829 protein-coding genes, 8 tRNA genes, 2 rRNA genes, 1 other RNA gene, 10 pseudogenes and 3 riboswitches (1 of these 853 only partly in view) are annotated in these 906,602 nt (G+C 63.8%); of the genes and pseudogenes, 493 read left to right on the forward strand and 357 right to left on the reverse strand.

Features of this window, described 5'->3' with window-relative positions; all coding sequences use genetic code 11:
• Positions 1–30 precede the first annotated feature (30 nt).
• From A9179_RS08510 to rrf, 4 genes are all read left to right on the forward strand, one after another.
• Positions 31–107: transfer RNA gene (locus A9179_RS08510), tRNA-Ile, on the forward strand.
• Between the two features lie 31 nt (positions 108–138).
• A tRNA-Ala gene (locus A9179_RS08515) sits at positions 139–214 on the forward strand.
• A 244-nt stretch (positions 215–458) separates the two neighbouring features.
• Positions 459–3,350: ribosomal RNA gene (locus A9179_RS08520) — 23S ribosomal RNA — on the forward strand.
• A 134-nt stretch (positions 3,351–3,484) separates the two neighbouring features.
• A 5S ribosomal RNA gene (gene rrf, locus A9179_RS08525) occupies positions 3,485–3,600 on the forward strand.
• Positions 3,601–3,783: 183 nt separating this feature from the next.
• On the opposite strand, the gene queD is transcribed toward rrf, so the two are convergent.
• From queD to A9179_RS08540, 3 genes are all read right to left on the reverse strand, one after another.
• On the reverse strand, positions 3,784–4,140 hold the full coding sequence (queD, locus tag A9179_RS08530) for a 6-carboxytetrahydropterin synthase QueD (protein ID WP_187805391.1): 357 nt from the start codon (positions 4,138–4,140) through the stop codon (positions 3,784–3,786).
• Between the two features lie 87 nt (positions 4,141–4,227).
• Entirely contained in the window at positions 4,228–4,599 is a 372-nt protein-coding gene (locus A9179_RS08535) for a YfeK family protein (protein WP_187805392.1), read from the reverse strand.
• A 34-nt stretch (positions 4,600–4,633) separates the two neighbouring features.
• On the reverse strand, positions 4,634–5,713 hold the full coding sequence (locus tag A9179_RS08540; protein WP_187805393.1) for a patatin-like phospholipase domain-containing protein: 1,080 nt from the start codon (positions 5,711–5,713) through the stop codon (positions 4,634–4,636).
• A gap of 214 nt (positions 5,714–5,927) precedes the next feature.
• Between A9179_RS08540 and A9179_RS08545 the strand changes: the two genes are divergently transcribed.
• The 3 genes from A9179_RS08545 to A9179_RS08555 are packed head-to-tail and all read left to right on the forward strand — an operon-like array spanning position 5,928 to position 8,220.
• The gene (locus tag A9179_RS08545; RefSeq protein WP_187805394.1) at positions 5,928–6,239 is read left to right on the forward strand and encodes a PepSY domain-containing protein; all 312 of its coding nucleotides are present in this window, start codon (positions 5,928–5,930) and stop codon (positions 6,237–6,239) included.
• A complete protein-coding gene (locus tag A9179_RS08550) occupies positions 6,239–6,907 on the forward strand; it encodes a response regulator transcription factor (RefSeq protein WP_187805395.1) in 669 nt (222 codons plus the stop codon). The genes A9179_RS08545 and A9179_RS08550 overlap by 1 nt, the downstream gene beginning before the upstream one ends.
• The gene (locus A9179_RS08555) at positions 6,904–8,220 is read left to right on the forward strand and encodes a sensor histidine kinase (protein ID WP_187805396.1); all 1,317 of its coding nucleotides are present in this window, start codon (positions 6,904–6,906) and stop codon (positions 8,218–8,220) included. The genes A9179_RS08550 and A9179_RS08555 overlap by 4 nt, the downstream gene beginning before the upstream one ends.
• A gap of 41 nt (positions 8,221–8,261) precedes the next feature.
• On the opposite strand, the gene fabI is transcribed toward A9179_RS08555, so the two are convergent.
• Genes fabI through A9179_RS08585 form a run of 6 tightly spaced genes read right to left on the reverse strand, consistent with a single transcriptional unit; the run spans position 8,262 to position 16,451 of the window.
• The gene (gene fabI, locus A9179_RS08560; protein WP_187805397.1) at positions 8,262–9,056 is read right to left on the reverse strand and encodes an enoyl-ACP reductase FabI; all 795 of its coding nucleotides are present in this window, start codon (positions 9,054–9,056) and stop codon (positions 8,262–8,264) included.
• A gap of 20 nt (positions 9,057–9,076) precedes the next feature.
• Positions 9,077–10,693: an ABC transporter ATP-binding protein gene (locus A9179_RS08565; RefSeq protein WP_187805398.1), complete on the reverse strand. Its 1,617-nt coding sequence runs from the start codon at positions 10,691–10,693 to the stop codon at positions 9,077–9,079.
• A 1-nt stretch (position 10,694) separates the two neighbouring features.
• Positions 10,695–11,714: an ABC transporter permease gene (locus tag A9179_RS08570; protein WP_187808537.1), complete on the reverse strand. Its 1,020-nt coding sequence runs from the start codon at positions 11,712–11,714 to the stop codon at positions 10,695–10,697.
• 2 nt (positions 11,715–11,716) lie between these two features.
• Positions 11,717–12,802, reverse strand: a complete 1,086-nt coding sequence (locus A9179_RS08575) for a microcin C ABC transporter permease YejB (RefSeq protein WP_187805399.1) — start codon at positions 12,800–12,802, stop codon at positions 11,717–11,719.
• Entirely contained in the window at positions 12,802–14,625 is a 1,824-nt protein-coding gene (locus A9179_RS08580) for an extracellular solute-binding protein (protein ID WP_187805400.1), read from the reverse strand. The genes A9179_RS08575 and A9179_RS08580 overlap by 1 nt, the downstream gene beginning before the upstream one ends.
• A complete protein-coding gene (locus A9179_RS08585) occupies positions 14,622–16,451 on the reverse strand; it encodes an extracellular solute-binding protein (protein WP_187808538.1) in 1,830 nt (609 codons plus the stop codon). The genes A9179_RS08580 and A9179_RS08585 overlap by 4 nt, the downstream gene beginning before the upstream one ends.
• Before the next feature lie 165 nt (positions 16,452–16,616).
• On the opposite strand from A9179_RS08585, the gene A9179_RS08590 reads away from it, so the two are divergent.
• Positions 16,617–18,038 carry an HDOD domain-containing protein gene (locus A9179_RS08590; protein WP_394354754.1) on the forward strand — a complete coding sequence of 474 codons (1,422 nt, stop codon included), beginning with the start codon at positions 16,617–16,619 and terminating at the stop codon, positions 18,036–18,038.
• Between the two features lie 58 nt (positions 18,039–18,096).
• Here the strand turns inward: A9179_RS08590 and A9179_RS08595 are convergent, their stop codons facing one another.
• Together A9179_RS08595 and gloB are read right to left on the reverse strand one after the other, a co-directional pair.
• Complete coding sequence (locus tag A9179_RS08595) at positions 18,097–19,686, reverse strand: lytic transglycosylase (protein WP_187805402.1); 1,590 nt, start codon at positions 19,684–19,686, stop codon at positions 18,097–18,099.
• Positions 19,687–19,777: 91 nt separating this feature from the next.
• Entirely contained in the window at positions 19,778–20,560 is a 783-nt protein-coding gene (gloB, locus tag A9179_RS08600) for a hydroxyacylglutathione hydrolase (RefSeq protein ID WP_187805403.1), read from the reverse strand.
• A gap of 76 nt (positions 20,561–20,636) precedes the next feature.
• Between gloB and A9179_RS08605 the strand changes: the two genes are divergently transcribed.
• From A9179_RS08605 to nudC, 8 genes are all read left to right on the forward strand, one after another.
• Positions 20,637–21,395, forward strand: a complete 759-nt coding sequence (locus tag A9179_RS08605; protein ID WP_187805404.1) for a class I SAM-dependent methyltransferase — start codon at positions 20,637–20,639, stop codon at positions 21,393–21,395.
• An 11-nt stretch (positions 21,396–21,406) separates the two neighbouring features.
• Complete coding sequence (gene rnhA, locus A9179_RS08610; protein WP_187805405.1) at positions 21,407–21,862, forward strand: ribonuclease HI; 456 nt, start codon at positions 21,407–21,409, stop codon at positions 21,860–21,862.
• Positions 21,855–22,589: a DNA polymerase III subunit epsilon gene (dnaQ, locus tag A9179_RS08615; protein WP_187805406.1), complete on the forward strand. Its 735-nt coding sequence runs from the start codon at positions 21,855–21,857 to the stop codon at positions 22,587–22,589. Before rnhA ends, dnaQ begins: the two co-directional genes overlap by 8 nt.
• Before the next feature lie 182 nt (positions 22,590–22,771).
• On the forward strand, positions 22,772–25,024 hold the full coding sequence (locus A9179_RS08620; RefSeq protein WP_187805407.1) for an Orn/Lys/Arg family decarboxylase: 2,253 nt from the start codon (positions 22,772–22,774) through the stop codon (positions 25,022–25,024).
• A 79-nt stretch (positions 25,025–25,103) separates the two neighbouring features.
• Positions 25,104–26,447, forward strand: a complete 1,344-nt coding sequence (locus A9179_RS08625) for an amino acid permease (RefSeq protein WP_187805408.1) — start codon at positions 25,104–25,106, stop codon at positions 26,445–26,447.
• A 230-nt stretch (positions 26,448–26,677) separates the two neighbouring features.
• Complete coding sequence (locus tag A9179_RS08630; protein ID WP_187805409.1) at positions 26,678–27,490, forward strand: crotonase/enoyl-CoA hydratase family protein; 813 nt, start codon at positions 26,678–26,680, stop codon at positions 27,488–27,490.
• Between the two features lie 33 nt (positions 27,491–27,523).
• Positions 27,524–29,197, forward strand: a complete 1,674-nt coding sequence (locus A9179_RS08635; RefSeq protein ID WP_187805410.1) for a ferrous iron transporter B — start codon at positions 27,524–27,526, stop codon at positions 29,195–29,197.
• Positions 29,197–30,030, forward strand: a complete 834-nt coding sequence (gene nudC / locus A9179_RS08640) for an NAD(+) diphosphatase (protein ID WP_187805411.1) — start codon at positions 29,197–29,199, stop codon at positions 30,028–30,030. The genes A9179_RS08635 and nudC overlap by 1 nt, the downstream gene beginning before the upstream one ends.
• A 6-nt stretch (positions 30,031–30,036) precedes the next feature.
• On the opposite strand, the gene A9179_RS08645 is transcribed toward nudC, so the two are convergent.
• Positions 30,037–30,822, reverse strand: coding sequence for a TSUP family transporter (locus A9179_RS08645; protein WP_187805412.1), 786 nt, complete (start codon positions 30,820–30,822; stop codon positions 30,037–30,039).
• A gap of 100 nt (positions 30,823–30,922) precedes the next feature.
• Between A9179_RS08645 and A9179_RS08650 the strand changes: the two genes are divergently transcribed.
• The gene (locus A9179_RS08650) at positions 30,923–31,573 is read left to right on the forward strand and encodes a hypothetical protein (RefSeq protein WP_187805413.1); all 651 of its coding nucleotides are present in this window, start codon (positions 30,923–30,925) and stop codon (positions 31,571–31,573) included.
• A 55-nt stretch (positions 31,574–31,628) separates the two neighbouring features.
• On the opposite strand, the gene A9179_RS08655 is transcribed toward A9179_RS08650, so the two are convergent.
• The 4 genes from A9179_RS08655 to A9179_RS08670 all read right to left on the reverse strand — a co-directional run bounded on the left by A9179_RS08655 (position 31,629) and on the right by A9179_RS08670 (position 34,774).
• Positions 31,629–32,396 carry an SDR family oxidoreductase gene (locus tag A9179_RS08655; protein ID WP_187805414.1) on the reverse strand — a complete coding sequence of 256 codons (768 nt, stop codon included), beginning with the start codon at positions 32,394–32,396 and terminating at the stop codon, positions 31,629–31,631.
• 24 nt (positions 32,397–32,420) lie between these two features.
• Positions 32,421–33,488: a phosphotransferase family protein gene (locus A9179_RS08660; protein ID WP_187805415.1), complete on the reverse strand. Its 1,068-nt coding sequence runs from the start codon at positions 33,486–33,488 to the stop codon at positions 32,421–32,423.
• Between the two features lie 201 nt (positions 33,489–33,689).
• The gene (locus A9179_RS08665) at positions 33,690–34,004 is read right to left on the reverse strand and encodes an SCP2 sterol-binding domain-containing protein (protein WP_137972692.1); all 315 of its coding nucleotides are present in this window, start codon (positions 34,002–34,004) and stop codon (positions 33,690–33,692) included.
• Positions 34,005–34,063: 59 nt separating this feature from the next.
• Positions 34,064–34,774, reverse strand: a complete 711-nt coding sequence (locus A9179_RS08670; RefSeq protein WP_187805416.1) for a histidine phosphatase family protein — start codon at positions 34,772–34,774, stop codon at positions 34,064–34,066.
• Positions 34,775–34,982: 208 nt separating this feature from the next.
• Between A9179_RS08670 and sohB the strand changes: the two genes are divergently transcribed.
• Both sohB and A9179_RS08680 read left to right on the forward strand, forming a co-directional pair.
• A complete protein-coding gene (sohB, locus tag A9179_RS08675; protein ID WP_187805417.1) occupies positions 34,983–36,005 on the forward strand; it encodes a protease SohB in 1,023 nt (340 codons plus the stop codon).
• Between the two features lie 11 nt (positions 36,006–36,016).
• Entirely contained in the window at positions 36,017–37,006 is a 990-nt protein-coding gene (locus A9179_RS08680; protein WP_187805418.1) for a YhdH/YhfP family quinone oxidoreductase, read from the forward strand.
• Positions 37,007–37,100: 94 nt separating this feature from the next.
• On the opposite strand, the gene A9179_RS08685 is transcribed toward A9179_RS08680, so the two are convergent.
• Complete coding sequence (locus A9179_RS08685) at positions 37,101–37,538, reverse strand: hotdog fold domain-containing protein (protein WP_187805419.1); 438 nt, start codon at positions 37,536–37,538, stop codon at positions 37,101–37,103.
• A 103-nt stretch (positions 37,539–37,641) separates the two neighbouring features.
• On the opposite strand from A9179_RS08685, the gene A9179_RS08690 reads away from it, so the two are divergent.
• Complete coding sequence (locus A9179_RS08690) at positions 37,642–38,223, forward strand: TetR/AcrR family transcriptional regulator (RefSeq protein WP_187805420.1); 582 nt, start codon at positions 37,642–37,644, stop codon at positions 38,221–38,223.
• Positions 38,224–38,347: 124 nt separating this feature from the next.
• Here A9179_RS08690 and A9179_RS08695 read toward each other — a convergent pair whose 3' ends face one another.
• On the reverse strand, positions 38,348–38,845 hold the full coding sequence (locus A9179_RS08695) for a DUF934 domain-containing protein (protein ID WP_187805421.1): 498 nt from the start codon (positions 38,843–38,845) through the stop codon (positions 38,348–38,350).
• A complete protein-coding gene (locus A9179_RS08700) occupies positions 38,829–40,487 on the reverse strand; it encodes a nitrite/sulfite reductase (protein ID WP_187805422.1) in 1,659 nt (552 codons plus the stop codon). The genes A9179_RS08695 and A9179_RS08700 overlap by 17 nt, the downstream gene beginning before the upstream one ends.
• A gap of 496 nt (positions 40,488–40,983) precedes the next feature.
• Between A9179_RS08700 and A9179_RS08705 the strand changes: the two genes are divergently transcribed.
• Positions 40,984–42,042, forward strand: a complete 1,059-nt coding sequence (locus tag A9179_RS08705; RefSeq protein ID WP_187805423.1) for an ABC transporter substrate-binding protein — start codon at positions 40,984–40,986, stop codon at positions 42,040–42,042.
• Positions 42,043–42,050: 8 nt separating this feature from the next.
• On the opposite strand, the gene A9179_RS08710 is transcribed toward A9179_RS08705, so the two are convergent.
• From A9179_RS08710 to A9179_RS08720, 3 genes are read right to left on the reverse strand one after another with little or no spacing between them, the layout of a single operon-like run.
• A complete protein-coding gene (locus A9179_RS08710) occupies positions 42,051–42,269 on the reverse strand; it encodes a DUF2970 domain-containing protein (RefSeq protein ID WP_187805424.1) in 219 nt (72 codons plus the stop codon).
• 54 nt (positions 42,270–42,323) lie between these two features.
• The gene (locus tag A9179_RS08715; protein ID WP_187805425.1) at positions 42,324–43,358 is read right to left on the reverse strand and encodes a lipase secretion chaperone; all 1,035 of its coding nucleotides are present in this window, start codon (positions 43,356–43,358) and stop codon (positions 42,324–42,326) included.
• Between the two features lie 48 nt (positions 43,359–43,406).
• Positions 43,407–44,348, reverse strand: coding sequence for a lipase family alpha/beta hydrolase (locus A9179_RS08720; protein ID WP_187805426.1), 942 nt, complete (start codon positions 44,346–44,348; stop codon positions 43,407–43,409).
• Positions 44,349–44,602: 254 nt separating this feature from the next.
• On the opposite strand from A9179_RS08720, the gene A9179_RS08725 reads away from it, so the two are divergent.
• Genes A9179_RS08725 through A9179_RS08745 form a run of 5 tightly spaced genes read left to right on the forward strand, consistent with a single transcriptional unit; the run spans position 44,603 to position 49,209 of the window.
• Positions 44,603–45,427, forward strand: a complete 825-nt coding sequence (locus A9179_RS08725; protein WP_187805427.1) for a helix-turn-helix domain-containing protein — start codon at positions 44,603–44,605, stop codon at positions 45,425–45,427.
• Between the two features lie 19 nt (positions 45,428–45,446).
• Positions 45,447–46,268: an AraC family transcriptional regulator gene (locus A9179_RS08730; protein WP_187805428.1), complete on the forward strand. Its 822-nt coding sequence runs from the start codon at positions 45,447–45,449 to the stop codon at positions 46,266–46,268.
• Positions 46,269–46,312: 44 nt separating this feature from the next.
• Positions 46,313–47,719 carry an NAD(P)/FAD-dependent oxidoreductase gene (locus A9179_RS08735; protein WP_187805429.1) on the forward strand — a complete coding sequence of 469 codons (1,407 nt, stop codon included), beginning with the start codon at positions 46,313–46,315 and terminating at the stop codon, positions 47,717–47,719.
• 23 nt (positions 47,720–47,742) lie between these two features.
• Entirely contained in the window at positions 47,743–48,084 is a 342-nt protein-coding gene (locus tag A9179_RS08740) for a cupin domain-containing protein (RefSeq protein WP_187805430.1), read from the forward strand.
• Positions 48,085–48,132: 48 nt separating this feature from the next.
• Positions 48,133–49,209, forward strand: coding sequence for a polyamine ABC transporter substrate-binding protein (locus A9179_RS08745; protein ID WP_187805431.1), 1,077 nt, complete (start codon positions 48,133–48,135; stop codon positions 49,207–49,209).
• A gap of 48 nt (positions 49,210–49,257) precedes the next feature.
• Here A9179_RS08745 and A9179_RS08750 read toward each other — a convergent pair whose 3' ends face one another.
• The 5 genes from A9179_RS08750 to A9179_RS08770 all read right to left on the reverse strand — a co-directional run bounded on the left by A9179_RS08750 (position 49,258) and on the right by A9179_RS08770 (position 53,100).
• The gene (locus A9179_RS08750; RefSeq protein ID WP_187805432.1) at positions 49,258–50,535 is read right to left on the reverse strand and encodes a leucine-rich repeat-containing protein kinase family protein; all 1,278 of its coding nucleotides are present in this window, start codon (positions 50,533–50,535) and stop codon (positions 49,258–49,260) included.
• Positions 50,536–50,547: 12 nt separating this feature from the next.
• Positions 50,548–51,591, reverse strand: coding sequence for an RNA methyltransferase (locus A9179_RS08755; RefSeq protein ID WP_187805433.1), 1,044 nt, complete (start codon positions 51,589–51,591; stop codon positions 50,548–50,550).
• 68 nt (positions 51,592–51,659) lie between these two features.
• Positions 51,660–51,977: a cupin domain-containing protein gene (locus A9179_RS08760; RefSeq protein ID WP_187805434.1), complete on the reverse strand. Its 318-nt coding sequence runs from the start codon at positions 51,975–51,977 to the stop codon at positions 51,660–51,662.
• 26 nt (positions 51,978–52,003) lie between these two features.
• Positions 52,004–52,606: a hypothetical protein gene (locus A9179_RS08765; protein ID WP_187805435.1), complete on the reverse strand. Its 603-nt coding sequence runs from the start codon at positions 52,604–52,606 to the stop codon at positions 52,004–52,006.
• Between the two features lie 14 nt (positions 52,607–52,620).
• A complete protein-coding gene (locus tag A9179_RS08770) occupies positions 52,621–53,100 on the reverse strand; it encodes a DUF2846 domain-containing protein (RefSeq protein WP_187805436.1) in 480 nt (159 codons plus the stop codon).
• A gap of 141 nt (positions 53,101–53,241) precedes the next feature.
• Here A9179_RS08770 and A9179_RS08775 point away from each other — a divergent pair, with 141 nt between their 5' ends.
• Positions 53,242–53,532, forward strand: coding sequence for a DUF1883 domain-containing protein (locus tag A9179_RS08775; RefSeq protein WP_187805437.1), 291 nt, complete (start codon positions 53,242–53,244; stop codon positions 53,530–53,532).
• Between the two features lie 16 nt (positions 53,533–53,548).
• Here the strand turns inward: A9179_RS08775 and A9179_RS08780 are convergent, their stop codons facing one another.
• Together A9179_RS08780 and osmE are read right to left on the reverse strand one after the other, a co-directional pair.
• A complete protein-coding gene (locus tag A9179_RS08780; protein ID WP_187805438.1) occupies positions 53,549–54,850 on the reverse strand; it encodes a diguanylate cyclase domain-containing protein in 1,302 nt (433 codons plus the stop codon).
• A 115-nt stretch (positions 54,851–54,965) separates the two neighbouring features.
• On the reverse strand, positions 54,966–55,301 hold the full coding sequence (gene osmE / locus A9179_RS08785) for an osmotically-inducible lipoprotein OsmE (RefSeq protein ID WP_187805439.1): 336 nt from the start codon (positions 55,299–55,301) through the stop codon (positions 54,966–54,968).
• Positions 55,302–55,538: 237 nt separating this feature from the next.
• Between osmE and A9179_RS08790 the strand changes: the two genes are divergently transcribed.
• Positions 55,539–56,084, forward strand: a complete 546-nt coding sequence (locus A9179_RS08790; RefSeq protein WP_187805440.1) for a hypothetical protein — start codon at positions 55,539–55,541, stop codon at positions 56,082–56,084.
• A 57-nt stretch (positions 56,085–56,141) separates the two neighbouring features.
• Here A9179_RS08790 and A9179_RS08795 read toward each other — a convergent pair whose 3' ends face one another.
• From A9179_RS08795 to metH, 3 genes are all read right to left on the reverse strand, one after another.
• Complete coding sequence (locus tag A9179_RS08795; RefSeq protein WP_187805441.1) at positions 56,142–56,795, reverse strand: potassium channel family protein; 654 nt, start codon at positions 56,793–56,795, stop codon at positions 56,142–56,144.
• Positions 56,796–56,815: 20 nt separating this feature from the next.
• A complete protein-coding gene (locus A9179_RS08800; RefSeq protein ID WP_187805442.1) occupies positions 56,816–58,177 on the reverse strand; it encodes an FAD/NAD(P)-binding protein in 1,362 nt (453 codons plus the stop codon).
• A gap of 134 nt (positions 58,178–58,311) precedes the next feature.
• Entirely contained in the window at positions 58,312–62,022 is a 3,711-nt protein-coding gene (metH, locus tag A9179_RS08805; RefSeq protein WP_187805443.1) for a methionine synthase, read from the reverse strand.
• Between the two features lie 161 nt (positions 62,023–62,183).
• Here metH and A9179_RS08810 point away from each other — a divergent pair, with 161 nt between their 5' ends.
• Positions 62,184–64,469, forward strand: coding sequence for a fatty acid cis/trans isomerase (locus A9179_RS08810; protein WP_187805444.1), 2,286 nt, complete (start codon positions 62,184–62,186; stop codon positions 64,467–64,469).
• Positions 64,470–64,582: 113 nt separating this feature from the next.
• Here A9179_RS08810 and A9179_RS08815 read toward each other — a convergent pair whose 3' ends face one another.
• Together A9179_RS08815 and A9179_RS08820 are read right to left on the reverse strand one after the other, a co-directional pair.
• Positions 64,583–65,374, reverse strand: coding sequence for an outer membrane protein OmpK (locus A9179_RS08815; protein WP_187805445.1), 792 nt, complete (start codon positions 65,372–65,374; stop codon positions 64,583–64,585).
• Between the two features lie 142 nt (positions 65,375–65,516).
• Positions 65,517–66,467, reverse strand: a complete 951-nt coding sequence (locus A9179_RS08820; RefSeq protein ID WP_187805446.1) for an adenosine deaminase — start codon at positions 66,465–66,467, stop codon at positions 65,517–65,519.
• A gap of 172 nt (positions 66,468–66,639) precedes the next feature.
• On the opposite strand from A9179_RS08820, the gene nfuA reads away from it, so the two are divergent.
• Positions 66,640–67,224, forward strand: a complete 585-nt coding sequence (gene nfuA / locus A9179_RS08825) for a Fe-S biogenesis protein NfuA (RefSeq protein WP_187805447.1) — start codon at positions 66,640–66,642, stop codon at positions 67,222–67,224.
• Between the two features lie 56 nt (positions 67,225–67,280).
• On the opposite strand, the gene A9179_RS08830 is transcribed toward nfuA, so the two are convergent.
• The 4 genes from A9179_RS08830 to A9179_RS08845 all read right to left on the reverse strand — a co-directional run bounded on the left by A9179_RS08830 (position 67,281) and on the right by A9179_RS08845 (position 70,168).
• A complete protein-coding gene (locus A9179_RS08830) occupies positions 67,281–68,456 on the reverse strand; it encodes an MFS transporter (protein ID WP_262410690.1) in 1,176 nt (391 codons plus the stop codon).
• A gap of 14 nt (positions 68,457–68,470) precedes the next feature.
• Entirely contained in the window at positions 68,471–68,710 is a 240-nt protein-coding gene (locus tag A9179_RS08835) for a DUF1272 domain-containing protein (RefSeq protein WP_187805448.1), read from the reverse strand.
• Between the two features lie 29 nt (positions 68,711–68,739).
• Entirely contained in the window at positions 68,740–69,732 is a 993-nt protein-coding gene (locus A9179_RS08840; RefSeq protein ID WP_187805449.1) for a GlxA family transcriptional regulator, read from the reverse strand.
• Positions 69,733–69,901: 169 nt separating this feature from the next.
• Positions 69,902–70,168 (reverse strand): hypothetical protein, encoded by a 267-nt coding sequence (locus A9179_RS08845; RefSeq protein WP_187805450.1) that lies wholly within the window; start codon positions 70,166–70,168, stop codon positions 69,902–69,904.
• A gap of 240 nt (positions 70,169–70,408) precedes the next feature.
• Here A9179_RS08845 and A9179_RS08850 point away from each other — a divergent pair, with 240 nt between their 5' ends.
• The 3 genes from A9179_RS08850 (at position 70,409) to A9179_RS08860 (ending at position 72,549) form a co-directional block, all read left to right on the forward strand.
• Positions 70,409–70,600 (forward strand): PLDc N-terminal domain-containing protein, encoded by a 192-nt coding sequence (locus A9179_RS08850; RefSeq protein ID WP_187805451.1) that lies wholly within the window; start codon positions 70,409–70,411, stop codon positions 70,598–70,600.
• A 142-nt stretch (positions 70,601–70,742) separates the two neighbouring features.
• Positions 70,743–71,603, forward strand: coding sequence for a polyamine aminopropyltransferase (gene speE / locus A9179_RS08855; protein WP_187805452.1), 861 nt, complete (start codon positions 70,743–70,745; stop codon positions 71,601–71,603).
• 130 nt (positions 71,604–71,733) lie between these two features.
• The gene (locus A9179_RS08860; RefSeq protein ID WP_187805453.1) at positions 71,734–72,549 is read left to right on the forward strand and encodes a substrate-binding periplasmic protein; all 816 of its coding nucleotides are present in this window, start codon (positions 71,734–71,736) and stop codon (positions 72,547–72,549) included.
• A gap of 63 nt (positions 72,550–72,612) precedes the next feature.
• Here A9179_RS08860 and A9179_RS08865 read toward each other — a convergent pair whose 3' ends face one another.
• The 4 genes from A9179_RS08865 to A9179_RS08875 form a co-directional block, all read right to left on the reverse strand.
• Positions 72,613–73,902: a methyl-accepting chemotaxis protein gene (locus A9179_RS08865; RefSeq protein ID WP_187805454.1), complete on the reverse strand. Its 1,290-nt coding sequence runs from the start codon at positions 73,900–73,902 to the stop codon at positions 72,613–72,615.
• A gap of 24 nt (positions 73,903–73,926) precedes the next feature.
• Positions 73,927–74,058, reverse strand: coding sequence for a hypothetical protein (locus A9179_RS22955; RefSeq protein ID WP_262410557.1), 132 nt, complete (start codon positions 74,056–74,058; stop codon positions 73,927–73,929).
• Positions 74,059–74,320: 262 nt separating this feature from the next.
• Positions 74,321–74,716: a VOC family protein gene (locus A9179_RS08870; protein ID WP_316851821.1), complete on the reverse strand. Its 396-nt coding sequence runs from the start codon at positions 74,714–74,716 to the stop codon at positions 74,321–74,323.
• Positions 74,717–74,755: 39 nt separating this feature from the next.
• On the reverse strand, positions 74,756–75,535 hold the full coding sequence (locus tag A9179_RS08875) for a class I SAM-dependent methyltransferase (protein WP_187805455.1): 780 nt from the start codon (positions 75,533–75,535) through the stop codon (positions 74,756–74,758).
• A 297-nt stretch (positions 75,536–75,832) separates the two neighbouring features.
• Here A9179_RS08875 and A9179_RS08880 point away from each other — a divergent pair, with 297 nt between their 5' ends.
• Positions 75,833–77,911 carry an LTA synthase family protein gene (locus A9179_RS08880; protein WP_394354755.1) on the forward strand — a complete coding sequence of 693 codons (2,079 nt, stop codon included), beginning with the start codon at positions 75,833–75,835 and terminating at the stop codon, positions 77,909–77,911.
• A gap of 12 nt (positions 77,912–77,923) precedes the next feature.
• Here the strand turns inward: A9179_RS08880 and A9179_RS08885 are convergent, their stop codons facing one another.
• From A9179_RS08885 to A9179_RS08900, 4 genes are all read right to left on the reverse strand, one after another.
• Positions 77,924–78,940: an AraC family transcriptional regulator gene (locus A9179_RS08885; RefSeq protein WP_187805457.1), complete on the reverse strand. Its 1,017-nt coding sequence runs from the start codon at positions 78,938–78,940 to the stop codon at positions 77,924–77,926.
• Between the two features lie 124 nt (positions 78,941–79,064).
• Entirely contained in the window at positions 79,065–79,868 is an 804-nt protein-coding gene (gene ppk2 / locus A9179_RS08890; RefSeq protein WP_187805458.1) for a polyphosphate kinase 2, read from the reverse strand.
• 15 nt (positions 79,869–79,883) lie between these two features.
• Positions 79,884–80,843 (reverse strand): HlyD family secretion protein, encoded by a 960-nt coding sequence (locus tag A9179_RS08895; protein WP_187805459.1) that lies wholly within the window; start codon positions 80,841–80,843, stop codon positions 79,884–79,886.
• Between the two features lie 3 nt (positions 80,844–80,846).
• Positions 80,847–81,236 carry a DUF3302 domain-containing protein gene (locus A9179_RS08900; protein WP_187805460.1) on the reverse strand — a complete coding sequence of 130 codons (390 nt, stop codon included), beginning with the start codon at positions 81,234–81,236 and terminating at the stop codon, positions 80,847–80,849.
• 217 nt (positions 81,237–81,453) lie between these two features.
• Between A9179_RS08900 and A9179_RS08905 the strand changes: the two genes are divergently transcribed.
• The 4 genes from A9179_RS08905 (at position 81,454) to A9179_RS08920 (ending at position 85,225) form a co-directional block, all read left to right on the forward strand.
• Positions 81,454–82,926, forward strand: a complete 1,473-nt coding sequence (locus A9179_RS08905; RefSeq protein ID WP_187805461.1) for a flavin-containing monooxygenase — start codon at positions 81,454–81,456, stop codon at positions 82,924–82,926.
• Entirely contained in the window at positions 82,910–83,836 is a 927-nt protein-coding gene (locus tag A9179_RS08910) for an alpha/beta hydrolase (RefSeq protein WP_187805462.1), read from the forward strand. The genes A9179_RS08905 and A9179_RS08910 overlap by 17 nt, the downstream gene beginning before the upstream one ends.
• On the forward strand, positions 83,833–84,594 hold the full coding sequence (locus A9179_RS08915; RefSeq protein WP_187805463.1) for an SDR family oxidoreductase: 762 nt from the start codon (positions 83,833–83,835) through the stop codon (positions 84,592–84,594). The genes A9179_RS08910 and A9179_RS08915 overlap by 4 nt, the downstream gene beginning before the upstream one ends.
• A gap of 289 nt (positions 84,595–84,883) precedes the next feature.
• The gene (locus A9179_RS08920) at positions 84,884–85,225 is read left to right on the forward strand and encodes a ribonuclease E inhibitor RraB (RefSeq protein ID WP_187805464.1); all 342 of its coding nucleotides are present in this window, start codon (positions 84,884–84,886) and stop codon (positions 85,223–85,225) included.
• Between the two features lie 52 nt (positions 85,226–85,277).
• Here the strand turns inward: A9179_RS08920 and A9179_RS08925 are convergent, their stop codons facing one another.
• Complete coding sequence (locus A9179_RS08925; RefSeq protein WP_187805465.1) at positions 85,278–86,183, reverse strand: DUF6685 family protein; 906 nt, start codon at positions 86,181–86,183, stop codon at positions 85,278–85,280.
• A gap of 149 nt (positions 86,184–86,332) precedes the next feature.
• On the opposite strand from A9179_RS08925, the gene A9179_RS08930 reads away from it, so the two are divergent.
• Entirely contained in the window at positions 86,333–86,554 is a 222-nt protein-coding gene (locus A9179_RS08930) for a DUF2835 domain-containing protein (protein WP_187805466.1), read from the forward strand.
• 106 nt (positions 86,555–86,660) lie between these two features.
• The gene (locus tag A9179_RS08935; RefSeq protein WP_187805467.1) at positions 86,661–87,683 is read left to right on the forward strand and encodes a quinone-dependent dihydroorotate dehydrogenase; all 1,023 of its coding nucleotides are present in this window, start codon (positions 86,661–86,663) and stop codon (positions 87,681–87,683) included.
• A gap of 91 nt (positions 87,684–87,774) precedes the next feature.
• Here the strand turns inward: A9179_RS08935 and rmf are convergent, their stop codons facing one another.
• On the reverse strand, positions 87,775–87,990 hold the full coding sequence (rmf, locus tag A9179_RS08940; RefSeq protein WP_187805468.1) for a ribosome modulation factor: 216 nt from the start codon (positions 87,988–87,990) through the stop codon (positions 87,775–87,777).
• A gap of 402 nt (positions 87,991–88,392) precedes the next feature.
• Between rmf and rlmKL the strand changes: the two genes are divergently transcribed.
• Together rlmKL and A9179_RS08950 are read left to right on the forward strand one after the other, a co-directional pair.
• Positions 88,393–90,585, forward strand: a complete 2,193-nt coding sequence (gene rlmKL, locus A9179_RS08945) for a bifunctional 23S rRNA (guanine(2069)-N(7))-methyltransferase RlmK/23S rRNA (guanine(2445)-N(2))-methyltransferase RlmL (RefSeq protein ID WP_187805469.1) — start codon at positions 88,393–88,395, stop codon at positions 90,583–90,585.
• Between the two features lie 19 nt (positions 90,586–90,604).
• A complete protein-coding gene (locus tag A9179_RS08950) occupies positions 90,605–93,409 on the forward strand; it encodes a sensor domain-containing diguanylate cyclase (RefSeq protein WP_187805470.1) in 2,805 nt (934 codons plus the stop codon).
• A 20-nt stretch (positions 93,410–93,429) separates the two neighbouring features.
• Here A9179_RS08950 and dacB read toward each other — a convergent pair whose 3' ends face one another.
• The gene (dacB, locus tag A9179_RS08955) at positions 93,430–94,872 is read right to left on the reverse strand and encodes a D-alanyl-D-alanine carboxypeptidase/D-alanyl-D-alanine endopeptidase (RefSeq protein WP_187805471.1); all 1,443 of its coding nucleotides are present in this window, start codon (positions 94,870–94,872) and stop codon (positions 93,430–93,432) included.
• A 228-nt stretch (positions 94,873–95,100) separates the two neighbouring features.
• Between dacB and A9179_RS08960 the strand changes: the two genes are divergently transcribed.
• Positions 95,101–95,439 carry a 50S ribosome-binding protein YggL gene (locus A9179_RS08960; protein WP_187805472.1) on the forward strand — a complete coding sequence of 113 codons (339 nt, stop codon included), beginning with the start codon at positions 95,101–95,103 and terminating at the stop codon, positions 95,437–95,439.
• Positions 95,440–95,518: 79 nt separating this feature from the next.
• Here the strand turns inward: A9179_RS08960 and A9179_RS08965 are convergent, their stop codons facing one another.
• The 3 genes from A9179_RS08965 to A9179_RS08975 form a co-directional block, all read right to left on the reverse strand.
• A complete protein-coding gene (locus A9179_RS08965) occupies positions 95,519–98,473 on the reverse strand; it encodes an HD domain-containing phosphohydrolase (RefSeq protein ID WP_187805473.1) in 2,955 nt (984 codons plus the stop codon).
• A gap of 85 nt (positions 98,474–98,558) precedes the next feature.
• The gene (locus A9179_RS08970; RefSeq protein WP_187805474.1) at positions 98,559–99,614 is read right to left on the reverse strand and encodes an FUSC family protein; all 1,056 of its coding nucleotides are present in this window, start codon (positions 99,612–99,614) and stop codon (positions 98,559–98,561) included.
• A 2-nt stretch (positions 99,615–99,616) separates the two neighbouring features.
• The gene (locus tag A9179_RS08975) at positions 99,617–100,948 is read right to left on the reverse strand and encodes a deoxyguanosinetriphosphate triphosphohydrolase (RefSeq protein ID WP_187805475.1); all 1,332 of its coding nucleotides are present in this window, start codon (positions 100,946–100,948) and stop codon (positions 99,617–99,619) included.
• Positions 100,949–101,132: 184 nt separating this feature from the next.
• Between A9179_RS08975 and A9179_RS08980 the strand changes: the two genes are divergently transcribed.
• The gene (locus A9179_RS08980; RefSeq protein ID WP_187805476.1) at positions 101,133–102,227 is read left to right on the forward strand and encodes a GGDEF domain-containing protein; all 1,095 of its coding nucleotides are present in this window, start codon (positions 101,133–101,135) and stop codon (positions 102,225–102,227) included.
• 3 nt (positions 102,228–102,230) lie between these two features.
• Here A9179_RS08980 and A9179_RS08985 read toward each other — a convergent pair whose 3' ends face one another.
• The 4 genes from A9179_RS08985 to A9179_RS09000 all read right to left on the reverse strand — a co-directional run bounded on the left by A9179_RS08985 (position 102,231) and on the right by A9179_RS09000 (position 104,484).
• Complete coding sequence (locus A9179_RS08985; RefSeq protein WP_187805477.1) at positions 102,231–103,394, reverse strand: EAL domain-containing protein; 1,164 nt, start codon at positions 103,392–103,394, stop codon at positions 102,231–102,233.
• An 83-nt stretch (positions 103,395–103,477) separates the two neighbouring features.
• Entirely contained in the window at positions 103,478–103,795 is a 318-nt protein-coding gene (locus A9179_RS08990; protein ID WP_187805478.1) for a hypothetical protein, read from the reverse strand.
• Positions 103,792–104,166: a phage holin family protein gene (locus A9179_RS08995; RefSeq protein ID WP_187805479.1), complete on the reverse strand. Its 375-nt coding sequence runs from the start codon at positions 104,164–104,166 to the stop codon at positions 103,792–103,794. Before A9179_RS08995 ends, A9179_RS08990 begins: the two co-directional genes overlap by 4 nt.
• Positions 104,167–104,169: 3 nt before the next feature.
• Entirely contained in the window at positions 104,170–104,484 is a 315-nt protein-coding gene (locus tag A9179_RS09000; protein WP_187805480.1) for an ElaB/YgaM/YqjD family protein, read from the reverse strand.
• Positions 104,485–104,875: 391 nt separating this feature from the next.
• Here A9179_RS09000 and A9179_RS09005 point away from each other — a divergent pair, with 391 nt between their 5' ends.
• Positions 104,876–106,084 (forward strand): ammonium transporter, encoded by a 1,209-nt coding sequence (locus A9179_RS09005; protein WP_187805481.1) that lies wholly within the window; start codon positions 104,876–104,878, stop codon positions 106,082–106,084.
• Positions 106,085–106,139: 55 nt separating this feature from the next.
• Here the strand turns inward: A9179_RS09005 and A9179_RS09010 are convergent, their stop codons facing one another.
• From A9179_RS09010 to A9179_RS09025, 4 genes are all read right to left on the reverse strand, one after another.
• Positions 106,140–107,408 (reverse strand): OprD family porin, encoded by a 1,269-nt coding sequence (locus A9179_RS09010; protein ID WP_187805482.1) that lies wholly within the window; start codon positions 107,406–107,408, stop codon positions 106,140–106,142.
• A 106-nt stretch (positions 107,409–107,514) separates the two neighbouring features.
• Positions 107,515–108,381, reverse strand: a complete 867-nt coding sequence (locus tag A9179_RS09015) for an MBL fold metallo-hydrolase (protein ID WP_187805483.1) — start codon at positions 108,379–108,381, stop codon at positions 107,515–107,517.
• A gap of 2 nt (positions 108,382–108,383) precedes the next feature.
• Complete coding sequence (locus tag A9179_RS09020) at positions 108,384–109,313, reverse strand: pyridoxamine 5'-phosphate oxidase family protein (protein WP_187805484.1); 930 nt, start codon at positions 109,311–109,313, stop codon at positions 108,384–108,386.
• Positions 109,314–109,331: 18 nt separating this feature from the next.
• Complete coding sequence (locus A9179_RS09025) at positions 109,332–109,928, reverse strand: glutathione S-transferase family protein (RefSeq protein ID WP_187805485.1); 597 nt, start codon at positions 109,926–109,928, stop codon at positions 109,332–109,334.
• Between the two features lie 136 nt (positions 109,929–110,064).
• Here A9179_RS09025 and A9179_RS09030 point away from each other — a divergent pair, with 136 nt between their 5' ends.
• The 4 genes from A9179_RS09030 to A9179_RS09045 all read left to right on the forward strand — a co-directional run bounded on the left by A9179_RS09030 (position 110,065) and on the right by A9179_RS09045 (position 113,630).
• Positions 110,065–110,622 (forward strand): TetR/AcrR family transcriptional regulator, encoded by a 558-nt coding sequence (locus A9179_RS09030; RefSeq protein WP_187805486.1) that lies wholly within the window; start codon positions 110,065–110,067, stop codon positions 110,620–110,622.
• 89 nt (positions 110,623–110,711) lie between these two features.
• Positions 110,712–111,860, forward strand: a complete 1,149-nt coding sequence (locus A9179_RS09035; protein ID WP_187805487.1) for a DUF5610 domain-containing protein — start codon at positions 110,712–110,714, stop codon at positions 111,858–111,860.
• An 88-nt stretch (positions 111,861–111,948) separates the two neighbouring features.
• Positions 111,949–112,185, forward strand: coding sequence for a glutaredoxin family protein (locus tag A9179_RS09040; protein ID WP_187805488.1), 237 nt, complete (start codon positions 111,949–111,951; stop codon positions 112,183–112,185).
• A gap of 101 nt (positions 112,186–112,286) precedes the next feature.
• Entirely contained in the window at positions 112,287–113,630 is a 1,344-nt protein-coding gene (locus A9179_RS09045) for a glutamine synthetase family protein (protein ID WP_394354722.1), read from the forward strand.
• 21 nt (positions 113,631–113,651) lie between these two features.
• On the opposite strand, the gene A9179_RS09050 is transcribed toward A9179_RS09045, so the two are convergent.
• From A9179_RS09050 to flgA, 4 genes are all read right to left on the reverse strand, one after another.
• A complete protein-coding gene (locus A9179_RS09050) occupies positions 113,652–114,398 on the reverse strand; it encodes a flagellar brake protein (RefSeq protein ID WP_187805489.1) in 747 nt (248 codons plus the stop codon).
• A gap of 85 nt (positions 114,399–114,483) precedes the next feature.
• The gene (locus A9179_RS09055) at positions 114,484–114,951 is read right to left on the reverse strand and encodes a flagella synthesis protein FlgN (RefSeq protein WP_187805490.1); all 468 of its coding nucleotides are present in this window, start codon (positions 114,949–114,951) and stop codon (positions 114,484–114,486) included.
• Between the two features lie 49 nt (positions 114,952–115,000).
• Positions 115,001–115,342 (reverse strand): flagellar biosynthesis anti-sigma factor FlgM, encoded by a 342-nt coding sequence (flgM, locus tag A9179_RS09060; RefSeq protein ID WP_187805491.1) that lies wholly within the window; start codon positions 115,340–115,342, stop codon positions 115,001–115,003.
• 133 nt (positions 115,343–115,475) lie between these two features.
• Positions 115,476–116,234, reverse strand: coding sequence for a flagellar basal body P-ring formation chaperone FlgA (gene flgA / locus A9179_RS09065; protein ID WP_187805492.1), 759 nt, complete (start codon positions 116,232–116,234; stop codon positions 115,476–115,478).
• A gap of 80 nt (positions 116,235–116,314) precedes the next feature.
• On the opposite strand from flgA, the gene A9179_RS09070 reads away from it, so the two are divergent.
• From A9179_RS09070 to A9179_RS09380, 63 genes are all read left to right on the forward strand, one after another.
• Positions 116,315–117,247, forward strand: coding sequence for a chemotaxis protein CheV (locus A9179_RS09070; RefSeq protein ID WP_187805493.1), 933 nt, complete (start codon positions 116,315–116,317; stop codon positions 117,245–117,247).
• Between the two features lie 44 nt (positions 117,248–117,291).
• On the forward strand, positions 117,292–118,119 hold the full coding sequence (cheR, locus tag A9179_RS09075; protein ID WP_187805494.1) for a protein-glutamate O-methyltransferase CheR: 828 nt from the start codon (positions 117,292–117,294) through the stop codon (positions 118,117–118,119).
• 246 nt (positions 118,120–118,365) lie between these two features.
• Positions 118,366–118,773: a flagellar basal body rod protein FlgB gene (gene flgB / locus A9179_RS09080; protein ID WP_187805495.1), complete on the forward strand. Its 408-nt coding sequence runs from the start codon at positions 118,366–118,368 to the stop codon at positions 118,771–118,773.
• A gap of 14 nt (positions 118,774–118,787) precedes the next feature.
• Complete coding sequence (gene flgC / locus A9179_RS09085) at positions 118,788–119,231, forward strand: flagellar basal body rod protein FlgC (RefSeq protein WP_187805496.1); 444 nt, start codon at positions 118,788–118,790, stop codon at positions 119,229–119,231.
• 20 nt (positions 119,232–119,251) lie between these two features.
• Positions 119,252–119,926, forward strand: a complete 675-nt coding sequence (flgD, locus tag A9179_RS09090) for a flagellar hook assembly protein FlgD (protein ID WP_187805497.1) — start codon at positions 119,252–119,254, stop codon at positions 119,924–119,926.
• 44 nt (positions 119,927–119,970) lie between these two features.
• On the forward strand, positions 119,971–121,278 hold the full coding sequence (flgE, locus tag A9179_RS09095; RefSeq protein WP_187805498.1) for a flagellar hook protein FlgE: 1,308 nt from the start codon (positions 119,971–119,973) through the stop codon (positions 121,276–121,278).
• A gap of 198 nt (positions 121,279–121,476) precedes the next feature.
• On the forward strand, positions 121,477–122,220 hold the full coding sequence (gene flgF / locus A9179_RS09100) for a flagellar basal-body rod protein FlgF (RefSeq protein ID WP_187805499.1): 744 nt from the start codon (positions 121,477–121,479) through the stop codon (positions 122,218–122,220).
• A gap of 46 nt (positions 122,221–122,266) precedes the next feature.
• Positions 122,267–123,052, forward strand: coding sequence for a flagellar basal-body rod protein FlgG (flgG, locus tag A9179_RS09105; RefSeq protein ID WP_187805500.1), 786 nt, complete (start codon positions 122,267–122,269; stop codon positions 123,050–123,052).
• 64 nt (positions 123,053–123,116) lie between these two features.
• Positions 123,117–123,830, forward strand: coding sequence for a flagellar basal body L-ring protein FlgH (gene flgH, locus A9179_RS09110; RefSeq protein WP_187805501.1), 714 nt, complete (start codon positions 123,117–123,119; stop codon positions 123,828–123,830).
• Positions 123,831–123,844: 14 nt separating this feature from the next.
• Positions 123,845–124,942 carry a flagellar basal body P-ring protein FlgI gene (locus A9179_RS09115; RefSeq protein ID WP_187805502.1) on the forward strand — a complete coding sequence of 366 codons (1,098 nt, stop codon included), beginning with the start codon at positions 123,845–123,847 and terminating at the stop codon, positions 124,940–124,942.
• 10 nt (positions 124,943–124,952) lie between these two features.
• Complete coding sequence (gene flgJ / locus A9179_RS09120; RefSeq protein ID WP_187805503.1) at positions 124,953–126,152, forward strand: flagellar assembly peptidoglycan hydrolase FlgJ; 1,200 nt, start codon at positions 124,953–124,955, stop codon at positions 126,150–126,152.
• Between the two features lie 9 nt (positions 126,153–126,161).
• Positions 126,162–128,225: a flagellar hook-associated protein FlgK gene (flgK, locus tag A9179_RS09125; RefSeq protein WP_187805504.1), complete on the forward strand. Its 2,064-nt coding sequence runs from the start codon at positions 126,162–126,164 to the stop codon at positions 128,223–128,225.
• 14 nt (positions 128,226–128,239) lie between these two features.
• Positions 128,240–129,919, forward strand: a complete 1,680-nt coding sequence (locus A9179_RS09130) for a flagellar hook-associated protein 3 (protein WP_262410560.1) — start codon at positions 128,240–128,242, stop codon at positions 129,917–129,919.
• 131 nt (positions 129,920–130,050) lie between these two features.
• Positions 130,051–132,873: an O-linked N-acetylglucosamine transferase family protein gene (locus tag A9179_RS09135; RefSeq protein WP_187805505.1), complete on the forward strand. Its 2,823-nt coding sequence runs from the start codon at positions 130,051–130,053 to the stop codon at positions 132,871–132,873.
• A complete protein-coding gene (gene rfbF / locus A9179_RS09140) occupies positions 132,870–133,643 on the forward strand; it encodes a glucose-1-phosphate cytidylyltransferase (protein ID WP_187805506.1) in 774 nt (257 codons plus the stop codon). Before A9179_RS09135 ends, rfbF begins: the two co-directional genes overlap by 4 nt.
• On the forward strand, positions 133,634–134,707 hold the full coding sequence (gene rfbG, locus A9179_RS09145; protein WP_394354756.1) for a CDP-glucose 4,6-dehydratase: 1,074 nt from the start codon (positions 133,634–133,636) through the stop codon (positions 134,705–134,707). The genes rfbF and rfbG overlap by 10 nt, the downstream gene beginning before the upstream one ends.
• The gene (locus A9179_RS09150) at positions 134,704–135,264 is read left to right on the forward strand and encodes a dTDP-4-dehydrorhamnose 3,5-epimerase family protein (protein WP_187805508.1); all 561 of its coding nucleotides are present in this window, start codon (positions 134,704–134,706) and stop codon (positions 135,262–135,264) included. The genes rfbG and A9179_RS09150 overlap by 4 nt, the downstream gene beginning before the upstream one ends.
• Positions 135,261–136,484, forward strand: coding sequence for a class I SAM-dependent methyltransferase (locus A9179_RS09155; RefSeq protein WP_187805509.1), 1,224 nt, complete (start codon positions 135,261–135,263; stop codon positions 136,482–136,484). The genes A9179_RS09150 and A9179_RS09155 overlap by 4 nt, the downstream gene beginning before the upstream one ends.
• Positions 136,484–137,377, forward strand: a complete 894-nt coding sequence (locus A9179_RS09160) for an NAD-dependent epimerase/dehydratase family protein (RefSeq protein WP_187805510.1) — start codon at positions 136,484–136,486, stop codon at positions 137,375–137,377. The genes A9179_RS09155 and A9179_RS09160 overlap by 1 nt, the downstream gene beginning before the upstream one ends.
• A gap of 20 nt (positions 137,378–137,397) precedes the next feature.
• Positions 137,398–138,162, forward strand: coding sequence for a cephalosporin hydroxylase family protein (locus A9179_RS09165; protein WP_187805511.1), 765 nt, complete (start codon positions 137,398–137,400; stop codon positions 138,160–138,162).
• Between the two features lie 264 nt (positions 138,163–138,426).
• Entirely contained in the window at positions 138,427–140,046 is a 1,620-nt protein-coding gene (locus tag A9179_RS23170) for a flagellin N-terminal helical domain-containing protein (RefSeq protein WP_187805512.1), read from the forward strand.
• Between the two features lie 72 nt (positions 140,047–140,118).
• Positions 140,119–140,505 carry a flagellar protein FlaG gene (locus tag A9179_RS09175; RefSeq protein ID WP_187805513.1) on the forward strand — a complete coding sequence of 129 codons (387 nt, stop codon included), beginning with the start codon at positions 140,119–140,121 and terminating at the stop codon, positions 140,503–140,505.
• A 76-nt stretch (positions 140,506–140,581) separates the two neighbouring features.
• On the forward strand, positions 140,582–142,348 hold the full coding sequence (gene fliD, locus A9179_RS09180) for a flagellar filament capping protein FliD (protein WP_187805514.1): 1,767 nt from the start codon (positions 140,582–140,584) through the stop codon (positions 142,346–142,348).
• Positions 142,349–142,351: 3 nt separating this feature from the next.
• A complete protein-coding gene (fliS, locus tag A9179_RS09185) occupies positions 142,352–142,747 on the forward strand; it encodes a flagellar export chaperone FliS (protein ID WP_187805515.1) in 396 nt (131 codons plus the stop codon).
• Positions 142,748–142,858: 111 nt separating this feature from the next.
• A complete protein-coding gene (gene fliS, locus A9179_RS09190) occupies positions 142,859–143,239 on the forward strand; it encodes a flagellar export chaperone FliS (RefSeq protein WP_187805516.1) in 381 nt (126 codons plus the stop codon).
• A gap of 28 nt (positions 143,240–143,267) precedes the next feature.
• Positions 143,268–143,564: a flagellar protein FliT gene (locus A9179_RS09195; RefSeq protein WP_187805517.1), complete on the forward strand. Its 297-nt coding sequence runs from the start codon at positions 143,268–143,270 to the stop codon at positions 143,562–143,564.
• Between the two features lie 200 nt (positions 143,565–143,764).
• On the forward strand, positions 143,765–145,240 hold the full coding sequence (locus A9179_RS09200) for a sigma-54 dependent transcriptional regulator (RefSeq protein WP_187805518.1): 1,476 nt from the start codon (positions 143,765–143,767) through the stop codon (positions 145,238–145,240).
• A gap of 159 nt (positions 145,241–145,399) precedes the next feature.
• Entirely contained in the window at positions 145,400–146,614 is a 1,215-nt protein-coding gene (locus tag A9179_RS09205; protein WP_187805519.1) for a sensor histidine kinase, read from the forward strand.
• A 3-nt stretch (positions 146,615–146,617) separates the two neighbouring features.
• Positions 146,618–148,069, forward strand: coding sequence for a sigma-54-dependent response regulator transcription factor FleR (gene fleR, locus A9179_RS09210; protein WP_187805520.1), 1,452 nt, complete (start codon positions 146,618–146,620; stop codon positions 148,067–148,069).
• Positions 148,070–148,211: 142 nt separating this feature from the next.
• On the forward strand, positions 148,212–148,544 hold the full coding sequence (gene fliE, locus A9179_RS09215) for a flagellar hook-basal body complex protein FliE (RefSeq protein WP_187805521.1): 333 nt from the start codon (positions 148,212–148,214) through the stop codon (positions 148,542–148,544).
• Positions 148,545–148,663: 119 nt separating this feature from the next.
• Positions 148,664–150,349, forward strand: coding sequence for a flagellar basal-body MS-ring/collar protein FliF (gene fliF, locus A9179_RS09220; protein WP_394354757.1), 1,686 nt, complete (start codon positions 148,664–148,666; stop codon positions 150,347–150,349).
• A complete protein-coding gene (gene fliG, locus A9179_RS09225) occupies positions 150,342–151,358 on the forward strand; it encodes a flagellar motor switch protein FliG (protein WP_187805523.1) in 1,017 nt (338 codons plus the stop codon). Before fliF ends, fliG begins: the two co-directional genes overlap by 8 nt.
• Before the next feature lie 10 nt (positions 151,359–151,368).
• A complete protein-coding gene (fliH, locus tag A9179_RS09230) occupies positions 151,369–152,151 on the forward strand; it encodes a flagellar assembly protein FliH (RefSeq protein ID WP_187805524.1) in 783 nt (260 codons plus the stop codon).
• Positions 152,141–153,502: a flagellar protein export ATPase FliI gene (gene fliI / locus A9179_RS09235; protein WP_187805525.1), complete on the forward strand. Its 1,362-nt coding sequence runs from the start codon at positions 152,141–152,143 to the stop codon at positions 153,500–153,502. The genes fliH and fliI overlap by 11 nt, the downstream gene beginning before the upstream one ends.
• 3 nt (positions 153,503–153,505) lie before the next feature.
• Complete coding sequence (gene fliJ, locus A9179_RS09240; RefSeq protein ID WP_187805526.1) at positions 153,506–153,955, forward strand: flagellar export protein FliJ; 450 nt, start codon at positions 153,506–153,508, stop codon at positions 153,953–153,955.
• Between the two features lie 76 nt (positions 153,956–154,031).
• Positions 154,032–154,337, forward strand: coding sequence for an STAS domain-containing protein (locus A9179_RS09245; RefSeq protein ID WP_187805527.1), 306 nt, complete (start codon positions 154,032–154,034; stop codon positions 154,335–154,337).
• 8 nt (positions 154,338–154,345) lie between these two features.
• Positions 154,346–156,040, forward strand: coding sequence for a fused response regulator/phosphatase (locus tag A9179_RS09250; RefSeq protein ID WP_187805528.1), 1,695 nt, complete (start codon positions 154,346–154,348; stop codon positions 156,038–156,040).
• Positions 156,041–156,069: 29 nt separating this feature from the next.
• Positions 156,070–156,420, forward strand: coding sequence for an Hpt domain-containing protein (locus tag A9179_RS09255; protein WP_187805529.1), 351 nt, complete (start codon positions 156,070–156,072; stop codon positions 156,418–156,420).
• A gap of 77 nt (positions 156,421–156,497) precedes the next feature.
• Positions 156,498–157,811: a flagellar hook-length control protein FliK gene (locus tag A9179_RS09260; RefSeq protein WP_187805530.1), complete on the forward strand. Its 1,314-nt coding sequence runs from the start codon at positions 156,498–156,500 to the stop codon at positions 157,809–157,811.
• A 204-nt stretch (positions 157,812–158,015) separates the two neighbouring features.
• A complete protein-coding gene (fliL, locus tag A9179_RS09265; RefSeq protein WP_187805531.1) occupies positions 158,016–158,561 on the forward strand; it encodes a flagellar basal body-associated protein FliL in 546 nt (181 codons plus the stop codon).
• 12 nt (positions 158,562–158,573) lie between these two features.
• Positions 158,574–159,545: a flagellar motor switch protein FliM gene (gene fliM / locus A9179_RS09270; protein ID WP_187805532.1), complete on the forward strand. Its 972-nt coding sequence runs from the start codon at positions 158,574–158,576 to the stop codon at positions 159,543–159,545.
• Positions 159,546–159,605: 60 nt separating this feature from the next.
• Positions 159,606–160,082: a flagellar motor switch protein FliN gene (fliN, locus tag A9179_RS09275; protein ID WP_187805533.1), complete on the forward strand. Its 477-nt coding sequence runs from the start codon at positions 159,606–159,608 to the stop codon at positions 160,080–160,082.
• A gap of 7 nt (positions 160,083–160,089) precedes the next feature.
• The gene (gene fliO, locus A9179_RS09280; RefSeq protein ID WP_187805534.1) at positions 160,090–160,521 is read left to right on the forward strand and encodes a flagellar biosynthetic protein FliO; all 432 of its coding nucleotides are present in this window, start codon (positions 160,090–160,092) and stop codon (positions 160,519–160,521) included.
• Positions 160,518–161,273, forward strand: coding sequence for a flagellar type III secretion system pore protein FliP (fliP, locus tag A9179_RS09285; RefSeq protein ID WP_187805535.1), 756 nt, complete (start codon positions 160,518–160,520; stop codon positions 161,271–161,273). The genes fliO and fliP overlap by 4 nt, the downstream gene beginning before the upstream one ends.
• A gap of 10 nt (positions 161,274–161,283) precedes the next feature.
• Entirely contained in the window at positions 161,284–161,553 is a 270-nt protein-coding gene (fliQ, locus tag A9179_RS09290; RefSeq protein WP_187805536.1) for a flagellar biosynthesis protein FliQ, read from the forward strand.
• Complete coding sequence (fliR, locus tag A9179_RS09295) at positions 161,553–162,332, forward strand: flagellar biosynthetic protein FliR (protein ID WP_187805537.1); 780 nt, start codon at positions 161,553–161,555, stop codon at positions 162,330–162,332. Before fliQ ends, fliR begins: the two co-directional genes overlap by 1 nt.
• A gap of 12 nt (positions 162,333–162,344) precedes the next feature.
• The gene (gene flhB / locus A9179_RS09300) at positions 162,345–163,481 is read left to right on the forward strand and encodes a flagellar biosynthesis protein FlhB (RefSeq protein WP_187805538.1); all 1,137 of its coding nucleotides are present in this window, start codon (positions 162,345–162,347) and stop codon (positions 163,479–163,481) included.
• A gap of 137 nt (positions 163,482–163,618) precedes the next feature.
• Complete coding sequence (locus A9179_RS09305; RefSeq protein WP_187805539.1) at positions 163,619–164,443, forward strand: hypothetical protein; 825 nt, start codon at positions 163,619–163,621, stop codon at positions 164,441–164,443.
• A 124-nt stretch (positions 164,444–164,567) separates the two neighbouring features.
• On the forward strand, positions 164,568–166,691 hold the full coding sequence (gene flhA / locus A9179_RS09310; RefSeq protein WP_187808543.1) for a flagellar biosynthesis protein FlhA: 2,124 nt from the start codon (positions 164,568–164,570) through the stop codon (positions 166,689–166,691).
• A 12-nt stretch (positions 166,692–166,703) separates the two neighbouring features.
• The gene (gene flhF / locus A9179_RS09315; protein WP_187805540.1) at positions 166,704–168,035 is read left to right on the forward strand and encodes a flagellar biosynthesis protein FlhF; all 1,332 of its coding nucleotides are present in this window, start codon (positions 166,704–166,706) and stop codon (positions 168,033–168,035) included.
• Between the two features lie 97 nt (positions 168,036–168,132).
• Positions 168,133–168,966, forward strand: a complete 834-nt coding sequence (gene fleN, locus A9179_RS09320; RefSeq protein WP_187805541.1) for a flagellar synthesis regulator FleN — start codon at positions 168,133–168,135, stop codon at positions 168,964–168,966.
• Positions 168,963–169,709 carry an RNA polymerase sigma factor FliA gene (gene fliA, locus A9179_RS09325; protein ID WP_187805542.1) on the forward strand — a complete coding sequence of 249 codons (747 nt, stop codon included), beginning with the start codon at positions 168,963–168,965 and terminating at the stop codon, positions 169,707–169,709. Before fleN ends, fliA begins: the two co-directional genes overlap by 4 nt.
• A gap of 81 nt (positions 169,710–169,790) precedes the next feature.
• A complete protein-coding gene (locus A9179_RS09330; RefSeq protein WP_090254048.1) occupies positions 169,791–170,165 on the forward strand; it encodes a chemotaxis response regulator CheY in 375 nt (124 codons plus the stop codon).
• A gap of 19 nt (positions 170,166–170,184) precedes the next feature.
• The gene (locus A9179_RS09335) at positions 170,185–170,973 is read left to right on the forward strand and encodes a protein phosphatase CheZ (RefSeq protein WP_187805543.1); all 789 of its coding nucleotides are present in this window, start codon (positions 170,185–170,187) and stop codon (positions 170,971–170,973) included.
• A 29-nt stretch (positions 170,974–171,002) separates the two neighbouring features.
• Positions 171,003–173,267, forward strand: a complete 2,265-nt coding sequence (locus A9179_RS09340; protein ID WP_187805544.1) for a chemotaxis protein CheA — start codon at positions 171,003–171,005, stop codon at positions 173,265–173,267.
• 42 nt (positions 173,268–173,309) lie between these two features.
• The gene (locus tag A9179_RS09345; protein WP_187805545.1) at positions 173,310–174,437 is read left to right on the forward strand and encodes a protein-glutamate methylesterase/protein-glutamine glutaminase; all 1,128 of its coding nucleotides are present in this window, start codon (positions 173,310–173,312) and stop codon (positions 174,435–174,437) included.
• Positions 174,437–175,177 carry a flagellar motor protein gene (locus tag A9179_RS09350; protein WP_187805546.1) on the forward strand — a complete coding sequence of 247 codons (741 nt, stop codon included), beginning with the start codon at positions 174,437–174,439 and terminating at the stop codon, positions 175,175–175,177. Before A9179_RS09345 ends, A9179_RS09350 begins: the two co-directional genes overlap by 1 nt.
• Positions 175,178–175,190: 13 nt before the next feature.
• Positions 175,191–176,078 (forward strand): flagellar motor protein MotD, encoded by an 888-nt coding sequence (gene motD, locus A9179_RS09355; protein ID WP_187805547.1) that lies wholly within the window; start codon positions 175,191–175,193, stop codon positions 176,076–176,078.
• Positions 176,079–176,130: 52 nt separating this feature from the next.
• Positions 176,131–176,919, forward strand: a complete 789-nt coding sequence (locus A9179_RS09360) for a ParA family protein (protein WP_187805548.1) — start codon at positions 176,131–176,133, stop codon at positions 176,917–176,919.
• Between the two features lie 87 nt (positions 176,920–177,006).
• Positions 177,007–177,921: a CheW domain-containing protein gene (locus A9179_RS09365; protein ID WP_187805549.1), complete on the forward strand. Its 915-nt coding sequence runs from the start codon at positions 177,007–177,009 to the stop codon at positions 177,919–177,921.
• Positions 177,922–178,016: 95 nt separating this feature from the next.
• Positions 178,017–178,496, forward strand: coding sequence for a chemotaxis protein CheW (locus A9179_RS09370; RefSeq protein WP_187805550.1), 480 nt, complete (start codon positions 178,017–178,019; stop codon positions 178,494–178,496).
• Positions 178,497–178,499: 3 nt separating this feature from the next.
• The gene (locus tag A9179_RS09375; protein ID WP_187805551.1) at positions 178,500–178,904 is read left to right on the forward strand and encodes a DUF2802 domain-containing protein; all 405 of its coding nucleotides are present in this window, start codon (positions 178,500–178,502) and stop codon (positions 178,902–178,904) included.
• A 121-nt stretch (positions 178,905–179,025) separates the two neighbouring features.
• Positions 179,026–179,463, forward strand: coding sequence for a rhodanese-like domain-containing protein (locus tag A9179_RS09380; RefSeq protein WP_187805552.1), 438 nt, complete (start codon positions 179,026–179,028; stop codon positions 179,461–179,463).
• On the opposite strand, the gene A9179_RS09385 is transcribed toward A9179_RS09380, so the two are convergent.
• Together A9179_RS09385 and fliK are read right to left on the reverse strand one after the other, a co-directional pair.
• Positions 179,444–179,770, reverse strand: a complete 327-nt coding sequence (locus A9179_RS09385; RefSeq protein WP_187805553.1) for an EscU/YscU/HrcU family type III secretion system export apparatus switch protein — start codon at positions 179,768–179,770, stop codon at positions 179,444–179,446. The genes A9179_RS09380 and A9179_RS09385 overlap by 20 nt on opposite strands.
• Entirely contained in the window at positions 179,767–181,311 is a 1,545-nt protein-coding gene (fliK, locus tag A9179_RS09390; protein WP_187805554.1) for a flagellar hook-length control protein FliK, read from the reverse strand. Before fliK ends, A9179_RS09385 begins: the two co-directional genes overlap by 4 nt.
• A 134-nt stretch (positions 181,312–181,445) precedes the next feature.
• Here fliK and ccmA point away from each other — a divergent pair, with 134 nt between their 5' ends.
• From ccmA to ligA, 13 genes are all read left to right on the forward strand, one after another.
• Positions 181,446–182,096 carry a cytochrome c biogenesis heme-transporting ATPase CcmA gene (ccmA, locus tag A9179_RS09395; protein WP_394354723.1) on the forward strand — a complete coding sequence of 217 codons (651 nt, stop codon included), beginning with the start codon at positions 181,446–181,448 and terminating at the stop codon, positions 182,094–182,096.
• Positions 182,093–182,764, forward strand: coding sequence for a heme exporter protein CcmB (gene ccmB, locus A9179_RS09400; RefSeq protein WP_187805556.1), 672 nt, complete (start codon positions 182,093–182,095; stop codon positions 182,762–182,764). The genes ccmA and ccmB overlap by 4 nt, the downstream gene beginning before the upstream one ends.
• 160 nt (positions 182,765–182,924) lie before the next feature.
• Positions 182,925–183,680, forward strand: coding sequence for a heme ABC transporter permease (locus A9179_RS09405; RefSeq protein ID WP_187805557.1), 756 nt, complete (start codon positions 182,925–182,927; stop codon positions 183,678–183,680).
• Entirely contained in the window at positions 183,677–183,856 is a 180-nt protein-coding gene (gene ccmD / locus A9179_RS09410) for a heme exporter protein CcmD (protein WP_187805558.1), read from the forward strand. Before A9179_RS09405 ends, ccmD begins: the two co-directional genes overlap by 4 nt.
• Positions 183,853–184,314: a cytochrome c maturation protein CcmE gene (gene ccmE, locus A9179_RS09415; RefSeq protein WP_187805559.1), complete on the forward strand. Its 462-nt coding sequence runs from the start codon at positions 183,853–183,855 to the stop codon at positions 184,312–184,314. Before ccmD ends, ccmE begins: the two co-directional genes overlap by 4 nt.
• 2 nt (positions 184,315–184,316) lie before the next feature.
• Positions 184,317–186,308, forward strand: coding sequence for a heme lyase CcmF/NrfE family subunit (locus A9179_RS09420; RefSeq protein ID WP_394354724.1), 1,992 nt, complete (start codon positions 184,317–184,319; stop codon positions 186,306–186,308).
• Positions 186,305–186,838: a DsbE family thiol:disulfide interchange protein gene (locus A9179_RS09425; RefSeq protein WP_187805560.1), complete on the forward strand. Its 534-nt coding sequence runs from the start codon at positions 186,305–186,307 to the stop codon at positions 186,836–186,838. The genes A9179_RS09420 and A9179_RS09425 overlap by 4 nt, the downstream gene beginning before the upstream one ends.
• A complete protein-coding gene (locus A9179_RS09430; protein ID WP_187805561.1) occupies positions 186,835–187,305 on the forward strand; it encodes a cytochrome c-type biogenesis protein in 471 nt (156 codons plus the stop codon). Before A9179_RS09425 ends, A9179_RS09430 begins: the two co-directional genes overlap by 4 nt.
• Positions 187,302–188,495, forward strand: coding sequence for a c-type cytochrome biogenesis protein CcmI (ccmI, locus tag A9179_RS09435; RefSeq protein WP_187805562.1), 1,194 nt, complete (start codon positions 187,302–187,304; stop codon positions 188,493–188,495). The genes A9179_RS09430 and ccmI overlap by 4 nt, the downstream gene beginning before the upstream one ends.
• Positions 188,496–188,551: 56 nt before the next feature.
• Positions 188,552–188,818, forward strand: coding sequence for a hypothetical protein (locus A9179_RS09440; RefSeq protein ID WP_394354758.1), 267 nt, complete (start codon positions 188,552–188,554; stop codon positions 188,816–188,818).
• Between the two features lie 177 nt (positions 188,819–188,995).
• Positions 188,996–192,484, forward strand: coding sequence for a chromosome segregation protein SMC (gene smc, locus A9179_RS09445; protein ID WP_187805564.1), 3,489 nt, complete (start codon positions 188,996–188,998; stop codon positions 192,482–192,484).
• 293 nt (positions 192,485–192,777) lie between these two features.
• A complete protein-coding gene (gene zipA, locus A9179_RS09450) occupies positions 192,778–193,590 on the forward strand; it encodes a cell division protein ZipA (protein WP_187805565.1) in 813 nt (270 codons plus the stop codon).
• 69 nt (positions 193,591–193,659) lie between these two features.
• Complete coding sequence (gene ligA / locus A9179_RS09455) at positions 193,660–196,032, forward strand: NAD-dependent DNA ligase LigA (RefSeq protein ID WP_187808545.1); 2,373 nt, start codon at positions 193,660–193,662, stop codon at positions 196,030–196,032.
• A 78-nt stretch (positions 196,033–196,110) separates the two neighbouring features.
• Here ligA and A9179_RS09460 read toward each other — a convergent pair whose 3' ends face one another.
• Entirely contained in the window at positions 196,111–196,986 is an 876-nt protein-coding gene (locus tag A9179_RS09460; RefSeq protein ID WP_187805566.1) for a response regulator transcription factor, read from the reverse strand.
• A 405-nt stretch (positions 196,987–197,391) separates the two neighbouring features.
• Between A9179_RS09460 and A9179_RS09465 the strand changes: the two genes are divergently transcribed.
• From A9179_RS09465 to A9179_RS09530, 14 genes are all read left to right on the forward strand, one after another.
• The gene (locus A9179_RS09465) at positions 197,392–197,601 is read left to right on the forward strand and encodes a Flp family type IVb pilin (RefSeq protein WP_187805567.1); all 210 of its coding nucleotides are present in this window, start codon (positions 197,392–197,394) and stop codon (positions 197,599–197,601) included.
• 23 nt (positions 197,602–197,624) lie between these two features.
• Positions 197,625–198,170: an A24 family peptidase gene (locus tag A9179_RS09470; protein WP_187805568.1), complete on the forward strand. Its 546-nt coding sequence runs from the start codon at positions 197,625–197,627 to the stop codon at positions 198,168–198,170.
• A gap of 14 nt (positions 198,171–198,184) precedes the next feature.
• Positions 198,185–199,507 (forward strand): AAA family ATPase, encoded by a 1,323-nt coding sequence (locus A9179_RS09475; protein WP_187805569.1) that lies wholly within the window; start codon positions 198,185–198,187, stop codon positions 199,505–199,507.
• Positions 199,508–199,519: 12 nt separating this feature from the next.
• Entirely contained in the window at positions 199,520–200,320 is an 801-nt protein-coding gene (cpaB, locus tag A9179_RS09480) for a Flp pilus assembly protein CpaB (RefSeq protein WP_187805570.1), read from the forward strand.
• Between the two features lie 62 nt (positions 200,321–200,382).
• Positions 200,383–201,849, forward strand: a complete 1,467-nt coding sequence (locus A9179_RS09485) for a type II and III secretion system protein family protein (RefSeq protein ID WP_187805571.1) — start codon at positions 200,383–200,385, stop codon at positions 201,847–201,849.
• Between the two features lie 12 nt (positions 201,850–201,861).
• Positions 201,862–202,131 carry a hypothetical protein gene (locus A9179_RS09490; protein ID WP_187805572.1) on the forward strand — a complete coding sequence of 90 codons (270 nt, stop codon included), beginning with the start codon at positions 201,862–201,864 and terminating at the stop codon, positions 202,129–202,131.
• A gap of 14 nt (positions 202,132–202,145) precedes the next feature.
• Positions 202,146–203,507, forward strand: coding sequence for a TadE/TadG family type IV pilus assembly protein (locus A9179_RS09495; RefSeq protein WP_187805573.1), 1,362 nt, complete (start codon positions 202,146–202,148; stop codon positions 203,505–203,507).
• A gap of 8 nt (positions 203,508–203,515) precedes the next feature.
• Complete coding sequence (locus tag A9179_RS09500; RefSeq protein ID WP_262410562.1) at positions 203,516–204,013, forward strand: TadE/TadG family type IV pilus assembly protein; 498 nt, start codon at positions 203,516–203,518, stop codon at positions 204,011–204,013.
• A complete protein-coding gene (locus A9179_RS09505) occupies positions 204,013–204,513 on the forward strand; it encodes a TadE/TadG family type IV pilus assembly protein (protein ID WP_187805574.1) in 501 nt (166 codons plus the stop codon). The genes A9179_RS09500 and A9179_RS09505 overlap by 1 nt, the downstream gene beginning before the upstream one ends.
• Entirely contained in the window at positions 204,507–205,724 is a 1,218-nt protein-coding gene (locus tag A9179_RS09510) for an AAA family ATPase (RefSeq protein ID WP_187805575.1), read from the forward strand. The genes A9179_RS09505 and A9179_RS09510 overlap by 7 nt, the downstream gene beginning before the upstream one ends.
• 3 nt (positions 205,725–205,727) lie before the next feature.
• Positions 205,728–207,161: a CpaF family protein gene (locus tag A9179_RS09515; protein WP_187805576.1), complete on the forward strand. Its 1,434-nt coding sequence runs from the start codon at positions 205,728–205,730 to the stop codon at positions 207,159–207,161.
• Positions 207,158–208,144 (forward strand): type II secretion system F family protein, encoded by a 987-nt coding sequence (locus tag A9179_RS09520; RefSeq protein WP_187805577.1) that lies wholly within the window; start codon positions 207,158–207,160, stop codon positions 208,142–208,144. The genes A9179_RS09515 and A9179_RS09520 overlap by 4 nt, the downstream gene beginning before the upstream one ends.
• Positions 208,145–208,153: 9 nt before the next feature.
• A complete protein-coding gene (locus tag A9179_RS09525; RefSeq protein ID WP_187805578.1) occupies positions 208,154–209,122 on the forward strand; it encodes a type II secretion system F family protein in 969 nt (322 codons plus the stop codon).
• Position 209,123: 1 nt separating this feature from the next.
• Positions 209,124–210,170, forward strand: a complete 1,047-nt coding sequence (locus A9179_RS09530; RefSeq protein ID WP_187805579.1) for a tetratricopeptide repeat protein — start codon at positions 209,124–209,126, stop codon at positions 210,168–210,170.
• A gap of 33 nt (positions 210,171–210,203) precedes the next feature.
• Here the strand turns inward: A9179_RS09530 and A9179_RS09535 are convergent, their stop codons facing one another.
• Both A9179_RS09535 and A9179_RS09540 read right to left on the reverse strand, forming a co-directional pair.
• Positions 210,204–210,482: an HU family DNA-binding protein gene (locus tag A9179_RS09535; protein ID WP_187805580.1), complete on the reverse strand. Its 279-nt coding sequence runs from the start codon at positions 210,480–210,482 to the stop codon at positions 210,204–210,206.
• Positions 210,483–210,558: 76 nt separating this feature from the next.
• Complete coding sequence (locus A9179_RS09540; RefSeq protein ID WP_187805581.1) at positions 210,559–212,163, reverse strand: esterase/lipase family protein; 1,605 nt, start codon at positions 212,161–212,163, stop codon at positions 210,559–210,561.
• A 321-nt stretch (positions 212,164–212,484) separates the two neighbouring features.
• Here A9179_RS09540 and A9179_RS09545 point away from each other — a divergent pair, with 321 nt between their 5' ends.
• From A9179_RS09545 to recR, 11 genes are all read left to right on the forward strand, one after another.
• Positions 212,485–214,119 (forward strand): methyl-accepting chemotaxis protein, encoded by a 1,635-nt coding sequence (locus A9179_RS09545; protein ID WP_187805582.1) that lies wholly within the window; start codon positions 212,485–212,487, stop codon positions 214,117–214,119.
• Between the two features lie 116 nt (positions 214,120–214,235).
• An RNA gene (ffs, locus tag A9179_RS09550) (signal recognition particle sRNA small type) lies at positions 214,236–214,332 on the forward strand.
• 200 nt (positions 214,333–214,532) lie between these two features.
• Positions 214,533–215,012, forward strand: coding sequence for a chemotaxis protein CheW (locus tag A9179_RS09555; protein WP_187805583.1), 480 nt, complete (start codon positions 214,533–214,535; stop codon positions 215,010–215,012).
• Positions 214,999–216,597, forward strand: a complete 1,599-nt coding sequence (locus A9179_RS09560; RefSeq protein ID WP_187805584.1) for a CheR family methyltransferase — start codon at positions 214,999–215,001, stop codon at positions 216,595–216,597. Before A9179_RS09555 ends, A9179_RS09560 begins: the two co-directional genes overlap by 14 nt.
• Positions 216,582–217,193: a chemotaxis protein CheW gene (locus A9179_RS09565; RefSeq protein WP_187805585.1), complete on the forward strand. Its 612-nt coding sequence runs from the start codon at positions 216,582–216,584 to the stop codon at positions 217,191–217,193. The genes A9179_RS09560 and A9179_RS09565 overlap by 16 nt, the downstream gene beginning before the upstream one ends.
• A gap of 74 nt (positions 217,194–217,267) precedes the next feature.
• The gene (locus A9179_RS09570; protein WP_187805586.1) at positions 217,268–219,466 is read left to right on the forward strand and encodes a hybrid sensor histidine kinase/response regulator; all 2,199 of its coding nucleotides are present in this window, start codon (positions 217,268–217,270) and stop codon (positions 219,464–219,466) included.
• Between the two features lie 90 nt (positions 219,467–219,556).
• A complete protein-coding gene (locus A9179_RS09575; RefSeq protein ID WP_187805587.1) occupies positions 219,557–220,624 on the forward strand; it encodes a chemotaxis protein CheB in 1,068 nt (355 codons plus the stop codon).
• A 3-nt stretch (positions 220,625–220,627) separates the two neighbouring features.
• Positions 220,628–224,197, forward strand: coding sequence for an EAL domain-containing protein (locus A9179_RS09580; RefSeq protein ID WP_187805588.1), 3,570 nt, complete (start codon positions 220,628–220,630; stop codon positions 224,195–224,197).
• Between the two features lie 117 nt (positions 224,198–224,314).
• Positions 224,315–226,420, forward strand: coding sequence for a DNA polymerase III subunit gamma/tau (gene dnaX / locus A9179_RS09585; protein WP_187805589.1), 2,106 nt, complete (start codon positions 224,315–224,317; stop codon positions 226,418–226,420).
• 10 nt (positions 226,421–226,430) lie between these two features.
• Entirely contained in the window at positions 226,431–226,757 is a 327-nt protein-coding gene (locus tag A9179_RS09590; protein ID WP_187805590.1) for a YbaB/EbfC family nucleoid-associated protein, read from the forward strand.
• A gap of 173 nt (positions 226,758–226,930) precedes the next feature.
• A complete protein-coding gene (gene recR, locus A9179_RS09595; protein WP_187805591.1) occupies positions 226,931–227,530 on the forward strand; it encodes a recombination mediator RecR in 600 nt (199 codons plus the stop codon).
• Position 227,531: 1 nt separating this feature from the next.
• Here recR and A9179_RS09600 read toward each other — a convergent pair whose 3' ends face one another.
• The gene (locus tag A9179_RS09600) at positions 227,532–228,017 is read right to left on the reverse strand and encodes a GNAT family N-acetyltransferase (protein WP_262410563.1); all 486 of its coding nucleotides are present in this window, start codon (positions 228,015–228,017) and stop codon (positions 227,532–227,534) included.
• Positions 228,014–228,457, reverse strand: coding sequence for a rhodanese-like domain-containing protein (locus A9179_RS09605; protein ID WP_187805592.1), 444 nt, complete (start codon positions 228,455–228,457; stop codon positions 228,014–228,016). Before A9179_RS09605 ends, A9179_RS09600 begins: the two co-directional genes overlap by 4 nt.
• Positions 228,458–228,555: 98 nt before the next feature.
• Between A9179_RS09605 and ftrA the strand changes: the two genes are divergently transcribed.
• Positions 228,556–229,527: a transcriptional regulator FtrA gene (gene ftrA / locus A9179_RS09610; RefSeq protein WP_187805593.1), complete on the forward strand. Its 972-nt coding sequence runs from the start codon at positions 228,556–228,558 to the stop codon at positions 229,525–229,527.
• Between the two features lie 30 nt (positions 229,528–229,557).
• Here ftrA and A9179_RS09615 read toward each other — a convergent pair whose 3' ends face one another.
• Positions 229,558–229,983, reverse strand: a complete 426-nt coding sequence (locus A9179_RS09615; protein WP_187805594.1) for a hypothetical protein — start codon at positions 229,981–229,983, stop codon at positions 229,558–229,560.
• Positions 229,984–230,181: 198 nt separating this feature from the next.
• Between A9179_RS09615 and A9179_RS09620 the strand changes: the two genes are divergently transcribed.
• The 7 genes from A9179_RS09620 (at position 230,182) to A9179_RS09650 (ending at position 235,116) form a co-directional block, all read left to right on the forward strand.
• On the forward strand, positions 230,182–231,330 hold the full coding sequence (locus A9179_RS09620; RefSeq protein ID WP_187805595.1) for an acyl-CoA dehydrogenase family protein: 1,149 nt from the start codon (positions 230,182–230,184) through the stop codon (positions 231,328–231,330).
• A 239-nt stretch (positions 231,331–231,569) separates the two neighbouring features.
• Entirely contained in the window at positions 231,570–232,031 is a 462-nt protein-coding gene (locus A9179_RS09625; protein WP_187805596.1) for a DUF6368 family protein, read from the forward strand.
• A gap of 97 nt (positions 232,032–232,128) precedes the next feature.
• Positions 232,129–232,305, forward strand: coding sequence for a hypothetical protein (locus A9179_RS09630; RefSeq protein ID WP_187805597.1), 177 nt, complete (start codon positions 232,129–232,131; stop codon positions 232,303–232,305).
• 129 nt (positions 232,306–232,434) lie between these two features.
• Positions 232,435–232,662, forward strand: a complete 228-nt coding sequence (locus tag A9179_RS09635; protein ID WP_187805031.1) for a hypothetical protein — start codon at positions 232,435–232,437, stop codon at positions 232,660–232,662.
• A gap of 108 nt (positions 232,663–232,770) precedes the next feature.
• Positions 232,771–233,565: a hypothetical protein gene (locus A9179_RS09640; protein WP_187805598.1), complete on the forward strand. Its 795-nt coding sequence runs from the start codon at positions 232,771–232,773 to the stop codon at positions 233,563–233,565.
• 498 nt (positions 233,566–234,063) lie between these two features.
• Positions 234,064–234,408 carry a hypothetical protein gene (locus A9179_RS09645; protein ID WP_187805599.1) on the forward strand — a complete coding sequence of 115 codons (345 nt, stop codon included), beginning with the start codon at positions 234,064–234,066 and terminating at the stop codon, positions 234,406–234,408.
• Positions 234,409–234,792: 384 nt separating this feature from the next.
• Entirely contained in the window at positions 234,793–235,116 is a 324-nt protein-coding gene (locus A9179_RS09650) for a hypothetical protein (RefSeq protein WP_187805600.1), read from the forward strand.
• 3 nt (positions 235,117–235,119) lie between these two features.
• Here A9179_RS09650 and A9179_RS09655 read toward each other — a convergent pair whose 3' ends face one another.
• Together A9179_RS09655 and fnr are read right to left on the reverse strand one after the other, a co-directional pair.
• Positions 235,120–235,668 (reverse strand): adenine phosphoribosyltransferase, encoded by a 549-nt coding sequence (locus A9179_RS09655; protein ID WP_187805601.1) that lies wholly within the window; start codon positions 235,666–235,668, stop codon positions 235,120–235,122.
• A gap of 37 nt (positions 235,669–235,705) precedes the next feature.
• Entirely contained in the window at positions 235,706–236,440 is a 735-nt protein-coding gene (fnr, locus tag A9179_RS09660; RefSeq protein ID WP_187805602.1) for a fumarate/nitrate reduction transcriptional regulator Fnr, read from the reverse strand.
• A gap of 157 nt (positions 236,441–236,597) precedes the next feature.
• Here fnr and A9179_RS09665 point away from each other — a divergent pair, with 157 nt between their 5' ends.
• Positions 236,598–237,047: a hypothetical protein gene (locus A9179_RS09665; protein WP_187805603.1), complete on the forward strand. Its 450-nt coding sequence runs from the start codon at positions 236,598–236,600 to the stop codon at positions 237,045–237,047.
• Positions 237,048–237,061: 14 nt separating this feature from the next.
• On the opposite strand, the gene hemN is transcribed toward A9179_RS09665, so the two are convergent.
• The 14 genes and pseudogenes from hemN to ccoN (A9179_RS09730) all read right to left on the reverse strand — a co-directional run bounded on the left by hemN (position 237,062) and on the right by ccoN (A9179_RS09730) (position 250,900).
• The gene (hemN, locus tag A9179_RS09670; RefSeq protein ID WP_187805604.1) at positions 237,062–238,444 is read right to left on the reverse strand and encodes an oxygen-independent coproporphyrinogen III oxidase; all 1,383 of its coding nucleotides are present in this window, start codon (positions 238,442–238,444) and stop codon (positions 237,062–237,064) included.
• A gap of 99 nt (positions 238,445–238,543) precedes the next feature.
• The gene (locus A9179_RS09675; RefSeq protein ID WP_187805605.1) at positions 238,544–239,227 is read right to left on the reverse strand and encodes a sulfite exporter TauE/SafE family protein; all 684 of its coding nucleotides are present in this window, start codon (positions 239,225–239,227) and stop codon (positions 238,544–238,546) included.
• Entirely contained in the window at positions 239,220–239,426 is a 207-nt protein-coding gene (gene ccoS, locus A9179_RS09680; RefSeq protein WP_187805606.1) for a cbb3-type cytochrome oxidase assembly protein CcoS, read from the reverse strand. The genes A9179_RS09675 and ccoS overlap by 8 nt, the downstream gene beginning before the upstream one ends.
• 38 nt (positions 239,427–239,464) lie before the next feature.
• Positions 239,465–241,870 (reverse strand): heavy metal translocating P-type ATPase, encoded by a 2,406-nt coding sequence (locus A9179_RS09685; protein WP_187805607.1) that lies wholly within the window; start codon positions 241,868–241,870, stop codon positions 239,465–239,467.
• A gap of 13 nt (positions 241,871–241,883) precedes the next feature.
• Positions 241,884–242,387 (reverse strand): FixH family protein, encoded by a 504-nt coding sequence (locus tag A9179_RS22975; RefSeq protein ID WP_262410692.1) that lies wholly within the window; start codon positions 242,385–242,387, stop codon positions 241,884–241,886.
• A gap of 99 nt (positions 242,388–242,486) precedes the next feature.
• Positions 242,487–242,738: pseudogene (locus A9179_RS22980) on the reverse strand (DUF2628 domain-containing protein); the annotation flags it as partial.
• A 50-nt stretch (positions 242,739–242,788) separates the two neighbouring features.
• The gene (gene ccoG / locus A9179_RS09695; protein WP_187805609.1) at positions 242,789–244,204 is read right to left on the reverse strand and encodes a cytochrome c oxidase accessory protein CcoG; all 1,416 of its coding nucleotides are present in this window, start codon (positions 244,202–244,204) and stop codon (positions 242,789–242,791) included.
• A gap of 139 nt (positions 244,205–244,343) precedes the next feature.
• Positions 244,344–245,309, reverse strand: coding sequence for a cytochrome-c oxidase, cbb3-type subunit III (gene ccoP / locus A9179_RS09700; RefSeq protein ID WP_187805610.1), 966 nt, complete (start codon positions 245,307–245,309; stop codon positions 244,344–244,346).
• Complete coding sequence (locus A9179_RS09705) at positions 245,306–245,491, reverse strand: cbb3-type cytochrome oxidase subunit 3 (protein ID WP_187805611.1); 186 nt, start codon at positions 245,489–245,491, stop codon at positions 245,306–245,308. The genes ccoP (A9179_RS09700) and A9179_RS09705 overlap by 4 nt, the downstream gene beginning before the upstream one ends.
• A 6-nt stretch (positions 245,492–245,497) precedes the next feature.
• Entirely contained in the window at positions 245,498–246,112 is a 615-nt protein-coding gene (ccoO, locus tag A9179_RS09710; RefSeq protein ID WP_187805612.1) for a cytochrome-c oxidase, cbb3-type subunit II, read from the reverse strand.
• On the reverse strand, positions 246,112–247,554 hold the full coding sequence (ccoN, locus tag A9179_RS09715; protein ID WP_187805613.1) for a cytochrome-c oxidase, cbb3-type subunit I: 1,443 nt from the start codon (positions 247,552–247,554) through the stop codon (positions 246,112–246,114). The genes ccoO (A9179_RS09710) and ccoN (A9179_RS09715) overlap by 1 nt, the downstream gene beginning before the upstream one ends.
• A gap of 354 nt (positions 247,555–247,908) precedes the next feature.
• Positions 247,909–248,844 carry a cytochrome-c oxidase, cbb3-type subunit III gene (ccoP, locus tag A9179_RS09720; RefSeq protein WP_187805614.1) on the reverse strand — a complete coding sequence of 312 codons (936 nt, stop codon included), beginning with the start codon at positions 248,842–248,844 and terminating at the stop codon, positions 247,909–247,911.
• A gap of 5 nt (positions 248,845–248,849) precedes the next feature.
• Complete coding sequence (gene ccoO, locus A9179_RS09725; protein ID WP_187805615.1) at positions 248,850–249,464, reverse strand: cytochrome-c oxidase, cbb3-type subunit II; 615 nt, start codon at positions 249,462–249,464, stop codon at positions 248,850–248,852.
• Positions 249,464–250,900, reverse strand: coding sequence for a cytochrome-c oxidase, cbb3-type subunit I (gene ccoN, locus A9179_RS09730; RefSeq protein ID WP_187805616.1), 1,437 nt, complete (start codon positions 250,898–250,900; stop codon positions 249,464–249,466). The genes ccoO (A9179_RS09725) and ccoN (A9179_RS09730) overlap by 1 nt, the downstream gene beginning before the upstream one ends.
• Before the next feature lie 41 nt (positions 250,901–250,941).
• Between ccoN (A9179_RS09730) and A9179_RS09735 the strand changes: the two genes are divergently transcribed.
• Positions 250,942–251,610, forward strand: coding sequence for an alpha/beta family hydrolase (locus A9179_RS09735; protein WP_316851822.1), 669 nt, complete (start codon positions 250,942–250,944; stop codon positions 251,608–251,610).
• 53 nt (positions 251,611–251,663) lie between these two features.
• Here A9179_RS09735 and A9179_RS09740 read toward each other — a convergent pair whose 3' ends face one another.
• Positions 251,664–253,229, reverse strand: a complete 1,566-nt coding sequence (locus A9179_RS09740; RefSeq protein ID WP_187805618.1) for a methyl-accepting chemotaxis protein — start codon at positions 253,227–253,229, stop codon at positions 251,664–251,666.
• Between the two features lie 688 nt (positions 253,230–253,917).
• Between A9179_RS09740 and A9179_RS09745 the strand changes: the two genes are divergently transcribed.
• From A9179_RS09745 to A9179_RS09800, 12 genes are all read left to right on the forward strand, one after another.
• Positions 253,918–255,228 (forward strand): nucleotide sugar dehydrogenase, encoded by a 1,311-nt coding sequence (locus A9179_RS09745; protein ID WP_187805619.1) that lies wholly within the window; start codon positions 253,918–253,920, stop codon positions 255,226–255,228.
• Positions 255,229–255,316: 88 nt separating this feature from the next.
• A complete protein-coding gene (locus A9179_RS09750) occupies positions 255,317–256,798 on the forward strand; it encodes a glycosyltransferase family 2 protein (protein WP_187805620.1) in 1,482 nt (493 codons plus the stop codon).
• A 77-nt stretch (positions 256,799–256,875) separates the two neighbouring features.
• Positions 256,876–258,030: an HlyD family efflux transporter periplasmic adaptor subunit gene (locus A9179_RS09755; protein ID WP_187808548.1), complete on the forward strand. Its 1,155-nt coding sequence runs from the start codon at positions 256,876–256,878 to the stop codon at positions 258,028–258,030.
• Positions 258,027–259,403: a tetratricopeptide repeat protein gene (locus tag A9179_RS09760; RefSeq protein ID WP_187805621.1), complete on the forward strand. Its 1,377-nt coding sequence runs from the start codon at positions 258,027–258,029 to the stop codon at positions 259,401–259,403. The genes A9179_RS09755 and A9179_RS09760 overlap by 4 nt, the downstream gene beginning before the upstream one ends.
• A complete protein-coding gene (locus tag A9179_RS09765) occupies positions 259,400–260,833 on the forward strand; it encodes an alginate export family protein (protein ID WP_187805622.1) in 1,434 nt (477 codons plus the stop codon). Before A9179_RS09760 ends, A9179_RS09765 begins: the two co-directional genes overlap by 4 nt.
• Positions 260,834–260,850: 17 nt before the next feature.
• Positions 260,851–262,413: a mannuronan 5-epimerase AlgG gene (gene algG / locus A9179_RS09770; RefSeq protein WP_262410565.1), complete on the forward strand. Its 1,563-nt coding sequence runs from the start codon at positions 260,851–260,853 to the stop codon at positions 262,411–262,413.
• 37 nt (positions 262,414–262,450) lie between these two features.
• Positions 262,451–263,845 carry an alginate O-acetyltransferase AlgX-related protein gene (locus A9179_RS09775; RefSeq protein WP_262410693.1) on the forward strand — a complete coding sequence of 465 codons (1,395 nt, stop codon included), beginning with the start codon at positions 262,451–262,453 and terminating at the stop codon, positions 263,843–263,845.
• A 93-nt stretch (positions 263,846–263,938) separates the two neighbouring features.
• The gene (locus tag A9179_RS09780) at positions 263,939–265,423 is read left to right on the forward strand and encodes an MBOAT family O-acyltransferase (protein ID WP_187805624.1); all 1,485 of its coding nucleotides are present in this window, start codon (positions 263,939–263,941) and stop codon (positions 265,421–265,423) included.
• Positions 265,424–265,435: 12 nt separating this feature from the next.
• Positions 265,436–266,587 carry an alginate O-acetyltransferase gene (locus A9179_RS09785; RefSeq protein WP_187805625.1) on the forward strand — a complete coding sequence of 384 codons (1,152 nt, stop codon included), beginning with the start codon at positions 265,436–265,438 and terminating at the stop codon, positions 266,585–266,587.
• A 27-nt stretch (positions 266,588–266,614) separates the two neighbouring features.
• A complete protein-coding gene (locus A9179_RS09790; RefSeq protein ID WP_187805626.1) occupies positions 266,615–267,262 on the forward strand; it encodes an alginate O-acetyltransferase AlgF in 648 nt (215 codons plus the stop codon).
• A gap of 30 nt (positions 267,263–267,292) precedes the next feature.
• Positions 267,293–268,387, forward strand: coding sequence for a mannuronate-specific alginate lyase (locus A9179_RS09795; protein WP_187805627.1), 1,095 nt, complete (start codon positions 267,293–267,295; stop codon positions 268,385–268,387).
• A 64-nt stretch (positions 268,388–268,451) separates the two neighbouring features.
• Positions 268,452–269,891 (forward strand): mannose-1-phosphate guanylyltransferase/mannose-6-phosphate isomerase, encoded by a 1,440-nt coding sequence (locus tag A9179_RS09800; RefSeq protein WP_187808550.1) that lies wholly within the window; start codon positions 268,452–268,454, stop codon positions 269,889–269,891.
• A 223-nt stretch (positions 269,892–270,114) separates the two neighbouring features.
• Here the strand turns inward: A9179_RS09800 and acnA are convergent, their stop codons facing one another.
• The gene (gene acnA / locus A9179_RS09805) at positions 270,115–272,802 is read right to left on the reverse strand and encodes an aconitate hydratase AcnA (protein ID WP_187805628.1); all 2,688 of its coding nucleotides are present in this window, start codon (positions 272,800–272,802) and stop codon (positions 270,115–270,117) included.
• A gap of 142 nt (positions 272,803–272,944) precedes the next feature.
• Here acnA and rlmM point away from each other — a divergent pair, with 142 nt between their 5' ends.
• From rlmM to A9179_RS09825, 4 genes are all read left to right on the forward strand, one after another.
• Positions 272,945–273,994 (forward strand): 23S rRNA (cytidine(2498)-2'-O)-methyltransferase RlmM, encoded by a 1,050-nt coding sequence (gene rlmM / locus A9179_RS09810; protein ID WP_187805629.1) that lies wholly within the window; start codon positions 272,945–272,947, stop codon positions 273,992–273,994.
• A gap of 84 nt (positions 273,995–274,078) precedes the next feature.
• Positions 274,079–274,978 carry a lipid A hydroxylase LpxO gene (lpxO, locus tag A9179_RS09815; protein WP_187805630.1) on the forward strand — a complete coding sequence of 300 codons (900 nt, stop codon included), beginning with the start codon at positions 274,079–274,081 and terminating at the stop codon, positions 274,976–274,978.
• 64 nt (positions 274,979–275,042) lie between these two features.
• On the forward strand, positions 275,043–275,282 hold the full coding sequence (tusA, locus tag A9179_RS09820; protein ID WP_187805631.1) for a sulfurtransferase TusA: 240 nt from the start codon (positions 275,043–275,045) through the stop codon (positions 275,280–275,282).
• Positions 275,283–275,361: 79 nt separating this feature from the next.
• Positions 275,362–275,814, forward strand: coding sequence for a gamma-glutamylcyclotransferase family protein (locus tag A9179_RS09825; protein WP_187805632.1), 453 nt, complete (start codon positions 275,362–275,364; stop codon positions 275,812–275,814).
• Here the strand turns inward: A9179_RS09825 and A9179_RS09830 are convergent.
• A complete protein-coding gene (locus A9179_RS09830; protein ID WP_187805633.1) occupies positions 275,772–277,178 on the reverse strand; it encodes an MATE family efflux transporter in 1,407 nt (468 codons plus the stop codon). The two genes, A9179_RS09825 and A9179_RS09830, sit on opposite strands and share 43 nt — an antisense overlap.
• Positions 277,179–277,315: 137 nt before the next feature.
• Between A9179_RS09830 and pdxB the strand changes: the two genes are divergently transcribed.
• Positions 277,316–278,446, forward strand: a complete 1,131-nt coding sequence (gene pdxB / locus A9179_RS09835) for a 4-phosphoerythronate dehydrogenase PdxB (RefSeq protein ID WP_187805634.1) — start codon at positions 277,316–277,318, stop codon at positions 278,444–278,446.
• 15 nt (positions 278,447–278,461) lie between these two features.
• Here pdxB and A9179_RS09840 read toward each other — a convergent pair whose 3' ends face one another.
• The 3 genes from A9179_RS09840 to A9179_RS09850 form a co-directional block, all read right to left on the reverse strand.
• Positions 278,462–279,022, reverse strand: coding sequence for a thioesterase family protein (locus A9179_RS09840; protein ID WP_187805635.1), 561 nt, complete (start codon positions 279,020–279,022; stop codon positions 278,462–278,464).
• A 13-nt stretch (positions 279,023–279,035) separates the two neighbouring features.
• A complete protein-coding gene (locus A9179_RS09845) occupies positions 279,036–279,860 on the reverse strand; it encodes a helix-turn-helix domain-containing protein (RefSeq protein ID WP_187805636.1) in 825 nt (274 codons plus the stop codon).
• Between the two features lie 80 nt (positions 279,861–279,940).
• Positions 279,941–280,120, reverse strand: a complete 180-nt coding sequence (locus tag A9179_RS09850; protein ID WP_187805637.1) for a PA1571 family protein — start codon at positions 280,118–280,120, stop codon at positions 279,941–279,943.
• Between the two features lie 229 nt (positions 280,121–280,349).
• Between A9179_RS09850 and A9179_RS09855 the strand changes: the two genes are divergently transcribed.
• From A9179_RS09855 to A9179_RS09885, 7 genes are all read left to right on the forward strand, one after another.
• The gene (locus A9179_RS09855; protein ID WP_187805638.1) at positions 280,350–281,480 is read left to right on the forward strand and encodes an ATP-NAD kinase family protein; all 1,131 of its coding nucleotides are present in this window, start codon (positions 280,350–280,352) and stop codon (positions 281,478–281,480) included.
• Positions 281,481–281,503: 23 nt separating this feature from the next.
• Positions 281,504–281,902, forward strand: a complete 399-nt coding sequence (locus tag A9179_RS09860) for a GFA family protein (RefSeq protein ID WP_187805639.1) — start codon at positions 281,504–281,506, stop codon at positions 281,900–281,902.
• Entirely contained in the window at positions 281,902–282,486 is a 585-nt protein-coding gene (locus tag A9179_RS09865; RefSeq protein WP_187808551.1) for a DUF1287 domain-containing protein, read from the forward strand. The genes A9179_RS09860 and A9179_RS09865 overlap by 1 nt, the downstream gene beginning before the upstream one ends.
• An 11-nt stretch (positions 282,487–282,497) precedes the next feature.
• Positions 282,498–282,932, forward strand: a complete 435-nt coding sequence (locus tag A9179_RS09870) for a thiol-disulfide oxidoreductase DCC family protein (RefSeq protein WP_187805640.1) — start codon at positions 282,498–282,500, stop codon at positions 282,930–282,932.
• Between the two features lie 112 nt (positions 282,933–283,044).
• Positions 283,045–284,820, forward strand: coding sequence for an ABC transporter transmembrane domain-containing protein (locus A9179_RS09875; protein WP_187805641.1), 1,776 nt, complete (start codon positions 283,045–283,047; stop codon positions 284,818–284,820).
• Positions 284,821–284,838: 18 nt separating this feature from the next.
• On the forward strand, positions 284,839–285,966 hold the full coding sequence (locus A9179_RS09880) for a saccharopine dehydrogenase family protein (protein ID WP_316851823.1): 1,128 nt from the start codon (positions 284,839–284,841) through the stop codon (positions 285,964–285,966).
• Complete coding sequence (locus tag A9179_RS09885; protein ID WP_187805642.1) at positions 285,963–286,472, forward strand: zinc metalloprotease; 510 nt, start codon at positions 285,963–285,965, stop codon at positions 286,470–286,472. Before A9179_RS09880 ends, A9179_RS09885 begins: the two co-directional genes overlap by 4 nt.
• 10 nt (positions 286,473–286,482) lie before the next feature.
• On the opposite strand, the gene rhtA is transcribed toward A9179_RS09885, so the two are convergent.
• The 3 genes from rhtA to A9179_RS09900 form a co-directional block, all read right to left on the reverse strand.
• Positions 286,483–287,358, reverse strand: coding sequence for a threonine/homoserine exporter RhtA (rhtA, locus tag A9179_RS09890; protein ID WP_187805643.1), 876 nt, complete (start codon positions 287,356–287,358; stop codon positions 286,483–286,485).
• An 86-nt stretch (positions 287,359–287,444) separates the two neighbouring features.
• The gene (ppnP, locus tag A9179_RS09895) at positions 287,445–287,726 is read right to left on the reverse strand and encodes a pyrimidine/purine nucleoside phosphorylase (RefSeq protein ID WP_187805644.1); all 282 of its coding nucleotides are present in this window, start codon (positions 287,724–287,726) and stop codon (positions 287,445–287,447) included.
• Positions 287,727–287,794: 68 nt separating this feature from the next.
• Positions 287,795–288,340, reverse strand: coding sequence for a 3'-5' exonuclease (locus A9179_RS09900; RefSeq protein ID WP_187805645.1), 546 nt, complete (start codon positions 288,338–288,340; stop codon positions 287,795–287,797).
• Positions 288,341–288,484: 144 nt separating this feature from the next.
• On the opposite strand from A9179_RS09900, the gene A9179_RS09905 reads away from it, so the two are divergent.
• Complete coding sequence (locus tag A9179_RS09905; RefSeq protein WP_187805646.1) at positions 288,485–289,357, forward strand: NAD(P)-dependent oxidoreductase; 873 nt, start codon at positions 288,485–288,487, stop codon at positions 289,355–289,357.
• Between the two features lie 51 nt (positions 289,358–289,408).
• Here A9179_RS09905 and A9179_RS09910 read toward each other — a convergent pair whose 3' ends face one another.
• Complete coding sequence (locus tag A9179_RS09910; protein WP_187805647.1) at positions 289,409–289,750, reverse strand: DMT family protein; 342 nt, start codon at positions 289,748–289,750, stop codon at positions 289,409–289,411.
• Between the two features lie 96 nt (positions 289,751–289,846).
• Between A9179_RS09910 and A9179_RS09915 the strand changes: the two genes are divergently transcribed.
• The 3 genes from A9179_RS09915 to A9179_RS09925 all read left to right on the forward strand — a co-directional run bounded on the left by A9179_RS09915 (position 289,847) and on the right by A9179_RS09925 (position 293,067).
• Positions 289,847–292,075, forward strand: a complete 2,229-nt coding sequence (locus tag A9179_RS09915) for an alpha-glucosidase (protein WP_187805648.1) — start codon at positions 289,847–289,849, stop codon at positions 292,073–292,075.
• 67 nt (positions 292,076–292,142) lie between these two features.
• A complete protein-coding gene (locus tag A9179_RS09920; RefSeq protein WP_187805649.1) occupies positions 292,143–292,394 on the forward strand; it encodes a YkgJ family cysteine cluster protein in 252 nt (83 codons plus the stop codon).
• 64 nt (positions 292,395–292,458) lie between these two features.
• A complete protein-coding gene (locus A9179_RS09925) occupies positions 292,459–293,067 on the forward strand; it encodes an START domain-containing protein (protein WP_187805650.1) in 609 nt (202 codons plus the stop codon).
• Between the two features lie 61 nt (positions 293,068–293,128).
• Here the strand turns inward: A9179_RS09925 and gltA are convergent, their stop codons facing one another.
• On the reverse strand, positions 293,129–294,418 hold the full coding sequence (gene gltA / locus A9179_RS09930) for a citrate synthase (protein ID WP_187805651.1): 1,290 nt from the start codon (positions 294,416–294,418) through the stop codon (positions 293,129–293,131).
• A 349-nt stretch (positions 294,419–294,767) separates the two neighbouring features.
• Between gltA and sdhC the strand changes: the two genes are divergently transcribed.
• The 16 genes from sdhC (at position 294,768) to A9179_RS10010 (ending at position 313,985) form a co-directional block, all read left to right on the forward strand.
• On the forward strand, positions 294,768–295,154 hold the full coding sequence (sdhC, locus tag A9179_RS09935) for a succinate dehydrogenase, cytochrome b556 subunit (RefSeq protein WP_187805652.1): 387 nt from the start codon (positions 294,768–294,770) through the stop codon (positions 295,152–295,154).
• Positions 295,148–295,516 carry a succinate dehydrogenase, hydrophobic membrane anchor protein gene (sdhD, locus tag A9179_RS09940; RefSeq protein WP_187805653.1) on the forward strand — a complete coding sequence of 123 codons (369 nt, stop codon included), beginning with the start codon at positions 295,148–295,150 and terminating at the stop codon, positions 295,514–295,516. The genes sdhC and sdhD overlap by 7 nt, the downstream gene beginning before the upstream one ends.
• A 3-nt stretch (positions 295,517–295,519) precedes the next feature.
• The gene (sdhA, locus tag A9179_RS09945) at positions 295,520–297,295 is read left to right on the forward strand and encodes a succinate dehydrogenase flavoprotein subunit (protein WP_187805654.1); all 1,776 of its coding nucleotides are present in this window, start codon (positions 295,520–295,522) and stop codon (positions 297,293–297,295) included.
• 11 nt (positions 297,296–297,306) lie between these two features.
• Positions 297,307–298,026, forward strand: coding sequence for a succinate dehydrogenase iron-sulfur subunit (locus tag A9179_RS09950; protein ID WP_187805655.1), 720 nt, complete (start codon positions 297,307–297,309; stop codon positions 298,024–298,026).
• A 251-nt stretch (positions 298,027–298,277) separates the two neighbouring features.
• Positions 298,278–301,109 (forward strand): 2-oxoglutarate dehydrogenase E1 component, encoded by a 2,832-nt coding sequence (locus A9179_RS09955; RefSeq protein WP_187805656.1) that lies wholly within the window; start codon positions 298,278–298,280, stop codon positions 301,107–301,109.
• Between the two features lie 72 nt (positions 301,110–301,181).
• Positions 301,182–302,399, forward strand: coding sequence for a 2-oxoglutarate dehydrogenase complex dihydrolipoyllysine-residue succinyltransferase (gene odhB, locus A9179_RS09960; RefSeq protein WP_187805657.1), 1,218 nt, complete (start codon positions 301,182–301,184; stop codon positions 302,397–302,399).
• A 67-nt stretch (positions 302,400–302,466) separates the two neighbouring features.
• Positions 302,467–303,903, forward strand: coding sequence for a dihydrolipoyl dehydrogenase (gene lpdA / locus A9179_RS09965; RefSeq protein ID WP_187805658.1), 1,437 nt, complete (start codon positions 302,467–302,469; stop codon positions 303,901–303,903).
• 198 nt (positions 303,904–304,101) lie between these two features.
• Positions 304,102–305,268 carry an ADP-forming succinate--CoA ligase subunit beta gene (gene sucC, locus A9179_RS09970; RefSeq protein ID WP_187805659.1) on the forward strand — a complete coding sequence of 389 codons (1,167 nt, stop codon included), beginning with the start codon at positions 304,102–304,104 and terminating at the stop codon, positions 305,266–305,268.
• A complete protein-coding gene (gene sucD / locus A9179_RS09975; protein ID WP_187805660.1) occupies positions 305,268–306,155 on the forward strand; it encodes a succinate--CoA ligase subunit alpha in 888 nt (295 codons plus the stop codon). The genes sucC and sucD overlap by 1 nt, the downstream gene beginning before the upstream one ends.
• A 290-nt stretch (positions 306,156–306,445) precedes the next feature.
• The gene (brnQ, locus tag A9179_RS09980; protein ID WP_187805661.1) at positions 306,446–307,759 is read left to right on the forward strand and encodes a branched-chain amino acid transport system II carrier protein; all 1,314 of its coding nucleotides are present in this window, start codon (positions 306,446–306,448) and stop codon (positions 307,757–307,759) included.
• Between the two features lie 132 nt (positions 307,760–307,891).
• Positions 307,892–308,698: an alpha/beta fold hydrolase gene (locus A9179_RS09985; protein WP_187805662.1), complete on the forward strand. Its 807-nt coding sequence runs from the start codon at positions 307,892–307,894 to the stop codon at positions 308,696–308,698.
• Positions 308,695–309,558, forward strand: a complete 864-nt coding sequence (locus A9179_RS09990) for an alpha/beta fold hydrolase (protein ID WP_187805663.1) — start codon at positions 308,695–308,697, stop codon at positions 309,556–309,558. The genes A9179_RS09985 and A9179_RS09990 overlap by 4 nt, the downstream gene beginning before the upstream one ends.
• Before the next feature lie 50 nt (positions 309,559–309,608).
• Positions 309,609–310,268 carry a glutathione S-transferase family protein gene (locus tag A9179_RS09995; protein WP_187805664.1) on the forward strand — a complete coding sequence of 220 codons (660 nt, stop codon included), beginning with the start codon at positions 309,609–309,611 and terminating at the stop codon, positions 310,266–310,268.
• Between the two features lie 8 nt (positions 310,269–310,276).
• Positions 310,277–311,080, forward strand: coding sequence for a DUF4892 domain-containing protein (locus A9179_RS10000; RefSeq protein ID WP_187805665.1), 804 nt, complete (start codon positions 310,277–310,279; stop codon positions 311,078–311,080).
• A gap of 54 nt (positions 311,081–311,134) precedes the next feature.
• A complete protein-coding gene (locus tag A9179_RS10005; RefSeq protein ID WP_187805666.1) occupies positions 311,135–312,208 on the forward strand; it encodes an AI-2E family transporter in 1,074 nt (357 codons plus the stop codon).
• Positions 312,209–312,410: 202 nt separating this feature from the next.
• Positions 312,411–313,985, forward strand: coding sequence for a YdgA family protein (locus tag A9179_RS10010; protein WP_187805667.1), 1,575 nt, complete (start codon positions 312,411–312,413; stop codon positions 313,983–313,985).
• Positions 313,986–314,053: 68 nt separating this feature from the next.
• Here the strand turns inward: A9179_RS10010 and xopAW are convergent, their stop codons facing one another.
• From xopAW to A9179_RS10025, 3 genes are all read right to left on the reverse strand, one after another.
• On the reverse strand, positions 314,054–314,836 hold the full coding sequence (gene xopAW, locus A9179_RS10015; protein ID WP_187805668.1) for a XopAW family type III secretion system calcium-binding effector: 783 nt from the start codon (positions 314,834–314,836) through the stop codon (positions 314,054–314,056).
• 179 nt (positions 314,837–315,015) lie between these two features.
• Positions 315,016–316,050 (reverse strand): ATP-binding protein, encoded by a 1,035-nt coding sequence (locus A9179_RS10020; RefSeq protein ID WP_187805669.1) that lies wholly within the window; start codon positions 316,048–316,050, stop codon positions 315,016–315,018.
• Entirely contained in the window at positions 316,050–316,826 is a 777-nt protein-coding gene (locus A9179_RS10025; protein WP_187805670.1) for a response regulator, read from the reverse strand. Before A9179_RS10025 ends, A9179_RS10020 begins: the two co-directional genes overlap by 1 nt.
• 255 nt (positions 316,827–317,081) lie before the next feature.
• On the opposite strand from A9179_RS10025, the gene kdpF reads away from it, so the two are divergent.
• From kdpF to A9179_RS10055, 6 genes are all read left to right on the forward strand, one after another.
• A complete protein-coding gene (kdpF, locus tag A9179_RS10030; RefSeq protein WP_187805671.1) occupies positions 317,082–317,171 on the forward strand; it encodes a K(+)-transporting ATPase subunit F in 90 nt (29 codons plus the stop codon).
• An 8-nt stretch (positions 317,172–317,179) separates the two neighbouring features.
• Complete coding sequence (kdpA, locus tag A9179_RS10035) at positions 317,180–318,880, forward strand: potassium-transporting ATPase subunit KdpA (RefSeq protein WP_187805672.1); 1,701 nt, start codon at positions 317,180–317,182, stop codon at positions 318,878–318,880.
• 12 nt (positions 318,881–318,892) lie between these two features.
• Complete coding sequence (gene kdpB, locus A9179_RS10040) at positions 318,893–320,944, forward strand: potassium-transporting ATPase subunit KdpB (RefSeq protein WP_187805673.1); 2,052 nt, start codon at positions 318,893–318,895, stop codon at positions 320,942–320,944.
• Positions 320,945–321,002: 58 nt separating this feature from the next.
• Positions 321,003–321,578: a potassium-transporting ATPase subunit KdpC gene (kdpC, locus tag A9179_RS10045; RefSeq protein WP_187805674.1), complete on the forward strand. Its 576-nt coding sequence runs from the start codon at positions 321,003–321,005 to the stop codon at positions 321,576–321,578.
• Entirely contained in the window at positions 321,575–324,226 is a 2,652-nt protein-coding gene (locus A9179_RS10050) for a sensor histidine kinase (RefSeq protein WP_187805675.1), read from the forward strand. Before kdpC ends, A9179_RS10050 begins: the two co-directional genes overlap by 4 nt.
• Before the next feature lie 72 nt (positions 324,227–324,298).
• The gene (locus tag A9179_RS10055) at positions 324,299–324,991 is read left to right on the forward strand and encodes a response regulator (RefSeq protein WP_187805676.1); all 693 of its coding nucleotides are present in this window, start codon (positions 324,299–324,301) and stop codon (positions 324,989–324,991) included.
• A 15-nt stretch (positions 324,992–325,006) separates the two neighbouring features.
• Here the strand turns inward: A9179_RS10055 and A9179_RS10060 are convergent, their stop codons facing one another.
• Positions 325,007–326,014 (reverse strand): patatin-like phospholipase family protein, encoded by a 1,008-nt coding sequence (locus A9179_RS10060; protein ID WP_187805677.1) that lies wholly within the window; start codon positions 326,012–326,014, stop codon positions 325,007–325,009.
• 221 nt (positions 326,015–326,235) lie between these two features.
• Between A9179_RS10060 and A9179_RS10065 the strand changes: the two genes are divergently transcribed.
• On the forward strand, positions 326,236–326,514 hold the full coding sequence (locus tag A9179_RS10065; RefSeq protein ID WP_187805678.1) for a hypothetical protein: 279 nt from the start codon (positions 326,236–326,238) through the stop codon (positions 326,512–326,514).
• A 2-nt stretch (positions 326,515–326,516) separates the two neighbouring features.
• Complete coding sequence (locus A9179_RS10070) at positions 326,517–327,125, forward strand: flavin reductase family protein (protein WP_187805679.1); 609 nt, start codon at positions 326,517–326,519, stop codon at positions 327,123–327,125.
• 12 nt (positions 327,126–327,137) lie between these two features.
• Here the strand turns inward: A9179_RS10070 and A9179_RS10075 are convergent, their stop codons facing one another.
• Positions 327,138–327,458, reverse strand: coding sequence for a hypothetical protein (locus A9179_RS10075; protein ID WP_187805680.1), 321 nt, complete (start codon positions 327,456–327,458; stop codon positions 327,138–327,140).
• A gap of 373 nt (positions 327,459–327,831) precedes the next feature.
• Between A9179_RS10075 and A9179_RS10080 the strand changes: the two genes are divergently transcribed.
• The 4 genes from A9179_RS10080 (at position 327,832) to A9179_RS10095 (ending at position 332,644) form a co-directional block, all read left to right on the forward strand.
• Positions 327,832–328,749 (forward strand): AAA family ATPase, encoded by a 918-nt coding sequence (locus A9179_RS10080; RefSeq protein WP_187805681.1) that lies wholly within the window; start codon positions 327,832–327,834, stop codon positions 328,747–328,749.
• Positions 328,749–329,705, forward strand: a complete 957-nt coding sequence (locus A9179_RS10085) for a DUF58 domain-containing protein (protein ID WP_187805682.1) — start codon at positions 328,749–328,751, stop codon at positions 329,703–329,705. The genes A9179_RS10080 and A9179_RS10085 overlap by 1 nt, the downstream gene beginning before the upstream one ends.
• Positions 329,702–331,702: a transglutaminase TgpA family protein gene (locus tag A9179_RS10090; RefSeq protein WP_187805683.1), complete on the forward strand. Its 2,001-nt coding sequence runs from the start codon at positions 329,702–329,704 to the stop codon at positions 331,700–331,702. The genes A9179_RS10085 and A9179_RS10090 overlap by 4 nt, the downstream gene beginning before the upstream one ends.
• 144 nt (positions 331,703–331,846) lie before the next feature.
• Positions 331,847–332,644 (forward strand): acyl-CoA thioesterase, encoded by a 798-nt coding sequence (locus A9179_RS10095; protein ID WP_187805684.1) that lies wholly within the window; start codon positions 331,847–331,849, stop codon positions 332,642–332,644.
• Between the two features lie 7 nt (positions 332,645–332,651).
• Here the strand turns inward: A9179_RS10095 and A9179_RS10100 are convergent, their stop codons facing one another.
• Positions 332,652–333,482 (reverse strand): TatD family hydrolase, encoded by an 831-nt coding sequence (locus tag A9179_RS10100; RefSeq protein WP_187805685.1) that lies wholly within the window; start codon positions 333,480–333,482, stop codon positions 332,652–332,654.
• Between the two features lie 229 nt (positions 333,483–333,711).
• Here A9179_RS10100 and A9179_RS10105 point away from each other — a divergent pair, with 229 nt between their 5' ends.
• Together A9179_RS10105 and A9179_RS10110 are read left to right on the forward strand one after the other, a co-directional pair.
• Complete coding sequence (locus A9179_RS10105; RefSeq protein ID WP_187805686.1) at positions 333,712–335,133, forward strand: MltF family protein; 1,422 nt, start codon at positions 333,712–333,714, stop codon at positions 335,131–335,133.
• 115 nt (positions 335,134–335,248) lie between these two features.
• Positions 335,249–335,683 carry a DoxX family protein gene (locus A9179_RS10110; protein WP_187805687.1) on the forward strand — a complete coding sequence of 145 codons (435 nt, stop codon included), beginning with the start codon at positions 335,249–335,251 and terminating at the stop codon, positions 335,681–335,683.
• A gap of 55 nt (positions 335,684–335,738) precedes the next feature.
• Here the strand turns inward: A9179_RS10110 and A9179_RS10115 are convergent, their stop codons facing one another.
• The 3 genes from A9179_RS10115 to thpR all read right to left on the reverse strand — a co-directional run bounded on the left by A9179_RS10115 (position 335,739) and on the right by thpR (position 338,620).
• Positions 335,739–336,800 (reverse strand): lipase secretion chaperone, encoded by a 1,062-nt coding sequence (locus tag A9179_RS10115; protein ID WP_316851824.1) that lies wholly within the window; start codon positions 336,798–336,800, stop codon positions 335,739–335,741.
• A 57-nt stretch (positions 336,801–336,857) separates the two neighbouring features.
• Positions 336,858–337,799 (reverse strand): triacylglycerol lipase, encoded by a 942-nt coding sequence (locus A9179_RS10120; RefSeq protein ID WP_187805688.1) that lies wholly within the window; start codon positions 337,797–337,799, stop codon positions 336,858–336,860.
• Between the two features lie 290 nt (positions 337,800–338,089).
• A complete protein-coding gene (gene thpR, locus A9179_RS10125; RefSeq protein ID WP_187805689.1) occupies positions 338,090–338,620 on the reverse strand; it encodes an RNA 2',3'-cyclic phosphodiesterase in 531 nt (176 codons plus the stop codon).
• Positions 338,621–338,803: 183 nt separating this feature from the next.
• On the opposite strand from thpR, the gene A9179_RS10130 reads away from it, so the two are divergent.
• Positions 338,804–339,109, forward strand: a complete 306-nt coding sequence (locus A9179_RS10130) for a class I SAM-dependent methyltransferase (protein WP_187805690.1) — start codon at positions 338,804–338,806, stop codon at positions 339,107–339,109.
• Here A9179_RS10130 and greB read toward each other — a convergent pair.
• The 3 genes from greB to A9179_RS10145 are packed head-to-tail and all read right to left on the reverse strand — an operon-like array spanning position 339,096 to position 342,836.
• Positions 339,096–339,608, reverse strand: coding sequence for a transcription elongation factor GreB (greB, locus tag A9179_RS10135; RefSeq protein ID WP_187805691.1), 513 nt, complete (start codon positions 339,606–339,608; stop codon positions 339,096–339,098). The two genes, A9179_RS10130 and greB, sit on opposite strands and share 14 nt — an antisense overlap.
• 43 nt (positions 339,609–339,651) lie before the next feature.
• Positions 339,652–342,153, reverse strand: coding sequence for an ABC transporter permease (locus A9179_RS10140; protein WP_187805692.1), 2,502 nt, complete (start codon positions 342,151–342,153; stop codon positions 339,652–339,654).
• Positions 342,153–342,836 carry an ABC transporter ATP-binding protein gene (locus A9179_RS10145; protein ID WP_187805693.1) on the reverse strand — a complete coding sequence of 228 codons (684 nt, stop codon included), beginning with the start codon at positions 342,834–342,836 and terminating at the stop codon, positions 342,153–342,155. The genes A9179_RS10140 and A9179_RS10145 overlap by 1 nt, the downstream gene beginning before the upstream one ends.
• A gap of 10 nt (positions 342,837–342,846) precedes the next feature.
• Between A9179_RS10145 and A9179_RS10150 the strand changes: the two genes are divergently transcribed.
• From A9179_RS10150 to A9179_RS10160, 3 genes are all read left to right on the forward strand, one after another.
• Positions 342,847–343,455, forward strand: a complete 609-nt coding sequence (locus A9179_RS10150; protein ID WP_187805694.1) for an arylesterase — start codon at positions 342,847–342,849, stop codon at positions 343,453–343,455.
• A 56-nt stretch (positions 343,456–343,511) separates the two neighbouring features.
• Positions 343,512–343,793: a hypothetical protein gene (locus tag A9179_RS10155; protein WP_187805695.1), complete on the forward strand. Its 282-nt coding sequence runs from the start codon at positions 343,512–343,514 to the stop codon at positions 343,791–343,793.
• Between the two features lie 75 nt (positions 343,794–343,868).
• Positions 343,869–344,831 (forward strand): L,D-transpeptidase family protein, encoded by a 963-nt coding sequence (locus A9179_RS10160; RefSeq protein ID WP_187805696.1) that lies wholly within the window; start codon positions 343,869–343,871, stop codon positions 344,829–344,831.
• A gap of 128 nt (positions 344,832–344,959) precedes the next feature.
• On the opposite strand, the gene oprI is transcribed toward A9179_RS10160, so the two are convergent.
• Positions 344,960–345,211, reverse strand: a complete 252-nt coding sequence (oprI, locus tag A9179_RS10165) for an outer membrane lipoprotei OprI (protein WP_003448337.1) — start codon at positions 345,209–345,211, stop codon at positions 344,960–344,962.
• Positions 345,212–345,544: 333 nt separating this feature from the next.
• On the opposite strand from oprI, the gene A9179_RS10170 reads away from it, so the two are divergent.
• Both A9179_RS10170 and A9179_RS10175 read left to right on the forward strand, forming a co-directional pair.
• On the forward strand, positions 345,545–346,810 hold the full coding sequence (locus A9179_RS10170) for a hypothetical protein (protein WP_187805697.1): 1,266 nt from the start codon (positions 345,545–345,547) through the stop codon (positions 346,808–346,810).
• Between the two features lie 19 nt (positions 346,811–346,829).
• Positions 346,830–347,111 (forward strand): GNAT family N-acetyltransferase, encoded by a 282-nt coding sequence (locus tag A9179_RS10175; RefSeq protein WP_187805698.1) that lies wholly within the window; start codon positions 346,830–346,832, stop codon positions 347,109–347,111.
• A gap of 60 nt (positions 347,112–347,171) precedes the next feature.
• Here the strand turns inward: A9179_RS10175 and A9179_RS10180 are convergent, their stop codons facing one another.
• Both A9179_RS10180 and A9179_RS10185 read right to left on the reverse strand, forming a co-directional pair.
• Positions 347,172–348,245, reverse strand: a complete 1,074-nt coding sequence (locus A9179_RS10180; RefSeq protein ID WP_187805699.1) for a 3-deoxy-7-phosphoheptulonate synthase — start codon at positions 348,243–348,245, stop codon at positions 347,172–347,174.
• Between the two features lie 136 nt (positions 348,246–348,381).
• Positions 348,382–348,807, reverse strand: coding sequence for a PilZ domain-containing protein (locus tag A9179_RS10185; protein ID WP_187805700.1), 426 nt, complete (start codon positions 348,805–348,807; stop codon positions 348,382–348,384).
• On the opposite strand from A9179_RS10185, the gene A9179_RS10190 reads away from it, so the two are divergent.
• The 5 genes from A9179_RS10190 (at position 348,806) to cysB (ending at position 352,742) form a co-directional block, all read left to right on the forward strand.
• Entirely contained in the window at positions 348,806–349,192 is a 387-nt protein-coding gene (locus tag A9179_RS10190; RefSeq protein ID WP_187805701.1) for a YbbN family protein, read from the forward strand. The genes A9179_RS10185 and A9179_RS10190 overlap by 2 nt on opposite strands.
• A complete protein-coding gene (locus tag A9179_RS10195) occupies positions 349,192–350,139 on the forward strand; it encodes a putative 2-dehydropantoate 2-reductase (RefSeq protein ID WP_187805702.1) in 948 nt (315 codons plus the stop codon). Before A9179_RS10190 ends, A9179_RS10195 begins: the two co-directional genes overlap by 1 nt.
• Before the next feature lie 10 nt (positions 350,140–350,149).
• Positions 350,150–351,058, forward strand: coding sequence for a 5'-nucleotidase (locus A9179_RS10200; protein ID WP_187805703.1), 909 nt, complete (start codon positions 350,150–350,152; stop codon positions 351,056–351,058).
• Positions 351,059–351,139: 81 nt separating this feature from the next.
• On the forward strand, positions 351,140–351,640 hold the full coding sequence (locus A9179_RS10205; RefSeq protein WP_187805704.1) for a universal stress protein: 501 nt from the start codon (positions 351,140–351,142) through the stop codon (positions 351,638–351,640).
• Between the two features lie 127 nt (positions 351,641–351,767).
• The gene (cysB, locus tag A9179_RS10210; protein WP_187805705.1) at positions 351,768–352,742 is read left to right on the forward strand and encodes an HTH-type transcriptional regulator CysB; all 975 of its coding nucleotides are present in this window, start codon (positions 351,768–351,770) and stop codon (positions 352,740–352,742) included.
• 72 nt (positions 352,743–352,814) lie between these two features.
• On the opposite strand, the gene A9179_RS10215 is transcribed toward cysB, so the two are convergent.
• Positions 352,815–353,435: a phosphoadenosine phosphosulfate reductase domain-containing protein gene (locus A9179_RS10215; RefSeq protein ID WP_187805706.1), complete on the reverse strand. Its 621-nt coding sequence runs from the start codon at positions 353,433–353,435 to the stop codon at positions 352,815–352,817.
• A 143-nt stretch (positions 353,436–353,578) separates the two neighbouring features.
• Between A9179_RS10215 and thrH the strand changes: the two genes are divergently transcribed.
• Positions 353,579–354,196, forward strand: coding sequence for a bifunctional phosphoserine phosphatase/homoserine phosphotransferase ThrH (thrH, locus tag A9179_RS10220; protein ID WP_187805707.1), 618 nt, complete (start codon positions 353,579–353,581; stop codon positions 354,194–354,196).
• A gap of 141 nt (positions 354,197–354,337) precedes the next feature.
• On the opposite strand, the gene pabB is transcribed toward thrH, so the two are convergent.
• The 4 genes from pabB to rloA all read right to left on the reverse strand — a co-directional run bounded on the left by pabB (position 354,338) and on the right by rloA (position 358,851).
• Entirely contained in the window at positions 354,338–355,690 is a 1,353-nt protein-coding gene (gene pabB / locus A9179_RS10225; protein ID WP_187805708.1) for an aminodeoxychorismate synthase component I, read from the reverse strand.
• A gap of 104 nt (positions 355,691–355,794) precedes the next feature.
• Positions 355,795–356,781: an alpha-L-glutamate ligase-like protein gene (locus tag A9179_RS10230; RefSeq protein WP_187805709.1), complete on the reverse strand. Its 987-nt coding sequence runs from the start codon at positions 356,779–356,781 to the stop codon at positions 355,795–355,797.
• Positions 356,782–356,785: 4 nt separating this feature from the next.
• On the reverse strand, positions 356,786–358,312 hold the full coding sequence (rloB, locus tag A9179_RS10235; RefSeq protein ID WP_187805710.1) for an osmotic stress tolerance membrane protein RloB: 1,527 nt from the start codon (positions 358,310–358,312) through the stop codon (positions 356,786–356,788).
• Between the two features lie 5 nt (positions 358,313–358,317).
• A complete protein-coding gene (rloA, locus tag A9179_RS10240; RefSeq protein WP_187805711.1) occupies positions 358,318–358,851 on the reverse strand; it encodes a retropepsin-like aspartic peptidase RloA in 534 nt (177 codons plus the stop codon).
• Positions 358,852–359,133: 282 nt separating this feature from the next.
• On the opposite strand from rloA, the gene A9179_RS10245 reads away from it, so the two are divergent.
• From A9179_RS10245 to prpF, 5 genes are all read left to right on the forward strand, one after another.
• The gene (locus A9179_RS10245) at positions 359,134–359,856 is read left to right on the forward strand and encodes a GntR family transcriptional regulator (protein ID WP_187805712.1); all 723 of its coding nucleotides are present in this window, start codon (positions 359,134–359,136) and stop codon (positions 359,854–359,856) included.
• Complete coding sequence (prpB, locus tag A9179_RS10250; protein WP_187805713.1) at positions 359,853–360,740, forward strand: methylisocitrate lyase; 888 nt, start codon at positions 359,853–359,855, stop codon at positions 360,738–360,740. The genes A9179_RS10245 and prpB overlap by 4 nt, the downstream gene beginning before the upstream one ends.
• A 71-nt stretch (positions 360,741–360,811) precedes the next feature.
• A complete protein-coding gene (prpC, locus tag A9179_RS10255) occupies positions 360,812–361,975 on the forward strand; it encodes a bifunctional 2-methylcitrate synthase/citrate synthase (protein WP_187805714.1) in 1,164 nt (387 codons plus the stop codon).
• 11 nt (positions 361,976–361,986) lie between these two features.
• Positions 361,987–364,596 (forward strand): Fe/S-dependent 2-methylisocitrate dehydratase AcnD, encoded by a 2,610-nt coding sequence (gene acnD / locus A9179_RS10260; protein ID WP_187808554.1) that lies wholly within the window; start codon positions 361,987–361,989, stop codon positions 364,594–364,596.
• A 125-nt stretch (positions 364,597–364,721) separates the two neighbouring features.
• Positions 364,722–365,909, forward strand: a complete 1,188-nt coding sequence (gene prpF / locus A9179_RS10265; RefSeq protein WP_187805715.1) for a 2-methylaconitate cis-trans isomerase PrpF — start codon at positions 364,722–364,724, stop codon at positions 365,907–365,909.
• 113 nt (positions 365,910–366,022) lie between these two features.
• Here the strand turns inward: prpF and ppsR are convergent, their stop codons facing one another.
• Positions 366,023–366,841, reverse strand: a complete 819-nt coding sequence (gene ppsR, locus A9179_RS10270) for a posphoenolpyruvate synthetase regulatory kinase/phosphorylase PpsR (protein ID WP_187805716.1) — start codon at positions 366,839–366,841, stop codon at positions 366,023–366,025.
• Positions 366,842–366,996: 155 nt separating this feature from the next.
• Here ppsR and ppsA point away from each other — a divergent pair, with 155 nt between their 5' ends.
• From ppsA to galU, 11 genes are all read left to right on the forward strand, one after another.
• Positions 366,997–369,369, forward strand: a complete 2,373-nt coding sequence (gene ppsA / locus A9179_RS10275) for a phosphoenolpyruvate synthase (protein WP_187805717.1) — start codon at positions 366,997–366,999, stop codon at positions 369,367–369,369.
• Between the two features lie 133 nt (positions 369,370–369,502).
• Positions 369,503–370,471: an alpha/beta fold hydrolase gene (locus A9179_RS10280; RefSeq protein ID WP_187805718.1), complete on the forward strand. Its 969-nt coding sequence runs from the start codon at positions 369,503–369,505 to the stop codon at positions 370,469–370,471.
• A 77-nt stretch (positions 370,472–370,548) separates the two neighbouring features.
• Positions 370,549–370,848, forward strand: coding sequence for a Rieske (2Fe-2S) protein (locus tag A9179_RS10285; RefSeq protein ID WP_187805719.1), 300 nt, complete (start codon positions 370,549–370,551; stop codon positions 370,846–370,848).
• 26 nt (positions 370,849–370,874) lie between these two features.
• Positions 370,875–371,363 carry a ribonuclease E activity regulator RraA gene (gene rraA, locus A9179_RS10290; protein WP_187805720.1) on the forward strand — a complete coding sequence of 163 codons (489 nt, stop codon included), beginning with the start codon at positions 370,875–370,877 and terminating at the stop codon, positions 371,361–371,363.
• Positions 371,364–371,412: 49 nt separating this feature from the next.
• The gene (locus tag A9179_RS10295) at positions 371,413–372,408 is read left to right on the forward strand and encodes a zinc transporter ZntB (protein WP_187805721.1); all 996 of its coding nucleotides are present in this window, start codon (positions 371,413–371,415) and stop codon (positions 372,406–372,408) included.
• Between the two features lie 54 nt (positions 372,409–372,462).
• Positions 372,463–372,708: a CrfX protein gene (locus A9179_RS10300; RefSeq protein ID WP_187805722.1), complete on the forward strand. Its 246-nt coding sequence runs from the start codon at positions 372,463–372,465 to the stop codon at positions 372,706–372,708.
• A 2-nt stretch (positions 372,709–372,710) separates the two neighbouring features.
• Positions 372,711–373,535: a mechanosensitive ion channel family protein gene (locus A9179_RS10305; protein ID WP_187805723.1), complete on the forward strand. Its 825-nt coding sequence runs from the start codon at positions 372,711–372,713 to the stop codon at positions 373,533–373,535.
• 83 nt (positions 373,536–373,618) lie between these two features.
• Positions 373,619–374,209, forward strand: a complete 591-nt coding sequence (gene sigX / locus A9179_RS10310) for an RNA polymerase sigma factor SigX (protein ID WP_187805724.1) — start codon at positions 373,619–373,621, stop codon at positions 374,207–374,209.
• Between the two features lie 116 nt (positions 374,210–374,325).
• Positions 374,326–375,357 (forward strand): OmpA family protein, encoded by a 1,032-nt coding sequence (locus tag A9179_RS10315; protein WP_187805725.1) that lies wholly within the window; start codon positions 374,326–374,328, stop codon positions 375,355–375,357.
• 144 nt (positions 375,358–375,501) lie between these two features.
• A complete protein-coding gene (locus A9179_RS10320) occupies positions 375,502–376,863 on the forward strand; it encodes a UDP-glucose dehydrogenase family protein (RefSeq protein WP_187805726.1) in 1,362 nt (453 codons plus the stop codon).
• Between the two features lie 47 nt (positions 376,864–376,910).
• Entirely contained in the window at positions 376,911–377,750 is an 840-nt protein-coding gene (gene galU, locus A9179_RS10325) for a UTP--glucose-1-phosphate uridylyltransferase GalU (protein WP_187805727.1), read from the forward strand.
• A 47-nt stretch (positions 377,751–377,797) separates the two neighbouring features.
• On the opposite strand, the gene A9179_RS10330 is transcribed toward galU, so the two are convergent.
• A complete protein-coding gene (locus A9179_RS10330) occupies positions 377,798–378,220 on the reverse strand; it encodes a VOC family protein (RefSeq protein WP_187805728.1) in 423 nt (140 codons plus the stop codon).
• 84 nt (positions 378,221–378,304) lie between these two features.
• Here A9179_RS10330 and gorA point away from each other — a divergent pair, with 84 nt between their 5' ends.
• The 5 genes from gorA (at position 378,305) to A9179_RS10355 (ending at position 382,060) form a co-directional block, all read left to right on the forward strand.
• Positions 378,305–379,663, forward strand: a complete 1,359-nt coding sequence (gene gorA, locus A9179_RS10335; protein WP_187805729.1) for a glutathione-disulfide reductase — start codon at positions 378,305–378,307, stop codon at positions 379,661–379,663.
• A 7-nt stretch (positions 379,664–379,670) separates the two neighbouring features.
• Complete coding sequence (locus A9179_RS10340; RefSeq protein ID WP_187805730.1) at positions 379,671–380,294, forward strand: trimeric intracellular cation channel family protein; 624 nt, start codon at positions 379,671–379,673, stop codon at positions 380,292–380,294.
• Positions 380,295–380,354: 60 nt separating this feature from the next.
• Positions 380,355–380,663: a DUF2388 domain-containing protein gene (locus A9179_RS10345; protein ID WP_394354725.1), complete on the forward strand. Its 309-nt coding sequence runs from the start codon at positions 380,355–380,357 to the stop codon at positions 380,661–380,663.
• Positions 380,664–380,766: 103 nt separating this feature from the next.
• Positions 380,767–381,444 carry a paraquat-inducible protein A gene (locus A9179_RS10350; RefSeq protein ID WP_187805731.1) on the forward strand — a complete coding sequence of 226 codons (678 nt, stop codon included), beginning with the start codon at positions 380,767–380,769 and terminating at the stop codon, positions 381,442–381,444.
• Complete coding sequence (locus tag A9179_RS10355) at positions 381,431–382,060, forward strand: paraquat-inducible protein A (protein ID WP_187805732.1); 630 nt, start codon at positions 381,431–381,433, stop codon at positions 382,058–382,060. The genes A9179_RS10350 and A9179_RS10355 overlap by 14 nt, the downstream gene beginning before the upstream one ends.
• Here A9179_RS10355 and ptrR read toward each other — a convergent pair.
• Entirely contained in the window at positions 382,057–382,929 is an 873-nt protein-coding gene (gene ptrR, locus A9179_RS10360) for a putrescine utilization regulator PtrR (RefSeq protein WP_187805733.1), read from the reverse strand. The genes A9179_RS10355 and ptrR overlap by 4 nt on opposite strands.
• Before the next feature lie 100 nt (positions 382,930–383,029).
• On the opposite strand from ptrR, the gene A9179_RS10365 reads away from it, so the two are divergent.
• Complete coding sequence (locus tag A9179_RS10365) at positions 383,030–384,409, forward strand: aldehyde dehydrogenase family protein (RefSeq protein WP_187805734.1); 1,380 nt, start codon at positions 383,030–383,032, stop codon at positions 384,407–384,409.
• Between the two features lie 5 nt (positions 384,410–384,414).
• Here A9179_RS10365 and A9179_RS10370 read toward each other — a convergent pair whose 3' ends face one another.
• The 3 genes from A9179_RS10370 to hmpA are packed head-to-tail and all read right to left on the reverse strand — an operon-like array spanning position 384,415 to position 387,058.
• Positions 384,415–385,599: an NnrS family protein gene (locus A9179_RS10370; protein WP_187805735.1), complete on the reverse strand. Its 1,185-nt coding sequence runs from the start codon at positions 385,597–385,599 to the stop codon at positions 384,415–384,417.
• Positions 385,586–385,846: a transmembrane sensor/regulator PpyR gene (locus A9179_RS10375; RefSeq protein WP_187805736.1), complete on the reverse strand. Its 261-nt coding sequence runs from the start codon at positions 385,844–385,846 to the stop codon at positions 385,586–385,588. The genes A9179_RS10370 and A9179_RS10375 overlap by 14 nt, the downstream gene beginning before the upstream one ends.
• 30 nt (positions 385,847–385,876) lie before the next feature.
• Complete coding sequence (gene hmpA / locus A9179_RS10380) at positions 385,877–387,058, reverse strand: NO-inducible flavohemoprotein (protein WP_187805737.1); 1,182 nt, start codon at positions 387,056–387,058, stop codon at positions 385,877–385,879.
• A 178-nt stretch (positions 387,059–387,236) separates the two neighbouring features.
• Between hmpA and norR the strand changes: the two genes are divergently transcribed.
• Positions 387,237–388,790: a nitric oxide reductase transcriptional regulator NorR gene (gene norR, locus A9179_RS10385; RefSeq protein WP_187805738.1), complete on the forward strand. Its 1,554-nt coding sequence runs from the start codon at positions 387,237–387,239 to the stop codon at positions 388,788–388,790.
• 5 nt (positions 388,791–388,795) lie between these two features.
• Here norR and A9179_RS10390 read toward each other — a convergent pair whose 3' ends face one another.
• From A9179_RS10390 to A9179_RS10400, 3 genes are all read right to left on the reverse strand, one after another.
• The gene (locus tag A9179_RS10390) at positions 388,796–389,488 is read right to left on the reverse strand and encodes an aspartate/glutamate racemase family protein (protein ID WP_187805739.1); all 693 of its coding nucleotides are present in this window, start codon (positions 389,486–389,488) and stop codon (positions 388,796–388,798) included.
• Positions 389,489–389,638: 150 nt separating this feature from the next.
• Positions 389,639–391,675, reverse strand: coding sequence for a HEAT repeat domain-containing protein (locus tag A9179_RS10395; RefSeq protein WP_394354726.1), 2,037 nt, complete (start codon positions 391,673–391,675; stop codon positions 389,639–389,641).
• A 492-nt stretch (positions 391,676–392,167) separates the two neighbouring features.
• A complete protein-coding gene (locus tag A9179_RS10400; RefSeq protein ID WP_187805741.1) occupies positions 392,168–393,208 on the reverse strand; it encodes a sensor domain-containing diguanylate cyclase in 1,041 nt (346 codons plus the stop codon).
• Positions 393,209–393,449: 241 nt separating this feature from the next.
• Here A9179_RS10400 and A9179_RS10405 point away from each other — a divergent pair, with 241 nt between their 5' ends.
• The 5 genes from A9179_RS10405 to A9179_RS10425 are packed head-to-tail and all read left to right on the forward strand — an operon-like array spanning position 393,450 to position 396,607.
• Positions 393,450–394,001, forward strand: coding sequence for a chalcone isomerase family protein (locus A9179_RS10405; RefSeq protein ID WP_187805742.1), 552 nt, complete (start codon positions 393,450–393,452; stop codon positions 393,999–394,001).
• An 11-nt stretch (positions 394,002–394,012) separates the two neighbouring features.
• Complete coding sequence (locus tag A9179_RS10410) at positions 394,013–394,555, forward strand: DUF3833 domain-containing protein (protein ID WP_187808556.1); 543 nt, start codon at positions 394,013–394,015, stop codon at positions 394,553–394,555.
• Positions 394,556–394,590: 35 nt separating this feature from the next.
• Positions 394,591–394,896 (forward strand): DUF6482 family protein, encoded by a 306-nt coding sequence (locus A9179_RS10415; RefSeq protein ID WP_187805743.1) that lies wholly within the window; start codon positions 394,591–394,593, stop codon positions 394,894–394,896.
• The gene (locus A9179_RS10420) at positions 394,893–396,434 is read left to right on the forward strand and encodes a cryptochrome/photolyase family protein (RefSeq protein ID WP_187805744.1); all 1,542 of its coding nucleotides are present in this window, start codon (positions 394,893–394,895) and stop codon (positions 396,432–396,434) included. The genes A9179_RS10415 and A9179_RS10420 overlap by 4 nt, the downstream gene beginning before the upstream one ends.
• On the forward strand, positions 396,431–396,607 hold the full coding sequence (locus A9179_RS10425) for a DUF2256 domain-containing protein (RefSeq protein ID WP_187805745.1): 177 nt from the start codon (positions 396,431–396,433) through the stop codon (positions 396,605–396,607). Before A9179_RS10420 ends, A9179_RS10425 begins: the two co-directional genes overlap by 4 nt.
• An 88-nt stretch (positions 396,608–396,695) precedes the next feature.
• Here A9179_RS10425 and A9179_RS10430 read toward each other — a convergent pair whose 3' ends face one another.
• Both A9179_RS10430 and A9179_RS10435 read right to left on the reverse strand, forming a co-directional pair.
• Complete coding sequence (locus tag A9179_RS10430; RefSeq protein WP_187805746.1) at positions 396,696–396,905, reverse strand: tautomerase family protein; 210 nt, start codon at positions 396,903–396,905, stop codon at positions 396,696–396,698.
• Positions 396,906–396,972: 67 nt separating this feature from the next.
• Positions 396,973–397,704 carry an SDR family NAD(P)-dependent oxidoreductase gene (locus A9179_RS10435; protein ID WP_187805747.1) on the reverse strand — a complete coding sequence of 244 codons (732 nt, stop codon included), beginning with the start codon at positions 397,702–397,704 and terminating at the stop codon, positions 396,973–396,975.
• Between the two features lie 116 nt (positions 397,705–397,820).
• On the opposite strand from A9179_RS10435, the gene A9179_RS10440 reads away from it, so the two are divergent.
• The 5 genes from A9179_RS10440 (at position 397,821) to A9179_RS10460 (ending at position 404,304) form a co-directional block, all read left to right on the forward strand.
• On the forward strand, positions 397,821–398,747 hold the full coding sequence (locus A9179_RS10440; RefSeq protein WP_187805748.1) for a LysR family transcriptional regulator: 927 nt from the start codon (positions 397,821–397,823) through the stop codon (positions 398,745–398,747).
• A gap of 744 nt (positions 398,748–399,491) precedes the next feature.
• Positions 399,492–400,106 (forward strand): hypothetical protein, encoded by a 615-nt coding sequence (locus tag A9179_RS10445; RefSeq protein WP_187805749.1) that lies wholly within the window; start codon positions 399,492–399,494, stop codon positions 400,104–400,106.
• A 2-nt stretch (positions 400,107–400,108) separates the two neighbouring features.
• Positions 400,109–401,977 carry a Mu transposase C-terminal domain-containing protein gene (locus A9179_RS10450; protein WP_187805750.1) on the forward strand — a complete coding sequence of 623 codons (1,869 nt, stop codon included), beginning with the start codon at positions 400,109–400,111 and terminating at the stop codon, positions 401,975–401,977.
• Between the two features lie 9 nt (positions 401,978–401,986).
• A complete protein-coding gene (locus A9179_RS10455) occupies positions 401,987–402,973 on the forward strand; it encodes an AAA family ATPase (protein ID WP_187805751.1) in 987 nt (328 codons plus the stop codon).
• Positions 402,973–404,304 (forward strand): TniQ family protein, encoded by a 1,332-nt coding sequence (locus tag A9179_RS10460; RefSeq protein ID WP_187805752.1) that lies wholly within the window; start codon positions 402,973–402,975, stop codon positions 404,302–404,304. Before A9179_RS10455 ends, A9179_RS10460 begins: the two co-directional genes overlap by 1 nt.
• A gap of 12 nt (positions 404,305–404,316) precedes the next feature.
• Here the strand turns inward: A9179_RS10460 and A9179_RS10465 are convergent, their stop codons facing one another.
• Positions 404,317–405,207, reverse strand: a complete 891-nt coding sequence (locus tag A9179_RS10465) for a DNA-binding protein (RefSeq protein ID WP_187805753.1) — start codon at positions 405,205–405,207, stop codon at positions 404,317–404,319.
• Positions 405,208–405,389: 182 nt separating this feature from the next.
• Here A9179_RS10465 and A9179_RS10470 point away from each other — a divergent pair, with 182 nt between their 5' ends.
• The gene (locus A9179_RS10470; RefSeq protein WP_187805754.1) at positions 405,390–406,349 is read left to right on the forward strand and encodes a site-specific integrase; all 960 of its coding nucleotides are present in this window, start codon (positions 405,390–405,392) and stop codon (positions 406,347–406,349) included.
• Between the two features lie 28 nt (positions 406,350–406,377).
• On the opposite strand, the gene A9179_RS10475 is transcribed toward A9179_RS10470, so the two are convergent.
• Positions 406,378–407,274 (reverse strand): hypothetical protein, encoded by an 897-nt coding sequence (locus A9179_RS10475; protein ID WP_187808664.1) that lies wholly within the window; start codon positions 407,272–407,274, stop codon positions 406,378–406,380.
• Positions 407,275–407,362: 88 nt separating this feature from the next.
• On the opposite strand from A9179_RS10475, the gene A9179_RS10480 reads away from it, so the two are divergent.
• On the forward strand, positions 407,363–407,911 hold the full coding sequence (locus A9179_RS10480; RefSeq protein ID WP_046163592.1) for a 3'-5' exonuclease: 549 nt from the start codon (positions 407,363–407,365) through the stop codon (positions 407,909–407,911).
• On the opposite strand, the gene A9179_RS10485 is transcribed toward A9179_RS10480, so the two are convergent.
• From A9179_RS10485 to A9179_RS23095, 4 genes are all read right to left on the reverse strand, one after another.
• Positions 407,908–408,399, reverse strand: a complete 492-nt coding sequence (locus A9179_RS10485) for a Mov34/MPN/PAD-1 family protein (RefSeq protein WP_187805755.1) — start codon at positions 408,397–408,399, stop codon at positions 407,908–407,910. The genes A9179_RS10480 and A9179_RS10485 overlap by 4 nt on opposite strands.
• Positions 408,396–409,871, reverse strand: coding sequence for a ThiF family adenylyltransferase (locus A9179_RS10490; RefSeq protein ID WP_262410567.1), 1,476 nt, complete (start codon positions 409,869–409,871; stop codon positions 408,396–408,398). Before A9179_RS10490 ends, A9179_RS10485 begins: the two co-directional genes overlap by 4 nt.
• 292 nt (positions 409,872–410,163) lie before the next feature.
• Positions 410,164–411,417 carry a nucleotidyltransferase domain-containing protein gene (locus tag A9179_RS10495; RefSeq protein WP_187805757.1) on the reverse strand — a complete coding sequence of 418 codons (1,254 nt, stop codon included), beginning with the start codon at positions 411,415–411,417 and terminating at the stop codon, positions 410,164–410,166.
• Positions 411,417–412,592, reverse strand: a complete 1,176-nt coding sequence (locus A9179_RS23095) for an HNH endonuclease (protein ID WP_187805758.1) — start codon at positions 412,590–412,592, stop codon at positions 411,417–411,419. The genes A9179_RS10495 and A9179_RS23095 overlap by 1 nt, the downstream gene beginning before the upstream one ends.
• A gap of 247 nt (positions 412,593–412,839) precedes the next feature.
• Between A9179_RS23095 and A9179_RS10505 the strand changes: the two genes are divergently transcribed.
• Positions 412,840–413,580 (forward strand): hypothetical protein, encoded by a 741-nt coding sequence (locus tag A9179_RS10505; RefSeq protein WP_187805759.1) that lies wholly within the window; start codon positions 412,840–412,842, stop codon positions 413,578–413,580.
• Positions 413,581–413,612: 32 nt separating this feature from the next.
• Positions 413,613–414,002 carry an antitoxin Xre/MbcA/ParS toxin-binding domain-containing protein gene (locus tag A9179_RS10510; RefSeq protein ID WP_187805760.1) on the forward strand — a complete coding sequence of 130 codons (390 nt, stop codon included), beginning with the start codon at positions 413,613–413,615 and terminating at the stop codon, positions 414,000–414,002.
• Here the strand turns inward: A9179_RS10510 and A9179_RS10515 are convergent.
• Entirely contained in the window at positions 413,977–414,486 is a 510-nt protein-coding gene (locus tag A9179_RS10515) for a hypothetical protein (RefSeq protein WP_187805761.1), read from the reverse strand. The genes A9179_RS10510 and A9179_RS10515 overlap by 26 nt on opposite strands.
• A 101-nt stretch (positions 414,487–414,587) precedes the next feature.
• On the opposite strand from A9179_RS10515, the gene A9179_RS10520 reads away from it, so the two are divergent.
• The 4 genes from A9179_RS10520 to A9179_RS22990 all read left to right on the forward strand — a co-directional run bounded on the left by A9179_RS10520 (position 414,588) and on the right by A9179_RS22990 (position 416,939).
• Positions 414,588–414,794 (forward strand): carbon storage regulator, encoded by a 207-nt coding sequence (locus A9179_RS10520; RefSeq protein ID WP_171016322.1) that lies wholly within the window; start codon positions 414,588–414,590, stop codon positions 414,792–414,794.
• 92 nt (positions 414,795–414,886) lie between these two features.
• Entirely contained in the window at positions 414,887–415,330 is a 444-nt protein-coding gene (locus A9179_RS10525) for a LexA family protein (RefSeq protein ID WP_137973149.1), read from the forward strand.
• Positions 415,327–416,601, forward strand: coding sequence for a Y-family DNA polymerase (locus A9179_RS10530; RefSeq protein WP_187805762.1), 1,275 nt, complete (start codon positions 415,327–415,329; stop codon positions 416,599–416,601). The genes A9179_RS10525 and A9179_RS10530 overlap by 4 nt, the downstream gene beginning before the upstream one ends.
• A gap of 86 nt (positions 416,602–416,687) precedes the next feature.
• On the forward strand, positions 416,688–416,939 hold the full coding sequence (locus A9179_RS22990) for a BPSL0761 family protein (RefSeq protein WP_316851825.1): 252 nt from the start codon (positions 416,688–416,690) through the stop codon (positions 416,937–416,939).
• 115 nt (positions 416,940–417,054) lie between these two features.
• Here the strand turns inward: A9179_RS22990 and A9179_RS10535 are convergent, their stop codons facing one another.
• Together A9179_RS10535 and A9179_RS10540 are read right to left on the reverse strand one after the other, a co-directional pair.
• Positions 417,055–417,288 carry an AbrB/MazE/SpoVT family DNA-binding domain-containing protein gene (locus A9179_RS10535; RefSeq protein WP_187805763.1) on the reverse strand — a complete coding sequence of 78 codons (234 nt, stop codon included), beginning with the start codon at positions 417,286–417,288 and terminating at the stop codon, positions 417,055–417,057.
• Positions 417,289–417,298: 10 nt separating this feature from the next.
• The gene (locus tag A9179_RS10540) at positions 417,299–417,589 is read right to left on the reverse strand and encodes a helix-turn-helix domain-containing protein (protein WP_187805764.1); all 291 of its coding nucleotides are present in this window, start codon (positions 417,587–417,589) and stop codon (positions 417,299–417,301) included.
• An 83-nt stretch (positions 417,590–417,672) separates the two neighbouring features.
• Between A9179_RS10540 and A9179_RS10545 the strand changes: the two genes are divergently transcribed.
• Both A9179_RS10545 and A9179_RS22880 read left to right on the forward strand, forming a co-directional pair.
• Positions 417,673–418,110, forward strand: a complete 438-nt coding sequence (locus A9179_RS10545; RefSeq protein ID WP_187805765.1) for a hypothetical protein — start codon at positions 417,673–417,675, stop codon at positions 418,108–418,110.
• Positions 418,111–418,195: 85 nt separating this feature from the next.
• Complete coding sequence (locus A9179_RS22880) at positions 418,196–418,801, forward strand: DUF6088 family protein (RefSeq protein ID WP_223123190.1); 606 nt, start codon at positions 418,196–418,198, stop codon at positions 418,799–418,801.
• Between the two features lie 342 nt (positions 418,802–419,143).
• On the opposite strand, the gene A9179_RS10550 is transcribed toward A9179_RS22880, so the two are convergent.
• The 3 genes from A9179_RS10550 to A9179_RS10560 are packed head-to-tail and all read right to left on the reverse strand — an operon-like array spanning position 419,144 to position 421,840.
• On the reverse strand, positions 419,144–420,349 hold the full coding sequence (locus tag A9179_RS10550) for an MFS transporter (RefSeq protein ID WP_187805766.1): 1,206 nt from the start codon (positions 420,347–420,349) through the stop codon (positions 419,144–419,146).
• A gap of 55 nt (positions 420,350–420,404) precedes the next feature.
• Positions 420,405–421,451 carry a flavin-containing monooxygenase gene (locus tag A9179_RS10555; RefSeq protein WP_187805767.1) on the reverse strand — a complete coding sequence of 349 codons (1,047 nt, stop codon included), beginning with the start codon at positions 421,449–421,451 and terminating at the stop codon, positions 420,405–420,407.
• A 38-nt stretch (positions 421,452–421,489) separates the two neighbouring features.
• A complete protein-coding gene (locus tag A9179_RS10560; RefSeq protein WP_187805768.1) occupies positions 421,490–421,840 on the reverse strand; it encodes an ArsR/SmtB family transcription factor in 351 nt (116 codons plus the stop codon).
• A 124-nt stretch (positions 421,841–421,964) separates the two neighbouring features.
• On the opposite strand from A9179_RS10560, the gene A9179_RS10565 reads away from it, so the two are divergent.
• From A9179_RS10565 to arsJ, 5 genes are read left to right on the forward strand one after another with little or no spacing between them, the layout of a single operon-like run.
• The gene (locus A9179_RS10565) at positions 421,965–422,378 is read left to right on the forward strand and encodes an arsenate reductase ArsC (RefSeq protein WP_187805769.1); all 414 of its coding nucleotides are present in this window, start codon (positions 421,965–421,967) and stop codon (positions 422,376–422,378) included.
• Between the two features lie 7 nt (positions 422,379–422,385).
• On the forward strand, positions 422,386–422,742 hold the full coding sequence (locus A9179_RS10570; RefSeq protein ID WP_187805770.1) for a metalloregulator ArsR/SmtB family transcription factor: 357 nt from the start codon (positions 422,386–422,388) through the stop codon (positions 422,740–422,742).
• Between the two features lie 54 nt (positions 422,743–422,796).
• A complete protein-coding gene (arsH, locus tag A9179_RS10575; protein WP_187805771.1) occupies positions 422,797–423,513 on the forward strand; it encodes an arsenical resistance protein ArsH in 717 nt (238 codons plus the stop codon).
• A 49-nt stretch (positions 423,514–423,562) separates the two neighbouring features.
• Entirely contained in the window at positions 423,563–424,567 is a 1,005-nt protein-coding gene (locus A9179_RS10580) for an ArsJ-associated glyceraldehyde-3-phosphate dehydrogenase (protein ID WP_187805772.1), read from the forward strand.
• A gap of 9 nt (positions 424,568–424,576) precedes the next feature.
• Positions 424,577–425,797: an organoarsenical effux MFS transporter ArsJ gene (gene arsJ, locus A9179_RS10585; protein ID WP_187805773.1), complete on the forward strand. Its 1,221-nt coding sequence runs from the start codon at positions 424,577–424,579 to the stop codon at positions 425,795–425,797.
• Between the two features lie 69 nt (positions 425,798–425,866).
• Here arsJ and A9179_RS10590 read toward each other — a convergent pair whose 3' ends face one another.
• Both A9179_RS10590 and A9179_RS10595 read right to left on the reverse strand, forming a co-directional pair.
• Entirely contained in the window at positions 425,867–427,249 is a 1,383-nt protein-coding gene (locus A9179_RS10590; protein WP_187805774.1) for a heavy metal sensor histidine kinase, read from the reverse strand.
• A 2-nt stretch (positions 427,250–427,251) separates the two neighbouring features.
• Complete coding sequence (locus A9179_RS10595) at positions 427,252–427,929, reverse strand: heavy metal response regulator transcription factor (protein ID WP_137973135.1); 678 nt, start codon at positions 427,927–427,929, stop codon at positions 427,252–427,254.
• A gap of 208 nt (positions 427,930–428,137) precedes the next feature.
• On the opposite strand from A9179_RS10595, the gene A9179_RS10600 reads away from it, so the two are divergent.
• The 5 genes from A9179_RS10600 (at position 428,138) to A9179_RS10620 (ending at position 432,590) form a co-directional block, all read left to right on the forward strand.
• Positions 428,138–428,497, forward strand: a complete 360-nt coding sequence (locus A9179_RS10600; protein ID WP_137973134.1) for a co-regulatory protein PtrA N-terminal domain-containing protein — start codon at positions 428,138–428,140, stop codon at positions 428,495–428,497.
• A 164-nt stretch (positions 428,498–428,661) separates the two neighbouring features.
• The gene (locus tag A9179_RS10605) at positions 428,662–429,210 is read left to right on the forward strand and encodes a cupredoxin domain-containing protein (RefSeq protein WP_187805775.1); all 549 of its coding nucleotides are present in this window, start codon (positions 428,662–428,664) and stop codon (positions 429,208–429,210) included.
• A 145-nt stretch (positions 429,211–429,355) separates the two neighbouring features.
• Positions 429,356–429,889, forward strand: a complete 534-nt coding sequence (locus tag A9179_RS10610) for a cupredoxin domain-containing protein (protein WP_187805776.1) — start codon at positions 429,356–429,358, stop codon at positions 429,887–429,889.
• 80 nt (positions 429,890–429,969) lie between these two features.
• Positions 429,970–430,215: a DUF2933 domain-containing protein gene (locus A9179_RS10615; RefSeq protein ID WP_187805777.1), complete on the forward strand. Its 246-nt coding sequence runs from the start codon at positions 429,970–429,972 to the stop codon at positions 430,213–430,215.
• A gap of 5 nt (positions 430,216–430,220) precedes the next feature.
• Positions 430,221–432,590 carry a heavy metal translocating P-type ATPase gene (locus tag A9179_RS10620; RefSeq protein ID WP_262410570.1) on the forward strand — a complete coding sequence of 790 codons (2,370 nt, stop codon included), beginning with the start codon at positions 430,221–430,223 and terminating at the stop codon, positions 432,588–432,590.
• A 35-nt stretch (positions 432,591–432,625) separates the two neighbouring features.
• On the opposite strand, the gene A9179_RS10625 is transcribed toward A9179_RS10620, so the two are convergent.
• Positions 432,626–435,229, reverse strand: a complete 2,604-nt coding sequence (locus A9179_RS10625) for an AAA family ATPase (protein ID WP_187805779.1) — start codon at positions 435,227–435,229, stop codon at positions 432,626–432,628.
• Between the two features lie 195 nt (positions 435,230–435,424).
• On the opposite strand from A9179_RS10625, the gene A9179_RS10630 reads away from it, so the two are divergent.
• Positions 435,425–435,634: a heavy-metal-associated domain-containing protein gene (locus A9179_RS10630; protein WP_187805780.1), complete on the forward strand. Its 210-nt coding sequence runs from the start codon at positions 435,425–435,427 to the stop codon at positions 435,632–435,634.
• Positions 435,635–435,689: 55 nt separating this feature from the next.
• Here A9179_RS10630 and A9179_RS10635 read toward each other — a convergent pair whose 3' ends face one another.
• The 3 genes from A9179_RS10635 to bufA2 are packed head-to-tail and all read right to left on the reverse strand — an operon-like array spanning position 435,690 to position 437,606.
• Positions 435,690–436,469 (reverse strand): HvfC/BufC N-terminal domain-containing protein, encoded by a 780-nt coding sequence (locus A9179_RS10635; RefSeq protein ID WP_187805781.1) that lies wholly within the window; start codon positions 436,467–436,469, stop codon positions 435,690–435,692.
• A complete protein-coding gene (bufB, locus tag A9179_RS10640) occupies positions 436,460–437,302 on the reverse strand; it encodes an MNIO family bufferin maturase (protein WP_187805782.1) in 843 nt (280 codons plus the stop codon). The genes A9179_RS10635 and bufB overlap by 10 nt, the downstream gene beginning before the upstream one ends.
• 43 nt (positions 437,303–437,345) lie before the next feature.
• Positions 437,346–437,606 (reverse strand): BufA2 family periplasmic bufferin-type metallophore, encoded by a 261-nt coding sequence (gene bufA2 / locus A9179_RS10645; protein ID WP_187805783.1) that lies wholly within the window; start codon positions 437,604–437,606, stop codon positions 437,346–437,348.
• 290 nt (positions 437,607–437,896) lie between these two features.
• On the opposite strand from bufA2, the gene A9179_RS10650 reads away from it, so the two are divergent.
• From A9179_RS10650 to A9179_RS10675, 6 genes are all read left to right on the forward strand, one after another.
• Positions 437,897–438,097 carry a co-regulatory protein PtrA N-terminal domain-containing protein gene (locus A9179_RS10650; protein ID WP_137973124.1) on the forward strand — a complete coding sequence of 67 codons (201 nt, stop codon included), beginning with the start codon at positions 437,897–437,899 and terminating at the stop codon, positions 438,095–438,097.
• 193 nt (positions 438,098–438,290) lie between these two features.
• A complete protein-coding gene (locus tag A9179_RS10655; RefSeq protein ID WP_187805784.1) occupies positions 438,291–440,141 on the forward strand; it encodes a copper resistance system multicopper oxidase in 1,851 nt (616 codons plus the stop codon).
• Between the two features lie 12 nt (positions 440,142–440,153).
• Positions 440,154–440,462 (forward strand): hypothetical protein, encoded by a 309-nt coding sequence (locus A9179_RS10660; protein WP_187805785.1) that lies wholly within the window; start codon positions 440,154–440,156, stop codon positions 440,460–440,462.
• Positions 440,452–441,600, forward strand: a complete 1,149-nt coding sequence (locus tag A9179_RS10665) for a copper resistance protein B (protein WP_187805786.1) — start codon at positions 440,452–440,454, stop codon at positions 441,598–441,600. The genes A9179_RS10660 and A9179_RS10665 overlap by 11 nt, the downstream gene beginning before the upstream one ends.
• Before the next feature lie 9 nt (positions 441,601–441,609).
• Entirely contained in the window at positions 441,610–442,437 is an 828-nt protein-coding gene (locus A9179_RS10670) for a c-type cytochrome (protein ID WP_187805787.1), read from the forward strand.
• Positions 442,427–442,882 (forward strand): DUF411 domain-containing protein, encoded by a 456-nt coding sequence (locus A9179_RS10675; protein WP_187805788.1) that lies wholly within the window; start codon positions 442,427–442,429, stop codon positions 442,880–442,882. Before A9179_RS10670 ends, A9179_RS10675 begins: the two co-directional genes overlap by 11 nt.
• 173 nt (positions 442,883–443,055) lie before the next feature.
• Here the strand turns inward: A9179_RS10675 and A9179_RS10680 are convergent, their stop codons facing one another.
• A complete protein-coding gene (locus A9179_RS10680; protein ID WP_187805789.1) occupies positions 443,056–444,381 on the reverse strand; it encodes an OprD family porin in 1,326 nt (441 codons plus the stop codon).
• Between the two features lie 334 nt (positions 444,382–444,715).
• On the opposite strand from A9179_RS10680, the gene A9179_RS10685 reads away from it, so the two are divergent.
• Both A9179_RS10685 and A9179_RS10690 read left to right on the forward strand, forming a co-directional pair.
• Positions 444,716–445,069, forward strand: coding sequence for a DUF305 domain-containing protein (locus A9179_RS10685; protein ID WP_262410572.1), 354 nt, complete (start codon positions 444,716–444,718; stop codon positions 445,067–445,069).
• 301 nt (positions 445,070–445,370) lie between these two features.
• Positions 445,371–445,700: a four-helix bundle copper-binding protein gene (locus A9179_RS10690; RefSeq protein ID WP_187808558.1), complete on the forward strand. Its 330-nt coding sequence runs from the start codon at positions 445,371–445,373 to the stop codon at positions 445,698–445,700.
• Between the two features lie 282 nt (positions 445,701–445,982).
• Here A9179_RS10690 and dmeF read toward each other — a convergent pair whose 3' ends face one another.
• On the reverse strand, positions 445,983–446,933 hold the full coding sequence (dmeF, locus tag A9179_RS10695; RefSeq protein ID WP_187805790.1) for a CDF family Co(II)/Ni(II) efflux transporter DmeF: 951 nt from the start codon (positions 446,931–446,933) through the stop codon (positions 445,983–445,985).
• Positions 446,934–446,998: 65 nt separating this feature from the next.
• Here dmeF and A9179_RS10700 point away from each other — a divergent pair, with 65 nt between their 5' ends.
• Positions 446,999–447,274 (forward strand): metal/formaldehyde-sensitive transcriptional repressor, encoded by a 276-nt coding sequence (locus A9179_RS10700; RefSeq protein ID WP_187805791.1) that lies wholly within the window; start codon positions 446,999–447,001, stop codon positions 447,272–447,274.
• Positions 447,275–447,349: 75 nt separating this feature from the next.
• Here the strand turns inward: A9179_RS10700 and A9179_RS10705 are convergent, their stop codons facing one another.
• Genes A9179_RS10705 through A9179_RS10715 form a run of 3 tightly spaced genes read right to left on the reverse strand, consistent with a single transcriptional unit; the run spans position 447,350 to position 453,206 of the window.
• Positions 447,350–450,490: an efflux RND transporter permease subunit gene (locus tag A9179_RS10705; RefSeq protein ID WP_187805792.1), complete on the reverse strand. Its 3,141-nt coding sequence runs from the start codon at positions 450,488–450,490 to the stop codon at positions 447,350–447,352.
• Positions 450,487–451,947, reverse strand: a complete 1,461-nt coding sequence (locus A9179_RS10710; RefSeq protein ID WP_187805793.1) for an efflux RND transporter periplasmic adaptor subunit — start codon at positions 451,945–451,947, stop codon at positions 450,487–450,489. The genes A9179_RS10705 and A9179_RS10710 overlap by 4 nt, the downstream gene beginning before the upstream one ends.
• A complete protein-coding gene (locus A9179_RS10715) occupies positions 451,944–453,206 on the reverse strand; it encodes a TolC family protein (protein WP_187805794.1) in 1,263 nt (420 codons plus the stop codon). Before A9179_RS10715 ends, A9179_RS10710 begins: the two co-directional genes overlap by 4 nt.
• Before the next feature lie 583 nt (positions 453,207–453,789).
• On the opposite strand from A9179_RS10715, the gene A9179_RS10720 reads away from it, so the two are divergent.
• The 9 genes and pseudogenes from A9179_RS10720 to A9179_RS10760 all read left to right on the forward strand — a co-directional run bounded on the left by A9179_RS10720 (position 453,790) and on the right by A9179_RS10760 (position 463,782).
• Positions 453,790–454,518, forward strand: a complete 729-nt coding sequence (locus tag A9179_RS10720; protein ID WP_187805795.1) for a helix-turn-helix domain-containing protein — start codon at positions 453,790–453,792, stop codon at positions 454,516–454,518.
• A gap of 71 nt (positions 454,519–454,589) precedes the next feature.
• Positions 454,590–455,489, forward strand: a complete 900-nt coding sequence (locus A9179_RS10725; protein WP_262410573.1) for a sterol desaturase family protein — start codon at positions 454,590–454,592, stop codon at positions 455,487–455,489.
• Positions 455,490–455,907: 418 nt separating this feature from the next.
• Positions 455,908–456,272 (forward strand): annotated as a pseudogene (locus A9179_RS10730) (DUF3302 domain-containing protein).
• A gap of 859 nt (positions 456,273–457,131) precedes the next feature.
• Positions 457,132–458,073 carry an NHL repeat-containing protein gene (locus A9179_RS10735; protein WP_262410575.1) on the forward strand — a complete coding sequence of 314 codons (942 nt, stop codon included), beginning with the start codon at positions 457,132–457,134 and terminating at the stop codon, positions 458,071–458,073.
• Between the two features lie 187 nt (positions 458,074–458,260).
• The gene (locus A9179_RS10740) at positions 458,261–459,604 is read left to right on the forward strand and encodes a UDP-glucose dehydrogenase family protein (RefSeq protein WP_187805796.1); all 1,344 of its coding nucleotides are present in this window, start codon (positions 458,261–458,263) and stop codon (positions 459,602–459,604) included.
• A complete protein-coding gene (locus A9179_RS10745; RefSeq protein WP_187805797.1) occupies positions 459,601–460,596 on the forward strand; it encodes an NAD-dependent epimerase in 996 nt (331 codons plus the stop codon). The genes A9179_RS10740 and A9179_RS10745 overlap by 4 nt, the downstream gene beginning before the upstream one ends.
• Positions 460,597–460,600: 4 nt before the next feature.
• Complete coding sequence (locus A9179_RS10750; RefSeq protein WP_223123191.1) at positions 460,601–461,404, forward strand: TVP38/TMEM64 family protein; 804 nt, start codon at positions 460,601–460,603, stop codon at positions 461,402–461,404.
• 66 nt (positions 461,405–461,470) lie between these two features.
• A complete protein-coding gene (locus A9179_RS10755; RefSeq protein ID WP_187805798.1) occupies positions 461,471–462,211 on the forward strand; it encodes a glycosyltransferase family 2 protein in 741 nt (246 codons plus the stop codon).
• 101 nt (positions 462,212–462,312) lie between these two features.
• Positions 462,313–463,782 (forward strand): ArnT family glycosyltransferase, encoded by a 1,470-nt coding sequence (locus A9179_RS10760; RefSeq protein WP_187808562.1) that lies wholly within the window; start codon positions 462,313–462,315, stop codon positions 463,780–463,782.
• A 132-nt stretch (positions 463,783–463,914) separates the two neighbouring features.
• Here A9179_RS10760 and A9179_RS10765 read toward each other — a convergent pair whose 3' ends face one another.
• The 3 genes from A9179_RS10765 to A9179_RS10775 all read right to left on the reverse strand — a co-directional run bounded on the left by A9179_RS10765 (position 463,915) and on the right by A9179_RS10775 (position 468,128).
• A complete protein-coding gene (locus A9179_RS10765) occupies positions 463,915–465,528 on the reverse strand; it encodes an ArnT family glycosyltransferase (RefSeq protein WP_223123192.1) in 1,614 nt (537 codons plus the stop codon).
• Positions 465,529–465,689: 161 nt separating this feature from the next.
• Complete coding sequence (locus A9179_RS10770; protein WP_187805800.1) at positions 465,690–466,472, reverse strand: COG4705 family protein; 783 nt, start codon at positions 466,470–466,472, stop codon at positions 465,690–465,692.
• 351 nt (positions 466,473–466,823) lie between these two features.
• Positions 466,824–468,128 (reverse strand): MFS transporter, encoded by a 1,305-nt coding sequence (locus A9179_RS10775; protein ID WP_187805801.1) that lies wholly within the window; start codon positions 468,126–468,128, stop codon positions 466,824–466,826.
• A 364-nt stretch (positions 468,129–468,492) separates the two neighbouring features.
• Between A9179_RS10775 and A9179_RS10780 the strand changes: the two genes are divergently transcribed.
• A complete protein-coding gene (locus A9179_RS10780; RefSeq protein WP_187805802.1) occupies positions 468,493–469,743 on the forward strand; it encodes an OprD family porin in 1,251 nt (416 codons plus the stop codon).
• Positions 469,744–469,876: 133 nt separating this feature from the next.
• Here A9179_RS10780 and A9179_RS10785 read toward each other — a convergent pair whose 3' ends face one another.
• From A9179_RS10785 to A9179_RS10840, 12 genes are all read right to left on the reverse strand, one after another.
• The gene (locus A9179_RS10785; protein ID WP_187805803.1) at positions 469,877–470,347 is read right to left on the reverse strand and encodes a hypothetical protein; all 471 of its coding nucleotides are present in this window, start codon (positions 470,345–470,347) and stop codon (positions 469,877–469,879) included.
• 146 nt (positions 470,348–470,493) lie between these two features.
• Entirely contained in the window at positions 470,494–471,237 is a 744-nt protein-coding gene (gene fhuF, locus A9179_RS10790) for a siderophore-iron reductase FhuF (RefSeq protein WP_187805804.1), read from the reverse strand.
• A 10-nt stretch (positions 471,238–471,247) separates the two neighbouring features.
• Entirely contained in the window at positions 471,248–472,546 is a 1,299-nt protein-coding gene (locus A9179_RS10795) for a lysine N(6)-hydroxylase/L-ornithine N(5)-oxygenase family protein (protein WP_187805805.1), read from the reverse strand.
• 130 nt (positions 472,547–472,676) lie between these two features.
• Entirely contained in the window at positions 472,677–473,678 is a 1,002-nt protein-coding gene (locus A9179_RS10800; RefSeq protein ID WP_187805806.1) for a GNAT family N-acetyltransferase, read from the reverse strand.
• Positions 473,668–475,899, reverse strand: coding sequence for a TonB-dependent siderophore receptor (locus A9179_RS10805; protein WP_187805807.1), 2,232 nt, complete (start codon positions 475,897–475,899; stop codon positions 473,668–473,670). Before A9179_RS10805 ends, A9179_RS10800 begins: the two co-directional genes overlap by 11 nt.
• Before the next feature lie 100 nt (positions 475,900–475,999).
• Entirely contained in the window at positions 476,000–481,462 is a 5,463-nt protein-coding gene (locus A9179_RS10810; RefSeq protein ID WP_223123194.1) for a non-ribosomal peptide synthetase, read from the reverse strand.
• The gene (locus tag A9179_RS10815; RefSeq protein ID WP_187805808.1) at positions 481,459–492,405 is read right to left on the reverse strand and encodes a non-ribosomal peptide synthetase; all 10,947 of its coding nucleotides are present in this window, start codon (positions 492,403–492,405) and stop codon (positions 481,459–481,461) included. The genes A9179_RS10810 and A9179_RS10815 overlap by 4 nt, the downstream gene beginning before the upstream one ends.
• A 23-nt stretch (positions 492,406–492,428) precedes the next feature.
• The gene (locus A9179_RS10820) at positions 492,429–493,124 is read right to left on the reverse strand and encodes a thioesterase II family protein (protein ID WP_187805809.1); all 696 of its coding nucleotides are present in this window, start codon (positions 493,122–493,124) and stop codon (positions 492,429–492,431) included.
• A complete protein-coding gene (locus tag A9179_RS10825) occupies positions 493,124–493,327 on the reverse strand; it encodes an MbtH family protein (protein WP_187805810.1) in 204 nt (67 codons plus the stop codon). The genes A9179_RS10820 and A9179_RS10825 overlap by 1 nt, the downstream gene beginning before the upstream one ends.
• A gap of 128 nt (positions 493,328–493,455) precedes the next feature.
• On the reverse strand, positions 493,456–495,144 hold the full coding sequence (locus A9179_RS10830; protein WP_187805811.1) for a multidrug ABC transporter permease/ATP-binding protein: 1,689 nt from the start codon (positions 495,142–495,144) through the stop codon (positions 493,456–493,458).
• Between the two features lie 28 nt (positions 495,145–495,172).
• A complete protein-coding gene (locus A9179_RS10835; protein ID WP_187805812.1) occupies positions 495,173–495,739 on the reverse strand; it encodes a sigma-70 family RNA polymerase sigma factor in 567 nt (188 codons plus the stop codon).
• Positions 495,740–495,958: 219 nt separating this feature from the next.
• Positions 495,959–496,978, reverse strand: coding sequence for a zinc-dependent alcohol dehydrogenase family protein (locus A9179_RS10840; RefSeq protein WP_187805813.1), 1,020 nt, complete (start codon positions 496,976–496,978; stop codon positions 495,959–495,961).
• 198 nt (positions 496,979–497,176) lie between these two features.
• Here A9179_RS10840 and A9179_RS10845 point away from each other — a divergent pair, with 198 nt between their 5' ends.
• The 7 genes from A9179_RS10845 (at position 497,177) to A9179_RS10875 (ending at position 507,244) form a co-directional block, all read left to right on the forward strand.
• The gene (locus A9179_RS10845) at positions 497,177–498,091 is read left to right on the forward strand and encodes a LysR family transcriptional regulator (RefSeq protein ID WP_262410576.1); all 915 of its coding nucleotides are present in this window, start codon (positions 497,177–497,179) and stop codon (positions 498,089–498,091) included.
• A 173-nt stretch (positions 498,092–498,264) separates the two neighbouring features.
• Positions 498,265–499,506 carry a multidrug efflux RND transporter periplasmic adaptor subunit MexE gene (mexE, locus tag A9179_RS10850; RefSeq protein ID WP_187805814.1) on the forward strand — a complete coding sequence of 414 codons (1,242 nt, stop codon included), beginning with the start codon at positions 498,265–498,267 and terminating at the stop codon, positions 499,504–499,506.
• Positions 499,507–499,517: 11 nt separating this feature from the next.
• Positions 499,518–502,706 (forward strand): efflux RND transporter permease subunit, encoded by a 3,189-nt coding sequence (locus A9179_RS10855; RefSeq protein WP_187805815.1) that lies wholly within the window; start codon positions 499,518–499,520, stop codon positions 502,704–502,706.
• A complete protein-coding gene (locus A9179_RS10860) occupies positions 502,703–504,175 on the forward strand; it encodes an efflux transporter outer membrane subunit (protein WP_187805816.1) in 1,473 nt (490 codons plus the stop codon). Before A9179_RS10855 ends, A9179_RS10860 begins: the two co-directional genes overlap by 4 nt.
• Before the next feature lie 155 nt (positions 504,176–504,330).
• Positions 504,331–505,620: a glycosyltransferase gene (locus tag A9179_RS10865; RefSeq protein WP_187805817.1), complete on the forward strand. Its 1,290-nt coding sequence runs from the start codon at positions 504,331–504,333 to the stop codon at positions 505,618–505,620.
• 134 nt (positions 505,621–505,754) lie between these two features.
• Positions 505,755–505,994 carry a helix-turn-helix domain-containing protein gene (locus A9179_RS10870; protein ID WP_187805818.1) on the forward strand — a complete coding sequence of 80 codons (240 nt, stop codon included), beginning with the start codon at positions 505,755–505,757 and terminating at the stop codon, positions 505,992–505,994.
• Positions 505,991–507,244, forward strand: a complete 1,254-nt coding sequence (locus tag A9179_RS10875; protein ID WP_187805819.1) for a HipA domain-containing protein — start codon at positions 505,991–505,993, stop codon at positions 507,242–507,244. Before A9179_RS10870 ends, A9179_RS10875 begins: the two co-directional genes overlap by 4 nt.
• Positions 507,245–507,258: 14 nt before the next feature.
• Here the strand turns inward: A9179_RS10875 and A9179_RS10880 are convergent, their stop codons facing one another.
• Entirely contained in the window at positions 507,259–507,705 is a 447-nt protein-coding gene (locus tag A9179_RS10880; RefSeq protein ID WP_187805820.1) for a PACE efflux transporter, read from the reverse strand.
• Positions 507,706–507,825: 120 nt separating this feature from the next.
• On the opposite strand from A9179_RS10880, the gene A9179_RS10885 reads away from it, so the two are divergent.
• Together A9179_RS10885 and A9179_RS10890 are read left to right on the forward strand one after the other, a co-directional pair.
• Complete coding sequence (locus A9179_RS10885) at positions 507,826–508,704, forward strand: LysR substrate-binding domain-containing protein (protein ID WP_187805821.1); 879 nt, start codon at positions 507,826–507,828, stop codon at positions 508,702–508,704.
• A gap of 91 nt (positions 508,705–508,795) precedes the next feature.
• Complete coding sequence (locus tag A9179_RS10890) at positions 508,796–509,455, forward strand: glutathione S-transferase family protein (protein ID WP_187805822.1); 660 nt, start codon at positions 508,796–508,798, stop codon at positions 509,453–509,455.
• Here the strand turns inward: A9179_RS10890 and A9179_RS10895 are convergent, their stop codons facing one another.
• The 7 genes from A9179_RS10895 to A9179_RS10925 form a co-directional block, all read right to left on the reverse strand.
• Positions 509,456–510,904: an efflux transporter outer membrane subunit gene (locus A9179_RS10895; RefSeq protein WP_187805823.1), complete on the reverse strand. Its 1,449-nt coding sequence runs from the start codon at positions 510,902–510,904 to the stop codon at positions 509,456–509,458. It abuts the gene before it with no gap.
• On the reverse strand, positions 510,901–514,011 hold the full coding sequence (locus A9179_RS10900) for an efflux RND transporter permease subunit (protein ID WP_187805824.1): 3,111 nt from the start codon (positions 514,009–514,011) through the stop codon (positions 510,901–510,903). The genes A9179_RS10895 and A9179_RS10900 overlap by 4 nt, the downstream gene beginning before the upstream one ends.
• Positions 514,008–517,103 (reverse strand): MdtB/MuxB family multidrug efflux RND transporter permease subunit, encoded by a 3,096-nt coding sequence (locus tag A9179_RS10905; protein ID WP_187805825.1) that lies wholly within the window; start codon positions 517,101–517,103, stop codon positions 514,008–514,010. Before A9179_RS10905 ends, A9179_RS10900 begins: the two co-directional genes overlap by 4 nt.
• Positions 517,100–518,308: an MdtA/MuxA family multidrug efflux RND transporter periplasmic adaptor subunit gene (locus A9179_RS10910; protein WP_187805826.1), complete on the reverse strand. Its 1,209-nt coding sequence runs from the start codon at positions 518,306–518,308 to the stop codon at positions 517,100–517,102. The genes A9179_RS10905 and A9179_RS10910 overlap by 4 nt, the downstream gene beginning before the upstream one ends.
• 160 nt (positions 518,309–518,468) lie before the next feature.
• The gene (gene tpx, locus A9179_RS10915; protein ID WP_187805827.1) at positions 518,469–518,969 is read right to left on the reverse strand and encodes a thiol peroxidase; all 501 of its coding nucleotides are present in this window, start codon (positions 518,967–518,969) and stop codon (positions 518,469–518,471) included.
• A 161-nt stretch (positions 518,970–519,130) separates the two neighbouring features.
• Positions 519,131–519,652 carry a DUF3592 domain-containing protein gene (locus A9179_RS10920; protein WP_187805828.1) on the reverse strand — a complete coding sequence of 174 codons (522 nt, stop codon included), beginning with the start codon at positions 519,650–519,652 and terminating at the stop codon, positions 519,131–519,133.
• A 184-nt stretch (positions 519,653–519,836) separates the two neighbouring features.
• Positions 519,837–520,478 (reverse strand): GNAT family N-acetyltransferase, encoded by a 642-nt coding sequence (locus A9179_RS10925; protein ID WP_187805829.1) that lies wholly within the window; start codon positions 520,476–520,478, stop codon positions 519,837–519,839.
• Between the two features lie 178 nt (positions 520,479–520,656).
• On the opposite strand from A9179_RS10925, the gene xthA reads away from it, so the two are divergent.
• The 4 genes from xthA (at position 520,657) to A9179_RS10945 (ending at position 524,723) form a co-directional block, all read left to right on the forward strand.
• The gene (xthA, locus tag A9179_RS10930; protein ID WP_187805830.1) at positions 520,657–521,469 is read left to right on the forward strand and encodes an exodeoxyribonuclease III; all 813 of its coding nucleotides are present in this window, start codon (positions 520,657–520,659) and stop codon (positions 521,467–521,469) included.
• Between the two features lie 227 nt (positions 521,470–521,696).
• Positions 521,697–523,067: a substrate-binding domain-containing protein gene (locus tag A9179_RS10935; protein ID WP_187805831.1), complete on the forward strand. Its 1,371-nt coding sequence runs from the start codon at positions 521,697–521,699 to the stop codon at positions 523,065–523,067.
• 437 nt (positions 523,068–523,504) lie between these two features.
• Complete coding sequence (locus A9179_RS10940) at positions 523,505–524,491, forward strand: TerC family protein (protein WP_187805832.1); 987 nt, start codon at positions 523,505–523,507, stop codon at positions 524,489–524,491.
• 10 nt (positions 524,492–524,501) lie between these two features.
• On the forward strand, positions 524,502–524,723 hold the full coding sequence (locus tag A9179_RS10945) for a hypothetical protein (RefSeq protein ID WP_187808665.1): 222 nt from the start codon (positions 524,502–524,504) through the stop codon (positions 524,721–524,723).
• Between the two features lie 190 nt (positions 524,724–524,913).
• On the opposite strand, the gene A9179_RS10950 is transcribed toward A9179_RS10945, so the two are convergent.
• Complete coding sequence (locus tag A9179_RS10950; protein WP_187805833.1) at positions 524,914–526,143, reverse strand: acyl-CoA dehydrogenase; 1,230 nt, start codon at positions 526,141–526,143, stop codon at positions 524,914–524,916.
• 144 nt (positions 526,144–526,287) lie between these two features.
• Here A9179_RS10950 and A9179_RS10955 point away from each other — a divergent pair, with 144 nt between their 5' ends.
• The 17 genes from A9179_RS10955 (at position 526,288) to A9179_RS11035 (ending at position 544,843) form a co-directional block, all read left to right on the forward strand.
• On the forward strand, positions 526,288–527,229 hold the full coding sequence (locus A9179_RS10955; RefSeq protein ID WP_187805834.1) for a LysR family transcriptional regulator: 942 nt from the start codon (positions 526,288–526,290) through the stop codon (positions 527,227–527,229).
• Between the two features lie 202 nt (positions 527,230–527,431).
• On the forward strand, positions 527,432–527,812 hold the full coding sequence (locus tag A9179_RS10960; protein WP_187805835.1) for a MerR family transcriptional regulator: 381 nt from the start codon (positions 527,432–527,434) through the stop codon (positions 527,810–527,812).
• A 48-nt stretch (positions 527,813–527,860) separates the two neighbouring features.
• Positions 527,861–529,024 (forward strand): isovaleryl-CoA dehydrogenase, encoded by a 1,164-nt coding sequence (locus tag A9179_RS10965; protein WP_187805836.1) that lies wholly within the window; start codon positions 527,861–527,863, stop codon positions 529,022–529,024.
• A gap of 118 nt (positions 529,025–529,142) precedes the next feature.
• Positions 529,143–530,750 carry a carboxyl transferase domain-containing protein gene (locus A9179_RS10970; protein WP_187805837.1) on the forward strand — a complete coding sequence of 536 codons (1,608 nt, stop codon included), beginning with the start codon at positions 529,143–529,145 and terminating at the stop codon, positions 530,748–530,750.
• Positions 530,751–530,881: 131 nt separating this feature from the next.
• Complete coding sequence (locus tag A9179_RS10975; RefSeq protein ID WP_187805838.1) at positions 530,882–531,682, forward strand: gamma-carboxygeranoyl-CoA hydratase; 801 nt, start codon at positions 530,882–530,884, stop codon at positions 531,680–531,682.
• Positions 531,679–533,628 (forward strand): acetyl/propionyl/methylcrotonyl-CoA carboxylase subunit alpha, encoded by a 1,950-nt coding sequence (locus A9179_RS10980; protein ID WP_187805839.1) that lies wholly within the window; start codon positions 531,679–531,681, stop codon positions 533,626–533,628. Before A9179_RS10975 ends, A9179_RS10980 begins: the two co-directional genes overlap by 4 nt.
• Positions 533,629–533,742: 114 nt before the next feature.
• Positions 533,743–534,642: a hydroxymethylglutaryl-CoA lyase gene (locus A9179_RS10985; protein WP_187805840.1), complete on the forward strand. Its 900-nt coding sequence runs from the start codon at positions 533,743–533,745 to the stop codon at positions 534,640–534,642.
• Positions 534,643–534,731: 89 nt separating this feature from the next.
• Positions 534,732–536,147: a sigma-54 interaction domain-containing protein gene (locus tag A9179_RS10990; RefSeq protein WP_187805841.1), complete on the forward strand. Its 1,416-nt coding sequence runs from the start codon at positions 534,732–534,734 to the stop codon at positions 536,145–536,147.
• Positions 536,148–536,393: 246 nt separating this feature from the next.
• Entirely contained in the window at positions 536,394–537,785 is a 1,392-nt protein-coding gene (locus tag A9179_RS10995) for a GntP family permease (protein ID WP_187805842.1), read from the forward strand.
• Between the two features lie 62 nt (positions 537,786–537,847).
• A complete protein-coding gene (locus tag A9179_RS11000; RefSeq protein ID WP_187805843.1) occupies positions 537,848–538,615 on the forward strand; it encodes a 3-hydroxybutyrate dehydrogenase in 768 nt (255 codons plus the stop codon).
• Between the two features lie 187 nt (positions 538,616–538,802).
• Positions 538,803–540,758, forward strand: a complete 1,956-nt coding sequence (locus A9179_RS11005) for an acetoacetate--CoA ligase (RefSeq protein WP_187805844.1) — start codon at positions 538,803–538,805, stop codon at positions 540,756–540,758.
• A gap of 119 nt (positions 540,759–540,877) precedes the next feature.
• Positions 540,878–541,237, forward strand: a complete 360-nt coding sequence (locus A9179_RS11010) for a hypothetical protein (RefSeq protein ID WP_187805845.1) — start codon at positions 540,878–540,880, stop codon at positions 541,235–541,237.
• 105 nt (positions 541,238–541,342) lie between these two features.
• A complete protein-coding gene (locus A9179_RS11015) occupies positions 541,343–541,753 on the forward strand; it encodes a DUF4288 domain-containing protein (RefSeq protein ID WP_187805846.1) in 411 nt (136 codons plus the stop codon).
• 581 nt (positions 541,754–542,334) lie between these two features.
• Positions 542,335–542,850: a hypothetical protein gene (locus A9179_RS11020; protein WP_187805847.1), complete on the forward strand. Its 516-nt coding sequence runs from the start codon at positions 542,335–542,337 to the stop codon at positions 542,848–542,850.
• A 247-nt stretch (positions 542,851–543,097) separates the two neighbouring features.
• Positions 543,098–543,349 (forward strand): hypothetical protein, encoded by a 252-nt coding sequence (locus tag A9179_RS11025; RefSeq protein WP_187805848.1) that lies wholly within the window; start codon positions 543,098–543,100, stop codon positions 543,347–543,349.
• 59 nt (positions 543,350–543,408) lie between these two features.
• On the forward strand, positions 543,409–543,834 hold the full coding sequence (locus A9179_RS11030; RefSeq protein ID WP_187805849.1) for a hypothetical protein: 426 nt from the start codon (positions 543,409–543,411) through the stop codon (positions 543,832–543,834).
• Positions 543,835–544,144: 310 nt separating this feature from the next.
• Positions 544,145–544,843 (forward strand): substrate-binding periplasmic protein, encoded by a 699-nt coding sequence (locus A9179_RS11035; protein ID WP_187805850.1) that lies wholly within the window; start codon positions 544,145–544,147, stop codon positions 544,841–544,843.
• 17 nt (positions 544,844–544,860) lie between these two features.
• Here the strand turns inward: A9179_RS11035 and A9179_RS11040 are convergent, their stop codons facing one another.
• The 3 genes from A9179_RS11040 to A9179_RS11050 form a co-directional block, all read right to left on the reverse strand.
• Entirely contained in the window at positions 544,861–546,081 is a 1,221-nt protein-coding gene (locus A9179_RS11040; RefSeq protein WP_187805851.1) for a PilT/PilU family type 4a pilus ATPase, read from the reverse strand.
• 182 nt (positions 546,082–546,263) lie between these two features.
• Entirely contained in the window at positions 546,264–546,998 is a 735-nt protein-coding gene (locus tag A9179_RS11045; protein WP_187805852.1) for a TrmH family RNA methyltransferase, read from the reverse strand.
• Entirely contained in the window at positions 546,998–548,617 is a 1,620-nt protein-coding gene (locus tag A9179_RS11050) for an NAD(P)/FAD-dependent oxidoreductase (protein WP_187805853.1), read from the reverse strand. The genes A9179_RS11045 and A9179_RS11050 overlap by 1 nt, the downstream gene beginning before the upstream one ends.
• Positions 548,618–548,840: 223 nt before the next feature.
• Between A9179_RS11050 and rlmE the strand changes: the two genes are divergently transcribed.
• Both rlmE and A9179_RS11060 read left to right on the forward strand, forming a co-directional pair.
• Positions 548,841–549,461 (forward strand): 23S rRNA (uridine(2552)-2'-O)-methyltransferase RlmE, encoded by a 621-nt coding sequence (gene rlmE / locus A9179_RS11055; RefSeq protein WP_187805854.1) that lies wholly within the window; start codon positions 548,841–548,843, stop codon positions 549,459–549,461.
• A gap of 6 nt (positions 549,462–549,467) precedes the next feature.
• A complete protein-coding gene (locus tag A9179_RS11060; RefSeq protein ID WP_187805855.1) occupies positions 549,468–549,746 on the forward strand; it encodes a peptidylprolyl isomerase in 279 nt (92 codons plus the stop codon).
• 102 nt (positions 549,747–549,848) lie between these two features.
• Here the strand turns inward: A9179_RS11060 and A9179_RS11065 are convergent.
• Positions 549,849–550,094 (reverse strand): annotated as a pseudogene (locus A9179_RS11065) (lipase); the annotation flags it as partial.
• 153 nt (positions 550,095–550,247) lie between these two features.
• Between A9179_RS11065 and A9179_RS11070 the strand changes: the two are divergent.
• Positions 550,248–551,834, forward strand: coding sequence for an ABC-F family ATPase (locus A9179_RS11070; RefSeq protein ID WP_187805857.1), 1,587 nt, complete (start codon positions 550,248–550,250; stop codon positions 551,832–551,834).
• A gap of 81 nt (positions 551,835–551,915) precedes the next feature.
• Here A9179_RS11070 and A9179_RS11075 read toward each other — a convergent pair whose 3' ends face one another.
• The 8 genes and pseudogenes from A9179_RS11075 to A9179_RS11110 form a co-directional block, all read right to left on the reverse strand.
• Positions 551,916–552,632 carry an ABC transporter ATP-binding protein gene (locus A9179_RS11075; RefSeq protein ID WP_187805858.1) on the reverse strand — a complete coding sequence of 239 codons (717 nt, stop codon included), beginning with the start codon at positions 552,630–552,632 and terminating at the stop codon, positions 551,916–551,918.
• Positions 552,629–553,503: pseudogene (locus A9179_RS11080) on the reverse strand (ATP-binding cassette domain-containing protein). The gene A9179_RS11075 and the pseudogene A9179_RS11080 overlap by 4 nt, the downstream one beginning before the upstream one ends.
• Positions 553,500–554,780 carry a high-affinity branched-chain amino acid ABC transporter permease LivM gene (livM, locus tag A9179_RS11085; protein ID WP_187805859.1) on the reverse strand — a complete coding sequence of 427 codons (1,281 nt, stop codon included), beginning with the start codon at positions 554,778–554,780 and terminating at the stop codon, positions 553,500–553,502. Before livM ends, A9179_RS11080 begins: the two are co-directional and overlap by 4 nt.
• A 3-nt stretch (positions 554,781–554,783) precedes the next feature.
• A complete protein-coding gene (locus tag A9179_RS11090; protein WP_187805860.1) occupies positions 554,784–555,698 on the reverse strand; it encodes an ABC transporter permease subunit in 915 nt (304 codons plus the stop codon).
• A gap of 128 nt (positions 555,699–555,826) precedes the next feature.
• The gene (locus A9179_RS11095) at positions 555,827–556,951 is read right to left on the reverse strand and encodes a branched-chain amino acid ABC transporter substrate-binding protein (protein ID WP_187805861.1); all 1,125 of its coding nucleotides are present in this window, start codon (positions 556,949–556,951) and stop codon (positions 555,827–555,829) included.
• A gap of 373 nt (positions 556,952–557,324) precedes the next feature.
• Entirely contained in the window at positions 557,325–557,933 is a 609-nt protein-coding gene (locus tag A9179_RS11100; RefSeq protein WP_187805862.1) for an FMN-dependent NADH-azoreductase, read from the reverse strand.
• A gap of 118 nt (positions 557,934–558,051) precedes the next feature.
• Positions 558,052–559,038: an alpha/beta hydrolase family protein gene (locus A9179_RS11105; protein WP_394354759.1), complete on the reverse strand. Its 987-nt coding sequence runs from the start codon at positions 559,036–559,038 to the stop codon at positions 558,052–558,054.
• Positions 559,039–559,339: 301 nt separating this feature from the next.
• Positions 559,340–559,846 (reverse strand): DUF1993 domain-containing protein, encoded by a 507-nt coding sequence (locus A9179_RS11110; protein WP_187805863.1) that lies wholly within the window; start codon positions 559,844–559,846, stop codon positions 559,340–559,342.
• A 149-nt stretch (positions 559,847–559,995) separates the two neighbouring features.
• Here A9179_RS11110 and A9179_RS11115 point away from each other — a divergent pair, with 149 nt between their 5' ends.
• The 3 genes from A9179_RS11115 (at position 559,996) to A9179_RS11125 (ending at position 562,536) form a co-directional block, all read left to right on the forward strand.
• On the forward strand, positions 559,996–560,904 hold the full coding sequence (locus A9179_RS11115; RefSeq protein WP_187805864.1) for a LysR substrate-binding domain-containing protein: 909 nt from the start codon (positions 559,996–559,998) through the stop codon (positions 560,902–560,904).
• A gap of 88 nt (positions 560,905–560,992) precedes the next feature.
• The gene (locus tag A9179_RS11120; RefSeq protein ID WP_187805865.1) at positions 560,993–562,189 is read left to right on the forward strand and encodes an MFS transporter; all 1,197 of its coding nucleotides are present in this window, start codon (positions 560,993–560,995) and stop codon (positions 562,187–562,189) included.
• Positions 562,186–562,536, forward strand: a complete 351-nt coding sequence (locus A9179_RS11125; RefSeq protein WP_187805866.1) for an MmcQ/YjbR family DNA-binding protein — start codon at positions 562,186–562,188, stop codon at positions 562,534–562,536. The genes A9179_RS11120 and A9179_RS11125 overlap by 4 nt, the downstream gene beginning before the upstream one ends.
• Here the strand turns inward: A9179_RS11125 and A9179_RS11130 are convergent.
• Positions 562,530–563,234, reverse strand: coding sequence for a DUF1294 domain-containing protein (locus A9179_RS11130; RefSeq protein WP_187805867.1), 705 nt, complete (start codon positions 563,232–563,234; stop codon positions 562,530–562,532). The genes A9179_RS11125 and A9179_RS11130 overlap by 7 nt on opposite strands.
• Before the next feature lie 15 nt (positions 563,235–563,249).
• Positions 563,250–564,080, reverse strand: coding sequence for an undecaprenyl-diphosphate phosphatase (locus A9179_RS11135; RefSeq protein ID WP_187805868.1), 831 nt, complete (start codon positions 564,078–564,080; stop codon positions 563,250–563,252).
• A gap of 208 nt (positions 564,081–564,288) precedes the next feature.
• On the opposite strand from A9179_RS11135, the gene A9179_RS11140 reads away from it, so the two are divergent.
• The gene (locus A9179_RS11140; RefSeq protein WP_187805869.1) at positions 564,289–565,923 is read left to right on the forward strand and encodes a methyl-accepting chemotaxis protein; all 1,635 of its coding nucleotides are present in this window, start codon (positions 564,289–564,291) and stop codon (positions 565,921–565,923) included.
• A gap of 7 nt (positions 565,924–565,930) precedes the next feature.
• On the forward strand, positions 565,931–566,545 hold the full coding sequence (locus A9179_RS11145; protein ID WP_223123195.1) for a hypothetical protein: 615 nt from the start codon (positions 565,931–565,933) through the stop codon (positions 566,543–566,545).
• Between the two features lie 35 nt (positions 566,546–566,580).
• Here A9179_RS11145 and A9179_RS11150 read toward each other — a convergent pair whose 3' ends face one another.
• Complete coding sequence (locus tag A9179_RS11150; RefSeq protein WP_187805870.1) at positions 566,581–567,906, reverse strand: sigma-54-dependent transcriptional regulator; 1,326 nt, start codon at positions 567,904–567,906, stop codon at positions 566,581–566,583.
• 265 nt (positions 567,907–568,171) lie between these two features.
• On the opposite strand from A9179_RS11150, the gene A9179_RS11155 reads away from it, so the two are divergent.
• Together A9179_RS11155 and A9179_RS11160 are read left to right on the forward strand one after the other, a co-directional pair.
• Positions 568,172–570,046 (forward strand): di-heme-cytochrome C peroxidase, encoded by a 1,875-nt coding sequence (locus A9179_RS11155; protein WP_187805871.1) that lies wholly within the window; start codon positions 568,172–568,174, stop codon positions 570,044–570,046.
• A gap of 14 nt (positions 570,047–570,060) precedes the next feature.
• Positions 570,061–571,206, forward strand: coding sequence for a catalase family protein (locus A9179_RS11160; protein WP_187805872.1), 1,146 nt, complete (start codon positions 570,061–570,063; stop codon positions 571,204–571,206).
• A gap of 74 nt (positions 571,207–571,280) precedes the next feature.
• On the opposite strand, the gene mtnC is transcribed toward A9179_RS11160, so the two are convergent.
• Genes mtnC through aroC form a run of 5 tightly spaced genes read right to left on the reverse strand, consistent with a single transcriptional unit; the run spans position 571,281 to position 575,388 of the window.
• A complete protein-coding gene (mtnC, locus tag A9179_RS11165) occupies positions 571,281–571,964 on the reverse strand; it encodes an acireductone synthase (RefSeq protein ID WP_187805873.1) in 684 nt (227 codons plus the stop codon).
• 4 nt (positions 571,965–571,968) lie between these two features.
• Positions 571,969–572,514, reverse strand: a complete 546-nt coding sequence (locus A9179_RS11170; protein ID WP_187805874.1) for a 1,2-dihydroxy-3-keto-5-methylthiopentene dioxygenase — start codon at positions 572,512–572,514, stop codon at positions 571,969–571,971.
• Positions 572,515–572,537: 23 nt separating this feature from the next.
• Positions 572,538–573,149: a methylthioribulose 1-phosphate dehydratase gene (locus tag A9179_RS11175; protein ID WP_187805875.1), complete on the reverse strand. Its 612-nt coding sequence runs from the start codon at positions 573,147–573,149 to the stop codon at positions 572,538–572,540.
• Complete coding sequence (locus A9179_RS11180; RefSeq protein ID WP_187805876.1) at positions 573,146–574,294, reverse strand: MFS transporter; 1,149 nt, start codon at positions 574,292–574,294, stop codon at positions 573,146–573,148. Before A9179_RS11180 ends, A9179_RS11175 begins: the two co-directional genes overlap by 4 nt.
• A gap of 2 nt (positions 574,295–574,296) precedes the next feature.
• Positions 574,297–575,388, reverse strand: coding sequence for a chorismate synthase (aroC, locus tag A9179_RS11185; RefSeq protein ID WP_187805877.1), 1,092 nt, complete (start codon positions 575,386–575,388; stop codon positions 574,297–574,299).
• 180 nt (positions 575,389–575,568) lie between these two features.
• Between aroC and A9179_RS11190 the strand changes: the two genes are divergently transcribed.
• Entirely contained in the window at positions 575,569–576,351 is a 783-nt protein-coding gene (locus A9179_RS11190) for a hypothetical protein (protein ID WP_187805878.1), read from the forward strand.
• A 52-nt stretch (positions 576,352–576,403) separates the two neighbouring features.
• Here A9179_RS11190 and prmB read toward each other — a convergent pair whose 3' ends face one another.
• Entirely contained in the window at positions 576,404–577,318 is a 915-nt protein-coding gene (gene prmB / locus A9179_RS11195; protein ID WP_187805879.1) for a 50S ribosomal protein L3 N(5)-glutamine methyltransferase, read from the reverse strand.
• A gap of 143 nt (positions 577,319–577,461) precedes the next feature.
• On the opposite strand from prmB, the gene A9179_RS11200 reads away from it, so the two are divergent.
• The 3 genes from A9179_RS11200 to A9179_RS11210 all read left to right on the forward strand — a co-directional run bounded on the left by A9179_RS11200 (position 577,462) and on the right by A9179_RS11210 (position 579,064).
• Entirely contained in the window at positions 577,462–578,055 is a 594-nt protein-coding gene (locus tag A9179_RS11200; protein WP_187805880.1) for a cysteine hydrolase family protein, read from the forward strand.
• Positions 578,056–578,145: 90 nt separating this feature from the next.
• A complete protein-coding gene (locus A9179_RS11205; RefSeq protein WP_187805881.1) occupies positions 578,146–578,469 on the forward strand; it encodes a hypothetical protein in 324 nt (107 codons plus the stop codon).
• A gap of 34 nt (positions 578,470–578,503) precedes the next feature.
• Complete coding sequence (locus A9179_RS11210) at positions 578,504–579,064, forward strand: Smr/MutS family protein (RefSeq protein ID WP_187805882.1); 561 nt, start codon at positions 578,504–578,506, stop codon at positions 579,062–579,064.
• Here A9179_RS11210 and A9179_RS11215 read toward each other — a convergent pair.
• Positions 579,061–579,612 carry a carboxymuconolactone decarboxylase family protein gene (locus tag A9179_RS11215; protein WP_187805883.1) on the reverse strand — a complete coding sequence of 184 codons (552 nt, stop codon included), beginning with the start codon at positions 579,610–579,612 and terminating at the stop codon, positions 579,061–579,063. The two genes, A9179_RS11210 and A9179_RS11215, sit on opposite strands and share 4 nt — an antisense overlap.
• Before the next feature lie 79 nt (positions 579,613–579,691).
• Between A9179_RS11215 and A9179_RS11220 the strand changes: the two genes are divergently transcribed.
• Both A9179_RS11220 and folE read left to right on the forward strand, forming a co-directional pair.
• The gene (locus tag A9179_RS11220; protein WP_187805884.1) at positions 579,692–580,033 is read left to right on the forward strand and encodes a winged helix-turn-helix transcriptional regulator; all 342 of its coding nucleotides are present in this window, start codon (positions 579,692–579,694) and stop codon (positions 580,031–580,033) included.
• 90 nt (positions 580,034–580,123) lie between these two features.
• Positions 580,124–580,672 (forward strand): GTP cyclohydrolase I FolE, encoded by a 549-nt coding sequence (gene folE, locus A9179_RS11225; protein ID WP_043309794.1) that lies wholly within the window; start codon positions 580,124–580,126, stop codon positions 580,670–580,672.
• Positions 580,673–580,720: 48 nt separating this feature from the next.
• Here folE and A9179_RS11230 read toward each other — a convergent pair whose 3' ends face one another.
• Positions 580,721–581,068: a GFA family protein gene (locus tag A9179_RS11230; protein ID WP_187805885.1), complete on the reverse strand. Its 348-nt coding sequence runs from the start codon at positions 581,066–581,068 to the stop codon at positions 580,721–580,723.
• 184 nt (positions 581,069–581,252) lie between these two features.
• Between A9179_RS11230 and A9179_RS11235 the strand changes: the two genes are divergently transcribed.
• On the forward strand, positions 581,253–581,624 hold the full coding sequence (locus tag A9179_RS11235) for a glutaredoxin family protein (RefSeq protein WP_187805886.1): 372 nt from the start codon (positions 581,253–581,255) through the stop codon (positions 581,622–581,624).
• 42 nt (positions 581,625–581,666) lie between these two features.
• On the opposite strand, the gene A9179_RS11240 is transcribed toward A9179_RS11235, so the two are convergent.
• Positions 581,667–582,269, reverse strand: coding sequence for a glutathione S-transferase family protein (locus tag A9179_RS11240; protein ID WP_187805887.1), 603 nt, complete (start codon positions 582,267–582,269; stop codon positions 581,667–581,669).
• 2 nt (positions 582,270–582,271) lie between these two features.
• The gene (locus tag A9179_RS11245) at positions 582,272–583,432 is read right to left on the reverse strand and encodes an aminotransferase-like domain-containing protein (RefSeq protein ID WP_187805888.1); all 1,161 of its coding nucleotides are present in this window, start codon (positions 583,430–583,432) and stop codon (positions 582,272–582,274) included.
• A gap of 92 nt (positions 583,433–583,524) precedes the next feature.
• On the opposite strand from A9179_RS11245, the gene A9179_RS11250 reads away from it, so the two are divergent.
• The gene (locus tag A9179_RS11250; RefSeq protein WP_187805889.1) at positions 583,525–583,977 is read left to right on the forward strand and encodes a MarR family winged helix-turn-helix transcriptional regulator; all 453 of its coding nucleotides are present in this window, start codon (positions 583,525–583,527) and stop codon (positions 583,975–583,977) included.
• Here the strand turns inward: A9179_RS11250 and A9179_RS11255 are convergent, their stop codons facing one another.
• On the reverse strand, positions 583,978–584,628 hold the full coding sequence (locus A9179_RS11255) for a hypothetical protein (protein ID WP_187805890.1): 651 nt from the start codon (positions 584,626–584,628) through the stop codon (positions 583,978–583,980).
• Between the two features lie 138 nt (positions 584,629–584,766).
• On the opposite strand from A9179_RS11255, the gene A9179_RS11260 reads away from it, so the two are divergent.
• The gene (locus A9179_RS11260) at positions 584,767–585,378 is read left to right on the forward strand and encodes a LysE family translocator (protein ID WP_187805891.1); all 612 of its coding nucleotides are present in this window, start codon (positions 584,767–584,769) and stop codon (positions 585,376–585,378) included.
• The gene (locus A9179_RS11265; protein ID WP_394354727.1) at positions 585,378–586,583 is read left to right on the forward strand and encodes a benzoate/H(+) symporter BenE family transporter; all 1,206 of its coding nucleotides are present in this window, start codon (positions 585,378–585,380) and stop codon (positions 586,581–586,583) included. The genes A9179_RS11260 and A9179_RS11265 overlap by 1 nt, the downstream gene beginning before the upstream one ends.
• A gap of 154 nt (positions 586,584–586,737) precedes the next feature.
• Here A9179_RS11265 and A9179_RS11270 read toward each other — a convergent pair whose 3' ends face one another.
• The 4 genes from A9179_RS11270 to A9179_RS11285 form a co-directional block, all read right to left on the reverse strand.
• Entirely contained in the window at positions 586,738–587,634 is an 897-nt protein-coding gene (locus A9179_RS11270) for a bile acid:sodium symporter family protein (protein WP_187805892.1), read from the reverse strand.
• A gap of 146 nt (positions 587,635–587,780) precedes the next feature.
• Positions 587,781–588,542, reverse strand: a complete 762-nt coding sequence (locus A9179_RS11275) for an SDR family oxidoreductase (RefSeq protein ID WP_187805893.1) — start codon at positions 588,540–588,542, stop codon at positions 587,781–587,783.
• Positions 588,543–588,683: 141 nt separating this feature from the next.
• Positions 588,684–589,373 carry an orotidine-5'-phosphate decarboxylase gene (pyrF, locus tag A9179_RS11280; RefSeq protein ID WP_187805894.1) on the reverse strand — a complete coding sequence of 230 codons (690 nt, stop codon included), beginning with the start codon at positions 589,371–589,373 and terminating at the stop codon, positions 588,684–588,686.
• 79 nt (positions 589,374–589,452) lie between these two features.
• Positions 589,453–590,181 (reverse strand): ZIP family metal transporter, encoded by a 729-nt coding sequence (locus A9179_RS11285; protein WP_187805895.1) that lies wholly within the window; start codon positions 590,179–590,181, stop codon positions 589,453–589,455.
• 115 nt (positions 590,182–590,296) lie between these two features.
• Here A9179_RS11285 and A9179_RS11290 point away from each other — a divergent pair, with 115 nt between their 5' ends.
• The 11 genes and pseudogenes from A9179_RS11290 (at position 590,297) to cobA (ending at position 603,783) form a co-directional block, all read left to right on the forward strand.
• The gene (locus tag A9179_RS11290) at positions 590,297–590,737 is read left to right on the forward strand and encodes a thioesterase family protein (RefSeq protein ID WP_187805896.1); all 441 of its coding nucleotides are present in this window, start codon (positions 590,297–590,299) and stop codon (positions 590,735–590,737) included.
• 76 nt (positions 590,738–590,813) lie between these two features.
• Entirely contained in the window at positions 590,814–591,293 is a 480-nt protein-coding gene (locus tag A9179_RS11295; protein WP_187805897.1) for a cytochrome C, read from the forward strand.
• Between the two features lie 445 nt (positions 591,294–591,738).
• Positions 591,739–592,950, forward strand: coding sequence for a NarK family nitrate/nitrite MFS transporter (locus A9179_RS11300; protein WP_187805898.1), 1,212 nt, complete (start codon positions 591,739–591,741; stop codon positions 592,948–592,950).
• Between the two features lie 345 nt (positions 592,951–593,295).
• On the forward strand, positions 593,296–594,963 hold the full coding sequence (locus A9179_RS11305; protein WP_187805899.1) for a bifunctional protein-serine/threonine kinase/phosphatase: 1,668 nt from the start codon (positions 593,296–593,298) through the stop codon (positions 594,961–594,963).
• Positions 594,964–595,312: 349 nt separating this feature from the next.
• On the forward strand, positions 595,313–596,437 hold the full coding sequence (locus A9179_RS11310; RefSeq protein WP_187805900.1) for an MlaE family ABC transporter permease: 1,125 nt from the start codon (positions 595,313–595,315) through the stop codon (positions 596,435–596,437).
• A complete protein-coding gene (locus tag A9179_RS11315; RefSeq protein WP_187805901.1) occupies positions 596,434–597,213 on the forward strand; it encodes an ABC transporter ATP-binding protein in 780 nt (259 codons plus the stop codon). The genes A9179_RS11310 and A9179_RS11315 overlap by 4 nt, the downstream gene beginning before the upstream one ends.
• The gene (locus A9179_RS11320) at positions 597,213–598,148 is read left to right on the forward strand and encodes an MlaD family protein (protein WP_187805902.1); all 936 of its coding nucleotides are present in this window, start codon (positions 597,213–597,215) and stop codon (positions 598,146–598,148) included. Before A9179_RS11315 ends, A9179_RS11320 begins: the two co-directional genes overlap by 1 nt.
• Positions 598,145–598,771: an ABC-type transport auxiliary lipoprotein family protein gene (locus A9179_RS11325; protein WP_187805903.1), complete on the forward strand. Its 627-nt coding sequence runs from the start codon at positions 598,145–598,147 to the stop codon at positions 598,769–598,771. Before A9179_RS11320 ends, A9179_RS11325 begins: the two co-directional genes overlap by 4 nt.
• A 246-nt stretch (positions 598,772–599,017) precedes the next feature.
• A pseudogene (locus A9179_RS11330) lies at positions 599,018–600,226 on the forward strand (NAD(P)/FAD-dependent oxidoreductase); the annotation flags it as partial.
• 34 nt (positions 600,227–600,260) lie between these two features.
• Complete coding sequence (locus tag A9179_RS11335; protein WP_394354728.1) at positions 600,261–603,002, forward strand: nitrate reductase; 2,742 nt, start codon at positions 600,261–600,263, stop codon at positions 603,000–603,002.
• Between the two features lie 10 nt (positions 603,003–603,012).
• Positions 603,013–603,783 (forward strand): uroporphyrinogen-III C-methyltransferase, encoded by a 771-nt coding sequence (gene cobA, locus A9179_RS11340; protein WP_187805905.1) that lies wholly within the window; start codon positions 603,013–603,015, stop codon positions 603,781–603,783.
• 357 nt (positions 603,784–604,140) lie between these two features.
• On the opposite strand, the gene A9179_RS11345 is transcribed toward cobA, so the two are convergent.
• From A9179_RS11345 to A9179_RS11370, 6 genes are all read right to left on the reverse strand, one after another.
• Complete coding sequence (locus A9179_RS11345; protein WP_187805906.1) at positions 604,141–604,491, reverse strand: hypothetical protein; 351 nt, start codon at positions 604,489–604,491, stop codon at positions 604,141–604,143.
• 89 nt (positions 604,492–604,580) lie between these two features.
• Positions 604,581–604,739: a DUF2986 domain-containing protein gene (locus tag A9179_RS11350; RefSeq protein ID WP_187805907.1), complete on the reverse strand. Its 159-nt coding sequence runs from the start codon at positions 604,737–604,739 to the stop codon at positions 604,581–604,583.
• Between the two features lie 165 nt (positions 604,740–604,904).
• Positions 604,905–606,557: an AMP-binding protein gene (locus A9179_RS11355; RefSeq protein ID WP_187805908.1), complete on the reverse strand. Its 1,653-nt coding sequence runs from the start codon at positions 606,555–606,557 to the stop codon at positions 604,905–604,907.
• 116 nt (positions 606,558–606,673) lie between these two features.
• Complete coding sequence (gene sixA, locus A9179_RS11360) at positions 606,674–607,132, reverse strand: phosphohistidine phosphatase SixA (RefSeq protein WP_187805909.1); 459 nt, start codon at positions 607,130–607,132, stop codon at positions 606,674–606,676.
• Positions 607,129–607,476: a DUF4389 domain-containing protein gene (locus tag A9179_RS11365; protein WP_187805910.1), complete on the reverse strand. Its 348-nt coding sequence runs from the start codon at positions 607,474–607,476 to the stop codon at positions 607,129–607,131. Before A9179_RS11365 ends, sixA begins: the two co-directional genes overlap by 4 nt.
• Positions 607,477–607,504: 28 nt before the next feature.
• Positions 607,505–608,527: an NAD(P)H-dependent glycerol-3-phosphate dehydrogenase gene (locus tag A9179_RS11370; protein WP_187805911.1), complete on the reverse strand. Its 1,023-nt coding sequence runs from the start codon at positions 608,525–608,527 to the stop codon at positions 607,505–607,507.
• A 127-nt stretch (positions 608,528–608,654) separates the two neighbouring features.
• Here A9179_RS11370 and A9179_RS11375 point away from each other — a divergent pair, with 127 nt between their 5' ends.
• From A9179_RS11375 to fabB, 5 genes are all read left to right on the forward strand, one after another.
• Positions 608,655–610,778, forward strand: coding sequence for a TonB-dependent receptor plug domain-containing protein (locus A9179_RS11375; RefSeq protein WP_187805912.1), 2,124 nt, complete (start codon positions 608,655–608,657; stop codon positions 610,776–610,778).
• A gap of 46 nt (positions 610,779–610,824) precedes the next feature.
• Positions 610,825–611,712, forward strand: coding sequence for an ABC transporter substrate-binding protein (locus tag A9179_RS11380; protein ID WP_187805913.1), 888 nt, complete (start codon positions 610,825–610,827; stop codon positions 611,710–611,712).
• A complete protein-coding gene (locus tag A9179_RS11385) occupies positions 611,709–613,631 on the forward strand; it encodes an ATP-binding protein (RefSeq protein WP_187805914.1) in 1,923 nt (640 codons plus the stop codon). The genes A9179_RS11380 and A9179_RS11385 overlap by 4 nt, the downstream gene beginning before the upstream one ends.
• A gap of 168 nt (positions 613,632–613,799) precedes the next feature.
• The gene (gene fabA / locus A9179_RS11390) at positions 613,800–614,315 is read left to right on the forward strand and encodes a 3-hydroxyacyl-[acyl-carrier-protein] dehydratase FabA (RefSeq protein WP_187805915.1); all 516 of its coding nucleotides are present in this window, start codon (positions 613,800–613,802) and stop codon (positions 614,313–614,315) included.
• Positions 614,316–614,326: 11 nt separating this feature from the next.
• Positions 614,327–615,544 carry a beta-ketoacyl-ACP synthase I gene (fabB, locus tag A9179_RS11395; RefSeq protein WP_187805916.1) on the forward strand — a complete coding sequence of 406 codons (1,218 nt, stop codon included), beginning with the start codon at positions 614,327–614,329 and terminating at the stop codon, positions 615,542–615,544.
• A gap of 55 nt (positions 615,545–615,599) precedes the next feature.
• Here the strand turns inward: fabB and A9179_RS11400 are convergent, their stop codons facing one another.
• Together A9179_RS11400 and A9179_RS11405 are read right to left on the reverse strand one after the other, a co-directional pair.
• Positions 615,600–617,225 (reverse strand): methyl-accepting chemotaxis protein, encoded by a 1,626-nt coding sequence (locus A9179_RS11400; RefSeq protein WP_187805917.1) that lies wholly within the window; start codon positions 617,223–617,225, stop codon positions 615,600–615,602.
• A 124-nt stretch (positions 617,226–617,349) separates the two neighbouring features.
• Positions 617,350–617,814, reverse strand: coding sequence for a DUF3859 domain-containing protein (locus tag A9179_RS11405; RefSeq protein WP_187805918.1), 465 nt, complete (start codon positions 617,812–617,814; stop codon positions 617,350–617,352).
• 142 nt (positions 617,815–617,956) lie between these two features.
• On the opposite strand from A9179_RS11405, the gene A9179_RS11410 reads away from it, so the two are divergent.
• The 4 genes from A9179_RS11410 to A9179_RS11425 all read left to right on the forward strand — a co-directional run bounded on the left by A9179_RS11410 (position 617,957) and on the right by A9179_RS11425 (position 621,657).
• The gene (locus A9179_RS11410) at positions 617,957–618,814 is read left to right on the forward strand and encodes a substrate-binding periplasmic protein (RefSeq protein WP_187805919.1); all 858 of its coding nucleotides are present in this window, start codon (positions 617,957–617,959) and stop codon (positions 618,812–618,814) included.
• 134 nt (positions 618,815–618,948) lie between these two features.
• Positions 618,949–620,343: a methyl-accepting chemotaxis protein gene (locus tag A9179_RS11415; RefSeq protein WP_187805920.1), complete on the forward strand. Its 1,395-nt coding sequence runs from the start codon at positions 618,949–618,951 to the stop codon at positions 620,341–620,343.
• Positions 620,344–620,396: 53 nt separating this feature from the next.
• Entirely contained in the window at positions 620,397–620,792 is a 396-nt protein-coding gene (locus A9179_RS11420; protein ID WP_187805921.1) for an OsmC family protein, read from the forward strand.
• Between the two features lies 1 nt (position 620,793).
• Entirely contained in the window at positions 620,794–621,657 is an 864-nt protein-coding gene (locus tag A9179_RS11425; protein ID WP_187805922.1) for a pirin family protein, read from the forward strand.
• A gap of 68 nt (positions 621,658–621,725) precedes the next feature.
• Here A9179_RS11425 and A9179_RS11430 read toward each other — a convergent pair whose 3' ends face one another.
• The 8 genes from A9179_RS11430 to A9179_RS11465 form a co-directional block, all read right to left on the reverse strand.
• Positions 621,726–622,448: a dienelactone hydrolase family protein gene (locus A9179_RS11430; RefSeq protein WP_187805923.1), complete on the reverse strand. Its 723-nt coding sequence runs from the start codon at positions 622,446–622,448 to the stop codon at positions 621,726–621,728.
• 54 nt (positions 622,449–622,502) lie between these two features.
• The gene (locus tag A9179_RS11435) at positions 622,503–622,982 is read right to left on the reverse strand and encodes a hypothetical protein (protein ID WP_187805924.1); all 480 of its coding nucleotides are present in this window, start codon (positions 622,980–622,982) and stop codon (positions 622,503–622,505) included.
• Positions 622,983–623,117: 135 nt separating this feature from the next.
• Positions 623,118–624,116: a response regulator gene (locus tag A9179_RS11440; protein WP_187805925.1), complete on the reverse strand. Its 999-nt coding sequence runs from the start codon at positions 624,114–624,116 to the stop codon at positions 623,118–623,120.
• A complete protein-coding gene (locus A9179_RS11445; protein ID WP_187805926.1) occupies positions 624,113–627,781 on the reverse strand; it encodes a PAS domain S-box protein in 3,669 nt (1,222 codons plus the stop codon). The genes A9179_RS11440 and A9179_RS11445 overlap by 4 nt, the downstream gene beginning before the upstream one ends.
• A 213-nt stretch (positions 627,782–627,994) precedes the next feature.
• Positions 627,995–629,899, reverse strand: a complete 1,905-nt coding sequence (gene htpG / locus A9179_RS11450) for a molecular chaperone HtpG (RefSeq protein WP_187805927.1) — start codon at positions 629,897–629,899, stop codon at positions 627,995–627,997.
• Positions 629,900–630,147: 248 nt separating this feature from the next.
• Entirely contained in the window at positions 630,148–631,398 is a 1,251-nt protein-coding gene (locus A9179_RS11455) for an MFS transporter (protein WP_187805928.1), read from the reverse strand.
• A gap of 37 nt (positions 631,399–631,435) precedes the next feature.
• Positions 631,436–631,882, reverse strand: coding sequence for a PaaI family thioesterase (locus A9179_RS11460; protein ID WP_187805929.1), 447 nt, complete (start codon positions 631,880–631,882; stop codon positions 631,436–631,438).
• Positions 631,879–632,331 (reverse strand): PaaI family thioesterase, encoded by a 453-nt coding sequence (locus A9179_RS11465; RefSeq protein ID WP_187805930.1) that lies wholly within the window; start codon positions 632,329–632,331, stop codon positions 631,879–631,881. Before A9179_RS11465 ends, A9179_RS11460 begins: the two co-directional genes overlap by 4 nt.
• Before the next feature lie 191 nt (positions 632,332–632,522).
• On the opposite strand from A9179_RS11465, the gene A9179_RS11470 reads away from it, so the two are divergent.
• Complete coding sequence (locus tag A9179_RS11470) at positions 632,523–632,813, forward strand: hypothetical protein (protein ID WP_187805931.1); 291 nt, start codon at positions 632,523–632,525, stop codon at positions 632,811–632,813.
• 47 nt (positions 632,814–632,860) lie between these two features.
• On the opposite strand, the gene A9179_RS11475 is transcribed toward A9179_RS11470, so the two are convergent.
• From A9179_RS11475 to cobG, 5 genes are all read right to left on the reverse strand, one after another.
• Complete coding sequence (locus A9179_RS11475) at positions 632,861–633,250, reverse strand: MAPEG family protein (protein ID WP_187805932.1); 390 nt, start codon at positions 633,248–633,250, stop codon at positions 632,861–632,863.
• 168 nt (positions 633,251–633,418) lie between these two features.
• Positions 633,419–635,080: a precorrin-3B C(17)-methyltransferase gene (cobJ, locus tag A9179_RS11480; protein ID WP_187805933.1), complete on the reverse strand. Its 1,662-nt coding sequence runs from the start codon at positions 635,078–635,080 to the stop codon at positions 633,419–633,421.
• Positions 635,068–635,814: a precorrin-2 C(20)-methyltransferase gene (locus tag A9179_RS11485; RefSeq protein ID WP_187805934.1), complete on the reverse strand. Its 747-nt coding sequence runs from the start codon at positions 635,812–635,814 to the stop codon at positions 635,068–635,070. The genes cobJ and A9179_RS11485 overlap by 13 nt, the downstream gene beginning before the upstream one ends.
• Positions 635,814–636,440 (reverse strand): precorrin-8X methylmutase, encoded by a 627-nt coding sequence (locus A9179_RS11490; protein ID WP_187805935.1) that lies wholly within the window; start codon positions 636,438–636,440, stop codon positions 635,814–635,816. The genes A9179_RS11485 and A9179_RS11490 overlap by 1 nt, the downstream gene beginning before the upstream one ends.
• On the reverse strand, positions 636,437–637,780 hold the full coding sequence (gene cobG, locus A9179_RS11495) for a precorrin-3B synthase (protein ID WP_187805936.1): 1,344 nt from the start codon (positions 637,778–637,780) through the stop codon (positions 636,437–636,439). Before cobG ends, A9179_RS11490 begins: the two co-directional genes overlap by 4 nt.
• Positions 637,781–637,869: 89 nt before the next feature.
• Positions 637,870–638,056, reverse strand: a riboswitch (cobalamin riboswitch).
• A 266-nt stretch (positions 638,057–638,322) separates the two neighbouring features.
• On the opposite strand from cobG, the gene cbiE reads away from it, so the two are divergent.
• From cbiE to A9179_RS11515, 4 genes are all read left to right on the forward strand, one after another.
• Complete coding sequence (cbiE, locus tag A9179_RS11500) at positions 638,323–639,525, forward strand: precorrin-6y C5,15-methyltransferase (decarboxylating) subunit CbiE (protein ID WP_187805937.1); 1,203 nt, start codon at positions 638,323–638,325, stop codon at positions 639,523–639,525.
• On the forward strand, positions 639,510–640,259 hold the full coding sequence (locus A9179_RS11505) for a cobalt-precorrin-6A reductase (protein ID WP_187805938.1): 750 nt from the start codon (positions 639,510–639,512) through the stop codon (positions 640,257–640,259). The genes cbiE and A9179_RS11505 overlap by 16 nt, the downstream gene beginning before the upstream one ends.
• Positions 640,260–640,290: 31 nt before the next feature.
• Complete coding sequence (locus A9179_RS11510) at positions 640,291–641,013, forward strand: (2Fe-2S) ferredoxin domain-containing protein (RefSeq protein ID WP_187805939.1); 723 nt, start codon at positions 640,291–640,293, stop codon at positions 641,011–641,013.
• A gap of 86 nt (positions 641,014–641,099) precedes the next feature.
• On the forward strand, positions 641,100–641,315 hold the full coding sequence (locus tag A9179_RS11515; protein WP_262410578.1) for a hypothetical protein: 216 nt from the start codon (positions 641,100–641,102) through the stop codon (positions 641,313–641,315).
• 2 nt (positions 641,316–641,317) lie between these two features.
• On the opposite strand, the gene A9179_RS11520 is transcribed toward A9179_RS11515, so the two are convergent.
• The 7 genes from A9179_RS11520 to A9179_RS11550 all read right to left on the reverse strand — a co-directional run bounded on the left by A9179_RS11520 (position 641,318) and on the right by A9179_RS11550 (position 648,956).
• Positions 641,318–641,899, reverse strand: a complete 582-nt coding sequence (locus A9179_RS11520; RefSeq protein WP_187805940.1) for an HD domain-containing protein — start codon at positions 641,897–641,899, stop codon at positions 641,318–641,320.
• On the reverse strand, positions 641,896–643,056 hold the full coding sequence (locus tag A9179_RS11525; protein ID WP_187805941.1) for a TIGR03364 family FAD-dependent oxidoreductase: 1,161 nt from the start codon (positions 643,054–643,056) through the stop codon (positions 641,896–641,898). Before A9179_RS11525 ends, A9179_RS11520 begins: the two co-directional genes overlap by 4 nt.
• Before the next feature lie 143 nt (positions 643,057–643,199).
• Entirely contained in the window at positions 643,200–644,219 is a 1,020-nt protein-coding gene (locus A9179_RS11530; protein WP_187805942.1) for a putative 2-aminoethylphosphonate ABC transporter substrate-binding protein, read from the reverse strand.
• Between the two features lie 42 nt (positions 644,220–644,261).
• Positions 644,262–645,089, reverse strand: a complete 828-nt coding sequence (gene phnX, locus A9179_RS11535; protein ID WP_187805943.1) for a phosphonoacetaldehyde hydrolase — start codon at positions 645,087–645,089, stop codon at positions 644,262–644,264.
• Between the two features lie 19 nt (positions 645,090–645,108).
• Positions 645,109–646,821, reverse strand: a complete 1,713-nt coding sequence (locus tag A9179_RS11540) for a putative 2-aminoethylphosphonate ABC transporter permease subunit (RefSeq protein WP_187805944.1) — start codon at positions 646,819–646,821, stop codon at positions 645,109–645,111.
• A 1-nt stretch (position 646,822) separates the two neighbouring features.
• On the reverse strand, positions 646,823–647,875 hold the full coding sequence (locus tag A9179_RS11545) for a putative 2-aminoethylphosphonate ABC transporter ATP-binding protein (RefSeq protein WP_187805945.1): 1,053 nt from the start codon (positions 647,873–647,875) through the stop codon (positions 646,823–646,825).
• Between the two features lie 223 nt (positions 647,876–648,098).
• Positions 648,099–648,956 (reverse strand): LysR family transcriptional regulator, encoded by an 858-nt coding sequence (locus A9179_RS11550; protein ID WP_187805946.1) that lies wholly within the window; start codon positions 648,954–648,956, stop codon positions 648,099–648,101.
• A 176-nt stretch (positions 648,957–649,132) separates the two neighbouring features.
• On the opposite strand from A9179_RS11550, the gene A9179_RS11555 reads away from it, so the two are divergent.
• Complete coding sequence (locus A9179_RS11555) at positions 649,133–649,981, forward strand: alpha/beta fold hydrolase (protein ID WP_187805947.1); 849 nt, start codon at positions 649,133–649,135, stop codon at positions 649,979–649,981.
• On the opposite strand, the gene A9179_RS11560 is transcribed toward A9179_RS11555, so the two are convergent.
• On the reverse strand, positions 649,978–650,547 hold the full coding sequence (locus A9179_RS11560) for a flavin reductase family protein (RefSeq protein ID WP_187805948.1): 570 nt from the start codon (positions 650,545–650,547) through the stop codon (positions 649,978–649,980). The genes A9179_RS11555 and A9179_RS11560 overlap by 4 nt on opposite strands.
• 1,451 nt (positions 650,548–651,998) lie before the next feature.
• Here A9179_RS11560 and A9179_RS11565 point away from each other — a divergent pair.
• Positions 651,999–652,751: a putative phage abortive infection protein gene (locus A9179_RS11565; RefSeq protein ID WP_187805949.1), complete on the forward strand. Its 753-nt coding sequence runs from the start codon at positions 651,999–652,001 to the stop codon at positions 652,749–652,751.
• Positions 652,752–652,881: 130 nt separating this feature from the next.
• On the opposite strand, the gene A9179_RS22995 is transcribed toward A9179_RS11565, so the two are convergent.
• Positions 652,882–653,013, reverse strand: a complete 132-nt coding sequence (locus A9179_RS22995; protein WP_262410579.1) for a hypothetical protein — start codon at positions 653,011–653,013, stop codon at positions 652,882–652,884.
• A 386-nt stretch (positions 653,014–653,399) separates the two neighbouring features.
• On the reverse strand, positions 653,400–654,443 hold the full coding sequence (locus A9179_RS11570) for an IS110 family RNA-guided transposase (RefSeq protein ID WP_187805950.1): 1,044 nt from the start codon (positions 654,441–654,443) through the stop codon (positions 653,400–653,402).
• Between the two features lie 237 nt (positions 654,444–654,680).
• Between A9179_RS11570 and A9179_RS11575 the strand changes: the two genes are divergently transcribed.
• Positions 654,681–655,475 (forward strand): SDR family NAD(P)-dependent oxidoreductase, encoded by a 795-nt coding sequence (locus A9179_RS11575; protein WP_187805951.1) that lies wholly within the window; start codon positions 654,681–654,683, stop codon positions 655,473–655,475.
• 111 nt (positions 655,476–655,586) lie between these two features.
• Here the strand turns inward: A9179_RS11575 and cobF are convergent, their stop codons facing one another.
• The 5 genes from cobF to cobW form a co-directional block, all read right to left on the reverse strand.
• Positions 655,587–656,354 (reverse strand): precorrin-6A synthase (deacetylating), encoded by a 768-nt coding sequence (cobF, locus tag A9179_RS11580; protein ID WP_187805952.1) that lies wholly within the window; start codon positions 656,352–656,354, stop codon positions 655,587–655,589.
• Complete coding sequence (locus A9179_RS11585; RefSeq protein WP_187808568.1) at positions 656,351–657,022, reverse strand: vWA domain-containing protein; 672 nt, start codon at positions 657,020–657,022, stop codon at positions 656,351–656,353. The genes cobF and A9179_RS11585 overlap by 4 nt, the downstream gene beginning before the upstream one ends.
• 20 nt (positions 657,023–657,042) lie before the next feature.
• Positions 657,043–658,038, reverse strand: coding sequence for an ATP-binding protein (locus A9179_RS11590; RefSeq protein WP_187805953.1), 996 nt, complete (start codon positions 658,036–658,038; stop codon positions 657,043–657,045).
• A gap of 133 nt (positions 658,039–658,171) precedes the next feature.
• Positions 658,172–661,906 (reverse strand): cobaltochelatase subunit CobN, encoded by a 3,735-nt coding sequence (cobN, locus tag A9179_RS11595; RefSeq protein ID WP_187805954.1) that lies wholly within the window; start codon positions 661,904–661,906, stop codon positions 658,172–658,174.
• 149 nt (positions 661,907–662,055) lie between these two features.
• Positions 662,056–663,105, reverse strand: a complete 1,050-nt coding sequence (cobW, locus tag A9179_RS11600) for a cobalamin biosynthesis protein CobW (RefSeq protein ID WP_187805955.1) — start codon at positions 663,103–663,105, stop codon at positions 662,056–662,058.
• Positions 663,106–663,217: 112 nt separating this feature from the next.
• A riboswitch (cobalamin riboswitch) is annotated at positions 663,218–663,425 on the reverse strand.
• A gap of 88 nt (positions 663,426–663,513) precedes the next feature.
• Positions 663,514–663,742, forward strand: a riboswitch (cobalamin riboswitch).
• A gap of 107 nt (positions 663,743–663,849) precedes the next feature.
• On the opposite strand from cobW, the gene A9179_RS11605 reads away from it, so the two are divergent.
• From A9179_RS11605 to cobM, 4 genes are all read left to right on the forward strand, one after another.
• Complete coding sequence (locus tag A9179_RS11605; RefSeq protein WP_187805956.1) at positions 663,850–664,035, forward strand: CbtB domain-containing protein; 186 nt, start codon at positions 663,850–663,852, stop codon at positions 664,033–664,035.
• 11 nt (positions 664,036–664,046) lie between these two features.
• Entirely contained in the window at positions 664,047–664,760 is a 714-nt protein-coding gene (locus A9179_RS11610) for a CbtA family protein (RefSeq protein ID WP_187805957.1), read from the forward strand.
• 84 nt (positions 664,761–664,844) lie between these two features.
• Positions 664,845–665,258 (forward strand): cobalamin biosynthesis protein, encoded by a 414-nt coding sequence (locus A9179_RS11615; protein ID WP_187805958.1) that lies wholly within the window; start codon positions 664,845–664,847, stop codon positions 665,256–665,258.
• A complete protein-coding gene (gene cobM / locus A9179_RS11620) occupies positions 665,255–666,031 on the forward strand; it encodes a precorrin-4 C(11)-methyltransferase (protein WP_187805959.1) in 777 nt (258 codons plus the stop codon). Before A9179_RS11615 ends, cobM begins: the two co-directional genes overlap by 4 nt.
• On the opposite strand, the gene A9179_RS11625 is transcribed toward cobM, so the two are convergent.
• Positions 665,991–666,308 (reverse strand): hypothetical protein, encoded by a 318-nt coding sequence (locus A9179_RS11625; protein WP_187805960.1) that lies wholly within the window; start codon positions 666,306–666,308, stop codon positions 665,991–665,993. The two genes, cobM and A9179_RS11625, sit on opposite strands and share 41 nt — an antisense overlap.
• Positions 666,309–666,990: 682 nt before the next feature.
• On the opposite strand from A9179_RS11625, the gene A9179_RS11630 reads away from it, so the two are divergent.
• The 7 genes from A9179_RS11630 (at position 666,991) to A9179_RS11660 (ending at position 671,971) form a co-directional block, all read left to right on the forward strand.
• A complete protein-coding gene (locus tag A9179_RS11630; protein WP_187805961.1) occupies positions 666,991–668,193 on the forward strand; it encodes a tyrosine-type recombinase/integrase in 1,203 nt (400 codons plus the stop codon).
• A 127-nt stretch (positions 668,194–668,320) separates the two neighbouring features.
• The gene (locus A9179_RS11635) at positions 668,321–668,704 is read left to right on the forward strand and encodes a type II toxin-antitoxin system RelE/ParE family toxin (protein ID WP_187805962.1); all 384 of its coding nucleotides are present in this window, start codon (positions 668,321–668,323) and stop codon (positions 668,702–668,704) included.
• Complete coding sequence (locus tag A9179_RS11640) at positions 668,688–668,990, forward strand: helix-turn-helix domain-containing protein (protein WP_187805963.1); 303 nt, start codon at positions 668,688–668,690, stop codon at positions 668,988–668,990. Before A9179_RS11635 ends, A9179_RS11640 begins: the two co-directional genes overlap by 17 nt.
• Before the next feature lie 106 nt (positions 668,991–669,096).
• Complete coding sequence (locus A9179_RS11645; RefSeq protein WP_316851827.1) at positions 669,097–669,546, forward strand: TIR domain-containing protein; 450 nt, start codon at positions 669,097–669,099, stop codon at positions 669,544–669,546.
• On the forward strand, positions 669,546–670,172 hold the full coding sequence (locus tag A9179_RS11650; RefSeq protein WP_187805965.1) for an Nmad2 family putative nucleotide modification protein: 627 nt from the start codon (positions 669,546–669,548) through the stop codon (positions 670,170–670,172). The genes A9179_RS11645 and A9179_RS11650 overlap by 1 nt, the downstream gene beginning before the upstream one ends.
• Positions 670,173–670,175: 3 nt before the next feature.
• Complete coding sequence (locus A9179_RS11655) at positions 670,176–671,312, forward strand: nucleoside triphosphate pyrophosphohydrolase family protein (RefSeq protein WP_187805966.1); 1,137 nt, start codon at positions 670,176–670,178, stop codon at positions 671,310–671,312.
• Positions 671,309–671,971 carry a uracil-DNA glycosylase gene (locus tag A9179_RS11660; RefSeq protein ID WP_187805967.1) on the forward strand — a complete coding sequence of 221 codons (663 nt, stop codon included), beginning with the start codon at positions 671,309–671,311 and terminating at the stop codon, positions 671,969–671,971. The genes A9179_RS11655 and A9179_RS11660 overlap by 4 nt, the downstream gene beginning before the upstream one ends.
• Here the strand turns inward: A9179_RS11660 and A9179_RS11665 are convergent.
• From A9179_RS11665 to A9179_RS11750, 18 genes and pseudogenes are all read right to left on the reverse strand, one after another.
• Positions 671,935–672,336 (reverse strand): annotated as a pseudogene (locus A9179_RS11665) (TIR domain-containing protein); the annotation flags it as partial. The gene A9179_RS11660 and the pseudogene A9179_RS11665 sit on opposite strands and share 37 nt — an antisense overlap.
• Before the next feature lie 174 nt (positions 672,337–672,510).
• Positions 672,511–673,098 carry an SLOG domain-containing protein gene (locus A9179_RS11670; RefSeq protein ID WP_187805968.1) on the reverse strand — a complete coding sequence of 196 codons (588 nt, stop codon included), beginning with the start codon at positions 673,096–673,098 and terminating at the stop codon, positions 672,511–672,513.
• Positions 673,099–673,101: 3 nt separating this feature from the next.
• Positions 673,102–674,244 carry a toll/interleukin-1 receptor domain-containing protein gene (locus A9179_RS11675; RefSeq protein WP_187805969.1) on the reverse strand — a complete coding sequence of 381 codons (1,143 nt, stop codon included), beginning with the start codon at positions 674,242–674,244 and terminating at the stop codon, positions 673,102–673,104.
• A 682-nt stretch (positions 674,245–674,926) separates the two neighbouring features.
• The gene (locus A9179_RS11680) at positions 674,927–675,205 is read right to left on the reverse strand and encodes a DUF2274 domain-containing protein (RefSeq protein ID WP_187805970.1); all 279 of its coding nucleotides are present in this window, start codon (positions 675,203–675,205) and stop codon (positions 674,927–674,929) included.
• Positions 675,202–676,479 (reverse strand): TraB/TrbI/VirB10 family type IV secretion system protein, encoded by a 1,278-nt coding sequence (locus A9179_RS11685; protein ID WP_187805971.1) that lies wholly within the window; start codon positions 676,477–676,479, stop codon positions 675,202–675,204. Before A9179_RS11685 ends, A9179_RS11680 begins: the two co-directional genes overlap by 4 nt.
• A gap of 2 nt (positions 676,480–676,481) precedes the next feature.
• Entirely contained in the window at positions 676,482–677,474 is a 993-nt protein-coding gene (gene trbG, locus A9179_RS11690) for a P-type conjugative transfer protein TrbG (RefSeq protein ID WP_187805972.1), read from the reverse strand.
• Entirely contained in the window at positions 677,471–678,175 is a 705-nt protein-coding gene (gene trbF / locus A9179_RS11695; RefSeq protein ID WP_187805973.1) for a conjugal transfer protein TrbF, read from the reverse strand. The genes trbG and trbF overlap by 4 nt, the downstream gene beginning before the upstream one ends.
• A gap of 13 nt (positions 678,176–678,188) precedes the next feature.
• Complete coding sequence (gene trbL / locus A9179_RS11700) at positions 678,189–679,370, reverse strand: P-type conjugative transfer protein TrbL (protein WP_187805974.1); 1,182 nt, start codon at positions 679,368–679,370, stop codon at positions 678,189–678,191.
• Positions 679,367–679,684 (reverse strand): hypothetical protein, encoded by a 318-nt coding sequence (locus tag A9179_RS11705; protein ID WP_187805975.1) that lies wholly within the window; start codon positions 679,682–679,684, stop codon positions 679,367–679,369. The genes trbL and A9179_RS11705 overlap by 4 nt, the downstream gene beginning before the upstream one ends.
• 11 nt (positions 679,685–679,695) lie before the next feature.
• Positions 679,696–680,460, reverse strand: a complete 765-nt coding sequence (trbJ, locus tag A9179_RS11710) for a P-type conjugative transfer protein TrbJ (RefSeq protein WP_187805976.1) — start codon at positions 680,458–680,460, stop codon at positions 679,696–679,698.
• A complete protein-coding gene (gene trbE / locus A9179_RS11715; protein ID WP_187805977.1) occupies positions 680,457–682,907 on the reverse strand; it encodes a conjugal transfer protein TrbE in 2,451 nt (816 codons plus the stop codon). Before trbE ends, trbJ begins: the two co-directional genes overlap by 4 nt.
• 15 nt (positions 682,908–682,922) lie before the next feature.
• Complete coding sequence (locus A9179_RS11720; protein ID WP_187805978.1) at positions 682,923–683,192, reverse strand: VirB3 family type IV secretion system protein; 270 nt, start codon at positions 683,190–683,192, stop codon at positions 682,923–682,925.
• Entirely contained in the window at positions 683,189–683,557 is a 369-nt protein-coding gene (locus A9179_RS11725) for a TrbC/VirB2 family type IV secretion system protein (protein WP_187805979.1), read from the reverse strand. Before A9179_RS11725 ends, A9179_RS11720 begins: the two co-directional genes overlap by 4 nt.
• Positions 683,554–684,582: a P-type conjugative transfer ATPase TrbB gene (gene trbB, locus A9179_RS11730; protein ID WP_187805980.1), complete on the reverse strand. Its 1,029-nt coding sequence runs from the start codon at positions 684,580–684,582 to the stop codon at positions 683,554–683,556. The genes A9179_RS11725 and trbB overlap by 4 nt, the downstream gene beginning before the upstream one ends.
• Positions 684,579–685,040 carry a ribbon-helix-helix protein, CopG family gene (locus A9179_RS11735; protein WP_187805981.1) on the reverse strand — a complete coding sequence of 154 codons (462 nt, stop codon included), beginning with the start codon at positions 685,038–685,040 and terminating at the stop codon, positions 684,579–684,581. Before A9179_RS11735 ends, trbB begins: the two co-directional genes overlap by 4 nt.
• On the reverse strand, positions 685,037–687,034 hold the full coding sequence (locus tag A9179_RS11740; RefSeq protein WP_187805982.1) for a conjugal transfer protein TraG: 1,998 nt from the start codon (positions 687,032–687,034) through the stop codon (positions 685,037–685,039). Before A9179_RS11740 ends, A9179_RS11735 begins: the two co-directional genes overlap by 4 nt.
• Positions 687,035–687,253: 219 nt before the next feature.
• Positions 687,254–687,517, reverse strand: coding sequence for an EexN family lipoprotein (locus A9179_RS11745; RefSeq protein WP_187805983.1), 264 nt, complete (start codon positions 687,515–687,517; stop codon positions 687,254–687,256).
• A 43-nt stretch (positions 687,518–687,560) separates the two neighbouring features.
• Positions 687,561–688,727 (reverse strand): LysR substrate-binding domain-containing protein, encoded by a 1,167-nt coding sequence (locus A9179_RS11750; protein ID WP_316851853.1) that lies wholly within the window; start codon positions 688,725–688,727, stop codon positions 687,561–687,563.
• A gap of 233 nt (positions 688,728–688,960) precedes the next feature.
• On the opposite strand from A9179_RS11750, the pseudogene A9179_RS11755 reads away from it, so the two are divergent.
• A pseudogene (locus A9179_RS11755) lies at positions 688,961–689,420 on the forward strand (IS5 family transposase); the annotation flags it as partial.
• Positions 689,421–689,523: 103 nt separating this feature from the next.
• Complete coding sequence (locus A9179_RS11760) at positions 689,524–690,360, forward strand: enoyl-CoA hydratase/isomerase family protein (protein WP_187805985.1); 837 nt, start codon at positions 689,524–689,526, stop codon at positions 690,358–690,360.
• 240 nt (positions 690,361–690,600) lie between these two features.
• On the opposite strand, the gene A9179_RS11765 is transcribed toward A9179_RS11760, so the two are convergent.
• Positions 690,601–691,374: an enoyl-CoA hydratase-related protein gene (locus A9179_RS11765; RefSeq protein ID WP_187805986.1), complete on the reverse strand. Its 774-nt coding sequence runs from the start codon at positions 691,372–691,374 to the stop codon at positions 690,601–690,603.
• Between the two features lie 811 nt (positions 691,375–692,185).
• Positions 692,186–694,012: an FAD-dependent oxidoreductase gene (locus A9179_RS11770; protein ID WP_223123197.1), complete on the reverse strand. Its 1,827-nt coding sequence runs from the start codon at positions 694,010–694,012 to the stop codon at positions 692,186–692,188.
• A gap of 174 nt (positions 694,013–694,186) precedes the next feature.
• Between A9179_RS11770 and A9179_RS11775 the strand changes: the two genes are divergently transcribed.
• The 7 genes from A9179_RS11775 (at position 694,187) to A9179_RS23175 (ending at position 703,997) form a co-directional block, all read left to right on the forward strand.
• Entirely contained in the window at positions 694,187–694,711 is a 525-nt protein-coding gene (locus A9179_RS11775) for a winged helix-turn-helix transcriptional regulator (protein WP_187805987.1), read from the forward strand.
• Between the two features lie 101 nt (positions 694,712–694,812).
• On the forward strand, positions 694,813–697,479 hold the full coding sequence (locus A9179_RS11780; protein WP_187805988.1) for a LuxR C-terminal-related transcriptional regulator: 2,667 nt from the start codon (positions 694,813–694,815) through the stop codon (positions 697,477–697,479).
• Positions 697,480–697,600: 121 nt separating this feature from the next.
• A complete protein-coding gene (locus A9179_RS11785; protein WP_187805989.1) occupies positions 697,601–699,403 on the forward strand; it encodes an acyl-CoA dehydrogenase in 1,803 nt (600 codons plus the stop codon).
• Positions 699,404–699,431: 28 nt separating this feature from the next.
• Positions 699,432–701,543: a 3-hydroxyacyl-CoA dehydrogenase NAD-binding domain-containing protein gene (locus tag A9179_RS11790; RefSeq protein WP_187805990.1), complete on the forward strand. Its 2,112-nt coding sequence runs from the start codon at positions 699,432–699,434 to the stop codon at positions 701,541–701,543.
• A 111-nt stretch (positions 701,544–701,654) separates the two neighbouring features.
• Positions 701,655–702,842 carry an acetyl-CoA C-acyltransferase gene (locus A9179_RS11795; protein ID WP_187805991.1) on the forward strand — a complete coding sequence of 396 codons (1,188 nt, stop codon included), beginning with the start codon at positions 701,655–701,657 and terminating at the stop codon, positions 702,840–702,842.
• Complete coding sequence (locus A9179_RS11800; protein WP_187805992.1) at positions 702,839–703,615, forward strand: SDR family NAD(P)-dependent oxidoreductase; 777 nt, start codon at positions 702,839–702,841, stop codon at positions 703,613–703,615. Before A9179_RS11795 ends, A9179_RS11800 begins: the two co-directional genes overlap by 4 nt.
• A gap of 190 nt (positions 703,616–703,805) precedes the next feature.
• Positions 703,806–703,997, forward strand: a complete 192-nt coding sequence (locus tag A9179_RS23175; RefSeq protein WP_394354760.1) for a hypothetical protein — start codon at positions 703,806–703,808, stop codon at positions 703,995–703,997.
• Between the two features lie 68 nt (positions 703,998–704,065).
• On the opposite strand, the gene A9179_RS11805 is transcribed toward A9179_RS23175, so the two are convergent.
• Positions 704,066–704,482 (reverse strand): MerR family transcriptional regulator, encoded by a 417-nt coding sequence (locus tag A9179_RS11805; RefSeq protein WP_187805993.1) that lies wholly within the window; start codon positions 704,480–704,482, stop codon positions 704,066–704,068.
• 213 nt (positions 704,483–704,695) lie between these two features.
• Positions 704,696–705,718 (reverse strand): helix-turn-helix transcriptional regulator, encoded by a 1,023-nt coding sequence (locus tag A9179_RS11810; RefSeq protein WP_187805994.1) that lies wholly within the window; start codon positions 705,716–705,718, stop codon positions 704,696–704,698.
• Between the two features lie 386 nt (positions 705,719–706,104).
• Here A9179_RS11810 and A9179_RS11815 point away from each other — a divergent pair, with 386 nt between their 5' ends.
• From A9179_RS11815 to A9179_RS11830, 4 genes are all read left to right on the forward strand, one after another.
• The gene (locus A9179_RS11815; RefSeq protein ID WP_187805995.1) at positions 706,105–706,980 is read left to right on the forward strand and encodes a fatty acid desaturase family protein; all 876 of its coding nucleotides are present in this window, start codon (positions 706,105–706,107) and stop codon (positions 706,978–706,980) included.
• A 127-nt stretch (positions 706,981–707,107) separates the two neighbouring features.
• Positions 707,108–709,354, forward strand: coding sequence for a molybdopterin-containing oxidoreductase family protein (locus A9179_RS11820; protein WP_187805996.1), 2,247 nt, complete (start codon positions 707,108–707,110; stop codon positions 709,352–709,354).
• Positions 709,355–709,592: 238 nt separating this feature from the next.
• Complete coding sequence (locus A9179_RS11825) at positions 709,593–709,994, forward strand: MAPEG family protein (protein ID WP_223123198.1); 402 nt, start codon at positions 709,593–709,595, stop codon at positions 709,992–709,994.
• Between the two features lie 151 nt (positions 709,995–710,145).
• The gene (locus A9179_RS11830; RefSeq protein WP_187805997.1) at positions 710,146–710,559 is read left to right on the forward strand and encodes a PaaI family thioesterase; all 414 of its coding nucleotides are present in this window, start codon (positions 710,146–710,148) and stop codon (positions 710,557–710,559) included.
• A 28-nt stretch (positions 710,560–710,587) separates the two neighbouring features.
• Here A9179_RS11830 and A9179_RS11835 read toward each other — a convergent pair whose 3' ends face one another.
• Together A9179_RS11835 and A9179_RS23180 are read right to left on the reverse strand one after the other, a co-directional pair.
• Entirely contained in the window at positions 710,588–711,616 is a 1,029-nt protein-coding gene (locus A9179_RS11835; protein ID WP_187805998.1) for an AraC family transcriptional regulator, read from the reverse strand.
• A 64-nt stretch (positions 711,617–711,680) separates the two neighbouring features.
• Positions 711,681–712,076, reverse strand: a complete 396-nt coding sequence (locus A9179_RS23180) for a DDE-type integrase/transposase/recombinase (RefSeq protein WP_394354761.1) — start codon at positions 712,074–712,076, stop codon at positions 711,681–711,683.
• 611 nt (positions 712,077–712,687) lie between these two features.
• On the opposite strand from A9179_RS23180, the gene A9179_RS11845 reads away from it, so the two are divergent.
• From A9179_RS11845 to A9179_RS11880, 8 genes and pseudogenes are all read left to right on the forward strand, one after another.
• Complete coding sequence (locus A9179_RS11845; protein WP_187806000.1) at positions 712,688–713,593, forward strand: alpha/beta hydrolase; 906 nt, start codon at positions 712,688–712,690, stop codon at positions 713,591–713,593.
• A 1-nt stretch (position 713,594) separates the two neighbouring features.
• Positions 713,595–714,452: a hypothetical protein gene (locus tag A9179_RS11850; RefSeq protein ID WP_187806001.1), complete on the forward strand. Its 858-nt coding sequence runs from the start codon at positions 713,595–713,597 to the stop codon at positions 714,450–714,452.
• Positions 714,453–714,735: 283 nt separating this feature from the next.
• Complete coding sequence (locus A9179_RS11855; protein ID WP_223123199.1) at positions 714,736–715,692, forward strand: NmrA family NAD(P)-binding protein; 957 nt, start codon at positions 714,736–714,738, stop codon at positions 715,690–715,692.
• Positions 715,693–715,854: 162 nt separating this feature from the next.
• A pseudogene (locus A9179_RS11860) lies at positions 715,855–716,130 on the forward strand (LysE family transporter); the annotation flags it as partial.
• Between the two features lie 30 nt (positions 716,131–716,160).
• Positions 716,161–716,433: pseudogene (locus A9179_RS23185) on the forward strand (PaaI family thioesterase); the annotation flags it as partial.
• A 71-nt stretch (positions 716,434–716,504) separates the two neighbouring features.
• A complete protein-coding gene (locus tag A9179_RS11870) occupies positions 716,505–717,755 on the forward strand; it encodes an NADH:flavin oxidoreductase/NADH oxidase family protein (RefSeq protein WP_187806003.1) in 1,251 nt (416 codons plus the stop codon).
• A 34-nt stretch (positions 717,756–717,789) separates the two neighbouring features.
• On the forward strand, positions 717,790–719,010 hold the full coding sequence (locus A9179_RS11875) for a saccharopine dehydrogenase family protein (protein WP_187806004.1): 1,221 nt from the start codon (positions 717,790–717,792) through the stop codon (positions 719,008–719,010).
• Positions 719,011–719,096: 86 nt separating this feature from the next.
• The gene (locus tag A9179_RS11880) at positions 719,097–720,014 is read left to right on the forward strand and encodes an alpha/beta hydrolase (RefSeq protein ID WP_187806005.1); all 918 of its coding nucleotides are present in this window, start codon (positions 719,097–719,099) and stop codon (positions 720,012–720,014) included.
• 3 nt (positions 720,015–720,017) lie between these two features.
• Here the strand turns inward: A9179_RS11880 and A9179_RS11885 are convergent, their stop codons facing one another.
• Positions 720,018–720,596 (reverse strand): TetR/AcrR family transcriptional regulator, encoded by a 579-nt coding sequence (locus tag A9179_RS11885; protein ID WP_223123200.1) that lies wholly within the window; start codon positions 720,594–720,596, stop codon positions 720,018–720,020.
• 152 nt (positions 720,597–720,748) lie between these two features.
• Between A9179_RS11885 and A9179_RS11890 the strand changes: the two genes are divergently transcribed.
• From A9179_RS11890 to A9179_RS11910, 6 genes and pseudogenes are all read left to right on the forward strand, one after another.
• Complete coding sequence (locus A9179_RS11890) at positions 720,749–721,642, forward strand: alpha/beta hydrolase (protein ID WP_187806007.1); 894 nt, start codon at positions 720,749–720,751, stop codon at positions 721,640–721,642.
• 10 nt (positions 721,643–721,652) lie between these two features.
• Entirely contained in the window at positions 721,653–722,489 is an 837-nt protein-coding gene (locus A9179_RS11895; RefSeq protein WP_187806008.1) for an SDR family NAD(P)-dependent oxidoreductase, read from the forward strand.
• Between the two features lie 168 nt (positions 722,490–722,657).
• Positions 722,658–724,019 carry a DUF1329 domain-containing protein gene (locus A9179_RS11900; RefSeq protein ID WP_187806009.1) on the forward strand — a complete coding sequence of 454 codons (1,362 nt, stop codon included), beginning with the start codon at positions 722,658–722,660 and terminating at the stop codon, positions 724,017–724,019.
• A gap of 53 nt (positions 724,020–724,072) precedes the next feature.
• Positions 724,073–724,267, forward strand: a pseudogene (locus A9179_RS23000) (IS3 family transposase); the annotation flags it as partial.
• Positions 724,268–724,319: 52 nt separating this feature from the next.
• Positions 724,320–725,240, forward strand: a complete 921-nt coding sequence (locus A9179_RS11905; RefSeq protein ID WP_187806010.1) for a diguanylate cyclase domain-containing protein — start codon at positions 724,320–724,322, stop codon at positions 725,238–725,240.
• A gap of 30 nt (positions 725,241–725,270) precedes the next feature.
• The gene (locus A9179_RS11910) at positions 725,271–729,926 is read left to right on the forward strand and encodes a CHASE domain-containing protein (RefSeq protein ID WP_187806011.1); all 4,656 of its coding nucleotides are present in this window, start codon (positions 725,271–725,273) and stop codon (positions 729,924–729,926) included.
• Positions 729,927–730,247: 321 nt separating this feature from the next.
• Here A9179_RS11910 and A9179_RS11915 read toward each other — a convergent pair whose 3' ends face one another.
• The 4 genes from A9179_RS11915 to A9179_RS11930 all read right to left on the reverse strand — a co-directional run bounded on the left by A9179_RS11915 (position 730,248) and on the right by A9179_RS11930 (position 734,199).
• Positions 730,248–731,513 carry an EAL domain-containing protein gene (locus tag A9179_RS11915; RefSeq protein WP_187806012.1) on the reverse strand — a complete coding sequence of 422 codons (1,266 nt, stop codon included), beginning with the start codon at positions 731,511–731,513 and terminating at the stop codon, positions 730,248–730,250.
• A 10-nt stretch (positions 731,514–731,523) separates the two neighbouring features.
• The gene (locus tag A9179_RS11920; RefSeq protein ID WP_187806013.1) at positions 731,524–732,381 is read right to left on the reverse strand and encodes a nitrate- and nitrite sensing domain-containing protein; all 858 of its coding nucleotides are present in this window, start codon (positions 732,379–732,381) and stop codon (positions 731,524–731,526) included.
• A gap of 5 nt (positions 732,382–732,386) precedes the next feature.
• Entirely contained in the window at positions 732,387–733,520 is a 1,134-nt protein-coding gene (locus A9179_RS11925) for a methyl-accepting chemotaxis protein (RefSeq protein ID WP_187806014.1), read from the reverse strand.
• A 64-nt stretch (positions 733,521–733,584) separates the two neighbouring features.
• On the reverse strand, positions 733,585–734,199 hold the full coding sequence (locus A9179_RS11930; RefSeq protein ID WP_223123202.1) for a TetR/AcrR family transcriptional regulator: 615 nt from the start codon (positions 734,197–734,199) through the stop codon (positions 733,585–733,587).
• 123 nt (positions 734,200–734,322) lie between these two features.
• Between A9179_RS11930 and A9179_RS11935 the strand changes: the two genes are divergently transcribed.
• Both A9179_RS11935 and A9179_RS11940 read left to right on the forward strand, forming a co-directional pair.
• Positions 734,323–735,216, forward strand: coding sequence for an alpha/beta hydrolase (locus A9179_RS11935; protein WP_187806015.1), 894 nt, complete (start codon positions 734,323–734,325; stop codon positions 735,214–735,216).
• Between the two features lie 10 nt (positions 735,217–735,226).
• Positions 735,227–736,063, forward strand: coding sequence for an SDR family NAD(P)-dependent oxidoreductase (locus A9179_RS11940; RefSeq protein WP_187806016.1), 837 nt, complete (start codon positions 735,227–735,229; stop codon positions 736,061–736,063).
• 55 nt (positions 736,064–736,118) lie between these two features.
• Here the strand turns inward: A9179_RS11940 and A9179_RS11945 are convergent, their stop codons facing one another.
• The 3 genes from A9179_RS11945 to A9179_RS11955 all read right to left on the reverse strand — a co-directional run bounded on the left by A9179_RS11945 (position 736,119) and on the right by A9179_RS11955 (position 741,368).
• Positions 736,119–738,581, reverse strand: a complete 2,463-nt coding sequence (locus A9179_RS11945; RefSeq protein ID WP_187806017.1) for a LuxR C-terminal-related transcriptional regulator — start codon at positions 738,579–738,581, stop codon at positions 736,119–736,121.
• Positions 738,582–738,707: 126 nt separating this feature from the next.
• Complete coding sequence (locus A9179_RS11950) at positions 738,708–740,489, reverse strand: long-chain-fatty-acid--CoA ligase (RefSeq protein ID WP_316851828.1); 1,782 nt, start codon at positions 740,487–740,489, stop codon at positions 738,708–738,710.
• A gap of 114 nt (positions 740,490–740,603) precedes the next feature.
• Positions 740,604–741,368, reverse strand: coding sequence for a class II aldolase/adducin family protein (locus tag A9179_RS11955; RefSeq protein WP_187806018.1), 765 nt, complete (start codon positions 741,366–741,368; stop codon positions 740,604–740,606).
• 182 nt (positions 741,369–741,550) lie between these two features.
• Here A9179_RS11955 and A9179_RS11960 point away from each other — a divergent pair, with 182 nt between their 5' ends.
• Positions 741,551–742,261 carry a Crp/Fnr family transcriptional regulator gene (locus A9179_RS11960; protein ID WP_187806019.1) on the forward strand — a complete coding sequence of 237 codons (711 nt, stop codon included), beginning with the start codon at positions 741,551–741,553 and terminating at the stop codon, positions 742,259–742,261.
• A gap of 233 nt (positions 742,262–742,494) precedes the next feature.
• Here the strand turns inward: A9179_RS11960 and A9179_RS11965 are convergent, their stop codons facing one another.
• From A9179_RS11965 to qhpR, 5 genes are all read right to left on the reverse strand, one after another.
• A complete protein-coding gene (locus tag A9179_RS11965) occupies positions 742,495–744,120 on the reverse strand; it encodes a methyl-accepting chemotaxis protein (RefSeq protein ID WP_187806020.1) in 1,626 nt (541 codons plus the stop codon).
• 328 nt (positions 744,121–744,448) lie between these two features.
• Positions 744,449–745,816 carry a DUF1329 domain-containing protein gene (locus tag A9179_RS11970; protein ID WP_187806021.1) on the reverse strand — a complete coding sequence of 456 codons (1,368 nt, stop codon included), beginning with the start codon at positions 745,814–745,816 and terminating at the stop codon, positions 744,449–744,451.
• A gap of 31 nt (positions 745,817–745,847) precedes the next feature.
• On the reverse strand, positions 745,848–747,572 hold the full coding sequence (locus A9179_RS11975) for a DUF1302 domain-containing protein (protein WP_187806022.1): 1,725 nt from the start codon (positions 747,570–747,572) through the stop codon (positions 745,848–745,850).
• A 447-nt stretch (positions 747,573–748,019) separates the two neighbouring features.
• Entirely contained in the window at positions 748,020–749,135 is a 1,116-nt protein-coding gene (locus tag A9179_RS11980) for an AraC family transcriptional regulator (protein WP_316851829.1), read from the reverse strand.
• Between the two features lie 89 nt (positions 749,136–749,224).
• Positions 749,225–750,229 (reverse strand): AraC-like transcriptional regulator QhpR, encoded by a 1,005-nt coding sequence (gene qhpR / locus A9179_RS11985; protein ID WP_187806023.1) that lies wholly within the window; start codon positions 750,227–750,229, stop codon positions 749,225–749,227.
• Between the two features lie 510 nt (positions 750,230–750,739).
• Between qhpR and A9179_RS11990 the strand changes: the two genes are divergently transcribed.
• The 6 genes from A9179_RS11990 to A9179_RS12015 all read left to right on the forward strand — a co-directional run bounded on the left by A9179_RS11990 (position 750,740) and on the right by A9179_RS12015 (position 758,582).
• Positions 750,740–751,273, forward strand: a complete 534-nt coding sequence (locus A9179_RS11990; RefSeq protein WP_187806024.1) for a 2,4'-dihydroxyacetophenone dioxygenase family protein — start codon at positions 750,740–750,742, stop codon at positions 751,271–751,273.
• A gap of 10 nt (positions 751,274–751,283) precedes the next feature.
• Positions 751,284–752,282 carry an NAD-dependent epimerase/dehydratase family protein gene (locus A9179_RS11995; protein WP_187806025.1) on the forward strand — a complete coding sequence of 333 codons (999 nt, stop codon included), beginning with the start codon at positions 751,284–751,286 and terminating at the stop codon, positions 752,280–752,282.
• 176 nt (positions 752,283–752,458) lie between these two features.
• Positions 752,459–753,262: an SDR family NAD(P)-dependent oxidoreductase gene (locus tag A9179_RS12000; RefSeq protein ID WP_187806026.1), complete on the forward strand. Its 804-nt coding sequence runs from the start codon at positions 752,459–752,461 to the stop codon at positions 753,260–753,262.
• Positions 753,263–753,417: 155 nt separating this feature from the next.
• Positions 753,418–754,869, forward strand: a complete 1,452-nt coding sequence (locus A9179_RS12005) for a coniferyl aldehyde dehydrogenase (RefSeq protein WP_187806027.1) — start codon at positions 753,418–753,420, stop codon at positions 754,867–754,869.
• A gap of 50 nt (positions 754,870–754,919) precedes the next feature.
• On the forward strand, positions 754,920–755,144 hold the full coding sequence (locus tag A9179_RS12010; RefSeq protein WP_187806028.1) for a hypothetical protein: 225 nt from the start codon (positions 754,920–754,922) through the stop codon (positions 755,142–755,144).
• Positions 755,145–755,690: 546 nt separating this feature from the next.
• Positions 755,691–758,582, forward strand: a complete 2,892-nt coding sequence (locus tag A9179_RS12015; protein ID WP_187806029.1) for an EAL domain-containing protein — start codon at positions 755,691–755,693, stop codon at positions 758,580–758,582.
• A 6-nt stretch (positions 758,583–758,588) separates the two neighbouring features.
• Here A9179_RS12015 and A9179_RS12020 read toward each other — a convergent pair whose 3' ends face one another.
• The 9 genes from A9179_RS12020 to A9179_RS12060 form a co-directional block, all read right to left on the reverse strand.
• The gene (locus tag A9179_RS12020) at positions 758,589–760,574 is read right to left on the reverse strand and encodes a relaxase/mobilization nuclease and DUF3363 domain-containing protein (RefSeq protein WP_187806030.1); all 1,986 of its coding nucleotides are present in this window, start codon (positions 760,572–760,574) and stop codon (positions 758,589–758,591) included.
• 424 nt (positions 760,575–760,998) lie between these two features.
• Complete coding sequence (locus A9179_RS12025) at positions 760,999–761,586, reverse strand: S26 family signal peptidase (RefSeq protein ID WP_223123203.1); 588 nt, start codon at positions 761,584–761,586, stop codon at positions 760,999–761,001.
• Positions 761,559–762,068, reverse strand: coding sequence for a DUF2840 domain-containing protein (locus tag A9179_RS12030; protein WP_463604195.1), 510 nt, complete (start codon positions 762,066–762,068; stop codon positions 761,559–761,561). The genes A9179_RS12025 and A9179_RS12030 overlap by 28 nt, the downstream gene beginning before the upstream one ends.
• Before the next feature lie 20 nt (positions 762,069–762,088).
• Positions 762,089–762,340: a chromosome partitioning protein ParB gene (locus A9179_RS12035; protein ID WP_187806033.1), complete on the reverse strand. Its 252-nt coding sequence runs from the start codon at positions 762,338–762,340 to the stop codon at positions 762,089–762,091.
• Positions 762,337–762,975 (reverse strand): ParA family partition ATPase, encoded by a 639-nt coding sequence (gene parA, locus A9179_RS12040; protein WP_187806034.1) that lies wholly within the window; start codon positions 762,973–762,975, stop codon positions 762,337–762,339. The genes A9179_RS12035 and parA overlap by 4 nt, the downstream gene beginning before the upstream one ends.
• A 232-nt stretch (positions 762,976–763,207) precedes the next feature.
• Entirely contained in the window at positions 763,208–764,050 is an 843-nt protein-coding gene (locus A9179_RS12045; protein ID WP_187806035.1) for a replication initiator protein A, read from the reverse strand.
• 26 nt (positions 764,051–764,076) lie between these two features.
• Entirely contained in the window at positions 764,077–764,373 is a 297-nt protein-coding gene (locus A9179_RS12050; protein WP_187806036.1) for a helix-turn-helix domain-containing protein, read from the reverse strand.
• An 84-nt stretch (positions 764,374–764,457) separates the two neighbouring features.
• Entirely contained in the window at positions 764,458–765,255 is a 798-nt protein-coding gene (locus A9179_RS12055; RefSeq protein WP_187806037.1) for a DUF7011 domain-containing protein, read from the reverse strand.
• 332 nt (positions 765,256–765,587) lie between these two features.
• The gene (locus A9179_RS12060) at positions 765,588–765,938 is read right to left on the reverse strand and encodes a DUF2958 domain-containing protein (RefSeq protein ID WP_187806038.1); all 351 of its coding nucleotides are present in this window, start codon (positions 765,936–765,938) and stop codon (positions 765,588–765,590) included.
• 304 nt (positions 765,939–766,242) lie between these two features.
• On the opposite strand from A9179_RS12060, the gene A9179_RS12065 reads away from it, so the two are divergent.
• Entirely contained in the window at positions 766,243–766,533 is a 291-nt protein-coding gene (locus A9179_RS12065) for a helix-turn-helix domain-containing protein (protein WP_187806039.1), read from the forward strand.
• A 48-nt stretch (positions 766,534–766,581) separates the two neighbouring features.
• Here the strand turns inward: A9179_RS12065 and A9179_RS12070 are convergent, their stop codons facing one another.
• Positions 766,582–766,893 (reverse strand): DUF736 domain-containing protein, encoded by a 312-nt coding sequence (locus tag A9179_RS12070; protein WP_187806040.1) that lies wholly within the window; start codon positions 766,891–766,893, stop codon positions 766,582–766,584.
• Positions 766,894–767,584: 691 nt separating this feature from the next.
• On the opposite strand from A9179_RS12070, the gene A9179_RS12075 reads away from it, so the two are divergent.
• Positions 767,585–767,782, forward strand: coding sequence for a DUF7740 domain-containing protein (locus A9179_RS12075; protein WP_316851830.1), 198 nt, complete (start codon positions 767,585–767,587; stop codon positions 767,780–767,782).
• A 172-nt stretch (positions 767,783–767,954) separates the two neighbouring features.
• Here A9179_RS12075 and A9179_RS12080 read toward each other — a convergent pair whose 3' ends face one another.
• The 11 genes from A9179_RS12080 to A9179_RS12130 form a co-directional block, all read right to left on the reverse strand.
• Positions 767,955–769,988: a ParB/RepB/Spo0J family partition protein gene (locus A9179_RS12080; protein WP_187806042.1), complete on the reverse strand. Its 2,034-nt coding sequence runs from the start codon at positions 769,986–769,988 to the stop codon at positions 767,955–767,957.
• A 79-nt stretch (positions 769,989–770,067) separates the two neighbouring features.
• The gene (locus A9179_RS12085) at positions 770,068–770,898 is read right to left on the reverse strand and encodes a DUF932 domain-containing protein (protein ID WP_187806043.1); all 831 of its coding nucleotides are present in this window, start codon (positions 770,896–770,898) and stop codon (positions 770,068–770,070) included.
• A gap of 544 nt (positions 770,899–771,442) precedes the next feature.
• Complete coding sequence (gene radC / locus A9179_RS12090; protein ID WP_187806044.1) at positions 771,443–771,952, reverse strand: RadC family protein; 510 nt, start codon at positions 771,950–771,952, stop codon at positions 771,443–771,445.
• A gap of 636 nt (positions 771,953–772,588) precedes the next feature.
• Positions 772,589–774,148, reverse strand: a complete 1,560-nt coding sequence (locus tag A9179_RS12095) for a hypothetical protein (protein ID WP_187806045.1) — start codon at positions 774,146–774,148, stop codon at positions 772,589–772,591.
• Positions 774,114–775,169: a hypothetical protein gene (locus tag A9179_RS12100; protein ID WP_187806046.1), complete on the reverse strand. Its 1,056-nt coding sequence runs from the start codon at positions 775,167–775,169 to the stop codon at positions 774,114–774,116. The genes A9179_RS12095 and A9179_RS12100 overlap by 35 nt, the downstream gene beginning before the upstream one ends.
• Positions 775,170–776,405: 1,236 nt before the next feature.
• Positions 776,406–776,479: transfer RNA gene (locus A9179_RS12105), tRNA-Cys, on the reverse strand.
• Positions 776,480–776,518: 39 nt separating this feature from the next.
• Positions 776,519–776,594, reverse strand: a tRNA-Gly gene (locus A9179_RS12110).
• Between the two features lie 66 nt (positions 776,595–776,660).
• Positions 776,661–777,221, reverse strand: coding sequence for a CDP-diacylglycerol--glycerol-3-phosphate 3-phosphatidyltransferase (gene pgsA, locus A9179_RS12115; RefSeq protein ID WP_187806047.1), 561 nt, complete (start codon positions 777,219–777,221; stop codon positions 776,661–776,663).
• A gap of 33 nt (positions 777,222–777,254) precedes the next feature.
• Entirely contained in the window at positions 777,255–779,093 is a 1,839-nt protein-coding gene (gene uvrC, locus A9179_RS12120; RefSeq protein ID WP_187806048.1) for an excinuclease ABC subunit UvrC, read from the reverse strand.
• Between the two features lie 80 nt (positions 779,094–779,173).
• The gene (gacA, locus tag A9179_RS12125) at positions 779,174–779,818 is read right to left on the reverse strand and encodes a response regulator transcription factor GacA (RefSeq protein ID WP_187806049.1); all 645 of its coding nucleotides are present in this window, start codon (positions 779,816–779,818) and stop codon (positions 779,174–779,176) included.
• 158 nt (positions 779,819–779,976) lie between these two features.
• A tRNA-Ser gene (locus tag A9179_RS12130) sits at positions 779,977–780,066 on the reverse strand.
• A 131-nt stretch (positions 780,067–780,197) separates the two neighbouring features.
• Here A9179_RS12130 and A9179_RS12135 point away from each other — a divergent pair.
• The 6 genes from A9179_RS12135 (at position 780,198) to A9179_RS12160 (ending at position 783,347) form a co-directional block, all read left to right on the forward strand.
• Positions 780,198–780,863 (forward strand): Bax inhibitor-1/YccA family protein, encoded by a 666-nt coding sequence (locus A9179_RS12135; protein ID WP_187806050.1) that lies wholly within the window; start codon positions 780,198–780,200, stop codon positions 780,861–780,863.
• Between the two features lie 108 nt (positions 780,864–780,971).
• Positions 780,972–781,364 (forward strand): sulfurtransferase complex subunit TusD, encoded by a 393-nt coding sequence (gene tusD, locus A9179_RS12140; protein ID WP_187806051.1) that lies wholly within the window; start codon positions 780,972–780,974, stop codon positions 781,362–781,364.
• Between the two features lies 1 nt (position 781,365).
• Positions 781,366–781,725, forward strand: a complete 360-nt coding sequence (gene tusC, locus A9179_RS12145; protein ID WP_187806052.1) for a sulfurtransferase complex subunit TusC — start codon at positions 781,366–781,368, stop codon at positions 781,723–781,725.
• The gene (gene tusB, locus A9179_RS12150) at positions 781,725–782,024 is read left to right on the forward strand and encodes a sulfurtransferase complex subunit TusB (RefSeq protein ID WP_187806053.1); all 300 of its coding nucleotides are present in this window, start codon (positions 781,725–781,727) and stop codon (positions 782,022–782,024) included. The genes tusC and tusB overlap by 1 nt, the downstream gene beginning before the upstream one ends.
• On the forward strand, positions 782,021–782,356 hold the full coding sequence (locus A9179_RS12155; protein ID WP_187806054.1) for a TusE/DsrC/DsvC family sulfur relay protein: 336 nt from the start codon (positions 782,021–782,023) through the stop codon (positions 782,354–782,356). Before tusB ends, A9179_RS12155 begins: the two co-directional genes overlap by 4 nt.
• Before the next feature lie 10 nt (positions 782,357–782,366).
• Positions 782,367–783,347: a glycosyl transferase family protein gene (locus A9179_RS12160; protein ID WP_187806055.1), complete on the forward strand. Its 981-nt coding sequence runs from the start codon at positions 782,367–782,369 to the stop codon at positions 783,345–783,347.
• Here A9179_RS12160 and cysG read toward each other — a convergent pair.
• On the reverse strand, positions 783,336–784,727 hold the full coding sequence (gene cysG, locus A9179_RS12165) for a siroheme synthase CysG (protein ID WP_187806056.1): 1,392 nt from the start codon (positions 784,725–784,727) through the stop codon (positions 783,336–783,338). The two genes, A9179_RS12160 and cysG, sit on opposite strands and share 12 nt — an antisense overlap.
• Before the next feature lie 77 nt (positions 784,728–784,804).
• Complete coding sequence (gene serS / locus A9179_RS12170) at positions 784,805–786,085, reverse strand: serine--tRNA ligase (RefSeq protein WP_187806057.1); 1,281 nt, start codon at positions 786,083–786,085, stop codon at positions 784,805–784,807.
• A gap of 179 nt (positions 786,086–786,264) precedes the next feature.
• Here serS and crcB point away from each other — a divergent pair, with 179 nt between their 5' ends.
• Positions 786,265–786,645: a fluoride efflux transporter CrcB gene (gene crcB, locus A9179_RS12175; RefSeq protein ID WP_187806058.1), complete on the forward strand. Its 381-nt coding sequence runs from the start codon at positions 786,265–786,267 to the stop codon at positions 786,643–786,645.
• Positions 786,646–786,664: 19 nt separating this feature from the next.
• On the opposite strand, the gene A9179_RS12180 is transcribed toward crcB, so the two are convergent.
• The 3 genes from A9179_RS12180 to ftsK are packed head-to-tail and all read right to left on the reverse strand — an operon-like array spanning position 786,665 to position 791,088.
• Entirely contained in the window at positions 786,665–787,987 is a 1,323-nt protein-coding gene (locus A9179_RS12180) for a replication-associated recombination protein A (protein WP_187806059.1), read from the reverse strand.
• Positions 787,988–788,006: 19 nt separating this feature from the next.
• Positions 788,007–788,639, reverse strand: a complete 633-nt coding sequence (gene lolA / locus A9179_RS12185; protein WP_187806060.1) for an outer membrane lipoprotein periplasmic chaperone LolA — start codon at positions 788,637–788,639, stop codon at positions 788,007–788,009.
• 16 nt (positions 788,640–788,655) lie between these two features.
• Complete coding sequence (ftsK, locus tag A9179_RS12190; protein ID WP_187806062.1) at positions 788,656–791,088, reverse strand: DNA translocase FtsK; 2,433 nt, start codon at positions 791,086–791,088, stop codon at positions 788,656–788,658.
• 214 nt (positions 791,089–791,302) lie between these two features.
• On the opposite strand from ftsK, the gene trxB reads away from it, so the two are divergent.
• From trxB to infA, 4 genes are all read left to right on the forward strand, one after another.
• Positions 791,303–792,250 carry a thioredoxin-disulfide reductase gene (trxB, locus tag A9179_RS12195; protein WP_187806065.1) on the forward strand — a complete coding sequence of 316 codons (948 nt, stop codon included), beginning with the start codon at positions 791,303–791,305 and terminating at the stop codon, positions 792,248–792,250.
• Positions 792,251–792,295: 45 nt separating this feature from the next.
• Complete coding sequence (gene aat, locus A9179_RS12200) at positions 792,296–792,976, forward strand: leucyl/phenylalanyl-tRNA--protein transferase (protein WP_187806066.1); 681 nt, start codon at positions 792,296–792,298, stop codon at positions 792,974–792,976.
• A gap of 54 nt (positions 792,977–793,030) precedes the next feature.
• A complete protein-coding gene (locus A9179_RS12205) occupies positions 793,031–793,738 on the forward strand; it encodes an arginyltransferase (RefSeq protein WP_187806068.1) in 708 nt (235 codons plus the stop codon).
• Positions 793,739–793,837: 99 nt separating this feature from the next.
• Positions 793,838–794,056, forward strand: a complete 219-nt coding sequence (gene infA / locus A9179_RS12210; RefSeq protein WP_002553999.1) for a translation initiation factor IF-1 — start codon at positions 793,838–793,840, stop codon at positions 794,054–794,056.
• Positions 794,057–794,115: 59 nt separating this feature from the next.
• On the opposite strand, the gene clpA is transcribed toward infA, so the two are convergent.
• Both clpA and clpS read right to left on the reverse strand, forming a co-directional pair.
• Entirely contained in the window at positions 794,116–796,386 is a 2,271-nt protein-coding gene (gene clpA, locus A9179_RS12215) for an ATP-dependent Clp protease ATP-binding subunit ClpA (protein ID WP_187806070.1), read from the reverse strand.
• A 29-nt stretch (positions 796,387–796,415) separates the two neighbouring features.
• Positions 796,416–796,778, reverse strand: coding sequence for an ATP-dependent Clp protease adapter ClpS (clpS, locus tag A9179_RS12220; protein ID WP_187806071.1), 363 nt, complete (start codon positions 796,776–796,778; stop codon positions 796,416–796,418).
• Between the two features lie 231 nt (positions 796,779–797,009).
• On the opposite strand from clpS, the gene cspD reads away from it, so the two are divergent.
• Positions 797,010–797,273 (forward strand): cold shock domain-containing protein CspD, encoded by a 264-nt coding sequence (cspD, locus tag A9179_RS12225; protein WP_187806073.1) that lies wholly within the window; start codon positions 797,010–797,012, stop codon positions 797,271–797,273.
• A gap of 61 nt (positions 797,274–797,334) precedes the next feature.
• Here cspD and icd read toward each other — a convergent pair whose 3' ends face one another.
• Positions 797,335–798,591 (reverse strand): NADP-dependent isocitrate dehydrogenase, encoded by a 1,257-nt coding sequence (icd, locus tag A9179_RS12230; protein WP_187806075.1) that lies wholly within the window; start codon positions 798,589–798,591, stop codon positions 797,335–797,337.
• A gap of 324 nt (positions 798,592–798,915) precedes the next feature.
• Here icd and A9179_RS12235 point away from each other — a divergent pair, with 324 nt between their 5' ends.
• The 23 genes from A9179_RS12235 (at position 798,916) to nuoN (ending at position 823,203) form a co-directional block, all read left to right on the forward strand.
• On the forward strand, positions 798,916–799,362 hold the full coding sequence (locus A9179_RS12235; protein WP_187806077.1) for an NUDIX hydrolase: 447 nt from the start codon (positions 798,916–798,918) through the stop codon (positions 799,360–799,362).
• Positions 799,363–799,443: 81 nt separating this feature from the next.
• Positions 799,444–800,574: a tRNA 2-thiouridine(34) synthase MnmA gene (mnmA, locus tag A9179_RS12240; protein ID WP_187806079.1), complete on the forward strand. Its 1,131-nt coding sequence runs from the start codon at positions 799,444–799,446 to the stop codon at positions 800,572–800,574.
• Complete coding sequence (gene hflD / locus A9179_RS12245; protein ID WP_187806085.1) at positions 800,571–801,191, forward strand: high frequency lysogenization protein HflD; 621 nt, start codon at positions 800,571–800,573, stop codon at positions 801,189–801,191. The genes mnmA and hflD overlap by 4 nt, the downstream gene beginning before the upstream one ends.
• Before the next feature lie 120 nt (positions 801,192–801,311).
• Positions 801,312–802,682 carry an adenylosuccinate lyase gene (gene purB / locus A9179_RS12250; RefSeq protein WP_187806092.1) on the forward strand — a complete coding sequence of 457 codons (1,371 nt, stop codon included), beginning with the start codon at positions 801,312–801,314 and terminating at the stop codon, positions 802,680–802,682.
• A 60-nt stretch (positions 802,683–802,742) separates the two neighbouring features.
• A complete protein-coding gene (locus A9179_RS12255) occupies positions 802,743–803,909 on the forward strand; it encodes a ribosomal protein uL16 3-hydroxylase (protein WP_187806094.1) in 1,167 nt (388 codons plus the stop codon).
• Positions 803,902–804,327 carry a GNAT family N-acetyltransferase gene (locus tag A9179_RS12260; RefSeq protein WP_187806099.1) on the forward strand — a complete coding sequence of 142 codons (426 nt, stop codon included), beginning with the start codon at positions 803,902–803,904 and terminating at the stop codon, positions 804,325–804,327. Before A9179_RS12255 ends, A9179_RS12260 begins: the two co-directional genes overlap by 8 nt.
• An 8-nt stretch (positions 804,328–804,335) precedes the next feature.
• Positions 804,336–804,965, forward strand: coding sequence for a DUF7931 domain-containing protein (locus A9179_RS12265; RefSeq protein ID WP_187806101.1), 630 nt, complete (start codon positions 804,336–804,338; stop codon positions 804,963–804,965).
• Entirely contained in the window at positions 804,962–805,771 is an 810-nt protein-coding gene (locus A9179_RS12270) for a secretin N-terminal domain-containing protein (RefSeq protein ID WP_187806102.1), read from the forward strand. Before A9179_RS12265 ends, A9179_RS12270 begins: the two co-directional genes overlap by 4 nt.
• A 478-nt stretch (positions 805,772–806,249) precedes the next feature.
• Positions 806,250–807,845 carry an isocitrate lyase gene (locus tag A9179_RS12275; protein ID WP_187806104.1) on the forward strand — a complete coding sequence of 532 codons (1,596 nt, stop codon included), beginning with the start codon at positions 806,250–806,252 and terminating at the stop codon, positions 807,843–807,845.
• Between the two features lie 362 nt (positions 807,846–808,207).
• The gene (locus tag A9179_RS12280; protein WP_187806106.1) at positions 808,208–808,375 is read left to right on the forward strand and encodes a hypothetical protein; all 168 of its coding nucleotides are present in this window, start codon (positions 808,208–808,210) and stop codon (positions 808,373–808,375) included.
• Positions 808,368–808,781 (forward strand): NADH-quinone oxidoreductase subunit A, encoded by a 414-nt coding sequence (locus tag A9179_RS12285; RefSeq protein ID WP_187806107.1) that lies wholly within the window; start codon positions 808,368–808,370, stop codon positions 808,779–808,781. Before A9179_RS12280 ends, A9179_RS12285 begins: the two co-directional genes overlap by 8 nt.
• Positions 808,782–808,791: 10 nt before the next feature.
• Positions 808,792–809,469 carry a NuoB/complex I 20 kDa subunit family protein gene (locus A9179_RS12290; protein ID WP_187806109.1) on the forward strand — a complete coding sequence of 226 codons (678 nt, stop codon included), beginning with the start codon at positions 808,792–808,794 and terminating at the stop codon, positions 809,467–809,469.
• A 56-nt stretch (positions 809,470–809,525) separates the two neighbouring features.
• Positions 809,526–811,307 (forward strand): NADH-quinone oxidoreductase subunit C/D, encoded by a 1,782-nt coding sequence (gene nuoC, locus A9179_RS12295; RefSeq protein ID WP_187806111.1) that lies wholly within the window; start codon positions 809,526–809,528, stop codon positions 811,305–811,307.
• On the forward strand, positions 811,307–811,804 hold the full coding sequence (nuoE, locus tag A9179_RS12300; protein ID WP_394354762.1) for an NADH-quinone oxidoreductase subunit NuoE: 498 nt from the start codon (positions 811,307–811,309) through the stop codon (positions 811,802–811,804). Before nuoC ends, nuoE begins: the two co-directional genes overlap by 1 nt.
• Positions 811,801–813,150 carry an NADH-quinone oxidoreductase subunit NuoF gene (gene nuoF / locus A9179_RS12305; RefSeq protein WP_187806113.1) on the forward strand — a complete coding sequence of 450 codons (1,350 nt, stop codon included), beginning with the start codon at positions 811,801–811,803 and terminating at the stop codon, positions 813,148–813,150. The genes nuoE and nuoF overlap by 4 nt, the downstream gene beginning before the upstream one ends.
• A 95-nt stretch (positions 813,151–813,245) precedes the next feature.
• Positions 813,246–815,954, forward strand: a complete 2,709-nt coding sequence (nuoG, locus tag A9179_RS12310) for an NADH-quinone oxidoreductase subunit NuoG (protein WP_187806115.1) — start codon at positions 813,246–813,248, stop codon at positions 815,952–815,954.
• Positions 815,951–816,943 (forward strand): NADH-quinone oxidoreductase subunit NuoH, encoded by a 993-nt coding sequence (gene nuoH, locus A9179_RS12315; protein ID WP_187806117.1) that lies wholly within the window; start codon positions 815,951–815,953, stop codon positions 816,941–816,943. Before nuoG ends, nuoH begins: the two co-directional genes overlap by 4 nt.
• Positions 816,944–816,956: 13 nt before the next feature.
• A complete protein-coding gene (gene nuoI / locus A9179_RS12320) occupies positions 816,957–817,505 on the forward strand; it encodes an NADH-quinone oxidoreductase subunit NuoI (RefSeq protein ID WP_183089851.1) in 549 nt (182 codons plus the stop codon).
• 9 nt (positions 817,506–817,514) lie between these two features.
• On the forward strand, positions 817,515–818,024 hold the full coding sequence (gene nuoJ / locus A9179_RS12325) for an NADH-quinone oxidoreductase subunit J (RefSeq protein WP_187806119.1): 510 nt from the start codon (positions 817,515–817,517) through the stop codon (positions 818,022–818,024).
• Entirely contained in the window at positions 818,021–818,329 is a 309-nt protein-coding gene (nuoK, locus tag A9179_RS12330) for an NADH-quinone oxidoreductase subunit NuoK (RefSeq protein ID WP_187806121.1), read from the forward strand. The genes nuoJ and nuoK overlap by 4 nt, the downstream gene beginning before the upstream one ends.
• The gene (nuoL, locus tag A9179_RS12335; RefSeq protein ID WP_187806123.1) at positions 818,326–820,176 is read left to right on the forward strand and encodes an NADH-quinone oxidoreductase subunit L; all 1,851 of its coding nucleotides are present in this window, start codon (positions 818,326–818,328) and stop codon (positions 820,174–820,176) included. The genes nuoK and nuoL overlap by 4 nt, the downstream gene beginning before the upstream one ends.
• 13 nt (positions 820,177–820,189) lie before the next feature.
• Positions 820,190–821,719, forward strand: a complete 1,530-nt coding sequence (nuoM, locus tag A9179_RS12340) for an NADH-quinone oxidoreductase subunit M (protein ID WP_187806125.1) — start codon at positions 820,190–820,192, stop codon at positions 821,717–821,719.
• A gap of 8 nt (positions 821,720–821,727) precedes the next feature.
• The gene (gene nuoN, locus A9179_RS12345; protein WP_187806127.1) at positions 821,728–823,203 is read left to right on the forward strand and encodes an NADH-quinone oxidoreductase subunit NuoN; all 1,476 of its coding nucleotides are present in this window, start codon (positions 821,728–821,730) and stop codon (positions 823,201–823,203) included.
• A gap of 78 nt (positions 823,204–823,281) precedes the next feature.
• Here the strand turns inward: nuoN and A9179_RS12350 are convergent, their stop codons facing one another.
• Positions 823,282–824,964: a methyl-accepting chemotaxis protein gene (locus A9179_RS12350; protein WP_187806134.1), complete on the reverse strand. Its 1,683-nt coding sequence runs from the start codon at positions 824,962–824,964 to the stop codon at positions 823,282–823,284.
• A gap of 295 nt (positions 824,965–825,259) precedes the next feature.
• On the opposite strand from A9179_RS12350, the gene A9179_RS12355 reads away from it, so the two are divergent.
• Both A9179_RS12355 and A9179_RS12360 read left to right on the forward strand, forming a co-directional pair.
• Positions 825,260–827,404 carry a methyl-accepting chemotaxis protein gene (locus A9179_RS12355; protein ID WP_187806137.1) on the forward strand — a complete coding sequence of 715 codons (2,145 nt, stop codon included), beginning with the start codon at positions 825,260–825,262 and terminating at the stop codon, positions 827,402–827,404.
• A gap of 125 nt (positions 827,405–827,529) precedes the next feature.
• Entirely contained in the window at positions 827,530–828,126 is a 597-nt protein-coding gene (locus A9179_RS12360) for an NADPH-dependent FMN reductase (RefSeq protein ID WP_187806139.1), read from the forward strand.
• Between the two features lie 95 nt (positions 828,127–828,221).
• Here A9179_RS12360 and A9179_RS12365 read toward each other — a convergent pair whose 3' ends face one another.
• From A9179_RS12365 to A9179_RS12405, 9 genes are all read right to left on the reverse strand, one after another.
• Positions 828,222–830,078 (reverse strand): SurA N-terminal domain-containing protein, encoded by a 1,857-nt coding sequence (locus A9179_RS12365; RefSeq protein WP_187806141.1) that lies wholly within the window; start codon positions 830,076–830,078, stop codon positions 828,222–828,224.
• A 186-nt stretch (positions 830,079–830,264) separates the two neighbouring features.
• On the reverse strand, positions 830,265–830,537 hold the full coding sequence (hupB, locus tag A9179_RS12370; RefSeq protein ID WP_003087931.1) for a nucleoid-associated protein HU-beta: 273 nt from the start codon (positions 830,535–830,537) through the stop codon (positions 830,265–830,267).
• Positions 830,538–830,671: 134 nt separating this feature from the next.
• Complete coding sequence (gene lon, locus A9179_RS12375; protein ID WP_187806143.1) at positions 830,672–833,068, reverse strand: endopeptidase La; 2,397 nt, start codon at positions 833,066–833,068, stop codon at positions 830,672–830,674.
• A 146-nt stretch (positions 833,069–833,214) separates the two neighbouring features.
• Entirely contained in the window at positions 833,215–834,495 is a 1,281-nt protein-coding gene (gene clpX, locus A9179_RS12380) for an ATP-dependent Clp protease ATP-binding subunit ClpX (RefSeq protein WP_187806145.1), read from the reverse strand.
• 109 nt (positions 834,496–834,604) lie between these two features.
• Positions 834,605–835,246 carry an ATP-dependent Clp endopeptidase proteolytic subunit ClpP gene (clpP, locus tag A9179_RS12385; RefSeq protein ID WP_187806148.1) on the reverse strand — a complete coding sequence of 214 codons (642 nt, stop codon included), beginning with the start codon at positions 835,244–835,246 and terminating at the stop codon, positions 834,605–834,607.
• A gap of 89 nt (positions 835,247–835,335) precedes the next feature.
• Positions 835,336–836,646, reverse strand: a complete 1,311-nt coding sequence (gene tig / locus A9179_RS12390) for a trigger factor (protein ID WP_187806150.1) — start codon at positions 836,644–836,646, stop codon at positions 835,336–835,338.
• A gap of 138 nt (positions 836,647–836,784) precedes the next feature.
• Positions 836,785–836,869 (reverse strand) — tRNA-Leu (locus A9179_RS12395).
• A gap of 54 nt (positions 836,870–836,923) precedes the next feature.
• Positions 836,924–836,999 (reverse strand) — tRNA-His (locus tag A9179_RS12400).
• A gap of 31 nt (positions 837,000–837,030) precedes the next feature.
• Positions 837,031–837,107: transfer RNA gene (locus tag A9179_RS12405), tRNA-Arg, on the reverse strand.
• Positions 837,108–837,375: 268 nt separating this feature from the next.
• Here A9179_RS12405 and folD point away from each other — a divergent pair.
• On the forward strand, positions 837,376–838,230 hold the full coding sequence (gene folD / locus A9179_RS12410) for a bifunctional methylenetetrahydrofolate dehydrogenase/methenyltetrahydrofolate cyclohydrolase FolD (RefSeq protein ID WP_187806152.1): 855 nt from the start codon (positions 837,376–837,378) through the stop codon (positions 838,228–838,230).
• A gap of 68 nt (positions 838,231–838,298) precedes the next feature.
• Here the strand turns inward: folD and A9179_RS12415 are convergent, their stop codons facing one another.
• The 5 genes from A9179_RS12415 to hppD all read right to left on the reverse strand — a co-directional run bounded on the left by A9179_RS12415 (position 838,299) and on the right by hppD (position 843,644).
• Complete coding sequence (locus tag A9179_RS12415) at positions 838,299–839,702, reverse strand: amino acid permease (RefSeq protein WP_187806154.1); 1,404 nt, start codon at positions 839,700–839,702, stop codon at positions 838,299–838,301.
• A gap of 83 nt (positions 839,703–839,785) precedes the next feature.
• Entirely contained in the window at positions 839,786–840,445 is a 660-nt protein-coding gene (maiA, locus tag A9179_RS12420; protein WP_187806157.1) for a maleylacetoacetate isomerase, read from the reverse strand.
• Positions 840,435–841,418, reverse strand: coding sequence for a fumarylacetoacetate hydrolase family protein (locus A9179_RS12425; protein ID WP_187806159.1), 984 nt, complete (start codon positions 841,416–841,418; stop codon positions 840,435–840,437). Before A9179_RS12425 ends, maiA begins: the two co-directional genes overlap by 11 nt.
• On the reverse strand, positions 841,418–842,557 hold the full coding sequence (locus A9179_RS12430; protein WP_187806162.1) for a homogentisate 1,2-dioxygenase: 1,140 nt from the start codon (positions 842,555–842,557) through the stop codon (positions 841,418–841,420). The genes A9179_RS12425 and A9179_RS12430 overlap by 1 nt, the downstream gene beginning before the upstream one ends.
• Before the next feature lie 4 nt (positions 842,558–842,561).
• Positions 842,562–843,644 (reverse strand): 4-hydroxyphenylpyruvate dioxygenase, encoded by a 1,083-nt coding sequence (gene hppD, locus A9179_RS12435; protein ID WP_187806164.1) that lies wholly within the window; start codon positions 843,642–843,644, stop codon positions 842,562–842,564.
• A gap of 301 nt (positions 843,645–843,945) precedes the next feature.
• Between hppD and A9179_RS12440 the strand changes: the two genes are divergently transcribed.
• Both A9179_RS12440 and A9179_RS12445 read left to right on the forward strand, forming a co-directional pair.
• Complete coding sequence (locus A9179_RS12440) at positions 843,946–844,722, forward strand: AraC family transcriptional regulator (RefSeq protein WP_187806166.1); 777 nt, start codon at positions 843,946–843,948, stop codon at positions 844,720–844,722.
• 151 nt (positions 844,723–844,873) lie between these two features.
• On the forward strand, positions 844,874–845,836 hold the full coding sequence (locus tag A9179_RS12445) for a quinone oxidoreductase family protein (RefSeq protein WP_187806169.1): 963 nt from the start codon (positions 844,874–844,876) through the stop codon (positions 845,834–845,836).
• A 14-nt stretch (positions 845,837–845,850) separates the two neighbouring features.
• Here A9179_RS12445 and A9179_RS12450 read toward each other — a convergent pair whose 3' ends face one another.
• The 3 genes from A9179_RS12450 to A9179_RS12460 all read right to left on the reverse strand — a co-directional run bounded on the left by A9179_RS12450 (position 845,851) and on the right by A9179_RS12460 (position 850,633).
• The gene (locus A9179_RS12450; protein ID WP_262410580.1) at positions 845,851–848,295 is read right to left on the reverse strand and encodes an EAL domain-containing protein; all 2,445 of its coding nucleotides are present in this window, start codon (positions 848,293–848,295) and stop codon (positions 845,851–845,853) included.
• Between the two features lie 164 nt (positions 848,296–848,459).
• Positions 848,460–848,969: a DUF934 domain-containing protein gene (locus A9179_RS12455; protein WP_187806171.1), complete on the reverse strand. Its 510-nt coding sequence runs from the start codon at positions 848,967–848,969 to the stop codon at positions 848,460–848,462.
• Positions 848,966–850,633, reverse strand: a complete 1,668-nt coding sequence (locus tag A9179_RS12460; protein ID WP_187806173.1) for a nitrite/sulfite reductase — start codon at positions 850,631–850,633, stop codon at positions 848,966–848,968. Before A9179_RS12460 ends, A9179_RS12455 begins: the two co-directional genes overlap by 4 nt.
• A gap of 372 nt (positions 850,634–851,005) precedes the next feature.
• Here A9179_RS12460 and ccoG (A9179_RS12465) point away from each other — a divergent pair, with 372 nt between their 5' ends.
• The 4 genes from ccoG (A9179_RS12465) to A9179_RS12480 all read left to right on the forward strand — a co-directional run bounded on the left by ccoG (A9179_RS12465) (position 851,006) and on the right by A9179_RS12480 (position 855,238).
• Positions 851,006–852,427, forward strand: a complete 1,422-nt coding sequence (ccoG, locus tag A9179_RS12465; protein ID WP_187806176.1) for a cytochrome c oxidase accessory protein CcoG — start codon at positions 851,006–851,008, stop codon at positions 852,425–852,427.
• Positions 852,428–852,490: 63 nt separating this feature from the next.
• Entirely contained in the window at positions 852,491–853,900 is a 1,410-nt protein-coding gene (gene mapR, locus A9179_RS12470; RefSeq protein WP_187806179.1) for a GntR family transcriptional regulator MpaR, read from the forward strand.
• A 71-nt stretch (positions 853,901–853,971) separates the two neighbouring features.
• Positions 853,972–854,592 carry a hypothetical protein gene (locus tag A9179_RS12475; RefSeq protein WP_187806181.1) on the forward strand — a complete coding sequence of 207 codons (621 nt, stop codon included), beginning with the start codon at positions 853,972–853,974 and terminating at the stop codon, positions 854,590–854,592.
• A 16-nt stretch (positions 854,593–854,608) separates the two neighbouring features.
• On the forward strand, positions 854,609–855,238 hold the full coding sequence (locus A9179_RS12480) for a LysE family translocator (RefSeq protein WP_187806183.1): 630 nt from the start codon (positions 854,609–854,611) through the stop codon (positions 855,236–855,238).
• A gap of 34 nt (positions 855,239–855,272) precedes the next feature.
• On the opposite strand, the gene A9179_RS12485 is transcribed toward A9179_RS12480, so the two are convergent.
• The 7 genes from A9179_RS12485 to A9179_RS12515 form a co-directional block, all read right to left on the reverse strand.
• Positions 855,273–855,485, reverse strand: a complete 213-nt coding sequence (locus tag A9179_RS12485; RefSeq protein WP_187806185.1) for a hypothetical protein — start codon at positions 855,483–855,485, stop codon at positions 855,273–855,275.
• A gap of 31 nt (positions 855,486–855,516) precedes the next feature.
• Positions 855,517–855,990 carry a hypothetical protein gene (locus tag A9179_RS12490; RefSeq protein ID WP_187806188.1) on the reverse strand — a complete coding sequence of 158 codons (474 nt, stop codon included), beginning with the start codon at positions 855,988–855,990 and terminating at the stop codon, positions 855,517–855,519.
• 98 nt (positions 855,991–856,088) lie between these two features.
• Entirely contained in the window at positions 856,089–857,867 is a 1,779-nt protein-coding gene (locus tag A9179_RS12495) for an ABC transporter ATP-binding protein (RefSeq protein WP_187806190.1), read from the reverse strand.
• Positions 857,860–858,468, reverse strand: a complete 609-nt coding sequence (locus A9179_RS12500; RefSeq protein WP_187808577.1) for a DsbA family protein — start codon at positions 858,466–858,468, stop codon at positions 857,860–857,862. Before A9179_RS12500 ends, A9179_RS12495 begins: the two co-directional genes overlap by 8 nt.
• A gap of 179 nt (positions 858,469–858,647) precedes the next feature.
• On the reverse strand, positions 858,648–859,583 hold the full coding sequence (gene trhO / locus A9179_RS12505; protein WP_187806193.1) for an oxygen-dependent tRNA uridine(34) hydroxylase TrhO: 936 nt from the start codon (positions 859,581–859,583) through the stop codon (positions 858,648–858,650).
• Positions 859,584–859,857: 274 nt separating this feature from the next.
• Complete coding sequence (locus A9179_RS12510; protein WP_187806200.1) at positions 859,858–860,163, reverse strand: BolA family protein; 306 nt, start codon at positions 860,161–860,163, stop codon at positions 859,858–859,860.
• Positions 860,164–860,171: 8 nt separating this feature from the next.
• Positions 860,172–860,669, reverse strand: a complete 498-nt coding sequence (locus tag A9179_RS12515; protein ID WP_187806202.1) for a DUF2059 domain-containing protein — start codon at positions 860,667–860,669, stop codon at positions 860,172–860,174.
• Between the two features lie 218 nt (positions 860,670–860,887).
• On the opposite strand from A9179_RS12515, the gene A9179_RS12520 reads away from it, so the two are divergent.
• The 4 genes from A9179_RS12520 (at position 860,888) to A9179_RS12535 (ending at position 864,428) form a co-directional block, all read left to right on the forward strand.
• Positions 860,888–861,901, forward strand: coding sequence for a DUF2804 domain-containing protein (locus A9179_RS12520; RefSeq protein ID WP_187806222.1), 1,014 nt, complete (start codon positions 860,888–860,890; stop codon positions 861,899–861,901).
• Between the two features lie 79 nt (positions 861,902–861,980).
• Positions 861,981–863,372, forward strand: a complete 1,392-nt coding sequence (locus A9179_RS12525) for a class II fumarate hydratase (RefSeq protein ID WP_187806225.1) — start codon at positions 861,981–861,983, stop codon at positions 863,370–863,372.
• Complete coding sequence (locus A9179_RS12530) at positions 863,365–863,985, forward strand: NAD(P)H-dependent oxidoreductase (protein WP_187806227.1); 621 nt, start codon at positions 863,365–863,367, stop codon at positions 863,983–863,985. The genes A9179_RS12525 and A9179_RS12530 overlap by 8 nt, the downstream gene beginning before the upstream one ends.
• A 233-nt stretch (positions 863,986–864,218) precedes the next feature.
• Positions 864,219–864,428, forward strand: coding sequence for a DUF6316 family protein (locus A9179_RS12535; protein ID WP_187806229.1), 210 nt, complete (start codon positions 864,219–864,221; stop codon positions 864,426–864,428).
• A 50-nt stretch (positions 864,429–864,478) separates the two neighbouring features.
• Here A9179_RS12535 and pap read toward each other — a convergent pair whose 3' ends face one another.
• Entirely contained in the window at positions 864,479–865,966 is a 1,488-nt protein-coding gene (gene pap, locus A9179_RS12540; protein WP_187806231.1) for a polyphosphate:AMP phosphotransferase, read from the reverse strand.
• A gap of 93 nt (positions 865,967–866,059) precedes the next feature.
• Here pap and mnmC point away from each other — a divergent pair, with 93 nt between their 5' ends.
• The 7 genes from mnmC to A9179_RS12575 all read left to right on the forward strand — a co-directional run bounded on the left by mnmC (position 866,060) and on the right by A9179_RS12575 (position 873,672).
• Positions 866,060–868,021 carry a bifunctional tRNA (5-methylaminomethyl-2-thiouridine)(34)-methyltransferase MnmC2/FAD-dependent 5-carboxymethylaminomethyl-2-thiouridine(34) oxidoreductase MnmC1 gene (gene mnmC / locus A9179_RS12545; RefSeq protein WP_187806234.1) on the forward strand — a complete coding sequence of 654 codons (1,962 nt, stop codon included), beginning with the start codon at positions 866,060–866,062 and terminating at the stop codon, positions 868,019–868,021.
• 230 nt (positions 868,022–868,251) lie between these two features.
• Complete coding sequence (locus A9179_RS12550) at positions 868,252–868,518, forward strand: metal-sensing transcriptional repressor (protein WP_187806244.1); 267 nt, start codon at positions 868,252–868,254, stop codon at positions 868,516–868,518.
• Between the two features lie 19 nt (positions 868,519–868,537).
• Positions 868,538–869,080: a rhodanese-like domain-containing protein gene (locus tag A9179_RS12555; protein WP_187806246.1), complete on the forward strand. Its 543-nt coding sequence runs from the start codon at positions 868,538–868,540 to the stop codon at positions 869,078–869,080.
• Positions 869,080–869,835 carry a sulfite exporter TauE/SafE family protein gene (locus A9179_RS12560; protein ID WP_187806249.1) on the forward strand — a complete coding sequence of 252 codons (756 nt, stop codon included), beginning with the start codon at positions 869,080–869,082 and terminating at the stop codon, positions 869,833–869,835. The genes A9179_RS12555 and A9179_RS12560 overlap by 1 nt, the downstream gene beginning before the upstream one ends.
• 1 nt (position 869,836) lies before the next feature.
• Positions 869,837–870,529, forward strand: coding sequence for an MBL fold metallo-hydrolase (locus A9179_RS12565; RefSeq protein ID WP_187806251.1), 693 nt, complete (start codon positions 869,837–869,839; stop codon positions 870,527–870,529).
• A 129-nt stretch (positions 870,530–870,658) separates the two neighbouring features.
• Positions 870,659–873,412: a hybrid sensor histidine kinase/response regulator gene (locus A9179_RS12570; RefSeq protein ID WP_187806254.1), complete on the forward strand. Its 2,754-nt coding sequence runs from the start codon at positions 870,659–870,661 to the stop codon at positions 873,410–873,412.
• 29 nt (positions 873,413–873,441) lie between these two features.
• Positions 873,442–873,672, forward strand: a complete 231-nt coding sequence (locus A9179_RS12575; protein WP_187806256.1) for a YheU family protein — start codon at positions 873,442–873,444, stop codon at positions 873,670–873,672.
• Between the two features lie 3 nt (positions 873,673–873,675).
• Here the strand turns inward: A9179_RS12575 and A9179_RS12580 are convergent, their stop codons facing one another.
• The 3 genes from A9179_RS12580 to A9179_RS12590 all read right to left on the reverse strand — a co-directional run bounded on the left by A9179_RS12580 (position 873,676) and on the right by A9179_RS12590 (position 875,698).
• On the reverse strand, positions 873,676–874,008 hold the full coding sequence (locus A9179_RS12580; protein WP_187806257.1) for a YnfA family protein: 333 nt from the start codon (positions 874,006–874,008) through the stop codon (positions 873,676–873,678).
• Positions 874,009–874,026: 18 nt separating this feature from the next.
• Positions 874,027–874,455 (reverse strand): hypothetical protein, encoded by a 429-nt coding sequence (locus A9179_RS12585; protein ID WP_187806260.1) that lies wholly within the window; start codon positions 874,453–874,455, stop codon positions 874,027–874,029.
• Positions 874,456–874,540: 85 nt separating this feature from the next.
• On the reverse strand, positions 874,541–875,698 hold the full coding sequence (locus A9179_RS12590) for an MFS transporter (protein WP_187806262.1): 1,158 nt from the start codon (positions 875,696–875,698) through the stop codon (positions 874,541–874,543).
• A gap of 271 nt (positions 875,699–875,969) precedes the next feature.
• On the opposite strand from A9179_RS12590, the gene A9179_RS12595 reads away from it, so the two are divergent.
• Both A9179_RS12595 and A9179_RS12600 read left to right on the forward strand, forming a co-directional pair.
• On the forward strand, positions 875,970–877,643 hold the full coding sequence (locus tag A9179_RS12595; RefSeq protein WP_187806265.1) for a GGDEF domain-containing protein: 1,674 nt from the start codon (positions 875,970–875,972) through the stop codon (positions 877,641–877,643).
• Between the two features lie 270 nt (positions 877,644–877,913).
• The gene (locus tag A9179_RS12600) at positions 877,914–879,962 is read left to right on the forward strand and encodes a hypothetical protein (RefSeq protein ID WP_187808578.1); all 2,049 of its coding nucleotides are present in this window, start codon (positions 877,914–877,916) and stop codon (positions 879,960–879,962) included.
• A gap of 60 nt (positions 879,963–880,022) precedes the next feature.
• Here the strand turns inward: A9179_RS12600 and A9179_RS12605 are convergent, their stop codons facing one another.
• The 15 genes from A9179_RS12605 to A9179_RS12675 form a co-directional block, all read right to left on the reverse strand.
• Positions 880,023–881,177, reverse strand: coding sequence for an O-antigen ligase family protein (locus tag A9179_RS12605; RefSeq protein ID WP_262410581.1), 1,155 nt, complete (start codon positions 881,175–881,177; stop codon positions 880,023–880,025).
• 184 nt (positions 881,178–881,361) lie between these two features.
• The gene (locus tag A9179_RS12610) at positions 881,362–882,747 is read right to left on the reverse strand and encodes an undecaprenyl-phosphate glucose phosphotransferase (protein ID WP_187806276.1); all 1,386 of its coding nucleotides are present in this window, start codon (positions 882,745–882,747) and stop codon (positions 881,362–881,364) included.
• A gap of 158 nt (positions 882,748–882,905) precedes the next feature.
• The gene (locus A9179_RS12615) at positions 882,906–884,009 is read right to left on the reverse strand and encodes a DUF1972 domain-containing protein (protein ID WP_187806279.1); all 1,104 of its coding nucleotides are present in this window, start codon (positions 884,007–884,009) and stop codon (positions 882,906–882,908) included.
• Between the two features lie 56 nt (positions 884,010–884,065).
• On the reverse strand, positions 884,066–885,046 hold the full coding sequence (locus A9179_RS12620) for a polysialyltransferase family glycosyltransferase (protein ID WP_187806281.1): 981 nt from the start codon (positions 885,044–885,046) through the stop codon (positions 884,066–884,068).
• Positions 885,047–885,053: 7 nt separating this feature from the next.
• The gene (gene pseI / locus A9179_RS12625; protein ID WP_187806283.1) at positions 885,054–886,109 is read right to left on the reverse strand and encodes a pseudaminic acid synthase; all 1,056 of its coding nucleotides are present in this window, start codon (positions 886,107–886,109) and stop codon (positions 885,054–885,056) included.
• Positions 886,106–886,669, reverse strand: a complete 564-nt coding sequence (gene pseH / locus A9179_RS12630) for a UDP-4-amino-4,6-dideoxy-N-acetyl-beta-L-altrosamine N-acetyltransferase (protein WP_187806292.1) — start codon at positions 886,667–886,669, stop codon at positions 886,106–886,108. Before pseH ends, pseI begins: the two co-directional genes overlap by 4 nt.
• Complete coding sequence (gene pseG / locus A9179_RS12635; RefSeq protein ID WP_187806300.1) at positions 886,656–887,777, reverse strand: UDP-2,4-diacetamido-2,4,6-trideoxy-beta-L-altropyranose hydrolase; 1,122 nt, start codon at positions 887,775–887,777, stop codon at positions 886,656–886,658. Before pseG ends, pseH begins: the two co-directional genes overlap by 14 nt.
• 4 nt (positions 887,778–887,781) lie before the next feature.
• A complete protein-coding gene (gene pseF / locus A9179_RS12640) occupies positions 887,782–888,480 on the reverse strand; it encodes a pseudaminic acid cytidylyltransferase (protein WP_187806302.1) in 699 nt (232 codons plus the stop codon).
• Complete coding sequence (pseC, locus tag A9179_RS12645) at positions 888,477–889,637, reverse strand: UDP-4-amino-4,6-dideoxy-N-acetyl-beta-L-altrosamine transaminase (RefSeq protein ID WP_187806310.1); 1,161 nt, start codon at positions 889,635–889,637, stop codon at positions 888,477–888,479. The genes pseF and pseC overlap by 4 nt, the downstream gene beginning before the upstream one ends.
• Positions 889,638–889,640: 3 nt before the next feature.
• Positions 889,641–890,639: a UDP-N-acetylglucosamine 4,6-dehydratase (inverting) gene (gene pseB, locus A9179_RS12650; protein WP_187806318.1), complete on the reverse strand. Its 999-nt coding sequence runs from the start codon at positions 890,637–890,639 to the stop codon at positions 889,641–889,643.
• 44 nt (positions 890,640–890,683) lie between these two features.
• Complete coding sequence (locus A9179_RS12655) at positions 890,684–891,919, reverse strand: lipopolysaccharide biosynthesis protein (protein ID WP_316851831.1); 1,236 nt, start codon at positions 891,917–891,919, stop codon at positions 890,684–890,686.
• A gap of 59 nt (positions 891,920–891,978) precedes the next feature.
• On the reverse strand, positions 891,979–892,764 hold the full coding sequence (locus A9179_RS12660; RefSeq protein ID WP_187806320.1) for a hydroxypyruvate isomerase family protein: 786 nt from the start codon (positions 892,762–892,764) through the stop codon (positions 891,979–891,981).
• Positions 892,761–893,651, reverse strand: coding sequence for an NAD(P)-dependent oxidoreductase (locus A9179_RS12665; RefSeq protein ID WP_187806323.1), 891 nt, complete (start codon positions 893,649–893,651; stop codon positions 892,761–892,763). Before A9179_RS12665 ends, A9179_RS12660 begins: the two co-directional genes overlap by 4 nt.
• A 105-nt stretch (positions 893,652–893,756) precedes the next feature.
• Positions 893,757–894,116 (reverse strand): DUF5064 family protein, encoded by a 360-nt coding sequence (locus tag A9179_RS12670; RefSeq protein ID WP_187806325.1) that lies wholly within the window; start codon positions 894,114–894,116, stop codon positions 893,757–893,759.
• A 68-nt stretch (positions 894,117–894,184) separates the two neighbouring features.
• Positions 894,185–894,502: a DUF2288 domain-containing protein gene (locus A9179_RS12675; RefSeq protein ID WP_187806328.1), complete on the reverse strand. Its 318-nt coding sequence runs from the start codon at positions 894,500–894,502 to the stop codon at positions 894,185–894,187.
• A gap of 317 nt (positions 894,503–894,819) precedes the next feature.
• Here A9179_RS12675 and A9179_RS12680 point away from each other — a divergent pair, with 317 nt between their 5' ends.
• From A9179_RS12680 to A9179_RS12705, 6 genes are all read left to right on the forward strand, one after another.
• On the forward strand, positions 894,820–895,941 hold the full coding sequence (locus tag A9179_RS12680; RefSeq protein ID WP_187806330.1) for a branched-chain amino acid ABC transporter substrate-binding protein: 1,122 nt from the start codon (positions 894,820–894,822) through the stop codon (positions 895,939–895,941).
• A gap of 120 nt (positions 895,942–896,061) precedes the next feature.
• Complete coding sequence (gene livH / locus A9179_RS12685) at positions 896,062–896,985, forward strand: high-affinity branched-chain amino acid ABC transporter permease LivH (RefSeq protein ID WP_187806332.1); 924 nt, start codon at positions 896,062–896,064, stop codon at positions 896,983–896,985.
• Positions 896,982–898,241 carry a high-affinity branched-chain amino acid ABC transporter permease LivM gene (locus A9179_RS12690; protein ID WP_223123206.1) on the forward strand — a complete coding sequence of 420 codons (1,260 nt, stop codon included), beginning with the start codon at positions 896,982–896,984 and terminating at the stop codon, positions 898,239–898,241. Before livH ends, A9179_RS12690 begins: the two co-directional genes overlap by 4 nt.
• A complete protein-coding gene (gene livG / locus A9179_RS12695) occupies positions 898,238–899,005 on the forward strand; it encodes a high-affinity branched-chain amino acid ABC transporter ATP-binding protein LivG (RefSeq protein WP_187806333.1) in 768 nt (255 codons plus the stop codon). The genes A9179_RS12690 and livG overlap by 4 nt, the downstream gene beginning before the upstream one ends.
• Positions 899,005–899,706, forward strand: coding sequence for an ABC transporter ATP-binding protein (locus A9179_RS12700; RefSeq protein WP_187806334.1), 702 nt, complete (start codon positions 899,005–899,007; stop codon positions 899,704–899,706). Before livG ends, A9179_RS12700 begins: the two co-directional genes overlap by 1 nt.
• Before the next feature lie 374 nt (positions 899,707–900,080).
• Positions 900,081–901,493 (forward strand): tyrosine-type recombinase/integrase, encoded by a 1,413-nt coding sequence (locus A9179_RS12705; RefSeq protein ID WP_187806335.1) that lies wholly within the window; start codon positions 900,081–900,083, stop codon positions 901,491–901,493.
• Between the two features lie 102 nt (positions 901,494–901,595).
• Here the strand turns inward: A9179_RS12705 and A9179_RS12710 are convergent, their stop codons facing one another.
• The 3 genes in view from A9179_RS12710 to A9179_RS12720 are tightly spaced (at most 19 nt apart) and all read right to left on the reverse strand, a layout consistent with a single transcriptional unit that may run on beyond the window.
• The gene (locus A9179_RS12710) at positions 901,596–903,299 is read right to left on the reverse strand and encodes a LeoA/HP0731 family dynamin-like GTPase (RefSeq protein WP_187806343.1); all 1,704 of its coding nucleotides are present in this window, start codon (positions 903,297–903,299) and stop codon (positions 901,596–901,598) included.
• The gene (locus A9179_RS12715) at positions 903,299–906,334 is read right to left on the reverse strand and encodes a DUF726 domain-containing protein (RefSeq protein ID WP_187806346.1); all 3,036 of its coding nucleotides are present in this window, start codon (positions 906,332–906,334) and stop codon (positions 903,299–903,301) included. The genes A9179_RS12710 and A9179_RS12715 overlap by 1 nt, the downstream gene beginning before the upstream one ends.
• Before the next feature lie 19 nt (positions 906,335–906,353).
• On the reverse strand, positions 906,354–906,602 hold the 3' portion of the coding sequence (locus A9179_RS12720) for a hypothetical protein (RefSeq protein ID WP_187806348.1). It continues 24 nt past the right edge of the window; only the last 249 of its 273 coding nucleotides appear in the window; its start codon lies beyond the right edge, outside the window — the gene reads right to left on this strand; its stop codon occupies positions 906,354–906,356.

Raw genomic sequence — 906,602 nt, forward strand, 5'->3', positions numbered from 1 at the left:
ATTGGGTTTAGACCCGAGAGTTAGACGATTGGGTCTGTAGCTCAGTTGGTTAGAGCGCACCCCTGATAAGGGTGAGGTCGGCAGTTCGAATCTGCCCAGACCCACCAATTGTCAAGGGATGTGGCCAAGTCCGTAGATGGGGCCATAGCTCAGCTGGGAGAGCGCCTGCTTTGCACGCAGGAGGTCAGGAGTTCGATCCTCCTTGGCTCCACCATTAACTCGAGATCGCTGAAAGCTCAGAACTGAGCATCTGCTACTGAAGTGGCTGAGATGTTGAGTTCTGGTCTTTGCGCCAGAACTGTTCTTTAAAAATTTGGGTATGTGATAGAAGTAGACCGATTTATTACTTTCACTGGTAATGAGTCGAGTCAAGGTAAAATTTGCGTGTTCTCTATGCAAATTTTCGGCGAATGTCGTCTTCACGATTGAGACAGTAACCAGATTGCTTGGGGTTATATGGTCAAGTGAAGAAGCGCATACGGTGGATGCCTTGGCAGTCAGAGGCGATGAAAGACGTGATAGCCTGCGATAAGCTTCGGGGAGTCGGCAAATAGACTGTGATCCGGAGATCTCTGAATGGGGGAACCCAGCCATCATAAGATGGTTATCTTGTACTGAATCCATAGGTGCAAGAGGCGAACCAGGGGAACTGAAACATCTAAGTACCCTGAGGAAAAGAAATCAACCGAGATTCCCTTAGTAGTGGCGAGCGAACGGGGATTAGCCCTTAAGCTTCTTTGATTTTAGCGGAACGCTCTGGAAAGTGCGGCCATAGTGGGTGATAGCCCTGTACGCGAAAGGATCTTAGAAGTGAAATCGAGTAGGACGGAGCACGAGAAACTTTGTCTGAATATGGGGGGACCATCCTCCAAGGCTAAATACTACTGACTGACCGATAGTGAACTAGTACCGTGAGGGAAAGGCGAAAAGAACCCCGGAGAGGGGAGTGAAATAGAACCTGAAACCGTATGCGTACAAGCAGTGGGAGCCCACTTTGTTGGGTGACTGCGTACCTTTTGTATAATGGGTCAGCGACTTATATTCAGTGGCGAGCTTAACCGAATAGGGGAGGCGTAGCGAAAGCGAGTCTTAATAGGGCGTTTAGTCGCTGGGTATAGACCCGAAACCGGGCGATCTATCCATGGGCAGGTTGAAGGTTAGGTAACACTGACTGGAGGACCGAACCGACTACCGTTGAAAAGTTAGCGGATGACCTGTGGATCGGAGTGAAAGGCTAATCAAGCTCGGAGATAGCTGGTTCTCCTCGAAAGCTATTTAGGTAGCGCCTCATGTATCACTGTAGGGGGTAGAGCACTGTTTCGGCTAGGGGGTCATCCCGACTTACCAAACCGATGCAAACTCCGAATACCTACAAGTGCCGAGCATGGGAGACACACGGCGGGTGCTAACGTCCGTCGTGAAAAGGGAAACAACCCAGACCGTCAGCTAAGGTCCCAAAGTTATGGTTAAGTGGGAAACGATGTGGGAAGGCTTAGACAGCTAGGAGGTTGGCTTAGAAGCAGCCACCCTTTAAAGAAAGCGTAATAGCTCACTAGTCGAGTCGGCCTGCGCGGAAGATGTAACGGGGCTCAAACCATACACCGAAGCTACGGGTATCACGTAAGTGATGCGGTAGAGGAGCGTTCTGTAAGCCTGTGAAGGTGAGTTGAGAAGCTTGCTGGAGGTATCAGAAGTGCGAATGCTGACATGAGTAACGACAATGCGAGTGAAAAACTCGCACGCCGAAAGACCAAGGGTTCCTGCGCAACGTTAATCGACGCAGGGTTAGTCGGTCCCTAAGGCGAGGCAGAAATGCGTAGTCGATGGGAAACAGGTTAATATTCCTGTACTTCTAGTTACTGCGATGGGGGGACGGAGAAGGCTAGGCCAGCACGGCGTTGGTTGTCCGTGTTTAAGGTGGTAGGCAGAGATCTTAGGTAAATCCGGGGTCTTAATGCCGAGAGCTGATGACGAGTGTTCTTTTAGAACATGAAGTGGTTGATGCCATGCTTCCAGGAAAAGCCTCTAAGCTTCAGGTAACTAGGAACCGTACCCCAAACCGACACAGGTGGTTGGGTAGAGAATACCAAGGCGCTTGAGAGAACTCGGGTGAAGGAACTAGGCAAAATGGCACCGTAACTTCGGGAGAAGGTGCGCCGGTGAGGGTGAAGGACTTGCTCCGTAAGCTCATGCCGGTCGAAGATACCAGGCCGCTGCGACTGTTTATTAAAAACACAGCACTCTGCAAACACGAAAGTGGACGTATAGGGTGTGACGCCTGCCCGGTGCCGGAAGGTTAATTGATGGGGTTAGCGCAAGCGAAGCTCTTGATCGAAGCCCCGGTAAACGGCGGCCGTAACTATAACGGTCCTAAGGTAGCGAAATTCCTTGTCGGGTAAGTTCCGACCTGCACGAATGGCGTAACGATGGCGGCGCTGTCTCCACCCGAGACTCAGTGAAATTGAAATCGCTGTGAAGATGCAGTGTATCCGCGGCTAGACGGAAAGACCCCGTGAACCTTTACTGTAGCTTTGCACTGGACTTTGAGCCTGCTTGTGTAGGATAGGTGGGAGGCTTTGAAGCGTGGACGCCAGTTCGCGTGGAGCCATCCTTGAAATACCACCCTGGCATGCTTGAGGTTCTAACTCTGGCCCGTTATCCGGGTCGAGGACAGTGTATGGTGGGCAGTTTGACTGGGGCGGTCTCCTCCCAAAGAGTAACGGAGGAGTACGAAGGTGCGCTCAGACCGGTCGGAAATCGGTCGTAGAGTATAAAGGCAAAAGCGCGCTTGACTGCGAGACAGACACGTCGAGCAGGTACGAAAGTAGGTCTTAGTGATCCGGTGGTTCTGTATGGAAGGGCCATCGCTCAACGGATAAAAGGTACTCCGGGGATAACAGGCTGATACCGCCCAAGAGTTCATATCGACGGCGGTGTTTGGCACCTCGATGTCGGCTCATCACATCCTGGGGCTGAAGCCGGTCCCAAGGGTATGGCTGTTCGCCATTTAAAGTGGTACGCGAGCTGGGTTTAGAACGTCGTGAGACAGTTCGGTCCCTATCTGCCGTGGACGTTTGAGATTTGAGAGGGGCTGACCTTAGTACGAGAGGACCGGGTTGGACGAACCTCTGGTGTTCCGGTTGTCACGCCAGTGGCATTGCCGGGTAGCTATGTTCGGAAAAGATAACCGCTGAAAGCATCTAAGCGGGAAACTTGCCTCAAGATGAGATCTCACTGGAGCCTTGAGCTCCCTGAAGGGCCGTCGAAGACTACGACGTTGATAGGTTGGGTGTGTAAGCGCTGTGAGGCGTTGAGCTAACCAATACTAATTGCCCGTGAGGCTTGACCATATAACACCCAAACAATTTGGCTGTTAGACGGTGAAGTCGACAAACAGACCGAAAATTTGCCAGAACACGCAATACCACGACATCACATACCCAATTAGGGGAAGCGACTAAACACCGAGTCCCCAACCGAATTGCTTGACGACCATAGAGCGTTGGAACCACCTGATCCCATCCCGAACTCAGTAGTGAAACGACGCATCGCCGATGGTAGTGTGGGGCTTCCCCATGTGAGAGTAGGTCATCGTCAAGCTCCTATCCCCAAACCCCCAATCCGAGCAATCGGGTTGGGGGTTTGGCTTTTGCGCAACAGAAAATATTGGCGACAGTGCCGGTAAACCTCAGGAAGGCTCCTGTATTTCGCGGCGCAGCTGGGAAGGGGCGTCGAGCAGATACAAAAAAGCCACCCGTAGGTGGCTTCTGGCTGGCGTGATCTTCAGTCGCCGCGGTATTCGCAGCCACTGGTGCAGGTTTCGTGCACGCGGATACGCGAGAGCTCGGGCAGCAGCGGCTTGAGCTGCTGCCAGATCCATTTGGCGAGGTTCTCGCTGGTAGGGTTTTCCAGGCCGGCGATTTCGTTCAGGTAGTTGTGGTCAAGCAGGTCGTAGATCGGCTTGAAGATCGCCTTGATCTCGGCGAAATCGCGAATCCAGCCGGTATGGGGATCGACCTCGCCTTCAATGTAGACGGCAACCCGGAAGGAGTGGCCATGCAGGCGGCCGCACTTGTGCCCCTGGGGAACATGGGGCAAGAGGTGGGCGGATTCGAAGGTAAATTCTTTGAAGAGTTCCACTATCTGACACTCTGATAAAGGAGGACTGCGCAACGGCATGCAGCATGCCTGCAGTTTACCAGTTCGCCCCGGCCTTTACCCGGCGCCTCAGTGATTGCTCTGGCGCAGGCGCTGCAGTTCGTGTTTCAGCCAGTCAGCGGACGGTTGCCGCTGGCCCTGGCAGTTCACCTGGTAGGGTTCACCGCTGAGGCTGCTCTCGGTGGCTGCGCGATCGATGAAGTCTTCTGCCGAGTCGACCAGATCCTTGTCATTCAGATAGTCGAGCTTCTTCTGCAGGTGGGCGCGGGCATCCTGCGGGCTGTGTTCGTCGCCGTTACGAATGAAGGCGCAACCACTGCTTTCGACGAAAGCGAGCAGGGCATCGACTTCCTGTTGGCTCTGCTCGTTGAGCGCTGCCTGGGCGCTGTTGCAGGAGCAGAGAAGCATGAATGCGCAGAGCTGTAGCGTGGAGTGGCGCATGCTGGTACTTCCTTGTGTTTGGTCGATGGACTGATCAGAGCGGTTGTAGCCGATCGATCAGGCGGCCGCTATCGACCAGTTCGAGAAACTCGTCGCCGAGCCGAGTGCTTTCGGCCATGGCCTGGCGCCAGTAGCGTTCACGCCCGGCATCGTTACCCAGGTAGCGCTTGAAGTCGCTGCGATCTGGCAGCTTGCCGTGGGGGAGGCTGGCCAGGTACTCGCGCGAGGGCGCCAGCAGCACGACATCCTGCAGGCGCTGGGCGTCACCGCGGCGCCATGGCAGACCCTTGTCGAACCAGCCGGGGATCACCTTGTCGGTGAAGTGCGGATAAAGCACCACGCCTTCACTTTGATAGGGCAGATCCAGGTGATAGTCGAGCAGGCCGCCGTCGCGGTAGGCGCCAGGTTCAAGACCCGGTATCTCGCGGATGGCCTGCATCACCATGGGGATGGAGCCTGAGGCCAGCAGGGCCTGGCGCAGGTTGGCCGGATTCAGGCTGTGGAACTGCGAAGGGAAGTCTTCCAGCGCTGCAAGCGGCGGCGTCTGTCGATCATCGTGGAGGATGACCCGCTCGAAGTGGCGACTCAGGCGCCGGCGGCTGAGCAGGTTGTTGCCGATTACCGACGACAGGCCGAGGCCCAGGGCGCCGCGATGGTCATGGCGGAGTAGGCCGCGGCTTCTGACCACGACGATGTTCAGGTGGTACAAGGGGTTGTTCAGCAGCGCGGCGTCCTGGCCGTCGAGCAATTGGTCGAGCAGTTCCACGCAGCTGCGGGAGACTTCGGCCATGCTCACGCCCTTGGCGAAGCGCTGGCTGGTGTACAGCTCGCCCAGGCGACGAATCCCCGCGCAGGCATCCGGCAGGCAGGCACTGGCGAAGCGCCAGGAGCCGATGGAGGCGCCGATCAGGGTGCGCGGCCGCGGCGCGCGTGGCAGCCAGTCGCCGAACAATGCCAGATCCAGTCCCTGGATGCCCAGGCCCTTGGGGCCACCCGCGGCGCCCGGCAGGGTATCGACATCGCCGGCCTGCAAGCCATGCTCGCGGATGCGGGCGATGGCACGCTTGCCGGCGCGCAGGCTGAGGGCGGGGGATTTGATCTGGAAGGCGGTCATGCTGGTCTCCACAAAACGAAGCAGCGATTATAAAGAGGCCTCCGCTCAGGCCAAGGGAGTTTCAGGCTGTGAATGACAGGCGCTAGGCCAGGCCGTGGCGTTCAGCTTGGATTAAGCCGCACTGGCTAAGCTGCGTTGCTCCGGCAAACATGAGGGCAATGAGCTTAGCGGCACCCCGTGAGCGACCGAAGACAGGGATTAAACGGAAACAGCGATGATATTCGTGACTCGACACTGCGGCATACCGGTCTTGCTGAGCATACTGCTCAGCCTGCAGGTGCAGGCGCGCGATCTGGATCAGGACGAGGCGCTGCGCCTGCGTCAGGCCGAGGTTATCCGGCCACTCGAGGAGCTGATGCAGCCGGCGCTCAGTCGCTATCCGGGGGCCACGCTGCTGGAAGCCGAGCTGGAGGAAGAAGACGATGCCTATGTCTACGAGATCGAACTGCTGACCGATGGCGTGGTGCGTGAGCTGGAGGTCGACGCCCGCGACGGGCGTGTGCTCAAGGATGAGGTGGAGGACTGATGCGTCTGTTGCTGGTGGAAGACCATGTGCCGCTGGCCGACGAACTGCTGGCCGACCTCACCCGCCAAGGCTATGCCGTCGACTGGTTGGCTGATGGCCGCGATGCGCTCTACCAGGGCGCCAGCGAACCTTACGACCTGATCATTCTCGATCTCGGCCTGCCCGGCAAGCCTGGGCTCGAGGTGCTGCGCGAGTGGCGTGCCGGTGGTCTGGCGGTGCCGGTGCTGATTCTCACCGCCCGCTCTTCCTGGGCCGAGCGTATCGAGGGGCTCAAGGCCGGGGCCGATGATTACCTGAGCAAGCCTTTCCATCCCGAGGAGCTGGCCTTGCGCATCCAGGCCCTGCTGCGGCGTGCCCACGGCCTGGCCAACCAGCCGCAGCTGGAGGCGGCCGGCCTGCTGCTGGACGAGGCGCGCCAGTGTGCCTTGCATGGCGAGCGGGTGGTCGAGCTGACCGCTGGCGAGTTCCGCCTGCTGCGCTACTTCATGCTGCATCCCGGGCAGATCCTGTCCAAGGGGCAGTTGGCCGAGCACCTGTATGACGGCGAGACCGAGCGCGACTCCAATGTCCTCGAAGTGCATGTGAACCGCCTGCGCGGCAAGCTGGGGCGCGAAGTGATCGAAACCCGCCGCGGCCAGGGCTATCGCTTCGCCGGGGTGAGCGGGTGAGGTCGATCCAGCGCCGCCTGAGCCTGAGCCTGGCTGCCGTTCTGCTGCTGGTGGGGCTGGCGTTGGCCCAGGGCAGCCTGCTGCTGTTCGATCTGGGCTTGCGCCGTTACCTGCAGGACGGCCTGAAGGACGAGAGCGAAAGCCTGCTGATCGCCCTGGTGCGCGGCCATCAGGGCGTGCAGCTGGATGAGCAGCGGGTCGACCCGGCGTTCAAGCGAACCTTCTCCGGTCAGTATTTCCGTATCGATTTTGCCGAGCAGACCTGGCGTTCGCGTTCGCTGTGGGATCGCAGCCTGGAGCTGCCGAGTGAGCCTGGATTACAAGCAGGCCTTAGCGACGGCCCGCGCGGCCAGCGGCTATTGCTCTACCGCGCGGATTACCAGCGCTTCGGCCAGCACTTCTCGATCAGCGTGGCGCAGGACTACGCACCGATCCTGCACAACTTCCGACGCCTGCAATGGCTGGGGCTCGGCCTGGGCGGGGCGGCGTTGCTGCTGATCCTGCTGGCCCAGCGCTATACGGTGCGAGCCGCGCTGCAGCCGCTGGAGCGGGTGCGCGAGCAGATTGCCCAGCTGCAGCAGGGGCAGCGCAACGAGCTGGATGCCGAGGTACCGGTGGAGCTGCAGCCGCTGGTGAATCAGATCAACCGCCTGCTGGCGCATACCGAGGACACCCTCAATCGTTCGCGCAATGCCCTGGGCAATCTCGGCCATGCGCTGAAAACCCCGCTGGCGGTGCTGGTCAGCCTGAGTAATCGGCCGGAGCTGCGTGAGCATGCCGAGCTGCAGCGCAGCCTGCGTGAGCAGCTGGAGCAGATCGAGCAGCGCCTGGGACGCGAACTGGGGCGGGCACGGCTGGCGGGCGAGGTGCTGCCCGGGGCGCATTTCCATTGCGGTGAAGAGTTGCCGGCGCTGCTGAGCACCCTGGGCATGATTCACAACCGTGGCTTGCAGCTGAACTGGCAGGCCGAGCCGGAGTTGCGCCTGCCATGGGATCGCGAAGACCTGCTCGAGTTGCTCGGCAACCTGCTGGACAACGCCTGCAAGTGGGCCGACAGTCGCGTGCAACTGGCGGTCAGTCGCACGCCGGAGGGTTATCGGTTGCTGATCGACGACGACGGCCCGGGTATTGCGGCGGAACTGCGCGCCGAGGTACTGGGCCGCGGCAGCCGCCTGGATGAACAGGTGAGCGGGCACGGCCTGGGGTTGGGCATAGTGCGCGACATGATCGAGGCCTGGCGCGGCCTGCTGGCGTTGGAGGACAACCCCTGGGGCGGCTTGCGGGTGCGCATCGAGCTGCCCTTGCGGGCATGAAAAAGGCCGCCCGCAGGCGGCCTTTTTCATAAGGGGCGCAATCAGTCTTCGATATTGCCCATGGCGGTGGTATTGAAGCCGCCGTCGACATAGAGAATCTCGCCACTGATGCCCGAGGCCAGGTCGGAGCAGAGGAAGGCGCCGGCGTTGCCGACTTCCTCGATGGTCACGTTGCGACGCAGCGGGGTCTGCTTCTCGTTGGCGGCGAGCATCTTGCGGAAGCTCTTGATGCCGGAAGCGGCCAGGGTGCGGATCGGCCCGGCGGAGATGGCGTTGACGCGGGTACCTTCCGGGCCGAGGCTGCCGGCCAGGTAGCGCACGCCGGCTTCCAGGCTGGCCTTGGCCATGCCCATCACGTTGTAGTTGGGCATGGTGCGCTCGGCACCCAGGTAGGAGAGGGTGAGGATGCTGCCGTTACGGCCCTGCATCAGCTCGCGGCCGGCCTTGGCCAGGGCCACCAGGCTGTAGGCGCTGATGTCGTGGGCGATCTTGAAGCCCTCGCGGGTGGTGACGGCGGTGAAGTCGCCGTCCAGCTGGTCGCCGGGGGCGAAGCCGACGGAGTGGACGATGCAGTCCAGGCCATCCCACTTCTTGCTCAGCTCGGTGAAGACCTGGGCGATTTCCTCGTCGTTGGCCACGTCGCAGGGGAAGCACAGCTCGGCATTGGAGCCCCAGCCTGCGGCGAACTCTTCGACGCGGCCCTTGAGCTTGTCGTTCTGGTAGGTGAAGGCGAGCTCGGCGCCCTCGCGGTGCATGGCGGCGGCGATGCCCGAGGCAATCGACAGTTTGCTGGCCACGCCAACGATCAGTACGCGCTTACCGGCGAGAAAACCCATGTGCGTCATTCCTCTTTCAGTTAGTCGGCAGTCGCAGGGGCCAGAAAGGCGGCTTCCAGCAACTGTCGGGTATAAGTGTGCTGCGGTGCGGCGAAAATCGTTTCGGCAGAGCCCTGTTCCACCACCTTGCCCTGTTTCATCACCATCAGCTGATGACTCAGGGCCCTGACCACCGCCAGGTCATGGCTGATGAACAGGTAGGTCAGGTTGTACTTGGCCTGCAACGAACGCAGGAGTTCCACCACTTGGCGCTGCACCGTACGGTCGAGCGCCGAAGTGGGCTCGTCCAACAGAATCAGCGCCGGTTTCAGCACCAGTGCTCGGGCAATGGCAATCCGCTGCCGCTGCCCGCCGGAAAACTCGTGGGGATAGCGGTGCCGGGTTTCCGGATCCAGACCTACCTCCACAAGCGCGTCGATGACTGCCTGTTCCTGCTCTGCTGCACTGCCCATGCGGTGGATGTGCAGGCCTTCGCCAACGATCTGCCCGACCGACATACGCGGGCTGAGGCTGCCGAAAGGATCCTGGAACACCACCTGCATCTGCCGCCGCAGTGGCCTTACGGCCTGTTGCGACAACCCGTTCAGCGCCTGGCCCTGGAAGCGGATGGCACCCTGACTGCCGAGCAGCCGCAGGATCGCCAGACCGAGGGTGGACTTACCGGAACCGCTTTCGCCGACTATGCCCAGGGTCTGGCCCTGGGGCAGGCTGAAGTTGATTCCGTCCACCGCCTTCACGTGATCGACCGTGCGCCGCAGCAGCCCTTTCTTGATCGGGAACCACACGCGCAGGTCGTCCACTTCCAGCAGCGGCGCGCCCACGGGGTTGACCGCCGGCTCGCCGCTGGGCTCGGCGCCGAGCAGTTCCTGGGTATAGGGATGCTGCGGAGCGCGGAACAATTCGTCACACGACGCCTGTTCGACGATGCGACCGCGCTGCATGACACATACGCGGTGGGCAATTCTTCGCACCAGGTTGAGATCGTGGCTGATCAGCAGCAGGGCCATGCCCAGGCGCGCCTGCAATTCCTTGAGCAATTCGAGGATTTTCAGCTGCACGGTGACGTCCAGCGCGGTGGTCGGCTCGTCGGCGATCAGCAGCTCCGGCTCGTTGGCCAGGGCCATGGCGATCATCACCCGCTGGCGCTGGCCGCCGGACAGCTCGTGGGGCAGGGCGAGCAGGCGCTTGTGCGGCTCGGGAATGCCGACCAGCTCGAGCAGCTCGATTATCCGTGCGGTGGCCGCCTTGCCGGTCAGGCCCTTGTGCAGGGCCAGTACTTCACCAATCTGCTTGCCGATGCTGTGCAGCGGGTTGAGCGAGGTCATCGGCTCCTGGAACACCATGGCGATGCGGTTGCCGCGGATGCCACGCAGCCGCGCTTCGCCCAGCTTGAGCAGATCCTCGCCGGCATAGCCGATGCTGCCAGCCGGGTGGCGGGCCAGCGGGTAGGGCAGCAGGCGCAGGATGGAGTGGGCGGTGACCGATTTGCCCGAGCCGCTCTCGCCGACCAGGGCCAGGGTTTCGCCCTTGCGGATATCGAAACTGACGCCTTCGACCACGCGCTGCACCTGCTCGCCGTTGCAGAACTCGACGGCCAGGTCGCGGACTTCGATGAGGTTGTTGTCTGCCTGGCTCATGTCATTTCCTCGGGTCGAAGGCATCGCGGGCGGCTTCGCCGATGAATACCAGCAGGGTCAGCATGGCGCCGAGCACGACGAAGGCGCTGATGCCCAGCCAGGGGGCCTGTAGGTTGGCCTTGCCCTGGGCCACCAGCTCGCCCAGCGAGGGCGCGCCGGCGGGCAGGCCGAAGCCGAGGAAGTCCAGAGCGGTCAGGGTGCCGATCGCCCCGGTGAGGATGAACGGCATGAAGGTCATGGTCGAGACCATGGCATTGGGCAGGATGTGGCGGTACATGATCGCCCCGTTGCCCATGCCCAGGGCGCGGGCGGCGCGCACGTACTCCAGGTTGCGGCCACGGAGGAACTCGGCGCGCACCACGTCGACCAGGCTCATCCAGGAGAACAGCAGCATGATGCCCAGCAGCCACCAGAAGTTCGGCTGGACGAAGCTGGCCAGGATGATCAGCAGGTAGAGCACCGGCAGGCCTGACCAGATTTCCAGGAAGCGCTGCCCGGCCAGGTCGACCCAGCCGCCGTAGAAACCCTGCAGGGCGCCGGCGATCACGCCGATGACCGAACTGAGCAGAGTCAGGGTCAGGGCGAACAGCACCGACACGCGGAAGCCATAGATCACCCGCGCCAGCACGTCGCGGCCCTGGTCGTCGGTACCCAGCCAGTTCTGCGCCGAGGGCGGCGAGGGCGCCGGCACCTGCAGCTCGTAGTTGATGCTGGAGTAGCTGAAGGGGATCGCCGGCCAGAGCATCCAGCCGTCCTTCGCGGCGATCAGCTCCTGGATATAGGGGCTCTTGTAGTTGGCCTGCAGCGGGAATTCGCCACCGAAGGCAGTTTCCGGGTAGCGCTTGAGCACCGGGAAGTACCACTGGCCGTCGTAACGCACCAGCAGCGGCTTGTCGTTGGCGATCAGCTCGGCGCCGAGACTGGCGAGGAACAGCACGAGGAACAGCCACAGCGACCACCAGCCGCGCTTGTTGGCCTTGAAGCGGGCAAAGCGTCGTTGATTGAGCGGGGAGAGTTTCATCATCAGTGCTCCCGGCTCTCGAAGTCGATGCGCGGATCGACCAGGGTGTAGGCGATGTCGCCGATCAGTTTCACCACCAGGCCGAGCAGGGTGAAGATGAACAGGGTGCCGAAGACGATCGGGTAGTCGCGGTTGATCGCCGCCTCGAAGCTCATCAGGCCGAGGCCGTCGAGGGAGAAGATCACCTCGACCAGCAGCGAGCCGGTGAAGAAGATGCCGATGAAGGCGGCCGGGAAACCGGCAATGATCAGCAGCATGGCATTGCGGAACACATGGCCGTAGAGCACCCGGTTGTTGCTCAGGCCCTTGGCGCGGGCGGTAATCACGTACTGTTTGCCGATTTCGTCGAGGAAGCTGTTCTTGGTCAGCAGGGTGAGGGTGGCGAAGTTGCCGATCACCAGGGCGGTGACCGGTAGTACCAGGTGCCAGAAGTAGTCGAGGATCTTGCCGCCCAGGCTGAGCTCGTCGAAGTCGCTGGAGGTCAGGCCGCGCAGGGGGAACCAGTCCCAGTAGCTGCCGCCGGCGAACAGCACGATCAGCAGGATGGCGAACAGGAAGGACGGAATGGCGTAGCCGACGATGATCGCGGTGCTGGTCCAGACGTCGAAGGCGCTGCCATGCCGGGTGGCCTTGGCGATGCCCAGGGGGATCGACACCAGGTACATGATCAGGGTGCTCCACAGCCCCAGGGAGATCGACACCGGCATTTTCTCGAGAATCAGGTCGATCACGCTGGCATCGCGGAAGAAGCTGTTGCCGAAGTCGAAGTGGGCGTAGTTCTTCACCATCAGCCAGAAGCGTTCCGGCGCTGATTTGTCGAAGCCGTACATCTTCTCGATTTCGGCGATCAGATCCGGATCCAGACCCTGGGCGCCGCGGTAGCTGGAGCCGGCCACGGAAACCTCGCCGCCGCCGCCGGAGATGCGCCCGGTGGCGCCGCCGCTGGCGGCGTCGAAGCCTTCCAGCTTGGCGATCATCTGTTCCACCGGGCCGCCGGGTGCGGCCTGGATGATGACGAAGTTGATCAGCAGGATGCCGAACAGGGTGGGAATGATCAGCAGCAGGCGGCGCAGGATGTAGGCGAGCATCAGTTGGCTTCCTGCGGCGCGGCGGCGTCCTGGTGCAGGGCCCCGATCGGGCGCTCCTCCCACCAGGTCATCAGACCGTAGTCATACAGCGGGGTGACTGCCGGACGGCCGAAGCGCTTCCAGTAGGCCACGCGCCAGGTGTCGACGTAGTAGTTGGGCACCACGTAATGGCCCCACAGCAAGGCGCGGTCGAGGGCGCGGGTATGACTGACCAGAGCCTGGCGCGAGTTGGCGTGGGGCAGGCCCTCCACCAGCTTGTCGATGGCAGGATCGCGCAGGCCCATCAGGTTGCGGCTGCCGGGGTTGTCGGCACTGCTGGAGTGCCAGTACTCGCGTTGCTCGTTGCCGGGCGAATTGGATTGCGGCCAGATCGCCGAGGTCATGTCGAAGTCGCGCGAGCGCAGGCGGTTGATGTATTGCGAGGCGTCGACCCGGCGGATCTGCATGTCGATGCCCAGCTCGGCGAGGTTGCGCTTGAACGGCAGCAGCACTCGCTCCAGGTTGGTCTGGAAGTTGAGGAACTCGAAGCTCAGCTGCTTGCCGCTGGCATCCACCATCTTGTCGTTCTCGATGCGGTAGCCGGCCTGGGTCAGCAGCTGATAGGCGCGCCGGCTCTGCTCGCGGATGATGCCGCTGCCGTCGCTGACGGGCGGATTGAACACTTCGCTGAACACCTGTGGCGGCAGCTGGGCGCGCAGCGGCTCGAGGATCTTCAGCTCGGCGGCATCCGGCAGCTCGCGGGCGGCCATCTCGGAGTTGGCGAAGTAACTGTTGGTGCGCTTGTAGGCGCCGTAGAACAGCTGCTTGTTGGCCCACTCGAAGTCGAACAGCAGGGCGATGGCCTCGCGCACACGGATGTCCTGGAACATCGGCCGGCGCAGGTTGTACACATAGCCCTGCATGCCGGCCGGGTTGTGGTTGGCGATCGATTCCTGGACGAACTGGCCGGCGCGCAGGGCCGGGCAGTCGTAGCCGGTGTTCCAGTCCTTGGCCGAGTACTCCAGGTTGACGTCGAAGCGCCCGGCCTTGAAGGCTTCCAGGGCGACCTGGGTATCGCGGTAGTACTCGGTGGTGATGGTGTCGAAGTTGTACAGGCCGCGGGCCACCGGCAGATCCTTGGCCCACCAGTCCTTGACCCGCTCCAGGCTGAGGGAGTTGCCGGCGTCGAACTTGCCGACCTTGTAGGGGCCACTGCCCAGTGGCGGCTCCAGGCTGTTCTTGCTGAAGTCGCGGCTGGCCCACCAGTGCTTCGGCAGGATCTGCAGATCGCCGAGAATCAGCGGCAGCTCGCGGTTTTCCTTGTGCTTGAAGTCGAAGCGCACGCGTAGCTTGTCCTCGACCACCACCTTGGCCACATCGGCGTAGTAGTGGCGGTACATCGGGTGGCCCTTCTCCATCAGCAGGTTGAAGGTGAAGGCAACGTCCTCGGCGGTCACCGGGGTGCCGTCATGGAAGCGTGCCTTGGGGTTGAGAATGAAGCGCACGTAGCTGTTGTCGGCGGCCTTGTCGATCTTCTCGGCCAGCAGGCCGTAGACGGTGAAGGGCTCGTCCGGCGAGTGGTAGGCCAGGCTGTCGTAGATCAGCCCGACATCGGCGGCGTTGCCCTTGGGTACGAAGATGTTGAAACCATCGAAGCCGCCGGTGCCGGGCTGGCGCAGGGTACCGCCCTTGGGCGCATCCGGATTGACGTAGGCGAAGTGCTGGAAGTTCGCCGGATATTTCGGCGCCTCGCCGTACAGCGTCAGGGCATGCTGCGGCGCCGCCATGGCGCCACTGGCCAGCAGCAGGAGGCCTGCGCCGAGGGCGCGCAGGGAATGGTTCATGGTGCAGTCTCCGTGGGCTTCAGCCACCAGGCCCGCAGCCCCAGGGTGTAGGGCGGGGTGGTGACGAAGGCGAACCGGTTGCGGTACGCCAGGCGGTGATTGTTGATGTACCAGTTGGGAATGCTGTAGTGCTGCCAAAGCAGGACGCGATCCAGGGCTTTGGCGGCGGCGACCTGTTCGTCGCGGGTCTGCGCGGCGAGAAGTTTTTCCAGCAGGCGGTCGACCACCGGGTGGGTGATGCCCGCGTAGTTCTTGCTGCCTTTGACTGCGGCCTGGCTGGAGTGGAAGTACTGCCATTGTTCCAGGCCGGGGCTGAGGCTCTGCGGCAGGGTCATCAGCACCATGTCGTAATCGAACTGGTCGAGGCGCTGCTTGTACTGGGCGCGGTCGACGGTGCGCAGGCTGGCGCGGATGCCGAGGCTGGCGAGGTTGGCCACGTAGGGCTGGAGGATGCGTTCCAGGTTGGGATTGACCAGCAGAATCTCGAAACGCAACGGCTCACCCTTGGCATTTTTCAGGCCCTGGCCGGAGGAGTGCCAGCCGGCTTCGGCCAATAGACCCAAAGCGCGGCGCAGGGTTTCCCGCGGGATGCCGCGGCCGTCGGTATGCGGCACGCTGAAGGGCTCACTGAACAGCTCGGCCGGCAGTTGTTTGCGGTACGGCGACAGTAGCAGCCATTCGCCGCCCTCGGGCTTGCCGGTGGCGCTGAACTCGCTGTTCGGGTAGTAGCTGCTGGCGCGCTGGTAGGCGCTGTTGAACAAGGCGCGGTTGGTCCACTCGAAGTCGAACATCAGGCCCATGGCTTCGCGCACCTGGCGGTCGGCGAAGATGGCGCGGCGGCTGTTCATGAACAGTGCCTGGGTCTGGGTGGGGATCTGGTGGGGGATCTCGGCGCGGATCACCTCGCCGCGGGCGATGGCCGGGAAGCGGTAGCCATTGGCCCAGTTCTTCGCCTGGTGCTCGATGTAGAAGTCGAATTCGCCGGCCTTGAAGGCCTCGAAGGCGACGTCGCTATCGCGATAGAACTCCACCTCGACCCGGTCGAAGTTGTACTTGCCGCGGTTGACCGGCAGTTGCTCGCCCCACCAGTCCTTGACCCGTTCGAACACCAGGCTGCGTCCCGGTACCACCTTGGTGATGCGGTAGGGGCCGCTGCCCAGCGGCGGTTCGAAGCTGGTGGCCTTGAAGTCGCGGTTCTTCCAGTAGTGCTGGGGCAGCACCGGCAGCTCGCCCAGGCGCAGGATCAGCAGCGGGTTGCCGGCGCGCTTGAGGACGAAGCGGATGCGGTGGCGGTCGAGGATGTCGACCCGCTGCACTTCCTGCAGGCTGGTGCGGTACTGCGGGTGGCCCTGCTTGACCAGCAGGCGGTAGGAGAACGCCACGTCGTAGGCGGTGATCGGCTTGCCGTCGTGGAAACGGGCTTCCTCGCGCAGGTTGAACACCACCCAGCTGCGATCCTCGTTGAACTCCACCGATTTGGCGATCAGGCCGTAGCTGGCGGCCGGCTCATCGCCGGATGGATCGTATTGGCCGGTGCCGGCCATCAGCGGCTCGTTCAGCTCACTGACCCCATATTGCAGGAAGTTGGGCGCTGCCGACGGGCTGCTGCCCTTGAAACTGTAGGCGTTGAGGGTGTCAAAGGTGCCATAGGCCATGACCCGCAGGGTGCCGCCTTTGGGCGCATCCGGGTTGACCCAGTCGAAGTGGGTGAAGCTGGCGGGGTATTTGAGCGTGCCGAACTGGGCGTAGCCATGGCTTTCGCTGAGGGTCGCGAAGGCAGGAAAGCTCATGGCCAGGCCGAGTAACAGCGGGAGCAGGGTACGCATCAGGCGCAAGATCCGATCCATGGCGGCTTTGGGCTTCTTGGCCGGTACAGTAACAGCTTGTATCGGCAGGAAAAAGAGTGCCTTTTCCGCAGCATGTGCCATCAATTTGATTACACTGAAACAAATTGCAAAGAGGTTGCCGTCTTGGTGGAACGCAGTGTCGGTTTGCAGGCATGGATAGATCGTCTTAATCAGGCCGAATTACCGGCGCTCGCAGCGGTGGTGCAGGATCTGCATCGCCTGTCCCAGGCCGACAGTTCCTCGGTGCAGCAGCTGGCTGACGTGCTGCTGCGTGACGCCTCGCTGACTTCCAAGGTGCTGCGCATCGGCAACAGCGTCTACTACAACCCCTCGCAGGAAAGCATCCGCACCATTTCCCGGGCCATCGTGCTGATCGGCTTCGACAACGTGCGCCTGATCGGTATGTCGGTCAGCCTGATCGACAGCCTGCTCATCCGCGCGCCGCGCGAGCAGCTGCAGATGCTCCTGGCGCGCTCGTTCCATGCCGCGGTGCAGGCGCGCAACATCGCCGGCTATGTGCTGGCCAAGAACCAGGAAGAGGTGTTCATCGCCGCGCTGCTGCACACGGTGGGTGAGCTGGCCTTCTGGAGCTGCGGCGGCGATCAGGCCGACGAGCTGGCGGCGCTGCTGGATCGCCCCGGCATGAACGAGGACGAGGCGGTGCGCCAGGTGCTCGGTACCAGTTTCCGCCAGCTGACCCAGGGCCTGGTGAAGAGCTGGAACCTCGGCGAGCTGGCCAGCTTCGCCCATGGCAGCGGCAATCAGCACGACCCGGCGGTGCGCGCGATCAACCTCGGGGTGAAGATCAGCGAGGCCGCGCTGGAAGGCTGGGACTCGCCGGGCATGGAAGTGCTGGTGCAGCAACTGGCCGACTTCACCGACATCAGCCCGGAAGATGCCCTCAAGCAGGTGCTGGAAAGCGCCGACGAGGCGGTCGAAGTGGCGGCTACCTTCGGCGCCAGCCAGCTGTGCCGGCTGATTCCCAATACCAACCCGGAACAGATCAAGCTGCAGCAGCAGGAGCGCAAGGCGCGCCTGTTGCAGCCGGATCTGCTGGTGCTGCAGCAGGCGCTGCAGGATCTGGGCATGATGGTCAATCAGAAGGGCGATGTCGGGCTGATCCTCGACACCCTGCTCAAGGGCCTGCACCAGGGCGCCGGGCTGGAGCGGGTGATGCTGGCGGTACTGGCCGACGGGCAGAGCCGCTTCCGTGCCAAGCGGGTGATCGGCGAGGGTACGGAGAACTGGCTGAGTGACTTCCAGCTGCCGGCCAACCAGCGCGAACAGCCGCATATCTTCAGCTATGTGCTGCGCAACCGCGAAGCGATCTGGATGGGCGTGCCGGCCAGCTACAACCTCAACGAACTGGTGACCCTGCCGATGCGCCAGCACCTGGGGCAGGGCATGTTCCTGATTGCTCCGCTGCTGGCCGGAACTCGCGAGATCGGCGTGCTGTATGCCGATTGCCGGGCTTCCGGGCGGGCGCTCAAACATGAGCAGTTCGTTGCCTTTCAGCGCTTCACCCAGCTGACCGGGCGCTGCCTGGAGGCGTTGAGCAAGCGCTGACAGTCTTTGCGCAGACACCCATGAAAAGGCCGCCCGGAGGCGGCCTTTTCATTTCCTGTCAGTCGAGGTACAGGGTCAGGGTCTGCCCGGGCTTGAGGGCGCTGCTGTCGCTGCGCGGGTTCCAGCGCTGCAGGTTGTCCATGTCGACATTGAAGCGGCGGGCGATCAGGTACATCGAATCGCCCTGCTTGACCCGGTAGTAGGTCACCGCCTGACGCTTGCTGGCGCTCTTGCCCGGTTTGCTGGCCGCCAGCGAGTTGCCGGTGCCGCCCGAGCCGCCGCGGATTTCCAGCACCTGGCCGAGGCTCAGCCGGCTCTTGGCGTTGAGGCGGTTCCAGCGCTGCAGATCCTTGAGCGAAACGTCGTTGGCATTGGCGATCTGCCACAGGGTGTCGCCGCTTTTCACCGTATAGCGGCGCGGGCTCACGGTCGGCGCGGCCTTGGCCACCTGCTGATGGATCGGCTGTTGCGGTTCGCTACCGGCGGCCGGGATGCTCAGCAACTGGCCGACCCGCAGGTGGTTGCTGCCGAGCTTGTTGACGTCCTTCAGGGTGCCTACCGTCAGGCCGTAGCGGTTGGCGATGCTGTGCAGGTTGTCGCCGGAGCGTACGCGGTATTCCTGCCAGCTCACCTGGGCCTGGGGCTTCATCAGAGCCAGGTTGGCGGAGAGCATTTCGGCCTTGTCGGTGGGCACCAGCAGGTGGCGCGGGCCGTCCATGGTGATGCGTTTCTTGAAGGCCGGGTTGAGGTTGTACAGCTCGTCGGCATCCATGTCGGCCATGGCCGCGACCCGGGTCAGGTCGAGGTTCTGCTTGATCGCGATCTCTTCGAAATACGGCTCGTTGGCGATCGGGCTGAGCGCCACGCCGTAGGCATCCGGCGACATGACGATCTGCGACAGGGCCAGCAGCTTGGGCACGTAGTCCTGGGTTTCCTTGGGCAGCGGCAGGTTCCAGTAGTCAGTCGGCAGGCCGAGCTTCTGGTTGCGCTCGATGGCCCGGCTCACCGTGCCTTCGCCGGCGTTATAGGCGGCCAGGGCCAGCAGCCAGTCGCCGTTGAACATGTCGTGCAGGCGGCTCAGGTAGTTGAGCGCGGCATTGGTCGAGGCGGTGATGTCGCGGCGGCCGTCGTACCAGCTGGTCTGGCGCAGGTTGAAGTGGCGGCCGGTGGCGGGGATGAACTGCCACAGACCGACTGCGTCGCTACGCGAGTAGGCAAAGGGGTTGTAGGCGCTTTCGATGACCGGCAGCAGGGCCAGTTCCATCGGCATGTCGCGCTCTTCCAGGCGCTCGACCACGTAATGGATGTACAGGCTGCCGCGGTCGCTGGCGTTTTCCAGGAAGGACGGGTTGCTGACGAACCACAGGCGCTGGTTCTCGATGCGCGGGTTGATGCCGATTTCGTCCTGCAGCTTGAAACCACCACGCATGCGATCCCAGATGTCCTGGGGTTTGTCTGCCGTGGGGGTGTCGCTGAGCCACTCGGGCTCCTGTTGCAGGCTGACGGCGCGATCGGTGTCGCGGCCGTTGTCATCGGCGTTGTGCATGCTCTGGCAGCCGGCCAGGCCGATGCACAGCAGCACTGCCAGAGCCTTCGCTCGCCGTGCCAATGCCGATGGATTCATTGTTCTTGAAAGTAATAAAAGCATTGGTCGGTAGTAGCTGCCGGCGCAAAAAGTTCGGGGATTCTAGGAACGGCCCCAGGGGTGGTCAAGTTTTCACCACCCCGCTGGTCAGTTATTAACCAGTCTTGAACACGTCCTTCCAGGCGCGCAGGCTGGCGAACACCTCGTCTGCCGAGCGTTGCCGGGAACCGTCCCGCTCGTCGACTTTTTCCTTTACCGCGTTTTGCGTGCAGCGCAGAAACGGGTTACTGGCTTTCTCCAGGGCAATAGTCGACGGCAGGCTGATCTTGCCGGCGGCGCGCAGCGCGCTGACCTCGGCGAAGCGTTCGGCGATAATTGTGTTGGCCGGTTCCACGGCGCGGGCGAAGTGCAGGTTGCTCAGCGTGTATTCGTGGGTGCAGAACACCAGGGTGGCATCGGGCAGGGCCGCCAGGCGCTGCAGCGAGTTGTGCATCTGCGCCGGCGTGCCTTCGAACAGGCGGCCGCAGCCGGCGGCGAACAGGGTGTCGCCGCAGAACAACCAGCCGGCCTCGGCCTGGTGGTAGGCGATATGGCCGAGGGTATGCCCGGGCACTGCATAAATAAGGAAGTCGCGGCCGAGCACCTGGATGCGCGCACCTTCGTCGAGAGCGATGTCGCGCGCCGGGATGTTTTCCCGGGCTGGGCCGTAGACGGTGGCGCCGCTGGCGGCCTTGAGCTGGGCCACGCCGCCGATGTGATCGGGGTGATGGTGGGTGATCAGGATGTCGCTCAGCTGCCAGCCCGGATGGGCGTCCAGCCAGGCCAGCACTGGTGCGGCGTCACCGGGGTCGACCACCGCGCAGCGCTGCTGTGCGTGATCCTGGAGCAGCCACAGGTAGTTGTCGCTGAAGGCGGGAAGGGCGTCGATCTGAAACATTTTGCGGGTCGCCAATAGAAGAGCAATGGCGCATCTTAGGCACTGATCGCCATGCTTGGCCATGCAGGAGTGTGTGATGAGCGAGCAGCCCTTTGCCCTGGCCGACTGTGACTGGCTGGAACTGACCCAGGCCGCGCGCCAGTGGCTGGCCTCGCCGCTGGGCGAGCTGCTGCTGGCCGAGGAGCGCCTGGCGCTGGAAGCCGAACTGGCGCGCTACTTCGGCGGCTACCTGGTGCATTACGGCCCGGGGCAGGCCGAACCGCCGCGGGCGCCGCAGATCCGCTGCAACGTGCGCCTGGGAGCGCCGCTGGCGGGAGTCGACATCGCCTGCGAGGAGCAGGCCTGGCCGCTGGGCGAGCATGCCGCCGATGTGGTGGTGCTGCAGCATGGCCTGGATTTCTGCCTGTCGCCCCACGGTCTGTTGCGCGAGGCGGCCCACAGCGTGCGCCCCGGCGGCTATCTGCTGATCGTCGGGGTCAACCCCTGGAGCACCTGGGGCCTGCGTCATTACTTCGCACGCGATGGTTTTCGCCGGGCGCGCTGCATCGCTCCGGCCCGTTTGACGGACTGGCTCAACCTGCTGGGCTTCGCGCTGGAGAAACGCCGCTTCGGGTGCTATCGTCCGCCGCTCGCTTCGGCAGCCTGGCAGTCACGCCTGGCTCGTCTGGAGACCTGGGGCAGTGCCTGGCAAGCGCCGGGCGCCGGCTTCTATCTGCTGGTGGCGCGCAAGCTGGTGGTCGGCCTGCGCCCACTGCGACCGGTGCAACGGGCCACGATGGGCAAGTTGCTGCCAATGCCGGTGGCCAAAGTCAGCCGCCGCGATTCCGAGCAATAGATAAATAAGCAATGAGCGAAGACATAGTCGAGATCTACACCGATGGCGCCTGCAAGGGCAATCCCGGCCCGGGCGGCTGGGGCGCGCTGTTGATCTTCAAGGGTGCGGAAAAAGAACTCTGGGGCGGTGAGCCCAATACCACCAACAACCGCATGGAGCTGATGGCGGCGATCTGCGCGCTGATCGCGCTGACCCGTCCCTGTTCGGTGCGTCTGGTGACCGACTCGCAGTACGTGATGAAGGGCATCCAGGAGTGGATGCCGAACTGGAAGAAGCGCGGCTGGAAGACCGCCGCCAAGGAGCCGGTGAAGAACGCCGACCTGTGGCAGGCGCTGGACGAGCAGGTCAACCGCCACAATGTGACCTGGCAATGGGTGCGCGGGCATACCGGCCACCCGGGCAACGAGAAGGCCGATCAGCTGGCCAACCGCGGCGTCGATGAAGTAAGAGGTATGAAGCATGCGTAGTGTGGTCCTGGATACCGAAACCACCGGTATGCCGGTCGGCGATGGTCACCGCATCATCGAGATCGGCTGCGTCGAGCTGGAAGGCCGCCGTCTGACCGGGCGGCATTTCCATGTCTACCTCAACCCGGATCGCGAGATCGACGAGGGCGCCATCGCCGTCCACGGCATCACCAACGAGTTCGTTGCCGACAAGCCGCGCTTCAAGGACGTGGCCGACGAGTTCTTCGCCTTTATCGAAGGCGCCCAGCTGATCATCCACAATGCGGCGTTCGACGTCGGCTTCATCAACAACGAGTTCGCCCTGCTCGGGCAGAGCGAGCGCAGCGACGTCAGCGACTACTGCTCGATCCTCGACACCCTGCTGATGGCCCGCGAGCGCCACCCGGGCCAGCGCAACAACCTCGATGCCCTGTGCAAACGCTATGGCGTCGACAACTCCGGTCGCGACCTGCACGGCGCATTGCTCGACGCCGAGATTCTCGCCGACGTCTACCTGACCATGACCGGTGGCCAGACCCACCTGTCGCTGGCCGGCGAGGGTGGCGATGGCTCCGGGCGCGTGCTGCCCAGCCCGATCCGCCGTCTGGATGCCGCACGCAACCTGACCCGCGTGCTGCGGGCCAGCGACGAGGAACTGGCGGCCCATGCCGCGCGCCTGGCCGCCATCGAGAAGTCGGCTGGCGGCCCCTCGCTGTGGGCCAAGCTGGACGCGCCCAGCGAGTCTTGAGCTGGAGGCGTGATCTCTGCTCGCGAAGCTTTCGGGGTGTGACGGTTCGCGAGCAGAGCTCGCTCCTACGGCTAATGCGACCTTTTCGTACAGCTTGCCGCACTGGGGGTTCCGCCCGTTCGGGCGAACTTCTAACCTGAGTGGATAGGTGCCCAAGAGCACCACTCCCTCAGGAAGGCACAATGTATAAAGACCTGAATTTCCCCATCCTCATCGTCCATCGTGACATCAAGGCCGACACCGTGGCCGGCGAGCGCGTGCGTGCCATCGCCCAGGAGCTGAGCAAAGATGGCTTTACCATCCTGCCCACTGCCAGCTCCGCCGAGGGGCGCATCGTCGCCTCCACCCATCACGGCCTGGCTTGCATCCTGGTGGCCGCCGAGGGCGCGGGGGAGAACCAGCGTCTGTTGCAGGACATGGTCGAGCTGATCCGCGTGGCCCGCGTGCGCGCGCCGCAGCTGCCGATCTTCGCCCTCGGCGAGCAGGTCACCATTGAGAATGCACCGGCCGAGGCCATGGCCGACCTCAACCACCTGCGTGGCATTCTTTACCTCTACGAAGACACCGTGTCCTTCCTCGCCCGCCAGGTGGCGCGCGCCGCACACAACTACCTCGACGGTCTGCTGCCGCCGTTCTTCAAGGCCCTGGTGCAGCACACCGCGCAGTCCAACTATTCCTGGCACACGCCTGGCCACGGCGGTGGCGTGGCCTATCGCAAGAGCCCGGTAGGCCAGGCCTTCCACCAGTTCTTCGGCGAGAACACCCTGCGTTCCGACCTCTCGGTGTCGGTGCCCGAGCTGGGCTCGCTGCTCGACCATACCGGCCCGCTGGCCGAGGCCGAGGCGCGCGCCGCGCGCAACTTTGGCGCCGACCACACCTTCTTCGTGATCAACGGCACCTCGACGGCGAACAAGATCGTCTGGCACTCGATGGTCGGCCGCGACGACCTGGTGCTGGTCGATCGCAACTGCCACAAGTCGATCCTCCACTCGATCATCATGACCGGCGCCATCCCGCTGTACCTGTGCCCGGAGCGCAACGAGCTGGGCATCATCGGGCCGATCCCGCTCTCCGAGTTCAGCCGGGAATCGATCCAGGCCAAGATCGACGCCAGCCCCCTGGCCCGTGGCCGCGCGCCCAAGGTCAAGCTGGCGGTGGTGACCAACTCCACCTACGATGGCCTCTGCTACAACGCCGAGATGGTCAAGCAGGCCCTGGGCGACTCGGTGGAGGTGCTGCACTTCGACGAGGCCTGGTATGCCTATGCCGCGTTCCACGAGTTCTACGCCGGGCGCTATGGCATGGGTACCCACTGCGACGAGCATTCGCCGCTGGTGTTCAGCACCCATTCCACCCACAAGCTGCTGGCGGCCTTCAGCCAGGCCTCGATGATCCACGTGCAGGATGGCGGCGCCCGCCAACTGGATCGCGACCGCTTCAACGAAGCCTTCATGATGCACATCTCCACCTCGCCGCAGTACGGCATCATCGCCTCGCTGGACGTGGCCTCGGCGATGATGGAGGGGCCGGCCGGGCGTTCGCTGATCCAGGAGACTTTCGACGAGGCGCTGAGCTTCCGTCGCGCCCTGGCCAACCTGCGGCAGAACCTGGCGGCGGACGACTGGTGGTTCAGCATCTGGCAGCCGGATCAGGCCGGCGGCGATGGCGTGCACACCGGCGACTGGCTGCTGCAGCCGAATGCCGACTGGCACGGTTTCGGCGAAGTGGCCGAGGACTATGTGCTGCTCGACCCGATCAAGGTCACCCTGGTGATGCCGGGCCTGTCCGCCGACGGCAAGCTGACCGCGGCGGGGATTCCCGCGGCGGTGGTCAGCAAGTTCCTCTGGGAGCGCGGCCTGGTGGTGGAGAAGACCGGTCTGTATTCCTTCCTGGTGCTGTTCTCCATGGGCATCACCAAGGGCAAGTGGAGCACCCTGCTCACTGAGCTGCTGGAGTTCAAGCGCCTGTACGACGCCAACGTGCCGCTGATCGAGGCGCTGCCCTCGATTGCCCGCGAGGGCGGCGCGCGCTACGCCGGCATGGGCCTGCGCGACCTGTGCGACGAGCTGCACGGCTGCTACCGCGAGAACGCCACGGCCAAGGCGCTCAAACGCATGTACACGGTGCTGCCGCAGGTGGCGATCAAGCCGGCCGACGCCTACGACAAGCTGGTGCGCGGCGAGGTCGAGGCGGTGCCCATCGAGCAGTTGGAGGGGCGCCTGGCCGCAGTGATGCTGGTGCCCTATCCACCGGGCATTCCGCTGATCATGCCGGGCGAGCGCTTTACCGCCGAGACCCGCTCGATCATCGACTACCTGCAGTTCGCCCGCACCTTCGACAGCCAGTTCCCCGGCTTCGATGCCGATGTACATGGCCTGCAGCGGGAGGAAGTGGCGGGGCAGGCCTGCTATACAGTGGATTGTATAAAGGAGTAAGCGGCAGCCACAGGCCATGCGGGGGCGTGCTGCCGGCCTTGCTCCACGTCGCGGTCTTATGGCAATCGGGGGTGGACAGATGGCAGGCGCCGAGAGAGGGACGCGTGGCGAAATGGGGTTCTGGACCTGCAGCGCCCTGGTGGTCGGCAACATGGTCGGCTCCGGGGTGTTCCTCCTGCCGTCCAGCCTGGCGCCTTATGGCGGCCTGAGCCTGATCGGCTGGCTGGTGTCGACCACCGGGGCGGTATTGCTGGCACTGACCTTCGCCCGCCTGTCGCGCTTCAACCCGGCGGCGGGCGGCCCCTATGCCTACACCCGCGATGCTTTCGGCAGTTTTGCCGGCTACCTGTGTGCCTGGACCTACTGGAAAGCCGCCTGGATCGGCAATGCCGCGATTGCCGTGACCCTGGTCGGCTATCTGCGGGTGTTCATCCCGGCGCTGGGCGACCCGCTGCTGACGGTGACGGTGGCGATCGGCGCGATCTGGCTGTGCACCCTGATCAACCTGCGCGGGATTACCGCCTTCGGTTACGTGCAGAACATCCTGACCCTGCTCAAGCTGGTGCCGCTGCTGCTGGTCGGTCTGCTTGGCTGGTTCTATTTTCATCCGGAATACCTGCGCATTCCGCCACCTGCCGAGCTGCCCGGCGGCGGTTACGCCCAGGCCATTGCCACCACGGCGGCGCTGACCCTGTGGTCGTTCATCGGCCTGGAGTCGGCCACGGTGCCGGCCGAGCATGTGCGCGACCCGCGGCGCACCATCCCGCGCGCGACCCTGTTCGGCACGGTGGTGGCGGCGACCGTGTACATCCTCTCGATCACGGCGGTACAGGGCATCCTGCCGCCGGAGGTGCTGGTGAAGTCCACCGCACCCTTCGCCGATGCTGCACGGGTGATGCTGGGCACCTGGGGCTACTACTTCATCGCCGGCGGGGCGGTGGTGGCCTGCCTCGGCGCACTCAATGGCTGGGTGCTGCTGCAGGGGCAGATTCCCATGGCCACTGCGCGCGACGGCCTGTTGCCGGAGTCCCTGGCCAAGACCAACAAGTACGACGTGCCGGCCAACGGCCTGCTGGTGTCCGGCGTGCTGGTGACCCTGCTGGTGTTGGTGGACGGGCAGGGCGATCTGGTCGAGGTGTTCAACGTGATCATCCTGCTCGGCACCATGGCCGGCGTCGTGCCCTATGTGTTCTGCGCGGCGGCCCTGCTGCAGCTGCTGGCGGTACGCCCGGGCGATTTCGGCCCGCGTGAGCAGGGGCGCCTGCTGCTGATCGGCAGCAGCGCCTTCGTCTACTCGATGTGGGCACTCTACGGCACCGGGCCGCAGGCGATCTTCTGGGGTTTCCTGGTGCTGATGGTGGGCATCCCGCTGTACACCTGGCGGCAATGGCGCAACCGGGTTGCCGCCAGCGCCGGGCACTGAGCGCGCCAGGCTTTGTCCGGGGCGATAACTGCCTGGGTTTTCCCGGCTCAGTTGTAAAAAGATCAAGCGCTTAACGGATATAGTCAGAAATCTTCTTAGCTTTGCTAGCGTGCCTTGCGTCACAGTGGCCAGCATCGACATTTATTGCATGCTTGTTATAGTTGGCCGGTTGAATCCATAACAATACGTCTATGCGCACCGCCTGCGCCCTGCCTCCGAGGAAGATCTGCGTGCCCGACTACAAAGCCTTTTGCGTCGAGTTGAGCGACAAGATCGCTCATGTACAGATCAACCGCCCGGAGAAGGTCAACGCGATGAATGCGGACTTCTGGACGGAGATCATCGATATCTTCGAATGGATCGACGCTACCGACGAGGCCCGCGTGGTGGTGCTGTCCGGCGCCGGCAAGCATTTTTCCTCGGGTATCGACCTGATGCTGCTGGCCCAGGCCGGCAGCGCGCTGGGCAAGGACGTCGGGCGTAACGCCGAAGGCCTGCGCCGCAAGATCCTCCAGCTGCAAGCCTCCTTCAATGCCGTCGACAACTGCCGCAAGCCGGTGCTGGCAGCCATCCAGGGCTACTGCCTGGGCGGCGCCATCGACCTGATCTCGGCCTGCGATATGCGCTATTCCACCGCCGATGCGCAGTTCTCCATCAAGGAGATCGACATGGGCATGGCCGCCGACGTCGGTACCCTGCAGCGCCTGCCCCGTATCATCGGCGACGGCATGATGCGCGAGCTGGCCTACACCGGCCGCACCATCGACGGCGCCGAAGCGCAGCGCATCAACCTGGTCAACCGCACCTATGCCAGCCAGGAAGAACTGCTGGATGGAGTGATGGCACTGGCCGGCGAGATCGCCGAGAAATCTCCCATCGCCATTCGTGGCACCAAGCACATGATCCGCTACATGCGCGATCACCGGGTCGACGACGGCCTGGAATACGTGGCGAACTGGAATGCCGCGATGCTGCAGTCTGCTGATCTGCGGGTGGCCATGGCCGCGCACATGAGCAAGCAAAAAGCGGAATTTGCCGATTGATGCAGTACCTGCCGAGCGAGGTGCAGTAGACCCATGGTCACTGGAGCAACATCCCTGAGCCTGGTGCGTGACGAGCTGTTCACCACCATGGAAGAGACCGAACAGAGTCTCGAGTACTTCATCGCCGAACGAAACAACGGCAGCCTGCTGCAGCAGGCAGTGGAAAACCTGCAACAGGTGCGCGGCACCCTCAACCTGATCGAACTGGCCGGCGCTGAGCTGCTGGCCCAGGAAGTCCTGCAACAGGCCACCGACATCCCGGTCGGCGCCGGTGAAGAACGCGATGGCCAGCTGTCGGCCCTGAGTAGCGCGCTGTACGTGCTGCGTCGCTATCTGGAAAACGTCGACGCCAACCGCCAGGAAATGCCCGAGCTGCTGCTGCCGGCGATCAACGAACTGCGTCAGGCCGGTGCCCAACCACCGCTGCCGGAAAGCTTCTTCTTCAGCGTGCGCCTGGATCAGGCCCGACCGGCAGGCGTGCCCGCCGCGGCTCAGGCGAGCGCTGCCGACTTGCGCCGTCTGCGCCACATGTATCAGGTCGGCCTGCTCGGCTTTATCCGCGAGGACAACCCGCAGGCCGGCCTCAAGCTGATGCTGCGGGCCCTGGCGCGTCTCGATAGCCTGTTCGCCAGCGAGGCGCGTGGTCGCCTGTACTGGATCGGTGCGGCCGCCGTGGAATCGCAGCTCGATGGCCAGCTGCTGACGCGCAAGGCGCGCAAACAGCTGTTCTCGCGACTGGATCGCGAGCTCAAGCAGGCCCTCAGCAACCAGGCCTACGAGGCGCCGCGCAGCCTGCTCAAGGAGCTGCTCTACCTGGTGGCCCTGGCCGACAGCCGCGGCGCCCATTCGAGCCAGGTGAGCGAAGTATTCGGCCTGACTGCACTGCCGTTCACCGATCACCTGCTCGACGAGGAATACCAGCGCCTGTCCGGCCCGGGGCAGGGCGTGATGCGTTCGCTGTCCTCGGCGATTCGCGAGGAGCTGGCCAGCGTCAAGGACATGCTCGACCTGATCGAGCGCGGCACCGCCCAGCCGGACAGCTTCGCCAACCTGCATGCCATGCTCGGCAAGCTGGCCAAGACCCTCGGCATGGTCGGTCTGAGTTCCGCGGCCAATGCCCTGCAGGTACAGCTGCCGGTGGTAGCGGGCTGGGGCGCGGAGAGCCCGGCGGCCAGCGCCGATCTGCACAAGCTGGCCGAGGCCGTGCTGTATGTGGAGAGCATGGTGGCCAGCCTGGAGCGCGGCGAGCAGCGCAATCCGCGGCCGGCTACCCTGCAGCCGGGCGACGAGGGCGAGGCCTTTGCCGCTCACCAGCTGACCGAAGCGCGCATTGTGGTGATCGACGAGGCCCAGGGCGGTCTGGCCCTGGCCAAGCGGGCGATCACTTCCTACCTCGAATCCAGTGGCGACAAGCTGCACCTGGCCAACGTGCCGTTCAGCCTGCAGGCGGTGCGTGGTGGCCTGTGGTTCCTCGGCCAGGAGCGTGCGGCCAAGCTGATCGGTGCCTGTGCCGACTACATCCAGACGCGCATGATCGAAGCGGCGCAGATGCCGTCCGAGCAGATGCTGGAAACCCTCGCTGATGCCCTCAGCAGCCTCGAGTACTACCTCGAAGCCGGTGCCGTGCTGCGTCCGGAGACCACGCCGAGCGTGCTCGACCTGGCCGAGGAAAGCGTGCGCGCCCTGGGCCTGCCGGTAGCCGCCTGATGGGCAGCGGCTGGCAGACCACCCCGGTGCTGGATAATGGCCAGCCCGGTGGTTGGGCGCTGGTACGGGGCGCGCAGGGCTTTCTTGCCGATGGCAATGGCGTGCTGTTCCCCCGCGAATGGCTGAAGCGCCAGGATCTGCCGATTGCCGCCGAGCATGGCCTCGGCCGTTTCAATGATGAGCCGGTGTGGCTGCTGCAGTTGAATCATCCGGCCGAGCTGCCGGGCTGCTTCTGGCAGGGCCTGCGGCAGTTCATGCTGCAGGCCGATTACCCGACTTTCCGCATGCTGTCCTTTGCCGAGCAGGTCGCCACCTGGAGCGAGCAGCACCGTTTCTGCGGGCGTTGCGGCAGTGCCACCCAGCAGGTGGCGGGCGAACGCTGCATGCGCTGCCCGCAGTGTGAGCTGGACAGCTATGCGCGGATCTCGCCGAGCATGATCGTGCTGGTTACCCGTGGCGACGAGATCCTCCTGGCCCGTTCGCCGCGCTTCGTGCCGGGCGTCTACAGTACCCTGGCCGGCTTCGTCGAGCCGGGCGAGTCGGCTGAGGAGTGCGTGGCCCGCGAGGTGCGTGAAGAGGTGGGGATCGAGGTGCAGAACCTGCAGTACCTGGGCAGCCAGGGCTGGCCTTTCCCGCATTCGCTGATGCTTGGCTTCCATGCCGAATACGCCGCTGGCGAGATCGTCCCGCAGGCCGACGAGATCGAGGATGCGCGCTGGTTCCCTATCGAGCAGCTGCCGCCTTTGCCGATGCAGCGCTCCATCGCCCGCTACCTGATCGACAGCTACCTGGCCCGGCGCCTGGGCCTGGAGCAGCCGCAGCTGTCGCGCTAGCCCTGCTCAGGCCTGGCCGAACCAGTGCTGCCAGGCCAGGCGCGCCGTCAGCGCCAACACCACCAGAATGAACACCGGGCGGATGAATTTCGAGCCGCCGCGAATCGCCGTGCGTGCGCCGAGGAAGGCGCCGATCATCAGCGCCAGGCCCATGCTGATGCCGAGCAGCCAGGCAACCTGGCCACTGACGATGAACACGCTCAAGGCCATGGCGTTGCTGACGAAGTTCATGCTGCGCGCCACGCCGCTGGCGCGTACCAGGTCGAGGGGGTAGAGCAGCAGGGTGCTGACCGTCCAGAAGGCGCCGGTGCCGGGGCCGGCCACACCGTCGTAGAAACCCAGGCCAAGTCCCTGCGGCCACTGCCGGCGCTGGGCGATGGGGGCGTCCTGGCTGGCCTGGTTTTCCGGCGTCTTGCCGAACAGCAGGTAGAGGCCGCAGCCGAACACCACCGCCGGCAGCATCTGGTTGAGCCAGGCGGCCGGCAGCCAGTGGGCGATCAGCGCGCCGATGGTGGCACCGATGGCCGTGGCGAGCAGCGCGTTGCGCCATTGCCGCGGGGCGAACAGCTTGCGTCGGTAGAAGGTGTAGCTGGCGGTGGCCGAACCGAAGGTGGCGCACAGCTTGTTGGTGCCCAGTACCAGGTGTGGCGGCAGGCCGGCGGTGAGCAGGGCGGGGATGGTCAGCAGGCCGCCGCCGCCGGCGATGGCGTCGATGAAACCGGCGGTGAAGGCGACCAGGGCAAGAATGACCAGGGTTATCGGATCGACGCCCAGATCAAAGACAAAAGGCATAAAAAACTCGACGTGGATTCAATTGTGCAGGGCTACGGCTGGCCGGCCGTCGGGCTGCTGCGCATAATGCCGGCAATTTCATGGAGAAGGAAATCGACTCATGCAGTATGACGGCCTGGCCTGGTTTGTCGGCCTCCTGGCGCTGCTGGCCCTGTTCATTGCGGCGCGCATTCTGCTGGCGCGCAACTGGTTCCTCGGCTGGCTGCGCGGCACCTGCGGCCTGGCTTTCGTCCTGCTGGCCGGCCTGGTCGGAGTGATCGCCTACGACCTGCTGAGCTACTCGGCCCTGCCGCAAGGCAAGCCGCTGCTGACCCTGAGCTTCGCCAGTGATGGCCCGCAGCGCTACCGTGTCAACCTGCTGGAAGGCGGCGAGGAGCGCGAGGTGCTGCTGGAAGGTGACATGTGGCAGCTGGATGGCCGTCTGCTGCGCTGGAAGGGCCTGGCGGCGCTGATCGGCCTGCAACCCGGTTACCGCCTGGAAAAGCTCTCCGGGCGTTTCCTCGCCATCGAGCAGCAGGAGAGTGCCCGCCATGCCCAGGTGGCTCTGGCCGCCAGCCCTTATGGCATCGACCTGTGGCGCTGGCTGCGCCTGGGCCAGCATGACCTGTTCCTGTTCGATCCGCAGGCGGCGCGGGTGACCTACCTGCCGATCGCCGATGGTGCGATGTTCAGCGTCAGCCTGAGCCCCACCGGCCTGCTGGCGCAGCCGATGAACCAGGCGGCCAACCAGGCGCTGCAAGACTGGCAATAAACGTCAGGCAATGAAAAAGGGGCCCGCGGGCCCCTTTTTTGCGCGCGTCGACTCCTCAGGAGAGGAAGCCGCCGTCCACATTCAGCGCCACGCCGGTGGTATAGCTGGAGGCGTCGCTGGCCAGGTACAGCACGGTGCCGGCCATTTCGCTCGGGGCGGCCACGCGCTTGAGCGGGATACGCTGCAGGGCGACGTTGAGGATGGCGTCGTTCTTGGTCAGCGCGGAGGCGAACTTGGTGTCGGTCAGGCCCGGCAGCAGGGCGTTGCAGCGGATGCCGAACTGCGCGCATTCCTTGGCGAAGACCTTGGTCATGCTGATCACGGCGGCCTTGGTCACCGAGTAGATGCCCTGGAACTCGCCCGGGGAGACACCGTTGATCGAGGCGACGTTGATGATCGAGCCGCCACCGTTGGCCTTCATCAGCTTGCCGCCCTCGATGGACATGAAGTAGTAGCCGCGGATGTTGACGTCGACGGTCTTCTGGAATGCGCCCAGGTCGGTGTCCAGCACGTTGCAGAACTGTGGGTTGGTGGCGGCGTTGTTGACCAGGATGTCCAGGCGGCCGAACTGCTCGCGGATAAAGGCGAACACGCTGCTGATCTGCTCCATCTCGCCGATATGGCAGGCAATGGCGGTGGCCTTGCCGCCATCGGCAACAATGGCGTCGGCGACCTTCTGGCAGTCGTCGATCTTGCGGCTCGAGACGATCACGTGGGCGCCTTGCTGGGCCAGCAGCTTGGCGATGGCCTCACCGATGCCGCGGCTGGCGCCGGAAACGAAAGCGATCTTGCCGTCGAGGTCGAACAGGTGGGTCTTGGACATTGTGGTTCCCTTGTCTGAGCCGGGTTAGAGGGTGGATTTCTTGATGACCTGCAGGGCCGCTTGCTCCAGCAGCTTGTTCATCATGATGAACTGGGCGAAGCGCTTGTCCTTGGTCTGGCCATGGAAGAAGCGGTAGTAGATCTGCTGGACGATGCCGGCCAGGCGGAACAGGCCATAGCAGTAGTAGAAGTCGAAGTTGTCGATCTGGATGCCGGCGCGCTCGGCGTAGTAGGCGACGAACTCCTGGCGGGTCAGCATGCCCGGCGCGTTGCTCGGTTGGCGGCGCATCAGCTGCATGGGCTGCGCGTCGCCGGCTTCGATCCAGTAGGCGAGGGTGTTGCCCAGATCCATCAGCGGGTCGCCGATGGTGGTCAGCTCCCAGTCGAGCACGCCGATGATCTGCATCGGGTTGGCCGGGTCGAGGATCACGTTGTCGAAGCGGTAGTCGTTATGCACGATGCCCGGCTTGTGGTGGTCGGCCGGCATCTTCTCGCGCAGCCAGGCCTTGACCGGCTCCCAGGTGGGTGCGTCGGGGGTCAGGGCTTTCTCGTAGCGGTCGCTCCAGCCTTCTATCTGGCGCTTCACGTAGCCTTCCGGCTTGCCCAGGTCGGCCAGGCCGCAGGCCTGATAGTCGACGTTGTGCAGGTCGACCAGCTTGTCGATGAAGCTCTTGCACAGGGCGTTGGTCTGCTCGGCGCTGAAGTTCAGCTCGGCCGGCATGTCGCTGCGCAGGATGATGCCCTTGACCCGCTGCATCACATAGAACTCGGCGCCGATCACCGACTCGTCGGTGCAGTGCACGTAGGCCTTGGGGCAGTACGGGAAACCGGCGTTGAGCTGGTTGAGGATGCGGTACTCGCGGCCCATGTCGTGAGCCGACTTGGCCTTGTGGCCGAACGGCGGGCGACGCAGGACGAACTCCTGCTCGGGGTATTCCAGCAGGTAGGTCAGGTTGGAGGCGCCACCGGGGAACTGGCTGATCCGCGGCGTGCCGGTCAGGCCCGGGATGTGCGCCTTCAGGTACGGGTCGATCTGCGCGGCATCGAGCTCTTCGCCTTCGCGGATGCCGGTGGACTGGTCTGTAAGCGTCATGCTTATCCCTTCTGCTGATGATGGGGGCCACTAATTATTGGCTAATTTAATGGTGCCCTTAAGCAAAGCACAGCGTTATAGATGCGGCTGTTGGTCATTGATCAAGAGGCCTGATTAGCGCGTTTTGCCTGGGGGCGGGCGAAAAAAAACCGGAGTCGAGGACTCCGGTTTTTCCTGTTGCTACAGCGTAGACGCTAGGTCTTACACCGGGAACAGTTCGGCCAGTTTCATGGCCAGCATCATGTCGCCTTCGGCGCGCAGTTTGCCGCCCATGAAGGCTTGCATGCCGTCGGTTTCGCCGGAAGCGATGCCGGCCAGGGTGGCGCTGTCCATGATCAGGGTGACGTTGGCATTGGCGTTGTCGCCTTGCTGGACGTCGCAGGTGCCGTCTTTGACGATCAGCGCGTAGTTCTCACCGTCTTCGATGTTGAACTGGAATACCAGATCCAGGCCGGCAGCAGCGCTGGCGTTGAACTTGGACTTCATGGTGTTGATGGTGTCGGCAACGGAGCTCATGGTTTCTGTCCTTTTTATCGAGGGTTTCTGGCGGCCAGGTGGCCGCAGTGGGCCGGTACTCAGCGATAGGTGATGAGTTCCGGCGCCTTCAACAGTTCCAGATGCACACGACTGTTGAAGGAAGCCAGGGTCACCTCGCGACCGCGGAACTGCAGGCGGCTGAGCGAGGTGTTGACGATCTGCCAGTTGAGATCGAATGCTTTGTGCGCCGGTATCCCGGTGAGCAGGTAGATCAGCGCGGTGATGGTGCCGCCGGAGGTGAACACGGCAATGTTCTGCCGGCTTTCGGCCTGGGCCAACAGGCGTTCGAGCCCGCCCTGTACGCCAGCGACAAAGCCTTGCCAGGTCTCGTGGCCGGGTTGATCGTGCTCGCCGCCGACCCAGCGCTGGATGATGCGCGAGAACAGGTGCTGGAAGGCGGCGCGGTGGTCTTTCGGGTTGCGCAGGATCTCCAGGGCGTCCGGCTCGTTCGGCAGCATGGCCGGCAGCAGGCCGCGGATCACCGCGTCGGCATCGAATTCGTTGAAGCCGGCATCCAGCTCCACCTCCGGCGCGCTCAGGCCGGCGGCGACGCAGCGCTGCAGGGCCGCGCTGGCGGTATGCTGCTGGCGCTGCAGGGTGCCGCTGAGGCAGCGGTCGAAGGTCACGCCGAGGCTGGCCAGGTGGTCGCCGAGCACTTCGGCCTGGCGAATACCGGTGGGCGACAGAACGTCGTAATCGTCTGCACCAAAGGAGGCCTGGCCATGTCGAATCAGGTAGATGCTGCCCACGTCCGCAAGTCGATCCCGGCGGTTGAAGTTTCGCGAGGTTATGGGCAGAGCCAGCCTGCTGTCAACGAAAAAACATACGCTTGTTTGAATTCGCGCGGCGCGCCGACACACGGCTGTTGTTGCTGGTGACGGCCTCTCTGCCTCGGTATGCTGGGGGCTTCTGGGCGCCGTGGACGGCCGCTCTGCAACCGGCAAGCAAGGGGGAACTGTGGAGTTTCTGGTGGATTACGCGGAGTTCCTGCTCCGCACCCTGACCCTGGTGGTCGCCGTGATCGTGGTGCTGGCAAGCATCGCCGCCCTGCGTGGCAAGGGCCGCAGCAAAGGCAGCGGTCATCTCGAAGTGCACAAGCTCAATGATTTCTACAAGGCCCTGCGCGAGCGCCTTGCCCATGCGCTGCTGGACAAGGCGCAGCTCAAGGCTCGCAGCAAGGCCGAGGCCAAGGCGGCCAAGCTGGAGAAGAAGGCCGGCAAGACCCGCAGCCGCGTGTTCGTGCTGGATTTCACCGGCGATATCAAGGCCTCGGCCACCGACAGCCTGCGCCACGAAGTCACCGCGCTGCTGTCCATGGCCAGTGCCGAGGACGAGGTGGTGCTGCGCCTGGAGAGCGGCGGTGGCATGGTGCACAGCTACGGCCTGGCGTCCTCGCAACTGGCGCGCATCCGTCAGGCCGGCGTGCCGCTGACCGTGTGCGTGGACAAGGTGGCCGCCAGCGGCGGCTACATGATGGCCTGCATCGGCGACAAGGTGCTCAGTGCGCCGTTCGCCATCCTCGGCTCGATCGGTGTGGTGGCCCAGCTGCCCAATGTGCATCGCCTGCTGAAGAAGCATGACGTCGACTACGAGGTGCTCACCGCCGGTGAATACAAGCGCACCCTGACCGTGTTCGGCGAGAACACCGAGAAGGGCCGGGAGAAGTTCCAGGAAGACCTGGAAATCACCCACGAGCTGTTCAAGGGCTTTGTGGCCCGCTACCGGCCGCAGCTGAACATCGCCGAGATCGCCACCGGCGAAGTCTGGCTGGGGCTGTCGGCGCTGGAGAAGCAGCTGGTCGACGAGCTCAAGACCAGCGACGAATACCTGGCCGAGCGCGCCCGCGAGGCTGACCTGTTCCTGCTGCATTATGCTGAGCGCAAGAGCCTGCCGGAGCGCTTCGGTCTGGCTGCCAGCGTGGCCGTCGACCGCGTGCTGCTGAGCTGGTGGAGCCGTTTGCAGCAACAACGTTTCTGGTAGGAGGAGTTGTCATGAGTCTGTTCAAGGCGCTGCTGGTCAGCGCAGAGGGTGAGGCGTTCGTGCCGCGGGTGGTCGAGCGCGATACTGCCGAGCTACCGGCCGGCGATGTGCTGATCCGCGTGCAGTATTCCTCGCTCAACTACAAGGATGCGCTGTCCGCCAGCGGCAACCGCGGAGTGACCAAGGCCTACCCGCATACGCCGGGTATCGATGCCGCCGGGGTGGTGGCGGAGTCGGCGGTGGGCGAGTTCGCCGTCGGCGACGAGGTGATAGTCACCGGCTACGACCTGGGCATGAATACCTCCGGTGGTTATGGCCAGTACATCCGCGTGCCGGCGGCCTGGGTGATCAAGCGTCCCAAGGGTCTGAGCCTGCGCGAGGCCATGCTGCTCGGCACCGCCGGCCTCACCGCCGGGTTGTGCGTGGACAAGCTGGAACAGGCCGGGCTGAATCCGGCAGCCGGGCCGGTGCTGGTCACCGGCGCTACCGGCGGTGTTGGCAGTATTGCCGTGGCGCTGCTGGCGCGCCTGGGCTACAGCGTGGCGGCGTCCACCGGCAAGGCCGGGCAGGGCGAGTTCCTGCGTCAGCTCGGCGCCCAGCAGATCGTGCCGCGCGAGGAACTGCAGGAGGGCAGCGAGAAGGCCATGCTTAAGGAGCGCTGGGCCGGTGCGGTGGATACCGTCGGCGGCGACATCCTGTTCAACGTGGTCAAGTCGCTGCGCTACGGAGCCAGTGCCGCCTGCTGCGGCCTGACTGCCGGTATGGGCTTCAAGGGCAGCGTGGCGCCTTTCATCCTGCGCGGGGTCAACCTGCTGGGGGTGGATTCGGTGGAGCTGCCGCTGGTGGTCAAGGCTTCCATGTGGGACAAGCTGTCCCTGCAGTGGAAGCTGGGCAACCTGGAGAGCCTGGCCGAGGAAGTGAGCCTGGAGCAGCTGCCGAGTGCCATCGAGCAGATCCTCGCCGGCAAGCTGGTCGGGCGGGTGCTGGTCAATCTCGGCTGAGTGCAGCTGCAGGAGAAAAGGCCCGGCTGAGCCGGGCCTTTTTATTCGTGCGATCTGAGACTCAATGTCGGCTGGCCGACGCGCAGCGGATGGCTCAGGCCTGGCTGACGTACATGGTGATCTCGGCGCGAAACACCGGAGTGTCCTCGACGTAGGCCACCACCGGCACTTTAACGTCGCCGGTCTGGTTCCAGTCGATGGCGCTGCCGTCGGCCACAGTGCGTACGTCGCCCTTGGCCTTGGCCAGGTATTCCACCGTCATGCCGCGCGGAATCCAGCGGCAACCGGTTGGAATCGAGGCATCGGTCATGGTGCCGGCGGCCAGCTCGGCGGCATTGCACAGGGCGATGGCGTGCACGGTGCCGAGGTGGTTGAGCACCTCGCGGCGCTTGGGAAAGGTCACTTCGGCGTAGCCTGGACGCAGCTCGACGAACTGCGGGGCGATGCTGGAGAAGTAGGGGGCGACCTGGCCAATCATGCTGCTGAATTGTGCTGGGCCAACCTGCTGGTACATCTGCATCATCTGACTCATGGGGGTATTCCTGAACTGAGATTGAAGAGAAGTGCGCGCCCAGGCAGTATACAAATACTAGAAAGTAATTCTAGAAAAATATTCTAATTTTGTCGGAGGCCCCATGGCCCGCCGTTCCCGCAAGGACGAAATTCTCCAGGCCGCCCTGGCCTGCTTCACTGAGGCCGGGGTGGATGCCACCACCATCGAGATGATCCGCGACCGTTCCGGCGCCAGCATCGGCAGCCTCTATCACCACTTCGGCAACAAGGAGCGCATCATCGGCGCGCTCTACCTGGCTGGCACTGGCGAATACGCAGCCTTGCTGGACGAGGGTTTCACCAAGGCCGACAGCGCTGAGGCCTGCGTCAGGCTGCTGGTGACCAGCTATATCGACTGGGTGGTAGCCAATCCGGACTGGGCGCGTTTCATCCTGCACAGCCGCGGGCGGGTCGAAGCCAGTGAAATGGGCGAGCAGCTGCGTGAGGCCAATCGCGTGCACTATCAGCGCATCCTCGATGCCCTGGCTGGCTATCGCCAGGAGGGCCTGTTCAAGAGCATGCCGGCGGACTGCTTCGGTTCGGTGATCATTGGCCCGACCCACGACTTCGCCCGCAACTGGCTGGCCGGGCGCACGCAGACGCAGCTGGCCGACTGCCGCGAACTGCTGGCGCAGGTGGCCTGGGAATCGGTGCGCGCCCGTTGAGGTAGGAGCGAGCTCTGCTCGCGAAGCGCTTGCGGAGCCTGCTTCGTGGGCAGAGCTCGCTCCCACGATTTTTGTTCCGCAATGAAAAAAGCCCCGCAGTGCGGGGCTTTTTCTTGGAGCCGGATCAGGCGCGGCGGCGGAACAGCGGCAGCGGCTGGTCGGTGGAGGCCTGGTAGACCTCGCCGAATTCCTCGAAGGCGCGCAGGGCGTCAATCGGATCCTTGTCCGCGCGCAGGGCGAAGGCATCGAAGCCCACGCGCTGGTAGGAGAACAGCTGATCACGCAGGACGTCGCCAATGGCGCGCAGCTCGCCCTTGTAGCCGTAGCGGTTGCGCAGCAGGTAGGCGCTGGAGCAGTGGCGGCCGTCGGTGAAGGCGGGGAAGTTGAGGGCGATCACCTGGAAGCTGTCCAGCTGGTCGACGATCTCTTCGATTTCCTCGCCGGCTTCCAGCCATACGCCCAGACCGCCATCGCGGGCCTTTAGCGCATGAGCGTGCTCGCGCCACAGGGCCAGCGGCACGATCAGGTCGTCGCTGTTGCTGATGCTGTCGAGCGTGGCGTCTGCAGGCAGCAGGTGCCAGGTCTCGTCCTGTACCTGGCCGTTCTTAATGATTCGCTGCATAGACGCGCTCCTTGAACGGGTCGATCCCGACACGGCGGAAGGTGTCGAGGAAGGTTTCTTCTTCGGTGCGTTGCTCGACATAGACCTTGATCAGTTTGTCGATCACGTCCGGCATGTCGTCCTGGGCGAAGGACGGGCCAAGGATCTGCGCCAGGCTGGCTTCGCGGCCGGCGCTGCCGCCGAGGGAAACCTGGTAGAACTCCTGGCCTTTCTTGTCCACCCCGAGTACGCCGATATGGCCGACGTGGTGGTGGCCGCAGGCGTTCATGCAGCCGGAGATGTTCAGGTCGATATTGCCGATGTCGAACAGGTAGTCCAGGTCGTCGAAGCGGCGCTGGATGGCTTCGGCCACCGGGATCGACTTGGCGTTGGCCAGGGAGCAGAAGTCGCCGCCCGGGCAGCAGATGATGTCGGTCAGCAGGCCGACGTTCGGCGTGGCGAAGCCCAGCTCGCGCAGCTCGCCCCACAGGGTGAACAGCTGCTGCTGCTCAACGTCGGCGAGGATGATGTTCTGGTTATGGCTGTTGCGCACTTCGCCGAAGCTGTAGCGATCGGCCAGGTCGGCGATGGCGTCCAGCTGCTTGTCGGTGACATCGCCCGGCGCCACGCCGGTGGGCTTCAGCGACAGGGTCACGGCGACGTAGCCGGGCTTCTTGTGGGCGAAGGTATTGCGCTGGCGCCAGCGGGCGAAGCCCGGATGCTGGGCGTCGAGGGCGGCCAGTTCGGCGTCTTGGTCGGCCAGGGCCAGGTAGGCCGGGTCGACGAAGTGGGCGGCGACGCGGGCAACTTCGGCTTCGGTCAGGGTGGTCGGGCCATCCTTGAGGTGGGCGAACTCGGCATCCACCTTCTCGGCGAAGACTTCCGGAGTCAGCGCCTTGACCAGGATCTTGATGCGCGCCTTGTACTTGTTGTCGCGACGGCCATAGCGGTTGTACACGCGCAGGATGGCGTCGAGGTAGCCGAGCAGGTGCTGCCACGGCAGGAATTCGTTGATGAAGCTGCCGACGATCGGGGTACGGCCCAGGCCGCCGCCGACGGAGACGCGGAAGCCTAGCTCGCCGGCGTCATTCTGCACCGCTTCCAGGCCGATGTCGTGCACCTCGATGGCGGCGCGGTCGCTCACGGCGCCGTTGACGGCGATCTTGAACTTGCGCGGCAGGTGGGTGAACTCGGGGTGGAAGGTCGACCACTGGCGGATGATCTCGCACCAGGGGCGCGGGTCGATCAGCTCGTCCTTGGCCACGCCGGCGAACTGGTCGGTGGTGGTGTTGCGGATGCAGTTGCCGCTGGTCTGGATCGCGTGCATCTGCACGGTGGCCAGCTCGGCGAGGATGTCCGGCACGTCTTCCAGTTCCGGCCAGTTGAACTGCACGTTCTGCCGGGTACTGATATGCGCGTAGCCCTTGTCGTAGTCGCGAGCGATCTTGGCCATCATGCGCACTTGCTTGGACGACATCAGGCCGTACGGCACGGCGACGCGCAGCATGGGCGCGTAGCGCTGGATATAGAGGCCATTCTGCAGGCGCAGCGGGCGGAACTCTTCACCGGAGAGCTCACCGGCCAGATAGCGGCGGGTCTGGTCGCGGAACTGCTTGACGCGGTCCTCGACGATCCGCTGATCGTACTCGTCGTATACGTACATATATATCCTGTGGTTCAGGCTACTGCTTCATCAGACAGCTAAGGCTTTTTAGGCGCACGGCTGCGCACTCCACGCGGAGCCGGGGGAAGATACCAGTTAACCGATATGCGCAAAAGTGATGTTTGCGCATAAGCACTTAACTAAAAGTGCTTAAAAAGTGGCATTTGCCGGGGCGCGCCTTGAGCCGTTGCGGGCCGTGGTCTTAACTGACAGGGCGAACCACCTATAACCACAACAAGGGGGAAGCCATGAGTGATCACAGCAATGCGGACGACAAGGACAGTGTCGTCGACGCCCGGGCCATTTTCTTGCTGATCCTGATTGCCGTTGCCACGGCGGTGTTCTGGGTCAGCCAGCAGTAGGTCTCTGCCGGTGCCATCAAGGGCCAGCTCCGGCACTGTCGGCGCTGGCCTTTTTCGTGGGAGGCTCTAGATGGTGGCAAAATGCCAGGTTGGCGGCTGTATAATGCCCAACACACTGCCCTGAACGATGAGTCATGAAGTCCCTTTTGCGTTTTCTCTCGCTCTGTTGCCTGTGGCTGGCCAGTCTGACGGCTCAGGCCACCTCTGTGGTTTTCCTTAATCCGGGCTACTCCACTGAACGTTTCTGGCTCGATTACAGCGCCTACATGCAGGATGCCGCCGATGATCTGGGCATGCAGCTGGAGGTGCTCTACGGCGAGCGCGACCCGCACAAGATCCTCGGCAATGCTCGTGCGGTTCTGCAGCGCAGCAACAAACCGGACTTCCTGATCTTCACCAACGAGCAGTACGTGGCGCCCGAGGTGCTGCGTCTGTTCGCCAACAGCGGGATCAAGCTGTTCGCCCTGCACAGCACGCTGACGCCCGAACAGCAGGAGCTGGCCGGCGGCTCCCGCGAGAAGTACAGCAACTGGATCGGCAGCCTGGTGCCCAACGATGAGGAGGCCGGCTACCTCATGGGCCAGGCGCTGATTGGTCTGGCGCCTGGTGGAGCAGGGGAGATGGTGGCTTTTTCCGGGGTCAAGCAGACGCCTTCGGCCACTTTGCGCGAAGCCGGCTTGCGCCGGGCGCTGGCCGAGCATCCACAGATGCGCTTGCGCCAGATGCTCTATGGCGAATGGAAGGAGCAGCGGGCCTATGAGCAGGCCACGGCGTTGCTGCCGCGTTATCCGGCTGTCAGCCTGGTGTGGGCGGCCAATGACGAGATGGCCTTTGGTGTGATTCACGCCGCCCAGGAACAGGGGCGGAATCTGCAGTATGCGGCGCTGAACAATTCGCAGCGGGTGCTGCAGGCGCGGGTGGATGGGCGCATCAGTGTGCTGGCCAGCGGGCATTTCATCCTCGGTGGCTGTGCCCTGGTGATGTTGCACGACTATGCCGCCGGCCTGGATTTTGCCCGCTACGGCGGCAAGGATCAGACCGCGCGGCTGTTCCGCCTGCTCGACGAGCGCCAGGCCCAGCGTCTGCTGCACTTCGACCGCAGGGCCAATGGTCTGGATTTCCGCCGTTTCAGCGCCACCCAGCAGCCACAAATGCGCCAGTACGGTTTCTCCATCGACGCCATGCTGCGCTGAGTTGTCGCTCAGACACCGGCCAGATAGAGCACCAGCTTGACCAGGCCGAACAGCACCAGCACAAACACCGCAGTGAACAGCACACCGAGAATCAGGAAGTGGCTGGGTTTGCCTCGGCTGAAGTCGCGCGAGCGGTTTTTCCCGCTCTGCACGCCAAAGGCCGCGGCCAGCACGCTCTGCAGCATCTCGGTAAAGCTCAGCGGTTTATCGTCTTCTGGGTCGCTCATGGGCACCTCCTGTCAGCAGTCTAGCCCCCTGTGCGGTGACGGCTAGCGGCTGACCTAGAGTTCGGCGTCCAGAGCCTCCACGCGCTTGCGCTCCAGCTCGTCGAAGCGGCTGGCCTGCAGTTCGGCAATGGCGCTTTGCAGGTCGCCAGCGCTGAGTCCGGCGGCACGCAGGCGATTGCGCTCACTGGCGTAATCGCGCAGGCGCTGCTCCCAGGCGGCATGCTGCTGGTCGAGCTCGGCCAGGCTGTCGGCCGCGGCGCTGCCCAGTGCCTGCTCGCGCACCTGGCGGATTTCCTCGGCGCTGGCGCCCCGTGCCTGCATGTCCTGCACGGTGCTATAGAGCTCGCCGTTGCGGGTGGCGGCGGCACGTTCTTCGCGGATCTCGGCCGGGAGCTGGGCTTCCAGTTCGGCGACGGCCTGCTGGCGCTGGCTGTCGCTCAGGCCGCTCTGTTGGGCCAGGGCCAGGCGCTGCACCATGTAGTTGTTCTCGGCATCTTCGCGGGCGAAGAAGGCCTGGCGCTCCTCGCTGGAGAAATACTGCTGGCGCACGGCGTCGAGGGCATCCAGGCGCTGGCGCAGGGCACCGGCCTCCAGCGTGCCGTCGCCGCCCGGCAAGCCCTGTAGGGCAATGCGGTAGTCGACATAGCGCTGCAACAGGTCGCGGGCCTGGCCCAGGGCCGGCTCGTGCAACTGGGCGGCCAGGTCGCGGTGAATTCGCGTCAGTACCTTGTCGAGACCTTCCTCCTCGAGGCCGGCCAGGTAGAAGTCGAACAGGCGCAGCAGGCTGCCCTCGACCAGCAGTCGGCCCTGGGCGTCCACCCGCAGCTGCACGTCGTGGCTGCTGCCTTGCAGGGAGGCGGGCAGTGGGCCGGGATCGGCCAGCTGGGCGGCGGGTGTGTGGTACAGGCTGGCATTGGTGGCGCTGGCCTGGACGCTGCGGGTGTCCGTAGGCGCTGGCCGGTTGGCTGCGGGTGCGGCGACTGGTGCCTGGAGCGGTGCGGCAGCGGGGTCGAGCAGCAGGGTAATGGCGACGGTGAGAGCGCAGAGGCCGGTGACGGCTGCGGCGCTGAGCAGAAACTTGCCTGACATGGAGCGCTCCTGCGGCGCACCTGACCCAGGGCCAGGTGCGCCGATGGATCAGAGGCCGAGGTTCTTCAGGCGGTTGGCCTGGTTCTGATAGAGGGTCTTGGGGTTGCTCTCGAACAGCGACACCAGGCCCATGACGTGGTTGTTCGCGTCCAGGTGGTTCATCGTGTAGTTGTCCTTGAGTACCTTGCCGAAGTGGCTGGAGCAGCGTCCGGTGACCCCGTCATTGGCCTCGCTGATCGCCAGCGAGGTAATGCCGAACAGCGGGTCGGAAATATCCAGGACGTTGGTCAGCTTGCTGGTGCCGCTCCAGGAGTACATGCGCACGCTGTTGCCATTGATGGTGGCGGTTTCCGGGCCTTCGCCGCAGGACGTGGTGGGAATGCCGACCGGGAACTTGCTGTTGTTCGCCGCGGCGCCGGTCTTGTTGAACTCGGCGAGCATGGCGCGGATGTCCGACTGGCTCTTCTTGTTGTTCGACAGCAGGTTGACCAGGTCACCCACGGCGTTGGCGAACACGTCGAAGGCTACGCCCTGCAAGGTGCCGGCCGGGGCGATGCCGGTGGCCACGTCGGCCAGGGGCGACCCTTTGTGCGGGGTGTGCAGGGTGGTGACCGAGGCCACCAGATCCGGCCGGGTGTTCATCACGTAGCGCGCCGTGATGCCGCCCTGGCTGTGACCGATCAGGTTGAATTTCTTGATGGTGCCGCCGGAGCCGGCACGAATCTGCTCGAGCTGGCTGATCAGCGCTTCGCCACGCTTGGCCGAGCTGTCGAAGGCATTGATCTTCGGTACGTAGACCTTGGCGCCTTGGCTTTGCAGGTCGCTGGGAATGCCATACCAGTAGTCGATGCCGGCGATGGTGTCGAAGGCGAAGATGCCGGGCACCAGGACGATGGGGTTCTTGGTTTGCGCCTGGGTGCCGGCGGCAAAGGAGGGCAGTGCAGCGCACAGGCCGAGGACGGCCAGTGCTGGTACGAGCAGCTTTTTCATGGTGAGTAACCTGTGTTCTATTTTTGTTGTTGTAACTCCGCACACAGCAGCGGAGATGGCGGCCATCAGAACACCTGTGTACTCGGGCGCACTTGTAAGAACTGATGAAATCGCGCGAATGGTGCGCAAAAAAATGTGACGCGCGTCACGCTGAGGGGCTGCCAATGGGGGCGCAAGGCGGCGCTTGTGATAACCCTCCGCGCACAAGAACAACAAAACCGCCGCCACTTGCCAGTGGCCAGACGGGAGTGCCGATGCTGCCGAGTGCTGCGCCAATCCTGCTGTATCTGTGGGACAAGAGAACCTTCTGCCTGAGTGCCTTCAGCGAGCCGCTGCAGCTCTCGCAGGCCGCGTCCATGCTGCTGATCAGCCTCGACGGGCCGATGCGCCTGTACAGCCAGGGCGTCGAGCAACTGTGCTCCAGCGCGCTGTTGCCGGCCGGCCTGGAGCTGAACGTGGACACCCAGGGCTCGCGTGTAGCGCTGTGCTACCTGGACGTGTTCGGCGAGGACTTCGCCCTGCTGGCGCCACGCATGGCCAGCCACCATGCCGGTGTCCTCGGTGGACTGCAGGACGAGGAGCGCTATCGCCAGCGCTTCGACGAGCTGCACCAGTGCGTTGCCGAGCCGGCGCAGATCTGGGCCTGGCTCAACGAACTGATCAATCCGCAGCGGTGCAAGCCACAGGGCTTCGTCTGCGACCCGCGCATCGTCCGCGCGGTGGCGCTGATCAAGGCCGATGTGTCATGCAACCACTCCATCGACTACCTGGCGGCGCAGATCGGCCTGTCGGTGCCGCGCCTGACCCAGCTGTTCCGCCAGACCGTTGGTATCCCGATCCGCCGCTATCGCCAGTGGCACCGCCTGTTCGTCACCACGCTGGGCGTTGCGCAGGGCATGAGCCTGACCGAGGCGGCGGTGGCCGCCGGCTTTACCGACTCGGCGCATTTCAGCCATACCTTCCGCACCATCACTGGCCTCAAGCCCTCCACGGTGCTGGCCCAGGCCGCGCGGATCCGCCTGTTCGCCGACGCTAGCGGGATTGAGCCGGACGGAGCCGGCGGGCACACTGCAGGCTGACACACTGCGTGAGCCTGGCATGAGCGCCGCCGATTTCCCCGATGACTCCGAGCAGACCGAGCGCACCCGCGAAACGGTGATGCGCTACCACCTGAGCTGGAAGTACCGCGACCTCGAGGCGGTGATGGCGCTGTACCACCCGGACGTCGAGTACAACGATTTCTTCCAGCAGCGCACCATGCGCCTGGCCGAGCTGCGTGCCTATGTGCAGAGCAACCTGCCGCGCCTGCCCGACGAGGCTCTGGAGCACACCGACCGCATTCGCATCGATGGCCACACGGCGTTCATCCAGTACCGTTTCGCTCTGCAGGGGAGTGAGGGTCTGGCGTCGTTCCGTACCGGCGAGGCGATCACCGTGCGCGACGGCCTGATCTGGCGGATCAACGAATACGCCACCCTGTTGCGCGAGGAGCGTCCGGTCAGCGAAGGCGGCCCGGCGCGCCCGGCGATCAGCCGCCTGGGCCTCTCCGCTCGTCAGCTCGGCCTGCTGGCGCAGGATCTGCAGGACTACTTCCAGCGCCACAAGCCGTTCCTCGACCCCGAACTCGACCTGCAGCAGGTGGCCGCCGCCACCGGCTACAGCCGCAACCAGATTTCCCACCTGCTCAACCAGGTGCTGGGGCAGAGCTTCTACCGCTACGTCAACCAGGCGCGCCTGCAGCACCTGCTCGACGGCCTGGAGGCGGGCAGCGACCTCAGGCGCGTGGATGAGCTGGCCTTCGCTGCCGGTTTCAACTCGCTGTCGGCGTTCTACAACTGCTTCCGCCGCCATACCGGCCTGTCGCCCAAGGCCTACCTCAAGCAGATTTCCTTGCGGGCCCGCACGCAAGACAAGCCCTGAGGTGCCCACTAGTCTCTGCGCATTCCCCGTTTCCGGAGCATGCAATGAGCAACTGGCGTGGTATCAGCCTGTGGATGGATCAGCTCGACGAGCCCTTGGCGCCGCGCCCGGCGCTGGGCTGCGAGCTGCAGGCCGACGTGGCGATCATCGGTGCCGGTTATACCGGGCTGTGGACGGCCTATTACCTCAAGCGCCAGGCGCCGCAGCTGCGGGTGGTGATAGTCGAGGCCGAGACCGCCGGCTTCGGCGCCTCCGGGCGCAACGGTGGCTGGCTGATGGGCAACCTGCTCGGCGAAGACCGCCTGCTGGGCCGTCTGCCGGTGGCGCAGCGCAAGGCCGGCTTCGACCTGCTGCACGGTATTCCCGACGAGGTCGGCGCGGTGCTGCAGCGTGAAGGCATCGCCTGCGACTACCGCAAGGGCGGCGTGCTGTATTGCGCGGCGCGTTATCCCGAACAGCAGGCAAGCCTGCGCAGCTGGCTGGATGATCTGCACGCCCAAGGCCTGGGCGAGCAGGACTACCGCTGGCTGGAACCCGCCGAGCTGAGCGAGCAGCTGCGCATCGCCAACCCCTATGGTGCCATCCATACCCCGCATTGCGCGACCATCCAGCCGGCCAGGCTGGTGCGTGGCCTGGCCCGTGTGGTCGAGGCCATGGGCGTGGAAATCTACGAACAGAGCCGGGTCAGCGCCTGGCAGCCGGGCCTGGTGCGTACCGCCCATGGCAGCGTGCGCGCCGACTGGGTGGTGCCGGCGGTCGAGGGCTATGCCGCCGGCCTGCCGCCCCTGGGTCGCTACCAGTTGCCGGTACAGAGCTTGATCGTCGCCACCGAGCCGTTGCCGGCGGATGTCTGGGCAGAGATCGGCCTGGATCGCGGCCAGGCCTTCGGCGAGTCCAGCCGCCAGGTCACCTACGGTCAGCGCAGTGCCGACGACCGCCTGGTGTTCGGTGCCCGCGGCGGTTACCGCTTCGGCGGCCAGCTGCGCAGCGACTTCAACCTCACCACGGATGAGCGTGAGCTGCGCCGCTACCTGTTTGGCGAGCTGTTTCCGCAGCTGCGCAATGTGCGCCTGACCCACGCCTGGGGCGGCAACCTGGGCATGGCCCGGCACTTCCACCCGCACATGCTGCGCGACCGCAAGAACGGCATCGTCCTGTCCGGCGGCTACGGCGGCGAAGGGGTGGGGGCGAGCAACCTGGGTGGGCGCACCCTGGCCGACCTGATCCTCGGCCAGGACAGCGAGCTGACCCGCCAGCCCTGGGTGATGAGCGACAGTCCGCTGAGCCGGCTCAGCGGCTGGGAGCCGGAGCCCTGCCGCTGGCTGGGCTACAACGCGATCATCCGCAGTTTCGTCCATGAAGACCGCGTGCTGGCCGATCCGCGCAGCGCGCCCTGGCGTCGCCGCCTGGCGCAGCAGGTGGCGGGCTTCATGGAAAGCTTCATGCGTTAACCCGAATTGCCCTGGAGAAAGTCATGACCATCAACCATTTCAAGAACACCACCAGCCTCGTACTGGATGAATCCAATCCGGTGGCCGTGCCGCTCAGCCAGCCGGTGGCCGTGACCTCGACCACCAGCGTCGAGCGCGATGACGGCGTCGAGGCCGGCGTGTGGGAATGCACCCCGGGGCGCTGGCGCCGGCAGATCGTGCAGCAGGAGTTCTGCCACTTCATCGCCGGGCGCTGCACCTTCACCCCGGATGGCGGCGAGCCCATCGAGATCCGCGCCGGCGATGCCCTGATGATGCCGGCCAACACCACTGGCGTATGGGACATCCAGGAAACCGTGCGCAAGACCTACGTGCTGATCTTCTGATCGGCCCTTTTCCAGCGACTGCCTACAAGAACAATCAACGAGGTAACCATGCTCAAGAAACTCCTTCCGCTGATGCTGCTGGCATCGGCCAGTCAGGCCGCCGATGGCGTGCGCATCTACAACTGGACTGACTACATCGCCCCGGACACGGTGAAGGCCTTCGAGAAGGCCAGCGGCAAGACGGCCCAGTACGATGTCTACGACAGCAACGAAACCCTCGATGCCAAGCTGATGGCCGGCCGTTCCGGCTATGACGTGGTGTTCCCCTCCAACCACTTCATGGCCCGGCAGATTCAGGGCGGCGCGCTGAAGGTGCTCGACCGCAGCAAGCTGCCCAACTGGAACAACCTCAACCCGGTGCTGATGAAGGCCCTGGAAGGCAACGACCCGGGCAACCAGCACGGCTTCCCCTACCTGTGGGGCACCACCGGCATCGGCTACAACGTCGACAAGGTCAAGGCGGTGCTCGGCGAAGGCGTGGCGGTGGATTCCTGGGATGTGATCTTCAAGCCGGAGAACATGGCCAAGCTGGCCCAGTGCGGCGTGGCCATCCTCGACAACGGCCCGGAGATGCTGCCGATCGCTCTGCACCAGCTGGGCCTGCCGCACCACAGCCAGAACCTCGACGACTACAAGAAGGCCGAGGCGCTGCTGCTGGAGATGCGCAAGAACGTGCGCTACTTCCACTCCTCGAAGTATGTCGGCGACCTGGCCAACGGCGATATCTGCCTGGCCGTGGGCTTCTCCGGCGACATCATGCAGGCCGCCAGCCGCGCCAACGAGGCCGGCAACGGGGTGAAGATCGAGTACGTGATTCCCAAGGAAGGCGCGCCGATGTGGTTCGACATGGTCACCATGCCGGCCGATGCACCGAACGAGGAGGCCGGCTACGCCTTCATGAACTACCTGCTGCAGCCCGAGGTCATGGCCGCCATCAGCAACTACGTGCACTACGCCAACGGCAACGCCAAGGCCGACGACCTGGTCGACCCGGCGCTGAAGGCCGACAACAAGGTCTACCCGCCGCAGGAGGTGATGAGCAAGCTGTACGCCCTGGAGGCCATGCCGCTGAAGATCGACCGCGTGCGCACGCGCATCTGGAGCAAGGTCAAGAGCGGTACCTGATCGGCGCTCCTCTGCCGTTCGCGAAGCCCCGGTCAGTCCGGGGCTTCGTCATTTCAGGCAGGTGAGCAGCTCGGCGAAGTCCGGGCGCTGGCTGCTGTCGGCCTGCTGGCAGGCTGCGGCCAGCGCCTGCAGCTGCGCCGGCGGCGTGGCGCAGCGCTGCAGCAGTTCTTCCAGCAGGATGCCGAAAGCGCGGCTTTCCAGACGCTGCAGCGCATGGCCCTGGGCGCTGCCAGGGGTGAAGAAGGAGGCTGCGCCGAAGTCGCTGAGGCGGCAGTCGTGGCCGTCGACCAGCAGGTTGTGGGCGTACAGGTCGCCATGCAGGATGCCACGTCCGTGCAGGTGCGCCAGCGCACTGGCCACGCCGCGGGCCAGGGCCCACACCTGTTCAGGGGCGAAACGCTGTTCGGGCGCGTAGCAGTCACGGCTGCAGCTGGCCAGCGAGGGCGGCCCTGCCAGCACGCGAAAGCGCGACTCCAGCAGCTCCAGCAACAGACCGTCGGGCTGCCCGGCCTGTGGCTGCAGCGGGCCGATCACCGGCAGCAACTGCGGATGGCGGCCGGCGGAGAGGCAGGCGGCCATCTCGCTGTGGGGCAGGCCGTCGCTGGTCATCTGTCCCCTGAACAGCTTGGCCGCCACCTCGCTGCCGTTCCAGCGGGCACGGTGGATCAGGCCGCTGGCGCCCTGGCCGAGCAGCTCGCCCAGTTGCAGTTGCGTGCGCTCGATGGGTGCCTGCGGATGGCCGGCCAGTGCCGCCGCTTCGGCGCGGTCGCTGCCCGGGTTGCCGGCGAAGGCCAGCCAGGCCAGGCGCGGCAGGTGCAGCAGCCAGTCGGGCAGGGCCTCCAGGCGGTTGGCGGCGATGCGCAGCAGCTCCAGGCGCTCGAGCCCGGCCAGGCTGTGTGGCAGCTCGCTCAGGCGGTTGCCGGCCAGCATCAGCTTCTGCAGGCGCGGGCGCTCGCCCAGTGCGGCGGGCAGCGCCTCGATACGGTTGTCGGTGAGGATCAGCCAGCGCAGCCGGGCCGGCAGCGCCGCGGCCTGCACATGGCGCAGGCGGTTGGACTTGAAGCCGACCATCTCCAGCTGCGGGCAGTCGCCGAGTACTTCCGGCAGGCTCTCGAAGAGGTTGTCCGAGCAGAACAGCACTTTGAGCTTGTGCAGCCGCGGCAGATCGGCCGGCAGGCTGCTCAGGCGGTTGCCGCTGAGGTTGAGCACTTCCAGGCTGTCGGCCAGATCGAAGATTTCTTCCGGGAAGCTCTGCAGGTCGCAGGACAGATCCAGGCGCTGGCAGCCGGCCAGTTCGCCGCGGTGCAGTTGGGCAAGCGTATGCATGTGGGGCTCGGGTTATGCGCCGCGTCCGCGTTGCAGGCGGCCGCTGTTGATCAGCTCGGTGGCACGGGCGCGCAGCTGGCCGCAGCCACCGTCGATATCCTGGCCGGCGCTGTTGCGTACCTTGGTCAGTACGCCGCGGCTGTGCAGGTAGCGCACGATCTGCACGATGCGGTCGCCGTCCGGGCGCTGGAACTCGTCGGCTTCCAGGCTGTTGTAGGGAATCAGGTTGAGCACCGCGTACTTGCCCTTGAACAGGCGCAGGATCTCGTCCATCTCTTCCTGGCTGTCGTTGATGCCCTTGAGCAGCGTCCACTGGTACTGGATCGGGTAGTCGACGGCGCGGGCGTAGGCTTCGCCCAGCTCCATCAGCTCCTCGGGGTCGATGCGCGGTGCACGTGGCAGCAGTTGCTGGCGCAGTTCGGCATTGGTGGTGTGCAGCGACAGGGCCAGGGCTGGCTTGATCCGCTGCTGCGGCAGGCGCTCGAACACCCGTGGGTCGCCAACGGTGGAGAACACCAGGTTCTTGTGGCCGATGCCGCCTTCGCTACCGAGCAGGTCGATGGCTTCCAGCACGTTGTCGAGGTTGTGCGCCGGCTCGCCCATGCCCATGAACACCACTTTCTTCACCGGGCGAAAGCGCCGGGCCAGGGCCACCTGGGCGACGATCTCGGCGCTGCCGACCTGGCGCAGCAGGCCGCTCTTGCCGGTCTGGCAGAACACGCAGCCGACCGCGCAACCGACCTGGCTGGACACGCACAGGCCGCCGCGCGGCAGCAGCACGCTCTCGATCATCTGGCCGTCGTTCAGCTCCACCAGCAGGCGCGCCGAGCCATCCGCACCGGGGTGTTCGGAGCGCAGGCGCACCAGGTTGTCGAGGTCGGCGCCGAGCTGCGGCAGGCCGTCGCGCACGGACAGCGGCAGGAAGTTCTCGCTGTGCTGGCGACGGGTGCCGCTGTTCAGTGGCTTGCCCTGCAGCCAGGCGCGCACCACCCGGCCGCTGTGGACAGGCAGGGCGCCGAGGTCGGCGAGGCGTTGATGGATTTCAGGGATGCGCATGGGGCGCGCATGCTACCACCGGGCGCCGATACCGCGTAGGGCTGGTCGTCAGCGTCGCGGTGCGGTGTTCAGGGCTGGAAGTGCAGGGCCAGCCAGATGGCGTCGGCCGAGCAGGCGGCGACCCGGTGCCGGCACTGGGCGGGAATTAGCAGGGCATCGCCGGCCGTCAGTGCCAGGCTGCCGTCGGCGAACTCCAGGCTGGCAGTGCCGCGCAGCAGGGCGACCCACTCCGGCGTGGGCTGGTCGTACCAGAAGCCGGCAGGGCTGGCCTGGCCGTGGGAGATGATCTGCTCCAGGCGCAGCGCATCGCTTTGCAGCAGGGGGAAGAATTGCTCTTCCCCCTCAGCGGTCGGGGGCGGCAGCAGAGTCGTCACCTTGGGTAGCATGGCGATCGCCTGCCGGCGGGTGGTCGTTACTGCGGGTCGACGCGCACGGCGAAGGCCGAGGTCAAGCGCAGCACCACTTCGCGGCCGAGGTACTCGGTCTTCATGTCCACATCCGGGCGCACCTTGACGGTACGCTCGCTGCCGTCGGGGAAACGCAGGGTGGCGGTGCGCAGCTTGGTGTCCATGGCCCGCACCACGGCGGAGATTTCCACGGTGTCGGCGACCAGCATGCCCGGCTTGCTGCCCAGCGGTGCGGTTGCCAGTACACCGGCACCGCCATCGCTGGAGGCCTCGCCCGGCTGGCGCAGGTAGACGATGCGCTCCAGGCCGACCACGGCGTGGACGCGGTCACCGACCTTGAGCTGATCGAAGTTGTGCATTTGCGGCGGTGCCTGGAAGGTGCGGCTGTTGCCCTCGTCATCCTTGAGGGTAAAGCTGCGCTTGGCCGGGTCGATGGCGGTGACGCTGGCCTGCAGCTCATCGGTCTCGGTGACCACGCCGCCGGGCACACCTTCGGCATAGGCCGCAGTCTGCGAGGACTCGGTGCTCAGTTGGTCGTCGGCATTGCTCTGGCAGCCGACTACCAGGGCAGCGACCAGGGACAGGCTGAAAAGACGGGCTGCTTGCATGTTCAACTCCTTGCCTATGGATTTTGCGGTGCGGTATTGCGGATCTCGTAGACGGCGTCGTCGGCGCGCATCGGCCGGACGTGGATCAGGTAGCTGGGGCCGGGGCTGCCCAGGGTCATCTCGCTCAGGTTGAAGCGCACGTCGAGCTTGAGGTACTTGGTTTCCCCGGCGGCGACGCTGAACTCCTGCTTGATGTCGCGCGGTTCCCACTTGGCCTGGCGGGTCAGACCGGTGATGCGCAGGCTGTGGCGGCCTGGCGCCAGCTCGACGCGGCGGTGGGAGTTGAACTCCAGGGTGCCGACGCTCTGTTCGTCGATCAGTACGTCCGGGTAGGAGTAACGCAGCGGTTGCCGGCCGGGGTTGTCCGCTTCGGGGCGATACAGGTAGACGACGGCCTTGTTCGAGTTACTCGGCGGCACTGCCTCGAAGTAACCAGGGCCGGCGCAGGCGGCGAGCAGGAATAGGAGGGGGAGTAGGGTGGGCAGTCGGCGCATGGGCGTTCCTTCGTGGCGTCTGTGCTTCCCCAGCGTAGCAGCGTCTGGCATCTGCGCTAGCGCTCTGTCAGGGCAGGCCGCCGGCGGGCCCTGGCTGTGCTATCGTCGCGCTCCGCTTCACGGTCTCAGGATTCGCCACGCATGAAATTCATCCACCAACGCGAGCAGCTCAACGAAGACGACATCGTCGTCATCCAGTGTTCGCAGCCCTGCAACATCCGTCTGATGAACGATGCGAACTTCCGCAGCTTCAAGAACGGCGGCCGCCATACCTACCACGGCGGTGCCTTCGACAAATTCCCGGCGAAGATCACCGTGCCCAGCAGCGGCTTCTGGAACATCACCCTGGACACCGTCACCCGCCGCGCGGTCAGCGTGACGCGCAAGCCGAAGCTGGAATACTCGATCAAGTTCGTCCGCCGCTCCAGCTGAGCCGGGCCGACGCCGCCTAGTCGACGCTGGCGCGCTGCTGGCCGGAGCGACCCAGGCGGTACTGGTTATCGCCGCTGCGCTTGGCCTCGTACATGGCCTGGTCGGCGAGATGGATGAGCCGATCCATGCTCGGTGCATGATCGGGGAAGGCGGCGATGCCCAGGCTGGCATCGATGCGCCGCTGGCTGCTGTCGTCGGCCAGCGGTAGTGCCAGGGCGGTGAGGATCTTCTCGCCGATGGCGCGGGCTTCTTCCTCCAGCTGACGCTCCAGCGCCAGCCCTTCGAGAATCACCACGAACTCGTCACCGCCGATCCGTGCCACGCTGTCCGACTCGCGCAGGGCGGCCTTGAGCCGTCGTGCAGTGGCGACCAGCACCTGATCGCCGGCGACATGGCCATGGGTGTCGTTGATCGTCTTGAAGCCGTTGAGGTCGATGAACACCAGCGCCACCCGCAGGTTGCTGCGGCGCGCGCGCTCCAGGGCGCTGCGCAGGCGATCCTCGAACACCAGGCGGTTGGGCAGGCCGGTCAGCGCATCGTGGTGGGCCAACTGGTGCATCTGGCTGGCCCAGGCCTTTTCCTCGGTGATGTCGCGCACCACGCCCATCATTTTCAGCGGTGTGCCGCTGGCATCCTTGGTCACGTTGCCGGTCTCGCGCAGCCAGTGCACGCTGCCGTCCGGCCAGATCACCCGGTATTCCTCGTCGTGGTTCTCGCCGGTCTCGATGCAGCGCAGCTCGCCGGCGCGCACGCGCTGGCGGTCGTCCGGGTGCACGCTGTGGCAGAACAGCTCGTAGCTCGGCGTGATGGTGCCTGGCTGATGGCCGAACATGGCGTAGATGGCTTCCGACCAGTACAGGCGGTTGGTGTCGATGTCCCAGTCCCAGGTGCCGATGCGGGCGAAGTACTGGCTGCGCTGGAAACGCTCGGCGTCATCGCCGCTGCGGGCCGGTTCGCTGAGGCGCTGCAACAACAGCAGGCTGCCGTGCCCGTCGGCCGCTGGCAGGCGGCTGACCTTGAGGCTGGTGCCGGGTGGATCGGCGAGGGCGATGCACTGGCTGTCGCTGTCGTTCAGCGCCGGCAGGCAGGTGTCGATAGGGCGGCCGCGCAGTTCGCTCGCGGTCTTGCCCAGCAGCTGGGCGGCGACTGGATTGCACCAGCGGATGCAGGCGCTGGCGTCGAGGCGCAGCAGGCCTTGTTCCTGCTCGGCGAGCAGCTGGCGATAGTCGTCGAGCTCCTGGCGAGCCTGCCGCTCGCGCAGCAGCAGGTAGGTGGCGAGGGCAAGCAGAATGATGAGGGTCAGGGCGATAGGGAGCATGGTGCGTTGCCGATCCGTCGGGCAATGGCCTGCCAGGTGCTGAAAGTGCCGTCATTCTGCCTGATGGAATACCAGGCGCGGTAATGAAAAGCCCGCCAGGTGGCGGGCTAACGGGTTACAGGGCTTCCCGGTTGGCGCTGTGCTGTTCGCAGGTCATGAAGCCCTTGCTGTCGACCTGGCCGTTGGCGTCGAAACTGACGTAGTAGACCTGCTGGTGGCCTTCGCGGTTGAGCACGTAGTTGTTGCAACTGCCGGGTTTGTCGCTGCGGTTGATTTGCGTGGAGGGCGTGCCGCCGATGGTCAGCACCTGCTGTTTGCTCATGCCGTCCTCGACCTGTTTGACCAGCGGTTCGTCGCGGTAGGTGACGTAGTCCACCGGGTTTTCCGGTTTGACCGCACAGCCGGCGGTCAGCGCTGCCACGCCCAGTACTGCCAGGATTTGCTTGCACATAACGAGTCGCTCCATCGAGTGGGCCGTTATGGCCCTGTAGTGGCTTGGAGCCTAGTACAACCTGTGAGTTCGGTTGTCTTGCACCAGCGGTTGCGCCTCGGCGCGGCTTGCAGGTGTGTGGTGGGCGCTGGAAAATCGTTAGCCAGCCGGCAAGCCGGCGCTCGCCGGCTCGCTTTTTCAGCGCTTGCCGGTCAATCTGTGGCCCACATCAGCCGTCGCCATTACAGGAGCACGATCATGAACAGGATTTCACCGCTGGCCATCGCCCTGGCCTTCACCCTCGGCGCACCGCTGGCGCTTGCCGACGAAGCGGCAAGCGATTCGAGCACTATCAAGGATTCCGCCAAGGCAGCCGTGTCCACGGCGATTACCGCCGGCAAGAACCTGCTGGGCGGCGTGTCCGATGGCGTCACCGAAGGCCGGGTGGATGCCCAGGGCGCCGACGGCTCGATCGTCGTGTCCAACCTGGAGCAGCTCGATGGCCAGGTCAGCGTGCAGCTGCTCAAGCTCGAGACTGCCGAAGACGGCAACCTGAATGCCCTGCTGGGTTTCAAGAACACCACCGACAAGCCGCTGCGCCTGATCAACCTGCGCCAGACCGGCGCCCTGCTGGCCATCGACCAGGAAGGCTACTCCAGCGCGCCGCTGCCGGGCCTGCTCAACCCGGACGACGTGACCATTCCGGCACAGACCGGGGTGCGGCAGAAGTTCGTCTTCGAGGGGCCGTCTGCGGCCGTGACATCGATCCGCCTGTGGGGCCGCGATTTCGAGGTGAAGAAGTAGCGCCCCGCGCATGAAAAAGTCCGCAACTGCGGGCTTTTTTCTGGCCGGGCGATGGCCTCAGCGCTTGCTCACCGTCAGCGCGATCAGCCGCGACACCACCAGCGCCAGGTACATGACCCCGGCGAACTCCTCGATCATCACCAGCGAGCGGGCCACCGGCGTCAGCGGGATGATGTCGCCCAGGCCGACTCCGGACAGGGTGGTGAAGCTGAGGAACAGCAGTTCCATCCAGCTGCGTGCCGCCTCGGGGGCGATGGCGGCGGCGAAGCTGCCCGGCACCAGTAGCTGGCAGAACGCGAACAGATGGGCGAAAGCCCAGGCCAGCACGGTGAAGGTGGCACCGACGGCGTACAGCTCGTCGGTGGTGGCGTGCTGGTCGGCGCTCATGTAGGCGATCAGGCTGGCCGCCGCATAGAAGTAGAACGCCGCCTCCAGCAGGGCGATCAGTGCCTCCAGGGCCAGGCTGGCAAGCAGCAGGTCGAGCAGGTTCAGGCCCACGACCAGCACTGCCAGCAGGCCGGCCACCCAGGTCTGCACCGGGCTGCGCTTGACCACATGCAGGGCCAGGCCCAGCACCAGCAGGCCGAAGGCACCGAACAGCGCGCGGCCGAGCTGGGTGCCCTCCATCCAGGGGTAGAGCAGCACGCCGAGCAGTTGCACGAACAGCAGGCCGGCGGAGGGGTGGCGACGCAGGTAGGCGAGAGGATTCATGGCGTGTTCTGTGGGCAGGTTCAGGCGAGCAGCTGTCGGGCCAGGCACTCGGCGTGCTGGCGCAGTTCGGGTACCGCGGTGCTTTCCCAGTAGCGGGCGCGCAGCATCGGGCTGAGCAGGTAGAGATCGGGGGTGGCCTGGCCGCTGGCTGCGAGCAGGCGAAACTGCGCGTCGACCTGCAGGCCGATGCGGTGCTCGTCCTGAACCAGCTCGCCGCGGGCCAGCAGGGCGTTGAACAGCGGCTCGTCGAGCTGGCGCAGGTCGTTGCAGGGGCCGGTGCAGTTGATGATGTGATCGACCTCCAGGCCCTGGCAGGCGTCGCTGCCGCGCGGGCGAATCTGCAGCTGCAGCCCGTCGACGCCGGCCGCCACGCTGACCAGGCGGGCGGCCTGTACCTGCAGCTGGCCCTGCTGGCGCAGTTGCTCGATGCGCTTGGCGATAAAGGGCGCGGCGCGGTGACGATGCACATCCCAGTAAGGCTGCAGGTGGCACAGAAAGCGCCGCTGGTTGGGCTTATCCAGGGCCTGCCAGAGAGCCGGAGTGAGCGGGCGCAGGGCGGCCACCGCGTCGCGCCAGTCGAAACCGTCGTGCTCGGCGTTGCGCACGAAATGGCGGATCCGCGACAGCAGCTGGCGTGCGCTGCGGCTGTCCAGCAGGTTCGCCGGCGTTTGCGGCAGCTGCGGGTGCTGGCTGTTGTCGCGATGGCCGTGGGGCTGCAGGGCCCGCCGCGACATGGCCAGCAGGGCACCGCGGTGCTGGCGATCCTGCAGCGCCAGGGCGATGTCGTACATGGTCAGCCCGGAGCCCAGCAGCAGGACGCGGGCATCGGCAGCGATGGTGTCCAGCGCACCGTGGCACCAGGGGTCGGCAATGTAGCGGGCATCGTCCCGCAGCGCGCGCAGGGGCGGCGGCGTGGCCGGAGTGAAGTTGCCGGTGGCGATCACCACCTTGTCGCTGAGCAGCGTCTGGCCGTTATCCAGCAGCAGGTGGTACTGCCTGTCGGTGCGCTGCAGGTCGAGCACATGGGCCGGCAGGCTTTCGAAGGCAACGCTGCCGGCATGCGCGGTGAGCGCTTCGCCGAGGCGCTGCTGCAGGTAGTCGCCATACAGCCGGCGCGGCAGGAAGTCGCCGGGCTGGGCATCCGGCAGCTGCTGGCGGGCGAAGTCGAGGAAGTCGCCCGGCCGTTCGCTGAACAGGCTCATGCGCTCGGCTGGTACGTTGAGGATGTGGCTGGGCGAGCGGGTGCCGTAGGCCAGGCCGCGGGCCAGCTGCCCCGAGCGGTTGAGCAGGCGCACATGCAGGGGGCGGGTGGCGTTGCGCAGCAGGTGGATGGCCAGGGCGGTGCCGCAGAACCCACTACCGATGATGCTGATACGTTCCATGTGCGCAGGGCCTGGTGGAAAGTGTCGACGGTACTGGCGTCATGCCGGAGAGGCAAGGCTGCTGACGCGTGCTCGCGAGAGTCGTGCCGGTGTGCAGATGCAATCTGGCCCGCCGAGGCGGGCCAGACTGGGTATCAGTTGTCGTAGCCGAGATTCGGCGCCAGCCAGCGTTCGGTCACGGAGAGTTCCTGGCCCTTGCGCTTGCTGTAGCAGGCGACCTGATCCTGGTCGACCTTGCCCACGGCGAAGTACTGCGCCTCGGGGTGGGCGAAGTACCAGCCGCTGACGGCGGCGGCCGGGAACATGGCGTAGTGCTCGGTGATGAATACGCCGCTGCGGCCGGCCTTGTTGTAGTCGGCCTCGGGGTCGAGCAGCTTGAACAGGGTGGCCTTCTCGGTGTGATCCGGGCAGGCCGGGTAGCCGGGCGCCGGACGGATGCCGTGGTACTGCTCCTTGATCAGCGCCTCGTTGTCCAGCTGCTCGTCGGCGGCATAGCCCCAGTACTGCTTGCGCACGCGCTGGTGCAGCCACTCGGCACAGGCCTCGGCCAGGCGGTCGGCCAGGGCCTTGACCATGATCGAGCTGTAGTCGTCGCCCTTGTCCTGGTAGGCCTTGGCCACTTCCTCGGCACCGATGCCGGCGGTGGTGATGAAGCCGCCCACATAGTCGGTCTTGCCGCTTTCCTTGGGCGCAACGAAGTCGGCCAGCGACAGGTTCGGCTTGCTGTCCGCCTTGATGTTCTGCTGGCGCAGGTGGTGCAGGGTGGCCAGTGGCTGGCCGTCGTCACCGTAGACTTCGATGTCGTCGTGGCGCACCTGGTTGGCCGGCCAGAAACCGAACACGGCGCGGGCCTTGATCAGCTTCTCGTCGATCAGCTTGGTCAGCATCGCCTGGGCGTCGTTGAACAGGCTGGTGGCAGCCTCGCCGACCACTTCGTCGGTGAGGATGCGCGGGTACTTGCCGGCCAGGTTCCAGGAGATGAAGAAGGGCGTCCAGTCGATGTATTCGGCCAGGGTCTCCAGGTCGATATCGTCGAGCACCTGCGCGCCGGTGAAGCTCGGCTTGGGCGCCACGTATTCGCTCCAGTCGAAGTCCGGCTTGTTGGCGATGGCCTCGGCGTAGCTCAGGCGCTCGGTGCGCGAGGCGCGGGCGGCGGTGCGCTCGCGCACTACCACGTATTCCTCGCGGGTCTTCTTGACGAAGTCGGCCTTGAGTTCCTTGGACAGCAGCTGGGTGGCCACGCCCACGGCGCGCGAGGCGTCGGTGACGTAGACCACCGCATCGTTGCTGTACTGCGGGTCGATCTTCACCGCGGTGTGGGCCTTGGAGGTGGTGGCGCCACCGATCATCAGCGGCAGCTTGAAGCCCTGGCGCTGCATCTCCTTGGCCACATGCACCATCTCGTCCAGCGACGGCGTGATCAGGCCGGACAGGCCGATGATGTCGCACTTCTCGGCGATCGCCGTCTGCAGGATCTTCTCCGCCGGCACCATCACGCCCAGGTCGACGATATCGTAGCCATTACAGCCGAGAACGACGCCGACGATGTTCTTGCCGATGTCGTGCACGTCGCCCTTCACCGTGGCCATGAGGATCTTGCCCTTGGCTTCCGGCTTGTCGCCTTTTTCCGCTTCGATAAAGGGGATCAGGTGGGCCACGGCCTGCTTCATCACGCGGGCGGACTTCACCACCTGCGGGAGGAACATCTTGCCCGAGCCGAACAGGTCGCCGACCACGTTCATGCCGCTCATCAGCGGGCCTTCGATCACCTCGATGGGGCGCGCGCACTGCTGGCGGCACTCCTCGGTGTCCTCGACGATGAAGGCGGTGATGCCCTTGACCAGCGCGTGTTCCAGGCGCTTGGCCACCGGGTAGCTGCGCCATTCCTCGTCCTCGGCTTCCTTCACCGCGCCACCGCCACGGTAGTTGTCGGCGATGGCCAGCAGCGCTTCGGTGCTGCCCTCGTGACGGTTGAGCACCACGTCCTCGACCTTGTCGCGCAGCTCTTTGGGGATCTCGTCGTAGATCTCCAGCTGGCCGGCGTTGACGATGCCCATGGAGAGGCCGTTCTGGATCGCGTAGTAGAGGAACACCGAGTGGATCGCTTCGCGCACCGGGTTGTTGCCGCGGAACGAGAAGGACACGTTGGATACGCCGCCGGACGACAGCGCATAGGGCAGCTCGTCACGGATGTAGGCGCAGGCCTCGATGAAGTCCACCGCGTAGTTGTTGTGTTCCTCGATGCCGGTGGCCACGGCGAAGATGTTCGGGTCGAAGATGATGTCTTCCGGCGGGAAGCCGACTTCGTTGACCAGGATGTCGTAGGAGCGCTTGCAGATTTCCTTCTTGCGCGCGGCGGTGTCGGCCTGGCCGACTTCGTCGAAGGCCATCACCACCACGGCGGCGCCGTAGCGCTTGCACAGCTTGGCGTGGTGCTTGAACTGCTCGACGCCTTCCTTCATGGAGATCGAGTTGACGATGCCCTTGCCCTGGATGCACTTGAGGCCGGCCTCGATCACTTCCCACTTGGAGGAGTCGATCATGATCGGCACGCGCGAGATATCCGGCTCGGAGGCGATCAGGTTGAGGAAGCGCACCATGGCCGCCTGGGAGTCGAGCATCCCTTCGTCCATGTTGATGTCGATCACCTGGGCGCCGGCTTCGACCTGCTGCAGGGCGACTTCCAGGGCCTCGGTGTAGTTCTCCTCGCGGATCAGCCGGGCGAACTTGGCCGAGCCGGTGATGTTGGTGCGCTCGCCGACGTTCACGAACAGCGACTTGCGGTCAATGGTGAACGGCTCCAGGCCGGACAGGCGGCAGGCCTTGGGAATGTCCGGGATCACGCGCGGCTGGTACTTGGCCACGGCCTCGGCGATCGCCTTGATGTGCGGCGGCGTGGTACCGCAGCAGCCGCCGATGATGTTGAGCAGGCCGCTGGCGGCGAACTCCTCGACCACCTCGGCCATCTGCGCCGGGGTCTCGTCGTACTCGCCGAAGGCGTTGGGCAGGCCGGCGTTGGGGTGCGCGGACACATGGGTGCCGGCCTTGGTCGCGAGCTCGGCCAGGTACGGGCGCAGCTCCTTGGCGCCGAGGGCACAGTTGAGGCCCACGGAGATCGGCTTGGCGTGCGCCACCGAGTTCCAGAAGGCCTCGGTGGTCTGCCCGGACAGGGTGCGGCCGGAGGCGTCGGTGATGGTGCCGGAGATCATGATCGGCAGCTCGACGTTATCCTCGTCGAACACCTGCTGCACGGCGAAGATCGCCGCCTTGGCGTTCAGGGTGTCGAAGATGGTCTCGATCAGGATCAGGTCGGCGCCGCCCTCGATCAGGCCGCGGGTGGCCTCGGTGTAGTTCTCCACCAGCTCGTCGAAGGTGACGTTACGGAAGCCGGGGTCGTTGACGTCCGGGGAGATCGAGCAGGTACGGCTGGTCGGGCCGAGGACGCCGGCGACGAAGCGCGGGCGATCCGGAGTTTCCAGGCTCTTGGCGTCGGCCACCTGACGGGCGACGCGGGCACCGGCCACGTTCAGCTCGTAGGTCAGCTCTTCCATGCCGTAGTCGGCCTGGGATACACGGGTGGCGTTGAAGGTGTTGGTCTCGAGGATGTCGGCGCCGGCATCCAGGTAGGCCTTCTCGATCTCGGCGATGATCTGCGGCTGGGTCAGCAGCAGCAGGTCGTTGTTGCCTTTCACGTCGCTCGGCCAGTCGGCGAAGCGCGTGCCACGATAGTGCTCTTCCTCCAGCTTGTAGCTCTGGATCATGGTGCCCATGCCGCCGTCGAGGATCAGGATGCGTTCTTTCAGGGCTTGCTGAAGGGCCTGGAGGCGGGCGCTGCGGTCGGACATGGGGAACTACCTGGAAAGGGCGTGAACAAAGGCGGCGATGATAACAAAGCTGCATGCTTTTGCCGCTGCCTGGGCTTTCCCATGAATTTCACTCATGTTCATGGCTCTCTTTGTCTGGCCGGTAGCGCTAGAATCGCCATTCGCACACACAGGATAGGGTTATGTTGCGCCAGGGACTTGCGGTTTTCTTTCTCGGTTTCATTCTTGCCGGCCTGGCCGGTGCCAGCGAAGCGGTGTCTTACAGCCGCGATATCCAGCCCATCCTCACGCAGAAGTGCGTGGCCTGCCACGCTTGTTACGACGCGCCGTGCCAGCTCAACCTGGGTAGTGGCGAGGGCGTGCTGCGCGGGGCGAGCAAGCAGCCGGTCTACGATGGCGGGCGCACCAAGGCACAGGCGCCGACCCGGCTGTTCTTCGATGCCCAGGGCGGGGCGGCCTGGCGCGACAAGGGCTTCGCTTCGGTCGTGGATGCTCGCGACGGTCAGGCCGCGCTGATGGCGCGCATGCTGGAACTGGGGCGTAGCAACCCGCCGGCGGCCAATGCCAAGCTGCCGGCCGATCTGGATATTTCGCTCGGCCGCGAGAACCAGTGCCCGCTGCCTGATGAGTTCGCCGCCTACCAGAAGAAATTCGCCCATGCCGGCATGCCGTTCGCCGTCACCGGTCTCAGCGACAGCGAGTACCGCACCCTGCAGCAATGGCTGAAGCAGGGCGCGCCGGTGGATGAGCAGGCGCTGCAGCCGTCGGCGGTGGAGCAGGCGCAGATCGCCGAGTGGGAGACCTTCCTCAACGCCCCCGGGGCGCGCGAGAACCTGGTCAACCGCTGGCTGTTCGAGCACCTGTTTCTGGCCCACCTGTATTTCGAGGGCGGCGAGGCGGGGCATTTCTTCCAGCTGGTGCGTTCGCGTACGCCCAGCGGCCAGCCGATCGACCCGATTGCCACACGCCGCCCCAACGAGGATCCGGGTACCCAGGTGTATTACCGCCTGTGGCCGATCCAGGGCGTGATTGTGCACAAGACCCATATCACCTATCCGCTCAGTGCCAAGAAGCTCGCGCGGGTCAGGGAGCTGTTCTACGCCAGCGACTGGACGGTGGATGCGGTGCCCGGCTATGGCGTACAGCGCCGCGCCAACCCGTTCGAGACATTCGCCGCCATCCCGGCCCAGGCGCGCTACCAGTTCATGCTGGATAACGCCGAGTACTTCGTGCGCACCTTTATCCGCGGCCCGGTGTGCCGCGGGCAGATCGCCACCGACGTGATCCGCGACAACTTCTGGGCGGTGTTTCAGGCCCCCGAGTACGACCTCTACATCAGCGATGCCGCGTACCGCGCCGAGGCCACGCCGCTGCTGGCCATGCCCGGCCAGTTCGACGAGATCGGCGACCTGCTGGGGCTGTGGCGCGGTTACCGCGACAAACGCAACCAGTACGAGGATATGCGCCGCGCTGCCTACGCCGATGCGCCCGTGCCTGGCTGGTCGAGCATCTGGGCCGGTAACGACAACGCGTTGCTGTCGATCTTCCGTCACCATGACAGCGCCATGGTGCGCAAGGGCCTGATCGGCGAAGTGCCGCAGACGATCTGGCTGATGGACTACCCGCTGCTGGAACGCACCTACTACCAGCTGGTGGTCAACTTCGACGTGTTCGGCACGGTCTCGCACCAGGCGCAGACCCGCCTGTACTTCGACCTGATCCGCAACGGCGCCGAGCTGAACTTCCTCCGTCTGCTGCCGCCGGAATCGCGCCAGGCCTACCTGGACGACTGGTACCAGAACAGCGGCCAGCTGAAGATGTGGCTGAGCTACACCGAGGCCGATCTGGATACGCCGACTGGCCTGCAGCTGGCGGGTGGCGACGCCAAGGGCGCGTTCGCCGAGGCGCTGCTGAGCCGCTATGCCGACCTCAATGCGCGGCCCGATCCGCTCAACCGCTGCCACGGCGCGCATTGCTACCGCAAGGGCCTGGAGCCGCAGCTGCGCAGCGCCGAGCAGGCGCTGAGCCGCCTGCCGGGGCGGCCGGCAGCGGGGCTCAAGGTGATCGAGCAGCTACCCGAGGCGACCCTGCTGCGCATCGAACTGGCTGATGGCAAGCGCGAGGTCTACAGCCTGCTGCGCAACCGTGCACACAGCAACGTGGCGTTCATGACCGGCGAATCACTGCGCTACCAGCCGGGGCTGGATACCCTGACGGTCTACCCGGGGGTGCTGACCAGCTACCCGAGCTTCATCTTCAACCTGCGTGCCGGCGAGGTACCGGAGTTCGTCGCGGCCCTGGAGCAGGCCCGCGATGCGGCGGCGTTCGAGCAGGTGGTGAAGCGCTGGGGCATTCGCCGCAGCCACCCGGAGTTCTGGCGTTACTTCAACGACCTGTCGGCCTATATCCAGGAGACCGAGCCGGTGGAGGCGGGCGTGCTGGATATGAATCGCTACCAGAATCTCTGATTGCAGGGCCTGTGCTGCCGGCTCTCGCGGGTTGCACCCGCCCTACGTGAACCGGCCGAGCGCCCATAAAAAAGCCCGCCATGCAGGCGGGCTTTTTTGTGCAGCGCCGGCGCTTAGAAGTGCGCCTTGGCCAGCAGGCTGATGGCGCTCTGGTCGGTGCCACCGAGGATTTCCTGGCCGACGAAGCCGTCGTCGTCGATGCCGTACTTGTCCTTCCAGTAGTCGTACTCGACACCCACGTAGAACTTCTTGCCCCAGCCCATGGCCTTGGCCAGGTCGTACTTGATCTGCGGGTTGAAGTGCAGGTTGGCGTGGTAGCTGTCGTCGTTGTCGGTGACCCAGTCCATAAAGCCGTCGATCACCAGGTCGGAGTTGCCAACCGGGAGGGTGTAGCTCCACACCGGGGTGATCTGCCACACGCCATCGCCGTCGCGGCTGCCGTCGGTGGTGCGCACGTAGGTATTGATCTGGAAGTAGTCGAAGCCGGGGATGGCCAGGTCGAAGCCCGGGCCGACCAGGTAGGACTCGACGTCGTCCTCGCCGAACTCGTAGGTGGTGGCCAGCAGTACGTCCTCGACCGGGCCGAAGGACAGCTCGGTGCCGCTGATCTTGCCCAGCGACAGGCGCGGGCTGATCTCGCCGTAGAAGGTGTGGCCGTCGCCAGCGCCGTTGGTGGCTTCGGTGTTGTACTTGATGCCGTCGACGAAGATGAACAGGTCACCGACGCTCCAGCCGCTGGCGTGCTCGAAGGTCACGGTCTGCTGCTTGGGCGGATCGACCTTGAAGTCGATGCCGTTGAGGTAGGTCAGGCTGTTGTCCTGCCACAGCAGGGCGTCGCCGGCCAGGGCCGAGCTGGCGGCGAACAGGCCGGCGGCCAGGGGCAGGGACTTGGTGGTGCGGGTCATCGAAGGGCTCCGTAGTTGCAGTTGACGTATCGATCGGCTTGCCGTGCGCAGGCGAGCGGGCAGGGCCCGCGCCTGGCGGCAGCGGATCTGTTCTTATGGGGGTGTTGTAGCTGGCTGCCCAATCGGGCAGCCGCTGCTGGGGTTACTTGACCAGGCGCGCGTCCAGGCTGTTCTGCGCCAGGCGGCGGGCCTGGGCCTCGGTCATGCCCAGGCTGTCGTGTAGGGCGACGAAGTTCTCCCGCACATAGCCGCCGAAGTAGGCCGGGTCGTCCGAGTTCACTGTCACCTTCACGCCGCGTTCGAGCATGGCCAGGATGTTGTGCTGGGCCATGTCGTCGAATACGCAGAGCTTGATGTTGGACAGCGGGCAGACGGTCAGCGGGATCTGCTCGTCGATGATCCGTTGCATCAGGCGCTCGTCCTCGATGGCGCGCACGCCGTGGTCGATGCGCTCGATCTTGAGCAGGTCGAGGGCTTCCCAGATGTACTCGGGTGGGCCTTCCTCGCCGGCGTGGGCGACGGTCAGCAGGCCTTCGCTACGGGCCTTGTCGAACACGCGCTGGAACAGGCGCGGCGGGAAGCCTTTTTCCGAGCTGTCGAGGCCGACGGCAACGAAGGCGTCGCGGAACGGCATGGCCTGTTCCAGGGTCTTGAAGGCTTCCGACTCGGGCAGGTGACGGAGGAAGCTGAGGATCAGGCCGTGAGAGATGCCCAGCTGCTTCTCGCCGTCGACCAGCGCCTGCTTGATGCCGCGCAGCACCACTTCGAAAGGAATACCGCGGTCGGTGTGGGTCTGCGGGTCGAAGAACGGCTCGGTGTGCACCACGTTCTGCTGCTTGCACTTGAGCAGGTAGGCCCAGGTCAGGTCATAGAAGTCCTGCTCGGTGCGCAGCACGTCGGCGCCCTGGTAATACAGGTCGAGGAATTCCTGCAGGTTGTTGAAGGCGTAGGCGCCGCGCAGGCTGTCCACGTCGCTCCAGGGCAGGGCGATCTTGTTGCGCTCGGCCAGGGCGAACAGCAGTTCGGGCTCCAGCGAGCCCTCCAGGTGCAGGTGCAGCTCGGCCTTGGGCAGGTCGTCGATCCAGTTGGGCATGGCAAATCGGTTATCAGGCTGGTTTGGCCGCGCATTCTAGTGGACTGGCGGCGTCGCGGGGAGCCATTGGCTTCCTGACCCGCCGGACGGGAATTATTCCTACTAAATTGGTCGGGCTTTATCCCGGGCCATCGATTGGCGTACACTGGCGGCACGTTTGCGAGGAGTTGCCATGAGCGCCATTACCATCACCGAAGCTGCCCACGACTATCTGGCCGATCTGCTGAGCAAGCAGAACACGCCGGGCATCGGCATTCGTGTGTTCATCACCCAGCCGGGAACCCAGTACGCCGAAACCTGCATTGCCTACTGCAAGCCGGGCGAGCAGAAACCGGAAGACACCGCCCTCGGTCTGGCCAGCTTCACCGCCTGGATCGATGCGGTCAGCGAGCCGTTCCTGGAAGACGCTGTGGTCGACTACGCCACCGACCGCATGGGCGGCCAGCTGACCATCAAGGCGCCGAACGCCAAGGTGCCGATGGTCAACGAGGACAGCCCGCTCAACGAGCGCATCAACTACTACCTGCAGACCGAGATCAACCCCGGTCTGGCCAGCCATGGCGGCCAGGTGAGCCTGGTCGACGTGGTCGAAGAGGGTATCGCCGTGCTCAAGTTCGGTGGTGGCTGCCAGGGCTGTGGTCAGGCCGACTACACCCTCAAGGAAGGCATCGAGAAGACCCTGCTGGAGCGCATTCCCGAGCTCAAGGGCGTGCGCGACGTGACCGACCACAGCAACAAGGAAAACGCCTACTACTGATGGCGCCTTGGCTGATGAAAAAGGCGACCTGCGGGTCGCCTTTTGCTTTCTGCTGATCAGCCTGCCTGCACTGCCGCGTTCTGATCCGGGCGGCGCCTGAGCATCAGCAGGGCGATCGCTAGCAGCGGCAGCATGCCGATGTTCACCGCGTTCCAGCCGGCGCCAGCGACCAGTGCGCCGGAGGCGAAGGAGGCGCTGGCGGCTACCAGGCCGTTGCCCAGCTCCATCAGGCCCTGGGCCTGGCCGCGTTCCTCGGCGGCATGGCCTTCGCCAAGCAGGGTGGTGCCGGCCACCAGCATCAGGTTCCAGCCCAGGCCGAGGAGGAACGAGCTGAGCAGGAAGTGCGTCTGGCCGATGCCGCTCAGGGCTACTGCAGCGCTGGCCAGCAGGATGGCGCAGCCGAGCAGGGCGATGCGCCGGCTGCCCAGTCTGTCCACCAGCGGCCCGGCGACGAAGGCCGGCAGGAACATGCCGAGCATGTGCCAGCGGATCACCTCCGAGGCGACTTCCAGCGGCAGGCCGCAGAATTTCATGGCCAGCGGCGTGGCATTCATCACCAGCACCATCAGGCCATGGCCGATGGCCGTGGTGGCCAGGGCGGCGCGTACCAGCGGGCGGCCGAGCAGGCGCCGGCGCAGCCCCGGGTCGCGCCCAGTGCTGGGCGGCAGGCCGCCATCGGCCAGGCCGAGCATCAGCAGCAGGCCGGCGGCAGCCAGCACGGCGATGGCCAGATAGGCGCCGACGAAGGGCGTGGCCAGCAAGTTCTTGGCCCATAGCGCGAGTGACGGTGCGCACAGGGCCGCCAGCACTCCGCCCCCCACCACCCAGGCGGTGGCGCGGCCCTTGTGGGCCTGATCCACCGCCTCCAGGGCAGCGAAGCGGTAGTACATGGCCGAGGCCTGGTAGCTGCCGATGGGCAGGGCGCCCAGGCAGAACAGCCAGAAGTCGCCTAGCACCACGCCGAGAGCGCTGAGCAGGCCGCCGCCGATGCCCAGGCTGGCGCCAAGCACCAGGCCGGGGCGGCGCCCACGGCGCTGCATGAACAACGACAGCGGCTGCACCGTGAGTAGATTGCCGAGCACCAGCAAGGCCAGCGGCAGGGTGGCCAGGCTGGTGCTCGGCGCCAACTGCAGGCCGATCAGGGCGGTGAGGGTGATACCGATCATCGCGCAGCTCCAGTACAGGGCCTGGGCGAAGAACAGCCGGAGCAGGGTGGGGTTGCGCAAGAGCAGCATCATGGCGGTTCTCAGTGGCAGCCGGTGGGGTTGTGGATGCGGGTGCTGGACGGCGGGTTGGCCGCCAGCTTGGCCTGCGGGCGAATCGGCCGGCGTACCAGCTCGCCGGTGCAGTTGGGGCAGACGCCCTTGAGGCGCTGCTCCGCGCAGTCGCGGCAGAAGGTGCACTCGAACGAGCAGATGCGTGCGTCCGGCGAATCGGGTGGTAGGTCGCGGTCACAGCATTCGCAGCTTGGGCGTAGTTGCAGCATGGTGGAGTTCCTTGGATGGCGACTGGGGATCAGGCGAAGCGTTCGGCGTAGTCCTGGGGACTTACCGAAAGGTGCTTGTGGAAGGTGCGGCGCAGATTCTCCGGATGGCGAAAGCCAGTCAGGCGCGCCACCGTGCCGATCGAGGCGCCGGCGTCCTGCAATAGCAGACGCGCCGACTCCAGGCGCAGCTGCTCGACATAGCGGCCCGGGCCCATGCCCAGCTCCTGCACGAACAGCCGCGACAGGCTACGGCTGGACAGGTTGGCCTGCTCGGCCAGGGCCTCCAGCGACAGGTCGGCTGCGAGGTTCTGCGCCATCCATTCGAGCAGGCCGAGCAGGCGTGGCGTGCGGCTGGCATCCGGGGTGAGCAGGGCGCTGAACTGCGCCTGGCCACCGGGGCGCCGCAGGAACATCACCAGGCGCCGGGCCACGGCCAGGGCCAGCGGGCGGCCGAGATCGGCCTCCACCAGGGCCAGGGCCAGGTCGATGCCGGCGGTAACGCCGGCCGAAGTAAAGACATGGGCATCGCCATCACGCCCGCTGGGGTCGTAGGTATGCAGGCGGTCGCCATCGACCTCGATCTGTGCATGGCAACGCAGGGCGGCGACATCGGCCCAGTGGGTGGTGGCACGGCGTCCATCGAGCAGGCCGGCGGCAGCCAGGATCAGCGCGCCGGAGCACACCGAGCCGAGCCGGCGCACCTGCGGCTCAGCGCGGCGCAGCCAGTCCAGCAGCGGCAGGTTGCTGCATTGGGCAGTTTCGCCAAGACCACCGGGGATCAGCAGGGTGTCCAGGCTGGCCGGGTCGGTGTCGCGCCAGGCCTGCTCGGCCACCAGCTGGAAACCGGCGGAAGTGCTCACCGCTCCCGGCTGTTCGGCCAGCAGGCGCAGGCTATAGGCCGGCGCACGGCCCTGGCGCTGGCATTCGACATTGGCCGAGGCGAACACCTGCAACGGGCCGGTGACGTCGAGGCTCATGACGTCCGGGTAGATCAGGCTGGCGATGGTTCTGACGGCGTCCATGGCGGTTCTCGCTGGAAGATGGGCGCAGTCTGCTCCCGGTTGCCGATGGCAACAAGGACAATAACCCCACAGATATTGCCAGTGCGGGTGGTTTTCCCGGCGCAAATAAAAACCCCCTCGCCAGAGGCAGAGGGGGTTGGTGTGGCGGCAGGCCGGGGCAGAGTGGGTATTACTCGGGCATGCTCCAGGGCTCCAGGGCGTAACCCTGACGGCTCAGCTGCTCGCGCGACTGGGTCAGGATATCGGCCAGCTGTACCGGGTCGCAGTAGGTCTGGCTGTCCAGGCGGGTTTGGCCGAGGCGCTGGTTGGTGCGGTCGATCACCGCCAGGGTCAGCTCATCGGTACCGTTCTGCGGCGTCCAGGCCACGCACTGGAAAGGCTGGAAGGCGCGGCCGGCGATGAGGAGTGCTTCGTTAACGCGGAGCATGGTGTTCATGGGTCTGTTCTCCAAGGGATGCCCAATGTGCGATCTGGCCAGCGAAAGCACGTATTGCCGCGGCCTGTGCACTGTTGATGGCGGAACCTGACCTTGGAGTCACATCCTGTCGTAAAAACATAGCAATATGTCGCATGTTGGCGTTTTGACGGGGTTTTAGTGTCGAAAAGGCCGGCCGGGGAACATCCCGGGCATACGGGTATCCTAAGTCAGGTATCCCTATTACACAGGAGTGTTGCCATGGGTTCCGCACTGAGCAGCCTGATCGGGCTGGCCATCCTTGCCCTGGATATCTGGGCGATCATCAACATCGTCAAGAGTGGCGCCGACACGGGCATGAAGATCATCTGGGTATTGCTGATCCTGTTCCTGCCGGTGCTCGGCCTGATCATCTGGGCCCTGGCGGGCCCGCGCGGCAACGTCCGCCTGTAGCTTTGGCGCAGCCCTGCGCAGGCTCCGTCGCCCTGTATCTGCGCGGCGGTGGAGCCAGCGGGCGGATCTCCTTACAATGCGCGCCTTTTCATGGGCGGGTGACAGTCCGTCCGAATCCACCAGCAGCGACGGGGGACTACCCATGAGCGATTACCAGGAAACTCTCTACGACGGCTATGGCCAGCGCTTTCGCATGGACAAGCTGCTGCACGAAGTGCGCACCGAACACCAGCATTTGGTGATCTTCGAGAACGCCCGCATGGGGCGGGTGATGGCCCTGGACGGGGTGATCCAGACCACCGAGGCGGACGAGTTCATCTACCACGAGATGCTCACCCATGTGCCGATTCTCGCCCACGGCAATGCCAAGCGCGTGCTGATCATCGGTGGCGGCGACGGCGGCATGCTGCGCGAGGTGCGCAAGCACCGCAGCGTGGAGAGCATCACCATGGTCGAGATCGACGGCACCGTGGTGGACATGTGCCGGGAGTTCCTGCCCAACCACAGCTGCGGCGCCTATGAAGACCCACGTCTGAACCTGGTGATCGACGACGGCATGAACTTCGTCGCGACCACCAGCGAGAAGTTCGACGTGATCATCTCCGACTCCACCGACCCGATCGGCCCGGGCGAGGTGCTGTTCTCCGAAAACTTCTACCAGGCCTGTCGCCGCTGCCTGAACGACGGCGGCATCCTGGTGACGCAGAACGGCACGCCGTTCATGCAGCTCGCTGAGGTGCAGAACACCGCCAGTCGCATGGACGGTCTGTTTGCCGACTGGCACTTCTACATGGCCGCGGTGCCCACCTATATCGGTGGCAGCATGACCTTCGCCTGGGGCAGCACCAATGCCGAATACCGCAAGCTACCGCTGGAAACCCTGCGTCAGCGCTATGCCGGCAGCGCCATCGTGACCCGTTACTACAACCCGGAAGTCCACCTGGGCGCCTTCGCCCTGCCGCAGTACGTGCTGCAGGCGGTGAACCGACCGAGCAACGACTGAGTCGCGAGGGTCTTAAAAAGCCGGCTGGTGCCGGCTTTTTTCTGCCCGCGGTGCGGCGGCCGGGCGCCAGGCACTTTCACCTAGGCGGCGGACGTTGTAGGTTGATGGCAATGCGACATGAGTTGCCGCCATGCCTAACCTGCGCCTTGCCCTGCTCAGCCTGACTGCCGTGCTGGCCGCTCCGGCCTTTGCCGAGCCGGTGCTGCGTCTGTGTCATGAGCTGGACGGGCTGCCGCCGTACATCAACACCCTGGAGGCCGATCGCGACTTGCCGCAGCCGGGCCTGGTGCTCGAGCTGATCCAGCGTGCTGCCACTCAGGCGCGGATCCAGGTGGAAACCCACCGGCAGCCGTGGCTGCGCTGCATCCATGAACTGCAGGAGGGCAGCAGCGATGGTGCCTTCGTTGCCGTCTGGCAGCTCGGGCGCGAAGCCTGGGGGCATTTCCCCGGGGGCGCCGGGCCGCAGGCCGCAGTCGATCCGCGCTACCGGCTGTGGCATGTCGACTATCCGATCATCGTGCGCAAGGGCTCGGCGCTGCGCTGGGATGGCCAGCATTTCAGCGGGGTGACCTACCAGCTGTCTTCGCCGCCGGGCTATGTTGCACGCCAGCACCTGAAGGAGCAGGGGGTGTTGAGCACGCTGTCGCTGACGCCGGCCAAGGCTCTGGCCCTGGTGGCCAGGGGGCGCCTGGATGGCTATGTGCTGGAGCGCCATGTCGGCCAGCACCTGATCGACAGATTGCAGCTGGGCGAGCAACTGACGCTGCTGCCGCAGCCGTTGTTCGAGGATGACTGGTACCTGCCGCTGTCGCATCAGTTCTATCAGCGTAACCCGGAGGTTGCCGAGCGTTTCTGGCAGGCGCTGGCCAGCGAGCGCGAGCGCTTGCAAGGCGAGTTGACGCAGCGCTACCTGAGTGGTGGCGCGGACGCGGTCGCGGATCATTAGACGCAATGCCCATAGACAGTAAAAAGCCCGCAGCAGCGGGCTTTTTACTGTCTTCTACTGGCCTCAGTGCTGTTCCGCCACGCGCTGGTGCAGTTGCCGGGAAAGCTGATCCAGGCGCTCGCCGAGGGCCAGCAGTGACTCCTGGGCACTCAGCAGTTCGGCACTGGCGGCGCGCTGCCGCTGGCTGGCCTCGCGCTGGGCAGCGCTGTTGTCGCGCACCTGGGCCAGTTGCCGGTGCGCCTGGTCGAGGGCCTGGCTGTGCTGGAGGATGGCACCGGAAAGGTTCTCCGTGAGCGCGGCGTTCTCGCCCAGGGCATCGCCGACATTGCTCACCTGTTCGGCGCCGGTGTTGACGATCTGCTCGGACTGACCGAGTACGCTCTGCACCGTGTCGGCGGTCTGGTTGCTGCGCTGCGACAGGCTGCGCACCTCGTCGGCAACCACGGCAAAGCCGCGGCCATGCTGGCCGGCGCGGGCCGCCTCGATGGCCGCGTTGAGCGCCAGCAAGTTGGTCTGCTGGGCGATGGCGCTGATCATCTGCATGGATTCGGCGATGCGCTGGTTGCTCTGCTGAATGGCCTGCATGCTGGCCTGGGCCGCCTGCATGCGCTCGGCGCAGTGATTGACCTGGGTGCTGCTGTGCTGGGTGTCCTGGCTCAGCTGCTGCATGTGCGCGGTGCTGCTGGCCAGGCTGTCCAGCACCTGGTGCAGGGACAGGTCGAGCTGCAGCATGGCATCGGCCTGCTGTTGCACGTCGCCGTCGATGCTCTGGCAGCGCTGGCGGATATTGTCCTGGGTGCTGTGCAGTTGTTGCGCCAGCTGGCGCAGGTCGCTGGCGCTGTGGCGCACTTCGTCGAGCAGACTAGCCAGCTGCTGGCTGCCGGCGGTGGCGGCCTTGCCCACGCGTTCGGCCTCGTCGAGGTTCTGCTGGGCATCCTCCAGTGCCTGGCGACGTACCCGTGAGCTGTACCACTGGGCCAGCCACATGGTGATCACCGGCAGCATGTAGCCGGAGTAGTCGTTGAGCATGGCTTCGCGCGGGGTCAGCTCGAAGGCGGGTAGCACGGCGCCGCTGCGCTGCAGGCGGATCAGCCAGAACACGAACAGCAGCTGCAGCAAGGCCCAGAACGCCGCGCTGCGCCCGCCGAGCAGCAGGTAGGCAAAGCCGATCACCACCAGTGGCCAGAAGATGTGCGCAGAGTGCAGGCCGCCCAGGTGGTAGATGAGAATCATCGCGTAGCTGCTGATCAGCGCCAGCGAGAAGTTGCCCACGCCGCGCACCGGCAGCCAGGCATTGCGCAGGATCAGCACCACCAGCGGCATGCCGATGATCAGCAGGAAGGAGCCCTGCATCAGCGCGTCGTTGCCCAGGCGTCCTCACTTGATCCCGCTGTACAGGCCGATGGTCAGGCCGCAGTAGGCGAAGAAGGTCAGCATGCGGCTCAGCAACTGGTCGTTGCGACTCTGCTCGAGCGGGGGGAGGGAAGTGGCTATCAGCCCCTGTTGCATGGGATGGGCTCCGTTCTTGTTATGAGTGACGACTGGCGTGCAGCTACCCTGGCGGCCGCGCTCCAAGTGGAATGCGCTCGCATAGTGGCAGATGGCCTTTAGGGGAGATTACCCCGTCAAACTGCTGGCGGCGATAGTCTGGCGACGAGTAGTCGCTGGTGCAGCCGCTGAAATGCCGGTCACCCGCCTGGCGGCGGGGTTCGTGGCCATGGAGGTGGCCGAAGTGCCTGCAGAAAAGGCGGGATTGGCCTCGGGCTGCGGATTACTCCGACCAGACCGCGAATTCGTTGCCGCTCGGGTCGGCAAAGTGGAAGCGCCGCCCGCCGGGGAAGCTGAAGATGTCCTTGAGCAGGCTGCCGCCTGCGGCGATGACCCGTTCCCGGCTGGCTTGCAGATCCTCGCTGTAGAGCACGATCAACGCACTGCCGCTGGCGCTGGAGACTTGCAGGGGCGAGCGGTAGAAGCCGCCGTCGATGCCGGCACCGTTGAAACAGCTGTAGTCCGGGCCGTAGTCGGTGAAGCTCCAGGCGAAGGCCTCGACGAAGAAGGCCTTGCTGCGTTCGAGGTTGCTAGCAGGCAGTTCCAGGTAGTTGATGCGGTGGTGCTGATGTATGGCATGCCCCTTGGCGTTTGCGGTGGGTACATTGCGTGCCGGCACCCTTCAGCTGCAGCGCTGAAGGGTGTCGACGGGACAGGCTTAGAAGATCTTCCAGGCCTGCGGATCGTTTGGCTCGGCACCGCGCGGGGTCGCCGGAACGGTCTTGTAGGCCATGGGCAGGCGGGTGGCGGCGTCATTCTTGACGACGCGACGGGCATCGATAAACACCCGCTCGCCGCGTACGCTGATCCGTTCCACGGCGAAACCCACGTCTTCCAGCATGAGTTTCAGGCACTTCGAGGTGAAGCCCCAGAAATTGCTGCGGTCGGCATTCACCTGGCCGTGTTCGGGAAAGCGAGTGTGATCGGGGATGAAGCGCATCACCGGTTCGCTGGCCAGGTTGCCCGGCAGCAGCTTGTCGATGCAGTAGGACTCGAGGAACAGGCGGTCGTTGCTCAGGCCGGCGCAGTTGGCCAGGGCCAGGTAGGGATCCGAGACGTGATAGAGCAGACCCAGTGCCAGCACGACGTCGAACTTGCCGTACTGCTCATGGGAGATGTCGAGCACATTGGTCTGGTGATGCTCGATACCGTTCAGGCCGTTGATGTATTGGGCCAGGCCAAAGCCGGAGTTGTCCTTGTGGCGGAAGTCGAAAGCCACGACCCGTGCGCCGCGCTGGTGGGCCTCGAAGCTGAAGAAACCGTTGGAGGCGCCGACATCGGCCAGGCTGATACCGCTCATGTCCTGCGGCAGCTCCAGCTCCTTCCACAGGCTGCTGGGGTCGTAGGAACCACGGGTACGAACGCCTGGAATGATTTCGAAGTCGTGGTGCCAGGATTTGCCCTGTACCAGTTGCAGAGCGATTTCTTTGTCGAGCATTGAGTGCATCCTGCGCAAGTTAAGCGGTCTGACGATTGAGCAAGGTCTGAAGGATAGCCGCTGTGGAAACTATTGATCTGCGGTGGGTCTGATTCGGAGCGGCGAAGTTATACCGCACCTGCCAGGTTTGTGCAGCGCTCAGGATCGGGGTGATGGGGGCTGGGCACGGCATAATTTCAACGGAAATTTCACAGCGATTAGCCGATACTGCGGCCCAGCGGGGTCTGTTCCAGTTTGCACCGGAGCAGGCACGACCTTTCAATATTGCCTGTCATCGGAAACCAGCGCATGTCTCCAGTGGATAGCCTCCAGCCGCAGTCGAAGACGCTTCAACCGCTTTCCCCCAGTATCCGCAGCCACCTGGCCTTTACTTTCGGCAGTGCCCTGGCGCTGTTGCTGATGTATTCGCTGCTGCGCCTGGCGCTGCTGGCCTACAACCATGAGCAGATCGGCAATACGCCGGTTAGCCAGTTGCTCGAGGCGTTCGCCAATGGCCTGCGCTTCGACCTGCGCCTGGTGGTCTACGCCTGCGCGCCGCTGCTGCTGGCACTGCTGAGTCTGCGCACGATGGCGGCGCGACGTGTGCAGGTGGCCTGGCTGACCCTGTTCGCCAGCCTGACCCTGTTTCTCGGGGTGGCCGAGCTGGATTTCTACCGCGAGTTCCATCAGCGCCTGAACAGCCTGGTGTTCCAGTATCTGGAAGAAGACCTGGGCACCGTGCTGAGCATGGTCTGGTATGGCTTCCCGGTGCTGCGCTACCTGCTGGCCTGGGCCCTGGGCACTGCCGCGCTGGCGTTGTTGTTCCTGTGGATCGAGCGGACGACCCGTACGCGCCAGGCCATTCGGCCGCTGGCCTGGTATGGCCGTCTGGTGGTGTTCTTCCTCTGCCTGCTGCTGGCGGTGCTCGGTGCTCGCGGCACCCTCAAGCAGGGGCCGCCCCTGCGCTGGGGCGATGCCTTCACCACCGACTCGATGTTCGCCAACCACTTGGGCCTGAACGGCACCCTGAGCCTGATCGAAGCGGCCCGCAACAGTTTCTCCAGCCACCGCGACAACACCTGGAAGGCCAGCCTGCCGCCGGCCGAGGCGTTGCAGGTGGTGCGTCAGATGCTGCTCGGCGAGCATGATCGCCTGGTGGACGCCGACAGCGCCGCAATCCGTCGCGACTTCGTGTCACCGCAGGCCGCTACCCTGCCGGCGCGCAACGTGGTGGTGATCCTGATGGAAAGCTTTGCCGCACGCTGGGTCGGCGCCCTTGGCAGCGACGCCGGGATTACCCCGAACTTCGACCGCCTGAGCCAGGAGGGGCTGCTGTTCACCCGCTTCTTCTCCAACGGTACCCACACCCACCAGGGCATGTTCGCCACCATGGCGTGCTTCCCCAACCTGCCGGGCTTCGAATACCTGATGCGTACCCCCGAGGGCGGCCATCAGTTCTCCGGCCTGCCGCAACTGCTCAGTGCCCGCGGTTACGACGACCTGTACGTCTACAACGGCAACTTCCAGTGGGATAACCAGTCCGGCTTCTTCAGCAACCAGGGCATGCGCCGTTTCATTGGCCGCGAGGATTTCGTCGACCCGGTGTTCATCGACCCGACCTGGGGTGTGTCCGACCAGGACATGTTCGACCGTGGCGCCGCCGAACTGGCCAAGCTTGACCCGAACAAGCCGTTCTATGCCCTGCTGCAGACCCTGTCCAACCATACGCCCTACGCCTTGCCGAAAGACCTGCCGGTAGCGCCGGTGACCGACCAGGGTTCCTACAACGAACACCTCACCGCCATGCGCTACGCCGACTGGGCGCTCGGGCAGTTCTTCGAGAAGGCCAAGAAGGAGCCGTACTACAACAACACCCTGTTCGTAGTGGTCGGCGACCATGGTTTCGGCAGCCCCGAGCAGCTCACCGAGATGGATCTGTTCCGTTTCAACGTGCCGCTGCTGCTGATCGCCCCGGGCCTGCAGGACAAGTTCGGTACGCGCCGCGATACGGTGGGTACGCAGATCGACGTGGTGCCGACCATCATGGGCCGCCTGGGTGGCGACGTGCGTCACCAGTGCTGGGGCCGCGACCTGCTCAGCCTGCCCGAGGGCGACCAGGGTATCGGCGTGATCAAACCGTCGGGCAGCGACCAGACGGTGGCGGTGGTCAATGGCGACAAGATCCTGGTGCAGCCCAAGGGCCTGCCGGCCAAGCTCTATCACTACCAGCTCGGCGCTGGTGCCAAGGTCGAGGTGGTGGCCAACGATCCGGCCCAGCCGCTGCTGCACAAGCGCCTGGAAGCCTTCCTGCAGACTGCTACCCAGAGCCTGCTGCAGAACACCGCCGGGGTTGCCGAGCACGCGTCCAGTGCCCGCGGGGTTGCCACCCAGCCCTGATGCGGGGAGCCTTCAGCGGCGCTGGAACTGGCGGGGTGGCAGGCCTTTCCAGCGCTTGAAGGCATGGATGAAGTTGGACACCTCGCCGTAGCCCAGGCGCTCGGCGATTTCCTCCAGGGTCAGCCCGCCGGTGGCGAGCAGTTCCTCGGCCAGGGCCTGGCGCACCTCCTCGAGCAGCTGGCGGAAGTTGCTGCCTTCTTCCTCCAGGCGCCGGCGCAGGGTGCGCGAACTCATGTGCAGGCTGTCCGCCACCTGTTCCATATCCGGCAGGCTCCCCGGGCGGCCCAGCAGCAGGCTGCGGATCTGTCCGGCCAGGCCAAGGCGCTGGCGGCGCTTGTCCAGCAGGCGCTGGCATTGCTCCTCGCATTGGGCGACCACCTGTGGGTTGGCACCGGGCAGCGGCAAGTCGAATACCTGACTGTCGATCACCAGGCGGTTGTCGGCCTGGGCGAAGCGCGGCAGCAGGCCGATCTCCTGAACATAGAGGCGGGTGTCGGTCGGCTCGGCCAGGCGCAGGTCGAGGCGCTTGAGTATCTGCGGTCGATCGACCAGGGCACGCTGGATACAGAGCATGCCGCCGAGATCGCGCTCCAGCAGAAAGGCGCGCAGATCTTCGGGGATGTCCTGATCGTCGAACAGCAGGTGGATTTCGCCGTCGTACTCCTCCAGCCGCATGCCGTGGAAGGCATAGGTCAGGTCGAGGTAGCGCAGGCCGAGCTGCGCGGCAGCGCGCGCGGTTGGGCTGCTGAGCAGGGCGAAGCTCCAGATGCCATAGGTATTGAGCTGGTAGCGCCGGCCGGCGAGCAGGCCAAGGCCGGGTTGCTGGCCGAGGCGGCCAACCAGATTGCGCACCAGTTGCAGCTCCTGGCTGGCATCGACTTCGGCCCCTGGCTCGCCGAGCACCTGCCAGCTCAGCCCGGTGGCGGCCAGGCAGTCGTCCAGTGCCAGGCCCTGGTCGAGGCCGAACTGGGTCAGCAATTGCACGCTGATGGCGCTGCGTCGTACCGACAGGGGAGTGTCGCGGGGCATGGAGGCTTGGCCACAAGTCACAATCTGGAGGCTGACTATGCCATAAAGCTTGGCCCGCGCCAGCGGGCCGATCAGGGGCGGCATGCGCCGCGCAGAACGCCTGACGGGCGTCAGGCGAGGTGGGTCAGAAGCGTTCTTCGATGATCCGGAAGGGGTAGTGTGGGGACTTGTAGCGACCGATGCGGCCGCGCTTGGGCAGCTCGATCTGCTGTTCCTGGGTGAGGTCTTCATAAGGCACCTGCTCGAGCAGGTGGCTGATGATGTTCAGGCGAACCCGCCGCTTGTCCTCGGAGTGCGCCATGTACCAGGGCGCCCAGGAGGAGTCGGAGGCAGCGAACATGTCGTCGCGGGCGCGGGTGTAGTCGTCCCAGCGGTTGAACGACTTGATGTCCATGGGCGACAGCTTCCAGATCTTGCGCCCGTCCTTGATGCGCTCCTGCAGGCGGCGGTGCTGCTCCTCGGGGCTGACTTCCAGCCAGTACTTGATGAGGATGATGCCGGACTCGACCAGCATCTTCTCGAACAACGGCACCACGGTGAGGAACTTGTGGGTCTGTTCCTCGGTGCAGAAGCCCATGACCCGTTCGACCCCGGCGCGGTTGTACCAGCTGCGGTCGAAGATCACCACTTCGCCGGCCGCCGGCATGTGCTGGATGTAGCGCTGGGCATACATCTGGGTCTTCTCTCGCTCGGTCGGTGCCGGTAGCGCGACTACGCGGAATACCCGCGGGCTCACCCGTTCGGTGATGGCCTTGATGGTGCCGCCCTTGCCGGCGCCATCACGACCTTCGAAGACAATGCAGACCTTCAGGTTCTTGGCCACCACCCACTGCTGGAGCTTGACCAGCTCGATGTGCAGTCGTTCCAGTTCCTTGTCATAGACCTTGCGACTGAGTCGCTCGCCGTCCTGAGCCTTTTTCTTGGCCATGTGGAGTCTCCGTACTCAGTGGAAGGGGAAGAAGTAGTTCATCCAGGAGGCCATGCGCAGAAGGATCTTGCGCATGATTGCCACATGGTGGAAATGTTTGGAGTAGAGCGCCGCCTGGCCATAGGCGCCGCCTGGCATGAGTTCGCGGTACTGGTCGAACCTGGGGTCTGTCACTTCCAGCACCACCGGTACCCGTCCAGCCGGTGGCGAGCCGGTGAAGCCGATCAGGCTGCCACTGGGCTGTACCTGGCCCTCGGCGATCACTGGCATGACCATCTTCACCTTGGCCTGGAACACCTCGCCGGGGATGCCATCGAAGGCGATCTCCGCTTCGTCGCCCAGGGTCAGGCGCAGCTGGCTGTTCTGGCGCATCCAGGCCACGTAGTTGTGCTCCTCGAGAGGCACGAAAACCATCGCCGGGCGCAACGGCATCTTCACCGCGCGAATGCCAGGGCGCAGCGAGACCTGGGTCACGTAGCCCTTGGAGGGCGCGCGCACCACGGTGCTGTCGAGGTCGTATTGGGCGCCGATGATCTGCGCTTGCAGGTCTTCCACGCGCGCGGTGGTCAGGTCGACGTCGCGGCGATTGCCGACATTGCGCCGCGCCAGTTCGGTGGCGCGGATCTGATCGGCCCTGGCCGAGACCAGCTGGGCCTTGAGCGACTTGACCCGGCTTTCGTAGGGCGTCGGATCCATGCGGAACAGCACGTCACCTTTTTCCAGGATCCGGTTACCCTCCACCGGCACCTCGATCACCATGCCGCTGACTGCCGGCACTATCGGTGTGCTGACGAAGTAGCTGCGCGACACCTCGGAATAGGGGTGGTTGTAGTTCATGGTGAAGATCAGCGCGCCGATGATCACCACGCCACCGAGCACGGCAGTGGGCACCGTCCATTTGTTCAGCGGAATCTTGAAGATCTTGAAGATGGCGACGCAGATGGCGGTGTAGGTAAGGACGAGCAACAGATCCATGGCTCAGCCCTCCTGCCGCGGTGTTTCGGTTACTACCGGCGCCGCTTCCGGCGTCACCGGCGAGGCGGGCGGAGCCTGGGCGGCCAGCAGTTCGCGCAGTTCGCCGAGCTGTTGCTCCAGTGCCCGTAGCCGCGGATCGTCCACCGGCGCTGGCGGAGGACTGGCGAAGCCCCAGCCGCGATCTTCCCGGTAAAGGGTTGCCCAGATCCACAGGAAGGGCCAGATGGCATGCAGGGTGAACAGGCTGACCCAGCCTGCAACATGAATTGCATCCTGTTGCGGATGATTGCGGTGTACGGCGATCTCGTAAGGAATGTCGTGGATCGCGATCACTCCGTAGAACAGCACAACACCAACGAAAATCAGAATCCCCAGAGCGACATAGTCCAGCATTCCAGCCCCCTTGTTAGTTCTCCCCCAGAGCAGGCTAGCAAAGGGTTGGGAAGGCTGCCATTGCGTCCCGGCAAGGCATTTGGCGCGAATGCCAATGGGCGGGAAAAGCGCTTCTGTCCGAAAGTCACAATTAATTGGCCGCCTATGCCATAAACCCGTTCGGGCAGAGTGATTAGCATCCGTGCATCCGCAATACTGGCGGTTCACGGAGACCACAATGCATAACAAGACTCCCGAACAGGCACCCTTGCGCGTGCTGATTATCGGCTCCGGCTTTGCCGGCCTGGGCCTGGCCATGCGCCTGCGTCGGCAGGGCGTGGAGGATTTCCTGATCCTCGAAAAGGGCAGCGAGCCCGGCGGCACCTGGCGCGACAACACTTACCCGGGAGCGGCCTGCGATGTGCCCTCGCACCTGTACTCGTTTTCCTTCGAGCCGAAGACCGACTGGAGCCGGCGCTATGCCCCACAGGCAGAGATCTTCGCCTATGTGCGGCAGTGCGTGGCCAACCACCGGCTGCAGGCGCATATCCGCTGCAACAGCGAGGTGGCGGAAGCCCGCTTCGATGAGCAGACGGCGCTGTGGCAGGTAACCACCACCGCTGGTGCATGTTTCAGCGCTCGCGCGCTGGTCAGCGCCTGCGGCCAGCTCAACCGCCCGCTCTATCCGAAGATTGCAGGCCTGGAACGCTTCGCCGGGGAGAGTTTCCATTCGGCGCGCTGGCGGCATGACATCGACCTCAGCGGCAAGCGCGTGGCGGTGATCGGCACCGGCGCCAGTGCCATCCAGTTCGTTCCGCAGATCGTGCCCAAGGTAGCGAAACTGCATCTGTTCCAGCGCTCCGCCGCCTATGTGCTGCCCAAGCCGGATCGCGCCTACAGCCGCTTCGAGCTGGCACTGATGCAGCGCCTGCCCTGGGCGCAGAAGCTTGATCGCGGCCTGCAGTACCTCTATCACGAAGTCCGCGGGCTGGCCTTCTTCGTCCTGCCGTGGGTGATGAAACTGATGCGCGCCAGCTTCCTGCGCCAGCTGCAAAGCCAGGTGGCCGACCCGGCGCTGCGCGCCCGGCTGACCCCGGACTACCCGATGGGCTGCAAGCGCATCCTGATCAGCAATGACTACTACCCGGCGCTAGTGCAGCCGCAGACCGAGGTGGTGGGCGAGGCCATCCGCGAAGTCAGCGAGCGTGGGGTGATCACCGCCGATGGCCGCGAGCGCGAGGTGGATGTGCTGATCTACGGCACCGGCTTTGCCGCCAGCGACTTTCTCGTGCCGATGCGCATCCATGGCCTCGGCGGGCGTGAGCTGAACGAGGCCTGGCAAGAGGGCGCCGAGGCCTACAAGGGCATCAGCGTCAATGGCTTCCCCAACCTGTTCATTCTTTACGGGCCGAACACCAACCTGGGACACAACTCGATCATCTACATGCTGGAGAGCCAGTTCCCCTACGTGTTGAACTGCCTGCAGCAGCTGGAGCAGGGCGTGCGCTACCTCGACGTGCGGGCGCCGGTGCAGCAGGCCTGGAACCAGCGCCTGCAACACGCCATCGAGCATTCGGTGTGGGAGCAGGGCTGCAACAGCTGGTACAAGAATGCCGCCGGCAAGCACACCAACAACTGGTCGGGGTTCACCTTCAGCTATCGCCTGCACACGCGCCGGCCAGACTGGAGCGACTATGACCTTGTCCGTTGAGTTGCCGCGTCCACCGGGCATGGCCCAGCGCCTGCTTTCGGCCTTGCTGCGTGGCAGCACCTGGCTGCTGTTTCGCAGCGGCTTTCGCCCTGGCGTCTTGCCGGCTACCCAGCGCCGCTTGCTGCACCTGGCCACGCGCATTGCTCCGGTGGCGCGCAAGGTGCGTATCGAGCCCGGGCACATCGGCGGGGTGGCCTGCGAATGGCTGAGCCCACCGACAGACAACGGCTGGGTGTTGCTCTATCTGCACGGCGGCGCCTTCATGGTCGGCTCGCCGCAGACCCACCGCAGCATCACCAGCTACCTGGCGCGTCACGGCCAGCTGCGCGTGTGTGCGCTGGATTACCGCCTGGCGCCGGAGCATCCGTACCCGGCGGCGCCGGACGATGTGCTGGCGGCTTACCGGGCGCTGCTGGCGCAGGGGCAAGCCGCCGAGCGCATCGTCATCGCTGGCGACTCGGCAGGCGGTAACCTGACCCTGACGGCGGCCCTGCGCCTGCGCGAGCTGGGGTTGCCGCAACCGGCGGCACTGGTGTGTTTCTCGCCGGTCACCGATGTCACTGGGGCCAACCTGCCCGAGCCGCCGGCGGGCGATCCGCTGTTGCAGCCGGCCTGGCTGGGGCAGGGCGTGGATGCCTATTGCCCGCCCGGTGTGGAGCGGCGGGCTGCGGCGCTGTCGCCGCTGTATGCCGATCTGCGTGGCTTGCCGCCCCTGCTGGTGCAGGTCGGCGAGGACGAACGGCTGTTGCCGCAGAGCCTGCTGCTGCAGGAGCAGGCTGGAATCGACCTGCAGCTGGAGTGCTACCCGCGCCAGTGGCATGTGTTCCAGATCAACTGTGGTCTACTGGATATTGCCGACCTGGCATTGCAGCGGACGCTCGATTTCCTGCGTCAGCGAGGTTGCCCATGAATACCATTCTGATTACTGGCGCGGCTTCCGGTATCGGCGCAGCCACGGCGCGCCTGTTTCATTCGCGGGGCTGGCGGGTTGGCCTGCTGGATATCAACCACGCCGCACTGGCCGAGCTGGCCGCCGAACTGGGCGGGGTGTGGCACGCCGAGCTGGATGTCACCGACGCCGGCGCGGTGCGCGAGGCGCTGGCCGACTTCTGTGCCCTGCATGGCGGCCAGCTGCGCCTGCTGTTCAACTGTGCCGGTATCCTGCGCTTCGGTCATTTTGCCGAGATCAGCGTTGAGGAGCATGCACAGATCCTGCGCATCAACGTGCTCGGCCTGCTGCAGGTCAGCCATGCGGCCTTCCCCTACCTGCGTGGCACGCCAGAGGCGCAGGTGATCAACATGGGCTCGGCATCCGGGCTGTACGGCACGCCACATATGGCCAGTTATTCGGCATCCAAGTTCGCCGTGCGGGGTCTGACCGAGGCCCTGGAGCTGGAGTGGCGGCCGCACGGCATTCGCGTTGGCGACCTGATGCCGCCCTTCGTGCGCACGCCGATGGTCGAGAGCCAGCGCTTCACACCACCGGCCTTGCGCCGGCTGGGCGTGCATCTGCGCGCCGAGGACATCGCCGAGGCGGTCTGGCAGCAGGCGCAACGCTCGCAGGTGCATCGGCCGATCCACTGGCTGTTCCGCCTGATGTACTGGGCCGGGCAGCTGTCGCCGCCGGCGCTCAATCGCGGGCTGATGGCCTGGGTCAGCCGGGAGTAGGGCTGCCATGGTGCCGGCCGCCCGGCGCCAGATTTCCACTGCCGCCGCCCGTCGCCAGGCCTTCTGCCGGTGGTCTTTCCGGTCGGCAGAGCGACGTGGCAACCGCTACCCTGCAAAAGACGGTTTCGGTTCGCTCCCTGCGCAACCCGCCGTCTGCCGTGGCGCATGCGCCCGGTACTGTGCCGGTCGGGCATACCTTGGCCCGGCGTTCTCCAGGTGCCGTCAGGCGCCTCAGGCTGCCAGCCGTTGGGCAGCAGCGGTTTATCCATCGCCTGCGAGGAGGTCGTTTATGAGCACAGCCTTCCAAGATGATGCCAGCAGTCATGTTCTGCGCCGCATGAAAGAGGGCGGTTTCGATTTCGCCCGTGTCCATCCCATCGAGTTCTACGTGATCTTTCCCGACGAGGAGCGGGCCCGGCAGGCCGCCAGACAGTTCCGTGGTGAATCGCTGAATGCCCAGGTCAGTCTGCGTGATGACGGTGCCTGGCATCTGCAAGTGAGCAAGGTGATGTATGCCACCTATGCCGGTATCGGTGATTTCGAGCAGGACATGGAGTCGCTCGTCGCACCGCTTGGTGGTGTGCTGGACGGCTGGGGAGTGACCCAGGAAGTACGTCTGCCTGGAAGTTGAAAGCGGGCCGGCTGGCCCTTGCGGCCAGCCGCCGTTGCCCGGCGGTTCTGCGTTATGCCTGCGGTGCTGTGGCGCTGCGGCGCTCCAGCTGTTCCAGATAATCCACCACATCGGGGGCGCCAGCCAGGCGCAGGCCCTCGCCGAGGGCATTGGCTTCCGCCGACTCCCTGGGCAGGAGGATGAATTCCGGTGCGCCATTGTCGCGCAGCAGCGACAGGCGCGAGTAGGGCAGGCCGTTGTCCAGCAGCAGGCCCATGAACGCGGGGTCGCTCCAAGCCTGCACCGGCATGGCCAGCACGTGGTACTGGCGCTTGAGTTCGGCCAGGCCCTGGCTGTTCAGGCGGTAGCGGCTGATCTGGGCCGGCAGGGTGACTTCCAGGCCGCGCAGGCGGGCATAGACGATGGCGCTGGCGAAGGCCTCGCCGTGCTGCTCGCTGGCCCAGTACAGGCGCCGGCCATACCAGCTGGCCTGGCGCAGCTCCACCGCCTCGGCGGCCAGGAAGCGTGGCATGGCCATGCTGATGGTCTTGAGAAAGTCCTTGTAGCTGATGATGCGCACGTTGCGGCAGGGCTGGGTGGCAGCGAAGGCCTCCAGGCTGGCGAAGGCCTGGCCATCGGCCAGCGGCGTGCCGCACAGGCCGTCGATCTCGCGCAGGTCGAAATCATGCAGCTGCTGCTGTTCCAGGCTCACCACGCGCATCAGTACGGCGCGGGCTTCGGCCTTGTCTTCCTGCACCGGGCCGGAGAGCGCGTCGCGCGGCAGGTCGACCAGGCGCTGCAGGGGCGGGCCGGCCTGCCACCAGATGCTCTGCGGCGGGATCGGCAGGGCCTTGAACGGCAGGCGCAGACTGCGGGCCCGCTCGAACACCAGGCGCGGCGAACGACCGCCCAGGCCGAGGCGCTGGGCCAGGGCGGACAGGCGTGAGGCCAGGCTGGTGTTGGATTCGGACAAACTCATGACCCGCTGAGCACTCCTGGGACTTGGGTGCCAGTTTGGCAGAGCTGTTGCCGGTGCGCACTACCGATACGCTCTCGCCCGTGCTTTGCGGGCTCCGGAAGCTGCCGCTGCTGTGGCAAAATAATGCCGATCATTTCGAGGATGCCTCCATGCCCAGCCTCGTGCTGGATATTGCTCTGTCCGCAGAGCGTTTCCGCGCCGTTTACCAGGGGCGCGCCAATCGGGTCTTGCTGGTCAGTCGCGATGGTCGCAGGGTCAGCCTGCCGGCCCATCATCTGCGTCCCTTCCTGCGCCACAACGGCATCTACGGCGTGTTCGAGCTGGAGTTCAGCGCGGCCGGCGAACTGCAGGGCCTGCGCCAGCTGAGTTGAACAGGCGGTCGGGGATTCCTTATTACTCCCTTGCCTCGCCCGATGCTAGTACGCACGGCTATAATCGCGGCCTGCTTCCCACTGCCATGACCGAGCAAAACCACCCATGTACGAGCTGGCCCGCGCCCTGTTGTTCAAGCTGTCCCCGGAAACTTCCCACGAGCTGTCCATCGATCTGATCGGCGCCGGTGGCCGTCTGGGGCTCAATGGCCTGCTGTGCAAGGCGCCTGTGAGCCTGCCGACCAAGGTGATGGGCCTGGAGTTTGCCAACCCGGTTGGCCTGGCCGCTGGCCTGGACAAGAACGGCGACGCCATCGACGGCTTCGCCCAGCTCGGCTTCGGTTTCGTCGAGATCGGCACCGTGACCCCGCGTCCGCAGCCGGGCAACCCCAAGCCGCGCCTGTTCCGTCTGCCGGAAGCCACGGCGATCATCAACCGCATGGGCTTCAACAACCACGGTGTCGACCACCTGCTGGCGCGGGTGCAGGCGGCCAAGTACCGCGGCGTGCTGGGCATCAACATCGGCAAGAACTTCGATACCCCGGTCGAGCGTGCCGTGGACGACTACCTGATTTGCCTGGACAAGGTCTATGCCCACGCCAGCTATGTCACGGTCAACGTCAGCTCGCCGAACACTCCGGGGCTGCGCAGCCTGCAGTTCGGCGACTCGCTCAAGCAGCTGCTCGAAGCTCTGCGCCAGCGCCAGGAAGATCTGGCCGTGCGGCATGGCAAGCGGGTGCCGCTGGCGATCAAGATTGCCCCGGACATGAGCGACGAGGAAACCGTGCAGGTGGCCCAGGCGCTGATCGAAACCGGCATGGACGGCGTCATCGCCACCAACACCACCCTGGGCCGCGAGGGCGTGGAGAACCTGCCGTTCGGCAATGAGGCCGGTGGTCTTTCCGGTGCGCCGGTGCGTGACAAGAGTACCCACACCGTGCGCGTGCTGGCTGGCGAGCTGAAGGGGCGTCTGCCGATCATCGCTGCCGGCGGTATCACCGAGGGCGCACATGCGGCTGAGAAAATCGCCGCCGGTGCCAGCCTGGTACAGATCTATTCCGGGTTCATCTACCGTGGCCCGGCGCTGATTCGCGAGGCGGTGGACGCCATCGCCGCGCAGCGGGCATAAGCGAGGGGCATAAAAAAGGGCCCCTGAGGGGCCCTTGGGCTTGCGCCCACCGCCCGGATGGGGCGGCCTGGTGAAGTCGGGGTGATCCTGTTCAGCCGACGGCGTGCAGTTCGTTGAGTCTATGGAGGCCGGCAGTGCCGGTCAGTCCGTCCCAGTTGTCGCCGCGGCCTTCGCGCCAGCCGTTGATCCAGGCTTGGCGAGTGGAGGCGTGAGTGAAAGGACACAGGTCGCGGGATTTGCCATGAATGCCGTGCTGATAACCGCGCAAGAAAGCTCGTTCCAACGGATCACGCTTAAGTCTTCTCATCGGGTGTTGCCCTCACTGTTGACTGTTATGTCCCGTGGGCTCCTCTCGGAGCCCGGCAGAAAGGCTCTGCCGGTGGGGTTCGCTGCCGGCGTGGCGAACCGCCTGCCGGTACCATTGCGGCACCGGCCTGAGTTGATTTCTAACGAATGCACTGGGGCCTGTGAATGATCGTTTTGTCATAAGGACGTAACGCATTCAGGGCTGGGGCCATAAGCTTTGGCCGGTTTTTCCCGGGGTTTTGCCCCGGCCCCCCGCCATACGGGAGCCGCGCCGAAGTGTGGCGGCTTTTTGCTATTGCAAATGGCTCGTATTGGCGGGGTGTTTTATTCCGACGAAGGGTCGCCGCGCGACGTTCTGTCACATATTTTGGCTAGCAAGCCTTCACTTATTACTGGATGCACCATGTCCGACCGTTACGAACTGATTCTGACCTGCCCGAAAAGCCTGGAAAGCCTGCTGGCCGAAGAGGCCGCCGGTCTGGGCCTCGAGGAAGTCCGCGAGCAGACCGCAGCGGTACGCGGCTTTGCCGGCCTGGAAACGGCCTACCGGCTGTGCCTCTGGTCACGCCTGGCCAACCGCGTGCTGCTGGTGCTGCGACGCTTCCCGGTGGTGGATGCCGAGTCGCTCTACCAGGGCGTACTGGCGGTGGACTGGGCCGAGCACCTGGAACCTTCCGGCACCCTGGCGGTGGAGTTCAGCGGCAACGGCTCGGGTATCGACAACACCCACTTCGGCGCCCTCAAGGTCAAGGACGCCATGGTCGACAAGCTGCGCACGGCCGACGGCACGCGCCCGTCGATCGACAAGATCGACCCGGATCTGCGCGTGCACCTGCGCCTGGATCGTGGCGAGGCGGTGCTGTCCATCGACCTTTCCGGCCACAGCCTGCACCAGCGCGGCTACCGCCTGCAGCAGGGCGCCGCGCCGCTCAAGGAAAACCTCGCCGCGGCCATCCTGATCCGCGCCGGCTGGCCGCGCATCGCCGCCGAGGGCGGTGCCCTGGCCGACCCGATGTGCGGGGTCGGCACCTTCCTGGTGGAGGCGGCGATGATGGCCGCCGACCTGGCGCCCAACCTCAAGCGCGAGCGCTGGGGCTTCTCCAGCTGGCTCGGCCATGTGCCGGCGCTGTGGAAGAAGCTGCACGCCGAGGCCGAGACCCGTGCCGCCGCCGGCCTGGCCAAGCCACCGCTGTGGATTCGCGGCTACGAGGCCGATCCGCGGCTGATCACCCCGGCGCGCAACAACATCGAACGTGCCGGCCTCGGCGACTGGGTCAAGCTGTACCAGGGCGAACTGGCCACCTTCGAACCGCGTCCGGACAAGAACCAGACCGGCCTGATCATCAGCAACCCGCCCTATGGCGAGCGCCTGGGCGACGAAGCGAGCCTGCTGTACCTCTACCAGAACCTCGGCGAGCGCCTGCGTCAGAGCTGCCTGAACTGGGAGGCGGCGGTGTTCACCGGCGCGCCCGAACTGGGCAAGCGCATGGGCCTGCGCAGCCACAAGCAGTACGCCTTCTGGAACGGTGCGCTGCCGTGCAAGCTGCTGCTGTTCAAGGTGCTGCCGGAACAGTTCGTCACCGGCGAGCGCCGCCCGGCCAGCACCGTGCGTGAAGGCCAGGAGCCGGCCGTAGCGGTAGCCAGCCAGGCAGCGCGGCTGTCCGAAGGCGGGCAGATGTTCGCCAACCGCCTGCAGAAGAACCTCAAGAGCCTGGGCAAGTGGGCGAAGAAGGCCGGCATCGAGTGCTACCGCCTGTACGACGCCGACATGCCGGAATATGCCCTGGCCATCGACCTGTACCGCGACTGGGTGCACGTGCAGGAATACGCGCCGCCGCGTTCCATCGACCCGGACAAGGCCCAGGCGCGTTTGCTCGATGCCCTGGCGGCCATTCCGGTGGCGCTCGGCATCGCGCCCGATAAAGTGGTGATCAAGCGCCGCGAGCGCCAGAGTGGCACCAAGCAGTACGAGCGCCAGGCCAGCCAGGGCCAGTTCATGGAAGTCAGCGAGGGCGGCGCCAAGCTGCTGGTCAACCTCACCGACTATCTGGACACCGGCCTGTTCCTCGACCACCGCCCGCTGCGCCTGCGTATCCAGAAGGAAGCCGCCGGCAAGCGCTTCCTCAACCTGTTCTGCTACACCGCCACGGCCACCGTGCATGCGGCCAAGGGCGGCGCGCGCAGCACCACCAGCGTCGACCTGTCGAAGACCTACCTGGACTGGGCGCGGCGCAACCTGTCGCTGAACGGTTTTTCCGACAAGCACAAGCTGGAACAGGGCGATGTGATGGCCTGGCTGGAGGCCGACCGCGGCGAGTACGAACTGATCTTCATCGACCCGCCGACCTTCTCCAACTCCAAGCGCATGGACGGGGTGTTCGACGTGCAGCGCGACCATGTGCGTCTGCTCGATCTGGCCATGAGTCGCCTGGCACCGGGCGGGGTGCTGTACTTCTCCAACAACTTCCGCAAGTTCGTGCTGGATGAAGGATTGGCGACGCGCTATGGGGTGGAGGAGATCAGCGAGCAGACCCTGGATCAGGATTTTGCCCGCAACGCCAAGATTCACCGGGCCTGGCGTCTGACGGCGCGCTAGAAACAGTAGTGGCGGTACGATGGCCGAGATGGCGAGCATGCAGGGCAAGACGGGAGGCACCGACAGCAATCTGAATGCCTGGCTGGTCGCCGTGCTGGCGTGCCTGGGTGGGCTGTCGCTGAGCGTGGCGCTGAGCGTGGCGACCGGCAGCTTCCATCAGCGCCAGCTGGAGCAGCGCTTCGCCTGGGCCGCCAGCGAGCGGGCCGCGGCCATGCAGGCCAGCTTCAGTGCCCATGTGGCTGATCTGGACGGCACCCGGCGGTTTTTCATCAATGCCGACGAGGTGACCTTCAGCGAATTCGCCGGCTATGCCGGTGGCTTGCTCAATCGCACCCTGTCCTACGCCTGGTTGCCCCGGGTGGAGGCTGCCCAGCGCGACAGCTTCGAGGCGCAAGCCCGGGCGGCGGGCTATCCGGGCTTCACCATTCGTGACTTGACCGAGCAGGGTACGCTGCAGCCGGCAGCCAGCCGCGCGGAGCATTTTCCGGTGCGCTACCTGGTGCCGATCCAGACTTTCGATGCGGTGCTGGGCCTCGACATGAACTCGCAGCAGGCGCGCCGGGAGACCCTCGAGCGGGCCCGGCACAATGGCTTCATGGCGACTTCCGGGGTGATTCGCTTCGTCGCGGCCAGCGCTGCCGACCGCGATGGCCTGCTGCTGATGGCGCCGATCTTCCGCGGGAGCCAGCCGCTGTCGGGCAGTCCGTTGCCGGCGCAGTCCCTGCGCGGCTTCGTGGTGGCCTTTCTCAGCCTGCACCAGCTGCTGGAGGATGGTGGCAGTGCCCAAAGCGAGCGCAATCTCAGCCTGGAAGTGCACGATACCAGCCGCCTCAGTGGCGAGGCGCTGCACTACCGCTCGCCGGCCCCGGCGGCGGACAGCCCGCTGCTGCTGCGTCGTGAGCTGCAGCTGGCCGATCGCCGCTACGAGCTGAGCATCCGCCCCACGGCAGCGTTTCTGGCGGCCAACAGCAACCGCGATCAGGCCATCCTGCTGACCGCCGGGGTGCTGCTCAGTCTGCTGCTGGGCGTGCTGTTGTTCACCTTGGTCAGCCAGCGCCAGCGCGCCCGCAGCCTGGTCGCCCAGCGCACCCTGGAACTGCGCAGTCGCGAGCGCGAGCTGGCGATCAGCGAGCAGCGCTGGAGCTTTGCCCTGGATGGTGCCGGCGATGGTGTGTGGGACTGGGATCTCGACCGCGACCGCATCTTTCTCTCCGATAGCTGCACGGGCATGCTCGGCTATAGCGCGGACGAGATCGGCGATGATCGCGCGGCCTGGCAGCAACTGCTGCATCCGGACGACCTGCCCGCCTGCCTGCAGGCCCTGCAACTGCATCTGCAGGGGCAGACGGAGTTCTTCCGCCACGAGTACCGCATGCGCTGCCGTGATGGCGCCTGGAAATGGATTCTCGGTCGCGGCAAGGTGATGGAGCGCGCGGCCGACGGCAGGCCGCTGCGCATTATTGGCACGCAGTCCGATATCCGCTGGCGCAAGGCCGCCGAGCTGGAGCTGGCGCGGGTCAACGCCTATCTGCATGGCATCCTCGATGCCGCGACCCAGGTGGCCATCATCGCCACCGATCTGGATGGCACCATTCGCACCTTCAACGCCGGAGCCGAACGCATGCTCGGCTATAGCGCCGAGGAACTGGTCGGCCAGGCGACGCCGGAGCGTTTGCACCTGCGCGAAGAAATCGACCAGCGCTCCCGTGAGCTGAGCCTGCGCTATGGCAAACCGATCAACGGTTTCGAGGCATTCGTGGCGGTGACCCAGGCCGAGAAGGGGCACGACGAGCGCGAGTGGACCTATGTGCGGCGCGATGGCAGTCGCCTGGTGGTCAACCTGATCGTCACCAGCGTGCGCGACGAGAGCGGCGAGCTGATCGGCTTTCTCGGCATCGCTGCCGACATCACCGAGCGCCGGCGCGTGCGCCAGGTGCTGGAGGAGCGTGATCGGCGCATGGAAATGCTCATGGCCAGCGTGCCGGGGGCGATCTACCAGTACCGCCGCCAGGCCGACGGCAGCTCCAGCTTCCCCTATGCCAGTGCCGGCATCCGGGCCATCTACGAGATCGAGCCGGAGGTGCTGCGCAGCGATGCCAGCTCGGTCTTTGCGCGCATTCATCCGGATGATTTCGAGCGGGTGAGCAGCAGTATCCGGGTTTCTGCCGAGCAGTTGCAGCCCTGGTGCCAGGACTACCGGGTGCTGTTGCCGGTGCGCGGGCTGCGCTGGCTACGCGGCGAGGCCACGCCGGAGGCGCTGGCCGACGGCGGGGTGCTGTGGCATGGCTACCTGACCGATATCACCGGGCTCAAGCTGGTGGAGCAGGAACTGCGCGCCCTGTCGATCACCGATGCGCTGACCGGGGTGCACAACCGACGTTACTTCCAGGAGCGCCTGGAGGCCGAAATCGCCCGGGTGCAGCGCTTTGGCGGCGAGCTGTCGGTGGTAATGCTGGATATCGACCACTTCAAGCAGATCAACGACCGCTTCGGCCACGAAGCCGGCGACCGGGTGCTCAAGGCACTTTGCGAGCGCCTGCGTCAGCGCCTGCGTGGCATCGACGTGTTCTGCCGGCTGGGCGGCGAGGAATTCATCGTGCTTTGCCCGAGCACCAGCGCCGCGCAGGCCATGGCCTTGGCCAGCAGCCTGTGGCAGGTGCTGCGTAGTGAACCGGTGGAGGGCGTGGGCCGGGTCAGCGCCAGCTTCGGCGTGGCCAGCTGGCGCCCGGGTGAGGGCGCCGATGGCATGTTGCGGCGGGTCGACTCGCGCGTCTACGCGGCCAAGCAGGCCGGACGTGACCAGGTGCTGGGCGAGCCGGACTGAGCCTGCCCACCCTTGTTGCCTCAGCGCAGGGCGGGTTGCTTGTACAGTTCCAGGAGGATCTGGTCGAGCACCTGGGAGGCGCCCCAGGGCTTCGGGTCGTTGAGGATCGCCGAGACCGCCCAGGTGTTGCCGTTGCTGTCGCGGGTGAAACCGGCGATGGCGCGCACGTTGTTCAGGGTGCCGGTCTTGATATGGCCTTCGCCGACCAGGGCGGTGCGCCGCAGGCGCTTGCGCATGGTGCCGTCCATGGCTACCAGCGGCAGCGAGGAAATGAACTCGGGGGCGTAGGGGCTGTGCCAGGCGGCCTGTAGCATGGCGGCCATCTCGCGGGTGCTGACCCGCTCGTCGCGCGACAGCCCGGAGCCGTTCTCGATCACCAGGTGGCTGGCGGTGATGCCCTTGCGCGCCAGCCAGGCGCGGATCGCCCGCTGCGCCGCCTTGGAGTCGTCGGCATCGGCCTTGTCGCGGAACTGCGCGCCGATGCTGAGGAACAGCTGGCGGGCCATGGTGTTGTTACTGTACTTGTTGATGTCGCGGATGATCTCCGGCAGATCCGGCGAATAGGCGCGGGCCAGCAGGCGGGCGCTCTTCGGCACGCTGCCCTGGCGATCCTTGCCCATGATGCTGCCGCCCAGCTCCTGCCAGATCGCCCGCACGGCACCGGCGGCGTAGCCGGGGTGGTCGAGCAGCGACAGGTAGGTCTGCGCGCTGCAGCCTTCGGCCAGCTTGCCGGTGACCACCAGGGTGGTGCCGTCGTACTGGGTCACCGGGTTGAAGCGCACGTCCGGCCAGCCCGGGCACTTGGCGGCCGGCAGCGCCTTGACCTGGTTGTCGATGCGCACGTTGGTCAGCGGCGGCTCCATCATCACGCTGACCTTGCCGCCATCGGTGCGGGTGATCAGGCGCACGGCCTTGAGGTTGATCAGCAGGGCATCGGGGCCGACCAGGAACGGCTTGTTCTTGTCGCCGCCGTCGTCGTTGAACACTGGCAGTTGCGGCTGGACGAAGCGGTCGCGGTCGAGGATCAGGTCGCCGGTGACCTGCTGCACACCGTTGGCGCGCAGGTCGCGCATCATCAGCCAGAGCTTCTCCATGTTCAGCTTGGGATCGCCGCCACCCTTGAGGTAGAGGTTGCCGTTGAGCACGCCGTTCTTCAGCGGGCCGTCGGCGTAGAACTCGGTCTGCCAGTGGTAGGTGGGGCCGAGCAGCTCGAGGGCGGCATAGGTGGTGACCAGTTTCATGGTCGAGGCCGGGTTCACCGACACATCGGCGTTGTAGACGATGCTGGTGCCGGGGCCGGTGAGCGGGATGGCCACCAGCGACAGGCTATTGACCCCCAGCTTGTTGGCCTTGAGGGCCTGCTGCACCTTGGCCGGCAGGCTGTTGCTGACGGCGGCGTGGGCGGGAAGGGCGAAGGGCAGAAGCAGACTGGCGAGGGCGAGGCGACGAAGCGATCTGATCATTGAAGAAGCCGTACGAGATGAAGAGAAACCCGGCTGGTAGACGCTCGGGTGGCTTGGCGAATTGCCGCGCATTATGCCCCAGGCCTGCTCCTTGTGGGCGCTTTCACCTGGTCTGGCAGTGCCCGTCGCGGCGTTTTTTTCCGACTTTTCGGTCAATGGACGGGCGGCCGACGCGGCAAACTGCTAGAGTGCCGCCGGTAATTTCTATTGAGTGTTGAGGAGTTTTACATGGCCACTAACCGTTCCCGCCGTCTGCGCAAGAAACTCTGCGTCGACGAATTCCAGGAGCTGGGCTGCGAGCTGAACCTGAGCTTCCGCGATGGCCTGTCCGACGCCGAGATGGATGCCTTCGTCGACGCCTTCCTGGACGAAGCCGTTGCTGGCAACGGTCTGGGCTATGTCGGTGGCGATGACTACGGCTTCGTCTGCCTGGGCAAGCGTGGCTCGATGAACGCCGAGCAGCGCACCCAGCTGGATGCCTGGCTCAAGGCCCGCGGTGAGCTGACTGGCTACACCCTGAGTCCGCTGATGGACGTGTGGTATCCGGAGAATCCGGTCAACGCCTGACCCGCGTAGCATGGCAGTCCGCCAAGCAACAAAAAGCCCGACCTAGGTCGGGCTTTTTGTTGGCTGCGAATCGTTGTTCTCAGGCCAGGCCGGCCTTGCCGAGAATGGCGGCGACGTCCACCGTATCGATCTGCTCCGGGCGCAGGTAGCGCTCGGCGTACTGCTGATAGATGCCGGCCTGGACGAACAGGCCGAACAGCTCCGGGTCGACATGGGCGCCGCGGCACATGCCGGCCATGATGTTGAGCGACTCGGTCAGGGTCTTGCCCTTCTTGTACGGGCGATCCACGGCGGTAAGCGCCTCGAAGATATCGGCAATCGCCATCATCCGCGCCGGCAGGCTCATGTCCTCGCGCTTCAGGCGTTTCGGGTAGCCGCTGCCGTCCATCTTCTCGTGGTGACCGCCGGCGATCTCGGCGACGTTGGCCAGGTGCGGCGGGAAGGGCAGGTAGTTGAGCATGCGGATGGTCTGCACCATGTGCCCGTTGATGATGAAGCGCTCTTCGTTGGTCAGGGTACCGCGGCCGATGCCGAGGTTGTACAGCTCGCCGCGGTTGAGCTTGTACTGCGGCACGTCGAGCTTGAAGCCCCAGGGGTTGTCGGCCGGGATCAGCTCGCTGGCCGGACGCTCCAGCAGGTGTTCCGGCTTGTCGCCGAGCAGCTGCTCCTGCGCTGGCAGGGACGGCGCCGGGGTGCGTGCCTGGCGCTGGTTCTCCTCCCAGGACACGCCGATGCGGTCGTCCAGGGTGCGCGTCCAGGTGCGTGCGCCGATCGTGCGCAGGCGCTCCATGTCGGCATCGGCCATGGCTTCGCCGCCCAGGTTGCAGCGCGCGATAAAGGCGAATTCGTCGTCCAGGGCAGCCAGGGTCGCGTCGCGCAGATCGGCCAGATTGTTCTCTGTGCCGCCCTTGGCCAGGTCCTCCCAGTAGGTGATCCAGGCGTCGCGCTTGAGTACCTCGAAGCGCATGCGCACTTCGTGGATACGGTCATAGATGGTTTCCAGCTTGGTCGCCTTGTCCACCACATACTCGGGGGTGGTGACCTTGCCGCAGTCGTGCAGCCAGGCGGCGATATGCAGGGCTTCCCATTCCTCGTCGCTCGGCTGGTAGTCGCGGAACGGCGCCTCTTCGCTCTCGGCGGCGGCGCGGGCGAGCATCAGGGTCAGTTCCGGCACCCGCTGGCAGTGGCCGCCGGTGTAGGGGCTCTTGGCGTCGATGGCGCCGGCGATCAGCTGGATGAAGGCGTCCAGCAGCTTCTTCTGTTGTTCCAGCAAGCGCTGGCTTTCGATGCACAGCGCAGCGACCCCGGATACCGCCTCGACGAAGGCGATGCGCTCCGGGCTGAGCATGGCCTGGTCGGCGGCGTCGCCGCTGTCGCGATGCAGCAGTACCAGCACGCCGACCGTCTCGCCCTGGCGGTTGTGCAGGCCGCTGCTGACCAGGTGCACGCGTGGGCTGTCGAGGGTGTGCAGCAGGCTCTGGATGCCGTCGGCCTGATCGAAGCCGAGCGGTACCACCTCGCTCGGGCCGCCCTTGGCCGGGCCGCGCAGCCAGGCGGGCAGTTCGCTCTCGGCCGGGTCGTAGCTGGGGATGTGGTGCTCCTCCAGGTTGTGCTGTTCGTCGTTGATGAACAGGCCGTGGGGCTCCAGCCGGCCGTTGCCGGCATCGCGCAGGTAGAGCAGGCCGGCGTCGGCCTCGCTGAGGTCGACCGTTTCCTTGAGCACACGGCGCAGCAGGGCGTCGAAGCGGGTTTCCGCGGACAGGCTGGCGGTGATCTCGAGGAAGCTCGACAGGGTGTCCTTCATCTTGGCCATGGCCACGGCCAGCTGATCGACCTCCAGTACCAGCGAGCGGCCGCTGGCCGGGTGGTCGAAGTTGAAGCTGCGGATCGCCTCGGCCTCGCTGACCAGGGCGCGCAGTGGGCGGACGATGCTGCGCGAGAGCATCCAGCCCAGCGGAATGCACAGCAGCAGAATGCCCAGGGTGATCATCGCGCCCTGCCAGCGGATACGGTAGGCGTCGGCCAGCAACTCGTCCTCGGGGGCCAGCAGGGCCAGGCGCAGGCCATTGGGGCCGCCCTCGGCGATGTTCGAGTAGGACAGCTGCCAGTGGCGGTGATCGAGCTTGATGCCGCCCTGGCGATCCTTCTGCAGGCCGCGCTGGAACAGCTCGCCGAGGGCCGGGCTGAGCTGCTCGACCTTGGCCAGGTGAGTGGTACCGTTCTTGACGATCAGCTTGCTGATGTCGGGGTAGGCCGCCGCCGAGCCGTCCGGGCTGTACAGCACCACCTCGGTGGACGGGGTGACCTTGTGCTTGGCCAGGGTGGCGGAGAGGTCGGCCAGGGTGAGATCTGCCCCCATCACCACCTGGTTGCGGCTGACCCGTGCCAGGGTGGTGCCGATATCACCACTGGAGAAGAACACATAGGGCGCGGTAGTGATCTGATCGCCGTTGTCCTTGGCCATCTGGTACCAGGGGCGGGTGCGCGGGTCATAGGTTTCGTTGAGGTTCTGCCGGCGGCTGATGAGCTGCAGTTGCTCGTCCAGGTACTGGTACTCGGAGATCGGTCGCGCCGAGCCGGTGCGGTCGATGCTCCACACCTGATAGGTAGCAGTCGGCGGGGCGTCGAAGATGGTCTTGAGGCGTTCGTTGCGCAGCGGCCGCAGCATGAAGAAGTCGCCATCCGGGTAGCCCAGGTAGAGCGCGGCCAGCTTGGGGTTGTCGCGCAGGGCCTGGGCGAACTGTGGCAGCAGATCCTGGCGCTGGTAGCTGTCGGTGACCTGGTTTTCCTCGTTGAGCACCAGCAGGGCCAGCAGGTGGCGAATCGGCTGGTAGGTGTGCTGCAGGTCGGCCTCGACCTCTTCGCGTACCTGGTTGAACAGCTGGGAACTGCTGGAGAGGATGATCTGGCTGGTCTGGTGGTAGTTGAACAGGCCGAGCACCACGCCGGTCAACAACAGCAGGACGGTGAACAGGAAGCTGATATGCACATGCAGGGGGAAACGGCGTTCGGGGCTTCGGGACTTGGTGTGCATGTGCCTCACTCCATTGACTGCATCGAGGGAACAGGGAAACAGCATAGTGAGGCGGCGCGTATTGTGCCCCCCCATCGTCCATTGTCTATTGCTGTGGGGGTGTGCTCTGCCGGCTGCGCTGCAGCCAGTGCTCCAGGCCGTAGATCAGCAGGCTCACCAGAATGGCCAGCACCACGCCGATCAGGCAATTGAGCAGGCGCAGCTGCGGCAGGTGCCAGTCCTGCGACAGGCTTTCGGCCAGCAGCACGAAACTCAGGGTCACCTGCAGCACGAACAGCCCGTAGTTGTGGGCCTGGAAGGCGCGGCTGAGCATGATCAGCGGCAGGATGGTCGCCACCATCAGCGGCGGGCTCTGCAGGCTGTGGCCGAAGTAGATCAGCAGCACTGCGGCGCACAGGCAGCCCATGCTCAGCTGCACGGCGCGCACCAGGCTGCCCTTGAGTTCCAGCTGCAGGGTGCTGATCACGGCAATGGTCAGCCAGTAGCCGCGTGGCAGCTGGGCCAGGTTGACGATCAGCCCGGCCAGCGCGCAGGTCAGCGCGCAGCGCAGTGCATGCAGGCGCCAGCGTTGCTCCGGCAGGCGCTGAGCATGGCGCTTGAGCACCTTGTACAGGCTGACGACGCGCGGCATGTAGGGCCAGGTGCGCAGGCCATGCAGGCCGCGCAGGCCGAAGGCGAGGAGCATCACCCAGAGCCCGCCGAGGGTGAACAGCATGGCCACCGCATAGGGGTTGTCGAGGTTGCCCAGGCCGTACTGGCCCTGGCCCAGGCACAGGCACACGGTGAGGCCGATGCCGAGCTTGCCGGCCTCGCTGCCCAGGCGCTGCAGCCAGGCCAGCCCGGCACCATAGAGGGCGAAGATGCCGAGGCTGATCAGCGGATGGGTGGCAGCCCAGAAGCCCAGGCCGGCGCTGCAGGCGCCGAGCAGGGTGAGCAGCAGCATGCGCAGCATGCCGAAACGGTGCAGCGGGTTGGGCTGGGCGGCCTGGAAGGCGCCGGCCGAGGCCCAGAGGAAGCCGGGATGGCCGCTGAACAGGCCCAGCAGCAGCGGCAGTGCGCAGCCCAGACCGGCGATCACCGCCGGGCCCCAGGCGGGGGGGCCGGCGTGCCAGCTGACGATCTGCCGCAGCACGGTCTTCATGGCTATACCGGGCTGGAACGGCCGGTCATTTCCCGGGCCATTTCGGTGGCATAGCTGTCGGTCATCCCGGCGATGAAGTCGATCATGCGCAGGAAGGCGCGGTGCAGGGGCCAGCCCGGGTCGGGGGCGTTGTGCCCGAGGAGGTCGAGGATGCGCTGATTCTTGAACGATGGCGTGCGCCCGCCATGCTGTTCCAGGGCGGCGCCGCAGAAGGCATTGAGGAGGATTTCCAGGGTGGTGTAGGCGCCGATCTCGTGCAGGGTCTTGCGCTTGTCCTGGAAGATCTTTTCCCGCGCCATGGCCTTGGCCTGTTGCACGCAGCGCTTGGCCGGGCCGTGCATGTGTTCGACCAGGTCGCCGTTCAGCTGGCCGCGCAGCAGCGCCGGCTGCTGCTCGACGAAGGCGTGGGCGGCGGCATTGGTCAGGTGTTCGATGGCCTTGCCGCGCAGGATCGCCAGCTTGCGCCGGCGCGAGTCCTGCGGGCCGAGCTGGCGATAGGTTTCCGGCAGGTCGTCGCCGACCAGGCCGAGCAGCAGGGCCTCGACCTCGCGGTAGTCGAGCAGCTCCATTTCCAGGCCGTCTTCCAGGTCGATCAGGCCATAGCAGATGTCGTCCGCCGCCTCCATCAGGTAGACCAGCGGGTGGCGGGCCCAGCGCTGCTCCTCGATCTGCGGCAGGCCGAGTTTGGCGGCGATCTGTTCGAGCAGCGGCAGCTCGCTCTGGTAGCAGCCGAACTTGTGCTTCTTGTAGCCCAGGGCCTCGGCATGACGGGCCGTCCAGGGGTACTTCAGATAGCTGCCGAGGGTGGCGTAGGTGAGGCGGGTGCCGCCGTCGAACTGGTGATATTCCAGCTGGGTCAGTACGCGAAAGCCCTGGGCGTTGCCCTCGAAATTGAGGAAGTCGCCGCGTTCGGCCTCGCTCATCGCGTCCAGCCAGCCGCGTCCGGCGGCCTGCTGGAACCAGTGGCGGATGGCGTCTTCGCCGGAGTGGCCGAACGGCGGGTTGCCGATGTCGTGGGCCAGGCAGGCGGACTGCACCACCACGCCGAGGTCGACCGGGTCGCACCAGTCCGGCAGCTCGTCGCGGATCATCTCGCCGACGCGCATGCCCAAGGAGCGGCCGACGCAACTGACTTCCAGCGAGTGGGTCAGACGGGTATGGATGTGGTCGTTGCTGGACACCGGGTGCACCTGGGTCTTGCGCCCCAGGCGGCGGAAGGCACCGGAGAAGATGATGCGGTCGTGATCCTTGTGGAACGGGCTGCGGCCCAGCTCGGCGGAGCTGTGTACCGGTTTGCCGAGGCGTTCGCGGGTGAGCAGGGTGTTCCAGTCCAAGGGCTGTCCTCGCCAGTCAGTCGGCTCTAGCTTCGGGCTTCGCGCGATGAGCTGCAAGGGCCGTTGGCGCCCGACCGACGGTATTTTGGCCTCGATAGGCACGTTGTGATCACAGTGCTATCGTAATGCCATCGCGTACTAAGCCAATAACAAGAGATAACAGCACGTGATTACAGAAGCTGCCATGCCTCAGGATTTGCAGCAGCAGTTACGCATCCGCCGTTTTCTGATGAGTCTGGCGATGTACGTTCTGGCTGTCGTTCCGCAAGCTGTCTCGCTGTACGCCGGTGTTTCGCCGAGCTGGGTGATGATGACCTGGGCGCTGATCGCCGTGGTAACCAACCTCAGCTTTTACCTGCTGTTCCGCTACAACCTCAACCTGCACTTCAAAGACCCCAGCCTGACCATCGCGCAGATGCTGGCGGCGATTGCCATGGTGCTGTTTACCCAGCTCTATGCCGGACAGGGGCGTGGCGCCTACCTGGTGGTGCTGCTGATCATCATGGTGTTTGGCACGTTCAAGCTGCATACCCGCCAGCTATTGGTGCTCAGCTTTGTGACCATTGCCGCTTATGCCGCGACCCTGCCGCTTATTCGCATGCTCGAAGGCGAGCGTTTCAATCTGGCGGTGGAGATGATCCTGTGGTGCAGCTTCTCTGCCTTCCTGCCCTTCATCTCGGTACTGGGCGGCAATATCAGCGATCTGCGCAAGAAGCTGATGGCGAGCAACGCGCAGTTGCAGGAAGTGCTGCAGCAGGTTACCGAGCTGGCCACCCATGACGAGTTGACCGGCGTCTACAACCGCCGCTACCTGCTGGAAATGCTCAACCACGAGAAGAATCGTACCGATCGGGGGGGCGGCGGCTTCTGCGTGTGCCTGTTCGATATCGATCACTTCAAGCGGGTCAACGACAGCCATGGCCACCCGGCTGGCGATACGGTGCTGAAGACCTTCGCCGCCACGGTCGAGCCGCTGCTGCGCAGCACCGACTTCTTTGCCCGTTATGGTGGCGAGGAGTTCCTCCTGTTCCTGCCGCAGACCTCGCTGGAGATGGCCCAGCACTGCATCAAGCGCATTCAGGATGCTCTGGCCGAGACCTGTTACGAGGGCTTCGCCGCGGACTTCCGGATCACCACCTCGATTGGCGTGGCCCAGTACTACCTGCAGGAAACCGTGCCGGGGCTGATCGAGCGGGCCGACAAGGCGCTGTACCGGGCCAAGCAGAATGGCCGCAACCGCATGGAGCTGGCGGCTTTTGCCCGGCCCCTGTTGATCTGAGCCTCAGAAGCCGGCGGCGTCGATATCCAGCAACAGCAGGCGCTGGCCGTTGTCGATGAACTGGCCGGCGGTGAGGCAGTACTGGTTGGTGGTGGCGTCGCGGTAAGTGCTCGACAGCGTCAGGCGGCGTTCTTCCCAGCCCTCGGCCAGCAACTGGTAGAAATAGGGCCGCCATGACCAGTTGTGGCCCAGGTAGCGCAAGTCCTCCTGCCAGCCCTGGCCGTTCCACTCCAGGTTGGGGGTGAGCTGGGTGCCGTGGCGGTCGCACTGGTAGATGCGCAGCAGCCAGGGGAAATCGCCGGGGGCGGGCAGACTGTGTGCTGCGCCGCCGCGCTCGATCCAGTCCTTGAGCAGGGTCATCAGTTCGTTGAGCTGCTGGCGCAGGCTCATCAGGCGCACCCGCTCGGCCAGTTTGCGCTGCACATAGCGGTCGCGCAGCTCGGCAAAGCGTTCGACGAAGGCATCCGCGGCAAAGAACTGCAGTTCCGGCCTGGCGAACAGGTAGCCCTGCACGTAGCGCGCCCCGCATTCCAGGGCGAAGTCCAGTTCGGCTTCGGTTTCCACCCCTTCGGCGATGATCCAGCAGCCGGTCTTCTCGGCCATCTGCGCCAGGGCCTTGACCACTTCGCCGCTGGGGCCGCCGCGGGCGGCTTCCTGGAACAGGCGCATATCCAGCTTGAGGATGTCCGGCTGCAGGGCCAGTACCCGATCCAGCTGCGAATAGCCGGCGCCGAAATCGTCGATGGCGATGCGCGCGCCGGCTTCACGGTAACGTGCTACCACGCTGGCCAGCTTCTGGCTGTCGCCGCCCAGTTCGGTGATTTCAAAGACGACACGTGCCGGATCGATTCCGCTCTGTTTCAGCTGCTTGAGGCTGGGCAGCGGCTGATTGGGGCGCAGGCGGCTGATCCAGCGCGGGGAGATGTTGACGCTGAGAAACCATTCGAGCGGTGCCTGATGCAGGCGACCGAAGGCATCCTCGCGAATCTGCCGGTCGAGGCGGCGCAGCACGGCAGGCGATACCCGTGGGTCGGTGAACAGCGGGCCGACCGACCGCAGGCTGCCATCCTCCTGGCGCAGGCGCCCCAGTGCCTCGATGCCGGCGATCAGGCCGGTGGCAGTATCGATAAAGGGCTGGAAGCTGGCGAGCGGTTGCCCGTCGATCACGGAGACATCCTTAGCTGTACGGTGAGGCGCATGGGCGCTTGGCCGCACTGACATAGCAAGAATGTGGCCAGTTGTCCGTCAGGTCAGTTTCCTATTGGGCGCAGGGCTGCCAGCAGCAGGGGATAGAGGCGACTGCCCAGGCTGGCCCAGCGGCCGAGGGAGCCATGGCGGGCGAGCAGGAAGGCGAGGGCCCCGGCCCCGGCAATGCCCCACAGCGGTGCGTGCTTGAACTGCAGGCTCGTCGACAGCTCCCGAGCCAACCCCTGGGCCTGGCGCAGCGGGCGGGTCAGCAGCAGGCTCTCGTGACGCAGTTCCTGGCGGTGCATTTCCAGGCGCAGGCGGATCAGTGTCCGGCGCAGTTCGCGGCGCGAACAGGTGCGCGGCAGTTCGGCTGGGCTCATGGCAACAGGCGCTCCCGGTCGCGGGCCAGTTCTTCGAGGGTGGCGCTGAAGGGCGAGGCGTCTTCATCCAGCAGCCGGTACAGGCGCACTGCGCAGTACAGGGTGGCCAGGGTATAGGCCAGGCACAGGCCGAGCACGGCCGGCAGGCGTTGGGTCTCCCAGCACAGGATCAGCACCAGGGCGGAGAGGCCGAGCAATAGCAGCAAGGCGAAGACCAGGGTCAGCCCGGCCAGCAGTAACAGGCGCAGGCTGTTGCTCTTCTGTTCCTGCAGTTCGCTGCCGAACAGTTCGACATGCCCGTGCAGCAGCCCGAGAAAGGCTGCTGCCAGGCGTGTCGGCGAGGGTGTGTGGCCGGGCTCCGCCGGGGTCATGGCTCAGTGCCGTGCGGCCAGCAGGCCGAGGAGGAAGCCCACTCCGGCAGATACCCCGATCGATTGCCAGGGGTGATCCTGCACATAGCCTTCGGTGCTCTCGAGCGCGGCGCGGCCATGCTCGCGCAGGCTTTCTTCGCTGCTGTGCAGGGTTTCCCGGGCGCGCTTGAGGTTGTCGTAGAGCTGGTTGCGCAGCTCGCTGGCCTGATCGCCGGCCAGCTCCGCAGTGTGTTGCAGCAGCTTCTCGGTATCACCGACCAGGGCCTTGAATTCGGTCATCAGGTCGTCCTGGACTGGAGTCGTCGGTTTGCGTGGCATGGTGCGCTCTCCTTCCTTCTGCAGGTCTGGGATTTAGGAGTCCGCCCCGGCGCCAATGGTTCAACAAAAACGCCAGAGGCCCCAAGGGCGGGGCTGGCATCGCTGTCGGCAGCAGGCTGGTACAGCCCTTGCATTTCCGTGGTGCGAATATGGCTGTTATTGCTCGAAAACAGGGCGTTTCATTCTTGCTGAAATGCCCGGTCTAGAGCTGGCAAGCCAATGAAAAACAAAGATAAACGAAGAAGGTTCGGATCTTTCGTCGACACACCGTGCTCCAGATCGGCCCGTATTGGCGGCTGTTTATGGTGCGCATTGGTTGCATAACGGTGCGCGATGGATGGGCGTTGAACCTTTTTGGTGCTTTTTTGCTACTGCCGGAGCCAATCTGTCGATGGAAAACCTCAACAGCGCCGTGGAGAACCTGGTTCACGGCTCCAATACCCTGTTCATTCTGCTGGGCGCCATCATGGTGCTGGCCATGCATGCCGGCTTTGCCTTCCTCGAGGTCGGCACGGTGCGCCACAAGAACCAGGTCAACGCCTTGTCGAAGATCCTCTCGGACTTCGCCGTATCGACCCTGGCCTATTTCTTCGTCGGTTACTGGGTGGCCTATGGCATCACCTTCCTCGAGCCGGCCAGCACGCTGACGGCCAGCAGCGGCTATGCCCTGGTCAAGTTCTTCTTCCTGCTGACCTTCGCTGCGGCGATCCCGGCGATCATCTCCGGTGGCATCGCCGAGCGCGCCAAGTTCGGCCCGCAGCTGTGCGCCACGCTGCTGATCGTGGCCTTTGTCTACCCCTTCTTCGAGGGCCTGGTGTGGAACGGCAACTTCGGTCTGCAGGCCTGGCTGACGGAGCGTTTCGGCGCGGCCTTCCATGATTTCGCCGGTTCGGTGGTGGTGCATGCGGTAGGTGGCTGGCTGGCCTTCGGCGCGGTGATCCTGCTCGGTCAGCGCAACGGTCGCTACCGTGAGGGCCGCCTGGTGGCCTTCGCGCCGTCGAACATTCCGTTCCTGGCGCTGGGCTCGTGGATCCTGATCATCGGCTGGTTCGGCTTCAACGTGATGAGCGCGCAGACCCTGGGCAGCATCAGCGGCCTGGTGGCGGTCAACTCGCTGATGGCCATGGTCGGCGGTACCGTCACCGCGCTGCTGGTCGGGCGCAATGACCCGGGCTTCCTGCACAACGGCCCGCTGGCCGGGCTGGTGGCGGTGTGCGCCGGCTCCGACCTGATGCACCCGGTGGGCGCGCTGATCACCGGCGCGATTGCCGGCGCGCTGTTCGTCTGGGCCTTCACCGCCGTCCAGGTGAAGTGGAAGATCGACGACGTACTCGGCGTATGGCCGCTGCACGGTCTGTGCGGGGTGTGGGGTGGCATTGCCTGCGGCATCTTCGGCCAGCAGGCTTTGGCCGGCCTCGGTGGCGTGAGCCTGGTCAGCCAGCTGATCGGCACCGGCCTCGGCGTGCTGGTGGCGCTGCTCGGTGGCTTTGCCGTGTACGGCCTGCTCAAACTGCTGCTGGGCATTCGCCTGAGCCAGGAAGAGGAGTACTACGGGGCCGACCTGTCGATCCACAAGATCGGTGCCAACAGCCAGGACTGAGTCTGCTGGCAACGAAAAAGCCCGCCATCTGGCGGGCTTTTTCATGGCTGCTCGGTTACCAGAGGGCCAGGGTGTAGCTGAGGATCAGGCGGTTCTCGTCCAGGTCGTTGCCGAAGTTGGAGCGGTAGGTGGCGTTGCGCCATTTCACGCCCAGGCCCTTGAGCGCGCCGTCCTGCAGGACATAGGCGATGTCCATGTTGCGCTCCCATTCCTTGCCTTCTTCGTTGCTGGCGCCCTGGTCGATGTTGTCGCCGCTGATGTAGCGGGTCATGAAGGTCAGGCCGGGAATGCCGAGGCTGGCGAAGTTGTAGTCGTAGCGCGCCTGCCAGGAGCGTTCCTCGGTGCTGGAGAAGTTGCCGATCTGCACGTAGTTGACGAGGAACGGGTCGGTGCCATCCAGGTAGGCGAAGCCGGTGTCGCCGCTCATGCGCTGGTAGCCGAGGCCGAAGGCATGGCCGCCGATGCCGTAGGTGAGCATGCCGTTGAGGGCGCGGTTGTCCACCTGGCTGACGTAGTGGTCGCCGTCGTCACTGGAGTCGAAGTAGCGCAGGTCGGTCTTCAGCGACTGGCCGTCGCCCAGCGGCAGGACATGTACCAGGCCGACGAAGTGCTGCTTGTAGTAGTCCTCGAGCTGGCCGTAGTAGTAGCTGGCGGTCAGCTGGTCGGTGAGCTTGTAGTCGCCGCCGAGGAAGTCGAACTCATCACCGGCACGCTTGCTCACCGCGAAGCCGCGCTTCTCGCTGGTGGTCATGCTCATGTCGGTGTAATCGGTGGAGTTGCGGTCGTTGACCTGCTTGAGCTGGCCGCCGTTGAGGCTCAGGCCGTCGATCTCCATGACGTTGAGCTGGCCGCCCTGGAAGGTCTGCGGCAGCAGGCGCGAGTCGTTGTATTGCACCACCGGCATCTTCGGCAGCAGGGTGCCGACCTTCAGGGTGCTCTTGGACAGCTTGAGCTTGCCGGTCAGGCCCAGTTCGGCGGCGTTGTCCTGCGAGCCGCCGGAGCGATCCGGCACCAGCAGGCCGGTGCCGGCCGTGCCCTCGCCGGAGTCGAGCTTGAAGCTGGCCAGGCCGAGGGCATCCACACCCACGCCAACCGTGCCTTCGGTGTAGCCGGATTCCATGCGCAGCAGGAAACCCTGGGCCCATTCCTCGGCCTTGGCCTGGCTGGCGCCGTCCTGGCGGAAGTCGCGGTTGAAGTAGAAATTGCGCATTTCCAGGCTGGCCTTGCTGTCCTTGACGAAGTCGGCATGGGCCAGGCCGGGCAGGGTGAGGCTGGTGCCCAGCGCAGTAATGGCCACGGCGCGGGCGAGAGGGGACTTGCTCATTGTTATTGTTTCCTCGGCTGATGGTGGCGGGGCGGATGTCCGCCCCGATGACAGCGAGGTGACTAAAACATTTCGTAACGCCTGCCGCTTCTAGACCTTGGTCGAGTCACTGCACCCAGTGCGGGTAGTAGCCGAGCTGGCGCTGCACGGCTTCGTCGTGGGCGGGGATGATTTGCAGCTGCGGTTCCTGTTGCAGCAGGGCATGGACTTTTTCCAGCTGCTGGCGGGTGCGTTCGGGGTCGTTGTCGACCATCTTGCGGCTCAGCCAGAACTTCTCCCTGGGCCCGGTGAAGCCTTCCAGGCGCCAGCTGGCGTCGCCGGTGAAGAAAAAGCGGCGGCCGTCCTCAAGGGTCAGGAACAGGCCGACCGAGCCCGGCGTATGGCCGTCCAGTGGCACCAGCACCAGGCTGCCGTCACCGAACAGGTCGAGGCTCTGCTCGAAGCCCTCGAAGGTTTCGGGCAGGAAGGTGAACGGCATCCAGTTCACCCCGTGTTTGAACTGACTGGGCAGCACGGCAGGCGGCGAGGCAATTTGGCTGAACTCGATTTCCTCGTAGGGCGCCATCACCGGCACCTGCGGGTAGTCGGACAGGCCGGAGGCGTGATCCCAGTGGGCATGGGAAAGGATGATGCGGTCGACCCGGATGCCGTCGCGGTCGAGCTGGTCGCGCACCGGCACGACCTTGCCGTAGCGCAGCAGCGGCTTGTCGTACCAGGGCATCTCGCTGTCGAACTGCTGGTCGACCTGGCGGCCCAGGGAAGTGTCGAACAGCAGGGTGGCGGCGTGGTGCTCGATGAGGATGGCGACGTGGTTGGCGATCGCCTTCTCGCTCCAGGAACCGTCAGCGACGGTAAGGGCGTCACGGGTCTCGGTCTCGGCGGTCTTGACCAGGGCGAAGCGCAGGCCGGCGGCCTCGGCGCCGAGGCTGGCCAGGCCGAGGGTGAGGGCGAGGGCAAGGGGGGCAAAGCGCATGGTCAGGCTCCGGAACTGGGCAGGAAGGGGGAGAGTTGGGCGGCCGCGAAGTTCAGCGGCAGGCGGCTGCGGCGCAGGCGCCAGTGCCCCGGGCTGAGCGCCAGCAGGCGTTCGGCGCCGGCCGGTACGGCCATGCCGAGGGCGGCGTACTGTTCGGGCCAGTACAGCTCGGCGCGGGCCTGCAGCTGCAGCAGATCGCCGCTGGCGAAGTCGACCCAGAGCAGGCTGCAGCGCGGGTCGAGCAGCAGGTTGCCGAGGGTGTTGAACATCAGGTTGCCGGCATAGTCGGGCAGCCACAGGCGGCCATCTGCACCGAGGCTGACGAAGCCCGGGGCGCCGCCGCGGTGGGAAATGTCGATGCCGCCGCTGTGCGGGTCGGCGTTCTGGCTGGCGATGAACAGGGTGTCGCTGCGCAATACCAGCGCCAGCCAGCGCTGATCCAGGCCATGACCCTGCTCCAGCGGGCCGGGTTGCCGCTCGTGGGCGTGCCAGGCGCGGCTCTGGATGTATTTCGGGCAGTTGCCGAAGGATTGCTGCACACCGAGGGTGAAGCCCTGGGCGTCGCTGGCCGTGACCCGGCCATTGAGGCGGTTGCGCCGGCGGGTCGGCAGCTCCAGGCCGAGCAGGCCCAGGCGGGCCCCTGTGGCGAGGTTGGCGGCCAGTGGGTCGTCCGCCTCGGGATGCGCAGCGATCTGCAGGCGCTGCGGATCCGGCGAGTGGACAAAGCCGGGCTGGCCCCACAGCAGCGAGGCATGCGGTTGTCCTTCCTCATCCTGGCTGCCGACCAGCAGCCAGGGCAGCAGGGCGAAGAACTCGCGATGCTGTTCCGGCATATGGTCGCGGATCACCCGCTGACCGATGTCCTCGAGCTTGGCGCGTACGCCCAGGCGGCTCTGGATCTGCTGTTCGCCTGGATGGAAAGGACTGTTCATCGCGTACCTCCCGACCTTTTACAGGCCCGGCATGGTGAGGTAACCGGGCAGGGCGCGAATGCGCGCGAACCAGGCGTGTAGGTGAGCATAGGGCGTCAGATCCACGCCGCCGTCGCCGGCCAGGGCGATATAGGGATAGACCGCCAGGTCGGCGATGCTGGGGGCGGCACCCTGGGCCAGCCAGTTGTGCCGGCCCAGGTGCTGGTCGAGCAGCTCCAGTACCTGGATGGCGCGCTGCTGCGCGGCCGGCAGATCGCCGGGGGCACCGAACAGGGCATGCAGGCGGGCCTGGCCCGGGCCTTTGGCCGCTTCGTTGGCCGCATAGCTGAGCCAGGACGCGATGCGAGCCTGGCTCAGGGCATCCTGCGGGTACCAGCTGTCCGGGGCATAGCGCCGCGCCAGGTACACCAGGATGGCCTGGGAGTCATACAGCGCCTGGCCTTCGTCGACCAGCACCGGCACCTGGCCGCGCGGGTTGAGGGCGAGGAACGCCGGGGTTTTCTGCTCGCCATTGCGCAGGTCGACCGGCAGCAGTTCGGCGCTGCGCCCCAGCAGGCCAAGAAACAGACGAACCTTGTAGCAGTTGCCGGACAGAGTGAAGTCATGGAGTTGCATGGGGCAGGCCTCGGACGTGTGTGATGTGGAATAGATATTAGACAGACAGGTCTGTATATTTCAAGCCTGAATATTCTTCTGCAGTGGAGTGCCCGTTGCCGGGTTGCGCATAATGGCCGCCCGTGGAGGTTTCCTGATGGCATCAAACAAACGCGAGCAACTGATCAATACGGCACAGGCGCTGTTCGCCCGCGAGGGCTATCACGCCACCGGCATCGACCGCATCCTGGCCGAGTCCGGGGTGGCGAAGATGACCCTGTACAAGCACTTCCGCTCCAAGGACGAGCTGATTCTGGCGGTGCTCCAGGCGCGCCAGCAGGCCACCCTTGCCCGCCTGGAGCAGAGCCTGCGCGACCTGCCGCCGCGGCAGGCGCTGCTGCAGACCTTCGACGGCCTGCATACGTGGATCCACGAGGACGATTTTTGCGGCTGCAGCTTCATCAATGCCGCCGCCGAGTTCCACGACCGGGAGCACCCGATCCATCGTCAGGCGGCGGCCTTCAAGCAGGCGTTGGGCGGTTACTACCGCCAGCAGCTGCAGGCGCTAGGCATGGCGGACAGCGAGCAGCTGGCCAGCCAACTGCTGTTCCTGCTCGAGGGGGCGCTGAGCATGGCCCACCTGCAGGGGCCGGGTGAGCAGGCGCTGCAGGCGCGCGCCGCGGCCAACGTGTTGCTGGAGGCTGCAGGGCTCTGAGTCGAAGGGGCGGCCGTTGGTCGGTGGTCACTCAAGTTTTTCCGGGGTGGGCCGTCAACGGAACAGATGTTCTGCCCAGGTATGCCGCCATGAATGCTCTGGCTTCTCTCTCGCCCTTGCTGTCCCGTTCTTCGCAGTCCGCTCAGTCGGCCGCTGCGCGTTGTGCCCCTGCCGATGGCCAGAACACCCTGGCCAACCGCCTGGCTCAGCGCCTGGGCCTGGATGCCGGCGCACTCTCCGGCAAGCAGAGCTCGGACTTCACGCCGGACAAGGTGGCCGACCGTGTCATCGGTGCGATCAACCAGCGCCTGCAGAGCGAGGCGGCCGCCGGTGCCGACCCGCAGGAGTTGCAGGATCTGCTGACGCAGGCCCGCGAAGGGGTCGAGAAGGGCTTTGCCGAAGCGCGCAAGATCCTCGACGGCATGGGCGTGCTGCAAGGCCAGGTGGCCGACGACATCGACAGCACCTACAGCAAGATTCAAGACGGCCTGGATGACCTGGCCGACCAACTGAATACCCCGGCACCGGACAGCCAGGCCGGCAGTGCGGCCGTGGCGGCTTACAGCGAGCGCTTTGCCGCCCGCGCCGAGACCTTCGACATGCAGGTCACCACCCGCGATGGCGATCGCCTGAGCATTTCCATCGCCAGCGCCTCGGCCAACTGGTCGCAGAGCAGCGTGGCGGCTGCCAGCAGCGGCAACGGCTCCGCCATGGTCGCCAACAGCCAGTCCGGCACTCTGCAGATCGGCGGCTGGCAGGTGACGGTCGAAGGCGAGCTGGACGACGAGGAGCTGGCCGCGCTGAAGGATCTGTTCGGCCAGGTGCAGGATCTGTCCGGCAAGTTCTACGCCGGCGACCTGTCCGGAGCCTTCGATCGGGCCATGCAGCTGGACATGGATGGCTCGCAGCTGGCCTCGATGTCCCTGCACCTGACCCAGACCAGCGTGCGCCAGGCGACCGATGCCTATAGCGCGGTGGCCCAGCAGGGCGGTCAGGCGGCCAGCGCGCTGAATGACGATTTGCTCGATTACGCCCGCGGCCTGCTCGATGCGCTGCACAGCGCCGACGCCCTGGCCGATGATGCGCAGGGCACCCTGGAGCAATTGCTGGAGGGCGGCTTCGCTCTGGATCCGCTGCTTGGCGATTCCCAGCTGGACAAGGCCCGCGATCTCAACCAGCGCCTGCTCGCCGGCATGCAGGGGTTGCTGGATCAGGACGAGTCGTCCGTCGCCGCCTGAGGATCTTGTAGCCCCTGCCTGACCATCGGCAGGCAGCGGCGCAGGTGGGTGATAAACTGCCTCGGTAATCCCTGCCCGAGACACTTCCATGGTTCCCGAATGCCAACTTTTCGGCACCCTAGGCTGTCACCTGTGCGAGGTGGCCGAGGCGCTGCTGATGCCTTTTGTCGAGCACGGCCTGCTGGTCGAGCTGGTCGATATCGCCGATCACGAAGAGTGGGTCGAGCACTATGGGCTGCGCATCCCGGTGCTGCGCCGTTGTGACACCGGTGCCGAGCTGGGCTGGCCTTTCGACGCCGAGCAGGTGGTGCAGTTTCTGCGCTGAGCGGGCTCCTTGTGGGGATGCTTGATATTTCGAACGGCTGATGCGAATTTTGTACGCATCAGCCGTGGTATCGGCATTCGCGCTAACAAGGACAACAAAGCATGACTAGCAACGGCCGCAGCTCTTTGGCGGAGCGCTTGTGCGGTATCGACGAAATCGAGTGCGTGACCCCGGATCTGAATGGCGTGGCGCGCGGCAAGATAATGACCGCCGAGGGTTTCCTCGAGGGGCGCCGTCTGCAGCTGGCGCGCGGGGTGTTGCTGCAGTGCATCATGGGTGGCTATCCGCCGGCGCGTTTCTACGGCAGCGACGACGGCGACCTGGCGCTGAACGCCGATCCGGCGCAGATCCATGTGCTGCCCTGGAGCGAGCCGCCGCGGGCTCTGGCGATCTGCGATGCCGACGAGCTGGATGGCCGCGGTTCCGGCCTGTCCACCCGCGTCCTGCTCAAGCGTGTATTGCAGGGCTATGCCGAGCAGGGCTTGCAGCCGGTGGTGGCAACCGAATTGGAGTTTTTCGTCTTCGACCGGCATGCCGATGCGCAGCAGCCATTCCAGCCACCAATAGGGCTGGATGGCCGGCGCGAGGCAGGCTGTTCGGCGTTCAGCGTGTCCTCCGCCAACGGCCTGCGCCCGTTCTTCAACGAGGTCTATCGCTGCATGGCAGCGCTGGGGTTGCCGCGTGACACCTTCATGCACGAGATGGGGGTCAGCCAGTTCGAGATCAACCTGCTGCATGGTGATCCGTTGCTGATCGCCGACCAGACCTTCCTGTTCAAGCACCTGCTCAAGGAAGTCGGCCTCAAGCACGGGCTCAGCGTGGTGTGCATGGCCAAGCCGCTGGCGCACACGCCGGGCAGCTCCATGCATATCCACCAGAGCGTGGTGGAGCAGGGCAGCGGGCGCAATATCTTCAGTGATGCGGCGGGTGAGGCCACGCCGGCCTTCCATCACTTCATCGGTGGGCAGCAGGCGGCCCTGGCCGACTTCACTCTGCTGTTCGCGCCCAACGTCAATTCGTTCCAGCGCTTCTGCCATCCCTATGCCTCGCCGAACAATGCCTGCTGGTCTCATGACAACCGCGCTGCGGGGCTACGCATTCCAGCCAGCGGGCCGGCGGCGCGGCGAGTGGAGAACCGCCTGCCGGGCGCCGATGCCAACCCTTACCTGGCCATTGCCGCCAGCCTGGCGGCTGGTTTGCACGGTCTGCGTCAGCAACTGCAGCCGAGCGCGCCGATCCAGGGCGAGTTCAGCGTGCCGGAACACCTGAACCTGCCATGCACCCTGCATGCGGCCCTGGCGCGCCTGCAGCACAGCAGTCTGGCGCGCGAGTGCTTCGGCAACGAGTTCGTCGACGGCTACTGCGCCAGCAAGAGTCTGGAGATGATGAGCTTTCTTGACGAGATCACGCCCTGGGAGCGGCGGGTGCTCGGCACCCAGGTCTGATCGCGGTGAGGCAAGGATGACCTAGAACGCGTCATCCTTGTCGCGGCGGGCTTCACGCTGCAGCTGGTAGACGAAGCGCTCCACCTGGCGGGCTTCCAGGCCGCCGAGGCGGTGGAAGCGGGCGCCGACGAAGGTCATGTCGAGCTTTTCGTCGAAGCGCACATGGCGCAGTTCGAGGGCGACTTTCAGCGGGCCGATCGGCAACTGGGCGCTGAGGGTCTCGTAGACCTGGCCGGGCTGCAGGCGGGAGCTGATATCGCCCTGGAAGCGCAGGCGGCAACCGGTGGCGGAGATATCCAGCATCTGGCCCTTGAGCGGGCGGCTGAGCTTGCTGCCGCTGAGGTCGATGTTGACCAGCTGGGTCTGGGTGATGGGCGCGCGGAAGGCACTGCGGCGCTGGTGGTAGGTGATCTGCTCGGGCAGGTGACACCAGTAGCAGCGTGCACCTTGCAGTTCGCCGATTTCGACCGGGTCTTCGCAATCCCAGGCGATGCGCACGCCATCGTGGAAGCCTTCGACGCGGAAGGCTTCGCCATTCTTCAGAAAGCGTTCGCCGTCGTTGGGGATCATCTCGTCGAGGGCCAGTACGCCACGCTCGCGGTTGAGCTCAACCAGATAGGTCTGGAAGCGCTGGTTGCGATCCTTGAAGGTGATGACCAGTGGATCATGGTACTGCTGCAGCAGACGCAGGTTGGTGAAGACTTCCAGGGGCGAGCTCAGCACCTTGGGGGGCTGTGGGCCATCTTCATCGAGAAAGGGATTGGACACGAACCAGAAATCTCCAGGCACGGGCTACTACGGCACTAGAATACTGGCATATTGCCGGTATGTCCCTGTGCTTGTTTTCTTGTGATCAGGCCTGGCTGAGCGGGCGCTGTTGGCCGATTTTAGCGGCCCCGCCGCGGCTGTCATAGAGCCCTGGCGTTTCTCCGCCGCGCAGAATGCCCAATACGCTGTTCAGGGAGGCCTGGTTGGCGCGAATCAGTCGGCCGTTGCGCAGGTTGGCTTCGCGGCAGCGCTCCAGCAATTGGCCGAGGGTCTCGCTGCTGGCGAGCAACTCGGCACCTTGGGCGGAGCGTTGGGCGAGGATTTCCAGGCCGTTGCGGTCGCTGCTCAGCTGGGCGGCGGTGAGCACTTTGCTACGTGCGCTGCCGTGCTGATCGAGCAGGCTGAGCAGGGGGAGTTTTTCGCCCAGGAGTTTTTCCAGGCGTGGCAGGTCGCGCTCGCTGAGCGCCTGGAATTCGGCGTCGATCAGCTCAAGCAGATGCTGGGCGGTGCCGATATCTTCATTGAACAGCTGGAGCAGGGTCGTGTCTTGCATCGCGGGCTCTGGGGATTGGGCGTCCAACATCCCCAGCGCAGCCCTGGGACTAGCGCTGGGATTCGAAATCGAGCAGTTTGCCGGCAACGCGCTGGCTGTCTACCTGATAGCTGCCATCGGCGATGGCCTGTTTCAGTTTGGCGACGCGCTCCTTGTCCACGGTGGGCAGGTCGCGCAGCTTGTCGCTGACTTTCTGCAGCTGCTGAGCTTCGTGGCTGAGTTGCACGGAGTCGGTCGGCTTGCCGCTGCTGGCCTGCTCGCCGGCAGCCTGCGTAGCAGACGGCTGGGTGGAGCTGACCGCATCGTTGCGGCTGCTGGACTGGGTATTGCCCGTCCGCCCGCTGTTGGCGGGTGAGGCGGCATTATTCAGCCGGTTGAAGTCGATAACCATGGTGCAAACCTCTGACGGTATCTGGACGCTTGACTAGCTTGTCGGCCGTTTCCGCCGGAACTTTAGGGCACGAAAATGTGTATTGCTTAACAGTGTAGGAAAACGTCATCCAATCACGCTACAAAAATCATGCCTACATTTCCACCTCAACCTGCCCGGAGCCCGCGATACGGGCCTTGATGACCCGTTGCGAGCCCAGGTTGCGCACGCTGATCTGCTGGCCGAGAGTGCCGCCAGACAAGGCTTCGCCCGGCATGCGCACGTTGATTCCGCCGCTGCGCGCGCTGATCACCACCTGGTCGCCGCGCTTGATCAGTTCCGCCAGTTCGAGCAGGGCCGGGGTCAAGGCCTGGCCGGCCCGCAGCGGGCGCGTCATTTTTCTGCCGACCACCAGCTCGGTAGCTGTCAGGTAGCCGCGGCCAAGTGCCCCGGTGTCCTGTTCGATCAGGGCGACATCGTTCGGGCCGATCAGCTCGTCGCGGCGTAGTGGGCGAGTAGACACCACCACCGGCTGGAACAGGTGTACCTGGGCCGGAATGAACACTGTCCAGGGTGTGCTGCCTTCGCAGCTGACCTTGACCGTGACCCGGCCGACCGGCTGTGCGGAGTTTTCCAGGCTCTGTGTCAAATCGTTGTCGCAAGCGGCAAGGCGCAGTCGCGGGTCAATCGGGTTAACGCTTATTTCATAGCGCGCCTGGATTTCGCTACGCTCTATATAGTCTTCGACGCTGAACTCAAGAAAGCCTTCGGTGGCGCCGATAAGCTCCTCGGGCAGCATCAACGCTGCGGCCTGCAGCGAGTGGTAGCCGAGCAGGCATAAAGCGGGTAAAACGCCAAGAGCCAAGCAGCGTTTTGCCATCATGTGTCGGGAAAGTGTCGTCTTAACGTTCATGAACACTACAAAGCAAGCCTCGTGCCGCCTGCTACGCTAAAGCCAAGCGTGCGGCAACTTGCATAACAAGGAGTCTGGGCATGGCCGGAGTATTGGACTCGGTTAACCAGCGTACCCAACTGGTGGGGCAGAACCGCCTCGAACTGCTGCTGTTTCGTCTCGACGGTACCCAGCTTTACGGGATCAACGTGTTCAAGGTGAAGGAGGTGCTGCAGTGCCCCAAACTCACCATCATGCCCAAGTCCAGTCCGGTGGTGCGCGGAGTTGCTAACATCCGCGGTGGCACCATTCCGATCCTCGATCTGGCCATGGCCACGGGGCGTACGGGGCTGAACGATCTGCAGAACAGCTTCGTCATCATCACGGAATACAACACCAAGGTGCAGGGCTTCCTGGTGCGCTCGGTCGAGCGCATCGTCAACATGAACTGGGAAGAGATCCATCCTCCACCCAAGGGCACCGGGCGCGATCACTACCTGACCGCAGTCACCCGGGTGGACAAGCAGCTGGTGGAAATCATCGACGTGGAGAAAATCCTCGCCGAAGTGGCGCCCATGTCGGAAGCGATTTCCGAAGGGGTGGTCGATGTCGAAACCCAGGCCAAGGCGGTTCACAAGCGGGTGCTGATCTGCGACGACTCTTCGGTGGCACGCAAGCAGGTATCGCGCTGCCTGGAGAGCGTCGGCGTGGAAGTGGTAGCGCTGAACGATGGCCGTCAGGCCTATGAATACCTGCATAAGATGGTGGAGGAGGGTAAGCGTCCGGAGGAAGAGTTCCTGATGCTGATCTCCGATATCGAGATGCCGGAAATGGACGGCTACACCCTGACGGCGGAGATTCGTTCCGATCCGAGGATGCAGAAGTTGCATGTGATTCTGCATACTTCGCTGTCCGGTGTGTTCAACCAGGCGATGGTGAAGAAAGTCGGTGCGGACGATTTCCTGGCGAAATTCCGACCTGACGATCTGGCTTCGCGGGTGGTCGAGCGTATCCGGGTTGCAGATGGGGGCTGAGGGCTTGGCTCTCTGTAGGTTCTATGTTCGGTGAGGCGGCGCTAGTGTCTTCAGGCAATTTGGATTTCGAGCAGTTCCGCGTCTTTCTGGAGAAGGCTTGCGGCATCCTGCTTGGCAGTAACAAGCAGTACCTGGTGTCCAGTCGCCTCAACAAGCTGATGGAGCAGCAGGGCATCAAGTCCCTTGGCGAGCTGGTGCAGAAGATGCAGCTGCAGCCTCGGGGTGGCCTGCGTGAGCAGGTGGTCGATGCCATGACCACCAACGAAACCCTGTGGTTTCGCGACACCTATCCCTTCGAGGTGATGAAGAGCCGGGTGTTGCCGGAACTGATCAAGGCCAATCCCAACCAGCGTCTGCGCATTTGGTCGGCGGCCTGCTCTTCGGGGCAGGAGCCGTACTCGCTGTCGATGACCATCGACGAGTTCGAAAAGACCAACCTGGGTCAGCTCAAGGCCGGTGTGCAGATCGTTGCCACCGACCTGTCCGGCTCGATGCTGACGGCCTGCAAGTCCGGCGAGTACGACAGCCTGGCAATGGGGCGCGGTTTGTCCCAGGAGCGTTTGCAGCGTTATTTCGATCCCAAGGGGCCGGGCCGCTGGGCGGTCAAGGCGCCGATCAAGAGTCGTGTGGAGTTCCGCGCCATCAACCTGCTGGAAAGCTACGCGGCGCTCGGCAAGTTCGACGTGGTGTTCTGCCGCAACGTGTTGATCTACTTCTCCGCCGAGGTGAAGAAGGACATCCTTACCCGCATCCATGCCACCCTGAAACCAGGTGGCTATCTGTTCCTGGGGGCGTCCGAGGCGCTCAACGGCCTGCCGGATCTGTACCAGATGGTGCAGTGCAGCCCGGGGATTATCTACAAGGTGAAATGACCCACGCGGGGATGACAGAAACGGGAGGCCAATGGCCTCCCGTTTTCGTTTTGGGCGGTGTGCAGGCCATTGCCGGGCTTTGCCGCTTGCCTTGCCACGAGCGGAAAAGCTTTGCCGCTTGCCGCTTTTTGAAGATGCTATTTTTATTTAAATTATTGATTTATAAGTAAAAAATAAGTTGGCACAGCCTTTGCTGAATATCTGGCACGGCAACACCAGATCGCCCTACGGCAAAGGTTCAAGGTCATGAGTATCAGCTTCGAAAGCGCTCTCGGCATCCACGAAAAGGCACTCAACTTCCGCGCTCAGCGTGCTGAAGTGCTGTCCAACAACATCGCCAACGCCGACACCCCGAACTACCGGGCACGTGACCTCGACTTTTCCGCCGTGCTGGCCGAGCAGAACGAGAAGGCCCAGGGCAAGCAGATCAGCCTGAGCCGCACCGACAGCCAGCACATCCCGGCCGACGGCCTGGAGCTGGCCGATCCGGCGCTGCGTTTTCGCACGCCGTTCCACCCGTCCATCGATCAGAACACCGTAGACATGCAGCAGGAGCAGTCCAACTACGCCGAAAACGCGGTGCAGTTCCAGGCCAGCTTCACCCTGCTCAACAGCAAGTTCAAAGGGCTGGTCAGCGCCCTGCGCGGCGAATAAGGGGAGATACCACCATGTCACTCGCCAGTGTCTTCAACATCGCCGGTACCGGCATGAGCGCCCAGAGCACTCGCCTGAACACCATCTCCAGCAACATTGCCAACGCCGAGACGGTGTCCTCCAGCATCAATCAGACCTACCGCGCCCGCCATCCGGTGTTCGCCACCATGTTCGAGTCGAGCATGGAAGGCGACCGCGGCTCGCTGTTCGCCGACCAGGACGAGCCGGGTCGTGGCGTACAGGTGCTGGGTGTGGTCGAGGATCAGAGCAGCCTGATGCCGCGCTACGAGCCGAACCACCCGGCCGCCGACGAGAAGGGCTACGTCTACTACCCGAACGTCAACGTGGTCGAGGAGATGGCCGACATGATTTCCGCCAGTCGCGCCTTTCAGACCAACGTGGAAATGATGAACACCGCCAAGCAGATGATGCAGCGCGTGCTGACCCTCGGTCAGTAAGTCGCAGAGAGGACTAGGGAATGAGCAGTGTAAGTGGCGTCAGTTCGGTACTCGACCAGTATCAGATCAAGGAAGACAGCGGTACTTCCAGCAACGAGCTGGGCAAGAACCAGTTCCTCGAGCTGCTGGTGGCCCAGTTGAACAACCAGAACCCGCTGGAGCCGCAGGCCAACGGCGAGTTCATCGCCCAGCTGGCGCAGTTCAGCCAGGTCGAGGGGATCGAGAAGCTCAACAGCAGCATGGACTCGCTGGTGACTGGCTATCAGTCGTCCCAGGCGCTGCAGGCGTCCTCCCTGGTCGGGCGCAAGGTCATAGTGCCGAGCGAGAAGGCGGTGGTGGATACCAGCGAGACCTTCAAGGGCAGCCTGGTGCTGCCGGTCACCAGCAGCAACGTGTACGTCAACATCTACGACAGCACTGGCTCGGTGGTGAACCGGGTCAACCTCGGCCAGCAGGCGGCGGGGCAGGTGAGCTTCATGTGGGACGGCAAGGACTCCAGCGGCAAGCTGCTGTCGCCCGGCACCTACAAGTTCGAGGCGCAGGCCACCTACGCCGATGGCACCAAGGGCCTCTACACCCTGCTGCCGGCCAACGTCGACAGCGTCACCCTGGGGCAGAACGGTGGCGAGATGCAGCTCAACCTCGCCGGCCTCGGCAGCGTAGCGCTGTCGCAGGTGCAGATGATCGGTCAATAACTCACAGACGATAAGCGCCGGCAGTAACGGCAAAGGAGCATTCCATGTCTTTCAATATCGGTCTCAGCGGTCTGCGAGCGGCCACCAGTGACCTCAACGTCACCGGCAACAACATCGCCAACGCCGGCACCGCCGGCTTCAAGCAGTCGCGCGCGGAGTTCGCCGACGTGTATGCCGCCTCGGTGCTCGGCACTGGCTCCAACCCGCAGGGCAGCGGTGTGCTGCTATCCGATGTGTCGCAGCTGTTCAACCAGGGCAACATCAACTACACGCAGAACGCCCTGGATCTGGCGATCAACGGCAACGGCTTCTTCGTCACCAGCAACAACGGCGAGGTCAGCTACACCCGCGCCGGCTACTTCGGTACCGACCGCGACGGCTACATGGTCAACAACTTCGGCTACAAGCTGCAGGGCTATGCGGTGGATGCCAACGGCAACCTGCAGAACGGCGTGGTCAGCGATATCCAGATCCAGACCGCCAGCCAGTCGCCCAAGGCCACCGAGAACATCACCCAGACGTTCAACCTGAACTCGACCAATACGGTGCCGACCACCACGCCGTTCGACCCGACTGACCCGACCACCTACAACTCGTCGACCTCGACCAACATCTACGACACCCAGGGCAACGCCCACGTCTTCACCCAGTACTTCGTCAAGACGGCGGCCAACACCTGGACCATGAACGTGCTGGTCGACGGTCGCAACCCCAACGACCCGACCCTGACCACGCCCTACACCGCCAACGTGGGCTTCACCACGGCCGGTCAGCTGGATCTGACCACTCTCAGTTCGCCGGATCTAACGGTCAACGCCGACGGCACCATCAGCATGACCAACTGGACGCCGGCCGCGCCGGACAGTTCGGTGCCGCCGGTATGGAGCTCCAACGGTGCCACCGCGGCCGCCGCCGGGGTGACCCTGGATCTGCGCAACTCCACCCAGTTCTCCAGCTCCTTCGCGGTCAGTGCCGTCAGCCAGGACGGCTACACCACCGGCGAGCTGTCGGGCCTGGAAATCGACGACACCGGGGTGATCTTCGCCCGCTACACCAACGGCCAGTCGCTGGTGCAGGGGCAGGTGGTGCTGGCCAACTTCGCCAACGTGCAGGGCCTCACGCCGGTCGGCAAGACCGCCTGGGTGCAGTCCTTCCAGTCCGGCGAGCCGGTGGTGGGTACGCCGCGTTCCGGCACCCTGGGTGCCCTGCAGGCCGGCGCCCTGGAAGACTCCAACGTGGAGCTGTCGGATCAGCTGGTGAACCTGATCGTGGCCCAACGCAACTACCAGGCCAACGCCAAGACCATCGAAACCGAGAGTGCCATTACCCAGACCATCATCAACCTGCGGTAAGTCTGGCGGAGGAGGCTTGCCGCCAGCGGCAAGGCCTCGCCGGCATGGCAGCGCAAGGGCTTCTTCGGAAGCCCTTTCGTTTTTTAAAGTTGTTTTAAATCAGTGTCTTGCGTTGATTTTTCGAGTCTGGCACGGGGCTTGCTCAATAGCCTGTAACAGAGCAGCGAGCGGCAATGGCCGCCCACCTCGGAGAAGACAATGGACAAGATGCTGTACGTTTCCATGACTGGCGCCAGCCAGAACACCATGGCTCAACGTGCCCACGCCAACAACCTGGCGAACATTTCCACCAGCGGCTTCCGTCGCGACTTCGAGCAGGCGCGTTCGATGCCGGTATTCGGCGAGACCTTCCCGGCTCGCGTGTTTGCCATGAGCGAGCGGCCTGGCACCGACTTCACCCCGGGTTCGCTGCAGGAAACCGGTCGCGACATGGATGTGGCCATCGATGGCCAGGGCTGGATTGCCGTGCAGTCCGCCGATGGCAGCGAAGCCTATGTGCGTACCGCCAGCCTGCAGATCGACTCGCTGGGCCAGCTGCGCACCGGCAATGGTTTGCCGGTGCTCGGCAATGGCGGGCCGATTGCCATACCGCCGGAGCAGAAAGTCGAGATCGGCCAGGACGGCACCATCAGCATCCGTGCCCTCGGCGAGTCGCCCAGCACCATGGCCGAGGTCGACCGCATCAAGCTGGTCAACCCGGATCCGAAGACCCTGGAAAAAGGCCTCGACGGCCTGATCCGGGTCAAGGACGCGCAGCAGCCTGCTGCCGCTGACGCCAACGTGCGCGTGACCTCCGGCTTCATCGAGGCGAGCAACGTGAATGCCGTGGAGGAGATGACCGCGATCCTCTCGCTGTCCCGCCAGTTCGAACTGCACGTGAAGATGATGCACACGGCCGAAGAAGACGCCACGGCCATGGCACGCGTCATGCAACTCAGCTAATTACCAGCGCGATGTGCCGTAAAACCGGCGCTCGAGGAGAAGAAAGATGATTCCGGCTCTGTGGGTCAGTAAAACCGGTCTGTCCGCCCAGGACATGAACCTGACCACGATTTCCAACAACCTGGCGAACGTATCGACCACCGGGTTCAAGCGCGATCGCGCCGAATTCGAGGATCTGCTGTACCAGATCCGCCGTCAGCCCGGCGGCCAGTCCAGCCAGGACAGCGAACTGCCGACCGGCCTGCAGCTGGGTACCGGTGTGCGCATTGCCGGCACCCAGAAGATCCATACCCAGGGCAGCCTGCAGACCACCGAGCAGCCGCTCGACCTGGCCGTCAACGGTCGTGGCTTCTTCCAGATCCTGCAGCCGGACGGCACCGTGGCCTATACCCGCGACGGCAGCTTCCACCTCAATTCCGACGGCCAGATCGTCACCTCCCAGGGTTTTGCCCTGGAGCCGGCCATCGTGCTGCCGGCCGAGGTGCAGACCTTCACCGTGGGTGAGGACGGCACTGTCTCCGTCACCACCGTCGGTAATCCGGCGTCGCAGGTGATCGGCAACATCCAGACCGCCGACTTCGTCAACTACGGCGGCCTGCAGGCGATTGGCAACAACCTGTTCCTGGAGACCGCCTCCAGCGGCGCGCCGCAGGTCGGCACCCCAGGCCTGACCGGCCTTGGCGTGGTACTGCAGAACACCCTGGAAAACTCCAACGTCAGCGTGGTCGAGGAACTGGTGAACATGATCACCACCCAGCGCGCCTACGAGATGAACTCCAAGGTCATCTCCACCGCCGACCAGATGCTGTCCTTCATTACGCAGAATCTTTAATCCGCGGGCACCGGCCTAGGTCGGTACCGGCATAAAGCAACAAGAACGCCGTGAGGTAGTGGTTATGAACCGGCTGATGTTTCTTCTCCCCCTGCTGGGCAGCGTGGCCCTGAGTGCCTGCGTCACGCCCCCACCGAAGCCGGACGATCCCTATTACGCCCCGGTGCTGCCGCGCACCCCGCTGCCGGCGGCGCAGACTAACGGCTCCATCTACCAGGCCGGTTTCGAAACCAATCTGTATGACGACCGTAAGGCCTACCGGGTTGGCGACATCATCACCATCACCCTCAGCGAGAAGACCCAGGCCAGCAAGAAGGCCGGCTCCTCGATCGACAAGGACAGCACCACCAGCCTCGGCCTGACTTCGCTGTTTGGCGGCGGCGTTTCGGTGGACAACCCGGATAGCGGCCTCAACCCGATTACCGGCGACAAGCTGGGCCTCAGCGCCTCCTACTCGGGTAGCCGCGCCACCGAGGGCAAGAGCGATGCCGACCAGAGCAACAGCCTGAGCGGCTCGATCACCGTGACCGTGGCCGAAGTGCTGCCCAACGGCATCCTCGCCGTGCGCGGCGAGAAGTGGATGACCCTCAACACCGGTGACGAGTTGGTGCGCATCGCCGGGCTGATCCGCTCGGACGACATCGCCACCGACAACACCGTGTCGTCCACCCGCGTGGCCAACGCACGCATCACCTACTCGGGCACCGGCGCCTTCGCCGACGCCAGCCAGCCGGGCTGGTTCGACCGCTTCTTCACCAGCCCGCTGTTCCCGTTCTGAGCAGGTAGCCGAGCATGAAACGACTGATTTGCGCGCTCTGCCTGCTCCTGGCCAGTACCGCCCAGGCCGAGCGTCTGAAGGATCTGGCCAGCATCCAGGGCGTGCGCACCAACCAGCTGATTGGCTACGGCCTGGTGGTGGGGCTCAACGGCAGTGGTGACCAGACCACCCAGACGCCGTTCACCCTGCAGACTTTCAACAACATGCTGGCGCAGTTCGGCATCAAGGTGCCGGCCGGCAGCGGCAACGTGCAGCTGAAGAACGTCGCCGCGGTGTCCGTGCATGCCGAGCTGCCGCCCTTCGCCAAGCCGGGCCAGGTGCTGGACGTGACCATTTCCTCGATCGGCAACGCCAAGAGCCTGCGCGGCGGCAGCCTGCTGATGACGCCGATGAAGGGTATCGACGGCAACGTCTACGCCATCGCCCAGGGCAACCTGGTGGTCGGTGGCTTCGACGCCGGCGGCGCCGACGGCTCGCGCATCACCGTCAACGTGCCGTCGGCCGGGCGGATTCCCGCCGGTGCCACGGTGGAACGGCCGGTGCCGAGCGGTTTCGACCAGGGCAACAGCCTGACCCTCAATCTCAACCGCGCCGACTTCACCACGGCGAAGAACATCGTCGACCAGATCAACGGCATGCTTGGCCCAGGCGTGGCCCAGGCCATCGACGGCGGCTCGATCCGGGTCAGCGCGCCGCTCGATCCCAATCAGCGGGTGGACTACCTGTCCGTGCTGGAAAACCTCGAAGTCGAGGCCGGGCAGGCGGTGGCCAAGGTCATCATCAACTCGCGCACCGGCACCATCGTCATCGGCCAGAACGTCAAGGTGCAGCCGGCGGCGGTGACCCACGGCAGTCTCACTGTAACCATCAGCGAAGACCCGATCGTCAGCCAGCCGGGGGCCTTCTCCAACGGCCAGACCGCCGTGGTGCCGAACTCCAAGGTGGACGCCGCCGAGGAAGCCAAACCGATGTTCAAGTTCGGCCCGGGTACCACCCTGGACGAGATCGTGCGTGCGGTGAACCAGGTGGGCGCCGCTCCATCCGACCTGATGGCCATCCTGGAGGCGCTCAAGCAAGCCGGCGCCTTGCAGGCCGACCTGATCGTGATCTAAGGAGGCTGCGATGGATTCCCGAGTTCCGGCCGGCCTGGTCAGCGGCAAGCCCTACGACAGCGGTGCCTACACCGACCTCAATCGCCTCAGCTCGTTCAAGGTCGGTGGCGACAGCGACAGCAACATCAAGAAGGTGGCCAAGGAGTTCGAGTCGCTGTTCGTCAACGAAATGATGAAGGCCATGCGCAAGGCGAACGAAGTGTTCGCCGAAGGCAACTTCATGAACAGCAACGAGAGCAAGACCTACCAGGACATGTACGACCAGCAGCTGGCCGTGACCCTGTCCAAGAGCAAGCACGGCATCGGTCTGGCCGATGTGCTGGAGCGCCAGCTGAGCAGCCTCGCCAATGGCGGTGGCAAGGGCCGGGTCAATCCGTTCCCGCAGATGGCTGCCGATGCCGCGGCCAAGGCCGGTGACAGCGGCAGTGCCGGCAGCGTTGGCTTCAAGACCGCCGCCGACGGCGTGCGCGACGACTCCAAGCTGCTCAACCAGCGCCGTCTGAGCCTGCCGAGCAAGATGACCGACCGCCTGCTGGCCGGCATCGTGCCGGCCAGCGGCGTGACCGAGGGCCAGCCACTGGCCGGCTCGGACTGGGTTTCCGAGTCGTCCAAGGCAGTCACCGAGAGCAAGCCGCTGAGCCTGGATAACAGCGATGCCGTCAGCGGTCGACGCGTGGCCCAGCCGCCGCTGGCCAAGGCCAAGTCGGCCTTCGCCTCGGCCGAGGACTTCGTCGCCACCATGCTGCCGATGGCCGAGGAAGCGGCGCAGAAGATCGGCGTCGATGCCCGCTACCTGGTGGCCCAGGCCGCCCTGGAAACCGGCTGGGGCAAGTCGATCATCCAGCAGGCCGACGGCAGCAGCAGCCACAACCTGTTCGGCATCAAGGCCCAGAGCGGCTGGGATGGCGATTCGGCACGGGTGCTGACCACCGAATACAAGGGCGGCAAGGCGGTCAAGGAGGCGGCGCAGTTCCGCACCTACGACTCCTTCCAGCAGAGCTTCAACGACTATGTGAGCTTCCTGCAGGGCAATGGCCGCTATCAAGAAGCGCTGGATGCGACCGATAACCCGGAACGCTTCGTGCGCGAGCTGCAGGAGGCCGGTTATGCCACCGACCCGCAGTACGCCCGCAAAATTGCGCAGATCGCCCGGCAGATGCAGACCTATCAGGCTGTAGCCGCCGCCGACAGCTCGACCACGAGGACCTGAGGCTGAGCCATGGCTGACCTACTGAATATTGGCCTGTCCGGGCTGTCGGCGAACAAGACGTCGCTGGCGGTCACCGGCCACAACATCACCAACGTCAACACGCCCGGCTACTCGCGGCAGGACACGGTGCAGGCCACGCGCATCCCGCAGTTCAGTGGCGCCGGCTATATCGGTTCCGGCACCACCCTGGTCGACGTGCGGCGCATCTACAACGAATTCCTCACCACCCAGGTGCGCAGCAGCACGGCGCTGAACAGCGACGTGAGCGCCTACCTCGACCAGATCAACCAGCTCGACTCGTTGCTGGCCGGTAGCACCACCGGTATCACCCCTGGCATGCAGAAGCTGTTCGCCGCCCTGCAGACGGCCGCCGAAGACCCTGCCAACATTCCGGCGCGGCAATTGGTGCTGTCCGAGGCCGAAGGCCTGTCCAAGCGCTTCAACACCATCTACGACCGCCTGTACGAGCAGAACTCGTTCATCAACAAGCAACTCTCGGCGGTGACCGACCAGGTCAACCAGCTGGCCACCTCGATTGCCGGCTACAACAACGCCATCGCCGTGGCTGGGGCCAACGGCCAGCAGCCCAATGACCTGCTGGATGCCCGCGAAGAGGCGGTGCGCAAGCTTTCCGAGTTCATCGGCGTGACGGTGGTGCCGCAGGACGACAACACCTACAACCTGTTCATCGGCTCCGGCCAGCCGCTGGTGGTGGGTAGCACGGCGTCCAAGCTCGAAGTGGTGCCGGGCACCTCCGACCCGCTGCGTGCCGAAGTGCAGTTCGTCAGCGGCAACTCGCGTCAGGGCATCACCTCGCTGATCACCGGCGGTGAGATGGGCGGGCTGATCCGCTACCGCGAGGATGTGCTGGACGAGTCGCTCAACTCGGTAGGGCGCCTGGCCCTGTCGATCGCCGACCAGGTCAACAGCCAGCTGGGCCAGGGCCTGGATCTGAAGGGCAACTTCGGCGAGGCGTTGTTCCGCGATATCAATGACCCGACCATCATCGGCCAGCGCAGCATCGCGCGGGTCGGCAACAGCGACACCACAGCCAACCTCAACGTGCTGATCGAAGACACCACCACGCTGACTACCAGCGACTACGAGGTGGAGTTCACCAGCGCCACCGAGTACACGGTGCGGCGGATTTCCGACGGGCAGATGGTTTCGGCGATCTACGACGACGACGGCGACCCGGATACGCCGATGGTCGCGGCGCCGTCGCCCTACGACATCAGCAGCGCCACGCCGCTGGTGTTCGACGGTTTCTCGATGAATGTGGCTTCCGGCACCTTTGCCGCCGGCGACCGTTTCCGGGTGATGCCGACGCGTACCGAGGCGAGCAACATCCGCACCGACCTGACCAATGCCGAGGAGCTGGCCTTCGCTTCGCCGCTCAAGGCGGAAACCAGCCCGGCCAACATCGGCACCGGCGCCATCACCCAGCCGAGCATGATCACCCAGATCGACATCTACGATCCGGTGGCCCAGGCCGGCCTGGAGAACAGCCTGCGTACCACGCCGCCGCTGCGCATCGTGTTCACCTCGACCACCGACTACGACGTGGTCGACACCAGTGGCGCGGTGCTGAGCAGCAACACCATAGTGCCGGGGCAGAACAACACCCAGCAGATCACCGCCGGTACCGCGCCGAATGACTTCACCTTCGAGATCACCCTGAGCGGGCGGCCGAGCGCGGGCGACAACTTCACCATCTCCTTCAACACCAACGGCGTGTCGGACAACCGCAATGCCCTGAAGCTGGTGGATCTGCAGAACAAATCGACGATCGGCATCGATCCCAACTTCCCGACCACCACCGGTGCGAGTTTTACTGATGGTTATGGTGATCTGGTGGAGCGGGTCGGCACCCTGACCAGCCAGGCGCGAGTGGATGGCGAGGCGACCACGGCAATCCTCAAGCAGGCCACCGACAACCGCGACTCGGTGTCGGCGGTGAACCTCGATGAAGAGGCGGCCAAGCTGATCCAATTCGAACAGTATTACCAGGCTTCGGCGCAGATCATTCAAGTCGCGCGCAGCCTGTTCGATACTCTGATCAACACCTTCTAAGCCGGACAGTCATCATGGTCATGCGCATCTCTTCCATCCAGGCCTTCAACAATGGCGTCAATGGCATTGGGCGCAACTATTCCGATGTGATCCGCACCCAGGAGCAGATCAGCAGCGGCAAGCGCATCCTCACCCCGGCGGACGACCCGGTGGCTTCGGTGCGCCTGCTGCAACTGGAACAGCAGCAGTCGATGCTGACCCAGTACAAGGACAACCTGACAGCGGCAAAGAACAGCCTGACCCAGGAAGAAACCACCCTCAATTCGGTCAATACCGTGCTGCAGCGCATCCGCGAGCTGGCCGTGCAGGCCGGTGGTGGGGCGCTCTCGGCCCAGGATCGGCAGTCCATCGCCAAGGAGCTGGAAGAGCGCGAGGGCGAGCTGCTTAACCTGATGAACAGCCGCAATGCCCGCGGCGAGTACCTGTTCTCCGGCAACCTGGGCAAGACCGAACCCTTTGTGCGCAACCCGGACGGTACCTATTCCTACTTCGGCGACGAGGGCCAGCGCAGCCTGCAGGTGGCCAGTTCGACCACGGTGGCGATCAACGACAACGGCAAGACCCTGTTCGAGGACGTGACCAACGCCAACCGGGTGCTCAACACCAACGGTGTCAATAATGCGGCGTTGGCCAGCCAGGTGCCGCCACTGCCGGCCACCACCATTCCGGCCCTGCCGAGCAACCAGCAGCGGGTGTTCATGTCGCCGGGCCTGGTTCAGGACAACGACACCTTCAACAGCACCTTCCGCAGCGGCGAACCCTATTCGCTGGTGTTCGTCAGCGGCAGCGAGTTCCGTATCTACGACGGCGCCGGTGCCGACGTGACCTCGGAGATCCAGGGCGGCGGACAGATCGACCCGCTGGCCAGCAACGGCAACGTCATCAACTTCCGCGGCATGCGCTTCCAGCTGGATGTGGTACTGCAGCAAGGCGACAACGAGCTGGATCTGGACAACCTGCTGGCCGATACGGCGACCCCCGGTACGCCGGGCATCAACACCCACAGCTTCACCCTGCAGGCGGCGCCGACCGATTTTGCCGTCACCCGCTCCTCGACCAACGCCTCCACGGCGGTGGTTTCCGGTGGCACCATCAGCAACCAGGCGACCTTCAACTCGCAGTTCCCTACATCGGGGGTGGTGCTGCGCTTCACCAACGCCACCGACTACGACGTCTATGCCCAGCCGGTCGGCTCCAGCAGCACGCCGATCGCCTCGGGCACCGCGGCCGGGCCCTATCCGTCGACCTTCACCGTGTTCGGCGTGGACTTCAGCCTCAGTGGGGCGGCTGCGGCCGGCGACGAGTTCGGCATCAAGCCGCAGTTCCAGGAACAGCGCAGCATCCTCAACAGCATTTCCCGCCTGCGCCAGGCGCTGGAGTCTTCGCCGACCTCGCCGGCTGGCAACCTGGCGATCCGCGACGAAGTGGCGATTGCCCTGACCAACCTCGACAACGGCATCGGCCAGGTGCTGGAGGTGCAGACCGAGATCGGCGCGCGCCTGAACCTGGTGGAGTCCACCGAGACCGACAACGAGGACGTGACCCTGGTCAACAAGTCGGTACAGGCCGACCTGCGCGAACTGGACTATGCCGAAGCACTGTCGCGCCTGTCGTTCCAGACGGTGATTCTCGAGGCTGCGCAGCAGAGCTACGTGAAGATCGCCGGCCTCAGCCTGTTCAACCAGCTGCGCTGATTTCCCCTGCAGGAGCCGGCCCGTCAGGGGTGCCGGCTATCCTTGCCCGAGACGTGAGATTTTTCTGATTTCATCTGGCGTGTTAATTGCTAACTTGCTCAGATGAAGTTGGAAATTTGACGGAACCGGGCATGACAGTCGATACCGAGTGGCTAGTGGATTTCTTCCGCCGTCAGGCGCGCCTGGGCTTTGAGGAGGGCGACTACACCCGCACGCGCAACAGCTGCCGTGAGGTGCTGCAGTATGTCCCCGGGGATGTGGAGTCCTTGTCATTGCTTGGCGAGGCCGCCTTGGCCAGCCGCGATAGCGTGACGGCCCAGCGTACTTTCGATCAGCTGCTCGAGCTCGAGCCGGAGAATGCCGAGCATGCGATGAAGCTGGGCCAGGCCTGCCTGCAGACCCAGGACTGGCCGGTCGCCGTAGCCGCCTTCAAGCAGGTGCAGCTATTGCAGCCCGATCATACGGGCGCCGCCGAGGCTCTGACGCTGCTGACCCAGCTGCAGGAACGTCTGAATATTCTCGACCAGCTGCCAGCCGCCCAGCCGGGGCGTAACGACCCTTGCCCCTGCGGCAGCGGCCTCAAGTACAAGAAGTGCTGCCTGGAGAAAAGCTCGCAGCATCTGATTGCGCAGCATCTTGAGCAGGCTTTTGCCGCCGAGCAGTGGGCGCAGGTAGTGTCGCTGGCCGATGAGTTGCAGGGCTCCTCCGTGGCTCTGCGCCGTGCCATTGCGTTGGCGCGCTATCAGTTGAGTCAGCGCGAGCTGGCTTACCCGCTGGTGCAGGTGGCCTACCGCGAGAGTCCGGCCGATCTAGAGCTGCGCGCCGCGTTGGCCGATCTGGAGCTGGATCACAATGTTGCAGTCGCCCAGTCGCATGCCGAAGCGGTGCTGGCGGTAGATCACGGCCAGTGGCGGGCCAGCCTGGTGCTGGCCGCCGTGCATGCACGGCGGGGCCACCCTGAGCAGTCCGAGGCGGCGCTGCGCGAATTGCTGCGGCATAACCCCGACTGTTCTCTGGCCTGGCAGCGCCTGAGTCATTTCCTGCGCAAGTCCCAGCGTCTGGAGGACGACCTGCAGGCCATGCAGGAATGGACTGAGCGCTGCCCGCAGACTGCCGATGCCTGGTGCCACCGCGGTATGTCGGCGGTGATGACGGCGCGCTTTGCCGATGGCCGGCAGTATCTGGAGCAGGCGCTGCAGATTGAGCCGGAGCACTACGAGGCGCTGTGCTGGCTGGGGCAGTCCTACCAGAGCGAGCAGGATCCGCATACCGCACTTCAGTATTTGTCCCGTGGCTTGCAGATCAAGCCGGATTACCAGCCGGGCTGGAACATGCTCGGCGGGGTCTACCAGTCGGTGGGCCGCCAGCATGAGTCCGAAGGCTGTTTCATGCGTGCCCTGGCGATTTCCCCGACCCAGCCGCTGGCTTGGAACAACCTGGCCAACATCTACCTGGACGGGCAATTGCTGGGCGAGGCGGAGCGGGTCATGCAGGTTGCCCTGGAGCTGAATCCGAACTCACCAAGCTTGTGGAACAACCTGGGCAATATCCTGAGTGCCGCCAAGCGCCTCAAGGAGGCGTTGGTGGCCTTCCGCAAGTGCGTCGAGCTGGATCCCAGTTACGACCCGGTACTGGTCAACCTGGCCGGGGTGGAGTCGCATTTCGGCAACCTAGATCGCTCGATCGAGCTGCTGCGTGACGCCATCGAGGTGCCGGGGGCGACCACCAATCTGCTGTTCTTCGCCAACTATCATGCGGATTGGAGCGGGGAGCAGGTGTTCTCGCTGTACAAGGAGGTCACCGCGCGTTACCCGGCCCGGCAGTATTTCCAGTACGACAACCCGCGTACCAGCAATCGCCGCCTGCGCATTGGCTACATGTCGCCGGACTTCCGCAACCATGTCTGTGCGATCTTCATCGAGCCGCTGCTGAGCCGGCATGATCACCAGCAGTTCGAAGTTTTCGCCTATTCCCTGGTGCGTCGCGAAGACACGGTCACCGAGCGCTTTATCGGTCATGTCGATCACTGGCGGCATTGCGTAGGCCTCAGCGACCAGGCGATTGCCGAGCAGATTCGCGCCGATGGTATTGATGTGTTGATCGATCTGGCCGGCCATACCGGCAGCAGTCGTCTGCAGGTGTTTGCCCTCAAGCCGGCGCCGGTACAGGTCAGTTGGTGGATGGGCTTTGCCTTCGGTACCGGCCTCAAGCAGGTGGACTATTTCCTGGCCGACGAGCAGATGCTGCCGGCTGGTTGTGAGTCGTCCTTTGCCGAGCAGCTCTGGCGCATGCCGGCTCCGGCGGTGGCCTATGTGCCGCCGCAGCACATGGTGGCCGAGGTGGGTGAGCTACCGGCGCTGCGCAATGGCTATGTCACCTTCGGCAGCCTGACGCGCCCGGTGCGCCTCAATCACAAGGTCATTCGGGTCTGGTCCGAGCTGCTCCGGCGCGTGCCCGATTCTCGCCTGATGCTCGATAGCAGCTCCTTCAATGACGCGAGCCTGCAACAGCACTATCTGGATCTGTTTGCCGAGCAGGGCATCGACCCTGAGCGCATCGTGCTGGGCTTCACCTCTCCGGCAACCGCCGCCCTGGCGCAGATGGACATCGCCCTGGATTGCTTCCCACATAACTCAGGTACCACCCTCTACGAGAGCCTTTACATGGGCCTGCCGGTAGTGAGCCTGCGCGACCGGCCGTCCATGGGCCGGGTTGGCGCGCTGATCCTGCACGGCGCAGGCCGTGATGAGTGGATCGCCGATACAGAAGCGGAATATCTCGATAAGCTGGTGGCACTGGCTGGCGATCTGCCAGCGCTGGCAGGCATTCGCGCCGGCCTGCGCGCTGAAATGCTGGCGTCCAAGCTCTGCGATGCCGAGGACTTCACCCGCAGAATGGAACAGACCTACCGGCAGATGTGGCAACGCTACTGCGAACAAGGAGAACAACAATGAAAGCAGTGATCCTGGCCGGTGGCCTGGGCACCCGCATCAGCGAGGAATCGCACCTCAAGCCCAAGCCAATGATCGAGATCGGCGGCAAGCCGATCCTCTGGCACATCATGAAGCAGTACTCGGCCCACGGCATTCAGGACTTCGTTATCTGCCTGGGCTACAAGGGCTATGCGATCAAGGACTTCTTCGCCAACTACTTCCTGCACACCTCCGATGTCACCTTCGACATGCGCAGCAACCAGATGGAAGTGCACCAGAACTACAGCGAGCCGTGGCGCGTGACCCTGGTCGATACCGGGGAAGACACCATGACCGGTGGACGCTTGCGTAGAGTTGGACGCTTCCTCGAAGAGGACGAAGCCTTCTGCTTCACCTACGGCGACGGCGTATCCGACCTGAACATCGCGGCCCTGGTGGCCTTTCATAAACAGCACGGCAAGCACGCCACCGTCACTGCAGTGCAGCCGCCGGGCCGCTACGGCGCCCTGGCCCGCGAAGGTGACCAGGTCACCGGCTTCGTCGAGAAGCCGCGCGGCGACGGCGGCTGGATCAATGGCGGCTTCTTCGTCCTGTCGCCCAAGGTGCTGCCCTATATAGCCGAGGACTCCACTACCTGGGAGGCCGAGCCGTTGGGTCAGCTGGCCAGTGAAGGGCAGTTGATGGCCTTCCAGCACGAAGGTTTCTGGCACCCGATGGACACCCTGCGCGACAAGAACTACCTGGAACAGCTGTGGCAGAGCGGAGAGGCACCTTGGAAACAGTGGAGCTGAGCCGCGAGTTCTGGCGCGGCAAGCGCGTCCTGCTGACCGGCCATACCGGCTTCAAGGGCGGCTGGCTGGCGCTCTGGCTGCAGAGCTGGGGCGCTGAGGTCACCGGCTTTGCTCTCGACCCGTCCACCGATCCCAGCCTGTTCGAGCTGGCGCGGGTGGGCGAGGGCATCGACAGCCGCATCGGCGACCTGCGCGATCTGCCGGCTCTGCTGAGCCTGGTGGCCGAGGTTAAGCCGGAGATCGTCCTGCACCTGGCGGCCCAGCCGCTGGTGCGCGAGGGCTACCGCGACCCGCTGGGCACCTACGCCAGCAACGTGATGGGCACCCTGCACCTGCTCGAGGCCGTGCGTCAGGCCGGCGGCGTGAAGGCCTGCGTGGTGGTGACCACTGACAAGGTCTACGCCAACCACGAATGGGCCTGGCCGTACCGGGAGAGCGAGCCACTCGGTGGCCACGATCCCTACAGCAGCAGCAAGGCCTGCTGTGAGCTGGTGGCGCAGTCCTTCGCGTCTTCCTATTTCCCCGTTTCGCGCTATGCCGAACATGGCCTGGCCCTGGCCACGGCGCGCGCCGGCAATGTGTTGGGCGGCGGTGATTTCTCCGCCGATCGCCTGGTGCCGGACGTACTGGCTGCCTGGACGCGCGGCGAGCCGGTGACCCTGCGCTATCCGCAGGCTGTGCGCCCCTGGCAGCATGCCCTGGAGCCGTTGGCCGGCTACCTGCAACTGGCCCAGGGCCTCTATGAGCAGGGCGCGGCCGTAGCCGGCGCCTGGAACTTCGGCCCGGCCGACGGCGATACCTGCAATGTCGGCGAGGTGGTGGCGCGCCTGGCCGCACGCTGGCCGCAGGCGCCGGGGCTGAAGATCGAACCGAGCGAATTGCACGAGGCGGGCCTGCTGCGCCTGGACAGCAGCCGGGCGCGCCAGCTGCTCGGCTGGCAGCCGCGTTGGGCGCTGGATGACTGCCTGCAGCAGACCCTCGACTGGCATCTGGCCTGGCAGCGCGGCGACGACATGCGCGCCATGACTCTGGCGCAGCTGGCCGGCTACTGGGGGCAGGCATGAGCGAGCTGCAGCTGCTCGAGCTGCCGCTGCCTGGTCTGTTCGTTCTGCAGCACCGCGTGCATCAGGACGAGCGCGGGCGTTTCGCCCGCCTGTACTGTGAGGGCAGCCTGGAGGCGTTCGGCCAACCTTTCTATGTACGCCAGATCAACCAGTCGCTGACCCGTGAGCGCGGCACCGTGCGCGGCCTGCATTTCCAGTATCCGCCGCATGCCGAGAGCAAGCTGATCAGCTGCCTGCGCGGTGTGGTCTGGGACGTAGCGGTGGACGTTCGGCAAGGCTCGCCGACCTTCCTGCACTGGCACGCCGAGCGCCTGGAGGCTGGTGACGGCCGTAGCCTGCTGTTACCGCCGGGCTTCGCCCATGGTTTCCAGGCGTTGAGCGACGATGCTGAACTGCTTTACCTGCACAGCGCCGATTACACCCCGGGGCATGAGGGCGGCTTGTCCGTCAGTGACCCGCGCCTGGCCATCGACTGGCCGCTGCCATTCAAGAGCCTGTCGGCCCGCGATGCCGGCCATCCGCTGCTGGATGAGAGTTTCCAAGGAGTACGTCTATGAACTGCCGTGGCTGCGGTGCCCATCTGCATCTGCCGTTGATCGACCTGGGTACGGCGCCGCCGTCCAACGCCTATGTCAGCGCCGCGCAACTCGACCAGGCGGAGCAGTGGGTGCCGCTGCGGGTGCAGGTGTGCGATGCCTGCTGGCTGGTGCAGACCGAGGACTATCGCGCTGCCGACAGCCTGTTCGACGCCGACTATGCCTACTTCAGCTCTTTCTCCAGCAGTTGGCTGGCCCATGCCGAGCGTTATGTGGCGAGCATGACTGAGCGCTTCGGCCTGAACGCGCAGAGCCGGGTGGTGGAAATCGCCGCCAACGACGGATATCTGCTGCAGTACGTGGCCAAGCGCGGTATTGCCTGCTTAGGGATAGAGCCGACCGCCAGCACGGCGCGAGCGGCGCGGGAGAAGGGCCTGGAAATCCGCGAGCTGTTCTTCGGTGAGGCCGTCGGTCGCCAGCTGGCGGAAGAGGGCTGGAGCGCCGACCTGATGGCGGCCAACAACGTGCTGGCCCATGTGCCGGACATCAACGACTTCCTCAAGGGCTTCGCCGCGCTGCTCAAGCCGACCGGCGTAGCCACCTTCGAGTTTCCCCATCTGCTGCGGCTGATGGCCGAACACCAGTTCGACACCCTCTACCACGAGCACTATTCCTACCTGTCGCTGACCGCCGTGCAAACGCTCTGCGCACGTAATGGCCTGGCTGTGTTCGACGTCGAGGAGCTACCGACCCATGGCGGATCGCTGCGGGTCTTCGTGCAGCGCGCCGAGGGAGCACGCCAAGCTACTGCCGCCGTCGGCGAGCTGCTGGCGCGCGAGGAGGCGAGCGGAGTGAAGACCGCCGCCTACTACGCCAGCCTGGCGCCGGCTGCCGAACGCATCAAGCATGAGCTGCTGCGCTTCCTGCTCAAGGCCAAGGCCGAAGGCAAGAAGGTGGTGGGCTACGGCGCAGCGGCCAAGGGCAACACCCTGCTCAACTACGCTGGGGTGCGTGGCGACCTGCTGGCCTGGGTGGCCGATGCCAACCCGCACAAGCAGGGCAAGTTCCTGCCGGGCAGCCGCATTCCCATAGTCGAGCCGGCGCGCATTGCTGCCGAGCAGCCCGACTATGTATTGGTGCTGCCGTGGAACCTGCTGAGTGAGGTGATGGAGCAGCAGGCGGCGGTCAAATCCTGGGGCGGCCAGTTCGTGGTGGCTGTGCCCGAGCTGCGGTGCCTCTGATGACGCGAGTGCTGGTCACCGGAGCCAGCGGCTTCGTCGGTCGCCAGGTGGTCGAGCAACTGCTGCAGGTGGGGCATGAGGTGCATGCTGCCTGCGGGCATCAGGTGCTGGACGGCCCCGTCGTGCATCAGCTGGATCTGCTTGAGCCTGGAGCGGCCGCCGCGCTGGTCACCAAGGTGCGTCCGCAGCGCCTGCTGCACCTGGCCTGGTGTGCCAAGCCTGGGGTGTACTGGACATCGCCGGAGAATATCGCCTGGGTGCGGGCGAGCCTGGAGCTGCTGGAGGCTTTTCAGCGTCACGAAGGCGAGCAGGCGGTGCTGGTTGGCAGCTGTGCCGAATATGACTGGAGCGGTGAGGGCGTCTGCCACGAAGAGCAGACCCCCTTGCTGCCGGCCACGCCCTATGGTCGCTGCAAGAATGCCACCCGTGAGCTGGCTGCGTTGTTCGGCCAGCTGCATGGCATGCCGATCGCCTGGGCGCGGATCTTCCATGCCTATGGCCCCTTCGAGGCACCGGGGCGCCTGGTGCCGGCGGTGCTGGGCGCCTTGCTCAAGGGCGAGCCGGCGCGCTGTTCCCATGGCGAGCAGCTGCGCGACCTGCTGCACGTGGCCGATGTCGCCGCCGCGCTGGTGCAGCTGATGAACGTAAGCGCCGCTGGCGCCTTCAATATTGGCGGCGGCCAGCCGATACGCCTGCGCGAGGTCATCGAGTACCTGGCCAGGCAGCTGGACGCAGAACACCTGCTGCAATTCGGGGCCATCCCGGTTGCGGCCAACGATCCGCCGCTGCTGATCGCCGACAACCAGCGTCTGCTGGCAACCGGCTGGCGGCCGCGGTTCGATCTATACAGTGGTCTGGATGATGCCCTCGCCTGGTGGCGAGGGCGAATTTGATACTCGGAAAGGAGCAGGACGTGAAACTGACAGTCGATACCGATAACAAGAAGCTGATCCTGGAAGAGGGCGGTGCCGTCCGCGAGCTGGATCTGTACACCGACCAGTCCTTCGAGATTCTGTCCCAGCAGTGGGTCAACCTCGGCTGGAACCAGAAATACCCCTACACCTTCTCCTGGATGGGCCGCCCGGTGATCCAGCTGCCGGAAGACATGATCCGCATCCAGGAAGTGATCTACAGCGTCAAGCCGGACGTGATAGTCGAGACCGGCGTCGCCCACGGCGGCTCCCTCATCTATTACGCCAGCCTGTTCAAGGCCATGGGCAAGGGCCGGGTGATCGGCGTGGACATCGAGATCCGCCCGCACAACCGCAAGGCCATCGAGGAGCACGAGCTGTTCAGCTACCTGACCCTGATCGAGGGCAGTTCGGTGGCTGACGAGGTGGTGGCTCAGGTCAAGTCGCTGATCAAGCCCGGCGAGACTGTGCTGGTGATCCTCGACTCCAACCATACCTATGCCCATGTGGCAGAAGAGCTGCGCCTGTACTCGCCGCTGGTGACCAAGGGCTCCTATATCGTCTCCACTGACGGGGTGATGAAGGAGGTCAAGGATGTGCCGCGGGCCGGCAAGGACTGGGCTACCGACAACCCGTCCAACGCTGCCATCGACTTCGCCAAGGCCAATCCGCAGTTCGTTATCGAGCAGCCGGCCTGGCCGTTCAACGAGAGCACCCTGAGCCAGAACATCACCCACTGGCCGGATGCCTGGCTCAAGCGCATCTGAAATGTGCTGAATTTGACGCGCTAGAGGGTGGTGGCGCGTCAAATTCATCGAGCTTTCCCTGTTTTATGCTGTTTCTGATGCGTAAGTGACTGTTTCCAAAGCGATAAAAAAAATCGAATTTCCTTGCTAAAGCCGCCTAAAGTTGCTCCCGGTAGCGCCGATAAGATTACCGAATGCGAACTTTATGGGGCGTCTGAGCAAAGCAGGCCCGAAGCTCGCAAGCTCAGACAAACTTAGTAGCACGGTCCTTTGGAGGCACTCACCATGGCCCTGACAGTCAACACAAACGTTGCCTCGCTGAACACTCAGCGCAACCTGAACACTTCTTCTTCCAGCCTGAACACTTCCCTGCAGCGCCTGTCCACCGGCTACCGCATCAACAGCGCCAAGGACGACGCCGCAGGTCTGCAGATCTCCAACCGTCTGACCAGCCAGATCAACGGTCTGAACGTTGCCACCCGCAACGCCAACGACGGTATCTCCCTGGCGCAGACCGCTGAAGGCGCGCTGCAACAGTCGACCGGCATCCTGCAGCGTATGCGTGACCTGGCCCTGCAATCGGCCAACGGCTCCAACGGTGCCAGCGAACGTGCCGCTCTGCAGGACGAAGTGTCCCAGCTGCAACAAGAACTGAACCGTATCGCCGACACCACCAGCTTCGGCGGTCGTAAGATCCTCGACGGTACCTTCGGTTCGCAGAGCTTCCAGGTCGGTGCCAACGCCTTCGAAACCATCAGTGTTTCCGTGGGTGCGGCCTCTGCTTCGCGCATCGGCGCCAGCCGTTTCAACAGCACCGTAGCTGCCGGTACTGACTCGCAGGCTGGTATTGCTGCCTCCGTGGTCACCGGTTACGCCGAAGTAACTTCCACCGACGTAGGCTATGCCTCTTCGCCGGCCACCACCGACGGCCTGACCCTGAAAGGCAAGCTGGGCACCGCTTCCGTGGCCCTGACCGACGGTACTTCCGCTCGTGAGCTGGCTGCCGCGGTGAACAATGTCTCCGGCTCCACCGGTGTGACTGCCGATGCCCGTACCGTGGCACGCCTGCAGGCCAACGGTGGTGGTCAGTTCACCAACACCGAGACTGCCGGCACCATCAGCTTCACCCTCTACGGCTCCAACAATGCTTCGTCGGACGATGGTGTTGCCATCACCGCCACCATGACCGACTGGAGCGACATGTCCGGCCTGGCCGATGCCGTCAACAAGGAAACCGGCCGCACCGGTATCAGCGCCAAGGTACTTAACGACGGTACTCTGGAACTGACCAGCGAGAACGGCGACGACATCGGTATCACCGAGTTCACCGCTTCTGCCGATGATGGTGCGGGTACTATTACCACCGTCGCTGCTGAGCTGCAGAGCATGGCCTTCAACGGTGACAACGGCATCGCCGATACCGAAGACGCCAGCGACACCGTCGGTGCTGTAGCTGCCCTGACTGGTGACGGTACCGATGGTGCGGTGAGCGTGGGCCAAGTGCGCTTCGAGTCGCCGGATGCCTTCGAAGTGGAGAACTTCGACACCATCGACGGTGGCAACCAGCCTGCCAGTGTGTACAGCGCCCTGGAAGCTGTGGATACCGTCGACATCGGTACCGCCATCGGTGCACAGAACGCTCTGGGCATCATCAGTGCCGCGATCTCCAACATCGACAGCCAGCGCGCCCAGCTCGGTGCTGTGCAGAACCGCTTTGACAACACCATTGCGAACCTGCAGAACATCTCCGAGAACGCCTCTGCTGCCCGTAGCCGGATCCGCGACACCGACTTCGCTGCTGAAACTTCGGAACTGACCAAAAACCAGATCCTGCAGCAAGCCGGTACCGCCATCCTGGCCCAGGCCAACCAACTGCCGCAGGCTGTACTCAGCCTGCTGCAGTAAGGGCAAACGCGCTAGACTGCGGGGGGAAGGGCTCAGCTCTTCTCCCCGCTACCTCATTGTGAGGAGAATTGTATGGACGTCGGCTCAATCAAGAATTCGCTGAATCTCGGCCTTACCCCGGTTCGCCCTGGTTCGACAGAGGCTGCTCCCCAGCAGGCTGCTGGTGTGGCAGGCGCGGTAAGTGCAAGTGAGGAGCGGGCGACGCAGGCCGCTGCGGAGAATCCGGAAGATATCTCCCGTGAGCAGGTCGAAAGTGCGGTATCCACGATCCAAGAGTTTGTGCAGTCGGTACGGCGCAACATCAACTTTTCCCTGGAAGATGGCTCCGGGCGTGTGGTGGTCAAGGTCACCGACGCCAGCTCCGGTGACGTCATCCGGCAGATCCCTTCCGAAGAGGCGCTGCAGCTTGCAGAAAGCCTGGAGGAGGTGAGGAGTCTGCTGTTCAAGGCCGAAGCCTGACGCAGTGCGTTGGCACGGCTTTTGACTGTTAAGCACTCACAAGGTGTTGATAGTCATATTTTTGGCGAGGTGAGACATGGCTGGAATACTGGGCGTCGGTTCGGGTATCGACAGCATCGATAGCATCGTTTCAGCGTTGGTCAGTGCCGAGAAGGCACCTAAGACCCAGCAGCTGGATCGTCTCGAAAAAACCACCACCTCGCGCTTTTCGGCACTGGGTACCCTCAAGGGGGCTCTGAGTGCTCTGCAGACCTCCGTGCAGGGGCTGAACAAAAGCTCGCTCTTCGAGGGGCGTACGGTTTCTTCCAGCAGTTCCAGTGTGCTGACTGCCAAAGCCAGCAGCACGGTGGCGGCTGGCAAGTACAGCGTGCAGGTGCAGCAACTGGCGACAACCAGCAAGGTCGCCCTGCAGTCCGTGGCCTCCAGCAGCACGAGCAAATTCAATAGCGGCACCCTGACCATTTCCGCCGGTTCGGCCAGCTTCGATGTGGACGTCACCGCCAGCAACAATACCCTGACGGGCCTGCGTGACAGCATCAACACCGCGGGCAAGTCGGCAGGCATCAGTGCCACCATCGTCAGTGACGCCTCGGGTTCGCGACTGGTGCTCTCCTCCAGTAAGGCTGGGGACGGCAACGATATTAAAGTGACTGCCACCGAAGATGGTGTGACCACCGGAACCGTGGCGCTGACCACCCAGGCTTTCACACCGTCCTACAACCTCCAGCTGCCGAGTTTTGCTGCAGGCTCCACCGCCACCTTCAAGGCTGGCGATCTGTCCATTACCTCCGGCTCCACCAACCTTAGCGTGGTGGTGGGCGATGGTTACACCATGGAGAACGTGCGCGATGCCATCAATCTGGCGGGCGCAGGGCAGGGGGTTTCGGCGGTCATCGAAACCGACTCTTCCGGCGCCGCCTCGCTGAAGATCAGCTCCACCAGCGGTTCCGATCTGAGTGTCAGTGCCACCTCGACGGGTGGCAGCACTGGCAGCAATGATCTGACGGCTCTCAATCCGGCCAGCGGTGCGACTGTCCAGGTCTCCGGGCCGAACTCCACGACCGGTGCTGGCGGCCTGATCAACAAGGCGCAGTCGGCGATCCTGTATGTCGATGGCCTGGAAGTGATCAGTGACAGCAACTCGGTCACCACCGCCATCGACGGGGTTACCCTCAACCTGGCCAGTGCCCAGACCGCATCCGATATCGCCGCGGGCAAGACCGTGGATATCACCATCGGCATGGACAAGGCATCGGTCAAAAGCAATATCCAGAAGTTCGTCGATGCCTATAACACCCTGATGTCCACTGCCTCCCAGCTCACCGCTGTGGTGTCGGTTGGCGAGGACGAGGCGCCAGTGGCTGGCGCCCTGGTGGGGGATCCGACTGTGCGCGGTCTGGTTTCCGGCCTGCGTAGCGAGCTGGTGAAAATGACCGGCACGGACGGGATTGGTGCCCTGGCCTCGTTGGGCGTGACCACCCAGAAAGACGGCACCCTCAAGATCGATGACACCAAGCTGACTACGGCGCTGGATAACAATTACGACCAGGTTGCCGAGTATTTTGCTGGCGATGACGGCCTGATGACGCGGCTGGACAGCAACCTCAACAACTACCTCAAGTCTGGCGGTATTTTCGATCAGCGCACTACGTCCCTGCAGAGCACCTTGTCGGATATCGACGACCAGCGCGAGGCGCTGGATCTGCGGATCGAAAAGGTTCAGGAGCGTCTGGTGGCCCAGTACACGGCAATGGATCAGTTGGTTGCCCAATTGCAGAAAACCAGCGAAAGCCTGACGAGCCAGCTGGCCAGTCTGCCAGGCTTCGTGAAGCAGAGTTCTTAAGCCATGAGCAAGAAACCGATCGACACCTACAAACAGGTCAAGACCAGTCAGGACGTATCGTCCTATCGCGCTGTGCAGATGCTGCTCGATGGCGCCATCGAGCGTGTGCTGTTGGCACGCCAGGCGCTGGCGGAAGGCAATACCGAGATTCGTGGCATGGCTGTGGGTACGACCATCACCATTCTCGGCGTGCTGCAGTCCAGCCTGGACAAGCAGCTCGGCGGCGAAATCGCAGAAAACCTCGATGCCCTGTACGACTACATGACCCGCCGCCTGGCCGGTGTCGCCCTCGACAGCACGCCGCGCAGCCTCGATGAAGTGCACAAGCTGCTGCTGCAGATCAAGTCTGGTTGGGATGCCATTGGCCCCGAAGTAGAGCCCGCTGCTGTCGCCGAATAAAGCGTAGTGGGAGCGGTTTTTTTGTTCTCGTCACCCTGTTGATCGCTAAAGCTGGCCGACACATTGCCGATACAAATGATGTATCCAGGCAATACTCTCAGTGGAGTGATCATGAACGCGATGGCGGCCCTTCGGCAGTATCAAACCGTCAATACCCAGGCCCAGCTGGCCGATGCCAGCCCTCATCGTCTGATCCAGATGCTGATGGAAGGCGGCCTGTCGCGTCTGGCTCAGGCCAAGGGCGCCATGCTGCACGGGCAGATCGCGGTGAAGGGTGAGCTTCTGGGCAAGGCCATTGCTATCATTGGCGGCCTGCGCGAGGGGCTCGATCAGAAGCAGGGCGGCGAGATCGCCAGCAACCTGGACAGCCTCTACGAGTACATGGTTTCTCGCCTCAGCGAGGCCAACCTGAATAATGATGTGGCCCTGATCGATGAAGTCGCCGATCTGCTGCGTAACGTGAAGACCGGCTGGGATGCCATCAGCCACTGATGCCGTCTGCGGTTCGAGGGGAAATGCCATGAGCGCAACTGTTCAACGTCTCGAAGCGACCGGTACTGCCCTGCGTGATGCGCTTGCGCGGCGCGACTGGACGGCTATCGGCGCGCTCGATGCGCAGTGCCGTCAGGCCGTCGATGAGGCGATGGTGGAGGCCGTCAACGATGACGGCATCCTGCGCGAGCGCATGCAGGAGCTGCTCGATCTGTATCGTGAGCTGGTGACCATCTGCCAAACCGAACAGCGCCGCCTGGCGGCCGAACTGGTTCAGCTCAACCAGTCGCAGCAGGGCGCCAAGGTTTACCAGCTGTTCAGCTGAGGCTCGTCGAGCCTCGGCTTCTGCTCTTTTCCGCAGTCGCTGTAACTTTTCCTGGATTTCTTTGAAAAAAACGCAGAAAAGTTACGTCATAAAATTGACTCACGCCTGATTTTTGACTTTACTAGTGGCCAATTGCCGGTGTCGCCTGCCTTTTTGTCGGGCGATCTATCTTTCCAGCCTGCGAGCCAGACCAGAACAAGATGTGGCGCGAAACCAAGATCCTTCTGATTGACGACAATAGTGAGCGCCGCCGCGATCTGGCGGTGATCCTCAGTTTCCTGGGCGAAGATCACCTGTCCTGCGGCAGCAATGACTGGCGCGAGACCGTGAGCAAGCTGGAGTCCAGCCGCGAGGTGCTCAATGTGCTGCTGGGTGACGTCGGCGCCAAGGGAGGCACCCTGGAGCTGCTCAAGCAGCTCGGCGCCTGGGATGAAAACCTCCCCCTGCTGCTGATCGGTGAGCCGGCTCCGGCCGAGTGGCCGGAAGACCTGCGGCGCCGGGTGCTGGCCAGCCTGGAGATGCCGCCCAGTTACAACAAGCTGCTCGACTCCCTGCACCGTGCCCAGGTCTACCGCGAGATGTACGACCAGGCCCGCGAGCGCGGCCGTCAGCGCGAGCCCAACCTGTTCCGCAGCCTGGTCGGCACCAGCCGTGCCATCCACCAGGTGCGCCAGATGATGCAGCAGGTGGCCGATACCGAGGCCAGCGTGCTGATCCTCGGCGAGTCCGGCACCGGTAAGGAAGTGGTGGCGCGCAACCTGCACTATCACTCCAAGCGCCGTGAAGCGCCGTTCGTGCCGGTCAACTGCGGCGCGATTCCGGCGGAGCTGCTGGAGAGCGAGCTGTTCGGTCACGAGAAGGGCGCCTTCACCGGCGCCATCACCAGCCGTGCCGGGCGTTTCGAGCTGGCCAATGGTGGCACCCTGTTCCTCGACGAGATCGGCGACATGCCGCTGCCGATGCAGGTCAAGCTGCTGCGCGTGCTGCAGGAGCGCACCTTCGAGCGGGTCGGCAGCAACAAGACCCAGTCGGTGGACGTGCGCATCATCGCCGCTACCCACAAGAACCTGGAGAAGATGATCGAGGAGGGTACCTTCCGCGAGGATCTGTACTACCGCCTCAACGTCTTCCCGATCGAGATGGCGCCACTGCGCGAGCGGGTGGAAGACATTCCGCTGCTGCTCAACGAGCTGATCTCGCGCATGGAGTTCGAGAAGCGTGGCTCCATCCGCTTCAACTCCGCCGCCATCATGTCGCTGTGCCGGCATGACTGGCCGGGCAACGTGCGCGAGCTGGCCAACCTGGTCGAGCGCATGGCGATCATGCATCCCTACGGTGTGATCGGCGTCGGCGAGCTGCCGAAGAAATTCCGCCATGTCGACGACGAGGACGAGCAGCTGGCCATCAGCCTGCGTGAGGAACTGGACGAGCGCGCGGCGATCGGCGCCGGCCTGCCGGGCATAGCCAACACGGCGATGCTGCCGCCGGAGGGGCTGGATCTCAAGGATTACCTCGGCAACCTCGAGCAGGGCCTGATCCAGCAGGCGCTGGACGACGCCGGCGGGGTTGTGGCGCGTGCCGCCGAACGTCTGCGCATTCGCCGCACCACGCTGGTTGAGAAGATGCGCAAGTACGGCATGAGTCGTCGCGACGAGGAGGTCGGCGAGGAGGACTGAAGTCCGTCGCCGAACCCGCCCATAGAGCCGGAGCTTTGACACAGCCTCCGGCTTTATTTTTTAAGTTGCTGATAAATATAGATATTATTTTAGGCATGGGGATTGCTAAGACTCTTCTGACTGACCGTCTGCTGACGGTTTGCCAGCAGAGAGAAGAGCATGAACCCAGCAGCGCAACAGCCCGCCAATCCTGAGAACGTCGCCGACGCCGCCGTCGAGCAGACCAGTCGCGCCAGCCTGGAGCAGGCCTTTGCCCTGTTCAACCAGATGTCGACGCAGCTCAGCAGCTCCTACAGCATGCTCGAGGCGCGCGTCAGCGAGCTCAAGGGCCAGCTGGCCCTGGTCAGTGCCCAGCGCATGCAGGAACTGGCAGAGAAGGAGCGCCTGGCGCATCGCCTGCAGAGCTTGCTGGATCTGCTGCCAGGCGGGGTGATCGTGATCGATGGCCAGGGTGTGGTGCGTGAGGCCAACCCGGTAGCCCGCAGCCTGCTCGGCAAGCCGCTGGTGGGCATGCTCTGGCGCCAGGTGATCGCCACCAACTTCGCGCCGCGCAAGGATGACGGTCACGAGATTTCCCTCAAGGATGGCCGCCGGCTGTCCATCGCCACCCGCTCCCTGCATGGCGAGCCGGGGCAGCTTGTGCTTTTGACTGACCTGACGGAAACCCGTCGCCTGCAGGATCAGCTGTCGCGCCACGAGCGCCTGTCCGCCCTGGGGCGCATGGTTGCCTCGCTTGCCCATCAGATCCGTACACCGCTGTCCGCTGCGCTGCTGTATGCCAGTCATCTGTCCGAGCAGGTGCTGCCGCAGGAGCAGCAGCAGCGCTTTGCCGGACGCCTGAAGGAGCGCCTGCACGAGCTGGAACACCAGGTGCGCGACATGCTGGTGTTCGCCCGCGGCGAGCTGCCGTTGCCGGATCGCCTGGCACCGCCGGCACTGTTCGAGGCCCTGCGCGCGGCTGCCGAGCCTCATGTGCAGGGCATGCAGGTGCGCTGGCAGTGCGACGCCCGTGGCGGTGACCTGCTGTGCAACCGCGATACCCTGGTCGGCACCGTGCTCAACCTGATACAGAACTCGATCCAGGCCGGTGGTCGCGAGACCCGCCTGAAGATCCATCTCTATGCGCGTGGCAGTACCTTGCGCCTGAGCGTCAGCGACAGCGGCCCGGGCATCGACAAGGCCACCCTGGCGCGCCTGGGCGAACCCTTCTTCACCACCAAGACCACCGGTACCGGCCTCGGCCTGGCCGTGGTGCAGGCGGTGGTGCGTGCCCATCAGGGCGAGTTGCAGCTGCGTTCGCGGGTGGGCCGCGGCACCTGCGCCATTCTCGTTCTGCCGCTGATTCCGGCGGCACAACCGGTTTTTCAGGAGTAAGCCATGACTGCCAAGGTTCTGCTGGTCGAAGACGACCGTGCCCTGCGCGAAGCGCTGGCCGATACGCTGCTGCTCGGCGGCCATGACTACCGCGCGGTGGAGTGTGCCGAGGATGCCCTGCTGGCCCTGGGCGAGGAGGTGTTCAGCCTGGTCATCAGCGACGTCAACATGCCGGGCATGGATGGCCATCAGCTGCTGGGGCAGATCCGCGCGCGCTACCCGCAGTTGCCGGTACTGCTGATGACCGCCTATGGCGCCGTCGAGCGTGCCGTGGAGGCGATGCGCCAGGGCGCTGCCGATTACCTGGTCAAACCCTTCGAACCGCGCACGCTGCTTGATCTGGTCGGCCGCCATGCCCTGGGTCGCCCGAGCGTGGCCGAAAGCGACGGCCCGGTGGCCAGCGAGCCGGCCAGCCAGCAGTTGCTGGAGCTGGCCGCCCGGGTCGCGCGCAGCGATTCCACCGTGCTGATTTCCGGCGAGTCCGGTACCGGCAAGGAAGTCCTGGCACGCTACATTCACCAGCAGTCGCCGCGTGCCGCTAAGCCGTTCATCGCGATCAACTGCGCGGCGATTCCGGACAACATGCTCGAGGCCACCCTGTTCGGCCACGAGAAGGGCGCCTTCACTGGCGCCATTGCCGCCCAGCCAGGCAAGTTCGAGCTGGCCGACGGCGGCACCATCCTGCTCGACGAGATTTCCGAGATGCCGCTGGGCTTGCAGGCCAAGCTCCTGCGCGTGCTGCAGGAGCGCGAAGTGGAGCGGGTCGGGGCGCGCAAGCCGATCGAGCTGGATATCCGTGTGCTGGCCACCACCAACCGCGACCTGGCGGGCGAAGTGGCGGCGGGGCGTTTCCGTGAAGACCTCTACTATCGCCTGTCGGTATTCCCGCTGGCCTGGCGTGCCCTGCGCGAACGGCCCGCCGATATTCTGCCGCTGGCCGAGCGGCTGTTGGCCAAGCACGTCAAAAAAATGAATCATGCGGCCGTACAGCTTTCGCCGCAGGCCCGCGCTGCGCTGCTCGGGCATGCCTGGCCGGGCAACGTGCGCGAGCTGGACAACGCCATCCAGCGCGCACTGATCCTGCAACAGGGCGGGCAGATCCAGCCGCACGACCTGTGCCTGACCGCGCCGATCGGCATGGCGCCGAGCGCGCCGTCGCCGGTGAGCCTGGCGGTGGTGGCGCCGGTGGCACCGGTGGCACCGGTGGCTCCGGTGATTCCCCTGGCCAGTGTGCCGGTGGCGCTGGAAAGTCCGCAGGCCGAAGCGGCCGGCGCCCTTGGTGAAGACCTGCGTCGCCGCGAGTTCCAGCTGATCATCGATACCCTGCGCGCCGAGCGCGGCCGCCGCAAGGAAGCCGCCGAGCGTCTGGGCATCAGCCCGCGCACCCTGCGCTATAAGCTCGCGCAGATGCGTGACGCAGGCATGGATGTCGAGGCCTACCTGTACGCCAGCTGATCATCCCGGAGTTCTACGCAAGACCCTCTCTTGGCCCGCCCCGTGCGGGCCCTTTGTTTTCTGGAGAGTTGGCATCCTTGTTGCTCTAACCCCTGCATAGAGCCGCGAAGCGTCAAAAAACCGCGGACGTCGGAGGAAGGTCATGAGCCAGGGTGTCGAATTCAATCGCCTGATGTTGGAAATGCGCTCCATGCAGATGGAAGCCATGGCCAAGCAGAAGCCAGCGGCAGTTGCCGCGCCGGAGCCGGGTGCGCCGAGTTTCTCGGAGATGCTCGGCCAGGCCGTGGGCAAGGTGAATGAAACCCAGCAGGCGGCTACCCAGCTGGCCACGGCTTTCGAGATGGGCCAGGGCGGCACCGACATCACCGATGTGATGATCGCTTCGCAGAAGGCCAGCGTGTCCTTCCAGGCCATGACCCAGGTACGCAACAAGCTGGTTCAGGCGTATCAAGACATCATGCAGATGCCGGTTTAACGGGGCGGATTTGAGACATGGCTGAAGCAGTCGCAGCAAACGTACCGGCAACCACGGGCGAGGCGGTAAAGAAACCGCTGTTCGGTCTGTCGTTCCTGGAAAACCTCTCGGACATGTCGATGCTGCGCCAGATCGGCCTGCTGGTCGGCCTGGCCGCCAGTGTGGCGATCGGTTTCGCCGTGGTGCTGTGGTCGCAGCAGCCGGATTACCGCCCGCTGCTGGGCAACCTGTCGGGCATGGACACCAACCAGGTGGTCGAAACCCTCAACGCCGCCGACATTCCCTACACCGTCGAGCCGAACTCCGGGGCACTGCTGGTCAAGTCCGACGACCTCGGTCGGGCTCGCATGAAGCTGGCCGCTGCCGGCGTGGCGCCGAGCGACGGCAACGTCGGTTTCGAGATTCTCGATCAGGAGCAGGGCCTGGGCACCAGCCAGTTCATGGAGGCGACCCGTTATCGCCGCGGCCTGGAGGGCGAGCTGGCCCGCACCATCTCCAGCCTGAACAACGTCAAGGCCGCCCGTGTGCACCTGGCCATCCCGAAAAGCTCGGTGTTCGTTCGCGACGAACGCAAGCCGACCGCCTCGGTGCTGGTCGAGCTGTACCCGGGCCGTTCCCTGGAGCCAAGCCAGGTGATGGCCATCGTCAATCTGGTGGCGACTAGCGTGCCCGAACTGACCAAGTCGCAGGTCACCGTGGTCGACCAGAAGGGCAACCTGCTGTCCGACCAGCAGGAGCTGTCCGAGCTGACCATGGCCGGCAAGCAGTTCGACTACACCCGGCGCATGGAGAGCATGTTCACCCAGCGCGTGCAGAGCATTCTCGAGCCGGTGCTGGGCAATGGCCGCTACAAGGCGGAAGTGTCTGCCGATGTCGACTTCAGTGCGGTCGAGTCGACTTCCGAGATGTTCAACCCGGATCAGCCGGCCCTGCGCAGTGAGCAGAAGGTCAATGAAGAGCGTTCCAGCAGCCTGCCGCCGCAAGGCGTGCCGGGTGCCCTGAGCAACCAGCCGCCGGGCGCCGCCTCGGCTCCGCAGCAGGCCGCTCCGGCCGCGCCGGCACCGGCCGGCCCGGTGGCCGCCGGCCAGCCGCTGCTGGACGCCAACGGCCAGCAGATCATGGATCCGGCCACCGGTCAGCCGAAGCTGGCACCGTACCCGGCGGACAAGCGCGAGCAGTCCACCCGCAACTTCGAGCTGGATCGTTCGATCAGCCACACCAAGCAGCAGCAGGGCCGCCTCAAGCGCCTGTCGGTGGCGGTGGTGCTGGATGACCAGGTGAAGATCAATGCCGAAACCGGCGAAGTCAGCCACAGCCCCTGGGGCGCCGAGGACCTGGCCCGTTTCACCCGCCTGGTACAGGATGCGGTGGGTTTCGATGCCAGCCGTGGCGACAGCGTCAGCGTGATCAACGCGCCGTTTACCAGCGACACTGGCGACAGCGTCGATGTGCCGTGGTACCAGAGCGAGCTGTTCCTGATGGCCATGGGCGGGCTCAAGCAGCTGCTGCCGGCACTGATGATCTTCATCCTGGTGTGGTTCGTGCTGCGCCCGGTGATGAAGAACATTGCCAACCCGGCGCGTTCGGGCGACGGCGAGGGCGGCGACGTCGAGCTGGGCGACATGGGGGGCCTGGAAGGCGAGCTGTCGGCCGACCGGGTGAGCCTGGGTGGCCCACAAAGCATCCTGCTGCCGAGCCCCTCGGAGGGGTATGATGCACAACTGAACGCCATCAAGAGTCTGGTGGCGGAAGATCCGGGCCGCGTCGCCCAGGTTGTGAAAGAGTGGATCAACGCCGATGAGTGACAATCGCCCCGCCGCCAAGCTGAACAAGGTCGAGAAGGCCGCCATTCTCCTGCTCTCGCTCGGTGAGACCGATGCCGCCCAGGTGCTGCGTCACCTCGGGCCGAAGGAAGTGCAGCGGGTCGGCGTGGCCATGGCCGGCATGCGCAACGTGCAGCGCGAACAGGTCGAGCAGGTGATGGGCGAGTTCGTCGACATAGTCGGCGACCAGACCAGCCTCGGCGTCGGCGCCGACAGCTACATCCGCAAGATGCTCACCCAGGCCCTGGGCGAGGACAAGGCCGGCAACCTGATCGACCGCATCCTCCTCGGCGGCAGCACCAGCGGCCTGGACAGCCTGAAGTGGATGGAGCCGCGCGCCGTGGCCGACGTGATCCGCTACGAACACCCGCAGATCCAGGCCATCGTGGTCGCCTATCTCGACCCCGACCAGGCCGCCGAAGTGCTCAGCCACTTCGACCACAAGGTGCGCCTGGACATCGTCCTGCGCGTGTCCTCGCTGAACACCGTGCAACCGGCGGCGCTCAAGGAACTCAACCAGATCCTCGAGAAGCAGTTCTCCGGCAGCGCCAACACCACCCGCGCCAACCTCGGCGGGGTCAAGCGTGCGGCAGACATCATGAACTTCCTCGACAGCTCGCTGGAAGGCCAGCTGATGGACTCGATCCGCGAGGTCGACGAAGACCTTTCCGGGCAGATCGAAGACCTCATGTTCGTCTTCGACAACCTGGCCGATGTCGACGACCGCGGCATCCAGGCGCTGCTGCGCGAGGTGTCCTCGGACATCCTGGTGCTGGCGCTCAAGGGCGCCGACGAGGCGATCAAGGAAAAGGTCTTCAAGAACATGTCCAAGCGCGCTGCCGAGCTGCTGCGCGACGACCTCGAGGCCAAGGGCCCGGTGCGCGTCAGCGAAGTGGAGACGGCGCAGAAGGAAATCCTCACCATTGCCCGGCGCATGGCCGAATCCGGCGAGATCGTCCTCGGCGGTGCCGGTGGCGAAGCGATGATCTGAGGCGGCGACCATGGCACCCAAGGAAGCGCCCAGCGAGCTGATTCGCGCCAAGGACGTCAGCGGCTTCGACCGCTGGTCGCTGCCGAGCTTCGACCCCGAGGTCGAGGTGCTGGCCGAGCCGGAGCCCGAAGTGGTGGCCGCGCCGGAGCCGGAACCGGAGCCGCAGATCGAGGAAGTGGAGGTCGAGGCGGTCAAGCCGCTGACTCTCGACGAGCTCGAGGCGATTCGCCAGGACGCCTACAACGAAGGTTTCTCCGCCGGCGAGAAGGACGGCTTCCATGCCGGCCAGCTCAAGGCCAAGCAGGAAGCCGAAGTGGCTCTGGCCGCCAAGGTGGCGCAGCTGGAGCAGCTGATGGGCAACCTGATGGAGCCCATCGCCGGGCAGGATCAGGAGCTCGAGCAGGCGCTGGTCGAGCTGATCAGCCAGATGACCCGCCAGGTCATCCAGCGCGAGCTGAGCACCGACTCCAGCCAGATCCGCCATGTCCTGCGCGAAGCGCTCAAGCTGCTGCCGATGGGCGCCAGCAATATTCGCATCCATGTTCACCCGCAGGACTTCGAACTGGTCAGGGCCCTGCGCGAGCGCCATGAGGAAAGCTGGCGCATCCTCGAAGACGAGTCGCTGCAGCCGGGCGGCTGCCGGGTCGAGAGCGAGAGCAGCCGCATCGACGCCAGCGTCGAAACCCGCCTGGCCCTGGCCCTCAAGCAGCTGTTCGAGCAGCAGCGGGCGCAGACCACCAATCCGCCGGAAGCGGATCTCCACCTCGATCTCGAGCCGCCCCGTGCGCCTTGATCGCATCAGTTTTGCCAAGCGCCTGGCCGGTTACAGCGAGGCCATCGAGCTGCCCAGCCAGCCGGTGGTCGAGGGCCGTCTGCTACGCATGGTCGGCCTCACCCTGGAAGCCGAAGGCCTGCGCGCGGCCCTGGGCAGCCGCTGCCTGGTGATCAACGATGACAGCTACCATCCGGTGCAGGTGGAAGCGGAAGTCATGGGCTTCTCCGGCAACAAGATCTACCTGATGCCGGTTGGCAGTCTGGCCGGCATCGCCCCTGGCGCCCGTGTGGTGCCGCTGCCGGACACCGGCCGCCTGCCGATGGGCATGTCCATGCTCGGCCGTGTGCTGGATGGCGCCGGCCGCGCCCTGGACGGCAAGGGTGGGATGAAGGCCGAGGACTGGGTGCCGATGGACGGCCCGACCATCAACCCGCTCAACCGTCACCCGATCAGCGAGCCGCTGGATGTCGGCATCCGCAGCATCAACGGCCTGCTCACCGTCGGCCGTGGTCAGCGTCTGGGCCTGTTCGCCGGTACCGGCGTGGGCAAGTCGGTGCTGCTGGGCATGATGACCCGCTTCACCGAGGCCGAGATCATCGTGGTCGGGCTGATCGGCGAGCGCGGTCGCGAGGTCAAGGAGTTCATCGACGAGATCCTCGGCGAGGAGGGCATCAAGCGCTCGGTGGTGGTCGCCTCGCCAGCCGACGACGCGCCGCTGATGCGCCTGCGCGCGGCCATGTACTGCACACGCATCGCCGAGTATTTCCGCGACAAGGGCAAGAATGTTCTGCTGCTGATGGACTCGCTGACCCGCTTCGCCCAGGCCCAGCGCGAGATCGCCCTGGCCATCGGCGAGCCGCCGGCGACCAAGGGCTATCCGCCCTCGGTGTTCGCCCGCCTGCCGCGCCTGGTGGAGCGTGCCGGTAACGCCGAAGCCGGTGGCGGCTCGATCACCGCGTTCTACACCGTATTGAGCGAGGGCGACGACCAGCAGGATCCGATCGCCGACGCTGCCCGCGGGGTGCTCGACGGCCACTTCGTGCTGTCGCGCCGGCTGGCCGAGGAAGGTCATTACCCGGCCATCGACATCGAGGCCTCGATCAGCCGGGTCATGCCGCAGGTGGTCAGCGCCGAGCACATGAAGCTGGCCCAGCGCTTCAAACAGCTATGGTCGCGCTACCAGCAGAGCCGCGACCTGATCAGTGTCGGCGCCTATGTGCCGGGCGGCGATGCCGATACCGACCTGGCGATTGCCCGCCAGCCGGCCATGGCCCGCTACCTGCGCCAGGGCCTGAGCGAGAGCGAGGGCATGAGCGACAGCCAGCTGCAGCTGGCCCAGGTGTTCAACCCGACGGCGGCCGGCGGTTGATCCATGGCCAATAGCCGTGCCGCGCGCCTGGCGCCGGTGATCGAGATGGCCGAACGCGCCGAGCGCGAGGCCGCGCGCCAGCTGGGCCACTGCCAGGGCCTGCTGAGCAAGGCCGAGATGCAGCTGGGCGAGCTGGAGCGCTACCGCGGCGACTACCAGCAGCAATGGATCACCGAGGGCAGCAAGGGTGTCTCCGGGCAGTGGCTGATGAACTACCAGCGTTTTCTCTCGCAACTGGAAACCGCCATCGGCCAGCAGCTGCAGACCGTCAACTGGCACCGCGACAACCTGCGCAAGGCGCGCGATGTCTGGCAGCAGCGCTACGCGCGTCTGGAGGGGCTGCGCAAACTGGTGCAGCGCTACCTCGACGAGGCGCGTCTGGCAGAGGATCGGCGCGAGCAGAAACTGCTCGATGAGCTGGCCCAGCGCCTGCCCAATCGCGATCAGAGCTGATTGGCGGTTGCCGCGACCCCATCCGGGTGCTAAATCTTTCCAAGCCCAGCCGAATAAAATCCACAAGGAGTGCTTCATGGCCATTACCGCGCTGTCTTCAAGCGACGGACAGGAACTGACCATCCACATTCAGGGGCGATTCGACTTTTCCGCGCATCAGGAATTTCGTGATGCCTACGAGCGGGTGAGCGCCACACCGAAGCGCTATGTGGTCGATCTCAAGGGCGCGACCTACCTCGACAGTTCGGCACTGGGCATGTTGCTGCTGCTGCGCGACCACGCTGGCGGCGATCATGCGCGCATCAGTCTGGTCAACTGCAACCCGGATGTGCGCAAGATTCTCTCGATTTCCAATTTCGAACAGCTGTTCCAGATCGGCTGAGCGCCAGCATGCCCACGCGTCTGTCCATCCTGATCGCCGAGGACAACGCGGCGGACAGGATGCTGCTGTCCACCATCGTCAATCGCGAAGGGCACCGGGTGCTCACTGCCAGCAATGGCCTGGAGGCCTTCACCCTGTTTCTCCAGGAGCGTCCGCAGCTGGTGCTGATGGATGCGCTGATGCCGGTGATGGACGGCTTCGAGGCCGCGCGGCGGATCAAGGATGCCACCGGCGACGCGCTGGTACCGATCATCTTCCTCACCTCGCTGACCGAGAGCGAGGCCCTGGTGCGTTGCCTGGAGGTGGGTGATGACTTCCTCGCCAAGCCCTACAACCGGGTCATCCTCGAGGCCAAGATCCGCGCCATGGATCGCCTGCGTCGCCTGCACGACACCGTGCTGCAGCAGCGCGACCTGATCGCCAAACACAACGAGCACCTGCTCACCGAGCAGCGGGTGGCCAAGGCAGTGTTCGACAAGGTGGCTCACTCCGGCTGCCTCAACGCCCCCAATATCCGCTACCTGCAGTCCCCCTTCGCCCTGTTCAACGGCGACCTGCTGCTGGCCGCCTTCAAGCCGTCCGGCGGCATGCATGTGTTCCTCGGCGACTTCACTGGCCACGGCTTGCCGGCGGCAATCGGGGCGATGCCGCTGGCCGAGGTGTTCTACGGCATGACCGCCAAGGGTTTTTCCATGACGGAAATCCTTCGCGAGATGAATGCCAAGCTCAAGCGCATCCTGCCGATCGGGGTGTTCTGCTGCGCCACGCTGTTCAACCTGAGTTTCCAGCGGCGGGTGGTCGAGGTGTGGAACGGCGGCCTGCCGGATGGCTACCTGTATCGCCATGCCAGCGGCGAGCGGGTGCCGCTGGTGTCGCGCCATTTGCCGCTCGGCGTGCTGGAGCCGACCTCGTTCAACGACAGCATCGAGGTCTTCGCGCTGGAGGAGGGTGATCGCCTGTTCCTGTTCTCCGACGGCGTGCTGGAAACCTGCGACGCCAGCGGCCAGATGTTCGGCGAGCAGCGCCTGCAGTCGGTGTTTGCCGCCGGGCATGCCCCCGAGCGCCTGTTCGACGAGCTGCAAGCGGCGCTGGCGGCCTTTCGCGGCGAGGCGCAGGACGACGTCAGCATGCTCGAAGTGTGTCAGGTCGCCGAAGGCAGCCTCAGCCGCCCGCCGCTGGCCTTTACCGACAGCGGCCAGAGCAGCCCGCTGGACTGGTCGGCCAGCTTCGAGTTCCGCGCCGAGACCCTCAAGCGCTTCAACCCGCTGCCGTTCCTCCTCCAGCTGCTGCTGGAGGTGCAGGGCCTGCGGGCCCAGGGTGGGGCGTTGTACACGGTGCTGGCCGAGCTTTATTCAAATGCCCTGGAGCACGGTGTGCTGGGCCTGGACTCGAGCCTGAAGCGCAATGCCAGTGGCTTTGCCAGCTATTACCGTGAGCGTGGCGAGCGTTTGCAGGGGTTGCAGCAGGGCTTCGTGCGCTTCCACCTGCAGGTGGTGCAGGAGAATGGCGGTGGCCGCCTGCGGGTCAGCGTCGAGGACAGCGGCGGTGGCTTCGATCTGGCCCGGGTGCTGAATGTCGAGCGCGCCGCCGACAGCCTCAGTGGGCGCGGCCTGCGCCTGATTCGCCAGTTGACCGACCAGTGTCAGTGGGCGGCGGACGGGCGGGGCGCCAGCGTGGAGTTTTGCTGGAAGGCTCAGGCATAATCGAAGCTCCTCGATCAAGGAGTGAGCTGGTGTCCGACATCCATCTCGATCAGAACGTGTTGGCGGCCCTGCAGGACGTCATGGAAGATGAGTATTGCGTGCTGCTGGATACCTTCCTGTCCGACTCGGATGAGCGCCAGCGCCACCTCCATCAGGCGCTTGCCGCCGCCGACAGCCAGGCCCTGCGCCTGGCCGCGCACAGTTTCAAGGGCAGTTGCAGCAACATGGGGGCGCCCATGCTGGCGGGCCTGTGCAAGCAGCTGGAGGAAGCCGCCCGCCGCGAGCGGCTGGACGAGGCCCCCGGGCTGATCGAGCAGATCGAGCGCGAATTCGCCATCGTGCGCATCCTGATGAGGGCCGAGCGGCAGCGCTGCCGCTGAGTTTTTCCGGCTGACCGAGAAGCTGGCCCGTCCCTTGCTACATTGCGGATACGATCCAACCTGAACGGAGAGTATCCATGTCCGTCGCACCTGATTTCCTCCTCCAGTCCGCGCCCGAGGTTCGTCCCAAGGCGGCCCCGGCGAAAGCCCCGGACACCTCGGCCGAACCCAGCAAGAATGAGGGTTCCAGCTTTGCCGATGTGTACGCCAAAGAGCGCCAGGTGAAAGCCGCCGAGCGCAAGGAGGCGGCTGCCAAGGCCCAGCAGAACAAGTCCGAAGAGGCGCCGCCGGCCGATGAGCCGGTGGTGGCCGAAGCTGCCGCCGAGGAGCCGGTGGTTGCCGAAAGCGGCAATGACTTGCCGGCCGAGGGCGAAGAGGGCGAGCCGGCCCTGGTCGATCCACTGCTGCTGATGGCCATGACCGGGCAGCTGCCCAGCGAGGAGGCGGCGCCTGTTGTCAGCACCGAAGGCACCGGCGAGACGGCCGCTGAGCAGGCCGTGCAGGCGCTGCTGCCGAGTACGGTGGGCGTCGCCAGCGGCGCGCCGGCGACCTTGACCGAGGCCAGCCACGACCCCGAGCTGGACATGCTCAACAGCCTGCCCGGGGTCAAGCTGGCCATGGACATCAGCGCGCAGAACCAGGCCGTTGCCCAGCAAAAGTTGAGCCCTGGTGCCCTGGCGGCGCAGAAAGCGGTCAGCAGCGATGAAGGCTTCGCCAGTGCCCTGGCGGCGTTCGCCGGCGAGGCGGTGACCACCGACGAGGGCAAACTGGAAAAACTGGATACGGCGGAGAACCTGGTGGAGGGGCTCGATAGCCTGTCCAGCGGCCGCGAAATCCAGGGCGAGGCGCGTGCCGATGCCATCGCCAGCAAGCTCAATGCCCTCAGTCAGGCCATCAGCCAGCAGACGGCGATCGGCCAGCGCATGCCGCTGGTGCCCGGCCAGGCGGTGCCCATGCAGCAGGGCGGCTGGAGCGAGGCGGTGGTCGACCGGGTCATGTGGCTGTCCAGCCAGAACCTCAAGTCGGCGGAGATCCAGCTCGACCCGGCTGAACTGGGGCGTCTGGAAGTGCGCATCGAGATGAACAAGGATCAGGCCCAGGTGACCTTCGCCAGCCCCAACGCCGGGGTGCGTGACCAGCTCGAAGGACAGATGCATCGCCTGCGTGATCTGTTCGCCCAGCAGGGCATGACCCAACTCGACGTCAATGTCTCCGACCAGTCGCTGGCCCGCGGCTGGCAGGGCCAGGGCAGTGGCGAGGAGTCGCGCCGCCAGGGCGGCAACTCCCTGGCGGGTAGCAGCGCGGCTGATGACGAACTGCTCACCGGGGTTAGCGAGATCCGCGCGGCCACGGCCGCCGCGCCACGGGGGCTGGTGGACTATTACGCCTGACCATCCGTGCGGGAATAACTGCGCCCGGTGCCGTTAAAAGCACCGGGCGCAGCCGTTTTCGGGTGACAGACGGTCGGCGCCTTGGTATATCGGCAGCCTGTGTCAGACGTGGCGGGGCAAGCTATCTTGTTTACAAGGTGGCATAACACTTGCTCCTAAGCCTTTGACTGCTGAAGAAACACTGAATAGTGACGGATTTCTGGCATGGCCAAAAAACAAGCGCCTAAAGCTCCCAGTGCCGATGCGGCCGGCGACAAGCCGGGCGGCAAGAGCAAACTCAAACTCATCATTCTGATCGTGCTGGTGCTGCTGATCGCCATCGGCGGCTCGGTCGGCGCCACCTGGTTCCTGCTCGGCAAGAGTGCCAGCAAGGACGCCGAGGCGGAGAAGAGCGAGGAGCACAGCGGCGAAACGGCCGCTCCGGTGAAGCTGCCGGCCATCTATGAAGTGGTGGCGCCGGCCTTCATCGTCAACTTCAACTACCAGGGGCGGCAGCGCTACATGCAGGTCAGCGTGGCCCTGATGGCCCGTGACCAGGCCCAGCTGGATGCCCTCAAGGTGCATATGCCGGTGCTGCGCAATCGCCTGGTGATGCTGTTCTCCGGGCAGGACTTCGCCGCTCTGATGACCCCGGTGGGCAAGGAGATGCTGCGCCAGCAGGCCACCGCGACGGTGCAGGAGCTGGCCGAGAAGGAAACCGGCAAGACGGCGATCGAGCAGGTTCTGTTCACCAACTTCGTGCTGCAGTAGGCGGGAGTCCCCATGGCCGTACAAGACCTGCTGTCACAGGACGAGATCGACGCGCTGCTGCATGGCGTCGACGATGGCCTGGTCGAGACCGAGGACGCTGGCGAACCCGGCAGCGTCAAAAGCTATGACCTGACCAGCCAGGATCGCATCGTCCGCGGACGCATGCCGACCCTGGAGATGATCAACGAGCGCTTCGCCCGCTACACCCGCATCAGCATGTTCAACCTGCTGCGCCGCTCGGCGGACGTGGCGGTGGGTGGGGTGCAGGTGATGAAGTTCGGCGAATACGTGCACTCGCTGTACGTGCCGACCAGCCTCAACCTGGTGAAGATGAAGCCGCTGCGCGGCACCGCGCTGTTCATCCTCGACGCCAAGCTGGTGTTCAAGCTGGTGGACAACTTCTTCGGCGGCGACGGCCGCCACGCCAAGATCGAGGGGCGCGAATTCACCCCCACCGAGCTGCGGGTGGTGCGCATGGTCATCGACCAGGCCTTCATCGACCTCAAGGAAGCCTGGCACGCGGTGATGGACGTCAACTTCGAGTACATCAACTCGGAAGTGAACCCGGCGCTGGCCAACATTGTCAGTCCGAGTGAGGTGGTGGTGGTGTCCACCTTCCACATCGAGCTGGACGGCGGTGGCGGCGACCTGCACATCACCATGCCGTATTCGATGATCGAGCCGATCCGCGAGATGCTCGACGCCGGCTTCCAGTCCGACGTCGATGACCAGGACGAGCGCTGGATCAAGGCCCTGCGCGAGGACATCCTCGACGTCAACGTGCCCCTGGGCGCCACCGTGGCCCGCCGCGAACTGCGCCTGCGCGACATCCTGCACATGCAGCCGGGCGACGTGATCCCGGTGGAGCTGCCGGAAAACATCATCATGCGCGCCAATGGCGTACCGGCCTTCAAGGTCAAGCTGGGCGCGCACAAGGGCAACCTGGCCATGCAGGTGCTCGAACCCATCGAGCGCTTGCGCTAAGCGCAGGCGCCACGGCCCGCCAGCGGGTCGCCACTCACAATAGCCAGCCGAGGAATAGCGATGGCCGACGAAGACGAAAACACCACCCCCGAGGAGCAGGCTCTGGCCGACGAGTGGGCCGCGGCACTGGCGGAAGCCGGGGATGATGCCGGGCAGGCCGATATCGATGCGCTGATGGCCCAGGGCGGTGGCGCTGCCGAGCCGTCGGCACCGCGCGCGCCGATGGAAGAGTTCGGCGCCGGGCCCAAGCTCGGCAACGGCCCGGTGAGCCTGGACGGCCCCAACCTGGACGTGATTCTCGACATCCCGGTGTCGATTTCCATGGAAGTCGGCAGTACCGACATCTCCATTCGCAACCTGCTGCAGCTCAACCAGGGTTCGGTGGTCGAGCTTGACCGCCTGGCCGGCGAGCCGCTCGACGTGCTGGTCAACGGCACCCTGATCGCCCACGGCGAGGTGGTGGTGGTCAACGAGAAGTTCGGCATCCGCCTGACCGACGTGATCAGCCCCAGCGAACGCATCAAGAAACTGCGCTGAGACCATCATGCACAAACTGTTCAGCGTGCTTCTGGCCCTGCCGCTCGCGGCCCTGGCCGACGAGCCGGCGGTCAAGACGGTAGCGCCCCTGGCCGGTAGCGATATCGGCGGCCAGCTGGTGCAGCTGCTGCTCGGTCTGCTGCTGGTGGTGGGGCTGATCTTCGCCCTGGCCTGGGTGCTGCGTCGGGTACAGCAGATCGGCCCGCGCGGCGGCCAGGTGATCAAGCTGGTGGCCAGCCAGGCGCTGGGCCCGCGTGACCGCCTGCTGCTGGTTCAGGTGGGCGGCGAGCAGATCCTGCTGGGCATCAGCGCCGGGCGCATCGCGCCGCTGCATGTGCTCAAGGAGCCGGTGCCGCTGAATGACGGCGAGCCGGCCACCCCGGAATTCGCCCAGCGCCTGATGGAGCTGCTCGGCAAGGATCAGAAGGACAAGTCATGAGCGCCTGGCGCATTCTGCTGACCCTGCTGCTGGCGCTGGCCGCGCCGCTGGCGTTCGGCGCCGACGACCCGCTGGCGATCAAGGCCATCACCCTGAGCACCAACGCCCAGGGCCAGCAGGAGTACTCGGTCAGCCTGCAGATCCTGCTGATCATGACGGCGCTGAGTTTCATCCCGGCGTTCGTCATGCTGATGACCAGCTTCACCCGGATCATCATCGTGTTCTCCATCCTGCGCCAGGCCCTGGGCCTGCAGCAGACGCCGTCGAACCAGATCCTGATCGGCATGGCGCTGTTTTTGACCATGTTCATCATGGCGCCGGTGTTCGACCAGATGAACCGCGAGGCCCTGCAGCCCTACCTCAACGAGCAGATGACCGCGCAGGACGCGATCGCCAAGGCCGAGGGGCCGATCAAGGGCTTCATGCTGGCGCAGACCCGCGCCTCCGACCTGGAGCTGTTCGTGCGCCTGTCCAAGCGTACCGACATCGCCTCGCCGGACAAGGCGCCGCTGACCATCGTCATCCCGGCCTTCGTCACCTCGGAGCTGAAGACCGCGTTCCAGATCGGCTTCATGATCTTCATCCCGTTCCTGATCATCGACATGGTGGTGTCCAGCATCCTCATGGCCATGGGTATGATGATGCTGTCGCCGCTGATCATTTCCCTGCCGTTCAAGATCATGCTGTTCGTCCTGGTCGATGGCTGGGCGCTGATCATGGGCACCCTGGCCGGCAGCTTCGGTACCCTGTAGCGAGGCGCACATGACTCCGGAAATCGCCATCGACCTGTTCCGCGAGGGACTCTGGCTCACCGCCATGATTGTCGGCCTGCTGGTGCTGCCGAGCCTGCTGGTGGGTCTGCTGGTGGCGGTGTTCCAGGCCGCCACGCAGATCAACGAACAGACCCTGAGCTTCCTGCCGCGCCTGCTGGTGATGCTGCTCACCCTGATCTGGGCCGGCCCCTGGCTGGTGCGTGAGCTCATGGAGTACACGCAGAACCTGATCCAGAACATTCCGCTGTTGATCGGCTGATGCTCGAACTGACCAATGCGCAGATCGGCGGCTGGGTGGGCCAGTTCCTCCTGCCGCTGTTCCGTATCGCCTCGATGCTGATGGTGATGCCGGTGATCGGTACCCAGCTGGTGCCGGCACGGGTGCGCCTGTACCTGGCTCTGGCGATCTGCCTGGTGCTGGCGCCCAACCTGCCGCCGATGCCGCAGGTGGATTCGGTGAGCCTGCAGTCGATGCTGCTGATCGGCGAGCAGGTGCTGATCGGGGTGATGTTCGGCCTGGTGCTGCAGCTGTACTTCCACCTGTTCGCGGTGGCCGGGCAGATCATCGCCATCCAGATGGGCCTCGGTTTCGCCTCCATGGTCGACCCCACCAACGGTGTGTCGGTGCCGGTGCTCGGCCAGTTCCTGCTGATGCTGGTGACCCTGCTGTTCCTGGCCATGAACGGCCACCTGGTGGTGTTCGAGATCCTCGCCGAGAGCTTCGTCACCCTGCCGGTAGGGCAGGGCCTGTTGACCACCGATCACTTCTGGACAATGGCCGGCAAGCTCAGCTGGGTGATCGCTGCCGGCCTGTTGCTGGCGCTGCCGGTGATCACCGCGCTGCTGGTGGTCAACCTGGCGTTCGGCGTGATGACCCGCGCGGCGCCGCAGCTGAACATCTTTTCCATCGGTTTCCCCCTGACCCTGGTGCTCGGCCTGGTGATCTTCTGGCTGGGTTTGTCCGACTTCCTGGCGCACTTCCAGACGCTGACCAGCGAAGCCCTGCTGCAACTGCGCGAACTGGCGCGGATTCGCTGAGGAGCAACTGCCATGGCAGAAAGCGAAAGTGGCGCGGACAAGAGCGAGGAGCCCACTAGTAAGCGCCGCGAGGAGGCGCGCAAGAAAGGCCAGGTGGCCCGTTCACGGGAGCTCAACACCCTGGCCGTGGTGCTCGGTGGAGCCATCGGCCTGATGATCTACGGCGCGCAGATGGGCGCGACCATGCTGGCCATGATGCGCAGTAACTTCAGCCTGCCGCGCGAGGTGCTGCTGGACGACGGTTCCATGGCGCGCTACCTGCTGGCCTGGGGCATGCAGGCGCTGCTGGCGCTGCAGCCGCTGCTGACCCTGCTGCTGATCGCGGCGATAGTCGGGCCCATCGCCCTGGGCGGCTGGCTGTTCTCCAGCGAGGCGCTGATGCCGCAGTTCAGTCGGATGAACCCGCTGGAAGGGCTCAAGCGCATGTTCTCCACCAAGGCGCTGGTGGAGCTGGTCAAGGCCGTGGCCAAGTTCGCGGTGATCCTCCTGGTGGCGCTGGCCGTGCTCAAGTCCGACCAGCAGGATCTGCTGGCGATCGGCAACGAGCCGGTGGAGGCGGCCATCGGCCACAGCCTCGAGGTGGTGGGGCGCAGCCTGGTGTGGCTGGCCTGCGGGCTGATCCTGATCGCCGCGGTGGATGTGCCGTTCCAGCTCTGGGATGCGCGGCAGAAGCTGATGATGACCAAGCAGGAGGTGCGCGACGAGTACAAGGACAGCGAGGGCAAGCCCGAGGTCAAGTCGAAGATTCGCCAGTTGCAGCGGCAGATGGCCGAGCAGCGCATGATGCAGAAAGTGCCCGAGGCCGATGTGGTGATCACCAACCCGACCCACTTCGCCGTGGCCCTCAAGTACGACCCGAAAACCGGGCAGGCGCCGTTGCTGCTGGCCAAGGGCGGCGATTTCCTGGCGCTGAAGATCCGCGAGATCGCCCAGGAGCACAAGGTCACCCTGCTCGAGTCGCCGGCCCTGGCGCGGGCGGTGTACTACTCCACCGAGATCGATCGGGAGATTCCCGCCGGTCTCTACCTGGCGGTGGCCCAGGTACTGGCCTACGTCTACCAGCTCAAGCAGTTCCGCGCCGGCAAGGGCAAGCGCCCGACGCCGCTGAAGGATCTGCCGATTCCGCCGGATCTGCGCCGCGACGAATAAGGCGCCCGCGCGGCACGTTCGTCGCCTGACTTTGACAGCTCTAACCTGCGACCTACACCTGCTAGTGGGTCGGTGGCCTTGCCGTTGCCGTGGTACTGCACCTGAACGGAGTCAGACCACCACAGCGGAGCATCCCCATGGCCAGAATCGCCCTAACCAGCGCCTTGCGCAGCGAATACGAAAACCTGTTCAACAGCTGCCAGATCCGTCCGGCCAAGGCCGGCGACGTCGAAACCCTTGTCCAGCAACTGCAGAGCAACAGCGCCCGCTACCAGCGGGTAGGGCAGAAGCTGGGAATTCCCTGGGGCTTCATCGCGGTGGTGCACAACCTGGAAAGCAGCCAGCGTTTCGACCGCCACCTGCATAACGGCGACCCGCTGAGCGCGCGTACCGTGCAGGTGCCGGCCGGGCGACCGAAGGCCGGCAACCCGCCGTTCACCTGGGAGCAGAGCGCCGAGGATGCGTTGCTGCTGAAGAAGCTCGGCAGCAGTACCGACTGGAGCCTGGCCGGCACCCTGTACCAACTGGAGCTGTACAACGGCTTCGGCTACCGCCTGTACCACCCGCACGTGCTCTCACCCTACCTGTGGGGCTACAGCAACCATTACGACAGCGGCAAGTATGTGCAGGACGGCACCTGGTCGGACAGCGCCGTGTCCAAGCAGTGTGGTGCGGCGGTGCTGCTGCGGCGCATGGCCGAGCGCGGCCTGATCGAGTTCGCCGACCAGCCGCGGCCGGCGGCCCGTGCCGAGCCGCTGGTGGTTGGCTATTCGATGCAGGCTTCCGCCGATCCGGCCCAGGTGCAGCGGGTCGAGTCGCTGCAGCTGTGGCTCAACGGCTTTCCCGGAGTGTTCGTCAAGGTCGACGGCATTCCCGGCCAGCGCACTTCCGAGGCTTACCGGCTGGTCACCGGCAGCTACCTGCCGGGCGATCCGCGCCTGAATCAGCGCCAGGCCGCCTGAGTGGCGGTGGCCCCGTCGTCGGGCGGGGCCACCGGCCCGACAAGTTGGAATGCTTCTTGCCCTAGCTCCAGCGTGACGCGCTTTTGCGTCAAAAGATTGAATCGGCTGGGGAAAACACGTGGCAGTGGATCGTGCGCAAATCATCGGTGACGTACGCAGCAATCTGGCGGGCCTGCGCAATGGCAGCCTGGGTATTCCGCTGCTGCTGCTGGTCATGCTGGCCATGGTCATGCTGCCGATCCCGCCGTTCCTGCTCGATGTGCTGTTCACCTTCAGCATCGCCCTGTCCATCGTGGTTCTGCTGGTAGCCATCTACTCCCTGCGGCCGCTGGATTTCGCCGTCTTCCCCACCGTACTGCTGGCCGCGACCCTGCTGCGCCTGGCATTGAACGTGGCCTCGACGCGGGTGGTGCTGCTGCACGGCCAGGACGGCCACGACGCCGCCGGCAAGGTGATCCAGGCCTTCGGTGAGGTGGTGATCGGCGGCAACTACGTGGTCGGTATCGTGGTGTTCGCCATCCTCATGATCATCAACTTCGTGGTGGTCACCAAGGGTGCCGGGCGGATCTCCGAGGTCAGTGCGCGCTTCACCCTGGATGCCATGCCCGGCAAGCAGATGGCCATCGACGCCGACCTCAACTCCGGCCTGATCGACCAGACCGAAGCCAAGCGTCGCCGCGTGGAGGTGGCCCAGGAGGCCGACTTCTACGGCTCGATGGATGGTGCCAGCAAGTTCGTTCGCGGTGACGCCGTCGCCGGCCTGCTGATCCTCTTCATCAACCTGATCGGCGGTATCGCCATCGGCGTGATGCAGCACGACCTGGCCTTCGCCGAGGCGGGGCGCATCTACACCCTGCTGACCATCGGTGACGGTCTGGTGGCGCAGATCCCGTCGCTGCTGCTGTCCACCGCTGCGGCGATCATGGTGACCCGCGTGTCCACCTCGGAAGACATGGGTGCCCAGGTCAGCCGGCAGATGTTCGCTTCGCCCAAGGCCCTGGCCGTGTCCTCGGCGATCATGATCGCCATGGGCATGGTGCCGGGCATGCCGCACTTTTCCTTCCTCAGCCTCGGCCTGGTGGCGGCCGGCGCGGCCTACTGGATCGCCAACAAGCAGCGCAAGACGAAGGAGGAGGCGGTCAAGGAAGTCCAGCGCCAGCAGGAGCTGCTGCCGGCGCAAAAGGCCCAGGAGGTCAAGGAACTGGGCTGGGACGACGTCACCCCGGTGGACATGGTCGGCCTGGAGGTGGGCTATCGGCTGATCCCGCTGGTCGACCGCAACCAGGGTGGCCAGCTGCTGGCGCGAATCAAGGGGGTACGCAAGAAGCTGTCCCAGGAAATGGGCTTCCTGATGCCCTCGGTGCATATCCGCGACAACCTCGACCTGCTGCCCAACGCCTATCGCCTGACCCTGATGGGCGTCAGCGTGGCCGAGGCGGAGGTGTATCCGGAACGCGAGCTGGCGATCAACCCGGGGCAGGTGTTCGGCACCCTCAACGGCATCGCCGCCAAGGATCCGGCGTTCGGCCTGGAGGCGGTGTGGATCGACCCGACCCAGCGCGATCAGGCGCAGTCCCTCGGCTACACCGTGGTGGACGCCAGCACGGTGGTCGCCACCCACCTCAACCAGGTGCTGCACAAGCATGCCCACGAGCTGCTGGGGCACGAGGAAGTGCAGCAGCTCATGCAACTGCTGGCCAAGAGCTCGCCGAAGCTGGCCGAGGAGCTGGTGCCGGGCATGGTGTCGCTGTCGACCCTGCTCAAGGTGCTGCAGAGCCTGCTGCAGGAACAGGTGCCGGTACGCGACATCCGCAGCATCGCCGAAGCCATCTCCAACGTGGCGCCAAAGAGTCAAGATCCCGCCGCGATGGTTGCCGCGGTTCGCGTCGCGCTGTCCCGTGCAATCGTGCAAAGCATTGTGGGACTAGAGCCGGAGCTGCCTGTGATCACTCTGGAACCCAGGTTGGAACAGATATTGCTCAATAGCCTGCAGAAGGCCGGTCAGGGCTCCGAGGATGGCATCCTCCTGGAACCTGGCATGGCCGAGAAGCTGCAACGCTCCCTGGTGGAAGCGGCGCAGCGCCAGGAAATGCTCGGCAAACCGGTGATCCTGCTGGTAGCCGGCCCGGTTCGGGCGATGATGTCGCGCTTCGCGCGGCTCGCCGTAGCCAACATGCATGTCCTGGCCTATCAGGAAATACCGGATAACAAGCAGGTCACCATCGTTGCGACGGTGGGCCAGAACTGAGGGTTCTAAGCCATGCAAGTCAAACGCTTCTTCGCCGCCGATATGCGTACCGCCATGAAACTGGTGCGTGATGAACTGGGCGCCGATGCCGCCATCATCGGCAACCGCCGCGTGGCCGGCGGGGTCGAGCTGACTGCCGCGCTGGACTATCAGATGCCCACGCCGCCGGCCCGCCAGCCCAACCTGGCGCTGGAGGCCGAGCTGCGCAAGACCCAGGCCAAGATCGCCACGGCCCAGGCCGAGCTGATCAGCCGCGCGGTGGTGGATCCCAGCAAGGATCGCCAGCTGTTCGCCAATGAGTCGCTGGTGGCCCCTGAGCTGCCGGCCACCCCGGTCAAGGCACCGCGCCCGGCTCCGGTCGCAGCCAAGCCGCAGGTGGCCCTGCAGAGCGCAGCGATGGATCAGCGGGCACTGGATGCCATGCGCTTCGAGCTGCATGGCCTGCGTGAACTGATCGAAGTGCAGCTGGGCTCTATCGCCTGGGGCCAGCTGCAGAACCGTAAGCCGCAGCAGGCCAACCTGTGGCGTCGCCTGCAGCGCATGGGCCTGTCGGCCGAGCTGTCCAAGGCACTGCTGGAGCGCGTGGCCAAGGTCGCCGATCCGCGCCAGGCCTGGCGCATGCTGCTGGCGCATCTCGCCCATGCGATCAAGACGCCCAAGGTAGAGCCACTGGAAGAGGGCGGGGTAATCGCTCTGGTCGGCCCGGCCGGCATGGGCAAGACCACTACCCTGGCCAAGCTGGCCGCGCGTTACGTGCTCAAGTACGGCCCGCAGAGTATTGCCCTGGTCGGCATGGACAGCTTCCGCATCGGCGCCCAGGAGCAGCTCAAGACCCTCGGCCGCATCCTCAACGTCTCGGTGACCCAGGTCGATCCCGGTCAGTCGCTGCTGCAGGCCCTGGCGCCGCTGGCACGCAAGCGCGTGGTGCTGATCGATACCGCCGGCCTGCCGGGCAATGATCCGGCCCTGCGCCTGCAGCTGGAGAGCCTGGCCAACCGCGGGGTGAAGGCGAAGAATTACCTGGTGCTGGCGGCTACCAGCCAGAGCCAGGTGCTCAAGGCGGCCTACCATAGCTACAAGGCATGCGGCCTGGCCGGCTGCATTCTGAGCAAGGTGGATGAGGCGACCAGCCTGGGCGAGGTTTTAGGGCTGGCTATCAGCCAGCATCTACCGGTAGCCTATCTCGCTGATGGGCCGAAGATTCCGGACGATGTGCAGGTACCGCGCAGCCACCAACTGGTGAGTCGCGCAGTGAGCCTGCAGACGCCCGACGATCCCAGCGAGGAAGCCATGGCGGATATGTTCGCCGGCCTGTACCACCACCCGGCGCGACGCGCGGGTTAGGGCGGGCGGTAGCGCTCAAGGCGATCTAGTGTTGAGGAAAGGGTCGGTGTAGTTGCCCGACCAGCCCAGTCCAGGCAAGACAAGGTATTGAGAGAACATGGGTAGTATGCATCCCGTACAGGTGATTGCGGTGACCGGCGGCAAGGGTGGCGTCGGCAAGACCAATGTGTCGGTGAATCTGTCGCTGGCCCTGGCCGATCTCGGTCGTCGGGTCATGCTGATGGACGCTGACCTTGGCCTGGCCAATGTCGATGTGCTGCTCGGCCTGACTGCCAAGCGCACCCTGGCCGATGTGATCGCCGGCGAGTGCGACCTGAAAGACGTGCTGATCCAGGGGCCCGGCGGCATCCGCATCGTGCCGGCTGCCTCCGGCACGCAGAGCATGGTGCAGCTGACGCCGTCGCAACATGCCGGCCTGATCCAGGCCTTCAGCGACATCAGCGACAACCTCGATGTGCTGGTGATCGACACCGCCGCCGGCATCGGCGACGGCGTGGTCAGTTTCGTGCGCGCGGCCCAGGAAGTGCTGGTGGTGGTGTGCGACGAACCGACCTCGATCACCGACGCCTACGCCCTGATTAAGTTGCTTAACCGCGATTACGGCATCAGCCGATTCCGTGTGCTGGCCAACATGGCGCACAGCCCGCAGGAAGGGCGCAACCTCTTTGCTAAACTGACCAAGGTGACCGATCGTTTCCTCGATGTGGCCCTGCAATACGTAGGTGCCGTGCCGTACGACGAATCGGTACGCAAGGCCGTGCAAAAGCAGCGCGCGGTATATGAAGCTTTCCCGCGCTCGAAATGCGCACTGGCGTTCAAAGCGATAGCCCAGAAAGTCGACACGTGGCCCTTGCCGGCCAACCCGCGTGGCCATCTGGAGTTCTTCGTCGAGCGTCTGGTGCAGCAGCCGATCGCGGGTACGGCGGTATGACAGCAGCCACTGGACTCCGTATGTACAACAAGGCGCAGGCGCAGGATTCCCAGCACCAGCTGATCGAGCGCTACGCGCCGCTGGTCAAGCGCATCGCCTATCACTTGCTGGCCCGCCTGCCGGCCAGCGTGCAGGTGGACGACCTGATGCAGGCCGGCATGATCGGCCTGCTGGAAGCGTCCAAGAAATACGACGGTGGCAAGGGCGCCAGTTTCGAGACCTACGCCGGCATCCGCATCCGTGGCGCCATGCTCGACGAGGTGCGCAAGGGTGACTGGGCGCCGCGTTCGGTGCACCGCAACACCCGCATGGTCAGCGACGCGATTCGAGTAATTGAGGCGCGCACGGGAAGAGACGCTAAAGATCAAGAAGTTGCGGCCGAACTCCAATTGAGTCTCGAGGATTACTACGGCATTCTTGGCGACACTTTGGGCAGCCGCCTGTTCAGTTTCGACGACCTGGTACAGGACGGCGAACATGGTGGTCTGCACGAAGACAGCAGCAGTGCACAGGCCGAGCCTTTGCACGATCTGGAAGACGAGCGTTTCCAGGCAGCACTGGCCGATGCCATTGCCCATCTGCCGGAGCGCGAGCGCCTCGTGCTGGCGCTGTATTACGACGAAGAACTGAATCTCAAGGAAATCGGCGAAGTACTGGGGGTCAGCGAGTCCCGGGTCAGCCAGTTGCACAGCCAGTGCGCCGCACGTTTGCGCGCCAGGCTGGGTGAGTGGCGCGCGGGCTGACGCACTGCCGGTTTCATGATTGCGACGTCCCCGGGTACCGGTGGCGTTTAGGACTGTACGGAGGTCGACTTGGACAAGAACATGAAAATCCTCATCGTCGATGATTTCTCGACGATGCGCCGGATCATCAAGAACCTCTTGCGCGATTTGGGCTTTACCAATACCGCCGAGGCCGATGATGGCGTGACGGCGTTGCCTATGCTGCAAAGTGGCAGCTTCGACTTCCTGGTTACCGACTGGAACATGCCGGGCATGACCGGGATCGACCTGCTGCGCGCGGTGCGTGCCGATGATCGCCTGAAGACCCTGCCAGTGCTGATGGTGACCGCCGAGGCCAAGCGCGATCAGATCATCGAGGCCGCACAGGCCGGGGTGAATGGCTACGTAGTCAAGCCGTTCACTGCCCAGGTGCTGAAGGAGAAGATCGAGAAGATCTTCGAGCGGGTTAACGGCTGATGTTCGCCACGAGGGCGCTATGGCAAACGATGACTCCTCTCTGGGCGAACTTGAATCGACCCTGAAGCTTCATGCAACGCAGCTTGTCGAAAGCCTGGAAAAGGGCCGTTTCGGCGAGGCGGTGCAACTGATCCACGAACTGAACCAGACCCGTGACCGCGGCCTGTATCAGGAAGTGGGGCGACTGACCCGCGAACTGCACAACGCGATCGTCAATTTCCAGATCGATCCGCGCAATCCGCACGCCCAGGAAATCTCGCAAATCACCGACGCCACCGAACGGCTGTCCTACGTGGTGCAGATGACCGAGAAGGCGGCCAACCGCACCATGGATCTGGTCGAGCAAAGCGCGCCACTGGTCAACGACCTGGGTGACGAGGCGCAGAGCCTGAGCGCCGAGTGGGGCCGCTTCATGCGCCGCGAGCTGGGCGCCGACGCCTTCCGCGAGCTGGCCAAACGCATCGAGCTGTTCCTCGCCCGTAGCGAGCGCGACAGCCAGAAGCTGTCCGGCCACCTCAACGACATTCTGCTGGCGCAGGATTACCAGGATCTCACCGGTCAGGTGATCAAGCGCGTGACCCAGCTGGTCACCGAAGTGGAGAGCAACCTGCTCAAGCTGGTGCTGATGGCCAGCCACGTCGACCGCTTTGCCGGTATCCAGCATGACCACGAGGCGCTGCGCGCCGAGCAAGAACAACAAAAAGAGCCTTCCCGGGGTGAAGGTCCGCAGATCCATGCCGATAAGCGTGAGGACGTCGCATCCAACCAGGACGATGTCGATGATCTGCTGTCCAGCCTGGGATTTTAAGGCTCTAACAGAGCCTTTGGAGCGCACCGATGAGCTTCGACGCCGATGAAGAAATCCTCCAGGACTTCCTGGTAGAGGCCGGCGAAATTCTTGAGTTGCTGTCCGAGCAATTGGTCGAGCTGGAAAGCCGGCCAAATGACATGGATCTGCTCAATGCCATTTTCCGTGGTTTCCATACGGTCAAGGGTGGCGCGGGCTTCCTCCAGTTGAACGAACTGGTCGAGTGCTGCCACATCGCGGAAAACGTGTTCGACATCCTGCGCAAGGGCGAACGGCGGGTGACCGCCGAGCTGATGGACGTGGTGCTGCAGGCGCTCGACTCGGTCAACGAGATGTTCAGCCAGGTGCGCGAGCGTACCGAAGTCACGCCTGCCACTCCTGAGCTGCTTGAGGCGCTGTCGCGCCTGGCCGAGCCGGAGAGCGCCGACGAGGCAGTTGCTGCAGCCGAACCGGAAGTCGAGGAAGAGGTCGAGGCTGAAGTCGAATCGCAAGCCGTTGCCGGCAGCGATATCACCGACAGCGAGTTCGAACAACTGCTGGATGCCATCGACGAGCCGGCCGCCGACGCCGGCGCCGCGCCAGCTGCTGCAGCGGGCGATGAAATCACCGACGACGAATTCGAGGCGCTGCTCGACCAGCTGCACGGCAAGGGCAAGTTTGCCGAAGCGGCTGCCGCTCCTGCTGCGCCGGCTCCGGCCCCGGCGGCCAAGCCTGCTGCTGTTGCGGCCGGCGGTGATGAGATCACCGATGACGAGTTCGAGGCGCTGCTCGACCAGTTGCACGGCAAAGGCAAGTTTGCCGAGCCGATGGCCGAGGCTCCTGCCGCTGCTCCTGTGGCGGCCGCTGCTTCGGCTGCCGGTGCGGGTGACAACATCACCGACGACGAATTCGAAGCGCTGCTCGACCAGTTGCATGGCAAGGGCAAGTTCACCGAAGAGGCCATTCAGCCGGCAGCCGCTGCCGCAGTGAAGGCCGCTCCGGCGCCGACCCCGGCGGCCAAGCCTGCCGCCAAACCGGCAGCTAAGCCGGCAGCCAAGCCTGTGCTCAAGGCCGAGCCGGCCAAGGCTGCAGCTCCAGCCCCGGCTCCGGCGCCCGCTGCCGACAAGGCCGCGCCCGCCGCCAGCGAGGCGGAAACCACCGTACGGGTGGATACCGCGCGCCTGGACGAGATCATGAACATGGTCGGCGAGCTGGTACTGGTACGTAACCGCCTGGTGCGCCTGGGCCTGAACAGCGGCGACGAGGCCATGTCCAAGGCCGTCTCCAACCTCGACGTGGTCACGGCTGACCTGCAAACGTCGGTGATGAAGACCCGCATGCAGCCGATCAAAAAGGTCTTCGGCCGCTTCCCGCGCCTGGTTCGCGACCTGGCGCGTCAGCTGAAGAAAGAGATCAACCTGGAGCTGGTCGGCGAAGAGACCGACCTCGACAAGAACCTGGTCGAGGCCCTGGCCGATCCGCTGGTGCACTTGGTGCGCAACGCGGTCGACCACGGTATCGAAATGCCGGAAGAGCGCGAGGCCTCGGGCAAGGCGCGTGGCGGCCGGGTAGTGCTGTCCGCCGAGCAGGAAGGCGACCATATCCTGCTGTCGATCTCCGACGATGGCAAAGGCATGGATCCGGAAATCCTCCGTTCCAAGGCAGTGGAAAAAGGCCTGCTGGACAAGGATGCGGCCGATCGCCTGAGCGAGACCGAGTGCTACAACCTGATCTTCGCTCCCGGCTTCTCGACCAAGACCGAGATTTCCGACGTGTCCGGTCGTGGTGTCGGCATGGACGTGGTGAAGACCAAGATCTCCCAGCTCAACGGCATCATCAACGTGCACTCGGCCAAGGGCCAGGGCTCGAAGATCATCATCAAGGTGCCGCTGACCCTGGCGATCATGCCGACCCTGATGGTGATGCTGGGCAACCAGGCCTTTGCCTTCCCGCTGGTCAATGTCAACGAGATCTTCCATCTCGACCTGTCGCGCACCAACGTGGTGGACGGCCAGGAAGTGGTGATCGTGCGCGACAAGGCGCTGCCGCTGTTCTACCTCAAGCGCTGGCTGGTGCGTGGCGCCGCCTACGAGGAGCAGCGTGAAGGCCATGTGGTGATCCTCACCGTCGGCAGCCAGCGCATCGGCTTCGTGGTCGACCAGCTGGTGGGCCAGGAAGAGGTGGTGATCAAGCCGCTGGGCAAGATGCTGCAGGGTACGCCTGGTATGTCCGGCGCTACCATTACCGGTGACGGGCGCATTGCCCTGATCCTCGATGTGCCGAGCATGCTCAAGCGCTACGCACGTCGTGTCTGATTGATTGCAGGCTGGGCGTCGTCCAGCCGCTCAGGAGTGTTTATGGCTGTCAAAGTCCTGGTGGTGGATGATTCCGGCTTCTTCCGCCGCCGGGTCTCGGAGATACTTTCCGCCGACCCGAATATCCAGGTGGTTGGCACGGCCACCAATGGTCGTGAGGCGATCGATCAGGCGCTGGCACTGAAGCCGGATGTGATCACCATGGACTACGAGATGCCGATGATGGACGGCATCACGGCAGTACGGAACATCATGCAGCGCTGTCCGACCCCGGTGCTGATGTTCTCCTCGCTGACCCATGAGGGCGCCCGTGTCACCCTCGACGCGCTGGATGCCGGTGCGGTCGATTTCCTGCCGAAGAACTTCGAAGACATCTCGCGCAACCCGGAGAAGGTCAAGGCGCTGCTGTGCGAGAAAGTCCACTCGATTGCGCGCAGTAATCGACGCTACAGCGGTTACACCCCGTCTTCTGCCTCGGCCCCTGCGACCAGCACTAGCAGTGCAGCGCCGGCGGCGCGTCCGACCGCGCCAAGCGCGGCACCGGTGCGCCCGGCGCCTGCTCATGCTGCCCCGGCGCCGGCCGCTGGCGGTGCGGCCCCAAAGCGTAAATCCTACAAGCTGGTGGCGATCGGTACCTCCACCGGTGGCCCGGTGGCCCTGCAGCGGGTGCTGACCCAACTGCCGGCCAATTTCCCGGCTCCCATCGTGCTGATCCAGCACATGCCGGCGGCCTTCACCAAGGCGTTCGCCGAGCGTCTGGACAAGCTGTGCCGGATTTCCGTCAAGGAGGCCGAGGATGGCGACCTGTTGCGCCCCGGCCTGGCGCTGCTGGCCCCTGGTGGCAAGCAGATGATGGTCGACCCGCGTGGCGTGGTGAAGATCCTGCCCGGAGACGAGCGCCTGAACTACAAGCCCTGCGTCGATATCACCTTCGGCTCGGCGGCCAAGTCGTTCAATGACAAGGTGCTGGCGGTGGTGCTGACCGGCATGGGGGCCGACGGCCGCGAGGGCGCGCGCCTGCTCAAGCAGGGGGGCAGCCAGGTGTGGGCTCAGGATGAGGCCAGCTGCGTGATCTATGGCATGCCGATGGCTATCGTGAAGGCCAATCTGGCGGATGCCGTGTATGGACTGGATGACATCGGCAGGCATCTGGCCGAGGCCTGTCTCTGATGGATGTACTCAGCCTCATCGGGATCATTCTGGCGTTTGTCGCCATCCTCGGCGGCAACTACCTGGAAGGTGGTCATGCCGGGGCGCTGATCAACGGGCCGGCGGCCCTGATCGTGATCGGCGGTACCCTCGGTGCGGCATTCCTGCAGGCGCCAGTGAGCGTGTTCAAGCGCTCGTTGAACATCCTGCGCTGGATCGTTTTCCCGCCGCGGGTAGATCTGCCTGGCGGCATCAATCGCGTGGTTGGCTGGAGCATGGTGGCGCGCAAGGAGGGCCTGCTGGGCCTGGAGCCGGTGGCCGACAGCGAGTCCGATCCCTATGCCCGCAAAGGCCTGCAGCTGCTGGTCGATGGCGCTGAACCGGAGGCCATTCGCAGTATCCTCGAGGTGGATCTGTACACCCAGGAGGGGCGCGATATCCAGGCCGCCAAGGTGTTCGAGAGCATGGGCGGCTACGCGCCAACCATCGGCATCATCGGTGCTGTAATGGGCCTGATCCACGTCATGGGCAACCTGGCCGACCCCAGCAAGCTTGGCGCCGGCATTGCCGTGGCGTTTGTCGCCACCATCTACGGCGTGGCCTTCGCCAACCTGCTGCTGCTGCCGGTAGGCAACAAGCTCAAGGCCATTGCCGTGCGCCAGTCGCGTTACCGTGAAATGCTCCTCGAAGGCATCCTGTCCATTGCCGAGGGCGAGAACCCGCGCTCCATCGAACTGAAGCTGCAAGGCTTCATGGACTGACGGGGTAGGGGATATGGCCCGGCGGCGGCATCACGAAGAGCATGAGAATCACGAGCGCTGGCTGGTTTCCTACGCGGATTTCATCACCCTGCTGTTTGCCTTTTTCGTGGTGATGTACTCCATCTCCTCGATCAACGAAGGCAAGTACAAGGTGCTTTCGGAAAGCCTGGTGGGCGTGTTCAGCGAGCCGGAGCGCTCGACCAAGCCGATTGCCGTCGGTGACGAACGCCCGCATACCACCGAGCCCGACCGCTCGATGGTCGAAGACAATCCCAACAGCACCACGGCGATCGACAGCCCGGGCGCCGACCCGCTGCAGGAAATCGCCAGCAGTGTGCAGGAAGCCTTTGGCGACCTGATCAATTCCAACCAGTTGACTGTGCGTGGTAACGAGCTGTGGATCGAGATCGAGCTGAATTCCAGCCTGCTGTTCCCCAGTGGCGATGCAGTACCCAACGACATGGCCTTTACCCTGGTGGAGAAGGTCGCGAAGATTCTCGCGCCTTACCAGAATCCGGTGCATATCGAGGGTTTCACCGATAACCAGCCGATCAGCAGCGCGCAGTTCCCCAGTAACTGGGAGCTGTCTACGGCGCGGGCTGCCAGTATCGTGCGGATGCTCGCCGCCGATGGCGTCGACCCTGCGCGCATGGCGGCAGTGGGCTACGGCGAATTCCAGCCGGTGGCGGACAACGCCACCGCCGAAGGGCGGGCGCGCAATCGCCGGGTGGTGCTGGTGATCTCGCGTAATCTCGATGTCAGGCGCAGTATCAGTGGTGTAGGAAGTGGCAAGGCGCAGCCGGATGCTGCATTGCAGAGGGCTGGCACGCAATCTGCACCGGTGTCCCCGGTCACGGGTTCTGTCCCGGGTTCCGTCAATAATTCGACGCCTGCGCCATGAGGCGCCTATCAGTTCTCGGCAAGGCTGCCGCCATGTCGGGAGGACGATGACGATGAAAGTCTGGGCAGTAGCCAATCAAAAAGGTGGGGTCGGCAAAACCACCACATCCATCGCACTGGCCGGCCTGCTGGCCGATGCCGGCAAGCGGGTGGTGGTGGTCGATCTCGACCCGCACGGTTCGATGAGCAGCTATTTCGGGCACGACCCGGATACGCTGGAACACAGCAATTTCGACCTGTTCCTGCACCAGGGCAATGTCCCGCGGGGGTTGCCGGCCAGCCTGTTGCTGCCGACCAGCCACGAGCTCATTTCCCTGCTGCCGTCCAGCACCGCGCTGGCTACCCTCGAGCGCCAGTCGCCGGGGCAGAGTGGTCTGGGCCTGGTAATAGCCAAGAGCCTGGCGCAGCTGTGGGACAAGTTCGACCACGCAATCATCGACAGCCCGCCCTTGCTCGGCGTACTGATGGTCAACGCCCTGGCGGCCAGCCAGCAGCTGGTGATCCCGGTGCAGACCGAGTTTCTCGCGGTCAAGGGGCTGGAGCGCATGGTCAACACCCTGGCCATGATTAACCGCTCGCGCAAGCAGGCGCTGCCCTACACCATAGTGCCGACCCTGTTCGACCGGCGTACCCAGGCCTCGCTGGGCACCCTGCGGGTGTTGCGCAATGCCTATCCCGAGCATCTGTGGCAGGCCTACATCCCGGTGGATACGCGCCTGCGCGATGCCAGCCGGGCCGGGCAGACACCCTCGCAGTTCGACAGCAACAGCCGGGGTGTGATTGCCTACCGCGCGCTGCTCAAGCATTTGCTGGCCGCACAGCCGGCCAGCCAGGTAGCCTGAAATGCCGCGCTATGCTGAACAGACAGGTTCAAGACATCCATTGGCGCTGCCGATAGGTTGTACAGCCCCTTTTTCTGGATTGCCGTCATGAGTCGCTCTGCCTCCACCGCCACCCGCTCCCAGCTGGCCTTGCAGTCCTACCTGGACGCCTTGCTGCAGGAAGCGGCTGCCGAGCTGGAGCAGAGCACTGCACTGGAAACGGTTGAGCTGGAGCAGAGTGTCGAGCTCGACGAGTTCGAGGCGGCGGTGCTCGAAGAGCAGGTGCGCGACTCGCGCCGCGAAGTGCCGCAGGTAGCCCCGCTCAGTGTGCGTGAGCGCCCGCTGGCGCTGGCCGAGGCCAAGCCGCTGGTGCTGCCGACCATCGAACTGAACATTCCGGAGGTGCGTGAAGAGCCGCGCCCGCTGGTGCCGGTCGAGGTGCAGGTCGAGGTGCCGGTGGCGCCCCCGGTGGTCGAGGCGCTGGTCGAGCTGCAGCCGGCGCTGAAAAAAGAGCCGGTGCGGGTCGGTGCCGACGGGCGTCCGGACTGGGCGCAGGAATCCTTCGAGTGCCTGCTGTTCGACGTGGCGGGGCTGACGTTGGCCGTGCCTCTGGTGTGCCTGGGCTCGATCTATCCGCTGGCCGGCACCGAGCTGACGCCGCTGTTCGGTCAGCCGGACTGGTTCCTTGGCATCCTGCCGTGCCAGGCCGGCAACCTGAAAGTACTGGATACCGCGCGCTGGGTCATGCCGGAGCGTTACCGCGAGGACTTCCGCGAAGGCCTGCAGTACGTGATTTCGGTCGAAGGCTACGAGTGGGGGCTGGCGGTGCATCAGGTCAGCCGCTCGATCCGCCTGCAGCCGGACGAGATCAAGTGGCGCAGCCAGCGCAGCCAGCGGCCGTGGCTGGCCGGTACGGTGATCGAGCACATGTGCGCGCTGCTGGATGTCTCGGCCCTGGCCGAACTGATCGCCAGCGGTGCCACGCGCAATGCTAAGCCGGCCAAGCCGGCCAGGGCGCACTGAATTCAACGGGCTGCGCCCTGTGCGGGGCTCTATAGTAATGACAGCGGGGTACACCCGCGTATGCCGCCTAAGCGGTTCTTGACGAGGCTAGGGACATGAAGAAAACGTCTGCGCAAGGTTCCGAAGATCCCATTCTGCAGTGGGTGACCTTCCGCCTGGATAACGAGACCTACGGCATCAATGTGATGCAGGTGCAGGAAGTGCTGCGCTACACCGAGATCGCTCCGGTGCCGGGCGCTCCGGCCTATGTGCTCGGGATCATCAACCTGCGCGGCAACGTGGTGACGGTGATCGACACCCGCCAGCGCTTCGGTCTGGATTCGGCACCGGTCACCGACAACACCCGCATCGTGATCATCGAGGCGGACAAGCAGGTGGTCGGCATCCTCGTCGACAGCGTGGCGGAAGTGGTCTACCTGCGCCAATCCGAGGTGGAGACCGCGCCGAACGTCGGCAACGAGGAATCGGCCAAGTTCATCCAGGGCGTGTGCAACAAGAACGGTGAGCTGCTGATCCTGGTCGAGCTGGACAAGATGATGACCGAGGAAGAGTGGTCCGAGCTGGAGAGCATCTGACCCATGTTGGAGATCGCGGTGGCCGTGCTCGGCCTGTTCTGTCTGCTGCTGGCGGGCACCTGCTTCTGGCTGCAGACCAATCTGCGCCAGCAGGCGCAGCTGCAGGCCGAGCGTGACGCCTTCCGCGATCAGCGTTTCAAGGAGCTGAGTCGGCGCCTCGACACCTACCTCACCGGCAGCATTCGCATGGGTGAGGAGCTGCACGAGCTGCGCAAGGTGGTCGCGCCGCTGCCGGACAAGCTCAACCAGATGGAGCAGCGCGATCCTTCCAGCCTGTCCTTCACCCAGGCCGCGCGCCTGGTCGGCATGGGCGCCAGTGTCGACGACCTGACCCAGTCCTGCGGGCTGAGCACGGCCGAGGCCGAACTGATCAGCAAGCTGCACAAGGCGCAGAAGCAGCGTTCCTGAGCTGCCCGCTTACTTCTCCTGGCTCTTAGCCTGCCATCGGGCCGTGTGAACGGTTCCAAGCTCCAGTCCTGTACCTGCCTAAGCTGAAATTGTGTCGTCGTGACTTCTGCGGAGGTCTGCCATGCGCATCAGTTTGTTGTTGCTCTGTGTGTTCCTGCTGCCGGTACATGCTGCCGAGGCGCCTCTGGAGGTCAGTGGGGCGACCACGGTGAATGTGCTGCAAGCCCGCCAGCTGTATGAACTGGGCGCAGTGTTCATCGACGTGCGACCAATGCGCGAGTGGAGCTGGGGCCATGTGCACGGCGCCCTGCATCTGGAGCTGGATTCGCGCTTCGCCGATCTGGCCGAAAGCCAATGGCCGCGCGGTGTGCCGCTAGTGATCTACAGCGACAGCGAGCTCGGCCCGCACAGCGCCGAGGCGGTGCGCCGCGCCGTCGGCTGGGGCTATCGGCAGGTGTATTTCTTCCGCTCCGGCTACTTCGCCTGGCAGTTGCTGGACTTCCCGCTAGGGCGGGGCGCCGAAGGCGAGTTGCTGGCCTTTACTCCGGCGGGGCGTTGAGCAGTGGCAGAGGCGGGGTAACGTCGCGCTCCTGATCGAAACCTTCCGGGCACTTGCCCTTGAGGTACCAGGCGAAGGCGATGATCTCGGCGATGCAGCGGTACAGTGCCTCGGGAATCGCATCGCCCAGCTCCAGGCGGGCCAGCAGGCGCACCAGCTCGGCATTCTCGTAGATCGGCACTTCATGCTCGCGGGCGATCGCCAGGATGGCCTCGGCCAGTTCGTCGTCGCCCTTGGCAGTGAGGCTGGGGGCGCTGGCGCCGTCGTAGGACAGCGCAATGGCCTGGCGGGGGGCTTTGGACTTCATGCGGTTTCGTCTACCCAGCGTTGTTCCAGGTTCGTGCGCGGGCCCTGTGGCGGCATGCCTTGGCGGCAGCTCAGCTCGCCGACTTCCAGGCCGGCGGCGAGCAGGCGCTCGCGCAGATGGCCGAGTTCGTGGTCGATCAGGCGGGCGGTGCTGGCCTGTTCCGCCCACAGCTGGCTGGACAGGCTGCCGCGTTGCAGCTGCGCCTGTACCTGCAGGGGGCCGAGCGGGGCGAGGTCGAAGGCCAGGTCGACGCGCCAGAGCATTTCCTTCTGCTCCTGTTTGCTGGCCTGTCCCTGTTCCTCGCGTTGCACGCGCACCTGCAGCGGCACGATGTCCTGCTGGTTGCGCATGGGGATTTCCAGCTGCCAGGTGGTCAGCAGGTTGCCTTCGGCCGTGACCTGGGTCTGCGCCAGGCTCGACAGCTGATGGGTCTGCAGGCGCGACACGGCCGCTGCGGCCAGGCGCAGGAGGGTTTCCAGATCGGCGTCTTCCTCCATGTTCTGCACCAGGCGCGAGGGCAGGGGGAAGCTCAGGGCCTGCTGGCGCAGGTTAGCCTGACCGAGGGCGCCGAGGGCATTGCGGACGAAGGCCGGCAGGGCCTGGGCCAGGCTGCTGCTGGCGTTGGCGGCCTGTAGCGGCGCGCCGCCAGGCAGGCTGGGCAGCAGCTGGCTGATCAGGCGCAGCAGGTTGGCCTTGAGGTCGTGGGGCATGCTGGCGGCCTGGCCGCCCAGCAGTTTGGCTTCCAACAGCAGGCCGCTGTGTTCCAGCGCCTTGGCCAGGCCGTCCGGGGTGCTCAGCTGCTTGCCGTCGGGCAATTGGCCGAGCAGCTTGTCGATGCTGCTGCGCAGCTCGTCCGGCAGGCCGTCCTGGGAGCCCAGCCCCTGCAGGGTCTTGAACAGGCCTTCAAGCGAACCCTGGCGACTCTGCTGGGTGGCCAACTGCTGGCCGAGGGCGAGCTGGTCGAGGCGGCCGCTCAGGGGCAGGAAGTTGAGCTCCTGGCTGCCGCGCACCTGGGCGGTAAGCAGGCTGCCGAGCGGCAGCGGCAGCGGGCTTTCAACGCTCAGCTTGCTGCCGGCCAGCGGTGTATTGAGCAGGCTGACCAGGGCTTTGTAGATGGTCTGCTGGGTGCGCACCTGCACCAGTTGTTCCTGGGCTACCACTTTGCCCTGCAGCAGGGTACCAACGGGCAGCTGCTGCAGATCCAGACTGTCGAGAATCTGGCTGTCACCGCTGGTCAGGGCCAGGGCCAGACGGGTTTCCGACAGGGCGGTAACGGTCAGCGCGGTACCCTGGGTCAGCGGGCGCGAGCTGCTGGCTTCCAGGGTGGCCTGGCGGCCGCTGTCGAGGGTCAGCTTGAGCAGCACCTGGAAGCTTTGCGCGCTTTCCTTGAGCGCCACCACTTCGGCCTTGGCGCTTTCCCCGGCGGCCAGCAGTCCTTCCAGCGGCTGCAGCAGCTTGACCGCCAGGTCGGCGGATACTTGTGCCGGGCGCACGGTCGAGCTTGGCGCGGGAAGTGGGCGAGGGCTGCTGATTTCTGCCATGCCGGGTTACACCCTGTCGAAAAGCCGGCTTCGGGGAGATGAATCCGGCATGTATAATGCCGCCCCGTCCGGGCTGGCTGTACGGTCAACTTGCGTCAGTATAGCGGCCGGCCCCCCCCTGACTTGAACCCCTTTTGGGACGCCATGCCTTGATCTCGCCCCGTCTACAAGCCGTTTCTCTCGCCTGCGAGCGGGATTGGCGCCTGCTGTTCGAAGGGCTGGATCTGGATCTGCAGGCCGGCAGCATGCTGCAGGTCGCCGGGCCCAACGGCAGCGGCAAGACCAGCCTGCTGCGCCTGCTCGCCGGGCTGATGCAGCCGACCGCTGGCGAGGTGCTGCTCAATGGCCGCCCGCTGGCCGGACAGCATGGCGAACTGGGCCGCAACCTGCTGTGGATCGGCCATGCGGCGGGGATCAAGGGCTTGCTGAGTGCCGAGGAAAACCTCGCCTGGCTTTGCGCCCTGCATCGCCCGGCGCCGCGGGCGGCAATCTGGCAGGCCCTGGAGGCCGTCGGCCTGCGCGGTTTCGAGGATGTGCCGTGCCACACCCTGTCCGCCGGCCAGCAGCGCCGCGTGGCGCTGGCGCGGCTGTACCTCGATGCGCCGCCGCTGTGGATTCTCGATGAGCCCTTTACCGCCCTCGACAAGCAGGGCGTGGCGCAACTGGAGAGCCATCTGGCCCGGCATTGCGAACAGGGCGGCATGGTGGTGCTGACCACCCACCACACGCTGACGGAAAAGCCCGCCGGCTACCGCGAACTGGATCTGGGGCGGCGCGCCGCATGAGCAGTGTCTTCGCCCTGCTGGTAGCCCGCGAGGCGCGCCTGCTGTTCCGCCGGCCGGCCGAGCTGGCTAATCCTTTGGTGTTCTTCGCCATCGTCATCGCCCTCTTCCCGCTGGCCGTCGGCCCCGAGGCTGCGCTGCTGCAGACCCTCTCGCCGGGGCTGATCTGGGTGGCGGCCCTGCTGGCTGTGCTGCTGTCGCTGGACGGCCTGTTTCGCAGTGATTTCGAAGATGGTTCTTTGGAACAGTGGGTCCTTTCGTCGCACCCCCTGCCTCTTCTGGTGTTGGCCAAGGTGCTGGCACACTGGCTGTTCTCCGGCCTGGCGCTGGTGCTGCTGGCGCCGCTGCTGGCGCTGATGCTGGGGCTGCCGACGCACTGCCTGCCGGCGTTGTTGCTGTCGCTGCTGCTGGGCACCCCGGTGCTGAGCCTGCTTGGCGCAGTGGGTGCAGCGCTGACCGTGGGCCTCAAGCGCGGCGGCCTGCTGCTGGCGCTGCTGATTCTGCCGCTGTATATCCCCGTGCTGATTCTCGGCAGCGGCGCGCTACAGGCGGCCCTGCAAGGATTGCCGACGGCCGGCCACCTGTTGTGGCTGGCCAGCCTGACCGCCCTGGCGGTCACCCTGACACCCTTTGCAATCGGCGCCGGCCTGAAGATCAGCGTCGGCGAATGACAGGCCTAGTAAAGATGCAAAAGCTGTTGAAAAACGTAACGAGCGCCGCCGAGACAAGGCGAAAGCAGGAGAGGGCGCGGAGTTTACGAGTGGTAAATGAGCAGCCCGGGCCTGCTTTCAATGCAGTATCGGCAAGCGCAGTAGTTTTGAGGCAGCTTTTATGAACTGGACCTGGTTTCACCAATGGGGCTCGCCCAAATGGTTCTACGAGCGCAGCGGGCGCTGGCTGCCCTGGCTGACTGCTGCAGCCATCCTGCTGCTGGCGGTGGGGCTGATCTGGGGCCTGGCGTTTGCGCCGCCGGAGAAGTACCAGGGCAATAGCTACCGGATCATCTACATCCATGTGCCTGCGGCATTCCTGGCCCAAGCCTGCTACCTGCTGATGGCAGTGGCCGGCGTAGTAGGGCTGGTGTGGAAGATGAAGCTGGCCGACGTGGCCCTGCAGCAGGCCGCGCCGGTCGGTGCCTGGCTGTGCTTCATCGCCCTGGTGACCGGTTCCATCTGGGGCAAGCCGACCTGGGGCACTTACTGGATCTGGGACGCGCGCCTGACCTCGATGCTGATCCTGCTGTTCCTCTACTTCGGGGTGATTTCCCTGGGCAACGCCATCAGCAACCGCGACAGCGCGGCCAAGGCCTGTGCCGTACTGGCCCTGGTTGGCGCGGTGAACATCCCGATCATCCAGAAGTCGGTGGAGTGGTGGAACACCCTGCATCAGCCCGCCACCTTCAAGGTCACCGGTAAGGCCAGCATGAACATGGAGATGTGGCTGCCGCTGCTGATCTCGGTACTGGGGCTGTACTGCTTCTTTGCCGCCGTGCTGCTCTATCGCATGCGCACCGAAGTGCTCAAGCGTGAGGCGCGCAGCAGCTGGGTCAAGGCCGAAGTGGCGCGCCTGGCCGGAGGTCGTCCATGAGCAGTTTCGCTTCCTTCGCCGACTTCCTCGCCATGGGCAACCATGGCGCCTATGTGTGGTCGGCCTATGGCATCAGCCTGGCCGTGCTGGCCCTCAACGTCGCCCTGCCGATTCTGGCCCGGCGCCGCTACCTGCAAGACGAGGCGCGCCGTCTGCGCCGGGAGAGCAATTCGTGAACGCGGTCCGCAAGAAACGCCTGTATATCGTCCTCGCCATCCTGGTCGGTGTGTCCATTGCCGTGGCCCTGGCGCTGTCGGCGCTGAAGGAGAACATCAACCTGTTCTACACGCCGACCGAGATCGCCGCGGGCAAGGCGCCGGTGGGCGCGCAGATCAAGGCCGGCGGCATGGTCGAGAAGGGCTCGCTGAAACGTTCCGGCGACTCCCTGGACATCGAGTTCGTGGTCACCGACTTCGCCAAGAGCGTTACCGTGCGCTACCACGGCATCCTGCCGGATCTGTTCCGCGAGGGGCAGGGCATCGTCGCCGTCGGCAAGCTGCAGGCCGACGGCAGTTTCAGCGCCGAGCAGGTGCTGGCCAAGCACGATGAGAACTACATGCCGCCGGAAGTGACCAAGGCGCTCAAGGACAGCGGCAAGCTGCCGTCCGAGGGCACGCCGGGCAAAGAGGGGTGAGCATGAACGCCGCACTGCTGGTTCCCGAACTGGGCCATCTGGCCCTGATCCTCGCCCTGTGTCTGGCCGTATTGCAGGCCAGCCTGCCGCTGATCGGCGCCTGGCGTGGCGATCGCCAGTGGATGGGCCTGGCGCAGCCGGCGGCCTGGGGGCAGTTCAGTTTCCTGGTGTTCGCCTTCGCCTGCCTGACCTGGGCCTTCATGACCGACGATTTCTCGGTCGCCTACGTGGCGCAGAACTCCAACAGCGCCTTGCCCTGGTACTACAAGTTCAGCGCCGTATGGGGCGCCCACGAAGGCTCGCTGCTGCTCTGGGCGCTGATCCTCGGCGGCTGGACTTTCGCCGTGTCGATCTTCTCCCGCCAGCTGCCGGACGTGATGCTGGCCCGGGTGCTGGCGGTGATGGGGATGATCAGCGTCGGCTTCCTGCTGTTCCTGATCGTCACCTCCAACCCGTTCGCCCGCCTGCTGCCGGATTCGCCGATCGATGGCCGCGACCTCAACCCGCTGCTGCAGGACTTCGGCCTGATCGTCCATCCGCCGATGCTGTACATGGGCTATGTCGGCTTCTCCGTGGCCTTCTCCTTTGCCATCGCCGCGCTGCTCGGCGGCAAGCTGGATGCCGCCTGGGCGCGCTGGTCGCGGCCGTGGACCATCATCGCCTGGGCCTTCCTCGGCATCGGCATCAGTCTCGGCTCCTGGTGGGCCTACTACGAACTCGGCTGGGGCGGCTGGTGGTTCTGGGATCCGGTGGAGAACGCTTCGTTCATGCCCTGGCTGGTCGGCACTGCGCTCATCCACTCGCTGGCGGTCACCGAGAAGCGCGGTGTGTTCAAGAGCTGGACGGTGCTGCTGGCCATCGCCGCGTTTTCCCTGAGCCTGCTGGGAACCTTCCTGGTGCGCTCCGGGGTGCTCACCTCGGTGCATGCGTTTGCCAGCGATCCGGCCCGTGGCGTGTTCATCCTGGCCTTCTTGCTGGTGGTGGTCGGCGGTTCGCTGACCCTGTTCGCCGTGCGCGCGCCGGTGGTCAAGAGCCAGGTCGGCTTTGCCCTGTGGTCGCGCGAGACCCTGCTGCTGGCCAATAACCTGATCCTGGTGGTAGCAGCCTCGACCATCCTGCTCGGCACCCTCTACCCGCTGGTGCTGGATGCCCTCAGCGGCGCCAAGCTGTCGGTCGGGCCGCCCTATTTCAACGCCCTGTTCGTGCCGCTGATGGGCCTGCTGATGCTGGTGCTAGCGGTGGGCGTGCTGGTGCGCTGGAAGGACACCCCGCTGAAATGGCTGCTGGGCATGCTCACGCCGGTGCTGCTGGGCAGCGTGGTGCTGGGCGTGCTGGCCAGTCTGACCCTGGCCGACTTCCACTGGGCGGTGCTGGCCGCCTGCCTGCTGGGCGCCTGGGTGGTGCTGGCCGGGCTGCGCGACCTGTTCGACAAGACCCGCCACAAGGGCCTGCTCAAGGGAATTCGCAACCTGTCCAGCAGCTACTGGGGCATGCAGCTGGCGCACCTGGGTCTGGCCGTCTGCGCCGTTGGCGTGGTGCTGGTCAGCCAGGGCAGTGCCGAGCGCGACCTGCGCCTGGCGCCCGGCGAGTCGCTGGAACTGGCTGGCTATCGCTTCGTCTTCGAGGGCGTGGCTCATCACGAGGGACCGAACTTCACCTCGGATCGCGGCACCATCCGTGTGCTGGAAGGCAGCGAGGAAGTCGCTGTGCTGCATCCGGAGAAGCGCCTGTACACCGTGCAGCGCATGCCGATGACCGAGGCGGGTATCGATGCCGGCTTCACCCGCGACCTCTACGTCGCCCTCGGCGAGCCGCTGGACGATGGCGCCTGGGCCGTGCGCGTGCACATCAAACCCTTCGTGCGCTGGCTCTGGCTGGGCGGCCTGATGATGGGCTTCGGCGGCCTGCTGGCTGCCTTCGACCGGCGCTACCGGGTCAAGGTCAAGACCCGCGTACGCGATGTGCTGGGCCTCAATGACGGAGCTGCCGCATGAAACGCCTGATCCTGCTGGTGCCGCTGCTGCTGTTCCTCGGCGTGGCACTGTTTCTCTACCGTGGCCTGTTCCTCGATCCCAGCGAGCTGCCCTCGGCGCTGATCGGCAAGCCGTTTCCCGAGTTCGATCTGGCCCGGGTCGACGAGCCAGGCCAGCGCCTGAACCGCAGCAACCTGCTGGGCAAGCCGGCACTGGTCAATGTCTGGGCCACCTGGTGCATTTCCTGCCGGGTCGAGCATCCGGTGCTGAACCAGCTGGCGCAGCTCGGGGTGAACATCTACGGGGTCAATTACAAGGACGACAATGCCGCGGCGCAGAAGTGGCTGAAGGAGTTCCACAACCCCTACCAGCTGAATATCAGCGACGCGCAGGGCAGCCTCGGCCTGGATCTCGGCGTGTACGGCGCGCCGGAGACCTTCCTCATCGACGCCAAGGGTATCATCCGCCACAAGTTCGTCGGCGTGATCGACGAGCGCGTCTGGCGCGAGCAGCTGGCGCCGCTGTACCAGGCGCTGGTGGACGAGCAATGAAGCGCCTGCTGCTTGCCTGTCTGCTGGGCCTGAGCCTGATCGGCGCGGCCCGCGCGGCCATCGATACCTACCAGTTCAAGGACGAGGCGGAGCGCGAGCGCTTTCGCACCCTGACCGAGGAGCTGCGCTGCCCGAAGTGCCAGAACCAGGATCTGGCCGACTCCAATGCGCCGATTGCCGCCGACCTGCGCCGGGAAATCTACCGGATGCTCCAGGAAGGCAAGAGCAACGACGAGATCGTCGACTTCCTGGTGCTGCGCTACGGCGACTTCGTGCGCTACAAGCCGCCGGTGGATGCGCGTACCTACCTGCTCTGGTATGGTCCGGCCTCGCTGCTGGGCCTGGGCCTGCTCGGGCTCGGCGTGCTGGTGCTGCGCCGCCGCCGGGTGGAGAACGCCCCCGAGCAGGTCACCCTTTCCGAGGCCGAGCGTGAGCGCCTGGCCAGGCTGTTGAAGGACAACCCATGATCGTGTTCTGGCTTGCCACCGGCCTGTTGTTGCTGGTCGGCCTGGCATTTCCCCTGATTCCGCTGCTGCGCGGCCGTCGTGCCCAGGCCGAGGAAGACCGCACTGCACTGAACGTCGCCCTGTACCAGGAGCGCCTGGCCGAGATGAGTGCCCAGCACGCTGCCGGGGTGCTGAGCGAGGCGCAGTTCGCCGCCGGCCAGGCCGAGGCGGCCCGCGAGCTGCTGGCCGACACCGAGGGCGCCGGCGAGCGCAGCGCGCGCCTGGGCAAGCTGCTGCCGCTAGTGCTCAGTCTGTTGGTGCCGGCAGTGGCCCTGGGCCTGTACCTGCACTGGGGCTCCAGCCAGCAACTGGCCGAGATGCAGGAGCAACCCAGCGTCGGGCAGATGACTGCGCGCCTGGAGGCGTCGGTCAAGGAGCAGCCGGATTCCGCCGAAGCCTGGTATTACCTGGGGCGCATCTATATGGCCCAGGGCCGTTCCCAGGAGGCGGTGCAGGCCTACCAGCAGACCATCCGCATCGCCGGGCGCGCGCCCGAGCTGCTGGGGCAACTGGCCCAGGCGCTGTACTTCGCCGCCGACAAGCAGTGGAGCGCGCAGATCCAGACCCTCACCGACGAGGCGCTCAAGGCCGACCCCAACGAGGTCACCAGTCTCGGTCTGCTGGGTATTTCCGCGTTCGAGGGCGAGCGTTACGGCGAGGCGGTCGACTACTGGCAGCGCCTGCTGGCGCAGATGCCCGCCGAAGACCCGTCGCGCGCGGCGATCCAGGGCGGCATCGAGCGTGCCCGCGAGCGCCTGCAGGCGGCCGGTGGTGCTCCGGTCGGCGAAGTGGTCAACAAGTCGATGGCCGTGCTCAAGGTGCGGGTCGAACTGGCGCCGGCGCTCAAGGACAAGGTGCAGCCCGGCGACAGCGTGTTCGTCTTCGCCCGCGCCAGCTCCGGGCCGCCCATGCCGCTGGCGGTCAAGCGCCTGAGTGTGGCCGATCTGCCGGCCGAGGTGGAGCTGAGCGACCGCGACGCGATGATGGCGCAGCTGAAGATTTCCAGCTTCCCGCAGGTGCAGCTGGTGGCGCGTATTTCGCGCAGCGGCGTGGCCACGGCCGGCGAGTGGGTAGGGCGCGGCCAGTCGATCGCCAGCAGCACGGGCGAGCTGCAGCAACTGCTGATCGACAGCCCGGATCAGGCCAAGTGAGCCGGCGTCCGCACCTGCTGTCGGCGGCGCTGTTGCTGGCGCTGGCCGGTTGCAGCCTGCAGTCGGCCGCACCGCTGCCGAGCGGGCATACCGGCACGGCGCAGACCCACCCGCGCTACGCTCCGCCGCCCGGCGGCAACAGCTACTGGGATGCCCGGCTGGGCGTGTATGTGGTCAAGGGCGGCGGTGAGCTGTACTACCGCGAACGTACCTATTACCGCTGGAACCATGGCTGGGCCTGGGCAAGCAGCCCGCAGGGGCCCTGGCAGCCGACGGATATCGGCGGCGTGCCGCCAGGCCTGGGCCACAAGCACGCGCAATAGTGGCTTGCCGGTAGCCTTGCCGACTTGCTGAAAGGGGTGGATTGGGCGGCGAAAACCCTGTGATACACTCCGCCGACTCCTCGTATTGCCCCTTTTTCTAAGGAAATCCATGAACTTCATGGCAGCGGACAGCCTCGTTCTGCAGTCTTCCGGGTTTTTCCCGGTGGAGGGCCTGGCATGCGCCTGAAGTGCATCAAACTGGCGGGTTTCAAGTCCTTCGTCGACCCCACCACGGTAAGTTTCCCCAGCAACATGGCGGCGGTGGTCGGGCCCAATGGTTGCGGCAAGTCGAACATCATCGACGCCGTGCGTTGGGTGATGGGCGAAAGTTCGGCGAAGAACCTCCGTGGCGAGTCGATGACCGACGTCATCTTCAACGGCTCCAACACGCGCAAGCCGGTGACCCAGGCCAGCATCGAGCTGATCTTCGATAACTCCGACGGCAGCCTGGTGGGTGAGTACGCCGCCTTCGCCGAGATTTCCATCCGGCGCCGGGTGACCCGCGACTCGCAGAACACCTACTTCCTCAACGGCGTGAAGTGCCGCCGGCGCGACATCACCGACATCTTCCTCGGCACCGGCCTGGGCCCGCGCAGCTACTCGATCATCGAGCAGGGCATGATCTCCAAGCTGATCGAGGCCAAGCCCGAGGACTTGCGCAACTTCATCGAGGAAGCGGCCGGCATCTCCAAGTACAAGGAGCGCCGCCGCGAGACCGAGAGCCGCATCCGCCGTACCCACGAGAACCTGGCGCGCCTGACCGACCTGCGCGAAGAGCTGGAGCGCCAGCTCGAACGCCTGCATCGCCAGGCCCAGGCTGCCGAGAAGTACCAGGAATACAAGGCCGAGGAGCGCCAGCTCAAGGCCCAGCTGTCGGCCCTGCGCTGGCAGGCGCTGAACCTGCAGGTGGGCAGCCGCGAGCAGGTGATCGGTGACCAGGAGGTGGCCTACGAGGCCCTGGTGGCCGAGCAGCGCAGTGCCGATGCCAGCATCGAGCGCCTGCGCGACGGTCATCACGAGCTGTCCGAGCGCTTCAACCAGGTGCAGGGGCGCTTCTACTCGGTGGGCGGCGACATCGCCCGCGTCGAGCAGAGCATCCAGCACGGCCAGCAGCGCCTGCGCCAGTTGCAGGACGACCTCAACGAGGCCGAGCGCTCGCGCCTGGAAACCGAATCGCACCTGGGCCATGACCGCACCCTGCTGGCCACCCTGGGCGAAGAGCTGGCCATGCTCGAGCCGGAGCAGGAAATTACTGCCGCGGCCTCCGAGGAGTCCGCCGCCGCCCTGGAAGACGCGGAAAGCGCCATGCACGGCTGGCAGGAGCAGTGGGACGGCTTCAACCAGCGCAGTGCCGAGCCGCGCCGCCAGGCCGAAGTGCAGCAGTCGCGCATCCAGCAGCTGGAGCAGAGTCTGGAGCGTCTGGCTGAGCGCCAGCGCCGCCTGAGCGAAGAGCTGGCGCAGCTGGCGGCCGATCCGGAGGATGCGGCGATCCTCGAGCTGGCCGAGCAACTGGCCGGCAGCGAACTGAACCTGGAAGAGCTGCACGCTGCCGAAGAAACCCTGGTCGAGCGCCTGGAGCAGCTGCGCGGCGAGCTGCAGCAGGCCGGTCAGGCCCAGCAGCAGGCCCAGGGCGAGTTGCAGCGCCTGAATGGCCGCATCGTCTCCCTGGAGGCCCTGCAACAGGCCGCGCTCAACCCGGGCAAGGGCGCCGCCGAATGGCTGCGTGAGCAGCAGCTGGACAAGCGTCCGCGTCTGGCCGAAGGGTTGCGGGTGGAGAGCGGCTGGGAGCTGGCGGTGGAAACCGTGCTTGGTGCCGATTTGCAGGCGGTGCTGCTGGATGATTTCGCCGGCCTGGATCTGGCCGGTTTCGACCAGGGCGAGCTGCGCCTGGTCAATCCCCAGGCGGGCGGCGCCCGGGTTGCCGGCAGCCTGCTGGACAAGGTCGAGGCCGGCTTCGACCTGGCACCCTGGCTGGCCAAGGTGCGCCCGGTGGAAAGCCTCGACGAGGCGCTGGCGCGGCGCAGCCAGCTCGGCGAGGGCGAGAGCCTGATCAGCCGCGACGGTTATTGGGTCGGCCGGCAGTTCCTGCGGGTACGCCGCGCCAGTGCGGCGGAGAGCGGCGTGCTGGCGCGCGGGCAGGAACTGGAACGCCTGGGCCTGGAGCGCGAGGAGCGCGAGGCGGCGCTGGCCGATCTCGACGAGCGCCTGCAGCAGCTGCAGCAGGCCCAGCGTCAGCAGGAAGAGGCGCGCGAGCAGCAGCGCCGCCGTGTGCAGGAAGAAGCGCGGCGCCAGGGCGAGCTGAAGGCCCAGCTTTCCGCCGGCCAGGCCAAGGCCGAGCAGCTGACCCTGCGCCGCCGGCGCCTGGAAGGCGAACTGCACGAATTGGGCGAGCAGCGCGAGCTGGAGCAGGAACAACTGGGCGAAGCGCGCCTGATCCTGCAGGACGCGCTGGAAGCCATGGCCCTCGACACCGAGCAGCGCGAGCTGCTGCTGGCCAGCCGCGACAGCCTGCGCGAGCGCCTCGACCGGGTGCGCCAGGAAGCCCGCCAGCACAAGGATCATGCCCATCAGCTGGCCGTGCGCCTGGGCTCGATCAAGGCCCAGCACGAGTCCACCCGCCAGGCCCTGGAGCGCCTGGAGCTGCAGTTCGAGCGCGCCATCGAGCGCCGCGAGCAGCTCAACCTCAACCTGGAGGAGGGCGCCGCACCGCTGGAAGAGCTACGCATGAAGCTCGAAGAGCTGCTCGACCGGCGCATGGGCGTGGAGGATGAGCTGAAGCTCGCCCGCCTGGCCCTGGAAGATGCCGACCGTGAGCTGCGCGATGCCGAAAAGCGGCGCAGCCAGGCCGAGCAGCAGGCCCAGCTGCTACGCGGCCAGCTGGAGCAGCAGCGGATGGAGTGGCAGGCCCTCAGCGTACGGCGCAAGGCCCTGCAGGATCAGCTGCTGGAAGACAACTACGACCTGCACGGGGTGCTTGCCACGCTGCCACCCGAAGCCGGCGAGCAGGCCTGGGAAGAGGAACTGGAGCGCCTGGCCGGGAAAATCCAGCGGCTGGGGGCGATCAACCTGGCGGCCATCGACGAATACCAGCAGCAGTCCGAGCGCAAGCGCTACCTGGATGCGCAGAATGCCGACCTGGTGGAAGCGCTGGAGACCCTGGAAAACGTCATCCGCAAGATCGACAAGGAAACCCGCAACCGCTTCAAGGAGACCTTCGACCAGATCAACAGCGGCCTGCAGGCGCTGTTCCCGAAAGTCTTCGGTGGCGGTCACGCCTACCTGGAGCTGACCGGCGAAGACCTGCTGGATACCGGGGTGGCGATCATGGCGCGCCCGCCGGGCAAGAAGAACAGCACCATTCACCTGCTGTCCGGCGGCGAGAAAGCGCTGACTGCACTGGCCCTGGTATTTGCCATCTTCAAGTTGAATCCGGCGCCGTTCTGCATGCTCGACGAAGTGGATGCGCCGCTCGACGACGCCAACGTCGGGCGCTATGCAAGGCTGGTCAAGGAAATGTCGGAGACCGTGCAGTTCATCTATATCACCCACAACAAGATCGCCATGGAAATGGCCGATCAGTTGATGGGGGTGACCATGCACGAGCCGGGTTGCTCGCGTCTGGTAGCCGTGGATGTGGAAGAAGCGCTGAGTCTGGTCGAATCCTGACCGGGATATATCCCGAAACCTCTGTCGGGATTAACGGCCGGTAAATATTCGCCTTGCAGTTCAGCGGCTTAGCCAATGTAGCGAATTATTTTGCAACGGCTCTTTTCGGCACCGACATAAATGCCGAAGATTGCCTTGTAACGGTGCACATTTACCGTTCGTCGTGCTAGTTTAGGCCTCAAAGTTGTTACACGCGCCAAGTACCTGTAGAAACATACAGTGTTCGCGTTCTTCAGGGGCAGGATGCCCTTTATTCATCATTATCTTTTTTGGTTCAGGGGCACGGGAACTTCATGGAAATCGGTCTGCGCGAATGGCTGATCGTCATCGGCATCATCGTTATTGCCGGCATTCTCTTTGATGGCTGGCGGCGGATGCGCGGCAGCAAAGGCAAGTTGAAGTTCAAGCTCGACCACAGTTTCAGCAACCTGCCCGACGACGACTCCGACCCGGATCTGCTCAGCACCGCGCGGGTGGTGGATCGCAAGCGCGATCCGGAATTCAACGAAGAAGACATGCCGACCATGAGCGCCTCCGAGCTCAACCGGCGGCGTAATCTCGAACCACAGCAGGGTGACCTCAACCTGGATACCGCCGAGCCGGTACCGACCCTGCTGACCCCGGTCGAGGAAGACGAGATCAAGCCGGTAGGCAAGGCCAAGGAGCCGCTGCCGGTCGAGGAAGTGCTGGTGATCAACGTGATCTCCCGCGACACCGACGGCTTCAAGGGCCCGGCCCTGCTGCAGAACATCCTGGAAAGCGGTCTGCGCTTCGGCGAGATGGATATCTTCCACCGCCACGAGAGCATGGCCGGCAACGGCGAAGTGCTGTTCTCCATGGCCAACGGGGTCAAGCCGGGCACCTTCGACTTGGACGACATCGACCTGTTCTACACCCCGGCGGTGAGCTTCTTCCTCGGTCTGCCGGGGCCGCGCCATCCGAAGCAGGCGTTCGACGTGATGGTCGCTGCCGCGCGCAAGCTGGCCCACGAACTCAACGGCGAGCTCAAGGATGACCAGCGCAGCGTGATGACTGCGCAGACCATCGAGCACTATCGTCAGCGCATCGCCGAGTTCGAGCGCCGGCAGCTCACCAACAAGCGTTAACGGGTCTTCCCTGCGGGGAAGCCGAAGAAGATCCCAAGAGCAGCCTCGGCTGCTCTTGTCGTTTGCGAGATAACCGATATGACCGACGCCGCCACCCGCATCCTGCAGCTGCGAGCCGAACTGGATGGGCACAACTACCGCTACTACGTGCTGGACGAGCCGAGCGTGCCCGATGCCGAGTACGACCGCCTGTTCCGCGAGCTGCAGGCCCTGGAGGCCGAGCACCCCGAACTGGTGACGCCACAGTCGCCGACCCAGCGCGTCGGTGGCGAGGCCCTGAGTGCCTTTGGCGAGGTACGCCACGAGGTGCCGATGCTTAGCCTGGGCAACGGCTTCGAGGAAGAAGACCTGCGCGCCTTCGACCGCAGCGTGCAGAACGGCCTCGGGCTTTCGGCCGGCGACCTGTTCGGCGGCGGTGCCGAGGTGGAGTACAGCTGCGAGCCCAAGCTCGATGGCCTGGCCGTCAGCCTGCTGTACCGCGACGGCCAGCTGGTGCGCGGCGCTACCCGCGGCGACGGCAGCACCGGCGAGGACATCAGCGCCAACGTGCGCACCATCCGCAACGTGCCGCTCCAGCTGCAGGGCAGCGGCTGGCCGGCGCTGCTGGAGGTGCGCGGCGAGGTCTACATGCCCAAGGCTGGCTTCGACGAACTCAATGCGCGGCAGGCCGAAAGCGGCGCCAAGACCTTCGCCAACCCGCGCAACGCTGCCGCCGGCAGCCTGCGCCAGCTCGATCCGAAGATCACCGCCAGCCGCCCGCTGGAATTCTGCTGCTATGGCGTTGGCCAGGTCAGCGGCGAGCTGCCGGCGACCCAGGTCGGCATGCTGCAGCAGCTCAAGGCCTGGGGCGTGCCGATCAGCCGCGAGCTGAAACTGGCGAAGGGCGTGGAAGCCTGCCTGGACTACTACCGTGATATCGGCGAGCGGCGTATGGCGCTGGCCTACGACATCGACGGCGTGGTGTTCAAGGTCAACAACATCGAGGATCAGCAGCAGCTCGGTTTCCGGGCGCGTACCCCGCACTGGGCGCTGGCGTACAAGTTCCCGGCCCAGGAAGAACTCACCGAGCTGCTCGACGTGGAGTTCCAGGTCGGCCGCACCGGTGCCGTCACCCCGGTGGCGCGACTGAAACCGGTCAAGGTGGCTGGCGTCACCGTGGCCAACGCCACCCTGCACAACATGGACGAAGTGGCGCGCCTGGGCCTGATGATCGGCGACACGGTGATCATCCGCCGTGCCGGCGACGTGATCCCCCAGGTGATGCAGGTGGTCATCGAGCGCCGTCCCGCCGATGCCCGGCCGGTGCATGTGCCGGAGCAGTGCCCGGTGTGCGGCTCGGCCGTCGAGCGCACCCAGCTGGTCAAGCGTGGCAAGGGCAAGGAAACCACCAGCGAAGGCTCGGTGTACCGCTGCGTCGGCCGCCTGGCCTGCGGCGCGCAGCTCAAGCAGGCGATCATCCATTTCGCCTCGCGCCGCGCCCTGGACATCGAGGGCCTGGGCGACAAGATCGTCGAGCAACTGGTGGACACCGGGCTGATCGCCTCGCCGGCGGATCTGTTCACCCTGGCCTACGAGCAGGTGGTGGTGCTGGAGGGCTTCGCCGACCTGTCCACCCGCAACCTGCTGGCGGCGATCCAGGACAGTGCCAGGCCGAGCCTGGCGCGCTTCATCTACGCCCTGGGCATCCCCGATGTGGGCGAGGAGACGGCCAAGCTCCTGGCTCGTGCCCTCGGCTCTCTGGCGCGCATCCGCCAGGCGCTGCCGGAGGTGCTGACCTACCTGCCGGATGTCGGTCTGGAAGTGGCTTTCGAGATCCACAACTTCTTCTGTGATGCGCACAACCTCAAGGTCATCGACGACCTGCTGGCCCGCGGCGTCGAGTTGCAGGAGGAGGGCGACCTCAGCCCCGAGTTCGCCGCCTGCGCGACCCTGCCGGGCTTTATCGACAAGCTCAACATCCCCTTTATCGCCGCCACCGGTGCGGAAAAGCTGGCGGCCAAGTTCGGTAGCCTGGAGGGCGTGATCAAGGCCGACTGGCTGGATCTGCGCCAGGTGGAACGCCTCAATGAGAAGGCGGCCAAGTCCCTGCGCGAGTTCTTCGATGTGCCGGCCAACGCCGAGCGGGCGGCGCGCATCGAGGCGCAGCTGCGTGACTTCGGCATGCACTGGACGAGCGAGAAGAGGATCGTGGCCGGCCTGCCGCTGGCCGGGCAGACCTGGGTGCTCACCGGCACCCTGGAAGTGATGAGTCGCGACCTGGCCAAGGACAAGCTGGAAAGCCTGGGCGCCAAGGTGGCCGGTTCGGTATCAGCCAAGACCCACTGCGTGGTGGCCGGCCCCGGCGCCGGCTCGAAGCTGGCCAAGGCCAGCGAGCTGGGTGTTACGGTGCTGGACGAGGCGCAGTTCCTGGCGCGTCTGCAGGAGCTGGGCATCACAGTCTGAGCCGTCGTGCAGTGTTCCCCGCGCAGGCCTGATGGCCTGCGGGTCGGGCATTGATCGTCAGCTGGTTCTAGCTACCGCTCAGCCGCGGAAACCGCTGGAAACCATGACTTCCAGGCGGCTGTCGCTGTCCGCCAGCTCGGGCACCTCGCTCGGGCGGCAGGTGCTGCGGTAGTCGCTGGGGGTGCAGCCGATGCACTGCTTGAAGGCCCGGGCGAAATAGGAGGGATCCTTGAAGCCGGCTTCGTAGCCGATGCTGGTGATGGGCATCTGGCTGTTGTGCAGCAGCTCCTTGGCGAAGTCCATGCGCTTGCGCAGGATGTATTCCATGAAGCCCTGGCCGTAGACCTCCTTGAACACCCGGCAGAAGCGGAACGGCGTCATGCCGCAGCGCTGCGCCAGCTCCTTCTGGTCGACGCTGTCGCGAAAGTGCTGGTCGATGTACAGCATGGCCTTCTGCAGCACCTGGTGCTTCTGGTGTTCCTTGGTCAGGCGGATGCTGTCCGGCAAGCCGTTGCAGCGCTCGAGCCAGGACTTCTTGGCATGGCTGTCGCCTTGCCAGCGCAGCTGGCAGAGCTGGTCGAGGGCGCCCAGGTAGCGGGTTTTCTCGTGAATCGACAGCGGCAGCACCATGTACTCCCAGACCCCCGAGCGCATGGCCCATACGGCCAGCTCCTCGGAGTGCTGCACGGTGAACATGGTGATGGGGATCGATGGCGCGGTGCGTTTCACTTCCTGCAGCAGGTTCAGGCCCAGACCATCGGGGCGGTCGAAGTGCATGCAGATCATGTCCGGCTGCTGGCCACTGTCGCGAGCGGTGATGCTGTAGTCCTTGGCCAGGTGACATTCGCAGGACAAGCGAAATTGTCCGATCAGATCCTCCGCTGACCGGTCATGGGTGAGATCCAGCCATAACAGCACTGGTCTTCTCTGGTTATTGGCCGAGTTAGACTTCATTCACTTAGCTCTGCACATTGTTTTTATCGTTCCTGAGTGAGGAGTATTGTCAATGTGCCATTACTACAAATACTGAATTCGAATAGCTGTTATCGCGTTTGTATCCATTTCTACAGAAGTCCTCTATCGCCTTGAATGGCAATGGTTTTTTTTGCTGTGAGGCGGCGCTTTCGGGCTACCGCCAGTCGCTTGTGAATCGTTTGCAACGCCTTGTGCGAGGCGTTCTTCTTTAGGCCACTGCGCCTGTTCAAGCTGTTTTGTCAGCCCTTTTCGCGGCCGCGCAAAAAAGTCCTAGCGATACGCAAAAAACTCCTAACCCCTCTTTTTCATGTCCTCTAGCGTGAACTCCAGGCCGGGCAATAAGCGTGGCTGCTAGCGAGCGCAACTACTCAAGTGAGGTGGGACATGAACGCTGAAGTACTCAAGGCTTCGATCGTGAAGTTTCTGCAGGACGAAGACGGTTTGACCATCGTCGAATACGCCGTGGCGGGTGGTCTGGTGACTATTGGCGCGGTCACTGCCTTTCTCGCCCTGGGCGACAACGTCTGCGGGGCGATCACCAGCCTGAAAGACGCTGTGCTGGGCACCAACACCCCAGTGGCAGCCTGCCCGTAAGTTAGCGGCAAGGAGCCAAGGCCATGGTCATTGAGCAGTTGTTCACGGCATTGGTTCTGCTCGGTCTGCTGGGTTATGCGGTGGTGAGCGACTTGCGCTGCCACCGCATCCCCAATCGGCTGATCCTGACCGGTCTGCTACTGGCTGCAGCGTTGCAGTTGTACAGCTCCGGCCTTGCCGGGCTGGGTAACGGTGCCCTCGGCATGCTGATCGGTTTTGCCCTGTTTCTGCCGCTGTACGCCATGGGCGGCATGGCGGCTGGCGACGTCAAGTTGATGGCCATGGCCGGCAGCTTCCTGAGCCCCAACCACGCCCTGTGGATGGCTTTCTTCAGCCTGATCGCGGGCGGTCTGTGTGGATTTCTCATCATCCTGGTACGCGGGCAACTGGCGATGACGCTGTCGCGCTACTGGCTGATGGTGATGGCGCGGGAGCATGTGGCCCCGGCCGAGAACGAAGTAGCCGGAAAGCCATTTCCCTACTCGATTGCCGTGCTGTTGGGCTCCTGCCTGGGTTTCGTCTGGCAACCGCTCAATCCCTGGCAGCTCTGGAGTTATGCCTTCGGTTGATGGAGAGGTCTGCCATGTATGCGATCAGCGACAGCGACTCCTATCCCAGTGAACGCGAGGCCGTACAGCGCCTGGCGCCGCAGCCGAAGAGCGTGCAGGAAACCGGGCTCAGCGAGAACTTCCTGGGCGACCTGCTGTGCAAGCATCTGCACGATGCTGGCGTGCTCGACCTGCCGCGCCTGGTCGAGCGCATGGCGCTTACCGGGGCGGTGCTGGAAGAAGTACTGCATTTCCTGCGCAAGCAAGGGCGCATTGAAGTGCTCGGCCAGACCGGCGGCCAGGCCCTGCGCTATGGCCTCACCGAACGGGGTCGTCTGGCTGCCCGCGATGCCCTGGAGCGCAGCGGCTACCTGGGCGCGACACCTTTTCCCGTAGGCGCCTACCGCTCCCTGCTGAAGATTCAGACCATCCACCACGGCCGCATCACCGCCCGCGACATGCGCTCGGCGTTCGGCGGCGTGGTGCTCTCCGAGGGCATGCTCGACCAGATCGGCGTGGCCCTCAATTCCGGCCGGGCGATCATGGTCTACGGGCCGGCCGGTACCGGCAAGACCTACATCAGTACCCGCCTGATCCGCCTGTTCGCCGAGGCCATCTGGGTGCCGCACGCGATCGAGATCAACGAGTCGGTGGTGGAGATCTACGACCCGCAGGTGCACCAGCGCCTGGACGAGGACGCTCGGCAGAACCACCTGATGCTCGAAGAGGGCATCGACCGCCGCCTGCTGTGCTGCAAGCGACCGATCGTGATCACCGGCGGCGAGCTGAGCATGGAACAGCTGGATATCCGCTACGACCCATACAACCGCCTGTACCAGGCGCCCCTGCAGCTCAAGGCCAGCAACGGTCTGTTCATCATCGACGACATGGGCCGCCAGCGCATGGCACCGGCCGAGCTGCTCAACCGCTGGATCGTGCCGATGGAGGAAAAACGTGACTTCCTCAACCTCGGCGGCGGTCGGCATTGCGAGTTGCCGTTCGACCTGATCCTGGTGTTCTCCACCAACCTCAATCCGCTGGAGCTGGCCGACGAGGCCTTCCTGCGGCGGATTGGCTACAAGCTGCACTTCAACTACCTGCGCCCCGAGGAGTACGAGCGGATCTGGCGCCAGGAGTGCGAGCGCCAGGGCATCGTGTTCGACCCGATCCTGCTGCGCTATGTGCTGCAGGGGCTCTACGAGGCCGAGGGCATGCCGCTGGTGGCCTGTCACCCGCGTGACCTGCTGGGCATGGCGCTGGATCGCCAGCGCTACCTGGATGGCTCCGGGCCGCTGTCACCCCGCGAGCTGGAGTGGGCCTGGCACAACTACTTCGTACAACTCGATTTTCTCGGTTGAGGAGACACGGATATGGGCTCGCGAACTCTCACCTTGGTCGTCCTGTCCCTGGTGCTTGGCCTGGGGGCGGCCTGGATGGCCAACAACTGGTTGAGTGGCCGGCTCAATGCCAGCCCCGACGACAACATGCAGAACGTCATGGTGGCGGCCGTGGAGATTCCCTTCGGCAGCATGATCGAGGCGCAGCACGTGGTGCAGGTGCGCATGCCGAAGAGCACGGTGCCGGATGACTCCTTCGACAGCGCCGACAAGGTGGTGGGACGCATCGCCACCTTCGCCATGCTGCGCGGCGACATCCTGCGCGCGGCGCGGGTGGCCGAGCACCTCGGCGGCAGCACCCTGGCCTCGCTGATCGAGACGGACAAGCGCGCCGTGTCGGTACGGGTCGACGATGTGGTCGGGGTCGGCGGTTTCCTCCTGCCGGGCAACCGGGTGGATGTACTGGCCACCAAACGGGTCGGCAGCAGCAACAACGACGCCGAATCCAAGACCATCCTCGAAGACCTGCGGGTGCTGGCCGTCGACCAGACCGCCAGTACCGACAAGACCCAGCCGGTGGTGGTGCGGGCAGTGACCCTGGAGATGACTTCCGAAGAGGCCGAAGTGCTGGTCAAGGCGCAGACCGAGGGGCGCCTGCAGCTGGCCCTGCGCAACCCGCTGGACAACCAGAAAAAGCCCGAGGTGGTGGCGCCCAAGGTGGAAAAGCCGGCGCCGGCTCCTGAGCCGGCCAAACCGGTGGTGCGGCGCAGCAATGGCGGAACCGGGGTGACCATCATCCGCGGTACCGATGTGAATGTGGCCAAGGTGCAGTAATAGGGCGGCCGCCAACAACAAGAGTCAGGTGGGTGCAGTCGACTTTCAACAAGGAGAGGGACATGCAAAACATTCGAATGATCGTGCTGGCAAGCGTGCTGCTGATCGCCTGGCCCTGGTCGCCGGCAGTGCAGGCAGCCGATGCGCAGCCGGCGGTCACGGCGTTGTCGGCGGCCAACGTCAGCAACATCCAGGTGCCGATCTACAAGTCGCGGGTGCTCAGCACACGCAAGCCGGTCAAGCGCATCTCGGTGGGCAACCCGGAGATTGCCGACATCCTCATCACCAGCCCGACCCAGCTCTACCTGCTGGGGCGCTCGCTGGGCAGCACCAATGTGCTGCTGTGGGATGGCAGCAACAAGCTGATCGACAGCCTGGATCTGGAAGTGGTGCATGACCTCAGCGGCCTCAAGGGCAAGCTGTACCAGTTGATGCCCAACGAGAACATCGAAGTGTTCAGCGCCCAGGGCGCCCTGGTGCTGCGCGGTCAGGTGAGCAGTGCAGCGGTGATGGATACCGCCGTCAAGGTGGCCAAGACCTACGCCGCGCAGACCTCGAGCATCGTCCAGGGTGAAGGTGAGGCGGCCAAGGCCAAGTCCACCGAGTCGCTGGAAGTGATCAACCTGATGACGGTCGGCGGCGGCCAGCAGGTGATGCTGGAGGTCAAGGTCGCGGAGATGCAGCGCAGCCTGGTCAAGCGCCTGGGTGTGCGCTTCCTGGCCCTGGGCACCAACGGCAACTGGAGCTTCGGCGGCTTCAACAACGGCACCTCGGTGGTGGATGACGGCCTGCTGAGCAACGGCACCGGGCTACTGGCGCAGTTCGCCTCAGGCAGCTTCGCCTTCAACATGCTGCTGGAAGCGGCCAAGGAGGACGGCTCGGCCAAGGTGCTGGCCGAACCGACCCTGGTCACCCTGACCGGGCAGGAGGCCGAGTTCATCTCCGGCGGCGAGTTTCCCATTCCGGTCGCCGACGACGATGGCATCAGCATCGAGTTCAAGGAGTTCGGTGTCGGCGTGAAATTCCTCCCGGTGGTGCTGGATAGCGATCGCATCAACCTCAACCTGAACGTGCTGGTCAGCGAGCTGGTGGAGGCCAACAGCCTAGTGGTCAACACCGGCAACTCCACCGACGACGCCAGCCTGCTGGTGCCGGCGCTGACCAAGCGCAGCGCGCAATCCACGGTGGAGCTGGGCGATGGCCAGACCATCGCGATTGCCGGCCTGATCAGCGAGCGCACCCGCGACAGCGTCAACCGTTTCCCCGGCCTGGGCGACATCGCGATCATCGGCAACCTGTTCCGCAGCCAGGAGTTCATCAAGGGTGAAACCGAGCTGGTGATCCTGGTCACCCCGCACATCGCCAAGCCGGTGGACGCCAAGCTGGTGCGCCTGCCCACCGAGAAGTTCGTCGAACCCAGCGACATGGACTTCTATCTGCTGGGCAAGACCAAGAGCGACCAGCCTGGGCGCACCGTCCCGGTCAGTCTCGGGGTAACCGGCAGCAGCTTCGGCCATGACCTGCGCTAAGGGAGCACGACCATGAAGATTCTGATTCTGCCTGCACTGCTGATCGGCCTTGCGACGGGCTGCGTGACCTACAACGAAGGGCGGGTCGGCACCCAGGGCGAAAGCGTGTACGCCACCACCTACGAGCAGATTGCCGACAAGGAGCGGGCGGCCAACCCGGGCACCAGCGTACCGCCCAGCGGGCTCGACGGCCCGGTGGTGGAGAAGGTCATGGACGGTTACCGCGGCAAGACTGGCGATGCTGAGCAGATCCGCCAGCCGATCCAGATCAACATCCAGTAGCAGGAGTCTGAGCGATGAAACCCCGCAGGTCGCACCGCCTCGCCGCGCTGCCGCAACGCCAGCGGGGTGCGGTCATCGTACTGATCGTGATCGCCATGCTGTCGATTCTGCTGATGGCGGCGCTGGCTCTCGATGGCAGCCATATGCTGGTCAACAAGACCCGTTTGCAGAACGCGGTGGATGCGGCGGCGCTGAGCGGAGCCAAGACCCTCAACGAAGTGCTCGGCACCATGAATGCCGCCACCCTGAGTCGTACTGCCGCCCTGCAGACCCTGAACCTGAATGCCGCGGCCAGCGGCAATGGCGAGCTGGCCACGGCCATTGCCGCCAATACGGCGGGCTTTGCCGTGGTGGAGTTGTCGGCCAGCGTCTACGGGCCGTTCTCCTTCCCGGGGCCGGCGGATGCGCGCTATGTGCGGGTGTCGGTACCGGACTACCCCCTGGCCGGATTCTTCTGGGGCGTGCTGCAGAGCTTCGGCAATGCCAATACGCCGGACAAGGCGGTGGCTGCGGTGGCCACGGCCGGGCCTAGCCCGACCAGCCCCTGCGACCTGGCGCCGGTGATGGTCTGCGGCCAGTCGGTACCCAACACCTTCTTCGGCTACAACTTCGGCCACCTGGAAGTGCTCAAGACGGCCAGCAACAACAGCTCGGGCATCGGCCCCGGCAACTTCCAGCTGCTCGATTTCGGCTCCGGCGGCAAGACCGTGCGCGAGCTGATGGCCGGTGGCGGCACGGTCTGCCCGGTGATCGGCGACCAGGTGCAGACCAAGCCGGGCAACACCGTCGGCCCGGCCATCCAGGGCCTGAATACGCGCTTCGGCGAGTACAGCGGCGGCCTCAGCAGCAGCGACTACCCGCCGGATCTGATCACCAACTACAGCCAGGTCAGCGGTCAGGGCGGGCTGAGTCTGGATAGTGGCGGCAGCATCGTCTACGGCAAGGCCAACGGCAAAGGCGGCGGCACCGAGGCGGTGTCGTCCGATGCCAACGGCAACATCACCACGGCCAGTGGCACCGCGCTGTTCGACTACAACGACTGGCAGCAGCGCTCGGCCGAATGCGTGGCCGGCAACGGCAGTGGCTGCCAGGCCGGCGGCGTGCTGCAGCGGCGCATCCTGCGGGTGGTGGTGGGGCAATGCAGCGGCACCGACGGCGGTACGGCGCATGTGCCGGTGCTGGGTTTCGGCTGCTTCTACGTGCTGCAGCCGGCGAGCCAGAAGGGCAACGAGTCGCAGATCTTCGGCCAGTTCGTGCAGGACTGCGAAGGCGACAACGTGCCCGGGCCGACGCCGACCAACGACAGCGGGCCGCAGATCATCCAGCTGTACAAGACCTACATCGACAACAACCGCACACCGAGCACGGACTCCTAGGGGTTCCCATGGCCAGGGCAATGCACGGCAACAGGCAACGCGGGGTGGCAATGGTGGAGTTCGCCATTGCCTTGCCGGTACTGCTGTTGCTGCTGTTCGGCATCGCCGAGTTCGGTCGCATGTTGTTCCAGTACAACAGCCTGCTGCAGGCCAGCCGCGATGCTAGCCGCTATGCCGCCAGCGAAGCGTGGAACGCCACCCTGGGGCGGGTCGAGCTGACCAGTGCCCTGCAGACCCAGGTGAAGAACATCGCTGTCTACGGCGTGCCAGCTCCCGCGCTCGGCGCAAGCCCGGCGGTGCCGTGCCTGACCACCGGCAATGTCACGGTGGCGGCAGAGGGCACCACCCATGTACGGGTCAGTGTCAGCTTCGCCTTCCGCCCGGTGCTCGGCGACCGCACGGCGAACGACTGCAATGTATCGACCGCGGGACTGCCGAACTTCTTCAGCAACCCGATTCCGCTGGCCTTGACGCTGAACGCCAGCGTCGTGATGAGGGCCCTGTGATGAACAGACACATGCGCGGGGTGTACGTGGTCGAGTTCGCCATCATCGGCCTGCTGCTGTTCGTCATGCTGTTCGGCGTGCTGGAGATGGGGCGCCTGTACTTCACCGTCAACACCCTGAACGAAACGGTACGCCGCGGCGCACGCCTGGCCGCCGTGTGCGACATCAGCGACCCGCGCATCCTGCGCCGGGCCATCTTCAATGATGTCAACAACGCCGGAGCCAGCGGCCTGATCGGCAACCTGGAAACCGCCGACCTGACCCTGGTGTACCTGGACGCCAATGGTGCGGTGGTAGCGGCGCCGAACGACACCAACGGCGCCAACGGTTTCCGCGCCATCCGCTACGTGCAGCTGCGGCTGGACAATTTCACCTTCGATGCCTTGATCCCGCTGTTCGGCGGGCAGATCACCCTGCCGGCGTTCCGTGCCACGCTCCCGCGCGAAAGCCTGGGGCGACATGCCGAGGACGGGGTCGTTCCGGAGATCACACCATGTTGAAGTCTCGTGATGTCGGCAGCGTGCTCGGCCAGCATAAGCCGCAGGGCCCGCGCCTGTTGATCAGCAGTCGGGATAGTCGGGCGCTGCACCAGCTGGAGGGTATCTGCCGGCACATGCCCAGCCTGCAGGTGAGCACGCGCCTGGTGAGCAACGGGCATACCGACCCGTTGTACGGCCTGGAGCAACTGCCGGACTTCCTCCTGCTGTGGGTCAGCCATCTGTGGCGCGAGGAACTGGCTGCGCTGCTGCAGCGCCCGGCCCATGAGCGGCCGCCGCTGCTGGTGTGTGGCCCGCTGGACGAACGCGAAGGCATGCGCATGGCCATGCAGGCCGGCGCCCGCGACTTCCTGCCCGAGCCGGTGAGCGAGAGCGAACTGCTGGCCGCCCTGCAGCGCATGCTGCAGGAGAGCCACCTGAGCCCCAGCGGCGGCAAGCTGGTGGCGGTGATGAACGCCAAGGGCGGCTCCGGGGCCACCATGCTGGCCTGCAACCTGGCCCACCAGCTGAGTGCCAGCGGCGCCAGCACCCTGCTGCTGGATCTCGACCTGCAGTTCGGCAGCGTGGCCCACAGCCTCGACATAGTCCCGGCCCACAGTCATGTGGAAGTCATGCAGCAGGTCGCGGACATGGACAGCGTGGCGCTGCACGGTTTCTGCAGCCACTTCAGCCCGACCCTGCATGTGCTCGGCGGTCGCTCCAGCGACCTGTGCCTGGCTCAGGATGTTCACCTGGAGCACCTCGAAGCCCTGCTGCACCTGGCGCGCAACAGCTACGACTGGGTGGTGGTGGATCTGCCGCGGCAGATCGACCACCTGACCGGCATCACCCTGGAGCAGGCCGACCACTGCTACATCCTGCTGCAGCAGAGCCTCAGTCACCTCAAGGATGCCAGCCGTCTGCTGCACATCCTGCGTAACGACCTGGGCGTGCAGGGCAACCGCCTGCACGTGGTGATCAACCGCTACAACAAGACCGCGCCGATCAGCCTGCAGGACATTGGCGAGGCCCTGCGCTGCCAGGATCTGCAGAAGCTGCCGAACGACTTTGCCGCCGTCAGCGAGAGCCAGAACAGCGGCGTACCGCTGGAGCTGCACGCGCCGCGGGCGCCGATCACCCAGGCCTTGCGCAGCCTCAAGCAGGAACTGGCCGGGGCCGAGGTGGATGAGAGCGGCCTGTTCAAACGTACTTTCAGCCGCTTGTTCAGGGGGTGATCCATGTTGAGCGAATTTCGCAATCGCCTACGTCTGCCTGCCTCCAAGAAGGACGCCGAGAGCGTCGCCGAGGCGACCCAGGCCGAGGCCCCCAGCATGATGGCCTGGGAGCTGACCACCCCGGCGGAGCTCTATGAGACCCGCACCCAGCTCAATAGCGTGGAGAGCGAGTGGCGCGAGAAGATCTACCAGCAGTTGCTCAAGGTCATGGATTTGTCGCTGCTCGACTCGCTGGAGCCGGCCGAGGCGACACGGCAGATCCGCGACATTACCCAGCGCCTGCTCGACGAGCACTCGGCGCCGGTTTCCACCGCCAGCCGCCAGCTGATCATCAAGCAGATCACCGACGAGGTGCTCGGCCTCGGCCCGCTGGAGCCGCTGCTGGCCGACCACAGCGTGTCCGACATCCTGGTCAACGGCCATGCCTCGGTGTACGTCGAGCGCTTCGGCAAGCTGCAGCAGACCGATGTGCGCTTTCGCGACGACCAGCACCTGCTCAACATCATCGACCGCATCGTTTCCAGCCTGGGGCGGCGCATCGACGAGTCCTCGCCGCTGGTGGATGCCCGGCTCAAGGACGGCTCGCGGGTTAACGCGATCATCCCGCCGCTGGCCATCGACGGGCCCAGTCTGTCGATCCGCCGTTTCGCCGTGGATCTGCTGAATGCCGAGAGCCTGGTGCAGATGGGCACCATCACCCCGGCCATCGGCCTGATGCTCAAGGCCATCGTCCGCGGCCGCCTGAACGTGCTGGTGTCCGGCGGTACCGGTACCGGCAAGACCACCATGCTCAACGTGCTGTCCAGCTTTATCCCGGACAACGAGCGCATCGTCACCATCGAGGACTCCGCCGAGCTGCAGCTGCAGCAACCGCACGTGGTGCGCCTGGAAACCCGGCCGTCGAACATCGAGGGGCGTGGCGAGGTGAACCAGCGCGAGCTGGTGCGCAACAGCCTGCGCATGCGCCCTGATCGCATCGTCATCGGCGAGGTGCGCGGCGCCGAGGCGCTGGACATGCTGACGGCGATGAACACCGGCCACGACGGCTCGCTGACCACCATCCACGCCAACACCGCGCGGGACGCCCTGGGGCGGATCGAGAACATGGTGTCGATGACCGGCGCGACCTTCCCGATCAAGGCTCTGCGTCAGCAGATCGCCTCGGCCATCGACGTGGTGGTGCAGCTGGAACGCCAGGAGGACGGCAAGCGCCGGCTGATCAGCGTGCAGGAGATCAACGGCATGGAGGGCGACATGGTGACCATGACCGAGATATTCGCTTTCGTCCGCCGCGGCATCGGCGAGCACGGCGAGGTGCTTGGCGAGTTCCGCCCCACCGGCATGGTGCCGGCCTTTCGCGAGGAGCTGGCCAAGCGCGGCATCGAGCTGCCGCTGAGCCTGTTCCGCCCGGACTGGATGGAGGCCCTGCCGTCATGAACCAGATTCCCAGCGAGTACATCCTGATCTTCCTCGGCATGGTGTTCGCCGCCGTGTTCCTCCTCAGCCAGGGCGTGGTGGTGCCGGTGTTCGGCGAGGCCGGGCGGATGCGCAAGCGCATTCGAGGCCGCCTGCATCTGCTGGAGAGCGCCAACCACCTGCCCAACATGCAGACGGTGCTGCGCCAGAAGTACCTCAAGCGCCTGTCGCCGCTGGAGGCCAGCCTGGAGCAGCTGCCGCTGTTCGAGGGCCTGGCGCAGATGATCGAGCAGGCCGGCCATGAGTACCGCTCCTACCGGGTGGCGCTGCTGGCCGTGCTGCTGGCGCTGGCCGTCGGCCTGGCCGTGTGGTTCCTGCTCAACCTCTGGTGGGCCGGGCTGTGCCTGGGGCTGATGGCCGGCTGCGTGCCGTTCATGAAGATCGCCAGTGATCGCAGCAAGCGTTTCGCCGCCTTCGAGGAAGGTCTGCCGGATGCCCTGGATGCCATGTGCCGCGCCCTGCGCGCCGGTCATCCATTCGGCGAGACCCTGCACCTGGTGGCCGAGGAGCACAAGGGGCCGGTGGCCCACGAGTTCGGCCTGACCTTTGCCGACATCAACTACGGCAACGACGTGCGCCGCGCCATGCTTGGCCTGCTGGAGCGCATGCCGAGCATGACCGTGATGATGCTGGTCACCACCATCCTCATCCACCGCGAAACCGGCGGCAACCTGACCGAGGTGCTGGAGCGCATCAGCAGCCTGATCCGCGCCCGTTTCCGCTTCCAGCGCAAGGTCAAGACGCTGTCGGCGGAGGGGCGCATGTCGGCCTGGGTGCTGGTGGCGATTCCTTTCGTGCTGGCCGGGGCGATCGTGCTGACTTCGCCGAAGTACCTGCCCCTGCTGCTCAACGATCCGGTCGGCCTGCGCCTGGTGGTGGCGGCGTTCATCGCCATGCTGCTGGGGATCTTCTGGATTCGCAAAATCATCCGGATCGAGGTGTAGGAGGTCGTCATGGACTATCTGCTGGGCTTGATCAACCGGCTCGTGGGCAATGCCGAAGTGGCCCGGGTGCTGTTCGTTGGCGGCATCGCCCTCAGCGCCGTGCTGCTGGCGATAACCCTGGCCCTGCTGCTGATGGGCCTGCAGGATCCGCTGCAGCGTCGCCTGAGCCTGATCAAACGCAGCCACGGCAACGAATCCAGCAGCTATGGCGCGCCGAGCAACCTGCAGCTGCTGCTGGAGCAGGTCGGCCAGCGTTTTGTCGGCAGCGAGCAGAAGCCCAGCTCGCCAACCCGCCTGCTGCTGACCCATGCGGGCTTTCGTTCCGGGGCGGCGGTGCAGGTGTACTGGGCGGTGCGCCTGCTGCTGCCGCTGTTGCTGGGCTTCGTGGCGCTGCTGGTGCTGCCGATGCTGCCCAAGCTGTCCCTGCGTACCGGCGTGCTGCTCGGCTGTGGCGCCATGACCGTTGGCTGGCTGCTGCCGGCGATCTACGTGGACAAGCGCAAGGAGGGGCGCATGCACCGGCTGCGTTGTGCCTTTCCCGATGCCCTGGATCTGATGGTGGTGTGCGTCGAGTCGGGCCTGGCGCTGCCCCAGGCCATGGAACGGGTGGCCGAGGAAATGCTGGTCAGCCAGCCGGAACTGGCCGAAGAGCTGGCTCTGGTCAATGCTGAGATCAGGGCGGGCATTCCCAGCACCATTGCCCTCAAGCACCTGGCCGAGCGCACCGGGCTGGAGGATGTGCAGGGCCTGGTGAGCCTGCTGGCGCAGAGCATCCGCTTCGGCACCAGCGTGGCGGACACCTTGCGCATCTATGCCGAGGAATTTCGCGATCGGCGTACTCAGGCGGCCGAGGAACAGGCCGCCAAGGTGGGCACCAAGCTGGTGTTCCCACTGATCTTCTGCTTGTGGCCATCCTTCTTTCTGGTGGCAATCGGGCCCGTGATCATCGGGATTCTCAGGACTTTCGGGAAGCTGTGAAATGAACAGGAAAATACTGCTTATCGCCACCCTGGCGGCCGTGTCCGGTTGCCAGAGCATGGGGCCGACCCTGACCGATCGCGGGCATTCGCTGTACCGGGGAGAAAACGCCTTGCTGTATGAGGTGCAGGCCCAGGCCGACTCTCCGGAGCAGGCCATGCGCATGGGCGCCGCGGCCTATCAGGGCGGGGCGCTGGATCAGGCGCTGTACCAGTACCTGCGGGCGCTGGAGCTGGATCCCGAACGTTATGAGGCGCTGGTGTGGATCGGGCGCATTCACCGCGAACGCGGCAACCAGCACCTGGCTGAACTGGCCTTCAGCGATGTGCTGAGCAAGCAGCCGGACAACCCGGCGGCGCTGGCCGAAATGGGCCAGCTGCAGCTGGCCATGCAACAGCCGGACAGGGCTCGCGAACTGCTGGGCCGGGCCGTGGCGCTCGATCAGAAACGCCTGGGTGGCACTGGCACGGGCGCACCGGAGGGGTTCAAGGTGGACGCCGCCTCGCCGCTCAAGGTGTACAACGCCATGGGGGTGTTGGCTGACCTCAAGGGCGACTTCGACCAGGCAGCCGGCTATTACCGCCTGGCTGCGCAGATCGACCCGCGTTCGGCGCTGGTGGCCAACAGCATGGCCTATTCGCTGTACCTGGCCGGCAAGTGGCCTGAGGCCGAGCAGCAGTACCGCCGCGGCATCAGTTACGACAGTCGCTATCAGCCGCTGTGGCGCAACTATGGCCTGTTGCTGGCGCGCATGGAGCGCTACGAGGAGGCGCTGTCGGCCTTCGAGCAGGTGGAGAAGCGCGCGGAGGCCAGCAACGACGTGGGCTATGTCTGCCTGATCGAGGGCAAGCTGGATGTCGCCGAGCAGTTCTTCCGTTCGGCCATCGAGCAGTCGCCGGGGCATTACGACCTGGCCTGGGAAAATCTCAGCCGGGTCGAGCAGATCCAGCGTATTCGTCAGCACAGCAGTCGCCAGCAGGCGCCAGTGGCCGAGGCGGTGGCGGTAACCGCGGTGGCTCCGCCGGCCAAGCTGCAGGTGCTGCCCTGAGGGCACCGGCAGCTTGAGCGGGGCGGGTGGGGCTTAGTTGAGGGCGTCGGTCAGTGCCTTGGCCGGCACCAGCTTGACCACCTTCTTCGCCGCGATCTGGATCGCCTTGCCGGTTTGCGGGTTGCGGCCGGTGCGTGCCGGGCGCTCGCTGAGCTTGAGCTTGCCGATCCCCGGCAGGCTGATCTCGCCGTCGTTTTCCAGGGCATCGGCGACGATTTCGCCCAGCTGGTCGAGCAGGGCGCGTACATCGTTCTTCTGCAAGTCGGTGGCTTCGGCGAGGTCGGCGATCAGCTGGTCTTTGGTCAGGGCCATGAGGGACTCCAGGCGGCAAGGGAAAAGAGTGCCCGCCGGGCGGGCGAGTCGGCAGGCACGCTAGCACAAACTGCAGTTATTCCGTGAGTTGCGCGTCGAGGTTCCAGGCCCACACCACGAAGCGCAGCTTGCCCTTGATGCCGGGCGTGGTGCCGCTGTCGAAATCCACCTTCACCTCGACCTTGCCGGCGGCCAGTTTCTTGATGTCCAACTGCTCGCTGGCCAGGCGAAAGCCCTGGTTCTGCCAGGCATAGGAAATCTGCCAGGCCACCCGCTCGTCTCCCGGCGGCAGCAGCTTGAGCTGCAGGGCATTGCTGAACAGCGAACTGCCCTCGAAGTGCTGGTCGACCCACAGTTTCTGTTCGATCTCGTAATCCGGCACGCGCACGTTGAAGATCAGGCTGTAGGTCAGCGACGGGTCTTCGCGGTTGACCTTGGCACGATTGGCGAGAAATACCGAGGAGAGGAAGAGGCAGCCGTTGCTTTTCGGTGCTTTTTTCCAGTCCTGATGGCGCAGGCAGGCCACCGAGTCTTCCTCGGCGGTGCGCCGGGTCAGGTACCACAGCTTGCCCTTGGGCGCGGCCAGGGCTTCGAACTGGTACAGCGCATCGACTTTCTTGCCTTGCTGTTCGAGGTCGCTGACGGCGGCCGGCAGGCGGATCTCCTCGATATCGGCCCAGATGTCGACACGCACGTTGCCGAACAGGAAGCGGGTGAGGTTCTGGTAGGACTCCTCGCTGTTGACGATGCCGAAGAAGCCCGAGTGGCCACGGTAGGCGAAGGCCTTGGCGCACGGCAGGCCGGGTTTGCGCGCATCGCTGAGGGCATTGAGGGTGGCGTTCTCGATACGCACCAGGCCATCGCTGCCGTGGCCGGCGAAGCTGCGCGACAGGCCCATGGCCACCTCGTAGTCGCTGCGGTTGGTGCCGACCATGCAGAAGGTGCGCTCGGCGATCTTGCCCGGTAGCCAGTCGACCCGGTCGTCGTCCTTCTTGTACAGGTCTTCCAGGGCGAGGAAGCCGGCCAGGCGCTTGCGGTTGAAGTTGCTGATGTCGTTCCAGCTCAGCCAGCTCGGCACGTTCTGGCCGATCATCTCGATGCCGTTGTGCGGGGTGGCGTAGGTGAAGAACTTGTCGACGTACTGCGCCGCGCCCTGTTTATCCAGCTTGGGGTTCTGCAGCAGCCCGCGGCACACCAGGCCGCCCATGGAATGGGCCACCAGATAGCAACGGAAGTCCGCCTTGGCGATGCCGTTGGCGGCGTTGCTACAGACCAGGTCGCGAACCTTGATGATCAGCTCGCCGAGCTTTTCCGCGAACACTTCCAGCTCCGGGGTCTTGCCCTTGCCGAGCAGGCGCGAGGCCTCGTCGTAGTAGCGGTAGATGATGATCGAGCGGCTGCCGAGCTTGTGCTCGGGGTTGTCGTGCCACTCCTTGTCGAGGATGTCGTAGCCGTCCTCGTAGATGTCGCGGTACTTGAAGTCCGAGGCCAGGCGGATCACCGGCGACTCGAAGATGTACTTGCGCGGCTGGCGCTCGCGGTCGGCCACGGCGCGGTACACGGTGGAGCCGAGATTGAAGCCGCAGAAGGGGTCGGCAGTGGTTTCGTCGATCTCCGTGGGCGTCATGGCATAGCCGCGCACATAGATGATCGGGTGGAAGGGATTGTTGGGATTGGCCATGGGACGCTCCGTGTACGCAGTGAGGGCTCCTGAGGCGGCGCGGCACTACCGGACTGCGGGCAAGCGTCGTAGGGCGGGAAGGGCCGGCAGGCGGGCTGCGACCCTGAGGAAAGGTTAGCGGGGGCGCAGCGGATGTCACGCCGCAGGCGACGACCTGAGGGAGGCGCGAGTGGGGGCGCGGTACGGCCGAGTTATCCGCGCCAGGGCCAATGGTGCAGGCTAGGGCGCCCGGCGGATGCGCGTTGTGGCGAACCGCCAGTATTCAGCCAGCGGCTATGCTAGACGATAAGCAGGCCATAAGACCCTGCTGTGGAGACAGCCATGCTTCGTATGTTTGCTGACTTGGGATTTCGTTGGAAAATTGCCCTGCCTATTTTGCTGCTTGCCATCCTGCTGGTGCTGATGGGCACCCTGGGCATGCGCGGCATCAGTCAGGTCGCTGATTCCAGTATCCGCCTGACCAATCGCTACCTGCCGGCCATCAGCCTGTTGCTGAATGCCGACCGCGACCTCTACCAGGCCTTCGTGGCCGAGCGCAGCCTGCTCGACGAGGCAGCTGGCGAACATGTGGCCGACCTCAAGGCGGCCCAGGCCGAGAACATCCAGCAGGCCTATGACCGCGTGCACAAGTATGCGGACATGCAGCCCAGTGCCGAGGCGCTGAAGCTGGTGGCCGAGTTCGATCGCGGCTTCAACCAGTGGAAAGCCACTTCCAACAAGGTGCTGGAGCTGGCCAGCAGCGACCCGGCCGCAGCCTCGGCACTGAGCTTCGGCGACAGCGAGGCGCAGTTCCAGGCCATGCGCGACCCGATCGACAAGCTCGGCGAGCTGGAAGACAACGCCGCCAATGCCGAAGGCACCGCCGCCATCAGCCTGGGCAACGAGCGCAGCTGGCAGCAAGGCCTGGTGATCGGTATCGGCCTGCTGATCTGCGCCGTGCTGGTGCTGGCCTTCCCGATCCTGGTGACCCGCCCGCTGCACAACCTGCTGCATCGCATCGAGCAGATCGCCGACGGCGACGGCGACCTGCGGGTGCGCCTGGAAGTCCTGTCGCGCGATGAGCTGGGCAAGCTCAGCGATGCCTTCAACCGTTTCCTCGACAAGCTGCAACCGCTGATCAAGGAAGTCGGCCGGGTGACCGGCGAAGTGGCCGACTCGGCGCAGAACCTGGCCGGCATGGCCGCCGCCAACGACCGCCTGATCAACAGCGAGCACGCGGCGGTGGATCAGGTCAGCACGGCTGCCACCGAGATGAGCACCGCGGTGCATGAGGTGGCGCGCAATGCGCAGAATGCCGCCGATGCGGCGCGCAGTGCCGAAGTACAGTCCCGCGAGGGCGCCCAGGTGGTTGGCGCCACCATCCACGCCATCCGCCAGTTGGCCCAGGAAGTGGAAAGCGCCTCCGACACCATCCAGACCCTGGAACAGGAAACCGCCAACATCGGCGCCGTCCTGGCGGTGATCAAGGGCATTGCCGAGCAGACCAACCTCCTCGCGCTCAACGCCGCCATCGAAGCGGCACGGGCGGGCGAGCAGGGCCGCGGCTTTGCCGTGGTGGCCGACGAGGTGCGGGCCCTGGCGGCGCGCACCCAGGACTCGACCAAGGACATTCAGCAGATGATCGAGCGCCTGCAGGGCGGCGTGCAGAATGCGGTCAAGGCCATGCATTCGGGCAGCGTCAAGGCGCGTGACAGCGTGGATCGCGCCGCCGGCGTGGATCAGGCGCTGTCCGCCACCGGTGACTCGGTGGCGCGGATCAACGACATGGCCGCCCAGATCGCCACCGCCTGCGAAGAGCAGAGCGCGGTGACCGAGGAGATCGCCCGCAACATCAGCGATATCCGCGACCTGTCCAACGAAGCGGCGCAGACCTCCGAGCAGAGCACCCAGGCCAGCGCACGTCTGTCCGAGCTGTCCCACGGCCTGGCCCAACTGGTGGGGCGCTTCCGCGTCTGATCGCCAGCCCCGCCAGCACGGCTGTGCGGGGCTAAGTGATTGAAGCGCTTGTAACTTTGCATTCAGCCAGTACAATGGCGCGGCCCGTCGCCTGACGGGCTGCGTTATGGTGGCCCCATCGGTCCCCCCGCAACGATTACCCGTTAACCTGGTCAGGCCCGGAAGGGAGCAGCCACAGCGGGAACATCGTGTGCCGGGGTGTGGCTGGTGGGGCCGCCTCCATAACCCGCTCCGGGTTATCTCTTCCCCCTTACGTGCCCTGTTCTGTAGCCCTCGGGCCATGCCTGTACCTGTGCGTGCCGGTTTTCTTGCCGTTAGCCGCTAAAAAGTTGTCCATCTGGGTGAATCTCCGTGGGTAGGCTACGGTAAGTAGAGGATGCCTTTGCCGATGCCGACGGCAGGTGGAAACCTCTATGGACAGACTCCTCGTATTGCCTTTCTGGCTGGCTGGACAACATCTGGCGGTGCCGCTCGAGAGCGTCATTCGCGTGTTGCCGGCGCTTTCCTGCTCACCGCTGCCCGGTGCGCCGCGTACCGTGCTCGGGGTGGTCAACGTGCACGGGCAGGTGTTGCCGGTGGTTGACCTGGCGCTGCGCTTCAACTGGCCGTCGGCTGTGTCCGGCAGTCTGTGGCAACCCTTTCTATGGCTGAAGAGCCGTCAGCGCGAACTGCTGGTGCCGGTAGAAGCGGTAGAGGCGGCGGCGAGTTGTGCGCAGCAGGACTTCGCGCCGGCCGCGCCGCCGCAGCTGCCAGCGGCCATCGTCAGGGGCGTGGTGCGCATGGAACAGGGCCTGCTGCTGATTCAGGATGTCGAACAGGTGCTCTCGGATGCCGACGAGGCTCTGGTGGACGCTGCGCTGGAGGCGAGTGCAGGTGGCCATGGAGTCGGTTGAGCAGCTGTGTTCGCCGCAGGTGCTGCGGATTCTGGTGAACAAGGTGCACCAGCACCTCGGCCCGGATTTCTCCGGGCCGCGCCGTGCCGACCTGCTGCGGCGTTTGCGGCTCCTGGCCCATGAACTGGAAATTGTCGATCTGCCGGCCTGGCTGGAGGCGCTGGCCTTCGCCCAGTGGGATGCCGCCCAGGTACAGGCGCTGACCCCGGCATTCACCGTCGGCGAGACCTATTTTCGCCGCGATGCCGAAGCCCTCGCGTGGTTGCGCCAGCATCTGGGGCCGCTGCTGGCCCAGCGCCGAGCGGAGGGGCGCCAGCGCCTGCGTCTGTGGAGCGCGGCCTGCTGCACCGGTGAAGAGGCCTACAGCCTGCTGTTCCTGCTCGACGAGCTGCTGGGGGCGGATGCAGCCAACTGGAGCGTGGAGGTCTACGCCAGCGACCTCAACGAGGTCTTTCTGCACCGTGCCGAGCATGGCAGTTATGGGCAGAACGCCTTTCGCCTCAATGACGAGGCCTTCCGCAGCTGCTACTTCCAGGCCGAGGAGCGCCAGTGGCGGGTCAGGCCGCAATGGCGCGGACGCATCCGTTTCCTGCGCCACAACCTGGTCGGCGATCCCTTGCCGTGCCCACAGCAGGGCCTGCATGGCTTCGATGTGATCCTCTGCCGCAATGTACTGATGTACTTCTCGCCGGAACGGGCCGGGGGTGTCTTGCGGCGTCTGCTGGCCTGCCTGGCTGGCGAAGGTGTGCTGCTGATCAGTGCGGTGGAGGCCAGCCTGGCGACCCAGGCGGGCCTCGCCGGCTTCTGGGCCGGCTGCAACTATGCGCTGCGGGCGGACGCTACCCGGCCCGCACGGTCTGCCCCGATGGAGTTGGCCATGGCCAGCCCGGCGGTGCAGGCCGCGCCACCGGCTCAGCCAGTTGCGACGAAAGCCCCGGAGCCGCGTCTGCGGCCGCCGCCGCAAGAGAGCCAGCGGCAGGCCGCCGAGCCCCAAGTCACTGCACTGGAGCCGGCCGCGCCGCTGTTCCAGGGCTGGCCGGTTCCGCCTGTCGCGGCCGCCTACCTGCCGCTCTGGCAGCGCGTAGTACAGGCCCAGGCCCAAGGCCAGCCAACCCTGGTGCGGCAACTTCTGCTGGAGTACCTGGCGAGTGCCGCTCCCGGCCCGCTGCAGGCCCATCAGGTCTGCCTGCTGCTGGCGCGCAGCTGGGCCGATCAGCATGCCACTGGCGAGGCCGAGGAATGGCTGCGTCGAGCCCTGAGTCTGGAACCCTGTTCGGCGCCGAGCTACTGGCTGCTGGCCCTGCTGGCGGAGCAGAACGGCACGTTGGCGGCGGCTCTGGTGTCGTTGCAGAAGGCACTCTACCTGGAGCCCGATTTCATCCTGGCGCACTTTCATCAGGCCCGTCTGCTGCGCCTCCAGGGGCAGGAGGCGGCAGCGGCCAAGGCGCTGCAACTGTGCCGCGAGCTGCTCCGTGGCCAGCCTGGCGATGCTGCGGTACCGCTGGGCGACGGCCTGAGCTGTGGCCAGCTGCAGCGCATCTGTGAACAGTTGCTGGAGGAGCGCGCGCCATGTTCGAACCCCTGAACGATGGTGGCGGCCGCTGGGCCGAGCTGCATGAGCGCCTGGCCGAGCTAGAGCGACGGATCGCGGCGGGCTTCGCGCCTTCGGCGGCGGAGCGCGAGGCACAACTGCAGGCGCGCAGCCGTGAGTGGGCGCAGATGGAGCCGCAGGAGCACCCGGATGCCTGGCTGGAGGTGCTGTGCTTCAGCCTCGGCAGCGAGACCTATGCGATCGAGGCCGGGCATGTCGCGGCGGTGCTGCCGCTACCGCAGTTCACCCCGTTGCCGGGCACGCCACCGTTCGTGCTGGGCATCGTCAGCGTGCGCGGGCACATCGTTTCCGTGCTGGATCTGCGGGTGCTGCTTGAGTTGCCGATGGTCGGCCTGTCGGACAAGAACTTCCTGGCGATCCTGCAGGGGCCTGAGATGGAGTTCGCTGTGCTGATCGACCGGGTATTGGGCATCACGCGGATTTCCCGCGACAGCCTGCAGGGCGAGCTGGCCAACCTCAGCGGCGTGCGTGCGCGCTACCTGCTGGGGGTGACCCCCAACCAATGGACAGTGCTGGACGGGGCGCGCCTGCTGGGCGACTCCGCCTTGCGCATCGAGGCCGAAGACTAGCTTCACGGAGGAACAGGCATGTCCGACCTGCCAGGCAGGCACCGCAGCAGCAACGGCCAGCGAGGCAAGGGCCCATGAGTTTCGACAAGGAGGCCTTGCGCCAGCGCCTGCTGGCCAGCTTTCGCGGCGAGGCGGAGGAGCGCCTGGCGGTGCTGGCCGACGGCCTGGCCAACTGGCGCGAGAGCAGTGCCACGGGCGAATCCATCGAGTCGTTGTTCCGTGAGGTGCACAGCCTCAAGGGCGCATCCCGCGCCGCCGGTATCGCCGAGATCGAACGGGTCTGCCATGCCTGGGAAAGCCTGCTGGGAGCGGTACGCCGTGGCCTGCTGGCGCTGAATCCGCAGCTGGTCGAACTGTGCCGGCACGCGCTGCGGATGGTACAGGGGCTGCATGGCGGCCAGACCGTCAGCGGGGCCGAGCAGAGTCGGCTGATCGAGAGCCTGGAAGCCGCTGCGCAGGGCGAGGCCTTCAGCCTGCCGGAAGCGCCGGTGAGCATTGCCGAAGCGCCGCAGGATCCGACCACGGTCAGGGTTTCCACCGAGCGTCTGGACGTGCTGCTGTTCCAGAGCGAGTCGCTGCTGCAGCACAAGCTGGAGGCCCAGGCCCACGCGCGCAGCCTGCAGGCCCATGTGGCCGCCTTCGAGCCGCAGCGGGCCAAGCGTCTGCTCAGCGGTGGAACGCTGAAGCAGCTACGCGACAACCTCGACGAGCTGCCGCTGGCCGCCCGCGACAGCCTCAAGGGCGTGCTCGACTACCTCGACTGGAGCCTGGCCCAGCTCGACCGCCTGCATTTCAGCGCGGCCCGCCTGGAAAAATCAGGCCAGCACCTGGCGCTTGGCCTGGCGCAGCTGTCGGAAACCCTGTTCAACGAACTGCAGGCGGTGCTGCTGCTGTCCGGCAGCAGCCTGATGGAAGGCCTGCCGGCGATGGTGCAAGACATCGCCAGCCAGGCCGGCAAGCGCGCCGAGCTGCAGATCCGCGGCGAGAGCCTGCAGGTCGACAAGCGCATCCTCGACGAGCTGCGCACGGTGCTCACCCATCTGCTGCGCAATGCCATCGACCATGGCCTGGAAACCCCGGAGCAGCGCAGCCAGCTTGGCAAGGATGCGGTCGGGCGGCTACAGATCGAATTGATCCAGGAATCGGCGGATCGCTTCGAGCTACGGGTCAGCGACGATGGCAGCGGTATCGATGTCGCCCGCCTGAAGGAGCGCGCCCAGGCCAGCGGGCTGCTCAGCCCGAGCCAGGCGCAGGGCATGACGGACAGCGAGGCGCTGGCGCTGATCTTCGCTTCCGGCCTGTCCACCAGCGCGATCATCACCGACCTGTCCGGGCGCGGGCTGGGCATGGCGATTGTCCAGGAGGTGGTTGAGCGGCTCGGCGGGCGTATCGACCTGGAATCGCAGCTGGGCAGCGGCACCTGTTTCCACCTGCACCTGCCGTTGAGCCTGTCGACCTTCCGCGCGGTGATCGTGCGCAATGCCGAGCGGGTATTCGCCATCCCGGCGCTGGCCGTCGAACGCTGCCTGCGGGTGCCGCTGGGCGCGGTGAAGAACCTGGAGAACCGTCCCACGCTGAGCCTGGGGGACGCGGTGCTGCCCGTGTGGACGCTGGCCGAGGTACTCGGCCTGGCCCAGCTCGCCGGCGCTGCCGAGGACATCACCCTGGTGGTACTCAAGGTGCGCGGCGAGCGTTTCGCCCTGCTGGTCGAGGAGCTGCTTGGCGACCAGGAAATCATCGTCAAAGGCCTTGGCCGGCAGCTGCTGCGGGTGCGTAACCTGCTGGGCGCGACGCTGCTGGGCGATGGCCAGCTGGTACCTATTCTGCGCCCGGCCGATCTCTACCGCAGCGCCCTGGAAAGCACCGGCAGCGGCCTGAGCCGGAGCGCCCAGGGCCTCGCGGAAAAGGCCCAGCAGCGGGTGCTGATCGCCGAGGACTCGTTCACCTCGCGGGGCCTGCTGAAGGCCATTCTCGAGGGCGCCGGTTACCAGGTCGCCACTGCCAACGACGGCCTGGAAGCCTGGAATGCCCTGAAGCAGGGGCAGTTCGATCTGCTGGTATCCGATGTGGAAATGCCGCGTCTGGACGGTTTCACCCTGACCAGCCGGATTCGCGCCGATGGCGAGTTGCTGAGCCTGCCGGTGGTGCTGGTGACCGCCCTGCACTCGGCGGAGGATCGCGCGCGCGGCCTGGAGGCCGGCGCCAATGCCTATCTGGTCAAGAGCGGTTTCGAGCAGGACAGCCTGCTCGATGCGATTCGCCGCTTGATATGAAGGTTCACGGCCCCCGGCCGTATGCCGGGGCGACAGGAGAGGGAAGCGGGCGGCGTTCAGCCATGAGCGGCGCTCCCGGGGGAGGCGCTGATGCGTGTGCTGATAGTCGATGATTCGGTGGTGACCCGCATGCTGCTGCGTTCGGTGCTGGAGAACGAGGGCTACCAGGTGGAAGAGGCTGGCAGCGGTGAGCAGGCCCTGCAGGTGTTGCAGGACTTCCTGCCGGACATCGTCACCATGGATGTGCATATGCCGGGCATGGATGGTTACGAAACCACCGAGCGGATTCTCGAACGCCATGCGCTGCCGGTGGTGGTGCTGACGGCCAGCGCCAACCCCCACGATTCGGCCACGGCCATGCGCGCCCTGTCTGCCGGCGCGCTGGCGGTGCTGGACAAACCCACCGGGCCGGCGGCCGAGGATTTCGACGAGCGCATGGCGGAGCTGCTGCGCACCCTGCGCAGCATGGTGCAGGTGAAGATCGTGCGACGTCAGCTGCCGGTTGTGGACAGTGCCCAGCCGGCCCATGCCGAGCCGGTGCGCTTGGGCGCCAGCGGCTTTGCCCCGCAGCTGGTGGCGATTGCCGCCTCGGCCGGCGGGCCACCGGCGGTCAAGGCCATCCTGCAGGGGCTGCGGTTGCCCCAGCCCTGGCCGCTGGTACTGGTGCAGCACATCGCTCCGGGCTTTCTGCCGAGCTTCCGCGACTGGCTGGCGAGCCTGTCGCCGTTGCCGGTGTGCATCGCCGAGGACGGCCAGGCGCTGGCGCCGGGCCATCTCTACCTGGCGCCGGACGGCTGTCACCTGGGCTTTGCGGCCAATCGCCATGTGCGACTGGACGACGGCCCGCCGGAGGAACATATCCGCCCTGCGGCCAATCACCTGTTCCGCACGGTGGCCAAGTACTTCGGCCGGCAGGCGGTGGCCATCCAGCTGTCCGGCATGGGCCGCGATGGCGCGCAGGGCATGCTGGAACTGAGCCGGGCCGGCTGTCAGACCCTGGTGCAGGAGCCGGGCAGTGCGCTGATCGACTCGATGCCCAAGGCGGTGATTGCCCTGCAGGCAGCCAGCCAGGTGCTGACCCCCGAAGACATCGCGACCTATCTCAACACCCTGGCCGAGCAGGTGACGGCCAGAACTGTCAAGGAACGGGGGGACTGAGCCATGTATGCGAATGCCGAAATCCTCGTCGTCGAAGACAGCCCGACCCAGGCCACCGAACTGCAGTACATGCTCGAGTCGGTCGGTTGCAAGGTGCGGGTGGCACGCAACGGCCTGGAGGCGCTGGCGCGCATCGCCGAGCGACGGCCGACCATCGTCATCAGCGATATCGTGATGCCGGAAATGGACGGCTACCAGCTCTGCCGCCAGCTCAAGAGCGCGGCGCAGACCCAGGATATCCCGGTGATCCTGGTGACCTCCCTGGCGGATGCCCGCGACGTAGTGCACGGCCTGGCGTCCGGGGCGGACAACTTCATCGTCAAGCCGTTCGACGAGAAGTACCTGATGTCGCGCATCCGTTACTTCCTGGTCAACCTCGAGCTGCGCACCCACGAGCGGGTGCAGATGGGGGTGGAGGTGGTGCTCGAGGGCGAGCGCCACTTCATCACCGCTAGCCGCCAGCAGATTCTCGATCTGCTGATCTCCACCTACGAGCAGGGCGTGCGTCTCAATCACGAGCTGCAGGTCAAGCACGACGAGCTGGCGCGCAGCAATTCGCTGCTCAACTGCCTGTTCCACTTCACCTCCGGGCTGACCGACGCCAAGAGCGAGCAGCATGTGATCGACGCGGCGCTGCGCCGCATCCTCGAGTTTCCCGATGCGGTGAGCGCCTGGCTGCTGATGGGCGATGCCAGCCGTGCCGGCGAGCAGGCACAGGTGGCCGGGGCCCGCGGCCAGGGGCACTCGCTGCAGCAGTTGCAGGCCTGTGCCAGCCGCTGCCCCTGCCGGCATGCCTGGCTGCACGACAAGCTGAGCATGCCCAGCAACATCCCTGGCTGTCCGGCGCTGACCGGGGAGGCGGGCGAGGGCACCCATGCCAGCATCCCGCTGCTGCTCGGCGGCGAGATCATCGGCATGCTCAATGTGGTGCAGAGCGGGGCGCGGGCCTGGTCTGAGGAATTACTGACCGCCTTGGCCTCGATAGGCCGGCAGCTGGCGATGGCGCTGGGACGGGTGCGCCTGTTCGAGAGCATGGAACAGCTGGTGGCGCAGCGCACCGAGGCCCTGGCGCAGAGCGAGGGCCTGCTGCGCAAGATTCTCGACAGCTTGCCGGTGGGCGTGCTGGTCACCGACCAGCAGGGCCGCCTGATCATGAGCAACCCGGAAAGCAGCACCATCTGGGGCGGCGCCCATCCGGTCGGCGACGAGGCACCGAACCGCTACCGCGGCTGGTGGGCCGACAGCGGCGAGCCGATCGAGCGCGATAGCTGGTCTATGATACGCGTGCTGCAGCAGGGGCGCGGCGCGCGCAACGAAGTCATCGATATCCAGACCTTCAAGGACGAGCACAAGACCATCCTCAACTCGGCGGTGCCTTACCACGATGCCAGCAACGTGGCGCAGGGCGCCATCGTGGTGATGCAGGACATCACCGAGCAACGCCGCCGCGACCTCGAGATCCGTCTGCGCACTCGGGCGGTGGAGGCCAGCGTGAACGCGGTGGTGATCACCGACAACCAGCAGGACGACCAGCCAATCGTCTACGTGAATCCGGCCTTCGAGCGCATCACCGGCTATTCGTCGGCCGAGGTGATGGGGCGCAACTGCCGCTTCCTGCAGGGCAACAAGGTCAACCAACCCGAGCTGCGCAGCATCCGCTGGGCCCTGCAGAACGGCGAGGAGGGCAGCGCCCAGCTGCGCAACTACCGCAAGGATGGCTCGGAGTTCTGGAACGACCTGACGGTGACGCCGGTGGTCAACGACCGCGGCAAGATCAGTCATTTCGTCGGCATCCTCCACGACATCACCGAGGGCAAACGCTACCAGGAAGAGCTCGAGCACCAGGCCAACCACGACAGCCTGACCGGCCTGCCGAACCGCAACCTGTTCAACGACCGCATCGGCCAGGCCATCGCCTTTGCCGCCCGCAGCGGTGGGCAGTTCACCCTGGCGATCATGGATATCGACCGCTTCAAGGTGGTCAACGACAGCCTCGGCCATGGCGCCGGCGACCAGTTGCTGGTGCAGGTGGCCAGCCGCCTGCAGGCCAGCGCCCGCGAGGTCGACACGGTAGCCCGCCTGGGTGGCGACGAGTTCATCATCCTGCTGGTCGAGACCGAGCAGATCGGCGAGCAGGTGAGCAGGCTGGAGCGCCTGAAACAGAGCATCGCCATGCCGGTGCTGCTCGGTGAGCAGGAAGTGGCGCTCAGCTGCAGCATCGGTTTCTGCTGCTTCCCCGGCGATGGCCGCGACGCCAGCACCCTGCTGCGCAACGCCGATACGGCGATGTACCAGGCCAAGCACCAGGGGCGTAACCGTATCTGCGCTTTCATGCCGGAAATGAACGAACAGGTGCAGAAGCGCCTGTCGATCGAGCTGGAGACACGCCTGGCTTTGCAGAACCACGAGTTTCTGGTGGTCTACCAGCCCCAGCTCGACCTGCACAACGGCCAGCTGTGCGGCTTCGAGGCGCTGGTGCGCTGGAACCGCCAGGGCAGCATGGTGCAGCCCGGCGACTTCATCCCGCTGGCCGAGGAGACCGGCTGGATCGTCGGTATCGACTTCTACGTGTTCGATGTGGTGTGCAAGCAGCTGGCCATCTGGCACGAGTCGTTCAACCAGGGGCTGAGCGTGGCGGTCAACTTCTCCGCCATCAGCTTCGCCGAGGCCAACTTTGCCGAGCGCATCCTCAGCGCGCTCAAGGCCCATGGCATTCCGGCCGCCTGGATCAAGCTGGAACTGACCGAAACCATCATGATGACCAATGCCGACGATGCCCTGGCCAAGATGGAGGCCCTTTGCGCCCAGGGCATCCGCTTCTCCATCGACGACTTCGGTACCGGCTATTCCTCGCTGGGCTACCTCAAGCGCTTCCCCTTCAGCCAGCTGAAGATCGACCGCAGCTTCGTCATGGGGGTGCTCAGCGAACCGGACAGCGCCTCGCTGACCCGTTCGATGATCTCCATCGGACACAACCTGGGGATCAAGGTCATCGCCGAAGGGGTAGAGCAGGTCGAACAGCTCAGCTTCCTGCGCGCCGCCGGCTGCGACGAGCTGCAAGGTTACTACTACTCGCCGCCCTTGCCACCGCAGGCCTGCCGGCAGTTCCTGCAGCCCGGCGCGACGCTGTCGCTGCCGGAAAACCTGTTCGACGGCGAGGCGCGCAACCTGCTGCTGGTCGACGCCTCGGCGCAGCGCCTGGACGAGCTGCAACGGGTGCTGCGCCTGGAGAATTACCAGATACTCAGCGCCACCAGTGGCGAGCAGGCCTTGCAGTTGATGGCCGGCAGCGCAGTGGACGTGGTGCTCAGCGACCTGCACCTGGCCGACATGAGCGGCGTGGAGTTCCTGCGCCGGGTCAAGAGCATCCACCCGGAAGCGATGCGCATGGCGCTGTGCGACGCCGGCGAGGTGGGCGGCCTGCTCAAGGCAGCCAACGAAGGCGTGGTATACCGCTTCATCACCCGCGCCTGGGTGGCGGAAGACGTGCGCTACCAGGTGCGCGAGGCATTCCAGCAGCGCGAGCTGTACCGCGAAAACCGCCGCCTGCGCCAGCAGCAGGGCCTGGCGTAGGGCGGCGCCACGACCATTCATGCGCCGCCGGGGGCTTGCCGGCGCAGCGCGGATGCAATTTGCCCGGTGCTCCGCTAGGATTAGCCACTTCCGCAATCCCAGTCGCGACGGTTTTTCATGAGTTATCAGGTTCTTGCACGTAAATGGCGCCCGCGCAGCTTCCGCGAGATGGTCGGCCAGACCCATGTGCTCAAGGCCCTGATCAACGCCCTGGACAGCCAGCGCCTGCACCACGCCTACCTGTTCACCGGTACCCGTGGCGTGGGCAAGACCACCATCGCGCGCATCATCGCCAAGTGCCTGAACTGCGAAACCGGCATCAGCGCCAGCCCCTGCGGCCAGTGCTCGGTGTGCCGGGAGATCGACGAGGGCCGCTTCGTTGACCTGATCGAGGTGGACGCCGCGAGCCGCACCAAGGTCGAGGACACCCGCGAACTGCTGGAGAACGTGCAGTACGCACCGAGCCGTGGGCGCTACAAGGTCTACCTGATCGACGAAGTGCACATGCTCTCCACGCACTCGTTCAACGCCCTGCTCAAGACCCTCGAAGAGCCGCCACCCCACGTCAAGTTCCTGCTGGCCACCACCGATCCGCAGAAGCTGCCGGTCACCATTCTCTCGCGCTGCCTGCAGTTCTCCCTGAAGAACATGCCGCCGGAGCGGGTGGTCGAGCACCTGACCCACGTACTGACCGCCGAGAGCGTGCCGTTCGAGGAAGACGCCCTGTGGCTGCTCGGTCGCGCCGCTGACGGCTCGATGCGCGATGCCATGAGCCTCACCGATCAGGCCATCGCTTTCGGTGAAGGCAAGGTGCTGGCCGCCGACGTGCGCGCCATGCTCGGTACCCTCGACCATGGTCAGGTCTACGGCGTTCTGCATGCCCTGCTGGAAGGCGATGCCCGCGCGCTGCTCGAAGCGGTGCGCCAGCTGGCCGAACAAGGCCCGGACTGGAGCGGCGTGCTGGCCGAGATGCTCAATGTGCTGCACCGGGTGGCCATCGCCCAGGCCCTACCGGAAGCGGTGGACAACGGCCAGGGCGACCGCGACAAAGTGCTGGCGCTGGCCCAGGCGCTGCCGGCCGAGGACGTGCAGTTCTATTACCAGATGGGCCTGATCGGCCGTCGCGACCTGCCGCTGGCGCCGGAACCGCGCAGTGGCTTCGAGATGGCCCTGTTGCGCATGTTGGCCTTCCGCCCGGCCGATGCCGATGGCGCGCCCAGGTCACCACTAAAGGATCTGGGGATCAGCAAGGCCACGGCTGACTCCTTCAACACTCCAGTGGCTGGCGCAGCCCCTGTTGCTGCGCCAGCTCCCGTTATTGCTGCAGCTGTCGCCGCACCTGTTGCCGCGGTGGCCCCAGTCGTCGCTCCAGTTGCTGCGCCGGCGCCTGTGGCTGCTCCGGCTCCGCCGCCGGCTGCAGTGGTCGAAGCGCCGCCGGCCCCTGTGGTCAGCCAACCGGTCGAGCCGGCACCTGCTGTTGCGCCTGTCGCGGCGGTCGATCTGCCCTGGGAGCCGGCAGCGCCAGCGCCTGAGTTGCCGCCCGTAGCGCAGCCCGAGCCCGTGGCGGCTCCTGTGGTGGCTGCAGCGGTAGCACCGAGCGCGCCGCCCGTCGTGGCCGAGTCGGCACCGGTGGCTTTAGCACCTGTCGCCGCACCAGCCGCAGTCGAGCCCGCGCCGCTGCCGAGCGTCAGCCAGGACAGCGATGACGACGAGCCGCCACCTGGCGACTACGACTACGCCGAGGTCGACGCGGACAGCCTCGATTACAATTTCGACGTTTCGGCGGCCGAGCCGGAAGTAGCGGCAGAGCCCCTGCCAGCGGCCATGCCGGCTACCGGCCTGGCGGCCGAGTGGCTGGATCTGTTCCCGCGCCTGGGCCTGTCCGGTATGACCGGTAGCATCGGCGCCAACTGCACGTTGATCGAAGCCAATGGCGACGACTGGCTGCTGCACCTGGATCCGGGCCATAGCGCGCTGTTCAATGCGACCCAGCAGCGTCGTCTGAACGATGCGCTCAACCAGCACCTCGGCCGCAGCATCGCGTTGCGCATCGAATTGCAGTTGCCGCAGCAGGAAACCCCGGCCCAGGCCGCTGCCCGCAAGCGCGCCGAACGTCAGCGCCAGGCGGAGCAGTCGATCCATGACGATCCGCTGGTGCAGCAGATGATTCAACAGTTCGGCGCGGTGATCCGCGCGGACTCCATCGAACCACTCAATAGCTGAGGAACTCACCATGATGAAAGGTGGCATGGCAGGCCTGATGAAGCAGGCCCAGCAGATGCAGGAAAAGATGCAGAAGATGCAGGAAGAGCTGGCCAACGCCGAAGTCACCGGCCAGTCCGGCGCCGGCCTGGTGAGCGTGGTGATGACCGGTCGCCATGACGTCAAGCGCATCACCCTGGACGACAGCCTGATGCAGGAAGACAAGGAAGTGCTGGAAGACCTGATCGCCGCGGCGGTCAACGATGCGGTGCGCAAGATCGAGCAGAACAGCCAGGACAAGATGTCTGGCATGACTGCAGGGATGCAGCTTCCCCCCGGCTTCAAAATGCCCTTCTAAAACGGGGCGTCCAGCCGCAGCACATAGCTGCGTTGCAATTCGGCCCGGGCATGCTCATTTACGGCCAGTAAACTCCGCTGCCCGTGCCGAATCGCGCCTTGCTCTGCACCGCGTCTGATCACCCCTCGCTGCGTGCGCATCCCTCAAAGCAATCTCCACCTTGGTAGCCCTTCATGAGCTTCAGTCCGCTGATCCGCCAACTGATCGATTCGCTGCGCATCCTGCCTGGAGTAGGGCAAAAGACGGCCCAGCGCATGGCGCTGCAGATGCTCGAGCGCGATCGTAGCGGCGGCCTGCGCCTGGCCCAGGCGCTGACGGCGGCGATGGAGGGGGTGGGGCATTGTTCGCGTTGCCGCACCCTGAGCGAGGACGAGCTGTGCCCGCAGTGTGCCGACCCGCGTCGCGACGACTCGCTGCTGTGCGTGGTGGAAGGGCCGCTGGATGTGTTCGCGGTGGAGCAGACCGGCTATCGCGGGCGCTATTTCGTGCTCAAGGGCCACCTGTCACCGCTCGATGGCCTGGGCCCGGAGGCCATCGGCATTCCCGAGCTGCTGGCGCGGGTCGAGGCGGGTAGCTTTAGCGAAATGATCCTCGCCACCAACCCGACGGTGGAGGGCGAGGCCACCGCGCATTACATCGCCCAACTGCTCAGCGGCAAGGCCATCGTCCTGTCGCGCATCGCCCATGGCGTACCGCTGGGTGGCGAGCTGGAGCTGGTGGACGGCGGCACCCTGGCCCATGCCCTGGCCGGCCGCCGACCGATGGCCGGCTGACTCAGGCCGACGCCGCCAGAGCCTGCAGGGCCGGCAACGCCATCTCGTAGGCACACCATTTCTGTTCCGGCTGGCCACCCTGGCGCTGGTAGAAGCGTTCCGCCGCCTGGTTGCCGCGCAGCACATCCCATTGCAGACGCCCCGCGTTCTGGCTCAGCGCCCAGGCGGCCACGCGCGCCAGCAGGCGCCGGCCCAGGCCCGCGTCGCGCTGGCCGGGAACCACGTACAGCTCCTTGAGGCGGATGTTCGGGCGCAGGTCGTAGGTGAAGGGAATCGCCAGCGCCACGGCATAGCCGAGCAGCTCGCCCGCCGCCTCGGCGACGAAGATCCGGCATTGGGCGCGGGGGCCGAAGGCACGCTGCTGCAGGGCCGCAGCATCGACGGCGAACGCCGCCAGGTAGTCCTCGAAGGCCGCCAGTTCGCGCATCAGCCCCAGCAGTGCGGGGATGTCCGCCCGGCGTGCCGGGCGGATGCGGGCGCCGCTCAACAGGCGCAGCCGATGGCCTGGCCGGCGGCGGACGGCAGCACTGCGGCGCCGTCCGTCAGGCTCAGGCCTTCGTCGAGCCAGCCAGTGACGCCGCCGAGCATTTCCTTCACCGCGAAGCCCAGGCTGGCCAGGCGCACGGCGCTGCGGTGCACGCCGTTGCAGTGCGGGCCGGCGCAGTAGACGACGAACAGGGTGTCGCGCGGGTAGGCGGCCATGCGTTCGGCGCTCATCAACCGGTGCGGGATATTGATCGCGCCGGGGACGTGGCCCTGGGCATAGGCCTCGGCGCTGCGCACATCGACCAGCACATAGTCGACGCTGCCGGCCTGCTGGCTGGCGTACACGTCGGAGCAGTCGGTCTCGAAGGCCAGGCGATTGCTGAAGTGCATCAGCGCGACGGAGGGCAGGGCGGCGGGGATCTGGCGGACAAGGCTGGACATGCGGTGACTCCTGATGGGTGGGCTGTGTCGCCACTGTATTGCCGCGCCCGGGCAGGCTACAGTGGCGGGCAAGACAGTTATCGGTAGATTTCCGCCAAATGCATGATGATCCCGGCCTGGTGGCCATCCTCGCCTACGACGGCCTGTGCACCTTCGAATTCGGTATCGCCGTGGAGATCTTCGGCCTGCCGCGCCCGGAGTTCGACTTCCCCTGGTATCGCCACCGCATCGTCGGCCTGGAGCAGGGGCCGATGCGCGCCATGGGCGGCATCCAGGTGTCGGCCGACTGCGGCCTGGAGGGACTGCAGGCGGCACGCACCATCATCATTCCCGGCTGGCGCGACCGCGCCGAAGCGCCGCCCGAGCACCTGCTGGAACTGTTGCGCGAGGCTCACGGACGCGGGGCGCGCCTGCTGTCGATCTGTTCCGGGGTGTTTGTCCTGGCGGCTACCGGCCTGCTCGATGGTCGACGGGCAACCACCCACTGGCGCTATACCGACGAGCTGGCCCGGCGCTTTCCGGCCATCGAGGTGGATCCCGCGGTGCTCTACGTGGATGCCGGGCAGCTGATCACCTCGGCCGGTAGCGCCGCCGGCATCGATGCCTGCCTACATCTGGTAGCGCGGGATTTCGGTACCGCGGTGGCCAACCGGGTGGCGCAGCGCCTGGTGATGGCGCCACAGCGTGCCGGCGGCCAGGCGCAGTTCATTCCCGCCCCGGTGGCCCAGGCCGTGCGCCACGACCTGTCCGCCCTGCTGGAGTGGGTACGCCAGCATTTGTCCGAGCCGCTGGAGGTCAGCCAGCTGGCTCGGCGGGTGGCGATGAGCGAGCGCACCTTCCTGCGCCGCTTCAGCGATGCCACCGGCATGTCGCCCAAGGCCTGGTTGCAGCATGAGCGCATGGCCCGGGCACGCCTGCTGCTGGAGGGTGGGGCGCAGAGCATCGAGCGGGTCGCCGAGCAGTGCGGCTTCCGTACCGTGGAAGGCTTTCGCCTTGCCTTTCGCAACAGCGTCGGGCTGGCGCCTGCCGCCTATCGCGAGCGTTTCGGTACGGCGCTGAGCGACGGCTGATAGAGCAGGTGGCCTGCCCGTAAGCGCGGGCTAGTTGAAACCGGACGACTCCGGCGCCTGGCTGCGATAGAACTGCACGGCATCGATGAAGCGCTCGGCCTGCGTGCGGCTGTCCATGGAGAAACCCTGCAGCGCCTGGCCATCGGCGCGGAACAGCTGCACCGTGTAGCGGCCGAACAGCTTGTACATGTGCAGCGAGTCGATGCTGTTGAAGTAGATACGCTCACTGGCATCGCTCGTCACCGGCTTGCCCGCCGCGCCGGGCGCGTCGAAGCCCATGTAGTACTGGTCGATGTACACCGAATCGGGGCGCAGCGTCTGCGGTTGCGCCATCACCACCTGCTTGATCACCGCGTAGGCATCCTGTTCGCTGATGCTTTGCGGCGCATAGTCGACCAGCGTCGAACTGCAGCCCGTGACCAGCAGGGCCAGCAGTGCCATCCAGAACCTGCGCATGGAGTTCTCCTTGGGGGCGGAGGGGTATTACAAGCATAGCCAGCGACTCGTCATCACTCGCCGAGCGCGCGGACAAGGTCGATGAGCAGCGGCCGTGGCTGGCTGAAACCTGCATGCTAGAGGTTCATGCGGATTAGCTCTTGAAAACCAAGCAAGCGCTCGGTTAGGGTGAATAAAACAATAAACGAGAGCTACCCGATGAGCGCCTTCCAGGAATATTTCGACGATTCCCACCAACTGGTTCGCGACTCGGTGCGCCGTTTCGTCGAGCGGGAGATCCTGCCTCACGTGGCGGACTGGGAGGAGGCCGAGGAATTTCCCCGCGAGCTGTACCAGAAGGCCGGCGCCGCCGGCATCCTCGGCATCGGTTACCCGGAACAGTATGGCGGCAGCCACGAGGGCGACCTGTTCGCCAAGGTGGCGGCCAGCGAGGAGCTGATGCGCTCAGGCTCCGGCGGCCTGGTTGCCGGCCTCGGCTCGCTGGATATCGGCTTGCCGCCGGTGCTCAAGTGGGCGCGACCGGAGGTGCGCGACAGGGTCGTACCGCAGGTACTAGCCGGCGAGAAGATCATGGCCCTGGCGGTCACCGAACCCTCCGGCGGCTCCGACGTCGCCAGTCTCAAGACCCGTGCCGTGCGCGATGGCGACTTCTACCGCGTGACCGGTAGCAAGACCTTCATCACCAGCGGCGTACGCGCCGACTACTACACCGTGGCGGTGCGCACTGGTGGCGAAGGCTTTGGTGGGGTCAGCCTGCTGCTGATCGAGAAGGGCACACCGGGCTTCAGCGTCGGCCGCAAGCTGAAGAAGATGGGCTGGTGGGCCTCGGACACCGCCGAACTGTTCTTCGACGACTGCAAGGTACCGGTGGGCAACCTGATCGGCATGGAGAACATGGGCTTCGCCGGGATCATGGCCAACTTCCAGAGTGAGCGCCTGAGCCTGGCGCTGATGGCCAACATGACCGCGCAACTGGCCTTGGAAGAGTCGCTGCGCTGGGGGCGCGAGCGCGAAGCCTTCGGCAAGCCGATCGGCAAGTTCCAGGTACTCAAGCACCGCCTGGCCGAGATGGCCACCGAGCTGGAAGTGTCGCGCGAGTTCACATATCGCCAGGCCGCCAAGATGGCCGCCGGCAAAAGCGTGGTGAAGGAAATCTCCATGGCCAAGAATTTCGCCACCGACATCGCCGACCGCATCACCTACGACGCGGTACAGATCATGGGTGGCATGGGCTACATGCGCGAAAGCCTGGTCGAGCGGCTATACCGCGACAACCGCATCCTCTCCATCGGCGGCGGTACCCGCGAAGTGATGAACGAGATCATCAGCAAGCAGATGGGCCTCTAGAACGGTCGTTCTGGACAGACTCGGGGCGAATTAGTAGCTTCCACTGATCCGCCCTGCCTGGGCGACAGGCTTGCCGTGGCCATGTCGTTTTTCTTTTTGCTGGTTGGCCGTACTTTTTCGTTAGGCTGCAGGCAAATCAACGACTTGTAGAGCGACAAGGAACGTTATCCGACACAAGTGGCGTAAAAAATTACCCCGCATGTGTCGTCTACTTATAGTTATGCACTAGGGCAACACTGATGGCAGGGCCAACGGCAGCGATTCTTTTTAAACAGCATACGAATGACGTGTTTCTGGCTGAAGTTAAAGATCTAATCGAAAAAAACGCCGAAGAAGTTCGCGGTCATAACTTCTGGTCGGACGGCATGCCATTTATCTTTTCACTTGAGTGGGAGTGGGAAGGAGAGAAAGAGTCCTATTCAGAGCTAAAACGATTTACCGCATGGTGTCCTGAGAGTCAGTTGGTACTTGCGGCAATGTGCAATGGTGATGAAGACCATATAAAACTCGGAGAGCTATGTGCACTATTTGCCACTAAATTAAGTGGCGTTGTATATTTCGGATTGCCACTCTCGCAATACACAAGCGACGAAAGCATATTGTGCCATCAAGAGCACTTCATTCTCGATGACACAAGTTTGATGGGGGCGCAACTCATGAAAAAATGGCTTTCACACCCAGATTTTCGCATGGTGAAATAGTGCATAACAATTCAATCGAGTACGTGCGGGCTACGCCCGCACCGGACGCGCTGCCGCGCGCCGCTCATTTCAAACGTTAGGCGCTTAAGAGAAAGTTATGCAAAACCTCAAGGAAGAATCAATTAAAGCCACAGAGCTCCTAAAAGGCCGCAAAGTGCAGGCCGTAGTCCGCCATACCCCTTCAGAGGTGTTAATACAGTTCACCGACGGCACGCGACTTTTCATCGATGTCAGCAACGAAGAGCTAGAGCTCTCTATAACAGGCATCAAGTAAGGCGAAACCAAATGCAACATATACGAGCTTAAGCGCCTAACAATGCGCACAACTGTCGCTCACTTCGTTCGCTGGACGTCCAAAAGCTGCGCTTTTGTCCGCCCGTTAGCTTAATCGTTAGGAGCTTTTGTGGAGTCTGTGCAGCTCAATCAAGCGTTCCTTAGCCATACACCAATTTCTGGTGTGGCCTATCAGCATAATGATTTCGTGCTTGTCGTAAGTGGCGCGCACGCCGGCAGCAAAGGCTCGCTAGCTTCTCTTATATCTCTCAGCCCAGAACCAACATTTATTCTGGAGCTGGAATCCGGTTTCGATGTAGAAATCAAACAATCGGAGCTCGCGCATGCAGTCTCCTAACAATGCGCTCAACTATCGCTCACGTCCGTTCGCTGGACGTCCAAAAGCTGCGCTTTTAGCCGCCCGTTAGCTTAATCGTTAGGCCGCTTTTCGAGAGAGGTGCTTGAGATGGAACTATCTGATTCCCTAAATACCATGCATCGTGGCTTCAGGACGTCTGTCCAGTTGCTGATGAGCTACCTCCAGGATATGGGAGATGCCATCAAAAAAATTCAGAAGCAACACGAGGAGATCGTCGGCAAGCTTGAGGCGGCTAAGTCTGGAGTGCCCGATCCCAGCCCGCCAAATCTAGGCGAAAAAACGATTCAACTGGATCTGAACGACGAGCAGATTAAGCTGCTCACGGACGTGATGAAGTCCGCACAAAGCCAAAAATCTTCCTATCCGAATCTCACGTTCAGGATGTCGTTCGTTTATCTGGTCGCCACTTTTGATGCGTTTATAGCAGATGTCTTCTTGGAAGTCGCAAGAGCACGGCCGGAAATACTAAAAACCTCAAAGAAACAATTGCCCTACGATAGGCTTTTAGAGTTTCAATCGCTTGATGAACTAGTGAGCTTCATTGCAAGTCGTGAGCTCAACGAGCTGGGCTATAAATCAATAAAGGATCAAAGCGACTACTACCAAGATCGATTTGGAGTTGCGCTGCAAGATTCTGGTATCTTATTAGCTGAGCTTACAGAGCTCAGGGCTGCTCGAAATCTCTTGGTGCACAACAACGGCCTTGTCAATCACATCTACTTGGAGCAAGTGTCAGGAAGCAAATACAAAGCAGGTGACAATGTCCAGGTCGATTCCGACTACTTCAACCGCGCGGTGAAGAGCTTTCAAGCTGTGGCCTCATTTGTTACAGCAAAGCTGATAGAGAAGCATGCAGCCAAACTGCCTAGTGGCGCGGCCTAACCAATCGCTGCAGGCGCGGCAGCCCTGAAGGGCCGCGGCCTGAGCTCAAACATTATGCCCAATATCTGAACCAAATCAGAGAGCTCAAAATGCAAAGGACTCATGTCACAGAAGCAGAGCTACAGCATTGGATAGCAAAAAACCACAGGCTAACTCCAAAGCTAGAAAAAATGCGTAGTTCGGAAATATTTAAAGAGGGCCACACTCTCTACGCTCTAATCCTCCTTTATCGAGATCAAGCAATAATAAACTGGCTATCTGGATTGACTTGTGAATCCAGACAGGAATTAGCAAAGGTCAGCGAAACGTACAATCTATTGCTAGATTTATTTTGCGTAAAAAAATCAAAAAATACGCCCAGGATTTCTTAGCCATGCTTTTTATCTACCGATTACCTGCACAATTCTTGGGGCTGAAGAAGCAAGGCGTAATGAAATATGCAAAAAAACAATTTCATTGCTCTCAAATATTGAGGACGCCTACTTCACAAACTTCTTTATGGCTCTTGCCTATTTATCAATAAGCGATACTAAAAATGCAGGTTTATGCGCCAAATTGGCTTTGCTTGCAGATAAAGTTTGGAATAGAGGTCTTTTGGAGCTAATAATATGCATATCTGTAAACGATCAGAACGGAATTTCTTTCGCTTGGGCAATGGCGCTAGCTGACTTCCACCAAGAGTCTATAGCAGAAAACGAGTCCATGCCCGAGTCTGCTCTATTCCTTGACGGCTTAGCTCTTCTAAAACTAAATAAATTAATAAATGGCGCTATCTTTACGCCTAAGTGTGACGACGAAAAAGCTCCGTTGGCATATGTATATGAAGCCACGAGCAAAGCATAACAATTCGCTCAACTATCGCTCACTTCGTTCGCTGGACGCCCAAAAGCTGTGCTTTATCCGCCCGTTAGCTTAATCGTTATACGCAGTGCCTAAATATCGCCGATGTTGACCTCAGCCTGAGGCGGCTGCCCGTAGCGAGTTCGCCAATTGCATTCGGTTGGCTGCTAGCAGCAGTTTTGCCTTCTATCAAAAGCACCAAGCGCCGCATCAGCACTCGCTGCAAGATCTGCTGTGTGACTTGGCCAGCTACATTCAGGTCGGTGTCAGGTATGGCGCTGCAGCTCGGGCGATCGTGCAGGCGGGTTAGCTGGCCGGCGGTATTTATCCGCCCTTGGCGATTTCCACTTTCTTTCAGGTAGTGCCGCGATGAATTACCGAAACAGCATGCTGGTGTCCCTTTTTCTCCTGGCGTCCTCCTCTGCCTTCGCCGCTGGCGGTACGGGGGAGTACGAGCTCGACTGGCCCGTGCAGGGTGAGACCCTGGCCTATCGCTCCTGTGGCTGTGGCGATGCCTGCTGGGTGGCCGAGGTGCGTGAGCGGGCTTCGCAGCAGGTGCGGGCGAGTCTGAGCTGCGACTGCAGCGATCTGGCCTATGCCGAGGGGGAGGGCGAGCGGCAGGCGTTGGGCGAGTCCTGTGCGGTGCTCAATGGCAGTGCAGACAAGGCCGCGTCGATTGCCGAGCGGCTGCGCCAGTTGCAGGCCAGGTAGCGGTTAGCGTTCGTCGAGGGCGAAGGCGGTCAGGCTGAAGGTGGGGATGCCGCTGTCCTGCAGTTTCTGCGAGCCGCCCAGTTCGGGCAGGTCGATGATCGCAGCGGCTTCGTGCACGCGGGCGCCCATGCGCCGCACCAGGCGAGCGGCAGCGAGGAGGGTGCCACCGGTGGCGATCAGGTCATCGAAGATCAGTACCGAGTCACCTTCGCACAGGCTGTCGGCGTGTACTTCGAGGAGGGCTTCACCGTACTCGGTCTGGTAGCTCTCGGCCAGCACATCGGCCGGTAGCTTGCCCTGTTTGCGGAACAGGATCAGCGGCTTGTTCAACTCGTAGGCGATGATCGAGCCGATCAGGAAGCCGCGGGCATCCATGGCGGCGACGTGGCTGAAGTCGCTTTCCACGTAGCGCTGGATGAAGCTGTCGGCCACCAGGCGCAGGGCCCGTGGCGATTGGAACAACGGGGTAATGTCGCGAAACACCACGCCGGGTTTGGGGAAGTCGGGTACCGGGCGAATCAGGGATTTGATGCTGAAGTCGTCGAAGATCATGCGGCTGTCCTCTGATCGGCCAGGAAGTGGCTAAGTATCAGCCATCCATGCGGCCGCCGGCCAGTGCGCACAGCTCGATCGGGTCGAGAATCTGCACTTCCTTGCCTTCGGCATTGATCAGGTTGTTCTGCTGGAAGCGGGTGAACACCCGCGACACGGTTTCCACGGCCAGGCCCAGGTAGTTGCCGAGTTCGTTGCGCGACATGGCCAGGCGGAACTGGTTGGCTGAGAAGCCGCGGGCGCGGAAGCGCGCGGAGAGGTTGACCAGGAAGGTGGCGATGCGCTCGTCGGCGGTCTTCTTCGACAGCAGCAGCATCATCTGTTGGTCATCGCGGATCTCGCGGCTCATCACGCGCATCAGTTGGCGGCGCAGTTGCGGCAGTTGCACGGCCAGTTCGTCGAGGCGCTCGAAGGGGATTTCGCACACCGAGGTGGTTTCCAGGGCCTGGGCCGATACCGGGTAGAGCTCAGTGTCGACGCCGGACAGGCCGACCAGTTCGCTGGGCAGGTGGAAGCCGGTGATCTGTTCTTCGCCGCCATCGCTCAGGGTGAAGGTTTTCAGGGCGCCGGCGCGCACGGCAAACACCGAGTTGAAGGCATCGCCCTGGCGGAACAGGAATTCGCCTTTCTTCAGCGGGCGGCCGCGTTTGACGATGTGATCGAGGGCATCCATGTCTTCCAGGTTCAGCGACAGCGGTAGGCACAGAGGGGCCAGACTGCACTCCTTGCAATGGGCTTGATGCGGGGTGTGCACCTTGATGGTCTCGGGCATCGCGCAAATTTCCTGCTGGCTAAACACGTATGAAATGCAAGGTTACCGCATGCCCGCGCTCTATCGCCAGTTTCCTGCGGTTGCAGCCTGACTTGTTGTTCAAGATTCTGCGGTGCTGACCGATAAGGCCGTTGAGTCAACTGCAGGAGTCGAGCTCATGCTGCGAATGGATGTGGGTGGCCTGACCGAGCGCCTGAGCCTGGGCCTGCAGCGCCAGGAGCGGCGCGAGGCGGGCGAGATGGCGACGCCCGAGGAGGTGAGCGCCAGCCTGCGTGTCAGCCTGTCGGAGTTGGGGCGGATCCGCTCGACGGCGAAGAACGACGATATCGACGACAGCGACCTGCCGGACACCATCAAGGAAATCCTCAAGACTATCCGCGCGCTCAAGCAGCAGATTGCCGAGAAGCAGGCCGAGCTGGAAGCGTTGATGGCCGAGCCGGGGCTTGATGCGGAAACCCGGCGGGCACGGGCCGAGGCGCTGCAGATGGAGCTGTCCGAGCTACAGAGCGCGCTGAGCAATGCCAGCGTCAATCTGCTCAAGGCCATGCGCGAGGCGCAGCTGAGCGACGAGCAGATGCAGACGGCAACCCAGTTGGCCATGCGCTGAGAGCCTGTTCAGAGTCAGATCACCCGGGAGAAACGTTGCAGGTTCTGCTGCTCCAGGTAGTGGTCGAACAGCATGCACAGCGAGCGTACCAGCAGGCGCCCGGCCGGCAGCACGGCGATGTGGCGCATGTCCAGTTCGATCAGGCCGTCGCGTGCCATCTGTTCCAGCTGTGGCCAGATCGGCGCGAAGTAGGCGTAGAAGTCGATATTGAACAGCTCCTCGATCTCGGCAAATTCCAGCTGGAACTGGCAGATCAGCTGCTGGATCACGGCGCGACGGATGCGGTCGTCGGCGTTGCAGTGCAGGCCGCGCAGGGTGGCCAGCTGGGTGTTGTCCAGGCTCTGCTGGTAGTTGCTCAGGTCGCTGCTGTTCTGGCAGTAGAGGTCGCCGATCTGGCTGATGGCCGAGACGCCGAGGCCGAGCAGGTCGCAGTGGCCGTGGGTGGTGTAGCCCTGGAAGTTGCGCTGCAGGCTGCCGTCCTCCTGGGCGGTGGCCAGTTCGTCGTCGGGCAGGGCGAAGTGATCCATGCCGATATAGCGATAGCCGGCGGTCGTCAGTTGCTCGATGCTGCCTTGCAGCATGGCCAGCTTGTCCGCTGGGGCGGGCAGCTCGTCAGGGTTGATGCGGCGCTGCGGGGGGAAGCGTTCGGGCAGGTGGGCGTAGTTGAACAGCGACAGGCGATCAGGCTGCAGGGCGATGACTTCGCTCACGGTGCGGGCGAAGCTCTCCGGGGTCTGCCGCGGCAGGCCGTAGATCAGGTCGATGCTGACCGAGCGAAATTGCAGGGTGCGCGCCGCCTCGACTATGGCGCGGGTCTGCTCCAGGCTCTGCAGGCGGTTGATGGCGCGCTGCACATGCGGGTCGAGATCCTGCACGCCGAGGCTGACGCGGTTGAAGCCCAGCTCGCGCAGCAGGCCCATGGTCGGCCAGTCTGCCTCGCGCGGGTCGATCTCGATGCCGTAGTCGCCGCTGTCGTCGTCGAGCAGCTGGAAGTGCTTGCGCAGGTGCTCCATCAGCCGGCGCAGCTCGTCGTGGCTGAGGAAGGTCGGGGTGCCGCCGCCGAGGTGCAGCTGCTCGACCCGTTGGCGGCTGTCGAGGTGGCGGCCGAGCAGCTCGATCTCGCGCTCCAGACGCTCCAGGTAAGGCTGCGAGCGTCCGCGATCCTTGGTGATGACCTTGTTGCAGCCGCAGTAGTAGCAGATGTTGGCGCAGAACGGCACGTGCACGTACAGCGATAGCGGACGCAGCGCCCGGCGGCTGTCGCGCAGGGCGTGCAGCAGGTCGAAGGGGCCGACCTGGCTATGGAACTGCAGGGCCGTGGGGTAGGAGGTGTAACGTGGACCGGGGTGGTCGTAGCGACGGATCAGGTTGGCGTCCCAGCGGATGGCGTCGAGCATGCAGGCAGTCCCAGGAGTAGCGATGTTGGCCAGTCTAGGGAGGCGTGGCGGGGGCGGTCTTGACCTGCATCAAGGCCATGGCGCTGGGGCGGGCGCCGCTCAGTGGCCCATCAGCCAGTGCTGGTGGGGGCCGGGCAGGGTCCACAGGCCGAACAGGATCACCAGTAGCCCGCCGGCCATGCGCACCCCGCGGCGGCGCAGCAGGGCGGTCAGGCGCTCGGCGGCCAGGCCGGTGGCCAGCAGTACCGGCCAGGTGCCGAGGCCGAAGGCCAGCATCAGCAGGGCGCTGTCGCTGGCCGAGCCCTGGCTGGCCGCCCACAGCAGGGTGCTGTAGACCAGGCCGCAGGGCAGCCAGCCCCAGATGGCGCCGAGCAGCAGGGCGCGTGGCAGGCTGCTGACCGGCATCAGGCGGCTGGCAATCGGCTGCAGGTGGCGCCAGAGGTGGCGGCCGAGGCCTTCGATGCGGGTCAGGCCGCTCCACCAGCCGGCCAGGTACAGGCCCATGGCGATCAGCAGTAGCGCGGCCACTACCCGTAGCAGCATGGCGGCCGGGCTGCTGGCCAGGGCCCAGCCGGCCAGGCCGATCAGCAGGCCGGCGAGGGCGTAGCTGAGGATACGGCCGAGGTTGTAGGCCAGCAGCAGGCGCAGGCGGCGGGCGCGTTGCTCGGGTGGGATGGCCAGGGTCAGGGCGCCCATCAGACCGCCGCACATGCCCAGGCAGTGGCCGCCGCCGAGCAGGCCGAGGATCAGCGCCGAGAGCAGTAGTGGCGCTAGCTCAGCCATGCGGCTCGTCCTGTTCGCTCGGCTTGCTGGCTTCGCTGACGCCCGCCGCGTGCTTGGGATCATCGTCGTCGAACAGGATGCTGTGGGCCGGGCCGTCGAGGTCATCGAACTGGCCGCTGTTGACCGCCCAGAAGAACACCCAGATGGCGATGGCGACCAGCACCACGGCGATGGGGATCAGGATATAGAGCGCAGGCATGGGAACTCCGGGCTTGGGCTAGGCGGATGCGCAGCCGCTCATGGACGTACTCGGGCCAGGCGCAGGGCGTTGAGTACCACCAGCAGCGAACTGACCGACATGCCGAAGGCGGCCCACAGTGGGGTGATCCAGCCGAGGGCGGCAAACGGCAGTACCAGGCCATTGTACAGGCAGGCCCAGGCGAGGTTCTGCACAATGATGCGGCGGGTGCGCCGGGACATGGCGAAGGCCTGTACCAGGCTGCCCAGGCGGTTGGACAGCAGCACCGCGTCGGCGCTGGTCTTGGCCAGGTCGGTGGCGCTGCCCATGGCCACGCTGATGTCGGCGCCGGCCAGCACGGGCACGTCGTTCACCCCGTCGCCGAGCATCAGCACGCGGTGGCCGTCCTGGTGCAGCTGCTTGAGCACGGCCAGCTTGGCGTCCGGGGTGAGGCCGGCGCGGGCATCGCTAATTCCCAACTGGCGGGCCACTTCGCCGACCATCGGCGAGCTGTCGCCGGACAGCAGGAGCAGCTGCCAGCCACGGGCGCGGCAGGCGTCGAGCAGCTCGCCGGCGTCGGCGCGCAGCCGGTCGTCGAGGACGAACCAGGCCAGCGGGCCGCGCTCGTCGCCGAGCAGCAGCCACTGGCCGTGATCGCCGGGAATCGCCGGGACGCCCTGGCCGCTGAGGGCGCTGACGAAGGTCGCCTGGCCAATGCGTAGGCGGCGGCCATCGACCAGGCCTTCGAGGCCCTGGCCCGGGGTGCTGAGGATCTGCTCGGCGCCGCGCTCGCAGTGGCCGAAAGCGCGGGCGATGGGGTGCTCCGAGCCGTGCTCGAGGGCGGCGGCGAGGGCCAGGCAGGCGTCGCTGTCCAGCTCGCCGAGGGGTTGGATGGCATTCAGGGTGAGGCGGCCCTCGGTGAGGGTGCCGGTCTTGTCGAAGATCACCGTGTCGATCTGCTGCAGGCCTTCCAGCACATGGCCGCGGGTTAGTAGCAGGCCAAGCTTGTGCAGGCTGCCGGTGGCGGTGGTGAGGGCGGTCGGGGTGGCCAGGGCGAGGGCGCAGGGGCAGGTGGCGACCAGCAGCGAGAGGACGATCCAAAAGGCGCGCTGGGCGTCGATCTGCCACCAGATCAGGCCGACCACGGCGGCAGCGCCGAGCACCAGCAGGAGGAACCACTGCGCCACGCGGTCGGCCACTTCGGCCAGGCGCGGCTTGTCGGCCTGGGCCCGTTCCAGCAGGCGCACGATGGCCGACAGGCGGGTTTCGGCGCCAAGCGCCTCGACTTCGATGGTCAGCGGGCCTTCGACATTGAGGGTGCCGGCGGTGACCGCGTCGCCGGTGCTGCGGGCGAGCGGCAGGTATTCGCCGGTCAGCAGCGATTCGTCGATGCTCGAGGTGCCGCTGAGGATGCGGCCGTCAGCCGGCAGCTGGGCGCCGGGCGGCACCAGGACGTGGTCACCGAGCTGCAGCTCGCGCAGCAGGATGCGTTGGCTGTGGCCGTGCTCGTCGAGGCGCAGGCAGGAGGCCGGCAGCAGGTTGACCAGTTGGGCGGTGGCCGCTGCCGTGCGCTCACGGGCGCGGCGCTCGAGGTAGCGGCCGGCGAGGAGGAACAGGGCGAACATGCCGACCGCGTCGAAGTACAGCTCGCCGACGCCGGTGACGGTGGACCAGATGCCGGCGACATAGGCGCCGCCAATGGCCAGCGACACCGAGACGTCCATGGTCAGGTGGCGGGTGCGCAGGTCGCGTAGGGCGCCGCGGAAGAACTGGCCGCAACAGTAGAAGACGATGGGCGTGGTGAGGAACAGGCTGGTCCAGCGCAGGATCTTGTCCAGCTCCGGCGAGAGGTCGACATTGAATTCCGGCCAGGTGGCCATGGCGGCCATCATCACCTGCAGCCACAGCAGGCCGGCGACGCCGATCTGGCGCATGGAGCGGCGGTTTTCCTCGGCCAGACGCGCGCTGGCTTCGTCGGCCTGCCAGGGATGGCCGGCGTAGCCGATCTTGCGCAGTTCCTTGAGCAACTGACTGAGCGGCAGCTGGCTGTCGGCCCAGCGCAGTTGCAGGCGCTGATTGGACAGGTTGAGGCTGGCCTCGGCCACGCCGGGGAGGGCGCGCAGGTGCTTCTCGATCAGCCAGCCACAGGCGGCGCAGCTGATGCCTTCGATCAGCAGGCAGGTTTCGCTGAGTTCGCCCTGCTGCTGGACGAAGGGCTGCTGCACATCCTCGCGGTCATACAGGGCCAGTTCGTCCGGCAGCACCTTGGGCAGGCTCTGCGGGTTGACCGCGCTGTCGCTGCGGTGGCGGTAGTAGCTTTCCAGGCCGCCGGCGACTATCGCCTCGCTCACCGCCTGGCAGCCGGGGCAGCACAGCTCGCGCGTCTCACCGAGGATGCGGGCCTGGAAGCGGCTGCCGGCCGGTACCGGCAAGCCGCAGTGGTAGCAGGGCTGGGGACTGCTCATGGCGCGGCGCGGGTCACTCGCCGAGCAGCACGGTGGCGCCGCTCTGCAGTTGTTCTTCCTCGAACAGACGCCAGTCCTGGTCGCCTTCGCGGCCGATCAGCTCGACGAAGCGGCGACCTTCGGCGATGTCCTGCAGCTGGCCGAAGTAGCTGCCGTCTGCCTGCAGCAGGAGGATCACCCGGCGGTCACGCTCCGGCTGGGTCGGCGACTCCAGGTTGAGAGTCAGTTGCTGCGGCTTGCTGTTGCCGCTCAGCTGCAGGCGGGCGGTGCCGGTGTCGTTGTCCAGCACCAGGCTGGCCTTGAGCTGCAGGCGCTTGGCCAGGTTCTCGCGCTCCAGCGAGGTGTTGATGCCCTTGCCGACGTCGTAGTAGTTGTCGGAGATCAGGCCTGGCGGGTGCTTGCTGGCGAACACCAGCAGACCGATGCCGAGGACGATCGAGAAAGCCAGCAGGCCAAGGATGAACCAGGGCCAGAATTGCTTGTACCAGACGCTGTCGTAGGGCTGCTCGGGCGGCAGCTCATGCTTGCCGATGCTGGCCACGGCGTTTTCCGCCGAGCTGGCGCTGACGCTGCGCAGCAGGGCGAAGCCGCGCTTGCGCAGGTTGCTGGCCTGCCAGGCGTTGCCCTTGAAGCCGAGCAGCAGGAATACCGGCAGTTGCAAGACGATGATCAACGGCGCAGAGGCGGCCGACAGCTGCAGGGCCAGAGCCACCAGGGCCGGGGTGGCCAGCAGCAGAACGAGCACCAGCCACCAGAGTTGCTTGTACAGGGCCCAGATCAGGCCGAAGCACAGGCCCGGCCAGGAGAAGCCGGTCTTGACCGCTTCCAGGCCGTGGGCAGGGTGGTGGAATACCTCGAAGTTGTTCATCGTTCGCTCTGCGGGGCAAGGCCCCGCGCGGCTGGCAGGGCTGGTTGAGGTTATCTGACGCTGGGGCCGATGAAACGGCTGTCGGCGTCGCTATGAATGTTCGGGTCGTCGAGCGCCTGCACCTTGAACAGGATCTTGTTGGCACTCGAGGGCAGTTTCTCCGGCGGGATGGACAGCTCCACCGGTACCGACAGCACTTCGCCGGCGGCGGTACGCACTTCGCGCTTGCCCTCGTAGATCAGGCCGTCGAGGCCTTCGGCGCTGATCACGAAGGTCAGGTCGCGCTGGGCCTTGTTCATCAGCTTGAGGGTGTAGACGTTCTCGATGTAGCCCTGTTCGTTCTCGCGGAACAGTACGCGATCCTTGAGCACGTCGAGGCCGACCAGCGAGCGGCTGGCGATGGCCCAGGCGAACAGGCCGATCATCGCCACCAGGGCGATGGCGTAACCGATCAGGCGCGGGCGCAGCAGGTGGGTCTTGCGCCCGGACAGATTGTGCTCGGTGGTGTAGCTGATCAGGCCCTTGGGGTAGCCCATCTTGTCCATGATGCTGTCGCAGGCGTCGATGCAGGCGGCGCAGCCGATGCACTCGATCTGCAGGCCGTCGCGGATGTCGATGCCGGTAGGGCAGACCTGGACGCACATGGTGCAATCGATGCAGTCGCCGAGGCCCTGGGCCTTGTAGTCGAGGTTCTTCTTGCGCGGGCCGCGGTGTTCGCCGCGACGCGGGTCGTAGGAAACGATCAGGGTGTCCTGGTCGAACATCACGCTCTGGAAGCGTGCGTAGGGGCACATGTAGATGCACACCTGCTCGCGCAGCCAGCCGGCGTTGCCGTAGGTGGCGAGGGTGAAGAAACCGACCCAGAAGTAGGCCCAGCCATCGGCTTCGCCGCTGAGCAGGTCGGGGATCAGTTCGCGGATCGGCGAGAAGTAGCCGACGAAGGTCAGGCCGGTGGCCAGGCCGATAAGCACCCACAGGCTGTGCTTGGCGGTCTTGCGCGCCAGCTTGGCGCCGCTCATGGGCTGCTTGTCGAGCTTCATGCGCTGGTTGCGGTCGCCTTCGGTGACCTTTTCACACCACATGAAGATCCAGGTCCACACGCTCTGCGGGCAGGTATAACCGCACCAGACGCGACCGGCGAACACGGTGATGAAGAACAGGCCGAAGGCACAGATGATCAGCAGCCAGGACAGCAGGGCGAAATCCTGCGGCCAGAAGGTGGCGCCGAAGATGTAGAACTTGCGCTCTGGCAGATCCCACCAGACGGCTTGCCGGCCATTCCAGCTGAGCCAGGCGGTGCCGAAGTAGAGCAGGAAGAGAAAGGTGCCGCCGCTCAGTCGCAGGTTGCGAAACAGACCGGTGAAGGCGCGGGTGTAGATTTTTTCGCGGCTGGCGTAGAGGTCGACGCTGTCGCCGCCTTTGGCCGGGGGAGGGGTAATGTTGCGGACGGGAATCTGTTCACTCATCAGGGCGGTACCACGGCGGTAGGTGGTTTGCTCTGCCAGTACTTGCCGGCGGAGTCAGCTTTCACTCGGCCTCTATGGTACGCCTGAAAGAGTCTTGCCCGGGTGCGACCTTGGGTCGCGCACCGGGCAAGCGGGAGCATTACTGCTCGGTTTTCTCGCCATGCGAGAGGCTGTACACATAGGCGGCCAGCAGGTGTACCTGGTCGTTGCCCATGCGCTCGCCCTGAGCCGGCATGCTGCCCTTGCGACCATAGCGAATGGTCTGTTGCAGTTGGGCGTAGCTGCTGCCGTAGATGAAGGCGCTCGGGTTGGTCAGGTTCGGCGCACCCATGGCCGGAGTACCGGTGCCGGCCTTGGTGTGGCAGGCGAAGCAGGTGCTTTCGAAGATCTTCTGACCGGCAGCGATGTCAGCCTGCTCGCCTTCCGGCAGCTTGCGGCCAGCCAGCTGGGTGAGCACGTAGGCGGCCACGTTGTGTACGCCTTCGTCGCCGATCAGCGGGCCGTGGGCCGGCATTTCACCATGACGACCGCCCATGATGGTGGTCTTGATGGTGGCGGACTCGCCGCCCCAGCGCCATTCGTTGTCGGTCAGGTTGGGGAAGCCGTAGGAGCCCTTGGCGTCGGAACCGTGGCAAACCGAGCAGTTGGAGGCGAACAGACGGCCACCCATCTTCAGGGCTTGCGGATCCTTGGCGACCTCTTCGATCGGCATGGCGGCATACTTGGCGAAGAGCGGGCCGTACTGCTTGTCAGCACGGATCATCTCTTTTTCCCACTGGTGCACGCCGGTCCAGCCCGGTTCGCCGTTGGCGAACGGCTTGCCGTCGCCGGCTTCGTTGTAGCCCGGCAGCAGACCTTTCCAGTTGCCCAGGCCCGGGTACAGAACCAGGTAGCCGAGGGCAAACACGATGGTCGCCACGAACAGCATGAACCACCATTTCGGCAGCGGGTTATCGAACTCCTCGATGCCGTCGAACGAGTGGCCGACGGTGTCTTCGGTGCTTTCCTGGCGCTGACCCTTGCGCACGCCGAAGATCAGCGCAGTCAGGGCAGCGATGGTGCCCAGGCTGAGTACGCTGACGTAGATACTCCAGAACAAAGTCATTCTTTATTGCTCCCAGAAGCTTGCTCGTCACGCTTGTTGGCCGGGACGTCGTCGGCGAAGGGCAGGTTGGCAGCTTCGTCGAAGCTGTCCTTGCGCCGGCCGCTGTAGGCCCAGAGCACCACGCCGATGAAGGCGATGAAGACCACTACCGTGCCAATGCCGCGAATCGTCCCGATATCCATCATGCGTTACCGTTTGTTCTTGATAGCGGTGCCCAGGCCTTGCAGGAAGGCAACCACGGCTTCCATCTCGGTCTTGCCTTTGACGGCTTCGCGAGCACCGGCGATGTCTTCGTCGGTGTAGGGGACGCCCATGGAGCGCAGGGCTTCCATCTTGGCCGCGGTGTCCTTGCCGTCGAGTTTGTTCTCGACCAGCCAGGGGTAGGCCGGCATCTTCGATTCCGGTACTACGTTGCGCGGGTTGTACAGGTGGGCGCGGTGCCAGTCGTCCGAGTAACGGCCGCCGACGCGGGCCAGATCCGGGCCGGTACGCTTGGAACCCCACAGGAACGGGTGATCCCACACGCTTTCACCGGCTACCGAGTAGTGGCCGTAGCGTTCGGTTTCGGCACGGAACGGACGCACCATCTGCGAGTGGCAGCCAACGCAGCCTTCGCGGATATAGATGTCGCGACCTTCCAGCTCCAGTGCGGTACGCGGCTTCATGCCTTCGACCGGGGTGTTGGTGACGTCCTGGAAGAACAGCGGAACGATCTGGGTCAGGCCGCCGATGCTCACCGCGATAACCATGAAGAACGCCAGCAGGCCGATGTTCTTCTCGAGTATTTCGTGTTTGCTGCTCATCAGTGGGCAACCTCGGCAGGAATCAGTGCGGCGGCTTCGGCTTCGGCCTTGTTGGCGGCACGTACGGTGCGGAAGGTGTTGTAGGCCATCAGCAGCATGCCGGTAACGAAGAAGGCACCGCCGAGGGCGCGAACCATGTAACCGAGGTGGCTGGCTTGCAGGGCTTCAACGAAGGAGTAGGTGAGGGTGCCGTCTTCGTTGACTGCACGCCACATCAGACCCTGGGTGATGCCGTTGACCCACATCGAGGCGATGTACAGCACGGTACCGATGGTAGCCAGCCAGAAGTGGGCGTTGATCAGGCTCACGCTGTGCATCTGCTGACGACCGAAGACTTTCGGGATCAGGTGATACAGCGAGCCGATGGAGATCATCGCTACCCAACCGAGGGCGCCGGCGTGTACGTGGCCGATGGTCCAGTCGGTGTAGTGAGACAGGGCGTTGACGGTCTTGATCGCCATCATCGGGCCTTCGAAGGTGGACATGCCGTAGAAGGCCAGGGACACCACCAGGAAGCGCAGGATGGGGTCGGAGCGCAGCTTATGCCAGGCGCCGGACAGGCTCATCATGCCGTTGATCATGCCGCCCCAGCTCGGAGCCAGCAGAATCAGGGACATGGCCATGCCGAGGGACTGGGCCCAGTCCGGCAGGGCGGTGTAGTGCAGGTGGTGCGGACCGGCCCAGATGTACAGGGTGATCAGCGCCCAGAAGTGCACGATGGACAGGCGGTAGGAATAGATCGGACGACCAGCCTGCTTGGGCACGAAGTAGTACATCATGCCGAGGAAGCCGGTGGTCAGGAAGAAACCTACGGCGTTGTGGCCGTACCACCACTGGATCATCGCGTCGGTGGCCCCGGCGTACATGGAGTACGACTTGAACAGGGTGACCGGCATTTCCATGCTGTTGACGATGTGCAGCATGGCGGTTACGACGATGAACGCGCCGAAGAACCAGTTGCCCACATAGATGTGCTTGGTCTTGCGCTTGACGATGGTGCCGAAGAAGACCACCAGGTAGGTGATCCAGACGATCCCCAGCAGGATGTCGACCGGCCATTCCAGCTCGGCGTATTCCTTGGAGCTGGTGTAACCCAGCGGCAGGGTGATGACGGCCAGCACGATCACAGCTTGCCAACCCCAGAAGGTAAAGGCAGCCAGGCTGTCGGAGATCAGGCGCGCCTGGCAGGTGCGCTGTACCACGTAGTAGGACGTGGCGAACAGGGCGCAGCCGCCGAAGGCGAAGATCACCGCGTTAGTGTGCAGCGGGCGCAGACGGCCGAAGCTGGTCCAGGGGAGGTTCAGGTTGAGTTCCGGCCACACGAGTTGTGCGGCGATGAACACACCGAGCCCCATCCCGATGACCCCCCAGATTACCGTCATGACGGCGAACTGGCGGATCACCTTATAGTTATAAGCAGTCTGACTTGTTGCTGTGCTCATGCTAAGGGTTCCACGGTTAATGGAGTTTTCTAGGGGTAAAAATCGGCGGCAAGTATGGAGAAACGAGACCCTCATTGCAACGCTAGATGCCTGTGCGATCAAGGTTTTAGCGACTTCTGAAGGGGTTTCAGAAGCAACCGGGGGAAACCCTTTGGCCCGGTTTTTTGTACGCAATGGCGCACCAATAAGAGGGGATTGCTTGGAATTGTTACCGGGTGCGACCGTAAAGCAGCTTAGTCCAGCTCGAATCAGCATAGACGCAGCTGGTCGGAGAGGTGCGACACTGGGTCGCAGCGCGGGTGGTGCGGGGAATGGGGCGGGAGCGGCGGGTACCGGGTAGTACCCGCCGTGGTCTTACTCGCTGGCGATCTGTTGCGGCTGGCGGGACAGGCTATAGACGTAGGCGGCCAGCAGATGCACCTTGCTCTCGCCGAGGAACTCCTGCTGCGCTGGCATGCTGCCCTTGCGGCCGTAGCGAATGGTCTGCTGCAGCTGGGCATAGCTGCTGCCATAGATGAAGGCGGCGGGCTTGGTCAGATTCGGCGCGCCCATCAGCGGCGTACCCAGGCCTTCCTTGCCGTGGCAGGCGAAGCAGGTGCTGTCGAAGATCTGCTGGCCGGCGGCGATATCGGCCTGCTCGCCTTCCGGTAGCTTGCGCCCGCCCAGCTGGGTCAGCACATAGGCGGCGACGTTGTGCACGCCAGCGTCGCCAATCAGCAGGCCGTGGGCCGGCATCTCGCCATGGCGGCCGCCGAGGATGGTGGTCTTGATGGTGGCGGCGTCGCCGCCCCAGCGCCATTCGTTGTCGGTCAGATTGGGGAAGCCGTAGGAGCCCTTGGCATCGGAGCCATGGCAGACCGAGCAGTTGGAGGCGAACAGGCGGCCACCCATCTTCAGCGCCTGAGGATTCTTGGCGACGTCTTCGATCGGCATGGCGGCGTACTTGGCGAAGATCGGCCCGTACTCGGCTTCGGCGCGATCCATCTCGCGCTGCCATTGTTTGACCTGGGTCCAGCCGTCCTGGTAACCGGGCAGGCGGCCCTGCCAGTTGCCCAGGCCTGGGTACAGCACCAGGTAGCCGGCGGCGAAGATCAGGGTGCCGAGAAACAGCATGAACCACCATTTCGGCAGGGGGTTGTCGAACTCCTCGATGCCGTCGAAGGCATGCCCCAGGGTTTCCTCGGTCTGCCCGGGGCGCTGGCCACGGCGAGTGGCGAAGATCAGCCAGGTCAGTGCCAGCAGGGTACCGAGGGTGAGCAGGGCGACGTACCAGCTCCAGAATTGTGTCATGTGGCTTACCTCTTGTTCTTCAGGCTGGTGCCGAGCACCTGCAGGTAGTCGACCAGTGCATCCATCTCGCTGTGGCCGGCCACGGCGGCGCGGGCGCCGGCGATGTCGGCGTCGCTGTAGGGCACGCCGAGTTGGCGCAGGGCGTTCATCTTGGCGGCGCTGTCCTTGCCGTCGAGCTTGCTCTCGACCAGCCAGGGGTAGGCCGGCATCTTCGACTCAGGTACCACGTTGCGCGGGTTGTACAGGTGGGCACGGTGCCAATCGTCCGAGTAGCGGCTGCCGACCCGGGCCAGATCCGGGCCGGTACGCTTGGAGCCCCACAGGAACGGGTGATCCCACACGCTTTCACCGGCCACCGAGTAGTGGCCGTAGCGTTCGGTTTCGGCGCGGAACGGGCGCACCATCTGCGAGTGGCAGCCAACGCAGCCCTCGCGGATATAGATGTCGCGACCTTCCAGCTGCAGGGCGGTGTAGGGCTTCATGCCGTCGACCGGGGTGTTGGTGACGTCCTGGAAGAACAGCGGGACGATCTGGGTCAGGCCGCCGATGCTGACGGCCAGCACCATGGCAATGGCCAGCAGGCCGACGTTCTTTTCGAGGATCTCGTGCTTGCTGCTCATCAGTGGGCTCCTTCGGCGATCAGGGCGGCGCTGTCATATTCCGCAGGCTGGGCGGCGCGCACGGTGCGCGCGGTGTTCCAGGCCATCAGCAGCATGCCGGCGAAGAAGATCGCGCCCCCCAGCACCCGCACGATGAAGCCGGTATGGCTGGCCTGCAGGGCCTCGACGAAGGAGTAGGTGAGGGTGCCGTCTTCGTTGACTGCGCGCCACATCAGGCCCTGGGTGATGCCGTTGACCCACATCGAAGCGATATAGAGCACGGTACCGATGGTGGCGAGCCAGAAGTGCGCGTTGATCAGACCGAGGCTGTGCATCTGCTCGCGACCGAAGACTTTCGGGATCAGGTGATACAGCGAGCCGATGGAGATCATCGCCACCCAGCCGAGGGCGCCGGCGTGGACGTGGCCGATGGTCCAGTCGGTGTAGTGGGACAGGGCGTTGACGGTCTTGATGGCCATCATCGGGCCTTCGAAGGTGGACATGCCGTAGAAGGCCAGGGACACCACTAGGAAACGTAGGATGGGGTCGGAACGCAGCTTATGCCAGGCACCGGAGAGGGTCATCATGCCGTTGATCATGCCGCCCCAGGAGGGTGCCAGCAGCACCAGGGACATCACCATGCCGAGCGACTGGGCCCAGTCCGGCAGGGCGGTGTAGTGCAGGTGGTGCGGGCCGGCCCAGATGTACAGGGTGATCAGCGCCCAGAAGTGCACGATGGACAGACGGTAGGAATACACCGGGCGCCCGGCCTGCTTGGGCACGAAGTAGTACATCATGCCGAGGAAGCCGGCGGTGAGGAAAAAGCCCACGGCGTTGTGGCCGTACCACCACTGCACCATGGCGTCGGTGGCGCCGGCGTACAGCGAGTAGGACTTGGTCAGGCTGACCGGCAGCTCCAGGTTGTTGATGATGTGCAGCATGGCGACGGTGAGGATGAAACCGCCGAAGAACCAGTTGCCCACATAAATGTGCTTGGTCTGGCGCTTGAGCAGGGTGCCGAAGAACACCAGGGCGTAGGCGACCCAGACGATGGTGATAAGGATATCGATCGGCCATTCCAGCTCGGCGTATTCCTTGGAGCTGGTGTAGCCCAGCGGCAGGCTGATGGCGGCCAGCACTATCACCAGTTGCCAGCCCCAGAAGGTGAAGGCGGCCAGCTTGTCGGAGATCAGGCGGGTCTGGCAGGTGCGCTGCAGCGAGTAGTAGCTGGTGGCGAACAGGGCGCAGCCGCCGAAGGCGAAGATCACCGCGTTGGTGTGCAGCGGGCGCAGGCGGCCGAAGCTGGTCCAGGGCAGGTTGAAGTTCAGCTCGGGCCAGGCCAGCTGCGCGGCGATGAAGACGCCGAGCCCCATACCGACTATGCCCCAAACCACCGTCATAATGGCGAACTGGCGAACCACCTTATAGTTGTAGGCGGTGCTGCTGGGTGTGTTCATGTGTTGGGCTTCCATCCACGGTTATAAAAAGCAGGGCAAGCATGGGTAAAGGCAAGGCAGCGGTTATTGATCAGGATCAATGCCGAGAGAAGGGCTGGCTGTGGAACGGGGCGGACGGAATGTCGCAGTACAGCCTGATCCTCGCCCATGGCGCCGGTGCGCCGATGGACAGCGGCTTCATGCAGCACATGGCCGAGCTGCTGGCGGCGTGTGGGGTCAACGTGCTGCGCTTCGAGTTCCCCTATATGGCGGCGCGGCGCGCGGATGGCGGCAAGCGCCCGCCCAACCCGCAGGCGCAGCTGCTGGAATGCTGGCGCGAGGTCTACCGCACGGTGCGTGCGCAGCTCGGCGGAACCTTGGCGATTGGCGGCAAGTCCATGGGCGGGCGCATGGCCAGCCTGTTGGCGGATGAGCTGGAGGCCGATGCGCTGGTCTGCCTGGGCTACCCCTTCTATGCCGCGGGCAAGCCGGAGAAGCCGCGGGTGGAGCATTTGCGCGAGCTGCAGACTCGCACGCTGATCGTTCAGGGTGAGCGCGATGCCCTGGGTAATCGCGAGGCAGTGGCAGGTTACAGCCTGGCGCCGGCTATCGCAGTCGAGTGGCTGGCGGCGGCGGATCACGATCTCAAGCCGCTGAAGGCCTCCGGCTTCAGCCATGAGCAGCATCTGCAGCATGCGGCGCAGCAGGTGGCGGCGTTTCTCCGGGGCTGAACGTCAGGCAGAAAAAAGGCCGGCAATTGCCGGCCTTTTGCTTGCTGCTGGAGTCAGCGGTTGAAGCGCTCCACCAGGGCGTACTGATCCTGCGCGGTGCTGGTCAGTTCCTCGCTGAGCAGGGCAGTGTTCTGCGCTTCGCCAGCGGTCTGGTCGGCCAGCTGGGCGATGGTGGTGATGTTCTGGTTGATCTCGTCGGCCACCGCGCTCTGTTCTTCGGCGGCGGCGGCGATCTGGTTGGCCATGTCGGTGATGTTGGCCACCGCCTCGCTGATGCCAACCAGTGCCTGATCCGCCTGCAGCACGCGCTCGACACCGTCGTCGGCCTGCTTGCGGCCGATCTCCATGGTCAGCACCGCTTCTTCGGCGGTGCGCTGCAGCTTGGCGATCAGGGCGTGGATCTGTCCGGTGGATTCGGCAGTACGCTGGGCCAGTGAGCGTACCTCGTCGGCTACCACGGCAAAGCCGCGACCCATTTCACCGGCCCGCGCTGCCTCGATGGCGGCGTTGAGCGCGAGCAGGTTGGTCTGGTCGGCGATGCCCTTGATCACGTCGACCACGCCACCGATCTCGTTGCTGTCCTGAGCCAGGCGCGACACGGTTTCGCCGGTTTCGCCGACCGAGATGGACAGGCGCTGGATGGCTTCGCGGGTTTCCGCGGCGACTTCGCGGCCCTGGCCGGTCAGGCGGTTGGCTTCCTGGGTGGCGATGGCGGTGCGCGCGACGTTGCTGGCGACTTCCAGGGTGGTGGCTGCCATTTCGTTGACTGCGGTGGCGACCTGTTCGGTCTCCACGCGCTGGCGCTCCAGGCCGGCGGAGCTGTTGTGGGCCAGGTGATCGGCCTGGCGGGCCTGGCTGGTCAGGCGTTCGGCGGTGTCCTGCAGGCGGGTCAGGCAGGTCTTCAGGCGGGCTTCCTGGCTGAGCATGGCCATTTCCAGGCGCGCCTCGGCGCCATGGCTATCGGTGTACATCTGCGCGATCAGCGGGTCGGAGGTGGTCTGCTCGGCCAGGCGCAGCAGGCGTTTCACGCCGCGGTTCTGCCAGGCCAGGCCGGCCAGGCCGAGCGGGATGGAGAGCAGGGCGGCAAGGGCGAAGCCCCAGCCGGAGCCGAGCCAGTGGCCGATCAGGAAGCCGATCTGGCTGATCAGAATAAATGGCAGCCAGGCCTGCACCACCGGCAGCCAGCGATCGCTGCTGGGGATCGCCGGCTTGCCGGCGTTGATCCGCGCATACAGGGCCTCGGCGCGGCGTATCTGTTCCGGCGTCGGCTTGACCCGCACCGATTCGTAGCCAACGACCTGGCCGTTCTCCAGCATGGGGGTGACATAGGCGTTGACCCAGTAATGGTCGCCGCTCTTGCAGCGGTTCTTGACCACGCCCATCCATGGGCGGCCCTTCTTCAGGGTGCTCCACAGGTGCTCGAAGACGGCCGGCGGCACGTCGGGGTGGCGTACCAGATTGTGCGGGGCGCGCAGCAGCTCATCGCGGCTGAAGCCGCTGATATCGATGAAGGCTTCGTTGCAGTAGGTGATCTGCCCCTTGGTATCGGTGGTCGAGATCAGCCGCTGCTGGGCGGGAAAGGTGCGCTCACGCTGGGTGATGGGCTGGTTGTTTCGCATGCTTGGGACTTCTTGCGCAGAGGACTGTTTAGAGAATCGGCTGGTGTTCTGGAAAATTTAGCCGGTATTTCGCTGAGGGGAGCAGTCTAACCTGTCCGTTCGGATAATAATATTTTGGCGTCAAAATATTATTAGTTTGGGGGTCTTATTTATTATTTATTGGTCGTGTTTGGCAAAGTTATTTCCGGATTGTCATTGCTTATTCATGAATAACGTTTTTGCTGACTTTGCGGGGCTTCTCCTTGACTGAAAAATGGCAGTCAAAAAATTGGCTTGAAGGGGTTTTTATGCTGAAAAGTTGGGGTTTTATTCCCGAATGTAGCGGCCATTTTTTAGGTGTTACTTTCTAATTCTTGCCGTGTATGCTGCATTGCAGAGCGCTTGCATCCTTTTGGTGCCAATAATTTGGCATTTGTGATGCGCTTCACGCGTTACTAACGGTAACCAGGTTATTGTTTTTAAAGAATAACTTCTGAAACTTATGGAAAGTTGCAGTCGTGAATGTTTCTGGCATCTGTCTTGCTCTTATGGAAGTGGGCTTGAAGTTTGTCGTTCATGACTGAAGAGATGCGCGGATTTATGCAGTAGGAAGCTGGAGTTCGGGAGTCAGTAGTCCCTGTCGATCTAGCGAAGTTGTGTGGTTGGCCTGCGGCCTTCCGCATCGATAAACGCAAGGAGGAGATCGTTCATGCGTATCAGCATTTTTGGGCTGGGTTACGTGGGCGCCGTGTGCGCCGGTTGCCTGTCGGCACGCGGGCATCAGATTGTGGGAGTGGACATCTCGGCGCTGAAGATCGACCTGATCAACAGCGGCAAGTCTCCGATCGTCGAGCCGGGGCTCGAGGAGTTGCTGCAGAAGGGCGTTAGCAGCGGCAAGCTGCGCGGCACCCTGAATGTGCGGGAAGCGGTGCTGGAGACCGACATCTCCTTCCTCGCGCCGCCAACGCCGAGCAAGCGCAATGGCGACCTGGATGTGTCCTACATCGAGGAAGTCTGCGAGCAGATCGGCAAGGTTCTGCCGCTCAAATCCAGTCGCCATACCGTGGTGGTACGCAGCACCGTGCTGCCGGGCACCCTGCGCGGGGTGGTGATCCCAACCCTGGAGAAATACTCCGGGCTCAAGGCCGGCAAGGACTTCGGCGTGGCAGTGAACCCCGAGTTCCTGCGCGAGAGCACGGCAATCAAGGACTACGATTTCCCGGCGATGACCGTGATCGGCGAGCTGGACAGCATCTCCGGCGACCTGCTCGAGGAAATCTACAGCGAGCTGGACGCGCCGATCATCCGCAAGACCATCGAAGTCGCGGAAATGATCAAGTACACCTGCAACGTCTGGCACGCGGCCAAGGTCACCTTCGCCAACGAGATCGGCAACATCGCCAAGGCGGTCGGCGTCGACGGTCGTGAGGTGATGGACGTGATCTGCCAGGATCACAAGCTCAACCTGTCCAAGTACTACATGCGCCCCGGCTTCGCCTTCGGCGGCTCCTGCCTGCCCAAGGACGTGCGCGCGCTGAACTACCGCGCCAACTCACTGGACGTCGAGTCGCCGCTGATCAGTTCGCTGATGCAGAGCAACGCGGCCCAGGTGCGCAAGGCCTACAACCTGATCGCCAGCCAGGACAAGCGCAAGGTGGCGCTGCTCGGTCTGAGCTTCAAGGCCGGTACCGACGACCTGCGTGAAAGTCCGCTGGTGGAGCTGGCCGAGATGCTGATCGGCAAGGGCTTCGACCTGAAGATCTTCGACCGCAACGTCGAGTACGCCCGTGTCCACGGCGCCAACCGCGAGTACATCGAGTCGAAGATTCCCCACGTTTCCTCGCTGCTGCGGGCCGACCTCAACCAGGTGGTGGCCGATGCGGACGTGATCGTGCTGGGCAACGGCGACGAGATGTTCGAGACCCTCGCCCAGCAGGTACCGCCGGGCAAGAAGGTGATCGATCTGGTGGGCTTCATGAAGCAGACCAGTACTGCCGAGCTGGAAGGGCTCTGCTGGTAATCACGCCAGCTTGATACGTGCACAGGGCGTAACAACAACAATAACAACGCCCCCGCTGCAGTGCGGAAACTGAGACGGGGCTAGCAACATGGATGGTCTTCAGGGGCGCTTGCGCAATGCCGCAGGCTGGCTGTTTTACGTCACGGTACTCATGGGCATGGCGCTGCTGCTACCACGCAGCATCTTCGACCCGGAATCCAAGGACTTCTTACTGATACTGGGTGCCGTCGGCATCTGGCGTTACTCCATGGGCGCGATTCACTACCTGCGGGGAATGCTGTTCCTCTACGTGGTGTACCCCCATTACCGGCGCAAGGCTCGCCGTCTGGGGGCGGCGGCCAATCCATCGGAAGTGTTCCTGATGGTCACCAGCTTCCGTATCGACGCGCTGACCACGGCGGCGGTCTATCGCTCGGTGATTCAGGAAGCCATCAGCTGCGGTTACCCGACCACGGTGGTGTGTTCCATCGTCGAGCTGTCCGATGAGCTGCTGGTCAAGGGCCTGTGGGCGCGGATGAACCCGCCGCAGCGGGTCAAGCTGGACTTCGTCCGCATCGCCGGTACCGGCAAGCGCGACGGCCTGGCCCATGGCTTCCGTGCCATTTCCCGGCATCTGCCGGACGATGACGCGGTGGTGGCGGTGGTTGACGGCGACACCGTGCTCACCCCGGGCGTGGTGCGCAAGACCGTTCCCTATTTCAAGCTGTTCGACAACCTCGGTGGGCTCACTACCAACGAGTTCTGCGAGGTGCAGGGCAGCTACATCATGAGCGAGTGGCACAAGCTGCGCTTCGCCCAGCGCCACATCAACATGTGCTCGATGTCGCTGTCCAAGCGCGTGCTGACCCTGACCGGGCGCATGTCGGTGTTTCGCGCCAACGTGGTGACCAATCCGGGTTTCATCGCCGACGTCGAGAGCGACCACCTGGAACACTGGCGGCTGGGGCGTTTCAAGTTCCTTACCGGTGACGACAAGTCCAGCTGGTACAGCCTGATGCGCCTGGGCTACGACACCTTCTACGTGCCGGATGCGGCGATCAACACGGTCGAGCACCCGCCGGAGAAGAGCTTCATCAAGGCCAGTCGCAAGCTGATGTTCCGCTGGTACGGCAACAACCTGCGGCAGAACTCGCGCGCCCTCGGCCTCGGCCCCAACCGCCTGGGCTGGTTCACCAGCCTGGTGCTGCTGGATCAGCGGGTGGCCATGTGGACCAGCCTGCTCGGCCCCTCGGTGGCGATCGTCGCCAGCATCAAGTACGGCTTCGCCTACCTGATGATCTACCTGCTGTGGATCGGCATTACCCGCCTGGTGCTGACCCTGCTGCTGCTGGCCTCAGGGCACCAGATCGGCCCGGCCTATCCGCTGATCCTCTATTACAACCAGATCGTTGGTGCGCTGGTGAAGGTGTACGTGTTCTTCCGCCTCGACCAGCAATCCTGGACTCGCCAGAAAACCAAGCTCGATCGCGACCTGGCCAGCTTCCAGCGCTGGTTCAACACCTGGTCGTCGCGGGCCATGACCTTTTCGGCGGGAAGCGTATTCGTCGCTGCCTTGATGTGGGTGGTGTGAGCGGCAACGGATGGCCGCCGGCCACGGGATGCCTGAGTTAACTCATTAATTTAAAGGGAAAGACCATGAGCGCAGTGATGAGCCCAAGCAGCAATGCCAATGTTGTCCACGAGTCGGAGGCCCAGCGCCAGTACGCCCGCCTGAAATTGCCGGCCAAGATCGTCTACCGCAGCCCGCAAGGGCAGGAGCTGGAGGCGCAGCTGCTGGATCTGTCGGCAGGTGGTTTCAGCTTCGAGCCGAACACCGGCCTGGTCAGCGAGGGGCAGTACTTCAACGGCAAGCTGATGTTCGAGATCGAGGGCATCGGTTTCGCCATGGACGTGGAGTTCCAGGTGCGCTCCATCATCGGTGGCAAGCGCGCCGGTTGCGAGTTCCACAACCTCAAGCCGCGCGAGATCGCGGCGCTGCGTTACCTGATCAGCTCCTTCCTCAGCGGTGAGCTGGTCAATGTCGGCGACCTGATTAGCACCCTGCAGCGCGAGAACTTCACCAAGCCGCGCAACAACAAGGCCGAAGGGCCGAGCAGCCCGCTGGCCCGTCTGCGTGCTCTGGGCCTGAGCCTGGCCATCTTCCTGGTCGGGGTCAGTGCCTGCACCTACGTGCTCTACCAGCTGTACGACATCTACTTTGTCACCCACGCCGACTCGGCCCAGGTCGCGGTGCCCGGCCAGCAAGTGGCCATGCCGCGCGAGGGCTCGGTGCAGAGCCTGGTCAAGGTCGGTGATACGGTGGCCAAGGGCGCACCGGTGGCGACTTTCACCGCCACCATGCTGGACGCGCTGAAAGGTGTGCTGCCGGAGTCGGAGATGACCCCGGACAACCTTGAGCGTCTGTTCAGCAAGAACTTCCAGGGCACCCTGACCAGCCCCTGCGACTGCCGCGTGGTGTCCCAGCTGGTGGGCGATGGCCAGGTGGCGACCAAGGGCGCCGCGGTGTTCACCCTGGCCCCGGCCGACAGCGTAGCCACCGTCGAGGCGCGCTTCCCGTACCGTGCCTTCGATGAACTGCAGCCCGGCACCCAGGTGAGCTTCCTGGTGGGCGGCGAAACCGAGCCGCGCAGTGGCGTGATCAGCAGCATGGCGCTGCAGGATGGTGGCCTGGCCTCGGACATCCGCGTGATGATCGAGCCGGAACTGCCGCTGGCCAGCGAACTGGCCAAGCGCCCGGTGGATGTACGCATCCAGCCGCTGGGCGGCCTGTGGTCGAGCAACAGCCTGGCGGCCGGCAAATGAACAGGCTCAGCCTGGCACTCGGCTCGCTCGGTATCGGCCTGCTGTCGGGCTGCCTGAGCCTGCCCGATCTGCAGCTGGCCAAGCAGGCGAAGAACGGCGGCGATCTGGCCACGGCCGAGGCGAACTTCCGTGGCCTGGCCGAGCAGGGCTATGTGGATGGCGAAATCGGCCTGGCCGATATCCTCGTGCGCAGCCCCGTGCCGGAACAGCAGGCCCAGGCCGAAGCCCTGTACCGCGGCGCCCTGGGGCGCTCACCGGTGGCGGCAGTGCGCCTGGGCAAATGGCTGGCGAACAAACCGCAGCCGACGCCGCAGGAGCGCGCCGAGGCCGAGGGCCTGCTGCGCCAGGGGCTGAGCGAGGGTGACCACTCGGTGCTGCTGCCGCTGGTACAGCTGCAGCTGCTCGATTCGCAACGGATGACCAGCGGCGAGATCGATCAGGAGCTGGCCCAGTGGCAGGCCCAGGGCATTGGCGAGGCGCAACTCGGCAAGATCCTGCTGTACCGCGCCCGTGGCGATTACGCCCAGCACCTCGGCGAGATCCAGAAAACCTGCGAGGCCTGGCTGTCCCAGGTCAGCGAGTGTTACGCCGAGCTGGTGGCGATCTACCAGAAGCAGGGCGATACGGAGGCGCGCAAGGCACTGCTGGAGCGCCTGCAGGCGGCCTACCAGTCCGCTGCGGTGCCGCCTGACCGGGTTCTGGCCGCCGGCAAGATGCTGGCCGATCCGGCCAATGGCGAGCCCGATCCGCAAGCGGCCAAGGTGCTGTTCGAACTGATCGCACCGGCCTATGCCGATGCCTGGATCAGCCTGGCGGAGCTGACCATCAGCTACCCGGATCTGGGCGGTGCGGACGAAGTCGTCGGCTACCTGGAGCAGGGCGTGAGCGCCGGTTCCTCGCGGGCGGCACTGACTCTCGGTCAGCTGTACATGAAGGGCCTGGAGATTCCTGGCGATCCGCAGGCGGCGGAAAAGTACCTGCTGCTGGCTCTGGCCAACGAGCCCAAGGCGCATTTCTTCCTCGGCAAGCTGTACAGCGAGGGATCGCTGGGCGACATCGACCCCGACAAGGCTCTGCAGCACCTGCTGATTGCCGCACGTGGCGGCAACCCGAGTGCCGATGTGGCCCTGGCGCAGCTGTTTGGTGCCGGCAAGGGGGTGCGGATCAACGCGGTGTACGCCTACAGCTTCGCCAGCCTGGCCAAGAGCCAGGGGTTGCCGCAGGGGCAGATGCTGATGGAACGCCTGGCTCCGCGCCTGCAGCCGCAGGACTACCGGCAGGTTGAGGAGCTGCTGGCCCGCGAGCGCAGTGCCCGCTCCGGCGAACAACTGAGCTTGCAGAATTCGACCCAATCAATGCAGGGAATGCTATGACCTCGACCAACCGTTGCCTCGCTCTGTTCGCGTGCACGGCCGGCCTGCTCGGCAGCCCGCTGCTGTGGGCGGCTGAACTGCAGCCGGGGCTGTCCTACGGGGCGAACATCAAGATTACCGGGCAGTCGATCGACGACCTCGACCTGGGCACCCGCGATGGCGGCGACTTCAATGGCGCCGGCCTGAGCATCCGGCCCTGGGTATACGGCCTGCAGGGCGACTGGAGCGCCTACCTGATGGGCGAGGCTTTCGTCGCCACCGACGTGATCGAGTCCGACACTACCCAGTCCGACACCTTCGACCCCAGCGATGCGCGCGAGCGCGACGACCATTTCCTGGCCCTGCGTGAGTTCTGGGTCGACTACGGCGGCCTCACCGCCTACCCGGGCGAGTCGCTGCGCTTCGGTCGGCAGAAGGTGCGCAGCGTTGACGGCCTGTGGTGGGACAGTAACATCGAGGCGCTGCGCTGGAATTTCGACACCACGCTGCTCAGTGCCCATGCCGGCATCGCCGAGCGCTTCAGCGATTACCGCACCGACCTCGACGAGCTGGCGCCGCAGGACGAAGACCGCCTGCACCTGCTGGGCGATCTCTCCGTGCAATGGCGTCCGGGGCACTGGGCCGGGCTCAAGCTGCACCACAGCGACGATCGCGGCAACCTGCCGGATGTTGGCGAGGAGGTCGATCAGCTGAGCAAGACCTACAGCGGCAACCTGACCTGGGTCGGTGTCGAGGCCAATGGCGATTTCTACAACTACCGCAGCAGCCTGCCGCTGAGCTACATGGCCAGCCTGACCTGGCTGACCGGTGATGCCGACCTGCTGCGTACCGCCACGGTCGGCGGTGAGCGCCGGGCGGCCGGCGAAACCCATCAGGACGTCGATGCCTGGGCGGTGGATCTGGGCCTGCGCTGGAACATCGACGACAGCTGGCGGGTCGGTGCCACCTACTCGCGTACCAGCGGCGGTGACGATGGCGATTCCTCCGAGCAGTTTGTGCAGACCGACCTGCAGAGCAACCGTTCCAACTTCACCGGCACCAACTCCGCCATCAACCGTTTCGGCGAGGCCTATCGCGGCGAGCTGAACAACCTGCAGGCGGCCAGCCTGTTCGGCGCCTGGCAGCTGAACAAGGACTACGACGCCAGCCTGATCTACCACCGTTTCTGGCGGGTCGACGACGAGGCCGACAGTGCCAGCGGCCTGCAGGCGGCGCTGGAGCCGGGCGAGAAGGATCTCGGCCAGGAGTTCGACCTGGTGCTGACCCGTTACTTCAACGAGGGACAGATGCCGGCCGAGCTGGGCTGGCTGGGCGCGAAGTCGGCGCTGGTGCGTTTCCGCGGCGGCCTGTTCCGTCCCGGCGATGCCTTCGTCAGCGGTACCGATTCGAACATGCACCGCGCCTTTGTCGACGTGGTCTGGCGTTACTGAGAGACCCTGGAGCGAGCATGGAGACTGGCAAGATGGATTTATATGGCGCATTCCCGCAGCGGGCCGGCAAGGGCCTGCTGCTGGTAGCCGGGCTGCTCTGGGCGGCGCTCGGGCAAGCCAGCGACGGCAAGCACCCGGCCTACCGGGTGTCGAGCATCCCGGTCGAGTCGCTGCAGCGCGAGGCGCCCAAGCTGCCCGACCTCAGCCCTTTCACCCCGGAGGCGGTGTACGCCAAGATCCAGACCAAGCCGGCCGGGCAGATCGTGGTGCGGCGCATGCTGGAGCAGAATCCGCTGGTGGAGTTCACCGGCGGTGACGAGCGCCTGCGCGAGTGGGTCAAGCGTCAGGGCGAGATGCCCCAGGTGGTCTTTATCGAAGGCGGCTATGTGACGCCGAAGGAGCTGGCGCGCAGCCTGCCGGAAAAATACTTCCGCGAGACCGAGCCGGGTGTGTTCCTGGCGCGCCTGCCGATCGTGGTCAGCCAGGGCGCGACCCTGCACATCGGCAAGGAGACCAAGGATTTCCGCCTGTCCAGCGAGCGCGGCGCCTTCCTTATCAACGACGGCAAGCTGTTCATCACCGATACCAAGCTGACCGCCTGGCGCGAGCAGGAGAACCAGCAGGACTGGTTCACCACCAAGGGCAAGTTCCGTCCCTTCCTCAACTCCTGGGGCGGTACCGAAACCTACATCGTCAACTCCACGGTCAGCAGCCTGGGCTACACCGGCAGCAAGTCCTATGGCATCTCCATCTCGCAGTACAGCCCGGCCATGCATCCGATCATGCAGCGCGGCCATCCCACCGGCTGGCTGCTGAACTCGCTGTTCGACGACATGTGGTACGGCTTCTACTGCTACGAGGCCTACGACGTGGTGCTGCGCGGCAATACCTACCGCAACAACATCGTCTACGGCATCGACCCGCATGACCGTTCGCGGCGCCTGATCATTGCCGAGAATACTTCCTACGGCACGGTGAAGAAGCACGGCATCATCGTGTCCCGCGAGGTCAACGACAGCTGGATCTTCAACAACCGTTCCTTCGACAACCACCTCTCCGGCATCGTCGTCGACCGTACCAGCGTCAACAACGTGGTGGCCTACAACGAGATTTATCGCAACCACTCCGACGGCATCACCATCTACGAGAGTGGCAAGAACCTGCTGTGGGGCAACAAGGCGTTCAACAACGAACGCCACGGCATCCGTGTGCGCAACAGCGCCGACGTCGGCCTGTACGAGAACCTGGCGGTGGCCAACGGCCTGTTGGGCATCTATGGGCACGTCAAGGATCTGACCGGTACCGACCGCGACTTCGTCCTCGACCCCTTCGACATGAACCTGTCCCTGACCGTGGTCGGCGGGCGCCTGATCGGCAACCAGACCGGCGCCATCTCGGTGATGGGGCCGCAGAGCGTGAAGCTCTACCAGCTGGACATGTTGATGCCGGCCAAGCCGACCGGCGTGGGCATGTTCGGTGCGCTGGCCGACGGCAAGAACCAGATCCTCGACCTGATGATCCGGCAGAAGAAGGCAGTCCTGGTGCTGCCGGTCGAGCAACTGGCGCAAGCGCAGAAGTGAGGAGCGAGCGATGACACGGAGTGCAAGCGTGAAAGCAATGGGCCTGCTGGCCATGGCGGGGTTGTCCGGACTGCTGGCGAGCCTCGCCCGGGCGGAGGACGCGCCGCAGTATCACATCGAGCGCTGCTGCGAGATCTGCCCGCAGGCCCTGCAGGACACCACCTACAGCGGCGACATGGGCGAATTCACCAAGCTGGTGCAGGGGCGCGAGGACTGGCTGTTCCGCAGCAAGATCGATTTCATGACCGATATCGGCACCACGCCCGAGGGCTACAAGCACCTGCAGGATCTGCGTGATGCGCTGAAGGCCAAGGGCGTCGAGCTGGTCATGGTCTACCTGCCGCCGCGCGGCCTGGTCAGCACCGAGATGCTCAGCCCGCAGAGCCTCGGCAGCTTTGATGTGGAGCTGTCGCGCAAGAACTACCTGGCGACCATCGAGCACCTGCGCAGCCTGGGCATCCGCGTGCCGGATCTGTCCGCCCTGCTGGCCCAGCCGGCGGATGTGCGCAAGACCCTGTTCTTCAAACGCGACAACCACTGGACGCCGCGTGGTGCCGAGCTGGCGGCGCAGTTGCTGGCGGCCGAGCTGAGCAAGTCCGAGGTGTTCAAGAGCATTCCGCGCAAGGAGTTCGTCACCCACAAGGAGGGTGTGCACCACAAGATCGGCTCGCTCAACCAGGCCTTTGGCAAGATCTGCGGTAACGGCTACGCCAACGAATACTTCACCCGCGCAGTGACCGAGCCGAAGGAGGAGAGCAGCGAGCTGTTCGGCGACGTGGCCAGCCCGGACGTGGTGCTGGTGGGTACCAGCTTCAGTTCCGCGCAGTACAACTTCGAGGGCTTCTTCAAGCAGTACGCCCAGGTTGACGTGGACAACCGCTCGGTCACCGGCGGCGGTTTCCACAGCGCCATGCTGCAGTACCTCGGCAGCCAGGATTTCCAGAAGCATCCGCCGAAGATCCTGGTGTGGGAGGTCAACAGCTACTACGACCTGGCCATGGCGATCTTCTACCGGCAGATCATGCCGATGCTCGACGACGGTTGCCGCACCTCGCCGGCAGCACTGCGGCAGAAGGTGGCGCTGCATCCGGGGCGCAACCAGATCCTGGTCAACACCGAGGTCAAGCCGATCCACAGCCAGGACTATGTCGCCGACATCCAGTTCACCCCCGGCAATGTCCGCGATCTGCGTAGCTCGTTCTGGTACATGAGTGGCTCCCAGGACAACCTGAACATCTCCCGTGCGCCTGAGGTCGAGCCGGATGGCCGCTTCGTCTTCGGCCTGCGCGATGACGCCGAATGGTATGGCCAGACCCTGCTGTCGCTGGAAGTGGTGATGCCGGACGACATGCCGGCCGGCATGCAGGTCGAGGCCAGCATCTGCCAACGCCGCGACCAGCCGAAGGCGGCGCTGCAGGCCAAGGCAGATTGACGATGAAGCAGGGTCGCCGCAACGCATTCAGGGCACTGGCCTGTCCCCGAGGGATCGGGGGCAGGGCGGGCGACTCAAAGGGAGAGTGATGACATGGTGTTTTCATCCAACGTATTTCTGTTCTTGTTCCTGCCGGTGTTTCTCGGCCTGTACTACCTGTGCGGCAACCGCTACCGCAACCTGTTGCTGCTGGTGGCCAGCTACGTGTTCTACGCCTGGTGGCGTATCGACTTCCTCGCCCTGTTCGCGGCGGTGACCGTCTTCAACTACTGGATCGGCCTGCGCGTCGGTGCGGCCGGGGTGCGTACGAAAACCGCGCAGAAATGGCTGATCCTCGGCGTGGTGGTCGACCTCGGTGTGCTCGGCTACTTCAAGTACGCCGGCTTCGGCATCGACAGTCTCAACGCCATCATCAGCTCGTTCGGCATGCAGCCGTTCGTGGTCACCCACATCCTGCTGCCCATCGGCATCTCGTTCTACATCTTCGAATCGATCAGCTACATCATCGACGTGTACCGCGGCGACACCCCGGCCACCCATAACCTGATCGACTTCGCCGCCTTCGTGGCGATCTTCCCGCACCTGATCGCCGGCCCGGTGCTGCGCTTCAAGGATCTGGTCGACCAGTTCAACCACCGCAGCCACACGGTGGACAAGTTCGCCGAAGGCTGCACCCGCTTCATGCAGGGCTTCATCAAGAAGGTGTTCATCGCCGACAGCATCGCGCCGATTGCCGACCACTGCTTCGCCCTGACCGACCCGACTACCGGCGACGCCTGGCTCGGCGCGCTGGCCTACACCGCGCAGCTGTACTTCGACTTCTCCGGCTACAGCGACATGGCCATCGGCCTGGGCCTGATGATGGGTTTCCGCTTCATGGAGAACTTCCGCCAGCCCTACATCAGCCAGTCGATCACCGAGTTCTGGCGGCGCTGGCACATCAGCCTGTCCACCTGGCTGCGCGACTACCTGTACATCAGCCTGGGCGGCAACCGCGGCAGCACCTTCGCCACCTACCGCAACCTGTTCCTGACCATGCTGCTCGGCGGCCTGTGGCACGGCGCCAACATCACCTACGTGATCTGGGGTGCCTGGCACGGCCTGTGGCTGGCCATTGAGCGGGCCCTGGGGGTCAACGCCGCGCCGCGGGCGCTCAACCCGCTGAAGTGGGCCTTTACCTTCCTGCTGGTGGTACTCGGCTGGGTAATCTTCCGCGCCGAGAACCTCGACGTGGCCTGGCGCATGTATGCAGCCATGTTCAGCTTCAGCGACTGGCGCCTGTCCGAGCTGAATGTCGCGCAGTTCACCAGCCTGCAGATCCTCACCCTGGTGCTGGCCTATGCGGTGATGGCTGGCGTCGGTATCCGCCAGTTCTTTGCCGACCCGCTGGGCGGCGCGCCCAAGGCCAAGGCGGCCGAGGAGGGCAGCGTACTGTCGACGGGATCCGCTTCCGCTCTGGTCGCCACGCCAGCCTATGCCGTGTTGCTGGGCCGGGCACTGGTGCTGCTGCTGTTTGTCGCCTCGCTGCTCAAGTTGTCGGCGCAAAGCTTTTCACCCTTCCTGTACTTCCAGTTCTGAGGAGGAGCCGACATGTCGCGTACCGCCAATATCCTCTACAGCCTGACCTTCCTCGCCCTGTTGCTGGGGCTGTCACTGGCGTCCCTGCCAGCGTTGCTGAGCTTTTCCGCGGCTGGCGAGACGCCGCTGCTCAACGGCAAGCTGGCCCATGCCATCGAGAAACACTACGACAAGCAGTTCCCACTCAAGGAAATCGGCACCAATGCCTGGGCGGCCCTGGAGTATTCCCTGTTCGGCGAAGGGCGCCCGGGGGTGGTGGTCGGTCGCGAGGACTGGCTGTTCACCGACGAGGAGTTCAAGCCGGCCAGCAACCCGCAGCAGCTGCAGGACAACTGGGCGCTGATCGCTGCGGTGCAGCAGGAGTTCAAGCGTCGCCACATCGAGCTGGTGCTGGCCCTGCTGCCGGCCAAGGCGCGTCTGTACCCGGAGCAGATCGCCACAGACAAGCCGGTGGCCGCCCAGCAGCAGCTCTACAGCCAGGCCCGGCAGATGATGCAGGCGCAGCACCTGCTGGGCCCTGATCTGTTGCTCGCCCTGCAGCAGGCCAAGGCCAGCGAGGCGGTGTTCCTGCGTACCGACACCCACTGGACGCCCTACGGCGCCGAAGTGGCGGCCAAGGATCTGGCTGCCTACCTGGCCGCCCGCGGCGACTGGCCGCGTGGCGAGCAGCAGTTCGTGACCCGTACGGCGGCAAGCCAGAGTCACAAGGGCGACCTGCTCAGCTTCCTGCCGCTGGCGCCGTACTTCAGCGCCCTGCAGCCGCCGGCCGAAAGCCTGCAGCCACGGCATACCGAAAGCCTGGAAACGGCTGGCGACAGTGGCGATGCGCTGTTTGCCGACAGCCAGCCGCAGGTGGCACTGGTCGGTACCAGCTACAGCGCCAACCCGAAATGGAACTTCGCCGGCGCCCTCAAGCAGGCTTTGGGCAGTGACCTGCTGAATTACGCCGAGGATGGCCATGGCCCGTTGGTACCGATGCTGCGCCTGCTGCAGCGTGACGGTGCCGAGACGGCCGATCTGCGCCTGGTGATCTGGGAGTTCCCCGAGCGCTACCTGATGCTGCCAAGCGACCTGTCGGAGTTCGACAGCGCCTGGCTCGACCGCCTGCGTGCCAGTGAGCAGTTGGCCACGCGTGACTCCGTTAAACCCGTTACGGCTCCTTGAGCCGCCTGCTTGCTGAGGAAAGACCGCATGTCGATGATCCGCTCACTGAACCTGACCGCCCCACTGGGTGGCCTGCTGCTCAGCCTCTGTGCGCCCCTGGCCATGGCTGACGAGGCCACTCTGTACGGCCCGGTGGCACCCGAAGGCTCGGCCTTCGTGCGCGGCTACAACGCCGCCAGCGAGAACCTGGAGGCGCGCCTGGGCACTGTGCATTTCAGTGATATCGCGCCCAAGAGCAGCAGCGATTACGAGTTCCTCCCGGCCGGCAGCTACAGCGCCACGGCAGGTGGCCAGAGCCTGCCGGTGAGCCTGGCCGAAGACCACTACTACACACTGGTGCAACTGCCTGGCGGCGGCCTCAGCCTGGTGGACGAGCCGTTGTTCAAGAACCGTCAGAAATCGCTGCTGCGCCTGCAGAACCTTTCCGACAGCGTGCTGAGCGTGAAGACGGTCGACGGCAAGACCGAGGTGATCGCCGCTGTCTCCGGCAAGTCCCGCGGCGAGCGCGAGATCAACCCGGTCAAGGTGCGTCTGGCGCTGTTCGCCGGCGAGCGCAAGGTGGCCGATCTCAACCCGCTGGTGATCGAGCGCGGTGAAGTGGTCTGCCTGTATGTCACCGGCAGCGCTGACAAGCTGTCGCCGGTGTGGGTGAAACGCCCCGTGACTACCGACTGAGGACGCATGATGAAGGCTGCGGAGCGGGGCATGACGATCTTGCTGGGGGCTGGCGCAGGCCTGTTCCTGCTGCTTGCCCAGGGCTGCTCGAAAGACCATGACGGTGCCGCCCTGCAGCCGCCGCCTGGCTACCTGCTGGCTGCGCCGGCGCCCAGCGGCAAGCCGCACAGCTGCCCGGCCGTGCCGGTGCCGTACACCGGCGAGTTGTATTTTCCGAGCAAGTACAGCGGCTCGGATGCCGCTCGCGACCAGATCAACCCCCAGGCGGCGGCGCGCTATGCGCAGCTGACCGCCGATGTGCGCAATCTGGAGAACGGCGTGAACAAGCTGGTGGCGCGCTACCTGCACGATGGCCAGCCGGCCTCGGTGGATTGCGCCCTGGCCTGGCTGTCGAGCTGGGCCGAGGCCGATGCGCTACTCAGCACGCACTACAACCACACCGGCAAGTCGGTGCGCAAATGGGCCCTGGGCAGCGTGGCTGGAGCCTACCTGCGCCTGAAGTTTTCGCGCTCGCAGCCCCTGGCCGGGCACGGCGCCGAGGCCAAACGCATCGAGGGCTGGATTGCCCGGCTGGCCGATCAGGTGGTGCGCGACTGGAATGCCCAGCCGCTGGAGCGGCGCAACAACCACCAGTACTGGGCGGCCTGGTCGGTGATGGCCAGCGCGGTGATTCTCGACCGCCGCGACCTGTTCGACTGGGCCGTGGCGCAGTACCGCCAGGGCATGAGCCAGGTCGATGGTGAGGGTTATCTGCCACGCGAGCTGTCCCGTCAGACTCGGGCTCTGGCTTATCACAACTACAGCATGGGGCCGCTGCTGATGATCGCGGCCTTTGCCGAGGCCAATGGCCTCGACCTGCGCGAAGAAAACGCGGATGCCATGCAGCGCCTGGCGCAGCGCCTGGAGTCCGGTTTGCACGACCCGAAGATCTTCCAAGAAAAGACCGGTTACCCGCAGACCCTGGAGGATCTGCAGGACAGCAACCGGTTCGCCTGGTTGGAACCCTACTGCGCGCTGTACCCGTGTTCACAGAAGACGGAAGCGTGGCGGCGTTCCCTTGAGCCCCTGGATACCTACAGGTTGGGGGGCGATATGACCCAGTTGTTTTCCCGGCACCTGCCTTGAGGTTGTCCTGCCGCTGCATGCGTAGCCGGCAGTTTTAAATGGATATTGAATGGAGACTGACCCAATGATTCCGGTAATTCTTTCTGGCGGTAGCGGTTCGCGGCTGTGGCCTTTGTCGCGCAAGCTGTATCCCAAGCAGTTCCTGCCCCTGACCGGCGAGAAATCGCTGTTCCAGGAAACCCTCACGCGCCTGGCCTTCGAAGGCATGCAGAAGCCCCTGGTGGTGTGCAACCTGGAGCACCGCTTCATCGTCAATGAGCAACTGGCGCAGATCGGTATCACTGCCCAGTCCATGCTGCTCGAGCCGTTCGGTCGCAATACCGCGCCGGCGGTGGCCATGGCCGCCCTGCAACTGCTGGGCGAGGGCCGTGACGAACTGATGCTGGTACTGCCGGCTGACCACGTGATCAGCGATGAGCTGGCCCTGCGCAAGGCCCTGGAGCTGGCGCGCATCGCTGCCGAGGAAGGCGAGATGGTGCTGTTCGGCATCCCCGCGCAGAGCCCGGAAACCGGCTTCGGTTACATCAAGGCGGCGCGCAGCGACGATGGCGACTCGCTGATTCCCGGGGCCTACCGGGTCATGCAGTTCGTCGAGAAGCCCGATCACGCGCGGGCCAGCGAATTCGTGCGCAGCGGCGGCTACTACTGGAACAGCGGCATGTTCATGTTCCGCGCCAGCCGCTACCTGGATGAACTGCGCGCCCACGAACCGGACATCTACGACACCTGCGTGCTGGCCCTGGAGCGCAGCAAGAATGTCGCCGACGTGGTGACCGTCGATGCCGGCACCTTCGAGTGCTGCCCGGACAACTCCATCGACTACGCGGTGATGGAGAAGACCGCGCGGGCCTGCGTGGTACCCCTGGCGGCAGGCTGGAACGACGTTGGTTCCTGGTCGTCGCTGTGGGAAGTGCAGGAGAAGAACAGCGACGGCAACGTGCTCAAGGGCGATGTGGTGACCCACAACAGCCACAACAGCTTCGTCCATGGCACCTCCAAGCTGGTCACTCTGATCGGCATGGACGATGTGGTGGTGGTGGAAACCAAGGACGCGGTGATGGTCGCGCACAAGAGCGCGGTGCAGGACGTGAAGAAGATGGTTGGCGCTCTGGACGCCCAGGGTCGTCAGGAAACCCAGAGCCACTGCGCGGTGTACCGCCCCTGGGGCAGCTACGATTCGGTGGATAATGGCGTGCGCCACCAGGTCAAGCACATCACCGTCAAACCGGGCGCGCAGCTCTCGCTGCAGATGCACCATCACCGTGCCGAGCACTGGATCGTGGTATCCGGCACGGCGCAGGTGACCTGCGACGACAAGGTGTTCCTGCTCACCGAGAACCAGTCGACCTATATCCCCATCGCTTCGGTGCATCGCCTGGCCAACCCCGGCAAGATCCCCCTGGAGATCATCGAAGTGCAGTCCGGCAGCTACCTGGGCGAGGACGATATCGAGCGCCTGGAAGACGTCTATGGCCGCACGCCCAAGGCCGTGGTGCCGAGCTGATCCGTCAGTCTGTTCACGATCTTCTGGATTAGAGCCAGACAAGGCACAACGACCATCGGGAGTAACAGCCGCAGGCTGGCCCGAAGGGTGAGCGCCAGCGAGTCAAACGGCCGAGGAAGCGCAGTTTACGAGCTGTAAATGAGCATTCCGAGGCTGTTTTTAACGCGGTATGGCCGACAGCCAGGAGATCGTGGCCGGCGGCGGGCAATCCGCCGCCAGCGCTTCAGCTGGCCAGCATCTGTCGCAGCACGTGGTGCAGGATGCCGCCAGCCTTGAAGTATTCCACTTCGTTCTGCGTGTCGATGCGGCACAGCACCTCGATCTTCTCGCGCTGGCCGGGGCCGCGGACAACGTCCAAGGTCAGCTTCATCTGCGGGCGCAGGGCGCCGCCCTGCAAACCGACGATATCGATCTGCTCCTGCCCGCCGAGGCCCAGGCTCTTGCGGCTCTGGCCGTCGACAAACTGCAGCGGCAGCACGCCCATGCCCACCAGGTTGGAGCGGTGGATGCGCTCGAAACTCTCGGCAATCACCGCCTTGACCCCGAGCAGATTGGTGCCCTTGGCCGCCCAGTCGCGGGACGAGCCGGTGCCGTATTCCTGGCCGGCGAAGATCACCAGCGGCACGCCTGCGGCCTGGTAGCGCATGGCGGCGTCATAGATCGCCAGCTTGTCGCCACTGGGGATGTGCAGGGTGTTGCCGCCTTCCTCACCGCCGAGCATCTCGTTGCGGATGCGGATATTGGCGAAGGTGCCGCGCATCATCACCTCGTGGTTGCCGCGTCGCGAACCGTAGGAATTGAAGTCGGCCGGGGCCACGCCGTGCTCGCTCAGGTAGCGCCCGGCCGGGCTGTCCTGCTTGATGTTGCCGGCCGGGGAAATGTGGTCGGTGGTCACCGAGTCGCCGAGCAGGGCGAGAATGCGTGCATTGTGGATGTCGCCGATGGGCGGCGGATCGCCGGCGATACCGGCAAAGAATGGCGGGTGCTGGATGTAGGTGGAGTCGGCCTGCCATTGGTAGGTGGCCGCCTGTGGTACGGCGATGGCCTGCCACTGGGCATCGCCGGCGAACACCTCGGCATACTCGCGGTGGAACATGGCGCTGTCGACCTTGGCGATGGCGGCGGTGATCTCCGCCTGGCTCGGCCAGATGTCCTTGAGGTACACCGCCTGGCCGTCCTTGCCGGTACCCAGCGGCTCGCGGCTGAGATCGCCGCGCACGCTGCCGGCCAGGGCATAGGCCACCACCAGCGGCGGCGAGGCCAGCCAGTTGGCCTTGACCAGCGGATGCACGCGACCCTCGAAGTTGCGGTTACCGGACAGCACCGAGGCCACCGTCAGGTCGGCCTGCTGGATGGCCTGTTCGATCGGTTCCAGCAGTGGCCCGGAGTTGCCGATGCAGGTGGTGCAACCATAGCCGACCAGGTCGAAGCCCAGCTGGTTCAGGTAGGGGGTCAGGCCGGCGGCGGCGAGGTATTCGCTGACCACCTTGGAGCCGGGGGCCAGCGAGCTCTTGACCCAGGGCTTGCGGCCTAGGCCGCGCTCCACGGCCTTCTTTGCCAGCAGGCCGGCGGCCATCATCACGCTGGGGTTGGAGGTGTTGGTGCAGGAGGTGATGGCAGCGATTACCACGGCGCCGTCCTGCAAGTTGTAGTCATAGCCGTCGTGGCTGACCCGCGGGCTGCCGGCCTGGCCTGACTCGGCGGCTTTGAGCTGCAGGCCCAGCAGCTCGTCGAAGGCCTGGCTGACCCGCGGCAGCGGCACCCGGTCCTGCGGGCGCCTGGGCCCGGCCAGGCTGGCCTCGACGCTGCCCATGTCCAGCTCCAGGCTGTCGCTGAACAGCGGCTCGGCGCCGGGCTCGCGCCACATGCCCTGGGTCTTGCAGTAGCTCTCGACCAGGCGGACGCTGCTCTCGGGGCGGCCGGACAGGCGCAGGTAATCCAGGGTGATCGCGTCCACCGGGAAAAAGCCGCAGGTGGCGCCATATTCCGGGGCCATGTTGGCGATAGTGGCGCGGTCGGCCAGGGGCAGGTCGGCCAGGCCATCGCCATAGAATTCGACGAACTTCCCGACCACGCCCTTCTTGCGCAGCATCTGGGTCACTGTCAGCACCAGGTCGGTGGCGGTGATGCCTTCCTTGAGCTTGCCGCTGAGCTTGAAGCCGATCACCTCGGGAATCAGCATCGAAACCGGCTGGCCGAGCATGGCCGCTTCTGCTTCGATGCCGCCCACGCCCCAGCCGAGCACGCCGAGGCCGTTGATCATGGTGGTGTGCGAGTCGGTACCCACCAGGGTGTCGGGGAAGGCCCAGCTGACGCCATCCTCATCCTTGGTCCAGACGCTGCGCGCCAGGTACTCCAGGTTGACCTGGTGGCAGATGCCGGTACCCGGCGGCACCACGCGGAAGTTGGCAAAGGCGTTCTGCCCCCAGCGCAGGAAGGCATAGCGCTCGCCATTGCGCTGCATCTCGATGGCGACGTTCTGGGCGAAGGCGGCGGGCGAGGCATAGGCATCGACCATCACCGAGTGGTCGATCACCAGATCCACCGGCGACAGCGGGTTGATCTGCTGCGGGTCGCCACCAGCGGCGGCCATGGCTGCGCGCATGGCCGCCAGGTCGACTACCGCCGGCACCCCGGTGAAGTCCTGCATCAGCACCCGTGCCGGGCGGAACTGGATCTCGTGCTCACTGCGGCGCTCCTTGAGCCAGTCGATCATCGCCTTGATGTCGTAGGCGCTGACCGTGGCGTTGTCTTCGAAGCGCAGCAGGTTCTCCAGCAGGATCTTGAGCGAGAAGGGCAGACGCGCGATATCGCCGAGGTGCTGGGCCGCTTCCGGCAGGCTGAAGTAGTGGTAGGTGGTGCCGTCGACCTGCAGGCTGCGCCGGCAGTTGAGGCTATCGAACGAGTCCATGTTGTTCTCCTGGGCGCTCGGCGCTGCGGACTGAACTAATGAAACTAGACCGCCTGGTCAGCTCTTGCCAGTTCTCCGGGCCGAGCGGGCGCGCCTGCCAGCCCTGACTCGGCTATCATGCGCGGCCTGAGGAGAGCCCCCCATGAATAGCGTTCTACTGCACTGTCGCCCCGGCTTCGAAGGCGAAGTCTGCGCCGAAATAGCCGACCAGGCGGCGCGCCTGGAAGTGCCCGGCTACGCCAAGAGCAAGCCCAACAGCGCCCATGCCGAATTCGTCTGCCACGATCCTGCTGGCGCTGCCCGCCTGATGCAGGGTCTGCGTTTCAGCCGGCTGATCTTTCCCCGCCAGTGGGCCCGTGGCAGCTACCTGCAGTTGCCGGAGAACGATCGCATCAGCGTGCTGCTGCAGGCGCTGGCCGACTACCCGGTGTGCGGCAGCCTGTGGCTGGAAGTGTTCGACAGCAACGAGGGCAAGGAACTGTCGAATTTCTGCAAGAAGTTCGAGGCGCCGCTGCGCAAGGCCCTGACTGGTGCCGGCCGGCTGGTGGAGGACGCCAGCAAGCCGCGTCTGCTGCTGACCTTCAAGAGCGGGCGCGAAGTGTTTCTCGGCCTCGCCGAGGCCAACAACTCGGCGCTCTGGCCCATGGGCATCCCGCGCCTGAAGTTCCCCCGCGAGGCGCCCAGCCGCTCGACCCTCAAGCTGGAAGAGGCCTGGCACACCTTTATCCCGCGCGAGCAGTGGGAAACCCGTCTGTCGGATGAGATGACCGGGGTCGACCTCGGCGCCTCGCCCGGCGGCTGGACCTACCAGCTGGTTCGGCGCGGTATGCTGGTGACCGCCATCGACAACGGACCGATGGCCGAAAGCCTGATGGACACTGGACTGGTGACCCACCTGATGGTCGACGGGTTCACCTGGAAGCCCAAGCAGCCGGTGGACTGGATGGTCTGCGATATCGTCGAGAAGCCGGCGCGCACCGCATCCATGGTCGAGGAGTGGATCGGCGGAGGGCATTGCCGCGAAGCGGTGGTCAACCTCAAGCTGCCGATGAAGCAGCGCTATGCCGAGGTGTGCAAGCTGCTGCTGCGTCTGGAAGAGGCCTTTGCGGCTCGGCGGATCAGGGTGTCGATTGCCTGCAAGCAGCTCTATCACGATCGTGAGGAGGTGACCTGTCATCTGCGCCGGCTATAAGGTCGGTCAGACTTTGAGAAGCGCCAGCTTGACGCTATAGTCGGGCGTTTTTCGCTTGTTCAGCCTTTATCGAGGACGTTTGCTTTGAAAGTCACCTTGTTGCTGTTGTTCTTTGCCAGTGTCCTGCATATCCACTTCCGTGGGCGGGTGCGGCACAAGTTCACCCGGCAGCTCAAGGAACACTCGACTTTCCTGGCCCCGATCAACTCGATCCTCTACCTGACGTCCAAGCTGCCGGGCACGCCCTTCCACAAGCCTGCGGTGTTTCCCGAGCTGAAGGTGATCGAGGACAACTGGCAGGTGATTCGCTCCGAAGGCCTGCACCTGATGGACATGGGCCGGATCAAGAAGGCCGACGGGCACAACGACGCCGGCTTCAACTCGTTCTTCAAGACTGGTTGGAAGCGCTTCTACCTGAAGTGGTACGGCGACAGCCATCCTTCGGCCGAAACCCTGTGCCCGCGCACCACCGAGCTGGTACGCAGCATTCCGCAGATCAAGGCGGCGATGTTCGCCGAGCTGCCGCCCGGCGCGCGCCTGGTGCGCCACCGCGACCCCTATGCCGGCTCGATGCGCTACCACCTGGGCCTGGTCACGCCGAACTCGCCGGAGTGCTTCATCGAAGTGGATGGCGAGCGTTATTCCTGGCGCGATGGCGAAGGGGTGATCTTCGACGAGACCTTCATCCACTACGCTGAGAACAAGACCGACAGGGATCGCCTGATCCTCTTCTGCGACATCGAGCGGCCGCTCAAGTACCGCTGGGCCGAGGCGCTCAACCGCTGGTTCAGCCGCAAGGTGATGGCTGCCGCCAGTTCGCCGAACGACGAGCAGGATGCCACCGGCGGGATCAACCGTGCCTTCCACTACCTGTACCAGTTCCGCCTGCGCGCCAAGGCACTGAAGAAGCGCAACCGTACGGCCTACTATGGCCTGCAGTGGCTGCTGCTGGCTGCCATCGTGGCGTTGCTCATCTGGATCTGACGCCCTCCGGTGGCCGCGGGCCGGGCTTTGCGCGACAATGCCGGCCTGTTTTTGGAGGCTGACCATGTCCCTGCAACCCGACGCCATTCTCGACGCCAGCGGGCTGAATTGCCCCGAGCCGGTGATGATGCTGCACAACAAAGTGCGCGATCTGCCGGCTGGCGGCCTGCTCAAGGTGATCGCCACCGACCCCTCGACCCGTCGCGATATCCCCAAGTTCTGCATGTTCCTCGACCATCAACTGGTGGAGCAGAGCGAAGAGGGCGGCACCTACCTGTACTGGATCCGCAAGAAACTGGGCTGAGGAGCTGCTGCGCGTCGGCCATACTGCGTTAAAAGTGGCCTCGTCTGGCTCTAGCTCGCGAGCCCCTATATAGGTGTCTATGCCTTACTACTTCGCCTACGGCTCCAACATGAATCCGGCGCGCATGCAGGCCCGTGGTCTGCGGGTCGAGGAGGCCCTGGCCGGCTGGCTGCCGGGCTTTGCCCTGTGCTTCAACAAGCGCGCCCACGACCATCCCGGTCGCGCCTACGCCAATATCCGCCACCAGGCGGGCGGCGTGTTGGAAGGCGTGCTCTATCGCTTGGCCGCGGAAAGCGAAATTCTCAAGATGGATCCCTTCGAGGGCACGCCGGTCTACTACAGCCGCGAGCGCATGCCGATCCACACGGCCCAGGGGCCGATCGCGGCCTGGATCTACGTGGCCAATCCGGCCTGGCGCGAGGAGGGGCTGGCGCCCAGCCGCAGCTACCTCGAACACCTGCTGGCCGGCCGCGCGCTGCTCTCGGCCGATTACTGGGCGGCGCTGGCCGCCACCACCGCGCTGGACGACTGAAGGCGGATACGCCGGCGCGCGCTGCGCGCCAGGCGCACGCCAAGCAGCACGGCGGCGCAGGTCAGGCCGACCACCAGGCCCTGCCACAGCCCGCGCGGCCCGCTGGGTTCGCCGAACCAGTCGGCCAGACCGAGGCTGTAACCCACCGGCAGACCGATACCCCAGTAAGCGAACAGGGTGATCAGCATGGTCACGCGGGTGTCCTGGTAACCGCGCAGGGCACCGGCGGCGGTGACCTGCACGGCGTCGGAGAACTGGAACAGCGCCGAGTACACCAGCAGGGTGGCGGCTACCGCGATCACCTGCGGATCGGGGCTGTAGATCTGCGCGATGGGCTCGCGCAGCAGCAGTACCAGGCTGGCCGACAGGCAGGCGTAGGCCAGTGCGCTGCCCATGCCGATGCCAGCGGCGAAACGCGCCTCGCGCGGCTCGCCGCGGCCGAGGGCCTGGCCGACCCGCACGGTCACGGCCATCGCCAGCGAATAGGGAATCATGAAGATCATCGAGCTGAAGTTGAGGGCGATCTGGTGCCCGGCCACCACGGTGGCGCCCAGGCCGCCGATCAGCAGGGCGATCACCGAGAAGATGCTGGATTCGGCGAACACCGCCACGCCGATCGGCACGCCGACCGCGAGCAGGCGGCGGATCACTGCCCACTGTGGCCACTCGAAGTGACTGAACAGGCGACTGGGCTTGTAGTGCGGCGCCCAGTTCACCCACCACAGCATGCCCAGCATCATGCACCACATCACGCTGCCCGAGGCCCAGCCGCAGCCGGCGCCGCCCATGGCGGGGAAGCCCAGGTGACCGTAGATCAGCACATAGTTGAGGGGAATGTTCAGCAGCAGGCCGCCGATACCCAGCACCATGCTCGGCCGGGTGCGCCCCAGGCCGTCGCTGCAGCAGCGCAGCACGTGGTACAGCGCCACCGCCGGAAAACCGCAGGCGATGCCGCGCAGGTAACCCATGGCCAGTTCGCTCAGCGCCGGCTCGACCTGCATCAGGCGCAGCACCGGCTCGGCGTTCCACAGCAGGGTGGCGCAGCCCAGGCCGATGGCCAGGGCCAACCACAGGGCCTGGCGCACGATTACGCCGATCTCTTCCTGTTTGCCGGCGCCGAAGCGCTGCGCCACCTTGGCCGTGGTGGCCAGCAGGGTGCCGTTCATCAGCAGGAACACCGGCACCCACAGCGAGTTGCCCAGTGCCACGGCCGCCAGGTCGCGCGGGCTGACGCGACCGGCCATGACCGCATCGACGAAGCCCATCGAGGTGTAGGCCAACTGGGCGATGATGATGGGCGTGGCCAGGGCCAGCAGGGCCCGCAGTTCGGAGCGGGCGCGGGCGAGGCGGGAGAGGGCAGACATGGTTGATCCGGCAGTGCAGCGAAGGGCGGCACAGTCTATCCCTGTCCTGGTGGTCAGGAAAGCCGGCAGGGCATGAGTGGTGGCGGGTTTTCCCCGTTCAGCTTGGTTAGAATGGCGACCTTGCCCAGGAGCCCAGCATGCGTATCGTTGCCGACGAAAACATTCCCCTGCTCGACGAGTTCTTCGCCACCTTCGGCCCGATCAGCCGTCACCCCGGGCGCAGCATCGACCGTGCTGCCCTGGGCGACGCCGAGGTGCTGTTGGTGCGCTCGGTGACCCAGGTCGACCGGGCTCTGCTGGAAGGCAGCCGGGTGCGTTTCGTCGGCACCTGCACCATCGGCACCGATCACCTCGATCTCGACTACTTCAGTGAGGCCGGCATCGCCTGGTCCAGCGCCCCCGGCTGCAACGCTCGCGGCGTGGTCGACTATGTACTGGGCAGCCTGCTGGCGCTGAGCGAGCAAACCGGCCAGCCCCTGGCTACCCGGCGCTATGGCGTGGTCGGCGCCGGCCAGGTCGGCGGTCGCCTGGTCAAGCTGCTGCGCGGCCTGGGCTGGGACGTGCTGGTCTGCGATCCACCGCGGCAGGCGGCCGAGGACGGTGCTTTCGTCGACCTGGCGACCATCCTGCGCGAGTGCGACGTGATCAGCCTGCACACCCCGCTGAATGCCGGCACCCGCCACCTGCTGGGGGGCGACGAGCTGCAGCAGCTGCGCCCCGGCGCCTGGCTGATCAACGCCAGCCGCGGCGCGGTGCTCGACAATGCGGCGCTCAAGGCGCATCTGCGCAGCGGCGCCGCCTTGCAGGCGGTGCTGGATGTATGGGAAGGCGAGCCACTGGCCGATCCCGAGCTGGCGGCGCTGTGCCGGATCGCCACCCCGCATATCGCCGGCTACAGCCTGGATGGCAAGCTGCGCGGCACCGCGCAGATCTATCAGGCGTTCTGCGCCAGCCAGGGCCTGGCCGAGCAGGTGCAGCTGGCCGACCTGTTGCCGCAGCCCTGGCTGCCGACCCTGCAGCTGAGCGCCGCTGCCTCGCCGGAGTGGGCGCTGGCCACTCTGTGCCGCGCGGTGTACGACCCGCGCCGCGATGACGCCGACTTCCGCCGCTCGCTGCAGGGTGACGCAGTGCAGCGCAAGGCTGCCTTCGATGCCCTGCGCAAGCATTACCCCTACCGTCGTGAGATCGATGGCCTGCGGGTGCAGCTGGATGGCGAAGCGCCGGCCCTGGCGCAGCTGCTCTCCGGCCTCGGCTGCCAGCCCGGCTGAGGCAATAAGCGCGCTTCAGCCAGCGTTTGGCAGCCCTTCGTCTTCCTCCACGCGCAGGGCCTGGCTGGCGCTTTCGCAGCTGCGGTGCCAGTCCAGCAGCCACTCCGGCAGCGCCGGCGAGACTGGGCTCTGACCCAGGCTTCGGGCGAACTCCTGCGGATCGAGGGTGCCGCCGGCAGCTTTGAACAGGCCGCGAATCAGTACCAGGCCATGCACTCGGCCGTGGCGCACGAAACGGTGTTCGAGGAACGTCCACTTGCCTTCCCAGCCGAGTATCCGGCTGTGCACCTCGAAGCGCTGGAATGGCTTGAGGTCGCGGCGGAACTTGGCCATGGCATCGCCGACTATCGGCAGCGCCTTGTGCTGCCAGGCCACCTTGGCGGCGCCGCTGCGCAGCACGAAGTCCATCCGCGCCACGTCGGCCAGGGTCAGGTAGCGGCCATTGTTGATGTGGCCGTTGAAGTCGAGGTCGTTGGGCAGCACGGTCATGCGCAGCACGCTGCTGGCCAGTGGTTGCACCGGCTTGCGCCAGGGCAGGGTGAGCAGCATCCAGATCAGGCGGAACCACAGGTTCATCGAATCGTCTCCATCAGGAAAATTGGCGCATGAAAGCCTCGGTGGTCTCATCCGCAGGAAAGTAGGACTCCAGGCGCAGCTGCTCCAGGCCGGCATCCAGCGGCGCACCGAGGGTGGTCAGGGTGGTGAAGAAGTGCAGGTCGATGCCGTCCTTGCGGAAGTGGGTCATCAGCACCGGGCTGTCCAGCTGGCCGGCTCCCAGGCTTGGCCAGTGCTCGGGGACGCCGGGGTAGGTGGCGATCTCCGTCAGCAGTTGTTCGGTTTGCGGGTCGCCGCCCACACGCAGGGCTTCGCTGCGCAGGCGCTGTACCAGAAAGGCGGCCAGCTCCAGCCAGTTGACCACGTTGGCGCGGATGCCGTGCGGATGGAGGAGCAGCTTGATCAGGTTAGGCGTGCCGTCGGCGCCGAGAGTCGCCGCCGGCGGCGGCCCGCCGAGGAGGAAGGCGAACAGGCGGGCACTGGCCTGGTTGGTTTGCAGTTGGTTCCAGCGACAGTCGATCAGTGCCGCCGGATAGGGCTCTTGCTTGGCCAGCAGCAGCTCGATGGCCTGGCGCACGAAGCGCGAGGCGGGGTGATCCAGTGGGCTTTCGCGAAATACTGCGGCGAATCCGGCTGCGCCCAACAGTAGGTTGCGTTCGTGCAGGGGCAGATCAAGGCTGGCCGCCAGTTGCAGCACCATGGGCCGGCTCGGTTGCGAGCGGCCACTTTCGAGAAAGCTGATGTGTCGTTGCGAGGTGCCGGCCACTGCGGCGAAGGCCAGTTGGCTGAGGCCGCGGCGCTGGCGCCAGCTCTTCAGCTGGCTGCCGAAGTGGCTGGTATGAGTAGGCTGGGTGGACATGGCGGGGGCCTGGCGGTGGACTGGCCCCCTTTCTACGCGCTAGCCGCCGCAGCGGCAATTACGTCGCAGGTAATAACCGCTCAGGCTCGTTTGCGCAGCGGCGGGTTGTGTTTTTCCAGCTCGCGGCAGGCCTGCTGGATCATCTGCTCGGTGATCGGCACTTCGCGACCTTGGGCGTCGATGATGCAGCCCCCGGTGGATTGCTGTGGCTCGATGCGGGTGACGTTGTGGCGGGCGGTGAGGCGGTGGAAGGGAATCATGCTCTGTCTCCTCGTCAGGTGCTTGCGCGCAGTCTAGAACCGCTAGATGAACGCGCGGTGACAGTTCCGGGCACCAGTCGGTGCCCACGGCAAGCTTGGCTTGCCATCCTGCAGGGAAGTTGACCGCACTCGACACCAGGGGTTCGGCTGGCGTTTGCCGCGATGGTCTGAGCGGTCGTGCTTGGGCACAATTGCGCCATTGATCTCTGTGCAGCAACCGGGAGACCGCATGAGCCTGTTCCATCTGGGCCTGATCATCAATCCGCTGGCCGGCCTGGGCGGCCCGGCAGCGCTCAAGGGCAGCGACGGTGTGGCCGCCGAAGCCCTGGCCCGCGGTGCCACGCCGCGTGCCGCCGAACGCACGCGTATCGCCCTGGAATGCCTGCGGCCGCTGGCCGAGCGTTTGCAATTTCTCACTTTCCCCGGGCCCATGGGCGCCGATCTGCTGGCCGAGCTGGGCTATGCCCACCGGGTCATCGGCCAGCTGGGCGAGGGCGCGACCAGCGCCGCCGACACCCGTCAGGCCGTGCAACTGCTGCAGGAGGCCGGCTGTGCGCTGATCCTGTTCGCCGGCGGCGACGGCACCGCGCGCGACATCTGCGCAGTGGCCCGCGAGGATCAGCCGGTACTGGGCATCCCCGCCGGGGTGAAGATCCATTCCGGGGTCTATGCCATCAGCCCACGCGCCGCCGGCGAGATGGCCCGGCGCCTGGTCGAGGGCGGCCTGGTGCGCCTGGCCAGCGGCGAGGTACGCGATCTCGACGAGACGGCGCTGCGCGATGGCAAGGTCAGCGCGCGCTGGTATGGCGAGCTGTGCGTGCCGGTGGAAGGCGAGTTCATGCAGCACGTGAAGCAGGCCGGCATGGAGTCCGAGGAACTGGTGCTGGTGGATCTCGCCGACTGGTTGCAGGAAAGCTGGGAACAGGACGTGCGCTACGTGTTCGGCCCCGGTTCGACCCTGCATGGCCTGGCCGAGAACCTTGGCCTGGACACCACCCTGCTGGGCGTCGACGTGATCGAGAACGGCGCGGTACTGGCCCGTGACGTGACCGAAACGCAGCTGTTCGAACTGGTCGATGGCCACCCGGCGCGCCTGCTGGTCACCGCCATCGGTGGCCAGGGCCATATCATCGGTCGCGGCAACCAGCAGATCAGCCCGCGCGTGCTGCGCGCCATCGGCCTGGAGCATTTGCGAGTGGTGGCGACCAAACGCAAGCTCGGCACCCTGGAGGGCCGGCCGCTGCTGGTGGACAGTGGCGACCCGGCGCTGGACGAGGTCTTCCCCGATGCCGTGCGGGTGTGGGCGGGGTACAAGGAAGAACTGCTGTATCCGGTTGGCTGGGGTGAGCAGGGCACGTAACCTTGGGGCAGGGAGGGCAGCCTATGTATCAGGGAAGTTGTTTGTGTGGGGCGGTCAGCTTTCGTATTCAGGGCGAGCTGGCAGCGATCCAGATCTGCCACTGCAGCCAGTGCCGCAAGGCTCAGGGTGTGGCGTTCGCCAGTAATATCCCGGTGGCGCAGAGCGCCTTCGAGCTGCTTGGCGGCAGCGACCAGTTGCGCGCTTTCGAGTCTTCGCCGGGCAAGCAGCGGGTGTTTTGCGGCAACTGTGGTTCGCCCATCTACAGCCATACCGACAAGCTGCCGGGCGTGCTGCGCATTCGTGCCGGTACGCTGGAGGGCGAGCTGCCCAGCCGGCCTGAGGCGCATTACCATGTGGCCAGCAAGGCCAATTGGTGGAATGTGAGCGATGGATTGCCGTGCTTTCCCGGAGGTAAGCCATGATGCGGGTGCTGCGTTTTGCGCTGCTGGGGCTGCTGCTCGCTACCTCCGTATTGGCCCAGGCCGCCGTAGACCCGGCTGCCCTGGTCGGGGCCGCGCGTAGCCAGGTCGGCGTGACCCTCGGCTATGACCCGGTGTACCGGCGCATTGCTTATCCCAATGGCGATGTGCCGCTGAGCACCGGGGTGTGCAGCGATGTGCTGGTTCGTGCCCTGCGGGCCCAGGGCCTGGATCTGCAGAAGGCGGTGCACGAGGACATGGTGGCGCACTTTGCCAGCTATCCGCAGAACTGGGGGCTGAAGCGCCCGGACAGCAATATCGACCATCGGCGGGTGCCCAACCTGATGACCTGGCTGCGCCGCCAGGGCCTCAGCCAGCCGGTCAGCCAGCAACCCACGGCCTACCGCGCCGGCGATGTGGTGACCTGGGATCTGGGCCGCGGCCTGACCCATATCGGCATCGTTTCCGACCGCCAGGGTGCGGACGGTGTACCGCTGGTGCTGCACAATATCGGCCGCGGCACCCAGGAAGAAGACATCCTGCTGCGCTTCACCATCACCGGCCACTACCGCTTTTCCGCGCGCTGATCGGAGTCGTTATGGACGCAACCCAGCTACCCCCGTTTATCCAGCCCGGCGACCGCGTGGTGCTGTTCGACGGCGTGTGCAAACTGTGCAACGGCTGGGCGAAGTTCCTCGTCCGCCATGACCGTGCGCGGCTGTTCAAGCTGTGCTCGGTGCAGTCCGCCGAGGGCCAGGCGATCCTGCAGTGGTTCGGTCTGCCGACCGATCATTTGGAGACCATGGGTTATGTCGAGGGCAGTGCGCTGTTGGTGCGCTCCGACGCGGTATTGCGCATCGTCGCCCAGCTGCCTGCACCCTGGCGTTGGGCAGCCTGGCTGCGCGTGCTGCCACGCGGACTGCGCGACTGGGCCTATGACCGCATCGCGTTGAACCGCTATCGCCTGTTCGGTCGCTACGACAGCTGCCTGCTGCCCTCTGCCGACCACGCCGGGCGCTTCCTCCAGGGTTGAGGCCGCGCGCTGCCTTGATGTTGCCCGGTACCGCCCCCATCTGCTGTTGAGGCCTGCCTCTGGCAGGCCTCAACGATTTCTTACCTGGGTCATGGCCCATCTGCGAGTGCCCATGCTGTCGATTCTGTCTTCCCGTCAGCGCAATGCCTTGCGCATGGCCGGGCGTTTCGTTGCGCCGTACCGCTGGCGGGTGATCGGTGCCTTGCTGGCGCTGATGTTCACCGCCGCCATCACCTTGTCGATGGGCCAGGGCATCCGCCTGCTGGTCGACCAGGGCCTGGCGACCCAGTCGCAGCAGGCGCTGAACCACTCGATCGGGCTGTTCTTCGTGCTGGTGCTGGCCCTGGCGCTGGGCACCTTCACCCGCTTCTACCTGGTGTCGTGGATCGGCGAGCGCTTCGTCGCCGATATCCGCAAGCGCGTGTTCAACCACCTGATCGGCCTGCACCCGGGTTTCTACGAGAGCAACCGTGCCTCGGAGATCCAGTCGCGGCTGACCGCCGACACCACTCTGCTGCAGACGGTGATCGGCTCCTCGCTGTCGATGGCGCTGCGCAACATCATCATGATGGTCGGCGGCATCGGCCTGCTGTTCTTCACCAACCCCAAGCTCAGCGCCATCGTCATAGTCGCGCTGCCGCTGGTGGTGGCGCCGATCCTGATCTTCGGCCGGCGGGTGCGCGCGCTGTCACGGCAGAGCCAGGATCGGGTGGCCGATGTCGGCAGCTATGTCGGCGAGACCCTGGGCCAGATCAAGACGGTGCAGGCCTACAACCACCAGGCCCAGGATCAGGCGCGCTTTGGCCAGACCGTGGAGGAGGCCTTCGACACCGCGCGCAAGCGCATCAAGCAGCGCGCCTGGCTGATTACCGTGGTCATCGTGCTGGTGCTCGGCGCGGTGGGGGTGATGCTCTGGGTCGGCGGCATGGACGTGATCGCCGGGCGCATCAGCGGCGGTGATCTGGCCGCTTTCGTGTTCTACAGCCTGATCGTCGGCATGGCCTTCGGTGCGGTCAGCGAGGTGATCGGCGAGCTGCAGAGTGCCGCCGGCGCCGCCGAGCGCATCGCCGAACTGCTGCAGACCAGCAATGCGATCAAGCCGCCGGCCGAGGATCTGTTGCAGCTGCCGGCACGGGTCAGTGGCGCCATCGAGCTGCAGGCCCTGCGTTTCGCCTATCCCTCGCGCCCCGGGCATTTCGCGGTGGACGGCATCGACCTCAAGGTGCGCGCTGGCGAAACCCTAGCCCTGGTCGGGCCGTCCGGGGCCGGCAAATCGACTCTGTTCGACCTGCTGCTGCGCTTCTTCGACCCGCAACAGGGGCGCATCCTGGTCGAGGGTCTGGCTATCGACCAACTCGACCCGGCCGACCTGCGCCGCTGCTTCGCCCTGGTCTCGCAGAACCCGGCGCTGTTCTACGGCACCGTGCTGGACAACCTGCGCTACGGCAAACCCGAGGCCAGCCAGGCCGAAGTCGAGGCGGCGGCGCGCGCGGCGCATGCCCATGAATTTATCCAGCGCCTGCCGCAGGGCTACCAGACCCACCTGGGCGATGCCGGCCTGGGGCTGTCCGGCGGCCAGCGCCAGCGCCTGGCGATTGCCCGTGCGCTGCTGGTGGATGCGCCGATCCTGCTGCTCGACGAGGCCACCAGCGCCCTCGATGCGGAAAGCGAATACCTGATCCAGCAGGCCCTGCCGCAGCTGATGAGCGGGCGCACCACCCTGGTGATCGCGCACCGCCTGGCCACGGTGAAGAGCGCTGACCGCATCGCCGTGATCGAGCATGGCAAACTGGTGGCCATCGGCAGCCACAGCGAGCTGGTAACGAGCAGTCCGCTGTATGCGCGGCTGGCCGAGCTGCAATTCAACCCCGATAGTGAAACGGTCTGAGCAGGGAGTAGCGGCAAGGTGGAAAAGGAATTCGGCGTGGTGGTGCTGGGCGGCTACGGCAACTTCGGTACGGTGATCGTGCGGCGCCTGTGTGCCATCGCCGGCATGCGCGTGTGGGTGGCCGGGCGCGACCTGGCCAAGGCCCAGGCGCTGGCGACGGAAACCGGCGCGAGTGCGCTGCAGCTGGACATGAACGCCCCCGATCTGGTCGAGCGCCTGCGCGAGCTGGGCGCCGCCATGCTGATTTCCACCGCCGGGCCATTCCAGCATCAGGACTACCGGGTGGCGCAGGCCTGCATCGCGGCGGGCCTGCATTACGCCGACCTGGCCGATGCGCGCGAGTTCGTCTGCGCAATCGGCGAGCTGGACGAGGCGGCGCGGGCGGCCGGCGTGCTGGTGTGCAGCGGCGCCAGCTCGGTACCGGCGCTGGCGGCAGGGGTGGTCGATGAGCTGCTGCCGCGCTTCTCGCGCCTGGACGAGATCTGGCATGGCATCAGTTCCTCGGAGAAGACCCCGGGCGTGTCGACCCTGGCGGCGGTGCTCAACTATTGCGGCAAGCCCTTCCAGCAGTGGCGCGACGGTCGCTGGCAGGCCGTGCACGGCTGGCAGGATCTCAGCGCCCATGACTTCGCCGCGCCACTGGGCCGGCGCTGGGTGGGCAATTGCGATATCCCCGACCTGCAACTATTCCCGGCGCGCTATCCCGGGGTACGCAGCGTACGTTTCTCTGCCGGTGTCGGCCTGCGCGTCACCCAGTTCGGTACCTGGCTGCTGTCCTGGCTGGTGCGTGGCGGCCTGCTGCGTAGTGGCGTGCCGCTGGCTGGCTTCCTGCGTCGTGGTGCGGTGGCGCTGGAGCCGTTCGGTGACGGCCTGAGCGGCATGTTCGTGCGCCTGCGCGGGCTGGATCAGGCCGGGCAGGCGCAGACCCTGTGCTGGGAACTGCAGGCCCTGCACAACGACGGGCCGAACATTCCCTGCATGGCCGCCGTGGCCCTGGCGCGCAAGCTGGCCGCCGGCACCCTGCAGACGCACGGCGCCGTGCCGTGCCTGGGCTTGCTGACGCTGGCCGAATACCTGGCCGAGCTGGATGGACTGGCCATCAGCAGCGCCTTGCGGGTGCTGCCCGAGGCCAGCGGGGCGGCATGAACGGCTACCTGCAGGTGCCCGGGCTGCGCATCTACGGCGCGCCGGTGTTCCTGCACAGCTCGCTCGGTCTGTTCGTCGGGCTCTGCCTGATCTGGGCTCAGGGGCATGGCCTGTACGGCCTGCTGGCGATCCTCTGCTACCTGGCGATCATCCTGATTCACGAGTGGGGTCACGCTTTCATTGCCCATCGCCTGGGCTTGCGGGTGTTCGCCGTGCAGCTGGGGTTCTTCCATGGCCTGTGCCATTTCCAGAAGCCGGCGGACTTCCTCGACGAGGTCAAGGTGGCCTGGGGCGGGGTGCTGGCGCAGTTCGGCGTGGCGGCCCTGGTGCTGCTGCCGGTGCCGCTGCTGGGCACGGATCTGGGCTACTACGGCCCGCTAGTGATCGTGCTCGGCTTCTTCAACCTGTTGATCGCCTGCGGCAACCTGCTGCCGGCCCGGCGCCTGGATGGCGGGCGGGCCTGGAAGATCATCGGGCTGCTCTGGAGCCGTCGCAAACGGCCCTAGAACAGGGGCATCAGTGCTCGATGCAGTGCGGATCGACTTTCGGCTTGATGGTCAGCGCCACGCCCGCCGAAGCGGCGATGATCGCGCCGATGGCCAGCCACTGCCCGGCGCCGAGGCGTTCGCCGAGGAACAGCAGGCCGGACAGCGCGGCGATGGCCGGCTCCATGCTCATCAGCACGCTGAAAGTGCGCGCCGGCAGGCGGGTCAGGGCGATCATTTCCAGGCTGTAGGGCAGGGCCGAGGACAGTACGGCAACGCCCAGGGCCACCGGCAGCAGGTCGACGGAGAACAGCGCGGCGCCGTTCTGCCAGAGGCCGATGGGGAACACCAGCAGGGCGGCGACCACGGTGCCGAAGGCCACGGTCTGCGCGCCATGCTCGGCGCCAGCCTTCTGCCCGAAGATGATGTACAGCGCCCAGCACACCCCGGCGCCCAGGGCCAGGGCCATGCCCAGTGGGTCGAGATGATCGTTGGCGCTGGTGTCCGGCAGCAGCAGCCAGAGGCCGAACACCGCCAGGGCGATCCACACGAAGTCGAGCAGGCGCCGCGATGACAGCAGGGCCAGCACCAGCGGGCCGGTGAACTCCAGGGCTACGGCGATGCCCAGCGGAATACTCTTCAGCGACAGATAGAACAGCAGGTTCATGCTGCCCAGGCTCAGGCCGTAACCCAGCAGCGACGGCCAGGCGGCCAGGTTGGCGCGGCTACGCCAGGGGCGCATGACCAGGCACAGGATCAGTGCGCCCAGGCTCAGGCGCAGGGCCGTGGTGCCTTCGGCGCCGATCAGCGGGAACAGGCCCTTGGCCAGGGAGGCGCCGCTCTGGATGGAGATCATGGCCACCAGCAGCAGGGCGATGGGCACGAGGATGGCGGTGGAGCGGGACATGGACTTATCCGTCAGCGTGACTGGTCGGTCGGAGCAGGGGGATAAAAAAACCGGCCACCGGGGCCGGTTCTTCGCAACGGCCTGACTTAACGATATTCGCAGAGGTAGGCGGTTTCCACGGCGACCTGCAGCTGGAACTTGCTGTTGGCCGGCACGGTGAACTTGTTGCCGGCGGCAAAGGTTTCCCAGTTGTCGCTGCCCGGCAGTTTGACGGTCAGGGCGCCGGCTACCACGTGCATGACTTCCAGCTGGCTGGTGCCGAATTCGTATTCGCCCGGGGCCATGACGCCGATGGTGGCCGGGCCTTCGCTCATGGTGAAACCGATGGATTTGACGGTGCCGTCGAAGTACTCGTTGACCTTGAACATGGAGGGGGCCTCGAAGGGGATAAAAAGGGCCGGCCAGTATGCCCAAGGCCGGCCGGCACGTCATCCGCTTATGTGGCGAAGATCAGCGGCAGCAGGCGTGCGGTATTGCGCGCATCCTCCAGAGCCCGGTGCTGCTGGCCCTGGAACTGCAGGCCAGCCAGTTGCAGGGCGGTATGCAGGCCCACCGCACGTTTGAGCTGGCGGGCGCTGGCAAAATCCTGCTTGAGGTTGAGGTGCGGTACCTCGCTGAGCTGGCTGTGCAGTTGCTGGCGCTGCCATTCCAGTTCCAGCTGGCGGCGGTCGTAGTCGCCCCAGCTGGCCCAGCCGGCGAGCTGGGGCAGGTGCGGCGCCAGCCAGCGCTCGAACTGCGGCCACAGCTGGTTCAGCGGCAGGGCGCCGTCGACCTGGGCCTGGCTGATATGGGTGAGTTGACGGCAGAAGCTGGTCAGGCAGGGGCGGCGCAGCGGGCGCACGAAGCGCTGGAAGTGATCCAGTTCGTGGCCGTCGGTAGCCACCAGGCTGGCGCCGATCTCGATGATTTCCATGTCTTCGATGGGCCAGCCACCTTCTTCGGTGGTGGCCTCCAGGTCGATTACCAGCCAGTGCTGCTGCATAAGCCCTCCTTGCTTGCCGCCAGTATGGTGGCGGGTCGCGGCCTTGGCAAAGCGCGATCCATACAGTTTTTCCCGCAGTTTGTGCTGGCCGGGCGGGGGCCGATACAGGCTATGCTTGGGAACCTGTAATCGAGGAGGTGGGGCATGGCAAAGGTGGCATTTATCGGTCTGGGCGTGATGGGCTTCCCCATGGCCGGGCATCTGGCGTGCGAAGGGCACGAAGTCTGCGTGTACAACCGCTCGCCGGCCAAGGTGCAGCTGTGGGAGGACGAGTTCGCCGGCGAGTCCGCACCGACGCCCCGCGAGGCTGCGCAAGGCGCCGAATTCGTGATGACCTGCGTGGGCAACGACGATGACCTGCGCAGCGTGCTGCTGGGTGCCGACGGCGCTTTCGCCGGCATGGCCGCCGGCAGCGTGCTGGTCGACCACACCACCGCTTCGGCCAATGTCGCCCGTGAACTGGCGGCCGTTGCCGCCGGCCTCGGCCTGGGCTTTCTCGATGCGCCGGTGTCCGGCGGCCAGGCCGGCGCCGAGAACGGCATGCTGACGGTGATGGTCGGTGGTGAGCAGGCCTTCTACGACCGTGCGGCGCCGGTGATCGACGCCTACGCCAAGATGATCAAGTTGATGGGCCCGGTGGGCAGCGGCCAGCTGACCAAGATGGTCAATCAGATCTGCATCGGCGGTCTGGTGCAGGGCCTGGCCGAGGCGCTGCACTTTGCCCAGAGCGCGGGACTCGACGGGCATGCGGCGATGGAAGTGATCAGCAAGGGCGCGGCGCAATCCTGGCAGCTGGAGAACCGCCACCAGAGCATGCTGGCCGGCAAGTTCGACTTCGGCTTCGCCGTGGACTGGATGCGTAAGGATCTGTCAATCGTGCTGGAAGAAGCGCGGCGCAATGGCGCGCAATTGCCGGTGACCGCGCTGGTCGATCAGTTCTACGCCGATGTGCAGGCGCTCGGCGGCGGCCGCTGGGATACCTCCAGCCTGATCGCCCGCCTCAAGCAGCGCAGCTGACCCGCCGGCGTCATTCGCCGCTTGCAGTGACGTTGTTCGTCGCTGCCGGCCTCAGGTGCGGAAGATAAAGTACACCGCGCCAAGCAGGCATAGCCCCGCCCACAGGTAGTCCAGCTTCAGCGGCTGCTGCATGACGTAGACGCTGAAGGGGACGAACACCGCCAGGGTGATGATTTCCTGCATGATCTTCAGCTGGCCGACCGACAGCTCGGTGTAACCGATGCGGTTGGCCGGCACCATGATCAGGTATTCGAAGAGGGCGATGCCCCAGCTGACCAGGGCGGCGATTACCCAGGGCTTGCTGTTCATGGTCTTCAGGTGGCCGTACCAGGCGAAGGTCATGAACACGTTGGACAGGGTGAGCAGGGCGGCGGTTTGCATCCAGACCGGCATGGCGGGTACTCAACAAGGGCAAAGCGGCAAGCCTAAACGCGCGTGAGCGCCCGGCCAAGCACCGGGCGCCAGCAGTTCGAGCGAAGGGGAAGGGTTGTGGGCAAGTGGATGCGTAATCTGGCGCTGGTCGGTCTGGCTGGCGTGCTCTGCGTGGGGAGCTGGAGTGCCTGGCAGGCGTGGCGGCAGCGCGCGGTGTGGGCCGAGTTGCAGGTGTTCGCGCCGCTGCAGGGAGCGCAGCGCTTCGCGCTCGGCGCCAACCTGCTGCAGTGGACGGGCAGCAGTCTGCAGCTGCGCGATGGGCAGCAGCCCGAGCGGGTGCTGTGGGCAACGGATGGCGGCTTTCTGGCGGCCGGGCGTGGCGTGGCGGCGGTCGAGGAGCACCGTGGCGCACTGTTCGTCGACGAGCAGCGCCAGGTGCTCTGCCGTCAGCAAACGCTGGATGGCATCGAGCAACGCCAGCAGCGCGTGCTGCTGCGCGGGCGCCTGGGCTGTGCCGACGGTTCCAGCAGCACCTACGTGCTGGTGTTCGAGGACGACGGCGAGCGCGGCGTGCGCCTGGCCGTGGCGCTGGAGGACGACAGCCTCAACCGCATCTATCTGAGCTGGCAGCGCGAGGCGGATGAGCACTTCCATGGTTTCGGCGAGCAGTTCAGCGCTTTCGACCTGGCCGGTCGGCGCCTGCCCATCCTGGTACAGGAGCAGGGCGTCGGCCGCGGCCTGCAGCCGATTACCCTGGCGGCCAACCTGACGGCGCGCGCCGGCGGCGACTGGTGGACCAGCTACGCGCCGGTGCCGCACTACCTGAGCAGCAAGGGGCGCAGTTTCTTCAGCGAGTCCACCGCCTACCAGGTGTTCGATCTGCGCGATGAGCATCGCGTGCAGCTCGAAGTGCATGCCGGGCAGCTGGCGGCACGTATCTACACGGCAGCGGATGCGCCTGGGCAGATTGCCCAGCACACGGCGGTGGTCGGGCGCATGCCGCCGCTGCCGGCCTGGACCCAGCAGGGCGCCATCGTCGGCCTGCAGGGCGGCACCCAGCGGGTGCGCGAGATCCTGCGCCAGCTCGACGAGGCCCAGGTGCCGCTGGCTGGCGTCTGGCTGCAGGACTGGGTCGGCCAGCGCACTACCAGCTTCGGCAAGCAGCTGTGGTGGAACTGGAGCCTGGACGAGCAGCACTACCCGGACTGGGCGGCGCTCAATGGCGAGCTGAAGGCCCGCGGCATTCGCAGCCTGGCCTATGTCAATCCGTTCCTGGCGGATGTAGCGGACAAGCCGGGCGCCGCCCGTAACCTGTATGCCGAGGCGCGTGAACACGGTTATCTGGTACGCGACCAGGCTGGCCAGCCGTTGGCGCTGCTCAATACCAGTTTCAGCGCCGGTCTGGTCGACCTGAGCAACCCGGCGGCGCGCCTGTGGCTCAAGCAGGTGCTGCGCGAGGAAATGCTGGCCAAGGGTTTTTCCGGCTGGATGGCCGACTTCGGCGAGGCCCTGCCGTTCGAGGCGCAACTGGCCAGCGGCGAGTCGGCAGCGCTGGTACATAACCGCTTCCCGGAAGACTGGGCGCGGTTCAACCGCGAGCTGCTGGAAGAGGCGGGGGGCGAGGGCGAGCTGTTCTTCTTCATACGCTCGGCCTTCAGCCGCAGCCCGGGCCTGACCACCAGCCTGTGGGCCGGCGATCAACTGGTGACATGGGATGCCCAGGACGGCCTGCACAGTGCGCTGCTGGGCATGCTGTCCGGCGGGTTGTCCGGTTTCAGCCTCAATCACAGCGATACCGGCGGCTATACCACCATCAGCAACCCGCTCAAGGACTACCACCGCGACCAGGAACTGCTGCTGCGCTGGATGGAGTTCTCCGCCTTCACCAGTCTGCTGCGCAGCCACGAGGGCAACCGTCCGGAGGCCAACCAGCAGGTCTACAGCTCGCCGCAGAATCTGGCGCAGTTCGCCCGCTGCGCGAAGATCTTCGCCGCCCTGGCGCCTTACCGCCAGCAACTGATGGCGCAGGCCGCGCGTAGCGGCATGCCGCTGCTGCGCCCGTTGTGGCTGCAGTATCCGGGCGATCCGGCCGGACAGCAGGCACTGCCGCGCAGCTTCATGCTCGGTGACCAACTGCTGGTGGCGCCTGTGCTCGAGCCGGGCGTCAGTGAACTGGAGGTGTTGCTGCCGGCCGGCGCCTGGGTGCACCTGTGGTCGGGCAAGCGCTTCCAGGCCCAGGCGGGCGAGACGGTGCGCGTGGCGGTGCCGATCGGTCAGCCGGCGGTGTTCTATCCAGAGGGCTCGCCGCTGGCGCCAAGCCTGGCGGCGCTACGCGAAATCAAGTGACGGAAGGGGTGCCGATAGCCGCGCGTAGGCGTTAAGATCGCCGCCGTTCGGTTCATGAGAGCTCTTCATGGAGTGTCGTGCCGGCTGCGGTGCCTGTTGCATCGCGCCTTCCATCAGTTCGCCCATTCCCGGTATGCCCAATGGCAAGGCCGCGGGAGAGCGCTGCCTGCACCTGACCCCGACCTCGCTCTGCGCCATTTTCGGCCAACCCGAGCGTCCGGCCGTCTGTGCGGCCTTCGGCGCCGATCCGGAGGTCTGCGGCGACAGTCGCGAGGAGGCCATTTGTCTGCTCGGTTGGCTGGAGCACGCCACCGCCTGAGCGGCCAAGCATTCTGTGCTCGCCGGCAGCGCTGCCGGCGGGCCTATTTCACCAAGGAGCAATGATGATTTCGTTGAGTCGCGCGGCCGCAGCCTGTGGCCTGAGTCTGCTGGCAAGCACCCTGGCGCATGCCGAAGACTGGCAGCTGGCCAAGGACGAGGATGGCATCCGCATCTACCTGAGCGCTGTCGAAGGCTCCAAGTACAAGGCTTACCGTGGCGTGACCACGATCAAGAGTGACGTGGCCAAGCTGCGCGCCCTGCAGGAAGACGTCCAGGGTTCCTGCGCCTGGATTCACGCCTGCGCCGAGCAGAGCCTGCTCAAGCATGAAGGCAACCAGAGCTGGGTGTACACCCGCTTCGAAATGCCCTGGCCGGTAACCGCGCGCGATTCGATCCTGCACGTGGTGACCGTGGAGAACGCCGATGGCAGCCTGGTGCGCAAGCTGGACGGGCAGCCGACCTTCAAGCCGCAGGACAAGGACTACGTGCGCGTGGCCAGCCTGGAAGGCTCGTGGATCTTCGTGCCGAAGGGCACTGGCGAAGTGGAAGTGACCTACCAGGTGCACACCGAGCCGGGCGGCAGCGTGCCGTCCTGGCTGGCCAACAGCTTCGTGGTGGATGCGCCGTTCAACACCCTGAATGCGCTGCGGGCCAAGGCTGAAGGCCGCTGATAGTGGGCTGAAATGAAAAAAGGCTGCCAATTGGCAGCCTTTTTTCTTGCTGGAGTGGCGCTTACTTGCGCTTGTCCAGGGCGACGAAGTCGCGTTGCTCGTAGCCGGTGTACAGCTGGCGCGGACGGCCGATCTTGTACGGGCTGGAGAGCATTTCCTTCCAGTGCGAGATCCAGCCGACAGTGCGCGACAGGGCGAAGATCACGGTGAACATGCTGGTCGGAATGCCGATCGCCTTGAGGATGATCCCCGAGTAGAAGTCGACGTTCGGGTACAGGTTGCGTTCCTTGAAGTACGGATCGGTGAGGGCGATCTCTTCCAGGCGCATGGCCAGTTCCAGCTGCGGATCGTTGGTGATGCCCAGCTCGCCGAGCACTTCGTCGCAGGTCTTCTTCATCACGGTGGCGCGCGGGTCGCGGTTCTTGTAGACGCGGTGACCGAAGCCCATCAGCTTGAACGGGTCGTTCTTGTCCTTGGCCTTGGCGATGAACTTGTCGATGTTCTCGACACTGCCGATCTCGTCCAGCATGGTCAGTACGGCTTCGTTGGCGCCGCCGTGTGCCGGGCCCCACAGTGCGGCGATGCCGGCGGCGATACAGGCGAACGGGTTGGCACCCGAAGAGCCGGCCAGACGGACGGTCGAAGTGGAAGCGTTCTGTTCATGGTCGGCGTGCAGGACGAAGATACGATCCATTGCCTTGGCCAGTACCGGGCTGATTGGTTTGATCTCGCACGGGGTGTTGAACATCATGTGCAGGAAGTTTTCCGCGTAGTTCAGGTCGTTGCGCGGATACATCATCGGCTGGCCCATGGAGTACTTGTAGGCCATGGCAGCGATGGTCGGCATCTTGGCGATCAGGCGCATGGCCGATACTTCACGATGCTGCGGGTTATTGATGTCCAGGGAGTCGTGGTAGAAGGCGGAGAGGGCGCCGACCACGCCGCACATGATGGCCATCGGGTGGGCATCGCGGCGGAAGCCGTTGAAGAAGCTCTTCAGTTGCTCGTGAACCATGGTGTGGTTCTTGATGGTGCTGACGAACTTGGCCTTTTCCTCTGCGGTCGGCAGTTCGCCGTTCAGCAGCAGGAAGCAGGTTTCCAGGTAGTCGGACTTCTCGGCCAGTTGCTCGATCGGGTAGCCGCGATGCAGCAGGATGCCTTGGTCGCCGTCGATATAGGTGATTTTCGACTCGCAAGAGGCGGTCGACATAAAGCCAGGATCAAATGTGAAGCGACCCGTGGCGGTTAAGCCCCGTACGTCAACTACATCGGGACCAACGGTGCCGGTCAGAACGGGCAGCTCTACGGGGGCATTGCCCTCGATGATCAACTGCGCTTTTTTGTCAGCCATGTGCGGCCTCCTGTTTATGCTTGAAATCATCAGACAGCCCCCCACGCAGGGCCCGGGACACTATAGAGACATAAATTCGAATGTCAATTTGCGCGAAGCCAGACGGCAGACGGGTTCCAGCCCTGTTTCGGGGCGTCCGAAGTGCTGCTAATACGTCATTTATTTAACTGGTGCAATCCGCTTTTAGCGAAGGGTGGCGCGTTGTCATTAGTAACCTAACTGTCTATACTCTGCGCCCGGCCGTCAGGGGCTTTAGGGCCTGCATTCTGGCGGTTGGCACTCCCTTGGTGAGGGGTACCTGACCAGTGCACTTCCCGACAACTTGCCCTGTTTGTTTGGGGCCTCTAGTGTGAAAAAAGCCGTGAATAGCCAACGACCTGTAAACCTAGATCTCAGGACTATAAAACTCCCGATCACCGCTTATACGTCCATTCTGCACCGTATTTCCGGGGTCATTCTCTTTCTCGGCCTTGCCGTGCTGCTGTTCGCACTCGACAAGTCGCTGAGCTCCGAGGAAGGCTTCGCAGCAGTCAAGGCGTGTCTGACCAGTCCGCTGGCCAAGCTGATTATCTGGGGCCTGTTGTCCGCTCTGCTGTATCACCTGGTGGCCGGTGTGCGCCATCTCATCATGGACATGGGTGTCGGTGAGTCGCTGGAAGGCGGCAAGCTGGGCTCGAAAATCGTCATCGTCGTATCCGTGGTGGTGATCGTGCTGGCGGGGGTGTGGGTATGGTAACCAACGTAACGAACTTCTCTCGTTCGGGCCTCTACGACTGGATGGCGCAGCGCGTTTCTGCAGTCGTTCTCGCGGCTTATTTCCTTTTTCTGATCGGCTTCCTCGTGGTGAATCCGGGCCTCGGCTATGCCGAATGGCACGCGCTGTTCGCTCACACGGCGATGCGCATCTTCAGTCTGCTGGCCCTGGTGGCCCTCGGCGTACACGCCTGGGTCGGTATGTGGACCATTTCTACCGACTACCTGACGCCGATGGCGCTGGGCAAGTGGGCGACTGTCGTGCGTTTCCTGTTCCAGGCGCTTTGCGGTATCGCGATGTTCGCGTACTTCGTCTGGGGCGTGCAGATTCTCTGGGGTGTCTGATCCATGTCTAGCATTCGTACTCTTTCCTATGACGCCATCATCGTTGGTGGCGGCGGTGCCGGCATGCGTGCCGCGCTGCAACTGGCCCAGGGCGGCCACAAGACTGCCGTTGTAACCAAGGTCTTCCCGACCCGTTCGCACACTGTATCCGCCCAGGGCGGCATCACCTGTGCCATTGCATCGGCCGACCCGAACGACGATTGGCGCTGGCACATGTACGACACCGTCAAGGGTTCCGACTACATCGGTGACCAGGACGCGATCGAGTACATGTGTTCCGTCGGCCCGGAAGCCGTGTTCGAGCTCGAGCACATGGGCCTGCCGTTCTCCCGTACCGAGCAAGGCCGCATCTACCAGCGTCCGTTCGGTGGTCAGTCCAAGGGGCCGGATAATCCGTCCGTCCAGGCTGCCCGTACCTGCGCTGCAGCTGACCGTACCGGTCACGCCCTGCTGCACACCCTGTACCAGGCCAACCTGAAGGCCGGCACCTCGTTCCTCAACGAGTGGTACGCCGTCGACCTGGTGAAGAACCAGGATGGTGCTATCGTCGGCATCATCGCCATCTGCATCGAAACCGGCGAAACCGTCTACATCCGCTCCAAAGCCGTGGTTCTGGCCACCGGCGGTGCTGGTCGTATCTACGCCTCCACCACCAACGCCCTGATCAACACCGGTGACGGCGTGGGCATGGCCCTGCGTGCTGGCGTGCCGGTGCAGGACATCGAAATGTGGCAGTTCCACCCGACCGGTATTGCCGGCGCTGGTGTACTGGTTACCGAGGGTTGCCGCGGTGAAGGTGGTTACCTGATCAACGCCCATGGCGAGCGCTTCATGGAGCGTTACGCTCCGAACGCCAAAGACCTGGCCGGCCGCGACGTAGTTGCTCGTTCCATGGTCAAGGAAGTGATCGCCGGCAATGGCTGTGGCCCGGACAAGGATCACGTGCTGCTGAAGCTCGACCACCTCGGCGAAGAAGTGCTGCACAGCCGCCTGCCGGGCATCTGCGAACTGTCCAAGACCTTCGCTCACGTCGACCCGGTCGTCGCTCCGGTTCCGGTCATCCCGACCTGCCACTACATGATGGGCGGCGTTGCCACCAACATTCATGGCCAGGCCATCACCCAGGACGCCAACGGCAACGACAAGATCATCGACGGTCTGTTCGCTGTAGGTGAAGTTGCTTGCGTATCGGTACACGGTGCCAACCGTCTGGGCGGCAACTCGCTGCTCGACCTGGTGGTATTCGGCCGCGCTGCTGGCCTGCACCTGGAAAAAGCGCTGAAAGAAGGCGTGGAAGTCCGTGGCGCCAGCGAGACCGACATCGAGCAGTCGCTCAAGCGTCTGTCCGGCGTCAACCAGCGCAGCACTGGCGAAGACGTGGCTCCGCTGCGTAAAGAGCTGCAGCAGTGCATGCAGAACTACTTCGGCGTATTCCGTACCGGCGAATACATGAAGAAGGGCATCACCCAACTGGCCGACCTGCGTGAGCGGATCGCCAACGTCAAGATCGCCGACAAGAGCCAGGCCTTCAACACCGCGCGCATCGAAGCGCTGGAGCTGCAGAACCTGCTGGAAGTGGCCGAGGCCACTGCCATCGCCGCCGATACCCGTACCGAGTCCCGTGGCGCCCACGCCCGCGAAGACTACGAGGATCGCGACGACACCAACTGGCTGTGCCACTCCCTGTACTTCCCGGGTGAGAAACGTGTTGCCAAGCGCGCCGTCAACTTTGCGCCGAAGACCGTTCCTGCTTTTGAACCCAAAGTACGTACTTATTAAGGGTGGCCACCATGTCTCTTGGTAAAACTTTGCAAGTCAGCGTTTATCGCTACAACCCGGAAAAGGACGCCGCGCCGTTCATGCAGGACTTCAACGTCGAGATCGACGGTAAAGACCTGATGGTGCTGGACGTACTGGCCCTGATCAAGGAACAGGACGAGGGCTTCTCCTACCGTCGTTCCTGCCGTGAAGGCGTGTGCGGTTCCGACGGCATGAACATCAGCGGCAAGAACGGCCTGGCCTGCATCACCCCGATCTCCACCGTGGTGAAGGGCAACAAGCTGGTAATTCGTCCGCTGCCGGGTCTGCCGGTCATTCGTGACCTGGTCGTCGACATGAGCATCTTCTACAAGCAGTACGAGAAGGTGCAGCCGTTCCTGCAGAACGATACGCCGGCTCCGGCCATCGAGCGTCTGCAGAGCCCGGAAGAGCGCGAGAAGCTGGATGGTCTGTACGAGTGCATTCTGTGCGCGTGCTGCTCGACTTCCTGCCCGTCCTTCTGGTGGAACCCCGACAAGTTCCTCGGTCCCGCTGCGCTGCTGCAGGCCTACCGCTTCCTGGCCGACAGCCGTGACACCAAGACCGCCGAGCGCCTGGCCTCGCTGGACGACCCGTTCAGCGTGTTCCGCTGCCGCGGCATCATGAACTGCGTGAACGTCTGCCCGAAGGGTCTCAACCCGACCAAGGCAATCGGCCACGTACGCAACATGCTGCTGCAGAGCGGTACCTGATTCAGTTGTAGCTCGACCCGTAACACCTGCGGCAGCGGCGTAACTCCGCTGTCGCAGTAAAACTCGAAGCGCAGCCCACAAAGCCGCGTTTCTTACTTGAAAAGATTTTGACGACCAGCAGGGGCATCCGGGCTGGTGCCCGGACTATCTGCGGGATCCGTAGTGGCTTACCAGGTCGCTGCTTTAGGACTATGAATGGCCCAGCTACGGCTTCTACGCCGGTGGTGTCCCCTTACCGAGGGTGACCAAGCATGCAAGAAAGCGTGATGCAGCGCATGTGGGACAGTGCCCACCTATCCGGTGGTAACGCTGCCTACGTGGAAGAGCTCTATGAGCTCTACCTGCACGATCCCAACGCTGTGCCAGAAGAGTGGCGCACCTATTTCCAGAAGTTGCCGACTGACGGCAACGCCGCCACAGACGTCTCGCACTCAACAGTCCGCGATCATTTCGTGCTGCTGGCGAAAAACCAGCGCCGCGCTCAACCGGTTTCCGCCGGGAGCGTCAGCAGCGAGCACGAGAAGAAGCAGGTGGAAGTCCTGCGCCTGATCCAGGCCTATCGCATGCGCGGCCACCAGGCTTCGACGCTCGACCCGCTGGGGTTGTGGAAGCGTCCGGCTCCGGCTGACCTGGCGGTCAACCACTATGGTCTGACCAACGCCGACCTCGACACCACCTTCCGTACCGGTGAGCTTTACATCGGCAAGGAAGAGGCGACTCTACGGGAAATCCACGAGGCGCTGCAGCAGACATATTGTCGCACCATCGGTGCCGAGTTCACCCACATCGTCGATTCCGAGCAACGCAAGTGGTTCCAGCAGCGTCTGGAAAGCGTACGCGGCCGTCCGGCATTCTCCACCGAAGTGCAGAGTCACCTGCTCGAGCGCCTGACTGCGGCCGAAGGCCTGGAAAAGTACCTGGGCACCAAGTACCCGGGCACCAAGCGTTTCGGCCTGGAGGGTGGCGAGAGCCTGATCCCGCTGCTGGACGAGATCATCCAGCGCTCCGGCTCCTACGGCACCAAGGAAATCGTCATCGGCATGGCCCACCGCGGCCGTCTGAACGTACTGGTCAACACCTTCGGCAAGAACCCGCGCGACCTGTTCGACGAGTTCGAAGGCAAGAAGACCGAAGGTCTGTCCTCCGGTGACGTGAAATACCACCAGGGCTTCTCGTCCAACGTCATGACTCCGGGTGGCGAAGTGCACCTGGCGCTGGCGTTCAACCCATCGCACCTGGAGATCGTCTCCCCGGTGGTCGAGGGTTCGGTACGTGCCCGCCAGGATCGCCGCAGCGACCCGAGCGGCGACAGCGTGCTGCCGATTTCCATCCACGGTGACGCGGCATTCGCCGGTCAGGGCGTGGTCATGGAAACCTTCCAGATGTCGCAGACCCGCGGCTACAAGACTGGCGGCACCATCCACCTGGTAATCAACAACCAGGTCGGCTTCACCACCAGCCGTCCGGAAGACTCGCGCTCCACCGAGTACTGCACCGACGTGGCGAAGATGATCCAGGCGCCGATCTTCCATGTGAATGGCGATGATCCGGAAGCCGTGCTGTTCGTCACCCAGCTGGCCGTCGACTACCGCATGCAGTTCAAGCGCGACGTGGTCATCGACTTGGTCTGCTACCGCCGCCGCGGCCACAACGAGGCCGACGAGCCGAGCGGCACCCAGCCGCTGATGTACCAGCAGATCGCCAAGCAGCGCACCACCCGGGAGCTGTATGCCGAGAGCCTGGTGCAGGCTGGTCGCGTCTCCGACGAGGCGGTAAAAGCCAAGATCGACGAGTACCGCAACGCCCTGGACAACGGCCAGCATGTGGTCAAGAGCCTGGTCAAGGAGCCGAACAAGGAGCTGTTCGTCGACTGGCGTCCGTACCTGGGCCATGCCTGGACCGCCCGTCACGACACCCGTTGCGAGCTGAAGACCCTGCAGGATCTGGCCGGCAAGCTGCTCGAACTGCCGGAAGGCCTGGTGCTGCAGCGTCAGGTGGCCAAAGTCCTGGAAGACCGGGTCAAGATGACCGCCGGTGCCATGCCGATCAACTGGGGCTACGCCGAGAACCTGGCCTACGCCACCCTGCTGCAAGCTGGCCACCCGGTGCGTATCACCGGTCAGGACGTCGGTCGCGGCACCTTCTCGCACCGCCACGCGGCGCTGCACAACCAGAAGGACGCCAGCACCTACCTGCCGCTGCAGAACCTGTTCGAAGGCCAACCGAAGTTCGAACTGTATGACTCCTTCCTCTCGGAAGAGGCCGTGCTGGCTTTCGAATACGGCTACGCCACCACCATGCCCAATGCACTGGTGATCTGGGAAGCGCAGTTCGGCGACTTCGCCAACGGCGCCCAGGTGGTGTTCGACCAGTTCATCTCCAGCGGCGAGCACAAGTGGGGCCGTCTGTGCGGCCTGACCATGCTGCTGCCGCACGGTTATGAAGGGCAGGGCCCGGAGCACAGCTCCGCACGCCTGGAGCGTTACCTGCAACTGTGTGCCGAGCACAACATGCAGGTCTGCGTACCGACCACCCCGGCGCAGATCTACCACTTGCTGCGTCGTCAGGTGATCCGTCCGCTGCGCAAGCCGCTGGTCGTGCTGACTCCCAAGTCGCTGCTGCGCCACCCGCTGGCCATCTCGACCCTGGAAGATCTGGCCGAAGGCTCGTTCCAGACCGTCATTCCCGAGATCGATAACATCGATCCGAAGAAGGTCGAGCGCCTGATCCTGTGCAGCGGCAAGGTCTACTACGACCTGCTGGCCAAGCGCCGTGCAGAGGGCCGTGAAGACATCGCCATCGTGCGCATCGAGCAGCTCTATCCGTTCCCGGAGGACGACCTGGCCGAGATTCTGGCTCCGTACAAGAATCTCAAGCACATCGTCTGGTGCCAGGAAGAGCCGATGAACCAGGGCGCCTGGTATTGCAGCCAGCACCACATGCGGCGTGTCGCTTCCGCGCACAAGAAAGGCCTGTTCCTCGAGTACGCCGGCCGCGATGCTTCGGCAGCGCCGGCCTGCGGTTACGCCTCGATGCACGCCGAACAGCAGGAAAAACTGCTGAGCGACGCCTTTACTGTTTAACGCCTTCGCGTAGCGAGGCGGCGGCACGGGTCGTCGCCTCCTTGAAGAAAACGAATTTAAGGAACACAGAGAATGGCTATCGAGATCAAAGCCCCAACCTTCCCGGAATCGGTTGCCGACGGCACCGTGGCTACCTGGCACAAGAAGCCGGGCGATGCGGTCAAGCGCGATGAGCTGATCGTCGACATCGAAACCGACAAGGTGGTGATGGAAGTACTCGCCGAAGCCGACGGCGTTCTCGCCGAAATCGTCAAGAACGAAGGCGACACCGTGCTCTCCGGCGAGCTGCTGGGCAAGCTGGGTGCGGCTGGCGCCGCCGTTGCCGCAGCCCCGGCTGCGGCCGCCCCGGTTGCCGCTGCTGCAGCCGCTCCGGCCGCTGGCGATGACGATGCGATCCTCTCGCCTGCGGCGCGCAAGATCGCCGAAGAAGGCGGTATCGATCCGAACAGCATCACCGGCACCGGCAAAGGTGGTCGCGTCACCAAGGAAGACGCTGTGGCTGCCGTCGCTGCCAAGAAATCCGCTCCGGCTCCGGCTGCCAAGCCGGCTGCTCCGGCCGCCGAAGCCCCGGTGTTCGCCACCGGCGACCGCGTCGAGAAGCGCGTGCCGATGACCCGCCTGCGCGCCAAGGTCGCCGAGCGCCTGGTCGAAGCCCAGTCGACCATGGCCATGCTGACCACCTTCAACGAAGTCGACATGCACGAAGTCATGGCGCTGCGTTCGAAGTACAAGGATCTGTTCGAGAAGACCCACAATGGCGTGCGCCTGGGCTTCATGTCGTTCTTCGTCAAGGCAGCTGTCGAGGCGCTGAAGCGCTTCCCGGCGGTCAATGCCTCGATCGACGGCAACGACATCGTCTACCACGGCTATCAGGACATCGGCGTGGCCGTGTCCAGCGACCGTGGCCTGGTGGTTCCGGTACTGCGCAACGCCGAGCTGATGAGCCTGGCCGAAGTCGAGAACGGCATCGCCACCTTCGGCAAGAAGGCCCGTGACGGCAAGCTGTCGATCGAGGAAATGACCGGCGGCACCTTCACCATCACCAACGGTGGTACCTTCGGTTCGATGATGTCGACCCCGATCGTCAACCCGCCGCAGGCCGCGATCCTCGGCATGCACAACATCATCCAGCGTCCGGTGGCCATCAACGGCCAGGTCGTGATCCGCCCGATGATGTATCTGGCGCTGTCCTACGATCACCGTCTGATCGACGGCAAGGAAGCAGTGAGCTTCCTGGTAACCATCAAGAACCTGCTGGAAGACCCGGCTCGCCTGCTGCTGGACATCTGACCCAGGGCTGCGCAACAAGGCGGCTCCCACAAGGAGTCGCCCGGTTTTATTCGAGAAGGAATGAGTTATGACCCAGAAATTCGACGTGGTAGTGATTGGCGCTGGCCCAGGGGGCTATGTGGCCGCCATCAAGGCCGCGCAACTCGGGCTGAAGACCGCCTGCATCGAGAAGTATCAGGACAAGGACGGCAAGGTCGCCCTGGGCGGTACCTGCCTGAACGTCGGTTGCATTCCGTCGAAGGCGCTGCTGGACAGCTCCTACAAGTACCATGAGGCCCACGAGGGCTTCAAAGTTCATGGCATCGAGGCCAAGGGCGTCACCATCGACGTACCGCAGATGGTCGCGCGCAAGAACACCATCATCAAGAACCTGACTGGCGGCGTTGCCGGCCTGTTCAAGGCCAACGGCGTGACCCTGCTGGAAGGCCACGGCAAGCTGCTGGCCGGCAAGAAGGTCGAAGTCACCGGTACTGATGGCAAGGTAGAAGTCGTCGAAGCCGAGAACGTGATCCTGGCTTCCGGCTCCAAACCGGTCGACATCCCGCCGGCCCCGGTCGATCAGGACGTGATCGTCGATTCCACCGGCGCCCTGGAATTCCAGGCTGTGCCGAAGAAGCTGGGCGTGATCGGCGCCGGCGTCATCGGTCTGGAGCTGGGCTCGGTATGGGCCCGCCTGGGCGCCGAAGTCACCGTGCTGGAAGCCATGGACAAGTTCCTCGCTGCCGCCGACGAGCAGATCTCCAAGGAAGCCCTGAAGATCCTCAGCAAGCAGGGCCTGGACATCCGTCTGGGTGCCCGCGTCACCGGCAGCGAAGTGAAGAAGAAGCAGGTGACTGTGACCTTCACCGACGCCACTGGCGAGCAGAAGCTGACCTTCGACAAGCTGATCGTAGCGGTCGGCCGTCGCCCGGTGACCACCAACCTGCTGGCCGCCGACAGCGGCGTGACCCTGGACGAGCGTGGCTTCATCTTCGTCAACGACCAGTGCGAAACCAGCGTCCCGGGCGTCTACGCCATCGGTGACGTGGTACGTGGCGCCATGCTGGCGCACAAGGCTTCGGAAGAGGGCGTGATGGTTGCCGAGCGCATCAAGGGCCACAAGGCTCAGATGAACTACGACCTGATCCCGTCGGTGATCTACACCCACCCGGAAATCGCCTGGGTCGGCAAGACCGAGCAGCAGCTGAAAGGCGAGGGCGTTGAAATCAACGTCGGTACCTTCCCGTTCGCCGCCAGCGGCCGTGCCATGGCTGCCAACGACACCGCCGGCCTGGTCAAGGTCATCGCCGATGCCAAGACCGACCGCGTGCTGGGCGTGCATGTGATCGGCCCGAGCGCTGCCGAGCTGGTGCAGCAGGGTGCCATCGGCATGGAATTCGGCACCAGTGCCGAAGACCTGGGCATGATGGTGTTCTCGCACCCGACTCTGTCCGAGGCGTTGCACGAAGCGGCCCTGGCGGTGAATGGCCACGCCATCCACATCGCCAACCGCAAGAAGCGCTAAGGCCATACCGCATGCGGCGCCTTGCCAGGCAGGGCGCCACACCGCAGTAACAACCACGGCGCACGGCCCGCGGCTGGTCTTACCAGACCGGTCGCAGGAATGTTCGCCGGACTGCTAACCAGTGCAGTCACAGGTGGCGCGGCGCCTCGAGCGCAGCGCCGAAATGCGCAATACCTAAACGAAGAACGGTAGATAAGCATGAATCTTCACGAGTATCAGGGTAAGCAGCTGTTCGCTGAGTACGGCCTGCCGGTTTCCACTGGCTACGCTGTTGACACCCCGGAAGAAGCGGCTGCGGCCTGCGAAAAGATCGGTGGCAGCGAGTGGGTTGTCAAAGCCCAGGTGCACGCCGGTGGCCGCGGTAAAGCGGGCGGCGTCAAGCTGGTCAAGAACAAGGAAGACGCCAAGGCGTTCGCCGCCCAGTGGCTGGGCAAGCGTCTGGTGACCTACCAGACTGACGCCAATGGCCAGCCGGTCAGCAAGATCCTGGTCGAGTCGTGCACCGACATCGACAAGGAGCTGTACCTCGGCGCCGTCGTCGACCGTTCCAGCCGCCGTATCGTGTTCATGGCTTCCACCGAAGGTGGCGTGGACATCGAGAAAGTCGCCCACGAGACTCCCGAGAAGATCCTCAAGGCCACTATCGATCCGCTGGTCGGCGCTCAGCCGTACCAGGGCCGCGACCTGGCTTTCCAGCTGGGCCTGAAAGGCGACCAGATCAAGCAGTTCACCCACATCTTCGTTGGCCTGGCCAAGCTGTTCCAGGACTACGACCTGGCTCTGCTGGAAGTGAACCCGCTGGTGATCAAGAAAGACGGCAACCTGCACTGCCTGGACGCCAAGATCAACATCGACGCCAACGCCATGTACCGTCAGCCCAAGCTGCGCGCCATGCACGACCCGTCCCAGGACGACGCCCGTGAAGCCCATGCGCAGAAGTGGGAACTGAACTACGTCGCGCTGGAAGGCAACATCGGTTGCATGGTCAACGGTGCCGGCCTGGCCATGGGTACCATGGACATCGTCAACCTGCACGGCGGCAAGCCGGCCAACTTCCTCGACGTCGGTGGCGGTGCTACCAAAGAGCGCGTGACCGAAGCCTTCAAGATCATCCTGTCCGACAGCAACGTGGCTGCCGTTCTGGTCAACATCTTCGGCGGCATCGTGCGCTGCGACATGATTGCCGAAGGCATCATCGGCGCGGTCAAAGAAGTTGGCGTGAAGATCCCGGTCGTGGTTCGCCTGGAAGGCAACAACGCCGAGCTCGGCGCCAAGGTACTGGCCGACAGCGGCCTGAACATCATCGCGGCTACCAGCCTCACCGACGCTGCCCAGCAGGTCGTCAAAGCCGCGGAGGGCAAGTAATGAGCGTCCTGATCAACAAAGACACCAAAGTCATCTGCCAGGGTTTCACCGGTAGCCAGGGTACTTTCCACTCCGAACAAGCCATCGCCTACGGCACCAAGATGGTTGGCGGCGTGACCCCGGGCAAGGGCGGCACCACTCACCTGGGCCTGCCGGTGTTCAACACCGTTCGCGAAGCCGTTGAAGCCACTGGCGCCGACGCTTCGGTGATCTACGTTCCGGCTCCGTTCTGCAAGGACTCGATCCTGGAAGCGGCCTACGGCGGCATCAAGCTGATCGTGTGCATCACCGAAGGCATCCCGACCCTCGACATGCTCGACGCCAAGGTCAAGTGTGACGAGCTGGGCGTACGCCTGATCGGCCCGAACTGCCCGGGCGTGATCACTCCCGGCGAGTGCAAGATCGGCATCATGCCGGGCCACATCCACCTGCCAGGCAAAGTAGGCATCGTGTCGCGTTCCGGCACCCTGACCTATGAAGCCGTGAAGCAGACCACTGACGCCGGTTTCGGTCAGTCCACCTGCGTCGGTATCGGTGGCGACCCCATCCCGGGCTCCAACTTCATCGACATCCTCAAGCTGTTCCAGGCTGACCCGAAGACCGAGGCGATCGTGATGATCGGCGAGATCGGCGGTTCCGCTGAAGAAGAAGCTGCTGCCTTCATCAAGGCCAACGTGACCAAGCCGGTGGTGTCCTACATCGCTGGCGTCACCGCGCCGCCCGGCAAGCGCATGGGCCACGCCGGCGCCATCATCTCCGGTGGTAAAGGCACCGCGGACGAGAAGTTCGCTGCCCTGCAGGATGCCGGTGTGAAAACCGTGCGTTCGCTGGCCGACATCGGCAAGGCCCTGGCCGAGCTGACCGGCTGGGAAGTCAAGAAAGCCTGAGGCTGACTTGATCTGAAAAAGGCCACCTTCGGGTGGCCTTTTTTATTGCTGTCTATCTGGTCAGAAAATTGTGCTGGAGCGACAGATTATTGCGTCTGATCGACAGCCCGACCGCTGTCAGCCGCGGCCTGCGAAGAAAATCGTTAGGCTTGCAACTATTTTCCCGGCGAAGCCCCACAAGGGCTGGCGGCGGGTACCCGTGAACGGCCTGAACCGGGCGGCTCACCCTTCCTGAACTCAAAGGAAACCTGCGTTTTCTCCCTGTTTTCCTGCCTGTGGTACTTCCCGCTATGACCCGTTTGAAAGGCCTGGATCTTCTGGCCCTTGGTTTCATGACTTTTGCCCTGTTCGTCGGCGCCGGCAACATCATCTTCCCGCCCATCGTCGGCCTGCAGGCCGGTCCCCACGTGTGGATGGCCGCCCTCGGTTTCCTGATCACTGCCGTCGGCCTGCCGGTGGTCACCGTGATTGCCCTGGCCAAGGTCGGTGGTGCGATGGACAGCCTGAGCAGCCCGATCGGCAAGACCGCCGGGGTAATCCTCGCTGCCGTCTGCTACCTGTCGGTGGGCCCGCTGTTCGCCACCCCGCGTACCGCCACCGTGTCCTTCGAGGTTGGCCTGGCGCCGCTGACCGGCCACGGCGCGCTGCCGCTGTTCCTCTACAGCCTGGTGTATTTCGCCGTGGTGCTGGCCGTGTCGCTGTATCCGGGCCGTCTGCTCGATAGCGTTGGCCGTGTACTGGCGCCGCTGAAGATAGTCGCGCTGCTGATCCTCGGCATCGCCGCCTTCATGCTGCCGCTGGGCGAGATCGGTGAAGCCACCGCGGCCTACCAGGCCGCGCCGTTCTCTCAGGGCTTCATCAATGGCTACCTGACCATGGATACCCTCGGCGCGCTGGTGTTCGGCATCGTCATCGTCAACGCCATCCGCTCGCGTGGCGTCGAATCGCCACGTCTGATCACCCGTTACGCGATCATCGCCGGGCTGATCGCCGGCCTTGGCCTGGCCCTGGTCTACCTCAGCCTGTTCCGCCTGGGCGCCGGCAGCCATGCCATTGCCGGCGACGCCACCAATGGCGCGGCGGTGCTGCATGCTTATGTGCAGCACACTTTCGGCGATCTCGGCAGCGTCTTCCTCGCCGTGCTGATCTCGCTGGCCTGCCTGGTTACCGCCGTAGGTCTGACCTGCGCCTGTGCCGAATACTTCAGCCGCCTGTTGCCGCTGTCCTACCGCGCGCTGGTGGTGCTGCTCGCCGGCTTCTCGCTGCTGGTCTCCAACCTCGGCCTGGCCACCCTGATCCAGGTCTCGGTGCCGGTGCTGACGGCCATCTACCCGCCGTGCATCGTGCTGGTGGCGCTGAGTTTCTGCTGGGGCTTCTGGCATTCGCCGGGGCGCATCGTCGCGCCGGCCATGGCCCTGGCCTTGCTGTTCGGCCTGGCAGATGGCCTTAATGCGGCCGGCCTGGAACAGCTGGTGCCGGACGTGCTGGCCCAGCTGCCGCTGGCCCAGCAGGGCCTGGGCTGGCTGGTGCCGGTGGTGCTGTTCACCTTGTTGTTGATGGCTGTCGATCGTCTGCTCGGCGAGCCGCAAACCGAAGCGGCCTGAGCTGAGAGTGCTCTGCGGCGCGTCTTTTGGCGCGCCACGCGGCGTTTTTGGCCGTTCTGCCACGACTTGCCGATTGCTGCCGGCCGGGCTCTGCCGGACAATCTCTGCGAGTTCTTCCGGTAGCCAGCCATCATGTCGCAAGCCATCTTCTTCGCCCACGCCAACGGTTTTCCCTCGGCCACCTACGGCAAGCTGTTCGCCGCCCTGGCGCCGGACTACCAGGTGCAGCACCTGGAGCAGCACGGCCATGACCCGCGCTTCCCGGTGGACGACAACTGGGAAAACCTGGTGGCGGAGCTGATCACCCATCTCGAACAGCAGGCACAGCCGGTGTGGGGCGTCGGCCACTCGCTGGGCGGCGTGCTGCACTACCACGCGGCGCTGCGCCGGCCCGAGTTGTACCGTGGCGTGGTGATGCTCGACTCGCCGCTGCTGACACTGGTCGACCGGGTGCTGATCCGCGCGGCCAAGCGCTTCGGCTTTATCGACAAGATCACCCCGGCCGGGCGTACCGTGGGCCGCCGCGAGCAGTTCAGCGACTTCGCCGAGGCGCGTCGCTACTTTGCCGGCAAGACCCTGTTCAGCCGCTTCGATCCGGAATGCCTGGACGCCTACGTAGAGCATGGTTTGCGCGCCGAGGGGCAGGGCCTGCGCCTGCGTTTCGACCCGGCCACGGAAATCTCCATCTATCGCAGCGTGCCGCACACCACCCCGGGGCGCCCGCAGCAGCTCGCCGTGCCGCTGGCGGTGGTGCGCGGGCGGCACAGCAAGGTGGTGCTGCCACACCATGCACGCCAGGTCGGCCGGGTGCCGCGTGGCGAATACCACAGCCTGCCAGGCGGCCATATGTTCCCTCTGGAGCGCCCGCAGGATACCGCCCTGCTGCTGCGTGAACTGTTCGCCCGCTGGCAGGGCATCGCCGAGGAGCGTACGGCATGAGTTTCAGCGTCGAGGAAATCCGTTTCAGCCTGCCGCATGTCGAGCTGGCTGCGCACCTGTTCGGCCCCGAGGACGGCATCCCGGTTATCGCCCTGCATGGCTGGCTGGACAACGCCATGACCTATGCACGCCTGGCGCCCAAGCTGCAGGGCCTGTGTATCGTCGCCCTGGACTTCCCCGGCCACGGCCACTCCGGACACTACGCCAGCAACTCCAGCTACAGCATGTGGGAGTACCTGGAAGATGTCCTGCTGGTGGCCGAGCAGCTCGGCTGGCAGCGCTTCAGCCTGATGGGCCATTCCCTCGGCGGGATCATCTCGACCCTGCTGGCTGCCGCCGTGCCCGAGCGGGTCGAGCGCCTGGCCTTGATCGACGGCCTGATACCTTTTGTTGGCGAAGCGGAAGGCTCAGCCAAGCGCCTGGGCGATGCCTTGCGCGCGCGCCTGGCGGTACGCGACAAGCGCAAGCCGGTGTATGCCGACCTCGACCGCGCCGTGCAGGCGCGCATGCAGGGCGTGGTCGCGGTCAGCCGCGAGGCCGCCGAGCTGCTCGCCCAGCGCGGCCTGGAGCCGGTGCCAGGCGGTTACACCTGGCGCACCGATATCCGCCTGACCCTGCCTTCGGTGATGCGCCTGACTTTTGCCCATGTTCAGGAGTTCGTGCGCAGCGTGCAGTGCCCGGTCAGCCTGGTGCTGGCAGCGCAGGGGCACATGGCGGTCGAGCCGCGCATCGCCGGGCTGATCGAGGGTACCCAGTTCGAGGTGCACAAACTGCCTGGCGGCCACCACCTGCATCTCAACGACGAGGCCGGCGCGCAGCAGGTTGCAGACTGTTTCAATCGTTTCTTCCCGCGCGCTTGACTTGCCCCTGACAACTGCCGAGGCTGGGCAGATTGTTCAGGGAGCCACGCATGATCGATCTGTACACCGCCGCCACGCCCAACGGGCACAAAGCGTCGATTGCCCTGGAGGAGCTGGCGCTGCCCTATGAGGTGCATGCGCTGTCCTTCGACAAGCAGGAGCAGAAGGCGCCGGCTTTCCTCAGGATCAATCCCAATGGGCGTATCCCGGCCATAGTCGACCGCGCTAACGACGACTTCGCCGTGTTCGAGTCCGGCGCCATCCTGATCTACCTCGCCGAGAAGACCGGCCAGCTGCTGCCGAGCGACGCCAAGGGCCGTTCGAGAGCGCTGCAATGGCTGATGTTCCAGATGGGCGGGGTAGGGCCGATGCAGGGCCAGGCCAACGTGTTCTTCCGCTATTTCCCGGAGAAACTGCAGGGCGCCATTGACCGCTACCAGCACGAGACCCGGCGCCTCTACGAGGTGCTCGACAGTCGCCTGGGCGAGGCCGAGTACCTGGCCGGTGACTACAGCATCGCCGACATCGCCACTTTCCCCTGGGTGCGCGTGCATGACTGGGCTGGCGTGTCGGTCGAGGGTCTGGTGCATCTGCAACGCTGGATCGCCGCCATCGATGCGCGCCCGGCCGTGCAGCGTGGTTTGCAGGTGCCGCAGCGGGCCAGCGAGGCCAGCGTGGTGAAGACCGCCCAGACCATGCTGATACGTTGAGGAAACGGATGCGCCCGAGTCTGTTTGCCGCTCTGCTGCTGTGCACCACGCCGCTGCTGGCCGATGATCTGCCCGGCAGTGCCGACCTTGCCGTGTTGCCCCGTTTTGCCCATGCCGAAATCGTCGATTACCGCGACAGCGCCAGCAGCGAACGCAGCTACCCGCAGAGCGAGATCCGCCGCATCAGCGGCCAGTTGCAGCTGGAGCGTCAGGTGCAGGCCGAAGGCCGTCTGCGTGCGCTGACTTATCGCCTGCCCGATGGCCATCGCCCGGAAAGCGCGCTGGATACGGCCCGCCACGAGCTGCTCGGCAACGGCGCGCAGCTGCTCTACTGGTGCCAGGGCCGTGAGTGTGGCTCCAGCAACCTGTGGGCCAACGCACTGTTCGGCAATGCCAAGCTCTATGGCCCGGACGAACGCCAGAGCTTCCTCCTGCTGCGCCTGGCCGCGCCCCAGCAGGACAGCCTGCTGGCCCTGTACGGCATTACCCGCGGCAACCGGCGGGTCTACCTGCAGGTCGAGCAGCTCGATGCCAACCAGCCGCTGGCTGCCCAGCTGCCCACGGCCAGCACCCTGCTGCGCCAGTTGCGCGCGGAGGGCGAGCTGAACCTGGCTGCGCTGCAGGCACCGCAGGCCGACTGGAGCGACCTGCTGGCACGTACCCTCAGTCTCGATATCACCTTGCGGGTGAGCCTGGCCGGTGCCCAGGCCGAAGCCTGGCAAGCCGCGCTGCTGGTGCAGGGCGTGCGTGCCACGCGGGTGGAGCTGGGCGAGGGCGGCGATGGCGGCCTGCAGGTGCGCGTTCTACCTTGAATCCTGTCGCGCCTGCCCGCCGGGCTGGCGCCTTTGCTGTGGGAATAGCTGGCAATGCTGAACAACGATCGTCTGTTGGTACAGATTCTCCTCCTGGCCCTGCTCGGCGCCTGCGTCTGGGTGCTGGCGCCGTTCTTCTCGGCGCTGTTCTGGGCCGCCGTACTGGCCTTCGCCAGCTGGCCGCTGATGCGCCTGCTGACCCGCGCGCTGAATGGCCGCGAGGCCACTGCGGCAGCGTTGCTGACGGCCGGCTGGATGGTGCTGGTGGCGATTCCGCTGGTCTGGCTGGGGTTCAACCTGGCTGACCATGTGCGCGATGCCACCACCCTGTTCAAGGATCTACAGGTCGACGGCCTGCCGCCGCCACCGGCCTGGGTGGCCGATCTGCCGCTGATCGGCCAGCGCCTGAGCGACATCTGGCTGCGTATCGACAAGGAGGGCGCGGCCCTGTTCGCCAGCCTGCGCCCGTACCTGGGCCAGGTCGGCAACTGGCTGCTGGCGCGCAGCGCGGCCCTCGGCGGTGGCATGCTGGAGCTGGCCCTGAGCCTGGTGCTGGTGTTCTTCTTCTACCGCGACGGGCCGCGCATGGCGGCCTTCGTCCATAGCCTGCTGGAACGCCTGATCGGCGACCGCGCCGAGCACTACCAGGATCTGGTGGCCGGCACCGTGCAGCGGGTGGTCAACGGCGTGATCGGCACGGCGGCGGCCCAGGCCCTGCTGGCCATGATCGGCTTCTACATCGCCGGCGTGCCGGGCGCCCTGGTGCTGGGCATCATCACCTTCATCCTCAGCTTGATCCCCATGGGCCCGCCGCTGGTATGGATTCCCGCCACGGCCTGGCTGGTCAGCCAGGAGCAATACGGCATGGCGGTATTCCTCGGCATCTGGGGCATGTTCGTCATCAGCGGCGTGGACAACGTGCTCAAGCCCTACCTGATCAGCCGTGGCGGCAACCTGCCGCTGGTGGTGGTGCTGCTCGGCGTGTTCGGCGGCATCCTGGCCTTCGGCTTCATGGGCCTGTTCCTCGGCCCGACCCTGCTGGCGATCGCCTTCAGTCTGCTCGGCGACTGGGCCAAGAGCGCTCCGGCCGAGGCGCCGGCCACGGCACGAGACGAGGAACAGCACTGAACCAGGTTGCCGCCACGTGCAGCTGCGCATGGTGAGTCAAGTGGGCAGGGTGGTAACCTTGCCCGGCTTTTCCGCGGTTATCGCCTCAGATTCGTGCATTTCGGCCTGAATCCGCGACGGCTTGCCCGCCACACTGCGATGGAGCAGGCCCGCGATGGGCGCAGGGAAGACTCACAACAACACATGGACATCGAGCTCACTCATGAAAAAAACCGCAGGTATGGCTGCAAGCCTCGTCGTTATCGTCGGGGCACTGGGAACCGCCGGGGCGTGGTACACCGGTAAACATCTGGAAAGCGTGCTGCAAACCTCGATCAGCGAGGCCAACCAGCAGATGCAGAACGCCCTGTTGGGCATCGATGGCACGGCCAAGCTGGAACTGCTGTCGCTGGAGCGGCACCTGTTCAGCAGTACCGCCCACTACCGCCTGACCGTCGCCGGCAAGGCTCTGGGCGATGGCCAGCAGCCGTTCGAGCTGCTGTTCGTCGACCGTATCGACCACGGCCCGTTCCCGCTGTCGCGCCTGCAGGCACTGAAGCTGATGCCGGTCATGGCCACCAGCAACTTCGAACTGGAAAAGAACCCGCTCACCGAACCCTGGTTTGCCGCGACTCAGGGCGTGGCTCCGCTCAGTGGCCAGGTCAGCCTCGGCTATGACGGTTCCAGCAGCAGTAGCATGCGCCTGCAGCCGCTGGATCTGGCTCCGAGCGAGAAGATCCAGGTGAAATTCTCCGGTCTGGATCTGCAGGTGGACGCCAGCGCCAAGGCCGAGGATCTGCAGATCGGCGGCAACATGACCAGCCTGCAGCTGTCCCTTGTCTCGCCCACCTCCGGGCCGCTGACCATCGACCTGCAGGGCCTGACCCTGGACAGCGACCGCAGCAAGGGCAGCTCCGGGCTGTACATGGGGACGAACCAGGTCAAGCTGAAAAGCGCCAGCGTACAGATGGCCGACAAGCCGCCGGTACTGCTTAGCGACCTGGCCCAGAGCGACAGCCTGGAAGAGGTCGGCAACAGCCTCAACGGCCGCCTGACCTACGACATCGGCATGATCAGCTACGACGGCAAGCAGATCGGTGGCAGCCAGCAGGTGTGGAGCCTGAAGAACCTCGATCTGGGCGCCGTGCAGTCGCTGGTCAAACTCTACGAGAGCAAGCTGCAGCCGCTGCAGACTGCGGCCCTGCAGGGCAGCGAGGCGCCGCAGCTGGATCTGAGCGATGCCGAGCAGGCCCAGCTCAAGGCCGACTTCGAGCAACTGCTGGCCGCCAAGCCCCAGATCGCTCTGGAGAAAATGTCGTTCAAGACCACCAATGGCGAAAGCCATCTGCGTCTGGCGCTCGACCTCAACAAGCCGGAATCCTTCGACCTGCCGGCACCGCTGATCGCCAAGCAACTGATCGGCCAACTGGACGCCAAACTGGTGGTGTCCAAGCCGATGATCGGCGACGTGGTCGGTGTGCAGGCGGCCTTCGCCGGACAGACCGACCAGCAGGCGATTGCCGAGCAGGCCAGCATGATGAGCGAGATGGCCAGCAGCATGGCGGTAGCCAGCCAGATGGCCACGGTGGAAGGCGACAACATCGTTTCCAGCCTGCATTACGCCAACGACCAGGTCGACTTCAACGGCCGCAAGATGACGGTCGAGGAGTTCGTCGGCATGTTTATGGCGATGGGCGGCGGCATGGGCATGCAGCAGGACGATGCAGCCCTGCAGGAAGGCGAGAGCGCTGACGGCCTGGCCCTGCAAGCACCGGCAGTAGAGAACACCGCGCAGTAACGGCGCGTTGCCCTATAACGGCCAGCCCATTCGCACTGCGGATCGGCTGGCCGTTTGCTTTACGGCGGTTAGGCCGAGAGGTCGAGCTGGCTACCGATGCTGGACTGGTAGCTGGCGCTGCTCTGGTACTGCTTGAGCAGTTTGGCGATCAGTCCCGAGAAGTCTTCCTCCTCGCTGCGGCTCTTGCTGCTGGCCTGGCTCTGCTGGCCGATGCTGTCGAGCAGGCTGCTCAACTCGTCCTGGCTGATGCTGCCGCTACTGTCGGTGTCCAGCGCACTGAACAGTTCTTCCGAACTGGCTCCGGTATCTGCTGGTGGCGGTGGAGGCGGTGGCGCCAGGGCGGCCATCTCATCGATGTTCAGGCCACCGTCGCCATCGGCGTCGAGTTCGCTGAACAGGCTGCTGACATCGCTGCTGCTGGAGCCGGCGATGGCCGACAGCTCTTCTTCATCGATGCTGCCGTCGCCGTTGGTGTCCAGCTGGGAGAACATCTCCTCCGGGCTGGGGCCACCCGGGCCGCCGGGGGGCGGTGGCGGCGGGGCCAGAGCGGCGGTTTCCTTGCTGTCCAGGCTGCCGTCGCCGTTGGCATCGAGCTGGCTGAACAGCTCGTCGATATCGATGCTCAGGCTGCTGTCGCTTTCCTGGGCGGCGCTGATTGCACTGCTCAATTCGTCCTTACTGACGCTGCTGTCACCGTCGCTGTCGAGAATGCTGAACAGCTTCTCCTGGACTTTCGCCGGGCCTCCGGCACAGCCACCGCCGCCACTGCTGGCGGTGCTGCTGCGCTGGGTGCTGGCGAGTGTCGAGCTATAGCTGCTGTAGCTCGAGTAACTGCTGACACCACTGATCATGGGAGTCACTCCTATGTGGGCATGACCGGAGAGGGTTCTCCGGTTGTGTCAGCCTCCGGGCGCTCTGTGTCGGGGGTATATGGACTTTGTAACGACTCCCATACAGCCGCGCCGCGTGTGTTGCGCGGTGCTTGCTCGTGGGTTCTACGGGAGGCGCGCGCCGGCCAGGCCGGCGCGGCTCAGCGGGGCAGGCGCAGGATGGCGGTAAGGCCGCCGCCCGGGGTTTCTTCGAGCAGGATGTCGCCGCCCTGGCGGCGGGCGGCTTCGCGGGCGATGGTCAGGCCCAGGCCCACACCGCCGGAGCTGCGGTTGCGCGAGCCTTCGACGCGGAAGAAGGCTTCGAACACTGCCTCGCGTTGCTCGGGGGCAATGCCGGGGCCGTTGTCGCAGACCCGCACTTCGATCTGCTGCGGGCTGTCGTGCAGCTCGATGCGCGCATGCCCGGCATAGCGCAGGGCATTTTCCAGCAGGTTGCTGATGCACGAGCGCAATGACAGCGGCTGTACCCGCAGCGGTGCGCAGTGACCGCTGAAGCGCACATCGGCACCACGATCCTGGGCGTCCTCGACCATCGACTCGACCAGTGCCTGCAGGTCGAACCACTGCAGCGCCTCGCTGCTGCGCTGTTCATGCAGGTAGCGCAGGGTGGCGTCGAGCATGCTGATCATCTCGCCCAGATCCTGGCCCATGCGCGAGCGCAGCTGTGGGTTGGGGATCTGCTCGACGCGCAGCTTGAGGCGCGCCAGCGGCGTGCGCAGGTCGTGGGAAACGGCGGCGAGCATGCGTCCGCGTTGCTGCACCTGCTCGCGGATGCGCCGCTGCATCAAGTTGAAGGCATGCGCCGCCTGGCGTGCTTCCTTGGTGCCGGTTTCCGGCAACGGTGGGGTGTCGAGATCCTCGCTGAGGCGCTCGGCGGCTTCGGACAGGCGCTGGATCGGCCGGCTGAGCAGGCGTGCGCCATACCAGGCGGCGGCGATCAGGGTCAGCAGCTGGAAGGTCAGCGGCACCAGCGGGCCGCCAAAACCGCGCCAGGGCGGCGGAGGCGGCGGTCGCGAGCCAGGTTCGCCGTGCTCGCTGTAGGCCGGCGGAGGAGGCGGGGGCGGCGGCCGGTGGCCGTAGTAATTGAACCAGGCGAAAGCCAGGATGTGCGCTAGCACGATGGCCAGCATGAGGACACCAAACAGACGCGCGAAGAAGGTGTCGGCGGTGCGCATCAGGCGATATCGCGGGCGTCGAACAGATAGCCTTCGCCGCGCACGGTCTTGATCAGCCGTGGTGAGCGCGGATCGTCGCCGAGCTTCTGGCGCAGGCGCGAGACCAGCAGGTCGATGCTGCGGTCGAAGGCTTCGATGGAGCGGCCGCGGGCCTCGTCGAGCAGTTGTTCGCGGCTGAGCACCCGGCGTGGGCGTTCGAGGAACACCCAGAGCAGGCGGAACTCGGCATTGGACAGCGGCACCAGCAGGTCGTCCGGCGATTGCAGCTGGCGCAGCACGCTGTGCAGCGTCCAGCCGTCGAAGCTGATGCTGGTGCGCGGCTCCTGGCGCGGGTCGGCGCGGCTCGGGTCGCGGTCGTCGCGCACGCGGCGCAGGATGCTCTGGATGCGCGCCACCAGTTCGCGCGGCTCGAAGGGCTTGGCCATGTAGTCGTCGGCGCCCAGTTCCAGGCCGATGATGCGGTCGGCCGGCTCGCAGCGTGCGGTCAGCATCAGGATCGGGATATCGGAGCTGGCGCGCAGCTCGCGGCACAGGGCCAGGCCGTCTTCGCCGGGCAGCATGAGGTCGAGGATGACCACGTCGAACTGGCTCTGCGCCAGGGCGCGGCGCATGCCGCTGCCGTCGCCGACGGCTTCGCTGTCGATATTGAAGCGGGTCAGGTAGCCGCCCAGCAGCTCGCGCAGTTCGAGGTTGTCATCGACGATCAGGGCACGGGTCGTGCGTACGCGCCAATCGCGGGTATGGGGGGCTTCCACCGGGGCAGGCTCCAGGAACATCAGGGCTGGGATGCGGGGGTAGACAGGCTGGCATCCTAGCCTGTCGCAATGCTAGCGGCCATGCCAGTCGGCGCCGCTTGTCGGCATGGTGGCGGATCTGCGTATCGGCATGGTGTCGGTGATGTATCCGGGCCGATACAAAGGCGCATTTTTACACCTTCTTTACATACCTGCCGGGGTTGCGCAATCGAACCTTTACGGCCCCTCTGCCGAGAATTTGCTCAGGCGGTAACCACCGCGACAAGGAGCATACACATGAGCATTCTCGACGGGGTGTCACTCGGCTTGGCCGTGGCGCTGTTCATCTACCTGCTGGTTGCGCTGCTGCGCGCCGAGCGTAGCTAGGAGGCGCCATGCAAGTCCAAGACTACTGGCTGATCCTGGCCTTCTTCGTGCTGGTATTGCTGCCGGCTCCGTTTCTCGGGCGCTACATCTTCCGCGCGATGGAGGGGCAGAAGACCCTGCTGACCCCGCTGTTCGCGCCCATCGAGCGCTTCTGTTACCGCCTGGCGGGCATCGACAGCCAGGCCGAGCAGGACTGGAAAACCTACAGCCTGGCGCTGCTGGCCTTCACCCTGGCCGGCCTGCTGTTGTTGTTCGCCATCCTCATGCTGCAGGGCGCGTTGCCGCTCAACCCGCAGCACCTGCCGGGGCTGGAGTGGACGCTGGCGTTCAATACCGCGGTGAGCTTCGTCAGCAACACCAACTGGCAGGCCTACAGCGGCGAGGCGTCGCTCAGCTACTTCAGCCAGATGGTCGGCCTGACCGTGCAGAACTTCGTCAGCCCGGCGGTCGGCCTGGCGGTGCTGGTGGTGTTCTGCCGCAGCATCGCCCGCCGTTCGAGCAACAGTGTCGGCAACTTCTGGGTCGACCTGACCCGCGCCACCCTCTACGGCATGCTGCCGCTGTGCCTGCTGCTGGCGCTGTTTCTGGTCTGGCAGGGCGTACCGCAGACCTTCCTCGACTATGCGACCGCGCACACCATTAGCGGCAGCGACCAGGTCATTCCGCTCGGCCCGGCGGCCAGCCAGATCGCCATCAAGCAGCTCGGCACCAACGGCGGCGGTTTCTTCGGCGTCAACTCGGCGCACCCGTTCGAGAATCCGACGGCCTGGAGCAACCTGTTCGAGCTGGTGTCGATCATCCTGATCCCGGTGGCGCTGCTGTTCACCTTCGGCCACTACGTCAAGGATCTGCGCCAGAGCCGCGCGCTGCTGGCCTGCATGCTGATCCTGTTCGTTCTCGGTCTGGGCGTGACCCTGTGGGCCGAGTACCAGCCGAACCCGGCGTTGGCCATGCTGCCGATCGAGCAGGGCGGTTCGCTGGAGGGCAAGGAGAGCCGCTTCGGCATCGCCGCCTCGGCGCTGTGGGCGGTGACTACCACGGCGGCCTCCAACGGCTCGGTCAATGCCATGCACGACAGCTTCAGCGCCCTCGGCGGCATGATCCCGATGTTCAACATGATGCTCGGCGAAGTGATCTTCGGCGGCGTCGGTGCTGGCCTCTACGGCATGCTGCTGTTCGTGCTGATCGCGGTGTTCCTCGCCGGCCTGATGATCGGCCGCACCCCGGAATACCTCGGCAAGAAGCTGGAAGCCCGCGAAGTGCGCTTGCTGGTGGCGACCCTGCTGGTGATGCCGGTCGGTGTACTGGTATTCAGCGCCCTGGCGGTAAGCCTGGCCGGCCCGGCGGCCTCGATCAGCAACCCGGGTGCCCATGGTTTCAGCCAGGCGCTGTATGCCTACACCTCGGGCACCGCCAACAACGGCTCGGCCTTCGCCGGTTTCGGCGCCAATACGCCGTTCCACAACCTGCTGCTCGGCCTGGCCATGCTGCTTGGGCGCTTCGGCTACATCCTGCCGATCCTCGCCATCGCCGGCAGCCTGGCGGCGAAGAAGCGCGCGCCGATTAGCAGCAACAGCTTCCCGACCCATGGCCCGCTGTTCGTCACCCTGCTGACCCTGACCATCCTCCTGGTCGGCGGCCTGACCTTCCTGCCGGCACTGGCCCTGGGCCCGATTGCCGAGCACCTGACAATGTTCCAGGGCTTCTAAGGGAGAATCATGATGAATGCCCGTACCGAACCGGCGCTGAACAGCGCCCCGCAACAAGCCAAGACCAGTTTCGCCGCGCTGTGGCAGCCGGCGCTGCGCCAGGCCTTCGTCAAGCTCGACCCGCGGCAGCTGCAGCGCGCGCCGGTGATGCTGGTGGTCGAGCTGACCGCCATCCTCACCACCGTGCTGTGCTTTATCCCCAACCCGGCGGTGAGCGTCGGCCTGGCCGTGCAGATCGCCCTGTGGCTGTGGTTCACCGTGCTGTTCGCCAACTTCGCCGAGGCCCTCGCCGAAGGCCGTGGCAAGGCACGCGCCGACAGCCTCAAGGCCGGCAGCCAGGGGCTCAATGCGCGCCGGCAGAAGGGTCAGCAGTTCGAGACCGTGCTGGCCAGCAGCCTGCGTCGTGGCGATATCGTGCGCGTCGAGGCCGGCGAGCTGATTCCTGGTGACGGCGAGGTGATCGCCGGCATTGCAGCGGTCAACGAGGCGGCCATTACTGGCGAATCAGCGCCGGTGATTCGCGAGTCCGGCGGCGACCGTTCGGCGGTGACCGGCAACACCCGCGTGGTCTCCGACTGGCTGCTGGTGCAGATCACCGCCAACCCGGGCGAGTCGACCCTGGATCGTATGATCGCCCTGGTCGAAGGTGCCAAGCGGCAGAAGACGCCCAACGAGGTGGCGCTGGATATTCTGCTGATCGGCCTGACCCTGATCTTCCTGCTGGTAGTGGCGACCCTGCAGCCGTTCGCCCGTTACGCCGGCGGCGACCTGCCGCTGGTGTACCTGGTGGCGCTGCTGGTGACGCTGATCCCCACCACCATCGGCGGCCTGCTGTCGGCCATCGGCATCGCCGGCATGGATCGCCTGGTGCGCCTCAACGTGATCGCCAAGTCCGGCCGCGCCGTGGAGGCGGCGGGGGACGTGCACGTGTTGCTGCTGGACAAGACCGGCACCATCACCTTCGGCAACCGTCGCTGCAGCGCGCTGATCAAGGCGCCTGGAATCAGCGGCAAGGAACTGTCCGAAGGGACGCTGCTGGCCTCGCTGGCCGACGACACCGCCGAGGGCAAGTCGATAGTCGAATACCTGCGCGGGCTGCACCCGATGCAGGAGCCGGCGCGCGAGGACATCCGCGCCATCGCTTTCAGCGCCGAGACACGCCTGTCCGGCGCCGACTGGAACGGCCATGTGTACCGCAAGGGCGCGGTCGACTCGGTGCTCAATTATCTGAATATGAGTCGCGAGGAGGTGCCCACGGCACTGGCCCGCGAGGTCGAGAAGATCGCCCAGAGCGGCGGCACGCCCTTGCTGGTGGCCGGCGACGGCCAACTGCTCGGCGCCATCCACCTCAAGGACGTGGTCAAGCCGGGCATCCGCGAACGTTTCGCCGAGCTGCGCGCCATGGGCATCCGTACCGTGATGGTCACCGGCGACAACCCGCTGACCGCCGCTGCCATCGCCGCCGAAGCGGGCGTGGATGACCTGATCGCCGAAGCCACGCCGGAGAAGAAGCTGCAACGCATTCGCGCCGAGCAGGCCGAAGGCAAGATGGTCGCCATGTGCGGCGACGGCGCCAACGATGCCCCGGCGCTGGCCCAGGCTGACGTCGGCCTGGCCATGAACGACGGCACCCAGGCCGCCCGCGAGGCCGCCAACCTGGTCGACCTGGACAGCGACCCTACCAAGCTGCTCGACGTGGTGCAGGTCGGCAAGGAGCTGCTGGTGACCCGCGGTGCGCTGACCACCTTCTCGGTGGCCAACGACGTGGCCAAGTACTTCGCCATCCTGCCGGCGCTGTTCGCCGGCATCTATCCGCAGCTTGGCGCGCTCAACCTGATGCAGCTGCACAGCCCGCAGAGCGCGATCCTCTCGGCCATCGTGTTCAACGCGCTGATCATCGTCGCCCTGATCCCTCTGGCCCTTCGTGGGGTGCGCGTGCAGGCGCTGGACGCGGCCAGCCTGCTGCGGCGCAACCTGCTGATCTATGGCCTGGGCGGCATCCTCGCGCCCTTTGTCGGGATCAAGCTGATCGACCTGCTGCTGGTGGCGGTGGGGCTGGTGTAGCGCTTGTCTCCCTCTCCCTCCGGGAGAGGGGAACAGTCAACGAACTCGGAGAAACATCATGCTCAAGCAAATCCGCCCGGCCCTTAGCGTGCTGGCCTTTATGACCCTGGTGACCGGCGTGGTCTATCCGCTGGCCGTGACGGGGATCGCCCAGCTGGCATTCCCCGAACAGGCCAATGGCAGCCTGATCCGCGATGGCAACGGCGAGGTGCGTGGCAGCCGCCTGCTGGCGCAGAACTTCGACGGCGCACAGTGGTTCCAGCCGCGCCCCTCGGCGGCCGCTTTTGCCACCGTGGCCAGCGGCGCGAGCAACCTGGCGCCAAGCAACCCGGCATTGGCCGAGCGTATCGCCAAGGACGCCCAGCGCTTGCACGACGAAGGGCAGGGGCCGGTACCCATGCAGCTGGTCACCACTTCCGCCAGCGGTCTCGACCCGCACCTGTCGCCAGCCGCGGCGCAGTTCCAGATCGCCCGCATCGCCAGTGCGCGCGGCATCCCGGCGGCCAGCCTGGAGCGGCTGGTCGCACAACATGTGGAAAAACCCCTGGTGGGCCCGGCGGTGGTCAATGTGCTGGCGCTCAACCTGGCCCTGGCCGACAATCGCGCCATCGCTTTCCATGAGACCACTCCATGAGTGACGCGCAGCGCGCCGATGCCTTGCTGGCCGAGATGCCCCGCGAAGGGCGCGGCCGACTGAAAGTCTTCCTCGGCGCGGCGCCCGGCGTGGGCAAGACCTTCGCCATGCTGCAGGCGGCGCAGGCGCAACTGCGTCAGGGCGTCGACCTGCGCGTCGGCGTGGTCGAGACCCACGGCCGCGCGGAAACCGAGGCGATGCTCACCGGCCTGCCGCAGCAGGCGCAGCGGCGCCTGGAGTACCGCGGCGTGGCAATGACCGAGATGGATCTCGACGGCATCCTGGTACACCCGCCGAAGCTGGTGCTGGTCGACGAGCTGGCCCACAGCAACGCACCGGGTAGTCGCCACGCCAAGCGCTGGCAGGATGTGCAAGAACTGCTCGACGCCGGCATCGATGTCTACACCACGGTCAATGTGCAGCACCTCGAAGCGCTCAACGACCAGGTGCGCGACATCACCGGCGTGCAGGTGCGCGAGACCCTGCCGGACTGGGTGCTGCAGGAGGCCGACGAGATCCTGCTGGTCGACCTGCCACCGCGCGAGCTGCTCGAGCGCCTGCGCGAGGGCAAGGTGTATGTGCCGGAGCAGGCGCGCGCGGCCATCGATGCCTTCTTCAGCCAGACCAATCTCACCGCGCTGCGCGAACTGGCGATGCAGACCGCCGCCGCGCGGGTGGATGCCGACCTCAACCGGCGTTATCGCCAGCAGGGCCAGGAGGCGCCGGCGGTGCGCGGACGCCTGCTGCTCGGTATCGATGGCGATGCCCAGGCCGAGCGCCTGGTACGACATGCCTGCCGGATCGCCGAACGCCGTCATCTGCCCTGGTCGGTGGTGCATGTGGATGTCGGCGGCGAGCGCGACGAAGCGCGCCTGGCCAATCTGCAGGCCGCGCAGCGCCTGGCCGAGCGCCTGGGCGGCGAAGTGGTGCTGCTGCGCGGCGCGTCGGTGGCCGAAACCCTGCTGGCGCATGCCCGCGAGCGGCGTGCCAGCCTGATCCTGGTCGGTCGTAGCCGCCAGCGCCTGCGCCGGCGCTGGAGTTTCGCTCGCGGTTTGGCCGAGCGCCTGCTGCAGGCCGGTGAAGGCCTGGAAATCAGTGTGCTGGATGGCACCGCCGAGTCCCGCACTGCACGACCGCCGCGCCGAGCACCGCTGGTCTGGCGCGATTACCTGCTGGCTGTCCTGGCTACGCTGCTGGCGACCGGAGTCGCCCTGGGCCTGGCGCGCTATCTGGAACTACCGAATATCTCGCTGATCTTCCTCGCCGCGGTGCTGGTGGTGGCGGTGCGCAGCAGCCTGGGCCCGGCGCTGGTCTGCGCCGGGCTGTCGTTCGTGATCTACGACTTCCTGTTCGTACCGCCGACCTGGTCGCTGACCATCGACCGCCAGCAGGATGTACTGACCCTACTGTTCTTCCTGCTGATGGCGGCGCTGACCGGCAATTTGGCCAGCCGCCAGCGCCGGCAGTTGCAGGCCCTGCGCCAGACTCAGGGAGAAACCACCGCGCTGCTCGAACTGTCGCGCAAACTGACCGCTGCCACCGACCGCCAGGCTGTACTGGCAGCGGCGTTGCAGCAGTTTGCGCCCTGGCACGAAGTGGAGGTCAGCCTGCTGGCGCGTAGTGCGGACGGCGTATGGAAGGTCGAGGCCGGTGCCCAGCGCCTGCTCGCCGAACAGGAACGCGCCGCCGCCGAATGGGCCTGGCAGCACGACCAGCCGGCCGGCCTGGGCACCGACACCTTGCCGGGCGGGCGCTGGTGGTGGTGGCCGCTGTCCGGCGAGGAGGGGCCGCTGGCCCTGCTGGGTATCAGTCCCAAGGATGGCAGGGGGTTGCCGCCGGAACAGCGGCGCTTGCTGGCTGCCCTTGGCCAACCGCTGGCCCAGGCCCTGGAACGCGCGCAGCTGGCCGAGGATCTGGAGGCCGCGCGCCTGCACGGGCAGACTGAGGAACTGCGCAGCGCCTTGCTGGCCTCGGTGTCCCACGACCTGCGCACGCCGCTGACCGCCATGCGCGGCTCGATCGACAGCCTGCTGGCCCTTGGCGAGCAGATTCCCCTGGCCGATCGCCGCGAGCTGCTGGAAGGCACCCGCGACGAGGCCGAGCGCCTCGACCGCTATATCCAGAACCTGCTGGACATGACCCGCCTGGGCCACGGTGGCCTGAAGCTGGCGCGTGACTGGGTGGCGCCGGGCGATATAGTCGCCAGTGCTCTGCAACGTCTGCGTCCGGTACTGGCGCCACTGCAGGTGGAGACTGAGCTGCCTGGCGAGTTGCCGCTGCTGTATGTGCATGCGGCGCTGATCGAGCAGGCGCTGGTCAATGTGCTGGAGAACGCTGCGCGCTTCTCGCCGAGCCAGGGCCGCCTGCGTGTGGCGCTGGAGGCGGATGGCGCCGAGCTGCGCTTTGTGGTCAGTGATCAGGGCCCGGGGATTCCCGAGCATGAGCGGGAGAAGATCTTCGACATGTTCTACACCGCCGCGCGTGGCGATCGCGGCGGGCAGGGCACCGGCCTGGGCCTGGCGATCTGCCAGGGCATGCTTGGCGCCCACGGTGGCCGGGTCACGGTGGGTGAGGGCCTGGATGGCCGTGGCGCCAGCCTGACCCTGCATTTGCCACTGCACCCGCAACCTTTACCCGAAGAAGAGTAGGGCGGTTGCAACCCGCGTCGAGTGCTGAACGCGGGTTTCACCCGCCCTACGTGAGCGGAATGAAAGAGTGATATGACGAGCAATCCTTCGACCATCCTGGTGATCGACGACGAAGCGCAGATCCGCAAGTTCCTGCGTATCAGCCTGGCGGCTCAGGGCTACAAGGTGCTGGAAGGCGCCAATGGCACGGAGGGCCTGGCCCAGGCGGCACTGGGCAAGCCAGACCTGGTAGTGCTTGACCTCGGTTTGCCAGACATGGATGGCCAGCAGGTGCTGCGCGAACTGCGCGAGTGGTCGACGGTGCCGGTGCTGGTGCTCTCGGTGCGCGCCAGCGAGGGCGAGAAGGTGCTGGCCCTGGACGGCGGCGCCAATGACTACGTGACCAAGCCGTTTGGCATCCAGGAATTCCTCGCCCGGGTGCGCGTACTGCTGCGCCAGGCTAGCACGGGCGAGCAGCAGGAAGCGCTGGTCAGCAGCGGGCCGTTGAGTGTCGACTTCGCCTATCGGCGGGTCAGCCTGGACGGTGTCGAGGTCGCGCTGACGCGCAAGGAGTACGCGGTGCTGGCCATGCTTGCCCGCCACCTCGGCCGGGTGGTAACCCAGCAACAGCTGCTCAAGGACATCTGGGGCCCGACCCATGTCGAGGACAGCCACTACCTGCGGGTGGTGGTCGGCCATCTGCGGCAGAAGCTCGGCGACGACCCGGCCGCGCCGCGCTTTATCCTTACCGAGGCCGGGGTCGGTTATCGCCTGCGCGAGCTGTAGGGCGCCGACCCGGCACTAGGGATGGTCGCGCTCATACTTGTCGAGGGTATCGCTGGCGATCTGCCGGCCGAGCATGATCAGCTCCGGCGCCTTGTGGAACTCGAAGAAACGGCATACGCGCTTGGGCACGTTGATCAGGATGTCCGGCGGATACCCGGCGATCTTGTACTGGGCCAGCGAGGTCTGCATGGTCTCGAAGCTCTGGTTGATCAGTTCTAGCAGCGAGGCCGGGCCGACATTGGTCAGAACATGGGAGCTGTTGGCCGATTTCGGCGCGGCTTCCTCGACGTTCTTGCGCGCGGCCACTGGCTGATCCAGCCAAGGGTTGGCGGCCTCGACCAGCAGCTCGCCTTCCTCTTCTTCGTCGCTGTCGCGGCGCAGGAACGGCAGGCGCGCGCTGAGCGAGCCCATCAGTTGGTCAATGCGGCCCTTGATCGCCGCCGGGCGCTCGATCACCGGCAACTGGTACTGCTTCTGGTTCAGCGAGTTGAGGTTGACCGCGACGATCAGGTCGCAATGGCTGGCCACCACCGGCACGATCGGCAGCGGGTTGAGCAGGCCGCCATCGACCAGCATGCGGTTGCCCTGGGTGACCGGGGTGAACAGGCTGGGAATCGCCGCCGAGGCGCGCATGGCCTTGTGCAGGCAGCCTTCCTGGAACCAGATTTCCTGCTGGTTGGTCAGGTCGGTGGCGACGGCGGTGTAGGGAATGCTGAGGTTTTCGATGTCGATCTCACCAACTATCTCGTGGATCTTGCCGAATACCTTTTCGCCGCGAATGGCGCCGAGGCGGAAGCTGACATCGAGCAGGCGCAGCACGTCGAGATAGTCCAGGCTCTCCGTCCACTCGCGGTACTCGCGCAGTTTGCCGGCGGCGTAGATACCGCCGATCACCGCGCCCATCGAGCAGCCGGCGATGCAGCCGATTTCATAGCCGCGCGCTTCCAGTTCCTCGATCACGCCGATATGCGCATAACCGCGCGCCCCGCCCGAGCCCAGTACCAGGGCCACTTTCTTGCTCATTGTCGTTTTCCCCCAACTCCATGTCTCGACCATACGCTCGCAGCTGCACTGCGCCAAGGCGGCGTTTGCTAGTATCTAGCGCCTGGTGAGATGGCCCGAGGCGGCCATACGCCACAGCTTTTGTGCGAATCGCGCAGGCACTGGCCTGCAGCCGGGCGCCGGGCACTTTCGCCCGGCGCTGGCATCCATAGACAGACCCTCGCAGTTAAGGAAGTCTTCCGATGAAACACCTGATCATGTTGTCCCTGATGGCCCTGGCGCTGAGCGGCTGCGCCGCCAAGACCGCTTACCGCGACAGTTGCGCCAGCCAGTCGGACGCCGCCTGGCGCGAGCTGGATCTGGCCAAGGCGGAAGGGTTCGCCGGCACGGTGAGCTACTCCAAGGCCCTGACCTTGCTGACCGGGGCCAAGACCTCGCAGCAGTTCGAGGGCTACCAGAGCTGTGCGCGCAACGCCGAGAAGGCCCGCTTCTATATCCGCGAATCGCGTGCCGGGCGCTGAGCATGCGCCTCGACTTCACCCAGCTGGCGCCGCTGGATGCTTACCGCTGGCTGGCTTCCACGGTGACCCCGCGGCCTATCGCCTGGGTTTCCACCCGCTCGGCCGAAGGCATCAGCAACCTGGCGCCGTTCAGCTTCTTCCAGGTGATCAGCGATGCGCCGCCGACCCTGATGGTCAACGTCAATAGTCGCGGCGACGGCAGCCTCAAGGACACCCTGCGCAATGTGCAGGCCAGCGGCGAGCTGGTGATTCAGCTGGTGAGCTTCGCCCAGGCCGAGGCGATGAATGCCAGCGCGGCGAACCTGCCCCATGGCGTCAGCGAGTTCGAGCAGTGCGGGATTGCCAGTCTGCCCGGCGAACGCGTGGCCGTACCGCGGGTGGCCGGTGCGGCGGTGGCCTTCGAGTGCCGGCTGGTCGAGGCGCAGCCGTACCCGCGGCAGGCGCCGAACTGCCACCTGATCTTCGCCGAGGTGCTGCTGGCCCATGTGGACGATGCGGTGCTGGACGAACGCGGGCGGATCGACCCGCAGCGCCTGGATCTGGTCGGGCGCCTGGGTGGTACGGCCTACAGCCGCACCCGGGATATCTTTCAGATGGTGCGCCCGGGTTGAGCCGGGCGCGGCTTACCAGTAGAGGGTGACGCGGGTCGGCTGGTCGCCCTGAGCCTGCACCTGGGTGATCGCCTGGGCACTGGCCGTGCGGTCGACCTGCTGGCCCTGGGCGTCATACATCACCCGGTAGCTGGCGGCCGGCGCGCATTGCGAGCTCTTGACCGACAGCGCGTCAGCGCTGCGCTGGGCATCGATCTGGCAGGAGTCGACGATGGTCAGGCTGACGGGCATCTGACCGCTGGCCTGGCCGGCGTGGGACTGGAGGGGAAGCAGGGCGGTGGTGAGCAGCAATGCAACAGCAAGGCGAATCTTGGAGGCGTACGTCAGGGGCATGATACCTACTGCTTGAGAAAGGCTTGCCGGCAGCCGATGCGCTCCATCAGGGGCGTGCTGGCGAGCGGTTCTTACTTCCTTACCTTGATCCTCCGTGGATGTGAAAACGGCCCTGCAAATTACTGAATTTGCAGGGCCGCCAGGTGATTCCGTGCCTTGGTTGAGCCGATTTTATCAATCGCCGTAAGTGATGGCGATATGGCATCCAAGCCATTCGTCTTATTCCCGCGTCGACGAATGCGACGGGGCGGAATGGCTTTTGGCTTACACGCGGGCAAGTCACTGCGCACAGTTTCGTGAGCAAAGGTTGCACGGCGCTTTGCCGGCCGTGCTCGGCCCAGTAGCATCGGGGGATCAGTACAAGGAGCGAGCGATGCGTACGAAACTGGATGCCTGCCTGCAGTCGGTGAACCAGATCCTGCTGGGCAAGGAACCGCAGGTGCGCCTGGCGCTGACCTGCCTGCTGGCCGGCGGGCACCTGTTGATCGAGGATCTGCCGGGGATGGGCAAGACCACCCTCAGCCAGGCTCTGGCGCGGGTGCTGGGCCTGAGCTTCCAGCGCATCCAGTTCACCTCCGACCTGCTGCCCGGCGACATCCTCGGCACTTCGGTGTTCGACAAGGACAGCGGCCAGTTCACTTTCCACCCCGGGCCGATCTTCGCCGAGCTGGTGCTGGCCGACGAGATCAATCGCGCCACGCCGAAGAGCCAGAGCGCGCTGCTGGAGGCCATGGAGGAGGGCCAGGTAACCATCGAGGGCGCTACCCGGCCGCTGCCGCAGCCGTTCTTTGTCATCGCCACGCAGAACCCGGTCAGCTCCGGTGGCACCTTCGCCCTGCCCGAATCGCAGCTGGATCGCTTCCTCATGCGCCTGTCCCTGGGTTACCCGGCCAAGGCGGCGGAGAAGGCGCTGCTGCTGGGCGAGGCACGTCGTGACTTGTTGCCGAAGCTCGACGCGCTGCTCGATCACCGCGAGCTGGCGGCGATCCAGGCGCTGATTCCGCAGATCCGCGCCAGCGATGCGCTGGTCGATTACGTGCTGCGCCTGGTCGAGGCCACTCGCAGTGAGCCGCAGTTCGCCTGGGGCCTGTCGCCGCGTGCCAGCCTGGCGCTGTTGGCAGCCGCACGGGCCTGGGCCTTCCTGGGCAACCGCGACTACGTGATTCCTGAGGATGTGCAGGCCGTGCTGCCGGCCGTGGTCGGTCATCGCCTGCGCGAGCGTGCCGATCCGTCCGGGCATGGCGGTGGCTCGCTGGTGCAGTGGCTGCTGCGCGAAGTGCCGGCGGTCTGATGTTCGCCTGGGTCAAGCCGCGCTGGCGGCGTTGGATCGTGCGGCGCATCCCGCCGGCGGCGCAGGTGCAGCTGGATCAGAAGCGCATCTTCATCATGCCCAACCGGGTCGGCGCCGGCTTTTCCCTGGCGCTGCTGCTGATGCTGCTGGCCGGGATCAACTACGAGAACAGCCTGGCCTATGGCCTGACCTTCATGCTGGCGGCAGTGTTCATCGTCGCCATCCTGCATACCTTCCGCAATTTCAGCGGGCTGATCCTCAAGGCGGGCGTCAGCGGCTCGGTGTTCGTCGGCGAGCAGGCGCGTTTTCGCGTGCGCCTGGAAAGCGCCGAGCGCAGTCATCAGGCCGTAGCCCTGGGCTGGCCACCGGCCGAGCTGCAGGTGCTCGATGTGCCGGAGCGCGGCCAGCGCGAATGCGAGCTGAGCCTGCCGGCGTTACGCCGTGGCTGGTTGCGCCCGGAGCGCTTGCGGGTGGAGAGTCGCTTTCCGCTGGGCATCCTGGTGGCCTGGAGCTGGGTCGATCTGGATCAGGCCGTGCTGGTCTACCCGCGCCCCGTGGCGGGTGACCTGCCGCTGGCGGTGGGCGGCGGCCAGGACGACGAAGACGAGGGCACGCGCAGCCTGGGCCAGGGTGCCGACGATTACCAGGGCCTGAAGAGCTACCAGCCCGGCGACTCCAAGCGGCGCCTGCACTGGAAGGCCTATTCGCGTGGCCAGGGGCTGCTGGTCAAGGACTTCGCCGCCCTGGCCGGGCGTGACCTGTGGCTGGACTTTCTGGCTTTGGGCGGCGATCCCGAGGCGCGCCTGTCGCTGCTCTGCCACTGGGTGCTGCAGCTGGATGCCCGGCAGCAGCCCTATGGTCTGCGCTTGCCTGGCAGCGAGCTGGCACCGGACTATGGCGATGCCCACCGCGAGGCTTGTCTGCGCGCCCTGGCCTTGTACGGGGAGTCGCGATGAGCGCGCCGCAGCCGATTCCTCGCATCGGCCTGACCTGGCTGCTGGTGGCCCAGGTGCTGGTGATCCTGCCGCTGCTGCTGCACTTGCCGCCGTGGATCATCGCCCTGTGGCTGGCCTGCGCCGGCTGGCGGGTGCAGATCTTCCGCATGCGCGCGCGCTACCCCAGCCGCGTCGAGCGCCTGGGGCTGATCGCCGCCACCGGGGCGGCGGTGTTCTTCTCCCGCGGCAGTTTCCTCGGCCTGGATGCCGGCGCCTTGCTGCTGGTGGCGGCCTTCTGCCTCAAGTTGCTGGAGATGCGCAGTCGCCGCGATGCCCTGCTGCAGATCTTCCTCGGCTTCTTCGTGGTGGTGATCGGCTACCTGTTCGACGACAGCCTGCTGGCTGCGGTCTACAGCCTGCTGCCGGTGGTGGCCCTGCTGGCCGCGCTGATCGGCCTGCAGCAGAGTGCCCTGGCGGTGCAGCCGCGGGCCACGATCAGGCTGGCTGCCAGTCTGCTGCTGCAGGCGCTGCCACTGATGCTCCTGCTGTTCGTGTTCTTCCCGCGGCTGGCGCCGCTGTGGAGCATGCCGGCGCCGAACAAGGCGCTGAGCGGGCTGTCCGACAGCATGGCGCCGGCGGATATCGCTGAGCTCAGCCAGTCCGACGCCCTGGCGTTTCGCGCCAGTTTCAGCGGCGCCATCCCGCCGCGGGTACAGCTGTACTGGCGTGCCCTGACTCTCGAGCAGTTCGATGGCCGGCGCTGGTCGCAGTCGCCCGGCGCCCAGCACGAAACCGGCGCGCTGTGGCAGAAGCGCGGTGAACCGTTGGACTACAGCATCGTCATGCAGCCGAGTGGCCAGACCTGGCTGTTCGCCCTGGATGTCGGCCAGGCCGACCAGAGCGATGTGCAGCAGATGAGCGACTTCCACCTGCAGCGGCGCCAGCCGGTGCAGCAGAGCCTGCTGTACCAGGTGCAGTCCTGGCCCCAGGCGCTGCGCCAGGAGCAACTGCCGCCAGCCATCGCCCAGCGCACCCTGCAGCTGCCGGCCGAGGGCGACCCGCGCAGCCGCGCCTGGGCGGTCGAGCTCAAGCGCCAGTATGCCGAGCCGCAGGCACTGGTCGACGCGCTGCTGCGTCACTTCAACCGCGAACCTTATGGCTACACCCTGCGCCCGCCACCGGTGGGAGTGAACAGCATCGACGAGTTCCTGTTCCGCACGCGCAAGGGCTTCTGCGCTCACTATGCCGGGGCGATGACCTTCGTCCTGCGCGCCGCGGGCATTCCGGCGCGGGTGGTGGCCGGTTACCAGGGCGGCGAGATCAGCCCGGCCGGCCACGATGTTGCGGTGCGCCAGTTCGATGCCCACGCCTGGGTCGAGTACTGGCAGGCGGGGCAGGGCTGGGTGGCGGTCGATCCGACCTTCCAGGTCGCCCCCGAGCGTATCGAGCAGGGCCTGGAGCAGGCGGTGGCCGACGAGGAGAGCTTCCTCGCCGACTCGCCGCTGTCGCTGCTGCGTTACCGCGACATCGGCTGGCTGAACGACCTGCGCATGGGCTGGGATGATCTCAACTATGGCTGGCAGCGCTGGGTACTGGGCTATCAGTCAACCCAGCAGCTGCAGTTGCTGCAACGCTGGTTCGGCAGCCTGGACTGGACGCGCCTGGCCATCGGCCTGGTCGGCTGCGGTGGGCTGCTGCTGGGGGGGCTGGCGCTGTGGCTGTTCAAGCCCTGGCGCCGTGAACGCGACCCGCAGCAGCGCCTGCTGCGCGGCTTCGAGCGCCTGCTTGGGCGCCACGGCCTGCAGCGCCAGCCGGCCGAGGGCGTGCGTGCCTTTGCCCGGCGCGCGGCGCAGGCCCTGCCGGAACAGGCGCAGGCCATCGATGCCTTCGCCCGGATCTTCGAGGCGCAGCGCTATGCCGGCCAGGCCAGTGCGCCGCAGCAGTTGCGCCAGGCCCTGCGCCAGCTGCGCCGTGCCTTGCCCTGGCGACGCCAGCCGGCGGGCAGAGCTGCCGACTAAGTCGCAGGTGGCCCGGGAACCCGTCGCCAAGGGCCGGGCCAGAGCCAATACGGGGTGATTCCTGCGCTGAATTGTCTGCTCTGCCACTCCCGCAGTCCGATGCTTTTCCCCTAAGCTTCGGGGCAGACTCGAGGAGATTGCTGCATGACTTTCGCAGAACTGATTCAGGCGGTGCACAACCGCCCGCAACACGTGGTGGTGCCTTCCCTGTGGGGCCAGGGCCGGGCGACTTTCGGCGGCCTGGTGGCTGCCATGGTCTACGAGGCCATGCGGGTCAAGGTGCCGGCCGGGCGGCCGGTGCGTTCGCTGTCGATCACCTTCGTCGGGCCGCTGCTGATGAACGAGCCGGTGGCCTTCGAGGTGGAAGTGTTGCGCGAAGGCAAGGCGGTCAGCCAGGTGGTCGGGCGCGCCGTGCAGAACGGCGAAGTGGTGGCCATGGTACAGGGCAGCTTCGGCGCTGCGCGGGTCTCGCAGGTCTCGGTGGCGGCCGATCCGGCGCCGGCGATGAAGGCCGTCGAGGAGTGCCAGGAACTGCCCTATCTCAAGGATGTTACCCCGGAATTCACCCGTTTCCTGGCCATGCGCTGGGGCCTGGGCGGCATGCCGTTCAGCAGCAACCCGTCGCGCGAGATGGGTGGCTGGGTGCGCCTGCGCAGCGACGTGAGCTACGACCGCATTACCGAGGCGCACCTGCTGGCCCTGGTCGATGCCTGGCCGCCGGTACCGCTGTCGCAGCTGAGCAAGCCGGCACCGGGCAGCTCGCTGACCTGGACGGTGGAGTTCATGCACCCGATCCCGCAGCTGACCACCCACGACTGGTGCTTGTACCGGGCGGAGATCGAGCATGCCCGCGACGGCTATGGGCACATTGCCGCGCGTCTGTGGAGCCCGAGTGGCGAGCTGCTGGCGTTGAGCCGGCAGACCACCGTGGTGTTCGACTGACCCCGACTCAGTCCTCGTCTGCCGCGCTCGCTTTGGCGATGGCCGGCAGACCGAAGAAGGCACGGGCGCTGGCGCTGCTGTGCGCCGCCAGCGCAGCCTGGCTCTCGCCACGGTGCAGGGCCACTTCGCGCAGCACTTCGCCAAGAAACGCCGGCTCGTTGTGCCCGCTCTTCGGCTTGGGCCGCAGGCTGCGTGGCAGCAGGTAGGGCGCATCGCTTTCCAGCAGCAGGCGGCCCTGGGGAATGTCGCGCACCAGCGGATGCAGATGGGTGCCGCGGCGCTCGTCGCAGATCCAGCCGGTGATGCCGATATGCAGGTCGAGGTCGAGGTAGCCGTACAGGCTGCCCTTGTCGCCGGTGAAGCAGTGCACCACGGCGGCCGGCAGGTCATCGCGGAACTCGCGCAGAATCGCCAGCAGGCGCTCGCCGGCTTCACGCTCATGGAGGAACACCGGCATCTGCAGCTCCACGGCCAGCGCCAGCTGTTCTTCCAGGGCCTTCTCCTGCTGCGGTCGCGGTGAGAAGTCGCGGTTGAAGTCCAGGCCGCATTCGCCCACCGCCCGTACACGCTCTGCGCTGAGCAGGGTGCGCAGCTGGCGAGCGCTGTCGGCGTTCCACTGGCTGGCATCGTGGGGATGGATGCCGGCGGTGCTGAACAGGCGACTGCCGCTCTCATCCAGCTCGTGGCAGAACTCCAGGGCTTTTTCGCTTTCTTCCAGGCTGGTGCCGGTCAGCACCAGTTGGCAGACGCCGGCGGCGTAGGCGCGGGCGAGTACTGCGTCACGCTCGCGGGCCAGACTCGGATGGGTCAGATTGACGCCGATGTCGATGAGTTGCATGGTGCTACCTCAAAGGCTGAGCCGGGCAGCATAGCAGAGCTGGTAAATGCTTAATAAACACAACAAGAACAGTGCCTTATGTCTGACTTTTGATCTTTGTCAGCAGCTTGCGCTGGTGACCGGGAAAGGCCTGTGAGAACCTCCGCGCCCCTCACCATGGAACTGCCGTGCGTGCGGGCGATCTCACTCGGCCAGGTCGGCCCGTGACCTGGCTCAACCCGGAGGCCCGATGAGGCGAGCGCTGCTGCTTCTGTTCTGCTGCCTGGCAGCGCTGCCCTGGTCGGCCCAGGCGCGTCTGGGCGGCCTGGCGGAAAACCTGCCCCATGCCGCGGCCACCCGCGACCTGGCGGAGATCCGCAAGAGCGGCGAGCTGCGCGTGCTGGTCAACCAGAGCCGCAACAGCTCCGGGGAAATCAAGGGCCAGGCCATCGGTCTGGAATACCACCGTCTGCATGCCTTCGAGCAATACCTCAATGACCAGGGCCGTGATGGCGGCAGCCTGCGCCTCAAGCTGATCCCGCGGGCCAAGGAGCAACTGCTGACCGCTCTGCAGCGCGGCGAGGGTGATCTGGTGGCGCCTGGCGAGCTGATCGACGCCCATGCCGGGCAACTGGTCAGCGCCAGTGCGGCGATTCGCAGCGACGTGCCCATCGTGGTGGTCGGCGCGCGTGGCAACCGGCATTACCTGCGTCTGGACGACATGTCCGGCAAGGTGCTGACGCTGCCGCGAGGCAGTGCGGCTGCCGAGGCACTGGGTGAGGTCAACCAGCGCCTGGCGGCGCGCAAGCAGGCGCCAATCGAGGTGCAGTGGGCCGACCCCAGCCTGGCCGTGGAGGATGTGCTGGAGATGGTGCACGCCGGGGTCTACCCCTGGACTGCCGTCGAGCAGCCGATCGCCGAACGCTGGACGCGAGTGCTGCCGCGCTTGCGCATCGAGCGGCACCTGGTGCTCGGTCGTGAGGCCGACATGAGTTGGTACGTGCGCCGTGATGCGCCGATGCTGCGCGCCAGCATCGACCGCTTCCTCGCCGGCTACCGCAGCCCGGCGGATCAGGACGCGGTATTCCAGCGCGTCTACCGGCGCATCTACAAGGTGCGCGATCCGCTGGCGCGGGCCGACCGGCAACGCCTGGCGCGGGTTGCCGGGGTGCTGCGCAAACATGCCCAGCAGCAGAAGCTCGACTGGCTGTACCTGGCCGCCGTGGCCTTCAAGGAGTCGACCCTCAATCCGGCCGCACGTGGTGCCGGCGGGGCCACCGGGCTGATGCAGATCACTCCGGCGGCCGCGCGCAGCGTCGGGGTCAGCAATATCCAGGTGCTGGACAACAACGTGCGGGCCGCCTCGCTGTACCTGGCACGCATCCGCCGGCAGTTCTTCGCCAGCAGCCAGCTGGAGGAGCACCAGCGCATGGCCTTCGTCCTCGCCGCCTACAACCTGGGGCCGCAGCGGGTGCAGGGTCTGCGTGCGGAGGCGCGGCGGCGCGGCCTGAATCCCAACCAGTGGTTCTTCCAGGTCGAGCGGGTGGCCATGGAGCAGCTGGGCATGGGCGTGGTCAGCTACGTCAACAGCGTGAACAAGTACTACCTGGCCTATGAGCAGGAGCGTGAGGGACTGGAGCCGCAGGCAAGTCGGGTGTCGGCACAAAAGTAATCGTAAAATTAGATATTAATATCCGGATATTTGCGCTTTTCTAATCGATTAATTCGTCTAATCTACACCTCAGCAACAGACAACTCCGAACGCACCCACACAAGGACACCGCAACATGAACAACCTGATCAAGAACCTGCTTTCCAGCAACGCCGGCTACGGCATCACCCTGCTGCGCGTGGCGACCGGCCTGACTTTCGCCGCCCACGGTTCGCAGAAGCTGTTTGGCTGGTTCGGTGGCTACGGCCTGGCCGGTGTGGCCCAGTGGATGGAAAGCATCGGCATCACCCCCGGCTACCTGATGGCTGCGCTGGCCGGTAGCGCCGAGTTCTTCGGTGGCCTGGCCCTGGTGATCGGCCTGCTGGTGCGCCCGGCTGCGCTGTCGCTGCTGGTGGTGTCGCTGGTGGCGATGTTCACCGTGCACTGGGTCAACGGCTTCTTCATCACCGCCAACGGTTACGAGTACGCCCTGACCCTCGGCATCATCAGCATCGCCCTGCTGATCGAAGGCGCCGGCAAGCTCTCGCTGGATCGTCGCATCGCCGGCTGATCGCCCCGCCGCAAACCAAGGCCCGCCTCGTGCGGGCCTTTTTCATGGGCGGGATTTACTGGCTGGCGGACTGGGCCTTGGCTTTGGCCTGGGCATCGGCCAGCTGCTCGGCGGCGCTCAGGCGCAGGCGTTCCTGGTCATTGAAGCGTTCGCCGGCCAGGCGCTCGATGGCGGCCTGCCTGTCGTCGGCGCTGAGCCCGCTGTTGGCTTCGATCTGTGCTTTCTCCTGGCGATAGTCGCTGAGGCGCTGCTGCCACTGCTGGCGTTGCCGGTCGAGGGCTTCCAGACGTGCGGTGGCTTCGGCACCGACCAGTTGCAGGCGCAGCTGCTGCAGCTGCGCGGCGTCGCCCCCGCGGGCCTGGAGGGCGGCGGTCTGCTCGCGCAGCTCGGTCTGCAGTTGCGGCACCACGGCGTCCTGCAGGGACTCGGGCAGGCTGGCGCGCAGCTGATCCAGCGCTGCGGCTTTCTGCTGGGGGCTCAGGGCCGGGTCGTTGCGGATGGCCAGGCGCTGCAGGGTGAACTGGTTGTAGGCCTCTTCTTCGGCGAAGAAGGCCTGGTGGGTTTCCTGATTGAAGATCGAGGCGCGCAGGGTCTGCACCGCCTGTTCGCGCTGGCGCACGGCATCGAGGTTGGCCAGCTGCGGCAGATCGCGCTCCAGCTGCACCAGTTGCCGCTTGTAGTCCAGGTATTGTTCCAGCAGGGCCAGCGCCTGGCCCTCGGCCGGCTCCGGCAGCTGGCTGCGGATGTAGTCCTGCAGGCGCTTGACGCTGTTGCGCAGCGGCTCTTCGCCGATGGCGCTGAGGAAGTAGTCGAAGATGCGCCGGATATCGCGGCTGATCAGCAGGTTGCCGGCGGCGTCGAGGGCGAACTGGCCGTCCACCTCGGTGCCGGCGAAGGAGGGCGGCAGGGCCTGGACACCGGGGGCCAGGTTCGGGCCGGTGCTGACTGGCGAGGCGCTGGCTGCTGACGGGGCGTCAGGCGTGGGCGCAATGGCCGGGGCGATGCTGGCGGCAGCCGGGGCGTTGGCGTCTGGCCGGTCGAGTGGGTCGAGATAGAACGTCAGGGCAATGGCGGCGCCGATCAGGGTCGGCACTCCGAGCAGCAGGGTCTTGTTCACGGCAGGACTCGACGGGCGGGAAAAGGGTGCCGGGGCCTGCAGGCCCCGGCAGGCGGGTCACAGACCGGCGGTTTTCAGACGGTTGGCCTGCTGGCGGTAGACGGTTACCGGGTCGGTCTCGAACAGGCTGGTCAGGCCGAAGACCTGGTTGACCTCGTCGAGGTGGTTCATCCGGTAGTCGTCGCGGATCACCTTGCCCAGGTGCGAGCTGCACTTGCCGACCAAGCCGTCGTTGGGCTCGTCGAAGGTCAGCGAGGCGGCGCCGGTGAGCAGGTCACTGACGTCGAGCAGGTTGGTCAGCGGGCTGGTGCCGCTCCAGGAGTAGTAGCTGACGCCATTGACCTTGTAGGCACCTTCGCCACAGGAGCTGGTAGGGATGCCTTGCGGGTACTTGGCGTTGAACACCGCGGCGCCCTGGCTATTGAGCGACTCCAGGGAGCCCAGGGCATTCTGCGGCGAGGTGCTGGAGCTGCCGGAGAGGAAGTTGATCAGCGCGCCGAGGCCGTTGACGATGCCGGCCACCAGCGCTTCGCCGGCCGAGCCCGGCGGGATCTGGCGCAGGAAGTCGGCGGTGTCCGAGCCCTTGTGCGGGCCGCCGACGCTGGTTACCGAGGCCACCAGATCCGGGCGCACGGCAGCCACATAGCGGGCGGTCGGGCCACCATGGCTGTGGCCGATCAGGTTGACCTTGCCTTTGCCGCTGATGGCGGCGATTTCTTCCACCTGGTCGAGCAGTTCCTCGCCGCGCAGCTCGGAGGTGTTGAGCTGGCTGACTTCGGTGACATAGACGCTGGCGCCATCGCTGCGCAGGGCCGAGGGGATGCCGTACCAGTAATCGATGCCGAGGATGCTGTCGAAACCGAGCATGCCATGGGCGAGGACGATCGGGTATTGGGTCTTGGTGTAGCCGGTGGAGCCGAACAGACCGGCGTCGGCCGGGCCTGACAGGAGCAGACCGGTACCGATACAGAGGGCGAGCAGGGTCTTCTTATTATTCATGGAGCGCTCTCATGGTGTGGTGATGCGGGTGGGGGCATCCTTGCGCCTGCAGCCAGGCCCATCCGGGGTCGGCACATCAGCAGCCTGAAAGGGCAGAATCTGTGCCAAATCGGCATTTTTTAGAGCACAGGCTCTAAACGGGCGTTTGCGAGGAAGTCGGCCAGATTGACGCTTTTGCCGGCAAGGAGGCCGGTGTTACCCAGGGAAACAGACCGGACGGTCATTTTTTGTGGCGTTCCTGGGGGACGCTGCGCGCCGCCAGACGCTGATCGCTTGCTCGCGAGGAGGCGCTATAGGTTTTCCAGCGGCCAGCTGTGCAGCTCGCGGTAATGCCCGTCTGCCGAGGCATAGAGGGCAAAGCGCTCGACCGTCCAGGCAAAGTTCGCGAGCGGGCTGATGGCAGGCAGGTGGCTATGGCGGGCCAGTGTCAGGTGTGGGCGGAAGGCGTGCCCTGGCTGTTGGTAGCCGTGCTGGCGCAGGCGCGACTGCAGTTGCTCGACCAGTTCCAGCAGGGGTTGCGGCGGCTGGCTGGGCGCCAGGTGGAGCAGGCCCTGCGACCAGCAGGCCAGGCGATCCAGCTGCAGGTCGAAGGCGGGCAGCTGGATGCTGGCGGCGATCTCGCCCAGTGGCGTCAGATGGTGTGCGTCCAGGCTGCCGAGAAACGCCAGGGTCAGGTGCAGGTTGGCCGGGGCCACCAGCTTGCCGTCTGCCGCCAGGGCCTGGCGCCAGGCGGCGATCTGCCGGGCAATGGGTGGCGGGCAAGGTAGCGCGAAGAACAGGCGCAAGGCCCGACCGTGCTGGTCGTCTGTTGTCTGCGCCATCGTGGCTGCTCCTGCGAGTACCGGGCTTGACAGGCTCCGGTGGGATTTTTAGGATTCCGCCCCATGCGCCGATTTAAGAGCAACTTGCGGGGCGCCGCCCGGTTGGGCCAATACCGCTAAAGCGCTGGCCGGTGCCGCCTCTCACCGCTGTCCGGCTGTGACTTCGAGGCTGAGACCGTCACCATGAGCTGCCCACGCCCCCATCTGCGTTTTTCTCCTCTGCCCACCGGCACTCCGAACCGGCATCCCCATGTCCTGCTGGTGGGAAGCCATCAGCCCCAGCTGCTGCGTTACCTGGAAGGTTGGCCCAAGTGCTGGCCGGGTGCGCGCAATTTCCTCGTTCGCTTCGCCACCGCACAGACCCTGCAGGCCCTGCCCGGCAACAGCTTCGACCTGGTGGTGGTCGGCGCCGAGGCGCAACCGCTGACGGCCGAGCTGGTCGGCGAACTGGTACGGGTCGCCCGCCAGGGGCTGATCAGCCTGCGCTGAGCGGCGGGTAGTCGATGGCGGTGATGTAGTAGGTCTGCTCGCCGCCTGGTGTCTGCACCCGCACTTCGGCATCCAGCGCCTTGCCGACCAGGGCGCGGGCCAGCGGCGAGTCGATGCTGATCAGGTTGAGTTTGAGATCGAGCTCGTCCGGGCCAACGATGCGGTAGCGTGCCTCGTTGCCGTCCTCATCCTCGAGGGTAACCCAGGCGCCAAAGTAGACCTTGTGCGGGTCGCTGGGGCGGTCGCCGATGACCTTGAGGTTCTCCAGGCGCTTGGTGAGAAAGCGCACCCGGCTGTCGATTTCGCGCAGCATCTTCTTGCCGTAGATGTACTCGGCGTTTTCCGAGCGATCGCCCAGCGCCGCCGCTTCGCTGACCGCCTGGGTGACCTGCGGCCGGCGCACATGCCACAGCTCATGCAGTTCGGCACGCAGGCGGGCCTCGCCCTCTGGCGTGATCAGCGGGGTTCCGGCAGTACGGGGCGGGCGGTAGCGGCTCATGGTGCTCGAAGGTCGGGAAGGTGGCGGGATTCTAGCAAGCCGCTCAACCTTCCCGCAGTACCGTCAGCGGGCTGCTGTTGAGCGCCCGGCGCGTGCCCAGGGTGCCGGCTGCGGCGATCAGCAGGGCGCCCAGCAGTGGCAGCAGCAGAAGCCAGGGATGCGGCTGCCAGGCCAGGTCGAGGGCGAAGCGGTAGAGCAGGAAGCTCACCAGTTCGCAGCCGAGGGCGGCGAGTAGGCCGCTGACGGCACCGAGCAGGGCGAACTCGGTGCGCCGGGCCGCCACCAGCAGTCGGCGTTCGGCGCCCAGGGCGCGCAGCAGGGCGCCCTGGCGGATGCGCTCATCGAGGGTCGCCTGCAGGCCGGCAAACAGCACGCTGAGACCAGCGGCGAGAACGAACAGGAGGACATATTCGACCGCCAGGGTGACCTGGGCGAGGATGCTGCGCAGTTGCTCCAGCAGTGCCTCGACCTGCAGCAGGGTGACCGCCGGGAAGGCGCGGGCCAGCTCCACCAGTTTCTGCTCGCTGTGCGGCGGCAGGTAGAAGCTGGTCAGGTAGGTGGTGGGCAGATCCTGCAGGGTGCCGGGCTGGAAGACCATGTAGAAGTTGGGTTGGAAGCTGTCCCAGTCGACCTTGCGCAGGCTGCTGACCCGGGCCTGGCGCTGCAGCCCGCCGACGCTGAAGGTGAGCACGTCGCCGAGGGATATCTGCAGGCTCTGCGCCAGTCGCGATTCCACCGACACCACGGCCAGGCCGTCCGGGCGCGGCGCTTCCCACCAGTGCCCGGCCAGCAGCTGGTTGCCACTGGGCAGCTGCTCGGACCAGGTCAGGGTCAGGTCGCGCTGGGTGGCGCGCTCGCCCTCGGAGTCCTTGCTGACCTGCTGCTGCACCGGCTTGCCGTTGATCTCGGTCAGGCGCCCGGCCACGGCGGGGTAGAGCACCGCCGGGGTGGGGGTCAGGCGGGCCAGGTGGGCGGCGAAGGCGGCCTGCTCGGCTGGCAGCACATTGAGCGCGAAGTGATTGGGCGACTCGGCCGGTAGCTGCGCCTGCCAGGTGTCCAGCAGCTCGCTGCGCAGCAAGACGATCAGGCCCATGCTGAGTAGGATCAGGCCGAACGCCAGAGCCTGGCCGGCGGCGGCCAGCGGGTAGCGCAGCAGCTGGCCGAGCCCCAGGCGCCAGGGCAGGCTGGCCGTGGCCAGCAGGCGGCGCAGGCTGTGCAGGCCGAGCACCAGCAGGCCGCCGAGCAGCAGGGTGGCGAGCAGGCCACCACCGAGCAGGGCCAGGGTCAGGCGCAGATCCAGGCTCAGCCGCCACATGATCAGCCCCAGGGCCAGTAGCGCCGCACCGTACACCAGCCAGGAGCTCGGCGGCACGGGCAGCAGGTCGCGACGCAGCACCCGCAGCGGCGGAACGCGGCCCAGCGCCGCCAACGGTGGCAGGGCGAAACCGGCCAGAGCGACCAGCCCGGTGGCGATCCCGGCCAGTGCCGGCAGAGCGCCGCCCGGTGGCACGCCTGCAGGCATCAGGCCCTGGAGCAGCTTGAACAGCACCAGTTGGCCGACCCAGCCGAGCAGAGCACCAAGTAGGCTGGCCAGCAGACCGAGCAAGGCCAGTTGCAGGCCGAACAGCTGCAGCGCTTCGCGACGTGACAGGCCCATGCAGCGCAGCAGGGCGCTGGCATCGAAACGGCGGGCGGCGAAACGGGCCGCGGACAGTGCCACGGCCACGCCGGCCAGCAGCACGGCGGCCAGGCTGGCGAGGTTCAGGTAGCGCTCGGCACGACCAAGGGCGCCGCCGATCTGCCGATTGCCGTCGCGGGCGCCGAGCAGCTCCTGATGGGCGGCCAGGCCCGGTTCGATTTGCTGCTGGTATTGCTGCAGCGCTTCCGTAGTGCCACGCCACAGTTCGCGGTAGCGCACCCGGCTGCCGGGTTGCACCACGCCGGTGGCGGGCAGGTCGGCCAGGTTCATCAGTATTCGTGGCGTCAGGCTGTAGAAGTCGCCGGCACGATCCGGTTCGTAGGTCAGTACCCGGCTCAGGCGCAGGGGCAGGTTGCCGACCTCGATGGACTGGCCGATCTGCAGATCGAGAGCGGCCAGCAGGCGGGCCTCGACCCACACCTCGCCGGGCGCCGGGCCACCGCCAGCCTGTTCCGCCTGGTAGAGCGCCGCGGCGCTTTTCAGGGCGCCGCGCAGCGGATAGTTGGGGCTCGCCGCCTTGACGCTGGCCAGCTGAATGCCCTGGTCGGTGGCGATCACGCTGGAGAATTCCACCACCTGAGCGTGCTCCAGGCCCAGCTGCCGGCCGCGCTCGAGCTGCTCGGCGCTGGCCGGGGCGCTGCCGTTCAGCAGCAGGTCGGCACCGAGGAACTCGGTGGCGCGCAGCAGCATGGCGCCGTTCAGGCGGGCACTGAAGAAGCCGATGGCGGTGCTGGACGCCACGGCGATCAGCAGGGCGAAGAACAGCACGCGCAGCTCGCCGGCTCGCGCATCGCGCAGCAGCTGGCGCAGCGCCAGGTTCAGCAGGTGCAGACGAGGCGCGTGCATCAGGGCTCCACGCTGTCGACCAGGCGACCGCCTTCCAGGCGGATCAGGCGCCGGCAGCGATGGGCCAGGCGTTCGTCGTGAGTGACCAGTACCAGGGTGGTGGCGCCTTCGCGGTTGAGCTCGAATAGCAGGTCGCTGATGCGCTCGCCGGTATGGCTATCGAGGTTGCCGGTCGGCTCGTCGGCGAACAGCACCGCCGGTTCGGCGGCAAAGGCGCGGGCCAGGGCGACTCGCTGCTGCTCGCCGCCGGACAGTTGGCGCGGGTAGTGACTCAGGCGCGCCTCCAGGCCGACTCGGCGTAGCAGCTCGCGAGCCTGCTCGCGGGCATCGCGGCGGGCCTTCAGCTCCAGCGGCAGCATGACGTTTTCCAGGGCGTTGAGGTTGTCCAGCAGTTGGAAGGACTGGAAGACGAAGCCGACTTGCTCGGCGCGCACCCGGGCGCGCTGGTCTTCGTCCAGGCGGGTGAGTTCATGGCCGGCCAGGAAGACGTCGCCGCTACTGGGCAGATCCAGGCCGGCCAACAGGCCAAGCAGGGTGGATTTGCCCGAGCCGGAGCTGCCGACTATGGCCAGGCTGTCGCCACGCTCGAGGTCGAAGCTGAGGTCGTGGAGAATGTCCAGCTCGCCTTCCGCGCTGGAAACCACTTTGCTAAGGTGCCGCGCAGAAAGAATGCTGGCGCTCATGGAGAGTCCGATGCGTGCGTCGTGGTGGGTAAGCGGTGTCTTGGCACTGCTGTGTTGGGCGCAGGGTGTGCAGGCTGCCACCCTGCTGGTCGTCGGCGATAGTATCAGCGCCGCTTTTGGCCTGGATACCCGGCAGGGCTGGGTCAGCTTGCTGGAAAAACGCCTGGCCGAGGGCGGTTTGGCCTACCAGGTGGTCAATGCTTCGATCAGTGGCGACACCAGCTCGGGCGGCCTGGCACGCCTGCCGGCGCTGCTTGCAGAGCATCGGCCGCAGGTGGTGATCATCGAGCTGGGCGGCAACGATGGCCTGCGCGGTCAGGCGCCTGGGCAATTGCAACAGAATCTTGCGAGCATGATCGAGCAGTCCCGTGCCGCCGGTGCGCAGGTGCTACTGCTGGGGATGCGCCTGCCACCCAACTACGGGACGCGCTATACCCAGGCGTTCGCCGAGGTCTACAGCACGCTGGCCAGGGATAAGCAGGTCGCTCTGGTGCCGTTCTTCATGGAAGGCGTCGGCGGTGTCGATGGCATGATCCAGAGCGACGGCATCCACCCCTCTGCGGCGGCGCAGACACGCCTGCTGGACAATGCCTGGCCGCTGCTGCAGCCCTTGCTCTGACGCTTCCCCGGCTGCTGGCTTTCCGCTATCGTGGCAATCCTTCCCCGGAGCACTCGATGCCGCGTCCTGCCTGGTCTCTGCACGCCTACCAACTGATCGTACCGGACGAACAGCTGGATCTGTTCGCCTGTCGCGAGGCGCGCGTGCACCTGGTGGCCCGCCAGCTGGAGCTGGGCAGCCATGCCGACCGAACCCTGTGCGGCGGTCTGCTGCCGGCCTTGCCGGTGATGTGCGAGGTGCTGCGCCCCAGCCTGCGCGACAAGCGCCTGTGCCCCTCCTGTCGCAGCGTGCTGGAAGCCCAGCGCCAGGGCGAGCGGCCAATCTGGGCTGATGCCTGAGGGCTCCCCGGCACGCGGCCGCCCGGTGTACAATCCCGAGTCTTTCCATCAGCCATTTTTGCCAAGGATTTCCGGATGTTGTCGCGCGTTCCAGCCGTCGCCCGTTCCCTGACACTCACCAGTCTCTTCATGGCTGGTTCCGCCGCAGCCCTCGAGCTACCCCTGCCGCCACCTGGCGAGGATATCGTCGGTCAGGTGCAGGTCATCAAGGCCAAGTACGAAGACACCTTTGCCGACCTGGGCGTGGCCAATGACCTCGGCTACCTGGAAATGGTGGCGGCCAACCCGGGCGTCGATCCCTGGTTGCCGGGCGTCGGTACGGAAATCGTGCTGCCGACTCGCTTCATCCTGCCGCCGGGGCCGCGCGAAGGTATCGTGATCAACCTCGCCGAGTACCGCATGTACTACTTCCCGAAAGGGCAGAACGTAGTGCACACCTTCCCGCTGGGGATCGGTCGTGAAGGCTGGGGTTCGCCCATTGCCCACACCACCATCACCGGCAAGACGCCGAATCCGGGCTGGTCGCCGCCAGCTTCGATCCGTGCCGAGCACGCTGCCGATGGCGATCCGCTGCCGGCCTATGTGCCGCCAGGCCCGGACAACCCGCTGGGGCCGTTCAAGTTCACCCTCGGTACGCCGGGCTACCTGATCCACGGTTCGAACAAGAAGTTCGGTATCGGCATGCGTGTCAGCCATGGCTGCTTCCGCATGCTCAACCAGAATGTGCTGGAACTGGCGAAGATGGCGCCGGTGGGTACTTCGGTGCGCATCCTCAACGAGCCCTACAAATTTGGTCTGAGTGGCGGCAAGGTCTACCTCGAAGCCCATGCGCCGCTGGATGACCAGGGCGCGCCCTCGGTGGTCGACAAGCACACTGCAGTGATCAACGCACTGCTCAAGCGTGATGACCTGGCCGGTCGCCTGCGTCTGGACTGGGAGGTGGTGCGTGATGTGGTGGCGGCTGAAGACGGTCTGCCCGTGGAAATTGCTGTGCCGCAGGATCCGGTGATCCAGGGCGAGGCGCCGCTCGAGCTCTGATCGCGTTACATCTGAAGAGCCCGTCGTCTGGTAACAGCGGCGGGTTTTTTATTGGCTGCGATTTACTGTGGGCAATAAAAAAGCCGACTCGGCGAACCGGGTCGGCTTCTTCAAAGCCTTGGCAAGAATTACTTGCGGCTGGCTTTTTCCAGCATGCGCAGAGCGCGCTCGTTGGCTTCGTCAGCGGTCTGCTGAGCCTTCTGAGCAGCGGCCAGAGCTTCGTCAGCTTTGCGGTAGGCTTCGTCAGCACGAGCCTGAGCGCGAGCAGCTGCGTCTTCGGTAGCGGTCAGACGGGCTTCGGTTTCTTTGGAGACGCTGCTGCAACCGGTAGCCAGAACAGCTGCCAGGGCCAGAGCAGAGAATTTCAGAACGTTGTTCATCGTGTTCCCCTTAAGGTGGACTTTCCATAAAAGCAACTTCCCGAGCTTGGGAAATTAGCCGGGCTACATACTACTCATTACTTGTAGTAAGTAAACTGACCTTGCGCAAGAGAGACGTTTTTTTTTCGCTACAGCACAACTTTTCATCTTTTTGTATAAAAAACATACAGTTCTGATGGGGTTGCGGACTCTCGCACGCGCTTGAGTACGAGTTAAGACGACGAGTTGCCACGTCTTTTCAGTTCGCATGGCTGGCAAACTGACAGCCTGTTACCATCGCTCCTGCCAACCATCCGGATGGATGTAATCCCGGAATTAATCAAGGACGTCCAAATGTCGAAGCTCGTTAAATGGGGCCTGTTCTCCATTCTTGCGATTGCACTTCTTATCAAGGTCTCGCTCTGGCTCTCGGTGCGTTCGATCATGAATGATGCGGTGCAGCAGTTGTCCCCTTTCATGCAGGTCAGCTACTCGGGGATCACTTCTTCTTTCGACGGGCGGGTTGGTGTATCGGGCATCAAGGTGAGTGTGCCGGCAGCCAATGACGAATTTCGCATCGAGCATGCGGAACTCAAGTTCAAGGGGCTGATGGATCTGCTGTCGTTCAGGGAGCGACTGGCGGAGGGCAAGTTTCCCGAGCAGATGGCGGTAAACATCAAGGGACTGGCCCTTGAGGTGCACGGCCCGTTCATGGAAGCACTCAAGGCGCCGAGCACCGAGAAGAATCTGGATAGCGCGCTGTCCAGCGTCGCCTGCGGCAACGTCGACAGCATTGGTGTCGATCAGCTGCTGGAGATGGGCTATCGCACGCTGGAGACCGACGCGCAGTTCTCCTACCTGTTCCAGCCGGGGGCGCAGACCCTGACGTTCAACATGACGGCCGATACCCGCGACATGGGTGAGTACCGGGTCAGCCTGTCGCTGGCCAACATGTCGGAGAAACCGGGCGATCTGCGGGTCAATCCGCCGCGGGTGTCGATGATGACCCTCGAGCTGAATGACAACCAGTACCAGCGCAAGGTCAACAGCTACTGCGCCGGCAAGATGGGGCAGAGCGACGAGGTCTATCTGCAGACGGCCCTGGAGCATCTGGACAGCTCCCTGCGTTCGCAGCGGATTGCCCTGGATCCCAAGTTGCTGGCGGCGCTGGGTGGCTACCTCAAGGATCCGCAGGCGCTGCGGGTCGAGCTGAACCCGACCGAGGGCATGACCTGGGACGGTCTGCAGTTCTTCGAGGCCAAGGATGTGGTGGCGATGCTGCGGCCGGTACTGCTGATCAATCAGCAGTCGGTGGAACCCCTGGCGTTTTCTTGGGTCGATCCACGAGCGGCGCGCGAACCTGAGCCGAATGAGCTGGTACGCGCCGAAGTGGTCGAGCAGACCCAGGCCTCGCCACAATACGAGTTCGTCAGTGTTGCCAGCCTGCCCGACTATGCTGGCAAACGGCTACAGTTCATTACTTATGATGGTGCCTATTATCAGGGCGTCCTGCATAAGGTGGAAAATGGCAAGGCATTCCTGAGCGTGCAGTTCGGCACGGGCAACGCGGAGATGTTTCTCCGCTTGGAAAAGATCGATAAGGTAAGGGTTCTCTTCTAGAGCCCGTTGAGGAGCAGAAATGAGCGAGGCGTTATCCATCCGTCATGACCAGGCCGGCCATCAGTTCGAGGCCGTCGTCGAAGGTCATCGTGCTTACCTGGCCTACATGGATCTGGGCAAGCAGACGCTGGATATCTACCGCACCTTCGTCCCCAATCCCCTGCGTGGCCGTGGCATTGCCGCGGCCCTGACCGAGCAGGCGCTGAGCTACGCCGAGAGCATGGGCTATACCGTGATCCCCTCGTGTTCCTATGTCGAACGCTACCTCGAGCGGCGCCAGCGCCAGCAGCTCAAGCACTGAGGTTGGAGCGGCCAAATAAAAACGCCGGGCATTGCCCGGCGTTTTTGTTGGCGCATGTGCTTAGCGCTGGCGCTTGGGCAGCACGTCCTTGAGTTTGGCGTGCATGCTGCGCAGGGTCTTCTCGGTGGCATCCCAGTCGATGCAGGCATCGGTGATGGAAACGCCGTACTTGAGATCGCAGAGATCCTTCGGAATCGACTGGCTACCCCAGCCCAGGTGGCTCTCGACCATCAGGCCAACGATCGAGTTGTTGCCTTCGAGAATCTGGTTGGCGACGTTCTCCATCACCAGCGGCTGCAGGGCAGGATCCTTGTTGGAGTTGGCGTGGCTGCAGTCGACCATGATGTTCGGACGAATCTTCGCCTTGTTCAGTTCCTGCTCGCAGATAGCCACGCTGACCGAGTCGTAGTTCGGCTTGCCGTTGCCGCCACGCAGCACCACATGGCCGTAGGCGTTGCCCTTGGTGGTGACGATGGAGACGCCGCCTTCCTGGTTGATGCCGAGGAAGCGGTGCGGGCTGGAGACCGATTGCAGGGCGTTGATCGCCACAGTCAGGCCGCCGTCGGTACCGTTCTTGAAGCCCACTGCCGAGGACAGGCCGGAAGCCATCTCGCGGTGGGTCTGGGATTCGGTGGTACGGGCGCCGATGGCCGACCAGCTGATCAGATCCTGCAGGTATTGCGGGGAGATCGGGTCGAGCGCTTCAGTGGCGGTGGGCAGGCCCATTTCGGCCAGGTCGCGCAGCAGCTGGCGGCCGATGTGCAGGCCATCCTGGATCTTGAACGAGTCGTCGAGGTACGGATCGTTGATCAGTCCCTTCCAGCCCACGGTGGTGCGCGGCTTCTCGAAATACACGCGCATGATCAGGAACAGGCTGTCCGACACCTCGGCGGCCAGTGCCTTGAGGCGCTCGGCGTACTCGTGGGCGGCCTTGATGTCGTGGATCGAGCAGGGGCCGACCACTACGAACAGGCGGTGATCCTTGCCGTCGAGGATGTTGCGCACCACTTCGCGGCCATGGGCCACGGTGCGCTGGGCGGCGTCGGTGAGGGGGATTTCGCGCTTGAGCTGCGCCGGGGTGATCAGGGTTTCGTTGGAAGAAACGTTGAGATCGTCGATCGGTAAATCAGCCATCGTGTTACTCATCAGGTCCGGATGCCTGGCGCCAGGGGCGCGGCATTGTTATGGGCGCAGCGGGGAAGCGGAACCTTAGCGCGTTAAGGCCCGGCTCGACAATGGGCCAGAGGTGGTAAGTGGCGGGAAATGACCGCTAGAGCGGGTTCAGGCTGGCGCTGGAAAATTCCGCGGCGTGCATGGCTATCCACTCGCTGGCAACCGCCTCGACCGGGATGGCCTGGCCCAGTTCGAGCTCGCGCTGGTGGCGGTAGTGCTCGATCTGGCAGACCTGCTCGACCATGCGCGCGCGGAACAGGGTGTCCTCGTCGATGAACGCGATGCCCACCAGGTAGTCCTGTGGCTGTTTGCGGCACCAGGCGACCACGCCTGGATAGCAGGCCTGCTCGCCCAGCAGGGGGATGCGCAGTTCGACCGCCGTCCCCTTGCGAAAGCCCTTGCTGGAATTGCATGCAACCCCGCCGAGACTGATATTGTTCAACCTTTGCCGGGGCAGGAACGCATGTTTGCGCTGCACCAACTCAACCGGCATGTCGCTCGGGTGACGCAGAAAACGCCGCATGTTGACTACTCCGGATGCCACTCATTTGACATCACTGACCTTCAGTATAGTGCCCAGTCTCGAGCTGACCGACTTCGATGCCGACCGCCAGTTGCTGGATCTGCCGGGCACCTCGCTGGTGATATTCACCAGCATAGGCTGTGCCAGCTGCCGCTGGGCGCGTCGCGAGCTGTCTGGCATGGGCCTGCCAGTCGAGCGCCTGTGCTGGGTGGATGCCGGAGAGAACGGCGGCCTGGTGCAGCGTTATGGCGTTTTCCACTTGCCTGGTCTGTTTCTGGTTCGTGATGGTCAATTCTTTGGCGCGGTGCAGTCCCCGCTGCACGCAACCGTACTTGCAGTCGCCTTGCGCCAGGCCCTGGCGCGAGAGCCGGAGGAGCTACCTTGATGGACGAACAGCGCAAGCCGCGGATCGGCATTATCGGCACCGGGGCCATCGGTGGTTTCTACGGGCTGATGCTGGCGCGCGCCGGTTTCGATGTGCATTTCCTGCTGCGCAGTGAATACGCGGCAGTGGCCGCCAATGGCCTGCTGCTCAACAGCGCCGTGCATGGTCGCCTGCAGCTGCCGGTCGTGCAGGCCTGGGCAAGCGCGGAGCAGATGCCGCCCTGCGACTGGCTGCTGGTCGGCACCAAGACCACCGGCAACCTGGAGATCGCGCCGCTACTGGCTCGGGTTGCCGTGCCAGGGGCCAGGATCGTGCTGCTGCAGAACGGCCTGGCTGTCGAGGAGCAGGTGCGCCCCTTGCTACCGGACTCGCTGCATCTGCTGGGTGGCTTGTGTTTCATCTGCGTGCACCGGGAAGCGCCGGGGGTAATCGCGCACCAGGCCCTGGGCGCCGTCAATCTTGGCTACCACTCCGGCCCTGCGGTGACCGCGGCCGCACAGCAGGCCGTAGTGGAAGAGGGTGCGGCACTGTTTCGCGCGGCCGGGCTGGACAGCTTGGCGATGCCCAGCCTGGAGCAGGCGCGCTGGCAGAAACTGGTATGGAACGTGCCGTACAACGGCCTCTCGGTGCTGCTGCGCACTGGCACCCGCGAGCTGATGGGCAATACCGACAGCCAGGAACTGATCCGCGCCCTGATGCAGGAAGTGGTACAGGGCGCTGCCGCCTGCGGCCACGGTATGCCGGAGGGCTATGCCGACAGCCTGCTGGCGGCCACCGCGCGGATGCCCGACTACCTGCCGAGTATGTACCATGATTTCGCGCAGCAGCGTCCGCTCGAGCTGCAGGCCATCTACGGGGCCCCCTTGCAGGCGGCTGCCGCGGCCGGATGCGAGCTGCCCAAGGTGCGCATGCTCTATCAGGCGCTGCGCTTTCTGGATCAACGCTGAGGAGGCTGGCATGGGCAAGGGGCTGGGTGACAAGCTGGTGCTGGCGATCTCCTCGCGGGCACTGTTCGACCTGAGCGACAGTCATCGCATCTATGAAAGCGAAGGCGTCGAAGCCTACCGCCAGTACCAGATCGACCATGAGGACGAGATCCTCGCTCCGGGTGATGCCTTTCCCCTGGTGCAGAAGCTGCTCAGTCTCAATGCCCGCCTGGAGCAGGCGCGGGTCGAGGTGGTGCTGGTCTCGCGTAACAGCGCCGACACCGGCCTGCGCGTATTCAACTCGATCCAGCACCATGGCCTGGGCATCTCGCGCGCGGCCTTCGTCGGCGGGCGTAGCCCGTACCCCTACCTGGCGGCCTTCGGCAGCCACCTGTTCCTCTCCACCCATGCCGAAGATGTGCGCAGCGCCCTGGAGGCGGGGTTCGCCGCGGCGACCATTCTCTCCGGCGGCGCGCACCGGGCGGCCAGCAACGAGCTGCGCTTCGCCTTCGATGGCGACGCGGTGCTGTTTTCCGATGAGTCCGAGCGGGTCTATCAGCAGGGCGGCCTGGAGGCCTTCCAGAATCACGAGAAGGCTTCGGCCCGCGAGTTGCTGGGCGGCGGGCCGTTCAAGCCGTTCCTCTATGCGCTCAACCGCCTGCAGCGCGAATTCGCCGAGGAGAACTGCCCGATCCGCACTGCGCTGGTCACCGCACGCTCGGCGCCGGCCCATGAGCGGGTCATCCGTACCCTGCGCGAGTGGGATATCCGCCTGGACGAGTCGCTGTTCCTCGGCGGCCTGGACAAGGCGGCGTTCCTCGAGGCCTTTGCCGCCGACGTGTTCTTCGATGATCAGGCTGGCCACTGCGAGAAAGCGCGCGAGGTGGTGGCCACCGGCCATGTGCCCCACGGCGTGAGCAACGAGCTGCTGCAGCGCTAGTCCGCCCGTCCGCCAGCCTTGCGCGCCACGGCGCGCTGCTAAGCTCAGAACAGGGCCGCTGGCGGGTTTCCGGGAGGCCGCATGTTTCGTTCGATCCTATATGCCACCGATCTGGGGCTGTACGCGCCTTATGTCCTGCAACATGCCATGTCGCTGGCGCGGGCCTACCAGGCGGAGCTGTATGTGGTACACGCGGTCGAGCCGATGGGCCTGTTTGCCGAGTCGGTGCTGCAGACCTACCTCGACGAGAAGACCCTGGAGGAGCTGCGCAGCAAGGGCCTGAGCACAGTCATGGCAAGCATCGAGCTACGGGTGCTGGAAGGCTTTCGCGATGAGCTGGGAGAGCTACAGCAGGATGGCGAGACGATCCGCAATGTGCGAGTGCTCCAGGGCGATCCGGCGCAGGTGATTCTGGAGGAGGCGCGGAAACTGGGCGTCGATCTGCTGGTCGTAGGCAGTCACAGCCATGGCGAAGCGCGACAGACGGCGCTGGGGCGTACGGCCGCGCGGGTGCTGCAACTGGCGGAGATTCCGGTCTACCTGGTGCCCATGCTGCAACACCGGGCGCGCACCGACTTATGACAAATCCTTAGACGAACGGCGTGCAAAACTCAAAAAATCGTCTAGTTTTATTCGTTAAACCATTAATATGGTTATATAAAGGTCGCTGGCCAGTCAGGCTGCGTCTATCTGCTTTTGAGGGATATCTATGAAGCTGCAGCAGTTGCGCTACATCTGGGAAGTGGCGCACCACGATCTCAACGTCTCGGCCACGGCCCAGAGCCTGTACACCTCGCAGCCCGGCATCAGCAAGCAGATACGCTTGCTGGAAGACGAACTGGGGGTCGAGGTCTTCGCCCGCAGCGGCAAGCACCTGACCCGCATCACCCCGGCGGGCGAACGGATCATCACCACGGCTGGCGAAATCCTGCGCAAGGTCGAGAGCATCAAGCAGATTGCCCAGGAATTCTCCAACGAGAAGAAGGGTACCCTGTCCATTGCCACCACCCACACCCAGGCACGCTACGCGTTGCCGCCGGTGATCAGTGGCTTCATTAAGCAGTACCCGGAAGTGGCCCTGCACATGCATCAGGGCACGCCGATGCAGATCGCCGAGATGGCAGCCGACGGCACCGTCGACTTCGCCATCGCCACCGAGGCGCTGGAGCTGTTCGGCGACCTGGTGATGATGCCCTGCTACCGCTGGAACCGCTGCGTAATCGTGCCCCAAGGCCATCCGCTGACCAAGCTGCCGAAGCTCACCCTGGAAGCTCTGGCCGAACACCCGATCGTCACCTACGTATTCGGTTTCACCGGCCGCTCCAAGCTAGACGAAGCCTTCAGCCATCGCGGCCTGACGCCAAAAGTGGTATTCACCGCGGCCGACGCCGACGTGATCAAGACCTATGTGCGCCTGGGGCTGGGCGTTGGCATCGTGGCGCGCATGGCGGTCGACGCCAAGCTCGATAACGACCTAGTGGTGCTGGATGCCAGCGACCTGTTCGAGTCCAGCGTGACCAAGATCGGCTTCCGTCGTGGTACCTTCCTGCGTGGCTTCATGTGCGACTTCATCGAGAAGTTCGCTCCGCACCTGACCCGCGACGTGATGGCCAAGGCGGTGCAGTGCCACACCAAGGCCGAGCTGGACGAGCTGTTCGACGGGGTCAAGCTGCCGGTCTACTGAGTCCGACGGGTTGCACGACAATGCAAAAGGGGCGCTCCAGAGCGCCCCTTTTGTTTGTGCAGTGTACTGCCGTCAGTGGTTCAGGTGCAGGCCGCACTCGCGGTTGTCTTCGCCCTTGGTCGGGTCGAAGTAGTCGAAGTTGTTCGGCAGGTTGTGCTGTACCAGGTACTGATAGAGATCCTTGGAACTCCAGTGCAGCAGGGGTGCGACCTTGATCAGGCCGTCCGGGTTGATGCTCACCGGATCCATCTGCGCCCGCACGGCGGTGTCACTGGCGCGCAGGGCGGTGAACCAGACCTGCGGTGCTGCTTCACGTAGGGCGCGGGCGAAGGGCTCAAGCTTGACCTCGGCGGTGAAGGCCTCGTGACGCGGATCGTCGAGCGCCGGTACCGGCCCGTCGATGGCTTCGCGATGCGCGCGCGAGCGCAGCGGCAGGTAGGTCTTCAGGTTCAGCTTGAGCAGCTGGCTGACTTCATCGGCGAACTTGTAGGTCGCTTCGGTGTTGTAGCCGTTGTCCATCCAGATGATCTGGGTATCCGGCTTGACCCGGGTGACCATGTGCAGGATCACCGCCTCGAAAGGGCGGAAGTTGGTGGTGCAGATCGTGGTCTTGCCCAGACCCAGTGCCCACTCCACGAGTTTTTCGGCATCTTTTCCGAGTTCGGCGTTGATGCGATCCAGGTCGAACGTCATCTGTGCTGTCCTGTCGATTGGCAGTGAAATCAAGGTGGGTGATGGTATCACAGGGGCGTCTGACGCAGGCCAACTGCCGGTTTACCAGCTCTGCGGCATGCTGATAGAGTGCCGCCCCTCAAACAACCTGTTAGGAGACTCCCGTGGAAATCGCCTGCCTCGACCTCGAAGGTGTTCTGGTTCCGGAAATCTGGATCGCTTTCGCCGAAAAAACCGGTATCGAAGCACTCAAGGCCACCACCCGGGACATTCCCGACTACGACGTGCTGATGAAGCAGCGTCTGCGCATCCTCGATGAACACGGCCTGAAGCTGGCCGACATCCAGGAAGTGATCGCCACCCTCAAGCCACTGGAGGGTGCTGTGGAATTCGTTGACTGGCTGCGCGAGCGCTTCCAGGTGGTGATCCTGTCCGACACCTTCTACGAGTTCTCCCAGCCGCTGATGCGCCAGCTGGGTTTCCCGGCCCTGCTGTGCCACAAGCTGATCACCGACGAGACCGATCGCGTGGTGGGCTACCAGCTGCGCCAGAAGGATCCCAAGCGTCAGTCGGTCATTGCCTTCAAGAGCCTGTACTACCGTGTGATCGCCGCCGGCGACTCGTACAACGACACCACCATGCTCAGCGAAGCCCATGCCGGCATCCTGTTCCATGCTCCGGACAATGTCATTCGCGAGTTCCCGCAGTTTCCGGCAGTGCACACCTATGAAGACCTCAAGCGCGAGTTCCTCAAGGCATCGGTGCGCGATCTGAGCCTGTAAGGTTCAACGCCGCAGCAACAAGGCCCGCCATGCGCGGGCCTTGTCGTTTCTATGGTCGCGGATCCCCGCTTGCGCGAGGGCGGAGCTGGGGCTTGGGTGCGGAGGTGAGCTTGTAGGGCGGGTGAAGCCCGCGTATGCACCTCAGAAGCCGGAGAGCTGCTCCAGGGTCTGCAGCAGCACCTTCACCTTGGTGATCGATTCCTGGTACTCGGCCTGCCAGTCGGAGTCGGCAACGATGCCGCCGCCGCCCCAGCAGCTGACCTGGCCGTCCTTGACCAGCAGGCTGCGGATGGCGATGGAGCTGTCCAGCTCGCCACGCACATCCAGGTACAGCAGCGAGCCGCAGTACAGGGAGCGACGGGTCGGCTCCAGCTCGTCGATGATCTGCATGGCGCGGATCTTCGGTGCGCCGGTGATCGAGCCGCCGGGGAAGCTGCCGGCAATCAGATCCAGCGCATCCTGGTCGGCAGCCAGCTCACCGGTGACCGCGCTGACCAGATGGTGGACGTTGGGGTAGCTTTCCAGCGCGAACAGCTCCGGCACCCGTACCGAACCGATGCGGCAGGTGCGGCCCAGGTCATTGCGCAGCAGGTCGACAATCATCAGGTTCTCCGCCCGATCCTTGGCGCTGGCCTGCAGCTCGGCGGCCTGGGCAGCGTCCTCGGCCGGCGTGGCGCCGCGCGGGCGGGTGCCCTTGATCGGGCGGGTTTCCACCTGGCCGCGGCTGACCTGCACATAGCGTTCTGGCGACAGGCTGAGAATGGCGTCGTCGCCGTCCAGGGCCTGGAAGCCGGCAAAGGGAGTGGGGCAGGCGGCCCGCAGAGCCAGGTAGGCGGCCCAGGGGTCGCCAGCGCAGGGCGCCTGGAAGCGCTGGGCAAAGTTGACCTGGTAGCAGTCGCCAGCCTGGATGTAGCGCTGGATGCGCTCGATGGCACGGCGGTAGTCGTCCGCCGTGAGCTCGGCGCGAAATGCCTGCAGCAGGCGGAAGCTGGCCGCAGGTGTGGCCAGGCTGGTGCTGAACAGCTGGATCAGGCGTTGCCGCTCGCTGGTCGGGAGCTGCGGGTGGAACACCAGCTGGCTGGTCTGCTGGTGGTGATCGCTGACCAGTGCCCAGGCGTAGAGGCCGAAGCGCGCCTCAGGCAGCTGCAGATCATCCCGAGCCTGATCCGGCAGCTGCTCCAGGCGTCGACCGAAGTCATAGGCTAGGTAGCCGATCAGCCCGCCGGTAAACGGCAGCTCGCAGGCCGTGGGGGCTTCGGCGCGGCCCAGGCGAGCCAGGCCACTGCGCAGGCGCTGGAAGAATGCCGCGCCTGGCTCATCTGCTGCGGGGTGATAGGTCTCCACGGGCCAGGCGCTGAGCAGGTCGAAGCGCCCGCGTCCGGCCTGCGGCCGACCGGCATCGAGCAGCACGGCGCTCGGTGCGCGGCGTATGGCGGCAAAATAGACGCTAGGGTCGGCCTGGTAGGGCAGGGCGTGGATCTGGCAGAGGCTCATGCGCAGGTGTCTAGGGCAGGGGAAGGCGATTGTAGAACGCCGGCGATCCGTCTTCATAATGAAAAAGCCCGGCCGGAGCCGGGCTTGATCGTGCAAGGAAGGAATCAGGTTTCCTTCGGCTTGACGTGTCCGAACAGCTGCTGAGAGAAGCGTACGCGGTCTTCCACGCTCTCCTTCACATCGTTCTTCGCCAGCTCGGCGATGCGCGCTTCCACCGCGTGAGCACGGTGGGTCAGGCCGCAGTCGTTGGCGATCTGGATGTTCAGGCCGGGACGGGCGTTGAGCTCGAGAATCAGCGGGCCTTTCTCCTCGTCCAGCACCATGTCCACACCAATGTAGCCGAGACCGCACAGCTCGTAGCAACCGGCGGCCAGCTTCATGAAACCATCCCAGTTGGGCAGCTGCACGCCGTCCACCGCATTGGTGGTGTCCGGGTGCTTGGTGATCTTGTTGTTCAGCCAGGTGCCGCGCAGGGTCAGACCGGTGGCCAGGTCGACGCCGACGCCGATGGCGCCCTGGTGCAGGTTGGCCTTGCCGTTGGACTGGCGAGTCGGCAGGCGCAGCATGGCCATCACCGGGTAGCCCATCAGGACGATGATGCGGATGTCCGGCACGCCTTCGTAGCTGATGCTCTTGAAGATCGGATCCGGGGTGACGCGGTATTCGATCAGCGCGCGGTCGCGATGGCCGCCGAGGGAGTACAGGCCGGTAAGGATGCTCGACAGCTGGTGCTCGATGTCTTCCTGGCTGACGATCTTGCCGGAGACCGTCTTGTAGCGACCCTCGAACTTGTCGGCGATCACCAGGATGCCGTCACCGCCGGCACCCTGCGCCGGCTTGATCACGAAGTCAGTGCGGTCGCCGATGATCTCCGAGAACTTCTCGATTTCCTTCTCGGTGGAGATGATCCCGTACAGCTCCGGCACATGAATGCCGGCCTCGATCGCACGCTCCTTGGTGATGATCTTGTCATCGACGATCGGGTACAGGTGCCGTTTGTTGTACTTCAGCACGTAGTCCGCGTTGCGCCGATTGATGCCCATGATGCCTTTGGCTTCCAGGGCTTTCCACGTCTTGATCAGGCCGAACATGGGCTCAATCCTTCAGGAAGGCTTTGAAACGGAACAGCTCGGTCAGGCGGTAGCCGCGGTAGCGACCCATCGCCAGCATGAAGCCCACCATGATCAGCAGCACCGCCGGGAAGGTGAAGATGAAGTAGGTCAGCTGCGGTACGGTCATCAGCAGGTGCGCCAGGGTGGCGGCGAACAGGGTGCCGATGGCGACCTTGAAGGCGTGCGAGGCGCCGCGCTCTTCCCAGGTAATGGACAGGCGTTCGATGGTCATGGTCAGGATCACCATCGGGAACAGGGCTACCGACAGGCCGCGCTCCAGGCCCAGCTTGTGGCTGAGCAGGCTGATCACGGCGATCAGTACCACCACGAAGGTCAGTACTACCGACAGCCTTGGCAGCATCTGCAGCTTGAGGTGTTCCAGATAGGAGCGTAGCGACAGGCCCAGCGCGGTGATCAGCGAGAACAGCACGATGCCGAAGCCCAGCTGGGTCTCGCGGAAGGCCAGGGCGATCAGTACCGGGGTGAAGGTGCCGAGAGTCTGCAGGCCGCCGAGGTTGCGCAGGATCAGGATCACCAGCACGCCGATCGGGATCATGATCATGATCTGGTAGGTCTGCTGGGTCTGCAGCGGCAGGCCGTACAGCGAGTATTCGAGGAAGTCGGCGTCGGTATTCTCGTCGGTCTGCTTGGCCAGGCGGATGGCGTTCATCTCGCTGTTGTTCAGGGTGAAGGTGACCTGAGCCTTCTTGCCGCCTTCGAGGCTGATCAGTTGCTCGTCACCGGTCCACCACACCAGGCGATCGACCGGCAGGCCGCGCTCGCCGCTTTCCGGGTTGAAGTACAGCCAGTTCTCGCCGTTGAAGCTACGCAGCCACAGCTCCGGGGTTTGCGGCTGGTCGGCAACCAGGCGGATGGTGTGCACGCGCTCCATCGGTACGTGGGCGATGGACAGCAGCAGCTCGATGATGCGGGCCTTGTTCGGGGTCGAGGTGTCGCCGGCCAGCAGCAGCTTGACGTTGTCGTCATTGAGGTTGTTGACGCGCTTGATGGTCTCGCTGATGAAGGTGTCGACATCCGCCGAATGCTGGCGGATGGGGGCGAGCAGGGCTTCGGCGGCGATCTTCTCGGCGCCCTCGACGGGGATGCTGTCGCGGTAGATCAAGCCTTTGGACTTGGGCTTCTCGTCGCTATAGCGCTGGGTCAGTACCAGACGATAGTAGAGAGTCTGGTTGCCGCTGGCACGGCGCGCCGACCAGGTCACCCGGCGGTTGCCGTCGATGCGGTTGACGCTGAAGCCGAAGTTGTTGGAGATGAAGCTCTCGTTGAGGCTCACATACTCCTGGTTCAGCGGCGGTACGAACATCTGCACCTTGACCGGATCGTGCGGATTGGCCTGGAACTCGACCTTGGCGTCGATGTTCCACACTTCATCGGTCTCATCCTCGGTCACCGGGATATTGAGATAGAAGATCTGGTAGGCCGTAACCAGAACGCCCACGGTCACCAGCAGGGTGATAAGGACTTTCAGATGCAGGGTCAAGGATCGCATGAGTATTACTCGGCAGCGGTGACTGGAGAGCAGGCGGGTTTGCCAGCGGCGTATTTGAGACTGGGATCGACCAGGGCGTCCAGGCGTTTGAGCGCCTCGGAACCGATCAGCAGGGGATACTGGAAGGCACTGCGGTCGGTCAGGTTCACTTCGATGCTGCGCCGTACCTTGCCCATGCACACTTCCAGTTCGATGACCGGGCGTGCGGTGTAGGTCTTGCCTTCTTCAGGGTCGAAGTCGCCGGCGCGGCGTTTGATCTTACTGATACGGGCCAGCGGTCGCTCGATGGGATGGCTGTGGGCATCGTCGATAGCCAGGTAGAAGCGCACCCAGGTCTCGCCGTCACGTTTGAAGCGCTTGATATCGCGGGCGCTGAGGGAGGCGGTCTTGGCGCCGGTATCGAGTTTGGCGGCGACTTGCAGGTCGAGGTCGTTCAGGCTGACGTACTCGTTCAGGCCGTACACGGTCTTTTCAGCGGCGAGACTGAGGCCCGGCAGTAGGGCGCAACAGAGGAGAAGGGCGAAGGGCTCGAGTCTCATAAATCCTGTGGTGTTCGCGTCGTCGGGGCCGGTGACCGGCAGCAAGGCGGTAGCCGGCAACACAGCAGTCTAGCAGGCATGGCAAAAGGTCCCGCCCGGCGCATGCGGACGGCATTCTAACATGGGGTTTTTCTGCTGTAACAGACGCTTATGTGCGTTTCTGCAGGTTGAATACAGGATTTGATCTGCCGTTGTGCTTTTTTGGATTGTCGACAATCGGTGTTGACCGTACGCATTGCAGGGGGGTAATTTCCGCTCAACAGTGAATACGTGTCGACAATCATGCTTGAGCAACTCGAACCCACAATCGTCGATCAGGATGAATCGGAAACCCTGGCGGAGTCGGTCTTCCGGCGTATCCAGGCGGCCATCGTGTGCGGCGAGATCGCTCCGGGCAGCAAGATCTCCGAGCCGGAGCTGGCCCGTACCTATGGCATCAGTCGTGGCCCGCTGCGCGAGGCGATTCACCGTCTGGAGGGCCAGCGCCTGCTGGTGCGGGTGCCGCATGTGGGCGCGCGGGTGGTGTCGCTGAGCCATGCCGAGTTGATCGAGCTGTACGAGATCCGCGAGTCCCTCGAAGGCATGGCCTGCCGCCTGGCGGCGGAGCGCATGACCCAGAACGAGATCGACGAGCTGCGCCGGGTGCTCGATCTGCACGAGCAGGATGCTGCCTTCCAGGCTGGCGTCGGCTACTACCAGCAGGAAGGCGACTTCGACTTCCACTACCGGATCATCCAGGGCAGCGGCAACAAGACCCTGGCGCAGATGCTCTGTGGCGAGCTGTACCAGCTGGTGCGCATGTACCGCCTGCAGTTCTCCGCCACGCCCAATCGCCCACGGCATGCCTTTGCCGAACACCACCGCATTCTCGATGCCATCGCCGACCGTGACGGCGAGCTGGCCGAACTGCTGATGCGCCGTCACATCGGCGCATCCAAGCGCAATATCGAGCGCCACTACCAGGAAGCGCTCGCCAACCCGTCCAAAACACGAGGTGAGTCATGAGTGTAACAACCCCCGGCCAGCGCTTTCGCGATGCCATCGCTGCCGAGCAGCCGCTGCAGGTGATCGGCGCGATCAACGCCAACCACGCGCTGCTGGCCAAGCGTGCCGGCTTCCGTGCCATCTACCTGTCCGGTGGCGGCGTTGCCGCAGGCTCCCTGGGCCTGCCGGATCTGGGTATCAACACCCTGGATGACGTGCTCACCGACGTGCGCCGCATCACCGACGTCTGCGACCTGCCGCTGCTGGTGGATATCGACACCGGTTTCGGCCCCAGCGCCTTCAACATCGAGCGCACCGTCAAAAACCTGATCAAGGCCGGTGCCGCTGCCGCCCATATCGAAGACCAGGTCGGCGCCAAGCGCTGCGGTCACCGCCCGGGCAAGGAAATCGTCTCCACCGAGGAGATGGCTGATCGCGTGAAAGCCGCGGCCGACGCCAAGACTGACCCGAACTTCTTCCTGATTGCCCGTACCGACGCGATCCAGGCCGAAGGTGTGGATGCCGCCATCGAGCGCTGCCTGCGCTACGTCGAGGCCGGTGCCGATGCGATCTTCGCCGAGGCGGCCTACGACCTGCCGACCTACAAGCGCTTCGTCGACGCGCTGAACGTGCCGATCCTGGCCAACATCACCGAATTTGGCGCCACTCCGCTGTTTACCCGCGATGAGCTGGCCTCGGTCGGCGTGGCCATCCAGCTGTATCCGCTGTCGGCGTTCCGTGCGGCCAACAAGGCTGCGGAAAGTGTCTACACCTCGATCCGTCAGAACGGTCACCAGAAAGATGTGATCGAACTGATGCAGACCCGTGCCGAGCTGTACGACCGCATTGGCTACCACGCCTTCGAGCAGAAGCTCGACGCGCTGTTCGCTGCCGGCAAGAAGTGACCGGCCCGCAGGCCGCGTGCGGCCTGCCACAACAATAAGCAGTACCACCGGATTCAGATGAGGAGAGAGCGATGAGCGCTTCCGTAGAGACCACCACGCCCGGCTTCAAGCCGAAGAAGTCCGTCGCCCTGAGCGGCACCGCCGCTGGCAACACCGCCCTGTGCACTGTCGGTCGCACCGGCAATGACCTGCACTACCGCGGCTATGACGTGCTCGACTTCGCCAACCGCTGCGAGTTCGAGGAAATCGCTCACCTGCTGGTGCACGGCAAGCTGCCCAATGTCGCCGAGCTGACTGCCTACAAGGCCAAGCTCAAGGCCCTGCGTGGTATTCCGGCGGCGCTCAAGGCGTCCCTGGAGCAGCTGCCGCCGTCCGCCCACCCGATGGACGTGATGCGCACTGCCGTATCCGTACTGGGTTGCTTGTCGCCGGAGAAGGACGACCATAACCACCCGGGCGCCCGCGATATCGCCGACAAATTGATGGCCTCGCTGGGTTCGGCGCTGCTGTACTGGTACCACTTCAGCCACAACGGCAAGCGCATTGACGTGGAAACCGACGATGACTCCATCGGCGGCCACTTCCTGCACCTGCTGCATGGCAAGAAGCCGCGCGAGTCCTGGGTGCGCGCCATGCACACCTCGCTCAACCTGTATGCCGAGCACGAATTCAACGCCTCCACCTTCACCTCGCGGGTGATCGCCGGCACCGGCTCCGACATGTACTCCTGCATTGCCGGCGCCATCGGCGCGTTGCGCGGCCCGAAACATGGCGGCGCCAACGAAGTGGCCTTCGAGATCCAGAAACGCTACGACAACCCGGACGAGGCCGAGGCCGATATCCGTGCCCGCGTCGAGCGCAAGGAAGTGGTGATCGGCTTCGGTCACCCGGTCTACACCGTGGCCGACCCACGCAACAAGGTGATCAAGGAAGTGGCGCGCGAGCTGTCCGCCGAGCAGTCCAACACCAAGATGTATGACATCGCCGAGCGCCTGGAAACCATCATGTGGGACATCAAGAAGATGTTCCCCAACCTCGACTGGTTCAGCGCCGTCAGCTACCACATGATGGGCGTGCCCACCGCCATGTTCACCCCGCTGTTCGTGATCGCCCGCACTTCGGGTTGGTCTTCCCACGTTATCGAGCAGCGCATCGACGGCAAGATCATCCGCCCGAGCGCCAACTACACCGGCCCGGAAGACCTGAAGTTCGTGCCGCTGAAGGATCGCAAATAATGAGCAGCGCGATGAACAGCCAATACCGCAAGCCGCTGTCCGGCACTGCCCTGGACTACTTCGACACCCGCGAGGCGGTCGATGCCATCGCCCCCGGCGCCTACGCCAAGCTGCCGTACACCTCGCGTGTACTGGCCGAGCAGCTGGTGCGCCGCTGCGAGCCGGAGGCGCTGACCGCTTCGCTCAAGCAGCTGATCGAGCGCAAGCGCGACCTCGACTTCCCCTGGTACCCGGCCCGCGTGGTCTGTCACGACATTCTCGGCCAGACCGCGCTGGTCGACCTTGCCGGCCTACGTGACGCCATCGCCGAGAAGGGCGGTGATCCCTCCAAGGTCAACCCGGTGGTGCCGACCCAGCTGATCGTCGACCACTCGCTGGCCGTGGAATTCGGCGGCTTCGACCCGGATGCGTTCGAGAAGAACCGCGCCGTGGAAGAGCGTCGTAACGAGGACCGCTTCCACTTTATCGAGTGGACGAAAACGGCCTTTAAGAACGTCGACGTGATCCCCGCCGGCAACGGCATCATGCACCAGATCAACCTGGAGAAAATGAGCCCGGTGATCCAGGCGCGCGGCGGCGTTGCCTTCCCGGATACCTGCGTGGGCACCGACTCGCACACCCCGCACGTGGATGCCCTGGGCGTGATCGCCATCGGCGTCGGCGGCCTGGAGGCCGAGACCGTGATGCTCGGCCTGCCGTCGATGATGCGTCTGCCCGACATCGTGGGTGTCGAGCTGACTGGCAAGCGCCAACCCGGCATCACTGCCACCGATATCGTCCTGGCCATCACCGAGTTCCTGCGCAAGGAGCGGGTGGTCGGTGCCTATGTCGAGTTCTTCGGCGAAGGCGCGGACAGCCTGTCGATCGGCGACCGTGCGACCATTTCCAACATGTGCCCGGAATACGGCGCGACTGCCGCGATGTTCTACATCGACCAGCAAACCATCGATTACCTCAAGCTGACCGGTCGCGAACCGGAGCAGGTCGAGCTGGTCGAGCACTACGCCAAGACCACCGGTCTGTGGGCCGATGCCCTGGTCACTGCCGAATACGAGCGGGTGCTGAGCTTCGACCTGAGCACGGTGGTGCGCAACATGGCCGGCCCGAGCAACCCGCACAAACGCCTGCCGACTTCGGCGCTGCAGGAGCGCGGTATTGCTGACGAAGGCAAGCTGGCGGCGGCCAAGGCCGAAGAGGCTGCCGGCCAGCTGCCGGATGGCGCGGTGATCATCGCCGCCATCACCAGCTGCACCAACACGTCCAACCCGCGCAACGTGGTCGCCGCCGGTCTACTGGCGAAGAAGGCCAACGAGCTGGGTCTGATCCGCAAGCCGTGGGTCAAGACCTCCTTCGCTCCGGGTTCGAAGGTCGCCAAGCTGTACCTGGAAGAGGCCGGCCTGCTGCCGGAACTGGAAAAGCTCGGCTTCGGCATCGTCGCTTATGCCTGCACCACCTGTAACGGCATGTCCGGTGCACTGGATCCGGTGATCCAGCAGGAGATCATCGACCGCGACCTGTACGCCACCGCCGTACTCTCGGGTAACCGCAACTTCGATGGGCGTATCCATCCGTACGCCAAGCAGGCCTTCCTGGCCTCGCCGCCACTGGTGGTGGCCTACGCCATTGCCGGTACCGTGCGCTTCGACATCGAGCAGGACGTACTGGGCACCGACAAGGCCGGCAACCCGATCACCCTGAAGGATCTGTGGCCGAGCGACGAGGAGATCGACGCCATTGTCGCCGCCTCGGTGAAGCCGGAGCAGTTCAAGCAGATCTACATCCCGATGTTCGATCTGGGCACCGTCAAGGAAGCCGAAAGCCCGCTGTACGACTGGCGTCCGATGTCTACCTACATCCGTCGTCCGCCGTACTGGGAAGGCGCCCTGGCTGGCGAGCGCACGCTCAAGGGCATGCTGCCGCTGGCGATCCTGCCGGACAACATCACCACCGACCACCTGTCGCCGTCCAACGCCATCCTGCTGGACTCGGCCGCCGGCGAATACCTGGCGAAAATGGGCCTGCCGGAAGAGGACTTCAACTCCTACGCCACCCACCGCGGTGACCACCTGACCGCCCAGCGCGCCACCTTCGCCAACCCGCAACTGGTCAACGAGATGGCCGTGGTCGACGGTGCGGTGAAGAAGGGTTCGCTGGCCCGCGTGGAGCCGGAAGGCAAGGTCATGCGCATGTGGGAAGCGATCGAAACCTACATGAACCGCAAGCAGAACCTGATCATCGTCGCCGGTGCCGACTACGGTCAGGGTTCGTCCCGTGACTGGGCCGCCAAGGGCGTGCGCCTGGCCGGTGTGGAAGTGATCGTCGCCGAAGGCTTCGAGCGTATCCACCGCACCAATCTGGTGGGCATGGGCGTGCTGCCGGTCGAGTTCAAACCGGGTACTACCCGTCTGACCCTCGGCCTCGACGGCACCGAGACCTACGACATCCAGGGTGAGGTGTCGCCGCGCTGCGACCTGACCCTGGTGGTCAATCGCCGCAACGGCGAAGTGCTCAAGGTGCCGGTGACCTGCCGCCTGGATACCGCGGCTGAAGTGCACGTGTACAAGGCCGGTGGTGTGCTGCAGCGCTTCGCTCAGGACTTCCTGGAGTCCACTGCCGGCTGAGGTCGACGCTGACTCCCTCTCCCTTTGGGAGAGGGTTGGGGTGAGGGAGGCGGGCTCCCTCATCCGCCCTTCGGGCACCTTCTCCCAGAGGGAGAAGGGTATTAGAAGCTTTTCAGGACATATCCATGGCTCACGTACCCCAGATCAAGATTCCCGCCACCTATATGCGTGGCGGTACCAGCAAGGGCGTGTTCTTCCGTTTGCAGGATTTGCCGGCGAGCTGTCAGGTGCCGGGCGCGGCTCGCGACCAGCTGTTCATGCGCGTGATCGGCAGCCCCGATCCGTATAGCGCGCATATCGACGGCATGGGCGGCGCCACCTCGTCGACCTCGAAGTGCGTGATTCTGTCGAAGAGCAGCCAGCCGGAGCACGATGTCGACTACCTCTACGGCCAGGTCTCCATCGACAAGGCCTTCGTCGACTGGAGCGGCAACTGCGGCAACCTGTCCACCGCCGCCGGCGCCTTCGCCATTCATGCCGGGCTGGTCGATCCGGCGCGCATTCCCGAGAACGGCGTGTGCGTGGTGCGTATCTGGCAGGCCAATATCCACAAGACCATCATCGCCCACGTACCGGTCAGCAACGGCCAGGTGCAGGAAACCGGCGACTTCGAGCTGGACGGCGTGACCTTCCCGGCGGCGGAGATCGTGCTGGAGTTCCTCGATCCGTCCGACGACGGCGAGGAGGGCGGCTCGATGTTCCCCACCGGCAACCTGGTCGACGACCTGGAAGTGCCGGGCATCGGCACCTTCAAGGCAACCATGATCAGCGCCGGCATCCCCACCGTGTTCGTCAATGCCGAGGACATCGGCTACCAGGGCACCGAGCTGCGCGAAGCGATCAATGGCGATCCGCAGCAGCTGGCGCGTTTCGAGGCCATTCGCGTGGCCGGCGCCCTGCGCATGGGCCTGATCAAGACCGCCGAAGAGGCGCTGACCCGTCAGCACACGCCGAAGATCGCCTTCGTCAGTCAGCCCAAGAGCTACCTGGCTTCCAGCGGCAAGACCATCGCGGCCGGCGAGGTCGATCTGCTGGTGCGCGCACTGTCCATGGGCAAGCTGCACCACGCCATGATGGGCACCTGCGCGGTGGCCATCGGCACGGCGGCGGCGGTGCCCGGCACCCTGGTCAACCTGGCGGCTGGAGGTGGCGCGCGCGAGGCGGTGCGTTTCGGCCATCCGTCCGGCACCTTGCGCGTAGGCGCCGAGGCCAAGCGGGTCGATGGCGAGTGGACGGTGACCAAGGCGATCATGAGTCGCAGTGCGCGGATTCTCATGGAAGGCTGGGTGCGAGTGCCGGGCGACGCATTCTGAGGGTTAGGGGGGGCGCCACTTTCCATGCCCCGTCATTCCCGCCTGCGCGGGGATGACGAAGTGGGTGGGGGAGGTTTCGGTATGGGTATCGGCGCTATGCGCCTCAATCCATCCTACTTGAGTCGGCGTTCCACACCTTTCTCCACCAGGATCTTGGCGGAAATCTCTTCCACCGAGAAATGCGTGGAGTTGATGAAGGCGATGTTCTCGCGGCGGAACAGGTTTTCCACCTCGCGGACTTCGAACTCGCACTGGGCGAAGCTGGCGTAGCGACTGTTGGGCTTGCGTTCGTGGCGGATGGCGGTGAGCCGATCCGGGTCGATGGTCAGGCCGAACAGCTTGCTCTTGTAGGGCTTGAGGGCGGCCGGCAGTTGCAGGCGCTCCATGTCTTCCTCGGTCAGCGGGTAGTTGGCGGCGCGGATGCCGAACTGCATGGCCATGTACAGGCAGGTCGGGGTCTTGCCGCAGCGCGACACGCCGACCAGGATCAGGTCGGCTTTGTCGTAGTAGTGGGTGCGGGCGCCGTCATCGTTGTCGAGGGCGAAGTTGACCGCCTCGATACGCTCCATGTAGTTGGTGTTGCTGGAGATGGAGTGCGATTTGCCTACCGAGTAGGAGGAGTGCGAGCTCAACTCCTGCTCCAGGGGGGCGAGGAAGGTGGAGAAGATGTCGATCATGAAGCCGTCGGATTGGGCCAGGATGTCGCGGATTTCCTGGTTTACCACGGTGTCGAAGATGATCGGACGGGCGCCGTCTTTCTCGGCAGCACTATTGATTTGCTGTACCATGGCGCGCGCTTTGTCCACGCTGTCGATGTAAGGGCGCGTGAGTTTGGTGAAGCCGATGGTCTCGAACTGGGCCAGCAGGCTCTGGCCGAGGGTTTCGGCGGTGATGCCGGTGCCGTCGGAGATGAAGAAAGCGGTTCGTTTCATTTGCGCCAAAGGCCTTAAGTCAGGAACGATTCTTGGCTATCATAGGCCCCCTTTGTCGGGCCCGTACTGGCCGGCATTGTGACTTATTTCCTTGCGGCAAAGCCAGGTTGCAGCGCGGCTGCGGTGGCTGGGCCAAGTACAGTGGAGAGTTCACCTTGGTTGAGTACGTAGTTTCCCTCGATAAGCTCGGCGTCCACGATGTGGAGCATGTAGGGGGCAAAAACGCATCCCTGGGCGAAATGATCAGCAACCTGGCCGGTGCTGGCGTCTCTGTTCCCGGCGGTTTTGCCACTACCGCCCAGGCCTACCGTGACTTCCTCGAGCAGAGCGGTCTGAATGATCGTATCCATGCCGCCCTCGACACGCTGGACGTGGATGACGTCAATGCCCTGACCAAGACTGGCGCGCAGATCCGCCAGTGGGTGATGGACGCCGAACTCCCCGAACGCCTCGACCGCGAAATCCGCGAAGCCTTTGCTCTGATGGCCGGCGGCAACGCCAACATGGCCGTTGCCGTGCGCTCCTCGGCTACCGCCGAAGACCTGCCGGATGCCTCCTTCGCCGGTCAGCAGGAAACCTTCCTCAACATCCGTGGCGTGGACAACGTGATCCGCGCAGCCAAGGAAGTGTTCGCCTCGCTGTTCAACGATCGCGCCATTTCCTACCGCGTGCACCAGGGCTTCGACCACAAGCTGGTGGCCCTGTCTGCCGGCGTGCAGCGCATGGTGCGCTCGGAAACCGGTACCGCCGGCGTGATGTTTACCCTGGACACCGAGTCCGGCTTCCGTGACGTGGTGTTCATCACGGGTGCCTACGGCCTTGGCGAGACCGTGGTGCAAGGTGCGGTGAACCCCGACGAATTCTATGTGCACAAGCAGACCCTGGAAGCCGGCCGCCCGGCCATCCTGCGTCGCAACCTGGGCAGCAAGGCGATCAAGATGGTCTACGGCGATGAAGCCAAGGCCGGCAAGTCGGTGAAGACCGTCGAAGTCGACCGCGCCGACCGCGCCCGCTTCGCCCTGTCCGATGCCGAGGTCACCGAGCTGGCCAAGCAGGCGCTGATCATCGAGAAACACTACGGCCGCCCGATGGACATCGAGTGGGCCAAAGACGGCGACGACGGCAAGCTGTACATCGTCCAGGCTCGTCCGGAAACCGTGAAGAGCCGCGCCAGCGCTACCGTGATGGAGCGCTACCTGCTGAAAGAGAAGGGCAAGGTGCTGGTGGAAGGCCGTGCCATCGGCCAGCGCATCGGCGCCGGCAAGGTGCGGGTGATCCACGACGTGTCCGAGATGGACAAGGTGCAGCCGGGCGACGTGCTGGTCTCCGACATGACCGACCCGGATTGGGAACCGGTGATGAAGCGCGCCAGTGCCATCGTCACCAACCGCGGCGGGCGTACCTGCCACGCGGCGATCATCGCTCGCGAGCTGGGTATTCCGGCCGTGGTCGGTTGCGGCAATGCCACCCAGGTGCTGCAGGATGGCCAGGGCGTGACCGTGTCCTGCGCCGAGGGCGATACCGGCTTCATTTTCGAAGGCGAGCTGGGCTTCGACATCCGCAAGAACTCGGTGGATGCCATGCCTGACCTGCCGTTCAAGATCATGATGAACGTCGGCAACCCGGATCGCGCCTTCGACTTCGCCCAGCTGCCTAACGAAGGTGTGGGCCTGGCCCGTCTGGAGTTCATCATCAACCGCATGATCGGCGTGCACCCCAAGGCGCTGCTGAACTACGCCGGCCTGCCCGTCGAGATCAAGGACAGCGTCGACAAGCGCATTGCCGGCTACGACGATCCGGTCGGCTTCTACGTCGAGAAGCTGGTCGAGGGCATCAGCACCCTGGCCGCGGCTTTCTGGCCGAAGAAGGTCATCGTGCGCCTGTCTGACTTCAAGTCCAACGAATACGCCAACCTGATCGGCGGCAAGCTGTACGAGCCGGAAGAAGAGAACCCGATGCTCGGCTTTCGTGGCGCCTCGCGCTACATCAGCGAGAGCTTCCGCGACTGCTTCGAGCTGGAATGCCGGGCACTGAAGAAAGTGCGCAACGAGATGGGTCTGACCAACGTCGAGATCATGGTGCCGTTCGTGCGCACCCTGGGCGAGGCGTCGCAGGTGGTCGAGCTGCTCGCCAGCAACGGCCTGGCCCGCGGCCAGAATGGCCTGAAGGTCATCATGATGTGCGAGTTGCCGTCCAACGCGCTGCTGGCCGACGAGTTCCTCGAGTTCTTCGACGGTTTCTCCATCGGTTCCAACGACCTGACCCAGCTGACCCTGGGCCTGGATCGCGACTCCGGCATCGTTGCTCACCTGTTCGACGAACGTAACCCGGCGGTGAAGAAGCTGCTGGCCAATGCCATTGCCGCCTGCAACAAGGCCGGCAAGTACATCGGCATCTGCGGCCAGGGCCCTTCGGATCACCCGGATCTGGCCAAGTGGCTGATGGAGCAGGGCATCGAAAGCGTGTCGCTGAACCCTGACTCGGTGCTCGATACCTGGTTCTTCCTTGCCGAAAGCCAGCCCGCCTGAGTACCTTCCCCAACAAGGGCGGAAGCAATTCCGCCCTTGTTTGTGTCCCGTGATCCATGCGGGCAGCCTTAGGTTCGACGTCCGGGGCTAGCTACACGCAGCGCTCACAGCAATTTTTTGTGCAAGAAGCAGAATGCAAAGCAGTAGTGAGTTGTTCCCCGTTGCCCTGGTCAGCGCCGAATTGCGCGGCGACCTGAGCGAGGATGTCTATCGCCTGAAACCCGGCAACAGCCCGGACTATTCCGTCGAGCTGGCGGTGACCCGACTCGGCCAGGCCAGTCAGGCCAGTCGTGGCGTGCCGGTGATTCTGCTGCACGGCAGCTTTTCCAACCGGCGCTTCTGGTATTCGCCCAAGGGCATTGGTCTCGGTGCTCAGCTGGCGCGCGCCGGCTTCGATGTATGGATCGCAGAAATGCGCGGGCATGGCCTGTCACCACGCAATCAGGCCTATGCGCGCAATCGCGTGGCGGATTACGCGCGTTACGACCTGCCGGCTATTGCGGCCTTTGTTTGCGAGCAGACGGATCAGGTACCGCACTGGATCGGCCATTCGCTGGGGGGCATCACCCTGGCTGCGGCACTGGGCGGGCAGTACCTGGATGGGCAGACGGCAGCTTCGGTGGCGCTGTTCGGCAGTCAGATCAGTCGCATCTATTGGCCGCTCAAGGTGCCGCCGGTGGAGTGGGGCAGCCGCCTGTTGCTCAAGGCCTTCGACCATATTTCCGGCGCGCGCCTCAAGCGTGGCCCGGAAGACGAGCCGATCGGCCTGGCCCTGGAGAGCCTGCGCTGGCATCGCCTGTTCGGCCGTTTCGGCGACGAGCAGCGCGACTGGTGGGCCGGGCTGGCCGATGTGCAGGTGCCGCTGCTGGCGGTGACGGCTGCCGGCGACCTGCAGGATCCGGCCTGGGCCTGTCGCAAGCTGGCCGAGCAGTTTATCGCCGCGCCACGCCAGGTGCTGTGCCTGGCCAAGGACAAGGGCTTTCTTGGCGACTACGGGCATGTCGAGATGCTGGTCAGCAAGGAAGCCCAGGCTGAAGTCTGGCCGCTGGTGGAGCATTGGCTGCGCCATGGGCAGTTGCCGCCAGGCATCGCGCTCGACTGAGGTTACAAGCGCGCTGGCATGGGGCTAAGATGTGACGCATTCGGGCTTGCCAGTCATTTCTGCAGCAGGATGCCGGCGTGTTTATCGCACTTGAGCGCTTGATCAATCTCGACGACGGCTACCGCCAGAGCTTCCAGGTGGACGGGCGCAGCCTGATGCTGCTGGTGGTCGAGAATCAACCGCTGTTGCTGGAGAGCCGCTGCCCGCACCAGGGCGCGTCCTTGCACAGCGCTACCGTCGTCGGTAGGGTGCTGCGCTGCTCGCGCCATGGCATCGAATTCGACCTGCTCAGCGGTCGGCCGCTGAATGCGGCCTGCACCAACCTGACGCTGCTCAAGCCGGCCTATGACGGCGACCGGATCGGTATCGATCTCTGACGTATTCCACTAACAGGAGTTTCCCCATGCAATACATCACCCCCGACCTGTGTGACGCCTACCCGGAGCTGGTGCAGGTGGTAGAGCCGATGTTCGCCAACTTTGGCGGTCGCGACTCCTTTGGTGGCGAAATCGTCACCATCAAGTGCCATGAGGACAACTCGCTGGTGAAATCCCAGGCCGACCTGCCGGGGCACGGCAAAGTGCTGGTGGTCGATGGTGGCGGTTCCCTGCGCCGTGCCCTGCTGGGCGACATGGTCGCCGAGAAGGCCGCGAAGAACGGCTGGGAAGGCCTGGTGATCTACGGTTGCGTGCGTGACGTCGATGCCCTGGCACAGACCGACCTGGGCGTGCAGGCCCTGGCCAGCCACCCGATGAAGACCGACAAGCGCAACATTGGCGACCTCAACGTGGCCGTGACCTTCGGCGGCGTCACCTTCCAGCCGGGCCACTACGTCTACGCCGACAACAATGGCGTGATCGTTTCCCCCGAACCGCTGAAAATGCCGGAGTGAGTCTGTCGGGCCCGTTCGCTGCGGGCCCGTCATTCAGGTGACGCAACGGATGCTAGAGCAAGACAATCTCGAATGGGGACTGGTGCACGCCTTTGTCCTCGATGGCCGTGGCGGCGCCCGCAGTATTGCTCGCGCGGCGCTGGATGACCTGCAGCTGGGCGAGGGTGAAAGCCTCTGGCTGCACTGGGATCGCAGCCACCCGCTGAGCCAGCGCTGGCTGCGTGAACACAGCGGCATCGGCGAATTTGCCTGTGACCTGTTGCTGGAGGAAAACACCCGGCCGCGCCTGCTGCCGTTGCCGGCCGACGAGCTGCTGCTGTTCCTGCGCGGGGTCAACCTCAATCCCGGGGCCGAGCCGGAAGACATGGTCTCGGTACGCATCTTCGCCGACCCGCGGCGGGTCGTATCGCTGCGCCTGCGCCCGTTACGGGCGACCGAGGAGCTGATCGCACAGCTGGAAAAGGGCTGCGGGCCGAAGAATGCCGCGGAGCTGATCCTGCAGCTGGCACATCACCTGGCGGATCGCATCGATGCGTTGATCGAGGGGCTGGGCGGGCTGCTCGACGAGCAGGAGGAGGGCCTCGACAGCAATGAGCGCTTCCTGCCGGATCATGGCCTGATGCTGCATGTCCGCCTGCGCGCCGCCAATCTGCGCCGCTTCCTGGCACCGCAGCGAGAAATCTACGGTCAGCTGGCGCGCAATGGCTCGACCTGGTTCACCCGCGATGACGGCGATTACTGGAACGAATTGAGCAACCGGCTGATTCGTTATCTCGAGGAGTTGGAGCTGCTGCGCGAGCGGGTAGGGTTGGTGCTGGAGGCTGAGCACCGGCGCATGAGCGAGAAGATGAATCGCACTTTGTACCTGCTCGGTATCGTCACCGGCTTTTTCATGCCGATGAGTTTTATCACTGGGCTGCTGGGCATCAATGTCGGCGGTATGCCGGGGGCCGAGAACGGCCATGGCTTTGTGGTCGCCTGTGCCTTTCTGGCAGCGGTGGCCGGATTCCAGTGGTGGTTGTTTCGCCGTTTGCGCTGGTTCTGATGTGACCTGAGCCACGGCGACCACGTCTAGCCCTCATATCCACGCGAGGTGCGCATGCACGATCCGTTTGAAGAATCCCTGCGCGACCTGCTCAAGGTCTCGTCCTCCGACCATGACGATGGCGCCACGCTCGGGCGGGTGCTCAAGACCGCCAATCGCCAGGTCGGCGCTGGTGATCTGTTCAGTCTGCTCGGGCATTGGGCCGAAGCACTGATGATCGCCCTGAACAACGGCTCGGCCCATACCGCGCCGGTTTCCCGCCGCCCGCAAAAATCACGTTCCACAGACAAGGCTGATTGAAGATGGAATTCGACCCCTGGACCCAAAGTCTCGTAAAAGCCATGGAAACCGTGTGGACGCCGATCGGGGCCTTCATCCCGCGCCTGTTCGGTTCGCTGGTGGTGGTTCTGCTGGGCTTCGTGGTAGCCAAGCTGCTCGACACCCTGTTGTCCAAGCTGCTGGCCAAGCTGGGCCTGGATCGCCTGATGGCCGGCACCGGCCTGACCAAGATGCTGGCGCGGGTCGGCATCCAGGTGCCGGTCTCGACCCTGATCGGCAAGATGGTCTACTGGTTCGTGCTGCTGATCTTCCTCGTCTCCGCCGCCGAATCCCTGGGCCTTGACCGGGTTTCCGCGACGCTCGACGTGCTGGCGCTGTACCTGCCCAAGGTGCTCGGCGCTGCCGTGATCCTGCTGGCCGGCGTGCTGCTGGCGCAGCTGCTCAGCGGCATCGTCCGTGGCGCCGCCGAGGGCATTGGTCTCGACTATGCCCACGGCCTGGGGCGCATCGCCCAGGGCCTGGTGATCATCATCAGCATCTCGGTGGCGATCGGGCAGCTGGAGGTCAAGACCGACCTGCTCAACAACGTGATCGCCATTGTGCTGATTTCCATTGGTCTGGCGGCCGCACTGGCCCTGGGCCTGGGCAGTCGCGAGATCGCCGGGCAGATTCTGGCCGGCATTTATGTGCGCGAACTTTACGACGTCGGGCAACAAGTCAAGCTGGGCGAGGTCGAAGGCCAGATCGAAGAGATCGGCACGGTCAAGACCATTATCCTGACCGAGGATGGCGAGCTGGTGTCGGTGGCCAACCGCACCCTGCTCGAGCAGCGCGTCAGTAGCCGCTGATACGCCCAATCCCTGCTAATGTATGCGGCCACAGGCGATGCCCTGGTGGCCGCCATCTGACCTGACTGTCGGCACGACCCGTTTTGAACAAAGCCCAATCGCTCCCCACGCGTTACGACCCTCGCGAGCTTTCCGACGAAGAGCTGGTTCAGCGTGCGCATGTGGAGCTGTTCCATGTCACGCGCGCCTATGAAGAGCTGATGCGCCGCTATCAGCGCACGCTGTTCAATGTCTGTGCCCGTTACCTGGGCAATGAGCGCGATGCCGACGACGTCTGCCAGGAAGTCATGCTCAAGGTTCTCTACGGACTGAAGAACTTCGAAGGCAAGTCGAAGTTCAAGACATGGCTATATAGCATCACTTATAACGAATGCATTACCCAGTATCGCAAAGAGCGGCGCAAGCGCCGCCTGCTTGACGCCCTGAGCCTGGATCCGCTGGAAGAAGCCTCGGAAGAAAAGACGCCGAAGCCGGAGGAGAAGGGCGGGCTCGATCGCTGGCTGGTGCACGTCAACCCCATTGATCGGGAGATCCTGGTGCTGCGCTTCGTCGCCGAGCTGGAGTTCCAGGAAATCGCCGACATCATGCACATGGGGCTCAGTGCCACGAAAATGCGCTACAAGCGTGCGCTCGATCGCCTGCGCGAAAAATTTGCTGGAGTTGGCGAAACTTAACCTGCGCCGAAATATCACAGGCAGGCTGGAATCTGTTTTGGTAGAATGCCGGCCAAGTTGTTCCTTGATAACTAAGGGGCAGCTCAAAGTTATCTAAATGATGGGGATTTTTACGGATGAAATTGAAAAACACTTTGGGCGTTGTCATCAGCTCGCTGGTGGCGGCCACCTCGCTGAACGCACTGGCCCAAGGCCAGGGCGCTGTTGAAGTTGAAGGCTTCGCCAAGAAAGAATATTTCGACAGCGCTCGCGACTTCAAAAACGACGGCAACCTGTTCGGTGGCTCCGTTGGCTATTTCCTGACCGATGACGTCGAGCTGCGTCTGGGTTACGACGAAGTACACAACGCCCGTGCTGAAGACGGTCGTAACATCAAGGGCTCCAACACCGCTCTGGACGCTCTGTACCACTTCAACGCTCCGGGCGACACCCTGCGTCCGTACGTTTCTGCCGGTTTCTCCGACCAGAGCATCGGCCAGAACGGCGCCGGTGGCCGTAACGGCTCCACCTTCGCCAACCTGGGCGGCGGTGCCAAGGTGTACTTCACCGAGAACTTCTATGCCCGTGCTGGCGTTGAAGCCCAGTACAACATCGACCAGGGCGACACCGAGTGGGCCCCGAGCGTTGGTATCGGCCTGAACTTCGGCGGCGGCTCCAAGCCGGTTGCCGCTGCTGAGCCGGCTCCGGAAGTTTGCTCCGACAGCGACAACGACGGCGTTTGCGACAACGTCGACAAGTGCCCGGACACCCCGGCCAACGTCACCGTTGACGCCGATGGCTGCCCGGCTGTGGCTGAAGTCGTTCGCGTTGAACTGGACGTGAAATTCGACTTCGACAAGTCCAAGGTCAAAGAAGAAAGCTACGGCGACATCAAGAACCTGGCTGACTTCATGAACCAGTACCCGTCGACCAGCACCACCGTTGAAGGCCACACCGACTCCGTCGGCACCGACGCCTACAACCAGAAGCTGTCCGAGCGTCGTGCCAACGCTGTTCGCGAAGTCCTGGTTAACCAGTACGGCGTAGGCGCTGAGCGCGTCAACTCGGTTGGTTACGGTGAGTCCCGCCCGGTTGCCGACAACGCTACCGAAGCCGGTCGCGCTGTTAACCGCCGCGTAGAAGCTGAAGTAGAAGCCCAGGCCAAGTAATTTGCCTGACGCTCCACAAAAAACCCGGCCTCGGCCGGGTTTTTTGTTGCCCGAAAAAAGTGCTGTCATCAAACCGACTCGCCAGCGTCATGCCCTCGCCACTGCCATGGGGTGCAATCGCGACAAACAGTGGAGGAGAGCGCTATGCAACTGTGCGTGATCGGTGCCGGCTATGTGGGGCTGGTGACAGCCAGCTGCTTTGCCGAGATGGGCAATCGGGTGGTCTGCATCGAGCGTGATCCGCAGCGGGTAGCCCGGCTGGCCCGCGGTGAGGTGCCGATCTACGAACCAGGCCTGGAAGAGTTGCTGCACCGGCACCTGGCCAGCGGCCAGCTGAGTTTCAGTGCGCAGCTGGAGGATGGCATTCGCAGTGCGGCAATCGTCTTCATCGCTGTCGGGACTCCGACCGGAGAGGACGGCTCGGCCGACCTGTCCCATGTGCTGGCAGTCGCCGACGAGCTGGGCAGCAAGCTGCAGCAGGCCTGTCTGGTAGTCAACAAGTCGACTGTGCCGGTCGGCACTGCCGAACGCGTCAGTCAACGCATCGCCCGGCGCCTGGCCGCCCGTGGCCTGCAGTTCAAGGTGCGAGTGGCCAGCAACCCGGAGTTTCTCAAGGAGGGCTCGGCCATCGAGGACTTCATGCGCCCGGATCGAGTGGTGCTGGGCAGCGATGATGAGCACAGCCGCGAACAGTTGCGCCGCCTGTATGCACCCTTCCTGCGCAACCATGACCGGGTGCTGAGCATGGCGGTACGCGCCGCCGAGTTCACTAAGTACGCGGCCAATGCCTTCCTCGCCACGCGGATTTCCTTCATGAACGAGATGGCCGGGCTCTGTGCCCGCCTGGGCGTGGATGTCGAGGAAGTGCGCCGGGGCATCGGCAGCGACAAGCGTATCGGCACCCATTTCATCTACGCCGGCTGCGGCTATGGCGGTTCCTGCTTTCCCAAGGACGTGCGTGCACTGATCCGCACGGCTGAACTGGAGGGCTTCGAGCCGGGGATCCTGCGGGCTGTGGAGGCGCGCAACGCGCTGCAGAAAACCTTGCTGTTCCAGGCCGTGCGTGAACATTTCAACGGCCATCTGCAGGGGCGGGTGGTGGCGCTCTGGGGCCTGGCATTCAAACCGGGCACCGACGACCTGCGCGAAGCACCCAGCCTGGTGCTGCTGGATGCCCTGCTGGTGGCCGGTGTACGGGTGCAGGCCTGTGATCCGGTGGCCTGCGGCGGCATGCATGAGCGCTACGCCGAGGCGCTGGAAAGCGGCCAGCTGCTGCTGAGCGAGTCGCCTTACCGGGTGGTAGAGGGGGCCGATGCCCTGGTGCTGGTGACTGAGTGGAAGCAGTTCCGCCAGCCAGACTTCATCCGGATCCGCGGCAGCATGCGCATGCCGGTGATCTTCGACGGGCGCAATATCTACGAGTCGACGGAACTTGCCGAGCTGGGATTTATCTATCGGGGGGTCGGCAGACCGCAGGTGGGGCATTGTAAGGCCAGTGCCGCCTGATTAGACTGCGCGACAATTTATCCCCCGCTGCAGTACCAAGGATTCCCATGATCAAGAAATGTCTGTTTCCGGCGGCCGGTTACGGCACGCGCTTCCTGCCTGCCACCAAGGCCATGCCCAAGGAAATGCTGCCGGTGGTCAACAAGCCGCTGATCCAGTACGGTGTGGAAGAGGCTCTGGAAGCCGGCCTCAACGAGATTTCCATCGTCACCGGCCGCGGCAAGCGCGCCCTGGAAGACCATTTCGACATCAGCTACGAGCTGGAGCACCAGATCCAGGGCACCGACAAGGAGAAATACCTGGTCGGCATCCGTCGCCTGATCGACGAGTGCAGCTTCTCCTACACCCGCCAGATCGAGATGAAGGGCCTTGGCCACGCCATCCTCAGCGGCCGTCCGCTGATCGGCGACGAGCCGTTCGCCGTGGTGCTGGCCGACGACCTGTGCCTGAACCTCGAAGGCGACGGCGTGCTGCAGCAGATGGTCAAGCTGTACAACCAGTTCCGTTGCTCCATCGTGGCGATCCAGGAAGTTCCGCGCGAAGAAACCTCCAAGTACGGCGTGATCGCCGGCGAGATGATCCGCGACGACATCTTCCGGGTGAACAACATGGTCGAGAAGCCGAAGCCGGAAGACGCTCCGTCCAACCTGGCGATCATCGGTCGCTACATCCTCACTCCGGACATCTTCGAGCTGATCGAAAAGACCGAGCCGGGCAAGGGTGGCGAGATCCAGATCACCGACGCACTGATGAAACAGGCCCAGGACGGCTGCGTGATCGCCTACAAGTTCAAGGGCAAGCGTTTCGACTGCGGTGGCGCCGAAGGCTACATCGAGGCGACCAACTACTGCTTCGAGAACCTGTACAAGACCGGCAAGGCTTACTAAACCACCGGTGTACAGCACGAAAGCCACCTGCGGGTGGCTTTCGTGTTTCAGGGAATCGGCATCTGCTCGGAACCCGGCCCCAACGGCTGGCCGTAGCTGAATTCGACATAGTTGCCGGCCGGGTCGCGCAGGCCGCAGTAGTAGCCGACGGGGTAGGGTTCTTCGCGCGGCGCCCAGATCAGGCAGCCGGTCTCGGCGGCCTGGCGGGCCAGCTCATCGACCTGCTGGCGGCTGTCCACGGCGAAGCCGAAGTGACTGTAGTCGTCCGCGGCCAGGTGGCGATCCGCTCCACCGGGCATGATGACGAAGATGAACTGGTGCTCCTTGCCCGGCTCGGCTATCCAGACGATCCGCGAGCCTTTGCCGCCGCGCTCGTGAATCACCTGCATGCCGCAGAATCGCTGGTAGAAGTCGATACAGGCCTGCAGATCCGGCACGTGCAGGGCAACATGGGTCAGGCTGGTAGGCATAGGCAGGGCTCCTGCAGCGCGCAACGCGGCTGAAACAGAGAGGCTATGGGTTATGCTGGCAGCCAACTGAGGAGATCACAACCCATGGCTTATGACTTCGACCTGTTCGTCATCGGCGCCGGTTCCGGCGGTGTACGCGCGGCGCGTTTCGCCGCCGGTTTCGGCGCGCGCGTGGCCGTGGCGGAAAGTCGCTACCTGGGCGGCACCTGCGTCAACGTCGGCTGTGTGCCGAAGAAGCTGCTGGTCTATGGCGCCCACTTCGCCGAAGACTTCGAACTGGCCCAGGACTTTGGCTGGAGCGCCGCACAATCGAACTTCGACTGGCCGACCCTGATCGCCAACAAGAATCGTGAAATCCAGCGCCTCAACGGCATCTACCGCAACCTGCTGGTCAACAGCGGCGTCACCTTGCTCGAAGGTCATGCCCGTCTGCTCGGGCCCCAGCAGGTCGAGATCAATGGCCAGCGCTACAGTGCTGAACGCATCCTGATCGCCACCGGTGGCTGGCCGCAGATTCCGGATATCCCGGGCAAGGAGCTGGCTATCAGCTCCAACGAGGCGTTCTTCCTTGAGCAGCTGCCCAAGCGCGTGCTGGTGGTGGGCGGCGGCTATATCGCCGTCGAGTTCGCCTCGATCTTCCATGGCCTGGGTGCAGCCACCTCGCTGCTTTATCGCGGCGAGCTGTTCCTGCGTGGTTTCGACGGCGCGGTGCGCCGCCACCTCAAGGAAGAGCTGGGCCGCAAGGGCCTGGATCTGCAGTTCAACAGCGACATCGAGCGCATCGAGCGGCAGGCCGACGGCAGCCTGCTGGCCACGCTCCAGGACGGCCGGCAGCTCACCACCGACTGCGTGTTCTATGCCACCGGACGGCGGCCGATGCTCGATGGCCTGGGGCTGGAAAGCACCGGGGTCGAGCTGGATGACAAGGGCTTCATCCGGGTCAATGAGCACTACGAAAGCAGCGAGCCTTCGATTCTTGCCATCGGCGATGTGATCGGCCGGGTGCAGCTGACTCCCGTGGCCCTGGCCGAAGGCATGGCCGTGGCGCGGCGCCTGTTCCGCCCGCAGGAATACCGCCCGGTCGACTACCGGCACATTCCCACGGCGGTGTTCAGCCTGCCCAATATCGCCACGGTCGGCCTGAGCGAGGAGCAGGCGCGGGAAGCCGGCCATCGGCTGAAGATCTTCGAGAGCCGCTTCCGGCCGATGAAGCTGACCCTGGGCGCGACCCAGGAGCGCACGCTGATGAAGCTGGTGGTGGATGCCGACAGCGACCGGGTGCTGGGTTGCCACATGGTCGGCCCCGAGGCCGGCGAGATCATCCAGGGGCTGGCCGTGGCGCTGAAGGCCGGGGCGACCAAGCAGCTGTTCGACGAGACCCTGGGGGTGCACCCGACGGCCGCCGAAGAGTTTGTTACCATGCGCGCCCCCATCGCCGACTGAAGTTTCCATGCAGCATATCTTCTACTTCGCCGACCTGTTCGGCGTCGCCGTTTTCGCCATTACCGGCGCCCTGATGGCCGGGCGCAAGTCAATGGATCTGTTCGGCGTGCTGGTGATCGCCATCATCACCGCGCTGGGCGGCGGCACCTTGCGTGACCTGATCCTCGACAACCATCCGGTGAGCTGGATCCGCAACGACACCTACATCCTGGTCGCGTCCCTGGCTTCGTTGGGCACCGTGGTCTGGGTGCGCATGACCCAGCCGATCCACGAGCGCGGCCTGCTGATCGCCGACGCCTTCGGCCTGGCGGTGTTCACCGTGATCGGCACCGAGGTGGCCCTGCAGCACAACGTGCCCTACAGCACGGCGGTGATCATGGGGGTGATAACCGGGGTCGCCGGCGGCGTGATGCGCGACGTGATCTGCAACGAGATCCCGCTGATCTTCCAGAAGGAAATCTACGCCACCGCCTGCATCGTCGGCTCGCTGGTATTCATCGCCATGCGCGCCCTCGATACGCCGCACTGGCTGGATACCGGCCTGGCCATGCTGATCGTCCTGCTCATCCGCCTGGCCGCGATCCACTGGCGCCTGGGGCTGCCACGCTTCCATCTGCTGGATCGTGATTGAGCGGCGCAGTGGAGTACCGCTATTCTGTCGAAGGACGATTCACCACTCATGAGGGACAACATGATGCGTAAACAAGCCTATGTTCTGGCTGCACTGCTCGGCGTCAGCGGCCTGGCCCAGGCCACCAGCTTCGTGGTCACCACCGACTCGCTGGTGGATGCCACCGCAAGCACTTCCGACGCCACCTCGTCCTCGTTCAAGGATGACAAGATTGTCCTGCAGGCCCGCGACGATGCTGCCAGCTTCGTTGCCAGCCAGGGCGAAATCCGCGGCGTCCATCTGGAAGCGGCCCTGCGCCATATGCGCAGCCACTACCAGGTCGGCCAGGCCGATGACCTGCAACTGGCGCAGGCCATCCTCAGCCTCTGAGTGATGCCGGGGCAATTGCCGGCCCGGGCTGAACAGCCTGGCGCCGGTCGGCGCCCAGCAGCCGGGTCGAACCGGCCGGAACATGCCGTGGGAGATGCAGTGCATGAGTGAGCAAGGCCAGACGGGGCCGCAGGTGAGCAGCGGGCAGGATCTGCCTGCTCTGCACGAGCTGATCGCCTGCCACGAGTGCGACCTGCTGATGTACCACCCGCATCTGGGCGAGGAGCAGAAGGCCAACTGCCCGCGCTGCGGCTACGAACTGCTGGTACATCGCCGGCAGATGCGCCGGCGCTCGCTGGCCTTGGTGCTGACTGCGCTGCTGCTGTTCGTGCCGGCCAACTTCCTGCCGATCATCAGTCTCAACCTGCTTGGCCAGAATGCCGTGGACACGGTCTGGACTGGGGTGCTCGGCCTCTACTCCAGCGGCATGCAGGGAGTGGCCCTAGTGGTACTGCTGTGCAGCATGCTGGTACCGCTGATCAAGCTGCTGTGCCAGTTGTTCGTCCTCCTGAGCATGCCGTACCCGGCCCTGCGCCCGCAGGGCATACAGCTCTACCGGGCCTACCACCACCTGCGTGAGTGGGGCATGCTCGAGGTCTACCTGTTCGGCATCCTGGTCTCCATCGTCAAGCTCAAGGACATGGCCGACCTGCACCTGGGAGTGGGCCTGGCCTGCTTCGTCGGGCTGATGCTGGCCCAGGTCTGGCTGGAGGTGACGATGTCGCCGCACCAGGTGTGGGATGCCCTGAGCGAGGAGGAGGCCGGCGATGCGCGCACTTGATGCCGGCATCCTGGTGTGCGGCGAATGCCACCAGCTGGAATACCTGCGCGAAGGCGAGGAGCAGCACTGCGCCCGCTGTGGCGCGCACCTGCACATACGCCGACCGAACAGTCTGGCGCGCACCTGGGCGCTGCTGATCACCGCCGCCATCCTGTACATCCCGGCCAACCTGCTGCCGATCATGACGGTGAACTTCCTCGGCAGCGGCATGCCGGCGACCATCATGGAGGGGGTAATCGAGCTGATTCAGGCCGACATGCTGCCGATCGCCCTGGTGGTATTCGTCGCCAGTGTCCTGGTGCCGACCTTCAAACTGGTCGGCATCGCCTCGCTGCTCTATTCGGTGCAGCGGCGCCAGCCGATGTCGGCGCGCCAGCGCATCCTGATGTACCGATTCATCGAATGGATCGGGCGCTGGTCGATGCTCGATATCTTCGTCATCGCCATCCTGGTGGCGCTGGTCAACTTCGGTAACCTGGCTAGCATCGAAGCCGGCCTGGGCGCTGCGGCCTTCTGCCTGGTGGTGATCCTGACCATGCTGGCGGCGGTGACCTTCGACCCGCGGCTGATCTGGGACAACACCTTCGACGCCGAAGACGACGGCGACGCCGACTAACCCGGCGCCGCCTGCACCTCGCTCAGTAGTTCGATAAAGGCCTTGAGTGCCGGCGTGCGGGTGCCGCGCCGCCACAGCAGCCAGGTCACGGCCGGGCCATGCTCGGCATCCAGGCTGTGGGCCTGCACGCTGTGCCGCCCGCTGAGGCTGTCGAACATCATCCGTGGCACCAGGGCCACGCCGGCACCGGCTGCCACGCAGGCGAGCATGCCGTGGTAGGACTCCATCTCGACGATCTTGCCCGGTAGGGTCTGGCTGGCGGCGAACCAGTGTTCGAAACGGCGCCGGTAGGAGCAGGTGTCGCGGAAGGCGAACAGGGTGGCGCCGGCCACATCACGGGCATCGTGCACCGGGCCATGGGCGCTGCTGGTTATCAGTACCAGTTCCTCGCTGAAGGCCGGCACGCCGTCCAGCTGCGGGTGGTTCAGCGGGCCGTCGGCGAAGGCCGCGCTGAAACGCCCGGACAGTACCCCGTCGAGCATTTCCCCGGAAGGCCCGGTGGACAGCTCCAGCTGCACCTTGGGGTGGCACTGGTGGTAGCGCGCCAGCAGCGGCGGGATGCGCACCGCCGCAGTGCTGTCCATCGAGCCGAGGACGAAGCGCCCCTGCGGTTCCTCGCCGCTGGCCACCTGGCGCGCCTCGGCGGCCAGTTCGAGGATGCGCTCGGCATAGTCGAGAAAGCTCACCCCGGTGGCCGACAGGCGCAGGCGCAGTTTCTCCCGGATAAACAGCTCGGCACCGAGCTCGGCCTCCAGTTGCTTGATCCGCGTGGTCAGGTTGGAGGGCACCCGGTGCAGGCGTTCGGCGGCCTGGGTGATGCTGCCGGTCTGCGCCACGGCGCGGAAGATTTCCAGCTGGGCCAGTTCCATTTTCTCTCTTGGAGAATGATTCGTTCTTGATTATTCATTTTACGTGAAATAAGGGCCAGCTTACTGTCTGCCCATTCCAGCCAGAGTCTGTGAGGACAGCATGAGCCAGACCGCCGCCATATCCCGTAACCCTGCCACTGGCGAGGAAATCGCCCGTTACCCGTTCCAGGATGGCGCCGCCCTGGAGCACAGCCTGCAGCGCGTGCACAGCGGCTTCCAGCACTGGCGCGACACGCCGCTGGCTGCCCGTGCCGAGGCCCTGCGCCGCATGGCCCGGGCCCTGCGCGAGCAGGCCGAAGAACTGGCGCGCTGCGGCAGCAGCGAGATGGGCATGCCGATCAGCCAGGCGCGGGCCGAGGTTGCCAAGTGCGCGGCCCTCTGCGACTGGTACGCCGAGCATGGCCCGGCCATGCTGGCCGAGGAACCAACCTCGGTGGAGGAAGACCGCGCCCGCATCGCCTACCTGCCGCTTGGCGCGGTGCTGGCGGTGATGCCCTGGAACTTCCCGTTCTGGCAGGTGATGCGCGGTGCCGTGCCGATCATCCTCGGCGGCAACAGCTACCTGCTCAAGCACGCGCCCAACGTGATGGGCTGCGCCACGCTGCTGGCCCGGGTCTGGCACGCCAGCGGCCTGCCGGACGGAGTGTTCGAGCTGCTCAATGTCACCCCCGATCTGGTTTCGCGCGCCATTGCTGACCCGCGCATCGCCGCGGTTGCGGTGACGGGCAGCGTCGGTGCCGGCGCGGCGATTGCCGCCCAGGCCGGTGCTGCCCTGAAGAAATGCGTGCTCGAACTGGGCGGCTCCGATCCTTTCATCGTGCTGGCCGATGCCGACCTCGACGAAGCGGTAAAGGCGGCCGTGGTCGGGCGCTTCCAGAACAACGGGCAGATCTGCATCGCCGCCAAGCGCATCATTCTCGAGGCGCCGATCGCCGCCGACTTCACCCGCCGTTTCGTCGCCGCGGTGGCGGCGCTGAAGATCGGTGATCCGCAGGACGCAGCCACCTATCTCGGGCCCATGGCCCGTGCCGATCTGCGCGACGAGCTGCATGGCCAGGTCTGCGCGACCCTGGAAGAGGGCGCCGAACTGCTGCTCGGCGGCCAGCCGCTGGCGGGGCCGGGCAACTACTACGCGCCGACTGTGCTGGGCGGAGTGCGCCCGGGGATGACCAGTTTCCGCCGGGAAGTATTCGGCCCGGTGGCCTCGCTGATCGAGGCGCGCGATGCCGAGCACGCCATCGAACTGGCCAACGACAGCGAGTTCGGCCTCGGCGGCAGCCTGTGGAGCGCCGATGTCGAGCAGGCTCAGCGCCTGGCCCGGCGCATTGTCAGCGGCGCGGTGTTCATCAACGGCTACGCCGCCTCCGACTCGCGGGTGCCAATCGGCGGGGTGAAGAAGAGCGGTTTCGGCCGCGAGCTGTCGCACTTCGGGTTGCGCGAGTTCCTCAACGTGCAAATGGTCTGGCGCGACCGCCGCTGAATGCCTCAGCCCGGCTGGCCATCGACCCGCGGCTGGCAGAGCAGCGCCGCGTAGTGGCGCAGGAACAGCATGAAGGCGACTGCCCAGGCCAGTGCCGCCAGCCACAGCCCGGCGGGCAGCAGGGCGGCCAGCACTACCCGGCAGGCGGCGCCGAGGTGCAGGCTGGCGAAGGCCCAGGCGATTGCCGGCGCCGGCTGTAGCGGGCGGCCGGTGTGGCCCAGGCTGACCCGCGCCAGCATCGCCAGGATCATCCCGCCCATGCCGCCGACTGCCAGGGCGTGGCTGGCCAGGCTGGGCTGCCTCAGCCAGCCCAGGTGCCAGGCGGCCATGCCCAGGGCGGCCACGGCCAGCCAGGCATAGGCCAGGTGCAGCGACCATAGCAACGGCACGCGCCAGATCCCCGGCTGATACCAGCGCCACAGGCGCAAGCCATGCAGGCTGGCTATCAGCAGGAACAGCGGCGCCAGCCAGGGCTGCGCCTGCAGGCCCACGCCGCTGGCGGTCAGCCCTGCCACCAGCAGTGCGGCGCCCAGGCCGAGGCGATCCAGCCGCGGGGCAGGGCGTGGTGCCTGCGTTAGGCCCAGGCCGCGCTGGGTGAAGAAGGGAATGACCCGCCCGCCGATGATGCCGATCAACGCCGCCACCAGCCACAAGGCCGCCAGCACGCCACGCCGCTGCAGGTGGTCGTCGGCCTGTGCCAAGCCATAGAGCGTCTCGGCCTGACACAGGCTCAGCAGCCCGAGCACCAGCACCAGCGGGTAGTTGTGGCGCTGCCGTGCGGCATGCAGGCGGACACCGAGAACCACCGCCAGCAGCGGTAGAAAAGCCAGCTGCAGGGGGATCAGTACGGCCAGCGGCGGTTGCAGCAGCCAGGCCAGGCGCGCCGCCAGCCAGACTCCGAACAGCAGCATCAGCGGCCGGCCGCGCAGGCCGGGGTGGTTCGTCCAGTTCTGCACGGCGGTGAGCAGGAAGCCGGCGATGATCGCCGCGCCGAAACCGAACGGCATCTCGTGGCGGTGCCAGACCAGGCTGCCGCCGACGGGCTGCCACTGCAGCCAGCCGGCCAGCAGGGCGCCCCAGGCGGCGATGGCCAGCACCGCAAAGGCGCTGCCGGCGAGGAAGAACGGGCGAAAGCCCAGGCGCCAGAGCGGCTGGATCTGCAGGCCGGCACCAGGTTCAGAAAGCAGCATGGGCACACTCCGCCGGCGTCGCGCGGCGCAGCTGGTAGGCGGCCAGCAGGCGCATCACGTAGCCGATCTTGATGGCCGTCGGGCCGAGGATGGTCAGGGCATGGGCCCCGACCAGCTCGACGATGCTCAGCTGCAGATCGAGTACATAGGCCAGGGCGATGCCGACCAGCAGCATGGCCAGACCGGCAGTGAGGGTCAGGCTGGAAAGGTGCAGCAGGTTACGCGGTTGGCGGATGTAGTCGATCATGCTGGCAGGCTCCGATCGGTAGGGATGCTTTCAGGCTTCCAGCGCGCTGGCCGGTCCGAAGAACTCGTAGTGGCTTTGCTCCTGCGGTACGCCCAGCTCGCGCAGGTGGCGTTTCACCTGGGCCATGAAGGGTTTGGGACCGAGGAAGTAGGCGTCCAGGTCGCGCTCGGCGGGCAGCCAGGCATCCAGCAGCTCGCGAGTCAGGAAGCCGCTGGCATGGGCCTGATCCTCGGCCCGCGGTTCGCTGTAGCAGAAGTAGTGGCGAATCTGCGGGTGCGCCGCGCTCTGCGCCTCGACCCAGTCGCGGAAGGCATGCACCGCGCCGTCACGGGCGCAGTGGATGAAGTGGATCGGCCGACCGCTGCTGCGCGCGCTGTCGAGCATGGCCAGGGCAGGGGTGATGCCCACGCCGGCACTGATCAGGGCCAGCGGTTTGCTCGACTCGCGCAGCACGAAGTGGCCGGCCGGCGGGAACAGTTCCAGCCGCGAGCCCACCTGCACCTGCTCGTGCAGGTATGCGGAAACCCGCCCGCCATCCTCGCGTTTGACGCTGATGCGGTACTCGCGACCGTTGGCGCCGGCCGACAGCGAATAGTTGCGGCGCACTTCCTGGCCGTCGAACAGCAGGCGCAGGCCGATGTACTGTCCCGGCTGATGGGCGATGATCGGTTCGCCGTCGATCGGAGCCAGGTAGAAGGAGGTGATTTCCGCACTCTCCACCTCCTTGCGTACCACGCAGAAGTCGCGACCGCCGCGCCAGCCGCCCTCGGCCGCGGCGTTGGCGGCGTACTGCTGCTCCTCGGCACCGATCAGGATATCGGCCAGCTGGCCGTAGGCCGCGGCCCAGGCGGCGATCACCTCATCGCTGGCGATCTCGGCGCCCAGTACCTCGCGGATGGCGCGCAGCAGGCAGGCGCCGACGATCGGGTAGTGCTCGGGCAGGATCTGCAGGGCGACGTGCTTGCTGACAATCTGCCCGACCAGCGGGCCCAGCGCTTCCAGTTTGTCGATGTGGCGGGCATACATCAGCACGCCATTGGCCAGGGCGCGCTGCTGATCGCCGCTGGCCTGGTGAGCCTGGTTGAACAGCGGGCGCACCTCGGGGTACTCACTCAGCATCATCTGGTAGAAGTGGCGGGTAAGGGCCTCGCCACCGCTTTCCAGCAGCGGAACGGTGGCTTTGATGATGGCGCGTTGTTGTTCGGACAGCATGGCAATCTCCTCTGGGGCACTATTGGTCGGATCGACCCTGAGCGTGCTAGCGTTAGGGATATCCTGGTTTATCAGGAAGCGTGCCAATTTTTATTTCCTTTAAATTCAGTTATTTATGTTTTTATTAGGTCAATTTGACTCGTGTATTTTCGAGTCCGATTGACTCCAAAGAGTCGAAATGACTACAAACACCCTGCTACAGAGTTTTCTCCCGCTGGTGGCGGATCTGTCCCGCGAACTCAGCGACGAACAGCGTTACGGGCGCCTGTTGGCCGCCGCGCGGCAGCTGTTTCCATGCGATGCGGCGGCGCTGCTGCGCCTCGACGACGATGAGGTACTGCGCCCGGTGGCGGTCGAAGGGCTGAGCCCGGACACCCTCGGGCGGCGCTTCAAGGCGGCCGAGCACCCGCGTCTGCAGGCGCTGATCGACAACCACCAGCCGACCCGTTTCGCCACCGACTGCGAGTTGCCAGACCCCTACGACGGCCTGGTGGAAGGGCATAGCGGGCATCTCGAAGTGCACGACTGCATGGGTTGCCCGCTGTACCTGGACGACCAGCTGTGGGGGCTGCTGACTCTCGATGCGCTCAATCCGCGGGGCTTCGCCCAGGTCGACCTGGCCAGCCTGCAGGCCTTCGCCAGCCTGGCTGCGGCCACGGTCAAGGCCAGCGAACGCATCAGCGGCCTGGCCCGGCGGGTGGAGGACGAGCGGCAGCTCAATGAGCTGTACCGCCAGGCCAGCCAGCAGGCCCGCGAGCTGATCGGCCAGAGCCCGGCGCAGCGCAAGCTGCAGGAGGAGGTGAGGCTGGTCGGCGATAGCCAGCTGACCGTGCTGATCACCGGCGAAACCGGGGTCGGCAAGGAGCTGGTAGCCGAGGCCATCCACGCTGCCTCGCCACGAGCGCGGCGGCCACTGATCAGCCTCAACTGCGCAGCGCTGCCGGACACCCTGGTGGAGAGCGAGCTGTTTGGCCATGTGCGCGGCGCCTTCTCCGGGGCGGTCAACGAGCGCAAGGGCAAGTTCGAACTGGCCGATGGCGGCAGCCTGTTCCTCGACGAGGTGGGTGAGCTGCCGCTGGCGGTACAGGCCAAGCTGCTACGGGTGCTGCAGAGTGGCCAGCTGCAGCGGGTCGGTTCCGATCGCGAGCACCATGTGGATGTGCGGGTGCTGGCCGCCACCAACCGCGACCTGGCGGCGGAGGTACGGGCAGGGTGCTTCCGTGCCGATCTCTACCACCGCCTGAGTGTTTACCCGCTGCGAGTGCCGGCACTGCGTGAGCGCGGCCGCGATGTGCTGCTATTGGCGGGCTACTTCCTCGAGGAAAACCGGGCGCGCATGGGCCTGCGCAGCCTGCGCCTCGGTGGCGAGGCACAGAAAGCGCTGCTGGCTTATTCCTGGCCCGGCAATGTGCGCGAACTGGAGCATCTGATCGGCCGCGCCGCGCTCAAGGCCCTGGCCAGCCACAGTGAGCGGCCCCGCATTCTCAGCATCGACGAGGCGGCTCTGGATCTGCCGGTGGAACTACCTGCTGCCGACCAGGCTGAGCCGCTGGCGAGTGTTGTGTCGGATAGCCCGGGCGTCGACTTGCGCAGTGCCGTGGACGCCTACCAGCGCCAGCTGATCGAACAGGCACTGAGCCGGCACCAGGGCCGATGGGGCGAGGCGGCCCGCGAGCTGGGGCTGGATCGGGCCAACCTCAGCCGCCTGGCCAAACGCCTGGGGCTGCGCTGAGTTCGTCAGCTACTGGCGAAGTCGACGGCGGCCTGGGCGTGCAGGAAGGTCGAATCGAACACCGCCAGCTCGCCGTCGTCGGCACCGATCAGCAGGCCGATCTCGGTGCAGCCGAGAATTACCGAATCCGCCCCCGCCGCCTTGCCGCGGGCGATAACGTCGAGAAAGGCCTGGCGCGATTGCGGGCGGACAAGGCCTTGGCACAGCTCGTTGTAGATCACCTCATGCACCAGGCTGCGATCGTCAGCATCCGGCACCAGGGCCTCGATGGCGAAGCGCGCCGCCAGCCGCTCGCGGTAGAACGCCTGCTCCATGGTGTAGCGCGTCGCCAGCAGCAGCGGCCGGCGCTTGCCGGCACGCTGCAGGGCCTCGGCGGTGATGTCGACGATGTGCAGCAGCGGCACCTCGATGTGCTCAGTCAGCGCCGCGGCAACCTTGTGCATGGTGTTACTGCAGATCAGCACACAGGCCGCGCCGGCGCGCTCCAGCTGCTGAGCGATCTGCGCCAGCTCGGCGCCGGCCTGATCCCACAGCCCCTGCTGTTGCAGCTCGGCAATCCGGCTGAAATCCACCGAACGCAACAGGATATCGGCCGACACCAGGCCACCATGGCGCTGGCGCATACGTTCGTTGATCTCGCGGTAATACACCGCGGTGCTTTCCCAGCTCATGCCGCCAATCAGGCCGATGGTTTTCACAGACAGTTGCCTCGTTGCTGGAGGGGGAAGGAGGGCACTGCCGCAGTGCTCTGTGCATGATTCTTGTCAATAAAGCTGCCCACGCAAAGGCGCGCGTTGGCGAACGTGAACGCCAGTGCAAACCTGGAGCCGGCAGCTCTGGCCCGGGAATTAAGGCATACCGAGCTGCCGCCTGATCTGCGCCAGGCGCGGATCAGCAGGTGCCGCTTGCTGCATGCGCTCGAGATAGGAAAGCGCCTGGTCGCGTTGCTGTAACGAGCCGTGCAGGTAGATCAAGGCATACAGCAGGTCGGCATCTTCCGGAGCCTGATCCAGTCCAGCCTCCAGGGCGCCCTGAGCCTCTTCGGCGCGGCCTAGCTGCAACAGCAGCAAACCCTGGTTGTAGCGAATGCGCGGGTTGTTCGGCAAGGCGTTGGCTGCTTCCCCCAGCCAGTGCGCGGCTTCTTCTGCTTGGCTTTGTTCGGCCAGCAACAGTGCGAGCATATAGGCCAGGTTGCCGCGATCGGCTGGCGGCATATCATTGAGCGCCAGGCCCTCGCGTAGCGTCTGCTGGGCCTCGTCCTGATGCAGTGTGGTATTGGCCAGGGTCACCAGCTTGACGCGGGCAGGAGAGAAGTACGGATCCATTCGCAAGGCCTGACGGTATTGCTCCATGGCTTCCAGCTGACGGTTCTTGCGCTCCAGTAGTAGTCCTAGGGAAAGGCGGCTGCTTGGCAGGTCGGCATTGCTGCGCAGACGTTTTTCATACTCGTCCAGAGCGCTGCGGAAGGCTTCCCTGCGCGATTCCGGCAAGGCGAGCAGGGGGATGCCCGTCAATGCGCGCAGAGCCTCGTCGCGTACCGCCAGATTGGCATCGTCAAGCAGCGGCAGCAGCCGCTCGACACGGGTAACCGGCTCGAGCTCGGCAAAGCCCGGAATGCTGTAGGCGCGTACCAGGGGGTTCTCGTCCTTGAGTGCCTGGGTCAGGCTGGGCAGAGCTGCAGCATCGCCGAGTTCAACCAACTGCTCGGCGGCGCTGGCGCGCACTATGGCGGGCTTACTCATGTCGCCGATCAGCGCGGCCAGTTGCGCCAGCGCCGTAGCACTACCCAGCCTGGCAGCATTCAGGCTCTGGCCATAGTGTGGCGGTCGTTGCGGCTGCTTGAACCAGTGCTCGATGGCCCCCGCGGCCCAGTTTGCAGATTTGCCCGCATGACAGGAGGTGCAGGCATCCGGGCTGGCCAGCTGGTCGCTCAGGTCTGGTCGTGGAATGCGAATGCTATGGTCGCGACGCGGGTCGATCACCATGTAGGTCTTGCTCGGCATATGACAATTGACGCACTGGGCGCCGGCCGACCCGGGCTCATGGTGATGGTGTTCCGGGCTGTCGTAGAGCTTCGCCTGCAGACTAGGGAAGCGTGCCGGTGGCCGTTCCTGGTGGCATTGCAGGCACAGGCTGTTGCCTTTGGCCTTGAGCTTGGCGGTGTGGGGGTTGTGGCAGTCCGTACAGGTCACGCCCGCGGCGAACATCTTGCTCTGGGTGAACGAGCCATATTCATAGGCCTCGCCATCTATCTGCCCGTCGGCATGGTAGAGGTCGGCCCGTAGAGAGGCGGGCAGTGCGCTGTCCAGCAGCGGATGGCCGGGTTGCTGGCCAACCCCCAGGCTCTGGCGGCGACTATGGCAAAAAGCGCATTGCTCGACCTGGCCCCGGCTGCCGAGGCTCTTGAAGTCCACCTGCAGGCCTATCTCGCTGGCCGAGGTGTATGCCTGCTTGTGCTGGCTCTGAGCCCATTCGACATGGGCCAACCCCGGGCCATGGCAGCCTTGGCAGCCGACACTCTGTTCATGCCAGGTACTGGCGAAGCTGTCGCTCTTGTCGTCGTAGTGCTTGAGCAGGTTGCTCGAATGGCAATCGGCGCACATGGCGTTCCAGTTCTGGTAGCGGCCAGTCCAGTGCAGCGGGTCGCTGGGCGAGAATTGTCGCCCGGGGTAGAGCGAGAACCAGCGCTGCCCGCCGGCATCCTTGGGGCGGCTGTCCCAGGCGATGGTCAGGCTCTGCAGGCGGCCGCCGGGAAACTCCACCAGGTATTGCTGCAGCGGCTGGTGACCGAATGTATAGCGGATCGGAAAGTTGGCTGGCTTGCCATCAGCGCCTTCGGTGTTGACGAAGAACCGACCACCCTGACGAAAAAATCGGGCTTGCACGCCAGCTTCCTGGAACCGTGCATTGTTGAAATTGCCCAGCACGTTCTCTGCTGTCGCATCGCGCATGGCCCAGGCATGGTCGGACTTCTCCCAGCCCCGGGCTTGCTCTCTGTGGCAACCCATGCAGCTTTCTGCCGGGGCATAGCCGGCCGAATCCTGGGCCAGTCCTGGCGAATGCACCTCACTGGCCAACAGGGCCGAACTTGGCAGGGTTAGCAGACACAGACAAGTGAGCAGGCGAAGCAGGATCAAGCGGGTTTCCTTGGCTGGTTGGAAGACTCAAGGCCGGCAGTTTATCGGCTGTCATCGAGTGATTAGAGAAAAATCGACAGGTGCTGCTCGTCTACGCCCTGGCAACTGAGCGCGATGTACTGGCTGTCTGCAGACTATTGGCCGCCAGCGGGGCGGGCACGAAAGACGGCCGCTAGCCTCTGGCGAGCAAAGGGGCAGGGGGGACGTAAAGAGCCCCCGGTTCAAGCGCAGGCAGTCAGCCTAGGATGCGCTGCCTTGACGTTTGCGCTGCTGTTTCACCCGGTACATTTCGCGATCCGCCAGCTTGATGGCTTCTTCCGCCGTCATGCTTTCAGGCGTGACGGCCACGACCCCGATGCTCGCGCCCTGGTAGTGGATATCGTCGAGGCCATGGCCCAGTTCATATTGCCCGACCGTCGCCGCGGTCAGGCGCTGCTGGAGCAGCTCGGCGGCATGCCGCATGCCCGCGGCCAGGTTTTCGTGTTCGGCCGGGGTACCCAGGGCGATGATGACGAATTCATCGCCGCCCGTGCGCCCGAGGATATCGCTGGCCCGCAGGCCGTGCTGCAGCTTGGCCGCGATACCGCGCAGGAACTGGTCGCCGGCCATATGGCCATGGGTATCGTTGATGAGCTTGAAGCCATCCAGATCGATAACCCCCACGAGCAGGTATTTGAGCTCCCGCTGGGCCAGGGCAAACAGGTGCGCCGATTCGCTCAGGACGGCACGCCGGTTGGGCAGGTCGGTCAGGGAGTCGGTGAGGGCCAGCTTGGCCAGCGCGCTATTGGCGGACTGCAGCTGCTCGACCAACTGCTCGCGCTCAAGCGAATAGCTCAGCAAGCCTGACAGCAGCATCAGCAGTGGCTCAGCCTCGGAGGAGCGGGGCACCTGGGCCGAGCTGGCAGCACAGACCGTGCCCAGCACCCGGCCATCCTGGGAGCGGATCGGCGCGCTCACATAGGTCTTGATCCCCAGAGCCGCGGCTGCTTCCGAATCGCCCCAGCATTCGGCGACGTTATCCGAATACAGCCGGTTTTCCTCCAGGGCCCGCTTGCACAGCGTATCGGCCCAGGGCACCACCAGGCCTTCAGGGATGACCATGCTGCCGACGTTGCGGGAATACTCGATGCGCTGCACACCTTGCTCGGTATCGATGGTCGTCAGGTAGGTCGACTCCATGCCGGTCACCTGACCGAGCAGTGTCAACAAGGGCCGTGTCAGTTCTTCCAGCGTGCGGGCTTTGGGAATGGTTTCGGAGAGAAGCGAAAGTATCTGATCCATTGCGGTACTTCGGCGGCAGACAGGTATCGCGATTGTTAGCCAAATGGCCGCTTGCTGGAAAGCTGCCTACGTCACCGTATGAGTGGTCAGGCGAAGCAATCGAGCTTTTCCGTCAGGGACTTAGACATGAGATATGACAGGAGCTCTCCTCAGCCGGACGAAATGCCTCGCGAAAAAACCTATACATAAACTATTGTCTGTATAAGTATTGCCTATGTGTGAGCAGATCCAGAGGATTGTCATGGCCCTGTCAATTTCTACCTCGCCGACGTTGCGCCTTGTTGCCTGGCTTTGGTTGCTGATGGCGGCTCCATCGGCCTGGGCGGATTGGCGTGCTGAGCTTCCCGGCGCCGCACTGGTCGGCCAGGGCAACTTCACCTGGTTCGGCTGGCGGGTCTACCAGGCGCGTCTGTGGAGCCCTGCAGCTTCCGTGAGCTGGGAACAACCCTTTGCCTTGGAGCTGATCTATCGCCGCGAGCTGTCGCGGGACACTCTGGTGCGAGCCAGCATGGAAGAGATGCGCCGGCTGGGCGGCGCTTCGGTCAATGAGGCCCGCCTGGCGGCCTGGGACGGCGAGATGCGCAAGGCCTTTGTCGATGTCCAGCCGGGCCAGCGCATCACCGGCCTCTACCAGCCGGGCAAGGGCGGCAGCTTCTATGTCGACGGCGAGTTCCGTCACGCGGTGGCCGACACCGACTTCGCCCGCGCCTTCTTCGCCATCTGGCTGGATGCCCGCACTCGCCATCCCCAGCTGCGCCGCGAGCTGCTGGGGCTCAATGAGACAAACCCATGAGGACGTTGCCGATGCGCATCGGGGTCTGGTTGTTGTGCTGCCTGCTGCTGAGCGCTTGCGGCAGTGTCGAGGTCGAGCACTACGCCAATGAGCGCCCGCAGCTGGATCTACCGGGGTACTTCTCGCGGCCGGTGCAGGCCTGGGGCATCTTCCAGAATCGCTCGGGTGAGGTGGTCAAGCGCTTCAAGGTCGACATCACCAGCCGCCGCGAGGGCGAGCGGCTGATCCTCGACGAGCGCTTTCTCTACAGCGACGGCACCCGCCAGCAGCGGATCTGGAGCCTGGTTCCGGCAGGTGAGGGGCGTTGGCTGGGGCGCGCTGCGGACGTGATCGGCGAGGCCCGTGGCGAGGTGGCTGGCAATGCCTTGCGCTGGCGCTATCGATTGAACCTGGACGTGGACGGCACGACCTGGGAAGTGGACTTCGATGACTGGATGTACCTGATGGATGAGGACACCCTCATCAACCGTTCGAGCATGAGCAAGCTCGGCGTCGAACTGGGCCAGGTGACCCTGTTCTTCCGCCGTGACCCCGGGCCGGACGCCAACCACTGAGAAGGCGCCGCGGCGAGCGGCAGGAGGACTCGGCGATGAATCTTCAGCAACTGGGCGAGGCCGCGCTGGCGGGGCGTGTCGAGGGAGTCGAGGTGGTGTCGCTGGAGGGCGGTTTCTACATCCTGCAGGCGAGGCTCGCTTCGGGTCTCGAGCCGGTGCGAGACGAGCAGGGAAGGGTGCTGCACTTGCGCTCGGCCACTCAGATCCGTGAACTGCTGCAGGACATGCCGCGGTTGCCTTGCGAGCTGGTACAGCACTGCGCCCATGACGAGATGTGCGGCGTTCGCGAGGGTGCGATAGGGCCGCTGCGCCTGCCGCTGTCGCTGGAGCAGCGCTGGTGAGCGACGCCGTACGCCGCCTTGGTCTTGTGCTGGGCGATCAGCTCAGTTTCGACCTCTCGCTGTTCGATGCCCTCGACCCAGCCCGTGACGCGGTGCTGATGGCCGAGGTGAGCGAAGAGGCGTGCTACGTGCCGCATCACCCGCAAAAGATCGTGCTGGTCTTCAGCGCCATGCGCCACTTCGCGCAAGCACTGGAGACGCGTGGCTGGCGGGTGATCTATGTGCGGCTCGACGCCCCCGACAACAGCGGCAGCCTGGCGGGGGAGTTGCGTCGCTGGCATGCCGCCCTGGGTGGGCCGGCGCTGCACCTGAGCGAATGCGGTGAGTGGCGGGTGGAGGAGGCCCTGCGTACCGGCGGGTTGTCGCTGAACTGGCACGTCGACCGGCGTTTCCTCTGTTCCCGCGAGGAGTTCGCGCGTTGGGCGGGCAATCGTCGGCAGCTGCGCATGGAGCTCTTCTACCGCGAGATGCGTCGGCGCAGCGGACTGCTCCTGGAGCCCGACGGTGGGCCGCTGGGCGGTAGCTGGAACTTCGATGCCGACAATCGCAAGGCACTGCCGAAAGGTGCGCGGGGGCCGTTTCCCGCACGCTTTCGGCAGGACGTGATTACCCGTGAGGTGGTGGCCCTGGTGGGCGAGCGGTTCGCCAGTCACTACGGCCGCCTGGAGGGCTTCGACTACCCGGTGACCCACGCCGAGGCGCAGGAGCTCTGGCAGCATTTCCTCGAGTTCTCCCTGCCATCGTTCGGCGACTATCAGGACGCCATGGCCGAGGGCGAGCCCTACCTGTTCCATGCGCGTATCAGCGCGGCCCTGAACATCGGCCTGCTGGATCTGCGCCAGCTCTGCGCCGACGTAGAAAGCGCCCACCGTCAGGGTCAAGTCCCGCTCAACGCGGCCGAAGGTTTCATTCGCCAGTTGATCGGCTGGCGCGAATACGTGCACGGCATCTACTGGCTGCGCATGCCTGATTACGCCGCGCTCAATGTGTTCGGCAATCGCCGGGCGCTGCCAGAGTTGTACTGGAGCGGCCGTACCGAGATGCGCTGCATGGCTCAGGCGATCAGCCAGACGCTGGAGCTGGGCTATGCCCATCACATCCAGCGGCTGATGGTCACCGGCAACTTTGCTCTGCTCGCCGGTATAGCTCCCTCGGCCATCTGCGAGTGGTACCTGGCGGTCTACCTGGACGCCTTCGAGTGGGTCGAGCTGCCCAACACCCTGGGCATGGTGATGCACGCCGACGGCGGCTACTTAGGCTCCAAACCCTATTGCGCCAGCGGCCGCTACATCCAGCGGATGTCCGATCACTGCGGCGCCTGCCGTTACCGGGTGGATCGGGCGACCGAGGATGACGCCTGCCCGTTCAACTCGCTGTACTGGCACTTCCTGATGCGCCATCGTGATCACCTCGGTCGCAATCCACGCCTGGCCATGGCCTATCGCAACCTGCAACGCATGGACGAGTCCCGCGTCGCCGCGCTCTGGCAGCGTGGCGAGCAGTTGCTGGCGCGGCTGGATGCTGGAGAGGCACTGTGAAGAAGCCTCATCTGCCACAGAAAACCTGCGTGGTCTGCGGCCGGCCGTTTGCCTGGCGGCGCCGCTGGGCACGCTGCTGGGAGGAGGTACGCTATTGCTCCGCCCGTTGCCGTGGGCAGCGCGACTACCGAGCGTTATTGCCCCAGCTAAGTGACCACCCAGAAGCAAGATAGGCCGCCTTGCAGTTGCTGATCTGCGCCAGCAAGCCCGCACAAGACCTGACCCGCCTCCACGGCTCGTACAGGCGAGTCAGGGCAGCCCTCATCCCTGCGGTTTTTGGCTGCGGTACTCGGTGGTGGTCATGCCTGCGTAACCCCAGTTATCGGTGTCGACTTCCTCGATTACGATGTGAGTGAGTTCGGGCTGCTTGTTAAGTACGCGCTGCAGGGTCTCGGTGATTTCCTTGATGACCTGGGCTTTCTGCTGGCGGGTTACGCCGTCACGGGTGATGCGGACACTGACGAAGGGCATGGTGTTGCTCCTGTGGGGGGAAGTTCTCAAATGGGGAGGCGCGGGCCGCCCCGTTAGGTTTAGCCAATTACCATTTACCGACGCTCATTCCGCCGTCGACCGGGAGTACCACGCCCGTGGTGAACTGAGCATTGGCCAGGTAGAGCACGGCATCGGCGATATCGCTGACGCGGCCGATGCGCCCGGCCGGTTGCAGGCCGTTGAGGAAATCGAAGCTGGCCGGGTCGTGCATCGGCGTCTCGATGATGCCGGGGGCCACCGCATTGACCTGGATATTGTGGGGTGACAGCTCCAGCGCCAGGGCCCGGGTGACCTGGTTCAGGCCACCCTTGATCAGCACCGGAAGAGCGGCGGGCACGGCGAGGTTGGGCTGCAGCGCCACGGCGGCGGTGATGTTGATGATCTGCCCCTGGCGCCGCTCGATCATGTGCGCGGCAGCGGCCTGTGAGGCGTAGACCACGCCCTTGAGGTTGGTTTCCAGCAGGCCGTCGATGTCCGCGGGGCTGTATTCGATGAAGGGCTTGGGCAGGAAGAAGCCAGCGTTGTTGACCAGCACGTCGACCTGGCCGAAGGCCTCGATAGCGGCCTTGATCAGGCGGCGCGCTGTGTCCGGCCTGGCGATGTCGCCGGCCACACCGATAAAGGCAGGGTTGTCCAGTTGCGCCCTGGCTTCGTCCAGGCGCTCGGCGGAGCGAGCGTTGCCGACCACGTTGAAGCCGCTGGCGAGGAAGGCCTGGGCCAGGCCGAAGCCGATGCCGCTGGAGGCGCCGGTGATCACCACGGTTCTGCTGTTACTCATGTCGTTTCTCCCGATGAGGAGGCACCGAGTGGTGCCGATGGGAGGACTATATTTTTGCGCGCTATACGGATAAATATGTATCAGAGAACTTCAGTTGATACATGGTGTAATCAATCATGCAGCGCCAATTCGACGACATTCTGCTTGGCAGCATCGAATTGTTCTGCCTGGCGGCGGAGCTGGGCAGCTTCACCGCGGCCGGGCTGGCGGCCGGCGTAACGCCGGCGGCGGTCAGTCGCTCGATCGGTCGACTGGAGGAACGCCTGGGTTCCCGGCTGTTCGTGCGTACCACCCGCAGCATTCGCCTGACCGAGGGCGGGCGCGGCTACTACGAGCAGTGCCGGCAGGCGCTGACCCAACTGGTGGAGGCCGAGCGCGCGGTGACAGGCCAGCAGCAGGAGCCTTCGGGTACGCTGCGCATCAGCCTGCCGACCACCTACGGTCATCACCGCATCCTGCCGCTGCTGCCCGAGTTCCGCCGGCGCTACCCGAAGGTGCAGGTCGATATCCACCTGGGCAACCGCAATATCGACTTCGTCGGCGAAGGCTACGACCTGGCCATCCGCGTGCGCGCGCAGCCGGACTCGACGCTGATCGCCAGACCGCTGGAGGATGCCCGGCTGGTGGTGGTGGCCACGCCCGAGTACCTGGCGCGCGCCGGTGTACCACAGACTCTGGGTGACCTGGCGCGGCACGACTGCATCCAGTTCGAGCTGCCCAGCAGCGGGCGGCGCATCACCTGGCTGTTCAGCGAGGATGGCCACGAGCGGGAGATCCTCACCGAGGGCGGCTACGTCTGCTCGGACGACGTACTGGGCGGCGTGACCCTGGCCAAGCATGGCGCGGGGCTGTTCCAGACCTACCGCTTCATCGTTGAACGGGAGCTGGCTGAGGGTTCGCTGGTCGAGGTGCTGCAGCCGTTCGCCGGACGCTCGCGGCCCTTCTCCCTGTTGTATCCCCAGGGCCGGCATATGCCGCTGCGCCTGCGCGCGTTCGTCGACTTCATCATGGAGCAGCAGCCCCAGTGGGCCGCTGACGCCTGAGCGCCACCCTGTGTATCTGTCGCGCACTGGACGCGCTGGCATACAAAGCGAGCGCCACTCCGATACGTGCCAGATACGAGCGCGCGGCCAAATGGCGACACCCGACTGATGCTCATCAGGGCTTCCAGGAGTCCCAGCTGAATCAGAAAGCACGCAGCTCGCGGGGCGGTCGGGAGACCGTGGGCACGTGGGCAACATCTACAAGTACTACGTCGCCTACAAGCTGGCAGAGGAGAAGAACGCGCGGCGTAAAACGGCGCAGCAGTAGCGAGATTGGCTTTCATCAATATTTAACGTGCAGGGATGTGAAAGTGGGACTTTGAAGAAAGTGGGACTATTCCGTTTTTAAAAGTTTTGCAATATTGAGGCTCATTTCTATTCCAATTCCCTCTTAAACTCACCTCTATTTCGTTCCGTTGAGCGCTGCATTATCTCGATCACTTCTATATCTCAGCGCGTAATGAAAGTCCCACATTTCCCTCTGGAAGACAACTTGGATCTCGACGAGATCTGGAAGGTAGTTTGGAACTCTTGAGGGTTCCCTTCCGATAACCGTTGGGCTAGAGCTCTTTGTTGAAAAAATCGCTTCCTCGTCAGAATTATACTTGGTCCGGTTTGCTCAAGTCCTGTCCAGTCTCGATAGCGCATATTGCGATTAACATGGGAGTAAAATTTCAAAAAGATATTACGCGCCCAGAATTCTGGACCTTAATTGATTCATAACCTGATCACAGGGAATGGATCATGCCAGCGCTTGGGCTAGAACCTACCGTAGTAAAGAGAAAGAAGGGGCAGAACGAGTATCTGATTTGGAGCGCCAAGGCTGGCGCAGCCCTAACTTTGTACGAAAAATCCCACGTCCTATATCTCCTCCGCCAAGAATTTAGTCCCCACGTGACAGCATTGAGCGGAGAGGCCTTTCAGTTGAAGACCCCTTATGGGACAGCTGTTATGCCCATTTCTGCGAGTCTTGGAGACCAACTGAAGTTAGCCATATTTGACTCTCCTCAATTGGTAGTGCAGCAGGTGGCCGCTCTTTGCGAGCAAAGAGGATGGATCTTGGATGTCATCACCACCTCACAACATACGGACTCCAGCCACGAATTCTGGAATTTGCTCGAGATGCAGCAATGGCTTCTCAGGTGGGGAGGCGGTGTCCGAGAGAAAGACATTCAGATATTTGCCAGGAGTATGCGTTCAGGCCATTCATTTGCGCTGCAACAGCAATTGTCAAGCGAAGATGCCGTTAATCAATTGACAATGATTTATGAGTTGGTGCGGCGAGGGCGACTGGTCCCTCAGGATATTTGTACAAGGCGAATTTGTCAGGACAGTATCTTTTTAGTTCGTGGTGATTAGAAATGACCCAAGCGCGATTTTCGATATCGGAGCTTAGAGACTCCGGTCTTGATATTGATAGTTGGCCAGAGCCAGAGACAAGCGCGCTGTCGGCTAAAGAAAGAGGTCTAGTCGATAAGAAGATTGCTGCCGTTAAATCTTATTTCAAGGATGGCCTTACACTTTTTGAAGTCAGGAATAAATACGGAATTACCAAAAGCACCTTGTACAGATTGATTGAGCGTGGTCAACGCATCGTCGATGGCCAACCCCTCGGATTCTTGGGTGCTATGCCATATATACGGACTAGACCGCGCAAGGATTTAGAAAATAAACTAACTGACAAAGGCAAAGAAAATAAGAGTGGAATTTTTTCAAGATTACTAAACACGTACCCATCATTGAGCGAAGAGCTCTCTAGCTTGGTAGAGATTTATAGAAAAAAACAAAAAAGAATTTCGGATCTTCATCAGTCGTTTCTAGACGCCTGCCGAGATCAGGGCGTTGGGGATAAGGACTACCCATTCAGCGAAGCCGACCTCGCTAGGCGGACATTTGAAACGCATCTCAAAGCTAAATATAGGGAACGTCAGGCGGAGATTGAGCTTGAGAGTGCAAGCAGAATTTCTGAAAGGATTGAGCCAACCGAAGCGCTTGATGAAGTAGAAGTAGACGGCCATCAAATAGATCTTCGATTAGTTATAGAGGATTATGACCTCTATGGAGAGCCGGTTAGATATGAGATTCTTCGCGTATGGCTAATCCTAGTTATTGATGTATTTACTAGATGCGTATTGGGATACAGCATCGCTTTAGGGAAAAACTACGACCAGCAGGATGTTCTCTCAGCTATCTTCAATGCCTTGGCGCCGCACAGCAGACCAAAAGCAGTTATCACGAATGCATTATACGAACAAAGTGGTGGTTTTCCCTCTGAGCGCGGAGATGAATTTGCGTGGGCCACATGGCGGTGTATCAAGCTGGACAATGCACTTTCGCATAAAGCTATTCGGGTAAAGGAAATACTCGATAAGAAGGTGGGGTGTTTAGTTGATTACGGTCCGCCTCATCAGCCAAACGCGCGCAGTATAGTTGAGCGATTCTTTAGGTTCATAGCAGATAATTTCTCTCATCGACTGATTGGAACTACCGGCTCAAGCGTTAAAGATCCAGTTAGAGAGGCGTTATCGCCATCCTCCAACTCTGGACTATCGCTGTTAATGACACTAGACGAACTCCGACACGGTATCGATATCGTTCTATCAGATTATAACGGACGACCTCATTCTGGTGTATTTGGAAATTCGCCTTTAGAGCTTTTTACCTCGCGGCTCGCGAGGAGGCAACTCTTGATCGGGAAGCTCAAGCCTGAGGATCGCAACGAATACGACTTCATGAAAAGAGTTCAGATTGCGACGGTTCGATCTTCGAGCAAAGAGACAGGGGCGTATATTAATTTTGCCAATGTAAAGTACAAAGACCCCCTGATTCTAAGAAGTGATCTAACCGGTCGAAAAATTCAAATCACGTACGATGTTAGGGATATTTCCCATGTTCGCGCTTATACGATGGATGGCAAATTTATTGGTCCGCTTAAAGCGAGTGGACCATGGGGCAGGGAGCAACACTCTCTGCAGCTCCGGCAGACATTATTCAAGGCGTTCCGAGACCGAGCTATAAGATTCAAAGTCGGGCAAAGTTTATTGGATGCTTGCAATCAACTACGTAATCGGACCGGAAGGAGTCTGACGACGAATACTGCTCATTACGAAATAATTCAATCACTTAAGACGCAGGAAAAATCTGGGCCTGATAAATCTATGTCGGCGGACATTAAGCCACTTGTTAAAGAAGCTGTGGCTATGCCTTTAACCAAAATCTTTGTTTCCTAGGGGGTGCTAATGAACATTGCTGATCTGCCTCCTGCAGATATTGATATGGAAGATCACCCAATCAATACCGAGCGCTATTTAATACCTACTCAGCCTATCGGTAGGTTAATGGCTGTATTGGAGAAGATTGTACGCCGCCGAACGTCTGGATTACTCATACATGGCCGGCCTCGCTATGGTAAATCCAAGGCGATCAAATACTGCTCAAATGCAATAAAGGATATATTCCCTGGGCTTCCTGTATGTATATTCAGTGCACCAGAAAAAATGACCGCTTCCGAGGATGCTTTTTACTCGCAGTTATTACAAGCGCTAGGCCATAAACAGTTAGGCGGAAAGCCGCACGAAAAGCGCCAGCGCATTCTGAATCTTATCTATGAGCGCTCGTGTCGGTATAAGAGGAGGATGTTCCTTCTTTTTATCGACGAGGCTCAAAAATTTTTCGACAAGCACTTTGAGTGGCTCAGAGATATCTATGATAATTTGGAGCTACATTTTGAGGTGCGACTGGTTGTGGTTCTTGTAGGTCAGCCAGAACTCGTCATTGTAAAAGAGCAGTTTCTTAGTGCGCGTAAGCAGTCAATTATTGCGCGCTTCATGATTCAGGATATGGAGTTTCAAGGGCTCAGCTCGGCTCAAGAAGTTGCAGAGTGTCTAGGCTGCTATGATGCAGCCGTGTATCCAGCGGACACAGATTGGACTTTCACCAGGATATTTTTCCCAAAAGCATTCGCCAACGGCTTTAGGCTGGGCAACTATGGGCAGCAGTTTTGGCGTATTTTTGGATTGCATCATAATGAGCATGGTCAGATTAGTGACCTAAGCATTCCAATGAGATTCTTTACGAAGACTATCGAGATATTTTTCACTGAGTATAAGCATCTAGATGATATAAGTTTTTTGTTAACAGATGAGCTAATCAATGAGGTGATTTCAGAGACTTGGTACTACCTTTATCAGAAGGATGTTCGGCAAATGGACTATTTAGATAGCTGATGAAAATTGTTCCTTTTCCTGCATTCAGTCGCATTTCTGCGAACTGCTCAATCACGCCGCGTCTTGTGGGGTTTGAATCTGCGTATTCTATTCTTAGCAGATTTGCATCTGCCAATGTTGTATCTGGAGCTGCCGTGGTTGGCATGTTCAAGAACCATAGCGAGAGATTTCGAAGTTATCGTTCTCGCACGAATAACTTATCCAGCTTATATTCAGTAAATATTGGTGCTTTCGAAAGGGAGCTTAGTTTGGCAAAGAGGGAAGTTTATGACTTGTTTTTAACGCCAAACTACCTGCACGATCACTGGTCATTGTGTGGTTTGCTTCGATTTTGTCCTTGTTGCATGTCGCAGGGCGTTCACTATGCAGTTTTTCAGTTCGATAAATTAGTTAACTGTCCGATTCATAAGGTGCCGCTTGAGGTGGCCTGTAGATTTTGCGGCGCCGCAACACCGTACACCTTGAATTCGCAGACATTCAGAACCCCTTTTGGCTGCGCGAGTTGCAAGTGTTCGTTGCTGCAGGGCGACTATCGCATGTCGAGTTCAGCTCTCCAGGCGGCGAGTGGATTGCCGCTGGAAGTAGAGCGAATTTACAAGACATTCAGCGCCATGGCTGGCAGCCGGCTTTGCATGCCACTTTTAGGAGCCAGTAGAGTGCGCGCTGGGCAAGTTATTCCGGCGATGCGACTTGAAGTGGACTGTGGCGAAGAAGAGGAGCAATTTTTCTCAAGTATGGTGAGCGCGCCCATGCCTCATTCCATTCTGCGGTTTGACTTTATTAGTCGAGTCTGCCAAACGGATTTGCCACATCCTCCCGAAGTTGGAGGCAGCGAGTTCACGTTGCTCGTTGACGAATTGGCATCAGTATTGAAATCGCTCATCCGACACAACTGCTTTGTTGAGCATGTCTCTACAAGAACCGTAGCATTGGTCTCTGATAACGATCTTATCGAACACACGGTTCAATCTCTTACAAATAGTATCGAAGGGCTCAAAGTCCTGGTGTCGTGGCGAAGGCTGTGGTGTGTGAACGCCACGTTTCGAGGGCGTGCGGCTATCGGCTACGCGATTTCGTCTTGGTTGGGGCGCTTTTGCCAAGAGAGCCGGACGCTAGCGCTTTCCGCCAAGGAGCGTTCATGGTTGGCTAAGCATGCTTTTGCCGATGAGGTACTGCACTCGCTAACTGAGTTTCGTCGCAATCGCAAGCTTGACGCAGGGCTCCCCATCAGTGACCAGACCGCTTATGTGGCGCCCTGTTGGGCGGTCGAAGTGGATGAGGATGACCCAGAAATTCGCAGGATCAGTTACACGCGCCAGGCGGCTGTTTGACGCTCATAAAACTCAACTTTTGGTTTTCTTTTTTGCACGGCCCGCAGCTTGCCGCTCCAGAAGCTCGCACCGAGTCAGTAGTTCCTGGCGCTGCTGTTCTGATTGCGCGTAGGCGGTCTGCTGCATGTCCAGCTCAGTCGCCTTGTGGTTTAACTGTTGCTGAAGGGCCCGCTGCTCGCGCAGCTGCTGCTGCGCTTCGCTTAGCAAGCGGGCGTTGTCGCGATTGAGTTGTGTGAGTTCGTCCTGCTTGATCATTAGAGTCTGTTGCAGCTGGCGTATCTCGGCCTGAAGCTGGCTAGTCTGGGCTTCATGGCGGCGCTGCTCCTGTTCACGCTGCTCCTTGCTGGCCTGGCGGTAATGCTCCATGCCATCACGAGCGTGCTGATGCATGTTTTCAAGCGACTGGATGCGCTCATCGCGCTCCCGCACTCGCACCTCCAGATCCTGCAGGGATTGCAGCATTCGGGCGTTATCGACTTCGACGGCTTGTCGCTGTTGCTGCTCCTGGAGAATCAACTCTTGGGCCGCTTGCAGCTGTAGAGCCAAGCCTGAGTGCTGAGATTCGATGTCTCGCATCCGGGACTCAAGCACGGCTGATTGCTGCTGTACTGCAGCGCGCTCGCGTAGGAGCGCTTCATGGGCCTGGGCGACGGATTGCTGAGCCTCTTGCTTCAATTGCTCCAGAAGCTGCTCCATGAGATTCGTTAGCGGAGCGCTTAACGCGGCACTGGATGTGGCCTGCTCGCTGGCTTCCAGTTCCTTCAAATAGCGGTGGATGGTGGTCTTGGAGCCGGTGTTGCCCAGCTCGACACGCACTGCATCAATGCTGGGGTGAATGCCGCGAGCGAGGAGGGCATGCCTGGCTTTCTGCACGACCGCTTTGTTGATTCCACCGCGGGCCATAAGTGGGTCTCCTGACGATTTCGTTCCGTGGTACGTACCATGTAAGTACATGGCATCTTATCAAAATTTTCCTTTGTGACCCGCTTGTATTCTAGAATTGAGTAATCACGAATTATCCAAGGTGAAGCGGCGTTTTCGTCGTTTGACGCTCGCTCACCGGTACACCAAGGGGATGTGCTCAGATGAGCCAGGAGGTTGAGCGGTACCTGCAGGCCGGCACTCGCGCCAACACGCGACGCAGCTACCAGCAGGCGCTTGAGCATTTCGAGGTCACTTGGGGCGGCTTCTTGCCGGCGACCAGCGATGCCATCGTGCGGTACCTGGTCGACCACGCCGCCACACTGTCCAGCAACACCTTGAAGCTGCGTCTGGCGGCATTGGCGCAGTGGCATGTCAGTCAGGGCTTTCCGGATCCGACCAAGACCCCTCTGGTCCGCCAGATCTTCAAGGGGATCCGTACCCTGCACCCTCGCCAGGAGAAACAGGCCGAGCCCTTGCAGCTGCGTCAGCTCGAGCAATGCGTGCTTTGGTTGGAGCGATCCGGTGAGCGTGCACGCGCTGAGGACGATTGGCCGCGACTACTGCGCTGTTGCCGCGATCGTGCACTGGTCCTGATTGGCTTCTGGCGGGCGTTCCGCAGTGATGAGTTGTGCCGCCTGCAAGTCGAGCACATCCAGGTGCGGGCCGGGGAGGGGATGCAACTGTTTCTGCCGTGGAGCAAAGGCGACCGCGACAACCAAGGCCAGACCTTCAGCGCGCCGGCGTTGGCCAGGCTGTGCCCAGTACAAGCTTACGTCGACTGGATCAGCGTGGCGGGCATCGCGCGTGGGCCGGTATTCCGTGGAATTGATCGCTGGGGGCATTTAGGTGAGCAGGGTTTGCACCCAAATAGCGTTGTCCCACTCATGCGCGCCGTACTGCAGGCGGCAGGGCTGCCTTCGGAGCTGTACAGTAGCCACTCGCTGCGCCGCGGGTTTGCCACCTGGGCCACCCGCAGCGGCTGGGATCTCAAAGCGCTGATGCAGTACGTAGGCTGGAGCGATGGCCAATCCGCATTGCGCTATGTGGAGAGCACAGGCGTGTTCCCTGGGCAGCTGAGTGCGCTACAACACATCTCAAACTGGCCCGAGGGACTGCCATAAGACCGCCTTCCGCGGCCCCGATCCGCACCTAGCTGCGCACTGGGAACACCAGCTCGTCATGTGCGGTGCAAATGAGTCGATGGTCCAGCACATGGAAAATTGCAGGGTTCTTGACATCCTGGGCACCCACAAAGAAGAGATAACTGCGGGATGCCTGCTTATCTTTTTTGGCTTTCATGTTCTCTTGGCGGGCTATTTCCAGCTCATTTTTCAGTCGCCCGCGGGCAGCCGCTGACCACTCGCTCCAGAGGACGACCACCTGGTAAGGCGTTAGTTTTTTCTCTTCCCATTCGCCCGCGTTGAGTGAAATGGTCAAGTGTTCGGGCGATTCAGCGGCTGGCGTCCAGGCCAGTTCCCCATAGAAAATGCGTGCATTAGGGCATGGCTCCAACCCTTTCGACCTAAGTTTCTTGAAGGCGGTTTGATAGGTCGCTGGGGCAATACCCGGGATGGCTAAAGAAAGATGCCTATCGAAGGGGAAGCGCAAAAAAGCACGGCAGATAGGGCGAATGCTGTTCGCTGCGCGTCGTCCTTCTCGGCGCACCAGGCCAGTGGCTCCATCCGACCGCCTGACGCTCTGTGTCTGAGACTCGGTGTGAGGTAGCGCAGGACCGACGATTGTACGGTCTTCAATCAGCTGCAGCCGGGCGGGCGATAAACCTGGCGAGGTCTCCAACTCCTGCTGAACACTGCCGCGCTTGCCCTGCGCGATAACCTTGGTTTCGCCCTCCACCTCACAACCTGAGACGTGAGGGTCACGCAGTTGAAAGTGAGCCCGAACCAAGTTCTCCGGGCGATAGGAACGCGGGAAGGCCTGAGTTTTGCAACCAGGGCATTGGTAGCCATAGGTATCCACTGCCGCCAGCAGTTTAAGGTCCTCGGCCTCAACAATTTCCTGGGTAATACGATCACGAGCGTTGTCCATGACGCTGACGTCTCCATGGGGGTGGGTGTTCGGCTTATGCAGCTCACCGCATACTGTCCGAATGGGTCGGAGTAAATAAAGGGGTGAAATGGTGAGCGATGAGCTTTATGTTTCCGTCGACGTAGAAACTTCCGGGCCGGTACCGGGCATCTATAGCCTGCTTTCCATCGGCGCTTGCGTCGTCTCAGAGCCCGCTCAGTCAATCTATCTCGAGCTCCAGCCAGACGGCCTACAGCACGATCCGGAGGCTGTCGCCGTAACTGGCCTTGACCTCACCAAGCTCGAAAACGAAGGACTAGCCCCACAGACGGCGATGCTCAAGCTGGAGCAATGGTTGAACCAGCTATGTTCGGCAGATCAGAAAGTCGTTTTCGTGGGGCTGAATGCCCCGTTCGACTGGTCGTTCATCAACTACTACTTCCATAAGTATTCTGGGGCGAACCCCTTTGGGTTCACCGCACTCGACATGAAGGCGTATTACATGGGGGTTACCGGATGCCGCTGGAAGGAAACTAAATCCTCGCAAATGACAGCTCGGCTCAACCCCCAAAGCGCACCCAACCATAACGCGTTGGACGATGCACGATTTCAAGCGGAGCTTTTTGCGCTAATGCTGGCAGAAGGGTGTAACCGCTAACCTGGCCAGCTACCCCATGCAGCTTCTACATAACGCCCCTCCCTGAAGGACCAAGCCTTTATGCCTTCAGGGCTGCCGGAGTTGCCCACGATGATTGCCAGCGGGTGCGGCAGATCTTGTGTGTAGCGCGCTGCAAACCTGGAAAAACTTCCGACATCAGTGGGGGAGATCATAGGAATGCTTTGCGGGTGAGTATGCCAGTACCCCACCAGTCGGAGCCCTGCAGCATTGGCTCGTTCAATTTCATCTCGGCAGCGGTGGGCATTCAACTCCAGCCAAGTTCTTCCAGCCCGGTCATCTCGATGGGGGGGAGTCGCCAAGGCAAGTACCAGTCCGGTAGCGCTTGCGGGGTCGACAAATAGCTGTCCCCCACGCTCCACATCGAAGCGCCTCTGCCGATAGCGCTCCAACAGGTTCGCAACGTCCTGCGATACCAACAGATGCGTGTCCACCCCGGGCCAGCTCCATTGCCAGGCGATTGCCGTCATCGAGCTGTCTCCAAATGCTCCGGCCAATCACGCTCCAACTGAGCCTGCTGCATGCCAGCAGGTAGTTCAGGACCCAGATACTGCCCTCCCAGCGTCGCCACGTCGTGGGGGCCATTGATGCTGCTGACCCAGATCGGGGCTCCGGTGCCGCCGCTCAATGCTCGTAATGCGGCCTGAGAGACCATTGAAGCAATGTTCACCATTCCCAGAGAACCTCCTGGGATGAAACTCTCTCCGCAGGCGGGAAGGGCGACAACGCCACCTTCCGGCCAATCGGTGAACTTGTGCCTAAATTCACCGTTTTCTGTGAATAGGCCTCGAGCATCAAATGCACCCGATGGGGCAAGGAGCACATGCCCCACCTGCGTATGAGGTTCGCTCCAGGCCTGGAGTAGACCCCAGGATGTGCCATTCGACTTGGAGCTCCACAGAGCCACCTCTGACTGCCAATCCGCAGTGGTGACTACGACCAGATCCGCTTTATCAAATACCTCGGGATTCTGGTACATCACCACTTCAGCGAAGTCTGCGAACGCAGCGACCTCCGTGGTAGGTAGGTCTTTGCGAATTCGCTCCTGAAGCGCTTCGGCCTTGGCCAGGCCTAGGTCATCGGCCCCGAGTACATGCCTGCCGAGATTCGCCGACACCAAGTAATCCGGGTCAATGAGTGTCAGATGGCCAACACCCGAGCGCGCCAACTGTAGGGCAACCGTGCCACCCAACGAGCCCACACCAACACAAACTACGCGAGCCGCTTCCAGGTTCTGCGCCATACCGCTGAGGTCACGGGACAAAATCTCTGTCCGATCCAGCACATCCAGGGTCGTTGCTCGGATCAGAACTGGGGGATGGCTGACTGCAACTGCTGGCCGGCGCCGCGCTGAACGCAGGTAAAACTTTGATCCTCGATCCAACTGTGGGCCGTACGCGCGAACGTTAAGGCAGTAGATCGGAGCACCGGCATCTCCCGGAAGCTCCAAAGCGATCCAGCGGTTAGGTAGCGAGCCACGCTCATTGAACCAAGCCAGCAGCTGCGTGCTGTCGCCAGGAGCAAGGTGTGGAATGAGCCATGTGAGCAGTAACTCCGGGGCCGGAATGCGCAGGTCCGGATAACTCTGAAGCTTTGCGTAGAAGCCTGGGGTCTCGGGAGCACGCATCCTGGGGGATCTGCCAATCGTGCGTCTGCAGTGCCTTTTCAGCGATGACAGATCTGTTGCGAGCCAGACTGTTTCCTGGCCGGACGGCAACGCTTGTCGAGGATCGCTTAGGGCAAACAGCTTCGAGGCAGCTTGGGGGCGATCCAGAAGAATAAGGTTCTGTTGAGACAGCCCCTGCTGCCTCGACCAGTAGGATGTGATTTCGCGCCGAAATTCGGCATCCCGGGCAGCCACGCATGACCCCATTTGGGACAAGCTCACGATCTTGCGTAACCGAGCTAGGCTATCCGACACCACGTATTCAGGGGTGCCCATCACTGGGCGCTCCTGGAAGCCATGCAGACAGAGCCCGACTTCCATGGCGTGGGGCCATATAAGCCATGGCGAAGGTTCGACAGTAAGCCTTAATCCGCCGCGGGGGAAACTCCTCGGAAAGCTGATACGTAGCCGCCGCTCCGTGCCCGTATAGTCGACGGGCAAAGGAAAGTAATAACTCGCAGCTTCGTCTGCTCGTGTGGTTGCAGGCTGAAGCAGTGCAAGTGCGGCATCTTCGCCAAGAGCGCTTTGCAGCGCGGCTATCCCCCGCTGCAGAGGCGTCTCCATCTGATCAACCAAGACGCCCAACTGGCTTCACATCCTCTTGTGAGTTCGCTGTTCCGCTGACACCGCCAAACAATGCGCCCATCGACGCGAAGTTTCGGGTGGTTCCGTCCGGGCGGCCTGGCATCGTCCAGTTGGACGGAATCTCGCCATTCACTGCCGAGATGAAGGCAGGGCCGATGCCAAAGTTTTCCTGAACTGCCTTGGCAAAGGCCTCTGCGGACTCGAAGCTCTCAAGCCCCATTGACACGGATGCGCTGGCATTCGAGTGCCAGTCTTGGAACGCCCGGCGGTAGCGATGTCCTTCACTCGGTCTATTCCATTTCTCCGCGAAGTTTTCACCGCTGTCGGCGGGGTTGCAGACCAAGCATTCGTTCCCGCGGTGTTTGACGTGATCCGGCATCCTCCGGACGATTTCGAGGATCGCGTCCAGCGGCCTTAGCGGTCTCGACTGAGACTCTTTCGCCACGTCCAGGTAGGCATGAGTGGCGAGTGTAGTGATGACTGCTGAAATAGGCCGGAAGCTCTCATTCTTGGTCCGAATGGCCCACTCATCCCGATGCCGCTTCAGCAGCTTGATCGTCGCCCGAAGTGGGTCTTGATCGAGGTACTCCTCATATTGAGGCAACGGATCCTGAGTGGCGGCATCAAAGGCACGCTGACTTTTCGCGACAGCCAGGTGCTCCTCGAAGGATATCGTCTGGGTAGAAGCGACCTGCAGCCAGTTAGAGTAGGGGATGGGGCTGCTCGCCTTCCATCCTGTCTCCCGATCTGGCACTTCCAGCTTACCTTCGCCATTGCCCTGAGAGTTCCCATTGATGGCACGCGCTGGCGTGACATCAATATGGAAGCCGGGGTTTTCGTCGGCATAGACGATCCGGATGCCGCGACGCAGCGGTTTGATTTCTTCCTGAACGCGGCTGCCGGCTCTGAATCGCTCTTCGATAGCATCCAGAATTGCTTGAGCGCCCGCCCCCTGGGCATGGGGAAGCCAAATGATGGCGTCCGCATCGATGGTGTCCAGATCCTCGGGAGCACCAGAAACGGGTTTGATCGTCGTTTTCAGGCGCATGGAGCCCTGAGGAAAAATATGTGCTCCTGCCAGTAGCGGATCGCTGGATGCATTAAGGATCTTCTGCAGCTGGGAGTATCGATCGCTGATCTTCTCGTACTGTGCTTCCGACAGCGAGATCTCCCGTGCTGCGCGGAGCAGAAAGTGTTCCCAGCTCCCGCGCTTGGTCTGTTCATTGCTCATGGACATCAGCGGACCTCCTGGGCCTGGTGGCCCAACTGTAGTGTTGGCGTGAACCTGTTTTGGTTGTCTTTGTCTCGATCGAAAATCAGGTAAGGGTGCCGATGTTGCGTGGTAAGCAAGGCACCGAATTCAATTGCCAACGCAGCTGGGATGGCCGCAAACACATGAATTGTGTCCGCCGTCGTGGCCTCAAGTCGGCTCAAGTGCATTTGTAGGGCGTCGCGAAAAGCGTGAATCACGCGACGGTTCTGAACCATCGCGTAACTCGGTTCTGGAATGCTTAACTCTGCGATACGTGCGCCAGGCAGTGCCTCTTCGACGTCGCGAAGCGCGACCTGAGCGGAAATAGACAGCACCAGTGCAAGCGGGCCATCCCCATCCGCTGGAGGAGTGAACAAAAACTCCGGGGGTTCAGCTGACTGGTCAGGCCAGCGCAGCTGATGCTCGCGGTGGAATGAAAAGAGCAGGCGCTTGGAGCGATCGCCTAAGGACTGTCCCAGCATCATCAGCGCCGGAATATCTGCCAATCCCACCACGGCCAACGTAGGGGCGTCCCCATAGGCTCCTCCACGACGCCTTAGCTGCTGCTCTAACTCGTGCTGAACGCTGTCCTGGATGCTCTGCCAGTAGTGGGCATCCCTGCCACGATGACTCGGGGCCGGAAAAGTGATCTTGATGGCATGATCGAATGCAGTTAGTCCCTCTGCGGACATCGCAACCAACAGATCACGAACAGGGATGTCGTTGATCGTCGCGAAATGCTGGCTCTGCACAATCACCGGAATGGCTCTGCCGCCGTCAGGCGTGGTTGCCGCAAGCCGGACTCGCTCCAGATAAGCCTGGTGCAGGCCGCTAAGATCGCTTTCCGGATATCCATCAGCATCGCGATCGATTTTGTCATGGCAGCCAGGGCAGAGCAGCATGAGGTTAGCGGTATTGTTGGTGAGCGACTCAGCCTTAGCTTCATCATGATCATCTCGCCCCCTTGGCCCCTTAGGGCTAGCCGGCAGGATGTGGGCTACCTCGCCCCATTTCATGGGCTTACCTGCACGGTAGTCGTACATGAGGTCGGTGCCGCACAGCTCACAATGGCCTGCAGCCTGAGTCCACACGACACGCTTCGTCACGTCGTCGGTGTCATAGCGACCGGTGGCAGCATTGGCTTTTTCTTGTTTTCCCACTAGGCCTCCTCAAGGCATCTGCATCGCTGATGCGTACTGGCTCTTTGAGATCAAGTGAGGTCGCTAAATCGGATTTCAAGGGGAGGGAAGCGAAGCGGCTAAAATATGATTCTCTCGCGCTCAGAGGGGTTGAGCTTCGCCCGGAGGTAGCTATTGAGAACCGGGAGTTAGTCGATCCCACGCTTCTTAGAGCCGTAGTAGCAATTCGCACAAACTAACAGCGCCAAGAGGCTGAACGGAGCCCAGCATGAAAAATCCAGTGCTCCACAAACCCTATCTTCTACTTGAGCTTGCCCCCGACCGACGCAAGCGCAAGCGCCAACTGGGTAGGATAGTGACTGACGTTCCGCTTCGCTCTGAAGGAAGGTCTACGGACCATACCGAGATCTACTCAATCATCTGGATGCTTCGGACTGACTGCCCCAAACAGATGCAGCCGATCAAGGTGGTTCACTCGGACCGTCCAGATATTCAACTTCAGTGCGCAAACTTAACGATTGGGATCGAAATCACTGAGGCCGTTTCCAGCAACAACGCCAGCATGGATCGGTTGCGCGAGACAGAACCGCATTTGTGGCGAACACCTGGTGACGATATCGCCATCTTCTTTCCGCGCAGGGCAGGCGTGGGCGAGGACAAGCTCACAGCCAAAGCCCAGCGCCAATTGATACGGGACAATCAACCCGGTGAGCCATGGTGTGGCAATGGCGCCGAGAGCTGGGCCGAAGCGATGGCATACTTCGTGTCGCAGAAGTTGAAGAAAGCAGATGGTTACGTCCGATTCGACAAGAATTGGTTGCTTATCTATGACAACTGGAATGAGCCTGGCCGTCGAGTTGAATTGGCGGACGCTGCCCTTGACCGCATATTCCAGACGGAGGGAGTCTTCAACACCTTCGACAGGGTAATGATCCAAGATGGCCATTCCCTGGCGAGTTTCTGCTCATCAGGCATTCGCAGGCAGCGGAGGCCCCGGCACGGCAGATAACTGAGCCGTCGGACCTCAACCAGAGGGTTGTCATGATGAAGAAGCTTATTGAGCAAATTGGACTGCCCCAGAGCCATTACCATCTGCACCTAGCGATCATGACGGGGCTCCCCGCTGAGCTAACCGCTCGTCTGGGTGAGATGCTGGGTGTTGATTCGGGCACCGTAGCAGCCTGGATCGGAAAGGCTCCAGAGGCCTCCCTCATGACGCCCGCTGAGGGCGATGCGTTTTGCCGACTCGCGGGCCTGGCCGACGTGCTGATCAACGTGCTGGAGGCAGATCACGCCGCAGCGACTCGCTGGCTCACGTCACCCAATATCGCGTTAGGAAACCTGCAGCCCGTCTCCCTGCTGAGCAGCGAGGCCGGTGGGCGGGCTGCACGCCAGGTGTTGCTCGCTATCGAGCACGGTCTGCCGGCCTGACTGAATCGCCGATCAGGTCATCTTCAAGCGGGCCTTGGCGGCGGAACTCTACATCCAGTGGAGTCACCAGCGGCCACCTAGCATGGATCCAGGCGTACTCCGCCGGCGGGTCCGTGGTCACCACGTAAACACGGCGTTCATCACCTTCGCCAATCACCAAGCACTCTAGGGCGCAGCCTTCTTGGACGTCGAACCAGTGCGAAGGGCGGTTCTTCTCTCCTGGCTTTCCTTCCTTCTCCATAAAGCGCTGCACCATCCCAAAGCCGCGGCGAGGCCGATACTTCCTCCAGCCGCCGGCCTGTACGGTGTGGAATCGAGCCCAGCCGCCTTCAGGTCCTGTCCCCGGTTCGTCCTGCCGCCGCCCCCAATGAATCCATTCGAGCTGACTACTGTCCTCGAACAGCACCGGTATCGCTGCCTTGGGGTTCGGGAAGTAGATATTCCAGACCTTGTCTGCCTCGCGGGCCTCTACACCACCGCACATAGTCGATCCTCCATTGTGGGCCGCTGCTCAAACGCCTTGCTAACCATGTTCTAGACTGCCCGTGCAGGACGCACATTCCCTCAATCGAAAAGGACTTTCGCATGGGCTACCTGAGCCTCACTCGCCGCGATGGCGAGAACATCCGTTTGACCATCGACCCCGGCGTCGACGCCGACAAGCTGTTAAAGCAGCTACTGCGCGACGGGATAACGATCCGCATCGACACCAGAGGGCAAGGGGCTGTTCGCGTGGGCATCGAAGCCCCCAAGCAGGTAGGCATCTACCGTGAAGAGTTGCTCGACGTCTGAGTGCCTCCTGTCGGTGGAAATCACTCTCCGATTGACCACTCCTGAGCCTTCGCAAATACTGTTTGCATATACAGTATTTGATGGATGTTCCGATGTCATCTCTCTCGATACTCGCCCGCAGCGAGCTAATCCGCGAGCGCCTGCTTACCGATGTGGCCGCAGGCCTCCGCATTACTGGCTTTCAATCGCCCGCCGACGATGAAAAGGAGAGGGGGCTTTCGCTAGATCTCCTGACCGATCTCGGCGCCCCTCACATGTGGCCGGTGCGAGTGTTGGATATGAGCCTGGTGGGGTTCGGCATCTTCCAAGGTGACAGGCTGGTCATTAACCGTGCAGCGGGCCATGTGGATGACCGCCTGGTGATCGTCGACTTGGGCAGCGAGGGCTACCAGGTGCGCTGGGTCGTGAAGGATATGTTTGGCGGCCGCTGGTTGCGGGCTGCCGAGTCGCATATTCAAGATGTGCAATTAGATGGTGAGGTGCCTATCGAGGTGTGGGGAGTGGTGCGCTTCATACTCAGCAAGGTGGCTGAGTGAGTACCTCCACACGCGTGTTCGCGTTGGTCGATTGCAATTCTTTCTACTGCAGCTGTGAGCGCATCTGCCAACCGCAGCTCAAGCGCCGGCCCGTCGTGGTGCTGTCGAACAACGATGGATGCGTGATTGCTCGCACTTCGGAGGCCAAGGCTCTGGGCATACCTATGGGGGCGCCGTTTCATGACGTCCGCAAGCTGATACGTGAACATGGTGTCGCTGTCCGGTCCAGCAACTACACGCTCTATGCCGACATCAGCAACCGCGTCATGCGAGTGATGGCTGACATGCTGCCCGGCATCGAGGTGTATTCCATCGACGAGGCCTGGGGAGACATGACGGGCGTCGAGGACCTGGAGGGACTTGCGTGGAGCATTCGCCAGCGCCTGGCGCGCGATATAGGCATGCCTGTGGGGGTAGGCATCGGCACTACCAAGACGTTGGCGAAGCTGGCCAATTGGGCCGCGAAAAAGTGGAGGGGTACCGGCGGTGTGCTCGATCTAACCGATCCGGTTCGCCAGGAAAAACTGCTGCGTCTCGCGCCGGTGAGTGAGGTGTGGGGCGTTGGCCACCGCTCCGCGGCGAAGCTGGCCGCGTTGAACATTTCTACTGCCTGGGATTTGGCGCAGTTCGATGTCGGTACGCTGCGAAAGACTTTTGGCGTGACCATGGAGCGTACGGCGCGTGAGCTGCGTGGCGTCAGTTGCATCGGTTTCCACCAGGGGCCTCCACCCAAGCAAGCCATCTGCTCGAGCAAGATGTTTGGAACCCGCCAAACGGAGCTGCCGCCAATCCGTGAGGCGCTAACCTCGTATGTCACTCGTGCAGCGGAGAAGCTGCGAAAGCAGCAGTCGCTGTGCAGCACTATCCAGGTTGGCCTGCAGACCCAGCTGGCGGACCTCAAATGTCCTCGTTATGCCAATGCCATCACCCTGGCGCTGCCGGCGCCCACTGACGATACCCGTGAGATTCTCGCGCTGGCCCAGCGTGGCTTGGGCCAGATCTATCGCCCAGGATTTCCGTTCTCGAAGTGCTCCATCCTGCTGATGGATCTGAGTCAGCGCGGAGAGGTGACTGCAGATCTATTCACACCGACCCCGCGCCCAGGTGCCGAAAAACTGATGACAGTGATCGACAGCATCAACGAGCGGGAAGGGCGGGGCGCTGTGCGTTTTGGCCGAGTGCCGAAGAAACCGAAGTGGGCCATGCGACGCGACATGCTGAGTCAGCGTTATACGACCTGCTGGGATGAGCTGATTGGGGTGCGGGGATGAATCCACTCTTCAGCCGAGGTGCTGGCGATCATGACCTGGTTGGGTGAGACTGACTGCATCCGGCTTTCTGGGGAATTGAAATGACAATGCCTGATGAGCGCTCACGCGCGGTGGTACAGACCCGAGATTTCCTCGTCAACTTGTCTCGAGATAGCGGCGTGCCCGAGAAGGTACGGAACGATGCCAAGTTTCTGTTGCGCCACTTCCCTTCGCGAGATGACGTGATCTTGGCCGGGAGGATAGAGGAGCAATCGGAGACCTTGCCATTGGGCGCTATGGGGCCAGTCTTCAGCTCCACATTCAAAGAGTTCGTTCCGGCTTCTGTCAGCCAGAAATGATAAAGGCGGCCTTAGGGGCCGCCTCGAACCAAGTTTCATCACCGGTACAACGCCCGGGAGAGGAAGCTCTTGGGCTGCGCGCATAGGATAGCTGGCAGGGGATCGCGAAACCAGATTATTTCGCTGGATGCTTCGGGGCGGAGCCGTCCCACGTGTTCACAAGCTCATCTATCCGTTCGGGAATCTGCGGCGACTTACTGAGCACAAGGCAGCGGGTGGAGCCGATATATTCTTCGATGAGGTAGAGGCTGTCCCCGACGTCGACACCCAACTCCTGAAGTACCTCATCGGGAATGCGGATAGCACCGTCGCCATCCCAGTCCTCAATCACCACCTGCATCGACTTCATCTGCACATGCCTACTCAAGTGACAAACTGCCTTTCAGGCTCGTAATTTCTCGTTGGATCTTTTTCAGCAGCTCATCAGGCTTTAGTCCAGGTGTTTGCCTTTGATAAGCCAGAACCAGAAGCGTCAAAGGGTGAATGCCGACAACGTCGGCAATCTGTTCAACCTTTTCGATGGATGGCTTCCACTTACCGCGCTCGATCGCGCTGATGTAGCTCTGACTGGGGCCCAACCCTTCCTGAGGTAGTTCCCTCGAATTTCGTAGATTCTTGATCACCAGACCAAGGGCTTCGTTGAGTTCCATTTTGCTGTCTCGCAAAAGGAACGATGAAGCCTTTTTAGCGTCTCTGGGGCTATGCTATATATAGCTTAAAAGAGGATGTGCTGATGTTTATCACGTACAGGCGCGCTGAAATCGCGTATCCGCCGCTGCTTGGGGAGGACACCCAAATGTGGCGATTCGTCGAGTTCGAGGAGCATCGCCCTTGGTTCTACGTGATGGTGAACCGACGCCAGAAGGCAGCAGCGTGGAGAACGATGCTTCTAATACCATCAGAGGATGAGCTTGAGGACATGCTGAAAAGGCGCACAGCTGGGACGCTGATCGAAGCGATCCAGGTTGTGCTGCCTGCACGCCTGAATGGATCCGCTGATTGGACGATGGAGAGGCTGACAGAGCTGGTAAGGGTCTATGACCAGGACGAGCGAGTCTTGGGTTACGACTTCACGACAGCTTCAGGCAATACGTATTCTCAGAGAGAATGCCGGCATGCGTTGGACGCGGCGAAGCATCAGGTTTACAGCTCTTCAATGGGTTCGGCCTGAGGTGCGAATGGCCATCGCCGAGAGATTTGGCTCTCAATAGGTACTGCGCGGGAGGCTTGCTTCAAGACGTTAGCGGTAAATCCGTATGAAACCACTCCACGAGTTGATCCTGGAAGCTAGTCAGCGCTTTCCAGAAGGCCAAGTGCTTACCCCAGAACTATTTCTGAATTTAGGAAGCCGTGCCGCAGTATCGCGATGTCTGTCCCGCTTGGTACACCGTGGACGCCTGATGAGGGTGTCGCGCGGATTGTATGTGGTACCAGTAGCCACAAAATACGGCCCACATGGCTTCCTTCCTCCAAGACCCTACAAGGTCATCCAATCGCTAGCTGCTGTCACGAACGAGGTCATTGTTCGGCACGGGGGTTATGTAGCGAATGCGCTAGGTCTGACGACTCAGATGCCTTTGCGCGAAATTTTCCTAACCAACGGCCAAGCTCGCACGCTTCGGTTTGGTGCGTATCGGGTTGAAATCAGATGCGCACCGGCGTGGCTAATGTCGCTTGGAGCGACGCTGGCTGGGGATGCAATTCGAGCGCTGCAATGGATGGGCGAGCCCAGTGCAACGAAGGCTGTGGCAAGGCTTCACACCTTGTTGCCTGAGAGCGAATGGCAGGCTCTGGAGTCAGCACAAGGATCTATGCCTGGCTGGATGGCTGATGCAATCTGTGCTCAGTCGAAGCGTGCTTGATCCGTTGAGCCGCATCCCTATGTGACTACTTCGCTGACTTTCTTGGCTGCGTGAGGCCGCGGTTGAGCACTCCCAGCCATAAGCGGACTACGCAAAATCTGCGTCCAGAAATGGGATTCTATAATCGCTCTATAATTGACTATAAAGACCTATAAAGCTCGTCCTAGAGCGCCTAGTTGCCTTTGTCGCTTCTGGATTCAGATTGATTGCCTGAGATATTGCTCCCCGCCTGGGGCAACCTAGCATCGGGACGAACGACGGTCATTTGCGAGGCGAGCTTTCCAAAGGACCAGGTCAAAAGTGGCCGTTCGCGATTAACTGAGAACGTGCTACTGGCGATCTTCAATCCTCGATTGGTGCGGATTTCGATGGGAGGCTGAAGCTTGCCAGCAGGCTTATAGCCACCAGAACAGTCATTGCCGCCAGCAAGGCTTGTGGCCCTAGCTTATCCACTGCGATTGCGGCCACAACCGGGCCAGTGGCTTGAGCGATCAGCATGGGGCGGGCCAGTAGCCCCATTCGCGCTCCGTATCCTTCTTTGCCGAAAAGCACCAAGGGCAGCGTGCCGCGAGCGATGGTTAGAATACCGTTGCCAGCTCCATACAGCGCCATCGCTACAAAGGCCAGCCATGGCGCACCAGGCATCAACATGACGATGCCAACACCACTCAGCAGAATGGCTCCTCGTGCCGGCCAAGTCGGATGTAGGTTGCGGCCTATGGAAAACTCCGCGAGGCGGCCCACTACCTGTGCCGGCCCGATCACCATGCCAATGGCGAGCGCGGTGACAGAGGCGATTCCTAGCAGTTTCAGCACATCAAGCAGGTGAACAGAAACGGCAGAAACCACTAGCGATTGAAGCGTCAGGAGTAGCGCCAGCAATAGAAAGAGCTGTCGGTACTTTGGTGATGGTGGTGGAGTATTTGCCGACTGAGCATGGCTGCTCTGCGCAGCTGTTGAAGCTTCTTTGGGTACCACCACGAGGTAGATTGGCAGCCCGATAAATAGATGAGCTCCTGCTAGCACGAAGCAGCTGTATCGCCAGCCAAGCTCGTGTTCCAGGCCCGCAATCAGAGGCCAGCCCAGCGTGCTGGCGAACCCCCCAAGCAAGGTCAGGCCGGTCATCGAGGTACGTGCACCGTCGCCGAGTAAGCGACCAAGGGTGGAAAACGCCGCGTCGTACAGACCTGCCGCCATCGCCGCACCGATGCATGTCCAGGCTAGGTAGTAGACGAGCAGGTTGCCGGCCGCTCCCATCAGAAGCAGCCCCAACGCCATCAACAGCGAGCTGCTGGCTAGGACGGGCCGCCCCCCGTGGCGATCAATCTGGCGGCCTGCCAGTGGCGAGCAGATACCCGCTACCAGCAGCCCCCAGGACAGGCCGGCGACGACGCTGGTCAGTGACCATCCCATGGTCTTGGAGATTGGTGTCGCCAGTACGGCCGGCAAGTAGTACGTCGTGCTCCAGGCCAGGATCTGGGCGATACCTAAAGCCCAGACGAGTTTGACTCGATTAATCGTTGGCTGGCGGCTTTCAGGTTGGGTCACGTAAAGGGCTCTAGTTGTTATGACTGCAATGCGGTACTGCTCAGGCAGGGGCAGCCTACAAGTAACGAAGCAGGTGCTTCAGATTGTGCTCGATGTCTGGGCCGACTCCGCGCAGCGTGGCCGAGGCGAAGTTGCGTTGTTTCGGCAGACCCACGAAATACAGGCCGGGAACACGAGTAGCGACGCCATGCCGTTGTAGTACGTTGCCTCGATCGTCCATCACCGACAGGCCTTCGAGGAAGGGCAGATTGGGACGGAAGCCCGTTGCGAATATCAGACTATCAATGCGCTCTACTTGCCCATCAGCCCAAACGACGCCGGAGGGCGTCACCTGGTGGAACATAGGGCGCTGGCTGTAGCGACCGGCCTTCAATGCCCGTCGATAAGTTCCATCGTCCAGCACCGGCGTGCTCTGGTCGCTGAGCCAGCGGGTTTTACCCAAGCCAGTCCACTTCAGCCAATCATGGAAGTCGGCACCGAGTATGCGTTGGGGCATAAAGCGGATGGCCTCGCGCGTGGCCAGGGTGACTTGCGCCACTTGTGCCAGCTCGTGAGCAATCTGCACCGCTGAGTTGGCCGCGCCAATAACCACGATGCGTTGCCCTTCGAATCCGGCAGAGTTGCGATATTGCGCACTATGCAGGCGCGTGCCGCCGAAGCTGTCGAGCCCCGGGATATCTGGCGTGTACGGTCGGCTGAAGGCTCCCGAGGCCACTATCAGCGCCTTGGCGAGAAATTGCTGGCCATTGGCCGAGTCGACGCGAAACACAGTTTCTTCGCGATGCACCGCGGCCACCCGCGTGCTGGGGTGGATCGGCAGCTGGAAGCGCTCGGTATACTGCTCGAGATAGCTCACCACTTCGTGTCGCGACGGGTAGTGCTTCGCTGGTCCAGGGAATGCCATGCCAGGTAGCGATGAGTAAGCCGCCGGTGAGAACAGCTTCAGGCTATCGTAGTAGTTGTGCCAGTTCCCGCCCGGACGCTGCTGTTCATCCAGGATGAGGAAATCCAGTCCCTGTTGGCGCAGATGCCAGCCTGCCGCCAAGCCGGCTTGCCCGCCGCCAATGACGATGACATCGATAATCCGGCTATTTGCGTTCATTTATGCGCACCTATGCACGTATTTAAGGAAATGAAAACTCAGGGCTGGCTGCCCAGGCAGCAGAAGGGAGCGATGGCCTTGGTGTGCTGCAGGATGTCTTCCAGCCTCTTGATGATGGCCGGCCCATCGACCTCGTAGAACACCTGGCGGCCTAACTTGGCCGAGCGAACGATGCCGGCCTCAAGCAGCACCTGGAGGTGACGAGAAACCACGGAGCGTTCTTGCGGTAGCTCCGCTGCGATCTCGGTTACGTCAGCGCGGCCTAGCTGCATGACGCGCTTCAACACCGCCACTCGCGGCGGCTCGCAGAGAGCCTTGAAGAACGCGCTGTCGAGCGAGTCGATGGCCGCTTCGATGGCCTGAGTTCGGAGAGTTGTGCTGCTGTTCATGCGGAACAATATATGTGCATGCTTATGCACATGTAAAGCCTAGGGTCGAACTCTCTTGTGGTCGCTTTACAGGTCATATGGAAATCCATATATTCGATTAAGCGAATATGTTGTGGTGTTCTCGATGAGCAACAAAAGCAGTGTGCTGTTCGTGTGTGTGGCCAATACCGCCCGGTCTCAACTGGCCGAGGCCCTGCTGCGCCATACCGACTCCGAGCATTTCGAAGCTTTCAGCGCAGGCACAGAGCCTGGCGGGGTCGACCACCGAACGATTGAGGCGCTGGAGCATCTAGGTGTGGCTGCCCAAGGTTTGCGGAGCAAGTCCATCGATGAGTTCGAGGGGCAGCGTTTCGACTATGTCATCACCCTGTGCGACAAGTCGGCGCTGGAATGTCACGCGCTCCCCGGTGCTGGCGAGGTTCTCGCGTGGAACTTTGAAGACCCGGTTACGAGCAGCAAGCCGGAAGCATTCCGCCACACCCTTCATAAGATTCATGAGCGCATCAAGATGTTCGTCCTGGTGAAAACCAAACGCTGAGGTCGCTATGGCTAAATCCCTAACCCCCATCACCGTTTTCAAATGCCTGGCTGACGAGACGCGTTTGCGCGCCATGATGCTGATCGTGGAAGAGGGTGAGCTTTGCGTGTGCGAGCTGACCTGTGCGCTCGATGAGAGCCAGCCAAAGATTTCTCGCCATCTAGCCCAGCTGCGCACCTGTGACCTGCTTGAAGATCGTCGCCAAGGCCAATGGGTGTACTACCGCCTGCACCCCGAGCTGCCGGAGTGGGTCATGCAGATCCTCCAGGCTACGCACGCGGCGAACCGCACCTTGTTCGGTGAAGACCCTCAGCGTCTACAGCAGATGGGTGATCGCCCGGAGCGGGCAGCAACCTGCTGCTGACACCGATTGAACGTCCCCAGACGGGGGCTAGTACCTGATTTAGTAGGAGTAACCATGCAAGACGACCTGTTGCCTAACCTGGATGTCGACCTGGCTCACTTGCCGACACTGGATAAGCTCGGCGTCGAGTCGGCTTCATCCCATCCGCCGCGCATCCTGCTGTTGTACGGATCTACCCGCGAGCGTTCTTTCAGCCGCCTGCTGACCGAAGAAGCAGCACGCTTGCTGCAACGCTTCGGTGCCGAGACGCGCATCTTCGATCCGAGTGGCCTGCCGCTGCCGGATGATGCTCCGGAAAGCCATCCCAAGGTGCGGGAGTTGCGCGAGCTGATGCAATGGTCGGAAGGCCAGGTGTGGTGCTCCCCTGAGCGTCACGGCTCGATGACCGCCGTGTTCAAGGCGCAGATCGATTGGGTGCCGCTGGCCATTGGCGCGGTTCGCCCGACCCAGGGCAAGACCCTGGCGGTGATGCAGGTATGCGGTGGCTCGCAGTCATTCAACGTGGTCAACCAGCTGCGTGTGCTCGGCCGCTGGATGCGCATGTTCACCATCCCTAATCAGTCCTCTGTGCCCAAGGCTTATTTGGAGTTCGACGCGGACGGCCGAATGAAGCAGTCCTCGTTCTATGACCGTGTGGTGGATGTGATGGAGGAGCTGGTCAAGTTCACGCTGCTGCTGCGCGACCGCTCCGACTACTTGGTTGACCGCTACTCCGAGCGCAAGGAGTCGGCCGAAGAGCTATCCAGGCGCGTCAACCAGCGCGCCATCTGATCAACCCGTTCGACGCAATCTGACCCACACCTTTACGCGAGACCGCACCATGACGATCAAAGTTGGTATCAACGGATTCGGCCGCATCGGCCGCCTGGCCCTGCGCGCTGCTTGGAACTGGCCCGAGCTGGAGTTCGTGCAGATCAACGACCCGGCCGGCGATGCCGCCACCCACGCTCATTTGCTGAACTTCGACTCGGTGCATGGTCGCTGGCAGCATGAGGCGGGCAGCGATGGTGAGAGCGTGGTGATCGACGGCAAGCGCATTCGCGTCAGCGCCAACAAGGCCATCGCCGATACCGATTGGAGCGGCTGCGACCTGGTGATTGAGGCCAGCGGCAAGATGAAGACCGTCGCCGTGCTCCAGGCCTATCTGGATCAAGGCGTGAAGCGCGTGGTGGTCTGCGCACCGGTCAAGGAGCAGGGCGCGCTGAACGTGGTGATGGGGGTCAACCAGCACCTGTTCGACCCGGCGCAGCACCGCATCGTCACTGCCGCGTCCTGTACCACCAACTGCCTGGCGCCGGTGGTCAAGGTGATCCACGAGAACCTGGGCATCCGCCACGGCTCGATCACCACCATCCACGACCTGACAAACACCCAGAGCATCCTCGACACCCCGCACAAGGATCTGCGCCGTGCGCGCGCCTCCGGCATGAGCCTGATCCCGACCACCACCGGTTCGGCCACAGCCATCGCCGAGATCTTCCCCGAGCTGCGCGGCAAGCTGAATGGTCACGCCGTGCGCGTGCCGCTGGCCAACGCCTCGTTGACCGACTGCGTGTTCGAGGTGGAGCGCGCGACCACCGCCGAGGAGGTCAACGCTCTGCTCAAGGCGGCCGCCGAAGGCCCGCTGAAGAACATCCTGGGCTACGAAGAGCGACCATTGGTGTCCATCGACTACCGTACCGATCCGCGCTCCTCGATCATCGACGCACTGTCGACTCTGGTGGTGGCGGGCACCCAGGTGAAGATCTACGCCTGGTACGACAACGAGTGGGGGTACGCCAACCGAGCGGCGGAGCTGGCTCGACTGGTTGGCGCGGCGGAGTAAGCAGCGATCATGAAGGCGTTGTCAGCCCTTTCAGCTGAAGTGCGTCAGTACCTATTGGTTACCGGCAACTACTGGGCTTTCACTCTCACCGACGGCGCGTTGCGTATGTTGGTGGTGTTGCACTTTCACACCCTGGGCTACACGCCACTGCAAATCGCTGCGCTGTTCCTGTTCTACGAGATCTTCGGCGTCATCACCAACCTGGTGGGTGGCTACCTCGGTGCTCGCCTAGGTCTGAACCGCACCATGAACATCGGTCTGGGCATGCAGGTGCTGGCTTTGCTGATGCTGACAGTGCCGGCCGCGTGGCTGACCGTGCCCTGGGTGATGGGAGCCCAGGCGCTGTCCGGCATCGCCAAGGATCTCAACAAGATGTCCGCCAAGAGTTCGATCAAGCTCTTGGTGCCGGACAATCAGCAGGGCACGCTGTACAAGTGGGTGGCCATCCTTACCGGCTCGAAGAACGCGCTCAAGGGCGTCGGTTTCTTCCTCGGTGGAGCGTTACTGGCCTTACTCGGTTTCACTGGATCGGTGTTGGCCATGGCGTCGGTGCTTGCCTTGATCTGGCTGGGCAGCCTGGTGCTGCTGAAGAAGGATCTGGGCAAGGCCAAGGCCAAACCAAAGTTCCGCGACATGCTGTCCAAGAGCCGGGCGATCAACATCCTCTCGGCCGCGCGGCTGTTCCTCTTCGGCGCTCGCGACGTATGGTTCGTTGTGGCGCTGCCGGTGTACCTGAGTACCGTATTCGGTTGGGACTTCTGGCTGGTGGGTGGATTCCTCGCCGCCTGGATCATCGGCTACGGCATCGTGCAGTCCTTCGCCCCTAGCATCACCGGCAAGAAGAGCGGACACGTGCCGGATGGCCGCGTTGCCTTCTCCTGGGCTCTGGCCCTGGCCGGGCTGCCGGCGCTGATCGCACTGGGGCTGAGCACCGGCTGGTCGGCACAGGTGGTATTGCTGGGCGGGCTGATGCTGTTCGGGGTGCTGTTCGCGGTGAACTCGTCGCTGCACAGCTACCTGATCGTTAGCTACGCCAAGGAGGACGGGGTGTCCCTGGACGTGGGCTTCTACTACATGTCCAACGCTCTGGGTCGCCTGATTGGCACGCTGCTCTCGGGCTGGGTATTCCAGCAGTACGGGCTGGGGGCCTGCCTGTGGGTGTCCAGTGGCTTCGTGCTGCTGGCGGCGCTAATCTCCGTCGGGCTGCCTCGGCACCAGATGCCCTCCTGATGAGGCGGGCGTCTTGGCTTGTCTGATGCTTCGATGCAATGGTCCATCGGGTAGCGATCGCGAGTGAAGTTATGACCCAGATAGCCTGGGAAACTCCATGTGAAAGCCAGTGATGCCATCGGCCGAGGTGCACCAGATCCGTCCTCCGTGGGCCTCGACTATTGATCGGGTAATCGCCAGCCCAAGACCCGCATTGCTTGGGCTGCCTTCCCGCCGGGCGGGATCAATTCGATAAAAGCGATCAAAGAGCTTCGCCAGGTGTTCTGGCTTGATCGTTTCGCCGGGGTTCTCGACAGTCAGGGTGACAGAGCTCTCGGTCTGGTGGACGGCTACCGAAATGGCCCGTCCAGCGGAGGTATAGCGCAGAGCATTAGACAGTAGATTGGAGATAGCCCGATCAAGCATCAGCCTGTCGCCAAGAACACGGCCCCCGCCGGAAGCTTTGAGGAAGATGCCATGATCATCAGCTACTAGGTGGTAGTAATCAAACAGCTTGGCCACAACGTCCGCTAGATTGATCGGGGCTCGTTCAGGGGTGATCAGTCCATTATCTGATTTTGCTAGGAAGAGCATGTCATCAATCATCCTGGACATGCGCTTCAAGTCCTCCAGATTGGAAAACAGGTTGTCCTCGTAGGCATCGGTATCACGTTTTTTGCTCAGGACAACCTCAGTGTGAGTCATCAGATTGCTCACCGGAGTACGCAGCTCGTGAGCAATGTCCGCTGAGAAATTGGAAAGCCGGACGAACGCATCCTCCAACCGAGCCAGCATGGCATTGAAAGCCTGAACGAGTTGCTGCAGCTCCAACGGCACAGGCTCTAGGGGGATTCGTTCCTGTAGCGATCGTGCGGACATCGAGGTGGCGAGACTCGTGACTTGTCGCAAGGGCCTGAGCCCGCTTCGAGCAACTACCCAACCCAGTGCGGCGCTGATCAGGGCGCTGATGGTCAATCCAATCCAGAACCATCGCTGTAGCGTGTCGAAGAAATGTGCGTGATTGGTGACGTCGAGAATGAGTACTGCCGTGAGTGGTTGAGGCTGATTGGGTACCGTGATCTTGGCGGTCACTCCGCGGTACATCTGCTCGCCGTTTTGCCAATCCCACATCCCTGTACTCTCAGTTCGCTTTAAGTCGTCGGGGATCTCCAACGCCTTGGTATCGGAAAAGAGCACAGTGCCATCGCTGGCAAGTATGGTTGCCGCCAGTTCCTGATGAGCGCCGAGCAAGGCCCGCAACTGAGGTAGTTCTTCGGTAAGGTTCGATCCGTTGCGGGCGTTGTTGAGGAGATGCCTGGTCGATTCGAGTTTTTCTTCTAAGGCCTGCCTATCCAACATTTTGAAGTGGTGCTGGCTAAGCATGTTGAAGCTCAAGCCTGCCGCTGTCAGAACAGCGATCACTGCGGACATGAACATCAGGCTCATACGTGCGGTTAACGAAAGATGGCGCATGCTTACTCCGGAGCATCCATCATGTAGCCCATTCCACGGGCGGTATGGATCAGCTTGAGATCGAAATCGTCATCGATCTTTGCGCGCAACCGGCGCACTGCAACCTCAATGACGTTGGTGTCGCTATCGAAGTTCATGTCCCAGACCTGGGAAGCAATCAGCGACTTTGGAAGAACCTCACCGCGCCGTCGCAGCAGCAATTCAAGTAATGAAAACTCCTTCGCCGTCAGGTCGATTCGCTTTCCTCCGCGGACAGCGCGTCGCTTCATCAGATCGACTTCCAGGTCTGCAATCCTCATGGTGGCCTGCGTAGGGGAGCCATTGCCTCTGCGCAGCAATGTCCGAACCCTGGCCAGAAGTTCTGAAAACGCGAATGGCTTGATCAGGTAGTCGTCTGCACCCAGCTCGAGACCTTTAACCCGATCTTCCACACCATCGCGTGCGGTCAAGAACAAGACCGGAACATCCTTTCCTGCCGCTCGCACCATGCGCAGCACTTCCCATCCATCCAGCCCCGGCATCATCACGTCAAGGATCAGGAGGTCATAGGCTTCGCTCAGCGCGTGCTGAAGCGCATCGGTACCTGTCATGACCCGGTCGACATTGAACCCTGCCTCGGTGAGCCCTTGCTGCAGATACGCACCGGTTTTGGGTTCATCTTCAGCTACCAGAAGTTTCATGCGAGCAGATTCCTGAAGTCGTGTGGGGCTGAGTTTGGAGGCAAACAGGGCCGCCAACCAGAAGCTTACGAAAATGTAATTCTGGCTTCAGGTCCCTGACAGGGTGGCTGGTCTAGGGTGCAAACATGAGCACTGGGTTGTGCTCTCGGCCCTCATTAGACAAGACCAAGAGGTGCCGGCCACAGCTTTCACTGATGGAGACTGCCCTATGAAATCGCTGAAACCTTTGCTCCTGGTTGGTTCGCTGCTGCTGTCTTCTATGGCTTGGGCCGAGGGGGGCAGCGATCGAGTCTTCGAGCGCATACAACAAATGAGCGACAAAGCCGAAGCCGTGCTGATCCAGGCGGAGCAGGCCCCTGTCGGTGAGCGGCATGTGCACTTGAAGGAGCACATGAAAATGCTCGAAGACATCATGAGTAAGCTGCACAACGAACACCCAGCTCCAGGCATTTCTGCCGAAGAGCATCTGGCCTGGATGGAAACGCACGACAAGCTGGTAGACGGCGTGCTGGCTCAAATGATTCGTGAGCACAAGCTGATGATGGCCGACAAAGAGTGCCATAAGTGAGATTTCCCCATCTTCCAGGCCTTCCGTGATTGCTCCTTTGGCCTAGCGGCGCCACATCGGCGCCGTACTTTTTCCTGGTGACGCAATTGTAGTTTTGGGGTCAGCGGTCTGACAGGAAGCGGGGAATAGCATGAGATTTCCAACACCCCAAGCGAGGTCTCACCATGAAACGCATAACTCCAAATCTGCTGATCAGCGCGCTGTTCATCAGCACCGCTTTTCCGGCGTTAGCCGAGACCAGTGACGACGTTGGGCAACTGGCCCAGTCGACGCCGACTACACGTACCATCTTCGTGAAGATGGACGACATCAGCTACAGCCAAAAGACCATCGATGTGCAGCCAGGCGAAACCGTGCGTTTCGTTCTGAAGAACGAAGGCGCATTGATGCACGAGTTCAACATAGGCCAAGCGGCGACCCAACTGGAGCACCAGCTCGAGATGGCGGCCTTGTTCAAAGACGGCACGTTAACGCCGACAGGCATGGCCGAAAGCATTGTCTGGCACGAGCGTTATGGCACCGGTGAGGCAAACCCGCCTGGGTATCCGGAAGTCATCAAAGCCAAGCATGACGATCCAAACGCGATTCTCGTCGAGCCCGGCACAACCAAAGAGTTCGTGTGGACCTTCCCTAAGGCTGGGAGCTTGAGCTTTGCCTGCACACTGCCTGGACATTATCAGGCGGGAATGGTGGGTGAGTTTGCCCTACGTTAGATCAGCAGCGGTGCTACCCGTTAGCCGTGGGCTTGGGTAGCACCGATCTAACGAACCTTACTTAGATGTATTTTTCGCGCCAGCGTGCCGGCAGCTTCGCCTAACTAGCATCAGGGCGTTCCTCCCCCCACCAAAGAGGCTCACCATGAAACTCAGATCACTTCACCTAATGACGACCATTGGCTTTCTCCTCAGTGCTGCCAACGCTCTCGCAGGCCCTGGCCACAACAAAGACAGCATCGGTCAGCCGGGAGACAGCAAGGAGGTAGACCGCACCATCGAAGTACGGATGGGCGACATCTTCTTCGAGCCCAAGGCAATTGAAGTCAAGGCGGGCGAGACGGTGCGTTTCGTATTGCAGAACGAGGGAGCTCTGCTGCACGAATTCAATCTGGGCAAAGCAGCGTCCCATGCCGCGCATCAGAAGGAGATGGCCGCGATGTTTCAGAACGGCACGCTGTCCCCGACGGCTGCGCATGACATGACCAAGATGGACCATGCCATGGGAGGCATGAAGATGGCCGGTATGAAGCACGACGACCCCAACAGTGTTCTAGTAGGACCTGGTGCACGCGAGGAGCTGGTTTGGACCTTCTCCGAGACCACTGATCTGGAGTTCGCTTGCAATGTCCCTGGGCACTATCAGTCAGGAATGGTCGGTAAGGTGACCGTACGCTGAACTCTATTGATAAGCGTCAACTCAGGTGAAAACTCAGCGGCCTATGCTGATCCAACAGCCATTGAATCGAGGCTACTGTCTTGGAGCACACCCATCATTCCAGCGCGGCGGAACCACCTTTCTGGAAGCGCAAGATCGGCATCGCGTTGATCATGCTGGCCGTCATCGGCGTCTTCTATGTGGCGCGAGAGCATTACGGCCATCTTTCACAGGCTCTGCCGTACCTAATCCTGCTGCTGTGCCCGCTGATGCACCTGTTTGGCCACAATCATGGCGGTCAATCGCGTTCCAGCAGCGCCGTTTCCAAGGACGAAAATAGGACATAGATCGCATGCACAACCCCTCCAGCCTTCAAGACCAGGATCATTCCCATCACTCCCATGGACACCCAGGGAGTCTGCGCGACCCGGTGTGTGGCATGGAAGTCAAACCTGACAGCCCTTACCACAAGAGCATTGAAGGGAAGGCCTATCACTTCTGCAGTGCGAAGTGCCTGGAGAAATTCCAAGCAGAACCTCATCAGTACCTGGGGCATCAATCGCATGCTGGGCATCACCAGCCTGCCACTTCGCCGCAGCCTTCGGCGCCGGCAAGCCCGGGTACTGAATACACCTGCCCGATGCATCCTGAGATCCGCCAACCCACTCCTGGGAACTGTCCGATCTGCGGCATGACGCTAGAAACTGTCATCCCGGAGCTGGAGGAGGAAGAGAATCCGGAGCTGAAAGACTTCTCGCGGCGGTTCTGGTGGACCCTGCCGCTGACCATCATCGTGACCGTGCTGGCGATGGCTGGTCACTCCTTACAGCTATTCCATGGCACGACCCAGAATTGGGTCGAGCTTGTTCTGGCAACGCCCGTGACGCTATGGGGCGGCTGGGTATTCTTCACCCGCGGCATCGAATCCATTCGCCACCGTAGCCCCAACATGTGGACCCTGATTGGTTTGGGAACGGCAGCTGCCTATCTCTACAGTGTGTTCGCTACCTTGGTACCGCAATGGTTTCCGGCAGCCTTCGTTCAGGATGGCCGCATCGGCGTCTACTTCGAGGCTGCTGCGGTGATCATCTCGCTCACGCTCTTGGGCCAGATGCTCGAGCTCAAGGCCCGCTCGCAAACTTCTGCAGCCATCAAATCGCTGCTGGGGTTGGCCCCCAAGACAGCGCGGCGCATCAGGCCCGACGGCCAGGAGGAAGATATTCCTCTGACTCATGTCCATCAGGGCGACCATCTGCGTGTCCGGCCGGGTGAGAAAGTCCCCGTGGATGGCACGGTGCTGGAGGGGGAGAGCGCGGTCGACGAGTCGATGCTCACCGGAGAGCCGGTACCCGTCACCAAGCGGGCAGGGGACTCCCTGATAGGCGCCACCATGAACACCCATGGCAGCCTGGTGATGGAGGCGCAGAAAGTCGGCGCAGAAACCATGCTGTCGCAGATCGTTCAGATGGTGGCAAAAGCCCAACGCTCTAAGGCGCCCATGCAGCGAATGGCCGATGCCGTGGCGGGGTATTTCGTGGTCGGGGTGATCCTGATTGCGATCCTGACCTTCTTCGGCTGGGGGCTATTCGGGCCGGAATCAGGTTGGGTGTTCGGCCTGATCAATGCCGTGGCAGTGCTGATCATCGCCTGCCCCTGCGCGTTGGGGCTGGCGACGCCCATGTCGGTCATGGTCTCGACTGGCAAGGCCGCCAGCAGCGGTGTGCTGTTCCGCGATGCCAGCGCTATAGAGAACCTTTGCAAGATCGACACGCTCATCGTCGACAAAACCGGAACGCTGACTGAGGGTCGACCGGTCTTCCATAGTGCAGAGGGAACCGGATCGTTCGACTCGGACGAGGTGTTGCGCTTGGCCGCTAGCCTTGACCAGGGCAGCGAGCATCCGCTGGCTCACGCCATCGTCGATCATGCCCGTAGCACAGGACTCACCTTGGCCAAGCCAGACACATTCGAGTCAGGCTCAGGCATCGGTGTGAGAGGGCTGGTCGATGGTCATCAATTGCAGCTAGGAAACACAGCCCTAATGGATGAGGCTGGCGTCGACATTACCCCGCTACGCAATCGTGCCGAGCAGCTGCGCCTAGAGGGTATCAGCATCATCTATCTGGCAGTGGATGGCCGCCTGGCGGGGCTGCTAGCCGTATCCGATCCGATCAAGCCGACCTCCCAGCAGGCCGTCTCCAAACTGCAAAGCGAGGACGTGAAGGTCATCATGGCGACCGGTGACGGTCTGACGACAGCAAAGGCCGTTGCCAAGCAGTTGGGGATCGAGGAAGTCCATGGGGAGGTCAAGCCGCAAGACAAGGAGAAGCTGGTCGCCGATCTGCAGAGCTACGGTCGGCGTATCGCCATGGCGGGTGACGGGATCAACGATGCGCCGGCTCTGGCCAGGTCCGATGTGGGTATCGCCATGGGTACAGGCACAGACGTGGCCATGAATAGCGCCCAGGTGACCTTGGTTAAGGGCGATCTGATGGGCATCCTGCGAGCACGCACGCTGTCGGTGGCCACGGTGAAGAACATGCGGCAGAACCTGGCCTTTGCATTCCTCTACAACGCGATGGGTATTCCGCTGGCGGCTGGGCTGCTGTACCCGCTGACGGGCCATCTGCTGTCGCCACTGATAGCCGCCCTGGCGATGAGCGTGAGTTCTGCGTCGGTAGTCTTCAATGCGCTGCGACTACGGCAAACACGGATCGATTAGTCTTGATCGCAAGAAGGGGCCGTATCGCGGCCCCTCTATGCTTTACGCGCCTTTTTGATCGCAACAGCACGGGTCTCTACCCGAGATCTCCATGATTCCAAGCGTTCAATATCCGCGAGCAACTCTTCAGGATCAGGTACCGCCACACCACCAGCCAGGGCCTTATCATGCGCATAGTTTGAACACTGGCTCATCCCAGCAAAAACCTCTCGATAGTCGTCATCCTCGACGACCACCTCGTCCAATCGCTGAGTCTCGACACCTTTGCGGAATCGCAGGATCACCTTGCGCAGCAAGACCTCCTCTACGGCCCGCTCCCAAGCCATGCGCAGATGAAAATACGCCTCCACAGTTTGTTTACGATGTTCGGGCTCATCACCTACTCGATATAGCTTGGCAATTTGTTGCTGATGGGCGCGGAGGGCGCCGATACGCCGGCTTGTATTTTTGCCCTCAAACGGTAAATCAGCTTCGGCAACGCCAAAGCCTTCAGGGCGCCGGTTCAGGCTTTGAGCCAGCATGGGGATGTCCCGCTTCTCGGCCTCGTCGACAAGCAGGTACAGGAAGTAGATGTCGTGGGTAAGAATGATGACCTGGCGTTTGGCCGCCTCGGCGACAAGTCGTTGAACAACACGCTCTCGCCGCCGGTGATCGAGGGAGGACACCGGGTCATCAAAGATAACAGCGCCTCGACTACCGGAAAGCTCCACCTCAGATAGAAAAGCTGCGATGGCAATTGCCCGCTGCTCACCTTCGCTAAGAAGGTCACCCGGACTTCGGCTCTGCGTCGTTTCGAGCTTCAGCCTGTGGAGCGCTTTGCCTTTGTCGGCCCGACTTTTGAGGGCAAGTCGTAGCGTACCCACCCCCAGAGCTTTGAACTCGCGGTTAAGGGTATTTTCCAGCTCTTGAGAGACAACTTTTTCTGCAAGCTCTCCGGCCTTGGTAGAAATGCCTGTGGTCTTAAGATCTCCCAGGCAGGCCTTCAGCTTAGCTTGCAGGACCAACTGGTTGATTGCCGCCACGACGGCATCTCTAACTGCCTGCAGGCGCACTCTGGCATCCAGATCTGTAAATTGCTTCTGTAGTGCTTCGCGAGCCTTCTCATCGGATGCTTGCTCCAATGAGTCTGCGCTTCGATTCAACGCCTGAACCAGTATCTGCAGACGCTCTGCGGGGCTGGGTGGGATCTCGCCGATCTCACTCCATGCATTATCGATAACAGCCTGCTTCAAAGCTGCTTGCCTAGATTTCAAGACAGTTTCGAAAGCCGTCACCTCAGCAGCCAAGCCAGGCACCTGGGCCTCTATCTCACCCAGGGTGACTTCATCTGCCCCTAGTCCCAGATCGTGCTGTTCCAAAGCTCTGAAGTCGGCGTACAAGTCGCGGCGCCGCTGTTGGGCGTGAGTTTTTGCTTCGGCCAGTACGAACTGCTCGAAGCGATGCAACCTCTCAGCCCCCTCTCCAAGGGGCTGCTGGCAGAGCGGGCAGGGGGCCTCTGCGCTGAGATGGGGAAACACTTGCCCAGGATGGGACTCCACTGCGTACCGGCGGGCTGCTTCGAAAAGTTCCTGCCACACCTCGCCGCCAGTTCCTGGCAGAAGGGTTTCTTGTTCTACAAACTGTTTGGCGGCTATTTCAGCCGCGGATTTAGCTTTTTGATAGACCTCAGTTTTCTCCCGCAGGCCAGCCGCAACGACGCCATCCACCAGTTTGGTTTTGTCCGCAACGCTAGTTGCGATTGCCTCCACCCGTTTTGCCAACTGACGGTGCTGAGTTGCCTTCTCCTTCGGGTTCGCCTCGAGGAGGCTTTTGCCCCAGGCTTCGTGTTGAGCTAGCTCCTCTAGCGTGAGCGTTGCAAGTGCATCGATTTGCTCCACCTTCGTCTTAGCAGACAATGTGGCAATCAACTGCCCCACCGGCGTTGCGCCTTGAAGCGGCGCAAACAGCGTCAAATCGACTGCCGCCTGGGCTATTTCTGCGTCAATGATTGCTTTCAGCTGCCGGTAGAGTTTTGCGAGTCCCTCGAACACATCGAGGCCGTACGGGACGTATGAAAAGTCGTCTTCCGTATCAAGATATGCACGTGCGCAGCGTGTATCGAAGATGGCGAGTGATGACAGCACGGCAGGAGCGGTCAGCCCCTGCACCCACTGAACACCCTGTGCGGCTCCGTCAACAGAGATATCAAACCATGCTTCAGGCACCGCAGCCTTGTCAGCAGGTAGATTCGCATTGGGGTGGATGGGCTCAATCTGATCCCTCGCACGGCAGGCCCGTTTGAGGACCCGAGAGTAGCCCGATTTTCCCGATCCGTTATCGCCATAGATAACCGTCAACCCCGAACCACCGATAGGCAGCACCTGCCCTTCAGCAATGGCATTCACATGCCTGAAATCCCTAATTGCGTGAAGCAGGACAAGAGTGTCCGCCTTCACCGGCTCGGGTATTTGTCCGGCCTGAAGCGGGCTGGGTTCGCGCTTGTGTGCGTCTTCAATCCCATGCGTCGACTTCAGTAAGGCCAGTAGGTCGGCCTGATCCGCCGCCTCCAGCTCTGGTCTCGCGAGCAACCGGGCGAGTGCGTCACTTTGCCAAGGAGCTAGTGACTGCGACCAAGCATGAATTTCTTGAAGCAGTGACATCCTTTGCCCTCCCTGGATTTCTCCCAATCCGAGCTGATGCTGAGCATTTACTGCGTGCCCTTATTTCATAGCTCGCGCTTCGCTTACTTGCCAAAAATATTGCCCAGAGTCATTTGGCGGGGCATTGACCTTGCCAGGGTGTCAAGGTTGATTCTTAAGCACGGCAATCGTGCCGATCTAGAGAAGAGGTGATTTATGGTCGTTCTGAAGGTAACGGGAATGGGCTGCGGCAGCTGCGTCAGCAAGATCACCAGGTCTATTCAGCTCCTAGATTCGGAGGCGCGCGTGGTGGTTGATCGAGCCGCCGGCACAGTTTCTGTAAACACCCAAGAAAGCGCAGCAACGGTATGTGAAACGGTACGTGAGCTGGGTTTTGGGGCTGAGATTGGCGAATGGGCCGCCTGAATCGATGTCTCGTTCTTCGAAGACCGTTGCCGGGCAACGGTCTTCACATGCCTACCTAGTGTCGAACCAGCAGTCCGTCACTGACCCACTGCTTCAACCATATCGCCGCTTGGAGGGGCGCTTGCTCGCCATGCGATGTAAGTAGCGACTCGCAGAGCTCGGCGAATGACTCGCCACCAGCAAACAGCCCCAGCGCCTTCGCCTCATCTGGCTCCAGGCTTCGATACCGACATACCAAATCATGGTGCCATACGAGGCAACTCTGATCCACTGGCATGCGAGTACTTGGGGGAAGAGGGCTTTCGGCTTTGGCGGCCTTCCATATCTCCAGCGTGTTGTACTGCAGATGCAGCCAGTTGACCGATGGTACCAAGGCCGCCCTGAGCGAGACCCACTCCTCGGCCGTGAGGCTACTCATGCAGTCCGCTGACAGCACGGCGGCATTGCATGCATCGAACGCTAGGGTGAAGGCCCACTCCAGCTTCGCGAGTTCGCGCATCGGTGATAGTTGAGGTTCTGCGACATAACTGCCAATGAACTCAGGCAGATTCTCGCCCAGCCAGCGAATGCTGAAATGTTGCGGCGGCCAGGCGGCGATATAGGCCAGTGCAAGTTGCTCGAACGACTCTGGGCCTAGCCACTGCTGCAGAGCCGGGAAGTCCTCACGCAGGACCGCAAGCAGGCGCGCACGGTAGGCGTTGTGGTAAACCCGCAGGCCGTCAGCTGCGTTGAGTGCCGGACTGCCTAGGACCTGCTCCAGTAGCTCGGCAGAGGGGAGGGCGTGCTCATCTGCCAGGTAGGCTTCCAGTGCATCCTGCAGGGTACTCAGCCGCATGACGTGGCCCCTTTTAGGACGCCACGTGCGAGCGTACGTGCATGCTCTAGCTCGCCCAGGATTTCCGCGAGGGGAGGGAAATGGTCGTCACGCTCGATCAGCGTGGAGATCGGCCCGAGGTAGGACAGGGCTTTGCTGTAGAGCGACCAGACCGGATCGGCGATGGGCTGATCATGGGTATCGATGAGGTACTGTCCATAGTCGCTGTGTCCCGCCAGGTGAATTTGGCGAATCCGGTCGTGCGGCAACTCCATGATGAACTGCCATGGATCGAACGCCTGGTTTCGCGAGCTGACGTAGACGTTGTTTATATCGAGCAGCAACTCGCAGCCTGTCGACTGGCTCAGCTCCGCAAGGAACTGTGACTCGCTCATGCAGGAGGTTTTCCACTGCACGTACGCGGAGACATTTTCCAGCACCAAGGGGCGCTCCAGGACATCCTGCACCTGTCGCACCCGTGCGGCGACATGCTGCAGGCTCTCCTGGGTAAAAGGCATGGGCAGCAGATCATGTAGTTGATGGGCGCTGCCGCGGCTCCAGCACAGGTGATCGGAAATCCAATGTGGCTGGACCCGATCGGCCAGCTTCTTGAGCTGCCGCAGGTAGTCGATGTCCAGGGCGTGAGAGCCGCCGATCGACAGGGACACTCCATGCATCACCAGGGGATACTGCTCTTTGATCGCGTCGAGAAAGTAGAGGGCTTTGCCGCCTTCCACCATGTAGTTCTCGGAAATGATCTCGAACCAATCGACTGCGGGTTGCTGCTCCAGGATCTGCTGGTAGTACTCGCTACGCAGGCCAACACCGAAACCCAGCGTATTGCCCATTCTCATTCAGGACTCCAGCAGGGGAGTGGCAGGCACTCCCCGGGTAGCATCATTCGCCGGTCTTGCCGCCGACTTCATCGCACTTGGCCTGAGTCATCAGCTTGAAGCCTTGGCCTTTGCACTCACCTTGGCCTTTGCAGGCGTTCTTGGCGGTCATGCAGTCGTTTTGACCCTTGCAACCGTTGACGCCGAAACACTTCACTTCCGCGGTTTTGGCATCTGGCGCCGCTTGTGCCGGCAGGGTGGTAAAGAGGCTGGCCGCAACCAGGGCCAGGGCGGCGCCGGTAGCGGCGTTGGATTTTGTCGACATAGTGGCTATCTCTCTAGGTGGTATCGGTTCAGGCCGTGCATGTGCACGGCCATGGAAGCTTAGGCATCGCTGCCGAGCATGCCTCTCCACGAAACTCGCAAGGCATCGGAAAAGTCACCGAGATGACACTACCTAGCTGGCGGGAGGGCCGACAAGCAAGAAATAGCTACCTGACAGAACTGTAATGTTCGGCTCAGGTTTCTGACAGGGCGCCTTGGCTAAGGTGACATTGAGCCAAATGCTCAGCCTCTGTTTTCAAGAGGCTTACCCAAACCAACGAGGAACCCAAGATGAAATCGATCAAATTGCTTTTCGTAGTGACCGCTCTCAGTGTCTCCAGCCTGGCCATGGCCGAAGGCGGCGCTGATCGCACTTTTGCTCGTATGGAGCAGGCCCGCCAAGTGTCGATGGAAGCCTACCAGGTGGCTCAGCAAGAGAAAGCCGAGACCCCGGTCGAGCAGAGCAAGCAGGCCAAACACGCCAACTGCTGACTCAACCTGACAGAAATGTAATCACCCGGATGCTTGAGATATGGCAGTTTCATACTGCTCGCTGTCGCAGTGATTTGCACACTAGCGACAGTGAGCAAGTATTCAGGGGAATTCCACTGAAACTGAAGTCGCCGACAAACTCGATGCCGGTTTTGATATTCCCCGGCTCATCAGACTGACTGGACACAACGGCATGCAAAGCAAAACCACGAGGCGAACCTTCGTCAAAGGCCTGGCCGCTACCGGCATCTTGGGTGGACTGGGCATGTGGCGTACGCCGGTCTGGGCAGTGACAAGCCCAGGCCAGCCAAATGTGCTGAGCGGTACCAATTTCGATCTCTCCATCGCGGAGTTGCCGGTGAACATAACCGGTTCATCGCGAATGGCCATGGCCATTAATGGGTCCATCCCCGGCCCCATCCTGCGCTGGCGGGAGGGTGATACCGTCACCCTGCGTGTACGCAACCGGCTGAAGGAGGACACTTCCATCCATTGGCACGGGATCATCCTGCCCGCCAACATGGATGGCGTGCCCGGCCTGAGCTTTCATGGCATCGCTCCCGATGGCATGTATGAATACAGATTCCAGGTTCATCAGAACGGTACCTACTGGTACCACAGTCACTCGGGGTTGCAGGAGCAAGTCGGGGTCTACGGTGCCCTGGTGATTGATGCGAAAGAGCCTGAGTCCTTCAGCTACGACCGCGACTACGTTGTACTGCTGAGCGACTGGACTGACGAAAACCCGGCTCGGGTTTTGGCCAAGCTGAAGAAACAGTCGGACTACTACAACCGTCACAAGCGCACCGTCGGCGATTTCATCGATGACGTGAGCGAGATGGGCTGGTCCGCCGCGGTGGCCGATCGCAAGATGTGGGCCGAAATGAAGATGAGTCCCACCGACCTCGCCGACGTCAGTGGCTATACCTATACCTACCTGATGAACGGCCAGGCGCCGGATGGCAACTGGACTGGCATCTTCAAGCCAGGCGAGAAGATTCGTCTGCGCTTCATCAATGCATCGGCCATGACCTACTTCGACGTGCGCATCCCGGGCCTGAAGATGACGGTGGTGGCGGCCGATGGGCAGTACGTCAAACCGGTCAGCATCGATGAGTTCCGTATCGCCGTGGCCGAGACTTACGACGTGATAGTCGAACCCGAAGGCGAGCAGGCCTATACCATCTTCGCGCAATCCATGGACCGCACCGGCTATTCCAGGGGCACCCTGGCGGTACGTGAAGGTCTGAGCGCGCCTGTTCCGGAAGTTGACCCGCGTCCGCTTATCTCCATGGGGGACATGGGGATGGATCACGGCAGTATGGGCGGCATGGATCACGGAGCTATGCAGGGCGGAATGTCTGAAATGGCCGGCATGGATCACAGCAAGATGGCCGGGATGGACCATAGCAGCATGGCTGGTATGGACCATAGCCAGATGGCAGGAATGGATCATGGCGCAATGCAAGGCGGCATGGCCGGCATGGATCATTCGGCAATGGCGGGCATGGGGGGCGCCATGCAGTCGCATCCCGCCTCGGAGACCAACAACCCTCTGGTCGACATGCAGACCATGACGCCGACGCCCAAGTTGAACGATCCAGGAATCGGCCTGCGCAACAACGGGCGCCATGTTCTGACCTATGCGGACTTGCGCAGCACTTTCCTCGATCCGGATGGCCGTGAGCCGAGCCGCACCATTGAACTGCACCTTACCGGGCACATGGAGAAGTTCTCCTGGTCGTTTGACGGCATCAAATTCTCCGATGCCGAACCGTTGCGGCTCAAGTATGGCGAGCGAGTGCGCATCACTCTGGTCAACGACACCATGATGACTCATCCCATCCACCTGCATGGCATGTGGAGCGATCTGGAAGATGACAAAGGTAACTTCATGGTGCGCAAGCACACCATCGACATGCCGCCAGGATCTAAGCGTAGCTACCGCGTAACCGCTGACGCCCTGGGCCGTTGGGCATATCACTGCCACCTGCTACTTCACATGGAAATGGGCATGTTCCGTGAAGTTCGAGTGGACGAGTAAAGGAGAGATCCAATGAGCAATTTCCTGAAACGAAACGCCCTGCCTGCCGGTGTCGCCATGCTGAGTCTGCTGGGCGCCATGTATGCCCCTGTCTCGCTGGCAGATGAAGGTCACGATGAGCATGCCCAGCACGCGGCTGAAGCGCCTAAGCCAGCAAGTGACAATGCGAGCTCCACACCCCAAGACAAGCCTGCTCCAACACAGAAGATGGAACATGGTGCGATGGATCATGGTTCCATGAATCATGAAGAGATGGACCACGAGAAAATGACGGATGGGCATGGCGGCGAAGCCGAGGCGGGTTCGAACCATGATCACTAGGCCCACACGAATCTCGCTCGTCGCGCTGACGGTGTCACTGAGCGCACTTAGTGGAGGCTTTACCTTCGCCGCGGAAGAAATGGATCATTCGGCTATGGGCCACGGCTCCATGCCGATGGACCACAGCCAGATGGGTCATGGCGCTGGGCAGCGGCCAATGGAGGGCATGGATCATGATCAGATGCCCAAGGAGCAAGCATCGCCAGCGAAGGCTCCTGCAATCGATCACAGCAAGATGAATCATGGTGCGATGGGCACCATGGATCACTCCCAGATGGGGCATGGCAAGAGCCAGGAAAAAGCTCCAGCTATGGACCACAGCAAGATGGGCCACGGGGCCATGCAAGGGCAGATGGAGGGGATGGATCACAGCACCATGGATCACTCCCAGATGAACCATGGCTCCGCTGAAGCACCGAGAACGACCAGCCGTACGCCTATCCCGGTCCTGACAGACGCCGACCGTCAGGCAGCATTTCCGCCGCTGCCGGGGCACAAGGTGCATGACAGCGCCATCAACAGCTTCTTTCTGCTCGATCAGCTCGAATATCAAGATGCCGATGAAGGCAGCACCTTGGCCTGGGATGCCTCTGGCTGGGTAGGTGGCGACATCAATCGGGTCTGGTTCCGTTCCGAGGGAGAGCGCGCCAACGGCGTGACCGAGGATGCCGAGCTGCAGCTGTTGTATGGGCGCTCAATCGGCCCCTGGTGGGATGTCGTCGCCGGCGTCCGCCAGGACTTCAAGCCAGAGTCGCCACAAACCTGGGCGGCCTTTGGCGTGCAGGGCATGGCGCTCTATGCCTTCGAGGCCGAAGCCACCGCCTTTGTAGGTGAGAACGGCCAGACTGCGGCACGCCTGGAAGGCGACTACGACATTCTGCTGACCAATCGGCTGATTCTCCAACCAACCGCAGAAGTGAATTTTTACGGCAAGAACGACCCAGAGCGGGGCGTCGGCTCGGGGCTAGCCAATACCGAGCTCGGCTTGCGTCTGCGTTACGAGATCGTTCGCCAGTTTGCGCCCTATATCGGTGTGTCTTGGAGTCGTTCCTATGGCAACACCGCGGACCTCGTGCGTGACGAAGGCGAGGATGTTGATGAGGCGCGTTTTGTCGCCGGCATTCGTATGTGGTTTTGAGAGCCTGACATGAAAAAAACAATTACAACCCTGGTGGCAGCGGGTGCTGTTGGTAGCGCTGCGGTACTGGCCGGAGCCTATGCCGGCTTGGTCAATATCGGCGCCGACGATCCCCATTTCCCGGCCGTGCATGCCTTCCTAACTATGGCGCGTGACCGCTCCATCGAAGTGCGCGCCAAGGACATCGAAGTACCCAAGCTGGACGATGAGGCGCTTATCCGCACGGGAGCGGGCAACTACAACGCTATGTGTATTGGTTGCCACCTCGCGCCCGGCGTGGCCAAGACTGAGCTCAGCCAGGCACTTTATCCTGCGCCACCAAATCTCGCCGAAATCGGTGTAGATGGAAACCCGGCAGCTGCCTTCTGGGTCATCAAGCATGGCATCAAGGCCACCGGCATGCCGGCTTGGGGCAAGAGCATGGCTGATGAGTACATCTGGGGCATGGTTGCCTTCCTGAACCAGCTACCGAAGATGGACGCCGAGCGATACCAGACCTTGGTGGCATCCAGTGGCGGCCACGAGCACGGTGGCGGGGAAAGCCAGATGCACAACCATGAAGGGCAGCATGGCGGTAACAAGCCTGACCACCATGGCGATGCCGCCGCTGGTGAAGACCATCATGGCTCTGGGGCGTCTGAGGCAGCGCCCGGACATCATGATTCGGCACCTGCAGATCACCATGGCGGGGCTGCCCCAAGCTCTGATCATCATGCAGGGGAAGCTTCCTCTGGCGATGAGGGTAGCTCCGGTGCTCACCACTCTGAGCAACCCCCGAAAGCTGCCCCTAAGACCCATACCCACAGCGATGGCAAAGAGCACGTCCATGAAAGTTAAAAGCAAAGGCGCGCGCCTGGCTACCCTGGCGGCTTTGTTCACCATCGCTTCCGTGCAGGCCGCCGAGTCTATGACCATCGATGTGCATCGGGATGCCAATTGCGGTTGCTGCAAGAAGTGGATCTCGCACCTTGAAGCGAGCGGTTTCAAGGTCATTGATCACGTCGAAGGCGACATGACTTCGGTCAAGCAGAAACTGGGCGTCGCTCCGCGACTGGCGTCATGTCATACCGCGGTGATTGACGGAAAATTCGTCGAAGGTCATGTGCCAGCAGCGCAGGTGGTCGAGCTCACCAAGCGCAACGACTTGGTCGGCATCGCTGTACCCGGAATGCCGGCCGGTTCTCCAGGAATGGAAGTGGGAGGCGTGCAGCATGCCTACCAAGTCATCGGTCTGACTAAAACCGGGGCTGAGCAGATCGTCGCCGAATACCCCGCCCAGTAACTTGCTGCACAGCCAGACGCCTGGTCGACATTCCAATGAGTGACGTCTAGGGCATCTGCGCCTATAAAAAAGCGCCCGATTGGGCGCCGAGGGCTGTCTCCAAAACCAAAGGAGCACTCTAGGGGACAGCAGCTTAGTAGGTAGAGCGGCAGTAGGCCGCTCTATCTACTGAGTTAAAGAACTTCTAACGGGTATTCGACGATGAGGCGGAACTCATCTAGATCCGATTCGAAGTCGGTAGCTCGAGTTGTGGCCTGCCGAAAGCGGAATGACATGTCCTTCAACGAACCGGTCTGCATGACGTATTTGACCTCGATGTCACGCTCCCAGCGTTTCTGATCGGTGAGCGGAGCACCATTGTCATCACGTCTCATGTAGACCTCGTTGGCATTGCTGTAGTCGGCATCCCAGCCGTGCGCATAACGAGTCATGAAGCTCAGGCCCGGCATACCAAACGACGCCATGTCCACGTCATAGCGCACTTGCCACGACTTTTCCTTTGGGGAGTTGAAGTCGCTGTACTGGATTGAGTTATCGAGGTAGATGGAGTCGGACTGTCGCAGGTAATCGAAGTCGTCATTGCCATTGTTCCGCTGGAGACCTACCAGCACAGTGTGCGCTCCGACCTGGAGGCCGACCTTGCCGCTCCAAATGTTGTTATCAAAACTGCCGAGGAGCTGCTTCCCTTGGTCGACGGCCTTGTAGTAATTCAAACCACCAATCAGGGCGACATCATCCGCAAGCGGGTAGCTCCAAGTACTGCCCGCGTAGTATTGGCTCCAGGCATCTTTGAGGCGGCTGGTGTAAAGGCTGAAGCCAACGTTGTCGTTGAGCGTGTAATCCCCTCCGAAGTAGGCGATCCACGGAGAGTCGACTTCGCCTGCGTAGAAGGTTGCGAAGCCATCTCGCATGCTGCTGGAGTTTGGTTGGCTCATCGAGTGCAGCCTCCCACCCTGGAGAGCCAAGCCGTCGAGACTGGTGTTGGATACGGTGACGCCGCGGAAACTTTCCGGCAGCAGTCGCGAATCGCCGTACTGCACGACAGGCGTCACAGGGAATACATCGCCCACTTTGATCTCAGTGTCGAGAAAGCGAGTCTTTACGGCGCCGCCGAGCTTGGAGTAATTGTCCTCGGCCTGGCCGAGACTGTTGTAGGGCATGACATCGACCGAGCCACCCGCTCCTGAACGGCCGTCACCCGAGTCAAGCTTGATTCCAAGCATGGCGAATGCGTCGACGCCAAAGCCAATGGTGCCCTGCGTGAAGCCCGACTCGAAGCGGCCTATGACACCGTGGGCCCATTCTTCGGAGTAGCCGTTTCCGCTGCTACTTGATTGGCCTTTGCGGAAATCACGGTTGAAGTAGAGATTCCGATTGAGGATGCTCAGACTACTTCCTTCGATAAATCCCTCTTTGTTTTCCTCGGCGGCCATTGCAGCCTGCCCAACGCTGACGCTCAAGGCGATCAGAGAAAGTCCCAACAGAGACTTGTTGTTCATAAAACGCTCCTGATGCTTTTTGGCAGTTTTAATTGTGAATTTGTATATGTGCCCAAGCGTTCCGGTTAAGCGGCACGCTTTCGACATACTTCCACATGCCAAATAACGCCAAGGTGACCTGAAAATTACTTTTTCGTCAGTTGCGCGTCATTAATTCCTATTTCTAGCTCCCGCGGTTCTTGCCTTAGTGGGCGAACAGGTATGGCCAGAAAGTTACTATGAACTTATAAACTGCGCAGGGAGTCCTAGACATGAGCGATTGAGGCTCATCCACTTCGGGATAATAAGCACATCATTCTGGGGTGCCTCTCCCGACCTTTTCCGGAGATTCACTATGTTACAACCACACGACAACCTTAATGTTGGCCGCTTTACGCTGTCGGCCTGTGCGATGGCGATTGTCGCTATGTCCCTGTTAGTAACGCCTACCTGGACGAATGCTAACGAATCTGCAGATGCCAAGAATGCAGGGCATATGCAGGATGGCATGTCGATGACCGGCGACGCGGATTACGACTTCGCAGCGAATATGCGGATGCACCATCAGATGGGCGTAGATATGGCGAAAACCGAGCTCAAAAATGGCAAAGACGCAGAGATGCGCCGTATGGCTGAGGACATCATTACCGCGCAACAGAAAGAAATCGCCGCACTCGATCAATGGCTGAAGGCGCGCAAAAAGCCATGAACCAGGTGTCCTGAAGCCTAATCTTGCAAGGCTCAATCATGCCTGCTCAGTGTCGTGTGTTGTCGGGCCGGCTGATCTGGACCACGGAGAAAAATCTATGGCTACTTCTGCCGTCAAGCGTGCGACACCCGTGTTCGTGGAAGTCGGCAGGGCTCTGCTAGCCCGTAACTTTCGTAGATGCGACGCTGGCTGTTCGGCAGCTCATAGAAACCTGCCGCGCCGAGCAAAGTCCACCCGCGGCTTCTGTCTTTCAGGACGTCCCCGCCTGTGGGCAGAACGTACCGAAATATGGAGAGCGATGATGACACATACCCAGTTTCATTCCTGTATCCAAGCCTGCATAGACTGTGCTCTTTCCTGTGAGAGCTGCGCGTCAGCCTGCCTAGGTGAGGGCGATGTGCAGATGATGGCTAAGTGCATCCAGCTTGATCGAGATTGCGCAAGTTTCTGCACTCTCGCGGCCATTCTGATGAGCCGTCAAAGTACATACGCTAAAACCTTCTGCAGATTGTGCGCAGAAGTGTGCAGGGCCTGCGGAGAGGAATGCAGCAAACATCAATCCGATCATTGTCAGAAGTGCGCGAAAGCCTGCCTCGCCTGTGCAGAAGAATGTGAGCGAATGGCGGCTTAGCTGCCCGAGGGCGATGCACTTAATGCTGCATCGCCCTCCATAAGGCCTTACTCGTTTATTTTATTGGCTGTTTTCAGCTCAGCCTTCAGGGCGGTCAATTAGAAGCCCAATTTCTGCAAATATACTACGACTTACAAGCGCCCTTGCCATTTAATAAACGATTTGGCCTGACCGAGTCACACCAAGTAAAGCTTGCCTGCAGGCAATTTAAACAGGCTTATTATCTAACGACACCAAGATTGAAAGCTGCAAGCGAAGCTCAGAGGTGAATAATCAATGCAGTTATTTCGCGCCACATCGATTAATCTCGATACTTACATGAACTAACTCTTCGTGAATGCTCAACTGTTGTCTGAAGTAGTCCGGCTCGGCGCTATCCTTGACGGCAAGCGCGAGGATGCATGCGTACTTCCCCTTGCCGACACGCCAGACGTGTAGGTCAGTGATAGTGGCTAGGATGGGACTTGCCTCAATAACTTCCCTGATTTCCGCGACCACTGGGGCATCCATTTCCGCATCGAGCAGAATGCACCCGGTGTCCCGCAGTAACCCATAAGCCCAGATCGCAACCAGTCCAGCACCGACGATCCCCATCACCGGGTCGAGCCAGCTAGCGCCCCAAAATTTGCCACCGGTGAGGGCAAGGATGGCGAGTATCGAAGTCGCAGCGTCTGCCACGACGTGCAAATAGGCAGAGCGCAGATTCAGGTCGTGATGGTGATCATGAGCGCCATGCTCATGGTGATGGCCATGTTCGTGGTGGTGGGCATGGCCATCTTTGAGTAACCACGCACAGGCGAGATTCACCAGCAAGCCAACGGCAGCGATCGCGATGGCTTGATCGTAGTGAATCGGTGACGGTGAGATCAGACGCTCAACTGATTGGTAGAGCATGAGCATGGCCACCCCCACGAGGAAGATTGCGCTGGTAAAGCCGCCCAGCACCTCAATTTTCCACGTGCCGAAGGCAAACCGCGTATCGCTGGCAAAGTGTCGGGCCGCCGCGTAGGCCAGCACTGAAAGGCCCAGCGCTAGAGCGTGTGAGCTCATATGCCAGCCATCGGCCAGGAGCGCCATCGAGTTATACAGCCAGCCGCCGACAATCTCCGCCACCATCATCGTGGCGGTCAGAAGCACGGCCCAGCGGGTGTTTCTTTCGGCCAGCGGGTTGCCCTCATCAAAGACGTGGGAGTGTTGCCAGCGATTGGCGGGGGCGGGGGCGGGAGACTGCATTCTGGGTGTCCTTCAAGTAGCTCTAATATACTATACCCCAGTATACCAATCTCTTAAGGTGCCCCATGGCTCATACGGCTAAATCGCAAAAACAACTCCTGACTCGTGTGCGACGTATCAAGGGGCAGGCGCAGGCTTTGGAAAAGGCGCTGGAACAGGAAAGTGAATGCGCCGCGATTCTTCAGCAGATCGCCGCGATCCGGGGTGCGGTTAATGGGCTAATGGCTGAAGTGCTAGAGGGGCACATCCGCGAACACTTGGGGGCAGATGATGTTTCCCCGCAACAGCGGCACGAGGACTTGGAGCAAGTCGTTGGTGTACTCCGCTCCTACCTGAAGTAGGGCAATCCAACGAACCCAGGCCAATCACTGAAACCTCATAGCTGTCTCGGATTGGCCCAAGTGAAGGATGACGATCTATGAAGGGGTACCGTTTGCTTTGGTATGTCTCCGCATCAGCCAAAAGGCGGCCGGCAACACCAGCATGGACATCAGTGGTGCGGTGATCATGCCTCCGACCATGGGCGCGGCGATGCGCTTCATGACCTCCGAGCCAGCGCCACCTCCCCACAGGATCGGCAGCAGCCCGGCGATGATCACGGCCACAGTCATCACCTTGGGCCTGACACGCAGCACCGCGCCTTCGCGAATCGCCTCAAGCAGTGCCGCAGAGTCGTTGCGCCCAGCAGCCACGCGTGCATGCCAGGCGTTCTTCAGATACAGCAGCATGATCACCCCGAATTCGGCTGAGACTCCGGCCAAGGCGATGAAGCCGACCCCTGTGGCCACCGACAGGTTGAAGCCGAACCAGTAGAGCAGCCAGATACCACCCGACAGGGCGAAGGGCAGGGTGGCCATGATCAACAAGGCCTCGCTGAAGCGGCTGAAGGTCAGGTTGAGCAGCACGAAGATGATCAACAGGGTTGCCGGTACCACCCAGGTCAGTCGGGCATTGGCGCGTTCCAGGAACTCGAACTGACCGGAGTAGGAGACGGTCATGCCTGCGTCCAGTTGGACGCGCTCGGTGACCCGCTGCTGTAACTCACGCACTGTCGATGCCAGGTCCCGGCCGCGGACATCGACATAGACCCAGCCCGAGAGACGCCCGTTCTCGCTACGCAGCATCGGTGGACCATCAGTCAGGCTGATCTGGGCGACAGTCCCTAATGTAATTTGCTGGCCCGTCGCGGTCAGAATCGGTAACCGCCGCAAAGCCTCCGGGCTGTCCCGCCACTCCCTGGGATAGCGCAGGCTAATCGGGAAGCGGGCCAGCCCCTCGACCGTTTCGCCGATGTTGCTGCCGCCGATGGCCCCCGACACCATTGACTGCACGTCGGCGATGCTCAGGCCATAGCGCGCTGCGGCCAGGCGATCGATCTGGATGTCCACGTAACGGCCGCCAGTAAGGCGCTCTGCCAGTGCGGAGCTTACCCCGGGCACATCCTTGGCCACGGCTTCGATATCACGGGTGAGGCGCTCAATATCGGCCAGCGAGGTGCCGGCAACCTTGACCCCAATCGGGCTCTTGATCCCCGTCGCCAGCATGTCGATGCGGTTACGAATCGGCGGAACCCAGATGTTGGACAGCCCCGGAACTTTCACCGCCTGATCCAGTTCCTCGATGAGCTTTTCCGACGTCATTCCCGGGCGCCACTGCTCACGCGGCTTGAATTGCACCGTGGTCTCGAACATCTCCAGCGGCGCTGGGTCGGTAGCGGTTTCCGCCCGCCCGGCCTTGCCGAACACCCGCGCCACTTCCGGCACCGTGAGGATCATCCGGTTGGTCTGCTGCAGCAGTTGTGTTGCCTTGCTTGCAGGCAAGCCGGGCAGGGCCGACGGCATATACAAAAGATCGCCCTCGTCCATGGGCGGTAGGAACTCGCCACCCAGTCTGCTGAGGGGCCAGAGGCTGGAGAGGAAGACCAGCAAGGCCATAGCAAGCGTGGCCTTGGGCCAGGCCAGAACAAACTCCAGCACCGGCCGGTAAGCATTGATCAGCCAGCGGTTCAAAGGATTTTGCTGCTCGCTGGGGATATGCCCGCGAATCCAGTAGCCCATCAGCACCGGCACCAGGGTGACCGATAGTCCGGCAGCGGCCGCCATGGCATAGGTCTTGGTAAAGGCCAGCGGACCGAAGAGTCGGCCTTCCTGGGCCTCCAGTGTGAAGACGGGGAGGAAGGACAGGGTGATGATCAGCAAGCTGAAGAACAATGCTGGCCCGACTTCGGCCGCGGCTTCGCCAATCACCCGCCAGTGCGCCTCGCCATGGAGCTGTTTATCAGGATTACGGGCCTTCCAGGCCTCGATGTGCTTGTGGGCGTTCTCGATCATCACCACCGCGGCATCGACCATGGCGCCAATGGCGATGGCGATGCCGCCAAGCGACATGATGTTGGCGTTGATGCCCTGGTAGCGCATGACGATGAAGGCCATCAGGATGCCCAAGGGCAGGGTGATGATCGCTACCAGCGACGAGCGCAGATGCCAGAGGAAGATCAGGCAAACCAGGGCGACCACCACGAACTCTTCCAGCAGCTTGTAGCTGAGGTTGTCGATGGCGCGCTTTATCAGTTGGGAGCGATCATAGGTGGTAACCACCTCGACGCCGGCGGGCAGGCTGGCTTTCAAGGCATCCAGTTTGGCCTTCACCGCCTGGATGGTGTCCTGGGCATTCTTGCCAGAGCGCAGAATGACCACGCCGCCGACCACTTCGCCGTGGCCGTCCAGCTCGGCAATGCCTCGGCGCATCTCCGGCCCAAGTTGAATGGTGGCCACCTGGCCCAACAGCACCGGAACCCCGCTTGCTGTGGCCCGCAGCGGCACATTGCGAAAGTCTTCCAGACTCTGCAGATAGCCTGAGGCTCGCACCATATACTCACGCTCCGCCAGCTCCAGGATGGCACCACCGGTTTCCTGGTTGGCACTCTTCAGGGCTGCCTCGATCTCTTGTTGAGTCACGCCATAGGCCACCAATTTCTGGGGGTCGAGCACGACCTGGTACTGCTTGACCATGCCACCGAGGGTGGCCACCTCGGCGACGTTGGGGAGGCTCTTCAGCTCGTATTTGAGAAACCAATCCTGCAGCGCACGTAGTTGGGCGAGGTCATGCTTGCCGCTGCGGTCGACTAGGGCGTACTGGTAGATCCAGCCCACGCCGGTGGCGTCCGGCCCCAGGGTAGTGGTTACGCCCTCGGGCAGGCGCTCCTGGGCCTGGTTGAGGTACTCCAGTACCCGCGAGCGCGCCCAGTAGAGGTCAGTACCGTCCTCGAACAGCACGTAGACGAAGGAGTCACCGAAGAACGAGTAGCCGCGTACCGTCTTCGCCCCCGGCACCGAGAGCATGGTGGTGGCCAGCGGGTAGGTCACCTGGTTCTCGATGATCTGCGGCGCCTGGCCGGGAAAGCTGGTTCTGATGATGACCTGGGTATCGGACAGATCCGGCAGTGCATCCAGCGGCGTGCTGCGCAGCGACCAGAGGCCCAGCGCGGTGATGAACAAGGTCGCCAGCAGCACCAGGAAGCGATTGCCGATCGACCAGTGAATCAGGCGCTCGATCATGGCTGGCCTCCTTCCTTGCTGAGCAGCTCGATCAGCAGGCCGGAGTCCGTCTGCCGGGCACCGATGCGCACCCGGTCCCCGGGCTCGAGGCCGGCGGCCACCTCTGGGCTGGCCAGCGGAAACGCCATGGTCATGCCGGGCATGTTCAGGCTCTCGAAGGGCCCGTGCTCCAGGGTGACCTGCTGCGCATCCAGGGCGCGAATCACGCCATGGGACTCATGCAGCCTCTTCGTACTGTCCTGTTCCGCGCTGCTGGCCATGACACCTTGGAGGCTGGCTTCCGAATCGATCAGGAACTGGCCAGAGGTGACGACCGCCTGTCCTTCCTCAAGGCCAGACAACACCTCCAGGCGTCCATCGGCTTCGCGGCCCAGGGTGATTTCCTGTGGGTGGTAGCGCCCGTCGCCGTCGGCCAGCATCACCAGTGCCCGTTTGCCGGTACGGATTACCGCCTCACTTGGCACAAGCAGCGCGGGCTGCTCGACTCCACTGTTCAGGCTCACGGACGCAAACATACCGGGGCGTAGCTTGCCAGCAGGGTTGGGCAATTCGCTGCGCACGGTGACCGTACGCGTTTGCGGGTCTGCACTCGGCAACAAGGCGATAATCCGGCCTTGTAGCGGTTGCCCAGGGAAGGCTGTCAGGGTGGCGCGGATATCGGCCCCAATTTGAACCGTTCCAGCCATTGCTTCGGGTATCGCCGCATCGAGCCAGACCGTGGACAGCCCATTGACCCGCGCCAGATCCTGCCCGGCTTCGACGGTCATCCCAGCGCGTACCTCCAAGGCTTGGAGCTCGCCGCTGATAGGTGTGGTGAGGGTTTGCACCGCTCGTGGTATGCCGCTGCGTCGAACCTGTTCGATCAGCGTTTGCGGCATGCCCAGCAGGCGCAGTCGTTCCTGGCCTGCGGCGATTAGGCGGGTATCACCGGTGAGCAGTACCGCCAGGAACTCCAGCTGGGCTGCGGACCATTCGGGAATCAGGAGGTCGACGAGAGGCGTGCCGGCGGGCAGTACATCGCCCGGAGCACGCCCGTAGATTCGCTCGACGAATCCGCCAGCGCGGGCCTGGAGGTTTGCCACCTCGCGCTGGTTGTAGGCCAAAGAGCCGACCGCTTCGATACTGGAGGGAAGTACCCCGCGGACCACCTTTGAGGTTCGCATCCCAAGGTTTTGCACGGCTTGAGCGGGCACGCTCAGGGCAGACGACTCCTGTGCAGCCCCCGCGTACTTGGGGACAAGTTCCATATCCATGAAGGGTGATTTGCCCGGTTTATCGAAGCGCTGCTCCGGCTGCATCGGGTCGTACCAGTAGAGCACTTTGCGCTCATTCGGCTGCGTGCTGCTTGGCATGACGTTATGTCCGGCCTGCCTCTGGGCCAGCCAGTAGCCACCGCCTGCCGCCGCAATCCCAACGGCCAGCATGGCGACCGCAAAACCAAATGCCGAAACCTTCATTTCAGTCCCTCCACATACGCGTAATACAGGCTTGCGGAGAGCTGGCTCAGCTTGCGCTGCTGTTCGATCTGCCGCAGCTGCGCCTCGATCAGATCGCGCTTGGCGGTGATGACGGATGTCAGCTGGCTGTTGCCGGCCTGGTAGGCGGCCAGTTCGAGATCAGAGCGTTTGCTAGCCAGCGGGATCACAGTGCTTTCGGTGCGCGTCAGGGTTCTGCGAAGTTGGTCAAGCTCAGCCAGGCCGCTTTCCAGCTCGGCCTGATGGGCCCGCAGCAGCACTTCCTGCTCGGCTTCCATCTGCGCCACGCTCTGCTGCTTGGCGTTGATCTTGGGCCCCTGGCGGGTGCCAACAAACATCGGAAGGTCGAAGGTGAACTGCACCATCACCATGTCGCCGAACTGGTTGTCGCGGTTGTTGTAGGCAAGCTCAACACCCCAGTCAGGCGTCTTCTCGGCGATCGCCTCGTCCAGCTCAGCGCTGGCCTCGCCAACCCGGGCCGATGCTGCTCGCAAGTCGGGATGCTGAGCCAAGCGGTGGTGCAAATGCGGAGCTTCAAGGCTCAGGTTGGGCACGTTGCCGGTCAGAGGTTGATCGGCCTCGTTGCCGATCCAGCGCCGCAGCTTGGCCCGAGCGATCGCCACATCGCGATTCAGCTCATCTCGCCGATCCTGCAGTGCCAGAGCTTCTTGGTCGGCCTGCAACAGCTCACCAGGCTGAACGCTGCCGCCGGCGATCAGCGATTGCACCGTCGAGCGGAGCATGTCGATCTGCTGCTCCAGTTGATCGAAGAGGCCAACACTGCGTTCGGCGTAGTAGACATCCAACCAGCTCAATGCCGTCTGGCGCTTGATCTCCAACTGCATGGCACGTTGCTCGGCTTCGGCCCGCGTCATGGAGGCTTCGGCCAGTTGGCGACGGGCCAGACGCTTGTCGCTGTTGGGGACCTCCTGCATGAGTCCAATGCGGCGCATGGTCATGGAGTCACGATTCAGGGTGTAACGGTCAGGGCCTTCGATCGGCAGGTTGTCGATGCCTAGAATCAGCTTGGGATCGGGCAGGGCGTCTGCGGGCCCTACAGCCTGCTGTGCCGATTCCACTTGCGCCTGGCGCGCGAGGTTCTCAGGGGCACTCTGCTCGGCCAGAGCTTGGGCTCGTTCGAAGGTTAGGGGCTGCGCCTGCGCGGCAAGCCAGGGAGCTGCCCAGAATGCGGCAGCCAACACGCCGAGATAGCCACGGCGTGGGAAAAGGAAAGTGGACATGCTTTCGCCTCCAATGCGATTGATCGAGGTCGAGACAACGAAACGTGGCCGCGACGATGCGCCTGACTGTAAGGCGCGTGATGATCACTGCATTAGACGAAACGAGGAGGGCGCCAGAGTCCTGCAGGCTCTCGCTTAATCACCGACTGGGTCAGCAATATTTCGGGGCGTGAGAGGAGAGGGGATATGCTCTTGATCACGGTGGTCTGGAGAAGCCCTCCGGTTTTGCATTCCTGACCGGACTTGCAGGGGGACTTACTGGCCAGCCCATCGGACTTGTCCATTTGTTCGCAGCAAGGAGCATCAGCCGTTGCATGGTTCTGATGATCGGCGCTCTGCATCGGGCAAGGTTGTGCCGGCATGCTGAAAGCCACACCGCCGAAGGTCGGCAGCACGAGGCTAGCAATCATTAGCAGGATCAATCCAATCCGACGCACAGCAATTCACCAGGCGGGGCGATAGGGCGACGATAGCAGATTGCCCCGAGGCATGAGCGTTCCTTTTGACGATAACAGCACTTCGTTGATTTGGATCAAATAGAGTGTCATTCGGAGTAGGGTGCGGAAAACAGAGGAACTATCAGGTGATTGCATCACAGAGCGCCAGCTGGCACGGCAAAGCCTGGGTATCTCCAGGTTTCGGGGTGTTTTTAGGGCAGGTAGGCAATCATGATTGGCACCGCCACATGGCTCACCAGATCACCATTGGTATCAACCACGACTTGACGGTGACTACACCTGGTAGCCACGTCACGGCCCGAGCCATTTGCATTCAAGCGGGCGTCACTCATCGAATCGAAGCAGTCGAGGTTATTTCGATTTACCTTGATGCACTTTCTGAGGAGGCACGGGCATTCACTGCCTCTACGAGCATCTTGCCTATCGATGTGCAAAGCATTTTGTCTCTGCAGACACTATTGGCAACTCCCTGTATCACCGCACAGAAAATGCGGGGAGCGGTTCGCCAATTTCTTAATCTCACCGATCTACCAATCATCGATCCACGGCTGCAACTTGTCCTGGAAGCCTTGAACGAGCCCACCAATGGCAGACAAGAACTGGCAGATCTGATGCACCTGTCGACGACTCGCTTTTCTCATTGGTTTGTTGAACAGACTGGCTTGCCATTGCGCAGCTACCGTAAGTGGCTTCGCCTGGTCGCTGCGTTACAACTCATTACTGCTGGCCAAAGTCTGACAGGGGCCGCCCATGCAGCAGGATTCTCGGATTCCGCGCACTTTTCTCGCACCTTTCGCAGCCTCTTTGGCCTCGATCCTTCTTCAGCTCTGAGCCAGGTCAGTCTCAGCAGCTGAGATCAGCTTTTTTGTTCAAGCCAGAACCCTGGGGGCCGCTTAACGTAGGGTCATCAAGAAGAGGGGGCCGCATGATGAACAATTGCTTAAGATTCATGATCCGCTGGTTCAGCTATCCCGTCATATTTGGCGGTACGGCTGGCTGGATGATCTGGCAGCTATACGAGGGCTTGCCATATTGGCCCAGCACAGCCCTGATTGCCGTAGTCGGAATTATTCTGGTCGCCATGCTGGAGCGTCTACAACCGTTCCGTCAGAGCTGGCTTGCCGACCACCACGATACACTGACCGATCTGCTCCACCTGATCGTGAATCTGTCCGTCATCCAGTTCACCGCTGCGGTTCTGGCTCGGCTGGGCGATTGGGTGCCTGACGCTGCGCGTACCTTCCCAACGGATCTGCCGCTGTGGTGCAAGCTACTCATCGTAGCCATGGTTTTGGATCTCAGTCTCTACGGCATGCACCGACTCAGCCACTACATGCCTTGGCTATGGCACCTGCATGAACCCCATCACAGTGCAGAGCGACTTTACTGGATGAATGGCGAGCGTCGACATCCACTACACGCGGCGATCATGGCGGGCCCTGGACTCTTGGTGCTCTTCGCGATGGGAACACCTTCATCTCTCGTCGCAACCTGGTTTGGCATCCTGACAGTACATCTTGCATTTCAGCATTCCAATCTGGACTACTCGCTAGGCTGGATGAGCAATGTGATTGGCGTTGCTGAGACACACCGCTGGCACCACAAGCGTGAGTTTGAAGATGCTCAGGTTAACTTCGGCGAGTTCTTGCTCCTGTGGGATCACCTGTTTAGGACCTTCTACGCTGGAACAGACAAGCTCGGCGATGCCCAGGTAGGGCTACAAGAGCGTGACTACCCAACGGCATATGGGGCTCAACTGGTAGCTCCGTTTAAGCGGATGTCCCAAACTCGCCGGACTCGCAACACTCATTCGGCACGAAGCTAGCCAGAGTCCGGTAAACCAGAAGCGGGTGGAGCTGGTTGAATCCCAGACCCCATCCGTTGGTGTGGAAGCTTTGTTGGTGCCTCTAGAACTCAGCCTATCAGCGGTCTCGATGCATTTCAGGCATTGCCTTCAAAAGCCCCAATGAAGTCTAAGTTGCCTCCGGTATTGGCGCCCGTGCTGCGACCGCTGTGCATGTTGAATATGCCGGAGATGCGCAGTCACCGCCTGCGTCGCGAATTCGTCACCACTTATCTTGCTCGAGATCAAGCGCCAGGCTGGCCGCAGGATGATGGCAACGTCCATGGTGACACAGAGGAGGTAGAGCCCTCGGGGCAAGCGCGGCAGGGCTATGGGGCAGGCCATAGCCCTCTGCACTACACTGCCAATAGTGTTTAGTTCTCCACGGACGGAAGAAACTTTGCTCGATTACTTTGAACTGGGTTTATTGATTTTGTTGGGTTGGTACTGTTTTACGGGATGATTGTTATCCATGACATCCCTTGCGAAATTGCCAGGCAGCGCAACCACCCCCATCAGGATTCGATCCATGCCGCCGGCTGGGTCAGTATGTTCACATTGCATGCACTCTGGCCGTTCCTGTGGATATGGGCGACCCTTTACCGGGAAGACCGCGGCTGGGGCTTTGGCGATGGCAGCCCGCAAAGCCGTGTCGTTCGCCTAGAGCAACAAGTAGCTGAACTACAACAGCGTATCGAACGGTTGGAGGAGTATGCAGGGGAGGCACTAGATTCGGGTGAGATCGATTCCTGCGAGAGAATCTGAGCGATGGACTTTTGCGCGTACTCACCGTCTTAGGTGATTTGTCGATCAATATCGTGATCGTCTCGGATTGAGTCGATCTGCCGTCAGGCACCGCAGGTCGTACGGACAACAGTAATCAGGACATTCACTATGTCCGCCTAATCGCATGAGCCTCGTTGGGTACCAAGGCTGTGGATGACAGCTTTGTTGGCACCCCTGAGTTCGGCCTTATCAGCGGCCTCGGTGCATATCAGATATTTCCACTATAAGCCGTTATTATTGATGGAAGAGACCAGGAGCGATGTCCCACATTGACTTCCAAGAAGCAGATGGAGTCCCACATTGCCTTCTAAAACACCAACAAAGTCCCAAGTTGCCTTCCAAGGCGATCAAAAAACAGGTCCAATCCGGCCAAAAGTCCCAGACTGCCTACCGCGAAAGTTTAACCCAATGCAGCGTTAAGGAGCAGCAGGATCCTGAAGCTCGTAAACGGCGCATTCCTGAAATGCTACGATATTTAACATAATATACATTATGCGAAGTATCTGTAGTTCGCTTCAGCGGCATCGGGAGCTTCGTAATCAACCGCCCTGACTGGCGCACGATTAGCGCCCATTGCTGAACTCTGTGGATCGAGTTCCTGCCTGAGTCTGAATGTTTGCTCAATTGAGCTGCTCAGTGCGCTACAGATCCACTGGCACCTCGGTTCAAATTGCTCCACGAGTTTTATCGCATTCCACATGACATCACCGCATGCAGTTTTCTCGTAAAACCATCGAGAACGGACTTTCCTAGCCTGAGCTTCCAGATTCCGGCCAATGTCCGACTACGCTATGTGGCGTATCTATGCGCTGCGCCAAGCATCCTGAGGACGCTCGCCATGACAGTGAAGTCTGACCTCGAATCAATCCCAGACCCTGCTGAGCAGCCAGCGTCGACTGCGGCGAATCACCGACGGTCATTCACGTCTCAACGTTTCCGTCGTGGGCTGCTGGGGCTTCTGGGCATTTGCCTATTGCTTGGAGCTGCCATCCCCGCGTGGCGCCACCTCTACCCCGCCACCGCTGCCAATGGCTGGACGTCCAGCGTATATCTGGACGGCATCGAACGCGCCAGCGCACTGCTTTACGATGACAATGGCGGCCTATATGTCAGCCAGGAGATCCAGGATAGCCAAGGGCGGATCCTTCAGCTCTATGCCAACGGGCAGACCAGGCGCGTGATCGAGGGTCTCTCCAAGCCTGATGGCATGGCGGGCTACCGTGACGGAGTTGTATACAGCCAGGAGCAGGGCGAGCACCCGGTTATCTGGATGAACGAGCAGGGTTCGCGCGAGTTGTTCACTGCCGACAGCGTCGAAGGCCTGGCCAGCGATGGCCGCTATCTCTATGCCGTCGAGGATCTGCATGGAATCGGACGACTCCTGCGCTATGACTTCGAATCCGATAGCGTCACCACCTTGCGCAGCGGCCTGGACGAAGCCGAGTCCATTGCCAATTGCCCGGACGGCCGCTTCTTCTACACAGAGAAAACGCTGGGTCATATCCGCCAACTGATCGGCAACGGCTCAGACCCTGTGGTGCTGGATGGCCTGCACGAGCCAGGCTTTCTCCTGTGCAACAAGGAGGGCCTATGGATCACTGAGGACGCCACCCATATGGCCCGTGTGCTGCTCTGGCAGGGGGCGGACAGGCTGATCACAGTGCTGAGCCACCTGCGCTCCCCCCAGACAATTGTCGAGGTCGCCCCCGGTCATTACCTGCTAGCCGAACAAGGGCGAAACCGCATCCTGCAGCTCAGTCGGCAAGAGTCGCAGCCCTGAGGCGAGTTGGAGGTTCAGCCTCTGACACGCAGCCGCAACGAAACACTCCTACAGTAGCTCGCGGGGGCATTTGACATGAATCTCACATTTGCTGAGCTAGGATTCTGAGGCGCTTGGAGAACTGGCACGACGGCAGGGTTGAGTTCCCCGGTCGGCCTTACAAGGGACAAGAAGAGTTAGGCGCTGGATGAAAATAACCATTTTTGGAACTGGCTATGTCGGCCTCACCCAGGCGGCCTGTCTGGCAGAAGTCGGTCATACGGTCTGCTGTATCGACATCGACGAACAGCGTATCGCCCGCCTCAATCGAGGCGAGTCGCCGATCTACGAGCCCGGTCTCGAAGCTCTGCTCCAGAGCAACCTCGCCGCCGGGCGCCTGCGCTTCAGTACGGACACCGCCGCAGGTGTTGACTTCGCCAAGGTCATTTTCATCGCGGTGGGTACACCGCCCGGCGTAGATGGCAGCGCCGACCTCCAGCACGTCTTCGCGGTGGCCGAAACCGTCGCCGCACACGCCACCGAGGCCAAGGTGGTGATCAACAAGTCCACCTCTCCGGTCGGTACCGCGCAACGCCTCAAGGCCCTGCTGGATCAGACTCTGGCACGACGCGGCCGGGCTTATGACATGCGTGTGATTGCCAACCCCGAGTTTCTCAAGGAAGGTTCAGCAGTCGAGGACTGCATGCGCCCCGAGCGCATCATCATCGGCATTGACGGCACCCAGGACATCGACCTGTTCCGCGAGCTGTACAACCCCTTCAGCCGCAATCACGAAAAGCTCATCGTCATGGACAGCCGTAGTGCTGAGCTGAGCAAGTACGCGGCCAACAGCATGCTAGCCACCAAGATTTCTTTCATCAACGAGATGGCCAACCTTGCCGAACGTCTCGGTGCAGACATTGAAATGGTGCGCAAGGGCATCGGCTCCGACTCACGCATTGGCTACGACTTCATCTATGCAGGCTGCGGCTATGGCGGCTCATGCTTCCCGAAGGATATCCAGGCGCTGCAACGCACGGCTGCCGAGGTGGGTTACCACCCACAACTGCTGGAGGCCGTGGAGTCGATCAACCAGCGGCAGAAGCACAAGGTCTTCGAGAACATCCTGCGCCACTACAACGGCGACCTTAGCGGCAAGACCTTCGCCCTCTGGGGCCTGTCCTTCAAGCCCAATACCGACGATATGCGCGAGGCACCGAGCCGGGTTCTGCTCGACGCGCTGTGGTCATCCGGTGCGCGCGTCCATGCCTTTGACCCCGAAGCCATGCCGGAAGCCCGGCGCATCTACGGTGAGCGCGATGACCTGCACCTGGTCGAATCCAAGGAGGCGGCACTCGACGGCGCCCATGCGCTGGTGATCCTCACCGAGTGGCTGAACTTCCGCATCGCAGATTTCGGCCAGATCCACCAGCACCTGGGCGACAAGGTGGTGTTCGATGGTCGCAACATGTTCGACCCCGAGAGCGTGGCCCGCGAAGGGCTGGCGTACTACTCCATCGGCCGCACGGTGGCGGGAGTGAAGCCGGCATGAAGTTCCTGGTCACCGGGGCCGCCGGCTTCATTGGCTTCCACATCGCACAACGCTTGTGCAGCGAAGGGCATCAGGTTCTCGGCATCGACAACCTCAACGATTACTACAGCGTTGAGCTCAAGCTCGCCCGCCTGGAGACGCTGCAGCGGGAAATGCCCAGTTTTGAGTTCCTCCGCCTGGACATCACCCACCGGGAAGGTCTGCAAGCCATGTTCCGCCAGCACCAGTTCGAGCGGGTGATCCACCTTGCGGCGCAAGCTGGCGTGCGCTACTCCCTGGACAACCCCCACGTCTATGCGGACTCCAACCTGACGGGCTTCGTCAACGTGCTGGAAGGCTGCCGCCAGACCGGCGTGCAGCATCTGCTGTACGCCTCCAGCAGCTCGGTCTACGGCAACAATGCCAAGGTGCCCTTCGCCATCGAGGATGTCGTCGAGCAGCCGATCTCGCTCTACGCCGCCACCAAGCGCGCCAACGAGCTGATGGCGTACACCTACGCCCACCTCTACCGGCTGCCCACCACCGGCTTGCGCTTTTTTACCGTGTACGGCCCCTGGGGCCGCCCGGACATGGCACCCTTCAAGTTCACCAAGGCGATCCTTGAGGGTCAGCCGATCGACATCTACAACCAAGGCGACATGTCGCGGGACTTCACCTACATCGACGACGTCGTCGAAGGCATCATGCGTATCCAGGACTGCCCGCCCCCCTATGCCGACGAGTCCGAACAGGCTCGCCAGGGTGCCCCGGCCAGACTGTTCAACATCGGACTAGGCTCGCCTGTACGGTTGCTGGACTTCGTTGGCTGCATCGAATCGGCCACCGGCATCGAGGCGATCAAGCAGATGAAGCCGATGCAACCCGGCGACGTGTCACAGACCTGGGCCGATGTCAGCGCACTCGCCGTGCGAACGGGGTTCCGCCCCGCTACTCCCTTGCCTGAAGGCGTGGCGCGTTTCGTAGCCTGGTACCGCAGCTTCTATGGCGCCTGACCTAATGGGGAAGACGAAACTGTATGCCGAGCATCTGGATAGCAACGGGTTGCCCAGGGGCACGACAGTGCTGAGCCCGCGCATTGCAATCAAAGGCCTGGGGCTGATCCTCAGCCTGGCGCTGATCGGCTACCTGTTCCACAGCAGTGATCTGGGCAATGCGATCAACGAAGCCTGGATTGACGCCCATATCCGCGATCACGGCGCCACCGGCGCCCTGCTATTCCTCGCCATGGGCATGCTGTTCACTGCATGTGGCATGCCGCGGCAGATCATCGCCTTCCTGGCCGGTTATGCCTTCGGCCTGTTGCCCGGCACTCTGCTCGGTACGTTCGCGGCATTGCTCGGCTGCCTCCTGACCTTTCTCTATGCCCGCCTGTTCGGCAGGAGCCTGCTGCGCAACCGGCTCGGCAAGCGCGCCTCACGCTTCGATCGCTTCGTTCACCATCACCCGTTCTCCATGACCTTGCTGATCCGCATGCTGCCGGTCGGCAGCAACCTCCTGACCAACCTTGCCGCTGGCATTTCGAGTGCTCGTATGGCCCCTTTCCTGGCAGCCAGCTTCCTCGGTTTCCTGCCTCAGTCCCTGGTATTCGCCCTGGTGGGTAGCGGCATTGCGGTCGCCCCGGTGCTGCGTATCGGCCTGGCTGCCTTGCTGTTTCTGCTCTCCGGCATGCTGGGGGCCTGGCTGTATCACCGCCATCGTCACGGCCTCAGCATCGACGCCCAGGTCGACGCCGCGCTTGGCGAAATGGAGCATCGGCACCCTGAATCCAGCCCTGGCAGGTCGTCCGTGGACTCGCGCTAGCCTGCCGACAGCCATCACCCGCAACAGGTTCGAATGACTCGAATGAACACGTCCAATGGAGGCGGAATGTTGACCAAGCCCTACCTCTCGGTTCTGATCCCGGCCAAGAACGAAGCTGAAAACCTGCCCACGCTGCTGGAGGAGATCCGCCGCGCACTGGCCGGTGAGTCTTTCGAAGTGATAGTGGTCGACGACGGCAGCACGGACGATAGCGCCTCGCGCCTGCTGGCCATGAAAAACGCTGGTTACTCGCAGCTGCGCATTCTCAGCCATGAGCGCTCGTTGGGTCAGAGCACCTCGATCTACCATGCCGCGCAGGCTGCTGCAGGCACCTGGCTGGCGACCCTGGATGGCGACGGACAGAACGACCCGGCGGACATTCCCGGCATGCTGACCATAGTCCGGGCCGTGGATGCGCACAGCAATCTCAAGCTGATTGCCGGCCACCGGGTCAACCGCCGCGATACCGCCAGCAAGCGCTGGGCCTCGCGCTTCGCCAACCGCCTGCGCAGCCGCCTGCTCAAGGACAACACCCCGGATACCGGCTGCGGCCTCAAGCTGATCGAGCGCGAGGCCTTCCTTCGCCTCCCCTATTTCGATCACATGCACCGCTTCATCCCTGCACTAATCCAGCGCCACCAGGGCAGCATGCTGGTGCACCCAGTGAATCACCGGCCGCGGGGTGCAGGCGTTTCCAACTATGGCAACCTCGACCGCGCGCTGGTGGGCATCCTCGACCTGGTTGGCGTCTGGTGGCTGATCCGGCGCACTCGACTCGACGCCAGTGCTTGTGAGCTGGAAAGTTGAGCGTGGATCAAAGCGCCTCTGTTCTGAACAGGAACGGGGCCTTGAACCTGCTCCGCGCCCATCGCACCTCGCTATTGCTCCTGCTGTTGCTTGCTGCCGCCATGATCGGCGCGGGCCTGGGCATGCGCCATCCGTCCAACGTGGACGAGGAGCGCTTCCTCGGCGTGGCACTGGAAATGCTCCAGAGCGGAAACTGGCTGATCCCACACCGCGCCGCTGAAATCTACCCGGACAAGCCGCCACTGTTTATGTGGGCAATCGCCGCCCTGAGCAAGCTTGGCGTCACACCCAACATCGCGCTGTTTCTGCCTGCGCTGCTGGCTGGCGTGGTGGCCACCGCGTGCCTGCACGACCTTGGCACCCGCCTGTGGAACCGCCGGGTGGGGATGATTGCCGGCCTGTTGTTCCTCGCGACCTACCAGACCTACAGCATCCAGCGCGCCGGGCAGATCGATGGACTCCTCCTGCTCTGGATCGCCATCGGCCTCTACGGCATGCTCCGCCATCTATTGCTGGGGCCGGCCTGGGCCTGGTTCTACGTCGCCTGCGCAGCCATGGGCTTCGGCATCATCAGCAAGGGCGTGGGCTTTCTCCCGGCGCTGCTGCTCGTGCCTTACGCCTACGCTGTCCGCCGCGGCTGGAGCGGGGTCACACGGATGCCCGGCGAGGCGCGTGCCTGGGCGCTCGGCCTGATGGTCGCGCTGGCAGCCATCGCGACCTGGCTGGTGCCGCTGCTCATCAAGGTGGCGCTGTTTGGTGACGAGGCCAGCCGGGCCTACCTCCATGAGATTCTCCTGAAGCAAACCGCCAAGCGATACGTGAATGCCTGGCACCATCGCGAGCCTTTCTGGTTCTTCTTCACCCATGTGATTCCCAAGAACTGGCTGCCCCTGGTTCTCGCCCTGCCCTGGCTAGTACCAGCCTGGCGCCGCCAGTTGAGCAAGCAGGATGGCCGCTACCTGGTGCTGCTCGGCTGGGTGGTGCTCGTGCTGATTTTCTTCAGCCTCAGCAGTGGCAAGCGCAAGCTCTATATCTATCCCGCCATTCCCGGGCTGGTTCTGGCAATCGCACCGCTGCTGCCCTGGCTGCTGCGCCACTGGTTCGCCAGCCGCCCGCGTGCGCGGAAGATCTTCATCGGCCTCAGCCTGTTCTGGTTCGCCGCTTGGTTTGCTCGTGGCTTTATCGAGCCAGTCAAGGACGGCGCCAACCCGCGCCAAGTGCTGATGGCGCAAGCGGCCGAGGTCAGCCGGGGCGCAGAGCTGGTGCTGAGCAACTGGCGCGAAGGCCACTGGCTGTATGCCCGTCAACCCTTGGTGCATTTCGGCGTGGTGGCGCCGAATCAGGTGGACAAGGCTGCCGAATGGTTGCGTCAGCACCCCGATGCCTATGCCATGATCCGCGCCGCGGATTTGCCCCGCTGCTTCACCCCGGAGAAGGCGAAGCGCATCGGTGATGGCGACGAAGAGGACTGGTATCTGGTGCAGGCCGATGCCGACAACAATCGCTGTCACGACCCAGCATTCACCCCACAATCAGCTTATCGCTTTACCTGGAAGCAGCCGCTCGACTAGAAGCGCAGCTGCCTTGCCAGGCAGGGCTCGCCGCTCATGCACAGTTTCCTATTAATTCTCTGGCGCGGGATAGCGCCACTGTCCTGCAGACACAGCAGCAACAGGGCAAATCAGTATCTGCAACCCACGCACTCACCTCTGCGCCGCCTGTCTCAGTGCCCCGTCAGATGACGGCTCTGGGCGAGCCGGATTGCTGATCTGCAGCGGGTGGCCTAGTTGTACCGCCAACAGCCTGAGCGCAGTCGGGGCGTCCAGCAAGACGGCGACTTCTCCGCGAAAACCTTGCCGGACAATGGCGGACTGCACGGCCTGTGCCTCAGTCTTCTTCAGGTACATGACGGTCAAGGTGTCGGGGTGTTGCTGCAGCCACTCGGCCAGACGCTCTTCATCGGTGAACTCCAGCAGAGGACGCTCCAGTCGCCCGGAGAAGTGGAACTGGTCGTGATAGATGCCGTCATTCGCAACCCTGAGCCCACTGGTCTGCGCGCTGCTGATCGCGCTCGCCAGGGGGGCAATATCGTAGTCAGCACGCAGGGCTGGGGAAAACGACAGCTGCAGCAACGCCACCAGCAGCGCAGCAAAGATGGCCAACACCGGCAGTGGGTTCGACATGCGCCGGGCCAGCAGCCAGGTAACCGGGGCCAGCGCGATGAGCAGAAGCGCCGGCGGCAGTGCAGGTGGAACCGAAAAGCCCTTGGGCAAAGGGATCAGTCCGGCAGCCAGTGCCAACAAGGCACTGCCCAGCAGGATGGCCGCCACTGGCAGTCCGGCAACACCGGCCAGAGTGCGTCCTGCCAGGCTGCGGGCGGCGAACAGTGCAAAGACCGGGAACAACGGCAGCAGGTAATGCACCTGCTTTCCGCTGATTAGCGAGAGCGCCAGAAGCACCGGTATCAGCCAGGCGATGCAGAAGCGGCTGCCGAGGTCGAGTTTCTCCGTCAGCAGCTGGTAGCTGCCCCGCCAGAGGGCCGGCCAGAGCAGCCAGGGGAACAACAGCAGCGGCAAGGTGGGCAGGTACCACCAGAATGGACGTTGGTGGGCAAACGACTGAACCATACGCTCAGCCGTCTGCCCCCAAAAGATTGCCCGCTGGTACGCTTCGCCGCCGGCCAGCCCGGCCGGGATGGCCCAGACCAGGGCGATGGTGGCGCCCAGCAGGACGGCAGCGCCCAGGCCGGCAAGCCAGGAGCGCCAGGCGAGTGCCGGCTGCCACCACAATGCGAGCAGGGCCACCGGCAAGCAATGCAGGACAATCACCGGGCCTTTGGCCAGTACGCCCAACGCGATCGCCAGGCCGAGCACGACGAATCCGCTCCGCTTGCCCTGGGCCGCGCTCAGCGTGCCATGGGCGCCCACCAGGGTAAGCAGAGCCAGCAGCACGTCGAACATGGAGGCGGTCGAGAAAATCAGCCACAGCAACGAACTGCCCAGCACCAACGCGGCCATCCCCCCTACCCCGGGCTGCTCCGGCCACAGCCGGCGGGCCAGACGGTACACCAGCCACAGGCTCGCAGCGGAGCACAGTGGAGATACCAGCCGCGGCCACCATTCGTTGACGCCGAACACGGCCCAGCCGGCCTGGTATAGCCACATCAGCAACGGTGGTTTGTCGCTGTAAGGCAGGCCGTTCTTGACCGGCACCAGGAAGTCGCCGCGTAGCCACATCTCCCAGGCCACGCTGATATAGCGAGTTTCGTCGATCGGGGTGAGGGGCCGCGCGTAGATGCCGATGACAGTCAGCATCATGAGGAGTAGCAGTCCCAGCCAGAGCCAGGCCCGATCCTGGTTAATCGAGAGTCCTTGCATTGTTGTTCTTATGTCCTGTGAATGACGTTGACCTGAGCGGCGACCGTCAAAGTTCCGCCAACCCGGAAACCCCGGTCGATATGGCTTTACAATCCGGGCAGTCAGTCGCTGCCCACGGCGATCGCGTGCCGGTGTTCCTGCCAGCTCAGGTAGCCCACCAACACCAGGATTATCACGACGAACACCGCGCTGGTTCCGACTGTGCCGAGCCCCAACCCGCCCTTGCGTATGGAGTGCGAGAGCCAGTCGCCCATCGACGCGCCGAACGGCCGGGTTAGCACGTAGGCAATCCAGAAGGTTGCGACGACATTCAAACGGAAGACGTAGTGCGCCACAGCCACCAGGCCGATGCAGCCGGCGAACAGCAAAGCGGATATCACATAGCCTAGACGAAACTCCTCGGAGACGAGGTCGCCTGCGGCAGTCCCCAGGGCGAACGTCACCAGGATGGCCGTCCAGTAGAAGTGCTCTCGACGCCCTGGGTAGATACTGCGGATCGACAGCGTGCCCTCGCGGGCGTACCACAGCGTGAAGGTCAGAATTAACAACACACTGAAGACGGCAGTCGTCGTGGTCAGAGCGACCCCGTAGGTATCCACCAGGCTGTCAGTGAGCAGCGTGCCGAAGATGCTGACCTGGACGACCGTCAACCAGTAGATCCAGGGTACGTAGTGCTTGCTGCGCAGCTGCATCAGCATTACGACAACAAGCAGCCCTCCCATCAGCAGGGATGTCAGCGGGAGACCGAAGTGCAGCTTGAAGATCAGGAAGTCGGCACCGGTTTCACCTACAGTGGTCGACAAGATCTTGATGATCCAGAACACCAGCGTCACTACTGGAACCTTGTTCTCTAGCCCCACTTGCCAGCTGGTGGTCTCGCCCATGCGGATGCTCCTGCAATCTGTTGCGTTGATTGGCTATCTGGCCGCATTGGCGAGTGCGGCCCCAATTAACATCGGCCTTCCGCGATTGCACAATGAAAACGCTTCGTCGTAACGCTCACTGCAAGAGCGGGCAAGTTAGCTGGAGGGGAGCGTATGGAGATGAACGTGAAAGTACCGTCGGGCACTTGTAAATAATTCGTTCAGTCATTGCGGTAAGGCGCGCCAGGACTTCTCCTCCAGCTCGTAGCTGATATCGCAATGGTCTGCCAGCGAGCCCTTGCCGCAGCTGGTGACCATGGCGATTTCCGTGAGGAGTTTTTTTCAACCTGGTACGCCTGGCTCAGGACACTATCACGACGCCGGTGGTTCACCGGATTCGCTGCCAGGCTGCGGCCTCTGCATCTGCGCATGCACGGTCTGGGTATCGACCCGCGGATCCAGCGCTGCCGAGAGCGGCGAACTGGTCATGTTGTCGGGCATGGCCACGTGTTGCAGAGGCGCGTTCTCGACCGGCTGCATCTGCTGCTTGATGGTGTCCGGGTGCACGCGAAAGATCAGCACGAAGGCGCAGAAGCTGACGAAGGCATACAGCATGTTCGGCCCCAGTTCGCGCATCAGCACCCCGGCAGTCAGCGGCCCCAGGCTGGCACCGATGCCGAAGGTGACCAGCAGCATGGCGGTCAGCGAGACGCGGTGCTCGGCTTCGATGTAGTCGTTGGAAAAGGCCACGGCCAGAGGATAGAGGCTGAACTGCAGCAGGCAGAGGACAAAGCCCAGGGGGAACAGCAGCATCAGCGGCAGGTCGGGCAGCAATGCCAGCGGCAGGCTCGCCAGGGTCAGCAGCACCGCGCAGTTGCGGATCAGCGCGCCGCGGTCGTAGCGATCCGACAGCCAGCCCAGCGGCCATTGCACCAGTAGCCCGGCGAGGATGCAGCTGGCCATGAACAGGCCGACCTGCAGGGTACTCAGGCCCAGGCGCGAGGCATGCAGCGGCGCCAGGCCGTAGAACGAGCCGATGGCCAGGCCCGAGACCAGGATGGTGGTCAGCGATTGCGGCACCCGGCGGATGAAGAACATCGGCTCCAGCGCCACCGGCTGCATCGGCGCCGGATGGCTGCGCCGGGTCATGGCCACCGGTACCAGGCACAGGGCGAAGCACAGCGCCACCAGCATCAGCAGTTCCGGGCCGAGGGCCGGGTGCAGCACCAGGGTGAGCTGGCCGAGCATCAGGCCCAGGTAGCAGGCAATCATGTAGCCGGAGAACACCCGGCCGCGCTGGCTGGCCTGGGCCTGCTCGTTCAGCCAGCTCTCGATCACCATGTACATGCACATCATGCCCAGGCCCACCAGACCGCGCAGCAGCAGCCAGGCCGGCAGCCAGTCGATCAGGCCGTGGCAGAGCACCGCGGCGCTGACCACCCCGGCGCTGGATACGAAGGCGCGCATGTGCCCTACCCTGGCGATCAGCCGGTGGCCGACCTTGCCGCCCAGCACCAGGCCCAGGTAGTTGGCGGCCATCAGGGCGCCGATCCACAGGGTGTCGACCTTGTCCGCCGCCAGGCGCAGCCCCAGGTAGGTACTCAGCAGGCCGGAGCCGATCAGCATCAACAGGGTGGCGAAGTACAGCGAGCGAAAGGACTTCCAAATGCTGGTCATGGGCGTATCGAAGGCTCTATCTGGAGGGATGCGCGAATATCCATTAGCTAAGCAGTATCGCTGCGCGGATAACAGCCCCCGGATAGGGGGGGATGGCCGGGTTAACGCTGGCGCAGCAGCCAACCGGTGGTCGCCAAGCGTCTGCTACGGGCCGCACAGAGATGTAATTTTTTCTTCAATGCCATAGAGTTACGGCGATTTCTGACAGGCGAGACAGAATTTTCGGCAGCCCCAGGCTAACCGGGAACGCCGCTTTTGCCCAGATTGCACTATCCGCACCCTCCCCCGACCGGTTCGACCTGACGGGGCGGCGGCTTTTTGCGTTCCAGCTTCAAGACCAATGACACAGAAGGAGCAGATCCACATGAACCTCTTCAAGTGCAGCGCACTGGCGCTCGCCGTGGCCGCCAGCGGCCAGGCCATGGCCAGCGAGCAGTCCGAGTCCAAGGGTTTCGTCGCCGACAGCAGCCTCAACCTGCTGCTGCGCAACGCCTACTTCAACCGTGACTACAAAGACCAGACCCACGACGTCGAGACCTGGGGCCAGGGCTTCATCGGCACCTTCGAGTCCGGCTTCACCGAGGGCACCGTCGGCGTCGGTGTAGACGCCTACGGTCTGCTGGGCATCAAGCTGGACAGCGGCCGCGGCCGCAACTACGGCGCGTTCTTCGACACCTACAGCGACGGCCATCCGGTCGACGAAGTGTCCGAAGCCGGTGCCGCGGTGAAACTGCGCCTCTCCAACACCGTGCTGCGCTACGGCAACCAGTTCCCGTCCATGCCGGTTCTGGCCTATGACGACTCGCGCCTGCTGCCGCAGTCCTTTACCGGCACCCTGGTGACCAGCAAGGAAATCGAAGGCCTGGAACTGAATGCCGGTCACTTCACCACCGACAGCCCGATGGGCGACTCCTCGCGTGACCCCAATCGCCTGAAGAGCACCGACGTGCTCGGCGGCAGCTACGCGGTCAACGACGACCTGAGCGTGGCCGTCTACCACTCCGACGTGGAAGACACCTACAAGAAGTACTACGGCAATGTGAACTACAACATTCCGCTGGCAGCCGAGCAGGCGCTGAACTTCGACTTCAACCTCTACCGTACCGACTATGAAGATGGCGCCAAAGCGGCCCTGGACTTCGGCGGCGACGGCAACAACGACAGCAACACCCTGTGGAGCCTGGCGGCCAAGTACAGCACCGGTGCCCATGCCTTCATCATCGCCCATCAGCGCAGCAGCGGCGACGCCGGCTACGCCTACGACTATGGCGACGGCGGCAGCAGCATCTACGTGGCCAACTCCTACTACTCGGACTTCAACCTGAAGGACGAGCAGTCCTGGCAGGTCAGCTACGAGCTGGACTTCACCACCTTCGGCGTACCGGGTCTGACCTACAAGACCGCCTACGTGCGCGGCAGCAACATCGACGCCGGCGGCGAGCAGGACGGCACCGAGCGCGAGTTCTTCAACCAGGTCAAATACGTGATTCAGGAAGGCGCGGCCAAGGATCTGTCGTTCAAGCTGCGCAACTCGATCTACCGTGGCGACGACGATGTCGGCCCGGATCTCAACGAGGTGCGTGCCTTCATCGAGTACCCGCTGGAAATCCTCTAACCCTGCAGGGTTAGCCTCCAGCCAGAAAGCCCCGGTTTATCCGGGGCTTTTTTATTGCAGCCAGGTGCAGCCTGCCGGCTAGGCGCCCCCGACTAAGCGTCCCCAACTAGGCGCCCCGACTAGGCGTCCCCGACTAAACGTAAGTGTCGATGCCGACCTTGGCCTGCAGCCAGTCGCGGTAGGTGGTCAGCGAGTCGGTCTGCTGGTCGCCATTGCTGCCCTTGAAGGCGATGCCATCGACCACGCCGTTGTCCACCAGCTTCTGTACCTGGGTCAGCAGCTTCTGTGCATCATCCTTGTCCAGCTCGGCCACATCCGGCAGCGGGATGGTGGCGTTGCCGACGCTGCTGGAGCCACCGGTCAGCCCGCTCAGGCTGCCCAGGCTGCTGGACGAGCCGGAGCTGCCGGCCAGCGCGGCGAACAGGCCGCCGGTGTGGCGGGCGCGCATCATCAGGGCCAGGTGCTTGATCTCGGCGACCGGGTCGCTCTGCTGCTCGCTGTCCTGCTGGCTGGTGGTGTTCGTGTTGCTGCTCGTGCCTGTGGTCTTGCTGATGGCGGTGTAGCCGCTGAGCGAAGACAGCAGGTTGCCCGAGATGCTGGTCATGGCAAGCTCCCTTGGAAGACCGTTATCGGGCTGTCTTCAGCAGGAATCAGGCCAATTGCGCCAAGCGCCCTGCAATGGGCCTTGCAGGCAATCGGCGGGGCCCGATGGTGGCGTAAAGTTGCCGGCTTGGGCAGGTTGTTGCCGCTTCAGGCCGCCGCCGTTTCGTCCGGTGGCGCGTCCAGGTGCGGGCAGTTCTCGCACATGCTCATGCCCAGTTCGTTGCGGATGCAGCACAGGCGCCGCTGCCGCCAGGGCTGACACTGCTCGCCCTGGTCGACGTAGCGCACCGGCTGGAACAGATGATTGCGCAGACCATCCGGACGCTTCGGCGCCTCCAGTATCTGTTTGCCGGGAGCCAGCATGGCAGGCGGAAACGGCATGCCGGAGAGGGTCGCCATGAACCATTCGAAGTAGTTGCCGGCATTGCTCCACAGTACCCGGCTGGCCATCTTGCGGTAGCCGATCAGGGCCTGGATGAAGGGGGCCAGGTTGTCGTCCAGCAGTTCGGCAAAACGCTCGAAGCCATCGCCTGGCGGGTTGTTCCAGCGCTCGCCGGCATGCGGCAGCTTGAAGGCCTCGGGCAGGCCATCGGCACCAACCACCACCTGGATTTCGTCGAACGCCAGCGGCAAGCGCCAGTTGAGAATCAGGCTGGCCGCCAGCACCGGAGGGATCAGGCGCAGGAAGTAGTACTTCGACCACAAGGACAGCAGCGCCCGCCGATCACCCTCGGCATGTTCAGGGCCGAAGCGCAGCAGCTGCTGCTCCAGCCGTTCGGCGCTGACGAACTCGCGCGCCGGCAAGGCCGGGCGCGGGTCGTCGGTCAGGGTCAGAACATCGCGGTAATGCGCGAACGGCCCCTGGAACAGCCCGGCGATGGGCGGTATCACCGCCCTGCCCTTAGGCGCATGCGCTGGCCATTTCCTGGCCGCGTCGACGGCGGCTGTCGAGCAGCGCATCCACCACTTCCTGGGAGCGCACCGCCAGCACCGACAGCAGGGTGTCGCTCAGGCCGTGGCTGGCTTCGCAGCAGCCCTGCAGGAAGATCCCGGCACTGAAGCCCGGCGGGCATTGCAGGCGGTAGTCGCGCGCCACGTCGGCCTCGCCCAGGAAGCCTTGCAGGCCTTCGAGCAGGCGCTTGTAGCCGTCGCGGCGATAACCGGTGGCCAATACCACGCCGTCGAACAGGTGCTCCTCGCGGCCTTGCGGGCCGTTCAGGCTGAGGCGGATACCCTCCTCCGCGGCCTGTACCTGCTCGACCCGGCGCTGCGGCAGCAGCTGGTGTGGCGCGTGACCGCTGACCTTCTGCAGGTACAGGCGGTGGTAGATGCTCTCGATCAGGTCGAGGTTGACCACCGAATAGTTGGTCTGCGCGTTGGCCTCGATGAAGGCCTGGCGCACCTCTGGCTGCTGGCCGTAAACCAGGTCGGTGTAGGACGGATCAAATATCTCGTTGACGAAGGGGCTGTCGTCCGCCGGGCGCAGCGCCTGGCTGCGCATCACCAGCGACACCTCGGCCCGCGGATAGCGACCGCAGAGGTCGTTGAAGATCTCCGCCGCGCTCTGCCCGGAGCCGATCACGGCCAGGCGCTTAGGTGCGTCGACGCCCTGGATACGCTCCAGGTAGGCCGAGGAATGGATTACCCGAGCATCGCTGCGCAGGGCACGGAACGCCTCGGGCACCACCGCCTCGCCGCCGATGCTGACCACCAGGTTACGGGTGATGCGGGCGCGGGTACGACCATCGGCCAGGCGCGAGATGACCTTGACCCGGGTGACGTCGCCGCCATCCAGCACCGGCTCCACGCCTATCACTTCCTCGCCGTAATGCACACGGTCGTTGAAGTGGCCGGCGGCCCAGCCCAGGTAGTCGTTGTACTCCAGGCGCGAGGGCGTGAAGGTACTGATGTTGATGAACGACTCCAGCCGGCCCTTCTGGTGCAGGTAGTTGATGAAGGTGTAGCGGCTGGACGGGTTACGCAAGGTCGCCAGATCCTTGAGGAAGGAAATCTGCATGCGGCTGTCTTCCAGGAGCATGCCGCCGTGCCATTCGAAGGCCGGTTTCTTCTCCAGGAAGCAATAGCGCAGACCACCCTGCTCGCGCGTGCGGCGGTCTTCGTCGAGGGCCACGGCAATGGCCAGGTTGGCCGGGCCGAAGCCCAGGCCGATTACATCGTATTCAAGCGTTTCTATGCTCATGTCAGGCACCGATCCCGCGCAATGGCTCGTGTGAAGGTCTGGGGCCATACGGACGGCTCCCGACCTGCCCAACCTCATCAGTTATCAGCGGCCGCGTTCGAGCGCGGCTCATCTTGTAGGCGAGCCTGGCTCACGCCAGGCTGCAGCGTTCGAAGAACACTTCGCGGGACTGGATCATCAGTGCCGCGCGCTTGTGGGGAAAATGGAACTCCTTGTCCTTGTGGTAACCCTGGGCCTGCATGTGGCCGATCATTCGTGCGTTGTCGGCACGCGGCTCGGCGACCACCCGCTGGGTGCGCGGCTCATCGAGGAACAGGTAGTGGGTCAGCGCGCTCAGCCAGCTGGCTACCTTGTGTGGGCCGCGATGGCTCTCCTCGCCCACCAGCATGTGGATGCCGCGGTCGTAGTCGTCCACGCCATAGAACGGCGCGATGCGATCTTCCTTGGCCCAGTAGGCCTCGTAGTAGGCGAACGGCTCGTCGTCGAAGCAGCCGATCAGGGTCAGCACGCGCGGGTCGGCGGCCAGCTCTTCCAGGTAGCGGCGATGCTTGTCCAGGTCGCCCTCCTCCTGCCAGAACGCCGCCACCCGGGCACTGTTCTGCCAGCGGTTGAAGCGTTCCAGATCGCTGTCGATGTCCAGAGTGCGCAGGGAAATCCAGGCGCCCAGCTTGGCGTCGAAGCGGCGATAGACCTCGCCCACCGGTTTGGGCGCGCGCCGCGGATGGCGGCGGCCGCTGGCATGCATGACCATCTGCTGCGGGTAGCCGGCACTGGCGCTGCCGCGCAGGAACGGCCCGGGCCGTTGCCAGAACAGCGTGCGCTCGATGCGCAGGTCGCTGCCTTCGGCCAGCAGCAGGCCGCTGGCCAGCAGGGCCGGATCGACTTGATCGAGGCTCAGCGTCAGGCACTGGCGCAGCGGCTCGCAGGCGAAGCACCAGTAGGCCAGCAGCCAGAGCGCTTCGGCTTGATCGGCAGGCGCCAGCTCCAGCGGTTGCAGACGATCCTGCCAGAGACGACGGACGCGCAATACCGCGCGGTCGTCCAGGTGCAGGGCCAGGTGCTCGCCATCGTCGCGAGCCACCAACCGCCGCCCATCGGGCAGCGGCAGCGCGTTCAGGGCATCAGAACTCATAGGTGGCACTAGCGATGACATTGCGGCGGTTACCGTACCAGCAGTAGTAATCACAGGCGGTGATGTACTCCTTGTCGGTCAGGTTGTTGGCGTTGAGCTGCAGGTGCACGTTCTGGATGCGGTAGCTGAGCATGGCGTCCAGCAGGGTGTAGGACGGCACTTCCAGGGTCTCGGTGTTGTCGCCGTAGCTGGAGCTGGTGTGGCGTACGCCGGCACCGAAGCCCAGACCGTCGAGCAGGCCGCCGCGGAACTGGTAGTTGGCCCAGACCGAAGCCATTTCGTCGGCGACATTGGCCGGGATCTTGCCCTCTTCTTCCTTGCGCCCGCTCTTGGTGGTTTCCGGATCGAGCTTGGTGTAGCTAGCCACCAGGCTGACGTTCTCGGTCAGGTTGGCCTGGGCCTCCAGTTCGAGGCCGCGGCTGCGCACTTCGCCGATCTGCACGGCCTTGCCGTTGACGGTCTTGCGCACGTTTTCCTGGGTCAGTTCGAACAACGCGGCGTTGAAGGTGGCGTCGAGGCCGAGCGGCTGGAATTTCAGGCCGATTTCCTTCTGGTCGCCAGTCTGCGGCTCGAATGGCTCGTTCGGGCTTACCGTGGTGTTCAGCTCGGTAACCGGCAGGAAGAATTCCGAGTAGCTGATGTAGGGCGTCAGGCCATTGTCGGCGACATAGGCCAGGCCGCTGCTCCAGGTGAACTCCTGGTCGGTAACGCTGTAGCTCTTGCCGGTGGTGCGGTTGTCGAAATCGGTGCGTGCTTGGTCATAGCGGCCGCCAAGCAGGAACACCCAGTGGTCGTCCAGCTTGAGCTGGTTCTGCGCGTAGTAGCCGAACTGATCGGCGCGGGTGTCTTTTTCCTGCAGGGCGAAGCTGCCCATCTGCGTGCCATAGGTGGTGCCCTTGCCGAGGAAGGTCAGGCTGGAGCTGTGCGGGTTGTAGATGTCCAGCACCGGCACGGTACCGAAGCCCGGGTCGGACGCCGGGCTCTTCGCATCGATCTTCAGCAGCTGGTAGTCGAAGCCCAGCAGCAGGGTGTTCTCCCAGGTGTCGCCGCCCCAGTTGCCGAGCAGGCGGTTGTCGGTGGACAGGCTCTTGGCCTGGCCGTCGTCATAGGTCAGGCCGCGTACCAGCAGGCGCTGATCCGGGTCGAGGGCCGGAATGTAGTCATGCACGTAGCCCAGGCTGTAGAGCTGGCGCACTTTCAGATCCATGTGGCCGTAGCGCAGGTTCTGCTGGAAGTCCCAGTTGTCGTTGAGGCGCTGGTTCAGCTCGTAGCCCAGGGTCATCTGGGTGCGCTGGAAGGTCTCGTAGCTGGGGTCACCAACGGCGGTGTCGGTGTCGATCTTGCCATTCGGATTGCTGGCGATGGTGCCGCTGGACGGCAGGAACTGCAGTTGCGGATCCGAGTTGTCCTTCTGGTAGCTGGCGAGCAGGGTCAGCGAGGTGTCGTCGGTGAAGTTGATGGTCATCGACGGGGCCAGCAGGATGCGCGCGGCGTCCACGTCATCGACCTGGGTGCCGGTGTCGCGGCTCAGGGCCACCACGCGGTACAGCAGGTTGCCCTCTTCATCCAGCTTGCCGCCGACATCGGCATTGATCTGCTTGCGATCGAAGCTGCCGTACTGGATGCCGACTTCGTTCTTGCCATCGGCGGTCGGGCGCTTGCTCTGCAGGTTGATCAGGCCGCCCGGCGGGGTCTGGCCGTAGAGCACGGACGCGGCGCCCTTGAGCACCTCGATGCGCTCGAGCATGTAGGGGTCGATCTGCCAGCTGTAGAAGGCGCTGGAGTAGATGCGCGAACCGTCCATGAACAGGCCGTTGTTAGCCTGCTTGAAGCCGCGGATGATGAACCAGTCCTGCTTGTTGTCTTCGCCGTAGAAACCGGCCTGCACGCCGCCGGAATAGCGCAGCGCCTCGCTGATGGTCTGGACGTTGCGATCCTCCATCTGCTTCTCGGTGACCACCGAGACCGAGCGCGGGGTTTCGCTCAGCGGGGTGTTGATCTTGGTGGCGCTGCGGCTGTTCTTGGCCACGTAGCCCTGGTCTTCGCCGACCGGGCTGTCCAGCTCGCCGCTGATGTTCAGCACGTCCATTTCCAGTGGCTGCTGAGCCTGCTCTTCGGCCTGCACGGCCAGGCTCAAGGCACCCAGCGCACACGCCATGGCCAGCGGCAGACGCGCCCTGGCGAACGGCACTCTGGCCTGGTTTTTCGACTGCTGTTCCATCAACCACTCTCCAAAAATCAAATCAGAAGGATTCGCATTTGAGATGCATGCCACTAGTAGACGAGCCAGTTGCGGCGAAATTTAGGCATTTACGATTTTTTCAGCTGCACTGCAGCTGCTCTGTCAGTTCCTGCAGCACCTGCGGGTGACGCACGATGCCCTGGTGATCGGTATCCACCAGGCGGTGTGCCGCCGCCCTGCCCTGCACCTGTTCCAGGCCGGACTCCAGCAAGGCCGCACGACCGTCCGGCTGCGCTGCCCACCAGCAATGCGGGCGCACCTTGACCCTGGGCAATGCGTAGTCGGCACAGAGACGGCGCATGTGCTGCTCCACCGCCCAGGCGAACAGCAGTTCCTCCAGGCTCTGCCGGGTCATGCTGTCCAGGCCCTGGCCGGCGAACCAGGCGCTGGCGGCCTGCGGCCAGTCCAGTGGTTCCAGTTGCAGCAGGCGCTCGAACAGGCCGTCCCAGGCCGTGGCCGACAGCTCAGGTGCCAGCAGCTGTAGGTGCTCGACCAGCTTGGCGCGGGCCTGCGGGTGACGGGCGTCGTCGCCGGCAATCTCGGTACCCGGCACATAGCAGTCGAGCAGGCCGAGGAAGGCCACCTCGTGGCCACGCGCCTCCAGACGCGCCGCCAGTTCCAGGGCCAGGCTACCGCCCAGCGACCAACCGACCAGCCGATAGGGCCCCTGCGGCTGTTGCTTGAGCAATGCATCCAGATAGGCATCGGCCATCTCGCCCTGCGAGGCATCGCGCCAGCTCGGGTCGAGGAAGCTGCGGCACTGCAGGCCGAAGACTTCGCGCACGCCATCCAGGCGCGCCGCAAGCGGCTGGTAGCCGGTGACCCGGCCGGTCACCGGGTGCGGACAGAACACAGGCGCTGCCGGCGCTTCCTGGCGAGTCAGGCGCAGCAGCGGCGACGGCCCCTGCACGGCCTGGCCGCGGGCCAGCTCCAGCAGGCCTAGGAGCTCCCGACGATAGTCCGCAGCCAGGGCCTCGATGGTCTCGGGGCGATACTGGTTGGCCGCGTACTCCCAGGACAGCTGCAGCTGGCCCTCGAACACCTGGCCGTTGACCGCCAGGCGCGCGGCCAGCGGATTGCTCGCCGCTACCGCCGCGCCACCGCCGGCGGCCGGGCGGAACCAGTCCACCGCGGCGCCGGTCTGGTACTGGCCGAGGTAGTTGAAGATCACTTCGGCGTCTGGCACGGCGCGCAGCGCCGCCTGCGCCGCGGCCGAGCCCAGCCAGCGCAGCACGCCGTAGCCCTGGCCGCCATGTTCGACCTGCTGCAGGCGTTGCTGAACCTGTTGCAGCTGCTCGGCTGCCGCGTCGAGCTGCGGCAGCTGCAACGGATACAGGCTGGTGAACCAGCCAACCGTACGCGACAGATCCAATTCGCCGGCTAGCGCCTCGCGGCCATGGCCTTCGAGGTTGACACGCAGGCCCGGCTGGCCGCTCCAGCGGCACAGGGCGCGGGTCAGCGCGGTAAGCAGCAAGGCGTCGATGCGCACGCCCAGCTGCGCCGGTGCCTGTAGCAGGCGTCTGGTCTCGTGGGCATCCAGGGCCAGGCGCACTTCGCGCTTGTCGCCGTGAGTAGCGGTGGCGCCATCCAGTTCACGTGGCAAGGCCAGCGCCGGGCCGCTCAGGCGGCTGCACCAGGCGTCCAGCTCGGTCTGCGCCGCTTCGCTGCTCGCCCAGCTGTGCAGGGCCTCGCTCCAGCCTTTGTAAGGCTGGCTCTTGCCCGGCAGGCGCACGGCATGGCCGGCTTCCAGCTGGCGATAGGCGGCGAGGATGTCTTCCAGCAGGATGCGCCAGGACACACCGTCCACCACCAGGTGATGCACGGCCAGCAGCAGACGATCGGTCTGGCCGGCCTGCTTCAGGTAAAGCGCGCGCAGCACAGGGCCGGCGGCCAGGTCGAGGTTTTGCTGGGCCTGCTGGCAAAACGCTTCGGCCTCTGCAGCACTGTCGGCTTCGCGCAGCCATAGCAGCGGCTGCCCGGCATCCACTTCGGCGTAGCGCTGGCGCCATGCGCCCTGCTCCTGGCTGAAGCGCAGGCGCAGACCGTCGTGATGGGCCACCAGCGCCTGCAGCGCCTGCTCCAGCAGTTGCGGGTCGAGTGGGCGCAGCAGCTCCAGGTTCAGCGCCTGGTTCCAGTGCGCCGGGTTGGCCTGATCCATGGCGAAAAAATGCGCCTGGATTGGCGCCAGCGGAAGTTCACCGGTTACCGGCCCCTGCACTTCTTCCGCGCCGGCCAGGCGCGCTATCTTGGCCAGCTCGGCCAAACGCGGGAACTGGAACAGCTCGCGCGGCGCCAGTTGCAGGCCTTGCTGGCGTACACGGCTGACCACCTGCAGGGCGACAATGGAGTCGCCGCCCAGCTCGAAGAAATGATCCTGGCGCCCTACCCGCTCCACGCCCAGCACTTCGGCCCAGATGGCGGCGAGGATGCGTTCGTTGTCAGTTTGCGGCGCCTCGTAGCTCTGGCTCTGCCAGATCGGCTCCGGCAGCGCGATGCGATCCAGCTTGCCGGCTGGGGTCAGCGGCAGCTTGGCCAGGGCGATGATCTGCGCGGGAACCATATAGTCCGGTAGCACCTTGGCCAGATCGGCTCTCAGCTCCCTCTCCCTCTGGGAGAGGGCCGGGGTGAGGGATGCATCGTGCAACTCGGGAGCCCCCTCACCCCCGCCCCCTCTCCCAGAGGGAGAGGGGTGTTTAGCCACCACATAGCCCACCAGCTGCTTGCCGCTCGGCGTCTCACGGGCGATTACCGCCGTTTCCTGCACACCGTCGAGTGCCAGCAACTGGCTCTCGATCTCGCCCAGCTCGATACGGAAACCGCGAATCTTCACCTGATGATCGACGCGACCCAGGTAATCCAGGGTGCCGTCTTCGCGCCAGCGCACCAGGTCGCCGGTGCGGTACATACGCTCGCCGGCGGCGCCGAACGGATCGGGCAGGAAGCATTCGGCGGTCAGTTCCGGGCGCTGGAAATAGCCACGGGCCAGGCCCACTTCGCCGCCGATATACAGCTCACCGGCGACGCCGATGGGCAGCAGGTTCAGTTCGGCATCCAGCACGTACAGGCTGCGCGGACCGACCGGATTGCCGATGGGGGCGTAGGCCGCTTCGAAGGAGTCGCCCGGGTAGGCTTCCCAGATCAGCGGGGTCACCACCGTCTCGGTCGGGCCATAGCCGTTGATAATGCGCTTGGGCTCGAGCACGCGTTGCAGGCGCTCGTAGGTCTCGCGGGTAAAGGCTTCACCACCCAGCGTCCACGAGCGTACCGGCAGTTTCAGACCTTGCGACTCCACCCAGTCCAGCAACTGCTGGGCATAGCTGGGCGGCAGGCAGGAGATGGTTACGCCTTCGGCGGCGATCACCTGGCAGGTCTTCTCGGCGCTCCACAGCTCCTGGTCGCGAATCACCAGGCGGCTGCCGAAGGCCAGCGGTACTGTCCAGCGTTCCAGGGCACCGTCGAAGCTGATGGAAGCGAAATGCAGCTCCACATCGTCCGGAGTCATGCCGTAGCGCTGGCCGATGGTCTGCACATGCATGCTCAGGCCGAGATGGTTCACCGCCACGCCCTTGGGCTGGCCGGTAGAGCCGGAGGTGTAGATCAGATAGGCCAGATTCAGCGGATGCAGCTGCACCGCAGGAGCCGAAGCCTCGACAGCGGACAGATCCAGCTGATCCAGATACAGCGGCTCGACGCCCTCGCCCAGCGGCAGACGTTCGGCCAGGTCGGACGAAGTGATCAGCCATTTAAGCCCCGAGTCCTCGGCCATGTAGGCCAGGCGCTCGCGCGGGTAATCCGGATCCAGCGGCACAAAGGCACCGCCTGATTTCAGCACCGCCAGCATGGCGATAATCATCGCGTTGCCGCGCTCTAGCGACACACCGACACGGGCTTCCGGACGCACGCCCTGGGCGACCAATAGCTGGGCCAGGCGATTGGCGCGAGCCTCCAGTTCGGAGAACGAAATACGCTCTCCGCCATGCACCAGGGCAATGGCCTCGGGGCGCAGACGCGCCTGCTCGGCGATCAGCTCGGGCAGCAGGCGCGCCGCATCGAAGCCCTGTCGTGGCGTATTCCACTCGGCCAGGCGCGCCTGGTCGACGGCATCCAGCAGTTGCAGACGCACCAGGGGCTGATCCGGCATGGCGCTGACCTGCTCCAGCAGGCCCAGCAGATGGGCAGTCATCTGCTGCATCTGCGCATTGTCGAGGCGCTCGCGGGCCCAGGTCAGGGTTAGGCGCAGGCGACCGGCGCTGTCTTCCAGACTGTCCAGAGCCAGGTCGAACAGTGCGTGCGGCACGCCCTGGGCCAGCGGCTGCAGGCGCAGGCCGGGCAGCTGCAGGGCGCCGAGGTCGCGCTTCTGGTGGTTGAACAGCACCTGGAACAGCGGCGTCTGGCCCAGGCTGCGCTCCGGGGCCAGTGCTTCAACCAGCTGATCGAACGGCAGATCCTGCTGATCCTGGGCATCCAGGGCATGGCGGCGCACCTCGGCGAGCAGCTGGCGGAAGCTCATACCGGCGTCGAACTCGGCGCGCAGCACCTGGGTGTTAACGAAGAAGCCCACCAGCGGCGCCGTCTCGGCGCGCTGACGGTTGGCCACCGGCACGCCGACGCGAATGTCGCGCTGGTTGCTGTAACGCGCCAGCAGCAGCTGAAAGGCGGCCAGCAAGAGCATGAACAGGGTCGCACCCTCGCCCTGGGCCAGTTGGCGCAGGCACTCGGCCAGGGCCGGCGACACTTCGATGGCCTGGCGCTCGGCATGCCGCTGGCCGGAGGCATCCAGCTTGTAGGGCAAGGCCAGCACCGGCTGCTCGCTGCCCAGGCGCTCGCGCCAGTAGCCGAGCTGGCGCTCGCGCTCGCCGGCCTCCAGCCAGGCGCGCTGCCATTGGGCATAGTCGGCGTACTGGATCGGCAGCTCGGCCAGCTGCGGTGCCTGGCCCAGGCGCAGGGCGGCATAGGCGCGGCCCAGTTCCTCGGCAAACACACCAATCGACCAGCCATCGGAGACGATATGGTGGCAGACGATCTGCAGGCGCCAGCGCTGCTCGTCCAGGCGCAACAGCTGCACGCGCAGCAGCGGCCCCAGGCCAAGATCGAAGGCGCGCGCCGCATGGGTGTCGGCCAGAACCTGCACCTGCTCCGGCTCGCCGCGCAGATCGCGCTCCTCCAGGGCCAGCGGGCCCGGCGGATCGATGCACTGGCATAGCTGGCCGGCGTGCTCGTAGAAGCGCGTGCGCAGCGCTTCATGGCGCTCGACTATCAGCTCCAGGGCGGCCAGCAGCGCGGTGCGATCCAGTTCGCCCTCCAGGGCAAAGGCGCCGACCATATGGTAGGCGCTGCTGTCCGGCTCCATCTGCGCCACCAGCCACAGGCGCTGCTGGGCATGCGAGGCGCTCAGGTGCTCGCCGCGTGGTGCCGGCACCAGGGGCAGGCGGTCGAAGCGGATGCCCTTGGTCGCCAGCAGTTCGAGAAAACGCTTCTGCTCGGGGGCGCCGAGGGCGAGGAAACGGCGCGCCAGGGCGGCCTTGTCGATGGGCGCGGTCACAGGGCCTCCAGTTCGTCGAGCAGCGCGGCCATGTCGCGCAGGTCTTGGTCTTCTTCCTCGGCGGCGGCCGGGGCCTGGCCGTCGAGGGTGGCGGCCAGAGCCGCCAGGTTTTCCGCTTCGAAGAAGGCACGCAGCGGCAGCTCCAGGCCCAGGCGCTGGCGAAGCAGGGCCACGGCCTGGGTGGCCAGCAGCGAGTGGCCGCCGAGCTCGAAGAAGTTGTCGTCGAGGCCGACCTGCTGCACTTCCAGCACTTCCTGCCAGATGCTCGCCAGGGCGATCTCCCGCTCGCCTTGCGGCGCCCGGTAGCTGCGCGCCTGCCACATCGGCTCGGGCAACGCGCGGCGCTCCAGCTTGCCGTTGGGCGACAGCGGCATGCGCTCGAGGCGCATCAGGATCGACGGCACCATATGCTCGGGCAGCTCGACCTTCAGCGCGGCCTTGATCCCGGCTAGCCAGGCGGATTCATCCGCCGGTAGCGGCTCGGCCACCACATAGCCGACCAGCTGTTTGCCGATCTGGCTGTCGCGGGCCACCACCACGGCCTCGGCGACGCCCGACTGGGCGCCGAGCTGGGCTTCGATCTCACCCAGTTCGACGCGGAAGCCGCGGATCTTCACCTGATGGTCGATACGTCCCAGATAGTCGATGGCACCGTCGGCGCGCCAGCGCACCAGGTCGCCGGTGCGGTACATGCGCGAGCCGGCTGGGCCATGCGGATCGGGCAGGAAGCGCTCGGCGGTCAGTTCCGGACGGCGGTGGTAGCCGCGCGCCAGGCCGATGCCGGCGATATACAGCTCGCCGGGCACACCCTGCGGCACCGGGTTGAGCTGGGCATCGAGGATATGCAGGCGCAGGTTGGCGATCGGCCGGCCGATTGGCACGGCGTGGCGCCCCTCCTCCACGCACGTCCAGTGGCTGACGTCGATGGCCGCTTCGGTCGGGCCGTACAGGTTGTACAGGCCAGCCTGCGGCAGACGCTGGAAGGTACGCACCTGCAGCTCCGCCGGCAGCGCTTCGCCACTGCAGATAACACGGGTCAGGCTCTGGCACTGCTCCACATCCGGGTGCAGCAGGAAGGCCTGCAGCATGGACGGCACGAAGTGCAGCGTGCTGACCTTGTGGCGCTGGATCAGCTCCACCAGTTTCTGCGGGTCACGGTGATCGCCTGGCGCAGCCACGGCCAGGCAGGCGCCAGTAATCAGCGGCCAGAAGAACTCCCATACCGAGACGTCGAAGCTGAATGGGGTCTTCTGCAGCACCACGTCGCCGGCACCGAGCTGGTAGGCCTCCTGCATCCACAGGATGCGATTGGCCAGGGCCTCGTGGCTGTTGCCGGCGCCCTTGGGTTTGCCGGTGGAGCCGGAGGTGTAGATCAGGTAGGCCAGGTCGTTGCCCTGCAGGGTAACGGCTGGCGGCGTGGCGCTCTCGGTGGAACAGTCCTCGCGATCCAGGCTCAGCGCCTGCAGCCCGGCTGGCAACGGCAGGCGCTCCAGCAGCGCGCTGTGCGACAGCAGCAGGTCGACGCCGGAATCCTCCAGCAGGTAGGCCAGGCGCTCCAGCGGGTATTCCGGATCTAGCGGCACATAGGCACCACCGGCGCGGACGATGGCGTGCAGGCCGATCACCAGTTCCAGCGAGCGCTCCAGGCTGATGCCGACCAGGCTGCCACGGTTCACCCCGAGGCCGCGCAGGCGGTTGGCCAGGCGGTTGATGCGCTGCTCCAGTTCGGCGTAGTTCAGCGTCTGCTCGCCGAATACCAGAGCCGGCGCCTGCGGCGTGCGCGCCGCCTGCTGGCTGATGCGCTGGCTCAGGTTGACCAGCGGGCCGTAGTCCTTGGCGGTGGCGTTCCAGCCGGCGAGCTGGGCCTGCTCGTCTTCTTCCAGCAATGGCAGCAGGCCGATGGGCTGGCTCGGGTCGGCGCAGATGCCATCCAGCAGACGCACGAAGTGCCGCGCCAGGCGGGCGATGGTGCGTGCCTCGAACAGCTCGGCGGCGTAGCTGACGAAACCGCTGAGGCTGCCGTCGGCGGCCTCCTCGGTATCCAGCGCCAGGTCGAACTGGGCACCGGCGGCGCCCGGGTCGTGGGGCTGCACGCGCAGGCCCGGCAGGCTGCCGAGGGCGCTGAAGTCCACCTGCTGGTGGTTGAACGCCACCTGGAACAGCGGGTGATGGCTCAAACTGCGGCTCGGCTGCAGCGCTTCCACCAACTGGTCGAACGGCAGCTCTTGATTAGCCAGAGCATCGCGGCTGGCCTGGGCCAGTTCGCCGAGCAGGCTGCGGAACGGTTTGAGCCCACTGGGCTCGCCGCGCAATACCAGGGTGTTAATGAAACAGCCGAGTACGCCGTCCATCTCGGCCAGGCTGCGGCCGGCTACCGGCACGCCGACACGGATATCTTCCTGGCCGCTGTAGCGATGCAGCAGGGTCTGCCAGGCCGCCAGCAGCAGGCTGAACAGGGTGCTGCCCTCGCGCTGGGCCAGGGCACGCAGCTGCGCGGTGAGCTGCGGCGACAGCTCGAATCTCCAACGCAGACCCTGACGGCTGCCATGGGCCGGGCGCGGATGGTCGGTTGGCAGTTCCAGCAGCGGTTGATGCTCACCCAGGCGCGCCTTCCAGTAATCCAGCTGGCGTGTGGCCTCGCTGGATTTCAGCCAGTCGCGTTGCCACTGGGCATAGTCGGCGTACTGCAGCGGCAGCGGCGCGAGCTGCGCGGTGCGGCCCTCGGCGACTGCCGCATAGGCGGCGGAGAACTCGCCGATAAAGCGCTGCATCGACCAGCCATCGGAGACGATGTGGTGCTGGATCAACAGCAGGCGGTACTCCTGATCACCCAGGCGCAGCACGGCGACCCGCAGCAACGCTTCGCTGGCCAGGTTGAACGGACGCTTGAGCAGCTTCTGCGCGTAGTCGCGGGCTTTGGCCTCGCGTTCGTTGGCGGCTAGCTCGCGCAGGTCGAGCCAGTCGATGCGCTGGCCCTGGGCCGGCAGGATGCGCTGACGCGCCTCGCCATTCACTTCGACGAAACGGGTACGCAGCGCCTCGTGGCGTGCCTCCAGTTGATCGAAGGCGGCCTGCAGCGCCTGACGATCCAGGCGGCCCTGCAGATCGAGGCCGGCCGGCATATGGTAGGCGCCGTTGCTCGGATCCAGACGATTGAGGAACCACAGGCGCTGCTGGGCATGCGACAGAGGCAGGTCGCCACCACGCGGCAAGGCACGCAGCACCGGCGCATCGGTGGCTTCGCGCTGCAGGGCGACGGCGCAATCGGCCAGGCGGCTCTGCTCGAACAACGCCTTGAGCGGCAGCTGCAGACCCTGCTGGCGGATACGACTGACCACCTTGAGCGCGACGATGGAGTCGCCACCCAGCTCGAAGAAGTGATCCTGGCGCCCTACCCGCTCGACACCCAGCACCTCGGCCCAGATCGCGGCGAGGATGCGTTCGTTATTGCTCTGTGGCGCTTCGTAGCTCTGGCTCTGCCAGCTCGGTTCCGGCAGCGCGGCGCGATCCAGCTTGCCCGCTGGCGTCAGCGGCAGTTTGGCCAGAACGATGATCTGCGCCGGCACCATATAGTCCGGCAGCACCTTGGCCAGCGCCGCTCTTAACTCCCTCTCCCCTTGGGAGAGGGTCGGGGTGAGGGAAGCATCGTGCAACTCGGGAGCACCCTCACCCCCGTCCCCTCTCCCATTGGGAGAGGGGTGTGAGTCAGGCTTGGCCACGATGTAGCCCACCAGCTGCTTGCCGCTCGGCGTCTCGCGGGCAATCACCGCCGCTTCCTGCACGCCATCGAGTGCCAGCAACTGGCTCTCGATTTCGCCCAGCTCGATGCGGAAACCGCGGATCTTCACCTGATGGTCGACGCGACCCAGGTAATCCAGGGTGCCGTCTTCGCGCCAGCGCACCAGGTCGCCGGTACGGTACATGCGCTCGCCGGCGGCACCGAAGGGATCCGGCAGGAAGCGTTCGGCCGTCAGTTCCGGACGCTGGAAGTAGCCACGGGCCAGGCCCACTTCGCCGCCGATATACAGTTCACCGGCCACGCCGATGGGCAGCAGGTTCAGCTCGGCATCCAGCACATACAGGCTACGCGGGCCCACCGGATTGCCGATCGGGGCATAGGCCGCCTCAAAGGAATCACCCGGATAGGCTTCCCAGATCAGTGGGGTCACCACCGTCTCGGTCGGGCCGTAACCGTTGATGATGCGTTTGGGCTCGAGCACGCGCTGCAGGCGCTCATAGGTCTCGCGGGTAAAGGCTTCGCCGCCCAGCGTCCAGGAACGTACTGGCAGTTTCAGACCCTGCGACTCCACCCAGTCCAGCAGCTGCTGGGCATAGCTCGGCGGCAGGCAGGAGATAGTCACGCCTTCGGCGGCGATCACCTGGCAGGTCTTCTCCGCGCTCCACAGCTCCTGATCACGAATCACCAGGCGGCTGCCGAAGGCCAATGGCACCGTCCAGCGCTCCAGGGCGCCGTCGAAGCTGATCGAGGCAAAGTGCAGTTCCACATCGGCCGCGGTCATGCCATAGCGCTGGCCAATGGTCTGCACATGCATGCTCAGGCCGAGATGGTTCACCGCCACGCCCTTGGGCTGGCCGGTGGAGCCGGAGGTGTAGATCAGATAGGCCAGATTGAGCGGATGCAGCTGCACCGCCGGAGCCGAAGCTTCGAAGGCGCACAGATCCAGCTGATCCAGATACAGCGGCTCGACGCCCTCACCCAACGGCAGGCGTTCGGCCAGGTCGGACGAAGCGATCAGCCACTTTAGCCCCGAGTCCTCGACCATGTAGGACAGGCGCTCGCGCGGGTAATCCGGATCCAGCGGCACAAAGGCACCGCCGGATTTGAGCACCGCCAGCATTGCGATGATCATGGCGTTGCCACGCTCCAGCGACACGCCGACACAGGCTTCCGCACGCACACCCTGGGCGACCAATAGCTGGGCCAGGCGATTGGCGCGGGCCTCCAGTTCGGAGAACGAAATACGCTCTCCGCCATGCACCAGGGCGATAGCCTCGGGGCGCTGACGTGCCTGCTCGGCGATCAGCTCGGGCAGCAGGCGCGCCGCATCGAAAGCCTGGCGCGGCTTGTTCCATTCGCTCAGCAGGAACTGCTCTGTCTTGCTGACCAGCTCCAGGCTGCCCAGCGGCTGGGCCGGATCGCTGCATACCAGCTGCAGGGCCTGGCGCAGCAGTGCCTCGACCTGGGCGATGCCATCGGCGTCGAAGTGCGCGCGGTCGTAGGCCAGCAGCAGCTCGAGGCGGCTGCCCGGCAGCACGGCCAGGGTCATCGGGTAGTGAGTAAACTCGTGGCTCTGCGGCAGGCCCAGGCGCAGCTCGCCGCGCTCGGCCTGTTTGAGGGCGTCGCCTAGGGGGTAGTTCTCGAATACCAGCAGGCTGTCGAACAGCGCCTCGCCGGCACTGCCGACCCAGCGCTGGATATCGTGCAACGGGCTGTGTTCATGCTCGCGCAGCTGCAGGTTCTGCACTTGCAGCGCAGCCAGCCAGTCGCCCAGTTTCTGTTCGGCCGGCAGTTGCACGGCGACGGGAAGACTGTTGATAAACAGGCCAAGCATCTGCTCGCTGCCGGTCAGCTCGGTCGGACGACCGGCCACGGTGGCGCCGAAACACAGGCTGCGCTTGCCGGTCAGGCGCGCCAGCAGCAAGGCCCAGGCGGCCTGCACCAGGGTGTTGAGGGTCAAGCCGTGGCGCTGGGCGAAGCCGCGAATCTGTTGTTCACTGGCGGCGTCCAGTAGCAACGGGTGGCGGGTATGGCCCTGCTCCGGTGCGCGGCATGGCAGGCAACCAGCGATGCGGGTGGCGCCATCCAGCAGGGCCAGTTGCTCGCGCCAGAAGGCCTGTTCGGCAACGGCATCCTGGCCGTCCAGCCAGCTGATGTAGTCGCGGAACTGGGTGCTCGGCGCCGACAGGCGATCGCCGTGGTAGAGGGCGAGCACTTCGGCGAACAGCAGACCGTTACTCCAGCCGTCCAGCAGCAGGTGGTGCAGCGTCCAGACCAGCACGAAGTCGCCAGCACCGCGCTGAACCAGTGCCAGGCGCAGCAGCGGCGCCTGGTCGAGGGCGAAGCCGCGCTCGCGCTCGGCGCTGCAGAAGGTCTGTAGCTGCGCATCAAAATCAGCGACGCCGCGCCAGTCGAGATCCTGCCAATCCAGTTCGACTTCGGCCTGCACCAGTTGCAGTGGGCGCTCGCCCAGCAGGAAACGGCTGCGCAGCACGCCATGACGCGCCAGCACCTGACGCCAGGCGCTCTGCAGACGAGCTGGATCGAGACCGGTGAACGGCAGCAGCAGCTGGCTGACATAGCTGCCGGCGCCTTCCAGCTGGCTGTGGAACAGCAGGCCCTGCTGCAGCGGCGAAAGCGGATGGATATCTTCCACGCCGGGCAGCGCATCCAGCTCGGGCTGGCTCAGGTCGGCCAGCGGTACGTCGCTGGGAGTCAGGCTGGCCGGGGTTTTCTGGCAGTGCTGGGCGATGGCGCGCAGCTCGTCCTGCAGGCGGGTGAGCAGGCCTTCCAGGGTCGGCCGCGCCAGTTGCTGCGGGTTGAAGTCCAGGTGCAGATGCAGGGCACCGCCACGCTGCTCGGCGTTGATCACCAGCGGTGCGTCCAGCGGCGCATCGGCTTCGCGCCACAGGCCGCCTTCGCGCAGACGCAGGCCATTGCCGCCCTCGTCGAACTGGCCGAGGTAGTTGAACAGCAGCTGCGGGGCGCGTTCGTTCAGTTGCGCGCGCTGGCGCAGCAGGCCGTAGCCGAGGCCCAGGTCGGGCACGGCGCGCAGTTGCTCCTTGATCACCTTGAGGCTGGCGGCCAGCTCGGCTTCGGGTTGTAGGCGCACGGGGTAGAGGCTGGTGAACCAGCCGACGCTGCGCGACAGGTCGATATCGTCGAACAGCGGCGCGCGGCCGTGGCTCTCCAGGTGTACGCACAGCGTTGGTTGCTCGCTCCAGCTGCACAGCACACGACTTAGGGCAGTCAGCAGCAGCTCGTCAGCGCGCAGGCGATAGGCCTGCTGGCCGGCCTGCAGCAGCTCGCGGGTAAAGCCAGCATCCAGGCTCAGCTCCAGGCGCTGGCGAGTGCCTTCGCGACCGACCTCGCTGCTCAGCAGCGGCAGCTCGCCACCGGTGGCCTGCTGGGCCTGCCAGTACGGCAGCTGTGCGTCGACGTTCCAGCCGGCCAGGCGCTCGCCCCAGGTCTTGAAGGCGCTGGTCTTGCTCGGCAGCTGTACCGGCAGGCCACTGGCCAGTTGCAGGCAGGCGCGCTGCAGGTCTTCCAGCAGCACACGCCAGGACACCCCATCGACCACCAGGTGGTGGATCGACAGCAGCAAGTGATCGGCCTGGCCCGGCTGAGTCAGGTAGAGACCGCGCAGGTGCGCGCCGCTGGCCGGGTCGATGCTGCGCTGCACGGCGTCGTAGTGCAGCTGCGGGTTTTCGCCGGCGGCCAGTTCGACCTGTTGCAGCAAAGGGCTGCCTGCTTCGGCAGCATGCACTTGCTGCCACTGGCCATCGCGCTGCTCGAAGCGCAGGCGCAGGGCGTCGTGGTGTTGAACCAGCGCTTGCAGGGCCTGCTCCAGCTGGGTGGCCGGCAACGGCTCGGCCAGCTCCAGGAGGAGGAACTGATTGCACGGAGCCAGGCCCTCACGCTGCAGCAGGCGCGCCTGGATTGGCAGCAGCGGTGCTGCGCCAGTCACCGGGCCCTGTTCGGCCAGCGGTGCGGCGACACTGCGGGCAACGCCGGCCAGCTGGGTCAGGGTCTGCTGCTGGAACAGATCCTTGGGCGTCAGGCCCAAGCCTTGCTGGCGAGCACGGCTGACCACCTGCAGGGCGACAATGGAGTCGCCGCCCAGCTCGAAGAAATGATCCTGGCGCCCTACCCGCTCCACGCCCAGCACTTCGGCCCAGATGGCGGCGAGGATGCGTTCGTTGTCAGTTTGCGGCGCCTCGTAGCTCTGGCTCTGCCAGATCGGCTCCGGCAGCGCGATGCGATCCAGCTTGCCGGCTGGGGTCAGCGGCAGCTTGGCCAGGGCGATGATCTGCGCGGGAACCATATAGTCCGGTAGCACCTTGGCCAGATCGGCTCTCAGCTCCCTCTCCCTCTGGGAGAGGGCCGGGGTGAGGGATGCATCGTGCAACTCGGGAGCCCCCTCACCCCCGCCCCCTCTCCCAGAGGGAGAGGGGTGTTTAGCCACCACATAGCCCACCAGCTGCTTGCCGCTCGGCGTCTCACGGGCGATTACCGCCGTTTCCTGCACACCGTCGAGTGCCAGCAACTGGCTCTCGATCTCGCCCAGCTCGATACGGAAACCGCGAATCTTCACCTGATGATCGACGCGACCCAGGTAATCCAGGGTGCCGTCTTCGCGCCAGCGCACCAGGTCGCCGGTGCGGTACATACGCTCGCCGGCGGCGCCGAACGGATCGGGCAGGAAGCATTCGGCGGTCAGTTCCGGGCGCTGGAAATAGCCACGGGCCAGGCCCACTTCGCCGCCGATATACAGCTCACCGGCGACGCCGATGGGCAGCAGGTTCAGTTCGGCATCCAGCACGTACAGGCTGCGCGGACCGACCGGATTGCCGATGGGGGCGTAGGCCGCTTCGAAGGAGTCGCCCGGGTAGGCTTCCCAGATCAGCGGGGTCACCACCGTCTCGGTCGGGCCATAGCCGTTGATAATGCGCTTGGGCTCGAGCACGCGTTGCAGGCGCTCATAGGTCTCGCGGGTAAAGGCCTCGCCACCCAGCGTCCAGGAGCGCACCGGCAGCTTCAGGCCTTGCGACTCCACCCAGTCCAGCAACTGCTGGGCATAGCTCGGCGGTAAGCAGGAAATGGTCACACCTTCGGCGGCGATCACCTGGCAGGTTTTCTCGGCGCTCCACAGCTCCTGGTCGCGAATGACCAGGCGGCTGCCGAAGGCCAAAGGCACCGTCCAGCGCTCCAGGGCACCGTCGAAGCTGATCGAGGCAAAGTGCAGTTCCACATCGTCCGGGGTCATGCCGTAGCGCTGGCCGATGGTCTGCACATGCATGCTCAGCCCGAGATGGTTCACCGCTACGCCCTTGGGCTGGCCGGTGGAGCCGGAGGTGTAGATCAGATAGGCCAGATTGAGCGGATGCAGCTGCACCGCCGGCACGGATGCTTCGAAGGCGCTCAGCTCGAGCCGATCCAGATACAGAGGCTCGACGCCCTCACCCAACGGCAGGCGCTCGGCCAGGTCGGACGACGTGAGCAGCCACTGCAGCCCCGAGTCCTCAACCATGTAGGACAGGCGCTCGCGTGGGTAATCTGGATCCAGCGGCACAAAGGCACCGCCTGATTTCAGCACCGCCAGCATGGCGATGATCATCCCGTTGCCACGCTCCAGCGACACGCCGACACAGGCTTCCGGGCGCACACCCTGGGCGACCAGCAGCTGGGCCAGGCGATTGGCGCGGGCCTCCAGTTCGGAGAACGAAATACGCTCTCCGCCATGCACCAGGGCGATGGCCTCCGGACGCTGACGCGCCTGCTCGGCGATCAGCTCGGGCAGCAAGCGCGCCGCATCGAAAGCCTGGCGTGGCTTGTTCCATTCGGCGAGCAGACGCTCCTGGGCCTGGCCGACCAGCTTCAGCTCGCCGAGGGCGGCGCTGGGGCGCGCGGCGAAGCCTTCGAGCAGCTCGACGAAACCGCCGATCAGGCGCTCGATACTGCCTTCGGCGAACAGCTCGGCGGCGTAGGCGAAATTGATCGACAGCTCGTCGCCCTTGTCGCGCACGGCGTCCAGGGCCAGGTCGAAGGGAATCTGGCTGGACGGCACTTCGGCCAGGCTGGTTGCGATACCCGGCAGCCAGTTGGCCGCCAACGGGTGCTGGCGACGGTAGTTGAAGGCCACCTGGAACAACGGCTGCTGGCCCAGACTGCGGCTCGGCGCCAGCTCTTCGACCAGGCGCTCGAACGGCATTTCCTGGTGGGCCTGGGCCTGTTTCAGGCTGGTACGGGCCTGCCCCAGCCAGTCCGCCACCGACAGCTCGGGGCGCGGCTCGGCCTTGAGCACCAGGGTATTGACGAAGAAGCCGACCAGGCGCTCGAAGCCCTTGGCGCGGCCGGCCACCGGTACGCCGATGCGCACTTCGCGCTGGCCGGACAGACGCGCCAGCTGCAGCTGCAGAACCGCCAGCAGCACGGTGAACAGGGTGGCGCCATTGGCCTTGGCCAGGTCGCTGAGGCGCGCCACCAGGGCCGGCTCGACTTTCAGCATGCGGTAGGCGGCGCGGCGTGCGGCCTGGGCATTGTGCGGGAAGTCCGGAGCCAGGCTCAGCGGTGGCTGCTCGCCGCCCAGGCGCTCGCGCCAGAAGGCCATCTGCTGCAGGCCGGCCTCGCTGTCCAGCCACTGGCGCTGGCCGCTGGCGTACTCGCTGTACTGCAACGGCTGCGGGGTCATGAACGGTTGGCGATCCTGCTGGCGGGCGCGATAGAACTCGGCCATTTCCTCCACCAGCACGCGCACCGACCAGGCGTCGGAGATGATGTGGTGCATGCCCACGGCCAGGGCGTGACTGTTCTCGCCCAGGCGATACAGGGCGCAGCGCACCAGCGGGCCGTGGGTCAGGTCGTAGTCGGCCTCGATAAACTCGCGGGCCAGCGAATCGAGCTGCCCGGCGCGATCAGCGAGGTCGATCAGCTCGAACGGCATCGGCCCGACTGGCTGTACCGCCTGCTGGGCCAGGCCGTCATGCTCGCGGAACAGGGTGCGCAGGGCGGCATGGCGGGCATACACCTGATCCAGGCCGTGACGCAGGCAGGCCAAGTCCAACTCGCCGTCAAAGCGCAGCAGACCGCCGATGTTGTAGGCCGTGCTGCCACTCTCCAGGCGGCTGAAGAACCACAGGCGCTGCTGGGCAAAGGACAGCGGCCCCCACTGCAGGGCAACGTTCGACGGGACTTGCGCGTTCATCACAACACCTCGCAAAGAGTGGCCTAGGCGCCCAGGGGCATGCCGGCCGCTTCGCGCCGCAACAGGCGCGTGGCATGGAATTCGATCAGGGACAGCACTTCGTCTTCCCGGGGCCGCAGATAGGCGTGGTCGCCCTCCAGCCATTCCAGGGTGAAGTCGCCACGGGTTTCCCGGCGCCAGGCGCGCAGGTCGTCCTCGCTCAGACCATCGCCGCGCGCACCCAGTACATGCAGGGCACAGGGCAATGGTGCGCGGCGCTGGTAGTGGTAGCTTTCGGCCAGGGCGAAGTCGCTGCGCAGTACCGGCAGCAGCTCGCGTGGCAGGCTGGCAAAGCCGGCCAGGCTGCCGAGCAGTTCGCCGTCGCTGCAGGCGGTCAGGCGTGGCGCCTGCAGGCGTCGGGCCGGCGCCCGCGAGGCCGAGGCAAACAGCGCCAGCGGTGCGCCCTGCCCCGCGACGATCAACCCGTGGGCCAGCTCATAGGCCAGCAGAGCGCCCAGGCTGTGGCCCCACAGCAGGTACGGGCCATGGCACTCGCGGCGCCACTCGGCCACCAGGCTGGCCAGCAGCGCCGACAGGTTCTCGCTCAACGGCTCGTGCAGGCGCGCACCGCGGCCTGGCAGCTCCAGCGGGCAGACCTCCAGCCAACGCGGCAGGCGCTTGCGCCAGCGGGCATAGGCCATGGCGCTGGCGCCGGCATGAGCCAGGCAGAACAGCTGCATCAGGCGTCCATGGCCTCGCGCAGGCTACGCGGACGCATGTCGCCCCAGACGCTGGCGATATGCGCCAGGCAGGTCGGTTTGTCGCCCTGCACGCCGGTGGCCTGCCAGCCGGCCGGCACTGCCTTGTAGGCCGGCCAGATGGCGTATTGCTGTTCATCGTTGATCACCACCAGGAAGGTGGTTTGCGGATTGTCCAGGCTCATTCTCACTACCTCGCAGACGCCGATTGCAACGGCTCGCTTTAAAGACGCATATGATTGCGAATAATTTTCATTTAAGTGCGAATTTCACCCGCACGGCAGCCGCGCCCGACGGCGCAGCCGCCTGACCTTCAGGCCGGCTCGCGGGGTGTTTCGGTTTGTGCTGTGCCGCCGATCTCCAGCACCGCGTCGCGGGTGGCGCGCTCACGATCCTGGCCGCTCAGCTCGTACAGACGGCCGCCATCCATCTTCAGCAGGCGGTCGGCCTGGTCGAAGTAGTGGTCGTCGTGGGTGATGGCGATGATGGTCTTGCCGGCCGCCTGCAGCTGCGGCAGCAGCTCGCGGTAGAACAGACGGCGGAACAGCGGATCCTGATCCGCGGCCCATTCGTCCAGCACCAGGATGTCGCGTCCTTCGAGCACCGCCAGCAGCAGGGCCAGGCGCTTGCGCTGGCCCTGGGAGAAACGCGTGTCGGCCAGGCGGCCGCCGGCGGCCCGCACCTTGTGCGCCAGGCGCAGACGCTCCAGCCACTGGCTGACCAGGCTCGGCGCCACTTCGCTGCCCTGCGGCCCGAGCAGGCGGGCGAACAGGTGGAAGTCGGTGAACACGCTGGCGAACAGCTGGCGATAAGCCGGCCACTGCTCGGCCTGCAGGGCTTTGCCATCCAGGCGGATTTCCCCGGCCTGCGGGCGGTGTAGGCCGGTGAACAGGCGGGCAAAAGTCGACTTGCCGCTGCCATTGCCGCCCACCAGGAATACCAGCTCGCCGCGGCGCAGCTGCAGATCGACCGGGCCGACATCGAAGCCGGCCTCGTCACCCTCGCCCGGGTAGCGGTACTGCAGGCCGCACAGCTGCAGGCTCTGCCAGCCGGCCAGGGATTGCAGCGCCTGGGGCGCCTGCTCCGGCGCCAGTTCCAGGGCCTCCAGCTTGTCCAGCGAGATGCGTGCGGCGAGCAGCGCCGGCAGCGCCGCCACACTGGCCACCAGCGGCGCGCGGAGGAACAGCACGGTCAGGGCGAAGGTCGCCGCCACCGCGGTGCCGGCCCAGCCCAGGCCGTTGGCACAGAAGAACACCAGGCCGATGCTGCCCAGCACCATGCAGTTGGCCCAGTTGCCGGCCAGGCCGTTGTAGGTGTCGGCACGGGTGACATGGTCGCGGTAGGCCTGCGCATCGCGGTCGAATTCCTCGTCGAACAGCAGACGCGCGCGGTCGCGGTTCAGTGCCAGTTCCTTGCGCCCGTCGATGACTGCCTGATAGTCCTGGTACAGGCGATCCTCGGCCTCGCGCAGCAGGCGGATATGCCGGTTGACCTTGCCCACCAGCACCCAGCCTACGGCCAGGGTCAGGCCGAGCCAGGCGATGGTGACGGCGAACAGCGCCGACGACAGCCAGGCCAGGAAAATGAAGGCGGCCAGGCTGAGAATCAGGCCGTAGACCAACTCCGGCAGATGGACGAAGGCGATGGTGATGTTGCGAATGTCGCTGGCCAGGCTGGCCAGGATGCGCGCCCCGCCGATGCGCTCCAGGCGCTCGATGTCGGTGTCCATCACCCGCTGCACCAGGCTGCGGCGCAGGCGATAGACGAAGGCATGGCCCAGCCGGTGCAGCGCCACCTGGCCGGCGCCAGCGCAGACCAGCAAGGCCAGCAGCAGGCCGAGGAAGGTCGCCAGGGCGGTGCCCAGCTCGCCCTGCAGGCCGATCAGGCGCCAGTTGACGAAGGCGATCACGCCGATGCTGAGCAGCGCACTGCACAGGCTGAGCAGGATGATCACGGCGAACGGCAGACGGTTGTCGCGGAACAGCAGGTTGAGCAATTTCATCGAATCAATTCCAGGGGGCGACGGCGGATCAGGCCGCCTCGAAGCCAAGGCGGTTGCGGCAATGCAGCAGTGCATCGCGCAACAGGAAATGCACCAGGGTGGGCGAGGCATTCAGGTGGGTGGCCACTTCGCGCTGGCTGTAACCTTCCAGCTGGCTCATGGTAAACACGGTGCGGGTTCGCTCGGGCAGCTCGCCAATGGCCTGGTGCATGCGCTGCCACTCCAGCTCGCCGATGGCAGCCTGTTCGGGCGTGGATTGTGGCGCCGGCAGCTCTTCCAGCGGTTCTTCGTCGAAGCGGTAGCGACCTTCCAGCGCCAGGCGGCGCAAACGGTCGATGGCCAGGTTGCGCACCATGCGGAACAGGTAGCGGATGGGTTCCTGGATGGCGTGCTGGTCGCCGCTTTCCCACAGCTTGAGAAAGGCGTCCTGCACTACGTCCTCGGCCCGCGCGCGGCAGCCCAGCAGGGCCTGGGCCGAGTCCACCAGGGCGCGGCGACTGCCGTGGTAAAGGCCTTCCAGCTGGCTGTTCTGGTCAGCTTCCGGTAGCGCTGCTGCCACCGCATCCTGATCCATCAGCGTATATAAACTTCCCATCGGCCAATCCTCGGCAGCAGATTGGTGCGCATCTTAATGATAATCCTTATCATTACAAGTCAATATTTGTGCGCTGCTACAAAAGGCCGATGAAAGCCCTCTGCCTGAGCCCTTTTGGCTCTGACTTCGCGGGGATGAATGAGTGGCAGATCCGGCCTGGGCGGCCACGGATGCGGAAAACAAGGCGCCGCCCGGAACAGGCGGCGCGCGGGGGGACTATCAGTCGGTAACGCTCATCACCACCCGCCCATTGGCCGGGCAGGTTTCCATGAACTCGCTGGCCTTGACGAAATCCTTGAAGTCGAAGGTCTTGCAGATGGTCGGCTTGAGCAGGCGGTCGGCGGTCAACTGGTTGACCCGGGTCAGCGCCCGCTGCACGGCGGCCTCGTTGTACTCCAGGCCCAGCTCCGGCTGGCCGGTGAAGTCGAGGATGCAGTGGCGATAGAACTGCAGGTGCTTCTTGAACGCCGCACAGGCCGGGAACGCCGCGTCGTTGCCACCGTTGACGCCATAGATGATCAGCTTGCCGCGGGTTGCCGCGACATCGCCGAGCAGCTTCATCTGCGGGCCGGCACACTGGTCGAGTACCACCTCGACGCCCTGGCCGTTGGTGTAGCGTTCGACTTCCAGCACCAGATCCTGCTCTTCGGTGTCGATCACCTTGTCCGCGCCCAACTCGCGCAGCCAGGCCCGGCTGCCGCTCTCGCTGGTGGCGGCGATGACCTTGGCGCCCAGCGCCTTGGCCAGTTGCACGGCCTGCGGTGCATGGCAGTGGGCGGCTTCGGTGATCAGCACATGCTGGCCGGGCTGCACGGCTGCCAGGTCGACCAGGGCGAAGTAGGCATACAGGTGCCCGGTGTAATGCACGGCCGCCTCTTGCGGCGACAGCACATCCGGGTAACGGGTCAGCGCCAGGCGCGGGATCAGCACCAGATCGCCCCAGGCTTGATACTGGTTGGGGCTGAAGGCCGGGAAGCTGGCCACCGCCATGCCGACCTCGAGGTCTTCGACCCCGCTGCCTACGGCTTCGACCACGCCGGCCAGTTCATAGCCGATACCGGCCGGCAGGCGTGCCTGTTCCGGCGCCAGGTTCTGCCGCCAGAGCATATCGCGCCAGTTCACCCCCAGCGCCTGGGTACGCACCAGCACTTCGTCGGGGCCTGGTTTGGGCGTCGGCACTTCTTCCAGACGCAGCACGCTGGGATCGCCGAACTGGTGGAAACGGATCATGCGGGACATCACACACCTCGCCTTCATATCTCTATGGCCACGGACTCTATACGGGCTTTCCCGGCAACACCACCCGCCCATATTGATAGTCACCATAAATAGGGATGATCGACGCCGGTGCGAGTTCAACTCGCCAGGTAGCCGCTGCACTCTTGACGCCAGCGTGCCACGGCCGCACCTTTCACACACTTCATCCGGATGCCGCCCATGAACCGCAATGACCTGCGCCGTGTCGATCTCAATCTGCTGATCGTGTTCGAAACGCTCATGCACGAGCGCAGCGTCACCCGTGCCGCGGAGAAACTGTTCCTCGGCCAGCCGGCGATCAGTGCCGCCCTCTCCCGCCTGCGCGGCCTGTTCGATGACCCACTGTTCGTCCGCACCGGGCGCAGCATGGAACCCACCGCACGGGCCGGCGAGATCTTCGCCCTGCTCTCGCCGGCGCTGGACTCCATCTCTACTGCAGTCAGCCGCGCCACCGACTTCGAGCCGGCGACCAGCAAGGCGGTGTTTCGCATCGGTCTGTCCGACGATGTCGAGTTCGCCCTGCTGCCGCCGCTGATCCGCCGTCTGCGCGGCGAGGCGCCGGGGGTGATCCTGGTGGTGCGCCGCGCCAACTACCTGCTGATGCCCAACCTGCTGGCCTCTGGCGAGATTTCCGTGGGCGTCGGCTACACCGAGGATCTGCCGGCCAACGCCAAGCGCAAGGTGCTGCGGCGCAGCCGGGCCAAGCTGCTGCGTGCCGACAGCGCACCGGGCAACCTCAGCCTGGACGAATACTGTGCCCGCCCCCATGCCCTGGTGTCCTTCGCCGGCGACCTCAGTGGCTTCATTGACGAGGCCCTGGAGAAAGTCGGGCGCAAGCGCAGCGTGGTGCTGGCCGTGCCGCAGTTCAACGGCCTCGGCACCCTGCTGGCCGGCACCGACATCGTCGCCACCGTGCCCGACTACACCGCCGCCGCCCTGACCGCCGCCGGCGGCCTGCGTGCCGAAGAACTGCCGCTGGAGCCGCAGACTTTCGAGCTGCACATGGCCTGGCGCGGCGCCCAGGACAATGACCCCGCCGAGCGCTGGCTGCGCTCGCGCATCCAGATGTTCTGCGGCGACCCCGACAGCCTCTAGCCCGCACCTCTGCGCCAGGCGGCCGGTTTTTTCGTCCGCAGCCATTGCTACGCAATACGCAAAGGCTTTTATCAGTCTGCGTGATAATCAAAATGCGCCCGTTCGATTCGTCGAGGGGAACTGCGCGCAACACACTCCGCCCATTCGTAAATCCAATCTGGCGGAGTTCTCACATGGAACGGTTCACTACCCCCCTTTTTCGCTATCCCCTGGCCCTCGCTGCCGTTCTGGTTCTCAGTGCCTGCGGCAAAACGCCCGATAGCGCCGCCCAGCACCCCGCCGCCAAGGTCAGCGTGGCCGCGGTACTCGAGCAACCGATCAACGAATGGGATGAGGTCACCGGCCGCCTGGAGGCCCCGGAGTCGGTGGAAATCCGCCCGCGCGTCTCCGGCTACATCGACCGCGTGGCCTTCCGCGAAGGCAGCCTGGTGAAGAAAGGCGACCTGCTGTTCCAGATCGACCCGCGCCCGTTCGAGGCTGAAGTCAAGCGTCTGCAGGCCGAGGTGCAGCAAGCCCGCGCCAACCAGACCCGCACCGATAACGAAGCCCGCCGCGGCGAGCGCCTGCGCCAGAGCAACGCGATCTCCGCCGAACTGGCCGATGCCCGCAGCAGTGCGGCGGCGGCCGCCCAGGCCAATGTTGCCGCCAGCCAGGCGGAGCTGGAGAACGCCAAGCTCAACCTCAGCTTCACCCGCATTACCGCACCTATCGACGGTCGCGTCAGCCGCGCTGAAATCACCGAAGGCAACCTGGTCGGCGCCGGCCAGTCGCTGCTGACCAGCGTGGTCTCCACCGACAAGGTCTACGCCTACTTCGACGCCGACGAGCGCACCTTCCTCAAGTATGTCGAGCTGGCCCGCCAGGCCGGCGCCGATGCCCGCGGCAAGAGCCCGGTGTACCTCGGCCTGTCCAGCGAGGACGGCAACCCGCACCTCGGCCAGCTGGACTTCCTCGACAACCAGGTCAACCCGAAGACCGGCACCATCCGCGGTCGCGCCGTGTTCGACAACCGCGACGGCCAGTTCACCCCCGGGCTGTATGCCCGTCTCAAGCTGGTGGGCAGCAACACCTACCCGGCCGCGCTGATCAAGGACGAAGCGGTCGGCACCGACCTGGGCAAGAAGTTCGTCCTGGTACTGGCCAAGGACAACACCGTGCAGTACCGCGCCATCGAGCTGGGGCCGAAGCTGGAAGGCCTGCGCATCGTGCGCAGCGGCCTGGCCAAGGGCGAGCAGATCGTGGTCAACGGCCTGCAGCGTGCCATGCCGGGCGCCACCGTCGACCCGCAGGCAGTGCCGATGGCCGACGACAAGACCCTGGCCGCCCTTGCCGAACAGCGTGAAGTGGTAGATGGCCGCGAGCAGCCGCGCGTTGCCGAGAAAACCGTACAACCCAGCAACGCACCGCGCGGTTGAGGTAGCGATCCATGAATTTTTCCCAGTTCTTCATCAAGCGGCCGATCTTCGCCGCCGTGCTGTCGTTGCTGATCCTGATCGGCGGCGCCATCTCGCTGTTCCAGCTGCCGATCAGCGAATACCCGGAAGTGGTGCCGCCCACCGTGGTGGTACGCGCCAACTTCCCCGGCGCCAACCCCAAGGTGATCGGTGAAACGGTCGCCTCGCCGCTGGAGCAGGCCATCGTCGGCGTGGAAGGCATGCTCTACATGTCGTCGCAGTCGACCAACGACGGCAAGCTCAGCCTGACCATCACCTTCGCCCTCGGCACCAACCTTGACACCGCCCAGGTGCAGGTGCAGAACCGCGTGACCCGTACCATGCCGACCCTGCCCACCGAAGTGCAGCGTCTCGGCGTGACCGTCGACAAGTCCTCGCCCGACCTGACCATGGTGGTGCACCTGACCTCGCCGGATAACCGCTACGACATGCTCTATCTGTCCAACTACGCCTCGCTCAACATCAAGGACGAGCTGGCGCGCCTGGACGGTGTGGGCGACGTGCAACTGTTCGGCATGGGCAACTACTCGCTGCGCGTCTGGCTCGACCCGAACAAGGTGGCCTCGCGCAACCTCACCGCCAGCGATGTGGTCGCCGCCATCCGCGAGCAGAACCGCCAGGTTGCCGCCGGCTCCCTCGGCGCGCCGCCTTCGGACGCCGGCAACAGCTTCCAGCTGTCGATCAACACCCAGGGCCGTCTGGTCAGCGAGGAAGAGTTCGAGAACATCATCATCCGTGCCGGTGACGATGGCGAAATCACCCGCCTGAAAGACATCGCTCGGGTCGAACTGGGCTCCAGCCAGTACGCCCTGCGCTCGTTGCTGAACAACAAGCCGGCGGTGGCCATTCCGGTATTCCAGCGCCCCGGCTCCAACGCCATCGACATCTCCGATGCGGTGCGCGAGCGCATGGCCGAGCTAAAGAAGAGCTTCCCCCAGGGCATGGACTACGAGATCGTCTATGACCCGACTATCTTCGTGCGTGGCTCCATCGAGGCGGTAGTACATACCCTGCTCGAGGCCATCGTGCTGGTGGTACTGGTGGTGATCCTGTTCCTGCAGACCTGGCGCGCCTCGATCATCCCGCTGGCCGCCGTGCCGGTGTCGCTGATCGGCACCTTCGCCGTGATGCACCTGTTCGGCTTCTCGCTCAACGCCCTGTCGCTGTTCGGCCTGGTGCTGGCCATCGGTATCGTGGTGGACGACGCCATCGTCGTGGTGGAGAACGTCGAGCGCAACATCGGCCTGGGCAAGACCCCGGTTGAAGCCACCCGCCAGGCCATGAAGGAAGTGACCGGGCCGATCATTGCCACGGCTCTGGTGCTGTGCGCCGTATTTGTACCGACCGCTTTCATCTCCGGCCTTTCCGGGCAGTTCTACCAGCAGTTTGCACTGACCATCGCGATCTCCACGGTGATCTCCGCGTTCAACTCGCTGACCCTGTCGCCCGCCCTGGCTGCGGTGCTGCTCAAGGATCACCACGCGCCGAAAGACCGCTTCTCGCGGATTCTCGACAGCCTGTTCGGCGGCTGGCTGTTCAAGCCGTTCAACCGCCTGTTCGAGCGCGCCGGGCATGGCTATGTCGGCACCGTCAAACGCGTACTGCGCGGCAGCAGTGTGGCCCTGTTCGTCTATGCCGGCCTGTTGCTCGGCGGCTACCTGGGCTTCGCCAATACCCCCACCGGTTTCGTGCCGCCGCAGGACAAGCAGTACCTGGTGGCCTTCGCCCAGTTGCCGGATGCGGCCACCCTCGACCGTACCGAGGCGGTGATCAAGCGCATGTCGGAAATCGCCGGCAAGCACCCGGGCGTGGAGAACACCGTGGCCTTCCCCGGCCTGTCGATCAACGGTTTCACCAACAGCCCCAACAGCGGCATCGTGTTCACCCCGCTGCGTCCCTTCGAGGAACGTAGCGACCCGAGCATGAGCGCCGCGGCCATCGCCGCCGAGCTGAACAAGCAGTTCGCCGACATCCAGGATGCCTACATCGCCATCTTCCCGCCGCCACCGGTGCGCGGCCTGGGCACCATCGGCGGCTTCCGCCTGCAGGTCGAGGATCGCGGCAACCTGGGTTATGACGAACTGTACAAGCAGACCCAGAACGTCCTGGCCAAGGCCCGTACGCTGCCGGAGCTGAACCCGATGTCGCTGTTCACCAGCTATCAGGTCAACGTACCGCAGGTGGAGGCCGCCATCGACCGCGAGAAGGCCAAGACTCACGGCGTGGCCATCAGCGACATCTTCGACACCATGCAGGTGTACCTGGGCTCGCTGTATGCCAACGACTTCAACCGCTTCGGCCGTACCTACCAGGTCAACGTCCAGGCCGAGCAGCAGTTCCGCATGGAGCCGGAGCAGATCGGCCAGCTCAAGGTGCGCAACAACCGTGGCGAGATGGTGCCGCTGTCGACCTTCGTCAAGGTCGAGGACAGCTCCGGCCCGGATCGGGTCATGCACTACAACGGCTTCATCACCGCCGAGATCAATGGCGCGGCAGCCCCCGGCTACAGCTCCGGCCAGGCCGAGGCGGCGATCAGCAAGCTGCTCGCAGAAGAACTGCCCAACGGCATGACCTTCGAGTGGACCGACCTGACCTACCAGCAGATCCTCGCCGGTAACAGTGCGATCTTCGTCTTCCCGCTCTGCGTGCTGCTGGCTTTCCTGGTGCTGGCCGCCCAGTACGAGAGCTGGAGCCTGCCGCTGGCGGTAATCCTGATCGTGCCGACCGTGCTGTTCTCGGCCATAGTCGGGGTGATCCTGTCCGGTAGCGACAACAACATCTTCACCCAGATCGGCCTGATCGTACTGGTGGGCCTGGCGTGCAAGAACGCCATCCTGATCGTCGAGTTCGCCAAGGAGAAACAGGAAGAAGGCCTGGATCGCATCGCTGCCGTGCTGGAAGCCTGCCGCCTGCGCCTGCGCCCGATCCTGATGACCTCCATCGCCTTCATCATGGGCGTGGTGCCGCTGGTCACCTCCACCGGTGCCGGTGCGGAAATGCGCCATGCCATGGGCGTGGCGGTATTCAGCGGCATGCTCGGGGTGACCTTCTTCGGCCTGCTGCTGACCCCGGTGTTCTACGTGCTGATCCGCGGTTTCGTGGAACGCAGCGAAGCCAGGAAAGCCGCCAAGGCTGCCCAGCTGCGGGAGGTGCATGCATGAGCCTGTTGCCCTCCCTGCGTAAGAGCGAGCCCTGCTCGCGAAATGATCACCTGAACAGCTTCGCGAGCAGAGCTCGCTCCTACCGGCTGTTCATCCCGACCGCTCTGGCGCTGGCCGTCAGCGCCTGCGCCGTCGGCCCGGACTACCAGGCGCCAGCCACCCAGCCGGCGCAGATCACCGCCCTGGAAGCCGGCGACTACAACCGCACCAACTTCGAAGCGGCCTGGTGGCAGCAGTTCGACGACCCGACCCTGAACCAGTTGGTGCAGCAGTCGCTCCAGGACAACCGCGATCTGCGTGTGGCCTTTGCCCGCCTGCGCGCCGCCCGCGCCATCCGCGACGATGTTGGCAACGACCAGCTGCCGGTAGTGACCAGCCGCGCCAGTGGCGAGTTCGGCAAGGCCCAGCAACCGCCGACCAGCGAGCAGCGCATCCGCCAGGAGCGCTACGACCTGGGCCTGGACACGGCCTGGGAGCTCGACCTGTTCGGCCGCATCCAGCGCCAGATCGAAGCCAGCGATGCCCAGCAGGATGTCGCCGAAGCCGAGCTGTACCAGCTGCAGGTCAGCCTGATCGCCGAATTGGTGGATGCCTACGGCGATATGCGCGGCGCCCAGCTCAGGGAGCGGATCGCCCGCGACAACCTGAAGAACCAGCAGGAATCGCGCGCCCTCACCGAACAACTGCGCGATGCCGGCGTCGGCAGCGAACTGGACGTGCTGCGCAGCGATGCGCGCCTGGCCGCCACCGAAGCCAGCCTGCCGCAATTGCAGGCCGAGGAAGTACGGGCACGCAACCGCATCGCCACCCTGCTCGGCCAGCGTCCGGAACAGCTGACGGTAGACCTGTCGGCCAAGCCGCTGCCGGTGATCGCCAAGGCCCTGCCGATCGGCGACACGGCCGAGCTGCTGCGCCGCCGGCCGGATGTGCGGGCCGCCGAGCGCCAGCTGGCCGCCGCCACCGCCAATGTCGGGGTGGCCACCGCCGACCTGTTCCCGCGGGTCAGTCTGTCCGGCGTCCTCGGCTTCACTGCCGGGCGTGGCTCGCAGCTGGGCGCCGCCGATGCGCGGGCCTGGGGCGTGGCGCCGACCATCAGCTGGGCTGCGTTCGACCTTGGCAGCGTGCGTGCCCGCCTGCGCGGCGCCGAAGCAGATGCCGACGGCGCCCTGGCCCAGTACGAGCAGCAGGTGCTGCTGGCCCTGGAAGAGTCGGAAAACGCCTTCAGCGACTACGCCAAACGCCAGCAGCGCCTGGTCTCGCTAGTGCGCCAGTCGGAAGCCAGCCGCGCCGCCGCCGAGCAGGCCGGGGTGCGCTACCGCGAAGGCACGGTGGATTTTCTCGTGCTGCTCGATGCCGAACGCGAACGCCTGGCCGCCGAAGACGTCCAGGCCCAGGCCGAAGTCGAGCTGTACCGCGGCGTTGTCGCCATCTACAAGGCCCTTGGCGGAGGTTGGCAGCCGCAAGCTTAACGTCCGTGTGGGGCCACCGCCCTACGCGAAACCAGTCCCTCCTGGGCCGGCTCCCTCCTTTGTCGGCCACTCGTTCCCCACGGCGCTGCTCCGCCCCGTGGGGATTTTTTTGCCTGCGGTTATACTCGCGCCCTGCATTTTTCCGGCACGCCCCCATGAAAGTACTGATTGTCGGCTACGTCTGGCCCGAACCGCGCTCGTCCGCCGCCGGCAGCCGGATGATCGAGCTGATCGAGCTGTTCCGCGCCCAGGGCTGGGCAGTGACCTTCGCCAGCGCCGCGGCGCTGTCCGAGCACCGCGCCGACCTGGCCGCCCTCGACGTGCCGGAAGTGCCGATCACCCTCAACTGCGACAGCTTCGATGCCTTCGTCAGCCAGCTGCAGCCGGATCTGGTGCTGTTCGACCGTTTCTTTAGCGAGGAACAGTTCGGCTGGCGTGTCGAACGCTGCTGTCCGGACGCCCTGCGCGTACTGGAAACCTGCGACCTGCACAGCCTGCGCGAGGCACGTCAGCGCCTGTTGAAGCAGGCCCTGCAGCACGGCGACGAGGCACCCTTCGCCAGCGCCACCGAGCCCCTGGCACTGTTCCAGGCGATGAACGGTGACGACCTGGCCCAGCGCGAGGTTGCCGCCATCTACCGCTGCGACCTCAGCCTGGTGATTTCCGATTTCGAGCAGACCCTGCTGCAGGAGCAGTTCGGCGTACCGCCCGCCCTGCTCCAGCACTGCACCCTGATGCTGATCCCCACGGCAACAGAACAGCCGACGTTCGCCGAGCGCGCGCATTTTCTCAGCATCGGCAATTTCCGCCATGCGCCCAATTGGGACGCCGTGCTGTGGCTCAAGCAGCAGCTGTGGCCGCTGATCCGCCAGCGCCTGCCGCAGGCGCAGCTGCATGTCTATGGCTCCTATACACCGCCCAAGGCCACCGCTCTGCACAATCCCAAGCAGGGCTTCCATGTACTCGGCTGGGCCGACGACGCCCATGCGGTGATGGTGCAGGCCCGGGTGTGCCTGGCGCCGCTGCGCTTCGGTGCCGGGATCAAGGGCAAGCTGGCCGACGCCATGGCCTGCGGCACTCCCAGCGTGACCACACCGATCGGCAGCGAGGGTATGTGTGGCGAGCTGCCCTGGGCCGGCGCGCTGGTCGACAACGCCGAGGCCTTTGCCGATACGGCGGTGGCGCTGCATGAGGATCAGGCGCTCTGGCTGCAGGCCCAGGATCGAGGCGCGCACATCCTCAGCGAGCGCTTCGACCGCCAGCAGTCCGGCCAGGCACTGCTCGCACGTCTGCAGCAGCTGCGCAGCAACTTGCAGGCCGAACGCCGCGCCAACTTCGTCGGCAGCATGCTGCGCCATCACCTGCACAAGAGCACCCAGTACATGTCGCAGTGGATCGCCACCAAGGCGCGCCTGGCCGCGGCGGTGGACAGGGCTGGCGACTAGAAATCTAAGCTATGGCTTAGATTTATCCTGTTCAGCTCTCTGCGGGCAGAAAATCTAAGGCAAAGCTTAGATTTGTTTGAAAAACGACCAGAGGCTCAACTAATCTAAGCCAAAGCTTAGATTTGGAGATCGCCATGCCGCTGATTCCCGTCCACAGCCCTGCCGATATCGGCACCCTCGCCCGCGTCCTGCGCCGCCAACAAGGTATTCGCCAGGACGACATGGCCGCCATCATCGGCGCCAGCCATATGTTCCTGCGCGACGTCGAACTGGGCAAAGGCACCGTGCAGCTGGGCAAGGTGCTCAGCCTGCTGGGTGAGCTGGGAGTACGGGTGCTCCTGGAAGTCCCCGAGCAGCCGGGAGATGAGGCATGAGGCAGCTGCGGGTCTGGTTCAATGAACAGGCGGTGGGCCTGCTCGGCGAGCAGGACAACCTCTGGCTGTTTCGTTACGACCCGGCCTGGCTGAACGCTAGCGAATCCTTCGACCTGGCGCCACAACTGCCACGCGCCGCCGGAGAAATCCGCGATGGTGCCAGCCTGCGTCCGGTGCAGTGGTTCTTCGACAACCTGCTGCCCGAGGAACAGGCACGCACCCTGCTAGCCCAGGATGCGCAGGTGGACGTCGCCGATGCCTTCGCCCTGCTCGCCTACTACGGCGCCGAGTCGGCCGGAGCGCTGACCCTGTTGCCGCCCGAGCAACCCATGCCGGCGAGCCAGCTGCAGCCATTGGCCAACGCCGAGCTGTCCCGGCGCATCGACAACCTGCCGCGGGTATCCCTCGGCCAGGCCGCACCCAAGCGCATGTCCCTGGCCGGAGCCCAGCACAAGCTGGCCCTAGTGATGCAGGGCGGCGAGCTGTTCGAGCCGGTTGGCCAGGAGCCGTCCACCCATATCCTCAAGCCGGATCACCCCGACCGCGACAACTACCCGCACAGCGCGGCCAACGAATGGTTCGTCATGGCCCTGGCCGCGACGCTCAAGCTGCCGGTGCCAGCCGTGGAACTGCGCCGTGTACCGCAGCCGGTGTACCTGGTGCAGCGCTTCGACCGCCAGCCGCTCGGCAATGGCCGGCTGCAGCGCCGCCATGTGCTGGATGCCTGCCAGCTGCTGTCGCTCGACCGCACCTACAAGTACCGCATGGCCACCCTGGAAACCCTGCAGCAGCTGGTCGAGCACTGTCGCAGCAAAGCCCTGAGCCGCCAGCTGCTGTTCCGCTGGGCGCTGTTCAATGCCCTGCTGGGCAACAACGATGCGCACCTGAAGAACCTGTCGTTCTTCGTCGGTGCCAGTGGCGTGGAGCTGACCCCGCACTACGACCTGCTGAGCACCAGCGTCTATGCGCGGGACAACGCCTGGGGAACTGCCGAACTGTCCTGGCCGATGGGCCAGGCCCGCCGCTTTGCCGAACTGACGCGGGCCGACGTGCTGGCCTTCGGCGCCGTGCTCGGCCTGCCCGGCAGCGTGGCCGGGCGCCTGCTGGACGGCCTGCTGAAAAACCTGCCGGGAGCCGCCGACCAGCTGCTGGAGCAGGCTCTGGCCCAGAACCTGACAGCCGGCGAATTGCGCCTGCTGCGGCAGATCCGCCATGGCGTGCTGGCGGACATGCTCCTGCAGCTGCGCTGAAAGATGATCAGCACTCATCCGTTTGCCGAGCAGGCGGGCAGCTCCCTGGCCGATTCCGGTACACCGAACGCCAGGTCGAAGGCCCACTGGAACACGAAGGCGTAGACGAAGAAGAACGCCAGCAGGCCGAGGTCGGCCATGAATGCCTCGGCCCAGCTGATGCCCAGCCACCAGGCCATCAGCGGTACCAGCAGCAATGCCAGACCGCCCTCGAAACCGGTCGCGTGCAGGATGCGCCTGCGCAGGCCGCGACTGCGGCTGGCCTGGCGTGCTTCCCAGTACTCGAACAGGCTGTTGAACAGCATGTTCCAGAGCAGCGCGCAGAGCGACAACAGCAGCGCCAGGGCGCCGGAATAGGCCAGGCTCTCGTCGAAGGCCCAGGCGATCGCCGGCGAGACGAACAGTGCGCCGACCAGCTCGTAGAGCACGGCCTGCAGCAGCTTTCTCTTGGTTCCTTGCATGGCTCTCTCCAGAGGGGAGCCGAAGGGCTCCGCCGATGCCGGCAATCTAGGGCGCAGCCTGCTGCTGGACAAATGACCTATGGTCTTGTCAGATGAACCTATCTCATCTGAGGAAAAGCCATGTTCGCCCGTCTGCCCCTTGCCGCCCTGCGCACCTTCGAAGCGGCCGCGCGCCTGGCCAGCTTCAAGGCCGCCGCCGAGGAGCTCAGCGTCACGCCCACGGCGGTGTCCCATCAGGTGCGCGGCCTGGAGAACTGGCTGGGTGTGCTGCTGTTCGAACGGCTGGGCCGCGGCGTACGCCTGACCGAGCAGGGCCAGCGTCTGCAGCGCAGTCTGCATGGCGCCCTGCAGGACATCAGCCACGGCCTGCAGGCCCTGCGCCCGGCGCTGCAGGACAACTGCATCAGCCTCAACACCACCCCGGCCTTCGCCGCGCTGTGGCTGATTCCGCGCCTGGGGCGCTTCTACCAGCGCCACCCGCAGATCCGCGTGCGTATCGAAACCGGCAACGAGCTGATCGACCTGCAGCGCGACGCCAGCGTCGACGTGGCAATCCGCTGCGGTTTCGAGGACTTCCCCGAGCTGCACCTGACCCCGCTGATGGAAGAGCACTTCGCCGTCTATGCCAGCCCGGCCCTACTGGCCCAGAGCGATCTGCACAGCTGCGCACTGATCGGCATGAGCTGGGGCACACCGCTGCAGGGGCTGCCGGACTGGCAGGACTGGATCGACCTGGCCGCCGAGGACTGGCTGCGCAGCGCCCCGCGCCGCGACTACCCGGACGAGCACTACGCCCTGCAGGCAGCGATTTCCGGGCAGGGCCTGGTGCTGGCGAGCTCGGTACTGGCCGCCGACGCCCTGGCCAGCGGCCTGCTGCAGCCCTATCGCGCGGCGGTGCAGGTACGCGGCGCACGCTACCGGGCGGTGTGCATCCCCGGCCGCGAGCGCCAGCCGGCGTTGCGCGCCCTGCTCGACTGGCTGCAGGAAGAAGCTGCCTGACGGCTGTCGAAATCGCCGCGGCGACAACGACTACTGGAGGAAGCGCTCGGCACTATGCTCAGCGCATGCCGCCAGCCCACGGGGAATCACCATGGCCCTCCAGCTCTATGCCCACCCCTTCTCGTCCTACTGCCAGAAGGTGCTGATCGCCCTCTACGAGAACGCCACGCCCTTCGCCTACCGCCTGCTCAGCCCGGACAACCCGCAGGCGATGAGCGAGCTGGAGGCGCACTGGCCATTCCGCCGTTTCCCCCTGCTGCTCGATGGCGAGCGGGCGGTGAGCGAGTCGAGCATCATCATCGAGTACCTGCAACAGCATTACCCCGGAACCAGCAACCTGCTGCCCGAGGAGGCAGCGGCGGCGCTGGAAGTCCGTTTCATGGATAGAGCCTTCGATCTGTACGTCTCCACGCCGATGCAGGCCTGCGTGTTCGACCAGCTACGCCCGGCCGAACAGCGCGATACCTTTGGCGTGGCCCAGGCCAGGCAGCTGCTGGTAACCGCCTACCGCTGGTTCGACGGGCGCCTGGACGGCCGGCAGTGGGCCGCCGGCAGCACCTTCAGCCTGGCCGACTGCGCCGCCGCGCCGGCGCTGTTCTATGCCGACTGGATAGAGCCGATCGGTGCCGAGTTCGCCACCTTGCGCGCCTATCGCCAGCGCCTGCTGGCACGACCGTCGTTCGCCCGTGCAGTGGACGAGGCGCGGCCCTACCGCCACCTGTTCCCGCTGGGCGCGCCAGAGCGCGACTGACTACTCGGCAGGGGTGGTCACGCCATCCCAGCCGCCACCGAGAGCGGCGATCAGCTGCACGCTGGCGGTGAGGCGACTGCCCTGCAGGGTCAGGCGGCTGCGTTCGCTGGACAGCGCGGTGGTCTGCACGCTGACCACGTCGGTGAACTCCACGGTGCCGGCCTTGTACTGGTTGAGGATCAGCCGCAGCGACTCGCGGGCCGCGTCCAGGCCTTCCTGCTGCACCTGGCTCTCGCGTTCGAGCACGGCCAGCTGCACCAGGTAGTCCTCTACCTCGCGCATGCCGTCGAGCACGGTCTGCCGGTAATCGGCCACGGTCTTGTCATAGCCGGCTTCGGCCTGGTCGACCTGGGAGCTGATCAGACCGCCGTCGAACAGGCTCATGGCGAAGGCCGGGCCGATCGACCAGAAACGGTTGGGCGTGCTGATCCAGTCGTTGAAACTGCCGCTGCGGTAGCCGCCGGTGGCGGACAAGGTCAGATCCGGGTAGTAGGCGGCCTTGGCCACGCCTATGTCGGCGTTGGCGGCGATCACCCGGCGCTCGGCCGCGGCGATATCCGGGCGGCGCTCCAGCAGGGTCGACGGCAGGCTCTGCGGCACCGTCGGCAGGGCCGGCACCTGGTTCTGCACGGCCAGGCTGAAATCGGCCGGCGCCACTCCCACCAGCACGGCGATGGCGTGCTCCAGTTGGGCACGCTGGTATTCCAGGTCGACCGCATCGGCCTCGGTGCTTTTCAGCTGGGTCAGCGCCTGGGTCACGTCGGACTTGGGCACGATGCCGGCCTTGTACTGGTTCTCGGCGATGCGGTAGGCCTGTTTGTAGGCGGCCACCGTTTCATCGAGCAGGCGCTTCTGCTGGTCGAGCACGCGCAGCTGCAGGTAATCCTGCACCAGTTCCGACTGCTGGCTCAGGCGCACCGCAGCCAGGTCGGCGGCGCTGGCCTCGGCGCTGGCATTGTCGGACTCCAGCTGGCGGCGCAGCTTGCCCCAGATATCCAGCTCCCAGCTCACGCCCAGGCTGGCGTCGTAGGTCTTGGAGATCTGCGCGGCATTCGAGCCGCTGACGCTGACCCCGCCGGTGGTGCCGATGGTGCTGTCACCGCCGCCCTGGCCGGCGCGGGTCACCCCGGTGTCCAGGCTCAGGCTGGGGAAGAACGAGGCCCGCGCGCCGCGTGCCAGGGCCCGCGCCTGGCGGTACTGGGCCTCGGCACTAGCCAGGTTCTGGTTGTTGCTGTTGAGGCGCTTGATCAACCCATCCAGCTCGGCGTCGCCATACAGCTGCCACCAGTCGCTGCGCAGCGCGGTATCGGCCGGCGCGGCGGCTTTCCAGCCGGCGCTTTCCTTGTAGTGGCTGGCACTGGCGCTATCCGGGCGTTGATAGTCGGGGCCGACAGCGCAACCGGCCAGCAGCAGGGCCAGGGCAATGGCCGAAAGGCGAGCGTTTTTCATAGCGGAGTTTCCAGGGCGGCATCGCTGCGTACGCCGCGCCGACGGTTGACCCAGTGGCGCAGGCGGTCGAGGTAGAGGTAGACCACCGGGGTGGTATAGAGGGTCAGCAGCTGGCTGAGGATCAACCCGCCGACAATGGTCAGGCCCAACGGGCGGCGCATCTCGGCGCCTTCGGCCATGCCCAGCAGCAGCGGCAAGGCGCCCAGCAGCGCAGCCAGGGTGGTCATCAGGATCGGCCGGAAGCGCAGCAGGCAGGCGCGGCGTATCGACTCCTGCGGGCTCAGCTGCTCGTTGCGCTCCAGTTCCAGGGCCAGGTCGATCATCAGGATGGCGTTCTTCTTCACCACGCCGATCAGCAGGAACAGGCCGAGCATGGAGATCAGAGTGAACTGACCGCCGGTGAGCAGGATCGCCAGCAAGGCGCCGACCCCGGCCGACGGCAGCGTGGAGAGGATGGTCAGCGGGTGGATGTAGCTCTCGTAGAGGATGCCGAGCACGATGTAGACCACCAGCAGCGCGGTGAGGATCATCCCCGGCTGGCCCTTGGCCTCCTTCTCGAACTGGCCGCCGGTGCCGCCGAGGATGCCCTGCACCTCGGTGGGCAGGTTGACCCTGGCCACCGCCTGGCGGATCGCCTGGTTGGCCTGCTCCTGGGTCACCCCTTCGGCCAGCGAGTAGCCGATGCTCTCGGCGGCGAACTGGCCCTGGTGGTTGACCCGGTCGTCCTCCAGACTGCGTTCCCAGTGGGCGAAACTCGACAGCGGCACGCGCTCGCCAGCCTCGGTGATGACCTTGACCTGCTCCAGGGTCTCCGGGTACTGGGCGTACTGCGGATTGACCTCCATCACCACGCTGTACTGGTTGAGGCTGTCGTAGATGGTGGAGATCTGCCGCTGGCTGAAGGCGTTGTTGAGCACCGCGGTGACCATCGCCATGTCCACGCCCAGGCGCTGCGCCGCGGCACGTTCGACCACCAGGCGGATCTGCTGGGCGCCCTCGCCTTCCTTGGCGTCGATATCGGTCAGCTCCGGCAGCTTGGCCAGGGCATCGCGCACCTTGGGCAGCCAGTGGTTGAGGGCGTCCATCTCGCTGGCCAGCAGCACGTATTCGTTTTCCGAACTACGCCCCTGGCGGCCACCGAACTGCAGATCCTGATCCGACATCAGCATCAGCCGCGCCCCCGGCACCTTGGGCAGACTCTCGCGCAGGTGTTCGATCACCTGCTGGGCCGACAGGTCGCGCTGGGCGATGGGTTTCAGGCGCACCACCAGGAAGGCGTTGTTGATGCCGCTCTCGCCCCCGATGAAACCGGCCACGCTCTGGATCGACGGGTCGGCCAGCAAGGCGCGGCGGAACACCTCCATCTTCGGCTGCATGACCTGGAACGACAGGCCGTCGTCGCCACGCACGAAGCCGATCAACTGGCCGGTGTCCTGCTCGGGCATGAAGGTCTTGGGCACCTGCACGAACAGCACCACGTTGAGCACGATGGTCGCCAGCAGGCTGACCAGGGTCAGCCGCGAATGCCGCAGCGCCCACTCCAGGCTGCGCCCGTAACCGGCCAGCACCCGCTCCTGCAGGCGTGCACCGAACTGCTGCAGGCGCCCGGGTTCGCGCTCGGCGCCGCTGTCGGCCTTGAGCCAGCGCGCGCAGAGCATCGGCGTCAGGGTCAGCGACACCAGCATCGACACGATAATGGCCGCGGCCAGGCTGATGGCGAACTCGCGGAACAGGCTGGCGACTATGCCACCCATGAACAGGATGGAGAGGAACACCGCGACCAGCGACAGGTTCATCGACAGCAGGGTGAAACCGACTTCGCGCGAGCCCTTGAAGGCCGCCGCCATGGGTTTCTCGCCGGCCTCGATATGCCGCGAGATGTTCTCCAGCACGACGATGGCATCGTCCACCACCAGGCCGGTGGCGATGATCAGCGCCATCAGCGACAGGTTGTTCAGCGAGAAGCCCAGCAGGTACATCACGGCGAAAGTGCCGACCAGCGACACCGGTACTGCCAGGGCCGGAATCAGCGCCGCGCGCCAGCGCCCGAGGAAGGCGAACACCACCAGGATCACCAGCGCGGTGGCGATCAGCAGGCTGCGCTCGGCCTCGTGCAGGGTGGCGCGGATCACCGGCGAGCGATCCATCGCCACTTCCAGGGTGGCGCTGGCCGGCACCATGGCCTGCAGGCCCGGCAGCTGGGCGCGAATGCCCTCCACCGTCTCGATGATGTTGGCCCCGGGCTGGCGGTTGACCACCAGCAGCACGGCCTTCTCGTCGTTGTAGAAACCGGCGTTGTAGCGGTTCTCCACCGAGTCCTGCACCTTGGCCACATCGCCCAGGCGCACTGCCGCATTGTTCTGGTAACGGATGATCAGCGGCTGGTAGTCGGCCGCCTTGCGCATCTGGTCATTGGCCTGCACCTGCCACTGGCGGCTGGCATCGGCCACGTCGCCCTTGGGTCGATCCTGATTGGCCTGGGCAATGGCCGTGCGCACCTCGTCGAGGGCGATGCCGTACTGGTCGAGCAGGCGCGGCTGCAGCTCCACCCGCACCGCCGGTAGCGAGCTGCCGCCGATCTGGATCTGCCCGACGCCCTGCACCTGGGCCAGCTTCTGCGCGATCACGGTGGACGCCAGGTCGTACAGCTGGCTCTTGTCGAGCACGTCGGAGGTCAGCGACAGCACCATGATCGGTGCCTGCGAGGGGTTGAACTTCTTGTAGGTCGGCATGCTGCGCATGCCACTGGGCAACAGGTTGCGCGCCGCGTTGATGGCCGCCTGCACCTCGCGGGCGGCGGCGTCGACGTCGCGTTCGAGGTCGAACAGGATGACGATCTGCGTGCTGCCCTGGCTGCTGCGGCTGGTCATCTCGCTGATCCCGGCAATGCTGCCGAGCGAGCGCTCCAGTGGCGTGGCCACGGTGGCGGCCATCACCTGCGGGCTGGCGCCCGGCAGCGTGGCAGTGACCACTATGGCCGGGAAATCCATCTTCGGCAGCGGCGCCACCGGCAGCAGGCCGAAGCTCACCCCGCCAAGCAGGAGAATCGCCAGACTCAGCAGCAGGGTCGCCACCGGCCGACGGATGAACGGCGCCGAGATGTTCAACCCAGTGTCACTCCCGCCGCGCTACGGCCAATGAAGCGGCGCGACAGGCGATCGAACCACAGGTAGATCACCGGCGTGGTGAACAGGGTCAGCACCTGGCTCAGCAGCAGACCGCCGACCATCACCAGGCCGAGCGGCTGGCGCAGCTCGGCACCGGAGCCGGAGGCCAGCATCAGCGGCACGGCGCCGAACAGCGCGGCCAGGGTGGTCATCAGGATCGGCCGGAAGCGCAGCAACGCGGCCTGGTAGATCGCCGCCTCGGGTGTCATGCCCTGGTGGCGTTCGGCCTCCAGGGCGAAGTCGATCATCATGATCGCGTTCTTCTTGACGATGCCGATCAGCAGGATGATGCCGATGATGGCGATCAGGCCCAGGTCGTTGCCGCTGAGCAGCAGCGCCAGCAGTGCGCCGACCCCGGCCGACGGCAAGGTGGAGAGGATGGTGATGGGGTGGATGTAGCTCTCGTAGAGCACGCCCAGCACGATGTACATGGTCAGCACCGCCGCCAGGATCAGCAGCAGGGTGCTCGACAGCGAAGCGCGGAATGCCTCGGCGGCGCCCTGGAACTGGCTCTGGATGCCGGCCGGCAGGCCGATTTCCTGTTCCACCCGTTCGATCACTTCCACCGCCTGGCCCAGCGACACGCCTTCGGCCAGGTTGAACGACAGGGTGGCCGCTGGGAACTGGCCGATATGGTTGACCAGCAGCGCCGCGGCGCCCTCCTCGACCCGCGCCAGCGAAGACAGCGGCACCTGGCCGCCGCTGCTGGTGGCCACGTGGATACGCCGCAGCGCCTCGGGGCCCAGCTCGCCGGCCCCCTGGCTCTCCAGCACCACGCGGTACTGGCTGGCCTGGGTGAAGATGGTGGAGATCTGGCGCTGGCCGAAGGCGTCGTACAGCGCGTCGTCGATGGCGCTGACGCTCACGCCGAGGCGTGCGGCGGCGTCGCGGTCGATACGCAGGAACACCTGCAGGCCGCTGCTCTGCAGGTCGCTGGCCACGTCGCGCAGTTCCGCCTGCTGGGCCAGGGCCTCGACCAGCTTGGGCGTCCACTCCTCCAGCAGGGGCGCGCTGGGCGACTCCAGGCTGAACTGGAACTGGGTGCGGCTGACCCGATCCTCGATGGTCAGATCCTGCACCGGCTGCAGGTACAGCTGGATGCCCGGCACCTTGGCCAGCGCCGGACGCAGGCGCTCGATCACCGCGCTGGCGTCGGCATCGCGCTCATGGTGCGGCTTGAGGTTGATCAGCAGGCGGCCGCTGTTGAGGGTCGGGTTGTCGCCGTCGACGCCGATGTAGGACGACAGGCTGGCCACCGCCGGATCGCCCAGCACCACCTCGGCCAGGCGCTGCTGACGCTCGCTCATGGCCTGGAAGGAAATGCTCTGCGGCGCCTCGGAAATGCCCTGGATCACCCCGGTGTCCTGCACCGGGAAGAAGCCCTTGGGCACCGCCAGGTACAGCAGCACGGTGAGCACCAGGGTGCCGAGGGCCACCAGCAGGGTCAGCGGCTGGTGCCTGAGCACCCACTGCAGGCCGACACCGTAGCGGGCGATCAGGCCGTCGATAAAGGCACCACTGGCCTTGTAGAAACGCCCCTGCTCTTCCTCCTTCTCGGCCTTGAGCAGGCGCGCACACATCATCGGCGTGAGGGTCAGCGACACCACCAGGGAAATCAGGATGGCCACCGCCAGGGTGATGGCGAACTCGCGGAACAATCTCCCCACCACATCCGCCATGAACAGCAGCGGAATCAGCACGGCGATCAGCGAGAAGGTCAGCGAGATCAGGGTGAAGCCGATCTGCCGCGCGCCCTTGAGCGCCGCGTTCAGCGGGGTCTCGCCCTCCTCCAGGTGGCGGGCGATGTTCTCCAGCATGACGATGGCGTCGTCGACCACGAAGCCGGTGGCGATGGTCAGCGCCATCAGCGTCAGGTTGTTGACCGAGAAGCCGGCCAGGTACATCACGCCGAAGGTACCGATCAGCGACAGCGGCACGGCGATGGAAGGGATGATGGTGGCCGACAGCTTGCGCAGGAACAGGAAGGTCACCAGCACAACCAGGGCGATGGCCAGCATCAGTTCGAAGCGCACGTCCTTGATTGCCGCACGGATGGTCTGGGTGCGGTCGGTGAGGATCTTGACCTCCAGGCCGGCCGGCAGCGCGGCGGTGATCTGCGGCAGCAGGCGCTGCACGCGGTCGACCACCTCGATGACGTTGGCCCCGGGCTGGCGCTGGATGGTCAACAGCACGGTCTGGTTGCGGTCGGCCCAGGCCGCCAGGCGCTCGTTCTCGGCGCCGTCGGCGATGCTCGCGACATCCTGCAGGCGCAGCGGCGCGCCGCCCTCGTACTTGAGGATCAGCTCGCGGTACTCGCTGGCCGAGCGCAGCTGGTCGTTGGCGTCGAGTTGCGAGACCCGGGTCGGGCCGTCGAAGTTGCCCTTGGGCTGGTTGACGTTGCTGGCGGTGATCAGGGTGCGCACGTCGGCCAGGTTGAGGCCGTGGCTGGCCAGGGCCTCGGGGTTGACCTTGATGCGCACCGCCGGGCGCTGTCCGCCGGCCAGGCTGACCAGGCCGACGCCGCTGATCTGGGCGATCTTCTGCGCCATGCGGGTATCGATCAGGTCGTGCACTTCGGTCAGCGGCAGGGTCTTGGAGCTGATCGCCAGAGTCAGCACCGGGGTGTCGGCCGGGTTGACCTTGTTGTACACCGGCGGCGCCGGCAGATCGCTCGGCAGCAAATTGCTCGCGGCGTTGATCGCCGCCTGCACTTCCTGCTCGGCAACATCCAGGTTGATGTCCAGGGCAAAGCGCAGGGCGATCACCGAGGCACCGCCGGAGCTGGTCGAGGACATCTGCTTGAGCCCGGGCATCTGGCCGAACTGGCGTTCCAGCGGCGCGGTCACCGCGCTGGTCATCACCTCCGGGCTGGCGCCCGGGTACAGGGTCAACACGCGGATGGTCGGGTAATCCACTTCCGGCAGCGCCGCCACCGGCAGCAGCCGGTAAGCGATCAGGCCGGTGAGGAAGATCGCCACCATCAGCAGGGTGGTGGCAACCGGGCGCAGGATGAACAGGCGCGAGGCGTTCATGCGTCTTTCTTCGCCGGCGCCTGCTTGGCGGCCTCCACCGGCTTGCCGCTGTCATCGATGACCTGTACTTCGCTGCCCTCCTTGAGCTTGTCGGTGCCCTCCAGCACCATCCGCTCGCCGGCCACCAGGCCCGCGCTGACCAGGGTGGTGGCACCGTCGCTGGCACCCACGGTGACGCTGCGCACCTGCACCTTGTTGTCCGCACCGAGGAGGAACACGAAGCTGCCGCGCGCGCCGTACTGCAGCGCTGCCGAGGGGATCAGCACGGCGCCGCCACGGGTTTCCACGCGCAGGCGCACATTGACGAACTGGTTGGGGAACAGCTGCTCGGCGTCATTGCTGAAACGCGCCTTGAGCTTGACCGTGCCGGTGGCGGTGTCGATCTGGTTGTCCAGGCTGTGCAGGCTGCCCTCAGCCAGCACCTGCTGCTCGCCGCGATCCCAGGCCTGTACCAGCAGTTTTTCCTGCTTGCGCACGCGGCTCAGTACCGGCGGCAAGTCGCCCTCGGGCAGGGTGAAGCTGACGGCAATCGGCTGCACCTGGGTGATTACCACCAGCGGCGTGGTATCGCTGCTGGTGACCAGGTTGCCGGTGTCCACCTGGCGCAGACCCAGGCGTCCGGCGATCGGCGCACGCACGCGGGTGAATTCGAGATTGAGGCGGGCATCGGCGACTGCGGCCTGGTTGCTTTTGACCGTACCGCGGTATTGGCCGACCAGCGCGACCTGGGTATCCAGAGTCTGCTTGGCGATGGAGTCCTCGGCATACAGGCCCTGGTAGCGGGCCAGGTCGATCTCGGCGTTCTGCAGCTGCGCCTGGTTTTGCGCCAGGGTGCCTTCGGCCTGCTGCAGCGCCACCTGATACGGCCGCGGGTCGATCTGCGCGAGCAGGTCGCCGGCCTTGACCAGCTGGCCCTCCTCGAACAGCACCTTGACCAGTTCGCCGTTGACCCGGGCGCGCACGTTCACCGTATTCAGCGCGGTCACCGTGCCGAGGGCCTTGAGTTCGACATTGAAGTCGCCCAGGCGGGCCTCGGTCACTCGCACCGGCACCGGCCCCTCGTCACGTCCCCAGGGCCCTGCCGGCTCGGGTTTGCCCTTGGGCTTGCCCGGCAGCACCAGCCAGAGCAGCAGGACGATGGCCAGCACGATCAGGGCGATCAACCATGGGCGGGAAAAACGCGACGCGAAACGGGTAGCGGACATGTTCGAAGGGTCACTTTCCTGGAGAGCGTGAACGATAAGTACTCTGCGCAGCCAGGCAAAGGGTCTTTACCGCCTATTTACCCTTATCAGACGTAACAAAACGTTGGAAATTTGCAAAAAAACGGCCTGCAGAGCAGGCCGTCGGATGACGCTGGATGAATTACTTGAGGGCGGCGATGGCCGCGGCGTAATTCGGCTCGTCGGCGATCTCGCCAACCAGCTCGCTGTGCAGCACCTTGTCGTTCTCGTCCAGCACCACCACCGCACGCGCTGCAACACCCACCAGCGGGCCACTGCCGAAGGCAACACCGTAATCCTTGAGGAAGTTGGCGCCACGCATGGTCGACAGGTTGATCACGTTTTCCAGGCCCTCGGAGCCGCAGAAGCGCGCCTGGGCGAATGGCAGGTCGGCGGAGATGCACAGCACCACGGTGTTGGCCAGCTTGCTCGCCTCGGCGTTGAAGGTACGCACAGAAGTGGCGCAGGTCGGGGTGTCGATGCTCGGGAAGATGTTCAGCACTTTGCGCTTGCCGGCCAGGCTGGCCAGGGTCACGTCCGACAGATCCTTGCCAACCAGGCTGAAGGCCGGCGCCTGCTGACCGACCTGCGGCAGTTGGCCGTCGACCTGGATCGGGTTGCCCTTGAGAGTTACTTGAGCCATTTGAGTGTCCTTATCGCTGGAGTGAAGCGCGGCGCCATGGCAGCGCGCTGGGTAACTGACAGGTCTGCGCCTGTGGTGGTCACGAAGGTTAGCGCGATTGTGCGCTGCAAACAAAAAAGGCCTGCACAAATGGCAGGCCTTCCGTTGCAGTGCCAGCCAAATCAGGCCGCTTGCGCCTCACGCGGTACGAACAGGCGCGCCACGATCAGGATGTGCAGCACCAGGGCCAGCAGCGCCCCGACCGGCAGCATGATCAGCCAGCGTTTGAGCGAACCACCCAGGTCGGCCTGGGTCTGCAGGCGCTCGAGGCGGTCGAAATGGCTCGGATCCTGGTTGGAGAAAGCCACTTCCACCTTGGCTCCCTCCTCCAGGTACGGCTGGGCATTGTCCTCGGAGGTGGAGAACTCACCAACCTGCTGGGTGCCCTTGGCCTCGAAGGCGTAGGTGAAGTTGTAGGTCAGCGAGGTGCGCCCCTTGCGATGGTGCTCCTCGGTCACGTCCTTGAGGCTCACCGCAGCCGTTGCCACCGAGTGATCCTTGAGGATCGCAGTCGCCGTGCGATAGCCCGCGACGGAGGTGTAGCCGAGGAAGCCCAGGCCGACGACAAAGGCGGCGAAGCACAACCAGCGGGAAACCCGCGAAATCTTCTGGTGGGTGGCGGGCGAAGTTTTGAAGCTGAGCATGGTGATGTCCTTATGGCTTTCTTATTCGTGCATTCCGTTTTCGTACCCGGCAGGACAGCTGGCTCCGCCCGGTCTCCCCATAGCCCGGCAGCCCGGGCTGCACGCAGGCTACCCGGGCACTTGTAACAATTCAATACAGGAGGGACTGCCTCACCGTGCAGCGAGGCAGCACGAGCGACTGCCGCTAGGCGCTGGCCTGGCGGGCCGGCTGCGGATTGGGATGGAAGAACACGTGCTCGCGGATCGGCCCGACCGCCACCTCGCCGATTTCCTCGTAGCCCTGGCGGGCATAGAACTCCAGGTAGTGCGGGTTGCCGGTATCCAGCACCACGCCCTGGGAACCGGCGTCCTCGGCGCACCAGTCGTGCAGCGCGGTGAGCAGCTGCTCGCCAAGGTGCTGGCCCTGGAACTCCGGGTGCACGCCGAGCAGCGGCAGCACGTGGTAAGGCCCGGGCGGCAGGCAGGCGAGCACCGCGTCGTGGTATTCGAGATAGCGCTTGGTGCAGCGGAAACCGGTGGTCATCAGCATGCGCAGGCGCCAGCTCCAGCTCTCGGTGATGTCCAGGCGGCGCAGCGGCGGCGCGATCAGGGCGATGCCGACCAGGCGTTCCTCGATCAGCAGGCCAATGGCCGGCAACTCCTCGGCAAAGTGCTGCTGCACCAGCTCGCGCACCGTGGCGCGCACGCGCTGGTCGAAGCCGGGGCGCTCGCTCTCGAACAGATAGGCGAAGGTCGGGTCGTGGCGGTAGGCGTGGTACAGCAGCGAGCGGGCTTCGCGGACGTAACCGTGCTGCAGCATGCGGACTTCGGCGGTGCGATGGGGCATCAGGCTGACCTCATTTGTTATAGGTTTGGAACCTGCTCGCGGGCTGGCACGCAGCACCAGGCAAGCAGGTTCGTCGGGTCAGCTGCCAAGGTAGCATCGGCTCCGCGCCCCTGCCAGGCGCTGGCCGTCGTCCGGCCCCTGGGCTAGCATCGCCCTTTTCCCCTGTCGGTAGCTGCCCATGAAGATCGTTTCCTTCAATATCAACGGCCTGCGCGCCCGCCCTCACCAGTTGGCGGCGTTGATCGACAAACACCAGCCGGACGTGATCGGCCTGCAGGAAACCAAGGTCGATGATCCGCAGTTTCCCGAAGCGGAAATCCGTCAGCTCGGCTACCACGTGCACTACCACGGCCAGAAGGGCCACTACGGCGTCGCCCTGCTCTCGCGCCAGGAGCCACTGGAACTGCACAAGGGCTTCCCGGGTGACGCAGAAGACGCCCAGCGCCGCTTTATCTACGGCACCTACGCCGATGCCCAGGGCAACCCGGTGACCGTGATGAACGGCTACTTCCCCCAGGGCGAGAGCCGCGACCACCCGACCAAATTCCCGGCCAAGCAGCGCTTCTATGCCGACCTGCAAAACCTGCTGCTGACCCAGTTCAAACCCGAGCAGGCGCTGGTGGTGATGGGCGACATCAATATCTCCCCGGAAGACATCGACATCGGCATCGGTGAGGACAACCGCAAGCGCTGGCTGAAGACCGGTAAGTGCAGCTTCCTGCCGGAAGAGCGTGAATGGCTGGCGACCCTCAAGGGCTGGGGCCTGGTGGACAGCTTCCGCCATCTCAACCCGGCGGTGAACGACCGCTTCAGCTGGTTCGACTACCGCAGCCGCGGCTTCGAGGACGAGCCCAAGCGCGGCCTGCGAATCGATGTGATCCTGGCTACCGCCGCCCTGCAGGCGCGGTTCAAGGACAGCGGCGTCGACTACGAGCTGCGCGGCATGGAGAAACCCTCGGACCATGCGCCGATCTGGCTGGAGCTGAGCTGAGTCCACAGCGTCGTGGCGACTACCGTGTAGGGCGGGTGAAACCCGCGTGCTGACTCGCGGGTTTCACCCGCCCCACGCGCTGATCCACGCCACATGAAAGGCCATCACTACCGGTGGCCTTTTGCATGCTGGAATCCGCATGGCAGAGCACTGCGCTGTAACCTGACTGCAACTTTACCGACTTATTCTGCGCGCACTTTCCCTCCCTAGAAGAAGGTGTCCGCCGCATGTCGCGCGCCCCATCCGCCAGTGATCGGCAATCCTGCATCCTTGCCTATGTATGGCTGCTGCTCGGTTTCATCTGCTACGCCCTGCCCTGGTCGGTATTTGCTGCCGAACCCGCCGCGCTGATGCGCATCCAGGGTTCCAACACCATCGGCGCCAAGCTCGGCCCGGCACTGGTCAAGGGTCTGTTCGAGCAACAGGGCCTGCGCAATGTGCGCATCGCCGCCAGCGCCGCCGAAAACGAACAGCAGGTGCTGGGCGAGGACGACCAGGGCCGCACCCTCAGCGTCAACGTCGCCGCCCACGGCTCGGGCACCGGTTTCATCGCCCTGCAGGACGGTAGCGCCGACCTCGCCGCCTCGTCGCGACCGATCAAGGATGCCGAGGCCACTGCACTCATGGGCCTGCTGGGCGACATGCGCAGCCTGGCCGCCGAACAGGTGATCGCCATCGACGGCCTGGCCATCATCCTGCACCCGTCCAACCCCCTGTCCGCCCTGAGCACCGAGCAGCTGGCGCGCATCTTCTCCGGTGAAGTGCGCACCTGGGAGGAGCTCGGCGGCCGCGGCGGCGCCATCACCCTGTATGCCCGCGACGACAAGTCCGGCACCTTCGACACTTTCAAGGAACTGGTACTGGCCAGCCACGGCAAGAGCCTGGCCGCCAGCGCCAAGCGCTACGAGTCGAGCGACCAGCTGTCCGACGGAGTCAGCCAGGATCCCAGCGGCATCGGCTTCATCGGCCTGCCCTATATCCGCCAGAGCAAGGCGGTGGCCATTGCCGACGGCGAGTCCCAGCCGATGCTGCCCAGCGCCACGCTGATCGCCACCGAGGACTACCCGCTGTCGCGCCGCCTGTTCTTCTACAACCCGCCAGGCACCAGCAACACCTGGGTGCAGGCGCTGGTGCAGTTCGCCCACAGCCCGGCCGGCCAGGCGATTGTCGAGAAGAGCGGCTTCATCCCGCAGACCGTGCAGGCGGTCAAGGTCGCCAGCAACCCGGCCATGCCCGACGACTACCGCCAACTGGCCGAGCAGGCCCAGCGCCTGTCGGTGAACTTCCGCTTCCAGGAAGCCAGCGCCACCCTCGACAACAAGGCCCAGCACGATGTCGACCGGGTGCTCGAATACCTCAAGAGCCACGACAAGCTGCATCACCAGGTGGTGCTGGTCGGCTTCGGCGACCCGAAGAGCGATCCGGCCCGCGCCGCCCTGCTGTCCAAACTGCGCGCCATGGCCGTACGTCGCGAACTGGCCAAGGGCGGGGTGATCTTCCGCGACATCACCGGCCTCGGCGAACAGCTGCCGGTAGCCGCTAACAGCGGCGACGAAGGCCGCCTGAAGAATCGCCGGGTCGAAGTCTGGGTCTACTGAGAGACTGAGTAGGCTCTCCCGTAGGGTGCGCTGTGCGCACCGGCAAGTCCGCAGCCGGCCTCTGGTGCGCACGCCCACTACGGAACCCGAGGCACGACAAATCTTGTAACCGCCCCGGGTTTGCCTCCCTCGACGCCACTCTTTAGCCTGCAAGGAGTGGCGCCGGGCCCCTCTGGCGATGAGCATTCATCGTGATGTCGGAGTCACTGTCAGAACCTGCTTCCAATCTCCTGACTCGCGGCCATACCGCGTTAAAAGCGGTCTCAAAATGCTCATTTACACTGCGTAAACTGCGCTTTTTTCGGCCCCTTTTATTCGCTGGCACTCACCCTTCGGGCCAGCCTGCGGCTGTTACTCCCGTTGGTCGTTGGCCTTGTCTGGCTCTAATTCAGAAGATTGAAAACAGGTTCTCTGATCAATCAGTGATGGAGGGCCCGATGAACGAACTGCTGCTATTCCTCAATTCCCCCCTGCTCGGCACCGCCACCTGGCTGTGGCTGGCTTTCCTGGCCATAGTCGTCGCCCTGCTGGTGTTCGACCTCGGCATACTGCACCGCGACCAGCACGAAATCGAAATGCGCGAGAGCCTGCTGCTGTACAGCGGCTACTTCAGCGTCGGCGTGCTGTTCGGCGTGTGGGTGTGGTTCGAGCTGGGCGCGCAGAGCGCGCTGGAGTTCTACACCGGCTTCCTGGTGGAACAGTCGCTGTCGATGGACAACGTGTTCGTCATGGCGATGATCTTCGGCTTCTTCGGCATCCCGCGGCGCTACCAGCACCGCGTGCTGTTCTGGGGCATCATCGGGGTCATCGTGCTGCGAGCGATCATGATCGGCCTGGGCACGGCGCTGGTGCAGGAGTTCGAGTGGATTCTCTACCTGTTCGGCGCCTTCCTGCTGTTCACCGGGGTGAAGATGCTGTTCAGCCGCGAGGAACAGCATCCGGACTTGGCGCAGAACCCCATGCTGCGTTTTCTGCGCCGGCACATCCGCATGACCGACGAGCTGCACGGCGGGCACTTCTTCATTCGTCGCCCCGACGCCCAGGGCAAGCTGCTGCTCTACGCCACGCCGCTGTTCCTCGCCCTGCTGCTGATCGAGCTGGCCGACCTGGTGTTCGCCGTGGACAGCGTGCCGGCGGTGTTCGCCATCACCCAGGATCCGTTCATCGTCTACACCTCGAACATCTTCGCCATCCTCGGCCTGCGCTCGCTGTACTTCGCCCTGGCGGCGCTGATGCACCGCTTCGTCTACCTCAAGTATGCCCTGGCCCTGGTGCTGATCTTTATCGGCAGCAAGATCTTCCTGCACGGCTTTATCGGCAAGATTCCCGCCCTGCTCTCGCTTGGCGTAACCTTTGGCCTGTTGGCGGGCGGCGTACTGCTGTCCCTGCTGCGAACCCGCGACAGGCCACAAAGCGAGCAGTAATGTGCAGGATGTGCGGATCGAAACCCGCGAGCTGAAGGGGCGCCGGCTGTGGCTGGTGCATATGGGCAAGCGCGCCGTGAGCTTCCACGAGGAGCTGGCCGCGCGCACCTTTGCCGCCCAGTTGCACATGCGCCTGGGGTGGCTGCGCGAGCAGGCTCAGGCGGAGAATTTCGCTAGCCGGCCACCTGAGCTTTCGAGTTCGCCCCCTGGATTCCCGCTTGCGCGGGAATAACGGAGTGGGTGGAATAACCTCGCTGCCTCCCCACACCTCGTCATTCCCGCGCAGGCGGGAATCCAGCACCGGCAGCACCGTTCATTCTTGCCAACTGAAACCAGCGAGACAGCACCGCCAGCAACCCACTCCCGACTGAAAACGACAAGGCCCGCATTTGCGGGCCTTGTGCTTACTGAGCGAGCCGGGATCAGCGGCTGGCTTTCATCGCTTCACGCGGTACGTACTTGCCGATCTCGAACTTGCCGATCGCCGCGCGGTGCACTTCGTCCGGGCCGTCGGCCAGGCGCAGGGTGCGCTGCATGGCGTAGAAGTACGCCAGCGGCGTGTCGTTGGAAACACCGGCACCGCCGTGGATCTGGATGGCGCGGTCGATCACGTTGAGCGCGACGTTGGGGGCCACCACCTTGATCTGGGCGATCTCGCTCTGGGCGATCTTGTTGCCCACGGTGTCCATCATGTACGCGGCATTCAGGGTCAGCAGGCGCGCCTGGTTGATCTCGATGCGCGAATTGGCGATGTGGTCGATGTTGCCACCCAGGCGCGCCAGCGGCTTGCCGAAGGCGGTGCGACTGACGGAGCGCTTGCACATCAGTTCCAGCGCGCGCTCGGCCATGCCGATGGAGCGCATGCAGTGGTGGATGCGGCCTGGGCCAAGGCGACCCTGGGCGATCTCGAAGCCGCGGCCCTCGCCGAGCAGCACGTTCTCGTAGGGTACGCGGACGTTCTCGAACAACACTTCGGCGTGGCCGTGCGGTGCGTCGTCATAGCCGAATACCGGCAGCGGACGCAGGATCTTCACCCCGGGGGTATCGGTCGGCACCAGGATCATCGAGTGCTGCTGGTGACGCGGCGCGTCCGGGTTGGTCAGCCCCATGAAGATCATGATCTTGCAGCGCGGGTCGCAGGCGCCGGAAGTCCACCACTTGCGGCCGTTGATCACCCACTCGTCACCATCGCGCACGGCGTTGGCCTGCATGTTGGTGGCGTCGCTCGAGGCCACGCCCGGCTCGGTCATGGCGAAGGCGGAACGGATCTCGCCGGTGAGCAGCGGCTCCAACCACTGCTTCTTCTGCGCTTCGCTGGCGTAGCGCACCAGGGTTTCCATGTTGCCGGTATCCGGTGCCGAGCAGTTGAACGGCTCGGAGCCCATCAGCGAGCGGCCCATGATTTCGGCCAGCGGCGCGTATTCCATGTTGGTCAGGCCGGCACCGTACTCGGACTCCGGCAGGAACAGGTTCCACAGGCCCTCGGCTTTGGCCTTGGCTTTCAGCTCTTCCATGATCGCGGTCGGCTGCCAGCGGTCGCCTTCGTTGACCTGCTGCTCGAACACGGCCTCGTTCGGATAGACGTGGGTGTCCATGAAGGCGGTGACGCGTTCACGCAGTTCCTGAACCTTGGGGGAGTAGGCGAAATCCATGGCATTACCTTGATGGGTGGCTTCGATGTGGAAATGATGCTAGAACAGCACCCACGATTTATCTAACCTATTTTCCCGACTTATCAACATTCATAAGCAATATGTGACTGGCTTGAATTTGGCGCGGAAACACAGGAGCGGGCAATGAACTTGAACAAGGTCGATCTCAACCTCTTCATCGTCTTCGACGCCATCTATACCGAGGCCAACCTGACCCGTGCCGGGCAGATAGTCGGGATTACCCAGCCGGCGGTATCCAACGCCCTGGCCCGCCTGCGCGAGACCTTCAACGACCCGCTGTTCGTACGCACCGCCCAGGGCATGGTGCCCACGCCGATGGCGCAGAACATCATCGGCCCGGTGCGCAACGCCCTGCAGCTGCTGCGCGTGTCGGTGCAGGAAAGCCGCACCTTCACCCCGCAGCAGGCCAACAAGACCTACCGCATCAGCATGACCGACCTCACCGAGGCCGTTGTCCTGCCGCCGCTGTTCCAGCGCCTGCGCCGCCTGGCGCCGACCGTACAGATCGAGAGCTTCCTGGCCAAGCGCCGCGAAACCACCAAGGAGCTGGCTGCCGGCCGCCTGGATTTCGCCGTCGACGCACCGCTCAACACCGACCCGCAGGTGCGCCACGTCAAGTTGATGGAAGACCGCTACGTCTGCGCACTGCGCCCCAACCATCCACTGGCCAAGGAAAAACTGAGCCTGGATGAATACCTGTCGCTGACCCATATCCAGATCTCCAGCCGCCGCAGCGGCCTCGGCTATGTCGACCTGTCGCTGGGCAAGATGGGCCTGCAGCGCAAGGTCGCCCTGCGCTCGCAGCACTACCTGATGGCCACCTCGGTGCTGCTGGGCACCGACATGGTGATGACCGTGCCCGAGCGCTTTGCCCGCCGCCATGGCCTGCACTATGTGCAGCTCCCGGTCAGTGACGTGCCCTCCCTGGAAACCCACCTGTACTGGCACGAAAGCACCGACCAGGATCCGGCCAACCGCTGGATGCGCGAGCAGATCATCGAGATCTGCCAGCAGGTTACCGCCCAGGAAAAGAAACTCGACACAGAAGCCAAAACCTTAGCTTGATTCGCTAACCGACTGATTTTATTGAAAACCTGCGCAATCATCCCGTAGGGCGGGTGCAACCCGCGACGCCGGCAACGCGGGTTTCACCCGCCCTGCACCTGGAGCCCCGCCTTGCGGGGCTTTTCTTTGCCTGCGGCTCTCGTTGACGTAAACGTCAACCTGCTTTACGTTAACGTAAAGCAGAAATATCGACGAGCACGGCATGGCCCTCACCTACAGCATTTCCGATCTGGCCCGCGAGCTGGACATCACCACCCGAGCCATTCGCTTCTACGAGGAGCAAGGCATGCTCGCCCCCGAGCGCCGTGGCCAGGAACGCGTCTACACCGCCAAGGACAAGGTCACCCTCAAGCTGATCCTGCGCGGCAAGCGCATCGGCTTCTCCCTGGCCGAGTGCAAGGAACTGATCGAGCTGTACGACCCGGCCAGCGGCAACCGCGTCCAGTTGCACACCTTCATGGCCAAGATCAGCGAGCGCCGCGCCCAACTCGAACAGCAGTTGCTGGATATCCAGCAGATGCAGCTGGAGCTGGATACGGCCGAAGAGCGCTGCCTGGCAGCACTCGAACAAACTCAAGCCTGAACAAATATTTATCTACCAAACTTAATAAAGACAATTACAGGTGGAACCATGAGCTACCCGACCCTCAACTTCGGTCTCGGCGAGACCATCGACATGCTGCGTGACTCGGTGCACCAGTTCGCCCAGGCCGAGCTGGCCCCGCGCGCGGCGCAGATCGACCGCGACAACGAGTTCCCCATGGACATGTGGCGCAAGTTCGGCGACATGGGCCTGCTCGGCATGACCGTGGAAGAGGAATACGGCGGCACCAACATGGGCTACCTGGCCCACGTGGTGGCGATGGAAGAGATCAGCCGCGCCAGCGCCTCGGTCGGCCTGTCCTACGGCGCGCACTCCAACCTGTGCCTGAACCAGATCCGCAAGAACGGCACCCACGAGCAGAAGGCCAAGTACCTGCCCAAGCTGTGCTCCGGCGAACACATCGGCGCCCTGGCCATGAGCGAGCCGAATGCCGGCTCCGACGTGGTATCGATGAAGCTGCGCGCCGAGAAGCGCGGCGACCGCTACATCCTCAACGGCAACAAGATGTGGATCACCAACGGCCCCGACGCCAACACCTACGTGATCTACGCCAAGACCGACATCAACGCCGGTTCGCGCGGCATGACCGCGTTCATCGTCGAGCGCGACTACAAGGGCTTCTCCCGCCACCAGAAGCTCGACAAGCTGGGCATGCGCGGCTCCAACACCTGCGAACTGGTGTTCGAGGACGTGGAAGTACCGGAAGAGAACATCCTCGGCGGCGAAGGCCGTGGCGTGGCCGTACTGATGAGCGGCCTGGACTACGAGCGCACCGTGCTCTCCGGCGGCCCGACCGGGATCATGAGCGCCTGCATGGACGTGGTGCTGCCCTACGTGCACGAGCGCAAGCAGTTCAAGCAGTCGATCGGCGAGTTCCAGCTGGTGCAAGGCAAGCTGGCCGACATGTACGCCGGCATGAACGCCTCCAAGTCCTACCTGTACAACGTGGCCAAGGCCTGCGACCGCGGCGAGGAATCACGCAAAGACGCCGCGGCGGTGATCCTCTACACCGCCGAAATGGCCACCAAGATGGCCCTCGACACCATCCAGCTGCTCGGCGGCAACGGCTACACCAACGAGTACCCAGCCGGCCGCCTGCTGCGTGACGCCAAGCTCTACGAGATCGGCGCCGGCACCAGCGAGATCCGCCGCATGCTGATCGGCCGCGAGCTGTACAACGAGACCAAGTGACTGACTGATCCTTCTCCCCCTGGGAGAAGGTGCCCGAAGGGCGGATGAGGGGCACGCCAAGTCCCCTCACCCCAGCCCTCTCCCAGAGGGAGAGGGAGCAAAAGCATACGAGGCATACATGGCCATCCTGCATACCCAGATCAACACCCGCTCGCCGGAGTTCGCTGCCAATAGCGCAGCCATGCTCGCCCAGGTCAGCGACCTGCGCGCCCTGCTCGCCCGCGTCCACGAAGGCGGCGGCGCCAAGGCCCAGGAACGCCACACCTCGCGCGGCAAGCTGCTGCCGCGCGAACGCATCAACCGCCTGCTGGATCTCGGCTCGCCCTTCCTCGAGGTCGGCCAATTGGCCGCCCACGAGGTGTACGGCGAGGACGTGCCGGCCGCCGGTGTGGTCGCCGGTATCGGCCGTGTCGAAGGCGTCGAGTGCATGATCATCGCCAACGACGCCACGGTGAAAGGCGGCAGCTACTACCCGCTGACCGTGAAGAAGCACCTGCGTGCGCAGACCATTGCCCAGCAGAACCGTCTGCCGTGCATCTACCTGGTGGACTCCGGCGGCGCCAACCTGCCGCGCCAGGAAGAGGTGTTCCCCGATCGCGAGCACTTCGGCCGCATCTTCTTCAACCAGGCCAACATGAGCGCTCAGGGCATCCCGCAGATCGCCGTGGTCATGGGTTCCTGCACCGCCGGCGGCGCCTATGTGCCGGCGATGAGCGACGAGACCATCATGGTGCGCAACCAGGCCACCATCTTCCTGGCCGGCCCGCCCCTGGTGAAGGCCGCCACCGGTGAAGTGGTGACCGCCGAGGAACTGGGCGGCGCCGACGTGCACTGCAAGACCAGCGGCGTGGCCGACCACTATGCAGAGAACGATGAGCACGCCCTGGCCCTGGCTCGGCGCTGCATCGCCAACCTCAACTGGCGCAAGCTTGGCCAGCTGCAGGCCCGTACTCCACTCGCCCCGCTGCACGCGGCGGACGAGCTGTACGGAGTGATCCCGGCCGACGCCAAGCAGCCCTTCGATGTGCACGAGGTGATCGCGCGCATCGTCGACGGCAGCGAGTTCGATGAGTTCAAGGCGCTGTTCGGCACCACCCTGGTCTGCGGCTTCGCCCATGTCCACGGCTACCCGGTGGCGATCCTGGCGAACAACGGCATTTTGTTCGCCGAGGCCGCGCAGAAAGGCGCGCACTTCATCGAACTGGCCTGCCAGCGCGGCATCCCGCTGCTGTTTCTGCAGAACATCACCGGCTTTATGGTCGGGAAAAAATATGAAGAGGGCGGCATCGCCAAGCATGGCGCCAAGCTGGTCACCGCCGTGGCCTGCGCCAAGGTGCCGAAGTTCACCGTGATCATCGGCGGCAGCTTCGGCGCCGGTAACTACGGCATGTGCGGCCGCGCCTTTGAGCCGCGCTTCCTGTGGATGTGGCCCAACGCGCGAATCGGCGTGATGGGCGCCGAGCAGGCCGCCGGCGTGCTGGTGCAGGTCAAGCGCGAGCAGGCGGCCCGTGCCGGCCACCCGTTCAGCGACGAGGAAGAGGCGCGCATCAAGCAGCCCATAGTCGCCCAGTACGAACAGCAGGCGCACGCCTACTACTCCAGCGCCCGCCTGTGGGACGACGGCGTGATCGACCCGGCGCAGACCCGCGACGTCCTCGGCCTGGCCCTCTCCGCCAGCCTCAATGCGCCCATCGAGCCGACCCAGTTCGGCGTGTTCCGGATGTAAGACCTTTGACTCCCCTCTCCCTTTGGGAGAGGGGCCGGGGGTGAGGGATGCCATATGCAACTCGCCCCATACCCTCACCCCAGCCCTCTCCCGGAGGGAGAGGGAGCAAAAGCACAATGCCTGGAGCCGTTATGACCGACTTCACTACCGTACAGCTGGAAAAAGACCCGCGCGGCTTCGCCACCCTGTGGTTGGATCGCCCGGAGAAGAACAACGCCTTCAACGCCGAGATGATCCGCGAGCTGATCCTCGCCATCGACACGATCGCCGCCGACAAGACCCTGCGTTTCCTGCTGCTGCGCGGCCGTGGCAAGCACTTTTCCGCCGGCGCCGACCTGGCTTGGATGCAGTCCTGCGCCAAGCTGGACTACAACGCCAACCTGAATGACGCCCGCGAACTGGCCGAGCTGATGTACAACCTGCATGGCCTGAAGATCCCCACCCTGGCCGTGGTACAGGGCGCGGCTTTCGGCGGCGCGGTTGGCCTGGTCAGTGCCTGCGACATCGCCATCGGCAGCGAGGACGCGCTGTTCTCCCTGTCCGAAGTGCGCATTGGCCTGGCCCCGGCGGTGATCAGCCCATTTGTCGTCCAGGCCCTGGGCGAGCGCAATGCGCGGCGCTATGCGCTGAGCGCCGAACGCTTCAACGGCGACCGCGCCCGTGCCCTTGGCCTGCTGGCCGAGTGCTACGCCACCAGCGAACTGGAAACCCAGGTCGAGCACTGGATCAGCAACCTGCTGCTAAACAGCCCGCAGGCCATGCAGGTGAGCAAGGATCTGCTGCGCGAAGCGGCCAGCGGCGTGCTCACCCCGGCCCTGCGCCGCTACACCGAGAACGCCATCGCCCGTATCCGCGTCAGCCCGGAAGGCCAGGAAGGCCTCAACGCCTTCCTGGAAAAACGCACGCCCGCCTGGCAGGAGCCGCAAGCATGAGCCGCAAGCACATCGACACCCTGCTGGTGGCCAACCGCGGCGAGATCGCCTGCCGGGTGATGCGCACCGCCAAGGCCCAGGGCCTGAAGACCGTGGCCGTGCACAGCGCCATCGACGCCCATGCGCGGCATGTGCGCGAGGCTGATCTGGCGGTGAACCTCGGTGGTGCCAAGCCGGCCGAGAGCTACCTGCTGATCGACAAGATCATTGCCGCGGCCAAGGCCAGCGGCGCCCAGGCCATTCACCCGGGCTATGGCTTCCTCTCCGAGAACGCCGGCTTCGCCAGCGCCATCGAGGCCGCCGGCCTGGTGTTCCTCGGCCCGCCCGCCTCCGCCATCGATGCCATGGGCAGCAAGTCGGCGGCCAAGGCGCTGATGGAAGATGCCGGCGTGCCGCTGGTGCCCGGCTACCACGGCGAGGCCCAGGACGTGGAAACCTTCCGTGTCGCCGCCGAGCGCATTGGCTACCCGGTGCTGCTCAAGGCCGCAGCCGGCGGTGGCGGCAAGGGCATGAAAGTGGTCGAGCGCGAAGCCGACCTGGCCGAGACCCTGGAATCCGCCCAGCGTGAAGCCCAATCGGCCTTCGGCGACTCGCGCATGCTGGTGGAGAAATACGTGTTGCAGCCGCGCCACGTGGAGATCCAGGTATTCGCCGACAGCCACGGTAACTGCCTGTACCTCAACGAGCGCGACTGCTCAATCCAGCGCCGCCACCAGAAGGTGGTCGAGGAAGCCCCGGCCCCGGGCCTCTCGCCCGAGCTGCGCCGCGCCATGGGCGAGGCAGCGGTCAAGGCCGCCCAGGCCATCGGCTATGTCGGCGCCGGCACCGTAGAGTTCCTGCTGGACGCCCGTGGCCAGTTCTTCTTTATGGAAATGAACACGAGGCTGCAAGTTGAGCACCCGGTCACCGAGGCCATCACCGGCCTCGACCTGGTGGCCTGGCAGATCCGCGCCGCCCGTGGCGAGGCGCTGCCGATCACCCAGGCGCAGGTGCCGCTGAATGGCCACGCCATCGAGGTGCGCCTGTACGCGGAAGACACCGACAACGACTTCCTGCCCGCCTCCGGCGACCTCAAGCTGTATCGCGAGCCGGCTGCCGGCGAAGGCCGCCGGGTGGACAGCGGTGTGGTCGAGGGCGATACCGTCTCGCCCTTCTACGACCCCATGCTGGCCAAGCTGATCGCCTGGGGCGAAGACCGCGAACAGGCACGACAGCGCCTGCTGGCCATGCTGGAAGAGACCGCCGTCGGCGGCTTCGCCAGCAACCTGCCCTTCCTGCGTCGCGTGCTGGCCCATCCGGCCTTCGCCGCTGCCGAGCTGGATACCGGCTTTATCGCCCGTCATCAGCAGCAACTGCTGCCGGCCGTGGCCGAGCTGCCGAGCGAATTCTGGCAACTGGCCGGCGAAGCCTGGCTACAGAGCGAGGCACCGCGTCGCAGCCACGAGGACTATCACTCGCCGTGGAGCGGCAACCTCGGCTGGCGCGCCGGCCTGGCCAGCGAGACCGATCTGCAGCTGAGCTGCGGCGAGCAGCGCCAGACCGTGCACCTGCGCGGCGCGCTGCAGTCGCAGCTGCTGGGCGAGCAACTGTGGCTCGAGCAGGACGGCCTGCGCCGTGCCCATCGTGCCATCCGCCAGGGCGATGCGCTGTATCTGGAGTGGCAGGGCCGCCTGCACGAAGTGCGCAAGGTCGACCCGATTGCCGAGGTCGAGGCCAGTCACGCCCAGCACGGCGGGCTGACGGCGCCGATGAACGGCAGTATCGTGCGCGTGCTGGTCGAACCTGGCCAGCTCGTCGAAGCCGGCACCGCGCTGGTGGTGCTGGAAGCCATGAAGATGGAGCACAGCATCCGCGCGCCCCACGCCGGCACGGTCAAGGCGCTGTACTGTGGCGAAGGCGATATGGTCAGCGAAGGCGCTGCGCTGGTGGAGCTGGAAGAGGCCTGATCGCAAGATCTACATAGCAAGAAGCTTTTGTAGGGGCGAGCTCTGCTCGCGAATGGCTCTGCACAGCCTGATTCGCGAGCAGAGCTCGCTCCTACGGGAATTGGAGAAATAAGCATGAATCTGCCCCAACACGTCCGCCTGGTCGAAGTCGGCCCGCGCGACGGCCTGCAGAACGAGAAACAGCCGATCAGCGTGGCCGACAAGGTGCGCCTGACCGACGACCTCAGTGCCGCCGGCCTGAGCTACATCGAGGTGGGCAGCTTCGTCTCGCCCAAGTGGGTGCCGCAAATGGCTGGCAGCGCCGAGGTGTTCGCCCAGATCCAGCGCAAGCCCGGTGTGGTCTATGGCGCGCTGACGCCGAACATGCAGGGCTTCGAGGCAGCCGTGGCCGCCGGAGTCAAGGAAGTCGCAGTGTTTGCCGCCGCCAGCGAGGCCTTCTCGCAGAAGAACATCAACTGCTCGATCAGCGACAGCCTGCAGCGTTTCGTGCCAGTGATGGAGGCTGCCAAACAGCACGGCATCAGCGTGCGCGGCTATGTCTCCTGCGTGCTCGGCTGCCCCTACGAGGGTGAGGTGGCGCCCGAGCAGGTCGCCAGCGTGGCCGCCGAACTGTTCGCCATGGGCTGCTATGAAGTGTCCCTTGGCGACACCATCGGCACCGGCACCGCCGGCGCCACCCGCCGCCTGTTCGAGGTCTGCGCTGGCAAGATCCCGCGCGACAAGCTCGGCGGGCATTTCCACGACACCTATGGCCAGGCCCTGGCCAATGTCTACGCCAGCCTGCAGGAAGGCATCGCCGTGTTCGACAGCTCGGTCGCCGGCCTGGGCGGCTGCCCCTATGCCAAGGGCGCCACCGGCAACGTCGCCACCGAAGATGTGCTCTACCTGCTGAACGGCCTGGGCATCGACACCGGCATCGACATGGACAAGCTGATCGCCGCCGGCCAGCGCATCTGCGATGTGCTCGGCCGCGCCAATGGCTCGCGCGTGGCCCGCGCCCGTCTGAGCGTGTAAGGCACCGACGCGGGTTGCACCCGCCCTACGCGAGCCGAATCGTCGGGCGGGTGAAACCCGCGGAACCTTCTTAACCAGCGAGATCAGCGATGAAAGACGCCTCCACCCTGCGCGACTACCAGCACGTACGCCTGTTGGCGATCCGCTCGCTGTTCGAGATCGTCGAGCAGTCCAGCGAGGGCACGGTGATCGTCGACAAGGACGCGCGCATCGTCTGGATGAACGAGCGCTACGCCCGCCGCTATGGCCTGGACGACGCCAGCCAGGCGATCGGCCAGGAAGTGGAGAAGGTCATCCCGTCCAGCCTGCTGCGCCAGGTAGTGGAGACCGGCGAACCTATCCTGCTGGACATGCTCGATACCCCCGGCGGCCCGCTGGTGGTGATGCGCCTGCCGGTGCACGACGATGCCGGCGCGGTGATCGGCGCCATCGGCTTCGCCCTGTTCGACCAGCTGCGCAACCTGGCGCCGCTGGTGACCCGCTTCATGCAGATCCAGGAGGAGCTGGCCTCGACCCGCTCGCTGCTGCAGGCGCGCCAGGCCAAATACAGCTTCGCCCACTTCATCGGTACCAGCGCCGCCAGTCTGGAGGTCAAGCGCCGCGCCCGTCGCGGTGCAGCCAGCGAGTCGCCGGTGCTGCTGCTCGGCGAAACCGGCACCGGCAAGGAGCTGCTGGCCCATGCCATTCACAGCTCTTCGCCGCGGGCGCACAAGCCCTTCGTCAGCGTCAACTGCGCGGCGATTCCGGAAACCCTGCTGGAGGCCGAGTTCTTCGGCACCGCGCCCGGCGCCTTCACCGGCGCCGACCGCAAGGGCCGCTCCGGCAAGCTGCAGATCGCCCAGGGCGGCACCCTGTTCCTCGACGAGATCGGCGACATGCCGCTGGCCCTGCAGAGCAAGCTGCTGCGCGTGCTGCAGGAGAAGGAGTTCGAGCCGGTCGGCTCCAACGAAGTACGCCGCAGCGACGTGCGCCTGATCGCCGCCACCTCGCTGGATCTGGAGGCCGCTGTACAGGAGGGCCGCTTCCGCGCCGACCTGTACTACCGCCTCAACGTCCTGCCGATCCAGCTGCCGCCGCTGCGCGAGCGCCTGGACGACCTGCCGGCACTGTGCGAGGCGATCCTCGACGAGCTACCCGGCCATCATGAGCTGGACAACGAGGCCCAGACCCTGCTCGCCAGCCATGCCTGGCCGGGCAATATCCGCGAGCTGCGCAACGTGCTGGAGCGCACGACCCTATTGAGCGACGAGCCGAGCCTGGGCGCAGAAGCTCTGCGCTCGGCCATCGGCCGACTCGTGCCGCTGCCCAGGCACCGCGCGGCGGCGCCAGACGCCATTGCTTCGCCAGCCACCAGCCTCTCTGCAGCCCTTGAAGCCTACGAGCGCGAGCTGATTCGCCAGGCCTTGGCCGAACACTCCAACAACGTGCCGGAGGCCGCCAAACACCTGGGGCTGGGGCGCTCCACCCTGTACAAGAAGATGCTCGCCCTGGGGCTTTCGTCCTGAAACAGAGACACATGTCTCCATGTGGAGACACGACCTGAAGCCCGAACTTTCTGGCATCTGCGCAAATGACGTCTCTATTTAGAGACAAAGCACTAAAATCCAATTCATAAAAAATCAAGATAATCCTTTAATTTCAATAAGTTAAATATTTGGCATGGAAGTCGCTATCTCCTGCTCCGCGCCCTCTCCGGTCGCCGACAACAACAATGAATGCCGCGCAGCGACGCGGCGCCAGGAGACAGCTCCATGAGCGTGATCATCGCCCTCGCGGCCCTAGCCCTGCTGATGCTGGCCGCGTACCGCGGCTACAGCGTCATCCTCTTCGCCCCCATCGCCGCCCTCGGCGCCGTGCTGCTCACCGACCCATCCGCCGTGGCGCCCGCCTTCACCGGCGTGTTCATGGAGAAGATGGTCGGCTTCATCAAACTGTACTTCCCGGTGTTCCTGCTCGGCGCCGTGTTCGGCAAGCTGATCGAACTATCCGGCTTCTCGCGCTCCATCGTCGCCGCCGCCATCCGCCTGCTCGGCACCAACCAGGCCATGCTGGTGATCGTGCTGGTCTGCGCCCTGCTCACCTACGGCGGCGTGTCGCTGTTCGTGGTGGTGTTCGCCGTGTACCCATTCGCCGCCGAGATGTTCCGCCAGAGCAACATCCCCAAGCGCCTGATCCCGGCCACCATCGCCCTCGGCGCGTTCAGCTTCACCATGGACGCCCTGCCCGGCACCCCGCAGATCCAGAACATCATCCCCACCACCTTCTTCGGCACCACCTCCTGGGCGGCGCCGTGGCTGGGCGTGATCGGCACCCTGTTCGTGTTCAGCGTCGGCATGCTCTATCTGCGCCGCCAGCTGAACAAGGCCAAGCGCAGCGGCGAGGGCTACGGCACCGAGCTGCGCAACGAGCCAGAGACGGCGGACGACCTGGCCCTGCCCAACCCCTGGCTGGCGCTGTCGCCGCTGGTGCTGGTGGGCCTGTCCAACCTGCTGTTCACCCGCTGGATTCCGGAAATCTACGGCAAGACCCACAGCCTGCAACTGGCCGGCATGGCGCAGCCGGTGACCAGCGAAGTGGCCAAGCTGACCGGCATCTGGGCCGTGCAGGCCGCGCTGCTGCTGGGCATTCTGCTGGTGCTGATCTGCGGCTTCCGCGCAATCAAGGCCAAGCTCGCCGAAGGCACCAAGACTGCGGTCGGCGGTGCGCTGCTGGCATCGATGAACACCGCCTCGGAATACGGCTTCGGCGCGGTGATCGCCTCGCTGCCCGGCTTCCTGGTACTGGCCGATGCGCTGAAAAGCATCCCCAACCCGCTGGTCAACGAAGCGGTCACCGTCACCCTGCTGGCCGGCATCACCGGCTCGGCCTCGGGCGGCATGAGCATCGCTCTGGCAGCCATGTCCGACACCTTCATCCAGGCCGCCAACGCCGCCAATATCCCGCTGGAAGTGCTGCACCGCGTCGCCTCGATGGCCTCCGGCGGCATGGACACCCTGCCGCACAACGGCGCGGTGATCACCCTGTTGGCAGTCACCGGCCTGACCCACCGCGAGGCGTACAAGGACATCTTCGGTATTACCCTGATCAAGACCCTGGCCGTGTTCGTCGTGATCGGCGTGTTCTACGCCACCGGCATCGTTTAACCGTAGGGCGGGTGTAGCCCGCGACCGGGCCGCCGAGGCGGCCCGTGCAACAGGAGAAGCATATGAATCTGCAAGGCAAGACCGCCCTGGTCACCGGTTCCACCAGCGGCATCGGCTTAGGCATCGCCCTCAAGCTGGCCGAAGCCGGCGCCAACCTGGTGCTCAACGGCTTCGGTGACGTGGAGGCGGCCGTGGCGGCCGTAACCGTCCACGGCGGCCAGGTGCGCCACCACCCGGCGGACATGAGCAAGCCTGTGGAGATCGAAACCCTGGTGCGCTACGCCGAGGAACAGTTCGGCGGCGTCGATATCCTGGTCAACAACGCCGGCATCCAGCATGTGGCGCCGGTGGAGGAATTCCCGGTGGAGCGCTGGGATTCGATCATCGCCATCAACCTCAGCTCCGCCTTCCACACCACGCGCCTGGCGCTGCCGGGCATGCGCGCGCGCAACTGGGGGCGGATCATCAACATCGCCTCGGCCCACGGCCTGGCGGCCTCGGCCGGCAAGAGCGCCTACGTGGCGGCCAAACACGGCCTGGTCGGCCTGACCAAGAGCGTGGCGCTGGAAACCGCCACCACGGGCGTCACCTGCAACGCCATCTGCCCGGGCTGGGTGCTGACCCCGCTGGTGCAGAAGCAGATCGACGCCCGCGCCGTGGATGGCGACGTCGCCCGCTCGCGCCATGACCTGCTGGCCGAGAAACAACCGTCACTGGATTTCGTCACCCCCGAACAGCTCGGCGCGCTGGCCCTGTTCCTCTGCAGCGAGGCCGCCGAACAGGTACGTGGCGCCGCCTGGAACATGGACGGTGGCTGGCTCGCCCAGTAGGAGTCTGTTTACGAGCCTCTGAATTAGAGCCAGACAAGGCAACAACGGCCGAAGAAGCGCAGTTTACGGGTTGTAAATGAGCATTCTGAGGGCGTTATTAACGCGGTCTGGCCGCGAGTCAGGGGGGCGTAAATAGGCTCTGTCCTTACCCTACAATCGACACATACAAGAAGTTCAGGATTGCCGCATGAACCAACCACTTTGGGCCCCCTCCGCCGAACGCATCGCCGCTACCCGCATGGATGCCTTCCGCCTCTTCGTCAACCGCCGCCACGCCCTGCAACTGGCCGACTACCCGGCCCTGCATGCCTGGAGCGTGGACAAGCGCGAGGCGTTCTGGCAGGCCATCGTCGACTTCTTCGAGGTGCGCTTCAGCGCCCAGCCCGCGGCCGTGCTGCGTGAAGGTGCAGCCATGCCCAGCGCGCACTGGTTCCCTGGCGCCACTCTGAACTTCGCCGAACACCTGCTGCGCCGCCGCGACGATCATCCGGCGCTGGTCGCCATCGGTGAGGACGGCTCGCGCGAGCAGCTCAGCTACGCGGAATTGGCCGCCCATGTCGCCGGTCTGCAACGCAGCCTGAAGGCCGCCGGCGTCGGCATTGGCGATCGCGTCGCCGCCTTCATGCCCAACACCTGGCAGACCCTGGTCGGCATGCTCGCCACCACCAGCCTCGGCGCCACCTGGTCGAGCTGCTCGCCGGACTTCGGCACCCAGGGCGTGATCGACCGCTTCGGCCAGATCGAGCCCAAGGTACTGATCGCCGCCGCTGGCTACCGCTACGCCGGCAAGAACCTCGACCTGACGCCCAAGCTCAACGAGATTCTCGAGCGCCTGCCCAGCCTGCAGCAGCTGGTGGTGGTGCCCTACTCCAACCCGAACGCCCAGCCGCGCGACTTCAAGACGGTCGCACCTGTGGCGCTGTGGGGCGACTTCTACCAGGCCGGCGGCGAGCCCGAGTTCACCCAGGTGCCGTTCGAGCAGCCGCTGTACATCCTCTACTCCAGCGGCACCACCGGCGTGCCCAAGTGCATCGTCCACGGTGCCGGCGGCACCCTACTGCAGCACGTCAAGGAGCTCGGCCTGCACGCCGACCTGCATGCCGACGACACCCTGTTCTACTACACCACCTGCGGCTGGATGATGTGGAACTGGCTGATCTCAGGCCTGGCCCTCGGCGCCACCCTGGTACTGTTCGACGGCTCGCCCTTCCACCCTTCTGCCTCCCGCCTGATCGACCTGATCGACGCCGAGAACATCAGCATCTTCGGCACCAGCGCCAAGTTCATCGCCGCCCTGGAAAAGGCCGGTGCCAAGCCGCGTGAAACGCACAAGCTGAGCCGACTGAAGGCCATCCTCTCGACCGGCTCGCCGCTGGCCCACGAGAGCTTCGAGTACGTCTACCGCGATATCAAGCGCGATGTCTGCCTGTCCTCCATCTCCGGCGGCACCGACATCGTCTCCTGCTTCGCCCTCGGCAACCCGGTGCTGCCGGTGTGGCGCGGCGAGTTGCAATGCAAGGGCCTGGGCATGGACGTGCAGGTATGGGACGACGCCGGCAAGCCGGTCATCGGCGTGAAGGGCGAACTGGTCTGCGCCAAGCACTTCACCTCCATGCCGGTGGGCTTCTGGAACGACGCCGACGGCGAGAAATTCCGCAGCGCCTACTTCGACACCTTCCCCGGCGTGTGGGCCCATGGCGACTACGCCGAGGAGACCGAACACGGCGGTCTGGTCATCCATGGCCGCTCGGATGCCGTGCTCAACCCCGGCGGCGTACGCATCGGCACCGCCGAGATCTACCGCCAGGTGGAAAAGGTCGAGGAAGTGCTGGAATCCATCGCCATCGGCCAGGACTGGGACGGCGACGTGCGCGTGGTGCTGTTCGTGCGCCTGCGCGAGGGCGTAGCGCTGAACGACGAGCTCAAGCAGCGCATCTGCCAGGTCATCCGCGCCAACACCACCCCGCGCCATGTGCCGGCCAAGGTCATCGCCGTGGCCGACATCCCGCGCACCATCAGTGGCAAGATCGTCGAACTGGCCGTGCGCAACGTGGTGCACGACAAACCGGTGAAGAACACCGACGCCCTGGCCAACCCGCAGGCGCTGGAGCTGTACCGCGACTTGCCAGAGCTGCGTAACTGACCCTCGCGGAGCGGCCAATCCAGTGGCCGCTCCCATTGCATCGCCATATTGAGCAAAAGGCCATCACTGGGGCAGACTGCGAGTAACCAAGGACGCTCGCTCCAACCCCAGGTGGCAATATGGAAGTTGTCAAAACCCTCAAGCCCGGCAGTAACGGCACCAAACGCCTCGTCGACATCTACGGCGAAAGCCTGGTCGCCGTCCGCTACCGCCTCGACCGCGAAAAACAACTCAGCTACACCACGGTCGAGCTGATCATCGAACACAAGCCAATCCTCGCGCCAACCCTAAACACTGCCGCTGCACGTTTGCACCAAGAACGCCAGCGTGTTGCCGTGCGCATTCGCTATGCCGAAACAGAACTGCAGAGCCTGGTGAAAAAAGCCGGCGGCAAGTGGGATCCCGATAACCGTGTCTGGCTGATCCGCTACGGCGACGCGATAAGACTCGGCCTCAAAGAACGGATCGTCCAAGAGTGATGGTCAGATATAGCCACGCGATGGCTACATCTGGGTATAGGTTCCTACATATAGGAAGCTATCCAGATGTAGGCATGTCGCCTACTTATAGTTAGGCCCACTTAAATGAGCAATGAGATCCCAACAAAGAACATAAGCCCATACGGCTGGTGGGTAGCCACATTAATAGAGCGCTTTGAATTTGATGATGAAGACAGATCAAACGATAAGCGCCGCTGTCGCGCATTTGCAAACACAGTAATCTTCAAAGCAGAAGATCGTGAGAAAGCCTATTTTAAAGCCATCGAATACGGCAACTTAGGAATTGACAATAAAAGCGACTGGTCAGATGGCAAAGGAAGAAAAGGGCGCTGGGTATTTGAAGGCCTATCCAGCTTGCTGCCTATTTATGACGAAATAGATCCTGACGGAACAGAAATTGCCTTTGAAGACAATTCAAATATAAGTGTCAGCAGGGTGAAATCATGGGTTCGCAAAAAGATAGAGCTTGAAGCATTCGACGACTCAACGGATTAAGCCTAACAATGCGCTCAACTATCGCTCACTCCGTTCGCTGGACAGCCAAAAGCTACGCTTTTGTCTGCCCGTTAGCTTAATCGTTAGGCACATATGGAACAAACCCGAACCGACACAATATCCACTGACAACCCCAGCACGTTGCCGACGTACTCGCCAACTACGGGTCCGAAACTTTGGAAAATTTTCTGGCTGGCATATGTCGCGCCAGTGGTAGCTTGGCATGTAGTTCTTAACTACATGTACTACTCGCAGGCTTTTATTAGCACCATGATCTCAGCTGTGGAAATCACGGGCCTGCCCCCTAAAAAAGCAATATGGCTGTCAATCATTGCACCGCTATATTGCTACAGCATATTTTGCTGGTATTTGGTCTGGAAGCACGCAAGAAATACAAACATAAACATATGGGGTCATATTGCGAGGCTAGTTACGCTAGTGCATATGCTATGGTACGCATCAAAAGCCATCAGCACTTGGGCAGGTGCCTAACAATGCGCTCAACTATCGCTCACTCCGTTCACTGGACGTCAAAAAGCTACGCTTGTTGTCACCCGCCAGCTTAACCGTAGGCCTTCTAGATGAATAAATATATTTTCCGCTTCTTATTTATATTGGCAGCCTGCCCTAGCGCTCAAGCAGAGAGCAGCAAACATGAAAATTTCAAAGTCATTTCATTCTCTCAAGGGGAAATGAGAGAAATAGATGGGAATTGGGCGATTTACAAAGAGAACGAAGAACTAACATACAAAGCAAACGGGATATGCATTTTTAATAATAAGGCCATACCCTGCATGTGGTACGGGTATCTTTTAGAGTACGACTCATTTGGACGGGACGTAAATTTAATCTGCAACGACCACCAGGATTCACCCACTGACTTTGGCAATCCTAGCGAACTAATTGAGAAGAATGCTAAAGAATTTAGCTACACGATCCCGCTAAAGGGGACTGAAAGAACCTTCATTAACCTTCAGTACACCTCTGCTGGAGGCACAAATAAAATAACCAGATCTGCGACTACTTGCTCCGTGGACGGGAAGCCGGTTCTAAAATTTAAACAGAGTATCGTAATGGAGCGCCGTGTAAAAATCTAACAAGTCGTTCAGTAAACGACGCCACGCACTGTCGCTTAACTCTAGCGCTGATCTCCATTAGCTTAGCTGCCATATCGAAACCAGACGGTCGAGTCTGAGCAAAAATTGAGACTTACCAAATAGCAGCGGCAGGACAACTGGCTCTAAACTCGCTTCGGTTAAACCAGCAACAACACACAAATCCTAATCAGAAGATTTCTCCACATTCGAGACCTCCACGTAGAGCCAAGCAGCAAGGAGCGCCGCCATGACCATTCTCATATATGCAGCAATCGGACTAGCCCTCTTCATTATCGTCCGCACCTACACCTCCATGAAAATCCAGAGTCTGCGCGCTAAAGGGCTATATCCAGAGCCTGGCCAGGCAACAATGCAGCATGTTGTGAATCTAGTTAGCGCCGGCAACAAGCCTTTTGCTATCAAGGTTTATCGAGAAATTCACGGAGCAAGCCTGAAACAAGCCAAAGAAGCCGTTGAAAAACTAGCCAGCACGACATAATCGCCAATTCGAAATTTCGCACCAGCCATCATCCAACGACCACAGAAAAGGAATACTTCGTGAAATCTATTACTTCGGTAATTCTTACAGTCCTGATTTCGTTCAGCGCCAATGTCTTGGCCGCCGAGGACTACGATGGCATACCCGAAAATTTCATAAAGCTAATTGCAGCCAAGAAAATCCCAGAAGCAATTGACAGCCTGTACCCCAACGAAGGTTACTGGAGCACTCCGCAGGGAATTGCCGAGAAAGCCAATATTTCTGCAAAGTTCGTGAAATTCGGAGACTATCGCTTTCACCAGCTGCTTTCTGAGAAAAGCATCGTCGACGACCGCTACGTGACCCTCAGTTACTTCGTTGGCTTTCAAAACAAGCCTGAGTTCTTCTCAATCACCCTGTACAAACCTGAAAACTCATGGACAGCAAGAGAGTTCAATTTCGGCGGCACTCCCGAGGAAACAAAGAACTTTAGCCTTCCGAAATAGCGCTGCCCTGCCATCGAGATACGGCTGCATGCCTAATCAGACCTTTCAAGGGCACAACCCTGCAGTCCGCACAGCCGGACAAGTTCATGATTGCTATCAGCCGTATACCGACAGCACTGCTTCCCCCTTGATGATCCGCCTACCGTAAGGCAGGCGACATCTTCCGCTGAAACGTCGCCGCCCCCCTCACACCGCCCAACGCAGCAGCACCGCCCGATAAAAGCCGTTCGAGCACCCAAGCCTGTTTGGCTTTCTATACTCAATTTCTATTCGGCTCGATGAGACTCCCGGATTGCGCACACGTCTCTGCATGCTGGCGCTGCTTGTCTGCATCTCCGCCCGGGCCGAACCTCGGGAGGTCGAGATTTACATGGCGGAAGCTGCGCCCCTGACGATGATCAGCGGTGTTCGCCATGGGCTTATCGGGGATGTTGCCTTCGCGGTGCTAGAGCGCGCCGGATACCGCGCGGTAGTGCGCAACGCTCCCTTGCTGCGTGCGCAGAAGCGCGTAATGGAGGGACGCAATGTACTGATTACCCCGCTCTCGCGTACTCCTGAGCGGGAGTCCCGATTCACTTGGGCGGTCAATGTTCTGCCGTTGCAACGCGCCTTCTTCACCCTGGACGAGCCTGTGACCAGTCTCGAAGCAGCCAAGCGCTACAGAGTCATCGCGGTGGGAACAGGCACTGCGCAGGTGGAGATACTGCGCGCTAACGGCTTTCGCGAAGACCAGCTGCATTCGTTGCGGTTAGGAGAAAGCCCGGTACAACTGCTGCGAATCGGGCGCGTGGATGCCTGGTTCACCACCATCCCCGAGGGCCGCCATGACTGGGATGGTGGCCCGGCCTTGCGCATGAGCCCGCCCCTGGCTGCGACCGATATGTACATCGGCTGCTCACTGGATTGTGACCCTGTGCTGGTACAGGCCTTGCGCAAGGCTATCGAATCGATGCGTGCGGACGGCAGCCTGCAGCGCATGATAGAGGTCTACCTGCCGCCACCACCCTAGTGCGGCAGGGACAAACGTCAGATCCCTTGGCGCCCCGGATCTTCTGGTGCGCTTTCCTCTTCGATCTCCTCCAGCTTGAGCTCCATGGCCCAGTTGGCGGGTGCCGCTGCTGGTGCAGGCGCTGGGGCGGCCGGCGCTGCTGGGGCGGCACTGGCGGCCGGTGCGGCATTGGCCGGGTTGTCGCGATACAGCTTGAGCTTGAGGCGCACGTTGTTGGCCGAGTCGGCGTTCTTCACCGCCTCCTCTTCGTCGATGGCGCCCTCGTGCACCAGGTCGATCAGGGCCTGGTCGAAGGTCTGCATGCCGAGGTTCTTCGACTTCTCCATGATCTCCTTGAGCTCGGAGAACTCGTTGCGCTTGATCAGGTCGCGGATGGTCGGCGTGCCGAGCATCACTTCCACGGCAGCGCGACGCTTGCCGTCAACGGTCTTGACCAGGCGCTGGGAGACGAACGCCTTGAGGTTGTTGCCGAGGTCGTTGAGCAGTTGCGGGCGACGCTCCTCGGGGAAGAAGTTGATGATGCGATCCAGCGCCTGGTTGGCGTTGTTGGCGTGCAGGGTGGAGATCGCCAGGTGGCCGGTGTCGGCGAAGGCCAGGGCATGCTCCATGGTCTCGCGGTCGCGGATCTCGCCGATCAGGATCACGTCCGGCGCCTGGCGCAGGGTGTTCTTCAGCGCGGCGTGGAAGCTGCGGGTGTCCACCCCCACCTCGCGCTGGTTGATGATCGACTTCTTGTGCCGGTGCACGTATTCCACCGGGTCTTCGATGGTGATGATGTGGCCGCCGCTGTTGCGGTTGCGGTAGTCGATCAGCGCCGCCAGGGAGGTCGACTTGCCGGAGCCGGTGCCGCCGACGAACAGCACCAGGCCGCGCTTCTCCATGATGGTTTTGAGCAGCACTTCCGGCAGCTTGAGGTCTTCGAACTTGGGGATTTCCATCTTGATGTTGCGCGCGACGATGGACACCTCGTTGCGCTGCTTGAAGATGTTGATGCGGAAGCGGCCGACATTGGGCACCGACATCGCCAGGTTCATCTCCAGTTCCTTGTCGAAGTCGGCGCGCTGCTGCTCGTCCATCACGCTGGCGGCGATGGCGGCCACGTCGCCGGGCTTGAGCGGCTCGGCGCTGAGCGGCTTGAGCACGCCGTTGAACTTGGCACAGGGCGGCGCACCGGTGGACAGGTAGAGATCGGAACCATCCTGGCTGGACAGGATTTTCAGCATTGCGGTGAGATCCATGGCGGCGCTTCCATCATTCGAGACTTAACAAAATAGGCCAGGATTAGCGGCGCTTCCGCGCTGTATCAAGCCTGAAAAATGACGTCATTCTGATGGCGCAACGAATGCTGGCACAATAGCGGCCTGGTAGAAATGCGGAGCCCGTCGTGCTCGGGCTCCTGTGAGCGTGCCGCCATGAACCGCTAGCGGTTCAGCTCATACGCACACATGTTGACCGTGGTGGCCAGGTTCAGCGACTCGATGGCGCCACTGCCGGGGATGGTGAACGCCTGGGCGCCCAGTTCCAGCAGTTGCTCGCGGGGCACGCCGCGGGCTTCGTTGCCGAACAGGTAGCAATCGAAAGCCTTGAAGCCGGCGGACTGTACCGGCTCGCCTGTCATGTCCAGGCAGGCGATGCGTGGGAAGCGCGCGCGCAGGGAGTCCAGCGCCACATCCAGCTCCAGGGGCGCATGGAAGATGGCGCCCATGCTGGAGCGCACCACCTTGGGATTGTACGGGTCGACACTGCCGGGGCTGAGCAGGCAGCGGAAGCCGCCGAACCAGGACAGGGTGCGCAGGATGGTGCCGAGATTGCCCGGATCCTGGATCTCGTGCAGGTAGATGACCCGCTCACCCGCGGCAGCAGCCGGCGCGGCTGGCGCGGCTGGCGCCGGCATCGGTACCACGGCGATGATGCCCTGCGGCGTCTGGGTATCGGCGATCTGCGCCATCTGCCGGTCGCTGATCACCTGGGTCTTGAACGGGCTCTGCCAGTGCTCATAGGCGGCAGTCACATACAGTTGGCTGCACTGCAGCTGCGGATTGTGCAGCGCCGCCTTCTGCAGCTCCAGTACCAGGTGCTCGCCTTCCACCAGGAAGTGGCCGAACTCGGCGCGGTACTTCTTCTGCTGCAGCTTCTTGATGTCGTCGAGCTTCATCAGCTGCCCTGCCCGGCCAGCAGCGACTTGGCCACCGCCTCGGCCACCTTGATGCCGTCCACCCCCGCCGAGAGGATGCCGCCGGCATAACCGGCGCCCTCGCCGGCCGGATACAGGCCCTTGAGGTTGAGGCTCTGCAGGCTCTCGTTGTCGCGGGTGATGCGCACCGGGGAACTGGTACGGGTCTCGATGCCGGTGAGCACCGCGTCATCGCGATCGAAGCCGCGAATCTGCTTGCCGAAGGCTGGCAGCGCCTCGCGGATGGCCTCGATGGCGTATTCCGGCAGCGACGGCGCCAGGTCACCCAGGCGCACGCCGGGCTTGTACGAAGGCTCCACCTCGCCAAACTCGCTCGACGGCTTGCCGCGAATAAAGTCGCCGACCAGCTGCGCCGGGGCGCAGTAGTCGCGGCCGCCCAGCTCGTAGGCACGCGATTCCAGGCGCTCCTGGAACTCCACGCCGGCCAGCGGGCCGCCAGGGAAATCCTGCTCCGGGTTGATGCCGACGACGATGCCGGCGTTGGCGTTGCGCTCGTTGCGCGAGTATTGGCTCATGCCGTTGGTGACCACCCGCTCCGGTTCGGAGGTGGCGGCCACCACGGTGCCACCCGGGCACATGCAGAAGCTGTACACGGCGCGGCCGTTCTTGGCGTGGTGCACCAGCTTGTAGTCGGCGGCGCCCAGCTCCGGATGGCCGGCGTACTTGCCCAGGCGGGCCTGGTCGATCAGCGACTGCGGGTGCTCGATGCGGAAACCAATGGCAAAGGGCTTGGCCTCGATGAACACATTCTGCCGATGCAGCATGCGGAAGGTGTCGCGCGAGCTGTGGCCCAGCGCCAGCACCACGTGGCGGCTGCGGATGGTCTCGCCACTAGCCAGCACCACGCCTTCGAGCTGGCCGTCGTCGATCACCAGGTCGCTGACCTTGCTCTCGAAGCGCACCTCGCCGCCGAGGGCGATGATCTCTTCGCGCATGGCGGCGACCACGCCGGTGAGACGGAAGGTGCCGATGTGCGGCTTGCTGACGTACATGATCTCTTCCGGCGCACCGGCGCGGACGAACTCGTGCATCACCTTGCGCCCGTAGAACTTCGGATCCTTGATCTGGCTGTACAGCTTGCCGTCGGAGAACAGACCCGCACCGCCCTCGCCGAACTGCACGTTGGACTCCGGGGTCAGGGTCTTCTTGCGCCACAGCGCCCAGGTGTCCTTGGTGCGCCGGCGCACATCCTTGCCGCGCTCCAGCACGATCGGCTTGAAACCCATCTGCGCCAGCAGCAGCGCGGCGAACAGGCCGCAGGGGCCGAAACCGACCACCAGCGGGCGCTCGCTCAAGCCGGCCGGGGCCTGGCCGACCGGGTAGTAGGTGGTGTCCGGAGCCGGGCGGATGTGCTGGTCATCGGCGAAACGCGCCAGGATGGCCGCCTCGTCGCGGACTTCCAGATCGATGATGTAGATGAACAGGATGACGCTGTTCTTCTTTCGCGCATCGTAGCTGCGCTTGAAGATGGTGAAGTTCAGCAGGTCGGCGGCGCCGATCCCCAGGCGCTTAAGGATGGCCTGGCGCAGTTCATCGGCAGAGTGATCGAGGGGCAGAGACAGTTCGTTGATGCGAATCATGGCGGTAATCCTGGCCGGTGACTCCGGCAAAGGAAGCAACAGAAGAGAGGGTAAGTGGCGAATTGTAGCCGCCGCAGCCGCCCCCTGTCAGGCCTGAGCAGCAGGCGCCGCGCCCCGCGGATTTAACCTGGGCGCTGTTATCGGCTTATAATTGCCGCCACTTTGCGCACTCTGCCCCTGCATGGGCCGCGCATCTCACCGATTTTCCGTGCCTGGCCCCCTCATGAAACGCTCCAAAAGCAGCAGCCGCTGGCTGAACGAACACGTCAACGACCCCTACGTCAAACGCGCACAAAAGGACGGCCTGCGCTCCCGCGCCAGCTACAAGCTGATGGAGCTGAACGAGAAGGACAAGCTGATCCGCCCCGGCATGCTGATCATGGATCTGGGCTCGGCCCCGGGCGGCTGGTCGCAGGTGGCCGGCAAGCTGGTCGGCGAAAAGGGCCGGGTCATCGCCACCGACATCCTGCCGATGGACCCGCTGGACAACGTCGACTTCATCCAGGGCGACTTCACCAGCGACGCCGTGTTCCAGCAGTTGCTCGACAAGCTCGATGGCCGGCTGCCCGACCTGATCATCTCCGACATCGCGCCCAACATCAGCGGTGTTGCGGTAGCCGACCAGGCCGCCTCGATGTACCTGGTCGAACTCACCCTCGACATGGTGCGCCAGGTGCTCAAGCCCGGCGGCAACTATGCGGTCAAGGTCTTCCAGGGCGAAGGCTCTGCCGAGTTCCTCAAGGACGTGCGCAGCTCGTTCGAGAAGGTGTCGATCCGCAAACCGGAAGCCTCGCGCCCCCGCTCGCGCGAAGTCTATCTGGTGGCGAAAGGCTTCAAGGGCTAAGAATTCATGGCAAAGGCAATGGCCCGCCACATCCTGGTCAAGACCGAGGCCGAAGCGGCCGCGCTGAAGAAGCGCATCGCCGCCGGCGAAGCCTTCGATGTGCTGGCGAAGAAGTACTCCACCTGCCCGTCCGGCAAGAAAGGCGGCGACCTGGGCGAAGTGCGCCCGGGGCAGATGGTGCGCGCCGTCGATCAGGTGATTTTCAAGAAGGCCCTGCGCGAAGTGCACGGCCCGGTGAAGACCCAATTCGGCTACCACCTGATCCAGGTGTTCTACCGCGACTGAGCCTCTGTTGCGACAGCTGTACCGGGTATTTGCCCCGCAGCCGCACCAACAAATCCACCCCCTACGAAATGACCGGAGCCCGCCAGGGCCCCGGCCCGTGGCTTAGAGGCCAGCCAGTTTCAGGCAGTTGGCCTGCTGGCGGTTGACCCTGAGCGGGCTGGTTTCGAACAGGCTGCTCAGGCCGAGCAGCTGGTTGACCTCGTCCAGGTGGTTCATCCGGTAGTTGTCGCGAATCACCCTGCCCATGTGCGAGCGGCAATGCTCGGCGAATCCAGCGTTGGCCACCCCGGAAGCGAACGCCAGCGAGGTGGCCGTGGTGATCAGATCCATCGGATCGAGCACGTTGGTCGTCGACGCAACCAGATCCGGACGTACAACCGCCACGTTACGGACAACGCCCGCCAGCATGGCCGTCCGGCACGAGAAGCAGCGCGCAGCGCGCTAAACCGTTACAATCGCGCCCTTTTGCGCAGCCGCGCCCCGCTCCCAGGATTTAAAGCCGTGATCTCTACCGCCAACATCACCATGCAGTTCGGCGCCAAGCCGCTGTTCGAGAACGTTTCCGTCAAGTTCGGCAACGGCAACCGCTACGGCCTGATCGGCGCCAACGGCTGCGGCAAGTCGACCTTCATGAAGATTCTCGGCGGCGATCTGGAACCTTCCGCCGGCCAGGTGATGCTCGAGCCGAACGTGCGTCTGGGCAAGCTGCGCCAGGATCAGTTCGCCTACGAAGAATTCAACGTGATCGACACCGTGATCATGGGCCACGAGGAGCTGTGGAAGGTCAAGGCCGAGCGCGACCGCATCTACTCGCTGCCGGAAATGAGCGAAGAAGACGGCATGAAGGTCGGTGAGCTGGAGGGCGAGTTCGCCGAGATGGACGGCTACACCGCCGAGTCCCGTGCCGGCGAGCTGCTGCTCGGCCTGGGCATTCCGCTGGAACAGCACTTCGGCCCCATGAGCGAAGTCGCACCCGGCTGGAAGCTGCGCGTGCTGCTGGCCCAGGCGCTGTTCTCCGATCCGGAAGTGCTGCTGCTGGACGAACCCACCAACCACCTGGACATCAACACCATCCGTTGGCTGGAAAACATCCTCACGGCGCGTAACAGCACCATGATCATCATTTCCCACGACCGTCACTTCCTCAACTCGGTCTGCACCCACATGGCCGACCTGGACTACGGCGAGCTGCGCCTGTTCCCCGGCAACTACGACGAGTACATGACCGCCGCCACCCAGTCGCGCGAGCAGCTGCTGGCCGACAACGCCAAGAAGAAAGCGCAGATCGCCGAGCTGCAGACCTTCGTCAGCCGCTTCTCGGCCAACGCCTCCAAGGCCAAGCAGGCCACTTCGCGCGCCAAGCAGATCGACAAGATCCAGCTGGCCGAGGTCAAGCCGTCCAGCCGCGTCAGCCCGTTCATCCGCTTCGACCAGAACAAGAAGCTGCACCGCCAGGCCGTGACCATCGAGAAGGTATCCAAGGCCTTCGACGACAAGGTGCTGTTCAAGAACTTCAGTTTCACTGTCGAAGCCGGCGAGCGCGTAGCCATCATCGGCCCCAACGGCATCGGCAAGACCACCCTGCTGCGCACCCTGGTCGGCGAGATGACCCCGGACGCTGGCGCGGTGAAATGGACCGACAGCGCCGAGGTAGGCTATTACGCCCAGGATCATGCCCACGATTTCGAGGCCGATGACACCCTGTTCGAATGGATGGGCCAGTGGACTCAGGGCGAGCAGAACATCCGCGCCGCTCTTGGCCGCATGCTGTTCTCCTCCGATGAAATCCAGAAGTCGGTCAAGGTGCTCTCCGGTGGTGAACAGGGCCGCATGCTGTTCGGCAAACTGGCCTGCCAGAAGCCCAACGTGCTGCTGATGGACGAACCGACCAACCACCTGGATATGGAATCCATCGAGGCGCTCAACCTGGCGCTGGAGAACTACCCGGGCACGCTGATCTTCGTCAGCCACGACCGCGAGTTCGTCAGTTCCCTGGCCACCCGCATCATCGAGCTGTCGGATAACGGCGTGACCGATTTCTCCGGTACCTACGATGACTACCTGCGCAGCCAGGGCGTTATTGTCTGACCCGCTCTGCTCCCCTCTCCCAGAGGGAGAGGGAGAAAAAAGGCATCCCTCGGGATGCCTTTTTCGTTCCGCCCCCCACCTTCAGTGCCCGCCAAGATAGGCATTGCGCACCTCCTGGTTGCCCAGCAGCTCTTCGCCGGTACCGCTCAGGCGGATTTCGCCGGTGACCATCACGTAGGCACGATCCGACAGGCGCAGCGCGTGGTTGGCGTTCTGCTCCACCAGGAAGATGGTCATGCCACTCTTGGCCAGCTCACGCAGGGTCTGGAAGATCTGTTTGACCACGATTGGCGCCAGACCCAGCGACGGTTCGTCGAGCAGCAGCAGCTTGGGCCGGCTCATCAGCGCACGGGCGATGGCGAGCATCTGCTGCTCGCCGCCGGACATGGTCATGGCGCGCTGATTGCGCCGCTCCTTGAGGCGCGGGAACAGCTCGAACATGCGCTGCATGTCTTCCTCGGCATGGGCGGTGCCGATCGGGATGGTGCCCATCAGCAGGTTCTCTTCCACGCTCATGTCGGGGAACACCCGGCGCCCCTCCGGCGACTGGGCCACGCCGTTGGAAGCGACGTAGTGCGCCGACTTGTGAGTGATGTCGGTGCCACGAAACAGGATCTGCCCGGCCGAGGCGCGCGGCTGGCCGAAGATCGACATCAGCAGCGTCGACTTGCCCGCGCCGTTGGAGCCGATCAGGCTCACCGTCTCGCCTTCGTTGATGTGCAGGCTGACCTTCTTCAGCGCCTGGATCACCCCATAGTGGACGTCGACATCCTTCAGTTCGAGGATCGGCTCGCTCATGCCAGCTCCTCCTCGTCGGCGCCCAGGTAGGCGGCGATCACTTTCGGATCGTGACGGATCTCGGCCGGCCCGCCCTCGGCGATTACCACGCCGTGGTCAAGCACGACGATGTGGTCGGAAATGCTCATCACCATGCCCATGTCGTGTTCGATCAGCAGTACGGTCATCTCGTGCTCGTCGCGCAGTTTGCGGATGATCGCGCTCAAGGCTTCGGTTTCCGCCGGGTTGAGGCCGGCGGCCGGCTCGTCCAGGCAGATCAGCTGCGGCCGCGTGCACATGGCCCGGGCAATCTCCAGGCGGCGCTGCTGGCCGTAGGACAGCTCGCCGGCCAGGCGGTTGGCGCAGTCCACCAGATCCACCACTTCCAACCAGTAGAAGGCATGGTTGAGCGCATCCTCCTCGGCCTTGCGAAAGCCCGGGGTGTTGAACACGCCGGCCAACAGGCTGCGGTTGACCCACATGTGCTGGGCCACCAGCAGGTTCTCCACCACGGACATTTCCTTAAACAGGCGGATGTTCTGGAAGGTGCGGGCCAGACCGGCGCGGTTGACCAGGTGGGTGCCGCCGAACATCTTGTACCAGATGCGGCTGGCCAGGGTCGCCGGGCCACGAAGTCGCTCGGCTGAAACGGCTCGCCGAGCACCTTGATCACGTCGGTGACGGTACCGCGGGCATGCAGCTTGATGCTGCCGCCGGTGGCCGAATAGAAGCCGGTCAGGCAATTGAACACCGTGGTCTTGCCGGCGCCGTTGGGGCCGATCAGCGCCGAGATCGAGTGGCGTTTGACCTGCAGACTGACGTCGTTGAGCGCCTTGATGCCACCGAAGTGCATCATCAGGTTATCGACCGTGAGAATCATCTCGTCGCTCATGGCGCCACTCCTTTGCGCGGGGTGACACCGGTACGGCTGATGCGGATCAGCCCGCGCGGGCGCCAGATCATCATCAGCACCATGAGCATGCCGAACAGCAGCACCCGGTAGTCGGCGAAGCTGCGCAGCAGCTCCGGCGCCACGGTCAGCACGAAGGCGGCGATCACCACACCGACCGTCGAGCCCATGCCGCCGAGCACGACGATGGCAAGGATCAGCGCCGACTCGAAGAAGGTGAAGGACGACGGGTTGACGAAGCCCTGATAGCTGGCGAAGAACACCCCGGCCAGGCCGGCGGTGGAGGCGCCGATCATGAACGCCGAGAGCTTCACCAGCACATGATTGAGGCCCATGGCGCGGCAGGCGATCTCATCCTCGCGCAGCGCTTCCCAGGCGCGGCCGACCGGCATGCGGGTCAGGCGGTGCTTGATGTACAGCACCAGCATCACCACCAGGAACAGCACCACGTAGATGAACAGGAACTTCAGGTTGGGGTTGTAGGCCACGCCGAAGAACTCGTGGAACGGCACCCCACCGTCCTTGGCCCGGCGACCGAACTCCAGGCCGAAGAAGGTCGGCGACGGTACCGACATGCCGTTCGGCCCGCCGGTGAAGCTCAGCCAGTTGTTGAGGATCAGGCGGATGATTTCGCCGAAGCCGAGGGTGACGATGGCCAGGTAGTCGCCGTGCATGCGCAGCACCGGGAAGCCCAGCAGCGCCCCCGCCACTGCCGCCAGCAGGGCCGCCAGCGGCAGCACCGTCCAGAAGCCCAGGCCGAGGTACTGGTAGCCCAGCGCCAGGCCGTAGGCTCCGATGGCGTAGAAGGCCACGTAGCCAAGGTCGAGCAGGCCGGCCAGGCCGACCACTATGTTCAGGCCCAGGCCCAGCAGCACGTAGATCAGGCCGAGAATGACCACGGTAAGCAAATACTTGCTGGCAAAGAACGGGAAGATCAGCGCCGCCACCAGCAGCAGCGGGATGATCCAGCGCAGCCGCGACTGGTAGTCCGGCGGCAGCACGTGCACGCCCGAACCGTTGCTCTCGAAACGCGCCAGCAGCGCGGCACCGCTGCCACTCTGCAGGTACAGGCTGAGCAGCAGGCGACCGAGCATGACGATGCCGATCACCACGGCGAGGCGTTGTGGCTGCAGCTTGAAGCTGTAGCCGTCGAGCACCACGCCGACTATGGGGCCGAACACGATCAGGGCGATCAGCCCGGCGAGCACGGCATCCAGCAGACTCTTTTTCAGATCCAGGCCTTGTTTGACTGCAGACATGGATTACACCTTGGCAACCTGGGGGCGTCCCAGGAGTCCTTGCGGTCGGAAAATCAGGATCGACACCAGCAGCGCGAAGCTGAACACGTCCTTGTAGTCGGTGTTGACCATGCCGGAGAACTGCGCCTCGGCCACGCCAAGGATCAGCCCGCCAAGCATCGCCCCCGGCAGCGAACCGATGCCGCCGAGCACCGCGGCGGTGAAGGCCTTGATGCCGATGACGAAGCCGGCATAGAAGTCGAAGGTGCCGTAGTTCATGGTGATCAGCACGCCGGCCAGTGCGGCCATGGCAGCGCCGATGACGAACACATAGGAAATCACCCGGTCGGTGTTGATGCCGAGGATCGAGGCCATCTTGCGATCCTGCTGGGTGGCGCGGCACATGCGGCCGAGCTTGGTGCGCTGGATGATGTAGGTGAGCAGGCCCATGCCGACGAAGGCGGCAACCAGGATGAACACCTTGGTGTAGGTCAGCTGCACGAAGCCCTCGCCGACATGGAAGCGGAAGGAGCCGTCGAGCAGGGTCGGTACGCCCTGCTGGCGCGCACCCTGGCTGATCTGCACGTAGTTTTGCAGGATCAGCGACATGCCGATGGCGCTGATCAGCGGCGCCAGGCGCGTGGAGTTGCGCAGCGGCTTGTAGGCAATGCGCTCGATCACCCAGCCATACATGCCGGTGACGAAGATGGTGAACAGCAGCGTGCCGAGAATCAGCAGCGGAAAGGATTCGAGGCCGAAGAAGGCCAGTAGCGCCAGGGTGATGGCCGACAGGTAGGCGGAGATCATGTACACCTCGCCGTGGGCGAAGTTGATCATGCCGATGATGCCGTAAACCATGGTGTAGCCGATGGCGATCAGGCCATAGACCGCGCCGAGGGTCAGGCCGTTGATCATTTGCTGCAGGAAGATGCCGTCCATGAAGTAATTCTCACAGGCGTGGACAAGATGGGCAGGAGCAACAGCCGCCGCGTTGGCAGACCGACCTCAGCTCCTGTCCGGCAGACGCAGCGCCCGGCCCGCCTGAGCGAGCCGGGCGTGCGCGTGGATCACGGCAGCTGGTGGTACTTGCCCTTGTCGTCCCACTCGTACATCACGTAGTCGGAGACTTTCAGGTCGCCCTTCTCGGTCCAAGACTTCTTGCCCATCACGGTGGCCACGTCATGGGACTTCAGCCAGGCACTGGCCTTGGCCCCGTCGGTGCTGCCGGCGCCGGTGAAGGCAGCGGCCAGAGCCTGTACCGAGGCGTAGGCATACAGGGTGTAGCCCTGGGGCTCGAAGCCACCGGCGCGGAACTTCTCGATCACCGCCTTGCCGTCAGCAATCAGCCGCGGGTCGGCACCGAAGGTCATCAGCACGCCCTTGGTGTACTGCGGGCCGCCGGCGGTGGTGACCAGTTCGTCGGTCACCGCGCAATCACCGGACACGAAGGTGGCGTTGCTGCCCTGCTCGCGCAGCTGGCGTACCAGTGGGCCGGCTTCCGGGTGGCAACCGCCGAAGTAGACCACGTCGGCATCCGCGGCGCGGATCTTGGTGACCAGGGCGTTGAAGTCCTTCTCGCCACGGGTCAGGCCTTCGTACAGCACCGGCTCGAGGCCGCGCTTGGCCAGCTGGGCCTTGGTCGCATCGGCCAGGCCCTGACCGTAGGTGTCCTTGTCGTGGATCACCGCCACTTTCTTGGCCTTGAGGGTATCCACCAGGTAGTCGCCGGCGATGATGCCCTGCTGGTCGTCACGCCCGCACATGCGGAACATGCCGGTCATGCCGCGCTCGGTGATCTGCGGGTTGGTCGAACCGGGGGTGATGGCGATGATGCCCGCCTCGTCGTATACCTCGGAGGCCGGCATGGTCGAGGAGGAGCAGAAGTGACCGACCACCCCCACCGCCTTGTCGGAGTCCACCAGGCGGTTGGCCACGGACACAGCCTGTTTCGGCTCGCAGGCATCGTCCGCCTTGACCAGCTTGATCTTCTCGCCGTTGATCCCGCCGGCGGCGTTGATGTCCTCGGCAGCCTGGGTAGCGCCACGCCAGTACTGCTCGCCGAACGAGGCGTTGGGGCCGGTGTGCGGGCCGGCCACGCCGATGACGACGTCAGCCTGGGCCAGTGAAGAAACGCCCATTGCGGTGGTGACAGCTAGAGCCAGAAAGCCTTTTCTGAAAATCTTCTGCGACATGGGGTGCTCCTAAGGTTTTAGTTGGCAACCAGCAACAGCAAGGCTTATGCCAGTCGCGACCTCAGTAAACCAAGCAGAAAAAACAGAGCCCGTCGGAAAATAAACGGAGAATTTTGAAAGAAAAATTCGCAATTACGACATTGCGAGTTTTCCGCCGTCGGTTATGGACATTTTCTGTACAGCTGCCGCTTTACTTTCGGTAACGGCAATTTTCAGCGAATTTTCCCGCCCCAGTTCAGTGCGAAAAAAGCACCCAATCGCACCAGCAACAGACAGCTACGCCCTCCTCCACGGCAGCCGCCGGTGCGGTGCGCAAAACAAAACGGCGGTGGTCGCTGCTGCGAACCACCGCCGTTGTCTGCAGCCAGTTGCCTTATGCCACGGCGAACAGTTCCTCGATGCGCGCCTGGGCGCCCTTCAGCGCATTGGCGCGCGGCTCCTCGCCGTAGGCCAGGCCTTCAGCGCGGACGATCTCGATATCGGTGATACCGAGGAAGTTCAGCACCTGCACCAGGTACGCCTCATGGGCCTGGCCGCTGGGCTGGCCGGCATGGATACCACCGGCGGTGGATGCGATCACCACCTTCTTGCCACCGGCCAGGCCCTTGGGGCCGTTCTCGTCGTAAGCGAAGGTTTTGCCGGCGACCGCCACGCGGTCGATCCAGGCCTTGAGCTGGGTCGGCACACTGAAGTTGTACATCGGCGCGCCAATCACGATGGCGTCGGCGGCGAGGAATTCGTTGAGGGTGAATTCGGCCAGCTCCACTTCATGTTTCTGCGCCGCATCACGCAGCTCGGCCGGAGTACCGCCGGCTACCAGGCTGGCCGCGGACAGATGGCTCAGGGCATCGCTGGCCAGGTCACGGTAGCTCACCTGGGCGGCCGGTTCGGCGGCCTGCCAGGCCTGTACCAGGCTGCGGCTCAGCTGACGGGAGGCGGATGCATCGCCGAGGATGCTCGAATCGATATGCAGCAGTTTCATGGGACATTCCTCATTGGGGCGATCAGCGGCTCTGACCGGATGAGGTGAATCCTACCCATGACAACAAAAGTCTATTAGTTGGCAAAAATACGATGCACTGTCCTGCATCAAACAACAATTAGCGACCATCCTCACCGGCCGTGCCCAGGTTCTCGGTGAAGAAGCGCGCCGCATCGAGGCTCAGTGCATGGTGAATGGCCGCGCGATCCACGCCTTCCGCGTCTTCGCACAGGTAGGGCAGCAGCTGCGCCATTTCCACCGTGCAGGGCGCCATGAACACGAAGTGCCCGGCCCCTGGCAGCAGGCGGTATTCCGGAGTGAGCGGCAGGCTGCGGCGCAGGGCTCCAGCATTGCGCTGCAACGCCAGCACCTGATCGTGATCACCGCTGTAGAGCAGCACCGGCACCCGCACCTGGGCCAGCTCCTGCTGGTCGAACAGCAAACCCAGCGGCGCCAGCAACAGCAGCGCGGCTACCCGGCGGTCGGCGCTGGCCTGCAGATCCTCGCGATCGCTGCGCAACTCGCCTCGCGTGGCGCAGGCATCGGCATCGTCCGGTACCTGCAGGCAGTAGTCGCGCAGATGCTGCAGACGGGGTTGCGCGCCCGCCAGGATCAGGGCGCTCTCGCCGCCGGCGGAATAGCCGATGACGCCCACCCGCGCACTGTCGAGACTCGCCGCCAGCAACGGATCGGCCGCCGCCGCATCGATTGCCGCCGACAGCTGCAGGGGCCGCCCATACAGGTTGCTCAGGCTGCCCTGGCGGCTCTGATCCTGGTCGTTGTCGCCCGGGTGCACCACCGCCAGTACCACAAAGCCCTGGCGCGCCAGGGCGGTGGCCAGGTCGTGGTGGGCCAGGGGCGAACCGGAATTGCCGTGGGACAGCAGGATCAGCGGGAAGCGGCCCATGGCAATCGGCGCATCACGGGTGGCCGCCACCCGGTACAGACCTAGCGCCGTCTCGCCCGCCGCCAGACTGGCCGGATAGAACACAATGGCCTGCATCGGTTGCTGATCGAGGGGATCGTAAAGCGTCAGGTGGTGCAGGCCGACCGCCCAGCCGCGCGCCAGTACCGCATCGGGAGCGCCGCCCAGGCAGGCGGCCAGCAGCGCCAGTAACAGCAGCCGACAACATCCAGCGTTCACCTCAGCACCCTCCGGTTCCCAGATCACGCCTCGCGCCGCTTGCCCCTCCCTGGCGTGGCGCGGCCGGAGCCCAGCTCCGGCCGCATCAGGTCTTGCATGGATTGCGCCAGAAGCGCCGGCTCAGAACCTGTTCAGGATCTTCTGGACTAGAGCCAGGCAAGGCAAAAACAGGCGAGGAAGCGGAGTTTACGAGTGGTAAATGAGCATTCCGAGCCTGTTTTTAACGCGGCATGGCCGACGGACAAGAGATCGTGGCAGGTTCTCAGACGCTGCCGAGATAATCCATCTTACCCAGGCTCAGGCCATTGTGGCGCAGGATCGCGTAGGCCGTGGTGATGTGGAAATACAGGTTGGGCTGGGAGAAGTTGAGCAGGAAGGTCTGGCCGTCGAAGTTCAACTCGCGCCCCGGCAGCTTGATGGTGACGGTACGGCTCTCGCTGCCGTTGACCTGCTCGGCACTGATGCCTTCGATGAACTTGAGGGTCTTGGCAATGCGCTCCTGCAGCTCGGGGAAGCTGGTCTCGGTATCGGCGAAGCTGGGGATCTCGACCTGGGCCAGACGCGCCACGCAGCCTTTCACCGCGTCGCTGGCGATCTGCACCTGGCGCGCCAGCGGATACATGTCCGGCGCCAGGCGGGCATTGATCAGTACCGCAGGGTCGATGCCCTTGCTCTCGGCAAAAGCTTCCGCCTTGGCCAGGATGTTCGACAGGTTGCCCAGCATGCGGGTGAACACCGGGATGGAAGCCTGGTACATGGACAAGGACATGATGCTGACTCCGTAATAGAGGAAAAGGGGCGCACAGGCGCGTTGCCACGATACACCCGCCAGCACGGCTGCATAGCCGGTACCAGCCGAAACAATGCCCCTTTTACAGCAATAAATGCCATAGTTCGTCCCACTCACAGGACGATGCCATGCAAGACCTCAACGATCTGTTCTACTTCGCCCAAGTGGTCGAACAAGGCGGCTTCACCGCAGCCGGACGCCTGCTGGGCATTCCCAAGTCGCGCCTGTCGCGCCGCATCGCCGAGCTGGAGGAGCGCCTCGGCGTGCGCCTGCTGCAACGCACCACGCGTAAGCTGGCGCTGACCGACGTTGGCGAGCGCTACCTGCGCCATTGCCAGGCCATGCTGCAGGCCGCGGAACAGGCCGAGGAGACCGTCGCCGCGCTGACCAGCGAGCCACGCGGGCGCCTGCGCGTGTCCTGCCCCACCGAGATGGCACGCACCCGCCTGCGCCAGACCGTGGTCAGCTTCCTCGAGCGCTACCCCAAGGTGCAGCTGGAGATCGTCCTCAGCAACCGCCGTATCGACCTGCTCGACGAAGGCATTGATGTCGCCCTGCGCGTGCGCGAAGCGGATGATGAAGACCCCAACCTGATCTGTCGCCAGCTGGTGCCCGCCCGCGCCCTGCTGGTGGCGGCGCCGCAACTGCTCGCCGGCCTGCGCATCGAGACCCCCGATGATCTGGCCCAGCTGCCGGTGCTCGGCGCCCTCTCCAGCGACCGGCGGGTGCATTACCTGCTGCGCGACGCCAAGGGCAACCGGCGCGACATCGCCCTGGAGGCACGCCTGGCCATCGAGGATTTCGAGGTGCGCAAAGCCGCCGCCCTCAAAGGACTGGGCATCTCCATGCTGCCGCAGGCCAACTGCCAGCAGGAACTGGACGACGGCCGCCTGGTACGCCTGCTGCCGGGCTGGGATCTGCCCGGCGGCAACCTGCAGGCGGTCTACACCCACAGGCGCGGCATGCTGCCAGCGGTACGCGCATGGATCGAGCACCTGAGCGAAGCCCTGCGCGATGGTGACCTGCAGCCGGTCTGAGCAGGCTGATAGTTAGCAAGCTTTCTTAATCGCCCGCCACAGGCGATCATGCACGGCAGTCTCACTTTGTTTTCGGCCAGGTTCCGCCATGAGCACGCCCGAGCAGTCTGCGCCAGCCAGAACCCTGCAGATCGTTGCCATCGTCTTCTTCACCTTTATCGGTTTTCTCTGCGTCGGCCTGCCGCTCGCGGTACTGCCCGGCTACGTGCACAACACCCTGGGCTATGGCTCGGTGCTGGCTGGCCTGGTGATCAGCGTGCAGTACCTCGCCACCCTGCTCTCGCGGCCCATGACCGGCACCCTGTGCGACCGCCTCGGGCCCAAGCGCGCGGTGGTCTACGGCCTGCTCGGCTGCGTCGGCAGCGGCCTGCTGACCCTGCTGTCGACCGAATGCCGCGACCTGCCTCTGCTCAGCCTGCTCCTGCTGCTGGGTGGACGCCTGGTGCTGGGCGTGGCCCAGGGGCTGATCGGCACCGGCTCGATCAGCTGGGCCATCGGCCGGGTCGGCGCGGAGAACACCGCCCAGGTGATTTCCTGGAACGGCATCGCGGCCTACGGTGCGATTGCCATCGGCGCCCCGCTGGGGGTGATCCTGGTGGCGCAGCTGGGGCTCTCCAGCATGGGCGGCCTGATCGTCCTGCTCGGCATCGTCGCCCTGCTGCTCAGCCGCCTGCAGCCGGCGGTACCGATCTTCCACGGCAGCCGCCTGCCGTTCCGCCATGTGTTCCTGCGCGTGCTGCCCAACGGCCTGGCGCTGGCCCTCGGCACCATTGGCTACGGCACCCTGGCCACCTTTATCGCCCTGTATTACGCCAGCCGCGGCTGGGACGGCGCCGCCTATGCGCTGACCGCCTTCGGTAGCGCCTTCATCGGTGCGCGCCTGCTGTTCGCCGGCGCGATCAAGCACCACGGCGGCTACCGGGTGGCCATCGCCTGCCTGAGCATCGAGAGCGCCGGCCTGCTGCTGCTCTGGCTGGCCCAGCAGCCGGCGCTGGTACTGTGCGGCGCGGCACTCACCGGCTTCGGTCTGTCGCTGGTCTACCCTGCCCTGGGCGTCGAGGTGATTTCGCGCATTCCCGCCGCCAGCCGCAGCTCGGGGCTGGGCGCCTACGCGATCTTCTTCGACCTGGCGCTGGGCATTGCCGGGCCGCTGATGGGCATGGTGGTCGGTGGCTACGGCTTCAACGCAATCTTCCTGCTCGCCGCCCTGCTCGCCCTTACGGGCCTGCTGATCAGCGCCTACCTGCTGCGCACGGCCCACACCGCCAAGGACATGCCGACATGACTGCCGACCAGATTGCCACCTTCTGCCTGACCCTGCCCGGCGCCCGCGAAGACCTCAAGTGGGGCAGTAACCGGGTGTTCTCGGTGGCCGGCAACAAGATGTTCGCCATCCTCGACTTTCTCGGCGACGGCCTGGCCTTCAAGGTCGGCCCGGAGCTGTTCCTCGGTTTCGTTGATCGCCCCGGCATCCACCCGGCACCTTATCTGGCGCGCGCCCACTGGATCAGCATGGGCACGCCCCTGCCGCTGGGCGACGATGAACTGCGCGAGCTGCTGACCCGCTCGCACCAACTGGTGGTGCGCAAGTTGGCGAAGATCCGTCAGGTGGGGCTGTTGCTCGATCAGTGAGCCAGTAAAGACCCGAGAAAGCGCCCGCCCAACAGCAGGTGATCGACCCAGAACGCCTGGTGGGCCAGGACGATCAGCCAGAACACCAGCTGGAATGACAGCTTGCGCGTCTTGTGGCGGAACACCTGCTGCGCCACCAGTGCACCCGGCCAGCCGCCGAGCAGCTCGGTGATATGCAGGGTGTTTTCCGGGGTGCGCCAGCGGCCCTGCTGCGCGCTGCTCTTGTCGTGCCAGTACTGCACGAAGCTGATCAGGCTGAGCGCGGGGTAGCCCGCCAGTGCCCAGACCAAGCCTGCGCCGAGCAGCTGCAGCGCGCCCCAGAGCGGCAGCACGCACAGCAAGCCGAACAGGACAAGCTTGCCCGGCAGCCCCTGGATGCCCTGAGACGGCTCGCGGCGCGCCGGTGCACGCTTCGGCGACGCGGTCGGCTTGCCTGGCTTTGCGCTGCTGCCCGACTGGGGTTTGCGCCGGATCGCCGGGCGATCCAGGCTCAGGCCCTCGCTGCGCATATGCTCGGCCCGCGGGCGCCCGCGCTCGTCCCGGCCGGCGATGTACAGCACCGTCTGCCCAGGCTGCGGGCGCTGTGCGCCGCGCATCGCCGAGATATGCACGAAAACATCCTCGCCGCCACGCTCGGGGCGGATGAAGCCGAAACCCTTGTCGTCGTTCCAGCTACGCAATACACCACGCTGCTCCATGGCCGGCAAGCTCCGTCAGCCCTGCACCGTGCTCCAGTCGATCAGCCCCAGCTGCCAGGTGGCCAGGATCAGCAGGCCGAAGCCGATGCGGTACCAGGCGAACACCGCGTAGCTGTGGTTGGCGATGAACTTGAGCAGGGCCTTGACCGCCAGCATGGCGAACAGGAAGGACACCACGAAGCCGATGGCGAACACCGGCAGGTCGCCGGGCTGGAACAGCTCGCGGTACTTGTAGCCGGAATACACCGCGGCGCCGACCATGGTCGGCATCGCCAGGTAGAAGGAGAACTCGGTGGCGGCGCGGCGCGACAGGCCGAACAGCAGGCCGCCGATGATGGTCGAGGCCGAGCGCGAGGTACCGGGGATCATCGCCAGGCACTGGGCACAGCCGATCTTCAGCGCTTCCTTCCAGGTCATCTGTTCCACTTCCTCGACCGTCACCTCATGCTGACGCTGCTCGGCCCAGAGGATCACCACCCCGCCGATCACCAGGGCCAGGGCCACGGTGATGGGGTTGAACAGGTAGTGGTGAATCTGGTCGGCGAACGCCACGCCCAGCGCCACTGCCGGCAGGAAGGCGATCAGCAGGTTGGCGGTGAAGCGCTGCGCCTCGCGCTGGCGTGGCACGTTGAACAGCACTTCGAGGATCTTGCGCCGGAATTCCCAGACCACCGCCAGGATGGCACCCAGCTGGATGATGATGTTGAAGGCATTGGCGCGGTCGCCGCCGAAACCGATCAGATCCGCGACTATGATCTGGTGACCGGTGCTGGAAATCGGCAGGAACTCGGTCAGACCTTCGACAACACCCAGAATCAATGCCTGCAGGGCACTCCACACATCCATGAACGAACCTCGGGACTGGCCTTTGCGCGCGGCGGGCCGATAGCTAGAGAAGCGTCTGCCCAGGCAGACGGAAAAAATGGCTCCGAATCCTACCAGAGGAGACCGCCGGGCGCTGCCCTGCCAATGCCTGATTGCACAGCTTCTAGACTGCCTATTAGCTGACGGCGAAAAGCCACTACAAGAACAAGTTCCAGGAGTCCTTGTTGCCATGAATAGCCTGCGTAGCCTGCCCATCAGCCGTCGTCTGTGGCTGATCCTGTTCAGTTCCATCGTCATGTTGCTGGCTCTCAGCGGCCTGATGCTGAAACAGATCCACGGTGATCTGTATGCCGCCAAAGCACTGAAGACCCAGCAGGTGGTGGAAACCGCCAGTGGCGTGCTGCGCCATTACCAGGGCCTGGAAAGCGCCGGCACCCTCAGCCGCGAGGAAGCGCAGAAACAGGCGATGCAGGTGATCCGCGGCATGCGCTACGACCAGGACGACTACTTCTGGATCAACGACCTGGGCCCGGTGATGATCATGCACCCGACCAATCCCAAGCTCGAAGGCCAGGATCTGTCCGGGCTGAAGGATCCGGACGGCAAGTTCCTCTTCAATGAGATGGTCAAGGTGGCGAAGCAGAGCGGCGCCGGCCTGGTCGACTATCGCTGGCCCAAGCCCGGCTCCGCCGACCCGGTACCCAAGGTTTCCTATATCGAGCTGTTCCAGCCCTGGGGCTGGATCCTCGGTTCGGGCATCTATATCGACGACATGCAGGCCGAGTTCCGCGAGCAGGCCCTGCGCGCCCTGGGCATCCTGGTGGTGATTAGCGTGCTGCTGGCCGGCCTGGTCATCCTCATCGCCCGCAGCATCGCCCGGCCGCTGGACGAAGCGGTCAGCGCCATGGCCAACATCGCCAGCGGCGAAGCCGACCTGACACGCAACCTGGACAACCATGGGCGCGACGAGCTGACCGCCCTGGCCAGCCACTTCAATGGTTTTACCGACAAGCTGCGCGGGGTCATCGGCCAGTCCCTGCAGGCCGCCGGCACCCTCGACCAGGCCTCGCAGTCGCTGGGCGAGATCGCCAGCAACGCCCAGCGCCACAGCCAGCAGCAGTCGCAGCAGATGGAACTGGTGGCCACCGCCATCAACGAGGTGTCCTACGCCGTGCAGGATGTGGCGAAGAACGCCGAGCACGCCGCCAACGAAGTGCGCCAGGCCGAGCAGCAGGCCCTGCAGGGCCAGCAGAACATCGACAGCAGCCTGCGCCAGATCGACCAGCTGTCCGAGACCATCAGCCAGGCCGTCGAAGTGATCCGCACCCTGGCCCAGGAGAGCACGCAGATCGGCAGCGTGCTGGAAGTAATCCGCGCCATCGCCGAGCAGACCAACTTGCTGGCCCTCAACGCCGCCATCGAAGCGGCCCGCGCCGGCGAACAGGGTCGTGGCTTTGCCGTGGTGGCCGACGAGGTACGCCTGCTGGCCCAGCGCACCCAGCAGTCCACCGCCGAGATCCAGACCATGATCGAGCGCCTGCAGGGCAACTCCGAAGCCGCGGTGAAGGTGATCAACGCCAGCAGCCAGGCCTCCCAGCAGACCGTGGAGCAAGCCCGCCAGGCCGGCGAGAGCCTCAGCCAGATCGCCGGCGCGCTGCGCAACATCACAGGCTTGAATGCTTCCATCGCCAGTGCCACGCTGCAACAATCCCACGTGGTCGACGATATCAACCAGAATGTTACTCAGGCGGCCTCGCTGGCCCATGAGAATGCCCTGGCCGCCGACCAGTCGAGTGCGGCCAGCCAGCATCTGGAACAGCTGGCCAGCCAACTGAACCGCCTGCTGGGTCAATTTCGCGTGTGAGGGCTGAATGAGCAGTATGGAGCACCAGGAAGTCGATCTGAGCAAGCCGCAGAACCAGGATCTGATCTGGGATCTGGACAGCATTGCCCGCCGTGAGCTGGCCGAGCGCTTCATCACCCTGTTCGAGAACCGCCTGTGCGTCTACTCCGAGTCCACGCGCCAGCTCTACACCAACTACAACCTGCACTTCCCCAGCGACCTGGGGCGCAAGATGGTGGTGCTGCCCAACCCCTACGCCTTCCATGACACCCTGCACGGCATCGACCCGGTGGCGGTGCGTAAGACCGGCCTCTGCGTGCTGCCCGGCGCCGTGCTGGGCAAGCCCGGGCTGCTGCTGACCACGCAGATGAAGGAAGGCGGCCCGGCGCCCAAGACCATGCCGTTCAAGTCAGCCCTGGCGCAGATCATCAGCAACCAGAAGAAGATCAACGACGTGTTCCTGCCGATCATGATGAAGGGCGACCTGCGCGAATTCGACCAGCAGATGCCCTACATCCACCTGCACCGCCTGCAGGTGCAGCGGCTCACCCGCCTGTCGACCTTCGAGCGCGACGACATTCAGCAGACCATTACCCGCAAGCTCCTGACCCTCTATCGCCAGGCCGACAGCCTGGGCTGCTGAGCACCGAAGGGTCGGCCGCCCCCATGCGTCCGCATTCAGCGCAGCCGGTGCTTGTGCAGCAGGCGGTAGAAGGTCGGCCGTGACACACCGAGCACCCGCGCCGCCTGGCTCATGTTGCTCGAGTAGTACAGCAGCACGTCGTTGAGTGCCTGCTGTTCGGCGCGGCAGATGTAGTCGTCCAGGGTACCCAGCAGTGGCACCTCGCCCTCCGCCAGCCCCAGATCGGCCGCCATGATCTGTCGCCCCTCCGCCAGCACCGTGGCGCGGCGTACCCGGTTGGCCAGCTCGCGCACATTGCCGGGCCAGGAGTGCTCGCCCATCGCGCCCAGGGCCTTGTCGTTGAAACTGCGCGGGCGCCGGCCGATTTCCGCCGCATAACGCCTGGCGAAGTACTCTGCCAGGCTGCGCACATCCACCCGGCGCTCGCGCAGCGGCGTGGTCTGCGCCTGCAACACGCTGAGCCGCTCATACAGATCCTGGCGAAATCGCCCCTGGTGTATTGCCGCCTCCAGATCGATGCGGCTGGCGGCCAGCACCCGCATATTGACGGCAACGGGCGCGCCGCCACCGGCCCGCTCGATCTTCTTTTCCTGCAGCAGGCGCAGCAGGCTGGCCTGCAGCTCCAGCGGCAGATCGCCGACCTCCTCGAGAAACAGGGTGCCGCCAGCGGCCGCCTCGATGTAGCCGACCTTGTGCTGCGAAGTACCGCCATTGGCACCCTGCGCGTGGCCGAACAGCTCGGCGTGGAGCAGCGGCCCGGCAATCGCCGCGCAATTGACCGCCACGAACGGCTGCGCCGCGCGCCGCGACAGGCGATGCAGGGTGCGCGCCACCACGCCCTTGCCGCTGCCACTCTCGCCGCCGATCAGCACCGGCGCATCGCTGGCCGCCAGCTTGTCCAGCAGGTGACGCAATTCGAGCATGCTGCGGCTGCTGCCCAGCAGCTGGCTACCGTGCTCGGCACCGTCCTGGACGACCTTGCCGCGCAGGCGTGCCAGGCCCAAAGCCTGGCCCAGCGCCACGCCGACCCGCTCGGCGTCGCACGGCAGGGTATGGGAATCGAAGAACCACTCGCCGATGAAATGGCCGGCCTCCGGCTGCTGCAGGATCTCGGCACCGAGCAGCGCAATCCATTCGCTACCGCTTTGGCTGATCAGTTGCTTGAGACGTTCCGGGCGCTGCAGATGCCGGGCGTCCAGGCGGATCAGGCCGACATCACAGGGTGCCGCGCCAGCCTCATCCAGGCCACAGCTGTGCACCGTCCAGCCGCCAGCGCGCAAGCCGGGCAACAGACGCTCGCACTCCGGGCAGGGATCGACGACCAGAAGGCGTCGCGGGGTGGCGGCAGCGACCTGCAACATACACCATGTCCTTGGCGCCAATATTTTGAAAACCCAATAAAAACAATGATTTGGCGCATCATTTGTAACGCTAGCAAGAACATCTGCAGGCTTAAGAACGATTCCTTATAAAACCACCGGATCTTCATACCCGAACCTGAGAAACCGACTGTAACGAAGTGCTTACCAAAATCCGTTTTTCGAATTCGATCACACCGCTTGCCATTCGTCGGCCGGATTGGCATAAACCTCTGCAATAACAAAATGCCACACGGATGTAGATGTCATGCGAATCCTGCGTCGCGCCTTGATTTTACTGGTGCTGCTCGCCCTGGCGGCCCTTGCCGTAGTGCTCTATTACATCGCCCGGCCCAACCTGCCGGTGTACGACAAGCCGAGCCAGGTCAACTACCTGGATCAGTGGAGCGAACAGCAACGCCAGACCTACTACTACACGCCCCAGGGCACAGTGGTTAAAGGCCTGCGCTACGACTGGTTCACCGCCCTCGAACTGCCCTTCTCCAAGGCCCGCTTCGCTGCCCCCGACTACCTGGCACGCTTCGGCTTCCTCACCGACCCGCAGCAGAAACCCAGCGTGCTCAACCCCGGCAACCTGCCGGTGGGCTTCGCCCGCCACCAGGACGACGAGAGCGGCGAGCAGTTCCTCGACATCACCTGCTCCGCCTGCCACACCGGCGAGCTGCGCTACAAAGGCCAGGCCATTCGCATCGACGGCGGCTCCGCCCTGCACTCCCTGGCCTCCACCGTACCCACCCTCAAGGGCGGCAGCTTCGGTCAGGCGCTGGGCATGAGCATGGCCTTCACCTACTACAACCCGATCAAGTTCAAGCGCTTCGCCAAGCGCGTGCTGGGCCCCAACTACGACCAGGACAAGGGCCAATTGCGCGAAGACTTCAAGGCCGTGCTCGACCGCCTGCTCGGCACCGCCTACAACGACTGGCACCGCGGCCTCTACCCCACCGAGGAAGGCTTCGGCCGCACCGACGCTTTTGGCCGTATCGCCAACAGCGTGTTCGGCGACGCCATCGACCCGAGCAACTACCGGGTGGCCAACGCCCCGGTCAGCTACCCGCAGGTGTGGGATATCTGGAAATTCGACTGGGTGCAATGGAACGGTTCGGCCATGCAGCCGATGGCCCGCAATATCGGCGAATCCCTGGGCGTGGGCGCCGTGCTGCACCTGTTCGACGAAGACGGCAAGACCATGGCCGAGGCCGACCGCTATCCCTCCAGCGTGCGTCTGCGCGACCTCTACACCCTGGAAGAAACCCTCAAGCAACTGAAGCCGCCGACCTGGCCCGAAGCCATCCTCGGCAAGATCGATATCGACCGCGCCAGCCAGGGCCGCGCCCTGTTCAGCGAGAACTGCGCCTATTGCCATGCCCCCGACCCGGTGCCGCGTGACCAGCGCCTGGCGCCGGCGCGCGATCCCGAGTGGCACCTGCGAATCGTGCCAACCCGTATCGTCGGCACCGACCCGACCACTGCCGACAATATCGCCGACCACCGCTTCGACATCCGCAAGCTGGGTTGGCAGAAGGAGGAACTGGGCAAGCTGGACGTCAAGCTGTTCGGCTCCAGCCTGGATGAGGTCGACTTCGCCAGCATCTCCAGCGCCAAGGGCCTGGCCTACGTCACCGCCTACGTGGAAAACCGCGCCTACAGCGATGCCGGCATCCAGCCGCGCGAGCGCTGGCGCATGGACGGCTATGGCCTGGCCATCGGCGTGCAGGAGAAGCGCGGCTACAAGGCACGCCCGCTGCATGGCATCTGGGCCACTCCGCCGTTCCTGCACAACGGCTCGGTGCCCAACCTGTTCCAGCTGCTGTCGCCGGTATCCGAGCGCGCCAGCCAGTTCTGGGTCGGCAACTTCGAGTACGACCCGCAGCGCGCCGGCTTCCTCACCGGCAAGTTCGACGGCGGCTTCCTCTACGACACCTCGATCAAGGGCAACAGCAACCGCGGCCACGAGTTCCGCGACGGTTGCCGGGTCGACGGCGTGATCGGCCGCGCCCTGGCACCGGATGAGCGCCTGGCGCTGATCGAGTACCTCAAGGTGATGGGTAACGAAAACCTGGAAAGCCAGCTCAAACCGGTGGAGGCCAAAGTCTGGTCGCCCGGCCCCAACTGCCAGAACTGATAAGGAACTCCCCCATGCTCAAACGCTTCTGGCTCTGGCTCGGCCGCCTGCTGGGCAAAATCCTGATGCTGACGCTGATTCTCGGCCTGCTCGGTTTCGGCATCGGCGAGGTCTATTACCTGACCCGTTTCTCCGGGCCGGTGTCCGCCGAGGAGGAAATCCCCGCCGACGAGGCCGCGCTGACCCAGAGCATCATCGAAGATGCCATCCGCGTGGTCGAACAGCACCGCGACAACACCCGCGTGCTGCGCGATGCCCATGCCAAGGCTCACGGCTGCGTGAAGGCCGAAGTCACCGTGCTGCCGACCCTGGACGCAGCCCTGCGCCAGGGCGTGTTCAGCGAACCGGGCAAGACCTGGCAAGCCTGGATGCGCCTGTCCAACGGCAACGCCTACCCGCAGTTCGATCGTGCCCGCGATGCCCGCGGCATGGCCATCAAGCTGCTCGACGTGCCGGGTGACAAGCTGCTGAGCAGCCCGGCCACCGCTGGCAACCAGGACTTCGTGATGTTCAACCATCCGACGTTCTTCGTGCGCGACGTGGCCGAGTACAAGCAGAACTTCGCCGCCCAGGCCGACGGCAAGAAGGTGCTGGCCTTCTTCCCCAGCTGGGATCCGCGCAGCTGGGAAATCCGCCACATGGTCATCGCCCTGCAGACCCTGAGCCCGGCGCCGGAAACCCCGGTGGCGACCACCTACAACTCGATCGCCCCGTTCAAGTTCGGCCCGCACAACATCAAGTACCGGGTCATCCCCGACCCGGCCAGCTGCCCGCCGTACCAGCTGCCCAAGCAGAACGCCGACCTGCCGAACTTCCTGCGCAACGCCCTGTACCAGCAGCTCTCGCTGGATCGCGTACCGGCCTGCTTCGCCCTGCAGGTGCAGCGGCAGAATCCCGAGTACTACATGCCCATCGAAGACCCCAGCGTGGAATGGAGCGAATCCATCTCGCCGTTCGAAACGGTGGCGACCATCAAGGTGCCGGCCCAGGATTTCGATAGCCGCGAGCAGAACCTGTTCTGCGACAACCTGTCCTTCAACCCCTGGCACGCCCTGCCCGCGCACCGCCCGATCGGCGGCATCAACCGCCTGCGCAAGGCGGTGTATGAGGCCATCAGTGTCTATCGACATGAGCGCAACGACGCGCCACAGGCCCACTGAAACAATAAGGCCGCCCACGGGCGGCCTTATTGTTTGTGACGGACTCGGAACAGCCCCGCGACCTTAGCCGGTCGCTACAGACGATCCAGGTCGATCACCGCAAAACTGGCCACGGTTTCGTGCCCTGCCAAAGAGCCGCCCTCACGGGCCAGCCCCACAGTCTGCATGCCGGCCAGCTGCGCCGCGTCCAGTTCCTGGACGATATCGGAGAGAAAGAGGATTTCGTCTGCCGGCAGACCGATGCTCTCGGTAATGCGTCGGTAGGAGTCGACTTCGCGCTTGGGCCCGCTGGTGGTGTCGAAATAGCCGGAAAACAGCGGTCGCAGATCGCCCGCCTCGGAACAGCCGAAGATCAGCTGCTGCGCCTGGATCGAGCCGGAGGAATACACGTACAGCCCATAGCCCTCGGCCTTCCAGCGTTTCAGTGCCTCCACCGCATCCGGGTAGACATGGCCCTTGAGCTGCCCGGCCTGGTAGCCCTCGGCCCAGATCATCCCCTGCAGGGCCTTGAGTGGCGTGGCCTTCCGATCCGTGGCGATCCACTCCAGGAGAATCTCGATGACGCGGATCAGGTCGGCATCCGCCTCGCCGCTTTCCGCTCGCACCGCCTGCAGCTGCTCGCGCACCTGCGGCTCGTCGGCGTGCTCGAGGATGAAGTCCGGCAGATGCTGCGCGGCATAGGGAAACAGCACGTCGAAGACGAAGCTCACCGCGCTGGTGGTGCCTTCGATATCGGTGAGGATGGCTTTGATCGGCATGGCGTCAGTCTTCCAGGCGCGGGAAGCGGCTGGCGATGTCGTCGCCGGTGAAGTTGGCCACCCAGCCCTCGGGATTGTTGAACAGGCGAATCGCCACGAAATGCGGGAACTCGCCCATGTCGAACCAGTGGCGGGTGCCGGCCGGCACCGAGATCAGGTCGTTCTTCTCGCACAGCACGGCGTACACGTAGTCGTCGATATGCAGGCAGAACAGGCCACGGCCGGCGACGAAGAAGCGCACTTCGTCTTCACCGTGGCGGTGCTCGTCGAGGAACTTGGCGCGCAGCTCGTCCTTCTGCGGGTGATCCCGGTTCAGGCTGACCACGTCGACGGTGACATAGCCCTGCTCGGCCATCAGTTGGTCGATCTGCGGGCGGTAGGCGGCGATCACCTCGTCCTGGCTCGCACCCGGCTGGATCTGCGCGCCGGCCTGCCAACGCTCGAAACGCACGCCGACCTCGCCCAGGGTACTGGCGATGTCTTCCAGGTGGGTCAGCATCTTGTTCGGCACGTCCGGGCTGGACTGGTGGTAGACGGTCAGGCTGCTCATGGCAGGCTCCTCTGCGGGATGCGTTAACGCTGCAAGGCGCGAACTTTCAGTTCGCACTCGAACAGGAATTCGAAGGCCTCGATCTGGCGCAGAGCATCGCTCATCTGCGCGCCCCAGGTGTACAGGCCGTGGCCACGGATCAGGTAGCCGACGCAATCCGGGTGCTGGTCGAGCCAGACTTGTACGCGGGCCGCCAGGCGGGCGATGTCCTGGTCGTTGTCGAAAATCGGCACTTCGACCTGGCACTCGTGGGTACTGACGCCGGTGAAGGCCTTCTGCAGCTCGTAGTCGGCGAACACCAGCGAATCGGCCAGGGTCAGCCGCGACAGCACGGTGGCATTCACCGAATGGGTGTGCAGCACCGCGCCGATCCCGGCCTGCCAGCGGTACAGCTGGGTATGCAGCAGGGTTTCGGCCGAAGGCTTCTTGCCCGGCTCCAGGCTGTTGCCGTCGAGGTCGGTGGCCAGCACATCGTCCGCGCCGAGCTGGCCCTTGTGCTTGCCAGATACGGTGAGCAGCGCCTGGTCGGCACTCAGGCGCGCCGAATAGTTGCTGCTGGTAGCCGGCGACCAACCGCGGCCGTAGAGAAAGCGCCCGGCTTCGATGATCTGCTCGGCGAGTTGTTCACGCTTCATGCCTGCTCCTCGCGCAATCGGATGGCAATGATAAGGGCCGCGGCCAGCGCGACCAAGCTGGCAATGGCGAAGGTCCAGCTCGGCCCCAGGCTGTTCCAGCTGTAGCCGGAATACAGCGCCCCCAGCGCCCCGCCGGTACCGGCCATGGCGGCGTACAACGCCTGGCCCTGGCCCTGCTGGTTGGCGCCGAAGCTGCGCTGGACGAAGTGGATGGCCGCCGCATGAAAGCTGCCGAAAGTGGCGGCGTGCATCAGCTGGGCAAACAGCAGCACAAGCAGATGATCGGCAAGGTTCCCCAGCAGCAACCAGCGCAGCGCGGCCAGCAGGAAACTGGCCGCCAGCACCTGGCGCAGGGAGAAACGCGCCAGGATGCGGCTCATGAACAGGAACAGCACGATCTCCGCCACCACGCCCAGCGCCCACAGCAGGCCGATCACCCCGCGGCTGTAGCCGAGCGACTCCAGGTGGATGCTGAGGAAGGTGTAATACGGCCCGTGGGACATCTGCATCAGCGCCACGCACAGGTAAAAGGCCAGCACGCCGGGACGCAGCAACTGGGCGACGAAACCGCCCTCGCCCGCCCCGTTGCTGCGCGTCGCTGGTGTCGCGTTGGGTACCCAGAAGCTGCTCAGGGCGATGCCGGCGATGATCAGCAGCAGCGCCCAGGGGTAGATCGCCAGGCTGTACAGTTCGAACAGCTTGCCCAGGCCGACCACGGTGAGGATGAAGCCAATCGAGCCCCACAGGCGAATCTGCGAATAGCGCGCCGTCTGCTCGCGCAGATGGGCCAGGGTGATCACCTCGAACTGCGGCAGTACCGCATGCCAGAAGAAGGCATGCAGGGCCATTACCAGGGCCAGCCAGGCGTAGCTCTGGTCGACGAAGATCAGGCACAGGCTGAGCAGCGTGCACACCGCACCGAAACGCACGATGCGCAGGCGCTGGCCGCTGCGGTCGCCGAGCCAGCCCCACAGGTTGGGCGCCACGCAGCGCATCAGCATGGGGATGGCGACCAGCTCGCCGATACGCGCCGGGCTGAAACCGAGGAAGTCGAAATACAACGCCAGGAAGGGTGCCGTGGCACCCAGCAGGGCGAAGTAGAACAGGTAGAAGCCGGACAGCCGCCAGTACGGCAGCGGCTGCACGGTCACAGCTGCGGCAGTACCGGCGTGTTGACCCGCACGTCGGCGTTCTGTGCGCGGTGGCGCAGCAGGTGGTCGAGCAGCACGATGGCCAGCATCGCTTCTGCGATCGGCGTGGCACGGATGCCAACGCAGGGGTCGTGACGACCCTTGGTGATCACGTCCACCGGATTGCCATCGACGTCGATGGAGCGGCCCGGCGTGGTGATGCTGGAGGTTGGTTTGAGCGCTAGGTGGGCAACGATCGGCTGGCCGCTGGAGATGCCACCGAGGATGCCGCCGGCGTTGTTGCTGAGGAAGCCTTCTGGGGTCAGCTCGTCACGGTGCTCGGTGCCGCGCTGGGCCACCGAGGCGAAGCCGGCGCCGATCTCCACGCCCTTGACCGCGTTGATGCTCATCAGCGCGTGGGCCAGGTCGGCGTCCAGACGGTCGAAAATCGGCTCACCCAGGCCCGGCATCACGCCCTCAGCAACCACGGTGATCTTCGCGCCGACCGAGTCCTGGTCACGGCGCAGCTGGTCCATATAGGCCTCCAGCTCCGGCACCTTGTCCGGGTCGGGGCTGAAGAAGGCGTTCTGCTCGACGCTGTCCCAGGTCTTGAACGGAATCTCGATCGGGCCCAGCTGGCTCATGTAGCCACGCACCTGGATGCCCAGGCCGGCCAGCACCTTCTTGGCGACGGCGCCGGCGGCGACGCGCATGGCGGTCTCGCGGGCCGAGCTGCGGCCGCCGCCACGGTAGTCGCGGATGCCGTACTTGTGGTGGTAGGTGTAATCGGCGTGGGCCGGGCGGAACAGATCCTTGATCGCCGAGTAGTCCTTGGACTTCTGGTCGGTGTTGCGGATCAGCAGGCCGATCGGGCAGCCGGTGGTCTTGCCCTCGAACACCCCGCTGAGGATTTCGACTTCATCGTCTTCCTGGCGCTGGGTGGTGTGGCGGCTGGTGCCCGGCTTGCGGCGGTCGAGGTCACGCTGCAGATCCTGCAGGGACAGCTCGATGCCCGGCGGGCAACCGTCGACTATGGCGACCAGGGCCGGGCCATGGCTCTCGCCAGCGGTGGTGACGGTGAACAGCTTGCCGTAGGTATTGCCGGACATGCACAAAGCTCCGCGAGGGCCTGAACGAGGGGGCGCCAGTATACCCGTGGCGCCCGGCCAGTTCACCCTCGATCCGGCCCAAGCCTGGCGACTTGCATATGGCTGGCTCTCTGCCAGCCTCCAGTTGTCGGCAAAAGCGCCGATAATGCAGGTGCCGAACGTGGCCCAAGGACGCCATAGATGACCGATACCGACGCCCAGCAACCCGACGAGCAGGCCGAGCCGACGCCGCAGGTGCATCCCTGGCACGACTTGCCGGCGGAGCAGTTCCGCCTGCTGCGCCTGGCCCCGCTGCCCACCGATCGCAATACCGGGCCGCGCCCGCTGCGCTTCGTCGAACTGGGTCGGCTCGAGCGGCACAGCGAGGAACTCAGCCTGCTGCGCCTGAGCGTGAGCCTGCCGGGCCAGCGCCTGCACCGGGACAAGAACCAGCTGGAAGTGTGGGCCGACCACCGCAACCAGGAAGTTCGCTTCGGCGCCGACCACGGCCTGCATATCGAGCCGGTCAACCGCGGCATCGGCCGCTTCCTGCTGGCCCAGGGCATCCACTGGGCGCGCCAGCGCTGGGGCAGCTACGCCGTCGAAGGTGGCGCCCTGGCAGTCAAGGACATCCTCAACGAGGACGCGCGCCTGCGCCGCGACCACTTCCTGCGCACCCAGGGTTTTACCGTGGATTACCAGGATCTGGCGCAGATGAAGGCCAGCTATGCGGCCGCCCGGGTCAGCGCCCTCAGCCCGGAGTGGAACCACGACAAGCTGCAGGTGATTGAGCTGCTGGACAGCGCCGCCATGCTGCAGCAGGCCGACCACAACCTGCACGAGCAGGAAGTGAAGATCGGCAAGCTGGAGCGACGTATCGAAGTGCTCAAGCGCGAGGACAGCGGCCTGCGCTTCACCATCGCCTGCCTGGTGGCGCTGGCGCTGTTCCAGGCTGGGCTGCTGATCTGGATCGCCACCCGCTGAGCAAGGGGCGATCCAGTTCAGCAGATCGATGAGTCCGAGTGCAGGTCAGCAATCAACCGTTCAAGCGCGAGCAAAACAGTTCCTGGTGATCGCGGCACTGCTTGGCGGCCAGCAGGAACACGCCATGGCCGCCCTGCTCGAACTCCAGCCAGGTGAAGTCCACTTCCGGGTACAGCGCCTCGACGTGCACCTGGCTGTTGCCCACCTCGACGATCAGCAGGCCTTTCTCCGTCAGGTGATCGGCTGCCTCGGCCAGCATGCGCCGCACCAGATCCAGGCCATCGTCGCCACAGGCCAGGCCCAGCTCGGGCTCGTGGTGGTACTCGGCCGGCATGTCGGCGAAGTCTTCGGCATCGACATAGGGCGGGTTGGACACGATCAGGTCGAAGCGCTGCCCTGGCAGCCCGGCAAAGCCGTCACCCTGCACGGTATAGACGCGCGCTTCCAGCTCATGACGCTCAATGTTGTGATTGGCCACTTCGAGGGCCTCGAAGGACAGATCGCCCAGCACCACTTCGGCCTCGGGGAAGGCATAGGCGCAGGCAATGCCGATGCAGCCGGAGCCGGTGCAGAGGTCGAGAATGCGTGCCGGCTCAGCCGGTAGCCAGGGTGCGAAGTGCGCCCCAATCAGCTCGGCGATCGGCGAGCGAGGCACCAGCACGCGCTCGTCGACCAGGAACGGCAGGCCACAGAACCAGGCCTCGCCGAGCAGGTAGGCAGTCGGTACGCGCTCCTCGACGCGGCGGCGGATCAGCTCCAGCAAGTGCTGCTGCTCGTCCTCTTCCAGGCGGCAGTCGAGGTAGGCATCGGCAATTTCGAACGGCAGATGCAGGGCACCGAGCACCAGTTGGCGCGCGTCATCCCAGGCATTGTCGGTACCATGGCCGTAGAACAGCCCGGCTTCTTGGAAACGGCTGACGGCCCAGCGAATGTGGTCGCGCAGAGTGCGCAGGCGGGATGGGGACACGGATTCACCTCCAGAACGGGTAGGCGATTCTAGCCGCAACCGGGGCCAGTTTGCCCCGTGGTAAACGGCCGATCCGGTGCAAATGGTTCACAGATGGCTCTGGCAAGCAGAGAATAGACAGATTGCCGTACCAGGAGCCTCTCATGTCCGATGCCAAAACCATGTTCCAACTGACTGGCCGCGGTTATGCGCCAGCCACGCTGGGCAAGGCCACCTTGCTGATCATCGATGCCCAGGAGGAGTACCGCAGCGGAGTTCTGCAACTGCCGGACGTGGATGCCGCCAGCGCCGAAATCGCCACCCTGCTGAATGCCGCGCGCAAGCTCGGCACGCCGGTGGTGCATGTGCGCCACCTCGGCATTCCTGGCGGCCTGCTCGACCCCCAGGGCCCGCGCGGGCATTTCCTCGAAGGCCTGGCACCGCAGCCCGGCGAGCCGATCGTGGAAAAGCGCCTGCCCAACGCCTTCAGCAATCCGGAACTGCACGAGCACCTGCAGCGCCTCGGCCACCTCGACCTGATCGTCTGCGGCTTCATGACCCACTCCAGCATCAGCACCACGGTGCGTGCCGCCAAGGACTACGGTTATCGCTGCACCCTGGTCGACAGCGCCTGCGCCACCCGTGACGTACCCTACGCCGGCGAGCTGATTGCCGCGCGCCAGCTGCAGCACATGGAAATGGCAGCCCTGGCCGACAACTTCGCCATCGTCGTGCCGCAGGCCAACGCCCTGCTCTGAGCAGGGAACACCGTCACATCCATCCCGCACCGGTCGGAACCCTCAGGGCACTGACCGGTCATAGCGCCGATACCCGAAGAGGAAATCGGAATGAAGCTGTCCGATGGTTTTGATGCACGCCGCTTGCGCCCCCGTGGCCCCGCCACCTGGCGCTGGCGTTTTGTTGCCGCCCTGGCCGCCCTGCTCGCCACCCTTGGCGTGCTGCTGACCCTGGCCGGCAGCGCCAGCCTGATCGGCCATTCGCCGGCCCTCGGCCCGCTGAACGATAGCGTTGGCACCGCGCTCAGCTTGCTGCTGAGCGGTCTGTTCCTGCTCTGGGCCGGCGTTGCCCTGTGGCGTGGCAGCCGTCGGCGCCTGCGGCGCAGCAATGGCGACCTCAGCCTGTCGCCACGCCTGCTGAAAAAGCGCGGCTGAAGCCGGTAAACTGCCCTCCATTACGGAGGCGATGATGCAAGACGACGATTTTTCCCTGTTCCAATCCGCCGTGCGCGGGGTCAAGCAGATCAAGCATGACCGCGCCGACACCGGCAAACCCAAGGCCGACCGCCAGCGCCTGGACACCCTGCGCCAGGCCGCCACGGTGAAGACCGAGAACATCAAGGTCGACGGCCTGTCCGACCAGTTCGGCATCGATGTCGGCGCCGAGGACGAGCTGTACTGGGCCCGCGACGGCGTGCAGGACGGCCAGATGCGCAAGCTCAAGGCTGGCCAGGTGGCCTTCGAAGGCAGCCTCGACCTGCACGGCATGAGCGTGGAGAAGGCCCGCGAAACCCTGTGGGACTTCTTCGCCGAAGCGGCACGCCTGGAAGTACGCTGCGCCCGCGTCACCCACGGCAAGGCGGTACGCACCGACGGCAAGCGGCCGATGATCAAGAGCCACGTCAACACCTGGCTGCGCCAGCACCCGCAGGTACTCGGCTTCACCTCCTGCATCGCCAAGCATGGTGGCACCGGTGCCGTCTATGTACTGCTCAAGCGCACCATGCTCGACGGCCGCGACGAGTTCTAGCGCGCCGGAAAGCGTGGCGCGTACTCCTCCCGCTCTACCTGCAGGCCATTCACCACGAAGGACACCGCGTGGTAGAAGCCGACCAGCAGCAGGCACTCGATCAGCTGCTCGTCGCTGAAATGCACGCCAAGCCGCTGCCATAGCGCGTCGTCGACAGTGGCGCTGGCGTGCAGGCTGTCCGCCAGTTCCAGCAGTGCCTGTTCAGCCTCGCCCCACAGGGCCGGGTCGATACGCTCGCTGCTGGTATCGGCGATCTGCTCGCTGCTGAAGCCGGCCTTGCCGGCGAATCCCACCACGTGCACGCCCCACTCGTACTCCGCACCGCACAACGCAGTGGCGCGCAGGATCAGCAGCTCGCGCTCGCGCAACTCGATGCTGCCAGGATCCAGCAAGCCACCGGCGAACATGCGCTGCAGCACGCGCGGGTTGCGCGCCATGCTGCGAAACAGCTTGAGCGGTGGCATGCCCGGCGGCATGACGTGATCGAAGGCGGCCTGGATAGCCGGGGCATAAGGAGGGTTCAATGGCTGTACGCGAGGCTGGTTCATGGCTTGGACTCCTGTCATGCTACGAAATAAGTAGCAAGCCAAACCTACTCCGCTACTAAAAAAGAAGCAAGGAGCCAATATGAGCTTTCCCCAACCCGGAGACCCGGTACGCGGTTCCGCCAGCGGCCGGCCGATCATGGCCCTGCTCGACCTGCTGGGTCGGCGCTGGAGCCTGCGCGTACTCTGGGAGCTGCACCAGACCCCGGCCAGCTTCCGCGAGCTGCAGACGCGCTGCGAGAGCGTCTCGCCTTCGGTGCTCAACACCCGCCTGGGCGAGTTGCGCGAGGCCCAGTTGCTGGAGAACGGCGAGCGCGGCTACCAGCTTTCCGCTCTGGGTCAGGAACTGGTGCAGCACTGCTTGCCACTGGCCCTATGGGCCGAAGGCTGGGCCGCACAGCTACCATCGCGGCCGGAAAAGTAGGCCGCACTGGCGTACTTCGCCCTTGCCAGCGTCCCTGCTGCGCCCTACCCTGCGCCTCTGCGAATTTCCGACAGTCCCACAGGAATATCCATGTCCCTGGAACAGCAATACACCGCGATTCTCGGCCAACTCGGCGAGGACGTGTCCCGCGAAGGCCTGCTCGACACCCCCAAGCGTGCAGCTAAAGCCATGCAGTACCTTTGCCGCGGCTACCAGCAGACCCTCGAAGAAGTCACCAACGGCGCCCTGTTCAGTTCCGACAACAGCGAAATGGTGCTGGTGAAGAACATCGAGCTGTACTCGCTGTGCGAACACCACCTGCTGCCGTTCATCGGCAAGGCTCACGTGGCCTACATCCCCAGCGGCAAGGTACTCGGCCTGTCGAAAGTGGCACGCATCGTCGACATGTACGCCCGCCGCCTGCAGATCCAGGAAAATCTCAGCCGGCAGATCGCCGAGGCCATCCAACAGGTCACCGGCGCCCTCGGCGTAGCCGTGGTCATCGAGGCCCAGCACATGTGCATGATGATGCGCGGCGTGGAGAAGCAGAACTCGTCCATGGTCACTTCGGTGATGCTTGGCGAATTCCGCGAGAATGCTGCCACCCGCAGCGAGTTCCTCAGCCTGATCAAGGACTGAACCGCCACGTGGTGCCCAAAAGCCGGCCTAGCGCCGGCTTTTTCATGCCTAGTGGTTGCGCCCGTCCCAGTGCTGTACCGGGAAGCGGCTCAGGTCGACACCATCCAGGCAGCGCGCGTTGACCGCCGCGCCGAGCTTGCCGTCCGGCCCCGGTGCCTCGCTGAACGGCGCGCAACCGCAGACATCGCAGAAGTGGTGGGCGATCTTGCCGGTGTTGAAGCGGTAGGTCGGCAGCTCGCCGGCCGGCGACTTGAGCTGCAACTGTTCCCGGCCGATGAACCACAGCAGCCCGCCGCGCTTGCTGCACAGCGAGCAGTTGCACTCGGTCAGGCTGGCGATCTCGCCGCTCACGCTGAAGCTGATCTTGCCGCAGTGGCAGCTGCCCTGGTAGCTCATGTCGATGCACTCCCGCTGGTTCCGCTCAGGCCTGCAAAGCTAGCCCGGCATCCTGTGCCGCGCCAGGCGCAGGCACCCGCACGAGAGGCGGAGAGCGAGCCAGGCGATATCCGGTGCAGCCAAAGCCGTGCGACTCGGGTACCCTGCCGGCCCTTTGCAGACCTACTCACAGGAACCCCCGGCGATGCTTATCAAGGCACTGCGGATCGGCCTCGGCCAGATCATCATCTTTCTCGACTTCATCACCCGCCCGCGCAAGCTCAAGCGCAGCGTGGAAGCCCAGGCCCAGGTCGAACGTGAAGCCGCCAGCCTGGCGCTGTACCAGTTCCATGCCTGTCCGTTCTGCGTGAAGACCCGACGCAACCTGCACCGCCTGAACGTGCCGATGACCCTGCGCGACGCGAAGAACGACGCCACGCACCGCCAGGCACTGCTAGAACAGGGCGGCAAGATCCAGGTGCCATGCCTGCGCATCGAGGAACAGGGCGAGAGCCGCTGGCTGTATGACTCCAAGGCCATCGCCGCCTACCTGAACCAGCGCTTCGCCGCTCAGTGATGGCCTGCGATGGGCAGTTACCTGCCCATCGCGCACCGGCTGTCAGCCAAGCATGCTCACATAGCGCGGATGGCTGGCCACCCGCGCCAGCCAGGCGTTGATCGCCGGGTACGCGGTGAGATCGAAGCCGCCCTCGTGAGCCACGTGGGTGTAGGCGTACAGGGCGATATCGGCGATGGTGAAAAGCTCGCCCACTAGGTACGGCGTGCGCTGCAGCTGTTGCTCCATCACCTTGAAGGCCTTGTGGCCGCGCACATGGCACTCCGCATACTCGGTGCGGCGCGCCTCCGGCAGCCCCTGGTAGAGCTGGATGAAACGCGCTACCGCCACGTAGGGCTCGTGGCTGTACTGCTCGAAGAACTGCCACTGCAGCATCTGTGTGCGCAGGCGCGGCTCGGTCGGGATGAACTCGCTGCCGTCGGCGAGGAAATTGAGGATGGCATTGGATTCCCAGAGGAAGGTGCCGTCCTCCAGCTCCAGTACCGGAATCTTGCCGTTGGGATTCTTCTCGAGGAACTCGGCGGTCTGCGTCTCGCCCTTGAGAATGTCGATCGGCAGCCACTCGTACTGGTGGCCGAGCAGATGCAGCATCAGCTTGACCTTGTAGCAGTTACCGGAACGGTAATCGCCGTACACCTTGAGCATGGCTATTTACTCCCTTGCGCGTCGCGAACAACGGCCGCCAGGCGGCGCAGGCCTTCACCGAGCTTCTCCGGCGGTACGTGGCTGAAGTTCAGGCGCAGGTGACCGGGGTTGGCATCCGGCTCGACGAAGAACGGCTCACCCGGCATGAATGCCACGTTTTGCGCCATCGCCGGCTGCAACAGGGTGCGGGTATCCAGCTTGTCCTTCAGGGTCAGCCAGAAGAATAGGCCGCCCTGGGGAATCTCCCAGGTTGCCAGCTCGCCGAAGTGTTCTTCCAGCGCCACCTGCATGGCGTCGCGGCGTACCCGGTAGAAGTCGCGCAGCTCGGCCAGGTGGGCCTGGTATTTGTCGCTGCCCAGCCACTGCAGAGCCTGCCACTGGCCGATACGGTTGGTGTGCAGGTCGGCCGCCTGCTTCAGGCGCAGCAGGTGCGGGAACAGATCCGGGCTGGCGATCAGGAAGCCGACGCGCAGGCCCGGCAGCAGGGTCTTGGACACGGTGCCGGTGTAGATCCAGCTGGTGCGCTTGAGGCGGCTGACGATCGGCGTGGCGCTGCCGGCATCGAATACCAGCTCGCGGTACGGTTCGTCCTCGATCAGGGTGACATTGAACTCGTCGAGCAGCGCCGCCACTGCGTCGCGCTTGGCTTCGCTGTAGCGAACGGCGGACGGGTTCTGGAAGGTCGGGATCAGGTAGGCGAAGGCCGGCTTGTGCTTCTGCAGGCGCTCGCGCAGGGCCTCCAGCTCGGGGCCGTCAGCTTCCTGCGGTACGGTGATGCAGTCGGCGCCAAACAGCTGGAAGGACTGCAGCGCGGCCAGGTAGGTCGGCGCCTCAACCAGGATCTCGGTGCCCGGATCGATAAACAGCTTGCTAGCCAGGTCGAGGGTCTGCTGCGAACCGCAGACGATCAGCACCTGGCTGGCGTCGCACTGCACGCCCAGCTTGCGCGCCTCGGCCGCCACCGCCTCGCGCAGCGCCGGCTCGCCCTCGCTCATGCCGTACTGGCCGATGGAAGCCGGCATATCGCTCCAGTCCACCTTGGGCAGCATCGGCTCGGCCGGCAGGCCACCGGCGAAGGACATCACCTCCGGGCGCTGCGCTGCAGCAAGGATTTCGCGGATCAGGGAGCTTTTCAGGCGGGCAACGCGTTCGGAGAAGGCCATGGTGATCACCGGTAGCAAAGGCAGGACAAAAGAAGGCAAACTGGGTCAAACTTGTTGACCGAAACTACGACGGCAAGGACAGATACGTCAATATGTTTGACCTGAAAAAGACGAGCAGCCAGCAGGCTGCCATGGCCGCCTTCTTCTTTGGCTACCAGGCCTTCACCGCCAAGCCGGACGAAATCCTGGCCAAGCGCGGGCTGTCGCGGGTGCACCACCGCATCCTGTTCTTCATCGCCTGCTACCCCGGCCTCAGCGTCAGCCAGTTGCTCAGCTATCTGGGGGTGAGCAAGCAGGCGCTGAACATCCCGCTGCGCCAGTTGCTGGAAATGCACCTTGTGGAGAGCGTGGCGGCCGCCGATGACAAGCGCAAACGCCAGCTCGGCCTGACCGCCGAGGGTGCCAAACTGGAACAGGCGCTGCGCCGCGAGCAAACCAAACTGCTGGAGCGGGTTTTCGCCGACGCAGGCGAACAAGCCGTCGGCGCCTGGCTGGCGATCAACCAGGCGCTGGGCAACACCCGCCAGGCCGGCAGCGAAGGCTGATCAGGGCCGCTCGTCAACCTCGCCGGCCGGCAGCACCGCGTCGCCGCGCAGTTCGCGGGCCGCATGGAAGAACACCAGCGCCGAAGCCACCATCGCCGCCAGCATCGGCAATATGCCGATCACCAGCAGGATGATCGAAGCCACCATCGCCCCCGTGGCGATATTCAGCCAGCCGAGGATGCGCAGCGACGGGTAGCCGTGCTCCACCTTGAGCAGGACGATGCCCAGCCACAGGATCAGCAGGCCGAGCAGTGCCAGCAGGCCGAAGTAGCTCAGCGCCAGGGGATTGAGCCCCACCAGCCGATCCTCGCCCCAGTACAGCTGCATGCACTCCAGCAGCACGCTCAGCACCACGCTCAGCCACACCGGCCAGCGCAGGCCGCGGGCGGCAAAACGCAGTTCGAGAAAAGCCTTGAGGCGCAGCAGCAGGTAACTGCCGAGCAGGGTCACCGCCAGGCTCAGCCAATCGCCCAGCGCGCTTTTCTGCTGAACCATCGCCAGCCCCAGCACCACCAGGGTACCCAGCAGGTAGGCCAGATTGAGCCAGCCAAGCAGCACCAGTTGCTGCGGACTCCAGCCTTGCAGCGCGCGCGGTGCCTGCGCATCGACCAGCACCACCTGGGGTGCGGCATAGGGGTTGTTCTGCTCCATGACCCTATCCTTATCTGAGGGGAACAGTACTGACTAACTCAGAGCCAGAGGAAAACTGTACCGGCAATTGACGATCCTGCTGTACCGCGACGGCCAGGCAGGCTGCGCATAGGCTGCCAGCTAGCGAGGAGAACCGCCATGACCACCGAACTGCTGATCGCCTTTGTCGCCTTTGCCTTCGTCACCTCGGTGACGCCCGGGCCGAACAACATGATGCTGCTCGCCTCCGGGGTGAACTTCGGCGTGCGCCGCAGCGTACCGCACATGCTTGGCATCAGCCTGGGCTTCATGCTGCTGGTGATCTGCGTCGGCCTGGGCCTGGGCCAGCTGTTCGAACAGTTCCCGGCGCTCTACCAGGTGCTGCGCTACGCCGGCGCCGCCTACCTGATCTACCTGGCCTGGAAGATCGCCGGTTCCGGCGCGCCAAGCGCCAGTGAAAGCCGCGGCAAGCCATTCACCTTCGTGCAGGCGGCGGCCTTCCAGTGGGTCAATCCCAAGGCCTGGGTCATGGCCATCGGCGCCATCACCACCTACACCCCGCAGCAGGGCTTCCTGTTCAACGTGCTGGTGATCGCTGCACTGTTCGCCCTGGTCAACTGCCCCAGCGTCGGCCTGTGGACGGTGGCCGGCAGCCTGCTGCGCCGCTGGCTGGAACACCCGCTGCGCCTGCGCCTGTTCAACATCGGCATGGCCCTGCTGCTGGTGGCCTCGCTCTACCCTATCCTGATCGACGTCAAAGGCAGCCTGTGATGAGTGACAACACGGAAGTCATGAACAGCTCCACCCCCCTGCGGCCGCTGGCCGACACCTCGCCCTCCGCGGTGGTCGCCGGCTTCGTCGCCATGCTCACCGGCTATACCAGCTCGCTGGTGCTGATGTTCCAGGCCGGGCAGGCAGCGAACCTCAGCGCCGCGCAGATTTCCTCGTGGATCTGGGCGCTGTCGATCGGCATGGCGATCTGCAGCATCGGCCTGTCGCTGCGCTACCGCACGCCAATCACCGTGGCCTGGTCGACGCCGGGCGCCGCGCTGCTGATCAGCAGCCTGGGCGGGGTGTCCTATGGCGAGGCCATCGGCGCCTACATCACCTGCGCCGTGCTGGTAATCATCTGCGGCCTGACCGGCAGCTTCGAGCGCCTGGTGCGTCGCCTGCCGGCCTCGCTGGCCGCAGCGCTGCTGGCTGGCATCCTGTTCCGCATCGGCAGCGAGATCTTCGTCGCCGCCCAGCACCACACGGCGCTGGTGCTGGCCATGTTCTTCGGCTACCTGATCGCCAAGCGCCTGGCGCCGCGCTATGCGGTGCTCACCGCACTGCTGCTTGGCAGCGTGCTGGCCGGGCTGCTCGGCCTGCTCGACTTCAGCGCCTTCCAGCTGCAGGTAGCGACGCCGGTGTGGAACATGCCGTCGTTCTCCCTGGCCGCCACCATCAGCATCGGCATCCCGCTGTTCGTGGTGGCGATGACCTCGCAGAACATGCCCGGCATGGCCGTGCTGCGCGCCGACGGCTACCAGGTGCCGGCCTCGCCGCTGGTCACCACCACCGGCATTGCCTCGCTGCTGCTGGCGCCGTTCGGCTCCCACGGGGTCAACCTGGCAGCCATCAGCGCAGCTATCTGCACCGGCCCGCACGCCCATGAAGACAAGAGCAAGCGCTACACCGCCGCCGTGTGGTGTGGGGTCTTCTATGCCATCGCCGGCATCTTTGCCGCCACCCTGGCCGCGCTGTTCGCCGCCCTACCCAGCGCCCTGGTGCTGTCGGTGGCCGCCCTCGCCCTGCTCGGCTCGATCGGCAACGGCCTGGCCCAGGCCATGGGCACGCCCGGCGAACGCGATGCGGCACTGGTCACCTTCATGGTCACCGCCTCGGGCATGACCCTGCTGGGCATCGGCTCAGCCTTCTGGGGCCTGGTAGCCGGCGCCCTGACCCTGCTGATCCTCAACTGGCGCAACAGCTGAGTCGGCTTGCTGCTCAATCGTAGGGCGGGTGCAACCTGCGGTGGTCACTTCGCGGGTTGCACCCGCCCTACGTAACTGACGCCAGCACTGAACGGTGGACATCGCCAACAAAAAAGCCCGGGCAATCCCGGGCTTTTTCACGGCCAGCTGCAGATCAGGCGACTTCGCCCTCTTCCGCCATCAGTTCCTTGCCATGGGCATAGTTGACCCACCAGCCGAACAGCGCCGCAGTGAAGAACATGAAGAAGCTGTAGATGGCCGCTGGAATGCCCATGGTCGGGTTGTTCAGCAGCGACGGGCTGAGCGCCAGGGCAATCGCCAGGGTGCCATTGTGGATGCCGATTTCCATGCCGATAGCCACCGCCTGGCGCTGCGGCAACTTGAGCAGGCGCGGCACCCAGTAGCCAACACCAAGGCTGACCAGGTTGAACAGCAACGCCGCCATGCCCACCACCGGCGCGTACTCCACCACCGTGCGCCAGTCCTTGACGAAGGCCAGCAGCACCACCAGCAGCAGGAACAGCGCAGAGATGATCTTCACCGGCTTCTCCATGGCATGGGCGAAGCCTGGTGCCAGGCGGCGAATCACCATGCCCACGGCCACCGGGCCGAGGACGATGGCGAACACCTGCACCACCTTGGCGAACTGCAGCGGAATGGCCTGGTCGCCTTCCATGAAGTGAGCCAGCGACAGGTTGACGATAAACGGCATGGTGAGAATCGCGATCACCGAGTTGACCGCGGTCAGGGTCACGTTCAGCGCCACGTCACCGTGGGCCAGATGGCTATAGAGGTTGGCCGAGGTACCGCCGGGCGAGGCGGCCAGCAGCATCAGGCCGACCGCCAGGGCCGGCGCCAGGCCGAAGCCCTTGGCGATCAGGAAGCACAGCAGCGGCAGCAGCAGGAGCTGGCAGCCGAGGCCGATGAGTACCGGTTTGGGAAATTTCACCACCCGGGCGAAGTCCGCCAGGGTCAGCGACAGGCCCAGGCCGAGCATGATGATGCCCAGGGCGATAGGAAGGAACGCGGTCAGCAAGGGGGAAGCGGTCATTATTGTTGTTCTCCGTAAAACGAGCCTGCGATTCTTGGCAGGGCTGCCCGTCTTGTAACTGGCTTTGCGCGCCAACGGGTGGCGCGCCTGTAACCAAATGCAAAAAGGCGCCCTAGAGCGCCTCTTTGCCAATCACAAGCACGCGATCAGATCGCCGTCGCGCCGCCATCCACGGCCAGCGAATGGCCGGTGGTGAAGCCAGCCGCATCGCTGCACAGGTACAGCACGGCAGCAGCAATTTCCTCGACCTTGCCGATGCGCCCGACCGGGTGCATGCCGGCGACGAACTCGGCCTTCTTCGGGTCGGATTCGGCGGCACGGCGGAACATGTCGGTATCGATCACCGCCGGGCACACGGCGTTGACGCGGATCTTCTTCTTGCCGTACTCGACGGCAGCGGACTTGGTCAGGCCGATCACCGCGTGCTTGGAGGCGGCATAGATGCTCATCTTCGGCGCGGCACCGAGGCCGGCCACCGAAGCGGTGTTGACGATGGCGCCACCGCCCTGAGCCAGCAGCAGCGGGATCTGGTGCTTCATGCACAGCCACACGCCCTTGACGTTGACGCCCATGATGGCGTCGAACTCGGCCTCACTGCCTTCGGCCAGCTTGCCCTTCTCGATCTCGATACCGGCGTTGTTGAAGGCATAGTCCAGGCGGCCATAGGCACCCAGGGTGCGCTCCATGAGCACCTTGACCTCGGCTTCGCGGGTCACGTCGCAACGCACGAAGGTGGCATCGCCACCGGCTTCACGGATCAGCTGCACGGTGCCTTCGCCGCCGCTCACATCGACGTCGGAAACCACCACCTGCAGGCCCTCGCCCGCGAAGGCCAGGGCGGTGGCGCGGCCGATACCGGCGGCGCCGCCGGTCACGAGTGCCACTTTGCCGGAAAAGGTCATGCTCATTGCTGCGTCCTCGCAGGGAGTTGGAAATGAGCGGAGTCTAGCCAGGCGACCGGCCGGCGAGCAGCACTATCAGGGTGCCGTGTACGGGATCATCCAGAAGAATGATGGAAGCCCCGCACCTGTCATCACCTGAATGGATGATCAGCCCAGCTGGGCGACGATCTCGGCCAGGGCCTGGGCCGGGTCGGCGGCCTGGCTGATCGGGCGGCCGATCACCAGGTAGTCGGAACCGGCCTTGAGCGCGTCGGCCGGGGTGAGGATGCGGCGCTGGTCGTCAGCGGCGCTGCCGGCCGGGCGGATGCCCGGGGTCACCAGTTGCAGAGCCGGCTGCGCGGCCTTCAGTGCCGGCGCTTCCTGGGCCGAGCAGACCAGGCCGTCCATGCCCGCCTGGGCGGCCAGACCGGCCAGGCGCAGCACCTGCTCCTGCGGGGCGATATCCAGGCCGATGCCGGCCAGGTCATCCTGCTCCATGCTGGTCAGCACGGTCACCCCGATCAGCAACGGCTTGGCGCCGCTCAGCTTGTCCAGCTCGTTGCGGCAAGCCGCCATCATGCGCAGGCCACCGGAGCAGTGCACGTTGACCATCCACACGCCCAGTTCGGCAGCGGCCTTGACCGCCATCGCCGTGGTATTCGGGATATCGTGGAATTTCAGGTCGAGGAACACTTCAAAGCCCTTGGCCTGCAGGGTTTCCACCACCGCCGGGCCGCTGCGGGTGAACAGCTCCTTGCCAACCTTGACCCGGCACAGCTTGGGATCGAGGCGCTCGGCCAGGGCCAGGGCGGCATCGCGGGAAGGAAAGTCGAGGGCAACGATGATCGGGGTGGACATGGCGGGCTCACAGGCAGGACGAAAACGCCGCGCATTGTAGCGAAAGCCGCCGCCCGCGTCAGACCGTACAGCCTGACGGCTAGCTGCCGAGCGCCAGCGCGGTCATGAAGCCGGCCAGGGTGATCAACCCGGTCAGCGCATGGGTCTCGGCAAAGGCTTCGGGAATCAGCGTGTCGACCAGCATGCACAGCACGGCGCCGCCGGAAAACCCCAGGGCGAAGGCCAGCCAGTGCGCCGGCAGGTCGGTGAACAGTCCCGGCCCGGCCATCGCCGCCAGCCCGGAGAGCAGCACTATCGAGCCCCACAGGCCGAAGATCCACAACCGGCTGCGCCCGTCCCGGCGCAGGCCGACGGCACTGGCCAGGCCTTCCGGCAGGTTGGACAGAAAGATCGCCACCAGCAGCATCAGGCTCACCGAGCCGCCATCGAGCAGGCCCAGCCCCAGGCCGAGGGACTCGGGAATGCCGTCGAGAAAGGCGCCGGCGGCAATCAGCAGGCCCAGCAGAGAACCGGCGCCAGCCGCGCGATGGCCCTGCTCGAGGTGCTCCAGCCACTCGTTGGCCAGGACGAACAGCAGGCCGCCGGCCAGCATTCCACCCAGGGTCGGCAGCTGCCCACCGAGGCGCAGCGCCTCGGGAATCTGCTCGAAGCAGATGGCGGCGATCAGCACGCCGCTGCCATAGGCCATGATCGACGCCACCACCTTCTGCGGCAGGCGCAGGAAAACCCCGAGCATGGCGCCGATCAACAGGCTGCTGGCAGCCAGCAAGCCCCACAGTCCGGCCTGCAGCGTCGTGTTCCAGTCCATGCAATCTCCCTTGATCAAGCAGGCAGCCTAGTCGCTAGCCATTCACCACGGCAATGCTTCCGTACGGGGATGGCGCGGGTAAACTGCGCGCTTTCCTTCCAACCAGGCAGCAGTCATGGCCCGTCTCAAGCTCGACTTTTCCCAGCAGCAGTTCTGCTACAGCACTCACATGACCGTGCGCAGCACCGACATCAACGCCAGCAACCACCTGAGCAACGACTCGATGATCTCGATGATCTCCGAGGCGCGGGCGCGTTTCCTGTTCGACTTCGGCATCAAGGAAGCGGCCGATACCGACGGCATCATCGTCACCGACCTGGCCACCATGTACCGCGCCGAGTCCCATGCTCGCGACCAGTTGCTGTTCGAGGTCGGCGTGATGGACTTCAACCGTTATGGCGGCGACATCATCTTCCGCATCAGTCGCCCGGCCGACGGCACGCTGATCGCCCTGGCCAAGTCCGGCTTCGTGTTCTTCGACTATCGCCAGGGCAAGGTAGTGGCCATGCCCGACGAGTTCCGCGCCAAGTTCCCCGAGGTCAATTGGCTGGAGTGAGGCTGGCGAACCTTTGGCGAACGCTGCACGGGTAGAAAGCCAGGGCCCAGCCCGCGGCACTACCCGAGAACACGCCATGACCCACGCCACTCCCCTGCGCCTCACCCTCCTTGCCTGCCTTGCCGGGCTTTCCTGCAGCGTCAGCGCAGAACCCTCGGTCGAGCGCGGCCGCTACCTGGTACAGGTAGCCGGCTGCAACGACTGCCACACGGCCGGCTATGTCATGGCCCCGGACAAGGTGCCGGAAGCCGCCTGGCTGCAGGGTGATCAGCTCGGCTGGAGCGGCCCCTGGGGCACCACCTATGCCAGCAACCTGCGCCTGTTGCTGCCGCAGCTCAGCGAAGAACAGTGGCTGCAACTGGCCCGCCAGGCCAACTACCGTCCGCCCATGCCCAGCCATGTGCTGCGCGTGATGGACGAAGACGACCTGCGCAGCATCCACCGCTTCGTCAAACAACTGGGTGTCGGCGGAGCTCCGGCGCCCGCCGCTCTGCCCCCCGGCCAGGTGGCCAAGGGGCCGGTGGTGCAATTCCCCATGCCGCCTGCCCAACCCTGAAAGCCCCTGCATCGCCTGGCACCTCCATATCGCCTCAATACAGTGCGGCACACTCCCTCGCCGCACCGTATTGACCCGAAGAAACGCCCTCGCCGGCGGCAATACTGCGGTTTTCCACTCTCTGCAGAGGTTGGCCCAGCTATTGCTTTAGCCCGGTCATAGGCATCCAACGGCGGTTGCCCCTCGAATCGACAATGGCGTCGCGTTCACCCTCGCATTGAGCGACCAGGTGACGCGGCGCCTTTTCGTTTCAGCCCCAATGAATGGGGTGGGTGGGCGGGCCGTGATCCGGACGTCGACCGGTAACTCTCTCAACCTGGTTGCGGCTCCGGCCGCAAGGTCGGGCGCCACAAGCACCCGGCCTCACCCGGCGACTGCAGGCGACGTGCCCACGATCACGGCAACCTGCAGCCCGCCGGGACTCTTATCGCTGACGAGGTGTTGGATGAATACAAGTTTCTGGAAAGCCGGCCACGCACCGACGCTGTTTGCCGCATTCCTCTATTTCGACCTGAGCTTCATGGTCTGGTACGTGCTCGGCCCGCTGGGCGTGCAGATCGCCGCCGACCTGCAACTGACCACCCAACAGCGCGCCATGATGGTGGCCACGCCGATTCTGGCCGGTGCCGTGCTGCGCTTCCTGATGGGCATGGTCGCCGACCGTACCTCGCCCAAGACCGCCGGTCTGATCGGCCAGGTCATCGTTATCGGCGCCCTTTCCGTGGCCTGGCTGCACGGCGTGCACAGCTACCAGCAGGCACTGCTGCTCGGCCTGTTCCTCGGTTTTGCCGGTGCCTCCTTCGCCGTGGCCCTGCCACTGGCCTCGCAGTGGTATCCGCCGCAGCACCAGGGCAAGGCCATGGGCATCGCCGGTGCCGGCAACTCCGGCACCGTGCTCGCCGCCCTGTTCGCTCCGGGCCTGGCTGCCGCTTTCGGCTGGGGTAACGTGTTCGGCCTGGCGCTGATCCCGCTGGTGCTGACCCTGATCATCTTCGCCAGCGTGGCCAAGAACGCCCCCGAGCGGCCGCCGGCCAAGTCCACCGCCGACTACCTCAAGGCCCTCGGCGACCGCGACAGCTGGTGGTTCATGTTCTTCTACAGCGTGACCTTCGGTGGCTTCCTCGGCCTGGCCAGCACCCTGCCCGGCTACTTCCACGACCAGTACGGCTTCGACCCGGTCAAGGCCGGCTACTACACCGCCGCCTGCGTCTTCGCTGGCAGCCTGATGCGTCCGCTGGGCGGCGCCCTGGCCGACCGCATCGGCGGCATCCGCTCGCTGCTGGTTATGTACACCTGCGCCTCGATCTGCATCGCCGCGGTCGGCTTCCACCTGCCCAGCTCGCTGGCCGCCCTGGGCCTGTTCGTGGTCGCCATGCTCAGCCTGGGCGCCGGCAACGGCGCGGTGTTCCAGCTGGTGCCGCAGCGCTTTCGCAAGGAAATCGGCGTGATGACCGGACTGATCGGCATGGCCGGCGGCATCGGTGGCTTCTGCCTGACCGCCGGCCTCGGCGCAATCAAACAGGCCACCGGTGACTACCAGCTCGGTCTGTGGCTGTTCGCCAGCCTCGGCGTACTGGCCTGGGTCGGCCTGTACGGCGTCAAGCTGCGCTGGCGCACCACCTGGGGCTCGGCTGCCGTCACTGCGGCTCGAGTCTGATCCTCGCCCAGCCAGACACCGGCCACCGGTGTCTGGCTGCCACAATTTCCCAGAACCTGTTAACGATCTTCTGGATTAGAGCCAGACAAGGCAAAAGTGGCCGAAAAAGCGCAGTTTACGCGGTGTAAATGAGCATTTTGAGGCCACTTTTAACGCCGTATGGCCGACAGCCAGGAGATCGTTAACAGGTTCGTAGGTCGGTTGCGACAAAGGCGAAGCCCGTTCGGCCTCCACGCACTGGTCAGGAAAGGTGGAAAATGCCGGCAACGGCATGTTCCAGGGAAGCCGGATCGGCTCCGCCTTTGCCTCAACCGACTTACCTGCCTTGACCCACGAGAGCACCAGATGGCCCTGCAACTGACCTTCGGCGAAGCCACCGCCACCGGCCCCCGCGCGGAAAACCAGGACGCCATCCGCGTGGTCACTCCGGCTCCGGCGCTGGCCGCCAGCAAGGGCTTCCTGTTCGCCCTGGCCGATGGTGTCAGCCAGTGCGCCGACGGCGGCCTGGCCGCCCGCGCCACCTTGCAGGCCCTGGCTCTCGACTACTACGCCACCCCGGAAACCTGGGCCGTGGCGCAATCCCTGGATCGCCTGCTGGTGGCCCACAACCGCTGGCTGCAGGCCAACGGCGGCGGCCAGCCGCTGCTCACCACCCTCACCGGCCTGGTGCTGCGCGGCCGCCGCTATACCCTGGCGCATGTCGGCGATTGCCGCGCCTACCGCCTGCGCAGCGGCGGCCTCGAGCGCCTCAGCGAAGACCATGTGTGGGAACAGCCGGGCATGCAGCATGTGCTTAAGCGCGCTCTCGGCCTCGACCAGCACCTGGTGGTGGATTACCGCGAAGGCGAGCTGCAGGAAAGCGACAGCTTCCTGCTGGTCAGTGACGGCGTGTGGTCGACCCTTGGCGACAACGGCATCCACAGCATGCTCAAGGACGAGAGCGACCCCGCCGCGGCCTGCCGCGCCCTGGTCAGCGCCGCCCACCTGGCCGGTAGCCAGGACAACGCCAGTGCCGTACTAGTGCAGATCCAGAACCTGCCGGACAACGACCTGGCCGACACCCTGGCGCAGATCCAGCAGTGGCCGCTGCCGCCCGTCCTGCGCGAAGGACAGAATTTCGAGGGCTGGCAGATCGAGCGGGTACTGGCCGAATCGCGCCAGTCGCTGGTCTACCGGGTGCGCGACAACCAGTCGCGACGCTGGCTGCTGAAAACCCTGCCGAGCAGCCGCCACGACGAGGAACAGGCCGCCCCCGCCCTGCTCCTCGAAGAATGGTTCCTGCGCCGCGTTGCCGGCCGCCACTTCCCCGAGGCCCATCCGCTGCCGCAGCGCCAGCACCTGTACTACGTGCAGCGCGAGCACCAGGGCCAGACCCTCGCCGAGCACCTGCGCCTGTCCGGCCCACTGGGCCTGCCGGAGTGGCTGGACATCGCCCCGCGCCTGCTCAAGGCCCTGGGCATGCTGCACCGGCGCAACATCCTGCATCGCGACATCAAGCCGGAAAACCTGCTGTGGTGCGATGACGGCGAGCTGCGCGTGCTCGACTTCGGCCTGGCCTACTGCCCCGGCCTGTCGCGCGACGAGAACCACAGCCTGCCCGGCACCCCCAGCTACATCGCCCCCGAGGCCTTCAGCGGCGGCAAGCCCAGCCCGCAGCAGGATCTCTACGCCGCTGGTGTCACTCTCTACCGCTTGCTCACCGGCCATTATCCCTATGGCGAAATCGAGGCCTTCCAGCACCCACGCTTCGGCAAACCGGCCCCGCCCAGCCGCTACCGCCCGGACATTCCCGCCTGGCTCGACGACTGCCTGCTGCGCGCCGTGGCAGCCAATCCGCAGGAGCGCTTCGAGACCGCCGAGGAGTGGCTGCTCAGCCTCGAACAGGGCGAGCGCCAGGCCCTGGTCATTCGTCCACGCCCGCTGCTCGAGCGCGAGCCGCTGAAGGTCTGGCGCGGTGTGGCGCTGACTTCGCTGCTGGTTAACCTAGTGCTGCTGGTCAGCCTGCTGCACTAAGAACCTGTCTCGGATCTCTTGATCGTCGGCTAGGCGGCGTTGCAACGCAGTAACAGCCGCAGGCTGGTCAATCGGGCTCGGAAAGCGGCTTGCCGCTAGCGCGCTTTAGCGCGACCCGCAGGGCGAGTGGAACGAGTACTGCTCATTTACACCTCGTAAACTCCGCGTCCTCGCCCAATTTCGCCTTGCCTAGCTCTAGCTCAAAAGATCCGAAACAGGTTCTAAGCTGCGTTACCCGGCAACATTTCCGGAAACCTGACCGGGTCGCCAGCCAGGGGCTCGTCCATTACACTGGCCAAAATGCGTGGCGGCTCTCTGCCATGCCCGCTCCAGCCCTATCAGGATGAATATGGCGCAGGCCGGCAGCATCGAACTGGACAGCACTTCCAACCCTCCACGCGCCCTGGTGCGCGGCGACTGGATCCTGGCCCACTATCGAGCCCTGCGCGAACAGCTCGCCAGCCAGCCGGCCCCAGCCCAGCTCGAACTGAGTCAGCTCGGCCAGCTAGATACCGCCGGCGCCTCGCTGCTCAGCGACTGGCTGGGTGCCGAGCGTCTGGCCCAACTGATTGAACAGGCGCCCGACCTGCCCGCCGAACGCCTGGCCCTGCTGCGTACCGTGAGCGCGGCCCTACGCGGCGTGCCGGTGGTCTGCCCACCGCCACCGCCGTCCACCACCCGCGAGCTACTCGAACGCATCGGTGCCACCGTGAGCGGCCAGTTCATCCAGCTCAAGGCTCTGCTCGGCTTCTTCGGCCTGACCCTGGTCTGCCTGCTGCACAGCCTGTGGCGGCCACGCCGTTGGCGCATCACCTCGCTGGTCGCGCACATCGAGCAGATCGGCCTCAACGCCATCCCGATCATCGCCCTGCTGACCTTCATGGTCGGCGCGGTGGTGGCCTTCCTCGGCGCCACCGTGCTGGAGCAGTTCGGCGCGACCATCTACACCGTGCATCTGGTGGCGTTCTCCTTCCTGCGTGAATTCGGCGTGCTGCTCACTGCCATTCTCATGGCCGGGCGCACGGCCAGCGCCTTCACCGCGCAGATCGGTGCAATGAAATCCAACGAGGAGATTGACGCGATCCGCACCCTCGGCCTCGATCCCATGGAGCTGCTGGTACTGCCACGGGTGCTGGCGATGCTGATCTGCCTACCGATCCTCACCTTCATCGCCATGCTCTGCGGCATCGTCGGCGGCGGCCTGGTCAGCACCTTGCTGCTGGACGTGTCGCCGACCTTGTTCCTCAGCATCCTGCAGACCGACATTCCGGTGCAGCACTTCTACATCGGCCTGGTCAAAGCGCCGTTCTTCGCCATGCTGATCGCCATCGTCGGCTGCCTGGAAGGCTTCAAGGCCAGCGGCAGCGCCAAGTCGGTGGGCGACCACACCACTAGCAGCGTGGTGCAATCGATCTTCGTGGTGATCCTGCTCGACGCCCTGGCCGCGCTGTTCTTCATGGAGATGGGCTGGTGAGCGCGCTGGTCGAGGTCTGTGGCCTGCGCAACCAGTTTGGTGCACAGGTGGTACACGATCAGCTCGACCTGGATATCCGCCATGGCGAGATCCTCGGCGTGGTCGGCGGCTCCGGCACCGGCAAGTCGGTATTGCTGCGCAGCATCGTCGGCCTGCTGCGTCCGGCCGCTGGCCGGGTCACGGTGTTCGGCGAAGACCTGCTGAGCCTGCCGGCCGAACGCCGCTCGCAGGTGGAGCGGCGCTTCGGCGTGCTGTTCCAGCGCGGCGCCTTGTTCTCCTCGCTGAGTGTGGTGGAGAACATCGCCCTGCCGCTGATCGAGCATGCCGGCCTACCGCGCAGCGACGCAGAGCACCTGGCGCGACTCAAGGTGGCCCTGGCCGGTCTGCCGGTGGGCGCTGGCGACAAGTTCCCGGACGAGCTGTCCGGCGGCATGGTCAAGCGCGCCGCCCTGGCCCGTGCCCTGGCCCTGGATCCGGAAATTCTGTTCCTCGACGAGCCCACCGCCGGCCTCGACCCGATTGGCGCCGCGGCCTTCGACCAGCTGATCCGCACCCTGCGCGACGCCCTCGGCCTCAGCGTGTTCCTGATTACCCACGACCTGGACACCCTCTACAGCATCTGCGATCGCGTCGCCGTGCTGTCGCAGAAGCGCGTGCTGGTGGCCGACCGCCTCGAGGTGGTCGAGACCACCGATGACGCCTGGATCCAGGACTACTTTCACGGCCCCCGTGGCCGCGCCGCCGCCCAGGCGGTTCTGCGTTCGGAGACACCCTGATGGAAACCCGTGCCCACCACGTACTGATCGGCCTGTTCACCGTGCTGTCACTCGGCGCGGCCCTGCTGTTCGCCCTGTGGCTGGGCAAGTCCAGTGTCGACAAGGAATTCCTGCTCTATGACGTGGTGTTCAAGGAGGCAGTGACCGGCCTGTCGCTGGGCAGCGCCGTGCAGTACAGCGGCATCAAGGTTGGCGACGTCAGCCAGCTCAGCCTCGACCCGCAGGACCCGCGCAAGGTGCGCGTGCGCATTCGCGTGGGCCCGCAGACGCCGATCAAGCAGAACACCCATGCGCGCCTGGCCATCACCGGCGTCACCGGCAACGCCATCATCCAGCTCTACGGTGGCACACCCTCCAGCCCGGCCCTGGCCACGCGCAACGAGCAGCCCAGCGAAATCCCCGCCGACCCCTCGCCGCTGGCACGCCTGCTGGCCAACGGCGAAGACCTGGTGGGCAATATCAACAGCCTGCTGCTCAACGCCAACCGGCTGTTCTCCGACGAGAACCTGACCCACGTCGGCAACACCCTCAAGCAGCTCGACCAGACTACCGCGGTGCTCGCCGAGCAGCGCGACGGCATCCGCCAGACCCTGGCCCAGCTTGGCGAAGCCAGCCGCCAGGCCAATCTGACCCTGCAGCAGAGCACTGCCCTGGCGCAGAAGGCCAACCGCCTAGTCGACGAACAGGGCAGCGAGATCTTCCGCCGCACCGAACAGACCGTCGCCGCGCTGGAGCGCAGCAGCCGCAGTCTTGAGCAACTGCTGGCCAACAACCAGGGCGCCCTCGCCAGCGGCCTGCAGGGCATCAGCGACATCGGCCCGGCCATCGCCGAGCTGCGCACCACCCTGGCCGTACTGCGCCAGTCCGGCCGCCGCCTGGCAGAAAACCCCGGCGCCCTGCTCGAACGCGAACAGAACCAGGAGTTCGAACCATGATCCACGCCCTGCGTGCCCTTCTCCCGCTGATCCTGGCCAGCCTGCTCGGTGCCTGTTCGCTGCTGCCCAAGGCGCAGCCAATCGACACCTACCTGCTACCGCCCTCCACCCTCGCCAACAAAGCCAGCGGCGTGGCGCTCACCCGCACCCTGAGCATCGCCCGCCCGCAAACCAGCCAGGCGCTCGACAGCACACGCATCGCCGTGCTGCCGGAGGGCAACCGCATCAGCAGCTACAAGGGCGCGCGCTGGGCCGACCCGGCGCCGTCACTGCTGCGTGATCGCCTGCTTGCCGTGCTGCGCAGCGATGGCCGCTTCCCGGCTCTGGTCAGCGACGAACAACACCTGCACAGCGACCTGGAACTGCTCGGCAACCTACTGAGCTTCCAGAGCGAATACCAAGACGGCCAACCCCATGCGGTGATCCGCCTGGATGCGCAACTGGTCGACAGCAACAGCCGGCGCATCCTCGCCAGCCGCCGCTTCGAAGTCAGCCAGCGCAGCAGCGATACCCAGGTCGCCGCACAGGTCGCCGCCTTCGGCAGCGCCAGCGATGCCCTGGCCAGCGAGCTGATCGACTGGCTGCTAAGCGCTGCCCCCAAAGCAGGACAAACCGCACCATGACAGCGCAAACCGCCTCAGGGCGGTGCGCTATCTAGCCGCAAAAACCCTCCAAAGCAGCCAAACACGGCGCTTTTCCGTGTTGGCACAGTCTCTGCTTATCACGGTTAACACAGACATAGAGCCTGCCCCTCAATGGCGAAGAGCAGCTCGCCCCGATCGATCGGGACAGGACAAAGGCGTCCTCGCTAGGCAACTAGCGGGACGCCTTTTTTGTTGCTCACGATTTTTACCCAGGAGATGGCCGGCATGAAAAAACTCAAGCTGGTAATGGTTGGCAACGGTATGGCCGGCGTGCGGACGCTGGAGGAGCTGCTCAAGCTCGCTCCCGACCTCTACGACATCACCGTGTTCGGGGCCGAGCCGCACCCGAACTACAACCGCATCCTGCTCTCGCCGGTACTGGCCGGCGAACAGTGCTTCGATGAAATCGTCCTCAACGGCATCGACTGGTACCGCGAGCACGGCATCGACCTGCGCCTGGGCCGCAAGGTGATCAACGTCGACCGCAAGAAGCGCGTGGTCACCGCCGACGACGGCAGCACCGCCGAATACGACCGCCTGATCCTCGCCACCGGCTCCAACCCCTTCATCCTGCCGGTGCCGGGCAACCGCCTGGAAGGCGTGATCGCCTACCGCGACATCGCCGACACCGAGAAAATGATGGAAACCGCCCGCACCCATAGCCACGCGGTGGTCATCGGTGGCGGCCTGCTCGGCTTGGAAGCGGCCAACGGCCTGCGCCAGCGCGGCATGGACGTGACCGTGGTGCACCTGGCCGACTGGTTGCTGGAGCGCCAGCTGGACAAGACTGCCGGCAAGCTGCTGCAACAGGCGCTGGAGGCCCGTGGCATCCACTTCCGCCTGAGCGAGCAGACCGAAGAGCTGCAGGACTACGGCAACGGCCGCGTCTGCGCCGTGCAGTTCAAGGGTGGCGACGTGATCCCCGCCGACCTGGTGGTGATGGCCGCTGGCATCCGCCCCAACACCGAACTGGCCGAGAAGATGGGCATCCCGTGCAACCGCGGCATCCTGGTCGACGACTGCCTGCAAACCTACGACCCGCGCGTCTATGCGGTCGGCGAATGCGCCAACCATCGCGGCATCGCCTACGGCCTGGTCGCCCCGCTGTTCGAGCAGGCCAAGGTCTGCGCCAACCACCTGGCCATGCTAGGTACCGCGCGCTACCAGGGCTCGGTGATCTCGACCAAGCTCAAGGTCACCGGTATCGACCTGTTCTCCGCCGGCGACTTCATGGGCGGCGACGGCACCGAGACCATCACCCTCTCCGACCCCATCGGCAGCGTGTACAAGAAGCTGGTGATCAAGGACGACGTGCTGGTCGGCGGCTGCCTGTACGGCGACACCCTGGACGGCAGCTGGTACTTCCAGCAAATCTGCGGCAGCGCCAACATCAGCGGCGTGCGTGATCACCTGATGTTCGGCCAGGCCAGCATCGATGCCGCCACCAGCCCAGCCAAGGATGCCGCCCGTGTCTGAGGTCATCCTGCAAGCGGCCGCCACCCCGCCCAGCCAGCTCACCGCCTCGACCTGCTGCTACTGCGGCGTGGGTTGCGGCGTGCTGATCGAGCACGACGGCGAGAAGATCCTCGGCGTGCAGGGCGACCCCAGCCACCCGGCCAACCATGGCAAGCTGTGCAGCAAGGGCTCGACCCTGCACCTGACCGGCGACCTCGACGCCCGCGCCCTGTACCCCGAGCTGCGCCTGGGCAAGGGCCTGGCCCGCAGCCGCAGCGACTGGGACAACGCCCTGGATCACGCCGCCGCAGTCTTCACCGAGACCATCCGCGAGCACGGCCCGGACAGCGTGGCCTTCTACATCTCCGGCCAGCTGCTGACCGAGGACTACTACGCCTTCAACAAGCTGGCGCGGGCCCTGGTTGGCACCAACAACATCGACAGCAACTCGCGTCTATGCATGAGCTCGGCCGTGGTCGGCTACAAGCGCAGCCTGGGTGCCGACGCGCCGCCGTGCAGCTACGAGGACATCGAGCAGAGCGACTGCCTGCTGATTGCCGGCAGCAACATGGCCTACGCCCACCCCATCCTGTTCCGCCGCCTGGAAGCGGCCAAGGCCGCGCGCCCGGACATGCAGATCATCGTGGTCGACCCGCGCCGCACCGACACCTGCGAGCTGGCCGATCTGCACCTGGCGATCCTGCCTGGCACCGACGTGGCCCTGTTCCACGGCATCCTCCACCTGCTGCTGTGGGAAGGCTGGGTCGACCGCGCCTACATCGATGCCCACACCGAAGGCTTCGACGCCCTCAAGACCCTGGTACGCGACTACAGCCCGGCCGCGGTGGCGGAAATCTGCGGCATCGAGCAGAACGACCTGCTGCGCGCCGCCGAGCTGATCGGCAAGGCACCCTCCTTCCTCTCGCTGTGGTGCATGGGCCTCAACCAGTCCACCGCAGGCTCAGCCAAGAACAGCGCGCTGATCAACCTGCACCTGGCCACCGGGCAGATCGGCCGGGTCGGCGCCGGCCCCTTCTCCCTCACCGGCCAGCCCAACGCCATGGGCGGCCGCGAGACCGGCAGCCTGAGCAACCTGCTGCCCGGCCATCGCGAAGCCGGCAATGCCGAGCACCGAGCAGAAGTGGCCCGCTACTGGGGCGTCGACAGCCTGCCGGAAAGCACCGGCCTGACCGCCATTGAGCTGTTCGAGGCGGTGCGCGCTGGCAAGATCAAGGCCCTGTGGATCGCCTGCACCAACCCCGCGCAATCGCTGCCGGATCAGCAGAAAGTCCACGAGGCCCTGGCTGCCTGCCCCTTCGTGGTGGTGCAGGAGGCCTTCTTCACCACCGAAACCTGCCACTACGCCGACCTTCTGCTCCCGGCCGCCAGCTGGGGCGAAAAAGAAGGCAGCGTGACCAACTCCGAGCGGCGCATCACCCATGTGCGCCGCGCCGTGCCAGCGCCCGCAGAGGCGCGGCCGGATTGGGCGATCACCTGTGACTTTGCCCGTCGTCTGGAACAACAGCTCCGCCCCGGCCTGCCCAGCCTGTTCGACTTCGATAGCGCGCAAGCGCTGTTCGAGGAATACAAGCACCTGACCCGCGATCGCGACCTCGACCTCTCCGGCCTGAGCTACGCGATCCTGGATAACCAAGGTCCGCAACAATGGCCGTTCCCGGCCGGCGCCCAGCACGGCACCGCGCGTCTGTACGAGAATGGCCGTTTCCCCACCGCCAGCGGCCGCGCCCAGTTCCTCGCCGAGCCGTACCGCGCGGCCAAGGAACAGCGCGATGCGCGCTATCCGCTGCTGCTCAATACCGGCCGCCTGCGCGACCAGTGGCACGGCATGAGCCGCACCGGCACCGCCGCGCGGCTGTTCGGCCATGCCGAGGAAGCGGTGCTCAGCCTGCACCCGGACGAACTGCGAAACCGGCGCCTGGAGGCCGGCGAGCTGATCGTCCTGCGCAGCCGCCGTGGCGGCCTGATCCTGCCGGTACAAGCCGACGACAGCGTACGTCCCGGCCAGGCCTACCTGCCCATGCACTGGGGCAACCGCTTCCTCAAGGGCCTGGGCACCAACGTACTGACCCAGCCGGCTTTCGACCCGCTGTCCAAGCAGCCGGAGCTGAAGCTCAGCAGCGTCGAGGTGGCCAAGGCCGAGCTGCCCTGGCAGTTCTTCGCCCTGGTCGAGGGCGACGTGCAGCGCCGCTTCGAGGCCCTGCGCCCGCTGTTCGAGGGCTTCGCCTACGCCAGCCTGACCCTTGCCGGCCGCGAGCGTCCGGCCCTGCTGATCAAGGCCGCCAGTGCGGTGGCCCCGCAAGCCGAGCTGCTGGCACAGATCGATGCCCTGCTCGGTGTCGCCGAAGGCCCGGTGCTGGCCTACGACGACCCGCAGCGCACCGTGGGCAAGCGCATACGCATCGAGGATGGGCGCATCACCAGCATCCGCCTGGCCGGCGAAACCGCCGCACGCCACTGGCTCAAGGGCCTGTGGAGCGACGGCCAGGCCGACGCCGGGCTGCGCCGCTGGCTGCTCGCCCCGCTGGCCACGCCACCCGGCAGCAGCGGCAAGCAAGCCAGCAAGATCCTGTGCAACTGCCTGAACGTCAGCGAAGACGCAGTGTGCGCCGGCATCGCCCGCGGCCTCGACCTCAACGGTCTCAAACAGGAGCTGAAATGCGGCACCAGCTGCGGCTCCTGCGTCCCGGAAATCAAACGCCTGCTGGCCAGCGTGCCGGCAGTAGTGAACGCCTGAGGAGATAACCATGAGCGTAAAAGTCTGGCTGGTAGGTGCAGGCCCCGGCGATCCGGAACTACTGACTCTCAAGGCGGTGAAAGCCCTCAACCAGGCCGATATCGTGATGATCGACGACCTGGTCAACCCGGCCGTGCTGGAGCACTGCCCTGACGCACGCATCGTCCCGGTGGGCAAGCGCGGCGGCTGCCGCTCCACCCCGCAGGCGTTCATCCATCGCCTGATGCTGCGCTATGCGCGCCAGGGCAAGTGCGTGGTGCGCCTGAAAGGCGGCGACCCGTGCATCTTCGGCCGCGGCAGCGAAGAAGCCGACTGGCTCACCACACACGGCATCGAGGTGGAAATGGTCAATGGCATCACCGCCGGCCTGGCTGGCGCCACCAACTGCGGCATCCCCCTGACCCTGCGCGGCGTGGCCCGTGGTGTGACCCTGGTCACCGCCCACACCCAGGACGACAGCAGCCTCAACTGGCCGGCCCTGGCCCAGAGCGGTACCACCCTGGTGGTGTACATGGGCGTAGCAAAACTCCCGGAAGTACGCGACAGCCTGCTGGCCGGCGGCATGCGCGCCGACATGCCGGTGGCAATGATCGAAAACGCCTCGCTGCCCCATCAACGCGAGTGCCGCAGCACCCTGGCCGGCATGCAGCAGGCCGCCCACGACTTCCAGCTCAAGAGCCCGGCGATTCTGGTGATCGGCGAAGTGGCCGCGCAGCAACAGGTTAGGGGCTGTTCCCAGTTCGTCGCGGCCACGCCGGAGCCAGTTTGGGCGCAGGGCTAGGCACGAGGAGAGAAGTTTGGTGACTCCAAATGAACGACGAGTAACGACGCACCGCCCCCAAACTGGCCCGGCCCTTCGGGTTGCACGTCAAATAGCGCTATGTGTTGTTGCGGAACTTGGCAAGGGAATGCCATTGCCGGCGTCCCGCGCCTAACCTGGCGCAATTTGCCGCAGCAACGCGGCTCGCTACGAACTGGGAACAACCCCTACAGCTTTGGCAGAGATTGCCTGATCCCCTTCGCTCCTGCGGAGTAGTGCTTAGCCCGGCCAGTTTGGCCGGGCTTTTTTTATCCGCCTGAAACGGCTCATATTGCGTTCAAACACACCGTTCGGAGCAGAGCGCGAAGCTGCATGGACTCACAACAATGCGGGATCCGGGAACGGCAGTTTCTCTTGCGAGCTGCTGGGCTGGGCCACCCAGGTAGAGCCACTGCGGTAGAAGTCCGCCTGGGTCTCCGAGGTGCCCGCGCCGATGCCGATAGCCACGGTGCAAGCCACCTGCCCGGCATGCTCCGCCTCAGTCGCCGCAATACATGTACCCAGCTTGGCCGTGACCTGATCTTGCATCTCGCCCAAGTCGAGCATCTTGACGATGGCCTCGGTCGCTTCCTGCTGGCTGGGTAACGTCAACTGGGCTGGTGCTGATGTTTCGGCATGGACGGTAGCAACAGCCAGGCAGAGCAGAAGAAGAGTCGAGTGAAGTCGCATGTCCATATCCTTGAACCAACGTGTGAATGAGTGGTTAGACCGCCGTCCTAGCAGTGAAGGAAGAGAAAGTAATCGCAGAGGTAAGCGGGTCAGTCTTCAGCAGGCGCGACGAGGTCTTGCTCGGCCGCCAGCTTCAGACGATCCGCCTTGCTGATGTACTTGGGTTTGTTGCTCTTGGGTGCCAGCTTGGCACTGGCCTTTTTGGCGTGGGCCTTTAACAGCTGATTGATCTTCTTGCGCCGATTCATGCTCTTCCACCCGATCTGTAGGCGGGCGAACAATAGCAGATCGGCCGGCTCAGGCCCCGCGGAACAGGCTTGGCACAGGGCACTCACGAGCAGGTGCTTCGAGCGGGAGGATGGAGCGGAACCAGCAGCCCGCGCGGGGACGCGGGCCTTAGCAAGCTGCAGCGCTCAGTGCCACACCACCCCTTCGCGCTTCTGGCCCCAGGCATCGAAATGCGGGCTGTAGGCGCTCTCCACCGAAGCCCGCTTGATCTTCAGCGTCGGCGTGAGGAAGCCGTTGTCCACCGCCCAGACTTCCGGCACCAGCACCAGGCCGTTGAGCTGCTCGTGCTTGTCCAGCACCTGGTTGGTTTCCTCGAGCAGGCGCTTGAGGCTGCCTTCCAGCTGCTCGCGCGGCTCCTTGCGCCCGGCTTCGGACAGCACGCACAGGGCCAGCGGCTGTGGCAGGCCGTCGCCGACCACGCACACCTGCTCGATATGCGAATGCACCGCCAGGCGGTTCTCGATCGGCGCCGGGGCCACGTATTTGCCCTTGCTGGTCTTGAAGATTTCCTTGATCCGCCCGGTCAGGCGCAGGTTGCCTTCAGCGTCCTGCTCGCCCTTGTCGCCGGTGCGCAGGTAGCCGTCCGCGGTCATCGCCTCGGCGGTCTTGCCCGGCTCCTTGTAGTAGCCCTGCATGGTCGAGCCGCTGCGTACCAGCACCTCGCCCTCCTCGCTGATGCGCACTTCCACGCCGGGATTGTTCTGGCCGATCCAGCCCTGCTTGAACTTGCCCGGGCGGCATACGTGGGAGTAACCGCAGTTCTCGGTCATGCCGTAGACCTCCTGCAACTCCAGGCCCAGGCGGCGGTACCAGTTGAGCAGCGCCTCAGGCACCGGCGCGGCGCCGGACAGGCCGTAGCGCACCGCATCCAGGCCCAGGCCGCGCAGTACCTTGCGCCCGATCAGGCGGCCGAGCAGCGGAATGGAAAGCAGCAGGTCGAGCTTCTGCGCCGACATCTTCGAATAGACGCCCATCTGGAACTTGGTCCAGATCCGCGGCACGCCGAAGAATACCGTGGGCCGGGCGCGGCACAGGTCGACCAGGAAGGTATCCAGGCTCTCGGCGAAATACACGGTGAGGCCGCTGTACAGCGAGTTGAGCTCGACGAACATGCGCTCGGCCACATGGCACAACGGCAGGTAGGACAGCACCCGATCCGCCTCGCTGACACCGAACAGCTCGATGGCATGGCTGGCGGTAAAACCGAAATTGCTGAAGTTGTGCATCACGCCCTTGGGCATGCCGGTGGTACCGGAGGTGTAGATGATGGTCGCCAACTGCTCGGGGCCGGGACGCGGGGTGTCCTGGATCGGCGTACAGGCCTGCAGCTCATGCCAGTGCTTGCTGAACTCGCCGGCCGGGTGCAGCGGCATGGCCACGGTCGGCACGCCGGCGGGAATACCCGTCTGCATCGCCGGCCAGTCGTCCAGCTTGCCGATAAAGGCCACCCGCGCCTCGGCATGCTCCAGCACCTGGCGCACGGAGTCGCCGGTGAGGTTGGGATACAGCGGCACCGAGACGTGCCCGGCCATCCAGATGGCCAGATCGGTGATGATCCAGTGCGCACAGTTCTTCGAGATGATGGCGATGCGGCTGCCCGGCTCCAGCTCCAGGCTGCGCAACCAACTGGCCGCCCGCCGTGCCTGCTCGCCGACCTCGGACCAGGTCAGTTCCTCGACCTGGCCATTGCCCAGGGGCTGGATCAGGTAAGTCTTGTTCGGGTGACGCGACTCGCGCTCGAAAAACACTTCGAGCGGTAAACGGACTGCACTGGCCACGGGGCCTCCTTGTTGTTTTTATTGTCACAGGGAGCAACCAAGCACTTGCTTGGTCGAATATTCCACGGGCAACAAGGCAGTGCAAGTGAAGAAATGTATCTGCGGGCGTACAGGCTCTAGCGCGGGTGATACAGCTCGATCTGCTGCATCAGGCCGGCCAGCGGCAGCTCGGCTTCGAGGCCGACCAGGCTGGCGGTGCGCAGGGGAAATGGCAGTTGCAGGTGGCCATGCACCAGCAGTCCGGCCAGGGCGCCGAGCAGGGGGTTGTGGCTGACGATCAGCAATTCGTCGGCGGGATACTGGTCGAGCCGGTTGGCCACATCGCGCGGCGAATCGTCCGGCGTCAGCCAGTCCAGGGTGGTCAGCGGCAGGTCGAGGCCCAGGTGTTCACACACCAGCTCGGCCGTCTGCTGGGCCCGTACATAGGGACTGACCAGAATGCGCTGCAAGGGCCGGCCGCGCAGGCGTTCGGCACTTTGCCGCACTTCGTTGCGGCCATGCTCGGTCAGCGCCCGCTCGGCATCACGGCGCGCATGCGGCTGCGCCTCACCGTGGCGCAGCAGCCACAGCTTCACAGCTTGGGTTCTTCGTCGCGCACCGGGTGCGGCGCCGGCGGGATACTGTGCGGCTCATTGTTTTCCGGGGCGCGCGGGGTCGGCCAGTCGGCAAACGGCCAGGGTTTCTCTTCCGTATTGAAGCTGCCGAAGCGGCCGATCTGCTGCAGGTACTGGCTGAGGCTGTCGCCCAGGCCCTGCAGGCCGGCATTTGGCGCCCCGTAGAACAGGCGATAGCCCAGCTGCAGCAGCACCACGCCGCCGAGGATGATCTCCGCCAGTTGCCAGACGATGGCGAATAGCAGCATCCACAGAATGCGCAGCACGATGGATTCCCGTTCCAGCTCGTTGCTCGGCTCGCTCATGTCACTCTCCTTGTACGCTGTGTGCGGGTCAGAACCCGCTGATCGAAATGAAATCCACGTCGGTTTTCGGCTCGCCGCGCATCAGCGCCTCGATCACCTGGGCCAGGGTACGGCCCTCGAACAGGATGGCATGTAAACCGGCGACCAGCGGCATGTAGACCTGCATTTCCTCGGCCTTGTGCTTGAGCACCTTGAGCGTGTTGACGCCTTCAGCCACTTCGCCCAGGCGCGCCACCGCGTCCTCCAGGCTGAGGCCCTCGCCCAGGGCGAAACCGACCTGGTAGTTGCGGCTCTTCGGCGAGGTGCAGGTGACGATCAGGTCGCCGACGCCGGCCAGGCCGAGGAAGGTCATCGGGTTGGCACCGAGCTTGACGGCAAAGCGGGTCATCTCCGCCAGGGCGCGGGTAATCAGCATGCTTTTGGTGTTCTCACCCATGCCCAGGGCTGCAGCCATGCCGGCGATGATCGCGTAGACGTTCTTCAGCGCCCCGCCCAGCTCGACGCCGAAGCTGTCGCGGCTGGCATAGACGCGGAAGGTGCGGCCGTGCAGGGCTTGCTGCACGCGCTGGCAGAGCTCTTCGTCCTCGCTGGCGATCACCGTGGCGGTCAGTGCATGCTCGGCCACTTCCTTGGCCAGGTTGGGCCCGGACAGCACACCGATGCGCGCCTGCGGCGCCACTTCGGCGAGGATCTGGCTCATCAGCTTGAAGCCGTCGGCCTCGATGCCCTTGGTGGTACTGATCAGCAGCTTGCCGGCCAGCTCGCCGGCCACCGGCTGCAGGGCCTTGCGCAGGGCCGAGGACGGAATGGCGACGAACACCAGTTCGCAGGCCGCCAGGGTCGCCGGCAGATCGTTCAGCGGCTCGACCCCCGGGTGCAGCTTGACGCCCTTGAGGTAGCGCGGGTTCTCACGCTGGGTGCGCATCGCTTCGGCCTGCTCGGGGTCGCGCATCCACTGCAGGACGCGCTGGCCATTCTCGGCCAGCAGATTGGCGATGGCGGTGCCGAAGCTACCGCCGCCCAGCACTGCAACAGGTTGTTGCTCGGTCATAAGGGTTCCAGAACAAGCCATCCACATGGCGAATGGGGGCATTATCACGAACCCTCGGCCGACCGACCAGTCCCGATCGTGACTGTGCCGCACCGGCGCGCTGGCAAACACGGGCATCTCGGTTAACATGCGCGGGCCCGCTCTCGAACAAGGCTGTTCCGTGCGCACCTCGATCCCCTTCTCCCTGCTGGCCCTGCTGGCGGCCTTCCCGGTCTCGGCCGACGACCTGTTCGACGCCGCCGGCGACGTGCCGGAGGTTCTCACCGCCAGTCGCCTGAAGCAGTCGCCCGCGGCGGTGCCGGGCAGCATGACCCTGCTCGACAGCGAGCTGATCAGGGCCTCCGGGGCTCGCGACATTCCCGAGCTGATGCGCCTGGTGCCGGGCATGATGGTCGGCTACCTGAGCGGCAACCAGGCCACGGTCAACTATCACGGCACCAACGTCACCGAGGCGCGGCGTCTGCAGGTGCTGATCGACGGCCGCTCGGTGTACCACCCCGGCCTCGCCACCGTGGACTGGAGCGACCTGCCGCTGGCCATCGAGGATATCGAGCGCATCGAGGTGTTCCGCGGCCCCAACAGCGTCAGCTACGGCTCCAACGCGCTGATGGGGGTGATCAACATCCTCACCCGCGCACCGTCCGCCAGCGAAGGCACTCGCCTCAAGTACACCCAGGGCCAGCGCGGCATCCGCGACTGGTACGCCAGTCAGAACCTAGGCTTGCAGAACGGCGACCTGCGCCTGTCGCTGTCCGGTCAGGAAGACGATGGCTTCGACCACGACGAAAACGGCGCCGACTACCGCGACGGCCGCCGCCTGACCCGCCTCAACCTCACCGCCAGCCACAGCCTGACGCCGGAGCAGACCCTTGACTGGCAATTGGCGGCCAAGGAAGGCAGCAACCAGCGGGCCTACGACTACGAGCCGATCTTCGGCGACATCGAACCCGGCGACGGCGACTCCGACATCGAGGCCCGCGACTATGCCGGCTCGGCGCGCTGGACGATGGACGTCAACCCGCAGCACAGCCTGTATGTCCAGGGCTACGCCCAGCACTGGGAGCGCGAACAGGACTGGCGCGCCTGCGAGGCGGCCATCGCCTTCAGCCCGCAGCTGGCGCAGCTGTTCGCCCTCGGCCCGGACTACGTGGACGTGTTCTCCCGCCACCTGCCCAGCATCCCCAACGGCACTCCGCAGCAGGAAGCGCTAGCCGGGCAGATTCTCGGCCAGCTGTTCAGCGGCGGCCTGCAGACCACTTGTGGGATGGTCAATCAGGACATCCACGAGAGCCGCTACGACCTGGAGCTGCAGGACACCCTGAGCCTGTCCGACGACCTGCGCCTGGTCAGCGGCATCAGCTACCGCCACGACAAGGCCAGCTCCGAAACCTTCTTCAACGGCGACCTGAGCAACGACCTCTGGCGCCTGTTCAGCCAGTTCGAATGGCACCTCGACGAGCACTGGCTGCTGCAGGGCGGCGCCATGTACGAGGACGACCACCTGTCCGGCAGCTCGCTGAGCCCGCGCATCGCCCTCAATTACCTGATCACCCCACGCCACGGCCTGCGCGCGGTGTACTCCGAGGCCCGCCGCTCACCGGACATGTACGAGGACAACGTCGACTGGAGCTACCGCGTACGCGGCCTGCAGCCCAGCGCATTCGGCCAGAGCGATGCCTATTTCTTCGCCCGCGCCCAGGGCTCCGGCGACCTCGACCAGGAAATCATGCGCTCGCGCGAGCTCGGCTATAACGGCCAGTTCGACAATCTGAGCCTGGACATCAAGCTGTTCTACGACGAAATCACCGGCATGATCAGCGACCCGCTGCAGATCGCCGACTTCGCCCCGGACAACAACGACCGCGCCCGCTTCAGTGGCGCGGAAAGTCAGCTGGACTGGCGCCTGAGCCCGGCCGATCGCCTGCGCCTGACCTACGCCTATGTCGACTACAGCGCCACCAGCCGTCAGGACAAGCGCCTCACCGCCAACAACAGCGGCTCGGCCGGCTGGCTGCACGACTGGGGCCAGGGCTGGTCGAGCAGCCTGTTCTATTACGGCGACGACCAGCTCAACCAGTACCGCTTCGAACGCCTCGACCTGCGCGTGGCCAAACTCATACCGCTGGCCCAGACCCAGCTGGAACTGGCCGGGGTCTTGCAACAGCGCCTGGACGACGAACCGCTGACCTGGGTCGAAAACCGCTACGACGAGCGCCACCTGCTCTACTTCAGTGCGGAGCTAGAGTTCTAGGATGCCGCTGTTCGCTTCATGGACGATGGCCAACCGAGGGCCAGGGATGCGCCTCCTCTTCGTGCTTAGCTGCTGCCTGCTGCTCGCCGCGCCCGCTCGCGCGGCCGAGGTCGTGCTCAGCAGCAGCGAAGACACCCCGGCCCTGCGCGCCTTCGCCCTGGCCCTGGCCGAGCGCCGCCCGCAGGATCAGGTGAGCTTCCGCCCGCTCGCCCAGCTCGGCCGGGTTGCCGGACTGCCTGCCGACTGCCGCCTGATCCTGCTCGACCGGCAGGCTCTGGACTGGCGCCTGAGCGACCCGCTCGGCCCGCCGACCCTGGTGCTGCGAGTGTCCCGGGTGGAAGCGCAACGCCTGCTCGGCAATACTCGCCCCGGCCACCTCAGCCTGCTCTGGAGCGATCCGCCGGCGGCCCGCCAGCTGGCCCTGGCGCGCCTGCTGTTGCCGGGCCGCACCCGCATCGGCGTGCTCTACGGTACCGACAGCGCCTTCCTGCTCCCTGAACTGGCGCGCGCTGCCGCTCCGCTCGGCCTGCAGATAGTCGCCCAGGCCTGGACGGACAACCGCGACAGCCGCCCGCTGCTCAGCCTGCTGGCCCGCAGCGACCTGCTGCTGGGCCTCGACGACGCCCAGCTGTACAACAACCGCACCATCAAGAACCTGCTGCTCAGCAGTTATGCCCAGCAACGCATCCTGCTCGGCCCCAGCGCCGGCTTCGTGCGCGCCGGCAGCCTGGCCAGCAGCTACAGCGACCAGGACGACTGGCTCGCCACCCTCGATCAGATGCTCGATCAGGAGCCCCAAGACTGGCCCCGCGAGCTGTACCCTAGCCGCTTCAAGGTGCAGAGCAACCGCCAGGTTGCCCGTGCCCTGGGCATAGAACTGGCCGACGACGCCGAACTGGCGCGGCGGCTGGCCGCAGGAGAGAACACCCCATGAGTTTCGGGCGCAACTGGGACATTCATACCCGCACCCAACTGATCAGCGTCGGCCCGGCCCTGCTGCTGACCCTGCTGCTGACCGGCTTCTTCACCTTCGCCCGGCTGCAGGATCTGCAGCAGGAGCTCAACCACACCGGCCAGCTGATCGCCGACCAGCTGGCACCGGCGGCCGAGTACGGCGTGATTTCCGGCAACCCGCAGGTGCTCGACCACCTGCTGCGCGCCACCCTGAAGACCGCCCATGTGCGCTTCTTAGAAGTGCGCGACCGCGAAGAAAACATCCTGATCTATGTCGAACAGGCCGGTAGCGAGAACAGCGCCACCGTGGAAGTGTTCCACGCGCCGATCCGCCTGCAGCGCATTCCCCTCGACAGCGAGTTCGTGCCGCCGCAGGCGGACAACAGCGACAAGCTGCCGGACGACTACCTGGGCCGGGTGGTGGTCGGCATGTCCAGCGAAGGGCTGACCGCCCAGCAGCAGGACATCCTGCTCAAGGCCACGGTGCTCAGCCTGCTGGCGCTGGTGCTGACCTTCCTCCTCGCCCGCCAGCTGGCCAGCCGCCTGGCACGCCCAATCAGCGCCATGGGCCGCGCCGTGGAAGCGATCCAGGCCGGCGACTACCAGGGGCGCCTGCCGGAAAGCGCCGGCGGCGAGCTGGGCGAACTGGCCCGCCATATCAACAACCTGGCCAGCGGCCTGGCCAGCGCCAGCGGCGAGCAGCAGGCCGCCATGGAACAGCTGATCCTCACCCGCGAACAGGCCGAGCAGGCCAGCCGGGCCAAATCCGACTTCCTGGCCATGATGAGCCACGAGCTGCGCACGCCGATGAACGGCGTGCTGGGTATGCTGCAGCTGCTGGAAACCACCGAGCTGAACCAGGAACAGGCCGAGTACGCGGCCCTGGCCACCGAGTCCACCGAGCACCTGCTCAAGGTGATCAACGACATCCTCGACTTCTCGCGCATCGAGCGCGGCGCCCTGGAGCTGGAGCGCATCCCGTTCAACCTGCTGGAGCTGCTGCAGGGCTCGCTGCAGGTGTTCCAGCACAGCGCCCAGCAACGCGGCCTGTACCTGCGCCTGAACAGCCAGCCGGGACTGGAGGACTTCGAAGTGCAGGGCGACCCGACCCGCATCCGCCAGATCCTGGTCAACCTGCTGGGCAACGCGCTGAAGTTCACCGAGGACGGCGGCATCCGCATCGAGACCCACTGGCAGCCGCTGGACAACGAAGTGCTGTGGTTCACCTGTGCCGTGCACGACAGCGGCATCGGCATCGCCCCGGAGCGCCTGGAGCACATGTTCGACGCCTTCCAGCAGGCCGACACCTCGATCTCGCGGCGCTATGGCGGCACCGGCCTGGGCCTGTCCATCGCCCGCACCCTGGCCGAACGCATGGGTGGCACCCTGCACGCCAGCAGCGAGGAAGGCGCCGGCTCGGTATTCAGCCTGGAAATCCCCCTGCCGTTCCGCCCCCGCAGCAGCGAGCAGAATGCCGAGCAAGCCCTGCAAGGCCAGGCCGGCGACGGCCAGGAAGTGCTGCTGGTGGAGGATAACCCGGTCAATCAGACGGTGATCGAGGCCATGCTGCGCAGCCTGGGCTACCGCGTCACCCTGGTCGGCGACGGCGCCCAGGCGGTGCACAGCTTCAACCCACAGCGCTTCGCCGCGATCCTGATGGACTGCCGCCTGCCGGTGATGGACGGCTACGAGGCCACCCGGCAGATCCGCCAGCTGGCGCCGCACAGCAACATCCCGATCATCGCCCTCACCGCCAACGCCCTGCAGGGCGACCGTGAGGCCTGCTTGCAGGCCGGGATGAACGATTACCTGGCCAAACCATTCAAGCGTGCCGATCTGGAACGTGTCTTGCTGCGCTGGTTGAGCAGTCGCAACCAACGCCAGGAACAGGAGTGCTAGAGTCTGCCTGGCGCATTGCTCGACACCCGGTATACAGGTGTGCACAAGGAACTGTGACTTTCACCAACACGCAACAGTCTATGACTACGCTGCCGACAGACGCCCAGAGCCTGCGGCGACCAGGATGTATCGCTTAGCCCCGTGCGGCGGGGCCATTGAGGAGCTCGCATGACCAAGCAAAACGCCTTCACCCGGGAAGACCTGCTGCGCTGCAGTCGCGGCGAGCTGTTCGGCCCGGGTAATGCGCAACTGCCCGCCCCCAACATGCTGATGATCGACCGCATCGTTCACATCAGCGAAACCGGCGGCAAGTACGGCAAGGGCGAGATCGTCGCCGAGCTCGATATCAATCCGGATCTGTGGTTCTTCGCCTGCCATTTCGAAGGCGATCCGGTCATGCCGGGCTGCCTGGGCCTCGACGCCATGTGGCAACTGGTCGGTTTCTACCTCGGCTGGCAGGGCAACCCCGGCCGCGGCCGTGCCCTGGGCTCCGGCGAAGTGAAGTTCTTCGGCCAGGTGCTGCCCACCGCCAAGAAGATCACCTACAACATCCATATCAAGCGCACCATCAACCGCTCGCTGATCCTCGGCATCGCCGATGGCACCGTCAGCGTCGATGGCCGCGAGATCTACAGTGCCGAAGGCCTGCGCGTCGGTCTGTTCACCTCCACTGACAATTTCTAAGGGTTATCCGCATGCGTCGCGTCGTGATCACCGGTCTGGGCATCGTTTCCTGCCTGGGCAATGACAAAGACACCGTTTCCGCCAACCTGCGCGCTGGCAAGGCGGGTATCCGCTTCAACCCGGCCTACGCCGAGATGGGCCTGCGCAGCCAGGTGTCCGGCTCGGTCGAGCTGAACCTCGAAGAGCTGATCGACCGCAAGGTGCTGCGCTTCATGGGTGATGCCGCGGCCTATGCCTACCTGGCGATGGAACAGGCGATCAAGGACTCCGGCCTCAGCCCGGAGCAGATCTCCAACCCGCGCACCGGCCTGATCGCCGGCTCCGGCGGCGCCTCCACCCTGAACCAGATGGAAGCCATCGACACCCTGCGCGAAAAAGGCGTCAAGCGCATCGGCCCATACCGCGTGACCCGCACCATGGGCAGCACCGTGTCGGCCTGCCTGGCCACGCCGTTCCAGATCAAGGGCGTGAACTTCTCCATCTCCTCGGCCTGCGCCACCAGCGCGCACTGCATCGGCCAGGCCATGGAACAGATCCAGCTGGGCAAGCAGGACGTGGTCTTTGCCGGCGGAGGTGAAGAGGAGCACTGGAGCCAGAGCTGCCTGTTCGACGCCATGGGCGCCCTCTCCACCCAGTACAACGAGACCCCGGAAAAGGCCTCGCGCGCCTACGACGCCAAGCGTGACGGTTTCGTCATCGCCGGCGGTGGCGGCATGGTGGTGGTCGAGGAGCTGGAGCATGCGCTCAAGCGCGGCGCCAAGATCTACGCCGAAATCGTCGGTTACGGCGCTACCAGTGACGGCTACGACATGGTCGCCCCGAGCGGCGAAGGCGCCATCCGCTGCATGCAGCAGGCCCTGGCCACTGTCGACGCGCCGATCGACTACCTGAACACCCACGGTACCTCCACCCCGGTGGGCGACGTGGCGGAAATCCGCGGCGTGCGTGAAGTGTTCGGCACCAAGGCCCCGGCCATCAGCTCGACCAAGAGCCTGTCCGGCCACTCGCTGGGCGCTGCCGGCGTGCAGGAAGCGATCTACTGCATGCTGATGATGGAAGGCAAGTTCATCGCGGCTTCGGCCAACATCGATGAACTCGACCCGGAAGTGGCGGATCTGCCGATCCTGCGCCAGACCCGCGAGAACGCCGAGCTGAACACCGTGATGAGCAACAGTTTCGGCTTTGGCGGCACCAACGCCACCCTGGTGCTGCAACGCTACAAGGGCTGATCTGCCCACTCATGAAAACGGCGCCTGCGGGCGCCGTTTTCATTTGCCGCGCGAACTACAGGCGAAAGCGCCCGACCAGGCCATTGAGGCCGACCGCCAGGCGCGACAGCTCCTGGCTGGCGGCGTTGGTCTGATCGGCCCCGGCCGAGGTCTGCAGCGACAGGTCGCGAATGTTCACCAGATTGCGATCCACTTCCCGCGCCACCTGGGCCTGCTCCTCGGAGGCGCTGGCGATCACCAGGTTGCGCTCGTTGATCGTGGTGATCGCCACGGCGATTTCCTCCAGCGCACTGCCGGCCAGGCGCGCCACTTCCAGGGCCGAATGAGCGTGCCCGGTGCTGTTCTGCATGGCGCTGACCGCCTGCTCGGTGCCCTGCTGGATACCCCCGATCATCTGCTCGATTTCCTGGGTCGACTGCTGCGTGCGCGAGGCCAGCGCCCGCACCTCGTCGGCGACCACGGCAAAGCCACGCCCGGCATCGCCGGCCCGCGCCGCTTCGATGGCCGCGTTGAGGGCGAGCAAGTTGGTCTGCTCGGCAATCGAGCGGATCACATCGAGCACCTGGCTGATGTTGCGCACCTTGCCGGCCAGGATCTCCACCTGATCGGCCGTGCCGGTCACGTCCTCGGCCAGGTGGCTGATGCTGCTCACCGTCTGGCGTACCTGCTCGCAACCGCGCTGGGCAGTGCGGTCGGACTCGCGCGAGGCCTCTGATGTACTCACCGCGTTGCGCGCCACCTCCTCCACCGCCGCCGTCATCTGGTTGACCGCGGTGGCCGCCTGCTCGATCTCGGTGTTCTGCAGGTGCAGGCCACGGGTGGCATCCTCGGTCACTGCGTGCAGTTCCTCGGAGGCCGAGGCCAGCTGGTTGGACGAGTCGGCGATCTGCTGGATGGTCTGGCGCAGGCTCTGCTGCATGCGTTTGAGCGCCTGCAGCAACTGCGCCGGCTCATCGCTCCCGGCAGTGTCGATATGCCCGGTCAGATCCCCCCCGGCCACCACCTGGGCCACCTCCACTGCCTGCACCAGCGGGCGGACGATGCTGCGGGTCAGCAGTACCGCCAGTACCACGGTGATCAGCGCACTCACCACCAGCAGCGTCAGCACCATGCTGACCGCGCTCTCGTAGGCCGCATGGCTCTCGTCCGCCGCCGCCGTGGCACCACGCTTGTTCATCTCGGTCAGCGCCATGAGCGCCTTGGCCATGGCATCGGCGTACTGGTTGAGCACGCCATTGGCAATCGCCAGCGCATCCTCCAGCCGGTTCTGCTGCGAGTGCGCCATGATCTGCTCCTGCTGCCTCAGATAGTCGGACTTGGCCTTGTTGAACAGCTCGTAGGCCTCCTTCTCCTCGCTGCTGGAGATCAGCTTCTGGTAGCGCCCCTCCGACTCGCGCAGCTCCTGCTTCAACGCCACCAGGCGCTGCTCGTTCTGCGCCAGGCTCTGCGGGTCACGGTTGATCAACAGGCGCAGGGTGATGGCGCGGATGCGCAGAATGCTCTGGCTCATCTCATTGAGCGCCTGGATGCTGGGCAGCCAGTTTTCGTTGACCTCGCTGGACTTGGCCTGCATGCGGTTCATCTGCAGCAGCGAGAAGCCCCCCAGAATCAGTACCAGCAGCGCCAGAATGGCGAAGCCGAGCCCGGCACGCGGGGCGATTTTCAGGTTCCTCAGGTACATGGCGACATCCTTGACGAAGGGCAACAGAACCCTAAGCCAAGCAAACCCCATGGCCATCTGCCATGTCGGAAAAGAAAAAGGCCCGTCTGCAAGACAGACGGGCCTTTTTTCCAGCGTCGGCGCCTCAGCGCACCTCGAAGCGCTGCTCGGCCAGCAGGCGATCGCCCTGGAACACCATGAAACGCCACTCGCCCGGCACCACTTCATAGTGCTCAGTGAACTCGAAGGCCATGACGTCCTGCGGCGCGCCCGGCGCCATCTTCTGTACCAGTTCGATCTTGTCCTGGCGCCGGCCGTCCGGGCCGACCAGCCCCGGGGTCAGGTACAGCAGGGTCAGCGGCGCTTCCGCCTCGGTCTTGCCGCTCAGGCGATAGCGCAGGCCGAACTTGGTACCCAGGCGTCCGGGCACTACGTCGGTCTGCTCGATCTGCTGGTTGGCCCGGGTCAGTACTCGCTCGCCCGGTTGCGGATCCTTGATCGGCGCCGCGGCGAATACGCCGTACTCGATCGCTCCTTCGACACGCACATCGGCCATGGCCAGGCTGGACGCCAGGCCCAGCGCCAATGCGCTCAAGCTGAACAGTTTCATCTTGCGCTCCTTGGTTGGGATGGCGCGAGGCTATGACATACGGATGACAACCATGTGACAGTTATCCAGCTCTGCCGCCACGCCACTGGCGCAGCCTGCTGCCAGCGGCCATGCTGCACAGATCGCCACCAAGAGCCTGCCCATGCGCCGCCTGCTGACCCTACTTGCCCTGGCCTGCTGCCTGCCACTGCAGGCAGGCGAACTGCTGACCTACCCGCTGCACTCCGAGGGCGCCGACCCCGAGGCCTATGTGGTCGAGCTGCTGCGCCAGGCCCTGGCCCACAGCGGCGCCGGCCACCAGTTGCAGCCCTCGGCCAAGGCCATGGCGCAGAGTCGCGCCCAGCTGTCGCTGGAGCAAAACGACGGCAGCGTGCAGCTGATGTGGACCATGACCACCCGTGAGCGCGAGCTGAGCATGCTGCCGATCCGCATCCCGATCTACAAAGGTCTGATCGGCTGGCGGGTGATGCTGGTTCGCGAGGAGGATCGCGACTGGCTCAAAGCGGTCGACAGCCTGGCCCAGCTCAAGCCCATGCGCTTCGGCCAGCGCGCCGACTGGCCGGACAGCCACATCCTGCGCAGCAACGGCCTGCAGGTGATCACCAGCCAGAGCTACGAGAGCCTGTTCCGCATGCTCGATGCCGGGCGCTTCGACCTGTTCCCCCGCGAAGTGGTGGTGGCCTGGGACGAACAGCAGCGCGCCAATGCCGCTGGCCTCAAGCTGGCCGTCGACTCGCATATCGTCATCCACTACCCCAGCGCCTTCTACTTCTTCACCTCGCGTGCCCGTGCCGACCTGGCCGGTGACATCCAGCGCGGCCTTGAGGCGATGATCGCCGATGGCAGCTTCGACCGTCTGTTCGAGCAGTACCATGGCGCGACCCTGGCCCAGGCGAAGCTCGGCCAGCGCAAGGTGATCGAGCTGCAGAACCCGGATCTGCCGGAACAGACGCCGTTCGCCCGCAAGGAGCTGTGGTACCGCCCCGACGCACCGAAATAGAGCCGCCCCCGCCCCACTGCCCCGCTCCGACGCGCCCACTTCGCCGCGCTCCCGCCAGCCGCGGCAGGCGGCGCTGGCCAGCTGATGGCACCGTGCTTGCACTGACCGCAGCAGACCATCGAGGGAGACGCACCATGCTGCAGTTGCTGCGCAACCAGACTCGCCGTAACGAACACGAAGAGGCGCTCAGCGCCCTGTTCAACCAGCACGACCTGACCACCCGCCTGGACGAGCAGCAGGCCTGGATGGGCCGCCTCAACCGCTTCAGCGACAGCCTGCACCAGCGCATCCGCACCAGCCTCGGCGCCGCCGTCGGCATTGCTGCCCATGCCCCGCAGCTGGCCCATATCGCCAGCGCCAACCAGGAAAGCGGACAGAGCCTGGCGCAGTCCTCGGAGCTGATCGCCAGTGCCAGCGAACAGGTCACCACCACCCTCGATGCCGAACTGGTGCCCGGTGCGGCCGAGGTCGCCCGGCTCTCCGGCGAGGTCGCCAGCACCCTGCGCCAGTGCCAGCAGAGCGGCCAGGACGTGTTGCGTCAGGTCGATGCCATCGGCGTGTGCGAAAGCCAGCTGAGCAAGGTGATCGATAACCTCACCGGCCAACTGGAAGAGGTCAGCAAGGTGATCGGGGTGATCGCCAGCATTTCCCAACAGACCAATTTGCTCGCCCTCAACGCCGCCATCGAGGCCGCCCGTGCCGGCGAGCATGGCCGCGGCTTCGCCGTGGTGGCCGAGGAAGTGCGGCGCCTGGCCGGGCACACCACCGAAGCCACCGGCCAGGTCGGCCAGATCATCGAGCGCTTCCGCGATGGCATGGGCCAGCTGGCCGACGCCGGCGCCCGCATGCACCGCGCCGTGGAGGACGGCCGCGACGGCATGCTGCAGGTCGGCAACGGCCTGGACAGCACCCGCCAGGCCATGGACAGCCTGGACGAACGGGTCGGCCATATCGCCACCGGCACCGAGCAGATCGGTCAGGCCGTGCGCTCGATCAACGGCGATGTACAGCAGATCGCCCAGGTCGCCGGCGAGTTGCTCGGCAAGGCCGGCCAGGTACTGCGCCACAGCCAGGCGGTGCGCGAGGATGGCGACCGCCTGTTGCAGGGCCTCGGTGACTTCCGCCTGCAGCTGCACCGCTCAGTGCAGGCCGGCGTCGAGCAACTGGCCGGCCAGCCCGCCCTGAGCGGCGAGCTGGGCGCGGCCGAGCGCCTGCTGGCCGACACCCTGCGCCGCGATGCGCGCTTCGAGCTGTTCTACCTGGTCGATGCCAGCGGCGTGCAACTGTCGGAAAACATCTTCGCCGGCGACGTACCGCAACAGGGCGGCCCCTCCTGCCGCGGCCGCAACTGGAGCCAGCGCCCCTGGTTCCGCGCGGTGGCCGAGACACTGCGCAGCCACATCACCCCGGTGTACCGTTCCTCGGCCACCGACGACTTCTGCTTCACCGTATCGGTACCCATCCTCGGCGCCGATGGCCGTCTGCTGCGCGTGCTTGGCGCCGATGTGCGCCTGTCCGTGCTGGTCTGAACCCATGCCCCTGGGCTAGGCTGGTACCAGCCAACCTAGCCTGGGAGTCCCCCATGATCCGCATCAGTACCGAATCCGGCCTGCGCCACAGCATCGCAATCGGCGAGCACCTGCTGCATGCCGATGTCCCCGTCGAATTCGGCGGCGACGCCTCCGGGCCCGAGCCCCATGATCTGTTCGACGCCGCCCTCGGCGCCTGCAAGGCACTGACCCTGATGCTCTACGCCAAACAGAAAGGCCTGCCCCTGGAAGGCCTCGACGTACAGGTGCAGCGCGACGACAGCGAGGAGCGCCAGGGCATCTACCGCCTCAATGTCGAACTGCAGCTGCACGGTGCCTTGGACGACGCCCAGCGCCAGCAACTGCTGCGTATCGCCGACAAATGCCCGGTGCACAAGCTGATGACCAGCACCGAGGTGCAGATCAACACCCAGCTCGGCAGCGACTGAGATGGGCGAGCTGCTGCTGATCCGCCCGCGCGCCGAAGATATCGCCGGCCAGCCGATCCTGCGCCCGCTGCCCTCGGCCAAGTGCCGCAGCGTCGGCCCCTTCGTGTTCTTCGATCACATGCTGGAGCAGAGCTACCCGGCCGGCAGCGGGATGAACATCAACCAGCACCCGCATATCGGCCTGTCCACCCTCACCTACCTGTTCGCGGGCGAGCTGCAGCACAAGGACAGCCTCGGCTCCGACCAGTTGGTGCAGCCCGGCGATGTCAGCTGGATGACCGCCGGCCGCGCCGTGGCGCACGTCGAACGCACCCCGGCGCACCTCTGGCAGAGCGGCTCGCGCCTGCACGGCCTGCAGGTGTGGCTGGCGTTGCCGCAGGCCGAGGAACAGGGCGAGCCGAGTTACAGCCACCACCCGGCCGCCAGCCTGCCGCGCAGCGCAGCCATGGGCGTGCAGATCACCCTGATCGCTGGCACCGGCTTCTGCCTGCAGTCGCCGGTGCCGATGCACTCGCCCACCCTGTATGCCGAGCTGAAGCTACAGGCCGGCGCCAGCCTGCTGATTCCGGCCGAGCATCGTGAGCGCGCGCTGTACCTGATCGCCGGCGAAGCGCAGCTGGACGGCAATGAACTGCCACTGCGCGGCCTGGCCGTACTGCCCGCAGGCGAGGAGCTGCTACTGAGTGCCTGCGGCGAATGTCACCTGGCGCTGATCGGCGGCGAGCCGCTGGGGCCGCGGCGCATGTTCTGGAACTTTGTCGCCAGCGATGCCGCGTTGCTGGAGCAAGCTAAACAGAACTGGGCCAGTGGCGACTGGCCGCAGGTGCCGGGGGAAAGCGCGCGGATCGAATTGCCGCGCGCGTAGGGCGGGGAAACCCGCGTAACCAGGCACAGGCCAGACGCGGGTTTCACCTGCCCTAGCGGGAGATATCCCTAGGCGAAGACTTCGTCGAACAGGTCGTACATGGCCGCAAAGGCGCGGCGCGAAATCTTCGCGTCGTACTGCATCTTGCCCGGGATATTGGCCTGCGGATCGGTAAAGGAATGCACGGCGCGGCCGTAGCTGATCAGCTGCCAGTCGACACCGGCGGCGCCCATCTCGGCAGCGAACTCAGTCAGCTGGCTGCGCGGCACGAAGGGATCGGTGGCGCCATCGAGAACCAGCACCGAGCCCTGAATGTTCTGCGCCTCCGCCGGGTTGGCGCTGTCCAGGGTGCCATGGAAGGACACCGCCGCCTGTAGCGGTGCGCCGGCACGGGCCAGCTCCAGGGCGCAATGGCCGCCGAAGCAGAAACCGAAGACCGCCAGACGACTGCTATCCAGCGGGATGCCGGGCTGCGCCTTGAGGGTATCGAGCGCGGCCAGCAGACGCTGACGCAGTGCCGGCTTGCCCTTCACCGACATCATCGCCGCCCCGGCCTCATCCATGTTCTGTGGGCGCAGGTCGGCGCCATAGACATCCGCCAGCAACACCACATAGCCACGCGCCGCCACCTGGCGGGCCATCTCGATGGCACCGGCGGACACCCCCATCCAGTTCGGCGCCATCAGCAGGCCCGGGCGTGGGCTCGCGTCGCTTTCGTCGTACAGCAACTGGCAAGCGAAAGGCTGACCATCAATCTCGTAGCGAACGGTCTGGTTAACGATCTGACTCATACACCTCTCCTTTACGATCAGGACTACTGGGGGTGGCCGAACAGGCCCGTTCATTCAATCCTCGGGCCTGGCCGCCTCTTCGTCGGCCAGGCCACGGATATAGGCAGCAAAACCGGGGTCTTCGCCACGTAGCAGGTGCGGCAGGCGCTCGCGGAAGTCCTCGCGGCGGCTCCATTCGCGCATGTAGTCCTCCCACGAATGCCAGCGCCGCTGCTGCTTGGCGTCCATGTCGTCCGCGTAGGCCAGCAGGTAGGCGCGCTCGAACAGCGAGATGAGCATGTCGAAGATCACCCACATGCGCTCGCGCTGCTCGGCGCTGAGGTCGGGCGTAGCGGTCTGGCTGCGCAGACGCAGGTCGGGGTTGGCCAGCACCACTTCGAGGAAATCGATATAGGCGTCGGAGATCTGCTGCCAGATGGCCTCCTCTTCGTTCTCGCGCTCCTTGCGCTGCTCGAAGAGGAACACCGCAATGGCGAACGGCAACGCCACCACGGTAACGATGTAGGACAGCAGCTCCCAGGTTTGCAGCGACATGACGGGCCCAGTTCGACAGGAAGACGCCATTGTGCCCGAACGGCGGCCGGCGGGCGCGCTCTATCAGCCCTGAGCTGATGCAGAGCCCCACTGCAAAAGGCCCGCTGAATGTGGGCTTTTTTATGCGGGAAAGACTTACACGCTCTCCGCCCAGCGCTCCTTGATCGCCAGGATCGCCGGCATCTGCTCGAGGAACAGCGCCACCAGCTGCGGGTCGAAGTGCTTGCCGCTTTCGCGCTGGATCAGCTCGAGGGTTTCCTCCACGCTCCAGGCCGGTTTGTACGGGCGCACGCTGGTCAGTGCGTCGAACACATCGGCAATCGCCACGATGCGCCCCTCCAGGGGAATCTCCTCGCCCTTGAGGCCGTTGGGGTAGCCGCTGCCATCCCACTTCTCGTGGTGGCTCAGGGCGATGCGCCGAGCCATCTGCAGCAGGCCGGAATCGTGCTCGCCAATGATCTCGGCACCGATCTGCGCGTGCCGGCGCATCACCGCCCATTCTTCGTTATCGAGCTTGCCGTTCTTCTGCAGGATCGCATCGGGAATGCCGATCTTGCCCACATCATGCATCGGCGCGGCGTTCAGCACGTCCTCGGCCGCCTTCTCGCTGAAGCCGGCCGCCAGGGCCAGCACCCGCGAGTAATGGCTCATGCGGATCACGTGCAGGCCGGTCTCGTTGTCCTTGTACTCGGCAGCCAGGCCGAGGCACTGGACGATCTGCAGGCGCGTGCGTTTGAGCTCGTCGACCCCCACCAGCGACAGGTGGGTGCGCACCCGCGCGCGCACGATCGGCGGGCTGACCGGCTTGGTGATGTAGTCCACCGCGCCGACCGCAAAGCCGCGCGCCTCATCCTCGACATCGGCCAGGGCGGTAACGAAGATCACCGGGATGGCCGCCGTGGCCGCCTCGGCCTTGAGCCGGGCGCACACCTCGTGACCGGTCATGCCAGGCATCATCACATCCAGCAGGATCAGCTCCGGCAGCTCGCGCGCGGCCAGCTCCAGGGCCTTCTCGCCGTCCTTGGCGAAGAACAGCCGGTAGTCGTCCTGGAGGATCTGCCGCAGCACCTGCAGGTTGGTCGGTTCGTCGTCCACCAGCAGCAGCTTGGGACGCGGATCGGCTGGGTAACTCATGGTGCGTGTTCTCCCGTGGCCTGCAAGCCGGCCAGCAGTGTATCGGCACGTTCGAAATCGAAGTCGTTGATGGCCCGATCCAGGGCCTGCGCGAGCGTTGCCGGCAACTGTTCGACCAGGCGCTGCAGGGCATCGCCGGCCAGTTCGCCATGCTGCAGAGCGGCCCGCGCGCGGGCGATTTCCGCCTGCAGCTCGGCCAGTTCTACTGCCGCCGTGGCGCGGCTGTCCAGCCTGTCGTCGGCCTGGCCCGGCAAGGCTTGCGGCAACTCTTGCAGGCTGCGGGCAAGCTGCGCCAGCAGGGCCTCGCTGGAAGCAGCCAGGGTGCCCTTGAGTGCATGCTCCAGCTGACCGGCCAGTTGGCTCAGTTCCAGCAGCGCCAGATTGGCCGCCGCGCCGCGCAGGCGATGGGTCAGGCCGATGGCCGCCGGCTGCTCGCCCTGCTGCAGCAGATTGGCGATCTGCGCGGCCGTCGCGGCATGCTCCTCGAGGAAACGGCGAATGGCCTGGGTCAGGGCCATCTCGCTGCCCCACAACGGAATCCCGCGCAGCCAGTCGATGGCCATAGGTGGAACCACTGGCGCCGCCTCGACTACAGCCGCTGGCGCAGCGCCGAGACCAGTCACCCGGGCGATCTCGGCCAGCAGTTTGTCCATCTCCAGCGGTTTGGAGGCGAAGCCATCCATGCCGGCCTCGCGGGCGGCGCGGCGATCCTGCTCCAGCACGCTGGCAGTCAGGGCGATGATCGATACCGGCGCCAGCCCCTCGGCCTGCTCGTGGCGACGAATGCGCCGGGTGGCCTCCAGACCATCCAGGCGTGGCATCTGCACATCCAGCAGGAGCACATCGAAACGCCCGCCAAGGAAGGCTGCCAGCGCTTCCTCGCCATCGCCGACAGCAACCACCTGGTGGCCCAGGCGGCCGAGGCTGAGGCTGAGCAATTCGATGTTCTGCGGCACGTCATCGGCGGCGAGGATGCGCAACGGCGGCAGCTCCAGGCCGGCCTGCGGCAGTCGCGGGCCGTTCGCCTCGCCCGCCTGCAGAGGCAGGTGCACCTGGAACACGCTGCCCTCGCCCAGGCGGCTGCTGACCTCGATACTCCCACCCATCAGTTCGGTCAGCTGGCGGGCGATGGTGGTGCCCAGGCCGGTGCCGCCAAAGCGCCGGCTCATCGAGGCATCGGCCTGAGCGAAGGGATCGAAGATGCGCTGCAGGCGATCCTCGGCGATACCGATGCCGCTGTCGCGCACCACCAGCTGTACCTGGCCCGGCTTGCCACTCACCTCCAGGCGCACCCAGCCCGCCTCGGTGAACTTCACCGCATTGCCCAGCAGGTTGGTCAGCACCTGCTGGATGCGCAGCGGGTCGCCCTTGAAGTGCTCGCCCAGCCCGGCGCGGTAGTCCAGGCTCAGGCTCAGCCCCTTGGCCTCGGCCCCCAGGCCCAGGGAGTCGCAGACCTGCTGGCACAGCTCGCGCAGGGAGAAGTCGACGCACTCCAGCTCCACTGCACCGCGCTCCAGCTTGGCGGTGTCGAGGATGTCGTTGAGCAGGCCGAGCAGCGAGCGCGCAGCCTGGCGCACGGTGCCCAGGTGGCGACGCTGCTGGCTGTCCAGCTGGCCGTCCAGCAGCAGTTCGGTGAAGCCGATGATGGCGTTCATCGGCGTGCGGATCTCGTGGCTCATGTTGGCCAGGAAGGTGGTCTTGGCCTCGGCCGCCAGCTCGGCGTATTCCTTGGCATCGCGCAGCGCTTCTTCCATCTCGCGGCGCTGGCTGAGGTCGGTGGCGAACTTGATCACCTTGAACGGCTTGCCGTCGGCATCGAACAGCGGGTTGTAGGAGGCCTGGATCCACACCTCGCGCCCGCCCTTGCCCAGGCGCAGGTATTCGCCGCTATCCAGCTCGCCGCGCCCCAGGCGCGCCCACAGGTCGCTGTAGGCCTGGCTCTCGGCGTACTGCGGGGTGCAGAACAGGCGGTGATGCTGGCCCTGGATCTCGTCCAGCTCGTAGCCCATCAGGTCGAGGAAGTTGCGGTTGGCGCTGAGCACCCGCCCCTGCAGGTCGAACTCGACTACCGCCAGGGCCCGGCCGATGGCGTTGACCGTGCCCTCGAACTCGGCATTGCGCAGCTTGGTCTCGGTGATGTCGAACAGCACGCCGTCGATCCACTTGGCCACGCCCTGCTCGTCCGCCACCGCACTGCCGCTCTCCCACACCCAGTGCTCGCGGCCCTGGCGATCGAACAGGCGGTACTCGACCGTGTAGCTGTGGCCCTCGGCAACGGCGGCCAGTACCTGTTCGCTGGCGCGCTGCAGGTCGTCCGGGTGGAACAGCGCGTTGAACGACTGGCGCCCGCTGGTGAAGTCCTCGGCGCTCCAGCCGGTGAGCTGCTCCACCGCATCGCTGACCAGCTGCATGCTCCAGTCGTGATCCAGGCGGCAGCGAAAGGCCACCCCCGGCATGTTGCCGATCAGCGAGCGGTACTGCTGCTCGCTCTCGCGCAGGGCACGCTCCATTTCCTTGCGCTGGCTGATGTCGCTGATGAAGCCGACATACAGGGTACGCTCCGGCAGGCGCGCCTTGCCGATGGCCAGGCGTACCGGCAGCTGGCTGCCGTCGCGGCGCAGAATCTCCACTTCGCGGCTGCCGCCAATGATGTCGCTCTCGCCCAGGCGCAGCAGATCGGGCAGGTAGTCGGCGCGCCCCTGGCGGTAGCTCTCGGGGATCACCAGGTCGATGTTGCGTCCAACCAGCTCGTCGCGGCGGTAGCCGTAGAGGCGCTCGGCGGAGGCATTGAGGCCTTCGATCACGCCCTCCTCGTCGATGATCACCACGCCGTCCACCGCGGTTTCCAGAATGGCACGCAGGCGTACCTCGTTGCTCTGCACCTGGTGGAACAGCTGGCGATAGCGCAGCAAGCCGTTGACCCCGGCGACGAAGATGGTCAGCGAGACAGTGATCAGCGCCACCGCCAGGGCCAGGAACAGGCTGTAACTGGCTTCACCGGTAAGTGGCGCGGCCACGCCGACGAAACGCGCGGCGGCCATGCCGGTGTAATGCATGCCACTGATGGCCAGGCCCATGACCACGCCACTGACCACGATCGCGCGCCCGGAACTCAGGCGTCCACGCAGGCCGAAGCGCACCCACAGGGCGAGAATCGCCAGCACCACCGCCACCAGGATCGACAGGGCGAAGACCCAGGGGTCATAACGCAGCAGTGGTGCCATGCGCATCGCCGCCATGCCGCTGTAATGCATGGCACCAATCCCGGCGCCGACTAGCACGCCACTGCCGATCAGCTGCAGACCGCTGACCTGACGCCGCGCTAGCAACTGCAGGGCGACCCAGGAGGCGCCCAGGCTGGGCAGCAGCGACAGCAGGGTCAGGCTCGGCGCGTAGGACACCGGGGTGCACAGCTGGAATGCCAGCATGCCGATGAAGTGCATGGCCCAGACGCCGCCCCCCAGGGCCAGCGAGCCGGTCAGCAGCGCCGTCTGCCGGTGCAGGGTGTTGCGGCTCAGGCGCGCCATGCCGGCCACCTGCAGGGCCATGCCCGAGGTGAAGGTGGCAATCGCCAGCGACAGCAACACCAGCCAGGGGCTGTAGCTGCCCTGCAGCAGCAGGCTGGGATCGCTGGTATCGAGGAACAGGCTGGTCAGATAGGACATCGGATTCTGGCGGCCGTGAAAGTGCGCAGGTCTAGGACAAGTGAAGCAGTGCGTGGCGAATTCGGCGGCCCGCCTGCCTGGCCATTAGATCGCCATCAGCGGCGAAGCTCCAGTGCAATCGTGCATCGACGCACCAGCGCATCGGCGGCCGACGGCATTCCTTGAGCCATGAAAAAGCCCGCCGAAGCGGGCTTGTTCAACACCAACAGGGGATCAGGCGGAGAGCTCCACCAGCAGCTTGTTCAGGCGGCGCACATAGGCAGCCGGATCCTTCAGGCTGTCGCCGGCGGCCAGGGCGGCCTGGTCGAACAGGATGTGCGACAGCTCACCGAAGCGGTCTTCGTCCTGCTCGCCGTCGAGCTTCTCGATCAGCGGGTGCGCCGGGTTGATCTCGAAGATCGGCTTGGCGTCCGGCACCTTCTGCCCACTGGCTTCGAGGATCTGACGCATCTGCAGGCCGAGATCCTGCTCGCCGATGGCGAGGATCGCCGGCGAATCGGTCAGGCGGTGCGACACGCGCACTTCCGCGACCTGCTCAGCGAGCGCACCCTTGAGACGCTCGACCAGGCCTTCCTTGGTCTTGGCGATTTCTTCCTGGGCCTTCTTGTCCTCTTCCGAGTCCAGCTTGCCGAGGTCGAGGTCGCCGCGCGCCACATCGACGAACTGCTTGCCGTCGAACTCGCTGAGGTAGCTCATCAGCCACTCGTCGATGCGGTCGGTGAGCAGCAGCACTTCGATGCCTTTCTTGCGGAACACTTCCAGGTGCGGGCTGTTGCGTACCTGGGCATAGCTCTCGCCGGTGAGGAAGTAGATCTTGTCCTGGCCGTCCTTGAGGCGGCCCAGGTAGTCGGCCAGGCCCACGGACTGCTCGCCGGAGTCGTCGCTGGTGGAGGCGAAGCGCAGCAGCGTGGCGATCTTCTCCTTGTTGGCGAAGTCTTCCGCCGGGCCTTCCTTGAGCACCTGGCCAAAGTTCTTCCAGAAGCTCTTGTATTGCTCCGGTTCGTTCTTCGCCAGCTTCTCCAGCATGTCCAGCACGCGCTTGGTCAGTGCCGACTTCATCGACTCGACCACCGGGCCGGCCTGGAGGATTTCACGGGAGACGTTGAGCGACAGGTCGTTGGAGTCGACCACGCCCTTGATGAAGCGCAGGTACAGCGGCAGGAACTGGTCGGCCTGATCCATGATGAACACGCGCTGTACATACAGCTTCAGGCCGCGTGGCGCTTCGCGCTGGTACAGGTCGAACGGCGCGCGGGCCGGCACGTAGAGCAGCGAGGTGTATTCCAGCTTGCCTTCGACCTTGTTGTGGCTCCAGCTCAGCGGGTTCTCGTAGTCGTGGCCGACGTGCTTGTAGAACTCCTGGTATTCCTCGTCCTTGATCTCGCTACGGCCGCGTGTCCACAGCGCGCTGGCGCGGTTGACGGTTTCCCATTCCGGCTCGGCCGATTGTTCGGCCTCTTCGCCGTGGTGTTCCTTGGGCAGCTCGATCGGCAGGGCGATATGGTCGGAGTACTTCTTGACCACGTTGCGCAGGCGCCAGCCATCGGCGAACTCGTTCTGCTCGGCCTTCAGGTGCAGGACGATGCGGGTGCCGCGCTCGGCCTTGTCGATGGTCGCGACCTGGAACTCGCCCTCGCCCTTGCTCGACCAGTGCACGCCCTCGGCGGCCGGCAGGCCGGCGCGGCGGGTGAACACGTCCACCTGATCGGCAACGATGAACGCCGAGTAGAAACCCACGCCGAACTGACCGATCAGGTGCGAGTCCTTCTTCTGGTCGCCGGTGAGGTTCTTCATGAAGTCGGCGGTGCCGGACTTGGCGATGGTGCCGAGGTGGGCGATCACTTCCTCGCGACTCATGCCGATGCCGTTGTCTTCGAGGGTGACGGTATTGGCTGCCTTGTCGAAGGAGAGGCGGATCTTCAGCTCGCCGCCACCTTCGAGCAGCTCGGGCTTGGCCAGGGCTTCGAAGCGCAGCTTGTCGGCGGCATCCGAAGCGTTGGAAATCAGCTCACGGAGGAAGATTTCCTTGTTCGAATACAGCGAATGGATCATGAGGTGAAGCAGTTGCTTCACTTCGGTCTGGAAGCCCAGGGTTTCTTTTTGAGTTTCCACACTCATGGTCGTCGAACTCCACATGCAGGACAGGCCGCAAATGCGGCGGATGTCATGCAGATGGGGGCTTCATTCGGGATTTCAAGTGCTTGCGCAGCGAGCCCGATCTAGACGTCATCCCCGCGCAGGAGGGGATCCAGCGGCCGGCGACTCCGCTCGTTCCTGCTTCACCGAGTTGGCTGAGGCGTTCTGGATCGGGAATGACGGTGTGGATGAAACAGCCCCCGCACTCCGTCATTCGTACAGACGCGGCCTCAGGGCTCGAGCAGCTCGACCTTGAGGATGTCGTCCAGGCGCAGGCTGAAATTGACCTGCCCGGTGCCGCCACGCTGCTGGCTGAGGAGGATGTTGCCGCCCTCGTCGAGGCCGACGAAGCGCCCTTCGGCCAGGCCGCCGCTGGACTTGACCACGCGCATGCTCAGCCCGCGGTACAGCTGCGGGTTGCGTTGCAGGCGCAGCAGGGAGAAATGCTCGCGCCGATCCGGGCTAGCCGCCGCGCTCGCCGCACCCGGCAACGGGCTCTCGCTGCGCGGCGCGGCCGCCACCGGCGCGCTGCCGACGCTCGGCAGCGCTGGATAGCGGTCGCCCTCCACCTGCCAGCCGCGCTCGCCCTTGACCAGCACCAGTTCCAGTTGCTGGCTCTGGCCGTTGATCCGCGCCTCGGTCTGCAGCGTCGCCCGCTTGCTCGGGAAGCTCACCTGCGGCAGCGCGCTCAGCTGCACCAGGCGGCTGTTGAAGCGCCGCTGCAGATAATCCTCGATCACCCGGCCGAGGGTCTCGTTGGAGTCGAAGCTGTTGTCCAGGCGCCCGTCGTGATAACGCAGGCGGTCACTGAACAGCTGCAGGCGACCGCTCAACGTGGTTTTGAAGTGTGGTGGCAGCACCAGGTGGAAGTCGCCCTGCAGCTTGTTCGGCGGCAGCGCCTGCAGATCCAGGTGCAAGGTATAGCCCTTGCTCAAGCGCCGGGCCTCGGGCAGATCCTGTTCCGGCAACAGCCAGCTGACCTCGACCTCCGGCAGCTCGCCATCGTCGGAAGGCAGCACATCGAGACGAATCGGCGCCTTCAGCCCCTTGGGCAGGCGGATCTTCACCTCGCGCCGAGCGAAGAAATCCTCACCCTCACGCAGGCTGAGCACGCCATCGATCAGCTCGGCATGCTGCGGCAGGAACGGCTGGCCGTTGAGCTCGCCATGCAGGCGGATATCCAGCTCCGCCGGGGCCTGGGCATCGGCCTTGAGCCAGTTCAGACTGAGGATCGCCTCCAGCCGCGCGGCATCCTGGCTGGCCATCAGGGTCAGGCCGACCACCAGCGGGATGAAACCCAGGGCACTGAGGCCGACAGCGCGCCGCGCCGTGCGCCAGTGCAGCACCACGTAGATCAGGGTAAGCGGCGGGATCAGGCTGCCCCAGCCCCATAGCAGGCTGGTGCCGAAGGCCCGCATCACCAGCCAGACCAGCCCGACCAGGATCAGCAGCAGGCCGCCGAGTATCAGCAACGCATCCATTGAAAGTTCCTTGTTCTAGATGGTCGCGTGCCTTCTGTCAGGGCTCGTCGACCTTGAAATGCGCCCGCGCCGTGGCGATCGGCTCGGTCTGACTGGTTTGCCAGGCGGTGATGGCCACGTTGGCCACTCGCCGCCCCTGGCGCCAGACCTGGCACTGGACGAAGGTGTCACGATAATGGCCGGCGCGCAGGTAATCTATCGAGAAGTCGATGATTTTCGGCAAATGCGGGATGCCCATGAACATCAGCAGGTGGAGCATTGCCGAATGTTCCATGAAGCCGGCGATCACCCCGCCATGCAGGGCCGGCAGAGTCGGGTTGCCGATGTTGTCCTTGTTCGCCGGCAGGCGGAAGACCATGTCGTCGCCCAGACGCAGGCACTCGATGCCGATCAGCTTGGCGTAAGGGATCAGGCAGAGCAGCGCGTCGTAGTCGTTCTTCTCGTGGGCCTGGCGCACCAGGGTATTGAGGTTGAGCGCGCTCATTTAGCACCTCCCTTGAGTTCGGTCGGCTTGCCCATGCGCATGAAGGCCCCCACCACATGGGCGATCGGCTCGTCCGGGTTGTCCTGGTAGGCGTAGCCACGGGTGAAGATGACGTTCTCGGTGACCCGGTAGCACTCGGCGAAGCCGTAGACATCCTTGTGCGGCTGGGCCGGGTGCATGTAGTCGATGCGCAGGTCGAGGGTCGGACAGATCTCGAATTCCGGCAGCACGCAGACGGTGGAGATGCCGCAGGTGGTGTCCATCAGGGTGGTAATGGCGCCGCCATGGATCACCCCGGTATCCGGATTGCCGATGATCTGTGTGCTGTAGGGCAGGCGCAGGGTCAGGCCGGCAGAATTGGCCTGGTGCACGCTCAGGCCCAGCACCTGGCAATGGCGCAAGACCGCCAGAAAACGCTGGGCCCGCTCTAGAATAGGGTTATCGCTCATGACTGCAGTTTCCTGGCGATGTCGCAAAAAGGCCGCATCATACCCGCTCGCCCCCCCGGGCAGACAGCCGCCACAACCCGCATGACCCGGCAAATGGCCGGGTGCGACGGAACTTTGGCCACTCCGCCGCCCTCCTATGTTGCGACATGAGGATAGTCCTCGTCCGAAAAGTCACTTAAGGAGTGCAGACCATGGGCAAGCCCTTTACCTACGCCTTGCTGCTGGCCGCCATGCTCGGCCTGGCCGCCTGCGAGAAGAGTCCCGAAGACAAGATGGAATCGGCCAAGGAAAACGCCTCCGAAGCCATGGAGTCCCTGGGCAAAGCCGCCAAGGACACCGGCGATGCCATCGAGCAGAAAGCCGACCAGGCAATGGGCAAGGAGCCCAGCACCGGCGAGAAGATCGAGGACGCTGCCGACAAGGCGGCCGACACCATCAAGGACGCCGGCGACGAAGCCAAGGATGCCGTCGACGGCCAGTAATCTTCCCCCACTATCAACAAGGCCCGCGATTGCGGGCCTTGTCGTTTCTACAGCGCCGGGCTGAGCATCAATAGCAGGCAGCAGGCCAGGCCGACGATCCACACCAGCGAGCGCAGGGTCGGCACATCGCGCCAGTACAGCACCAGGTACAGCACGCGGGTGATGACGAATAGAATCGCCAGCAGGTCGACCCACCAGCCGAACACTTGGGTCGTATGGGCCATCAGTACCCCGGCGACAAACAGCGGGAAGATCTCGATGCTGTTCAGGTGCGCAGCATGGGCACGAGCGCCCAGGCCAGTGAGGCGCGCCTGCTGCGCCCGCGGGTTGTGGTTGTCGTAGCCACCGGCTTCGGCATTCATCGCCTTGGCCACCGGCAGCTTGGCCACGTAGATCAGCACGGCAGCAATCAGCACACACCAGAACGGGATACTCATTGTTGTTCTCCTTCGGCAGCTCCGCTGCCTGAGTGGGTGGTAGCCCTGCACTTGTAGCACATCGCGCGGCCAGCCCCTCGATACAGCTGCGCTTGGGTCAGGTGTGCCCGCACCGGCGGCCACCTACGCGCGCCAGCGCGCATGACGCCCCCTGCGGCCGTCGCCCGCCTACTCGGGATACCAGCGCGGCGTATACACCCACTCACCGCCATCAGCGCGGGCGAAACGACGGGTCTGCGACGAGCCGATGATCACCAGGGTGCGCGAGTCGACCTGGTCGCTGCTCAGCTCGCCCAGGGTCAGGTTGCGCAGGCGCTCACCCGCACGGCCGATGTCGCGACCGAGCACCACCAGGGTTTCCGGGGTGCGCTGCTGGCGCACGATCGCCAGTGCGCGGTCGAGCTGCCAGGGCCGCGCCTTGGAGATCGGGTTGTAGAAGGCCATCGCCAGGTCAGCGGCGGCCGCGTGCTGCAGGCGTTTCTCGATCACCGCCCAGGGCTTGAGATTGTCCGACAGCGACAACAGGCAGAAGTCGTGGCCCAGCGGCGCGCCGGCCTTGGCGGCAGTGGCCAGGGCAGCGGACACCCCCGGCAGCATCTGCAGCTCGATGCGGTGCCAGGCCGCGTCACTCGACGCCTCCAGCGCTTCCAGCACCGCCGCGCCCATGGCGAATACGCCCGGATCGCCGGACGACACCAGCACCACGCGCCGGCCCTGGGTTGCCAGCTCGAAGGCATGGGCGGCGCGCTGCAGCTCCTCGCGGTTGTCGCTGCAATGCAGCACCTGCTCGGCGCGGAACGGCCCGGCCATGTTCACGTAGGTGGCGTAGCCCAGCACATCCTCGGCCTGATCCAGGGCCTGGCGCACTGCCGGCACCATCAGCTCGGCCGCACCGGGGCCAAGGCCAACCACGCTGAGGCGACCGCGCGGGCGACCGATGGCCTCGGCCACTTCCGGCGCCACGGCCAGGTGCAGGCTGACCGCCGCATCTGCCAACACCGCCTCGGGCAGCTCGCTGGCGGCGCCGATAAAGCGCAGCGGCACGCCCAGCTCGGCGGCCGCCGCAGCCAGCTCGGGGCGCGCCATGGCACTAGCATCGGCGAGCAACGCAGCCAGCGCCGCCTCGGCCAGATGGGCGTCGGCCAACGCATCACGCACCAGCTTCGGCAAGTCGCCATCCAGCTGGCGCAGACGCGCGAGTACCAGACGCGGGTGGATCAGCAGTTCGCCCTCGGCCACCGCGCGCTGCGGGCTGATCAGGATGCGCCGCGCGGCGTCCTCATCCAGCGGCAGGCGTGCCTGTTGCAACCAGGGCGCCTCGCCTTCGACCCGCACCGACTCGCCGCCGAGCAGGTCGCTGACGAAGCGCTTGCCCTGCTCCAGGTCGGCCAGGGCGTAGCCCTCCGGCGGATTGAGCAGGCAAGTGCCGAAGCGCAGCTCGCCGCTGGTGGTGATGGCCGGCGCCACCGCCAGCTCGGCGGCGATTTCACGGGCCAGCAGATTGACCCCGGCCAGGCCGCCAAGCAGCGGCACCACCGCGCTGCCATCCTCGGCCAGGGCTAGTACCGGCGGCTCGGCACCCTTGCTGGCGAGCAGCGGTGCCAGGCTGCGGATGACGATGCCCGCGGCGCACAGGGCGATGATCGGGGTGTCCTGGCGGTACAGCTCGCGCAGGGTTTCGCCGAAGTCGTCGAACAGCGCCTCGGCGCCTTCGGCACGACCGCGCAGACCGTGGATCAGCGCGTCGGGATAGAGCGCCTGCACGCGCCGGGCGGTGCCCAGGGCGGAGGCACCGAGCACGATCAGCGCCGGTGCTTTCAGGCTGTCCATTGCGGCCCCGGAATCACGATCAGGGAGAAGTACGGCGAGGCCATCGGCTCGACCTCGTCCAGCGCAACGATGCGCTGGTTGTCCATGGTCGCCCGCTCCACGTACAGCGCGCGCTCGGCCAGGCCCAGCTCGCCGAGCACCCGGCGCACCTTGTCGAAGTTACGCCCGAGCTTCATCACCACCGCCGCGTCGGCGATGGCCAGGCGCTGCTTCAGCTCCTCTTCCGGCAGCACGCCGGAAAGCACCGACAGGCTCTGGTTGCGATACACCAGCGGCACGCCGAGCACCGCCGCGCCGCCGAGCATGGAGCACACGCCCGGGATCACCTCGGCCTGGTAGCGCTCGGCCAGGCGGTCGTGCAGGTACATGTAGGAACCGTAGAAGAACGGGTCACCCTCGCAGATCACCGCCACGTCGCGGCCGGCATCCAGGTGCAGGGCGATCTGCGCGGCACAGGTGTCGTAGAAGTCGCTGATCACCGTCTCGTAGGACAGCGGTGGCTCCAGCTTCTCGGTGGTCACCGGGTACACCAGCGGCATGCGCACCTGCGCCTCGCTCAGGTGCTGCTCGATGATGCCGAAGGCGTTGCCGCCCTGCCCCTTGCTGGCCTTGGCCTTGGCCACGAAATAGCCCACCACCGGCGCCGCCTGCAGCAGGCGCAGGGCCTTGAGGGTGATCAGCTCGGGATCGCCAGGGCCGACACCGAGGCCGAGCAAACGTCCTTTTACCGCCATTATTCGATCTCCGTGGCCAGGGCATTGACCGCTGCGGCGGCCATGGCGCTGCCGCCCCGGCGACCGCGCACGATGACATAGGGCACGCCGCGGCTATCGGCGGCGAGCATGTCCTTGGACTCCGCCGCGCCGATGAAGCCGACCGGCATGCCGAGGATCAGCGCCGGCTTGGGCGCGCCGGCGTCGAGCATTTCCAGCAGGTAGAACAGTGCGGTCGGCGCATTGCCGATCACCACCACGCTGCCCTCCAGGTGTTCGCGCCAGCGCTCCAGGGCCACTGCCGAGCGGGTGTTGCCCAGCTCGCGGGCCAGCTCCGGCACACCGGCATCGTGCAGGGTGCAGATCACCGGGTTGTTGGCCGGCAAACGCGCGCGGGTGATGCCCTCGGCGACCATTCGCGCATCGCAGAGAATCGCCGCGCCACCTGCCAGGGCCGCGCGCCCGGCCGTGCCGGCGCCGGCGGAGAAGCGGATGTCCTGCACCACGTCGACCATGCCGCAGGCGTGGATCAGGCGCACCGCGAGCTTTTCCAGGTCAGCCGGGATGGCCGACAGATCGGCCTCGGCACGGATGGTAGCGAAGGACTGGCGGTAGATCTCCTGGCCGTCGCGGATGTAATCGATCATGCGGATGTTCCTGACTCGGGATGCGCGGCGAACCACTCACCGGCCTCTGCGATGCTGAGGGAAGGCGCCAGCAGGCGACCGAAACCGGCCGCGCCCGCAGCGCGCTGATAGAGCTGATAACGCCCGCCGGCCTGGGCCAGCAGGGTGAAGGAAGCGGTATGCGCGGCCGCGCAGGAACGCGGGCAACCGCACAGGTGCACCTGCGGGCGCGCTGTGCCGGCCGCCAGCAGTGTGGCCAGTTGGCGGGCATCGCCCTTGGTGTCGGCCAGACCCTTGGCGCAGGCGGCCGAACCGGTGCAGGCGAGCAGTTGGCTCAGCGGCTCGCGCACATCGACCAGCAGGCCCAGCGCTGCCAGTTCAGTCAGCACACCAGCACTTGCGGCGGCCGCAATATTCGGCAGCAGCACGCCCTGCCAGGGGGTCAGGCGCAGGCTGGCATCACCATGGCGCTCGGCCAGCTCGGCCAGGCCGCGCAGCTGCCCGGCGTCGATCCGCCCCAGCGGCGCACCGGCCAGCAGCATCTGCCGACCAGCCTGGCGCTGCGCCAGTGCGCCCAATGGCGGCACTGTCGAGGCGGGTTGACGGCGCCAGCTCTGCAGGGATTCGTCGCGCAACAAGGTGAATGGCAAACGCGCCTGCAGGCGCTGGAGAAACTCCTCGACCGGCAATGCACCGAGCAACTGGCGCATACGCGTCTGGGACGGCTCAGCCAGTTCGAGAAACAGGTGCAGCACGGCGTCGACCAGGCTCAGTGCCTGGGCCCGTGTTACCGCCGCCAGGGGCTTGTCCAGCGGACAGCCGGCCAGGCCGAAGGCCAGCCACTCGCCGCCAGGCAAGGCGCTGAGCCACAGGTCGTGCGGGTGCTCGAGCATGGCCAGGGCTTCGCCGCCATCCAGCTGCAGGGCGAATTTGGCCGACAGCGCATGCAGCTCGGGATTGTCCTGCAACAGGTCGAGCAGTTGCCCGGCCAGCGGTCGTACGTCGAATTCGGCAGCCGGATCGAGACCGGCGCCCGGGCTGAGCAGCAGGTTGCGCACGTCGTCGGCACCGGCCACGCGCGGGCCGAGCCCAGCGTCCAGCAGGCGTCGGATCAGCTCGGCCTGGTCAGCATCACGCACCCCGCGAATCTGCAGGTTGCTGCGGTTGGTCAGTTCCAGCACGCCACTGGCGCAGGTCTCGGCCGCCGCGGCAATGGCCCGCGCCTGGGCGCTGCTCAGCTCACCGCCGGCCAGCTTGACCCGGCAGATGCCACCGTCCAGCGCCGGGACGATGCGCAGCAGCCCGGGACACGCCGAGGGGCGTGGCACGAACGGATCGACAGTGGGCAAGGAATCGTTCAAGCGGTCACCTGGAGCAAAGACGCGGCGACCGAACCAGCGAGCCCCGACAGGACTCTACGGCATCGGTACACCCCGCCCGATGTTGGCACTCGCGACCAGCGTCGTCGGCAGGTCTCCTGGCTGGCAGGTCATGATCGTTCCGCCACCTTCCCGATTGCTCAGTGGTATGCGTGCAAAACGACTCGCTGCTTACAGTTGCGGGGGCAGCCACGGTTAATCCGTGTTCCCTATTCAGAACCTGTCCAAAGTCTGCTGCGCGTCGGCCCTGCCGCGTTAAAAACAGGCTCGGAATGCTCATTTACAAAAGTAAATTCCGCTTCCTCGCCTGCTTGATTCGCTGGCGCTCACCCTTCGGGCCAGCCTACGGCTGTTACTCCCGATGGTCGTTGCGCCTTGCATGGCTCTAGCTCGCGAGACCTTGAACAGGTTCTCCGCAGACGGGTTGAACCGCCTGCACCGACGAAGGCGCTATTATGCCCGCTTTGCCCGGCGCAGCGACAAGCCTGCTCGTCGGGCCAGGAAACTATAGGTGGGGAATACACATGACGGCCTGGCTGACGGTGGTGGGAATCGGTGAAGACGGCTACGCCGGCCTGGGCAAGGCCGCGCGCCGTGCGCTGCTGGCCGCCGAGCGGATCGTCGGTGCGCCGCGCCAGCTCGAACTGCTGCCGGCCTGCATCCGCGCCCCGCGCGAGCAATGGCCCAGTCCGTTCAGCCTGGAACCTGTGCTGCAGCGGCGCGGCACGCCGGTCTGCGTGCTGGCCAGTGGCGACCCCATGCTGTTCGGCGTCGGCGCCAGCCTGGCGCGCCAGGTGCCAGCGGACGAACTGTTGATACTACCGGCACCCTCCTCCTACTCGCTGGCTGCCGCGCGCCTGGGCTGGCCGCTACAGGACGTCACCCTGCTGTCGGTGGTGGCCCGCCCGCTGGCCGCGCTCAATGCCCATATCCACGCTGGCCAGCGCCTGCTGATCCTGTGTAACGACGGCTCCAGCCCAGCCGCCATCGCCGCCCTGTTGCGCCAGCGCGGCTTCGGCCCCAGCCGCCTGAGCGTGCTGGAGCACCTGGGCGGCCCGCTGGAGCGACGCATCGACGGCCTGGCCGAAGGCTGGGCGCTGGACGAGGCCGCTGCACTCAACCTGATGGCGGTGGAATGCCTGGCCGACGAGCAGGCCACTCGCCTGCCGCTGACCTGCGGCCTGCCCGACGACGTCTACCAGCACGACGGCCAGCTGACCAAGCGCGACGTGCGCGCCATCACCCTGGCGCGCCTGGCGCCCCGCCCCGGCGAACTGCTGTGGGATGTCGGCGCCGGCTGCGGCTCGATCGGCATCGAGTGGATGCGCAGCCACCCCAGCTGCCGCGCCATCGCCATCGAAGCCGACAGCGGCCGCCAGCAGCTGATCCAGCACAACCGCGATGCCCTCGGCGTACCCGCCCTGCACCTGGTGGCCGGCGCCGCACCGGAAGCGCTGAGCGGGCTGCAGCAGCCGGACGCGATATTTATCGGCGGCGGCGTGACCATCCCCGGCGTCCTGGCACAGTGCTGGCAGGCGCTCAAGCCCGGCGGCCGGTTGATCGCCAATGCCGTGACCCTGCAGAGCGAGGCCGCATTGGTGAACTGGCGCGAACGGCATGGCGGCGAGCTGACCCGCATCGCCGTGGCCCAGGCTCAGCCGCTGGGCGGCTTCGACACCTGGCGCAGCGCCCTGCCGATCACCCTGCTGGAATGCCGCAAGCCGTGAGCCCGCGCATCCTCCTGCTTGGCGGCGTCGGCGATGCCCTGGCCATCGCCCGTCGCCTCGGCCCGGAGCATATCTACAGCCTGGCCGGGCTGGGCAAGGTGCCCGCCGACCTGGCCTGCCAGGTGCGCGTCGGTGGCTTCGGCGGCGCCGAGGGCCTGGCCCGTTTCATCGCCGAACAGGGTATCGAGCTGCTGCTCGACATCACCCATCCCTACGCCGCGCAGATCAGCGCCAATGCCGCGCAGGCCGCACAGGCGACCGGCATTCCCTGCTGGGCCCTGCGTCGTCCCGGCTGGCAGGCCGGCGCGCAGGACGACTGGCGCGAAGTGGCCGACTGGGCCGAGCTGAGCCAAGCACTGACCGCCTTCCGCCGGCCCTTCTTCACCCTCGGCCGCGAACCGCTGCAGCACCTCGACAGCATCCCGCCAGGGCAGTTCTGGACGATCCGCATGCTCGACGAACACCCCGGCAACGACCGCGCCCGGGTGATCGGCACGCGCGGCCCGTTCCTCCTCGACGACGAACGTGCGCTGTTCGCCAGCGAGCGCTTCGACGTGCTGGTCAGCAAGAACAGCGGCGGCAGCGCCACCGAGGCCAAGCTGCAAGTGGCGCGTGAACGTGCCCTGCCGGTGCTGATCCTGGCGCGCCCGGCGCTACCGCTGGTAACCCGCGAGTTCGCCAGCGGCGCCGAACTCTGGCAGGCGCTGCAAGCCTTGCCCGGTGACCTCGGGTAAACTGCCGCGCGCTTTGCCCCCAGGAATCCCCATGTCGATCACCCCCTACGTCCGCGTGCTGCTTGTCGGCCCCGACCTGCAGCACGGCTCCTACGCCGAACTGTTCCAGCGCCAGCTGACCGCCCTGCGTGGCGCTGAGGCGCTGGCCGATATCGTCGACACCAGCGCGAGCTACGCCGGACTGTGGCAGCAGATCCGCACCTGCATCAGCGCCGGGCAACTGCCGCTGCTGCTGATTGACCTCGACCCGAACAGCAGCAGCCCGTATCTGGACTGGCTGCGCAGCGAGCTGCAAGGCATCGGCAACGAGCAAGCGGTGGCGGATCGACTCTTCGTCGCCCGCGGCAACAGCGAAGCGCTGGAGAGCATCGACGCGCTGATCGGGCAGACCGACAAACACCTGGGCTGCGTCGACGTGCCCAGCCTGCCCGACGCCCACGCCTGGTCGTGCATCCCGCCACACAGCCAGCGCGTGCTGCTGTGCAACGGCCCGCGCTGCACCCGCCGCGGCGCCCTGCCGCTGTGGAAGTCGCTGCGCGAGCAGCTCAAGGCCGCCGGCAAGCTGGAGTGCGAGGGCGGCGTGCATATCACCCGCACCCAATGCCAGTTCCCCTGCGACCAGGGCCCGACCCTGAGCCTGTATCCGGCCGGCATCTGGTACCAGGTACGCAGCGAAGACGATGTGCGCCGCCTGGTGCAGGAGCAGTTCGTCGAAGGCCGCCCGGTGGCCGAACTGATCATGAGCCGCGACTGAACGCCGTTCGTCAGAAGCAAGTTCAGGAAACAAAAGGGAAATGTCGCTGGTCTAGGCTTCAGGCCCATTCGCCAGAGGTAGCCCTTTTGACCAGCCTGATCCGCAACATGCGCAAGACCATCGATATCGTCGCCGACCACAACGAGGACGCCGCCCTGGCCGTGATGCGGGCGGCCGAACACACTGGCGACGAAGGACTCAAGCAGCAACTGCTCGGTGTAATTCTGCGCCTGAACCAGGACGCCCAGGCGCTGCGTCAGGTACGTGAGAACCTGCCGCTCGAGCAGCGCAAGTCCGCCTGAACTCAGCTCCCCGTTGCCGCACCATCAGCCAGGTGCACCCGCAGGGCCAGCTGCTGCAGCGGGCCCAGATCGATGACCGGTCGCCCTTCCACCTTGGCCGCTTCGTCCCAGCGCCGCAGGCGCAGGCTGTCGGCGAACAGCGGATCGGTTTCGAACGCCAGCGCCTCCTCGCGCATCATCGGCCCGCCCTGCCAGTCCAGGGTTTGCCGGCTGGCCGGGCTGAGGCCGGCCAGGTAGTCGGCATCGCGCCAGCACAGGTAGCGCTTGGCATGTACGTGCCGCGCCACCAGCCCGGCCAGGCGCGCGGAAAAGCCCAGGCCACGCAGCCAGTGCGCCCCCACCCGCTCATGCCCCTGGCGACCGAGGCCGGCCATGCTGTTGCCAGCCGTCAGCGGTACGCAGAAGTGCCCGACGTCGTGGCAGAAGGCAGCCAGCACCAGCTCCTCGTCGGCGCCTTCGGCCTGGGCCAGCTCGGCGGCCTGGGCCATGTGCTCGAGCTGACTGACAGCCTCACCGATATAGCCGGCCCCGGCCTGCTGGCGACACAGGGCGAACAGCGTGCCCACCGCCTGCTCGGCCGTCATGCCGCCTGGGCACTCGGCCAGGCGCATTCGCCGAGCAAGGCCGCCACACTGCGCTCGCCCAGGGCCAGACCGACGCTCATGCCCAGACCGGTATGCATCAGCACCGCGGTCACCCCCTCGGCCACCGGCAGTACGCTGAACGGCCCCGGCCCGCGTGCGCCGTACACGCCCTGCCAGCGCTCGAGCACCTCGATGCCGCCACCCAGGGTGTGCTCGGCCAGCTCGATGAGAATGCGGTCGACCGCTTCGGCGTTGAACGGCGAAACATCGCTGCCATAGGCATGGGAGTCACCGATGATCAGCTCGCCATAGGGTGTGGGGCTGATCAGCAGGTGGATGCCGAGGCTTTCCAGCTCCGGCTGCTGGGCGCGGATCTGCGCGCGGATGGCCTCGGCCTGCGGCAGGTCGGCAAAGGCGCCGTAATGCACGCAGCTGAGGCCGGTGAGCACGGCATGACGCAAGGCCAGGGGCTGCAACGGGCGCGCGCGGAGCATCTGCAGGGCGCATACCTGCGGTTGCAGGCGGGCCATGTGCTCGGCCAGCAGGGTCTGGTAGTCGTGGCCGGAGCACACCACGATGTGCCGGGCACTGTAGCGCCCGGCAGTGGTCAGCACCCGGCCCGGCTCCACGTCGCGCACCAGGGTGGAGAAATGGAACTCGACGCCGAGATCGCGCGCCAGGTGGCTGACGATCTGCGGCAAGGCTTCGCGCGAATACAGTTGCTGGTCGTCGAGACCATGCAATGCGGCACGGTGATGGGCGAAGCGGCCGTCGTACATCTCGCGCAAGGCGCTGCCACGCAGCAGCTCGGTGCGGTAGCCCAGCTCACGCCCACGACCGGCGACGAAGGCCTCCAGCAGCGCCTCCTCGGCTTCGCTGCGGGCGAACAGCAGCGAACCCTGGCGGTGCAGCTGCAGGCCGGCGGCCTGGCCCAGCTCGCCCCACAGGCCGTGAGCCTGGCGCGCCAGGTCGAGCATCGGCCCCGGCGCCTGGCCACCGACCAGCGCCTGGCCGAAGTTGCGGATCGACGCCCCCAGCGGTGTGTGGGTGCGCTCGAATACCTTGACCTTGAGGCCGCGTTTGGCGCCAGCCCAGGCATGGGCGAGGCCGAGGATGCCGGCGCCGACGACCAGCAGGTCGCAGTCGTGCTGACTCATAAGAAGAACTCCTGAAAATTCTACGGACTACTCCCTCTCCCCTTGGGAGAGGGGTGGGGTGAGGGTCTCCCAGGCTGCACCGAGCTGCCTGCTGCGCCCTCACCCCCGCCCCCTCTCCCAGAGGGAGAGGGGTGATGGAACGCTTACTGAGGCAGCGGCTCGGATTTGCCGTCGTAGCGCTTGCGCCATTCGGCAAGGATCTTGTCGCGGTTCTCCGAGGCCCAGGCGAAGTCGTTCTTGATCAGGCGCTGCTCGTAGTCGGCCGGCAGCTCCTGGAAGGGCTCGGCGATACCCGGCTGGGCCAGTACGGCGAAGTTGGCCTTGTACAGATCCATCGCCTCGCGGCTGGCGGAAAAGTCGGCGAGCTTCCTGGCGGCGTCCAGGTGCGCGGTGCCCTTGATGATGCCGGTGGCTTCGATTTCCCAGCCCAGGCCTTCCTTGGGCAGCACGATGTCCAGCGGCGCACCTTTGCGCTTGAGCTGCACGGCCGGGTATTCGAAGGAAATGCCGATCGGGAATTCGCCGGCGGCGGCCAGCTTGCACGGCTTGGAGCCGGAATGGGTGTACTGGCCGATGTTGCCGTGCAGCTTGTCCATGTAGGCCCAGCCCTGGGCTTCGCCGAAGGTCTGCAGCCAGGCGCTGACATCCAGGTAGCCGGTGCCGGACGACGCCGGGTTGGGCATGACGATCTTGTCCTTGTACACCGGGTTGGTCAGGTCTTCCCACTTGGTCGGCTTGGGCAGGCCCTGCTTCTCGGCTTCCACGCTGTTGAAGCAGATGGTCGCGGCCCACACGTCCATGCCGACCCAGGCCGGCGGGTTGGCGGCATCGCGGTAGTTACTGGCGATCTGCCCGAGGTTGGCCGGGGTGTAGGGCTCGAGCATGCCCTGCTGCTTGAGGATGGCCAGGCTTGAACCGGCCAGGCCCCAGACCACATCGGCCTGCGGGCGATCCTTCTCGGCCAGCAGCTTGGCGGTGACGATACCGGTGGAGTCGCGCACCCACTTGATCTCGATGTCCGGGTGCTGCTTCTCGAAGGCTTCCTTGTAGGCCTTGAGCTGCTCCACTTCGAGGGCGGTGTAAACGGTCAGTTCAGTATTGGCCTGGGCCTGGAAGGCGCAGGCGGCGAGCAGGCCGGCGGCCAGAGCGGTGCGTTTGAACATGGTGAAGCTCCTGGTGGTTAGCGTTGGCGTTGGTTGTCTGGTTCAGCTGGCTTGCGGGTTTTCGCCGCAGGCCAGGCGTGCGTTGATCGCGTCGATCACGGCGGGCAGGTCGGCAATGGTGTCGATCAGGTAATGCGGGCGGCTGGCGGCGAACAGGCCGTCGATGCGCTCACGCTCGGCAGCCAGCTGCTCGGTACTCAGCGCCTGGTACTGCTCCCAGGTCAGGCCGAGGAAGTTGCCGGAAAAGCGCAGGGCCACCGTCCACATGCCGGCGCTGCGGCCTTCGAGAATGCCGGGCTCGGTGTCGTCGACCTTGACGCAGCCGGCGACATCGTCGAGGCCGAGGGCAATCACGTTGGCCAATGCCTGTGCCGGGCTCGGCCGGCCCTTGGGCACTTCATCGGTGGCCACCACGTGATCCGGGCTGTAGCCCTTGGCGGTAGCCAGCTCGACCACCTTGTCCATCACCTGCTTGGGGTAGCCGGAGCAGCTGCCGATCTGCAGCCCGCGCTGGCGCAGCGCGGCGATGCACTCCAGCGCACCCGGGATCAGCGCCGAGTGCTCGCCGACTTTGGCGATCTGCAGCGGCATGAAGCGTTCGTAGATGGCGGTGACATCGGCGTCACTCGGCAAGCGGCCGAAGCGGCGCTGGAAGCGTTCAGCCACCGCCGGCTGGTCGCACAGGGTGCGGATGTGATCCCACTTGCCCATGCCCATCGGCCCGCGGGCTTCGTCCAGGCTGAGCTCGACATCGAAGCTGGCGAAGGCCTCGACGAAGATGCGGGTCGGCGCGAAGGAACCGAAGTCGACCACGGTGCCGGCCCAGTCGAGGATGGCCGCTTGCAGGCGGGTTGGCGGTTGATAGTGCATGGCAGTCTCCTGGGAAGATTCAGTGACCGGGCGCCGGCATGCGCCAGGCCTGGGAGCGGCGCAGCAGGCCGCGCGACAGACCGGCGAGCAGCAACGACACGCCGGCGGAAGTGAGCAGGATCAGGGTCGACATGGCGGCCGCGCCGCCGACGTTGCCGGCGTCGTCCATGTTCAGCACGGCCACGGCGGCGAGCACGCTGTCCGGGCTGTAGAGGAAGATCGCCGCCGACACCGTGGTCATCGCCGAGACGAACAGGTAGCGGATGATGTCGAGCAGCGCCGGCAGGCAGATCGGCAGGGTCACGCGGCAGAAGTGGCGCAGCAGCGGCACCTTGAGCGACAGCGCGGCGGCCTCGAACTCGCCGTCGAGCTGGCGCAGCGCGGCGCTGGCGGTCATCTGTGCGGTGGTGAGGAAGTGCGCGATGGTGCACACCACCAGCAGGGTCAGGCTGCCGTACAGGCCGCTCAGCGGGTTGCCCGGCAGGTTGAAAAAGAACACGTAGCCCAGGCCCAGCACCAGGCCGGGCACCGCCATCGGCACGAAGCTGAGCAGGCGCAGGGCCTGGGTCAGCGGGCTCTGCCGGGTCTTCTCCATCAGGTAGGCACCGGTGAAGATCAGCAGGCTGCCGAACAGCGCGCTGCACACCGCCAGCAGCAGGCTGTTGCGATAGGCCAGCCAGCCGCCGGGCAACTCGGAGAAGGCGTAGTGCTGCAGCGACAGCGACAGGTCGTAGGGCCAGAACTTGACCAGCGACGAGTAGATCGCCATGCCGAACACGCCGAGCAAAACGCTGCAGATCAGCACGGTCACCAGCAAAAATGCCAGGTCGCGGCGCCCTGACGGCTGCGGGTGATAGACCTGCGCGCGGCCGCTCATGGCATCGCGCTGACGACGGCGCAGCCACAGGTCGACGGCGAAGCTGAGCAGCGCCGGCACCAGCAGTACCATGCCGATCAGCGCCCCGCGGCCGAACTGTTGCTGGCCGACCACCGCCTTGTAGGCCTCCAGCGCCAGCACCTGATAATCGCCACCGACCACCACTGGCACGCCGAAATCGGTGACGCACAGGGTGAACACCAGGCAGAAGGCGGCGAACACGCCCTGGCGGCTGCCCGGCCAGGTGATGCTGCGAAACGCCCGCCACGGTGAGGCCCCCATGCTCGACGCGGCGTCGAACAGCCGCGCATCGGCCAGCGCCAGCGCCGAGAGCAGCACCATCAGCGCATGTGGGAAGGTGTAGATCGCCTGGCCAAGGACGATGCCCCAGAAGCCGTAGATATTGTCCGCCAGCAGATGCCGCAGCACGCCCTGGTTGCCGAACAGGTAGATCAGCGCGATCCCCGGCAGCATCGATGGCGCCAGCAACGGCAGCAGGGAAATGCTGCGCCACAGCGGCTTGCCCGGCATGCAGGTGCGCTGCAGGGCGTAGGCGAAGGCATAGGCCAGCGGCACCACAATGCCGGCCACAGTCAGCGACACGCTCAGGCTGTTGCCCAGCAGCCAGCGGAAGTTGGCGCTGCCGAACAGCGTCAGCGCTGCCTGCAGGCCACCGCCCTGCCCGTCTTCGCCGCTGAAGCCGCGCCAAAGCATGGCCAGCAACGGCAGCAGCACGGCGAGGATCAGCAGCACCAGCAGCAACCATTGGCCGCCGAGCACGAACAGGCGGTCGGCCAGGTCGGCGGGCAGGCTGCGCCGCGCGGTAGCAGGCGTCATAGTCAGCACGCGTTGCATATCAGGCGAACACCTGCAGGCTGCGCGGCGGCAGCGCTACCCAGATTTCCGCGCCGGCCAGTTTGGGCATGGCCTGCGGTTCCAGCTCGGCGAGCAGGTTGTGCCCCGGCAGTGCATCCAGTTCGAAACTCAGGCGGCAGCGGTTGCCGAGGAAGGTGATCTCGCGCATCTGCGCGCTGAACAGGTTGTCCTCGTGCACTGGCGGGTTGATCACCACCGCTTCCGGGCGGCAGAACAGCCGGCCGCGCTCGTGCCGCTCCTCGCCGTGCAGGCGCAGGCTGAGGTCGCCGACGCGCACATGGCCATGCTCGCCCCGCTCGAACGGCAGCCAGTTGCCCTGACCGACGAACTCGGCCACGAACGGCGTGGCCGGCGCGCGGTAGATATCCTGCGGGCAGGCAAACTGCTCGACGCGACCGTGGTTGATCACCGCGATGCGGTCGGCCATCAGCATGGCCTCGTCCTGGTTGTGGGTGACCATCAGGGTGGTGATGCCCAGGCGCTTCTGCAGCTGGCGCAGCTCGCCGCACAGGTGCTCGCGCACCCGCGCATCGAGGGCCGACATCGGCTCATCAAGCAACAGCAGCGAAGGTGCCGGTGCCAGCGCACGGGCCAGGGCCACGCGCTGCTGCTGGCCGCCGGAGAGCTGGCCGGGGTACTTCTTCTCGCTGCCGCTCAGGCCAACCAGCTCGAGCATTTCAGCCACCCGGTTACGGATGGTTTCGCGATGGTTGCCGGCCAGGCCGTAGCCGATGTTCTGCTCCACCGTCAGGTTGGGAAACAGCGCGTAGGACTGGAACAGGATGCCGTAGTCGCGGGCCTGCGGCGGCAGCAGGGAAACATCCCGCGAGCCGATCAGGATGCTGCCGTGATCCTGGCGCTCCAGCCCGGCGATGCAGCGCAGCAAGGTGGTCTTGCCGCAGCCGGACGGGCCCAGCAGGCACACCAGCTCGCCGGCGGCGATATCCAGCGACACCCCGTCCAGCGCCTTGAAGGCGCCGAAGCCCTTGTGGATGTCGCGTACCTGCATGTTCACGGAAAGCGGCGTAGCCATGGCAAAACCTCGTGGAGCGATCAGCTCGGACGAGGGCCATGCTAGGCAGGCAGTACGAAAGCTTTATGGCAGTTGGGCAAAAGCTGCCGATAGTGGCATCGGTGGATTTGCGTAGTGATTCCCTCTCCCCCAGGGAGAGGGCCCGGGTGAGGGAAACCCACGAGTCGCCTGTAGCGCCCCTCACCCCTGCCCCTCTCCCGGAGGGAGAGGGGCAAAGCGCGCCCTAAATAGCCTGGCGAGCCAGAGCGAGAAAGGCCGCCGGCAACCGTGCCTGGCGGCGCTCCTTGAGGCAGTACAGGTATTCGGCGATCAGCGGCGCGCCTTCCAGCTCGACCACCTTGAGCTGCGGGCTCTCCGGCACCTCGTGGCGGGCGATGATGCTGATGCCGATGTTGCGGAGCACCGCCTCGCGGATCGACTCGCGGCTGCCGATCTCCAGCAGCGGCCCGCTGGCCACGCCAGCCTCGCGCAGCAACGCCTCGCTGAGCACCCGGGTGGTCGAGCCGCGCTCGCGCATCAGCAGGCAGTGCCCGGCCAGCGCGCTCAGCGGCACACGCTCGTGGCTGGCCAGCGGATGCTGACGATGTACGGCCAGCACCAGCGGGTCGTGGCCCAGCACCAGGCGGGTCAGGCGCGCATCCTCGACCAGTTGCGAGGAGGCGGCGAGATCCACCCGGTAGTCCTCCAGCGCCTCGATCACCTGCAGCGAGTTGCCGATCTCCAGGGTCACCTCGCACTGCGGGAACTGCGTGCGGAAGCTCTTGACCAGATCGAGCACGTAGTAAGGCGCGGTGGCGCCGATGCGCAGCGCGCCCTGCACCTGGCCACTGTTGCGCAGGAAGAACTCGATGTCGGCTTCCTGCTGCAGCAGCTTCTGCACCATCGGCAGCAGGCGCGCGCCTTCGTCGCTGAGGGTCAGGCGGCGGCCGCCACGGTAGAACAGCTCGACCCCGTACTGCCCTTCCAGCTGGCGGATCTGTGTGGTCACAGTCGGCTGGCTGAGGCCGAGCTTCTTCGCCGCCTGGGTGATGCTGCCCAGCCGGGCAACCATGTGGAAGGACTTCAGCTCGGCACAGAGCATGGGGCGAAGCGCTCCAAGGGCAGGATGAGGGTCAGGGGCGGCATCGCCCAACTCGGCAGATGACAAAATTATCAAAGGCCCATGACAGCCAAATGACGTACCAATAGCGCCACACCAGCTTGCCCGGCGCGCCCAGCGACTACGCTCTTCGCAGTCCCGCACAGGAGTCCGTCGCCATGCCGCACCTGCCTGCCCACCAGGTTCCCAACCAGTTCGTCGAGGTCAACGGCCGCCTGGCCTATCGGGTGATCGGCCAAGGCATACCGCTGCTGCTATGCGTGCGCTTTCGCGGCACCATGGACTCCTGGGATCCGCTGTTCCTCGACAGCCTTGCCGAGCAGGGCTTCCAAGTGCATGTGTTCGACTACAGCGGCCTCGGCCTGTCCGGCGGCGAACCCAGTTACGACCCGGCGCGCCTGGCCCGCGACCCCCTCGAGCTGATCGCCGCCCTCGGCCTGCAGCGTCTGGTGCTTGGCGGCTGGTCGCTCGGTGGCATCGCCGCCCAGCTGGTGTTCCTGCAGGCACCGCAGCTGCTCAGCCACCTGGTACTGTTCGGCACCACCCCGCCTGGCGAACTGGTGCGCACCGGCGAACCGCTGTTCTACGAACTGGCACGGCGGGAAAACGACTTCGAAGACTTCGTCCACCTGTTCTTCGAGCCGCTGTCCCCGGAAAGCCGCGCGGCCGCTGCGCAGTCGGCCACACGCATCGCCGCGCGGGTCGAGGGCCAGTGCCCAGCGGTGCCCCATGAGTGGGCCGGCCGGCAGCTGGGCGACGGGCCGCGCAACCCGACACTGCCGGTGCCACCGCTGCTGGACGCACTCAAGCGCACGCAGATTCCCGTGCTGCACATCGGCGGCAGCCACGACATCGTTTTTCCGGTGGAGAACTGGCACGCCCTCAGCGGCGCGCTGCCGACCCTGCAACTGCTCACCCTGCCCAGCTCCGGCCACGGCCCACACCTGCAATACCCGCAGCTGTGCGCCCGGCACTTGGCGAACTTCGTCGAGGGCGAAGGCCGCTAGGCCTTGAGCGCCTCGCCGATGGCATAGAAATGCCCGCCGGCCACATGATGCAGACTGCGCCAGTCCGGGTCGGCCGCCTCGAAGTGCCAGCGGCCGTCACGAAACACCCGGTCATCCGCCCAGGCGCCGACTATCTCACCGATGAACAGGTCGTAGGCGTTCTGGTTGTGTGGTTCGGCGATCAGCTCGCAGGCCATCCAGGCCGAGCAACCCGCCACGAACGGCAGATCATGGCCAGGCATGTCGAACAGCTCGACGCCGGCCTTGGCCAGTTTGTCCGGATCGTCCTTGAGGCTGTGGTTGCCGACCGCGTTGGTCAGCTGCAGCTGCGCCGCCGTCGGCACCTGGATCACGAAGCGGCCGCTGCGCTCAAGCAGCTCGCGGGTGCGGGTGGCCTTGTCCAGCACCACGGTGAGCTTGGGTGGGGCGAAGTCGAGCACGCAGGCCCAGGCGGCGGCCATCACGTTGTCGACGCCATCGTGGCGAGCGGAGACCAGGACGGTGGGGCCGTGGTTGAGCAGGCGGTAGGCCTTGGCGAGGTCTACCTGGGTTTGGTGAGGATTCATCTGAGGGCTTCCTTACTGCGAGATTGGGGGATACTCGCTTGAGGAAGCCGCATCCGGCAACTGTGATGACGTTTATTGGCCTGCACAGTGAATAGCAGACCATGGACATGCAGGTGATCCATAAGTAGTGTGCCAAAATCCATGTCGCTTTTCCCCCTGGCCTCATGTCGCGTATCTAGCGCGCTACTCAAGCCAATCAAGGAGTTACGCATGAACAAGGAACATTATCCGACACAAGTGGCGTAAAAAATTACCCCGTATGTGTCGTCTACTTATAGTTAGGCGCAAGGGCAATATTGGTTATTCAGCACCGAGCCAGGAAACACAATCACCGCATCAGCGCGGTGTTCCTGAATCGAATGGTCGCCTGGCAGTAGAGGCCGTTATTTGTGGCCAGCAAAGGAGTTGCTTTCAAAGAATGTGCACATCACAAATAACTTCCGGGGCCAAAACCGACACGCCGTGCGTTCCGTCGATCAAGCTCGGCGCTGGCCTCACTTGCAGCGTACGGCTGGGCAATCTAACAATTGGCTCAAGTCGTTCGCTCCGCTCACTCGGGACCGGCGAAGCCGGCCCCTTAGCCAAACGTTAGGCACTCAAATTGGACATTCGAGCAAAACTCCCTCATATATCACTAGCCTTGTTCTTTATCAGCCTGTGCCTTCCAGCTTATTATGACCCGCATAGTTACACTGACAAATCAGTCTTTGGCGCAGAAATTTTATTCACTGGTTGGATCGGGCTAATTGCACTAGAGCCTCGATGGTATACAAACATATCCTACGGCTACATAATATTCTGTGCACTAAACAACCACAAAATACGATTCGCCTTTCCCCATATTTTCTTCATTATGCTATCTGCAGCGCCAGTGATACTTATCAATAAAGTAGGCATGACACCACAAGGCGCTGGGAAAATGAAATTTACTTATGGCGCATACCTGTGGTCACTGAGTCTATTTATAGCTGCATACTGCGCACATGAAAATATAAATACACATAGTCAAGCCTAACAAATGGTTCAAGTCGTTCGCTTCGCTCACTCGGGACCGGCTAAAGCCGGCCCCTTAACCAAACGTTAGGCGTCAGTCACTTTTAATATCGGTGCTAACATGGAAGTTGCGTCAGTTAGTCACAATATCAAACTTACTTCCGGCGCATCTCGCGGCCGGTTGGCACCCAATTCGCACCTTCTGCTTGGCTCCCGCCCACACACCGCGCCAAGGTCTTCTACCTGCAACGCCGTATCGGGCCGTACAGCTCGCATGAGTGAGTGCCCAGCAAAAACGAATCAGTTGCTTGCAAGGCCCTGGCGGGTTGGCCACAGTGCGGTATTCATCGCCTGCGCCCGGCTCGATGCCCGCTGCCTAACAACTGGTTCAAGCCGCTCGCTTCGCTCGCTCGGGACCGCGTTCCGCGGCCCCTTAACCAAACGTTAGAGCCAACATAATGAACTTCTCAAATCCATGGCTAGTTTTTGGCGCAATCACTCTCGTATTTCTCGGATTTCTAGCCTCTCTTTTAGGGTTTATCTGGCCCATAGAGGAGCTCTCCGTTTCAAAGTCTGGTGTATTTGGGGATAGCTTCGGTGTTCTAACATCTCTATTCAACGGCCTTGCACTGGGCGGGCTAATCCTGACCATTGCGCAGCAGAAAAATGAATTCAAACAGCAGCACTTTGAAAATATATTGTTTGAAATGATTAGATTACACGTCGACTTAACAGCCTCAATTGACCTAAAGAAAAAGAATGACGATGGAACCGAATTCTTAACCGAGGGGCGCGATTGCTTTAAATTCTTTTACGAAAAACTCACCGGCACACTTCATTATCAAGATACGAATCATAAAGACAAAGAAGAAGCCAAGAAATTCGAAGATGCATATGATTATTTCTGGAGTAAATGGCACAAAGAACTCGGCCATTATTTCAGATCCTTATATACAATTTTCAAATACATCAGCGACTCTGACATTAAAGACAAAAAGCAGTATGCAAACATCGTAAGAGCACAGCTCTCAGACTACGAACTTCTAGTTCTCTTCTATAATTGCCTTGCAAGGTACGGGGTAGAAAAATTCAAGCCTTTGGTCACAGAATATGAGCTCTTCGACAATCTTCCAGTTGACAAGCTATATAAGCAAGAAGACAAATCAAAATATGACCCCAAGGCGTTCGGCTCTAACAAGTCGCTCAACTAACGCTCACTTCGTTCGCTGGACGCCCAAAAGCTGCGCTTTTGGCCGCCCGTTAGCTTAATCGTTAGGCACTAGCGAGACATCTATGGGTACCTATATTCAACTTGACTGTCTTGACTGCGAACAGTCTCTTTCATTCGGAAAGCCAATCCAGCATGTCGATATGCTTACGCTTAGACTTTTCTCGGAGAAAGAGAGGAAGTGGCATGGCGGTGAGACTTGCTGGCAAGCCGTCCAAGTTTTTCTTTTTGAGCACATCGGTCACAGGTTGATCTTCCGTAGAGATGACACGCCGGGGGCAAGCGCCTACGGAGAGCAAGTTGAGTTCGATGCATTGATGAGCAAGTGGCCGGGTAGCACCCGATGAGGAACCTGGCACTATCAGCTACACGCCTAACAATGCGTATATGGACTCTCCCCACAAGTAGTGGGCAAAGCGTTTGATCTGCCCTGCCGTCGGTGCGGTTGCATGCGTATATCCGGCCTTTCATGGGCTCTACGCCCTAGCCATTCTGTAGTTCGCGCAGCGGGGGCCAAGCGCTCAAGCGATCACGAGGATCAGCATTGTTATCGGCCTTGCTCCGCTGCTGGACTCGCCCATTCCGACAGTGCGACTTCCCACCACAACCACTATTGATCACCCGCTCGCCGTCAGGCGGGCGGCATGCTTTGCCAGTTGCCGCTGAAGCGCCTTTGGTGACACCACACGGCCCAGCAAATCCTTACCAGCTTGTTGGCCAACGCTACCGCCGCTTTGTTCGGCCCAATGCGTGCCGCCGTGTGTGTTGCCCAGCGCTGCAACGCGGTCATACGCTCGGGCGTTCGGGCCTGGCAGCGCTGGGCGGCCAACAGGGCGGCACGGGAGCCGTGGATCAGCAGCGTTCGCACATAGACATTGCCCTGCCGGCTGATATGCCCCAGATGGCGGCGCTCGCCGCTGCTGTGTTCTCTCGGGGTCATACCCAGCCAGGCACTGAGCTGGCGGCCATTGGCAAAGCGCTCCGGATTGCCCACGGCGGTTTTCAGGGCACTGGCCGTCAATAAGCCGATGCCGCTGACTTCGTCGAGCTTACGCACGACTTCATCCTCGGCATGCCAGCGCGCCAGTTGCGCTTCGCACTCCTGCATCGATTGCTCGTACAGGTTGATCTCGCCCAGCATCACCTGCAGCGCGCCGCGCAAGGCGCTAACCTCCGGGCGCTCCAGCAACTCACAGGCGGCCCGCAAAAATGCCGCTGTGCTGGCCGGCACTTCGATGCCCATCTCGCGAAAGATCCCGCGCAGCAGGTTGATTCGTTGCACCCGACTGCGCTTCCAGGTCTCACGCAGGTTGTGCAGCTGCTGCAGTTGCTGCTGCTCCAGGCTCTTCACCGGCACCGGGTGAATACCGCGGCAGCGTGCCGCTTCCAAAATAGCGTCACAGTCGTTGCGGTCGGTCTTGTTGCGGCGCCTATAGGGCCGCACGTAGCGGGGATGCAACAGCAGTACCTTATGCCCACGCACCTGCATGACCCGACCCCAGTAGTGGGCCGTACCGCAGGCCTCCATCACCCACTCGACAGCCTCCGCCTGCTCCTGTACATATCGGCCAAATGCCTCTCGATTCAGACGCTTGCGCTGAGCCACCTCGCCGGCACGGACACTCTCGGCAACCTGGTAAACGGACTTGGCCAAATCAACTGCGATGCGCTTCATCGACTCTCTCCCAAGAACACGCCACTCGGTACTTCGAGTGTGGCGCGGGGGGAGTCCATTACAGCACTCAACTGCCGCTCACTTCGTTCGCTGGACGTCCAAAAGCTTCGCTTTTGGCCGCCCCTTAGCTTAATCGTTAGCACCTGCTTCTGACCGGCAGCAGTTACTTCTATCACCGACTAGGCTGTCCGCTGACCGACTGATCCGCCGTCGGCACCAACCAGAGGGGGACAGAGCATGCATATCAATCTTGAAGGCAAGACCGCGCTGGTCACTGCATCCACCGGTGGCATCGGTTTTGCGATTGCCAAAGGCCTCGCACAGGCTGGCGCCAGCGTAATCGTCAATGGTCGTAGCGATAGTTCCGTGCAGAAAGCGCTGTCGCGTATACGCGAATCGGTACCTCAAGCAAAGCTGACGGGCATCGCGGCGGATCTGGGCAACGCAGAGGGGGCCAACCATCTTTTAGCGGCGACGCCAGCGGTGGACATTCTGGTCAACAACGCCGGCATTTATGGGCTGGTTGATTTCTTTGAAGCCAGTGACGAGTGCTGGAGCGAGTACTGGCAAACCAATGTGATGTCGGGTGTCAGGCTGAGTCGAGCGTTAGTCCCGGGCATGGTTGAGCGAGGCTGGGGGCGGGTAGTGTTTATTTCGTCCGAATCGGGTCGCAACATACCGGCTGACATGATCCATTACGGCGTCTCAAAGACGGCGCAACTATCGCTGTCTCGTGGCCTGGCCAAGCGTGTGGCGGGCAGTGGCGTCACCGTCAATAGCGTGTTGCCCGGCCCCACGTTATCGGACGGCCTGGCAGGCTGGCTTGAGGAGGAACGGGTGCGCTCTGGCAAAACCCTGGAGGCCGTGGCCGCCGAATTTGTCATGGCCCATCGCCCCACTTCCCTGATACAGCGCGCCGCAAGCGTAGATGAAGTGGCCAATATGGTCGTCTACATCTGCTCAACCCAGGCGTCCGCCACTACCGGTGCTGCGCTAAGGGTCGATGGTGGCGTAGTAGACGATATTGTCTGATGGCTTGCTCTCGGCCTCACTGGATCGGCAAAGGCGATCAAACGAGGCCGTTCGCCATTGGTCGACTGCTGCCCAATGCGCGGAGATTGCAAACAATCCTGCTTGAGCTGTTCACGCCTGCCCAGCGTTGCTCTTTCGCAGCAAATAACTATCCATAATCCAGCCATTCCGCTCCCGCGCCTGCGCGCGGGTCGCAGCAATCCGCTCCCCCACCTCATCCAGCGCCCCGGCAATCAGAATCTCGTCCGCCGTCCCCACATACGCTCCCCAATAGATATGCAGGCCCTGGCCAACAAAGCGTAGGTAGGTGTCCTTGGCATCGAGCATCACCGCCACGCTGTCCACGCCCTGTGGCCAGCCTTCGGCCAGCAGGCGGCCAGTGGTGATTTCCACGGCGCGGCCGATCTGGTTCAGTGGTACGCGGTGGCGCGCAGTCAGGGCTTGCAGGCTGGTGATACCGGGAATCACGTCGTAGCTCAGGTCACTGCGTGCACTGGCGATGGACTCGATGATGCGGATGCTGCTGTCGTACAGCGAGGGGTCGCCCCAGACCATGAAGACGGCGACTTCGCCCTCCTCCATCTGCTCGTCGATCAGTTGCTCGAACACCGCCTGCTTGTCGCGGTTCAGCTCGTCGACGCTGGCGCGGTAGTCGGCGGCGTCACGTTCGCGCTCCGGTTGCTGGCCCTCGGCGAAGCGCGGGTTGTGGTCGCCCAAGAAGCGTTCGCAGATTTCCCGGCGCAGGGCGTTGAGCTTGTGCTTGGCCGGGCCCTTGTCCATCAGGAAGATCACGTCGGCGCGGCGCAGGGCCTTGATCGCCTGCTGGGTGATGTAGTCCGGGTCGCCGGCGCCGATGCCGACCAGCAGCAGTTCTTTCATGGTCTGTTCCAGGTATGGGAGCGGGCACTGGGCGCCAGCTCGTCGATATGTCGGTAGTCGGCGCCCAGCTCGCTGGCCAGCTGGCGAGCGCGCCCCAGGCGCACCGGGGTGCGCTCGATATCCACCAGCAGCGCCGGGCAATCGGCCGGCGCCAGGGCTGGCCAGTCGCGCAGGCGGCCATCGGTGAGTATCAGCAGGCGTTGCTGTTCCGCCGGTTTCAGGCGCTGGCGCCGCGCCAACCAGGTGGCGGCCTGCTGCAGGGCATCGAGCAGCGGAGTACCACCGCCGGCACCGAGATCAGCCAGCCACTGGCGCAACTCGGCAGAAGCCTTCTGCCCCTGCCACAACCACTGGCCATGGCTGCCGCTGGCATGCAGCAGCGCCAGGCGCGCGCGCTGACGGTAGGCCTGGTCGAATACTTCGGCGAGCAGGCCCTTGGCCTGGCTCAGGGCGCCGCCGCGACGAGTCGAGGCCGAGGCGTCGACCAGCACCAGCCACAGCTCATCCGGACGCGCGCTACGCGGGCGCCGGGCCAGCTCCTGGCGACTGCGCGGGCGACCCTTGAGCAGGGTCGTCGGCCAGTCGATGGCGCCCAGCAGGCCGCTGCGGCTGGCGCCACTGCGCCCGCCACTCAGGCTGCCCGGTCTAGGTTTGGCATCCGCGCCCAGGGGCTGGCGCGGGCGGATGCTCAGGGCTTTTTTTCCCAGCGCGGCGGCTCGCGCCGCTCACCCATGGCCTGCGGCTGGGCCGGCAACTCGCCCCACTGGCCTTCAACCGGGTTCTGCTCGCTGGCAGCGGACGGGCTTGGCGCTTGCTGCGGCGCTGGCGCGGGTGGCGCATGCCGGCGGCGATGGCGCAGAACGAAGTCGGCCACCGCATCGATATCGCCCTCCTCGATCCGCTCGGCGCCGCGCCAGGCGGCATGGGCCCGGGCGGCGCGCAGCCAAACCAGGTCGGCACGCAGGCCATCCACCCCGGCGGCGAAGCAGCGCTGGGCAATGGCTTCCAGCGCCGCATCGTCCAGAGGAATTGCGCTCAGGCTCTCACGGGCGTTCAGGCAGCGACTGCGCAGCTGCTCCTGGGCAGCGTCCCAGGTCTGCAGAAAGGCCTGCGGATCGCTGTCGAACGCCAGGCGGCGGCGCATGATCTCGGCCCGCTGCGCCGGTTGTGGCTGGCCATCCAGGGCCAGGTTGAGGCCGAAGCGATCCAGCAGCTGCGGGCGCAGCTCGCCCTCCTCGCCGTTCATGGTGCCGATCAGCACGAAGCGTGCGCTGTGGCGGTGGGAAATGCCGTCACGCTCGATATGGTTGACCCCGCTGGCCGCCGCATCCAGCAGCAGGTCGACCAGGTGATCCGGCAGCAGGTTGACCTCGTCGACATACAGCACGCCGCCATCGGCCTTGCTCAGCAGGCCGGGAGAGAACTGCGCGCGTCCTTCGCCTAGCGCGGCATTCAGATCGAGGGTGCCGACGATGCGCTCCTCGCTGGCGCCCAGCGGCAGGGTGACGAAATGCCCGCTGGGCAGCAGCTCGGCCAGGCCACGGGCCAGGGTCGACTTGGCCATGCCGCGCGGACCTTCGATCAGCACCCCGCCGATAGCCGGATCGACCGCCACCAGGCACAGGGCCAGCTTGAGCGCATCGGCGCCGACAACAGCGGCAAGGGGGAAATGGCGGTCGGTCATGGCTGCGTTCCGTTTATCAGGTGCATGGCGCTACTCGACAGAATACGTAGGAGCGAGCCCTGCTCGCGAACCCTGCGGTCGATGAGAAAAACTTCGCGAGCAGAGCTCGCTCCTACAGGATTGGGCGTGACGCTCATGATTCCTCGCTATCCAGCAGCAGGTTTTCCAGCGCCGCGCGGTACTCGCCGGGGTTTTCCCAGAGGCCGCGCTGCTGGGCTTCCAGCAGGCGTTCGAGAATATCCTGCAGGGCGCCGGGATTGTGCTGCTGGATAAAGTCGCGAGTGTCGCGATCAAGCAGGTAGGCATCGGTGAGCAGCGCGTACTGATGGTCGTCGACCAGCTCGCTGGTGGCGTCGAAGGCAAACAGGTAGTCGATGGTCGCCGCCAGTTCGAAGGCGCCCTTGTAACCGTGGCGCTTCATGCCCTCGATCCACTTGGGGTTGGCCGCGCGGGCACGCACCACGCGGGCCAGCTCCTGCTTGAGGGTGCGGATGCGCGGGGTGTCCGGCTGGCTGTTGTCACCGTGGTAGCTGGCTACCTTGGTGCCGCGCAGGGTTTCCACCGCCGCCAGCATGCCACCCTGGAACTGGTAGTAATCGTTGGAATCGAGGATGTCGTGCTCGCGGTTGTCCTGGTTGTGCAGCACCGCCTGCAGCTGCTCCAGGCGCTCGGCGAACTGCGCGCGCGCAGGTGTGCCCCCGCTGCCCTTGCCGTAGGCGTAGCCGCCCCAGTTCAGGTAGACCTCGGCCAGATCGGCGCGGCTCTGCCACAGGCGCTCCTCGATGGCGTTCTGCACCCCGGCGCCATAGGCCCCGGGCTTGGCGCCGAAGATCCGCCAGCCGGCCTGGCGTCGGGCTTGCTGTTCATCCAGTCCGCCATCCTGCAGGGCCAGCGCTTCCTGCCAGACCCGCGCCGACAGCGGGTTCATGTCAGCCGGCTCGTCCAACTCGGCCACCGCCTGTACGGCGTCGTCGAACAGGCGAATCAGGTTGGCGAAGGCATCGCGGAAAAAGCCGGACACCCGCAGGGTCACATCGACCCGGGGCCGACCGAGCTGCTCCAGCGGCAGCACCTCGAAACGCTCGACCCGCTGGCTGCCAGCCTGCCACACCGGGCGTACGCCCATCAGCGCCAGGGCCTGGGCGATATCGTCGCCACCGGTGCGCATGGTCGCCGTGCCCCACACCGACAGGCCGAGCTGGCGCAGGTGGTCGCCCTCGTCCTGCAGATGGCGTTCGAGCAGGCGCTCGCTGGCCTGCACGCCGAGGCGCCAGGCGGTCGGCGTGGGCAGGTTGCGCACATCCACCGAGAAGAAATTGCGCCCAGTCGGCAGCACGTCGAGACGCCCGCGACTCGGCGCGCCACTCGGGCCGGCAGGCACGAAGCGACCGTCGAGGGCGGCCAGCAGGCCATGCATTTCCGCCGGGCCGCAGGCATCCAGCAATGGCGCGATCTGCCCACGCAGGCTGTGCAGCACGGCGTCGCTTGCCGGGCCAACGGATTCGCAATCCGTCCCGTCGATCAAACGCAGGCCGAGCAGCTCCAGGCGCTCGCGGGTATCGCCGCAGTTGCGCCAGGGCTCATCGTTCAGACGCGCCAGCAACGCGGGACGCGAGCCGCTCCAGGGCGCCGCCATATCGCAGTCGAGCGGATCGAAGCCCAGCTCCAGATCGCGGCTCAGGGCGCGCAGCAGGCTGGCATTGCCGCCCTGACCGTCGCCTCGCGGAATGCGCAGCAGCGCCAGCAAGGTGTCACGGCGCAGCTGCCCGACCGGTGACTCGCCGAACACATGCAGGCCATCGCGGATCTGCGATTCCTTGAGGTCGCACAGGTAGGCATCGAGCTGCGGCAGCCAACTGGCCGGGTCGTCGTTCAGTTGCAGGCCCAGTTCGCGATCCAGGCTGGCCTCGCGCACCTTGAGCAGGATCTCGCCACGCAGCTCGGCGGCGCGGCGCAGGTCGAGCTGGCTGGCGTCGTAATACTCGTCAGCCAGGCGCTCCAGGTCGCGCAGTGGGCCGTAGCTTTCGGCGCGGGTCAGCGGCGGCATCAGGTGGTCGATGATCACCGCCTGGGTACGGCGCTTGGCCTGTGCGCCCTCGCCCGGGTCGTTGACGATGAACGGGTAGATATTCGGCAGCGGGCCGAGGATCGCCGTCGGCCAGCAGCCCTCGGACAGACCGACGCTCTTGCCCGGCAGCCACTCCAGGTTGCCGTGCTTGCCGACATGGATCACTGCGTTGGCGGCGAACACCTGGCGCAGCCAGAAGTAGAACGCCAGGTAGCCATGCGGTGGTACCAGATCGGGGTCGTGATAGACCGCTGCGGCGTCCACCTGATAACCGCGCGCCGGCTGGATGCCAACGAAGCACAGGCCGAAGCGCAGGCCGGCGATCATCAGGCGGCCGCTGCGGAACATCGGATCGTTCTGCGGCGCGCCCCAGCGCTCCAGCACGGCCTGCTGGTTGGCCTCAGGCAGCGCCGCGAAGCAGCGTTGGTAATCGTCCAGCGCCAGGCTCTGCGCGCAGGGGCGCAGGTCGAGGTTATCCAGATCGTTGGTCACCCCGCCGAGCAACTGGTGGATCAGTGCGGTGCCGCTGTCCGGCAGGCCCTCGACTGGATAGCCCTGCTGTTCGAGGGCACGCAGGATATTCAGCGCCGCCGCCGGGGTATCCAGGCCGACGCCGTTGCCGATGCGGCCGTCGCGGGTCGGGTAGTTGGCCAGCACCAGGGCGATGCGCTTGTCCGCTGCCGGCGTGCGCTGCAGCTCGCACCAGCGCCGCGCCAGCTCGCTGACGAAATCCATGCCCGGCAAGTGCGCGCGGTAGCAGACCACATCGCTCTGGCTGCGCTCGCTGCGCCAGGCCAGGCCCTTGAAACTGATCGGCCGGGTGATCAGGCGGCCGTCTAGTTCCGGCAGGGCGATATGCATGGCCAGGTCGCGTGGGCCGAGGCCTTGCGCGCTGGCCTGCCACTGCTCCTCGCTGTCCAGCGCGCAAAGTGCCTGCAATACCGGAATATCGCGGCGGAACGGCCGCTCCTGCGGCGCCTCCGGGTTGGACTGGGCGAAGCCGGTGGTGTTGAGGATGACGCTGACTCCCGCCTCGTCCAACCAGACCTCGACCTGCTCCAGGCAGGCCGCCTCCTTGAGGCTGGCCACGGCGATCGGCAACGGGTTGAGGCCCTGGGCCTGCAGGCGCTGGCAGAAGGTATCGACGAAGGCGGTGTTCGCTGCCTGCACATGGGTACGGTAGAACAGCAGCGCCGCCACTGGTTGCCCGGCCTGCCACTCAGAGCGCCAGTCAGCCAGGCTCGCGTGGCCGCGCCGCGGGTGATAGACCAGCGTGCGCGGCAGGGCCTTGGGTTCGCTCCAGGCGTAGTCGCGGCCCAGCCACTGGCTGGCAATGCAGTGCAGCAGCTGGCGCGCATTGTTCGCGCCACCTTGGCGCAGGTATTGCCACAGGCGCTGGCTATCCTCGGCCGGCACATTGCCCAGGCCCGTCAGCTCGGGATCGGGACTGTCGTCGCCGGGCACCAGGATCAATTTGGCACCCTGCCCGGCCAGTTCGACCAGGCGCTCGATTCCGTAACGCCAGTAGCTGACGCCGCCATGCACCGAGATCAGGATGACCTTGGCGTGGCGCAACACCTGTTCGACGTAAAAATCCACCGAGGCGTGGTTGGGTAGCTGCGCCGGGCTGGCCAGGCGCAGGCTGGGGAAGTCTTCGGGCAGGCTGCGCGCCACCTCGGCCAGCAGCGACAGGTGCGAATCGCCGGTACACAGGATCACCAGATCGGCCGGGGTCTGGCCGAGGTCTGCGATGCTGTCGGCCGGCAGTGCGACGCCGGGCTGGGTGCGCAGCAGGTGCATGGGTCAGTGCTCCCCACCGCTAGACGCACCCTCACCCCCGGCCCCTCTCCCGCAGGTAGAGGGGAGAAAAGCAGCGCGGCACATCAGGCTGCGCACCGTTTCTGCTCCCTCTCCCACTGGGAGAGGGCTGGGGTGAGGGAGTCGGCTGATCACGCCAGTGCTGCCCGCAGCTGTTCCTCGATGGCGGCCTGATCCAGCTCCTGGCCGATCACCACCAGGCGGCTGATGCGTGCCTCGTCAGCTTTCCAGGCGCGGTCGAAATGTTTGTCGAAACGCTGACCGACACCCTGCACCAGCAGGCGCATGGGCTTGCCCGGGATCGCCGCGAAACCCTTGATGCGCAGGATGCCGTGCTTGGCCACGGCCTCTTTCAGCGCTTGCAGCAGACGAGCCTCTTCCGCTTCGGGCAGGTCGACGGAGAAGGACTCGAACTCGTCGTGATCGTGGTCTTCATCCTCATCGTCGTGATGGGTACGGCGGCTGTCGATATGCAGCTCGGTCTCGCTGTTCAGGCCGAGCAGCACGTCCAGCGGCAGCTCGCCGCCCTGGGCCTCGATCACCTTGACCGCTTCCGGCAGCTCTTCCGCCACTTCGGCGCGCACTGCCGCCAGGGCTGCTGCATCCAGCAGATCGGTCTTGTTGAGAATCACCAGGTCGGCGCTGGCCAGCTGGTCGGCGAACAGCTCGTGCAGCGGCGATTCGTGATCCAGATTCGGGTCCTGCTTGCGCAGCGCATCGACCTGGTCGGGGAAGGCAGCGAAGGTGCCGGCGGCCACGGCCGGGCTGTCGACCACGGTGATCACCGAGTCGACGGTGCAGGCGTTGCGGATTTCCGGCCAGTTGAAGGCCTGTACCAGCGGTTTGGGCAACGCCAGGCCGGAGGTTTCGATGAGGATATGGTCGAAGTCGCCACGCCGGGCGACCAGCTCGCGCATCACCGGGAAGAACTCTTCCTGCACGGTGCAGCACACGCAGCCGTTGGCCAGCTCGTAGACGCGGCCGGCAGCCTCTTCCTCGCTGCAGCCGATGGCGCATTGCTGGAGGATGGCACCGTCGATGCCCAGTTCGCCGAACTCGTTGACGATCACCGCGATACGGCGACCTTCGGCATTGCCGAGCATATGGCGCAGCAGCGTGGTTTTACCGGCGCCGAGGAAGCCGGTGACGATGGTGACGGGGAGTTTGGCCAGCGTTTTCATGGAGAGCCCTGTGCGGATCGAGGCGAATCGAAACGGCGGGCAGGTGCGACGCGTGAGCGAACCTTGCGGGCTCGCGTCAGCCGTGCGCCACCGGATCACCCCGCCCGGTTGTCGTGAATGCAGTTCGGAGGCAGGTCTCCTGGCTCACGACTCGGCACACTCCTCTACGGAGAGCCCTCTCTTCGCCTTCCCGCACATGGCAGTGGCTCAGGAAGAGATCAAGTCGCTTACAGTTGCGGGGGCAGCCGCGGTATCGCACCGCGTTCCCTCTTAGCTCTGGCGCCGACTCGGCGCAGAGAACCTCGAAGCGGCAAGGCTACGCAGTGCCCGCCCGGGGGTCAATTCGCAGCAGGCAAATGCACGCCCATGGAACCGCCAAAGTTGACGCCCGGTTGCCCTTCGTGATGTTCTAGAAAGGCTGTTTCAGGTGTCTTGCGCCGTCGTGCGCAAGGTGAAACGGGAAGTCGGTGCGCCTCGCCCAGAGCAGGCTAGTCCGACGCTGCCCCCGCAACGGTAAGCGACTGATGGAATCGGCAAGCCACTGTGCCTTGGCATGGGAAGGCGAATTCCATGGAACTGCAGGTGAATTCCAGCAGCCAGCGCAAGCCCGGAGACCGGCCTGAAGCCTTACAGTTTGGCAAACCCGCGGTGGGCGGGCGCAAGCCGGAAGTCGTGCGCACTCGCCGCGGCTCCTCGTGCGTTCCCTTCTGCTACGTCTTCATTTCCAGTTCAGAGGGAACGGTCATGTCCAGTAGCACCCTTACTCATTCCGCCGAAGTCGGCACCACCCTGGCTCAGCGCCTGGTTCTGGCCATCGGTGCCGGCCTGCTGGGCGCCCTGCTGGTGTACTTCGCCGGTTTTTCGCATATCGAAGCGGTACACAACGCCGCCCACGACACCCGCCACAGCGCTGCATTCCCCTGCCACTGAGAGAGTCCGCCATGATCAAGCGCATCGCGCAGACAGCGGGCTTCGCCGGCCTGCTGGCAGCCCTGCTGCTGACCCTGCTGCAAAGCTTCTGGGTCGCCCCGCTGATTCTCCAGGGCGAGACCTACGAGAACGGCGAAGCGGCCACCGAGCAGGTCGCCGAACACAGCCACGCGGCCGGCACCGCCGCCCATAGCCACGAACACGATGCCGAGGCTTGGGCCCCGGCAGACGGTTGGCAGCGCGTGCTGTCCACCACCGGCAGCAACCTGGTGGTGGCCGTCGGCTTCGCCCTGATGCTGGCCGGCCTGTACACCCTGCGCGCCCCGGGCCGCAGCCGCGACGGCCTGTTCTGGGGCCTGGCCGGTTTCGCCACCTTCAGCCTGGCACCTTCGCTTGGCCTGCCGCCGGAACTGCCGGGCACCGCTGCCGCCGACCTGGCCCTGCGCCAGTACTGGTGGCTCGGCACCGCCAGCGCCACTGCCGTGGGCCTGGCCCTGGCCGTGTTCGCTCGCCACTGGGCACTGAAAGCCGCCGGCCTGGTTCTGCTGGCAGTGCCGCACCTGATTGGCGCGCCGCAACCCGAGGTGCATTCGAGCCTGGCCCCGGAAGCCCTGGAGCGGCAGTTCATCTGGGCCTCGCTGATCACCAATGCGTTGTTCTGGTCGGCCCTCGGCATGCTCTCCGCCTGGCTCTATCGGCGCAGTTCCCGCGCGCTGACCGAGTGACAGCCGGCCCCGCCGGTAGCCTGCAAACCCGCTGACGGTGCGACCCGCAGCGGGTTTTTCATATCAGCCTGGATAGCCTCAGCCATGCCCCCTGCCCCCGCCCATATCGCCGGCCTCGGTTGCCGCCGCGGCTGCTCCGCCAGCGAGCTGCGCCAGCTACTGGACAGCAGCCTGGCCGCCCACGGGCTGCACCTGGCGGATCTGGCCGGTCTGGCCAGCATCGAGCTCAAGCGCGACGAGCCGGGCCTGCTGGAACTGGCGCAGAGCCTGCAACTGCCCCTGGCCTGGTTCAGCGCCGAGCAGCTGGCACCTTGGCAGCAGCAGTTGAGCGAAGCCTGCACGCACACCCTGCAGGTCACCGGCAGTGCCGGTGTCGCCGAGGCCTGCGCCCTGGCGCAAGCCGCCAGCGGCGGGCTGCGGGCGGTACTGGTCGTCAGCAAACAGCGCAGTGCCAACGCAACCCTGGCCCTGGCGCGCATCATCGAGGAACAGCCATGACCGTCTACTTCATCGGCGCCGGCCCTGGCGATCCGGAACTGATCACCGTCAAGGGCCAGCGCCTGCTGCGCAGCTGCCCGGTGATCCTGTATGCCGGCTCACTGGTGCCCCAGGCTGTGCTCGACGGGCATAGCGCGCACAGCGTGGTAAACACCGCCGAGCTGCACCTGGACGAAATCATCGCGCTGATCCACGCCGCCCACGCCAAGGGTCAGGACGTGGCCCGCGTACATTCCGGCGACCCGTCGCTGTATGGCGCCATCGGCGAGCAGATCCGCCACCTGCGCCGCCTGAGCATCCCCTTCGAGATCGTCCCCGGGGTCACCGCCGTCGCCGCCTGCGCGGCGCTATTGGAAAGCGAGCTGACCCTGCCGCAGGTGTCGCAGACGGTGATCCTCACCCGCTTCGCCAGCAAATCGCCGATGCCGCCTGGCGAAGAGCTGCATGAACTCGCCCGCCACGGCGCGACCATGGCCATCCACCTGGGTGTCCACCATCTGCAGAAGATTGTCGAGGAGCTGCTGCCACACTACGGGGTCGACTGCCCGATCGCGGTGATCCATCGTGCCAGCTGGCCGGATCAGGATTGGGTCAGCGGCACCCTCAGCGATATCGCAGAGAAAGTGCGCGCCAAGGGTTTCCGTCGCACCGCGCTGATCATCGTCGGTCGCGTGCTGGGCGCCGAGGACTTCGCCGACTCGGCCCTGTACAACCAGGCCACTCCGCACCTGTTCAGGCCGGCAGACGCCGCAGGCAGTACAGACTCAGACTGATCTTGCCGCGATTGTCGGCAATGGCGATTTCCGCACCCTGCTGGCGCAGGCGCTGGTTGATTTCGCTGGCGAACAGTTCCTGGCAGAACTGCGCATAAGACACCGCCGCAGCGCCCGGCAGCCGCTCCGTCAGCCAGGCATGCAGGGCCGGCAGGCTGAAGCGCCACTCGTCCTCGGCGCAGGCAAAGCCCTGCTCCTGCAGCGCCTGGATGAAGGCCACATCGCCAGCCAATACCCGCGTGCAATCATCCAGAAAAGCCTCTACCCGTTGCGACATCGTTCGACCATCTGCCCAGCCCGCCATCCGGGCCCTCGCACTCTACCGCAGCAGCGCCCGCGGTTATCCCTCGGTATGCGCCGGATAAAGAAAAAGCCCGCACAGGGCGGGCTTTTTCTGACGGGAGCTGATCCTTCAGCCTGACCCGATCCTCTGCCTTGAGTTGTGAAAATTTCGTGATAATCCGCCGCCCCCCTGTACATCTTGTCGCCCCATGAAGGGCAGGCAGCAACGGACAAGGATCAACTACCAGCCACAGCTGCCCAAACCTGCACAGGCCGGACGGCACCCAGGAGGCCCTGCCATGAGTAATTTCAATATCGAAGGTTGGCGTAAACCCAGCTGGTAGAACCCCGCGCCAAGGCGCCCAACAGCCAATCTGCAGGCATAAAAAAACCGGCTACTTGTGCCGGTTTCAGTAGGCTCCACAGCGAAACTGGAGCCATGCGTTTGGTGCCCGAAGCCGGACTCGAACCGGCATGCCCTTGCGGACGAGAGATTTTAAGCAACAGCATGGCTCCTGCACCGGGCATTCTCTCGACTTGGATACAGCTTGCTGCAGCAGGTTTTCCGTAGAGCCCACGTTTTGGATCATATGCCGGTGCGCGACGCAAACCGCCCCGGTTCTCTTTCGCCTGGCTCCTAGCCGGCCCCTGGAATCGGGGCCTTTCGGGAGCACCTCATGGCAAAGATCAAGCTCACCAAATCCGTCGTTGACACGGCGCAGGCGCAAACCTGCGACGTGGAACTCCGGGACACGCTCGTTCCAGGATTCTTGTGCAAGGTCACTCCAACCGGCCGCAAGGTGTTCATGGTTCAGTACCGCACGAACTCCGGCGTGCGGCGCAAGCCTGCACTAGGTCAGTTCGGAGAACTGACAGTTGAACAGGCTCGGTCGCTGGCGCAAGACTGGTTGGCCGAAGTCCGGCGCGGCGGCGACCCTGGGCGCGACAAGACCGAGGCCCGCCGGGCACCGACGATCAAGCAGCTGTGCGGCCGATTCATGGACGATCATTCCAAGGTGCGCAACAAACCGAGCACCCAGGCCGCCTACCAGTACCATATAGACCGCTACATCATCCCCGCCTTCGGTGGCAAGAAAGTTCACGAGGTCACGCGCCACGATATCATCGCGCTGATGAAGCACATGGAGAAGTCCCCAACACAGGCCAACCGAGTGCTGTCCTGCGTGCGCAAGATGTTCAACCTGGCTGAGCTGTGGTGCTACCGCGCCGATGGCTCGAATCCATGCCGTCACGTATCCAAGTATCCGGAGAAAGGCTCGACCCGTCTCATCACTGACGGGCAGATGGTCAAGCTGTTTGCCTATCTGGACAAGGCGGAGGCCGAGGAACTAGAGCATCCGACCTACCTACTGGCCATCCGCCTGCAGTTCGAGTTCGCAGCTCGCATGTCGGAGATCCTGCTGCTGCAATGGGACTGGCTCGACCTGCCCAACAGCCGGGTCGTTTGGCCGGACAGCAAAACCGGCGATATGTCCAAACCCTTGAGCATGGAAGCCCGCCGCTTGCTGGAGAACGCGCCCCGCTATGGCGAGTCGCCCTATGTCTGCCCGGCGACCCGCAACCATGATAAGCCGCTCAGCCCCCATTCCTATTACAACGCTTGGCGGCGCATCCTCGATCGCGCCGGCGTGCCGAGGATTGGCACCCATGGCATCCGTCATCGCTCGGCCACCGACATCGCCAACTCCGGCATCCCAGTTAAGGTCGGCATGGCGCTGACCGCGCACAAGACCGTGGCGATGTTCATGCGCTACGTCCACACCGAGGATGACCCGGTGCGCAAGGCAGCCGAACTGGTGGCAAACCGGCGCAAGACGGTTGTCAGTGCCTGCCAAAAACCGAAAGAGGTGACCCTATGATCAATGAGCTGCACCCCGCTATCTCGATCCCGGTCGGCATGGCACCGTCTCGCCGCCCCTCCCTGCCAGTGCAACGCGCCGGCGCCTGGAAAAACATACCCGTTACGGGTATAGTTTGGAGATGGAGATGACGTGCGTTCTCAAGCGGAAGGACTTCGCGCGGTGGCAGGCGGACGAGAAGCTACCTGACGCCGCATTGTGCAGGGCTGTTAAGGAGATGGAAGGCGGTCTGATCGACGCGGACCTGGGCGGCCATCTCTACAAGAAACGGGTTGCACGTCCCGGCGGCGGCAAGAGCGGCGGCTACCGCACCTTGCTGTCGGCCCGAGTCGGCAACCGCTATGTGTTCCTGCATGGATTTCCCAAGAGCGACAAGGCGAACATCTCGCAGGACGAGAAGAAAGCACTGCAGTTCACCGGCAAGGTGTTCCTGGAACTGTCTGCCGAAGCCTTGTCGAAGGCGTTGCAGTCAGGTGTGTTATTGGAGGTGCATTGTGAGCAAGATCATTGAATCACTGCGTGGCGACCTAGCTGCGCTCCACGAAGCGGGAGCGATCAGCAAGGTGACGATGCGCGAGTTCGACGCGATCTGCCCGCCGCCGGTGCGGGAGTTCAGTGCTGTCGACATCAAGCACCTGCGTGAATCCTTGAAATTCAGCCAGCCGGTGTTCGCTCTTCACTTGCACACGTCGGCCTCGACAGTGCGCAAGTGGGAGCAAGGCGAAACCCATCCCACGGGGCCGGCGCTCAAACTGCTCAACGTCATCGCCGACAAGGGATTGCAGGCAATTATTTGATCAAGGCAAACAGATCAGCATTTCCTGCCACAGCGGCCGAAAACACAGTTACGATCTTCAAACCATGTAAAAACAATGGAGGTGACAGGTGGCAGAGAAAAGGAACGTGTTTATCAGCCATGTCCACAAGGACGATCACGGGCTCCAGAAGCTAAAGGATCTGTTGGCTCCAAAAGGGATCGAGATCAGGGATTCCTCCATCCATACAGGGAAGTTCAACAATGCTACCGATGAGCACTACATAAAGACGCAGATCCTTGCCCCTGCCATCAACTGGGCTGGAGTGTTCATTTGCTACGTCTCCCCGCAGACCAAGAATAGCGATTGGGTGAACTGGGAAATCGAATATGCGGCTAAACAAGGCAAGCGAATTGTTGGTGTTTGGGAGCATGGCGAGAAGGAATGCGACCTCCCAGAGGCCCTGAAAGAATATGCCGACGCCTTGGTTGGGTGGAACGGCGGTGCAATCATTGACGCGATCAACGGGAAGGACTCGTGGGAAAAGCCAGACGGTGGAGCCTGCGACCCGGTTCCACTCAAGCGGCATCCCTGCTGATGGCTCGCATTCACTCCTACGTGGTGCGATACGACAGCGGTTTCGCACCCAATCCTTTCTATGGCTACTGCACGCTTGCGACTTGCAAACCGAATATCCGCCGATCCGCTGACGTTGGTGATTGGGTGGTCGGCAGTGGCAGTAATGATCGAACTATCCGACGTGGCGGACATCTAGTGTACGCAATGCGCGTCACCGAGGCGATGACATTTGACGAATACGGCGCAGATCCACGGTTTGAATACAAGAAGCCGTACCGCAATGGAAGCCGAAAACAAAGTTGCGGCGACAACATCTACTTCAGGGCCGCGCCTGGGGCCGCTTGGCAGCAGCGAGACTCATTCCATTCCCTCCCCAATGGCACGCCCAACCCCGACCATATAGCCCGTGACACGGGCGTCAATAGGGTCCTGATCAGCAATGATTTTGTGTATTTCGGGGGCGACGGCCCGGAGTTTCCCGAGGCACTGAAAGACCAGCAAGATCGGCCGCTTTGCAAAACAGGAATAGGCCTAACCACTTTTGCCGACGCGCAGCTGATTGCGAACCTTGAGCAATGGATTCGCAGCTTTAACGTAAGCGGTTATCAGGGCGCCCCATTCGAATGGCTGACTCTTCGCAGGTGACCGATGAAAAAGGAAGGATCCCTCTTGCTCTCGGATTACGCTGCGGAAATTGCAGCTACAGACGTACTCAATCCGAATGACTTCAATCCTGTCCTCCAAGGACTATACGGAGAAGTCGGCGGAATAATGGCTACGGCCAAGAAAAATGTTCGAGAGAGGACGGCTTACCCAGGTTTCAAAAAGGCGGCAGAAGAAGAGTTTGGCGACACCCTCTGGTATTTGGCCGCAATCTGCAGGCGCCTGCAGATTCCTCTTGAAGATATCTTCGCGGAAGCTGCGAACCACGGAAACTTCAAAAATGTGGGCGCTGCAAGTGACATCACTGAAGGTGCGATGGCCTATATCGCGGTGCCTATCGCAGCGACTGCTTCGTTGGATGCCACGCTAGTACAGCTGGGGCAGTCAGCGGCAGCCCTGCTGGGAAGCACGCCTGCACGCGCCGACTTGATTGCTTTTGCGCGGACCTACCTGGATGCAATCCATGCGGCCGAACTTGCGTTTTCGGAGGTGGCTCGCGGCAATCTTCGAAAAGCTCGCGGCGCCTTCTTGGAGCCTCAGCCAGGTGATCTGGCTGGACTTGATTTCGACAGTGAGTTTGGAGTTGAGGAGCAGCTCCCGAGGGATTTCGAAATCCGGGTCAATCAACGAGGCAGCGGTATGAGTTATCTCCAGTGGAGGGGTGTATTCATCGGAGACCCTCTGACTGACAACATTGCCGACCGCGATGGCTACCGGTTCCATGATGTCTTCCACTTCGCTTATGCGGCAATCCTGCATTGGTCACCTGTGATGCGGGCATTGATCAAGCACAAGCGAAAGAGCAATCCGAAATACGATGAAGAGCAAGACAGTGGTCGGGCCATCGTCGTGGAGGAAGGGGTTTCGGCGTGGATTTTCTCCAGAGCCAAGGAGCTGAATTTCTTCGAGAACCAGGAAAAAATTTCACTTGGACTTCTCAAGACCATTGGCGAGTTCGTGAGTGGTTACGAAGTGGAGAAATGCCCGCTGAAGCTCTGGGAAAAGGCAATCCTGGATGGCTATGCTGTCTTTCGCCAGCTCAAGGCAAATCAAGGTGGCTGGATCATTGGAAATCGGGAACAACGCACCATCAAATACATGCCACTTGAGTTTAAAAAATGAAGATCCACCCGTTCGTTGATGCAGTTGCTTCGCTGCAGTTCGAAGACTGCTTCAATCCGTATTCGGATCGTTGTGAAGTTCATGATCGGCGCGATGCACCGCGTCGCCGTGCCGCTGCACTGTCCGCCATGTTGCGTCGTGCAACCGAGGAACCCGTAGACGCGATATGGATCGGGCGAGACCTCGGATACCGCGGAGGGCGCCGCACTGGGCTAGCCCTGACCGACGACATTCACATAAGCCAGCACGCTAGCCGCTGGAATCTCCATCAGATCGCCGAGCGGCCGACGATAGGCAGTGCTGTAGCTGAACGAACCGCCGCAGTCATATGGGGGATGTTGGAACACATTGATGCCCGCATCTTCCTCTGGAACGTCTTCCCTCTTCACCCGCACGAATCAGGAGATCCGTTCACCAACCGGCAGCACAACGCGCGCGAGAGGCGAGCCGGTGAAGAATTGCTCCAACAGCTCATTGTCTTGCTACGCCCCTCTCGCATCGTCGCCATCGGCAACGATGCCGCCGCTGCGGCTCATCGCATCACAGATTCCGTACCCGTGATTTGCGTGAGGCATCCTAGCTACGGAGGACAGACGCAGTTCCAGAAGCAAATCTCAGAGCTCTATGGACGCCCCATGAGCACTGGGTCGTTGCTTTGACAAGAGCTTGGCTTCTTAGCGAGCAGCGATCGCCGCTTCAATCCAGCCTGACAGGTTGTCACTGATGTGGTTATAGGCCGCTCTGCTCGTGGCTCCCGGTGGATCGTACATACGGACGACGGTGGATAGCTTTTACCGTCGTTCAAGGTAGATGCGTCAAACGGATTGGCCCCGGCAACTGATGGTTGTTGGTTGTGGTTCAGCAACTTATGGACTCGTATCCCCAAAAGTCCCTTGCCACTATTCCATGACTGCTCAATCTTGTATCGAAACCAAGAGCGATTCGCCGTTTCGGTGCCGATCTGAACAATTGTGCATGTCCGCCATTTCAGTTGATCGTCGATCCAGCTCTTGATTGCGGCCTCGCCGCCTCGCTTTACCTCTTCTCATTTGTTATCGCTTGTTGGCTGGCTGCCCTCCACGACACCAATTCCGTATCTTGGATACGCGCCAACTGTAGCGTTGATAGTGGAAGCTATAGAAGACTTCCCGTGGCATGGCGAACCCTTTGTTGGCTCGTGTGAATCGGCAGAGGAGATTCAGCTCGCTGCGCCTTGAATGTTCAATGCGAGATGCGAGTGAAAGAGTTGCGCAAAGTCCACATCACCAAGATCCGCGTCGGCGAAATAACCTTGATCTTTGGCTAGGTTCAAGGCCGCCCCACCGGGCGACGGTATGGGTAGAACTTTGGCGGCCGGATGGAATTGCCTGAAGAGTTCATGTTCGGCTTCCACTCCTTCCATGCCGCCGATGAAAACAGCGGCAACGAGATCGTCGCGCGACAGCATTTCTTTCCGCATTAGCAGTAGGCTCGCATCTCTGTCACCGGCAACTGCGTTGGTGAAGACCACATTGTGGAAGCGGTCGTTTTCTTCCGGGTAACGATCCTCGAAGAATCTGCTCTGATACAGAACCACGGCCCCAGAATAATCGACACCCAAATCCTCGCAAATACTCCAAATCATGGGCGTGATAGCGGGATGCCCTCCCCACACGATCTTATGCTGACGAATGACGGCTATAACCAGTTCTCTCACTGCACACTGGATGAGGAATGGATTGGCGGTCTCGTGATACGAGCCGCGGCCGACAAGTGGGACACTGGCTGAAAGGAAGATTGCGCTCACGATTCAGGCCTCCCAATCCGCAAATTGCCACCCAGCCTCGCTGGCTTTGACCCAGCGCGCAGAGTGGATATGCTGGCCCAGCCAGTCCAAATGCCCCAGCCACCGGGGATGTAAGCCAACATGATCGTAAACGACGGCAACCGATTGATCCGGCGAATTGGTAGAGGCGTCATGTAACGTGATCGACGTGGGAACACCGACTGTTGGGTAGACGACGACATTCCGACCGTCCGGTAGTCGGATATGGACCGCCTTGTTTGGTCCAACGCCGACAAGTTGGCCGCCAATCGTTTGAATAGCGTTGCGCAAATTGCTCACTAGATTGACGGAACGGACTGCATGGCTTTGGCTGCGAACTTCTTCAAGCTGAAGACAGATTCTCTCCACGGCGCTGTCCGCGAGGCGTCCTGTGGCCGCATCCACTTCTTCCGGCAATAACTCTGCACGACTGGCGGTGGCTGTTCGCGCAGATGGCGTGCAGTCTGGCCAGCCAACCCTTAAGACGCTAATACCTTTTGCCAGAGCGCGTCCAAACTCTGCGCTCGTCCAGCGGCTTTCAAAGTAGCCAGGGGTGTCGAGCATGAGCAGGACATCCGAGTCGCAGAGCCGGTGCCACAGCATTGTCTGGAAATCTTCCGCAGGCGGAATGCCATGAGTATCGAGAAACACATCGAAGAGCCGAGCAGACAATGCATCGAATAACTGTAAAGCAGCCTCCCTAGCTTCGCCCCGCCGATAGCTTACAAATACCCGGCGCTGTCGAGGAAGTAACCCGGCGCACTCCAGTAAAGCAGTTGCGACACGTTGCGACCCGCCAGCGGTGTACGCCAAGCAGTTGAGGGGCTGCAGCACGGTCGGGATCTCTGCACTGACTCGATTGACATCGGTGGCCACCGGCAGCAATGGGATGCCTCGTTCCAACAACCTTGCTACGTTGGCGAGAGGCGGATCCTCACCTCCGAAAAATACCGCAGCAGATGACCGTTGCTGGTCTGGGTTGAATTCTTCGGGACGAACCGCCCATCCGACCTCATGCCCTAGTCGCAAATTGAACATGCCTACAGCCTTCCCGATGACTTCTTCAAGTTCGGATACCTGAGCATCAGTTGGTGCGCCAAGCAGAGCAAGTTGATAAAGGGCGGGCATGCCATTCCTTGTAATTTGAGTGTCTCGCCTATCTGACCTTACGAAACCCAATGCGGGAATCTCCAATATCTCAAAGATAGCCGATTTCGGGCGTCCCCGGTCGGGCCGCGCTGTCGCGCTTCGCATCAAGCGCCGCTGTGCGAGGCTCGCCCCTACGGGCTTCCATCGTTCCCTCACTCCGCTCGGCTGACGCCTCCGGCCCTGACGGGCTTGCACGCTCCGCTTGCCGGGGTTCGTGTATATGGCATGGGGCGGTCTTGCTGTTTCCCTTCACCGTAAGCACGGCGCTCTCGCCGTCAAGGGCGGCACGCGCCTTGCGCGCGGGCATCCTGGCGGCCGGATCCGCGCCCTGACTGCTTGCCCGGTTCCAGGCAATTACGCCCGAGCAACCAGAGCACGATCATGTCGTAGCTTTCTTCCCTCTCTTCCGATGCCTCGCTGCTGGTACGTGACGGCCGTGGCCGCTACCTGCCGGCATCGGCCGGCCTATGACGCGATTCGCCGTGCTGGCCACACAGATCATGCCGGATACAGCTCTCGCAGCAGTGAATCGCCTTTTTGGGGGCGACAACGTAGAGGAACTTGCTATCCCGACCTGAAGCTGTGTGACAGAACACCTACGGTTCCGCCTAGACAGCGGGGTGATTTCAGAGTGGCCTGCCCGCTGAGGACAGCAAGATCGTCAGTCCGCGAGGGCTTCTCGGCTGATCGGAACAGCTCCTGTTTGCGCGGTGGTCTTGCGCGTAGCGACTCCGCGGCGAAACCCCCGATCACCTGCCATGAACGCCTCCAGCATGTGCGGAATCAGTGTCATAGCGTCAACCCTCTCACCATAGGTCTCTGCATACAGCGCTGCGTAACGGTCTAGGTCAGCCTTCAGGCTGACCGAGCAAGCGACGGTCAGTTTGATGCTCTCGGTCTTAGGCAGCGGTCCCAGCCGCAGCTTGCGTGTGTTGCTCATCGTGAAGTCCCCCGATTGAAGAACAGCGGTTGATATGGCCGCAGCACCAGGTCCCGGTTGACGATGATGCGCACCGGCAGGCCTGGTCGCTCGGTCAAGGTGGGCTGAATGTTCATGTTGCGCCGGGTCATCTCCTGCCCGACCTGGTTCACGCTGTCCTGCAGGCCGTCACGGCCGGCAATGATGATCCGATCGCCATCCTGGCGGTTCTCAGGCGCGGCTAGCTCGGCGCCGATACCCAGCAACGTTGTCAACGCAGCACCGGCGAAGACGCGATTCCAATGCCAGTCGACTCCGTCCACCAGGCCGGCATAACCTGCCGGGTCGGAGCCCACGAGGTTGTCCAGCGTCAGCGAGGATGTGTCTGGCAGGATGATGCGATTCCACACCACCTGCACACGGCTCTGCCCGTAGCTGACCTGGCTGTTGTACCGACCGAGGATGCGCGAGCCCTGCGGGATCAGCAGGTGCTTGCCGGTCGCCGTGTCGTAGACCGGCTCCGTCACCGTGCCGATCACGTCACCCGGAAGATCCGACTTGATGCCCGTCACCAGCGCGCCAGCGATCACCGTGCCGGCCATGACTTGGTACGGCGACGCCGGTAGCTGCAGGTTCCCGGAATTGCGGGTTTCCGTAGTGCCAGCTTGCAGGAACGCCTCCTTCTGCTCCTGCCGATTCTGCACGGCTGTCGGATCGAGGGGTTGCGCCGCCGTCGATGCGGGGCCGGCAGCCAGCGGATCGAAACCTGCCAAGGTGGGTACCGCCGACGCAGGCTGTGCAGCCGCAGTCACGGCTGGGCGCTGGCTGCTCGTGCGGAAGAACACCGAGGAGGCGGCCGCCTCCTCGGCCTCCTTCAGCCGCGCCAGGCGTTCTGCCTCGGCATGATCGTGGCCGGGTGGCGTGTAACTCGGCGTCGAGGGCCGCTGTGACTGCACGATGGCTGGGCCAAGGTCACCCGGCAGCGGCGGCCCCAGTTCGGGCGGAGGCGGCGGCAGCTTGGAGTAGTCCGAGGGCAGTCGGTCTAGCCCTTCGGAACGGGAAACACGGTCGACATTATATAGCTCGGCTGGATCGCTCCCTCCCCGGGGCTTTGGCGGCTGCAAGGACCAGATGGTTGCGCCCAATACAGCGGCAGAAAGCCCACCGGCAAGCGCTGCCAGGGTGCGCCGGTTCAAGCGTGTGATCGGGCGCGGCTGGGCGCGTAGCGCCACCGTCTCGGGGGCCACCTTGCCAGCATGCGGCGCAGCGGGGTCTGGGGTGTCGTTCTGGCCCATGCTCAGTTCCTCCGCGCCACACCGTCCGTGCGCTCGATGCGCACCACGTCGCCCTTATCGCCCCCCAGGCGCAACTCTGCCGCGCCGAACAACCGATCCACGACGTAGTACGGCGAGCGGAAGCGGTAATTGACCAGTTGCCCATCGCCCTGTGCGCCAATCACGAACAGCGGCGGCAACTCGCCCTGGGCAATGCCGGCAGGAAACTGGATGTAGACCTTCTCGCCATCATCGAAGGCGCGCAGCGGTTGCCACGGCGGATTGCTGCCGCTGATCGCATAGCGGAAGCGGATCTTCTCCAGCGAGAGGCCGCTATCGACCGGTGCGCTGGCCTGTGCGGCCTTCGCCTGGCGCTGCAGGGCCAGCATCCTGTCTTTCGGGTAATCCCAGGATACCGAGGCCATCCAGGCTTTCTCGGTCGAGGTCAGCTCAATGAGGTAAGTACGCCGACTGGTGGTGATGACCAAGTTAGTCTTCAGATCCGAGCGAATCGGCTTGACCAGCACATTGACGCGCAGCGCGTCGCCGGCACCGCTGGAGGTATCACCGACGATCCAGCGCACCGTGTCGCCTGCAGCCACTGTCACCAGCTCCTCACCGGCCTGCAGCGCAATCACGGTCACCCGCCCCGGCGCGGCATAGACCTGGTACAGCGCGCCGTCGCTGTAGGGCCATACTTGGATCGCATTGACGTAGCCCTCGCGCGTGGGCACCACCCTCGCCTCCTGATTTGCGCGCGACACCCTCAGCTTCTCGTCGGCAGGTTCCAGCACGGAGCGGGCCTCGCCCGCATCTGGGAGTAGCTTCATCTGTGCCGGCATCGGCAGCACCTTGGGCACCTCCACCACTTCCACCGGCTTCGGTGGCTCTGGAAGAGGCTGCGCCTGCACCGGCTCGTCGAGCGAAATGCGCGGTGGTGGCTTGCCTTGGCTGGTACAGCCGGCCAAGGCCAGCAGGACCAGAGGAAACGCGGACTTACAGAAGGACAGGTTCATGGCTTGGCTCCTTCGGACGCATCGAGCTCGCGGCTCCACGACAGCCCGTTGACGTAGATGCCCAGGGGGTTCTTGCGCAGACGCTGTTCGGTGCGCGGGGTTTGCAGAACGGTGGAGATCACCGCGTTCCACCGCTCGGTACCGGCGGGCACGCCGTTGACGAAGCGCTGCTCCGTCCAGCGCACGTTGAAGGAGGCATCACTGGCCCGCACGACGCTGGTGACCTGCACCGTCACCGACTCCTTGCCGACGCGGGCGAACGGATCGTTGGTACGCGCATAGTCGTTGAGCACGGCCGCGCCACGATCAGTGGTGTAGTCGTAGGCGTCGAGCCAGCTTTGTCGCACCACGATCGGGTCGATGGACAGCGAGCGCACCAGCATGACGAAACGCGCCAGATGGTAGGCAACCTGCGCGTCGGCCGGACGGTACGGTGTGGCGGCCTCGCCAACCGCACGGACCTGACCGGATCGGTCCACCTCCACCACATAGGGTGTGACGATGGACTGCGCCGAGCGCCAGACCAGGCCGCTCGCCATCAGCAGTGCAAGCGCCAGGCAGCCGAAGGCCATCAGGCGCCAGTTCTTCGCCTGCACGCGGGCCGAGCCAATGCGTTCGTCCCATGCCTGGGCCGCTGCCTGATAAGGGGTGGCAGGTTGCGGCGTCTCGGCGTAGCGGACTCTTGGACGTCTGAAGCGCATAATTCATCCTCCTTTATGAGTCCGAATCCCGCAGGTTCGGACCGCCCCCCGAACCGCCGCCGTCGCCACCGCGCAACGTGTGCGCGGCGGTAGTGGCGGCATGACTGATCTGCTGGCGACGCTGCAATCGCTTGGCCCAGGCGGGCTGCGCCTTGGCATCGGTGTCGGCACGGGCCGCCTTGCCCAAAGGTGCTTCGCCGCTACCCGTGGAGGCTCCTCCTCCAGCCAAGCGCCCCTTGAGTGAGCGCATGCCGGCGGCCAGCTTCGCGGTCGGCGCCATGCGCGCTCCGGCCGCAACCGCAGCGCCAACACCGGTTGCGGCAGCGCCGGCGGCGACGGCCATGCCCGCCGTGCCGAGCGCGGCGCCAGCCATTGCCCCAGCCCCCAGCTGCGGGCCACCGGAAATCAACCCGGTGGCGATACCCGGGCCGAAGATGCCCAGGGCGAGCAACGCCAGCGAGGCCAGCATGACCACCAGCGCGTGGTCGATGGATGGCTCGTCGGGATGCACCTGGAACTCGGCGAACAACCCCGAGCCAATGCCGACGATCACCGCCAGCACCAACACCTTGACGCCGGAGGACACCACGTTGCCCAGCACCTTTTCGGCGAGGAACGAGGTCTTGTTCCACAGCGCGAACGGCACTAGCACGAAGCCCGCGAGGGTGGTCAGCTTGAACTCGATCAGGGTGATGAACAGCTGTATCGCCAGCACGAAGAAGCAGACGATGACCACCAGGTAGGCCAGGAACAGGATGACGATGGGATCGAGGTTGACGAACACCTCGGGAAAACCGGTCATCTCGCCGATCTGTTCCAGAATCGGTGCACCGGCGTCGATGCCGGTTTTCGCCAGCCGCCCCGGCTGCAGGAAGGTTTCCATGCTGAGCGAGCCGGTCGCCGTCAGGCCCAGCCCGGCAAAGGAACGAAAGACGATGCCGGCCAGCCAGTTGAAGTTGCCGATGATGTAGGCAAAGGCACCGACGTAAAGCACCTTGCGAATCAGCTTCGCCATCACGTCCTCACCCTGGCCAGTGGCATGCCCGAGCGCCCAGTACAGCCCGGCGATCGTCATGTCGATGGCGATCAGCGTCGCGGTCAGGTAGGCAACCTCGCCTTGCAGCAACCCAAAACCTGAGTCGATGTAGCGCGAGAAGGTATCGAGGAAGCGGTCGATGATCGTTACGTCATTCATGGTGTGATCTCCGAGGCAAAAGCAGCCGGTGCCTCTAGCCCGGGCTCAGCGTCGACGGGGCTGTCGAACGTCGGAGGAATCGGCGGCAGCTCCTCCACAGCGACGTACTCTTCCGGGCCGCTCTGGCCGGAGAAAAAACGACGCCGATACGCTTCGGCGGCAGCCCTGCAGACGACCTCGCCCACGCTGCTCCAATCGGCAGCGCACTGAGCGCGCAGTGCCTTGAGCCGCACAGGGTCTGCGGCCAGGTCTTCGCTGCACGACTGGTCGCAACCCGCCAGCAGCGCAACCGACAACACGAGGACGTATCGCATGGCCGCCGCCATCAGTTCCCGTAGAACCGGACCGCGTACGGCGTGTAGGCCGTCCCCTCGCCCAGGAAGCGTCGCCGTACCTCACGGGCGCGCTCGCTGGCCGCTGCCTGCCGCGCCAGCTCCAGGGAGGCGGCCCGGTCCTGGGTAAGCTGGAGCTGCTGCGCCTGGATGGACTGTTTGGCCTGTAGGGCCAGCAGTTGGTTGGTCGCCTGCATGGCCTGCAGGGCACCGGTGGCCGACTGGCTCTGGCCCACCAGATCGTTCAGCGCGCTTTCGTCCTCGCTCAGGTTTCGCGACACCTGTGCCTGCATGCGCATCGCTGTGTGCAGGCCATCAAGCGTGTGCGCCCAGCGTTCGCGGGCATCCTGGTACATCTGGTCGCCGCTGACGGTGGCAGCGTACTCGTCGGGGTACAGCCGGGCGAACTCGCTGTCGAGGTTCTGCACGTCGAAGGCAAGCCCCTGCGCCTCGGCGATCAGCTGCTCGCTCATGGCCAGCGAGGCGTGCAGCCGATTGACGACGTTGAAGTCGAGGCTGGCCAGGTTGCGTGCCTGGTTGCTGAGCATCTGCGCCTCGTTCTGCAGCTGCTGCACCTGGTTGTTGATCTGCTCCAGGGTACGAATCGCCGTCAGTGTGTTCTGCACCAGGTTGGTGGGGTCGAGGACGATGTCGCCGACACCGAACAGGGCATGTGCCGGCTGCGCGGAGGCCAGGACAAAGACACTGGCCACGGCGAGCACAGTCAGTCTGGATTTACGCGAGGATTGGAGTTTCATGGCAGGTTCTCCTGTGGGCGGGCAGCGGGAAACAAGGAGTTGGCTGGGGCAGAGGGCAGCAGCTCGGCGGCCCAGTCCAGACCGCGGTGCCGTAGCCAGGCCGCGGCGAAGCCCGGCACGCCGGCATCGCGGAGCACGCTGTCGATGGCGCGCTGGTCCTGGGGCCGCGAGGCGCTGGCGAACGCGAGCGCGACCGGCCCCAGGTCGAGGTCGAACAGGCGATTGCCCGCACGGGACTGGTAGTAGTAATCGCGCTTGGGCTGCGCAGTGGCGACGATCTCGATCTGCCGACCGTTGAGGCCAAAGCCCTCGTAGATCGCGCGAATCTGCGGCTCGGTCGCCTGCGGACAGGGCAGGAAGATGCGGCAGGCGCAGCTTTCGATGATCGCCGGGGCGATGCTCGAGTCCTTGATGTCGGCCAGCGACTGCGTAGCGAAGATCACGCTGACATTCTTCTTGCGCAGCGTCTTGAGCCACTGGCGAATACGCGCGGCGAACACCGGGTCGTCGAGGAACAGCCAGGACTCGTCGAGGATCAGCAACGTCGGCGCGCCATCGAAACGCTCCTCCAGCCGCGCGAACAAATAGCCCAGCACGGCCAGCACCGCCGCCTTGCTGTGCATCAGCTCCTCCATCTCGAAGCACTGCACATCGGCCAGCCCTAGATAGTCGAGGTCGGCATCGAGCAGCTTGCCGTGGGCGCCACCCAGCACATAGGGCGCCAGCGCCTGGCGCAGCGAGTTCGATTGCAACAGCACCGACAGGCCAGTGAGCGTGCGCTGTTCGACGGGAGCTCCCGCGAGACTGCCGAGCGCCGACCAGATGGCCGCCTTTTCATCGGGGCCGACGGCCACGCCCTCGTGCAGCAGACGCCCTTCGACCCACTCGGCCGCCCAAGTGCGGCAGCCCTCCTCGTCGATGCGCGCGAGCGGCTGGAAGGCGATCGCGCCATCGGCGCCCAGGTCGTAGTGTTCGCCGCCCAGCCCCAGTACCGTTGCCCGCATGGAACGGCCCATGTCGAAAGCGAAGATGCGCGAGCCGGAATAGCGGCGGAACTGCAGCGCCAGCGTGGCGAGCAGGACGGACTTGCCCATGCCGGTCGGGCCGACGACCAGCGTGTGCCCCACGTCGCCGATATGCGTCACCAACCGGAATGGCGTCGCACCCTCGGTGCGGGTAACTATCAACGGTGGGCCATCGAGGTGGGTGTTTCTCTCCGGCCCGGCCCAGACCGCCGACACCGGCATCAAGTGCGCGAGGTTCAGCGTCGAGACGATGGGCTGGCGCACATTGGCGTAGGCGTTGCCCGGGATCGACGACAGCCATGCCTCCACCGAATTGAGGCGTTCCGGAATGGTGACGAAGCCTCGTCCCTGGATGACGCGCTCCACCCTGCGCAGCTTCTCGTCGGCCAGGTCGGCGTCACGATCAAGCACCGTCACGGTCGCGGTCAGGAAACCGAAGGCCACCTGGTCGCTGCCCAGCGCCTGCAGTGCAGCATCTGCGTCGGCTGCCTTGTTGCTGGCGTCGGTATCGACCAGCGGGCTTTCCTGCTGGAACAGCGTCTCGCGCAGTAGCGCCAGCACGCTCTTGCGCTTGGCGAACCATTGGCGGCGCAGGCGTCCGAGTTCCTGTTCAGCCTCGGCCTTGTCCAGGCAGATAAAGCGTGTGCTCCAACGGTAGGAAAAGCCCAGCCGGTTGAGGTCATCCAGGATTCCCGGCCAGGTCGAGGTCGGGAATCCGCGCACCGTCACCATGCGCAGGTGCGTATCACCCAGCATCGGCGCCAGGCCACCGAGCAGCGGCACGTCGGCCAGCAGCGTGTCGAGATGAAACGGTACCTCCGGAACCCTGATGCAATAACGCCGCGTCGAGACGGTTGCATGCAGATAGCTCAGCGTCTCGCCATCGTCCAGCCAGTCGATCTCCGGCATCACGCCCACGAGCAGGTCGAAGATCCGCTCGCTCTCCGCGATGAAGCCGGTGAGTCGCTCGTGCCAGTCCACGCCGGCCGTCGAGGTGTTCTCATAGATCAGCTTTGCTGCACGAGCATGCGACTCTTCCGGCGGCAGGTACTGCAGCGTGAAGTGGTAGCGGCTCTCGAAGTGATTGCCGGACTCCTCGAAGGTCGCGCGGCGCTCCTCGTCCACCAGCCAGGACAGCGGTTCGGGGAAATCCGAGTGCGGATAGCCCGCAGCTGGGCAGCGCTCGGCCTCGACGAACAGCGCCCAGCCCGCGCCGAGCCGGCGCAACGCGTTGTTCAGTCGCGCGGTGGTGGCCATCAGCTCGCCTTGCGTCGCACTGTCGAGGTCTGGGCCACGGAAGCGCGCCGTGCGCTGGAACGAACCGTCCTTGTTCAGTACGACGCCGGGCGCGACCAGACCGGCCCAGGGCAGCCAGTCAGCGAGCAGCGCCGGGCGCTGGCGGTATTCGGCAAGATTCAGCATTGCGGCCCCCTCCCCTCACACGTCCAGCAACGACTTATGCTTGAGGTGCCGGGCGAACACCTGCATGAACTGCGGGTCGACCCGTGCGCCCCAGACCGCGAGCGCATGGCCAATCAGCCACAGCACCAGCCCCGGAAGCCAGAGCTGCAGCCCCAGCCCGACTGCCGCGGCCAGCGTGCCGTTGGCGATGGCCACGGTGCGCGGTGCGCCGCCGAGCAGGATCGGCTCGGTTAGCGAACGGTGCAGCGGCACTTCGAAGCCCGGCAGATCAATTCCCGTGCTCATACGACCGCCCCGCCGGAGAAGCTGAAGAACGACAGGAAGAACGAGGATGCGGCGAAGGCGATGCTCAGCCCGAAGACGATCTGGATCAGCTTGCGAAAGCCGCCCGACGTATCACCGAAGGCCAGCGCCAACCCCGTGGAAATGATGATGATCACCGCCACGATGCGTGCGACCGGCCCCTGGATCGATTCGAGGATGGATTCGAGCGGTCCCTCCCAGGGCATCGAGGAACCCGCGGCCCTCGCGGTGCCAACCGTCATCAGCATGACGGCGGCTAACAGCAGGCCCTGGCGCGCAGACCCTGCCAGGCGGTGTAAACGCGGATTTACGGAAAAGCGGGAAACAGGGGTGCGTGTCGGCCTCATGGCAGTTCTCCAGGCGTGGTCGGGGACAGGAAAAATGGCGTGAGCTGATCGGCAAGCGGCGCTTCCAACACATCCGCCAGGCGATAGCCCGCATCGTCAAAGCCAACAACGCGGGTGATGCTCTCGATACAACGCTGGCGGCCACGACCCGCGATAAAGATCACCACGTTGACCGCCTCGGCGATCAGTGCACGCGGCGGGTTCATGGCCACCTCGAGCACCAGTTGCTCCAGACGCAGCAGCGCCCCCTGAGCGGAGCCGGCATGGATGGTGGCTATCCCTCCCGGGTGGCCGGTACCCCACACCTTTATAAGTTCCAGTGCCTCGCCGCCGCGCACCTCGCCAACCACCACGCGATCAGGGCGCAGCCGCATCGTCGCTCGTACCAGCTCGCGCATCGACACCACACCTGCACGCGTACGCAGCGGCACGTGGTCGCGCGCGGCGCATTGCAGTTCGATGGTGTCTTCGAGCACCAAAACGCGGTCACCGGTGGCGGCGATCTCGGCGAGCAGCGCATTTGCGAGCGTGGTCTTGCCGGTACTGGTACCGCCGGCAATCAGGATGTTCTGCCGCTCGCGCACCGCACCACGCAGGAATTCGGCCTGCACGGCGGTCATCATCCCGTCGGCCACGTAGCGCTCCAATGGAATAACACCCACGGCGCGCTTGCGCAGGGCGAAGGCCGGCCCTGGTGCCGCCGGCGGTAGGATGCCCTCGAAGCGCTCGCCGGTTTCCGGTAGCTCCGCGGTCAGCAACGGCTGGCCACGGTGCACCTCCGCACCGACATGCGCAGCCACCAGGCGGATGATGCGCTCTCCATCTACCTCGGAGAGTTCCACCCCCAGCGGCGCACGCCCGGACGACAGACGATCCACCCACAGCGTGCGGTCGGGATTGAGCATGATCTCGATCACATCCGGATCTTCGAGCGCGGCGGCAATCACCGGCCCCATCGCCGTGCGCAGCATGCGGATACGCCGATCCAGCGAGGCCGCGATGAAGGGCTGCGGTGCCGCGCTCATGAAACACGCTCCCGCACTTCATCCACCGACTCTTCATCCATGCGCACCACGTCCGGATGCAACTCCTCCACCACGTCGCGTACCAGGCTGCGGCCACGCAACAGGTGACGACCGAGCTGCTCGACAAACTGTTCGAAGCGCGCCTTGCCCTGGGCCTTGGCTGCCTCCTGGTGCGCCTCGGGCACCGGTGTGCTGACGGTCAGGAAGTAGCGCACGAACAGCGCCAGCGTCTCGATCTCGATGGACTGGTCGCGCTCCAGCCGCTCGAACTGGCGCGACAGACGATCCAGCCGCTTGGCGATGGCAGCCTCGCGCTGGTCGCCCGCCTCAGGCGATAACCAAGACGCCAGCGCGGCCGCAACAATGGAGGACTTGGACACGCCCTTCTTGGCGGCCAGCTCGTCCAGACGGCGGGCATGCTCGAGCTGGATAAACAGGTTGAGACGGTACTGGCTCATAGCTGGACTCCGTCGTCGGGATCAAGGGCAGCCAGCCGAGCGACACGCTGCATGGCAGGATCGAACTGGCGAGGAAGAACAAGCGGCGAGTCGTCGTCATCGAGTAGTGCCAGGTCGCTGTATGCCGGCTCTTGCTCGGGGTTGTAGGTGACGCTCTCGGACAGCTCGGGCTGGCGGCGCGGGCCGCCCTCGTCGAACGAGCTGGCGGCGAGGTCATCGCCGAGCACCGAAGGTGCAGGCGTTGGCGGCAAGGTCAGCCCACTCCAATCGTCGTGCCGCACAGGCGGTGCATCGGCGTAGCGCCCAGCCACTAAGATCGGTGGCGGCAGCACGCGTTGCTTGAAGTTGGCATCGCTGTAGTAGCGCAGCTTCCTGGCCTTGATCGGCGCGACGCTGGACACCATCACCACGGCCTCGTCCGGCGGCAACTGCATCACCTCCCCCGGGGTCAACAGCGGCCGCGCGGTTTCCTGGCGCGAGACCATCAGGTGTCCCAGCCACGGCGCAAGCCGGTGACCCGCATAGTTGCGCTGCGCCCGCAGCTCGGTCGCCGTACCTAAAGTTTCGGAAATGCGCTTGGCCGTGCGCTCGTCGTTGGTGGCGAAGGTCACGCGCACATGGCAGTTGTCGAGAATGGAGTGGTTCTGCCCGTAGGCCTTGTCGATCTGGTTGAGCGACTGCGAGATCAGGAAGGCACGCAGACCATAGCCCGCCATGAACGCCAGGGCCGACTCGAAGAAATCCAGCCGGCCCAGCGCGGGAAACTCGTCGAGCATCAGCAACAGTGTGTGCCGGCGCTCTACCCCATCACTGCCGTCGAGCGACTCGGTAAGGCGCCTGCCGATCTGGTTCAGGATCAGACGGATTAGCGGCTTGGTCCGGCTGATATCTGAAGGTGGCACCACCAGGTACAGCGACACCGGATGCTCAGCTGCAATCAGATCGGCGATACGCCAGTCGCAATGCGAGGTCACCTGGGCCACCGTCGGATCCCGGTACAACCCGAGGAACGACATGGCAGTGCTCAACACACCCGAGCGCTCGTTCTCGCTCTTATTCAGCACCTCGCGTGCGGCGGACGCCACCACTGGGTGCGTCCCATCGCCCAGGTGCCGCATCGTCATCATCCGGTGCAGCGCCACCTCGAACGGACATTCCGGGTCGCTCAGGAAGTTGGCGACACCACGCAGCGTCTTGTCCTCGCCGGCGTAGAGCACATGCAGGATGGCGCCGACCAGCAGCGCGTGCGAGGTCTTCTCCCAATGGTTACGGCGTTCCAGCGCGCCCTCCGGGTCGACCAGGATGTCGGCGATATTCTGCACATCGCGCACCTCATGCTCGCCCCGGCGCACCTCCAGCAGCGGGTTGTAGGCAGCCGAATGCGGATCGGTGGGATTGAACAGCAGGCAGTGTGAGAAACGCGAGCGCCAACCAGCGGTAAGGTTCCAGTTCTCGCCCTTGATGTCGTGGATGACGGCCGAGGCTGGCCAGCTCAGCAACGTGGGAACCACCAGACCGACGCCCTTGCCGGAGCGAGTCGGCGCAAAGGTCAAGACATGCTCCGGTCCGTCGTGGCGCAGGTACTGGTCGTCATATCGTCCGAGGAAGACACCCGCCGAACGATCCAGCCCCGCCCTGCGGATGTCTTCGGGCTCAGCCCAGCGTGCCGAACCATAAGTTGTGACCAGCCTTGACTGACGCGCGCGCCAGACAGACATGGCAATGGCGGCGCCCACGGCCACCATGCCGCTGGCGCCGGCAATGGCACCGCCGGTGTCGAAAACCTGCGGCGCATAGGCGCCGAAGAAGAACCACCAGTCGAAAAGCCGCCAGGGGTGATAGACCGGCGTTCCGAAGCAGTCGAACCAGGGCGAACCCAGGCGTACCTGATAGCCCAGGGCGGCGGCGGTCCATTGTGTGGCGCTCCACACACCGGCGATCACGATGCCGAATACGGCGGCGATCTGCCCGAACAGCACGCTCGTCCCTTGCATTTCCCGGCTCCCGATTTACCCCAAGAATGCAGCCTTCAAAGTTGGCCGCACGGTCGAGATTCGGTGCCAGCTCAGTGCCGGTCAAAGACCTTTATCGGGACAAAACTGGATTTGAACGCATCAATTCATGCGAGAGCGAATGGAGGACAATCGCCGCCAGCGCGAGCGCATTGCGACGCATTGGGCGAAAAAGTGTGATTCGTTACAGGCCGCCCACGATCAGAACTTGGGCGGCTCTCTCGGCGGTGTGTAGGGCACTTTCCCATCGCCATAGAATCGCTTGCGTGTGGCCTCGGCAACGCGATTGCACAACTCGTCACCCAGCCTGGGGCGATCGAGCCTGCACTGCTGGCGCAGCTCCTTCAGCCGCGCGGGATCGGCTGCGAGTTCGTCAACCGTAGGTAACGCCGACGACACAGGTGCTTCGGGCTCACCACAGGCCGTGAGGGCTAGGACACATAGAAACGGCAAAACATTCTTCATCGTTCGATTTCCCCCAAGGTATCGGTCGCTGGGTGACATGGATCTAGACACCCTCCGCCGGCTGAATGGTTTGTACCCGTTCGATGAAACGAACCAACGTCACCGATGGCTCGCGTGTCGAGCGCAACAGGTAAGTAGTAAGTACCGGACAACACCCCGCCAGAGGGCGACCAATAACACCCGACTCCCGGCAGGCTGCGATGTTCGACTCCCCCGTCAATCCCAGGGCGAAGCCTGCAGCCACGAGCGCCATCATCAGATCGCAGGAGGTCACCTGCTCCGCGACCAGCGGTTCCGTTCCGGTCTGACGCAGGAAACGCTCAACTTGGCGCGCATGCCCCTCACAAGCCTGTGGGTCGCACAGCACCAGCGGATAGCGCAGCAGCTCTTCCAGCGGAATACGTTTGTGGGACAGGATTGGATGACGCGCCGGCACAGCCACCATCAAGGGATCGCTCCAAGCCTGAGTGGCGACGATGCCATCGCCGACCTCATCTGACTGAGCAAACCCGGCGTCATAAAGATCTTCGTGCAGCCCCTTGATCTGCTGAGCCAACGACACTTCAGACAAGCGAATCTCGACCTCTGGCTCCTCTTGCCGACAGAGCGCCAGGAAAGAGGAGAAGCGCGAGGGAGATATCCCGTCCGAAAGAGCCATTCGCAGCTGGCTGCGAAATCCATTGGCGACAGCCTTCACACTGTCCCGAGCCTGCTGAAGCGCAATGAAGACGCGCGGTACATGCTCCAGAAACAGTCGCCCGGCATGAGTGAGCCTCGTACTGCGCGTGGTTCGTAGGAAAAGCTTTGTGTCCAGCTCTTCTTCGAGCTCCTTGATTGCGCGCGACAGAGGAGACTGTTCGATATGCAACCGCTCAGCAGCCCGCGCGAAGTGCAGCTCCTCAGCAACGGCGAGGAAACAGCGAAGATGTCGAAGCTCCATGCTTATTCTCTCCTTCGATGCGTCACTAGCAGAGGGATAGCGTGCAGGCGATTGTTGATATGCAGCCCGTTTCAGAATTCCTGCGTCGACAAGATCGTTCAGGTGCAATGCCAGGGAACGGGGAGGCATACCGGTCTGAGCCTGCAAGCCATCAAATCGCATGTTCGCGAGAAAGACCTCTCTCAGAATCATGAAGAACCACGCGTCCGTCAGCTCGGTACCTGACCGGGCTATGGAGCAATACCTGTCTGCCAGGCGGCTGCGCTTTATGCTTTCCCTTTACTGACGTTTAACTGAGCATAACTATATAAATTATAGTAATTACAGGCAATATTGTTTTTGGCCGCTTGGCTACCCGTGGACTGCTGCTTCGCTACTCACCTTAAGTCAGCGCCACTCCATCTAGGGCCTGTTCTAGTTTCTATCTAAATAATTGATTTATAAGATCAATATCGTATCGCTATAGCTCTCACACAACACCAATACGAGCTTGCAATGCCCCGATACCGCTCAGTGATGAGCACTGGTCGAAGCTGCGGGAAATCCTGCTGCACAAGGCCATCTACAACAAACGTGATCTACGGATTACCGTGGAAGGCATGCTGTATCGCATGCGGACAGGGTGCCCCTGGAGAGACCTACCCAAGGCACTCGGAAGCTGGAGCAAGGTCTACAAACGTTTCAATGCCTGATCCGCGTCAGGTAAGTGGCTCAAGGTTTTTCAAGCGCTGGTGACTGAACCGGACATGGAATGGGTTTTCATTGATGGCAGCTATGCCAAGGCCCACCAGCACAGTGCAGGTGCTGCCAGTGGCAACGATGAGGGGATAGGGAAAAGCCGAACCGGCAACACCAGCAAGATCCACTTGGCTGTAGATGCCTGCTGGCTGCCCGTCGCGTTTGAAGTCACGGGAGGTCAGATTAACGATCTGCACCCAGGCATCAGCGCTGATTGCTAGGGTCTGTTTATGCAGCTGCGAATGGTCAGCATTCTTCGGATAGATAATGCTTGAGCGATCCGACAGCCATTCACATATTTAGGGCAACCACACCCCGGAGAATGGCCATGAGCAAATACCAGAGCTTTACCCGAGAAGACCATGAAGGAGTTGCCATGGTGCGTTTCAATCACCCACCGATCAATTTGGTGGATCGTACCATGGTGATCGATCTGCTCCATTTGGCCAAAGAACTGGAGAATGATAGTCAGACCAAAGTGGTGATCTTTCGCAGCGATAATCAGGATTTTTTCCTTGCTCACTACGACCAGGGCGGCCAACTCGATGCTCCACCAATGGTACTGCCACCAAATTCGACGAGCCCCCTCAGTGGGCTCCTCAGTCGTTTCAGTCGTCTTCCCCAGGTAACGATTGGCGAGTTACGAGGGCGCGCTCGAGGAGCGGGAAGCGAGTTCCTACTAGCACTAGACATGCGATTTGCCGATCGCGAAACAGCAGTGCTTGGTCAACCAGAAATTGGAGTAGGACTTTTCCCGGGAGCTGGTGGAACGGTGCGTCTGACACAAATGCTGGGAAGAGGTCGGGCCCTGGAAGTATGCCTTGGAGGCGAGGATTTTGATGCTGACACTGCAGAGCGTTATGGCTGGATCAATCGTGCATTGCCGGGCGAGCAACTCAGCAGCTTTTGCGAGGCGCTTGCCCATCGTATCGTAGGCTTCCCGGCCAGCGGAATCGCTAATACCAAAGCAGTAGTGGAGCGTGTCAGCAGAGCTGATGATGCTGCACTGGTGGATGAGTCTCAGCGCTTCGTAGCCGACATGCATGCCCGAGAAACGGTTGACCGGGTGCGATGGATGCTTGCGCAGGGTGGCCAAACCCAAGGCGTAATGGAACTTGAGCTTGGTGACCTATTAGGTCGTTACCCACTACCTTTAAACAGTTAGGTGAACGAGCGGTGGCAAAATTTTCTCCATCACTCTCGATGGAGCATGACGCCGAGCTAGCCTCCTTTAAAGCCAAGCGTGCTTAAGGGGCACCCGAACCACGCCGGCTGGCAGCTCGGGTTGGATCTCAACGCGAGCCGTGTCCTTACCTAGTACCGTAACAACTTCGATCTAGTCAGCCAGCAACCTTTTCACCACGGGCTACGGTAGAAAGTGTTGCTGGTCTTCTCCCTCGGAAGTTCAGCTTTCCGATCTCAAGAAATCCGGTGCTCGGCGCTCGGCAAATGCATTAAATGCTTCGCGCGCCTCAGTCGTTTGAAGACGCTCGCTGAAGATCTCGTTCTCGGCGTATATTCGCGCCGTTAGAACTGCTGGATCACGCATCAGCCTTTTAGTCGCGATCAGTGCACCGGCTGGTTGTCTGGCGATCCGCTCGGCCACGGTACGCGCCTCGGCGTGCAGGCTGCTCAGTGAAACAACGCGGTTTGCCAGCCCCCACTCGACTGCCGTTCGGGCGTCAACTGATTCGCCCAGCGCAAACATTTCGAAGGCGCGGACATATCCAACTCTGGCCGGCATCAGTAGGCTGGAGGCGGCCTCCGGCACGAGAGCAAGATTGACGAAGGGAGCCGAAAGCAGAGCATTATCCGCGAGCAAGATAAAGTCGCAGTGCAGAAGCAAAGTAGTGCCTACCCCAACAGCCCTCCCTTGCACAGCGGCGACCAACGGAAGACTGGAGTTGGCCAGCGCGCGAAGAAAGCGCCCGACATGTTGCTCATTCAGAGATGCTCCGGGCAATGCGGCAGCAAATTCACCTACATCGTTGCCGGCGGTGAACATATCTCCCTCGCTTTGGAGCAGTACGACTCGAATACTCGGATTGATCTCCGCTGCCTCAAGCGCGTCCGCCAATGCGCCATACATGCTATCGATCAACGCATTTTTCTTGTCGGAGCGCGCAAGCGTGACGGTTAGAACTCCGTCGCTCAAGTCAGTCTTAATATGCTCAACCATGGTTTCTCCTTTATTAGTTCACCTTATGAACTAGTTAGTCGGCAGCGGTAGCGGCCAGATGTGCTTGTAACGTTCTGAACGTGTGCTCAACTCTGCTCCGGTGATCTAGCAAGGCTGTAGCGATTGCACGTGGTTTGAGCCCTTTCGATGCCGCCGTGGTCTGGCGAAAAACCGCGCAACTGGTAACGCTGCTCACCCTGTCGAATCGATGGACTCGGACGAATGCAAGAGAGGTACGACTGTAATGCGGGGAATAGCCGCCACGAAGCGCTCGCAGCGGCGAAATAGCTATTATGCCGACGGGTAAATTAGTTGCGAGCAGGAACTCGCTGACAACATCAAACTTCACCTTATTCAAAATCTGTCGGGAATTAAGGTCTATATCATCTAGCCACCTATTCAGCGTGCGCTTAGACATATTCAACTTCCCAGCCAACTCATCCATGGATGGAGACAGCTCTAGATTTGCACGCAGATATGCACGCACTCTTTCAGGCAAGGAGCTTGGTGCTTGTATTTCTTTAGCAGCCTGATCACATTCTTTACTAGGCATGCAGTGTGGGCTGTACTGCGATGAGGGCTTAGCGATTGCGATTGCGCACATAGCTACCCACTACGATGATGAGTACAGCGAGAATGATGAAGGTATGACTCATCGAGACGCCCCTTTGGATCTTTATGAGGAAACGATGACGGCAAAGGCCGTGACCATTTACTGAGGAAAAATCGCTATGGGATGCTGGCATCCCATAGCGTGTCAGAAAGCATGGCTATTGCCTGTTCACTTGGAGGAAGCGGAGTTAGCCGAGCATCACTTCGGCGGATGCTCGTGATCGCAAGCGGTCAATTGATCCACCAGGTTTTTCAGCTCACCGAGGTGGTTCTCGTAGAGGCCACGTGGCGATGATTCGTGCTGGTTGCATAGGTATGCAGCAGCGCCAACGGCAATGCCGTGCTGCGAGCCGTTGCCCATGGTTTTGGTCGAAGAGCCGGCGACGTGAGTAACGCTGATGTGTTTGCCAGCCATCAGCAGGTTGTCGATGTTGGCGGAGTACAGGCAACGGAACGGGATGCCATAGGCCTGTTTGTCACGCATGTCCCAGATCCAATCTTTGAGGCGGAAGTCGTACTTACCTTCGCCTGGCTCCCATGCGCAGTGGATGCAGAAAGCCCCATCGTTGGGCACCAAGGCATCGTGAAAACTGGTGTGGTTGCGGATGTCATTTTCCGACAGCACATAGTCGCCGCGATAGCGCCGGAACTCGCCCTGCGCCGCGACAAAAGCCATCCATTCAAACTCCAGGTTGGCGTAGTTTTCCGGCTCAAGATTTTTGACGTTTGAGAACGTGCCGTAGAGCGCACGCATCAGGTAGTCGCGGATCAGTTCGCCGTTGGTGTAGGGGTCGAGCCATTGGCCGTATTCCCAGAAGTGGGTGGCCGGGAACACATCGGCTTTGCTGCCGAATCTGAACTCAGGTGTGCTCGGGTTGGCCCCTGCCTGTGGCCCTGGGGCGTTCTCGATGCCGGCCTCCAGCAATTGGCCGCTCAGGTTGGCGTAGTCCTTGGACACTTCGGTTGCCCAAGGCACCTCTGGAAATGAAACCGGCTGCTCGGCCATGCGGGTGCGGAAGAACAGCGTGTTGCCGTGGTGCATGTCATCGCCCACTTCCGGCGCATAAGGCTCGTTGAACTCAGAGCGAGCCTCCCGCCCGAATAGCGTCTCGGCATCGGCAAGAACGCCAAGGATGGCCGTGCCACTGGCGTCGATGAATACCGAGCCGGTAATGCGCCGCTCATGGCCGCCACGCGCTTGAACGGCCTGAACCGCAGTGATTTTGGAGTCTTGCTTTTCGACACTGACGATGCGATGCCCGAGAAAAACCTTGGCGGTCGGCTCGGCTTCCAGCAGCGATAATGCAGCCAGATCACCGTTCGCCGAACGCTGCGCCAGCTCTTTGAGCAGAGCGCCCTGCGAGCCTCTTGGCATCAGGCCGATTTCGTTACTGGCATTGCCGCCAAGCACAGGGCGATCATGGATCAAGGCAACGTGCTGCCCCAGGCGAGCAGCGGTCAACGCAGCCGCGCACCCCGAGATGCCTCCGCCGACTACAACCACATCGTAGTGACCGGCTTCCTGCGGCTGATCCGGCAGGCCTCGCAGCGCCTTGCGCCAGGCGAGGGTGGTGGCGTTAACGTCATTGGGCGGCGCTAGCTCATTGGTGGAGAGGTAAAGCGCATCGCAGCGGCCATCAAAGCCGGTGAGGTCGTGGAGCACCAAGGTGGTTGCCCCTTTCTTCAGCGACACCTTGCCAGCGGGCTGCCATGACCAGTCCTGACCGTTCGCCCCGAACTCGGTGTCAAGAACCACGCCATTGATCGAAACGGTAAAACGTCCGGGGTGGTGCGATGGTACCCAGTCCTTCGCCCGAACCCAGACTTGGTACTCACCTTCGCGCGCAATACTGATCGTTGTAGTGGCATCGCCGACGGGGCGACCCAGGCCGTGGGCAAGCAGATAGGGCGATCCCATGACGGTCTCAAACTGGGAGTCGAGAACCCAGCCCCCGTAGCTATCGAAATCCTCGGCTTCGATCAGGATGCTTGCTGGAGATTCGTTCATGTCGCCTGTGTTGTTCACTTCTGTGACTCCGTAACTTCTGCTTGTTCAGAACCAGGTGGTAGATGGAACTAGCCTTCCGCTTGCCCTCGCACGCCCCTAGACTTCGCTCAAAATCGCAATCAAACACGACCGCTGCTTTTGACTATATTTTCTATAGCCACCCAAGTAAAGTGCAGCTATTCGGAGATATTCATGAAACGAAGCACGTTGGCTGACCGCTATTGCTCGATAGCCCGATCCAGCTCGGAGCTCATGGACGCCTGGTCTTTTGTCATTCTCAGAGAGCTTTTTCTGGCGAATATGCGTTTCGACGGTTTGCAGGCGCAGACGGGGATGTCGCCGCGCTCGCTGACCTTGCGCCTGGCCGACCTAGCAGAGTCCGGAATTATCAAACGCGTCGCCTATCAGCAATCACCCGCTCGCTACGAGTACCGGCTCACCAGCAAAGGCAAGGAGCTATGGCCCGTGGTGATCGCGCTGAAGCAATGGGGGGACAAATGGAGCGGGCCATGGAGTGACGACCAGCCCCCTCTTACGCTTCATCACAAAGATCATGACCATCAGCTGGAACTTGGTTTCATCTGCAAGACCTGCGGTGAACCGGTTGATGCTCATTCGACTGAAGGCACCATGTCCCCGGCAATGACGGCAGAACGCGAGCAGACCGCGTCTGACTATCAACAAGCGATACGCAGCAAGCGCCAGGGCGGTGCCTAGGTAAGATCGTGCGCCTAATCATCAGGGGGCAGATCCAACGATGTGAGTACCGTTTCGCAAACAAGCGTGGGGCGGCATTCTGATAAGCGATGTGAGTTGTGATGAACCAGTATCCGCCCAAGCGTAACAAGCTCCGCCCCCAACCAATGCCGCCCCTGAGCTTTACCCGTGGCGCATTGCTGAAACGCTTGGCGGATGCCACTCGTAAAGGCGTATTGCTAAGCCTGGTCAAAGCACCGATGGGTTACGGGAAAAGCACGCTGCTCGCGCAGTACGTAGCTAGCCTGAACCAACCCTGGATCTGGTACCGCTTCGATAACACTGACAATCAGCCGCTCAATCTGCTGGTGCAGTGGTGCCATGCCTTCGAGCTGCCCATACCTGAGGGTTTGCTCAGCCGCTCAGACGAGTCTGGCCTATGGACGCTTATCAGCAACCATCTTGAGCACCTGGATACGCCCTTCACGCTGGTTCTGGACGACCTTCATCTGCTGCGCTCGCCAACGGCCTGTGCCTACCTCGAAGAGCTCTTTCGTCAGCCGCCGAAAGGCCTGCACCTAATTGCAGCCTGTGAAGGCGAACCCGGGGTGTCACTCAGTCACCTGCATCGCGACCAGCGTTTGCAAGTATTGGATTTTAACGACCTGGCTCTGGACAGCAGTGAAATCAATGCGCTGGCGAGCGCCCGCGGGCAACCCCTGAATGGCGATCTCATCTACCTGTTGCGAGCGGGTAGCGAGGGCTGGATCAGCGGCATTCTGTTTGGCTTGGCCACCTACTCCGGCGCCCAGGTATCGGACTTCAACAACACCGATGCTCTGCACTTTCTGACGCGGCATGCCTTTGCCCAAACAGCGCAGTTCTTTCGTGAGGAAATCCTTAGGTATCTGACGCCACGACTACTGCAATTTCTCTCGCGCCTGTCGGTGGTAAGCGCGTTTGACGCCAACCTGGCCGCCTATATCAGCGAGTTGGAAAACGCTGAGCAACTCATTCGTCAGCTGCAACGGCAGGATCTGTTTGTGCAGCAGCGCAAAGGCGAAGGTCTGGTCTTTCGGCTGCACCCACTGTTGCGTCGCACGTTGTACCAATCCCTTGAGCGCCAGGATCCGCACCTGCTGACCCAGTTGCATCTGCGCGCGGCGAACTGGTTACTGACTCGGTGCTATTACACGGAAGGCGTCTACCAGTTGGGGCGCGCTCGCGACTTCAACCGCCTGCTGGCCGCTCTTGAGCAGCACAGCTTCAATTTGCTCCGTGAAGGCGAGGTCAATGGCATAGTCGATTTCCTCGCTGACGTGCCCGGCGAGAGCTCCCCCGAGCATTTCACCTTGGCGGTTACCGAAGCCAGCGCGGTCATCGTCACTAACGACATCAGCCAAGCAAGCGCCTGCCTGCGGCGACTAAAGCGCCTGATCCGGCGTAACGAAATACCCGAACGACGCCCGGAGCGTGTACATCAGACTCTCGCTTTTTTGCGCAGTCGGCTGGCGGCTCTGGGGGGCAACTTCAGCTACGGTCTGCGCCTGGTGGAGCGCGCGCTGCAGCAGCACCCCGCCCCCAGTGCGGCAACTGCGGTGCTGCTGTTCAACCAAGCCACCTGCTTGCTCGCCCTCGGTCATCTCAAGCAGGCCAACAGGTCGGCGCATCAGGCTCTGTCAGAGTTCGAGGCATTAGGCTTCAGTGGCTACACGAATATGCTGCAGCTTCTGCTGGGGCAGATTGAGCTGTTGCAAGGAGAGATCGGAAAGGCCCGTGCCCGCTTCCAGCAGAGGGCGGACAAATCCGTAGGCGTACCCCACTCGTTCTATGACCTGTTCCTCCACCTCGGCTGGAGTAACGTGTTGCTGCAACAGAATCACTTGGATCAGGCGACGCTGGGTCTGAGCCAGGCCGAAGCGATTGCCCTCGATTTTCCGCACAGCGCAGGCCTGCCATGGGTACTCCACCTCCAGGCCTGCAGCCTTATGGCGGCAGGTAAGTCCGAGCTGGCTCGCCACCGTTGGGACGAAGCCCGGCGCCTGGCCAAGCAGTTCAAGTTGTTCGCCCTGTATCGGCAAGTCGGTGCATGCCGTGTTCGGCTGGCCGGTGCGGAGCACGACCAATCGTTCATCCACACCTGGCTGGAGGAATGGCAATGGTGCCGTATGCAGTACGGTACAGAGCTGATGCCCGAAGAATGGCTGGCCTATGCCTGGGTGCAACGCCACCTTGGTGAACCTGCCCAGGCTCGGCAGATCGCGGAAAACCTGCGCGAGCAGGCTGAAGCAGCGAACAACCAACGGCTACTGCTCGATTCATGGCTACTCAATGCCGCGCTGTATCGCGATCAGGGCAATCAAGAGGCGGCACTGGGCAGCCTGGAGCAGGCCGTGCAGTTGGCGGCACGACATGGCTACGGGCAACTGCTTCAGTTTGAGAGCGACCTGCTCAGCGAGTCGTTGCGCCAATTGCTCAATCCGCAGACCCGTCGACAGTTGGGTCTGCTGCAACCGCTGCCCACTACGGAGCGGCTGGCGCTGTTGCTGCCCCGGCTGCAGAGTGGCACCGATGGCGACACCCAGCCGTTAGCCGAACCCCTCACCCGCCGTGAGCAGGATGTATTGCAACGCATGATCCGCGGCCAGGCCAACCAGCATATTGCCGACAGCCTCTACGTCAGCCTGAGCACGGTAAAAACCCACATCAACAACCTGTTCCGCAAACTCGATGCCCATGACCGCGAGGGTGCAATCCAGATAGCTCGCAGGCTGAAACTGGTCGAGTAAGGCGGCCTGCTCCACCCGTGCGAAGAAAAATTCCACCCCCATTTCCACCCGTGGTTTGACGCGTCGCCCCCCGGCCCCTTGCTACAACGCTGGCCTGGTTTTCCTGCCTGACGAGAATGCAATGACCGAGAAGCTGCTCAATGAGCGCGAACTGAGCTTCCAGCTCTACGAGATGCTCGACACCGAGGCCCTCTTACAGCGTCCCCGGTATGCCGACCATGACCGAGCGGTGTTCGACGCCACGCTGTCTACCGCACGCAGTATCGCCGTCGACTACCTGGCCCCGCACAACCACAAGGGCGACGCCAACGAACCAACCTTCGACGGCGAGAAAGTCACCCTGATCCCGGAAACCAAGGCTGCCTGGGATGCCCTGGCCGAAGCCGGATTCCACGCGGCCCACCATGATGTCGAGGACGGCGGCCTGCAGTTGCCGGAAGTGCTGCTGCGCGCCTGCATGGCCTATTTCAACGCCGCCAACATCGCCAGCGCCGGTTACTCCTTCCTCACCATCGGCTCGGCCAACCTGGTCAAGAGCTTCGCCAGCGAGGCGCTGCGCCAGCGCTTCCTGCCGCCGATGCTGGACGGCCGCTTCAGCGGCACCATGGCGCTGACCGAGCCGGGCCAGGGCTCGGCGCTTGGTGATATTCGCACCACCGCGCGGCTCGCCACCGATGGCAGCTACCGGGTGTTCGGTCAAAAGATGTTTATCTCCGGCGGCGATCACGAGCTGACCGATAACATCGTGCATATGGTGCTGGCCCGCATCGAAGGAGCACCGGCCGGGGTCAAGGGCATCTCGCTGTTCCTAGTGCCGAAGTTCCTGGTCAACGAAGACGGCAATCGCGGCACGCGCAACGACGTCGCGCTGGCCGGGCTGCTGCACAAGATGGGCTACCGCAACACCACCTCCACCGTGCTCAGCTTCGGCGAGAAGGACGGCGCGGTCGGCTACCTGATGGGCGAGGCCAACAAAGGCCTGTCCTACATGTTCCAGATGATGAACGAGGCACGCATCGGCGTGGCTCTGGGTGCCTCGGCACTGGCCTACCAGAGCTATATCCACGCTCTTGACTACGCCCGCGAGCGTCCGCAGGGCCGCCTGCCGGGCAGCAAGGATCCGCTGGCGCCGCAGGTACGCATCGTCGAGCACGCCGACGTGCGGCGCATGCTGCTGCAGCAGAAGGTCTACGCCGAGGGCAGCCTGGCGCTGTGTCTGTATGCCAGCAGCCTGTTCGAGGACGCCCACACCGCGCCCGAGCAAAGCGCCCGCGAGGACGCCGGCGAGCTGCTCGACCTGCTGATCCCGATGGTCAAGTCCTATCCCTCGAAGTACGGGGTGATCGCCTCCGACCTCGGCATCCAGATTCTCGGCGGCTCTGGCTACATTCGCGAATACCCGCTGGAACAGTACTACCGCGACAACCGCCTGAACCCGATCCACGAGGGCACCGAGGGCATCCACGGCCTTGACCTGCTCGGCCGCAAGCTCGGCCAGCGGGGCGGCAAGGGCTACCGGCTGTTCCTCACTGCCGTCCGCACCAGCTTGCTCGAGGCCGCCGGCGACAGCCGCTGCGCGCCGCTGGCCGCCGCCCTCGGCGACGCATTGGGCATCCTCGAACGGATCACCCCGGAGCTGCAGACACAGGTCACCGCCGACGCCGACCTCGGCCTGTCCAACGCCACTGCCTACCTCGATCTGTTCGGCCGGGTAGTGATCGGCTGGATCTGGCTGCGACAGGCCCTGGTCGCCAGCCGGGCGCTAGACGCCGGCGCCGCCGGCAGCGAGATCGATTTCTACCAGGGCAAGCTGCACGCCGCGCGCTACTGCATGGATTGGGAACTGGCCGGGCTGGATAGCCAGGCCCGCCTGCTCAGTGCCGGCAACCGCCTTGCCCATGACATGCAGAACGCCTGGTTCTGATCCCTTATCACGGCACAAGTACCTCAACATGAGCGATCTGATTCATTACCGCATCGAAGATGACCTGGCCCTGATCGGGCTGGCCAGCCCGCCGGTCAACGCACTCGGCCAGCCACTACGTGCCGCCATCCGTGAGGCCTGCGAGCGCGCCGCCGCTGACACCCGGGTACAGGCCATCATCCTGTTTGGCGAGCACGGGATGTTTTGCGCCGGTGCCGACATTAGCGAATTCGCTACCGACGCCTCCTTCGCGGAGCCGGATCTGCCCGACACGCTGGTACGGCTGAGTCAGATCGACAAACCGCTGATCGCCGCCATCGGTAGATTTGCCCTGGGTGGCGGGCTGGAACTGGCACTTGCTTGCGGATACCGGATTGGCGAGCCGAGCACACGAGTGGGCTTGCCAGAGATCCATTTGGGGCTGCTGCCCGGCGCGGGCGGCACTCAGCGGCTACCACGGCTTATTGGCGCAGAGTCGGCCTTGAATCTGATTCTTTCGGGCGACCACGTAGGTGCGGCGCAGGCACGTACATTGGGCATCCTCGACCGTGTTGCCAGCAGTGCTGAGCGGTTGCTGGATGAGGCGCGTACTTACGCCCGCGAACTGATCGCCGGCACTGCCCCGGCGCAGCCGGCAGCAGCCTGGCCGGAACCTGCCGAGGGCCTGCCGTACGACTTTTTCATCCGCTATAAAACCGAGCACAAGCCACGCTGGAAGAGCCGCCAGGCCCCGAGACTGGTGCTCTCTGCACTGGAAGCTTCAACTTGCCTGCAGTTGGAGGATGGTCTGGCCCATGAGCTGGAGCTGTTCAAGCGAGCAGAAGCGTCCGCCCAGTCCAAAGCGCTGCGCCATGTATTTTTTGCCGAGCGCGAGTCCGCGCGCATTCCAGGCATCACGGCCGACACTTCACTGCGCCAGATCGACCGGGTTGCAGTAATAGGCGCAGGTACCATGGGCGGCGGTATCGCCATGAATTTCGCCAACGCCGGCATCCCGGTCACCCTGCTCGAACTCCAGCACGCGGCGCTGGAGCGTGGCCTGGCGCAGATCCGCCAGAACTACGAGATCAGTGTTCGACGCGGCAAGTTGACCACCGAGCAGCTGGAGCAGCGCATGGAGCTGCTGTTCGGCACCCTGGACTACGCCGACCTTGCCGACGCCGACCTGGTCATCGAAGCGGTGTTCGAAAAACTGGAGATCAAGCAGCAGGTCTTCCGCACCCTCGACCAGGTGTGCAAGCCAGGCGCCATCCTCGCCACCAACACCTCATCGCTCGACGTCGACCAGATCGCCGGGGTGACCAAGCGCCCGCAGGACGTGATCGGCCTGCACTTCTTCAGTCCGGCCAATGTCATGCGTCTGCTTGAAGTGGTGCGAGCGGAAGCCACCGCGCCAGATGTGCTGCTCAGCACCATGAAGATCGCCAAGCGCATCGGCAAGCTGCCGGTGGTTTCCAGGGTCTGCTTTGGGTTCATCGGCAACCGCATGCTCGAACCCTACGCACGCGAAGCCCACCGTCTGGTTCTGGAGGGCGCAACACCGACACAGGTAGACAAGGTTCTCACCAATCTGGATCTGAGCATGGGCGTCTTCAGCATGCTCGATCTGGCTGGCATCGACGTGAACTTCCTGGTTCGCGACGGCAATCGAGCAGCCATCGCCCATGACGCAAGCTACTGCCGCCTCGGCGACGAACTCTACGCCCTTGGCCGCTACGGCCAGAAAACCGGGCGCGGTTTCTACCGCTACGAGGGTCGCAACCGCCAGGATGATTACGAGGTGGTCGCGCTGGCCGAGCGCCTGGCCGGCGAGCTAGCGATTGCCCGCCACCCCATCGATGACCAAGAAATCCATGACCGCTGCCTGTTCATGCTGATTAACGAAGGCATCCAGCTGCTGGATGAAGGCATCGCCCTGCGCGCCAGCGACATCGACCTGGTGTGGATCAACGGCTATGGCTTCCCCGCCCACCTCGGCGGCCCGATGCACTACGCCGAGCAGCTAGGTCTGGACAAGGTGCTCGCCGGCATCCAGCACCAGCGTCACGCGCTCGGCGACTACGGCGATATGTGGTTCCAGCCGGCACCACTGCTGGAGCGTCTGGTCGCCGCGGGCAAGGCTCAAATCGAGAAGATCTGATTTACCCCTCTCGCTCTGAGAGCGGTGCTGGGTGTGAGGGCGACCACGCATCGCCTCCCCTGGCCCACTCCCAGAGTGGGAGGGCTCCAAATAAGCACACGAGATATCACCATGAAAGAAGCTGTCATCCTCTCCACTGCCCGCACGCCGATCGCCAAGGCGTTCCGTGGTGCTTTCAACAACCTTAAGTCGCCAAGCATGGCCAGCTACGCGATTCGTGCCGCCGTCGAGCGTGCTGGCATCGAAGCCGCCGAAATTGAGGATCTGGTGATTGGTACCGCCATGCCTGGCGGTACCGCCGGTTGGAACCTTGGGCGCATGACCGCGCTGGCCTCAGGCCTGCCACTATCAGTCAGCGGCCAAACCATGGATCGCCAATGTGCCTCCGGCCTGATGGCCATCGCCACCGCCGCCAAGCAAATCACCTTCGATGGCATGGCCGTGACTATTGGTGCAGGTCAGGAGCAAATCAGCCTGGTGCAGAACCGCCACATGGAGTGGTCTATCGCGGAACGTGACGAGCTGGTGATGCGCCATGCCGAGCATGCTTACATGCCGATGCTGCAGACCGCTGAGCAGGTCGCCAAACGCTACGGCATCAGTCGTGAGGCTCAGGACGCATACTCATTGCTGTCCCAGCAGCGCATCGCTGCGGCCCAGGCTGCCGGACTGTTCGCCAACGAAATTGTCCCGGTCACTGCGACCAAGCAGGTGGTAGACAAGGCCTCCGGCGCAGTCAGCTTCGAGGAGGTGACACTGCATCTCGACGAAGGCAACCGTCCGCAAACCGCGCTAGAAGACCTGACCAAGCTCAAGCCGGTCATCGAAGGCGGCTGCATCACCGCCGGTAACGCCAGCCAACTGTCCGATGGGGCCAGCGCCTGCGTGCTGATGGACGCGCGCCTGGCCGAGCAGCGCAACCTGGAACCGCTGGGGGCCTATCGCGGCATCGCTGTGGCCGGTCTGGCCCCGGAGGAAATGGGCATAGGCCCGGTACTGGCGGTGCCCAAGCTGCTCAAGCAGCACGGCCTGACCGTCGACGACATCGGCCTGTGGGAACTCAACGAAGCCTTCGCCTGCCAGGTGCTGTACAGCGCGCAGACGCTCGGCATCGACCCGACCAAGCTCAACGTCAACGGCGGCGCCATCGCCATCGGCCACCCCTATGGCATGAGCGGTGCGCGCATGGTCGGCCACGCCCTGCTGGAAGGTAAGCGTCGCGGCGTGAAGTACGTGGTGATCACCATGTGCGTCGGCGGTGGCATGGGCGCCGCCGGCCTGTTCGAGGTGTTCCAATGAGTGCGTTGAACGGATTCTCCTTGGCCGGCAAGGTGGTTCTGATCACCGGCGCTTCCAGTGGTATCGGCGCGCATCTGGCCCGCGTAGCAGGACGTGCTGGGGCTCGTGTGGTGCTCGCGGCACGGCGCGTCGAGCGCCTCGCCGAAGTGCAACGCGACATCGAGTTCGAAAACGGCTCAGCTCACAGCGTGGCACTCGACGTCACCAACCGGGCCAGTGTCGAAGCGGCCTTCGACGCTGCCGAAGCAGCCTTCGGCGTGGTCGACGTGGTGCTCAACAACGCCGGTATCGGCAACAGCCAGCGCGCCTTGGAAATCTGCGAGGACGAGTGGCGCGCCATGTTGTCGACCAACCTCGACGGCGTCTGGCGCGTCGCTCAGGTCGCCGCGCAGCGCCTGGCCAAGGCCCAGCGACCAGGCAGCATCGTCAACATCGCCTCAATGCTCGGCCTACGCGTCGGCACCGGCTACAGCCACTACTGCGCGGCCAAGGCCGGCGTGGTGCAACTGAGCAAGTCCCTGGCGCTGGAGCTGGCTCGCTATGGCATCCGCGTTAACGCCATCGCCCCTGGCTACTTCAAGACCGAAATGACCGACGCCTACTTCGACAGCGAGAAAGGCCAGGCCTACATTCGCCAGACCGTGCCCATGCGTCGGCTCGGCAGGCTGGAAGAGCTGGAAGGCCCTTTTCTGTTATTGGCCAGTGAAGCTGGAGCGTTTATGACTGGCAGTACCCTGGCGGTGGACGGCGGGCATCTGGTCAGCAGTTTGTAGAGGCCAGGCTTCGTGCTCCAAGCTCTCGCACATAGACCTGAATTTTCCGTGCAGTTCGATAGCCGCCTGGCGGGACTAGTAATAGGCTCGTCGAGCGCCAATTTTGTTGTGCGGTTTCGTCACCGTGATCGAAGCGTCAGCAGCTCCGAATTAGGGTTGCTGGCTTTGGCGGATGCCGCCGCCCAGCGCTATGTTGATGCTTATGGAGCCAGCCCCAATCAGTACCATAACGTGGACGATCGATGTGCTGAGTGAGGTGTTCTCAACCGGCGAATGGCATCTTGTCCTGTCTTTAGGTGAGACCATCGGTGATGGCTATTGCAGCCAAACGATGACGGCCTGGATGACAGCGGCCGACCTTTGCTTATCAGGCGACGGATAGTGGCGATTTACTGCTAGCTTTCGACGCCTGCATGGGGTTGGTTACACAAGCATGCGCTTACAGCGATGTCAGGGCTTCCATCCATTTCGGATGAGCCCTTCCATTATCCGCTCTGCATTCTCGGTACAGTTCATCCCCTCAGGCGTCTCCTGTATGGACTGGATCATCAACTGCAGCTGCTGCCTGTTATGCGCCATCCGCTTTTCAATGGCTTCGATCTTGTCCATTTTGCGTTGCAGGACGCCGATCAGTTGCTCGTGCTCCCAGTTTGAGCTTTCGACAGGCATGACTTCGAGTATCTCCTGCAAGGAGAAACCTGCTTGCTGGGCGCCGGTGATGATGTTCAGGAAGAGCAAGGCCTCCGCGGGATAGTGGCGATAGCCATTGGCCTGGCGCACCACATTGCCTAGGAGGCCCTTTTCCTCATAGAACCGTATGCGGGAAGGGGTCAGCCCACTGCGCTGGGCTAGCTCACCGATTTTCATGGAATGCTCACGAGAATACTTACCTTAAGGTTAACTTTAATCTTGGCGCAGTGGCTTGATCAATCAGCGAGAGCTGCTCATGAGTATTTTCTGTCGCTGTCGCTGCCCACTCGCTGCGTGACGCCGATCCATTTAGCTATGCCTACTTTCTGAAATTGGGCATAAATCATTGTGCTGGCTTCATGCTGGCTCGAGCCCCGCGCGGTAGAACCGTCATACTCCACGCTCTTGGCGATAGCGGCTTGGTGTGCGCCCGGCCCACTGTTTGAAGGAGCGAGAGAAATTGGCGGAGGACTCGTAGCCAAGGCGCGATGCTACGTCCGTGACAGAGAATCGCACATCCTCCAGCAGGCGCAGGGCGTCCTGGAGTCGCGCTTCTTCCAGCAACCTGGAAAAACCGCTGCCTTCATCAGCCAGACGCCGGCGCAGGGTTCGCGGCGAGACATGCAGTCGCTCCGCCACTTCTGGGAGTGCTGGGTAGCCCCCAACGCTCAACCCCAAATAGCGCTGAACACGCAGAATCATGGATTCCGGCTGCATACAAAGCATCAACTGTGTTTCACAGAGCGCCTCTGCCTGACGAAGACCGGGCTCACTGCGCATCGGCAGCGCTCTCTCGAGCAGAGCGGCGGGAAATCTAAGAGTGGTGGCCGGCGCCTCGTACCTGACCTTACCCAGGCTCTGCATCACCTGGTCTAGATAAGACGGGCTGGGCATATCGAACGTGATTTCGATTTCATCGGTGGCATCGGGGATCATCGCCACCAGGCTGCGCCAGACCGTAGCAACACCGGTTTCCAGCATCCAGCGCCTATAGGTGCCCTGAACCGGCACTTCCTGAACAAGGGTCAATATGCACTCCGCCCGGATCACTTGATGCTGCATCCGCACGCCACGCCCGAGAAGATCCCAATAGCGCTGACAAAGTGTGATCGCATCGCCAACCGTTGCACTGCACAGCATGCCGAAGCCAAGGCTGCCGAAGGATGTAGGGGGAACGAGCGAGCCTGCCCTGAAGCCGAGGGACTCCTCGGGAAACACCGTCCAGATCGCATCAAACAGGCGCTCCATTGCCGCAAAGGTCAGTCCTTGGACGGCGAGATTATCGACTGTCAGGAACAATCCAGCGGTGCGCAACAGAGGCCCTGGATCGATGCCTCGCTCTCGTATGAAGGAAAGGTATGCGGCTGGAAAGATGCCCGGAATTCGGAGCTGGCGAACGTCGTTGGCATGCATAGCTGGATATTGCACCCCAGGCATCTTGGCCACAAATGATAAGAATTATGGCCACTTCCCCTGTAATCAAACAATCCCTATGCCTGCCAAAGTGGCCAACGGTGACATGTGCGCAGGAGCCCACCATGGACATTCGACTAACAAGAACAAGAAAATCCGCCGGATCAGTTCCACCTTCAACTTGGGCGCGATGGGGTTTAGGGCTGGTCGCGATAATGGCTCTTGTCGATGCGCTGCCGGCATACAGCTTTGTGTTGAACATTGCTTGGAGGGCTCGCCACCAGGCGGCCTGGCCCTTCGGTGATCGCAAGTTAGCCATAGGCGGCACGCCTCGCTCATAGGCGTGATCCCGACACCTATCCCCGCTATCTATTCAAAGGTGCACTATGACTGCTGACGCCTCTGTACCTCGTCCTCGCCTTCCGCGAGAGCCGCTTTACCAAACCCCCGCTGTTGCCTGGCCCACGCTTGCAGTGTTTGTCTTTGGCCTACTGCTATGGGTTGGCGCAATCGTAGTCGCCGAACAGGGGCTCATCAGCCCTGCGGTTGCTCTGTTCCTGCAAACCGTAGCTGCATTTGCTGAGTTCACCGTGATGCACGAAGGTGTGCACCACTCGCTCTTGCGAGGCCACCCAAAGCTCAATGCAGTTATCAGCGGCATTGCCGCTGTCTTCCTAGGCGTACTGGCCTCGAGAGCAGCCTTCCGTTATTTGCATTTCAAGCACCATCGGCTGACCAATGAAAGCGGTGATCCCGACCTCTGGAGTGGGAAGGGCTCAGCCTGGCGCAAGCCGTTGCAATGGCTCACAGCTGATATTGGCTACGCCGTCGCTACGATCAAGGACTGGAGTAAGATTCCGGCGGCCGGGCGCCGCGAGATGGTGCTTACCCTGACAGCTACGTTCGGTGTGCTGGCGGTACTGGTTTCATTGGGCTACGGCAAGGATGTCCTCCTGTACTGGCTGCTTCCAGCGCGCTTGGCCATCCTGTGGCTGGCATTCGCCTTCAACTACCTGCCGCATCACCCCCACAAAATAGAACAACGCCATAATCCTTACGCTGCCTCCAATGTGCGCGAGGGCGGCGAGCCGATAATGCGCTTGCTGTGCCTGTATCAGAACTACCACCTCATCCATCACCTCTTCCCTTCTGTGCCCTTCTATCGATACGCCCGCATCTGGGAGCGGAATCGCAGTGCATATATCGAGCTGGGTGCTCAGGTGCGCGCTTGGCACGGTATGGAGCCGAAACACCGAGATTGAAACACCGCGCATTTGTGTCCAATAGGTTGCACATACGCCACTGCTTCGCGCCGCTTTCCAGGCTCAACCGATAAGCCCTTAGCCCGAAGCCGGTGGCGTGAGATAAAAATAAGAATGGAGACCAATCATGCCTGGTATATCGTCAATCGGCACCAGCGCCACCGGTAGCCAAAGCGCTCCACGCGCGCAGCAGCGTTCAGGTATCGAAACCAGGAAGGCTGTTTGCGCTAGCTGTGATATCGCGTGCAGCGTCGTGACAGAAGTGCAGAAGGGCCGCGTCACGCGCGTGCGCTCCTCGGATAACCCTTTATTCAAAGACAATATTTGCATCAAGGGCATCGTCGCGCCGAAAAACTTCGCCAATCCAAATCGTGTGCTTTATCCGCAGAAGCGTGTCGGCGAACGCGGTTCAGGGGAATGGCAACGCGTGAGCTGGGACGAGGCGATGGCCGATATCGGCATGCGGCTCAAGAAAATCATCACTGAGCACGGCCCGGAAGCGTGGGCAGTCTCGACTAGCCAGTGGAACACCGGCACGGATCACGGGCTCGGCAGACGGATCATGAACCACGTAGGGTCACCTAACTGGATCAGCGGCGTCGCGCTGTGTGCAGGGAACACTGCGGCGATCAACCGTCTCACCTACGGCTGGTATCCGTGGCCTGACTACGACAATACAAACTGCATCGTGTTATTCGGACATAACCCCGGCAGAAATAGCTGGGTTCCGGTCTACAACCAGATTCAGCGAGTGAAGGCGCGTGGCGGCAAGCTAATCGTAATGGATCCGCGGAAAAGCGAGTGCGCCGAACTCGCGGATATCTGGCTGCCTCTCAAGGCGGGTACAGATGCAGCAATGGCCCTCGGCTGGCTCAAGGTCATCTTCGACGAGAAACTGTACGACCAGCGCTTTATCGAACGCTGGACGTTGGGCTTTGATGATCTGCGCAAGCGAGTTGATGAGTTTCCGTTGGAGCGTGTCGGTGCAATCACAGGTTGTGATCCTGTCGTAATAGCTCAGGCGGCGCGAATGTACGCCACCATGGGGCCGGCGGTGATCCCCTGGACGCCGATCACCGATCAACAGCGCAATAGCACCTCGGCGATTCGCCTGCAGAGCATCCTACGTTCGGTTTGCGGTTACTTAGATGTTCCAGGCGGCGAGATGTTGATGGGCTTTCATCCCAAAATCATCTCGGAATCCGAGATCGAAATGCACCATGTCCTGCCGGAGAGCCAAAAGGCCAAGCAGCTCGGCTCCGACAAGTACCCGGCGTTCACCTACCGCGGTCAAGCTGCATTGCTGGAACCGTGCAAGCGCGTTTGGGGGCACGCCTACGCCAATCAGGTAACGGGCTGCTTCATGGCCAATCCTTCGGCAGTGTTTCGGGCGATGGCAGGCGAAGGCCCTTACCCCGTAAAGGCGCTGTTCTCGCTCGGTAACAATACGCTGATGGGTTACGCCAACATGCCCCTTATCCTGAAAGCGTTGCTTAACCAGGATCTGATTGTTGTGCACGAGCACGTCATGACGCCGACCGCGCAGCTCGCCGACTACGTACTACCCGGAGACTCATGGTTGGAACGTCCATGGATGTTCGACGGTTATGGCTGGCTGTCGATGTACAAGCCCTCCCAGAAGTCCATGGAGCCCCCGGGTGAATGCAAGAGCATTTTCGAGGTATGGAAGCTGACCGCTGACGCACTTGGGATGTCTGCCGTAGTGCCGTGGGAAAGCCTGGAGGACTTTTACGACTATCGCCTTGCCAAGCTTGGAATCAACTTCGAGGGATTTGCCAGCACCTATGAGGTGCACTTCGACGAGATCAGCTTTCGCAAATACGAGCGCACTGGTTTCGCCACGCCTAGCGGCAAGGTCGAGCTCTACTCCTCAATCCTCGATAGCCTGGGCTTCGATCCGTTGCCGTACTTTCGCGCCGAGCCGCCAGCTGATCCAAATTATCCCTTGTCGATGTTCACGGGTGTGCGAGAGGGGGAGTATTTCCAAACCGGCGGTCGCCATGTCCCGGAGATGCGCGCACGAAAGCCCGAGCCGGTGTTGTTCATAAGTCCGAAGACAGCACGCGACTTCAACCTGACCGAAGGCGAATGGGTCGAGGTCGAGACCCGCACGGGCAAGATCAAAATCCTGGTTGGGGTTCGGGACAACATGCCCGATGGTCTCGTCCGAATCCCTCACGGCTGGTGGAAACCTGAAACAGAACAAGGGCTCGGCAACCTGTCCGGCGCACTGTGCTACGCGGACGCCATGTTGTGCCCGGACGATGGGGATTTCATGGACATCGAGCAGGGGATCCCACATTTGAAGGGACTCCCCTGTCGCATTAACAAGCTCCCGGGGCTGGCTCAATGAAACCCTATGGGGTTCGCCTCTTGGTGGCGAAAATGGCCTTCACGCTAGCCAGGCGCGCATCGCGGAATCGTACCCGTAGTGACCGGGTTTCACGGTGGATTCTGGAGCGCGTGCTGAGGTTCAACTTCGATCTCGATGAGATGGTTCTGACGGATCAGGGATACGACCCGGACGAGCTAGATCGATACCAAAATCGCCACTGAAATCCGCAAAATTTTATTAGCACGAGACGTTCACGATGACAGGCATTATGGCTGTACTTGGCTTCGCCTTATGGACGCTGCTATTGGTAGTCATCTCGACCAACTGGCGCGTGCTGGAAATGCTGCGTGGCAAGGCGGCCAACTCCTGGATCCGCGGCCAAGACATTCCAAAACCTGATGTCATTGTACGCATTGAGCATGCTCACCTGAACTGCCTGGAGAATCTCCCGGTCTTTGCGGTTCTGGTGTTTGCTGCCTATTTCCAGAGCAAAAGCGCCGTGGTCGACGGACTGGGCTTCTATGTACTTTACGCGCGTGTTGCGCAGTCACTCACCCATCTGGTCGGCACCTCACATGTGTTGGTGCTGGTGCGCGGGACGTTCTACACCATGCAGCTCGCGATGTTCTTCTACCTGTTTTGGGGACTGATGGCGTGACGACCACCGCCGAAGGCTCCGATTGCATGCGGGCAGCCTTGGCTATCCATTTCGCATGGAGTCGCCATACCACACACCGTTGAGAGTGATGCGATCAACCGATCCAACTTTGATGATGTTTCATCGACCTGCTTGAGAGGCTAATAGCGACATGGGGACTGCTGCAGAATTCAACGAAATGGGAAAAACAATGCTCCCCGGCTACCTGGGAATCGAGATCCTCGACGTTCAGGGGCATGAAGTGAGGGCGATCTTGACGATGCGGGAGGCCTTGTTGGCGCCAAATGGGTTCCTTCACGCCGCCAGCGTCATTGCTTTAGCTGATACGGCGGCGGGCTATGGGTGCAGGGCAAATCTACCGGCAGGTGCGTCCGGATTCACGACCATCGAGCTGAAATCGAATCACCTAGGCACCGCGCGGGAGGGAGTCATCGAGTGTCTCGCGAGGGCCGTACATCTTGGCAAGACGACTCAGGTATGGGATTGCGAAGTGACTGCTAGAGACAGTGCAAAGACCATTGCCTTGTACCGCTGTACTCAAATGATTCTTTACCCAAAAACATGATCTGGACTATTTAAATATTAAATCAGCATTAATCTCGAGACTTGTTTCTCCATTGACTTGGAGTTAGTTGCGTCCAACGTTTGAAAGCTTGAGAGAAAGCAGCCTGATCACTATAGCCCAGTCTTAGTGCGATTTCATTGATTGGGGCTGATGTATCTTGAAGTAGCTCGCAGCTAAACTGCAGTTGAACTGACGACAAAATGTCACGAAAAGATGTCCCTTCATCTTTAAGTCGGCGCCTTAATGTACGTTCAGAGGTATGAAGAATTTTTGATATTTCCGCCAGATCAGGAACAATATTCCCTGTTGGCAAGAGCAAATGTGAACGCACCAAATTTATGGTTCCGTGGCGAGTTCTTCGTTTTTCTTGTAAAGCCGCACACATTTGTTCGCCTACAGCAGCAGCAAGAGGATTTGCATTAGGGAGTGGAAACGATAATTGAGAAAAATCAAAAACAATAGCATTCATACTTGCTCCGTACCTGATTGGGCATTTTATCCATTTATTCAATTCACACTGCAGCGAGCTTGAATTAATCGGAGAAGTTGACAGCTGAATTTCCTTTAACTTGAATTCCGAGCCTGCAATTTCAGATATAAGGCGGACTGTGCCAGCAAGATCCCTCTGCAATAAAAAAGAGCTGATAGGCTCTTGAATGCTGGGAGGTATGAATTTACCAAAAATAACACCATCCTTAACCTCAATGATGCTTTGCGTAAAAGAAGAAGTCAGTCGCTGAAATTTCCAGGCCAAGTCCAATGCAGCGCCAACGGTTGCACTGCTTATAAGTGCAAAACCCCAAATACCATATGTAGTAAACCCATACCGGAGCCCAACTTCGATACCAAGATATGGCTCACAGCCGCACGCTTCGATTAAATTTTCTATTACGCATATTTCTTGATTTGCCTGTACTTCAAAATTTGGATCTTTGAGTTGTTCTTGAGTAAGCCCTGTCCTCCTTAGTATTTTTTTAGATGGGACACCTCTTTCTTCGGCAAAGCGAATAATTAAATTTACACTCGATGGATCTCGAACAGCATATTCAATATTCATATAGAGCCAAGCCCGTCAGTTCGAACAGTCAATCCCGTATTATAAGTGGATGGAGGTCAAGGGTTTAAGCTGCTCTGGGTAGGTGCAGCGATTTGAAGTAAACCATGCTCGGTGCTTCTCCCTCAAGACGCGAATGCAGCTGTCCGTTGTTGGCGAGCGGGACATATCGCCCTATCTCGATTCGAACCTGAGATACCCATTCGTAGTCCCGCAGACAAACCCCTATATATGTGATTAACCGCCATAGCCACTCCACTAAGACATTGCCCCGCCAAAAGCCCTTGCCATTCATGCCGTGCCGTTTGAGCAGGCCAGTGAACGCTTTGCTGGTGAACTGACGGCCCTGATCGGTATTGAAGACGGCCAGGGTTCCATGTTTGGCGATGGCTTCCTCGACCGCGTCCAGGCAAAGTCTGTGGTCATGGTGATCGACTGGCGCCAGCCAGCACGCGCCGGGTATTCCAGTTCACCACGGCAGCAAGGTAACCAAAGCTACGGGCCATGGGAATGAAGGTGATGCCCATGAACCTGACCTGGTCGGAGCAATCGATGTTCAGGCCGTGCAGCAGGGCACGGAAGCCATTGTGGCCCGGCTGGCGGCGGCTCGTATTTGGTTCGTATACAGCGTCTCAATACCCATCCGCAGCATCCGGACGCCAGCAGAGGGATGCTCCGCATCTCGTCGAGCCGTCGCATCAGCACCAGATCGCCCAGGGTCAACTTGCCCTTGAGCGCTTCCAGCCCCCTAGGCCTTGAGCGCCGGACTGTGATTCCAACGGGACACTTACCCATCTTTTGCCCCTGAGTACATGGACCTGTCATGCCCGTATCAGGCTGCTATCCCGCTTATTCTACCGTCCGAACGCCTTTAGCCAGTCCTCATATTTGTATTTATAGGCCATTTGGCCGAAATTATTAAATAACTGTCCGATCCAAACATAGTTGATAAGGCACTCTTTATCGATAATTCCATCAGGGCCTATCAAACCAATAGGCTGCTAAATTTCTAATTAATTATTACAACAACTTATTCGATTCCTTTTTGGAATTTATTACATTTTGGAGACAAGCATGCCAAAAAGATCAGACGTGCGCTTCCCCTCGGCGGATGGCGCTTCTTGCGGGGCGTGGCTGTACCTGCCAGACGCGACAAAGCCAGCCCCTATCATTGTGATGGGCCATGGCTTGGGCAGTGTGCGGACTATGCGTCTGGAAGTGTACGCTGAGCGTTTTCAAGCCGCCGGGTATGCGTGCTTGGTCTTTGACTACCGTCACTTTGGAGACAGTGATGGGCTGCCACGGCAACTGCTCGATGTGAAGAAGCAGCTACAGGACTGGAAGGCCGCAGTCGCCTACGCGCGATCCCTCAAAGAGGTGGACGGCAATCAGGTCATCATCTGGGGAACCTCGTTCGGTGGCGGCCATGTACTCGCGACAGCGGCGGACGACCCACAAATTAGTGCAGTCATCGCCCAATGCCCCTTCACTGATGGACCTGCTTCGGCTCTGGCGGGCCCAATGATCACCTCTCTCAAGGTCACGAATCGCGCTCTGTTGGACAAGGTTCTGTCGTGGTTCGGCGCCAAGCCTCTGTTCATCAACATCGCTGGAACCCCTGGTAGTTTGGCATTGATGACTTCTTGGGATGCCCTGCCTGGTTACATGAAGCTTGTTCCACCGAGCGGCGACTTCACCAACCACGTTGCGGCTCGCATCGCATTGCAAATCCTCCCTTACATGCCGGGCCGCGCGGCCAGGAGGATTGCCGCCCCCGTCCTCTACTGCATTTGCGAAAAAGACACGGTTACACCGGCTGATGCGGCCGTGAAGCATGCACGGCGAACACCGAATCGAGAGATAAAGCTCTACAACGAAGGCCACTTCGATATCTATGTCGGCGGGGCACTCGAAAGAGTATTACAAGACCAGCTTGAGTTCCTTGGCCGAGTAGTTCCGACCCAACGTGGAGAACGCTAAAATGAGTAACGCAAACGGACTTCTTCACAGTCTTTTGTTCCCACGGAATAAGGCGCAAACGGTCTCAATCTCGCCAAAACAGCTTAAAGGCACGACCGTCTACTTCTTACTCAGGAAAGAGCGAGCGATAAAGCCGAAGCAGTTCACAGAAACCTTGCTTAAGAATGTCTTGCCTAGCTGGCGTAGACAAGAGGCATTCGCTCAGATGAACCTGGCGCTCTTCCATCTGGCCACCGGAGGTGGAAGCGAAGTTTCACCATTTGTGGCCACCCGCACTTATAGTGCGTTGAAGCTCACCAGCATGATTGGCGGCATGCCTACACCGCCGAAGTTCACCTCGAACATGACGCCTCGCTACGATGCATTCGTGGAAGTCAAGCTCGACGACACACCAACGGCGACGCAAGTTGAGGCTCTCCATTGGGCTCACGAAACACTCAAGTCGCTTTGCGAGGAAGTGTCAACGTGTGAGTGTGACCGCCGCTACAACGTGCTGGGCTCTCCGCCCGCTCCGAGTGACTCTGTCTACCTGACCGTCATGACTCGCACCCCTTGGAACAAAACACGGGCCGAAGCCCAGCGTTACTGGATTAACGAGCACGCCCAGCTGGTTTCGAGCAACGTCAAGCGCACCAACATGTGCGGATACCAGCAAGTACACACGACGCTCAATCCGTCCAGTTCCTTTCAGAACGAATTTGGTGGCATTGCAACCATCGAATTCTCACGCCTGAAAGACTACTTGGCGCAACTTGCCCGACCTGCCTCACTGCACTTCAACAACACCTTGGTATTGGACGAAATGAATCTCACGATCCAGTCAGAGGTCGGTGTCTATCGACGAACCATTATTAGCTGAAGTAATTGCGGGTAGCCGAAGGAAAACCCCTCCGCACATTCTCAGTTTGCAGTCAATCTCACAAATATGTCTCGACCAGCCCTGGCAGGTCGAGACATAGGTGAAGTCTGACGCCAAAAACTGATGGATCGATCAACTATGGCCCTTTCAAGCCCTCGGCGCCATCGCCAAGGTACATGATGTCCTTGCCTATCTTCTTGCCGGCGCCACCGGAGCGCTGCCGCTGGTGGTCGGCGACGCCTGATCATCCACATTATGTGTACCCATGCCCAAGGAGAACCTCATGAGTAAGAAAACCGTAACCGTCTTCGCCGCCACCGGTACCGCCGGTCGCGCTTGCGTCGAGGAACTGATCCGCCAGGATGTTTTCAACGTACAGGTGCTGGTGCGCAAGAGTGGCATGGTCGAAAAAACCTCCGTCAATCCGCCGCAGGATGCCGCGACCAAGCACGCCCAATGGGTCGACTGGCAGGCACGCGGGGTCACCATCCGCCACGCCGACGTGACCAATGCCTTCGAGCTGATTTCGGCGCTGAAGGGCACCGACTACCTCGTCTCCTGCGTGCCCATCACCGCCACAGAATCGCAATACCCGCTGATCTGGGCGGCGAAGGAAGCCGGCGTCGAGCGCTTTGTGCCCTCGGAATTCGGCCTCATCTACGAGTGGGAGCAGTCGCTGCCAACACCCACCCTGCACCGCGCCCTCGCGCGGCAAAAAGTCTTCATCCGCCAGGTGATTGAACTGGCCGGGCTTGACTACACCATCATCCCCGCCGGCTTCTGGCCCGAGTATTACCTGCTCGAACCCGTCTCGGTCATGGGCAAGGGCCAGGACAAGATCGCCTGGTCGGCCGGGCAGGATGTCGGGCGCATCATCCCGCACGTGCTCGCCCACCCGGCCTCGCGCAACGCCACCTGCGCCGTGGCGGCCACCGCCTATTGTTCATGGGACGAGCTGATCGACGTGCGCGAACGCCTGCTCGGGCGCAAGATCGCCCGCGCCTACCTCGACAATGCCGCTTTCCGCGCCGCCTATGCCGGCGCCCGCAACCACGCGGAGCAGGAACTGACAGCCATCGGCGTCGCGGCCACCGAAGCGGCCGCGGGCATGCCGCTCTTCGGTAACTGGAACGCCACCTATCTGCCAGAATTCAAGGGAACACCGCTGGAGGTGCTCTTTCCCACAGTGATCGAGCCGACGCTGGCGGCGATGCGGGCCGCCATGGCCGGCACGCAGTAGCCGGCGTCACGCTGTCCCGCCAAGTCGGCGCTGGCGGGACGGCAATCAGTCGCGCCTGCCCGCTGGATAAGATAGCGGGGCCAACTTGACTCCGATGGGCCGACAGAGCGTTGCAAGGCAGTCCGCAACTGAAATTCCCCTGAAAATGTCCACCTGGCACCGATGACACTGGAAAGCTGGCTTGCCTTCTTTACTGCCTGCTGGCTGATCCCCCCTGAGCCAGAGCCTCGATGTCGGCTGGGCTCAATTTCGGCTTTCGCCGTAGATGCTGGAGTGCGCTCGGCCTGCAACTGCGCTGATTTTGCAGATCGCCATCGTGTCGCCGGTATTGGCGCGGTACTTGTCACCTCGGAGCTCGCCTTTGCCCTGATCAAGTGGTTCGGTGTCGTCTATCTGGTTTACCTGGGCTGGAAGCAGTGGCACGCGGCACCCGACGATCGCTAGAAAACACGGGGCTATTCAGGGTTCCTTCACGCCGCCAGCGTCATTGCCCTGGCAGATACGTCGGCGGGCTATGGATGTAGGGCAAATCTACCGGCGGGTGCGTCCGGCTTCACGACCATCGAGCTGAAATCGAATCACCTAGGCACCGCGCGGGAGGGAATCATCGAATGTCTCGCGAGGGCCGTACATCTTGGCAAGACGACTCAGGTATGGGATTGCGAAGTGACTGCAAGAGACAGCGCAAAGACCATTGCCTTGTACCGCTGTACTCAAATGATTCTTTACCCAAAAACATGACCATTGGATATTGACCTTAAGGTTAGCCTTAATCTTAAGGTCGCGGCTTGATCAAATCATGAGAGCCGCACATGAGCATTTTCGCGCCGCTGTCTCTGCCCAATCACAGTGTGATCCCGAACCGCTTGGCCAAAGCCTCAATGGAAGAGGATATGGCCGACAATGACCATGCACCGTCTCGCGCACTGATTCGACTCTATGAAACCTGGGCGCAGGGTCGAATAGGCCTGATGCTGACTGGCAATGTAATGGTCGACGGTCGTGCGATGACCGGCCCTGGCGGCGTGGTGCTGGAGGACGAACGATATCTCTCTCGCTTTCAGGACTGGGCCAAGGCTGCACGCTCTGGCGGAGCCAAGGTCTGGATGCAAATCAATCACCCTGGGCGGCAGATGCCAGCCATGCTGGGCCAAAAAACCAAGGCCCCGTCTGGTGTTGCCCTGGATCTAGGGAGCCTGTCCAAGCAATTTGGTGTTCCCCTGGAGATGACAGAGAACGACATTTCCGACGTCATCGATCGCTTTGCAAGCACGGCAAAACTTTCGGAAAGAAGCGGCTTTGACGGGGTACAAATCCACGCTGCGCATGGATATCTACTGAGCCAATTCCTCTCGCCGCTCACCAATCGCCGCAACGATAGGTGGGGTGGCGTCATCGAGAATCGCGCACGCCTGCTCGTTGAGATCCTCAAGGAGGTACGCGTGTGCGTTTCTCCCTCCTTTGCGGTATCGGTCAAGCTGAACTCTGCGGACTTCCAGCGCGGCGGGTTCAGTCCAGAGGATTCCCATCGCGTAATTGAGTTGCTCAACGAGCTGGAGGTGGACTTAGTCGAGCTTTCCGGCGGCAGTTACGAGGCTCCGGCGATGCAAGGCGAAGCGAGGGATGGCCGTACCCTCGCCCGCGAAGCCTACTTTCTGGAGTTCGCCAAAGAGATTGCTAAGGTAGCGCGTATGCCCCTGATGGTTACTGGTGGCATACGCCGTCGAGAGGTGGCTGAGCAGGTGATCGCTAGCGGCGTCGCCATGGCCGGTATGGCAACGGCGCTATCCCTCAACCCTTGCCTGCCCAATGACTGGCTTCTCGGGAAGGAAAGTGTGCCGCAGCTGCGCCCTATCACCTGGAAGAACAAGGTACTGGCATCGCTAGCAAGAATGGCAATGGTGAAATTTCAGATGAATCGCCTAGCAGCCGGCCGGCGGACTAAACCACATGTGAGTCCGCTTTGGGCGCTTGTGCAGGATCAGATCAGGGCAGGAATCAAAGCGAGGCGCTATCGCCGTTGGGTTGCCTTTAAAAGAGCGCCCAATTCGGGATTCCTTTGACCGCAGCAGCATTCATCACTACAGGGACAACACCATGACTCAACCGCAGTTCGATATTGTCGTTTTTGGCGCCACCAGCTTTGTCGGGCAAATCCTCTGTGAGTACCTGTGGCAGCGCCATGGTCTCGGCGGAGAGGTGAAGTGGGCTTTAGCGGGGCGGTCGCAATCCAAACTGCAGCAGATTCGGGCGGCGCTTGGGGCTGATGCAGATGGCCTCCCATTGCTGATTGCCGACGCCGATGACGAGGCTGCACTGCGCGCACTGTGCGATCAAACAGAGGTCGTGATCTCTACTGTCGGCCCTTATTCCTTGTATGGCTCTACCTTGGTCAAGGTGTGCGCAGAGACAGGTACTGACTACTGCGACCTGACCGGAGAGGTGCAGTGGATGGCTCGCATGATTGCTAAATACGAGGCCACTGCCCAGAAGTCCGGCGCACGCATCGTGCATTGCTGCGGCTTCGACTCTGTACCGTCCGACCTCGGCGTGCAGTTCCTGCAGGAGCATGCGCAGCAGCGTTTTGGCCAGACCTGCAACAGCGTGCGCCTGCGCATCAAAAGCATGCGCGGGACACTATCGGGCGGAACAGTGGCAAGCATGCTGAGCAAGGTAGATGAGTGCCTTGCAGACCCATCCGTGGCCAAGGTCATGGAAGATCCATTCGCGCTCTGCCCAATACCTGGTGTTTATCAGCCGGATGTGAAAACCGCTCAGTACGATGACGCTTCGAAAAGTTGGGCTGCCCCCTTCATCATGGCCATCATCAATACTCGTGTCGTCCATCGCTCCAATCACCTCACCCAGGGGCTTTACGGAAGCGACTTCCGCTATGACGAAACCATGATGACTGGTTCCGGCATTTCGGGGCGCGTGAAGGCTGTTGCGACTGCGAGTGGGTTAAGCCTTCTCGATGCTGCTTTGGCATGGCCTCCCACTCGTTGGTTGTTTGAACGGTTTGGTCCCAAGCCAGGGGACGGCCCATCTCCGGAGGCACAGCGGGCTGGGTTCTATGACTTCATTTTCTTCGGGCGTACTGCCGATGACCGACGGCTTGATGTGCGGGTCACTGGAGATCGGGATCCTGGCTACGGTTCCACGAGCAAGATGCTTGGGGAGGCAGGTGTTTGCCTCGCTTTCGATCTGCCAAAAGCAGATCACCCCGGCGGCTTCTGGACACCTGCAACCCTCATGGGGGGGAAGCTGCGCCACCGCCTGGTTGAGCATGCAGGCCTCACATTCGAGGTAGTGCGCTAAGCCGAGCGCCAGCACAGGGTTTCGTGCAAAACCGAGCCCCTACGCCATAGTCGAGGCACAAGCCCGTCACAAAAAAGAGCAAGACCATGAAACGTCTAATAAGCTGCGTGATCCGCTGCACCGTACGCCCTGCGCTGTCGCCCTCTGTACCGGTATGGCTACAACGTGCCTGCATCAACGCCAGTGGCCTTCTCCAGCCGGCACCTCCCCACAAGTCACATGAGCGGATAGTCTCCGGCGTAGATACTCGGGTGATTGAGCCAACCGACATCGTGGCTGGGCGCGGAGTACTGTACCTGCATGGCGGCGGGTATGTCCTTGGTGGCATTCGCAGCCATGCCAAGCTGGCAGCCTGGCTGGGTAAAAGCGTGCGCGCGAAAGTCTGGTTGCCTGAGTATCGATTGGCTCCGGAGGAAACCTACCCAGGCGCATTGCAGGACGCCCTGCTGGTTTACACGACTCTGCTCGCCGAGGGGCAAGATCCGCAGCAAATGATTCTGGCAGGAGACTCTGCCGGAGGTGGTTTGGCGCTCGCCACAGCTACCGCAATACGAGATACCGGCTTGCCCTTGCCGGGCGGCATAGTTCTGTTCTCACCTTGGGCGGATTTAAGCCTGTCCGGTGCGTCCCTAAAAACACACGCCACCCGCGATGCCATGTTGAAGCACGACTGGCTGCGATGGTGCGCCAAGGTTTATCGGGGTGCGGCAGAAGTCACGGATCCCGGCTGTTCCCCATTGTTCGCACGGCTTGAAGAGCTGCCACCTATGTTGATCCATGTCGGCAGCGAGGAGGTGCTACTGGATGACACGCTTCGGTTGGCCGAGTACGCCCGAGCAGCCGGTGTGAGCGTCGAGCAGTCCTGCTTTGATGGCGTGGGGCATGTCTTTCAGTTCCATGCGGGGATGCTGAAAGAAGCGAACCAGTCGCTGCGTCAGGTCGGCGAGTTCATCGATCGCCTCATGCCACCGTGCATGGCGGCAGATAAGGGCAGTGAAACGTAAGTGCTAGGAGCGTCGGCTCTTCAGCCCTGACTGAATGATCGTCAGCGCCGATTGTACGAGCGCCTCTCGACTCACTGACTCAGATCGCAAAGCATCATCGCGCAACGCCAGCGTCAGCACGCCATTCATCATTGACCAGACCGCGTTCGCGCTGCTGTCAGGATCCATTTCCGGATCGATCCACCCCTCCGCAATTCCATCGCGGATGATCGCAGCCATGTGCGCGATCTGCTCCCGTGCCATCGCCCCAATGCGAGAGATTGCCTCTGGGTCTTCCGGGGGGTTGGCTAGGATGCGGAACTGATGGGGGCGCTCCATTGCGAAGCTGACGTACGCATTGAATATGCGCAGACCTCGCTCCTCAGGCGTCCCCTTACCGTCATACGCCTTGTCGACGTAGGCACGGTTTTCCTCCATCGAGCGCTCGGCGATAGCGATAAGCAGCGCTGGTTTCCCACCCACCCGGTTGTAGACCGTTTGCAGGGACACATCGGCCCGGCGCGCGACCTCATCGGCTGTTACAGCCGCCATGCCCCCTTCGATCAGCAGAGTCTCGGCGATTTCTACAAGGGTCTGGCGCATGTCAGCTGCGCGACGCTGGGTGCGAGTCAAATTCACTGTCGTCATAGTAGTTGACGATACCACACTCAATGATTAGAGTGCTACAAAACGTTGTAATCGATTACATCGTTGGAGTTAAAACAATTTCAATTCATAACTCTAGGATCATGACCATGCAACGTCTTGATGTTCAGTTCTTGTCTGATGGCAGCCTCTGTAAGGCTTGGCTCTATCTGCCGAAATCCAAGAAGCCTGCCCCCGTCATCGTCATGGCCCATGGCCTGGGGAGCACGCGTGTGATGCGGCTCGGTGCCTATGCCGAACGCTTTAGCGACCTTGGCTACGCTTGCCTGGTTTTTGACTACCGGCACTTTGGTGATAGCGAGGGTGAACCACGCCAGCTGTTGGATGTGAACAAGCAGCTGCAGGACTGGAGGGCTGCCATCGCCTTCGCCCGAACGCGCACCGATGTGGATACAGGGAAAATCGTCCTCTGGGGTACGTCCTTTAGTGGAGGGCATGTCATCGCGACCGCCGCTGATGATCAGAGAATTGCCGCAGTGATTTCCCAGTGCCCCTTTACCGATGGCATGGCCTCCAGCATGGCCGTCCCCCCTCTGACCTCGATCAAGGTCACTACCCGAGCCCTAACGGATAAAGTGGGTTCCTGGTTCGGCGCTGCGCCTGTAACGATTGCCCTGGCTGGCAAGCCTGGCTCAACCTCGATGATGTCGGCGCCAGACTGCGAAAGCGGCTACCTCCAGCTGGTTCCTGAAGCTGAGGCCAAGCGGTTTCCCAACTACGTCGCCGCCCGCATCGCGTTACAGATCCTCTGCTACTTCCCAGGTCGAAAAACACCGCAGCTGAACTGCCCCACGCTTTTCTGCATTTGCGAAACCGACACGGTAGCTCCGGCTAAAGCCACCCTTCGCCATGCCCGTCGCGCCCCCCGCGGCCAGATCAAGATCTACAAGGAAGGGCATTTCGATATCTATCTCGGCGACTCCTTCGAGAGAACCATCGGCGACCAAATCGACTTTCTCCAACGCACCGTTCCCCTGAACTGAGGATCCAACGATGGCTTTTTATAATCTCGATGGCCGCGTTGTTGCGATCACCGGCTCGACAGGTGGGTTGGGTTCAGCCGTTTGCCAAGCGCTGATCGACAAAGGTGCCAAGCTCGCACTGTTTGACATGGATGGTGCAGCGGTTGAAGCCCAGGCAGCGGCCCTCGGTGCCAACACCCGCGCCTGGCAGGTGAATGTCTGCTCGATGGAAAGCATTGAAAAGGCAATGGATGAAGCGGCGGCGCATTTTGGTGGCATCGATGTCGCGATTGCTAACGCCGGCATTACTGCATTTGAGCCGCTGGTGACGGGCGACCCCAAGGTCTTCGAGCGGGTGATCGACGTCAACCTTCTCGGGGTTTGGCGAACCTTCCGCGCCGCCGTGGGGCATGTACAAAAGCGCAAGGGCTACTTGATGGCAATTTCGTCCTTGGCCGCCTTTAGCCATTCACCGCTGCAGGCTTCCTACACCTCAAGCAAGGCCGGCGTATGGGCCATGTGCAACAGCATTCGCCTGGAGCTTCGCCACACGGGTGTCGGCGTCGGAAGCGTCCACCCCACGTTCTTCCATACGCCGCTGATGGATCAGACCTTCAAGAGCGCAGCGGGCAGCAAGATCTGGAAGGGAAATAACGCAGGGCTCTTCAAAATGGTGCCCCTGGAAGATGTGGTGAAGAGCATCGTGAAGGGTATCGAGAACCGCTCCGACATGATGTTCATCCCCAAGGAAAACTCGTTCGTAGCGCATCTGCCACGTCTGTTCCGCAAGATCCTGGAAGCTAAGGAGTTCAAGGACGGCGAGGTCGCTGCAATGGTCGAAGCAGCCAAGCCCGCCTCGTCGAAATAGAGCGCTTCCTAACCAAGAGAGACTGAAAAGCCCCTGCTTTGCAGGGGCTGTGGATCAGTGCGCTTGGAGCAAGCCATCTACGGTGATCGGCAGTGAGTTCGCCGCACTCAACGTCCGTGCAAGCTACTACCGATTCGGAAAACAAAAACAACAATTCTGAGAAAAAGCATGAGCAAAAATATTTTGCAAATGGGTGTTCTGGCGTTGTCCGTACTCGCCACAAGCGTTCTGGCAGCTGTGTCCCCCGACGAGGCTGCAACGCTAGGTACCACCCTAACTCCGCTGGGCGCCGAGATTGCCGGCAATGCCGATGGTTCCATTCCCGCCTGGACTGGTGGCCTGCCAAAGGATGCCGGAACCGTGGATAGCAAAGGCTTCCTCGCCGATCCGTTCGCGAATGAGAAAGCGTTGTTCACCATCACCGCGCAAAACGTAGATCAGCACAAAGACAAGCTGACTCCGGGGCAGTACGCGATGTTTAAGCGTTATCCGGAAACTTACAGAATCCCGGTATTCCCTACCCACCGCTCGGTCACTGTTCCTGCCGGTATTGCTGCTGCCGCCAAGTCCAACGCCATGACGACCAAGTTGGTGCAGAGTGGCAGCGGCTTGGAGAACTTCAAGGAGGCCTATCCCTTCCCGATCCCGAAAAATGGTTTGGAAGCGATCTGGAATCACATCACCCGTTACCGGGGAGGCAGCGTACGCCGGTCGGTAACGCAAGCGACGCCGCAGTCGAGTGGCACCTACAGCCTGGTGTACTTTCAGGAAGAGTTCACATTCCGCAGCAACCTGCGTGACTACGACGCCAGCAAACCGAGCAACGTCCTGTTCTACTTCAAGCAACGGGTCACCGCACCTTCTCGGTTGGCAGGTAACGTGATGTTGGTGCACGAGACCCTCGATCAAGTCAAAGAGCCCCGTCTGGCATGGCTCTATAACGCTGGCCAACGTCGGGTTCGCCGTGCTCCGCAGGTGTCTTATGACGGCCCTGGAACCGCCTCAGATGGCCTGCAAACGTCCGACAACTTCGACATGTACAACGGCGCGCCTGATCGTTACGACTGGAGCCTGCAAGGCAAGAAGGAAATCTACATTCCTTACAACAGCTACAAGCTTGACTCGCCCAAGCTGAAATACAGCGACATCCTCAAGGCCGGCCACATCAACCAGGATCTGACCCGTTACGAGTTGCACCGAGTCTGGCACGTGGTGGCGACGCTGAAGTCCGGTGAGAGGCACATTTATTCCAAGCGTGACTTCTATATCGACGAGGACACCTGGCAAGCCGCAGAGATCGATCATTACGACGGCCGCGGTAACCTCTGGCGTGTGGCGGAGGCTCACTCTCAGTACTACTACAACACGCAAGTGCCCTGGTACACCCTGGAGACTATTGCCGACTTGCAGGCCGGCCGATATTTGGCCATGGGAATGAAGAACGAGGAGAAACAAGCCTACGACTTCACTTACGCCGCTTCGGAAAACGATTACACCCCAGCAGCATTGCGCCTTGCAGGCGTGCGCTAATTCTAGCCAAGGCACGGTTGGGCTTCCCCCAGCTTTCGCGGAGACCTTTCACTAGCTGGAAGGGCGACTGCTGGGGCAATGCAGCGATGGAGAGTTTCTTCTCGACGCTGAAGATCAAGCGAGTGCATCGGCGTCGCTATGCCACTCGGGATGAGGTACGTGTCGATGTATTCGATTGCATTGGGCGCTTCTACAATCCGAGGCGCCGGTACTCGACACTCAATGGGATTAACCCGCATAGAATTTGAATAACTCTATGCGGGCTTAGCTGTGTGTCCGTGAAAGCGGGGGAAGCCCACAATGTTGGAGTCAGAGGCCGGATCGAACCTGATCCTGATTATCGACGATAGCGCCGATACTATTCGCTTGCTGAACAGCATCCTCAAGGATCAAGGCACGATCCTGTTTGCCACCAATGGTGAAACGGGCATACGCCTGGCCCAGCTCCAGCAACCGACGCTGATCTTGCTGGATGTGGAAATGACCGGCATGGATGGCTACGAGGTCTGTGCCGCACTCAAGACCAATCCGACGACCAAGGATTGCGCCGTCATCATTGTCACTGCAAACACCGGTATGGAGCGCGAAATTGCGGCGCTGGAGGCTGGTGCGGTGGACTTCATTTGCAAACCGTTCAAGCCGCCTGTGGTGCGAGCCCGCGTTCAGGCTCATCTGCGCTTGCAACAATACACGACCATGATCCGCCACCTCGCCAACCGCGACGGTTTAACTGGATTGTACAACCGTCGCCACCTCGATGAGGTGTTGTCGCAGGAGTTCGAACGGCACCGGCGACAGCAATTGCCATTGGCACTGGCGATCATCGACGTCGATCATTTCAAGGCTTACAACGATTACTACGGCCACCCTCAGGGCGATGCCTGCTTGCAGGGCGTGGCCAATGCCATCAATACCGCCACCCGCCGACCGGGTGAACTGGTCGCGCGTTACGGTGGCGAAGAGTTCGCGGTTATCCTGCCGCACACCGACGCGGCTGGCGCCGAGAAATACGGCCAGTGGCTCTGCGAGCTCATCCAGGAGCTGCAGATCCCCCATCAAAGTTCAGCAACCGCACCTACGGTCACCATCAGCATTGGTTTGGTTTCGGTGGCACCAGCATTTCAGGACTCCACGCAACAGATGATTACAGCCGCCGACCAAGCGCTGTACCAGGCGAAAACGGACGGTCGTAACCGAGCCATCGTAAACAACAGGTCATAACTCGCAGACAGACCTGAAGGGGCTTTCCCCATGCGGTATAAAGCGCTGCGCCCAACGACTCATGTGCAATGGCTGGTCACCCTCCTTGCGCTGGCCGGCATTTACTATGCGGCAGCCCGGCTCGGGCTTTTGTTAGCCTTCGCCAACACCAATGCATCCCCAGTCTGGCCGCCGTCGGGTATCGCCTTAGCCGCCCTGCTGCTGTTCGGTTATCGCATCTGGCCTGGGATTACCATCGGCGCCTTTGCCGCCAACTTCGCCGTGTTTGCCGCCAACCATGTCGCCGCTGGCAGCACTTCGGTCGTCGTGTCATTGGCCATCGCCATCGGCAACACCCTCGAAGCCGTGATCGGTTGTTATTTGTTGCATGCCTGGGTGAAATCCGAACACTTCCTGGCGACACCGCTATCGGTCGCCCAGTTTGTGCTGATCACCCTGCTGATGTGCACGGTCAGCGCCGCCATCGGCACCAGCAGCCTGATCCTCAGCGGCATTGCGCCAGAAGCCGCGCACACGGTCATCTTCACCACCTGGTGGTTGGGCGATACCGCCGGCATTGTCATGCTGACGCCCTTGCTGGTCAGTTGGGCCGCCCGCTTCGAGCCACCTCGGGCCGCGCGGTCTGCCGTCGAAATGGCACTCTCAGCGCTGGCGCTGGCGCTGGTACTGCTGGTCTTGTTTGGCCAGCATCTGCCCAGCGATGCCGGGAATCGGGCGTTGGTGTATCTGCTGTTGCCGGCCATCGCGTGGACCGCCTATCGCTACGGATTGCATGGCGTCACGCTGGTCTTGTTGCTGGTCACCGGTAGCGCCGTCTGGAGCACGACACAGGGTTACGGCCCCTTTGCGACCGGCACGCTGAATGAGTCCTTGCTGACGCTGGAAATCTTTATTGCACTCGCCAGTGTCACGGGGCTGGTGTTGGCAGCCGATCTCACCGAACGGGCACGGGCCCTCCGGCGGGCATTGGGCACAGTGCCTTTCCGTCAGGTTCGCCCACAGTGGTTGGCGCTGCTGGTCAGCCTGGGTCTGACCGTGCTGGCTTGGCATTTCGTGGCGTCAGGAACCCAGGCCCAAGCGCATGATCGCTTTGAGTACTTGGTAGGAGACGTTCAGCTGCGCATCAGCGAGCGCCTGAAAGCCTATGAACAAGTGCTGCGCAGCGGCCAAAGCTTGTTCCGTGCTTCCACCTCGGTAGAACGAGAAGACTGGCGGGAGTTCGTGCTGGCGCAACACGTCGCGCAAACCTATCCGGGTATTCAGGGCATCGGTTACGCCAAACGATTCACCGCTGAGCAGAAGGCCGCGCTGGAGGACAGCGTGCGGGGGGAAGGTTTCCCGGACTTTCGGGTTTGGCCCGCGGGCGAGCGCGAGGAATACGCCCCGGTCCTGTTTCTTGAACCCTTTACCGGGCGCAACCTGCGCGCGTTTGGTTTCGACATGCTGACCGAACCGGTGCGCCGCGCCGCCCTGACCCAGGCAAGAGACTCGGGCCGGGCCACCCTCTCGGGCAAGGTCCGGTTGGTGCAGGAAACGAATGACGACGTACAGACCGGTGCCCTGCTGTATTTGCCGGTTTACCGTAAAGGTGCACCGCTCGCCACGCCAGCCGAGCGCAGCCAGGCGCTGGAAGGCTTTGTGTACAGCCCGTTCCGGATGAACGATTTCATGGCTGGCACGCTCGGCACGAAAACCGCGGAAATTGCCGTGCAGATTTTTGATGGCAACGAGACCACCGAATCTGCCCTGATGTACTCCAGCGGCTCGCTATCAGCCGAGCAGCAGGCCGAGTACCCCAACCCGCTCACCCGGCAGACCCAGATATCGCTTGCTGAGCACCAATGGACGCTCAAGGTCACGACCCTGCCGGCATTTGAGACGTCGGTAGACCGCCAGAAATCCTTTGTCGTGCTGGTTGGCGGCTCGCTTATCAGCCTCCTGCTGTTCTTCGTGGTGCGGAATTTGACCACCCTGCGGGAGAGCGCCAAGACGCTCGCCGAGCAACTGACCGTCGCGTTCACCGAGTCCGAGATCCGCTTTGGCACGCTGGTCAATGCGGCCAGTGAGTTCGCGATCATCGCTACCGATGTCAGCGGCACCATCAAGATATTCAACACCGGGGCCGAGCAGATGCTGGGCTACCGCGATGCCGACCTCGTCGATCAGCAGACGCCGTCCGTGCTTCATGTCCGCGAGGAGGTGGAAGCACGTGGCGCTGAACTGGGCCAGCTGCTGGACGGCCCGGTTGCGGGGTTCGACGCGCTTGTCGCCATGGCACGCCAAGGTCGGGCCGACACGCGCGAATGGACCTATGTGCGCAAGGATGGTTCACGACTCCCCGTGCAGCTTACGGTGACCGCCGTGCGTGATTCGGTGGACGAGATCATGGGCTTCCTGTGCATTGCCAAAGACATCAGCCATGAGCGGGAAGCTGCCCAGCAGTTACGCGACGCCATGGCGCGAGCCGAAGAGGCCAGTCGGGCGAAAAGCGATTTCGTCGCCAGCATGAGCCACGAGATCCGCACGCCGATGAATGCGGTGCTGGGCATCACCCACCTGCTGTCGAGTACCCCGCTGTCCACGGATCAGCGCAAATACCTGCAGATGCTCCGCGGGTCGGGCGAATTCTTGCTCGTCATTCTCAATGATGTACTGGACTTCTCCAAGCTGGAGGCCGGGCATTTGACAGTCGACCCCGCCCCGTTCCGCCTGGACGATGTGCTCAGTGCGCTGGCCACGGTCATGTCGGTCAACGCCGCCCACAAGGACCTGGAGTTGGTGATCGGGGTCGAACCCGATGTGCCGGACGCGCTCATCGGTGACGCACAGCGCTTGCAGCAGGTGCTGGTCAACCTGATTGGTAACGCCATCAAGTTCACCGAGCAGGGGGAAGTCGCTTTACTCGTGCAGCGGGTGGGCTCCGATGCGGAGACTGCCAGCCTGTGCTTCCGGGTACGTGATACCGGCATCGGCATCACGGCCGAGCAACAGGCGCGCTTGTTCGCGCCATTTAGCCAGGCCGACAGTTCCATCGCCCGTCGTTTTGGTGGCACGGGTCTGGGGTTGGCGATTTCGAAACGGCTAGTGTCCCTCATGGGTGGGACCATCGCTGTTGACAGCGCGGTTGGCATCGGCAGCGAGTTCCGCGTTGTGCTTCGGTTTCCGCTTACGCGGCAGCAAAGCCAAGCCAGCGAAGACATCGCTCGCGCTCATGGAAACCTGCGCATCCTGGTCGTCGATGACAACCCGATCAGCCTTGGCTATCTATGCAAAATGATCACCAGCTGGCATTGGCAAGTCGATAGTGTGGGGTCCGGCAAGCAGGCGGTGGAGCGGGTGCGCACGCTGGCCCTACGCGACGAATTCTATGATGCGGTTATCGCAGACTGGCAGATGCCCGAAATGGATGGTCTGCACACTCAGCGGGAAATCCGTGCGTTACTCCCGATGCGGCCCCTTTCCACTGTCATCATGGTCAGTGCCTTTAATCACAGCAGGCTCATGCAGACACCCGCATCGACAGACATCGATGCCGTACTGATTAAGCCCATCACCAGTTCCAGCCTGTTCGATACCCTGCATGAAGTGCAGGCGGCACGGATAGATCTGAATACTTCCGCCCACTCCGAGCGGGCGCACTTAGCAGCGGATAAGCCATTGCAAGGCGTGCACCTGCTGCTGGTCGAAGACAATCCAGTGAATCAGTTCGTAGCCAAGGGCATGCTAGAGCACGCCGGTGCTACCTTGGAGATCACCGACAATGGCCAGCAGGCTGTCGACAGGTTACGTGCTGATCCGCAGCGTTATCAGCTCGTGCTCATGGACGTGCATATGCCGGTCATGGATGGCTTGACCGCCACCCGGGTAATCCGCCATGAATTGCAACTGAGATTGCCGATACTGGCTATTTCCGCTGGGGTGCTGAGTTACGAACGCGAGCAGTGCACATCGGCTGGCATGGATGATTTCCTCGCCAAGCCCATCGATTGCGAGCTGATGCTGGCCACCATCCGTCAACACTTACCGCCGGTCACCCAGGCCGCCAATGCGCCGGCCCCCTCCTCCACGCCAACGGCCCCGACGCTTCTGGCCGAGAACCTTGCAGTCTTCGATGTCGGACCGTTGCTCAGCCTAGGCGAGGACGACCCCTCCTACCTTAATACCCTCGTTGCCTTGGTCACGAGGACGGTAGCCAATGGACTCGCGCCCATTTCCGACGCGCATCGCGCATGGCAGGAAGGGCGGCATAGCGATGCGGCGAGGCTATTCCACACCTTGCGCAGCTCCTTGGGCACGCTAGGGGCAAAGCCTTTTGCCGCCACCACCCTGCAAATCGAACAAGCCATTAGCGACAACGACCGCGCCCGGGTCGATACGCTGTTTCCTGTGATCACACAGGATCTGGAAGCCACGCTGAGGGCCGCAGAACTCTGGCTTACAAGGCAAGCAGCCTGTGGAACCAGCACAGATGTGCCCTTGGATTGCGATCTCGCCCAGACAACTCAGTTCCACGCCCTGCTGCAGCAACAAAATCTAGCTGCCTGCCAACTCTACAACCGCATGCGATCTGCATTGTTTGCTGAACTGGGCAGCAATGATCGGGTCGTACTGGATCAGGCTATGGAGCAATTGGACTTTCAAGCGGCATTGGCGGTTATTCGGCCGATGCTGGAGGCGATGGAATGACCGGTAGATTGATTAGTCTCAAGTGAGAACAGTTGTGAGTGGCTATGCTTCAGGGTTGCCGGAGCCCCTAGCTGCCACAACCAACACCGTGATCATTCGGCTGCTGAACAACCCCAAACGCCGGCACAGCAGCGCTATGCAGCTATATCCGGTGGAGTTTGAAAATGACTATGCAGGGGTAGGCCAAGCATAGGCCAGAGATGCCTACACGGGGGTAGCCCAAAGCACATCGTCTGCAGTCGATCATCCGGCTCGATCACGGCTGCCGCAGCAATACCATAAGCGAAAGCGTTGCTAATAGCCTGGTATTCGCCGACACCATTATCGCTCTTCTTGCCAATCCAGATCGCAGCAGAAAACATAGAGTGTGCCGCCGACCTTGACGGTCTGCGACAGCGTGATGCACATGCACGCATCCGTTACCGACAGATAGGGTCGGCTGATCTGAATGACCCCAGGTTGTTTCAGCGCCCGGTAATGGTAGTGCTTGTGTGACCAGTTGGCATTACCCCCACCCAACAAGGGCGCAAAGCGCGCATTCCGCTGCTGCCGGTAGCGCGGGGCCGACACCTGGTATCCTGCCTCATTGAGCAGATAACTTCGAGTCGTGCGTGGATCAGTGAAGAGCTGGGTGCTGCTCTGGTCAAAACTCTGGTGGCCGGCAAAGTCCGCCACGGCCTGCTGGAACAGGCCCTCAATTTCCCGCACATAGTGCTGCATGTCTGCGTGGTGTTTGACGCTTGCCAGATGCTGGCCACGGAGCAGGTCACCGAAGGTATCGGTAAAGTTCTGAGCGATGTTGATGCGGGCCTGCGGTTTGGCAAAATAGAAGCCCTGCACCATGTCGGCGTCGGCCGCAGTGGCCACCAATGCCTCGTGTTCTGTTTCCACCCCCTCTACCACCACCAGGCTGCCGGCTTCGTGCAGCAAGCTGACTATGCCGGTAAGAATCCGCTCCACCCGGCGGTAACGGCCAGCATCCTGGATCAGGCGGCGATCGATCTTGACGATGTCGGGTTCCAGATCCCAGATGCGGTCGAAGTTGGAGTGTCCTGCACCAAAGTCATCGATGGCGATCAGGCAGCCCAACTGACGGAAATAGCGGATGAACCGCTTCAACTGGGCAGGGTCACTGACCTCACTTTCAATGACCTCTATCACCAGCCGATGCGCTGGAATTCCGGATGCTTGGAGCAGATCCTGGGTAAAGCCGATATCCGGTCGCTCGGTGACCAGGTACTGCGAGTTCAGATTGAGGAACAGCCAGGCTTGACCACTATCCTGGCGGGCAAAATTGCGCACATGTAAGGTCCGGCAGGTGCGATCCAACTCCAGACATTCCTTGCCATTACCCGGCATAGCAAGCAGGGTCGCCGGCGACACCACCGAGCCATCGTCATGGTGTGCGCGAATCAGCCCCTCGTAGCCGACCGCATGGCCATGGGCAATGCTGAAAATGGGCTGGAAGTGGCTAGTGAGTGACAGGTCACGATAGCGGGTACAGACCATTGGAGCGGCCGGCGGGTTGCAGTGGCGGGCGGGCAGAGCTTTGTGGTTGTGGTGCAGCAGCTGGCGAGTAGCTAGCATCCTGAGTTCCTCAGCGGGGCTGTAGCTGAGTCAACGCCATATCTACCAGAGCCAGCAGCTCATCGATGGCGAGGGTGGCGTGTTGGAAGTAAGTCTTTGCGGCAATAGTGGGTCGTTCCTGGCTGAGCAGCTCCTGCTCAATACAGCGCAGGAAATCCGCTACCACCCGCTCGCGCTGCGGCAGACTAGAGATTTTGGTCTGCGGATGCTCGGCGGCATGACGTTGCAAGGTGGCAAAGGCCGCACCTGCCAGCAGCTGAATTTTCTGGTACAGAAAACGCAACCTCACTCGCTGCTCGGCACTGCTGTGACCGGCTGCTGCGATGCCAGTGCCCAGGGCGCGGGCCTGGCCCGCCCACTCTGCCGCCTGCACCACTTCCCGCCAGATGCAGGGTAGGTAGCCCAGCGCTGCCCGGCCCTCGCTCAGATCGACTTCGCAGGCCACATCCTGCATCAGAAAAATGCTGTTGCGAATGATCAGGTGATGCTGCGCCAGATTGTTCACCGCGTCTGTATTGCGCCCTTCGCGCAGACGCGACCAGTGATCGAACAAACCATTCCAGGTGTCCCGGTGCGTGCTGTCGAGCTCCTGCGCGGCACGGATATGCTGATCCAGTCCTTGGCGCGCGGCGACAAGATCCTGACTCAGGCTGGCATCGCCGCAGAGCACGCCATTGCTCAGGCCACGATGGCGCTGAAACCCGGATATCAGCGCGCGCAGCAGAGCCAGTTGGCGGATGTTCATCCGCATATGCTGTTGATGTTGCCGCTGCTGGCGTCGATGCAGGCCGTAGAACAGTAGGGTTAGTACGGCTATGGCCGCGGCACCGGTCAGCAAGAGCAACGGCAGTCCGTATGATCCACGCATGGCTACTACTCCGTCAGATGAGCCAGATGATGGGAGATGGTGCGGGCCTGATCGGCCGCCCTGAGGTTGTCGACATTGCCCTGACGAACGCGGTCGGCCAGTTCGGCGATTTCCGCAACGGCCTTGCCCTGTTGTTCGGTACTGACCGCCACCTGATCCACCTGCTCGGTCAACTGCAGAGTTCGCCGCTGCACCTGGTCGAGCAGCGTGCGCACCGCCTCCGAACTGTGGGCACTGCGGTGGGCCAGATCGGTCAAGTCGGCCACCTGCAGCGTTGCGCCGTTGATGTGCCGTTGTACCGACTCAATGTTCCGGCTGATTTCTGCCGCCGACTCCTGGCTGTGCAGGGCCAGACGACGCACTTCATCGGCCACCACGGCGAATCCGCGCCCGCTCTCCCCCGCTCGGGCCGCTTCGATGGCGGCATTCAGCGCGAGCAGATTGGTTTGGTCAGCAATGCCACGGATGGTGCCGGACATTTCATTGATGGTGTGCGAGTTGGTGTTCAGTTGCAGGATCAGTTCGTTGGTGGTGATGGCCTGCTGCGCCATCTCGGACAACTGCCGCACCAGCTTGGTGAGCTGATCGATGCCATCGGCCAACTGCTCGCTGGCCAGTATGCTGGTCTGTCGGGACTCATCGGCCAACGCTGCCACCTGCACAATGCTCACATTCAATTGCTCGACCGCCGCTGCCGCGGTGCTGGCTGCTGCGCTTTGCCCTTCTGCGTTACGGGTCACCAGCACAGCACTCTGCTCGAGCTCTTGTGACGAGTGGGAGATTTCATCCAGACGCTGTTGCAACAGTTGTTGTTGGCGTTGCTGCCGATTCAGCCACTGCTGCAAACTTCTGCCAATCGACTGCAGCAGCTGCCACTCGGGAGCGCTGGCCGACTCCAGGGCGGCATCCGGGATGGAGGCTGCGCAATAGAGTTGCAACTGCCCGACCTCCCGCCACAGCAGCCACAGGCTGGATATAGCTAGGTACGCCAGTACCGCCCAGAGCCCCCCCGACGGCCATGTCGGAAACGCCAGCGTGACAGTGGCGCCCGCCAACGTAATACCGAGCAGCGTGCGGATCATGCCAACGATGCCCAGTTCGCGCAGCAGCAAGAGCGCTGGGTAGGTAAGCCACTTCATGTGTCGACTCTCCAATCAGTAGCCCAAAGAACGTCTGAAATCGCTTGTGGATCGGCAGAGATCGCTAGGACTGTCGGTTCCGTAGTCCGAGCTGAATTACGGTTATGGCCGCCTGTACCAGCGACTCTCGGCTGATCGTTTCTGATCTCAGAGCGTCATCTCGCAAGGCCAGACTTAAGAGGCCATTCATCATTGCCCAGACAGCGTTAGTGGCGCTCTCGGGATCAATGTCCGGGCTGGCCCACTCACTGGCAATTCCGCCTCGAATGATGGAGGTTAAGTGCGCAATTTGCTCCTGAGCCATTGCCCCGATGCGGGAGATAGCCTCTGGCTCCTCTGGAGGGTTGGCCAAAATTCGGAACTGATGTGGACGATCGAATGCGAAGTTCACATAGGCATTGAATATCCGAAGCCCACGTTCTTCAGGTGTGCCTTTCCCTTCATACGCCTTATCGACGTAAGCACGATTCTCCTCCATTGACCTTTCTGCAATGGCTATTAACAGCGCTGGTTTACCGCCCACGCGGTTGTAGACCGTCTGTAGGGACACATCGGCACGCCGCGCCACCTCATCAGCTGTCACAGCTGCCGCCCCGCCCTCGATCAGAAGCGTTTCAGCAATCTCAATTAGGTTACGGCGCATATCAGCGGCGCGGCGCTGGGTACGGGTCAGATTCACGATTGTCATGCTGTTGACGCTGTCATGCCCAGCCATTAGAGTTCTATCAAACGTTGGAGCATTCTACAACGTTGGAGTCAAAAATAAATCTAAAACCTGACTCTTTCTCCAGGATCGTGACCAATGCAACGTCTTGATGTTCAATTTTCATCCGAAGATAGCCTCTGTAGGGCTTGGCTCTATCTGCCAGAAACCCCAAAGCCGGCCCCAGTAATCGTCATGGCACATGGCCTGGGTGGCACACGCGCTGCGCGGCTGGACGTCTATGCTGATCGCTTTCGTGAGCTTGGCTATGCGTGCCTGGTTTTCGACTACAGGTATTTCGGCGATAGCGAGGGTGAGCCGCGCCAGCTATTGGATGTGAATAAGCAGTTGCAGGACTGGACGGCAGCTGTCGCTTTTGCACGAACGCGCAAAGATGTAGATGGGCGAAGGGTCGTGCTCTGGGGGACTTCCTTTAGCGGGGGGCATGTTCTCTCGATCGCAGCTGACGATCAGCGAATCGCTGCGATAATTTCACAGTGCCCGTTTACCGACGGCATGGCTTCCAGCATGGCCGTTAGCCCGAAGACCGCAGTCAAGGTGACCATACAAGCCATCAAAGACCAGATAGGTTCTTGGTGTGGTGCGTCACCTGTAATGATTGCGATAGTCGGAAAACCAGGCTCTACAGCAATGATGACGGCACCAGACTGCGAGAGCGGTTATCTCGGACTGGTTCCCACAGAAGATGCGGCCCGCTCCCCCAATTACGTCGCAGCACGCATTGCGCTTCAGATCCTCTTCTATTTTCCTGGCCGCAAAACCCCACAAATTCACTGCCCGGTGCTGTTTTGCGTTTGTGAAAACGATTCAGTGGCGCCTGCGGGCGCCACGCTTCGCCATGCCCGTCGAACACCCCAAGGAGAGATCAGTATCTACAAGGAGGGGCATTTCGATATCTATTCAGGCGAGTCCTATGAGCGCGCTATTGGCGCTCAAATCGACTTTCTGCAACGCAGCGTCCCCCTGAAGTGAGGAGCGAACAATGACCCATTACAATCTCGATGGTCGTGTTGTTGCGATCACGGGTTCGACCGGCGAACTAGGCTCCGCTGTATGCAAGGCATTGATTGACAGGGGCGCTAAGATTGCGCTGTTTGACATGGATGAAACGGCGGTGGAGGCGCAGGCCATAGCGCTAGGAAATAACACCCGTGCCTGGCAAGTGGATGTCTGCTCCATGGAAAGCATTGAAAAGGCAATGGAGGAAGCGGCAACACACTTCGGTGGTATTGACGTAGCCATTGCCAATGCGGGGGTGACAACATTTGAGCCCCTCATTTCCGGGAGCCCCAAGCGCTTCGAACGTGTCATCGATGTCAATCTTGTTGGGGTATGGCGAACCTTCCGTGCCGCCGTCGCCCATGTTGAAAAGCGCAAAGGCTATTTAATGGCTATATCGCCCCTGGCTGCCTTTAGCCATTCACCACCACATGCCTCTTACACCTCTAGCAAGGCAGGTGTCTGGGCAATGTGCGACAGCATTCGCTTGGAGCTGCGCCACATGGGTGTGGGAGTAGGCAGTGCCCATCCTACGCTTATTCATACACCACGAATGAATACAACGTTTGAGAGCCCGGCCGGCAACAAGATTTGGAAAGGAAACAAGACGAAGCTCTTCAAGATGGTGTCTCTGGGGCCCGCTGTTAACAGCATCGTAACGGGCATAGAGAAACGATCAGACATGATGTTCATCCCCGGCGAGAACTCAATAATGGCGCAGTCACCACGAGTCTTCCGGAAAATACTGGAAGCGATAGAGTTCAAAGACCATGAGGTAGCCGCAATGGTTGATGCAGGTAGGCCAGAACCGCCGAAATAGAGCTGCCATCCCAGCTCAAATGAGTAGTGACAGGCGTGCGGCTCTGGCGGTGATGTTAGAGCACCCCCTCTGCCTTGGCCTTGGCAACGGCATGAGTGCGACGTTCCACCCCGAGTTTGCCGTTGATGTGCCAGGCATGGGACTTCACCGTATGCACCGAGATATGCAGTCGCTCGGCGATCTGCTGGTTGGAGAGCCCCTCGGCAATCAGTTCCAGAACTTCCTGCTCACGCGGGCTCAGCTGAAGCTCTTGCTCCTCGGAATGCGTGTCACCGGGCGATCGGGATGACTCGGAATCGAGCTCTGCCAGTTGTTCGAGCCACCCAGGATGGCGCCGCTGCAAGCTGCGGAGCGGGGCGAGCAGGGCCAGATGGTCCACTTCCCGCAGAGCAAAACACAGTTGCTGGCTGGCCGCCTCGGTCTGGCCTTCCAAGTATAGGATCTCGGCCAGATCTAGCAGGCACTCCCGCTCTAACCCCCGATGCCCAGCTCGCTGGCAATCCTCGAGTAGCCCTTGTAGCAACATGGAGGCGCGGGTGTCCTGGCCAAGGGACAAATGGGCGCGGGCAGCCAATAGCTGCGCCCGCTGCACAAGGTCGTAGCATCCACCTGGCACCAAGGCTAGATCGATGTCGAGGGGCCCTGCCCCCCATCGGATGCTGTCGAGGGCCATTTCCCCCCACCCCTGGGCCAGCAGCAACTTACCCTTCATCCAGGCCAGAGCCTCACGGAAACCTGCTTCGGGCAGCCCCAACGCCTGCAACCGCCGCTCTGCTGTGTCCAGCAAGCGTCGGGCGAGACTGAAGTCCTCCTTGCTGGTTGCCAGGTCGACGAGCGTCCGGTAGCCCTGCAGCACGTACCCGTCCCCCACGCGTTCCGCTTCTAGCAGGCCAGCCCAAGTGCACTCCTCCGCCAGCTCATCGCGGCACATGCCGGCCAGTAGGCTGCCGCGCAACAGCAGCAAGCGGCCACGGATCGGCCCTACCAGGGCCGCGTTCTCTAGGTCCAGCAGAAGCTGCTCAACCTGCTCTAGTGCATGGCCGGGCTCGCCGCGCATGATCAACAGATGAACACGCTCGACGCCCAACGAAGCTTCAAACATCAAACTTCCACGCTGGCGAGCTAGGCTCAGGGCCTGGGTGATATGGTCTTGGCCTGCGTCTAGGTCGCCCTTGGCCAGGGATTGCCGGGCGAGAGCCTGGTGGCAGAGGATTCGTTGTGGCCAAGCAGGGACATCCAGCGATTGCAGAGCCTCCAGACATTGCTGGCGGGAGTTACCGCGGCCGCGCAGGCACGAGATCACAGCGACGATCGCCTGGAACTGCACAAGCAAGTCCCGCTGACTATCCGGGCCCGGTTGCGGCAGGAAGCGCTCTAGACCTTCGAGGCAGCGCTCGGCCTTGTCCGAATAATTGTGCAGTAGTAGCGTCCATCCCCGTAGCAGTACTAGCGATGGTGTGACTGAAAGCAGTTCGTCGGGCAGCGCGTCGCACCACTGGAGGAAGCACCCGTCCCGGCCATCACTGATTATCCGGTCCAGCGGCCAGTCCTGCAGGTAATTGACCGCCAATTCCGGTTGTCCGGCTTTCAGTGCATGCTCCACGGCCTCGCTCATTTCGCCATGCCTGGCGAACCACTGGCAGGCGCGCACATGAGATTTGGAGGCCGAATGCTTGCTCGGCAGCGACTTCAGGACGGTTGCAAGTGGCCGCCACACACGGAACGAGTCGCTGTCGCTGTTGTTGGCCGGGGAGCGTCGCAGCAGCCCCCGTAACGTCAACTGATCCATTACATCAGTCCCGTCCTGATCCTCCAGCAGGTACTCGCACAACGAAACTGAGAAGCGGGACATATCGGCCAGGGGGCGCACGGCGCTCAGCAGTTCGGCCGGGAGGTTATCGAGCACGTCGTGGCGCAGGTAGTCACGCATCATGGCCGTACCATTCGCGATGTGCTGGGCCAAGCTGGTCGCGGCACTGTCGGCCAGCAGCAGGCGAACGACGGCCGGCCAGCCTTCACTCTGTGCCATCAGCTGCCGGGTAAGATCCGCCGAGAGTGCCAGCCGGTGCTGAATCAGCAGGCGCCCCAGCTCCTCTTCGTCCAGGGCCAGCGCCTGGGCATCGAGTTCGTGTAGGTCACCCTGGAGGAACAGGCGCGGAAGGTTCCAGGCCGGACGCCGGCGCCCATTGATCCACCAACGCAGCTTGTGCGGCGTCAGTGTCAGCAGCAGCTCCAGTGAGGCATCCAGCTCGGCACTAGGCACGCGCGGATAGTCGTCGAGAATGATCCAGGTGGGCTGTTCCAGGCGACTGATCAGGCGACACAGTTCCACTTGTACATCCCCAGGCCCGGGAACCACACTCAGTGATTCGGCCAGGCGCACCAGAAGATCCGCTGGGCCAAGAGCTTTGCCGCCCAAGGACAGCCATGCCACAGTGGTCCCTGAAGGCGCCTGGGCGACGCACTCCTGCATCAGCTCGCTCTTGCCGAAACCGGCGGGAGTGCAAATCAGGATCACGCGGCTATCACTGGCCAGCAGGGCTTGCGACAGCCGAGGGCGAGCTATGGGCGGGCGTGGGTGCATGCGGGCGGTTGTTCCGTTCCGGTCAGATACAGGTAGGTTCCGGGCATGTCAGCAACCCGCTCAGGCACTCGGCTGCATGGCTTCGACTTCCTCGCGAAGCATCTGCTTGGACAGTTTGCCCACCGGAGTCTTCGGCAGCATGGCGCGGAACTCCATGGCATGGACCATCTCGTGTTTGCCCAGGCGATCCTTGAGGAAGGCCTTCAGCTCATCGAGGCTGAACCGTGCATGACCCTCACGCAGTTTGAGATAGGCCTTGGGCGACTGGCCGCGGTACGGGTCAGGGATGCCGAGTACCATCACCTCTTCTACCGAGGGGTGAGTGTAAATGGCTTCCTCGATTACGCGCGGATAGACGTTGAAGCCACCGCACAGGAGCATATCCTTGGTGCGGTCGACTATGTAGATAAACCCTTCGCTATCCATGTAGCCAACGTCGCCGGTACGGAAGAAACCGTCCTCGGTGAAGCTCTCGCACGTGGCGCGCTCGTTCTTCCAGTAGCCGGGCATGATGTTGGGGCCAGCGATGGTGATTTCGCCGCGCTCGCCCAACGGCACGTCGCGGGTCGGGTCATCGAGATCGCGGAACTTGATGGTGGTGCCGATGTGCGGGATGCCGCATGAGCCGGGCTTGTGCTTGCCGGCGGGAGTAAAGGTACCACCGGTACAGGTTTCGGTCATGCCCCAGCCCTCGGTGAGCTGGCAGCCAGTCTGCTCCTTGAACTGGTGAAACAGCTCCACCGGCAGCGGAGCGCCGCCGGAGGCGCAGACCTTGAGTGAGCGCAGGTCGTACTCTCCGATCTGCGGATGGTTGACCAGGGCGGTGAACATAGTGGGCACACCGGGGAAAAAGCTGACTTTGTGTTCGCTGATATCCTGCAACGCGGCGACGGGATCGAACCTGACCCGCAAGCGCATTTCAGCGGCGGCGAGGATGGGGAACAACAGGCCGCAGACCATTGCGTAGACATGGAACAGCGGCAGTACCACCAGCACGCTTTCGCGGCCTTCATATATCAGCCTGTCGTCGTTCACGTTGGTCAGGAATACCTGGCCGGCTGCGGCGCTGAGGTTGCCGTGGGTGAGCATGGCGGCCTTGGGCAGGCCGGTGGTGCCGCCGGTGTATTGCAGCACCGCGATACTGTGCTCCTGAGTTGCCTGCGGGTAAACCTGGTAACGGCCGTCGTTGTACAGTAACTGGGCAAAGGACAGACAGCGGCTGCCATATTCCACGTTGCTGACCTGGCCTTCCTGCCACAGCTGCTCCTGGGTCTGCTCGGGCCGGTTGCCAAATTCACCCAGAGAGCCCACCACCAAGGTGCGCAGGCGAGTGCTAGCCAGCAACGAGGCCATGACCGGATAGAGAGAGGACAAGTCGAGGGTAATCAGGATCTCAGTTTCGCTGTCCTCAACTTTGTGCGCCAGTACCTTGCCAGCGTCCAGCGGTGAGTAGTTCACCACGATGCCTCCGGCGCGGAGGATGGCAAGGAAGCCGATGACGTACTGCGGCACATTAGGCAGGAACAGGCCCACGTGTACGCCCGGCTTGACGCCCATAAGCTGCAAACCGGCGGCAGCATGATCGACCAAAGACGACAGCTCACGGTAGCTGAGCTTGCGACCCATGAAATCCACCGCGGATCGTTCCGGCCAGCGCTGCACAGCATTTTCGAGCATGCCTAACACGCTGGCCTTGGGCAGCTCGGCGTCCCAGCGGACACCGGCAGGAAAAGACTTAACCCATGGAGCTTCCATCAGGTGAAAACCTCGCCGTGTAGTTGTTGTCGATCTTTTCGGCAATGCTGCACCTGGATCAACCGGGAATCTGTCAGTGATTTGCACTTTGCTGAATGCTGGTCGCTCCGAAGCGAGGCCGCCCCATCAATGAGCTGCAGCAGCGCATCACGAGGACGTTGAACAAGGGCGATATGAGCCACCGGAGAGTCGCTGGCGTCTTCAGTCGCGGTAGCCAGTATCGATGCGGTCCAGCTTGCGAAGTAGCGCCGGCCAGACGAAGTCGCCGCCGAGGCCGTCGGTTTGCTTGCGGGCTATCTCGGCCACTCCTTCAATGATCTGCGGGTCGACTTGGATCAACTCGCCGCCGGCCTGGGCCGAAAGCTGGATCTGGCAGGTGTTCTCGAAGGTGTACATGTTGAGGAAAGCGTCAGCCACCGTCCTGCCCACGGTCAGTAGGCCGTGGTTGCGCAACAAGAAGAACAGTTTGTTGCCCAGGTCCGCTTGCAGACGTGGCTTCTCGTCGTCGCGTAGGGCCACTCCCTCGTAGTCGTGGTAACCCAGGGAGGCGAGGACGAAGGTGGACTGTTGGCTGATGGGCAGGATGCCGCATTTCTGCGCGCTGACCGCCACGCCGGCGCGGGTATGAGTGTGCAGTACGCACTGAGCATCATCCCGGGCTTGGTGGATGGCACTGTGGATGACGAAACCGGCTTGGTTAACCGAATAGGGTGTGTCCAGCACCTTGTTACCCGCTTGATCCACCTTGACCAAGCTGGACGCGGTGATCTCGTCAAACATCAGGCCGTAGGGATTGATCAGGAAGTGATGCTCAGGTCCGGGGACACGGGCGCTAATGTGAGTGAAGACCAAGTCGGTCCAGCCGTACATGGCTACCAGGCGGTAGCAGGCGGCCAAGTTGACGCGTAATTTCCACTCTTCGGCGGACACATGATTCTGAGCATTGGGGATAGAGTGCAAGCTCATAGCGGCTCTTCCTGTTCGGGAGGTAAAAACGGGTTGGCCGACGTGAGTCATCAGTCGGCGCAACATGGGTTCCAAGGTTTCGATCAGCTTGTGCCGGTCCCCGGATTTCCTGAGAATGGTGCGGCCTGCCTGCGCAGAAAACTGTCGGGAATTTGCTTTACGAATAGGGCTGGAAATCAGGCGTGACCACTAGATTGGCGCTTTCAGAAACACATCGCCGCGTGCTGCAGGAGAACCCCTGGCTCTCTCTCCTGGATCAAGCCGTCAGTGACGATGTGCTGGCGCACTCTCGCCTGCGTAAGCTGACGGGAGGGCAGGCTCTGTTCCGTCGTGGTGAGAACCCTGACGGGCTATACATTGTGCTGGACGGCTCGCTGCGTATCAGTGGCACTACTCGCGAAGGACAGGAGGCGGTGTTGGTCTTCTGCGAGCCGGGCCGCTGGATTGGCCTTGTGTCGGGGCTCGATGGGGGCGCGCGAATGCATGATGTCTTGGCGACCAGCCCCTCAGTGGTGCTGCAAATCGCACCAGCGGATCTGGAACAGCTGATCGCCCAGCACCCGTCCTTCGGCCGCTTACTGCTGCGTGTGCAGTGTTCGCAGATGCGCGAGCTGCTGATGGGCATCGAGACATATTCCACCCATTCGCTGGAGCAGCGCTTCGCCGGCCGCCTGCTAGCACTGGCCGCTGCCTTTGGTGACCCAGCGCCCGATGGTGCGCTCGACATTCAGCTGCGCCTGTCTCAGGAAACCCTGGCCCAGCTCCTTGGCACGACCCGCCAACGGGTAAATCAGTTACTCAAACTGTGGGAGCAGAACGGGCTGATCAGGCAGAAATACGGGCGTATCAGGTTGCTCGACCAAGCCCAGCTCAAGGTGCTTGCTCAGGTCTGAAGTGCATCAGGCGACAGTTGCTCTGCATCTGCCCCGCAGAGGATCAGACTTTCCCCTGCTTCTGCTCTTGATCGAGCGTCTTGGCAAAAAAGAGCGGCCCGGAGGCCGCCAAAGGAGTAGATCTGGTGGGACAACAGGCAATTCTTGAGAGCTTTCTACGCTGAAACTCGTGCAACGGGATGGGCCTACTCCACCAGACTCAGGAAATCATCTTTAGGGTTTCACTAATCAACTCAAGTCTTGAAATTTGCCACCATGCCGTTGAGATCGACGGCGAGTCGCGACAGTTCCTGACTGGCGGCACTGGTCTGATCCGCCCCTGCTGCCGTTTGCACAGCCAGGTCGCGAATGTTCACCAGGTTGTGATCCACTTCCCGGGCGACTTGAGCCTGCTCCTCTGAAGCGCTGGCGATGACCAGATTGCGCTCGTTGATCTGGGCGATGGCACGGGCGATATCCTCAAGCGCCGTGCCGGCTGCCTGGGCCACCTGCAGGGTGGATTGCGCCCGGTTCATACTGTTCTGCATCGCGCCCACGGTCTTCTCCGCTCCCAGCTGGATACCACTGATCATCTGATCGATTTCTTCGGTCGACTGCTGGGTGCGATGAGCCAGAGCGCGCACCTCATCCGCGACGACGGCGAAGCCTCGACCCTGTTCGCCCGCCCGTGCTGCTTCGATCGCGGCATTGAGGGCGAGCAGGTTGGTTTGTTCCGCTATGGAGCGAATGACATTGAGAACCTGGCTGATGCTCCTGACATTGCTCGCCAACTGCCCCACCTCTTTGGAGGTAGCCGTGACATCGGTTGCCAGTTGATTGATAGAGTCGACGGTCTGGCGAACCTGGGCGTGGCCATTCTGTGCGGTCTGGTCTGTCTGCTGGGACGCCTCGGAGGTCGTGACCGCATTGCGCGCCACTTCCTCGACTGCCGCAGTCATCTCATTGACGGCGGTTGCCGCCTGTTCGATCTCGGAGTTCTGTCGATGCAGGCCGCGCGTAGAGTCTTCCGTCACTGCGTGCAACTCTTCCGATGCCGAGGCCAACTGATTGGATGAATCAGCGATGCGCTGGATGGTATGGCGCAAGCTCTGTTGCATCTCGCTAAGCGACTGGAGCAGTTGGGCTGGCTCATCCTGGCCGTGAACTGTAATGTCCTTCGTGAGGTCTCCTGAGGCAACGGTTCGGGCAACTTCCACGGCCTGCGACAGGGGGCTCACAATGCTTCGGGTCAGCACGACCGCTGCGAATACCGTGGCTGAGATCGCACCGAGCAGAATGATCACGATCAACCGAATGGAATTGCGGTAAACCTCGTCGCTTTGGGCAGCTGCGTAATTCGCCCCGTCCTTGCTTGACTTTGCCAGCACGGAAATCGCCTTGTTCATCTGATCCGCCAGGCCATTGAACTTGGCGGTGACGATGTCTCTAGCTGCGTCTTGCTTCCCTTGCAGCACATAGTCCTGGACCAACTCCTGCTGCTCCATGAATCGCACTTTGGCTACGGCAAGGGCGTCGAAGGCAGCTCGCTCCTCACCGGAGACGAGCAAAGCTCTGTAGGCACTCTCGGCCGCTTCCAAGTCGCTTTTGGCATTGTTGATCAACTGACTGGTTTCGCGCCGCGCGGTTTCGCCTTCCAGCACGAGCATCCGCAGCGTTAGCGCGCGAACTCGTGCGAACGAAAACCCGATATCGCTCACTGCAATAATCGAGGCGACCCACTTCCCGTTGACTTCCGCGGACATCTCGCCCATGCGATTCATCTGCAGCAGACTAAGGCTGCCCAGTGCAAGCGTGATCAACGTAAGTAGCGCAAAAGCCAACCCTGCCCGCCGACCGATGTTCAGGTTCCTCAGGTTCATCTACTGCTCCTTATCTGCCCCACATTTCTCTTTGACATATACCAAAGAATTACTAACTGCTGACTTGAGCCAACAATAGGTTTTCGAAATCCTCCCGCGGCCTGGGTTTGCTATACAGCCCCCAAGACGCACTGCGGCTCATCGCGCATCAGATCCTGATGGTGTGGCCCGCCTTAAATAGATCGGCGTACTTCAGCTGCGTTGAGGCTGCTGCGAGGGATGTAGAGCTCCTGTATTTCCCTAGCTTCAGGTGTCATCGTTGGATACGGTGCAGGGGCACTGAGGTGGGCGGTCGGCACATCCTTGTGCCAGCCTGTTTGCCAGGATCTCAGCGTGTGCCGGCTTGGCGCAGGGCAGCCGGCGTGTAATCGCTGGCCGAGGCACTGAAGCCGAACTCATAGGACTGCTTCTCCTCGTTCTTCATGCCCAGGGCAACATAGCGGCCGGCGATGAGGTCGTACAGAGTCTCCACGGCGTACCAAGGCACCTGCTTGTCGTAGTAGTACTGCGAATGCGCTTCGGCGACCCGCCACAGAATGCCATGACCGTCGTAGTGATCGATCTCAGCGGCCTGCCAGGTGTCCTCGTCGATAAAGAACTCGCGCTTGGCATAGATATGCCGTTCGCCGGGCTTCAGGGTTGCAGTCACATGCCAGACGCGGTGCAACTCGTAACGGGTCAGATCCTGGTTGATGTGACCGGCCTTGATGATCTGGTCGTACTTCAACTGCGGCGAGTCCAGGCGGTAGCTATTGTAAGGGATATAGATTTCCTGCTTACCGTTCAGCTTCCAGTCGTAGCGATCCGGCGCGCCGTTGTACATGTCGTAGTTGTCGGAAGTGCGTAGACCGTCGGTGGCCATGGCTGGGCCGTCGTAGGAAACCTGCGGGGCTCGCCGCACGCGCCGCTGCCCGGAGTTGTAGAGCCAGGCCAGACGCGGCTCTTTCACCTGGTTGAGGGTTTCGTGCACCAGCAGCACGCTGCCGGCCAAGCGCGACGGTGCGGTTATCTGCTGCTTGAAGTAGAACAGCACGTTGCTCGGCTCATTCGGGTCGTAGTCCTTCAGCTGGTCGCGGAAGGTGAAATTATCCTGGAAGTACACCAGGCTGTAGGAGCCATTCTGCTGTGGGGCGGCCTGGGTCACCAGGCGCTGCACGCTGCCGCCACGGTAGCGGGTGATCTGGTTCCAGATCGCTTCCAGACCATTATTCGGGATCGGGAAGGGGTTGGCGGTACGGAAGTTTTCCAGGCCGTTGCCACCCTCCACCAGCTTGGTGGCGGTGGCATTGGTCTTGGTCGCCTCGAGCACAGCAGCAGGCAGGCCGGCGCTGCGGTGGGTCGGGAAGACTGGCATCCGGTAGCTGTCCGGGTAGCGCTTGAACATCGCCAGCTGGCCGGGGGTCAGCTTGTCCCGGTATTGCTCCACATTTTGCGCGGTGATGGTGAACAGTGGCTGCTCATTGGCGAAGGGATCGGACAGGAAGCCCTTGGCATCTATGGTGCCTGCGTTCTGCGGCAGACCGCCGGTCCACTCGGGAATGCTGCCGTCGGCGTTGCCGGCCCTCTCCGCGCCGACCGGGGTGAGCGTTGTACCAAGCTTGGCAGCGTCGTCAGGAGAAACGGCAGCCATTACACCAGTGGCTATCAGGGACAGCGCCAGGGCGCCAGTTTGCAGCAGTCTCTTTGTTGTTTTCATGTGCAAGGTGTTCCTCAAAATGCCGGTCTGCTTAGAAGGTCACGCCGAAGCTGAGGGCGACGAAATCGCGGTCGGTGATGGTGTTGTAATGGCCACCAAAAAAGTCGGTGTAACTGAGGCTGGCGGTGTAGGCGTTCTGATAGTCGGCGTTGAGGCCGAGGCTGACGGCCTTGGAACCCTCGGTGAAGTTCGGGCCCTCGCCGTCGACGTCGTGTGACCAGGCCACGCTCGGTGACAGGTTGATCCCCGCGATCACGTTGGTGTAGTCCAGGCTGGCGCGTGCGCGGTAGCCCCAGGAGCTCTTGGTGTAGTAGCCGTGGCTGTTGCACTCGTCTGGCTGTTCGGGGTTGGCCAGCGAGCAGATCGCCGAGTTGCTGGTGGCGCCCAGGCCAAAGATCGGGTCGCGTCCATAGCGCAGCTTGCCGGCCGCGCCCTCGCTGATGCTGCCGATATAGTTGGCGCCGACCTCACCGATCAGGTTCAAACGGCTGGCGCCCAGCACCTGGTCGAAGAAGCGCAATACGGTGACCTGCGCCTGGCTGACCTCCTCGCGGGTGTAGCCGGGAATATCTGCGCCTTGGCTAGGTTGCGCATGACCGCTTTCGAGCACCGGTGAGAACGGTAGGCCGAGCGAGGCAAAGACCAGATCGGGACTGTTGATCTGCAGCGGCTGGTTTGGCCGATAGCTCAACTCCCCGGAAACGGCGTAGCTGGCGATATTGGTCTGGAAGCTCAGGCCGTAGAGGTGGATATCCTCTGGGTATTCGATGCGATACCCGCCGAGCGTGGCAGGGCTGTAGACGGTGCTGAACACAGGCAGCCGGCTGTGGATATTCATGGCGTAGAGGCCGAACTCGGTGTCATTCAGCTCTGGCACGAACCAGCGCAGCGCAGCGCCAAACTGGCCGCTGTCGCGCGCATCGCGATCACCCAGGCGTGGAACCACCAAGTAGGCCGGGGAGTTGCGATCAAAGTCGCTGCCGTTGATGGCCAGCCCGTTTGGGCACCCATCGGATACCGTGTCGGTAGTTGAGAAGAAGGTGCCGCAGTTGTCGATGACTGTCTGGTCCCACTCCAACTGGTAGAAGCCTTCGACGCTCAGCGAGTCGCTCAGCGTCTGCGACAGGTAGAGCATGTTGACCGGGATCAGCCCTTCCTTGATCTCCGCGCCGGGCCGGCGGAAGGCGGCCACGTCGACCGGGTTGATCGAGTTGATCGAGTTCTGGATAAAGGTGCTTTCGCCCCAGCTGACCACCTGCTTACCGAGGCGCACGCTGCCCGGCAGATCACCGATGGTGTAGTTGTGATAGGCGAAGGCATCGAGAATCTGCGCGCCGGAGGCCTGCGCCGCGGCCTTGCGGTCGTGATCGTCGATGTCGTAGAGCAGGCGGTGCTCATCCTTCAGTTCGAAGTCATACCAGTACTTGCCACGCACGAAGATGCCGCTGTCTCCGTACTTCAGCTCCAGGTCATGGATACCCTTGAAGATTTTCGAGAAGGTCTCACCCTGCTTGAAGTTCAGGCGACCGTCGTCGGCGGTTCGCGTGGAGGCCCGCCCGCCGTTGGCCACGGCGACAAAGTCAGAGTCTGGCCCGCGTACCGACCAGCTCGCGCCGATCGAGAGCGCCGAGTCGAACTGACCTTCGATTTCCCCGATGTTGAAAGTAATGGCCTGTGCTGGTGCAGCGATACCAAGCGCAATGGCCAGAGTGAGTACCTTGGGCTGGAAGCTCCCGGACCGTATTGTTGTTGTCATGCGGCTCTCCGTATGTGGGGCTGGTGGAACTGCCCGCAACCGTACGCGCCCTGCATGCGAAATCGAAACAGACGAAAGTTTTAATTAAGACCAGCACATAAGTGTGATTGGCACTGGTGTAGTGGTTTCAAGCCTGTGCATACGGCTAGTGAATGAAGAGTGATAAATCAGAGACTGGTTGGGGACTGCAGTTAATGCCATGGGGCAGTCCCCCCAAGGGGCCGCCAGACAGCTTCCGCATCCACTATGACTATAAGGTTCGCCCCGATGAGGTTAGGGCACGCTGGAAGCAGGGCTTTCGCTAGCTCAACAGGTTGGCTGGGGCGCCGCGAGCAGGCGATGCGTTATGCCAGGAACAAGCTGGAGGTCGCACCAACGGATCCTCGACAGGCAACTATCCGGCGCCAGCTGGAACTGATGTGTATCGAGGGACGTGCGGCCCCTCCGTTATCCGCACGGGATGCGCAAGCGGCGACTGCGTAGCAGGCATGGCTGGCTATTTGGGAAATGTCGTTTTTGCCACTCGAGGGGGCTGATTTCAAACCAGCGATTGAATGCCCGACAAAATGTGCTGAGGTCGGAATATCCGAGCAGCCCCGCTATCTGCGCCACGCTAATCGAAGAGTCTTCGAGGTAACTGCGAACCATCTCTTGGCGGGTTTCATCCAGTAGCTCCCGGAAGGACATGCCTGTTTGTTCCAGACGCCGCTGCAACGTGCGTGGACTGAGGGTCATATAGTCGGCGACTTTCTCAATAGTAACGCGGCCACTGGGCAGCAGATTCCGTAGCAATTGCTTGACGTAGCTGGGCATCTCATCAGTCGACAATCGCTCCATACTTCCGATGTGTTCGGCGATCAATTGGTGCAGCGTTTCATCGGCGGAACTTAGCGGCAACGAAAGCACGGACGAATCGAACACCAGGCAGGGACAGGCTGCGGCGAAACTCGGTAGAAAACCAAGCGCCTGTCGGTAGGAGGTCTCATCACCAAGCGGAAAATGTCGGAGCAGCGCCGCGCTGGGCAGCCAGCCACTGCCCACCAAAGTGCGCATCAACTGCACGCCTACGCCGCAGGCCAATTCTTCGGCCTGACACAATCCAGGCATGTCCCGCTCACTGACGTGGTAGCTGAGCACGGCCAAGTCACCTTCGACCTTAATCCCAACCTCCGCGGCGCCGCTGCATATCGAGAAGTTCGAACTCAATTCGGTGAGCGCATCACCGACAGTCTTGGCATTGCGGATCAAATAGAAGAGGTGGCCGAAGGCTTTCCCCCCCTGAGACAGCCCATACTCTAAACCGAACAAAGGGTTGCCCGATTGCCACTCGCACAATTTCAGCAATGCGCAGAACCGGCGATAGGAAACGATGCCTTCCTGACGCCTTAGGACTTCTGCGGGAAGAGATGCACGCCGGAGCATTTCCGCCGGATTAAGACCCTGGCGAATGGCGAACTCCTCGAAGCCGGAAAGGCTTAGTGCGCGAACGAAAGGATTTGCAGCCATCTTATGGGTACTTATTAATTGCTGGGTGATCACGTCGAGCTGGCGGCGATCCAGCAACGAAGATCATCGTTTGCTATGCGCTGAACCAAGTCAAACGCCGAGTGGAAACGCAGTGGGCTGCCACCGCCCGAGGTGGGCATAGTGAGCTAATGTGTTTGCGCTTGCAGATAGCGCTGTTTCCATTTTCTCGGGCTGACGCCGTTCCAACGAGAGAAGGCTCGGGAGAAAGCACTCAGATCGGAATAACCCAGCAGCCCTGAAAGCTGTGTCAGGCTAATGGACGAGTCGCAGATGTAGCGTGTGGCCATCGATTGCCGCGTCTTGTCCAGCAGTGCCTGGAAGCAAGTGTCCTCTGCCATGAGGTAGCGCTGCAGGGTACGAGGGCTGATCTTCAGGTACTCGGCGACCTGCTCGATGGTGACATGGCCATTGGGAAGCCTGTCACGCAGCAGCTTCTGTACGTAGAACGGCAGTTCGCGCAGCGTAATTTGGGTTAGATCATCGATATGGTGTTGCACCAACTGTTGGAGCCTTTCGTCTGCAGCGCTCAGGGGGGTGTCCAGCAACGAACTATCGAAGACCCATGCATTCAATGGGCTGTCAAAGCGAGGAGTAACCCCCAGCAAACGCCTGTATGCGCTGGGCTCTACTACAGCTGGGTAACGCACCAACAATGCCTTCGGCCTCCAGGGACGCCCCAGTAGGCCTTGCATAAGGTGAGCCCCCACACCCATCGCCAGCTCTACGTCCTGGCGTACCGAGGCCGCATCTCCATCAGTTACATCGTAAGAGAGCAGTGCGCTCTCGCCCTGTCGTTCGAGATGAACCTCTGCGCCTCTGCTGTGGGCATGAAGGTTTTCTGTAAGCGCCTTTAGTGCTTCACCAAACGTCCGTGCGCTCTGGATCAAGTACAACAGGTTGCCCAAAACCTGCGAGCCTTGGTGCAGCCCAAGCTGCAACCCGAACAGCTGATTTGCCGAACGCTTTGCGCACAGCTCCAGTAAGGCGTTGAACTTCGCATAATCGATTACGTCGTCCAGGGCATCGCCAGGGATCCCGATTTCAGCCAGAACAGCATGCGGATCGAGCCCTTGGCTGGTAGCAAACGCATCGAATCCCAGCAGGGCTGTGCCACGGACAATGGAAGTCATATCGAGTACCAATAGGTTACGTGGCCAAGCCAGTAGATCCGGTCTTTGGCTGCCCCTGCAGTAACAGGACAGTCCTTCAGATCCCGATGAAAGGCGAACTCTCTCGGTATCTGCTACCAAACGATCCTACACCCAGGTTTCGAACTCTTGGTAGGTGATCGAGGCTGGCTCGTTAAATGTGCGTGAAGGAGGTACGCACATCGGCGCCTACAGCTGAAAACGGCTATCGAAAGTTTGGCCACGCCTTCAGTCGTTTCTGACCAACCTGTGCATCCCCTACCCAAGCGCTCCGTGCCCAAGATCCAAGGCTGTTCCCGCGGGCGCAAAATCGGACGATTGACCGTCTTCTGGGGCTGAAGCGGGGGCAGCTGTGTTGTTCGCTGCCCTCTTTCTGGTTGGCAAGAAATGCACATAGTATGGCGCGAAATGACAAATTTTCCGATTTCGCACTCAATAGAATCCAGGTCGTCCACCAGTTTGAAAATTACAAAAACAAAGCGGAGACCTGAGATGACTGATGTGAAGCCTGAAGTTATGCAACTGCTCGAAGCCATGCAAGCGAACGGCGTGGTGTCACGCGAGCATGACCGTGAAGCCATTTTGATCCATGAAGACGACTTACCGTGGATCATCCTGCCTGATGGCTCCGGTATCCAGTTGCTGCAAGTAGACCTGAATCAGAACCTGTGGGTTGTGCGTAACCGGCTCAAACCCGGCTTCAGCGTCGACACGCACTATCACACCGGTCCGGTGTTCGCCGTTACTCACTCCGGCGAGTGGTTCTATAAGGAATATCCGGACAAGATCAACAAAGCCGGCTCCTTCCTCTACGAGCCAGCCCATTCGATCCACACCTTGGTCGTTTCCGATGATGCCAAGGAAGACGCTGTCATCTGGTTCGCCATTTTTGGCAGCAACGTCAACATCAATGAAAAAGGCGATGTCATCAGCATCCTCGACGCTCGGACGGTGTTGACCCTGTATCGCACGCTGTGCGCCGCCGAGGGCAAGAGCTGCGACAAGGTCATCGTGTTCGGCGAGTGAGGGCAGTCCCATGAGTCGACTGACTTCCGCATTCGTTACCGGTGCCGGTGGCTTCATCGGGCGCCATCTGGTGCGCCAACTGCTGGCCGAAAATATCGAGGTGGTTGCCCTGTTGATGCCGGGCGAGCCGGCGCCTGCCGAATGGCAGTCGCAGGTTCGCACCGTGGTCGGCGACGTGCGCCAGCTCCTGGCGGTCGGCGACGCCGTCGGCCAGGTGGACGCGGTATTCCATCTGGCTGCGGTGGTCAGCGACTGGGGCGCCCAGCAGACCCACGTCGATATCACCGTGCATGGCACCGAGCAGGCCATCGAGTTGGCCCTGAAGTGGAATGCCCATTTCGTGGTAACCACCAGCATCTGTGCCTATGCCAGCGCACTGGCCAAAGGGCAGTTGGATGAGGATAGCCGGCTGGGCAAGCCGGCATCGGCCTATGAGTTCTGCAAGCAGGAGCAGGAGCGCGTCACCCATGCGGGCGTGGCTCGTGGCCTGAAGGCTACGATCGTACGCCCGGCCAACGTCTTTGGCGTCGGCAGTGCGCCTTGGGTCAATACCCTGGTCGACCTGATGCGTCAGGAAAAGCCCTGCCGGTTCGGCAGCGGTGACTGGGATGCCGGCCTGGTGCATGTGCGCAACCTGGTGGCCCTGCTGATCGCCGCCGCCCGTTCGGATTACACCCGGGGTGATGTGTTCATCGCCGCCGACGGCCTTGGTGTGACCTGGAAGACGTACATAGATCGCCTGGCCGAGGCCGCGGACGTTCCGCCGGCGAAGAGCGTACCCAACCTGCTGGCACGGATCCTGGCCCCTGTACTTGAGTGGGTGGGGCATGCGCGCAGACAGCGGGAACGCCCGCTGATCACCCGTCAATCGTTCCGCCTGATGGGCGGTTCGAACGCCTTCACCGGCGACAAGGCGCGCCGCCTGCTCGGTTACAAGCCTGTCTATAGCTTCGAACAGGCCATGCAGGAGTTGGCCACGCACTTCGCACAAAGCTCTGCCAAACGCTGAAACGCCCTCATCAACATGGCTCTCCGGGCGTGGTCTACGCCGCGGGTGGTGACAGTGGTATCGGGTTAAATATCGGCAGAGCGTTGATCTGTGAAGGCACCAGTGCCGCGATACCGGACAACCAACAACACGTATTAAGGACTCTTATGACAAGCTGGCGAAATGGGGCCCCTAAGGTGGCCTTCGTGTCGGGTGGTGGCAGTGGCATCGGGTTAAGTATCGTAAGAGCGTTGATCAGCGAAGGCGCCAGTATCGCGATATTCGACCTGAATATTGACGAAGTATTGCTTTGTGAACTGAGAAGCAGGTGCTCAAGGCGCGAGCAGCGAGTCGAACCCTACGTTGTCGATATCACCAATCCGCTGGCAGTTGACAGCGCTATGGACAGTGCAGTCAAGACCCTGGGACGGCCGGATTTCGCCTTCAACTCGGCAGGTATCTTGCGCACCGGTGTCTTTACAGAATTACCTTATGAGACCTTCGAACTGGTCATACGCATCAACCTACTCGGCAGCCGCAATTTCGCCTCCGCAGCCCTGAAACAAATGGAAGCCGGTGGCCACCTGGCCCTCGTGTCTTCGCTGTCCGGATTTGTCGGATCGTACTCACAAGCGGCTTACGCGGCCTCCAAATTCGGAGTGGTTGGTCTGGCCGAAGTGCTTCGGGTGGAGCAGAAGCTTCAGGGGATCGATGTGTCTGTCGTTTGCCCTGGTGAAATTGAAACGCCGCTGCTTGCCTACGAGCGCCGGCACGGCAGCCCGATAACGGAGTCGATGAACGCGTTCGCAGGCGTCATGCCGGTAGATTTAGCGGTTGCCGGTATCCTTGATGGCTTGAAAGCACGCCAGTGGATCATCACGCCTGGATTTAAGGCAAAGCTCACCCGAGCCATGTCTCGGAAAGCCACATCGCTATTCCACTGGCTCATCGACCAGCGGCTGGCGAAAACAGTTGCCGCCCACCAAGAAAAAAGAGCCTAGCTGTCTCGGGGAGACTCAGCACAAAGCTCGCGGCTGTCGTCATTCGACAGCCCGTCTTGATGGGGTGGCCTGCGAGCAATTGCACGGGACGAACCCTACGGCATGCAGGTCATGCCTGACACCAAATAACAAGCATGAACTCAGGAGAGTTACAGATGACCTCTTGCCCCTCGTCCCCCACAAACATCAACAGTGACAAGCCAGCTGATTGCCAAAGCCTGTTTCTTCTGCAGCAGGCCGCTCATCGAAACCAGCTCAACCCCACGCTGGAACAAAGACGCGACGACCTGCGTACGCTGCATCGCATGCTGGTCGAAAACTCCGAGGCTCTGGTCGAAGCGGTGAACCAGGACTATGGCTGCCGCAGCAAGTTCGAGACCCGCATGACCGAGATGTTGACCTGCCAGGACGGCATTCTCGATGCGATCAACGCGCTAAAGAAGTGGATGAAACCCCGCAAGCGTCACCTCGACATGGGCCAGTTTCCGTTAGCCAAGGCTTGGACATTCCCGCAGCCGGTAGGTGTGGTGGGCATCGTCGTACCCTGGAATTTCCCTATTGCCATGGCCATTGCGCCGCTGACCGGGGCTTTCGCGGCGGGTAACCGCTCAATGATCCGCATGTCGCTGAACTCCAGCCACTTGGCGCGGCTGTTCAAGGAAATTTCCCCTAAATACTTTCCGCTCGACAAGCTAGCTTTTTTCACGGCAGACGATTGCGGCGGCAATACTTTCACTTCGCTGCCCTTCGATCACATTTTCTTCACCGGCTCACCAGAGACCGGTAAGTTGGTAATGGCCAATGCTGCAGCAAACCTGACCCCTGTGACACTGGAGCTTGGTGGTAAGTCGCCTTGCGTGGTCGCACCCGATTACCCGATTCGCAAGGCGGTAGAGCGCATTCTCTGGGCCAAAATGCTCAACGCTGGACAAATCTGCACCACCGTCGACTATCTGTTTCTGCCGGAAGGTAAAGTCGACGAGTTTATCCGCGAGGCTCGCACAGTACTCAATCAGCGAGTTCCCAACATAAACAATGGCGACTACTCGGCGATCATTGATCAGTCGTCCTATTTGCGTCTGCAAGGCGTGCTGGCTGATGCACTGAATAAAGGTGCCAAAGTAATTGATCTGTACAGCGGGCCGCAGCCTGATGCAGAGCGGCGCATCATGCCTACTTGCCTGGTGCTTAACATCAATGACGACATGCATATCATGCAGCGCGAAATTTTCGGTCCGCTGCTGCCAATCCTCACCTACAAGACCCGCGAGGAGGTAGTGCAGTATGTCGGTGATCATCCGAGGCCGCTGGCGTTCTATCTCTATAGCGACGACCGCGCCCTACGCGACTACTACCTGCACAACACCATCTCGGGCGGTGTCGGCATCAATGAAGCGGTAGCTCACGTTGGTGTACACGATCTGCCCTTCGGTGGGACAGGCAATAGCGGCATGGGTCACTACCATGGCTACGAGGGGTTCCTCACATTCTCCAAATTGCGTCCAGTTTTCCAGCAGGGACCGATACGCGGCATAGACATGCTGCAACCACCTTATGCAGGTTGGCCCAACAGAATTCTCAACCTCATGCTGCGGCTCAAGAGCTGACACAGATCTGAAACTGTTCGCTCGTAGCATCGTGCCTGCAGTAAGGCCTAATGCTCTCGGATAAAGAGTTCAAGCAGTTCTGCAGTCTTCTTCATGGGTTGGTCATTATCAGCATGAGCGATGCTAAAAATCCGCTGGTCAGCAGCCGCTTGGCCAAACGCATCCACCAACACAGTCCGCGTAGCTACGACGCGTGTTTCCATCTGCTGATGCGCGAGCAACACGGAGCTGCAGGTTGCATAGGCCGCCGGGAATGCCCACCAGAACGAGGGTAGCCCACGCCTTCGTTTGGGGCATTTCGGTTCTATCCTGGTGCAAGTTATGACCGCCTGGTCAGCCCCGACAAGAGGATTACCAATACACCGGAGGGGCCTGTTACACGACCAGAGGTATCTCCAGGTAATCTGCTCATGACACATATCCGCACCCAAGTTTTTTGGCTCGTGCTTTGCAGAGATGCTGAACAAAGCAGTCAACGCTGACTGCACTCTCACGACAAAGGCGCCGTGTAGTCCCCGTTTAACGGAGGGCCACAGGCGCCTTTTTTATTCTCGGACCAAAACGGCTTCACAACTAATTGGGTTGCTTTCAACAGCGCCCTACGGGCTCCAGATACAAGGATGACGAACAAAACCATTCGGCGTGTTTGTCCATACTGCAGCGTAGGCTGTGGGGCTTCATGAAGGTTGCCGACAATCGAGCCATCAAGGTTTCCGGAGGCAAAACTGACCCCACGGACTTCGGCTGGATCGTGACGAATGGAGAACGCATGCCCACGCCACGGGCGTGGCCACGACGCCTTCACCGACTTGGAGACGAGCATGAATGAGGATCTTCCCTCCCCCGTCCAGTTGAGTGGCATAGTCCCCGCCGGGCCTGCCACAGACAGCGCTTGGCTCTACCGCGACGCGTTCGAGAACAGCACAGATTGCCTGGCCTTGTACGACCTTTGCGAAGATGGCCGCCTGCGTTTCGCTGAAGCCAACCCGGCCTGGGCATGGCTGCTAGGACGGCCTAGAAACGAGCTGCTCGGCCGTAGTCTGGAGGAGCTACTACCGACGGAAATCGCCAGAAAGATAACCGCCGACGGCCACTCTTGCGTCGCTACTGAAGCCCCGGTCAACGGTGAGGGCAAGTTTAACCTGCCCATTGGTCGTCGCCATTTCCTGCATAGCCTGATACCCCTGCACAACTCTGCCGGAAGCACCAAGCGCTTCCTCCATATCGTCCGCGACATTACCGCGAGTAAGCGCTACGAGCTGCAGCTGCATAGCGACAAGCAGGCATTCCGTACGTTGGCGGAACACACCCCGGACACCATCGTGCGCTACGACCGCAACTGCCTGCGGATTTATGCCAATCCTGCATTCGCGCGTTTGGCCGGCCTACCCGTGGCGGCTTTACTCGGTAAGAAACCCAGTCACTACTCCAACCACCCCGAACTACGTGCCTATGAGGCTACGCTGCTGGGGGTAGTGCATAGCGGCCAGGCCCGCGAGCACATACTGACCTGGCAGAACCCCAGCGGTCGACTGTACATCAGCCACATCCACTTCGTGCCAGAGCGCACTGCCGACGGAGAGGTGGCCACTGTGCTCGCGGTGGGCCGCGACATCACCGAACAGCGTCAGTCCAAAGAAGCACTCCAGATCAGGGAGCAGGAGTTCCGCACTCTGGTGGAAAATTCGCCGGACGTCATCATCCGCTTCAATCACGAAGGCCAGCGCATCTACTGCAATCCCGCCTATGAGAGGTTGTTCGACATTCAGCCCCATGAGGTCATTGGCACGACTATGCCGCAAAGAAGCCATCTGTCGAAGAAGTTGGCTGACCGCGTCCATGAGGAGGTCCTGGATATCCTGCGCAAAGGCATACCAACCACCATCGAAATCAGCTGGACGAAAGCCAACGGCGAGGAAGTCTCTCAGCATGTGCGCGGGGTTCCCGAATTCGATCAGCACGGCCAGGCCATCGGTGTGTTGGCCATCGCCCGCGACATTTCTGGTCTGAAGACAGCCGAACGGCGCCTGGAAGAGGCAGAGGCAATGGCCCATCTTGGCCATTTGCGAATGGACTTCCGGCTCAACAAGCTGACCCTCTCGGCTGAGTTCTGTCGGCTGTTCGGCAAACCCCGTAGCTGGTCGCCGCGGCTGGAAGAAGTCATCTCCATACTCGCACCCGAAGAGCGCAGCCAGATTATCGAACGAACCAGGTGGGCCTACGCCAACCGCATCGAGGAGCTGGAGCTGGATTACTGCATCGACAGCGGCCAGCGCCGGTTACACCTGCATTCCTATCTTCACATCGAATACAGCGAGGACGGCACCCCCCTGCAACTGCTAGGAACCGCCCAGGACGTCAGCGAACTTAGGGTCTACCAACAACGACTGCACTCTTTGGCATTCTACGACACGCTCACCGGGCTGCCCAATCGCGAGCTGTTCAATGACCGCCTGCATCAGGCGCTCGCCCAAGCTGATCGCCACGGCGGCCAACTCGCCGTGATGATTCTCGACCTCGACAACTTTAAGATGGTAAACGACACCCTCGGCCACAGTGCCGGAGACGAACTGCTGCGGGAAACCGCCAAGCGCCTGCAAAGCTCTGTGCGCAACAGCGATACGGTCGCCCGCCTTGGTGGCGACGAGTTCGCCTTGATCCTCTCCGGGCCAGCGAGCGATGCCGACCTCGGCGAGATCAGCTGCAAGCTGCTCCAGGCGATTAGTGGAGCCTACTGGATCAAGGGCCGCGAACTCTTCGTGTCTGGAAGTATCGGCATAGCCCGCTATCCAAGCGACGGCGAGAACATCACCGAGCTGCAGCAATATGCCGACTCGGCCATGTACCACGCCAAGGAGCAAGGGCGGAATAACTTCCAGTTCTATTTGCCACAGTTCACCCAACAGACCACCGATCGCCTGGCACTGACCGCCAGCCTGCGTCATGCACAGCACAACGGCGAGCTGGAGCTGTACTACCAACCGCAGATCGACCTCTCAAACGGACGGCTGATCGGCGCCGAGGCACTGCTGCGCTGGAACCACCCGCAGCAAGGACTGGTGACTCCTGACAGATTCATCCCAATCGCTGAGGAAACCGGACTGATTATCGGCATCGGCGAGTGGGTTCTTCACAGCGCCTGCCGCAGTGCTGCAGCGTGGAACCGCGATGCTCAGGACACGCTGAAGGTCGCCGTCAACCTCTCGCCGCGGCAGTTCAAAATGAACGATCTGCCCGCTTCGCTCCGCACCATCCTGCAAGCCACCGGCTGCGCGCCGGACTGGTTGGAGCTTGAGATCACCGAAGGGCTGCTGCTGGACAACAGCATCACCGTGCGTGAGAGCCTAGAACAGCTGCGTGCTATGGGGCTCTCCATCGCCATCGATGATTTCGGCACTGGCTATTCGGCTCTCGGTTATCTGAAGCGCTTTCCAGTGGAAACCCTGAAGATCGACCGCTCCTTTATTAGCGATATCGACCACAACTCCGACAGTGCCGAACTGGTCAAGGCGATCATATCCATGGCTCACAGCCTGCGCCTGAAACTGGTGGCCGAAGGAGTCGAAGAGTCATCCCAGGAGGTCATTCTGAAAAACTATGGTTGCCACAACGCACAGGGCTACCTGTATGGAAAGCCTATGCCGCAGAAGGCATTTGAGCATCTGTTGCTCACTAAAAGCATAGGCCGGGGATGTCTACCGGAGCAGGGATAGTCCAATCTAGACTCCGTTACCTCGCAGCCGACTTATCTCCCAGGACACACCACTATTGTGCACGATCGCGGAAATCTGCTGCCCGAGGCGTTGTTCAATGATGGGCTTCCACGGCACTAGACTGAATCCCTTGCCATCGTCGAGCACAGCGTAGCGCCCGCTGGCGAGCGTGACGCTGCGCCGGTAGATGCCGGCCACGTGCTGCCCGTCTTCCACAGGCCGATGCTCCAACCCGGTTTCGACGGCGATGTCCTGAGCGGTCCGGGCCAGCTCCCGGCTACGCAGCGTCGCCAGTAGGTTGCGCGCCAGGATCACGCGTTGACCTTTCCTCTCGGCCAGCCCCTGCTCTACCAGGAAGTCGGCACGCTGTTGCATGGCCTGCCTCACCTCACCGCCAAATCCGAGGTCGCCCAGCCCCCTCCCTCTCCCTCTCCCACCACCGATTAGTTGCTGGTCGAGCCAAGTAGCACCGATCACGCGGACCTGGCGCTCAATCGGAAAGTGCGACTTCAGCTCCACCACCGTGCTGCCCAGGCGCTGCGAATCGTACTGGCGACCACGCTCGGGCAAGTCCTCGGGCACTTTCCATAGTCCTTCAGCCACACGCTCCACGATCCTGGCCCGGCGCAGAGCCTCCAGCCGTCGAACATGGGCCGCAACGACTTCCTGCGGATCGCGGTCGCTCTTCTGTCCTTGGGCGATTGCGAGGTGGTGGTCGACGCGGTAAATCCCATCGCTTGCCAGCGCGACGATGGCACGGTCGGCCGCGCGTATCTCGGCCGAGCCGCGCACCTCCACCACCGATCCTGCGGGGTAGTTCGCCAGCTCGGCGCGGGCAGTAAGCGCAACGTAGTGAGCCTTGCCATCGACCCCATCGATGACCAGATAAGCCCGGTCACGTAGCTCGTCGGCCATCCCCTTGGCGGCCACCCGGCCGATAACAGCGCGCCCCTCCTCCCCCGGCTCGAACACAGCCAAATCTCGCGGCTGGCCGCTCATGGCACGCTGCATGGTGCGGATGATGTCGCCCCTCTCGCCCAGCGCACGCAAGGCCTTCTCCGCATCGTCCTGAACGGTCCAGATTCCGGGCCTAACTTCGTCGGCCAAGCCCATACGCTGCAAGCGCTGCAGGCGGCCGATCAGCAACAGGCGCTGGCGCTGCAGCCGCGACTCGTTGAAGCGTTCGATCTGCAGCACCCCATTACCATCGACTTCGCGTCGCAATGTACGATCCAGGCTCGTCCAGCGCTCCTGTTCTACCTCGCTCCGCAGCGCCTGCTGGATCTCCAGTTCGGTGCGCGGCCCTAACCATTCGGTGGCGATTTCGGCAGCCCGGTTGCGGAAGCCATGGGCGATGTAGTCACCGGCGATGATGAGATCCTTACCGGTGTCGTCGCGCCCGCGCACGACGAGGTGGGTGTGCGGGTTATCGGTGTTCCAGTGATCCACCGCCACCCAGTCCAGGCGCGTGCCCAGGTCGGCCTCCATGCGCCCCATCAACTGCCGAGTGAAGGTGCGCAGGTCATCCAGTTCGGCGCCGTCCTCCGGCGCGACGATGAAGCGGAAATGATGTCGATCGTCGGCGCAACGTTCTTTGAAGGCAACGAGGTCGGCTTCGTCCGTCTGCGGCCCGTAGGCTTGGCCCGGTTGGCCATCGCGACCGGCACCGTCGCGTTCGATGTAGCGCAGGTGCTTGGCCAGCGATTGCGGACTGGCCTGGCGCTGGTTAACCAGCAGAGTCTTGATGGTCACTCGCCGCGAAAACGGCGTGAGCGAAGAGCCCGCGAAGCGCGCCGCCGTGTGCCCTCGCCCCAGCCGCGAGCCGGGTCGTTGGCCGGTATGCTGCCCATTGCTGCCAAACAGCGCCGGACGACGCACAGCCGATTTTCCACCCGCCTTGCCGACCTGTTTGAGCACCTTGGAAACGAAACCCTTGTCGCGATTCTTTGGCGCGCTGGGGCGCACGCGGAAGTCGTCACGCTCATCGGTCATGACTGTCTCCTCAGGAAGCCTGGGCGCAGCCTGGCGTACAAAGCACGCGGGCATGCCAGGCTCGGCGCGCGTTGCACACAGTACACGGCACGGCGACGAAGCCGCGCCGTGCCGCTCCTCCCCCACGTGCAGACTGGCTTTATGGGCGAGCAGGTGCCGCCCCCTTTTGTCTTGCCTTCCGCTTTTGTCTGTCGATTGCGCTCCAGGTCTCGACGGCCCGGCGGTGCGGCGCTACTCACAGGCCGCCCACCGGGGGATGCGATAATGACCATCAGCCGCGCGCGTTCGTAGCACGACACCAGCACGTTGGAAGGCTGCGCCAGAGGGGGCACGCCTACATCCACACTGCAGGTACAACGCCGCGACGACAGCCCACAGAACGGCACGCCAGAGAGCGTGACGACGTGCAGCGAGTCGGCGCCCATCACTGGCTTGCCTCCAGCCAGAGTGGATACGCAACGCCGAGCACGGCAGATGCGCCAACCGGCCCGAAATAGCGGCTGTCGAACGAAGCCTGATTGGTCGTACTCAACAGGAACAGCTCACCTGGACGGAGTCGGCGGCAGCCCGACCAAGCCCGCAATGGTCGACCCAGTTGATCGGTACGCAACACGGCGGCCACAGGCACGCCGTCGATGCGCACGATCCGGTCAACGACGCACACCTCCTGCGGTGTCACCGCGCCCACACGTTTGAGCAGCGGAATGTGCATTGGCAGGTAGCCGCGCTGCTCAGCAAACGCGGCGACGACGCCCGGCAGCCTGATCAGCACGATGCGGCCATCCTGCGTCGGGTCGGTTCTCAGTCCTGGCGGATCGACGCGATACCAGCCAAGCGGGACGCTGTCCGACGCGTTGTAGACGACGCGAATATCAGGTGGCACGAAAGACGCCCAGGCGAGCGCAGCAAGGCCGCAGGCGCAAAGCGTCGCCAACACGAGACGGGCGCGCAGTTGCGAACGAGGATGCAGGGCTGTGTAGAGAGTCACGGCAGCGCCCTCCTCGTCAGCCAAGCCGCGTGCTGCTCGAACGTGTACGTAGGCAGCGGCAGGTGCGCGGCAAGCCGGTTGTTCAGCGTGCGCCAGTACGCGGGCGATACATCGGCCGGCGCGATGCCGAGCACCTCGATGGTGTCGATTTGCGCCAGCACGGCGCGCACGGCAAGTTCACCCTCAGCGTGCAACAACAGAAGCGCACCAGGCTGCACGCCAGGAATGCGCTGTGCCGCATCCAGCGGTGTGCTGGCCTGCATCACCATCAGTTGCCAACGGATCGTGCCGTAGTCGTTGGCCTGCCAGCGGATGCGGCATAAGACAGCCCCCGGCAGGAACACCGCGACACGTCGCCAATGGTCCAGCCGTGTGATGCGCGCCGGCTCGCCAAAGCGCAGGTAGAGCTTGATGCGCTGCTCCACGTAGGCGAGCGACACGCGGGTCAGCAGCGCAGCGTCGGCCTGCCCGGCGAGCACTGCAAACGGTGGCAGATGTGCAGGCATGGACACCGATGGCTGGACGTTCATGGCGACTTCTCCGGGAACTCGCGCTCCAGCAGTGCACGCAGCAGATCGGCGACCGTCACCCCCTGGGTGAACGCCGAGACCTTGATGCGGGCGCGCATGGCCGGTGTGATGTCGAGGGTCAGACGCGCGGTGTAGAGATCGCCCTTCTGCAAATCTCCAGCATCGCCCTGGCGAACCCACGCCTCGGCATGCGGATTCGTCGGTGGGCGCACGCCGATGGCCGTACGCTGGCCACGCTCGCGGCTCATGTCGTCCACCGCAGCAGCTCGTCTACCAGCGCGGCGATCTCACGCGCGGCGGCGCTGTCCGGTGCCGTCTCGCGAGCGAGCCGACCGGCAGCCACGCTGTCGGCAAAGACGATGCGTTGCCGCACCTCGGCGCACAGCGCCGGCAGCGGCTGCTCGGCCAGGGCCTGGCGCGCCTCGCGGCCGATAATGGTGGTACTGACACGCCGATTGATGACGAAGGCCGCCGCTAGCTGCGGACGGAATACCTGCGCCTCGCGGATCAGCGCGACCATCTCGGCGCTGGCCCACAGGTCGTAGGGACTGGGCTGCACGGGGACAATCACGCGCTCGGCCGCCAGCAGCGCGGAGCGCGCCAGAGCGGCGATACGCGGTGGCCCGTCGATGATCACATGATCGGCGCGGCGGGCCAGCTCAGGCGCTTCCTGGTGCAGGGTTTCGCGGGCAAGGCCCACTGCACTGAATAGCCTGGGCAAGCCCTGCTGGGCGCGCCGCTGCGTCCAGTCCAGCGATGAACCTTGCGGGTCGGCATCCAGCAGGATGACGTGCGCACCGCGCAGTGCGAGCTCACCCGCGATGTGGGTGGCGAGCGTGGTCTTGCCGACCCCGCCTTTCTGGTTGAGCAAGGCAATGATCATGGCGCGACCCGCCCTGCTGGAAAGCCGATGAGGTCGTGCCGTTTCGAGGTTGTCCACCGAAACGGCTCGCCTCTACAAAAAGTTAAAGCTTTTAGGTTAGAGAAGTTAAGGGCGGCTGCAGCCCTTACTGTCTCTGGCCTGCAGAGGATTTCGTACGCCTGATGGCACGATAGGGACACGCCCGATAGCACGATACCCCGCACGCCTGATAGCACGAGTCCGTCCACAGGTTTTACCTCAACAATCCCCGTGCCGTGGACGACACGGGCCGGAACGTCAGCAACTCCACGCTGGCCTCTGGAATGCGCTCGATGCCGAGCGCGTAGCCGGGCAGCGACTGCCGCGCCACCAAGGCGCGCAGGTCGCAGGCGAAGTCGCAGAACCTCGCCGTGCTGCCCGACTTGCGGTGCAGGTGCCGGAAGTCGAACTGCCAGCCGTCCGCCTGCTTGCCGCCATGCTTGCGCACCAGGCGGTACAACCAACGCTCTATGCCACCCGTGAGCCGGAAGTACGCCGGGTCGATGGTCAGCACCAGGGCGGCATCCAGCACGCCTGCGTAGAACCAGTCCGGCAGGATCAACTCGATGCCCAGCGGCGTGCCGCGGGCGTCGGCCAGTTCCTTCCACTCGTTGACCCAGGAGAAACGATGCAGGCGCCGCCCGGTCGTCTCGCGAATCGACGTGGCTACCGTGGTCGACTGCAGGCGATCCAGGGCAGCCTTGAGGCGCTGGTAGTCTCGCAGCGATACCCCGCGCCCGATGAAGCGCAGGATCTCGTACGGCGTGGCACGCATCAGACGCGACGGATGCAAGCCCGCGTCGCGCGCCTCGACGATCTGGCTGGCCGCCCAGATCAGCACATCGGCATCCCAGATCGTGGCAATGCCATGTTCCTGTGTTCCTTCCACGCGCACCGTTACCCCAGCGGTGCGAAAGTCGATCGGCGTCGTGCGCCGTGACTTGGCCAACGAGAAGAAGGGATAGGCCATCAGGTCCTGGCTGTCGCGTGGCGCCATGTCGCCCGGCAAGGCGCGGAACAGATCGAGTTGCTCCCGTTCTGACGTAGGCCTGGACATGACATTGGCCCCCGGCGAGCCGCTGACTAGCGCGCACGGCTGTCGGCCGAGTGCTGCTCGGCGTACTCGGGATCAGAGGTGGCCTCGAAGCTGTGTTGGTCAGCCCAGGTGTCGAGGTCGGCGACGGCGTACATGACGCGCCGGCCGAACTTGCGAAAGCGCGGGCCGCCGCCGATCACCCGCTGCTTCTCCAGCGTGCGCGGCGACAGGCGCAGGTAGGCGGCGGCCTCGTCGTTGGTCAGGTAGCGCTGCGGCTGGACAGCGGCAGCGGGCTGCAGGGGCTTGGCGTGGGCGGCGGCAGGCCGCAGAGGAGCGGGTCGCATGGGGTGAGCCTCCATCGTTCAGGACAGCCCGACCACACCAGCGCAGCCGGGTGGAGGCAGTCTCAGAAAGCCTGGGAGGCCTGCTCAGGGTCGTTTTGCGGACGGATCAGAACGACCCTTCCCCTCCCCGTCGAGCTGTGCCAGGCGCCGATAGCCGCCGAGCATCAGCGTCCGACCACGCCGCACCAGGCGGCGCACTCTAGAGCGCAGGCCACCATCGGCGTGCCAGCCACCAGTCGCCATGGCCTGGCCGAACAACCCCACAGCCACCTCGCGCAAGGATGCTCCAGCCAGCGTAGCGTCAAGCGCCTGGAGGGTATGCAGCTCAAGTAAGGCAGAAGAGCTCGGCCGACATCGAAACGCCGCGAGCGGGATCGCATCGGTGGAAACAGCAAGCTTGTCCAGCGCGACCGCGAGGGCGCAGTAACGTGCACAGGGTTTCGCGCAGGCTCGGATGGCATGGACGTAGGCCATGCCATCCGACAGACCGGACGCAATGGTCAGCCGCAGGCAGCAGCCTGGCCAGCGCGTCGTCAGCAGCAAACGGCGACCGTCATGAACCAGACATTTCATCCCAGGAATGCGCCAGAAATCGAACACAACGGAGTCAGGCATGGGGTCGACATCGGGATAAAGCTGAATCAGCTCCAGAGGATCGGGGAACCAAACTGGATGCGCGTCGCGCGCGTCCAGGCCCGGGTCTTCCAGCAGACGCACCCCCCAGCGTTGAGCCGCCTCGGGTCGTCTGCGGCGATCCAACCAGTCGCGGCGGTACTCCGGGTTCCTGCGCAGGTACTCCCAAGCCAGGGCGAGATCATCCAGGTGCAGGACGTAGAGGTAGGCAGCGGCGGGATACCACTGCTCGGCGTCGCGATCAGCCATGAGGCAACCTCCCTTTGCACGGGGCTGTCGCCATCAGCTCGCAACGTAGATCAAGGTCTGCTCCGCATCATGAGGAAAGATGCCAGTGACAGCATCAAGACCAATTGACTCCGACCCATTGCACGCATCGTCCGAATGCGACAGCGCCGCCACCCATCAATGGCGCGGCGTCAGGCTTATCCTGCAACCTTGAGCGGTAGCCATCATGACCAATTCGGTCTCGCTTACGCCGGCTGAGTGCAACAGTACGGATTGAGACCGGCTCGGTCAGAACTCGGATCAGGCTGATCACAGTGCACACCTGAACGACCTGTGCGAGGCGGTCGACTTGTTCAGTCCATGATCGAGCCATTGAGCTGCGCCAGCCGCGTGTACTCCGACAGCGTGCGCGCCGCCCGGAAATACAGATCGCGCATGATCGGGCGCTTGAGCGGCCCGACAATGGACGCCAGCTCGGAGAGTTTCACGGTACCCAAGACGGGCATGCCGATGCCTATGTCGCACAGACCATAGGCCGTGTCCTCGTCCACCGGGTCGAGCGAGACCAGCAGCCAGGTCGCATGTGCATCGGGGGTGAACAGGCGCACCACCGGCAACGGGTCGATGGTCTGATCAGCCGCCCGGGCGCGACCGTTCGCGAGCAACTGCCCGTGCTCCGCCTCGGTGATGAGCAACTGGGGCATGGTCACGCCTGCTCCGTGCTTAGAGGTACCGAGGTACCCATGCGTTTTTGCACAGATCCGCCAATCCGCTGATGTGTATTTGTGCCTTTCCCCAAAGGCACGAACACGCATGCCAACGAAACCGTAAAAGCGCCAAGGCGTGTAATCGGCATTACGCAAACCAGGAAAGACACGGAGGCACCTCCGCGGTTCTGATGAAATCCGCCAGTACGGGTTTCCGTAGAAGCACAAAAGCATCGGCAATCAAGCCAATGAGTTAAACATAACGTGGTTTTGATTCTCTCTCGCCCCGACGCTTCTGTCCATGCAGAAGCGATCCGTCCAGCCCGGCCGCCCGGTCGGCTCCACCACCTTCGATGCCGAGCTGGCACAAGCTTTCGGTACGGCAGTGCGTGCACTGCGAACGGAGCGCGGCATCGCGCAGGAGTCGCTGGCGAACCTGGCCGGCATCGAGCGCTCGCACATGGGCAAGGTCGAGCGCGGCGAGCACATGCCCACGCTGGCGATCATCTTCAAGATCGCCAGCGCGCTCGATTGCAGTACGGCGGCGCTGATGGCGGCGACGGAAAGCCAGCTAGCAGCGTCTAGGGCATAGCCCTGCAACAGCGCCCCGCCGCAATGGGCGGGGCATCGAGGTGGGCAGTCAGGCCACCGACTTGCTGCGCGACCAGATCAGGTTGTGCGCACCGTCCTCTTCCTCGATCAGCCGAGCGTAGATCGTCGCCGGGAACGAAGGATCGTCGAGGGTCACGGACAGGTAGGGCCGCTCGGCCTGGCTGACCTTCTTCCAGGCTGCACCGATGTCGTAGCCGCCGGCCGCCTGGATGCGATAGTCGGGGGCGTTCTCGCTGCTCCTGTCGTTGGGGACGAACTTGACCTTGACGTTAAGCGTCAGGGTGCGAACGGTGCCGGTGAAGCCGTCGTTCTGAGCGGTGAAGGTGCCGATGTTGGCCATGATGATTCTCCTTGCGGGGTAACCAAGGTCGCGCCCATCGCGTCCTTGTTGTGATCCGGCAGGCGGAGGACGGGCTGGCCGCACCGCGCAGCGGCCGCAACAGCGTGGAGGACCGGGAGGCGCACAGAATTTGTGGGCGAGGAATTCGCGCAGCGGAGGGGAAATTGTTTGCGCCGGACGGTTGCGACCATAAAGCCCGAGGCGCAGCCGGGCCACCGCCAGGATTCACGACAAGCCAAGGACGCAACGGGCCGAACTCCCCCGGAAGGAGACAGGGCCAACTCGGTCTCCGCGTATGATGGTTTCACCGGCCTGCACTCTGACGCGGGCAAGGCCAACCCCAACGATGGGCGAGAACGCCCTGCCGCGCCCTGCGGCAGCAGGCTTGAGGTGTGAACTGGAAGCATCATGGCGTGGCCGTGCGGCATGGCCGTGGCCCGCCCTTCGTGACTTGGAACAACAAGCCGTCAGCGTCGAGGAGGAGGACGGTGCGCACAACCTGTCGCAGCAAGCCTGGGCGTAGCCCGCCCCTTGCGGCGGAGTACCATCGAAAGGCCCGCATCAGCGGGCACCGATGCCGTAGCGCGCCAGGTACTGGCGTGCTGCCCCCCCGAAGTTCAGGCCGCCAATCCTTTCGCGGCAAAACATGGCTGTCGTAGAATGCATCAGCCCCCTGCTCCATGAGACGCCTGTGAACCTCACTGACGCGACGATAGCGCTACTGCTCACGGCCAAGATTCATGGCACAGATGCAGCTGTGCACGCCACCGCCAAGCGTTGTTCGCAGCGCCTCTCCCGTAGCAAACGCGACCTCATGTTTACAGTCATGAACAGCCGTGAGCCGCTGAAACTCGTCGAGCACATCGCCCAGCACCTCGATCTGGATTAGCGCCCAGCCATCAAGCGACGGATGGTCTGGAGCTGTTGTCAGCGGTTGGAGAAAACCGGGGGCGGCAGAAGGCGACCCTAGGCGATCCCCCAGCCAGCCAACGTATCTGCTTATCGAGGAAAACTCCCCCCACGAAAAAACGCCCCGGCATCCTTGCCGGGTGCTGAGTACATCAAGCAGCCAGGGTATGACCAGGCACCGCCTCCTCGACATCTTTCAGCTCCAGCTCATCCGGTACAGCCTCGACTACCTCCAACTCGGCACCCTGCCCTGCCGTGAACACGGCCGGCATCCAGCCGGTGCCTTCAACCAGCCGTTCGGCTTCGCTGGCGATGTCGGTCTTCTTGAGCTTGGCCAACTGGTTGACGTGCTTCGGCGCGAACTCGCCCACAGCTTCCAGAATCGCCGCCTTGGCGATGTGCTTGAAGTAGCCCTCGGCGGTCGGCTTCCACCATGCGGCCATGTCCAACCCCACGGCCTGTGCCAGCTCAGTTCCGGGCTGGTGCAGGGCAACACGGGGCGTGACCACATCAACAGTCACCGCCACACACACCGCGAGCAGCCGCACCAGCTCGTCCTGGTGCATCGCCAGCAGCGCGGCGAACAGCTCGCCGCTTTCCTGCGGCAGCTTCTCGCCCCAGGCCTGGCGCAGCTCATGCAGCGCCACGACGGCAGGCGACTCCGGCCAGTCCGGGGCCAGATCGTCGAGCCGATCCCGCACGGTCAGGCGTACACCAAGCGGCATGCCGTCACGGCTCGGCCCAGACTGCAGGACGGTTTTCACCATGCCATGCACCAGCGCCGCCAGCGCAACCTGCGGATGCCGGGCCACTTCGATCTGCAGCGCCGCCGTGCGATGGGCGCTCAAGCGTTGCGCCAACCGATCGGATAGGTTCGCAGTTTTGGGCGGCTGAGCGACCTCGGCGGTAGAGTCGCTCACGCCTTCGCTGCCACCCTGCCCCTGGCGCAACCGCTCCAGGGTATGCAGCGCATTGGCCTCGGCCTCGCGCAGCAGCCCGCGATGGATCACGGCCTCACCGCTGCGGTCGGTAGTAACCACGGCGCCGGCCACGCTGAGTACTTCCGGGGCGTAGCCGTGCAAGGACTCACCCAGCGCATGCAGCTCGGCGGCCATCTGCTCGCGCCGTCGCTCCAGAGCTGGCACCTTGTGTTCGTCGTCAGCGTCATAGGCCTCCTCCAGCTCGGCATCAACCTGTTCCAGCCGGGCCTGCAGCGAGGCGATGCGGCGCGCCTCTCGGGCAGACGGCTCTCGGCGAGTACGCGGCGCGCTCTGGAAGGCCTGCCGATCCGCATAGCTGAACTGCGGCACCGCCTCCACCCAAGCCCAGCCCTCGGCTCGCACGTTCTCGGCCAGCGCCTCCAGCTTGCTGCGCACCAATGTTTCCAACAGCGTGGCATCGGTCAGGTAAGTGCCGCTGTCGTCGTCGGCGAACAGGTCGCGGCGGATGCCCCCACCCGCCGCCGTGTAGGTCTCCAGGCCGACGAAGCCCACCAGCGGATGACGCACATCGACTTCCCGTTCCGTCAGGCGCGCCCGCAACGCCGACGCGCCGCGCTGCCAGTCCGGCGCGCCATAGAATGCGACCTCCTGCGCGGCGTGGTCGTCGGTAATGGTCAGGGCCATCAACTGCTCCAGGGTGACGCTGCCGGCCCGGTAATCCGCCATCAGGCGCGGCGAGACGTTCGCCAGCCGCAAGCGGCGCTGCACCACCAGCGGGGTCACGCCGAAATCGGCGGCGATGTCCTCGACGGGGCGACCTTCCTTGACCAGTGCAGCAAAGGCCTCGAACTGGTCGGCCGGGTGCATCTGCTCGCGCAGCAAATTTTCCGCGAGACTGACGGTGCGAGCCGAAGCGTCAGACACCAGCAGGCATGGCACCTCGAAATCGGCGGCCAGGCGTTTCTTCTTCGCCAGCAGCTTCAAGGCGGTCAGGCGGCGGTCGCCGGCGACCACCTCGTAATGCTCGCCATCGACGGCGAGGATGACGACAAGGTTTTGCAGCAGGCCGATGCGGGAAATGCTCGCGGCCAGCTCGTCGATGGACAGGCGCGGTGTGGTGCGCGCATTGCGCTTGGAGCGGCGCGGCAGCAACTGCGCCAGCGACAGCAACAGCAGGTTCTTGGCCGGGTCGGCCACTGGCAGGGCGGGCACGCTGGCAGCTTCGGTGGGGATGATTGCGTTCATGGTGGTAGCTCCATTCAAGGGATAACGACTGCGGTTGAAATGGAGGGGCCGACTGCCTGACAGCCCCTCCGGGTGGGGTTCAGGCTTTCAGTTGGCGCAGCCCATCGGCCAGCAGCCATAGGGCGCGATTGAGGCGCAGGTCCTGGTCGATGCCCTGTACGGGACGAGTACGCTGGCGGCGTCCGCTACCGCCGCGCCCAACCAAACCGCCGCGAATGAGGTTTTCCTGGGTGCGGTTAAATACGCTCCACAGGTCGGCGCGGTTGTCGTCGGCACGGCGGGCGGTCAGCACCTGCGGTTCGGTGATCGGTGCCGGTTTGTCTGGGTCGTCGTATTTGAGGGCGAGCGCGGCACGGGCGAAAACTTCAGCCTCGCCACCGTCTAGGGTGACGGCGCGCATGGCCTCACGGGACGACTGCGCTTGCTCGAAACCATGTAGCACCTCGTAGGCACCCTCTATCACCTGGGCGGCCACGTCGCCCTTGTGCGGCACACGCACGTCCGCCACGGTGTCGCCGCAAACCAGGCCGTTCTGGCAGACGAAGCGGAACATGCCGGCCAGCATCTGGTAGCTGCTGGTGCCATCGTGCGAGTTCAGCAGGATTATTTCGTTAGCTTCGCCTCGGGCGTCGATCTGGCTGGCGTGACGCAGGCGAATCATGTGTTTGGTGAAGTCGCGCCGGTCGTCCCGGCGCACCCGGGTCTGGCACACCATGAAGGGCTCGAAACCTTCGCCGCGCAGCTCTTGCAGCACGGTCACGGTCGGAATGTAGCTGTAGCGTTCGGAGCGGCTTTCGTGCGGCGCCTCGGCAAAGATGGAAGGCACCACGGCGCGAATCTGCTCATCCGACAAAGGGGATGCCGAGCGCAGCACCGGGGAGTGGTTAGAGAAGCTGGAAGCTAGTTGCATGGTCGTTCTCCTGACGAGGATTGCTGTTCAACCCCCACCGGATTCCTAGATTCGGAGCCCGCTTTCGGCTCTTCCGGTGGGGTCGGCACGAAGACCTGGGCTGGCCTCGTTGCCACCGTCTTTCCTGAGTTCATCGCCCGCGACGGTCAGGAGCGCGCGGCCGGGTGCCGTCAAGGAGGAAAGCGCCGGGAGGGTGCGGCCCGCAGGCGCAGCCGAGGACACGGCCCGGCGCGCCTTGATGGCACACGGCCGCGCGCTACAGTCGCGACAAGGTGATGAAGTCAGGGAAAGGCGGATCGACAGGCAATGGCCGCCGCATGGGCGACGACCCCACGCAAGCGCAGCGCGCAGGCCCGGAGCAGCCGGGCCGAAGGCATCAGCCGAGCACAGCGAGGGAACGATGGAAACCAAAGGGGCGAGACTCGCGCAGCGTGGCTCGGTGCCTAGCACGACAGCGCGCCCGGCCGCAGGCCGGGGATGCCCAAACAGTAGGGACTCGCCCTCCTCGGCGGTGCAGCAAAAAGGGGGCCGTAGCCCCCTGCGGCTAGAGCAGCCCCTGCTCCGCAAATGATGTAGTCGCCTCACCGCCCACGATGATGTGGTCCAGCGTGCGCACCTCCACCAGCGCCAGGGCTTCCTTGAGGCGCTGGGTCAGCACCTTGTCCGCCTGGCTTGGCTCCGGATTTCCGCTCGGATGGTTGTGCGAAAAGATCACCGCTGCTGCGTTGACTCGCAATGCCTCTTTCACCACTTCGCGCGGATACACCGAAGCCTGGTCGATGGTGCCGCGGAACAACTCCACGTACTCAAGCAGCCGATGCTGGCTATCGAGGAACAGCGCCGCGAACACTTCGTGCTCGAAACCGACCAGCTTGGTGCGCAGGAAGTCCTTGACCAACTCCGGCGCGGTGAACAACGCCCCGCGCTGGTATTTCTGGTCGATCGCCTGGCGCGCCACGCTCAGGATCTGATCCACAGACGCCGGCAGGTAGCGCCCCTGCGCGTCACGCACCAGCAGCATGGCATCGAACGAGGAAAAGGAAAGTTGCGACATGATCGTGCTCCGGTTGCTCGGGCGGAATTGCCCGGAACCGGCGCCAGCACGGCGCAGCGCAGCTGTCAGGGGTCAACGACGGCCGCCAGGACGCCAGAGTGCACGCACGCGCAGCCCTTGACGGCGAGAACGCCGTGATACGGTGAAGGGAACAGCAAGACCGCCCCCACTCCACCCATGCCACGGATCGGCAAGCGGAGCGCGCAGGCCTGGAAAGGCCGGAGGCGTAGTGATGGAAACTCTTTGGGACGAAACATCGCGGATGTGCAGCACAACAGCTCGGCCGTCTGATTCATGGCCAGGGTCGCCTTGTTTGCGCAATTGCGTTGATCTGACCAGATAATTGCATTGCCGTTGACCAATCGAATGCATCGTACTTGACCGGCAGAAACCGCCCAATAGCAGTCATCTGCTGCAGATCACCGAAAAGCAGTCGTAAAGGAATAGTCCAGCCTTCCTCATCACTGATAATTGTCTATACAGTCAGCCCGTAAACGCATGTGGTGTGACCTGTTCCCCGATTTCAGTACCACGCTGAACTTAGTAGAGTCTGTTTCCGAGCAGGAGACGATAGTGAAGAAGCATACTTCGTTGAGCTAATACCCACTTGTGGACGCCAGGGGGTATGCGTCTTACTTACTGAGGGCGCATCAGAAGAGGGTTATTGCTGCGGGGCATTTGACAATCCAAGCTCCGTGAAACGTCAATAAACACACAGCAGGGGATATGTTGCCACGAGTAACCCGTCGATTTTACTCTTGGCGCGGTCGATGCCGCGCGGTGGTGTAGCGCACCCGGAAAGACCGGCAATACCGATGGCATGCTTGTGCTAGATACCCTGTTATCTGCAATTACCTTGTCATTCTTAGATCTATCAACGAAAGCAAAAGTGCTGATCGCAATAGCCGCTATCAGGAGTACCGCTCCCCCACCGATCACAGACCACTTGTAAATCCGCTCAGATTTACCCACGGGCTCGGTGACCATTGTTTTGTAGTCATCAGATGATAGAAATCGATACAGCTTCAATTGCCACTGCGTACGCAGAGATCGCTGCACCAAAATAAAGTGCCATCCGGAAAGCGCGATGAGCACCACGTACCCGAATGCGATGACCATGACGACCAGGATGATCCATGGGTTTAATGCCACACTCACGCGAGCGACGATCATCCCAAGCCCAACAGCAAGCGCAGAAGCAACTGCAGCTACCGTTTGCCGAGTGGCATCGGTCGCCTTACCAGTCTCCTCGGTGACAGCCTTGCGTAAGTCTCCCAACGACTTAAGGGTGTCTTTGGTTACCTCGGAAATGGACATTTGGTAAGCGATCTTAGCGCATTCAAATGCAGCTGCGATGTTGTCCCGAAAGTAGCTCACCACCTCTCCGTCTGAGCGTCCCGATCTGGCAATCTCAGTGGAAAGCAGTACATGCTTAATTTCCGCCTCCCTGGAGTTCTCATATACCCAAGAAGTCGGCTCATGCAGCAGATCGAAGTCACCCAGTCCAATGCTGTTGCGGCGCACAGGGTTATCCCCTAAGGCCTCTAGGGTGAGCTTAGGAGGCCCTTTGAAAATGAGTTTGAAATCTATGCTCTCGACTTCATTGGCAATGCACCTGCCCAATGCCTCATAGGCAAATTGCGCCCACAGAATGTGAAAAGGCTCCGACTCATTGAGCTTATGATTTTCAACGAGCAGCCAGTGCTGAACATTGTCAGGCACGACTCGAACGTTCGAGGCTTCCTTGACCAACAGCCGAGGTGCTTTCGTGGATGATGTGGCTATGATGATCAGATCATCGTCCCAGCCGCTCAGCGTGCGGGCTTTGCAATTAATGGGATGCGAAAGCCCCATCACCCGCCAACATGAAGCTGGGTGCCCTTGCCTTAGATGGTCGATCAGCCCGCACTCCGTGAGCAGATATAACGTATCGGCGTTTTTGCGTTCGCCGATGGGTTTGTCGAAAACAATTAGGTAGCCTTCGTCTCCCTCTTCGATCTCATCCGCATCGTATGCGTTAAATGCATGATCAAGTAGCTGATACCGACACCCAATCGCCTCAAGGGCCTTGATGACCTGCTCCGCGGTGCTCGATTTCAGCTCTGATACCGAGACAGTTGCATCACTCTCGCTGATTAGCGCTTGCCCAGTTTTCGCCAGGTCATTTAAGAGGTTGGCCAGGGGGAGTGGCGACAAGACTGTTCTCCTTGATTTGTTTGGTATCAATCACAATCTGTTTTCCCCCTCCAGGCTGATCCACTACACGAACATTCGGATTGTTGTCGATGTCTAGAAAGGTAATGGTGACGCCTTCTACTGTGACAAGCTTTCTCAACGAGGGCTGTCGGAGAACGGTGCGGTCAGGCTTAAATTCCAACTCGTGAAGCTTGCTGTCCTTGACACGCCGACGAGTTTCTCGCTCCAGATGCTTGCGGATCTTGTCATCCTGAGGATCGCCAGCGGCAAAAAGCACGGCTTCAACAATGGCATCCTCATTGACCTTCATCCTTCGACCAAGCGTTGCCTGAGCAGCCTTGAAAGCTTTAGGAACGTCTTCGCCAGGCAAGTCCGCCTTGCAGGCCTTCAACGCTCGCCGAAGGATTTCTCGCGCCTTCCTGCTCAGTTCCTCATTGGAAATAGCCCTATCCACACCCAGGAACTTTGCAAAATAGTCGGCGAGATCAGGCGCTAGTTTCTTCCGATCTTTGGCAGACACTTCAGGCTCTGCCACGCCACCGACAACTCGAACAAGAGCAGTCTTCTGGACAGCCTTGTTGTCATCGATGAGCGCCGTTACGATGCGCCGGAGGGCAGCTTCAGGCTTATCCCCATCCTGCTCTAGGGCCATCCGGTAGTCGTATTTGATGAGACTGTAGATCTTCGTCTGAGAGTCACTCACCGATAGCTCGAACATACACAGGACGCCATCCGCACTACCACCTACGTGCTGCCCATTGAAGTTACGTGCCAGGCTTTGTGCTCCTCGCTCAAAAGTCTCCACCCCTGTAGCTATCGCTTCGATTTCCTTCCGAGTGGTAGAGGTTGTCTTGAAAGAAAAAATCGGGTCGGCCGCAGTCTCCAAAATTTTGGTAAGAAAAAACTCCGAGTGCTCCGGCTTCCGCTCAGGCATGGCATCGAATGCCTTCCCGCCGACTACGTGCAAAATCCATCGTTTGATTTTGACGGAGTCCTGCTCCTGATCCGTGAAAAAGCCCATCGACCCTCCATATCTTCTGTTCAGCGTCAAGCGCAGACATTTCAGCCGGCAGCAACGGCGCGAGTATTAACGAGTGTTCAGACCGGAAATCTGTAGGTTTCTGGACTCCAGTGTAAGGACGACCCCTTACGCCAGATGGGCATAGAGGTTATGGAGATCACATTGGGGTGGCAAGTAGCCATTGCTCGAAATCCTGAGATGAGCCGCCCCGTGTTTCTAGACGCATCCAACTGCCCTTTGGACTACCCCCGCGCCCGTAGACACACCCGGTCTATGCTTCTGGCCGGTTTCTGCCGGTCAAATTTGGAGGGGGCTGCTCAAGTAGGATGCGAACTGGTGGTCAACTGCAATGCAATTGGGTGGTCATGCTAATGCAATTTCGCACCTTGATCGCCGGAAGGGCCTAGACCTGCCCCAAACACGCGCCAGCGCTGCCCCTAGGCATGCCTGAGCGCTTCTTAGACTTCTTTTATGGGGAGTGACGGAGCACTGTTTTGCACCACGAATTTATCTAGGGCCTGGCGTGCTAGATAAACCACGTTCGAGCCGCAAATAAAAAAGCCGACCTTGCAGATGCAAGGACGGCTTCCAAATTGGTGCCCGAGGCCGGACTCGAACCGGCACGCCTTTCGGCGGGGGATTTTCGTCCCACTTCGGCTTTCGCCGCCGCCCTGCAAATCGCAGAACGTTCGTGGGCTGGAGCACGCCTTCACCATAGCCTTGCGGCCGTAGGTGCCCGCCGTCTGCTCTCTACACCTTCCCAAGCAAGGCTTGGGCTTGGCTCGGCGTTGGCTCGGACACCGAAGCATCCAGGGCTTTCGCCGAATTTGACGGGCTTCACTTCGGACGTTTCCCTCCGAAGGCTCAAATTGTTTAAGTCCCCTGTGTCTACCGATTTCACCACTCGGGCGGAGTGCGCAACACACAAAAACACATACAGCTACTTACTGGCGCCTAGCTGGCCCCTAGCCCGCCAAGACTAACTACGAAGTTACGTCCTGGCTACTCGCAACTTATTGCCACCGTTGACTTTTCAGCCCAACTGGACAAGCCAAAAATGCTTGACAAGTCAGATTTTAAGTCTCCTGCGTCTACCGATTTCGCCATTCGGGCGGTAGCGCTGTAACGCGAGGGCTGGACTATATACAGCCCCGAGTGCTCCGGCAAGGCACAGCAAATTCACTCGCCAGAAAGAAAAAGCCCCGTAGATCAGGGATCTACGGGGCTTTTCTTGAATGGAGGCTGAGGTCGGAATCGAACCGGCGTTCACGGATTTGCAATCCGGTGCATAACCACTCTGCAACTCAGCCTTTAAAACAAACGAGCCGCCTTGGCGACTCGTGTAAAACTGGAGCGGGAAACGAGACTCGAACTCGCGACCCCGACCTTGGCAAGGTCGTGCTCTACCAACTGAGCTATTCCCGCGTCTTGGTGACGGGCGCCATTCTATAGCTTCACGTCGCCAGGTCAACCCTTTGATTCAAAAAAACTTTATTTCTTTTCCACGCTGCTGCTGAGATGCGGCCAGGCCGCCAGCAGGTACTGGATCATCGACCACAGAGTCAGCCCTGCCGCGACGATCAGCAGCACATAGCCCAGGCCTACCCAGATAGTCAGTTGCGGCGGATTGGCCAGCAGGATCACCAACGCCACCATCTGCGCGGTGGTCTTCCACTTGCCCAGATTGGACACCGCCACCTGGGCCCGCGCGCCCAGCTCGGCCATCCACTCGCGCAGCGCCGAAACGACGATCTCGCGGCCGATGATGATGGCGGCCGGCAGGGTCAGCCACAGGTTGGCGTGCTCTTCCACCAGCAGCACCAGAGCCACGGCCACCATCAGCTTGTCCGCCACCGGGTCGAGGAAGGCGCCGAACGGTGTGCTCTGCTCCCAGCGACGCGCCAGGTAACCGTCGAACCAGTCCGTCACCGCCGCCAGGGCAAACACTGCACTGGCCGCCAGGTAGCTCCAGGAGAAAGGCAGATAGAAGAACAGGATGAAGACGGGAATCAGGGCAACGCGCAGAACGGTGAGCAGATTTGGGATGTTCATCGGGACTACTGGCCAACAAGGTGAGCCGGCATTCTACTCGCTGTGCAGGGCCGCATAAATCGACTCGGCGAGCTTTTTGCTGATCCCTGGTGCCTTGGCGATTTCATCGATGCTGGCACGACTGAGCTCCTGCAGCCCGCCAAAATGTTTGAGCAGCTCACGCCGGCGCTTGGGCCCGATGCCCGCCACATCCTCCAGGCTGGAGGTGCGCCGCGCCTTGCCACGCCGGGCACGATGGCCGGTGATGGCGAAACGGTGGGCCTCATCGCGAATCTGCTGGATCAGGTGCAGCGCCGGCGAATCGCCCGGCAGGGTGAACTCGTGGTCGGCGTCGTTGAGGTAGAGCGTCTCCAACCCCGGCTTGCGCGTCACCCCCTTGGCCACGCCCAGCAGGATCAGCTCCGGCACGGCCAGTTCCTGCAGCACTTCGCGGGCCATCGCCAGCTGGCCCTTGCCGCCGTCCACCAGGAGGATGTCCGGCAGCTTGCCCTCGCCGTCCTTGAGCTTGCTGAAGCGCCGGGTCAGCGCCTGGTGCATGGCCGCGTAATCGTCGCCGGCCGTCACGCCTTCGATGTTGTAACGGCGGTAGTCGGACTTCAGCGGGCCTTCGGGGCCGAACACCACGCAGGAAGCCACCGTCGCTTCGCCGCTGGAATGGCTGATGTCGTAGCACTCCAGGCGCTGCGGCGGCTCGTCGAGATCGAGGGCCTCGGCCAGCGCCTCGAAGCGTGCCGCCACATGCTGACGGTTGGCCAGGCGCGCACCCAGGGCCTGCTCGGCATTGGTCACCGCCAGCTGCTGCCAGCGTGCTCGGGTGCCGCGCACCCGATGACTGATGGTCAGCTCGCGCCCGCGCAGCTCGGCCAACGCCGTCGCCAGGGTCGGCAGATCCTCGTGCAACACGTTGACGATCAACTCGCCCGGCAGATCGCGCTCATGGCTGCTCAGGTAGTACTGGGCCAGGAAGGCCGCCAGCACCGCGCCCCCCTCTTCCTCGATGGCCACTTGCGGGAAGAAGTTCTTGCTGCCCAGCACCCGCCCGCCACGCACGCTGATCAGGTGCACGCAGGCGCCACCGGGGTTGACGATGGCCGCCACCACGTCCACATCGCCCGTACCACCCTCCATGCTCTGCTGATCCTGCACCCGGCGCAGCTGGCTGATCTGGTCGCGCAGCTCGGCCGCCCGCTCGAACTCCAGTGCCATGGCCGAACGCTCCATGGCGGCGGAAAGCTCATCGGTCAGCGCGCTGCTGCGCCCCTCGAGGAACATCACCGAGTGGCGCACGTCCTCGGCATACTCTTCCGGCGTGACCAGCCCCACGCACGGCCCCTTGCAGCGCTTGATCTGGTACTGCAGGCAGGGCCGGGTGCGGTTCTTGAAATAGCTGTCCTCGCACTGGCGCACCAGGAAGGTCTTCTGCAGCAGGTTAAGGCTCTCACGGATCGCCCCGGCACTCGGGTAGGGGCCGAAATAGCGCCCCTTCGCCGATTTCGCTCCGCGATGGATGCCCAGGCGCGGGTAGTCGCCATCGGACAGCAGTACGTAGGGGTAGGACTTATCGTCGCGCAGCAGGATGTTGTAGGGCGGCCGCCACTGCTTGATCAGCGTCTGTTCGAGCAGCAGCGCTTCGGTCTCGTTGGCGACGATGGTGGTTTCGATTTGCGCGATGCGCGCCACCAGGGCGGCGGTCTTGGGCGCCAGGCCGGTCTTGCGGAAATAGCTGGCCAGGCGCTTCTTCAGGTTCGACGCCTTGCCGACGTAGAGCAGCTTGGCGTCGCCATCGAACATCCGGTAGACACCGGGACGGCCGCTGCAGGTAGCAAGGAAGGCACTCGGGTCGAACGGCGCGGCAGGGCTGGAAACGGTCATCGGCGGCGACAGGGAATATGACTGGGGAGCTGCAGTTTACGTCCGCGACGCCCCCTGCCGCAGCCCTTTGCGCGGAGCAATCAGCTGACGGCGTCGACCATGCCGTGGCGCACGGCCAGCAGGGCCAGCTCCACGTCACTGGTGATCGACAGCTTCTCGTAGATGCGATAGCGGTAGGTGTTGACCGTCTTCGGCGACAGGCACAGCTTGTCGGAGATGGTCTGCACCTTCTGGCAGTTGGCGATCATCAGGGCGATCTGGATCTCGCGCTCGGAGAGCAGATCGAAGGGCGAGCCACTGCTGTTGGGCTGGAAGGATTTCAGCGCCAGCTGCTGGGCAATGTGTGAACTGATGTAGCGCTGCCCAGCAAAGGCCATGCGGATGGCCTGTACCATTTCCTCCAGCGCCGCCCCCTTGGTCAGGTAGCCGGCCGCGCCAGCCTGCAGCAGGCGGGTGGGGAACAGGTCGTCCTCGCAGGCGGTAACGGCAATGACTTTCAGGTCGGGGTAGCTGCGCAGCAGCTTGCGGGTGGCCTCGAGGCCGCCGATACCAGGCATCTTGACGTCCATCAGGACGACGTCGGGCTTGAGCTCGCGCACCTTCTTCAGCGCTTCCTCGCCGGAATCCGCCTGCCCGATCACCTGCAGGCCGTCAATGTCGGCCAGCATGCGGGTAATACCTGTTCGAACCAGATCGTGGTCGTCGACCACCAGCACCTTAATCAAGCGACACCTCGCTGCATCAAATACGCCGCTTTTCGCGGTCTTTTGGGCATGCAGTCAATCTGTGGAAGCCTTCACGGATCTAGCTTGGCGCAAATCCGTCAAATAGCAAACGCCAGAAAACTGTGCTTGGCAATCACTTTGAAACTTAAGGGCAAAGATGGCGGAGGCGGTGAGATTCGAACTCACGGAAGAGTTTCCCCTTCGACGGTTTTCAAGACCGTTGCTTTAAACCACTCAGCCACACCTCCGCATTTGCGGGCCGCCATACTACCCGAACGCAACACACTGTCAAACTCTCGGCGTTGGCAGTCAAGCACCCTCTGTTATGATCGGATCAGGCCTCAATCACGGACAATTCTGCCTTTACAGGAGTGACGCCATGCACGAGCAAGATTACGCCCTCGCCCAGGCGCAGACCGACCAGCTGCAGGTCAGCAAGGTTCTGCGCAACACCTACAGCCTGCTAGCCCTGACCCTGCTGTTCAGCGGCGCGGTCGCCTTCGTGTCGCAGCAGCTGCATCTGCCCTACCCCGGCATCTTCACCCTGCTGCTGGGCGTCTACGGCCTGTTCTTCCTCACCGTGAAGCTGCGCAACTCGGCCTGGGGCCTGCTGTCGACCTTCGCCCTGACCGGCTTCTTGGGTTACACCCTGGGCCCGATCCTCAACCGTTACCTGGGCATGAGCAATGGTGCCGAGCTGATTGGCAGCGCATTCACCATGACCGCCTTCGTGTTCTTCGGCCTGTCCGCCTACGTGCTGATCACCCGCAAGGACATGAGCTTCCTCAGTGGTTTCCTGAAAGCCGGCTGCTTCGTGCTGCTGGGGGCCATGGTGGCCGGCTTCTTCTTCCAGATCAGCGGCCTGCAACTGGCAATCAGCGCCGGCTTCGTGCTGCTCTCCTCGGCCGCCATCCTGTACCAGACCAGCGACATCATCCATGGCGGTGAACGCAACTACATCATGGCCACCATCAGCCTCTATATATCGATCTACAACCTGTTCGTCAGCCTGCTGCAGATCTTCGGCGTCCTCGGCGACGACTGATCCGACTGCTGCGAAAAAGCCCGCCTCGGCGGGCTTTTTCATGCCTGCGGCGAGCATCTGCACCAGTCTGCCTTTATCATGGCGAGAGTATTGCCGCCCGGGTTCGCCATGAAGTTCGCCATCGCCCTGTTCGCCCCTGCCCACGCCCCCTCCTCGCGCCGCGCCCTGCGCTTCGCCGAAGCAGTGCTGGCTGGCGGCCATGAAATCGTCCGCCTGTTCTTCTATCAGGACGGCGTGCACAGCGCCTCGGCCAATGTGGTCAGCGCCCAGGACGAACTCGACCTGCCCGAAGAATGGCGCGCTTTCGTCGCCGCTGAAAAACTCGATGCAGTGGTCTGCATCGCCGCCGCCCTGCGCCGTGGCGTGCTCAACCAGGAAGAAGCCCAGCGCTACAACAAGCCGGCGGCCAACCTCGACGCGCCTTGGGAGCTGTCCGGCCTGGGCCAGCTGCATGAAGCCGGCCAGCTGGCCGATCGCCTGATCTGCTTCGGAGGCTACTGAGATGAACAAGTCGCTGCTGATCATCAGCCGCCAGGCACCCTGGGCCGGCCCAAGCGCCCGCGAAGCCCTGGATATTGCCCTGGCCGGCGGCGCCTTCGACCTGCCGCTGGGCCTGCTGTTTCTCGACGACGGGGTCTTCCAACTGGTGCCCGGCCAGCAGCCCGGCGCCCTGCAACAGAAGGATCTGGGCGCCAACCTGCAGGCCCTGCCGCTGTTCGGCGTCGAGTCGCTGTACGCCTCCAGCCGCAGCCTCGGTGAGCGCGGCCTGGCCGAGCAGCCACTGGCGCTGCCGGTAGAGCGCCTGGACGACACCGAACTGACCCGCCTTATCGACCGCTACGACCAAGTGATCACCCTCTGATGGCCACCCTGCACCTGCTTTCCCATTCCCCGTTCAGCGACAGCCGCCTGGCCAGCTGCCTGCGCCTGCTCGGCCCGCAGGACGGCCTGCTGCTCAGCGGCGATGCGGTCTACGCCCTGCAACCCGGCTGCTCCCAGCTGCAAGCCCTGCAGCTGATGCCGGACAGCATCGCCCTGTTTGCCCTCGAAGAAGATCTGCAGGCGCGCAACCTGCCGCTGCCCGCCCGCGCCCAGGCCGTGGACTATCCGGCCTTCGTCGAACTGTGCGGCCGCTACGCCAAGGTCAACAGCTGGTTATGAGCAGCCTGCATATCGACGGGCGCAGCATCGCCCTGGACAAGGACGGCTACCTGCAGGAGCTGGCCGACTGGTCGCCGGCCGCCGCCGAAGCCCTGGCCGCCGCCGAGGAGCTGCAGCTGTCGGCCGAACACTGGGAAATCCTCACCCTGCTGCGCGCCTTCTACAGCGAATTTCAGCTATCCCCGGCCACCCGCCCGCTGATCAAGTACGTGGCGCTCAAGCTCGGCCCGGAGAAAGGCAACAGCCTGCACCTCAATCGCCTGTTCAAAGGAACTCCCGCCAAGCTGGCCGCCAAGCTGGCCGGCCTGCCGAAACCGACCAACTGCCTCTGAAATTGCGCCCATGAATCTCATCGCCCCACCGGAACACCCCTTCGCCCAGTTCGTGCGCATCCTCGGCAAAGGCAAGCGCGGCGCCCGTAGCATGAGCCGCGAAGAGGCCCGCGAGGCCATGGGCCTGCTGCTCGACGGCAAGGTTGAAGACACCCAGCTCGGCGCCTTCCTCATGCTGCTGCGGCACAAGGAAGAAAGCGCCGAGGAGCTGGCCGGCTTCACCGAGGCCCTGCGCGAGCGCCTGGCGGCACCCGCGATCGCTGTCGACCTGGACTGGCCCAGCTATGCCGGCAAGAAGCGCCACCTGCCCTGGTTCCTCCTGGCCGTTAAGGCCCTGGCGGCCAGCGGCCTGCGTATTCACCTGCACGGCGGCGGCGCGCATACCGCCGGGCGCCTGTTCAGCGAGCAGTTGCTGGAGACGCTGGAAATTCCGCTGTGCCGCTCCTGGGAACAGGTCGCCGCAGCCCTCGACCAGCAGCGCCTGGCCTTCACCCCGCTGGGCGCCTGGGCACCGCAGCTGCAGCGGATGATCGACCTGCGCAACACCCTCGGCCTGCGCTCGCCGATCCACTCGCTGGCACGCATCCTCAACCCGCTCGGCGCGCGCTGCGTGATGCAGAGCATCTTCCACCCTGGCTACCAGGCCGTGCACCGCGAAGCCAGCCAGCTGCTTGGCGATACGGCCATCGTGATCAAGGGCGAAGGCGGCGAGATCGAAGTCAACCCGGATGGTCAGTGCCACCTGTACGGCACCGCCGGCGGCGAGAACTGGGATGAGGAATGGCCGGCGCAGTCCGCCCTGCGCCACGTCAAGCCGGAACAGCTCGACCCGACACACCTGCTGGCCTTCTGGAAAGGTGAAGTCGAGGACGCCTACGGCCGCCTGGCCGTGCTCAGCACCATCGCCCTCGGCCTGCGCGCCCTTGGCGAGTCACGCGAAAACGCCCTGGCCCGCGCCGAAACGCTCTGGAATGCGCGCTCAGTCAGCTGACTGAGCGCCTTCGAACCAGGCCAGCTTCTCCCGCAGCTGCACCACCTCACCGACTATCACCAAGGTCGGTGCATGCACCTCGTGCTCGGCAACCAGCTGCGGCAGATCGGCCAGAGTGCCGGTGAACACCCGCTGATTCTGCGTGGTGCCCTGCTGCACCAAGGCCGCCGGCGTGCTCGCCGCCCGACCATGGGCAATCAGCTGCTCGCAGATCTGCGGCAGGCCGACCAGGCCCATGTAGAACACCAGGGTCTGGCCCGGCGCGCTGAGCTCCTGCCAAGGCAGGTTGCTACTGCCATCCTTGAGATGACCGGTGACAAAGCGCACCGACTGGGCGTGATCGCGATGGGTCAGCGGAATCCCGGCATAGGCCGCGCAGCCGGAGGCTGCCGTGATGCCCGGCACCACCTGGAACGGGATGCCATTGACGGCCAGCTCCTCGATCTCCTCACCGCCGCGGCCAAATATGAACGGATCGCCGCCCTTCAGGCGCAGTACGCGCTTGCCGGACTTGGCCAGCTCGACCAGGCGCTGGTTGATCTGCTCCTGCGGCAGCGCATGGTCGGCGCGCTGCTTGCCGACATAGATGCGCTCGGCGTCACGACGGCACAGCTCGATAATGGCCGGAGCCACCAGGCGGTCGTACAACACCACGTCGGCCTGCTGCATCAGGCGCAGGGCACGGAAGGTCAGCAAGTCAGGATCGCCAGGGCCGGCACCGACCAGGTAGACCTCGCCCAGGGCACGCGGCGCGCTACCGGCAATCTTCGCTTCGAGCAGGCGCTCGCCCTCGCCCAGCTTGCCGGCGAACACGCTCTCGGCAATCTGGCCCTGGAACACGTCCTCCCAGAACACCCGGCGTTGCTGCACATCGGGGAACAGCCCACGTACCTGGGCACGAAACTTCTTCGCCAACCCGGCCAGCTGGCCGTAGGTAGCGGGAATCCAGGTCTCGATCTTGGCGCGGATCAGTCGCGCCAGCACCGGCGCGTCGCCGCCGCTGGTGACGGCGACGATCAGCGGCGAGCGATCGACGATGGCCGGGAAGATCACACTGCACAGCTTGGGCGCGTCCACCACGTTGACCGGCACGCCACGCGCCTGGGCATCGGCCGAGGCCCGCTCGCGCACGCCTTCGTCGTCGCAGGCCACGATCGCCAGCGCCACGCCCTGCAGATCCTCGGCCTGGTAGTCACGCAGGCGCAGCTCGCCGCCCGCGCCGACCAGCTCGCGCAGCTCGGCACAGACCTCTGTCGCCACCACCCGCAGGCTGGCGCCGGCATCGGCCAGCAGGCGCGCCTTGCGCAGGGCCATCTCGCCGCCGCCGACCAGCAGTACCGGACGATCCTGCAGCTTGTGGAACAGGGGAAGGAAATCCATGGCGCACGCTCTCGATCAGGGAAAACAAAACGGGGCGGCTCTGGCCACCCCGTCGTGTGCAACGTTAAGGCAGAGCCTTAGCCGATCACTTCGATACCGGCCATATAGGGCTTCAGCACGTCGGGCACACGGATGCTGCCGTCGGCCTGCTGGTAGTTCTCCAGCACGGCGACCAGGGTGCGGCCCACCGCCAGGCCGGAGCCATTGAGGGTGTGCACCAGCTCCGGCTTGCCGGTTTCCGGGTTGCGGTAGCGCGCCTGCATGCGGCGGGCCTGGAAGTCGCCGCAGTTGGAGCAGGAGGAGATCTCGCGGTACTTGTCCTGGCTCGGCACCCAGACTTCCAGGTCGTAGGTCTTCACCGCGCCGAAGCCCATGTCGCCGGTGCACAGCGCCAGCTTGCGGTACGGCAGCTCGAGCAGCTGCAGCACGCGCTCGGCGTTGGCGGTCAGACTTTCCAAGGCTTCGAAGGATTTCGACGGCTCGACGATCTGCACCATCTCGACCTTGTCGAACTGGTGCTGACGAATCATGCCGCGGGTATCGCGGCCCGAGGCACCAGCTTCGCTGCGGAAGCACGGGGTGTGAGCGACGAACTTGATCGGCAGCTGCTTGGCGTCGAGGATGGCGCCGGCGACGATGTTGGTCAGCGACACTTCGGCAGTCGGGATCAGGTACAGGTCGGCCTGGTCTTCACGGCCGATCTTGAACAGGTCTTCCTCGAACTTCGGCAGCTGGCCGGTGCCCTGCAGTGCGGAAGCCTGCACCAGGTACGGGGTGTAGGCTTCCTCGTAACCGTGCTCGGCGGTGTGCAGGTTGATCATGAACTGCGCCAGGGCACGGTGCAGGCGGGCGATGGGGCCGCGCAGCAGGGCGAAACGGGCGCCGGACAGCTTGGCCGCAGTCTCGAAGTCCAGCCAGCCATGCTGCTCACCTAGGGCGACGTGATCCTGCACCGGGAAACCGAAACTGCGCGGGGTGCCCCAGCGCGACACCTCGACGTTGCCGTCTTCGTCCTCGCCCACCGGTACCGACTCGTGCGGCAGGTTGGGGATGTTCAGCAGCAGGTTGTCCAGCTCGGTCTGGATGCTGTCCAGCTCGCGCTTGCCCTCTTCCAGCTCGCTGCCCATCTTGTCGACTTCCGCCAGCAGCGGAGCGATGTCTTCGCCACGGGCCTTGGCCTGGCCGATGGACTTGGAGCGGCTGTTGCGCTCGGCCTGCAGCTGCTCGGTGCGGGTCTGCACGGCCTTGCGCTGGTTCTCGAGGGCTTCGAAGCGGGCCACATCCAGCTGGAAGCCACGGGTTGCCAGGCGGGCAGCCACTTCTTCGAGCTGGCTGCGAACGAGTTTGGAATCGAGCATGGTGTTGTTTCCACAAGTGCGAATGAACGGCGACTGTCGAGCCGACCACAATGCTGCGCAGTTTACGGACTTCGCGCCGGCAAGCCGAGCCCTTTTGCCAGGAAATCCGCCTGCCGCTTGCATTTATCGGCATAAGCCTTTTTCCTTGGGCGACTCCAATCAGCCGCCCAGGAAATAGCGTGTTCAAAGCCATTCTTGCCATCAGCCTGGGCTCTGCCTGCGGCGCATTGCTGCGCTGGACACTGGGCCTCAAGCTGAACAGTCTGTTCCCCGCCATCCCACCCGGCACCCTACTGGCCAACCTGATCGGCGGCTACATCATCGGCGTGGCGGTAGCCTATTTCGCCAGCGCGCCCAATCTGTCGCCGGAGTGGCGCCTGCTGATCATCACCGGATTCTGCGGCGGCCTGACCACCTTCTCGACCTTCTCCGCGGAAATCCTCAGCCTGCTCCAGCAGGGCCGCCTGGCCATCGCCATGGGCGCCATTTGCCTGCATGTCAGCGGTTCGCTGCTGATGACCTTCGCCGGCCTGCTCAGCTGGCAGTGGCTGGCGCGCTGAGGGAGCAGCCAGCTCGCGACTAGCGTCGACGCTGACGCGGGCTGTGTCGATCCAGCTCGGCCAGACGCTCGAGCTTCTCGCGGATCTTCAGCTCCAGGCCGCGCGGTACCGGCTGGTAGTACTGGCGCGGCTCGAGCTGTTCGGGGAAGTAGTCCTCGCCGGCGGCATAGGCCTCCGGTTCGTCATGGGCATAGCGGTATTCCTCGCCGTAGCCCAGCTCCTTCATCAGCTTGGTCGGCGCGTTGCGCAGGTGCAGCGGCACCTCCAGCGAACCGTGCTCGGCGGCATCGCGCATGGCCGCCTTGAAGCCCATGTACACCGCATTGCTCTTCGGCGCACAGGCGAGATAGACGATGGCCTGGGCCACCGCCAGCTCGCCCTCGGGACTGCCCAGACGCTCCTGCACATCCCAGGCATTCAGGCACAGGGTCAGGGCGCGCGGGTCGGCGTTGCCGATGTCCTCGCTGGCCATGCGCACCACACGCCGCGCCAGGTACAGCGGATCGCAGCCGCCGTCGAGCATGCGCGCGTACCAGTACAGGGCAGCGTCCGGATTGGAGCCGCGCACCGACTTGTGCAGCGCGGAAATCTGGTCGTAGAAGGCCTCGCCGCCCTTGTCGAAGCGCCGCCGGCTGTCGCCCAGCAAGTTCTGCAGCAGCTCGACACCCAGCTCGCCGCCATCCTCGGCCAGGTCGGCGGCGTTCTCCAGCAGGTTGAGCAGGCGCCGGCCATCGCCATCGGCGGCAGCCAGAAGGATCTGGAAGCTTTCTTCCGGCAGGCTCAGGTTGCGCTTGCCGAGGCCCTTGTCCTCGCCCAGGGCGCGCGCCACCAGCTTGCGCATGGCCGCTTCGTCCAGGCTCTTCAGCACATAGACGCGGGCCCGCGACAGCAGTGCGTTGTTCAATTCGAACGAGGGGTTCTCGGTGGTGGCGCCGATAAAGATCAGCGTGCCGTCTTCCACATAGGGCAGGAAGGCATCCTGCTGGCTCTTGTTGAAGCGGTGCACTTCATCGACGAACAGGATGGTGCGACGACCATACTGGGCGGCCTGCTGCTTGGCCATGTCGACAGCCTGGCGGATTTCCTTGACCCCGGAGAGCACGGCGGAAATCGTCTCGAAGTGGGCATCGGAAACCTGCGCCAGCAACTTGGCCAGGGTGGTCTTGCCAACGCCTGGCGGCCCCCAGAACACCATGGAGTGCAGGGCGCCCTGCTCCAGCGCCTCACGCAGCGGTTTGCCGGGCCCCAGCACATGCTCCTGGCCGACGTACTCGTCCAGGCTGGTAGCACGCAGGCGCGCGGCCAGGGGCTGGGCGACGGGGGCGGAGCGGAACAGATCCATGGCGGCCGGCGGCAGGCCCTCAGTTGGTTTCGGAGATCACATCGGCACCTTCCGGCACCTGGAAGTCGAACAGCCCGGCATCCAGCTTCTCGTTCATCTTCACGCTGAGGAACAGGATGTTGGTGCGCTGGCCGACGGCATCGATCAGCTGCATGTCGTTGATCACGCCGCGACGGAAGGACAGACGCAGGTTATCGAACAGGCTGTCCTTGGACTTGGGCTTGAGCATGAAGTCGACCACTTCACCGGCCTCCTTGTAGCTGATCTCGAAGTTCTCGCTGATCTTCGACACATCACCGGACAGCAGCAGCGCCGGGGTGTGGGTCAGGCGCTGGTCGAGAGTCTGGATGGTCACCTGCATCAGATCCGGGTCGTACAGCCAGACCTTCTGACCATTGGACACCAGCAGCTGCTCTTGCGGTGCATCGGTGTGCCAGCGGAACAGGCCCGGGCGTTTGAGCGCCAGCTGACCGGCGGTTTCCTGCAGCTGGGTGCCGGTACCATCAAGAGTCAGCTGGGAGAAGCGCCCGCTCATGGTCTGCGCCTGGTCGAGCAGCGCACTCAGGCGCTTGACCGCCGCGGCATCGTCAGCCAGGGCGGGAATGGTCGTGCAGGCCAGAGCGGCGAGCAGCAGCATGCGAATTAGGCGCATGGAAATCCTCTTTTCATCAATCTCGGGACGGCCCCGGTGCTATGACCTCGCGCGAGCCGTTGGTGTTCATTGGGGTGACCACGCCAGCCATTTCCATGGCTTCGATCATGCGCGCGGCGCGGTTGTAGCCAATCTTCAGCTTGCGCTGCACGGCGGAAATCGAGGCGCGGCGGCTTTCCAGAACGAAGTTGACGGCTTCGTCGTACAGCGGATCTTCCTCGCTACCCTCGCCACCTTCACCGCCACCGCTACCGCCCTCGAAGCCGCTGCCGGCCTCTTCGACGCCAGCCAGGATGTCTTCGATGTAGTCCGGCGCGCCACGCTGCTTCCAGGCCTCGACCACGCGGTGTACCTCGTCGTCGGAAACGAAGGCGCCGTGCACGCGAATTGGCAGGCCGGTGCCGGGCGGCAGGTAGAGCATGTCACCGTGACCCAGCAGCTGTTCGGCGCCGCCCTGGTCGAGGATAGTGCGCGAGTCGATCTTGCTGGAAACCTGGAAGGCCATGCGGGTCGGGATGTTGGCCTTGATCAGGCCGGTGATCACATCCACCGACGGGCGCTGGGTAGCGAGGATCAGGTGGATACCGGCGGCACGGGCCTTCTGCGCGATACGCGCGATCAGCTCTTCGACCTTCTTGCCGACGATCATCATCATGTCGGCGAATTCGTCGACCACCACCACTATGGTGGGCAGGGTTTTCAGCAGCGGCGCCTCGTCTTCCATCGACTGGCGCTTGTACAGCGGGTCGGACAGCGGCGTGCCGGCTTCCTCGGCATCCTTGACCTTGCGGTTGAAGCCGGCCAGGTTGCGCACGCCCATGGCCGCCATCAGCTTGTAGCGACGCTCCATCTCGGCCACCGACCAGCGCAGGGCGTTGGCGGCCTCCTTCATGTCGGTCACCACCGGGCACAGCAGGTGCGGGATGCCTTCGTAGATCGACAGTTCGAGCATCTTCGGGTCGATCATGATCATCCGCGCGTCTTCCGGCCCGGACTTGAACAGGATCGACAGGATCATGGCATTGACGCCAACCGATTTACCGGAGCCGGTGGTACCGGCCACCAGCAGGTGCGGCATCTTGGCCAGGTCGGTTATCACCGGCTTGCCGCCGATATCGTGACCCAGGGCCAAAGTGACTGGCGACTTGGCGTCGTCGTACTCGTTGGACGACAGCACCTCGGAGAAACGCACGATCTGCCGGTCTTCGTTGGGAATCTCAATACCCACGGTGGTCTTGCCGGGAATCACCTCAACCACCCGCACGCTGATCACTGCCAGCGAGCGCGCCAGATCCTTGGCCAGGTTGGAGATGCGGCTGACCTTCACACCCACGCCCGGCTGGATCTCGAAACGGGTGATAACCGGGCCCGGGTGCACGGACTCCACCACCACCTCGACGCCGAACTCCTTGAGCTTGATCTCCAGCAGGCGCGACATGGCCTCCAGGGACTCGGGCGAGAAGCTCTTCTGCTTCTTCTCCGCCACGTCGAGGATCGAGATCGGCGGCAGAGTGCCGGCGACAGCGGCGCCATCCTCGAACAGCGAAACCTGCTTCTCCTTGAGCACCCGCTTGCTCGGCTCGGCGGCCTTGGGCGGTGGAGGCGGCGCGATGACCGGCGCAACGCGGGTCTCGCGCTCGACCATGTGCTTGGCAAGGGTTTCCTCGCGCTCGATCAGGCGCTCCTTGACCTTGGCCTGCTCGCGACGATCCGGCACCACCGGGGCAGCGACCTCGGCAACACGCTCGTCCACCTCGCGCAGCTGAGCCACCAGTTGCTTGCGCTGCAGGCGCGACTCCCACCAGCGGGTGATCAGGCTATGCACCAGTTCGATCAGGTCGAGGGTGATCTTGCCGGTGACATCCATCACCTTGAACCAGGACAGGTCGGCAAATACGGTCAGGCCGAACAGGAACAGCGCCAGGAACAGCAAGGTGCTGCCCTGCACGTTGAGCACATTGACGGCCAGCTGACCCAGGCTCTCGCCCAAGGCACCGCCGGCCGACGCCGGCATGCCCGATGGCGAGTGAAAATGGATATAGGCCAGCCCGGCACCGGCCAGCACCAGGAAAACCAGGCCGATCAGGCGCCAGGAAAACAGCCAGCCGCTCCACTGCCAGGGCTGGTGACGATTGCGGAACACCTGCCAGGTCTTGATCGCCAGCAGCAGCGGGAACACATAGGCGAAATAGCCCAGCACCATGAACAGCACATCGGCAAACCAGGCCCCGGCGCGCCCGGCGGCGTTCTGCACCTGCTCGACATTGCTGGTATGGGTCCAGCCCGGATCGACCGGATCGTAGGTCAGCAGCGCCATCCACAGGTAAAGGCAAAGCGCACCCAGGGCGATCAGCGCACCCTCCTTGAGGCGGTAGTGCAGCTGCTGACGCCAGAGCGGGGCCTGGACGGTAGAGGTGGAGTTCTTCAAAACGCTGTCATTCCTGCGCACTTATCTCTGCGCACTGGGCGCGACCAACCATCGATGGATTCGGAAAGCCGGATCATTGTACGGATTTACAGGTTCCGTGCCATGCCGGGAGCGCTGCCCGCGGCGCGTTTTGCCGGCCCCTCCCGCTTCGGTGTAGCATACTTGGCTATATCTTCCGTGCGGCTCAATTGGAGCATGCATTCTCTTTTGTGACAAAGGCTTATGGGGTCTTTTTATGAGCGAAGTCAAGCATTCCCGCCTGATCATTCTGGGCTCCGGCCCGGCCGGTTACACCGCTGCCGTCTACGCCGCCCGCGCCAACCTCAAGCCTGTGGTCATCACTGGAATCCAGCCCGGCGGCCAGCTGACCATCACCACGGAAGTCGACAACTGGCCCGGTGACGTCGAGGGCCTGACCGGCCCGGCCCTGATGGAGCGCATGCAGAAGCATGCCGAGCGCTTCGATACCGAGATCGTCTACGACCACATCCACACCGCCGAGTTGCAGAAAAAACCCTTCGTCCTCAAGGGCGATAGCGGCACCTATACCTGCGACGCACTGATCATCGCCACCGGCGCCAGCGCCCAGTACCTCGGCCTGCCATCGGAAGAGGCCTTTGCCGGCAAGGGCGTCTCTGCCTGCGCGACCTGCGACGGCTTCTTCTACCGCAACCAGGTGGTCTGCGTGATCGGCGGCGGCAACACCGCCGTCGAAGAAGCCCTGTACCTCTCCAACATCGCCAAGGAAGTGCACCTGATCCACCGCCGCGACAAGCTGCGCTCGGAGAAGATCCTGCAGGACAAGCTGTTCGACAAGGCCGCCAACGGCAACGTGCGCCTGCACTGGAACCACACCCTAGACGAAGTGCTCGGCGACAACACCGGCGTGACCGGCGTGCGCCTGACCAATACTGTCGACGGCAGCAGCAAGGAACTGGCCCTGGCCGGCGTATTCATCGCCATCGGCCACAAGCCCAACACCGAACTGTTCCACGGCCAGCTGGAAATGCGCGACGGCTACCTGATCGTCCAGGGCGGCGGCGAAGGCAACGCCACCGCCACCAGCATCGAAGGCGTATTCGCCGCCGGCGACGTGGCCGACCACGTCTACCGCCAGGCCATCACTTCGGCCGGCGCCGGCTGCATGGCCGCGCTCGACGCCGAAAAGTACCTCGACATCTAAGTCGCCCGCAGGCGGGTGCTCTGCATCCGCCCTGCCCTCCCCCACATGCTGACCTGGCTACAGCGCGACTCGCTGGAATTCCCGCCACTCAACAAGGCCCTGCACGAGCCCAATGGCCTGCTGGCGGCCGGTGGCGACCTGCGCGCCGAGCGCCTGATCGCCGCCTATCGGCATGGCTGCTTCCCCTGGTTCGCCGAAGGCCAACCCCTGCTCTGGTGGTCGCCCGACCCACGTACCGTGCTGTTCCCGGACGAATTCCATCTGTCGCGCAGCCTGGCCAAGCTGATCCGTCAAAACCGCTTTGAGGTCAGCTTCGACCGCGACTTCGCCGCCGTCATCCAGGCCTGCGCCGCCCCGCGCCAGTATGCCGACGGCACCTGGATCACCCAGGCCATGCAGGACGCCTACCTGCAACTGCACCGCCAGGGCATCGCCCACTCGGTCGAAGTCTGGGAAAACGGTCAGCTGGTTGGCGGCCTGTACGGCCTGGCCATGGGCCAGCTGTTCTTCGGCGAGTCCATGTTCAGCCGCCGCGACAACGCCTCCAAGGTCGGCTTCGCCACCCTGGTCGGCAAACTGCGCGACTGGGGGTTCGCGCTGATCGATTGCCAGATGCACACCCAGCACCTGCAGAGCTTCGGCGCCCGCGCCATTGCCCGCCAAGAGTTCGCCAACTACCTGCAGCGCCACCTGGATCAGCCCAGCAATGCCAACTGGCTTGCCTAGGCGAGTCCCGCACACTGGCTTACACTTACTCAAGGGTTTTCCCGAGGGTTGACCATGACCGAGCTGGCTCGCCTCAAGTTCTACGCCACCCAGCCACACCCCTGCAGCTATCTGCCCGAGGAACAGGCCACCACGCTGTTCCTCGACCCCAGCCAGCCCATGGATGTGCAGGTCTACGCCGAGCTGTCGGAAATGGGCTTTCGGCGCAGCGGCGATCATCTCTATCGCCCGCACTGCCAGCGCTGCACCGCCTGCGTGCCGGCGCGCATCCCCGCCGATCAGTTCATCCCCAGTCGCCAGCAGAAGCGCATCCTTAAACGCAACGCGCAGATCCAGGTGAAGGCCGTACGCCCTGCCTTCAACGAGGAGTACTACGACCTGTACGTGCGCTACATCGAGCAGCGCCACGCCGATGGCGACATGTACCCGCCGAGCCGCGATCAGTTCAGCACCTTCCTGGTTCGCGACCTGCCCTTTGCCCGCTTCTACGAGTTCCGCCTGGATGGCCGCCTGCTGGCCGTGGCGGTTACCGACCTGCTGCCCAACGGTTTGTCGGCGGTCTATACCTTTTATGACCCCAGCGAAGAACGCCGCAGCCTGGGTCGTTTCGCCATCCTCTGGCAAATCGGCGAAGCCGCCCGCCTGGGCCTGCAAGCCGTCTATCTCGGCTACTGGATCAAGAACTGCCGCAAGATGAGCTACAAGACCCAGTACCGCCCCATCGAGCTGTTCGTCAACCAACGCTGGGTCGCCCTCACCTGAACCCTTGGCGGGAACTGGCGTTTTCGGGCACAATGCACGCCGCTTTTGCCTGGGGCCAGTTGCGCCGGGCCATTCATTGGATACCGAGGGCTTTACTGCATGTCGAAAGAAGACAGCTTCGAAATGGAAGGCACTGTCGTCGACACCCTGCCCAACACCATGTTCCGCGTGGAGTTGGAAAACGGGCACGTCGTTACCGCGCATATCTCCGGAAAGATGCGCAAGAACTACATCCGCATTCTGACTGGCGACAAGGTTCGCGTCGAACTGACGCCCTATGACCTGAGCAAAGGCCGCATCACCTACCGCGCCCGCTAAGCCCAGTCAAAACAAAAACGCCCGGCATCGCCGGGCGTTTTTGCTTGCCTGCCTGTTACTCAGGCCGGCTCTGCCGTGGTTTCGAACTCGAAGCGCAGCTCGCCGCCGACCAGGTCGACATGCACCACGCCACCATGCTCGGCCAACTCGCCGAACAGGATCTCCTCGGCCAGCGGCCGCTTGATCTTGTCCTGGATCAGTCGCGCCATCGGCCGTGCGCCCATCGCCACGTCGTAGCCCTTCTCGGCCAACCAACCGCGCGCGGTATCGCTTACCTCCAGCTGCACGTGCTTGTCCTCCAGCTGCGCCTGCAGCTCGATGAGGAACTTGTCGACGATGCTCTTGATCACTTCGTGGCTCAGGCGGCCGAACTGGATGATGGTATCCAGGCGGTTGCGGAACTCCGGCGTAAAGCTCTTCTTGATCACTTCCATGGCATCGGACGAGTGATCCTGATGGGTAAAGCCGATCGACGCCCGCGCCGCGGTTTCCGCCCCGGCATTGGTGGTCATGATCAGGATCACGTTGCGGAAGTCCGCCTTGCGCCCGTTATTGTCGGTCAGGGTGCCGTGATCCATGACCTGCAGCAGCAGGTTGAAGACCTCCGGATGCGCCTTCTCGATCTCATCGAGTAGCAGCACACAGTGCGGCTGCTTGGTGATGGCCTCGGTCAGCAGGCCACCCTGGTCGAAACCGACATAGCCGGGCGGCGCACCGATCAGGCGCGACACGGTATGCCGCTCCATGTACTCGGACATGTCGAAGCGCACCAGCTCGATCCCCATGGCCTTGGCCAGCTGACGAGCGGCCTCGGTCTTGCCCACCCCGGTCGGGCCGGCGAACAGGAAGGAACCCACCGGCTTGTCCGGCGCCTTGAGCCCGGCACGCGACAGCTTGATGGCGGTGGACAGCGAATCGATTGCCGCATCCTGACCGAACACAGTCAGCTTGAGATCGCGCTCCAGGTTGCGTAGCAGCTCCTTGTCGGAACTGGTGACGTGTTTCGGGGGAATCCGCGCGATCTTGGCGACAATGTCCTCGACCTGTGCCACCTCAATGCGCTTGGCTCGGCGCTCTTCCGGCTGCAGACGCTGGTAGGCGCCCGCCTCGTCGATCACGTCGATGGCCTTGTCCGGCATATGCCGGTCATTGATGTAGCGCGCAGCCAGCTCGGCCGCGGCACGCAGCGCCTCGTCGCTGTACTCGATATGGTGATGCTGCTCGAAGCGCGCCTTGAGCCCGCGCAGAATGCCGACGGTGTCCTCCACCGACGGCTCGCTGACGTCGACCTTCTGGAAGCGCCGTGCCAGAGCCCGATCCTTCTCGAAGATGCCGCGGAACTCCTGGAAGGTGGTGGAACCGATGCAACGGATCTCACCCGACGACAACAGCGGCTTGAGCAGGTTGGAGGCATCCATCACCCCGCCCGAGGCCGCTCCCGCACCGATGATGGTGTGGATCTCGTCGATGAACAGAATCGCGTGCGGGCGCTTGCGCAGCTCGTTGAGCAGCGCCTTGAAGCGCTTCTCGAAGTCACCACGGTATTTGGTACCCGCCAGCAGCGCACCAAGATCCAGCGAATAGACCACGCTGTCGGACAGCAGATCGGGCACCTGACCATCAACGATGCGCTTGGCCAGACCTTCGGCAATGGCGGTCTTGCCAACGCCAGCCTCGCCAACCAGCAGCGGATTGTTCTTGCGCCGCCGGGCAAGGATCTGCGCCACGCGCTCCACCTCGCTCTCGCGACCGACCAGCGGATCGATGCGACCCTGACGGGACAGCTCATTCAGGTTGCTGGCGTAGGCATCCAGCGGATTGCCGGTAGCAGCAGCCTCGCCCCCCTCGTCATCCTGCATTTCCTGCTCGTGCTCGGCATGATCCGCATGGCCCGGCACCTTGGAGATGCCATGGGCGATGTAATTGACCACGTCGATGCGCGCCACGCTCTGCTGCTTGAGCAGGAACACGGCCTGGCTTTCCTGCTCGCTGAAGATCGCCACCAGCACGTTGGCGCCGGTCACTTCGCGCTTGCCGGAGCTCTGCACGTGGAACACGGCACGCTGCAGCACACGCTGGAAACCCAGGGTCGGCTGGGTTTCACGGTCTTCGTCATGCTGCGGAATCAGCGGCGTGGTGGAATCAATGAACTCCTGCAGGTCATGCCGGAGCTTGTCCAGATTGGCGCCACAGGCGCGCAGAACGGTGGCTGCAGCCTCGTTATCCAGCAAGGCAAGGAGCAGGTGCTCGACCGTCATGAATTCATGGCGCTTGGCACGAGCCTCCTTGAAGGCAAGATTGAGGGTGACTTCCAGCTCTCGATTCAACATAGCTTCACCTCTTACCCAAGCGGCCGGTATCAACCGTCCTTCTCTATCTCACAGAGTAGCGGATGCTGGCTTTCCCTGGCGTACTGGTTGACCTGCATGGCCTTGGTTTCGGCGATATCGCGGGTGAACACCCCACAGATCGCCTTGCCCTCGGTATGCACGGTCAACATGATCTTGGTCGCCAGCTCGCGATTGTGGTTGAAGAACAGCTCCAACACCTCAACGACGAAGTCCATCGGCGTGTAGTCGTCGTTGAACAACAGCACCTTGTACATCGGTGGCGCCTGTAACGACGGCTTGGCCTCTTGAACGGCCAGGTCGGAGGCATCGTCCTCTCGCGTAGCGGGGCGATCCTGATTGAATGTTAGTCGAATCTGACTGCTTGCATGCATGCTGAAATGAGATGTGTCGTGACCGGGCGAACATTGATCCTAGACGGAGTTTGACAGGCTTCTCAGCCATCCGCCGGACTACCTTGACTAACGGCAAAACGGTGTTACAAACAGTGAATACCCGTCTCGGGTATCGGGGTTCCGCGCCCGCGCCCAGTCTGGTCGAAGTCACGCGCGGAGCTGAAGTGGATGATACTCCAGTGATGGAGTCCTTTGCAGAGGGATGTCAGCATGCTTAGCGGTAAGGTCAAGTGGTTCAACAACGCCAAGGGCTACGGGTTCATCGTTGCCGATGGCCGAGATGAGGACCTGTTCGCCCACTACTCGGCTATCCAGATGGACGGCTACAAGACTCTCAAGGCCGGCCAAGCGGTCAACTTCGATATTCTGCAAGGCCCAAAGGGTCTGCACGCCGTGAATATCAGCCCGATCCTGGCAACCAGTGAATCCCCGGCAGCCACCAGCGCGCCGCAAAGCACTCCGGTAGAAGCCTGATTCAGAGCCCAGAATGAAAAAGGCCGGTCACTGACCGGCCTTTTTCGTTACAGCAGGTTACTTACATGTGGGCGATGGTGGCGTCGCCGAACTCGGAGCAGGACAGCAGAGTGGCACCGTCCATCAGACGCTCGAAGTCATAGGTCACGGTCTTGGCGGAAATCGCGCCATTGGTGCCCTTGATGATCAGGTCTGCAGCCTCGAGCCAGCCCATGTGACGCAGCATCATCTCGGCCGAGAGGATGACCGAACCCGGGTTGACCTTGTCCTGACCGGCGTACTTCGGCGCAGTGCCGTGAGTCGCTTCGAACATGGCAACGGTGTCGGACAGGTTGGCACCCGGCGCGATACCGATACCACCCACTTCGGCCGCCAGGGCGTCGGACAGGTAGTCACCGTTCAGGTTCAGGGTGGCAATCACGTCGTACTCGGCCGGACGCAGCAGGATCTGTTGCAGCATGGCGTCAGCGATGGCGTCCTTGACCACGACCTTCTTGCCGGTTTTCGGGTTGGTGAACTGCATCCACGGGCCGCCGTCCAGCAGCTCGGCGCCGAACTCGTCACGCGCAACTTCATAGCCCCAATCTTTGAAGGCACCTTCGGTGAACTTCATGATGTTGCCTTTGTGCACGATGGTCAGCGACTCGCGGTCGTTGTCAACGATGTACTGCAGGGCCTTGCGCACCAGGCGCTTGGTGCCCTCTTTGGAGACCGGCTTGACGCCGATGCCGCAGTCCTGGTCGAAACGGATCTTGGTGACGCCCATTTCTTCCTTCAGGAACTTGATGACCTTGGTCGCTTCCGGCGAACCGGCCTTCCACTCGATACCGGCATAAATGTCTTCGGAGTTTTCGCGGAAAATGGTCATGTCGACATCACCCGGCTTCTTCACCGGGCTCGGCACGCCTTCGAACCAGCGCACCGGGCGCAGGCAGACGTACAGGTCGAGCTCCTGGCGCAGGGCCACGTTCAGCGAACGGATGCCACCACCGACCGGAGTGGTCAGCGGGCCTTTGATCGAAACGACGTAGTCACGTACGGCTTCCAAGGTTTCCTTCGGCAGCCAGGTGTCCTGGTCGTAGACCTGGGTGGCTTTCTCACCGGCGTAGACTTCCATCCACGAAATTTTGCGCTTGCCGCCGTAGGCTTTCTCAACAGCCGCATCCACGACTTTGATCATTACCGGACTGATATCGACACCAATGCCATCACCCTCGATGAAGGGGATGATCGGGTTGTTCGGCACGTTCAAGGTCATGTCGGCGTTGACGGTAATTTTGTCACCGTTCGCAGGCACCTGGATCTTCTGGTATCCCATGCTGGACTCCGTTGTTTTCGTGGTCTGACAGTCCGTCACGCGGATGGCGTGACGGAAGGAACTTTTGGTCTCGGAAAGGCGCTGCATTCTTGTAGTTTTTCTACAGAAAGTCACGCACTTTTCGACATTTCCTTACCGCAATGCGGCGGCGAGAGCAGCGCCAATGCTGCCTCGCAGAGCTTCCTGTAGTCAAACTACAGAGAGCACTACAAAACTCCACCGGAAGAACGACTTTATCCTAGCAGCTTGCCCCCGAAATGCGCTCGATCTGGTCGCAAGCGGTATCTGCCGCTAACATCCGCCGGCCAATTTGCGGAGGCTTGTATGCGCTTCACCCCCCACGTCACCGTCGCCACCGTGGTCGAAGATCAGGGGCGCTTCCTGCTGGTCGAGGAGCTGGCCGGCGGCCAGGCAGTATTTAACCAGCCTGCCGGCCACCTGGAAGCCGACGAAAGTCTGATCGACGCCGCCCTGCGCGAAACCCTCGAGGAAACCAGCTGGGAGGTCGAGCTGACCGCCGTGACCGGCATCTACCTCTATACCGCCCCCAGCAACGGCGTGACCTACCAGCGCGTGTGCTTTGCCGCCAAGCCGCTGCGCCACCTGCCGGACAGCCCGCTGGACGACGGCATCATCGGCCCGCGCTGGCTGACTCGCGCCGAACTGGCCAGCCAGCCCGAGCGCTGGCGCAGCGAACTGGTGCTGCGCTGCATCGACGACTACCTGGCCGGCGAGCGCTTCCCCCTGAGCCTGATCCGCAATCCGGCCTGATCCACGCTCCGCGCTGATTCGCCGCCAGCGCCCGGTGCCTGATAGAATTCGCGTTTTATTGCAGTCACCCCACTGATTCCTATGCCTGAAGCCCCAGTTGTTCCGCCCAAAGGACGCGTGATCGTCGGCATGTCCGGCGGCGTGGACTCCTCCGTTTCCGCCGTTCTGCTCCTCGAGCAGGGTTACCAGGTGGAAGGCCTGTTCATGAAGAACTGGGAAGAGGACGACGGCACCGAATACTGCACCGCCATGACCGACCTGGCCGATGCCCAGGCAGTCTGCGACCGCATCGGCATCAAACTGCACACCGCCAACTTCGCCGCGGAATACTGGGACAACGTGTTCGAGCACTTCCTCGCCGAGTACAAGGCCGGGCGCACGCCGAACCCGGACATCCTGTGCAACCGCGAGATCAAGTTCAAAGCCTTCCTCGACTACGCCCTGAGCCTGGGCGCCGACCTGATCGCCACCGGCCACTACGTGCGCCGCCGCGATGTCGACGGCCGCAGCGAACTGCTCAAGGGTCTCGACCCGAACAAGGATCAGAGCTACTTCCTGCACGCCGTCGGCGGCGAGCAGATCGGCCGCACCCTGTTCCCGGTCGGCGAACTGGAGAAGCCGCAGGTGCGCGCCATCGCCGAGAAGCACGGCCTGGCCACCGCCAAGAAGAAGGACTCGACTGGCATCTGCTTTATCGGCGAGCGCCGCTTCAGCGACTTCCTCAAGCAGTACCTGCCCGCCCAGCCCGGCAATATCGAAACCACCGAGGGCGAGGTGATCGGCCGCCACCACGGCCTGATGTATCACACCATCGGCCAGCGCCAGGGCCTGGGTATCGGCGGCCTCAAGGACGCCAGCGACGAACCCTGGTACGTACTGGCCAAGGACTTGAGCCGCAACGTGCTGCTGGTCGGCCAGGGCAACGAACACCCCTGGCTGTTCAGCCGCGCCCTGCTCGCCTCGGAAATCTACTGGGTCAACCCCGTCGACCTGAGCACCCCGCGCCAGCTCAGCGCCAAGGTGCGCTACCGTCAGGGCGATCAGGCCTGCACCCTGGAAAAAACCGCCAGCGGCTATCGCGCCGTGTTTGCCGAGCCGCAACGCGCCGTCACCCCCGGCCAGTCCGTGGTGTTCTACGACGGTGAAATCTGCCTCGGCGGCGGCGTGATCGAAAGCGCCGAACCCTGGTTCGATGGGGCTGGCCTGGCATGAGCAGCACCCGCGAACAACTGATTGCTCTGGCCGCGGTATTCCAGACCGCCAGCCTGGTCGACAAACTGGCCCGCACCGGCCAGGTCAGCGAAGCCGACACCGCCTGCCTGCTCGGCAGCCTGCTGGTACGCGACCCGCAGAGCACCCTGGAAGTCTACGGCGGTGACGACCTCAATCTGCGCGAAGGCTACAAGGCCCTGGCCAGCGCCCTCGAGCGCAACCCGGCGAGCCTGCAACGTGACCCGCTGCGCTACGCCCTGCTGCTGCTCGGCCTGGAGCGCCAGTTGGCCAAGCGCGACGACCTGCTGCAGGTGATCGGCAACCGCCTGGATCAGATCCAGCTGCAGGTCGGCCACTTCGGCCTGACCCACGACAACGTGGTGGCCGCCTGCGGCTCGCTGTACCAGGACACCATCAGCACCTTCCGCCAGCGCATCCAGGTGCAGGGCGACATGCGCTTCCTGCAGCAGGCCGCCGTCGCCTCCAAAGTGCGCGCCCTGCTTCTCACCGGCATCCGCTCGGCGCGCCTGTGGCGCCAGCTCGGCGGGCACCGCTGGCAGCTGGTGTTCAGCCGCGGCAAGTTGCTCAAAGAGCTCTACCCCCTGCTCCGCCCCTGAATCCCACAGCACACCATCACTGCACTGCCTCGAGCGCCTGTCGCCGAGGCGCGGCGGAGCCGGCGAATTCGTGTATGATGTGCGCCCTTTTCGTTGACCGATAGCCCGAGAACGCCTCCCATGCAGCTCTCCTCGCTCACCGCGGTTTCCCCTGTCGATGGCCGCTACGCCGGCAAAACCAGCGCCCTGCGCCCGATCTTCAGCGAATACGGTCTGATCCGTTTCCGCGTCATGGTCGAAGTGCGCTGGCTGCAGCGCCTGGCCGCCCACGAAGGCGTCGCCGAAGTCGCACCCTTCTCCGCCGCAGCCAACGCCCTGCTCAACGAGCTGGCCGAGAACTTCGCCGTCGAGCACGCCGAGCGTGTGAAAGAGATCGAGCGCACCACCAACCACGACGTCAAGGCCGTGGAGTACCTGCTCAAGGAGCAGGCCGCCAAGCTGCCGGAACTGGCTGCAGTCAGCGAATTCATCCACTTCGCCTGCACCAGCGAGGACATCAACAACCTGTCCCACGCCCTGATGCTGCGCGAAGGCCGCGACGGTGTGCTGCTGCCGCTGATGAAGCAGATCGCCGCCGCCACCCGCGAGCTGGCCGTCAAGTTCGCCGACGTGCCGATGCTGTCGCGCACCCACGGCCAGCCGGCTTCGCCGACCACCCTGGGCAAGGAACTGGCCAACGTGGTCTACCGCCTGGAGCGCCAGATCGCGCAAGTGGCCGCCGTGCCGCTGCTGGGCAAGATCAACGGCGCCGTGGGCAACTACAACGCCCACCTGTCGGCCTACCCGCAGATCGACTGGGAAGCCAACGCCAAGCAGTTCATCGAAGGCGACCTGGGGCTGCAGTTCAACCCCTACACCACCCAGATCGAGCCGCACGACTACATCGCCGAACTGTTCGACGCCATCGCCCGCTTCAACACCATCCTCATCGACTTCGACCGCGACGTCTGGGGCTACATCTCCCTCGGCTACTTTAAGCAGAAGACCGTGGCCGGCGAAATCGGCTCCTCGACCATGCCGCACAAGGTCAACCCGATCGACTTCGAGAACTCCGAAGGCAACCTAGGCATCGCCAACGCGCTGTTCCAGCACCTGGCCAGCAAGCTGCCGATCTCCCGCTGGCAGCGTGACCTGACCGACTCCACCGTGCTGCGCAACCTCGGTGTCGGCTTCGCCCACAGCGTCATCGCCTACGAAGCCAGCCTCAAGGGCATCGGCAAGCTGGAGCTGAACGAGCAACGTATCGCCGCCGACCTGGACGCCTGCTGGGAAGTCCTCGCCGAGCCGATCCAGACCGTGATGCGCCGCTACGCCATCGAGAACCCCTACGAGAAGCTCAAGGAGCTGACCCGCGGCAAAGGCATCAGCCCGGAAGCCCTGCTGACCTTCATCGACGGCTTGGACATGCCAGCCGCCGCCAAGGCAGAGCTCAAGCAGCTGACTCCGGCCAACTACATCGGCAATGCCGCCGCCCAGGCCAAGCGCGTCTAACCGGCGCCTTCCAATTGCACGCCCGGCTGTGCCGGGCGTTTTTATTTCAAAGGCTCGCACATGACTACTGACGCACCCCTGCAACTCCTTGGCGGCATTTCAGCCCGTGAATTTCTGCGCGACTACTGGCAGAAGAAGCCCCTGCTGATCCGCCAGGCCATCCCCGACTTCGAAAGCCCGATCAGCCCGGACGAGCTGGCCGGCCTGGCCCTGGAAGAAGAAGTCGAGTCGCGCCTGGTCATCGAGCACGGCGCCCACCCTTGGGAGCTGCGCCGCGGCCCGTTCGCCGAAGACAGCTTCAGCGACCTGCCGGAGCGCGACTGGACCCTGCTGGTGCAGGCCGTCGACCAGTTCGTGCCGGAAGTCGCCGAACTGCTCAAGGAATTCAACTTCCTGCCCAACTGGCGCATCGACGACGTGATGATCAGCTTCGCCGCGCCCGGCGGCGGCGTCGGCCCGCACTACGACAACTACGACGTGTTTCTGCTCCAGGCCCACGGCCAGCGCCGCTGGCGCATCGGCCAGATGTGCGACAGCGACAGCGCCCTGCTGAGCCATGCCGACCTGCGCATCCTCGCCGACTTCGAGCAGACCGAGGAATGGGTGCTGGAGCCCGGCGACATGCTCTACCTGCCGCCGCGCCTGGCCCACTTCGGCACCGCCGAGGATGACTGCATGACCTACTCGGTGGGCTTCCGCGCGCCCAGCGCCGCCGAAGTGCTGACCCACTTCACCGACTTCCTCGCCCAGTTCCTGCCGGACGAGGAGCGCTACAGCGACGCCGGCATGCAGCCCAGCGACGACCCGCACCAGATCCAGCGCGACGCCCTCGACCGCCTCAAGGCCCTGCTGGCCGAGCACATGGGCGACGAGCGCCTGCTGCTAACCTGGTTCGGCCAGTTCATGACCGAGCCGCGCTACCCGGAACTGGTTGCCGGCAGCGACATCAGCGAGGAAGAGTTCCAGAGCGCCCTCGACGACGGCGCCGTACTGGTACGCAACCCCAGCTCGCGCCTGGCCTGGAGCGAGATCGACCTCGGCCTGGTGCTGTTCGCCAGCGGCCAGAGCCGCCTGCTGCCAGGTCATCTGAAGGAACTGTTGAAGCTGGTCTGCGCTGCCGAGGCACTGCACGCGGAAAACCTCGGCCAATGGCTGGCCGACGAAGAGGGGCGTAAGCTGCTCTGTGAACTGGTCAAGCAAGGAAGTCTGGAGTTTGCTGATGAGTGAGATTCACGTCCGCCTGGCCCACTGGCAGAAGGACAATGCCGACCTGCGACGCATCCGCGAAGCGGTGTTCATCGCCGAACAGGCGGTGCCCGCCGAACTCGAATGGGATGACGAGGATATCGAGGCCGTGCACTTCCTCGCCTGCGAAGGCGACTACCCGATCGGCACCGCGCGCCTGCTGGCCGACGGCCAGATCGGCCGCGTCTCGGTGCTCAAGGACTGGCGCGGCCTCAAGGTTGGCGATGCACTGATGCACGCCGCCATCGCCGCCGCCGAGCAGCGCGGGCAGAAGGTGCAGAAGCTCAGCGCCCAGGTGCATGCCAGCGCCTTCTACGAGCGCCTGGGCTTCCACATCGAGGGCGGCGAATACCTGGAAGCAGGCATCCCCCACGTACTGATGGTTCGCCACAGCAGCTAGAGAGCAGCATGAACGACGAAAGCGCCCCGCTGGACGAAAACGAAACCGAATTACCGGCCATCGATTTCCATTCACCGGGGCGCTTTGCCGTGCACAATCCTGCCCTGCCGCCGAACGAATTCGCGCCGCGTGAGCCCGCCCCCTTCCAGCTGGCCAGCCACTCGCCACTCGAGCGCTTCGAGCTGCCCGAACAGGCCCAGGCCCACGCCTTGGCACTGCTGCAGCAGGCCCGGCACAGCCTGTGCCTGTACAGCACCGATCTGGAACCCTGGCTGTACAACCACAGCAGCGCGCAGGAGGCCTGCACCCGCCTGCTCCTGGCCAACCCGCGCAACCGCCTGCGCATCCTCCTGCGCGATGTCAGCCGCCCGGTCAAGCAGGGCCATCGCCTGCTCAACCTGGCACGCCGCCTGACCAGCAACCTGCAGATCCGCCGCATCAATCCGGATCTGCCCAGCGAGGAAGTCGCCTACCTGCTGGCCGACGGCCACGGCCTGCTGCTGCGCCCGCAACCCGATCAGCATGCCGGCTACGCTCTGTACAACGACCCCGGCCGCGTCCGCCTGCGCCAGGCGCAGTTCGACCAGGCCTGGGACAACAGCCTTCTCGACCCCGATCTGCGGAGCTTCCTGCTATGACCCTGCGCACCTGCCTGGCCACCCTGCTGCTGGCCCTGAGCCTGCCCTTGCAGGCTGCCACCGAGCTGATTCCCCTGGGTTATCGCACTGCCGACGAAGTGCTGCCCGTGGTGCAATCCGTCCTCGACGGCCAGGGCAAGGCCAGCGCCTACGGCAACCAGTTGGTGATCAATGCCGAGCCGGAGAAGATCGAGGAAATCCGCGGCCTGCTGAAGCAGCTGGATACCGTCCCGCGGCGCCTGCTGATCAGCGTCGATACCAGCGAAAACGGCTATCAGGACAGCAATGGCTACTCGGTCAACGGCAGCGCCAGCGCGGGCGATGTCGAGGTGATTGCCGGACGCGGTGAAATCCAGGGTCGCGACCAGGTGCGCATCATCCGCCGCTCCACCGACAGCCGCAGCGGTGGCACCCAGCAGATCCAGGCTACCGAAGGCTATCCGGCGCTGATCCAGGTCGGCCAGAGCGTGCCGCTGACCAACACCGGCGTCGGCCCCTACGGCCTGCCCTACCAGGAAACCCAGTACCGCAACGTCACCCAGGGCTTCTACGTCACCGCCAGCCTTACCGGCGACATCGTCCACGTCAGCATCAGCAGCAACAATGACCGGGTCAACCAGTCGCGCCCCGAAGTGATCGACGTGCAAAGCACCGACACCCGCGTCAGCGGCCGCCTCGGTGAATGGATCCCGCTCGGCGGGGTCAGCGAACAGAGCCAGGGCGATGACCGCGACTTCCTGCGTCGCCGCACCACCCAAGGGCGCAACGACATGCACATGCGCATCAAGGTCGAAGCCCTGGACTGAGCTGCACGCCTCTTGTCGGATTATGTAGTGGCATGCGCACACCACTACAAAATCGTTGACGAACCCTCCTTCGAGGCGCATCATGGCGCCGCTCCCGCTAGCCAGGGACTCTGCTGAAGGGTCTCCAGATCGGCTCCGTACCACCATTCGGAACGATCCGTGTTTTAACAGCCCACAAGGCGTTTCGACGAGGTTGCGACTGGAACGAAAGTTGTCCTGAGGGACGGGGAAGCCTAAGCGTTATCAGCAAGACCGCCAGACCAGAGACTGCATCGCCCAACGGCATCCACGAGCCGGCAAGCCGCACTTCTGCTCTCCGGATTGCTTGTTTCGTCCTCTCCTCCCCTCTGCTCCACTCTCGTCCCGTCACTATTTCGACGTTCTGCCATGTGTCGCCCGCAACACTGCAAGCTTTTTGCACGTTGGTTTTGGGTGGGAAGTCGGTGCTCAACCAAACTCATACTTTGAAGGATTGACCATGTCAGCTTATCAAAACGACATCAAAGCCGTTGCCGCTCTGAAAGAAGCCGCAGGCAGCAGCTGGAGCGCGATCAACCCCGAGTCCGTCGCTCGCATGCGCGCTCAGAACCGCTTCAAGACCGGTCTGGAAATCGCCCAGTACACCGCTGACATCATGCGCAAAGACATGGCCGAGTACGACGCCGACTCGTCCGTCTACACCCAATCCCTGGGCTGCTGGCACGGCTTCATCGGTCAGCAGAAGCTGATCTCGATCAAGAAGCACCTGAAGACCACCAACAAGCGCTACCTGTACCTGTCCGGCTGGATGGTTGCTGCTCTGCGCTCCGACTTCGGCCCGCTGCCGGACCAGTCGATGCACGAAAAAACCGCCGTTTCCGGCCTGATCGAAGAGCTGTACACCTTCCTGCGCCAGGCCGACAGCCGCGAACTGGATCTGCTGTTCACCGCCATTGACGCCGCTCGCGCCGCCGGCGACAAGGCCAAAGAAGCCGAACTGCAGGCTCAGGTCGACAACTACGAAACTCACATCGTACCGATCATCGCCGACATCGACGCTGGCTTCGGTAACCCGGAAGCCACCTACCTGCTGGCCAAGCGCATGATCGAAGCAGGCGCTTGCTGCATCCAGATCGAAAACCAGGTTTCCGACGAGAAGCAGTGCGGCCACCAAGACGGTAAAGTGACCGTTCCGCACGCTGACTTCCTGGCCAAGATCAACGCCGTTCGCTACGCATTCCTCGAGCTGGGCATCGACAACGGCGTGATCGTTGCTCGCACCGACTCCCTGGGTGCCGGCCTGACCAAGCAAATCGCCGTTACCGCCAAAGAAGGCGATCTGGGCGACCTGTACAACTCCTTCCTGGACTGCGAAGAAGTTGCTGCCTCCGACCTGGGCAACGGCGACGTCGTGATCAACCGCGGCGGCAAACTGCTGCGTCCGAAGCGCCTGCCGTCCAACCTGTTCCAGTTCCGCGCTGGCACCGGCGAAGACCGCTGCGTACTGGACTGCATCACCAGCCTGCAGAACGGCGCCGACATGCTGTGGATCGAAACCGAGAAGCCGCACGTTGGCCAGATCAAGGGCATGGTTGACCGCATCCGCGAAGTCATCCCGAACGCCAAGCTGGTTTACAACAACAGCCCGTCCTTCAACTGGACCCTGAACTTCCGTCAGCAAGTGTTCGACGCTTTCGTAGCCGAAGGCAAAGACGTTTCCGCCTACGACCGCGCCAAGCTGATGAGCGTCGAGTACGACGAAACCGAACTGGCTCAGGTTGCCGACGAGAAGATCCGTACCTTCCAGCGCGACGGTTCGGCTCAGGCTGGCATCTTCCACCACCTGATCACCCTGCCGACCTACCACACCGCCGCTCTGTCGACCGACAACCTGGCCAAAGGCTACTTCGCCGACCAGGGCATGCTGGCCTACGTGAAAGGCGTTCAGCGTCAGGAACTGCGTCAGGGTATCGCCTGCGTCAAGCACCAGAACATGGCTGGCTCCGACATCGGCGACAACCACAAAGAGTACTTCGCTGGCGAAGCTGCTCTGAAGGCAAGCGGTAAAGACAACACCATGAACCAGTTCCACTAATAGGAACCGGTTCGCTCAGCCAGGGCCCAGCCCGAGCCGAGCGTGTTGCCAGACGAACCCCAGCAGCGATGCTGGGGTTTTTCTTTTCCATCCCTGCCCCGCCTCACAGCGCCAAATGCGCAACACAGAGCGCATCCCAGAGCATCCGCACGCGATTGCCCGGAAATCTGCCTGCGCAGCGCTACACTCCTTGCAAACGGCGTGTTCCATCAGCGCACCAATACCTGACTCGCTGTAAACAATTAAAGACAGGCGTCTTTCGAAAAGGCGTCATGACGCAGCAAAATCACGGCAATTGCACCATGCGACCAAAGCATTAAACGCTCTACAGCCCTCACCTGACGCTGGCTAGAGGTGTATTGATGAGTAGTTTCGACGCGCGCCGCGTTCATTTTTTTATTCATAAAAATTTACTTAGCGTGCTATGCGGGCATAAAATTGCCGCCACTACTCTGCGGAGCAGCTTTCCCGAGCTGCTGCGATTATTAAAAGAAGCCGTCCCCTTTCCCAAGGAGTATCGGCATGCCTGATGCGGTAACGACCATGTCCCATAACTGGGCTTTTGCTGTATTCCTGCTCGGAGTCCTCGGACTCATCGCTTTCATGCTCGGCCTGTCCAGCCTGCTCGGTAGCAAGGCATGGGGGCGCAGCAAGAACGAACCCTTCGAATCCGGCATGCTGCCAGTCGGCAGTGCCCGCCTGCGCCTCTCGGCAAAGTTCTATCTGGTCGCGATGCTCTTCGTGATCTTCGACGTTGAAGCCCTCTTTCTCTTCGCTTGGTCAGTCTCGGTTCGCGAAAGCGGCTGGGCAGGTCTGATCGAAGCTACAGTTTTCATAGCAATTCTGTTGGCTGGTCTTGTCTATCTTTGGCGTATCGGTGCGCTCGACTGGGCTCCCGAAGGTCGTCGTAATCGGCAGGCGAAGCTAAAACAATGAGGCTTTGGCGATGCAATACAAACTTACTCGGATCGATCCGGATGCGCCTAACGAGCAGTATCCGATCGGCGAGCGGGAGACTGTCTCCGACCCGCTGCTAGAAGATCAGGTACACAAGAACATCTTCATGGGCAAACTCGAAGATGTTCTCAACGGTGCGGTGAACTGGGGTCGCAAGAACTCCCTGTGGCCGTACAACTTCGGCCTGTCCTGCTGCTACGTGGAAATGACCACCGCCTTCACCGCACCGCACGATATCGCGCGCTTCGGTGCGGAAGTCATTCGTGCGTCTCCGCGTCAGGCCGACTTCATGGTCATCGCCGGCACCTGCTTCATCAAGATGGCGCCGATCATCCAGCGCCTCTATGAACAGATGCTGGAGCCCAAGTGGGTGATCTCCATGGGTTCGTGCGCCAACTCCGGCGGCATGTACGACATCTATTCTGTAGTCCAGGGGGTCGACAAGTTCCTCCCGGTCGACGTGTACATCCCGGGTTGCCCGCCCCGTCCGGAGGCATTCCTGCAAGGCCTGATGCTGCTGCAGGAATCCATCGGCCAGGAGCGCCGCCCGTTGTCCTGGGTCGTCGGCGATCAAGGCATCTACCGTGCCGACATGCCGTCGCAGAAAGAACAGCGCCGCGAGCAGCGTATCGCTGTAACCAACCTGCGTAGCCCCGACGAAGTGTGAGCCGGCTCGCCGAGCCTGCTCACTGACGCCGTACACCGCCGATAGCGACCGAGACCATGACTGCAGACAGCATTCTGTCCGTTCCACCGTACAAGGCCGATGACCAGGATGTGGTCATCGAGCTGAATTCCCGCTTTGGTGCCGAGACCTTCACCGTCCAGAGCACCCGTACCGGCATGCCGGTGCTGTGGGTTTCCCGCGACCGCCTGATCAATGTTCTGACCTTCCTGCGCAACCTGCCGCGCCCCTACGTCATGCTGTACGACCTGCATGGCGTCGACGAGCGCCTGCGCACCCAGCGCCGCGGCCTGCCGAGCGCCGACTTCACGGTGTTCTACCACCTGATGTCGGTCGAACGTAACAGCGACATCATGATCAAGGTCGCCCTCAAGGAAGGTGATCTCAACGTTCCCACCGTCACCGGTATCTGGCCCAACGCCAACTGGTACGAGCGCGAAGTCTGGGATCTCTACGGCATCACCTTCCAGGGCCACCCGCACCTGACCCGCATCATGATGCCGCCGACCTGGGAAGGTCACCCGCTGCGCAAGGACTACCCAGCGCGCGCCACCGAATTCGATCCGTTCAGCCTGACCCTGGCCAAGCAGCAGTTCGAGGAAGAATCCGCCCGCTTCAAGCCGGAAGACTGGGGCATGAAGCGCCACGGCGAGAACGAGGACTACATGTTCCTCAACCTCGGCCCCAACCACCCTTCCGCCCACGGTGCGTTCCGTATCGTCCTGCAGCTGGACGGTGAAGAGATCGTCGACTGCGTACCGGACATCGGCTACCACCACCGGGGTGCCGAGAAGATGGCCGAGCGCCAGAGCTGGCACAGCTTCATCCCCTACACCGACCGTATCGACTACCTCGGCGGGGTGATGAACAACCTGCCCTACGTGCTGGCCGTGGAAAAACTGGCCGGGATCAAGGTGCCGGATCGCGTCGATTTCATCCGCGTGATGCTCGCCGAGTTCTTCCGCATCACCAGCCACCTGCTGTTCCTCGGTACCTATATCCAGGACGTCGGTGCGATGACCCCGGTGTTCTTCACCTTCACCGACCGCCAGCGCGCCTACAAGGTGATCGAAGCCATCACCGGTTTCCGCCTGCACCCGGCCTGGTACCGCATTGGTGGCGTCGCCCACGACCTGCCGCGCGGCTGGGACGGCCTGGTCAAGGAATTCGTCGACTGGCTGCCCAAGCGCCTCGACGAGTACGAGAAGGCCGCCCTGAAGAACAGCATCCTGATCGGTCGTACCAAGGGCGTGGCCCAGTACAACACCAAGGAAGCCCTGGAATGGGGCGTCACCGGTGCCGGCCTGCGCTCCACCGGTCTGGACTTCGACCTGCGCAAGGCGCGCCCGTACTCCGGCTACCAGAACTTCGAATTCGAAGTACCGCTGGCGCACAACGGTGACGCCTACGACCGCTGCCTGGTACGCGTGGAAGAAATGCGCCAGAGCATCCGCATCATCGACCAGTGCCTGCGCAACATGCCGGAAGGCCCGTACAAGGCGGATCACCCGCTGACCACGCCGCCACCGAAAGAGCGCACCCTGCAGCACATCGAGACCCTGATCACCCACTTCCTGCAAGTCTCGTGGGGCCCGGTCATGCCGGCCAACGAGAGCCTGCAGATGATCGAGGCGACCAAGGGCATCAACAGCTATTACCTGACGAGCGACGGCAGCACCATGAGCTACCGCACCCGGATTCGCACGCCCAGCTTCCCGCACCTGCAGCAGATCCCTTCGGTGATCCGCGGCAGCATGGTGGCGGATCTGATCGCGTACCTGGGCAGTATCGACTTCGTTATGGCCGACGTGGATCGCTGATTATGAGCACGCTTATTCAAACTGACCGCTTCACTCTCAGCGAAGCCGAACGCTCGGCCATCGAGCACGAGATGCACCACTACGAAGACCCGCGCGCGGCGTCCATCGAAGCCCTGAAGATCGTGCAGAAAGAGCGCGGCTGGGTACCCGACGGCGCCGCCGATGCCATCGGCGCGATCCTCGGCATCCCGGCCAGCGACGTCGAAGGCGTGGCCACCTTCTATAGTCAGATTTTTCGCCAGCCGGTGGGCCGCCACATCATCCGCGTGTGCGACAGCATGACCTGCTTCGTCGGCGGCCACGAGGATCTGCTCGGCAGCCTCAAGGACAAGCTCGGCATCGTCCCCGGCCAGACCACCAGCGACGGTCGCTTCACCCTGCTGCCGGTGTGCTGCCTGGGTAACTGCGACAAGGCCCCGGCGGTGATGATCGACGACGACACCTACGGCAACCTCGATGCCAATGGCATCGCCCAGCTGCTGGAGTCCTACGCATGAAGACGCTGACTTCCATCGGCCCGGCCAACCGCATCGCCCGCAGCGAAGAGACCCATCCGCTGACCTGGCGCCTGCGCGACGACGCCCAGCCGGTATGGCTCGACGAGTACCAGCAAAAGAACGGCTACGCCGCCGCACGCAAGGCCCTCGCCGAAATGGCCCAGGCCGACATCGTGCAGACGGTCAAGGATTCCGGCCTCAAGGGCCGCGGCGGTGCGGGCTTCCCCACCGGCGTGAAGTGGGGCCTGATGCCCAACGACGAATCCATGAACATCCGCTACCTGCTGTGCAACGCGGATGAAATGGAACCGAACACCTGGAAAGACCGCATGCTTATGGAGCAGCTGCCACACCTGCTGGTGGAAGGCATGCTGATCTCCGCACGCGCGCTCAAGGCCTACCGCGGCTACATCTTCCTGCGCGGCGAGTACGTCGATGCAGCAGCCAACCTGAATCGCGCCATCGAGGAAGCCAAGGCCGCCGGCCTGCTGGGCAAGAACATCCTCGGCAGCGGCTTCGACTTCGAGCTGTTCGTCCACACCGGCGCCGGGCGTTACATCTGCGGTGAAGAAACAGCACTGATCAACTCCCTCGAAGGCCGCCGCGCCAACCCGCGCTCCAAGCCGCCCTTCCCCGCCGCCGTCGGTGTATGGGGCAAGCCGACCTGCGTGAACAACGTCGAGACCCTGTGCAACGTGCCGGCGATCGTCGCCAACGGCGTCGACTGGTACAAGACCCTGGCCCGTCCGGGCAGCGAAGACATGGGCACCAAGCTGATGGGCTTCTCCGGCAAGGTGAAGAACCCCGGCCTGTGGGAACTGCCGTTCGGTATCTCGGCCCGCGAGCTGTTCGAGGACTACGCCGGCGGCATGCGCGACGGCTACACCCTGAAATGCTGGCAGCCAGGTGGCGCCGGTACCGGCTTCCTGCTGCCCGAGCACCTGGATGCCTCGATGTACGCTGCCGGCATCGCCAAGGTCGGCACCCGTATGGGTACCGGCCTGGCCCTGGCCGTGGACGACAGCGTCAACATGGTTTCGCTGCTGCGCAACATGGAAGAGTTCTTCGCCCGCGAGTCGTGCGGCTGGTGCACCCCATGCCGCGACGGCCTGCCGTGGAGCGTGAAGATCCTCCGCGCCCTGGAGCGCGGCCAAGGCACCCAGCAGGACATCGATACCCTGCTCGGCCTGGTCAACTTCCTCGGCCCCGGCAAGACCTTCTGTGCCCACGCCCCGGGCGCCGTCGAGCCATTGGGTAGCGCGATCAAGTATTTCCGTCCGGAGTTCGATGCTGGCGTGGCCAGCAACAGTGCGCCGGCAGCAACGGGGCAATTCGCCCCGGCGTGAAGTTTTGCGTGACGGAGGCCATTCACCTGGCCCCGTGACACACCGTGATTCCATTAGCCAAGCCCGCTTCGGCGGGTAAAGAAGAAACCTGAACCATGGCCACTATCCACGTAGACGGCAAAGATTTCGAAGTCGACGGTGCGGACAACCTGCTGCAGGCCTGTCTGTCCCTCGGTCTCGACATCCCCTACTTCTGCTGGCACCCGGCGCTCGGTAGCGTCGGTGCCTGCCGCCAGTGCGCGGTGAAGCAGTACAGCGACGAAAACGACAAGCGCGGCCGCATCGTCATGTCATGCATGACCCCGGCCAGCGACAACACCTGGATCAGCATCGACGATGAAGAGTCCAAGGCGTTCCGCGCCAGCGTCGTCGAATGGCTGATGACCAACCACCCGCACGACTGCCCGGTGTGCGAGGAAGGCGGTCACTGCCACCTGCAAGACATGACGGTGATGACCGGCCACAACGAGCGCCGTTATCGCTTCACCAAGCGTACCCACCAGAACCAGCAGCTCGGCCCGTTCATCTCCCACGAGATGAACCGCTGCATCGCCTGCTACCGCTGCGTGCGCTACTACAAGGACTACGCCGGCGGCACCGACCTGGGCGTATACGGCGCGCACGACAACGTGTACTTCGGCCGTGTCGAAGACGGTGTGCTGGAAAGCGAGTTCTCCGGCAACCTGGTCGAGGTGTGCCCGACCGGCGTGTTCACCGACAAGACCCACTCCGAGCGCTACAACCGCAAGTGGGACATGCAGTTCGCCCCGAGCATCTGCCATGGCTGCTCCAGCGGCTGCAACATCAGCCCCGGCGAGCGCTACGGCGAGATCCGCCGCATCGAGAACCGCTTCAACGGCTCGGTGAACCAGTACTTCCTGTGCGACCGCGGCCGTTTCGGCTACGGCTACACCAACCGCGAAGACCGCCCGCGCCAGCCGCTGTTCGGTAGCGAGAAGCTGAGCCTGGACGGCGCCCTGGACAAGGCCGCCGAGCTGCTCAAGGGCAAGCGCGTGATCGGCATCGGCTCGCCGCGCGCCAGCCTGGAAGGCAACTTCGCCCTGCGCGAGCTGGTCGGCGAGGCAAACTACTACAGCGGCATCGCCGCCAGCGAGCTGGCCAACCTGCGCCTGATCCGCAACATCCTGCAGAACGGCCCGCTGCCGGTGGCCAACCTGCGCGACGTGGAAAGCCACGACGCGGTGTTCGTTCTCGGTGAAGACCTGACCCAGACCGCCGCCCGCCTGGCCCTGGCCCTGCGCCAGTCGGTCAAGGGCAAGGCCACCGAAATCGCCGCCTCGATGAAGATTCAGGACTGGCACATGGCCGCCGTGCAGAACGTCGCCCAGGACGCACTGAACCCGCTGTTCATCGCCAGCGTCACCCCGACCCGCCTGGATGACGTGGCCGAAGCCTGCGTGCATGCCGCCCCGGCCGACCTGGCCCGCATCGGTTTCGCCGTGGCCCACGCCATCGACCCGAGCGCCCCGGCCGTGACCGGTCTGGACGCTGAAGCTGCAGAACTGGTGCAGCTGATCGCCGACGCCCTGGTCAACGCCAAGCGTCCGCTGATTGTCTCCGGCGCTTCGCTGGGCGAGCAGAGCGTCATCGAAGCCGCCGGCAACATCGCCAGCGCGCTGAAGAACCGTGAGAAGAACGCCTCGATCAACCTGGTGGTACCGGAAGCCAACAGCATGGGCCTGGCCCTGTTCGGCGGCGAGTCGCTGGACGCCGCGCTGGACGCCCTGAACGCCGGCCAGGCCGACGCCGTGGTGATCCTGGAGAACGACCTGTACCGCCGCGCCGACGCAACCAAGGTCGATGCCGCCCTGGCCGCCGCCAAGGTGGTGATCGTTGCCGACCACCAGCAGACCGCCACCACCGCCAAGGCCCACCTGGTGCTGCCGGCGGCCAGCTTCGCCGAAGGCGACGGCACCCTGGTCAGCCTGGAAGGCCGCGCCCAGCGCTTCTTCCAGGTGTTCGAGCCGAGCTACTACGACAGCAATATCCTGGTGCGCGAGGGCTGGCGCTGGCTGCACGCGCTGCACAGCACCCTGCAGGGCAAGGCCGTGGACTGGACCCAGCTGGATCAGGTCACCGCCGCCTGCGCCGCCAGCAGCAGCGTGCTGGCCGGCATCGTCGGTGCCGCACCGAGCGCGTCGTTCCGCATCAAGGGCCTCAAGCTGGCCCGCGAGCCGCACCGCTACAGCGGCCGAACCGCCATGCGCGCCAACATCAGCGTGCACGAGCCACGTCAGCCGCAAGACAAGGACTCGGCCTTCGCCTTCTCCATGGAAGGCTACGCCGGCAGCAAGGAAGACCGTCAGCAGATTCCGTTCGCCTGGTCGCCGGGCTGGAACTCGCCGCAAGCCTGGAACAAGTTCCAGGACGAAGTCGGCGGCCATCTGCGTGCCGGCGATCCGGGCGTACGCCTGATCGAAGCCAAGGGTGCCAGCCTGCCGTGGTTCGCCGTGAACGCCGCGTTCAACCCGGCCCAGGGCACTCTGCAGGCCGTGCCGCTGCATCACCTGTTCGGCAGCGAGGAAAACTCCTCCCGTGCCGCCCCGGTGCAAGAGCGCATTCCGCAGCCTTACGTGGCCCTGGCCAAGGCCGAAGCCGACCGCCTCGGCGTGAATGATGGCGCCCTGCTCGCCCTGACCGTCAACGGCCAGGCCCTGCGCCTGCCGCTGCAGGTCAACGAAGACCTGGCCATCGGCCTGGTCGGCCTGCCGGTTGGCCTGCCGGGCATTCCGGCGCTGCTTGCCGGCGCCGTGGTCACTGCCATCCAGGAGGCCGCGCAATGAGCTGGCTGACGCCCGAACTGATCGACGTCATAGTCGCCGTCCTCAAGGCCATCGTCATCCTGCTGGTGGTTGTGGTCTGCGGCGCGCTGCTGAGCTTCGTCGAACGCCGTCTGCTGGGCTGGTGGCAGGATCGCTACGGTCCGAACCGCGTCGGCCCGTTCGGCATGTTCCAGATTGCTGCGGACATGCTGAAGATGTTCTTCAAGGAAGACTGGACGCCGCCATTCGCCGACAAGTTCATCTTCATGCTGGCGCCGATGATTGCCTTCGCCGCCATGCTGATGGCCTTCGCGATCATCCCGATCACCCCGGAATGGGGTGTGGCGGATCTGAACATCGGTATCCTGTTCTTCTTCGCCATGGCCGGTCTGTCGGTATATGCCGTGCTGTTCGCCGGCTGGTCGAGCAACAACAAGTTCGCCCTGCTCGGCAGCCTGCGTGCCTCGGCCCAAACCATCTCCTACGAGGTGTTCCTGGCCCTGGCACTGATGGGCATCGTCGCCCAGGTCGGCTCGTTCAACATGCGCGATATCGTCGACTACCAGGCCGAACACCTGTGGTTCATCATTCCGCAGTTCTTCGGCTTCTGTACCTTCTTCATCGCCGGCGTCGCCGTGACTCACCGTCACCCGTTCGACCAGCCGGAAGCGGAGCAGGAGCTGGCCGACGGTTACCACATCGAATATGCCGGGATGAAATGGGGCATGTTCTTCGTCGGCGAGTACATCGGCATCGTGACCATCTCGGCGCTGCTGGTGACCCTGTTCTTCGGCGGCTGGCACGGGCCGTTCGGCATCCTGCCGCAGATCCCGTTCATCTGGTTCGCCCTCAAGACCTGCTTCTTCATCATGATCTTCATCCTGCTGCGCGCCTCGATTCCGCGCCCGCGGTATGACCAGGTCATGGCCTTCAGCTGGAAGTTCTGCTTGCCGCTGACCCTGATCAACCTGCTGGTGACCGGCGCACTTGTGCTGGCCTCGGCCCAGTAAGGAGTAACACGCGATGATCAAATACATTTGGGACGTGGTGCATGGCACCTGGACCCAGTTGCGCAGCCTGGTGATGGTGTTCAGTCACGGCTTCCGCAAACGCGACACCCTGCAGTACCCGGAAGAACCGGTGTACCTGCCGCCGCGCTACCGCGGTCGCATCGTGCTGACCCGCGACCCCGACGGCGAAGAGCGCTGCGTAGCCTGCAACCTGTGCGCCGTGGCCTGCCCGGTCGGCTGCATCTCGCTGCAGAAGGCCGAGACCCCGGACGGCCGCTGGTACCCGGATTTCTTCCGCATCAACTTCTCGCGCTGCATCTTCTGTGGCCTCTGTGAAGAAGCCTGCCCGACCACCGCGATCCAGCTCACCCCGGACTTCGAGATGGGCGAGTACAAGCGCCAGGATCTGGTGTACGAGAAGGAAGACCTGCTGATCAGCGGCCCGGGCAAGAACCCGGACTACAACTTCTACCGCGTTGCCGGCATGGCCATTGCCGGCAAGCCGAAAGGCGCCGCGCAGAACGAAGCCGAACCGATCAACGTGAAAAGCCTGCTGCCCTAAGGAGAGGACATGGAATTCGCTTTCTACCTCGCCGCGGGTGTTGCCGTGGCGTCCACTGTACGGGTCATCACCGCGAGCAATCCGGTGCATGCCCTGCTCTACCTGATCCTCTCGCTGCTGGCCGTGTCGATGACTTTCTTCGCTCTCGGCGCACCCTTTGCCGGTGCCCTGGAGATCATCGTCTACGCCGGCGCCATCATGGTGCTGTTCGTCTTCGTGGTGATGATGCTCAACCTCGGCCCGGCTGCTGCCGAGCAGGAGAAGAAATGGCTGACGCCAGGCATCTGGACCGGCCCGGCGATTCTCGCCGCCCTGCTCCTGGCGCAGCTGCTCTATGTGCTGTTCCAGGCCCCGAGCGGCGCCGCCATCGGCCTGGTCACCGTGGACGCCAAGGCGGTCGGTATCGCCCTGTTCGGCCCTTACCTGCTGGCCGTCGAGCTGGCCTCGATGCTGCTGCTCGCCGCCCTGGTCGCCGCCTACCACCTGGGCCGCCACGAAGCCAAGGAGCCCACCGCATGAATGCGATTCCCATGGAACACGGCCTGGCCCTGGCCGCCGTGCTGTTCAGCCTGGGCCTGATCGGCCTGATGGTGCGGCGCAACATTCTGTTCGTGCTGATGAGCCTGGAAGTGATGATGAACGCCACCGCCCTGGCCTTTGTAGTGGCCGGTAGCCGCTGGGTGCAGGCCGACGGGCAGATCATGTTCATTCTGGTGATCACCCTGGCAGCCGCCGAGGCCAGCATCGGCCTGGCGATCCTGCTGCAGCTGTATCGCCGCTTCCACACCCTCGATGTCGACGCAGCCAGCGAGATGCGCGGATGAACCTTCTATTCCTGACTTTCCTCTTCCCGCTGCTCGGCTGGTTTCTCCTGGCCTTCTCCCGCGGGCGTATCTCGGAGAACCTGGCGGCGCTGATCGGCGTCGGCTCGGTGGGCCTGGCGGCGCTGACCGCCGGCTGGGTGATCCTGCAGTTCAACCTCAATCCGCCGGCCGGTGGCGTGTTCACCCAGGTGCTGTGGCAGTGGATGAGCGTCGACGGCTTTGCGCCGAGCTTCACCCTGTATCTGGACGGCCTGTCGGTGACCATGCTCGGCGTGGTCACCGGTGTCGGCTTCCTGATCCACCTGTTCGCCAGCTGGTACATGCGTGGTGAAGAGGGTTACTCGCGCTTCTTCGCCTACACCAACCTGTTCATCTTCAGCATGCTGCTGCTGGTACTGGGCGACAACCTGCTGTTCCTCTACTTCGGTTGGGAAGGGGTGGGCCTGTGTTCCTACCTGCTGATCGGCTTCTACTTCAAGCACGTGCCCAACGGCAACGCGGCGCTGAAGGCGTTCATCGTCACCCGCATCGGTGACGTGTTCATGGCCATCGGTCTGTTCATCCTGTTCATGAACCTGGGCACCCTGAACATCCAGGAACTGGCCGTGCTGGCGCCGCAGAAGTACCTGGCCGGCGACAACTGGCTGTGGATCGCCACCCTGATGCTGCTCGGCGGCGCGGTCGGCAAGTCCGCCCAGCTGCCGCTGCAGACCTGGCTGGCCGACGCCATGGCCGGCCCGACTCCGGTCTCGGCGCTGATCCACGCGGCGACCATGGTCACCGCGGGCGTGTACCTGATCGCCCGTACCCACGGCCTGTTCCTGCTGACCCCGGAGATCCTCGAGCTGGTCGGCATCGTCGGCGGCGTGACCCTGGTACTGGCCGGCTTCGCCGCCCTGGTGCAGACCGACATCAAGCGCATCCTCGCCTACTCGACCATGAGCCAGATCGGCTACATGTTCCTCGCCCTCGGCGTGCAGGCCTGGGATGCGGCGATCTTCCACCTGATGACCCACGCCTTCTTCAAGGCCCTGCTGTTCCTTGCCTCCGGTGCGGTGATCAATGCCTGCCACCACGAGCAGAACATCTTCAAGATGGGCGGGCTGTGGAAGAAACTGCCGCTGGCCTACGCGAGCTTCATCGTTGGTGGTGCCGCCCTGGCCGCTCTGCCGCTGGTCACCGCCGGCTTCTACTCGAAGGACGAGATCCTCTGGGAAGCCTTCGCCAGTGGTCATAGCGAGCTGCTCTACGCAGGCCTGGCCGGTGCCTTCCTGACCTCGATCTACACCTTCCGCCTGATCTTCATCGCCTTCCACGGCGAGCAGAAGACCGAGGCCCATGCCGGTCATGGCGTGGCCCACTGGCTGCCGCTGTCGGTGCTGATCGTGCTGTCGACCTTCATCGGCGCACTGATCACCCCGCCGCTGCACGGCGTACTGCCGCAGAGCATCGGCCATGCCGGCGGCGAAGCGCAGCACAGCCTGGAGATCGCCTCGGGCGCCATCGCCCTGGCCGGTATCCTGCTGTCCGCCCTGCTGTTCCTCGGCAAGCGCAGCTTCGCCACCGCGGTGGCGCAGAGCGCCCCGGGTCGCTTCCTGTCGGCCTGGTGGTTCGCCGCCTGGGGCTTCGACTGGCTCTACGACCTGCTGTTCGTCAAACCGTACCTGCTGATCTGCCGCCTGCTCGGCCGCGACCCGATCGACCAGAGCATCGGCCTGGTGCCGCGTCTGGCCCGCGGCGGCAATGGTCTGCTGGCTCGCGCCCAGACCGGCCAGGTGCGCTGGTACGCCACTTCGATTGCCGGGGGTGCCGTGCTGGTGCTCGCCGTCCTCCTTTTTCTGAGTTAAGGAAAACAGCCTGATGATTCTCCCCTGGCTAATCCTGATTCCCTTCATCGGCGGCCTGCTGTGCTGGCAGGGCGAGCGCTTCGGCAATACCCTGCCGCGCTGGATCGCCCTGCTGACCATGGGCCTGCTGTTTGGCCTCGGCCTGTGGCTGTGGGCCACAGCCGACTTCAGCCTGGCCCCGGCGCCAGGCGCCGACCCGGTATGGGCGGCCGAGTTCAAGGTGCAGTGGATCGAGCGTCTCGGTATCAGCATTCACCTCGGCCTCGACGGCCTGTCGGTGCTGATGATCTGCCTTACCGGCCTGCTCGGCGTGCTGTCCGTGCTGTGCTCGTGGAACGAGATCCAGAACCGCGTCGGCTTCTTCCACCTTAACCTGATGTGGATCCTCGGCGGCGTGGTCGGCGTGTTCCTCGCCATCGACCTGTTCCTGTTCTTCTTCTTCTGGGAAATGATGCTGGTGCCGATGTACTTCCTCATCGCGCTCTGGGGTCATAGCGGCAGCAAGGGTCACTCGCGGATCAACGCGGCCACCAAGTTCTTCATCTTCACCCAGGCCAGCGGCCTGATCATGCTGGTGGCGATCCTCGCCCTGGTGCTGGTCAACTACAACGCCAGCGGCGTGCTGACCTTCAACTACGCCGACCTGCTGAAAACCCAGCTGCCGGCCGGCACCGAGTACCTGCTGATGCTCGGCTTCTTCGCCGCCTTCGCGGTGAAGTTCCCGGTGGTGCCGGTGCACTCCTGGCTGCCGGACGCCCACGCCCAGGCGCCGACCGCCGGCTCCGTGGATCTGGCCGGCATCCTGCTGAAGACCGCCGCCTACGGCCTGATGCGCTTCGCCCTGCCGCTGTTCCCCAATGCCTCGGCCGAGTTCGCGCCGATCGCCCAGTGGCTGGGCGTGTTCGCCATCGCCTACGGTGCCTTCCTGTCGTTCGCGCAGACCGACATCAAGCGCCTGGTGGCCTACTCCAGCGTCTCGCACATGGGCTTCGTGCTGATCGCCATCTACTCCGGCAGCCAGGTCGCCCTGCAGGGCGCCGTGGTGCAGATGATGGCCCACGGCCTGTCCGCAGCCGCCCTGTTCATCCTCTGCGGCCAGCTCTACGAGCGCCTGCACACCCGCGACATGCGCGAGATGGGCGGCATCTGGGCACGCATGCCGTGGCTGCCGGCAGTGAGCCTGTTCTTCGCCGCCGCCGCGCTGGGCCTGCCGGGTACCGGCAACTTCGTCGGCGAGTTCCTGATCCTGATCGGCAGCTTCCCCACCGCCCCCTGGGTGATCGTCCTGGCTGCCACCGGCCTGGTGTTCGGCTCGGTCTATTCGCTGGCGATGATCCATCGCGCCTACTTCGGCCCGGCCAAGTCGGACGAGCCGCTGCAGGGCCTCAAGTCCCGCGAGCTGTACATGGTGCTCGGCCTGGCCGTGCTGCTGATCCTGCTCGGTGTCTACCCGCAGCCGGTGCTCGACACCTCGGCCGCCAGCATGCACGGCGTGCAGCAATGGCTGGGTAGCGCCCTCAATCAACTCGTTTCGGCCCGGTAAGTAGTGCTATGGAACTGACGACTCAACACTTCATCGCCCTGCTGCCCCTGCTGATCACCAGCGCCACCATCGTGGTGGTGATGCTGGCGATCGCCTGGAAGCGCCACCACTCCTGGACGTTCGGCCTGTCGGTGCTCGGCCTCAACCTGGCTCTGCTGTCGGTGATCCCGGCCCTCAAGGCCACGCCCATCGCAGTGACCCCGCTGCTGCTGGTGGACAACTTCGCCTGCTACTACATGGCACTGGTGCTGGCCGCCACCCTGGCCTGCGTGACGCTGATCCACGCCTACCTGGGCGGCGATTCCGGCAAGGGCTACCCGGGCAACCGCGAAGAGCTGTACCTGCTGATGCTGCTGTCCGCTGCCGGTGGTCTGGTGCTGGTCAGCGCCCAGCATCTGGCCGGCCTGTTCATCGGCCTGGAACTGCTGTCGGTACCGACCTACGGCATGATCGCCTACGCCTTCTTCAACAAGCGTTCGCTGGAAGCCGGCATCAAGTACATGGTGCTATCCGCCGCCGGTAGCGCCTTCCTGCTGTTCGGCATGGCCCTGCTCTACGCCGAGTCCGGCAGCCTGAGCTTCGCCGGTATCGGCGCCAAGCTGGCCGCCGACGGCCTGCCAAGCCTGATCGCCCAGGTCGGCATCGGCATGATGCTGATCGGCCTGGCCTTCAAGCTGTCGCTGGTGCCTTTCCACCTGTGGACGCCGGACGTCTACGAGGGTGCGCCGGCGCCGGTGGCCGCGTTCCTGGCTACCGCCAGCAAGGTGGCGGTGTTTGCCGTGCTGCTGCGCCTGTACCAGATCGCTCCGGTCACCAGCGGTGGCTGGCTGAACGAGCTGCTGACCGTGATCGCCATTGCCTCGATCCTGTTCGGCAACCTGCTGGCCCTGCTGCAGAGCAACCTCAAGCGGCTGCTCGGCTACTCGTCGATCGCCCACTTCGGCTACCTGCTGGTCGCACTGATCGCCAGCAAGGGCCTGGCCGTGGAAGCGGTCGGCGTGTATCTGGCCACCTACGTGCTGACCAGCCTGGGCGCCTTCGGTGTGATCACCCTGATGTCGACGCCCTACAGCGGCCGCGATGCCGATGCCCTGTACGAGTACCGCGGCCTGTTCTGGCGCCGCCCGTACCTGACCGCCGTGCTGACCGTGATGATGCTGTCGCTGGCCGGCATCCCGCTGACCGCCGGCTTCATCGGCAAGTTCTACGTGGTCGCCGCCGGCGTGCAGGCGCAGCTGTGGTGGCTGCTCGGCGCGCTGATCCTGGGCAGCGCCATCGGCGTGTTCTACTACCTGCGGGTGATGGTCACCCTGTTCCTGGTGGAACCGAACCTGCGCCGCCACGATGCCGAAATGCACTGGGCCCAACGCGCCGGCGGCATCATGCTGCTGTTCGTTGCCCTGCTCGCCTTCTTCCTCGGCGTCTATCCGCAGCCGCTGCTGGAACTGGTGCAGCAGGCCGGCCTGGTGGCAATTGCCCACTAAGCCAGCAGGCAATAAAAAACCCGGCCCAGGCCGGGTTTTTTATTGTCAGGCGCCAGGCGCCTTCTCCGTCCTGCCTGCTCAGATACGGAACTGCCGCACCAACGCCCCCAGCTGCTCGCCAAGGCGCGCCAGATTGCGCGAAGTCTCGGCACCATGGCGAGTCTCGTCGGCCACGCTCTCCACCGCCACGGCGATCTGATGCACGCTGCGGTTGATCTCCTCGGCCACTGCCGTCTGCTCCTCGGCCGCGCTGGCGATCTGCGCGTTCATCGCGTTGATGGTGCCGATCAGCCCGGCGATGGCATCCAGCGAGGCGCCGGCCTGATTGGCCTGCTCGCTGGAGGCATCGCCCGCCTCGCTGGAGCGACGCATGGCGGTGACTGCGCCCTGAGTACCCTGCTGCAGGCGATCGATCATGCCCTGGATTTCCTGGGTGCTCTGCTGGGTTCGGCTGGCCAGCGCGCGCACCTCGTCGGCCACTACGGCAAACCCACGCCCGGCCTCGCCGGCACGGGCCGCCTCGATAGCGGCGTTAAGCGCGAGCAGATTGGTCTGCTCGGCGATGGAGCGGATCACGTCGAGCACGCTGACGATGGACTGCACGTCCTGCTGCAGGCTATCGAGGGACTGGCCGCTGCTGCGGATATCGCCGACCAGCGCATGAATGCGCTGGATGCTGCCATCCACCACCTGCTTGGCCGCCTGGCCTTCTTGATCGGTCTGCTGCGCGGCCTCGGCCGCGCCCTGGGCGCTCTTGGCCACCTCATGGGCAGCAGCGGACATCTCGTTGATCGCCGTGGCCACCTGGTCGGTTTCATGGCGCTGGCGCTCCATGGCCTGCTCCGAACGCTGAGCCTGGGCCGCCACCTCGCCAACCAGGGAGGTCAGCTGGGTAGTCAGCTCGGCAATCTGCCGCACCAGGCCATGCACCTTCTCGACGAAGCGGTTGAACGAGCCAGCCAGCTGGCCCAGTTCATCCTCGCTGGTCACCTGCAGGCGCCGGGTCAGGTCGCCCTCGCCGGCGGCGATGTCGTCGAGATTGTCCTTGATCCGCTGCAGCGGGCGCAGGAAGGCATTGCTCAGGGCCAGGCCGGCGATGCCGAAGATCACCAGCATCACCGCCGCCACCACCAGGATGCTGGTGATGATGGTGCTGATGCGCTGGTCGATCGCCGCCTGCACCTCGGCCACCTGGGCCTCGATGCCATCCAGGTTGACCGCCGTGCCCAGGGCCATGTCCCACTTCGGCAGGTAGTAGCTGTAGGCCAGCTTGGGCACCAGGACGCTTTCGTTGCTCGGCAGCGGCGAGCTGTACTGCACGTAGTTGGAGCCGTCCTTGGCCACCCGTACCAGCTCGCGGTTGACGTAGACGCCATTGGGATCCTTGCGCTCGGCCAGGCTCTTGCCCACATCCACCGGGCTGTCGCCGCGGAACAGGCGCACTACGTTGGAATCGTGGCCGAAGAAGTAGCCGTCCTTGCCGTACTTGATCTTCGACAGGATGGCGATGGCCTGCTCGCGGCTGGCACTGTCGCCATCGCTGGCGGCGTCGTACAGCGCCTGCACCGAGCCCAGACCGATCTGCATGAAGTTCTGCAGCTCCTGGCGGCTTTCCTGCAGCAGGCGCTCGCGGGTTTCCTTGACCTCGCCCTCGGCCAGGCCGAGCAGCACCTTGGCCGCAGCGCCACTGAGCACCAGGGCAAAGAGAATCACGGGCAGCAGAGCCAAGAGCAGCACTTTGGTTTTTAGAGTCAGGCGCATTGCAGTTCTCTCAGGTCGATCGGGAAGGAATGGGGCTATCGCTATATCGACCGCCCCTCTCAAGAGCTTAAGCGACCACCCGCTCCTCAGACTGTAGCGACATTGCCGTGCCAGCCGCCGTCATCCTGGAGAATCTTGTGCGGAATCCTGAGCGGAACGTGCATAATTCTTGCCTGTGAATTCGGCAGCCCCATCCCACACTCAAGTAGTGGTCTATTTCGGTACCTGGCGCATCAAGTTTCAACCATCGCGCACCGATATAGCACTAGTAGTCTGACGATAAGGATCCTCCCGTATGTTGTCCGCACGCCTGTCCATCCAGTGGAAGATCACTCTTCTCGCCGGCCTCTGCCTGATTGCCATCGTCACCCTGCTGGTCGGCGCCTCGCTGTACCAGTCGCAGCACAGCGCCAAGCTGGTGAAACACTCCAGCTCGGCCATGCTGGAGGAGTCCGCGCGACTGCGTATGGGCGCCCGCGGCGAGCTGCAAGGCATCCGCATCCAACGCTACTTCATGGATGCCTACCAGTATGGCAAGGGCTTCTCGCGCCAGGTGCTGTTCACCAAGGATCAGGCCGAGAAGCGCTTTCTCGACGCCTTCGACCTGCGTGAAGATCTGACCCGCCAGGTGCGCACGGCACTTGAAGCCAACACCACTCTGCTTGGCCTGTATGTGGTGTTCGAACCCAACGCCCTGGACGGCAAGGACGAACTGTTTACCGGCCAGGCCGAATTGGGCAGCAACGATAAGGGCCGCTTCTCGCTGTACTGGTCGCAAAGCACCCCTGGCCAGCTCGAATCCGAATCGATGAATGAGGATCAGCTCGCCGACACCACTGCCGGCCCCAGCGGCACCCCGTACAACGCCTGGTACACCTGCCCACACAGCACCGGCAAGGCCTGCGTGCTCGACCCTTACTTCGACGAGGTGGACGGCAAGCAGACCCTGATGACCAGCATTGCCTTCCCCCTGGAACAGAACGGCAAGATCATCGGTGTGCTCGGCCTGGATATCAGCCTGGCCAACCTGCAGCAGCTCAGCCAGAGCGCCAGCCAGGAGCTGTACGACGGCCAGGGCCACGTCAGCATCATCAGCCCTGCCGGTCTGCTGGCCGGCCACAGTCGCGACCCCGGCATGCTGGCCAAGCCGGCGATCCAGGCCTATCCGGATCACAGCCAGGAGCTGATGGGCCTGATCGGCTCGGGCAAACCGCAGTACCTCGAACACAAGGATATGCTGCGGGTGCTCGAACCCCTGCTGCCGATTCCGGAGTCCAAGCCTTGGGCCGTGCTGCTGGAAGTACCGAAGAAGACCCTGCTCGGCCCGGCGCTGAAACTGGAACAACAACTGGATGCGCAGCGCACCGACAGCACCCTGGTCAGCCTGCTGCTGGCATTGATCGCCATCCTCGCTGGCGGCTTGCTGATGTGGCTGACCGCCCGCGGCGTGACCCGGCCGATCCTCGACGTGGCCAACATGCTGCAGAACATCGCCAGCGGCGAAGGCGACCTGACCCGTCGCCTGGAATACAGCAAGCAGGATGAGCTCGGCGCCCTCGCCGGCTGGTTCAACCGCTTCCTCGACAAGCTGCAACCGATCATCGCCGACGTCAAACGCACGGTGCAGGATGCCCGCAGCACGGCCGATCAGTCTTCCGCCATCGCCAGCCAGACCAGCGCCGGCATGCAGCAGCAGTTCCGCGAAGTCGACCAGGTCGCCACCGCCTCCCAGGAAATGAGCGCCACCGCCCATGACGTGGCCAACAGCGCGGCCCAGGCCGCCGATGCCGCCCGTGGCGCCGATGCGGCCACCCGCGAAGGCCTGGCCCTGATCGACCGCACCACCCTGTCCATCGAGCAGCTGGCCGGCGAACTGAGCGCCGCCATGCAGGAAGTCGAAGGCCTGGCCAGCAGCAGCGAGCAGATCGGTTCGGTGCTGGAAGTGATCCGCGCCATTGCCGAACAGACCAACTTGCTGGCCCTCAACGCCGCCATCGAGGCCGCCCGCGCGGGGGAAGCCGGGCGTGGCTTCGCCGTGGTCGCCGACGAAGTGCGCAACCTGGCCAAGCGCACCCAGGACTCGGTCGAGGAAATCCGCCAGGTGATCGAAGGCCTGCAGCACGGCACCCGCGAAGTGGTCGGCTCCATGCACAGCAGCCACAAGCAGGCCCAGGGCAGCGTCGAGCAGGTCGAACAGGCCGTCACGGCCCTGCGCCGCATCGGCGAGGCAGTCACCGTGATCAGCGACATGAACCTGCAGATCGCCAGCGCTGCCGAGGAACAGAGTGCGGTGGCCGAGGAGATCAACCGCAACGTGGCGAGCATCCGCGACGTGACCGAGACCCTCGCCGGCCAGGCCGACGAGTCGGCGCGGGTCAGCCAGTCGCTGAACAGCCTGGCCAACCACCAACAGGGCCTGATGGATCAGTTCCGCGTCTGAGTACGACAGCCTGGCACCCCGCGCCAGGCTGACGCCTTTCGTCCGCCCGCCTGACGCAACAGTCCTTGCCCCGGCCTAGAGCGCTCCGTTAGCCTCTGCGCAGATTTCCCCAACGAGAATTTGCCATGCTCAATATTGTCCTGGTCGCCGGCTCCAGCCGCCGCGACAGCCAATCGGCCAAGGTCGGCCGCTTCCTTCGCCAGCGCCTGATCGAACTGGGCCTGACCAACGCTGCACAGAGCAGCCTGCTCGACCTGGGTCAGGCTCCGCTGCCGCTCTGGCCCAGCGACGACAAGGGCCCCTGGGCCGAGTATCAGCAACAGCTGTTGAACGCCGATGCTCTGGTGGTGATCGCGCCGGAATGGAATGGTATGGCGGCACCGGCGATCAAGAACTTCTTCCTCTATGCCAGCAAGTTCGAGCTGGCGCACAAGCCGGCCCTGCTGGTCAGCGTGTCCTCCGGCATCGGCGGTGCCTACCCGATCAGCGAGCTGCGCGCTTCCGGCTACAAGAACTGCCGCCTGAACTACCTGCCCGAGCACCTCATCGTGCGCCATGTGGAAGGCGTGCTGAACGATGGCCCGGCGGCTGGCGAAGACGACCAGCGCATCCGCAGCCGGGTCGACTATGCCCTGGACATCCTCGGCAAGTACGGCGTCGCGCTGAAGCCGGTACGCGAGTCGATCGACCTGAATATCGCCGCCTTCACTAACGGCATGTGAGTATTCACCAGGCATGAAAAAGCCCGGCTCATGCCGGGCTTTTTCATGCCTGCGATTCTGCTGCAGGGCGCCACGCGGACGCCCTGCCATCTCACTCAGAAACGCTCGATATCGGCCTTGGCTTCCAGTTGCTTGCGGAAGGCGCTGAAGTCCTGCTGGCCAATGCGCGAAGCCAGGAAGCGGCGGTAGCTGACCTTGTCCTGCTCGGACAGCTCGCTCTGCGCTTCGCTGACACCCTTCAGGCGCAGCAGCACGAAGTCGCCATCGTTCAGGCTGACAGCGGCGAAGGTCGGCGCGTTGTCGCTCGGCTTCGGCATGCGGAACAGAGCCTGCAGCACCACCGGCTCGATGCCTTCCTGGCTGCGAGTGGCGGCTTCCACCGGCTTCCACTGCAGCTTCTCGGCATTGCCACCACGCAGGGCGGCCAGCAGCGCATCGGCCTTGTCCTTGAGCGCCTGGCTGGCTTTCTCGCGGGTCAGGGTGGCACGAATGCCCGCCTCGACCTGGTCGAACGCCATCAGCTCGGGTTTCTTGTGCTCCTTGACCCGCACCACCACCACGGTGTCCGGATCCAGCTCGATGGCACCACTGTTGGCGCCGTCTTCCAGCACTTCGCTGCTGAAAGCCGCCTGGATGACCTGGCGATTGGCGGTGATGCCTTCGCTGCCGCCTTCACGACCGAAAGCCGCACTGGTCTGCACCTTCAGGCCCTGATCCTGGGCCGGCTGGGCCAGATCGGAAGCCTCGTAGGCGGAGTCTTCCAGAGCCTTGGTCGCCTCGACAAAACGCTTCTCGACCTGTTGGGCCTTGAGGTCGTGCTCCAGCTTGCCTTTCAGGCTGGCCAGGGTCGGAACCTCGGGCGCCTGCACATCCAGCAGCTTGATCAGGTGCCAGCCGAACTGGCTGCGCACCGGCGCGGAAACTTCGCCTTTCTTCAGAGCCGCCAGAGCCTTCTCGAAGTCCGGGTCGTACACACCGGCCGCGGCGAAACCGAGGTCGCCACCAACGGCGGCAGAGCCGGCGTCCTGGGACAGTTCCTTGGCCAGCTTGGCGAAGTCCTCGCCCTTGGCAATGCGCTGCTTGGCTTCCTCGAGCTTGGCCTTGGCCTGCTCATCGGTCAGCTTGTCGTTCACTTCCAGCAGAATGTGCGCGGCGCGGCGCTGTTCGCTCAGGCCGGCGATTTCCTGCTTGTAGGCAGCCTGCAGGTCTTCGTCCTTCACCGAGACCTGGTCGAAGAAGGCGCTCTTCTTCAGCTCGATGTAGTCGAGTACTACCTGCTCCTGGCTCATGAACTGATCCGGGTGCTGCTCGTAATAGGCCTTGAGCTCTTCATCCTTGAGCTGCACGGCAGCGCTGTCGGCCTTGAGGGTGACCATGTCGAAGTCGCGGGTCTGCTTCTCCAGGCGCACGAAGGCCTGCAGTTCGGCATCGGTGACGAAGCTGCTGCCAGCCAGGGCGGCCTGCAGCTGGCTGATCAGCACGTCCTGCTTCAGGCGCTCGCGGAACTGCATGCGGGTAAAGCCCTGCTGCTGCAGCATCTGGTCGAAGCGTGCGGCATTGAATGCACCGTCCACCTGGAACAGCGGCATGCTCAGGATCAGTTTGTCCACCGCCGCATCGGAATAGCCCATGCCCGAGTCCTTGGCACCCTGCAGCAACAGGGTCTGCTGGATCAGGTTGTCGAGCGCCGACTTGCGCAGCAGCTTGTCGTCCAACAGGGATGCATCGAAGTCCTTGCCGAACTGCTGGATCAGTTGACGACGCTGCATGTCCACCGCGCCATTCAAGCTGTTCTGGGTGATCTTCTCACCATTGACTTCGGCAGCCTCGCCGCTGTGGCCGGTCGAGCGGACGATCGCATCGAAACCGGTCAAAGCCATCAGCATGACGATGACACCGATGATGGTCTTGGCAATCCAGCCTTGGGAGTTGTCCCTGATATTCTGCAGCATGCATCCCCCGAAACGTCTGCACTGAAGCGAACAGCCATGCAGCGTGGGTAATTAGAGAATCCGGATAAAAGAAAGGCGCATCCTAGGATGCGCCTTCTCATAACTGGTGGAGCCGAGCGAGTTTAGGTCTCTGCTCCACAACCAGGCCGGGCAAGCCGGCCTGGCAGGGTAAGGCTAGAGAGACGCTTAGTTGACGGCGTCTTTCAGGGCTTTACCAGCTTTGAAACCAGGGATCTTGGCAGCAGCGATCTTGATCGGCTTGCCAGTCTGCGGGTTGCGGCCGGTGCGAGCAGCGCGCTCTTTAACGGCGAAGGTACCGAAGCCAACCAGCACCACGGAATCACCAGCCTTCAGGGCGCCAGTGACGGATTCGATCACTGCGTCCAGCGCGCGGCCAGCAACAGCTTTCGGGATATCAGCAGATGCAGCGATGGCATCAATCAGTTCCGACTTGTTCACTCTAAGTCCCCTTATTTCTGTTGAGTTGTTTCTTAGTTGTTTGGTGTAAGCAAAGCGGGTGCTGAAGGGCCTGCTGACACATAAGAGCCGCTTTATAACAAGGGCTCGAAAAATGTGTCAAGGAAGCCTTCAACCTAATGCGTGCTGATTCGCTCCTTGGAATCAGACTCGCGCTTGTCATCCGTTGCAACCATCTCGGGAGCCGCATCGGGCAAGGGCTCCGGGGCGTATTGCAGCGCAATTTGCAGGACCTCGTCAATCCATTTAACCGGCTTAATGGTCAGGTCTTGCTTAATATTTTCGGGAATTTCTTTCAGATCGCGAACATTTTCCTCGGGAATGATCACGGTCTTGATTCCACCCCGGTGGGCTGCCAGCAGTTTCTCTTTCAGACCGCCAATGGCCAGCACCTGACCACGCAGAGTGATCTCGCCGGTCATCGCCACATCGGCACGTACCGGGATCTGCGTCAGCGCCGAAACCAGCGCGGTGCACAGGCCGATACCAGCACTCGGGCCATCCTTGGGAGTCGCCCCTTCCGGCATATGGATGTGGACGTCGCGTTTTTCGTGGAAATCCACGGGAATACCCAGGCTTTTCGCACGACTGCGCACCACGGTCAGAGCCGCGGTCATCGACTCGGCCATGACGTCACCCAGAGAACCGGTCTTGATCAGCTGACCCTTGCCCGGCACCACGGCGGTCTCGATGGTCAGCAGCTCGCCACCGACCTGGGTCCACGCCAGTCCGGTCACCTGCCCCACCTGATCCTGCTGCTCGGCCAGGCCGTAGCGGTAGCGACGCACACCGAGGAAGTGCTCCAGCGAGTCGGCAGTCACCAACACTTTGAAACGCTTTTCCTTGGCATGCTCCTTCACCACCTTGCGGCAAACCTTGGCAATCTGCCGCTCCAGGCTGCGCACCCCGGCTTCGCGGGTGTAGTAGCGCACGATGTCGCGGATCGAGGCTTCCTCGAACTCGACCTCGCCCTTCTTCAGGCCATTGGCCTCGGTCTGCTTGGGCGCCAGGTACTTGACCGCGATGTTGACCTTCTCGTCCTCGGTGTAGCCCGGCAGACGGATGACCTCCATACGATCCAGCAGGGGGCCGGGAATGTTCATCGAGTTGGCGGTGCAGATGAACATCACATCCGACAGGTCGTAGTCGACCTCCAGATAGTGGTCGTTGAAGTTGTGGTTCTGCTCCGGATCGAGCACCTCCAGCAGCGCCGAAGCCGGATCGCCGCGCATGTCGCTGCCCATCTTGTCGATCTCGTCGAGCAGGAACAGCGGGTTGCGCACGCCCACCTTGGTCATCTTCTGGATCAGGCGGCCCGGCATGGAGCCGATGTAGGTGCGTCGGTGGCCGCGAATCTCGGCCTCGTCACGCACGCCACCCAGGGCCATGCGCACGAACTTGCGGTTGGTCGAACGGGCAATGGACTCCGCCAGGGAGGTCTTGCCCACCCCGGGCGGGCCAACCAGGCAGAGCACTGGCCCCTTGAGTTTCTTCACCCGTTTCTGCACGGCGAGGTACTCGAGGATGCGTTCCTTGACCTCCTCCAGGCCGTAATGGTCGGCATCGAGGATATCCTCGGCCTTGGCCAGATCCAGGCGCACCTTGCTCTCGGCCTTCCACGGCACGTTGGTCAGCCAGTCGATATAGGAACGCACCACTGTGGCTTCGGCCGACATTGGCGACATCTGCTTGAGCTTGTTCAGCTCGGCAGTGGCTTTGGCCAGCGCCTCCTTGGTCAGGCCGGCGTTATCGATGCGCTTTTTCAGCTCGTCGATTTCGTTGTGGCCTTCATCGATGTCGCCCAGCTCTTTCTGAATGGCCTTCATCTGCTCATTCAGGTAGTACTCGCGCTGGCTGCGCTCCATCTGCTTCTTGACCCGGCCACGAATGCGCTTCTCGACCTGCAGCAGGTCGATTTCGGCATCCAGCAGCGCCAACACGTGCTCAACCCGTGCCGGCAACTCGGTGATTTCGAGGATTTCCTGCTTCTGCTCGATCTTCAGCACCATGTGCGCGGCCATGGTGTCGACCAGGCGGCCCGGCTCATCGATGCTGTTCAGCGAGGACAGCACCTCGGCCGGCACCTTCTTGCCCAGCTGCACATACTGCTCGAACTGACTGAGCAGACTACGGGTAAAGACTTCTGACTCGCGCTCGGCCACTTCCATCTCGTCGAGCAGCTGCACTTCGGCGCGGCAATGGCCGTCAACCTCGATGAAGCGCTCGATGGAACCACGCTGCTCACCCTCGACCAGCACCTTGACCGTGCCATCCGGCAGTTTGAGCAGTTGCAGCACGGTGGCCACGGTACCTACGCGGTAGAGCGCTTCTTCATCCGGATCATCGTCGGCCGGATTGCGCTGGGCCAGCAGGAGGATCTGCTTGTCACCGGTCATAGCCGCCTCGAGGGCTTCGATGGACTTCTCACGCCCCACGAACAGCGGGATGACCATGTGTGGATAAACCACGACATCGCGCAGCGGCAGGAGAGGCAATTCGATGGTTGTCTTCATGATTTCAGCTCTACGGCGGCCATTTGGCCGTAATCGGACGGGAGACCCTTGGCCCTAAGATGGGGCCGCCCCCTGGAAAAAACAAGCGAGAACGGCAGAAAAGCAAAGGGCCCCGCAGGGCCCTTTGTTTCATCAGGTATCACGCCTTATGCATCGGGCGCGGCCTTGGCCGGCGGCTCACTGTTTTCATAGATGAGCAGGGGCTTGGAACTACCTTCGATCACGCTTTCGTCGATCACCACCTTGCTCACGTCAGACTGCGACGGGATCTCGTACATGGTGTCGAGCAGCACGCCCTCGAGGATGGAGCGCAGCCCGCGCGCACCGGTCTTGCGCTCCAGCGCACGGTGGGCAACGGCCTTGAGCGCATCCGGACGGAACTCCAGATCCACTCCTTCCATCTCGAACAGCTTGCCGTATTGCTTGGTCAGGGCATTCTTCGGCTCGGTGAGGATCTGCATCAGCGCAGCCTCGTCGAGCTCTTCCAGGGTGGCGATGACCGGCAGACGGCCAACGAACTCCGGAATCAGGCCGAATTTCACCAGATCGTCCGGCTCGACCTCACGCAGGGACTCGCCGACCGACTTGCCGGCATCCTTGCTGCGCACCTCGGCATTGAAGCCGATGCCGCCCTTGGTCGAACGATTCTGGATGACCTTCTCCAGGCCGGAGAACGCGCCACCGCAGATGAACAGGATGTTGCGCGTGTCCACCTGCAGGAACTCCTGCTGCGGATGCTTGCGCCCGCCTTGCGGCGGAACCGATGCCACGGTGCCTTCGATCAGCTTCAGCAGGGCCTGCTGCACGCCTTCGCCCGATACGTCGCGGGTGATCGACGGGTTGTCCGACTTGCGCGAAATCTTGTCGATTTCGTCGATGTAGACGATGCCCATCTGGGCCTTCTCGACATCGTAGTCGCACTTCTGCAGCAGCTTCTGAATGATGTTCTCGACGTCTTCACCCACATAACCGGCTTCGGTCAGGGTGGTGGCATCGGCGATGGTGAACGGTACGTTGAGCAGGCGTGCCAGCGTCTCGGCCAGCAGGGTCTTGCCGGAGCCGGTCGGGCCGATCAGCAGGATGTTGCTCTTACCCAGCTCGACGTCGTCTTTCTTGTCACGCTGGTTGAGCCGCTTGTAGTGGTTGTACACCGCGACGGAGAGCACCTTCTTGGCACGCTCCTGACCGATGACATACTGATCCAGGATGCCGCTGATTTCTTTCGGCGCGGGCAACTTGTGCGCATTGCTCTCGGCCTGAGCTTCCTGCACCTCCTCGCGGATGATGTCGTTGCACAGGTCGACGCACTCGTCGCAGATGAATACGGAGGGACCGGCGATCAGCTTGCGCACTTCATGCTGGCTTTTGCCACAGAAGGAGCAATAAAGCAGTTTGCCGTTGTCCTCGCCGTTGCGGGTATCAGTCATTCGATCGATCCAAATACGGTAGGCATGAAACACAAGATGAAGGCAATTGCAGGCATTTTCAAGCCTGCGGGACAGCCGGACACAGCCGGCCGCCCACCCTTACTGCAGATTAGCCGGCCAGCTGACGCTTGTTCAGAACCTGGTCGATGAGGCCATATTTGACCGCCTCGTCACCGCTCATGAAGTTGTCGCGGTCGGTATCCTTGGCAATCACGTCGATCGGCTGACCGCAATGGTCGGCCAGGATCTTGTTCAGGCGCTCGCGGATGGTGAGGATTTCCCGGGCATGGATCTCGATATCCGAGGCCTGCCCCTGGAAGCCACCGAGCGGCTGGTGAATCATCATCCGCGAGTGCGGCAGGCAGTAGCGCTTGCCGGCAGCGCCGCCCGCCAGGAGCAGCGCGCCCATGCTGCAGGCCTGGCCGATGCAGATGGTCGAGACGTCCGGCTTGATGAACTGCATGGTGTCGTAGATCGACATACCGGCAGTTACCGAGCCACCCGGGGAGTTGATGTACAGGTGGATGTCCTTGTCCGGGTTCTCGGCTTCGAGGAACAGCAGCTGGGCAACCACCAGGTTGGCCATGTAGTCCTCGACCTGGCCGACCAGGAAGATCACCCGCTCTTTCAGCAGACGGGAATAGATGTCGTAGGCACGTTCGCCGCGGGCGGACTGCTCGATCACCATCGGCACGAGGCCACCGGCGGCTTGGATATCTGGCATTTGCTGCATGAATGGATTAAGCGACATGTCCAGTGATCTCTCCCTAATAGTCATGTCTCAAAGACGCATAAGCCAGCACGAAGGCTGGCTTATGGTTACTCGAACGAGGCGAGGGATCAGGCGGCTTGCGGGGCTTCCGCAGGCTTGACCGCTTCTTCGTAGGAGACCGCTTTATCGGTCACTTTGGCCTTCTGCAGAACAGTATCTACAACTTGTTCTTCCAGTACAACCGAACGCACTTCGTTCAGCTGCTGGTCGTTCTTGTAGTACCAGGCCACGACTTGCTCCGGCTCTTGGTAAGCGGAAGCCATTTCCTCGATCAGCTCACGCACGCGGGCATCGTCCGGCTTCAGCTCGAACTGCTTGACCACTTCAGCCACGATCAAGCCCAGCACTACGCGGCGCTTGGCCTGCTCTTCGAACAGCTCGGCCGGCAGCTGATCCGGCTTGATGTTGCCGCCGAACTGCTGAACAGCCTGTACGCGCAGGCGGTTAACTTCGTTGCCGATCAGGGCCTTCGGCACTTCAACCGGGTTGGCAGCCAGCAGACCTTCCATGACCTGGTTCTTCACCTTGGACTTGATGGCCTGGCGCAGCTCGCGCTCCATGTTCTTGCGCACTTCGGCGCGGAAGCCTTCCAGGCCGCCTTCCTTGACGCCGAACTGGGCGAAGAACTCGTCGTTCAGTTCCGGCAGTTGTGGAGCGGCAACGGCGTTGACGGTCACGGTGAACTCGGCAGTTTTGCCGGCCAGATCGAGGTTCTGGTAGTCAGCCGGGAAAGTCGGGTTGATCACGCGCTCTTCGCCGGCCTTGACGCCAACCAGGGCATCTTCGAAGCCCGGGATCATACGACCGGAACCCAGCACCAGCTGAGTGCCCTTGGCGGAACCGCCAGCGAAGACTTCGCCGTCGATCTTGCCGACAAAATCGATGTTCAGCTGATCGCCGTTCTCGGCAGCACGCTCGGCAGCCGCGAAACGGGTGTTCTGCTTGCGCAGGATTTCCAGCATGTTGTCGACGTCGGCGTCGCCGACTTCAGCCTGCAGGCGCTCGATGGCGATGCCTTCAAGGCCGCCAACCTGGAACTCCGGGAACACTTCGAAAGTGGCAACGTATTCCAGATCCTTGCCTTTTTCGAAGGTCTTCGGCTCGACAGCCGGGGAACCAGCCGGGTTCAGCTTCTGCTCAACGATGGCTTCGTAGAAGGTGGCCTGGATCAGATCACCCAGCGCTTCCTGACGAGCGGAGTCTTCATAACGCTGACGAATCACGCTCATCGGCACCTTGCCCGGACGGAAACCGGCAACCTTGGCACGACGGGCAGTCTGCTGCAGACGCTTGGTCACTTCGGTCTCGATGCGCTCGGCCGGGACACCGATGGTCATACGGCGCTCAAGAGCGGAGGTGCTTTCAACAGAAACTTGCATGGATATTCCTCGTTGCACAGACGTAAGCCGGCCGTTCCGGCCCAGAATCAAGGGCATGGATTCTAGTGGCTCGAATAGCAGAAGTCACCTGCGGAAAAGGCACAGGAACGGCGGGAGCTATAAAGGAAGAGAAAAAGATGGTGCGGACGGAGAGACTCGAACTCTCACACCTTGCGGCGCCAGAACCTAAATCTGGTGTGTCTACCAATTTCACCACGTCCGCGTGGTAAGGCTGAAACGAAAACGCCAGGCCTAGGGCCTGGCGTTTTCTCGAATATGGGGTGGACGAAGGGGATCGAACCCTCGACACCAGGAGCCACAATCCTGTGCTCTACCAACTGAGCTACGCCCACCATATTGCGTTGCTTGTGCCCGACTGCCAGATGGCACGCCCGGCAGGACTCGAACCTGCGACCATCCGCTTAGAAGGCGGATGCTCTATCCAGCTGAGCTACGGGCGCTTGTTCATCTGCTAGCGCAGACTTGAAGCTTCGGCTTCGGCTAGGCCCGAGGGCTTCGCTTTTGCCGTCTTACCCAGCTACTGGCTGTGCTCGACAAGCGGGGCGAATCTTATATAGCCCGACCTAGGTCGTCAACACTAAAAGTTAAAAAAATTCAGAAAGATAAAGGGCTTACAGGAAATTCGCCGGCTGGCGCCTTTGCCCGACCGCCCCACCGTGCGAGAATGAACGCCCTTTTTCAATCCCTTCCGATGGTTAACCAAGCGTCATGACCGCACAACTGATCGACGGCAAAGCCATAGCCTCCAACCTGCGCCAGCAGATTGCCCAACGCGTCGCCGAACGCCGCCAGCAAGGTCTGCGCGCCCCTGGCCTGGCGGTGATCCTGGTCGGTAGCGACCCCGCCTCCCAGGTATATGTGTCGCACAAGCGCAAGGACTGCGAAGAAGTCGGTTTCGTTTCCGTGGCCCATGACCTGCCGGCCAACACCAGCCAGGGCGAGCTGCTGCTATTGATCGACCAGCTAAACCGCGACAGCGCCATCGACGGCATCCTGGTGCAACTACCGCTGCCGGCCCATCTGGATGCTTCGCAGCTGCTCGAGCGCATCAGCCCGGATAAAGACGTCGACGGTTTCCACCCCTACAACATCGGCCGCCTGGCCCAGCGCATCCCGCTGCTGCGCCCGTGCACCCCGAAAGGCATCATGACCCTGCTGGAAAGCACCGGTGTCGATCCCCACGGCCTCAACGCGGTAATCGTCGGCGCCTCCAACATCGTTGGCCGGCCGATGGCCATGGAGCTGCTGCTGGCCGGCTGCACCGTGACCGTGACCCACCGTTTCACCAAGGATCTGGCCGGCCACCTGGCCAATGCCGACCTGGTGGTCGTGGCCGCCGGCAAGCCGGGCCTGGTCAAGGGCGAGTGGATCAAGCCGGGCGCCATCGTCATAGACGTCGGCATCAACCGCCAGGCCGATGGCAAGCTGGTGGGTGACGTGGAGTTCGATGCCGCCGCCGAGCGCGCCGGCTGGATCACCCCGGTACCGGGCGGTGTCGGCCCGATGACCCGCGCCTGCCTGCTGGAAAACACCCTGTACGCCGCAGAACACCTGCACGCCTGATCGCTGCACCAGGCAAGCGCACAGAAAAAAGGCCGCTCAATGAGCGGCCTTTTTCATGCGCGAGCCAATCAGCTGGCGTGGGAGGCCGCAACCGAGGCCGACTGCTTGAGGCGGTAGCAGCCCCAAAGCAGCAGCAGCCACACCGGAATGGCGTACACCGACACCTTGATACCCGGAATCAGCAGCATCACGCCGAGAATGAACAGCACGAAGGCCAGGCACAGGTAGTTGGCGAAGGGGAACCAGAAGGCCTTGAAGCTCGGCTGCACGCCCTTGGCCTGCATGGCCTTGCGGAATTTCAGGTGGGCCAGACTGATCATCGCCCAGTTGATCACCAGAGCGGCCACTACCAGCGACATCAGCAGCTCCAGGGCACTCTGCGGCAGCACATAGTTGACCACCACGCAGAGCAGGGTCACCGCCGCCGACAGAGCAATGGCCAGCACCGGCACGCCGCGCGCGTTGATCTTCATCAGCGCCTTCGGTGCATCGCCCTGCTCGGCCAGGCCGTAGAGCATGCGGCTGTTGCAGTACACGCCGCTGTTGTAGACCGACAGCGCCGCGGTAAGCACCACGAAGTTGAGGATATGCGCCGCGGTGCCCTCGCCGATCAGCGAGAAGATCTGCACGAACGGGCTGCTGCCATAGGAATCGCCGCCGGCGGTCAGGCTGGCCACCAGGCTATCCCAGGGATACAGCGAGAGCAGTACGGTCAGTGCACCGATGTAGAAGATCAGGATACGCCAGACCACCTGGTTGATCGCCTTGGGGATCACCGTCTTCGGCTCCGCCGCTTCGGCGGCCGTGATGCCCACCAGCTCCAGGCCACCGAAGCTGAACATGATGATGGCCATCATCATCACCAGACCGGAAATGCCATTGGGGAAGAAGCCGCCGTGGCTCCACAGGTTGCTCACGCTGGCCTGCTCGCCGCCGGTGCCGCTGAGCAGCAGATAGAGGCCGAGGCTAATCATGCCGATGATCGCCACCACCTTGATGATGGCGAACCAGAACTCGGTCTCGCCGAAGGCTTTGACGTTGGCCAGGTTGATCAGGTTGATCAGTACAAAGAACACGGCTGCCGTGGCCCAGGTGGGGATCTCCGGCCACCAGTACTGCACGTACTTGCCTACCGCCGTGAGCTCGGCCATGCCGACCAGCACATACAACACCCAGTAGTTCCAGCCGGAAAGGAAACCGGCGAACGGCCCCCAGTAGCTGTGAGCGAAGTGGCTGAAGGAGCCGGCAACCGGCTCCTCGACGATCATCTCGCCGAGCTGGCGCATGATCAGGAAGGCGATGAAGCCGCCGATGGCATAGCCGAGGATCATCGACGGCCCGGCGCTCTGCAGCACCCCGGCGGAGCCGAGGAACAGGCCGGTACCGATGGCGCCCCCCAGCGCGATCAGCTGGATATGGCGATTCTTCAGGCCGCGGCTGAGCGGGCCTGTATGCAGTGTTTCATGGGTCATTGCGTCACCTGGGTTGTTGTTATCTGTGACGGGATCGAACCCACCGTGCTTGTGGCACGACGGAATGCAAGGCTGGTAAGCCGTTATTGCGCGTCCGCCTGCACCTCCGGGGCTGCCTTGACAAAGGCGTCGAGAGGTTCACAGCGAGCGGCAATATCAAGAATGCGCGGATACGCACTGAGGTCACAGTTAAAACGCCGCGCATTGTACACCTGCGGAACCAGACAGGCTTCCAGATAACCGGGCCTCTGCCCCAGCGACAGACGACCGGAGAGTACCGCCAGCCCCTGCTCCACCGCGGCCAGGCCCTGCTCCACCCAGTGCCGGTACCAGGCATTCTTCGCCTCCTCCGAGGCGCCCAGTTCGGTGCTCAGGTATTGCAGCACGCGCAGGTTGTTCAACGGATGAATGTCGCAGGCGATATGCAGGGCCAGGGCACGTACCTGGGCGCGCTGGGCCGGGTCGGTCGGCAGCAGCGCCGGAACCGGGAAGACTTCGTCGAGGTATTCGAGAATGGCCAGCGACTGGGCGATGCGTACCCCGCCGTTGCTCTCGTCCACCAGCAACGGCACCAGGCCCTGGGGATTCAGCGCACGGTACTCGGCTCCGTGCTGCTGGCCGCCATCCTTGACCAGATGCACCGGCACCTGGCGGTAAGCCAGCCCCTTGAGATTGAGGGCGATGCGCACCCGGTAGGCGGCGCTGGAGCGCCAGTAGCCGTAGAGCGTCAGCTCAGTGCTCATGGCGCTCCACCACCTGGTCGATGGCGCCGAACAGGCTCTGCCCGGCGGAGTCGAACATCTCGATGCGTACCCGGTCGCCAAACTTGAGGAACGGCGTCTTCGCCTCGCCCTGCTCGATAATCTCCAGCATGCGTTTCTCGGCCAGGCAGCTGGATCCGGCGCTGCGGTCGTAGTTGGACACGGTGCCGGAACCGATGATGGTGCCGGCGCCCAGCGGGCGGGTCTTGGCGGCGTGGGCGACCAGGGTCGGGAAGTTGAAGGTCATGTCGGTGCCGGCATGCGGCTGGCCGAACAATACGCCGTTGATATGCGACACCAGCGGGCGGTGCACCTTGCCATCCTTCCAGGCCTCGCCCAGCTCGTCCGGGGTCAGCGCCACCGGCGAGAAGCTCGACGACGGCTTGCTCTGGTAGAAGCCGAAGCCCTTGGCCAGCTCGCCGGGGATCAGATTGCGCAGCGACACGTCGTTGACCAGCATCAGCAGCTGGATATGCTCGGCCGCCTGCGCCGCCGTGGCGCCCATCGGCACGTCGTCGGTGATCACCGCGATCTCCGCCTCCAGGTCGATACCCCAGGCCTCGTCTGCCAGCTGGATAGGCGCCTGCGGCGGGATAAAGGAGTCGGCACCGCCCTGGTACATCAGCGGGTCGTGCCAGAAGGATTCCGGCATCTGCGCGCCACGCGCCTTGCGCACCAGCTCGACGTGGTTGACGTAGGCACTGCCGTCGGCCCAGTGGTAGGCGCGCGGCAGCGGGCTGTGGCAGTCGGCCTGATCGAAAACGAAGGCATCGCCACACAGGCCGTCGTTGAGGCGCTGATACACCGACTCCAGCAGCGGGCGCTTGATCTCCCAGTCGTCCAGCGCGGCCTGCAGGGTGGCGGCGATCTGCGGCACCTTGACGGCGCGGGAGAGGTCGCGGGAGACGACGATCAGCACGCCATCGCGACCCTGGTTCAGTGAAGCGAGTTTCATCAGGATTCCTTGCCCGGCGCACGCCAGGAGTTCACGTATTCGGGGACATCCACGGCGGCAGCAGCTTCGGCCACCTCCAGTCCACGGCGGGTGTCGATCATCACCGCCACTTCCTCGGCGAAGGTGGCCGGGTCGGTCTGCGCCTTCTTCAGCGCCTTGGGGTGCGGGCCGTGGGGGAAGCCGCAGGGGTGCAGGGTGACCATGCCGGCCTCGATGTTGTCGCGGCTGAAGAAGTTGCCGCGGTGGTAGAACAGCACCTCGTCGTAGTCGTCGTTGTTGTGGAAGAACGGCACCTTGAGCGCACCGGGATCAGACTCGACCGGGCGCGGGGTGAAGGTGCACACGACAAAACCATTGGCGACGAAGGTGGTGTGGGCCGACGGCGGCAGGTGGTAGCGGTGGCTCATCAGCGGGCGAATGTCGCGCCAGTTCAGGCGCACCACAGTGTTGTCACCATGCCAGCCGACGGCATCCAGCGGATTGAACGGATAGGTGACGGTGCTGATCTGATTGCGCCGCTTGATCCTGATCTGCCAGCTGCGCTCGTCCTGCTGGGCCTTGAAGGCGTCGTCGATATGCGGATGGTCGAGCACCGCCGGGTCGAAGATCGCCTGCGGGCCGAGCAGGCCCTTGTCCGGCAGCTGGTAGGCGCCGTCAGTGTTCTCGATCAGCAGGAAGTGGCTCGGCGCCGTCGGCTCGATGCGCCAGGCGGTGCCGCGCGGGATCAGCAGGTAGTCGCCGTCGCGATATTCCAGGTGGCCGAAGTCGCAGTAGAAGTGCCCCGCGCCGTCATGCACGAACAGCAGCTCATCGCCGTCGCTGTTGCGCACCAGATGGCGCATGGCACCGTGGGTCTTCCACACGCGCAGGCGCACGTCGGCGTTGTGCAGGGTCAGTGGCGCCTCCAGCGGGCAGTCGCGCTCGCTGGCGATTTTGTTGAAGTTGAAGGCATGCGGGCGCAGCGGCCCTTCCCAGTCGACCCAGCCGGTGGGCGGGTGCTTGTGATGCAGATGAGTCACTGGGCCGAAGAAGCCCTCGCGGCCCATCTCACGTTCGTAGGTGCCTTCTGGGAAGTCGCAGTGGGCCTGGCGGGAGTGCTCGCCCTCGCGCAGGGGGAAGCTGATCCATTTGCGGCTCATTCCATCACTCCTGAGTGATCACGCCACGACGCAGCTGGTCTTCCTCGATCGATTCGAACAGCGCCTTGAAGTTGCCTTCGCCGAAGCCCTGGTTGCCCTTGCGCTGGATGATCTCGAAGAAGATCGGGCCGATCACCGTATTGGTGAAGATCTGCAGCAGGATGCCGTCATCGCCCGGCGCGCCATCGATCAGGATATTCAGCTCGCGCAGGGTGGCAGTGGGCTCGCCGTGGCCGGCCACGCGGCTGTCGACCTTCTCGTAATAGGTATCCGGCGTGGTCATGAAATCCACGCCATTGGCACGCAGCTTACGCACCGTCTCGTAGATATCGTCGGTGCTCATGGCGATGTGCTGGATGCCTTCGCCGTGGTACTCGCGGATGAATTCCTCGATCTGCGACTTGTCGTCCGCCGACTCGTTGATCGGGATGCGGATCTTGCCGCAGGGCGCGGTCATGGCGCGGGAGAACAGGCCGGTGAGCTTGCCCTCGATGTCGAAGTAGCGGATCTCGCGGAAGTTGGCGATGCGCTCGTAGAAGCCCGACCAGACGTCCATCTGCCCGCGCTTGACGTTGTGGGTCAGGTGGTCGATCTGCTGCAGGCCGACGGCGCGGTCGTTGGCCGAACGGCCCTCGATATATTCGAAGTCGACGTCATAGATGGTCTTGTCACCGTAGCGATCGACCAGGTACAGCAGCGAGCCACCGATGCCTTCGACGCAGGGGATATTCAGCTCGCCGAAGTTGGCATGGCTGCCGACCAGGGTGGCACCCTGGGACTCGACGTAGGCGGCGGCCTGGGCCGCGTTCTTCACCCGGAAGGCCATGGCGCAGGCACTTGGCCCGTGCTTCTCGCCAAAGGCGCGCACATGCCCGGTGGGATTGCCGTTGAGGACGATGTTGATGTCGTTCTGCTGGAACAGCCAGACCTGCTTGGAGCGGTGCTTGGCCGTTTCGGTAAAGCCCATGGCGCTAAACAGCTGGCGCAGCTGCTGGATGCCTTCGGCCGTGGGGGCAGTGAATTCGACGAACTCGAAACCGTCGGTACCTATGGGGTTGTGCTGCTCGATCTTGATCACGGCGTTCATCCAGCCTCCTGATTGTTATTGTCCGGGCACCTGCCGGCCGGCAGGCTTGCGCTGCCTTCATCTCAGCCGGCGGCGCAGGGCGGCACAACCCGCTCAGCCCGGCCGGCACGCCCTGGCTGGCCGCCCGCTCGGCAAGTTTTCCTTACAGCCAGCAAAGCCAGCGCAGCCCGGTGATCGCCCCGCCACTCCCGTCACGTTTTGTTTACAAGGTGGTCGCCCTGCTTGCCAGCCGCGGCCGGGGCCATACAGGCAGTCTGCACCCGGGTTAAGATCGCGCCTGCCCATCCGACAGCAGGTTGCCATGGCCCGCGCCACGCCCCCCGATCTGAGCAACACCGGCATGCCCCTGCGCGCCCTGGCCCGCAGCTACCCGCGCGGGCTGTTCATCGAGCCGCACCAGCACGACTGGGGCCAGCTGCTCTACGCCATGTCGGGGATCATGTGGGTGGAAACCCCCGGCGAGGCGCTGCTGGTACCGCCGCAGCGCGGCGTGTGGCTGCCACCCGGCGTTCCCCACGGCATCCGCGTGGTGTCCGAGCTGCAGATGCGCAATATCTACCTGAGCCCGCAGCTGGCACAGTTGCTGGAGGGCAGCGTGCAGGTGTTCGAGGTGCGTCCGCTGCTGCGCGAGCTGATCGTCGCCCTGGTCGAGCAGGAACAGCAGAACGATGCCCCCTACTACGCCGCCCTGGCCGAGCTGACGGTGCTCGAACTGCGCCGCGCCCACCGCTCGCAGCTGCGCGTGCCGCTGCCCGATGCCAGCGACCGCCGCCTGCTGCAGCTGTGCCAGGCCGTGATGGCCAATCCGTCGCTGGAAATTCCCTTCGAGCAGCACGCCGCCCAGGCCGGCGCCAGCGTGCGCACCCTCTCCCGCCTGCTGCTGCGCGACCTGGGCATGGGCTTCGCCGAGTGGCGCCGCCAGGTGCAACTGGCCACCGCTGCCGCCGCGCTGATCCAGGGCGTGGCGGTGGGGCGCATCGCCCGCGAGCTGGGCTACCAGCCGGCCAGCTTCAGCGACATGTTCCGCCGCGAACTGGGCATGACGCCCAGCGAATACCGCGACAGCCTCGGCGCCTGAAACGCGCAACTTGGCCGATAGGCTGAAGTCCTTGGCCGAATGCCGGGATTGAACGGCCATAGACTGCCTGCAACCCGCCGACCGGGCCGGGACGCACGCCGCGCCCTCGCCCAGCGCCGGCATTCGCCTCGCCCTCGATAAGGACTGCTCCATGTACGCCCTGCAATTCTCCAACACCGGTGATCTCGCCGCCCTGCGCCATGTCGAACTGCCTCGTCCCGTTCCCGAAGACGGCGAGGTGCTGGTGCAGGTGCATGCCGCCGGCCTCAACCCCAGCGACGTGAAGAACGTGCTCGGCCGCTTCCCTTACACCACCCTGCCCCGCGTACCCGGTCGCGACTTCGCCGGCGTGGTGGTGGAAGGCCCCGCGCACCTGCTGGGCAAGGCCGTATGGGGCACCGGCAAGGGCCTCGGTTTCAGCCGCGACGGCAGCCATGCCCAGTACATCTGCCTGCCTGCCGATGGCGTGGCACTCAAGCCCGAGTCGCTGAGTTTCACCCAGGCCGCCGCCCTCGGCGTGCCCTATACCACCGCCTGGGACGCGCTTACCCGCAGCCAGGTCGGTCAGGGCGCGCGCCTGCTGATCATCGGCGCCAACGGTGCAGTGGGCACCGCCGCCCTGGGCCTGGCCAAGGCGCTCGGTGCCGAGGTGCTGACCGCGGTACGCAACCCGCAGCTGCAGGAACAACTGCTCGACAGTGGTACGCCCTGCCTGCTGCTCACTGATGCCGAACAGCTGGCCCAACAGGTCGAGGCGGTATTTCCCGGCGGCGCCGAAGTGATCTTCGACACCACCGGCTTCTGGCTGCCAGCCGCCGTCGGGGCCCTGGCCAACTTCGGCCGCATTGCCTACATCGCCGCGCCGCTGGATGGCATGGTCAACCTGCCGGCGCTCAACCTGTACCGCCGCGGCGGCACCCTGGTCGGGGTCAATACCCTGCTCTACAGCCCGGCGGACTGCGCGCGCATGCTCGAACAGTTCGGCAAGCTGTTCGACCAGGGCCTGCTGACGCCCCCCAGTGCGCTGCGCGAGCTGCCGCTGAGCGCCGGCCCCGAGGCCTATGCGGCGGTGAACACGCCGGGTAGCTGCGAGAAGTTCATCCTGCTGCCCTGAATGCCGAACGGCGCTCAGCTCGCCGAATCCGACACCGCCAGCGTGGCCGGCTGCGGCTCGGCGAACGAGGCCAGCGGCAGCGGCCGGCCCAGGGCATAGCCCTGGGCGAAGTCCACGCCGATCTGCCGCAACGCGGCGAGGATCGCTTCGGACTCGACGAACTCGGCCACCGTGAGTTTGCCCAGCACGTGGCCGATATGGTTGATCACCTCGACCATGGCGCGGTCGATGGGATCTTCCAGCATGTCGCGCACGAAGCTGCCGTCGATCTTCAGGTAATCCACCGGCAAATGCTTGAGGTACATGAACGACGACATGCCGGCGCCGAAATCGTCCAGCGAGAAGCGGCAGCCAAGCACCTTCAGCTCGTTGATGAAACGGGTGGCATCGGCCAGGTTGGCGATGGCTGCCGTTTCGGTGATCTCGAAGCAGATCGACTGCGGCGCCACCCCGTGCAAGCTGAACTGCTCGCGGATGAAGCCGAGAAAGTCGTGGTCGCCGATGCTCGCCCCGGACAGGTTGACCGAGCAGCTCGGCGGCGCCTCCACCTGGGTGGCCTGCATGCGCGCCAGGGCCTCCAGGGTGTGGCGCACCACCCAGCGGTCGATCAGCGGCATCAGGCCATAGCGCTCGGCCGCCGGAATGAAGCTGCCCGGGCCGATCAGCTGGCCCTCCTCGTCGTGCAGGCGCAGGAGGATTTCCAGATGGTCGCCCTGCTCGTCCTGCAGCGGCACGATGCGCTGGGCGTAGAGGCAGAAGCGCTGTTCCTCCAGCGCCCGGTGGATGCGCTGCACCCAGCTCATCTCGCCGACCCGTACGGACAGCTCCGAATCACCGGGCTGGAAGGCATGCACCCGGTTGCGCCCCTTCTCCTTGGCCGAATAGCAGGCCAGATCGGCAGTGCGCAGCAGGTCGGCCAGGCTGGCCTGCCCCGGCGGCACCTGCACCAGGCCGATGCTGACGCTGATCGAGAAGGAACGCCCGCCCCAGGCGAAGCGCAAGTCCTGCACCGTTTCGCGCAAGTTCTCGGCCACCCGCAGGGCGGCATCGGGCGGGCAATTCTCGAGGATCACACCGAACTCGTCGCCGCCCAGGCGGGCCAGGGTGTCGCCCTCGCGCAGGTGCTGCTGCAGGCCCGTGCACACCTGGCGCAGCAGCTCGTCACCAGCGGCATGGCCGCAGGTGTCGTTGACCAGCTTGAACTGGTCGAGATCGAGAAACATCAGCGCATGCCGCCCCGCCTGGCGCAGCATGCGCGCCAGCAGCTGGGCCAGGCGGTATTCGAACTCGCGGCGGTTGGCCAGCCCGGTCAGTGCGTCGTGACTGGCCTGCCATGACAGGCTGGCGACGAACTGGCGCTCGCGGGTCATGTCGTGCAGCACCATCACCGCGCCGCTGACCCGGCCATCGACCAGGATCGGCGTGCCCACCAGGTTGACCGGCACCGAGCTGCCGTCGGCGCGCACCAGCATCCGCGCGCGGTCGCCGGGCAGCTCGCAGTGGCCGGCCAGAATCTGTTGCAGCGGCGACTCCTGCGCGGTGCCGGGAAACTCGTCGACGATGCTGAACAGGCTCTCGGCCGGCTGGCCCAGGGCCTGGCCTGCCACGCAGTCGATCAGACGCTCGGCGGCCGAATTCATGTAGGCCACGCGGCCATCGGGCTGCAGGCTGACCACCGCATCACCGATCGAGGCCAGGGTCATCTGCGCACGCAGTTTTTCCGCCTGCAGTGCCTGATCGACCTGCTCGCGCTGCACCAGCAGCTTGCGCGTACGCAGCAGCGCCAGCCCCACCAGCAGCACGGCGGTGAGCAGGTTGGCCAGGATCAGCAGGCGCATCACCGCCCGCGAAGCCTCGCCGAGAATACTGGAGAAGGCCTCCGCCGCCGGCGTGGCGCCGGCGTTGATTTCGGCAATGCGCACCTGCCATTCGCGGGTCTGCGCCGGCTCGAGCGGCCCTTCGGCGATGCTCATGCGCATCTCATCGGCCAGGCTGGTGAGCTGGAAGATATAGCGATCACCCACCTGCCATTGGCGGATGGCCCGATCCAGGTAACTGATCTGGCGGAAGTTGCGGAACAGCCAGATCATCCCCGCGACATCGTCGGGATGATTGCGCCCTTGCAGGATGCCGGCCCGGGCCGTGGCCAGGTCGGGTTCGGGGCGCTCCATGGCGATGCGAAAGGCATGGTCGCCGAGAGGCACTGCAATGGCCTGCTGGTACTGCGCGAGGTAGGCGGGATCGCCGCCGCGGGCATACAGATCGAGGTAGAGAATGGCGTCCTTGAGCCCCTTCGACCACAGGCTCTCGCCGCCCACATAGCCGCGTACCGCCGACAGCACGTACAGGCTGCCGCCCGCCAGCAACACCTGCAACAAGGCCACCAGGGCGAACGGCCATACCAGCCGCAGCACTTGCGAGGTCATGCGCGCCGGCCTGGCGCTGGTCTCCTGACTCATCGTTCCCGGATCTCCTGACATTGGCACAAACTGCGGCCATGCCACCAGCAGGCGGGCGCGCGCAGCGCCCACAGTCCCTCGCGCAAGAAGGTACTGGCGTACCAATCAGGTATAGATGGCTTTTTGCCTTGCCGCCTGCCGGCGCCTGGGCAGGCGCGCGGCACTCAACGGCGGCGAAACAGCGGGCGCGGCTCGATGGCCGAGCGGCCGTACAGCACGCTCATGCCGGCCAGGCCTTTGAGTGCATCCGTGGCGGACTTGTCGGCACGCACGGCAAAGCTGTCGAAGCCGCACTGGCGCATGTGGCTGAGCTGGTCGCGCAGCACATCGCCCACCGCACGCAGCTCGCCGTGCCAGCCCAGACGGGTGCGCAGCAGGTAGGCCTGGCTGTAGCCGCGGCCATCGCGGAAGCTGGGAAAGTCGATGGCGATCAGCGGCAGCGCCGGCAGGCAAACGGCCAGGCTCTCCAGCTCGTCGTCCGGCGCCAGCCACAGGCCATCGGCGCTGGCTGCCTGGCCGGCCAGCACCGCGGCGTTCTGCCGCTCGCGCCACTGGGCCAGCGGCAGGATCAATGCGCCCTGCGCCGGTATCTCATCGTCGGTACGCAGCAGTTGCCAGGGATCGTCCTGCACCAACCGCGCCTCGCCCTCCTGCAGACGGATCAGGTTGTTCATGCCAGTTCCTCCTGCTGGCGATAGACCCGCTGTTTGAACGGCTCCAGACCCAGGCGCGCGCAGGCATCGACGAAGGGCTCGCCGGCACCCCGCAGCTCCAGGTAGGTGGCGATGATCCGCTCGATCACTGCCGGCACCTCGGCGGCGCCGAACGCCGGGCCGATCACCTTGCCCAGCGCGGCGTGATGGCCCTGGGCGCCACCGAGGGTGATCTGGTACCACTCGCTGCCGTTCTTATCCACGCCGAGGATGCCGATGTTGCCGATATGGTGATGGCCGCAGGCATTCATGCAGCCGGAGATGTTCAGGCTCAGCTCACCGATGTCGTGCAGGTAGTCGAGATCCTCGAAACGCTGCTGGATGGCCTGAGCGATGGGGATCGACTTGGCGTTGGCCAGCGCGCAGTAGTCGCCGCCCGGGCAGGCGATGATGTCGCCGAGCAGGCCGATATTCGGCGTGGTCAGGCCGGCGGCCGTCGCCAGCTGCCAGAGGCGATACAGATCGGCCTGGCGCACGTCCGGCAGCACCAGGTTCTGCTCGTGGGCGACGCGAATCTCGCCAAAGCCGAAGGCCTCGGCCCAGTCGGCCACCGCCTCCATCTGCGCGGCGGTGATATCGCCCGGCGGCAGCGCCGCCCCCGGCTTGGTCGACAGCACCACGCTGGCATAACCCGGCACCTTGTGCGGGTGCAGGTTGCGCGCCCGCCAGCGGGCGAACTGCGGGTCGTGCAGCGGCTCGTCCGGTTGCATACCGCCATCGGCCAGTGCGGCATAGGCCGGAGCCTGGAAGTGTTTGGCCACCCGCTGGTATTCCGCCTCGGTCAGCTCGGCCGGGCCATCCTTGATCGCCTGCCACTCCTCCTCCACCTCGCGGGCGAAGGCCTCGATGCCCAACGCCTTGACCAGGATCTTGATCCGCGCCTTGTACTTGTTGTCGCGCCGGCCGTGGCGGTTGTACACCCGCAGGATGGCCTCGACGTAACTGAGCGTATGGCGCCACGGCAGGCCGTCGCGAATCGCCACGCCGATGATCGGCGTACGCCCCAGACCGCCGCCAACCAGCACCCGCAGCAGCAGTTCACCAGAGACATCGCGATACAGCTGCAGGCCGATGTCGTGCACCTGCACCGCCGCGCGATCCTCGCCGGCGGCGCACAGGGCGATCTTGAACTTGCGCGGCAGGAACAGGAATTCCGGGTTGACCGTCGACCACTGGCGGAGGATTTCCGCCAGCGGCCGCGGGTCGAGCAGCTCATCAGCGGCGACGCCGGCAAAAGCCTCGGTGGTGACGTTGCGCACGCAGTTGCCGGAGGTCTGGATGGCATGCATCTCCACCGCCGCCAGCTGTTCGAGGATGTCCGGCACCTGTTCCAGCTCGATCCAGTTGAATTGGATGTTCTGCCGCGTAGTCAGGTGGCCATAGCCGCGGTCGTACTCGCGGGCGATACGCGCCAGCACCCGCAGCTGGGCTGCCGACAGGGTGCCGTAGGGAATCGCCACCCGCAGCATGTAGGCGTGCTTCTGCAGGTACAGGCCGTTCTGCAGGCGCAGCGGCAGGAACTCTTCCTCGCTCAGCTCGCCGCTGAGGCGGCGCTCGACCTGGTCGCGGAACTGGGCGACCCGCTCGAGCACCAGCGCCTGGTCATATTCGTCGTACTGGTACATCGCGGCCCTCGCCTGCCTGCCCTGCGGATTCAGGTGCGGGGACTATGGCGTGGCGCGGCGGCTACAGAACAGACTCAGATCAGCTCCGGAAAAGCAGATCAGACACGCCAGAGAACACGCCTGGACGGCGCTGCACGCCAGCCCCGGCTGATCGACGGAATCTTCCTGCTGGCCATCCCTGGCACTGGCCCTATCGGCTCTGGCTGAGGCTGCCAGGCTAAGCCGCCGGAGCGGCAGGGGCTGACATGCCTGGCGATAAAAACCTCCGCACAGCAGCATCTGATCCGCTTTTTATTCAACAACCTGAATCTGTTATGCGATCAGCAAGACGCCGACCATTGCCCCATCCTGAAAGCTTGATGAGGCAACGTCATGAGCGAGCGCATCCCCGCGCAGGTCATCGAGACCATCGACCCCCGCCAACCGCTGCGCCTGACCCCGGCCCAGGCCCAGGCCGGCGGTCCGATCCATACCCGCAGCTTTCGCGGGCGCTTCCGCAACCTGCGCCTGTACGGCGCCGGCCTGCTGTGGCTGATCTTCTTCGGCACCGCCTGGCTGAACTGGGGCGGGCGCCAGGCGGTGCTGTGGAACCTCAGCGAGCACCGCTACTACATCTTCGGCGCCACCTTCTGGCCGCAGGATTTCATCCTGCTCTCGGCGCTGCTGATCATCTGCGCCTTCGGCCTGTTCACCATCACCGTGTTCGCCGGCCGCGTCTGGTGCGGCTACAGCTGCCCGCAAAGCGTGTGGACCTGGGCCTTCATGTGGGTCGAGAAACTCACCGAGGGCGAGCGCAACCAGCGCATCAAACTGGACGCGGCGCCCTGGAGTGCCAGCAAACTGCTGCGTCGCAGCGCCAAGCACGGCCTGTGGCTGGCGCTGAGCCTGCTCACCGCGCTGACCTTCGTCGGCTATTTCACGCCGATCCGCCCGCTTGCGCTGGAGCTGCTTACCTGGCAACTCGACGGCGGCACGCTGTTCTGGATCCTGTTCTTCACGGCTGCCACCTACCTCAACGCCGGCTGGCTGCGCGAGAAGGTCTGCGTGTACATGTGCCCCTACGCGCGCTTCCAGGGGGTGATGTTCGACAAGGACACCCTGATCGTCTCCTACGATGCCGCCCGTGGTGAAAGCCGCGGCCCGCGCAAGAAGGACAGCAACCCGCGCGCCCAGGGCCTGGGCGACTGCATCGACTGCCAGATGTGCGTGCAGGTCTGCCCTACCGGCATCGACATCCGCGACGGCCTGCAGGTGGACTGCATCGGCTGCGCCGCCTGCGTCGACGCCTGCGACAGCATCATGGACAAGATGGGCTACGCCCGCGGCCTGGTCGGCTACAGCTCCGAGCGTGCCCTGCAGGGCGGCCGCACGCGCCTGCTGCGGCCGCGCCTGCTCGGCTACGCCGGCGCCCTGCTGCTGATGATCGGGGCCTTCGTCTGGGCCCTCGACAGCCGCTCGCTGGTATCCCTGGACGTGGCCAAGGATCGCGGCATGTACCGCGAGAACCCGGCCGGGCAGATCGAGAACGTCTACCGCCTCAAGGTGATCAACAAGACCCAGCAGCCCCAGCGCTATCGCCTGGAACTGCTCGACGACCCGCGCTTCACCCTGCATGGCCAGCACCAGCTGCAGCTGGCGCCCGGGGAAATCGTCGATGTGCCGGTCAGCGTCACCCTGCTGCGCGAGCCACTGGGGCAGAGCCCCGTGCCGCTGCGTTTCGAGATCATCAACCTGGCCGACGACGGCGAACGCCAGCAGGCCGGCAGCACCTTCATCGCACCGAGCGGGCGCTAAATGGGCGGACTGCGGCAACTCCCCGTAGACTGCGGAGCATCACTGGCCGCCGTCACGGACAAGATGAAACGCTACGAACAATTCGCCGAACAGATCGCCGGGCTGATCCGCAGCGGCATGCTCGCTCCCGGTGAGAAGGTGCCGTCGGTGCGGCATGCCAGCCGCACCTACGGGGTCAGCCCATCGACCGTGTTCCAGGCCTACTACCTGCTGGAGGATCGCGGGCTAATCCAGGCCCGCGCGCGTTCCGGCTACTTCGTCCGCGAGCTGGCGCGGCATCCGCTGGCCGAGCCGGAAACCGGCGCCGCGCCGCCGCCGACCAGCGAAGTGGACGTCAGCGAGCTGGTGTTCTCGGTGCTCGGCTCGCTGAAAGACCCGCACACCGTGCCCTTCGGCTCGGCCTTCCCCAGCCCACAGCTGTTCCCCCTGCCGCGCCTGGCCCGCTCCATGGCCCACGCCCTGCGCGACATGCCGGCCCACGCAGTGATCGCCGACATGACCGCCGGCAACCCCGACCTGCGCCGGCAGATCGCCCTGCGCTACATGGTCGCCGGCGTGCGCCTGCCGCTGGAGGAACTGGTGATCACCAACGGCGCCATGGAAGCGCTCAACCTGTGCCTGCAGACAGTGACCCAGCCGGGCGACCTGGTGGCCATCGAGGCACCGGCCTTCTATGCCAGCCTGCAGGTGCTGGAGCGCCTCAAGCTCAAGGCGGTGGAGATTCCCGTGCACCCGCGCGAAGGCATCGACCTCGGCGTGCTGGGCGAACGCCTGGCCAGCCTGCCGATCAAGGCCTGCTGGTTCATGAGCAACCTGCAGAACCCCATCGGCGCCAGCCTCAGCGAAGCCAAGAAGGCCGAGCTGTACCAGCTGCTGCAACGCCACCAGGTGCCGCTGATCGAGGACGACGTGTACGCCGAGCTGCACTACGGCGCGCAGCCGCCCAAGCCGGTCAAGAGCCTCGACCAGGAAGGCCTGGTGATGCACTGCGGCTCGTTCTCCAAGAGCCTGGCGCCGGGCTACCGGGTCGGCTGGGTGGCCGGCGGGCGCTACACGGAGCAGATCGGCCGGCTCAAGCTGATGACCACCATCTCGCCCTCGGTGCCGGCCCAGGCGGCCATTGCCGATTACCTGCAGCACGGCGGCTACGACCGCCACCTGCGCAAGCTGCGCATCGCCCTGGAAACCCAGCAGGCGGCCATGCTGGCCTCGGCCGCGCGGCACTTCCCGGCCGACACCCGGGTCACCCGCCCCAGCGGCGGCTACTTCCTGTGGTTCGAGTTTCCCGAGCAGGTCGACTCGCTGCAGCTGTTCCAGCTGGCCCTGGCCCAGGGCATCAGCCTGGCACCGGGGCCAATCTTCTCCGCCACCCGACGCTTTCGCCACTGCGCCCGGCTGAACCACGGTCACCCCTGGGATAGCACCAGCGAACGGGCCATGGAGATTCTCGGGCGCATCCTCGCCAGCTTCTGAAAGGCCATGCCAGACGCTGCGCGCTGCTACCATGCAGTGCATAACAACAACAGTGGCGCGGGGTGAACGAGATGAGCGACGACACGCAAAGCGATACCGAGCTGGTGGTTGCCGAGGATATCGGCGATGACTCGCAGCGCATCGCGCGCCTGGAAAAGGCCGGCAAGCTCAACCGCCTGCTGATCTATGCCCTCGCCGGTGCGCTGGGCCTGGTGCTGCTGGCCTGGCTGCTGATTGCCCTGCTCACCCCCAAGCACGAGGAAAAAACCGAGAAGCCCGAAGCCAGCGAAGCCAACAGCCAGGCCCTGGAGAAGGAAATCGGCGCCCTGCAGCTGCAGGTCGACAACCTGCAGAAGCAGCTGCAGGATCAGCAGAAGCTCATCCTGCTGCAGCAAAAGACCGCCCTCGCCCCTGCCCCCACCCCGGCAGCGGCCGCCGCCACGCCGCAGCCCAGCAACCGCGACCGGGAAACCCAGCAGATGGTGGCGCGCATCCTGCTCGGCCAGGAGCGCAGCTACCAGGCCTCCATCGCAGCCCTTAAGATGGGTATGCGCGACCTGGCCGGCATGATCGCCGGCTCGCGCAGCTGGCTGGAAGACTACGAAGCGGATCTGAACAAGCCCCTGGCCGAAAGCCAGGCGCGCGCCAAGGCCCTGCAGCAGTGGTTGGACGGCAAGCCCGCCTCTCCCTGATCGGAATCGCCCCGCCATGACCCTAGTGACTGCCCTGCTCGCCTACCTGCTGGCCGCCAGCCTGCTGACCATCACCCCCGGCGTCGACACCGCGCTGATCCTGCGCACCGCCACCCTGGAAAGCCCCAAGCGCGCGGCCATGGCGGCGCTGGGCATCAACGCCGGCTGCCTGGTCTGGGGCGCGGCCGTGGCGCTGGGCCTGGGCAGCCTGCTAGCCGCCTCGGAGCTGGCCTTCAATGTGCTCAAGTGGCTCGGCGCTGCCTACCTGCTGTGGCTGGGCCTGCAGATGCTGCTCAAGCCGCGTCGCGAATTCAGCCTGGCCAGCAGCGACGCCACAGAACACCACGGACAGCTCGGCTGGTTCATCAAGGGACTGCTGGGCAACCTGCTCAACCCCAAGGTTGGGGTGTTCTACGTGTCCTTCCTGCCGCAGTTCGTGCCGGCCGGCTACGCGGTGGGCAGCTTCAGCTTCCTGCTGGCCTGCCTGCATGTGCTGCTCGGCCTGTTCTGGGCTGCCGCGCTGATTCTCGCCACCCGCCCGCTGGCCAACTTCCTGCGCCGTGGCGGGCTGGTGCAGTGGCTGGATCGCGCCACCGGCTCGGTGCTGCTGGCCTTCGCCGCCGGCCTGGCGCTGGCCAAACGCTGAGGCGGCCCTGGCCCGGGTTCAGGCCGGGCCGGTTTCAGTCCTGCTCGTTCTCGCCCTGGTCGTTCTCGCCGTGTCGGCAACCGTGGCGACCGTAGTCGCGGTCATCGCAGTCCCGATCGCCATACCGCGAGTGCTCATAACGATCGTGGTCATGGCCATAGCGGCCATAGTCATCCTCGTAATAGATGCAGCCCGCCGTGTTGAGCAGCATCAGGGCAAGGGCGATCCGGGTAATTGTGCTGAACATGCTGATTGCTCCATCGGCTCGGCGGCCACCATCAGTCCAGGTCGTCGTCATCCGCAGGATCATGCGGGTTGCCCGGAGCGCCCTTGCCCAGGCCCAGCGCCGCGGCAATGGCCGCCGGCGTGGTAGCCACCACCGCCATGGCCTTGGCCAGGCCGCTGGTCTCATCGGAACGGGCGACGGCCGAGGTGACCGCGCCATGGCCCTTGCTCTGACCCTGGCCGAGCCCATGATGGTCGTTGTTGTCGTTGCCGAGACCATGACCGACATCATGGCCGAAGCCATGGCCACTACCGGCCAGACCATGGCCGGCACCCATGCCAGCGCCGTGGCCGCCTGCCGCCCCGCCATGACCACCGCCGTGGCCGCCACCATTGCCGCCACCGTGACCACCGCCGTCACCGCGGGCATATGCCGAGTCGATCAGGGGATTGACGTCCGCCGGCAGCGTCAGCGACGACACCAGCGTACAAACCGATAGCAGCACAACAGCCTTGAGCTTGAACATGGTCGTTCCTCCTCGGGTTCAGCCATGACACCAGATCACAGTGTATGGCCCTCTGCCCGGTAGACTCCGGGCAGCCGATGAACGTTCCGCAGCGCCCGTCAGTGCTGCAGATGCCCGTAGAGCCTGGCGTAGAGGCCACCGTCGGCAATCAGGCGCTGGTGATCGCCATCCTCGGCGATGCGCCCGCCATCGAACACCAGTACCCGGTCGGCCTGCTTCACCGCCGAGAGGCGGTGAGCGACGATCAGCGTGGTGCGCCCCTCGAGGAACTGCGCCAGGGCCTGGTGCAGGGCGTACTCGGTGGCGGCATCCAGGGCCGAGGTAGCCTCGTCGAGAATCACCACCTTGGGCTCGGCCAGCACCATGCGCGCCACCGCCAGGCGCTGACGCTGGCCACCGGAAAGACGCACGCCGGAGCGCCCGACCACGCTATCCAGGCCTTGCGGCAAGGCACGAATGGTGGCCGCCAGCTGGGCGATTTCCAGCGCCTGCCAGCAGGCCTCGTCGCTACGCTCGCGGCCCATGGTGAGGTTGGCGCGCACCGTGTCGTTGAACAGCGCCGGATGCTGCAGCACCACCGCCACATGCTCGCGTACCCGCTCCAGGCCGATTTCCTCCAGGCTCGCGCCACCGAAGCGAATGCTCCCGGCCTGAGCCGTGTAAAGGCCGAGCAGCAGCTGCACCAGGGTGCTCTTGCCGCCGCCACTGGCGCCGACCAGGGCGACCTTCTCGCCGGGGGCGATGGACAGGTCGAGATCGTCCAGCACCGGCTCCTCGCGGTAGGCGAAGCGCAGCCCGCGCACCTCGATGCCGACCGTCTGGCGGCCCTTGAACGGGTCGCTGCGGCCCTCGTGCTGCGGCTCGTCGGCGCGCGCCAGCAGCTCGTTGATCCGCGCCAGGGCGCCGCCGGCGGCGTAGTAGGCGTATTGCAGGCCGAGCAACTGTTCCACCGGGCCGATCATGAACCACAGGTAACTGAACACCGCCAGCATCTGGCCGATGGACAGGTCGGAGAACAGCACGGTGAGCATGGCCGCGGCGCGGAACAGGTCGATGCCGAACTGGAACAGCAGGCCGCTGGCACGCCCGGCCGCATCGCTCTTCCACTGCGAGGCCACCGCATAGTCGCGCACCTCGCGGGCACGCAGGCCGAGGCGGCCGAGGAAGTAGCCCTGGCGATTGCCGGCGCGCACCTCCTGGATTGCCTCCAGGGTCTCGGTGAGCGCCTGGGTAAAGCGCGCCGTGCTGTCGTTCTCCAGCTTCTTCAGGTGCTTGACCCGCTTGCCCAGCTGCACGGTGGCAAAGATCACCAGCGGGTTGAACAGCAGAATCAGCAGGGCCAGCTGCCAGTGCATCCAGATCAGGATGGCAGCGGTGCCGGCCAGACTCAGCAGGGCCACCAGCACCTTGCTCAGGGTTTCGCCGACGAACTTGTCGAGGGTGTCCAGATCGGTGACCAGGTGCGCACTGACCGTGCCACCGCCGAGGCTCTCGTATTCGCTGAGGGCGATGCGTTTGAGGCGTTCGATCAGGCGGATGCGCAGGCGGTAGATGACGTCCTTGGACAGGCGGGCGAACAGGCGCGCCTGCAGCACGTTGCTGACCAGCGCGCCGAGGCGCAGCAGCAGGGTCAGCCCCAGCATCAGGCCGATATAGCCGGCCGCGCTCTCCCAGGCGGAAGGCAGGAAACGATCCATCACCTTGAGTGCGGCATCGCCCTGCTTGAGCAGAACTTCGTCCACCAGCAGCGGTAGCAACAGAGGAATCGGCACGCTGCACAGGGTGGCGAGCACGGCGATCAGGTTGGCCAGCAGCAGCGAACGGCGATGGCTCAGTGCGAGTTGGCGGATCTCCGCCCAGCTCAGCCGATCAGCCACGGACACCCCGTTGCAGCCAGCGCTCGAGCAGCGGTGCCAGTTCGTCGAGGGCCTGGTAGCCGTTGGTCAGCAGCGCCAGCTGGCCATCGCGCTCGGCCAGCAGGGTGGGGAAACCGGCGATACCGAGATCCTGCACCCAGGCGAAGTCGGCAGCGGTGGCGGCGTGCATCTGCTCGCTGTCGAACATCTCGGCAAACTCGATGCGCGGAATCCCCACCTGCTCGGCCAGTTCCACCAGCAAGTGGGCGCGGGTGACATCCCGGCCCTCGGTGTAGAAGGCCTCCTGGATCAGCTGCGCCAGCGGCCAGACGCTCTGCTCGTCCAGGCTGCGCGCGGTGACCAGGGCGCGGCAGGCCGGCTCGGTGTTGTACACCAGGCCGTCGGGTAGCGCGTCGTGGAAGTTGAACAGTTGCCCGGTGCGCGCGTTGACCGCCTGCCAGTGGGCAAGGATGCGCACCTTGCTCACTGGGTCGAGCGCCGCGCGCTCGCGGCGCAGACCGCCGACCACCAGATGCAGGGCCACTCCCGCCGCCTGCGCCTGGGCGCCCAGCGCTTCGACCACCGGCGCGAAGCCCCAGCACCAGGAACACATGGGATCCATCACATAGAGCAGACGGGCTTCGCGCACGGGTGAGTCCTTAGAGTCCGTTTACGGTTTCTGGATTAGAGCCAGACAAGGCAAAAGTGGCTGAAAAAGCGCAGTTTACGAGGTGTAAATGAGCATTTTGAGGCCACTTTTAACGCCGTATGGCCGACAGCCAGAAGATCGTAAACGGATTCTTACTGGTCGAGGGCCTTGTAGTTGTAACCAATGGGGTGCGGCAGGTTGCGCGCCTGGGCGATCTCGATCTGCTTCTGCCGCTCGCGGGCACTGATCCGGGTCTTCTCCGGCAGCGTGTCCCAGCAGTGCGGACAGCTGATGCCGGGAGCGTAGTGCTCGGACTGGCGATCGGCGGCGGAAATCGGGTTGCGGCAGGCGTGACACTGATCGTAGTCACCCTCGGACAGATCGTGGCGCACGGTGACCCGGTTGTCGAACACGAAGCAGTCGCCGCGCCATTTGGTCTCGGCCTCCGGCACTTCTTCCAGGTACTTGAGGATGCCACCCTTGAGGTGGAATACCTCTTCGAAGCCTTCGCCAAGCATGTAGCTGGAGGCCTTCTCGCAGCGGATGCCGCCGGTGCAGAACATGGCCACTTTCTTGTGCTTGCTCGGGTCGAAGTGGGCCTTGATGTAGTCGGGGAACTCACGGAACGACTTGGTCTGCGGGTCGATGGCGCCCTCGAAGGTGCCGATGGCCACTTCGTAGTCGTTGCGGGTGTCGATCAGCAGCACCTCGGGGTCGCTGATCAGGGCGTTCCAGTCCTGCGGCTCGACATAGGTGCCGACGCGCTGGTTGGGATCCACGCCCGGCACGCCGAGGGTGACGATCTCTTTCTTCAGTTTGACCTTGGTGCGATAGAACGGCTGCTCGGCGCAGAAGGATTCCTTGTGGTCGATATCGGCCAGGCGCGCATCCTGGCCGAACCAGGCGAGCAGGCCGTCGATGCCGGCGCGGCTGCCGGACACGGTGCCGTTGATGCCTTCTTCGGCCAGCAGCAGGGTGCCTTTGATGTCGTTAGCAAGCAGGGTTTGCAGCAGGGGTTCGCGCAGCGCTTCGTAGTCCGGCAGGGAGACGAACTTGTACAGCGCCGCCACGACGATCTTTGCAGTCATCGGGACTTCTCTCCAGTGGTCGTCCTCGCAAAGGACGGACCGGGGTTTAAACGACTGCGCCGGCAAAGGCCGGCGCAGTCGGGATTCTACCGCAGGGCCGGGGGCTGACGCACCTGGCCTGGATCAGCGGTGCCAGCGGCACCTCAGACCTATACGGATCTCTTGAGCTAGAGCCAGGCAAGGCGAAGTTGGGCGAGGACGCGGAGTTTACGAAGTGTAAATGAGCAGTCCGAGCCCAACTTCAACGCAGCATGGTCGACGATCAAGAGATACGTCAGTGGTCGTGCTTGCTGCCGCCCTTGCAGGTCGGCGAAGCCGGAGCCACGCCCTGCTCCGCCCACTCCTCGGGCGTGTAGGTATGCAGGGCCAGGGCATGGAACTGGCCCATCAGCTCGCCCAGAGTGGCGTACACCTTCTGGTGGCGTTTGACCGCGTTGAGGCCGGCGAAAGCGGCACTGACGATCGCCGCCTTGTAATGGGTCTGCTGACCACGGCTGTGCATGTGGCTCTCGTCCAGCACATCGAGGTGGTCGGGTTGCAGGGCCGCAAGGGCCGCGAGGATCTGCTCACGCATGGTCATGGCGGGGCTCACTGCTTCTTGGCTGCCAGTTCGGCGTTCATGTCGTCGACCAGCTGGTTCACCTTGGGTACGGCCGCCTGCAGACTCTGCTGGGTCAGCTGCACCGACTGACCGACCAGGGTCGGCATCTTTTCCAGCACCTTGCGCCCGACCGGGGTCTGGTAGAAGGCCAGCATTTCTTCCAGCTCCGCCTCGCTGAAGGCGCTGGTGTACAGCTGCACCATCTGCGGCTCCAGCTTCTGCCAGCCGATGGCCTTGTCCAGCTCGGCATTGGCCTTGGCCTGGTAGCTCTCCAGCACGGCCTTCTTGGTGACCGGCGCCTGGGCCTGGGCGAAGCGCTGGGCGAACATCTGCTGCACCTGAGCATAGACCGGCACGGTCAGCTTGTTGGCATGGGTGACTTCGAGCAGCTTGCGCGCCTGGGCAGCGTGGCTGGCCTCGTCGGCAAACACGGAGGCGCTGGCGAGCAGCATCAGGGCGGAACACAGCAGGGGCAGGCGCGGCATGGGTAAATCCTTGGCGGAATAAGCGAGGGGGGCCATTCTGCGCCCAGCACCCGGCACGCTCAAGGCGCAAACGCCATGCGAGGCAAATAACAATCATTAGCAAAAGGCCATCACTTGCCCGATCTGGAACAGCCGTGCATGCTTGCTGCTCTGCTCTTCCCTATTCATGGCGCGCGTCAGCCGCCACGCAACACCCCCACAACACACGGATGTGTCGGATGAACAGCTTCACCAACGCCCCTCTCAGCGCGGCTGCGCAGCCCCTGTGCGATGCCCACGGCCGGCTCGATCCGCTGGCCATCGGCTGGTCGCCCCGGCCGCTGGTGAACTGTGCGATCCCCGGCAACCATGGCCGGCGCAAACGCTGGAACCACTGGTGCATCACCACCCCGCAGTGGATGCTGTCGCTGACCTTCGCCGACCTCGACTACCTGGCCTACGGCGCCGCCTACTTCCTCGACTTGGAAACCGGCAAGTCCGCCTCGCACACCCAGCTGCGTCCGTTCGGCCTGGGCTGCCAGCTGGCCGATACGCCCATGCAGAGCCACGCCTTCGACCACAGCCGCCTGCACCTGCGCGCAGACGACCGTGGCAACGCCATTCGCATCACCGTCGCCGCCCCGGATATCGGCGGCCAGCCGCTGCAGGTGGCGCTGGATGTCCAGCGCCCGGCGCACCTCGACTCGGTCAACCTGATCTGCGCCATGGGCAAGCGCACCTTCCACGCCACCTCGCGCCAACTCGGCCTGCCGGTCAGCGGCAGCCTGCAACTGGGCGGCCGCCAGTACAGCTGCCTGCCCGGGCAGAGCTTCGCCTCGCTGGATTTCGCCCGCGGCGTCTGGCCGCTGCAGAGCCACTGGAAGCGCGCCGCTTTCGCCGCTCCCGGCGGTATCGCCGCCAACTTCGGCTCCGGCTGGTGCGACTACAGCGGCCTGTCGGAGAACGCCCTGTGGTTCGGTGGCGAGCTGCAGCACCTGGAAGAACCGGTGCAGATCGAACAGAACCCCCAGGGCCCGCTCGCACCCTGGCGCCTGCACAGCGCCAGCGGCCAGGTCGAGCTGACCTTCACCCCGCAGCAGTTGCACCAGGCCTATCCGAAGATCGGCCCGTTCTTCGCCGACACCCGCCAGTGGTTCGGTCGCTATGACGGCATCCTGCGAACCCAGCGCGGTGAGAACGTGCCGGTTGCAGGTGCCCAGGGCTGGCTCGGCGCCACCCAGGCACGCTGGTAATCCGGCGCCGCTTTCTGTCTAGGGAACCAGCCCGCCCCGCGGCAGCCTAAACTCCCGGAAGCCCATCTGGAGAAAGCCCATGAGCCGTATCGAAACCGATAGCATCGGTGCCATCGCCGTTCCCGAAGACGCCTACTGGGGCGCCCAGACCCAGCGTTCGCTGATCAACTTCGCCATTGGTGAACAGCGCATGCCACTGGCCGTGCTGCACGCCCTGGCACTGATCAAGAAGGCCGCCGCCCGGGTCAACAGCCGCATCGGCGACCTGCCACCGGATATCGCCCGGCTGATCGAACAGGCCGCCGACGAGGTACTGGCCGGCCAGCACGACACGCAGTTCCCTCTGGTGGTCTGGCAGACCGGCAGCGGCACCCAGAGCAACATGAACGTCAACGAAGTGATCGCCGGCCGCGCCAACGAGCTGGCCGGCCAGGGCCGCGGCGGCAAGAGCCCGGTGCACCCCAACGACCACGTCAACCGCGCGCAGAGCTCCAACGACAGCTTCCCCACCGCCATGCACATCGCCACCGCGCTGGCCGTGCACCAGCTGCTGCCGGCCATCGCCGAGCTCACCGGCGGCCTGGCCGAACAGGCGGCGCGGCACATGCAGCTGGTCAAGACCGGGCGCACTCACCTGATGGACGCCACCCCCATCACCTTCGGCCAGGAGCTGTCGGCCTTCGTCGCCCAGCTCGATTACGCCGATCGCGCCATCCGCGCCAGCCTGCCAGCGGTGTGCGAGCTGGCCCAGGGCGGCACCGCGGTCGGCACCGGGCTCAATGCGCCACACGGCTTCGCCGAGGCGATGGCCGCCGAGCTGGCCGCGCTCTCCGGCCTGCCGCTGATCGCCGCGCCCAACAAGTTCGCCGCCCTCTCCGGCCACGAACCGCTGACCGCCCTGTCCGGCGCCCTCAAGACCCTGGCCGTGGCCCTGATGAAGATCGCCAACGACCTGCGCCTGCTCGGCTCGGGGCCGCGCGCCGGCTTCGCCGAAGTACGCCTGCCGGCCAACGAGCCGGGCAGCTCGATCATGCCCGGCAAGGTCAACCCGACCCAGTGCGAGGCGCTGTCGATGCTGGCCTGCCAGGTGCTGGGCAACGACGCCACCATCGCCTTCGCCGCCAGCCAGGGCCACCTGCAGCTCAACGTGTTCAAGCCGGTGATCATCCATAACCTGCTGCAATCGATCCGCCTGCTGACCGATGGCTGCCGCAACTTCAATGAACACTGCGTCATCGGCCTCGAACCGGATGCCCGGCAGATGGCCGCGCACCTGGAGCGCGGGCTGATGCTGGTCACCGCGCTGAATCCGCACATCGGCTACGACAAGGCCGCCGAGATTGCCAAGAAGGCCTATGCCGAAGACCTCAGCCTGCGCGAGGCGGCGCTGCAGCTGGGTTACCTGAGCAACGAGCAGTTCGATGCCTGGGTGCGCCCGGAGAACATGCTGGAGGCCGGTCAGCATGGTTGAGGCACAGAAGAGCGGCGCCACGCCGCTGGAAGGCGACGGCAAGCGCATCCTGCTGATCCTCGGCACACCCAAGAGCGACAGCCTCTGCCACGCCCTGAGCGAGGCCTATACCAGCGGCGCGCGGCGCGAAGGCCATGTGGTGCGCCAGCTCAAGCTCGGCGAACTGCAGTTCGACCCGATCCTGCGCGACGGCTACAGCCAGGGCCAGGCCCTGGAGCCGGATCTGCTGGAGGCGCAGCGGCAGATCCACTGGGCCGAACACCTGGTGTTCGTCTATCCGGTCTGGTGGGGCGGCGTACCGGCGCTGCTCAAGGGCTTCTTCGACCGGGTGTTCCTGCCCGGTTTCGCCTTCAAGTACCGCAACCGCTCGCAACTGTGGGACAAGCTGCTGAGCGGGCGCACCGCCGACCTGCTGGTGACCCTGGATACCCCGCCCTGGTACTTCCGCTGGATCTACGGCGCCCCGGCGCATCGCCAGATGACCCGCACCATCCTCGGCTTCAGCGGCATCAAGACGCGCCGCCTGAGCGAGTTCGCCCCGGTGCGGCCGTCCTCGGAAGAACAGCGCCAGGCCTGGCTCAAGCGCGCCGAGCGGCTTGGGGTGAACGCCTGAAAAGCGGCTGTGCGGGCCTCCCGGTGCGCACGGCGCACCTGCGGAAGAACCTCAGCACTTATGGCGGAAACCCGAACAGCGGCAAAACGCTGAAAAAACGACGCCAGAAAACTGGAAAAAACGCCATCTGCGGTGATTCACGGGCAAATTTCGACCACCGGTCGCCCGGCCAAACTGGTTAAAACTCAACCACTAGACTGAAACCAGTGCACCCTGCTGCAGGAGGCTTCACCATGTTCGGTCAGCGCAATATCGACCCCGTTCCGGGCACGCATTACCGTAGCGAACGCGTCAGTGCGGTCAACGGCCAATACTTCTTCGCCACCCGCGAAGGCACACTGGAAGGCCCCTACTTCACCCGCGTCGATGCCGAACGTGAAATCGCCTTCTATATCCGTCGAATGCGCCAGGCCAACGACATCATCGAAAGCCGCGCTTTCTAGACGCCCGTCGCGCCAGTGCCTTGCGCACTGGCGCGCCTCGCCGGCGCCGCTCAATCACCGCGGAACGCCGCCTCCAGCGCATCGTTGATGGTGCGCAGTACCTTGACCCGGGCAAAGCGCTTGTCATTGGCCTCCACCAGCGTCCAGGGCGCAATGGTGGTGCTGGTGCGGTCGACCATATCGCCGACCGCCTCGCGGTAAGCCGGCCACTTGTCGCGGTTGCGCCAATCCTCTTCGGTGATCTTGAAGCGCTTGAAGGGGATCTGCTCGCGCTCCTTGAAACGCTGGTACTGGGTGTCCTGATCGATGGCCAGCCAGAACTTCACCAGCACCACGCCGGCATCGCTGAGCTGCTCCTCGAAATCGTTGATCTCGCCATAGGCACGCAGCCAGTCGGCCGGCGCGCAGAAGCCCTCCACTCGCTCCACCAGCACCCGGCCGTACCAGGAACGGTCGAACACAGTGAACTTGCCGCGCGCCGGGATATGCCGCCAGAAGCGCCACAGATAGGGCTGCGCACGCTCCTCCTCGGTCGGCGCGGCAATCGGCACGATGCGGTACTGGCGCGGATCCAGCGCCGCCGCCACCCGGCGGATGGCCCCGCCCTTGCCGGCCGCGTCATTGCCTTCGAACACCGCCACCAGGGCATGCCGGCGCATGCGCTTGTCGCGCATCAGGGTGGCCAGGCGCGCTTGCTCGCTGTCCAGCTGCTTCTGGTAGTCATCCTTGCTCAGCGCCAGCTGCATGTTCAGGCTGTTGAGCAGGTCGCGCTCGTCCAGGCTGGCCGTCAGCGGCGCCACATGTGGCTGCGGCGTGGGCCGGGTCTTGGCTTTCAGGGCCGCCTGCAGCCCTTCGAGGAGAATGCGGCCGACAGTCAGGCTGCGGTAATACTCGTCGGTGCCCTCCACCACGTACCAGGGCGCAAAATCGCGGCTGGTGCGGCGTAGCACGCGCTCGCCATAGCGCACGAACTTGTCGTAGGTCTTCGACTGCTGCCAGTCCAGCGGGCTGATCTGCCAGCTGCGCTGGGGATCGTCCTGCAACTCCTTCAGGCGCGCGTTCATGCGCTTCTTGGACAGGTGGAACCAGAATTTGAAGATCAGCGCGCCCTCGTCGCAGAGCATCTGCTCCAGGTTCAGAGCGCCGTCGATGGCCTGATCCAGCACCGCATTCTTGAAGTGGCCATGCACCCGCCCCTGGATCATCTGGCTGTACCAGTTGCCGAAGAACACGCCGATGCTGCCCTTGGGCGGCAACTGCCGCCAGAAGCGCCAGGCTGGTGGGCGGGCCAGCTCCTCGTCGGTCTGTACGTCGAAGGTACTGACCTGGATCAGCCGCGGATCCATCCATTCGTTGAGCAGACGCACCGTCTCGCCCTTGCCCGCCCCCTCCACGCCATTGATCAGCACGATGACCGGAAAGCGGCTCTGCTGCTTGAGTTCGTACTGCGCCTCCAGCAGCGCCTCGCGCAGGGCCGGCGCTTCGGCATCGAAGACCTGCTTGTCGATGGCATGACCCAACTCGGCGGATTCAAACATAGGCATCTCCTTGCTCAGTTGCGCTCAGCCTAGCGGATTCGCCGCCCGGGCGGCCATCTCGCTACAATGCGCGCCCCTGCTCCAGGTATCGCCATGACCGACACCCCACACGCCCAGCTCGACTGGGACGCTCAGGGCCAGCCCCTGTCGCGCCAGTTCGACGATGTGTACTTCTCCCGCGACGATGGTCTAGGAGAAACCCGCCACGTGTTCCTCCAGGGCACCGCACTGGCGGAACGCTGCAGTGCGCTGCCAGCCGGTGGGCGGCTGGTCATCGGCGAGACCGGCTTCGGTACCGGCACCAACTTCCTCTGCGCCTGGCAGCTGTTCGAGCAATGCGCCCCGGCCGATGCCCAGCTGCATTTCGTCAGCGTGGAAAAATACCCCCTGACCCTGGCCGACCTGCAGCGTGCCCTGGCCCTGTGGCCGGAACTGCAGCCCTGGGCGGCGCAACTGCTGGAGCAGTACGTGGCCCTGCACCCTGGCTTCCAGCGCCTGGTGCTGGGCGGCGGCCGGGTGATCCTCAGCCTGCTGATCGGCGATGCCCTGGAGCTGCTGCCGCAGCTGGATGCGCAGGTCGACGTGTGGTTCCTCGATGGCTTCTCCCCGGTCAAGAACCCGGACATGTGGAGCCCGCCGCTGTTCCAGCAACTGGCGCGCCTCAGCGCCCCCGGCGCCCGCCTGGCCACCTTCGCCAGCACCGGCTTCGTCCGTCGCGCCCTGGTCGAGGCCGGCTTCGCCATGCGCCGGGTGCCGGGCCATGGCAAGAAATGGGAGAACCTCAACGGCCACTATGCCGGCCCGCCCGCAGCGCCGGGCAAGCCCTGGTTTGCCCGCCCCGGCCATAGCTCCGCTCGGCGCGAGGCCCTGGTGATCGGCGCCGGTCTGGCTGGCTGCGCCAGCGCAGCCAGCCTGGCCGCACGCGGCTGGCAGGTCACGCTGCTGGAGCGGCATGCCGAGATCGCCCAGGAAGCCTCCGGCAACCCCCAGGGCGTGCTCTACCTCAAGCTCTCGGCCCACGGCACGGCGCTGTCGCAACTGATCGTCAGCGGTTTCGGCCATACCCGTCGCCTGCTCCAGCAACTGCAACAAGGGCGTGACTGGGCGGCCTGCGGCGTGCTGCAGCTGGCCTTCGATACCAAGGAAGACGAACGTCAGGCGCGCCTGGCCGCTGCCTTCCCCAGCGACCTGCTGCAGCGCCTGGAACGTAGCCAGGCCGAAGCCCGCGCCGGCATTGCCCTGCCCGCCGGCGGGCTGTTCTACCCGCAAGCCGGCTGGGTGCACCCGCCGGCGCTTTGCCAGCTGCTGGCCGATCATCCGCAGATCCGCCTGCTGCCCCATCGCGAGGTGCTGCAACTGCAGCGGGTGGACGGGCAATGGCAGGCGCTCGACGGCACACAGCTGCTGGCCAGCGCCCCGGTGGTCGTGCTGGCCGGCGCCGCCGAGGTGCAGCGCTTCGCCCAGGCCGCCGAGCTGCCGCTCAAACGCATCCGCGGACAGATCACTCGCCTGCCGCAGACCGCAGCCAGCCAGGCACTGGCCTGCGTGGTCTGCGCCGAAGGCTATGTCGCCCCGCCGCGCGACGGCGAGCACACCCTCGGCGCCAGCTTCGACTTTCACAGCGACGACCTCAGCCCCACCGCCGCCGAACACGCCGGCAACCTGGAACTGCTGCGGGAAATCTCCACGGATCTGGCCGAGCGCCTGCACGCCGACCAGCTGCAGCCCGAGCAGCTGCAAGGCCGCGCCGCCTTCCGCTGCACCAGCCCGGACTACCTGCCGATAGTCGGGCCGCTGGCCGACAGCGCGGCCTTCGCCGACACCTACGCCGTGCTCGGCAAGGACGCCCGCCAGGTGCCGGATACCCCCTGCCCCTGGCTGGACGGCCTGTACGTCAACAGCGGCCACGGCTCGCGCGGGTTGATCAGCGCCCCGCTGTGCGGCGAGCTGCTGGCGGCCTGGCTGAACGACGAACCGCTGCCGCTGCCGCGCAGTGTCGCCGAGGCCTGCCACCCCAACCGCTTCGCCCTGCGCAAGCTGATCCGCAAGCACTGAGGCCGGCGCCACCTTTGGCGCCGCGCTCGCCATAGCCGCAGATCGGCAAGCTAGCGCAGTTGCCCCAGGGTCAGTCGGTGTGCGCTTGGCTGCGCATGGCGCACCCTGCAGCCACTCCGGGGCAAATCCGCAGAGAGCAGCCGCTGGCGACGGGCGGACTTGCCTGCTCGTTACCTGCACAGCATACTCCCCCAGTAAATACCCCCACCGGTATCCACGGAGTCGAGCCCATGAGCAGCCCCAACCCGCAACAACAGGACGCCATGCTCAAACGCCTGGCCCGGGTCGAAGGGCAGATTCGCGGAATCCAGGCGATGATTCGCCGCGGCGAGCAGTGCGAGGCCATCGCCCAGCAGTTCTCCGCGGCGCGCAAGGCGCTGGACAAGGCTTACCAGGAAATGCTCGCCTGCCTGCTCGAAGAGACGGTGCTGGATCCACAGCGCGACGACAGCGAGACCCTGGCCCGGGTACGGGCGATCTTCACCAAATACACCTGATACTCCCCGGGAGTACGCCATGACTTCACATTTCAACCTGATCGCTGCCTCCCGCTTCGCCGCCAGCCGGCAGCAGGGCGAAGCGCAGTTCATTATCGATGTGCGCAGCCCGGCCGAATTCCGCGCCCTGCACGTGGCCGGCGCGCGCAACGTGCCGCTGGATCGCCTCGAACCCAGGCAACTGGTCGAGCAGCTCAGGGGCCAGGGCCTGCACAGCGGCGCCCAGCTCTATCTGCTGTGCCAACGTGGCCAGCGCGCGCAGCAGGCCGCCGAACAGCTGAAAGCCCTGTTGCCGGGCATGCAGGTGGTCGAGGGTGGTACCGAGGCCTGCGTGGCCTGCGGCATGGCCGTGGATCAGAACGCCAGCGGCGTGATCAGCCTGCAGCGCCAGGTGCAGATCAGCGCCGGCAGCCTGGTGCTGCTCGGCACCCTGCTCGGCACCTGGCTGCACCCGGCCTGGTATGGCCTGGCGGCGTTCGTCGGTGCCGGACTGACCTTCGCCGGCCTCAGCAACACCTGCGGCATGGCCCTGCTGCTGGCCCGCATGCCCTGGAACCGCTGATGTCGCCGTTGCTATTGAGCGCTCTGAGTATTGGTACCCTGCTCGGCCTGCTGCTCGGCCTGACCGGTGCAGGCGGCTCGCTGGTGGCGCTGCCGCTTCTGCTCAGCCTGCATCTGCCGATGCACGACGCCATCGGCGTCAGCCTCGGCGCCGTGGCGCTGACCGCGCTGGTCGGCGCCATTCCACGGGCCCGCCGCGGCCAGGTGTCTTGGCGGCCAGTGCTACTGCTGTCGCTCTGCGGCCTGCCCGGCAATGCTCTTGGTCAGTGGCTGTCGCGCTATGTGGCGGAGTCCGTGCTGATCGTCGCCTTCTGCCTGCTGGTGCTGTGGTCCGCCTGGCGCATGTGGCGCAGCGCCAGCTTGCCGCGCAGCGGCCAGGGTGCGGTGCGCAGCCTGCCGCTGCTCGGCATCGGCCTGGGTGTCGGCCTGCTCTCCGGCCTGCTCGGGGTCGGCGGCGGTTTTCTCGTGGTGCCTGGGCTACTCTGGTTCACGCCATTGTCGATGCTCGCCGCCACCGCCACCTCGATGGCGGTCATCGCCCTGGTGTCCGGCGGCGGCTTCCTGCTCTACCTGAGCGGCGCCAGCCCCTCGCCGCTGCTGCTGTTCGGCCTGGCCGGCGGCGGCGCCCTCGGCGTGCTGGTCGGCAACCGCCTGGCCCAGCGCCTCGGCGGGCAGCGTCTGCAGCGCCTGTTCGCCCTGCTGCTGGTACTGGTCAGCCTGTCCCTGGCCGCGCAGAAACTCTCGGGAGGTCTCTGACATGCTGTTCCGTCAACTGTTCGACAGCGCCAGCTCGACCTACAGCTACCTGCTGGCCGATGCCGGCGAGGCGATCCTGATCGACCCGGTCAAGGACAAGCTGGGCGACTACCTGCGCCTGCTCGAGGAGCTGCAACTGCGCCTGCTGCTGGCCGTCGACAGCCACACCCACGCCGACCACATCACCGCCCTCGGCGCCCTGCGCGAGGCCACCGGCTGCCGCAGCGGCTTCGGCGCGCAGAGCGGCAGTCCCTGCGCCAGCTTCACCTTCGCCGATGGGGCGCACCTCGCCTTCGGCCAGCGCGAGCTGATCGCCTGGCATACCCCCGGACATACCGACGACTCCTACTGTTTCCTGCTGCCGGCCACGGCGCACGAGCCCGGCAAGCTGTTCAGCGGCGATACCCTGCTGATCCGCGGCAGCGGGCGCACCGACTTCCAGAACGGCGACGCCCACCAGCAGTGGGCCAGCCTGCAGCGCCTGCTCGGCCTGCCAGGCAGCACCGAGGTCTGGCCCGGCCACGACTACCGCGGCTGGAGCTGCTCGACCATCGCCGAAGAAGCGGCGCACAACCCGCGCCTGCAGGTCGCCGACGGCGCGGCCTATGCGCGCCTGATGGCCGAGCTGAAACTGGCGCCGCCGCACCTGATGGACATTGCCGTGCCGGCCAACCGCGCCTGCGGACGCAGCTGAAACACGCCGCGGGCACAGCGTCTAAGCTGTAGGTGCGACCGCCGCACAGCTGCGCCGACAGTTCTTGAAGCTCGGGTTGCAGCCGGGCAAAGTGCCGATACGGACGCATAAAAACAATGAGGTTCATGCATGCCTCGCCTCTGTCTGGCTCTGCTCCTGCTGTGCCTGAGCGGGCCGCTCTGGGCTCTGTCCCCGGCGCCCCTAGATCGGGATGAATTACGCCTGTCGCTGGCGCCCTACATGGGCTACTACGAGGATCGCAGCGGCACCCTCAGCATCGAACAGGTGCAGAGCCTGCCGGACAGCGAATTCCACCCGGTCAGGGGCGACCACGCCAACCTGGGCAAGAACGACTCGGTCTGGTGGTTCAAGGTACGCCTGATCAACAGCCGGCCGCAGTCGCTGAACGGCTATCTGGAAGTCAATTACGCCCTGCTCGACCACCTCAACCTGTACCTGCAGGACAGCGACGGCCGCCTGCAGCAGCAGGAAAGCGGCGACCGCTTCGCCTTCTCCCAGCGCCCGGTGCAGGTGCGCGACTTCTGGTTCCCCCTGCAACTGCCGCACGGCAGCAATACCCTGCTGCTGCGCGTGGAAACCACCAGCACGGTGTTCGTGCCGCTATTCTTCAGTACCTATGGCGCCAGCGCCGCCGCCCAGGAAAACCTGATGGGCATCAATGGCGCCTTCTATGGCGTGCTGTTCGCCATGTTCATCTACAACCTGTTTCTGTTCATCTCGCTGCGCGAATCGGCCTACTTCTGGTACCTGGTGTACAACCTCAACATCGGCCTGTTCGCCGCCTGCTTCGACGGCATGCTGTTCAAGCTGCTGCCCACCCACATCGGCCTGCAGTCGGTGAGCATCTATATCCTGATGTTCCTGCACTGCCTCAGCGCCACCCAGTTCAGCCGCCACTTCCTGCATACCCGCCAGTATTTCCCGCGCCTGGATCGAGCCATGCGCCTGATGATGCTGGCGGTGCTTGGCTGCCTGCTATCAGTACCGCTGATCGGTCTGCAGGCCTGGAACATTCTCGCCAGCCTCACCGTGCTGGCGGTCTCCCTGGCACTGCTGCTGACCGGCATTTCGGTCTGGCGCCGCGGTATCCGCTACGGCTCCTACTACATCCTGGCCTGGGGCGTGCTGCTGGTGTCCTTCATGCTGGCCACCAGCGGCTCGCTGGGGGTGGAGATCTTCGGTATCTACGGGGCGGCGGTGGTGAAGATTGGCGTCACCTTCGAGCTGCTGACCCTGTCCATCGGCCTGGCCGACCGCATCAACCTGCTCAAGGAAGAAGGCTTCCTGTCGCGCCAGGCCGCCGAGCAGGCGGAGGTCGAAAGCCAGGCCAAGAGCCGCTTCCTGGCCAAGATGAGCCACGAGATCCGCACCCCGCTGAATGGCGTGCTGGGCATGTTGCAGCTGCTGCGCGACACCAACCTGGATCGCAACCAGCGCTTCTACGTGGACACCATCAGCAGCTCGGGCAGCTCGCTGATGACGGTGATCAACGACATCCTCGACTACGCGCGCATCGAGTCCGGCAAACTCAGCCTGGAGCAGATCGAGTTCGACCTCGAGCAGCTGCTCAGCGATACCCTGATCCTGTTCAGCGCCCTGGCCCAGGACAAGCGTCTGCGTCTCTATGTCAGCCTGCAGGCCGGCGTGCCGCGACGCATCCTGGGTGACCCGACCCGCCTCAAGCAGGTGCTGATGAACCTGCTGGGCAATGCCCTGAAGTTCACCCAGGAAGGCTATGTGGCCCTCAACGTGTGCCGGCGCAGCAACAGCCTAGACCAGGCCCACCTGCTGTTCAGCATCACCGACAGCGGCATCGGCATGCACAGCGAGACCCTGACCCAGTTGTTCAAGTCCTTCTCCCAGGGCGACTCCAGCACCACCCGCCGCTACGGCGGCAGCGGGCTGGGCCTGGCCATCAGCAAGGAACTGGTGGAAATGATGAGCGGCCAGATCGAGGTACAGAGCACTCCCGGCCAGGGTACCCGCTTCAGCTTCAACATCCCGCTGCAGTACAACAGCGAGGAAAGCGACGAGCTGAGCACGCTGATCAGCGGTCACACCGCCCTGCTCTGCTCGCTGGACGGCACCGGACTGGAGGCCCTCGGCCAGTTGCTCGAACGCTGGGGCATGCGCACCCAGCGCTGCCAGGATCCGCAGCGCCTGCGTAGCAGCCTGGAAGAATTTTCCAGCGCGCCGCTGCTGGTGCTGATGACGCCCTGGCCCGGCAGCATCGGCCACTGGCTGGACAGCCTCGGCCCGCAACTCGAACGCGGTCAACGGGTGCTCCTGCTGCACCCGCCGGAGCACGCCCCCAACCTGCCCAACGAACAGGGCCTGCGCCTGCTCAACCTGCCGCTACCGATCGCCGTCAGCAACCTGCGCAGCACCCTGCAGGAGCTCTACAGCGAACGCCGCAGCGAGGCACGTCCGCAGCCGGCGGAGCCCAGCCGGAGCGGTAGCGCGGTGCCATGCATCCTGGTAGCCGAGGACAACATCGTCAATCAACTGGTGGTGCAGGGGTTTCTCAAGAAGCGCGGCTACTGCGTGCGCCTGGTCACCAATGGCCTGGCCGCGGTCAACGAGTACCGTCGCGACCCGACATCGGTGCAGCTGATTCTGATGGATTGCGAAATGCAGGAAATGGACGGCTTCGAAGCCACCCGCCAGATCCGCAAACTGGAAAGCAGCCAAAAGCTGGCCGCAGTGCCGATTGTCGCGCTGACCGCGCACATACTCGACGAGCACCGGCAGCTGGGTGCCCAATCCGGCATGGACGACTTCCTCGGCAAACCGCTCGACTGCCAACAGCTCTACGCCACTCTCGATCGCTTTCTGCTCGATCAGTCCGTAGCGAAGGATTAGCATGGGCACCCCGCCGTAGAGAGCCCGCCATGCTGATCCCCCACCACCTGCTCGAAGCCGATACGCTGGAACGCCTGCTGGAAGACTTCGTCACCCGCGACGGCACCGACAACGGCGACGACACCCCGCTGGCCACCCGGGTCGAGCGCGCCCGCCAGGCGCTGCACAAGGGTCAGGCGGTGATCGTCTTCGATCCCGACAGCCAGCAGTGCCAGCTGGCCCTGAAGAGCGAAGTGCCCCACGAGTGGCTGGAAGACTGAGTCTCAGCGCCAGCCCAGGCGCGGCCCGAGCAGAATGAGCGTGGCGCCGGCCACGCAGAGCAAGGCACCGAGCCAGTCGCTGAGCAGCGGCCGGGTACGCTCGACCAGGCCGAGCCAGGACAGCGAAGCAACGATGTAGATGCCGCCGTAGGCCGCATAGGCGCGCCCGGCGTATTGCGCCTCCACCCGCGTCAGCAGCAGGGCGAACAGGCTCAGGCTGAGCAGCCCGGGGGCGATCCACCAGGCGCTGCGACCGAACCGCAGCCACATCCAGAAAGCATAGCAGCCGGCGATCTCGAACAGCGCGGCGAGCAAAAACCACAGGTAGTTGAGCATGGCCAGTCCTCGGGTCGGTCAGCCGCGCAGGCTGCCTTCGCGCTCCCACACGCAGCGCATGCGCAGGTCATCTTCCTGCGGGCTGTGGAAGCCGCTCTCCGACTCCCAGCGGAAGGTATGCACGCCGTTCAGCTCGGTTTCCAGATGCACCACCGCGCTAGCCCAGTACAGACGCTTGAGCAGCGCCTCGAACTCCTGCACCCACAGCGCCCACTCGTACTCCACCGCACGGTAGCTGGCGCCGAAATGGATCACCTGGGTCTGGTACAGGCCCTCGCCATCGGCCGAGCAGAAGGAGAACATCTCGCGCCCGAGAAACGGCCAGGCGTCGCCCTGGGGCAGCTGATCGAGCATGCGCCGGTTGGTTTCGCGGCGCAGCAGACGCTGCTCGCGGTCACCGGACGGCCAGTCACGGATGCAGCCATAGACGATGGATTCGGGCTCCACGCGGATACTCCAGAAAGATCAGGCAGCCTTCTATCACAGGGCTTTGCCGCTGCAAAGGAACTATCGCCCAACAACTCGCCGCCGCTCAGCGGGCGGAGGGTACACGCAGGGCCCAGGCGATCAGGGTCATCAGCACGGCCAGGCCGATCAGCACGGCAAACGGCACCTGGTAAGTGCCAGCCAGGTCGCGTCCCAGGCCGACCAGCACCGGCGCCAGACAGGCCATGCAGTAGCCGGCGCAGAGCATCATCGCCGTCCAGCGGCTGACCGCCAGCGGCGTGTGTACCTCGTACAGCGGCAGCACCAGGGACAGGGCGAACGAGCCGCTGAGGGCGAAGCCCATCAGCACCGCCCACAGCTCCGGCAGCAGCAGCGGCTGGAAGGTGATCAGGCTCATGCACAGGGTCAGGATCACCCCACAGGTCACCAGCAGGGGCTGGCGGATGTCGAAGCGCTGCGCCAGCCAGGGCAGCAGCCAGGCGCTGGGCAGGCCGACCAGCATGAACAGGCTGAACAGGCCGTTGCTGTGCAGCAGGCTCAGGCCGGCCTCGTGGTAGCGCGCCACCAGCCAGGTGGCCATGCTGTAGAAGAACCCCGCCTGGATGGCGAAGAAGCCGGTGACCAGCCAGGCCCGCGACTCGCCCCAGGGCAGGCCGGCGCCATCGCTCGGGGTGGCCGGTTCGGTGCGATTGGGCAGGCGCAGCCACAACAACAGGGCCAGCAGCGCCGGCACGGCCCAGCTGGCCAGGCCGCGGCTCCAGTCGTCGCCCAGGGCCTGGGTCAGCGGCACGCTGAGCACTGCGCCGCTGGCCCCGCCAATCGCCATGCTGAAGGAATACCAGCCCACCACCGAGCCGACCTGCTCGCGGAAATGCCGCTTGATAAAGGCCGACAGCAAGGGACCGGCCACTGCGATACCCGCGCCCAGCAGCGCGGCACTGCCAATCAGCAGCGGGCTGTAACCGGCGCCCAGGCGCAGCAGCAGGGCCAGCATGATCAGCGCCAGGCACAAGCCGATGGTGCGCTCCAGGCCCAGGCGTACGGCCAGGCGCGGGGCCAGCGGAGCCAGCAGCCCCATGCACAGCACCGGCAAGGCAGTGCTCAGGCTGATCAGGCCACGACTCAGGGCCAGTTCACTGGCGATGCGCTCGATCAGCGGCGCCAGGGAGGTGATGCCGGGGCGCAGATTGATCGCCGCCAGCACCAGGGCCAGCATCAGCACGGCCCGGGATACGGGTTTCACGGAAATACCAACAACGTCGAGGCCAGGCAGGCCGGGGTTGCCACCCTACTCTTCCGGCCTTGCGCCGGGCAAGAGTGGACGACCAAAAATCTGACCACAAAGACAACTACCACAAGCTATCTGCAGCCGGTCGCAGGCCACGCCGCATGCAGGTCGACAGGAAAAACCGGCAGATCATCTGGCAATCTGCCACGACGCCTGTTCAGCACCGCGCGAAACCAGCTAAAGTGCAATCAAAGTGCCAGTTAAAAGGCTCGCCGTGCTGCTTCACATGCCATCGCTTTCCCATTCCCGCTTCCGTGCCAGGTGCTGCGGCCTGGCTCTCGCCCTGCTCCCCCTGCTGTTTGCCTTGCTGCCTGGCGACGCCTTGGCAGCGGAGAAGCTGCGCCTGCAGTTGCGCTGGCTGCACCAGTTCCAGTTCGCCGGCTACTACATGGCCCTGGAGAAAGGTTTCTACCGTGACGCCGGGCTGGACGTGGAGATCATGGAAGGCGGGCCCGACCGCCTCAAGCCGGTCGATGCCATGCTCGCCGGCGCCAGCGACTTCGCCATCAGCAACAGCGGCGTGGTCATCGAGCGCATGGCCGGCAAGCCGGTGGTGGCGCTGGCAGCGATCATGCAGACCTCGCCGATCGTGTGGATCGTGCGCGCCGACTCGAACATCCGCACGCCGATGGATCTGGTCGGCAAGCGCCTGATGCTGATGCCCGCCCCGGAAAGCGCCGAGCTGCTGATAACCCTGCGCCGCGAAGGCATCGACACCAGCAAGCTGAATATCCAGCCGACCAGCTTCAACCTGCAGGATCTGCTCGACGGCCGCACCGACGCCTATGACGGCTACATCTCCAACGAGCCCTACTGGCTGACTCAGCACGGCATCGACTACCGCCTGATCAACCCGCGCGAATACGGCGTCAACTTCTACAACGACGTGCTCTACACCCGTCAGCAATTGATCGACGAGCGCCCCGAGCAGGTTCTGGCATTCGTCAAGGCCAGTCTCAAGGGCTGGCAGTACGCCATGGAGCACCAGGAAGAGAGCATCCAGCTGATCCATGAGCGCTATGCGCCGGGCAAGACCCTGGATCATCTGCGCTTCGAGGCGGATGAACTGCACAAGCTGATCATGCCCGAGCTAGTACAGCTCGGGCACATGAATCCCGGACGCTGGGACACCATCGCCGCCAACTATGTCCAGCTGGGCATGGCCAAGGGCCCAGTCAACCTCGACGGTTTCCTCTACACCGAGCACGCCGAGCCGGACTACCACATGCTCTACCGCGGCGCCGGCATCGCCCTGCTGGCCCTGCTGCTGGTGGGCGCGGTGGCACTGCGCTTCGCCAAGTTGTCGCGCGCCCTGCAGCGGGAAGTGGATCGCCGGCAGAACACCGAGCGCCAGTTGCTCGACAGCAACGGCACCCTGGAGCGTCTGGCCAATACCGACCGCCTGACCGGGCTGTGGAACCGCCTGAAGTTCGAACAGGTGGCGCACCTGGAAATCGGTCGCGCCGAGCGCTATGCCTATCCCTTGTCACTGCTGTTTTTCGACCTGGATCACTTCAAGCAGATCAACGACCAGTACGGCCACGAAAGCGGCGACCAGGTGCTCTGCCGCCTGGCCAAGCTGATCGAGAGCCACCTGCGTGAATCGGACAGTTTGGGGCGCTGGGGTGGCGAGGAGTTCCTCATCCTGATGCCGCACACCGACAGCAACCAGGCCGCCCAGCTGGCCGAAAAACTGCGCCAGTTGGTGGGCAACGCAAGCCTGCTGGAACAGCAGGCGGTCAGCGCCAGCTTCGGCGTGGCCCAGCTGGATCGTGGGGAAACCCTGCGCGATCTGGTGCGCAACGCCGACAGCGCGCTGTACCGAGCCAAGCGCCTGGGACGCAACCGAGTCGAAGTGCACAGCAGCACTCAACCTCCCGCCGCAGGAGCGGGTGGATAAATCCGGACAAACACGCGCGGTACGGTTCGAACAATGCAAGTTCGCTGTATATAGTGCTACTTATGTAACAAAATTGAATTTATCTGGTACGCAACGCGGGTTCGTGCCCTTTCACACACTGGAATGTCGAAGATGAAAACAACAAAAGACGCAGATTCCACGGTCTCCGAGCCGCGCGCAGTGGCAGTTGCCCATGGCGCCGAGCCGCCGGTATCGGCGCCGCTACCGACGCTGCCCGTCAAGACCGCGACGATCAGCGGCGAGCAGTACATGTACTTCACCGAGCGCGATATCGAGCGGATTCTGGAGAACCTCGACGGCTTGCGCGAACGGGTCTTCCCCAAGCTGCACAGCGACGACAGCGAAGCCCGGCACAGCCAGCACTTCCCCTCGGTGTGCCTGATCGGCCTCGGCCGCTGCGGCTCCAACATCGCCCTGGATGTCGCCTCGCTGGTGTACAACGCGCGCAAGTTCTACCTCAACGAATTCAGCAACCAGGAAAAAACCGGCGGCGAGCAGCGCCCGACCAGCTGGATCCGCAGCAACCTGCGCCTGTCGCCCAGCCGCGCAACCAAACCGGTGTTCCTGATCGAACCGCTGGTGATGCTCGGCGACCTGGACAAGGACATCGAGGGCCGCATCCGCTTCTCGCGCAAGGCCGAGACCGGTGGCTTCCTCAACGACTACAGCAAGATGAAGATCATGGATCTGTCCGAGGTGCATGCCGGCGGTGCCGGTAACGCCCCGATCCTCGGCCAGTACCTGGCCAAGATCATCCTCAACAAGGACACCCAGCGCTTCTCCAACGCCGACTGGAAGTTCATCCACAGCTATCTGATCGACTCCTGTGGGATCAAGGCCAACCAGTCGCGCCTGTACTTCTACATCTTCAGCGCCGGCGGCGGCACCGACTCGGGCATGGCCTCGGAATTCGGCCTGGCCCAGCAGTTCGCCTACATGAGCAAGACCTTCGAGACCAAGACGGAAATCGGCAACGACGATAACCGCGACCACTCCTTCGTCTTCGAGCCGATTTTCACCAGCGGCATCTGCATCCTGCCGAACATCTCCGACCAGCGCATCGAGATGTCCGAGGCTCTGCACATCAACGCCGGGCGCCTGCTGTGCAAGTACCTCGCCGAGGAGTGGGACTTCTCCTACAACTTCGACAGCGAGGAAACCGGCGAAGAAAGCGTGATGCGCCGCATCCGCCCATGGAACGCCATGATGCTGATCTCCAACGACATCATGCGCTACGCCGAGGAAAGCGACGGCGGCAACATCCAGAACATCGACGTGAACGCCATGGAGCGCCACGCCAACCAGTACATCTCGCAGCAGATCTTCAACATCCTCACCGCCCAGGCAGTGACCACCGACTACGACCAGAACTACTTCCGCCGCGCCGGCATCGACATCGGCGAGACCATCCGCCTCGACGCCAACGATCTGTTCATGAGCCTGGCCGGCCCGGTGGCGGTGGCCTATGCCGAATCAGTGGTAGCCGAGCAGAGCGCACCGGCGCCCACCGAGAAGTTCAAGGTGTTCGAGAAGGAGCAACCCAAGCTCAACATCGATGACCTGTTCTTCCGCTCCATCGACCTGCCGCACTTCAACAAGGCGACCCAGGCGATCGAGGGCATCAGCCTGCTGCCGATCGAGGCCAAGCGCTACCGCGAGGCGCTCGACCAGTACAAGAAGTCCAACTTCGACGCCAGTGCCCTGAGCGACCTGCACTTCTTCAAGAACTGCTCCTCGGTGGTGTCGATCGTCTCGCTGCCGAAGGACTACAAGCTGTCCTATATGGATCTGAACCGGCTCAAGACCCACCTCAACAGCCTGTTCCCCAACACCACCCTGAAGCGCTATGCGCTGGTGATCGGCGCCTCGGCCAACCTGTCGCTGACCACCCTGATCGTCAAGAGCCCGTGCCTGTCGGACGACTTCCTGACCCTGATCGTCGCCTTCATCAAGCGCTGCTTTGCCCGCGATCAGTTCCGCTACGACGACAGCCTGGACAACGCCATGCTCGATTTCATCGTCTCCGAGGAGTTCGACGAAGCGCGCATCGAGGCCATGCTCAACGAGCACGAGAACCCGGCGAAGATCCTCGATACCAACTGGTACGCGATCAAGCCGATGTACGAGAAGAAGTACCGCGAGCTGATCCACGACCAGGACAAGTTCGTCTCGATCAACGACATCCGCCTGTCACGCGAGAGCGTGAAGAAAGCCATCAAGTACCTGCGCGAGATCTACCGCCACCGCGTCGGCAAGACCCGCGTCATCTCGCTCAACGACTACAACCGCAAGGCCTGAGTCGAGCACCAAGAAAAAGGGCCTGCAATGCAGGCCCTTTTTCTTTCACCCATGCCGGACTCAGGCGCTCGCAGCAGCCTCGTCGCGACGCAGGCCCAGCAGGATGCCCACCGGGAACCAGAACACCACCCAGTAGGGGCTGGGGCGCTGGAAGATGGCGTAGATGTCGGTGACCATGGCGATCATGGCGAACACCAGCAAGGCCCCGCCAAGGCGCGCCAGCGGCTGCTGACGGCATGTCCAGGCCTTCCACAGCAGGCTGAGCAGCAAAGCCACGAACAGCGCGATACCGACGATGCCCAGCTCGAACCAGAGCTGCAGATACAGGCTGTGGGCATGGATCACCCGATAGGCCTCGGAGAAGCGGTAGAACAACTCGGCACCAGCCCCGCTGCCCCACAACCAGAACTCGGGCAGATGAGCCTGCCAATTGGCCCAGATCTGATCACGGTTGCTCAGACCGACACTGCGCTCGGCCTGAATCTCCGGCCAGAACAGCAGCAGAATCAGCCCCAGGGCAAGCACGCCCAGACCGAGCAGACTGCGCGCCTTCGGGTTCGGGGTGAACAGCAGCAGGACGAACAGACTGCCGGCCAGGGAAAACCAGGCCCCGCGGGAAAAGGTGAAGAGCACGTACAGCAGTAGACCGAGCATCCCCAGGGCCATCAGAGCGCCCTGCCAGAAGCGCAGCTGACGGCTGACGAACAGCCAGCAGAGCACAACCGCGAAGACCGCGTAGTAGAGACCGGCAACAATGGGATGGTCGAGATCGGCAAAGCCATGCCAGCCCAGTTCGCGCAGACGGAACAGACGCACTTCCGGATAGCTCAGCGGATGCTCCAGCACCCCGTACTGGTAGTACAGGGTTGCCCAGGCAAACAGCGCGACGACCGCCACCGCCGCCATGGCCACACCATGGAACAGCTGCTCGCGCCGCACCAGGCAGGCCACCCCGGACAGGTACAGCAGCTGCAGCAGCAGGATCTTGCCCCACTGACCGAGGCCCTTCTGCGAGCCGGGATTGAAGCCGGCCTGCAGCAGCACCCAGACAAACAGGGCCAGCAGGATCAGCGCTGGTGGTTGCCGCCAGAGCCCGCCCGCCGTCGGCTGGCCGAGCAGTAGCACCAAGGCCGGCACAAACAGCAGCAGGTAGAGCTGCGTGGCGTAACGACTGCTGTCGTTGTTGAACACCAACCCGGCCAACTGCGTAAACAATCCGATTGCCATGAGCAGCAACACGACCGTTCGCCACGACCTGCCTGCGCTCGCTTGAATAACGTCCAACCCAACCTCCCTGAAATGCCAGCAGTCCAGCCTGCCCTTGCACCTATCGGATAAACAAAAGCCTGGTGCCAGACAGCGGCACCAGGCCTCTTCGCCACGCTCGACGCGCTATGGCTCAGTAGGCATTGCTGCCACCGAAGCCCTTGAATACGGTGCCCAGGATAATCCGCAGATCCAGCCCGAGCGACCAATTATCTATGTACCAGAGGTCGTGCTCGACCCTTTTCTGCATCTTGTCGAGGGTATCGGTTTCCCCGCGGAAGCCATTGACCTGAGCCCAGCCGGTGATCCCCGGCTTGACCTTGTGCCGCTGCATGTAGGACTCGACCAGATCCTTGTAGTACTCATTGTGAGCCAGGGCATGCGGGCGTGGCCCGACGATCGACATGCGCCCCTGCAGCACGTTGAAGAACTGCGGCAGCTCATCGAGGCTGGTGCGACGCAGGAAGGCCCCCAGCGGAGTGATGCGCGCATCGCCTTTGACCGCCTGGGTCACCTGCTCCGGCGACTCCTGGTGAACGACCATCGAGCGGAACTTGTAGACCTTGAACTTCTGCCCGTTGATGCCGGTGCGGTATTGCTTGAACAACATGGGGCCAGGTGAGCTGAGCTTGACCGCCACCCCGATAAGCAGGCAGAGCGGCAGGATCAGCAGGCTGATCAGCGTACCGAGCAGCAGATCTTCCAGGCGCTTGACGACCCGCGCCGAACCATCCATCGGACTGCAGCTCAGATCCAGCGAGTACAGCCCGGCAATGCTACTGACCCGATGGTTGAGCAAGGGAATGTCGCCCCACTCAGGAATGAAGCGCACCTCCACCAGATGGTGGCGCAAGGCATAGAGCACGGCCTTGATCGCGCCCCCCTCGGTCAGCGGCAGGCACAGCCAGACCTCGTGGGCCTGCTGCTGCTCGACGCTCGCCACCAGAGCTTGCAGCCAGTCATCGCCCGTCGCGAAAGGCAGCGTCTGGGTCACGTGGTAGCCATATTCCTGCAGGGTGCGATGCTGGTTCAGCTGATGCGCAGCCTGGCCTCCGGCCTCCACCAGCACCACGCTCTTCAGATTGTGACCGCCTGAGCGCAATGCGCGCAGCAGCTGGAACACCACGAAGCGCGACAAGGTGCAGCCCAGGCCGCCCAGCAGCAACAGCATGAAGAACCACTGACGCGAGTAGACCTGCGAAACCTTCAGCGCCGAGGTCAGCGTCAGGGCAATGCCGATGGCCGCCAGCCAGCCGCCATAGAGACTGCCCAGCTGGCGGGTAAAGGACTTGCCGCGCCAGGTGCGGTACAGGCCGCACATCCACAGGCTGAGCATTACCAGCAGGGCAAACAGGAACAGTGCCAGGGTGTAGCGACCATCCATGGCCAGCCGGCCAAAGCGCCACAGATGGGACAGATAACCCGACGCCACTACCACCAGGAAATCCGCCATGGCGGCCAGCATGGCCACGGGATAACGCTCAGCGAAGGTTGGCTGATAGCTGGGATAGAAACGCATGGGGTAAAAACAGCTCCCTGCTGTGGGGTTCAGTCAAAAGTGCGCATCCTACCACCGACCCGCTGGAGGCCAGGGGCGATCCGGCATGTAGCCGCGACAGAGTCGTACAAGATAGCGCCAGAACCGGACCGGCGCCTACACGCGCCCAGGCCGACACCTCAAGGATGCCACTCGGCCAGCAATGTCTCGTACTCGCTCAGCACCTGCGCCCAGGTGAAGCGTTCCGCGAAACGCTGCCGACTGGCCAGGCGCATACCCGCCACGTCGGCATCCACGCCCAGCAGGCGGTCAAACAACGCGGCACAGGCCGACTCGTCGGCAAAGTAGGCCGCGCCGTCACCGGCGACCCAGCGATTGAAGTGGTTGTCATGGGCAATCACCGCGCAGCCAGCGCCCAGGGCCTCGACCAGCGAGGGGTTGGTACCGCCGACACGATGGCCATGCAGGTAGAAGCGGCTGAAGAAGCGCAGTGCCTGCACCGTGCGGGCCTCGTAGATGGCGCCGGGGAAAATCACCTCGGCGCTGGCGGCCTGCATGACCTGGCGATGGTAGTCATTCTGCTCGGGCTGGAAATTGCCCAGCACCACCAGCTTGTGCTGGCGCGGCGCGCGGCTGAATGCACGAACCATTTCCAGAAAGGAGTTCTCCGGTTCCGGCCGGGCAATGATCACCGAGAAGGCCCCGGGCTCCAGCCCATAGGCTGACAGCGCCGCGGCATCCGCCGTCGTGATCTCGTCGCCACCATAGGGAATCATGGTGATCTTGCGCTCGCTGACGCGGGTTGCCAGATGCGTCTTGATCCGCGGGTGATCCGCCACCAGGTGGTTGCCGACCCAGCAGCCAATGCGCTCGTTCAGCCAGAACCAGGTCTTGGCGATGATGCCCCACTTCTCCCGACGCCACTCGATGCCATCCATATTGATGACATTGACCTGGCCCTTGAGCCGCTGCATCAGGTTGAAGATGGCCGTGTTGTAGCCCAGGGTCAGGAACAGCCCCGATTGCGAGAGTGCATGCCAGGTGGCTTTCCAGTCGAAGATGATGGTACCCAGCGCGCCCTGGCCCTTGACCGGAATATGGATGCGCCGCACGCCCTGCCACTCACTCTCCCAGAGCGCGTCCCCCGCCTCCTCCTGGCAATAGACGGTAACCGCCCAGCCCTGCCCCACCAGGAACAACGCCAGCTTCTCGGCGAATGTTTCAAAGCCGCCATGCTGGGCCGGAACGCCGCGCGTTCCCAGGATATAAATGGCTCTACGCATAAGGAATCTGGATACCGGATACAAAGAATGAAGGAGCGCGCCAGCCCTGCAGAGGCTCAAGTGCTTGCCGGCAGCGGCTCTAGCGGGAAGCAGGTCACGCCTGCCTCGGTAAAAATATCGCTCAGGGAACAACCCACGCCGTCCCGGGTAACCGCTACATGACCTGCTGCCAGCGCCACGCAGTCGATTTCGGGATGCACACTGGCAATATTCAACAGGGCGGAACTGAAAAAGCTGACCACCACCTGCGGCCTGAGCTGCTGCACCACCTGCTCGGCCGGCAGCTTGGCAAGTTCCGCATCCAGGTTCTCCATGCCCAGGCCATCCCCCGCAAAATCGTGGTGGCCCTTGCAGAAGAAGGCATAGCGGTCTCGCGGATACAGGGCAAACATCCTGGCCAGCAGCTCCTCGCGCTGCTCTGCCGAGATGAACGCCGCGGTGTTCTGCTCCAGAAACAGCACACGCCCCGCGACCGGACTAATGGCTGCCGCCGTACTCGCCAGCTGCACCACCTGCCGCACCTGCTGCCGGGCCACGACCCGAGCGGCCCGCGACACATACAGGGTATCGACGCGCCCGCTGGCGTAACCGGCCAGGTGCCCGGAGAAATCCCTATACGGCAGGCCGCCTAGCGCGGCCAGGCGGCGCAAGGAGCGGCCCAGACTGAATTTCTCAGCCGGCGCGTCGTAGTAATTCAGCAGGCCGTCTTCATAGACATGCACGGCCCGCACCTTGGCGGAAAAGAACAGGTAGTTGGAGAAAATATTGCCGGGATGCGGTGCATACAGCTCGATGTCAGCGCCTTTCAGCCAGAACCAGCGGACACGCAAAGCGAAATGCACAAACGACAGCAAGTAGGTCAGCCCATGCAGCCAGGTATAGCGCCGGCTGAAGCAGCCAAGGCGCCGATAGCCGCCACCAGCCGGCCAGCCCTTGCTGAACAGGCACCAGGTCTGCCCCTCCAGCTCGGCAATCAGCCTTTCGGCAAAGAGCGCGTGGTAAGGCGTAAAGCCCACGACGATATTGACCTTGGCCATGTGTCGATCAGGATCCCGCCAGGCAGTCGAAGCTCACCGGCGTGTTGACCGCGACATCCCTCTTCACCACTCGACCGAGCAAGGACTCGAAATGCTTCGGAGCCAGGCCAAGCCCGGGGCGCACGCTGCGGATCGAGTCGGCGGTGATGATCTCGCCGGCCTTCAGCGCGCGCACGAAATACAGCGAGCGGCGGAACTGCACGTTGCCGATCTCGCTCGATTTGCGCCCGTAGTCGACCTCCCCCAGCGCCGCCCAGGCCGTCTTGCTGTCGGTGCACAGGGCCTGCAGCTCTGCCGGCTGCAGGGAGAAGCTGTCGTCGGGGCCACCGCCGCTGCGATCGAGCGTGAAGTGTTTCTCGATGATCGAAGCGCCCAGCACCACGCTGGCAATCGCCGTCGTGTTGTCCAGGGTGTGGTCGGACAGACCGGTGACCAGGCCAAAGCGCTGGATCATGTCGGGAATGGTACGCAGCTTGTAGTCTGCCGCCGGCGCCGGGTAGCCACTGACGCAGTGGAGGATGGCCAGCTCCTTGCAGCCGCCCTCGCGCGCCGCCTCGATGGCTTCCTGGATCTCCTCAGCATCGGCCATGCCAGTGGAGATAATCATCGGCTTGCCGGTGCTGGCTACGTACTTGATCAGCGGCAGGTCGACCGCCTCGAACGAGGCAATCTTGTAGGCCGGGGCATTCAATCCCTCCAGCAGATCGACGGCCGTGTTGTCGAACGGCGAGCTGAAGATGGTGATGCCCACCTTGCGCGCATGCTCGAACAACGGCGCATGCCACTCCCACGGCATGTGGGCCTCCTGATACAGCTCGTACAGGGTTCGGCCGTCCCACAGTCCGCCGTGGATGCGGAACCCTTCGCCATCAGAATCCAGGGTGATGGTGTCCGGCTTGTAGGTCTGCAGCTTGACCGCATCCGCCCCGGCCGCCTTGGCCGCTTCGATGATGCGCATGGCCGTTTCGAGGCGACCGTTATGGTTCGCCGACAGCTCGGCAATGATGTAAGGCGGGAAATCACAGCCGATCCGGCGCCCGGCGATGGTTATTTCTGCACTCATGATTTCACCTTGGTAAACGACTTGATCTTTTCCGCCATGCTCGGGCGCTGATCAGCCCATTCGTGGCTCAGTATCCCGAGCCGATAGACATCGACAAAGTTTCCATCGACCAGATGCTGATCGCGCAGCACCCCCTCGATCTGGAAACCGAACTTCTGATGGAGCTTGATGACGGCCGAATTGAAGGCCAGCACCTCACAGCACAGTTTGTGCAGACGCAAGCCTTCGAAGGCCTGCTCAAGCGCCAGGTATTCCATCTTACTCCCCGTCCCCTTGGCGGCATCGGGCGCGGCATAGAAGGCCCAGGAGGAGTTGCGGCTGGCCTGGTCGATACCGGTGAAGGCCACGATGCCTGAGGGAACGCCGGCGAACTCGTACATGAAGTACTGCTGATCATCGCGCCCGGAGATGCGCGCCCACCAGGCCAGGTGCTCCTCGCGCGAAATCTCGTGGCGCGTATACATGTTGGCCCTGACAGCTGGCGCATTGCGCCATGTCCGCATCAGCTCCAACTCGTCGGCGGCGATCTCTCGCAGCAGCCCCAGCTCAGTCACGCTCATTGCATTCCTCCTGATAACCGGCCAGCTCGCGCAGCAACAGCCCACAGCCCCCGCCATCGGTGATCGCAGCAGCCTGTTGGGTCAGGCTGGCAAGGCCCTCCAGACGCTCGCCCAGTGCAGCGAACAGCCGCGGCAAGACGCTGCCCAGATCATCCTCCAGGCTCAGCTTGCTGACCGCCCCCGCCCTCTCCAGGGCCAGCGCCGCTTCCTGCTGGTTCTGCGCCAGCACCAGCATGAAAGTCGGCAAGCCCAGGCAGCAGCGCTCCCAGGAGGTGCTGCCTGCCGCACCGATGGCCAGATCCGCCTCGGCCATGCGCTGCGCCATATCATCCACGTTGACCAGCACTTCGGTTGGCCAGGGCATCTGCAAGGCCACGGCACGCACCTGCTCGAGCCAGGGGGCCTGCAAGCCCATGACCACGCTGATCAGGCAATCGGCTGGCAGGCGCACCTGCTTCAAGGCAGCCAGAACCTGGCCGGTGGCGTTGGGCTGATCCACACCGCCCATGGTGATCAGCAAGCGGCGCAACACGGGCTGCCGCCTGCGCTGCAGGCTGTACTCGCGCAGCTGGGCAAAATCCGGGCGCAACAGCGCATGGGCGGGGCCGATCAAGGTGCGGCACTGCGCCGGTAGCAGGCCGGCATAATCCTCACGAGTACGCCCCAGGTTCTGATCCAGCAACAGGTCGCAGAGATGCGCCCGATCCGCCAGGTCATCGATCACCATCAGCTGGCCGCAGAGCGGCCGTACTTCGGCTTCCCAATGCCGATCGAGGGCGTAGTGGTCGACGATCAGCCAGTCCGGCCTGAACACCTCGAGCACTGCTGCAGTCTGGCGGACATCGGTTCGCCAGGCGCAGCCCAGCCAGGCTGCATGAGCCGGCTGCCCGGCCAGGGCCTCGCCTTCTACTGCAGCCTTCGCGGCAGGCAGCGCATGGGCCTGGAAGCCTCGCTGGGCAATCTGCGCCAACAGGTGCCCGGGATGCTCACGACAGATAAAGAGACACTCATGCCCCAGGCGCGCCAAGGCATCGGCCAGCGTCAGGCAGCGCATGAGGTGACCACTACCGATCTGCAGCGAGGCGTCGGTGCGAAACGCGACCTTCATCAGCTCAGCGTCCCGCGGCGGCGTGCATGGCCTTGAACAGCCACTCGGCACGCTCCCAGTCTTCCACGGTGTCGATATCCTGCACCCGGTGCCTGGGCAGCAGGATGGGCAGTGAGCCGGAACCGAAGATCATGCGTTCCGCCAGCCAGGCCTCCGCCCGCCCCCAGTAGAACTGGCCGGCATCGTGAAAGGCCTCCTCCAGATCCTGGGAGCGCGTATTGAAATGCTCGGGCGCGAACATGGCGACGCGCCCCTGGGCATCGATCCGCACCGCCCGCTGGATCGGAAAGGGATAGCTGGTCATCGAGAAAGCGTAATCGGCATCGCTGCCAAGCAGTGCATCGCGCCCGCGCCGGATATCTTCCGCCTGCACGAAGGGGGCCGTGGCATACAGGCAGCAAACCAGATCCGGCGCCTGCCCCTGCTGGGCGAACCAGTTGCAGGCATGCTTGATGACCGGGATGGTGCCGCAGTGGTCGCCAGACAGTTCTGCCGGGCGCATGAACGGCACGCTGGCGCCACTGTTGCGGGCCACCTCGGCGATTTCGGCATCGTCGGTGGAAACCACGACCTGATCGAAGCAACCGCTCTGCAGGGCCGCCTCGATCGACCAGACGATCATCGGCTTGCCGCAGAACAGCTTGATGTTCTTGCGCGGAATCCGCTTGCTGCCGCCACGGGCGGGAATGACCGCCAGTCTCATGCCTGGGTAGCCACACGCAGGGCAGCAATGACTTCATCCTGCTGCGCCTCGCTCATGCCCGGGAACATCGGCAGGCTGATCGCTTCGCGGTAATAGGCTTCGGCCTGGGGGAAATCCCCGGCCTGGAAACCCAGACCCTGGTAATACGGCTGGGTGTGAATCGGGATGTAGTGCAGGTTGACGCCAATCCCCTGCTCGCGCAGCGACTCGAAGACCTGCCGGTGAGTGACCGGCAGCTCCTGCAACTGCAAACGGATGACGTACAGGTGCAAGCCCGAATAGCCCTCCGGCGACTGCCACGGCACGCTGACCGGGAGCCCGGATAGCAGTTCGTCATAACGACGCGCCAGCTCATGGCGCCTGGCCACGTACTGGTCGAGGCGCTCGAGCTGGGTAACGCCCAACGCGGCCTGCAGCTCGGTCATGCGGTAATTGAAGCCAAGATCGATCTGCTGGTAATACCAGGGGCCATCAGCCTCGTGGGTCATCCTGGCCGCATCGCGGGTAATCCCGTGGCTGCGCAGCAGCGCCATGCGCTCGGCCAGCGCCGCATCGTTGGTCAACGCCATGCCGCCTTCAGCGGTGGTGATGATCTTGACCGGATGGAAGCTGAACACCGTGATATCGCTGTAACGGCAATTGCCGATGAATTCGTCCTGGTACTTGCCACCGATGGCGTGGGAGGCGTCTTCGATGACCTTGAAGCCATAGCGCTGCGCCAGAGCATGAATGGCCGCCATATCGCACGGCTGACCACACAGGTGCACCGGCACCACCACCTTCGGCAGGCGCCCGTCGCGCTCGGCCTGCTCCAGCTTACGCTGCAGCGCCTGGGGGCACAGGTTGTAGGTACGTGGATCGATATCCACGAAATCGACCTGGGCACCACAGTACAGGGCACAGTTGGCCGAAGCGACAAAACTGACTGGAGTCGTCCACAACCAGTCACCGGCTCCCAGCCCCAGGGCCAGGCAGGCTATATGCAGCGCAGAGGTGGCACTGTTGACGGCCAGCGCATGCGCAACCCCGACATGCTGTGCCACGCCCCTCTCGAAGCGCGGCACCATGGGACCCTGGGTGAGGAAGTCGGACTGCAGCACCTCGACCACCGCCGCGATATCTGCCGCCGTGATGTCCTGGCGACCATAGGGGATCATGACTCAGATGCTCCCGATCTTTTCGCGGTTCGCCTCGATCCAGGCCTGCAGGGCCTCGTCGCTCATCCACTCGGCGTTGTTGTCACTGGCGTAGACGAAGCCTTCGGGCACCTTGGTGCCATCCTTGATGCGCTTCTCGCAGGTGGACCAGCTGTTGATCACCGGCAGGATCTTGAAGTGCTCGGGGTATTCGTAGGTGTAGTAGGAGTCTTCGGCGCTGATCATCTGCTCGTGCAGCTTCTCGCCCGGACGGATACCCACGATGTCCTGGCGAGCCTCCGGGGCCACCACCCGTGCAAGATCCGTCACCTTCATCGACGGAATCTTCTTCACGTAGATCTCGCCGCCTTCCATGTCTTCGAAGGCATGCCAGACCAGCTCGACACCCTGCTCGAGAGAAATCATGAAGCGGGTCATGCGCTCGTCGGTAATCGGCAGAACGCCCTGCTCCCTGATCGACATGAAAAACGGGATGACGGAACCGCGCGAACCCATGACATTGCCATAGCGCACCACGGCGAAACGCGTGTCATGTCCGCCGGCATAGGAATTACCGGCGACGAACAACTTGTCCGAGGCCAGCTTGGTCGCACCGTACAGGTTGATCGGGCTGCTGGCCTTGTCGGTCGACAGGGCCACGACTCGCTTCACCCCTTTGTCGATGCAGGCATCGATCAGGTTCATCGCGCCGTTGATGTTGGTCTTGACGCACTCGAAGGGGTTGTATTCGGCCGTAGGGACAATCTTCGTGGCCGCGGCATGTACCACATAGTCCACGCCATCCAGCGCACGGTAGAGACGCTCACGATCACGCACATCACCGATGAAAAAGCGCACACGGGGATCGCCCTGAAACTTCTTGGCCATTTCCCACTGTTTCATTTCATCGCGAGAATAAATAATGACGCGGCGCGGATTATATTTGGCCAGGATCATGGGTACAAAAGTATTACCAAAAGAACCTGTACCGCCGGTAATAAGAACCGATGCATTATCAAACATACAACCACACCTTCAAAAAGATAAAGCAAACCAAGAGATTATAGCTAGCGCAGCCAATCCGGAGCAAACCGGAGAAAAGCCCAGCTTTTCCAGAGCAATATCAGTAGGAATGCCGCGCACAAACCCAACGGCACCGCCAGCTGCACAAAGAACAGGGAACACAGGGTCGTCGCCACGACAAACACCAGCAGACCCGCCACCTGGCTGTAGATGATCGCCCGATCCGCACCGCACGAATAAAGGGCGTAGTGGGGAATCATGCCCAGGGCATACAGGGCGGTTGCCAGCAGCAGCCAACCGAACATGGCCTGCCGCTCCAGGTATACAGCCTTGCCGATCCACTGCAGCAGCGGCTCGATAGCCAGCAGTGTGCCAGCGGAAAACACCACCACCACAAGCAGCGTCTGGCCAGCCAGCTTCTTCAGCCCTGCCCGGTACTCTGCCCTCTGCCCCTGCTGAAAGGCCGCGATCAACCCGGGGTAGAGGAACGCAAAAACCCCGGCATCGAGGAAGGATACCATCGCACCGGCAACCCCCATGAACAGCACATAGGCCCCCAGCGCCTCCATCCCCGCCAGTGCCTCGAACCAGTAACGATCCAGCGTGTAGATGCCGCGCAGCGCCAGAGTAGCCAGCAGCAGGGGCATCGCCACCTTGATCCCGCGCCGCACCCACGCCCAGTCAACCCGCTCGGCCCAGCCCCCCAACCCCAGGCGCCGCAAGCGCATGAGCGCCACCAGCAATGCCAGCCCCCCTCCCAGTACCCAGGCCGCCAGCACCACAGAAAGATTGCGCAGATCGGGATAGACATACATCAATGCCACCACCACGAACGCCCACGCCCCGGAGCGCAGGAAAAGCGTCACCCCAGCCAGAGTCGGCTCGGCGATCGCCACCAGCAGGCGCATCAGCTCCTGGTTGACGTGCTCGAGAACCAGCAGCGCGACAAACCACCCAACAAACGACCACGGCAGCACATCCAGCGCAAACAGGGACAACAATAGCGGGATAAATAACAGATACAGAACGAGACTCAGAGCTGCCTGGCCGCGCAACATCTGCCCCCATTTACTGCGCGGCAACTTAATCAATTCACGCGTAGTAAAGGTATAGAAATCCAAACCCACCCAATACAGCGCATAACCGACAGTAGCCACCAGAAGACCATATACGCCAACTTCCAGCGGCAGTAGAAATTTGGCCAGAAAGAAAACAAGAAAGAACTTCCCTGCTAGGGTCATGCCACGCAAGGCGATATTAACCAATACAGCGAGGCGCACTCCGCTCACCCTTTATGCAATCCTTTAATCAGCAGCCGGCAGCGACAATACATCTCTCACTACAGCCCGCTACTCTGCCATTTCGCCAACCAGCTACACGATTCCTGCGTCGGCCCGCCCGGTCGGTATTCCGCCCCCAGCCACCCGCGATAATCCTGCTGGCGCAGCGCCTCGAGCAGCGGCGCAAAGTCCAGCCCCCCACTCCCCGGCTCACCGCGCCCCGGGCAGTCGGCGAACTGCACATGGCCGATGCGGCCGGCCAGCAGACGGATGCCCGCCTCGATATCCAGGCCCTGACGCGCCATGTGGTAGATATCGAACTGCGCCTGGCAGTTGGGATGGTCGACCACCCTCAGCAACTCATCCAGGTGCTCGGGGGTATTGATCAGGAAACCCGGCATATCCAGCGGGTTGATCGCTTCACACAGCACACGAATGCCCAGCACCTGGAAAGCCGCGGCCGCCTGGCGCAGGTTGTTTGCCAGCACCTGCAGCGCTGTCTCGCGCGCCACACCCTCGACCAGCCGCCCCGGCAACAGATTGACGCAGGCCGGACGCACCATCGCTGCGTAGGTCAAAGCCTGCTGCAGGGCTGCGTCAAATTCGGCCTGGCGCGCCGGCACGCTGGCCAGCCCGGCGCCGCCCGTCATCAGATCGCCAGCCGGCAGATTGATCAACAGCAGAGGCATGCCGGCACGCGCCAGCGCCTCCTTCAGGCGAATGGCCGGCAGTTCGTAGGGAAACTGGATCTCGACGCCATCGAAACCGGCCGCGGCGGCAGCCTGGACGCGCTCGCCGAGCGGCAGCTCGGTAAACAGCATGGACAGATTGGCGGTAATCCTCACGACTGCAGCTCGCGGTACTGCTGTACCAGGGTCGCCGGGTCGTGTTCGAGATGGCCCTGTGCGCCATGCAGACGCATCAGCTGCGCTGCCAGCCCGCTCATCGGCGTGGCGCTGCCCTGCTCGCGGGACAGCTTGGCCGCCGTATCCAGATCCTTGAGCAAGGTACGCACATGCCACTTCACCGGCTCGAAACGGCTCTCGGCCATTTGCGGCGCCAGGATCTGCAACGGCTTGGAGTCAGCAAAACCGCCAGCCAGCGCCTGGGCCAGCAGGCCGGCATCGACGCCAGCGCGTTCGGCCAGGGCCACCACTTCGGCAATCACCAGGGCATTGCAGGCGACTATCATCTGGTTGCACACCTTGGTCACCTGCCCAGCGCCCACCGCGCCCATGCGCGTCAGACGCTGACCGAGATGAGCGAGTACCGGCCTGACCCGCTCGACATCCGCTTCGGCGCCCCCCGCCATGATCGCCAGGGTGCCGGCCTCGGCGCCGGGCGTGCCACCGGACACCGGCGCATCCACCCAGCGCATGCCGCTGCGGGCCTCCAGCTCTGCAGCCATCTCGCGAGTGGCAGCCGGTTCCAGACTGGAAAAGTCCACCAGCAGTTGCCCAGCCTGCGCGCTCTCGATGATGCCGCCATGACCGAACACCACGTCGCGCACGGCGGCCGTATCGGCCAGGCACAACATGACGATATCGGCGCCCTCGCACAGCTGCGCCGCACGCTCGACGCAATGCGCGCCGGCCTGCACAAGCGGCTGACACTTGTTCGCGGAACGATTCCAGACACGCAGCGGATAGCCGGCCTGCAGCAATCGACGGGCCATGGGCAGGCCCATCAGGCCGATCCCGGCAAAGGCCAGAGTGGGAAGGTTGGCGGACATAAAGCATTCCACGGGGGCAAAGGTGCCTATCTTAACTGCTGCACCCGCCGACCACCCATGAAATTGGCAGGCCCGCGCGCAAGCTGCGGGCCTGCATCACAGGACTCAGAGCCCGTCGCGCTCCAGGTGATCGAAATTCACCGCCTCCCCCGGCTTGGCGTCGAGCTTGTCGCGGATGTCGTCGAACATACGATCGAACTCGGCATGCCCGCGCATGATCAGGCTGTGATTGGTCGGCAGGCCGTGCTTGGCCGCCACCCGAGTCGCCACGCTGGCGAAGTTGAAGGCGGTATCGCGATGCAGTTCGAACTCATCCTTGAACGCCTTGCCGGCAACCTGCCCCTCCATACGGAAATGCACCATCTGACCCTCTTTCGGATCGCGACGGACTTCGTAAAAAAGATCGATATGAAAATCGATCTGCCCCGGCAAGCTGGCACGATGCAAATGACCCGGTTCGAACATAGCGACTCTCCTTGATTGAACACAAAAGCTCAGTCTAGACCGCTCCCGCCAAACCGGCGCGGGCCTTATCAGTGCACGACCGGTGCTGCTGCACGCTCCTGCACCAACACCCAGGGCGCCACCACCACGGCCCATAGCTTGGGGTCGCGCGCCAGCAGATCCTCGGCCAGATCGACCTCGGCCTTGCGCAACGAGCCCGTAGTCAGCCACCCCGCCACCTTGGCACGATCATCCTCGGCCACGGCCTGTGCGACCTCTACCAGATCCAACGTGCCGGCGACCCACAGCAAGGCACCACGGGCAAAGAATGGCTGCAGCTCCGCCCAGCTGATCGGGGCAGTTTCGCCAAGCAGCTTGGCGTAGAGGGTGCTAGGTTGTTCAGTCATGATCTGCTCGTGTTTTCGGACTCGACGGGTCAAAGCGGGCGCAATCATAGCGCCCACCTCGCCACAGGCAAAACCGCCCATCCAGTCTCAGAAAAAGAACCAACCGGTCAGTCAACATCGCGCCGTTATTCTGTACGTTTATTACGATTAAGCGACACACCCCCGCACTACCCCGGACTGCCGTCTTTTCAAGGCGCGAAACAGGGTTCTACACTGTGCCGGTACAGTTGCCAGGGGCAAAACGGGGGATCTGATCCGGTTCTGCAGCTCTGGTCGCATGGATAAAACAACGAAAACACAATAAAGAGTGGAGCACTATGAAGAAGGCTAGCAAGCAAGTTTCCAAGCTCTTCGCCGCCATGGCCCTGGCTGGTGTCGCCAGCTACTCGATGGCCGCCGACACCATCAAGATCGCCCTGGCCGGCCCGGTAACCGGTGCCGTTGCTCAGTACGGCGAAATGCAGTTCATCGGTGCCGAAATGGCCATCGAGCAGATCAACAAGGCCGGCGGGGTGAACGGCGCGATGCTCGAAGGCGTGAAGTACGATGACGCCTGCGATCCGAAACAAGCCGTGGCCGTAGCCAACAAGATCGTCAACGACGAAGTCAAATTCGTGGTTGGCCACCTCTGCTCCAGCTCCACTCAGCCGGCGTCCGACATTTACGAAGACGAAGGCATCCTGATGATTACCGCGGCCTCCACCAGCCCGGACATCACCGCTCGCGGCTACCAGCTGGTGTTCCGCACCATCGGTCTGGACAGCCTGCAAGGCCCGACCGCCGGCAACTTCATTGCCGACCACGTCAAGCCGAAAAGCGTTGCCGTGATCCACGACAAGCAGCAGTACGGTGAAGGCATCGCTACCGCGGTCAAGCAGACCCTGGAAGGCAAAGGCACCAAGGTTGCCCTGTTCGAAGGCATCAACGCTGGTGACAAGGACTTCTCCGCCCTGATCGCCAAGCTCAAGCAAGCCAACGTCGACTTCGTCTACTACGGCGGCTACCACCCGGAACTGGGCCTGCTGCTGCGTCAGACCAAAGAGAAAGGCCTGAACATCAAGTTCATGGGCCCTGAAGGCGTCGGCAACAAGGAAATCTCCGCCATCGCCGGCCCGGCTTCCGAAGGCCTGCTGGTGACCCTGCCGAAGTCCTTCGACCAGGATCCGAAGAACCAGGCGCTGGTCGAGGCCTTCAAGGCCAAGAAACAGGATCCGAGCGGCCCGTTCGTGTTCCCGGCCTACGCCGCTGTCCAGGTCATCGCCGAAGGCATCAAGAAAGCCGGCGACACCGACACCGCCAAAGTTGCCGCAGCCCTGCGCGCCAACAGCTTCGAAACTCCTACCGGCACCCTCGGCTTTGACGACAAAGGCGATCTGAAGGACTTCAGCTTCGTGGTCTACGAGTGGCACCAGGACGGCACCAAAACCGAAGCCAAATAATCAAGCTTCCCGCCTGAACCCAAAGCCCACTGCCATGCAGTGGGCTTTGTTTATTGAAAGAATTCCGGTTCTACGCTGCGCCACAAGCGCGGCCTTGCGTAGCGACCCAGGAGTTAGGCAATGCCCGATCTTTATCACTACCTGCAACAGCTGATCAACGGCCTCACCGTTGGCAGTACCTATGCCCTGATCGCCATCGGCTACACCATGGTCTACGGCATCATCGGCATGATCAACTTCGCCCATGGCGAGGTGTACATGATTGGCTCGTACGTAGCCTTCATCGTTATCGCCGGCCTCACCTTCATGGGGCTGGACAGCCTGCCGATCCTGATGGTCGCGGCCTTCACCGCCAGCATCATCGTCGCCAGCGCCTACGGTTACAGCATCGAACGGGTGGCCTACCGCCCCCTGCGCGGCAGCAACCGCCTGATCCCGCTGATCTCGGCGATTGGCATGTCGATCTTCCTGCAGAACGAGGTGCTCCTCGCTCAGGACTCCAAGGACAAGGCCATCCCCAACCTGGTACCGGGCAACTTCGTGTTCGGTGAAAGCGCCATGAGCAGCGTGACCATCTCCTACATGCAGGTGCTGATCTTCGTCGTCACCTTCCTGGTAATGTTCGGCCTCACCCAGTTCATCTCCCGCTCGCGCCTCGGCCGCGCCTGCCGCGCCTGCGCGGAAGACATCAAGATGGCCAACCTGCTGGGCATCAACACCAACAACATCATCGCCCTGACCTTCGTCATCGGCGCCACCCTGGCGGCCGTCGCTGCCGTACTGCTGGGCATGCAGTACGGGGTGATCAACCCGCACATCGGCTTCCTGGCCGGGATCAAGGCCTTCACCGCCGCGGTACTCGGCGGCATCGGCAGCATCCCCGGCGCCATGCTCGGCGGCCTGCTGCTGGGCGTAGCCGAAGCCTTCGGTGCAGATGTATTCGGCGACCAGTACAAGGACGTGGTGGCCTTCGGCCTGCTGGTATTGGTGCTGTTGTTCCGTCCGACCGGCATCCTGGGCCGTCCGGAGGTTGAGAAAGTATGATTGCCAAGAACCTCAAAACCGCCTTCTTCAGTGCCCTACTGGTACTGGCCGTGGCCTATCCGGTACTGGGCCTGAAGCTGACCACCGTCGGCATCAGCCTGGAAGTTCAGGGCGCCAGCCCGGTCGCCCTGTGGAGCATCGCCGGCGCCGCCGTGCTGATGTTCGTCTGGCAGCTGCTGCGCGACCGTTTCTCCGCCGGCTGGGCCCAGCTGCCCAGTCTGCCGAGCATGCCCGGCAGCGCCAGCAACTTCCTCACCCTGCCCTCGACCCAGCGCTGGATCATCCTCGGCCTGATCGTGGCCGGCCTGGTCTGGCCGTTCTTCGGCAGCCGCGGCGCGGTGGACATCGCCACCCTGATCCTGATCTACGTGCTGCTCGGCCTCGGCCTGAACATCGTGGTCGGTCTGGCCGGCCTGCTCGACCTCGGTTACGTCGGCTTCTACGCCGTCGGCGCCTACAGCTACGCGCTGCTGTCGCACTACTACGGCCTGGGCTTCTGGGTGTGCCTGCCGATCGCCGGCCTTATGGCGGCCTTCTTCGGCTTCATCCTCGGCTTCCCGGTGCTGCGCCTACGCGGCGACTACCTGGCCATCGTCACCCTCGGTTTCGGCGAGATCATCCGCATCCTGCTGCGCAACATGACCGAGCTGACCGGCGGCCCCAACGGCATCAGCAACATCGACAAACCGACCCTGTTCGGCCTGTCGTTCGAGCGTCGCGCCGCCGAAGGCATGCAGACCTTCCACGAGTACTTCGGCATCGCCTACAACTCGATCAACAAGGTGATCTTCCTCTACCTGGTTGCCCTGCTGCTGGCCCTGCTCGCCCTGTTCGTGATCAACCGCCTGCTGCGCATGCCGATCGGCCGCGCCTGGGAGGCCCTGCGCGAAGACGAGATCGCCTGCCGCGCCCTGGGCATGAACCCCACCGTGATCAAGCTGTCCGCCTTCACCCTCGGCGCCTGCTTCGCTGGCTTTGCCGGCAGCTTCTTCGCCGCGCGCCAGGGCTTGGTTACCCCTGAGTCGTTCACCTTCATCGAGTCGGCGATCATCCTCGCCATCGTCGTGCTCGGCGGCATGGGTTCCCAGCTCGGCATCATCCTCGCCGCCGTGGTAATGATCCTGCTGCCGGAACTGGCCCGCGAGTTCAACGAATACCGCATGCTGATGTTCGGCGCCCTGATGGTGCTGATGATGATCTGGCGTCCGCAGGGCCTGCTGCCCATGCAGCGCCCCCACCTGGAGTTGAAACCATGAGCCGCCCGATTCTTGAAGTCAGCGGGCTGACCATGCGCTTCGGCGGCCTGCTGGCCGTCAACAATGTCGCCCTGTCCGTGCAGCCCAAGCAGGTGGTGTCGATGATCGGCCCCAACGGCGCCGGCAAGACCACCGTATTCAACTGCCTAACCGGCTTCTACCAGCCTACCGGCGGCGTGATCCTGCTCGACGACGAGCCGGTACAACACCTGCCCGGCCACAAGATCGCCCGCAAGGGCGTGGTGCGCACCTTCCAGAACGTTCGCCTGTTCAAGGAAATGACCGCCGTGGAAAACCTGCTGGTCGCCCAGCACCGCCACCTCAACACCAACTTCCTCTCCGGCCTGTTCAAGACCCCGAACTTCCGCCGCAGCGAGAAGGCGGCCATGGAGTACGCGGCGCACTGGCTGGAGCAGGTCAACCTCACCGACGTGGCCAACCGCCCAGCCGGCACCCTGGCCTACGGCCAGCAGCGTCGCCTGGAAATCGCCCGCTGCATGATGACCCGCCCGCGCATCCTCATGCTCGACGAGCCGGCCGCCGGCCTCAACCCACGCGAGACCGAAGACCTCAAGGCACTGATCGGCATGCTGCGCGACCAGCATGACGTCACCGTGCTGCTGATCGAGCACGACATGAAGCTGGTCATGAGCATCTCCGACCACATCTACGTGATCAACCAGGGCACTCCCCTGGCCAATGGCACGCCGGAGCAGATCCGCAACAACCCGGACGTGATCAAAGCCTATCTGGGGGAAGCCTGATGCTCTCGTTCACTAACGTTTCCACCTTCTACGGCAAGATCCAGGCCCTGCACGATGTCAGCCTGGAAGTGCAGCAAGGCGAAATCGTCACCCTGATCGGCGCCAACGGTGCCGGCAAGTCGACCCTGCTGATGACCCTGTGCGGCTCGCCGCGCGCGGCCAGCGGCAGCATCCGCTACGAAGGCGAGGAGCTGGTCGGCCAGGAATCCTGCGACATCATGCGCAAGAGCATCGCCGTGGTGCCGGAAGGCCGCCGCGTGTTCGCCCGCCTGACCGTCGAGGAAAACCTGGCCATGGGCGGTTTCTTCACCGAGAAGGCCGACTACCAGCAGCAGATGGACAAGGTGCTGCAGCTGTTCCCGCGCCTCAAGGAACGCTTCGAGCAGCGCGCCGGCACCATGTCCGGCGGCGAACAGCAAATGCTCGCCATCGGCCGCGCGCTGATGAGCAAGCCCAAGCTGCTGCTGCTCGACGAACCCTCCCTGGGCCTGGCACCGATCATCATCCAGCAGATCTTCGATATCATCGAACAGCTGCGCAAGGACGGTGTAACGGTGTTCCTGGTCGAGCAGAACGCCAACCAGGCGCTCAAGCTGGCCGACCGCGCCTACGTCCTGGAGAACGGCCGAATCGTCATGCAAGGCAGCGGCGCCGACCTGCTCACCGACCCCAAGGTACGCGACGCCTACCTGGGTGGCTAAGCCTGGCACGCAACAAAAAAACCGCCCTCCGGGGCGGTTTTTTATTGCCCTTACCGCGCGCAAGCGCAACACAAATGACCAGAAGCCCAAAAACAAAAAAGCCCGGTCACTTCTGACCAGGCTTTGATGTTGGGATTATATGGTCGGGACGGAGTGATTCGAACACTCTACCCCTTGCACCCCATGCGCTTATTTGGTGGATTTCCATGGAAGTCCATGGACGCTATTAGAACGCCTAAAACCTAGTAAATACGGGGCTTACAGACTATATTTGCGTCCATCACGATCCACCAGCACCCACCGACAGCCAAGCGATTCGGTGGGGTAAAAGTGGGGTAAAAATCCAGGCAGCGGAATTATGCAAGGGGTAGGACATGGCCAAACTGACAGCCAAGCAACTGGAGGCGCTCACCGCCGCCGATGACGGCAAGATCCTTCGCGAAGACGGTGGCCTGGTCGCCAAAGTCCGCTCAGGTTTGCGTGGCGTGACGGTGCAGTTCCGTTACGAGTTCAAGCAGGATGGATTGAAGCGTGACCAAAGCCTGGGCAGCTGGCCAAAGAAGTCGCTGGCGCAGATTCGCGCTGAACGCGATGAGGTGAAAGCGACAGCCGCCAAAGGCATCAACCCCACTGCAGCCCGCAAGGCTGCCAAGATAGAAGCCCAAGCCGCTGTCGCAGCAACCATTGCCGAAGCTGAACGCCAGGCAGCGGAGAACAAGACGGTTGCAGACCTGTTTGATGAGTGGCTACGCGATGGTGTCTCACGCCAGGATGGCAACGCCGAACTGCGCCGCAGCTTCACCAAGGACGTGCTGCCGCTCATTGGCAAGAAGCCACTACGCAACCTCACCGAGAAAGACCTGCTCGCCGTCCTGCGCTCAGTCAAAGCACGCGGCCTGAACCGCACCGTCGTGATCCGCAACAACGACATTGGCCAGATGCTGCGCTGGGCCGAGAAACGCAAACCATGGCGAGGCCTAATGACGGACGGCAATCCAGCCGACCTAATAGACGTCAACAAGCTGCTCGATCACGACTACGAAGAACAACGGGACCGACTGCTCTCACCTGACGAGATTCGCGAGCTGCATGACATCCTCGAGCGCCTGGAGAAAGACTACGAAGCCCTACCCGCCGGCCAAAAGTATTCAGGCATTCGGCCAGTCAATAGGCGTGTCCAATGTGCTCTATGGATCTGCCTAAGCACACTGTGCCGTATTGGAGAATTGCTCAAGTCTGAGTGGCGGTACGTGGACTTAGATAAAGGCACCTGGTTCATACCTGCCGAAGCCACCAAAGGTCATAAAGGAAAGCGCCAGGATCACCATGTGTTCCTGTCAGCGTTTTCCATCGAGCAGTTCAAACGCCTGCAGAAAGAAACAGGCAATACGCCGTTCTGCTTCCCCAGCAAGAATGGCGATAGCCACGTCGACACCAAGACGGTCAGCAAGCTGATCGGCGATCGGCAGTGCCGCTTCAAAAAACGCAGCAAGCCCTTAGCGGGCCGCCATCATGACGACTCACTGGTGCTGAGTAAGGGCACCAAGGGTGAGTGGACTCCGCATGACCTGCGCCGTACCGGTGCAACGATGATGCAGGAACTCGGAGTCACTCTGGAGATCATTGACCGCTGCCAGAACCACTTACTCGGCGGTTCCAAAGTGCGCAGGCACTACCTGCATCACGACTATGCGAAAGAGAAAACCGAGGCTTGGCGGATTCTGGGGGAAAGGCTGGAACAGTGCATCACAGGCCCATCGGCACTAGCCACAAGCAGCATTACTTGATCGGTCACTTAGGACCTCAACTATGAGATACCCGCTAGAGCAACATGGAGGAGCCGACTATCCAGCAGCTCCTCCTGATACACGCCAACCAGAAATTGGCTCTCAATTTACGGACTTGAATTCCGCGTCGATTGCCTCTGCCTCAACACGCCATGCCTGAAAGCGTTGCTGACGTTCATGGCTGTCTCTCAAGCTATCCTCAAGCACAGCGACGCTGTTTTTCAGCTCAAGATACTTGCCGAAGAACTGCTCCCTGAACTGTTCGGAGCTGATCAGGCCAAGTAGCTCCTTACGCTGCTGCTCGAAGTTTTCAACCATCTTCGCAATAGAGCCCCTGAACGCCTCTTCACGCTTGTATTGCTCCCAGCTGTCCCATACCTCGATAGCAATACCGAGAGCGGCCAGCGCGCCGTTGGCGCCTTTGGCGAATTTCACAGCTCCCCAAGGCTTGAATTTCAGCAGTGACCCCAGCTCCATACCCACCATTTTTCCAGCGCTGACTATGGTGTCCCGCGCAGCCAAAACGGTGGTGTTGTTGATCACATTCCCCTTAAGCAGGTGGTTCACCCCCTGCTTGCCGAACGCTCTGACAGTAGTGTTGAAATGATTGATCTCGGTATCAAAGCCGAGCTGCATCTTCGCCATATCAAGTCTGACGGACTCGGTTTGACGGCTGAACTCGTTCTGTAACCGAGTGGCCAGCACGATGCCTTCGGCACCGACTTCCCGCTCAAAAAAATCATCGAACGTCTCCAAGCTGCAGCCCTTAGCCTGCCTGATCAGATCAGAGAAATAGCGCTCTACGAAGGTGCTCAAGCCTCTACGAACCGCTTCAATCTCCACCCCAGTCTTTTCCAACTGATCTTCCGAACGCCGTTTCAGCTCTCGGAGCTTGGTCACTTCCTGTGAGATTTTCTGGTCATTTTCGATCGCAACCGGCAGCTGCTTGTTCAAGACATCACGAATCACGCTGCGGTGCATTTCGCCGGCCAGCGCGATGCTGCCACCATTGCTTTGGATTTTGCTGGTAGTCGCCGTCTGCAGGTTGGCAATATGAGACAACGCCTTGAATTGACCGATATTGGCCAACCAATGATCAAACCCCAGATCAAACGGATTAGCCGCCACCGCCACAATAGACAGCTGGTCAACCTCTACGTCGTCCAGCCCCACTAACTCACGCAAACGACCAATAACGTTCGCCCGCTTCACTGCTAGGTTGCTCTGGTAGTCCTGTTCATCCTCGACGTCGGCCACTTCATCGAACCGACTGAGTACGAAAACCGTGCGGGGCAGCAGATCCAAGGTACGGAACAGCCATACCAGATCGTCCTGATGGCTCTCTTTGATCGGATTGGTGGAGTTCATTACGTAGAGCACCAAATGGGCTTCGCTTACGTATTTCTTGGTGATGTCTTTGTACTTTTCGATGGCGTTGGTTTCAGCGTTCACCTGCTCTTTGAAGCCAAATAGCCCGGGGGTATCGATCAGTACGAAGTCATCGCCCACTTCGTAGACCTTTACCTCATTGGAAGATTCCTGGTGGCTGATTTTCATGCTGGACTTATCCAGCTTTTCCATCCATGCCGCAGCAATAGAAGTCTTGCCTTCAGAGAAACCGCCGATTAGCGCCACTTTGAGCTTTTCGCCGGTCACGCTCTCGATAGCTGTTTGTAGTTTTCCCTTCAAAGCAGGGTCAACGAGTACGCCGGCAGCTTCACCTTGATCGAGGAACTTGAGCAGCTTGCCGAGCAATTCTACCGAGCGTGCTTGCTGGGCCTTGAATGAGTCGAGGGTGTTTTCCATTACAGAGTGCCTGCGTTGTCGATTTGGCGGGAAAGGATGTTTAGCTGATCAGTCGACTGCCCCAACAGCTGCACCAGGCCAGTGGTCTGCTTGATAGGGTCTTCGAGGGCCTGCTCTAGCACGCGGATTTTTTTCTCCATGTCTGCCAAGGAGGTTTTCAATCCGTCGTGTAGCAAGGTGCGTAATTGGCCCGCGGCTTCGCGCAGATTGCTATCGATGGCTTCGCGTTGCTGTGACTTCTTGTAGTCGGAGCTGAAAGCGCTTCGTATGGCTTTGTAGGCAGACAGCACAAGTCCGGCAAGCGCCGGTGCCAGCACTAACAAGCTAGTGCCGCCGGTAAAAATCGCCGTGGCAATCGTACCTGCCAGACCAACCAGCAAGGTGCCAACCTTGATCCCACTATCGATCTTGATTCTGAGATCAAACTGGCTCTGAAGATTGGTTTTACCGAGCTTGGCGTAGATACCTGTGAGCTCGCGGGCCTGCGCTTCGAATCGGGCAAGAATGTCTTCGGCTTCCTTTTGGAAACGCTCGACTTCTTGACTGATTGCGACTGGCAGGCGCTTGCTTAATTTTTTCTGCTGAGCATCGATAGTGTCACTGAACGCTTGCTTGAACTCGTCGTTACCGATATCGGCGTCGATGCGCTCATACATCGCTTTTCGCACGTCGCTGATAAATGTATCTATCTCAGCTTCACCAGCTGACTCCAGGCGTCTTTTCAGGGATTTAAAGCTGCCCTTCAATTGCACCTGGGCACTCTGGCCGTCCAAGCGCAGGCTCTCCAATAGCTGGCTGAGCTTCCCCTTGACCTCTTTCAGAGCTGTGACGGTCTGGTCCAGCGCATCCTTAGCCTTGTGGAAGTTGGCACGGGTGATCTTGGCGTCACTGCCATCAAGCAGCTTGGCATTGAGCAGGTACAAAAATGCACGCAAACGCGTTTTTTCCAACAGCTCTTCAGCATTGAAGTCCGCAAGAATCTTGTTACGCCGAGTGGCGTTTTGCGAGTTCGGGGCAAAGTGATCGGTTGAGGCCAAAAACGCAGGCAAGGCAGAAAGCGAGAATACGTCGCGGTAGTGGTCGCCAAGCTGCTCGCGCATTTTCTCGTTCAGCCCTACCAGACTCACAGCTTCGTCTTCTGAAATTAACGGACGATCGGTTAGCGAGTGCTTGGGGTTGGTGATTTTCTTATTGAAGATCGTCCAGACCTCGGTTTGTGCACCGAGATGTTCTTTGATTTTTTCCAGGGTGCCCTTGCGTTGGGCGTCGCCAGTTTGCGGCGGTGCCGCCTGGTTGGTGACATAGAACACCGCATGAGCGGTCTGCACAGCCTTCTCGATCTGATTAACCACCAACCCCTCATTGCCCTCAATGCCAGGCACATCTAGCAAGGCAAAAGGCTGGCCGTTCAGTCTCATGTCATAGCGTTGAGTTTTACGAGTGAAATCGGCACGACCATCGCCAATGATTTCGCCATCACCCAGCGTTTCCAGCGTTGCCAGGTGACTAGCACTTTCCTCCGTGCGCTGTGCCAGTTCTTGCTCTAGGTCCTGTCTTGCTTGCTCTGCCACACTGTGCTGGTCGCTCAATAGTTCGATAGCACTATCACGGGCAGCGGATACTCGCGGTAGATGCTGTTCGGCGAGCATCAGTTGTGCCTCTTCGGGCATGGGTTTGAACAGGCGAATCAGCTTCTGCCAGAGTGAGGCAGTTTCCTTGCGCTCAGCTATCAACGAGCGCAAACCAGTTACAGCATTAAGTGCTTCGGTGTGCAGCCGATTATGGTGCTCGGTCGTGGCGTGGAGCTGCTGCGCCAACGCAGCCAATTGAGTGTCGGCTTGCTCAATGCTCTGTTGCAGACGCTGTAGGCTAGCTTCACTGAGTTGGTACTTGCCTTGCAACTCACGGAATGCCTGTTGATGCGCCACCTTGGTCGGCTCTTGCAACAGAATGCGCAAGGTTTCAATTAACGTCGACTTACCAGCCCCGGTTTCGCCATACACCGCAATGGTGAACGTTTTCCACTCGGCGTTTTCTTGCAACTCCTTGAGCTGCGCCGTCAACGTAGCTTGCTGCTCGCCCAGCATCGCTCGGGCGTCCTGCTGTGCCAAGTTCAACGCGGGATCGGTCGATTGAGTACTCAGTAAAAGAACAATACGCTCCAGTTCATCATTGACTCTTTGGTAAATATCGCCGGGCGTTTTGAGTTCGAGTGACATGAGGTTTACTTCCTGTAGCGGTGCAGGCGAGAGCTCGGGATCAGGGTCTACGGACACCTCCTCCATAACCTCGGCATCATGCTCTTGAGCGGGGGTTTTGAACCGCACATGAGTCAGAACGTGAGGCAGCTTTTTCCAGTAATCGCCATGACCGAAATCCTTGATCTTGATGTTTTCGAAATGCTCAGCCGGGTTCCTTCCCAGACAAACCTCTCCAGGATTCATGAACAACGTCCAGTCAGATTTAGAGTAGGCGTTGATCAACCGACCTTTAACCACACCCCGCATGCTTTGCGCGGTATCCGGTTCAACGGTGGCTGCTGCCGCCATCAACAACACGTCATTGATAACGAGAGGATGACGCTGTCCTTTTGACAGCTTTTTAAGGCAGCTAATAACCAGACGCCCGCCGAGCGAGTGGCCGATCAAATTAATGGTGTCGACACCCAAGTGATACCTGCGTAAATGCTCGCTTAACTGGTCCAGCAGCATTTCACCCATTTCCTCTGCCCTCGAGCGAATGCGGAGGAAGTGAAGGGTTCGATCACCGACCAGTGCGGCTGCGCCCAGCCCCCAGTGAGCTCGGGTTGAATTGCTCAGCACATGGATTGAATTGCCGTTGAAGCGGCTGAAATGGCTGGACGGCCAGAAGGCGAAAATATTCGTATGGTTCCGAATGGATTCAGGAATGCTCGCCAACAACGTATTGCGATCTTCAACGGTATGACCGGCGCTGTAACCGTGAATGAAGATGTTCGCTTCATTGGAACCACAATGCTCAGCTGACAGACTACTGAAGGTAAATCGTCTACTCATGAAGCTCTCGTCCTAAGTACTACGACAACCAACGCTTAGCGATCACGATGATCAAGTGCAGACAAAGAGCCACACCCACCAATACCGCTACAACCTTGGCAACCACAAAGAAAAGCGCCTGTACGTCACGGGACAAAAAGCCCAGTAGCACGCCCATGCCGGCAATCACTGCAGCAATCAGCAGCAAACCGATGTAGGGTCGCAACATCCGCGAAGCGGCACCCCGCTCGATCAGGCTGGCAAGCACGGCCAACACAATAAAGAACAC

This window comes from Pseudomonas alcaligenes (assembly GCF_014490745.1).
Taxonomy (GTDB): domain Bacteria; phylum Pseudomonadota; class Gammaproteobacteria; order Pseudomonadales; family Pseudomonadaceae; genus Aquipseudomonas; species Aquipseudomonas alcaligenes_C.

Bases quoted from the DNA above. Each gene is read 5' to 3' on its own strand.
- A9179_RS08535 (WP_187805392.1), bottom strand. From the start codon at position 4,599: ATGCGCCACTCCACGCTACAGCTCTGCGCATTCATGCTTCTCTGCTCC.
- A9179_RS08540 (WP_187805393.1), bottom strand. From the start codon at position 5,713: ATGACCGCCTTCCAGATCAAATCCCCCGCCCTCAGCCTGCGCGCCGGC.
- A9179_RS08545 (WP_187805394.1), top strand. From the start codon at position 5,928: ATGATATTCGTGACTCGACACTGCGGCATACCGGTCTTGCTGAGCATA.
- A9179_RS08550 (WP_187805395.1), top strand. From the start codon at position 6,239: ATGCGTCTGTTGCTGGTGGAAGACCATGTGCCGCTGGCCGACGAACTG.
- fabI (WP_187805397.1), bottom strand. From the start codon at position 9,056: ATGGGTTTTCTCGCCGGTAAGCGCGTACTGATCGTTGGCGTGGCCAGC.
- A9179_RS08565 (WP_187805398.1), bottom strand. From the start codon at position 10,693: ATGAGCCAGGCAGACAACAACCTCATCGAAGTCCGCGACCTGGCCGTC.
- A9179_RS08570 (WP_187808537.1), bottom strand. From the start codon at position 11,714: ATGAAACTCTCCCCGCTCAATCAACGACGCTTTGCCCGCTTCAAGGCC.
- A9179_RS08575 (WP_187805399.1), bottom strand. From the start codon at position 12,802: ATGCTCGCCTACATCCTGCGCCGCCTGCTGCTGATCATTCCCACCCTG.
- A9179_RS08580 (WP_187805400.1), bottom strand. From the start codon at position 14,625: ATGAACCATTCCCTGCGCGCCCTCGGCGCAGGCCTCCTGCTGCTGGCC.
- A9179_RS08585 (WP_187808538.1), bottom strand. From the start codon at position 16,451: ATGCGTACCCTGCTCCCGCTGTTACTCGGCCTGGCCATGAGCTTTCCT.
- A9179_RS08595 (WP_187805402.1), bottom strand. From the start codon at position 19,686: ATGCTTTTATTACTTTCAAGAACAATGAATCCATCGGCATTGGCACGG.
- gloB (WP_187805403.1), bottom strand. From the start codon at position 20,560: ATGTTTCAGATCGACGCCCTTCCCGCCTTCAGCGACAACTACCTGTGG.
- A9179_RS08605 (WP_187805404.1), top strand. From the start codon at position 20,637: ATGAGCGAGCAGCCCTTTGCCCTGGCCGACTGTGACTGGCTGGAACTG.
- rnhA (WP_187805405.1), top strand. From the start codon at position 21,407: ATGAGCGAAGACATAGTCGAGATCTACACCGATGGCGCCTGCAAGGGC.
- dnaQ (WP_187805406.1), top strand. From the start codon at position 21,855: ATGCGTAGTGTGGTCCTGGATACCGAAACCACCGGTATGCCGGTCGGC.
- A9179_RS08620 (WP_187805407.1), top strand. From the start codon at position 22,772: ATGTATAAAGACCTGAATTTCCCCATCCTCATCGTCCATCGTGACATC.
- A9179_RS08625 (WP_187805408.1), top strand. From the start codon at position 25,104: ATGGCAGGCGCCGAGAGAGGGACGCGTGGCGAAATGGGGTTCTGGACC.
- A9179_RS08635 (WP_187805410.1), top strand. From the start codon at position 27,524: ATGGTCACTGGAGCAACATCCCTGAGCCTGGTGCGTGACGAGCTGTTC.
- nudC (WP_187805411.1), top strand. From the start codon at position 29,197: ATGGGCAGCGGCTGGCAGACCACCCCGGTGCTGGATAATGGCCAGCCC.
- A9179_RS08645 (WP_187805412.1), bottom strand. From the start codon at position 30,822: ATGCCTTTTGTCTTTGATCTGGGCGTCGATCCGATAACCCTGGTCATT.
- A9179_RS08650 (WP_187805413.1), top strand. From the start codon at position 30,923: ATGCAGTATGACGGCCTGGCCTGGTTTGTCGGCCTCCTGGCGCTGCTG.
- A9179_RS08655 (WP_187805414.1), bottom strand. From the start codon at position 32,396: ATGTCCAAGACCCACCTGTTCGACCTCGACGGCAAGATCGCTTTCGTT.
- A9179_RS08660 (WP_187805415.1), bottom strand. From the start codon at position 33,488: ATGACGCTTACAGACCAGTCCACCGGCATCCGCGAAGGCGAAGAGCTC.
- A9179_RS08665 (WP_137972692.1), bottom strand. From the start codon at position 34,004: ATGAGCTCCGTTGCCGACACCATCAACACCATGAAGTCCAAGTTCAAC.
- A9179_RS08680 (WP_187805418.1), top strand. From the start codon at position 36,017: ATGAGTCTGTTCAAGGCGCTGCTGGTCAGCGCAGAGGGTGAGGCGTTC.
- A9179_RS08685 (WP_187805419.1), bottom strand. From the start codon at position 37,538: ATGAGTCAGATGATGCAGATGTACCAGCAGGTTGGCCCAGCACAATTC.
- A9179_RS08690 (WP_187805420.1), top strand. From the start codon at position 37,642: ATGGCCCGCCGTTCCCGCAAGGACGAAATTCTCCAGGCCGCCCTGGCC.
- A9179_RS08695 (WP_187805421.1), bottom strand. From the start codon at position 38,845: ATGCAGCGAATCATTAAGAACGGCCAGGTACAGGACGAGACCTGGCAC.
- A9179_RS08700 (WP_187805422.1), bottom strand. From the start codon at position 40,487: ATGTACGTATACGACGAGTACGATCAGCGGATCGTCGAGGACCGCGTC.
- A9179_RS08705 (WP_187805423.1), top strand. From the start codon at position 40,984: ATGAAGTCCCTTTTGCGTTTTCTCTCGCTCTGTTGCCTGTGGCTGGCC.
- A9179_RS08710 (WP_187805424.1), bottom strand. From the start codon at position 42,269: ATGAGCGACCCAGAAGACGATAAACCGCTGAGCTTTACCGAGATGCTG.
- A9179_RS08715 (WP_187805425.1), bottom strand. From the start codon at position 43,358: ATGTCAGGCAAGTTTCTGCTCAGCGCCGCAGCCGTCACCGGCCTCTGC.
- A9179_RS08720 (WP_187805426.1), bottom strand. From the start codon at position 44,348: ATGAAAAAGCTGCTCGTACCAGCACTGGCCGTCCTCGGCCTGTGCGCT.
- A9179_RS08725 (WP_187805427.1), top strand. From the start codon at position 44,603: ATGCTGCCGAGTGCTGCGCCAATCCTGCTGTATCTGTGGGACAAGAGA.
- A9179_RS08730 (WP_187805428.1), top strand. From the start codon at position 45,447: ATGAGCGCCGCCGATTTCCCCGATGACTCCGAGCAGACCGAGCGCACC.
- A9179_RS08735 (WP_187805429.1), top strand. From the start codon at position 46,313: ATGAGCAACTGGCGTGGTATCAGCCTGTGGATGGATCAGCTCGACGAG.
- A9179_RS08740 (WP_187805430.1), top strand. From the start codon at position 47,743: ATGACCATCAACCATTTCAAGAACACCACCAGCCTCGTACTGGATGAA.
- A9179_RS08745 (WP_187805431.1), top strand. From the start codon at position 48,133: ATGCTCAAGAAACTCCTTCCGCTGATGCTGCTGGCATCGGCCAGTCAG.
- A9179_RS08750 (WP_187805432.1), bottom strand. From the start codon at position 50,535: ATGCATACGCTTGCCCAACTGCACCGCGGCGAACTGGCCGGCTGCCAG.
- A9179_RS08755 (WP_187805433.1), bottom strand. From the start codon at position 51,591: ATGCGCATCCCTGAAATCCATCAACGCCTCGCCGACCTCGGCGCCCTG.
- A9179_RS08760 (WP_187805434.1), bottom strand. From the start codon at position 51,977: ATGCTACCCAAGGTGACGACTCTGCTGCCGCCCCCGACCGCTGAGGGG.
- A9179_RS08765 (WP_187805435.1), bottom strand. From the start codon at position 52,606: ATGCAAGCAGCCCGTCTTTTCAGCCTGTCCCTGGTCGCTGCCCTGGTA.
- A9179_RS08770 (WP_187805436.1), bottom strand. From the start codon at position 53,100: ATGCGCCGACTGCCCACCCTACTCCCCCTCCTATTCCTGCTCGCCGCC.
- A9179_RS08775 (WP_187805437.1), top strand. From the start codon at position 53,242: ATGAAATTCATCCACCAACGCGAGCAGCTCAACGAAGACGACATCGTC.
- A9179_RS08780 (WP_187805438.1), bottom strand. From the start codon at position 54,850: ATGCTCCCTATCGCCCTGACCCTCATCATTCTGCTTGCCCTCGCCACC.
- osmE (WP_187805439.1), bottom strand. From the start codon at position 55,301: ATGTGCAAGCAAATCCTGGCAGTACTGGGCGTGGCAGCGCTGACCGCC.
- A9179_RS08790 (WP_187805440.1), top strand. From the start codon at position 55,539: ATGAACAGGATTTCACCGCTGGCCATCGCCCTGGCCTTCACCCTCGGC.
- A9179_RS08795 (WP_187805441.1), bottom strand. From the start codon at position 56,795: ATGAATCCTCTCGCCTACCTGCGTCGCCACCCCTCCGCCGGCCTGCTG.
- A9179_RS08800 (WP_187805442.1), bottom strand. From the start codon at position 58,177: ATGGAACGTATCAGCATCATCGGTAGTGGGTTCTGCGGCACCGCCCTG.
- metH (WP_187805443.1), bottom strand. From the start codon at position 62,022: ATGTCCGACCGCAGCGCCCGCCTCCAGGCCCTTCAGCAAGCCCTGAAA.
- A9179_RS08810 (WP_187805444.1), top strand. From the start codon at position 62,184: ATGTTGCGCCAGGGACTTGCGGTTTTCTTTCTCGGTTTCATTCTTGCC.
- A9179_RS08815 (WP_187805445.1), bottom strand. From the start codon at position 65,374: ATGACCCGCACCACCAAGTCCCTGCCCCTGGCCGCCGGCCTGTTCGCC.
- A9179_RS08820 (WP_187805446.1), bottom strand. From the start codon at position 66,467: ATGCCCAACTGGATCGACGACCTGCCCAAGGCCGAGCTGCACCTGCAC.
- nfuA (WP_187805447.1), top strand. From the start codon at position 66,640: ATGAGCGCCATTACCATCACCGAAGCTGCCCACGACTATCTGGCCGAT.
- A9179_RS08835 (WP_187805448.1), bottom strand. From the start codon at position 68,710: ATGCTGCAACTACGCCCAAGCTGCGAATGCTGTGACCGCGACCTACCA.
- A9179_RS08840 (WP_187805449.1), bottom strand. From the start codon at position 69,732: ATGGACGCCGTCAGAACCATCGCCAGCCTGATCTACCCGGACGTCATG.
- A9179_RS08845 (WP_187805450.1), bottom strand. From the start codon at position 70,168: ATGAACACCATGCTCCGCGTTAACGAAGCACTCCTCATCGCCGGCCGC.
- A9179_RS08850 (WP_187805451.1), top strand. From the start codon at position 70,409: ATGGGTTCCGCACTGAGCAGCCTGATCGGGCTGGCCATCCTTGCCCTG.
- speE (WP_187805452.1), top strand. From the start codon at position 70,743: ATGAGCGATTACCAGGAAACTCTCTACGACGGCTATGGCCAGCGCTTT.
- A9179_RS08860 (WP_187805453.1), top strand. From the start codon at position 71,734: ATGCCTAACCTGCGCCTTGCCCTGCTCAGCCTGACTGCCGTGCTGGCC.
- A9179_RS08865 (WP_187805454.1), bottom strand. From the start codon at position 73,902: ATGCAGGGCTCCTTCCTGCTGATCATCGGCATGCCGCTGGTGGTGCTG.
- A9179_RS22955 (WP_262410557.1), bottom strand. From the start codon at position 74,058: ATGCAACAGGGGCTGATAGCCACTTCCCTCCCCCCGCTCGAGCAGAGT.
- A9179_RS08875 (WP_187805455.1), bottom strand. From the start codon at position 75,535: ATGCTCGACAAAGAAATCGCTCTGCAACTGGTACAGGGCAAATCCTGG.
- A9179_RS08885 (WP_187805457.1), bottom strand. From the start codon at position 78,940: ATGCCCCGCGACACTCCCCTGTCGGTACGACGCAGCGCCATCAGCGTG.
- ppk2 (WP_187805458.1), bottom strand. From the start codon at position 79,868: ATGGCCAAGAAAAAGGCTCAGGACGGCGAGCGACTCAGTCGCAAGGTC.
- A9179_RS08895 (WP_187805459.1), bottom strand. From the start codon at position 80,843: ATGGATCTGTTGCTCGTCCTTACCTACACCGCCATCTGCGTCGCCATC.
- A9179_RS08900 (WP_187805460.1), bottom strand. From the start codon at position 81,236: ATGCTGGACTATGTCGCTCTGGGGATTCTGATTTTCGTTGGTGTTGTG.
- A9179_RS08905 (WP_187805461.1), top strand. From the start codon at position 81,454: ATGCATAACAAGACTCCCGAACAGGCACCCTTGCGCGTGCTGATTATC.
- A9179_RS08910 (WP_187805462.1), top strand. From the start codon at position 82,910: ATGACCTTGTCCGTTGAGTTGCCGCGTCCACCGGGCATGGCCCAGCGC.
- A9179_RS08915 (WP_187805463.1), top strand. From the start codon at position 83,833: ATGAATACCATTCTGATTACTGGCGCGGCTTCCGGTATCGGCGCAGCC.
- A9179_RS08920 (WP_187805464.1), top strand. From the start codon at position 84,884: ATGAGCACAGCCTTCCAAGATGATGCCAGCAGTCATGTTCTGCGCCGC.
- A9179_RS08925 (WP_187805465.1), bottom strand. From the start codon at position 86,183: ATGAGTTTGTCCGAATCCAACACCAGCCTGGCCTCACGCCTGTCCGCC.
- A9179_RS08930 (WP_187805466.1), top strand. From the start codon at position 86,333: ATGCCCAGCCTCGTGCTGGATATTGCTCTGTCCGCAGAGCGTTTCCGC.
- A9179_RS08935 (WP_187805467.1), top strand. From the start codon at position 86,661: ATGTACGAGCTGGCCCGCGCCCTGTTGTTCAAGCTGTCCCCGGAAACT.
- rmf (WP_187805468.1), bottom strand. From the start codon at position 87,990: ATGAGAAGACTTAAGCGTGATCCGTTGGAACGAGCTTTCTTGCGCGGT.
- rlmKL (WP_187805469.1), top strand. From the start codon at position 88,393: ATGTCCGACCGTTACGAACTGATTCTGACCTGCCCGAAAAGCCTGGAA.
- A9179_RS08950 (WP_187805470.1), top strand. From the start codon at position 90,605: ATGGCCGAGATGGCGAGCATGCAGGGCAAGACGGGAGGCACCGACAGC.
- dacB (WP_187805471.1), bottom strand. From the start codon at position 94,872: ATGATCAGATCGCTTCGTCGCCTCGCCCTCGCCAGTCTGCTTCTGCCC.
- A9179_RS08960 (WP_187805472.1), top strand. From the start codon at position 95,101: ATGGCCACTAACCGTTCCCGCCGTCTGCGCAAGAAACTCTGCGTCGAC.
- A9179_RS08965 (WP_187805473.1), bottom strand. From the start codon at position 98,473: ATGCACACCAAGTCCCGAAGCCCCGAACGCCGTTTCCCCCTGCATGTG.
- A9179_RS08970 (WP_187805474.1), bottom strand. From the start codon at position 99,614: ATGAAGACCGTGCTGCGGCAGATCGTCAGCTGGCACGCCGGCCCCCCC.
- A9179_RS08980 (WP_187805476.1), top strand. From the start codon at position 101,133: ATGCCTCAGGATTTGCAGCAGCAGTTACGCATCCGCCGTTTTCTGATG.
- A9179_RS08990 (WP_187805478.1), bottom strand. From the start codon at position 103,795: ATGAGCCCAGCCGAACTGCCGCGCACCTGTTCGCGCCGCGAACTGCGC.
- A9179_RS08995 (WP_187805479.1), bottom strand. From the start codon at position 104,166: ATGACCCCGGCGGAGCCCGGCCACACACCCTCGCCGACACGCCTGGCA.
- A9179_RS09000 (WP_187805480.1), bottom strand. From the start codon at position 104,484: ATGCCACGCAAACCGACGACTCCAGTCCAGGACGACCTGATGACCGAA.
- A9179_RS09005 (WP_187805481.1), top strand. From the start codon at position 104,876: ATGGAAAACCTCAACAGCGCCGTGGAGAACCTGGTTCACGGCTCCAAT.
- A9179_RS09010 (WP_187805482.1), bottom strand. From the start codon at position 107,408: ATGAGCAAGTCCCCTCTCGCCCGCGCCGTGGCCATTACTGCGCTGGGC.
- A9179_RS09015 (WP_187805483.1), bottom strand. From the start codon at position 108,381: ATGCGCTTTGCCCCCCTTGCCCTCGCCCTCACCCTCGGCCTGGCCAGC.
- A9179_RS09020 (WP_187805484.1), bottom strand. From the start codon at position 109,313: ATGAACAGTCCTTTCCATCCAGGCGAACAGCAGATCCAGAGCCGCCTG.
- A9179_RS09025 (WP_187805485.1), bottom strand. From the start codon at position 109,928: ATGCAACTCCATGACTTCACTCTGTCCGGCAACTGCTACAAGGTTCGT.
- A9179_RS09030 (WP_187805486.1), top strand. From the start codon at position 110,065: ATGGCATCAAACAAACGCGAGCAACTGATCAATACGGCACAGGCGCTG.
- A9179_RS09035 (WP_187805487.1), top strand. From the start codon at position 110,712: ATGAATGCTCTGGCTTCTCTCTCGCCCTTGCTGTCCCGTTCTTCGCAG.
- A9179_RS09040 (WP_187805488.1), top strand. From the start codon at position 111,949: ATGGTTCCCGAATGCCAACTTTTCGGCACCCTAGGCTGTCACCTGTGC.
- A9179_RS09045 (WP_394354722.1), top strand. From the start codon at position 112,287: ATGACTAGCAACGGCCGCAGCTCTTTGGCGGAGCGCTTGTGCGGTATC.
- A9179_RS09055 (WP_187805490.1), bottom strand. From the start codon at position 114,951: ATGCAAGACACGACCCTGCTCCAGCTGTTCAATGAAGATATCGGCACC.
- flgM (WP_187805491.1), bottom strand. From the start codon at position 115,342: ATGGTTATCGACTTCAACCGGCTGAATAATGCCGCCTCACCCGCCAAC.
- flgA (WP_187805492.1), bottom strand. From the start codon at position 116,234: ATGAACGTTAAGACGACACTTTCCCGACACATGATGGCAAAACGCTGC.
- A9179_RS09070 (WP_187805493.1), top strand. From the start codon at position 116,315: ATGGCCGGAGTATTGGACTCGGTTAACCAGCGTACCCAACTGGTGGGG.
- flgB (WP_187805495.1), top strand. From the start codon at position 118,366: ATGAGTATCAGCTTCGAAAGCGCTCTCGGCATCCACGAAAAGGCACTC.
- flgC (WP_187805496.1), top strand. From the start codon at position 118,788: ATGTCACTCGCCAGTGTCTTCAACATCGCCGGTACCGGCATGAGCGCC.
- flgD (WP_187805497.1), top strand. From the start codon at position 119,252: ATGAGCAGTGTAAGTGGCGTCAGTTCGGTACTCGACCAGTATCAGATC.
- flgE (WP_187805498.1), top strand. From the start codon at position 119,971: ATGTCTTTCAATATCGGTCTCAGCGGTCTGCGAGCGGCCACCAGTGAC.
- flgF (WP_187805499.1), top strand. From the start codon at position 121,477: ATGGACAAGATGCTGTACGTTTCCATGACTGGCGCCAGCCAGAACACC.
- flgG (WP_187805500.1), top strand. From the start codon at position 122,267: ATGATTCCGGCTCTGTGGGTCAGTAAAACCGGTCTGTCCGCCCAGGAC.
- flgH (WP_187805501.1), top strand. From the start codon at position 123,117: ATGAACCGGCTGATGTTTCTTCTCCCCCTGCTGGGCAGCGTGGCCCTG.
- A9179_RS09115 (WP_187805502.1), top strand. From the start codon at position 123,845: ATGAAACGACTGATTTGCGCGCTCTGCCTGCTCCTGGCCAGTACCGCC.
- flgJ (WP_187805503.1), top strand. From the start codon at position 124,953: ATGGATTCCCGAGTTCCGGCCGGCCTGGTCAGCGGCAAGCCCTACGAC.
- flgK (WP_187805504.1), top strand. From the start codon at position 126,162: ATGGCTGACCTACTGAATATTGGCCTGTCCGGGCTGTCGGCGAACAAG.
- A9179_RS09130 (WP_262410560.1), top strand. From the start codon at position 128,240: ATGGTCATGCGCATCTCTTCCATCCAGGCCTTCAACAATGGCGTCAAT.
- A9179_RS09135 (WP_187805505.1), top strand. From the start codon at position 130,051: ATGACAGTCGATACCGAGTGGCTAGTGGATTTCTTCCGCCGTCAGGCG.
- rfbF (WP_187805506.1), top strand. From the start codon at position 132,870: ATGAAAGCAGTGATCCTGGCCGGTGGCCTGGGCACCCGCATCAGCGAG.
- A9179_RS09150 (WP_187805508.1), top strand. From the start codon at position 134,704: ATGAGCGAGCTGCAGCTGCTCGAGCTGCCGCTGCCTGGTCTGTTCGTT.
- A9179_RS09155 (WP_187805509.1), top strand. From the start codon at position 135,261: ATGAACTGCCGTGGCTGCGGTGCCCATCTGCATCTGCCGTTGATCGAC.
- A9179_RS09160 (WP_187805510.1), top strand. From the start codon at position 136,484: ATGACGCGAGTGCTGGTCACCGGAGCCAGCGGCTTCGTCGGTCGCCAG.
- A9179_RS23170 (WP_187805512.1), top strand. From the start codon at position 138,427: ATGGCCCTGACAGTCAACACAAACGTTGCCTCGCTGAACACTCAGCGC.
- A9179_RS09175 (WP_187805513.1), top strand. From the start codon at position 140,119: ATGGACGTCGGCTCAATCAAGAATTCGCTGAATCTCGGCCTTACCCCG.
- fliD (WP_187805514.1), top strand. From the start codon at position 140,582: ATGGCTGGAATACTGGGCGTCGGTTCGGGTATCGACAGCATCGATAGC.
- fliS (WP_187805515.1), top strand. From the start codon at position 142,352: ATGAGCAAGAAACCGATCGACACCTACAAACAGGTCAAGACCAGTCAG.
- fliS (WP_187805516.1), top strand. From the start codon at position 142,859: ATGAACGCGATGGCGGCCCTTCGGCAGTATCAAACCGTCAATACCCAG.
- A9179_RS09195 (WP_187805517.1), top strand. From the start codon at position 143,268: ATGAGCGCAACTGTTCAACGTCTCGAAGCGACCGGTACTGCCCTGCGT.
- A9179_RS09200 (WP_187805518.1), top strand. From the start codon at position 143,765: ATGTGGCGCGAAACCAAGATCCTTCTGATTGACGACAATAGTGAGCGC.
- A9179_RS09205 (WP_187805519.1), top strand. From the start codon at position 145,400: ATGAACCCAGCAGCGCAACAGCCCGCCAATCCTGAGAACGTCGCCGAC.
- fleR (WP_187805520.1), top strand. From the start codon at position 146,618: ATGACTGCCAAGGTTCTGCTGGTCGAAGACGACCGTGCCCTGCGCGAA.
- fliE (WP_187805521.1), top strand. From the start codon at position 148,212: ATGAGCCAGGGTGTCGAATTCAATCGCCTGATGTTGGAAATGCGCTCC.
- fliF (WP_394354757.1), top strand. From the start codon at position 148,664: ATGCTGCGCCAGATCGGCCTGCTGGTCGGCCTGGCCGCCAGTGTGGCG.
- fliG (WP_187805523.1), top strand. From the start codon at position 150,342: ATGAGTGACAATCGCCCCGCCGCCAAGCTGAACAAGGTCGAGAAGGCC.
- fliH (WP_187805524.1), top strand. From the start codon at position 151,369: ATGGCACCCAAGGAAGCGCCCAGCGAGCTGATTCGCGCCAAGGACGTC.
- fliJ (WP_187805526.1), top strand. From the start codon at position 153,506: ATGGCCAATAGCCGTGCCGCGCGCCTGGCGCCGGTGATCGAGATGGCC.
- A9179_RS09245 (WP_187805527.1), top strand. From the start codon at position 154,032: ATGGCCATTACCGCGCTGTCTTCAAGCGACGGACAGGAACTGACCATC.
- A9179_RS09250 (WP_187805528.1), top strand. From the start codon at position 154,346: ATGCCCACGCGTCTGTCCATCCTGATCGCCGAGGACAACGCGGCGGAC.
- A9179_RS09260 (WP_187805530.1), top strand. From the start codon at position 156,498: ATGTCCGTCGCACCTGATTTCCTCCTCCAGTCCGCGCCCGAGGTTCGT.
- fliL (WP_187805531.1), top strand. From the start codon at position 158,016: ATGGCCAAAAAACAAGCGCCTAAAGCTCCCAGTGCCGATGCGGCCGGC.
- fliM (WP_187805532.1), top strand. From the start codon at position 158,574: ATGGCCGTACAAGACCTGCTGTCACAGGACGAGATCGACGCGCTGCTG.
- fliN (WP_187805533.1), top strand. From the start codon at position 159,606: ATGGCCGACGAAGACGAAAACACCACCCCCGAGGAGCAGGCTCTGGCC.
- fliO (WP_187805534.1), top strand. From the start codon at position 160,090: ATGCACAAACTGTTCAGCGTGCTTCTGGCCCTGCCGCTCGCGGCCCTG.
- fliP (WP_187805535.1), top strand. From the start codon at position 160,518: ATGAGCGCCTGGCGCATTCTGCTGACCCTGCTGCTGGCGCTGGCCGCG.
- fliQ (WP_187805536.1), top strand. From the start codon at position 161,284: ATGACTCCGGAAATCGCCATCGACCTGTTCCGCGAGGGACTCTGGCTC.
- fliR (WP_187805537.1), top strand. From the start codon at position 161,553: ATGCTCGAACTGACCAATGCGCAGATCGGCGGCTGGGTGGGCCAGTTC.
- flhB (WP_187805538.1), top strand. From the start codon at position 162,345: ATGGCAGAAAGCGAAAGTGGCGCGGACAAGAGCGAGGAGCCCACTAGT.
- A9179_RS09305 (WP_187805539.1), top strand. From the start codon at position 163,619: ATGGCCAGAATCGCCCTAACCAGCGCCTTGCGCAGCGAATACGAAAAC.
- flhF (WP_187805540.1), top strand. From the start codon at position 166,704: ATGCAAGTCAAACGCTTCTTCGCCGCCGATATGCGTACCGCCATGAAA.
- fleN (WP_187805541.1), top strand. From the start codon at position 168,133: ATGGGTAGTATGCATCCCGTACAGGTGATTGCGGTGACCGGCGGCAAG.
- fliA (WP_187805542.1), top strand. From the start codon at position 168,963: ATGACAGCAGCCACTGGACTCCGTATGTACAACAAGGCGCAGGCGCAG.
- A9179_RS09330 (WP_090254048.1), top strand. From the start codon at position 169,791: ATGAAAATCCTCATCGTCGATGATTTCTCGACGATGCGCCGGATCATC.
- A9179_RS09335 (WP_187805543.1), top strand. From the start codon at position 170,185: ATGGCAAACGATGACTCCTCTCTGGGCGAACTTGAATCGACCCTGAAG.
- A9179_RS09340 (WP_187805544.1), top strand. From the start codon at position 171,003: ATGAGCTTCGACGCCGATGAAGAAATCCTCCAGGACTTCCTGGTAGAG.
- A9179_RS09345 (WP_187805545.1), top strand. From the start codon at position 173,310: ATGGCTGTCAAAGTCCTGGTGGTGGATGATTCCGGCTTCTTCCGCCGC.
- A9179_RS09350 (WP_187805546.1), top strand. From the start codon at position 174,437: ATGGATGTACTCAGCCTCATCGGGATCATTCTGGCGTTTGTCGCCATC.
- motD (WP_187805547.1), top strand. From the start codon at position 175,191: ATGGCCCGGCGGCGGCATCACGAAGAGCATGAGAATCACGAGCGCTGG.
- A9179_RS09360 (WP_187805548.1), top strand. From the start codon at position 176,131: ATGAAAGTCTGGGCAGTAGCCAATCAAAAAGGTGGGGTCGGCAAAACC.
- A9179_RS09365 (WP_187805549.1), top strand. From the start codon at position 177,007: ATGAGTCGCTCTGCCTCCACCGCCACCCGCTCCCAGCTGGCCTTGCAG.
- A9179_RS09370 (WP_187805550.1), top strand. From the start codon at position 178,017: ATGAAGAAAACGTCTGCGCAAGGTTCCGAAGATCCCATTCTGCAGTGG.
- A9179_RS09375 (WP_187805551.1), top strand. From the start codon at position 178,500: ATGTTGGAGATCGCGGTGGCCGTGCTCGGCCTGTTCTGTCTGCTGCTG.
- A9179_RS09380 (WP_187805552.1), top strand. From the start codon at position 179,026: ATGCGCATCAGTTTGTTGTTGCTCTGTGTGTTCCTGCTGCCGGTACAT.
- A9179_RS09385 (WP_187805553.1), bottom strand. From the start codon at position 179,770: ATGAAGTCCAAAGCCCCCCGCCAGGCCATTGCGCTGTCCTACGACGGC.
- fliK (WP_187805554.1), bottom strand. From the start codon at position 181,311: ATGGCAGAAATCAGCAGCCCTCGCCCACTTCCCGCGCCAAGCTCGACC.
- ccmB (WP_187805556.1), top strand. From the start codon at position 182,093: ATGAGCAGTGTCTTCGCCCTGCTGGTAGCCCGCGAGGCGCGCCTGCTG.
- A9179_RS09405 (WP_187805557.1), top strand. From the start codon at position 182,925: ATGAACTGGACCTGGTTTCACCAATGGGGCTCGCCCAAATGGTTCTAC.
- ccmD (WP_187805558.1), top strand. From the start codon at position 183,677: ATGAGCAGTTTCGCTTCCTTCGCCGACTTCCTCGCCATGGGCAACCAT.
- A9179_RS09420 (WP_394354724.1), top strand. From the start codon at position 184,317: ATGAACGCCGCACTGCTGGTTCCCGAACTGGGCCATCTGGCCCTGATC.
- A9179_RS09425 (WP_187805560.1), top strand. From the start codon at position 186,305: ATGAAACGCCTGATCCTGCTGGTGCCGCTGCTGCTGTTCCTCGGCGTG.
- A9179_RS09430 (WP_187805561.1), top strand. From the start codon at position 186,835: ATGAAGCGCCTGCTGCTTGCCTGTCTGCTGGGCCTGAGCCTGATCGGC.
- ccmI (WP_187805562.1), top strand. From the start codon at position 187,302: ATGATCGTGTTCTGGCTTGCCACCGGCCTGTTGTTGCTGGTCGGCCTG.
- smc (WP_187805564.1), top strand. From the start codon at position 188,996: ATGCGCCTGAAGTGCATCAAACTGGCGGGTTTCAAGTCCTTCGTCGAC.
- zipA (WP_187805565.1), top strand. From the start codon at position 192,778: ATGGAAATCGGTCTGCGCGAATGGCTGATCGTCATCGGCATCATCGTT.
- A9179_RS09460 (WP_187805566.1), bottom strand. From the start codon at position 196,986: ATGAAGTCTAACTCGGCCAATAACCAGAGAAGACCAGTGCTGTTATGG.
- A9179_RS09465 (WP_187805567.1), top strand. From the start codon at position 197,392: ATGAACGCTGAAGTACTCAAGGCTTCGATCGTGAAGTTTCTGCAGGAC.
- A9179_RS09470 (WP_187805568.1), top strand. From the start codon at position 197,625: ATGGTCATTGAGCAGTTGTTCACGGCATTGGTTCTGCTCGGTCTGCTG.
- A9179_RS09475 (WP_187805569.1), top strand. From the start codon at position 198,185: ATGTATGCGATCAGCGACAGCGACTCCTATCCCAGTGAACGCGAGGCC.
- cpaB (WP_187805570.1), top strand. From the start codon at position 199,520: ATGGGCTCGCGAACTCTCACCTTGGTCGTCCTGTCCCTGGTGCTTGGC.
- A9179_RS09485 (WP_187805571.1), top strand. From the start codon at position 200,383: ATGCAAAACATTCGAATGATCGTGCTGGCAAGCGTGCTGCTGATCGCC.
- A9179_RS09490 (WP_187805572.1), top strand. From the start codon at position 201,862: ATGAAGATTCTGATTCTGCCTGCACTGCTGATCGGCCTTGCGACGGGC.
- A9179_RS09495 (WP_187805573.1), top strand. From the start codon at position 202,146: ATGAAACCCCGCAGGTCGCACCGCCTCGCCGCGCTGCCGCAACGCCAG.
- A9179_RS09500 (WP_262410562.1), top strand. From the start codon at position 203,516: ATGGCCAGGGCAATGCACGGCAACAGGCAACGCGGGGTGGCAATGGTG.
- A9179_RS09505 (WP_187805574.1), top strand. From the start codon at position 204,013: ATGAACAGACACATGCGCGGGGTGTACGTGGTCGAGTTCGCCATCATC.
- A9179_RS09510 (WP_187805575.1), top strand. From the start codon at position 204,507: ATGTTGAAGTCTCGTGATGTCGGCAGCGTGCTCGGCCAGCATAAGCCG.
- A9179_RS09515 (WP_187805576.1), top strand. From the start codon at position 205,728: ATGTTGAGCGAATTTCGCAATCGCCTACGTCTGCCTGCCTCCAAGAAG.
- A9179_RS09520 (WP_187805577.1), top strand. From the start codon at position 207,158: ATGAACCAGATTCCCAGCGAGTACATCCTGATCTTCCTCGGCATGGTG.
- A9179_RS09525 (WP_187805578.1), top strand. From the start codon at position 208,154: ATGGACTATCTGCTGGGCTTGATCAACCGGCTCGTGGGCAATGCCGAA.
- A9179_RS09530 (WP_187805579.1), top strand. From the start codon at position 209,124: ATGAACAGGAAAATACTGCTTATCGCCACCCTGGCGGCCGTGTCCGGT.
- A9179_RS09535 (WP_187805580.1), bottom strand. From the start codon at position 210,482: ATGGCCCTGACCAAAGACCAGCTGATCGCCGACCTCGCCGAAGCCACC.
- A9179_RS09540 (WP_187805581.1), bottom strand. From the start codon at position 212,163: ATGGCCAATCCCAACAATCCCTTCCACCCGATCATCTATGTGCGCGGC.
- A9179_RS09545 (WP_187805582.1), top strand. From the start codon at position 212,485: ATGCTTCGTATGTTTGCTGACTTGGGATTTCGTTGGAAAATTGCCCTG.
- A9179_RS09555 (WP_187805583.1), top strand. From the start codon at position 214,533: ATGGACAGACTCCTCGTATTGCCTTTCTGGCTGGCTGGACAACATCTG.
- A9179_RS09560 (WP_187805584.1), top strand. From the start codon at position 214,999: ATGGAGTCGGTTGAGCAGCTGTGTTCGCCGCAGGTGCTGCGGATTCTG.
- A9179_RS09565 (WP_187805585.1), top strand. From the start codon at position 216,582: ATGTTCGAACCCCTGAACGATGGTGGCGGCCGCTGGGCCGAGCTGCAT.
- A9179_RS09570 (WP_187805586.1), top strand. From the start codon at position 217,268: ATGAGTTTCGACAAGGAGGCCTTGCGCCAGCGCCTGCTGGCCAGCTTT.
- A9179_RS09575 (WP_187805587.1), top strand. From the start codon at position 219,557: ATGCGTGTGCTGATAGTCGATGATTCGGTGGTGACCCGCATGCTGCTG.
- A9179_RS09580 (WP_187805588.1), top strand. From the start codon at position 220,628: ATGTATGCGAATGCCGAAATCCTCGTCGTCGAAGACAGCCCGACCCAG.
- dnaX (WP_187805589.1), top strand. From the start codon at position 224,315: ATGAGTTATCAGGTTCTTGCACGTAAATGGCGCCCGCGCAGCTTCCGC.
- A9179_RS09590 (WP_187805590.1), top strand. From the start codon at position 226,431: ATGATGAAAGGTGGCATGGCAGGCCTGATGAAGCAGGCCCAGCAGATG.
- recR (WP_187805591.1), top strand. From the start codon at position 226,931: ATGAGCTTCAGTCCGCTGATCCGCCAACTGATCGATTCGCTGCGCATC.
- A9179_RS09605 (WP_187805592.1), bottom strand. From the start codon at position 228,457: ATGTCCAGCCTTGTCCGCCAGATCCCCGCCGCCCTGCCCTCCGTCGCG.
- ftrA (WP_187805593.1), top strand. From the start codon at position 228,556: ATGCATGATGATCCCGGCCTGGTGGCCATCCTCGCCTACGACGGCCTG.
- A9179_RS09615 (WP_187805594.1), bottom strand. From the start codon at position 229,983: ATGCGCAGGTTCTGGATGGCACTGCTGGCCCTGCTGGTCACGGGCTGC.
- A9179_RS09620 (WP_187805595.1), top strand. From the start codon at position 230,182: ATGAGCGCCTTCCAGGAATATTTCGACGATTCCCACCAACTGGTTCGC.
- A9179_RS09625 (WP_187805596.1), top strand. From the start codon at position 231,570: ATGGCAGGGCCAACGGCAGCGATTCTTTTTAAACAGCATACGAATGAC.
- A9179_RS09630 (WP_187805597.1), top strand. From the start codon at position 232,129: ATGCAAAACCTCAAGGAAGAATCAATTAAAGCCACAGAGCTCCTAAAA.
- A9179_RS09640 (WP_187805598.1), top strand. From the start codon at position 232,771: ATGGAACTATCTGATTCCCTAAATACCATGCATCGTGGCTTCAGGACG.
- A9179_RS09645 (WP_187805599.1), top strand. From the start codon at position 234,064: ATGGCTCTTGCCTATTTATCAATAAGCGATACTAAAAATGCAGGTTTA.
- A9179_RS09650 (WP_187805600.1), top strand. From the start codon at position 234,793: ATGCTGGTGTCCCTTTTTCTCCTGGCGTCCTCCTCTGCCTTCGCCGCT.
- A9179_RS09655 (WP_187805601.1), bottom strand. From the start codon at position 235,668: ATGATCTTCGACGACTTCAGCATCAAATCCCTGATTCGCCCGGTACCC.
- fnr (WP_187805602.1), bottom strand. From the start codon at position 236,440: ATGCCCGAGACCATCAAGGTGCACACCCCGCATCAAGCCCATTGCAAG.
- A9179_RS09665 (WP_187805603.1), top strand. From the start codon at position 236,598: ATGCTGCGAATGGATGTGGGTGGCCTGACCGAGCGCCTGAGCCTGGGC.
- hemN (WP_187805604.1), bottom strand. From the start codon at position 238,444: ATGCTCGACGCCATCCGCTGGGACGCCAACCTGATCCGTCGCTACGAC.
- A9179_RS09675 (WP_187805605.1), bottom strand. From the start codon at position 239,227: ATGGCTGAGCTAGCGCCACTACTGCTCTCGGCGCTGATCCTCGGCCTG.
- ccoS (WP_187805606.1), bottom strand. From the start codon at position 239,426: ATGCCTGCGCTCTATATCCTGATCCCCATCGCCGTGGTGCTGGTCGCC.
- A9179_RS09685 (WP_187805607.1), bottom strand. From the start codon at position 241,870: ATGAGCAGTCCCCAGCCCTGCTACCACTGCGGCTTGCCGGTACCGGCC.
- ccoG (WP_187805609.1), bottom strand. From the start codon at position 244,204: ATGAGTGAACAGATTCCCGTCCGCAACATTACCCCTCCCCCGGCCAAA.
- ccoP (WP_187805610.1), bottom strand. From the start codon at position 245,309: ATGACTTTGTTCTGGAGTATCTACGTCAGCGTACTCAGCCTGGGCACC.
- A9179_RS09705 (WP_187805611.1), bottom strand. From the start codon at position 245,491: ATGGATATCGGGACGATTCGCGGCATTGGCACGGTAGTGGTCTTCATC.
- ccoO (WP_187805612.1), bottom strand. From the start codon at position 246,112: ATGAGCAGCAAACACGAAATACTCGAGAAGAACATCGGCCTGCTGGCG.
- ccoN (WP_187805613.1), bottom strand. From the start codon at position 247,554: ATGAGCACAGCAACAAGTCAGACTGCTTATAACTATAAGGTGATCCGC.
- ccoP (WP_187805614.1), bottom strand. From the start codon at position 248,844: ATGACACAATTCTGGAGCTGGTACGTCGCCCTGCTCACCCTCGGTACC.
- ccoO (WP_187805615.1), bottom strand. From the start codon at position 249,464: ATGAGCAGCAAGCACGAGATCCTCGAAAAGAACGTCGGCCTGCTGGCC.
- ccoN (WP_187805616.1), bottom strand. From the start codon at position 250,900: ATGAACACACCCAGCAGCACCGCCTACAACTATAAGGTGGTTCGCCAG.
- A9179_RS09735 (WP_316851822.1), top strand. From the start codon at position 250,942: ATGGGTAAAGGCAAGGCAGCGGTTATTGATCAGGATCAATGCCGAGAG.
- A9179_RS09740 (WP_187805618.1), bottom strand. From the start codon at position 253,229: ATGCGAAACAACCAGCCCATCACCCAGCGTGAGCGCACCTTTCCCGCC.
- A9179_RS09745 (WP_187805619.1), top strand. From the start codon at position 253,918: ATGCGTATCAGCATTTTTGGGCTGGGTTACGTGGGCGCCGTGTGCGCC.
- A9179_RS09750 (WP_187805620.1), top strand. From the start codon at position 255,317: ATGGATGGTCTTCAGGGGCGCTTGCGCAATGCCGCAGGCTGGCTGTTT.
- A9179_RS09755 (WP_187808548.1), top strand. From the start codon at position 256,876: ATGAGCCCAAGCAGCAATGCCAATGTTGTCCACGAGTCGGAGGCCCAG.
- A9179_RS09760 (WP_187805621.1), top strand. From the start codon at position 258,027: ATGAACAGGCTCAGCCTGGCACTCGGCTCGCTCGGTATCGGCCTGCTG.
- A9179_RS09765 (WP_187805622.1), top strand. From the start codon at position 259,400: ATGACCTCGACCAACCGTTGCCTCGCTCTGTTCGCGTGCACGGCCGGC.
- algG (WP_262410565.1), top strand. From the start codon at position 260,851: ATGGAGACTGGCAAGATGGATTTATATGGCGCATTCCCGCAGCGGGCC.
- A9179_RS09775 (WP_262410693.1), top strand. From the start codon at position 262,451: ATGGGCCTGCTGGCCATGGCGGGGTTGTCCGGACTGCTGGCGAGCCTC.
- A9179_RS09780 (WP_187805624.1), top strand. From the start codon at position 263,939: ATGGTGTTTTCATCCAACGTATTTCTGTTCTTGTTCCTGCCGGTGTTT.
- A9179_RS09785 (WP_187805625.1), top strand. From the start codon at position 265,436: ATGTCGCGTACCGCCAATATCCTCTACAGCCTGACCTTCCTCGCCCTG.
- A9179_RS09790 (WP_187805626.1), top strand. From the start codon at position 266,615: ATGTCGATGATCCGCTCACTGAACCTGACCGCCCCACTGGGTGGCCTG.
- A9179_RS09795 (WP_187805627.1), top strand. From the start codon at position 267,293: ATGACGATCTTGCTGGGGGCTGGCGCAGGCCTGTTCCTGCTGCTTGCC.
- A9179_RS09800 (WP_187808550.1), top strand. From the start codon at position 268,452: ATGATTCCGGTAATTCTTTCTGGCGGTAGCGGTTCGCGGCTGTGGCCT.
- acnA (WP_187805628.1), bottom strand. From the start codon at position 272,802: ATGGACTCGTTCGATAGCCTCAACTGCCGGCGCAGCCTGCAGGTCGAC.
- rlmM (WP_187805629.1), top strand. From the start codon at position 272,945: ATGAATAGCGTTCTACTGCACTGTCGCCCCGGCTTCGAAGGCGAAGTC.
- tusA (WP_187805631.1), top strand. From the start codon at position 275,043: ATGTCCCTGCAACCCGACGCCATTCTCGACGCCAGCGGGCTGAATTGC.
- A9179_RS09825 (WP_187805632.1), top strand. From the start codon at position 275,362: ATGCCTTACTACTTCGCCTACGGCTCCAACATGAATCCGGCGCGCATG.
- A9179_RS09830 (WP_187805633.1), bottom strand. From the start codon at position 277,178: ATGTCTGCCCTCTCCCGCCTCGCCCGCGCCCGCTCCGAACTGCGGGCC.
- pdxB (WP_187805634.1), top strand. From the start codon at position 277,316: ATGCGTATCGTTGCCGACGAAAACATTCCCCTGCTCGACGAGTTCTTC.
- A9179_RS09840 (WP_187805635.1), bottom strand. From the start codon at position 279,022: ATGAACCTGTGGTTCCGCCTGATCTGGATGCTGCTCACCCTGCCCTGG.
- A9179_RS09845 (WP_187805636.1), bottom strand. From the start codon at position 279,860: ATGTCCACCCAGCCTACTCATACCAGCCACTTCGGCAGCCAGCTGAAG.
- A9179_RS09850 (WP_187805637.1), bottom strand. From the start codon at position 280,120: ATGATTCCCTTCCACCGCCTCACCGCCCGCCACAACGTCACCCGCATC.
- A9179_RS09855 (WP_187805638.1), top strand. From the start codon at position 280,350: ATGAGCCTGTTCCATCTGGGCCTGATCATCAATCCGCTGGCCGGCCTG.
- A9179_RS09860 (WP_187805639.1), top strand. From the start codon at position 281,504: ATGTATCAGGGAAGTTGTTTGTGTGGGGCGGTCAGCTTTCGTATTCAG.
- A9179_RS09865 (WP_187808551.1), top strand. From the start codon at position 281,902: ATGCGGGTGCTGCGTTTTGCGCTGCTGGGGCTGCTGCTCGCTACCTCC.
- A9179_RS09870 (WP_187805640.1), top strand. From the start codon at position 282,498: ATGGACGCAACCCAGCTACCCCCGTTTATCCAGCCCGGCGACCGCGTG.
- A9179_RS09875 (WP_187805641.1), top strand. From the start codon at position 283,045: ATGCTGTCGATTCTGTCTTCCCGTCAGCGCAATGCCTTGCGCATGGCC.
- A9179_RS09885 (WP_187805642.1), top strand. From the start codon at position 285,963: ATGAACGGCTACCTGCAGGTGCCCGGGCTGCGCATCTACGGCGCGCCG.
- rhtA (WP_187805643.1), bottom strand. From the start codon at position 287,358: ATGTCCCGCTCCACCGCCATCCTCGTGCCCATCGCCCTGCTGCTGGTG.
- ppnP (WP_187805644.1), bottom strand. From the start codon at position 287,726: ATGTTCAAGGTCAACGAGTACTTCGACGGCACCGTCAAATCCATCGGT.
- A9179_RS09900 (WP_187805645.1), bottom strand. From the start codon at position 288,340: ATGCAGCAGCACTGGCTGGTAATCGACCTGGAGGCCACCACCGAAGAA.
- A9179_RS09905 (WP_187805646.1), top strand. From the start codon at position 288,485: ATGGCAAAGGTGGCATTTATCGGTCTGGGCGTGATGGGCTTCCCCATG.
- A9179_RS09910 (WP_187805647.1), bottom strand. From the start codon at position 289,750: ATGCCGGTCTGGATGCAAACCGCCGCCCTGCTCACCCTGTCCAACGTG.
- A9179_RS09920 (WP_187805649.1), top strand. From the start codon at position 292,143: ATGGAGTGTCGTGCCGGCTGCGGTGCCTGTTGCATCGCGCCTTCCATC.
- A9179_RS09925 (WP_187805650.1), top strand. From the start codon at position 292,459: ATGATTTCGTTGAGTCGCGCGGCCGCAGCCTGTGGCCTGAGTCTGCTG.
- gltA (WP_187805651.1), bottom strand. From the start codon at position 294,418: ATGGCTGACAAAAAAGCGCAGTTGATCATCGAGGGCAATGCCCCCGTA.
- sdhD (WP_187805653.1), top strand. From the start codon at position 295,148: ATGGTAACCAACGTAACGAACTTCTCTCGTTCGGGCCTCTACGACTGG.
- sdhA (WP_187805654.1), top strand. From the start codon at position 295,520: ATGTCTAGCATTCGTACTCTTTCCTATGACGCCATCATCGTTGGTGGC.
- A9179_RS09950 (WP_187805655.1), top strand. From the start codon at position 297,307: ATGTCTCTTGGTAAAACTTTGCAAGTCAGCGTTTATCGCTACAACCCG.
- A9179_RS09955 (WP_187805656.1), top strand. From the start codon at position 298,278: ATGCAAGAAAGCGTGATGCAGCGCATGTGGGACAGTGCCCACCTATCC.
- odhB (WP_187805657.1), top strand. From the start codon at position 301,182: ATGGCTATCGAGATCAAAGCCCCAACCTTCCCGGAATCGGTTGCCGAC.
- lpdA (WP_187805658.1), top strand. From the start codon at position 302,467: ATGACCCAGAAATTCGACGTGGTAGTGATTGGCGCTGGCCCAGGGGGC.
- sucC (WP_187805659.1), top strand. From the start codon at position 304,102: ATGAATCTTCACGAGTATCAGGGTAAGCAGCTGTTCGCTGAGTACGGC.
- sucD (WP_187805660.1), top strand. From the start codon at position 305,268: ATGAGCGTCCTGATCAACAAAGACACCAAAGTCATCTGCCAGGGTTTC.
- brnQ (WP_187805661.1), top strand. From the start codon at position 306,446: ATGACCCGTTTGAAAGGCCTGGATCTTCTGGCCCTTGGTTTCATGACT.
- A9179_RS09985 (WP_187805662.1), top strand. From the start codon at position 307,892: ATGTCGCAAGCCATCTTCTTCGCCCACGCCAACGGTTTTCCCTCGGCC.
- A9179_RS09990 (WP_187805663.1), top strand. From the start codon at position 308,695: ATGAGTTTCAGCGTCGAGGAAATCCGTTTCAGCCTGCCGCATGTCGAG.
- A9179_RS09995 (WP_187805664.1), top strand. From the start codon at position 309,609: ATGATCGATCTGTACACCGCCGCCACGCCCAACGGGCACAAAGCGTCG.
- A9179_RS10000 (WP_187805665.1), top strand. From the start codon at position 310,277: ATGCGCCCGAGTCTGTTTGCCGCTCTGCTGCTGTGCACCACGCCGCTG.
- A9179_RS10005 (WP_187805666.1), top strand. From the start codon at position 311,135: ATGCTGAACAACGATCGTCTGTTGGTACAGATTCTCCTCCTGGCCCTG.
- A9179_RS10010 (WP_187805667.1), top strand. From the start codon at position 312,411: ATGAAAAAAACCGCAGGTATGGCTGCAAGCCTCGTCGTTATCGTCGGG.
- xopAW (WP_187805668.1), bottom strand. From the start codon at position 314,836: ATGATCAGTGGTGTCAGCAGTTACTCGAGCTACAGCAGCTATAGCTCG.
- A9179_RS10020 (WP_187805669.1), bottom strand. From the start codon at position 316,050: ATGCGCACCGCCGACACCTTCTTCGCGCGTCTGTTTGGTGTCCTCATG.
- A9179_RS10025 (WP_187805670.1), bottom strand. From the start codon at position 316,826: ATGTTCCTGGAGCCTGCCCCGGTGGAAGCCCCCCATACCCGCGATTGG.
- kdpF (WP_187805671.1), top strand. From the start codon at position 317,082: ATGAGCATTCTCGACGGGGTGTCACTCGGCTTGGCCGTGGCGCTGTTC.
- kdpA (WP_187805672.1), top strand. From the start codon at position 317,180: ATGCAAGTCCAAGACTACTGGCTGATCCTGGCCTTCTTCGTGCTGGTA.
- kdpB (WP_187805673.1), top strand. From the start codon at position 318,893: ATGAATGCCCGTACCGAACCGGCGCTGAACAGCGCCCCGCAACAAGCC.
- kdpC (WP_187805674.1), top strand. From the start codon at position 321,003: ATGCTCAAGCAAATCCGCCCGGCCCTTAGCGTGCTGGCCTTTATGACC.
- A9179_RS10050 (WP_187805675.1), top strand. From the start codon at position 321,575: ATGAGTGACGCGCAGCGCGCCGATGCCTTGCTGGCCGAGATGCCCCGC.
- A9179_RS10055 (WP_187805676.1), top strand. From the start codon at position 324,299: ATGACGAGCAATCCTTCGACCATCCTGGTGATCGACGACGAAGCGCAG.
- A9179_RS10060 (WP_187805677.1), bottom strand. From the start codon at position 326,014: ATGAGCAAGAAAGTGGCCCTGGTACTGGGCTCGGGCGGGGCGCGCGGT.
- A9179_RS10065 (WP_187805678.1), top strand. From the start codon at position 326,236: ATGAAACACCTGATCATGTTGTCCCTGATGGCCCTGGCGCTGAGCGGC.
- A9179_RS10070 (WP_187805679.1), top strand. From the start codon at position 326,517: ATGCGCCTCGACTTCACCCAGCTGGCGCCGCTGGATGCTTACCGCTGG.
- A9179_RS10075 (WP_187805680.1), bottom strand. From the start codon at position 327,458: ATGCCCCTGACGTACGCCTCCAAGATTCGCCTTGCTGTTGCATTGCTG.
- A9179_RS10080 (WP_187805681.1), top strand. From the start codon at position 327,832: ATGCGTACGAAACTGGATGCCTGCCTGCAGTCGGTGAACCAGATCCTG.
- A9179_RS10085 (WP_187805682.1), top strand. From the start codon at position 328,749: ATGTTCGCCTGGGTCAAGCCGCGCTGGCGGCGTTGGATCGTGCGGCGC.
- A9179_RS10090 (WP_187805683.1), top strand. From the start codon at position 329,702: ATGAGCGCGCCGCAGCCGATTCCTCGCATCGGCCTGACCTGGCTGCTG.
- A9179_RS10095 (WP_187805684.1), top strand. From the start codon at position 331,847: ATGACTTTCGCAGAACTGATTCAGGCGGTGCACAACCGCCCGCAACAC.
- A9179_RS10100 (WP_187805685.1), bottom strand. From the start codon at position 333,482: ATGCAACTCATCGACATCGGCGTCAATCTGACCCATCCGAGTCTGGCC.
- A9179_RS10105 (WP_187805686.1), top strand. From the start codon at position 333,712: ATGAGGCGAGCGCTGCTGCTTCTGTTCTGCTGCCTGGCAGCGCTGCCC.
- A9179_RS10110 (WP_187805687.1), top strand. From the start codon at position 335,249: ATGAACAACCTGATCAAGAACCTGCTTTCCAGCAACGCCGGCTACGGC.
- A9179_RS10120 (WP_187805688.1), bottom strand. From the start codon at position 337,799: ATGAATAATAAGAAGACCCTGCTCGCCCTCTGTATCGGTACCGGTCTG.
- thpR (WP_187805689.1), bottom strand. From the start codon at position 338,620: ATGGCGCAGACAACAGACGACCAGCACGGTCGGGCCTTGCGCCTGTTC.
- A9179_RS10130 (WP_187805690.1), top strand. From the start codon at position 338,804: ATGAGCTGCCCACGCCCCCATCTGCGTTTTTCTCCTCTGCCCACCGGC.
- greB (WP_187805691.1), bottom strand. From the start codon at position 339,608: ATGAGCCGCTACCGCCCGCCCCGTACTGCCGGAACCCCGCTGATCACG.
- A9179_RS10140 (WP_187805692.1), bottom strand. From the start codon at position 342,153: ATGCACGCGCCTCGTCTGCACCTGCTGAACCTGGCGCTGCGCCAGCTG.
- A9179_RS10145 (WP_187805693.1), bottom strand. From the start codon at position 342,836: ATGAGCGCCAGCATTCTTTCTGCGCGGCACCTTAGCAAAGTGGTTTCC.
- A9179_RS10150 (WP_187805694.1), top strand. From the start codon at position 342,847: ATGCGTGCGTCGTGGTGGGTAAGCGGTGTCTTGGCACTGCTGTGTTGG.
- A9179_RS10155 (WP_187805695.1), top strand. From the start codon at position 343,512: ATGCCGCGTCCTGCCTGGTCTCTGCACGCCTACCAACTGATCGTACCG.
- A9179_RS10160 (WP_187805696.1), top strand. From the start codon at position 343,869: ATGTTGTCGCGCGTTCCAGCCGTCGCCCGTTCCCTGACACTCACCAGT.
- oprI (WP_003448337.1), bottom strand. From the start codon at position 345,211: ATGAACAACGTTCTGAAATTCTCTGCTCTGGCCCTGGCAGCTGTTCTG.
- A9179_RS10170 (WP_187805697.1), top strand. From the start codon at position 345,545: ATGTCGAAGCTCGTTAAATGGGGCCTGTTCTCCATTCTTGCGATTGCA.
- A9179_RS10175 (WP_187805698.1), top strand. From the start codon at position 346,830: ATGAGCGAGGCGTTATCCATCCGTCATGACCAGGCCGGCCATCAGTTC.
- A9179_RS10180 (WP_187805699.1), bottom strand. From the start codon at position 348,245: ATGGCTGATTTACCGATCGACGATCTCAACGTTTCTTCCAACGAAACC.
- A9179_RS10190 (WP_187805701.1), top strand. From the start codon at position 348,806: ATGTTGACTACTCCGGATGCCACTCATTTGACATCACTGACCTTCAGT.
- A9179_RS10185 (WP_187805700.1), bottom strand. From the start codon at position 348,807: ATGCGGCGTTTTCTGCGTCACCCGAGCGACATGCCGGTTGAGTTGGTG.
- A9179_RS10195 (WP_187805702.1), top strand. From the start codon at position 349,192: ATGGACGAACAGCGCAAGCCGCGGATCGGCATTATCGGCACCGGGGCC.
- A9179_RS10200 (WP_187805703.1), top strand. From the start codon at position 350,150: ATGGGCAAGGGGCTGGGTGACAAGCTGGTGCTGGCGATCTCCTCGCGG.
- A9179_RS10205 (WP_187805704.1), top strand. From the start codon at position 351,140: ATGTTTCGTTCGATCCTATATGCCACCGATCTGGGGCTGTACGCGCCT.
- cysB (WP_187805705.1), top strand. From the start codon at position 351,768: ATGAAGCTGCAGCAGTTGCGCTACATCTGGGAAGTGGCGCACCACGAT.
- A9179_RS10215 (WP_187805706.1), bottom strand. From the start codon at position 353,435: ATGACGTTCGACCTGGATCGCATCAACGCCGAACTCGGAAAAGATGCC.
- pabB (WP_187805708.1), bottom strand. From the start codon at position 355,690: ATGAGCCTCTGCCAGATCCACGCCCTGCCCTACCAGGCCGACCCTAGC.
- A9179_RS10230 (WP_187805709.1), bottom strand. From the start codon at position 356,781: ATGTTCGGCCTGATCAAGACGTGGAAAGCCCTGGAAGCCAAAGGCATC.
- rloB (WP_187805710.1), bottom strand. From the start codon at position 358,312: ATGCGATCCTTGACCCTGCATCTGAAAGTCCTTATCACCCTGCTGGTG.
- rloA (WP_187805711.1), bottom strand. From the start codon at position 358,851: ATGAGACTCGAGCCCTTCGCCCTTCTCCTCTGTTGCGCCCTACTGCCG.
- A9179_RS10245 (WP_187805712.1), top strand. From the start codon at position 359,134: ATGCTTGAGCAACTCGAACCCACAATCGTCGATCAGGATGAATCGGAA.
- prpB (WP_187805713.1), top strand. From the start codon at position 359,853: ATGAGTGTAACAACCCCCGGCCAGCGCTTTCGCGATGCCATCGCTGCC.
- prpC (WP_187805714.1), top strand. From the start codon at position 360,812: ATGAGCGCTTCCGTAGAGACCACCACGCCCGGCTTCAAGCCGAAGAAG.
- acnD (WP_187808554.1), top strand. From the start codon at position 361,987: ATGAACAGCCAATACCGCAAGCCGCTGTCCGGCACTGCCCTGGACTAC.
- prpF (WP_187805715.1), top strand. From the start codon at position 364,722: ATGGCTCACGTACCCCAGATCAAGATTCCCGCCACCTATATGCGTGGC.
- ppsR (WP_187805716.1), bottom strand. From the start codon at position 366,841: ATGAAACGAACCGCTTTCTTCATCTCCGACGGCACCGGCATCACCGCC.
- A9179_RS10280 (WP_187805718.1), top strand. From the start codon at position 369,503: ATGCAAAGCAGTAGTGAGTTGTTCCCCGTTGCCCTGGTCAGCGCCGAA.
- rraA (WP_187805720.1), top strand. From the start codon at position 370,875: ATGCAATACATCACCCCCGACCTGTGTGACGCCTACCCGGAGCTGGTG.
- A9179_RS10295 (WP_187805721.1), top strand. From the start codon at position 371,413: ATGCTAGAGCAAGACAATCTCGAATGGGGACTGGTGCACGCCTTTGTC.
- A9179_RS10300 (WP_187805722.1), top strand. From the start codon at position 372,463: ATGCACGATCCGTTTGAAGAATCCCTGCGCGACCTGCTCAAGGTCTCG.
- A9179_RS10305 (WP_187805723.1), top strand. From the start codon at position 372,711: ATGGAATTCGACCCCTGGACCCAAAGTCTCGTAAAAGCCATGGAAACC.
- A9179_RS10315 (WP_187805725.1), top strand. From the start codon at position 374,326: ATGAAATTGAAAAACACTTTGGGCGTTGTCATCAGCTCGCTGGTGGCG.
- A9179_RS10320 (WP_187805726.1), top strand. From the start codon at position 375,502: ATGCAACTGTGCGTGATCGGTGCCGGCTATGTGGGGCTGGTGACAGCC.
- galU (WP_187805727.1), top strand. From the start codon at position 376,911: ATGATCAAGAAATGTCTGTTTCCGGCGGCCGGTTACGGCACGCGCTTC.
- A9179_RS10330 (WP_187805728.1), bottom strand. From the start codon at position 378,220: ATGCCTACCAGCCTGACCCATGTTGCCCTGCACGTGCCGGATCTGCAG.
- gorA (WP_187805729.1), top strand. From the start codon at position 378,305: ATGGCTTATGACTTCGACCTGTTCGTCATCGGCGCCGGTTCCGGCGGT.
- A9179_RS10340 (WP_187805730.1), top strand. From the start codon at position 379,671: ATGCAGCATATCTTCTACTTCGCCGACCTGTTCGGCGTCGCCGTTTTC.
- A9179_RS10345 (WP_394354725.1), top strand. From the start codon at position 380,355: ATGATGCGTAAACAAGCCTATGTTCTGGCTGCACTGCTCGGCGTCAGC.
- A9179_RS10350 (WP_187805731.1), top strand. From the start codon at position 380,767: ATGAGTGAGCAAGGCCAGACGGGGCCGCAGGTGAGCAGCGGGCAGGAT.
- A9179_RS10355 (WP_187805732.1), top strand. From the start codon at position 381,431: ATGCGCGCACTTGATGCCGGCATCCTGGTGTGCGGCGAATGCCACCAG.
- ptrR (WP_187805733.1), bottom strand. From the start codon at position 382,929: ATGGAACTGGCCCAGCTGGAAATCTTCCGCGCCGTGGCGCAGACCGGC.
- A9179_RS10365 (WP_187805734.1), top strand. From the start codon at position 383,030: ATGAGCCAGACCGCCGCCATATCCCGTAACCCTGCCACTGGCGAGGAA.
- A9179_RS10370 (WP_187805735.1), bottom strand. From the start codon at position 385,599: ATGCTGCTTTCTGAACCTGGTGCCGGCCTGCAGATCCAGCCGCTCTGG.
- A9179_RS10375 (WP_187805736.1), bottom strand. From the start codon at position 385,846: ATGATCGACTACATCCGCCAACCGCGTAACCTGCTGCACCTTTCCAGC.
- hmpA (WP_187805737.1), bottom strand. From the start codon at position 387,058: ATGCTGTCCGAACAACAACGCGCCATCATCAAAGCCACCGTTCCGCTG.
- norR (WP_187805738.1), top strand. From the start codon at position 387,237: ATGACTACAAACACCCTGCTACAGAGTTTTCTCCCGCTGGTGGCGGAT.
- A9179_RS10400 (WP_187805741.1), bottom strand. From the start codon at position 393,208: ATGGATCAGATACTTTCGCTTCTCTCCGAAACCATTCCCAAAGCCCGC.
- A9179_RS10405 (WP_187805742.1), top strand. From the start codon at position 393,450: ATGGCCCTGTCAATTTCTACCTCGCCGACGTTGCGCCTTGTTGCCTGG.
- A9179_RS10410 (WP_187808556.1), top strand. From the start codon at position 394,013: ATGCGCATCGGGGTCTGGTTGTTGTGCTGCCTGCTGCTGAGCGCTTGC.
- A9179_RS10415 (WP_187805743.1), top strand. From the start codon at position 394,591: ATGAATCTTCAGCAACTGGGCGAGGCCGCGCTGGCGGGGCGTGTCGAG.
- A9179_RS10430 (WP_187805746.1), bottom strand. From the start codon at position 396,905: ATGCCCTTCGTCAGTGTCCGCATCACCCGTGACGGCGTAACCCGCCAG.
- A9179_RS10435 (WP_187805747.1), bottom strand. From the start codon at position 397,704: ATGAGTAACAGCAGAACCGTGGTGATCACCGGCGCCTCCAGCGGCATC.
- A9179_RS10440 (WP_187805748.1), top strand. From the start codon at position 397,821: ATGCAGCGCCAATTCGACGACATTCTGCTTGGCAGCATCGAATTGTTC.
- A9179_RS10445 (WP_187805749.1), top strand. From the start codon at position 399,492: ATGCCAGCGCTTGGGCTAGAACCTACCGTAGTAAAGAGAAAGAAGGGG.
- A9179_RS10450 (WP_187805750.1), top strand. From the start codon at position 400,109: ATGACCCAAGCGCGATTTTCGATATCGGAGCTTAGAGACTCCGGTCTT.
- A9179_RS10455 (WP_187805751.1), top strand. From the start codon at position 401,987: ATGAACATTGCTGATCTGCCTCCTGCAGATATTGATATGGAAGATCAC.
- A9179_RS10460 (WP_187805752.1), top strand. From the start codon at position 402,973: ATGAAAATTGTTCCTTTTCCTGCATTCAGTCGCATTTCTGCGAACTGC.
- A9179_RS10465 (WP_187805753.1), bottom strand. From the start codon at position 405,207: ATGGCCCGCGGTGGAATCAACAAAGCGGTCGTGCAGAAAGCCAGGCAT.
- A9179_RS10470 (WP_187805754.1), top strand. From the start codon at position 405,390: ATGAGCCAGGAGGTTGAGCGGTACCTGCAGGCCGGCACTCGCGCCAAC.
- A9179_RS10475 (WP_187808664.1), bottom strand. From the start codon at position 407,274: ATGGACAACGCTCGTGATCGTATTACCCAGGAAATTGTTGAGGCCGAG.
- A9179_RS10480 (WP_046163592.1), top strand. From the start codon at position 407,363: ATGGTGAGCGATGAGCTTTATGTTTCCGTCGACGTAGAAACTTCCGGG.
- A9179_RS10485 (WP_187805755.1), bottom strand. From the start codon at position 408,399: ATGACGGCAATCGCCTGGCAATGGAGCTGGCCCGGGGTGGACACGCAT.
- A9179_RS10490 (WP_262410567.1), bottom strand. From the start codon at position 409,871: ATGGGCACCCCTGAATACGTGGTGTCGGATAGCCTAGCTCGGTTACGC.
- A9179_RS10495 (WP_187805757.1), bottom strand. From the start codon at position 411,417: ATGTCCATGAGCAATGAACAGACCAAGCGCGGGAGCTGGGAACACTTT.
- A9179_RS10505 (WP_187805759.1), top strand. From the start codon at position 412,840: ATGAAAAATCCAGTGCTCCACAAACCCTATCTTCTACTTGAGCTTGCC.
- A9179_RS10510 (WP_187805760.1), top strand. From the start codon at position 413,613: ATGATGAAGAAGCTTATTGAGCAAATTGGACTGCCCCAGAGCCATTAC.
- A9179_RS10515 (WP_187805761.1), bottom strand. From the start codon at position 414,486: ATGTGCGGTGGTGTAGAGGCCCGCGAGGCAGACAAGGTCTGGAATATC.
- A9179_RS10520 (WP_171016322.1), top strand. From the start codon at position 414,588: ATGGGCTACCTGAGCCTCACTCGCCGCGATGGCGAGAACATCCGTTTG.
- A9179_RS10525 (WP_137973149.1), top strand. From the start codon at position 414,887: ATGTCATCTCTCTCGATACTCGCCCGCAGCGAGCTAATCCGCGAGCGC.
- A9179_RS22990 (WP_316851825.1), top strand. From the start codon at position 416,688: ATGCCTGATGAGCGCTCACGCGCGGTGGTACAGACCCGAGATTTCCTC.
- A9179_RS10535 (WP_187805763.1), bottom strand. From the start codon at position 417,288: ATGAAGTCGATGCAGGTGGTGATTGAGGACTGGGATGGCGACGGTGCT.
- A9179_RS10540 (WP_187805764.1), bottom strand. From the start codon at position 417,589: ATGGAACTCAACGAAGCCCTTGGTCTGGTGATCAAGAATCTACGAAAT.
- A9179_RS10545 (WP_187805765.1), top strand. From the start codon at position 417,673: ATGTTTATCACGTACAGGCGCGCTGAAATCGCGTATCCGCCGCTGCTT.
- A9179_RS22880 (WP_223123190.1), top strand. From the start codon at position 418,196: ATGAAACCACTCCACGAGTTGATCCTGGAAGCTAGTCAGCGCTTTCCA.
- A9179_RS10555 (WP_187805767.1), bottom strand. From the start codon at position 421,451: ATGAACGCAAATAGCCGGATTATCGATGTCATCGTCATTGGCGGCGGG.
- A9179_RS10560 (WP_187805768.1), bottom strand. From the start codon at position 421,840: ATGAACAGCAGCACAACTCTCCGAACTCAGGCCATCGAAGCGGCCATC.
- A9179_RS10565 (WP_187805769.1), top strand. From the start codon at position 421,965: ATGAGCAACAAAAGCAGTGTGCTGTTCGTGTGTGTGGCCAATACCGCC.
- A9179_RS10570 (WP_187805770.1), top strand. From the start codon at position 422,386: ATGGCTAAATCCCTAACCCCCATCACCGTTTTCAAATGCCTGGCTGAC.
- arsH (WP_187805771.1), top strand. From the start codon at position 422,797: ATGCAAGACGACCTGTTGCCTAACCTGGATGTCGACCTGGCTCACTTG.
- A9179_RS10580 (WP_187805772.1), top strand. From the start codon at position 423,563: ATGACGATCAAAGTTGGTATCAACGGATTCGGCCGCATCGGCCGCCTG.
- arsJ (WP_187805773.1), top strand. From the start codon at position 424,577: ATGAAGGCGTTGTCAGCCCTTTCAGCTGAAGTGCGTCAGTACCTATTG.
- A9179_RS10590 (WP_187805774.1), bottom strand. From the start codon at position 427,249: ATGCGCCATCTTTCGTTAACCGCACGTATGAGCCTGATGTTCATGTCC.
- A9179_RS10595 (WP_137973135.1), bottom strand. From the start codon at position 427,929: ATGAAACTTCTGGTAGCTGAAGATGAACCCAAAACCGGTGCGTATCTG.
- A9179_RS10600 (WP_137973134.1), top strand. From the start codon at position 428,138: ATGAAATCGCTGAAACCTTTGCTCCTGGTTGGTTCGCTGCTGCTGTCT.
- A9179_RS10605 (WP_187805775.1), top strand. From the start codon at position 428,662: ATGAAACGCATAACTCCAAATCTGCTGATCAGCGCGCTGTTCATCAGC.
- A9179_RS10610 (WP_187805776.1), top strand. From the start codon at position 429,356: ATGAAACTCAGATCACTTCACCTAATGACGACCATTGGCTTTCTCCTC.
- A9179_RS10620 (WP_262410570.1), top strand. From the start codon at position 430,221: ATGCACAACCCCTCCAGCCTTCAAGACCAGGATCATTCCCATCACTCC.
- A9179_RS10625 (WP_187805779.1), bottom strand. From the start codon at position 435,229: ATGTCACTGCTTCAAGAAATTCATGCTTGGTCGCAGTCACTAGCTCCT.
- A9179_RS10630 (WP_187805780.1), top strand. From the start codon at position 435,425: ATGGTCGTTCTGAAGGTAACGGGAATGGGCTGCGGCAGCTGCGTCAGC.
- A9179_RS10635 (WP_187805781.1), bottom strand. From the start codon at position 436,469: ATGCGGCTGAGTACCCTGCAGGATGCACTGGAAGCCTACCTGGCAGAT.
- bufB (WP_187805782.1), bottom strand. From the start codon at position 437,302: ATGAGAATGGGCAATACGCTGGGTTTCGGTGTTGGCCTGCGTAGCGAG.
- bufA2 (WP_187805783.1), bottom strand. From the start codon at position 437,606: ATGTCGACAAAATCCAACGCCGCTACCGGCGCCGCCCTGGCCCTGGTT.
- A9179_RS10650 (WP_137973124.1), top strand. From the start codon at position 437,897: ATGAAATCGATCAAATTGCTTTTCGTAGTGACCGCTCTCAGTGTCTCC.
- A9179_RS10655 (WP_187805784.1), top strand. From the start codon at position 438,291: ATGCAAAGCAAAACCACGAGGCGAACCTTCGTCAAAGGCCTGGCCGCT.
- A9179_RS10660 (WP_187805785.1), top strand. From the start codon at position 440,154: ATGAGCAATTTCCTGAAACGAAACGCCCTGCCTGCCGGTGTCGCCATG.
- A9179_RS10665 (WP_187805786.1), top strand. From the start codon at position 440,452: ATGATCACTAGGCCCACACGAATCTCGCTCGTCGCGCTGACGGTGTCA.
- A9179_RS10670 (WP_187805787.1), top strand. From the start codon at position 441,610: ATGAAAAAAACAATTACAACCCTGGTGGCAGCGGGTGCTGTTGGTAGC.
- A9179_RS10675 (WP_187805788.1), top strand. From the start codon at position 442,427: ATGAAAGTTAAAAGCAAAGGCGCGCGCCTGGCTACCCTGGCGGCTTTG.
- A9179_RS10680 (WP_187805789.1), bottom strand. From the start codon at position 444,381: ATGAACAACAAGTCTCTGTTGGGACTTTCTCTGATCGCCTTGAGCGTC.
- A9179_RS10685 (WP_262410572.1), top strand. From the start codon at position 444,716: ATGTTACAACCACACGACAACCTTAATGTTGGCCGCTTTACGCTGTCG.
- A9179_RS10690 (WP_187808558.1), top strand. From the start codon at position 445,371: ATGACACATACCCAGTTTCATTCCTGTATCCAAGCCTGCATAGACTGT.
- dmeF (WP_187805790.1), bottom strand. From the start codon at position 446,933: ATGCAGTCTCCCGCCCCCGCCCCCGCCAATCGCTGGCAACACTCCCAC.
- A9179_RS10700 (WP_187805791.1), top strand. From the start codon at position 446,999: ATGGCTCATACGGCTAAATCGCAAAAACAACTCCTGACTCGTGTGCGA.
- A9179_RS10705 (WP_187805792.1), bottom strand. From the start codon at position 450,490: ATGATCGAGCGCCTGATTCACTGGTCGATCGGCAATCGCTTCCTGGTG.
- A9179_RS10710 (WP_187805793.1), bottom strand. From the start codon at position 451,947: ATGAAGGTTTCGGCATTTGGTTTTGCGGTCGCCATGCTGGCCGTTGGG.
- A9179_RS10715 (WP_187805794.1), bottom strand. From the start codon at position 453,206: ATGTCCACTTTCCTTTTCCCACGCCGTGGCTATCTCGGCGTGTTGGCT.
- A9179_RS10725 (WP_262410573.1), top strand. From the start codon at position 454,590: ATGATGAACAATTGCTTAAGATTCATGATCCGCTGGTTCAGCTATCCC.
- A9179_RS10735 (WP_262410575.1), top strand. From the start codon at position 457,132: ATGACAGTGAAGTCTGACCTCGAATCAATCCCAGACCCTGCTGAGCAG.
- A9179_RS10740 (WP_187805796.1), top strand. From the start codon at position 458,261: ATGAAAATAACCATTTTTGGAACTGGCTATGTCGGCCTCACCCAGGCG.
- A9179_RS10745 (WP_187805797.1), top strand. From the start codon at position 459,601: ATGAAGTTCCTGGTCACCGGGGCCGCCGGCTTCATTGGCTTCCACATC.
- A9179_RS10750 (WP_223123191.1), top strand. From the start codon at position 460,601: ATGGGGAAGACGAAACTGTATGCCGAGCATCTGGATAGCAACGGGTTG.
- A9179_RS10755 (WP_187805798.1), top strand. From the start codon at position 461,471: ATGTTGACCAAGCCCTACCTCTCGGTTCTGATCCCGGCCAAGAACGAA.
- A9179_RS10760 (WP_187808562.1), top strand. From the start codon at position 462,313: ATGATCGGCGCGGGCCTGGGCATGCGCCATCCGTCCAACGTGGACGAG.
- A9179_RS10765 (WP_223123192.1), bottom strand. From the start codon at position 465,528: ATGATGCTGACTGTCATCGGCATCTACGCGCGGCCCCTCACCCCGATC.
- A9179_RS10770 (WP_187805800.1), bottom strand. From the start codon at position 466,472: ATGGGCGAGACCACCAGCTGGCAAGTGGGGCTAGAGAACAAGGTTCCA.
- A9179_RS10775 (WP_187805801.1), bottom strand. From the start codon at position 468,128: ATGACCAGCATTTGGAAGTCCTTTCGCTCGCTGTACTTCGCCACCCTG.
- A9179_RS10780 (WP_187805802.1), top strand. From the start codon at position 468,493: ATGAACCTCTTCAAGTGCAGCGCACTGGCGCTCGCCGTGGCCGCCAGC.
- A9179_RS10785 (WP_187805803.1), bottom strand. From the start codon at position 470,347: ATGACCAGCATCTCGGGCAACCTGCTGTCTTCGCTCAGCGGCTACACC.
- A9179_RS10795 (WP_187805805.1), bottom strand. From the start codon at position 472,546: ATGAGCATAGAAACGCTTGAATACGATGTAATCGGCCTGGGCTTCGGC.
- A9179_RS10800 (WP_187805806.1), bottom strand. From the start codon at position 473,678: ATGAGTTCTGATGCCCTGAACGCGCTGCCGCTGCCCGATGGGCGGCGG.
- A9179_RS10805 (WP_187805807.1), bottom strand. From the start codon at position 475,899: ATGGAACAGCAGTCGAAAAACCAGGCCAGAGTGCCGTTCGCCAGGGCG.
- A9179_RS10815 (WP_187805808.1), bottom strand. From the start codon at position 492,405: ATGAACGCGCAAGTCCCGTCGAACGTTGCCCTGCAGTGGGGGCCGCTG.
- A9179_RS10820 (WP_187805809.1), bottom strand. From the start codon at position 493,124: ATGCAGCTGTTCTGCCTGGCTCATGCCGGCGCCAGCGCCATGGCCTAT.
- A9179_RS10825 (WP_187805810.1), bottom strand. From the start codon at position 493,327: ATGAGCCTGGACAATCCGCAAACCACCTTCCTGGTGGTGATCAACGAT.
- A9179_RS10830 (WP_187805811.1), bottom strand. From the start codon at position 495,144: ATGAAATTGCTCAACCTGCTGTTCCGCGACAACCGTCTGCCGTTCGCC.
- A9179_RS10835 (WP_187805812.1), bottom strand. From the start codon at position 495,739: ATGGGAAGTTTATATACGCTGATGGATCAGGATGCGGTGGCAGCAGCG.
- A9179_RS10840 (WP_187805813.1), bottom strand. From the start codon at position 496,978: ATGTCCCGCATGATCCGTTTCCACCAGTTCGGCGATCCCAGCGTGCTG.
- A9179_RS10845 (WP_262410576.1), top strand. From the start codon at position 497,177: ATGAACCGCAATGACCTGCGCCGTGTCGATCTCAATCTGCTGATCGTG.
- mexE (WP_187805814.1), top strand. From the start codon at position 498,265: ATGGAACGGTTCACTACCCCCCTTTTTCGCTATCCCCTGGCCCTCGCT.
- A9179_RS10855 (WP_187805815.1), top strand. From the start codon at position 499,518: ATGAATTTTTCCCAGTTCTTCATCAAGCGGCCGATCTTCGCCGCCGTG.
- A9179_RS10860 (WP_187805816.1), top strand. From the start codon at position 502,703: ATGAGCCTGTTGCCCTCCCTGCGTAAGAGCGAGCCCTGCTCGCGAAAT.
- A9179_RS10865 (WP_187805817.1), top strand. From the start codon at position 504,331: ATGAAAGTACTGATTGTCGGCTACGTCTGGCCCGAACCGCGCTCGTCC.
- A9179_RS10870 (WP_187805818.1), top strand. From the start codon at position 505,755: ATGCCGCTGATTCCCGTCCACAGCCCTGCCGATATCGGCACCCTCGCC.
- A9179_RS10875 (WP_187805819.1), top strand. From the start codon at position 505,991: ATGAGGCAGCTGCGGGTCTGGTTCAATGAACAGGCGGTGGGCCTGCTC.
- A9179_RS10880 (WP_187805820.1), bottom strand. From the start codon at position 507,705: ATGCAAGGAACCAAGAGAAAGCTGCTGCAGGCCGTGCTCTACGAGCTG.
- A9179_RS10885 (WP_187805821.1), top strand. From the start codon at position 507,826: ATGTTCGCCCGTCTGCCCCTTGCCGCCCTGCGCACCTTCGAAGCGGCC.
- A9179_RS10890 (WP_187805822.1), top strand. From the start codon at position 508,796: ATGGCCCTCCAGCTCTATGCCCACCCCTTCTCGTCCTACTGCCAGAAG.
- A9179_RS10895 (WP_187805823.1), bottom strand. From the start codon at position 510,904: ATGAAAAACGCTCGCCTTTCGGCCATTGCCCTGGCCCTGCTGCTGGCC.
- A9179_RS10905 (WP_187805825.1), bottom strand. From the start codon at position 517,103: ATGAACGCCTCGCGCCTGTTCATCCTGCGCCCGGTTGCCACCACCCTG.
- A9179_RS10910 (WP_187805826.1), bottom strand. From the start codon at position 518,308: ATGTCCGCTACCCGTTTCGCGTCGCGTTTTTCCCGCCCATGGTTGATC.
- tpx (WP_187805827.1), bottom strand. From the start codon at position 518,969: ATGGCTCAAGTAACTCTCAAGGGCAACCCGATCCAGGTCGACGGCCAA.
- A9179_RS10920 (WP_187805828.1), bottom strand. From the start codon at position 519,652: ATGCTCAGCTTCAAAACTTCGCCCGCCACCCACCAGAAGATTTCGCGG.
- A9179_RS10925 (WP_187805829.1), bottom strand. From the start codon at position 520,478: ATGCCCCATCGCACCGCCGAAGTCCGCATGCTGCAGCACGGTTACGTC.
- xthA (WP_187805830.1), top strand. From the start codon at position 520,657: ATGAAGATCGTTTCCTTCAATATCAACGGCCTGCGCGCCCGCCCTCAC.
- A9179_RS10935 (WP_187805831.1), top strand. From the start codon at position 521,697: ATGTCGCGCGCCCCATCCGCCAGTGATCGGCAATCCTGCATCCTTGCC.
- A9179_RS10940 (WP_187805832.1), top strand. From the start codon at position 523,505: ATGAACGAACTGCTGCTATTCCTCAATTCCCCCCTGCTCGGCACCGCC.
- A9179_RS10950 (WP_187805833.1), bottom strand. From the start codon at position 526,143: ATGGATTTCGCCTACTCCCCCAAGGTTCAGGAACTGCGTGAACGCGTC.
- A9179_RS10955 (WP_187805834.1), top strand. From the start codon at position 526,288: ATGAACTTGAACAAGGTCGATCTCAACCTCTTCATCGTCTTCGACGCC.
- A9179_RS10960 (WP_187805835.1), top strand. From the start codon at position 527,432: ATGGCCCTCACCTACAGCATTTCCGATCTGGCCCGCGAGCTGGACATC.
- A9179_RS10965 (WP_187805836.1), top strand. From the start codon at position 527,861: ATGAGCTACCCGACCCTCAACTTCGGTCTCGGCGAGACCATCGACATG.
- A9179_RS10970 (WP_187805837.1), top strand. From the start codon at position 529,143: ATGGCCATCCTGCATACCCAGATCAACACCCGCTCGCCGGAGTTCGCT.
- A9179_RS10975 (WP_187805838.1), top strand. From the start codon at position 530,882: ATGACCGACTTCACTACCGTACAGCTGGAAAAAGACCCGCGCGGCTTC.
- A9179_RS10980 (WP_187805839.1), top strand. From the start codon at position 531,679: ATGAGCCGCAAGCACATCGACACCCTGCTGGTGGCCAACCGCGGCGAG.
- A9179_RS10985 (WP_187805840.1), top strand. From the start codon at position 533,743: ATGAATCTGCCCCAACACGTCCGCCTGGTCGAAGTCGGCCCGCGCGAC.
- A9179_RS10990 (WP_187805841.1), top strand. From the start codon at position 534,732: ATGAAAGACGCCTCCACCCTGCGCGACTACCAGCACGTACGCCTGTTG.
- A9179_RS10995 (WP_187805842.1), top strand. From the start codon at position 536,394: ATGAGCGTGATCATCGCCCTCGCGGCCCTAGCCCTGCTGATGCTGGCC.
- A9179_RS11000 (WP_187805843.1), top strand. From the start codon at position 537,848: ATGAATCTGCAAGGCAAGACCGCCCTGGTCACCGGTTCCACCAGCGGC.
- A9179_RS11005 (WP_187805844.1), top strand. From the start codon at position 538,803: ATGAACCAACCACTTTGGGCCCCCTCCGCCGAACGCATCGCCGCTACC.
- A9179_RS11010 (WP_187805845.1), top strand. From the start codon at position 540,878: ATGGAAGTTGTCAAAACCCTCAAGCCCGGCAGTAACGGCACCAAACGC.
- A9179_RS11015 (WP_187805846.1), top strand. From the start codon at position 541,343: ATGAGCAATGAGATCCCAACAAAGAACATAAGCCCATACGGCTGGTGG.
- A9179_RS11020 (WP_187805847.1), top strand. From the start codon at position 542,335: ATGAATAAATATATTTTCCGCTTCTTATTTATATTGGCAGCCTGCCCT.
- A9179_RS11025 (WP_187805848.1), top strand. From the start codon at position 543,098: ATGACCATTCTCATATATGCAGCAATCGGACTAGCCCTCTTCATTATC.
- A9179_RS11035 (WP_187805850.1), top strand. From the start codon at position 544,145: ATGCTGGCGCTGCTTGTCTGCATCTCCGCCCGGGCCGAACCTCGGGAG.
- A9179_RS11040 (WP_187805851.1), bottom strand. From the start codon at position 546,081: ATGGATCTCACCGCAATGCTGAAAATCCTGTCCAGCCAGGATGGTTCC.
- A9179_RS11045 (WP_187805852.1), bottom strand. From the start codon at position 546,998: ATGAAGCTCGACGACATCAAGAAGCTGCAGCAGAAGAAGTACCGCGCC.
- A9179_RS11050 (WP_187805853.1), bottom strand. From the start codon at position 548,617: ATGATTCGCATCAACGAACTGTCTCTGCCCCTCGATCACTCTGCCGAT.
- rlmE (WP_187805854.1), top strand. From the start codon at position 548,841: ATGAAACGCTCCAAAAGCAGCAGCCGCTGGCTGAACGAACACGTCAAC.
- A9179_RS11060 (WP_187805855.1), top strand. From the start codon at position 549,468: ATGGCAAAGGCAATGGCCCGCCACATCCTGGTCAAGACCGAGGCCGAA.
- A9179_RS11075 (WP_187805858.1), bottom strand. From the start codon at position 552,632: ATGAGCGAGCCGATCCTCGAACTGAAGGATGTCGACGTCCACTATGGG.
- livM (WP_187805859.1), bottom strand. From the start codon at position 554,780: ATGTCTGCAGTCAAACAAGGCCTGGATCTGAAAAAGAGTCTGCTGGAT.
- A9179_RS11090 (WP_187805860.1), bottom strand. From the start codon at position 555,698: ATGGACGGCATCTTCCTGCAGCAAATGATCAACGGCCTGACCCTCGGC.
- A9179_RS11095 (WP_187805861.1), bottom strand. From the start codon at position 556,951: ATGTCGCAGAAGATTTTCAGAAAAGGCTTTCTGGCTCTAGCTGTCACC.
- A9179_RS11100 (WP_187805862.1), bottom strand. From the start codon at position 557,933: ATGAAACTGCTGCATATCGATTCGAGCATCCTCGGCGATGCATCCGCC.
- A9179_RS11110 (WP_187805863.1), bottom strand. From the start codon at position 559,846: ATGTCCTTGTCCATGTACCAGGCTTCCATCCCGGTGTTCACCCGCATG.
- A9179_RS11115 (WP_187805864.1), top strand. From the start codon at position 559,996: ATGCAAGACCTCAACGATCTGTTCTACTTCGCCCAAGTGGTCGAACAA.
- A9179_RS11120 (WP_187805865.1), top strand. From the start codon at position 560,993: ATGAGCACGCCCGAGCAGTCTGCGCCAGCCAGAACCCTGCAGATCGTT.
- A9179_RS11125 (WP_187805866.1), top strand. From the start codon at position 562,186: ATGACTGCCGACCAGATTGCCACCTTCTGCCTGACCCTGCCCGGCGCC.
- A9179_RS11130 (WP_187805867.1), bottom strand. From the start codon at position 563,234: ATGGAGCAGCGTGGTGTATTGCGTAGCTGGAACGACGACAAGGGTTTC.
- A9179_RS11135 (WP_187805868.1), bottom strand. From the start codon at position 564,080: ATGGATGTGTGGAGTGCCCTGCAGGCATTGATTCTGGGTGTTGTCGAA.
- A9179_RS11140 (WP_187805869.1), top strand. From the start codon at position 564,289: ATGAATAGCCTGCGTAGCCTGCCCATCAGCCGTCGTCTGTGGCTGATC.
- A9179_RS11145 (WP_223123195.1), top strand. From the start codon at position 565,931: ATGAGCAGTATGGAGCACCAGGAAGTCGATCTGAGCAAGCCGCAGAAC.
- A9179_RS11150 (WP_187805870.1), bottom strand. From the start codon at position 567,906: ATGTTGCAGGTCGCTGCCGCCACCCCGCGACGCCTTCTGGTCGTCGAT.
- A9179_RS11155 (WP_187805871.1), top strand. From the start codon at position 568,172: ATGCGAATCCTGCGTCGCGCCTTGATTTTACTGGTGCTGCTCGCCCTG.
- A9179_RS11160 (WP_187805872.1), top strand. From the start codon at position 570,061: ATGCTCAAACGCTTCTGGCTCTGGCTCGGCCGCCTGCTGGGCAAAATC.
- mtnC (WP_187805873.1), bottom strand. From the start codon at position 571,964: ATGCCGATCAAAGCCATCCTCACCGATATCGAAGGCACCACCAGCGCG.
- A9179_RS11170 (WP_187805874.1), bottom strand. From the start codon at position 572,514: ATGAGCAGCCTGACCGTCTACCACCAGTCCAGCCCGGACGTGCCGAAC.
- A9179_RS11175 (WP_187805875.1), bottom strand. From the start codon at position 573,149: ATGAAGCGTGAACAACTCGCCGAGCAGATCATCGAAGCCGGGCGCTTT.
- aroC (WP_187805877.1), bottom strand. From the start codon at position 575,388: ATGTCCGGCAATACCTACGGCAAGCTGTTCACCGTCACCACCGCTGGC.
- A9179_RS11190 (WP_187805878.1), top strand. From the start codon at position 575,569: ATGACCGATACCGACGCCCAGCAACCCGACGAGCAGGCCGAGCCGACG.
- A9179_RS11200 (WP_187805880.1), top strand. From the start codon at position 577,462: ATGTCCGATGCCAAAACCATGTTCCAACTGACTGGCCGCGGTTATGCG.
- A9179_RS11205 (WP_187805881.1), top strand. From the start codon at position 578,146: ATGAAGCTGTCCGATGGTTTTGATGCACGCCGCTTGCGCCCCCGTGGC.
- A9179_RS11210 (WP_187805882.1), top strand. From the start codon at position 578,504: ATGCAAGACGACGATTTTTCCCTGTTCCAATCCGCCGTGCGCGGGGTC.
- A9179_RS11215 (WP_187805883.1), bottom strand. From the start codon at position 579,612: ATGAACCAGCCTCGCGTACAGCCATTGAACCCTCCTTATGCCCCGGCT.
- A9179_RS11220 (WP_187805884.1), top strand. From the start codon at position 579,692: ATGAGCTTTCCCCAACCCGGAGACCCGGTACGCGGTTCCGCCAGCGGC.
- folE (WP_043309794.1), top strand. From the start codon at position 580,124: ATGTCCCTGGAACAGCAATACACCGCGATTCTCGGCCAACTCGGCGAG.
- A9179_RS11230 (WP_187805885.1), bottom strand. From the start codon at position 581,068: ATGAGCTACCAGGGCAGCTGCCACTGCGGCAAGATCAGCTTCAGCGTG.
- A9179_RS11235 (WP_187805886.1), top strand. From the start codon at position 581,253: ATGCTTATCAAGGCACTGCGGATCGGCCTCGGCCAGATCATCATCTTT.
- A9179_RS11240 (WP_187805887.1), bottom strand. From the start codon at position 582,269: ATGCTCAAGGTGTACGGCGATTACCGTTCCGGTAACTGCTACAAGGTC.
- A9179_RS11245 (WP_187805888.1), bottom strand. From the start codon at position 583,432: ATGGCCTTCTCCGAACGCGTTGCCCGCCTGAAAAGCTCCCTGATCCGC.
- A9179_RS11250 (WP_187805889.1), top strand. From the start codon at position 583,525: ATGTTTGACCTGAAAAAGACGAGCAGCCAGCAGGCTGCCATGGCCGCC.
- A9179_RS11255 (WP_187805890.1), bottom strand. From the start codon at position 584,628: ATGGAGCAGAACAACCCCTATGCCGCACCCCAGGTGGTGCTGGTCGAT.
- A9179_RS11260 (WP_187805891.1), top strand. From the start codon at position 584,767: ATGACCACCGAACTGCTGATCGCCTTTGTCGCCTTTGCCTTCGTCACC.
- A9179_RS11265 (WP_394354727.1), top strand. From the start codon at position 585,378: ATGAGTGACAACACGGAAGTCATGAACAGCTCCACCCCCCTGCGGCCG.
- A9179_RS11270 (WP_187805892.1), bottom strand. From the start codon at position 587,634: ATGACCGCTTCCCCCTTGCTGACCGCGTTCCTTCCTATCGCCCTGGGC.
- A9179_RS11275 (WP_187805893.1), bottom strand. From the start codon at position 588,542: ATGAGCATGACCTTTTCCGGCAAAGTGGCACTCGTGACCGGCGGCGCC.
- pyrF (WP_187805894.1), bottom strand. From the start codon at position 589,373: ATGTCCACCCCGATCATCGTTGCCCTCGACTTTCCTTCCCGCGATGCC.
- A9179_RS11285 (WP_187805895.1), bottom strand. From the start codon at position 590,181: ATGGACTGGAACACGACGCTGCAGGCCGGACTGTGGGGCTTGCTGGCT.
- A9179_RS11290 (WP_187805896.1), top strand. From the start codon at position 590,297: ATGGCCCGTCTCAAGCTCGACTTTTCCCAGCAGCAGTTCTGCTACAGC.
- A9179_RS11295 (WP_187805897.1), top strand. From the start codon at position 590,814: ATGACCCACGCCACTCCCCTGCGCCTCACCCTCCTTGCCTGCCTTGCC.
- A9179_RS11300 (WP_187805898.1), top strand. From the start codon at position 591,739: ATGAATACAAGTTTCTGGAAAGCCGGCCACGCACCGACGCTGTTTGCC.
- A9179_RS11305 (WP_187805899.1), top strand. From the start codon at position 593,296: ATGGCCCTGCAACTGACCTTCGGCGAAGCCACCGCCACCGGCCCCCGC.
- A9179_RS11310 (WP_187805900.1), top strand. From the start codon at position 595,313: ATGGCGCAGGCCGGCAGCATCGAACTGGACAGCACTTCCAACCCTCCA.
- A9179_RS11320 (WP_187805902.1), top strand. From the start codon at position 597,213: ATGGAAACCCGTGCCCACCACGTACTGATCGGCCTGTTCACCGTGCTG.
- A9179_RS11325 (WP_187805903.1), top strand. From the start codon at position 598,145: ATGATCCACGCCCTGCGTGCCCTTCTCCCGCTGATCCTGGCCAGCCTG.
- cobA (WP_187805905.1), top strand. From the start codon at position 603,013: ATGAGCGTAAAAGTCTGGCTGGTAGGTGCAGGCCCCGGCGATCCGGAA.
- A9179_RS11345 (WP_187805906.1), bottom strand. From the start codon at position 604,491: ATGCGACTTCACTCGACTCTTCTTCTGCTCTGCCTGGCTGTTGCTACC.
- A9179_RS11350 (WP_187805907.1), bottom strand. From the start codon at position 604,739: ATGAATCGGCGCAAGAAGATCAATCAGCTGTTAAAGGCCCACGCCAAA.
- A9179_RS11365 (WP_187805910.1), bottom strand. From the start codon at position 607,476: ATGAGCGAGCCGAGCAACGAGCTGGAACGGGAATCCATCGTGCTGCGC.
- A9179_RS11370 (WP_187805911.1), bottom strand. From the start codon at position 608,527: ATGACCGAGCAACAACCTGTTGCAGTGCTGGGCGGCGGTAGCTTCGGC.
- A9179_RS11375 (WP_187805912.1), top strand. From the start codon at position 608,655: ATGCGCGGGCCCGCTCTCGAACAAGGCTGTTCCGTGCGCACCTCGATC.
- A9179_RS11380 (WP_187805913.1), top strand. From the start codon at position 610,825: ATGCGCCTCCTCTTCGTGCTTAGCTGCTGCCTGCTGCTCGCCGCGCCC.
- A9179_RS11385 (WP_187805914.1), top strand. From the start codon at position 611,709: ATGAGTTTCGGGCGCAACTGGGACATTCATACCCGCACCCAACTGATC.
- fabA (WP_187805915.1), top strand. From the start codon at position 613,800: ATGACCAAGCAAAACGCCTTCACCCGGGAAGACCTGCTGCGCTGCAGT.
- fabB (WP_187805916.1), top strand. From the start codon at position 614,327: ATGCGTCGCGTCGTGATCACCGGTCTGGGCATCGTTTCCTGCCTGGGC.
- A9179_RS11400 (WP_187805917.1), bottom strand. From the start codon at position 617,225: ATGTACCTGAGGAACCTGAAAATCGCCCCGCGTGCCGGGCTCGGCTTC.
- A9179_RS11405 (WP_187805918.1), bottom strand. From the start codon at position 617,814: ATGAAACTGTTCAGCTTGAGCGCATTGGCGCTGGGCCTGGCGTCCAGC.
- A9179_RS11410 (WP_187805919.1), top strand. From the start codon at position 617,957: ATGCGCCGCCTGCTGACCCTACTTGCCCTGGCCTGCTGCCTGCCACTG.
- A9179_RS11415 (WP_187805920.1), top strand. From the start codon at position 618,949: ATGCTGCAGTTGCTGCGCAACCAGACTCGCCGTAACGAACACGAAGAG.
- A9179_RS11420 (WP_187805921.1), top strand. From the start codon at position 620,397: ATGATCCGCATCAGTACCGAATCCGGCCTGCGCCACAGCATCGCAATC.
- A9179_RS11425 (WP_187805922.1), top strand. From the start codon at position 620,794: ATGGGCGAGCTGCTGCTGATCCGCCCGCGCGCCGAAGATATCGCCGGC.
- A9179_RS11430 (WP_187805923.1), bottom strand. From the start codon at position 622,448: ATGAGTCAGATCGTTAACCAGACCGTTCGCTACGAGATTGATGGTCAG.
- A9179_RS11435 (WP_187805924.1), bottom strand. From the start codon at position 622,982: ATGTCGCTGCAAACCTGGGAGCTGCTGTCCTACATCGTTACCGTGGTG.
- A9179_RS11440 (WP_187805925.1), bottom strand. From the start codon at position 624,116: ATGAGTTACCCAGCCGATCCGCGTCCCAAGCTGCTGCTGGTGGACGAC.
- A9179_RS11445 (WP_187805926.1), bottom strand. From the start codon at position 627,781: ATGTCCTATCTGACCAGCCTGTTCCTCGATACCAGCGATCCCAGCCTG.
- htpG (WP_187805927.1), bottom strand. From the start codon at position 629,899: ATGAGTGTGGAAACTCAAAAAGAAACCCTGGGCTTCCAGACCGAAGTG.
- A9179_RS11455 (WP_187805928.1), bottom strand. From the start codon at position 631,398: ATGGATGCGTTGCTGATACTCGGCGGCCTGCTGCTGATCCTGGTCGGG.
- A9179_RS11460 (WP_187805929.1), bottom strand. From the start codon at position 631,882: ATGAGCGCGCTCAACCTCAATACCCTGGTGCGCCAGGCCCACGAGAAG.
- A9179_RS11465 (WP_187805930.1), bottom strand. From the start codon at position 632,331: ATGAGCGATAACCCTATTCTAGAGCGGGCCCAGCGTTTTCTGGCGGTC.
- A9179_RS11470 (WP_187805931.1), top strand. From the start codon at position 632,523: ATGGGCAAGCCCTTTACCTACGCCTTGCTGCTGGCCGCCATGCTCGGC.
- A9179_RS11475 (WP_187805932.1), bottom strand. From the start codon at position 633,250: ATGAGTATCCCGTTCTGGTGTGTGCTGATTGCTGCCGTGCTGATCTAC.
- cobJ (WP_187805933.1), bottom strand. From the start codon at position 635,080: ATGGACAGCCTGAAAGCACCGGCGCTGATCGTGCTCGGTGCCTCCGCC.
- A9179_RS11485 (WP_187805934.1), bottom strand. From the start codon at position 635,814: ATGGCGGTAAAAGGACGTTTGCTCGGCCTCGGTGTCGGCCCTGGCGAT.
- A9179_RS11490 (WP_187805935.1), bottom strand. From the start codon at position 636,440: ATGATCGATTACATCCGCGACGGCCAGGAGATCTACCGCCAGTCCTTC.
- cbiE (WP_187805937.1), top strand. From the start codon at position 638,323: ATGACGGCCTGGCTGACGGTGGTGGGAATCGGTGAAGACGGCTACGCC.
- A9179_RS11505 (WP_187805938.1), top strand. From the start codon at position 639,510: ATGCCGCAAGCCGTGAGCCCGCGCATCCTCCTGCTTGGCGGCGTCGGC.
- A9179_RS11510 (WP_187805939.1), top strand. From the start codon at position 640,291: ATGTCGATCACCCCCTACGTCCGCGTGCTGCTTGTCGGCCCCGACCTG.
- A9179_RS11520 (WP_187805940.1), bottom strand. From the start codon at position 641,899: ATGACGGCCGAGCAGGCGGTGGGCACGCTGTTCGCCCTGTGTCGCCAG.
- A9179_RS11525 (WP_187805941.1), bottom strand. From the start codon at position 643,056: ATGAGTCAGCACGACTGCGACCTGCTGGTCGTCGGCGCCGGCATCCTC.
- A9179_RS11530 (WP_187805942.1), bottom strand. From the start codon at position 644,219: ATGTTCAAACGCACCGCTCTGGCCGCCGGCCTGCTCGCCGCCTGCGCC.
- phnX (WP_187805943.1), bottom strand. From the start codon at position 645,089: ATGCACTATCAACCGCCAACCCGCCTGCAAGCGGCCATCCTCGACTGG.
- A9179_RS11540 (WP_187805944.1), bottom strand. From the start codon at position 646,821: ATGCAACGCGTGCTGACTATGACGCCTGCTACCGCGCGGCGCAGCCTG.
- A9179_RS11545 (WP_187805945.1), bottom strand. From the start codon at position 647,875: ATGGCTACGCCGCTTTCCGTGAACATGCAGGTACGCGACATCCACAAG.
- A9179_RS11550 (WP_187805946.1), bottom strand. From the start codon at position 648,956: ATGCTCTGTGCCGAGCTGAAGTCCTTCCACATGGTTGCCCGGCTGGGC.
- A9179_RS11555 (WP_187805947.1), top strand. From the start codon at position 649,133: ATGCCGCACCTGCCTGCCCACCAGGTTCCCAACCAGTTCGTCGAGGTC.
- A9179_RS11560 (WP_187805948.1), bottom strand. From the start codon at position 650,547: ATGAATCCTCACCAAACCCAGGTAGACCTCGCCAAGGCCTACCGCCTG.
- A9179_RS11565 (WP_187805949.1), top strand. From the start codon at position 651,999: ATGAACTTCTCAAATCCATGGCTAGTTTTTGGCGCAATCACTCTCGTA.
- A9179_RS11570 (WP_187805950.1), bottom strand. From the start codon at position 654,443: ATGAAGCGCATCGCAGTTGATTTGGCCAAGTCCGTTTACCAGGTTGCC.
- A9179_RS11575 (WP_187805951.1), top strand. From the start codon at position 654,681: ATGCATATCAATCTTGAAGGCAAGACCGCGCTGGTCACTGCATCCACC.
- cobF (WP_187805952.1), bottom strand. From the start codon at position 656,354: ATGAAAGAACTGCTGCTGGTCGGCATCGGCGCCGGCGACCCGGACTAC.
- A9179_RS11590 (WP_187805953.1), bottom strand. From the start codon at position 658,038: ATGACCGACCGCCATTTCCCCCTTGCCGCTGTTGTCGGCGCCGATGCG.
- cobN (WP_187805954.1), bottom strand. From the start codon at position 661,906: ATGCACCTGCTGCGCACCCAGCCCGGCGTCGCACTGCCGGCCGACAGC.
- cobW (WP_187805955.1), bottom strand. From the start codon at position 663,105: ATGAAAACGCTGGCCAAACTCCCCGTCACCATCGTCACCGGCTTCCTC.
- A9179_RS11605 (WP_187805956.1), top strand. From the start codon at position 663,850: ATGTCCAGTAGCACCCTTACTCATTCCGCCGAAGTCGGCACCACCCTG.
- A9179_RS11610 (WP_187805957.1), top strand. From the start codon at position 664,047: ATGATCAAGCGCATCGCGCAGACAGCGGGCTTCGCCGGCCTGCTGGCA.
- A9179_RS11615 (WP_187805958.1), top strand. From the start codon at position 664,845: ATGCCCCCTGCCCCCGCCCATATCGCCGGCCTCGGTTGCCGCCGCGGC.
- cobM (WP_187805959.1), top strand. From the start codon at position 665,255: ATGACCGTCTACTTCATCGGCGCCGGCCCTGGCGATCCGGAACTGATC.
- A9179_RS11625 (WP_187805960.1), bottom strand. From the start codon at position 666,308: ATGTCGCAACGGGTAGAGGCTTTTCTGGATGATTGCACGCGGGTATTG.
- A9179_RS11630 (WP_187805961.1), top strand. From the start codon at position 666,991: ATGGCAAAGATCAAGCTCACCAAATCCGTCGTTGACACGGCGCAGGCG.
- A9179_RS11635 (WP_187805962.1), top strand. From the start codon at position 668,321: ATGACGTGCGTTCTCAAGCGGAAGGACTTCGCGCGGTGGCAGGCGGAC.
- A9179_RS11650 (WP_187805965.1), top strand. From the start codon at position 669,546: ATGGCTCGCATTCACTCCTACGTGGTGCGATACGACAGCGGTTTCGCA.
- A9179_RS11655 (WP_187805966.1), top strand. From the start codon at position 670,176: ATGAAAAAGGAAGGATCCCTCTTGCTCTCGGATTACGCTGCGGAAATT.
- A9179_RS11660 (WP_187805967.1), top strand. From the start codon at position 671,309: ATGAAGATCCACCCGTTCGTTGATGCAGTTGCTTCGCTGCAGTTCGAA.
- A9179_RS11675 (WP_187805969.1), bottom strand. From the start codon at position 674,244: ATGCCCGCCCTTTATCAACTTGCTCTGCTTGGCGCACCAACTGATGCT.
- A9179_RS11680 (WP_187805970.1), bottom strand. From the start codon at position 675,205: ATGAGCAACACACGCAAGCTGCGGCTGGGACCGCTGCCTAAGACCGAG.
- A9179_RS11685 (WP_187805971.1), bottom strand. From the start codon at position 676,479: ATGGGCCAGAACGACACCCCAGACCCCGCTGCGCCGCATGCTGGCAAG.
- trbG (WP_187805972.1), bottom strand. From the start codon at position 677,474: ATGAACCTGTCCTTCTGTAAGTCCGCGTTTCCTCTGGTCCTGCTGGCC.
- trbF (WP_187805973.1), bottom strand. From the start codon at position 678,175: ATGCGCTTCAGACGTCCAAGAGTCCGCTACGCCGAGACGCCGCAACCT.
- trbL (WP_187805974.1), bottom strand. From the start codon at position 679,370: ATGAATGACGTAACGATCATCGACCGCTTCCTCGATACCTTCTCGCGC.
- A9179_RS11705 (WP_187805975.1), bottom strand. From the start codon at position 679,684: ATGCGATACGTCCTCGTGTTGTCGGTTGCGCTGCTGGCGGGTTGCGAC.
- trbJ (WP_187805976.1), bottom strand. From the start codon at position 680,460: ATGAAACTCCAATCCTCGCGTAAATCCAGACTGACTGTGCTCGCCGTG.
- trbE (WP_187805977.1), bottom strand. From the start codon at position 682,907: ATGCTGAATCTTGCCGAATACCGCCAGCGCCCGGCGCTGCTCGCTGAC.
- A9179_RS11720 (WP_187805978.1), bottom strand. From the start codon at position 683,192: ATGAGCACGGGAATTGATCTGCCGGGCTTCGAAGTGCCGCTGCACCGT.
- A9179_RS11725 (WP_187805979.1), bottom strand. From the start codon at position 683,557: ATGAGGCCGACACGCACCCCTGTTTCCCGCTTTTCCGTAAATCCGCGT.
- trbB (WP_187805980.1), bottom strand. From the start codon at position 684,582: ATGAGCGCGGCACCGCAGCCCTTCATCGCGGCCTCGCTGGATCGGCGT.
- A9179_RS11735 (WP_187805981.1), bottom strand. From the start codon at position 685,040: ATGAGCCAGTACCGTCTCAACCTGTTTATCCAGCTCGAGCATGCCCGC.
- A9179_RS11740 (WP_187805982.1), bottom strand. From the start codon at position 687,034: ATGCAAGGGACGAGCGTGCTGTTCGGGCAGATCGCCGCCGTATTCGGC.
- A9179_RS11745 (WP_187805983.1), bottom strand. From the start codon at position 687,517: ATGAAGAATGTTTTGCCGTTTCTATGTGTCCTAGCCCTCACGGCCTGT.
- A9179_RS11760 (WP_187805985.1), top strand. From the start codon at position 689,524: ATGAGCAAATACCAGAGCTTTACCCGAGAAGACCATGAAGGAGTTGCC.
- A9179_RS11765 (WP_187805986.1), bottom strand. From the start codon at position 691,374: ATGGTTGAGCATATTAAGACTGACTTGAGCGACGGAGTTCTAACCGTC.
- A9179_RS11775 (WP_187805987.1), top strand. From the start codon at position 694,187: ATGAAACGAAGCACGTTGGCTGACCGCTATTGCTCGATAGCCCGATCC.
- A9179_RS11780 (WP_187805988.1), top strand. From the start codon at position 694,813: ATGAACCAGTATCCGCCCAAGCGTAACAAGCTCCGCCCCCAACCAATG.
- A9179_RS11785 (WP_187805989.1), top strand. From the start codon at position 697,601: ATGACCGAGAAGCTGCTCAATGAGCGCGAACTGAGCTTCCAGCTCTAC.
- A9179_RS11790 (WP_187805990.1), top strand. From the start codon at position 699,432: ATGAGCGATCTGATTCATTACCGCATCGAAGATGACCTGGCCCTGATC.
- A9179_RS11795 (WP_187805991.1), top strand. From the start codon at position 701,655: ATGAAAGAAGCTGTCATCCTCTCCACTGCCCGCACGCCGATCGCCAAG.
- A9179_RS11800 (WP_187805992.1), top strand. From the start codon at position 702,839: ATGAGTGCGTTGAACGGATTCTCCTTGGCCGGCAAGGTGGTTCTGATC.
- A9179_RS23175 (WP_394354760.1), top strand. From the start codon at position 703,806: ATGTTGATGCTTATGGAGCCAGCCCCAATCAGTACCATAACGTGGACG.
- A9179_RS11805 (WP_187805993.1), bottom strand. From the start codon at position 704,482: ATGAAAATCGGTGAGCTAGCCCAGCGCAGTGGGCTGACCCCTTCCCGC.
- A9179_RS11810 (WP_187805994.1), bottom strand. From the start codon at position 705,718: ATGCATGCCAACGACGTTCGCCAGCTCCGAATTCCGGGCATCTTTCCA.
- A9179_RS11815 (WP_187805995.1), top strand. From the start codon at position 706,105: ATGACTGCTGACGCCTCTGTACCTCGTCCTCGCCTTCCGCGAGAGCCG.
- A9179_RS11820 (WP_187805996.1), top strand. From the start codon at position 707,108: ATGCCTGGTATATCGTCAATCGGCACCAGCGCCACCGGTAGCCAAAGC.
- A9179_RS11825 (WP_223123198.1), top strand. From the start codon at position 709,593: ATGACAGGCATTATGGCTGTACTTGGCTTCGCCTTATGGACGCTGCTA.
- A9179_RS11830 (WP_187805997.1), top strand. From the start codon at position 710,146: ATGGGGACTGCTGCAGAATTCAACGAAATGGGAAAAACAATGCTCCCC.
- A9179_RS11835 (WP_187805998.1), bottom strand. From the start codon at position 711,616: ATGAATATTGAATATGCTGTTCGAGATCCATCGAGTGTAAATTTAATT.
- A9179_RS11845 (WP_187806000.1), top strand. From the start codon at position 712,688: ATGCCAAAAAGATCAGACGTGCGCTTCCCCTCGGCGGATGGCGCTTCT.
- A9179_RS11850 (WP_187806001.1), top strand. From the start codon at position 713,595: ATGAGTAACGCAAACGGACTTCTTCACAGTCTTTTGTTCCCACGGAAT.
- A9179_RS11855 (WP_223123199.1), top strand. From the start codon at position 714,736: ATGAGTAAGAAAACCGTAACCGTCTTCGCCGCCACCGGTACCGCCGGT.
- A9179_RS11870 (WP_187806003.1), top strand. From the start codon at position 716,505: ATGAGCATTTTCGCGCCGCTGTCTCTGCCCAATCACAGTGTGATCCCG.
- A9179_RS11875 (WP_187806004.1), top strand. From the start codon at position 717,790: ATGACTCAACCGCAGTTCGATATTGTCGTTTTTGGCGCCACCAGCTTT.
- A9179_RS11880 (WP_187806005.1), top strand. From the start codon at position 719,097: ATGAAACGTCTAATAAGCTGCGTGATCCGCTGCACCGTACGCCCTGCG.
- A9179_RS11885 (WP_223123200.1), bottom strand. From the start codon at position 720,596: ATGCGCCAGACCCTTGTAGAAATCGCCGAGACTCTGCTGATCGAAGGG.
- A9179_RS11890 (WP_187806007.1), top strand. From the start codon at position 720,749: ATGCAACGTCTTGATGTTCAGTTCTTGTCTGATGGCAGCCTCTGTAAG.
- A9179_RS11895 (WP_187806008.1), top strand. From the start codon at position 721,653: ATGGCTTTTTATAATCTCGATGGCCGCGTTGTTGCGATCACCGGCTCG.
- A9179_RS11900 (WP_187806009.1), top strand. From the start codon at position 722,658: ATGAGCAAAAATATTTTGCAAATGGGTGTTCTGGCGTTGTCCGTACTC.
- A9179_RS11905 (WP_187806010.1), top strand. From the start codon at position 724,320: ATGTTGGAGTCAGAGGCCGGATCGAACCTGATCCTGATTATCGACGAT.
- A9179_RS11910 (WP_187806011.1), top strand. From the start codon at position 725,271: ATGCGGTATAAAGCGCTGCGCCCAACGACTCATGTGCAATGGCTGGTC.
- A9179_RS11915 (WP_187806012.1), bottom strand. From the start codon at position 731,513: ATGCTAGCTACTCGCCAGCTGCTGCACCACAACCACAAAGCTCTGCCC.
- A9179_RS11920 (WP_187806013.1), bottom strand. From the start codon at position 732,381: ATGCGTGGATCATACGGACTGCCGTTGCTCTTGCTGACCGGTGCCGCG.
- A9179_RS11925 (WP_187806014.1), bottom strand. From the start codon at position 733,520: ATGAAGTGGCTTACCTACCCAGCGCTCTTGCTGCTGCGCGAACTGGGC.
- A9179_RS11935 (WP_187806015.1), top strand. From the start codon at position 734,323: ATGCAACGTCTTGATGTTCAATTTTCATCCGAAGATAGCCTCTGTAGG.
- A9179_RS11940 (WP_187806016.1), top strand. From the start codon at position 735,227: ATGACCCATTACAATCTCGATGGTCGTGTTGTTGCGATCACGGGTTCG.
- A9179_RS11955 (WP_187806018.1), bottom strand. From the start codon at position 741,368: ATGAGCTTGCACTCTATCCCCAATGCTCAGAATCATGTGTCCGCCGAA.
- A9179_RS11965 (WP_187806020.1), bottom strand. From the start codon at position 744,120: ATGAACCTGAGGAACCTGAACATCGGTCGGCGGGCAGGGTTGGCTTTT.
- A9179_RS11970 (WP_187806021.1), bottom strand. From the start codon at position 745,816: ATGAAAACAACAAAGAGACTGCTGCAAACTGGCGCCCTGGCGCTGTCC.
- A9179_RS11975 (WP_187806022.1), bottom strand. From the start codon at position 747,572: ATGACAACAACAATACGGTCCGGGAGCTTCCAGCCCAAGGTACTCACT.
- qhpR (WP_187806023.1), bottom strand. From the start codon at position 750,229: ATGACTTCCATTGTCCGTGGCACAGCCCTGCTGGGATTCGATGCGTTT.
- A9179_RS11990 (WP_187806024.1), top strand. From the start codon at position 750,740: ATGACTGATGTGAAGCCTGAAGTTATGCAACTGCTCGAAGCCATGCAA.
- A9179_RS11995 (WP_187806025.1), top strand. From the start codon at position 751,284: ATGAGTCGACTGACTTCCGCATTCGTTACCGGTGCCGGTGGCTTCATC.
- A9179_RS12005 (WP_187806027.1), top strand. From the start codon at position 753,418: ATGACCTCTTGCCCCTCGTCCCCCACAAACATCAACAGTGACAAGCCA.
- A9179_RS12010 (WP_187806028.1), top strand. From the start codon at position 754,920: ATGCTCTCGGATAAAGAGTTCAAGCAGTTCTGCAGTCTTCTTCATGGG.
- A9179_RS12015 (WP_187806029.1), top strand. From the start codon at position 755,691: ATGAATGAGGATCTTCCCTCCCCCGTCCAGTTGAGTGGCATAGTCCCC.
- A9179_RS12020 (WP_187806030.1), bottom strand. From the start codon at position 760,574: ATGACCGATGAGCGTGACGACTTCCGCGTGCGCCCCAGCGCGCCAAAG.
- A9179_RS12030 (WP_463604195.1), bottom strand. From the start codon at position 762,068: ATGCCTGCACATCTGCCACCGTTTGCAGTGCTCGCCGGGCAGGCCGAC.
- A9179_RS12035 (WP_187806033.1), bottom strand. From the start codon at position 762,340: ATGAGCCGCGAGCGTGGCCAGCGTACGGCCATCGGCGTGCGCCCACCG.
- parA (WP_187806034.1), bottom strand. From the start codon at position 762,975: ATGATCATTGCCTTGCTCAACCAGAAAGGCGGGGTCGGCAAGACCACG.
- A9179_RS12045 (WP_187806035.1), bottom strand. From the start codon at position 764,050: ATGTCCAGGCCTACGTCAGAACGGGAGCAACTCGATCTGTTCCGCGCC.
- A9179_RS12050 (WP_187806036.1), bottom strand. From the start codon at position 764,373: ATGCGACCCGCTCCTCTGCGGCCTGCCGCCGCCCACGCCAAGCCCCTG.
- A9179_RS12055 (WP_187806037.1), bottom strand. From the start codon at position 765,255: ATGGCTGATCGCGACGCCGAGCAGTGGTATCCCGCCGCTGCCTACCTC.
- A9179_RS12060 (WP_187806038.1), bottom strand. From the start codon at position 765,938: ATGCCCCAGTTGCTCATCACCGAGGCGGAGCACGGGCAGTTGCTCGCG.
- A9179_RS12065 (WP_187806039.1), top strand. From the start codon at position 766,243: ATGCAGAAGCGATCCGTCCAGCCCGGCCGCCCGGTCGGCTCCACCACC.
- A9179_RS12070 (WP_187806040.1), bottom strand. From the start codon at position 766,893: ATGGCCAACATCGGCACCTTCACCGCTCAGAACGACGGCTTCACCGGC.
- A9179_RS12080 (WP_187806042.1), bottom strand. From the start codon at position 769,988: ATGAACGCAATCATCCCCACCGAAGCTGCCAGCGTGCCCGCCCTGCCA.
- A9179_RS12085 (WP_187806043.1), bottom strand. From the start codon at position 770,898: ATGCAACTAGCTTCCAGCTTCTCTAACCACTCCCCGGTGCTGCGCTCG.
- radC (WP_187806044.1), bottom strand. From the start codon at position 771,952: ATGTCGCAACTTTCCTTTTCCTCGTTCGATGCCATGCTGCTGGTGCGT.
- A9179_RS12100 (WP_187806046.1), bottom strand. From the start codon at position 775,169: ATGGGCTTTTTCACGGATCAGGAGCAGGACTCCGTCAAAATCAAACGA.
- pgsA (WP_187806047.1), bottom strand. From the start codon at position 777,221: ATGAACATCCCAAATCTGCTCACCGTTCTGCGCGTTGCCCTGATTCCC.
- uvrC (WP_187806048.1), bottom strand. From the start codon at position 779,093: ATGACCGTTTCCAGCCCTGCCGCGCCGTTCGACCCGAGTGCCTTCCTT.
- A9179_RS12135 (WP_187806050.1), top strand. From the start codon at position 780,198: ATGCACGAGCAAGATTACGCCCTCGCCCAGGCGCAGACCGACCAGCTG.
- tusD (WP_187806051.1), top strand. From the start codon at position 780,972: ATGAAGTTCGCCATCGCCCTGTTCGCCCCTGCCCACGCCCCCTCCTCG.
- tusC (WP_187806052.1), top strand. From the start codon at position 781,366: ATGAACAAGTCGCTGCTGATCATCAGCCGCCAGGCACCCTGGGCCGGC.
- tusB (WP_187806053.1), top strand. From the start codon at position 781,725: ATGGCCACCCTGCACCTGCTTTCCCATTCCCCGTTCAGCGACAGCCGC.
- A9179_RS12155 (WP_187806054.1), top strand. From the start codon at position 782,021: ATGAGCAGCCTGCATATCGACGGGCGCAGCATCGCCCTGGACAAGGAC.
- A9179_RS12160 (WP_187806055.1), top strand. From the start codon at position 782,367: ATGAATCTCATCGCCCCACCGGAACACCCCTTCGCCCAGTTCGTGCGC.
- cysG (WP_187806056.1), bottom strand. From the start codon at position 784,727: ATGGATTTCCTTCCCCTGTTCCACAAGCTGCAGGATCGTCCGGTACTG.
- serS (WP_187806057.1), bottom strand. From the start codon at position 786,085: ATGCTCGATTCCAAACTCGTTCGCAGCCAGCTCGAAGAAGTGGCTGCC.
- A9179_RS12180 (WP_187806059.1), bottom strand. From the start codon at position 787,987: ATGGATCTGTTCCGCTCCGCCCCCGTCGCCCAGCCCCTGGCCGCGCGC.
- lolA (WP_187806060.1), bottom strand. From the start codon at position 788,639: ATGCGCCTAATTCGCATGCTGCTGCTCGCCGCTCTGGCCTGCACGACC.
- trxB (WP_187806065.1), top strand. From the start codon at position 791,303: ATGAGCGAAGTCAAGCATTCCCGCCTGATCATTCTGGGCTCCGGCCCG.
- aat (WP_187806066.1), top strand. From the start codon at position 792,296: ATGCTGACCTGGCTACAGCGCGACTCGCTGGAATTCCCGCCACTCAAC.
- A9179_RS12205 (WP_187806068.1), top strand. From the start codon at position 793,031: ATGACCGAGCTGGCTCGCCTCAAGTTCTACGCCACCCAGCCACACCCC.
- infA (WP_002553999.1), top strand. From the start codon at position 793,838: ATGTCGAAAGAAGACAGCTTCGAAATGGAAGGCACTGTCGTCGACACC.
- clpA (WP_187806070.1), bottom strand. From the start codon at position 796,386: ATGTTGAATCGAGAGCTGGAAGTCACCCTCAATCTTGCCTTCAAGGAG.
- clpS (WP_187806071.1), bottom strand. From the start codon at position 796,778: ATGCATGCAAGCAGTCAGATTCGACTAACATTCAATCAGGATCGCCCC.
- cspD (WP_187806073.1), top strand. From the start codon at position 797,010: ATGCTTAGCGGTAAGGTCAAGTGGTTCAACAACGCCAAGGGCTACGGG.
- icd (WP_187806075.1), bottom strand. From the start codon at position 798,591: ATGGGATACCAGAAGATCCAGGTGCCTGCGAACGGTGACAAAATTACC.
- A9179_RS12235 (WP_187806077.1), top strand. From the start codon at position 798,916: ATGCGCTTCACCCCCCACGTCACCGTCGCCACCGTGGTCGAAGATCAG.
- mnmA (WP_187806079.1), top strand. From the start codon at position 799,444: ATGCCTGAAGCCCCAGTTGTTCCGCCCAAAGGACGCGTGATCGTCGGC.
- hflD (WP_187806085.1), top strand. From the start codon at position 800,571: ATGAGCAGCACCCGCGAACAACTGATTGCTCTGGCCGCGGTATTCCAG.
- purB (WP_187806092.1), top strand. From the start codon at position 801,312: ATGCAGCTCTCCTCGCTCACCGCGGTTTCCCCTGTCGATGGCCGCTAC.
- A9179_RS12255 (WP_187806094.1), top strand. From the start codon at position 802,743: ATGACTACTGACGCACCCCTGCAACTCCTTGGCGGCATTTCAGCCCGT.
- A9179_RS12260 (WP_187806099.1), top strand. From the start codon at position 803,902: ATGAGTGAGATTCACGTCCGCCTGGCCCACTGGCAGAAGGACAATGCC.
- A9179_RS12265 (WP_187806101.1), top strand. From the start codon at position 804,336: ATGAACGACGAAAGCGCCCCGCTGGACGAAAACGAAACCGAATTACCG.
- A9179_RS12270 (WP_187806102.1), top strand. From the start codon at position 804,962: ATGACCCTGCGCACCTGCCTGGCCACCCTGCTGCTGGCCCTGAGCCTG.
- A9179_RS12275 (WP_187806104.1), top strand. From the start codon at position 806,250: ATGTCAGCTTATCAAAACGACATCAAAGCCGTTGCCGCTCTGAAAGAA.
- A9179_RS12280 (WP_187806106.1), top strand. From the start codon at position 808,208: ATGAGTAGTTTCGACGCGCGCCGCGTTCATTTTTTTATTCATAAAAAT.
- A9179_RS12285 (WP_187806107.1), top strand. From the start codon at position 808,368: ATGCCTGATGCGGTAACGACCATGTCCCATAACTGGGCTTTTGCTGTA.
- A9179_RS12290 (WP_187806109.1), top strand. From the start codon at position 808,792: ATGCAATACAAACTTACTCGGATCGATCCGGATGCGCCTAACGAGCAG.
- nuoC (WP_187806111.1), top strand. From the start codon at position 809,526: ATGACTGCAGACAGCATTCTGTCCGTTCCACCGTACAAGGCCGATGAC.
- nuoF (WP_187806113.1), top strand. From the start codon at position 811,801: ATGAAGACGCTGACTTCCATCGGCCCGGCCAACCGCATCGCCCGCAGC.
- nuoG (WP_187806115.1), top strand. From the start codon at position 813,246: ATGGCCACTATCCACGTAGACGGCAAAGATTTCGAAGTCGACGGTGCG.
- nuoH (WP_187806117.1), top strand. From the start codon at position 815,951: ATGAGCTGGCTGACGCCCGAACTGATCGACGTCATAGTCGCCGTCCTC.
- nuoI (WP_183089851.1), top strand. From the start codon at position 816,957: ATGATCAAATACATTTGGGACGTGGTGCATGGCACCTGGACCCAGTTG.
- nuoJ (WP_187806119.1), top strand. From the start codon at position 817,515: ATGGAATTCGCTTTCTACCTCGCCGCGGGTGTTGCCGTGGCGTCCACT.
- nuoK (WP_187806121.1), top strand. From the start codon at position 818,021: ATGAATGCGATTCCCATGGAACACGGCCTGGCCCTGGCCGCCGTGCTG.
- nuoL (WP_187806123.1), top strand. From the start codon at position 818,326: ATGAACCTTCTATTCCTGACTTTCCTCTTCCCGCTGCTCGGCTGGTTT.
- nuoM (WP_187806125.1), top strand. From the start codon at position 820,190: ATGATTCTCCCCTGGCTAATCCTGATTCCCTTCATCGGCGGCCTGCTG.
- nuoN (WP_187806127.1), top strand. From the start codon at position 821,728: ATGGAACTGACGACTCAACACTTCATCGCCCTGCTGCCCCTGCTGATC.
- A9179_RS12350 (WP_187806134.1), bottom strand. From the start codon at position 824,964: ATGCGCCTGACTCTAAAAACCAAAGTGCTGCTCTTGGCTCTGCTGCCC.
- A9179_RS12355 (WP_187806137.1), top strand. From the start codon at position 825,260: ATGTTGTCCGCACGCCTGTCCATCCAGTGGAAGATCACTCTTCTCGCC.
- A9179_RS12360 (WP_187806139.1), top strand. From the start codon at position 827,530: ATGCTCAATATTGTCCTGGTCGCCGGCTCCAGCCGCCGCGACAGCCAA.
- A9179_RS12365 (WP_187806141.1), bottom strand. From the start codon at position 830,078: ATGCTGCAGAATATCAGGGACAACTCCCAAGGCTGGATTGCCAAGACC.
- lon (WP_187806143.1), bottom strand. From the start codon at position 833,068: ATGAAGACAACCATCGAATTGCCTCTCCTGCCGCTGCGCGATGTCGTG.
- clpX (WP_187806145.1), bottom strand. From the start codon at position 834,495: ATGACTGATACCCGCAACGGCGAGGACAACGGCAAACTGCTTTATTGC.
- clpP (WP_187806148.1), bottom strand. From the start codon at position 835,246: ATGTCGCTTAATCCATTCATGCAGCAAATGCCAGATATCCAAGCCGCC.
- tig (WP_187806150.1), bottom strand. From the start codon at position 836,646: ATGCAAGTTTCTGTTGAAAGCACCTCCGCTCTTGAGCGCCGTATGACC.
- folD (WP_187806152.1), top strand. From the start codon at position 837,376: ATGACCGCACAACTGATCGACGGCAAAGCCATAGCCTCCAACCTGCGC.
- A9179_RS12415 (WP_187806154.1), bottom strand. From the start codon at position 839,702: ATGACCCATGAAACACTGCATACAGGCCCGCTCAGCCGCGGCCTGAAG.
- maiA (WP_187806157.1), bottom strand. From the start codon at position 840,445: ATGAGCACTGAGCTGACGCTCTACGGCTACTGGCGCTCCAGCGCCGCC.
- A9179_RS12425 (WP_187806159.1), bottom strand. From the start codon at position 841,418: ATGAAACTCGCTTCACTGAACCAGGGTCGCGATGGCGTGCTGATCGTC.
- A9179_RS12430 (WP_187806162.1), bottom strand. From the start codon at position 842,557: ATGAGCCGCAAATGGATCAGCTTCCCCCTGCGCGAGGGCGAGCACTCC.
- hppD (WP_187806164.1), bottom strand. From the start codon at position 843,644: ATGAACGCCGTGATCAAGATCGAGCAGCACAACCCCATAGGTACCGAC.
- A9179_RS12440 (WP_187806166.1), top strand. From the start codon at position 843,946: ATGGCCCGCGCCACGCCCCCCGATCTGAGCAACACCGGCATGCCCCTG.
- A9179_RS12445 (WP_187806169.1), top strand. From the start codon at position 844,874: ATGTACGCCCTGCAATTCTCCAACACCGGTGATCTCGCCGCCCTGCGC.
- A9179_RS12450 (WP_262410580.1), bottom strand. From the start codon at position 848,295: ATGAGTCAGGAGACCAGCGCCAGGCCGGCGCGCATGACCTCGCAAGTG.
- A9179_RS12455 (WP_187806171.1), bottom strand. From the start codon at position 848,969: ATGAACAACCTGATCCGTCTGCAGGAGGGCGAGGCGCGGTTGGTGCAG.
- A9179_RS12460 (WP_187806173.1), bottom strand. From the start codon at position 850,633: ATGTACCAGTACGACGAATATGACCAGGCGCTGGTGCTCGAGCGGGTC.
- ccoG (WP_187806176.1), top strand. From the start codon at position 851,006: ATGAGCGAGCGCATCCCCGCGCAGGTCATCGAGACCATCGACCCCCGC.
- mapR (WP_187806179.1), top strand. From the start codon at position 852,491: ATGAAACGCTACGAACAATTCGCCGAACAGATCGCCGGGCTGATCCGC.
- A9179_RS12475 (WP_187806181.1), top strand. From the start codon at position 853,972: ATGAGCGACGACACGCAAAGCGATACCGAGCTGGTGGTTGCCGAGGAT.
- A9179_RS12480 (WP_187806183.1), top strand. From the start codon at position 854,609: ATGACCCTAGTGACTGCCCTGCTCGCCTACCTGCTGGCCGCCAGCCTG.
- A9179_RS12485 (WP_187806185.1), bottom strand. From the start codon at position 855,485: ATGTTCAGCACAATTACCCGGATCGCCCTTGCCCTGATGCTGCTCAAC.
- A9179_RS12490 (WP_187806188.1), bottom strand. From the start codon at position 855,990: ATGTTCAAGCTCAAGGCTGTTGTGCTGCTATCGGTTTGTACGCTGGTG.
- A9179_RS12500 (WP_187808577.1), bottom strand. From the start codon at position 858,468: ATGGATCCCATGTGTTCCTGGTGCTGGGGCTTCGCGCCGGTGGTCGAA.
- trhO (WP_187806193.1), bottom strand. From the start codon at position 859,583: ATGACTGCAAAGATCGTCGTGGCGGCGCTGTACAAGTTCGTCTCCCTG.
- A9179_RS12510 (WP_187806200.1), bottom strand. From the start codon at position 860,163: ATGACCATGCGTGAGCAGATCCTCGCGGCCCTTGCGGCCCTGCAACCC.
- A9179_RS12515 (WP_187806202.1), bottom strand. From the start codon at position 860,669: ATGCCGCGCCTGCCCCTGCTGTGTTCCGCCCTGATGCTGCTCGCCAGC.
- A9179_RS12520 (WP_187806222.1), top strand. From the start codon at position 860,888: ATGAACAGCTTCACCAACGCCCCTCTCAGCGCGGCTGCGCAGCCCCTG.
- A9179_RS12525 (WP_187806225.1), top strand. From the start codon at position 861,981: ATGAGCCGTATCGAAACCGATAGCATCGGTGCCATCGCCGTTCCCGAA.
- A9179_RS12530 (WP_187806227.1), top strand. From the start codon at position 863,365: ATGGTTGAGGCACAGAAGAGCGGCGCCACGCCGCTGGAAGGCGACGGC.
- A9179_RS12535 (WP_187806229.1), top strand. From the start codon at position 864,219: ATGTTCGGTCAGCGCAATATCGACCCCGTTCCGGGCACGCATTACCGT.
- pap (WP_187806231.1), bottom strand. From the start codon at position 865,966: ATGTTTGAATCCGCCGAGTTGGGTCATGCCATCGACAAGCAGGTCTTC.
- mnmC (WP_187806234.1), top strand. From the start codon at position 866,060: ATGACCGACACCCCACACGCCCAGCTCGACTGGGACGCTCAGGGCCAG.
- A9179_RS12550 (WP_187806244.1), top strand. From the start codon at position 868,252: ATGAGCAGCCCCAACCCGCAACAACAGGACGCCATGCTCAAACGCCTG.
- A9179_RS12555 (WP_187806246.1), top strand. From the start codon at position 868,538: ATGACTTCACATTTCAACCTGATCGCTGCCTCCCGCTTCGCCGCCAGC.
- A9179_RS12560 (WP_187806249.1), top strand. From the start codon at position 869,080: ATGTCGCCGTTGCTATTGAGCGCTCTGAGTATTGGTACCCTGCTCGGC.
- A9179_RS12565 (WP_187806251.1), top strand. From the start codon at position 869,837: ATGCTGTTCCGTCAACTGTTCGACAGCGCCAGCTCGACCTACAGCTAC.
- A9179_RS12570 (WP_187806254.1), top strand. From the start codon at position 870,659: ATGCCTCGCCTCTGTCTGGCTCTGCTCCTGCTGTGCCTGAGCGGGCCG.
- A9179_RS12575 (WP_187806256.1), top strand. From the start codon at position 873,442: ATGCTGATCCCCCACCACCTGCTCGAAGCCGATACGCTGGAACGCCTG.
- A9179_RS12580 (WP_187806257.1), bottom strand. From the start codon at position 874,008: ATGCTCAACTACCTGTGGTTTTTGCTCGCCGCGCTGTTCGAGATCGCC.
- A9179_RS12595 (WP_187806265.1), top strand. From the start codon at position 875,970: ATGCCATCGCTTTCCCATTCCCGCTTCCGTGCCAGGTGCTGCGGCCTG.
- A9179_RS12600 (WP_187808578.1), top strand. From the start codon at position 877,914: ATGTACTTCACCGAGCGCGATATCGAGCGGATTCTGGAGAACCTCGAC.
- A9179_RS12610 (WP_187806276.1), bottom strand. From the start codon at position 882,747: ATGCGTTTCTATCCCAGCTATCAGCCAACCTTCGCTGAGCGTTATCCC.
- A9179_RS12615 (WP_187806279.1), bottom strand. From the start codon at position 884,009: ATGCGTAGAGCCATTTATATCCTGGGAACGCGCGGCGTTCCGGCCCAG.
- A9179_RS12620 (WP_187806281.1), bottom strand. From the start codon at position 885,046: ATGGCCAAGGTCAATATCGTCGTGGGCTTTACGCCTTACCACGCGCTC.
- pseI (WP_187806283.1), bottom strand. From the start codon at position 886,109: ATGAGTGCAGAAATAACCATCGCCGGGCGCCGGATCGGCTGTGATTTC.
- pseH (WP_187806292.1), bottom strand. From the start codon at position 886,669: ATGAGCGTGACTGAGCTGGGGCTGCTGCGAGAGATCGCCGCCGACGAG.
- pseG (WP_187806300.1), bottom strand. From the start codon at position 887,777: ATGAAGGTCGCGTTTCGCACCGACGCCTCGCTGCAGATCGGTAGTGGT.
- pseF (WP_187806302.1), bottom strand. From the start codon at position 888,480: ATGAGACTGGCGGTCATTCCCGCCCGTGGCGGCAGCAAGCGGATTCCG.
- pseC (WP_187806310.1), bottom strand. From the start codon at position 889,637: ATGATCCCCTATGGTCGCCAGGACATCACGGCGGCAGATATCGCGGCG.
- pseB (WP_187806318.1), bottom strand. From the start codon at position 890,639: ATGTTTGATAATGCATCGGTTCTTATTACCGGCGGTACAGGTTCTTTT.
- A9179_RS12665 (WP_187806323.1), bottom strand. From the start codon at position 893,651: ATGTCCGCCAACCTTCCCACTCTGGCCTTTGCCGGGATCGGCCTGATG.
- A9179_RS12670 (WP_187806325.1), bottom strand. From the start codon at position 894,116: ATGTTCGAACCGGGTCATTTGCATCGTGCCAGCTTGCCGGGGCAGATC.
- A9179_RS12675 (WP_187806328.1), bottom strand. From the start codon at position 894,502: ATGACTGAACAACCTAGCACCCTCTACGCCAAGCTGCTTGGCGAAACT.
- A9179_RS12680 (WP_187806330.1), top strand. From the start codon at position 894,820: ATGAAGAAGGCTAGCAAGCAAGTTTCCAAGCTCTTCGCCGCCATGGCC.
- livH (WP_187806332.1), top strand. From the start codon at position 896,062: ATGCCCGATCTTTATCACTACCTGCAACAGCTGATCAACGGCCTCACC.
- A9179_RS12690 (WP_223123206.1), top strand. From the start codon at position 896,982: ATGATTGCCAAGAACCTCAAAACCGCCTTCTTCAGTGCCCTACTGGTA.
- livG (WP_187806333.1), top strand. From the start codon at position 898,238: ATGAGCCGCCCGATTCTTGAAGTCAGCGGGCTGACCATGCGCTTCGGC.
- A9179_RS12700 (WP_187806334.1), top strand. From the start codon at position 899,005: ATGCTCTCGTTCACTAACGTTTCCACCTTCTACGGCAAGATCCAGGCC.
- A9179_RS12705 (WP_187806335.1), top strand. From the start codon at position 900,081: ATGGCCAAACTGACAGCCAAGCAACTGGAGGCGCTCACCGCCGCCGAT.
- A9179_RS12710 (WP_187806343.1), bottom strand. From the start codon at position 903,299: ATGGAAAACACCCTCGACTCATTCAAGGCCCAGCAAGCACGCTCGGTA.
- A9179_RS12715 (WP_187806346.1), bottom strand. From the start codon at position 906,334: ATGAGTAGACGATTTACCTTCAGTAGTCTGTCAGCTGAGCATTGTGGT.